This is a genomic window from Bacillus paramycoides, assembly GCF_038971285.1.
GTDB lineage: Bacteria > Bacillota > Bacilli > Bacillales > Bacillaceae_G > Bacillus_A.
This window is the reverse complement of sequence record NZ_CP152427.1, coordinates 3,854,786-4,702,500: the sequence shown is the minus strand read 5'-3', so window position 1 is coordinate 4,702,500 and position 847,715 is coordinate 3,854,786. Positions and strand designations below refer to the sequence as shown.

The window sequence follows — 847,715 nt, the reverse complement described above, 5'->3', positions numbered from 1 at the left end:
GTCTCAACCAGAGACTCGGTGAAATTATAGTACCTGTGAAGATGCAGGTTACCCGCGACAGGACGGAAAGACCCCGTGGAGCTTTACTGTAGCCTGATATTGAATTTTGGTACAGTTTGTACAGGATAGGCGGGAGCCTTTGAAACCGGAGCGCTAGCTTCGGTGGAGGCGCTGGTGGGATACCGCCCTGACTGTATTGAAATTCTAACCTACGGGTCTTATCGACCCGGGAGACAGTGTCAGGTGGGCAGTTTGACTGGGGCGGTCGCCTCCTAAAGTGTAACGGAGGCGCCCAAAGGTTCCCTCAGAATGGTTGGAAATCATTCGTAGAGTGCAAAGGCATAAGGGAGCTTGACTGCGAGACCTACAAGTCGAGCAGGGACGAAAGTCGGGCTTAGTGATCCGGTGGTTCCGCATGGAAGGGCCATCGCTCAACGGATAAAAGCTACCCCGGGGATAACAGGCTTATCTCCCCCAAGAGTCCACATCGACGGGGAGGTTTGGCACCTCGATGTCGGCTCATCGCATCCTGGGGCTGTAGTCGGTCCCAAGGGTTGGGCTGTTCGCCCATTAAAGCGGTACGCGAGCTGGGTTCAGAACGTCGTGAGACAGTTCGGTCCCTATCCGTCGTGGGCGTAGGAAATTTGAGAGGAGCTGTCCTTAGTACGAGAGGACCGGGATGGACGCACCGCTGGTGTACCAGTTGTTCTGCCAAGGGCATAGCTGGGTAGCTATGTGCGGAAGGGATAAGTGCTGAAAGCATCTAAGCATGAAGCCCCCCTCAAGATGAGATTTCCCATAGCGTAAGCTAGTAAGATCCCTGAAAGATGATCAGGTTGATAGGTTCGAGGTGGAAGCATGGTGACATGTGGAGCTGACGAATACTAATAGATCGAGGACTTAACCATATAATATGTAGCAAATGTTATCTAGTTTTGAAAGAATATAAAAAACTTGTTGACTTTCAAAGTTAAATGAGTTAAAATAATTCTTGTCTTAAATGAATACAGTCTGGTAATGATGGCAGAGAGGTCACACCCGTTCCCATACCGAACACGGAAGTTAAGCTCTCTAGCGCCGATGGTAGTTGGGACCTTGTCCCTGTGAGAGTAGGACGTTGCCAGGCAAATGGAGGATTAGCTCAGCTGGGAGAGCACCTGCCTTACAAGCAGGGGGTCGGCGGTTCGATCCCGTCATCCTCCACCATTTAGCCGACTTAGCTCAATTGGTAGAGCAACTGACTTGTAATCAGTAGGTTGGGGGTTCAAGTCCTCTAGTCGGCACCAGAAATCATGGCGGTTGTGGCGAAGTGGTTAACGCACCGGATTGTGGCTCCGGCATTCGTGGGTTCGATTCCCATCAGTCGCCCCATTTTTCTTAAATAAATTAATATGCGGGTGTGGCGGAATTGGCAGACGCACCAGACTTAGGATCTGGCGCCTTTGGCGTGGGGGTTCGACTCCCTTCACCCGCACTTTTAATTAAATAACTCATACATGTCTTGCGGAAGTAGTTCAGTGGTAGAATACAACCTTGCCAAGGTTGGGGTCGCGGGTTCGAATCCCGTCTTCCGCTCCAATTTTCAATATGACATGCCGGGGTGGCGGAACAGGCAGACGCACAGGACTTAAAATCCTGCGGTGGGTGACCACCGTGCGGGTTCGACCCCCGCCCTCGGCACCATATGCGCCCGTAGCTCAATTGGATAGAGCGTTTGACTACGGATCAAGAGGTTAGGGGTTCGACTCCTCTCGGGCGCGCTTTTATTAACGGGAAGTGGCTCAGCTTGGTAGAGCACCTGGTTTGGGACCAGGGGGTCGCAGGTTCAAATCCTGTCTTCCCGATATTCCCAAAAACATGGGGCCTTAGCTCAGCTGGGAGAGCGCCTGCCTTGCACGCAGGAGGTCAGCGGTTCGATCCCGCTAGGCTCCACTTATTTCAATATCACTTATGGCGGTGTAGCTCAGCTGGCTAGAGCGTACGGTTCATACCCGTGAGGTCGGGGGTTCGATCCCCTCCGCCGCTACCATAAAGGACCTTTAGCTCAGCTGGTTAGAGCAGACGGCTCATAACCGTCCGGTCGTAGGTTCGAGTCCTACAAGGTCCACCATTGAAGGTTTATATCTCGGAGGTATACCCAAGTTCGGCTGAAGGGATCGGTCTTGAAAACCGACAGGCGGCGAGAGTCGCGCGGGGGTTCGAATCCCTCTACCTCCTCCATTTTTTCTAAAGTAAATATTTTATCATCGCGGGGTGGAGCAGCACGGTAGCTCGTCGGGCTCATAACCCGAAGGTCGCAGGTTCAAATCCTGTCCCCGCAACCAAATGGTCCCGTGGTGTAGTGGTTAACATGCCTGCCTGTCACGCAGGAGATCGCCGGTTCGACCCCGGTCGGGACCGCCATTTTTACATAAAGGCTCGGTAGCTCAGTCGGTAGAGCAGAGGACTGAAAATCCTCGTGTCGGCGGTTCGATTCCGTCCCGAGCCACCATTTTGAAGTCGCAAGCCGACTTAGCTCAATTGGTAGAGCAACTGACTTGTAATCAGTAGGTTGGGGGTTCAAGTCCTCTAGTCGGCACCACTTTCAAAATGAGCCATTAGCTCAGTTGGTAGAGCATCTGACTTTTAATCAGAGGGTCGAAGGTTCGAGTCCTTCATGGCTCACCATTTACAATTTAATGCGGGTGTAGTTTAGTGGTAAAACAAGAGCCTTCCAAGCTCTGGTCGAGAGTTCGATTCTCTTCACCCGCTTTTCAATTATGGGCCTATAGCTCAGCTGGTTAGAGCGCACGCCTGATAAGCGTGAGGTCGATGGTTCGAGTCCATTTAGGCCCACCATAATTGTTCCGCAGTAGCTCAGTGGTAGAGCTATCGGCTGTTAACCGATCGGTCGTAGGTTCGAGTCCTACCTGCGGAGCCATATTTATAGAGAAGTACCCAAGTGGCTCAAGGGGCTCCCCTGCTAAGGGAGTAGATCGCGAACGCGGTGCGAGGGTTCGAATCCCTTCTTCTCTGCCAGTAATTGGCCCGTTGGTCAAGTGGTTAAGACACCGCCCTTTCACGGCGGTAACACGGGTTCGAATCCCGTACGGGTCATACTAAAAGAGATAGCATAATCTGCTATCTCTTTTTTGTTGTGTAAAAGTGGACTTTGAATAGTCTGCTTTTTTTTATAGATTTCTTGTATACTTTTTTCTATTTAGATCGTCTAACTAATAGAAAGGAGAGAGTAAGGAAAGAAAGCAAAACCAAGTGAGCAAGATGTAAAAGTTATTGAAATAGTGGTAACGGGAAGTGCCGAGGATTTACAAAAATTAAACAGTCAACATTATGTAAAAGCTGCTGTATTAGGTGCTACTGCGGAAAATAAATAAAGAAGCTGCCTCTAATAGGTGATCTATTGGAGGCAGCTTTTTTATCCGACATTAACGGGCAGTAAAATTCCCACTGATTATAGGTTCACTTTATGTTGTCATTATTGTCGGGTTTTGTCGGTAAGTCGATATTCCTTGTCGAATCGACGATATAATTTGAGTTACGGTCGATATATTCCCAAAATTGTTGATATATTTAAATAATCGTCGATATAATTTCACTTACCGACAAAAACATAAGAAAAACCCTTTCACAATCTGAAGAAAACGCCTCCATTGAGATTGATTTCATACTTGATTTAATAACTTTACACTCTATGTGAAAAAGTTCACAAATAGGTCATAATTTGTGAAGAAATTCACAATAATACGTGCTACAATATGAATGTAAAGAAGTTAAACAACATTAAATTAGTATTTTAATTAATTACTTAAACAATCATAAAAAAATATATGTGAACAATAGAGAGGGGAAATTACCATGAAAAAAGGTATCAATCGTGTAGTATTAGTAGGAACAGGAGCTGTAGGTTGTAGTTACGCTTACTCAATGATTAACCAAGGTGTAGCTGAAGAATTCGTATTAGTAGATGTTAATGAAGCAAAAGCAGAAGGGGAAGCAATGGACTTAAGCCATGCGGTACCATTCTCTCCATCACCAACAAAAGTTTGGAGCGGTAGCTATGCAGATTGTAAAGATGCAGATTTAGTTGTTATCACTGCTGGATTACCACAAAAGCCAGGTGAAACTCGTTTAGACTTAGTTGAGAAAAATACAAAGATCTTTAAACAAATCGTTCGCGGCATTATGGATAGCGGATTCGATGGAATCTTCTTAATCGCAACTAACCCAGTTGATATTTTAACTTACGTAACTTGGAAAGAATCTGGTCTACCAAAAGAGCGCGTAATTGGTTCTGGTACTACTTTAGACTCTGCTCGTTTCCGTTACATGTTAGGTGACTACTTAGATGTAGATCCACGTAATGTTCATGCTTATATTGTTGGTGAGCACGGTGATACTGAACTTCCAGTATGGAGCCACGCTACTATCGGTGTACAAAAACTAGAAACAATTTTAGCTAACAACGAACAGTACAAACAAGAAGACTTAGATAAAATCTTCGAAAATGTACGTGATGCAGCTTACCATATCATCGAACGTAAAGGTGCAACGTACTACGGAATCGGTATGTCACTACTTCGTGTAACTAAAGCAATCTTAAACAACGAGAACAGCGTATTAACTGTATCTGCATACCTTGAAGGTCAATACGGTGAGAAAGATGCTTACGTAGGTGTTCCAGCTGTTATTAACCGCGAAGGTGTACGTGAAATCGTAGAACTTGAGCTAAATGAAGAAGAAAAAGTGAAATTCGCTCATTCTGTAAAAGTATTAAAAGAAACAATGGCACCAGTACTATAATAATTGCTAAATAATCCAGAAGTGGGGACCTACTTCTTACTTCTGGATTTATATATAATTTAATATAAATTCCTTTTCCGGTTTCCCTTGTATATCCCCAATATACCCCTTTTGCTGGATCAGGGTCGTTTATAGAAAAGAGCACTCTACGTAAAGTAGAGTGCTCTTTATTATTATTTTTTAGGCGTTAATCCTAATTTCGTTAAAATATCTGCCAGTGTACCGCCTTTAGATTTTTCAACAGGTGTTTGTGATTTAGATGCATCCGGACCTTTTTTCAAGAAGTTCTTTTCAACGAAGCGAATATCTTTATCACCATTTACATCACCTGCAAGTTTTCGTCAGGTCTTGCATAATAATATTGACCAAGTAGCTTTCAGTATCTAATTTTGTTGTTAGACAGCTTGAAATGAGTTACTCGATGTTTCGGAATCACTGAAATAAGCGAATAAACCACCGAATGTAAGTGATAAGCTGAGCGTTGCCGTGCCAACTCCCATTTCTAATTTTTGTTTTACTGGCATAAGAACCCACCTTAATTTAATTTTTTATCGAATTTTCGTTTTGGATATAGATAGAGTAAACACAGTATTTTAGTATAAGTTATATTTACGAAAATTTAATATTCTTTATTGAGAACAAAAATGTCTACTTATGAATTTCGTATTTCAATAAAATTATGACAAAAAATATTGAGAAACATTTTTTATGACAGATTATTTTTCTATGATTTCAAGTGGAAAATAACGTGAAAAAGAGGATAAAGCTAATAAAATAGAGGTTGAGAAATAAATAGTAAGGTGAAGGACTAATAAAAAACGAAGCGCTTTCAATGAATATTCGTCAAAATTCGATATTTTATATGGAAATGTGAAAAAAAACCAACATTTTTAAGAAAAAAACGTATATTTTTTATAAATTAACAAGGATATTTCAGTTTTTCGCAGAATTGGTAAAGTATAAAAAATTCTGTCATCTTAGTGAGGTGAGCATATTGAGTGTAATAAATTGTGAAGAAGTGAAACGAGATGAGTTTCATACAGAAAAGTACTATGAAAGTTATAACATCTTTGGCGCACATGTTGTGACGGAAGATGAGATGCGAGGTGTACGATTTACAGTATGGGCTCCTCATGCGAAAGCAATGAGTGTTGTTGGAGATTTTAATGAATGGGATTATGAGCAACATAAGATGCTACAAGTGACAGAAGAAGGAATCTGGTCCTTGTTTATACCGCATATTGAAGAAAGGGAAATATATAAATATGCGATTGAAACGATGGCTGGTGACGTCATTTTTAAGGCAGATCCGTATGCTGTGTATGCAGAAGTAAGACCGAATACGGCATCTGTAGTTTTTGATATAAAGGGATACGAATGGAATGATAAAAACTGGAGTCGTAAGAAAAAGAAAAAATCAGTTTATAAAGAAGCGATGACAGTTTATGAATTACATTTCGGTTCTTGGAAAAAGAAAGAAGACGGAGCACTGTACTCTTACAGGGAAATGGCAGAAGAACTCATTCCTTATGTGGTGGAACATCAATTTACACATATTGAAATTATGCCGCTTGTTGAGCATCCATATGATCGTTCTTGGGGATACCAAGGGACGGGATATTATGCAGCAACGAGTAGATTCGGCACGCCACATGATTTGATGTATTTTGTCGATGAATGTCATAAATATGGAATCGGTGTCATTTTAGATTGGGTGCCGGGGCATTTTTGTAAAGATGCTCACGGTTTATATTTTTTTGATGGGACACCGACTTATGAATATAAAGATAAAGATGTGCAAGAAAATCCAGTATGGGGAACTGTCAATTTTGACTTAGGAAAGAGAGAAGTACGTAATTTCTTAATTTCAAATGCGTTATTTTGGATGAGATATTTCCATATTGATGGTTTCAGGGTGGATGCAGTTGCAAATATGCTGTACTGGAATAAAGAAGGACAGGAGCAAAGTAATGAGCACGCTGTTTCATTTTTACGAGAGTTAAATGAAGCGGTGTTCGCAGAAGATAAAGATTTTCTTATGACAGCAGAAGATTCAACAGCTTGGCCACTTGTAACAGCTCCAACGTATGAAGGTGGGCTTGGATTCAATTACAAATGGAATATGGGCTGGATGAATGATGTACTGAAGTATATGGAGTGTGCGCCTGAGTACAGGAAGTATATTCATGAAAAAATGACGTTTTCTTTAATATACGCTTACTCTGAAAACTTCATATTACCGCTTTCTCATGATGAAGTCGTTCATGGGAAAAAGTCGTTATTAAATAAAATGCCAGGAGAGTACTGGGATAAGTTTGCTCAACTTCGTTTATTATATGGATATTTCTTTACTCACCCAGGAAAGAAATTACTTTTCATGGGAGGAGAATTTGGGCAGTTCGATGAGTGGAAAGACCTTGAAGATTTAGATTGGAATTTACATGATTTTGAAATGCATCGTTATATGCATGATTACTTTAAAGAGCTCATAGCATTGTATAAGCGCTCCAAACCACTTTGGCAACTTGATCATTCACCGGAAGGATTTCAGTGGATAGATGCTAATAATCATGAGCAAAGTATTTTCTCATTTATTCGTCAAGGGGATAAACAAGAAGATGCGTTAGTTGTCGTATGTAATTTTACGAAAGCTACATATGAAAACTATAAAGTAGGTGTACCAGATTTTGAGTATTATAACGAGATTTTAAATAGTGATGCTGAGCAATATGGCGGATCAGGGCAAGTAAATAAGAAACGTCTGAAGGCGATTCAAGAACCGTTTCATAATCAAGCAGCACATGTAGAAATTACAATTCCACCATTTGGCGTATCCATATTACGACCAGTGAAGACGAGAAAGGGGAGCAAAAAACAAGATGGCTCAAAAACAAAAGTGCGTAGCAATGTTACTAGCAGGGGGAAAAGGTAGTCGATTAAGTGCATTAACAAAAAATTTAGCCAAGCCAGCTGTTCCATTTGGTGGTAAATATCGCATTATCGATTTTACGCTAAGTAACTGTGCGAATTCTGGTATTGAAACGGTTGGGATTTTAACGCAATATCAACCACTTGAACTTCATAATTATATCGGAATCGGCAATGCGTGGGATTTAGACCGAGTAAGCGGTGGAGTCACAGTGTTACCTCCTTATGCAGAGTCTTCAGGTGTGAAGTGGTACACAGGTACGGCAAGTGCCATTTATCAAAACTTAAACTATTTAAGTCAGTACGAACCAGAGTACGTTCTTATTTTATCAGGCGACCATATTTATAAAATGGATTACAGTAAAATGCTAGATTACCATATTGAGAAAGAATCGGACGTTTCGATTTCAGTTATTGAAGTACCGTGGGATGAAGCGAGCCGTTTCGGTATTATGAATACGAACGAAGAGATGGAGATTGTTGAATTTGAGGAGAAACCGCAATTTCCAAGAAGTAATCTTGCATCAATGGGAATTTACATTTTTAACTGGGCCATTTTGAAAGAGTATTTAGAAATGGATGCAAGAAATCCTGAATCTAGTAATGATTTCGGAAAAGATGTACTTCCGCTTTTATTAGATGAAGGGAAGAAGTTGATGGCGTATCCGTTTGAAGGATATTGGAAAGATGTTGGAACGGTGAAGAGCTTATGGGAAGCGAATATGGATTTACTGCGTGATGAAACATCACTGAATTTAAACGATCGTAATTGGCGTATTTATTCTGTAAATCCAAACGAACCGCCTCAATATATTGCAGAACAGGCAAAAGTAGAAGAATCACTTATTAACGAAGGATGCGTCATTGAAGGGGACGTGAAGCATTCCGTATTATTCCAAGGGGTGACGGTGGAAGAAGGTAGTATGGTTATTGATTCTGTCGTTATGCCAGGAGCAAAGATTGGAAAAAATGTTGTGATTGAAAGAGCAATTGTTGGATCGGAAATGGTTATTGAAGATGGAACAATTATTCGTCCGGAAAAAAATGTTGACGATGTAGTACTCATTGCTGAAGGGAAATAGAAAAGGGGGATGAAATGAATGGGAGAAAAAATGTTAGGAATTATTAATGCAACGGGAAGTTTTCCTTCCTTAAAGAAAGTAACAGGGCATCGTTCACTAGCGGCGTTACCGTTTGGGGGCCGTTATCGACTCATTGATTTCATGCTTTCAAATATGGTGAATTCTAATATTCATAGTGTAGCGGTTTTTACAAGTCATAAAAACCGTTCGTTAATGGACCATGTTGGTTCAGGAAAACAGTGGGATTTAGATAGAAAAAGAGACGGACTGTTTTTATTCCCGCCAAATTGCCAATGTGACCAAGATGAATTTGGATCTTTTGCGCATTTTAGAAGACATATTGATTATTTTCTAAGAGCTAGAGAAGAATACGTCGTTATTACGAATAGCCATCTCGTAACAGCATTAAATTTCCAGGCGGTGTTAGAGAGACATATACATACGGCAGCTGATATTACTGAAGTTTGCCATGAAGGGGTTTCGCTTCAAACATATGTGTTAAAGAAACAATTATTGTTAGATTTATTTGAGTCATATAAAGATGTGGAGCAATATAGCTTATTCGATGTAGTGAGAGAAAAGCGCGGAAAATCACTGCATATTGCTACGTATGAGCATACAGGATATGTAGCAATTATTGATTCGATTGAAAGTTACTATAAACATAGCTTAGAAATTTTGAAACCTGCTATTTGGAAGCAAGTATTTAAGAAAGAAGCACCGATCTTTACGAAAGTAAAAGATGAACCACCAACTCGTTACTTAAAGGGTGCAGCCGTGAAAAATACAATGATTGCAAACGGCAGTATTATTGAAGGCGAAGTAGAAAATAGTGTTATCTCCCGTTCTGTTAAAATTGGAAAAGGTTCAATTGTTCGTAATAGCATTATTATGCAAAAGAGCCAAATTGGAGATAACTGTATAATAGACGGTGTTATTATTGATAAAGACGTGAAAATTGGTGACGGTGTTGTACTAAAAGGAAACGCTGATGAGCCATACGTTGTAGAAAAAGGAAGCGTTCAAAACAGTACGATTAATAGTTATTCTTAAAAGAATCAGTGGGGGTCTTCCTCCACTGATTAAAGTTTTAATTCAAATGAAAACTCGAAGGGAGGAAGCTGCAAGGGAAGTAGTATAAGCTTTTCGTGCAGTGGGACAACAAGTGAATATTTTATTTGCAGTATCAGAATGTGTACCATTTGTTAAATCGGGAGGCTTAGCTGATGTAGCAGGTGCGCTCCCAAAAGAGCTAAAAAAATTAGGTGTGGACGTTCGCATTATACTCCCAAATTATAGTCTTATTCCGCAAAAATTAAGGGATGGATGTACGCTACATAAAGTAATTAACGTCCCGCTTGGGTGGAGAAATCAATATTGCGGAATTTTAAAAGGTGAGCAAGACGGGATTACGTATTATTTAATAGATAATGAATATTATTTTAAGAGAGATTCTCTATATGGTCATTATGATGATGGAGAGCGTTTTTCTTATTTTTCGAAAGCAGTTTTAGAGTGTATTCCTCATCTTGATTTCGAAGTGGATGTTCTTCATAGTCACGATTGGCATACAGCTATGGTTAATTTTTTACTGCGTGAAAAGTATCAAGATAATCCATTATATGAGCATATTAAAACGGTATATACAATTCATAACTTGCAGTTCCAAGGTGTATTTCCTCCTGAAGTGATGTACGACTTGTTAGAACTTGGTGATGAATATTTCCATAGTGAGCAGTTAGAGTTTTATGGAAATGTGAACTTTATGAAGGGCGGTATTATCGCTTCTGATCAAATTACAGCTGTTAGCCCGACATATAAAGAAGAAATTCAATATGAATTTTTCGGTGAGAAGTTAGATGGGTTGTTACGAAAATATAATGATAAGCTTAGCGGCATTGTAAATGGAATTGATACGAGCGTATATAATCCAGAAACGGATTCGTATATTACTGCTCAGTACGATGCAGATTCATTATATGAAAAGAGTGAAAATAAACGCGCCTTGCAGCGTTATTTTGGTTTGCCAGAAAAAGAAGATACACCAATTATTTCAATGGTAACGAGATTAACGAAGCAAAAAGGTCTTGATTTAGTACGTACTGTATTCCGTGAAATAATGGAGGAAGATGTACAATGTATTATTTTAGGATCAGGTGATTCGGAATATGAGCAATTCTTTGAGTGGATGGCATACGAGTATCCTGAGAAGGTAAAAGTGTACATCGGATTTAATGAAGAATTAGCTCACCAAGTATATGCGGGAAGTGATTTATTCTTAATGCCATCACTGTTTGAACCGTGTGGACTTGGACAACTTATCGCATTAGCGTACGGTACGATTCCAATTGTAAGAGAAACAGGCGGATTAAATGATACGGTACAATCTTATGATGAAGAAACTGGAGAAGGAAATGGTTTCAGTTTCACGAACTTTAATGCACATGACATGTTGCACACGGTTCGCCGTGCAATTGAATTTTATCATGATAAACCGGTATGGGAGCAGCTTGTAAAGCAAGCGATGACTGAAGATTATAGCTGGGAGAAGTCAGCTCTTGCTTATAAGAAATTGTATAAAAGTCTCATGGAATAACATGTAGGTGGTGAAGAAATGTTTACTCATGTTGAAAGTTTCAAATCAGCTTTTCTAGAAAAGTTAGAGACGATGTATGGTAAAAGTTTCAAAGACTCTACAACTCGTGATCAATACAATACGCTTGGGTACATGGTGCGTGAGTATATGAATAGTCAATGGATTGCAACGAATGAAAGCTATCGGTCTGGAGAGCGAAAGCAAATGTATTACTTATCCATTGAATTTTTACTTGGGCGTTTGCTTGGAAGTAACATATTAAATTTAGGCATCAGGGATGTATGTGAGCAAGGACTTTCTGAGCTGGGGATTTCGTTGCAAGAATTAGAAGAGGTGGAAGCAGATGCAGGTCTTGGAAATGGTGGTCTTGGACGATTAGCAGCCTGTTTCCTTGACTCACTAGCATCGTTAAACTTACCAGGTCATGGGTGTGGCATTCGTTACAAACACGGCTTATTTGATCAAAAGATTGTTGATGGTTATCAAGTTGAATTTCCAGAACAGTGGCTTCTTCATGAAAATGTATGGGAAGTAAGAAGGCATGATCAAGCTGTAGAAGTAAGTTATTTCGGCAATGTGGAACCGCTATACATTGATGGACGTTTAGAGTTTAGGCATACGAATGCAGAAGTGATTATGGCAGTACCATATGACGTTCCAGTAGTAGGTTACGAGACGAGTACTGTAAATACACTTAGACTTTGGAATGCTGAACCAGTTCCTTTCCCGCAAAATTGCAAAGATATTTTGAAATATAAGCGTGAAACAGAGGCGGTATCGGAGTTTTTATATCCAGATGATACGCATGATGAGGGGAAAATACTTCGTTTGAAACAACAGTATTTCCTCGTATCAGCAAGTTTGCAAAATATCGTTCGTATGCATAGAGAAAGATATGGTGATCTTCGTCAATTACATGAGAAAATTGCGATTCATATTAATGATACACATCCAGTTTTGGCGATTCCAGAACTGATGCGTATTTTATTAGATGAAGAAAAACTAGCATGGGAAGAGGCTTGGCACATAACGACGCAAACGATTTCTTATACAAATCATACGACGTTATCAGAAGCGCTTGAGAAGTGGCCAATTCACATTTTTAAACCGTTATTACCGAGAATTTATATGATTATCGAAGAGATTAATGAACGTTTCTGTCATGAACTTTGGGAACGTTATCCGTATGAATGGCATCGTATTGAAGAGATGGCGATTATTGCGCATAATCTTGTGAAAATGGCTCATTTAGCAATTGTCGGCAGCCATAGCGTAAACGGTGTAGCAAAAATTCATACGGAAATTTTAAAGCAACGTGAAATGCGATTGTTTTATGAGTTTTATCCAGATAAGTTTAATAATAAAACGAACGGAATCGCTCATAGACGCTGGTTAATGAAGGCGAATCCGCAGCTGACAAACCTTATTTCAGAGGCGATTGGAACAGAGTGGAAGAAAGAACCGATTAAGCTTCAAGAGCTACAATTAGTTCAATACGATGCGAGTTTCCAAGAGAAATTTGCAGAGGTAAAACAAGAGCGTAAAGAAATTTTAGCGGCGCGTATTCATAATAAAATGGGCATTACAATTGATCCTAATTCTATTTTTGATGTGCAAGTAAAAAGACTGCATGCTTACAAACGACAATTATTAAATGTTCTTCATATTTTATATTTGTATAACCGTTTGAAAGAGGATGCTAGTTTTACATTTTATCCGCGTACTTTTATTTTTGGAGCGAAAGCATCACCGGGCTATTATTATGCGAAAAAAATTATTAAATTAATTAATGAACTCGCAAGAAAAGTGAATAATGATCCGTACGTAAGCCAATATATGAAAGTTATCTTTCTAGAAAACTATCGAGTGTCTGTAGCGGAAGATATATTCCCAGCGGCCGATGTAAGTGAACAAATTTCAACTGCGAGTAAAGAAGCATCGGGAACAGGGAATATGAAATTTATGATGAATGGTGCGATTACACTCGGCACGTTAGACGGAGCTAATATTGAAATAAAAGACAGGGTCGGTGATGATAACTGTTTCATTTTCGGCTTAACGGCCGATGAGGTGCTTCATTACTATCAAAATGGTGGATATCGTGCAAGTGATTATTATCATCACAATGGGCACATTAAAAAAGTAGTAGATCAGTTAACGAATGGTTTCTTTGCACATTCGGGAGCTGAATTTGAAGCGATTTACGATTCTCTCGTGATTCAAAATGATGAATATTTCGTTCTGCGAGATTTTGGACCATATGCGGAAAGACAAGAGGCTGTTGGTAGAGCCTATGAAAACCGGACGAAGTGGTTAGAAATGTCGATTTTAAATATTGCACAATCTGGTCACTTTGCAAGCGATCGAACGATTTTACAGTATAGTAATGAGATTTGGGGTATTGGTAATGCAGTTACGCAGTATTAAGTGAAAGTCCCTTTTTGAAGGGGCTTTTCTTTATGAAGTTGAAGTGGGGTGAATGATGTATGGGAGATATGTGTGAGGAACTTGATTTAAAAACAGATAGATTACTATTAACGAAGATACAGTATTCACATGTAGATGATTTGTTTGAAGTGTATTCGAATCCAGAAGCAGCCATATATGTACCTAGGGACGTACATAAAACGAAAGAGGAAACGCATAGTTTACTAGAAAATATGCTTGCAACGATACAGGAAGGTAAAGCTATTATCTGGTCTATTGTGCTGAAGGATACTCAAAAAGTGATTGGGACGTGTGGAATATGGCTCATGCCGCATAATAGTGCATCGATCGGGGCTGTAATTAGCCCAGCGTATTGGGGGAAAGGACTTATTGTTGAAGCTTTCGAAGAACTCATTGAAATAGGCTTTCAGGAGCTGAATATAAACCGTATGGAAGGAAGATGTGATGCGCAGAATATAGCTTCTGAACGTGTGATGCAAAAGTTAAAAATGGTATATGAAGGTACATTGAGACAAAGTGTAAAAGTGAATAAAACGTATAGGGATGCTAAAGTGTATTCACTTTTAAAAGAAGAATATAATTACTTAAAAAACCGAGCTTAATCTCATTAAGCTCGGTTTCTCTTTTTTGCTTAAGAAAGAAATGGGATAGCGGTATATATGATACCCGTTCCACCATATTCTCCTGTGGCAAAGTATGAAAATGTAAAGAAACCTGTAAACGTAAAAATTACAATGAGAAAAAGTGCAAAGATAAATTTTAGCATGTAAGGTCCCCTCATCCAAAAATAACTTCATATATTATTATAGTATAAGGATATAAGGTTTCCAATCATTACCTGGTTAAAAATGAGAAGTCAGACATGTTTTGTATGTTGTCATGGCATGATTATTTGTAATAGATTTTGTATTTTTTGTAAATGTCATGTTGTGATGAACGTGTGCATATTCCCAGTCTTGTTCATTAAAATGGACATTGCGCGGAGGGAGAAGAGGGACGACATCAAATAGATTAACGAAGCGAAAGCTACTAGCTACTTGTAGTTTATAATAATTCCGAAAGGCGATATCTCCTACTTTTGGAGAGGCAAATGTGTAAAGACCGTACTGCGCAAATGCGGTGTTGATACGCGCATCGAGTATATGTAGTGTAGCGAGTGCACCGCCTAAGCTATGACCGGTTGCAAGAAGTTTTTTATGGGCTGGTAGTGATACGAGCATATCCATAATAGAATCTCGGCAAGACTCATAAATGGAAAGAAAGCCGTTATGGACATTTCCGCTATTTAAAGCATATGGGTATGGTTTTTGGTTAACGAGTGAATCAATAATCCAGTCTGTATCTGTTTGTGTACCGCGAAAAGCTACAATAATCGTATCCTCAGATTCTAGTATGAATCCGAACCATTCTGTCGTTTGAATGGTTTTTCCTTGAAAGCCTTGTACATATTGAAAACCATCCGGTATTTCAAAAATCCCATTTTGTTTATATTGTTCATATGTTAGCTCACAACAAGTAGCTAACAGTATGGCGGTATCTTTATCAAAGGATAAAGGAGTACGCATTAAGGGAGCCTCCTTAAGAAAAAGTATAATTTAATATATGCAGTGAGGAACTTGATTCATTCTTTTTGAAAAAAGGCTTGAACCTACAGTTACGTGAGGGAGTATGATTTTTGTAAACATATTGCTAGGAGGAGTGTAACATGAGCAAAAGAGAAGGCTATTCAATTGGTGAGTTTTCAAAGAGAACAGGCACATCAATACGGACGCTACAATATTACGATGAAATTGGACTACTTAAACCTGAAAAGAATGTTAGCTCTGGTCATCGTGTGTACAAAGGAAAAGATATATTAGAGCTACAGAAAATAGTGAGTCTTAAAGTATTAGGATATAGTTTAGAAGAAATATGCGTCATGCTGAAAATGCCAAGTTTGAATGTAAGTTTAAAAGAAACGTTGGAACAACAAAGAAAAGCCTTTGAAGAAAAAAGAAAACAAATTGAAGTTTCGATAAAGGCGCTTGAACGAACAATGGTATGTCTTGAGGAAGATGAAGAGTTGGGTAGTGACATATTAATGAGTTTAATTAACAGCATTCAAAAAGAAACTGAACAACGTTTATGGGTTGAAGAATATGTATCAAAAGAAACAGTTGATGGATTATATAATAAACCAGAAGAAGAGAGTCTGGCACTTGATAAAGAGTTTGTTCGTTTAGCAAAAGAAGTGAAAAGGTTATTTGGAAGACAAATTGATGATGTAGAAGTGCAAAAATTGGTTGATGAACATATGAAGGCAACTCTTAAGTATGTTGGTGAAGAGACAATGTATTCTCTAGGTAAATTAGAAAATGTAGAGGAACAATATAATAATATGATGCCATCTCCTTATACGGAAGAAGAAGAGGTGTGGCTTAATGAAGCGATGGAGTATTATATGATTCGAAATGGTTTATATAGTCCACCTAAATAAAAAGAGCCCTATAAGGGCCCTTTTTACTCTTTCCCATCTAATAAACGACCAAGTCCACCTAATACACTACCTTCACCGCTGCCTTGCGCTGCTGGGCTTGTCAGGCGTGCTGCTAAGCGGCTAAGTGTTAAGGACTGAATCCAAACTGTGCCAGGGCCTTCTAACGTTGCGAAGAATAAACCTTCGCCGCCAAATAGAGCTGTTTTTACCTTTCCAACGAACTCGACATCGTAGTTAACGTCTTTTGTCATGGCAACGAGACAACCTGTATCAATGCGAAGCTTTTCGCCAGGTTTTAATTCACGCTTATATACAGTTCCGCCTGCGTGCATGAAAGCAAGTCCATCACCTTCGAGTTTCTGCATGATGAAACCTTCACCGCCAAAGAAACCAGTTCCGATTTTTTTCGTAAACTCGATTCCGATAGAAACGCCTTTTGCTGCACAAAGAAACGCGTCTTTTTGACAAACTACTTTTCCTTGATATTCTGTTAAATCTACAGGAATAATTTTACCTGGATAAGGGGCAGCAAATGATACGTGGCGCTTGCCGTGACCTGTATTTGTAAATACAGTCATAAACATGCTTTCACCTGTAACGAGACGCTTACCAGCGCCCATTAATTTTCCGAATAAACCTCCAGATGGGCCAGAACCATCACCGAAGATTGTTTCCATTTCAATGTAATCTTCCATCATCATCATTGCGCCGGCTTCTGCGATTACGCTTTCTTCTGGATCTAACTCAATTTCAACAAACTGCATATCATCGCCGTATAACTTATACTCGATTTCATGTGCTCTCATTTTTTTCACCTCGTATGTAATAGATACTTATATTGTACAGAATTTAATAGGATTAGAATACTTTAGTTTTGTTAATTTTCAAATAAAGTGGGGCCATCCAAAACGGATTAGCAGCTCCCGCCAATCAAACTGTCCGCAAATGGCGGGATAAAATATGAATATGGAAATTCAACATTATATTAAAATTATAAAAAAATGGTGGAATGAAAGTGTTCTCATTTGACGTTTTGGATATAGCGTGATATAGTGAAATCACTATTGAGCTACATAATGTGGTACGGAAATAAAGCACGTTGAATTAAAGGCTGTAAGCTTGTTATACATTCATGTCCTTTATATCCACCTTTTCATGTGGATTCATAGTTTCATTTTTATTTAGGAGGTACATGACATGCAAACAGGTAAAGTTAAATGGTTCAACAGCGAAAAAGGTTTCGGTTTCATCGAAGTTGAAGGTGGAGACGATGTATTCGTTCACTTCTCAGCTATCCAAGGTGACGGATTCAAAACTTTAGAAGAAGGTCAAGAAGTTTCTTTCGAAATCGTTGAAGGTAACCGTGGACCACAAGCTGCTAACGTTACAAAAAACTAATTAGCTAGCGATAAAAAGCATTCCGATTTTCGGAATGCTTTTTTTTATCCCGCATTAACGGGCAGTAAGATCCCGATTGTTGAGGGCTAATAATCAGTGGGGGATGAACAAAACCCCGACTGATTAAAGTTTCACTTTATTCTTTGGAACTCGACTCATTTGAAGACAATTCGCCCTTAAACGTACGCTCTTCAAAGTCATCGAGCATTTGTTCATATTCTTCATGCTCTTCTGTAGCGAAAACTTGCGGATTTTTTCCATACATATCCGTACCAATAAAGTTTTCAAAATCCTCTACGTATCCTACATTTTCCTCACTATTTACGTACATGCCATTATAGTTTTTCGAATCTCGTCTTTCTAAATCAGACGGTGTTTCAGACGTTCCGTAATTGGCAACATCTTGCCACGCATCTTCTGCATCGTACTCAACAGAACGATCTTCATCATGTTTATGGAAAGAGGGAGACAATACTTCTTCTTCAACTGGTCGTGTATTCATATCTAACTTATTTGTCGTGTGCTCGATGCATGTTGTAGCAGTCGGCATTGCTTCTAATCTTTCAAATGGAATGTCTTCACCAGACACTTCGCAAATGCCGTACGTACCCGCTTCTATTTTTTGTAGGGCATGTTTCGTATCCTCTAGCTGTTTATGCCAAAGTTCAATAAGTCCGAAGTCTTTTTCGCGTTCATATAGCTCTGTTGCCATATCAGCTGGATGGTTATCGTAGCTAGATAATTCGCCAACGGAATCGCGTTCAGATGCACGATCTTCATTTTCATGTGTTTGTATCGTTTGTTCTAGTTCTTGCTTTTGCTTTTCTAAAACGGATTTAAATTGATTTATTTGTTGGGGAGTTAACATAGTCGTCCACCTTCCTACAATTCAGTTTCTTTACATAGTATGAGCGTTGCGAGTAGGAATTATGAGCTGAAATTGGTATATGAAAAAGGAGCCGTGTTAGCAGCTCCTTTTAAAGGAAATATCCAAGTAATAATCCGATTCCCATTAAGAGACCGAAGATTGTATTTGTTTTTGCTGTTGCAATCATTGCAGGTACCATTTCCATTGGCATGCTTTTGCCGATAAAGCCTTTCGTCGCTTTAAATGCTTTCGGTGCACTTAAAAATACGATAAGCATCCATGGTGATACGATGCCCACGATAATTAAAGCAATTGTCCAAATGTAGGAAACGATGAACATAGAAGCAAGTACACCAACGGCTCTTTCACGTCCAACGAGAATGGCTAATGTCTTACGACCGTTTTCTTTATCGCCATCTAAGTCACGGATATTGTTAGCAAGTAAGATGGCACCAATTAAAATGGAGCTTGGAATAGATAATAAAATGACTTCTGATGTTACAGTTCCAGTTTGAATAAAGAATGAAATCCCAATAATGATAACACCCATAAATAATCCGGCTGTTAGCTCTCCAAATGGTGTATAGGCAATGGGAAGTGGGCCACCCGTATAAAGGTAAGCAACGGCCATACAAACAAGACCGATTGCAGCAAGCCACCAGCTAGAATTCATACAAATATAAACACCTAATAGTATTGCGATGCCGAAAAATCCAAATGCTAAGTTAAGCACTGTTTTTGGCTGAATGCCATCGCGAACGATAGCGCCGCCGATACCAACTGAACCTTCGTGATCAAGTCCTCTTTTATAATCAAAGTATTCATTAAACATGTTTGTTGCTGCCTGAATGAGAAGACAAGCAAGAAGCATTATAAGGAAAAGAGGGAGATGTATTTGATTTATACCTCCGACCTGCATTGCATAGGCTGTTCCGATGAAAACAGGAACGAAAGCTGCGGTTAATGTATGGGGACGTAGTAAACTCCACCAAATGCGCCAGCCTGTTTGCTTGCTTGGCTTTGGCGCCGTAGGAGAGGAATTCGTTTCGACGTTCATTTCCATGTTGAATCCTCCTTTGGTCACATATTGTACACAACTAAGTGTAGAAAAAGCATCATTTAGTGTCAACGTTTATTTTCTAGGAAGAGAAGGTGAATTTCTCAGAAATGCTAAACGTTGACAGGCCTTTCGTTTGAGGTGTATCTTAAAATCAAGCGTAATTATGACTATTTTTCGCCCATAGGGGGGAGACAATTGTGATTCAAACGAAACAAAAAGGCTTGCAAGAAGTTCTGAGTGCAGCCATTAAGCATGCAACTGATGAAAAAATATTGGTTAGTTTTGTAAAAAAAATAGACTGGATGGATCCCCTTCTGTTTTATGCAGCAGGAAAAAGGATTGCATTCGAAAATAGATGTTATTTTGCAGACCCAGCTCAGCATGTAATATTTGCTGGAATTGGTTCTGTTTTCACTATAGCAACTGCTTCTCACAAACGCTTTCAAACTGCCCGTGACGAGTGGGATAAAGTAAAAGAGAAAGCATTTGTACAAAGAGAGAGATACGAGTTTGGAACAGGTCCGCTTTTATTTGGTGGATTTTCATTTGACCAAGAAAAAGAGAAAACGGACTTATGGAAAGAATTTGAGGATACGACATTTTCACTACCAGCATTTTTATTAACTGTAAAAAATGAAAAAGCATGGTTAACGATGAATACATTCGTTTCAGCAACCGATTGTGCAGAAACTCTTTATAACGAAATTGTTTCTTTAGAAGAGAAAATTTTCGGGGAGAGTAAATGTGCACTAGAAGGATCGAAATTAACAGTTACTTCTAAAGTAGAAGTGGATCCGAAAGGCTGGATGAAGGCCATTGAGAAAGTGCAAGATGAAATGAAGCAGGGGAACGTGCAGAAGGTTGTATTAGCGAGGGAGTTAAAAGTAGAGATGGATCATCATATTGATTCTGCTCTCGTTTTAGAAGCACTCCGCATTGGGCAACCGGATTGTTACGTATTTTCTTTTGATTATAAAGGAGCATGCTTCTTAGGAGCGACGCCAGAGAGGTTAATTCGCAAAGAAGATGAGAAGTTTACTTCGATGTGTCTTGCGGGTTCAACTGGTCATGGTCAATCTATAGAAGAAAGTAAGCGAAATAGTAATGCGCTTCTTCATGATGAAAAGAATTTAGCTGAACATGGTTATGTTGTGAACATGATCAGGTCTGTATTAAATGAGCACTGCGAATCTGTTAATATTCCGGAAAGTCCGGGCTTATTAACAACGAAAAACTTAATTCATTTATATACGCCTGTAGAGGCAAAAGGCGATGCGAGTCTTTTAACAATGGTAGAAGAATTACATCCAACACCAGCTCTTGGCGGGACACCTCGTTTGGAAGCGATGAAACTGATTCGTGATGTTGAATTGTTAGACAGAGGATTATATGGTGCACCGATTGGCTGGATAGATGATGAAGGAAATGGTGAGTTTGCGGTTGCACTTCGCTGCGGATTATTAAATGGCGAGAAAGCATCCTTATTTGCCGGTTGCGGGATTGTAATTGATTCAGTACCACAACTTGAATATGAAGAAACAAGTTTGAAGTTTAGACCGATGCTTGGTGCTTTGGAGGAATTAATGAAATGAACAATCATATAGAAGCATTATCATATTATTTAGGCGCGTTCGTGGATGAACTGACGCGTCTAAATGTATGTGATGTTGTCATTAGTCCAGGCTCACGGTCAACGCCGATTGCTCTACTAATGGAACAACATGAAGGAATGAACACATATTTACATGTAGATGAAAGATCTGCAGGATTTTTTGCGCTCGGTATTGCAAAGGCGAAAAAACGTCCGGTTGCATTATTATGTACGTCAGGAACAGCAGCAGCGAACTATTATCCAGCTGTATGTGAAGCTTTTCATTCACGAGTGCCGCTTATCGTCTTAACGGCAGATAGACCGCATGAATTAAGAGATGTTGGTGCACCACAAGCGATGAATCAAATTAATTTATATGGTACGTTTGTGAAGCAATTTACAGAGATGGCACTTCCAGAAGCGAGTGAAGCGATGTATCATTACGCTCGCATGACGACGCAGCGCATGATAGCAAGCGCGCTTTTAGCACCGCAAGGACCTGTTCATCTTAATTTTCCAGTTCGCGAACCGCTTATCCCGGATTTCTCATTAGAAAGTTTATGGGATAAAGGACGCGGAGAATATACAGGAGTAGTTCAGCAAGGGAACGTGACGATGCCGAGTGAATATGTAGATTCTCTTGTAGGGCGCCTTTCACATATGGAAAAGGGGCTTATTATTTGTGGAGATGATAGTCATTTAGAGATCGCAACGTTTGCAACGCAATTAGCTGAAAAAACAGGATATCCAATATTAGCGGATCCACTTTCTAACATTCGTAGCGGACACCACGATAAAACGATGGTAATTGACTGTTACGATACATTTTTACGAAATGAGCTGTTAAAAGAAACGTGGAAGCCAGAAGTTATGATTCGTTTTGGTGGTATGCCTGTTTCAAAAGCATTAACGCAGTTCATCAAAAAACAGACGAAAGCTGTTCATATCGTTGTTGACGAATCAGGACAATGGAGAGATCCAGCTCTCGTTGCGACAGAAGTTGTTCAGGCAAATGATATTGCATTTTGCAGTGCATTAATAGAAAAAATGCTAGTTATGAAAAAGAATGATTGGTTCGGAATGTGGCAACATATAAACGAAAAAACGAAGGAAACGCTTCGTGAAATGGAAACATATGAAACTGCATTTGAAGGAAAAGTCATTACAGATATTGTCCGCGTATTACCAGAAGGAGCAACGTTATTTGCGAGTAATAGTATGCCAATTCGTGATACAGATTCATTCTTCTTCACATCAGATAAAAATATTCAAGTGATGGCAAACCGCGGTGTGAATGGGATTGATGGCATCGTTTCAACAGCTTTAGGAGCGAGCATGATTTGCGATCCGCTCGTATTAGTAATCGGTGACTTATCATTCTATCACGATTTAAATGGACTATTAGCCGCAAAATTACATGAATTAAATATAACAATTGTCGTTGTAAATAATGATGGTGGCGGTATCTTCTCATTCTTACCACAGTATGAGAAAAAGGAACACTTCGAATCATTATTTGGTACTCCAATTGGGCTTGACTATGAGCATGTTGTTAAAATGTACGGTGGTTCATTTAGCCGTGTAAATGGTTGGGAGCAATTCCGAGAAGAGGTACAAAAAGGAACGACGACAAAAGGTTTACACGTTGTAGAAATTTGTACGAACCGCGATGAAAACTTAACATTGCACCGTAAATTATGGGCAAAAACGCAGGACGTAATTACTACATCCTTGCAAGGTGAATCAAAATGAACGTAACGCTGCAAGGTGTATCGTATGAATATGAAGTTGTCGGAAACGGGGAACCACTCCTACTTCTTCATGGTTTTACGGGAACTATGGAAACGTGGCGTTCCTTCATTCCTTCTTGGAGCGAGCAGTTTCAAGTCATTTTAGTAGACATTGTTGGGCACGGAAAAACGGAAAGTCCTGAAGATGTGACGCATTACGATATTCGAAATGTAGCATTGCAAATGAAAGAACTACTAGATTATCTTCATATTGAAAAAGCACATATACTTGGCTATTCAATGGGCGGTAGACTGGCGATTACGATGGCGTGTCTATATCCAGAATATGTACATTCTCTTTTAGTAGAAAATTGTACAGCTGGGCTTGAAAGTGAAGAGGATAGAAAAGAACGTCGTGAAAAAGATGAGCGACTTGCCGATAAAATTGAGCGAGAAGGCATCGGAAATTTTGTATCGATGTGGGAAAATATTCCGCTATTTGAAACGCAAAAAAGTTTAGAACAAAACGTACAAGAAGCGGTGCGAAAAGAACGACTTGCTAACAATACAAAAGGACTTGCAAATAGCTTGCGTGGCATGGGAACAGGGGCTCAGCCTTCATGGTGGGACGAGCTGCAAAACTTAAAAATGCCTGTTCTTTTAATGAACGGGGAGCATGATAAAAAGTTCTTTCGCATATTAAAAAACATCGAAAAATGCGTCTCTGACGCGAAATTTGTCAAAATTGATGGTGCTGGCCATGCAATTCATGTGGAACAACCGGAAAAGTTTGATACAATAGTAAAGGGATTTCTAAAAACTATGCAGTGATGCTTTTTCATCTAAGAAGGAAGCTACACTTATAGATGAGATCAGAAATATACAAGGAGGTAGTTGTAATGGCTATTGAATGGGTAAAAGAAGGCAATTACGAAGATATTATTTATTCAACATACAATGGTATCGCAAAGATTTCGATTAACCGCCCTGAAGTACATAACGCATTCCGTCCAAAAACGGTAATGGAGTTAATCGATGCATTTGCACAAGCTCGTGATGATGCAAATGTTGGCGTTATCATTTTAACAGGTGAAGGTGGACGTGCATTCTGTTCTGGCGGCGACCAAAAAGTTCGCGGCCATGGTGGATATGTAGGTGACGACCAAATCCCACGTTTAAATGTATTAGACTTACAACGTCTAATTCGCGCAATTCCTAAACCAGTTATCGCAATGGTAGCAGGTTATGCAATCGGTGGTGGACACGTACTTCATATCGTATGTGACTTAACAATCGCTGCAGACAACGCTGTATTCGGACAAACAGGTCCTAAAGTAGGAAGCTTTGACGGTGGATACGGAGCTGGTTACTTAGCTCGTATGGTAGGCCACAAGAAAGCTCGCGAAATTTGGTACCTATGCCGTCAATACAGTGCTGGGGAAGCGCTTGATATGGGCTTAGTAAACACAGTAGTACCATTAGAACAACTTGAAGCAGAAACAGTACAATGGGCACAAGAAATCTTAGCAAACAGCCCAATGGCACTTCGTTTCCTAAAAGCTGCGTTCAACGCAGACACAGACGGTCTAGCTGGTATTCAACAACTAGCTGGAGATGCAACGTTATTGTACTACACAACTGACGAAGCAAAAGAAGGTCGCGACGCGTTCAAAGAAAAACGCAGTCCGGACTTCGGTCAATTCCCTCGTTTCCCGTGATCAAATCAAAAGCGGAGCCGACTGCTTAGCCCCGTTGGCTAAGGTTCTTTCGCACAGAAAGTGTTTTTTACTTTCTCGTGCGGAAGGTTCTTAGACGGAAGGGGCTAGCCGCTGTAGCTGGATGTGACAAACCGGAAACAAAACAACTAAGAGACTTGATGTCATATCAAGTCTCTTTCTTTCATGAAAGGAGAATGTATGATGGAGACGATGCCAAATTGGTTAAAGCAACGTGCATTTTTAACACCAGATCGCACTGCAATTGAAATAGAGGAAGAGAAAGTTACTTTTATGCAGCTGCATGAAAAAGTAGTATCTGTTTGTGAACACCTTACGCATGTAGGAGTGAAGCGTGGGCAAAAGGTGGCTGTTCTGATGAAAAATGGTATGGAGATGATTACAGTTATTCACGCCCTATCTTACGTAGGTGCAGTAGCTGTACTTTTAAATACGCGTCTTTCAAGAGAAGAGCTACTTTGGCAAATGGATGATGCTGAAGTTGTTTGTTTAGTGACGGATCAAGATTTTGAGGCTAAAGATATTCCTGTATATTCATTCGCTGAAATAATGAATGGACCGAAGGCGGAAGCCTCTATACAAGAAGAATTTTCTTTAGAAGAAGCGATGACAATTATTTATACGTCGGGGACGACTGGGAAACCGAAAGGCGTTATTTTAACGTACGGCAATCACTGGGCAAGTGCGGTTGGCTCTTCGCTTAACTTAGGGCTTCGTGATGATGATTGTTGGTTAGCGTGTATACCGATGTTCCATGTTGGCGGGTTATCTCTTCTAATGAAAAATATTATGTACGGCATGCGCATTTTACTCGTTCCGAAATATGATGCTAATTTTATTCATAAAGCACTTCAAACGAGAGGCGTAACGATTATTTCTGTCGTTTCTAAAATGTTAACAGATTTATTAGAGAGACTTGGAGAAGAAACATACCCATCTTCTTTACGATGCATGCTACTTGGCGGAGGACCAGCGCCGAAACCGTTGCTTGAAACATGTGTAGAAAAAGGAATTCCTGTGTATCAAACATACGGTATGACAGAAACGTCGTCGCAAATTTGTACGTTATCCGCGGATTACATGTTAACGAAAGTAGGATCAGCCGGGAAACCACTATTTCAGTGCCAACTACGTATTGAAAAAGATGGTGTAGTAGTGTCGCCGTTTGCGGAAGGCGAGATCGTAGTAAAAGGACCAAACGTAACAGGCGGTTATTTTAACCGCGAAGATGCGACGCGCGAAACAATTCAAAACGGATGGCTTCATACTGGTGACCTCGGTTATTTAGACGAAGAAGGATTTTTATACGTATTAGATCGACGCAGTGATTTAATTATTTCTGGCGGAGAGAATATATATCCGGCTCAAATTGAAGAAGTGTTGCTTTCTCATCCGAGGGTTGCGGAAGCAGGTGTGGTCGGGATGACTGACGATAAATGGGGACAAGTACCCGCTGCTTTTGTTGTAAAAAATGGAGAAGTAACAGAAGAAGAAATTCTTCATTTTTGCGAGGAGAAATTAGCGAAATATAAAGTGCCGAAAAAAGCATGTTTCTTAGAGGAAATGCCACGAAACGCTTCGAAAAAATTGTTAAGACGAGAGCTAAGACAATTAGTGGAGGAGATGTAGGTGGAAATAAAAAAAGCGACGCTTCATATAACGGAAATGCCACTCGTAATCCCGTTTGCTGCAAGCTACGGGACGTATGAAAAGCGTGAAAGTATCGTCATTGAATTAGAAGATACGGACGGATACTTTGGATTTGGCGAAGTCATTGCGTTTTCTGAACCGTGGTACACGGAAGAAACAGTGAAGACAGCGCTACATGTACTTCAAGATTTTTTATTACCGGATTTATTAAAGGTGGAGATTTCTCATCCGAATGAAGTACCTGGTTTGTTCCAACATATAAAGAGAAACCGAATGGCAAAGGCCGGAATTGAAGGAGCTGTTTGGGATTTATATGCGAAGCGACAAAAGAAGTCATTAGCGACATTGCTTGGCGGAACTAGGACTGAAATTGAAGTTGGTGTTGTGATTGGTATCAATACAATACCGGTTATGTTAAAACAAATCGAGAAGTATGCAGAAGAAGGATACGAGCGTTTTAAAGTGAAAATAAAACCAGAGCATGACTACGAGTTATTGAAAGAGATTCGTAAAGAGTTTCCGCATATCCCGTTAATGGCTGATGCAAATTCAGCCTATACATTAGCGGATACAGAGAAATTGAAACGATTAGATGAATTTCAATTAATGATGATTGAACAACCACTAGCGGACTACGATTTTCTCGATCATGCACAGTTGCAAAAGGAAATTGAAACGCCCATTTGTTTAGATGAAAGCATCCATAGTTTAGAAGACGCTCGCGTTGCGATTACGCTTGGCAGTTGCCGCATCGTTAATATTAAACCAGGGCGAGTGGGCGGATTAACAGAATCGGTTCAAATCCATAATTATTGCATGGAGCATAATATTCCTGTTTGGTGCGGCGGTATGGTAGAGATGGGGATTTCACGAGCGCAAAATGTTGCGCTTGCTTCACTGCCGAACTTTACGATTCCAGGTGATATATCTGCCTCTAGTAGGCACTGGGAGAGGGATATTATTTGGCCGGAAGTGATGCTTGAGAGCGGGAAAGTGATGGTGCCGCAAAGTGTTGAAGCTGAGTATGAAGTAGACCGCGGAAGGTTGGCGGAGATTACGAAGCAGCGGATTGCTTTGGAGCGGTAAGTGGAGTCTTTAAAATAGCGAGAGGGTTTTGTCGTTAATTGTCGGTAAGTCGATATATTTCAATAATCGCCGATATAATTCGAGTTACGATCGATATAATTGAGAAATCGCCGATATATTTTAAGTTATGGTCGATATATTTGGAAAATCGCTGATATAATTTTATTTACAAAGGTTACTCTAACGGGTAACCTTTTCGTATTGTACAAATTGGATAGACTAGTTTACAATCGAGCGTATAAAAGGGGGAGTAAAATGAAGCGCATTTCAATTTTAATAGCGGATGATGAGGCAGAAATTGCTGATTTAATTGAGATACATTTAGAAAAAGAAGGGTACCACGTCGTGAAGGCAGCGGATGGAGAAGAAGCTATGCATATTATTGAAACACAGCCAATCGACTTAGTGGTTTTAGATATTATGATGCCAAAAATGGATGGGTATGAGGTGACGCGCCAAATTCGAGCGAAGCATCATATGCCAATCATTTTCTTGAGTGCGAAAACTTCGGACTTTGATAAGGTGACAGGTCTTGTATTAGGTGCAGATGATTATATGACGAAACCTTTTACGCCGATTGAATTAGTTGCGCGTGTAAATGCACAATTACGCCGATTTCTTACATTAAATCAGCCGAAAGTAGCGGAGAATAAATCTGCTTTAGAGGTAGGCGGAGTTATTATTGATCCTGAGCGAAGAACAGTGAACGTGTACGGAGAGCAAATTGAGTTAACACCGAAAGAGTTTGATATTTTATATTTATTAGCGAGTCATCCGAAGAAAGTGTATAATGTGGAAAATATTTTTCAGCAAGTATGGGCAGATGATTATTATGAAGGTGGAAATACAGTTATGGTACATATTCGTACGTTGCGGAAAAAGCTTGGGGAAGATAAAAGAAAAGATAAGCTAATAAAAACAGTGTGGGGAGTAGGGTATACTTTCAATGGATAACATGATGAAAAGCTTTCGATTTAAAATGATTGCCTTATTTGCGTTAAGTATGGTGCTCGCTGCAACTGTAACTTATATAATTTATAAAGGATTGCAGTTGTATTATAAAACGATGGTTCGCTATGAACAGCCTTTAGCACAATTTAGGTCAATCGTAAGGGAATTTGGAGACATTAACTTCTTTTTAATTTTCTTTATCCCGTTATCTATTATCTTTTTCTTCTTTTTGACAAAACCGTATTTAAAGTATTTTAGTGAGATTTCTAACGGGATTCACCATCTTGCGAACGGTAACTTTACGAATAGAGTTCAAGTTTCATCAAATGATGAGTTTGGAGAAATCGCGCGTGAAATAAATGTTGCGAGTGAAAAGTTAAAAGAGGCGGTGGAAAGAGGGGACTTTGCTGAAAGTAGTAAAGACCAGCTTGTTGTGAATTTAGCTCATGATTTAAGGACACCATTAACATCCGTGTTAGGGTATTTAGATTTAATTCTTAAAGATGAGAATTTAACAAAAGAACAAATTAAACACTTTTCCACGATTGCTTTTACGAAATCCGAGAGGCTTGAAAGCTTAATTGATGAATTATTTGAAATTACACGTATGAACTATGGCATGTTACAACTAAATAAAAAGCCGATTGATATAAGTGAGCTGCTTATACAGCTAGATGAGGAATTATATCCACTATTAGAGAAACATCATTTAGAAGCTAGATTGAATATTGATCCGCATTTACCGATTAACGGTGATGGAAAATTGTTAGCTAGAGTATTTGAAAACTTGTTAACAAATGCCGTTCGATACGGATATGATGGGCAATTTGTTGATTTGAATGGGTATATCGATAATGGAGAAGTTGTCATACAAGTTATGAATTACGGAGATAGCATTCCAGAAGAAGACCTACCGTATCTGTTTGATATGTTTTATACAGGTGATAAAGCGAGGTCAGAGAACCGTGGCGGGACAGGCCTTGGGCTATTTATTGCGAAAAATATTGTTGAACAGCATAACGGTACGATTTCTGCTGAAAGTAATGTAGTTAGAACAATATTTGAAGTGCGATTGCCAAAAGACGAGAATTTAACAATTTAATAAAAATTTAAACTTTACCCCACTTTTTATTTTAATAGTTTTTTCTATTCTATACGTAAGTTACGTTAAGGAGGAACTAGAAATGAAAAAGTGGGTATTTATTTCTCTTTTTATCGCATGCACAATCTGTGTAGGCTTATATATATCACCGTTATTTCAAAAAGAAATTGATGTGAAAATCGGCGAGGAAAATAGTGCAATAAAGAATGCAAATATGGAAAAGGTAGAGATTACAAAAGAAGAAATTTATAAAGGGGATCTATTATTAGTTAACAAAGATTACCCAGTAAAAAAAGATAGCATTAGGTCTGATATTATAAATGTAAATCATAATAGTGAGTTAGTGAGAGGTTACGTAATATTTGATAGAAATCTTCGTTTATCAAAGGATGTTGTAAAAAAGTTTTTGGACGTTGTCGATGCGGCTGGAAAAGATGGCGTACAACATTTCTTAATGAATAGCGGGTATAGAGATTTTAAAGAACAAAGTAAATTATATAAAGACATGGGATCTGATTATGCACTCCCAGCAGGATATAGTGAACATAATTTAGGGTTATCACTGGACGTTGGATCAACGCAAAAGAAAATGGAAAAAGCGCCTGAAGGAAAATGGATTGAAGAGAACGTATGGAAGCACGGATTTGTTTTACGTTATCCGAAAAATAAAAGTAATATTACAGGCATTCAATATGAGCCGTGGCACATTCGTTATGTCGGCTTACCTCATAGTGCGATTATGCAAAAAAAGAAAATGACATTAGAGGAATACTTAGACTTCTTGAAAGAGAAAAAAGAAATCACAACGGATGTGGAAGGTAAGAAATATACGGTTTCTTATTATAAAGTGTCCGGGAACAGGAAAGTGAATGTTCCGGTGAATAAGCAGTATGAAATTTCGGGGAATAATATGGATGGAGTTATTGTGACGGTTCAGGAATAGAAAAAGAGGTTGTTCCGCTTTGGAGCAACCTTTTCGTATATAAGAAAGGGATTGGCATTTTTTGTCGGTAAATCGATATTCCTTGTCGAATTGTTGATATATTTTGAGTTACGATAGATATAATTGAAAAATCGTTGATATATTGTAAGTTATGATAGATATATTCGAAAAATCGTTGATATAATTTCCTGAACTATTAGCATTTTGAGGAGTATCTTTTATTTTACTTTTAAACATTATAACGTTATATTTACTTCTCCCTTTTTTTGTGTTACGCTAAACGTGTGAAAGACATATAAAATGAAACTTTAATGTAAGCGTATTCTTATGGCTTCTTATAGAAAAGGGTGGAAGTACAATGACAGAACGATTCGTACTACGTAATGTGAAACGTGTGAACGGGGAAGAGATTGACATTGTAATTGAAAATAATAAAATCGCACAGGTGACGAAAGCTGGTGCTGGCGAGGGTGGAAAGGTTCTTGATTACTCGGGTACTTACGTATCGAGTGGTTGGATTGATTTGCACGTTCATGCTTTTCCAGAGTTTGATCCGTATGGCGATGAGGTGGATGAAATTGGCATTAAGCAAGGGGTAACGACAATTGTTGATGCGGGCAGCTGCGGAGCTGATCACATTGCAGATTTAGTAAAAAGTAGAGAGCAGGCAAAAACGAATTTATTTGCCTTTTTAAATATTTCTCGCATCGGTTTGAAACGAATTGATGAACTATCCAATATGGAATGGATTGATAAAGAGAAAGTGATAGAAGCAGTAGAAAAGTATAAAGATGTAATTGTTGGGTTAAAGGCGAGAATGAGTAAAAGTGTCGTTTGTGATAGTGGAATTGAGCCGCTTCATGTTGCACGCTCGTTATCTCGTGAAACATCATTGCCGATTATGGTACATATCGGTTCAGCACCTCCTCGCATTGAGGAAGTTGTACCTCTTTTAGAAAAAGATGATGTGATTACACATTACTTAAACGGGAAAGAAAATAATTTATTTAATGAAGAAGGCAAACCGCTACCTGTATTACTAGATGCAGTGAAGCGCGGTGTTCATTTAGATGTTGGTCATGGCAATGCTAGTTTTTCTTTTAAAGTAGCAGAAGCGGCGAAGCTTCACGATATTGCTTTTAATACAATTAGTACAGATATTTACCGAAAGAATCGTATACACGGTCCCGTGTATAGTATGGCTCACGTTCTTTCGAAATTCCTTTACTTAGGATATCCGCTAGAAGAGGTAATTGATGCGGTAACGAAACATGCGGCAGAGTGGCTGAAAAAACCAGAGCTTGGCCGTATTCAAGAAGGCGATATTGCAAACTTAACTTTATTTACGGTGAAAGATGAACCGATTACGTTAATTGATTCAGAAGGAGATCAGCGCGTTGCTGAAAGAAGAATTGATACGAAAGGGGTTGTAATCAATGGGTCATTCATTGAATGCTAAGTACGGATTAAAAAGAGTAATTAATGCGAGCGGTAGAATGAGTATTTTAGGTGTATCCGCTCCGACAGATACAGTTATGGATGTAATGAAGCATGGTGGACAAAATTATGTGGAAATTGCTGATTTAGTAGATAAAGCAGGAGACCATATTGCGAGAATTCTAGATTCAGAGGCAGCGGTCGTTGTGAACTCAGCATCGAGCGGAATTGCGCTTTCTATCGCTGGTATCGTTACAGAAGGAAATCGTCGTAAAAGTGAAAGACTTCATCAAGAGGTCATCGCGAAAAACGAAGTGATTATGTTAAAAGGTCATAACGTTCAATACGGTGCTCCAGTTGAAACGATGATTTATTTAGGCGGAGGTAAGCTCGTTGAAGTTGGCTATGCAAATGAAGGGAAAACAGAACATATTGAAGATGCGATTGGTGAAAATACAGCGGCGATTCTTTATGTGAAATCCCATCATGCCGTGCAAAAAAATATGATTTCTGTTGAAGAAGCATGGGAAGTAGCGCAGCGAAATAACGTACCACTGATCGTAGATGCGGCAGCTGAAGAAGAAATTCAAAAATATGTGAAGTATTCAGACCTTGCCATTTATAGCGGTTCAAAGGCGATTGAAGGACCTACTTCTGGTATTGTTGGCGGTAAACGAAAATATATTGAGTGGCTGAAAGTGCAATTACATTGCATCGGAAGAAGTATGAAAGTTGGGAAAGAAACAACATTTGGCTTACTTCAAGCGCTTGATGAGTACGGAGTAAAAGAAGATAAGAGTGAGCAAGAAAAAGAGTTGTTACAAGTACTTATGCCGCTAAAAGAATTAAACGGTGTAAATGTAATGATCGTGCAAGATGAAGCGGGAAGAGCAATCTTTAGAGCTCGTATTCATATTAACGAGAATGAATTAAATAAATCAGCAAAAGATGTTGTGACTGCATTACGCGAAGGGGAAATCGCAATTTACACACGTGATTACGGAGTAAGACAAGGATTCTTTGATATCGATCCACGTCCACTTCAAGGTGATGATATACATGTGATTGAAGAAAAATTGAGAGAAATTGTAGGGGGAAACTAAAATGACAAACATTCAAAAACGTTTTTATAAAGGCCGCGTAGCATTAAATGTATTAGCAAACAATATAGAAAATGCAAAAGATATTTTTGAAGCAGCAGAAGGTTATGTAGTAGTAGGTGTGTTATCAAAAGACTACCCAACAGTAGAAGAAGCAGTGACAGCGATGAAAGCATACGGAAAAGAAATTGATGACGCTGTATCAATTGGACTAGGCGCAGGAGATAATCGCCAAGCAGCAGTTGTAGCTGAAATTGCGAAGCATTATCCTGGTAGCCATATTAACCAAGTGTTCCCTTCAGTTGGAGCGACACGTGCAAATCTTGGTGGGAAAGATAGCTGGATTAATAGTTTAGTATCACCAACAGGAAAAGTAGGGTACGTAAATATTTCTACTGGTCCAATTAGTGCAGCTGGGGAAGAAAAAGCAATCGTTCCAATTAAAACAGCCATCGCACTTGTACGTGATATGGGCGGAAATTCATTGAAGTACTTCCCAATGAAAGGGCTAGCTCACGAAGAAGAATATCGTGCAGTCGCGAAAGCTTGTGCGGAAGAAGGATTCGCATTAGAGCCAACAGGCGGAATTGATAAAGAAAACTTTGAAACAATTTTACGTATTGCGCTTGAAGCAAATGTAGAGCAAGTTATTCCGCACGTGTACTCTTCTATTATTGATAAAGAAACTGGCAATACGAAAACAGAAGATGTTCGCGAATTATTAGCAGTCGTGAAGAAGTTAGTTGATCAATATGCGTAAGAAAATTGCAGCATTCGGTGAAGTAATGATGCGCCTGCAAGTACCAGGATATGAATTGTTATCTCAAGCAAATACGTTAAATTATTCGTTTTCTGGTACAGGTGTGAATGTTGCAGCGGCGCTTTCTCATCTAGGGCATGAAGGTTTTCTTATTTCAACTTTACCGGAAAACTCAGTTGGAGATGCTGCGATATCATATATTCAAAAATTAGGCATTCAGTCACCGTTTATTTCAAGAGCTGGCAAATATGTCGGCATGTACTTTTTAGAAAATGGATTTGGAGCACGTGCAAGCCGCGTTACATATTCGAATCGATTAGAAAGTAGCTTCAATACGGCATGTGAAGAAATGTATCAATTTGAAGAAATCGCAAAGGAAATTGATATCGTTCATTTTTGCGGGATTACACTTGCAATGAATGATACTGTGCGCCATCATATGAAATCTTTAGCGAAAGCTGTTAAAGAAAACGGAGGCACTGTCGTTTTTGATTGCAATTATCGTCCATCACTTTGGGGAGAAGACGGATATGAACAGGCGAAACCGCATTATGAAGAAATGCTGGCTCTTGCTGATATCGTTATGATGAACGAAAAAGATGCGATGTTTGTTTTAGGAATGAAAACAGAAGAAATGGAGCGAGAGGCACAACTTGTTAATCTTATTCCAAAGGTAGCTGAAACGTATAGTATCGCTACAATCGCTGGTACACATCGCTCTATTAATAGCGATAATACACACTCGCTTCGCGGATTTATATGTAAAGATGGTGCGTTCACTTTTGCAAAAACACTTACGTTTTCTGTATATGATAGAATAGGTGCTGGAGATGCTTATACGAGCGGGATTATTCATGGCGAGATAGAAGAGTTTGCACCAGAGAAAGCTGTTTCATTTGCGGCAGCAGCTGGAATGCTTGCACATACAATCGTCGGTGATACGCCAATGTCATCAGAGAAGGATATACTTCGGGCAATGACGGCATCAGTAGGTGATGTAGAAAGGTAGTGGGTGTAACGGTGAACGTAACGAGAAAAAAAGGACCATTATATTTACAAATAAAAAACATTATTCGTGATCGAATATTACATGGTGTATATGCAATTCATACAAATATTCCTTCCGAACCACAGTTAGAAGAAGAGTTCAAAGTGAGTAAAATTACAGTACGAAATGCGATTAAAGAACTCGCTCAAGAAGGATATTTGGAAAAGAAAAGCGGTAAAGGAACGAAAGTCATCCGTAACACTTCTGCGACAAAGTTGTCAAAGGGTAAGAAATTTACTGAAGTGTTAGTGGAAGAAGGCTATAAAGTACAGAAGAAATTGCTAAAAGCAGAAATTGTTCAGAATGAAGAAGGAACAGTGCCATTTCGATTATTTGGTAAAGAGAGTTTTCGTATTGAACGTTTATATACGTTAAATGATGCACCGTATATTCATTATACGCACTATTTCTCAGCGAAAATGGCAAGTACAGATTTATCGGATTTTGATTTACAATCGCTTTACGATTTAGTCGAGGACCGAGGTATACATTTAGAAAACTTCAGAGATGAATTTGCTGTTGGACTTGCGCCTAGTTTCGTTGCAGAAGCGTTAGGTGAAAAAGAGGGGACAGCGCTATTAAAACGTATGCGTTATTCTTACGATGAAGTTGGCGAAGTAATTGAATATAGCGAAGGCTACTACAATACAGAAATGCAGCATTATGTAGTGAATTATGACGTATAAAAAAGAGGGGATTTTCCCTCTTTTTTTATAAAGTAAGGGGAATGAGAGATGGATATATACTTATTAATCGTCACGTTACTTGCAATTGCAATTGTCATTTTAGGGGTATCATGGTGGAAATAGCATGCATTTATTAGTTTAACAGTTGCGAGTTTATTTTTAGCTATTATGTCTGGATTGAATTTAACGAAAATAGTGACTGCCTATGAATCTGGTGTTGGTAGTGTACTAGGGCATTTAGTTGGTATTTTAGCTCTCGGTACAATTTTAGGAAAAATGATGTCCGATTCAGGGGCCGGCATGCAAGTGGCAGATTTCTTTATTCGATTTTTTGGTGTGAAGAAACTACCGTGGGCTATGTTATTTGCAGGATTTGTTATAGGGATTCCGGTATTTTTTGAAGTGGGGATTGTCATTTTATTACCACTCGTTATTTCCATTCGAAAAACGACGAAGCAAAATATATTATTAATTGCGTTACCTGTTATTGCGGGATTATCTATCGTACATGGGCTCGTGCCACCACATCCAGGGGCGATGAAAGCAATCGGTATTTATAACGCGAACTTAGGAAAGGTACTTTTATATTCATTACTTATCGCGCTACCAACAGCCATTATCGCAGGGCCGATATTTGCAAAGTGGGTACATAAAAGGGTTATACCTGAAAATGAACCAGAGCTTATTCGAGTTACGACTGTATCAACTGATTTACCGAGTCGTAAAGTTTCATTCTTTATTATTTTATTACCAGTTGTATTGATGATTTTATCAGTCGTTGCAACATATATTTCATTACCGAAAAAGATGACTGAATTTTTTGTATTTGTAGGAAGTCCAGTAATCGCTTTACTAATTTCATGTTTTGCAGCATTTTATTTACTTGGCATGAGACAAGGTATTAATAAAAAGATGATTAAAAAATTAACGGATGAAAGCTTATTACCTGTCGGTTCCATAATTTTAATAATCGGTGCAGGCGGTGGATTTAAACAAATATTAATTGAAAGCGGCGTTGGAACGGCGATTGCGCAAATGGCAGAACATATATCGTTATCACCAATCGTACTTGCGTTCATGGTAGCCGGTTTAATTCGAATTGCAACAGGTTCAGCGACAGTAGCATTAACGACAGCAGCAGGAATTGTTTCACCAGTTATTCAGCACATGTCTGGTGTGAATTTAGAATTGCTCGTTATAGCAACCGGTGCAGGCTCATTAATGTTTTCTCACGTAAATGATGCAGGGTTCTGGCTTGTAAAAGAGTATTTAGGTTTGACGGTGAAGGAAACGTTTAAAACGTGGACGGTGCTGGAGACATTGTTATCATTTATTGCATTTGGTTTTGCCCTTGTATTGAATATGTTTCTTTAAAAGATACCTGAATAGGTATCTTTTTTTGATGAAGCCCAATTCCTAAAACAAGCCCGTTTTTAAGTAAGCCAAGCTTCCTATTCGCCCTGAAAACATACTATAAATGGAATCCCCTCATTTAGAGCAAGGTGAACTTGTTATGAATGATACTAAAGGAGGAATAGAGTAATGAGCGAAAAGTGTGAACACAGACATGATGATTGTAACCGCAGACATGGGTGCGGCGGCGGTTTTGCGCTTCTAATCGTATTGTTTATTTTATTAATCATCATCGGTGCTAGCTGCTTCGGCGGTGGCGGTTCTTGTGGTTATGGTGGTTACGGCGGTTATGCTGGCGGCTACGGCGGATATTGCTGCTAATTAAAAACTATTGAAAATGGCCTTGTGCGTATTGCACAAGGCCATTTTATTCATATTTTTATGTGTTGTGATAATTTATTAATGTACAGAGAACGGATTAAGAAGAAGAAAATAATCTCGATAATCCCAAAGAAAGTGAGTACAATTAATAACTCTTTTAATAAAGAAAAAGCGAACATGCTTTGTAAAAACTTAACTGCAAATAACGTGTGAACACCAGCAACGATGTAAGGAACGAAAAATAAAATTCCTAATTGAATCGTTGCAGAGCGAAACATTTCGGATTCTGTTAAACCAAGTTTTGTAATCGTAATGTATTTTTGTTTTTCAGTTGTTAAGTCGTTATACATACGGAAATATAAAACACTAGCCGCACCGATAAAGAAGATAAAGCCGAGAAATGCCCAAATAAAGAATCGAGCGACTGCATTTTCTTGACTGTGAATGAGTTCATCCGTAGCTGTATCAATATGAAATGGCTGGCTGAAATTTTTTTCATCCTTATGTGCTTCATACAAGGTTTCTGAATCGTGATCTAAGCTTTTTAATATGTTTTTTGTTGGGATAATTGCATTTTCCCAATTTTCTACGAAGTAATTATAAACTGTAATTGTTTCAATATGAGGAATCATATTTTCAATTACTTCATCTTGCATCACAATTAAGTGAGGTAATGTAAAGGGTGGTGCGATTCCTTTATTAATAAAACCTTTAATTTGAAATTCTTTTTTATTAGAGCCAAGTGCAATCGTGTCCTGCTTCGCAAATGGGTTAGACACGAGATTTAATAGCGCTGGTGAATAGCGAGAAATACTATAAACTTGTGTAGAATCAAGAGTGATTTCTGGCCGGTTTAATTGCTTTGCAATTGCGTTATAATCACTCATTTTCATAATGGCAATTGACTCTTTTGAAGCTGTATCTTTTAAAACGGTAAACTTATATTTGTTATATTGAAAATTAGCAGTTGTAAGTTCAGTTTCAATCGTAGTAATATGCTTTTGTTCAAATGAATTAACACCTTCTGATGTATAGGTAAACGGTATTGGATATCGTTCTAGTATGGATGCTTTCGTATGATTGTTTGCAGCAAATAACCCGATAATAATTGTAAATGCAAGTGCAGATAGCATAGAAACGATAAAGAGTACATTAATATTACTGCGGGTACGAGAAACTAAATCCGAAATCCATAACATATTTATTTGTTTTAAATAAAACTTTCTTCGTTTCTTTAAAATATAGATGAAAAGAAGAAATGTTTGTGAAAAGAATAAATATGTCCCGATTACTACGAGCGGTAAAATGGATAGCATAATTAAGAATACAGATCCATTTTGTGCATTTTTTTCAGTTACGTAGCCTTGCGGGTAACCGGCGATATAATAGCAAAGCCCTAAACAAATTACAGCAAATATCGAAATGAGAATAGATGGTTTTTTTTCTATGTCTCCTTTTTTTGTCCCCTTAATGAGCTGTGTTGTTTTCCGAGTACGAATGAACATCGGTGTAAATGTAGAAACGATGAAAAATAAAATAATAAAAGTTACTGTTGTTACGATAATAGCTTCGGTTGGCCAATATAAATAGAGGCCTTTTGCACTTGTTAATTTAGAAGTAACGAGTAAGAAAAAGTTAGAGAACACAAGACCGCCTTGAATACCTGCAAAGATAGCAAGCATTCCAATGATCATATTTTCAGTAAACAAAAGACGTTTTAATTGTTTTTGAGATATACCGAGAACAGTTAAAACGCCAAATTGTTGTTTCCGTACATTTAAAAATGTCCCAATAGAATATAAGAGAAAGAAGAACGAGAACAAAACGATAACAAACTGTGCCATGCCGGCTAAGTTCATCAGTGGATCTTGTTCCTGTAATTTATTCATAATTTGTAAGCGTGGATGATACGCGTATACAGTAAATGAAAAGAAAACCATGATAGAAAAAGCACTACTTACAAAATAAGCGAAATATGCTTTCGAATTACGCGAGACATTTTTAAATGCAAATTGCCAAAATGTCATCCACGTCTTCCTCCTAATAATGCTAAAACATCTAATATTTCTTGATAAAACTTCTCGCGATATAATCCGCGGTGTAATTCGTTGTAAAGCTCGCCATCTTTAATGAAAATGACGCGGTTACAATAACTTGCTGCGAATGGATCGTGCGTAACCATTAAAATTGTTGCATCTTCTTCTTTATTCAATTTCGTAAATAGTTCCATCACGTCAATTGCCGCTTTTGAATCTAAATTTCCCGTTGGTTCATCGGCAAGTAGAAGTGACGGATGATGAATAACAGCACGTGCTACTGCGGTACGTTGTGCTTGTCCCCCAGAAACTTCAAAAATACGTTTGTCTAAAATATGATCAATGCCAAGCTTTTTGGAAATGTTATTAAGCTTTTCGTCCATTTCTTTTAATGGAACATTATCTAATGTTAAAGGTAGTACGATATTTTCACCGATTGTTAGTGTATCTAGTAGGTTAAAGTTTTGGAAAACAAATCCTAACTCTTGGCGGCGGAAAATAGCTAACTTCTCTCTACGAAATGTGTGCGGTTTTTTTCCGTTAATCACGACATCACCAGAAGTAGGGGAATCAATTGTAGAGATAACGTTTAAAAATGTAGATTTACCACTACCAGATGGTCCCATGATAGCGACAAATTCACCTTTATCTACATGTAAATTTATATTTTTTAAAGCAGTATGAGGGACTTTTCCTTCATACACTTTTGAGACATTTTTTATGTGTAAAACTTCTTCCATAGTAATCACCTTTCTATCCGTTAAAACTTAATGTGATGTGATAATTTTTGCATATAGAAGGAACGAATTAAAAGGAAAAATAAAATTTCAACCGTTCCAAAAATCATAAGTACGACTGTAATCTCAGCGAAGAACGAGAGATGTAATACTTCTTGTAGCATCTTTGTCGCAAACATCGTATGAATCGATGCCATAATGTATGGAACAAAGAAAAGAATCGCAAGTTGAATTGTAGCAGATCGTTTCATCTCAGCTTCTGTTAAACCGATTTTTGTAATCGTTACATACTTTTCTTGCTCATTTGTTAAATCTGTATACATTCGGAAGTAAAGAACACTGCCAGCACCGATAAAGAAAATAACACCTAAGAAAGTACCAATTAAGAAGAATGAAGCGACATTTAGTTTTGTTTTGTATAGAGAATCACTTGCTTCACTCGCATGGAATGGTGGATGCTCAGCTTTGATCGTTTCATTATCATTAATAATTTTTGTTATAAATTCCGAACCGATGTTATGTGCTTTTTCCCAATTGTTAACTTTAAAGTTATATACACTCATCTGTTTTGAAACTGATGATAATGCCTCTACATTTTCATCAGATAATACGAGTAATTGTGAGATTAAGCTGTTTGGGAAAGGATTATAATTTTTATATTCTTTTACTTGTAGCTGTAGGCTATTTTGAGTAAGTGTAAGAATATCTTTCCTTTCGGTATCATAAATTGTGCCAATGAATTGATCATCTATGTCTTTCATAAGGACATACGATTCGTTATTCTTCACGTGGAGATTTTCCCAGTTTAATGCTTTAGAAAGTATATTATACTCACTTTGTTTAATTGCATAATAGAGATGCGGGGTTTCTTCCGCTGAAGATACTTCATATATATCCGTTTTAAATTGTTTATAAGAAAATTGCTCTTCGTTAAACTTTTGTTTTAACCAATTCAAATGTTCATCCGCTAACGTATTTTCAGTATGTGATAAATATGTAAAAGGAAAAGGATTTTTCCTTACTGCATCAAATTTTGTGAATTTCCCAAAACCGTATAAGAATGTAATCATAGTAAAAGCGAGTGTTGATAGCATCGCTACAATAAAGAGCATGTTAATGTTTGTCCGAATGCGCGCTGCTAAATCAGAAATCCAAAGCATATTAATTCGCTTCATATAAAATGTTCTTCTCGTTTTTAATATACGAATGAGTAAAAAACTAATTTGTGAAAAGAAAAAATATGTTCCAGCTGCAACAAGTGAAGGAATGACAAATATACTAGAGACGGCATATAGGATTCCAATCATATCACCTAGGGACATAAAATATAACGGATTTGCCGCTAATACATATCCAGTTATTAAACATGTCGCACCAAATAGAGAGATGAGCACGGATGCTTTTCTTTCTTTTTGTTTTGTTCCTTCTTTTAAAAGGCGTACAGCCTTTCTCGTCCGAATGAGCATTGGTGTAAAAGATGAGACGAGAATGAAAAGTCCAAGAAAGATAATCATAGTTAAAATAATGGCACCCGTTGGCCAATATAAATATAAACCAGGCACATGTGTAATTTTTGCGGTAACTAATAAAAAGAACTGCGAGAAGACAAGTCCAAGTTGAATGCCGAAAAATATAGATAGGACACCAATTAGCATGTTTTCTAGAAATACGAGTCTCTTAAATTGCTTGGGCGATATACCAAGTACTGTTAAAATCCCGAATTGTTTTTTTCGTACTTTTAAGAAAGTACCGATTGAATATAGTAAAAAGAAAAACGAAAAGAATACAATGACAACTTCTGAAATTGTCATTAATATGTTCAGAGCAACATTCACGTCTGTCATATGCAATTTAGGATGAAATAAATAAACTGCAAACGAGAAAAAAATTGCGATGGAAAACGCACTGCTTACAAAATAGGCGAAATAAGCTCTGGCGTTCCGGGTCACGTTTTTAAATGCAAACTGCCAAAATGTCATTCACCTAAACCTCCTAATATAATGAGCCTGAAAAAGAGGGAAGAGACCCCACCTTCTCATGTAATAATCTTTTTAATATGTTAACCATTCGTATATTGTGATAACTTTTGCATATAAAGTGAACGAATGAATAAGAAAAATACGATTTCAACGAATCCAAAAATAATAAGAACGGCTGCAACTTCTTTGAACAAAGATAAACCAATTACATCTTGTAGCATTTTCGTTGCAAACATTGTATGAATGGATGCCATAATGTACGGAACGAAAAATAAAATACTAAGCTGGATGGTTGCAGATTGTTTTATTTCTGTATATGTTACACCGATTTTAGAAATTGTTATATATTTCTCTTGTTCGTTCGTCAAATCAGTATACATTCTAAAGTAAAGAACGCTACCAGCTCCGATGAAGAAAATGACTCCTAAAAATGTTCCGATTAGGAAGTACGCGGCGCTACCAGATGTGATTCTGTATAATGAACCTGCTGATTCAAAGGAGCGAATAAGAGGTCCTTCATACTGGAGTTTATTGCGATCTTTTTGCACTTTTTCTATAAAATCATCAGCAATTTTATATGTCTGTTCCCAGTTTTGAATTTTGTAATTGTATGCCGATATATGCTTTATCGTGTTGGGTAAGTTATTTACGTGAATATCAGGCAAAACTATCGTTTGATATGAAAAGTCAGAAGGGATTGCATTAACATGTTCATAGCCTTTTACTTTTAATTTCGTATTTGTACTAGAGAGTGTAATGTAATCTCTTTTGTAGCTCTGCTCAAATTCGTTGAATATAGTGACATAAGATGTCCCTGTTAACACGTATGCTTCGTTATCATTCATAAATAGTTGTTTCATTCGTAAAGAAGCAGCAAGTTTGTTATAGTCACTTTGCTTCATTGCGTATACGTCATTATAAATAGCTACACCTTTATCTTCTTCTAGCGGTGTCTCATATATATCAGCTTTTATTTTCTCATAAGGGAAATGCTCTTTTTGTAATTGTTGTTCAAGCCAATTTAAATGATCTGTAACAAAAGGGTTCGCATCATAAGAAAAATAAGAAATAGGGAAAGGAGCAGTTCTATTAACATCTAGCTTAATAAATTTTCCGAATCCATATAAGAACGTAATCATTGTGAAAGCAATTGTAGAGAGCATTGCTACAATAAAAAGCATATTAATATTCGTTCGAATCCGGCTTGCTAAATCAGAAATCCAAAGCATATTAATCTGTTTCATATAAAACTTTCTTCTTTTCTTCAAAATATAAATAATTAAAAAACTAATTTGTGAAAAGAAAAAATATGTACCGATTGTAACAAGCGTTGGAATAATAAAAATACTCGAAACCATATATATAACACCTATTTGCGGGCTTACTGATACGAAATATTTAGGATTTCCAGCTAAAGCATAACCACCTAATAAACAAATTGCACCAAATAAAGAAATAAGTATGGATGGTTTTTTTTCCTTTTGTTTTCCGGCATTTGTTTTTAAAAGGCGTACCGCTTTTTTTGTACGGATAAGTATTGGTGTGAATGTAGAGACAGTGATAAAAAGACTAAGGAAAACGATGGTTGTTAAAATAAACGCGTTAATAGGCAAGTATAAATATATCCCTGGTACGTGCGTAATTTTCGCTGTGACTAATAAGAAAAATTGTGAAAAGACAAGTCCAAACTGCATACCGAAAAAGATAGATAAAATACCGATTAACATATTCTCCATAAAAACGAGACGATGTAATTGCTTTCTCGATATTCCTAAAACGGTCAAAACGCCGAACTGTTTTTTTCGCACTTTTAAAAAAGTACCGATGGAATATAGTAAAAAGAAGAAAGAGAAAAATACAATTACTACTTCTGAAAATATCATTAATCCTGAAACTTCAGAGGTCATGCTAAAGTTTTGTAATTTCGGATGAAATAAGTAAACAGCAAACGAAAAGAAAACAGCAATTGAAAAGGAACTGCTTACGAAATAAGCAAAATAAGCTCTGGAATTACGTGTTACATTTTTAAAGGCAAACTGCCAAAATGTCATAACATGTACCTCCCGCTAGAAGGCAAACATGTAGTTTTATTGCAAAAAATGTATGAGATTGTGTTCTCATACATTTTGCTAGCATATGTTTCGATCATGCTTCAGTCACCTTCTCTGTATGCTCTGCTTGATTATTTGCAGCATTGTGGAAGATGATTTTAATCGTCGTTCCTTTACCAACTTCAGAATCTAGTTTGACAGAGTGACCTAAATAATCACAAATTTTACTTACAATATAAAGTCCCATACCAGTAGACTCTCCGAATGCGCGACCGTTTTTTCCAGTGTAAAACGGTTCAAATACTCTTCGAATATCTTCTTGCGGAATACCGACACCTTCATCGCGAACTTCTAAAATAATATCTTTTCCGTTTCGATAAGCAGATAAGAAAACTTTCTTCCCGCGCTCACCAGAGTAACGAACCGCATTTGTCATTAACTGATAAATAATGAAATTTAGCCATTTCGCATCAGAAGCAACTTTTAAATCGGAATGAACTTCTAAAACAGGGAAGACCCCGTTTCGAATGAATAGTTCTTTTAATCCATTAATATTTTTAGTTACCGTATCTTTTAATGAAATCGTCTCAACATGGAAGTCTTCATGGAAGTTATTTAGCCTTGCCATATATAAAGCCATATCGAGTCCTTGATTTAATCGTTCTAATTCTTTTTTGAATTTCGGAATTAAATGTTCATCTTCCATTTCGAGCACCATAAGCTGCATAACAGATACAGGCGTCTTCATTTGATGCACCCAGTGATTAATGAATAATTGATGTTCTTGTTGTTTTACTTCATACGATTGAAGTTCTTTTTGGAATAGACGATATTGCGTTCGCACGAGTTCATTTACACCGTGAGGCATCGGAGCAGTTGCTCTTTCAATAAACGCATCTTCCATTTTCTCTGGTTGCTCACTTAATCTATGGTACATTCTACGATTGCGGACGTAACGATAAGCGAGGAAACAAATGAATAAATATAAACTTAAAACGACGAAGTAAAATTTATTATTTTGAAATCCATCTACTGCATCATACAGAACGAAGATGATACCGAAGTTTAATACGTATAGTAGAAAAAATGCAAAATGATCACGTAAAAATAGCTTCATGCTTATTCACTCCAAGTTGCGTTAAAACGATACCCAAGTCCACGTACGGTTTCAATAGCATTTTCAATACCAAGCTCATTGAACTTCTTACGAAGACGCGTAATGTTTACGTTTAATGTATTTTCTTCAACGAAGCTTTCGTCGTCCCAAAGAGCGGCTAGTAAATCTTCACGGCTCGCTGTACGAGGGAATTTAGATAATAACATTTCTGCTAAAATTGCCTCTTTCTTCGTCAAAAGAACTTGCTCAGCACCGAAATGAATTTCTGGACGTTCTGGGAATAGTTTTAGTCCTTCTACTTCAACGATACGTTCAGAAATGTTTGGTGCATAATCACCGTAAATACGGCGTAATTGACCTTTAATTTTCGCCATTACAACGTCGTAGTGGAACGGTTTTGTAATATAATCATCAGCACCGCTTTCAATCGCCATAATTTGTTCCATTTCACCAGCACGAGCTGAAATAAAGATAATAGGACAAGTAGATTCATGACGAATTTGACGGCACCAGTAGAATCCATCGAATTTCGGTAGGTTTACATCAAGTAAAACAAGGTGTGGTTTCACTGCGTTAAACGATTCCATAATATCATCGAAGTTCTCCGCAACAACAGCTTCATAGCCGTATTTTTGAATGTGAGATTGTAGTAATGATGAAATATTTGGATCGTCTTCAACGATTAAAATTTTATACATATGTATATTCCTCCTAAAAAACAATTGTAGCTATAGTGTATCATGTGTTTCGAGTCTTTTCATTATGTTGAATGATGAGCTAGTAAACAGTATGGGTTAAAAGTGAGAAAAGTAAAAAGGGCGTATGTATAATTGACAATGAATTGAAAACGTTTTAACATTTAGATAAATATCTAAATGTCTAATTAGTGAAAGGAAGAAAGACATTGAATCAAGCATTCAAAGCATTAGCAGATCCAACAAGGCGAAAAATTTTAGACTTATTAAAAGAAGGTGATCTAACTGCTGGTGAGATTGCTGAACATTTCAATATGACAAAGCCAAGTATTTCACACCACTTAAACGCACTTAAAAATGCTGAACTTATTCAAGATGAAAAAAGAGGGCAATTCGTTATGTACTCTTTAAATACAACTGTATTTCAAGATTTGTTGACTTGGGTGTTTACGTTTACGAATAAGGGGGAAGAGGGGAAATGAGGAAGCATATATTTCCGTTATTATTAATTGCTTTAACGATTATTGCATGGTGTGCCGCGTGGCCGTATTTACCAGGCCAAGTTCCGAGCCATTGGAACCTTGCTGGTGAGGTAGATGGACATATGTCAAAAATGGGAAGGATGATTTTTGATGTATCAATTATGGTTTTTATATATGCTTTATTGACTTTATTGCCTAAGATAGATCCGAAGCATGGGAATTATGAGAAATTTTCTAAAGGATATAATGTAATGAATTATAGCGTATTATTCCTATTATTTTTAGTAAGTATCATTGGAATTGGAGCTGGATTAGGTTATGACATTCCAATGAATAGTACACCGCATATTCTTGTTGGCCTTTTATTTATAGTCATCGGAAACTATTTACCGCAGTGCAAACCAAACTACTTTGTCGGTATAAAAACACCGTGGACGTTAAGTAACGAGGAAGTGTGGAGAAAGACACACCGTTTTAGTGGGAAGGTGTTTGTTGTATTAGGAGTTATTATGATTTTAAGTGTTTTTGCACCGGTAGCGTGGAAAGCTTTCCTAATCATTGGCATTATTATTGGTGCAGTAGGATTAACGATGGGATATTCATATGCTGCTTATAAGAAAGAAATAGGGGCCTAATAAAAAATTATGGGGGAGAGAGGATGAAAAGACACGTATTACCATGGAGTTTAACTATTGGGATTGCAATCGGATGGTATATTGTATGGCCATATTTACCGGAAAAAATTCCACGTCATTATAATGCGGCAGGAGTAGTAGATGGATATTTTTCTAAAGTAGAAGCAAGTTCAGTTTCGATAGGAAGCATGGTGTTGCTGTATTTGATATGGCTAGCTATAGGGTATATTGATGTAACGAAAGATAAGTATAAACAGCATGGTAAAGTTCTATCTGCAATCCATTATGCTATTCTTTTGATAGGATTCGGCTGTAACTTATTTGCACTATTAGCAGCGTCTAATTATATTGCATCGGGCTCCATTGCATTTAATTTTGGAATTGGAACGTTGTTTCTTGTACTCGGCAATTATATGCAACAAACGAAGCCAAATGGTTTAGTAGGAATACGGATGGACTGGACATTAGAAAATCCTGTAGTTTGGAGAAAAACACACAGATTTGCTTCGAGGGTATTTGTAATAGGTTCACTTTGTATATATGTTGGGGCGTTACTTCCAGATCCATTTAATATTTTTGTAGGGGTTGGAATAATATTAATATGCCTCTTCATATCAACGATAACATCATATGTTATTTATAAAAAAGAACTAAAAATGTAAAAAAAAGCTGCTTTTCCTTCTAAGGAAAAGTAGCTTTATTTCTTATTTTTTCAAAACTGGTATCCAAATTTCACTTTTAAAGTTTGGAGAAGATATATCTTTCTGTTCATTCCACAATATCTCCGGTCCTTCCGCTAATTCATAGTTCGAAGAAGGAAACCATTCGGAATAAATGCGTCCCCATACATTTTGTAATGTTTCAGGAAATGGACCGACAGCTTCAAATATAGCCCATATTGAAGCTGCGACTTCAAGTTGTGCGAATTGCTCTGGACAAGTTTTCGTTGAGGCTACTCCAATGTAGTGATCGAGTTCGCCTTTTTCCTCCATTCTTCCTTCAGAAAAGTTAGTAGAAGCACTAATGATTCCGTTCGGTTCCATGTTTAAAAGTGACTTTAACGTTTGAATGGAATCTGGATTTAAACTTTTCCACATAGAAGCAATTTCTTCATTTACACCGTTAAATACAATCGGTACTCGTTTTGTAATACCAATAATTCGAAAGGGTTCTTTTTCTTCAATTCGATAGTTCATTTCGTTTCCTCCTTGAATCGATAACTGGAAGGTCATTGGTGAATAAGCTTTTAAAGAACGGCTACTATTTCGGGCCTCTGAGGGTGTTATGCCGTGCAAGTTTTGAAAGGCACGTGCAAAAGAATCCGGTGAGTTGTACCCATATTTTATAGCGATATCAATGACTTTTGCATCGTTATCTTTTAGTTCAAAAGCAGCAAGAGTAAGTCGTCTACAGCGAATATATTCTGATAGTGATACGCCAGCGAGAAAAGAAAACATTCTTTTGAAATGGTATTCAGAGCAGTAAGCTATTTTTGCGACTTCTTTAAAATCAATTTCATCTGTTAAGTTGTTTTCAATATATTGCATGGCCGCATTCATGTTTTTAAGTGAATCCATACGATGACCTCCTTGTAAAATAGAATAGCAGGAACAAACGAAGTCCATCCGACATTTCATGCACAACTTTGTAGGGTACATTTTTAACCTTACAAAATTGTAATGTTCCTGTAAGGAGAATGAATGGATGGTATGATATCCCAATGCTATAGTAACAAAGTACTTTCGTTCAGTAGGTTAAATTTTTATATCTTTACTTATGCGTCTTACATAACTGTCATGTTTGTGTAAGAAATATCGATAGTGGCAAAAGTAGAGAGTGTATATAGTTAAAAATAGAGGATAGAAGAAATGAGGGATGTCGAGATGAAAACAGTGTTAGAAGCAAAAAATATTGAAAAAGTGTATGACACGGGTGGTAATAAATTTGCAGCGTTAAAAGGTATTAACTTACAAGTCAAAGAAGGTGAGTTCGTTGGAATTATGGGACCTTCCGGTTCGGGTAAAACGACTTTACTAAACGTTCTTTCTACAATTGATAATGCGACAAACGGTGAAATTTTAATTGATGGAAAAGATATTGTGAAGATGAACGATGATAAGCTAGCGTTATTCCGCCGCGATCATTTAGGGTTCATTTTCCAAGATTATAATTTATTAGATACGTTAACGGTGAAAGAGAACATTGCGTTACCTCTTGCGTTGTCAAAGGTGAAAGCGAGTGAGATTGATCGCCGCGTTCTTGAAATCTCAAAGAAATTTGGTATTGATCACATTTTAAGTCAGTTCCCATATCAAGTGTCAGGCGGACAGAAGCAGCGCTGCGCAGCATCGCGTGCGATTGTTACGAATCCTAGTATGATTTTCGGGGACGAGCCGACAGGAGCGCTTGATTCTAAATCAGCGACAGATTTACTTGAAAGTATGAAGTCGTTAAATGAATATGATAACTCTACAATTTTAATGGTAACACATGATGCGTTTGCGGCGAGTTACTGTAAACGAGTTATTTTCATTAAAGATGGTGAGTTATATAAAGAATTGCACCGCGGGGAATTAACGCGTAAACAGTTCTTCCAACAAGTCGTTGACGTAATGTCTTCCATTTCCGGAGGTATGGCTGATGACCTTATCTAGCATTGCCCTCCGCAACATACAGCGGAACTTTAAAGACTACTTTGTATATTTTGCATCTATGATCTTTAGCATCGTCATTTATTTTACATTTAAGGCGTTGCAGTATAATTCACAAATGGAAAAAGCTGCGGAAGCCTCTAAAAAAATTAGCGGAGCGTTCCAAGTTTCAAGTGTTATGCTAATTATTTTCGTAGCGGTGTTCATTATATATTCGAACGGTTTCTTTACACGAAAACGTAAAAAAGAAGTTGGGCTATATTCCTTATTAGGCATTCGTAAAAGACAGATCGGTAAAATGCTGTTTTATGAAAATATGTTAATGGGATTAATGTCTTTAATTATCGGGATTGCGATCGGTAGCGTTCTTTCAAAACTATTCCTTGAACTACTAATAAGTATGATGGGAATCAACTTACACGTTCATTTTGAAGTACCGATGGCCGCAGTTATTGATACAGCAATTATTTTCTTTGTCATTATTTTGTATACATCACTTCAAGGGTATCGTTTAATTTATCGCTTTAAGCTAATTGAACTTTTCCGAGCAGAACGTGAAGGAGAAACAATGCCAAAAGGATCGGTTATTATGGCATTAATTTCAGTTTTCTTAATCGGTTCAGGTTATTTCTTAGCGTTAATGTACATGAAAGCAGTTATGTATGCAGACTTTATGGTCGTTGCATTATACATTTTACTAGCGACAGTAGCAGGAACTTATTTATTGTTTATGTTCTTCACAGTATTTGTATTGAAGCGCGCAAGAAATAATAAGTCAGCGTTTTATAACGGTATGAATATGGTAACGACATCGCAACTACTATATCGTATTAAAGGAAACGCGAAATCATTAGCGACAATTGCTATTTTAAGTGCAGTGACATTAACAGCGGTTGGTACGTCAGTTACGATGTATTACAACACATTTACGCAATCAAAAGTTGCTGCTCCGTATAGTTATTCTTACGAGAAAAAAGATGAAGCACTAGATAAAAAAGTAAAAGAAATACTTGCTGGAGAGAAGAGCAATCATCCAGTGACATATGAATCAGAAGTTGAAATGATTCCTGTGAAGGGAACATTTAAAGGTGAAAGAGCAGATCAAGTGCTGAACACACATTATAATGTTACGAAGCAGTACCAGCTTATTTCTCAATCAAGCTTTAATACAATTGCGAAACGATTAGATGTAGAGCCTGTAAACTTAGGTGCGAATGAAGCCTTTGTATACGATAGCCTCTATATTGAAAAACTAGATTTTGGTCCTCTTTATACAGGAAATAAAGCTGTATTTCCTGTTGGGAATGAATCGAAAGAGCTAAACATTAGAGGGGTAAATAGTAGAAGTCTTACAAACTTAAATGAACTATTTGTAATTGTTCCGGATCAAACATATGAGCAGGCGAAACAAGTACATGAAACACGTACTGTAAAAAATATTGATGTAAAAGGTGAGCGAAATAGTAAAGAGTTAACAGCGAAATTAGCAAGCATTATGCCAGCAGGCGAATCGGAAGTTTTAAAACCATTTAACGATTTCTATACAGGATTCCAAATGGGAATTGAAACGACAGGTTTAATGATGTTCATTGGGCTATTCTTAGGATTAGTTTTCCTATTAGCGACAGGCTCAATCATTTACTTTAAGCAGCTTACAGAAGCAAGTGCTGACCGTGATCGTTACGTTGTTCTTCATAAAATTGGTGTAACGAAGCAAGAGATGAAGAGAGCTATCGCAAAACAAGTGAGCTTTATCTTTGCTATTCCGTTAATTATTGGTATTTTACACAGTTTATTTGCACTAAAAGGTTTGTCAAATATATTACCATTCGAAATTATGATCCCGCTTCTAATTAGTATTGGAGTATATGGCGTCATTTATATCGGATATTACTTCCTAACAGTTCGTTCTTATTATAAGATTGTGAGTGCGAAATAATAAGTGAGCAGCTATCGCTATAAGCGGTAGCTGTTTTTTTCATTCTTCATAAAATCTTAAGAAATCTCCTCAATTTTTGTTAAGAAACGATAGTTATACTTAGAAACAAGTTAAAAACTATTGAACGAATGGGGGAGAGGTTTACATGCAACTCATAACATTCTTACATGAATTTATAAAACATCCGAAACATACTGGTGCGATTGCGCCAAGTTCAAAAATATTAGCAAGAAAAATGGTAGATGTAATTGATTTTAATAGAGCGAAATGCATCGTAGAGCTAGGTCCTGGTACAGGTGTTTTCACGAAAGAAATTATGAAGAGAAAGAGGAAGGAAACAATATTTCTTCTTATTGAAATTAATGAAGTGTTTTGTAAAGAGTTACAGAGAAAGTTTAAAAATGAGCAGAACGTCATTGTTGTACACGGCTCAGCTGAAAATATAAAGAAGTATATGGAAGAGTTCAATATAGAATGCATTGGCTACGTCTTATCAGGATTACCGTTTACTTCTTTACCAGAAGAAGTTTCAAGGCGTATTTTAAACAATGTAATGGAAGCGATACATGAGAATGGTGAATTTATTACATTTCAATATTCACTTGTGAAAAAAGGATTTATACAACATTTCTTCCCTGAAATTACGCTCCAAAAAGTGTGGCTCAATTTCCCGCCAGCGTACATCTTTAGCTGTAAAAAAGAGTTAAGGAGAGCTTATGCCTAATGGAATTACATGAATTATTATCTTATATTGAACAGTATGGTTATTGGGCACTATTTTTCTGTTTATGGTTAGGTATTATCGGTATGCCAATTCCAGACGAAATGATCGTAATGAGCGGTGGTTTTGTCTCTTCACTAGGAATATTAAGTGTCATGTCAGCATTTTTACTAACATATTTAGGCGTTGTATCTGGCCTATCTTTAGGTTATATAGTAGGAAAAATATTTGGTACGAAAGTACTTGATAAGTTAATGAAAAGGAAAAAGGCAAAGTATCTTTTGAAGTCTCAACAAATGGTAGAGAAGTATGGCCATTATGCGTTAGTCACAAGCTACTTCATACCAGTTGTAAGACATATCGTACCATATTTAGTTGGAATGAATAACATGTCATTTAAGACGTATGCCTTGTATTCCTATACGACAGGATTTGTTTGGACACTCGTTTACTTTGTGCTCGGTTCTTTATTTGGACAACATATTGAAAGTATTGTAGCGATTGTAATAGAGTATGGCGTGTATTTTGGCGGGCTTGTTTTTGTTGTTGTGAGTGGTGCTTATTTGTATAAGCAAAGAAGAAGAACGGTGATGAGTAAGTAAATAGAATGAAGGCTTACGCTTATTGAGAGTAGTATAAAAGAGAGAGTTATTTTGTAGAATAACTCTCCCTTTTAATGTGATAGCTTCTCATTACTTACATTAGGTGTTGTTTGAAATACAGTTATATAAATTGTTAATATGATCGTATTAATCAAGTTGGCTAATACAGTCATAAAATCACTTGATGGGATGATAAGAACGAAGATTGAAAGTATGGCAGAAGCAAGAGGAATGAACTTTTGCAGCATAGTTAACTTTCCGTCTTTATGAAGCTTTGCAGATTGAAAGAAGCAAAGTAAGAAAATTAAGGATGTAAATAATAATCCTAAATAGCCCCAACCATCTTCAATATACCAAGGTAAAAAGCTCATTCTTGATGTGAAAATAAATAAATTGAATACTAACGTGCTAATGATTAGCGTATTTAAAATAGTGATATGTATCTGTTTCTTCATTTGAATTATACTCCGTAATTTATTTTATTCTGCTATTTGTGGGCAGCAAAAAACACTGATTAAAATTTCACTTTACTGAGATGTTTTTGCCATTTCCATAAATCGCTGTTCAATTTCATCTAGTTCGAATGAATGGCATATTCTACGGTCTTCTTTATCTAAAATTCGATAATGTTGGGATAAAATATTTTGTTGTATTTGATAACCGTTTAATTCTTTTATTTGTCGCCACCACACTTTTCCTCCTAAAGTCTTCGGGAAGTTCGTATTGTAATGTGTAAAAGCGATTGTTTTTATAATTTCATTCACATCATCCCCAAATGTCATCTGGACTATATCGCTCTGTTCAAAGAGTGTTACGACACAAACTGCACCTGACCATGTTAGTGTGCGTCTTCCTTTTTCAATTTCTACTAATGTTTTCTTTGATAAACCGATAATTTCTGACATTTTATCTTGTGATAGATTATTTTCAACACGGATGAGTTTTAATTTTGAATTAACGAGTTCAATAAATTCTTGTTTATCCATTATGCAGCTCCTTTTTCTTTATAGTGTAAAATTACACTAAAGATGTAATTTTGTCAATTGTAGCGTGAAGAGTTCTTTTGTTTGTTTTTTGAGCTTACTAATTAATATTTCACTTTTAGTTTAAGAAAATGTTAAGAAACAGTACGAGTTTTTATTAAGAAATGGGCCCTATACTTAGGAACATCTCATAGAAAACATAATAAAAGGCGGAATATAGATGAAAAGATTTATTTTTGGATCACTACTTGTTATCGTCGCAGGAGCGGCATATTTATTAAAGGGGAGCGCTGGGATTGATAAAATGAATCCATTTCTTGATATAGAGCACCATTATGCAATAATTGATAACGATGGTAAAGAATTAGATGGAAATAAAGGTTGTGAATATAAAGTGAAAGCTTATGATGAAAAAGGTAAGGAAAAAGAAGTGACAATTGGCGGAGTAGATGAATTACCAAAAGGTTCATACTGGCATGTGCTTACGAGAGGTAAGTTCTTATATGATAAAGTGAAAGTAACGATAGATAAAATTCCTGATGGAGCAAAGATGAAGTTAGGATTGTAAGTATAAAACCGATTCTCAATGTGGGGATCGGCTTTATTATTTTATGGTAAAATATAGAAGGGAGGAGTGAGAGTTATGCTACTCATCGTTAGCCTTATATTAATCGGGATTATGTGTAGTATGAGAATAGTATCCTTACATATGATAGAACGAGAAAAGATAGAAGAGCGATATGTATATTGTCCAAAATGTAATACGAAAATTAGGAGAGGCAATTCTGCTCCTTTTTGTTCGAAATGTAATGTAATATTTTAATTATAGGAAATCTGAAATCATTTTGTATGGTTTCGGTTTTTTTATGTTGAAAATAGAAGAAATAAAGAGCGGAAAAAAGTTTGAACAAGGGATTGAGTATACGAATATTATTGAAGGATATCCCATTATTATGAAGTATGTCGTAGAGATTGATAGAGAAGTTTTGAGGGTGTTATTACCTGATGAAAGAGAGATTCTTCCTACTATGCTAGAGTGTGATGAATGTTATAAGACCCAATTGGATGATATCGAGGGAAGTTGATAAAAAAGAGCTTGAAACAATTCAAGCTCTTTTTCATTATTATTTATGTCCTAAAATATGCTCAACCTCATGCGCACTTAATTTACTTGCCTTAGCAATTGTTTCAAGTGGTATACCAAGATCATGCATACTTTTAATCATTTAAATTTTTCCTTGTTGAACCCCTTCTTTTCGCCCTTTTTCCATGCCTCTTTTCATACCTTCTGTCTCTGCATGGGCGAATTTTGCAGCTTCATCCATTAAAACTTTCTCCCTTGCGTCATAGGCTTGTCGGAAAGAGGAATCTTGACTCATACGTTCCCACTTGTTTATTGCTTTTTGTAAAATAGGGTCTTGGTTCATAGCAATATCCTCCAATGTATTAAGCTGCTTCTTTCCTTCATTGTATCTAAAAAGAACTAGGGCATGCAAACAGGAAACTTTGCTACTTTTTTAGCAATATTATTAGAATGTCGCAAACAAATATGTCTATGTTATACTCTAGTGAAATTGAATTCTTCCAATCAGTAGCAGCTGCTATAGAGAAGAAAGATCCAAGTATTATTGTGAATAAGGATTCTAATACGCACTGGGAAAATTGGGGGGAGTATGATTGTGACTGAAAAGGATAGGAGAAAGAATAATAAATGAAAAGAAGAAGAAAATCCGGAGAAAAAGTACAAATGAATCGTTTTGCACTACCTCTATGCTACGGAAGTGAAGCACCATATTATTATTACGAGGTAGCGCCTCATGAAAGAGAGGAACGCTTCCATTTAACATCAGAACTTTGCGTAATGGACGATGAACATTACTTTATTAGAGGTTGTTTAGAGATTCCTATCATTGATTACCACGAAAATTTCATATGGACTGTGTGGGTATCACTTAGTAAAGAAAGTTATGATGAAGTATTAGAAAAGTGGGATGAGAGAGACCGAGAAAATAGTGACCCTTATTTTGGTTGGTTATCTGTAGAAATACCAGTTTATCCAGAAACATTAAATTTAAAAACAAATATACATATAAGAGAAGTTGGAATGGCACCGTATGTTGAATTAGAGCCAACCGAGCATCCTTTAGCGATCGAACAAAGAAATGGAATTACTTTAGAGAGAGTGAAAGAAATACAAGAAATGATTCAACAATATAACTAGATTAGAAGAGAAAAAACGAGTGCCAGCACTCGTTTTTTTTTATTACACAACCGCAGGATTATAAATCATCGTAAGGTGTCCTTGCAATAATTCAATTTGACAAGGTGTATGAAGCGAGCTTTCTCCATCTGTATCTACTTCTTTTTCTTCTTCTGTTTCAATATGAATGGATTTCGCTTTTACGTGGAAGATGTCATTTTCATTTGAGTCTTCAAATAGTTTCTTTCCGATATAATCTTTAAACGCTTGAATGCCTGTTGATTTGACTACGAAAATATCAAGTGTTCCGTCGTCGCATTTTACGTTTGGGATAAAGGACGGGATCCCGCCAAGATATTCACCGTTTCCAACCATAACAAGGACAGCTTCGTCTTCATATACTTGTCCGTCGTACGTAATTTTTACTGGGAATGTTTCAGCATTTTTGACAGTTCGAATTGTGCTTAAGTAGTAGCCGATTTTTCCAAGCTTTGCTTTTTCTTCTGCATCGATATTGTTTGATACTTCAGATACGAGACCAATGCCCCAGAAATTTAAGAAATGTTGTCCATTTGCTTTTGCAACGTCAACTGGTTTTACGTGTTCCTTAGTGATAAGTTTTGCTGCTTCTGCAATGTTTTGCGGAACGCCTAGTGTGCGAGAGAAGTCATTGCAAGTTCCGCCTGGAATGATTGCAAGTGTAGGTCTAGTTTCAAGAGGTGCTAAGCCGTTTGTGCATTCAAATACTGTTCCGTCACCACCAAAGACGATAATTAAATCTACTTTACTAGCAAACTCTTGGCAATATTTTGTTGCATCACCTTGTTTTTTCGTATGAAGGATATGTAAGTCAGGAAAAGCTGCGGCAAGAGGTGGTACGATTTTCGTTAAATTTGTATGTAAGTCGCCTTGTCCAGCTTTTGGATTTACGATGAGGAGTACTTTTTCAAATTTTGTTTTTGTCATTTTTCATCTCTCCCTATTTTTTTGTAATGGAAAGAAAGGAGCTGTTCCGATGTATTTCAGAACAGCTTCTTCCTATTAATAAGGCGCTAAGATTGTCAGTTATTGTCGGTAAGTCGATATATTTAAAAAATCGCCGATATAATTTGAGTTACGGTCGATATATTTGAGAAATCGCCGATATAATTTAAGATACGGTCGATATATTTTGAAAATCGCCGATATAAATTTTATGTACTATCGATTTTTTAAGTTATACGATTATTTCGTTACAACTGAAGCAATAAATGGTAAGTTACGATATTTTTCTGCGCAGTCGATGCCGTAGCCAACGATAAATTCGTCTGGAATTTGGAAGCCAACATATTCAGCTTTTAAGTCCACTTTGCGGCGCTCAGGTTTATCAAGTAACGTACAGAATTTGAGTGCCTTTGGTTTATGCATAAAGAAGTGATCTTTTAAGAAGTGAAGTGTTAAACCAGAATCGATAATGTCTTCTACGACAATCACATTTTTTCCAGTAATGTTTACATCGATATCTTTTAATAGTTTCACTTTTCCAGTTGTTTCTGTTTGATTTCCGTAGCTAGATGCAGAAATAAAGTCGATTGTTACATCGTTTTTAATGTGACGAATTAAATCAGCAGCAAATACGAAAGATCCTTTTAGTACAGCGATGACTACGATTTCTTCTCCTTCAAAATCACGTTCGATTTGAAGTGCTAGTTCTTTTACTTTTTCTTGTAATTGTTCTTCAGAAATTAAAGTGTCTTTTATTTCAATATTCATTGGAGTCCTCCTACAGTGTAAAACTTGTGAACATTTCGACTGTAAAGGATAGAAAGGAAAAAGTCAAAGGAGATAGTAATTTTTTACAAAATACCAACAAAATCATCTGATGATATGATATACTAATTATATTAAGAAAACGCTTCCATAGAGGGTGATTATAATGAAGAAGAAACAGTACACAACTGTAACATTTATAAAAGCATTACTATTAACAATTGTTCTTGGATTGTTGGCTTATATAATTGATGTACCAGCGATTCGGATTTCACTAATTGGAATGACTTTAGTATTAGGCGCAATTTCCCATGGTATGATGTCACAGCTGCAAGAAGCTGGACTTGATGATATGAAAGACCATATAGATAAGAAATAAGAGACCTTCACATATGCATAGTGAAGGTTTTTTTGTTTCTTACAAAAATGTAAGGTAGTTGTAAGGGAAATCGATAGTTGCATAGTAGTGTTTTGGATAAACTATGGGTGTAAGGTAAAAGGCAAGCATATTTTAGGTAAATTAAGTTTTAGGCACTCTATATGTGAAAAAGGAGTAGGAGGGCATGGAGAAACGTTGGACGACCTTTTCTTTTTTAGCAACTAGCAACACCGTAATGCTAGCTGGCGAGATGGATTTTTTGCACTTGTTTGATCGAGAAGACGATCATTCTTCTTCTAAATTTACAATGAAATGGAGTAAGTGGAGCGATAGTTGTAGGTTTGAAGAAGAGACCCCTAACGAAGAGCAAAAGGTTATTTTGACAAACCCTATTAAAGCGTGGGTTGTTCAACGTCGTAAGTGTAACGTCAAAAATCACTTAAAGAAAACTGAGCCGAGACAATTAGTTATCGCTCCGGCCCATTCTACTTCTACATCAAGCGAAAGTAACATGTAAATATTGAGACACACACCCGAAAAAACATCGTATATATTGCGATGTTTTTTTATTTGTCTACCATGAAATCTTTAAATGAAATATATTTCATCTGCATTTTATATTTATATCTCTTGTTTATTCTAGTGATACATCCGATGCGAAGTGATGTAAAACGTATAAAAGGAGAGAACTAAAATGAAAAAAAGACTATTACCAATCTGTGCAATGGCACTGTTAACCGTAGGATATTCTTCAGTAGCAAGTGCGGATACTGGAACAGTAACAAAGGAAGAAGAGACGCAACTGCAGCACGATAAAGCGAAAAAAGAGGCATTGATTAAAGAACAGCAAAAAAGTGAAGAAGAGAAAAAGAGAATATCACAAGAACAATTGAAAAATGATATGGCGAAAAAAGAAGCAGCGATAAAAGCTGAGCAAAAAAATGAAGTAGCTAAAAAAGAAGTAACAAAGCCAGCTGGACAAGGTGAGAAATTACCAAACACAGCATCCAATAATGTAGCAATGATGGCACTAAGTGCATGTCTTATAGGGTTGGGGACATTATTTGGTTTGAAACGTCGAAATAAAGTGAAGGCGTAAATAAAATATTGTCCTATAAAGAATGGAATAATTTCATATATTAAAAATGGTAGGTTATTCCTACCATTTTTGGCATGGAGGGATGAAACATGAAGTTACTCAATTATATCGGTATCATATTGATGGCCATAGGACTATGTATGGGATCATATTACGCTATGGAATGGTATAAAGGAAAAAGTTCTGCTCAACAATTAACGAAAGAAGAGCTAAAGAGTCTTGAAAATATACAACATAATCAACTTTCTTACGAAACACCTGTAACTTCCCAAGTACCTTCATCTCAAACAGAACATAAAGAAGGAGAAAAGGTTGCACTATTAAATATACCGAAAATAAAGAAGAAGTTTTCTATATACTGGGGAGCGGATGAGGCAACGCTGAAAAAAGGAGTGGGAATGTTCGTTAGTGATGTAACGACAACACCATCTGGAGGGGGACATACGGTACTGAGTGGGCACCGGGATACTGTATTTACAGATTTAGGAGAGTTAAAAGAAAAAAACACTCTTGTTTTAGAGTATGATAATAAAACTTACACATACGAAATTCAAAAGATATGGATTACCCATGCGGATGATCGTACTGTTATTATAAAAAAAGAAGAACCGATATTAACACTGACGACTTGCTATCCATTTGATTATATAGGGGATGCACCAGATAGATATATTATCGAGGCGAAGTTAACTGGTAGTTATTCAAAATGAAGTGATAGTTTTTGAAAGCAGGAGGGGATATAAGTTATGTCAAAAAATATTTTAATTGTAGAAGATGAAGATATATTACGTGAAATATTAAAAGATTATTTTTTGAGTGAGCAATATGTAGTGTTTGAAGCAAGAGACGGGAAGGAAGCTTTAGTTGTATTTGAGGAAGAAGAGGTTGATTTAGTTATTTTAGATATTATGTTGCCGGAACTTGACGGGTGGTCCGTTTGCAGAAGAATCCGTAAAACATCCGAGGTTCCTATTATTATGCTGACAGCACGTGTTGATGAAGATGATACGTTACTTGGATTTGAACTTGGAGCGGATGACTATGTGACGAAGCCGTATAGCCCACCCATTTTATTAGCTAGAGCGAAAAGATTGTTAGAGAGTAGAAAAGTAACAAAGCAACTTTTAGAGAATGAAGATGATACATTATCCATTCATGGTATTCACGTCCATTTCCCGTCGCGTACTGTTACGATAGATAGAACAGACATTAATTTAACACATACAGAATTTGAAATATTAGCGTATTTTATGAAAAATCAAGGGATTGTTTTAACGCGAGAGCAACTCATTTCAAGAATTTGGGGATACGAATTTGCTGGTGATGACCGAACCGTTAATAGCCATATTCGTAATTTGCGAAATAAATTAGGAGAGAAAGCAAAGTACATTACAACTGTAGTACGAACAGGTTATAAATTTGAGGGGAATGTATGAGAAAAGGAATTGTACTAAAATTATTTACCCTCACAACAGCATTGTGCATGTTAATTTTAGCGACGATATTTATTGGACAAACGATATTTTTTAAACAATATTATGCGAATCGAAAAGTAGAAGATATTAAAGTGAATTTAAATTCCTTTGAAAAGAATTATTTGAACTATGCAGGAAGTGCAGAAGGAATTCAGAAGCTGGAGCAAGACTTTTTTAGAGAGAATAATACATGGATTACGACATTAGATCAGAATGGAAATTTAAAACATGTGGATGATTTTTATGTAGAGGTTACTTTAGATCGTAGGGCAGAGAAGGAGTTTGGAAAAAAGGTAATCAAGATGCCTTTGTACTATCTCATGACCATAGATGAAATTGAAGGTGGGACACTGCCTAAGTTAGAAGGGCGGTCAGTCTATTTTTATGGGCTAAAACGAGACGATAGTTTCATCGCATGTTATGTACATATAGAAAAGGCAAATTTGAGTTGGCTGAATAAACCGTTAGGAAAAAAATTAGCTGCAAAGGAAATTCAGATGAGTGGTGGTAAGCCGACAGTTGCTGAAGAGCCTATCGCTGTGGAAAGAAAAGGAGTTTCTGGAGTTATGAGTGCTGAGGAACAGAAGAGGGCGGCTCATAACTCGGATTTCAATCTAGCAGGGAAAATTACGAAAGTACAATTTCCTGATGTAAAAGGACCGGTAAATCCAATTTATAAAAATAATTTATTTTTGGATAATATAAAGGAATTTCAAGCTGAATTATTATTAAAAGAAGGTAAGCAAATAAAAGATGCAACACAAATAATGGATTATGAAAAGAATGATATAAAATATAAATTATTAATCAAGCCAATAAAAGAAAAAGACGGATCGGTAACATATATATATGCGATGGCTTCTTTACAGCCTGTAGATGAAGCTGTACAAATGGTGGAAGATTACTACATCTACATCATTGCATTTGTAGTCGTTCTCATTTTTCTAGCTTCGTTCTATTACTCTAAACAAATTGCAAAGCCGTTATTAAAAATAAATGATACAACGAAGAAAATAGCGCATTTAGATTTCACAGAACAAATACCGATTACTTCAAAAGATGAAATTGGTGATTTATCGAAAAATATTAATGTATTATCTAATAAGCTCCATTCGCATATTGGACAGCTAGAACAAGACATTGAAAAAGAAAGAAAGTTAGAAAATACGAGGAAAGAATTCATTTCTGGTGTTTCGCATGAATTAAAAACGCCACTGAGTATTATGAAAAGCTGTATTTCTATTTTAAAAGACGGAGTAGCTGAGCATAAAAAAGAGTACTATTTTCAAGCAATGGAACGAGAAGTAGATAAAATGGATACGTTAATTTTGGATATGCTTGAGTTAGCTAAATTTGAGTCAGGTACATATAAAATGAAAAAGGGACCATTTTATATTGATGCTGTAATTGAAGATATATGTGAACATCTTTCTGTGGAAATAGAGAAAAAAGAACTGCATGTGCATAAAAATATATGTTCATTTGAAGTAGTTGCAAATCAAAGTCGGATTGAACAAGTCATCGTGAACTTCATTACGAATGCTATACGTTACACACCAAATAAAGAAGATATTATTATTTCTATAATAGATGAGAAGGATCGTATAAAAGTGTGTATTGAAAATAAAGGTACTCACATTGAAGAAGAGCAATTAGATAAAATTTGGGATCGTTTTTATCGCGTGGATGCAGCCCGTCAACGTTCGCAAGGTGGGACGGGGCTTGGGCTAGCTATTTCTAAAAATATTTTAGAATTACACGAAGCTGAATATGGAGTAAAGAATACAGAAGACGGTGTATTATTTTACTTTTACTTACCGAAAAAAGTGTAGATGATACATGCTACGCTTTTTTAATTTATTTTCATATTATCTTTACCTAATCTTTATTTTTAAGCGATATAATCTGGTTAGAAAATGAGGTTATGTAAGGAGTCGATGAACCGTGCATAGCAATTGGCTAAGTATAATGGTGTTTATTTTCTTTTGTGCATTTATTGTATTTTTAATTGATATTACGATATGAAAAAAAGCGCTCATGAAGCGCTCTTTTTCTTCGAGTTTAGTTGATAGGCACCAATGCTCTTGAATAAGCGTGGTGAAGTAAGAAATAAAAATATAAGTAAAACGGTACATAAAATAAAAGAACCGAGCATTGTACTGCCGTTTACAATTAATGAATATAGAACTGCTGATTGACCTTTCGGTGCATATTGTCCCCAAAAAATAATACCGGCGATAAAGTGACAGAAGTAGCGAGCAAAGCTACCGATAAATGTAGCAAGGATAATGTAACCAAGAACTTTCTTTCCTTCGTTATTTTCATTGGAAGCTAAAAGTGCTTTTTGAATTGGACGATAGAATAAACCAGCAAATCCAATGAATGCGAAAGCAACGAAGTATTCAATGAGTACTTGAATCGGTGTGACGATAATGGCATCGCCTACAACAATTTGTAATAATCCCCAAATTAAGCCTCCTAAGAAAGCCATTTTGAAGCCCCAGCGGTATGCAATAATAAAAATAGGAATCATAGCAAATGAAATGGAACCGCCTGTTGGAAGTTTAATTGATAATGGTAAAATGTCGATGACCAAGGCGAAGGCTGCAAGAATAGCAGATTCGATCATCGCTTGTAAATTGGTGTTACGCATGTTGTCTCCCCCTAAATCCAAGTTGTACAAAAAAGAATAGATATCATAGGAGGATACGAAATACGTAAATAAAAAGAGGTATGTATTTCGGACGTTTGCACAATCCCTGCGTTAGCATTAACTAACAGGTTCGAAGGGTCGGAACGAAGTGTTCCCTCTCAGCGGCATGGCTCCCCCAGTGATAACGAGATTCTTTATTTGCTATTGTTTATTGTAAGCGAAATGGATGAGAATGGCAAACGAATGTAGTATGACAATTATTGAAATAGAATTGTAGTGAAATGTTAATAAATATGAAGCAAAAGGGTATAGTACAAGAGAAATAGAGTGTGCTATAATTTTTCTGAAAATAATTATCATTCTCTTTGGAGGGGGAAGGTTATGAGCTTAGTAGATATTAAAATCGGTGAGAAAGTGTTAGTAAAAAGCGTTCAGTCGTTAGATCAATTATTAAAGAGAAGACTGGCTGCTTTTGGTCTTTCTGAAGGAAGCGAACTTCGTGTGAAGCAGAAAGCGATGTTCAAAGGTCCTTGTACATTGGAGTGTCGTGGACAGTTAATTAGTATTCGTCATTGTGACGCGAAAATGATAAAGGTGGAATTAGCGTGAATAAGGTAGCTTTGCTAGGGAATCCGAATACAGGAAAGACATCATTATTTAATGCACTTACTGGTTCTTATGAATATGTAGGAAACTGGAGCGGTGTAACAGTAGAAAAGAAGGTTGGTAAATTAAAAGATAAGCAAGGAACATTGATTGATTTACCAGGTGTTTATGATTTAAATCCCGTTTCGCGTGATGAAGGTGTTGTAACAAACTTTCTATTAACAGAAGAATTTCAGCATATGTTAAATATTGTAGATTCCTCGCAGTTTGAACGAAATATGCATTTAACGTTGCAATTACTTGAATTTGGTAAGCCAGTTTCAATTGGTTTAAATATGATTGATGTGGCGAAGCAAAGAGGAATTATAATTGATGTAAAACGATTATCAGAACTATTAGGTGTAACAGTCGTTCCTGTCGTTGCAAGAAGCGGAAAAGGTTGTGAAGAACTACTTGCGACTCTTAAAGAAAATGACAAAAACGAGAAAAAGCCATTCATAATTTCATATGGTGTACAAATGGATGAAGGAATCGGAGAGGTGATTTCTCTTTTAGAGAAAGCGAATTATAAGCATCCAAGATGGTTAGCTCTTCAATTTCTAAGCAATAACGAAGTAGTAGAAAAAGAAATGAAAGCATTACCAATTTATAGGGAACTTGCAGCCATTCGATCTCGCTTAGAAGGAAAACTTGATTGTACGTTGGAGGAGCACATTTACAAAACTCGTGAAGCGTATATTGAAAAGTTAAAAACAAATGTTATGCAGCATGAGAAAGAAGGGAAAATTCCTTTTTCGGAAAAAGTTGATAGATTAATTACACATAAAATTTTAGGACTTCCAATCTTTTTAGCAGTCATGTTTTTTATTTTTCAGGTTACGTTTACGTGGATTGGTACACCTTTATCTGATATGCTAGATGAGTTTTTTGGTGGACAGCTTACGGATTGGGTGACAGCTGGACTTACAAGTGTCGGAGCTTCTGATTTTATTCAAGCACTCGTTACAGAAGGTATTATTGCCGGTGTTGGTGCTGTATTAGTATTCGTTCCGCAAATCTTTGCACTATTCTTTTTCATTTCATTATTAGAAGACTCAGGATATATGGCGCGAATTGCAGTTGTTATGGATAGAATTATGGAGTTCTTCGGTTTAAACGGAAAAGCGTTCATTCCGATGATTATCGGTTTTGGATGTAATGTTCCAGGTATTATGGCAGCGAGAACGATTGAACAAGAAAAAGAACGTTTACTTACAGTTCTTGTAACACCGTTTATGTCTTGTTCGGCACGTTTACCTGTATATGCATTATTTGCAGGAGTATTCTTCCCTCAAAGTCAGGCAACTGTTGTGTTTTCTTTATATGTTGCAGGTATTATTCTTGCGTTATTAGTTACAAAAATTATGTCCCTTACCATTTTAAAAGCGGAAAAATCTATTTTCGTTATTGAGCTACCACCTTACCGCGTGCCACAAGCGAAAACGTTATGGTTAAGTACGTGGGAGAAAGGGAAAGGATTTGTTCGTAAAGCAGGTACATTTATCTTCGGTGGTTCGGTTGTCATTTGGTTATTAAACTATGCAGGTCCATCAGGATTTGGTGTCGATATGGGAGACAGTTACTTAGCGATGATTGGTGGATTTATCGCGCCACTATTTGCACCACTTGGATTTGGAACGTGGCAAGCTGCGGCATCCCTTTTAACAGGATTTTTAGCAAAAGAAGTTGTCGTTTCTACAATGGCAATTATTTATGCGGTGAAAGAAGATGTGCTAGGAAATGTAATGGGAGCACATTATACGGCGCTATCAGCATATGCATTTATGTTCTTTATTTTATTATATGTTCCGTGTTTAGCGACAGTAGCCGTTATTAAACGTGAAACAGGATCAGCAAAGTGGACGATTTTCTCTGTCGTGTATCCACTCGTTGTTGCTTATGTATTAACGCTTATTATATACCAAGTTGGATCCTTACTCGGATTCTAGAAGGAGATGTATTAGGATGATGGTCAATATTATAATTGGAGCTATCATTTTTGGTTATGCAGCATATACGTTAGTGAATTTTGTAAAGAGAAGTAAAAAAGGAAAATGCGCAGCATGTTCTTTAAATAAGTCATGTCAGTCGCAAACTTGTAGTCCAGATATGGAGCAAGTTGCTCATAAATAGTAAAAAAGCTTTGCGAATTTGAATTGAACCCAAAAAGTTAGACAAATATATTAAGTAGCTACTAAGGATTGAACTCTGTATTGCACAGGGGACAATCCTTTTAGTTTTGTTTTAATTCTTTTGTGATTGTAGTAATGAATATAAGTTTCTAGTTCTTGCTTAAATTGTTCCATACTTTCAAAATCTTTGAGATAAAGTAATTCAGACTTTAATAAGCCAAAGAAATTTGCCATGACTGCATTATCTAAGCAATTTCCCTTACGGGACATACTTTGGATAACGTTATGTTTTTTTAGCGACTGATGATATTGTCGCATTTGATAATGCCAACCTTGATCCGAGTGTAAAATAGGAGTTTCCTTATCATTCAAACGTTGAAACGCCTTATTTAACATTTTAGAGACAAGGTAATACGCAGGTCTATGTTCTATGTTGTAAGCTATAATTTCCCCGTTATATAAGTCTAAAATGGGTGATAGATATGGTTTTTTACCATGTAAGTGGAACTCTGTCACATCTGTTACCCATTTTTCATTTGGTTTTGAGGCGTGAAAATTACGTTTTAAAATATTAGGAGCGAATTTCCCGACAGTCCCTTTATATGAACGATATTTTTTTAATCGAACAAGACATTTCCTTCTGTTTCATAAGCTACTTTCCATTTTCGGAGTGTTTCGCAAGAAGGAATATAAAAAAAAGCAGCTGTTTCTCTCAGAGATGTCCCATTTTCATTCATATAATGAATTACATCTAGTTTATACTCGAGAGAGTAAGTTGTATAGCGTTTTTCAAACGACTTTTCCCCTGAAAATTCAAACCATTTAATCCATTGATAAAGTTCTCTAGGATGAAACCCTATAGAATTAGCAATGGTTTTTCCATCTTCAGTACCGTCTAGATATCGTTTTACTACTTGTATTTTATCTTTTGAAGAAAATTTATCCATAAAAAATGCACCTCCAATTGTTAATTATGTGTCTAACAATTGGGGTGCACTTCATTACAGGCAGTCTTTTTAATCTACTTCAATATCTCGTCCTTCTGTCATCACTTTATTTCTCCAAAGCAAAAGTAATCTCCTAAATTCTGAAGTTTCTAATTTACATTGATTATTTGGTGGGCTAATGTAATAATTAATCGCGCTTGTATATTTAGGTTCAATAAATACAGCAGCAGCATTGTATTCTAGTTCATAACTAGGGTACTTTCCCTCTACGACATGGTCTAAAACTTCTATGTATTCATCTGCTTCATCTTCATCTAGGTTTTCTATAAAGTCAGATACAATAGCAATTTCTTTTGGTAAACGAATTCTTAGTCCACCAAATGGGTCACGCCAAAATTCATGTGAATAATTCATTAATACAACCTCACTATCTTCTCGTATATTTTGGATAAGCAGTGGTAATTTCTCCATTTTCAATAATCATCTCAACCTTAAATCCAGAAGAAGTTTGCCCTACGTATTTATTTGGAGCGATTTGAACACGATTGGTATATGCTTCTTTAATAGAATCAACTACCTGGACTCTATTCCAATCCTTAGGGAAAAATGAAGATTTAGCTTGTTTTACAATACCATCAACCTTTACTTCTGCAACATATACTCCTGCAGGATTTGGTGGCCTAGTAACGCGAATTATCTCTCCCCCCATCATATTCTCGTGATGATAACCAACAGCTTTTAATCCCCACCATTTTTGTCTTACTTCACCATGAAAAACATGCTCCATAAGTGATGAGTCAAATTTATATGGCGTGTTCCCACTGGAAGCTCCTTCACCACTAGCAAACTGATGGGTCGATAGCTTTTCCTCAGCTGCTCTAAAATCAGGTGTATCAAATACAGAGCGTATATTATTTCCACCAGCTAAAGCAAACTCATTGCGATTACGATTGAATAAGGATGCAGCGTCTTGCAAGCTTTGATTAGCAGTTCGTGAAATCTCAGCTAATTTTGTGCCAGGGTTCAACATTGCAATTTTATCCACGCCTTTTGTTCCTACGAATAGTTGTCCAACAGCCAATATAGTATGACCAGCCGCGCTTCCATACCATTCTGCACCACTATACGAGTCACCATTGGTAACATCACGATTCCAAGAATCAGAAATTGTTTGTTTTATCGCATTGAACGTCTCGACTGGGTGAGAAATGGCTTCAATCGTGTTATTAAATGTGTCAATTGGATGGATAACTGCATCTGCAAGTCCTAATAATTCATCACCTATAGCGTCGCCCATCCCCTTTTTTAAGTGATAGGGGACACCTAATCCAGCTTTTTCAAAAGCAGATTCGATTTCATCATCTATATTGTCTTTTATTTTATTCACATCTTTATACGCTGCATCGATACCATGTTTAAATTTATCATATAAAGACTCATCGGAATTTTTTACTTTACTAAGATCCTCATAAGTTTCCTTGAGACCATGCCAAACCTTGTCACTTAAAGATCCATCATTTTTCTCACTATTTAACTTACCACACATTGCTCCTTCTTCAAGATTTCCATCATATGAAGCATCTGCGGTACGGAATTTTTCGGCAATTCGTTTCAAATCCTCTTCCACTTGTATAATCGAATTGATAGATGTAAAAGCTTTTGGTCTTGCATCATTGAACATTTGAATGAACTGTTGGTTAGAGGCACCAATCCATTGAAAACACAAATGATCTATTTCATTACATAGATTATTATGTATAGATTCTAATGCGATTCTGGTAGTATTTGCACGATTAGCAACTTCTTCTAGCATTTCAGGTGTTACTTTGATTTGAATCATTTCTTTCCTCCCTTTCCCCAATTAAAACTATGAGATAAAAAGAAAAAAATGTAAATACGGAAACTTTAGATTAGTATAATAATATTTATGTGAAATAAAATCTGCTTAATTGTAAATAAAGCTTATGTGTATGTAAAGTAACAATAAGAGCCACGATTGTGAGCGGTTTTTTATTTTGCATCAATAATATCAATAAACTTCAAAGTCATTTATCCTTTGAAGAAAATTTAGCCATAAAAAATGCACCTCCAATTGTTAATTATGTGTCTAACAATTGGGGGGGCACTTCAATTTCGCAAAGCTTTTTTGTTTTACTTTTTAATTTTTACAAGTTGAGAAGCTTCTACGCCGTTGTAGCCAGGGAATTCTTTACTTGGGTCTTTATCGAATTTTAATACCCCAACAGATTTTTCATCACCTTTTACATTGCTGTAAGTTGCGTCATCAACAATTGCATACATATCTGTATATGCACGGCCACTTCCGATAATTGTATTGCCTTCGTATTTTAATTTTGCCCCATCAAGTGTAGCATTTTCTACTTTTTCTTTAGCAAATAATACACCTTGCTCTGCTGTTACAGCTGGTAATTTATCAAGTGGTTTCGTGTCGTCTTTTTCATCAACCTTGCTAAGTAACTCTTTCTTCACCAGTTCTTCACCAGTTTTCTTATCCATAACAAGAACTTTTTTACCCTCTAATGTTGTCATTTTCATTTTATAGAAGTCTTTTTCTTTCACTTCTTTTTTGTTTTTATCTGTAATTTGTTGAACTTGTTCTTCTGATCCGTACAGTACAAAACCGTTTGCTTTCTCTCCTAATAAAGAACAACCTGATAATGCTCCAAGTGAAATTGCTGCCGCTAATCCGATTCCTACTAATTTTTTCATGATGATTTCTCCTTTTATATGTTTTATAGTCAATACATTTTTGTATTAGTTCGGAAATGATGAGAAGCTTGTTTGTTGCTTCTGGTATTAGTGTATAAGAAATATTGCAACGTAACTATCGAGTTAGCTTACAGTAACATTACACTTATGTAATTTAGTGAAAGTGCACAAAAGTAAGTTAATTTTAAAGAGAAATAATGAGAATATATTAGAAATGCAATATTGTATCTAGAATGTCATATTATATTGGATGTATTTTGGAAATAACATGTAAGGACATCTTCGTTTTGTTATAATAAACACATAGCTGTAAAAATGACTATTCTTTACTGTTAAGGGAGATTTTTATTTTTCCAAGTAGTGAATTTGAAATATGAGGTATATCATAGGAGGAATTTGGATGTCTGTATTTAAACGATTAAGAGATTTAACTATGTCGAATGTGTATTCATTAATTGAGAAAGCAGAAGATCCAGTTAAGATGACGGATCAATATTTACGCGATATGCAAGCAGATGTACAAGAAGCTGAGAAAAGTGTAGCAGCTCAAATTGCACTTGAGAAGAAATTCAAAATATTATTTGAAGAACAAGAAGCACTTGTGAAAAAACGTGAAGAGCAAGCTCATATGGCTGTTCAAGCAAGCAATCTTGACCTTGCGCGTCGTGCTCTTGAAGAAAAACAAAACGCAGAGCAAAAGATGAATGAGTATAAAGCAAGCTATGAGCAAAACAAAGCTGCTGCTGATAACCTTCGCCTGAAGCTAGAAGAAATGCGTAAGCAATTAACAGAGCTGAAAAATAAACGTGAAACACTTGTAGCACGTGTAAATGCGGCGAAAGCACAAAAGAATATTAATCAGGCGATGTCTGGATTTGATTCAAACTCAGCAAAAGCTGGTTTAAGCCGTATGGAAGAGAAAGCTCTTCAATTAGAAGCTGAAGCAGAAGCAAGCGGCGAAGTTTATAAAAAAGAAAAGTCATTAGATGATGAATTTGCAAGCTTAAATAAAAATTCTGCTGTTGATGATGAATTAGCTCGTATTATGAAGCAGTATGAGAAATAATATAGAATAGAGACAAATGAACCGACATGTCTAAATAAATTCATGTCGGTTTTCTATTACTTTTATTAGGAGGTTTTGCAATGACATGGACAAATGTAGTAGCCATGCTTGTATGGACTGGAGCAAGTGCAGTACTTTTATTTGCAATTATGTGGGTTGATTCAATTTTTACTAAATACAATGACTTAAAAGAAATAAAGAATGGGAATACAGCTGTAGCAACTCGTTTCGTCATGAAATTATTCGCGCAAGGGTACATTTTATCTCAATCGATTACGAAAGCAAATGACTTATGGCAAGCGCTACTTGCATCAGCAGTTTCTTTCGTTATTTTGTTAGTAGTAGAAATGTTTATTGAGTTTGTTTTAAAGAAAATAGCTGGTTTAGATTTAGAAGAAGGCACGAAAGAAGGCAGTATTGCGCATGCAATGTTGGCCGGATCATTACATATCGTTGGGGCACTTATTTTAGGTGCTTGTTTATAAAGAGAGAAGGAGGGGATAGATCATGAGTTTATTTAAACGGATTAAAAATATAATGAAGAGCCCAGAGCCGCCGAAACCAGAAAAAAGTTTATTAACGTTAGCTCCTGGGGATATGATTGAAGTTTCATTAGTTATGTACGAATTGACCGGGAAAACGAGTATGCATTCTCGTAAAGAAATTGTTTTGACACTGCAAGACGGGAAAGATATTCGTTATTTAAAAATTGAAGACCGTGAAAATACATATTATAAATTATATACACCAATTGATGGTCGCTTAGATTCGATTGATGAAATTCCGACGACAATTGAAATGGATGATACAGAATACCATATGGAAGAGCAATATAACGGGCGTGTTGTTGTGATGGGAAAAACACCATTCGCTGCTTCAGAGGAACAGTATGTATGGGAATTCCAATCAGATAACCGAAAATTATTGCGTATTGAATGGCAAAATGGTCGCACAATGATGTATGAGGGAGAAGCAATTATTCCTGCTGATGTACAAATTATAAGAGCAACGTAAGGGGGCGTAATCATGTCAAACCGATTGTTTACCATGATTAAATCGTTCGTGATCCCTATACTTGCTATCGTTACGTTACTTGTTGTTGCTGGATATGCCTTATCAGGTTGTCAAGGCGGACAGACAAAGTCGATTCAAGACCGTTATCCACTAGAATCTGTCGCAAAAGAAGGTAAACAAGAATCTTACGTGTATAGGGCCGCCAATCGGTCAGTTCCTGAAGTCGCAAAGGAACTCATTGATGAAAGAGAACCGAAGCAAGCATCTAAAGAAGACGAAAATCAAATGTTCCTCGTTTATTCTGATAAGATTTATAACTTGCAAAAGGATAAAGAGAAACCATCTGATACGTTAATTGAAATAAGTAATAAAGAATTTGTCCGTCAAAATTACCAACCATCCTTCTTGCAAGGATATATTATGGGAAGTATTTTAAACGATATATTCGGTTCACGAAAATCATCATACGGTGATTATCGCGGATATAATGACAGACAAAATCATAAACCGGTTATTCCAGAGAGACCGCCTACGAAAGAAGAAAAGAAAACCCCGCCTCCAATTACGAAGGAAGGGAAAGGATCTATCATTAAGCGAGGCGATAATGTAGATTCGAAACCTTCCGTAGGAGATACAGGAAGTATTACGAAAAAAGGAAGTAGTACGCCTCCGCCTTCTACTGGAAGCAAAGGGAAAATTACAAAAACACCAGGTGGCTCGAGCGGATCAGATGTGAAGCCGAAATCATCTATTAAAACGCCGCCAAGGAATACATCGCCTCCGAAAACAAGGGTCGGTGGTTCAGGGAAAATTACGAAGAGAAGATAGTTAAAGAGATCGAAAAGTGGAATTTGCTTTTCGGTCTTTTTATTATGGAAATTAATTCCTTGTAGCTGGTACAATTAATGTATAAGGAGGGATTAGTATGACTATGTATAAAAGATTTAGTGTAATTATGTTCCTCGTCTTATTCTTAAGTTTGTTTATCGGCACAACGATGAAATTTCACTTTGTAGTAGGTATTCTATGGATACTATGTACATGTACTCTCTTTCTATATGTTCCGCTTCGTTTTCAACAAGAAGTGCCCGCCTTTCAAAAATACGTAGCATGGATTAAGAGAGGAAGAAGATGGGGAGAGTAAAAATATATGAGCGATTATAGGAATATATCGACCGCACCTTTATAATAAGAAGAGGGTGTGCCAAATTGTTGGCACACCCTCTTGATTCATAATGATTAATGAATATCACGTTTCTTAAAGTTACCGCCTTTTACTTCTGCTACGTCATAAACTGTAATAAAGGCGTGTGGATCGATTTCATTAATAAGTTCTTTCATTTTACTTTCTTCTAAACGGTTAATTACACAAGAAATTTCTTTGAATTTCTCTCTTGAATAACCACCGTATACTTCGTTATATGTTGCACTTCGGCCTAAACGATCGCGAATGGTTTCTACCATTAATTCAGGCTCTTTCGTAATGATTTTAAATGCTTTCGAACCACTTAAACCAACTTCAACGATATGAATCACTTTCGAAGCAATAAAATAAGCAATTGCCGAAAGGATAGCTCCTTGAAGACCGAATACTGTTGATACGAAAATAAATACGAACATGTTTAAGAATAAGATAAGGTCACTTGTTCCAAAAGGTAACTTACGAGAAAGCAATACAGCTAGCATATCGATTCCATCTAATGCGCCGCCGTTACGTAATGCTAGTCCCATACCGAAACCGATGATAATGCCACCAACAACTGTAACAAGTAGTGTATCGCCTTCAATAATAGCTGGTATTCCGTGCATAACAACAGTACCTACTGCTAATGAAGCAATCCCGATAATGGAATAAATAGCAAAGCTTTTACCGATTTGTTTATATCCTAACCAAACGAAAGGAATGTTAATAACTGCGATTAGAGCTCCTAATGGCAATCCAAATAATCTTGAACTAACGATACTTAAACCAGTCACACCACCGTCTGATACGTTATTTGGAATTAATACTGCTTCTAATCCGTACGCTGTGATAAATGCCCCGATAATAATCATCAAAGCTTTAGAAGCGATTTTTAGCTTATTGGGCTTGTTTTTGATAATTTTCTCCATGTAATTTCCTCGTTTCAAACTAGTTTCTTATTTATTACGTCATTCACACCTAAATTCCATTTTAACATTTAAATTGAAAAATTTCTCCTTTAATGGATGTATGCAGGGGATATTATGACCATATTATCTTTAAAATATTTTTGAAATGAGTATAAGAAATCCCATCTTTTCAAAGGATGGGAGACTATTAAGAAATGATAAAACTAAGCACGGATAGGAATAAAGAGAATCCTAAAATAACTCCGCAAACTTTCATATGACGTTTGCGTCCCATCACAACAATTGCGACGTATTCACGAATCATTGCATTAGGCCAGTAATAAAATGCAGTTTTTGATCCGATTCCTTGGCTATTAAGACCTGCTTGTCTTGCATATATACCAGCGCGGAAAAGGTGGAAATTGTTCGTTGTAAAAATACTTCTATATTTACCTTCAGGCTTTAAAGAATCCATAATTTCTTTAGAGAAAGACATATTTTGATATGTGTTTACAGAGCGATTTTCTTGCACGGTATGTTCAAGTGGAATCCCTTTTTCAACAGCATATTTTTGCATCGCTTCTGCCTCTGGAAGGCCTTCATCTGGACCTTGTCCGCCAGAGAAAATAATTGTTGGTGGGGTATTTACAGCCGCTTGTTTCCAATAAAAATCGATCGCTTTATTAATACGACTTGCAAGTAACGGCGGTACTTTATCATTAATTAAGCCGCTACCAAGAACGATGATGAAATCTTGATTACGCCTTGGTCTGTTGAATTGATATAGAAAATAAGCGCTTAAGAAGTTAGATAAGTGTATAAAGAAATATAAGGTTATAAGAGAAATTCCAGCAAAAATAGGTTGCAAATGCGGTGAAAATAAGCTGCTTGGATTTACGATAAAGAGTAATATAGATAATAAAATTCCTAAGGCTGCAATTAAAGTTAAAGAGTTTGTAAAACGTCTTCCTTCACGTTGCATTAAAATCTTTGCATTAAGAAATAGCCCAAACATTAAAGCAACGATGCCAAAAGGTATCATTACAAGTAGTGCTAACATAGGTAGAATAACGATAAAATGTAAAGAGTCACTACCAGACTCGTATGAAGCTAAAGCACAAAATAATAAAAAAGAACAGAAAAAGGCATTAAATAAAAAGCCGTTTATTATTTTTCGTGGATCCTTTAAATAAGAGATAAGAAAAATAATAAACAATATAAGGGGAATAATTCCAAAATACATAAATATAGTACACCTCAATTTGTATAATAATTTGACATACCATTTATATTACATGATTTTATAATTGAAAATGAAAGAAAAAATGATTTAGAATTTTCTCAATAAAATATATAGATGTATATGTTACAATGTATGTAAAGCGATATATTAAAAGTAAAATGGTTGAAGAGGCACTCTATGGAGTGTCTTTTCTTTTCGGTATGTAATTATGCATATTATATTTATTTTCAAGTGAAGAGGATTAAAATATAAGTGGTAGACATACTTTATAAAGCAGAATTTAATACAAACATTTCCCTCTACTTTTTGTATCTAACAATCGTATAACAATAAATAATTCTGTTTTATAGTGTCTGTTTATAAAAGTGTCTTCTTTGAAGGCACCTTTTTTTGTTTAGTATAGAATGTTTTTACTGTTTGCATAGTGGAAACTATCTATACTAAACATTAGCAATCTTCCGTATAAACATTATCAATTTACTATATATTCCAGTGGTGTTAACCTACATATGAAAGGCTTTCTTTTTCAAAATATTACCCCTAATAAATTTTTGAAGAAGTCAACTGTCTCCAAAATTGCCATTCATGCTTAGCAAAAAAGAATCCTGCTGGATTCTTTTTTGTGTTCGACAGAATATGACAAATTATATTTATATAATATGTTATATTATTAAATGATTATTGTGGAAAGAGAAGGAGATTTAAGTATGGGATTTAAAAAACTAATGTTAACAGGTGCACTTGTTGCAACTACAGCATTTACTTCAATTGGAACAGCGGAGGCAAGCGCAAGTTTTAAAGATGTTCCAAACAATCATTGGTCTTATAAAGCGATCATGGATTTAGCAAATAAAAACGTTGTTTCTGGATACGGAAATGGGATTTTTGGATTTGGTGATGATGTAACGCGTGAGCAAGTTGCAGCTCTTATGTTCCGTCATTTAAAACCGACTGTAAAAGAACAGTATAACAATCCGTATAAAGATGTTACGGACCGTTCAACTATGTTTAAAAAAGAGATTCTTGCTTTAACAGAGATGGGTATATTCGTTGGTGATAACACAGGGAAATTTAGACCGAAAGATTCGTTAACTCGTGAAGAAATGGCACAAATTTTGACAAGGGGATTCCAATTGCAAATAAGAGGGGATCATAATTTCCCGGATGTAGATAGAAATGGATGGGCGAATCCTGCGATTACTGCAATTAAATCAAATTATATTACGGCTGGAACTGGTGATGGTACATTCGCACCTAAAATGCATGTAAGTCGTGAGCAATACGTTCAGTTCTTATATAATGCAACGTTACCATTTGAAGAAAGACCAGGAGCAAAACAACCACAACCGAAACCAGAAGTAAAACCTGATCCGAAACGCTTTGCTAACTGTAAAGAAGCAAATGATGCTGGATATTATGATATTACAAGAGACAGCCCGTATTATGGTAAGCATTTAGATCGTGATGGCGATGGAATTGCTTGTGAGAAAAACAAAAAAGGTAAATAAGAAAAAGCACTCAGGCTGAGTGCTTTTTCTTATGGAAACATGCTATTTTTGTAGGCGATTCTCATAAACTAAAAGTAATGAAATGAAAGTAGGTGACAAAATGCCGTCAATTGTGGAAGGTGTTATTATTGAAAACTGTAACGGGACGATTAATTTAGGAGACAAATATAACGTGCAGCCGATTGAAAAAACGAAAGCTTATAATGGATCGGGGTCATCGAATACAGCAATAAAAGTACAGACATTTAATGGCGTTAGTACAGCAGATGTAGGGGATAGCGATGTGAATGATCAGGGAATACAATTTACTTTATAAAGAAATATGTAAAATTGCATAAAATGATGAACTTGCCCTGTGCTACAATTTAGCTGTGAGCTGTTAATGATTCTTCTGTATTGTAGTTGTTAGATTAGAAATATAACATCCTATCGAAAATCATACGTAAAAAAAGACACTTCAACCGAAGTGTCTTTTTTCATTTTAGTGATACCCTTTAGCAGAGTCTTTATGAATTTTATTTTTAAAGATACTGTAGCTCCAAAGTTGATATCCAATAACAATTGGTACCATAACCATTGCAACGAAGAACATAATTTTTAAGTTTAATTGACTACCAGCTGCGTTGTATAACGTTGTACTATAAGCATCATTAATACGAGATGGTAACATTCTTGGGAACATGCCCGCAAAGCCAGTTGTCATAAACATTGCGATTGTTAAGCAAACGAATGTGAATGCAAGGCCGATTTTATGTTTGTACACCATAATAAGTGCGAGTACACTCATTAACATTGCAAGTACTGGAAGAATGAATAGTACCGGATATTCTGTAAAGTTTTGGAATAAATTAGTACGATTGGAAGTTGCTACATAGAAAATAGCTAAAATGATAGCAGCTACCATTGAAAATGGTCTTGCGATTTTATAAGCACGGTCGGATACTTCACCAGTCGTTTTAATCATAACCCAAAGGGCACCAGATACGACGAATATAGCAGTGAAGAACAACCCTCCTAAAATGCCGTAATGATTTAGTAAGCTAAGTAAATTTCCTTCATAGCCATTTTTTCCGATTTGTAGTCCGTAATAAAGGTTAGCGAACGTAACACCGAATAAGAAAGCGATTAGGAAACTACCAATTGCAAATGCCCATTTACAAGTTTTTTGCCAAATTGGTGAATCGTCTTTATGCATGAATTCAAGTCCAGCAGCACGAGCAAATAGTGCAAGTAATACTAAGAATAACGGTGTATATAAATAACTAAACATATTTGCATAGGTGACTGGGAAGGCAGCAAATGTTGCACCACCAGCTGTAATTAACCACACTTCGTTACCACCCCAGAACGGGCCAATTGCTTCTTGTAATTGATTTCGTTCTTGTCGATCTTTCGTAACGAAAGGAAAAATCATTCCGTTACCAAGTGCATACCCATCAAGAATGAAGTAAACTGTCCAAATCACGCCCCATAAACCGAACCAGATAATTGCGAGCATATCATGAGACATGTGCTGTACCTCCTTCAGTAGCAGGCTCTTCTAATGCAGCAGGTCCTTTTTTCGCGAACTTCAGCATTAAATATACGTCTGCAATTAAGAGTAGAGTATAAAACAATATTAAACTAATTAAAGAGAACCAAATCTGCGGAACAGATATAGGTGATACAGATTCTGCTGTACGCATTAGTTTATAAACTGTCCATGGTTGACGACCTACTTCGGCAACAATCCAACCAGCGTTAATTGCGATATATGGTAGTAAAACAGACCATATTGTAACTTTTAAATAACGTTTTGAGCTTTCTAGTTTTCCTTTTCGGTTTAAATAGAAGCCATACCAAGTTAATGCCATAAAGAACATACCAAGTGCAACCATTAAGCGGAAGCTATAGTACACGAGGTTAACGTTTGGACGATCTTCTTTCGGGATATCTTTTAAACCAACAATTTCGCCATCAAATGAATTTGTATAGAAGAAACTTCCTAGTTTCGGAATCGTAAGGAACTCAAAGTTCTTTTCGTTTTTCACATCAGGAATTTGAACAATCGAGAAGCCTTGTCCTTTTCCAGTTTCCCAAACAGCTTCCATCGCAGCTCCTTTAGCTGGTTGATATTTAGCTGCTGATACACCAGATTGATGTCCCATAAACGGTGTAATTGTTGCGGCGAATAAGCCTAGCATTAAACCAAACTTAAATGATTTTTTGAAGAATTCCACTTCATTTTTGCGTAATAAATGATAGGCACTAATTGCCATAACGAAGAAAGCGCCAACGATATAACAACCAACTACAGTATGGAAGAACATATTCCAAGCATATGGATTCGTAACGAGTGCCCAGAAATCATTTAATTCAGCGCGACCGTTACGTACGACGTAGCCAACCGGATTTTGCATAAAGCCGTTTGCTGTAATAATCCAAAGTGCGGAAATATTTGTTCCAAGTGCAACCATCCACATACAGAAAGCACGGAACTTTGGTGAAATTTTGTCTTTACCGAATAACCATATTCCCATGAAAGTAGATTCTAAGAAGAAGGCAACGAGTGCTTCGATTGCGAGAGGGGATCCGAAAATATCTCCCATATATTTGGAGTACTCAGACCAGTTTGTTCCAAATTGGAATTCCATCGTAATCCCGGTTATAATCCCCATGACGAAGTTAATTGTAAATAATTTACCCCAGAAGTTTGCCATTTTGCGATATGTTGGATTCAATGTGCGGGCGTATTGCGTTTCCATACATGCCACTAAAATAACAAGTCCGATTGTCAAAGGTACAAATAAAAAGTGATAAAAAATAGTAATTGCAAATTGAAAACGACTCAGTAACAGAACGTCGGACATAATAAATATTCACTCCTTTTTTGCATTATCTACAATTAGTTTATAGTGAAAATACGTTTTAAATGGAGAGGACTTGTTACAAAGCTGTGTGTATATTTTGAAAGAATTATGTCGATTATCTGAAAATATCCTATTTTTAATATAAAGCGATATCCTTTTTGAGTTTTTCATATTTTGGTACACTATTTATGCAGTGTAAACGAGAGAAAAGAGGGTTCCTTACTATGAAGTCATTAGAAGAGATTTTGCAGTACAATGAGAAATTTGTTGAAGAGAAAAAGTATGAAGAGTTTGTAACGGGGAAATTTCCAAACAAAAAGATGGTAATTATTTCTTGTATGGATACAAGACTTGTTGAACTATTGCCGAAAGCGATGAATATGCGTAACGGCGATGTGAAAATTATTAAAGTAGCAGGTGCTGTTATTTCACATCCGTTTGGAAGTATTATGCGTAGTATTTTAGTTGCTGTATATGAACTTGGCGCTGATGAAGTATGTGTAGTTGGTCACCATGATTGCGGTATGGCAAAAATTCAAGCAAGCAGTACAATTGAGAAAATGAAAGAGCGCGGTGTAACAGAAGAGAAATTAGATATGCTTCGTTATTCTGGAATCGATTTAGAACAATTCTTGCGCGGTTTCTCTAGTGTGGAAGAAAGTGTAGAACATAGCGTATCAGTACTTCGCAACCACCCATTACTTCCAGAAGAAGTACCTGTTCATGGTCTTGTTATCGATCCTGATACAGGAAAATTAGATTTAGTTGTGAATGGTTACGACAATTAAGAATTTACTTTGTCATCCTTTTTATCTGGGACAGGATCAAATCCTCCTGGGTGGAAAGGGTGACATTTTAATATACGCTTACAAGTAAGCCAAAACCCTTTCAGGGCACCATGTTTTTGAAACGCTTCTAATCCATAATGAGAGCAAGTTGGATAAAAGCGACAAGTTGGTGGTGTCATCGGAGATATGAACTTTTGATAAAAGCGTATAATCCCAATAAAAATCTGTTTCATAACGGTCTCCTTTTCAGCATATTCTTAAAGTATTATAGCACGACTGTACATAATACTTTACTAATGTGCTTTTCCGTTATATCATATTGGATATAACGGAATTAAATTAAAAGCGGGAGAGATGTTGTATGCCATCAGTAGAAAGCTTTGAATTAGATCATACGATTGTAAAGGCGCCTTATGTAAGACATTGCGGAGTTCACAATGTAGGTAGTGACGGTATTGTAAATAAATTTGATATTCGTTTTTGCCAACCGAATAAACAAGCAATGAAACCAGATGTTATTCATACGTTAGAACATTTATTAGCATTTAATTTACGTAAATATATTGATCGTTATCCGCATTTTGATATTATCGATATTTCACCAATGGGCTGCCAAACAGGATATTATCTTGTAGTAAGTGGAACACCGACAGTTCGAGAAATCATCGATTTATTAGAACTAACATTAAAAGATGCGGTTCAAATTACAGAAATTCCAGCTGCCAATGAAACGCAGTGTGGTCAAGCGAAGCTTCACGACTTAGAAGGGGCAAAACGCTTAATGAACTTCTGGTTAAGCCAAGATAAAGATGAACTTGAGAAAGTGTTTGGATAAAAAGGAAAACTGCCTGTTAAAGGGCAGTTTTTTTATTGTGCTAAGAGCGACCATACTCTTCTTTTTTATGAAAATATATTAGATACTCCAACATATAAAACAAAGGCAGAACAGAGAAAATAAACAAATGCTTTCGTTTTTTGCTGCGGCTTTATTTTCATCGATTCCAAAAAGGATACACATAATACTTAAAAGGATAAACACGTAAGGGAAAAGAATAGTGAAGTTTGCAAAGAAGCTAAATAGGGCGAGAGAAAGAGCGATAGTGGCGATTATAATTCGACTGTTTTTTTAACATGGAATCCCCCTTAGTAGAAAGAAATAGTTTGCCGTTTTAATATTTCCTCTAAACTTATGGTGAGGGCCATGACTCCTAAAAAGATGAACATATAAGGCATTATTTCTCTACTACCATTAAAAAATCCATAAATTGCTATAGATAAGGCAATAAGTGATAAAGTAATCCGTACCCCTTTTAGCATAAAAGACCTCCTCTATTTTATGTAGGTAATGATGAGAACAATCCAAATGAAAGCACCGGCAATAATACAAATAAGTCCAGTTGCTGACTCCTTTTTCTTTATTTGTTCAAATGCGATGAGAAACATGAAAGCTCCTAATAGAAATTGTGAAAGTGGTAGAAAATTATTTTGACCTGTATATAATCCAACTGCCGACATAACGATCACAGTGAGTGCGATTGTGATGCGGAGTATACGAAGCATACTATGAATCCTCCTTATTCTTTTTTGTATAAGGATTATCTTCTAGTTTATCGACGGAATGTTTATAAGCATAGCCTTTATTAATTGTCATGATGGAGAGTACGATGATAATACCGATAATTAATATTTTGAACATAAAACCCCTCCTTTTCTTTATTTTACATAATTTTGTAATTGATGAAAACAATAGAAAATAAAAGGATGAAAGAAGGGTGTTACATGGAGCAGAAAAAAACATATTATATATCAATAGGAAACGGTCAAATTTCACAAGTGAAGACGGCGGATACGTATAATTTTGAGATTTCCGCAAGTGATGAGGAAATTACGGAGTTAAGAGAGTACTTTGATCAAGCATATGTAGAGGATTTAGGTTCATTTGTACGTTCTCACGTTCCATTTGTTGAGTATCATCACGATTCAAATAATGACCGATATGATGAACAACTACAAAAAGCATATAAAATAATTTACGATTTAGGAAATCATGAGACGAAAGAATTAGTCGCGCAAATGGGAATAATCAATGGGTTATAATTGGATAATATTATGCAGAAAAGCGAGAATATGCTACAATTTGTGGTAGGAAAAACTTGTAACCATCAATAGGGGAGTAATGGCATGTACAAATTTAAAGATTATTACCACAACACTGTACAATTATCGTTTGAACGTTATCCATTTTCTCCTGAGCCAAAGCATGTTTGGGTTGTATGCCGGTACGGGGATCAATGGTTATTAACGCATCATTTACGTCGCGGTCTTGAATTTCCAGGTGGTAAAGTAGAACTAGGGGAAACACCGGAAGAAGCGGCAGTTCGAGAGGTTCATGAAGAAACCGGCGGCATAGTTTCTGATTTAACTTACTTAGGACAATATAAAGTATCTGGAAAAGACAAAATAATCATTAAAAACATTTATTTTGCAACAATTAGTGCGGTAGAAGAACATACGCATTACGAAGAAACGAAAGGGTCTGTTTTATTAACAGACATTCCTGACAACATTAAAACGGATAGAAAATTTAGCTTTATAATGCGCGACGATGTATTGGCGCGTACGATGAAACATATAGAAGAAATCGGCTGTTTTACGAAGTAAAGTGGCCGGTTTCTTTTTTTGTGTGTAAGAATAAATGTAAATATATGTTTACATTTTAGGAGGGGGAAGATGGATAAAAGAGCAGAAACGACTGTTACTATTTCGATGGTTAAATTAAATATCTATGCATTTCTTATAATATTTGTTTTGGCATTTGGAATTAGTTTTTTGCATGCATTTCTTTCAGGCGGGGTTCAATTGGAATTTACGTTACCAACTATGTTTCTTTTTATTATCACAATGCTTGTTCTCATTTGTATTCATGAAGCGATACATCTAATAGGATTTCGTTATATCGGAGGCGTGCCATGGAGTGAACTAAAATGGGGCGTCAATTGGAAATTAGGTGTTGCATATGCACATTCTAAACAGGCAATTACAGTAAAACAAATGAAGAAAGTGTTAATGCTACCGTTTTTACCAACTGGAATTTTTCCAATTGTATTGGGATTAGCTATGAATCTGGAGCCACTCTCATTTTTAGGAATTCTACTAACAGCAGGTTGCATTGGTGACATTGCCTTATATCGAAAAGTTTCAAATTTTCCAGATGATGCGCTAGTTCAAGATCATCCGAGTAAACCGCAGTTTACAGTATATGAATTATAAAGGAAGAGGAGGTGTTCGGGAAACGAAACCTCCTTTTACTATTGTCTTGTTTGTATGTCTACATCTAAAAACGAAAGCACCTCCAACAAATCGTTCACTATACGTGGATGCTCAAAGTCACCCCAAAATGAATCCCTCTTCCACACACCAAGAATCCCTACTCGTTCAGAACTAAGCACATCGTTTTCTGGATGATCTCCAACGTAAAGACATTCTGTGGTCCTAACATCTAGCTTTTTTAAAGCTCGTTCGAAAATCTCAGGATGTGGTTTTTTTATTCCTTCCGCTTCGGAAACGAGAATTGTATTTGTATACGTATGTATGTTTAGTGCGCGCAGGTTGTTCATCTGAAAGTCAGTAAAGCCGTTTGTTATAATGCCGATTTTAATATTTTGTTGTGTTAAACGCTGAAGTAATTCGTACATGTTTTGGAAAGGAATACAATGATGTTGAAAGTTAGTAATGTAGTCGTGCAACAGTTGCTCTGGCGTTAAAGTAGTAATGTTGTATTCGTAAAGGAGAGTAGCATATACTTTATCTTTCCACGTATAGCCATTATTATCGAGTTCGAGAAAGCGAGAACAATACTCTAATTTTCCTATGCTCATTAAGTGAGAGGCAAAGCGATTATATTGATTATGAATAAATTGTTCTAAAGATTGGCGCCGATCTAATAGTGTTCCATCTAAGTCGAATAAGACTGCTCGAATCATGAGAAACCTCCTTACAGTTTTTATAATTAATTATCGCATATTCGTTAAAAAATGATTATTATATTTTTGTAGAATGGAATAATGGAGGATTGTATGAAGAGACTGTATGGTAAGTTAGTAGGAGTTATCGTCGCAATGGGTTTAATGGCAGGGTGCGATAGTTCTATGAAGAGTATGAAAGAAAAAGAAATTTGTAAAACAGAAGAAGAATGCGTAGAAATAGGAGATAAGAAACTTCAAAAAGTATATGAAAAAATAGATGGATTATCTGAGCTTGAAGCAGTAGAAGATTATCATATAGAAAAGCATGAGAGTGCGGATATGAAAGAGGCAGAGCAGAAAAAAGAAGATGATGATGAAAATTATTTCTTTTTAGCTTCTTATTATATTGATGGTGATGAAATTGTAGATCCTTATTTTGAAAAAATAGAACGGAAACGTTTAAATAAAGTATTCGCTGAAGGTAAAGAAGCGAAAGAAGAGTTGCTACAACAACGTCAAGATAGAGGGTATCATAAAGATTTATGGGATATGTACTGCACTCTCATCCCAGCTACATATCGCGGGAATATAACAGAATTTGATTTAATAACGGATGGTTATGACGGTGTTGTTGCCCACGTTATGCCGAGTATGGAGAATCCGAAAGATTGGGTTCTTAGCTTAGATACGCTTGATTCTGCGGTAAATATCGATGAAGTGATGAAAACATTAATTCATGAGACGGCTCACGTGTTGACGCTCGGACATAAGCAAATACCAGTGGATGAAAAGTATGTAAAGGATTTTGAAGAAGATAAAGATATTTCAAAGTACAGAAATAATTGTGAAACTCTTTTCTTACAAGAGGGATGTGCGAAAGAAAAATCTTATATTAATCAATTTTATAACTCTTTCTGGAAACCAATTGAGCAGGAGTGGACAGAAAAGAAAGTAGAAGAAAGCGAAGAAACTCAAATTGAATTTTTTAGAGAAAAGCATGATGAGTTTGTATCACAATATGGAACGACAAATGTAGCGGAAGATATTGCAGATACGTTTACAGCATTTATCTTACAAGATTCAAAAAAGGTGAAAGAAGGATCGGAGTTAAAGTATAAAAAAATTGCGTTCTTCTATCAGTTCCCTGAGCTTGTCAAAATGAGAGCGGAAGTGTTATCGGGATTATATGATGTTTCGAAAACAATAGAACAACATAGTGGACAATAATGCGAGTTAAATATTTTAGCTAAGAAAACGTAAAGAATTTTAGTTCTGTATGTTTTTTTATGTTGATAAAATTGAAAATTCTGTATTTTTATAAAAACAAGAAGGAACTGAAGCTTTCAAAGAGAATTAGTATAAAAATGTCACAATTTAGACACAATTATAATGCGCATATTGTAGGGACTAAAAGTTTACTCTCGAGGAGGTAATGAAACGTATGAAAACGATTCTTGCGGTTGCTGGTCTCATTTGGGTAATGTCTCACGGTTTTCCGATTTTTGAAGGGGAGCAAATTCGTAGTGCATTAAATAAAAAGTATGATGATTATCATGTAATAGATCGAAAAGAAAATGTCGTTACAGTACGTGTGAAAGATTGTTTCCATACAGTTACAGTTGCGAATGGCAACGTTACAAATGAAACAAAGATGTGTGATAAAAGGTAAAGAAAGAAGCTGACTAGAGTCTATCACCCTAAGTCAGCTTCTTTTTCGTTTTCCAATTAGAAGTTTTTCAAATGCCTCAACAAACACATACATAAGTGTTGCGAGGACGCAGGTGAGTAGTACGCTTAGTAAGACGAGTGTGAAATTAAATACTTGGAATCCGTAGCTAATTAAGTAACCAAGACCTTGTTTGGAGACGAGAAGTTCGCCGAATATAACACCGACCCACGATAATCCAACGTTCACTTTTAACGTTGAAATAATTGCTGGGAAGGATGCAGGGAGAACGACTTGCTTATAACATTGCCATTTATTTGCGCCAAATGTGTCCATCACTTTTATATAGTTAGAATCGACTTCTTGAAATGCGCTGTAAATAACGAGAATGGTAATGATGATGGAAATGATTACTCCCATTGCAATTGACGAAGAAATATTTGGACCGAAGATTACAATGATAATCGGACCAAGTGCCACTTTGGGCATGGCGTTTAGGACGACGAGATATGGATCGAGTACGCGGGCGAGAAGTGGGATCCACCAAAGGAAAGTAGCGATAATAGCGCCGAGCACTGTTCCAAGAATGAAGCCTACTCCTGTTTCAAGTAATGTCGTCCATATGTGAACCCAAAGTGAACCGTCAATCCATTTACTAAGGAAGAGATCCCAAATGCTTGAAGGAGAACTAAAGAGTAAAGGATCAATCCACTCTTTTTTACTAGCTATCTCCCATAGTGCAAAGAAAAGAATGAGTAGTAAAAGCTGTAGTAAGCGTGCTAACCATGCACGTTTCCGTTCTTTCTTCCGAAACTGTTCATGTAGTTGCTTTATGTTATCCAAGGCGCTCCAACTCCTTCCATATATCTTGGAAGAGGGATGGGAAGTCATGGTGGTGACGTGATTCTAACGGTGATAAGGAGCGAATGCTTTCTGGGACGATAAATGTTTTTGCAATTTTTCCAGGGTTTGCTTGTAGTAAATAAATACGATCACTCATCGCAATTGCTTCTTCAATATCATGTGTCACGAGTAGTGACGTTTTCTTATATTTGCGTAGTAAGCTGAAAACGAGATCTTCTAGTTTCAATTTCGTTTGATAATCGAGCGCCGAGAATGGTTCATCTAGCAATAAAATTTTCGGATCGGTCGCTAAAGTTCGAACGAGAGCGGCACGTTGACGCATACCGCCGGACAGTTCACGAGGGTATTGATCCTCTACATCATGTAGGCCGACTTGCTTTAAAAGTTGTAAAGTATGTTCTTTCGTCTGTTCATTGTAAGTTTTTCGGGTGTGAAGTCCAAGCATAATATTTTCTTCAATTGTTTTCCAAGGGAACAAGTAATCTTGCTGCAACATATATCCCATGGATGAAGTTTTCGTTGTAATGGGCTCACCATCTAAAAAGACGATACCTTCAATTGGATCAAGCAGCCCAGCAATAATGGAGAGAAGTGTCGTTTTGCCGCAGCCACTTGGACCGAGTATAGAAATGAATTCGCCTTCTTCCACTTGTAAACTCATATCTTCGAGAATCAGTTTGGCATTCTCTTTTGCGAAAAAGCAGTGAGAAACGTTACGTATTTGTAAAAAGCTCATACACTTCGCCTCTATTTCTTAATAACGCTTTCGGCAATTTTTGTATTGACGAGCGCTTCATGTGGAACTTCTTTTTGTAATTCGCCAGCTTCTTTCATTATCGTTTGGAGCTGTTTCCATTCTTCAGCATCTAATAGCGGATTTGTTGCATAAGAGTGTTGTTTTTTATACCGTTCGATTACTTTTACTGTAATGTCTTTTGAAGTGTCTTTAAATAACGGAGAAACGGCATCAGCAATCTCTTCTGGACTATGAGTATCAACCCATTGCTGCGCTTTATAGAGAGCACGTGTGAATTTTTCAGCAGCAGCTTTATCTTTCTTTAAGAAACTTTCTTTTGCCATGAACGTTGTATACGGAACAGTACCAGATTCATTTCCGAACGAAGCAACAATATATCCTTTACCTTCTTTTTCGAATATGCTTGCAGTCGGTTCAAAGAGCTGAACAAATTCTCCTGTACCAGATGCAAAGGCATTTGCAATGTTAGCAAATTCGATGTTTTGGACTAAGTTCGTATCTTTGCGAGGATCAATGCCATTTTTCTTTAAAACGTATTCTCCAACCATTTGCGGCATGCCACCTTTACGCTGTCCTAAAAATGTGACACCTTTTACGTCATTCCAATTAAAAGAGTCTAATTTTTTGCGCGAAACTAAAAATGTTCCATCTGTTTGTGTAAGTTGTGCAAAGTTAATGATAGGGTCTTTTGCACCTTGTTGATGAACGTAAATGGACGTTTCAGAACCGACGAGGGCAATATCAATGCCGCCAGATAATAGTGCGGTCATCGTTTTATCTCCGCCGGCTGTTGTTTGGAGTTCAATATTTAACCCTTCATCTTTAAAAAATCCTTTTTCAATCCCGACATATAAAGGGGCATAGAAGAGAGAATGGGTAACTTCGCCGATGCGAATATTTTGAGTTTGTTCTTTCGTATCTTCTTTTTTATTACTACAAGCAGCAAATGTGAAAACAGCTAGTAACATAATACAAAAAACAGCTATTAATTTTTTCACTATATGACACCTCCTAGAAGTCACTCTACAAGCATGATATGTAGGTAAGTGCCCACATGTGAGTGTAGATAGCAGGAATTTTTTGGGTGATAAAGAAGTACAAATATAAGGGGTGATAAAATGGAATACGAATATGATGATAGTGTACATTTACATCTTGATTATTTTGGAACAGAATGTGATATGGAATCGATTGCTTATAAAAGGAAAAATGAAGACGTATGGGATGTGTATTTTAATTTTGGAGCATATGGTCTTCAGAAAGATGAGATCGAGACAGGTAGATTTATGGACGAATATGCTGGCCATTACGTTTTTTCTGTATATGCTCGTGATCTTAGCTGGGAATTTGGAAGTGCCCAGTTTGAAGAGTGGGTTTTGAAAAATCGGGTAGTAGAAAAAACGCTACAAAAATAGGAGGAATTTTGTGATTGGATTTTTCATCTTATTATTTATTTTTGTGGCCGGATTTCTTATCATGCAAATGCTTATTTACCGATTTGCAAAGAAAAACATCCATAAATATACAAAAATAAAATGGTTTCATATGTGGCTACATATGAATATGAAAAAAGGCCCGAGATTAGATTTTTTTGATTGTGTAATTATAGTACTCGTATGTATCGTATGGAAAATATGGCTGCTTCCTTTTATATAATACACATGCTAATGATTTTCTCTTTTATCATAAAATAACGAAAAGAACCTGTCTTGTGGCAGGTTCTTTTCGTTATAGTAATAGTTGTAAAAAACTTACATTTATAAGTAAAACAGTGAGTGGCGTTGTGAAAGATATTTTGACAAATACATAAACACATACGTACGGAATTAAAGTGCGATTACAAAATGGACAAATTGGCTGTGTGCAAAGTGTGGGGTAATAAGAAAGAGGTCGTCCACCGTTGGACGACCTCTTTCTTATTATGCTTGGTTAGTGCGGAAGAATGGAAGCTTCTGCACAATGTGAATTAATCCGTATGCAAGAATTAAGCACATAAGAGGATTAATGAAAAATCCATAGCGATTAATTGCTAAGAATAAGTTTGAGAAGATAATGTAAATAATAGAACTTGCTACTAGCATCATAACGCGTTTATGTTTAAATGAATTTAGCATGAAGCAGAAGCTGCTCAAGAATGTACCGATGATAAACATTCTATGACATAGTTGCATAAAGTTGTGAATACGGTATTGGTCTACAGCAGGAGCTGTTTTGAATAATTCAATTGTTTTACCGACAGTGAACCAAGAGAACCAATAAGTGAAGTCCGTCTTAAAGCCGTTCTTGATTAATTCTTTTGCGTATGCACCTTTGTCCTCTAAGCCTTTAGCTCTCATTTCATTTACTATATTTTCATATCCAATTTTATTAAATGGATCTGCACCGGCAATTAGTGGATCTGCACCTTGGGTTGAGAATAAAATAAATTGGTTGAGTGCTAAGTAGTTACGAACAACCCATGCGCCAATAATAAAGAAAGGTCCGATAAACCATAACAATCCGATTCGAATGGAGTCTTTAAATCCATATGTAAATAACACGACAAGAACAGGAATGAGCATCATTGGAGCTGGATTTGGACGGAACATAAGTAAAATTGAAACGACAATTCCAAACCATATATGGAATTTCACTTTATTGTATTTCCATGCGAGAACAAATACATATACACATAACGCTAATAAGAATATGGATGGAACTTCTGTTAGCAATGTACGGAAGTATGTGTAGTTACTTGGATAAATAGCATATAAAATACTTGCAACAATTCCGTAAATGTTTTTTTCGAACAATTCTTTTCCTATTAAGAATACTAATAGCACTGTGCATAGGTTCATGATCATGTTAATAACAGTTGCTACGTAATAGTAAGGAATTGATGTAATATCAGAAATAATCATAGCGCCAGCTAATAGTAATGGCTGACCTGGTGTGATATATGCATTTTTCCCTGGAACTTCACTAGGTTCCAAATACACATAACCAAATACACCATGTTTTAATAGTTGTTCAGCTGTTAACGAATAGTTAAAGGCATCATTTGCACCATATGTTACTTTGACTAACTCTCCATCTAATCCTGGCTGTTTTACTAAACAAAAAACGTGCAACAGGAAAGAAAGCGCCAAAATTGCATATACCGCTTTAGGCAAACTCTTAAACTTAGTAAGCAAAAATGAGCAACTCCTTTTTATTAATTCTTTCGTATTTTCATGTGAAATCTTTAATAGTATTAAGGATTTCCAAAACATAGCTATTATATCATAAAGTGGAATGCTGAAATTAAGTTTTTCAAGAATGAATAATTTGTATGACAAATTTAACTGTTGATTAAAGGAATATTAAGACAATACATTTATGATAGAAGCAATTATGCAGACGAAATATATAATATATGTTATTTTAATAGAAATAGTTCTTTCGATGCGAGGGAAATTAAGACGTAGAAACGAGGGAATGAATTGAAGTATGGTTCTACACTTTTTCATCTTTCAAAAAGAAATATATTAATTTCGAGCATTATAAGTAGTATGGTGACTTTATTAGTAATAACTATGCTGTTTATGATTTTAAAGGTTTTTAATTTAGACATAATGAAAGATCATTTAAATCAAAAGCTTGTTTTAATTGTTATGATGATTTTCATATGGGGCATAACATTTTATATTTCACATTTTAATAAAAAAGAGATGTCTATATTTAGGGCATCCCTACGAGTGCATTTTATATTATTTTTGCTAGCTCATACAGTAGCGTTATTTTATATTGTAATCCAAGTTAATATGAGTTTCATAGAGACAATGAATTGGATTTACTTTTATAACATGCAGTTTATATTAAGTTTTGTAGTAATTTATGCAATATACATTCTTGTTTATAATTTAATAGGCAAGGTTTTTCTAAGTATGATTTTAACGAGCTGTACGTTAGTCATTTTAGGTATTGTGAATTATTTAAAGCTTATTTTCAGAGGCGATCCGCTATATCCTTCTGATTTCACACAAATTATGCATATGCAATCTGTCATACCGATGGTGATGGACTATTTTAGCTGGAGTTATATTTTTGTCATTATCTTAAGTATTGTGGCTTGTATTGTAGCAGGGATATATATGAGAAGGTATATTCAAAATGTAAAGATTCATCTAGGAATAAGAGCCTTATTAGTAGTAGGATCTATTTTTGTTCTATATGCGTATGGTAATTTTGCGAATACATTTATGAATAAAGTATTTCAAAAATCAGGTGTAGATTTTGTTTTGTGGAATCAAAATGAGAACTATGCTTCAAATGGTTTTGTACTTGGGTTTATTAGCAATTTAGATACAACAGTTATGGAAAAACCAAAAAATTATTCTAAAGAAAATATGCTTCAAATAGCAAACAATATAAAACAACAATATAGTGGAAATATAGGGAACCAAAAGAAAAAAGAGAAACCGAATATTATTTTTGTAATGAGTGAATCGTTTTGGGATCCGACGAAAGTAACAAATCTTTCTTTTAGTGAAGATCCTGTACCAAATTTGCATCATTATATAGAAAATTTTCCTGGTGGACAAACTATTTCTCCTACATTTGGAGGTAATACGGCGAACGTCGAATTTGAAGCGTTAACGAGTTATTCAATGAGTTTGTTAAAGCCAGGTTCTATACCATATCAGCAGGTCGTTATAAATAAAAAAGAAATTCCATCAATTCCTACGGCGTTGAAAAAAGAAGGTTATTACACAAGTGCAATTCATTCATTTGGTCGCTCATTTTTCAAACGCGATGACGTATACAGAGTGTTAGGGTTTGATAAGTTTAATGCAGATGATACGATGGAAAATGTAGATATTGATGGAGATTATATTAGTGATTTAGCGATGAGTAAAGAGATAATTGCTGAGTTAGAGAAACAAAAACAACCTACATTTATTCATGCAGTAACGATGCAAAATCATTTTCCATTTACAGAAGGCCGATTTGGTGAAAACCTAATAGAAATTAGCGGTCTAGAAAATGAAGAATCAAAGGGAGAATTAGAAACGTATACAGAAGGGTTAAGACGTTCAGATGAGGCTCTTCAATATTTAATAGAGCAACTAGATAATTTAGATAGACCTACATTATTAGTATTCTTTGGAGATCATCTTCCATCATTAGGAACAAATAAATCTTTTTATAAAGGGAATGGGTATATAACGAATGAAAAAACACCGAGCGAACGTTTAGCGATGGCCCAAACGCCGCTATTAATGTACGCAAACTTTGATATGCCAAATGATAATTTAGGTGTAGTAAGTCCAATTTATTTTTCTAATCTTATTTTTGATTATGCAGGATTAAATAAATCCTTATTTTATCAATTTTTATCGGGATTTTACAAGGAAATACCGGTGCTTAGAGATGAATTAAAAGTTGATAAAAATGGAGAAGTAATCAATGATTTAACAAAGAAACAAAAAGAAATGTTAGAGCAATATAAAATGCTTCAGTATGATTTACTCGTTGGAAATCAATATAGCAAAGATATCCTCTTTAAATAAAAGAAATAAAAAGAACTTGTATAACGTGAACTGTACCCCGAATCATGGACACTTAAAAAAAGCCCCATGATTCGGGGTTTTTGTGTATTTTTATCAAAAAACCTCGTTATAATGGAACCAACGATAGAAATGAGGTACGGAGAATGAGTAAAATTATTTTTAATGAGATTCAAATGAAGCAGCTGGAAAAAAATAAAAATGTAGTAAAAGCGTCGGAACGTTCGATTAGCTATTGTCCAGATTTCAAAGTAAGAGCGGTAAAAGAAAATCAACAAGGAAAAGGTCCTAGCCAAATCTTTTTAGAGAATGGGTTTGACTTAGCTGTGATTGGTGAGGAGAAACCAAAACAATGCTTGAAACGTTGGCGAAGAACCTTTGAACAATTTGGTGAAGAAGGATTTTATACAGAACGCCGCGGGAAAGGAAGCACGGGACGTCCTTCGGAAAAACCTCTCTCTTCCGATGAAAAATTAAAGAAAGCGGAAGCGCGTATTGCGTTCTTAGAAGCGGAATTGACATTCCTAAAAAAGTTAGAAGAACTCGAAAGGCAGGCGTTACAGAAGAAGCGTTAACACCACGAGAAACATACACACTGATTGAACAAACCATACGTCGATTCCAATTCCCACGTATGGTGCGTTATCTTTGCACACTGGCTGGGGTAAGTCGGAGTGGATACTATGCGTGGCTTCATCAGACAGAGAAACATCTAGAAAAAGAACGCAATGATGAAACAGATTATGAATGGATCCAAGAAATTTTCAATCGAAAAAGGAAAACATGTGGTGGTCGTTCTATCAAAATGGTGTTGGAAAAGACAAAAGGAATTTGTATGAACCTCAAACGTATTTACCGTATTATGCGTAAATATAATCTTGTGACAAAGATTCGCCGAGCGAATCCTTATAAACACATCGCAAAGGCGACACAAGAACATAAAACATGTCCGAACCTTTTAAAACGCCAATTCAATCAAGAAGAGCCTGAAAAAAGTATGTTAACGGATATTACCTATTTATTTTATGGAAAAGGAAAGAAGGCTTATTTATCATGTGTAAAAGACAGCACAACACGAGAAATTTTAGCCTATCATGTCTCCTCTTCTTTACAAATGGATATCGTCTATCAAACATTAAATAACTTGAAAGAGAGATTAGGAGAAAGCATCCATTCTGAAGCGCTTCTACATTCAGACCAAGGTATTCATTACACACACCCTGAATTTCAGAAACGCGTAAGGGAAATGGGAATCAGACAATCTATGTCCCGTAGGGGCAATTGTTTAGACAATGCACCAATGGAATCCTTTTTTGGTCATATGAAAGATGAATTAGATTATAAAGATTGTCAAACCTTTGAATCCCTCGAACTCAACATAAGGGAATATATGAAGGAGTATAATTATAATCGTTATCAGTGGACATTAAAAAAGATGGCTCCGATTGAATATCGGAACCACCTTTTAAGTGCTTGATTTTTCAGGGCTTTTTTATTAAACTGTCCATTTTATAGGGTACAGTTCAACGATACAAGTTCTTTTTTATAGTATTTAACGGGGTAACCAGACAAGCTGGGTTTAGGGAGTATTACCTGTACATTTAGTATATATGAAAATGTAATCGTTTTATTAATTGATTTGTGAGAAATATGTGAATTTTATCTTTGTAAAAACTTGTAGTACGTCTTTTATGAATATAAAAACTTTATAAGTTCTTCGTTTAATTCATCCGCTTGATCGATTGGGGAGCCGTGACCACTATTTGTGAGAGGATATAACTGAGAATTTTTAATCCGCTTTTGCGTAAGTTCAGCGCTTTTGTATGGGATAAGTTGATCGTGAATACCGTGGAATATTTTTGTTGGCACGTTAATTTTACTTAAATCTTTCGTTACATCTTCATTTGCAGCTGCTTGCAATATTTTGATGAGAGCGTAGGAGGCAGACTGCATACCGAGATAAGAAAACCATTCTAACGTAGCTGATCCTAAGTTTCTATTAAAAAATGACAAAGATACATCATTTAAAAATTTAGGCATATTGGCATACATTTGATTAATGAGAGTATCTGCTTGTTCTTTAGGGACACCATAGGGAGATTCCTGATTTTTAACGAAAGAGGGGGAAACGGCATCGACTATTACAAGTTTAGAAATACGATGACCATTATAGCGAGACATGTACCGAATAGAAAGAGCACCACCTACTGAGAAACCAACTAATGTAGCATTTTCGACTTGAAGTGCTTCTAAAACGATTGCGATATCGTCTGCTAAACGATCGTATGTGTAACCAGTCCACGGTTTATCAGATTGCCCGTTCCCGCGTATATCCATAGCGATGCAGCGAAAACCATGCTGTGGCAACACATTGAGCTGATATTGGTACATTTGATGATTTAAAGGCCAGCCATGGACGAAGAAAACGGTTTTACTACCAGGTCCGGGATTAACGTCTTGCACAAAAATATGAACATCTTTCTCGACGGTAACAAACATAAATGATCCCCCTATCCTATTCATATACTCTATCCCAAAAGCGTTGTTATGCTTTTTTATTTTTTTGTACCCATAATATAAGTATTTTTGTTTATAGCTTTTATGCTTATATATAGTCTGAAGATAATGCACTTTATTGGGATGATTTTCCTCAAATATTCGATTTATCTTTGTTTGTCTGTGAAAATCACTTATTATAATAAATGGTATTCTTCGAGATATTATTTTGAAGGGGTGTTGAAGTGAAAGGAAGTTTTCTATCATATAAAGAAGAAGAAAGGAATGCAAAAATTTTTTTATGGGTGCTCTATGTCATTGTTGTTTCATACCAAATTTTCTACGCAACCGTACTAGAGAACGAATCGCTAACGGATAAGGGACATAGCATACTATGGCAAGTTATTTGCGGGACTGCAATACTCGGTGTGAATGTATATTTAATAAAAAAAGAGAAAGCGAACCTTGTTAAATATACATGTGTATTTGCATACATAGGAGTAGAAATCGTTAATATACTTTCGTATCTGCTTTATAATGAGGCGGCATTTGATGGAGTAAATATAATAGAAATTATTTTCATCTTCTTTGTACCTATATTTTTAAATAGAAAATATTTTGTGTTTGTACTTTCGACTATTGTAGGGAAATATGTTATTTATTTATTTGTATTAAAGGAAGTAAAAGGATTTATGTTCCTCATTATGTATACACTCGTATTAATAGCGGCATACATCATTTTAAATCGATTTATACAATACCTTTCAGCGGTAAAGGAAAGTATTAAGATCGCTAGTGAATCACAAAAATTAGCAGTAATCGGAAAAATGGCAGCGACAGTGGGACATGAAATTAAAAATCCACTTGCTTCATTAAAAGGGTTTACGCAATTACAACGAGAGAAGCATGGAGAGGACCCTATTTACCAACAGATGATTTTTGAAATAGAAAATATGAATAATATGATAGGTGAGTTAATGGAGGTTGCTACATGTAAACCTTCTGTTTATAAGAAACATAATATAGGTGAAATTGCATTACAAGCCGTAACAATTGTTCGCGAAAAAATGAATGAATCTAGCGTCCAGTTTATTTCTAATGTGGAAGAAAAGACGATAGAAGTTGAATGTGATGAGCGGAAAATAAGAGGAGTCTTTCTATATGTCATAAAAAATGCTCTGGAGGCAATGGAGCAAGGTGGCACATTAGAGTTACGGTTAGAAAATAAAGGACGAGATTATGTAATGCTAAGTGTAATTGATAATGGTTACGGTATTAAGAAAGAAAATTTAGCTCGTGTTAAAGAGGCCTTTTATACAACGAAACAAGATAAAATTGGCCTAGGCCTTACGGTAGCGAATCGACTTGTTACTGAGCAGCATCTTGGTGAATTACATATTTCAAGTGAAAGAGATATTGGAACTAGAATAGATATCATGCTCCCGAAGCAACGTGGAAATAATGAAATCCACGAGGGAGAAAAGCTAGGAGTTACCATATGAATAAAGACGATATATTTAAAAATGAAGAAATAAAGGCATTGAAAATATTTTTAAGTTTATTTTTTATTATATTTTTTGTATACGATCTTGCCTACGAATTTATTGTACCTTTAATAGGAGGAGAGCAAGAAGGAGTAGGAGAGTTTGAGGATGGTTTAGGTTTATGGCTTTATTTTCTAATGGTGATTTTGTTTTGTATTGGAGTATACTTCATGAAATGGAAGAATCCATTTGCAGTGAAATATATTATTCTAATTGGATATAACCTATTAGATTTTATTCATAATTTTATGATTTACTACGGTAGTGATGCTGAGTTTGATGGTGGGAATATAGTAGAAGGATTTTTTATTTTATTTGCCCCACTCTTTGTGAATAAAAGGTATTTTTGGTTAGTTCCGAGCATACTTGTTGGGAAATACGCTCTTATAGGAATCATTATTCACTCGTCACTCGTTTTAATCCCGATGGCATTATATAGTGTATTTACTATCATATGTTGGATTATGTTTTTAAGGTTTCAATCTTACGTTCGTACGCTTGAGATGATGGATAAAGAAATACAACAAACAGAAAAGCTAGCAACTGTTGGGAAAATGGCTACAGTTATTGGTTACAAAATTAGAAAACCTCTAGCTAATTTAGATAAATTTGTGAATAAGCAAGCGAATAAATATCCAGAGGATAAAATATATAGTGATATTATGAAACAAGAAGTAGAACGAATTCATATGATTGCTACAGAACTTAGTGGATTTGAGAAATCTAAATCACCAGAATCAGAAATTCATAATATAGAAGAAATTATCGCTTATGTTATTCGAGTTATGGGAAAGCCTGCTTTAAATCAAGGCGTGCACATACAAGGTATTTATAGTAAAGACATACCATCGATTCCATGCGATGAAAAACGATTAAAACAAGTATTTTTTAATTTAATTAAAAATGCGATTGAAGCAATGTCAGTTGGTGGAACGATTACGATTAAAGTGACTGTAGAAGATGCAATCATTATTCAAGTTAAGGATGAAGGTTGCGGTATTCCAAAAGACAAAATTCCGAAGTTAAATGAAGCTTTTTACACAACGAAAGAAACGGGAACAGGTTTAGGTTTAGTAGTTACAGAAAAAATTATTAAAGACCACAACGGTAAAATGAGTTTTGAAAGTGAAGTTGGGGTTGGAACGACGGTGAAGGTTATATTGCCGATATCATGAAAAATTATTTTTAAAAAGGAGATCACTTATTTGGGAGTGATCTCTCTTTTTTGTGGAATGAATTGTTTTAAGTGTGGGTTATAGATCAGTGATTAGAAAAATAGAATATACAGCACTCGCAGTAATTCCAGGGGTAATATGAAGAGAAATAGCATCCCCTCTTGAAACTGGGTTTCCAGTTGTAATGCTAGTCCAAGTTACAGTAGCGGGACCTACTGCCGGAGTAGGATTAAACACTTGAATTTGTCCTGATCCAGTATCTGTCGGTTTAATTGAAAATACCATAGTTCCTATAATTTTGTCAGTGGTAGTTAAGGTAATAGTAGATAGAATGTAGTTAGAAGTAGGGGTTGTGAGGTTTGTTGGAACATTCCTGCAAATATTAATCGTATAAACAGCAGCAGGTAAATTATTTACATTTATAGACGCAGCAAAGCCAACTATGCTACCGGTCCCAGCAGTGACATACGGAATAACATTGGAGTCAATTCCAGGAGATCCCGCTATACGTTGAAAACCAGCATTTGTTCCTTGAAAAACAATGCTTTTTGCTGATGCACTACCGGCAGAGCCAGTAGGTCCACTTTCTACTAAAACGATATAATCTGGAGATACATTTGGAAAACCTTTAGGTGCATCTTTTTTTACAACAAAGCCGCTGCCTGTATAAGTGACAACTTGTCCTTTTTTATAGGTGGGAGCGGCTGCTAGACTAAAGGTGGTAGTACTTTGAAAAACAGCTCCGGCAGAGCCAGTAGGTCCAGTGTTTCCAGTGTTACCAGTCGGTCCAGTGATGCCAGCAGGTCCAGTACTACCAGTGGGTCCGGTGTTTCCGGTAGAGCCACTGTTACGTCTGCCGTCGCAACTAAAACAATTACGTGGGTACATGTATGTTCTCCTTTCTTTATTTTGAAAAACTAGTTTTAAAAATAGAACTACTATATACATATTATGAATTCTATATTTTTGTGTGTTCGATTGTATTGTTTATAGATTTCAAAAATAGAGAGGGGAGTTGAATCGTTATAGAGCTAACGTTTCTTTTGTGGGCCGAAAGTAACATCAAAGTCAAAATTAGGCTGTAAATAAACCTTAAAGTGATTCTCCTTTTTTCACAGCAAGATAGGAAGCAAAAAGGAAACAAATAAAGCCTAGAATCCAACCAATAGAAGGAGAATAGGGAAATATATGGTGTAATACCATTCCGCTAGAAATAAAAAAGCTACCGAGTAGACCTAAGAAGATGGGGTATCGCAATAATTTGAGCATGAGTGATACAACCTCCTTTATTGCATATATTGTATATCATTCGTAATTTTCTGTATATATTTTTGAAGAAAAATGGTGGTACAATATATAAAGGATACGAGAAGAGAGGATGAACATTAACATATGTACGTTACTGTAACAGAAGCAGCATATAAGAAGATTATGGATACGATTCCGAATGAAGCGAAATATATAAAGTTATTTTACGATAATGAAGGTTGCGGTTGTGTAATGAGCGGAATTATCGATTTAGTAGCTGTAGCAGAAAAAGATGAGCGCGATGTGGATATCGAATCTAGTGCAATGAATTTTATTGCAGATCGCACGAAGCTTGTATTTATGGATGATAAGTTAACAGTTGATTGGCATGAAGGTGGAGGAACTTTTCAGCTGAAGAGTCCGAACCAATTTTATAATCCAAATATGAAGTTACATGTTCGAGTGTAGTAAAGGAAAGGTGGTTCCAAAATGTATTTTGGAACCACTTTTTTATTGTATAAGTCGCTATTATTGTCGTTTTTTGTTGATAAGTCGATATATTTAAAAAATCGCTGATATAATTCGAGTTGCGCCGATATATTTGGAAAATCGTTGATATAATTCGAGTTGCGCCGATATATTCGAAAAATCGCCGATATAATTTCGTGTATCAAATAAAAAGAATCTCTCCAGATCAATACGAAGATTTTTTCACATAATGAAATGTACATATGATTGAATTTTCTGTATAATTTTATTTGCGGAGGGGATACGCATGAAAAGATGGGGGATTGAATTATTAATTTTAGCAGTTGTTACTATTTGGGGGATTAATTTTACGATTGCCAAATATGGACTTTTAGAATTTACAGCAATTGAGTTTACAGCAATTCGAATGATATCGGCGGCACCGCTTATGTTACTCCTTACTTTTTTTATTGAAAAGTCGGTTTATATGGCGCGAAAGGATATACCTAGATTAATCATCGTTAGCGTTGTAGGTATTGTGCTATATCAAACGTTATTTATGGAAACTGTCAAATATACGTCCGCTACAAATGTCTCTTTACTCATTTCTATTTCACCTATTTTTACAACTGTATTTGCGATTTTCTTGAAACAAGAAAAGTTTTCTTCTCGAAAACTTATCGGTTCTATCATTGCTTTTGGTGGTGCAGCATTAGTTTTAGCAGCAGGACATTCACTTGCTAGTTCTTTTTACGGGAATGGGATTGGACTGATTACATCAATATGCTGGGGGCTTTATCCTATTTTAGCAAGTCCATTAATTAAAAAATATTCAGCACTACGTGTTACCGCGTGGTCAGCCTTAGTTGGTGCAATTCCGCTTTTATTGTTAAGTGGACCGTATGTATTTATAATGCCATTTCATATTACACACGGAATGACACTATTCGCCTTACTATATTCTATTTTCTTTGTAACAGTATTCGGTTTAGTTATGTGGTATGTTGGTGTTCAAAAAATTGGAGCGTCACATACGATGGTATACATGTATATAACGCCTCTTGTAGCTGTTTTATTTGCAGCTGTATGGGCAAATGAATATGTATCGTTTCAACAAATAATCGGTGGAATTATTATTTTCTTCGGTCTATGGTTTGTGAAATCGGAGAAAGTAAATGTACATTATGCTGCGGGAGAACCTATATCAAAATAGGAAAACAGATCACCTATGATCTGCTTTCCTATTTTTTTATTTTTGGTAAGAAGACGAGAAATAAGATAGCAGTAATAAGTGGAATTAAGTTTAAAAATGGGATGCGGAAGAGTGTGATAAGAATAATACCTGGAAGAAGAACACCGAGGACAGCGTAGAAAATACTATGATTTTTCGTGTACCAATACAATGAAAGTCCAATAAGTGCAGGGATAATGAGGTGAATGAGAGCCATTAAAAAATAAATCATTAGACGCCCCCTTTATTTGTGTGCTTATTACATCATATCCGTATGTTCATAGATTGATATCACTTTTTTCATAAATGGACGAAAAAAGTTTGGAAAAACGTCACAAATTATGAGAATATGATGTTTGAAATCTTGTATAATATTATTTTCTAAAAACATTTAAACAACATAAACATACTGTTTATGTTGTTTTTAATTTGGGTGAAATGGGTTTAAGGAATATGGATTTGAAAGAAAATTTTGTTGGATAGATCAGAACTAACGAAGAGAGGTACAGCATGATTAGTATGTCATTAAGGTCGTTTAAAATTCAATCGTATTATTTACTAGGTTTTCTTGTACTAGGATGGATGGTAACGCCGTTTTCAGCACATTTTCTAGGTGCAGGAATTGGGCTTATCGTAAGTATGTATTGTGTTTGGCTTTTAGGGAGACGAATTGAGAAGCTTGGAGATAGTATCGTAAAGAAAACTAAAGCACCGACGCTCGGTATGTTTAACCGTTTTGCCGCTGCTATTTTAGGTGCTATTATTATGTACGAAATTGAGCACCATATGGTTATGTGGGCATTTGCAGTAGGGATTATGGGCGGTTATTTCTTAATTGTTGTTAATTTAGGATACTATAGCATGAAAGATGAGAAAGAATTAACGAAGAATTAAAAAGATAAAAAGATAAAAGACTTCTTTTTAGATGGAATAGATGATCCAGCCACGGATAGAAGCGGTCGGGGCCTTTTTTAGCCCCATGTGGTGTGAAACCAGAGAGATGTAGCGAGTAGGGATATAATTTATATATTCGAATCCGTAATTTGGCTATGTGAAAATCGGTTTATTCTGGGATAAATGATGATATTATAACAGGAAGTGTAACTTTGCATAAAATGCAGGTTTCCGCTTCCATTAAGTTAACATGAAATTACGTATTAGTATGACTTTGACGTTCTTTAAAAAAGTTGGATATAACACAACAAATTATTCCGGTCATTAGAATAATATATTTTATCGTTTCACTTGTATGTTGAAATAAATTAACGTTAAGCATTACAAGTCCCCAAAATAGTTGGATCGCTCCGTAACTGAATAAAATTTTTCCTGTACGAGAAAAATTTTTCATAGGTCTCACCCTTTCCTGTATATGTAAATTGTATCATAAAAAAACTGAAAACGAATGATTATAAAATGAATTTTCTGTAATTTATCGAGATAAGTCATAGATGAAGAGAGAAGATATAGAAAGAAGCTTACGTATAAAACGTAAGCTTCTTTTTTATGTAAGTGTGTATAAACCGTTAAGCCGCATTGGGTTTTGTCGGTGAGTACGCGAAACTTTGCGGTTACACGACACTTATTCATATGAGTAAGGGGTATTCCAACAGAAAGTTTGTACTTAAGCGATTGGACCGCCTAAGTTAATAATATCTTCAGAAACGCTGTCGAACTTTTTGAAGTTCGCTTTGAACTCGTTCGCAAGCTCGATTGCTTTTGCTTTGTAAGCAGCTTTATCAGCCCAAGTTTGTTCAGGCATTAACACTTCGTCAGGTACACCTGGTACGTGAAGTGGAACTTCAAGACCGAAGATATCATGTTTAGCTGTTTCAGTTTTTGCAAGTTCACCGCTTAATGCTGCTTGAATCATTGCACGAGTGTAACCTAAGTTCATACGTTTACCAACGCCGTATTCGCCACCAGTCCAGCCAGTGTTTACTAAGAATACTTTCGCATCGTGCTTCTCGATTTTTTCACCAAGCATTTCAGCATAGCGAGATGCTTCAAGTGGTAAGAATGGTGAACCGAAGCAAGTTGAGAATGTTGCTTGCGGAGATGTAACGCCGCGCTCTGTTCCTGCTAGTTTACTAGTGTAACCACTTAAGAAATGGTACATAGCTTGTTCTTTTGATAACTTACTGATTGGAGGCAATACGCCAGATGCATCAGCAGTTAAGAAAATGATTGTATTTGGGTGTCCAGCAACACTTGGCAGTACGATATTGTCGATCGCATGCATAGGGTATGCAGCACGAGTATTTTCTGTTAAAGTAGTATCGTTGTAGTCTGCGATACGCGTTTGGTTATTAATGATAACGTTTTCTAAAACAGATCCAAATTTGATTGCATCGAAAATTTGTGGTTCTTTCTCGTGAGAAAGGTTTACACATTTTGCATAGCAACCGCCTTCAATATTGAATACACCGTTATCAGACCAACCATGCTCATCATCACCGATTAATTTACGGTTTGGATCAGCAGATAATGTTGTTTTACCTGTTCCAGATAAACCGAAGAATAGTGCTACGTCGCCTTCTTCACCTACGTTTGCAGAGCAATGCATAGAAAGAATATCTTGTTCAGGTAATAAGAAGTTCATAATAGAGAAGATTGATTTCTTCATTTCTCCAGCGTATTCTGTACCACCAATTAGTACGATACGTTTTTCGAATGAAACCATAATGAATGCTTCAGAGTTTGTACCGTCAACAGCTGGATCAGCCTTGAAGTTCGGCGCAGAAACAATTGTGAACTCTGATTCATGAGTTGTTAATTCTTCTTCAGTTGGACGAATGAATAATTGATGTACAAATAGATTGTGCCATGCATATTCATTAATAACTTGAATTGGTAGGCGATAATTGCGGTCAGCGCCTGCAAATCCTTTGAAGACGAATAACTCTTCTTTCTCTTTTAAGTATTCTAAAACTTTTGTATATAATTTATTAAAATGTTCTTCAGAAATCGGTTGATTCACTGCTCCCCAAGCAATTTTGTCAGCAACCGATGCTTCTTTCACAATAAATTTATCTTTAGGAGAACGTCCTGTATATTTTCCTGTTGAAGCAGAAACGGCACCAGTAGAAGTTAATTTCCCTTCATTTCGCATTAATACTTTTTCCACTAATTGCGGAACACTTAGTTGAATCTGTGCATTGCTTCCGTTCAATAATTCGTGTAAACCAATTTGGACATTCACAGTACTCATATTTATATACCATCCTTTTCATTTAATGAAATATTTCTCGTAATCCCCAACAAGAGTATAACACAATTATATAAATAATGTATACTATTTATTTCTTTTTGTTTGTGTGAATACATTATTTCCTTATTAATATTTCATTTTAGGCGTATTGAGAAAAACTTTCAGGAAAATGTGAATATTAATTGACAAATGAATAGCATTTCTTTAGTATAGGTTGGGACGGATACTCTCTTATCCCGAGCTGGCGGAGGGACAGGCCCGATGAAGCCCAGCAACCTCACTTGTAGTGGTAAATACAGGTGAATAGGTGCTAAAACCTGTGCGAGGCTACAGGTCTCGAACGATAAGAGCGAAGGGCAAAAAGCAGTATGCAAGTAGCAAATTAAACCTTTCCTCTATATAAAGTAGGAAAGGTTTTTCTGTATGCTTGTGTGGGAGAATAAATGTATGTCGCAATCTGTGGCAAATTAAGGATGAGTTCCGTACAATATATACAATTACTGTAGGGAGGTTTACCACATGACAAAAAAACGTCATCTGTTCACATCTGAGTCTGTAACTGAAGGACATCCAGATAAAATTTGTGACCAAATTTCTGATTCAATTTTAGATGCGATCTTATCAAAGGACGCAAATGCACGTGTAGCTTGTGAAACAACTGTAACAACTGGTTTAGTATTGGTAGCGGGGGAAATTACGACTTCTACTTACGTAGACATTCCAAAAATCGTTCGTGAAACAATTCAAGGTATTGGTTACACACGCGCAAAATACGGATTCGATGCAGAAACTTGTGCAGTTTTAACATCTATCGATGAGCAATCTGCTGACATCGCTATGGGTGTTGACCAAGCGCTAGAAGCACGCGAAGGTCAAATGACTGACGCTGAGATTGAGGCAATTGGTGCAGGAGACCAAGGTTTAATGTTTGGTTTCGCATGTAATGAAACACAAGAGTTAATGCCACTTCCAATCTCGCTTGCTCACAAATTAGCTCGCCGTTTAACTGAAGTACGTAAAAATGATACATTATCATACCTACGTCCAGATGGAAAAACGCAAGTTACAGTTGAGTATGATGAAAATGGTAAACCAGTACGTGTTGATACTATCGTAATTTCTACACAACATCACCCAGATGTTACATGGGAAGAAATCGATCGCGACTTAAAAGAGCACGTAATTAAAGCTGTAGTACCAGCAGAATTAATCGATGGAGAAACGAAATTCTTCATTAACCCAACTGGTCGCTTCGTAATTGGTGGACCACAAGGTGATGCTGGTTTAACAGGACGTAAAATCATCGTTGATACTTACGGTGGATACGCTCGCCACGGTGGCGGTGCATTCTCTGGTAAAGATGCAACGAAAGTTGACCGTTCTGCAGCATATGCAGCTCGTTATGTTGCGAAAAACATCGTAGCAGCTGGTCTTGCTGAGAAAGCAGAAGTACAACTTGCATACGCAATTGGTGTAGCGCAACCAGTATCAATTTCAGTTGATACATTCAGCACTGGTAAAGTATCTGAAGACGTACTAGTAGAACTAGTTCGTAACAACTTCGATCTTCGCCCAGCTGGTATTATTAAAATGCTAGACTTACGTCGCCCAATTTACAAACAAACAGCAGCTTACGGCCACTTCGGACGTACTGATGTAGATCTAACATGGGAACGTACAGACAAAGCTGCAGCTTTAAAAGAGCAAGCTGGTCTATAATATATGAAAAAAAGCTTTGCGCTCACGGCGCAAAGCTTTTTTTATTACGTTTTATTTACGACTTGGATGCACGAACCACAATAAACTTCTCCATCTAGCTCAATGTACTTTTTCATATTTGTCATACCACTTGCCGGAAATGGCATATGAATCCACGCTTTTTCATATGTTTGTATTTCTTTCCCGCATGATTTACAAAGGATTGGTTTCCTCTTGAACATATGTAATTATCCTTTCATTTGACGTACTTTGCCTGCGCAAAAGGCACTGCTTAGTAAAAATAGTGTTGCGAATATAATGCTTACGAATGTAGCGTATGGAATTGCACCTTTTAGAGAAAAGCCGACAGTAATGGAAGCGACGAATAAGAGGATGAATGTTGTTGTTAGTTTTTTATAAAGTTCCATAGTGAGTGAACCTCCAAATTATTTTGTAATTTAAAATGAAATCTACTATGTGGAAAATATAAGAGAATTTAAAGAATAGCTAATGATGTGTAGTCTAGGAGTATAAGAAAATATATTTTCCTTTTTGTGGTTGTATATACTTATATTGTATCATGGTGTATTAACGGCTTCATACATAATTGTGTAAAGGTAGGTATGATAAAATGAAGAAAAGACTTTAGGAAAGGGAAGATATAAAATGAGCGTAATCGAACATAAAAAACAAGCACCGAAAGAAGTGCGTTGCAAAATCGTAACAATCTCCGATACACGTACAGAAGAGACGGACAAGAGTGGACAACTATTACATGAATTATTAAAAGAAGCAGGGCATACAGTGACCTCTTATGAAATTGTAAAAGATGATAAAGAAAGTATTCAGCAAGCGGTGTTAGCTGGTTATCATCGGGAAGATGTTGATGTCGTGTTAACAAATGGCGGTACTGGTATTACGAAACGTGATGTGACGATTGAAGCGGTATCAGCGTTATTAGATAAAGAAATTGTCGGGTTTGGTGAGTTGTTCCGCATGATTAGTTATTTGGAGGATATCGGAAGCAGCGCGATGTTAAGTAGAGCAATTGGCGGTACAATTGGGCGCAAAGTTGTCTTTTCCATGCCAGGGTCTAGCGGAGCGGTTCGTCTTGCGATGAATAAATTAATTTTACCGGAATTAGGTCATATTACATTTGAGCTGCATCGCCAATGAGTAAGTATGCTGGAATTGTATTAGCGGGCGGTATGTCGAGTCGATTCGGTGAGCCGAAAGCGTTAGCGAGCTGGCAAGGTAGTACTTTTATAGAGCATATTTTGAAAGTGATGACAACTATGTTGCAAGAAGTTGTGGTCATTAGTCATTCTGATCTAAAAGAGCGAGTAGAGCAACTCGTACAAGTTCCTGTTATAGAAGATATTCCGCATTATAAAGGAAATGGCCCACTTGCTGGAATTGTATCAGGAATGGAATATATAGAAGCAGATTGGTATGCTATTATGCCTTGCGATGCGCCAAATGTTTCACAAGAATGGTTTACCATTTTGCTAGAGCAAACGAGCAATGAATATGATGCGGTTGTACCTATTATTAATGGAAGAAAACAACCGTTACTTGCAGCGTACCATAACCGTGTGAAAGAAAGAATTTATACTTTGCTTCAGGAAGAAAAAAGAAGTATGGGCCAGCTTTTATCACAATGTAATGTGAAATATATTGCTGGTGAAGATGTACAAGCGAATGCGGATTGGTTTATAAATGTGAATACGAAAGAAGAATATGTGCAGGCTCAAAAAGACCTTTCAAATGAATGAAAGGTTTTTTGGTATACAGAAATTGGGGAACAATTACTGTATAAAGGTATGTGAGTAAGTTGATTTTAAGGGGAATTTCTTAAAATCACTATACAGTTAAAATACTGTATAACCATATATTAATTTTTATGGGTTTTTATTACAAGTATGTTTAGTTATGTTTATTTTTGATATAATGAATATAGAAATAAAACAATGTTTAGCCTTATGTATCATTTATGAAACTAAAATTTATAACTGTGTAATAAACTCCCTTCGTCTAGTTGAAGGGAGTTCTTCTGTTTAAGCGAGTAATTCTGATGCGGTGTGCTGAAGGACTTCTTCATATTGGTCAAGTAAGCCACGAAAAATTTCATCCCAGCTTTTTGTTTTAGCATAAGAAGAAGCCGCTATGCCCATTTGTATAAGTTGCTCTTCATTTCGCAATAAAGAATGGATGGATGATAGAAATGAATCCGCATGTTTGGGCGGGCAAAGAATTCCTGTTTTTCCATCTGTAATAATATTTTTAACCCCACCACTATTTGCACCGATGACAGGTGTACCGCATGCAAGTGATTCGAGTACGACATTTCCGAACGTTTCAGTAGCAGATGGAAATATCATGATGTTAGAACAAGCATATGCTTCAGCTAAATCCTTACCTTGTAAATATCCAGTAAAAGTGACATTTGCTTTCGGAACAGCTTCACGTAAATTTGTTGCTAGAGGACCGTCTCCTGCGATGAGCCAATGAATGTCATTTCGAGTATGCGCTGTTTTCACGATAAGGTGTTGCAACGTATCAATATCTTTTTCAGGGGCAATCCGTCCAACATAGGAAAGGACATACTTGGCTGTAATATTATATTTTTTTCGGAATAGGTCTGTATTGTAAGATGGATGAAAGAGTGTGCAATCTACACCACGTCCCCATATGGAAAGGGCTTGAAAGCCTTTATTTTTTAGTTGGTGTAACGTTTCAAAGGAAGGAACGAAATTTTTTTGCATATGACTATGAAACCATTTTAAATAGTTCCAAAGCATATGAGAGAGAAATTCGATTTTGTAATAGCGTAAATAAGCATCGAAATCAGTATGATAAGAACCGACAACTGGGATGTTTAACTTTTTTGCATAATACAATCCACAAAGTCCCATGTTGAAAGGTGTAGCAATGTGAATAATGTCAGGCTTAAAGGAAAGAAGTTCTCGTTTGATGCGCGGAGTAGGAAAAGAAAAGCGACATTCTGGATATAATATTGTTAACGGGATACTTCTCATCTTGTTCACATTGGCCACGAAATTATCTTCAGCTGTATGTTGAGGGGCGAAAACAGAATAGGCGATCTTTTCTTTCTGAAAGTAACGTGTTAATCGTTCTAATGTTTTCGCAACCCCGTTCACTTGTGGTGTAAAAGTATCGGTAAAAATGGCGACTCTCATCATATCACTCCTTTATGTGAAAAGTGGGATGACTTGATAAAAAGAGATGATGCCAGAGCAAGTGCCGAGGCACATACCGACAAATACATCAGATGGATAGTGAAGCCCTAAATAAATGCGCGAAATACCGACGCATAATGCTAACGGTAATAAAAAAACAAATAAACTTGGATTATAGCAAATAAATGGAATAAGGACAGAGAAAACGGCTGTTGTATGACCAGACGGGAAAGAGTGGTCTTTTAATGGATGGACTGGATATTTCGCATCCTGAATTGTTAAATAAGGACGTTTTCGTGGATACCATCTTTTTAATATTTGCACAGGAATATGGCTAATTGCTAACGAAATAGCAGTTGCAATTGCAGCTTGATGCAAAGTCCCTTTTGCGAAAATTAAAAAGAAAAGTGTGAGTGCGATTGAGAAAGTAGCACCACCTATATGAGTAATATTGCTGAAAAAGATATTTAATGTTTTTTGATCAAAGTATCGGTTAATTCCCTTGAAAATGTAACATTCTATTTTATATAGTCCGCTGGCCTTCATGAAAATTCTCCTCCCTCGCTTACATATATATGGAGATATTAGCTTTTATTTTAATAAGATTTTATTGAGGGAGTAATAATGTTTTGTAAAGAAAAAGTTAGTTTTTATAAAAAAAGCTGCCACTTTAATGGCAGCTGGAAAAGTTACTTCTGTAATGATTTATAATACTGACCTTTTTCAACATATTGTGTGCGAATTCGCTCCATGTCTTTACGGTCTTCCTCTGTTAATTCACGAATGACTTTCGCTGGGCGACCGAAGGCTAACGTGTTTGGCGGGATTTTCTTTCCTTGTGAAACGAGGCTTCCAGCGCCGATAAAAGCTCCTTCGCCAATTTCAGCACCATCTAATATAATAGATCCCATTCCAATTAAAGCATCTTTTTTAATATGGCAGCTATGTAAAATAACTTGATGCCCAATTGTAACGTCGTCTTCTAAAATAAGAGGATATTGTGGGCTTTGGTGGAGTGTACATTGGTCTTGTACATTTACTCGATCTCCAATGATTGTTGGTGACACATCACCGCGTATGACTGTATTAAACCAAATACTTGATTCTTCGCCAACGGAAACATCGCCTGTAATCGTAACATAGTCAGCGATAAAAGCACTACTCGCAATTTTCGGATTTTTTTCTTTGTAAGGATATATCATGTAAAGCCTTCCTTTCCTAGAGACTAGTTTAAGTGTATCAAATTATGAAAAAGAGTGAAATGGAGGAGGTTCGTATGTGGAATTATGAAGCGGAGGAAGCAAAGGCTGTAATCGTTATTGTGCACGGCGCGATGGAATATCACGGACGTTACGAAGCTGTTGCGGAAATGTGGAATCATAACGGCTACCACGTTGTGATGGGAGACCTTCCGTCACATGGAACGACTTCAAGAAATAGAGGACATATTGATTCATTTGATGAATACATAGAGGAAGTTAAATTATGGGTGAAAGAGGCAAGAAAGTATAGGTTACCTATTTTTATATTCGGTCATAGTATGGGTGGTCTTATCGTTATTCGTATGATGCAAGAAACGAAGAGAGAAGATGTAGACGGCATTATTTTAAGTTCACCATGTTTAGGCGTATTGGCTGGACCTTCAGCACCACTTCAAGCTGCCTCAAAAATATTAAATATTATCGCTCCAAAATTGCAATTTGCAACGAATCTTACAGTGGAAATGTCAACTCGTAATCATGAAGTTAGGGACGCGATGGAGAATGATTCATTGTTCTTGCGCAAAGTATCAGTACGTTGGTATAGTGAATTGATTAAGTCTATTGAAATTGCTCATAAGAAAATAGATGATTTTCCAGACGTTCCACTCTTGCTAATGCAAGCTTGTGAGGATAAACTTGTAGATAAAACACGTGTCCGCACTTGGTTTGATAATGTTAAAATAAGTGATAAGGCTTTTAAAGAATGGCCGAATTGTTATCACGAGTTATTAAATGAGTATGAGCGTGATGAAATTTTGAATTATATTCAGTCATTTACTGAAATACGCATCAATAACATAATAGAAACAAACAAATAAGTAAATTATTTGTACATTGAATAGAGGAGATGAAGGAAGAAGTGAACGTACCGAGTAATCCCATAACGCTCATGGCGAAAGTATACCGTGATGTGTTTCCGGTTGTACACCATGAGCTAGCGATGTGGAAAGAGCGTGCCTACCATATTCCGAATGATGAGCTTCATAGTCAGGCAATCGCAAGTATTGAGCATAAAACGTTTCATTGCGAAGGCGGTGGCATTTTATCACTATTAGCAAATGAACACCGAGAGGAATGTATTCGTTTTATCGTAGCGTATCAAACGATCAGCGATTATTTAGATAATTTATGTGATCGTAGTACATCACTTGATCCGAATGATTTTGCTGCACTGCATGAATCTATGTTAATGGCATTATCGCCTGAAGTAGAAGGTGGCGGTAATTATTATCGTTATCGTGATGATCAAGATGATGGTGGTTATTTAGATGAACTTGTTGAAACATGCCAAGATGTTTTAAAGAAAACGAAGCACTATGACAAAATTGCTCCTATTCTTCATGAACTTGCTTGTTATTATTGTGATTTACAAATTCATAAACATGTAAAATTAGAAGAAAGAGAACCACGATTACAAACGTGGTTTGAAGCACATAAAGAAAACTTACCTGAGATGAGTTGGTTTGAATTTTCAGCATGTGCTGGTTCTACTCTTGGAATCTTCTGTCTTGTCGCATATGCCTTTCATGATGAATTACATGATGAAGATATTGCGAAAATTAGACAAGGATATTTTCCTTACGTACAAGGACTCCATATCTTACTTGATTATTTCATTGATCAAGAAGAAGACCGCATCGGCGGGGATTTGAATTTTTGTAGTTATTACGAAAACGAGCAAGTGATATTAGATCGTATGAAACATTTTGTAGAAGAAGCAGAGAAGAGCATTGGTGATTTGCCTCATGCGAAGTTTCATCGCCTTATAAGCCGAGGATTACTTGGTATTTATTTATCAGATCAAAAAGTATCAGCACAAAAGAATATGCACAAAATGGCACGGCGCATTGTAAAATATGGAGGCCTCACTTCACGATTCTTCTATTGGAACGGGAAGATGTACCGAAAGAAAACGGCGCAGTGATGAAAAAAACCACTCATGTAGAGTGGTTTTTTTTTTTGTTATAATATGGTAAAGGTGGTGGCGAGATGAAGCGATTGTTTCAAAAGCTATATAAAAATATTGAAGTAACGTTACTTGTGCTACTTTCCATTTCATTTGTAACTGGAATGTATATGATGATGAATAAAGCCGGTGGTCCTACAACGATGGATTATGTAGCCCAAGTTATTATTGCATTGATTATTATAGTAGATATCGTCTTTTTAATAAGTGGTAGAAAAAAAGAAAATAGTAAATAAAAAAGCATTTGTACACGAGAGTACAAATGCTTTCTTATTACGATCGTATTTTTGAAAATACATATATAAGAAGTTCAATCGCAAAAATAACTAAAACAGATAGTCCGAATAAAGGCATGACAGCGCCTAGTATAACCATCATGATAAAGAAAACGATTATGCTTTTCTTATCTCTTTGCTTTGGTGGTGCTGCTAATTTTCCTTTCGGCTTTCTAGCTAACCACATTTTTACTCCGTAATAAATAAGAAGTAATAAAGATAATGTCGTTAGTAAGCATAATATTTTATTTGGCCATCCGAATAAATGACCTTCGTGAAGCGGGATACCGTAAGTGAACCATTGTGCAAATAAGCCATAATCACGATAGTCCGTTTTTGAAATGAGTTTTCCGCTATATTGATCAAAGTAAGCTGTTATTTCTTCATTTGGTGCCACATCCATGCCCGTAATACCAGAACCGCTCGATTTCGAAACAGTGAATACACCTTTCGGATCAGCTGGTAGTGAGATAACGTATGGCTTCTTTAGTCCAATTTCTTTTTGTAATTCATCGACAGAAATTGCTTTTGGCTCATTTGAATTTGATTCAGGAGGAGCTTCTTTTCTAGTTGCCCATGGCAATTCTTTTACCTTTGATTCAGGCGGTGTCATATACAACTTTGGATATCCAATCGATTCATTCGACGATGCGATTTTATAAATTTGGTTACCCATAAATCCTGACCATGGCAATCCAGATGCGACTAACAAAACGAGTGGAATTGTAAATATAATACCGATAATAGAATGACGTTGTTTTGCTTTTTCTCGTTTATTGGATGCCGGTTTGTTTTTGAACTGGCGTATACTCATATACACCCCAGTTACAATTAAAAAGATTGTCCAGCAAGCCGCAAGCTCTACAATATAGTTAACAACAGTGCCACCAATTAAAAGAGAACTATGTAATTCCCTCATTATATTCGCAAATGTTTCACTTGCATTTTGATCTCCAACAATTTGATTATTGCTATCTAAATACACATATTTTTGTTGCCCTGTATATTCATTTGCAATCGTAATCCTCGTATTATAATCCCCATTAAACTCACTAATTTTCGCCACACTATAATGTGGATATTTTTTCTCGGTTAAGGAAATAGAATCAGCCATCGAAATAGACTCTGTTTGGGTGCTCTTCCCGAAATATAAATCTTTATAGATGAAATCTTCAACCTCTTCCCGAAATAAATACCCAATTCCGCTCAGTGACAACGTAATAAGAAGCGGTGTAATAAAAAGCCCAGCATAAAAATGCCAACGCCAAAAAATGTAATGAAGCGAACGATTTACTTTCATACTTTCAGTTCCCCTAACCTTCCCTATATGAATAACTACTTATTTAATATAGCGAGATTAAGTGTGATTACTTTGAAAGAATTGTGAAGAAAGTTAAAAGTTTTTAGGATTTTTATTAAACAAAAAACACATTTTAAAAGGAGTATTTTTTATGTTTACGAAGATCTCTTTGTATTTGATACATACATCCTAACAACCGCCTCAGCAAGACATTGAGCGGAATCAACAAAATCCTCGCCCGCCACCACATTCAAATCAGTACATGCGATAATTGCGGTATCTACTTCATCTTTCAACTGCACAACGAGCGCGCTCCATAATTTGTGAGCTTCTTCAACTTCTCCGCTTTTAATATACGTAATAATTTGATTAATCATCGTTTGCCATTTTTCATAATGAATGTATTCTATATTCCGTTTTGCAATCCCGTCTTGATAAATACCAGTTTGAATTGTCGCTTCTGTTGCGAGAAGAGCGACTCTGTTTATATTTTCAGGAATTGCTTGTAACGTCTCATCGACGATATTTAAAATCGGAATGGAAAGAGAATGCTGTAATTCCTCAAAATAAAGATGCGCCGTATTGCACGGTATAGCGATAAATTCTGCGCCAGTACTTTCAAGTTTTTGTGCTCCTTCAATAATCGCTTTTTTCATCGCTTCGTGATCAATAGGGCGATCCATATAAAACGGTGTTGGACATGAATAAATCATCATATGAGGAAAGTCCATATCATGTTTTGCCCCGTATATTGTTTGGCACCCTGCTACAACTGTATCGACGAATGGTCCAGTTGATTTTGGCCCCATTCCTGCTAGTATTCCGATCATTGTTTGGTCTCCTTTAATATGTAATTAAAAACGTTTTTTGCGAACGATAAAAAGAAATAAAGTAAGTAATAAAAATGAATATGCGATAGCCCAAGCTGTGAGCCATAGCGTGTGAGTCAGTATATTATATTTGTATTGAGCAAGCATTAGAAAGCTTTCGACAGGTGGTAAAAACCATAGTAACTCTTTTTTAAATCGGATGGAGGCGATCGTTATAAGTAATATGAATGTAAGGCTAAGCCAAGCGGTGCTTGCTTTTGGAATCATATTTCTAGTAAATAAAGTTGCGATTGAAATTCCAAGTATAGAGAAAGACATATGAGCGAGAAATCCGACTAAAAATAAAGAAACTGCCATTTTTTCATTAAACATTTGCAAAATAATTGGATAGATTACAGATATAAAAGATAACACAGTACAAATGAGAAGAGTGGTAATATATTTACCCACATATAGTGCGGAAATATTATTTGTGTGAGAAATAGTAATTTGTTCTTGTACAGGGTCTTCCGTATGAAAAATTGTGACTGTAATCCAGGCAGATAATAAATAAAGTGCGAGTGCCGTTTCTAAGTATGTCGGCACAATAGGAGTCGGTTTATATGTATATACAAAAAGTAAGCTCACAAAGTACATCGCAATAGGAGGGACGTACTTATACGATTTTGTATAGTCGAGAAAGTGATAACGAATAAGAGCAAACATAATGAACCTTCTTTCGATTTAAAAGTTAGGTTGTAGCAGTGTGATAGATGCTTTTTTATGTAATAAAAAATGAAGCATTTCGTTTGTATATTCTTTTTCGATTTGTAATTGAATAAGGTTTTGATTTGAATTGTGTGTAACGTGTATAAAACCTAATTGTTTCCGTAGTTCTATCGCTGAAAATGTTTCGTGAACGATTGCTTCAATATAGACTTGTTCTGCCGCCTTTTGCACAGAGATATCTTCCGTGAGTGTATGATTTGCTAACGTCACAATTCTATCGGCGAAGTTTTCAAGTAGTTGTTTTTCATGACATGTGAAGAGGATAGATATGCCTTGTTGTTTTAATGAGAGTAAAATATTTTCTAATTCTTGCTGAGAGTTAGGATCAAGTCCAGAAAGAGGTTCATCTAAAATTAATAGATGGACGTCTGTAAGCAATGCTTGCATAATACCTGTTTTTTGTTTCATACCTTTTGAAAAGTTTCGTACAACGGAATGCCTTGCATGATGTAAATGGAAAGACTCAAGAAGCATTGGAATTTTATCTTTTAAATATTTTGTTGATAAACCGTGAATGTGGCCGAGATGATATAGATAATCCTCTAATGTAAAACGAATCCCTTCAGGAAAATGTTCAGGTACATAGCCGATTTGTATATGTTCTTTTCTTTGAAGTGTCCCTGCTGTAGGTGAAATAAAACCTGCAATTATTTTGAGTAGAGTACTTTTTCCGGTCCCGTTCCCGCCAATAATAGCGAGTGCCTCTCCTTCTGGAATGGATAAATCGATGTTGTCTAGTATAAGTGATTTGCCGTACTTCTTTTGAATTCCCCTTAGTTCTACTAGCAAAGTGCTATCCTTCTTTCTTCAAATATTGTATACATCCATTATATAGGAGAATAAGAAAAAGACGTGCAATGAGTGCACGTCTTTTTTTGTCATCTTTTGTCGATAAGTCGATATAGTGTGTCGAATCGTCGATATATCAAAAAAATCGTTGATATATCTGGAGTTACGATAGATATAATTGAAAAATCGTCGATATATTTAGCGCTTCTCAATCGCCACAATAAATGGCGGGTTATTTTGCTGGTTAATGAAGCCATATCGCAATACGTGAGCTTGTTTTTGGTCTAGTTCTTCTGCAAATTTGAGAACAGCGTCGCGTTCTACTTGTCCTTCTGGGTGTCCGTGGTAAATGACAAGGACGATGATTCCTTCAGGTGCCATTACTTCTAGTAATTGTTCAATTGCCGAAATTGTTGAGTTCGGTTTTGTAACGATATGCTTGTCTCCGCCTGGAAGGTAACCTAAGTTGAAAATTGCGCCTGTTACTTTTCCTTTTGCATCTTCTGGTAATAAGGATAGAAGTGTATCGTGACTATCGTGAACTAAAACAGTACGTTCGAAAAGTTTTTTTTCTTTTAGACGAGTTGTTGAGCTTTCAATCGCCTCTTTTTGAATATCAAATCCAAATACTTTTCCGTTATCTCCAACGATTTCAGCTAGGAAGCAAGTGTCATGCCCGTTTCCTAAAGTTGCATCTACAGCATAATCGCCTTCTTTTACTGCTGTTTGCAAGAGAGTACGAGCAAACGGTAATACACGTTCTAATTTCATTGTTGTTTCTCCTCATTTGCATATTTTCCTTGCCAGCTTCCGCGGCGTACAAATTCTGCATCGATGGAATTTAATACTTCCCATTTATTTAAGCTCCACATTGGGCCGATCATTAAATCAGGCGGCCCGTCACCTGTGATGCGGTGCACAATTACGTCTTCTGGAATCATTTCAAGTTGGTCAACAACGAGACTTACGTAATCCTCAAGAGAAAGGAATTCTAGTTGTCCTTTTTCATATTGCTTCACCATTGGCGTTCCTTTTAATAAATGAAGTAAATGAATTTTAATTCCTTGTACGTCAAGCTTCGCTACTTCACGAGCTGTTTCCATCATCATGTCGTAATCTTCAAGGGGAAGACCGTTAATAATATGAGAGCAAACTCTAATGCCATGCTTACGTAGTTTATTTACGCCTTCCACGTAAGACTGGTAATCGTGAGCGCGATTAATAAGGTTTGCAGTTCGTTCGTGAACAGTTTGTAATCCGAGTTCAACCCAAAGGTATGTGCGTTTATTTAAGTCCGCTAAATATTCAACAACATGATCTGGCAAACAATCAGGACGAGTGGCGATAGAAAGACCGACAACGTCTTTTTCTGCTAGAAGCGGTTCGAATTTTTCTTTTAATACTTCAAGTGGTGCATGTGTATTTGTGTACGCTTGGAAATAAGCGATACATTTTCCGTCTTTCCACTTTGAGCGCATTTTTTCTTTCATTTCATGATATTGCGTTATAACATCATCGCGGCGATCACCAGCGAAGTCACCAGATCCGGCGGCACTGCAAAATGTACAACCGCCGTAAGCAACTGTACCGTCACGGTTCGGACAATCGAAGCCAGCATCTAATGAAACTTTAAAGATTTTTTCACCAAATTCATTTCGTAAATGGTAATTCCATGTATGATAACGTTTATTGTCGTTTGTATATGAAAAAGGGTTTTGAACCTTCATTACTTTCCCTCCTAAGCCGAGTCAAAATGAAACAAAATCCATTATAACATACTCATAAGGTTCATATGGAAGGGACACACTAAAGGGGAATTGAAGCAAGGAGGGACAATTATGGCAGAGCGTCAATCACTTGAATCGTATATTACACAAGCGGAACAAGCGGTGGAATATGCGAAAGAACAATTAGATCTTGGTATGAGACAAGAGCATTACAATACGATGGAGTATTCAGATGCACAGTTACAATTAGAACAAGCATATAACGATTTACAAACGATGCAACAACATGCGAATGATGAGCAACGTGAGCAATTAAATAGAGCACGTATGGCAATTCGCCAATTGCAACATCAAATGATTATTACACCGCACTAATAAGGAGTGAATGTAATGGCGAAACGTTCAGATCAAAATAACCCAGAGCAAAAAACGCAAAATGGACATAACGCAGAGTTTTCGAATGAGCTTGATCCAGTTGTTCAAGTGAAACAGCGTAACAGTAAAAAAGGACAACCCCAAAAATCGAAACAATCAGAGTAGACCAGGTCGCAATATGACCTGGTTTTATTTTGCTATATGACAATAATGTAAGATTTCTGTAAGGTTTGCAGATAGTTGTAAGCTTACTTTTCCAATAGAGTAAGGGAGGATTAAATTTTGGACAAGGAGTTGCTTTATGGGGAACAATATGACAAACAAACGAATTGATGAGCTAGATTACATTCGTGGCTTCGCATTACTGGGGATTATTTTAGTAAATATTCTAGCACTACTTAATATTAAAACACCAGATCCTAATACAGTAGATGCTAGTTATCAAAGGTTTCTATACTTATTTGTAGAAGGTCGTTTCTTCTCGATTTTTTCATTCTTATTTGGAGTAGGATTCTACATCTTCATTACAAGGGCAATTGCGAAAGGGAAGAATGGATACGTTCTATTTCTCCGCCGCGTAGTTGCGCTATTTATTTTTGGGTTAATTCATCAAATGTTTCAGCCTGGAGAAGCATTAGCGTTATACGCAATTTGTGGATTAATCGTTTTACCGTTTTATAAAGCGAAAAAAGAAGTGAATGTAGTAATTGGTCTTATTCTTACAATAGCTTTTAGTATTATGGCAGCTAAGGAATTATTACCATTAGGTTTAATTTTATTAGGTCTTGCTGCGGGGCAGTATAAAGTATTTGAAAATCTTTCAGCAAAAATCAAACAAGTCGCTATTTTTACAGACATTATGTTTGTTTTAAGTGTTGCAGCGTTATGGTATCAATATGGGCATGTTCCTGCTGAGCCATTCGTAAATATGATGCTCATGAATGAGGATGGAACAATGGACGCTGCAGGTCAGTTCTTGAAAATTGGTGTTACAGTTGGACCTATCATTTCAGCTTTCTATGTCGGAGCATTCATTTTACTACTTCGATTAAAACCAGTTCAAACATTGTTAGCGCCACTGAAATATTACGGTCGTATGGCTTTAACGAATTATATTGGACAAACTGCAATGATCTTAATTGCCGGTAGTGTATGTAACTTTGCAGGTAACTTAACGTACATGCAGACGTTATATGTATGTATCGCAATTTATGTTATTCAAATTGTGTTTAGTGTAATTTGGATGAAAATCTTTAAAATGGGTCCGCTAGAATGGATTTGGCGTGTTATTACGTATTGGACGGTAACCCCTTTAAAGAAATAAAGAGAGAAGTGGGCTGTTCCTTTTGTGGAATAGCCCATTTTTATTTTCATCTTTTTTCGGTAAGTCGATATTCTTTGGCGAATCGCCGATATATTTGGCGAATCGCCGATATATTTGGGTAATCGCTGATAAAAGTGTAAGAATCGCCGATATATTTGAAAAATCGCTAATAAAATTTTATTTACCAATGAACCTTACACGCCCACCTTTTTTATATTACAAAAGTGTAAGGTAATTGTAATGTTAACAAATAGCAGTTCATCCCCAAAAGGCGCAAAATAGGTAATGGAAAAACAAGCGTAGGAGGATATATATGACGAAACCAGTTGTAGACGTGAAAAACGTTCAAAAAGTGTACGGTAAAAAAGGTGAGAACCAATCACACGCGTTAAAAGGTGTTTCATTCTCAATTCAAGAGGGTGAGTTTGTTGGGATTATGGGACCATCTGGTTCTGGTAAAACGACATTATTAAATGTAATTTCAACGCTTGATAAAGCAACGGGCGGCGTTGTTGAAATTGCGGGTACGGATATTACGAAAATGAAACAAGGTGAGCTTTCTGATTTTCGTTCACAAAAATTAGGATTCATCTTCCAAGACTTTAACTTATTAGAGAACTTATCTATTTATGAAAACATCGCACTTCCACTTTCCTTGCAAGGTGTTTCATCACGTAACATTGGACCGAAAGTTGAGAAGGTAGCGGAGATGTTAGGAATTACAGAAATACTTCAAAAGTACCCATCTGAAGTATCTGGTGGACAGAAACAACGTTCAGCAGCAGCGCGTGCTTTAGTACATGAGCCAGCAATTATTTTAGGGGACGAGCCAACAGGAGCGCTTGATTCTAAAAATGCAGCGAGTTTACTTGATGCGATGACAAACTTAAATAAAGAGCAAGGCGTATCTATTATGATGGTTACACATGATCCGTATAGTGCAAGTTACTGTCAGCGTATTTTATTCATTCAAGATGGTGAGCTATATAAAGAAATTCATCGAGGCGGTACACGCGAAGAGTTTTATAAAGAAATTTTAGATGTGCTGGCAGACTTAGGCACACAAAAAGCATAAGAAAGGAGGTCTAGGGCATGTTATTTAAACTTTCCATGTCAGGACTAAAAAGTAAGCTGAAAGATTATATCGTCTTACTTGTTGGTCTTGTCATGTCCATTTCAATTTTTTATATGTTCCAAACATTAGCGTTAAACGAGGCCTTCCTTAAGGAAAATTCTACTATTGGTCAAATTGGATTTGTATTCCAAGCAGGTTCATTTTTACTAGCTATTATAACGTTCTTCTATATTTTGTATGCGAACTCTTTCTTACTATCTCTTCGTCAAAAAGAGTTTGGTATGTATATGATGTTAGGAGCAAAAAAGCATAAAGTTACATTACTTATGTTTATCGAAACAATCGTATTAGGTGCTGCGTCTCTTGCGATTGGTATTATAGTTGGTGTAGGCCTTGCAGAAGGTATCGGACAGTTATTAATGAAGCAATTAGAATTTGCTGGTAAAGGCTATAAAGCATTTTATTTACCATCAATGACTGTTACTTGCATCTTCTTCTTTGCACTATTTGTATTATCAGCAATTATGAACAGTATTAAATTATCACGTATTTCTGTACTGCAACTTGTACATGCAGATGCACAAACAGAACGTGTTGCGGTAAAAGGAAAAATGACAGGTGTAGTTGCATTCCTTGCGGTTATTTTATTAGGCATTGGCTATGCATCAATGATTTACATGGAAAAACTAAGAGAAATGGGAATCATTATTGCATTAATTACAACAACAGCTGGTACTTACATGCTGTTTGGATCACTTCTCCCTGTTATTATTAAAAAGTTAAAGAGTAATAAAAAACGTAGTGAAAAAGGGCTTAACGCTTTTACATTTGCACAATTAAATTTCCGTATTAATAGTTTAACAAAGGTACTTGCAACAGTAGCGATGTTAGTTGCTCTTGGAGCGGGTGCAATTTCAGGTGGTATGGCTTTTAAAAATAACGTTATAAAAATGGTTGATGGTTTAGTAATTTACGATTCAGTTGTTCATAATCCAACAGCTGAAGAAAAGAAAGTTTTAGACGGTATTACATTTAAAGAGAAAAATGAATATCGTTACAAAGTTGATAATAAATACGTTTACTATGTAAAAGAAGATTTAGAGAAAAATCGTCCTTTAGTAAGAGATATGGCAAATATGAAATCGATGAAGGATTTAGTGAACACGAAGAAAGTTTCTGCAGAACTGCCAGTAGGTGCAGTTTCTAGAGAAATGAATGAAAAAGATGCGAATGCTAAAGCACTTCCAGAAGAATGGGACGAGGCTTTCAGAACAATCCAGCCATTCTACGTACATGAAGATCATGCAATTAAAATTGTAGATCAAAAAATGTACGATACTGTAAATGGTAAAGAAGGAATTGTATTTACTGGAAAAACAGATGATTTTGAAGCACACATAAAAGAATGGAAAAAACTTGACGAGTTGCAACTAGATAAATATAAAAATATAGCAATTGAAAGACTAGATAGTAAATATCGAGCTTACGACATGTTCTACGGCGTTGCGAGTGGAACAGTGTTTATGGGATTCTTCCTTGGAATTGCTTTCTTAGCAATGATGGCAAGTTGTTTAATGTTCAAAATTCTTTCTGGTGCATCAAAAGATATTACGCGTTATCAAATGCTTCGTAAAATCGGTGTGCGCCGTGAGTTATTAACGAAATCGATTTATAAAGAGTTATTCTTAGTATTCTTATTCCCAGCAATTTTAGGTATTGCTCACGTATTAGTTGGTATGAATATTTTCGGATTTATTTTAGTTGATCCGTACTTCCGTATTTGGGTACCAATCGTAATTTTCGTAGTAATTTATGCGATTTATTACTTCATTACAGTTCAATTGTATAAAGGAATTGTTCTTCCGAAAGAAGATTAATACGTAAAAGGCCGAGTGAAAAAGCTCGGTTTTTTATATTTTCAGAAAAAAACACTTTAATGTTACTGAAATATATAATATAATGTAAATAAGTAACATGATATGTGAGTATCAGCAACCAAAAAATGAAAGGAGGAATCCAATCTATAGAAAGAAGCTGAACTTGTATCCCCTATTTTTCTACCCACACCGTATTTGTACAATCATAAATTTCCAAATGAAGAACTGTCAGACCTAAGTTGTATATTGTGAAAATAATGGATAATACATGGAAATCTCATAGCATGATAAGGTAAAATGAACAGGATAATGAGAAAATTACCGTTCATAAGATGAGGAGATACATGTATGGAAGTTGTAGAGGCATTAAAAGATATAAGTCAAATTGAGGCTATGAAAAAGTATTTAAAAGAGCACTCGCAGCGAGATTATCTTTTATTTGTTATTGGAATTAACACTGGATTAAAGATTACTGAACTACTTAGTATGAAATTTGAAGAGGTATTAAATGAAGATGGAACTGTGAAAGAGTTCTACTCTCTTCCTGTGAAAGACGAAAAATTTAAACAAGATATTTATTTAAATACAAAAGTAAAAGAAGCACTTTTAGAGTATGTACAATCTATTGATGCTCAAAGAGAAAACTACGTATTTCAATCGAATAAAACGAAAAATTCAATTACGCGTCAACAAGCGTATCGCGTTATTCATAACGCAGCTGAAGCAGTTGGGATTGTTGGAAAGATTGGAACGAACTCAATGAGAAAAACATTTGGATTTCACGCGTACAAAAGAGGAATAGCAATTGCGCTATTGCAAAAGCATTTTCATCACGCGACTCCATCTGAGACGCTTAAGTATTTAGGGATCTCAAAAGATGAGAAGTTTAAAACAGAGATTGATGTAGATTTGTAAAAGCCGTAACTAAAAATTTTAGGAGGCGGAACATATGAATATTAGAGAGAGTGAACTACCGGGCATTGGATGTAAATTTGAAGTTATAACAAAAGGTAATGAAAAAATGGTTATCGTTATTCATGATGATGGCCGAAGAGAAATGTATCATTTTGATGCGGATCACGATGAGAGTGTTGCGAGCATTTCTCTTCGTGATTCTGAAGCGAGACAAATCGCGGCTATATTAGGCGGAATGGTATATAGGCCGCAAGCGTTAGACACAATTGAGATGGCTTTTGAAGGATTATCAATTGAATGGTTTAAGGTAGAAAATCATGCGCCAGTAGTACAACAAACAATTGGTAGCTTACATGTCAGAAAAACATATAACGTAACGATTATTGCTATTTTGAAAAAGAATATGAAGAAATTCTTTAATCCAGGTCCAGACTCTATTATTGAAGCTGGCGATATGCTCGTATTATCGGGTGAAAGACATGAAGTGAAAAGAATTATTAATGAATTGCTTTCAGCAGGAGGTGATTCATAATCGATGGATACTTTAATCTTTGAAGTTGGAACTGCGTTAGTATTAGTAGCTTTTGCAGCTATCCTCGCTGCGAAGTTAAAGTTTTCGATTATTCCGTTTCTCATTATACTCGGTATGTTAGTGGGGCCTCATGCCCCAGATTTAGGACTTATCGATTTAAGGTTTATTGAAAGCGGAGAAGTTATTTCATTCCTCGGCCGTGTTGGCGTCATATTCCTCTTATTCTACTTAGGTTTAGAATTCTCAATAAAAAAATTAATTAAATCAGGAAAGTCAATTGCTTTTGGGGGGACTGTCCACATATCGCTTAATTTCATATTAGGTTTGCTTTATGGATATGTGATGGGCTTTCCCTTACTAGAAACGTTAATTATTGCTGGAATCATTACAATTTCATCAAGTGCAATTGTTGCGAAAGTAATTGTTGATTTAAGAAGATCTGGTAATAAAGAGACTGAATTAATATTAGGAATCATTATGTTTGATGATATTTTTTTGGCTGTATATTTATCAGTCGTTTCAGGGTTAGTGCTCGGTGGTGCCACATCATTTGTAGGTGCTCTTACATCGGTATTAATCGCAGTAGGATATATGCTACTATTTTTTGTAATCGCTAGAAAAGCTACGCCGCTCTTAAATAAAATATTAGATATTTCGTCAAATGAAATTTTTATTATCGTAATATTTGCTATTTTATTCTTTGTAGTAGGATTTTCAGAAACGATTCATGTTGCAGAAGCGATTGGAGCGTTATTGTTAGGGCTAGTCTTTTCTGAAACAGAGCATAGCGATCGGATTGAGCATCTCGTCGTCCCATTTCGTGATTTCTTTGGAGCTATATTCTTTTTCAGCTTCGGTTTAAGTATAGATCCGTTTTCACTTGGAGGAGCAGTGTGGTTGGCGTTAGGGGCAGTGCTCATTACACTCATCGGTAATTTTACAGCTGGAATGATTGCAGGACGTAAAGCCGGGTTATCGCATAAGGCTTCTACGAATATCGGTTTAACACTTGTATCACGCGGAGAGTTCTCCATTATTGTAGCAAATATCGGTATTGCGGGTGGCTTAATGGCAGCAATTAAACCGTTCTCTGCACTGTACGTTTTAATATTAGCATCGTTAGGTCCGTTATTAACGAAAGAGTCTGGGAGAATATACTCTTTACTAGATAAGATATTTAAATGGAGCGCTAAAGAACGTGCGAAGCGAAAAAAAGAAGTTGGATAGTATAAATAAGGGGAGGCTGCGTAAACTTCATGCAGTCTCCCTTTATTTATATACTGTTACTAATGTCGTTTTTTGTTGGTAAGTCCATATAATTTAATAATCGCTCATATATTTTTAAGTAGCAATCAATATAATTTCATTTACCGAAACTCCCGTTATCTGAATTTCATCAACTATTAATCAGTTGCCTTCCTATTTAAAAACGACTACAATTTTACTGTTATAGATGAACGAAAAAATAGAATAGGAGGGGAGACTATGCCAAGGAAAGTATGGCTATTAGTAGCTGGGATGATTATTAATGTCACGGGTGCTTCTTTTTTATGGCCTTTTAATACAATTTATTTGCATGATCACCTAGGAAAATCTTTATCTGTGGCCGGAATGGTATTAATGATCAACTCGCTTACTGGTGTAATCGGAAACTTGCTCGGCGGTGTTTTATTTGATAAATGGGGCGGTTATAAATCAACTTTAGTAGGGATTGTGATTACACTCGTATCAATTTTAGGTCTTGTGTTCTTCCACGGTTGGCCATTATATGTTGTGTGGCTAGCGTTAATCGGCTTTGGTTCTGGAATGGTCTTCCCATCGATGTACGCGATGGTCGGTACGGTTTGGCCAGAGGGCGGAAGACGAGCATTTAATGCGATGTATGTTGGACAAAACGTTGGTATTGCGATCGGAACAGCATGTGGTGGATTAGTTGCATCGTATCGTTTTGATTATATTTTCTTAGCGAACTTTATTTTATACTTTGTTTTCTTTTTGATTGCTTTTATTGGATTCCGTGGTATGGAAGACAAAAAAGAGCCGGGAGTGCAAAAAGAAGTCGAAACGAAAAAAGGTTGGTCGCTTACACCTGGATTCAAAGCACTTCTTATCGTGTGTGTAGCATATGCTTTATGCTGGGTTACATACGTACAGTGGCAAGGGGCGATTGCAACACATATGCAAGAATTAAACATTAGTCTTCGTCACTACAGTTTATTATGGACGATAAACGGAGCGATGATTGTTTGTGCGCAGCCACTAGTTAGTATGCTAATTCGCTGGATGAAGCGTTCTTTAAAACAACAAATTATGATCGGAATTATCATTTTTGCGGCGTCATTCATTGTGTTAAGTCAAGCGCAGCAATTTACGATGTTCCTCGTTGCGATGGTGACTTTAACAATTGGTGAGTTATTCGTTTGGCCAGCAGTTCCGACCATTGCAAATATACTTGCGCCAAAAGATAAACTTGGGTTTTATCAAGGCGTTGTAAATAGCGCGGCGACTGTAGGGAAAATGTTCGGACCGGTCGTTGGCGGAGCGATTGTTGATTTATACAATATGGAAGTATTGTTTATAGCAATCATGGTAATGCTTGTAGTAGCGATTATTGCAACGAGCATTTATGATAAACGAGTAAAAGTAGAAGAAACAGTTGAAGAAAAAATTGCAGTTTAGTTTGACGGAACATGTTCACATGTTTTAGAATATATTTAAATAAAACAACCTTTGGAACAAGGGAGATCGCTCGGCTGTCCTAAGACGAATTCATTAGTTATGAAGAGTAACGATTAACCGAGAAGCCCCGCTTTAAGTAAGCTCTTATGAGATACGAAGTTGAGGGTAGTTCACATTCACTCATATTTGTAATAACAGTGAGAAGGAGTAGTAGTAATAGAAGCTGGTTTAGAGAGTTGACGGTTGGTGCAAGTCAATCCACGTTTCGTTATGAACTCGCCTTTGAGTTGCAGTTGTGAAACTAATAGTAGCAATTGCCGTTAATCCACGTTACGGATCTAAGCGAATGTATATTTGTACATTAATTTAGGGTGGTACCGCGGGAATCTATAACCTCTCGTCCCTTTCTAGGGATGAGAGGTTTTTTGTATTTTGGGCGGTGAAAATAAATAGAATTTCAAGGAGGGTATCTCATGAGCTTTAATCATCAAGAAATTGAGAAGAAGTGGCAAGGGTACTGGGAAGAGAATAAAACATTCCGTACGCCAGATGAGACAGAAAAACCAAAATTTTATGCACTAGATATGTTCCCATATCCATCAGGTGCAGGTCTACACGTAGGACATCCAGAAGGTTATACAGCGACGGATATTTTATCTCGTATGAAGCGTATGCAAGGATATAATGTTCTTCATCCAATGGGATGGGATGCATTTGGTCTTCCAGCAGAGCAATATGCACTTGATACTGGAAACAGCCCAGCTGAATTTACAGAGCATAATATTAATACGTTCCGTAACCAAATTAAATCGTTAGGTTTCTCTTACGATTGGGACCGTGAAGTAAATACAACAGATCCAAACTACTACAAGTGGACACAATGGATCTTCCTAAAACTATTTGAAAAAGGCTTAGCTTACGTTGATGAAGTACCTGTAAACTGGTGCCCAGCGCTTGGTACAGTACTTGCAAACGAAGAAATCATTGATGGTAAGAGTGAGCGCGGTGGACATCCAGTTGAGCGTCGTCCGATGAGACAGTGGATGTTAAAAATTACAGCTTACGGAGATCGTCTATTAGAAGATCTAGATGAGCTTGATTGGCCAGAAAGCTTAAAAGATATGCAACGTAACTGGATTGGTCGTTCTGAAGGTGCAGAAGTACACTTCAATATCGACGGTATAGACGAGAAATTCACAGTTTTCACAACGCGCCCTGATACATTATTTGGTGCAACGTACTGTGTGCTTGCTCCGGAACATGCACTTGTTGCAGAAATTACAACAGCAGAACAAAAAGAAGCGGTAGAAGCTTACATTAACGCTGTAAAAATGAAGAGTGACCTAGAGCGTACAGAACTTGCAAAAGAAAAAACTGGTGTATTTACTGGTGCTTACGCAGTTAACCCAGTAAATGGTGAGAAATTACCAATCTGGATTGCTGATTACGTTCTTGCAACTTACGGAACAGGTGCTGTAATGGCAGTTCCAGCTCATGATGAGCGTGACTATGAATTCGCATCAGTATTCAATCTTCCAATGAAGGAAGTTGTAAAAGGCGGAGACATTACGAAAGAAGTGTACACAGGTGATGGTGCACACGTAAACTCAGCATTCCTTGATGGTTTAAATAAAGAAGAAGCAATCGCAAAAATGATTGAATGGCTTGAAGTAACAAGCGCAGGAAATCAAAAAGTAACGTACCGTCTACGTGACTGGTTATTCAGCCGTCAACGTTACTGGGGTGAGCCAATTCCAGTAATTCACTGGGAAGATGGCACAATGACAGCTGTGAAAGAAGAAGAATTACCATTAGTTCTTCCAAAAACAGATAACATCCGTCCTTCAGGTACAGGTGAATCACCACTTGCTAACATTGACGAGTGGGTAAATATTGTTGATCCTGAGACTGGTAAAAAAGGTCGTCGCGAAACGAACACAATGCCACAATGGGCTGGTAGCTGCTGGTATTACCTACGTTACATCGATCCAAACAATAGCGAAGCACTTGTAGATCCTGAAAAAGTAAAACAATGGCTTCCAGTTGATATTTATATCGGTGGAGCAGAGCACGCTGTACTTCACTTACTATATGCTCGTTTCTGGCATAAAGTATTATACGATATCGGTGTAGTTCCAACGAAAGAGCCATTCCAACAATTATTCAACCAAGGTATGATTCTAGGTGAAAACAACGAGAAAATGAGTAAATCAAAAGGTAACGTTGTAAACCCTGATGATATCGTAGCAAGCCATGGTGCAGATACACTTCGTCTATACGAAATGTTCATGGGACCATTAGATGCTTCAATCGCTTGGTCTGAAAATGGTCTTGATGGAGCTCGTCGTTTCCTAGACCGTGTATGGCGCCTATTCGTTCAAGATAACGGTGAACTAAGTGAGAAAATTACTGATGCACCAAATAAAGAGCTTGAAAAAGCTTACCACCAAACAGTGAAGAAAGTAACAGAAGACTATGCAGAGCTTCGCTTCAACACAGCGATTTCTCAAATGATGGTATTCATCAACGATGCATACAAAGCTGAAACACTTCCGAAAGAATATGTAGAAGGTTTCGTAAAAATGATTGCACCAGTTGCACCTCACATCGGGGAAGAGCTATGGAGCAAACTTGGATACAATGAAACAATCACATATGCAAGCTGGCCAACATTTGATGAGTCTAAACTTGTAGAAGATGAAGTTGAAATCGTTGTTCAAGTTATGGGCAAAGTTCGCGCAAAACTAACAATGAGTAAAGACGCATCAAAAGAAGAAATGGAACAACTTGCACTTGAAGCAATTCAAGACCAAATTGAAGGGAAAACAGTTCGTAAAGTAATTGTTGTTCCTGGAAAACTTGTTAACGTTGTTGCAAACTAATTTATTCTATAAAAAGCTCAGAGTATTTATACTCTGAGCTTTTTTGTGTAGAAAATAATTTCTGGATCCCCCTAGTTAAATTTTCAATTATTCCATTACGTACAAATAAAAGAGCGGAATTCCCATACAGACAAACACCTATTTTTCTATAGGAAATATGATAAAAAAGGTAGGCTAAATTGAGTAGAAGAGGTGAAAGGAATGAAAGGGATGGACAATAATGCACCACATGGCTTCTTCGGAGGTGGATCGGGTAGTTATGAACAAATGATGTTAATGGGAGGAGCTGGCCAACAAGGATACGGTGGGATTCCGAGCTGGATGGGTGGAGCAGGAGGCTTTCCAACATCGGTAGCTGGTATGCAAACTGGAATGCCGACATCAATGGGAGGCTTTTCGACATCAGGGGCTGGAATGCCTACAGTAACAGGAAGCTTTCCGACATCAGTAGCTGGCATACAGACAGGGATTCCAGTAGGAGCACCAACTACATTTCCTTCTTTCGTTGGAGGAGTGCAGACAGGATTTCCGGTACCAGGAGTAGGTGTTGTAGCTGGAGGGATAGGCGGGTATCCGCAAGTTGTTCACGGTCATCATGAACATCACCACCATCATGGACACCATCATCACCAAGGCCAGCACGGTCATCATGGACACCATCATCATCAAGGCCAACACGGCCATCATGGACACCATCATCATCAAGGTCACCACGGCCATCATGGACACCATCATCATCAAGGTCACCACGGCCATCATGGACACCATCATCATCAAGGTCACCACGGCCACCATGGACACCATCATCACCAAGGCCAGCACGGCCACCATGGTCATCAACAACAAGTACATCACCACGGTCAACACCACATTCATTCGCAAGCTATTCTTTATCAAATGCACCAAGGTCAACATGGCCACCACGGCCATCATGGTCAACACGACCATCAAGGCCACCAAGGTCACCAAGGTCACCACGGCCACCACGGTCATCACGGCCACCATGGTCAACAGCACCAACAGCACCAACAATACCAACAGTATCAACAACAACAATCTTCTCCTTGGCCAGGTGGAATTGGAGCAGGAGGAGCAGGGGCAGCGGCAGGAGCGGCTAGTATTGGTGGAGCAGCAGGACACGCTGGACACGTGGGTCATTAATGAATTGCAGAAAGAAAGACATAATAAAAAACTGCTAGGAAATCCTAGCAGTTTTTTTCAGCTTCTTTGCGCTGACGTTCGATTTCAGCACGAAGTTGTGGTTCTGGTGCTTGCCAGCCTTCTGGTTTTAGAATTTTGCCGTCGCCTTCACGGAATCGAGGTTTTCCATCAGGAAATAGTTTTGCCATGTTTGCGTTATTTACAATTTCGAATCCTTTATCAGGACGTACGCCCATTTCCGCAAACGTTCCGAATGCAAAGTAAATAAGGTCAATTAGTGCATCATATTGATCTTCAACAGTCGTTGCTTCTAGAAATTCTTCTAGCTCTTCTTGCATAAAACTTGCACGGATTTTTGCGCGTTCTTCTGTTAGTTTTGTTGGAGTATTTGTCACGGGGTGTCCGAACTCTTTATGCATTTTTGCAACAAGTTCGTACCCTTTATCTAAACCTTTTTCGTTTGTCATGTTGTTTCATCCTTTCTCGCTTTGTCCGAATCTCATTGTAACATAGGGTGATTATGAAATGAAAAGGGACTGTCCAAAAGTTTTAGCTTTTAGTTAAGATAGGGAAAAATTATATCGACTAAACGACAAAACATAAACCATTAATAAAAGAAAGCCATCCCGGAATACTTTTGGGACAGCCCTGCTCGCTATTCTTCTTTTTTTATTAAAATAGATAAAATAAGATCGATGCCAAACATACCAACGAGCAACATTGGTATAACGACAAGTAAATAACGTGTGAAGGAAACATTTTTTAAGTATGTATGAGCAAATAAAAAGACGCCGAGAAATAAAATACCATTTAAAATAGGCTTTACTAATTTTTTAGACATAAGCTCCCCCATAAATATCTTCTCTCTCTATTTGATAATAAAAAACTCCTCTCTCCGTTGTATCATGCTGGAGAGAGGAGTTCAATCATTTCTCATTCAATTACACCAGAATTTGTAATGTCTACGGTGTATTTTATAGTAACCGGAACATCTTTGTACATTTGTTTCCACTCTTCTAATTTGAATGGGCGATAATGTTGCTTATATTTAGCTCCTAGCCCGAGAGGATCGACATCTAAAGATTTAAACTGCTTAATTAATTTCTTACCTTGTGTCTCCAATTGTTTTTGAACGACCTTCTCAATCTTTTTTGTGTTCTTAGCATTCTCTAAGTTAATTTGTTTCGATACTTCTTGAATACGAGCATCGACTTTAACATGAATGGAAAAAGAAGGCTTTCCGTTTTTTATTTTTACATCGTATGTTGGAACAGAACGAATATTATTAATCATTACGTACCCAGGATTTGCTTTAAATTCACGTGAGTCCAATTTATGTTTCTCTAAAAGTCCTTTGAATACAAACATATCTTTTTCCGCGATTTTACCAACATATTTATCTTTTTTAAAAAGACCAATTCCCGTGATTTTTATTTTATCACCATGTTTCTTTAAAATTGGAATATAGTAGTCTTGCCCTACTTGATAATAACGGAATGCTCCTACATGCAGATTATCTGTTGGTAAAGGACCGGTCTCCATATTATGTTCTAGCATTTTTTTTATATAAATTGCAACGTTAGATGAAGTTGTGTACTTTCCTTTTAAAAGTTCAGTGCCATTACCTTCAAGTAAAGCAACATATAAGGCATTCCCAATGTTTACATCACGAATTAATGTATCGAAGGAAGCAACCATTCCTTTCTTAGCAATTCGGATGGTAAATAGAGCAACCCGCATTTGCCCGCTAGCAAATGGTTGAGAAGACTCTAAAGATGTGTCAGCTTTTACTTGTTTTACCGCATTTGCTGTTCCTTCAAAAACTTGAACTTTGTTCCCTTTTTGCTGAATAGGACAAACAAATGTTACCTTTATTTTATTATCTTTTGCTACATCAAAGACAGTTCCTTGGATAAGGTGTACGTCATCGATAATATTTTTTTGTAAACATCCAGTTAGACTGAAGAGTGCTATACAAGAGATAAGTATTAATTTATTTTTGATTTTTTCCATTTTCTTTTCACCCACACAATGATAAATAGGATTGGGATGTATACATAAATGAGCCAAAAGCTCCCTTTTGATGCATTACTAATAAAATTATTAATATCGTGTCTGTTTGTTAAAAGTTGTGAAACAATGAGGGTGATAATGATAAAAGCGATTAAAACACCTCTTTGTTTTACACGGAATATTTCGTGAGTTGCTCTCATTGACGCCCATAAAGGGAGGATAAAACTTGAAATAATAACGAGTGCATAGCCTGAAATTGCAATATATTCGAGTCTTTCTATAAATGGTAATTGAATGACTTGGGTCATAGAAAGTTGGGCCCATATCGTTTTTAACAATTGTTTTTCACTAAAAAACGAAAAGGCTAAAAGGGTGCTAAATAAATATAGAAGGTTTGAAAATAGTGCCCCATATTGAGCAAATTTATGAGATTGCTTAGGGTTTTTCACAAATGGATAAACCATGAGGTAAATCTCAAAACCAGTCATGCTGTAGATTGACAGTTGAGCGGATTTTAAAATATCTGAAAAAGAATGTGTGAATATAGGGAGTAAATTCTCCCAATGTGAGTATTTCAAAACGAATAAGCTTAGAAATAAATACCCTAGTGTACCACCAACAGAGATGACGCAAATGCCAGTAATGACACGAAATCCAGAAGAAATGATGTAATAGCTAACTAGGCACAAAAAAAGTGTTAACATAAAGGTGGAGCCAGTTGGGAACATCCATACTTGAATAATTTCAACGTATGTTCGAATAACCGAAATACTAACGATTAAAAAATAGGCTGCAAAGATGATATTAAAGACGTTCCCTATCCACTTTCCAAACGTTTGTCGTTGTAAATCAATTAAATTCCCGTTTGTTTCTTTTAATAAAAAATACATCATCCATATAAGAATCTGGATACAGAGTCCTGTGATTAGAACTCCCATCCAGCCGTCGTATCCAGCGGCTTTTGCGGTGATTCGAGCAAATCCGAGAACGCCAGCTCCGAACTGTGCACCGTGAATTAAGAAGAAAACAAAGACAGGAGATATTTGATATTTTTCTTGAACTTTACTCATCAATGCACCTCATTTCTTAATCATCAAAGTCCGACCTATGTTTTGTTGAAATTCCTTTTGCTGCTTTCTTTACATGTTGTGGCCTTGCTTGTACATCCCTTGTATCAATCATTGTTAAAGGAAAACGAATCCAAGAATCTTTAACAGATTGTTGTCTTGTCGGATAAAACAAAGCGTACGGCTTACGTAAGGAAGTAAGCCTGAATAGATGAGTAAATAAGAAGATAAACCCGAGAGAAATTCCGAACAATCCGCCTATTTCTGCAAACATAAGAAAGGGAAAGCGTAGTAATCGAACTGCATTACCCATTTTATAAATAGGTGTAATAAAGGAAGCGAGTGCTGATAAGGCAACGATAATTAATAAAATATTACTCGTTAAACCAGCTTGTACAGATGCTTGCCCGATTACGATACCGCCTACAATACCGAGCGTTTGACCGACTTTCATTGGTAACCTCGCGCCAGCTTCTCTTAATAAATCGATAACTAATTCCAAAAAAAGTGCTTCAATTAGAGGTGGGAATGGAACTTGCGCTCTAGATAAAATTAATGTTTCCAGCAAATCACTTGGAATGAGTTCATAATGATAATTTAAAACAGCAACATATAATGGAGCTGCACAAATTGAGAAAAGAACAGCGATAAGGCGTAAAACTCTTGAAAATGTTGCATATAGCCAAGAGACATTATAATCTTCTGGTGAAATAAAGAAATCGAAATATGATACAGGAGTTAATAGAACGTTCGGTGAACCATCGACAAAGATAGCAATTTTTCCATCAATTAGTGCTTTTGTAACTCTATCATTGCGTTCTGTATTGATATAGAGTGGGAAAATTGATTTTTCACCCGTTAATTCTTGTAAGTAAGCACTATCATTAATTTGATCATATTCAAGAGCGCGTAATGATTCCTCTAGAAACTCTACATTCTCTTTTTCAGCAAGATTATCTAAATACATCATGACAACCTTTGTTTTTGAAAATTCGCCGACAATTATTTCTTTTGTTTGTAAATCTAAAACAGGAAGACGTTTTCGAACTAAATTAATATTTGTATCAATATCCTCTACAAAACCTTCTTGAGGACCGATAACAGTCGATTCGTTTAAAGGAGGAGTTGGTGCACGATAATTATCAATTGCAATATTTGCGAGCATACATTTTTGATCTTGTTGATTCAATTGAATAATCGCATGCCCCTTTAAAACCATATCCTCAATTTTTTGTAAGTCGTTCGTAATTGTAATGCCGCTCATCGGGATATGTTCCTTCAGCTCTTCTAGTGATGCGTTAGGTCGTTCTAAAAGAGTGGGCATTAAATACTTTTGTAATTTTTCTCCATCAAGTGAAGGGCGATAGTAAGAAATCCAATAAGGCATCGTTTCATCGTCGGATGTATGATAATTCACAAAATCACTAGACTTTTTCAGCTTCTCTATTAAATTTTGTAAAGAATGAATACGGTCTTTTTCTGGTTTTGTAAAGTCATAAATACTATTACCTCCAGAGCTTTGTTGCTTACTTTGAGAAGGTTCATCTTGTTTCGTATTTTGTTGTTTATCCTGAGAAGAATCATTTTGTTTCGTATTTTGTTGTTTATCCTGAGAAGAATCATTTTGTTTCGTATTTTGTTGTTTATCCTGAGACGAGTCATCTTGTTTCGTATTTTGTTGTTTATCCTGAGACGAGTCATCTTGTTTCGTATTTTGTTGCTTATCTTGAGCCGAATCATCTTGTTTCGTATTTTGTTGCTTATCTTGAGCCGAATCATCTTGTTTAGCACTTTGCTGTTTATCCTGAGCTGAGTCGTTTCGCTTAGCGTGTTGTTGTTTATTTTGATCAGGATCATCTCGTTCAGAGTGTTGCTGTTTCTCTTGGAATGAGTTGCCTTGTTTAGAATGTTGCTGTCTATCTTGAGCCGAATCATCTTGCTTAGCGTGTTGTTGTTTACCCTGATTCGATTCATTTTGCTTAGCATGTTGTTGCTGATCTTGAGAAGACTCCTTGTGTTCCTCTTTTTTTTGTTCTCCATTGTTATCTTTATTATGTTTCATACTTCTAGTCTGTTTTTGGTTATCATCCTCTTGATTGTTAAGTTGTTGCTCCGAGTTACCTGAGTCGTTTTTTTCTGTTGTGTTTGATTTTTTTTTCTTACGTAGCCAATTCCAAATCATATGTATGCCCTCTTTAATTGTGTAATATAGTGCTATTTTGTGGCTAATTTTGTATATTATTCATTTATTTATGAAAAGAAGGAGGAGATTGGTTTGCATAGAAAAAATCCTTTAGTAAGCAGTTCATACTATGTCAGGAAGAGGGCGAGTCTGTGCAATTTGTGAAAAAAGAGAAGTTTGTTTTAAGAGAGTTTACATTTCAAAATGGTAGGGAAATTCCTGTTCAAATGGGGTATGAGACGTACGGTACTTTAAATAGAGAGAGGTCAAATGCGATTTTGGTTTGTCATTACTTTAGTGCAACTAGTCACGCGGCAGGAAAATATATAGCGCATGATGAGGAGTCTGGCTGGTGGGATGGCTTAATTGGACCGGAAAAAGCAATTGATACAAATAAATACTTCGTTATATGCACTGATAATCTTTGTAATGTGCAGGTGAAGAACCCTTATGTAATTACAACGGGACCGAAATCGATTAACCCGAAAACTGGAGATGAATATGCGATGGACTTTCCGGTTTTTACATTTCTTGATGTAGCTCGTATGCAATATGAGTTAATAAAAGATATGGGAATCGCAAGGCTACATGCTGTAATGGGACCGTCAGCTGGCGGGATGATTGCGCAACAATGGGCTATTCATTATCCTCATATGGTAGAGCGGATGATTGGGGTTATTACGAATCCGCAAAATCCAATTATTACGTCGGTAAATGTAGCGCAAAATGCAATTGAGGCTATTCAACTAGATCCAAGTTGGAAGGGCGGAAAATATGGGGAGGAGCAGCCAACGAAGGGACTTCATCTGGCGAATAGAATGATGTTTATGAACGCGTTTGATGAGCATTTTTATGAAACGACATTCCCTCGTAATAGTATAGAGAAAGAATCTTATAAAACATTTGCTGCATTAACATCATTTGAGAAAGAAATCAATAAAGTGACATATGGGAGTATAGATTTAGTAGATGCAAATTCATGGATGTACACTGCGAAAGCAGTTTTATTACATGATATTGCACATGGATTTTCATCTTTAGAAGAGGCCCTTTCTAAAATAGAAGCAAATGTACTTATGATTCCGTGTAAACAAGATTTGCTTCAGCCGTCACGTTATAATTATAAAATGGTAGACATATTGCAAAAACAAGGGAAGTATGCGGAAGTGTATGAGATAGAAAGTATAAATGGGCATATGGCGGGAGCATTTGATACTCATTTATTTGAAAAGAAAGTATATGAATTTTTAAATCGGAGAGTGTCCAGTTTTGTGTAGGAAATAAATGATGTGAAAAAGGTGCAATGTATGTAGTAGGCACCTTTTTTTACATGATTTGTAGACGGAAAATATATGTGGCAATTGCTATACCGAAGAATGCGATACTAAGTAATAGAAATAAGAATGACATTTCTTGCGGTGATTTTATCTTTTTATTATTTTTCATACTAAGTGCAATAATTGCGGCGATTAAGAAAATGATGCTCATAATGAAAAGAAAAAGTGTCATTTTCATTGACTCCTTTCATAAAACAAGTATATTGAGGATACAATGCACGAGTTATGTTTGTAAAGAATAAGTTTTGCGAGAAAATTGAGAAATAAATTTTGCATTCTTTGCGTTCTTTCTTTCGCATGCTAAAATTGATTAGAAATGATTATTTAAAAGAAGAAACTAAAGGCTTTATTGTATATAAGGAGGAACGACATATGACAGAAGTTAAAACAATTACTACAGAAGAAGTGCAAGAACGTTTAGAGAATGGAGAAACATTATTTCTAGTAGACGTAAGGGAAGATGAAGAAGTAGTGGCAGGGAAAATTCCAGAAGCTGTACATATTAAAATGGGCGATATCCCAAATAAAGTAGATTTCTTTGATAAAGAAAATGAATATATCTTTATTTGTCGCTCGGGAATGCGCAGTGAAAATGTATGTCATTATTTAAATGAGCAAGGATTTAAAACAGTGAACATGGTTGGCGGTATGCTTCAATATGAGGGAGAAACGAAATAAGTAGCTTAAAAAACTTGAAACGTGTTTGTTTCAAGTTTTTTTCTTTTGCATACAGTGTACAAAAGGGGGATAGGGAAATGGGGATTAACTTGCGTAAAGTAAAAATTATTAATAATACAGGAGCTGTTAATGTCGGTGATTGTTATGATATCTCACCTTTAGCTGTAGCGAAAGTATATGCAGGTGCTGGAGGATCGAGTGCAGCTATTTTTTTAAATGGGAAAAGACAGCCGGAAGCGGTAATTCGGACATCAGTGTTTCTTCCACCATTAGCAACGAGTACACGTACATTAGGTTCATAGAGGAAAGGTAGAGTGTAATTATGCCTGCTCATATAAAAGAGTTTGTTATTGTAAATAACACTGGAAATATATTTACTGGTGATAATTTGAGTGATACTTCATTTACTGCCACGAAATCGTATAGTGGTTCAATGGGGTGCACTTGGATTGACGTTGTTACAGTAATAGGAACGGAGACGAAGCTTTGTTTACAGCCAGGTGATTCGGTGACGACAACATATACACGAGGTACTCCTGCTAGTACTGTAACAGGAACAAATACGGGGCAAAGTGTAAATGCATCGAGTATAGCACAAGCTGTCCCTAATACAGATAATATGGATTCAATTGCTGGACTCCCCTAAAATCATAGGGGAGTTTTTATTTATCCTGCATTAACGGGCAGTAAGACCCTCACCTCAAAATTCAGCGGAAGCAAAGAAGTTAGGTGGGGGTCGGGCTGCCCGTAAAAGCCCGATTGGTGAGAGCTGATAATCAGTGGGAGATGAACAAAACCCCAATTGATTAAAGTTTCACTTTATAAGAAGAGTTTATGTAGCATAAAAATAGGAGTAATTGTTTGAAAAGTAGTATTGGAGGCCTTTTTGAAAAATACAATTCAAATAGAAGGTGAGTTTTTATTCCGCATTAACGGGCAGTAAGGCCCCACCTCAAAATTCAGCGAAAGTAAAGAAGTCGGGGGCGAGCTGCCCGTAAAAGCCCAATTGGTGAGAGTTGAGTAAAGTTTCACTTTATATGAAATATATTTTGTAGTTGTATTTTGGGGGAGGTGGTGGAAGTAGTGGAAGGAAATGATGAAAATCAAAAAATACAGAGGTTGATAAATTCTAATTTTAAGTTATCCCCAGATCTTGTCGGCCCTACTTTCCCTCCAGTACCGACTGGAATGACAGGGACAACGGGAAGTACGGGAGTCACGGGAGCCACAGGAGTCACCGGCCCAACCGGAAGTACAGGACCAACAGGAAATACGGGAGCCACAGGAGTAACAGATCCCACCGGAAATACAGGAGCCACAGGAGGTACGGGTCCCACCGGAAGTACGGGTCCCACGGGAGATACCGGTTCAACAGGAAATACAGGAGCCACTGGAAGTACAGGACCAACAGGAAATACGGGAGTCACTGGAAGTACGGGTCCAACGGGGAGTACCGGAGCCACAGGAGGTACGGGTTCAACCGGAAGTACAGGACCAACAGGAAATGCGGGAGCCATTGGAAGTACGGGAGTAACCGGAGCCACGGGAGATACGGGTTCAACCGGAAGTACGGGAGCAACCGGGAATACAGGCTCAACGGGAGATACGGGTCCAACCGGAAATACGGGATCGACAGGAAGCACAGGACCAACAGGAAATACAGGGGCAACGGGAGTAACCGGCCCGACAGGAAGCACAGGATCAACCGGAAATACGGGAGCGACGGGAGATACCGGTCCAACGGGAAGTACGGGAGCAACGGGAGTCACGGGTCCAACGGGAAGTACGGGATCGACAGGAAGCACAGGACCAACGGGAAGTACGGGAGCAACGGGAGTGACGGGTTCAACCGGAAGTACGGGTCCAACGGGAAGCACGGGAGTAACAGGAAATACAGGGGCAACGGGAGTAACCGGCCCGACAGGAAGCACAGGACCAACCGGAAATACAGGAGCAACGGGAGTAACCGGCCCAACGGGAAGTACCGGGTCCACGGGAGATACGGGAGTCACGGGTCCAACAGGAAGTACCGGAGCCACGGGAAGTACGGGAACAACAGGAGTTAGTACAACTGCAACGTATGCATTTGCGAATAATACATCAGGAACAGCTATTTCCGTTTTATTAGGTGGTACGAATGTACCATTACCGAACAATCAAAATATTGGTCCAGGAATTACTGTTAGCGGAGGAAATACTGTATTTACAGTTGCGAATGCGGGGAATTACTATATAGCTTATACAATAAATTTAACAGCCTCTTTACTTGTAAGTTCTCGTATAACTGTAAATGGTAGTCCGCTTGCAGGAACGATAAATTCACCAGCGGTAGCTACAGGTTCATTTAATGCGACAATAATTACTAATTTACCTGCTGGAGCCGCTATTAGTTTGCAGTTATTTGGATTAGTTGCAATAGCTACATTATCTACCACAACGCCAGGAGCTACTTTAACTATTATTAGATTAAGTTAATAGGAAGAAAACCTTGGGGCTTCTATGCTTCAAGGTTTTTTATCTCCTTATTTGTATGTAGTCTCATTGATTAGGAAAGTTTTACTTTATTCACTTGAGCAAAAACATCGCAGTTCGAAAATATATTATAATAGAATGAAAAGAGAGAAATTTGGCAGAAAGGGAGGGTGGCGATGCAGGAGATGGTTACAGATTTTTTTGGACGCCCGCTTCAAGATTTACGTATATCTGTGATTGATCGTTGCAATTTTAGATGTACATATTGTATGCCAGCGGAAGTGTTTGGGCCAGATTATGCTTTTTTGAAAGATGAGTTTTTACTGACGTTTGATGAAATTGAGCGATTGGCAAAAATATGTGTTAGCATTGGTGTACGAAAAATTAGACTTACTGGTGGAGAGCCACTACTTCGTAAAGATTTAACAAAACTTATTGCACGTCTCGTGAAAATTGACGGGCTGTTAGATATAGGGTTAACGACCAATGCGATTCATTTAACGAAGCAAGCAAAAGTATTAAAAGAAGCTGGATTACATAGAGTAAATGTTAGTTTAGATGCAATAGATGACGATTTATTTAAGGCTATTAATGGCCGAAATATTAATACGAAACCTGTTATAAAGGGAATTATGGCTGCAAAAGAGGCCGGACTTGATGTAAAGGTAAACATGGTTGTGAAAAAAGGGATGAACGATCATCAAGTACTTCCGATGGCTGCATATTTTAAAGAGCAAGGAATCACACTTAGGTTTATTGAGTTTATGGATGTTGGTAGTACAAATGGGTGGAACTTTGATCAAGTTGTTACGAAGCGAGAGTTAATTGAAATGATTCATAATGTGTATCCGCTTGAGCCAGCTGAAGCGAATTATTTCGGTGAAGTTGCAAAGCGATATCGTTACGTTGGAACAAATACCGAAGTCGGTTTTATTACTTCTGTTTCTGAGTCATTTTGTTCTTCTTGTACGAGAGCGAGAATTTCGGCAGATGGAAAGTTTTATACTTGCTTATTTGCGACAGAAGGACTCGATATAAGGGAACTTCTTAGAGGAGAGCTTTCGGATGATGAGTTATTACGTGTTATACAAGATGCATGGATGAATAGAAAAGATAGGTATTCGGATGAACGGACAGAAGAAAGTGCAAAAAATCGTCCGAAAATTGAAATGTCTTATATAGGAGGATAAGAAAGGGGGCTATCGTATGCAGGAGCGATATTCAAGGCAAATATTATTTGCTGGTGTTGGAGAAGAAGGGCAGAGAAAAATTAGAGAGAAGCATGTACTTATTATTGGTGCTGGTGCTCTTGGTGCGGCAAATGCAGAAGCGATTGTTAGAGCAGGTGTTGGAAAAATAACAATTGCGGATCGTGATTATGTAGAATGGAGCAATTTACAAAGGCAACAGCTATATACAGAAGAAGACGCAAAGCAGTATAAACCGAAGGCGGTAGCAGCGGCAGAGCATTTAAAAGCAATTAATTCTGAGGTGGAAATAAATCCGGTTGTGACTGATGTAACAGTGCAAGAAATGGAAGAGCTAGTGAAGGATGTAGATTTAATATTAGATGCAACAGATAATTTTGAAACGCGTCTTCTTATTAATGATATTTCGCAAAAGTATAATATTCCGTGGATATATGGTGGTTGCGTTGGAAGCTACGGAGTAACGTATACAATTTTACCAGGAAAAACACCATGTTTCCGCTGTTTAATGGAACATCCGGCGAGCGGGGCAACATGTGATACAGCTGGTATTATACAGCCGGCAGTACAATTAGTTGTGGCGCATCAAATAACAGAAGCGCTGAAAATATTAGTAGAAGACTATGGGGCACTTCGCGAAACGATGTTATCATTTGACCTTTGGAATAATCAACAGATGGCATTTAAAGTGAATAGGCAGAAAAAAGAAACGTGTTTATCTTGCGGAAGATTACGTACATATCCGAGTTTAACATTTGAGGCACAAACGAAAACAGAAGTATTATGTGGCCGAAATACAGTGCAAATCCGGCCAGGTATGCGGAATGAATTTCATTTAGAGGAAATTAAAAAGCGCTTACAAAGAAGTGTGGATGTAAAAGCTACTCCGTATTTATTATCCTTTCCAGTAGAGGAATTTCGTTTTGTTTTATTTACAGATGGCAGGGCGTTTATTCATGGGACGAATGATATTAATGTAGCAAGACGTTTATATGCAAGATATATAGGTTGAACCTAAAGAAGCCCTTTAGGTTCAACAGAGAGAAGATTAAGCTTTTCGCGTATAATCTCCACTTTTTCCACCTGTTTTTTCAAGTAAGTATGTTTCGCCAATAATCATACCTTTATCAACAGCTTTACACATATCGTACACGGTAAGAGCGGTAGCGGAAGCAGCTGTTAAAGCTTCCATTTCAACACCGGTGCTACCTTCTGTTTTAACTTTTACTTCAATAAGTAATCGATATTGTTCACCGGATTGTTTCCAATCGAAAGAAACGTCAACACCTTTTAATAATAAAGGATGGCACATTGGGATAATATCAGAAGTGCGTTTCGCAGCCATAATACCTGCGATTTGTGCAACTGCTAGTACGTCACCTTTCCCGATTTCATTGTGAGAGATTTTATCGTAAATTTCTTTTGTAACGACAATGCTAGAGCACGCAATTGCTGTTCGAACGGTTGCTTTTTTGTCGCTTATATCAACCATCTTCGCGCGTCCTTGGTCATTAAAGTGTGTGAATGAAGACATGGAATTCCTCCTTGAAGTAACTTCTATTTAATATATAAAGTTTAATCGAGATAAAAAAAAATGCAAATATGGGGTGAGAAACGATGGTAGAAAAACGAATTCCGATTCAAGTTGCTGAGGCAGTAGAGAGCGTAATAGAATATGCAAAAAATGGTGAAGTAGAAGAGGTTTCTATTACGGAAAGTTACGGGAGAATTCTTGGGGAGGATGTTATCTCTGATCATGACGTTCCTCATTTCGATCGTTCTCCTTACGATGGTTTCGCAATTCGAGCAGAAGATACGAAAGAAGCAAATCAAGAGAATGCGATTGAGTTTGAAGTAATAGGAGAAATCGGAGCAGGATCTGTTTTTACAGGAGAAGTAGGATCTTTTCAGGCGGTTCGTATTATGACAGGAGCAGCTATTCCAGATGATTGTAATGCAGTCGTAATGTTAGAGTTGACGGAAGGTTTTGAGAAGAACGGAAAAACATATATGAAGTTAAAGCGTCCTTTTCATAGTGGTGACAATGTGTCATTTAAAGGAGAAGATATAAAGCAAAATCAAGTTCTCGTTCAGAAAGGTGTTGCAATTAATCCAGGTGTTGCAGCTTTATTAGCGACGTTTGGATATAGTACTGTGAAGGTTGTAAAGCAGCCTGTTGTTGGTATTGTGACGACAGGAAGTGAACTGTTAGAAGTACATGAGTCGTTACAGCCGGGGAAAATTAGAAATAGTAACTCATATATGATTGCCGCTCAAATTATGAAAGCCGGAGGGAAAGTTCGTTATTATGGCCAACTTGCCGATGAGTTAGATGCATGCTTTGCAGCTGTTCAATCAGCGATAAATGAGGTTGATATTTTAATTACGACAGGCGGTGTGTCGGTAGGGGATTATGACTACTTGCCGGCTATTTATGAAAGATTACAAGCGAATGTACTCTTTAATAAAATAGCGATGAGACCAGGAAGTGTAACGACAGTAGCTGAAGTTGACGGAAAGTTACTTTTCGGTTTATCGGGGAATCCGTCAGCTTGTTACGTAGGATTTGAGCTATTTGTGCATCCGATTATAAAAACATATTTGTATGCAAAGGAGCCTCACGTATATAGAGCAGATGCTATTTTACAAAAAGACTTTCCAAAGCCAAATCCGTTTACTCGTTTTGTAAGAGCGAAGGTGAAAATTATGGACGGAGCATTACAAGCGATGCCGGTCGGTTTAGATAAATCGAGTGCGGTATCTTCACTTGCTGATGCGAATGCCTTTATTGTGCTGCCTGGAGGAACGAGAGGATTTGAGGCAGGGATGAAAGTATCTGTATTATTGCTAGAGCACGCCGAGGGATGTGATTGGCCATGGGCAAAGCCCCTTCAATCTTACAAATAGTAGGATATCAAAATAGCGGAAAAACAACACTTGTGGAGAAAATCGTGCATACGTTAGCTGAGCAGAAAATGAAAGTTGCTACCATTAAACATCACGGGCACGGAGGTTTTCCAGAAGTAGCACAAAAAGATAGTGAAAGGCATCGAAAGGCTGGTGCTGTTGTCAGTAGTGTAGAAGGCGCTGGATTACTTGCCCTTTCGTCATTAAGAGAGGAATGGTCCTTGCAAGAAATTATTCGCTTATATGAGTTTTTTGAAGTGGATACAATTTTAATAGAGGGCTATAAAAAAGAGAGCTATCCGAAAGTAGTGTTACTTCGTTCTCTGGAAGACGTGGAACTTTTACATAAAGTAGAAAATATAGTAGCGGTTATTGCGTGGCATGATGTCCCGGCAAACTTACGAGAAGAATATAAAGTATTTCATATAACAGAAGAAGAGTTGTATATAGATTGGTTTGTACAAACGGTAAGGAGTACGAAATGACAAATACGTATTATGAAGTAGTTGATACAGAAATCTCAATTGAAGAGGTAGCGAAGAATGTTATTCGCCGTGAATGCGGTGCTGTTACAACATTTATTGGAACGGTTAGAGAGTTTACGAAAGGGCGTCGTACATTATACTTAGAATACGCCGCTTACAAAACGATGGCAGAAAAGATGCTAGAGAAAATTGGTTCAGAAGTGAAAGAGAAGTGGCCAGGCACATACGTTGCGATTACACATCGCATTGGTACACTACAAATTTCTGATATTGCGGTTGTGGTTGCTGTTTCAACGCCGCACCGTAAAGCGGCTTATGAAGCGAATGAATATATTATGGAACGCATAAAACAAATTGTTCCGATTTGGAAAAAGGAGTTTTGGGAAGATGGAGACTCTTGGATTGGTGATCAACTAGAAAAAACGCCATATCCGGCGGGAGAGCCTGGGAAGGAGCTATAAGTATGATTCGAGTATTGTTATTTGCACACTTGCAAGAGGAAGCTGGAACAAGTGAGTTACAAATAGAGAAAGAAAATATTACGGTTGCAGAGTTAAAAGATGTTGTTGCTAAAGAATATAATGTACCAGTGGCAGCACCAATTATGGTTGCGATTAATGAAGAATATGCAAATGAAGATGACAGGGTCCAATCTGGTGATGTTGTTGCACTAATCCCACCGGTGAGCGGTGGTTAATATTGGATTCATTAAAACGACTTTCCTATATGGGGGAAGTCGTTTTTTTATGGCAGTTTTGCGAACACTAACGTATAGAACAAGGAGGGTACTATGAAAAAAATATGTGTAGTTATTATTATGCTAGGTTCGGTCTTTTTCTCTTCTCCAAGTGATTCTTTCGCGAAAGAATCGAGGGAACAGCTTTTAGAGAGTGCATTATCGAATAGGTACTATTCAGTTATTAGACAAGTAACAGAAGATCAATATGAATGTACTTCAGTTGTAAATATAAAGCGTCTCGGCAAGAACGGTGAGTTCGTTCCTAGATTTGAAATTACGTTACAATTTCTTACGTTCCAAGGTGCACATAATCCGCCGAATGATAAAGTTACACTTACTTTGGAAGATCATTTAGATCACGTAAAGATAAAGAAAGTGGAGAGAGAAAAGAATGTTTCTAATTCTAGTGCAGACAAAGTTTGTGAACGAGAAAGAGAAAAAATAAAAGCTCACTCTAATGATTCAGAGTGATAACTTATAACATTTAATAAAGAAAGGTAATGAGCGATGGACATAATTTTAGCGATTTTACCGGCTATATTTTGGGGAAGTATTGTGCTGTTTAACGTAAAACTAGGCGGAGGACCGTATAGTCAAACGCTCGGTACAACGTTTGGTGCACTTATTTTTTCGATTGTTGTTTATATTTTTATGAAGCCAGTATTAACTCCTACTGTTATTGGGGTTGGAATTGTGTCAGGTTTATTTTGGGCGCTTGGTCAGGCGAATCAATTAAAAAGTATTGATTTAATGGGCGTTTCGAGAACGATGCCCATTTCAACAGGACTTCAATTAGTTGCGACGACTTTATTCGGAGTCATCATATTTCATGAGTGGTCCACGACAATATCAGTCGTCCTTGGCGTTTTGGCGCTCGTTTGTATTATTATCGGTGTTATTTTAACATCGCTTCAAAGTGAAGAAGAAAAGAATGCAGAGCAAGCGGGAAATTTTAAAAAGGGCATTATCATTTTATTGATTTCAACAGTAGGTTATTTAGTTTACGTAGTAGTGATTCGACTATTTAACGTAGATGGTTGGTCAGCTTTATTGCCACAAGCGGTTGGTATGGTGTTAGGGGGCATTTTGCTTACGTTTAAACATCATCCATTTAATAAATATGCAATACGAAATATTATTCCAGGATTAATTTGGGCAGCTGGAAATATGTTTCTATTCATTTCGCAACCGCGTGTTGGAGTAGCAACAAGTTTTTCGCTATCACAAATGGGAATTATTATTTCAACGCTTGGCGGGATTCTTATATTAGGTGAAAGAAAAACGAAACGCCAATTAACAGGTATTGTTATCGGTATCGTTTTTATTATCGCAGCCGGAATTATGTTAGGTATTGCAAAAAGTTAAAGGAGGTATGGGAATGTATAGTGATTTAGTAGGAAAAGTAGTCGTTATTACAGGATCAGCAACTGGTCTTGGGAGAGCGATGGGGGTAAGGTTTGCTAAGGAGAAAGCGAAAGTAGTGATTAACTATCGCTCACGAGAGTCAGAAGCGCATGATGTATTAGAAGAAATTAAAAAAGTAGGCGGAGAAGCGATTGCTGTAAAAGGTGATGTGACGGTTGAGTCTGATGTTGTGAACCTTATTCAGTCTGCTGTGAAAGAATTTGGTACGCTCGACGTTATGATTAATAATGCAGGGATAGAAAATGCAGTACCATCGCATGAAATGCCGCTTGAAGACTGGAATAAAGTAATCAATACAAATTTAACAGGTGCTTTTTTAGGAAGTAGAGAAGCGATTAAATATTTTGTAGAGAACGATATTAAAGGGTCTGTCATTAATATGTCGAGTGTTCACGAGAAAATTCCGTGGCCACTATTTGTACACTATGCGGCGAGTAAAGGCGGTATTAAATTGATGACGGAAACGTTAGCGCTAGAATACGCACCAAAAGGCATTCGCGTAAATAATATTGGACCGGGTGCAATAAATACGCCAATTAATGCAGAGAAGTTTGCTGACCCTAAAAAACGTGCTGACGTAGAAAGTATGATACCGATGGGCTACATCGGTAAACCGGAAGAAATTGCAGCAGTCGCAACGTGGCTCGCTTCCGCAGAGGCAAGTTACGTAACTGGAATTACGCTATTTGCAGACGGTGGAATGACGTTATATCCATCGTTCCAAGCAGGGCGTGGGTAATAGAAAAGGACAAAGAGATAAATCTCTTTGTCCTTTTTTTGCAAAAAAAATAGCGCCAGCTATTTTAAATTTAGTGATTCATTGTATCTTGAAGAAATTCTGTTGCTTGATGTTCAGAAACATTTTGCACGAGTGCAACTTCGCTAATCATCATTTTTCGGGCATTATCTAGCATTTGTTTTTCGCTCGCATTTAAAGCTCTCTCTTTATTACGGCGAAGTAAATCCCGAACAACTTCTGCGCTATCTTGCAGATTGCCGTTTTTCATTTTTTCCATATTCATTGTATATCTTTGTTTCCAGGAAAGTGATGTATCTGATTCCCCGTTTTGAAATTCAAGAAGTATATCATCTAACGTACCTTTATCTACGATATAACGAATACCTGATTTTTGTAATTGATCCATAGGAAGCATTACTTGCATATCTTTACTAATGATGCGTATCACACAATATTGACGTATTGTTCCTAATATTTCTTTCTCTTCAATGGCTTCGATGACTCCTGCGCCGTTCATTGGATAAACGATTTTATCACCAATTTGAAACAAATCATCCACCTCCATATGTGGTAACCATCTTTAATGATATCATAAGTATATAAAAATGTCAAATTTTATATAATACCATAATGTTAATATTATAGTCAATAAGTAAAAGGTCTTTTTTATTTGTATTTTTTTGCTCTTACTTATGTATGACTTTTTTAGAAAAATAGTACAGGTGAGGAAGGAAGGCATATCCACTTATTTTTAAGCATAAAATGTAAAATCGCTAATACAATATACCTAAATCCGTTCTTTGCAAAGGAGGGAGAGAAGGTGGGGCGCACAATAAAAATTGATATTACAAATAAAGTTGTAGCTAAATTTAGGCCAGATTATTTGGAATTATATACGAGTAAATTTATGATAGGTAAGTTTTATGTCTATACTGAAGGTAAAGAATATGTGTTAGAAGACGGATATATATATGAAGACGGAAAATTTTATCGCATCATAGATACGCACCGTGGCAATAATCAAGCGGCGGAGGGCTGCGATCTAGGATGGTGTTAACATGATTCGTGTAAAAGTATTTGATGAAAGTCACGAAAAAGACTTAGAAGACGCTGTAAATGTTTTTTTGAAAAAGATTGATGATAGTAACTTTGTAGACATTAAGTACCAAGTCGGCGTTTCCATTAACGATGACGAAAACCAAATTTATTGTTTTTCAGCAATGATCGTTTATAAAGCATAAAAAAGAGCTGGGTCATCCAGCTCTTTTTTATGTTTTATATTGGGACAACGTGTGTCGGTAATACATTCATAATAGATTGGGTTGTGCCTAATTTCTTCGTCGTTAAAAGAGGCTCCCCTGTCTCATGATTTTGGGCATCTTTACACATACCGAGGTGATAACGCTCACCTAAAAATGGATCAATATAAAAACCGTTTTTGAATACTTTATCATTTGGATGTTTTTCATGGTGAATATCAGAGCAGTTAATGCAATAGAACATAGCTTTCATCCCCTTTTTATTTTTGTTTGAAAAAAAGTGAGTCGGTAGTCATTTCGCTCCTAAGGAAATGTTGAGGAGAAGAGAAATAACTACCTACTCAAATGGTGGGCATATTCCTTCTGATTTTTCATGTCACGCGTAGTGTCTCTGAGGGAAGGAGGAGAGACGAAATACGCATGATATACGTAAGGCGCTTCTTTCAAGATGAATGATGGAGTTTCATGTTGAGAGAAGTTTTTATTTTTTGTTGCCTTTGTGAGTATATTATGAAGAAATGCTGAGAGGGTGTTTGTCCTGTTGAAAAAATGTTGAGAATTTCTCAACAGTAAAAAAGAATTAGTGTTGACATGAAACTAAAAGGTGTTATATTATCTAAATGAAACCAAAAGGTGTTATATTTGATTGCCGAATAAAGGAGAATGAAAATGGAACAACAAAATACATTAACTGATATTAAACAAACGATCGTTTTTAACGCGTCTATTCAAAAAGTATGGAATGTAGTATCAACTGCAGAAGGGATTGCTTCATGGTTTATGCCAAATGATTTTGTATTAGAGGTAGGACATGAATTTCATGTGCAATCACCATTTGGGCCATCACCATGTAAAGTGCTAGAAATCGATGAGCCAACCCACCTATCTTTCTCATGGGATACAGATGGCTGGGTTGTTTCATTTAATTTGAAAGACCTAGGGGATAATAAAACAGAATTTACATTAATTCACGGCGGCTGGAAACATCCTGATGAAATTCTTCCGAAAGCGAATGCGAAGAGCTCTATTATTCGCGACAGAATGAGCGGTGGCTGGGTAGCGATTGTAAACGAAAAACTGAAAAAGGTTGTCGAAGGCTAAGTGTCCTCATCAGCAGCCAAATATGATGTATTTCAAGCAATTGCTGATCCAACCCGCCGAGAAGTAATACGGTTATTAAGTGATAAAGAGTTACCGATTTCCAAAATAACGGATCATTTTCCGATGAGTCGTACTGCGGTTGTAAAGCACCTTCATATTCTTTCGGAAGCGAATTTAGTAAGTGGAAGAAAAAGCGGAAGAGAGAAAATATATCGCTTGCATCCAGAGCCATTAGAGGAATTACAACAGTGGCTCTCGTATTATGAACGTTTTTGGGATAATAAATTGTCCATGCTGAAACATATTGTGGAGAATGAAGAGTAAAAAGAGGATGACCGAAATGGTCATCCTCTTTATTATTGCTCATTTGTTTGTGTAGCTGGTTTTAATAAAAGCCAAGCGATAATTAATGTACATACTGCTAATACGAAAGTGCTCATATAAATGATATGTACACTTGCTGCTAATGCGGATTGTGATTCAGTTGCTACACTTGCTGTAGCCCCGCCGTGTCCCCCAGATACAAGATCAAGGTTTTTAATGCCACGTGCGTGAATCATCGTATTGAAGATTGTTCCAAAGATTGCAGCACCTAACGTTTGACTAAATGTATTAATAAATGTGTTTAAACCAACGGCTGTTCCGCGTGTATGAGCTGGTACGGCTGCTTGAATTGTTACCATGTAAATCGGTGTCACAAGCCCCATTCCTAAGCCGAACAATCCGACTGCTACATAAATAAGGAACGATGGTGAATGTGTTGATAATGTAAATAATAAGAACGTAGCGACTGATAAAATGCTAGCTCCAAGTAAAATGATTTGTTTCGTTTTTAATTTGCCTACTAAGTTACCAGAGAAGATAGCACCAAATGTCCACATAACAGGGATTGGCATTAAAATAAGTCCAGCTTCCGTTGCATTTTTTCCTAATACACCTTGGCTCCAAATTGGAAGGTACATTGTAATACTAATAATCATTGCGCCAGCAATAAGCGTTAATATGTTTATCGTAGATAATGTACGGTTAGAGAAGAGTGCTAGCGGAATTAATGGTTCCGGAGATTTTTTCTCGATGAATAAGAAAATAATGAATGAAACGACGGCGAAGATTAATAGGCCGATAATTGTTATGTCTCCCCAGTTTTGCTTACTGCTACCGGTTAATAATGCGTATAGTAGAGCGATCGTACTTAATGAGAAGACTGTTGCACCAAGATAGTCGATATGGTGTTTAGCGGGCTTAATAGATTCTTTGTAGTAAATGGCAATCATTAAGCAAGCGATAATGCCGAATGGAACGTTTAAGAAGAAAATATAACGCCAAGATAGGGAATCAACTAAAAATCCACCTACTAACGGTCCGATAACACCAGATACACCCCAAACGGCACTCATCCAGCCCTGTGCTTTCGCGCGATCTTTCGCTTCGCTATATAAGTCTCCAATAATTGTCATTGTGATCGGCATAACAGCACCAGCACCGATCCCTTGAAGAGCGCGGAAGAAAATTAATTGTTCCATCGATGTAACGACTCCGCAAAGTGCAGAACCGACTAAAAAGATTGTAGCTCCGATAAGTAAAACTTTTTTACGGCCAAATAAATCAGCAAGCTTTCCGTATATTGGAGTCGAAACAGCTGTTGCAAGCATATAAATTGCATATACCCAACTAACAAGTTCGACGCCTGACAAATCACTCGTTATACGAGGGATTGCTGTACTAACAATCGTTCCTTCTACTGCAGAAAGAAACGTCATTAGCATTAAAGACATCATGACTTTTTTTCTCATATGTTTTCCCCTTACCCTTTTTCAAATATTCAACAATATAAAATATAAAGGTACTAAGGTATATAAAGCAACAAAAAAGCAATGGGAAGTTAAGGGGAGGGGATATTTGTCGTGGAATCGCCGATATAATTTTATGTACCTATAAAAAAAGAAACAGGAATCCCTGTTTCTCAGTTTAATATTGCATTTTCGCGTTTTCTCCAGCTGTTGTTCCGGCAATTCTACCAGTAACAAGAGCAGATGTAATATTATAGCCTCCAGTATAACCGTGAATATCAAGAACTTCCCCGCAGAAATATAAGCCGTTCGTGAATTTAGAAGACATTTCTTTCGGATTAATTTCTTTAACGGATACACCGCCGCCAGTCACGAATGCTTTTTCAATTGACTGCGTACCATTTACATTTACAGTAAATTCTTTAAAGTCTTTCACAAGTGCACGAATCTTTTCGTGAGAAACTTGTCCAGCTTGTTCGCTGCCATCAATTTCATTTTTTTCTAATAAGAATAGGAAGTAACGCTCAGGTACATAACCTTTTAAAACGTTTTTAATTCCTTTTTTCGGATCTTCTTTCATTTGTTTCAGCATGCGCTGGAATAGTTGTTCACTATTTTCGTCTGGCAATGCATCGATACTCATTTGAATGGTATTCGTTTTAAACTTTTTCAGTGCTTTCACGACGAATTGACTACAGCGAAGTGCAGCAGGACCAGATAGGCCGAAATGAGTGAAGAGCATGTCCATTTTGTGAGAAATGATAGCTTTTCCTTTCGGGTTTAATACGCTTAAGTTTACATCGCGTAAAGCTAAACCTTGTAAGGAGCGATCACGAATAAATGGTTCGTTTGAAAGGATTGGTACTTCTGTTGGGAATAATTCTGTAATTGTATGCCCGGCTTTTTTAGCCCAAGCATATCCGTCTCCAGTAGATCCAGTTTGAGGAACAGATTTTCCGCCAACAGCGATAACGACGTGATTTGTTTCTAACACTTCGCCAGTTTGTAGTACAACTGCTTTCGTTTGACCGTTCTCATATTCAATTGTTTCAACGGGTGTATTCGTACGGATTTTTACACCTAAGTCTTTTAATCGTGTTAAAAGTGCGTCTACTACTGATTGTGCTTTATTTGATACAGGGAACATGCGTCCATGATCTTCTTCTTTCAGTTTTACACCGAGATTTTCGAAGAATGTAATAATATCTTCATTATTGAAAATAGAAAAAGCGCTGTATAAGAAGCGGCCATTTCCTGGTATATGTTTAACGATCTCATCAAGTGGTAGACGGTTCGTTACGTTACAGCGACCGCCACCCGAAATCGCAAGTTTACGTCCTAATTTATTTCCTTTATCAAGAAGTAAGACATTTGCGCCTTCTTCTGCAGCACCGATTGCAGCCATTAGCCCAGAAGGACCACCGCCGATGACAATAACATCATAATGCATAATATATCGACCTCATTTTCTACATTTCCTGCCTAAAAGAATAGCATGTTTTCCCTTAAAAGAAAAATAGAGTGAAGTACTGCTTAAAGGGAGAATTGTGGTACAATACAAAAGTTAGAGTTCAGCACTATCCTTTTATTTGTGAACCATAAGACTAAAACCTTAAGAGTTAGGGGAAGTCTAATAGTCCTCAAATGCTCGAATAGTTCAATTCATTAAAGTTTCACTTTATGTAGATGTAGGAGGATTTTTGTATGTCCGATTCGAAATTTCTGCGCGGAACACTTATTGTTACGCTAGGGACATTTTTAGTAAAGTTCTTAGGCATGATTTACGTCTTTCCGTTTCATGCATTAGTAGGGACAGAAGGCGGAACGCTCTATACATATGGATACATTCCATATACGATCTTTTTAAGTATTGCAACGGCAGGGGTGCCGCTCGCTGTTTCCAAATTTGTTTCCAAATATAACGCACTTGGCGATTATAAAACGAGCCGGAGAATGTTCCGCTCGGGAATGGTTATGATGATAGTAACAGGAGTTCTTTCGTTCCTAGTTCTATACATGACGGCGCCACTGTTTGCAGAAGCAATGCTCGGTAAACAAAGTATACACAGTAATGTAGAAGAAGTTACGACGATTATTCGTCTTGTAAGTTTTGCACTTATTGTTGTACCGGCAGCGAGTTTAATTCGTGGTTATTTCCAAGGTCACCAATCAATGGGGCCGACTACTGTTTCACAAATTATTGAACAAATTATTCGTATTGTCTTTTTATTAGCGGGTAGTTTTATCGTTATTAAAGTACTTGGCGGTACAGTTGCAACAGCGGTAGGAGTAGCGACATTTGCAGCGTTCGTTTCAGCAGTTGGAGCGCTCGGCGTCTTAATTTGGTACTGGTTAAAACGTAAAAAACATTTGGATCAATATTTAATTGAACAAACTGCACCTGAATCAACAGTGAGCACTGTTCAATTATTTAAAGAATTATTTGCATATGCGATTCCTTACGTTGTAATTGGGTTAACAATTCCTTTATATCAACAAATTGATACATTGACATTTAACTCAATTATGCAAGCGATTGGTCAAGGAGATATTGCAGAGCGAGCTCTCGGTATTTTCACAATGTGGACGCATAAATTAATTATGATTCCTGTATCACTTGCGACAGCATTTAGTTTAACGCTTGTACCAGCGATTACAAAATCATTTACTGAAAAACAATACCGTTATTTAAAGTTACAAATTACACAAACATTCCAGGCAAATATGTTCTTAACATTGCCAGCAGTTGTCGGTATTTCATCACTTGCCTATCCAATTTATACTGCGTTTTACGATTCAGATCCACTAGGTGGACAAGTATTAATGTGGTATGCACCGGTTGCGTTGTTATTTGCTTTATTTACAGTAACAGCGGCAATTCTGCAAGGTATTAACCAACAAAAGCATGCGATTATCGCGCTTATAATGGGTGTTATTTTGAAATTTGTATGTAACGTAATCTTTATTCGTTACTTCGGTACAGTAGGGGCGATTTTAGCAACAGCTGTTGGTTTCTTAGCTTCTGTTTGGTACACAAACCAACAAATTAAAAAATACGCAAATTATTCATTCGGTGTTGTATATAAGAGAACATTCCAAATTGCAGTACTAACATTTATAATGGTCGTTACTGTAAAATTATCACAATGGATTTTATCCTTCATGATTTCGCCTGATAGCCGAATGGGCGCTCTTATTACAGTTGTGATTTGTGCAGGTATTGGTGGTCTTGTTTACGGATTGTTAGCAATTCGCACAGGAGTACTTGAAAGAGTATTTGGCGGAGAAGCGTTAGAGAAAATCCAGCGTAAACTTGGCAATAGATTCAAAATAAAGTTGAAATCAAAAGGGGCGTAATTACGTCCCCTTTTCTATGATAAACAAAGAAGGTGAAAAACGTGAGATTAGATAAATTATTAGCAAATATGGGATATGGAAGTAGAAAAGAAGTAAAGAAATTATTGAAAGACGGCGTTGTAAAAATTGATGGAACGCCAGTGAAAGATGCAAAGGTTCATGTAAATGTAGAAGAACAAGAAGTTATGATTCACGGTGAAGTTGTGGAGTATAAAGAGTTTGTTTATTTAATGATGCATAAGCCACAAGGCGTTATTTCAGCGACAGAAGATGATAATCATGAAACGGTAATAGATTTATTAGAGTTAGAAGATGCGATCTTTAATCCGTTCCCAGTTGGAAGACTTGATATTGATACGGAAGGTTTCTTATTAATAACAAATGACGGGAAGTTATCGCATCAATTGTTATCTCCGAAAAAGCATGTGCCGAAAAAATATTATGCACACGTTGCAGGAGTAGTAACAGAAGAGGATGTAAAAGAGTTTGCTAAAGGTGTTATTTTAGATGATGGCTATGAAACAAAGCCAGGTGCACTTACAATATTAAAAAGCGATGATATTTCTGAAATCGAGCTTGTCATTACAGAAGGAAAGTTCCATCAAGTGAAGCGTATGTTTGAAGCGGTAGGGAAAAAAGTAGTCTACCTAAAGAGAACAGAGATGGGACCGTTGGTATTAGATGAAGAGCTAGAACTTGGACAATACCGAGAGCTAACAGATGAAGAAGTAGAGATGTTAAAAACATATCAAGTAGATACTGAAAAATAGTGCTGTTTTTAGGCGCAGAAAAGACCCCTTTCTAATGAGTTAGAAAGGGGTATGTATTTATTTACATACAATTATTTTTCGTTATGAGGTCATTCTCACTTTCTTTCCTGTTGTTGTCCACTTACCGCGGCAAGGGCTATACACGAGTTCATTAAACTGCAACACATTTAGATCACGTTGTATCGTTCGCGGTGTGATCCCGAACTCATCTACAAGGTCTTTCGTCGTTACCGTTCCGTTTTCATTGATGTACATATAAATTGATTTAATGCGTGTTAGCATACGAGTAGTTGTAGGTTTCAAGAGAAAACCACTCCTCTACTAGTTTTTTTGACCCCATTCAGGAAAGAAGGTCGTTACTACCATTGTACTCTACATGATAAAATTCATGCTTTAATCTACTTAAATTTTACAGAAATTTAACAAATATTCATATAGAAAAATATTGGTAGTTGACATTGTATATATGGTCAGTCAACTAACACATAAAATTCTACGTAAAACGCCAAATTCCTGCAAATTTTTTTAGAAAAATAAAAGAAAAACTAATAAGAAATATCTGAAATATTACAATTGTTCGGTATTTAGTTTTCGTGTATGGCATAAGAGATTTCGGTTTGTTATGATGAAAGAAACAATATAGTGAAGGATGGATGCGTGATGTCAGCAATTAATTGGACAGAAGAAGTTGCGAAACGAAAAGATGATTTAATTCGTGATACACAACAATTTTTACAAATTAAAAGTGTATGGGAAGAAGAATCGGCGAAAGAGGGCGCACCATTCGGTGAAGGTGTAGAAAAAGCTTTATCTTTCATGTTACATAAAGGAGAAACTGAAGGTTTTGCTTCTAAAAATTTAGAAGGGTATGCAGGTCATCTTGAAATGGGGCAAGGAGAAGAATTAGTAGGTATTCTTTGTCATGTTGACGTTGTACCAGAAGGCGATGGCTGGACGACTCCTGCATATAGTGCGGATATTCGCGATGGAAAGATTTTTGCACGCGGTGCAATTGACGATAAAGGCCCAACGATGGCAGCTTATTATGCGATGAAAATTGTGAAAGAATTAGGTTTACCTCTTTCAAAACGCGTTCGTATGATTTTAGGGACAGATGAGGAAAGTAATTGGAAATGTGTAGATCATTACTTTAAAAACGAAGAAATGCCAACAATCGGTTTTGCGCCAGACGCGGACTTTCCAATTATTAATGCAGAAAAAGGTATTTCTGATATACAAGTTGTGCAAAATGGTAGTGAAGAGAAAAAAGGTACATATGAACTTGTTTCGTTTGAGTCAGGTCGCCGTTTAAATATGGTTCCTGATTTTGCAGAAGCGATTATTACTGGAGAAGATGTAAATGCACTTACAGTAGCATATGAAGAGTATTTACAAACTGCTAAAAAAATAGGTGAAGCAATTGTAGAAGGTAATATGGTGACGTTGCAAATTAAAGGGATTTCAGCTCACGGATCTACTCCGGAGAAGGGTGAGAATGCAGGTTTATTACTAGCAAACTTCTTAACGAAAGTCGCTCTTGATGGAAAGGGAGCTTCTTTTGCAACATTTGCAACAGAAACATTTATTGGTGATATTTATGGTGAAAAGGCTACTATTGCTTATAAAGATGAAGTTAGTGGTCCGTTAACAGTGAATGTTGGTCGTCTTTCTTATACGAAAGAAAATGGTGGCAATTTAGGATTAAACGTACGTTATCCAGTTACGACTAACTTCGAAGAGATGATTGCGAAGTTAAAAGAATACGTTAGTACTCATGGATTTGAAGTAGCGGATTATTCAAACTCTCGTCCGCATCACGTTGATAAAGACCACGTATTAATTCGTACGTTGCAGCGCGTATACGAAGAACAAACAGGAGAAAAAGCAGAGCTATTAGCGATTGGCGGCGGCACTTACGCTCGTTCATTAAAAGCTGGTGTAGCATTTGGTCCGCTATTCCCTGGAAAAGAAGAACTTGCGCATCAAAAGGACGAATATATTGAAATTGAAGACTTATTAAAAGCGACAGCAATTTACGCGCAAGCAATTCATGAATTAGCGAAGTAATGGAGATATAAATAATAAAAGACCGTCCCGATACATATTTTGGGACGGTTTTCTATTATGTGCCGTTTGTTGTTAAGCCGATATTCCTTGTCGAAATGCCGATATAATTTCATCTATTAACGCGACCTGAACTTGGTTAGACTTGTAGGGGAGTTTGATTCTTTTTAATGGAATGAGATAAGAAAGAAAAGCAACAATAGAAAGAAGGAGAAGATGTACATGAAGCCGCATTATTTTGTCGCAATCACTTTACCAAATCATATAAAAGAAGTGCTGTCTAACTATAAACAAGAAATGCAGGGAGAATTACCATTTCGTTCATGGGTACATAAAGAAGACTATCATATTACCCTTTCATTTTTAGGGAGTGCGACAGAGGAACAATTAGAGGGAATACAGAATGGATTACAAACACTTACAGAAACAAATGAACTATCGTTCAAGTTACAAGGATTTTCAACGTTTGGTATGGAAGATAGGCCACGTATTTTTTGGGCGAAGGTAAGCGAGAATCACGATTTGTTTCAAGTACAAAAGCAAATACAAGCTATTTGTGAAGGGAATGGATTTTCTTTAGACACGCGCCCGTATCATCCGCATATTACTGTTGCCCGTAAATGGGTAGGAGAAGAAAATTTCGATTTAGAACATATAAAGGAAGTGCCTGAAATATCATTTCAAGCGGATACGATTACTCTATACGAGTCTCACGTGAAGGAGACACCGAAATATAAAGCAATTGCTGAAATAAAATTACAAAAATAGAATGTATGAAAACGTTTTTTATACAGGTGAATATACTATAAAGAATAATGTGTTACTGTATAGAGTCTTGCTGATAAGAATAGCCTTATCATTTGCAGCTCGTTTCATTTAACTTTAAGAATGATGGTGATTTTTTTATGTTGAAAGTAAAACGTCCATTTGATGCCTATTTAGATGAAATGAATAAAATTACAATTTTGCTCCCACATGCGTATGGAACAAGTCGGACATTTCGCTTGCAAGAAGGAAGTAACGTGAAAGAGTTACCGATTGCTCATACAATTGCGCTTCCAGATGCAACGAAGTATGAGTGCTTTATAGAAGAGCCGCTGGATGTGGGGAAATATTATACAGTACGAGATGAACGGAATGAAGAAACGGATTTACAAATAGGTGCTGTCATAAGAACAGCGATTTTTGATGAAAAGTATTATTACGAAGGCACCGATTTAGGGGCAGTGCACCAAAAGGAAGAAACGACATTTAAAGTGTGGGCTCCAACTGCGAGACTTGCGAAAGTAAGAATTTATAAAAGTGATAAAGAATATACCGATTATGAAATGTATAGAGGAGAAAATGGAGTTTGGACTCATACATTACAGGGCGACTTAGCTGGGGAAAAGTATACATTTCTTGTTTGTATTAATTTAATATGGAACGAAGCGGTGGATCCTTACGCAAAGTCAGTGACTGTAAATGGGAAGTATGGCATTGTTATTGATTTAGAAAAGACGACTGTAACGAAACGAGAGCAATTACCACCATTACAAGCAATGACAGATGCCGTATTGTATGAACTGCATATTCGTGATGCTACTATTCATCCGAACAGTGGAGTGAGTAAAAAAGGAACGTATAAAGGGCTAATGGAAGAAGGAACAACAGGGCGAAATGGGACATTGACAGGTTTGTCTCATATAAAAGATTTAGGCGTTACACATGTTGAATTATTGCCTTTATATTGTTTCGGTGCTGTAGATGAGGCGAATCCTTCTTCTGCCTATAATTGGGGGTACAATCCATTATATTACAATGCGCCAACAGGATATTATGCTACAAATCCATCTGACCCGTATAACAGGATAGTAGAGTGTAAACAGTTAATTGAAACGTTTCATGAACACGGCATTAGAGTAATTATAGATGTTGTATATAATCATGTTTATGAAAGAGAGCTATCATCATTTGAAAAGCTTGTCCCAGGATATTATTTTCGTCATGGTGAAAATGGTATGCCTTCTAATGGGACGGGAGTCGGGAACGATATAGCATCTGAACGAAAAATGATGAGAAAATTCATTGTAGAGTCTATTTTATATTGGCTTACTGAATACAATGTTGATGGATTCCGATTCGACTTAATGGGAATTTTAGATGTTGATACAATGAACATAATAGAAAAAGAAGTGCGAAACATAAAACGAGATGCATTGCTATTAGGAGAAGGATGGGATCTACAAACCCCACTTCCTCTAGAGGAAAAAGCAACGCTAAATAATGCAAAGAAAATGCCGCATCTTGCGCAATTTAATGATCAATTTCGTGATGGAATAAAAGGGAGTACCTTTCATATAAATAAGCGCGGTTTTGCATTTGGTGGGCATGTAGACTGTAATCATTTGCAGTATATAGCAGCAGGAAGCCTTTTGAGTATGAAAGAAACAGGTTTATTTTTAGAGCCTGTGCAAAGCATTAACTATGTAGAATGTCATGACAATATGACGATGTGGGATAAACTAATGCGCAGTAATGAAGAGTCAGAAGAGATTTTGAAAAAACGGCACCTGCTAGCGAGTGCAATGGTGATTCTGTCACAAGGTATACCTTTCTTACATGCTGGGCAAGAGTTTTATCGTACGAAGCAAGGAAATGAAAATAGTTATAATGCAAATGATGAAATTAATCAATTAGATTGGGATCGAAAAGAGAAAGAGATAGAGACTGTTAACTATATAAAAGGTTTAATTGCAATTCGTAAAGAGCACGGAGCGTTCCGATTACAAAACGCAGACCTTATAAAAAAACACATGACTTTTTTGCAAACATCTCCAGAAGTACTTGCATATCACCTGCAATATGCAGAATCGTTCGGACCGTGGAAAGAGATTGTCGTTTTATTTAATAGCGGTTTAGAAGCTAAAACGGTGCAACTTCCAAAAGAAGAAACGTGGCATGTGTTAGTAAACGAAAAGCAAGCGAAAATAGAGCCAATTTCTTCATTTAGAGGAAAGGAACTTAGGCTCGCTCCAATTAGCACGTATATATTGACGATAATGTGACAAATCGCTACTTGACGATGAGAATGTAATAAATGTAGAATTGACAAAGGTGACGATTTTGATAAGTTGTCATTCTATGACTGGTTTTGTAAAATAAAATAGAGAGTTTTTGGCTTATGCCAAAATTTCTTTTCATTTACAGTAAAATATATATGAATCCACAACATGTGTAGAAATGTTGCGGTTTTTCTTTTCATAACTATAAAAGATAAGGATTTGTTAACGGGTAATGAATATGGAATGGTTGGAACAATTATTAGGAAAAGAGTGGAGTCTTGTACCGGCTGGTGGAGTAACGGGCGATGCATATATTGCGCAAAACGGACAACAGAAGTTATTTTTAAAGCGGAATACATCGCCCTTTTTAGCGGTATTGTCAGCAGAAGGAATTGTTCCAAAATTACTTTGGACAAGAAGGGTAACGAACGGTGATGTAATTTCTGCTCAAAAATGGCTTCCGGGACAGAAGCTAGAGCCAGAGGATATGAAACTAGAACGTGTTGCGAAACTTTTGAAGAAAATACACTCCTCTAAAGCGCTTGTACAGATGATTCAAAGACTTGGGAAGCAGCCGCTTCACGCACAAGAGTTATTACAACAACTGCAACTCGTTTTAAGAGGAGATATAAGGGATGATGAAACAATTCAGCAAGGCCTTCAATATTTAATGGATTCATTAAAAGATATTGAATACAATGAATTCGTTGTATGCCATTGTGATGTAAACCATAACAACTGGCTATTGTCGGATGAAGATGAGTTGTTTTTAATTGATTGGGATGGAGCTGTAATTGCTGACCCAGCTCTAGACCTTGGTATGTTATTATATTGGTACATTCCCCGCCACGAGTGGAGTGAGTGGCTCGGTTATTATGATATTGAAATGGATGAATCGCTGCTTAGGCGTATGAGATGGTATGTAATAGCACAAACGATTTTGTCTATTCAATGGCATACAACAAAAAAGCAGCAAGCAGAAGCTGAATATTGGCATCAATATTTACAGCAACTACTTGCTTCAGAGTAATACTTAAGAAAAATTGTCCATTCCAGCAATCCACTGAGTAAGCTGTTCTTGATTATTGGAAATGTGGTTGTCCAAATTAGAGGAAGATTTACCCGATTGACTATAAGAATATACATCGTTTAGCATTGCTTTAGCGTCACTACTTACATTATCGTTTGCGAGTAACGATTGAATGAGACGCTCTAATTGCTCGCATTCAGAAACTGTCCCGCAACAATCACTTTGGTGATTGACTAAAATATCTTTCAGCACTTCTAATTGATGTTGTTGATTAATTGGCATGAACGGATCATCCTTTCGATGGTTTTTCTCTTTCTAGAAATGTAAGAGAAAAAGCTGTTTCGTCATGGAATGTTTAATGCTGTATGTAGTTTTTATCAAAATGGTACATCTTATACTTGAAAGAAACGGACCGAGTGCTCGTACGTACTTGGTTTTTTGTTTGGTAGATTGATTAAAACAGAGAGAAGGAATTATTCCTTTAAAATAGCTATGTAAAGAGAGGGAGACATCTATGCGTTTAAGACATAAACCATATGCAATGGATCGAATTAATGAGTATTCACATATCGTAATCGGAAACCCAGAGGAGCGCGCTGGTAACTGGAAAGAAGTATTTGGAAATGAACAACCAATTCATATTGAAGTAGGTACAGGTCGTGGCCGCTTTATGTATGATATGGCAAAAGCGAATCCTCATATTAATTATATTGGAATTGAAAAATTCACAAGTGTTGTTGTAGATGCACTTGATAAATTAATTGAAGAAGAATTACCGAACTTAAAGTTAATTAATAAAGATGCTGAAGATTTAACAGTTTTCTTTGCAAAAGGTGAGATTGATCGCGTTTATTTAAACTTCTCAGATCCATGGCCAAAGAAACGTCATACGAAGCGTCGTTTAACGTATAAAACGTTTTTACGCAATTATGAAGAAGTGTTAGTAGAAGGCGGAGAAATTCATTTCAAAACAGATAACCAAGGTTTATTTGAATACTCTCTAATGAGTATGGCTGAGTATGGTATGTTATTAACTTACCTTAGCCTAGATCTTCATAATAGTGATTATGAAGGTAATATCATGACTGAGTACGAAGAGAAATTCTCTAGTAAAGGTCATCGTATTTACCGAGTAGAAGCAAAATATCGTACAGAGCCTATGCAGTAATGCATAGGTTTTTTGTAACCGAAATAATCAGAATTTTATGTTAGTATTAAAAGGAAAGGGGGAAGAAAAATGGAACAGTTACAAATTGGAGATATAAAAGTGACGTGGCTAAAAGGCGGAAACACACATTTAGACGGGGGAGCGATGTTTGGTGTCGTGCCGAAAGTACTTTGGTCACGTAAGTATAAACATAATGATACAAATCATATTTATTTACGAACAGATCCGTTACTTTTGCAAACGAAAAACGGAAATATGCTTATTGATTCCGGAATAGGAAACGGGAAATTGAATGAGAAGATGAAGCGGAATCAAGGTGTAACAGAAGAATCATCGGTTTATGAGTCATTAGAAAAACTAGGATTAAAGCCTGAAGATATTCACTATGTTTTAATGACGCACCTTCATTTTGATCATGCATCTGGTTTAACAAAATGGGAAGGTGATCACCTTATACCGGCGTTTCCGAACGCGAAAGTTTACGTAAGTGAAACAGAGTGGAATGAAATGAGGAACCCAAATATTAGATCACGTAATACATATTGGAAGGAAAATTGGGAGCCGATTGCAGATCAAGTTGTTACATTCCAGCAAGAAATAGAAATTACAGATGAAATAAAAATGGCGCATACAGGCGGTCATAGTGATGGACATGCAGTTATTGCTTTAGAAAGCCAAGGGGAAACGATGCTTCATTTAGCAGACCTATTACCGACGCACGCACATCAAAATGTATTATGGGTAATGGCCTATGATGATTATCCGATGACATCAATTGAAAATAAGCAAAAGTGGATGAAATACGGCGCTGAAAAAGATGCTTGGTTTACGTTTTATCATGACGCGTATTACCGTGCAGTAAAGTGGAATGAAGAAGGGCATATCGTAGAAAAAATAGAGCGGAAAACGAGTATAGAAGCATAAAAAGAGGAGGAGGTTCCAGCAGTTTGTTGGGGCAGTCTCCTTTTTGTTTTCGTTGTTTGTCGGTAAGGCGATATATTTCAATAATCGCTGATATAAACTGAGTTGCGCCGATATAATTTCAATTATTATCCACAGTTAAAAAATAAGAGGTTCACCTAATGGGAACCCTCCTTTTTATGCTGCTATAACCTCTAAAACAGTACCTGTTTTAGCATCAACTAAAAATTCAAATCGTTCTTGTATATCATCTAACATCGTTGTAAGACCGCCGCGATAAACTTCGTATGCGACATCATATTTTTCAAATGTCTCTGGAACCATATGTACCCAAGAGCCAGTAATTTCACCTTTATGACTTAATGCTTGTTTCACCATTTTCAATGCTTTTTCTGAAGAAATATGGGATTGTTCTTGGACTTTGTTTGCAACAAGATAACCAGCTGCAAATCCAATGCCAAGACCTGCTACTAAACCTTTCCAGCTCATATATTCACCTCAATTCTATAAAATAAAAATAGTGTACCGATAATAATTATAAAGCAAATACAGCTAAAAAAGAAGAAACTAGAAACATTTCGAAAATTTCGTTACAATAAAAGAGGTATTCTACTAAGGTTTGAAAGAAGGGGACTTCGTGAATAAAGAGACATTACAATTATTTCGTACGTTAACAGAATTACAAGGTGCATCAGGCTTTGAGCATGATGTACGCCGTTGTATGAAGCAAGAATTAAGCAAATATGCGGATGAAATTGTACAAGACGGTTTAGGTAGCGTATTTGGTCTGAAAAAAGGGGACGAAACTGGCCCACGTGTTCTTGTAGCAGGTCATATGGATGAAGTAGGTTTCATGGTTACGCAAATTACGAAAAATGGAATGCTTCGTTTTCAAACGTTAGGCGGCTGGTGGAGCCAAGTACTATTAGCGCAACGTGTACAAGTTATGACGAAGAATGGTCCTGTTGTTGGGGTTGTTGGTTCTATTCCTCCTCACTTATTAAGTGACGCGCAACGTGCAAAACCGATGGATATAAAAAATATGTTAATTGATATAGGTGCAGATAGCTATGAAGATGCGATTGAAATTGGTGTAAAACCAGGACAACAAATCGTGCCAATCTGCCCGTTTACGCCGATGGCAAACGAAAAGAAAATTATGGCGAAAGCTTGGGACAACCGTTACGGATGTGGCCTTGCAATTGAATTATTAAAAGAATTAAAAGACGAAACATTACCAAACACATTATACTCTGGTGCGACTGTACAAGAAGAGGTAGGTCTTCGTGGTGCACAAACTGCTGCAAATATGATTCAACCAGACATTTTCTACGCGCTTGATGCAAGTCCAGCAAATGATGCATCTGGTGACAAAACGCAGTTCGGTCAATTAGGAAAAGGTGCTCTTCTTCGTATTTACGACCGTACGATGGTAACACATAGAGGAATGCGTGAATTCATTTTAGATACAGCAGAAACACACAACATTCCGTACCAATACTTTATTTCACAAGGTGGTACAGATGCGGGCCGTGTACATACAAGTAACTCAGGTATCCCATCAGCAGTAATTGGTGTTTGCGCACGCTACATTCATACACATGCTTCTATTTTACATGTTGATGACTATGCGGCAGCGAAAGAACTCATTACGAAGCTTGTAAGAGCGACGGATAAAACGACGTTAGAAACAATTAAGAATAACGCGTAAGGAGGAAGGGCGAAAAACCCTTCTTTTTTTAGGTTGAATAGATGACTCATCCATATGTGGAAGCGGTTAGTGCCTAATTGATTCTCGCGTGAGGCATTAAAACTCGGGGTAGGAAGTGAGAGGAAGGCTGCATTTTGAGTTCGAATACAGCAATGATGAGGGAATCCGTCTTCTTTTTTAAGTAGAAGGGATGACTTAGTGGTGTGTGGTGACGGTGCTCCCATGTATAAAGAATAACTTGATTAAAGTAAGATGATGAATTTTTATAGAGGTGAATGAAATGAAAGTAGTAGTTGGATCGAAGAATAAAACGAAAGTTGGAGCTGTGGAGAAGGTTTGGAAAGATGCTACAATTACATCTCTTTCTGTTCCTTCAGGAGTAGCAAACCAGCCGTTTTCGGATGAAGAGACGATGCAAGGAGCGGTTAATAGAGCGAAGCGAGCGCTGCAAGAAGGAGAAGCTCAAATTGGTATTGGATTAGAAGGCGGTGTAATGAAAACAGAGCATGGTTTATTTATGTGTAACTGGGGCGCGTTAGCAACAAGTGACGGTAAAACATTCGTTGCAGGCGGGGCACGTATTAAGTTACCAGATGATTTTTTAGCCCCTCTTGAAGATGGCAAAGAGTTAAGTGAAGTGATGGAAGAGTTTGTGCAGAGAAAAGATATTCGCAGTCACGAAGGTGCGATCGGTATTTTTACGGATGATTACGTCGACCGTACGGAATTATTTGTACACGTTGTTAAGTTACTTGTTGGGCAATATAAGTATGGCGAAAAGCAAGCATAAACCTTGCACCGTGCGCGATGTATGGTAGTATAAAAGAAAGATTATAACATGAAAAACTGCACTCGTTAGAGGAGGAAATATAGATGAAATCATTAGAAAGCATGGAGCAATTCCAACAATTAAAAAATGAAGAGAATGTAGTCTTTATGTTCTCAGCGGAATGGTGCCCAGACTGCCGTTTTGTAGACCCATTTATGCCAGAAGTAGAAGAGAAATATAGTGATTTCTCATTTTACTATGTAGATCGTGATGAGTTTATTGATCTATGCGTGAAATTAGACGTATTTGGCATTCCGAGCTTTGTAGCGTACAATAAAGGTGAAGAAACAGGTCGCTATGTAAACAAAGATCGTAAAACACAAGAACAAATCGAAGAGTTCATTGAAGGTTTAAAATAAGGCAATTTGCCAATTGAATTGTAAAACAACCTCTACCTTCGCGGGGGAGGTTATTTTTTTGGAAGGGAGGAAAAAGAGATGAAGATGACAAGTAAAAAGATGAAAGACGAGTTAATGAAGAAATTATCTCGCCCGGAATGGGACTTTCAGTATGATAGCGAGAAAGAAGTTCTACGTATAGAACAGAAAGACTCGAAAAAGGGTATTAACGTATCGCTTCCAGGAGTTGTGGCAAAATGGGAAGTGAATAAAGAAAAGGCGATTGAAGAGGTTGCCTATTACGTACAAGAAGCGTTAATTGCGATGCATAAAGAAGAAAATAGCGCGGCGAAAATTTTACCTGTTATTCGCTCTACTTCTTTCCCGAAACAAGCAGAAGAAGGAAATCCGTTCATTATGACGGATCATACGGCGGAAACACGTATTTACTATGCACTAGATTCGAATAAAACATATCGTTTAATTGATGAGCGTTTATTACAAAAATTAGGGCTTACAGAGCAACAAGTGCGTGAAATGGCATTATTCAACGCTCGCTCATTAGGTTATGAATTTAAACAAGACACAGTAGCAGGTAATACATTCTACTTTTTAAACACAAATGATGGGTATGATGCGACGCGTATTTTAAACGAATCATTACTACAATCGATGCGTGAAAAAATTTCTGGTGACATGGTTGTTGCTGTTCCTCACCAAGATGTATTAATTATTGCTGATATCGTCAACGAAATCGGTTATGATATTATTGCACAAATGACAATGAAATTTTTTGCCGAAGGGCATGTTCCGATTACATCACTTTCATTCGTATATGAAGATGGGGACTTTGAACCAATCTTTATTTTAGCGAAAAATCGGAAGAAGACAGATGGAAAAGAGAAAGGATGAACGAAGTGAACGTTTTTTACAACCTTGAAGGAATTGGTGACACTCTAATTGTTGCCTTACAAGATATTACTTTAGAGAACCGTACTTTTGATCGCAAAGGAGATGTTGCACGCGTATACGATCGTGAAAGCAACGAAACAGCAGGATTCAACATCTTTAATGCATCTTCTTACTTAGAAGTAAAAGAAACAGGTAACTTAACATTAACAAAAGAACTTGTAGAAAAAATCAACGAAATTTTAGCGAAGAACGGCTTTGAAGAAAAAGTAGAAGCGGATCTTTCTCCAAAATTTGTTGTAGGCTATGTAGCTGAAAAAGAGAAGCATCCAAATGCTGATAAGTTAAACATCTGTAAAGTAGAAATCGGTACAGAAACATTACAAATCGTATGTGGCGCACCGAACGTTGATACAGGACAAAAAGTTGTCGTTGCAAAAATCGGCGCTGTAATGCCAAGCGGTATGTTAATTAAACCAGCTGAACTTCGCGGTGTTCCTTCTGCTGGAATGATTTGCTCAGCACGTGAATTAGAGCTTCCAGATGCTCCACAAGAAAAAGGTATTCTTGTATTAGAAGATAGCTTTGAAGTTGGACAAGAGTTTAAATTTTAATTGATATAAGAAAAGAGAGGTTGTCCTTTTGGATAACCTCTCTTTTTGTTTTTTTGTCAGTAAGTCGATATCCTGTGTCGAATCGTTGATATATTGCGAGTTGTGATAGATATATTCAGGGAATCATTCATAAGGATGTCACTTTTTTTCTTAAAATCTATATTGTATTTTATAAACAATCTAGTTAAAATTTAGAAAAATAGAAGGGGATAGACGTATGAAACAACAACTAAAAATCGCAGAACTTCTGAAACGAATTGAAACTTCAAAACAGCAAGACATCGAGTTAGGTTTTTATGAAATATATTTGTTTAGTGAAAATGAATTAGAAAAAGGACAAATTGGTTATCGATATGATAAACATAAAAATTCGTTAATAAGTGAAGAACATGGAAAATGGAAAGAAGAGTGGATTGTTATCGGATATGAAACAGATATGGGGGATCCGGTTTTCGTAAATGTGGCTGATGATGCGTATTTAGTTTATACGGCAGAGCGTGGTACAGAAACGTGGCGACCCGTTCATATTGGAAATATGGATGAGATTATAAAACAATTATAAAAAACTTTGAGACCGGTGCAAAGTGATGGGAGAAAAGCATGAAGTATATAAAAATAATGAGCATGATTGCATGCATTGGAATATATATGGGAGGTTGTTCGCAAGAAGAGCCGAGAAAAGAAGTAACATCTTCTATGAAGGAAAAAATCAAAGATAACAAGGAAGACGCACCGGTAGAAAAGCAGCAAGAAGAAAAAGAAAAGAAAGAAGAACCGCAAGCAGTTCAAACGAATGAGCAAGTAGAGCAGAAGCAGGAGGAAGTGCCGGCCGAAGAAAAGAAAGAGGAATCGACGCCAGTGCAGCCAACTGAGCAACCGCTGCAAAGTAATGAACAAAAAGTAGAGAATAATGAAAAGCAAGGAAAGTTTCTCGTTGTTATTGATCCGGGGCATCAACAAAAAGCGAATTTAAATTTAGAACCGATTGGGCCAGGAGCAGCGAAGCAAAAATATAAAGTGACAGATGGTACAACTGGTGTTGTAACGAAAAAAAGAGAGGCTGCCCTTGTATTAGAAATGGCTTTTGTATTAAAAGAAAAGTTAGAAGCAAAGGGAATGCAAGTATTAATGACGAGAACGTCACAAGATGTTGATATAAGTAATAAAGAACGTGCGACATTGGCGAATGATCATAAGGCAAATTTATTTTTACGTCTTCATGCAGATGGTTCTGAAAATCCAAATCAAAGTGGATTTGCTGTATTGACATCGGCAGAAGGAAGTCCGTATACGAAAGAGATTTATGCGGAAAGTCTTCAAATCTCTCAAACGATTGTAAATAAAATGAGAGAGAATCAGCAAGTGAAAGTAAATGGAATTAAATTTAGGGATGATCTTTCTGGATTTAATTGGTCCAAAGTACCTGGCGTACTATTAGAACTTGGATTTATGTCAAACCCTGAAGAAGATAAAAAATTATCTGACCCGCAGTATGTAAATTCTTTATTGCAAAGTGTAACGGATAGTGTAGATGAATATCGGAAGAGTAAAGCTTAAGCGCAGTCTTACATGTAAGGGTGCGTTTTTCCGTATGAAAACACTCGTAAATTAGAATATTATGGATAAATATGACATGCTTAATTTTACCTGCACTTTTTGCCGAATGCTGATACAATAAAGGATGTTACTATTTAGTAGAAAGAGTGGTAAGCATGTTAGATTGGATGAAAAAGCTGTTTAACAAAGAGGAAGAACAAACAGCGATGAATAAAGAAGTACCAAAGCAAGTTGAAAGTCAGCCGAAAATTCCTCGTGTAAACCACTACACTGAAGCAAGAGAAGCACAAATGGCAAGTAGGAATGCAGGTAAATGCCGTTTTCCATTAGTACCGGATAATGGGTTCGATGAAGAGGATGTTATAGAAACAGGGCATTTTGAAGAACAACCTGTTCAAGCTGTAACATATGAAAATCAGCCTACTCCAAGAGGAATCAAAGTGGAAAGAAGTAGACGACAGTATGTGGAGAAGGTAATTTCTACATATGAAGAGCCGGAAATGCAATATGAACCGGAGCGAGAGCCTGTCGTAAAGAAAGCATCTGCACCTACGCAAGAAAGTAACCGTAGACCATTTCGTCCAACAGAAATGATTTCGCCAATTTACGGATATAATCGTCCTTCAGTAGAGAAAAAGGTAGAAAAGCAGGAGGAAGAAAAGGAAAGAGAAGACCTTGAAATATCTGTAGAGGGCAAATCAGTCGTTGATGCATGGTTAGAGAAAAAAGGATATACATTATCTCATTTCTCAGAAGGACAAGCACAGACTTCTTCCAGTCATAAAGGAGTTGATCAGCAAGATCAACAAAGTAAAAAGGAAGAAAAGTCAGTTGTCGATCAATGGTTAGAGAAAAACGGTTATGAAATTGAACGCCAAGAGCCTATAGTAGAAGAAAAAGAAGTGGTTCAAGAAATGAGTGCACCGCAGGAAGTTCCAGCGGCTGAATTACTTCATGAAACAGGTGCTGAGCGTATGGAAGATGCGAAGCAAGAAAGTGATGTAGTGGCCCGAAACATTCTACAAGAGGAATTAGTAGATTCTAAAGTAGAGCACGAGGATACAATATTATCAGAAGAAATTAAACGTAATACAGAAATAGAACAACCTACTATTGAAGTAGAAGAGCAATCTCCAGAAGAATCAGTGATCGTCAAAGCAGAAGAAAAACTTGAAGAAACAATCATTGTGGAAATACCAGAAGAAGTGGAAGTAATTGCAGAAGCGGAAGAGTCAGAAGAAGTGGAAGTAATTGCAGAAGCAGAAGAGTCAGAAGAAGTGGAAGTAATTGCAGAAGCGGAAGAGTCAGAAGAAGTGGAAGTAATTGCAGAAGCAGAAGAGTCAGAAGAAGTGGAAGTAATTGCAGAAGCAGAAGAGTCAGAAGAAGTGGAAGTAATTGTAGAAGCAGAAGAGTCAGAAGAAGTGGAAGTAATTGCGGAAACGGAAGAGCAAGAAGAAGTGGAAGTAATTGCGGAAACAGAAGAGTTAGAAGAAGTGGAAGTAGTTGCAGAAGCAGAAGAGTCAGAAGAAGTGGAAGTAGTTGCGGAAACAGAAGAGTTAGAAGAAGTGGAAGTAGTTGCAGAAGCAGAAGAGTCAGAAGAAGTGGAAGTAGTTGCGGAAACAGAAGAGTTAGAAGAAGTGGAAGTAGTTGCAGAAGCAGAAGAAGTGGAAGTAGTTGCAGAAGCGGAAGAGTCAGAAGAAGTGGAAGTAGTTGCGGAAACAGAAGCGCCAGAAGAAGCAGAACCTGTAGCACTTGAGGAAACACAGCAAGAAATGGTGTTAAATGAAGCAATTGAACAAAAGAATGAATTCATACATGTTGCTGAGGCTGATGAACAAACGAAGAAAGATGTTCAAAACTTTGCGGATGTTTTAATTGCAGAAGCGCAACAAGTTGTAGAAGAAGCAGTGATCGTAGAAGAACAACCAGTTGTGGAAGAAGTACCGGTCGCAGAAGCGCAACAAGTTGTAGAAGAATCAGGGATTGTAGAAGAACAACCAGTTGTGGAAGAAGCACCGGTTGCAGAAGAACAACAAGTTGTAGAAGAAGCAGTGATTGCAGAAGAACAACAAGTTGTAGAGGAAACACCGGTCGCAGAAGAGCCATCAGTTGTACAAAAAGAAGAACCAAAACGTGAGAAAAAGCGTCACGTACCATTCAATGTTGTTATGTTGAAACAAGACAGAACGAGATTAATGGAAAGACATGCGGCTAGAGCAAATGCAATGCAATCTTCTATGAGTGAACGAGTAGAGAATAAGCCTGTACAACAAGTAGAAGAAACACCAGTGCAACAGGTGGTAGTAGAGCCACAAGTGGAAGAAAAACCAATGCAGCAAGTAGTGGAAGAACCACAAGTGGAAGAGAAGCCAATGCAGCAAGTAGTGGAAGAACCACAAGTAGAAGAGAAACCAATGCAGCAAGTAGCGGAAGAACCACAAGTGGAAGAAACAGCAATGCAGCAAGTGGTGGTAGAATCACGAGTGGAAGAAACACCAGTGCAACAAGTGGTAGTAGAATCACAAGTGGAAGAAAAACCAATGCAGCAAGTAGCGGAAGAACCACAAGTAGAAGAAAAACCAATGCAACAAGTAGTGGCAGAGCAAGTACAAAAGCCAATTTCAAGTACGGAAGTACAAGAGAAAGCATATATTGTAAATCAAAGAGAGAACGATATGCGAAATGTATTGCAAACACCACCGACATATGCAGTTCCGCCATTAACATTGCTGTCGATTCCGCAGCAAGCAGCGTTAGATAATACGGAATGGCTGGAAGAACAGAAAGAATTATTAAATACTACGTTTAATAATTTCCACGTTGGCGCACATGTTATTAATGTATCGCAAGGTCCGGCAGTCACTCGTTTTGAAGTACAGCCAGACCCAGGTGTGAAAGTAAATAAAATTACAAATTTAAGTGATGATATTAAGTTAAGCTTAGCTGCGAAAGATATTCGTATTGAAGCACCGATTCCAGGGAAGAGTGCCATTGGAATTGAAGTTCCAAATAAAGAAAGTAAGCCAGTATTTCTTCGTGAAATTTTAAGAAGTCCTGTGTTTACGAAGAGCGAATCGCCGCTTACAGTTGCGCTAGGACTTGATATTTCAGGTGATCCAATTGTAACGGATATTCGAAAAATGCCGCATGGACTGATTGCGGGTGCAACCGGTTCTGGTAAAAGTGTGTGTATTAACGCAATTTTAACGAGCATTTTATATAAAGCGAAACCACATGAAGTGAAGTTAATGTTAATTGATCCGAAGATGGTTGAGCTTGCACCATACAATTCTGTTCCTCATCTTGTCGCACCTGTTATTACGGATGTAAAAGCTGCGACAGCTGCATTAAAGTGGGCAGTTGAAGAAATGGAGCGCCGTTATGAATTGTTTGCGCATGCAGGTGCTCGTGATTTAACTCGCTACAACACGATTGTAAGTGAGCGAGAAATTCCGGGAGAAACATTACCTTATATCGTTATTGTCATTGACGAGTTAGCCGACTTAATGATGGTAGCACCTGGTGATGTTGAGGAAGCGATTTGTCGTATTGCGCAAAAAGCACGTGCTTGTGGTATTCATTTATTAGTAGCGACGCAGCGTCCATCTGTAGATGTTATTACAGGTTTAATTAAATCAAACATTCCAACGCGTATTGCGTTTACTGTATCATCTCAAGTTGATTCGCGTACGATTATCGATATTGGTGGCGCGGAGAAATTACTTGGTCGTGGTGATATGTTATTCTTAGGGAACGGTACATCTAAGCCTGTTCGTGTACAAGGTGTATATGTATCGGATGATGAGATTGAAAAGACAGTTGATCATGTGAAAAAGCAAATGAAGCCGAATTACTTATTTAAGCAAGAGGATTTATTAGCGAAAACAGAACAGGCTGAATCGGAAGACGAATTGTTCTTTGAAGCATGTCAATTTGTTGTAGAACAAGGGGGAGCGTCCACATCTTCTGTACAGCGAAAATTCCGCATCGGTTATAATCGCGCAGCACGTCTCATTGAAGAGATGCAATCGCAAGGAATTATTTCTGAAGCAAGAGGAACGAAGCCAAGAGATGTCCTTATTTCTGAGGATGAATTCGCTGCTATGCAGGAAACAAATGTATAGTAAACGGTTTTGCTGTATACTAAGAGAAAATGTTGGATAGTAAAGTAGGGAGTAAAGCGACATGAAAGAAATTGAATTAAAATTAAAAGGTGAAATAAATAGACTAACAAATAGAACATTTAAATTTGACGAACGCGTTGGAGAAGGTTGGTTCTCTGCCGTTTACTTTTTAAAGACTAGAGAAATCATTGAAGAATTTCGCCCGAAAAGTGTTGTAACGATGCAATTTTTCCAAAAGGAAAATGCAGTTCTTTGCGGAACAGATGAAGTGATTGCGTTGTTACAAACATTCGCTAAAAATCCTGAGGAACTTGAAATTAACTCTTTAAAAGATGGCGATAAAATTAGTCCGTTTGAAACAGTGTTAACAATTCATGGTCCTTATGAAAATTTCGGATTTTTAGAAGGTGTCATTGACGGGATTTTAGCTCGTCGTACATCAGTTGCGACAAACGTATATAACGTTGTCCAAGCTGCGCGTAGCGTAGATAAAGAAAAACCAGTTATTTTCATGGGAGACCGTGACGATCATTATACACAACAAGCTGGTGACGGCTATGCAGCATACATCGGCGGTATGAGCGCACAAGCGACACATGCGATGAATGAATGGTGGGGCAAAAGTGGTATGGGGACAATGCCTCATGCATTAATTCAAATGTTTAATGGTGATGTTGTGGAAGCGGCAAAAGCATATCATAAGAAATTCCCAGAAGATGAATTAGTTGTATTAATTGATTACAACAATGATGTCATTACAGATGCACTTCGCGTAGCGCGTGAATTTGGATCAACATTAAAAGGTGTACGTGTAGATACGTCGCGCACGATGATTGATCAATACTTCATTCGTCACCCAGAAGTACTTGGAACATTCGATCCACGTGGTGTAAACCCATCGCTTGTATTCGCACTTCGTAAAGCACTTGATGAAGAAGGATTCCAGCATGTAGACATCGTTGTAACTGGTGGATTTGATGAGAAGCGTATTCGTGAATTTGAAGCTCAAAACGTACCTGTTGATATATACGGAGTAGGAAGTAGCTTATTAAAAATGAATATTGGCTTTACTGGTGATAACGTAGAATTAAATGGAAAACCAGAAGCGAAAGCTGGTCGTAAATATCGTCCAAACCCACGTTTAGAGCGTGTTCAATTAGAAAAAAGAGAAGATATGTAAAAGAGAGAAAAACTGATAGGTGATTGACCCTATCAGTTTTTCTGTTATCATAGTATAGCGGCTTCTTTTTTGCTATAATGGATTTATTATGGACATAAAAAAGAAGTACGTACGAGTTTATCCTGATAAGTGAAGGGAAGAATAACTTCACTACATCAAAAATGTATGATGATTACCAAAATAAGAAAAGATTCATATACTGTCTTATAGATAGGCCGTTGTATTAGTTCGAAATGTTGGAGGTTCTTTAAGATGACAGTTTACCATTTTGTAGGAATTAAAGGAACAGGAATGAGTTCATTAGCGCAAATTCTTCATGACATGAAGCATACTGTTCAAGGGTCTGATTATGAAAAGCGTTTCTTTACACAAACAGCGTTGGAAAAGCGCAATATCTCGATCCTTCCTTTTGATAAAAATAATGTAAAAGAAGGACAAGTGATTATTGCAGGAAATGCATTTCCTGATACGCATGAAGAAATTGAAGCAGCAAAAGAATTAAACATCCCAGTACATCGTTACCATCACTTCTTAGGTGACCTTATGAACCAATACACAAGTGTTGCTGTAACTGGTGCGCATGGAAAAACATCAACAACTGGTTTGTTAGCCCATGTAATGCAAGGTGCACACCCTACATCTTACCTTATTGGAGATGGAACAGGGCATGGGGTAGAAAATAGTAAGTATTTTGTATTTGAAGCTTGTGAGTATCGTCGTCATTTCTTGTCTTACAATCCAGACTATGCGATTATGACAAACATTGATTTTGATCATCCAGATTATTTCACAGATATCAATGATGTATTCAGTGCATTCCAAGAGATGGCATTGCAAGTGAAAAAAGGCATTATTGCATGTGGAGATGATGAAGAACTTCAAAAAATTCAAGCGAAAGTACCTGTTATTTTCTATGGATTTGGAGAAGATAATGATTTCCAAGCACGTAACATTCAAAAGAGAACAGATGGTACTATTTTCGATGTATTCGTTCGTAATACGTACTATGACACGTTCAAAATTACAGGATACGGCAATCACAGCGTATTAAATGCATTAGCAGTAATTGCACTTTGCCATTATGAAAACGTTGATGTAGAAGCAGTTAAGCATCAGCTAACAACTTTTGAAGGCGTAAAACGTCGCTTTAATGAAAAGCCAATGGGAGAGCAAGTTATTATTGATGACTATGCACACCATCCGACAGAAATTAATGCAACGATTGAAGCAGCTCGTCAAAAACATCCAGAGCGTGAAGTTGTCGCTGTATTCCAGCCACATACATTCTCACGTACAGAAAAGTTCTTAGATGAGTTCGCTGAAAGCTTAAGCAAAGCTGACCAAGTATACTTATGTGATATTTTCGGATCAGCACGTGAAAACAAAGGTGAATTAACAATCGAAGATCTGCAAAAGCGTATTGACGGTGCAGAACTAATTACAGATACAACAACGGATGTATTAAAGAAACATAAAAACGGCGTTCTAATCTTCATGGGCGCAGGAGACATCCAAAAATTCGAAGCAGCTTACGTAAAAGAAGTTCAAGTCGCAGAGAAGTAATAGAAAAGACGCATAGCTTAGCTGTGCGTCTTTTTTTGTTGTGTTCGATATATTTTAAAAAGCGTTGATATGTTGGTATTGTTCATTTTTTTTGTATAGTTGTTTTAATAAGAATATATATAGTGTTGATTCACATACAAAATTCAAAATAAAGTGTGAATATTTAACAATTTCCATCTATAAGTGTTAGAATAATAAGAAAACTAAAGGGGAGCTAAAAAACATGTTCACACTTCGAGTAGACGATGAAATCGAATTACAGTTATTAGAGAAGCATCATAAAGAGGAACTATATCAATTAATAGACCAAAACCGTAATCATTTACGAAGATGGCTTCCTTGGGTAGATGGGACGAAATCTGCTGGTGCGTATGATGAGATTTGTCCGATGTGGTTAAAGAAGTTTGCAGAGGGAGACGGTTTTGAAAGTGGTATACGTTATAAAGGAAGGCTCGTTGGGATGGTAGGCATTCACCCGGTAAGTTGGGGGAAGAAAGCGGCAAGTCTTGGATATTATCTTGCAGAAGATGCTGGCGGGAAAGGCATTATGACGCGTAGTGTGAAGGCTGTACTTCACTATGCATTTGAGAATTTAAAATTAAATAAAATGGAAATTAGATGCGGTGTTGAAAATGCGAAAAGTCGCGCTATTCCAGAGCGTTTAGGTTTTAAGTTAGATGGTATTTTAAGAGATGATGAATGGCTATATGATCATTTTCACGATATCGCTGTATATAGTTTACTAGCTTCAGAATGGAAGGAGATTCGATGAACGAGAAGATACGCATTATTCCGTATGAAAGTACGTTTCAAGATGAAGTAATAGATCTTATCGTTCATATTCAGCAAAAAGAGTACAATGTCTCCATTACGAAAGAAGAGCAGCCAGACTTGCTTGAAATAGGAACATTTTATCAAAGGAATCATGGGAACTTTTGGGTAGCAACTTATAATGATAAAGTAGTTGGAACAGTAGCTTTATTAGATATTGGGAACGATCAAGTAGCGTTAAGAAAAATGTTCGTAAAAAAAGAATTTCGCGGAAAAGAGTGGGGCGCATCACATAAGTTGCTCCAAACAGCAATTTCGTGGGCTGAGAATAAAAAGCTGAAAGATATTTACTTAGGAACGACACTGAAATTTTTAGCAGCGCATCGCTTTTATGAAAAGAATGGTTTTCAAAGTGTGAGTATAGACGAGTTGCCGAAAAATTTTCCAGTGTTAGAGGTAGATAAGAAATTTTATAGGTACATTGTGTAAAAGGTCATTCAGAAATGGCCTTTTTTTATGAACTAAAATAGGAAAAAGTGGTATAATTTAGGTGAGGGGATGCGTGTATGAACTTTCCGATTCAAAGAAGTAAGTCAGTAGTCATTTTCGTTTGTCTCACGTTAGCTTTTATGTTTGTATATCCACTTGTCATGATTGTCACAAATAAAGAGCAGTGGATGTCAGCGTTAAATGGAATGGGTTTATGCTTCCTTGTAAATGTGCCACTCGTTTGGGAAGTATTTATTAAACAGCATAAAGTAGAAAATGGTGTATTAAAGTACGGCATTTTAAATGATGATATCGTATTGAAAGAGATAAGAATCATTCGTCAAGTTGGGAAATACCTTGAAATTACGACGGATGCATACAAAGTACATATGGTGGCGATGCCGCAACAAATGGAGCGGTTTTTATCGCTTGTAGAACAAGAGAATCCACATGTGAAAATAGAAATGGTAGGTAAAAAATGAAATATGTAAAACCTTTATTCTGTTTGGAAATTTTGTTTGTGTTTGTTGGCTGTACTAGAGTATATATGAAATGGGATTTGCCCTTATATGTACCAATATTAATAGGTACTATCGCAGTGGCGCTTTTATATTATTTTCATTTTCAGCAAACAAAAAGTGAGAAAAGTAGCTCTATATAGTACAGGAGGTTTAGAAATGAAAAAAATCTGTATGTTGTTTATATTTCTGCTAACAGCATCCTTTCTTGTAATAGGGTGTAGTGCGAAGAAGGATACGGCTGATATGAACTTTGATAAGGCACAAAAGGTTGAAATTGAATCACTTACTGATTCAAGTGAGAAAAAAGTAATTACTGATAAGAAAGAAATTGAGAAACTGTTTGAAGTCATGAAAATGGATAAGTGGGAAATGCAGTCGGCTCCTTTAGATACTCCGCAAGGGAAAACATTTAAAATGTACCAAGAGGATACAACAAAATTATCAGAGTCGAGTAAAGATAAAAAGGAATTACATGAAATAGGTACGATGAAAGTATATAAAGATGTTCCGTATGTTGAAGTTGAAATGAAAAATAAGAAGATGAGTTTTAAAGTGCCAGAAGATGTGGCGAAAGACTTATTAAAGTATTAAAAAACGCTCGGAGAACATTCCGAGCGTTTTTATTATTATTTTAAGTTCTCTGGATTTAGGGCTTCTAATTCAGGTACAACGAAGCGTCCGTCTTTACGGATTAGTACGTCGTCAAAGTAAATTTCGCCGCCGCCGTATTCAGGGCGCTGGATGCATACTAAATCCCAGTGAATGTTCGAGTTGTTGCCGTTCCATGCATCGTCGTAAGCTTGTCCAGGAGTGAAGTGGAAGCTGCCATCGATTTTTTCATCGAATAGGATGTCTCCCATTGGATGTAAGATGTATGGGTTTACACCGATTGCGAACTCACCAACGTAGCGTGCGCCTTCGTCTGTATCGAAGATTTTGTTAATGCGTTCTGTATCGTTTGCAGTTGCTTCAACGATTTGACCGTTCTCAAACTTAAGTTGTACATTTTCAAATGTATAACCGTTGTAAGGAGATGGTGTGTTGTAAGAAACTGTACCGTTAACAGAATCACGAACTGGTGCAGAATATACTTCACCGTCTGGAATGTTTAAATGACCTGAGCATTTAATAGCTGGAATGTCTTTAATAGAGAATGTTAAGTCAGTTCCAGGACCAGTTAGACGAACTTTATCTGTTTTATTCATTAATGTAACAAGGCTATCCATCGCCTTATCCATTTTACCGTAGTCTAAGTTACAAACTTCGAAGTAGAAGTCTTCGAAAGCTTCTGTGCTCATTTTAGCAAGCTGCGCCATAGAAGCATTTGGGTAGCGAAGAACAACCCATCGTGTTTTTGGAACGCGAATGTCTCTATGAACTTTCTTACCAACTGTTTGACCGTGAATTTGCATTCTTTCACTTGGTACATCAGCTTGTTCGTTAATGTTATCGCCAGAGCGAAGACCGATATAAGCGTCCATATCTTTCATTACGCTTGCTTCATATGCAGCGATTTGTTCAAAATGTTCTTCAGTAGCACCCATTAATAAAGAGCGATCTACTTGATGATCTTTTAGAGAAACAAATGGGAAACCACCAGCTGCATATGCTTCTTTTACAAGTGCAGTTACAAGTTCTTTTTGTAAGCCAAAGTTTTCAATTAATACTTTTTCACCTTTTTGTAAGCGGATAGAGTAATTAATTAAATTGTATGCTAACTTTTCAATGCGTGGATCTTTCATATGTAAAGCCTCCCTACTAATTATGTATCCTCTCCTATTGTAACCTACTTAGTGGAATTTGTTGAATCATTTATGTTAAAGTTAACGAATAAGTATGAAAATTCTAATGAAAAGATAGGGATTAGAACGAAACGGAAAATGATTGTATAATAGGGGAAAGTATGAAAAAGATAAAGGAAGTGATGAAATGCAAGTTCTTTTATATGTAAGTGCGGCTATTATCGCGGTTGCTTTCGCTGTATTAGTAGTATATGTATGCAGAACGTTGTTATCGGTTCAGAAGACGTTAGAAAACGTCGCAAGCACGTTAGAAGGTTTAGAAAAGCAAATGCAAGGGATTAGCGTAGAGACGGAGCAATTATTACATAAAACAAATGCGTTAGCTGATGATATTCAACAGAAGTCACAATCATTAAATAAAGTAGTATCGGGTGTAGATGGAATTGGAACGACAATCCATTCTTTAAATACGAAACTTCGTAATGTATCAGAGTCTGTTACGGACGAAATTGAAAATAATGCGGATAAAGTAGCGCAAGTTGTACAGTGGAGTAGCGCAGCAATTGAAGTATACAATCATTATCGTGCGTCAAGACAAGAGAAAAAGATTGAAAAAGAAGAGCGTAAATTAGAAAGGCTTGAGAAAAAAGCTGAAAAGAAAGAGAAGCGCTCTAGACTTCGTATGAGAGGTGAATCGTAATGAATATGACAAAACTTGAAACAATTGAAGAGCTTGAAGTATTAGTAGAAAAAAACGAACCTTATGTTCTTTTTAAACATAGTACGACATGCCCCATTAGTCATGGTGCCTATACAGAATTTCAAGCGTATTGCAGTGAAGAAAGAGCGGTACCAGCGTATTACTTATACGTACAAGACGCGAGAGATGTTTCGAATCGTGTTGCAGAACAGTACAGCATTAAACATGAATCTCCGCAAGTGTTATACATAAAAGATGGGATGGTAGTATGGAATACGTCTCATTGGAACATTAAAAAAGATGCTTTAGAAGAGAATATTAAGTAAAAAGAAGCAAGCGAAAGGTGCTTGCTTCTTTTTTTTGTTTTTGTTGAAATATATTTAATGGTACACTGTTATTAGTTCAAATTAAATAACTAGATTGTTGAAAGTAGGTTTTAGGTAATGAAGAAAATGGCATTATCCTTCGCGGTCGTAAGTTTATTATTAGGAGCTTGTAGTAATGATACGATTAGTAAGAAGGATGAAGTTATACAGAAGGATACGAAAGAAAAAAGCATGATCCCGAGAACTGCTGTTTCTAAAGATTATTATAGAACTGTAATTCCTTTAAAAGAACAAAAGGTTATAAATACAGCTAATGTAAAAACAAATTCTAAATTAGATTTAGCAGAGTATGAAAATGGTTTAATGAATATTGCAAAAGAGCAATTTGATACAGAAAATCATGTACTACAATTAAATCAGTATATTCCGGAGAAGTTAGTTGATGAGCTAGTTGCAAAAGTAGAAGCACCCGTTTTGACAAATATTATAGAGCAAGACTATTTCGGGAAGCAGAATTCAAATGAATTAAGCTTATCTGGCGTTGTGATTGGATTAGCAATGTCTTCAAGTGTATCGAATGAAGAAGCAATGTCTAAGGGTACTGAAGTTGCCAAGCAACTTATTGAAGCTATTAATAAAAACGACAAGTATAACAAATCTCCAATTACGTTTGCTATCTTTAAGCAAGAAAGTACAAGTTCTTTGAAAAATGGTACATATATTGCTAGTGCTACTGTTCAAAAGAATGATACGAACCTTGGAAATTGGAGTACAATCGATGAGCAAGCATATTCATATCCTTCTGATGAATTTACAAAAGCACACGGAGAAGATAATGAAAAAATAGATAAATTTGGTGAGGCGATGAAAGGTTTTTCTCCGGCAGATTTTATCCCAGTAAATGCTAAAGTGTCTTATAAGAAAAATCAAATGGATACATTAAATATGAATATTGTTATTAAATATAACGGTAAAACAGAATTAATGGCTCTTACCCAAATGGCTGCTCAAAGTATGTTAGAAAAGTTACCTAAAGACGCAAAAGTACAATTGCAGATAAAGTCTGAGAGTAAAATCGAGGCAATTATTATAAAAGAGAAAAACAGCGACAAACCGTTCGTTTCCTTCTTGTAAAAAAGACAGTGTTTAAACTGTCTTTTTTTATTGTAAGTGAAAATGTACGATGGGAAAGAGCGCGTCATATTTCCGTTGTATCAATTTTAAAAGAAGAAATATATTTATCCCTGTCGTTGTCGATATAACGCATTCTACTGGGAACCACACACCTCTAGATCCAGCACATCAACTGACTATCATTGTCGTTTGATGTCGGTAAGTCAATATATTAAAAAAATCGCTAATATATTTGGAGTGGTAATCGATATATTCGAAAAATCGACGATATAAATTTCATTTACTATCGTACTGCTTAAAATAGGGTTTCTACGTATGAGATATCTATATTTTTACAAAAAATGCCCCTTTTTTCATAAAAAATACGAAAATACGAGAAAAGAAGCGAATTTTTTCGAAACTTTTGCGGGAAAATATTGTATGAGCCTGCGTTTTTATCGTATCATTAGTAAAAGGAAGAACTCGGGACGATTGGTGGCATCTGCAAATAGAGTTGATGTCTTTTTTTCATTCAAGTAACCGATACATAAAAATAGATAACAAAAATAGAAGGAGTGTGCGATGAGATGAACGTAACAATATATGATGTAGCGCGCGAAGCAAACGTTTCAATGGCTACCGTATCTCGTGTTGTGAACGGTAACCCAAATGTAAAGCCTACAACAAGAAAGAAAGTATTAGAAGCAATTGATCGTTTAGGATACCGCCCAAACGCGGTAGCACGTGGACTAGCAAGTAAGAAGACAACTACAGTAGGTGTTATTATTCCTGATATCTCAAATACGTTTTATGCAGAACTTGCTCGTGGAATTGAAGATATCGCAACAATGTACAAATATAACATCATTTTAAGTAACTCTGATCAAAACAAAGAGAAAGAGTTCCATTTATTAAATACGATGCTTGGAAAGCAAGTGGACGGAATTGTTTTCATGGGTGAAGATATTACAGATATTCACATTGAAGAATTTAAAAAGTCTCCAGTACCAATCGTATTAGCAGCGTCATTCGATGAGCAAAATGAAACGCCATCAGTAAATATCGATTATACACAAGCAGCTTACGATGCAATGAAGCACTTTATTGAGCAAGGACATAAGCGTATCGGTTTCGTCTCTGGTCCTTTCATTGATAAAGCAGGAAGTGCGAAGAAGTTACAAGGTTATAAAAAAGCTCTAGAAGAAGCAGGTATTTCATATGATGAAAATCTTGTAATCGATGGAGATTACACATATGATTCAGGTATCGAAGCATTCGAAAAGCTTTGGGGCCTTGATGGCAAGCCAACAGCCATTTTCGTATCTTCTGACGAAATGGCACTAGGTGTAATCCATGCAGCACAAGACGCTGGATTAAACGTACCAACTGATGTAGAAGTACTTGGTTTCGATAATACACGCCTTGCATTAATGGTTCGTCCACAACTTTCAACAGTTGTACAACCAATGTATGATATTGGTGCAGTAGCAATGCGTCTATTAACAAAGTATATGAACAAAGAAAAAGTGGAAGATCACACTGTTATCTTACCTCACCGTATCCAATTTAGAGATTCAACGAAGTAAGTATAAAAAAGCTCACAGCAATTGCTGTGAGCTTTTATTCATATTCGGGATAGTATGCTTTTACTACGGAATCCACCGTTTCATTTTTTTTAACGTGTAAAAATCTTGCGTATAATTCTTTTCCAGTTTCAAATGGTGTATCGTCTAATTCAAACACATGCAATACTTTTCGAAACTTCCATGTTATTTGCTCATCGTACATATTAACGTACGTATGCTCAGACTGTATAGCGATTTGTTCACCTAGTGCATGAGCTTCTTCCAAACTGCTGGCTTTAACAAGAATAATACTTTCTTCCAAAAGTGTATTGTGATTTTCTTCATAATGCTCATCAATTTTTGTAGGATCAGGTTCACCAGAATGAACAGATTCAAACAATAATTTTACAGCGTACATATTATGCTGCATGTTTCACTCTATAAATAATACTTGCGATAAGCGAAGCAGGTATTGTAAATACGTTACTTTGATAATGATAGTGTATTTGGGATTCTTCATAAGACATGTTGTCATATAGTTCGTTTTGTGACACATTCATTTTTTTCTGCTTTTCTTTGAGCATCTTAATATAGTTATACTGTATTGGGACGAGAATGATGAAATAGGCTAATACGATTAGTGAAATCCAAATCATTATGAACACTCCCTTTATAAAAAAAATGTTTATATATGGTAATTGTATCAATTTATATGAAAAATATCCATTTATTTCTAGTGATCAATTTCCTTTCCAAAATGCCATTGTTCCTTGTTATATGTCACATAAGTGCAAATTTAACTATTATAGGGCAATGTCATGTATAATAGAAAGAAAAGGCTTGTGAGGGGGGAGAAAAGATGATCGTTCTTTGGATAATTACGCTTTGTATGACTGCTATTTTTGCATATATGACGTTAAAACAAAATGGTTTAAAGCGATTTGTTCCAGGAAGTATTCTTGCAGGAATTGCCCTTATCACGTATGTAATTTCTATTTTTATTGAAAGTGTATCAGTGGATATGAGCACAAGTTTAATGTTTATTGGTATTACATTATTTGCAGGTAGTGTCATGGTACTTATGGTTGCTGGTATTATTTTATTTATTCATATGAATTCGGAAACGTTATAGCATATAGAAAAGGCATGTCCCCTTGGGGACATGCCTTTTTATCCGTTCAATTATGCTCTATCTTTAGAAGAATTTTGTTGCTTTAATAAGTCGCGAATTTCGCCAAGAAGTTCTTCTTCTTTTGTTGGTTCCGGAAGTGCCTCTTCTTTTTCTTCTTCTCTCTTAGATGTTAGTTTGTTGAATACTTTAACGAACATAAAGATAGCCGCTGCAATAATTAAGAAATCAAAAATAGTTTGGATGAAGTTACCGTACATAATAGATGATTTACCGAATGTAATTTTTAAATCTGTAAAGTCAACGCCACCTAATACCATACCAAGTAATGGTGTGATGATATCTTTTACTAAAGAACTAACGATTTTACCGAATGCAGCACCGATTACAACCCCGACAGCTAAATCGATTACATTCCCTTTGAATGCGAATTTTTTAAACTCGTTCCACATGTGTTAATCCCATCCTTTCCACGATTCATTATGAAATTTATAATTCCTATCAACATATTCTATAGAAATTTGTGACAGAAATAAAGGGGGAATGGGAATGAAAGTAAATTCTGAAAAATGTATCCGTTTTAATTTTTGTTTACATTATCTAGTAGAGATTGCAACAGTTGCTGCGTTTTTAATCCTTCTAATCCATCTACAGCAGGTTTTGTATCTCCATGTACACATTCAATAAAATGATGAACAGCATCTTCAAAACCACGTTGTTTTAACGTTGTATCCCATGATGGTGAACCAATTTGAGAAACTGAATTATCCTGCTCAACTTCAAATGTGTTCATATTTTTTACGCGAATGATTTTGCCTGTCGTTACAAGTTCGATTTGTTCTAAATTTGTACCGGCATGGCGATGCATTGCTGTAGAAAGCAACAGTCTACTTGGCGTTGTATATGTATGATGTCCGTAAAGAAGTTCATTCTTTTCATTCATTTGCATCATATTATGAACGACATTAAGATCATCGTTAGCTAACCAACGGGCAGTATCTACAATATGTAAGTAATCATCTAACATAGTAAAGTCGTACGTATATGGCCCGACTTTATTTGTACGATGCTTTTCAATTCGAACCCAAGAAATATTGTGAGCTTGCTCTTTTGCCGCAACATACATAGGAACGAATCTGCGATTAAATCCGACCATTAACTTTCGGTTATGCTTTTCGCTCAACTCGACTAATTTCTCAGCTTGTTCTACTGTAGCTGCTAGTGGCTTATCAACATAAACGTCGATTCCCTTTTTCAGAAGTTCAGAAACGATTTCATAATGTGAAGCAGTTGAACTATGAACGAAGATTGCATCGCATTCCGAAGCTAACATTTCAATAGAATGAAAGTCTTGAATACGGTATTGCTGGCAAACTTGTTTTCTTTTTTCCGCGTTAGGTGTAAACGCCCCTACAAAATTCCAATCTGTTTCTTTTGTAAGTGTTGGAAGATAGGCCTTTTGCGCAATACTTCCAAGTCCAATCATCCCAATTTTAGGTTTGTTCATGTTTATTCCCACCCTATTAATAGTAAAGTAACGGGTTAAATGTAGCATAGGGTGGGGGAGGAAGGCAAAAAATAGCTTTTTACTTATTCCCTTCTAACAAAATCTTCTCTATCTCTTCAAAGTGATGAGCACGAGCATGCTCTAGCGGGGTAACACCATCGTTGTCTGGAATGTTTATATCTGCGCCGTGCTCAATAAGAAGGCGAATGACTTGTTGTTGTGTTTCGTTTCCGTTACTTAGTACGATGGCTTCCATTAAAGCTGTCCATCCGAGATTATTTATATGGTTAACATCAATAGATGTCCGGGTGAGGAGCTCGTTAATAACATCTATATAGCCATGTTCAGAGGCGGGGATAAGAGCTGTTCCGCCGTAACGATTTGTAAGTGATGGATCAGCGCCGGCATCAATCGTTAATTTTAAAATATCCAAGTAACCTTCAGCACCGGCGTATAGAAAGGGATTGTTTTTCATATCATCTTGGATATTTACGTTAGCACCAGCTTTGATAAGCGCTGTTGCGGTTTTTATATCATTTTTGTATGTAGCAATCAAAAGAGGAGTACGTCCTTTACTGTCCGTTATATTTATGTCAGCCCCTTTTTTGAGTAACGATATAACAGTATTCGTTTCTTGCTTCTCAGTAGCTGCTAGTAGCGCTGTCTCCATGTTTGTCATCTCCTTTTTAACTTCTTGTTTTTGTGAGCAACCTTGTAAAAAAATTACGCAACAGATCATACTTAATGTTTTTTTGAACATGGAATTTCAACCTCCTCATTTCAACTGTAAAAGAAGAACATTAAATTTTTATAAACTGCCGCTAAAATTACTATAAAATCGCTTGAGTATTTGAACATATATTTTTATGCTTAGGAATAACAAGGTTTGTTAAAGTGAAACTTTAATCAGTGGGGGGTTTGTTCATCCCCCACTGATTATTAGTTGAACCAATCGGGCTTTTATGGGCAGTTGATCCCCCGCTTAACTTCTTTGCTTTCTTTGAATTTTGAGGTGGGGATCTTACTGCCCGTTAATGCGGGGTAAAGTGAGGATGTAACATATGTCTATTAAAACAAGATTTTTATTCTCTTATATCGCTGTTATTCTCGTTTCTATCACGCTCATATTAGTCGCGGGATTTTTAATTGTTTTTTCCATAACAGGTGACTTGGAATCAGTGAAAAATTTCTATAAAAGTTCCTATATTCAAAAGCCGCTTACGCCAGAAGAAGAGAATACGTTTATGGAATTGAAATTAGCGGCTAAGAAAAACCAATCACAACTATTAGATGAATCGTTCGTTTCATCACTTGAAAAAGGAGGTGTGAAAATAGTTGTCAGAAAGGGAGAAACCATTTCTTATGCTACAAAAATATTTGAAAGTGTATCTTTAAAAGAAGTTCTTCCGAAATTTGAATCAGCAAATATTAATAGTCGTGGTACAACGGAACTAGGCGATACATTTTATCGATATGTAAAATTTGATTTTTATTTTCCTGGAGATGAAGAAGGGAGTATATTTGTACTAAAAAGGCAAAGTTCATTTGTGGATCTTACACAAAAGTTATTTCCAATTTTGTTCGGAGCGCTTTTACTGTTAGCTATTTTACTCATAGGGCTATTAAGTTATTTCGTCTCAAGAAGTGTAATAAAACCAATTTTTGTATTGAAAGATGCGACAGAGAGAATTAAAGAAGGGGATTTGAATTTTCAAATTCCAGTTACATCCCATGATGAGATTGGGCAATTAAATCAAGGGTTTGAGGAAATGAGGAAGAAGTTAAAAGAATCGATTGAAGTACAAACCCAGTATGAAGAAAATCGAAAAGAGCTCATTTCTAATATATCTCATGACTTAAAAACACCGATTACATCCATTATCGGATATGTAGAAGGCATAAAAGATGGAGTCGCAAATACGCCAGAAAAAATGGATAAGTATTTAACAACGATTCATACGAAGGCAAAACATATGGATACACTCATTGATGAGCTCTTTTTGTTTTCGAAGCTTGATTTGAATCGAGTTCCCTTTCAGTTTGAAACGATAGAATTAAACGTGTTTATGCAGGAATTATTAGAAGAGATGCAAATGGATTTAAGTGAGGAAGGGATAGAAGTTTACTTACAATTACATTCATCACCACTATATGTAACGGCCGACTGTGAAAAGATAAATAGAGTGATATCGAATTTAATTCATAATAGTGTGAAGTACATGGATAAAGAAGAGAAGAAAATTACTGTAACAGTATCTAGTGATAACAATACTGTTATTGTGAAAGTAATGGACAATGGATCAGGTATAGAGGCTGATACATTGCCGTATATATTTGAGCGGTTTTATCGTGCAGAGCAATCGCGGAATTCTAGTACAGGTGGAAGTGGACTTGGCTTAGCGATAGCGAAGCAAATTGTTGAAGAGCATGGCGGGGAAATTTGGGCGGAAAGTAGGCTTGGGGAAGGTACAAGTATTTTCTTCTCATTGAAAAAAGTACAGGAATGTGGTGAATAGGATGAAGAGAATTTTACTAGTAGAAGATGAAATAAGTATTGCAGAATTACAGCGAGATTATTTAGAAATTAGTGATTTTAAAGTGGATGTAGAGCATTCCGGAGAGAGGGGTTTACAAATGGCTCTGCAGGAAGATTATGATTTAATTATTTTAGACATTATGCTTCCGAAGAGGAACGGTTTCGAAATTTGTAAACAAATACGTGCTATAAAAGACATTCCGATTTTACTTGTTTCAGCAAAGAAGGAAGATATAGATAAAATTCGCGGACTCGGTTTAGGGGCAGATGATTATATAACGAAACCGTTTAGCCCGAGTGAATTAGTCGCAAGGGTAAAAGCGCATATTTCTCGTTATGAAAGATTATCAGGAAATGTGAGTAAGCAACGTGATACGCTATATATTCACGGGATTTCTATTGAACAACGGTCGAGAAAAGTTTTTATAAACAATGAAGAAATCGCATTTACAACGAAGGAATTTGATCTATTAACATTCTTTGTAACGCATCCAAACCAAGTATTAAATAAAGAACAGTTATTTGAACGTATTTGGGGACTAGACTCAGCTGGCGATTTAGCTACTGTCGTTGTTCACATTAGAAAACTACGTGAAAAAATTGAAAGAGATCCTGCTCACCCGCAATATATTGAAACAGTGTGGGGGGCTGGTTATCGTTTTAATGTGTAATATACCTGCCGAGTAATTGGCAGGTTTTTTATGTTATTTGCCAAAAGGAAATAATAGGGAATTTGTGTTAAAATATAAAGAGAGATAAAACATAGTAGAGCATGAGAGGGCGTGCTACATTTTGGGAGATACATTAAAAGATAATAAATCACACAAGGCTTTAAAAATCGGGACTAATATTATACTTATCTTATTAATTATTGGTGCAATACAAATGTTTTATGATGAAGATTATACAAATGATCATTTTGGTTGGTTATTTATGATGGTCTTTTTTGCAATTAAAATAGTTTCTAGTTTTCTAATAAGTTTAAAAGAAGGAGATAAAAAGGCAGTATTTATTGATTTAGGTTTAGTGGTTTTGTGTGTTCTTCTTTTAATTGTTACTAGTTGAAATACTTCTTTTGAAAAAAGCTCATAGTTTTATAGAGACTGTGAGCTTTCCTTAATAATAACGGTACTAATGTAACGATGCATAAAATGTTCGAGTAGTAGAAGTAAACTGAGCAGCTTCTTCCAAAAAGGGATAATGGTTACTCTCCTCAAATGTCACAAAGATAGAATTACGTATACCCTTATGCATTTCGATAGAATATTGAATCGGGCACTGTATATCATGTCTTCCGCATATAATAAGGGTCTTTGTTTGGATGGAAGGTAAATGATCTCTTAAATCAAATGATGGATATTCATTGGCGAAAACGTTCATCCGGCTAGCGGACATAGTTTTTTGGATTGGTTTAGAAAAATAAGAGTTGTAGTTTTCTGGTTTATGCAGTGATAATTTTGTTCTCTCAGTAGATAGTTCTTTTCGCTCTTCACTTGTAAGGTGAGGGCGTTTCAAGTTTTCAATGAGTTGTTGCATATAATGAAACTGAGGATGTTCTGGATGATAAATACAAAATGGTGTTTCGGTATAGTTACTTGCTGCGGCTCCAACGATGACTAATGATTGTAAGGAATTTGGATACGTAATCGCATATAAAAGTCCAAGCATACCGCCTGTTGAGTGGCCAGCGAAATGCCATGTTGGGAGTTGTAAAGCTTCTCGTGTAGCTTCTAAATCGTGAATCGTTCCAATCATACTTAATTCTTTTTCTGAATTGGCTTTTACAGAGTTACCAGAGTCTCGTAAATTAATGAGGAATACACGATGCGTAGCAGTGAAAACATCCGCAAAGTAATCACCAGTTTCATTAAATTGTGAATAGTGATGTGTAATACAAAGCGGTTCGCCATTTCCCTTTGTAAAAAGTTCAAATGTGCCACGTTTCGTGTTGATTATTTGTTGTGTCCACATAATATCACGACCTTTTCTCATAAAAGTTGGACCACTTAATTATGAAATAAAATATATCAGCGATTTTTGAAAGATATCGGCGGTTATTAAAATATATCAGCGAATCTCAAGATATATCGGCGATTCTTGAAATATATCAGCGATTATCAAAATATATCGACTTACCGACAAAAACCGACAATAATAGCAAGCTTTAAATAAAAGGAGGCTATTCAAAAACGAGCCTCCTTTTCGTTTAGTACAAAGATTTTTTCATATTATTCCGAATAATTTCAAGAGATTTCGCTACAGTTAATGCATTCTTTTCTTCAATTTCTGGTTTGCGGGGGATAGGTTTATACATGTTGTCTGGATCTTCCCATGTGAGGGGAAGTTCTGTTTCAGCTTGTCCTTTCCAAGCGTCAATCCATTCTGGAGGGAGATAACCTGAGATGTTTTGGATGTTGTTCATTTCGAGCCAAATGAGTGCCCAAGCTCTTGGGACGACGCGCCAGTGGTCATAGCCACCGCCGCCGACAGCGATCCAGCGACCTTCGCAATATTCGTTAGCGATTTCGCGAGCGAGCTTCGGTATTTCACGGTAAATATTCATCGTTGCGCAAAGGTGTGTAAGTGGGTCGTAATAATGTGCGTCAGCACCGTTTTGCGTTAAAATAATATCCGGTTTAAAGTATGCGGCAACTTCTTTTACGACAGTTCGATAGGAATCTAAGAAAGATTCGTCTTCTGTAAAAGCATCGAGTGGAACGTTAAAAGAATAACTATAGCCATTACCTTGTCCGCGTTCATTTACAGCGCCAGTTCCAGGGAATAAATAGCGCCCAGTTTCATGTAGCGAAATGGTGCATACGTTAGGATCGTCGTAAAAAGACCACTGTACACCATCACCGTGATGAGCATCTGTATCAATATATAAAACACGTAAACCGTATTTCTTCTGAATATATTTCATAGCGATGGAACTATCGTTATAAATGCAAAAACCAGATGCCTTGCCGCGGAAGCCGTGATGTAAGCCGCCTCCTAAGTTAAGCGCGTGTTTTACTTTCCCGGAAAGAACAGCATCGACAGCAGTTAATGTACCGCCAACGAGTAATGCACTTGCTTCGTGCATATTTGGAAACATCGGTGTATCTTCTGTTCCGAGTCCATATGTCATCGCAATTGATTTTTCTAACTTACCTTCTCCAGCACGTTTTACCGCATTTATGTACTCCTCTGTATGAACGTAGGCGATCTCTTCATCTGTAGCTATCCGTGGTGAGATGATTTGGGAAGGAGAGATAAAACCGCCCTTTTGTAATAAATCATACGTAAGTGTGACGCGCAGTTGGTTAAAAGGATGATCAGGGCTAAATGAATAGCCCCGAAAGTCATCCGAATAAATAAACGCGCTACTCATGCTTGCATCCCCATAATGTTCGGCCATAATACACGGTAGCCTTCTGCCTCAAGTGCATCAATCACTTTTAGCGGATTCATCGTTTGGATGCGGAAAACGAGTACTTTATCATTCTCATCTTTTGCTGGGTAGACGAGAACGCTCACGATATTGATTTGTAACTCACTAAAAATAGCAACGACTTTTCCGAGAATACCAGGTTCGTTTTTTACTTGAATTTCAATTTGTGAACTCGGTTGATGTGCTCCTGTTAATTTCACTAACGTATGCAGCACGGTAGATTCAGAAATAATTCCAACTAACTTTCCAGCCTTTGTAACAGGAAGACAGCCAATTTTATTTTCAAAAAATAAAGTAGCAATTTCCTCAACGAAATCGAGAGGATGGCAAGTCATAACAGGATGTTTCATAATAAGTTCAAGTGGTTGCTTCAGCATATCGAGTGAAACTTGTTCATCTAAAATAGACGGACTTGCATCTCTTACATCCCGATCAGAAATAATACCTACGACATGATTATTTTGATCGACAATTGGAATGTGCCGAATGCCTTTCGTACGTATCGTTCGGATTGCTGTTTCGATTGTATCGTTTGGATGTAATGTCACCACATCTTGATTCATAATTTCTTCTACAATCATTCCAGTTGCCCCCTTTATTAATACATAAAACGATTGTGAAAACGTAGACGATCAAATGCTTGAATAGAATCCGTATCAACGCGTTTACCGATGCGGACCATTAAACAGTTAGCAGGATGTGAACAAATTTCAGGATCATCTGTAGCCATCCATTGTAATCCACCTGCATTCATCATTTTTTCCATTACTTTTCGGTACTCCCAAACATTTAAGCCTGTTTGTTTTAAATCCCAGTGCCAATAATATTCAGTGGTTAATATAATGTAATCTTCCATATAATCGTCCATCATTGAAACTTCTAATAAGTTTTTTCCGACAGCGCAACCACGGAAGGCAGGGACAACTTCGATCGCCCCGAGTTCAATTAAGTTTTCCATCTTTCCTTCTGACCATCGTTCAAGTGGATCAGGATACAAGTATGTAACATATCCAACAATTGTTTGGTCATGTCTAGCAATAATGAGACGAGCTTCTGGCAATTTAGAAATTTCGACAATTGCTTTATATTGTTGCTCGGCAGGACGAAACGCAATTAAGTCTGGATGAAATTCATACATTTCTAAGTTATGTGTAGAGACAGGCCCTTCAATAATTAAAGTGCCTTTCGCTGTTTTTAAGTTTCTAGCATTATATATTTTTTTATGAATCAATGTATTGCTCACCACCTTGAGGGTTTGTGAATCTATTAATATCGTACTTTATAATATATGCGATGTGAATCGAAATTTGTCATTAAAAATTTGTCTAAAAATCAACAAATATACTGAAAATTTTAAATGATGTTATTATAATAGATAATAGAATACATAGGAGGGGGATGTAAAGTATGAAAGTAGAAACGCTTCCTGTCATTAAAGGAGAAAATAATTTGCCGAATTATGATGAGGCATACGCGAATTTTAACTGGGAAGAGGTTAATAAAAACTTTACTTGGAATGAAACAGGCCGAGTAAATATGGCGTATGAGGCAATTGATAAGCATGCGAAATCCGATCGAAAGAATAAAGTAGCTCTTTATTATCAAGATGGATCGCGAAAAGAGAAGTATACATTTAAGGAAATGAAGGATTTTTCTAATAAAGCAGGAAACGTCCTGAAAAATTATGGCGATGTAGAAAAAGGCGATCGCGTTTTTATTTTTATGCCGCGTTCCCCAGAGTTATATTTCGCACTTCTTGGTGCAGTGAAATTAGGGGCAATCGTTGGTCCGCTATTTGAAGCATTTATGGAAGGCGCAGTTCGCGATCGTTTAGAAGATAGCGAAGCAAAGGTGTTAATTACAACGCCTGAATTGTTAGAGCGCGTACCATTAAATGATTTACCAGCTTTGAAGACAGTCTTCCTTGTTGGAGATAATGTAGAAGATGGCGGTAAAACAATAGCGTTCAATCCTTTATTTGAACAAGCTTCAAAAGAATTACATATTGAATGGTTAGGCCGTGAAGACGGTTTGATTCTACATTATACGTCTGGTTCTACTGGTAAACCAAAAGGTGTTCTTCATGCGCAGAACGCAATGGTTCAACACTATCAAACGGCGAAATGGGTATTAGATTTAAAAGAAGATGACGTATATTGGTGCACAGCTGACCCAGGTTGGGTAACTGGTACAGCTTACGGTATTTTCGCACCGTGGTTAGTCGGAGCATCGAATGTTATTTTAGGTGGTCGCTTTAGTCCAGAAGCGTGGTATGAAGCGCTGCAAGATTACGGTGTAACAGTTTGGTACAGTGCACCAACGGCGTTCCGTATGTTAATGGGTGCTGGACAAGACGCAATTAAAAAATATGATTTATCACAAGTGCGCCACGTATTAAGCGTTGGTGAACCGTTAAATCCAGAAGTAATTCGCTGGGGTATGAACGCATTTGGACTTCGCATTCATGATACGTGGTGGATGACAGAAACAGGTGGACAAGTTATTTGTAACTACCCTTGTATGGAAATCCGTCCAGGTTCAATGGGGAAACCAATTCCAGGCGTGAAAGCAGCGATTGTTGATAATGAAGGAAATGAAGTGCCTCCTTACACAATGGGTAACTTAGCAATTGGTAAAGGTTGGCCAGCGATGATGCGTGGAATCTGGAATAACAAGCAAAAGTATGAATCTTACTTTATGCCAGGAGATTGGTACGTATCAGGTGACTCTGCTTATATGGATGAAGATGGATACTTCTGGTTCCAAGGACGCATTGATGATGTAATTATGACATCAGGCGAGCGAGTTGGTCCGTTTGAAGTAGAAAGTAAATTAATCGAGCATGCTGCTGTTGCGGAAGCTGGTGTAATTGGTATCCCGGATCCAGTGCGCGGAGAAATCATTAAAGCATTTATCGCGCTTCGAGCAGGATACGAACCATCTGAAGAATTAAAAGAAGAAATTCGTCAATTTGTAAAGAAAGGCCTAGCAGCTCATGCAGCGCCAAGACAAATTGAATTTAGAGATAAATTACCGAAAACGAGAAGTGGTAAAATTATGCGTCGCGTATTAAAAGCGTGGGAGTTAAACTTACCAACAGGTGACTTATCAACGATGGAAGATTAAGAGAGAAAGGTCTGAACAAGTAATATGTTCAGACCTTTCTTTTTTGTGATATCATGAACTTATATATATAAGTTAAAGGGGATAATAAAATGAAAACAGAAAAAGAAAAGATGATACATGGGGAAATGTACATACCGGCTGATCCAGTTTTAGTACAAGAGAGGGAGCAAGCTCGTATATTAACGAGAAAATTAAATGAAACGCCAGAAGTACAATTAAAAGAGCGTAGCGAAATTGTAAAAGAACTATTCGGAACGACTGGAGATAACATTCATCTTGAATCTTCTTTCAGATGTGATTACGGCTATAACATTCACGTGGGTGAAAATTTTTACGCGAACTTTGACTGTACCATTTTAGATGTATGTCCAGTAACAATCGGAGTGAACTGTATGTTAGCTCCAGGTGTTCACATTTATACAGCAACGCACCCGCTTGATCCGGTAGAGCGCATAAGCGGATCAGAATACGGAAAACCAGTAACAATTGGCGATAACGTATGGATTGGCGGAAGAGCGATTATTAATCCTGGTGTAACAATTGGAGACAATGCGGTGATTGCATCTGGCGCCGTTGTAACGAAAGATGTGCCGGATAATGTAGTAGTTGGCGGAAATCCTGCGAAGATTATTAAAAAAATAAAATAATATTTGAACGAAGTGCCTTCCTCGTCTGTATACACTTATGAAAGAATAGATGAGGGAGGCTTTTTTATGTCTAATAAATTACTTCTTACTTTTGCTTTACTTGGAATTATAGTCGTATTTTCTTGTGGTTTACTATTACCGATGCCAATCGGATTTAAAGTATCAATGATTACAGCTGGGGTTATGATGATTGTTATGTTTTCCATCATTATTCCGTTTGATAGAAAACATATAGTACGGAAAAAAGGATATAAAATTGATTTTACAAAAACAAAAGTGTATTTTCGCTGGAATGTATTTGATACGATTTCGGCTTGTCTGGCAGTGTATGCATGCATTTGTGTGCAAGCATTAAATATTTTAGTTTCAACGGGACAGACAATACAAAACCCATATGTTCAATTTTTTACGAATCAATCACAAGTATGGATTATTGTCGCAAGTGTATATTTAATTTCCCGCATTTCATTAACGCTAAAAGGAATAAAGGAAATCAAAAATCATGGAGCAGATTGGGATTGAGGAGGAGCTCATGCTTGCATATCAAAGTGGAGATAAGCAGGCTGGGGAAAAACTATATGTTTTAATCAAACCAGCGCTATACACATTTTTATATCGATTTAATCGAGATGAACAATTAAGCATCGACCTTGTGCAAGATACGTTTTTGACGTTAGAGCGTAAGAAACATATGTATGAACTTGAAAAAGGCAAAATAAAAACGTATTTATTTCAAATTGGTTATCGTCTTATGATTAATAAATTAAATAGAAGAAAAAAGTGGCGTACGCTTTTGCCATTTTTAGTGCCGATTCAGGAAAAAGAATTTTCTTACGAAGATCGGCTCACAGTAAGAGAAGCAATTTTGAAAGTTCCGGAAGAACAGCGAGCTGTCCTTATTCTTTCTTATTATCATGATATGCAGCAAAAAGAAATTGCAGAGATATTAAACATTCCGATTGGAACAGTGAAGTCGAGACTTCATAACGGGATAAAGAAATTAAAACAATTGCTGGAGGTGGATGAAATTGAGCGAAAATCCCTTTAAGAGTGAATATAAATTAAAACAGCATTTAGATAGTGACCATGTAGAAATACCAGACTTTCCAAAAACGGTAAGTCGCTTCGATCGATTAATCGGATTTCTTGGTTCTCCAGCGAAAGATCCTGTGGAGGCTACGATTGGGAATGATTTATCGGTTGTATTTCATGTGTCGTTATTAGTTGGAGTTCCAATTCTTTCTCTTATTACGATACTCTTTGCGACGTTGTAAAGGATTGAGAAGAAGAGAAACCCGACCTCTATTTGACACGCCTATATAAATGATGGTATAAAGAAAAGTATATGAATAATTGAGCGTGGAAAGGGAGAAGTAGTGATCATTTCCCTGTTTTAGAGAGCTGATGGTCGGTGAAAATCAGCACATAGATGATCGCGAATTACGCCCCTAGAGCATCTTTTTTCGATTGAATGGTATTCAAAAGGGAAAAGACGGTGCTAAGCCGTTATGTAAATAAGGTGGTAGGCTTTTTGGCCTGCAACTAGGGTGGTAACGCGATAATCAAAATCGTCCCTTATTTCAAGGGGCGATTTTTTTATGTTTTCAACCTTCACGCCAGTAATGAACTTAAAGGAGAGTATGTAGGATATGGGTATTTTACAAGATCTTGAATTTCGCGGTCTAATTAATCAGCAAACAGATGCTGAGGGACTTGAGCAATTATTAGAAAAAGAAAGCGTTAAATTATACTGTGGTTTCGACCCGACAGCTGACAGCTTACACATCGGTCATATGTTACCAGTATTAATGTTACGTCGTTTCCAATTAGCTGGTCACCAACCGATTGCACTTGTTGGCGGTGGTACTGGTATGATCGGTGACCCAAGTGGTAAAAAAGCGGAGCGTACATTAAATACGAAAGGTACAGTTGCTTACTACACAGAAAGCATTAAAAACCAACTTTCAAACTTCTTAGAGTTTGAAAACGTGGACAACCCAGCAACAATGGCTAACAACTATGACTGGCTTGGTAACTTAGATGTCATTTCATTCTTACGCGATATCGGTAAAAACTTCGGTTTAAACTATATGTTAGCAAAAGATACAGTAGCATCTCGTTTAGATACTGGTATTTCATTCACTGAGTTTAGTTATATGATTTTACAATCATACGACTTCTTAAACTTATACCAAAACCATAATTGCCGCTTGCAAATCGGTGGTAGTGACCAATGGGGTAACATTACAGCTGGTCTTGAATTAATCCGTAAATCAGAAGAAGATGCGAAAGCATTCGGTTTAACAATTCCACTAGTTACGAAATCTGATGGTACGAAGTTTGGTAAAACAGAAGGCGGTGCAATTTGGTTAGACCCAGAGAAAACAACTCCTTACGAGTTCTACCAATTTTGGATTAACACAGATGACCGCGACGTTGTTAAATACTTAAAATACTTCACATTCTTATCTCATGAAGAAATTCTTGAGCTTGAGAAGCAAGTAGCTGAAGCACCAGAAAAACGTGCAGCACAAAAAGCATTAGGTGCAGAAATGACAAAACTTGTTCACGGCGAAGAAGCATTAGAGCAAGCGATTAAAATTTCAGCTGCATTATTCAGCGGTTCTGTAGCAGAACTGACTGCAAGCGAAATCGAACAAGGATTCAAAGACGTACCATCTGTAGAACGTACTGCAGAAGATACAGTATTAATCGACTTACTTGTAGAAAGCAAAATCTCTCCATCAAAACGTCAAGCACGTGAAGATGTAACGAACGGTGCAATCTACGTAAACGGTGAGCGTACACAAGCATTAGACTACGTTGTAACAGAAAACGACCGCATCGAAGGTAAATTCACAATCATTCGTCGCGGTAAAAAGAAATATTTTTTAATTCGTTACTAATTAGAAACGAATATAAACAAATAGTACCCCGAATTGTAGGCTGAAAAGTTTATGATTCGGGGTTTTTATGTATGAATTTAGATTACCTTACGAGTTCTTGTAAATAGAATATGAAGAATTAATACGAGCATATAAAGTAAGCTAATGAGCATAACAATAAATGCTACTGGATAAAATTTTGCCGCATATATAAAGAAATCGATTTGATAAATATCTTGGTAATTTGAAACGGTGCCTTTAAAGTAATTCGTAAACTTAGCGCTATATTTCCATTCATCAGGATTATCTATTAAATTACTCCCCTGATACCAATTAATAAGTGCGGAAGTAATAAACAGCATACATGTACTACCCAATTGAACCATTTGGTTTATTGTCAAAATGAATCAACCTCCTATTTTATGGTTATTATAGCGTGCATTCATATTTCTGTAACCTTTTTGTTGTAATCTCCTTTTCGAGTTCATACGGAAATCACATGTAAGCGGTATGATAAATGTATAACAACTAGAAAGGAGTGGTAAAACAAAATGTCACTAGAAGCGCTCATTATTTTTTCTTTGCTAAACGCGGGTCAGCTTGCAGAGAATTCGAAGGTGGATGTACATAAAGAGCAGAAAGATGCTTATGTATATGTTCAGAAAGAGGAAAATAAATAATTTTATTTTATATATAACGAAAAAAGCCAATCCACAGGATTGGCTTTTTGTCATTAACGAGAGTAGAACTCTACGATTAATGCTTCGTTGATTTCAGCTGGTAACTCAGAACGCTCAGCGTGACGAGTGTAAGTAGCTTCTAATTTGTCAGCATCGAAAGTTAAGTATTCTGGTACGAAGTTGTTAACTTCGATCGCTTCTTTAACAACAACAAGGTTGTTAGATTTTTCGCGAACGCTGATAGTTTGACCAGGTTTTACACGGTAAGATGGGATATCTACGCGAGCGCCATCAACCATGATGTGACCGTGGTTTACTAATTGGCGAGCTGCACGACGAGTGCGAGCTAAGCCCATACGGTAAACTAAGTTGTCAAGACGAGCTTCAAGAAGGATCATGAAGTTTTCGCCGTGCTTACCAGGCATTTTACCTGCTTGGTCAAATGTGCGACGGAATTGACGCTCAGTCATGCCGTACATGTGACGAAGTTTTTGTTTCTCTTGTAATTGTAAACCGTATTCTGAAAGTTTCTTACGTTGGTTAGGACCGTGAGGACCTGGTGCGTAAGGGCGTTTTTCTAATTCTTTTCCTGTGCCGCTTAGAGAGATTCCAAGACGACGAGACAGTTTCCAAGCTGGACCTGTATAACGAGCCATAGTTGACTCCTCCTTTAAAATGTTTTTATTTACGTAAAATAAAAACAGACGTAATCGATATTTACGGGCATTTTGTTTTCATGTACCTTCGCTCCAGCAGCAGGGAGTTACGAGATACACCTCCGTAGAGGAACAAAATACAAACGATAAACTCACATTACAAGGCTGCCTTTTTATTTTACACAAACGCTATTATATCTTTTACCCAGAGTTTCGTCAAGCGAGTACGTTTTTGTTTTATGCATATAAATTTTGGAAATGAACAAGAAGGAATTTAAAACGATATAAAAGAAGAGATAGAAACACAAATAAAACGCTTACATAAAATGTAGTAAAAAATGTTCATTAATTTTTGGTTGATGAATATGCGGCAATAAAAACATAAAAGGGGATGTTTTTATGAAAAAGAAGCATATGGAGACAGCGTTAATTCATCACGGGTATACATCTGAGGAGCATAAAGGAAGTTTAACACCACCTTTATTTCAAACGTCTACATTTACATTTGAGACTGCGCAGCAAGGAGAGGCGAGTTTTGCGGGAGTGGATCCATCTTATATTTACTCAAGACTTGGAAATCCAACTGTAAAATTATTTGAAGAACGTATGGCGGTGTTAGAAGAAGGAGAAGAAGCACTTGCTTTTGGATCCGGTATGGCAGCTATTTCAGCAACGTTAATTGCCTTTCTAAAAGCTGGAGATCATATTATTTGTTCAAACGGATTATATGGGTGCACGTATGGATTTTTAGAAGTGTTAGAAGAGAAATTTATGATTACGCATTCGTTTTGTGATATGGAGACAGAGACTGATATTGAAAATAAAATCCGTCCAAATACGAAGCTTATTTTCGTTGAAACACCGATTAATCCAACGATGAAATTAATTGATTTAAAACAAGTAATTCGGGTTGCGAAGCGAAATGGTTTACTTGTCATTGTTGATAATACGTTTTGTTCACCTTATTTACAAAGACCACTTGAGCTTGGTTGTGACGCAGTTGTGCATAGCGCGACGAAATATATTGGTGGTCACGGCGATGTTGTGGCGGGTGTAACGATTTGTAAAACGAAAGCGTTAGCTGAAAAAATTCGCCCGATGCGAAAAGATATCGGCGGTATTATGGCGCCGTTTGATGCGTGGTTATTGTTACGCGGATTAAAGACGTTAGCGGTAAGGATGGACCGTCATTGTGATAATGCAGAAAAAATTGTATCGTTCCTGAAAAATCATGATGCGGTAGAAGGAGTTTGGTATCCAGAAGGGGAGTTAGCATCTCGCCAAATGAAACGGGGCGGCGGTGTGATTTCTTTTTCAATTAAAGGCGGGAAAGAAGAGACACAAGCGTTTATCAATGACCTTCACTTTATTACAATTGCCGTAAGTTTAGGGGATACAGAAACGTTAATTCAGCATCCAGCAACGATGACACACGCTGCGATTCCAGCTGAGTTAAGACAAGAAATGGGTATTTATGATAATTTAATACGTTTATCTGTCGGTTTAGAATCGTGGGAGGATATCGTTTCTGATTTAGAGCAAGCGTTAAAGAAAATATCTACTGTTAGTAATCAATAAAAAAAGAGCTAGCTATCGGTTTCGTACGTGATGTACGCAATTGATAACTAGCTCTTTTTCTTCTACATATGTTTTAGGAGTGTTTCCACAAACTTTTCTAAATAGCGCTGATCTACTTCGTCGAAACGATTTTTTTCAGGGCTATCGATATCAAGTACACCGATGACAGTTCCTTCTTTCACGATCGGTACGACAATTTCTGAATTTGAAGCGCTGTCGCAAGCGATATGTCCTGGGAATTGGTGAACGTCTGCTACAAGCTGCGTTGTTTTCGTTTCAGCTGCAACGCCGCAAACGCCTCGTCCAAATGGAATGCGTACGCAAGCAGGCATTCCTTGGAATGGTCCAAGAACAAGCTGATTCCCTTCTGTTACGTAAAAGCCAACCCAATTCACACGATCTAAAAATTGGTTTAATAATGCGGACGCATTTGATAAGTTTGCGACTACGTTTAATTCGCCAGTTAATAATGCATCCAGTTGTTTAATTACTGTCTCATATTGCTCTTCACGAGATCCTGCATAACTTTCTTTGGTAAACATGGAAACAGCTCCTTTTTTATCGAGATGTGTAAAATATTAGCAAAATACGATGTATTTCACATGACTTTGTCGATAGAAAATTAAAGGAATTTGTCTTAAAAGTCAAGAAATTTAAACTATAGCTGTTCAGTGAGAGGAAGTGAGCGCATGAAACAGACGAAACAAAAAGTAATTGATGCGGCAATATCGTTGTTTAATACGAAAGGTTATGATGGAACGTCGGTGCGAGACATTGCAAAGCGAGCGGATGTGAATGTAGCGAATATTTCATATTATTTTGCTGGAAAGCAAGGCCTATTAGAGCAGCTTATTACTAATTTTTTAGAAGGGTATATTCATGTGATTGAAACGTCCTTTGAACAGAGAGAATATTTGTCGGCTAAAGATGTGATGGTGCAAATGGTGCGCGGGATTTTACAATATCAATTTGATAATAGGGAACTGACACGTTTCTTTTATCGAGAGCTGTCGCTTGATACGACATTAATTCGCGAAGTGATGACTGTTTATTTTTCTAAAGAAAGATATTATATAGAGCAAATCATAAAGCAAGGACAAATGAAACGAGAGTTTAAGAAGATATCTTTTACGATGTTTATGACACAATTAAAAGGCATGATGAATATGCCGTTTTTATATCCGCAATATATATCAGAAGTGCTGCATTCTTTTCCGTCTGAGACATTTTTCTTAGAAATGTACACGAAAGAATTTGAACAATGGATGGAACAAACATTATGTATAACGAATATGTATCAGGAATGGCCAAGAGCTGTTCATATGTGAGAAATCCCCACCTAACGAACTGAGGTGGGGATTTTTGTGCTTTCTTTTCTTTGCCATACATTGTTGCATAATAGTGCGATAATTGTTAATGAGGCTCCGGTAATTTCAACTTTGTCGACTGTATAACCTCCAAAGATGGAGCCGATAAGTGCAAGTACAGGAACTAAATTCATAAATAATATGCCGTTAATAGATGAAATATAGCGATTTCCTGTGTTCCAGCAAAATACAGCGATAACACCTGCAATAATCGACATATACAAGAGTTCAAAACGAACGCTCATAATTGTACGAAAGGACGGCATAGTAACGATGTTTGTATAAGTGAAGAAGGTGACAATGACGATGAGTGAAATTGATCCGAATAAACAAGTTAACGTCGTATACCTAAGTGGTGACCAAGATTGAAAACGAACACCGCCGTTCGTGTAAATGACCCAGCAAGTCACGCCGCATAGCATAAGTATATTTGTTGAGAGGTGACTGGCAGCTCCAAATAATAAGTGAATATTTCCCTTTGAAATGACAAGCATAACACCGAGCAATGCAACGAACATACAAAGGAATGTATAGTTTTGTGGGCGTTTGTTTTTTGTTATCCACTGCAATAATACAGCGATGAGTGGCATAAGAGATTGAATCATCGCGGCATGGATGGCTCCAGCAGGTCCGGCAAGTTGTTGACCGTAAAAAATGAGAAAACCATATCCAGCGAAACCGACAGTTCCGTAAAAGAATAAAGAAAGTGTTCTTTTTTCTAAGCGGAGTGAAGCTTTTCCTTCAGTAATGAATAGCAAAATAAGAAAAATAATAGCTGCTGATCCGTATCGGATAGTTGTGAAGAAGAACGGATCGATAAATTGCAGGGCATTTGCCATGACAGGAAACATAAACCCCCAAGCAGTGACGGCAAGTAGGCATAGGAGGGATCCAAGTAGCATTTGTTTTTTATCCAAGAGTATCTTTCCCCTTTACATTTCGATATAGTAAGTTGATGAAATAAGTATAAAGAGTAATTGTTTATAGCAGGAAATATCGATTTTTTATGACAGTTATAACTTTTTGTTAGAGGTGTGTACGATGGATTTAGAGGCAGTACGATCGTTTATTGAAGTAAAGAATGCGCGAAGCTTATCGAAGGCGAGTAAGCTTTTACATATTTCTCAACCGGCGCTTAGTAAGCAAATTCAAAGATTAGAAGCGAATTTAGAGGTTACTTTACTGAAGCGTTCCGCGCAAGGAGTGGAGTTAACAGAGGCTGGAGAGTTATTTATAAAAAGAATGTTACCGATTTTGGAACACATATATGAAGTGAAAGACGAAATGAAAAATTTTCAAGAAAAGCGGAAAATTTCTATAGGCATATTGCCCAGTTTAGCAGCACATTATATATCAAAATGTAATGATGTATTAGGTGACGGGTTCGAAGTAGAATGGAAAATTGAGCATACGAAAGTATTAATGGGACTCTTTAAAGAACGAAAGATAGAAGCGATGTTCATCGATTCGGTAGTAGAAGGCGCTGCGTGTATAAAAGAAATACGAGAAGAAAAAATTGTTTGTGTCGTTTCAAATGATCATCTTTATAAAGGGAAAACAGTAATTCGAATGGAAGATTTGCAAAATGAAAAGTTAATCGTATATCCAGAAATCTGTGATGTAAGAAAAATGATTACGAATATGTTTCATGGGATAGGTGCGAAACCAATCATTGCATTTGAAACTTCTTATGCAGAACCGATGCTTGCGATGGTCGGTGCTGGACTTGGTATCACGTTACTTCCAGAAATGTCAGTAGAGCAAGCGGTAAGGCAAGGAAATGTGCATGCGATTTCTGTTGAGCCGCCACTTGTACGTAAAATTTATTTCGCATCTCATATGGAAGAAGGCCATTTAGTGCATTCATTTGATGATGAGAGGTAATCCAAACGGAATATTGAGAAAGATTACAATTGCATTGAAAGAAACATGAAATTTTAAAAAAAACTAGGTCAAAAACAAGCCATTACATGGTATGATTAGTACATTGTTAGTTGTTAAATATAGGGGAATTCCCTTTTTATACATAATGCCTTCCATTTCATAAACGGAACGGACAAAAATAGAGATATAACTAGGAGGCTTTTTTGCATGGATTCTATCCTGACGATCGTTATCATTGTAGTAAGCTCTATTCTAGTGCTGCTCATGATAGAGCTTGTGATAAGAAATCGTTCATATAAAGATATTGAAGCACTTGAGCAGTGGAAACAAGAGATAAAAGATAAGCCTGTGGCAGATGAACTAAAACGGGTAAAAGATTTAAATATGACGGGTCAAACAGAAGAACTGTTTGGTAAATGGCGTGAAGAATGGGATGAGATTGTATCAACAACCCTTCCGAAAGCTGACAAAGATTTAGCGCAAGCGCGAAAATTCGCCTCGCAATTCTCCTTCCGAAAAGCAAAGCATGCGATGAATGAATCCATAAGTGGTTTAGATGACGCTGATAATCGTATTACAGACATTTTAAATGAATTACAGCAATTGTTAGAAAGCCATGAAAAAAATAGCTCAGAAATTGAAGGGTTACGTGATACATATCGTAGTATGAAGAAGAGTGTTCTTGCTCATAGACATATGTATGGAGCAGCGGAGCAGAAAATTGAAGAGATGCTAGACGCTGAATCTGAGAAATTTAAAAGCTTTGAAGAAGCAACAAATAATGGTGACTATTTAAAAGCGAGAGAAATTGTTATTAGCTTAGAAGAAGGTTTAGCAGATTTAGAAATCATTATCCACCAAATTCCAGATTTATTGGTAGAGTGTCAAGCGACGTTACCAGTGCAGCTGGAAGATTTATTACACGGACATAATGATATGGTAAGACAAGGTTATGTATTAGAGTATTTAGAAATCCCTAAAGAAGTTCGTGATATGACGAAACAACTACAAACATGTTTAATGGATATACAGGAGCTTCACATAACGGAAGCGGCTGAAAAAGTAGAAAACTTAAAAACGCGTTTAGATGGCTTCTACGATCAACTAGAACAAGAAGTACATGCGAGACATTATGTGGAGCAAAAAACACTTTCTGTTTATGAAGACTTAGAAGAAATTCGCACTGAAACGATTGAAACAAAAGCAGAAACGCAACTTGTGAAACAAAGTTATCAGTTACAAGATAAGGACATTGAGTCTCAAAAAGTAATTGAAAAGCAAATGCACATTTTAATGAAACGTTTTGAAATGCTGCAACTACGCGTTGCTGAACAAGATATTGCCTTCTCTATCATTCGTGAGGAACTAGAAGAGGTTTATGAGCAATGTGAAACATTAAAAGTACTTCATGCAGAATATAAAGAAATGCTGCAAACGATGCGTAAAGAAGAATTTGAAGCGCGTGAGAAGTTACAAGAAATGAGAAATACTATTTTCGAAACGAAACGCTTTATGCAAAAGTCGAATTTGCCAGGTCTTCCAGAGAGTATTATGGAAGATTTAAAAAGAGGGCAAATGGCAATGCAAGCTGTATATGAGCAATTAGAAGTGAAGCCGTTAAATATGAATGCTGTAAATAGCAGTTTAGAAGAAGCGTACACAACTGTTAATGGTGTAGCTGAGATGACAGAAGAGTTAATTGGACAAGCGTATTTAGTAGAAAAATTAATTCAATACGGTAATCGTTACCGCAGTCATGATGAAAACCTTGCAGAGAGCTTAAATTATGCGGAGAAATTATTCCGTGAATATCAATACGATGCAGCTTTAGAACAAGCGGCTTCTGTACTAGAGCAACTTGAGCCTGGCGTTGTTCAAAAAATAGCTGAATATGTAGACAATGAACAAACCCTTTCATAAGGGTTTGTTTTTTTGTGTAATTTTGCAGGCGATGTTGCTATAATGAATAGCGGAATACAGTAAGGTTATTCGTTTAAAAATATAACGGAACCTTTTAGTAGTCTTAGCGTAATGACACGTATTTGTGATATGATTATATGATGTGACAGCGCTGAAAGGGGAAGAACGATGATCTATTTTGATAATAGTGCGACGACAAAGCCATATCCAGAAGCTCTTCAATCGTACGTAACGGTTGCAGGGAAATATTTTGGGAATCCTTCTTCTATTCATTCGCTTGGAGGAGAGGCAGAGCGTCTATTAACACAATCAAGAACAATTGCAGCGCAGCTTCTTCACGTTAAACCTTCTGAGATTATTTTCACATCAGGTGGAACAGAAGGGAATAACCTTGCGATTAAAGGGATAGCGATGAGGAATCGTTCGCGCGGTAAACATATCATTACAACAAATATTGAACACGCGTCTGTGTTTGAAGCATATAAACAATTAGAAGATCTCGGTTTTGATGTAACATATTTACCGGTTAATGAGCATGGTGTTGTATCGGTAGAGGATGTAAAACGAGCACTTCGTGAAGATACGATTCTTGTGTCAATTATTCACGTGAACAACGAGACTGGAGCAATTCAGCCTGTTGCTGAAATTGGAACGTTATTATCGAATTATCCGAAAATAAGATTCCATGTGGACCATGTACAAGGGATAGGAAAAGTACCGCTTAATTTATATGCTTCTCATATTGATCTTTGCTCAATATCTGGACATAAATTCCACAGTGTAAAAGGAACGGGTCTTCTTTATGTACGTGATGGTGTAAGGTTAGATCCAATTTTATCAGGTGGTCAACAAGAGCTGAAGTATCGCTCTGGTACAGAAAACTTACCTGGTATTGTAGCGATGGTGAAAGCACTTCGCATGACAATGGAACAAGTGAAAGAAAAGGTAGCTCATTTGCAAAGTTTACAAGCAGAGCTTGTTCGTTTCTTTAAAGAGATGGAAGATGTAACGATTAATACGTCGCTTGCATACGCAGCACCGCACATTTTAAATGTATCATTTGTAGGTTTAAAACCAGAAGTGGTCGTTCATGCTTTAGAAGAACACGGTGTATATGTATCAACGAAGTCTGCTTGTTCTTCAAAAGCAAATGAAGTGAGCAGAGTGTTAGTGTCAATGGGAGTACCGCATGCGTCTGCTGCAAGTGCTATTCGCATTAGTTTGGCACCAGAAAACACGATGGAAGAAGTAAAACAATTTGAAAGTATTGTGAAAGAAACAATGCCAAAATTATATGAAGTGATGAGGTAAAGGAATATGATGACATATGAATATATTTTAGTTCGTTATGGAGAGATGACGACTAAAGGTAAGAACCGTTCTAAATTTGTAAGCACATTAAAAGATAATGTGAAGTTCAAACTGAAAAAATTCCCAAATATTAAAATCGATGCAACACATGACCGTATGTACATCCAATTAAATGGTGAAGACCATGAAGCGGTATCTGAAAGACTGAAAGATGTATTTGGTATTCATAAGTTTAACTTAGCGATGAAAGTACCATCAGAATTAGAAGATATTAAAAAAGGTGCATTAGCAGCTTTCTTACAAGTAAAAGGTGATGTGAAAACATTTAAAATTACTGTACACCGTTCTTATAAGCACTTCCCGATGAGAACGATGGAATTATTGCCTGAGATTGGTGGACACATTCTAGAAAATACAGAAGATATTACAGTAGATGTTCATAATCCAGATGTAAATGTACGTGTAGAAATTCGCAGTGGTTACAGCTACATTATGTGCGACGAGCGTATGGGAGCTGGCGGTTTACCAGTTGGCGTTGGCGGAAAAGTAATGGTACTTCTTTCTGGTGGTATCGATAGCCCAGTAGCAGCGTACTTAACGATGAAACGCGGCGTATCAGTGGAAGCAGTTCACTTCCATAGCCCACCTTTCACAAGCGATCGCGCGAAACAAAAAGTAATCGATTTAGCACAAGAGCTAACGAAATACTGTAAACGTGTAACACTTCACCTTGTTCCATTTACAGAAGTGCAAAAAACGATTAATAAAGAAATTCCATCTAGCTATTCAATGACAGTTATGCGCCGTATGATGATGCGTATTACAGAGCGTATTGCGGAGGAGCGTAATGCACTTGCAATTACGACTGGTGAAAGTCTTGGACAAGTAGCAAGCCAAACGTTAGATAGTATGCATACAATTAACGAAGTAACAAATTATCCAGTTATTCGTCCGCTTATTACGATGGATAAATTAGAAATTATTAAAATTGCTGAAGAAATTGGCACATATGATATTTCAATTCGTCCGTACGAAGATTGCTGTACAGTATTCACACCAGCAAGCCCAGCGACGAAGCCGAAGCGTGAAAAAGCAAATCGTTTTGAAGCGAAATATGATTTCACACCATTAATCGATGAAGCTGTAGCGAACAAAGAAACAATGGTATTACAAACGGTAGAAGTAGTGGCGGAAGAAGAAAAATTCGAAGAACTTTTCTAAAACCATAAATTACCATATTTAAAACGTGTATGAAGTCATGTTATTTATCACACTCTATACTCACAAGGAGGTGATATAACATGTCACGTAGCACAAATAAATTAGCGGTTCCTGGTGCTGAATCAGCATTAGACCAAATGAAATACGAAATCGCTCAAGAGTTTGGTGTTCAACTTGGAGCAGATGCAACAGCTCGCGCTAACGGTTCTGTTGGTGGTGAAATCACTAAACGTCTAGTTTCACTAGCTGAGCAACAATTAGGCGGTTTCCAAAAATAATCCCATATAAGATGGCTTAGAAAGAGCGGGTTCTCCCGCTCTTTCTTTTTGTTGTTTGCATCGGTATACATTCATTTCGACATAGACATAAAAAATTTGTCAAAAGAAGAGGGTTCAAAATAGACAGAAAATTCTTTATTATATAAGGGAGGCATAAAGAAAAAGGAGGATGTTTATGAAAAGAGAGGAATTGTTGGCGCCACCGTCTTATAATTTAGTTTCTGAAATAGAGAAATATATAGGGGATAAAGATAAGCTTGCTTTAATTTGGCAAGATGATAAAGGGAATAGACGAGAAGTTACATACGCTGAGCTTATGCAAGGTGCGAATAAAATTGGAAACGCTTTTATAAAGAGTGGTCTGCAAAAAGGGGACAAGCTCCTCATTATGATGCCACGCTTAATTGAAGCGTATATGACATATATCGCTGCGATTAAAGCAGGATTTGTCGTAATTCCGAGTTCGGAAATGTTACGCAAAAAAGATATCGAATATCGCATTGGACATGGGGAAGTAAAAGCAATCGTAAGTTATGAACCGTACATTGGACAATTTGATGATATAGAAGCGATGGAGTCTCTTCAGAAATTCGTTCTGAGCGAGCAGTCAGTAGATGGATGGATTAATTTAAAAACAGCGTTAGAAACAGAAAGTGATATGCTGGAAATGGCGAAGACAGATAAAGAAGATATGGTCTTTTTATCTTACACGTCAGGGACGACAGGAAACCCAAAAGGTGTTGTTCATACGCATGCGTGGGCATACGCGCATTTACGTACGAGCGCTCCAAATTGGCTCGGAATTGAAGAGGAGGATGTTGTGTGGGCGACGGCTAGTCCAGGCTGGCAAAAGTGGATTTGGAGCCCGTTTTTAGCAACTCTCGGATCAGGAGCAACAGGATTTGTATACAACGGTAAATTTGAACCGAAAACATATTTAAATTTATTAGACGATAATAAGGTGAATGTGCTTTGTTGTACGCCGACTGAGTATAGATTAATGGCAAAAGTAGAGAATTTAAGCCAGTACAATTTAGAAGCGTTACATAGCGCTGTATCAGCAGGTGAGCCGTTAAATAGAGAAGTCATTGAAACGTTCCAAAAGCACTTTAATATTACAGTCAGAGACGGCTATGGGCAAACGGAAAATACATTGCTTGTTGGTGTAATGAAAGGGATGGATATTAGACCAGGATCAATGGGAAAACCAACGCCAGGCAACCACGTTGATATCGTAAATGAAGAAGGTATTCCAGTTAAAGTGGGCGAAGTTGGTGATATCGCAGTTCACATTGAAACGCCAGCCCTCTTTAAACAATATTATAAAGATGATGAGCGCACAGCGATGCAATTCCGCGGTGATTATTATATTACTGGCGATAAAGCGAAGAAAGATGAAGACGGTTATTTCTGGTTTGAAGGGCGCGGTGATGATATTATTATTAGCTCTGGTTATACAATCGGGCCGTTTGAAGTAGAAGACGCGCTTGTAAAACATCCTTACGTAAGAGAGTGCGCAGTTGTCGCAAGCCCTGATGAAATTCGCGGAAGTGTCGTGAAGGCATTTATCGTATTAAGAGAGAATATAGAAAAGAACGAAGAAACATTAATTCCAATACTCCAACAACACGTCAAAGAACTCACTGCACCATATAAATACCCTCGCAAAATTGAATTTGTAGATGAACTACCAAAAACGATTTCTGGAAAAATTCGCCGTATTGAACTTAGAAAACAAGAGATGGAGATTCCGTCAAAATAATTTAGAAAATAGTTGAATGAACTGTAAACTATATGATATTATAAAAACGAACATAAGTTCGATTTTATAAACTAAAAAAAGAGGTGTCCGTATGATTTTAGGTATTAATCCGTATTTAGTTTTAGATGGTAGTGGGCAAGAAGCTGTACAGTTTTATAAAGAGGCGTTAGATGCAAAAGTAGAAGTAATGCAAACCTTCGGTGATATGCCTGAAAATCCAGAATATCCAATTCCAGCTGAAGCGAAAGAGCGCGTTTTACATGCTACTTTAAAAGTTGGTAATACGGACCTTATGATCTCTGATACATTTCCAGGTCAAGGGCATGCAATCGGATCTCAAGTAACAATCGCAATTCAAATTAATAATGCAGAAAAAGCGAAAGAAGTATTCGATAAGTTACAAGAAGGTGGAGAGGTTATTATGCCACTTCAAGAAACATTCTGGAGCCCAGCATACGGACAAGTAAAAGATAAATTTAATATTGAATGGCAAGTTACAACGTCTACTACTGAACAAAAGTAATGTTTAGAAAAGCACCATGTTTTGAAATGGTGCTTTTTTTTATACAATAAAACAAAGGAGATGGGATATATGGGAGAAATTTGGTATGGCGGCACCATTTACACGATGCGAGAAGAGAATGAAAAAGTAGAAGCAATTTATGTTGAAAACGGTATGATTGTTGATGCTGGGAGTAAGGAAGAGCTAGAAAGTCGATATTCAGAAGTGAAGTTGTACGACTTAGAAGGGAAAACAATGATTCCAGGTCTCGTTGATAGTCATATGCATCTTATTGGGCATGGAGAGAGGTTACTCCGCCTAGATTTGTCAAACTGTACATCTTATAGCGAAGTGCTGACTCTCGTACGGAAGCGAGTAGAAGAAGTACCAAAAGGTTCTTGGATTATTGGAGAAGGCTGGAATGAAAATAATTTTACAGATACAAAGCAAGTTCATGTGCGTGATTTAGATGAAATCTCTAAAGAACATCCAATTTTATTAAAGCGAGTTTGTCGTCACGTTACATGGGGGAATTCATACATACTGCAAGAAGCGAACATAACAGAAATGACGCAAGACCCGAAAGGCGGGAAAATCGGCCGTGATTCATCAAATATGTTAACGGGGCTTTTATATGAACAAGGGCAAGAGTTAATTAAACATGTACAACCTGAAATTGATGAAGCTTATTTACAAAGGGCTTTGCAAACAGCGATTAAAGACTGTTGGCAATATGGACTCGTTGGTGGGCATACGGAAGATTTAAATTATTACGGTGGCTTTAGAAAAACGCACAATGCGTTTTCTCATGTCATAAAGGATATGCCATTTAAAGCACATTTACTCGTTCACCATGAAGTAGCACATGAACGAAAAGAATATGAAAATGAACACTATATTGAATTTGGTGCGATGAAAATTTTTTCTGACGGTTCTTTTGGCGGAAGAACAGCTTTATTAAGTGAACCGTATGAAGATGCGCAGGAAACAAATGGAGTTGCAATCTTTTCGCGCAAAGAGCTTGCGGAGTTAGTGAAAAAAGCAAGAGACTTACATATGCCAGTTGCGATTCATACAATCGGTGATTTATCTCTTGAATATGTCATTGATGCACTTGAATTATATCCACCAGCAGAAGGATTACGCGACCGCATTATTCATTGTCAGCTAGCTCGTGAAGAGTTGATTGAGAGAATGAAACACTTGCCGGCTATTATCGATATTCAACCCGTCTTTCTGTCATCGGACTTCCCGTCAGTCATTGAAAAACTAGGCGAGCATCGTCTCCGTTATGCATACGCGTGGAAAACGTTACTAGAAGCAGGGTTACACTGCAACGGTGGTTCTGACGCACCCATTGAACAAGTGAATCCGTTTTTAGGTATATATAGCGCTGTTACACGTAGAAGTTTTATTGACGGTGTATGCTATATGCCAGAGGAAAGATTAACGGTATATGAGGCTATGTCTCTATTTACAATAGGAAGTGCCTATGCAATTGGAAAAGAAGCGAAGCGAGGACAAATTACAAAAGGATATGAAGCAGACTTTACGATAATAGACCGCAATATTTTTGAAATAGAGGCGGAAGAAATAAGAGAAGTACAAGCTGCGATGACTGTAATTGATGGGAAGATTGTGTATAGAAAAGATGCGTGAAAATATATCAGCAATTATTAAAATATATCGACTTATCGACAAGAAATGACAAGAATAGTGACTGATAGCGAGAGAAATAAAAAACCGCCGAATTATGGAATATCATAATTCGGCGGTTTTTTTATGTTATAAAAACGTTCTCTGCACCTTTTCCCAGAAGGAATTGTTTTTCAATTTAACTGTTTTAATTTGTTTATTGCTTAAGCGTACAACAGCTTTTTCTACTTGTTTAATGCTAAGCGCTTCATTATCCAAACCGATAACAGGATAATCATTACCGTCTGGTCTTAGTTTTAAAGTTAGTGTACGTTCGTGATTTAAAATGAACGGTGAACCGAGCGTACGGTATGTGTTGTTATTTAATGATGCTAGTTCGCTTACTTGGAAGCACGGAATAAGTGGATCAACAACCGCACCATGTAATGATTTATTGTAGGCTGTACTTCCTGTTGGGGTAGAAACAACTAAACCGTCCCCTCTAAATGTTTCGAAATATAGATCATCAACGTGAACATCTACAACGAACGTTTTAATAATGCTAGAACGTAATGAGAATTCATTTAAACAATGGAAAGATGTACCGTGATCTACATCTACTTGAATTGTCGGATATTTGCGCACTTCAATTTCATTTTTTGTAATTTCTTGAAGGGCCGTATCAACGTGATCAATATGGAAATCGCAGTAGAAAGAAGTCTCATCTTTCGTAGAAATCCCTGCGTATAAGCAATCTTCTCTAAAACCAGTTTTACGAACGGCTTGTAAGAAAGTTGCATCATCTCCAACACTGACGATAGCGTTTGCATTTTTTGGATGATCTAATATGGTAAATCCATTCTCTTCTAAAATACGATAGATTGGTTTCATTTTTTCAACGAGTGTTGCTTTGTCATCACCATAAAAGAAAAATAAATTGCGACGATCTGCCATTATGTATCCCTCCACTGCAGTTAAATTTTCTGTTCTTCGTACTACATATCATCCAAATACGTTCCCCGACGATATGTTCAAATAATATATTTCGATATAAAATGTCAAAATACCTTTTTATTTTTAGAAAAATTTTTATATTCAATCTTATGGAATTCTGTTTAATGATGAATAAACTTGTCGATAATGGGTACGGAGTGAAAGGATGATACGTATGAAGTGGTTCGTAATTGGAATAATAATTCTTCTCCTTTTTATTTTGCTTATACTATTGTCGAAAATAAAGCTTAAAGTGACATTTTTATATTCAGAAATGGAAAAGCAATGTTTGTTTCAAGTGAAAATATGGATGATTCGCTATACATTTGATGTGTTGGAAAGAATTGAAAAGCAACAGAAGAAGACAGGGCAAAAGATTGAGAAAGCTAAAGAAGAGGGTGGATTAGATAATAAAATTATAGCCCAACTTGATAGTATGGGGGAGCTGATAAAAAAGCTGCAAGAAGTTCATACTATTGTTAAAGATTTTCTCAAACGAGTGAAAATCAATGGTTGGAGATGGCACACACAAATTGGAGCAGGCGACGCAGCTAGCACTGGAATTGTCACTGGATATGCATGGGGGACAAAAGGAATGGCTGCTGGAGTTGTAGGACAATATATGCATATTGTAGACGTACCAGAATTTGAAATTACTCCTGTTTTTCAAGGGAAAGGATTTGCATCAAGATGTGAGTTAACGGCATCTTTTCGCATATTTCGTGCTATAAAAACAGGAATCAAATTACTCGTATTTATGAGAAGACAAAGATCTGGTACGACTGAAAAATCTGTTCAAGCATAGGGGGGATATAGAATGGACCATCCAATTCAAGGTTTAATGACAACCGCAATGCAGCATTTAAAACAAATGACTGATGTAAATACAATTGTAGGCGATCCAATTAAAGCTGCTGATGGAAGTGTAATTCTTACCGTTTCAAAAGTTAGCTTCGGATTTGCCGCTGGTGGAAGTGAATTTGGTAAAATAGAACATTCAGGCCGTCATCCATTTGGCGGGGGAAGTGGTGGAGGAGTTTCTATTAATCCTGTTGCTTTTCTTGTAATAAATGGAGAAGGTGTAAAAGTGTTGCATTTAGATAAGCAAACACACGTCATCGATAAAATAATTGAATTAGCGCCACAAGCTGTTGATAAAGTGAAAGAAATGATGGATAAACGAAAAGAAGACGATCCTGAATTTCAAATTTAACAAATAAAGAAGCTGATCAATGGATTAGCTTCTTTAATTTTTTTGTAAATAAAGCGATTTTATTTGCATTATCGATAGGGACAAACTATCATTTACATTGTACATATTTTGTTTAAATAAGGGAGGATTTTCAAGTGGCAAACGTAACTTTTAAAGGTAATCCAATGACTTTAGTTGGAACAGAAGTTAAAGTTGGCGATCAAGCGCCGAATTTCCAAGTATTAGCAAACGACTTATCTCCAGTAAGTTTAGAGACATACAAAGGCGAAGTAAAATTAATTAGTGTTGTACCTTCAATCGACACAGGTGTGTGTGATGCACAAACACGTCGTTTTAACCAAGATGCAGCAGGTATTGAAAACGCGAAAGTATTAACAATTAGCGCTGACTTACCATTCGCTCAAAAACGCTGGTGTGCAGCAAACGGTTTAGAAAATGTTGTAACACTTTCTGACCACCGCGACCTTTCATTCGGTGAAGCTTACGGCTTAGTAATGAAAGAGCTTCGTTTACTTGCTCGTGCAGTATTCGTAGTAGATAGCAATGACAAAGTAGTTTACGCAGAATACGTAAGCGAAGGTACAAGCCATCCAAACTATGAAGCAGCATTAGAAGCAGCAAAAGCTGCAAAATAATGTGAAGGAAGATGACCTCTTTGTAAGGGGTCGTCTTCTCTCATATATTGCTATATGGAATCGATATACGAGAGAAGACGTTACATCATACATCACTAAAAAGGGAGCTCTTAAAAAGAGGTCGCTTTTTCTTTTGGGAAAAAATCAGATTATGGTATGATATAAGTTATGTGTAAAAGAGAGAAGGAGGAATGTACGTGAGTCAGACAGTAGAAACATTATTTTCTATTTTTGATTCTTCTGCGGTAGTTTTACGTAAAGAATTAGATGTAACATATTTAGAGGCGCTTGTAGAAACAGGTGATAACTTGTTTGAAGGAGCGATTTTACAAGAGGAATTATCTGAATCAGCAATTGAAAGGCTGAATCGTGAATATAGTACGTTTAATGAAGAAACATATAAAGGTGAAGAAATTCGTAAAGCATTTCAGTTAGCCATCTTAAAAGGAATGAAAGAAGGCGTACAAGCGAATCACGAAATGACGCCTGATGCAGTTGGTATGTTTATGAGTTACCTATTCCATAAATTTATGAAGGGTAAAAATGAAATTACTGTGTTAGATCCTGCAATTGGAACGGGTAATTTAATGACGACAGTGTTCAATAGCGCTCAAGAAAACGTTACAGTGAGTGGATTTGGTGTAGAAGTGGATGAAGTGTTAATTAAACTTGCTTTAGTAAATGCGAATTTACAAAAGCATGCAATCGAATTCTTCCATCAAGATGGACTAGCACCACTTTATATCGATCCGGTTGATGCAGTCGTTTCAGATTTACCGATTGGTTATTATCCAAATGAAATCGGTGCAAGTGAATATAAGTTAAAAGCAGATGAAGGAATGTCATATGCCCACCACTTATTTATTGAACAAAGTGTGAAACATACGAAAGAAGGCGGGTACTTATTCTTCTTAGTGCCGAACTTCATTTTTGAAAGTGATCAAGCACCAAAATTACATGCATTTATTAAAGAAACATGCTTTATTCAGGGGTTATTACAGCTACCTGTTTCCATGTTTAAAAACGAGAAAAATGCAAAAAGTATATTTGTTCTCCAAAAGAAAGGCCCTAGTGTAACGATGCCAAAACAGGCGTTATTAGTGGAATTACCTAAATTCTCTAACATGAAGGCGATGGAAGACATTATGGACCAATTAAATACTTGGTTTGCAACGCATAAATAAGGTTAGGTATATGTAACAGGGTTAGTGATTCATGTAGTACAGTTTTATATGATATGTCATATTTTTAAATATATACTAGATTAAACTGAATTTTTTTGAAATCTGTAATATATATTTTTTCTTGGTGTTACAATTTTTTCACTTGAAATATATGTCGTACGATGTTTAAATTAAAATCGTGAGTATAAAATTTGCTAAGAATGAAACGTTTTCATATTTAGTGAATTTGATCAGATAAAATCGAGCGGTTTGTGGAAACATCCACACAACTACCAAGAGAAAAAGGGGCGAAAGACTAGATGTCAAAAATCATCGCGATTAACGCAGGAAGCTCTTCCTTAAAATTCCAATTATTTGAAATGCCAAGTGAAACAGTATTAACAAAAGGTTTAGTAGAACGTATCGGTTTAGAAGATAGTATCTTCACTATTACTGTAGATGGCGAAAAACAAAAAGAAGTTACAAACATTCCAGATCACGCAGTAGCAGTTAATATGCTTCTTAACAAATTAACTGAAAACGGAATCGTTAAATCTCTAGATGAGATTGGCGGTATCGGTCACCGTGTTGTTCACGGCGGCGAAAAATTTGCTGACTCTGTTTTAATTACTGATGAAGTATTAGCTGATATCGAAGAATTAAGCGATTTAGCACCACTTCATAACCCAGCAAACGTTGTTGGTATTAAAGCATTCCAAGAAGTATTACCAAACGTACCAGCAGTAGCGGTATTCGATACAGCATTCCACCAAACAATGCCGGAATCTGCATTCCTATACAGCTTACCATATGAGTACTATGAAAAGTTCGGCATCCGTAAATACGGTTTCCACGGAACTTCTCATAAATATGTAACTGAGCGTGCGGCTGAGCTATTAGGTCGTCCACTTGAAAGCTTAAGCTTACTTTCTTGTCACTTAGGTAACGGTGCAAGTATCGCAGCAGTAGAAGGCGGTAAATCTATCGATACTTCTATGGGCTTCACTCCACTTGCTGGTGTAACAATGGGTACACGTTCTGGTAACATTGACCCTGCGTTAATTCCATACATCATGGAAAAAACAGGCCAAACAGTAGAAGAAGTAGTTAACGTATTAAACAAGAAGAGTGGTATGTTAGGTCTTACTGGTTACTCTAGTGACCTACGTGACATCATTGCGAAAGAAGAAGAAGGCGATCACCGTGCGAAAGTAGCACTTGATGTATTCGTAAGCCGTATCCACAAATACATCGGTTCTTACACTGCTCGTATGAAAGGTGTAGACGCAATCATCTTCACAGCTGGTGTAGGTGAAAACAGTGCAATTATTCGTGAGCGCGTATTAGAAGGCCTTGAGTACATGGGCGTATACTTCGACGTAAAACGTAATAACGTATTTGGTGAAGAAGCATTCATCAGCTTCCCACACTCTCCAGTAAAAATTATCGTAATTCCAACTGACGAAGAAGTTATGATCGCTCGTGACGTACTACGTCTTGGAAACATTGGTTAATATATGAAAAGAAAGACGAGATCCTATAGGATTTCGTCTTTTTTCTTTTGGATATAGTTTAAAATTCCATCTGGGTATAGTACTTTCTTCTCCTGAATGAATGCAGTAATGGGAATCCATTTTGCATACGATACTGTTTGCTCATCTTGTATATTCATTTTTTTCATTTCATATAGTGATGTGTCTAATAAGCGTAGAGAATATAGTTGGATGATTTCATGACCAATTTCTCCGTCAAGATGAAAGATATTTTCTAAACAACCTAAATAATTGATGATTTCCACTTCTGTATGAAGCTCTTCTTTATATTCACGAATAATTGTATGTGCTGATTTTTCACCAAGTTCAATTGAACCGCCGACAGGTCTGTAATATGTTTCATCTGCTGTACGATATTCTTGTACGAGAAGGCGACCGTGATGTATAGCAATGCCAAAAGCTTTTGCACGTGGATACATATACAACCACTCCTTATTTATTCTATATAAGGATGATTATAATGTGTTTTGTAATAAAAAGTGTCATGTATTTAAGAATGTGGTCTAATCGTAATCCCATCAAATAAGTTGCTCCAAAATGCTTCATTGTACTGAAATACATCCATAATAGGGCATTTTATAACACAAATATTTTGTAATCCCCAATCTTCTTGGATGATAGTTGGTACATCTTCAGGGATTAATAATAGGACGGAGAATGTATGTGTAACGATTTGAGATAAAATGTGTTCCAAGGAGCGTGCTTCTTCGTATGTTCCTCCAGTTCGAATAAACAATATGGATTGTGCTGTGTCAATTGTAGTTAGAAAACGATTAATTCGATGCTCATAGTTTAACTTAATTTCTATATAAGAAGGCCAAGAAGTTGGTGTGTTTACATCTGTTTTAAAGTCGTGGCAAGAGTCAATTTCATATAGGTTGTCACGGAGTCTTAATTTCGCACCATCATCCCAAAATGAGATGAAGGATAAGTTTTCGAACTGTAAAAAACGGTCAAATCGATTTTGTAATAATACATTCACTTTTTCTAATGAAGGGCTTAGCATAAAATCGATAACACCAAAAAATGGTGATAATTCGAATTGATATAATGCCCAAGCAGGCCAGCAGTTTTGTCCTAAGCTGAATACTGCGTTATATTCTTTTTTTATATTGGATAGATTCATCTGATTCATCTCATCCTTTTTGCTAATATTTTATGTCATGAAAAAATGGTGTGTGAATAAAGATAGACAAGCATATTTGCAAAGAATAAGCAGAAATATGTTACAATAGAAAAAAATCAAACGAGGTGGTTGTTACGATGCGATCGAAGCGAGAACAAGCCATTTTAGACAATATAAAAGAATGGGAATTGCAATTAGTTGAGCAAGAAGCGACTGATTTTCAAAAAGTGTTTGATAAATGGGTGCATAGTACAATTGCGAAATTACCTGAGAAAAAACGAAAAGATTTCTTTACGAAAGCAGATGGATGGCTCTTTCATTTGCATGCATTGATTCAAAGTTCACAATCGCAGTTAGAGGCGCGTAATCGTATTTTGGGAACGTCGAGATTATTTGATGAATCGATTGAGCAACTAGAGGATTTAAAAGCATTATCTATTGATCAATTAACATACATAGCAGAGCAGCAAACAGCACGACATCGCTTATATTCATTCGTACAAGGCGGAGCAACGGGTGCTGGAGGTTTATTATTACTAACAGCTGATTTTCCGGTTATGATTGCGTTAAATGTGAAGGCTGTCCAACTTATTGCAACATCATTTGGGCATGATGTGAACAAGCCTTATGAAATGATGCTCGCATTAAAGGTCTTTCATGCGTCCTTACTACCAGGAAGACTTCAGCAATACGCGTGGTACAATTTACTGCAAGAGCTAGAGCAAGAGGATTCGTTCTTCTACGAAGGAGACGAAGCGGTATTACAACCAGCTTCTACTGAAATTATTTTAAAACAAATTTTGAAAACATTTTCGATTTATGCTCTTCGTCGTAAATTATTCCAAGGTATTCCGGTAATTGGAATGGCAATCGGGTCTACAGTGAATTACCGTTTAACAAGAAACGTTACTGAATTTGCAAATAGATTTTATCAAGTGCGCCACATAGTCGAGAAGGAAAAAAGAGCGTAAAAAAAGCGAGAGGCCGAAGCCTTTCGCTTTTTTAATTTGTTGCATGCTTTTTGGACATTGGAATAGATACTGGTTGCTTTTCTTCTGCTTTTTCTGTTTTTGGATAATAAATTAAATCCAATGTTTTTGCCTGTACGGCAATCGAAAGAATAGTAAAAGCAATTTCTGTCCAATTTAAATAATATAATGAAAGCGCAAGAACAATCGCGTCAAAGACGAAGAAAATTTGCCCAATTGTAAAACGTGTTTTTTTACTTAATACAATTGTTAAAATATCGTCTCCACCGGTTGCACCGCCAAATCGCAATATAAAACCGAGTCCAATACCAGCTAACGCACCGCCAACTACTGCAGCAATAAATAAATTGTTTGATAAATCGACCGTAAATGGAGAATAATTTTCCATAAGAGAATAAAATACTCCGAATGAAATTGAACCTAAGAATGAATAGCCAACCATTTTTCTACCTAACAATGAAGCACATAGTAGAATAATTGGGATATCCATCATTACAGTTGAAATAGATGGTGAAATATCATAAAAATTTTGGATGAATAGTGCGATACCTACAAAGCCACCTTCTGTTAAGTGGTTTTGGAAGTGAATGTGATATAGCGCTGCTGCTAAAATAAATGAACCGATTAAAACCATAAAAACTTCTTTAATAATTTGTCGACTTTGGATGTTCCTCATCGTTATTCCTTCTTTCCGTAGTTAGTAGTCCTTTTGTGTTGTAAACTAACTACGAGCTCACATGTAGCTTCAGTTAGTTTACGAAAAAAACTAACTACGCTATATGTCGCTGAAGAAATAACGAATAATCCTCTCGTCCATCAATTCTCCCTACTTTCGTTTTAGTTTAAGTCTTAAAACGACTAAACAAAACGTGGAGTAGGATTCTTCATTTAGCAATCCTGCTCTTCTTTGTTTTGTTTAGCTAGTAACAATTAAGCCCTAAACAAAACGCTATGTGTAAGAAGAGTCTTTTTTTTGCCAAATTATCCTTCGGGCAATCATAATTTCCCCACTCTCGTATTTTTTTCGCTAGACTAAAGTATCTGAGCTGAAAAATACGCTACGTGTATGATTCGTCAATACGATGCCACATGCTCCTTCGAGCGATCATGATATCAAAATCCCTTCCTTCAAGATTTATATTATTATATCATACTTTCAAAAAATGTATGCGGATGGAAACCGACAATAAACGGAGGAAATCTACAAAAATTGTTATGTTTAAATATTTTTGTAGAAAAGCCTAAGTTATTTTGCAGAATTGGACAGTTTTTTAGTTTGTCCAATAAGTAAGAAAAGAAGAGTTTTTATTCAGTTGTATTCTTATCATCACTTTTATCTTTAAAGAACGCATCCCAGCTAATTACACTTAAAAAAGTTAAAGCGATAATAACGAAAGCATGCATAAGTTTGAACCTCCTTTTGTACATAGTATATGAATCGTTCACTTTGGAATGTGTCATTTTTTTACAAGTCTTAACTATTATGAGAGTATATTAATATAGATGGATGAAAGGGGAAGTGAGAATATGCTAAAAGACATGTTTAAAAGAAAAGAATTAACATGTGTTTCATGTCAGAAAAAGATTCAATATGAAGAAGAGCTCGTCGCTTTTGTAAAGTTGCCGAAAGAAAGAAGTATATTAGTTGGCCCGTTTGATGTGTGCTTGGCGAAAACAGCGCAAGAAATATATTGTAAATCGTGTTACGACAAAAAAGCATGACCCAAAGTAATTGAGGGGCATGCTTTTTTTATTGGTGTGCTTTTCCCTCAGATACATTTTGAGTGAGTCGATACCAAAGCCAAAGATCATTAATGATGGAAGCAAGATCGGCAATTTCTGAATTCAGTTTGCAAGAAATTTCGAAGTCTTCTTCGTTATTTAAATGATGCTGTTTTGCATTAATAGAGTGCTCGAGTTCTTTTATTCGATCTGGAATCTTTCCGCGAACTTGTTCCCATTTCAATAAAATAGCATGCTGCATTTTTTCGGGGATATCTTCCCAATCTTCTTGTAAATGCGGAATTTCAATTCCTAGATGATCATCGTATAAGAAATACTTTTCCATAAGTTCACCCCCGTTTTCCTGCTTATATTGTACAAAAAAACAGAAAGAAGTTCGACGAAATTGGTTGAAAAAATTTGAAAATGACTCTTGATACATTTTGTAAAAGGTGTTAAAGTGTGAATTATTATAAAAGAAAATGAATATTTATTCTTTAGGGGGATGCAAAATGGAGAAGAAGAAAGTTGTATTAGCATATTCTGGGGGTCTTGATACTTCCGTTGCAATTAAATGGTTACAAGAGAAGAATTATGATATTATCGCGCTTTGTTTAGACTTAGGGGAAGGTAAAGACTTAGCATTTGTAAAAGAAAAGGCACTTTCAGTAGGTGCAATTAAATCATATATGATTGATGTTCAAGAAGAATTTGCAAATGAATATGCATTAATGGCGATGCAAGCGCACACGTTATACGAAGGGAAATACCCTCTCGTTTCAGCGTTATCACGTCCGCTTATCGCGAAGAAATTAGTAGAGATTGCAGAACAAGAAGGAGCGACTGCAGTTGCACATGGATGTACAGGGAAAGGGAATGATCAAGTTCGTTTTGAAGTTTCTATTCAAGCGTTAAATCCTTACTTAGAAGTGATTGCGCCTGTACGTGAATGGAAATGGTCACGTGAAGAAGAAATTGCATATGCAAAAGAAAACAATGTACCAATTCCGGTTAATTTAGATAGCCCATTTTCAATCGATCAAAACTTATGGGGACGCAGCAATGAATGTGGCATTTTAGAAGATCCATGGGCAGCGCCGCCAGAAGATGCATATGAGATGACATTGGCATTAGAAGATACACCGAATAAACCCGAGTTTGTAGAAATCGGTTTTGAAGCAGGCGTACCGACTACTTTAAATGGTACTGCCTATCCACTTTCAGAACTTATTAAAACGTTAAATGCACTTGCTGGAAAACATGGCGTTGGACGTATCGATCACGTCGAAAATCGTCTTGTCGGTATTAAATCACGTGAAGTATACGAATGCCCAGCTGCAATGACATTAATTACGGCTCATAAGGAACTGGAAGATTTAACACTCGTAAAAGAAGTAGCGCATTTTAAACCGATGATTGAGCAGAAAATAACAGAACTTATTTATAACGGCTTATGGTTCTCGCCTTTAAAACAAGCGCTTAACGCTTTCTTACAAGAAACGCAAAAGAATATAACAGGTACAGTGCGTGTGAAATTATTTAAAGGCCATGCGATTGTAGAAGGACGTAAATCTGAGTACTCTTTATACGATGAAAAACTAGCAACATATACTGCCCAGGACGAGTTTAATCATGATGCAGCAGTTGGATTCATTTCATTATTCGGTTTACCAACGAAAGTATACAGCCAAGTAAATCAAAAGAAGGTGGAAGCGTGAGCAAACTTTGGGGCGGACGTTTTACAGAAGAAGCGGAAGCATGGGTTGAAGAGTTCGGAGCGTCTATCTCCTTTGATCAACAATTAGTAAATCAAGATATAAATGGGAGTATTGCCCACGTAACGATGCTAGCAAAGCAAGGCATCGTTACGAAAGAAGAAGCCGAGAAAATAAAGATAGGTCTTCAATATTTATTAGAAGAAGCGAAACAAGATAAATTGCATTTTTCAGTTGAAGCGGAAGACATTCATTTAAATATCGAAAAGATGTTAATTGAAAAAATCGGTGAAATAGGCGGGAAACTTCATACTGGCCGAAGCCGTAACGATCAAGTAGCGACTGATATGCATTTATATTTGAAAGAAAAAGTAGAACATATTATAAAAGCTACAAAACAATTGCAAACTGTTCTTGTTCATCAAGCAGAAAATAATATTGAAACAATTATGCCTGGTTATACGCATTTGCAGCGTGCGCAGCCAATTTCATTTGCACATCATATTCTCGCTTACTTTTGGATGTTAGAGCGTGATGTGAATCGTTATGAAGATTCGTTAAAGCGCATTAACATTTCACCATTAGGAGCAGGAGCGTTAGCTGGGACAACATTCCCGATTGATCGAGAATATAGTGCGGAACTACTTGGATTTAATGGAATCTATGAAAATAGTTTAGATGCAGTAAGCGATCGTGATTTCATACTGGAATTCCTAAGTAACTCATCTATGCTCATGATGCACTTATCACGCTTTTGCGAAGAACTTATTTTATGGAGTAGCCAAGAGTTTCAGTTTATTGAAATGAGCGATCAATACGCAACGGGAAGCAGCATTATGCCGCAAAAGAAAAATCCAGATATGGCGGAACTAATCCGCGGTAAAACAGGCAGAGTGTACGGTAATTTATTTAGTTTACTTACAGTCATGAAAGGATTACCGCTTGCATACAATAAAGACTTGCAAGAAGATAAAGAAGGAATGTTTGATACAGTAAAAACAGTAGAAGGTTGCCTTCATATTATGGCAGGCATGCTAGAAACGATGACTGTAAATAAAGAAAAGATGGGGCAAGCTGTGACGCAAGATTTCTCTAACGCAACAGAAATTGCTGACTACTTAGCAAGCAAAGGACTACCGTTCCGTCAAGCTCATGAAATTGTTGGGAAGCTAGTGCTACACTGCACACAAAAAGGAATTTATTTAGTAGATGTACCACTTGAAACGTATAAAGAAATGAGCTTGTTATTTGAAGAAGATTTGTATGAAGTTCTTTCACCATATGCCGCTGTAAAGCGCCGTAATAGTGCTGGAGGAACTGGGTTTGAACAGATTGAAAAAGCTTTGGAGAAGGCGAAGGGATTAGTTGGAGAGTTTGTTGGAAGTTGATTGATAGGAAAGAAGGTACGCTAACCTTAGTAGAGGAAAGCGTACCTTCTTTGTGATTTTTACAGCTTAAAATGAATCATACTTATGTCGATCTTCCGTAATTCGAATATATTCAATATCCATTAAATCTCGTAGTAATGCACCATTACTTAGTTCTACACCATGTTTCTCTTTGAAATGTGTACGAATTGTATCTAACATTTCAATTTCTTTTCCATTCACATCTAAAATAATACGTTCAGAATCATCCATATAGCATCCTCCTTTTTTAAACATATATATTTTGTCCGTCTATTTCTAAAAAATGTATGTTAATGTAATGTTAGGAAATAAGAAAGGAATGGAAAATGAGGCGTATTTATTTTATAGGAGTAATTTTGTATACGTTAGTTGTATTACATGTTGCATTCCCAAGCGTATTTTCATTTAAGGATGTAGAAACAGTACACGTTGGGATATTTATCTTTATTCTATTTATAGTAGATTGCTGTATTTCAATATGGCTTTCGAAAAGAAAACATGTACAAGATAAAAAAGAAATGGAACGAAAAAAGAGAAAACGTTCCTTTTGGATGATGACTTACTGTTTGTCTTTAGTGCTTACTGCTGTCTTTTTTAGTGAGCATATTCCGTTAGAAAGATTAAATATTGGATTTGGAGCGTTCGTATTTGCATATTATTTTTTCATGCACTTGCTTCCTTATATGAAAGAAAAGCGAGGAGAAGAGGAAGGTCCACTTGTAGAAGAAGCGAGAGAACAAGAGTATAAGAGAATAGAAGAAGATATACAAAAACTTGGAGAACAAAAATGGTATTTAAGATCTAAAATTATATATGTTCTTTGCTTTATTACGCCGCCAATCGGTTATTTGTATGTATTCTGTCTTCGTAAAAAAATGACAGAAGATGCAAAGCAATCTTATTTAACGGTAGCGACGATTATGATAGCATTATGGTCTTTAAAATTTCTTCCGCCTTATGTATTAGCAATTACTGTTGTTATTGTGGCTTGTCTTGTGTTTATAGTAAAATATGTAAAATAAAAAACACCAAGCCCATGTAGACTTGGTGTTTTATTTATAAATTAAAGATCACCTTGCTCCTCATCACCACGAACAACAAGGACATCGCATTTCGCATAGCGAATAATATGTTCAGAGACGCTACCAATTAGGAAACGTTCAACAGCATTTAAACCAGTTGCACCACACATAATTAAATCTACTTTATGATTTGGAGCGATTTCTTTTGAAATTTTAGATTTAGGATTACCAAATTCTAATACAGTCTCAATTTTTTCAAGGCCAGCTTCAAGCGCAGTTTTTTTGTAGTCTTCTAATAAGTCTTCTGCAAATAGATTTGCACGTTCAGCAATTGCACGGCTATAAGCTTCTACTGCTGAGTATGCTTTCACATCAACGATATGAGCAATTGTTAATGTTGCATTGTTGCGTTTTGCGACTTGAATTGCTTTTTTAAAGGCTTTTTCTGCTTCTTTAGAACCATCCACCGCGATTAAAATATTTGTATATGTATTATTCATAGAAAATTCCTCCCAATCATTTTTATTACCTTTTACAACTTTATTATAAAACAAATTTTGGTAATGTGCTTGCCAGAAACGTTACAGAATTTTGAAAACTCTGTTTCAATTCATTTTAGTTGTAATTGGTGAAAGAACTTGTTACATATGAACTATAGCAATTTAAAAGGAGGGCATGTTTGTGAGACACGCGCTCATTACAGCCGGTACGAAAGGTTTAGGAAAGCAAGTAACAGAAAAGTTATTGGCTAAAGGCTATTCAGTAACAGTAACATATCATAGCGATATAACGGCTATGGAAAAGATGAAAGAAACATATAAAAATATGGAAGAGCGTCTACAATTCGTGCAAGCGGATGTCACGAAAAAAGAAGATTTACATAAAATAGTAGAAGAAGCGATAGGCCGTTTTGGCAAAATTGACTTTTTAATTAATAATGCTGGTCCATATGTATTTGAACGAAAAAAGTTAGTCGATTATGAAGAAGACGAATGGAATGAAATGATTCAGGGTAATTTAACAGCGGTATTTCATTTGTTGAAACTTGTCGTTCCGATTATGAGAAAACAGAACTTTGGCCGTATTATTAATTATGGATTCCAAGGGGCAGATAGTGCACCGGGATGGATTTATCGTTCAGCTTTTGCAGCAGCGAAAGTAGGACTTGTTTCATTAACGAAAACAGTTGCTTATGAAGAAGCTGAATATGGTATTACTGCAAATATGGTATGTCCTGGTGATATTATTGGTGATATGAAAGAAGCGACAATTCAAGAAGCACGTCAGTTGAAAGAACGTAACACACCAATTGGTAGATCTGGAACAGGTGAAGATATCGCAAGAACGATTTCATTTTTATGTGAAGACGATTCCGATATGATTACTGGCACAATTATTGAAGTAACTGGTGCAGTAGATGTTATTCATAGACATCGATAGAGCAAAATAAAGTGAAGTTTCGAATAATTGGACAGTTTATCCTGTATGCAAAGAGGTGCGGATAATGCTGTCCTTTCATGTAAGATTAAATCTATCGGAAAACTTGTATTATTTTTGTCAAATATTGAGATATTATGTTAGAATATAAGAGCGTAGAAAGCGCTTTAAAAAATGATTCAGGGGTCATTTCATAACTCAAGGGGGAACTAATAATGCGTATCGGTATTCCAACAGAAATTAAAAATAATGAAAACCGCGTGGCAATGACGCCAGCGGGAGCGGTACATTTAGTACAAAATGGTCATGAAGTTTTTGTTCAAAAAGGAGCAGGTTTAGGGTCTGGCTTTACAGATGAAGAATACGTACAAGCTGGTGCAAAGCTTGTTGAAACTGCTGAAGAAGCATGGAATCAAGATATGGTTATGAAGGTAAAAGAGCCAGTTGCAAGTGAATACGGCTATTTCCGTGAAGGTTTAATTTTATTCACATACTTACACTTAGCTCCAGAACCAGAATTAACGAAAGCATTAATTGATAACAAAGTTGTATCAATTGCATACGAAACAGTACAATTAGACAATCGTTCACTACCATTACTTGCACCTATGAGTGAAGTAGCTGGTCGTATGTCTGCACAAATCGGTGCACAATTCCTTGAGAAAAACAAAGGTGGTAAAGGTATTTTACTTGCAGGCGTTCCAGGGGTAAAACGCGGCAAAGTAACAATTATCGGCGGTGGTCAAGCTGGTACAAACGCAGCGAAGATCGCAGTAGGTTTAGGTGCAGATGTAACAATCATCGACTTAAGTGCAGAGCGTCTTCGTCAACTAGATGATATTTTCGGTAACCAAGTAAAAACGTTAATGTCTAATCCATACAACATTGCAGAAGCTGTAAAAGAATCTGACCTTGTAATTGGTGCGGTATTAATTCCAGGTGCAAAAGCGCCAAAACTTGTAACAGAAGAAATGATTCAATCAATGGAACCAGGTTCTGTCGTTGTAGATATCGCGATTGACCAAGGTGGTATTTTCGAAACAACTGATCGTATTACAACTCATGACAACCCAACTTACGAAAAACATGGCGTTGTTCATTATGCAGTTGCTAATATGCCAGGTGCGGTTCCACGTACATCAACTCTTGCATTAACAAACGTAACAGTACCATATGCAGTACAAATTGCGAACAAAGGCTACAAAGATGCTTGCTTAGGTAACACTGCATTACTTAAAGGTATTAACACATTAGACGGATATGTAACATTCGAAGCAGTTGCAGAAGCGCACGGCTTACAATACGCTGATGCGAAAGAGCTTCTTGAAAAAGCTCCTGCTTTATCATAATAGAAATACATGTAAGCCCCTCCTTTTGTAAGGAGGGGCTTTTGCTTGGATTAATTGTCTAGTTTCTTTACAATTTTCAATCCGAACATCATTGTAAAGAAAAGAATGCCGAATAAGTAATACAAGGCATATTCAACTCGTATCATCGAATTTTTGTCAGTGATATATAAAATAAATAGTATCACAGAACCGATTAAATGGGAGAGACCGAAAATTTGCGCCATAAGTTTTAAACTCATCTTCTCGATTCTTTCATCCATCTCAGGTAATGGGTATTTTTCGGGATCTTTCTTTTTTTCTTAAAGAATATTTGTTTCACTACGAATAGTATCGAGTCTAAGAGTATAAATATGCCAGCGAATAGAAGGATAGAACTAATTTTTTCTTCATCATTACTATTGAAATAAAGAAAAGTTGAACCTAACAATAAAATGGTAAGATGTGAAATGAACTTTTGATTAAAAGTGTTTTTCATTCTTTTTCCTCCCCAGTTTTATCTAATTGAAATAAATCTTCTACTTTACAGTTGAAAAACTCACATAATTTTAATGCTAATTCTAAACTTGGGTTGTATTTATTCTTCTCGATAGCGATGAGGGATTGTCTAGTAATTTGAACAGAGGAAGCTAATTGTTCTTGGGTGATGTCTCTAACGACGCGGAATTGTTTCACCTTATTTTTAATCAAATATACAAAGTCTCCTTTTTGTAAATTTGTTACATTTATTTTTATCCATTTTTAGGTAATGAGTAAATAAAACTTTACGTGAAATATAGCTTGTTAAAATGTTATTTTTTGTGATAATTTGGAATTAAATGAAAAAGGAAGACGGAAGAGGAGATTCAATGGGGAGCAAAAAAAGGAAGAAAAAGCAAGCTAAAAGACAAAAGTATATAAAGAAAAAACAGGAACAGAACATACCTCTTTCAAAAAAAATAGTCATTATGATAGAGAAAACATTTCGGTATATTTGTATGGCTCTGTATGTGATTTTGTGTATGTATTCATTTGGGGTGTTTTACAGTTTTGAGATAACTCCCAATATTATTGAGAGCATTTTAGAATTTACACTTGTCGTAATAGAATTAGCCTTATTCGTTATACTCTTTGCTACAGTATGGCCTAGTCATGAAAGTAAGAAAGATACGCAAAGAAAAATGAGTAAAAAATCTTCATATGCTTCAAGCTCATCAAGTGGATTCGGTGACTACAGTAGCAACGATTGTAGCAGCTCAAGTGATGGTGGAGGAGATTGCAGGGGTGGTGGAGACTAAGTTAGTTTTTCAGAAGAACGACTAATGAAAGGGTGAGACGGAATATGGAGACTGTGAATTTATTAGAATTAACGAAGGGCATTCAAGATCAACATAAAAACTTCGTCGTTTCAAATGTGAATAGTCATTGCTTACGAATCGCTGTATTTACTGGTGAATATGATTGGCACTATCATTCTAATTCGGATGAATTATTCATTGTACTAGAGGGAGAATTACTTATTGATTTTGAAGATGGAGAAACAGCGGTTTTAAAGCCGAATGATTCTATTTTAATTCCAGCGTGTACGATTCATAGAACGAGAGCATTAAAGAGAACGGTAAATCTTTGTTTTGAAAATATAGAGGCTGATACGATTAAAGTGGAGCAATTATGAAAAAATTATCTGTAGCCGAGTATAGAAAAATCCTTCCGATTTTAGAAAGTCTTACAAGAACAACGACGTTTGCTTATGCGGTATGTGATCAAATGATAGATGGTGAAGTTTTCATAAACGAGAAGTTAACAGCAGGATTAATTATTACAGCTAACGGTATCTATTATTTATTTGGTGATACAGATGATCACAATTATAACGAAGATTTATTTGCATATTTAAAAATGGCTATTGAAAAAACAGAGAAGAGATTTACATTGTTCACTTCGAGTGAAGAGTGGGAAATGATGATAGAAGAACATTTTAGTAATGTACTTCGGAACATTCCGCGAATGAAATTTCAAAGCATAACCTGTGAAGAGAAAAAACAAGATTGTAACAAAAATACATATGAAGTGAAGCGTATTGATAGAAAAGATATAGCACAAAGCAATGAGTTTACAGAGGAATATTATAAAGAATATTGGGGATCAAAAGAAACGTTTTTGAACGGTGGTTTTGGATTTTGTATAGAACAAGATGGGATGATTGTAGCTGAATGTGTTTCGATATTTAATGGGAATGGATTTGCTGAAATTGATATTGTGACGCATGAAGCATATCAAGGAAAAGGATTAGCACAAGCTGTTGCAATACGATTTATTGAACATTGCATGCAAAATGATATTATACCGTGCTGGGATTGTTATGTAGACAATATTCCTTCGCAAAATTTAGCTAGTAAATTACGTTTTTATAATCCAATAGAATATAGATTGTTTGTGCGTAAGAAAACGGGGGAATAAAAATGAATGTGGAGTTAACGAGATTCAAAGTGAAACAAGGTAAAAGTCATCGTGTAGATGAATGGATGCAGCTTCTTAATGACAATATGAAAGAAGTGCTTTTGACATTAAACGACGAGAAAATGTATGTAGAGACAATTTTCCGGGAAATAAGAGATGGAGAAGAATACTTATATTGGTATTCTGTGCAAGGAGAAGGCGGGGCTCTTGTCGAAAATTCTCATCATGAAATTGATAAAAAGCACTTGGAATTTTGGTATGAGTGTATTGATGAAGAAGCACCATCTGTTGATATGAAAACAGAAGTTGTTATGATTCAAGATGTTGTGAAGGACGCGATGAAATAATAGAATAGTATTTTTGAGAGAAGCACATCAAGGTAGGTGTGCTTTTTATTTTGAAAAAAATTTGAAGAAAAGCTGTATTTAGATATCTTTAAGTGAAAATAACGGGGGATATTAAAAAAATTTTAGGGGAAACTATAACAAGGTGAAAAACTTTAAACCAAAAGATCTACCCATATACGGTGTAGTTGTAACAGGTAAAACAGAGGATTTACAAAGTTTACAAGGAGTACAATATATTAAGGCTGCTGTTAGAGGTGTAACAGTTGAGAAATATTAATTACAGTCTATTAATGTGAATAATCAGAAAATTTATGGTATACTATGCGAAAAGGAGGTTTATATGAGGCAAATACATGGAGCAATTTATATTTACATAACAATGTTTTTCGTGGCGATATCCTATGGATTAGGGCACGTGTATTCGCATCCTATACTAACTTTTTTAAGCGGAGCATGTATGGCGTTTGCGCTTCTTGTCCACCTTTTCTCAGTTTGGATCGTGAAATTTCAATTAAATATTAGTGAAATAGAAGAAGGCACTTTCTAAGTGGCCTTCTTTTTTTAATAATATTTTCGAAGTTCTTGTAGCAATTTTTCAATTTCATATTCAGTTTCTTTACATATAGAAAGTGTGCGTAGTCTGAAAAATAAGCTACGTAAGAATGATTTTATATTTCCATATAGAAACTCGTACGGTTTAATATGTAGTGTTTGTTTTTTGACGGGTAATTGAGCTACTAATTCATGAAGGGCTAATAGGAGTACCTCTTCCTTTAGACCATTTTGTAGCATTGCGACAATCGGATAAACGAGGCGTTCGTCTTCTTCATATTTGTAGTAAATAGAATGGACAAAAACGTCAGAAAATCATAAAGGAGCAAAACTTGAAATGAAATCATCTTGTGTAAGTTGTGCCCCTTTATCTAAAGATGAACCGATAGAGGTTGTGATGAAATGGGATGATAAGTATGAGGAGAAGATGGTGTTAAATTTGAAATAGCCTAGAGTAAGGAGTTAAAAATGAATAGGCATATGAAAAACTTTATGTTTTTAAGTGTATTTTTAATCATATTATCAGCGTGTAATACAAAACAGGTAGAGCAAGTAGTAGTAAAAAAAGTACCTGAAGAAGGATATGTCATAGTAAGAAATGATACGGTATTTTTCGTCAGTGATAAAACGTTTGAAACGGAAGTAGAGTTACAAAATTATATAGAACAACAAATGAATAAAGAGTATCCATCACATATAGTTCTAAGTTTTAAGGTTAAAGATGCATATAATAAACTAAAAACAGGGGATAAAATAAAAGTATGGTCTTCTCAAACACTTGAAAGCTATCCAGCAAAAATGATTGTAGAGAAGTTTGAAATAGTAGAGAAATAGAAAAAGGCAGCAATCACGCTGCCTTTTTTATTATTTCACAAATTGTAATTCTTTCGGGAATTTCGTTAAAATTTCTGATCCGTCTTTTGTGATATAAATATCATCTTCAATACGAACGCCACCTACGTTTGGTACGTAAATACCTGGCTCGATTGTGAAGACCATACCTTCTTTTAATGGAGACTCGTTACCAGCTTTTACATCTGGATATTCGTGTACGCTAATTCCAAGTCCGTGACCAAGGCGGTGCGGGAAGAAGTCGCCGTAACCTGCATCTGCGATAACAGAACGAGCAGCGTTGTCAATTGCGCCAAGTGTAACACCTGGTTTACATGCTTCAACTGCTTGTAGTTGTCCAGCAAGTACAGTGTTATAAATACGAGTTTGTTCTTCAGAAATGTCACCGAATGCTACTGTACGTGTAATGTCAGAGCAATAACCATCAATGATTACGCCTAAATCAAATAGTACGAAATCGCCGCGTTTCATTTTGTTTGCACCTGGAATACCGTGTGGAAGAGCAGAGTTTGCACCTGCTAATACCATCGTATCAAATGACATTTTATGTATACCTTTTGTTTTTAATTCGTGTTCGATAATTGCTAATACTTCTAGCTCGCTACGATCTTCTTTAATTGCATTTACACCAACTTCAACAGCATAGTCCGCCATTTTAGCTGCTTCGCGTAAAATAGAAAGTTCTTTTTCATCTTTAATTAAACGAAGTTCACGAACTTTTTCTTCAGCTGATTTGAAAGATGTATTTGGGAATAGTTTTGTTAATTCTTCGTAGCGCTCTACGTTTAAATGTTCTTTTTCAATCGCAACTGCGTTTGCATTGATGCCGCGGTCTTTAATTGCTTTTGCAATCATATCCCATGGTCTGTCAGTATCGGTAAACCCAATAATTTCATGTGCCCAGCCAGCGTTACGTGCTTGACCTTCTTCCATTTTAGGACAAATTAAAATAGGTTCTTTTTCTTGGAATACAAACATACCAAGAAGTCTTTCGTGTGGTTCACAGTGGAAGTTTGTCATGTAAAAGACGTTTGGTGTAGAAGTTAAGAACGCAGCTTCTACGTTTTTTTCTTTTAGCCATTGCATTAAATTTTCTAATCTAGCATTCATCGATTGGCACCCCCGAGATATTTAATTACAAATATAACTTTACATCGTAGGAAAGCGTTATGACAAGTAAATCGATGTTAGAAAAGACAGGGAATTGAAAAATCATGTAGAATAAAAAGTGAGAATGTGAATAGGGGAGGAATGTAGTAATGAAAGTATCTTATCATGGGCATTCAGTTGTAAAGATTGAAACGAATGGAAAAGTGATTTTAATTGATCCGTTTTTAACGGGAAATCCGAAAACAGATTTAAAGGCTGAAGATGTAAAAGTAGATGCGATTCTTTTATCGCATGGACATGGCGATCATGTTGGAGATACAGTAGAGCTTGCGAAGAAAAATAATGCAGTTGTTGTGGCACCATTTGAACTAGCGACATTTTTAAGTTGGCAGGGTGTAAATACACATCCGATGCATATTGGCGGTTCGCATGAATTTGACTTCGGAAAAGTGAAGTTTACACAAGCATTCCACGGTTCTAGTTATATTGATGAAGAAAATAAGACGATTACATATACAGGTATGCCAGCGGGTATTTTATTTACAGCAGAAGAGAAAACTGTGTACCATGCAGGAGATACTGCTCTATTCTCTGATATGAAATTAATTGGGGAATTAAATAACATTGATGTAGCATTTTTACCAATTGGTGATAACTTCACAATGGGACCAGAAGATGCTGTTTTAGCAGCAAAATGGATTCAGGCGAAAACTGTTGTGCCGATGCATTACAATACGTTCCCGGTAATTGAACAAGATCCATATCAATTTGTAGAAAAGCTACAAAATTGTACAGGGAAAGTATTAGAAGCTGGAGAAAGTATTACACTATAGAAAAGAAACCCTTCATTTGAAAAAGACAAGTGAAGGGTTTTTTACGTGTGTAGGACAGCTTTTAAAGGTTGTACTTGTTTTGATGATTCTTTTCTTTTTGGAAGTGGCTGTTCAGGTGTTTCATTCAATTCTATTGCAACTTTTTTCCCGTCTACGAAAGCTAAAAATACAGCACCTACAACTTCTAATAATTTTTTCATCATGTATTCGCTCCTTTGTTTCATTTCTTGTCTTCATTGTATATGGAAGCGGCTGGACAAACTATCGAACGAGATGACAATACCATTACATTGTTGTAATGGTAGAAGTGGGGTAATGTAAGGCGTATTTTGTTATAAAAAAAATAGTACAGATATACAAAGAGAGAGTGTAACAGTTTTGAAAATATAGTATACTGAAAATACAACACATGAAGAATTTAGGGAAAAGAAAGTATGGTGAAACCATTTGGCTACCAAGCATAACCAAATTTTAGAACATATTAATAGCCTGCCAGTAGGCCATAAAATTTCTGTAAGGCAAATTGCGAAAGATTTGAGTGTAAGTGAAGGGACAGCTTACCGTGCAATTAAAGATGCAGAAAATAAAGGATATGTTAGTACGATTGAACGTGTCGGAACAATTCGAATTGAACAAAAGAAGAAAGAGAATATTGAAAAGCTGACATACGCAGAAGTCGTTAACATTGTCGATGGTCAAGTACTTGGAGGCAGAGAAGGACTACATAAAACGTTAAATAAATTCGTAATCGGGGCAATGAAATTAGAAGCGATGATGCGCTATACAGAAGCTGGCAACTTACTTATTATCGGTAACCGTACGAACGCACATCAATTAGCGCTAGAAGCCGGAGCTGCGGTGTTAATTACGGGTGGATTTGATACGGAAGATCATGTGAAGAAATTAGCAGATGAATTAAAACTGCCGATTATTTCAAGTAGTTACGATACATTTACAGTTGCAACGTTAATTAACCGTGCGATTTACGATCAGCTTATTAAGAAAGAAATTGTACTCGTTGAAGATATTTTAACGCCAATTGAAGAGACACTATATTTAAAACCAAATGATACAGTGCAGCAATGGCATGCGTATAACGAAGAGACGATGCACGGAAGATATCCAATTGTTGATGAAAATAAAAAGGTATTAGGTATTGTAACTTCTAAGGATATGATTGGTGTAGCGAAAGAAACACCAATTGATAAAGTAATGACAAAGCATCCAATTACGGTAAATGGAAAAATGTCTGTCGCAGCTGCGGCTCGTATGATGGTGTGGGAAGGTATTGAGTTACTTCCTGTTGTTGATGAAGGAAATAAACTGCAAGGTATTATCAGCCGTCAAGATGTACTTCAGGCGTTGCAAATGATTCAGCGTCAACCACAAGTTGGGGAAACAATTGATGATATTGTTACGAATCAATTCATGACGCCGAAAGAAGCGAAAAATGAACATTTATATCAATTTTCAGTGACGCCACAAATGACGAATTCAATCGGAACGTTATCTTACGGTGTATTCGCAACAATTGTGACGGAAGCAACGAATCGCGTTATTCGTGCGCAAAAGAAGAGTGATTTAATTGTTGAGAACTTAACAATTTATTTCGTAAAACCAGTTCAAATTGACAATGTTGTATCGGTTCATCCGAAAGTATTAGAAATTGGACGTAAATTTGGTAAAGTTGATGTAGAAGTACATCATGAGGGTAATGTTGTTGGAAAAGCACTACTTATGGTGCAGTTGATCGATAAATAAAAAGATGGAGCAAGCCGCTTTGGTTTGTTCCATTTTTTTTAACGCTATAGTAGGGAGTTTTAAAATTTAGTTAGCAACTGAATCTATCACGTTCTGTTTCATATTTATAAGTAGGGGCACGCAATCATTTAAAGATGCTTGAACAATAATTGTGGAGGTGTCGAATGGGAGTAATAGTTCTCTTTTTAGGGGTAGTATTTGCAATAACTTTTCATGTGTTAACACATAGAAGAATGGGTGCAAATAAAAAGAAATTGTATGTAATAAGTTTGATTTTCGCTATTATTTGTTCCTTTATCCCTACAACTGGAGGAAATAATAGCGATTTTCTTTACTTCGGTATACCAGCAGAAAATTTCATTTATTATGGCGGATGGGAAATTTCGTTTCATCCATTAGGTTTTCTTTTTAACTTTATTTTGTTTTATTTGGTTTTGAATGTATTATTTAAGCTACGTAAGAGTTCGGATAGAGAAGTGAAAAAATAGAAGGGTATGTATTTCAGAACCAGCCATTCGACTTGGGACTGCTTCAAGAATCTTTTATATGGCTGGAAAGATACCATTAAGGCTGGATATTGAACCTATTAGAAAAGATCCTGGTGCTTTTATTCGGCGATATATTCAGTATGCTGAAAAAGAGTTATGTGGAGAAACAGTTATATAAATAAAAGACAGAATAGTAATTCATTTAGGTTGTATATTATGTTATGATTATATTGTAAGAAAATGGATTTCTGGAAGGTGGTATGCATTATGTCATCAACAGTACTCTTTTTTGGTAGTATCGCACTATTTTACTTTCTTGTGATGATACCGATTCAATATTTATACTTACAAGGTTTACATGAAAAAAAGAAAAAAACAGGATTATCTCAGCGAGAGCTATATGAAAAAATGTCTTTTGGGGAAGAACAATTACACCTTCATGTGCAAGGCAACCCATTCAATATCCCTTCTGCATTTGTTGCATATATGATTTTAAGAGTTAGAGGACGTAAAAAAGCATCACAATATTGATGCTTTTTTTATGTTGCTTCATAAGATTCAGCCTCTTCAACTGCTAATGGTAAGAAATGTTTATATTGGCGAAATCCATTAAATACACTTGCACTACCAAATAGAACAAATAAAACACCAACGATAATACGAGCGGTTGAAAGTTCTAAAAAGAATTGGTTTATCCCGAAGAATAAGACGAATGAACCGAGTGCCATTGCGGATTTTCCAGAGAGCCAACCTTTCTCCATTGGGCGGTTTGTACGAAAGTATTTTGTTTTGTAGAAGAGATACAACATAAATGAGACGATAATACAGAAGACTAATACTGGCATAATGCACACTCCCATCTTTTTATGAAAAATAATAGTGGGGAAAAGGAAATATCTAAACTTTCTAACTTTTATTATAAAGCAATTGTTCGCATGTATGAAATACTTTCCGTTATAATGAAAGATAAAGTGAAGAAGATGAGTAAAAAGGAGATTATACATATGCATGAGCAAATTTTAGGAGCCATTAAAGAGTTTGATACAATTATTATTCACCGTCATGTGCGTCCAGATCCAGATGCGTTAGGTTCACAGGGCGGTCTTGGTACAATTCTACAAGAATCGTTTCCAGAGAAAAATATTTATACGGTTGGGTATAATGAACCGTCACTAGCATATTTACGAGTAATGGATGATATTGAAGATAGTGTATATGAAAATGCACTTGTTATCGTATGTGATACTGCGAACCAAGAACGTGTTGACGATCAACGCTATGCAAAAGGGAAGATGTTAATTAAAATTGACCATCATCCGAATGAAGATCCATACGGAGATATTACGTGGGTAGATACGACAGCAAGTTCTACAAGTGAAATGATTTATGAGTTTTACACATATGGAAAAGATAAAGGGTTACAGATAACAAAAGAAGCAGCTCGTCTTATTTTAGCGGGGATTGTTGGGGATACAGGTCGTTTCTTATTCCCGAATACAACAGCGAAAACACTTCGTTACGTAAGTGAGCTTGTTGATATGGATGTGAAGTTTACAGATTTATACAACGAAATGTATAAGACGAAAGAAAAGATTGCCCGTTTAAACGGTTATATTTTACAAAACTTTACGATGGTAGAAGAAGGAGCAGCTTACATTAAATTAACGAAAGAAGTATTAGAAAAGTTTGATGTACTTCCTTCTGAGGCATCCGGCGTTGTTGGAGCACTTGGTAATATTGATGGATTAAAGGCGTGGGTTCTATTTTTAGAGGAAGACGATGTGATTCGTGTTCGTCTTCGCTCAAAAGGACCAGTAATAAATAAATTAGCAATGCAATATAATGGCGGGGGGCATCCGATGGCTTCAGGTGCAAAAGCATCTTCTTGGGAAGAAGCGGATCGTCTTTTTGCTGATTTACGTGAGCTGTGTAGATAAGAGATTATATAGTAGAACGAAAAGAAGGAGCGGCGCTAAAGCCCTCCTTCTTTATTTTTCTTTCTCTATCGTAATGCTAATTTCAAGCACTGTATCAAAAGATATCGTATCGACTTTGAAACGGTATAGCCGATCGTAATGTTTGTATGTTTTGTTTTCGATTACCTTTTTGAGTAGGTCTTTATTTTTTGCTATACTTTGAATGTTTTTCGTTAAAAGATGTTGGAGGTCATTATGGATAGACGTAGTCATATTTTCAAGTGTAAGGTTGTCTAAATCGTATTTTTCTCGATTTATAAGTTTTATTTTAATCTCTTGAATGGTTAAGAGCCGTTTATTTTCAGTATTCAATTTTTCTTGATCTTCGAGAAGGACGTGGAGCTTTGCTTCTTGTTTTTCTATAATTTCTCTTTGTTCTGCTATTTTACTAGCTTGTTCTTCTTGAAAAACACCGTATATGTACAAAAAGATAAACCAGCTCAACACGCCTCCAACAGCAGCACCAGCTAAAACTAAATACCATCTTTTTGCTGTATTGGCACTTGGTACTCTCATACATGTTCCTGCGTTAGCCATTTAATAATAGTAAGACCCGTTTGCATACCACCCGTTGCGAAAAAAATAAGGAGAATTTGTTTTACGATATCTTTCATATCTCCGCCAAAGAAACTTCTTTCAAAGCTATAAAAAGTATCAAATGTTCCGCCAATCGCTGCAACGAGTGCCCAAATCCTTAAATTTTGGGCGAATTGATTAATGTAAGTTAGAGTTGGTTTTCCGATAAGAAATGCACCAAATCCACCAATTAATGAACCACCAAGTATAACCCCAAAGGCAATAAAATAACTAATAATAAGCAGAGAGAAAAAAGTGTGTTCTCTTACATCCATCGTCATTCTCCTTTCTTCTTCATATATATGGACAAAGTATAAGAAGTATGTTTTGATTTCCGCTTTCCTCTTCACCTATAATAAAAGTAGTCAAATAGGTAAAGAGAGGGTACAACAGTGAAGTTTGTGCATTTACAATGTCAAACCGTTTTTAGTTTATTAAAAAGTGCTTGTAAAATTGATGAGCTTGTAGTCAGGGCGAAAGAGCTTGGTTTTTCATCACTTGCTATTACGGATGAAAATGTTATGTATGGCGTTATTCCGTTTTATAAAGCGTGTAAGAAACAGGGCATACATCCTATCATCGGCTTAACAGCTTCTATTTTTAGTGAAGAAGAAGAAAAATCTTATCCGCTTGTTTTACTTGCGGAAAATGAAATAGGGTATCAAAATTTATTAAAGATTTCTAGTAGCATTATGACGAAGTCAAAAGAAGGTATTCCGAAAAAGTGGCTTGCCCATTATGCGAAAGGATTAATTGCCATTTCACCAGGTAAAGATGGGGAAATTGAACAATTATTATTAGAAGACAAAGAGAGTCAAGCTGAAGAAGTAGCTCGTATGTATCAAAGCATGTTTGGCAATTTTTATATGAGTTTACAGCATCATGCGATTCAAGATGAACTGCTTCTGCAAGAAAAATTACCTGAATTTATGAGTAGGATAAATGTTCCCGTCGTTGCAACAAACGATGTACGCTACATTAATCAAAGTGACGCACTCGTTCATGAATGCTTATTATCTGTTGAAAGTGGAACGAAAATGACGGATCCAGATAGGCCGAGGCTGAAAACAGATCAATATTATTTAAAATCATCAGATGAAATGGAAGCATTATTTTCTCACGTAGAAGAAGCGATTTATAACACAGTAGCAATTGCAGAACGTTGCAAGGTAGAAATACCGTTTCATGTAAATCAATTACCGAAATTCCCTGTTCCAGCCAATGAGACGAATGATATGTATTTACGCCGCGTTTGTGAAGAAGGGTTGCAGAAACGTTATGGTACGCCGAAAGAAGTACATATAAAGCGTTTGAATCATGAATTAAACGTTATTTCTAGTATGGGGTTTAGTGATTATTTCCTAATCGTCTGGGATTTTATGAAATATGCGCATGAAAATCATATTTTAACAGGGCCAGGACGTGGGTCCGCGGCTGGCTCACTCGTTTCTTACGTATTAGAAATTACAGATATTGATCCAATTGAATACGATCTATTATTTGAAAGATTTTTGAACCCTGAACGTGTGACGCTTCCAGATATTGATATTGATTTTCCGGATATAAGACGCGATGAGATGATTCGATATGTGAAAGATAAATATGGTCAGCTTCGTGTTGCTCAAATTGTAACGTTCGGAACGCTTGCAGCGAAAGCGGCAATTAGAGATATTGCGCGTGTAATGGGGCTTCCGCCGCGAGATATTGACATATTCTCAAAACTTATCCCATCAAAGCTCGGTATAACGTTAAAAGATGCATATGAGGAATCGCAATCACTCCGTGAGTTTATACAAGGAAACCTTCTGCATGAGCGTGTGTTTGAAATTGCAAAGCGTGTAGAAGGCTTACCGCGTCATACGTCTATTCATGCAGCTGGCGTTATTATGAGCCAAGAGCCGTTAACCGGAAGTGTTGCAATTCAAGAAGGGCATAACGATGTGTATGTTACGCAATACCCAGCTGATGTATTAGAAGAGCTTGGGTTGCTCAAGATGGACTTTTTAGGATTACGTAATTTAACGTTACTTGAAAATATTATAAAGTTTATTGTGAAAAAGACGGGGACACAAATCGATATAAGAAATTTACCACTTCAAGATGAAAAGACGTTTCAATTGTTAGGTAGAGGGGATACAACAGGTGTATTCCAGCTTGAATCAGGTGGTATGCGAAATGTACTTCGCGGGTTAAAACCGAATGAATTTGAAGATATTGTCGCTGTTAACTCGTTATATAGACCAGGACCGATGGAACAAATTCCGACCTTTATTGAATCAAAGCACGGAAAAAGAAAAATTGAATATTTACATCCAGACTTAAAGCCCATTCTAGAAAGAACATACGGTGTGATTGTATACCAAGAACAAATTATGCAAATTGCTTCGAAGTTAGCGGGATTCTCGCTTGGAGAAGCAGATTTATTACGCCGTGCAGTGAGTAAAAAAAATCGTGATATTTTAGATCAGGAACGTAAGCATTTTGTACAAGGCTGTTTACAAAATGGTTATGACGAGACATCTGCTGAGAAAATTTACGATTTAATTGTAAGATTTGCGAATTACGGTTTTAACCGAAGTCACGCGGTAGCCTACAGTATGATTGGATATCAGCTTGCCTACTTAAAAGCGAATTATACGCTGGAATTTATGACGGCACTATTATCGAGTGCAATTGGAAATGAAGATAAGATTGTGCAGTATATACGAGAAACGAAGCGAAAAGGTTTTCATGTTTTGCCGCCATCTCTTCAGAAAAGTGGTTATAATTTCCAAATAGAAGGCGATGCGATACGTTACAGTCTACTTTCCATTCGAAACATCGGAATGGCTACAGTGACAGCATTACTCGAAGAACGAGAGAAAAAAATGTTTGAAGATTTATTTGAATTTTGCCTTCGCATGCCATCAAAATTTGTGACAGAGCGAAATTTAGAGGCATTCGTCTGGTCTGGATGTTTTGACGATTTTGGTGTTTCGAGAACGAATTTGTGGAAAAGCCTTAAAGGAGCGGTAGAATACGCAAATCTTGCACGTGATTTAGGAGATGCTGTCCCAAAATCAAAATACGTACAAGGAGAAGAGCTTTCTTTTATTGAACAGTTAAATAAAGAAAAGGAAGCACTAGGTTTTTATTTATCGAGCTATCCGACAGCACAGTATGTGAAGTTAGCGAAAGAATTAGAAATTCCATCTCTCGCCCAGGCGATGCGGCATAAGAAAAAGGTACAAAGAGCTATCGTGTATATAACAAGTGTAAGAGTGATTCGTACGAAAAAGTTGCAGAAGATGGCGTTTATTACATTTTGTGATCAAAATGATGAAATGGAAGCAGTTCTTTTCCCCGAGACGTATATACATTTCTCAGATAGGTTACAAGAAGGAGCAATTGTTTTAGTTGATGGCATGATTGAGCTTAGAAATCATAAGTTGCAATGGATAGTAAATGGGCTATATCCGTTAGAAGAAATGGATGTGTATGAAGAAAAGAAAGACGCATCAGTTTACGTGAAATTGCCGTCTCAGTATGAGAAAAAGCTGTTAAATCAGGTTACTAAAATATTGTTTGACTATTCGGGTTTTGCGAAAGTACTAATTTATTATGAAAAGGAACATAAAATGGTACAATTATCTCGGAGTTTATCGATCCATCCAAGTGAAGAATGTTTAGGAGCACTTCGTGAAATTGTCGGGGAAGAAAATGTAGTTGTGAAAATATAATGGACAATTTCCCTATACTTCGATTATTATAGTAGTAGTGTTCGTGGTCAGACCACTTGGAGAAATTGATATCAGCAAGAATAATTTGAGGAGAGTGGATAGTTTGTCAACACTTCGTGAAGAAGCACTTCACATGCATAAAGTGCATCAAGGAAAATTAGAAACTGTATCAAAAGTAAAAGTAGAAAATGCAAAAGATTTAAGTCTTGCATATTCTCCAGGGGTTGCAGAACCTTGTAAGGAAATTTATGACGATAAAAGTAAGGTATATGAATATACGATGAAGGGAAATATGGTAGCAGTTGTGACTGATGGAACGGCTGTACTTGGTCTTGGTAACATTGGACCTGAAGCATCTCTTCCAGTAATGGAAGGTAAAGCTGTATTATTCAAGAGCTTTGCTGGTGTAGATGCATTCCCAATTGCCTTAAATACAAACGATGTAGATAAAATTGTTGAAACTGTAAAATTAATGGAGCCAACTTTTGGCGGCGTTAACTTAGAGGATATCGCAGCACCAAACTGCTTCATTATTGAAGAACGTTTGAAAAAAGAAACAAATATTCCTATCTTCCATGATGATCAACACGGGACAGCTATCGTAACAGTAGCAGGTCTTGTGAACGCGTTAAAACTAGTTGGAAAGAAAATGTCTGACATTAAAGTTGTCGCAAATGGCGCAGGTGCAGCAGGTATTGCAATCATTAAACTTTTATATCGCTATGGTGTACGCGACATTATTATGTGTGACCGTAAAGGGGCAATCTATGAAGGTCGTCCTACAGGTATGAATCCGGTGAAGGATGAAGTTGCAAAATATACAAATAAGAATCGTATCGAAGGTTCTTTAGCTGATGTTATACAAGGTGCGGACGTATTCATTGGTGTATCTGCAGAAGGTGCATTAACAGAAGAGATGGTTCGTACAATGAATGACGATGCAATTATTTTTGCAATGGCGAATCCAGTTCCAGAAATTATGCCAGAATTGGCAAAAGCAGCGGGCGCAGCTGTTGTTGGAACAGGTCGTTCTGACTTCGCAAACCAAGTAAATAATGTACTAGCGTTCCCTGGTATTTTCCGCGGTGCACTTGACGTACATGCGACACAAATTAACGAAGAAATGAAGATGGCAGCTGTACAGGCTATTGCTGAGCTTGTAGCAGAAGATGAGTTAAATGCAGACTATATCATTCCAGCACCGTTTGACGCGCGTGTAGCGCCTCAAGTAGCAGCTTACGTTGCGAAAGCTGCAATGGAGACAGGAGTAGCTCGCCGTCAAGTAGATCCAAATGAAGTTGCTGAGAAAACAAAACAATTAGCGCTGATTGGTAAAGAATAAGCGAGGAATTTCCATTGACATCATCAAATACAAAAGTATATCTCGAAATTGTAAAGAAAATCCGTTCCATTATGGAAGAAGATGGATTGGTAGCGGGGGATCGTTTGCCGTCTGAGCGTGAGTTAAGTTCACGTTTAAATGTAGGGCGTTCCTCTGTAAGAGAGGCATTGCGTGCTTTAGAACTAGTAGGATTAATTGAAACGAGACGTGGTGAAGGGACGTTTATTCGAAACTTTTACGATAACGGTCTTGTACAATTAATTGCTCCGTTCTTGCTGCAAGATGAGAAAACAATTCGTGATTTATTACAAACGAAACGATTGCTTGAGAAAGATATGATTCGAATTGTATGTAATTTACCGAAAGAAACGTTTTCTAAAGTGCTAAGCAAATTACATCAAGTGCTTGAAGAAAATGAAAACTCAATTCCAATGCTTCATCAAACGTTCTTTAAAACACTTATTGAACAAGTCGATAATTATTTACTATATCGTATTTGGATGATCGTAAATGATTACGTAGCAACTCTTTCTTGTAAAGTTTCAGGAGATTCTATCGATATGTATAGAAAGCTTTACGCTACTTTGGAAGAAAAACAAGAAAATGATGCACTAAAAATTTACGATGAATTAGTAGAGAATATACAGTTTCACTCGTAATGTATAAAATTTGTCGAAATGACCATGACACGTTATGACAAACATTCTATCGCGTAGCGGTTAAAGTTAAACGTAAAGAGTGAGGTTATTAGACAGATTGAGAAGATAAGGCTAACATCAAACTTTGGTGTTAGCCCAATTTTCTTCTTACGCTAACCTTAGCTCTCAACGAAGGGGGTCAAATTGTGCTAAGAGATTTATTCGTGAAAAAGAAAAAGTACGCTGCAATACCTTCAGAACAAGTACGAAAAGACGTACCAGATGGCGTTATGACAAAATGTCCGAAATGTAAAAAAATCATGTATACGAAAGAGCTTCTAAAAAATTTAAAAGTATGTGTGAATTGTGGATATCATCATCCTATGAATGCATGGGAACGTCTTGATAGTATATTGGACGAGGGGTCATTCCGTGAGTATGACAAAGAAATGGTTTCATTAAATCCACTCGAGTTTCCAGGGTATGAAGAGAAACTAGAGAGCGATCGTAAGAAGACTGAATTGAACGAAGCGGTTGTAACTGGTGAAGGAACAATTGATGACATGCTTGTTGTTGTTGCAGTAATGGATTCTCGTTTTCGAATGGGGAGCATGGGCTCTGTTGTAGGAGAAAAAATTGCCCGTGCGGTTGAAAAGGCATACGACTTACAAGTTCCATTTATTATCTTTACTGCTTCGGGTGGTGCCCGTATGCAAGAAGGGATATTAAGTTTAATGCAAATGGCAAAAACAAGCGTAGCTTTGAAAAAGCATAGTAATGCAGGAGGATTATTTATTTCTGTTATGACTCATCCGACGACGGGCGGGGTTTCAGCGAGTTTCGCTTCACTTGGTGATTATAATCTTGCAGAACCAGGGGCACTGATCGGATTTGCTGGTAGACGTGTAATTGAACAAACTGTGCGTGAGAAACTACCGGAAGATTTCCAAACGGCAGAATTCTTACTAGAACATGGTCAATTAGATGCGGTGGTACATCGTGATGATATGAGAGAATCGCTTCGCAAGATTTTAGAAGTTCATCAAGGAGGGGGAATGGCTGTATGGCAGAGCTAGAATTTGAGAAACCAGTTGTTGAGCTAAGAAATAAGATTCGTGAACTGAAAGACTATACGAAAAACAGCCAGATGGACTTCAGTGAGGAGATTCGTATTTTGGAAGACAAGCTAGAAAATTTAGAGGAAGATATATACGGCAATATGAAAGTATGGGACCGTGTTCAAATTGCTCGTCATGCGGAACGACCGACAACGCTCGATTATATTGAGCACTTATTTACTGATTTTTTTGAATGTCATGGAGATCGTCTATTTGGCGATGATGCAGCGATTGTCGGCGGCATTGCGAAGTATAAAGGGATGCCTGTAACTGTAATTGGGCATCAACGCGGAAAAGATACAAAAGAAAATATTCGCCGTAATTTTGGAATGCCTCATCCAGAAGGATATCGAAAAGCATTACGTTTAATGAAGCAGGCGGAGAAGTTCAATCGTCCCATTATTTGTTTTATTGATACGAAAGGAGCTTATCCTGGTAAAGCTGCTGAAGAACGTGGTCAAAGTGAAGCTATCGCCCGCAATTTATTTGAAATGGCAGGCTTAACAGTACCTGTTATTTGTATCGTTATCGGCGAAGGTGGTAGTGGTGGCGCGCTAGGTCTTGGAGTAGGGGATTACATTCATATGCTAGAAAATTCCACTTATTCTGTTATTACACCAGAGGGTGCAGCGGCAATTCTTTGGAAAGATGCAGGAAAAGCGAAGGAAGCTGCAGAAGCGATGAGAATTACAGCAGCAGATTTGAAAGAATTAGGTGTAATTGACGAAATTATTCCAGAGACAAAAGGTGGAGCGCACCGCAATATTTTGAAACAGTCAGAAAATATAGATTTAATGCTTGGAAAAACTTTTGAACAATTAAACGGAATTTCGAAAGATGAATTAATCGAAAAACGTTATGAAAAATATATGAAAATTGGGCAAGTTTCGTTTTCAAACGCTTCCATTTGGATAAAATAAGAAAAGCGTGCGTTCCACTTCGCGAATGCACGTTTTTATTATGAAAAGACACATCTTCTCCATTGTATTTTTATATTTTTTCGTGTTATTTTATTATAAGGCAAATAATCTTTATGAGGTGAGTACAAATGAAACGTATTGGTGTATTAACAAGTGGTGGAGATTCACCTGGTATGAATGCTGCCATTCGTGCAGTTGTTCGTAAAGCGATTTTCCATGATATTGAAGTATATGGTATTTACCATGGATACGCTGGATTAATTTCTGGTCATATTGAAAAATTAGAACTTGGTTCTGTTGGCGATATTATCCACCGCGGTGGTACAAAATTATATACAGCAAGATGTCCTGAGTTTAAAGACCCAGAAGTACGACTAAAAGGTATCGAGCAATTAAAGAAACACGGTATCGAAGGACTTGTTGTTATTGGTGGAGATGGTTCTTACCAAGGCGCTAAAAAATTAACTGAACAAGGATTCCCATGTGTTGGTGTACCAGGTACAATCGACAATGATATCCCTGGAACAGACTTCACAATTGGTTTCGATACAGCTTTAAACACTGTTATTGATGCAATTGATAAAATTCGTGACACAGCTACATCTCATGAACGTACATATGTTATCGAAGTAATGGGACGTCACGCTGGTGATATCGCATTATGGGCTGGTTTAGCTGATGGTGCGGAAACAATCTTAATTCCAGAAGAAGAGTATGACATGGAAGATGTTATCGCTCGTCTGAAGCGTGGTAGTGAACGTGGTAAAAAACACAGTATTATCGTTGTAGCTGAAGGTGTTGGAAGTGCAATTGACATCGGTAAGCACATTGAAGAAGCAACAAACTTTGATACTCGCGTAACTGTATTAGGTCACGTACAACGTGGTGGATCACCAAGTGCACAAGACCGTGTATTAGCAAGCCGTCTTGGTGCAAGAGCAGTTGAATTGTTAATTGCTGGTCAAGGTGGACGTTGTGTAGGTATTCAAGATAACAAACTTGTTGATCATGATATTATCGAAGCGTTAGCTCAAAAGCATACAATCGATAAAGATATGTATCAATTATCTAAAGAATTATCCATCTAATCGGCGTAATGTCGGATATTTGGGAACGGTTTCATAATTTTCGGAGGTGCAATATGCGTAAAACTAAAATTGTATGTACTATAGGTCCTGCTAGTGAAAGTATTGAAAAATTAGAGCAATTAATCGAAGCAGGTATGAACGTTGCTCGTTTAAACTTCTCTCATGGTAGCCATGAAGAGCACGGTGCTCGTATTAAAAACATTCGTGAAGCTTCAAAGAAAACTGGTAAAACAGTTGGTATCTTACTTGATACAAAAGGTCCAGAAATCCGTACTCACGACTTCGTAGACGGACAAGCTGAGCTTGTAACAGGTGCAGAAGTAGTTCTTTCTACTGAGCAAGTATTAGGTACTGCAGAGAAGTTCTCTGTATCTTATGCTGGTCTTTATGATGATGTAGACCCAGGTTCTCGTATTCTAATCGATGACGGTCTTATCGAACTAGAAGTAATCGAAAAAGCTGACGGAAACATCCGTACAAAAGTTCTTAACAGCGGAACTGTAAAAAATAAAAAAGGTGTTAACGTACCAAACGTAAGCATTAAGCTTCCTGGTATCACTGAAAAAGACGTAAAAGATATCATCTTCGGTATCGAGCAAAAAGTTGATTTCATCGCAGCTTCATTCGTACGTAAAGCAGCTGACGTATTAGAAATCCGTGAATTATTAGAAGAGCATAACGCTCAATATATCCAAATCGTACCAAAAATCGAAAACCAAGAGGGTATCGACAACATCGATTCAATCTTAGAAGTTTCTGACGGTTTAATGGTAGCTCGTGGTGATATGGGTGTAGAAATTCCACCAGAAGAAGTACCATTAGTACAAAAACGTCTAATCAAAAAATGTAACGTGTTAGGTAAACCAGTTATTACTGCGACACAAATGTTAGATTCTATGCAACGTAACCCACGTCCAACTCGTGCGGAAGCAAGTGACGTAGCTAATGCAATCTTCGATGGTACAGATGCAATCATGCTTTCAGGTGAAACAGCTGCTGGACAATACCCAGTAGAAGCAGTAACAATGATGGCTAACATTGCTGTACGTGTTGAAAAATCATTACAATACGAAGATATGTTCAAAAAACGTATTAAAGAGTTCACTCCAACAATTACAGATGCAATTAGCCAATCTGTTGCACATACAGCACTTGCTCTTGATGTAGCTGCAATCGTAGCTCCAACAGAAAGTGGATATACTGCGAAAATGATCTCTAAATATCGTCCAAAATCTCCAATCGTAGCTGTAACATCTGACGAGCAAGTAGGACGTCGTCTTGCACTTGTTTGGGGTGTACAAGCATTTATGGCTGAGAAGCGTGCAGCTTCAACTGACGAAATGTTAGATACAGCAATTCAAACAGGTATGGATGCAGGTCTAATCGGACTTGGAGACACTGTAGTAATCACTGCTGGCGTTCCAGTTGCTGAAACTGGTACAACAAACTTAATGAAAATCCACGTTGTTGGTGAAGAAGTTGCTAAAGGACAAGGAATCGGTCGTAAAGCTGCAAAAGGTAAAGTAGTTGTAGCAAAAACAGCTGCTGAAGCTGTAGCGAACGTAAACGAAGGTGATATCCTTGTTACAACAAGCACTGATAAAGATATGATTCCTGCAATCGAAAAAGCTGCTGCTCTAGTTGTAGAAGAAGGCGGTTTAACAAGCCATGCTGCTGTTGTAGGTGTATCAATCGGTATTCCTGTTATCGTTGGTGTAAACGGCGTAACAGCAACTTTAAAAAATGGCCAAGAAGTAACAGTTGATGCAGCACGCGGAATTGTTTATAATGGACATGCGGAAGTGCTATAAGTAATACGGAGAGAAGGATCGGAGTCCTTCTCTTTTTTTTACACAAAAATGCGGTAAAACTAGCCTGAAACGTCTGAAATTGCTTTTAAAAGCTGTTTATTATGAAGTTTGATAAGAAAAAGTGCATTCGGCTTTTATATGGTGTATATGGACGTTGTGAGGGCATTTAAAGTGATGGTATGTGAGAGGGGTGTAGAACTATGAAGTGGTTACTATTCTTGTTTATATTAATACCAGCGATTGAGATTACAGTCTTAATTGGATCGAGTCATGTAATAGGTTTATGGTCTACGTTCGCTATGATTATATTTACGGGTGTTGTAGGTGTGTACTTGGCGAAAAGGCAAGGGTTTAAAGTGCTTGGAGAGATTCAATCTAAGCTGAATAGAGGAGAAATGCCAGGAGGAGCGGTTCTAGATGGTATTTTTATCTTTATAGGAGGCGTTCTTTTAGTACTTCCTGGATATGTAACGGATATAATAGGTTTGATCTTTGTTATCCCTATGACGAGGGGGTTATTGAAACCGCTTGTTATGAAGTGGATAGAATGGAAGTTTAGAAAGAATTCTACTATTATTGTGCAGAAATAGTGCTTAGATTATAGCGATCTAAGCACTATTTTTTTGTCTGTAAAAGGATGAGAGGGATGGTTAAAGGTCCGTTAATTAAAATTTAGTGATTGTGCAGATGAAATTCTTAAAGGTTAAAGTTTTATCCCGCTTTAATGGGCAGTAAGACCCCCACCTCAAAATTCAGCGAAAGCAAAGAAGTTAGGAGGGGGATCAACTGCCCATAAAAGTCCGATTGGTTCAACTAATAATCAGTGGGGATGAAGAAAACCCCCACTGATTAAAGTTTCACTTTATTTGCTGTATATTTTTCGATTGGATCTGTGATTTGAGGAGTTAGTAGTTTTTAATGAGTCTGTTTTAGAATAATTCCTTTGAACTGAAGTTTGATTTGTGTATAAAAAGAATGAATTGATGTGGAAATGTTAAAAGTGATTGGTGAAATACTTAGTTTAAGTCTAATTCTATGTGATTTTGTATATTTATTCATTTACATAAAAAGTAATAAATGTAAGTAATAATTATAAAAACAATAGAATAAATATGTAAAAACACCTCGAAATATACGATTTTTATGCAAAAAACAAGAGAATTATCCTGTTTTTAGGGCAATTCTCTTGTTGTATGTAATGAGTGTGAAAAATAAGTGCAAGGAATAATCAGTGGGAATTTCCCACTGATTACATGTAAGTGTTTGTTGTATATGAATTAGAAACTATTATTTTGAAGGTGAGCCTTTAATATATTTCCACAAATCATGGAATACACGAGCTTTGTGCAATGTATTAAGTAGTACTAAGGTGACTGGACCGATGATTAATCCTAAAAAGCCAAAGAGTTTAAAGCCGACAAATAGAGCAATCAGTGTTGCTAATGGATCGAGGCCGATATTAGAAGAAAGTACTTTAGGCTCCATAATTTGTCTTTGGACAATCACGACGATGTATAAAATGAGAAGACCAATGGCGAAAGCAGTGTCGCCAGTGAAAAATACGTATATAACCCAAGGAACGAAGACAGCTCCTGTTCCTAAATACGGGAGTAAATCTACAACACCTGTAATAATCGCGATAGTAATGGCGTATGGTACGCGTAATATTAAAAGTCCGATTAGTACAATAATAGTTGTCATAGATACGAGTGTAAGTTGCGCTTTAACAAAACCGAATAAAGCTTTTCTTAAATCGACAAAAATCGTTTTTCCATAGCCATGAACACGGTTGGGTAAAAATTTTCTTACTTTCTGAGCAAGACGATGCCAATCGTAACTAATGAAGAAAGTAGCTAATAAAACGAATACAAGCACAGTTAAAGTTGTTGGTAATGCACTAATGAAATTTGTTAATCCGCTTATAATAGCCGTTAAAAGTTCTTTCATTTGCGTCGTTGCTTCTGTTCCTAGGTTTTGAATGTTTTGTGTAATCGTATACCGCTGTGGTTCCCCAAGATGATTAAATTTAGAAATTAAATCATCATAGAGAGGCATAATATGATTAAGTGCAAATTGCTGAGCAAATGCAACGATATCTGGAAACTTTACTGTAACAAGTTGTAGTAAGTATGTTGTGGCAGATATTGCCTCTGTTACAAGGTATGTAACGAGTCCGACGATAGCTCCGAATACGAGAATTAAGCTAACGAGTACTGCGAGTGCGCGAGGAAATTGTAGTTTTTGATTAAGGAAATTGACGACAGGATTAATCAAATAAGCAAATGCGAAAGCGATAATGAAAGGGTAGATAAGTCCTGACATATATAGTAATGCATAGAACCCAGCTACCGTCGCTACAATCACAAATATGAGTCGCAATATCATATATAGTAAGTTTCGATTCAAAGATGTATACCTCCCATTCCAATTTGGATTATCCTAATTCGTTCAACTTATAACGAGTGTGCCCGACTGATTAAAGTTTCACTTTATGTTATAGTGGAATGATGGATTTTTCCTGCTTTTTCAGTACGTGAGTGACTGTGAAAGCTTGGTGTTGATGCTTCTACTATATGGTAAAAACTTCATTTTCTCTTCTTTTTATTTTACCTGTTTCTTTTTAGAAAAGAAAGGAGAGACGACCGTTTTTAAAAATGTATACATGCTTCCATTTTGATGGTGAAAGTCTCAGGTTATCATTTTAAAATACATAAAAAAATGAAGTGATTCATGTTGAATAGGCATCGATATAGCATGTATAACGATAGGTTTAAAGGTATTTTTGTTTGGAAATGAGTTCATTATTTTCAGAAAGGAAGTGCAAACATGATTAGTCAGTCAACGTTATTTTTATTCATACTACTTATTATAGGACTTATTGCGAAAAACCAATCGCTAACTGTAGCTATTGGTGTGTTATTTTTATTGAAATTTACGTTTCTAGGAGATAAAGTCTTTCCATATTTACAAACGAAAGGAATTAATCTCGGTGTTACGGTTATTACAATAGCAGTACTCGTCCCGATTGCGACGGGGGAGATAGGTTTTAAACAACTTGGAGAAGCAGCGAAATCATATTATGCATGGATTGCTTTAGCTTCAGGAGTAGCGGTTGCCTTGTTAGCAAAAGGTGGCGTGCAATTATTAACGACGGATCCTCATATTACAACTGCCCTCGTTTTCGGGACAATTATAGCGGTTGCTTTATTTAATGGAGTTGCTGTAGGTCCATTAATTGGGGCTGGAATTGCCTATGCAGTTATGAGTATTATACAGATGTTTAAATAAGGAATTTTATAGTAATATAAAAATTTTGAATTCTTTCTGTTCACAAAAGTCAGATAATTGTTTATAATAGGATTAGAAACTTTGAAAAGTTACATAACAGCAGAGACTTTACACCAGATAAAATAAAAACAACATAAAACAATTTTATAATGATATTGTTTTATGTTGTTTTTATCATAAAACTCTTCGGAATTAATTTTCCTCACTAACTTGTTGTTTTGAGCGTGAGGATTCGGGGAGACATTCACGCTCATGCTTTCCATGTAAACAATGGACAATAAGAGGGGAACATCGCAACAAATTTGCATGATCGTGCATTTTGCTTGCCTAAAGAGTGAACGGGCGTTCATAATTCAAAAGGGAAGCAAATAGATATAAGGAGCAAGGTTGGGAGAATTTTCAGGAAAAGGAGAGAATGTCATGACTGTTATTCGAGGTTTAGAAGGGGTAGTAGCAACAACATCATCTGTGAGCTCTATTATTGATGATACATTAACTTATGTTGGGTATAATATTGATGATTTAGCTGAGAATGCTACATTTGAAGAAGTAGTATACTTATTATGGCATCGCAAGCTTCCTAACGAACAAGAACTAGAGAAATTTAAAGGGACTGTATCGGAATACTATAAAGTGCCAGGTGAGATTTTAACATATTTGAAACAAGTAGATTTAAAAATCGCACATCCGATGTCTGTTTTACGAACTGCAATTTCCATGCTATCATTATACGATGAGAGCGCTGAAATTATGGATGAAAAGTCCAATTATTTGAAAGCGGTTAAATTACAGGCTCAAGTGGGAACTTTAGTTGCTGCTTATGCAAGAATTCGTAAAGGGTTAGATGTTGTTGAGCCTAGAAACGATTTATCATTAGCTGCAAATTTCTTGTATATGTTAAATGATCGCGAACCAAACGAAGTTGAAATTGAAGCTTTTGATAAGGCACTTGTACTTCACGCAGATCATGAGTTAAACGCTTCTACATTTACTGCACGCGTTTGTGTAGCTACACTTTCAGATGTATATTCTGGTATTACAGCGGCAATCGGTGCGTTAAAAGGTCCTCTTCACGGCGGGGCAAATGAAAATGTAATGAAGATGTTAACTGAAATCGGCGAAGAAGAAAATGTAGAATCATATATTCATAATGCTCTTCAAAATAAAGTGAAAATTATGGGCTTTGGCCACCGTGTATATGAGCAAGGTGATCCACGTGCAAAACATTTACGTGAAATGTCCAAGAGATTATGCGTGCTTTTAGGAGAAGACAAATGGTATAATATGTCTATCAAAATTGAAGACATTGTAACAAAAGAAAAAGGTCTTCCACCAAATGTTGATTTCTATTCAGCTTCTGTATACCATTGTTTAGGAATTGACCATGACTTATTTACACCTATCTTTGCAATTAGCCGTATGTCAGGCTGGTTAGCTCATATTCTAGAACAATATGAAAACAACCGTTTAATCCGTCCACGTGCTGACTATAATGGACCAACACATCAAGTGTACGTTCCAATTGCACAACGATAAGCGAAAAACACTATTTCGATAGTGAAAATACGCTTTCAAAAGTCTGATTTTTTCGGAAAGATGTAATGATTAGAATATTTTAATTTGACTAACGGTTTGAACTGAGGGGTTATTCCCTCAGTTTCATACATATGAAATTTCAAACATGGGGGTTATCACATTGACGACAGGTGAAAAAATTACTGTAACTAATGGTGTTATGAATGTACCAAACAATCCGATTATTCCATTTATCGAAGGAGATGGAATTGGTCCTGACATTTGGGCAGCTGCATCTCGCGTACTAGAAGCAGCAGTTGAAAAAGCTTATGATGGTGAGAAGAAAATTGTTTGGAAAGAAGTGCTTGCAGGGGAAAAAGCATTCAACCAAACAGGCGAGTGGTTACCAGAAGAAACTTTAAATTTAATCCGTGAGTATTTAATCGCGATTAAAGGTCCACTTACAACTCCAGTTGGCGGTGGTATTCGTTCTCTAAACGTAGCACTTCGTCAAGAATTAGACTTATATGTATGTCTACGTCCAGTTCGTTATTTTGAAGGTGTTCCTTCACCTGTAAAACGTCCGGAAGATACTGATATGGTTATTTTCCGTGAAAATACAGAAGACATTTATGCTGGAATTGAATATGCACAAGGGTCTCCAGAAGCAGAAAAAGTTCTTGCTTTCTTAAAAGAAGCAATGGGTGTTAATAAAATCCGCTTCCCAGAAACATCTGGTATTGGTATTAAACCAATCTCAGAAGAAGGGACAAAGCGTCTTGTTCGTGCTGCAATTCAATATGCAATTAACGAAAAACGCTCTTCTGTTACATTAGTTCATAAAGGAAACATTATGAAATTTACAGAAGGTGCTTTCAAAAACTGGGGTTACGAAGTAGCGGAACAAGAATTTAGCGACAAAGTATTTACTTGGGCTGAATATGATCGTATCGTTGAGAAAGATGGTAAAGATGCAGCGAATAAAGCGATGGCAGATGCTGAAGTGGCTGGAAAAATCATCGTAAAAGATTCTATTGCAGACATCTTCTTACAACAAATTTTAACTCGTCCACGTGAGTTCGATGTTGTTGCAACAATGAACTTAAACGGAGACTACATCTCTGATGCACTTGCTGCGCAAGTAGGTGGAATTGGTATTGCACCTGGTGCAAACATTAATTATGTAACTGGACATGCTATCTTTGAAGCTACACACGGTACAGCTCCAAAATATGCAGGTTTAGATAAAGTAAACCCATCTTCAGTTCTTCTTTCTGGTGTATTATTATTAGAACACTTAGGATGGAATGAAGCTGCGAAATTAGTAACTGCTTCTGTTGAGAAAACAATTGCTTCAAAAGTAGTAACTTATGATTTCGCACGCTTAATGGAAGGTGCAACGGAAGTGAAATGTTCTGAGTTCGCTAATGAACTTATTAAAAACATGGATGTAGCGATAATCAAAAACGCATAATTAAAGCGGGGGGTAAATTATGACAATCAAACGCAAGAAAGTTTCAGTCATCGGTGCAGGATTTACAGGAGCAACAACAGCATTCTTATTAGCACAAAAAGAACTTGCAGATGTTGTATTAGTGGACATTCCACAACTGGAAAATCCAACAAAAGGGAAAGCGTTAGATATGTTAGAAGCGAGCCCAGTACAAGGTTTTGATGCTAACATTATTGGAACATCTGATTACGCAGATACTGCTGATTCTGACGTTGTCGTGATTACAGCAGGTATTGCGCGTAAGCCTGGTATGAGCCGTGATGACTTAGTAGCAACAAACTCTAAAATTATGAAAAGTATTACGCGCGACATTGCAAAACATTCACCAAATGCAATTATTGTTGTATTAACAAATCCAGTTGATGCAATGACATATTCTGTATTTAAAGAAGCAGGATTCCCGAAAGAGCGTGTTATCGGTCAATCGGGCGTATTAGATACAGCTCGTTTCCGTACATTCATCGCACAAGAATTGAATCTTTCTGTGAAAGATATTACAGGATTTGTTCTTGGTGGACACGGTGACGATATGGTACCTCTTGTACGCTATTCTTATGCAGGTGGCATTCCGTTAGAAACGTTAATTCCGAAAGAGCGTTTAGAAGCAATCGTAGAACGTACCCGTAAAGGTGGCGGCGAGATTGTAGGCTTATTAGGAAACGGTAGTGCATATTACGCACCAGCTGCTTCTTTAGTTGAAATGACAGAAGCAATATTAAAAGATCAACGCCGTGTATTACCGGCTATTGCGTACCTTGAAGGTGAATATGGTTATAGTGACCTTTACTTAGGGGTACCAGTAATTTTAGGTGGTAACGGAATTGAAAAAATTATTGAATTAGAACTTCTTGCAGATGAAAAAGAAGCGCTAGATCGCTCTGTAGAATCTGTACGTAATGTTATGAAGGTTCTTGTTTAATAATTAAATATAAGTAGAAAAAGATTCGGGGCCCCGAATCTTTTTCTACTATATATGCAAATGTTTTTTTGAAATAATATGAAAACGCTATCATTTGATGTATCCTATAATGAAACTATAGATTTATACTATACATTGCCCTCATCATAGTAAATTTCGGATCAAGTATCGCTTTTAGTAGGATAATAAGGTGAAAAAATCGGAGGGGGTTGTAACATGTTAAAGAAAAAAGTTCAAATTGGTCGTAAAATGGATGAAATTACAGTAGGAGAGAAATTATCTATCACTGAAAAAATTGAGGATAAAGATTTGTTATTGTACTTAGGTTTAACGAATGATGCCAATCCATTATATATTCAGCATGATTACGCATCCCAAACTCCGTATGAAAAGCCGATTGTACCAAGCATTATGCTAACTGGAATGATTACAACGGCAGTTACGAAATATTTACCAGGTCCAGGTAGTCATATTACGAGAAAGGACCTTACGTTCGTGAAGCATGTTCACCATTATGAAACGTTACAAATCCACTTTGAAGTTGTGGCTGTTTCTGAGGAGGAGCATACAATTGATATGCTTGTATCTGCTCATGATGAAAAAGGAGAAACGGTTGTAAAAGGTTCATTAACAGTAACGCCGCCTTTTAAATCAGTTTCTATTATGGAAAAAGCATTAGATAATTTTTAAAAAATGAAAATATAAATAGCGCTAGCATACCTTACTATAAGGGGGCTAGCGCTATTTTTAGTTGAAGAATCCTTGTGTGAATCCCTCGGCGAAATCGGAGCAACCTGTTTTAATCGTATCCCAGCTTGGGGCGTTGAATGTAAGAATGCACGTTACTATTAAAGATAGAATAGGTAGAACTAGTCGCATAAAAGACCTCCATATAATAAATATTTATATATTTAAATTAATAATATAAATATTGGTAATGTAAGTCAATGAAAGGGGTGGTTTTTTAGGATGAGATGGAAAAAAGAAGACGTTATCTTTGAAACGATGAGAGAAGCTGAAGTGTGTGCGGACGGGGTCGCGAATGAAATGTATGGAAAACTATTTGATGAATATGAAACGCCGGACTATAAAATAGCGTATGCTCTTTCGTTTTTTCTAGCGCAAAATCGAGAATTCAATATTCATACGGAAGTAGAATGGAATGAAAAGATAGATGTGTATAAAGTATGGATAATAACACGTTAATCGAAGTGAATGAGTAATAACGATAGAACAATCTGAATCCATGAATAGACAATTATATTGAGAGGGACCTTGTTTTCTAGTATGATGAGAATAACGGGGAAAATACTAGGATGAAGAAGGTTTCAAGTCTATAACTTGGAGGAAAAGAATGAACAATCGTATTTTAGTAGTTGATGATGAGGAGTTTATCTTAACTTTAATTGAATTTAATTTACAACAAGCTGGGTTTGAGGTTATAACTGCGATGGATGGAGAAATGGCGCTTCAAAAAGCGACAACAGAACGCCCAGATTTAATTATATTAGATTTAATGCTTCCAAAAATGGATGGTATGGAAGTGTGTAAAGAATTACGATTGCAGCGCGTTATGACGCCGATTTTAATGTTAACAGCAAAAGATGATGAATTTGATAAGGTGCTAGGCCTTGAACTTGGGGCGGATGATTATATGACGAAGCCATTTAGCCCAAGGGAAGTTGTTGCACGTGTGAAGGCGATTTTACGCCGTACGAAATTACAGCAAGAAGAGCAAGTTACAGAATCATCAGATGAAGAGAGTATCACAATTGCTGAGCTTAAAATTTTACCAGAGTTTTATGAGGCTTATTTCCAAGAAAGAAAGCTTGAATTAACACCAAAAGAGTTTGAATTACTTGTTTATCTTGCAAAAAATAAGAGCCGCGTGTTGACGCGTGATCAATTATTAAGTGCTGTATGGAACTATGATTTTGCTGGTGATACACGAATTGTGGACGTTCATATTAGCCATTTGCGCGATAAAATTGAACAAAATACGAAAAAACCGGTGTACATTAAAACGATACGTGGTTTAGGATATAAATTAGAGGAGCCAAAAGGGGATGAATAAATTTCGTTCCAGGCTTCTTTTTACATTTGTTTCTCTTATTGTTTTTATTTTAGTCGGACTAGGTTTATTGCTGGAAACTGTGTTTGAAAACTACTATATAGATCATGCAAAAGAGAGAATGGTAAAAGAGACAGAATACGTTGCTGTACTAGCAGAAGAACAAGGTTTTGATGATGTTTTAAAAAATCCGTACGTATTTGGAAAGTTAGAAGAAAAAATCCAGGCGTCTATTGCATTTGTAGATGAAAAAAAGAAAGTTCAATATAGCGGAGGAGAACATTCTGCGTTTAGCCAAGGGATAATTAAAGAACTTTCTTCAGAAACAACGAAACAAAGAAATAAAGTCATTACGAAAGAAACCGATCAAAATAATGAATTTTACCATGCGGTGTTCGTGCAAGATGTAGCAGGGAAACAAGGATACATTTTGGTGAAAAGTACAATTGAGCCTTTGAAAGCTGTTCATCAAAAAACGTGGGGATTATTAATTATCGGATTTGTTATCGCGTGTCTCGTCGTTGTATTTTTAGGTATGAGAATTACAGGACAATATATTAGGCCGATTGAATCCGTTACGAAAGTTGCTATCGAATTAGCGAAGGGTAATTATAAAGCACGCGCTTATGAAAGTCATTCAGATGAAACGGGAATGTTAAGTAAGGCGATTAATATTTTAGCTCGTAATTTACAAGAGATGACACTTGAACAAGAAATGCAACAAGATCGTCTGCATACGTTAATTGAAAATATGGGAAGTGGAATGATTTTAATTGATAGTCGTGGTTATATAAACCTTGTAAACCGTTCATATAAGGAAACTTTCCACGTAACAGATGAAGAATATTTAGATCGTTTATATTATGAATCGTTTCATCATCCAGAAATTATAGAGCTTGTGGAAGAAATCTTTATGACAGAAGTGAAAGTGCGTAAACAAATGTTATTGCCGCTTGGAATTGAGCGAAAGCATTTTGAAGTATATGGAGCACCGATTATTGGGACGAATCATGAATGGAAAGGGATTGTACTTGTATTTCATGACATTACTGAGTTAAAGAAATTAGAACAAATGAGAAAAGACTTCTTAGCGAATGTTTCTCATGAACTAAAGACACCGATTACTTCTATTAAAGGTTTTTCGGAAACGCTCTTGGACGGTGCTATGGATAATAAAAAATTCTGTGAACATTTCTTACACATTATTTTAAAAGAAAGTGAACGCATGCAAGGGTTAATTGAAGATTTATTAGATCTATCAAAGATTGAACAACAAGGATTTAAATTGAGTATGGGGACCGTTGATATGAAGGGACTTCTTGAAGACATTCATATGGTGCTTGATAATAAAGCGGGAGAAAAAGAAATCTCTCTACAAATAAATACGCTAAAACGAGTCTCTGTCATTGGAGATCCAAGTCGTTTGAAGCAAATCTTTATTAATTTAATTAACAATGCAATCGTATATACGCCGGCTGGAGGCGTTGTTTCTGTAGAATTAGCAGAAGATAAATATAATGCTTATATAAAAGTTTCAGATACTGGAATTGGTATCAGTAAAGATGAAATTCCGCGTATTTTTGAACGCTTTTACCGAGTAGATAAGGCGAGAAGTCGAAATACTGGTGGGACAGGTCTTGGATTATCAATTGTAAAGCATTTAGTTGAGGCGCATCACGGTACGATTACAGTGGATAGTGAAGTTGGGGAAGGGACAACATTTACAGTTGTTTTACCAAAATCAGCAACTGAAAAATAGGATGAAGGATGTTTACAATATATTAACAATGGCTTAATTAAATATTAATAAAGCTCTGTTAATATAATACATGAAAACCCCTTCATCCAAGGAGTAATTTTGGGCGAGAATAGTTATGCTGTTCTCGTCACTTCCCTTTTATATTAGTAAACGTTTTTATATATGATAGAAAATAGCCGTTATTTTTCTTCTCTCTATTAGTCATGTTAATATAGAGAGAGGAAAGGAACGGTTTTTTTCTTTGAAAAAAATCATTTCAAATTTGTATGGGGAGGTTTCTGATTTGGAAAAAAAGGTCGTATTAGTAGATGGTAATAATATCGCCTATCGTGCTTTCTTTGCACTACCGCTTTTAAATAACGACAAAGGTATACATACGAACGCAATTTACGGTTTTACAATGATGTTGATGAGAATATTAGAGGAAGAAAAACCGACGCATATGTTAGTAGCATTTGATGCGGGGAAAACGACATTCCGTCATAAAACATATAGTGAGTATAAAGGAGGGCGTCAAAAGACTCCACCTGAATTATCAGAGCAATTTCCGTTTATTCGTGAGATGCTTGATGCATTCAACGTACCGCGCTATGAATTAGAAAATTATGAAGCGGACGACATTATGGGGACGCTAGCGAAAGAAGCGAGTGAACAAGGAGCAAATGTAAAGGTTATTTCAGGAGATAAAGATTTACTTCAACTTGTTTCTGATAACACGCTTGTATGTATTCCTAGAAAAGGGATTACGGAAGTAGATGAATATACGAAAGAAGCTTTATTTGAGAAATACAGCTTATCACCCAAGCAAATTATCGATATGAAAGGTTTAATGGGAGACCAATCGGATAATATTCCAGGTGTACCAGGAGTTGGTGAAAAAACTGCGATTAAATTGTTAACACAGTTTGGAACGGTTGAAGAAGTGTATGAAAATATAGATCAAGTAAGCGGGAAAAAATTAAAAGAAAAACTGGAAGCAAATAAAGAGCAAGCTCTTATGAGTAAAGATCTTGCAACGATTATTACAGATGCGCCGATTACAGTGCATGTGGATGATATGGAGTATAAAGGGTATGAAGCAAGTGATGTCATTCCGATGTTTGAGAATTTAGGATTTACATCTCTTTTAAATAAATTAGGTGTTACGCCAGAAGAAACGGCTCCAGCTGAATTAGATGATATTACATTTGATATTGTGGAAGAAATTACAGATGAAATGCTTCAGCAAGATAGTGCGCTTATTGTTGAAGTACAAGAAGATAACTATCATAAAGCAGATATTCAAGGTTTCGGTATTCAAAATGAAAATGGTTGCTACTTTATTCAGACAGACATTGCATTTAAGTCAGACGCTTTTAAAGAGTGGCTTGCAGATGGAGAAATGAGGAAGCATACATTTGATGCGAAGCGTGCGATTGTTGCATTGAAATGGAACGGTATAGATATGCAAGGGATTGATTTTGATCTATTAATCGCTGCTTATTTACTTGACCCAGCTGATACAGATAAAGATTTTCGTACTGTAGCAAAGATGAAAGAAACGCATGCCGTGAAATCCGATGAAGAAGTTTACGGAAAAGGTGCGAAACGTGCTGTTCCAGAGCTAGAAGTAGTAGCAGAGCATGTAGCCCGTAAAGTGCATGTATTATACGATGTAAAGCAAACTTTCGTTGAAGAATTAGAAAAGAATGAGCAATATGAACTGTTTACAGAGTTAGAATTACCGCTTGCACGCGTATTAGCTGATATGGAGGTAAAAGGTGTAAAAGTTGATACAGAACGCCTTCGTAATATGGGAGAAGAACTTGCAGGTAGATTAAAGGAAATGGAACAGGAAATTTATAAGCTTGCGGGAACAGAATTTAATATTAATTCACCGAAGCAGCTTGGTGTTATTCTGTTTGAGAACTTAAACTTACCAGTTATTAAAAAGACGAAAACAGGTTATTCTACGTCAGCAGATGTACTAGACAAGCTTATGGATCACCATGAAATTATTCCAAACATTTTACATTACCGTCAATTAGGGAAACTAAATTCAACTTATATTGAAGGGTTATTAAAAGTTGTGCATGAAGATTCATCTAAAATCCATACTCGTTTCAATCAAGTATTAACGCAAACGGGCCGATTAAGTTCAACGGATCCAAACTTGCAAAATATCCCGATTCGATTAGAAGAAGGAAGAAAGATTCGTCAGGCATTCGTTCCATCTGAAGAAGGATGGATTATGTACGCAGCGGATTATTCGCAAATTGAACTTCGTGTATTAGCTCATATTGCAAATGATAAAGGGCTAGTTGACGCGTTCCAACATGATATGGATATTCATACGAAAACAGCTATGGATGTATTTGGCGTTAAAAAAGATGAAGTAACTTCAAATATGAGACGACAAGCGAAGGCTGTTAACTTCGGAATTGTGTATGGTATTAGTGATTATGGTCTTTCACAGAACTTAGGAATTACAAGAAAAGCAGCAGCGGAATTTATTGAAAAGTATTTAGAAAGTTTCCCTGGTGTACAAGAATACATGGATGACATCGTAAAAGATGCGAAGCAAAAAGGATATGTGGCTACACTATTAAATCGCCGTCGTTACATTCCAGAAATTACGAGTCGTAATTTCAATTTACGTAGCTTTGCAGAGCGTACAGCTATGAATACACCAATTCAAGGTACTGCAGCAGATATTATTAAAAAAGCGATGATTATTATGGCAGATCGTTTAGAAGAAGAAGGATTACAAGCACGTCTTCTTCTGCAAGTACACGATGAATTAATATTTGAAGCGCCAAAAGAAGAAATTGAAAAATTAGAGAAGCTTGTACCAGAAGTAATGGAGCATGCAATTGAACTTGCAGTTCCGCTAAAAGTTGATTATTCTTACGGTCCAACTTGGTACGACGCAAAATAAGGAAGTGATGAAATGCCTGAATTACCAGAGGTTGAAAACGTCAGACGGACACTTGAAAATCTTGTAACAGGAAAAACGATTGAAGATATTATTGTTACGTATCCAAAAATAGTAAAACGACCGGATGATGTAGAAATCTTTAAAGAAATGCTTAGAGGCGAGAAGATTGAAAATATAAAGCGAAGAGGAAAGTTTTTGCTTTTATATGTAACGAATTATGTTATTGTTTCACATTTGCGTATGGAAGGTAAGTTTTTACTGCATCAAGAGGATGAGCCAATTGATAAGCATACGCACGTCCGTTTCTTATTTACAGATGGAACTGAATTACATTATAAAGATGTGAGAAAGTTTGGTACGATGCATCTCTTTAAAAAAGGTGAAGAGTTGAATCAAATGCCTCTTGCTGACTTAGGTCCGGAGCCGTTTGATGCTGAATTGACACCGCAGTATTTACAAGAAAGATTGCAAAAGACGAATCGTAAAATAAAAGTTGTATTATTAGACCAGCGTCTATTAGTGGGACTTGGAAATATATATGTAGATGAAGTTTTATTCCGTTCTCACATTCATCCGGAACGAGAAGCGTCGTCTTTAACAACAGAAGAAATTGAACGAATTTACGAGGCGACTGTTACAACGTTAGGCGAAGCAGTGAAGCGTGGCGGAAGTACAATTCGAACGTATATTAACTCGCAAGGGCAAATTGGTTCGTTCCAGGAACTTCTAAATGTATACGGAAAAAAAGGAGAACCGTGTGTGACTTGCGGTACGATATTAGAAAAAACAGTTGTTGGCGGAAGAGGAACGCATTACTGCTCGATTTGTCAGCCAAGAATATAGAAAAGAGATAACATCGGATAGGCATTTGTCATATACATACAGCAGAGCTATGTATAAGGGAGGAGCTTACCGATGTACCTTTATTTATCTCTTATTTTATTAGCTTTTACATTAAGCTTAGATAGCTGTAGTGTAGGGCTAACATATGGTTTAAGAAGTGTAAGAATTCCACTAAGATCAATTATAATTATCGGAATGTGTTCAGCGGCTGTTATGCTTGTTTCAATGGGAATTGGGCATATGATCGCAAAAATATTTTCACCTGTTATCGCAACGCGTATCGGTGGGCTTGTTCTTATTGGAATAGGAATTTGGGTATTATACCAATTTTTTCGAAGTGAGAAAAAAGAAGAACCGAAGCAAGAGGAGAAGGTTTGGAAATTAGAAATCGCTTCACTCGGGCTAGTGATCCAAATTTTACGGAAACCGACTGTCGCAGATTTCGATAAATCAGGCACCATTTCTGCAGGAGAAGCATTGCTTCTTGGTATCGCTCTTTCTGTAGATTCGTTCGGTGCTGGAATTGGTGCATCTTTATTAGGGTATGCACCTGCTATGATGGCAATATTAGTTGCGGTTATGAGTTCTTTGTTTTTATTTATCGGAATGAAACTTGGAACGGTTTTATCAAATATGAAATGGTTACAAAAATTTACATTCCTGCCTGGGGTATTACTCATTATTATTGGAATTTGGAAAATGTAAGTATGGGCGTGGAACATTAGTTTCGCGCCTTTTATATTGTGAGGAGGATTATGATGACAGTAGTAATTGGATTAACGGGAGGCATTGCAAGCGGGAAAAGTACGGTATCAGAAATGTTTCGTGAGTTAAGTATACCGGTTATTGATGCGGATATTATTGCAAGAGAAGTTGTAGAGCGAGGAAAACCAGCATATAACAAAATAGTAGAAGTGTTTGGAGCGGAAATATTACAAGAAGATGGAGAACTGGATCGGCCGAAATTAGGAAGCGTCGTTTTCTATAATGAAGAAAAACGATTGCAGTTAAATAAAATTGTTCATCCTGCAGTGCGTGAGGAAATGAATAGGCAAAAGGAAATGTACATAAAAGAAGGTGCGCAAGCGGTTGTGTTAGATATTCCTCTCTTATTTGAAAGTAAATTAACAAGTCTTGTTGACCGCGTTTTAGTTGTAGCAGTTAAACCACAGACGCAATTAGAACGTTTAATGAAGCGAAATAATTTTTCGGAAGAAGAAGCAACAGCTCGTATTCAATCTCAAATGCCATTAGAGGAAAAAGTGAAACATGCAGATGAAGTGATAAATAATGATGGCACAATTATGGGAACGAAAACACAATTGCAGGTAATTTTAAAGAATTGGAACATTATTTACTAAAAAATTGTGAAATTAATGAAAATGCTTAGTGACATATCCCCTTTTTGTGTTATACTATTATTGGGATTGGAGATAAATAGTATAACGCATTCAAGGGGGATAACATATTATGACTCGTGTGGCAATTAATGGATTTGGACGTATTGGGAGAATGGTATTTCGTCAGGCAATAAAAGAAAGCGCATTCGAAATTGTAGCAATCAATGCAAGCTATCCATCTGAAACGTTAGCACATTTAATTAAATATGATACAGTTCACGGCAAGTTTGACGGAACAGTAGAAGCATTTGAAGATCACTTATTAGTTGATGGAAAAATGATTCGCCTTTTAAACAACCGCGATCCAAAGGAATTGCCTTGGACAGATCTAGGTGTTGAAGTTGTAATTGAAGCAACTGGTAAATTTAATTCAAAAGAAAAAGCAATTCTTCATGTTGAAGCTGGAGCGAAAAAAGTTATTTTAACAGCGCCTGGTAAAAATGAAGATGTAACAATTGTAGTTGGTGTGAACGAAGACCAATTAGATATTGCAAAACATACTGTTATTTCAAATGCATCTTGTACAACAAACTGTTTAGCACCTGTTGTTAAGGTGTTAGATGAGCAGTTTGGAATTGAAAACGGTTTAATGACGACAGTTCACGCTTATACAAATGACCAAAAAAATATTGATAACCCACATAAAGATTTAAGAAGAGCACGTGCTTGCGGACAATCAATTATTCCGACAACGACAGGTGCTGCGAAAGCGCTAGCAAAAGTTCTTCCGCATTTAAATGGAAAACTTCATGGTATGGCACTTCGTGTACCAACACCAAACGTGTCTCTTGTTGACTTAGTAGTAGATGTAAAACGTGATGTGACAGTTGAAGCTATTAACGATGCATTCAAAACTGTTGCAAATGGTGCGCTTAAAGGCATTGTAGAATTCAGTGAAGAGCCTTTAGTATCTATTGACTTTAATACAAATACACACTCAGCTATCATTGATGGTTTATCTACAATGGTAATGGGTGATCGTAAAGTAAAAGTACTTGCTTGGTATGATAACGAGTGGGGCTACTCTCGTCGTGTTGTAGATCTTGTAACGCTAGTTGTGGAAGAATTAGCGAAACAAGAAAATGTACAACATATTTAAGTGAATAAGGGGAGGGCAAGTGAATATTTGCCCTCTTTTTTTATTTTTTTCGAAAAAGGTAAAAATTATAGGGGTATATTTTCGAAAGTGGACATACCACGAAACGTTGTGATTACTGTATTTGTGAATCATTTATTTTTTTTAGGGAAAAGTAAAGAGGAAAATATGACAGAAAATCGAAAAAACTGTTGTTGCAAAATGAAAATAAACAAAGTATACTAACACTCGTAAACTTAAGAGCTGAGGTACGTAGTCACTACTTAAAGGGTTAGGACCTCTCTGGACTAACTTTCCCCCGTGGTAGTGGAGCAAGCCAAATTGCAAATTAGTTTTCAATTCGAACAGTTAGAATAAATTTACAAGGGGGAACTGTAGAATGGATACTATGGATACGATGGGTCGTCACGTGATTGCTGAACTTTGGGATTGCGATTTCGACAAACTGAATGACATGCCGTATATTGAACAATTATTTGTGGATGCAGCACTAAAAGCTGGTGCTGAAGTACGTGAGGTTGCTTTCCATAAATTTGCACCACAAGGTGTAAGTGGAGTAGTAATTATCTCGGAATCACATTTAACAATTCATAGCTTTCCGGAGCACGGTTACGCAAGTATTGATGTTTATACTTGTGGGGATCGTATTGATCCAAATGTTGCTGCAGAATATATTGCAGAAGGTTTAAACGCAAAAACGCGTGAGAGCATCGAGCTTCCTCGAGGCACTGGTAGCTTCGAAATTAAGCAGAGAGAAACAAAAGCTCTTTAAAAAAGAACATAATTGATTTAAAATGTAAAGAGGTGTATAATGCACCTCTTTTTTAGTTTATAAAAAAGGAAAAATATAACGTACTCGTTAGGGAAATAAATGGAGCTCTTACGAATAAGTTAGCATTCCATCTACCATCTTATTTTCGAAAACGAGATGATGACATAACGTGCTTTAACTTAAAGTGGTAAGAGAGTTAGAATGAGTTATATAATAATGTATATATATTGTCAGATGAAGTAAGTAGAGAAAAAATAAAGAGTATAGTGTAAAGGAGTGAATATATTGCGTTGTCCATCCTGTTCTCATAATGGTACAAGAGTGTTAGATTCGCGTCCGGTAGACGAGGGGCGCTCTATTCGAAGAAGGAGAGAGTGTGAAAGCTGTTTAAGCCGCTTTACGACATTTGAAAGAGTAGAAGAGTCACCTCTTATCGTTGTAAAAAAAGAAGGCACACGAGAAGAGTTTAATAAAGAAAAGATTTTACGTGGCTTAATTAAAGCGTGCGAAAAAAGACCAGTATCTTTAAGACAATTAGAAGAAGTAACTCAAAGTGTGGAACGTGAACTTCGTAATTTAGGTATATCAGAAGTGAAAAGTGATATGATTGGTGAAATTGTTATGGAAGAACTGCGTGATATCGATGATGTTGCTTACGTGCGTTTTGCTTCTGTATATCGCCAATTTAAAGATTTAAATGTATTTATTGAAGAATTAAAAGATATACTGCAAAAAGAAAGAGAGTAGAATCTGTATTGTATTCTCTTTACATACTGTAAGGAATGAGATAAGAGAGCTAGAAGCGAAAGCTAATAGCTCTTTTTCGCTAAGAAATTATCTAATAAAGATAGAACGAATACAGTAGAGGATAGATTGGATGAGAGAAAGGAAAAGCAAGAATGGAAAAACAGTCATGGATGGAGCTATTGCCGATTGATCGTTATAAAGTAAGTGCGAAAGGGTTACTGCATAATTACGACCGAAAAGTATTGACGATGTTGTATCAACCGTTAATAGGTAGTAGAGCTTTTAGCTTGTACATGACGCTATGGGGAGAGTTAGAGCAAGATCGTGTGTTTGGAAAAGAGAATACGCATCATTCCCTTATGGTGACCATGCAAATGCAACTTCCCGAAATATATGAGGAACGAGTAAAGTTAGAGGCAATTGGGCTTTTGAAAGTATATATTAAGAAAGAAAAAGATATTCGAATGTTTATATATGAGCTGCAACCACCTTTATCTCCAAAGCAGTTTTTTGATGATATTGTTTTAAGTATCTTTTTATACAATCGATTGAGTCGCACAAAATATAATCAAGTAAAGCAATACTTCTTAGAAGAAGAATTTGATTTTGTATCTTATGAAAATGTTACGCGTTCTTTCAATGATGTATTTGGTTCGTTTAATCCTGGACAGCTTGAGCATGCGCAAGAGGATCTTCGTATTCCGAAAACGACAGCTATGCCAAGTCGCGAGAAGGGAGACGCTCCAAAAGTTTGGAATGATTTCTTTGATTTCTCCTTATTTGTAGATGGATTGTCTGCTCTTGTCCCTAAAAAGGCAATTACAGATCAAGTGCGAGAATGTGTCATTACACTTGCTTACGTGTATGATGTAGATGTGTTATCGATGCAAAATATCGTTCTTGGTGCGGTGACAGAGATGCAGACAATTGATATTGAAAGGCTTAGAAAAGGAGCGCGTGATTGGTATCAGTTTGAAAACGGGCAAGCGTTACCTGTATTGAGTGAAAGAGTACAGCCTCATGCTGCACGTATGATGAAAGAGAAAGAGCCTTCTACGCAAGAAGAGATGTTAATCAAACAGTTAGAGGAAATCTCACCAAAGCAGTTATTGAAAGAAATCTCTGGCGGTGCAGAGGCGACGAAGGCGGACTTGCAAATCGTTGAAGATGTAATGATTAATCAAAAGTTAATGCCAGGTGTTGTGAATGTACTTATTTATTACGTTATGCTACGCTCAGATATGAAACTTGCGAAAACGTACGTAGAAAAGATTGCTGGGCATTGGGCGCGTAAAAAGGTCGGTACAGTAGCTGAAGCAATGGCGTTAGCGAAAGAAGAAAACCGTCAATATCAAGAATGGGCTGAGACGAAGAAAAAAGGTCGTACGTCGAAGAAAACGGTGCGAAAAGAAATGGTACCAGATTGGCTGAAAGAAGAGCCGAAAGAACAAGCGAAAGAAACTGTGAAAAAAGATGTAAGTGCTGAAAAAGGTGCAAGTACGTTAGAGGATGAACGAAAACGACTAGAAGAAGTGTTGAAAAAATATAAGCGTGATTAATAGAAGAGAATGAACGCTCTTTGAGGTGAGGAAATGGAGCATATTCAAAATTCATTTGCAAAGTTAATGGAAAATGAAAATTTTAAAAATAGATATGAGGTATTAAAGGCGGAAGTAATGGCACATCCGCGTGTGAAAGAATTTATAGACGCACATCAAGGTGAAGTAACAACTTCTATGATTGAGCGTAGCCTTGTGAAGTTATACGAATATATTGGACAAAGTGTAGGTTGCGCGGATTGTCCGGATTTAGGCTCGTGTAAAAACATGTTGCAAGGATATGAGCCAAAGCTCGTTATCCAAGGGAAGGTGATCGATATTCAATACGATCGTTGCGTTAGAAAAGTAGCATATGACGAGAGAAAGAAATATGAAAAACTCGTTCAAAGTGTATATATGCCATCTGATATTTTACAGGCAACGATGGAAAACTTGGATCCATCAGATTTAGATGCACGTATTGATGCAATTGGTGCAGCTAATGAATTTTTAAGTACATATGAACCTGGTAAAAAAGTACAAGGTTTATATTTGTACGGTAAATTTGGTGTAGGGAAAACGTATTTGCTAGGGGCAATTGCGAATGAGCTTGCTCGAAAGAAAATAAGTTCGATGCTCGTATACTTCCCTGAATTTTTACGTGAAATTAAAAGTTCGATTCAAGATAATTCGATTGGGGAAAAGATTGATGCGGTGAAACGCGTACAAGTTTTAATGTTAGATGATATTGGAGCAGAAGCGATGTCAAGCTTTGTGCGTGATGATGTGCTTGGTGCAATTTTACAATTCCGTATGTTAGAAAACTTACCGACGTTCTTTACGTCTAACTTTGATTTCAAGGAGTTGGAACATCATTTAACGTATACACAGCGCGGTGAAGCGGAAGAAATGAAAGCAGCTCGTATTATGGAACGAATTAAATATTTAGCGAAACCAATTCCAATTGGCGGGAAAAACCGTCGCCATAAGTAAAGAGTAAGCTGAGAAGCTTGCTCTTTTTTTCGTATGAAGTACTTTTCAAGGTAGTCGAATTGTAAAATGAAAAGTTCTTATTGAAAATTCGTAGTAGCTTGTATCATTTTTTTCTCCCTCCCTTAATATATATAAAATTAGCAAGCCATATTGAGTGGATTTTCTAACGATAGGAAATGTAATTCTACTAAGAGTGAACTTCACGCGGAACGGACTCTTATAGGATTTGTAACGTATAGATACAGTCCTTTAGAGCAGGGATAAAAGGGGGGACAAAAGTGATTGAAATTTGCTTCGAAGAAAAAAATGATGCTATGCACGTATATAGACAACTACTGAAAAGAGCGGAACTGTTATATGAGGAAACGAGTGTGTATTTACAGGAACAAAAAGTGGTGATTCACATACCAGTAGGTGAATCGAATTATATTGAAAAGATTTTATTGCCAGTAATGGTATATTTTATTGTGAATGTGAAACAAAATGAGTGGATATATACAATCTTAAAAGAGAAGTTTTTTTATGAAGAAGAGGAAGAGTGTCATCAAATATTGCATATGGCACATGAGATTTTAAAGGGAAGAAGAAAAGGAATTACCCGTGAATTAACGCGTCACACATTTGAATCATATATTAAATCTTCTTTAAATAACTGGCTTTGTGATCCACTTTCATTCTCGTTTTCATCATATGTTCGTTTTCGTCTTCGTACATATAGGGAAATGGTAGCTAAGCTTGCCGAAGTGGCGATTGATGAATATAAGTTGGAACAAGAATATCAAATGTTTATTGAGTCGCTAAGGCAACAAGTGCGTAGCCGGAAATCACGTTTGTCCTGTGTGCATCTTATTTTTGATGAGAGTTTTATTTTCTACGATGATAAAGGTAGACGTTTAAAACAGGAGAAATTGGTTCAATATATAGATGAGGAATTATTGAAGCAAAAGGATGTATATATTGATACGAAAGTAATTGCACCACTTCTTTCTATTTCGCCGAAAAAAATTTATTTATATACGAAAGAACAAGACCATAATATGATTATTACTTTGCGAAATGTATTTCAAGAACGGGTACAATTACATGGATTACATGAGTTTGAGCGCAATGTGAAAAATTTAAAAAATAAAGGTAACGCCCTTGATTTTCTAAGTTTTTGAGCATATAATTACCTACATAAATGAAATATATTGAAATGTCATGATGAGGACATGAGTAGTTTTCTACGATTTTCAGAGAGGGAAGCCTTAGGGTGTGAGCTTCCTAGTACGGGATTATTACTTACCACCTCTAAACTTTAGCAGTGAACGATTTTTCTAGTAATTGCTAACGGACAACACCGTTATGTTGAACTTGAGCAATTAACAATAAGGTTAATTGGAACAAGGGTGGAACCACGAATTCAACACTCGTCCCTTTTTACGGGATGAGTGTTTTTTATTTTGAGAAAAAGAGGAGTGACCAGTGATGGCAGATGTAGTTAAAATTACTTTCCCTGATGGAGCTGTGAAGGAGTTTCCAAAAGGCGTAACAACTGAAGAAATCGCAGCTTCTATTAGCTCAGGCTTAAAGAAAAAAGCTGTGGCTGGAAAATTAAACGATGAGATGATCGATCTTGTTACACCAATCGAAGAAGATGGTGCAGTTTCTATCATTACATTAGATTCTGAAGATGGCTTATATATTTTACGCCACTCAACAGCCCACCTTTTAGCACAAGCGTTAAAACGTTTATATAAAGATGTTAAGGTTGAGCTTGGCATTGGTCCAGTAATTGAAAATGGCTTCTACTACGATATTGATATGGAAGAAGCAATTACAGTTGAAGACTTCAAGAAAATCGAAAAAGAAATGCAAAAAATTGTGAACGAGAACTTAGAAATCGTTCGTCATGAAGTACCACGTGCAGAAGCAATTCGTCGTTTTGAAGAAATCGGCGATGAGTTAAAATTAGATTTAATTAACGATCTTCCAGAAGATGCTGTTATTTCAATCTATGAGCAAGGCGAATTCTTCGACCTTTGCCGTGGTGTTCACCTTCCATCTACAGGGAAAATTAAAGTATTTAAATTATTAAGCGTTGCGGGTGCTTACTGGCGCGGCGATAGCAATAATAAAATGCTACAACGTATTTACGGTACTGCATTCGTTAAGAAAGCAGAATTAGATGAGTACTTACGTATGCTTGAAGAAGCGAAAGAGCGCGATCACCGTAAATTAGGTAAAGAATTAAAATTATTTACTAATAGCCAAAAAGTAGGACAAGGTTTACCACTTTGGTTACCAAAGGGTGCAACAATCCGCCGCATTATCGAGCGTTATATCGTTGATAAAGAAGCAAGCTTAGGCTATGATCACGTATACACTCCAGTACTAGGAAGCAGAGAGCTTTATGAAACTTCTGGACACTGGAACCACTACCGTGATGGTATGTTCCCATCAATGGAAATGGATAATGAAGAGTTAGTTCTTCGTCCAATGAACTGCCCTCACCACATGATGGTTTATAAAAACGATATTCACAGCTATCGTGAATTACCAATCCGTATTGCGGAACTTGGAACAATGCACCGTTATGAAATGTCAGGCGCGTTATCTGGCTTACAACGTGTACGCGGAATGACTTTAAACGATGCGCACATTTTCGTTCGCCCAGATCAAATTAAAGAAGAGTTAAAACGTGTTGTAAACTTAACTCTAGAAGTGTACAAAGATTTCGGTTTAGAGAACTATTCATTCCGTCTATCTTATCGTGACCCAGCAGATACTAAAAAGTATTATGCTGATGATGAGATGTGGGAAAAAGCACAAGGTATGTTAAAAGAAGCTATGGATGAAATGGGTCTTGATTACTATGAAGCTGAAGGTGAAGCGGCATTCTATGGTCCAAAACTTGACGTTCAAGTTCGTACTGCTCTTGGAAAAGACGAAACACTTTCAACTGTACAATTAGACTTCTTACTTCCAGAACGCTTTGAATTATCTTACGTTGGTGAAGATGGTAAACAACATCGTCCAGTTGTAATTCACCGTGGTGTTGTATCAACTATGGAACGTTTCGTAGCCTTCTTAATTGAAGAATACAAAGGTGCATTCCCAACTTGGTTAGCTCCAGTTCAAGTACAAGTAATTCCAGTTTCTCCGCAAGTACATTTAGACTATGCGAAGAAAGTACAAGACGAATTACGCCGTGCTGGTATTCGTGTTGAATTAGATACTCGTGAGGAGAAAATTGGTTACAAAATCCGTGAAGCACAAATGCAAAAAATTCCGTACATGCTTGTAGTAGGTGACAACGAAGTAACTGAAAACGGCGTAAACGTACGTAAATACGGTGAACAAAAATCAGAAACAATCGCATTAGATGCTTTTGTTGACATGATTAAAGTAGAAGGAAAACGATAAGAAAAAGCCGCGGTATACCGCGGCTTTTCTATGTAATATAAGTGAGAAAAATTAGAAAAAATAACCATGTAACACTTATCATAAAAAAGTATTGCAAGTATGTTAGTTGTTTGTTACAATATTTCTTGTTGTTAGTAAAACACATCGCGTCTTCTTGACAGACGTCATGTCCTATGATAAACTCATCAAGGATAATAGAATATTGTTTTGTGGAACAAGTAGAAGCACCCGCTTCTCACCTGATGGACGCATTCGCAGTTTACAGGTAAATGTATTTCTTACTTAAGATTTTACAAGTGTGGGTGTCGTATGCCCGCACTTTTTTTGTCGGGTTCTATGACTACAAACTATGTTCTGAGAAAACCTTGGAGGTGGCTTACTATTAGCAAGGATATGATGATTAACGAGCAAATTCGTGCACGTGAAGTACGTTTAGTTGGTGCAAATGGCGATCAACTTGGAATCAAGTCTCGTAATGACGCTTTAGACTTAGCTGCAAATCTTAATCTTGATTTAGTATTAGTTGCTCCAAATGCGAAACCGCCAGTATGCCGCATTATGGACTACGGTAAATTCCGCTTTGAGCAACAGAAGAAAGAAAAAGAACAGCGCAAAAATCAAAAAGTAATTAGCATGAAAGAAGTTCGTTTAAGTCCAACAATTGATGAACACGACTTTAACACAAAACTTCGTAATGCTATCAAGTTTTTAGAGAAAGGCGACAAGGTTAAAGCGTCAATTCGCTTTAAAGGACGTGCCATTACTCATAAAGAAATCGGTCAACGTGTCTTAGATCGCTTCTCAGAAGCTTGTGCTGAAGTTAGTACAATCGAATCTAAGCCTAAAATGGAAGGACGCAGTATGTTCTTAGTTTTAGCACCGAAAAACGATAAGTAATAGATAGAGGAGGAAATACCTATGCCTAAACAAAAAACTCATCGCGGCGCTGCAAAGCGTTTCAAAAAGACTGGATCAGGTAAACTGAAACGTTCTCACGCTTACACAAGCCATTTATTCGCTAACAAATCTACAAAAGCTAAACGTAAACTACGTAAAGCTGGTGTAGTAAGCGCTGGTGACTTCAAACGCATTCGTCAAATGCTTGACAACTTAAAATAAGTTCGGCTGATATATAGAACAATTAGGAGGTAATATTATGCCAAGAGTAAAAGGTGGTACAGTTACTCGTCAACGTCGTAAAAAAGTAATTAAATTAGCAAAAGGTTACTACGGTTCAAAAAATACATTATTCAAGGTTGCTAACCAACAGGTTATGAAATCTCTAATGTATGCATTCCGTGACCGCCGTCAAAAGAAACGTGACTTCCGTAAATTATGGATTACACGTATCAACGCAGCAGCTCGTATGAATGGTCTTTCTTACAGCCGCTTAATGCACGGTCTTAAAAATGCTGGCATCGAAGTTAACCGCAAGATGCTTGCTGACTTAGCTGTTCATGACGAAAAAGCTTTCGCTGAATTAGCAACAGTTGCAAAAAACAACATTAACTAATTAATTAGTTGAAACCTTAGAAGATTTTTCTTCTAAGGTTTTTTGTTTGTATACAAAGAGAGATATGTCGTTATCGATATGACAAAACCAATATAAAAGCTATAGTAATATAGAAGAATATATAAAAGAAGCCAGGAGAATCCTCCTGGCTTCTTTTAATTATCACCCTCTGGAAAGAAGAGTATCTTTCCTACCTGAAACGACACTGCTATAATGGAAAGATGATATGGAACTTTCATCAGATAAAATAACATTTTTATTAGTGGGCAATTCCTAGATAATTATTAACTATCACCAATCGGAGTGAACAATCTAATAGTGATGATTGAAACGTATTTATAAATTAAGGACAAGCTATTTTGTAAAGAGGTAGATAGCTGACTTATTAATAAGGAACGAAAAATAATAATGAACTTTGAGATGAAACAACATTGTTGCGTAAAATGCGATGTTGGAGGAGGACAATAGAATGGACTTACTACAACTATTTAAATTACAAAAAGAATTAGATGACCGTATTGCGAAGGAGCATGACTTACAACCGAAAAAGTTGCTAAAAGAAAAAATGTTAGCTCTGCTTGTAGAAATTGGAGAACTTGCAAATGAAACACGTTGTTTTAAATATTGGAGCAACAAACCAGCATCAGAACGTGAAGTCATACTAGAAGAATACGTAGATGGATTACATTTTATTTTATCAATCGGAATTGATTTAGGTATTGATAAAAACTTCCTATTCTATAAGTGTGCACAGACGAATAAAACACAAGTAGAAATTTTCTTAGACACATATGCGAAGGTAATTCGTTTTACAGATCAACCATCTATTACGAACTATATTGAATTATTTACAAGCTACCTTCGACTTGGACAAGCGCTTGAGTTTGAACAAGAAGAGATCGAAAAGGCATATTTAGATAAAAACGAAGTAAATCATCAGCGTCAAACACAAGGATACTAAGTTAATTTTTGAATATTTCAATTTCCTTTTGTATAATGAAGTGACTGAAGAAAAAGGAGGGTGTTGGCAATGACAAAATTAGACGAGACATTGACAATGCTAAAAGAATTAACAGATGCACGTGGTATTGCGGGTAACGAACGTGAACCACGCGAAGTAATGAAGAAATATATTGAGCCGTTTGCAGACGAGCTTTCTACTGATAATTTAGGAAGTTTAGTTGCGAAAAAAGTAGGGGAAGAAAACGGCCCGAAAATTATGGTTGCAGGTCATTTAGATGAAGTTGGCTTTATGATCACGCAAATTGATGACAAAGGTTTCCTTCGTTTCCAAACAGTTGGCGGCTGGTGGTCACAAGTTATGCTTGCACAGCGCGTGACAATTGTAACGCGTAAAGGAGATGTAACAGGTGTAATTGGTTCAAAACCACCGCACATCTTACCTCCAGAAGCGCGTAAAAAGCCAGTTGAAATTAAAGATATGTTCATTGATATTGGTGCTTCTAGCCAAGAAGAAGCAATGGAGTGGGGCGTACGACCAGGAGATCAAGTAGTACCTTACTTTGAATTCCAAGTGATGAAGAATGAAAAGATGTTACTTGCAAAAGCATGGGATAACCGAATTGGTTGTGCAATTGCAATTGACGTATTAAAACAATTAAAAGATGAAAAGCATCCAAACGTTGTATACGGCGTAGGGACTGTACAAGAAGAAGTTGGTCTTCGTGGTGCGAAAACATCTGCAAACTATATTAAACCAGATATCGCGTTCGCAGTAGATGTTGGTATCGCTGGTGACACACCTGGTGTAACGTCAAAAGAAGCGCAAAGTAAAATGGGTGATGGACCACAGATCATTTTATATGATGCCTCTGTTATTGGTCATACAGGTTTACGTGACTTTGTAGTTAATGTTGCTGACGAATTGGAAATTCCATACCAATATGATTCAGTAGCGGGCGGCGGAACGGATGCAGGTGCAATCCATATTGCTGTAAATGGTATTCCGTCTATGGCCATTACGATTGCAACGCGCTACATCCATTCTCATGCGGCAATGTTACATCGTGATGACTATGAAAATGCAGTGAAGTTAATTGTAGAAGTTATTAAACGTCTTGATAAAGAGGCTGTACATAACATTACATTTAATTAATAGAAAAAGCGAAGGAGTTTCTCCTTCGCTTTTTTATGTTTTAAAAAGGTCTCTCTAATCCTGCCGCAGTATGAGCTCCTAAAATAATTAAACGAGTTAATTGCATAGCCATAAAATGCGGTGTATATATCATCCCTCTTTTTAACCATGACATAATCATCCCGATATGAGCTCCTGTCACATAACTAATTAAAATATCACGAGGAACCATAAGATCTTTATCATCGGGCTGTGAAATAGATAAGCTTAATGTTAAATGTGTTTGTATCGTTTTCATCATTTTATAAGAGTAGTTTCCAGCAGCTTTATCGCCAAGCATAACGTTATAGAAGTTCGCATTTTCTGCTATATGCTCGAACAAAGCTAAAAATGTCGGATGTGGTGAATCAAAAGTAAGTTGAAATTCTTCTTTATTCCTATTTTTTGGTTTAATAACTTCGGCTAACTTCTCTAACATTTCTTCGATGCTTTTGTCTAATAAGTCATATTTATCATGGTAATGACTATAAAACGTAGCACGATTTACTGGAGCACGTTCTGCAATATGTTGAACAGTTACCTCGTCAAATCCTTTTTCGCCTACTAAAGCGACAAAAGCATCCTGTATGAGTTGTCTCGTCCGCTTTACACGTGGATCATTTGTATTTTTAATAGACATTTTTACTTCCCCTCGTTTAATTTTCTATACTTAAACAACATATTGGTATTATATTGTTGTTTAAGCGACATTTCATACGTAAATTGTCGGTTGTAGATTTAAAATAATTATTTATAATTATAAACGATAGTCCTTCAGAAATCAGCACCGCTCGCAGGTAGATAAATTTCGATTTACACCGCAGATGGTGTGATTTTTTTGTTTAAAAGTTAATATAATTAACAATTAAACAGTCTAAACAATAAGGACATAAATAGTTTAGAAAAAAATTATATGCGATATAAGGAGAGGAATGCAATGAATCAGTTTCGAAGAATGGTGATTATTAACATTATCACATTAATTGTACTAGTTGGTGGCGGTATTGGCGGTTATTACTATTACAATCAAGCGGAAAATTACTTAAAAACAGACAATGCAAAAATTGATGGAAAGGTAATTCCGATTGCATCACCAGTAGCAGGTAAATTAACTGACTGGAAAGCTGAAGTAGGTAAGAACTACAATGAAAACGATAAATTAGGTGCTGTTACTGTAGCGGCAGCAAATGGAGAACAAACAGTAGATGTAACAATTCCACAAAATGCAACAGTTGTACAATCAAACGCGACGACAAATGCTTTCGTTGGAGCAGGTAGCCCAATTGCTTATGCATTTGATATGAACAATTTATGGGTAACAGCAAACATTGAAGAAACAGATGTTGACGATGTACAAAAAGGTCAAGACGTAGATGTGTATGTAGATGCATACCCAGACACAACGTTATCAGGAAAAGTAGAGCAAGTTGGATTAACAACAGCGAACACATTCTCTATGTTACCATCAAGCAACGCAACAGCGAACTATACGAAAGTAACACAAGTAGTGCCAGTTAAAATTTCTTTAGATCATAGTAAATCAGTAAATATTGTTCCTGGAATGAATGTGTCAGTTCGTATTCATAAGTAAGGGGGAGATGAGATGTCCTCAATTGCAATTGTAGGATATGCACTATTTTGTATAATCGTCTTCTTCCTTGTAAATCGTCTTTTACGAAAGAAAAAAACGAACGTGGGAGAAGAACAAGTCCCAGCCGTAAATAAAATAGAAGTAAGTAAGGTAGAAACAGAAGAGAAAGAAATTGAACGAAAGCAAGAATCGGAAATTTCTAATGTAGTTGAGTTAGAAACAGGAAAGCAAGAAGAAGTAAAAGAAGAAAAAGAAGTGCCGAAAAAACAAATGTCTACGCCTGTAGAGAATGTGAACGTAAAAGCAGTTGTAGCTGTATTAATTCTCGGCATGTTCGTTTCTATTTTAAACCAAACAATCATTAACGTTGCATTGCCTCCGTTAATGAATGAATTTAACGTATCAACTTCAACAGCACAATGGTTAATTACAGGTTTCATGCTTGTAAATGGTATTTTAGTACCGATTAGTGCCTTTTTAGTTTCACGATTTACGTATCGTAAATTATTCGTAGCAGCAATGTTGTTCTTCACGGTAGGATCTATCATTTGTGCTACTTCCGGAAACTTTACGATGATGATGACGGGCCGCGTTATTCAAGCGGTTGGTGCGGGTATTTTAATGCCGGTTGGTATGAATATCTTCATGACATTATTCCCGCCTCATAAGCGCGGAGCAGCGATGGGATTACTAGGTGTAGCGATGATTTTAGCTCCAGCTATCGGACCGACTGTAACAGGTTGGGTGATTGAGAATTACAGCTGGAACTTAATGTTCTATGCGATGTTTATTATCGGTTTAATTATTACGTTCCTATCTTTAAAATTCTTTACACTAGCTCAGCCAGTGTCTAACACGAAATTAGATGTATTTGGTGTTGTTAGTTCAAGTATTGGACTAGGAAGCTTGTTGTATGGATTTAGTGAAGCTGGAAATAATAGTTGGACTAGCGCCGAAGTTGTTATTTCGCTTGTTATCGGTGTAATTGGTTTAGCGTTATTTATTTGGAGAGAGTTAACAACAGATAATAAAATGCTTGATTTACAAGTGTTTAAATACCCAGTATTTACTTTTACTTTAGTAATTAACGCAATCGTTACGATGGCATTATTCGGAGGTATGTTATTACTTCCAGTATATCTGCAAAACATTCGCGGTTTCACACCGATAGAATCAGGTTTATTATTACTTCCAGGATCATTAATTATGGGGATCATGGGACCTATTGCAGGTAAACTATTTGATAAGTATGGTATTCGTCCGTTAGCAATTGTTGGATTAGCCATTACAACATTTGCGACATATGAATTCACAACGTTATCGATGGATACACCGTATAGCGTTATTATGACGGATTATATTATACGTTCGATTGGTATGTCATTCATTATGATGCCAATTATGACAGCTGGTATGAACGCACTGCCGATGAAATTAATTTCTCACGGTACAGCAACGCAAAATACGTCAAGACAAGTAGCTGGTTCAATTGGAACGGCGATATTAATTACACTTATGACGCAACAAACGACTGCTCACGTAGCAGATTACGGCAATATGTTAACAACTTCAAATCCAATTTTAGTTGATAAAGTACACGGCATGGGGCAAAGCTTAGCAACCTTAGCTGGATCGGCCCAAGCAGGAGATGCGATGAGCACGCAACTATTATATGGACAAATTTCAAAGCTATCTGCAATTAACGGTATTAACGATGCCTTCTTAATTGCAACGATACTAGCAGGTATTGCTTGGGTGTTATCGTTCTTCTTACCATCAGGCAATAAACCAAATAAAAAAGCAGGGAATTAATTTCCCTGCTTTTTTTTGTTTTTTATGCAGTTAGATATAAAAGATGATAACCCGTTACGGAGCATAGCCCTGTTATAAACAAAATCGTCCCCATAGAACGAATACTTGATATTTTTCTTCCGCTTATAATAGCTAATAGTCCAGCTAAAGAGAAGAAGCTCCAATATAAAGTTCCCGAAATTGGAACCATCCCCTCTAAATCTATTCCAGAACCTATACAAATGATAGGAACAACGATAAGCGATATGCTAATGAAACCAGCTATACTAGTAAGTAATTTACGACATTTAATACCAGCAATAATTAAAAAAATGCCAACGATGAAGTCACATAACATCAAAGTAAGAGCTAAAATCATCCAAGTTAATATTCCGAACACTTCTGTATTACCTCCAATTTGTGAGTTTCAAAAAATGTTATATATAGAATGAATCACCTACAGACATGAGTACCCAGAAAATAACCCCTAATAATCCAGCGATAAAAATAATGAGTCCCATATTATGGATACTTTTAATTTTTGCTTGTACTCCACTTACCCCTGCTAATAATCCAGTTAAAGAAAACAGTATCCAATATAAAGGAGTTGAAATAGGGAGGAGTGTATTGCTCTCCACTCCCATGCCCCAAAAAACAAAAGGTAGTGTGACAAAGGAAAAGCTAAGTAGCCCCATTAAACCGACAAATAATTTACGGTGTTTCACGCTAGTAACAATTAAAAAAATACCACCGAAAAATCCGCATAAAACAAGAAGTGGCATATAAACAACCCAAAGTAAGCTCAACATATGTAATCTCCTTCTATGTAATCAGTTATATTTTACTGCATGAGGTTTATTTTGGATATTATTAATAAATATGTATAAATTGATAGAAATGAGAAGTGATCATACGAATTAATAAAAGAGGTATCGTGAGGATACCTCTTTCTAATTCAAGAACGCCAACATATTATTCATAATATGAAATAACATAGCTGGAATAATAGATTTTGTTTTTTTACATAAAATCGCCATTAAAAATCCCATAAAGAAAGTAATGACCATTACTCCAAGTGAGTATGTATGAGCGATACCGAAGAAGAGGCTTGTTAAGATCGCTGCAATCCAAAATGGAAATCGTTCTGAGAAGAAGCGAAGTATAAAACCACGGAAAATAAGCTCTTCAAAAATTGGTGTGAGTATGGCGAAGCCGAGAAGTAATAATATTTGATACTGCTTAAAAACATCTAAGTTTAGTGCGGAAGATTGCTGATTCGTTGCGTCTTGGAACACATAATTTAACAAGATGTAATTGAGTAAAATGTTTATAGCGAAGAAAAGAAGTAAGTATACGTATGTACGCCATTCTTTAAGTGCTTTAAAGTTAAAGGATTGTAGTAGTAATTTTTTTGCGGGTTCGAATTTAAAAATGAAGAATAACAACACGGCTAGTTGTAATACGATACTTGCAGTATTTACGATAGATTCATACAGGGCAATTTGTTTTTTATCTGTAAGACCGGCTGTATAAATTGTTAAGGGCATTGCGAGGAACACAGTAATAAGTCCGGTTCCGAAAAAAGCGAATAAAACGGAGCTAATAAATTGTCCCCATGACATAGAGTATTTCTGTTTATTAGAAAGTTGTGTAGCGGGTTGCATTTGTAAAATCACCTCTTTATATTTTTATATTTAAGTATAAAGTATTTTATTTTTGGATGTAAAACTTAAATATTACATATACAGGTGTGTTTTCCATAAAATAATAAAAGAGGTATCACCCTATAGTGATGCCTCTTTCTCATTGATAACTATGTTCGGCCTTGTTATTCAATTTTGATTGCTCTATTTGCAATTCGCGCTCTACCAATCGATCTAACTGCTGAATAGCTTTTAATGCTTTTTCATAAGAAATCGTTCTATAATGATGCGCTCCGCCCGGTTCTTCATCTGCTTCGTCTGCCCATTTAATAATGTTTTGCAGAGATGTTCTTTCAATTTCTTGTTGTACTAAGAAAGAATCTGTATGAAGAAGAATCGCAATAGAAATTTCTTTTGCTAGTTTCGGATGTTCTCCTAATCTAATAAGCAATTTATGAGCTCTTTCTGCTCCTTTAATTGCGTGTATATCATTCTTTTTGTATAAATCATAGTCCCATTCGCCGCCTGTGTACCACGTATGATGTCCGATGTCATGAAGGAAACCGGCTTTTGTCGCAGCATCGACTGAGGCGTGATGCTTTTTAGCTAAGTGAAACGCATGGTAAGCGACAGCGATCGCGTGGACCATCCCAGAACGATTTACGTATTTTTGTGTAATATGGTGTTTAAAAATTTGTTCAAGCGTAATACGATGCATAAAACATTCACTCCTTTTATCTTATGGTGTCTATAAAGAAAAATTGATCGGTTTAAATGTATTTTGAACATTGTACTCCATCATAGTTCGTTAGTAAAGTAGAAATGTTTAGGAGAAGAAAAAATTTTTCCGTAAAAAAATCACCTTGGCCTATGCAAAGGTGATTTTCAAATTGCTTATTTTTTTAATCCTTGCTCTAGTGTTTCTAACATTTCGTGCTTTTCATTTTCATCAGCGTTTTTCCAAATGACTTCAAATAAAACACCAAGACCTGGCAGCATTTTTTCTTCACCGCTTTGAATTGCATCGACAATTGTTTCTTGTAATTGATCTTGTGTATTACCAGATACATTTGCTAATACAGCACCGCGTAAATTAAAACTCATTCTTTTCACCTCTTCTTCAGAATTGAAACTGACGTTAGTTTTTGTTCTTTTTTATGTAAATATGTATGAAAAATAGGCTATAATGATAAGACAAGAAGAGAGGGAAATACATATTATGAAAAACATTGATTCAGTACAAAATCCGCGTGTGAAGCAGTGGAAAAAGCTGCAGACGAAAAAAGAGCGTGATAAAAAAGGTTTATTTTTTGTAGAAGGATTCCACTTAGTGGAGGAAGCTTTAAAGGCAGGAATTGTAACGGAACTTATCGTTTCAGATCAGACAGACCTTCCGAAAGATTGGACAGTTAATGATGTAGAAATGTATATCGTACCTGAAGCTATCGTAAAAGTACTTCGTGAAACAGAAACGACGCAAGGTGTATTTGCTGTTTGTGAAAAGCATGAGAAGGAAGTAGCTCTTGCTGATGGGAAGTTTCTTTTATTAGATGGCCTGCAAGATCCAGGTAACTTAGGGACAATTATTCGTACAGCTGATGCAGCTGGTATTCATGCCGTTGTGCTTGGAGAAGGATGCGTTGATGCATATAATAGTAAAGTGCTTCGCTCTACACAAGGTTCTATTTTCCACTTACCAGTTGTAAAAGGTAACTTAGAAGAATGGGTAGACAAGCTAAAAGAACATAACGTTCCTGTATATGGAACAGCTCTTGAAAATGGAGTTCCGTACGGGGAAGTAACACCAGCTGGTAGTTTTGCATTAATTGTAGGAAATGAAGGAAATGGCGTACGCCAAGAAATTCTTGCGAAAACGGATCAAAACTTGTATATTCCGATTTACGGCGGGGCAGAATCATTAAATGTTGCAGTTGCAGCAGGGATTTTAACGTATTATTTACAAAGCCCGGTTGCGAACAAATAAAAAACTTCTTATAATAAGTTGAAGTACATTATATTAAAAGTTAAATAACGAAAAACGTTGATAGAGAAGAGTAGCTTACAAAATCGCCATATAGGGAGAGAATGCCGTAGACTGAAAGCATTCTTATGGTAGACGGAAGTGAATTCACCTCTGGAGTTGACGCCAGGACCATGTACATGTAAAGGCGTTCCGGTCAGAATTGATCGTTATAACTAATGAGTGGGCAGACATGTTCTGTCAATTTAGGGTGGTACCGCGAATTTACCTCGTCCCTTTTTGGGAGCGAGGTTTTTTTATTTTTAAAATTAGGAGGGTTCCAAAATGGAAGCACGTTTAAAAGAGCTAAAGCAAAAAGCGTTAGAGCTTATTGAAGAAGCGAAAGAGCTAAAAGGCTTAAACGACGTACGCGTAGCGTATTTAGGAAAAAAAGGCCCAATTACAGAAGTATTACGCGGCATGGGAAAATTATCAGCAGAAGAGCGTCCACGTATGGGAGCATTAGTAAATGAAGTACGTGAAGCGATTCAAACTCGCTTAGACGACAAAATTAGTAATTTAGAAAAAGCAGTAATCGAAGCAAAATTAGCTAATGAAACAATTGATGTTACATTGCCAGGTCGTCCTGTTGAAACAGGTTGTCACCATCCGTTAACAGCTGTTGTTGAACAAATTGAAGATGTATTCATCGGTATGGGTTATGAAGTAGCTGAAGGAACAGAAGTAGAAAAAGACTACTACAACTTCGAAGCATTAAACTTACCGAAAAATCACCCAGCGCGTGATATGCAAGATACATTCTACATTACAGAAGAAACGTTACTACGTACACATACATCTTCTGTGCAAGCACGTACGATGGAAAATAACAAAGAAAAAGGCCCAATCAAAATTATTTGTCCTGGTAAAGTGTATCGCCGCGATGACGATGATGCGACGCATTCACACCAGTTCATGCAAATTGAAGGTCTTGTAATCGATAAAAACATTCGCATGAGTGACTTAAAAGGTACACTACAAGTATTCGTGAAAAAGATGTTCGGTGAAGATCGTGAAATCCGTCTTCGTCCAAGTTTCTTCCCATTCACAGAGCCATCTGTAGAGATGGATATTTCTTGTATGATGTGTCACGGAAAAGGTTGCGGCACTTGTAAAGGAACTGGCTGGATTGAAATTTTAGGCGCAGGTATGGTTCACCCGAACGTACTTAAAATGGCTGGTTATGATTCAAAAGAATATCAAGGTTTCGCATTCGGTATGGGCGCAGAGCGTATCGCAATGTTGAAATACGGCGTAGATGACATTCGTCATTTCTATACAAATGATGTACGTTTCTTACAACAATTCAAACGAGCGTAAGGGAAGGAGAGGATAAGTATGTTCGTATCATATCGTTGGTTACAAGAGTATGTAGATATTAAAGATGTAACAGCACAAGAACTAGCAGACAAAATCACGAAAAGTGGTATTGAAGTAGAAGGTGTTGAAGTATTAAATAAAGGTGTAAAAGGTGTTGTAGTTGGTCACGTATTAGAATGTGAAAAACACCCAGAAGCTGATAAGTTAAGCAAATGCTTAATCGATATCGGTGAAGAAGAGCCAGTTCAAATTATTTGTGGAGCTGCTAACATTGCAAAAGGTTTAAAAGTACCAGTTGCAAAAGTTGGAGCTGTACTTCCTGGTAACTTCAAAATTAAAAAAGCAAAACTACGTGGTGAAGCTTCTCACGGTATGGTTTGTGCGCTTCAAGAGCTTGGTATTGACGGGAAATTAGTTGCGAAAGAATACGCAGACGGTATCTTCATCTTCCCAAGTGACGCTGAAGTTGGTGCAGATGCACTTGAAATTTTAAACTTACATGATGAAGTACTTGAGCTTGGTTTAACACCAAACCGTGCAGATTGCTTAAACATGTTAGGTGTTGCATATGAAGTCGCTGCTATTTACGGTCGTGAAGTAAAACTTCCAGCTATCGACTTACAAGAAACAGCAGAAAAAACTGCTGATTACATTTCTGTAAGTGTAGAAGCGAAAGAAGAAAACCCATTATACATTGCAAAAATGGTGAAGAACGTAAAAGTTGGTCCATCTCCAATGTGGATGCAAACGCGCCTTATGACAGCTGGCATTCGTCCAATTAGCAACGTAGTTGATATTACAAACTACATTTTAATGGAATACGGTCAACCGTTACATGCATTCGATTACGATAAATTAGGTTCAAAAGAAATCGTTGTTCGTCTTGCAAAAGAAGGCGAAAAAATTGAAACGTTAGATGATCAAGAGCGTACGTTACAAAATCACCATCTTGTAATTACAAACGGCACAAAAGCTTTAGCTGTTGCTGGTGTAATGGGTGGAGCTGATTCTGAAGTTACAAACGAGACAGTAAACGTTTTAATTGAATCTGCATACTTTGCGGGTCAAACAGTGCGCCGTACATCAAAAGACTTAGGTCTTCGCAGTGAATCAAGTGCACGTTTCGAAAAAGGAATCGACCCAACGCGTACGTTTGAAGCAATTCAACATGCAGCTGCTTTAATGGCGAAATACGCTGGCGGAGAAGCGCTTGAAGGTGTAGTAGAAGCTGACAACTTACAAGTACAAGAGCGTACAGTATCTGTTACTGCTGAAAAAGTAAACCGTGTATTAGGTACAAATATTTCTGCAAGTGAAATGGGTACAATGTTCACAAACTTAAAATTCCCATTCACAGAAGTAGAAGGAACATTCCATGTGAATGTACCAGCACGTCGTCCTGATATTACAATTTCAGAAGACTTAGTAGAAGAAGTGGGCCGTCTATACGGTTATGACCATATTCCAGTTACATTACCTTCTGGAACAATGACTCGTGGTAAATTAACATCAGCACAGACGAAACGTCGTAAAGTACGTCGCTTCTTAGAAGGTGCTGGTTTATATGAAGCGATCACATATTCATTAACAAGCGCTGACAAAGCGAAACAATATATGGTTGAGCCAAACGAAAAAGCACCTGTAGGTCTTGCGCTTCCAATGAGTGAAGAACGCAGCCAACTTCGTTTAAGCCTAGTGCCACAATTGTTAGAAGCAGTTTCATACAACGTTGCACGTAAAAACGATAGCGTTGCTTTATACGAAGTAGGTTCTATCTTCTTACCGACAGAAGCAGGAGAACTTCCGAAAGAAGAACAACATCTTGCAGGTGTTATGACAGGTCTTGCTCTTCACCATGCATGGCAAGGTGAGAAAAAAGTAGTAGACTTCTTCGTTGTGAAAGGTGTACTAGAAGGATTATTCGACGTACTTGGCGTTTCAAACCAAATCACTTATGCACCAGCAAAACGTGAAGGTATGCACCCAGGTCGTACAGCTGACATCGTATTAGATGGCGAAGTAATTGGTTTCATCGGTCAATTGCACCCAGAAGCAGAAAAACAATTAGATGTGAAAAATACATTCGTATTCGAATTATCTCTTGTAAAAGTATTCGGTGCAGATGCAGAAGAAACTTACTACTCAGCGATCCCACGTTTCCCATCTATGACACGTGATATGGCTGTTGTCGTAACGAAAGAAACAAAAGCTGGCGAAATGAAGCAAGTTATTGCTGAAGCTGGTGGAGAACTTCTGAAAGACGTAACACTATTTGACTTATACGAAGGAGAAAAAATGGAAGAAGGCAAGAAATCACTTGCATTCTCTATGAACTACTTCGATGCAGAGCGTACGTTAACAGACGAAGAAGTAACAGAAGCACATAACCGTGTATTAACAGCGGTAGAAGAGAAATTTGGTGCGGAGTTACGTAAGTAATAAGAAATTGCCGGATTAATTCCGGCAATTTTTTTATGGAACGATTGTAAAAATCGTCGATATATTTTCCGACATCTTGCATCTTTCTCTCGAATGTAGTACATTAATTTTAGTTTAACAAAATGAAAGACGATGATAAGGAAAAGTAGTATATACTATAATCCAAAGCGAGTCAGGGACGGTGAGAGCCTGATGAGGCGGTATATGTGAAGAACACCTTGGAGTTGCTAACCGAAATTGAATCTTGTATTCAAGAGTAGACTTAGACGGGAATCCGGCCTGTTACAAACCGGGAAGTATGTATTACATACGAGTTAAAGTTGGTCTTTATGACAAATTGGGTGGTACCGCGAAGTTTAACCTTTCGTCCCTTTATGGATGAAAGGTTTTTTGTATTTAAATATATCAGCAAAGGAGAATTTCACTATGGAAAACACATTAGTAAAAAGTCTGTATAGAGATACAGATAAATACGCAGGTCAAACAGTACAAGTATCAGGGTGGATTCGTAACTTACGTGATTCAAAAGCATTTGGTTTCATCGAATTAAACGACGGTAGCTTCTTCAAAAGCGTTCAAATCGTTTTCGATACAGAATTAGATAACTTCAAAGAAATTGCAAAACTTCCACTTAGCTCTTCAGTTAAAGTAGAAGGTAAAGTAATTGCAACGCCTGGAGCGAAGCAACCATTTGAAATTAAAGCAGAAAAAATTGATATCGAGGGCTTATCAGATTCTGATTACCCACTTCAAAAGAAACGTCACACGTTTGAATACTTACGTACAATTGCTCACTTACGTCCAAGAACAAATGCATTCTCTGCAACGTTCCGCGTACGTTCTATTGCAGCATTTGCGATTCACCAATTCTTCCAAGAGCGTGGATTCGTACATGTTCACACACCAATCATTACTGGTAGTGATACAGAAGGTGCGGGCGAAATGTTCCGCGTAACAACGCAAGATTTAAACAACGTACCAAAAGGTGAAGGTGGACAAGTTGATGAATCAAAAGACTTCTTCGGCAAAGAAACAAACTTAACAGTAAGTGGACAGCTGAACGCTGAAGCGTATGCATTAGCATTCCGTGACGTATACACATTCGGACCTACATTCCGTGCAGAAAACTCAAACACAACTCGCCACGCTGCTGAGTTCTGGATGGTTGAGCCTGAGATTGCATTCGCTGAACTAGGTGACGTAATGAACCTTACAGAAGATATGCTGAAATATGCAATGAAATACGTATTAGAGCATGCACCAGAAGAAATGGAATTCTTCAACAGCTTCGTTGATAAAACAGTTTTAGAGCGCATGAACAACGTAATTAATTCTGACTTCGGTCGTATCACATATACAGAAGCAATTAAAGTGCTTCAAGAGTCAGGTGCTGACTTCAAATACCCAGTAGAATGGGGTATTGACTTACAAACAGAGCATGAAAGATACTTATCAGAAGAAATCTTCAAACGCCCTGTATTCGTAACTGACTATCCGAAAGACATTAAAGCATTCTACATGCGCTTAAATGACGACGGTAAAACAGTAGCTGCTACTGACCTTCTAGTTCCTGGCATCGGCGAATTAATCGGCGGAAGCCAACGTGAAGAAAGAATGGACGTTTTAGTAGACAGAATTAAAGAATTAGGTATGAACGAAGAGGATTATTGGTGGTACTTAGAACTTAGAAAATACGGCGGTACAAAACACGCTGGATTCGGTCTAGGTTTCGAGCGCTTTCTAATGTACATCACTGGCATGGCTAACATCCGTGACGTAATTCCATTCCCAAGAACTCCAGGTTCTTCTGAATTCTAAAATATGAAAAAAGCGAGAGGATTTCCTCTCGCTTTTTATTTTGTATATTGTATAGTTTATTCTCCCGTAGCAAAAAGTAACGCGAAGGGGTGAATTTAAATGAGTAAAAAAGTGAAAAAAGATCATTCAAGATCGGACCTAGGTTCTCCAGAAGTAGAAGGACAAGGAACGACGACACATGAAACAGGTTCTCATAAAGTACCTTCATCAAATAAGAAGCAGAAACGAAGTTAACATAAAAAAGGAGAGTTTTGGCGCCTCTCCTTTTTTATGTGTTACATCTTATTATCGTTAATTTCTTTTGTAATTTTATCCCGCATTAACGGGCAGTAAGATCCCCACCTCAAAATTCAGCGAAAGCGAAGAAGTTAGGTGGGGGATCAACTGCCCGTAAAAGCCCGATTGGTTCAACTAATAATCAGTGGGGGATGAACAAAACCCCCACTGATTAAAGTTTCACTTTATCTACATCTTTATCTAATCGATCTAAATAGAAAAACCACAGTAAGCTTATGAACACGTAATAGATAGCCATCACACCAAGATTATCAGATATATTTTCGAATGTGGATTTAGTAGTGAAAAAAGCTCCCCAAATGGTAGAAATAGTGAGGTAAGAAAGTGGGCCCACGAGGTGTACGAAAACATATAATAACTTTTACAGCGTTCATATGAAAAACCTCCTTTTTCTAATCATACATTCAAGTTCCTCACAGAAGTGTTGTAGTTTTGCTGGATTATGTATTAACAAGCGGGCATCGTGTTTCCCGATAAATCTTCGAATCCGAAAGTTTAATAAGAAAGAACGGCCATAACGCTCTATTAAATCGTTGAACTCTCGTTTCTCACTGAGTAGCTGAATATTTTCTCTAATTTCAAACTGTCTTTCGTGTGGATCGCCTAGTAAAATATTTAGAATCATTTGTAGAAGTAGCAATGGGAATCTCCTCCTATGTTAGAATAATCTGTATATTTTAATTGTAACAAAAGTATAAGGTTAATAGTAGAAGAGTGAAACAAAAAACAGGAGTTTGTAGGCTCCTGTTTTTGTCGATACTATTTTAGTAAGCGAAGCGCCTTCTCCGTATTAGCGAAATGCAGTTTCACAAACTCAGGTAATCGTTCTTTACCAAGCTTTTGAATTAATTTAGCGGCTGCAATATCAACTTGTTTACCAGCACCTTTCGGAAGTGGCATACCAGCTTTTTTGCTTAGTTCGTCAAACTGTTTTACGAATGAGTAACGAGCTAAAATAGAGGCAGCAGCTACTGCTAAATGGACGCTTTCGCCTTTCGTCGCGAAGTAAACATTTTCACGCTGTACCTGTTTTTGTTTAGCTAAATATTTGTAGTATGTATCAGGTTGTGTGAATTGATCGATTAAGACGCCTTCAGGTTTTGTAGGTGCGATTTTTGCTAATAAGTTTGTAATAGCTTTATTATGTAGTAGAGCTTTTAACTTACCTTGGTTGTTTCCTTTATCAAATAGTTCGTTATATTTTTCATTATGAAGAACGAGAGAGCTATAAGGAACAACATGTAGAAGTTGTTTCGCAATGGCAGTAATTTGATTGTCATTTAAGTTTTTAGAGTCTTTTACACCAAGCTCTTTTAGTAGTGGAATTTGCTTTGCATCGACATATACAGCAACGACTGTCATCGGTCCGAAGAAATCACCAGTACCCACTTCATCGGATCCTACGATCGACATTGTACTGATGGAAGCAGGTGGTGCATAACGGTGTGAATTGACAGATTTTTTTACAGCTGTTTTCGGTGTTTGAGAGACAGTTTGCCAACGAGCAGCTTCTGCTTCAGCACGTCCGCCTTGGAACATTACTTTTCCGGATTTATACGCTGTAATTGTGCAAGATGGCACCTTTGCCATAAAGATCCCGCCTTGCGGAGTTTTCGGGCTAAGAGATTGTTTATATTGTTGTTTCATGTCTTCAATTACTGTAGAATTTGTTTGAATTACGATAGAATTTGACATAATGGTCGCCCCTTTTTTTATATTGTTATTTTTATCATATCGGATTGTTCTTTCTGTTTCCATATTATGAAGGTTCATGGTATGATAAACTTTAGGATTCTGTACGTGATTGGAGGCCGGTGAGTTGTCACAACAAAAAGGAAAGAAAAGTCGAATTAATGTAGAAATCTATGGTCAGCAATATTCAGTTGTTGGCGATGAAAGTACAAGTCATATCCGCATGGTAGCAGCGATTGTGGATGATAAAATGCGCGAACTCAATGCCAAGAATCCTTCGCTTGACACGAGTAGACTAGCGGTATTGACGGCGGTAAACGTCATACACGATTACATAAAATTAAAAGAAGAACATGAGAAATTGAAAGAAAGTATGACAAAAAAAGGAATGGAATAACATGATTGATATTATTATCATTTTACTGCTTGTTATGGGATTTTTCCTCGGCTTACGCAGAGGGTTTATTCTGCAACTTGTAAAGTTAACAAGCTTTATTATCGCATACCTTGTTGCATACTGGTACTGTAAAGATTTAGCGCCAGCACTTGCGAAATTTATTCCGTATCCATTTGATAAAAACGTATCTGTTCCAGAATGGATTGATGCAAATAATATTGAGACAGTATTTTATCAAGCGCTTGCGTTTATCATATTGTTTATTATTACAAAAATTGCACTTTCACTACTTGGTAATTTGTTAAATATGTTTGCAGAAATACCGGTTTTAAAGCAAGTCAATGCGTTCGCGGGGGCAATCCTCGGATTTTTAGAAGTATATATTATTTTGTTTGTGTTAATTATTATTGGAAACATTCTTCCGATTGAACAACTACAAACACCATTACAAAAATCATCAATTAGCAAAATAATTGTAGACGATACACCGATTCTCTCTGAAAAGGTGAAGGAACTATGGCAGACAGGTAGCAGAGTATAACTTCTCTTTTTTCGGAAAGAGGAGTTTTTTTTCTATGAAAGAAAGGCGGGGCAATGATGAAAGTAAATAAAAAACAAGTTATTAAATTATTAGAGACAATCGGCCTTTTTATGGAACTAAAGGGCGCGAATCCATTTAAAATATCGGCATTTCGTAAAGCGGCAGCAGCACTAGAAAGTGATGATCGTAGTCTTTCTGAGATTGAAGATTTTACGAAGATTCCGGGCATTGGAAAAGGAACAGCAGCAGTTATTCAAGAATATATAGAGTCGGGAACATCTGAAGTATTACAAGAGCTTGAAAAAGAAGTGCCAAGTAGCTTATTACCGTTATTAAAATTACCAGGACTTGGTGGTAAAAAGGTAGCTAAGTTATATAAAGAACTTGGTGTTGTTGATATGGAATCGCTAAAAGCGGTTTGTGAGGAAAATAAAGTACAAGCTTTAGCAGGTTTCGGTAAGAAGACAGAAGAGAAAATATTAGAAGCAATCGATCAAGTAGGATCTCGTCCAGAGCGTTTACCAATCGCAATGGTATTGCCTATTGCCGGGGAAATAGAGGAGAAATTGTCGAATATTGCTGAAGTAATTCGTTTCTCTCGCGCTGGTAGTTTGCGCCGTGTTCGTGAAACAGTGAAAGATTTAGACTTTATTATTGCAACGACAGAACCAGCTGCAGTACGTGAACATTTACTACAGTTTGATAATATGATTGAAGTAATCGCAAGTGGAGATACGAAAGTTTCTGTCCGTCTTCAATATGAATATGATATTTCAATCGATTTCCGCTTAGTAAAACCAGAAGAGTTTATTACAACTCTTCATCATTTTACAGGATCAAAAGACCATAACGTAAAAATGCGTCAAATCGCAAAAGATAAAGGCGAGAAAATTAGTGAGTACGGTGTAGAAAACTTAGAAACAGGCGAAGTGAAAACATTTGAGACGGAAGAAGAATTCTTTGCTCATTTCGGTCTTCCATTTATCCCGCCAGAAGTGCGTGAAGATGGAAAAGAAATTGAATTAATTAAAGAATATCCAAACTTAATTCAGTTCTCTGATATACAAGGTGATTTACATATGCATACAACATGGAGTGACGGTGCTTTTTCAATTGAGGAAATGGTACAGGCGTGTCGTGCTCGTGGATATAAGTTTATGGCAATTACTGACCACTCACAATACTTGAAAGTGGCGAATGGTTTAACGAAAGAGCGCCTTCGTGAACAAGCGAAAGAAATTGAACGCATGAATGAAAAGTATCCAGACATTACAATTTTACGCGGAATTGAAATGGATATTTTACCAGACGCAACACTTGATTTTGATGATGAAGTATTAGCAGAATTAGATTACGTCATTGGAGCGATTCACTCTAGTTTCTCACAAGACCGTGAGACGATTATGAAACGTCTTCGCGCTGCGCTAGAGAATAAGCATGTCACAATGATTGCCCATCCGACAGGACGTCTTCTTGGACGCCGTGAAGGATACGATGTAGATACAGATTTATTAATCGAACTCGCAAAAGAAACAAATACAGTTTTAGAATTAAATGCGAATCCAAATCGTTTAGATTTAAGCGCGAAATTATTAAAACAAGCACAAGATGCTGGTGTGAAAGTAGCGATTAATACGGATGCTCATACACTTGAAATGTTAGAAGATATGGAAACAGGTGTAGCGGCAGCACGTAAAGGTTGGATTCAAAAAGATAACGTGATTAACACGTGGGATATTGAACGTTTATTAGACTATATTAAACGTAATAAGTAACACAAGGGGGACCTGCAACATGTTAGAAAGAACGTTGCGTGTATTAGAATACAATAAAGTAAAAGAACAATTACTTGAACATACAGCCTCTTCACTTGGTCGTGACAAAGTGAAGCATTTAGTGCCGAGCACTGATTTTGAAGAAATTGTAGAAATGCAAGATACAACGGATGAAGCGGCGAAAGTCATTCGTTTAAAAGGTAGTGCACCATTAGGTGGTATTACGGATATTCGCTCAAATGTGAAGCGTGCAAAGATTGGAAGTATGTTAAGCCCAAATGAACTCCTTGATATTGCGAATACGATGTATGGTAGTCGCAATATGAAACGTTTCATTGAAGATATGGTTGATAATGGTGTCGAGCTTCCAATTTTAGAAACGCATGTCGCTCAAATTGTATCTTTATATGATTTAGAAAAGAAAATTACAAATTGTATCGGTGATGGCGGTGAAGTAGTCGATAGCGCAAGTGATAAACTGCGTGGTATTCGTACTCAAATTCGTACTGCAGAAAGCCGTATTCGTGAAAAGTTAGAAAACATGACGCGTTCTTCAAACGCGCAAAAGATGCTGTCTGACTCGATTGTAACGATTCGTAATGAACGTTACGTAATCCCAGTAAAACAAGAATACCGCGGCGTATATGGCGGTATTGTTCACGATCAATCAGCTTCTGGGCAAACGTTATTTATTGAACCGCAAGTCATTGTAGAATTAAATAACGCGCTTCAAGAAGCACGTGTGAAAGAAAAACAAGAAATCGAACGCATCTTATTGATGTTAACAGAAGAAGTAGCAGTAGAAGCAGATATCGTTTTATCTAACGTAGAAGTAGTGGCGAATCTTGACTTCATCTTTGCGAAAGCTTTTTATGCGAAGCGTATTAAAGCAACGAAGCCAATCGTAAATAACGAGCGTTACATGGATTTAAGACAAGCGCGTCATCCGCTTATTGATCCAGAAATTATCGTGCCAAATAACATTATGTTAGGTAAAGACTTCACGACAATTGTTATTACAGGGCCGAATACAGGCGGTAAAACAGTTACGCTGAAAACAGTTGGTATTTGTGTATTAATGGCGCAATCTGGTCTTCACATTCCCGTAATGGATGAGTCAGAGATTTGTGTATTCAAAAATATCTTTGCTGATATTGGTGATGAGCAATCGATTGAACAAAGTTTAAGTACGTTCTCCTCACATATGGTGAACATTGTTGATATTTTAGAAAAAGCTGATTTCGAAAGCTTAGTTTTATTCGATGAATTAGGTGCTGGAACAGACCCACAAGAAGGGGCTGCACTAGCAATTTCAATTTTAGATGAAGTATGTAATCGTGGTGCTCGCGTTGTTGCTACGACGCATTATCCAGAATTAAAAGCATACGGATATAACCGTGAACAAGTTATTAATGCGAGCGTTGAGTTTGACGTGAACACGTTAAGCCCAACGTATAAATTATTAATCGGTGTACCAGGACGTAGTAATGCCTTTGAAATTTCAAAACGCCTTGGATTATCTGATCGCGTGATTGATCAAGCTCGTAACCACATTAGTACAGATACAAACAAAATTGAAAATATGATTGCGAAGTTAGAAGAAAGTCAAAAGAACGCAGAGCGTGACTGGAACGAAGCAGAAGCACTTCGTAAGCAATCTGAAAAATTACATCACGAATTACAACGTCAAATCATTGAATTTAACGAAGATCGTGATGAACGATTATTAAAAGCGCAAAAAGAAGGGGAAGAAAAAGTCGAAGCTGCAAAGAAAGAAGCAGAAGGCATTATTCAAGAACTTCGTCAATTGCGTAAAGCACAGCTTGCAAATGTGAAAGATCACGAGCTAATTGAAGCGAAGAGCCGTTTAGAAGGCGCAGCGCCAGAGCTTGTGAAGAAACAAAAAGTAAACGTGAAAAACACTGCGCCGAAACAACAATTACGCGCAGGTGATGAAGTAAAGGTATTAACATTCGGTCAAAAAGGTCAATTACTTGAAAAAGTAAGTGACACAGAGTGGAGCGTACAAATCGGTATTCTGAAGATGAAAGTAAAAGAGTCTAACATGGAATACATTAACACGCCGAAGCAAACAGAGAAAAAAGCAGTTGCAACAGTAAAAGGTAGAGATTATCACGTGTCGCTAGAACTTGACCTTCGTGGTGAACGATTTGAAAATGCAATGGCGCGCGTCGAGAAATATTTAGACGATGCCCAGCTTGCAAGCTATCCTCGCGTATCAATCATTCACGGTAAAGGAACAGGAGCACTTCGCCAAGGTGTTCAAGATTACTTGAAGAAGCACCGTGGTGTGAAAACATTCCGTTACGGTGACATGGGCGAGGGAGGCCTAGGCGTAACAGTTGTCGAATTAAAATAGAAAACAACGAAACAAAGGGGAAACCATTATATGTTTATGGACAAACTTGCAAAAGTATTGTTAGCTTGTTGCGGAATATTTTTGGTGATTGGGGTTATTTATTTAGTTGTTTTTGCGAAGTAAACGAGCGTCAATCGTGGCAAAATGATATTGCCATAGATTGACGCTTTTAATATATATGAAAAGGAATAAAACATGAAAATCAACCAATACATAAGTGAAGCAAAATCTTGCTCAAGACGCGAAACAGACCGCCTTATTAAAGCAGGACGCGTGGCTATTAACGGCGAAATCTGTATGCACGGTGCAATCGTGAACGATGGTGATGTTGTAACGATTGATGGACAGGTTCTTGCAAAAGAAGAGAAGGAAAAGGTGTATATCGCTTTTCATAAACCAGTTGGTATTACTTGTACAGCGGCCGATCATATTGAAGATAATATTATTGAGTATATTAATTATCCAGAGCGTATCTTTCCTGTTGGGCGATTAGATAAAGCGTCGGAAGGACTTATTTTATTAACGAATGATGGCGCCATTGCGAATCAAATTTTACACGGAGATCATGAGCACGAGAAAGAGTATGTTGTCACTGTCGATAAGCCATTTACAGATTGGTTTATTGAGGAGATGTCTAGCGGTGTAAAGATTAAAGATGGTATAACGAAGCCATGTAAGGTGAAGAGAGTGGATCATTCTACATTTCGCATCGTTTTAACGCAAGGAATGAACAGACAAATTCGTAGAATGAGCCGTGCTTTCGGGTTTACTGTAACAAAGCTAAAACGAGTTCGTATTATGAATATAGAGCTAGACGATCTTGAAGTAGGAAAATGGAGAAGCATTACATCTGAGGAATTAAACATATTAATTGGGCAGTTATAGGGAGGGAAAATTTTCTCTCTATATTTTTTTGTCAGAAAAAATAAAACTATTGATTTTTTTAAAAATAGCCCATATAATAAAAAACAACAAGTTTCGACAAGATATTTTATAAAAGTAATGATGAGGACATGAGTTGTTTTTTACGATTCTCAGAGAGGGAAGCCTAGGCTGTGAGCTTCCTAATACGGAAAGACAGACTTACCACCTCTAAACTTCAAGAGTGAACTGCATGATGCATTGTAATTCTTGGCGGATAAAACCGTTATCAATTTACACGAGCTATAAAATGAGCTTATTTTGTTATAAATTCATTTTATTAGAATAAGGGTGGAACCACGATTTCAACACTCGTCCCTTTGTTAGGGACGGGTGTTTTTTGCGTTCTTTTACGGGGAAGTATGCTTGAAAGAGGATATGTGACGGATTTTAATTCAGAATATTTTGTTAATTAATCATTTAGGAGGTTAGTAGAAATGAGATCATCTTTAAAGTTTTCTGAGATGTTTGCAATAAGTTTAATGTTATTTGCACTATTTTTCGGTGCAGGTAATATGATTTTTCCACCAGCGTTAGGGCAAGGTGCTGGAACAGATGTATGGATTGCATTGTTTGGTTTTATCGTAACGGGCGTTGGATTGCCTTTATTAGGAGTTATCGTTATCGCTCTAAAGGGAGATATTAATGAGCTAGCAGGGCGTGTACACCCTATATTCGCACTAGTTTTTATCACTGCAATTTATTTATGTTTAGGCGTATTCGTAAGTGTTCCACGTACAGGAACTGTTGCTTATGAAATGAGTGTTGCACCGTTTTTACCAAGTGAGATAGCTGGTCAATCGTATCCACTTGTTATCTTTACATTCATTTTCTTTGCCGTAACTTTCTATTTAGCTTTAAACCCATCGAAATTAGTGGGGCGCATTGGTAAAGTATTAACTCCAATTTTATTAGCTGTTATTGCAATTATCGTAGGTAAAGCATTTATTACACCAATTGGAGAATTTGGCGCACCGACAGAAGCGTATAGTGCTCCTCTTTTCAAAGGATTTATTGATGGATATTTAACTTTAGATGGACTTGCAGCGCTAGTATTCGGAAATGTTGTCATTCATGCTTTAAAAGAAAAAGGCATTACAAATAAAAATAGTATTGCAAAAGTAACAATCTTTGCAGGATTTATTGCAGCACTTGGTTTACTGCTAGTTTACTTAGCTCTGGCTTATCTTGGAGCTTCAAGTGTGTCTCTTGGAATGGGAGCAAACGGAGGAATTATTTTAACAAACGTTGTAAATCATTTATTCGGTAGTTACGGAACTTTATTATTAGGAATCGCAATTTCAGCAGCATGTTTAACAACTTCTGTAGGTATTGTTGCAGCTTGTGGTGATTATTTTTCTTCCTTATTACCAAAGCTTTCTTATCAAAAAGTCGTTTTCATTTTCTGTGTATTAGCATTTATGGTAGCAAATCTTGGCTTAACGCAGTTAAATGCACTAGCATTACCAATTTTAATTGCAATTTACCCAATTGGTATCGTGCTGATTGTATTATCGCTTGTTGAAAACTATATTCGTCTTCCTTTAGTAATGTATGTAGGTGGTATTGTAGGAGCATTCATGATCAGCTTCTTTGATGGATTGCACAATGCGAATCTTCAAATTGAGGCATTAGCATCTATTTTAAATAAAATTCCGTTATATAGTGTAGGGATTGGTTGGTTAGTTCCTGCTCTAGTAGGTATTGTAATTGGATATGTCATTTCTATTTTTCAAAAGCAAGAAGTTGCTGTAGAAAAATAGTGAAAAGAGGCTTTCTATGAAAGAAAGCCTCTTTTTTTGTAGGAAAAGCCGCATATAGAGAAATTTAGATATTTAAAATTTTATACGTAATATAGTTGACAAAAAAATTATGAGTAGGCTAAGATTGACTTAGTTGTGGAAATATTGGAAGGAAGTGAGGAGTGAAAGGTATAAAGTTTTCTATAACGATATCATTTTTGTAAATAGAGGTGATAGAGTAGGAGAATGGTAGTTTTATTTTTTTTTGAGTTTCATTGAGAATGATAATCAACAAATAGGACTTATGTTAAAATATGAATCGCTCTTTATAAGGAATAGAGAGGGATATTATTTTTAACATGTATTGAGAATGATAATCAATAATATCTATATTACATAAATAAATTACAATTAAATAATGATAGAGGATTATTATTTTTTTCTTATAAATTGAGAATAATTATCATTTTCAAAAAAGTGTGGATGAAGGATAACAAGGAGGAAGTAAGCCAAATGAGAAAGATTTCTGTATTACCCGCTTTTATTATAACGTTCGTATGTATGCTAGCTTTTCTTGTCATGCCATATGGGAAAGTTTCAGCACAACTAGCTGACGGTACTTATGATATTAACTATGTCATCCAAAAAGCGGAAAATGATTCAGCTTCAATGGCAAATGATTATTTTGAAAAACCAGCTAAGTTAGTTGTAAAAAATGGTGAGATGAGAGTACAAATCCCGATGAATCATAGTGCTTGGATTACAGAATTTAAAGCACCTGAGAACGGGAATTTTGTTGATGCAAAAGTTGTTAGTAAAGATGAAGCAGCAGATAAAAGAACTGTAGAGTTTAAAATAGATGATTTATCTAAACCAGCAGCTGCAAAAATTCATGTTGTTGTACCAAATGTAAACTATGACCATCACTACACAATTCGCTTTGCGTTTGATGCAAATGTAAAAGCGGTAGGTGGAGAAAATAAAGCAACTACTGCAACAAAGAATAATGATCAAACAAAAACAGATACAAAAATAAAAGAAGAAGTGAAGAAAGAAGAGAGTAAAGAAGCAAATAAAGAGGCGAACAAAGGAACAAATGAAAGTGGTAAAGCTGAAAAAACAGATAACCCAAAAACAGGCGATGAATCGCGCATCGGATTATTTGCAGTGTTAATCCTTATTTCAGGTGTCTTCTTAATTCGTAAAGTACGTCAAAACTAAATAAAGGAGCGTCATTCCATTGAATAGATATCTTAAAATTGTTGTTGCAATGTGCTTAATGATATTTACATTCGTATCAACATTACAACCACTTGCTGTTCAAGCAGCTACTAAACTAGCCGATGGTGAATATTCAATTGGTTTCAAAGTTCTTAAGGACACATCAGATGAAGAATCTATGATGAATCAATACTCTGTAAGTCCAGGAACTTTAAAAGTGAAGGATGGGAAGAAGAAGGTATCCTTTACGTTAGAACATAGTTCATGGATTACAAAATTTGAAACAGAAAGAAATGGCCAGTTTGTTGCGACAAATGTAATTAGTGAAGATAAAGAAAAAGATACAAGAGTAGTAGAATTTGAAGTGGACGATGTAGAGAAAGTATTAAATGCGAAAGTAAAAGTAGACATAGACTTTTTAAATTATCATCATGATTATGATGTGCGTATTGCATTTGATCAAAACAGTATTACACCGATTCATGTAGAAAAACCAAATGAAAAAGAGGATCCAGCAAATAAGCCAGATCCAAATGAAAAACCGGATCCAAGTCAGAAGCCCGACCAAAAGCCTGACCCAGATCAACAACCAAATTCTAACACAATTGCAGATGGAGAGTACAGTATTCCATTTAAAGTGTTAAAAAATCAAACAGATGAAGAATCTAAGATGAATACTTACATGGTAAATCCAGGAGTATTAAAAGTAGAAAATGGTAAGAGAAAAGCAATTGTAACACTAAAAAGTAGCTCATTAATTAAAAATTTCCAAACGGAAAAAGATGGTGCATTTGTTGATGCAAAAGTAGTGAGTGAAGATAAAGAAAAAGATACAAGAGTAGTAGAGTTTGAAGTACACAATTTATCAAAAAAACTAAATACAAAAGTATTTATCGAAATGACGTCAAGAAACTATAAGCAAACGCATGATGTGCAACTTTTATTTGAACAAGATAAGCTCGAACAAATTAAAAACGAAGAGAAACAACCGGAAGTAGAGAAACCAGAAGTAGAGAAACCAGAAGTAGAGAAACCGGAAGTAGAAAAACCAGAAGTAGAAAAACCAGATGGAAACAAGAATCCAGATGCTGACAGAATGAAAGACGGCGAATACAGCATCAGTTTCAAAGCTTTAAAAGATCAATCAGAAGAAATTTCAATGATGAACACGTACACGAAGAGTCCAGGCGTGTTAAAAGTGAAAGATGGTAAAAAATATGTATCATTCACATTAACAAATAGTGCATGGGTTACAAAGTTTGAATTTGAGAAAAATGGTTCGTTTGTTGATGCGAGTGTATTAAGTGAAGATAAAAAAGCTGATACACGAGTAGTGGAAGTAGAAGTAGATGACTTAACGAAAAAGCTAAATGCAAAAGTAAAAGTAGATATCGATGCAATGAATTATCACCATTTCTATGACATTCAATTTGCATTTGATAAAGGTAGCATTAAACCGTTAGACAACCAAGGCGGAAACGACAATCAAGGTGGAAACGACAACCAAGGCGGAAACGACAATCAAGGTGGAAACGACAATCAAGGCGGAAACGATAACCAAGGTGGAAACGACAATCAAGGCGGAAACGACAACCAAGGTGGAAACGATAATCAAGGCGGAAACGATAACCAAGGCGGAAACGACAACCAAGGCGGAAACAACAACCAAGGTAATAACACAACCATTGATCCAAAAGCACTAAAAGATGGTGAATACAGCATTGGTTTTAAAGTGTTAAAAGATCAAACCGAAGAAATTTCAATGATGAACACATATACAAAGAGTCCAGCTGTACTAAAAGTGAAAGATGGTAAGAAGTATGTGTCGTTTACATTAACGAATAGTGCATGGATTACAAAATTTGAATTTGAGAAGAATGGTTCTTTTGTTAACGCAAAAGTGTTAAGTGAGAATAAAGAACAAAATACAAAAGTAGTAGAGTTAGAAGTAGATGATTTATCGAAAAAATTAAATGCAAAAGTAAAAGTAGATATTGATGCAATGAATTATCACCATTTCTACGATATTCAATTTGTATTTGATCAAAATAGTATTAAAGCATTAGGTAACCAAGGTGGAAACGACAACCAAGGCGGAAACAACAACCAAGGTGGAAACAATAACCAAGGCGGAAACAATAACCAAGACGGAAATAATCAACCAAAAGTAATAGTTGATCCAAAAAATTTAGTAGATGGTCAATATGATATTCCATTTAAAGTGTTAAAAGATAAAACAAATGAGCTTTCAAAGATGCATGACTATACTGTACATCCAGCCAAATTAATCGTTAAAGATGGTAAAAAGTACATTGAGATGACGCTGAAAAATAGTGCGTGGATTACGAAATTTCAAACGGAAAAAGATGGTTTATTTGCTGATGCGAAAGTAGTGAGTGAAGATAAAAATGCAAATACGAGAGTAGTGCAATTTGAAGTAAGTGATTTATTTGCAAAATTAAATGCAAAAGTGAAAGTTGATATTAATGAAATGAACTACCATCATTTCTACGATGTCCAAATTCAATTTGATACAAATAATATTGGTGCATTAGGGACGATTAAAGAGGATCCAAAAAAAAATCCAAAAAATGATCCGAACAAACCAGTGATTACATCGAAAGTAGATAATGTAAAAACAGTAAGTACTCCTGATTTCAACCGAAATGCAGATGATAAGAAGAAAAAAGAAGAGCAAAAAAATGATTCGAAAAAAGAGAAAAACTCAAAAACTGCAGATACAGCACAACTTGGTTTATACATGGTGTTACTGCTAGGTTCACTTGCTTTACTAGTTCGTAAATATAGAGCAGGTAGATTGTAATTTTTGGAGTCTTGATGCATGTTCGCATGCATCAAGACTTGTTTCATATTGTTTGGAAAGGAGTGGTGATTGAGAGTGAAAAAAATTGCAAGTGTACTAATGGCTATCATTTTATTAGTGTGTATAGCTGGATGCTCATCACCTAAAAAAGAAACAGCGAAGCAGGTAAAGAGTGAAAGTAAAGAGCGAATTGTTGCCACGACAGTCGCTGTTACTGAAATTATGGATGCGTTAGAAGTAGATTTAGTTGGTGTTCCAACAAGTACGAAAGATCTACCAAAGAGATATAAAGGTTTACCTGAAGTCGGGAATCCGATGAGTCCTGATATGGAAAAGGTAAAGTCATTAAAGCCGTCAGAAGTATTATCCGTGACAACACTTGAATATGAATTAAAGCCAGTTTTTGATGGCGTAGGTATGAAAGCAAACTTTGTGGACTTAACTAGTTTGAAAAATATGCAAAACTCCATTAGTAATTTAGGTAAGCAATATGGGCGTGAAAAGCAGGCTAAAGCAGTTGTAACGAAGTTAGATAATAAGATTGCAGAGATTAAAAAAGCAGTAAAGGGAAAGAAAGAACCGACAGTGCTTATTTTATTAGGTGTACCGGGGAGTTATTTAGTAGCAACAGAGCATTCTTACATTGGCGATTTAGTGAAACAATTAGGCGGTAAAAACATTGTACAAGGTGAGCAAGTCGAATATTTAGCCTCTAATACAGAGTATTTAAAAAAAGCAGATCCAGACATTATTTTACGAGCAGCACATGGTATGCCTGATGAAGTTGTAAAAATGTTTGATAAAGAATTTAAAACAAATGATATTTGGAAACACTTCGCTGCAGTTAAAAATAACTGTGTTTACGATTTAGAAGAGCGTTTATTTGGGACGACAGGCAATTTAGCAGCAATTGAAGCGTTAGATGAATTGAAAAAAATGATGTATCCGTGATGCATTTTAATATAAAGGAAGAGTGGAATGAATAAAAAAACTTGGAGTTTCCTCATTGTTACTGCATTACTTATTGTTATGACATCATTGTCAGCAATGAAAGGGAGTTTAGAAATAGGGATAGTGGACCTCGTACAAGGGATATTTACAGGGGCTAATGAAGATGTTGAAGTAATTAAAGATTTGCGTTTCCCGCGTATTATTATTGCGCTGTTCACCGGGGCGGCTCTTGCTGTTTCAGGTGTGCTGTTTCAAGCTGTTATGAAAAATCCACTCGCTGATGCTGGAGTAATCGGTATATCTTCAGGAGCAAGTTTTATGACACTTGTTATTATTACGTTGTTCCCGCAATTCTTTTTCTGGACACCAGTATTCGCCTTTTTAGGTGGTGCGTTTGCATGTTATCTCGTTTATGCATTTTCGTGGAAGTCAGGGTTAAGTCCACTTCGCATTATTTTAGTGGGTATAGCTATTAATGCAATGTTCACTGGCTTAAATGAATCGTTCATTACAATTTGCGGATATTTCATTAAGAGTATTAAGCAAACGACGACTTCTAACATAACGATGAAGACGTGGGGCGATGTAGAAATAATGGTTACGTATGGAACAATTGGTCTTATCCTTGCTCTGTTTGTAGGAGCTTGGTGTAACTTATTATCGCTGCAAGATAAGACTGCGAAAAACTTAGGCTTGCACGTGACGAGAGTTCGTCTTATTATTTCTGCTATTGCAGTACTTTTAGCGGCAGTATCAACAGCGATTGCAGGTGTTATTGCTTTCGTAGGATTACTCGTTCCGCATATTTCAAGACAACTAGTCGGTTCAGACCATAAAGTATTAATTCCATTTTCTGCTCTTGCAGGAGCGTTATTAATTTTGACGGCAGATACGATTGGAAGGTTAATTGTGCCACCTAATGAAATTCCAGCGGCGACGATTATGGCAGTTATTGGTGGCCCGTTCTTAATATTCTTGCTTAGAAAGAGTGATAAAGTTCATGGAAATTAAAAATGTAACCTTTTCGTATGATAATGTAACGGATCGATTAAAGTCGGTTAGTAGTGAAATAGAAATTGGTAAAATTACAACAATTATTGGTCCAAATGGTTGCGGGAAGTCAACATTACTTGGCGTGATGTCAAGAAATCACGATCCTCGTAGCGGAGAGGTAATACTGGACGGAAAGGCGATTAGCCAATATAAACCGAAAGAGTTTGCTAGAAAGTTAGCTGTTGTCCATCAACAAAATGAAGCACCGGCAGATATGACGGTAGAGAAATTAACAAGTTTTGGTCGTATGCCTCATAAAAATATTTTTTCCTCGCAAACTGATGAAGATAGAGATGCAATCGAAAGGGCTTTAGCATGTACGAATTTGCTAAGTAAACGTGATAAAGAGATTCACGCTTTATCTGGTGGAGAAAGACAACGTGTTTGGATTGCTATGACATTAGCTCAAAATACACCAATGCTTTTTTTAGACGAGCCGACAACATATTTAGATATTTACTATCAGCTAGAAATATTAGAGCTAGTAAAAGAGTTAAATGAAGTGCATGGATTGACGATCGTTATGGTATTACACGATATTAATCAGGCCATTCGCTACAGTGATCATATCATCGTTATGAAAGATGGCGAGATTGTTACGAAAGGTAAGCCGAATGATGTTGTGACAGAAAGTATGATAAAGACGATATACGGTGTAGATGTCGTCGTAAAGCAAGATGAAGACACAGGGTTGTATATGGTCCCAATGGGTATTTAAATATGCGAACAATCCGTTTTGAGGTGATAATTTGAGTAGTAAAAAAGAACGGAAGAAGAATTCTTTTTTTCAACGAGTACTTACAGTTGTTTTTTTAGGTACCTTTTTCTATTCAGTATATGAATTAGGTGGTATTTTCATGGATTACTATGAAAATCGTAAAGTAATGGCCGAAGCACAAGATATTTATGAAAAAAGTCTGATGGAAGAGCAATCACAAGACGGAGAAGTGCGTAAACAGTTCAAAGCTTTGCAACAAATTAACAGAGAAATAGTTGGATGGATTACGATGGATGATACACAAATTAATTATCCAATCGTTCAAGCGAAAGACAATGATTACTATTTATTCCGTAATTATAAAGGTGAAGATATGAGAGCAGGAAGCATCTTTATGGACTATCGTAATGATGTGAAATCTCAAAATCGAAATACTATTTTATATGGTCATCGTATGAAAGATGGTTCTATGTTTGGAAGTTTAAAAAAAATGTTAGATGAAGAGTTCTTTCTGTCACATCGTAGATTATATTACGATACATTATTTGAAGGATATGATCTTGAAGTGTTCTCGGTGTATACAACAACAACTGATTTTTATTACATTGAAACGGATTTTAGCAATGATACGGAATACGCATCATTTTTGGAGAAGATTCAAGAAAAATCGCTGTACAAAACGGATACAAAATTGACCACAAGCGATCAAATCGTAACACTTTCGACGTGTGACTATGCGCTTGATCCGGAAGCAGGAAGGTTAGTTGTACATGCGAAACTAGTAAAAAGAAAGTAAAAAAAGTATAGAATATGAGAAGTGGTAACACTTCTCATATTCTATACTTTAAAAAAGAAATATGTTTACTGTGCTGCAGCCATTGGCATACGTACAACTTTCACATCATAGTAAGAGATTTTATTATCAAGAATATAATCTGGCATTCCGCCTTGATGTGAGTGAGCAGCTTTAAATGCTGGGCTCTTCGTCCAACCTTGGAAATCTTCTTTCGCATTCCAGCGTGTGCTAATTGTTACTTCATCATAATCAACTGTATTTTGTGTTAGAAGAACTTCTAATCCTAAAAAGCCTGGCATTGTTTCGACTTGGCCTACTTTATTAAAACGATCAATTAATTTATGTCCATTTCCCTTTGTAATTTTAGTTGTATTTGTAACAATAATCATGTTTATTCCTCCTATTAAATGTAGCCTTTATTTTCGAGAACTCATATACATTAAATGATAATGAAAATCATTATCATTGTCAATGCTAAATGTGAAATATAAAAGTTTTTTATATTATATTGGACAGTAAGATTTCCAGTTCAAAATGTAGTAAATATGTGGCAGTTAAGCGAGAGTATGAGCGAGTTGTACTAGCAAAGCAATAATATGGTATAGTGAAACGAGGTTATTTTTTAGCCTCGTTTTTTATATGCTTCCTACGAATTAGAAAGCATGCAAATGGAAAGGAAGTTATTATATGCGATCAGAAGTAACTGTAAAAATAAAACCGAAATTTATAAAAGAAATTAAAAGTGGATATCCGCTTATTTTAAAAGAGGCGATTCAAAATTTAAATGATGTTCAGGAAGAAGGAACAATCATTAAAGTAGTAGATGAGAAGAACCATTTTGTCGGAAAAGGTTATTATGGAAAACAAAATAAAGGATACGGCTGGATTTTAACGAGAAAAGAGAGTGAACAAATTAATCAATCTTTCTTTGAAAGTAAAATTAAATCTGCCTTACATAAACGAAAGCAATTTTACAAATCAAGTGATACGACAGCATTTCGTGCCCTAAACGGTGAAGGTGATGGTCTTGGAGGCTTAATCATCGATTATTATGATGGCTATTATGTAGTTAGTTGGTATAGTGAAGGGATTTATACTTTCAGAGATGAGATTATAGCAGCCCTCCAAAAAGTAGCAAACTTTAAAGGGATTTATGAGAAGAAGCGTTTTGATACGAAAGGGAAATACATTGAAGGTGATGATTTCGTAGCAGGAGAGCGCGGTGAGTTTCCGCTTATCGTAAAAGAGAATGGTGTGAACTTCGCTGTCTATTTAAATGATGGAGCGATGGTTGGTGTATTTTTAGATCAGCGTAACGTTCGAAAACAAATTCGTGATAAGTATGCAAAGGGAAGAACCGTGTTAAATATGTTCTCTTATACAGGTGCTTTTTCTGTATTTGCAGCGCTTGGCGGAGCGAGCAAAACGACGAGTGTGGATCTTGCAAATCGTAGTTTAAGTAAAACGATTGAGCAGTTTAGTGTAAATGAAGTTGATTATGAAGCGCAAGATATTATTGTAGAAGATGTGTTTCTGTACTTCAAATATGCAGCGAAGAAAAAGATGAAATTTGATATGGTCGTACTTGACCCTCCAAGCTTTGCACGATCAAAGAAGTATACATTTAGCGCAGCGAAAGATTACAAAAACTTATTAAAAGAAACAATTGCCATTACAGAAAATAATGGGATTATCGTTGCTTCTACAAATTGTAGCGCATTTGATATGAAAAAGTTTAAAGGCTTTATCGATACAGCATTTAAAGAAATGAATGGCAAATATAAAATATTAGAAGAACATTCATTACCAGAAGATTTCCGTACCATTGATCAATTTAAAGAAGGAGACTATTTAAAAGTAGTTTTCATCGAGAAAATTAAAGGTTAATAAAGAAAAAGGAGCTCGCGTTTACTTGAGCTCCTTTTTCTTATTGAACGATATTTTGTACTCTGCCGACTTGCCCGTCCTGCAATCGCACTTTAATGCCATGCGGATGAGAAGGGGAATTCGTTAAAATATCTTTTACAATTCCACGTGTTAATTTGCCTGTGCGTTGATCTTGTTTTAATACAATATCAACTTCAAGGCCGGGGGCGATATTAGAACGTTTTTGTCCGTTCATTTATACACCTGTACGTCTACGTTGGTTGTTTGTTTTCTTCGTTTGTTGGTTTTGTAATTTTTTTGTTTCTTGGCTTTGGTTTTTGGCATTTTGACCATTACCGTTACCTTGCTTTTTCTTTGCAAGTTGTTCACGCATTAAATCAGCTAAGCTTACTTTTTTGTTTTCTGACATGATAAGTCTCCTTTATATAAAGTTAATTATGAACTATCGTAGTAAATTTCATCATATCATTGTTAGGGAAGGAAGGGAAGTTGGTTTGAAAATTCATATAATTCTTCACAGTATTCATTCGTTACGATACAATTAAAATGCTAATGTTTGTAAAAAAGGGGATAGACATATGTCACATCATATTTTATTAGTCGAAGATGATATTTCAATTCAAGAAATGGTGGAAAAGTATTTAATAAAAGAAGGTTTTCAAGTAACAATTGCGTCTGATGGAGAAGAGGGCGTGAACACATATTTAAAAGGTTCATTTGATTTAATTATTCTCGATATTATGATGCCAAAGCTAGATGGCTTAGAGGTTGTGCGAATCATTCGAGAAAAAAGTGCTGTCCCGATTTTAATGATGTCGGCAAAAGATACAGATGTTGATAAAGCTGTTGGATTAGGACTTGGAGCAGATGATTACATTTGTAAGCCATTTTCTATGATTGAATTAGCTGCACGTGTAAAGGCAGGTATTCGGAGGTCTACGAAATATTCGGCTACAGAATCAACAGAAGAAAAGATGATTCAAATTGGTGATTTAACAATCGATCCAATTAATTTTACGGTTGAAAAAAACGGGAAACCTCTCAAACTTACTTTAAAAGAATTTGAGATCTTAAAACTGTTCGTAAAAAATCAAAATCGTGTATTTACAAAAGCACAAATATACACGTTAGTTTGGAACGAAGAGTATTACGGGGACGATAACGTTATTAATGTTCATATGAGAAGATTGCGTGAGAAAATCGAAAGCGATCCATCTAATCCAGAATATATTAAAACGTTATGGGGCATCGGCTATAAGTTGGAAGTGATGTAATATGGTCAATTTGTTAATAGGTATTATTTTTATATTGTTATGTGTCATTTACATACAGTATAAAATGAGGAAAAACAGTAGCAAAAATTTACGATACACATATGAAAAATTAGAAAGTATTGTAAATAAACAAACAGGCGAGAAGTTACTCGTTATGACAGATGATCTAGAATTGCAAAAATTATTAGTGGCAATTAATCAATTATTAGATGCAAAACAGAAAACGAATGCAGATCATGCAAAAGTAGAAATTTCGATGAGAAAAATGCTTTCAAATATTTCACATGATTTAAAGACGCCACTAACAGTTATTCTTGGATATACAGAAATGTTAAATAAGGATAAAACGATGAATAAAGATGAACAGCAAATATTACTTGAAAAGGTGCATGTAAAAACACTAGAAGTAATGGAACTGATTCATAAGTTTTTTGATTTAGCAAAACTAGAATCTGGTGACAAAGCAATCGAAATGACAAAAGTAAATATGAATGAAGTTTGTCGCGAGAAGATTTTATCTTTTTATGATTTAGTGACGACGAAAGGTTTTCAAGTTCATATTAATATACCAGAAAGAAATATATATGCACTTGGAAATGTAGAAGTATTAGGTAGAGTATTGAATAATTTAATATCAAATGCAATTACATATGGAGACGATGGAAAGACACTCGGTGTGACGTTAAGAGATGATGAAACGAGTGTGTATATAGATGTATGGGATACAGGGAAAGGAATTGATGAATCTCATATTGATAAAGTATTTGAGCGTATGTACACACTTGAAGATTCCAGAAATAGATTGTACCAAGGAAGCGGTCTAGGGCTAACGATTACGAAAAGGCTTGTGGAAGCGATGGATGGAAAAATACATCTTTCTAGTAAGCCATATGAAAAAACGATTTTTACAGTTGTATTAAAAAAGATGCCGTTTTAGCTTGTAGAGGATTAGATTCTACAAGCTTTTTTTCAGCGTAAGGAATTTGTAAGGAATGGGTAAGAAAAAAGAGATTTCCATTGTCTATTATAGAAATATAAAGTAGTGCGAAAGGAGAAAACGACATGACATATATATTAAAAACGAATCAGTTAACGAAAGTGTTTAAAGGGAAAGAAGTTATTTCTAGCGTTAACATGCATGTGAAAAAAGGGGAGATATACGGTTTCTTAGGACCGAATGGCGCAGGTAAAACAACGATTATGAAAATGATCACAAATTTAATAAAACCGACGAGCGGTGATATTGAAATTTTCGGTGAGAAGTTAACAGATACGTCTTATGAATTGTTAAAGCGGATGGGGACCATTATCGAATATCCAATCTTTTATGATAAATTAACGGCGAAGGAAAACTTAGAATTACATTGTGAATATATGGGCTATTACGATAAAAACGCAATCGATCATGCTTTACATTTAGTAAAACTGCACGGTATAGATGATAAAAAAGTAAAAGATTTTTCATTAGGGATGAAGCAACGACTTGGTATTGCAAGGGCGATCGTGACAAAGCCAGAATTACTCATTTTAGATGAGCCAATTAACGGTTTAGATCCAATTGGTATTAAAGAATTAAGAGACTTATTTAAAATGCTTTGCAAAGAATACGGTATTACGTTATTAGTCTCTAGTCATATTTTAGGCGAGATGGAACTAATGGCAGATACAATTGGTGTAATTCAAAATGGAAAACTAATAAAAGAAGTTTCGATGAAGAGTATTAACGGAAAACAAACAGAGTACATTGAAATTACTGTTCCTGATGTGAAGCGTGCAGCTTATATTTTAGAAGATAAACTCGGTATAAAAAATTACAAAATAATGAGTGGAAATATGATTCGCGTGTATGAATTGAAGGCAACGCAGCAAGCTATTTCAAAAGCACTTATTATGAACGATGTAGAAATTGAAAGTATTAATAAGAAACATAGTTCCTTAGAAGAATACTTCTTAAATGTAATGGATGGAGAGGGCATTCATGCTTAATGGATTGTTAGTGAATCTAGTAAGTGGATTGATCGTAATGTTCATAAGTGGAATTTTATATTATAGAAAACCTGAACGGAAATGGTTGTTAATTCTAATAGTGATAGGAATGATGAGCGTAGTTACTGCTGGAATTAGAATGTTAGTAGCATAGAGATAGTTATATAAAGGATGGAGGAGTGGTTTGTATGCTTAGATTAATGAAGCTTGAGTGGAAAAAGCATCGATTATCTAGTTACTTTAAAAGTGTAGCAATTTGTATTATAGCAATTTTCGCTGTAGTAAGCCTTATGGCATTGGGAATGAAAGCTGAGGGAGACGTGCTCTTCTCTGACTTCACACAGAACATGGCTTTAGCAAATATTTTTATTAGGATAACATTCATTATTTTTAGTTCGGTCATTTTATCACGTTTAGTAATTGATGAGTATAAGAACAAAACAATACAACTATCATTTATGTACCCACTGCAAAGGAAAATGTTAATGAGAGCGAAATTAACAATTGTTTTTTGTTTTTGTTTTGTGAGCACGATTATCGCTACTTTTATTATTAGTTTGCTCGTATATTTTGTGAGTCCAATGATGGGGCTGATTGAAATGCCAGCTACGATAGGTGAAATAATAGCTATCGTTCCAACTACTATTATAAGTGCATTTATGATATCTGGTATAAGTTTAATTCCTTTATTTTTTGGGATGAGAAAGAAATCAACACCGACAACGATTACTTCGGCAGTAATAATTGGTATGCTGATTAGTGGTAACGTTGGGGCTGAAAGCAATCAAGTAAGTATGTTTGATTTTATAGCTATCCCAATAGTGCTTTGTTTATTAGGGATTTTCATTAGTTATCTATCGTTTCGTAAAATCGACAAGATCGATGTGGCGTGAAGCAAGCCTAAAACAAAAACGAACTGGGGTATGAATGGTGAAAAAAATAATAGTAATTGCAATATTATTTTTGACAATTGCTAGTACGGTTTTTAGCTTTAAGGTATTTCAGGGGAAAGATTTTAAGAAAGAAAAGTCTTTTGAGATAAATCATATAAAAGAAATAGAAGTGAACAATGAAGACTGGGATATTGAATTTAAAGGTACAGACGCTAACAAGATAGTAATTTCGGCTCAAGGTAAACAAGTGGATAAAGAGATAGATCCTGTCGAAATAGAGCATGAAGGGAATAAAGTTATAGTTAAGCAAAAACAAAAGGCGACCAGATTCTTTAATGGTTTTACGTTTAGGAAGAAAAATAGTATATCTATAGCTGTTCCGAAGAAAGAAATAGATAAAATTGTATTAAATAATAAATCGGGTGATGTGAAAATAAGGGATATAGAAGTGAAAAATATTGTGACAAAAAGTGAGTCTGGAGATGAAATGGTTGTAGGACTATCGGCAGATAAGGGTGAGTTCACATCCGAAAGTGGAGATTTAATGTTAAAAGATAGTTCATTACAAGAAGTAAATATAACTTCTATTACTGGCGATAATTATGTGAAAAATATAAAAAACGAAAATATGAACATCACTTCAACATCCGGTGAAGTATTACTGAAAGATATGAAAGAAGGAAAATCGTTATTTGTAGAAACAAAATCAGGGGATATTGGCGTACGGTATAAAGGTGTCCCGGCATCATTGAAGCTTATGGCTAAAAGTAATTCGGCTGACGTAATAGTGGATTTAAAAGGACTTAAGAAAGATAAAAATACAGAAAAAATAAAAGTAGGAACTATTGGTGATGCAAAAAAATGAAGCGAAGATTTTAAGTGAAACAGGAGTCATTTATATTGATTAAGTCTTAGGAGGAAGGAGGAATATCATGCTACGTCTTATGAAGTTAGAATTGAAGAAGTTTAAGTTTGGATGGTATGTGAGGGGAGCAGTTATTGCAAATATCATTATACTGGCATTATTAATCTTTGTTAGTTTCATTGCACAAATAGAAGGAGATCCAGAAATAAGAGATCCGCAGATGATTTTGTTAACGGCTAGTACAGTAGTAAGAGCAACATTTATTATTTTTGGTAGTGTATTAATAGCAAGGTTAATAATTGGCGAATATAAAAATAAAACAATACTACTCATGTTTTCTTATCCTATTAACCGAAAGAAAATGATGGCTAGTAAGTTGGCTATTACAGCGATAGTAACATTTATAACAGTTATTGTATCTAACATTTTAGTAGTAGGAATTTTCTTTGGGATAGATAGTTATTTTTCAATTCTTCCTCATTCATTCACAGTAGATCAATTGGTGCAAGAAGGAATAAAACTGGTTCCTTTAGCCATTGCAACTGCGGGAATGAGTTTAATCCCATTATATTTCGGAATGCGTAAACGTTCAGTGCCAACTACAATTGTTTCATCTCTTATCGTTGTATCAATTGCAATGAATAGCAACCCAGCGTTTCCTACAGCAACTTTACTTCCCCTTCAACTAGCACTCGCAGCAATTGGAGTTGTGATTGCATATTATGGAATTAAAAATATAGAGAAGGAAGATATAACTGTATGATAAGAATACGTAAAAAAGAGTTGGCGTTACACCAACTCTTTTTTGTATATGTATGCTTCGTTACTACTCTGTAAATTTAGAGTGTTTACTTAAATAATCTTGCACTCCTGGAGAAATGTTAAAGTTATTTTGGCTTTTATATTCGATAGTAAACTCTCCGTCGGTACTTGTTTCAAAGGAGATTGCATAGCTATTCATTTTAGCATCGTAAGAAGTATTTTTGACTTCTGCATCTAGATTAAAATATTTTGTAATATATTCTTTTGATTCCGTAACTGCTGTTTGTTTCCCCCAAGGGGTACCATAACTTGTGAAATAAAGAGATACGCTAATAACTCCAATGATAGCAGTTAGCAAAATAGTTCCCATAACTATTTTTCTGTTTTTTGTATTCAATTTGGTTGCTCCTCTTCATAATATGTATTCATTTTAACGTATTTTTTCCATAAAACAACCATTTAGCAAAAATAGTTTCACATGAAACAAGTTACAGAAAAAGACAAGATGTGTAAACACCTTGTCTTTTTTTGTTGTTACATTTTAGGAGCTTCCATTCCGGACGCAGCCCATTCTTCTTTTGCAGGACCATATACGCCAGGGACGGTTAAGCCAGCTTGGCGCATTAAAACAGTCATTTGTCCGCGGTGGTGATTTTGATGATTAATGAGTGTCATTAAAAATATAGAATTCGGCATAGGACGACCAAAGAAGTTATTAATAGTAGCTAAGTCTTTATCAGTCCATTCGCCTTGAAGCGCATCAACAAAAGCTGCGTTGACTTTACGATATTGATCAGCAATTGTTGTTGCAGAAGTTGGTACAGGATAATCTTTCGTTTCTCCTTCAAACTTAAGCCCTGTGCCAGATAGTATAACTGGAATTGCCGTCACGATATGCCAAGCAACTCTGCCTAATGTCCAGTGCCCAGGTGCAATTTCTTGTGACAAAGATTCGTCGGTTAATACGTCGAGCATCTTTTGAGTAGATTCAGCCTCGTATGTCCATGATTGCAAGAAGCCTTCAATAGTTTGATACATAGTTATCCCCCCTAGTTATGTTCATAGATTACATTCGTGAAAAAAAGATAGTTTCCTTTTGGCCTATAAGAACGAATAAAAAAAGAAGACTTCTAACAAGAAGCCTCTTTTTTTATTAATTTTCTTCCCACTCTCCCTCATCAACTATAAGAAATAAGGTGCTCCAAGTACGAGAACATCAAGCTGTTTTATTAAGAAAAAGAATTTCGTTTGAGCAAGAAGGCGAAAGTACAAGCAAAAGGAGTGAGAATCACATGTAATAATTAGTAGAATGTACGGAGTAAAGTTGTTCTATGTTATTTATAGGTGTTTTTTTATGTGTTGCTTATACTTAAAAGATTGAATTTGAAGGAAGGGATCAGCATGTATTCATGGAGCAATAATATAAATGGATATAATGGGTGTAATAATCAAAATGGTGTACATGTTGATTCGTGCTGTTTTAGTTGCGATGGGACAGTGCCTAAGCTAGGCCCAACCGGTCCGACGGGAGCGACGGGTCCAACAGGAGCAGCAGGTCCAACAGGATCGACGGGTTCAACAGGGGCAACGGGAATAACAGGAGCAACAGGTCCAACAGGGGCAACAGGTCCAACGGGAGCGACGGGAATAACAGGTACAAGTATCACAGCGACGTATGCATTTGCAAATAATACGTCGGGAACAGCGATATCGGTACTTCTCGGTGGAACGAATGTCCCACTTCCAAATAATCAAAACATCGGTCCAGGAATTACTGTTTCTGGTGGAAATACAGTATTTACAGTTGCAAATGTTGGAAATTATTATATTTCATATTCGATTAATATAACAGCTTCATTATTGGTCAGTTCACGGATTACAATTAATGGAGCACCACTTGCTGGGACGATCAATTCTCCTGCATTAGCAACTACATCATTTAGCGCAACAATCATTACAACTCTCGCAGCAGGAGATGCTATTAGTTTGCAACTATTTGGTTTGTTAGCTGTTGCAACATTATCAACAACTACACCAGGAGCTGTGTTAACGATAATAAGATTAAGCTAAATAATAACTCTCTTATTTTTTTACAGATTAGGAGAGTTTGTACATATAATAAGAAGTTAATGGAGTGAAGCATAGTTATATAAAAGTCAGAATATTATGATTGTAACGTTATGGCGACTATAATATAATGAAACCAACCATCATGAATGAACATTCATTTATTTTTATGTATTTGAAGGGGGAATGAAGGTGGAAAAACCATGGTTGAAAAGTTATCCAGAGGAAATTCCAAGTACGATTTCTTATGATATTCAGCCGCTTCATAGATATGTAGAACAGATGGCTTCTCGCTATCCAGAAAAGAAAGCGCTTCACTTTTTAGGGAAGGATATTACATTTTCGGACTTCCATGATAAGGTGAAGAGGTTTGCAAATTATCTTCAAAAGCTCGGTGTGGAAAAGGGTGATCGAGTTGCTATTATGTTGCCGAATTGTCCGCAGGCTGTAATTGGTTATTACGGTACATTACTTGCGGGAGGTATCGTAGTACAAACAAATCCACTATATACAGAAAGAGAATTAGAATACCAGCTTCATGACTCGGGAGCAAAAGTAATTCTTTGCCTCGATTTAGTATTTCCAAGAGTAACGAATGTTCAATCTGCTACAAAAATTGAACATATTATCGTAACTCGTATTGCGGACTTTTTACCCTTCCCTAAAAATCTATTGTATCCATTTGTGCAGAAAAAACAGTCGAATTTAGTTGTGAAAGTATCAGAGAGTGAAACGATTCATCTTTGGAACTCAGTAGAAAAAGAAGTGAATACGGATGTTGAAGTGCCTTGTGACCCTGAAAATGATTTAGCTCTTTTACAGTACACAGGAGGAACAACTGGATTTCCGAAAGGCGTTATGTTAACGCATAAGAACCTCGTATCCAACACGTTGATGGGGGTTCATTGGCTATATAATTGCAAAGAAGGAGAAGAAGTCGTTCTTGGGGTTCTTCCATTTTTCCATGTTTATGGTATGACAGCTGTTATGAATTTAAGTATTATGCAAGGATATAAAATGGTTCTTATTCCAAAGTTTGATATGAAAATGGTTTTTGAAGCGATTAAGAAGCATAAAGTGACGTTGTTTCCAGGGGCACCAACTATTTATATCGCACTTTTAAATAGCCCGCTTTTAAAAGAATACGATATTTCTTCTATTCGTGCTTGTATTAGTGGCTCAGCACCACTGCCAGTAGAAGTACAGGAAAAGTTCGAAACAGTTACAGGTGGTAAACTAGTAGAGGGGTATGGTTTAACAGAATCATCTCCGGTTACACATAGTAATTTTTTATGGGAAAGGCGAGTGCCAGGTAGCATTGGAGTTCCATGGCCAGATACAGAAGCAATGATTATGTCGCTTGAAACTGGCGAGGCACTACCACCAGGAGAAATCGGTGAAATTGTAGTAAAAGGTCCTCAAATTATGAAGGGATATTGGAATAAGCCAGAAGAAACAGCCGCTGTATTACGAGATGGATGGCTTCATACAGGGGATGTTGGTTACATGGATGAAGATGGATTTTTCTATGTGAAAGATCGTAAGAAAGATATGATTGTTGCGAGTGGATTTAATGTGTATCCTCGTGAAGTAGAAGAAGTATTATACGAACATGAAAAAGTGCAAGAAGTAGTGACGATTGGAGTTCCTGATCCGTACCGAGGAGAGACAGTGAAAGCATTTGTTGTGTTAAAAGAAGGTGCGGAGTGTTCTGAGGAAGAATTAAATCAGTTTGCACGTAAATATTTAGCTGCCTATAAAGTGCCGAAAGTATATGAGTTTAGAGATGAACTGCCGAAAACGACAGTCGGAAAAATTTTGCGCCGTGTTCTAATTGATGAAGAGAAAAGAAAGAATGAGGATGAGCAAACGGGCTAAGGCCCTTTCTTTTTGAAAAAATAGGATTGACACTTTTCTAAATAGTCAGTATTATAAGAATATGAATGACTATTCATTCAGTCATCTTCTTGAAGGGGACAGTAAAGTGAAGAAAAATAGACCGAAATACAATCAAATTATTGATGCGGCAGTCATTGTGATTGCGGAAAATGGGTACCACCAAGCGCAAGTTTCTAAAATAGCAAAGCAAGCTGGGGTAGCTGATGGCACGATTTATTTATATTTTAAAAATAAAGAAGATATATTAATATCCTTATTCCAAGAGAAGATGGGAGAATTTGTCGAAACAATTCGTCAAAAAACAGCAGGAATTGAAAGCGCTGTATCGAAGTTATTCATGTTGGTAGAAACGCACTTCTTGCTGTTGTCGCAAAATGATCCTCTTGCTATCGTTACGCAATTAGAGCTAAGACAGTCCAATCAAGACTTACGCCTGAAAATAAATGAAGTATTAAAAGGCTACTTACAAGTTATGGATGAGATTTTAGAGACAGGTATAAAGCAAGGTGAATTTCGAGCAGATTTAAATGTTCGCGTGGCAAGACAAATGATCTTTGGAACAGTAGATGAAGTTGTGACCAATTGGGTAATGAGCGATCATAAGTATGATCTGGTCGCACTTTCAAAAACGGTACATGGGCTACTTATTGCAGCCTGTGGTTATCGTCAATAATGGGAGGGATCATGTTGAAATTCCTATCTGTAAGAGTTGAAGATCATATCGCGGTGGCGACGTTAAATCATGCGCCAGCTAACGCAATGTCTTCACAAGTTATGCATGACGTTACTGAATTAATTGATCAAGTGGAGAAGGATGATAACATTCGTGTTGTTGTTATTCACGGTGAAGGGCGTTTCTTCTCGGCGGGAGCAGATATTAAAGAATTTACATCTGTTACTGAAGCGAAGCAAGCGACTGAATTAGCGCAGCTTGGACAAGTTACGTTTGAGCGCGTTGAAAAATGTTCAAAACCAGTTATCGCGGCAATTCATGGAGCGGCACTTGGCGGCGGCCTTGAATTTGCTATGTCTTGCCACATGCGCTTTGCAACTGAAAGTGCAAAACTTGGTTTACCTGAATTAACACTTGGATTAATTCCTGGATTTGCAGGTACACAGCGATTACCACGTTATGTTGGGAAAGCGAAAGCTTGTGAAATGATGTTAACAAGTACACCGATTACTGGTGCAGAAGCATTAAAATGGGGACTTGTTAATGGAGTTTTTGCTGAAGAAACATTTTTAGATGATACGCTTAAAGTTGCAAAACAGATTGCTAGAAAAAGCCCAGCGACGACTCGTGCTGTACTAGAGTTATTGCAAACGACGAAATCGTCTCATTATTATGAAGGTGTACAACGCGAAGCTCAAATCTTTGGGGAAGTATTTACGAGTGAAGATGGAAGAGAAGGTGTAGCGGCGTTTTTAGAAAAGCGCAAGCCTTCATTTAGCGGCAGGTAGTTCAATTATTTTTTTAATATAAATTAACAGAAAATTAAAATTGATAGAATCTTTCTGAAAAACAAGGGGGTAAATGGAATGAACATCTACGTACTCATGAAACGAACATTTGATACAGAAGAAAAAATCGTAATTAAAAACGGTGCAATTTACGATGGCGAAGCGGAATTCATCATCAACCCTTACGATGAATATGCGATTGAAGAAGCAATTCAAGTAAGAGACGCACAAGGTGGAGAGGTTACTGTTGTAACAGTCGGTGGCGAAGATAGTGAGAAAGAACTTCGTACGGCATTAGCGATGGGTTGTGATAAAGCAGTATTAATTAATATTGAAGATGATGTAGAAAATGGTGACCAGTTCACGACAGCAAAAGTGCTTGCTGAATATTTAAAAGATAAAGATGCAGATTTAATTTTAGGCGGAAACGTTGCAATTGATGGTGCATCTGGACAAGTAGGTCCACGTGTAGCTGAAGCGTTAAATATTCCGTACGTAACGACAATTACAAAACTTGAAATTGACGGTACAAACGTGAAGATTGAACGTGATGTTGAAGGTGATACAGAAGTAATTGAAACTTCATTACCAGTGTTAGTAACAGCACAGCAAGGTTTAAATGAACCGCGTTATCCATCGCTTCCAGGTATTATGAAGGCAAAGAAAAAGCCATTAGAAGAATTAGAATTAGATGATTTAGATTTAGAAGAAGATGATGTGGAAGCAAAGACAAAAACAATTGAAATCTATTTGCCTCCTAAGAAAGATGCAGGAAAAGTGTTACAAGGCGAGCTGCAAGATCAAGTAAAAGAACTTGTATCGTTGCTCCATACAGAAGCGAAAGTAATCTAATAAAATACGAAATTATATATGCAGGAGGGAAAATCTATGGCTCGTAAAGTATTAGTAATGGGTGAAGTTCGTGATGGATCGCTACGTAACGTTTCGTTTGAAGCGGTAGCAGCAGCAAAAACAATTGCAGAAGGCGGTGAAGTAGTAGGTCTTCTAATTGGAGACAGCGTTGCCTCTTTTGCAAATGAATTGATTCATTACGGTGCAGATCGCGTTGTGACAGTTGAAAATGGTAAATTAAAATCATATACATCTGACGGTTATGCACAAGCATTTTTAGCTGTATATGCTGAAGAAAATCCAGAAGGTATTGTATTTGGACATACAGCACTTGGTAAAGATTTATCACCAAAATTAGCAGCGAAGCTTGAAGCTGGTCTAGTTTCTGACGTAACTGCTTTAGAAGTTGAAGGTGGAAATGTTATCTTCACTCGTCCAATTTACTCTGGTAAAGCGTTTGAGAAGAAGATTGTAACAGATGGCATCTTATTTGCGACAGTGCGTCCAAATAACATTGCGACGCTTGAAAAAGATGAGTCTCGCAGTGGTGATGTGTCTTCTATTACAGTAGATGTGAAAGACCTACGTACAATCATTCAAGATGTTGTCCGTAAGACAGCAGAAGGTGTTGACCTTTCTGAAGCGAAAGTTATTATCGCTGGTGGACGCGGTGTGAAGAGTGAAGAAGGATTCAAGCCATTAAAAGAGTTAGCTGACGTATTAGGCGGCGCTGTTGGAGCATCTCGTGGTGCTTGTGACGCTGAGTATTGCGATTACTCATTACAAATTGGTCAAACTGGTAAAGTTGTTACGCCAGACTTATACATTGCATGTGGTATTTCTGGTGCGATTCAGCATTTAGCTGGTATGTCGAACTCAAAAATAATCGTTGCGATTAATAAAGACCCAGAAGCAAGTATCTTCAAAGTAGCTGACTATGGTATTGTTGGTGATCTATTTGAAGTTGTACCTCTTTTAACAGAAGAGTTTAAAAAGTTAAAAGTACATTCATGATTTGAGTACCCTTGAGTTCCAAGTGAAGTACCCCTATATATAGAAAAAGGTGAGAGATCCCCTGTCTCTCATCTTTTTAGTATTTAATCCGTATTTTTATATAGTATAAAGGAACACTTTTTTGTTACAATACATAACGATACATATTATTCGCCACGTATATAAGTTAATGATATACTCTTGGTAGAATATACTTGAAGGAGGAAATAAAATGGCAATTGTAAACGCAAATGACCAAAGCTTCGCAGCTGAAACTAGCGAAGGTGTTGTATTATTAGATTTCTGGGCACCTTGGTGTGGACCTTGTAAAATGATCGCTCCTGTATTAGAGGAAATTGATGCAGAACTAGGCGAAAAAGTAAAAGTAGTAAAAGTAGACGTGGATGAAAACCAAGAAACTGCTCGTCAATTCGAAGTAATGAGCATTCCAGCTCTTTTCGTATTAAAAGACGGTAAAGTAGTTGATCAAACGTTAGGTTATAAACCGAAAGAAGCGTTAGTAGAATTAGTTTCTAAACACTTCTAAAATAAAGAGGCTGCCATTTGGTAGCTTTTTTATTTTCCTTTTTTACACCTTTCCGTTACAATAAAAGAACGTATGTTGGGTGTTTTGGCATAGTATGTTTTCATGTGAAAATAAAAATGCTAAGCATGTAGAAATGGAGGGTAACGAGTGCACGAACATTTAAAAGAAAAATTGGCTATTTTACCAGATCAACCTGGTTGTTATTTAATGAAAGATAAGCAAGGAACGGTTATATATGTCGGAAAGGCAAAAGTGCTTAAAAATCGTGTGCGCTCGTACTTTACTGGTTCGCATGATGGGAAAACACTTCGGCTAGTAGGGGAAATTGTAGATTTTGAATATATTGTAACTTCCTCAAATCTAGAGGCTTTGATTTTAGAGTTAAACTTAATAAAAAAACACGATCCAAAATATAATATTCAATTAAAAGATGATAAAACTTATCCTTTTATTAAAATTACAGCTGAGAAACAGCCGCGATTACTTATTACGCGAAATGTGAAAAAGGATAAGGGGAAGTATTTTGGCCCTTATCCGAATGCACAATCAGCTCATGAAACGAAAAAACTGTTAGATCGTATGTATCCGCTTCGTAAGTGCTCAAATATGCCCGATAAAGTTTGTTTATATTATCATATGGGGCAATGTTTAGCACCTTGTGTGAAAGAAGTGACGGAAGAACAAAACAAAGAAATTGTAGATGAAATTATTAAGTTTTTAAATGGTGGACATAAAGAAGTTCGTTCAGAATTAGAAACAAAGATGTATGAAGCTTCAGAGAAACTAGAATTTGAACGTGCAAAAGAGTTGCGTGATCAAATTGCACATATCGATGCGATTATGGAAAAACAAAAGATGATTATGAGTGATTTAGTGGATCGTGATGTATTTGGTTATGCAGTTGATAAAGGATGGATGTGTGTTCAAGTTTTCTTCGTTCGAAAAGGAAAGCTAATTGAACGTGATGTTTCTATGTTTCCAATCTACGATGAACCAGAAGAGGGATTTTTAACGTTTATCGGTCAATTTTATGAAAACAGTAGTCATTTTAAACCGAAGGAAATCGTTGTTCCAGGAAGTATCGATTCAGAATTAGTAGAGCGCTTTTTAGAAGTGGAAGCGACACAGCCGAAACGTGGTAAGAAAAAAGATCTTGTAGAATTGGCAAATAAAAATGCGAAGATTGCTCTTGAAGAGAAATTCTATTTAATTGAACGTGATGAAGAGCGAACGATTAAAGCGGTAGAGAATTTAGGGAAGCAGCTCGGAATTGAAACGCCTTATCGTATTGAAGCGTTTGATAACTCAAATATTCAAGGGACCAATCCTGTTTCCGCAATGATTGCTTTTATTGATGGAAAACCAGCTAAGAAAGAATATAGGAAATATAAAATTAAAACGGTTCAAGGAGCAGATGATTATGAGTCTATGAGAGAAGTTGTGAGGCGCCGTTATACAAGGGCACTGAAAGAGAGCTTACCTTTACCAGATTTAATCATTATTGATGGAGGAAAAGGCCATCTGGCGGCTACAAGTGATGTTCTAGAAAATGAGCTCGGTTTATACATTCCGATGGCAGGGCTTGTAAAAGATGACAAACATAAAACATCCCATTTAATTATTGGAGATCCACCTGAACCTGTGATGCTTGAGAGAAATAGCCAAGAATTTTATTTATTGCAGCGCATTCAAGATGAAGTGCATCGATTTGCGATTACATTCCATCGTCAATTACACGGGAAATCTGTCATTCAATCAGCGTTGGATGATATTCCTGGAATCGGGGATAAACGAAAAAAAGTATTGTTGAAACATTTTGGGTCGCTAAAAAAGATGAAAGAGGCTTCGGTAACGGAATTTGTCGAAGCTGGTATGCCGAAAAATGTCGCAGAGACGATTTATACTTATTTAGCAGATAAGAAGACGTTGTAGTTTACAACGTCTTCTATTTTTTGGTATAATTTCTGAAGATTTAAAATAAAGATATCTGAATGAAAATACAAAAAAGTCAACTAAACTTATATGTCTAGTTGACTGTAGGTAATGCTACACTTCAATGAGATCTTTTATATCCCATTTCACAAGAAATGTAATAGAGTCTGAACGTTTTTTCTTTTCTTCGTAGGACTCTGCAACGACGTTTCGTTGCTTTTGAATTTGTTCAGCGATGAATCCAGCTTCTAATTGATAAGAAGAATGTCTTTTTTGTTTTTGACGTTCAGCAATGAGAGTGCCTTTAAGTTGGAACTGCATTTCACGACGCTTATGTTCAATAATGCTTAAAGTGCCCCAGCCAGCTTTTTCAAAGAACTGAATGACTTCTTCAATTGTTTCTAGTGGATATTTTCTTGCAAGGTTTCTACCGGACCAGTATAAAATACCATCTAAATCGTTACCAATTAAATCAGGTAGTAATTCTTCACGTAGCAATTCATAAGCGAAGGCGTTCAATGAAACATCTTCTAAAGATGTTGTATCGATTGTATTTTTACTCACAATATTCCCCTCTTTCTATAGGGATTATTATATAACATTTCTCATTTATAAAAACAGATTTTTCTTTGGGAAAATCTGAATATATAAGAAGAAAAAAAGAATCGCCAAATTATATGCAAATTATGTATACGTTTTCTTGACGCTTCGACAAAAATAGGAGTAAAATGAACTTGGTATCAAATTATGCTGAAATATTTCGAATAATTTTTTCAGTTTTTCTTATGCCAATAGTGAAAAAACATTATTGCCATAAACTAATCTGAAAACAGCAGTCAATCATTCAAGGGGGGTAATGGGGACATGAAAGGCCGCGAGTATACGTTTCGTAAGTGGCACTCATTAATGGGGGTCATCCCGGTTGGTGTCTTTTTGACGCAACATTTAATTGTAAACAACTTTGCAACACGAGGAGCAGAGGCTTTTAACAAAGCTGCAGGCTTTATGGAGCTCCTTCCATTCCGGTATGCGCTAGAAATTTTCATTATCTTTTTACCAATACTGTACCATGCTATATATGGCTTATATATTGCATTTACAGCTAAGAACAATGCGGTTTCTTACGGTTATTTCCGTAACTGGATGTTCGTCTTCCAAAGAATTTCAGGTATCGTTACGCTGATCTTCATTTCTTGGCACGTCTGGGAAACTCGTATTCAAGCAATGTTAGGTAAAGAGGTAAACTATGATATGATGGCAGATATTTTAAATAATCCAGCTATGTTTGCATTCTACTTAGTTGGTGTTGTTTCAACAATTTTCCACTTTGCAAATGGACTATGGACATTCTGCATCAGCTGGGGAATTACAGTATCTCCACGTTCACAAAGAATCTCTACTTATGTAACATTAGCTATTTTCTTAGGTCTATCTTATGTAGGTGTGAGTGCATTATTAGCGTTCATCGATCCACAGCTAGCAAACCAGTAAGGAGTGGGAGAGCATGAAAGGGAAACTTATAGTAGTCGGCGGTGGCTTGGCTGGCTTAATGGCAACGATTAAAGCGGCGGAAGCAGGAGTAAATGTTGAACTGTTCTCTTTAGTACCAGTAAAACGTTCGCATTCTGTATGTGCCCAAGGTGGAATTAACGGTGCCGTAAATACAAAAGGTGAAGGGGATTCTCCATGGATCCACTTTGACGATACAATTTATGGTGGGGACTTCTTAGCGAACCAACCACCAGTTAAAGCAATGTGCGAAGCAGCACCTGGTATCATTCATTTAATGGACCGTATGGGTGTTATGTTCAACCGTACGGAAGAAGGACTTCTTGATTTCCGTCGTTTTGGTGGAACGCAACATCACCGTACAGCATTTGCTGGTGCAACAACTGGACAGCAATTACTATACGCATTAGATGAGCAAGTACGTCGTCACGAAGTAGCAGGACTTGTAACGAAATATGAAGGTTGGGATTTCTTACGAGCTGTTGTTGATGACGAAGGTGTGTGCCGAGGAATCGTTGCACAAGACTTACAAACAATGGAGATTAAAAGTTTCGGAGCTGATGCCGTGATTATGGCAACAGGGGGCCCTGGTATCATCTTCGGAAAATCAACTAACTCTATTATTAATACAGGTACAGCAGCTTCTGCTGTATATCAACAAGGTGCATATTATGCAAACGGTGAGTTCATTCAGATTCACCCAACGGCAATTCCTGGAGACGATAAATTACGTCTTATGAGTGAATCTGCACGTGGTGAAGGTGGACGTGTTTGGACATATAAAGATGGTAAACCATGGTACTTCTTAGAAGAAAAATATCCGGCTTACGGAAACCTTGTACCTCGTGATATCGCAACGCGTGAAATCTTTGATGTTTGCGTAGAGCAAAAACTAGGTATTAACGGTGAAAATATGGTTTACTTAGATCTTTCTCATAAAGATCCGAAAGAACTAGATATTAAACTTGGTGGAATTATTGAAATCTATGAGAAATTTACAGGTGATGATCCTCGTAAACTACCAATGAAAATCTTCCCAGCTGTTCACTATTCAATGGGCGGACTATGGGTTGATTATAAGCAGATGACAAATATTCCAGGTTTATTTGCAGCAGGTGAGTGTGATTATTCTATGCACGGTGGTAACCGTCTTGGTGCGAACTCACTATTATCAGCAATTTACGGTGGTATGGTAGCAGGACCAAATGCAATTGAATATATGAAAGGTCTTACTAAATCATCAGATGCTGTTTCATCTACTGTGTATGAACAAAATGAATTGATTGAAACAGAGAAATTTAACAATATTTTAACGCTCGATGGTAACGAAAATGCGTATGTTCTTCATAAAGAGCTTGGAGAATGGATGACAGATAACGTTACAGTAGTTCGTGAAAATAAAAAGTTATTAGAAACAGATGCAAAAATTGAAGAGTTAATGGCTCGTTATAAACGTATTAACATTAACGATACAGCGAGATGGAGTAACCAAGGTGCTTCATTTACACGCCAACTTGCAAATATGTTTGAGTTAGCACGTGTTATTACAATTGGCGCATATAACCGTAATGAGAGCCGTGGGGCACATTACAAACCTGAATTCCCAAATCGTGATGATGCAAACTTCTTAAAAACTACGATGGCAAAATTTGAAGGAGAAGGAAATGCACCAGCATTCCATTACGAAGACGTGGATATTTCATTAATTAAACCACGTAAACGTGATTATTCTTCAAAACATGATGTAGCTGCTAAGAGTGAAGAGAAGGGGGATAAACAACATGTCTGAGAAAACAATCCGCCTTATCATTACGAGACAAGACGGGCCAGACGCGCAAGCGTTTGACCAAGAGTTTGAAATTCCATATCGTCCGAATATGAATATTATATCGGCACTTATGGAAATTCGTCGTAATCCTGTCGATGCAAAAGGAAACCAAACAACTCCGATTGCATGGGATATGAACTGTTTAGAGGAAGTATGTGGTGCATGTTCGATGGTGATTAACGGAAAACCACGTCAATCATGTACAGCGCTTATCGATCAATTAGAACAACCAATTCGCTTAAAGCCGATGAAGACATTCCCGGTTGTTCGTGACTTACAAGTTGACCGTAGTCGCATGTTTAATGCTTTAAAACGTGTTAAAGCTTGGATTCCAATTGATGGTACGTATGACTTAGGACCAGGACCAAGAATGCCAGAGAAGAAACGTCAATGGGCTTATGAGCTTTCAAAATGTATGACATGTGGTGTTTGCTTAGAATCATGTCCAAACGTAAATAGCAAATCTGACTTTATTGGGCCAGCACCGTTATCACAAGCTCGTTTATTCAACTCACATCCAACGGGTGAAATGCATAAAGCAGATCGCTTACGTGCAATTATGGGTGATGGAGGGCTTGCAAACTGTGGTAACTCTCAAAACTGTGTGCAATCATGTCCAAAGGGTATTCCATTAACAACTTCAATTGCGGCATTAAACCGTGACACAACAATTCAATCGTTCAAAGATTTCTTTGGTAGCGACAATAACTATTAATAAATATTGCCTCTTCAACATGAAGAGGCAATATTTATAACTTTATTTTTCTGTTTATTCTGTATATTAAAAGAGCGAAAAGGAGAGGGAACAATGAAGAAGATTTCTTATATTGAAGACTTTGAGCAATGGGAAAGTGGTTTTTCATTTTACAACCCTGTAAAAGTACGTTTTGGCGAAGTAGATATGTTTGGGCATGTAAATAATGTCGTTGCCTTTACCTACTTTGAAGAAGCACGTATTGCATTGTTTAAAGAACTTGGATTTATGCAAGAATGGACGCATGAATCTTCAGAAACGATGATTGTTGTTGCGGATTTACAATGTAATTTTATTAAGCAAATTTATTTTGATGAACAGTTAAAGGTGTATGTAAAAGCGGGATCGGTTGGGAATTCTTCTTTAGATTTGCATTATATGGTGAAGAACGCAGCAGGAGAAGCTTGCTTAGTTGGTCGTGGAATGATGGTTCAAGCATCGAAAAAAACGGGTAGAGGCGAACCGTGGCCTGAAGAGTGGAAGAAAAAATTACTACAATGATAGAGTGAAAGAAAATAAGAGAGCAATTTGCTCTCTTATTTTTTGTCTTCCATCGCTTCTTCTAACGTTAAATGATGTTTATATATGTATGTAGCGTATGGATTTCCAATGTAGCGTAAATGCCACGGTTCATATGAATATTCTGTTGTTTCGGTTTTATCTTCTAAATAACGAATGACAAAGCCAAATTCATGAGCATGTTTTGCAACCCATTTTCCTTCGGCTGTCTCTCCAAAAATAGGCTCTAATTGGAATTTAGCAGATTTTGAACTAATATCCATTGCTAAACCAGTTTGATGTTCACTCGTACCAGGAATGGCACTTACTGAATCCGCCTCAGCTTTCCCTTGACGTCTAACGTATGTATTATGTAATGATTTTTGGCGTTTGTATGAACGATAACCAGATACAGCTGTAAGTTCAAGCCCTTCTTTCTTTGCCGCTTCAAACATATCTTCAAGTGCATTTGCAGCACCTTTGCGCAGTAATGTTTTTTCTTTATCTTTTGGACTAGTAAATGGTACGTTTGGTCTTGTTAAGTCTTCAGGTATGTATCCGTTTGGTAGTTTTCGATGTTTATTTACTAATACAAGATTAGACTCTGGATTTGTTACAACGGAAAAATCATTGTCCAGCTTCTTTGCATTATGATCAGCTTTTGGAAAAGCGGGAATCTCTTCTTTTTGGTGGTTACTATGCTGTTGACTTTCGACAGCTTTCGCATTATTTTGTAGTGGTGATTTAGAACTAAAGTAAGCGAAAGAAGTGATACCGATTACAATAGTAGTGGCAGAAATAATAATTATCTTTTTCATGATGCCTTGTAATCACAGTCCTTTCTTAATAAAATGTGTATCGTTTTTTATTATAAGTCTAGTTTACTGAAAAAGAAATATAAGAGTCGTAACGTAATAGAAATGCAAAGAAAATGTCAGAAAATGTGTGAAATTGTAGTATTTTTTGATATAATTCATTTCTTATCTTTCATGAAATGAATTTTTTATGTAATATATATATATAAGAAGATGTAGCGATTATTGAGGATAAAAAACTTCTTGTATAGACTAGGAGTGAATGGGAATGGATTTTGCAACAATTATTGGACTTATTTTAGGGTTTGTAGCGGTAGTAGTAGGGATGGTCGTCAAGGGCGCTGACGTAACAGCCTTATTGAATCCTGCCGCAGCATTAATTATTTTTATCGGCACATTTGCTGCAGTATGTATAGCCTTTCCGATGAATCAACTAAAAAGAGTTCCGAAATTATTTAAAGTTCTTTTTGGTTCTAATAAAAAAGATTTAAGTTATGAACAGTTGCTAGAATTGTTTGTTCATTGGACATCTGAAAGTAGAAAATACGGTATTCTGTCTTTAGAGCAACAATTAGACAAAATTCAAGATGAATTTCTTTTGCGTGGTATGAAATTTGTGATTGATGGCGTATCTGCAGAAGATTTAGAACAAATTTTAGAAGCTGAATTAGAAGCAATTGAAGAAAGGCATGCAAAAGGAGCTGCAATTTTTTCTCAAGCGGGTACGTATGCACCGACATTAGGGGTTTTAGGTGCTGTTATCGGTCTTGTAGCTGCACTTGGTAATTTAACTGATATTGAAAAGTTAGGACATGCTATTTCAGGTGCGTTTATTGCAACGATTTTTGGTATTTTCTCAGGTTATGTATTATGGCATCCATTTGCAAATAAGTTAAAACAAAAATCTGCAGCTGAAATCGAGAAAAAACGTTTAATCATTGATTGTTTATTAATGTTACAAGAAGGTACATATCCGTTTATTATGAAGAATCGCATTTTAGGTTCACTTTCTGCAACTGAGCGTAAAAAGTTAGAAAAAGGAGCAGAAAAAAATGCGGAGTAAGAAAAATAGAAGAGGCAAAAAGAAAAAACATGATGAGCATATCGACGAAACTTGGTTAATTCCATATTCTGATATGTTAACGTTGTTATTTGCATTGTTCATCGTTTTATTCGCAATGAGTAGTATAGATGCTGCGAAGTTTAAACAGATGGCAGTTGCTTTTCGAAGTGAATTAGCCGGTGGAACAGGCAACAAAGAATTTTTAAGTGATCAGAAGCCAAATGATGAAAAGGAATTATCAGCAAGTAGCCTTGAGGCAGAACAAACAAAAAAACAAGAAGAAGCTAGAGAAAAAGAAAAAAAAGAAATGGATGAATTGAAAGCATTACAAAAAAAGATTGATCAATATATTAATGAGAAACAATTATCCTCTTCTTTTCAAACTAAATTAACTGAAAAGGGATTAATGGTGACAATATTAGAGAATGTGCTGTTTGATTCGGGGAAAGCAGATGTGAAGTTAGAATCACTAGGGATTGCAAAAGAGATGTCTAGCTTACTTGTTTCAGCGTCACCTCGTGAAATTACAGTATCTGGTCATACGGATAATGTCCCTATTGCCAATGCGCAGTTTGCATCGAACTGGGAATTAAGTACGCAGCGCGCAGTTAATTTTATGCAAGTATTACTGGAAAATAAAGAATTACAACCAGGAAAATTTAGTGCAATTGGTTACGGGGAATACCGTTCAATTGCTCCAAATGATACGCAAGAAGGAAGGGCGAAAAATAGACGAGTAGAAGTGTTTATTTTACCTTTAACGAGAAATATGCAATAAAGAGGATGGCGCATGCCATCCTCTTTATTTTGCATCAAATGATTTTAAGTTGTCATGGCGGATTTTATCTTTTTCTGCATCTGACTTTTTGAAATCATAATCATATAAAGCACCTTCCCAATCGCCATACATTGGATTCGGGAAAATAATAAATTTCTCACCAAATTGTGCTTTAGAATCTGCGACTGCTTGATTTCGATCTTTTACAGACTTTCCGTCAAAACCAGTGAAATCAGATAAGTTATCACCGAAGAATAAGACGATATCATGTGTTTGAGAAACGAGTTCACGGCGTTTTTCTTTTCCTTTTTCTTTCGGATCTTGTAGTAATATATGTTCTTTCGTTGCTTGAGGAGCACCTACACGCTCAAGATTTTTAATTGTTGCATCTAGTTGGTTCGTTTTACGATTTGAGATGTAGTAAATATCTACACCTTTAGACTCGGTATATTTTAAGAAATCAATTGCGCCTGGAAGAGCCTCAGCTTCAGCCTTATTAATCCAGTCATCCCATTTATACGGATAGCCTTTTCCTGTCTTTACGCTCATTGCTTGATGAGGACTGTTATCTAAAACAGTTTCATCTAAATCAAGTACGATAGCAGGCTTTTTCTCTGTCCCTTTTGCCAGAGCTGCATCAAGCTTCAATTGACCGATATTGTACCCTTGGTAATAAAGTGCTTTTGTTTCACCGGCTGTTTGATACCATAAATCAGCCATTAATTGCTGGTCTGTTAATTTTACTTTCTCTTCTTTTGCCACTGTTTTTTCTGGTGTTCCTGAACATGCTACAAGCGATGTAGATAGAACTGCTACAGATAATAAAGTGGTAATGCCCCTCTTCATCTTCATATGTATCCTCCTTGATGTTAGAAAATCAGTTAATATTATATATCGAAAAATAATAATTTTTGTATGAACATTTGCATATTGTCTTTTGTATATATAGTAGTATGTCCTATATTAGAAAGATGAGAAAAAATGATGGAAATTATTTTGTCAATTATAATTGTCATTACGACAATTATAATTGACAAACGATGTGATATTATTTACAATTTTAACTAAATAGAACAAATGATGGATTAAGAGGATAAAGCGTAGTGCTATATTTTATCTTGCATAAACATAGTCTTTGAAAGAGAGTATGAATGATACTAAAGGGGAGGCTTTATACTTTGAGTTTACAAATTCAAAACTTAACGAAACTATTTGGGGAATCAAAAGCAGTTAACGGCTTGCAAATTTCGTTACCAAAAGGTGAAGTGCTAGGATTACTTGGCCGAAATGGTGCAGGAAAAACAACGACAATCAAAATGCTTCTCGGATTATTAACGCCTAATGAAGGTTCTATTACATGGGATGGAAAATCATTTGGGACTAGTGGGGTAACGATAGGATACTTACCAGAAGAAAGAGGTTTATATACAAAAAGTAGAGTAGTAGACCAGTTACGATATTTTGGTAGATTAGAAGGAATGACGAAAAAAGAAGTAGAACTTGCTATTGATCACTGGTTAGAGCGATTAGCGATACCGGAATATAAATTTAAAACGGCAGGAGAGCTTTCGAAAGGAAATCAGCAAAAAATCCAATTAATTGCTGCGCTTCTTCATAATCCTGAACTTCTCATTTTAGATGAACCATTTAGCGGACTGGATCCAGTGAATGCTGGGATGTTAGCTAGCATTATTGAAGAACAAGTACAGAGCGGAAAGACGATTATTTTATCAAGTCATCGTATGGAACAAGTAGAGGCTTTTTGCCAGCATGTATGTATTTTGAAAAAAGGCGAAGCAGTCGTAAAAGGTCAGTTAAGTGATATTAAAAAAGAATACGGTTTCCGTAATTTAACGATTGAAGATACAGAAGAGAATGAGAAGGGATTAGCGGCTATTCATGTGTCGTATGAAAAACAACAAGGCCTTCTTTATGTGCGAGTACAAGATGATGCAGAAGCTCTAAAGATTTTACAACAGTTGCAAGAAAAAGGCGTTACCTTACGACAATTTAAAATGTTAGAGCCGACGTTAAACGAAATCTTTGTAGAGAGGGCGAAATAACGATGCGTAAATTTTCTCACGTATTTTCATTTTATTTTAGAGAAGCGTTTTTATCTAAAAAATCATTAATTACGAGTGCGATTTTATTTTTAGTTGTGTTTGGGCTTTTTGCATTTAATCATTTCACTGCTGATAAAGATAAAGGAAAAGATAAAATTGCTATAGTAACGGAAAGTAATACTTATAAAGTGCAAGAAAGTGATGTAACAAAGTTACTTCCGTCTGCTAAAGTAACTGTAGAAAGTAAGGAGAAATTTAATGAGTTACGTAAGCAAGTGGAAGATGGGGATTTAGACGGTTTATTCCGTATTACAGAAAAGAATGGTATTCCAGAAGTGACGTATATGTATAGTGGTTTTCCGAGTCAATCAACTGCTACACTTATGGCAAGTTATTTAAAGGAACAGTATACAGCGGTAATGATTGAAAAAAATAATGTATCTGCCGAAATGGCAAAACAGTTACAGATGGAAATTCCATTAAAACAAGAAGCAGTGAAGGATCATGCATCTTCCTTTGGAATTGGTTATGTTTTCTCGTTTGCTTTATATATGTTTATTATTGTGTTTGGAACTGCAATTGGGACGACGATAGCATCTGAAAAGTCATCTCGTGTTATGGAGTTAATGCTTCCGAAAGTAAAACCATTAACAATGCTACATGCTAAAATTTTAGCGATTGTTTCTAGTGCTTTACTATTACTAGTTATTGCTTCCTTCGGTTTTCTTGTACCATATTTATTAGGTTGGGTAGATTTAGAAAATGCATCTTTAATAGGACTTACACTAGACTTTTCTAAATTGGATGCGGTAGTAATTAGTATGTTCGTTGTATACTTTGTTACGGGCTATTTACTATATGCCATGTTATATGCAGCAGTTGGGGCTGTTGTATCAAAAATTGAGGATGTACAGTCTCTTTCATTCCCAATTACAATGTTAGGGATAGCAGCATTTTTCATTAGTATTAAATCATTATTTGACCCGAATAGTACATTAGCTGTAGTTAGTTCATATATTCCATTCTTTACACCTATGGTTACATTTTCAAGACTTGTAGCTGGAGAAGCTGGCACTGTAGAGATTATTGTGACGTTAGTAATTTTATTGGTGACTATTGCTATCGTCAATATGCTTGCAAGCCGCATTTACGTAAACGGCGTAATGAATTACTCAGACAAAGTGAAATTTAAAGATTTAGCGAAATTTATAAAGCGTCAATAATGAGAAAAAGCATGATTTCCTATTGAAATCATGCTTTTTCTTTATGTATAAATTAAAAATAGTATATAATAATAAGAGTCGTCTTTTAATAGAATGAATACAAAGGAGGGTGTGCAGATGGGGATTAGTAGTCGTTTTACAGTAGGTGTTCATATGTTGACGTTACTTGCGATTGATCGAAACTCTCGCTGTACCTCTGAATGGATTGCTGGTAGTGTGAATACAAATCCGGTTGTGATTCGTCGCATTACAGGAATGTTGAAGAGAGCAGGACTTGTTGATGTACAAGCTGGTAAAGGTGGTACGACACTTGCTCGTGATTTAGAAGAAATTACATTACTTGATGTATATAAAGCAGTGGAAGTTGTAGAAGAAGGTCAGCTATTTTCCTTCCATGAAAATCCCAACATTGAATGTCCAGTAGGAGCTAATATTCAATCAGTATTAGAAATTATTTTAATGCAAGCGCAAGAAGCGATGGAAAACGTACTTGCAAATGTAACGGTAGATCAATTGGTTACAAACTTAAAGTCTAAAATGAAAGAGTAAAAAAGCGAGCAACCTCATAATGAGGGCTCGCCTTTTTTTATTCAGAAATATTGAAAATTCTATTTTTCAGTATTTAAAATAAATTTACCTACGATAGCTGCTACGATACCACCAAGAATTGGTGCAACGATGAACACCCATAGTTGAGAAAGTGCTTCTCCGCCAGCAAATAAAGCTGGTGCGATACTACGAGCTGGGTTAACAGAAGTTCCAGTTAACGGAATACCTAATAAGTGAACTAAAACTAATGTGAAACCAATTACTAATCCTGCTAGTGAAGAACTTCCTTTTTTACCTGTTACAGCAACGATAACTAATACAAATACGAAAGTTAAAATAAATTCAACTAGAAATGCTCCAGATAAACCAAGAGTTCCAAAACCATTTTGTCCTAAATTATCTAAAGGTGTTTTAGCAGATTGTAAAATTGTCACCAATGTTGCAGTTCCTAATAAACCACCTAAAATTTGAGCTAATACATAATAACAAAGTTCCATAGCATTCATTCTTTTGTTGATGAACATAGCTACTGATACTGCTGGGTTGATGTGACATCCAGAAATTGTTCCGATACTATATGCCATAGCCACAATAGATAGACCGAAAGCCATAGCGATTCCTAATGTTCCAATTCCTTCAATTCCGCCGCCAATGACAGCTACTCCAGTTCCGAATAATACAAGTACAAATGTACCAATAAATTCAGCGATTGCTTTTTTTAACATAATTTACCTCCTATTATTGCACATGAAACGTATTATAACATAGGTTTTAGTATAAACAGCTAATAAAATACTATTCTGATAAGGCGGAATAGGGGGACAATAAAAAAAGAGTATGGTTCTTTGTTCTAGAACCATACTCTTTTTTACGCTGTTTTTTTCTGTTTAACGATTGGAACAGAACGGTTTAAAATGCTATTTGCAACCATTCCTAACATAATAATAATCATTCCAAGTAGGGAAAGACCACCAGGGAATGAACCATTTAAGAAAACAATTTCGCCAAGCACGGTAAAGACCATCGTTCCAGCTTGTGTTGCTTCAACAGCTCCAAGCAGAGCGAGATTATCTTTTGCTAAGTCAGTAGCAAAGAAAAATGTCATTGTCGCTATAACACCAGAACATAATGCTAACAAAAATCCTTGCAACATTTGGTTTGATGTTGGAATACCAGTAGTAGAAAATCCGTATATGCCAAGTAAAATTGTTATAGGAAGACTTCCGATTGCCATTCCTAATACACGTTGGAACGTATCGAGACGTCCGCCAACAAGCTCCATCATTTTACGGTTACCGAATGGATATAAGAAAGCGGCTAACACGACAGGTAAAAATCCTGAAATGAACTGAGTTATTGTAATATGACCTGCTGCAGTTGCTTGCATACAAATTACACCAAGTAAAATAAATAATGCGACATATAAACTACGAAGTGGGATTTTTCCACGTACAAGTTTTGTGCCTGATTTCGTTTCTATTTTAATGAAGAATAATGGTGATAAAAGTAAACCTGCTAATATCGTAACTTGCCAAGTTCCAGCAACGAGCCAAGCTGGAGAAAAAACAGCTGCAAAACTTAATAAAGAATAGAAACCAATACCAGCAACGGAACCCCATCCGATCCACGCTAATGGATGTTTCTTTAATTCTTCCCATAAACCCCTTAAGTTTTTGCGAAATAAAACAATAAGGAATAAAATAGGGAGAGCAAATAAAAAACGGAAGGAAGCTGTCCAAGCCCAGCTCGTTCCAGATACATTCATCGCTCGATTAATAATAAAGGTTGCGGAAAAAAAGGCTGATGATAAAAGGCCTAATAAAATTGCGCGCATAAAGTATAGCACTCCTTTCGGAATTTGATGATTATGTATAGTATAATATACTTTAAAAAGATAAAAGTAAACTATTTTATACTTTAAGGTGGTTTTATAGATGAAAGAACATGAAGATATGCAAACGAAAGAAGTCATTCAGCAAGTAGGTCAGTTATTAAGACAAATTCGAAATGAACAAAAATTAAGTTTAGAAGAATTAGCTCAAAAAACAGGGGTTAGTAAATTAACATTAGGAAAGATTGAAAGAGGAGAAACGAATCCGACGTTAGCTGTCATTTGGAAAATAACGAAAGGATTATCGATTCCTTTATCGAGATTGATGGTTGTTGGAGAACCAGTAGCTGTTGCGCGCTGCGGAGAAGGATTTGCAGTAGATGCAGGACAAGCGTGGCACTTAGAAACGATGTTCCGCTATACGAAAGAAACGGGAATGGAAATGCACCGTGCTTGTTTAAGATCGAATAGTATATATGAACCAGAAGCTCATCATGAAGGTGCTATTGAGCTTGTAACGGTCATGAAAGGGAAAGTATCGATTCAAGTAGAAAGCGATGTATACGAATTAAATGAGTTTGACTCTATTCAATTTGAAGCGAATAAGAAACATAGTTATAAAAATGAAGAAGATGAAGTTGCAGTATTGCATTTAACGATGAAATATTCTTCATAAAAAAATCACCTATAGAATTCTATAGGTGATTTTTTTTATTTCGATTAAGTATATGCAGGATGCCACTAGTACGAACGTGGCATAAGTAATAAACAAATGAAATAAACTAAAAAACCAGTCCCAAAACATAAAACAGCAATGACCCAAAGTATGCGAATGAGGGTAGAGCTAATATCAAAGTATTCTCCTAAACCACCGCATATACCAAATAGCATTTTATCAGTTTCGGATTTATATAACCTTTTTGACATCTTCCAATCGACTCCTTTTTAGCAAACTCTACACTTCTATTCTATATGGAAATTTATGAGAAGACTATGAGGTTGTATGACATTTTTTTAGGAAACAGCCATATTAATTGTCTTAATTTTCAGTGGACATTAAAATTATATCATGAGGTGATTTTTAATAAAGGGTGGGGGAATAGAGATGACGGTATATTGGTTGACCAATGTAATGCTTGAATCAGGGTATACATATGAAGAGGGTAGAATTTCCCAAACAGAAACAGAGGTATGTAGTTTACTCATTGAAGATGGAAGAATTAAAAAAATGATAACAGGGGCTGTTCAAGAGGAAGGAGTATCAATTTTTGATGCCAATCGTTTATTACTGTTGCCTGCTTTCGAAGAGATGCATATTCACATTGATAAAACATATTATAGTGGTCCTTGGAAAGCTTGTATGCCAGCAGAAAGTATTTTTACACGTTTTAATGAAGAAGAGGAAATTTTACCGAAGCAATTAGCGACTGCTCAAGATAGGGCGGAAAATATGCTAGCGTTATTGCTTCAAAATGGTGCAACGAGTATAAGAACGCATTGTAATGTTGATCCAATTATTGGACTTGGTAATTTGGAGGCGACGTTAGCCGCGTTGGAAACATATAAAAATCAAGTTTCTGGTAGAATCGTTGCTTTTCCGCAACATGGATTATTACGCAGTAATTCTGTGCAACTCGTGAAAGATGCGATGCGGATGGGCGCGCATCTAGTCGGTGGTGTGGACCCAGCTACAGTGGATAATGATATTGAAAAATCATTACATACCATTATGGATATCGCAGTAGAATTTAATGCGGATGTTGATATTCATCTGCATGACGCGAATAATCTTGGAACTTTTACGATGAAGAGGTTGGCGAGTTTAACAGAGGAAGCGGGTTGGCAAGGTCGCGTAACAATTAGTCATGCGCTTGGACTTGGTGGTGTTACAGATAAAGAAGCTGAAGAAGTGGCGGAAAGACTAGCTGCTTTACATATTGATATTACTTCAACAGTACCAATTGGGAAACAAGTAATCCCAATTCCGTTATTAGATAAAAAAGGTGTGAAAGTTTCATTAGGAAATGATAGTATTACAGATCATTGGTCACCGTTTGGAACAGGTGACATGCTGCAAAAGGCAAATCGATTAGCCGAACGTTTTGGATGGAGTGACGAAAGGTCTTTAGGAAAAGCACTTCGCTTTATTACGGGAGGAAAAGAAACGTTAAACAGTGAAGGGAAGCGAGCTTGGCCGAATGTAGGAGATGAAGCGAGTTTTGTTTTGACGAATGCAACATGCGTCGCTGAAGCAGTAGCACGTCAAACAGAGAAGCATTTAGTTGTGCATAAAGGAAATATTGTTGTTGGAAGTTTAAGTGAGGTTAAATTAAATAATCTTGTGTAAAAGAATCGTTTACATGTTTTGAGGAGGGTTCTAATTGTGAGTGTAGAACCTTTCTTTTTTATGCTTACAACATATTTTTATAGGAAAGCTAGAAGGGATGAAAAGTTTGGACAATCAACATAATCAAAATCATATTATGGGAACTTTGCAATGGTCTATATTTTTATTGGCGAATTCAATCGCATTACCAATTGTCGTTGGCGGATTATTTCATCTTACGACGGAAGAAATATTTTATTTAATGCAGCGTACATTTTTTGTAGTTGGTATATCATCTTTTTTACAAGGGTGGATTGGGCATAGACTGCCAATTGCGGACGGACCAGCTGGATCTTGGGTTGGCGTATTTACCGTACTTGCTTACGCAACTGTCGGGCAAGATCAATTACAGAGTACATTGCAAATTTTAGAATTGGGAATGATAATTTCTGGTGTTATTTTAATAGGGTTAGGGGTAACTGGTTTTATCGGACGTATTTTATTTTTGTTTACGCCGCTTGTGACAGGGACGTTTTTACTTTTATTATGCTTACAATTAAGCGGTGTATTTTTAAAAGGAATGCTAGGAATTACTGCTACTGTTTCTCAAATCGATGGATTTACAGCGGTAATTGCGTTTAGCATATTTCTTTTCGTTATTATACTATCTAACTTCGGAAAAGGTTTTGTCAAAAGTTATGCAGTTTTAATAGGATTAATTAGTGGGTGGATTCTCTTTCTCATTGCAGGAAAAGTGACGATCCCAGCTCAAGTAACTCATTTTGTGCAACTTCCGCAAATATTTGCTTGGGGACTTCCAAAGTGGCATACAGGTATGGCTGTATCGAGTTTCGTTATGGTATGTATTTTAGTTTCAAATACAGTGGCGGCGATTATAGCAATTAATCAAGCTACTATTCAAAAAGGGACTATTGAGCAGAAACAGTTGAAGGATGGTACGTGGGTTGGAGGGATTTCACATATCATTTCTTCTATATTTTCAACTGTAGGTGTCGTGCCGTTACCAGCAACGGCAGGATTTATACGTTTAACGAAACAAAAGTATATACGCTCGTTCTTACTAGCGTGTATGTTATTAGTCGTAATGTCGCTGTTTCCAAGTATTATTCGTTACTTAGCATCTTTACCATCGGCCGTCGCATCTGCGGTTTTAATGGCTTCGTTTGTACAGCTAATTGGAATTGGATTTCATAATATAAAACAAGTGCCAATGAGCGAAAGAAATGTAACGATTTTAGGAGTTGCTGTATTATTTGGAAGCGGTGTTATGTTTTTACCGTCTGGAGCGCTCCAATCCTTACCGTCTGTTATACAATATATATTTGGAAATGGTTTGTTCGTAGGTACCGTTGTTAGCATTTTACTAGAACAAATATGGCGTACTGAAAAGTGAGTGGATACAAGGAGGGTCTGCACTGTATAAAAGTCTAAAATAACATGTGAAATAAAGCCCATTTTCATTCACCACCCGCACATTTCGTTCATACAATATCTTGACTAAATAAACACCCAACTTACACATACACAGCTCTGGCTTAAGCAAGGAGGGTTATACCAGTTGAAGGAAAAAGCGTATCAATCTAAACCTTTACTCACAAAGAGAGAGAGAGAAGTATTTGAATTACTGGTTCAAGATAAAACAACGAAGGAAATTGCAGGTGAACTTTTTATCAGTGAAAAGACAGTTCGCAACCACATCTCAAACGCAATGCAAAAGCTAGGGGTTAAAGGACGTTCACAAGCAGTTGTTGAGCTTCTTCGCATGGGAGAGCTCGAACTATAAAAAGAAAGCCGACTTATATAAAGAGTCGGCTATTTTTTTGCTTATATTTTGAATTTAAAAAGGTATCTTACACTTTGAAAGGGAAGATATGTTTCAGGAAGAAATATTAAAATAACTGTTTTAGAACATGATGAGGTATTCAGGATAGGTATTTTTGTCATTTGTAAATAAGAAGGTGCACATATGAAGTTGTACTTTAAGGATATGGAGATAGGTGAAATTAAAGGTGTTTTTGGAGACATGCCATGGATGTATGGAACAATTCGTCTATTCGAGAATAGTAAACCGTTCCAAAAATATTTTCGTGAGATGGTAGACGAAGATAGTGTATTTGATTTTGAAAGTATAGACTCTGAATTTTCATATGAAGAAAATTGGTCTATTTTTGATGAGGATGATCAGCGGTATTTAGGGATTAATATACCTGCTATTCATATGGAGGAAAACACGATCGCGTGGCGCTGGAGATAAAGTTATCAGGTTGTGAACATCTTTGTATGGAAGAATTCAAGCGAGAACAATAAGCAGACTTTTATAAAAAAGGTCAGCTAGTTGTTCTCGTTTTTTCCGCTTGCTATATGAATGATAAGAACACTCCATACATAAATAGGTAGTAAGGAGGGGATATGTTGAAAAGGATATTGTTAGTTTCAACAAGCGCTCATGATATGAATGGACACCCGACTGGTTTGTGGCTGGAAGAGCTCGCAGCTCCTTATCATGTATTTAAAAAGGCTAAGTTCGATGTTGATATTGTGTCGATACAGGGCGGTAAAGTACCTATTGATAGAGTTTCTATTCCGAACGGTATACCTCGTGAATGTAAGCATGTTGCTTCTTTGTTGCAAAATACGAAGCCGATCTCAACGGTTCATTTTTCAGATTATGATGCGGTTTTATTTGGTGGTGGACACGGGGCGATTGTAGATTTTCCAGGTGATTCATATGTTGCAAATTTAATTGTGAATATGTACAACAATCACCGGATTGTAGCGGCTGTGTGTCACGGAGTAAGTTCTTTAGTCGGTGTGAAAAATAAAGATGGCTCGTTTTTTGTTGCCGGTAAGCGCATAACAGGTTATACAAATGATGAGGAAAAAGCTGTACATTTAGAAAAGCGAGTGCCGTTTTTATTAGAAAGTAAATTGAAAGAAGAGGGGGCTTTGTTTTATGTGGCTCCAAATTTCACGCCGCACGTCGTAGTAGATGAGCGTTTAATTACAGGGCAAAATCCGCAGTCTAGTATGGAAATAGGGAAAGCTATAAGAAGAGCTATCAATAAACGATAGAAAAAGTGCTCGCTACTCATAAAGATAGCGGGCACTTTTTCTATCGTATAAATGACCACTTAAACTAAAAAGATGTATTGAGTATAGTGACTTCATTTATAATTAATCGTGAATTTGTTATACTATTTTGTATGGACAAAAGGGGAGGCTCTGTTAATGAGAAAAGTTGCGTGCGCAAACACCTATATTAATAAAATAAAGCCTGTTATTAGAAAAACGAGTTTTAGCCAATTGAAAATAGATGAAATTGCGAAATATATGGATATTAGTAAAGCTACTTTATATAAACGTTTTTCTTCAAAAGATGAGATTATTGAAGCTGTGGTAGAAGATTTTATGAACTACCTTCTTGAAGGAGATGCGGATAATCAGGATGAAAGTATGTCTTTTGCAGAACGTTTCCAAAAGACATTCATTCACTCTTTAAAATGTGTGACATATATTTCTGATGTCTTTTTACAAGATTTGAAAGAGGCATATCCGCGCTTATCTGATCAGTTAGTCGCTGCACAACAAAATCGTAATCATAATTTGCAAATGTTTTTTGAAGCAGGTATGGAACAAGGCTACTTTAATAAAATGAACGCACAATTATTTATGGTGCAAGATGATGTGATGTTAAGACGTATTATAGATCATTCTTTTTGTATTCAGTACGATATTACGTTAAAGAAAGCGATACTTGATTTTTATCAACTAAAGAAGTATCAACTTTTTAAACCAGAGTATATAGAAGCAATTGATGATTCGGAAATTGAAAAAGAAGTTATTGCTATTTTGCAAATGATTTCGTAAAAAAGCAGGTTTTCCTATAGTAATGGAAAACCTGCTTTTTTTATTACATGTTATTTTTTATGTGTTGTAATACTAATTCAGCTACTGAACCACCTGAAGCTGGGTTTTGACCAGTTATAACGCGATTATCTTCTACAGCAAAAGCTTCCCAAGGTTGCGCAGCTTTTTCGTAAAGCCCTCCATTTTTAATGAGTTCATCTTCTGTTAAAAATGGAACGAATTGATCTAATTCAGCTAGTTTCTCTTCTTCATTTGAGAATCCTGTTACTTTTTTGCCTCTAATTAAACGTTCTCCATTACTTAATGTGATATGAAATAAACCAGCAGCTCCGTGACAAACAGAGGAAACAATTCCGCCATTTTCATAAATGTTGCGGCTAATCATTTGGAGTTCTTTATTTTCTGGGAAGTCCCAAATTACACCGTGACCGCCTGCGTAATAAATAACAGTGTAGTCTTCTGGGTTCACTTCACTCGGTTTCATTGTAGAACCGAGACGATTCATAAATTCTTTCTTTTGATACCATTCCCAATCGATGCTCTCCGCCATTGCTAAACTATGCGGATCAATCGGTGTATAGCCACCTTGTGGACTAACATAATCTACTTCATAACCAGCCTCTTCAACTTTTTTGACGAAATGGACAGCTTCACCAAGCCAAAGGCCAGTAGCTCGATTTAAATTTGGATATTTTTCTACGCTCGTTAATACGACTAACATTTTTTTCTTCATCATAATCCTCCTGTAATGTTTCTTCTATATAAAAGTTTTCTATTTATTTGGTTTTATTAAGTTAGAAATTGCAAACTTGAATAACCATGTCAGTCCTCCTTATATCGGATTCGAAATTAGTGTATAACAATTTTTGAACAAAGTAAACTAAAAACACAAAATTAGTTTACTTTGTATATTTTCTCATTGACAAACTGTAATGCTGAAACTATGATAGTTCCATGAATATCGAACAACGTACATGTTTTGTTTCGAATTCAATTTGTCGCGCGATGAATATATACATTTGATGAAGTTGTTTAGTCGTAATAGAGGAGCTAAACAACTTTATTTTTCATTTACAGTTACTACAATTAGGAGAGGTGTTACACATGGGAAAAGATATAAGTAACCATTCAAAATGGTTTGTTTTCACATTATGTTTTATCGTTTTATTAGGACCGATGAATGCGGTTTTATTTAATGTAGCGTTAGAGGATATGGCTCATGATTTATCCATTAGCCAATCGAGAGTAAGTTGGGTTGTAGTAGGCTATTCCTTAGTTGTCGGTATTGGTTCGATGATCTATGGGAAGCTGGCTGATCGTTATAGCGTAAAAAAACTATTAATTATTTCAATTATCATATTTGCAGCAGGTTCTATTATTGGATTTATGAATCAATCTTATGCGATTACTATTCTTGCAAGGTTAGTGCAGGCGAGTGGGGGCGCGGCGTTTATTGCGCTTAGTATGATTGCAGTGGCAAAGTTAGTTGTTCCTGCTAAGAAGCCTGGTGCATTAGCGATGATTAGTTCTTCTATTGCATTGGCGATAGGTATTGGGCCTTTAGTTGGCGGGGCAATTACAAATACATTAGGGTGGCCGTATTTATTTTTATTTATGGTTATTTCAGTAGTTGGGATTTTTCTGCTTATGAAATTTATGCCAGAAGAAGCGCAACATACGGATGAAGCGTTTTATTTTGATTACACTGGAGCGGCGTTATTATTTGCATTCATTACGACTGTTTTATTAGGTGTAAATATTAATAGTTGGCTATTTGTGTTATCGGTTGCTTTCTTATTTTTATTTATGGTTCGTATGAAGAACACGGAGCATCCATTTATTGATATTGAGTTGTTTACAAATAAACCATTTCTTCGTTTAATAGCGGTCGGATTTATAATGAATGTGGCGTTATGTGCTAGTTTATTATTATTACCATTACTGTTAGGAAGAGAGCATGGATTGTCTCCATTTGTTATTGGAATTGCATTGTTTGTTGCATCACTCTTTGGTATTGTATCTAGTTTTATTACCGGGAAGATTGTCCCTTCGTTTGGAAATGTGAACATGATTTATGTAGCGTCTGTCATTATGATCGTTGGCTTTTTAATTTTAGGGCTTATTCCGAATGGGAACTTAATAGTTAGTTTAGTAGCGATTATTTTAACGTTTATAAGTTATTCAGCCATTCAAGTATCAGTAAATACATTTATACCGAAAACATTACACCCAGCTAAAGTTGGAGTCGGTCTTGGTTTATATAATTTAATTAACTTTTTCGGTATGGCATTTGGACCAGCTGTAGCGAGCAAAATTATGGAATCTACAAATAGTTATCGTTTGAATTTTATGTTAATCGTCATGTTAATTTCTGCTCATTTCTTCTTATTAATTGGAATGTCTTCTTTCCAAAAAAAGATGGAGCAATAAATACGCGCTTTATATAGAAGAAACCGACTTTCATATAGAAGGTCGGTTATTTTTCTATCTTGCAAATTATGAAAAAAAGGAGCAAAATAAAAAAGTCCTAGTCTATACAGGTACAAATGAAAATTTTCATACAGAAGCAGTTTAAGTGAGCGAACTTAAAGTGTGTAAAATATAATGATAAAATAAGATGATGAATGAGAAAACGGGTGATGAAGTTGAATAGAGCAATCGGTGTTATCGATTCAGGAGTTGGTGGTTTAACAGTAGCGAAGGAATTAATTCGTCAGTTGCCGAAAGAGCGCATTATATATTTAGGGGATACAGCACGTTGCCCTTATGGTCCGCGTTCTCGAGAAGAAGTGCGTCAATTTACGTGGGAAATGACGGAGCACTTACTAGATTTAAATATCAAAATGTTAGTTATTGCGTGTAATACAGCAACTGCGGTTGTATTAGAAGAGATGCAGAAACAATTACCAATTCCAGTGGTAGGAGTTATTCACCCAGGATCACGTACAGCTTTAAAAGTGACAAACACGTATCATGTTGGGATTATTGGAACAATTGGAACGGTGAAAAGTGGTGCATACGAAGAGGCGTTAAAGTCTATTAATAACCGTGTTATGGTAGAAAGCTTAGCGTGTCCGCCTTTCGTTGAGCTTGTAGAGAGTGGCAATTTTGAAAGTGAAATGGCATATGAAGTTGTAAGAGAAACGTTGCAACCGCTGAAAAATACTGATATTGATACACTTATTTTAGGTTGTACACATTATCCAATTTTAGGTCCTGTTATTAAAAAAGTAATGGGAGATAAAGTACAACTAATTAGTTCAGGTGATGAAACAGCGCGTGAAGTAAGTACAATTTTATATCATAGTAAAATGTTGAATGAGGGAGAGGAACAAAGTGATCATCTCTTCTTAACAACAGGAAAAATAGGTCTATTTAAAGAAATTGCATCAAAATGGTTCGGTCAACCGATTGAAAATGTGAAACATATTCATTTAGAAAAAGAATAATAGTAGTATTCATATAAGTGAACTCCTGAGAAATCAGGAGTTTTTTGTTTGTAAGAAGCACAGCTTGTTCTAAAACATGAAACAGCTCGTATACATAATAGTACAAACTTAGATTTTAGGGGGGAATGGCATGCCTAAATCCACTTTTAAATGGGTTGTTGGTGCTACTGTGAGTGCTGTTTTACTAACAGGGTGTGGCTTTATAAATCAAGAGAAAGCAACAGAAGAAATTGATCCGCCAAAACAAGTTACGTATACAGAGGGTGGCAAGAAAGAAGTATCTAAGAAAGATAAGCAAGGACAAATGGTGAATAGAGAACTATACCTTGTTGATAAAAATGGCTATGTTGTACCACAAACGTTAGCTATACCTACTCCGAAAGCAAATGAGGTTATTCAGCAAACGTTAGAGTACCTTGTGAAAGATGGGCCGGTAACAAATTTATTACCGAATGGGTTCCGTGCAGTCATTCCAGCGAATACATCGATGACCCTAGATTTGAAAAAAGATGGGACGGCAGTCATTGATTTCTCTAAAGAAATGAAAAACTATGCAAAAGAAGAAGAGCGTCAAATCGTTGAGTCAATAGCGTGGACGTTGACACAATTTAAAGAAGTAAAACAAGTGCAGTTCCAAATAAATGGTGAGAAACTGGCGAAGATGCCTGTTGGTGGTACACCACTTGGTGAAGGGGTGAGCCGTGCTAACGGTATTAACTTCGATGATGAACAAGTAGCAGATGTAACAAATACAAAACCAGTAACACTTTATTTTATGGCACAAAATAATAATAAACAGCAATACTATGTACCAGTAACACGCCGCGTTGTAGAAGGAAAAGAAAATGATTATGCAGCAATTGTAGATGAACTTGTAAAAGGGCCGATTCATCAATCTCTTCTGAACGATTTCAATCCAGGAGTTAAGCTGATTACGAATCCGAAATTACAGGATGGAAATCTTACATTAAACTTTAATGAAACTATATTTATAAACCCAGATAAAAATATGATTTCAAATTACGTATTGAAGTCATTAGTTTTATCTTTAACAGAAAAGAAAGGTGTGAAAAGTGTTTCTATTGAAGTAAATGGTAAAGCAAATCTTATAGATGAAAAGGGCGGAAAGTTAATAAAACCTGTAGATCGTCCAGAAAACGTGAATACAGGTAGTTTTTAATCGCCAATAATTTGATATACTTAAGTAAGAAAGGGGAATTGCTTTTTGGGTTCTCCTTCTTTTATTGTATACATATCATACATTTAAATTTGGCTATACTAACAAGTAGTTATGAGGAGGTTATTTTTATGCGAGTAGATGGTAGAGAGAAAACAGAATTACGCCATATACATATTCATACGAATTATTTAAAACATCCAGAGGGGTCAGTATTAATTGAGGTTGGGGATACAAAGGTAATTTGCTCAGCGACAATTGAAGAGCGTGTCCCGCCTTTTATGCGTGGAGAAGGAAAGGGCTGGGTAACAGCTGAATACGCGATGATTCCACGTGCGACAGAACAACGTACAATTAGGGAGTCAAGTAAAGGGAAAGTAACAGGACGTACAATGGAAATCCAACGTTTAATTGGACGAGCATTACGAGCGGTAGTTGACTTAGAAGCACTTGGTGAGAGAACGGTTTGGATTGATTGTGATGTTATTCAAGCGGATGGTGGAACGAGAACAGCTTCTATTACAGGTGCATATGTAGCAATGGTATTAGCGTTTGAGAAGTTATTACAAGCAGAAAAAGTATCTAAAATTCCAGTGAAAGATTATTTAGCAGCGACGTCAGTAGGAATTGTTGAAGAGCAAGGTGTTGTTTTAGATTTAAACTATGCAGAAGATTCTAAAGCAGACGTTGATATGAACGTAATTATGACTGGAAAAGGTCAGTTTGTTGAAGTACAAGGAACTGGAGAAGAAGCGACGTTTAGCAGAGCGCAGTTAAATGAATTACTTGATGCTGCAGAACAAGGTATTTTCCAACTGATTGACATGCAAAAAGAAGCGTTAGGCGACATCGTATCTCATATAGAGTAGAGGTGGAAAGTATGAAACAAGTTGTTGTAGCGACAAAAAATATGGGGAAAGTACGTGAATTTGCCGAGTTATTTGAGCGATTTGATTTAGAAGTAAAATCATTACACGATTTTCCTCATATTGAAGAAGTCGAAGAAACTGGTGAAACATTTGAAGAAAATGCGATTTTAAAAGCGGACAGTCTGAGCAAACAGCTGAATGCAATCGTAATTGCGGATGATTCAGGTCTTATTGTAGATGCTTTAAATGGAAAGCCAGGCGTGTATTCAGCTCGTTTTGCTGGAGAGCCAAAAGATGATCAAGCGAATATTGATAAAGTTTTACAAGAATTAAATGAAATACCATTTGATAAGCGTAAAGCTCGCTTCTACTGTGCATTAGCAGTGGCTTTCCCTGAAGGTGATAAAAAGCCTGTCATTGTAAACGGGACGTGCGAAGGATATATTTTAGAGCAGCGCCGCGGGGAAAACGGTTTTGGATATGACCCGATTTTTTATGTGGAAGAATATAAAAAAGCGATGGCGGAACTAAGTTCAGATGAGAAGAATGCCATTAGCCACCGTGGACGTGCTCTTCGTAAATTAGAAGAAAAAATCCCGGAATGGTTTTTAGGAGAATAAGGGAGAGAGATTGATGAAAGCTTTAATCGTAAGCGATAGTCATAGCTCTGTGAAGGAATTACAGCAGTTAAAAGAGAAATATGAAGGGAAAGTAGATATCATGATTCATTGTGGTGATTCGGAGCTAACGCCTGCTCATGAAGAGCTGCAAGGTTTCCATGTTGTAAAAGGGAATTGTGATTATGCTAACTTTCAAGATGAAATTGTAACTGATGTAGAAGGCATTCGTTTCGTAGTTGTGCACGGGCATCGTCATAACGTGAAAATGACATTGCAAACATTAGCGTACCGTGCAGAAGAGGTAGGAGCGCAAGTTGCATGCTTCGGACACTCTCACGTATTAGGTGCGGAATTAATCGACGGCGTTTTATTTATTAACCCAGGCAGTGTTTTATTACCGCGTCAGCGTGTAGAAAAGACATTTGCTTTATTAGAAATGGATGAAAATCAAATGGAAGTTCGTTTTGAAACATTAGACGGACAACTAGTTGAACAAGCAGTTTTTAAAAGAGGATAAGAAAATTTATCCTCTTTTAAAAAAGGTGTTGACTTTATGTATGGATATACATATAATAAATATTGTCGATAGGGCAACAGCGCTAACGAAGAAAAATAAAATAACATATGCGGGTGTAGTTTAGTGGTAAAACAAGAGCCTTCCAAGCTCTGGTCGAGAGTTCGATTCTCTTCACCCGCTCCATGTCCCAGTAGCTCAGCCGGATAGAGCATACGCCTTCTAAGCGTACGGTCGGGAGTTCGAATCTCTCCTGGGACGCTAACAAAACCTTGTTATCTTGTGAAAACAAGGTTTTTTGTTTGTCTACAAATTGATGTATGTGCAAGAGGTGTAAAAATATTATAACGGGATATATGATAATGAGTATATGTAACAGATTAAAGTGCATTAAAAAGAGCGCTTAAAAACGCTCCTTGCTAGTCAGTTATATTATTTGTTTGTTCAGGCTCATCAAATGGTTTATGCACGTATTGAAAACCGTATCCAGCTTCAACGAGAACCTCATCAACCTTTTCTAAAAATTCTTTGCCCCATTCAGTAAAAGATATTTCCCGAATATCTTAATAACAAAACCATACCCTTTTACTTCAGGATACCTTTCGTAAACCTCGTCACTTTCTATAAAGCTCAAATACAAATTGATTTTTTCTTGCAGTAACTCAATATGTTTTTCTTCATTAGTCCAGTCTAATTCATCAGTAATGACTAAATAGGCTATTTTTTCTTCTTGATTGTAGCCCATAAAATCAACTTTTTCTAATTCGTATAAAGACATAAGTACACCTCTTATCTATTGTTTTCTTCTATTCTAGTACGATTGAGCAGCAGTTATCGAAACTTATCCCCGACAGTGTGTTACAATTAATAGAAGCGGAAAACGAGAATCTCCAATTGACTGGACCTGTGATTGGTTAGACAGTTTAAGAAGGTTGTATAAAAAAGGGAGATGGCGCAAAGATGGCGAGATCAAATGAGAACGATTTAACGGAGAAATTGGCAGAAGGTCACCGAAAATATGGTGATGGCAACTTTACAGTACAGAACATCGGTGATGAAACTAACCCGGATTGGACTATCGTAAAAAATGTGAGGAAGGGATCGGCAGGCATTCGCGAAGAGGAAGATATATTAAGACTGCGATCAAAATATATAAAATAGTACGGAAATGGGCGGAGTGGGAGCTCGAATTTCTCCTGGGACGCTAAGAAACCCTTGTTATCTTTTGATAACAAGGGTTTCGTGTTTAGTTATTAATAAACTTCTCAAACACAAAACCATAATCTTTCACATTATATTGTTTTTTCGTATCAACGAGCCAGTTAAAAGCGATTTCGTTCATTTCTTTAAACTGTTCTGCTAAATTTACTTGTGCGTTTGAAATGCGGCTGAAAGCGTTAGAGGCCATATCTAAACTTTTATGTGCATACTGCAATGTAATATCGTTGTCGTATGAGATTTCTTCTATTTTAAGTAAAGCTTTATATAAATCTTTTAATTCTTCAATATGTTTTTTATGAACATCAATTGAATAATGCTCATCGCCCATTTGGAACTTAATTTCTACATCTAAATCAATCGTTCCCGCAGTTTCAAGCGCTACGTTTTTAATTTGATATTTACTATAGCTAAAGCGGCGTAGTGTACGTTTTTTACTTGTCGCACTTGTACCATCTAGATGGAGTAATCCTTTGTTTGTGAAGCAATACTCATCTGATTTCGATTTAATGAGAAAGTAAATTTTCTCCCCATCTTCATGCATCACGTAATCATCAGCATCGACCTTATCGTAATCTTTCGGTGTAATGACAGAACCTACATCACTTAATCCCAAAACATCAGCAGCCACTTTTTTGAACATATATAATCCCCCTTGTAAATTAAATTCTTAATTGTACAAAAATATATTAACATGATTTTAACAAAGAATTTTCTTTTAATGAAAAAATATTGGGAGGTAAGTTAAGAAAAGTAACGAATGTTATTTTAAAAATATGTAAAAAGGTGCTGAGAAAAAGTGTACCATCATACAAAAACAAAGGGGGATTTAGCTGTTTTAAAGGCGCAAGTTGATTTGTATGAAAAAGGATATATGATTTTAATACCACAAACAGAGCATTCTCCGTTTGATCTTGTAGTGTACAAAGATGGATTGTTTAAGAGAGTGCAAGTGAAATATAGAGAATTAAATGCGAAGGGAATTCTTGAAGTTAGATTTCGTTCTAGTTATTCTACGGCAAGCGGAGTCGCTACAAAAGAAGTGAATAAAGAAGAAATAGATGTCTATTGTGTATATTGTCCTCAAACGGATTCTTGTTATTATTTTAATCCCAAATTATTTAGTAAATCTATTAGTTTAAGATTGGATTTTCCGGAAAATAACCAAGAGAAAAAAGTTAATTTTGCAAGTGATTATAGAGAAATTCCATGAAGTCCCCTCAAGTGATATAAGTTGTTTTTTATACCTTTTTTGAAATCTTACAATTCTGTAAGGTAACTGTAAGGAAGTTCGATGGTAACAAATTGCTAATCCTCTATAATGAAGGTAACAACGATAAAACGAGGAGGAAGAAATGATGAAGGGATTAATCGTAACGGGTTTAACAGTTGCATTTGGATTTGTAGCGTATGAGAAATTAACGTATGTAGTTGATGTTGTAAAACATTTAATCGCTTAGTAAAAAACTGCCATGAGAGGGAAAGGGAATGAGTTAATGAATGGAATGGTTATTTGGAATTATAGGTACTTGTAGTGTAGTGTTATTGTTCTTTGTCCCAAGTGGTATACTTAGTTCGACAACGAGTTTGTTCTTCTTAAGTTTGTTTGCTTGTACGATGCTTATTATTATGTTTTTAATGAAGCGAAGTAAACCAATCTTCTATTTTAGCATGATTGTTATGGCAATTATTGTTCTCCAAATTATTACCCTTGTTATATACCCCACTATTATAAAAGCTTTCCATTAATGATAAATCCTCTGCTTTCATTGCTGAGGGTTTTTTATTAGCATATTTTTAATTTTGAGTAGGGATTTGCTTGTATTGAAATGAAAAAAATAAATATTTATATATTTCAAACAAAGGGTTTTGGGATGTTGTGTTCTCATTACTCATTTGATATATTTACTTTAAAGATAATTAAAATCTAGAAAAAGAGGCGGACGTATGGATAAAAAAGAAAATACGGTCGTATTGTTTCCGCAGCTATCAGAGCGATATATTGATGAAGGTTTTTTAGCGCTGAAAGAGCGGAAATTCGAAGATGCATTGCGCTGCTTTGAAATATTACGTCAGTATAATGCAGAAACGGAACAAACGGAACTCGCTTCTGTTATTTGTTTGTTGGAATTAAAACATATGGAAGAAGCGAAAGACAAATGTGAACAGTTACTTGAAACGGGAGCTGTATTATTTGGTGATATTCTTGAAACATATGTAACGATTTTAGTTCAAACAAATGATTATGAAGGTGTCATTGAAACCGTTGAAAAAGTGTTGCAAACGAAAGATGTAATGCCTGAGCAAAAGGAAAAATTAGCACAGCTCGCTTTATTTGCAGAAGGTATGTTAAATGAAGTAGATACGTCACTAGTCGATTCGAATTTTGAATTAGATGAGTTTACTAATGAAATGTTTGGAGAAAACTTTGGACAAAAGCTAAGAGCAATTCAGCAACTTTCATTAAAAGACTTGGATCTTGCATTACCTATTTTAAAGAAATTTTTAATAGATGAAAAACAGCACCCTTATTTGAAAACTTCTATTTTGTATAAAATGATAGAAAATCAAATAGAAGAAGAGATAGAGGTAGAAAAGTTTGGGAATACGATCAAGGTAATTCCAGCATTTACAGGTCATAATGAGGAGCAATCCAATAACATTATACATACATTATCAAGTCGATTAGAACAAAAGTATCCTGATATATTTGATGCGATGGTTACATATTGGAAAGAATTGCAAATTAGCGTTTTCCCATTCGCTCTATTAATGGATAAGGTGGAGATTTGGGCTGCTGTTTTAGAGAGGATTGGAAGAAAGCGTTTCGGATTGCCTATTGATGAAGAAGAGCTTATGACAGCGTATAATATTGAATTAGAAGAGTTTCATATTGCCTATCAATGGTTATTACGTGTTGAAAGAGAAGGATATTTGCCCGTATAATTATGAAAAAGAATCGTTCGGTTCTTGAAACGAGCATATTCTATGTTATAATGTAAGGGTTGCAAAAGGCAGAAATCTGTCTGTTTGTAAGAGAAGAGAAGTGTAATTCTCTTACTTAATATGTTTCATATTATTCTCGAACAAAATATACCGTAGTTGTCTTTTAGGCAATTAGTAGATTGGAACATTATATCTGAAAGCTTTTGCTAGAGGATTATTTGTACTTTTGTTATTTCAAAAAAGAGATAATGAAGATCTTAATCTATAGAGGTATGTGCATACATTATTATAGTTGGAGGGAAAGAATAAATGGCTGCAAAATGGGAAAAATTAGAAGGTAACGTAGGCGTTTTAACAATCGAAGTTGATGCTAAAGAAGTAAACAACTCTATCGACGCTGCGTTCAAAAAAGTAGTAAAAACAATCAACGTACCAGGTTTCCGTAAAGGGAAAATGCCTCGTCCGTTATTCGAACAACGCTTTGGTATCGAATCTTTATACCAAGATGCTTTAGATATCATCTTACCAAAAGCATACGGTGAAGCGATCGATGAAGCTGGTATCTTCCCAGTTGCTCATCCTGAAATCGACATCGAGAAATTCGAAAAAAATGCTAACCTTATCTTCACTGCAAAAGTAACAGTGAAACCTGAAGTTAAATTAGGTGAGTACAAAGGTTTAGCAGTAGAAAAAGTTGAAACAACTGTAACTGACGAAGATGTAGAGAACGAATTAAAATCTTTACAAGAGCGTCAAGCTGAACTAGTTGTTAAAGAAGAAGGAACTGTTGAAAACGGTGATACAGCTGTAATCGACTTCGAAGGTTTCGTTGATGGCGAAGCATTTGAAGGTGGAAAAGGCGAAAACTACTCTCTAGCAATCGGTTCTGGTACATTCATCCCAGGTTTCGAAGAGCAAGTAATTGGTCTTAAATCTGGTGAGTCTAAAGACGTTGAAGTATCATTCCCAGAAGAGTACCATGCTGCTGAATTAGCTGGCAAACCAGCAACATTCAAAGTAACAGTTCATGAAATCAAAACAAAAGAACTTCCTGAGTTAAACGACGAGTTCGCTAAAGAAGCTGACGAAGCGGTTGCAACTCTTGATGAATTAAAAGCAAAACTTCGTACAAACTTAGAAGAAGGCAAAAAGCACGAAGCTGAGCACAAAGTACGTGACGAAGTAGTAGAATTAGCTGCTGCTAACGCTGAAATCGACATTCCAGAAGCTATGATCGACACTGAGTTAGATCGTATGGTTCGTGAATTCGAGCAACGTTTAAGCCAACAAGGTATGAACCTTGAGCTTTACTACCAATTCACAGGTACTGATGCTGACAAGTTAAAAGAGCAAATGAAAGAAGACGCTCAAAAACGCGTACGAATCAACCTTGTTCTTGAAGCTATCATTGAAGCTGAAAACATCGAAGTTACTGAAGAAGAAGTAACTGCAGAAGTTGAAAAAATGGCTGAAATGTACGGTATGCCAGTAGACGCTATCAAGCAAGCTCTTGGAAGCGTAGACGCTTTAGCTGAAGATCTTAAAGTTCGTAAAGCTGTAGACTTCTTAGTAGAAAACGCTGCATAATAAAATAACAAGGCGCGATTTTAATCGTGCCTTGTTTTATAAATATAGAAATATATTTATAAAACTTTTCGATGAAGAAGGAAAACTTCCTTAATGAGTCGAATATACATATTTCAAAAGTTTTAAAAACTTTTTATTTGTACATAACTAGTCATATTATTTGTATTTCTCGCCACGTAGTGACATAATATGTATTTACATACGATACATTTATCGTGTACATACGAAGGCAAGAGGTTAGCACTTTGTAAGGGGTGTGAAAATATGTTTAAATTTAATGATGAAAAAGGGCAATTAAAATGTTCTTTTTGTGGTAAAACACAAACGCAAGTTCGAAAGTTAGTTGCAGGTCCAGGTGTTTACATTTGTGACGAGTGTATCGAACTTTGTACTGAAATTGTACAAGAGGAGCTTGCGAAAGACGAAGAAGTAGAATTCAAAGATGTACCGAAACCGGTAGAAATTCGTGAAATCTTAGATGAGTATGTCATCGGACAAGATAACGCGAAGAAAGCACTAGCGGTAGCGGTATATAACCATTACAAACGCATTAATTCTAACAGCAAAATTGATGATGTAGAATTAGCGAAGAGTAATATCGCACTTATCGGGCCAACAGGTAGTGGTAAAACATTACTGGCACAAACGTTAGCGCGTATTTTAAATGTTCCATTTGCAATCGCGGACGCAACATCTTTAACTGAAGCTGGATATGTTGGGGAAGATGTAGAAAACATCTTACTAAAATTAATCCAAGCAGCTGATTATGATGTAGAGAAAGCGGAAAAAGGAATCATTTATATTGATGAGATTGATAAAGTGGCACGTAAGTCCGAAAATCCATCAATTACACGTGATGTATCTGGTGAAGGTGTGCAGCAGGCACTTCTGAAAATTTTAGAAGGTACTGTAGCGAGCGTTCCACCTCAAGGTGGTCGTAAGCATCCGCACCAAGAGTTTATTCAAATTGATACAACGAATATCTTATTCATCTGTGGTGGAGCGTTTGATGGCATCGAGCCAATTATTAAACGTCGTCTTGGTGAAAAAGTAATTGGCTTTGGTTCTGAGAAGAAAAATGCTGATGTAAATGAGAAGCATGTTTTATCTCACGTATTACCAGAGGACCTTTTAAGATTTGGTTTAATTCCAGAGTTTATCGGTCGTCTTCCAGTTATTGCGAACCTAGAGCCACTTGATGAAGATGCTCTTGTTGATATTTTAACGAAACCGAAAAATGCACTTGTTAAGCAATTCCAAAAACTATTGGAGCTTGACGATGTTGAGTTAGAGTTTGAAGAAGGTGCACTAATTGAAATTGCGAAAAAAGCAATTGAACGTAAAACAGGTGCTCGTGGACTTCGTTCTATTATTGAAGGCTTAATGCTTGAGGTAATGTTCGAGCTACCATCTCGCAAAGATATCGAGAAGTGTATTCTTACAAAAGAAACAGTAGCTGATAATGCAGCGCCGAAATTGGTGTTACAAGACGGTACTGTACTTGATACAAAAACATCTGCATAATGCGAAGGAGAAACAGCAATTTTTATAATTGCTGTTTTTCTTTATGTTTAGCTATGTTCCTCCGCGGAAATACTAAGAGATAAAACATTGCGGGAGGAAATAAATGATGAGCTGGACAAATATATTTTTACTTGTTCAACTTGTTTTTGGTGTAATTGTCGGATTGTATTTTTGGCATTTACTTCGAAATCAGCGAACACAAAAAGTTTCAATTGATCGAGAATCAAAAAAAGAATTAGAACAGCTTCGTAAAATGCGTGAGATTTCTTTAACAGAGCCGCTTGCGGAAAAGGTGCGTCCTACATCCTTTTTAGATATTGTAGGGCAAGAGGACGGGATTAAGTCGTTAAAAGCGGCTCTTTGTGGTCCGAACCCGCAACATGTGATTATATATGGTCCGCCAGGTGTCGGAAAGACAGCGGCAGCACGTCTTGTATTAGAAGAAGCGAAACGAAATCCAAAATCTCCATTTCGCACAAATGCAACATTTATTGAACTGGATGCGACGACAGCAAGGTTTGATGAACGTGGTATTGCAGACCCTTTAATCGGTTCTGTACATGATCCAATTTATCAAGGTGCCGGTGCGATGGGGCAAGCGGGTATTCCACAACCGAAAAAAGGTGCGGTAACAGATGCACATGGCGGTATTTTGTTTATTGATGAGATAGGTGAACTACATCCGATTCAAATGAATAAAATGTTAAAAGTACTAGAAGATCGGAAAGTGTTTTTGGAAAGTGCATACTACAGTGAAGAGAATACGATGATTCCAACGTATATACATGACATTTTTCAAAAAGGTTTACCAGCCGATTTTCGCTTAGTTGGGGCGACGACACGTTCGCCAGAGGAGATTCCTCCTGCTATTCGGTCGCGTTGTTTAGAAGTGTTCTTTCGTGAGTTAGATACAGAAGAAATTCAAAAAGTAGCGAAGAATGCAGCTGACAAAGTGGAAATGCAAATCGGTGAAAATGGTATTGAAATGGTTGGGATGTATGCGAGAAATGGGCGAGAAGCAATTAATCTTGTACAAATCTCTGCAGGAATGGCAATAAATGAAGAACGCCCATTCATTAAAGATGAAGATATAGAGTGGGTTGTTCACTCTAGTCAACTTACACCGAAGTACGAAAAGCGCATTTATCCTATTCCGAGAATCGGTCTTGTAAATGGACTTGCTGTATACGGACCAAATACAGGTGCATTATTAGAAATTGAAGTAACAGCAATCAAGGCAAAAGATAAAGGATCGGTAAATGTTACCGGAATTGTTGAAGAGGAAAGTATTGGAAGTCAAACGAAATCAATTCGCCGTAAAAGTATGGCGAAAGGTTCTGTAGATAATGTATTAACAGTACTTCGTTCTCTAGATGTATTGCCAGAAGGGTACGATATACATATTAATTTTCCGGGTGGTATACCGATTGATGGGCCTTCGGCAGGTATTGCGATGGCAACAGGTGTGTATTCAGCAGTGCATCGTACGTATGTGAATAATGAAGTAGCGATGACAGGTGAGATTAGTATACACGGGGAAGTGAAACCTATTGGTGGTGTGTACGCGAAAATAAAAGCTGCGAAAAAGGCGGGAGCTAAGAAAGTTATCATTCCTGCTGAAAACATGCAACCGTTTTTGTATACAATAAAAGGAATTGAAATCATTCCTGTTCGTAAGTTAAAAGAAGTATTTGAGCTAACATTTATGCAAGAAAATATACATCGAGAGCTTGATATACATACTGCTGTGGACGAGACAGATGCACAATCAATGTGAGAATGTACGATAATAAAATTTGCCAGACTTCGTTTAAGTTTGTATGCTTAAGCGGAGTCTTTTTCCTTTTTATAAAGGAGAAAAAACGTGGGATTTACAATTGCGGAAAATCTCTGCAATTGCATCTAGATGTATTGTAATATAAAATAGTTGAACAGGAGTTTAATTTATTATGGAGGTGCTATGTCTAGTATGAATACGAATGAAAGAATCGTGCCCCTCCTACCATTAAGAGGCGTTCTCGTATATCCAACGATGGTTCTGCATCTTGATGTAGGACGTGATAAATCGATACAAGCACTAGAGCAGGCGGCAATGGATGAAAATATTATCTTTTTAGCAATGCAAAAAGAAATGAATATCGATGATCCGAAAGAAGATGACATATATAGTGTAGGTACAGTGGCGAAAGTGAAGCAAATGTTAAAATTGCCGAACGGTACGCTTCGTGTCCTTGTAGAAGGTTTACATAGAGCAGAAGTAGTAGAATTTATCGAAGAAGAAAATGTAGTACAAGTTTCTATTAAAACGGTAACGGAAGAAGTGGAAGCTGATTTAGAAGAGAAAGCTCTTATGCGTACATTATTAGAGCATTTCGAACAATATATTAAAGTTTCGAAAAAAGTTTCAAATGAAACATTTGCAACGGTAGCTGATGTAGAAGAGCCAGGAAGATTAGCTGACTTAATTGCTTCTCACTTACCAATTAAAACGAAGCAGAAACAAGAGATTTTAGAAATTATATCTGTGAAAGAACGATTACATACACTTATTTCAATTATTCAAGATGAACAAGAATTACTTAGTTTAGAAAAGAAAATTGGACAAAAAGTGAAACGTTCAATGGAGCGCACGCAAAAAGAATATTTCTTACGTGAGCAAATGAAGGCGATTCAAACTGAACTTGGCGATAAAGAAGGTAAGGGCGGGGAAGTTGAAGAGCTTCGTGAGAAAATTGAACAGTCGGGAATGCCTGAAGAAACAATGAAGGCTGCACTGAAAGAATTAGATCGTTATGAAAAGTTACCAGCAAGTTCTGCGGAGAGCGGTGTAATTCGCAATTATATTGATTGGTTATTAGCACTTCCGTGGACAGAAGCAACAGAAGATATGATTGATCTTGCTCATTCGGAAGAGATTTTAAACAAAGATCATTACGGTCTTGAGAAAGTGAAAGAGCGCGTACTTGAGTATTTAGCGGTACAGAAGTTAACGAATTCATTAAAAGGACCTATCCTTTGTTTAGTAGGCCCTCCTGGGGTCGGAAAAACTTCGTTAGCGCGTTCAATTGCAACATCATTAAATCGTAATTTTGTCCGTGTATCCCTTGGTGGTGTACGTGATGAATCTGAAATTCGTGGTCATCGCCGTACGTACGTTGGAGCAATGCCAGGACGCATTATTCAAGGTATGAAAAAGGCGAAATCAGTTAATCCGGTCTTCTTATTAGATGAGATTGATAAAATGTCTAACGATTTCCGTGGAGATCCATCAGCAGCATTACTTGAAGTGTTAGATCCAGAACAAAACCATAACTTCAGTGATCATTATATTGAAGAACCATATGATCTATCGAAAGTTATGTTTGTAGCAACTGCGAATACACTTTCAAGTATTCCAGGTCCATTGCTTGACCGTATGGAAATTATTTCGATTGCCGGTTATACTGAACTTGAAAAAGTACACATTGCTCGTGAACATTTATTGCCGAAACAATTAAAAGAGCATGGCTTACGAAAAGGTAATTTACAAGTCCGTGATGAAGCGCTTCTTGAAATTATTCGTTATTATACACGTGAGGCTGGTGTTCGTACACTAGAGCGCCAAATCGCAAAAGTTTGTCGTAAAGCAGCAAAAATTATCGTTACAGCAGAGCGCAAGCGTATTGTAGTAACAGAGAAAAATGTTGTTGATTTACTTGGCAAGCACATATTCCGTTATGGGCAAGCTGAGAAAACAGACCAAGTTGGTATGGCAACAGGGTTAGCGTATACAGCAGCGGGTGGCGATACACTTGCGATTGAAGTGTCTGTAGCACCAGGTAAAGGGAAATTAATTTTAACAGGGAAACTTGGGGATGTTATGAAAGAATCCGCACAAGCAGCGTTTAGCTATATTCGTTCTCGTGCAGAAGAGCTTAAGATTGATCCGAATTTCCATGAGAAAAATGATATTCATATTCATGTTCCAGAAGGAGCAGTTCCAAAAGATGGACCGTCAGCAGGTATTACGATGGCAACGGCACTTATTTCCGCACTAACAGGTATTCCTGTAAGTAAAGAAGTAGGGATGACAGGTGAAATTACACTTCGTGGTCGTGTATTACCGATTGGTGGTTTAAAAGAAAAAACATTAAGTGCTCACCGCGCAGGCTTAACAAAAATTATTTTGCCAGCAGAAAACGAGAAAGATTTAGATGATATTCCAGAAAGCGTAAAAGAAAACCTTACGTTTGTGCTTGCATCTCATTTAGATGAAGTATTGGAGCACGCATTAGTAGGAGTGAAACAATGAAAGTAACAAAAGCAGATATTGTAATTAGTGCTGTTAAACCAGAACAATATCCAGACAGTGATTTACCGGAAATTGCATTAGCAGGTCGTTCAAATGTCGGGAAGTCTTCCTTTATTAATAAAATTTTAAATCGTAAAAAGTTAGTTCGTATTTCTTCTAAACCAGGAAAAACGCAAACGTTAAACTTTTTCTTAATCAATGAAATGATGCATTTTGTTGACGTTCCAGGTTATGGATATGCGAAAGTATCTAAATCAGAACGCGCAGCATGGGGCAAGATGATTGAAACTTACTTTACAACGCGTGAACAATTGGACGCAGCTGTATTAGTAGTTGATTTACGTCACAAACCAACAAGCGATGACGTGATGATGTATGATTTCTTAAAGCATTATGAAATCCCAACAATTATTATTGCGACGAAAGCCGATAAAATTCCGAAAGGGAAATGGCAGAAGCATTTAAAAGTTGTAAAAGAAACGCTTGCTGTTGAAATTGGCGATGAAATTGTTCTATTCTCTTCTGAAACAGGACTTGGAAAAGAAGAAGCGTGGAAGGCTATTCATAAAATGACAAAAACAAAAAACGCGTGACGAATGTCGCGCGTTTTTTTATTTACTACATTTTTTATTTTACGTTTAATGTAACCTCAATATTTCCTCTCGTTGCTTTCGAATAAGGACATACACCGTGAGCTGCTTCTACAAGTTCTTGTGCTTCGGCATGAGAGACGCCGGCAACATGTACATCAAGTACAGCAGATAGGCCGAAACCACCATCTGTATCTTTTCCGATAGAAACGTGAGCAGTTACTTCTGTACTTTCTACTTTCACACGCTTCGTACGAATGACAAGTTGTAATGCACTATCAAAACAAGCGGCATAACCAGCAGCAAATAGTTGTTCTGGATTTGTTGCTTCTCCGCCTGCACCACCTAGTGCTTTCGGCATTTTTACATCAAGATTTAATATGCCATCATCTGAAACGACTTTTCCATTTCTTCCACCTGTAGCAGTTACTGAAGCAGTATATAATTTATCCATGTTTATTCCCCTTTTCTATCATTAATTGTTTTCATTGTTTCAATTAGTTTATTTAATTGAATTAATAAAGAACGATATTCTTGTTCTGTAATTCCTAAATTTGTAGCCATTGTTGTCGGTAATGAACAAGCCTTCTCTTTTAAATCTTTACCTTGTTCTGTTAATTCAATACAAACTTTGCGCTCGTCTTCTTTGGAACGAACACGTTTTACAAGTTGCAATGATTCCATTCGCTTTAACATAGGTGTTAACGTACCGGAATCTAAAAATAGACGTTCTCCAATTTCCTTTACTGTTAATCTGTCTTGCTCCCATAGTACGAGTAAAGTAATGTACTGAGGATATGTAATACCCATTTCTTCTAAATAGGGTCGATAAAAGCGGGTAACTTCTTTAGAACAGGCGTAAATAGAAAAACAAAGTTGGTTATCTAGATGTAAAGAATCCTCTGTCATACATAACTCCTTTCTAATTAAGTTGTGTACAATTTAATTTTGTAAAACTAATATAACGAAAAAGAAATACAATGTCAAATACATTGTATTGAGAAAGTTTGTGCTACAATTTGGAACAATCATACATATTTTCCTTCATGATGAAAGAAGATAGGAAAGATGATGTTATAATTCATATGGAATAGTTTCCATCACTTGATTATGAGGACTTTTTTTGGTAACGTACAAATAGAGTTATTATTTTATAATCATTATAAAGTAGAAAGTTTTTATTAGTTTTACTGAATCTCCTTTATTACATACGGAGAATAATTAAAAAAATAATCGGTTGTTCACACGATTGTCAGATTCATAAGAGGAAAGTTGTATTATGATAGTAGATAAAGTGATAAAACGGGTGAAGGGGGACATGCTGCGTGCATATTCTTGTTGTTAGTGTAAATTATCGAACAGCCCCTGTAGAATTTCGTGAGAAACTCACATTTCAGGCAGCAGAGTTAGAGCAAGCAATGACTACATTACAAAATCAAAAGAGCGTGTTAGAGAATGTCATTGTATCAACTTGTAATCGCACTGAGATTTACGCTGTTGTCGATCAATTACACACGGGACGGTATTATATTAAGAAGTTTTTAGCTGATTGGTTTCAGCTTGAAATAGAAGAAGTCGCACCGTATTTAACTATTTTTGAACAAGACGGTGCAATAGAGCATTTATTCCGCGTAACGTGCGGTTTAGATTCTATGGTAGTTGGAGAGACGCAAATTTTAGGTCAAATAAAAGATAGCTTTTTAGAAGCGCAGCAAGTAAAAGCGACAGGCACAATTTTTAATGAATTGTTTAAGCAAGTGGTCACGTTAGCGAAACGTGCTCACTCAGAAACGACAATTGGTGAAAGTGCGATGTCTGTTAGTTATGCTGCTGTTGAGCTTGGGAAGAAAATATTCGGCGAGTTAACAGATTGTCACGTGCTTATTCTTGGCGCTGGTAAAATGGGTGAACTTGCATTGCAAAACTTATATGGAAGTGGCGCTCGTAAAGTAACAGTTATGAATAGGACGCTTTCAAAAGCTGAAGTAATGGCTGAGAAATATATGGGACATGCAAAACCTTTAAGTGAATTACAATGTGCATTATTAGAAGCTGATATTTTAATTAGTTCAACTGGTGCATCGGATTATGTCATTACGAAAGAGATGATGACAAAGGTAGAGAAAATGCGCTCTGGTCGTCCATTATTTATGGTTGATATTGCAGTGCCGCGTGATATCGATCCAGCGATTGATGAGTTAGAAGGTTCTTTCTTATATGACATTGATGATTTGCAAGGAGTAGTGGAAGCGAACCGTGCAGAGCGTTTGAAAGAAGCAGAGAAAATTCAATTTATGATTGAAGAGGAAATTGTTTTATTTAAAACGTGGTTAAGTACACTTGGTGTCGTTCCGTTAATATCAGCTCTTCGTGATAAGGCGCTTGCTATTCAAAGTGAAACGATGGAAAGTCTAGAACGAAAAATACCGAATCTTAGTGATCGTGAGAGAAAAGTAATTAGTAAGCATACGAAAAGTATTATTAATCAATTATTAAAAGACCCAATTTTAGTAGCGAAAGAAATAGCTGCTGAAGAGGGAGCGGACGAAAAATTAGCGTTATTTGCAAAGATTTTCGATTTAGAAATGGAAGACGTAGAGAGTCGTGCGGAAGAAGTAGAACATAAAAGAGTGTGGACACCATCCGTTCCATCTTTATAATTTGGAAGGATGATCGGATGAGTTTTTTAAATAACAGTATTATTTATCATATTGCAATTATTTTATATGCTTGTAGCATTAGTTTATATTTTATAGATTATTTCCAAAGTAACCGAAAGGCGAACCGATTTGCTTTTTGGTTACTTTCAATTGTGTGGATTCTGCATTCTATCTTCATGTTACTTAGGGCTACAGATTCAGAGACAAATCCTATATTAACTTTATTATCAGGGATTTATTTTTATGTTTGGCTGTTGATTACGATGTCTTTAGTCATTAATCGATTTATGAGGATTGATTTTTTAGTCTTTTTTACAAATGTTGTTGCGTTTGGCGTAAGCGCTTTTTCTATTTTTACACCGCTCGGAAAGATGTCGCCGGTACTTGCAGAGCAATTAGTTTCGGAGCTTGTATACGTACATGTCGGTATGGCTATTATTTCTTATGCAGCCTTCACTGTATCGTTCATTTTTTCTATTATGTATTTATTGCAATATCGCCTATTAAAAAAGAAGAAATGGAATGCGAGATTAAGAAGGTTAGGAAATTTACCGAAGCTAGAATCAATGTCTTACGGATTAAATTTATTTTCTGTTCCATTTTTCTTACTAGCTATTTTATTAGGATGCATATGGGGATATACAAAATTGGACAATTTCCATTGGTATGATACGAAAGTAATCGGATCTTTTGTCGTTCTATTTGTATATTGTGCGGGTCTTTACTTACGAGCGGCAGATGTGTTGCAAGGGAAGAAAATCGTACAGTGGAACATCGGAGCATTTCTCGTAATGCTAATTAATATTTTTCTATTAAGCAGTTTATCCAACTTCCACTTTTGGTATTTATAATGAGGAGAGAAAATTATGCGCAAAATTATTGTAGGGTCACGAAAGAGTAAATTAGCATTAACGCAAACAAACTGGTTTATTGATCAGTTAAAAGCGCTAGGTTTACCATATGAATTTGAAGTGAAAGAAATCGTCACAAAAGGTGATGTTATTTTAGATGTTACTCTTTCGAAAGTAGGCGGAAAAGGCTTGTTTGTGAAAGAGATTGAACATGCGTTACTTACGAAAGAAATTGATATGGCTGTACATAGTATGAAAGATATGCCGGCCGTACTTCCAGAAGGATTAATGATTGGTTGTACACCGAAGCGTGTTGACCCTCGTGATGCTTTTATCTCAAAAAACGGAGCGTCGTTTAATGAGTTAGCAGAAGGCGCTATTTTAGGTACAAGTAGTTTAAGACGTAGTGCACAATTGTTAGCTGCGAGACCAGATTTACAAGTGAAGTGGATTCGCGGAAATATCGATACACGTTTACGTAAATTAAAAGAAGAAGATTACGATGCTATCATTTTAGCGACAGCTGGATTACAGAGAATGGGCTGGGATAATGAAGTTATTACAGAGCATTTAGATGAGACGTTATGTGTACCTGCTGTAGGGCAAGGTGCATTAGCGATTGAGTGTCGTGAAGATGATAAGGATTTACTACAGTTGTTAGCGCATATGAATGATGCAGTAACAGAAAAAACAGTGGCAGCAGAACGAGTATTCCTTCATAAACTTGAAGGTGGATGCCAAGTTCCAATCGCTGGATATGCAACTCTTACAGAAAACGATGCAATCGAATTAACAGCTCTTGTCGGGTCTATGGACGGTTCTGTTTTATTGAAAGAGACAGTAGTAGGAACGAATCCAGAGGAAGTAGGATTAGAGGCTGCGGACCGTTTAATGAAACAAGGCGCAAAAGAACTCATTCTTGCTGCAAATAAGGGGCAACAATAAATATGAACGCTCTCGCTGGCAAAACGGTATTGATTACACGTGCCCAGCATCAAGCAAAACAAATGAGTGTAGCGGTGAAAGAAAAGAGCGGAATTCCATTGGAAATTCCGCTTTTGCGTATGGAAGGTATGTCTCATAGGCAAATTCAACATATAGCAGGGCAGCTGCATTCGTATGACTGGGTTATTTTTACGAGTAAAAATGGCGTAGCTTTTTTTCTAGACAGTTTGAGAAAGGAGCTACCTGTAACGATGAAAATTGCTGCAGTAGGCGTGAAAACAAAGTTAGAGTTAGAAAAGCGAGGCTATGAAGTGGACTTTGTTCCAACTTCATTTGTGGCAGAAGTATTTGCAAAAGAGTTTGTAAAAAGGCTAATTGGAAACGAATGCATTTTATTTCCGAAAGGGAATTTAGCAAGAGATGTAATCCCAGTTGCACTTCGCGGAATGGGTGTTTCTCTAGATGAGCTCGTCGTATATGGTACGAAAGAAAATGTAGAGAAAAAGAGAGAGCTTATAGAAGCGTTAGAAGTAGGGAAAGTAGACATTATTACATTTACGAGCCCTTCAACTGTTACTAGTTTTGTTCGTTTACTTGAGGGTACAAACTGGAGAGAATGGACAAAAAAATGTACAATTGCTTGTATAGGGCCTATTACGGAAAAAGAGGCGAGCCTTTATTTTCCGCATATTATTATGCCGAAAGAGTACACTGTAGAAGCATTACTACAATGCATTAGTGAATCTATAAAGTGAAACTTTAATTAGTGGGGTCTTACTGCCCGTAAATAGCGGGATAAAATAAAAGAATGGGGATAGAAATCTATGAACTCTTTACAATTTAATCGTCATCGTCGCTTAAGACAAAGTGGTAATATGCGTGCGCTTGTGCGTGAAACGTTTTTACATACGGAAGATTTTATTTACCCTATTTTTGTATTAGAAGGAGAAAATGTTCGTAATGAAGTGCCTTCTATGCCAGGCGTATATCAAATGTCTTTAGATTTGTTGCAAGCTGAAATGCAAGAAGTTGTTGATTTAGGTATTCGTTCTGTTATTGTATTCGGTTTACCTGCTGAAAAAGATGAAGTTGGATCATCAGCATATTGTGATCATGGAATTGTGCAACGTGCAATTCAGCAAATTAAAGGTGAATTCCCTGACCTAGTAGTAGTTGCGGATACATGTTTATGTCAATTCACAAGCCATGGTCATTGCGGGGTAATTGAAGATGGTATTATTTTAAATGACGAGTCTCTTGCAGTTCTTGCAAAAACAGCTGTAAGTCAAGCGAAAGCAGGAGCGGACATTATTGCACCATCAAATATGATGGACGGATTCGTAACAGCAATTCGCCATGCATTAGATGAAAATGGTTTTGGACATGTACCAGTTATGTCGTACGCTGTGAAATATTCATCAGCATTTTACGGACCATTCCGTGACGCAGCGCACGGTGCACCGCAATTTGGTGATCGTAAAACATATCAAATGGACCCAGCGAACCGTATGGAAGCATTCCGTGAAGCAGAATCAGATGTAATGGAAGGGGCAGATTTCTTAATTGTAAAGCCAGCTCTTTCTTATTTGGATATCGTTCGTGATGTGAAAAATAACTTTAATTTACCAGTCGTTGCTTATAACGTAAGTGGTGAGTATTCGATGATTAAAGCGGCAGCACAAAATGGTTGGATTAATGAAAAAGAAGTTGTACTTGAAAAATTAATTAGTATGAAACGTGCAGGAGCAGATTTAATTATTACGTATCATGCGAAAGATGCAGCAAGATGGTTACAAGAAGGAGGCGCTAAATAATGAAAAAGTTTGATAAGTCGATTGCGGCATTTGAAGAGGCTCAAGATTTAATGCCTGGTGGCGTAAATAGCCCAGTTCGTGCCTTTAAGTCTGTTGGTATGAATCCGTTGTTTATGGAGCGCGGAAAAGGCTCTAAAGTATATGATATCGATGGAAATGAATACATCGATTACGTATTATCATGGGGTCCTTTAATTCATGGTCATGCAAATAATCGTGTTGTGGAAGCTCTAAAAGCTGTTGCTGAAAGAGGTACAAGCTTCGGTGCCCCAACGGAAATTGAAAATAAATTAGCGAAACTTGTTATTGAGCGCGTACCATCAATTGAGATTGTACGTATGGTTAACTCTGGAACAGAAGCGACAATGAGTGCGCTACGTTTAGCTCGTGGTTATACAGGCCGTAACAAAATTTTGAAATTTATCGGTTGTTACCACGGTCATGGTGACTCGTTATTAATTAAAGCGGGTTCTGGTGTAGCGACGTTAGGTTTACCAGATAGCCCTGGTGTACCAGAAGGTGTAGCGAAAAATACGATTACAGTAGCGTATAACGATTTAGAAAGTGTGAAATACGCTTTCGAACAATTCGGTGATGATATTGCTTGTGTCATTGTAGAACCAGTAGCAGGAAATATGGGTGTTGTTCCTCCGCAACCAGGATTTTTAGAAGGTCTTCGTGAAGTAACAGAGCAAAATGGTGCATTGCTTATTTTTGATGAAGTAATGACAGGATTCCGAGTTGCTTATAATTGCGGACAAGGTTATTACGGTGTAACACCTGATTTAACTTGTTTAGGTAAAGTAATCGGCGGTGGATTACCAGTAGGAGCATACGGTGGTAAAGCAGAAATTATGCGCCAAGTTGCACCGAGCGGACCGATTTACCAAGCGGGCACTTTATCAGGTAACCCACTTGCAATGGCAGCAGGTTATGAAACGTTAGTACAGTTAACGCCAGAATCATATGTAGAATTCGAGCGTAAAGCTGAAATGTTAGAAGCTGGCTTACGTAAAGCAGCTGAAAAACATGGCATTCCGCATCATATTAACCGTGCGGGTTCTATGATTGGTGTCTTCTTTACAGATGAACCAGTTATTAATTACGATGCAGCAAAATCTTCAAACTTAGAATTCTTTGCAGCTTACTATCGTGAAATGGTAGAGCAAGGTGTATTCTTGCCACCATCTCAATTCGAAGGTTTATTCTTATCGACAGCACATAGTGATGCAGATATTGAAGCCACGATTGCAGCGGCTGAAATTGCAATGTCAAAATTAAAAGCTTAATTAAATAAAGAAAATCGCTCTCCATAAGGGGAGCGATTTTTTTTATTCATAAAGTCAGCATTCCGTACATAAATCTGTAATGACATATAGTTTGGGAGGGGGAAAAGAAGTGGCAACAGATCATTCATTACGTTTTTCATTAAAAGAATCTGTTTGGTTCCAAAAAGGACAGGAAGTCGAAGAACTTTTGTCAATTTCGTTAGATCCAGACGTTGAGATAGAAGAGCTTGATCATGAGGTTATTGTGAGAGGGCAATTAGATTTAACGGGAGAGTATGTTGCACGGCAAGATGATTCAGCTTATTCATTAAGAGATTTATCGCCAGCTAAGTCCATTGATTATGTAGAAACAAGAGAAGATGGGGTTAATGAACTTGTTCATTCCTTTCCGCTTGAAATATCAATACCAAGAAACCGTGTGAAAGTAATTGAAGAACTATATGTATCTATCGAGGAATTTGATTATGAACTAAAGGAAAATGGTTGCTTACAATTATTAGCGGATATATCTATTACAGGTTTATGTGATGAAGAAAGAATTGAGGATGAAGAGGAAGAAACGGCGTATGCTGAGTTAGAGGATGATTCAGAGCAAGAGTATGAAACTAGACCGACGCCGCAAGTAGAAGAACCAACTTATAAGGAATCAGATGAGTGGGAAGATTACGCATTTGAACCATTCCAACTAGAAGAAAGAAAAGAGCAGGAAGTAGAGGAAGAGGAAATAGAAGAACATGAATTTGTAGAGCGTGAAGAAGAGAAAGAAACAACGCCGCAATTTGAATTGTTCGGACGAAAAGATTTCAAGAAAGAACAAGCGAAAAAACAAGAAGTACAAGAAGAAGAAACGTATTCACAGCGAGATGAAAATGCTCTTTATTTAACGAAATTATTTACGAAGGAACCGGAAGAAGAATTTACAAAGTTAAGAATGTACTTCGTGCAAGAAGGAGATACGATCGAATCTGTTGCAGAGCGTTATGAAACGTCTGTACAAAACTTATACCGTGTCAATCAAACAGAAGACATATATTTAACTACAGGACAAATTATTTATATTCCTGTTTCAAGAGCAAAAACGAAATAAGTGAGTGGTTTCACTCACTTGTTTTTCTGAAGGCTATGTTTTGAATAGAAAGGGTTATTCGTATGGATATGGAATTACGAAATCGCTATGAACCCATTGTAAGGCAATATAAATTGGATACGCAGCATATGGAAGAGCACGGAAGTGTAACGAAAATTTATACGAATCAAGGTCCATATGCGCTCAAGAAAATAGAAGGCAGGAAGTTAGAGCGGAATAACTTTCTGCACCATATTCAATTTTTGAAAGAGAAAGGTTTCTCAAATTATGTACCTATATACCATGCGACGGATGGAAATTATATTTTAAGTGATGGTACGTATAACTATTATTTAATGCCGTGGTTAGAACGTGCGGAAGGAAACGGCGAGGATAATGATCAATACCATAAAATGTTTCAGACTCTCGGAACGTTGCATCAAAAAACGGTAAAAGAAGAAACGTATACAGAAGAAGATTTAGAGAAACATTATACGAATATATCCGATCGCTGGGAAAACGATGGTGAGATGTTAGAAGAGTTTCTTGTAGAATCGGAAGCGAAATGGTATATGTCTCCGTTTGAATTGCAATATTGTACGTACTATCATCATGTAATGAGAGCGCGTGAGTTTGCAACGAAGCAATTAAAAGAGTGGAACGATGCGATGAAAGAAAAAGAAAAAACACGTATTACTTTTGTGCATGGCAACGTATCACTTAATCATTTTTTATTTGATTATGAACGGAATGGCTATTTCATTAGTTTAGAAAAATCGAAGTTTGCAACACCAGTGCAAGATATTGTAGGGTTCTATTCTCGGTCGTTAAACACATATCCAATTGCGCGAAGTGATCGGTTTGAATGGTATCAAATGTATCAAAAAAATTTCCCTTTTACGAAAGAAGAGCAACTACTCATGTTTGCGTACATGACGTATCCATCGCAATTTATTCGGCAAATTCAGTCTTATAAAAAAAGAAGAGAGAGCCGTAATGAGGAAAATGAACTTCTCGGAGTAAAGAGTTTGCAACAAGCGCATTGGCTCGTTAGCAATATAGAATATTTCCTTTCGCAATTACAAGCTGCCCAGCAGGGGAACGGGTAAAAAGATAAGTAGCATCCTCTACTTATCTTTTTTGTGCTTCAAAAAATTCGTAGTCTTAAATTTATCTTGACGAATAAGGTTTCGTTTTTTACACTATTGTATATAATAATTAACAATCATATAAATGCCTTGAAGGGGAAGAGTATAACAAGAAACGTCTTCAGAGAGGAGAATCATTAGCTGGGAGATTCTCTAGATAGTTATGTTAGAAGGTAGCCCTGGAGCATCTTTTCTGAACGGAATAGTTCTTATTAGGAAAAGACGGATTTGTCCGTTATCAAATTAAGAGTATAAGCAAATTCTGAATTTGTTTGTAAATAAAGGTGGTACCGCGATGTCCCTCGTCCTTTTTGGATGAGGGGCATTTTTTATTTTAAGGAGGGAAAATAATGTCAAATACGGAAAAGAATTTACCAACTAAATATGATCATATGTCCGTTGAAGAAGGCCTTTATCAGTGGTGGCTAGAAGGCAAATATTTTGAAGCAACAGGAGACGAGAAGAAGCAACCTTATACAATTGTAATTCCACCTCCGAACGTAACTGGTAAGTTACACTTAGGTCACGCTTGGGATACAACTCTTCAAGATATTTTAACTCGTACGAAGCGTATGCAAGGTTACGATGTATTATGGCTTCCAGGAATGGACCATGCGGGTATCGCAACACAAGCGAAAGTAGAAGGAAAACTTCGTGAAGAAGGTATTTCACGTTACGATCTTGGCCGTGAGAAATTCCTTGAAAAAGCTTGGGAGTGGAAAGAAGAATACGCTTCTCACATTCGTCAACAATGGGGGAAAGTTGGTTTAGGACTAGACTATTCTCGTGAACGTTTCACATTAGACGAAGGTTTATCTGATGCGGTTAATAAAGTATTCGTTCAATTATACGAAAAAGGCTTAATTTACCGCGGTGAATATATTATCAACTGGGATCCAGCAACACGCACAGCTCTTTCTGATATTGAAGTAATTCATAAAGAAGTTCAAGGTGCATTCTACCATATGAACTATCCATTAACAGATGGTTCTGGTCATATTCGTATTGCAACAACTCGTCCAGAAACGATGCTTGGTGATACAGCAGTAGCGGTTCATCCAGAAGACGATCGTTACAAGCATTTAATCGGAAAAACAGTTACACTTCCAATCGTAGGCCGTGAGATTCCGATTATTGCTGATGAGTATGTAGAAAAAGATTTCGGAACAGGCGTTGTAAAAATTACACCAGCTCATGACCCAAATGACTTTGAAGTAGGTAACCGTCATGACTTACCACGTATCTTAGTAATGAACGAAGATGGATCGATGAACGAAAAAGCTGGTAAGTATAACGGCATGGATCGTTTCGAATGCCGTAAAGCGTTAGTAAAAGATTTACAAGAAGCGGGCGTATTAGTAGAAATCGAGCCTCATATGCATTCAGTAGGTCATAGTGAGCGTAGTGGTGCAGTTGTTGAGCCTTACTTATCAACACAATGGTTCGTAAAAATGGCTCCACTTGCTGAGAAGGCAGTAGCACTTCAGCAAAAAGAAGAAGAGAAAGTAACGTTCGTACCAGAGCGTTTCGAAAACACATATTTACGTTGGATGGAAAACATTCACGACTGGTGTATCTCTCGTCAATTATGGTGGGGACACCGCATTCCAGCTTGGTATCATAAAGAAACTGGTGAAGTATACGTAGGTACAGAAGCACCAGCAGATATTGAAAACTGGAATCAAGATAACGACGTACTTGATACATGGTTCAGTTCAGCACTATGGCCATTCTCAACACTTGGTTGGCCAAATGAAGATGCAGCAGATTTCAAACGTTACTATTCAACAGATGCACTAGTAACGGGTTATGACATCATCTTCTTCTGGGTATCTCGTATGATTTTCCAAGGTTTAGAGTTTACAGGCGAGCGTCCATTTAAAGATGTATTAATTCACGGTTTAGTTCGTGATGAGCAAGGACGTAAAATGAGTAAATCTCTTGGTAACGGTATTGACCCAATGGAAGTTATCGAGAAGTACGGTGCAGATGCAATGCGTTTCTTCTTATCAACGGGAAGTGCCCCAGGTCAAGACTTACGTTTCAGCATGGAAAAAGTAGAATCTACTTGGAACTTCATTAATAAAATTTGGAATGCATCACGTTTCGTATTAATGAACATGGATGATATGAAGTATGAAGAAATCGATTTAACTGGTGAAAAATCAGTTGCAGATAAGTGGATTTTAACTCGTTTAAATGAAACAATCGAAAGCGTAACACGTAACATGGATAAATATGAGTTCGGTGAAGCTGGTCGTTCATTATACAACTTCATTTGGGACGATTTCTGTGACTGGTACATTGAAATGGCGAAACTTCCTCTATACGGTGAAGATGAAGCAGCTAAGAAAACAACTCGTTCTATTTTAGCTTACGTATTAGACCAAACAATGCGTCTATTACACCCATTCATGCCATTCGTAACAGAGAAGATTTGGCAACATTTACCGCACGAAGGCGAATCTATTACAGTAGCAGCGTGGCCAACAGTTCGCGAAGATTTACAAGATACAGAAGCTGCAGCAGAAATGCACCTTCTAGTTGATATCATTCGCTCTGTTCGTAACATCCGTGCAGAAGTTAATACGCCAATGAGCAAAAAAGTTCAAATGCAAATTAAAGCAAAAGACGAGGCTGTACTTGCTCAACTTACGAAAAACAGCTCTTACATTGAGCGTTTCTGTAACCCGAGCGAATTAACAATTCAAACGGACTTACAAGCGCCAGAAAAAGCAATGACTGCAATCGTAACAGGTGCAGAGTTATTCTTACCGTTAGCTGATCTTATCAATCTTGATGAAGAGAAAGCGCGTCTTGAGAAAGAACTTGAGAAGTTCGACAAAGAAGTAGAACGTGTACAGAAGAAACTTTCAAACCAAGGTTTCGTAGCAAAAGCTCCTGCAGCAGTTATTGAAGGAGAGCGTGCGAAAGAGCAAGATTACCTAGAAAAACGCGAAGCAGTTCGCCAACGTCTAGCAGATCTTGAGAAATAAAATGCTTTTTAGAGACTCACTATATTGGTGAGTCTCTTTTCTTTGCGTATAATAGGAGTATGAAGGTTGTCTTTTGAAAGGGGAAAGCATACGTGATACATACATACGAAGAAGCGATAGGGTGGATTCATAGCCGATTGAAGTTTGGTATTAAACCAGGATTAGAAAGAATGAGATGGATGCTAGAAGAACTCGGAAATCCAGAACGTCACATAAAATGTGTTCATCTTGCTGGTACAAATGGAAAAGGTTCAACGTTAACATATATGCGCTACATGTTAGAAGACGCAAAATATAAGGTAGGGACATTTACCTCCCCTTATATTGAGACATTTAACGAACGTATTAGTGTGAACGGCACACCAATTGCAGATGAAGAGATTACTGAACTTGTAAAGATGGTAAAGCCAGTCGTTGAAAAGCTAGATGAGACGGATTTAGGGGAAGCGACCGAGTTTGAAATTATTACTGTTATGGCAATTTGTTATTTCGGTAAAGTTAATTTCTGTGATGTTGTTTTATTTGAAACAGGGCTTGGAGGGCGCTTTGATTCTACGAATGTGATTCATCCTGTTCTCACGATTATTACAAATATCGGCCATGATCATATGCATATTTTAGGAAATACAATAGGAGAAATTGCATATGAAAAGGCGGGGATTATTAAGTCTGGTGTTCCGGTTATTACTGGTGTGCAAGATGAGGAAGCGTTGCAAGTCATTCAAAAAGTTGCAAAGGAAAATCGTGCAAACTTATATGAGATGGGTAACCATTTTATAGCGTTACATAAACAGTCTAGCGAAGATGGAGAACAGTTCGATTTCACTTGTCCTTTTGCCTCTTTTGAAGATGTACGCATCTCAATGAAAGGCAGCCATCAAGTAGGAAACGCAGCACTTGCACTTATGGCAGTCATGTATGTAAAAACATACTTATCATTTTTAATTGAGGAAGAAGAAATAAGAACGGGATTACAGGAAGCGTATTGGGTTGGGCGCTTTGAAAAACTGCAAAGTAATCCAGATATTATTATAGATGGTGCTCATAACCCAGAAGGTATTGAAAGCCTTGTAAAAACGGTAGAATCACATTACAAAGATAAAAATGTAATAGTTTTATTTACTGCTCTTGGTGATAAACAATTGCATAATATGGTAGGTCAATTAGAAACCATCGCCGATGAAATTGTTTTTACAACATTCGCCTTTGATCGCGCGATTTCAGCAGGCGAGCTTGCGTCGTATTCAAAGAAAGAATCAAAGTTAGTTTTTGAAAATTGGAAAGAAGCAATTGATAAGAAGATTGAAATGATTGGAGAAAATGATGTTTTTATCATAACAGGTTCTCTTTACTTCATTTCGGAAGTTCGAAAATATATTCGCGAGAAAAACTAGATAGTCTTTGCTATCTAGTTTTTTTGTTCTACAAATGAAGTCAAATGCATACATATAAGATAAATATATAGGGTTATTTGGCGAATTCTTCTGACAAATATCTCGTTTTTTTGTGCAATGAATATGATATGATGCGGACAACGATAAGAGGTGAGGTGTGAGTGTATGGACAAGCAATCACGAACAATCTCAGTGAAAGTGAATGGAACAGAAGCGAAGTATGAGGAGAAGAAGAAAGATGAATTTGAATGGATGGTAGTAGAAAGTGAAAGACCGAAAAACGTTGTTCCGTTTCAAAAAACGAAAGTAATGTCTACGGAAAAAAAACGAAAGAAGTGGAGCAATACGTTAATTGCAATCGTTGCAACTGCGATTATTATTGGTACGGTGTTTGGGATGGGAATGCTACAGTTACTGAAAGGACAAGGTGCGACAGGGGGAAGCGAAGTAACAGCTTCAAAGCAGGTGCAAAATGAAGAATCAAAGGTAGGTGGAACGGCAGAACAAACACCAGCACAAAAAGAGGAAAAACAAAAAGCGCAGACAGGAACGTCATTAAATCCAATGAAATTATTTTTTGTTCAAGGAGGAATTTATTCTTCTGAAGAAAAGGGACAGGCCGCTCTTGAAGAGTGGAAAGGTAATGGAGGCGTTGCAGCTTTAAAACCGAGCGGTGATAAGTATGCATTAGTTGTTGGTATTGCTAGCGATGAACAAGGCATAAACCAATTAATGACGCAGTATAAAAATGATAATGTTTCCGTATTGAAAAAGGATTGGGATATAACAGATAAAGCGTTACTAAAAGATAATAAAGAAGTTGGGTCGTTTTTAACAAAAGTACAGCCATTATATACTCATTTAGCAAAATATGCTTCTAGCGTACAAGGTAGTGGGAAAAGTAATGCGAAAGATATAGGTGCGATTGAAAAAGAGTGGAAAGCGATCGAAAAAGAAGGGAAAAGTATGAAGCAAGAAGAAGCAAAGAAATTGTATATGTATACGTCAGTAGCTGTGCAAACAGCGAAGGATGGAAAAGGTGATAAGGAATCTTTGGCGAAATTAAATCAAGTTATTATTGACGGTATGCTTTCATATGAAAAAATTGTTTCACAAAAGGCAAAATGATAGGATAATGAAATGACGAGGGAAGAAGTATAGGTACTTCTTTCTTTTCTTTTGAATTTAGAGCAAAGTGCTTTCTCTATGGCAGGAATATAATCGTATGCTAGTAAAGAAATATTCTTTTGTTTAGAGAAAATAATATTTCTTTCATTTGTGGACAAACTATTCCTTTGATACGATTGATGTAAATGATTCTGCTTCATGTGAGAAAGGAAGGAGAAAATATGAGAAAAATTATTTTAGCTTCAGGATCACCTCGCAGGAAGGAATTACTTGAGTTAGCGGGTGTACCATTTGAAATCATTGTAAGTGAAGTAGAAGAAACGATTGGTGCGTATTCCTCACCTTCTGATATTGTTATGTCCCTTGCTCTGCAAAAAGCATCTGCAGTAGCAGAAAATAACGGTGATTATATTGTGTTAGGTGCAGACACAATTGTTACATATGAATCGCGTATTCTTGGAAAGCCTTCTAATGAGGCGGAAGCGAAAGAAATGTTGCAATTATTATCAGGGAAAACACATGAAGTATATACGGGTGTTGCAATTATAGCAAAAGAGAAAACGGTCACTTTTTACGAGCGTACAGAAGTTACGTTTTGGGAATTAACAGAAGAAGAAATTGACGCATACGTTGCATCAAAAGAGCCTCTTGATAAAGCTGGAAGTTATGGCATTCAAGGTAAAGGGTCTATTTTTGTTCAATATATTCAAGGGGACTACTATAGTGTAGTCGGGTTACCAATTTCACGTCTTGTTCGGGAATTAAAACAATTTAATATTGATGTAACCCATGCGTAAAATTGCATGGGATTTTCTTTGAGAAAACAAATAAAAGGGGTGGAGAAATGAACGGTATTCGTGATGTTGTTAAAGAAGAACAGCCACGGGAGCGTTTATTGTTAGAAGGAGCTGGAAGTTTATCGAATCGGGAGCTTCTTGCAGTGTTACTCAGAACAGGTTCTAAGGAAGAAACAGTTTTAAAGTTATCAGATAAAATTCTACATCATTTTGACGGTTTACGTATGTTGAAAGATGCAACGTTAGAGGAGCTTGTCAGTATACATGGTGTTGGGGTTGCGAAGGCAACCCAGCTTATAGCTGCGTTTGAACTCGGTAGAAGAATGGTGCGTTTAGAATATCAAAATAGATATAGCATTCGAAGCCCAGAAGATTGCGCGAGATATATGATGGAAGAAATGCGCTTTCTGCAGCAGGAGCATTTTGTATGTTTATATTTGAACACAAAAAATCAAGTTATACATAGGCAAACAATTTTCATTGGAAGCTTAAACACATCAATTGTACATCCAAGGGAAGTTTTTAAAGAAGCGTTCCGCCGTGCAGCAGCCTCTATCATATGTCTTCATAACCATCCCTCAGGAGACCCAACGCCTAGCCGAGAAGATATTGAAGTAACAAAACGCTTAGTAGAATGCGGCCGGATTATCGGAATTGAAGTGCTTGACCATATTATAATAGGCGACCATAAATTCGTGAGTTTAAAGGAAAAAGGTCATATTTAAGACTATGCTTTTTACTTATTTTGTTTTATAATGTGATTTATGAGTTTTTTGTAGAAATTTATCTACAAAAAGGATAAAGATATAAAAAACGTACTGTTTTTATAATATAAAGTAAGAAAAAATGAGTCCGTGAAAACAAGAAAGGAAGATAAATAATATGTTTGGATTTGGTGGCTTTACTCGCGATCTTGGAATAGATTTAGGAACTGCGAACACGCTTGTATATGTAAAAGGAAAAGGTGTAGTTTTACGTGAACCTTCAGTAGTAGCGTTACAAACTGATACGAAACAAATCGTTGCTGTAGGTAGCGATGCAAAACAAATGATTGGTCGTACACCAGGAAACGTTGTGGCACTTCGCCCGATGAAAGACGGTGTAATTGCTGATTACGAAACGACAGCAACAATGATGAAATATTACATTCAACAAGCTCAAAAATCAAATGGATTCTTCTCACGTAAGCCTTACGTAATGGTATGTGTACCTTCTGGTATTACAGCTGTAGAAAGACGTGCAGTAATCGATGCGACTCGTCAAGCGGGCGCACGTGATGCTTATCCAATCGAAGAACCATTTGCAGCAGCAATTGGTGCAAACTTACCTGTTTGGGAACCAACTGGTAGCATGGTTGTTGATATCGGTGGCGGTACAACAGAAGTTGCGATCATTTCTTTAGGTGGTATTGTAACAAGTCAATCAGTTCGTGTTGCTGGTGATGATATGGACGATTCAATCATTCAGTACATTAAGAAAAGCTACAACTTAATGATTGGTGAAAGAACAGCTGAAGCATTAAAATTAGAAATCGGTTCTGCAGGCGAGCCAGAAGGTATCGAGCCTATGGAAATTCGCGGTCGTGATTTAGTAAGTGGTTTACCAAAAACAGTACTAATTCAACCAGAAGAAATTGCAGATGCATTAAAAGATACAGTAGATGCAATTGTAGAATCTGTTAAAAATACGTTAGAGAAAACTCCACCTGAATTAGCGGCAGACATTATGGACCGTGGTATCGTATTAACAGGTGGCGGAGCATTACTACGTAACTTAGATAAAGTGATTAGCGAAGAAACAAATATGCCAGTTCTTGTTGCAGAAGACCCATTAGATTGCGTAGCAATTGGAACGGGTAAAGCATTAGACAATATCGATCTTTTCAAAACTGCTGCTCGATAATATTGCAAAATAAAAATCAATGAAATTAAGAGGGTGTGAACGTGCCACAGTTTTTCTTAAACAAAAGATTAATTGTTTTGTTAGTTAGTATTATTCTTCTCGTGGCATTGATTGGAATCTCATTGAAAGAACGGAACAGTTTAACATGGCCAGAGCAGTTTGTTAAAGACACTGTCGGTGTTGTAGAACGTGTATTCCAAAAGCCAGCGAAATACGTAGCTGGATTCTTCGAAAATGTAGAGGATGTAAAGCGCACGTATGAAGAGAATAAAGAATTAAAAGCAAAATTAGATAATTATGCAGGTCTATCAGGGAAAGTAAAACAATTAGAAGATGATAACAAGAAGTTACAAGAGTTAACGGGTAAAAAAGAGTTGAATAGCCAATATACTGAAATTCCAGCTACTGTCGTTTCTCGTAACCCGGATAAATGGTACGATCTAGTTGGAATTGATAAAGGGGCACAGCAAGGAATTAAAAAAGATATGGCTGTAGTAACTTCACAAGGTTTAGTTGGACGAGTGAAAAGTGTATCTCAGTTTACATCATCAGTAGAGTTGCTAAGCTCTATGAGCCGAACAAATCGTGTTTCTGCTATCGTACAAGGAAATGAGAAAATCTTTGGATTGATTGAAGGTTACGACAAAGAAAAGCACTTGCTTCTTTTTACAAAGATTGGCTCTGATGCAGGTGTAAAACCCGATCAACTAGTAGTAACATCTGGACTCGGTGATATTTTCCCAAGAGGTCTTGTAATTGGAAAAATCGTTGATGTTCAGCCAGATCCATACGGTTTAACAAAAACAGCTTATGTAAAACCTGCCGCTGATTTGAATGACGTAGAGCATATTACGGTTGCGAAACGCGAAACGCCTTCAGCGCCATTAGAATAGGAGGGGGAGAAGAGATGATGAAGATTCTAAAAAGAGCAGCTCTTCCTCTTTTGCTCCTTTTTGTTTTTCTATTTGAAAATATGTTTGCTACTATTGTTCCAACAGAGGTTTTTTGGAAAAATAGTATAGCAGCACCTCATTTCTTTATCATTGTTTTATGTTTTGTTACTGTGTACTATAGTCCGGTCCAAGGGATTTATTACGGACTTTTATTTGGTTTCTTATTTGATACTGTATACACAGAACTTGTCGGTATATATATATTTGCGTATCCGATTTTAGCTTATTTAGTTTATAGTGTGATGAAGATATTACAATTGAATTTATTTATTGTTGCTTCTATCGTACTAGCTAGCATAGTAGCATTAGAGTATTATGTGTATGGATTTTTAACTTTGTTAGGACGTACTCATATGTCGGCGTATGTCTTTTTCACAGATCGTCTCCTGTCTACTTTATTGCTAAATGCAATTTTCTTATTGATAGTTTGTTTCCCACTGAGACGATATTTAGTGCGTCTTTCAAAAGCGATGGAAGAAAAAGAAAAAAGGATTTTCTAATTTTATGTCGAATTGAATCGGTGGGGTGAACTTTAGTGGAAGAAAAAAAGCAACAAAATGTAATAATAAAAGGGACAAAAGACGGAATAACACTTCATTTAGATGATTGTTGTTCATTCTCTGAGTTACTGAAAGAGCTGGATGAAAAGCTTTCTACACATTACTATGATGGTGATGGGCGCTCTTTAATTGAAGTGCATGTGAAAGTGGGAAATCGTTATTTAACAGAAGTCCAACAAGAAGAGATTCGTACGTTAATTCGTAATAAAAAGAATCTTGTTGTGGATTCAATTGAAAGTGATGTTATAACTAAAGCGGAAGCAATAGCTTGGAAAGAAGAAACAGAAATTGTCCCTATTTCCAAAATTGTTCGCTCTGGACAAGTTTTACATGTAAAAGGAAATTTATTGTTAATTGGAGATGTTAATCCAGGCGGAACGGTTATCGCTGGGGGGAATATTTTTGTCGTAGGATCATTAAGAGGAATTGCACATGCTGGGTATTATGGGGATTCGGATGCTGTAATTGCTGCATCTGTTATGAACCCGATGCAACTTCGAATTAGTGATGTGGCAATGCGGGCTCCGGAAGAGAAAGAAGACGGAGCGGAGGCGGCAGAATGTGCGTATATTAATGAGAACAATCACATTGTTGTCGATCGACTGCAACTTCTCACTCATCTTAGACCTAATTTAACAAAGTTAGAAAGGGGAATTGTATAGCTGTGGGAGAGGCAATAGTAATTACATCTGGAAAAGGCGGTGTAGGTAAAACTACAACGTCTGCGAACATTGGTACAGCCCTAGCGTTATCTGGAAAGAAAGTGTGCTTAATTGACACAGATATCGGTCTTCGCAACTTAGACGTAGTAATGGGGCTGGAAAATCGTATTGTATTTGATCTTGTTGATGTCGTTGAAGGGCGTTGTCGTTTACCTCAGGCTCTTATTAAAGATAAACGTTTTGATGATCTTTATTTATTACCTGCAGCACAAACGAGTGATAAATCAGCGGTAACACCTGAACAAATGGATGAATTAATACAAGTATTACGTCAAGATTATGATTACATATTAATTGATTGTCCTGCGGGGATTGAGCAGGGATTTAAAAACGCGGTAGCTGGTGCGGATAAAGCAATTGTTGTTACGACGCCAGAAGTATCCTCAATGCGCGATGCGGATCGTATTATCGGGCTTTTAGAAAAAGAGGATATTGAACCACCGAAACTTGTTATTAATCGTGTGCGTAGTCATATGCTTCATGAACAGGATATGTTAGATGTTGATGAAATCGTACGTACATTGTCAATCGAGCTTCTTGGTGTTGTTGAAGATGATGATGAGGTTATTCGTGCTACAAATACAGGTGAACCTGTAGCGTTGCAACCGACCGGAAAAGCAGCGTTAGCTTATCGTAATATTGCAAGACGTTTGTTGGGCGAGAATGTCCCATTACAAGCATTTGAACAAGAAAAGGTATCGGTATTTACCAAGGTGAAAAACTTCTTTGGAATCCGTTAAAAGCACTTCGCATATTTGCGGAGTGCTTTCTTTTTTCTTCATACGAATATCTTCCTTTCCTAGCTCATACATATGTACAAACTGTATACAACTGTTTCTATTTAAATTAGCTTATTGAAGGAAAGGAGACAGTATGAAGAATAGACGTGTAGAAGAAATTAAAAAACGGATTGCGAAAAGGAAGGCAGAGCAAGAAAGGATGGAGGAAGAGCAGTATTTCGCTGGAGGGAATTTTGATAATGAAACAGTATTTATTGAGGATGGAGAAAAGGGAATTCATCCTTTATTTCGAAAAGAAGTGTTTTTCTTCAAAGTTTTATTATCAGCAATATTAGTTCTTTCTGTCGCTATTTTATATAAGAATGCACCCTCTTCTTTTGACGGTGCTAAAGCTGTTACAGAAAAAGTGATGAAAGAAGAGTTTCAGTTTGCTACTGTAGCGAAATGGTACGAAAAGCAGTTTGGAAAACCTCTCGTATTTTATTCGCCAAATGAGAAAAAAGAAGGAACTATTCAGCAAAAAGATTATGCGATTCCTGCTTCCGGAAAGGTAATGCAAGGGTTTCAAAAAAATGGCCAAGGTGTATTTGTCCAAACCGCTACAAATGCAACTGTTGAGTCAGTAAATGAAGGGCTAGTTGTTTTTGCAGGAAAGAAGGAGGAACTTGGTAATACAGTTCAAATTCAACATGCAGACGGCACGGAGTCATGGTATGCAAACTTAAATGATATGTCAGTGAAATTATATGATTACGTTTCAAAGAAACAAAAAATTGGAACGGTAAATAATGATGCAAATAATAAAAATGGTAAGTTTTATTTTGCTATAAAAAAGAATGAAAAATTTATTGATCCGATTCAGGTGATTTCGTTTGATTAAATATAGAGATGTTTTAACGAAAATTTCAGTGCATCCATTGTTTTGGGTTATTATTGTCATTGGTATTTTTACGGCTCGTTTTAAAGAGTTGCTACTGTTGTTTTGTATCGTTCTTATCCATGAACTTGGGCATGCTTTTGCAGCGGCGTATTATAATTGGCGTATTAAAAAGATTGAACTTTTACCGTTTGGTGGTGTAGCTGAGCTCGAGGAGCATGGGAATAAATCATTGAAAGAAGAGCTCGTTGTCGTAATTGCAGGACCTATTCAACATATTTGGATGATGGCGGTAGGCTATATGTTGTTTGAAGCTGGTTGGCTTCATGCGGATTTATATTATTTCTTTATGTGGAATAATATAATTATTTTAGCGTTTAATTTACTGCCTATTTGGCCGCTTGATGGTGGGAAAGTATTGTTTAACGTATTATCATATCGTTTTCCTTATTTACAGGCACATGAAAAGATGATGAAATTATCATGTGTTTTTTTTAGTGTAATACTAGTGTGGCAGTTACTTTGGAATAGTAACAATATTATGATGTGGGTGCTACTCATATTTTTAGCTGTGTCGTTATATCAAGAGTGGAAACAAAGACGGTATGCCTTTATGCGTTTTTTATTAGAACGTTATTATGGGAACAAAAGAGGAATTGAAAAGATTGCACCTATTGAAGTGCAATCAGAAGATCATTTATATAAGATATTCACAAAATTTCGTAGAGGGTATAAGCACTCTATTATCGTCCGTGGGAAATATAAAGAACATTACACATTGGATGAAAATGAACTGCTCTATGCGTATTTTACTGAAAAACGAACAACTTCATCTGTCGAAGAATTAATCGGTTAGTGTTGACGATAGCACTAACCTTTTATTATTGTAAAAGCAAAGATGATTATAAAGTGAGGAAAGAATTTTGAAAACGTTATATATGAACTACGCTGGATCGGAAAAACGCGTTGCAATTGAAGAGAAGAAAAAAATTGTTGAGTTTTTATGGAAGCGAAATGAAGAACAAGAGATTGTTGGGCACATTTATGTTGGACGTATCGTAAGAACGATTGCTGGAATGAACGCAGCTTTTGTAAATATCGGTTTAGAAAAACATGCGTATCTTTCATACGATGATGTACCGTCTTCTTATCGTATACATGAAGGGCAAGCGGTACTCGTACAAGTTGTGAAAGAGGCAATTGATACGAAAGGACCGAAATTGACAGCGAATATAGAATTTACCGGGAAATATGTCGTTTATATGCCATATGATGAAATGCGTGCGGTTTCTCGGAAAATAAAAAATAATAAAAGAAGGCAACAACTACTCCAAATTGAAGTAGAAGGGACAGGAGGGTATATATTCCGCTCTGCTTCTGAAAAAGGGGAAATTGAAGAAATACAAGCTGAAATGCAAAAGTTACAACAGTTATATGAAGAATTAAAAAGAAAAGAGGGCCAAGTAAAGGCGCCGTTACTACTTCATCGACCGGCCACCTTTTTAGATCGTGTATTTCAAGAGAATCCAATTGAAACGATTGAAAAAGTAGTTGTAGATACAAGAAGTATAGTAAAAGAATTAGAAGAAAAAATTGGGGGAGAAAAAGTATCTTTTTATAATGAAAAATCTTCAATGTTTAGCCATTTTGGAATAGAGCGTGAGATCGAGAAAGCACTTCAAAAGATAGTGTGGCTCCCGAATGGTGCTTATTTAATTGTGGAACAAATGGAGACGATGACTGTAATTGATGTGAATACGGGCAAGTTTACTGGAAAACAGAATTTACAAGATACAGTCCTTCGTACAAATGAATTGGCAGCTGAAGAGATTGCACGTCAATTAAGACTGCGTGATATCGGTGGTATGATATTAATTGATTTCATTAATATGAAAAGAAGAGAAGATAAAGAAAAGATAAGAGAATGTCTCATCGCTGCTATGCAAAATGATCGCACATATACAAGAGTGCTTGGGTTTACAGAGTTAGGGATTTTAGAGATGACACGTAAACGTAAAAAACATTCTTTACGCGACGTACTACTAGAAGAGTGTGTACCGTGCAAAGCGACGGGTTATGTGATGTCATATGAAACAATTGCGTATGAGTTAGAGAGAGAGTTAATTACATATGGTAATATAGAAGATGAGGCTGTATTAATCGCTGCACCTAAAGAACTGCAAAAACAATTTTTGCAAAAAGAATTACAAAAAAATATTCCATTTGAAATTTATTTCAAAGATGATATGATCGAAAAGTACGCTATTATCCGTTTTGGAAGTAAAAAAGAAATTATAGAACGGAAAAAATAGTTAGTAGAAGTTTCATTGACAATAGTCAATGAATTATGGTAACATCTTTATGTTATAGTTTATAGCACCTAAACGGCTATATGCTACAACCGCACAAGACAGGTTCCCTAAAGGCATTTATGTCTACCTCGTTTTTGGCGAGTCTTAGTAATTAAGAGGAGGTGCAAGTATGTACGCAATTATCGAAACAGGTGGAAAACAAATTAAAGTTGAAGCTGGTCAAGCAATCTACATTGAAAAATTAGATGTTGAAGCTGGTGAAACTGTTACTTTTGACAAAGTTCTTTTCGTTGGTGGCGAAAACGTTAAAGTTGGTAGCCCAGTTGTAGAAGGTGCAACAGTTACTGCGAAAGTTGAAAAACAAGGTCGCGCTAAGAAAATTATCGTTTTCAAATACAAAGCGAAAAAGAACAATCGTAAGAAACAAGGTCATCGTCAACCTTACACTAAGCTAGTTGTTGAAGCTATCAACGCTTAATTCTGGTTAACATGATTAAAATTACGATAAGTCGCACGAAATTAGGAAGTATCCAATCATTTAAAATGACTGGACATGCCGATTATGCGCCACATGGACAAGACCTTGTCTGTGCTGGAACTACAGCGGTTGTGTTTGGTTCTATAAATGCAGTGGAAGAACTTTGTAATGTGCAGGCAACTATTGAACTCGGAAGTGATGGCGGATTCTTAACGTATGAATTGCCTAATGATTTAGACGTTCATACAATGGAAAAAGCACAGATACTTTTAGAAGGATTGGTTGTTTCGCTTAAGACGATCGAACTTGATTACGGAAAGTATATCCGTTTAATAGAAAAAGTGCAGGAGGTGTAACGTATGTTAAGATTAGATCTTCAGTTTTTCGCATCTAAGAAAGGTGTAGGTAGTACAAAGAACGGTCGTGACTCTCAGTCAAAACGTCTTGGTGCTAAACGCGCAGATGGTCAAACGGTTTCAGGTGGTTCAATTCTTTACCGTCAACGCGGTACAAAAATTTATCCAGGTGTTAACGTTGGTCGTGGTGGCGATGACACTTTATACGCGAAAGTTGACGGCGTAGTACGCTTCGAGCGTCTTGGCCGTGACCGCAAACAAGTGAGCGTATATCCTGTTGCTCAAGAAGCATAAGAACTCACGGAAAACTCTAACCTGAGTGCAGGTTAGAGTTTTTCTATATTAAGGGGTATCTAAATGAATGAAAAATGGACAATTATAGATGCATTGCGCCATTCAAGACATGATTGGCTCAATCGTATGCAGATGGTGAAAGGAAACCTTTCCCTTGGAAAAGTGGAAGAAATTCATAGTCTCATCGATCGTTTTGTCCAAGAAGCGAGACAAGAATCCAATCTGATGGGGCTATCAATGCCTTTATTTTCAGAGTGGATTTTAACATATAATTGGAAACAGCAGCCGTGCTTATTGGAGTACGAAGTATTAGGGAAATTACATAACTTATCTCACTTAGATGAGACTGTATGTACATGGACGAATCAATTTTTCTCAATGCTTCAGCATAGTTTAGACGTATATGTTGAAAATTATGTTTGTATCACAATTGAATGTGACGCGGAGAATGCTCGTTTCTTTTTTGATTTTCGTGGTAAGCTAACGAGTGTAGAAGAACTACAGAATTGGCTTGCGAACCAAAACAATAAATGGTATTCCATTTCTTATACAGTGCGAGACGAAGAAGTCTCAGTTATATTACAACCAATTGAAAAAAGTGTGGTGAAATAATGTTTGTAGATCAGGTCAAGATATATGTAAAAGGTGGCGACGGTGGTAACGGAATGGTTGCGTATCGTCGTGAGAAGTATGTTCCAAAAGGTGGCCCAGCAGGTGGCGACGGTGGTAAAGGTGCAGATGTTGTTTTCGTTGTTGAGGAAGGCTTACGTACATTAATGGACTTCCGCTACCAACGTCATTTCAAAGCTGATCGCGGTCAGCACGGGATGAGTAAGGGGCAACACGGACGTAAATCTGAAGATTTACTTGTAAAGGTTCCGCCAGGAACCGTAGTAAAAGATGAAAAAACTGGTCAAATTCTTGCCGATTTAGTAACGCATGGACAAACTGCTGTAATTGCAAAAGGTGGTCGCGGTGGCCGTGGTAACTCACGTTTCGCAACAGCTACGAATCCAGCGCCAGAAATCGCTGAGAACGGGGAACCAGGTCAAGAGCGTGATGTCATTCTAGAACTTAAAGTACTAGCAGACGTTGGACTTGTTGGATTCCCAAGTGTAGGTAAATCTACATTATTATCTGTCGTATCATCAGCACGTCCGAAAATTGCAGAGTATCACTTCACAACAATCGTTCCAAATCTTGGTGTTGTTGAAACTGGTGATAACCGCAGCTTCGTTATGGCTGACCTTCCTGGACTAATTGAAGGTGCACATGCTGGCGTCGGACTTGGACACCAATTCTTACGTCATATCGAGCGTACACGTGTAATCGTGCATGTTGTTGATATGTCTGGTTTAGAAGGCCGTGATCCATATGAAGATTACGTAACGATTAATAATGAATTAAAAGAATACAATCTTCGCTTAACAGAGCGTCCACAAGTTGTTGTTGCAAACAAAATGGATATGCCAGATGCAGAAGAAAACTTACAAGCGTTTAAAGAGAAAGTGGGGGACGAAGTAAAAATCTTCCCAATCTCAGCTGTAACGAAACAAGGGGTTCGTGACTTACTGTTTGAAGTAGCGAACTTAATAGAAACAACACCAGAATTCCCAATACATGAAGTTGCGGATGAGTCTGATACAAGTGTAATGTACAAACTTGAGACTGAAGGTGTTAAATTTGAAATTACACGTGAAAGTGATGGCACGTTTGTTATCTCTGGTTACGATATCGAGAAAACATTCAAGATGACAGACTTCTCACGTGATGAATCTGTACGTCGTTTCGCTCGTCAAATGCGCGGAATGGGTATTGATGAAGCTCTTCGTGCACGTGGTGCGAAAGACGGAGATATTGTAAAAATTCTTGAATATGAATTTGAATTTATCGACTAAGACTGCCGAAATATGGCAGTCTTTTTTTGTTATAAATGTCTGATTCGTATAGGAAAAAATACCCACTAATTAAATTTTCAATTTATAATAGAACAAGGAGTGGTTTTTGGAAGAATTTCTTATGGGGAGAAAATGAACATGTATAAAATATTAATTGTAGAAGACGATGAAAAAATCGCGGGAATATTAGAAGAGCATTTAGAAAGGTATGGCTATCAGTCATTTAGAGCAAGTGATTTACAACATATAAAAGATGAGTTCGTGAAAGTAAATCCACATCTCGTGTTACTTGATATTAATTTACCGTATTTTGATGGTTTTTATTGGTGTCGCCAAATCCGCACTGTATCCAATGCACCAATTATTTTTGTTTCTGCAAGAACAGGAGAAATGGATCAAGTAATGGCAATTGAAAATGGTGGAGATGATTACATTACGAAGCCATTCCATTTAGATATTGTAATGGCTAAGGTGAAAAGTGCACTTCGGCGTGGGTATGGTGAATATGCTTCTGCGGCAGAAAGTGATTGTTTAGGTGTAAATGGACTGTTGTTATTTCCGTCCCAACATGTTGTTGAGTGGCAAGGGCAACAAACAGAACTGACAAAAAATGAATTTTATTTATTAGAGTGTTTAATGAAACAAGCAAATCAATATGTAACGCGCGAAGAACTGTTAGAAGCCCTCTGGGATGAGGTAGCTTTTGTCGATGATAATACATTAACCGTAAATGTAAAACGTGTAAGGAAGAAACTAGAGGAGCTAGGCATTAAAAATGCAATTGTAACGAAACGTGGATATGGTTATGCGCTTCTTACAGAGTGGGGCGAAGGGCATGAAGGTTAAAAATTACCTCATGGACCGCTTTTCTTTACTTCTTTCTTATATTGTTAGCCTCTGTCTATTTGGGCTCGTTTTGCAGTTGCAAAATCTTTTGGACAAAAGATCAATTGACTGGAGTACGTGGTTATATGGACTCTTATTAGGGACAGTCGTATTTACTGTATACCTCATTTACGATTACCGAAAACGAAGTGTGTTTTTAAAGAGGATCGAAAAGTATGTTACTGGCGGAAATACATTACATGACTCTTTACTTATTGATACTTCTTATACGTCAGAGCAAGAGATGGTCGTTGAATCGTTTACGCTATTGAGACAGCAATATATGAATGAAGTTCATAAACAACATGCGAAAGAACAACAGCAAATGATATTTATGAACCAATGGATTCATCAAATGAAAACACCAGTATCGGTTGTAGAATTGCTATTACAGAAGTTTGGTAAGGAGCATCGTGAAGCAAGAGCAACAGTTGAAAGTATTCGTGAAGAAAATAACCGTATACTAAATGGTTTAGATTTAGCGTTACATATGGCAAGGTTAGAGCAGTTTGCGAAAGATTATAAAGTAGAAGTAGTAAATGTGATAGATATCATTCGAGGTATTATTAATGAAAATCGAAAATCCTTTATTCAATCGTCTGTATTTCCGAAAGTAATGTTTGAGGAAGATATTTGTATGGTTGCATCTGATAGAAAATGGCTCAGTATTGCTATAGGTCAAATCGTTGTAAATGCAATTAAGTATACGAAAATTTCAGAAGCAGAGAAAAAGGAAATTCAATTTCAAATTGAAGAGAAAGATCAAAAAGTGTTATTACATATTAAGGACAATGGAATCGGTATTCCAGAGCAAGATGTAAAGCGTATATTTGATCCATTCTTTACGGGGATAAATGGCCGTAAAACGAGAGAAGCAACCGGAATGGGCTTATATATTACGAAGGAAATTTGCGATAATTTACATCACGGTATTTATGTACAATCAGCTGAAGGGGAAGGGACAACATTCACGTTCCAATTTGCAAAAGATGAAGAATATCATACATTAATGAGAAAAATGACAAAACTGTAAGATAACAAAACGTTTTGTAAGGGAAATCGCTCGTTTCTTTTTCTTATTTTTCTTATAGTAAATGTAAGAAGAAAACACATAGGGGGATTAGAAATGAGTGTTCTTGAAGTAAAAGGATTAACGAAGGTGTATCAATCAAAAGGTTCAGTAGCGACGACTGCTTTAAACGATATAAATTTTAAAATAGAAGAAGGGGAATTTGTAGGGATTATGGGTCCTTCAGGAAGCGGGAAAACAACGCTTTTAAATTTATTAGCAACAATTGATAAGCAAACTTCAGGTCATGTGCTTGTAAATGGCGAAGAAATTAATCAAATGCGTGCTGCAAAACTAGCAGAGTTTCGCCGTACACATTTAGGATTCATCTTCCAAGATTTTAACTTACTTGATACGTTATCGATTAAAGAAAATATTATTTTGCCGCTTGTAATGGCGAAGAAATCTGTAAATGAGATTGATGCAAAAGTGCTTGAGATTGCAAAGTTTTTAAATATCGAAGAAATTTTAAATAAAAAAGTATATGAAGTATCAGGCGGGCAACAACAACGTGCAGCAGCTGCGAGAGCGATCATTCATGAACCGACTTTAATTTTAGCGGATGAGCCTACTGGAAACTTAGATTCGAAGTCAGCAAAATCATTAATGAGCGCGTTGCAAGACTTACATGAACAAAAGAAAGTGACAATTGCAATGGTAACGCATGATCCGGTAGCGGCTAGTTATTGTGAACGTATCCTTTTCATACGTGATGGAGAAATTTTCTCGGAAATACATAAAGGAAGAACGAAACAAGCCTTTTTCCAAGAAATTCTGGACGTACTTGCGATGCTAGGAGGAGAATATCATGAACTTTCGCCAGCTCGTGCTTAATAACGTAAAAGGAAATTGGCGTAACTATAAAGCGTTTCTTATAAGTAGTTGTTTATCGATTGTCGTATTTTTTATGTATGCTTCCTTCATTTATCATCCGGATGTCGTAAGCGGTAATATTAGTATGAGGCAGATGATTTCAAAAGGATTAGAATCGATGAATTATATTGTAGTCATCTTCTCAGCACTCTTTATTTTATATGCAAATTCAACATTTTTACGAGCAAGGAAAAAAGAGTTTGGTCTATTAACATTAATAGGCGGAACGAAATCGCAGCTCGGCCGAATGATTATATTAGAGCAACTGATGTTAGGTAGTATTGCCATTGTAGTAGGTATTGGGCTTGGCATGCTTTGTTCAAAATTATTCTTCCAAGCATTAAGCGTAATATTGAAAATAGATAAAACACTTCCACTCGTATGGAATAGTAAAGCGGTTTTGATTACAGCAGGTGTATACTTTATTCTATTTTTAATCCTATCATTGTTTAGCGTTTGGACAGTAGGACGCTTGCAAATTATCGATTTATTAAGAGAAGCAAGAAAACAAAAAGTAGAGCCTTTTGCATTTACATGGTTATGCGTAGTTGGTATAGGATGTATTATTGTTGCATATGTACTTAGCTTCCAAGTAACATTTATGAATTTTATCATTCTGTTTTTACCGATTGTAGGGCTGACGATAGGCGGAACTTATTTGCTGTTTACACAAGGTAGTACAGTCGTATTAAAGGCGTTACAAAAACGAAAAAAATCTTTTTATACATATCCAAATATGTTCGTACTTAGCAATCTTATTTATAAAATGAAAGATAATGCTCGTTTTCTATTTGTAATTTCTATCATTACGGCGGTTGTATCTTCAGCAGTCGGTACACTGTATGTATTCTTTGAAGATATGAGCTATAAGACAGTAACTAGTACCCCGCATGCTATTTCGTATGAGGAAAAAGGAATACATACGCATAATGTCATCAAAGAAGGAAAAACAAAAGAATTAATAAAAAAACACGGATTTGAAGAAGCGCGAGAAGTAACGTACGTAAAACTTCCTGGAACTCAAAAAATCACGATGTTTAACAGTGAACATGAGATGCCAATGGCGATTGTTTCAGAAAAAGAATATAACGCTGAAGTACGTAAACAAAAGAGAGAGCAAGTTAGAGAAGTTCATAATGCACCAGGTAGTGCAACGATGGTTATAATGGATATGGCGAACGATATGATGAAGATAGATCGTTCGAAACCGTATGAAATTAAAATTAACGGACAAACGCAATCTGTTCAATTAAATAAGCCAACTTCATTTTCTGTTTTTAATGATAGTGAATATCTCATTGTAAATGATCAAGATTTTGAGAAATACGCAAAGCTCGTACCGGATGAAGAAAAGACGAAATATTACGGTTATTATATAGAAGACTGGAAAAGTACAGAAGACCTTGTGTTAGATTTGAAAAAGGAAGTTGCACCAGATAAGCAAGAGGAATTGCATAACTCAGTGTTCGCTTATAAAAATATAAGAGAATCAGGAGCAATTACAATGTTTATTGGTTTCTTTGTAGCTGTACTGTTCTTCTTCTTCGCTTGTAGTATGACATACTTTAAATGGTTTAACGATAAAGAACAAGATCGTATTCAATTTAAATCGTTAAAGAGAATCGGTATGACAGATAAAGAAATTCGTAAAATTGCAATTCGACAAATGGGTGTTATCTTCTTTATCCCAATTTTAATTGGTGCCATTCATAGTGGATTTGCTCTTCATACGTTAGGGAAAATGCTTTATCTCGATTTATGGAAATCAGGTGCGATTGTAATTGGAGCATACATTGTAGCTTCTGCGATTTACTTTATAATCGCGCAAAGAGGATATTTGAAACACGTGAAAAGCTAGAGAAATCTCTAGCTTTTTGCCTATGTAGTAAGTTATAGGAGGACGATAGATGAACATTCGGCAACTAGCGCTGCAAAATATAAAAGGAAATTGGCGTAATTATAAAGTGTTTTTCTTAAGTAGTTGTTTTGCAATATTTGCGTCTTTTGCATACATGTCTGTCATTGTACATCCGTATATGCAGGAGACGATGTGGTATCAAAACGTACGCTGGGGACTTATTATATGTAATATTATAATCATTTCTTTTTTCGTCATATTTATTTTGTACTCTACTTCTATTTTCATAGAGGCACGTAAGAAAGAACTAGGATTATACATGTTAATGGGAGCAACGAAATCTAACGTAATAGGAGTAATTATGACCGAGCAAATATTAATCGGGGTATTTGCTAATATTTTCGGTATTGGGCTTGGTATGATCTTTTTAAAGCTCTTCTTCATGGTGTTTAGTATGTTACTGGGGCTTCCGAAAGAACTGCCTGTCATATTTGACGTGAGAGCAATCGGGGGAACGTTTATTGCTTATATGGTCGTATTTTTTGTCTTATCATTTATAAGTGCTTTACGTATATGGAATATAAAAATCATTCGGTTATTGAAAGAATTTCGAGCAGATAAAAAAGAGAAGAAAACATCAATGTGGCTTTGTATATTCGGATTTATTTGTTTAGGTATAGGATATGCGTTAGCGTTACAAGCGACCATACTAACGATAGCGTTCTATTTTTTCCCTGTGTCTATACTTGTCTCTTTCGGAACGTATTTTTCTTTTACATACGGCACTGCTCAAATATTAGAAATAATAAAACGAAATAAAAAGATTATGTATACATATCCGTATTTATTTATAGTGAATCAATTATCACATCGAATGAAGGAAAATGGTCGCTTTTTCTTTCTAATGTCAATGGCAACGACGTTTGTAGTTACAGCAACAGGTACAGTGTTCTTATATTTTTCTAGCATGCAAGATATGTGGCGAACTGGAGGGGTACACTCGTTTTCGTACATAGAAAAAGGTATTTCTACTCATGAAGTCTTTGAGGAAGGTGCGGTTGAAAAATTACTGCATCAATATGAGTATGATGATTTTCAATATATAAGTTTTGTTGGAGTGTATGCATCCTTTCAATCTAATAAGGGAGAAACAACAATAGTACCGCTTATAAAAGAAAGTGAATATAACCAAGAAGCGAGGAAACAAAAACAGAAAACGTATCGTCCTAAAAAAGGTACAGTGACACTCGTTTATTATAATAAATACAATAATTCGAATGTATATAATCAAAAAGAGATTCAATTGCAAGTAATGAATCAACCATATCAATTCGTATTTAACGGTCAGAAAGAAGGGGTTCAATTTAACCATCATCCTTCGTACATTAATGGTCTGTTCTTCGTTATGAATGATGAAGATTTTGATAGTATAGCAAATCAGGTTCCTGATTCTGAAAAAATGATATATAGAGGCTACACATTACCAAATATCGAAAAGACGAAGAGATTAAATGAAGATTTACGGAAACATATGAAACAAGATAATAATGCATTTCGAAGCAATATGGAGTTATATGTAAATATGAAAGAAGGCGGCGATATTACTCTATTTGTAGGCTCATTTATTAGTATATTATTCTTTCTTACTTCATGTAGTATCGTGTATTTTAAATGGTTCCATAATATTGCATCGGACCGAAAGCAGTATGGTGCACTCTCTAAACTTGGAATGACGAAGGAAGAAGTATGGAAAATTTCTCGTTGGCAATTATGTATGCTATTTTTTGCGCCAATTCTAGTTGGGAGTATGCATAGTGCAGTTGCGTTATATACGTTTCATAATACGCTCTTTATGGATGGTTCATTAAGAAAAGTAGGCTTGTTTATTCTATTTTATATCGCTGCATGCATCGTTTATTTCTTTTTTGCTCAAAGAGAATATAGGAAACATTTAGACTAGCGCATGCTAGTCTTTTTTAAATATTCGAAATTTACATAGAAGAATATAAAAAATTATGGTATAACAGTAAGAAAACGAAAAAGAGGGGAAAAGACGATGATTCGAGTAGGATATTTAGGACCAGAAGCAACATTTACAAATATGGCGGTGAGTCGTTTTTTTCCGGAAGCAGAGCATGTACCGTATCGAACGATTCCGGATTGTATGGATGCAGCTGCAAATGGAAATGTAGATTATGCAGTGGTACCACTAGAAAATGCCATAGAAGGCTCAGTGAATATAACAGTTGATTACCTAGTACATGAGCAGCCGCTTTCTATTGTAGGAGAAATTACAGTACCCATTCAGCAGCACCTACTTGTACATCCGCAGTATGCAGAAGTGTGGGAAGAAGTATATGCAGTGCATTCTCATCCACACGCTATTGCGCAATGTCATAAATTTTTAAATGAAGAGTTAAAAGGGGTAACTGTCCGAGATATGACATCAACAAGTGCAGCTGCGCAATATGTGAAAGAACACCATGAAGAAAAAATTGCTGCCATTGCAAATGAAGCAGCTGCAGAAAAATATGGATTAACAATCGTAAGACGTAGCATTCATACGCATAAAAATAATCATACACGCTTCCTCGTGCTCCATAAGAAAAAGAAAGCCATACTCCCAAATAACGGAGAAAACCGAGGGGAGAAAACGACGCTTATGATAACGTTACCCGCTGATTATGCAGGAGCGCTATATCAAGTGTTATCAGCTTTTGCATGGAGAAAATTAAACTTATCAAAAATCGAATCGCGTCCGATGAAAACAGGTCTTGGAAATTACTTTTTCTTGATCGATGTCGATAAAGCATATGATGATGTATTATTGCCAGGTGTAACCATGGAGCTTGAAGCACTCGGCTTTTCTGTGACTGTGCTTGGGAGTTATTCTTCTTATTGGTTGTAAGAGGGGAGCTGTTGTTAAACTTGTTTGAAATGAAAAGCTGTTTATCGGTTTGAGGCAGAGTAAGCTATCGATTCTATTGAAGTAGGTGATGTAATTAAGCTAGCAAAATAAAGAAGCCGTCCTAAAAGAGATTTTAGGACGGCTTTCTGTTAGGAATAGGTAACTCTTTTGTCGTGTTTTTAGTACGCATCATTACAACTATTATAATAATAGGATTCATCATTGTTTGAATTACTGCAGCAAATACAATTCGTTTGTTGTATGAATAGATTAAGGGTAGATGGAGCTACAGTATCTGAGAAAGTAATACTCTCAACATCTTCTACTAAAAATGTTTTAATATCTCCTGGTGTTAAGGTAAATGTAAGTGGAGAGCGATGGTTTAATCTTGCAATTGTTAATCGAATCGTTGTTGCAAATGCAGGACTGAAACTAAATTTAATAAGTGTCTTATTATGATTTTTAGTGAAGTTTTCAAATACAGTTCGAGGAATTCCAGTTGTTATATCAAGATCTTGAGGGGTATCTTCCGTACCGAAAATAGTATAGTTCTGTATAAAACAGTTATTTGAATCTGAATTTGAAGAATTACATGGACGATCATTTTTCTTATAATATTTTTTTCCATTTTTTAAGAAGTAATCTGCCATAACTAATCACTCCCTTCATATATAAGGGTTAAAGGTTGTCCATATATAATATGAAATATATTTTTATATGTTTGGACGTAAAGGAAGAGAAAATAAAAAGAGTCCATCTGGTATGATGGACTCAATACTGTTTTACCTGGTGGGATTCTTTATTTTAACTTCACAAGACGCTCTTCTAACTGACCACGCCAAACATCGGCTAGTTCTGGAACAGCAAGAATCTTTTCAATGCTATATTTATCTTTTCTATTATGAAAATAAATTTCGTTAGAGAACAAAACAGAAACATTGCTCGGTTGACGTTCTAGTAATGTAATTTTTGAATCTTTACGTACAGTACCTTCTTGAAGAACGCGGCATAGGTAGCCAGTAAATCCGGTTGCTACAATGCGCGGCAGTATGCCAGGAATACCGAGACGTTTTGAAATAGTGCTACAAGGTACTCTTGCTTGTGTGACCTGAATGATTGCTTCACCTAGTTGATATGTATCTCCAATGCAAACATCACGCTCTAACATATTTGTTACGGTAATGTTTTCGCCAAATGCGGAAGCTGGAAGCGTAGTTTGAAATTCTTCTTCCCATAGTGCGTAATGCTCGTGTGGGTACACACAAACTGCGCGATCAGGTCCACCGTGGTGTTTTAAATCTGCTACATCATCATCAAGGAAGCCATCTTTTGATAGGAAAGCTTCTTCGGTAAGTTCTTTACATATACCGGTAATCATTTCTTTATCTTCGCTATATTTCATTTGTTTCGGTTTGCCAATGCTAAAGTGAACGAGTTTAATTCCCATAGTTGATCCCCTTTACAATTGATTACAATAGTATATCACTAAAAAAGCACAGAGAATGATAAAAACTCTGTGCTTTACATTAATAAACGAGAAATCCTGCTTTATCTAGTGCCTCGCAAGCTGCATCTAACTTTTCTTTTGAATCTGCCTCAATTGTATGTAAGTGAATACCATCCGTTAGTTGCGAAAGATAGGAAGCATTTGTGTTTTCGATTTTTTGTAAATATTGCTCTACATCAAAGCGATTGCTTACCATGATGGATGCTGTTAAGTCACCGTATACAGGATGCTCAACCTTTACATCTTTAATCGTGATGCCGTGGTCAACAAGCATTGTAAGTTCTTGACGTACTTCTGCTGGCTTATGTTGGCATACAATTACGCGTTCGAAAGCTTGCTGTTTCTCTTGTGGTTTTAAATATAAATAGCCTTGAGCAGTTGCAATAATTGGTTCGTTTCGTGCTTTAAGTAAGGAAATATCTTGCACGATAACTTGCCTACTTACGTTTGTCTTCTTCGATAGTTCATTCCCAGATAACGGCTCATTTGCAGCGAGAAGCCACTGAAGGATAAGCTGTCGTCTTTCTTCACCTAAAATCTTTTTTTGGTCATTTTGTTTCATTATGATTTAACACCTCTATAAAATTGATTTCCAATTGTGTGTAGTGCATGAATAGTAGTATCAATTTGATCTTTCGTTGTTTGTTGCCCGAAAGAGAAGCGGACATATTGTTTTGCCTCTTCATACGTTTTTCCAATTGCAAGCATTGTTTTCGAAGGTTCTTGTTTACCGACTTGGCAAGCACTTCCGGTAGAAATGGCAATACCGCGGCGATTACATTCTAGCATTGTATATTGACCTTCTAGTCCTTTTATTGTAACCCCAATAATATGTGGTAAACAAGAAGTAGAATGACCTTCTACTTCAATTTCTAGAGGAAGTGCTTGTAATCGCTCTAAAAAGTAGGATCGTAACTCTTTAAAACGTAAGCTTTCTTCCTGTTGATTTTTTAATATATTCTCAGCAGCTGTTAAAAAAGATGCGATGCCAGGAACGTTTACTGTACCTGGACGAAATCCTTTTTCATGAGAAGTCCCCGGAAATATTTGTGTCCAGCGAACTTGCGGATTTATATAGCAAGCGCCAACCCCCTTCGGTCCATATATTTTATGTGCTGAAACAGAAAGACTATCAATCCCCATCTCAAAAACATTGATAGGAAGTTTACCAAATGTTTGCACACAATCTGAATGAAATAAAACGTTATATTTTTTTAAAAGTGCCCCAATCTCTGCGATGTTTTGAACGGTTCCAATTTCAGAGTTTCCGTGCTGTATACTTGCCAGAACAGTATTCTCTGTAATAGCTGTTTCTAAATCATCTAAATGAATTAGTCCATCTGTATCAACAGGAATTTCAGTAATTGTATACCCTTGTGATTGTAAGGATTGAAAATAACTTCGAATGGATGCATGTTCCATAGGTGTCGTAATAATATGCTTCTTATTTCGGGCATTTAGAAGAGATTGAATCGCAAGATAGTTAGATTCTGAGCCGCTGCTTGTGAAGAATACCCCTTGTTCTTTTCCACCAATCATGTCAGCGAATGTTTTTCTGCAAACTTGTAATAAAGAAGAGGCTGTTCCTCCAATGTCATGTAAACTTTGCTCATTTCCGAAGTATTGCGATGCTGCTTTCATATATGTTTGTAATGCTTCCACGCTCATAGGTGTAGTAGCTGCATAGTCAAGATATATCATCATGTAAGTTCCTCTCTCTAGTAAGAGTTACATTTCTTTTATTTTTTAAATGGTAGTGAAAATAAGAATTATAAAAAAACTCTTGTCATTATTTTAAAACTATGTAAATATAGGTGTCAAGACAGTTGAAAAGTGTAAAGTAGGAGGCAACAATTATGCCAAGTGCAGATGTCTTAATTATTGGAAGTGGCGTTGCGGCACTTCGTGTTGCGAAAGAGATTTGTCACGAAAAGAATGTGATTATTATCACAAAGGAAACGAACCGTAATAATAATACATATTTAGCGCAAGGTGGAATTGCCGCAGCGGTTGCTACATATGACAATCCAAATGATCATTTTGAAGATACGTTAGTAGCAGGGTGTCATTATAACAATGAAGATGTGGTCCGTTATTTAGTCGAGGAAGGACCGAAAGAAATGAATCATCTCATTGAAAATGGAATGAAATTTGATGGAGATGAAACGGGTCCTCATCTTGGAAAAGAAGGTGCACATCGAAAGCGTCGTATTTTACATGCAGGCGGCGATGCAACAGGGAAGAATTTATTAGAGCATTTCATTCAAGAAGTAGCTCCGCACGTTACGGTAGTGGAACAGGAAATGGTGCTCGATTTTATTATAGAAAATGATAAATGTGCTGGAGTTTTAACGCGAAATAGTGACGGCAAGCTGAAGCGTTACGTTGCAGATTATACAGTGTTAGCAACAGGTGGAATTGGAGGTTTATACGCCTTTACTTCAAACGATACGACAATTACGGGTGATGGACTTGCAATGGTATACCGTGCAGGCGGAGAGCTCGTAGATTTAGAGTTTGTACAATTTCATCCAACAATGTTATACGCGGGCGGGCGATGCTGTGGCCTCGTTTCTGAAGCTGTCCGTGGTGAAGGAGCTGTCCTTATAAATGGAAAAGGGCAGCGTTTTATGATGGATATACACCATGATCACGATCTCGCGCCGCGTGATGTAGTGGCAAGAGCGATTCATGAACAGCTTTTGGCGGGTGAAAAAGTGTATTTGAATATCGAGTCTATCCAAAATTTTGAAGAGCGTTTTCCAACTGTATCAGCATTGTGTAAAAAGAATGGTGTTGATATAACTCAAAAACGCATTCCGGTCGTACCTGGTGCTCATTTTCATATGGGCGGCGTGAAAACGAACTGTGATGGGGAGACGCCCATTCCAAATTTATATGCGGTCGGTGAAGTAGCCTGTAACGGTGTTCATGGAGCAAATAGATTAGCAAGTAATTCGTTATTAGAAGGTCTTGTGTTTGGAAAAAGAATAGGACAGCATCTTTTAACGAAAGCGGCAAAAGACAGATTGAACAACTTTGCTGAGAAGGAAAGGAAGTTTATCGTTTTGAATCATTTGCCGGCGAAAGAAGAAATACAAGAATGCATGATGAAATATGTTGGGATTGTGCGAACGGAGCAAAGTTTATCTTATGCAAAGAGATGGTTTAGTAAGTACGGTGTTCGAAATATGATATTGCAACATGATGCTCTTACAAATGAAGAGATAACGATTATTAATATGTTAACAGTCTGTGAGCTTATCGTCGTATCAGCTTTGCAAAGAGAAGAAAGCATTGGTGGCCATTATCGAAGTGATTATCCACATAGAAATAGCGTAAAAAAAGAAATCGTTCGAGTGAAAAGAAAACTACAACTTGTGTAATGAGAGGAAGAGGGGCTTTATGAATACGATAAAGGTTAAAGAAGCATTAAATCGATTTTTTCTAGAAGATATAGGAGAAAGAGATGTAACATCTCAGCTTATTTTTCCAGACAATTTACTTTCAAAAGGAACGTTTCTTGCGAAGGATACAGGGGTCTTTGCGGGACGTTTAGTCATTGAAGAAGGGTTTAAATTTATTGATGAGAGAATTGAAGTTGAGCTTCATAAAAAAGATGGAGATTTTGTAGAAAAAGGCGAAATAATTGCAACTGTCCAAGGACCAATTGCATCGTTATTAACGGCAGAGCGCGTTATATTAAACGTTATCCAGCGTATGAGCGGGATAGCTACAATGACATACGAGGCTGTTCGTGCCTTAGGTAGTAGCCATACACGTATTTGTGATACGCGAAAAACGATGCCAGGGCTACGTATGTTTGATAAGTATGCAGTCGTGTGCGGAGGCGGATTTAATCACCGTTTCGGTTTATATGATGGTGTCATGATTAAAGATAATCATATTGCTTTTGCTGGTTCTATTACGAAAGCTGTTACATCGGTGAAAGAAAAGTTAGGACATATGGTGAAAGTAGAAGTGGAAACAGAAACAGAAGAGCAAGTAAAAGAAGCTGTAGCTGCTGGTGCAGATATTATTATGTTTGATAACCGTACGCCAGAAGAGATTCGGGAGTTTTCCAAGATTGTACCAAGTGCTATCGTTACGGAAGCATCAGGAGGTATTACGATTGAAGATTTATCGAAATACGGAAAAACAGGGGTAGATTATATTTCACTTGGAGCGTTAACACATTCAGTGAAAGCATTTGATATTAGTTTTAACATAGAGGCGTAAGGAAAGTGGCTTAGAGGGGGAGAAAGGGATATGAGTATTTTAGAAAAAGTGCAACCGATTGAAACGATGTTACCAGAGCATTATTACACGATGACAACAGAAGATATGGAAAAGCGTGTTCGTGAGATTAAAGAAAAAATGGGGAAAACACTATTTATTCCAGGCCATCATTATCAAAAAGATGAAGTGGTACAATTTTCTGATGCAGCAGGAGATTCACTTCAGCTTGCGCAAGTTGCAGCGAGTAATAAAGAAGCAAAATATATTGTATTTTGCGGTGTACACTTTATGGCAGAAACAGCAGATATGTTAACGACAGATGATCAAATCGTTATTCTGCCAGATATGCGTGCAGGTTGTTCGATGGCAGATATGGCAGATATCGAACAAACAGAAAGAGCGTGGAAAGAGCTCACAAAATTATTTGGAGATACGATGATTCCGTTAACGTATGTTAACTCTACAGCTGCAATTAAAGCGTTTTGCGGTCGAAATGGCGGAGCGACAGTAACTTCCTCTAATGCAAAACAAATGGTATCTTGGGCGTTTACACAAAAAGAGCGCCTTGTCTTTTTACCGGACCAACATTTAGGAAGAAATACAGCGTACGATTTAGGTATCCCGTTAGATAAAATGGCAGTATGGGACCCGCATACAGATTCATTAGAGTACGATGGAGATATAGAAGAAATTCAAGTGATTTTATGGAAAGGACATTGTTCTGTTCATCAAAACTTTACAGTGAAAAACATTGAGAACGTACGGAAAAATCATCCGGACATGAACATTATTGTACATCCAGAATGTTGCTACGAAGTTGTAGCTGCTTCGGATTATGCAGGTTCAACGAAATATATTATTGATATGATTGAAGCGGCTCCATCTGGAAGTAAATGGGCGATTGGTACAGAAATGAATTTAGTGAACCGAATTATTCAACAACATCCAGATAAAGAAATTGTTTCACTTAATCCATTTATGTGTCCGTGTTTAACGATGAACCGAATTGATTTGCCGCACTTATTATGGGCACTTGAAATGATAGAAAGAGGAGAAGTAATTAACGTTATTAGCGTAGATAAACAAGTGACTGAAGAGGCAGTTCTTGCATTAAATCGTATGTTAGAGCGTGTGTAAAGCAGCGGATTCCCGTTGCTTTTTTTCGTACATATAATCATAACGAGAACAAAATGGGCATACATTGTTTTGAAGAAATCATTGCGATTATCTTATACTTATTCCGCTTCTAATGATATTGAAAATCGAAGAAGTGATACAAGTGAAAAGAAGTTAACGTTATTTAGAAAGGGTTACTTCATGAGATTTGTTACTTATAGATAAGTTATACAGGAGGGGGAAAATTTGAAAATTCATATCGTGCAAAAAGGGGATACCCTTTGGAAAATTGCGAAAAAGTACGGAGTGGATTTTGATACGTTGAAAAAAACAAATACACAACTTAGTAATCCAGATTTAATTATGCCAGGTATGAAAATTAAAGTGCCATCAAACAGCGTTCATGTAAAACAGCAGGCTGGAGCAGGCTCAGCACCTCCAAAACAATACGTAAAAGAAGTGCAACAAAAAGAATTTGCAGCAACGCCAACGCCGCTTGGAATAGAAGATGAGGAAGAGGTTACGTATCAATCAGCACCAATTACACAGCAGCCAGCTATGCAACAAACACAAAAAGAAGTGCAAATAAAACCGCAGAAAGAGATGCAAGTAAAGCCACAAAAAGAAGTACAGGTAAAACCACAGAAGGAAATGCAAGTGACACCGCAAAAGGAAATACAGGTAAAGCCACAAAAAGAAGTGCAAAAAGAAGTGCAAAAAGAAGTGCAAAAAGAAAAACCAATTCAAATAGAAAAACCAGTTGAGAAACCGTCTGTTATTCAAAAACCACCTGTTATAGAAAAACAAAAACCAGCGGAGAAAGAAAACACAAAATTCTCGGTAAATGTATTACCACAGCCGCCGCAACCACCAATAAAAGCGAAAAAAGAATATAAAATTTCAGATGTAATTAAAAAAGGAAGCGAGTTAATTGCTCCTCAAATTAATAAGATGAAACCTAATAACGTCATTTCTCCGCAAACGAAAAAAAATAACATCGTATCACCGCAAGTAAAGAAAGAAAATGTAGGGAATATCGTATCACCGCAAGTAAAGAAAGAAAATGTAGGGAATATCGTATCACCGCAAGTAAAGAAAGAAAATGTAGGGAATATCGTATCACCGCAAGTAAAGAAAGAAAATGTAGGGAATATCGTATCACCGCAAGTAAAGAAAGAAAATGTAGGGAATATCGTATCACCGCAAGTGAAAAAAGAAAATGTAGGAAACATCGTATCACCACAAGTGAAGAAAGAAAATGTAGGGAATATAGTGTCACCACAAGTAAAGAAAGAAAATGTAGGGAATATAGTGTCACCGCAAGTGAAGAAAGAAAATGTAGGAAATATAGTGTCACCAAATGTATCAAAAGAAAATGTAGTGATTCCGCAAGTAATACCGCCAAATATTCAAGTGCCGAACATGATGCCGATTATGGATAATAACCAACCACCGAATATCATGCCAATCATGGATAATAACCAACCACCGAACATGATGCCGATTATGGATAATAACCAACCACCGAATATCATGCCAATCATGGATAATAACCAACCACCGAATATCATGCCGATTATGGATAATAACCAACCACCGAATATCATGCCGATTATGGATAATAACCAACCACCGAATATCATGCCAATCATGGATAATAACCAACCACCGAATATCATGCCAATCATGGATAATAACCAACCACCGAATATCATGCCAATCATGGATAATAACCAACCACCGAATATCATGCCGATTATGGATAACAATCAAATACCAAACATGATGCCGATCATGGATAACAATCAAATGCCAAACATGATGCCGATCATGGATAACAATCAAATGCCAAACATGATGCCGATTATGGATAATAATCAACCACCGAATATGATGCCATATCAAATGCCATACCAACAACCTATGATGCCGCCGAATCCGTATTATCAACAACCAAATCCATATCAGATGCCGTATCAGCAAGGTGCGCCATTTGGACCGCAGTACACGTCTATGCCAAATCCAAATATGATGCCAATGGATAATAATATGCCACCGCTCGTGCAAGGAGAGGAAGATTGTGGGTGTGGGGGAGAGAGTAGGCTATACAGTCCACAACCTGGAGGGCCGCAATACGCGAATCCTTTATATTATCAACCAACTCAATCGGCATATGCACCACAGCCAGGAACGATGTATTACCAACCAGATCCACCAAATGTATTTGGGGAGCCAGTTTCAGAAGAAGAGGATGAAGAAGAAGTTTAAAAAAAGGTGGGATTATTCCACCTTTTTTGTATGTAGAGTCGTTCTGAAACAGGAAGATTTACATCGGATGTTAGAAAATTCCCAGTGAAATATTAACAGTGTAAAAACCTTCTCTGTTACTCATCATAAGAGGGAGCTTTTCAGAAGAGAAGCTCATTCTAACAGAGGGGGTTTTTGTATTGAATACGAAAGTAAAAGTGATTGCTGCTTCTTTGTTAGTTACCAGTGCATTAGCTGCATGTGGTACACCAAAAGATAACAATGCAATGGATGGACGTAACTACAATTACGAGCGTACATCTTATAATGATACACACCAATATCGTGATAATGTAACGCGTAACGATCGTTATACAGATTATGTAACATATAGAAATGGTCGTAACGGTACAGGATATAACAATTATTACCGCGATGTAAATTACAATGGTCAAATTGCTAATCCGCATCCAACACGTAATATTACAATGAACAATTCATACATTAACAATGATGGTAAAACAGCAGAAAAAATAACAAATCGAGTGAAACGTATGAATAACGTAGACCGTGTGTCTACAGTTGTATATGGAAATGATGTAGCGATTGCAGTAAAACCACGTAATCCAGTATCGAATGAAACAGCGCTTGCAAATGAAGTTCGTCAAGCCGTTGCAAATGAAGTTGGAAACAGAAACGTATATGTTTCTGTAAGAAATGACATGTTTACTCGTGTCGATGCAATGAGTACACGACTACGTAACGGTACAGTTACAAACGATTTCAATCGTGACATAACAAATATGTTCCGAGACATCCGTTACGGTTTAACTGGTACTATGCGATAGCAAAACAAAAGAGGAAGGGGGAGCCCTTCCTCTTTATTCATCGTCATCTTGTAAACGACGTTTTTTAATGAAATAACTAACGGAATAAGAAACTAGAAAGCAAATGAAGAGAATACCACCTGTTAAAATAGCCTCAAACAGGGGTCTTTCTGGACTGAAAATGATATAAATAATAGTCATAACGATTCCTACAATAAGAGAGCGTAAAACAATTTTGTAATAAGGAGTTAACTTTATCTCCTTTTCGTTTTCTTCTACATCAATTGAAACGCTTAACTGTAAATAACTAAGTACGATACTCGTAAGAATAAATAATAGCCATAATGGAGATTTCGTAATTTGATCTATTCCTTCAGTGAATCCAATATAGCCTAAAATTCCAATTATACCAAGTGACTGAAAAAGGAAGGCAATACGTACGTTTTTTAATGTTTGCAGAATGAGACGTTCATCCTTTATTTTTTTCACAATAGCCATCTCCTGTTTATTATGATTTCGCTGTTATATTGATTGTAACATATATATTGCATTTATCAATTTATAATTTACATATAATTCATTTGGATGAAAGAGGAAATAAAATATTTTTTATAAACATGTTGCACTTATACTTTATTAATGTTATATTAGCAAAGCGATGAGCTAATTTACGTAAGACGAGAGATATGCTTAAGTGCTAAACACGCGAATGTGGTCGCCTGGTCTCTCGCCGTAAACGCATCAAGACGCCTGCTTTGCAGGCGTCTTTCATTTTATATGAATGTAATGGGAAGAATGGAGGAATCCAATCTTCCTTTTTTTATTGGAGTAAAAGTCGGAAAATAAAGTTATTTACAAGTGTATATGAAAGAGTTACTATTTAATGGTAATATATTACATGTTTTTATATATAAAAGGTTGGGATGAATAGGATATGGAGAATTTTGAATGTAGAAATACAGAAGTTGTATTAGAGAAATTTCAGGTCGTAACACCTATATTTCAGGCGTTAGGAGATGAAAATCGTCAGCAAATTATTATGCTGTTATTAGAAAACAAACAGATGAATGTAACGCAAATAACAGATAAAATGGGGATTTCTAGACCAGCTGTTTCGCATCATTTGAAAATTTTAAGACAAGCAGAACTAATTGTAGCGGATCGACATGGAAAAGAAATTTTTTATTCTATAATAGCCGGAGAATTTTTAAAACAGGTGAAGGATTTACTTCAAGCAATAGAATCAAATTATTAATTTTTTTTAACTAACAAGTAAACGAGTTTAAACTTTTAAACTTATTTACTTGAAAGGGGTAATAAAAATGAAAAAAATAAATCGTATGTATATCATTATGTTACTTGTTCCTTTATTTTGGGGTGGGTCTTTTGCAACAGCAGAGCATGTTATTACTGAAATTCCACCGATTACTGCGGCAACAATTCGTTTTGGTTTAGCGGGTTGTATTCTAATAGGCATAGTGTTTATGAAATCTGAGTGGAATACAAGTTTGTTATTAAAGAATTGGAAAGGACTGTTATTCGTATCGTTAACAGGTATTTTTGGCTACAATGTTTTTTTCTTTATGGGTCTTAACTATACTTCCACTCTGAATGGCTCGCTTATTATTGCTACAATGCCCGTTTTTGTAACATTGGGAGCGATATTGTTTTTTAAAGAGTCTTGGAGTATAAAAGTCGGAATAAGTTTAACTTTGTCTCTTGTCGGTGTAATAGTTGTTATTACGGGTGGTTCAATGAATATACTTATGTCTTTGTCGTTTAATAAGGGAGATCTTTTATTTATAGCTGCTTTAACCTGTGGGGTGTTATATAGCTTAACAGGAAAAAAAGTTATGAGTGGTGTCTCCTCTTTGTTAACTACAATGAGTATGACGGTATTGGGTACTGTGTTTTTAGCAGGCCTTTCTCTATATGAAGATGGATGGGGAAAGGTTGTGACGCTCTCTTTACAGGGATGGATAGAAATGTTGTATATGGTCGTATGCGGGACGTTAGTTGGATATATCGTGTTTAATAAAGGGGTAGAAGAACTAGGTGCAAGCAAAGCGAGTATGTATTTAAATTTAACTCCTATTGTGGCTACTGGTATATCAGTTGTATTGTATGGAGCAGCTGTTACGTGGCGACAAATAGTTGGGATGATAATCGTATTAATTGGGGTTTATATAGCGACGGTACAATCAAATAAAGATATAAAAAAGTTTTCACGTAATCAATACGTTTCGAAATAGGTAGAAATCATTGCACTCTATAAGTCTTAATGAGAGTAATCTATGAATTAGGGATAAAACCCCCATTTCCGGAAAAACTACTAATGAAAGTTTGATCTTGCCTAAAAGAGGTGAACGGAAATGAGATGGATACTGATTGCGATGCAAGCTTTCGTTATGATGTTTTGTTTCTTTTATGAAACGAATGTGAAGGCGGAAGGGCCAGTACCAAAAATAACAGAAAAAGAGCCGGAAGTTACAATTTTATTAGAGCGTATGTATGTTGATGGAGAAGTAAGTGAGGAAATCTTTACAGAAAAAGTGGCGGATTTAGAAAAGTTTTTACAGCAGTATAAAGAATGGCAGCTCGTTGATCGTGATGATGTACAAATCGTACTACAAAAGAAAGTTGATGATATTTCTCCGTTATTAAAGACGAGTGGTTATTTTGGTGTGTCAGAGGAAGGGATATTACAAATTTTTAAAGGTGTACCGAAAAGTGATAATGCGATTCATTCCTTCTTCCAAATTGATATGAAAAAGCTTGAGAGTTATGAGCGCGCGAAATTGAAGCGTGGTATTCGAATTAAATCAAAAGAAGGTTTTGTGAAGACGATTGAAAAAATGAAACAATATGCAGTGCAAAATAAGAAAAAAAGCAGCTCATGGTGAGCTGCTTTTTTTACTTGTTTTTATCTAAAATTTGTTTTGCGATTTCATCGATTAGCATATCTTTTCCGATTGGATTGAAAGCTTTCGTATTGAAGATTTCGTTTGATACTTCATATACATGATTGTTTTTCACAGCTTTATTGTCTTTCCAGACGGCACTGTTTTTGTAGTCTTCGTAAACTTTATCAGCTTCGCCGCCAAAGTTTACTATAAACATTTGATCAGGTTGGAATGCAACAAGACCTTCTAGCGATACTTGCGCCATCGTTTGTTTTAAATCTGTGCCTTTTGTTGCTGGAAGTTTTAAGTCGTTAAAGATGATGTCACCGTATCCGAAGCTACCGTATACGCGGAAGTTTTGTGGTGTAACTGCGACGAACATAAAGTTCTCATCTTTTGTTTTTTCTTTAATTTTTTTAGATAGAGAGTCTGCTTTTTTATCATAATCTGCAATCCATTTGTCTGCTTTCTTTTCTTCGTCAAATAGTTTACCTACTTCTTTAAACTTACCGCGCCAGTCTTCTAAGTTTGTTTCTAAAACAACTGTCGGTGCAACCTTTTCTAATTGGTCATAAATCTTCAATTGACGATTATTTAAAATAATTAAGTCTGGTTTTAAAGCAGTAACAGCTTCTAAATCAACTTTAGGTGCCCAGTACCAACCCACTGCTTTTACGCCATCTAATTTCTCTGTTAAATGATTTTGGATTTTATCTTTATATGTATTTGCTGTACCAACAGGTTTGTGTCCAAGAAGTAATAATTCTTCTGTTGATCCAGATAAGTCAACAATTCTCTTTGGATTTACTGGAATTGTCGCTTCCCCTTTAGCGTGTTTTACAACTTTTGTTTTCGGTTGTTCTTTTGTTTTTGCTTCTTCTTTTTGAGAAGAACAGCCAACGATAGAAAGAACAACTAGCATAATAGTAAATAAAATAAATAGCTTCTGTTTCATCCTGATGTAACCCCTTTAATTAGTATTGATAATCATTATCGACCTCTGTATATTAAGGTGCTTTATGCTTTCTGTCAATGGAAAATAACAGAAGTTTCAAATAGAGAACATTTGTTGGGGTAGTCTCGCTTTTCTATCATTAAATATGTTAAAATGGAATACATGATTTAAGAGGGAGAGATCGTATTTTGTTTGAATATGTTACAGGTTACGTGGAGTATGTAGGGCCGGAATATGTCGTAATTGATCATAATGGAATTGGTTATCAAATTTTCACACCGAATCCGTATGTATTTCAAAGAAGTAAGCAAGAAATCCGTGTCTATACATATCATTATGTGAGAGAAGATATTATGGCACTTTACGGGTTTAAAACACGTGAAGAGCGTTTATTATTTACAAAGTTGTTAGGTGTGTCTGGCATTGGACCAAAAGGCGCTCTTGCGATATTAGCTTCTGGTCAAACAGGCCAGGTCGTTCAAGCAATTGAACATGAAGACGAGAAGTTTTTAGTGAAGTTCCCGGGAGTCGGAAAGAAAACAGCGCGCCAAATGATTTTAGATTTAAAAGGAAAACTAGCAGACGTTGTACCAGATGCATTTGTTGATTTATTCTCAGACGAAGAACGTTTTGATGAGAAGAAAGGTTCATCAGCTGAGCTTGATGAGGCGCTGGAAGCTCTGCGCGCACTTGGATACGCAGAACGAGAAGTTTCTCGCGTTGTACCAGAGCTATTAAAAGAATCATTAACGACGGATCAGTATATTAAAAAGGCACTTAGTCTTTTACTAAATGGTAAGAGGTGAGTATAATGGACGAACGTCTCCTTTCAGGGGAATCTGCATATGAAGATGCGGATTTAGAGTATTCATTACGGCCACAGACGCTCCGTCAGTATATTGGCCAAGATAAAGCGAAACATAATTTAGAAGTGTTTATTGAAGCAGCGAAAATGCGTGAAGAAACGTTAGATCACGTGCTTCTATATGGACCGCCAGGACTGGGTAAAACGACGCTTGCGAATATTATTGCCAATGAAATGGGCGTAAATGTTAGAACAACTTCAGGTCCAGCAATTGAAAGACCAGGAGATTTAGCGGCCGTATTAACATCGCTTCAGCCAGGGGATGTATTATTTATTGATGAGATTCATCGTTTGCATAGATCAATTGAAGAAGTACTATATCCTGCGATGGAAGATTTTTGCCTTGATATTGTAATTGGAAAAGGCCCGTCAGCACGGTCTGTACGTTTAGATTTACCTCCATTTACATTAGTTGGAGCAACAACACGTGCGGGAGCATTATCAGCGCCGCTACGTGATCGTTTCGGGGTACTTTCAAGATTAGAGTATTACACAGTAGATCAGCTTTCTGCGATTGTTGAACGTACAGCAGAAGTGTTTGAAGTTGAAATTGATTCGTTAGCTGCACTAGAAATTGCAAGACGTGCTCGTGGTACGCCTCGTATTGCGAATCGTTTATTACGACGTGTACGAGATTTTGCACAAGTTCGTGGTAACGGAACAGTTACAATGGAAATTACACAAATGGCGTTAGAACTACTGCAAGTAGATAAATTAGGTCTAGATCACATCGATCATAAATTATTGCTTGGTATTATTGAGAAATTCCGTGGGGGCCCAGTTGGGCTAGAAACGGTTTCCGCAACGATTGGAGAAGAATCTCATACGATTGAAGATGTGTATGAGCCGTATTTATTACAAATAGGCTTTTTACAACGAACGCCAAGAGGCCGAATTGTAACGCCACTTGCATATGAGCATTTCGGAATGGAGATGCCAAAAATATGACGGAGATGCCAAAATTGCTTATTACAGCAGGTATCTTACTCATCGTTGTTGGATTAGCTTGGAAGTTCATTGGAAGGCTTCCAGGCGATATTTTTGTGAAAAAAGGAAACGTTACCTTTTATTTTCCTATCATTACATGTATTGTGTTAAGTATTATATTATCTTTTATTATGTATATAATAAATCGATTCAAATAAGAAATAGGTGGATATAGTTATGGATATTAATCTGTTTGATTTTCATTTACCAGAAGAACTTATTGCACAAGTCCCATTAGAAGAACGTGAAACATCAAGATTAATGGTGTTAGACCGTGAAACAGGCGATATTGAGCATAAACATTTTACTGACATTCTTTCTTACTTACATGAGGGGGATTGCTTAGTTTTAAATGAAACGAAAGTAATGCCAGCTCGTTTGCACGGTGTGAAAGAAGATACAGGCGCGCACATTGAAGTGCTTCTACTAAAACAAGAAGAAGGCGATAAGTGGGAAACGCTTGTTAAGCCAGCGAAACGTGTAAAAGAAGGAACTGTTATCTCTTTTGGCGAAGGGAAATTAAAAGCAACTTGTACAGGAACTGCAGATCAAGGTGGACGTCAGCTTGAATTTTCATATGACGGCATCTTCTATGAAATTTTAGATGAACTTGGAGAAATGCCACTTCCTCCATATATTAAAGAGACGCTAGAAGATCGCGATCGCTATCAAACAGTATATGCGAAAGAAATCGGTTCAGCAGCAGCGCCGACAGCAGGACTTCACTTTACAGAAGAGTTACTAGAGAAGTTAAAACAAAAAGGCGTCGAGTTAGCTTTCATTACACTTCACGTAGGGCTTGGAACATTTAGACCAGTTTCTGCCGATACGATTGAAGAACACCATATGCACGCAGAATATTACCATATGTCTGAAGAGACAGCAGCATTGTTAAATCGTGTGAAAGAGAGTGGTGGACGTATTATTACGGTAGGTACGACTTCAACTCGTACGTTAGAAACAATTGCGACAGATCATGAAGGCAAGCTTTGTGCTGCTTCTGGCTGGACAGACATTTTTATGTACCCAGGTTACGAATTTAAAGCAATTGATGGTTTAATTACAAACTTCCATTTACCGAAATCAACATTAATTATGCTTGTAAGTGCATTTGCAAACAGAGATAATGTACTTCATGCTTATAATGAAGCAGTAAAAGAAAAATATCGTTTCTTTAGCTTTGGTGATGCAATGTTCGTTGCGTCTCACGCTAAAATGGGAAACAAATAAAAGGAGTAAATTATGACAGCAATTCGTTATGAATTTATTAAAACTTGTAAACAAACGGGTGCGCGTTTAGGACGTGTACATACGCCGCACGGTTCATTTGATACACCAACATTTATGCCAGTTGGTACACTTGCAACAGTTAAGACAATGTCACCAGAAGAATTAAAAGCAATGGATTCTGGCATTATTTTAAGTAATACGTATCATTTATGGCTACGCCCAGGTCACGAAATTATTCGTGAAGCAGGCGGTTTGCATAAATTTATGAACTGGGATCGTGCAATCTTAACGGACTCTGGTGGTTTCCAAGTATTCAGTTTAAGTGACTTCCGTCGTATTGAAGAGGAAGGCGTTCACTTCCGTAATCACTTAAATGGAGATAAATTATTCTTATCACCAGAAAAAGCGATGGAAATTCAAAATGCATTAGGATCAGATATTATGATGGCATTTGATGAATGTCCTCCATTCCCAGCAACTTTTGAATATATGAAGAAGTCTGTAGAGCGTACAAGCCGCTGGGCAGAGCGTTGTTTAAAAGCGCATGAACGTCCACAAGATCAAGGTTTATTCGGTATTGTACAGGGCGGAGAGTTCGAAGAGCTTCGTCGCCAAAGTGCAAAAGACCTTGTTTCAATGGACTTCCCTGGTTACGCTGTAGGTGGTTTATCTGTAGGTGAGCCGAAAGATATTATGAACCGTGTACTTGAATTTACAACGCCGCTTCTTCCAGATAATAAGCCACGTTATTTAATGGGAGTAGGTTCTCCTGACTCGTTAATCGATGGTGCAATTCGTGGTATTGATATGTTTGACTGCGTACTTCCAACTCGTATCGCTCGAAATGGTACATGTATGACAAGTGAAGGCCGTCTAGTTGTAAAAAATGCGAAATTCGCAAGAGACTTCGGTCCGCTTGATCCGAATTGTGATTGCTATACATGTAAAAATTACTCTCGTGCGTACATTCGTCACTTAATGAAATGTGATGAAACGTTCGGAATTCGTTTAACGTCTTATCACAACCTGCATTTTCTGTTAAACTTAATGGAGCAGGTGAGACAAGCTATTCGTGAAGACCGTCTTGGCGATTTCCGCGAAGAGTTCTTTGAACAGTATGGCTTTAATAAACCGAATGCTAAAAACTTCTAATACATAATTTAAAAGGAGGAACAAAAGATGAATCCAGGTATGATGAATATCGTTATGATCGTTGCGATGTTTGCGATTTTCTATTTCTTATTAATTCGCCCGCAACAAAAACGTCAAAAAGCAGTTGCTCAAATGCAAAGTGAGTTAGCAAAAGGTGATGCTATCGTAACAATCGGTGGTTTACACGGTACAATCGAATCAGTAGATGATACGAAAATCGTTATTAAATCTGGTGGTTCACACTTAACTTTCGATCGCAATGCGATTCGTGAAGTTGTGAAAAACTAATGAGGAAGGCCCTGCATGAAATGTGCAGGGCCTTTTTTAGTTGTTTTGTTTGGACATATTTACACCGAAAATACCACCGAGTGTACTCGCACCCATTAAGGCTAATTGGTAAAGTAACTGTGAGTTCGATAAAGTTTGAGAGAAGCCTAAATAGTTAACTAGAAAAACAAGTGTGGTGAATGTAAGTCCTGTAGTGAAGCCTACTAGCCAACCTTTTCCTTGTGCTTTTTTACCAGCAGCAAATCCGGATATGAGCATAGATAAAAGAGCTAGTATAAAAATAGTAACAGCTAATGTGCCTTCATTCATATCTGTAAACTTTAATAAAAGAGCCATAATCATGCTAGTAACTGTTGCGAGAATTAATAGGGTAACGATACCGAAGCCGATTGCAGTTGATAATTTTTTCGTTCCATCCATTTATACATTCCCCCTTTTTAATACAAGCATATTTTCCTTTTGCCTAAGTTAGACTAGTTTCTTTTTTAAAGGGGAGCCTATATGTGAAAAAGGAGATGTAGAAATGGAATGGATATCGGTAATTGGCCGGACCACGCTTTTGTATATTATCATTTTAATTATCTTTCGCCTTATGGGTAAACGTGAGATAGGAGAATTAAGTGTATTAGATTTAGTCGTATTTATTATGCTTGGTGAAATGGCTGTAGTAGCAATTGAAAATACCGACAAATCACTTTGGCATCAATTAGTTCCGATGACCTTTCTTATGTGTATACAAATCATTTTGTCAGTCATTTCATTAAAGTTTCAACGATTTCGACATTTGATAGAAGGAGAACCAGCGATTATTATTAATGCTGGAAAAATTGATGAAAAAAAGATGAGAAACCAGCGATATAATATAGATGATTTAATGATGCAATTAAGGGAGCAGGGAGTCGGAGATATTAGGGATGTAGAATATGCTATTTTAGAACCATCTGGGAAGTTATCTGTTTTTCAAAAACAAAAAGGTAAACAGGATGCATTACAGTTTACTCTTCCGCTTATTATTGATGGAGAAATTCAATCTAGTCATTTACAAATGATTGAGCATACAGATGAATGGCTTATTGGGAAATTAAAAAACTTAGGTTATAACGATACAACAAAAATTTTATATTGCAGCTTTCAAAATGGAGAATTTTTTGTTGATTCGAAAGAAAGCTAGAGGCTTACTATACGACATAGTAAGCCCGTTCACTTCAAAAATGAAAGCTTTCGAATAATAGGAAGACGGCTTAACTCTTCTTTTCGAATGAGTTTGAAAATGAAGAGGAGCACAATATAAACGAGTGTGGTTAAAGTAATTTCCCATAATGTTTGTATGCCAAGTGAATGAGAGAAAATCATATACTTATGAAGGTAAAAACCGAAGGAGCCTGCAATACCGATGGCAAGTCCGCCGAAAATGTAGTCTTTTGCGTAAATGGTAAATGTAATTTTCTTTAAAACGGTAGCGTAATGAAGAAATGTTACTGTTACTATATTTGCTGCAATTGCAAGGGCAACCCCCATCATTTGAAACTCTGGCCTTGAAGCTAGTACAAAAATAACGATTAATTTCACGACTGCGCCAATAAATGTATTCATCATGGCCGCGCGTGCTAAGTTTAAAGCTTGTAAAACAGAGGTAAGTGGACTTTGGAAATAATGAAATAAAAAGCAAGGTGCAAGGAGCTGGATGAATGCTGTTGCACTGTCCGATCCATACATAAGAGTTAAAACAGGAGAAGCAAATACGTATAATATAACAACTGACCAGCCGCCAGTAATTAATGAGATGCGCAGAGCTTGTTGCAAGCGGTGTTCTACTAATTTATGTTGTCTTTTGGCCATTGCTTCACTAATAGATGGAACGAGTGCTGTAGAAAGAGCGTATGTAATAAAGGCTGGCAGTGATAAGAGCGGGAAGGCATAACCGTTTAATATACCGTATTGCTGAGTTGCGACGGAAGCGGCAACGCCGGCAATCGCTAAGCTTTGCATAACGACGATAGGTTCAAAAAAATAGGAAACGGAACCGATTAAGCGACTTCCTGTAGTTGGAAGTGCAATATCCATAAGAGAATAAAATGTCCGCTTGCTTTCCTTTACAGTAGTGAAAAATCCAGAGCGTATAGATAAATGTTTTTCGCGCTGGAATAAAGTGAGTAAAAATAATAATGATGCAACTTCACCGAGAACGGCTGATAACATAGCGCCAGCTGCTGCATATTCTACGCCATAAGGTAAAAATAATTGAATGCATATAGCGATAATTGTAATGCGGACAACTTGCTCTATAACTTGGGCGTAAGCGCTAGGTTTCATATTTTGCTTCCCTTGGAAATAACCGCGTAAAACAGAAGAAACAGCAATAACAGGAACGACAGGTAAAATGGCCATTAATGGATAGTACGTTCGTTCGTCAGTTAATAATGTTTTTGCTAAAATAGGTGTGAGGAGCATAATTCCAATTGTTAAAATGATACTAATAACAGATGTAACAGCTAATGATACTGTTAATATTTTTTTTACTCTTTGTTTATCGTTTACAGCTTCCGCTTCTGCTACAAATTTTGCGATTGCGACAGGAAGACCAATTTGTGTTAATGTAATTGCTAGAATAAATGTAGGGACAGCCATCATATAAAGGCCAACGCCTTCTTCTCCTAAAATACGTGCCATTACAATACGATTAATAAATCCTAGTATTTTGGTAATAAAGCCGGCAATCATTAAAATAAATGCGCCTTTTAAAAAGCTTTGTCTCGTCATGGTCTTCTCCTACCTTCTCAAAATCAGTGGAATGATTTACAATAATTTATATGCACGTACGAGACAAGAATGACAAGCATTTAAGAGAGTGCTCTTGAAAGTAGTTATTGCTGTCCATTAGAGCGGGATTAAAAGCGACTTTTCGTGCTGAAATAAGAAGGAGATGTTATGTATGTTAGATAGAGAGGCTTTGGTAGAATCATACCGCGGACAGTTACAAGTCGTTTTAGAAAGTAAAGTAGAAGAGTTTCACATGTTCGGTTATGACCGAGTAACAGATGATGACATTTGGAAGTTTCTTAAAGTGAAAAAGTGGAAGAAGATAGACAGCGATGTTAGATTGTATGAATTAGTTAATGACGTATTAACAGTAAGTGCTAATGAATATATGACTTATTTAACGGTTGAAGCATATCAAGCGCCACTTTGGTCATTTGATGAATATGAAAATAAATAACCGACTGCAATTGGTTTGTTCTTCCTTTTGCAGTATAATGATAGGTATTGATAAAGAGGAAATAATTATGTCTAAGATTATATATAAAGGGGGTAGTGAAGAGAGAAAATAAATAATGAAAGTGTAGGTATTGTGAAAAACTTACCGACACAGCTAGTGAGGAACTAGCAAAATTATAGAAAGGAAGTCTACTAACTAGGCGTATGCACACGTGTGAAAGTGAATCGTAAGAGATTTATTTGAAGTGTTAGTAGCGGAAAGAGGGTACATATGGCAAAGCGTGGTACGAGAATTGCCGCCTTTTTCCTCATCGTTTTATTAATCGGTGGAGTAATTGGTGCGGCAGGAAAAGACATAGCAAAAGGAATTAGTCTAGGACTAGACCTTCGCGGTGGTTTTGAAATTCTGTATGAAGTAAAACCAGCCAAAAAAGGTGATAAAATTGACCGAGAGGCACTTGTAAGTACAGTAGGTGCTCTTGAAAATCGTGTCAATGTACTCGGTGTAAGTGAGCCGAACATTCAAATTGAAGGACAAGATCGAATTCGTGTACAGCTTGCTGGTGTACAAGATCAGCAAAAAGCACGTGAGATGTTGTCAACACAAGCGAAATTAACATTTCGTGATGTAGATGACAACCTTCTTATGGACGGAACGGATTTAAAAGGCGGCGGAGCAAAACAAACATTTGATGAGCAAGGCCGTGCGAGCGTAGGTCTTACACTAAAGAGCGCTGAAAAATTCCGTGAAGTAACTGAAAAAATTTCAAAAATGCCACCACCAACGAATTTAATGGTAATTTGGCTTGATTTTGAAGAAGGAAAAGATTCGTACAAAGCAGAATCTGCAAAACCAAATCCGAAGTTCTTATCAGCAGCAACAGTAAGCCAAGTGTTTAATCAAGCTGAAGTATCTATCGTAGGTGGAAACTTCACAGTTGAAAGTGCGAAGCAACTTTCATCTTTATTAAATGCAGGTGCACTTCCTGTTGATTTAAAAGAAATGTATTCAACATCTGTTGGAGCGAAATTTGGTCAACAAGCGTTAGAACAAACAATTTTCGCTAGTGCGATTGGTATCGCTCTTATTTTCTTATTTATGCTTGTATTCTACCGTTTACCAGGAATTGTAGCGGTTATTATGTTAGGTCTATACATTTTCGTTACATTACTTGTCTTTAACTGGATGCATGCAGTGCTTACGTTGCCAGGTATTGCGGCGTTAGTGCTCGGGGTAGGTATCGCAGTTGATGCGAATATTATTACGTACGAGAGACTGAAAGAAGAGCTGAAAATTGGTAAGTCAATGATGTCAGCATTCCGTGCTGGTAACCATCGTTCATTAGCAACGATTTTAGATGCGAACATTACAACACTTGCAGCAGCTGGTGTATTATTCGTTTATGGTAATAGCTCTGTAAAAGGGTTCGCAACAAGTTTAATCGTAAGTATTTTAGTCGGTTTCATTACGAACGTATTCGGTACTCGTTTCTTACTAAGTCTACTTGTAAAGAGCCGTTACTTCGATAAGAAACCAGGATACTTTGGTGTGAAACAAAAGGATATTATTCCATTAACAAAAGGTGTAGTACATCCACCGACAAGATTTGATCGTATTAACTTCGTAAATATCGGTCATAAATTCCTTGTTTTCTCGATTGTAGTTGTAATTGCAGGTGCAATTATTTTACCAATTTTCAAATTGAATCTTGGTATTGACTTTGCGAGTGGTACACGTATCGACTTGCAATCAAAACAAGCAGTTACTGTTTCTGATGTTCATAAAGATTTTAAAGAATTGAAAATTGATGTGAAGGAAGAAAATATTGTACCGACTGGAGAGGACAATAAAGGATTCGCAGTTCGTACATTAGGTGTTCTATCAAAAGATGAAATTGCGAAAACAAAAACATTCTTCCACGATAAATATGGTACAGATCCAAACGTAAGTACAGTTTCACCGACAATTGGGAAAGAAATTGCAAGAAATGCGTTTATCGCAGTATTAATAGCTTCTGCGGTTATCATTTTATACGTAAGTATTCGATTCAGATTTACGTACGCATTATCTGCAGTACTTGCATTATTACATGACGCATTCGTTATGGTTGTTATATTTAGTATTTTCCAATTAGAGGTAGACTTAACGTTTATCGCTGCAGTGTTAACAATCATCGGTTATTCTATTAATGACTCTATTGTTACATTTGATAGAAACCGTGAATTATACAAACAGAAAAAACGAGTTCGCGATATAAAAGACTTAGAAGAGATCGTAAATGCAAGTATTCGTCAAACGCTTGGTCGTTCCATTAACACCGTATTAACAGTGTTATTCCCGGTAATTGCGTTACTTATCTTCGGTAGTGAGTCACTACGTAACTTCTCATTTGCATTACTTGTCGGATTAGTTGTAGGTACGTATTCTTCTGTTTTCGTTGCTTCTCAAATTTGGTTAATGCTTGAAAACCGTCGTTTGAAAAAGGGCAAAAACAAGAAAAAGGTTGAGAAAGTAGAATCTGAACCGCAAGTATAAAAAAGATGATGTCTCTTTATGAGGCATCTCTTTTTTCGTTTGTGGATACAATAAGATAGCAACTTTTAAAATGTGAAATGGAAGAAAGTGGGGATGTTATCGCTGTTTTTGTTACAATAAAAAGATAGGTTAAGAAAAGAAGGGATTTTAATTATGGAAAAAGATGAACGTTTTAAACAGGCCGAGTTTGGTGCTATTGTCGGGATCGTTGGTAATATTATATTAGCGATTGTAAAGGCGGTAATTGGTTATATTGGGAACAGTAAAGCGCTATTAGCGGATGCGGTGCATTCTGCGTCAGATGTAATTGGTTCACTAGCTGTACTGTTTGGATTGCGAGCAGCAAAGCAGCCGCCCGATGAAGATCATCCGTATGGTCATGGTAAAGCGGAATCGATTTCAGCGATTATTGTTGCAGTATTATTATTTATTGTGGGAATCGAGATAGCGATTTCGTCTATAAAAGCTTTTTCTCAAGAACTAGAACCACCGAAAGGAATTACGATTTTTGCTGTTGTTCTTTCAATTATCGTGAAAGAGGGAATGTTTCAATATAAATTCCGATTAGGGAAGAGAGTAAATAGTGATGCAATTATTGCAAATGCATATGAGCACCGTTCGGATGTATTTTCTTCAATTGCAGCTTTAATCGGTATTTGTGCAGCGATTATGGGTGATAAGTTCGGGTTAGATTGGCTTGTATATGCCGATCCAATTGCAGGATTATTTGTTTCACTTCTTGTTGCAAAAATGGCGTGGAGTATTGGGGCAGAAGCAATTCATGCAACGCTTGATCATGTTCTTCATGAGGAAGATGTTATTCCGCTTAGAGAAGCCGTACTTCAAATAGATGGTGTGAAAAAAATTGGTTCTTTATATGCAAGGGAGCATGGTCATTACGTTATTGTTGATATTAAAGTTTCTGTAGATCCATACATTACTGTAGAAGAAGGGCACCGCATTGGAAAGCATGTAAAAGAAACGCTTATGAAGCAAGATAACGTACAAAATGTGTTTGTACATATAAATCCGTATTCTCCAAATTAAACATTAGTAACATTTTAGTATATAGATATTGCATCGTAGTTTGCATTATATTGTCACCCCTTAATCTGTCTTGTATAATGAACAGGTTAAGGGGTGATTTCGTGTTACAACCGAAGACGCGTTGGAAAGAAAAAGAATATAATGGCGAGCGAGTGAGTGAATTAGCAAGTAAATTACAATTATCACCACTTGTCGTTTCGTTATTCCTCGGCAGAGGATTAGATACAGAAGATAAGATTTTAGATTTTTTAAATACAGAAAATCAAGAATTTCATGATCCATTTTTATTAGAAGGAATGGATAGAACGGTAGAGCGTGTAAATAAGGCGGTTCAAAATGGAGAGCAAATATTAATATTTGGTGACTACGATGCGGACGGAGTAAGTAGTACGACTGTTTTATATCTTGCCTTGCAAGAATTAGGTGCAGACGTAGAATTTTATATCCCAAACCGTTTTACAGAAGGTTATGGACCAAACGAAGAAGCATTCCGTTGGGCGCATAGCGCAGGATTCTCACTAATTATTACTGTCGATACTGGTATCGCAGCGGTACACGAAGCGAAGGTAGCGAAGGAAATTGGGATAGATCTTATTATTACGGATCACCATGAGCCACCACCGGAATTGCCAGAAGCACTTGCGATTATTCATCCGAAATTAGATGGCGGTGTGTATCCGTTTCACTATTTAGCTGGTGTAGGTGTTGCGTTTAAAGTTGCACATGCACTATTAGGCCGTGTACCAGAACATTTATTAGAAATTGCAGTAATTGGTACAGTAGCCGATTTAGTATCACTTCACGGTGAAAATAGATTGCTAGTGAAGCGTGGTCTAAAACATATGCGCATGACGAAAAATATCGGACTAAAGGCGCTATTTAAAGTTGCTAACGTTTCGCAAAGTGAAATTACAGAAGAGAGTATTGGCTTCTCAATTGCACCTCGTATTAATGCTGTTGGACGTTTAGAAGATGCTACGCCAGCTGTACATCTTTTATTATCAGAGGATCCAGAAGAAGCGAAAGAGCTTGCTGAAGAAATTGATGAGTTGAACAAATTGCGAAAAGATATTGTAAAGCAAATTACAGAAGAAGCTATCGCTGAAGTGGAAAATAATTTCCCGCCTGAAGAAAATAAAGTGTTAGTGCTTGCAAAAGAAGGATGGAATCCGGGTGTCATTGGAATTGTCGCTTCTAAATTAGTTGAACGTTTTTATCGTCCGACGATTGTATTAAGCATTGATCCTGTGAAAGAAACAGCGAAAGGTTCAGCACGTAGTATTGCAGGATTTGATTTGTTTGCAAACTTGTCAGATTGTAGAGAGTTATTACCACACTTCGGGGGGCATCCGATGGCAGCGGGAATGACGCTACATATGAATGATGTAGATGAATTACGCCGCCGCTTAAATGAACAAGCAGATACAATTTTAACAGAAGAAGACTTTATTCCAATTACAGCTGTTGATGTCTTTTGTAAAGTGGAGGATGTAACACTTGCAGCAATTGAAGATATGCAAAAGTTAGCGCCATTTGGTGTTGGAAATCCAAAGCCACGTATTGCAGTGAAAGATGCAGATTTAGAAAGTATTCGTGCAATTGGATCAGACGGTTCACATTTAAAAATGGCTCTTCGTGATGGACAAGCGACACTGGATACAATTGGATTTGGTTTTGGCGCGTATGCGAAAGAAATTTCTCCAGTTGCAAAGGTATCTGTAATCGGGGAAGCGTCTATCAATGAATGGAATAATTTTAAGAAGCCGCAATTAATGGTGCAAGATATTGCTGTAGAGGCATGGCAATTATTTGATTGGCGCAGTATGCGTAACGTAGAAGCGAATGTAGCAGAACTTCCAAAAGAAAAGATAAAAATGGTGTATTTTTCTGAAGAGGTATTGAATAAATTTTCTTTAGAAGACTATAAAGAGTATATGATGCATGCATCAGAAGTTACGCAGTTAGATGATCAATACGTCGTGTTCCTTGATTTACCAAAAGGAACAGATGAATTACGAGAGCTATTTAAAGTTGGGTTCCCATCGCGAATTTATACACTATTTTATCAAGAGAATAATCATTTATTTAGTACTGTTCCAACGAGAGAACACTTTAAATGGTACTATTCTTTCTTGAGCCAAAAAGCACCATTTTCTTTAAGACAATATGGAGCGCAACTATGCCAACATAAAGGTTGGTCAAAAGATACAGTAAATTTCATGACACAGGTGTTTTTTGAGTTAGAATTTGTTACAATAAAAGATGGCGTCATTTTTATGGCAGACAAAAAACAAAAGCGTGATTTAATTGAATCGAACACATATCGTGAGAAAATGAACCACTTACAATTAGAAAAAGAATTGGTTTATAGCACATATCAGCAACTATATACATGGTTTGAAACGATTCGTAATCATAAAGAAGTAGAACAGTTAGGGTAAAGGATTTGTATTTACAAACCTTTTAGATCTGAGGAGGATTCAGAAATATGGATTTCAAGCAACATATCGCAATTGTACCGGATTATCCAAAAGAAGGTATTGTGTTTAAAGACATTACACCGTTAATGAACGACGGTAAAGCATACAAAGCAGCAACAGATGCAATCGTTGAGTATGCAAAAGAGAGAGACATCGATCTTGTAGTAGGACCAGAAGCTCGTGGTTTCATTATCGGTTGCCCAGTTTCTTATGCGTTAGAAGTAGGATTTGCGCCAGTTCGTAAATTAGGAAAATTACCACGTGAAGTAATTACAGTTGACTACGGTAAAGAATATGGTAAAGATGTTTTAACAATCCATAAAGATGCAATTAAGCCAGGTCAACGCGTATTAATTACAGATGACTTATTAGCTACAGGCGGAACAATTGAAGCGACAATTAAGTTAGTTGAAGAGCTAGGCGGAGTTGTAGCAGGAATTGCATTCTTAGTAGAACTTACTTACTTAGATGGTCGTAAAATGTTAGATGGTTACGATGTATTAGTATTAGAAAAATACTAATCACTATATAGTAAAACTACGGTGATAAAAAGTACCCGTGAATCTCTTGGAGAGGAGCGGGTACTTTTGTATAATTGAACAAAAAATTATGGTGAAATGTCAGTAAAATCTTTTCCTTTTCACAATTCACAATCATTGGGTTATAATGATAGAATATAATTTATTCTATTTAATTAAAGATAAAGTCAATTTTCAATAAAAGGTGATTCGATGGCAAATGAGCAGGTACTAACAGCTGAACAGGTACTCGAGAAAGCAAGTCAATATTTAGTAGATGAAGATATTGAGCTAGTAGCACGTGCCTATGAATATGCACGCGATGCGCATAGCGAACAATACAGAAAATCGGGTGAACCGTACATTATTCATCCAATTCAAGTTGCAGGTATTTTAGTTGATTTACACATGGATCCAGCTACAGTATCGGCAGGTTTCTTACATGATGTAGTAGAAGATACAGAGATTACATTAGAAGATATTGAACGGGAATTTAATAAAGAAATTGCTATGCTTGTTGATGGTGTGACAAAGCTCGGAAAGATTAAATATAAATCTCATGAGCAACAACAAGCAGAAAACCATCGCAAAATGTTTATTGCAATGGCTCAAGATATTCGAGTTATTTTAATTAAACTAGCTGACCGTCTTCATAACATGCGTACACTGAAACATTTGCCTCAAGAGAAGCAGCGTCGCATTGCGAATGAAACGTTAGAAATCTTTGCACCTTTAGCACATAGACTCGGAATTAGTACTATTAAATGGGAGCTAGAGGATACGTCACTTCGCTACTTAAATCCACAGCAATATTATCGTATTGTAAATTTAATGAAGCGTAAACGTGCAGAACGTGAAGAGTATTTAGACGAAGTAATGACTGGTATTCGTGAGAAATTAGACGAAGTTGCAATTCAACCTGAAATTTCTGGAAGACCAAAACATATTTACAGCATTTATCGTAAAATGGCACTGCAAAATAAACAGTTCAATGAAATTTACGATTTATTAGCTGTACGTGTCGTTGTAAATAGTATTAAAGATTGTTATGCAGTACTTGGAATTATTCATACGTGCTGGAAGCCGATGCCAGGTCGTTTTAAAGATTATATTGCAATGCCGAAAGCAAATCTATATCAATCTCTTCATACGACTGTAATTGGACCGAAAGGTGATCCACTTGAAGTGCAAATTCGTACGAAAGAAATGCATGAGATTGCAGAATTCGGGATCGCGGCACACTGGGCGTATAAAGAAGGAAAAACAGCAGAAACAACAGGCACATTAGAGAAGAAACTTACATGGTTCCGTCAAATATTAGAATGGCAAAATGAAGCTTCTAATGCAGAAGAGTTTATGGAGTCGTTAAAAATTGATTTATTCTCTGACATGGTATTCGTCTTTACACCGAAAGGCGATGTAATGGAATTGCCACTTGGATCTGTTCCAATTGACTTTGCATATCGCGTGCATTCAGAGATTGGGAATAAAACAATTGGTGCAAAAGTAAACGGGAAAATGGTGACGCTTGATTATAAATTAAAAACAGGTGACATCATTGAAATTTTAACATCGAAACATTCGTATGGACCAAGTCAAGATTGGGTGAAACTAGCTCAAACATCTCATGCAAAAAACAAAATACGTCAATTCTTTAAGAAGCAACGTAGAGATGAAAATATGGAAAAAGGCCGTGAACTTGTTGAGAAAGAAGTGCGTAGCCTAGAGTATGAGATGAAAGAAGTGTTAGCTCCTGACAATTTAAAACGTGTTGCTGAAAAATTCAACTTTGCAAATGAAGAAGATATGTTTGCAGCAGTTGGATATAATGGCATTACTGCATCACAAATTGTTACGCGACTAACGGACAAGTTCCGTAAGCAACGTGAAGAAGAAGAGATTGTTGAAGTTAAAGAAGTTCGTAAACCGATGAAAATTCGAAAATGGGATTCTGGCGTTAAAGTGAGCGGTGCGGATAATTTATTAATTCGCTTATCAAAATGCTGTAACCCAGTACCTGGTGATGATATCGTTGGATATATTACGAAAGGTCGAGGCGTATCAATTCACCGCCGTGATTGTGTAAATGTTCATACAGAGGAAGCTATAGAACGTTTATTAGAAGTAGAGTGGGAAGGCAGTCCTGAAAAAGAAATTGAGTATAACGTTGATATTGAAATTTCAGGTTACGATCGCCGTGGTTTATTAAACGAAGTATTACAAGCTGTTACAGAGACGAAAACGTACATTTCAGCAGTTTCTGGTAGAAGTGACCGTAATAAGATGGCGACAATTAATATGTCAATCTCTATTCGTAACTTACAGCACTTGAAAAAAGTAGTAGAACGCATTAAACGTGTTCCAGAAATTTATGCAGTACGACGCATGATGCATTAATAGGGAGTGTAGAAAAGATGAGAGTTGTTTTACAACGATCAAAAGAAGCGTCTGTCACAGTAGACGGTGAGATCGTAGGACAAATTCCGTTCGGTTTAACATTACTAGTTGGCATTACGCATGAAGATACAGAAAAAGATGCAACTTACATTGCAGAAAAAATTGCGAACTTACGTATTTTTGAAGATGAGAGCGGAAAGATGAATCATTCTGTACTTGATGTAGAAGGACAAGTTCTATCAATTTCGCAATTCACATTATACGGAGATTGCCGCAAGGGAAGACGTCCAAACTTTATGGATGCTGCCAAACCTGACTATGCAGAGCGTTTATACGATTTCTTTAATGAGGAAGTACGTAAGCAAGGATTGCATGTAGAAACAGGGAAGTTTGGAGCAATGATGGATGTTTCTTTAATCAATGATGGTCCGGTGACCTTAATTGTGGAAAGCAAATAGTCTTGCTTAAGAAGAGAGGATAATACAATCCTCTCTTTTTTATACATTGTTGTATGTTTTGTTCATTTATCCCGTTATTTGTGGGCAATAACCCCCATGGATTTCTTTGGAATTAATAGCTTTTTCGTTTATGTATAACTCTTTAATCAATATGGAACAATAAAAAGTAAAACATCCATATTGAATGTGAGGGATATACGTATGCGTATGAATGAAAAAGGGCATTCTGTTACAAATGGTGCAAATCAACTGTTTAACGTGAATTTTCATGATTTTATTTCAAAAGAGCAAAACAATACTTCGATGGAGCTTGCTTCTGAGTTTGGGATTTCTCTTCAAGATGTAAAGCGTCTAAAGAAGCAGATTGAACGCTCTTAGAGCACTTGACAATCCTACTGAACAAACGTATAGTAATTTTATATTTACATATGAATATAACCGTTGATAGAGAAGAGTAAATGAGACACACATGGAAAGAGAAGAAATGTCTTAGGCTGAAAACATTTCTACATGATGACTGATTGAATGACACTCTAGAGGTTTCAACTTGAACGGCATATACGCTTAGTAGGGATGAACGCACATTTAAGCGTTATTAAAAAAGTGGAAGCATACGTGCTTCAATTAGGGTGGCACCACGGGTATAATACTCTCGTCCCTACTGTTCAAACAGTAGAGGCGGGAGTTTTTTTATTTTTATTAAGATTAAAACAATTTGAGGAGGAACTGAATATGTCTATTCAAATCCCACGCGGAACGCAAGATATTCTTCCAGGCACTGTTGAGTTATGGCAGTATATCGAAGGGCAAGCACGCGAAATTTGCCGTCGTTACAATTATAAAGAAATTCGTACACCAATTTTTGAACACACTGAGCTATTTTTACGTGGTGTTGGTGATACGACAGATATCGTACAAAAAGAAATGTACTCATTCCAAGACCGTGGAGAGCGTAGTTTAACATTACGTCCAGAAGGTACTGCACCTGTTGTACGTTCTTACGTTGAAAACAAAATGTTCGGTGACGCAACACAACCAACGAAATTATACTATATCGGTCAAATGTTCCGTTACGAAAGACCACAAGCAGGTCGCTATCGTCAATTCGTACAATTTGGTATTGAAGCAATCGGTAGTAACGATCCTGCAATTGATGCAGAAGTAATTGCGCTTGCTGTAGAGTTTTACCGCGGCATGGGCTTAAAAAATATTAAAGTTGTATTAAACAGCTTAGGTGATGCGGCGAGCCGTCAAGCGCACCGTGATGCGTTAATCGCACACTTTGAGCCACGTATCGGTGAGTTCTGTTCTGACTGTCAATCTCGTTTAGAAAAGAACCCTCTTCGTATTTTAGATTGTAAGAAGGACCGTAACCATGAATTAATGGGAACAGCACCATCTATTACAGAATACTTAAACGAAGATTCAGCAGTATACTACGAAAAAGTTCAAGAGCTATTAACGATGATGGATGTTCCGTTTGAAAAAGATCCGAACTTAGTACGTGGTTTAGACTACTACCAACACACTGTATTTGAAATTATGAGTGAGGCAGAAGGTTTCGGTGCGATCACTACATTAAGCGGTGGTGGCCGTTATAACGGACTTGTACAAGAAATCGGTGGACCAGAAATGCCAGGTATCGGTTTTGCGATGAGTATTGAACGTTTAATTATGGCGCTAAAAGCTGAAAATATTGAATTACCAATTGAACATAGCATTGATTGTTACGTTGTAGCGCTTGGTGAAAAAGCGAAAGACCATGCTGCAAAAGTTGCGTTCGATCTTCGTAAAGCTGGATTATCAGTTGAAAAAGATTACTTAGACCGCAAAATGAAAGCACAATTTAAATCAGCAGATCGTCTAAAAGCGAAATTTGTAGCTGTATTAGGGGAAGATGAGCTAGATAAAGGCATCATTAACTTAAAAGATATGGCAACAGGCGAACAAGAAGAAGTAGCATTAGATGTATTTACTTCATACGTAGCAGAGAAATTAATATAGGGGGAACTTACAGTGGCTGAAAGAACACATGCATGTGGAAAAGTAACAGTAGAAGCAGTTGGACAAACAGTTCAATTAAAAGGTTGGGTACAAAAACGCCGTGATTTAGGTGGATTAATCTTTATCGACTTACGTGACCGTACAGGTATTGTACAAGTTGTATTTAACCCAGAAACATCAAAAGAAGCACTAGAAGTAGCAGAAACAATTCGTAGCGAATACGTATTACACGTAGAAGGTACAGTTGTTGAGCGTGGTGAAGGTGCGATTAATGACAATATGGCAACTGGTCGTATTGAAGTACAAGCAACGAAAGTGAACGTATTAAATGCAGCGAAAACAACGCCAATCATTATTGCTGATGATACAGATGCATCAGAAGATGTGCGTTTAAAATATCGTTATTTAGACTTACGTCGTCCTGTAATGTTCAATACATTCAAAATGCGTCATGACGTAACAAAAACAATTCGTAATTTCTTAGATACAGAAGAGTTCTTAGAAGTAGAAACACCAATTTTAACGAAGAGCACGCCAGAAGGAGCTCGTGACTATTTAGTACCAAGTCGTGTACATGACGGTGAATTCTATGCGTTACCACAGTCTCCACAGCTATTTAAACAGCTTCTTATGGTCGGTGGATTTGAGCGTTACTATCAAGTAGCACGCTGTTTCCGTGACGAAGATTTACGTGCAGACCGTCAACCTGAATTCACGCAAATCGATATCGAAGCTTCATTCTTAACACAAGATGAAATTTTAGATATGATGGAGCGCATGATGACGAAAGTTATGAAGGATGCAAAAGGTGTAGAAGTGAGTGCACCATTCCCTCGTATGAAATATGCTGATGCAATGGCTCGCTACGGTTCTGATAAGCCAGATACACGCTTTGAAATGGAACTAACAGACTTATCTGAGTTTGCAGCAGGTTGTGGCTTTAAAGTATTTACAAGTGCTGTAGAAAGCGGCGGACAAGTAAAAGCAATTAATGCAAAAGGCGCTGCGAGCAAATACTCTCGTAAAGATATCGATGCATTAACTGAATTCGTGAAAGTCTACGGTGCAAAAGGTTTAGCTTGGCTTAAAGTTGAAGAAGACGGCTTAAAAGGACCGATTGCGAAATTCTTCGGTGAAGAAGATGCAAATGTGTTAATGAGCACATTAGAAGCTACTGCTGGTGACTTATTACTATTCGTAGCAGATAAGAAGAGCGTTGTTGCAGATAGCTTAGGTGCACTTCGTTTACGTCTAGGTAAAGAGCTGGAGTTAATTGACGAAAGTAAATATAACTTCCTATGGGTAACGGACTGGCCACTTCTTGAGTACGATGAAGATGCAGATCGTTACTTCGCAGCTCACCACCCATTCACAATGCCATTCCGTGAAGACGTGGAGCTATTAGAAACAGCTCCGGAAAAAGCACGTGCACAAGCATATGACCTTGTATTAAACGGTTATGAGCTTGGTGGTGGATCACTTCGTATTTATGAGCGTGACGTACAAGAAAAAATGTTCAAAGCACTTGGATTCTCAAAAGAAGAAGCACAAGAGCAATTCGGATTCTTATTAGAAGCATTCGAATACGGTACGCCACCACACGGCGGTATCGCATTAGGTTTAGACCGTCTTGTTATGTTACTTGCAGGACGTACGAACCTTCGCGACACAATTGCATTCCCGAAAACAGCAAGCGCAAGCTGCTTATTAACAGAAGCTCCAAGCCCAGTTGCAGAAGCACAGCTTGAAGAGTTAAACTTAAAATTAAGCTTAAAAGAAGAGAAGTAAGAATAGGGTCTAGATGGTTATACTAATACCATCTAGACTTTTTTTGAGAGGTTGTTTAAAAAGTCCGGTTTAGATAACTGTCGCATCTCATCTTTACGTATGCTAGTCCGGTGCTCGAGTAGTACTCCTACACTGCGCTCCTCCTAGCATACGTGCCTCGATCTGCTCGGTTCTCTAAATCCTCCTTTTAAACGTATATTGAAAGGGTTGTTTAAAAAGTCCGGTTCAGAGGGCAGGCGCATCTCGTCGTTGCTTCGCCAGTCCGGTGCTCGAGTAGTAACCACTACACTGCGCTCCTCCTGGCTTGAGCGCCTCGATCTGCTTGGTTCTCTGAATCCTCCTTTTTAAACGTGTATTTAGGAAGAAATAAAAGTCGGTTTACATTATGTCTTCATTTTCGAAATATGTATTTTTAGGAATTCTATAACTTTTTCTATACAAATAGTCGGAAAAACGCTAGAATACATGGTAGACCATTTTTGTAATAGGAGTGTAGAGCTGAATGTTACATCAATTTTCACGTAATGAATTAGCCTTCGGTAAAGAAGGACTTGAAATATTAAAAAATAGTACAGTCGGTATCTTAGGAATTGGCGGCGTAGGTTCTTTTGCAGCTGAAGCGTTAGCGCGTTCTGGCGTTGGACGTCTTGTATTAGTTGATAAAGACGTTGTAGATATTACAAATGTAAACCGTCAAATTCACGCTTTAGTATCTACTGTAGGACGTTCAAAAGTAGAATTAATGAAAGAGCGTATCGCAGATATTAACCCAGAGTGTGAAGTAATTGGACTAGAAATGTTTTATACAGATGAAACATATGAAGAGTTCTTTAAATACGGTTTAGACTTCGTAGTGGATGCATCTGATACGATTACGTTCAAAATCCATTTAATTAAACAATGTTTACGTCGTAAAATTAAAATTATCTCAAGTATGGGTGCAGCAAATAAAATGGATCCAACTCGTTTCCGTATTGCGGACATCTCTAAAACACATACAGATCCAATTGCGAAAGTAATTCGTACGAAACTTCGTAAAGAGGGTATTAAAAAAGGTGTAAAAGTTGTCTTCTCTGACGAAAACCCAATCGTAATTCGTGAAGAAGTACGTAAAGAAATCGTACCAGACGAAAATGCAAAAATTCGTAAAGCGAAATTACCGCCTTCATCAAATGCATTCGTACCATCTGTGGCAGGCTTAATTATGGCAAGTCACGTTGTACGTGAACGCATTAAAAATGTAGAAGTGAAACGTGTAGGGCAAGAATAAAAGAAAAGCATATATCCATTTTGGATATATGCTTTTTTATATGTATTAAAGAAATAGGGATATTTGCATTACTACTAGTTCAAATGTAAGCAAAGCTAGTAAGTAATAATCATATCTATCAGATTTATAGGCGGACGTCTTTTTTAAACTGTTAATGGTGAAAAGAGCTAAAGTTAGGACGAGAAGGCCAAGAGTGATTTTGAAGATTATTAATGAAATAGTAACTAGCTCCCTTTAAAGGTATATATGTTTATAATAACATTTTAGTAAAAAATATCCGATTTATATTGAGAGTTTTCTTGTATGATAGGGAGGGATATTTCGTCAATTTTTGTCGGTAAATCGATATTCCTTGTCGAATCGTCGATATATTAAAAAAATCGTTGATATATTTTGAGTTACGATAGATATATTTGAAAAATCGTTGATATAATTTCATTTACCGGTACATACATACTATACTCTCCAGCAAAGAAACAAAAAGGGACGTCACTCAGTCAAATAAGTGACGTCCCTGTTTTTAATTCTCTGCAGAATATATAATATCTAAATTTCCATTTTGATCTGTCTTGAAAATGGGAGCAATCTGTTCTTCTTGTTCTTCAACTGAAACGAGTTTTCGAGCACGGTCCATAATTCTAACAAGCATTGCATAATCTTCTTCGATTGCTTGTTGTTTTTTTGAGAGTACCGCTAATTTTGCTTCCAGTTCATGATTCGTTTTTTTCAAAGTCGTGAGCTGAGCTTGTAATACTTCATTTTCAGTTTGTAACTTTGCGAGTGAAGGGTTGGTATGCTCTAAGTTTTGCAAAAACGAGATGACATTTTGCATTGTAAGATCCTGCTTGTTTGGCATAACATCTTCTGAAAACTCAGCATCGATTACGAGTTGTTTCGTTTTCGTGAAATGCTCTTTTTCTATTTTTGCTTCAGAACGCTTTAATTCTTTACGTTGTTTTTTTGCAAGTTGCACCGCATCTTCGTAATTCGGCCTTACTTCAGCATTCCATCTAAATCCGCAAGCGGCTGAAGTACGGTTTAATGTATCGCCGACCTCATCAAATGCTTTTATTTGTGTACTGCCGCTGCGAATATGTCGTAAAACAGTTTCTGCTAAAAGGAGATCGTCTTCTTTTGTCCATGCATCTTGACGTGTTTTCATAAGCGAAGCCTCCATAATGGTGACGTTTTCGCTTATGTTACCCTTTATTTTTCGTTTTATTCGAACTTCGTAATCTTTCATATACAGTAGAAAGTGCTTGCTCAAATTTCCCTGTCGTTTTCGGTTTATAATATTGTTTGTTTTTTATTTTATCAGGTAAGTATTGTTGCTGTACCCAACCATTTGGATGGTCGTGTGGGTATAAGTATCCAATGCCTCTTCCAAGTGATTCTGCGCCTTTGTAATGACTATCTTTTAAATGACCTGGGATGTCGCCTGTTTGACCGTTCCGTAAATCGTGTAATGCAGCATCAAGTGCTTTATAAGCTGAGTTTGATTTTGGTGATAGGCAAAGCTCGATAACGGCATTTGCAAGTGGTATGCGTGCCTCTGGGAATCCAACTCGTTCAGCTGATTCTATGGCTGCTAGTGTACGTGGTCCGGCTTGTGGGCTAGCAAGTCCGATATCTTCATATGCCATAATAAGAAGACGTCTACCAATGCTTTGCAAATCACCCGCTTCAATAAGGCGTGCTAAATAATGAAGTGCTGCATTTACATCACTTCCGCGCACCGATTTTTGAAATGCTGATAATACGTCATAATGAGCATCTCCACCTTTGTCATGAACGAAGCTCTTTTTTTGCAAGCATTCTTCTGCGATTTCTAGTGTAATTTCCGCAGCTTTGTCATCCGTTGTAAAGCTAGATAAAACAGCTAGCTCAAGTGCATTATAAGCGGAACGCATATCTCCGCCTGATGCATTTGCAAAGTGATTTAATGCTTCAGGCGTAACCGTTACATCATATTCTCCAAGACCTTTTTCTTTATCTTCAAGTGCTCGTTTTAAGCCAATTAAAAGATCATCTTCTGTTAATGCATGTAATTCGAAGATTTGACAACGACTTCGAATAGCAGAATTAATAGCATGGAACGGATTACTCGTCGTTGCCCCAATTAAGGTAAGAAGTCCGCTTTCTAAATGGGGTAATAGAAAATCCTGTTTTGCTTTATCTAGACGGTGTACTTCATCTAAAATTAAAACGAGGTGTCGATGCATCTTTGCTTCTTGTACGACAACTTCCATATCTTTTTTATTATGAGTAACAGCATTTAATAGGCGAAAAGGGGTTCCGGTACTGCCTGCAATTGCGCTCGCAATGGATGTTTTTCCAGTGCCTGGAGGGCCATATAAAATCATAGATTGAAAATGATTTGCTTGGACCATTCGCCATAAAATCTTTCCTTCACCAACTAAATGTTGTTGGCCGATAATTTCTTGAATATTTGTAGGGCGCATTCGATGTGCGAGTGGTTGTTTCATTTTTACCGTCTCCCTTAAAGTATAATCTCTTTCTATCGTATCATTTTTTTTAGTGGAATTTGAAATAGGATGCTGTTTTGTGGGAAAAATGAATATAAATATTTTCATTTTTCTATCAATTGTAATAATTTCCGAGTTTTTCAATGTGATTTTATGTTATCATTTTGATACACAAGTTGAAATTTCTTATAATACTATATTATGCTATAATTTCATAGGATTTTAAATTGTGTTCTTTTATAAATAAGATATAACCAATAGAAGTGAAAATTTGAAAAGAGGTGCAAAATAGATGAAGATTTCAACGAAAGGCCGTTACGGCTTAACAATTATGATCGATCTTGCAAAAAAGTTTGGTGAAGGTCCAATTTCCTTAAAATCAATTGCGCAGGCACATGATTTATCGGAACATTACTTAGAGCAATTAATTTCACCGCTTCGTAACGCTCGTCTAGTAAAGAGTACGCGCGGAGCATATGGTGGATATGTATTATCAGATCAGCCAGCTAACATTACAGCTGGGGATGTAATCCGTGTATTAGAGGGTCCAATTAGTGTTGTAGAAATGATAGAAGAAGAAGAACCAGCACAACGCCAATTATGGATGCGTGTTCGTGATGCGGTGCAAGAAGTGTTAGATAGTACAACGTTAGAAGATTTAGTGCGTTATGAGGAAGAAAATCACGGGGGCTATATGTTTTACATTTAATTCCTTGTGAAACGATTTGGAAAGAAGGAGATTTAATGGAACGCATTTACTTAGATCATGCTGCGACATCTCCGACTCACCCAGAAGTGGTCGAAAAGATGATTCCATATATGACAGAAACATTCGGAAACCCGTCTAGTATTCACTTTTATGGACGTCAAACGCGCCATGCAGTAGATGAGGCAAGACGCGCATGTGCACGTAGCATTCATGCGAATCCGAATGAAATTATATTTACGAGCGGTGGTACAGAAGCTGATAATTTAGCGCTTATCGGTGTAGCACGTGCGAACCGTCATAAAGGTAACCATATTATAACGACGCAAATTGAACATCATGCGATTTTGCATACGTGTGAATTGTTAGAGCGTGAAGGGTTTGAAGTGACATATTTACCTGTTGATGAAACAGGGCGCGTTCAAGTTTCTGACATACAAAAGGCATTAACGGAAGAGACAATTCTCGTATCCGTTATGTTTGGGAATAATGAAGTTGGGACGATGCAACCAATTGCGGAAATAGGTAAGTTGTTAAAAGAGCATCAAGCTTATTTTCATACAGATGCGGTACAAGCTTACGGTTTAGTAGAAATTGATGTGAAAGAGTTTGGTATTGATTTATTATCGATTTCAGCTCATAAAATTAACGGGCCAAAAGGTGTCGGATTCCTATACGCTGGTGCAGATGTGAAATTTGAACCGTTATTAATAGGCGGGGAGCAAGAAAGAAAACGCCGTGCTGGTACGGAAAATGTGCCTAGTATTGCTGGGCTTCAGCATGCAATTCTTATAGCTGAAAAAACTCGTGAGCAAAAAAATGCCCAATATGAAGAGTTTAAAGATATAATGGTATCTGTCTTCAAAAATGAAGATATTACTTTCGAGGTAAACGGAAACTTAGAATATCGCTTACCACATGTGCTTAATATTAGTTTTACAGGAATGAACATTGAACCGTTTCTTGTGAACTTAGACTTAGCTGGCATTGCAGTGTCAAGTGGTTCGGCTTGTACAGCTGGTTCGATTGATCCATCACATGTATTAGTAGCGATGTTCGGAAAAGACTCCGATCAAATACGTTCATCCGTACGCTTTAGTTTCGGACTTGGAAATACGAAAGAGCAAATTGAGAAAGCGGCGTACGAAACAGTGAAAATCGTGAAGCGATTAACACAAAATTAGCATGGGAGGTGACATGATGAACAAACTACCTCAAGGAACACGCGTTGTCATCGGGATGTCCGGTGGCGTCGATTCATCTGTAGCAGCTCTTTTATTAAAAGAGCAAGGTTATGATGTAATTGGAATTTTTATGAAAAACTGGGATGATACAGATGAGAATGGTGTCTGCACAGCAACAGAAGATTACAATGATGTAATTGAAGTGTGTAACCAAATTGGTATTCCGTATTATGCAGTAAACTTTGAAAAACAATACTGGGATAAAGTATTTACGTACTTCTTAGATGAATACCGAGCTGGTCGTACACCAAACCCAGATGTAATGTGTAATAAAGAAATTAAATTTAAAGCATTTTTAGAGCATGCCATTGCGCTTGGTGCTGATTATGTAGCAACAGGTCATTATGCACGCGTTGCTTATATGGACGGCGAATATAAAATGCTTCGCGGCGTTGATGATAATAAAGACCAAACGTATTTCTTAAATCAATTAAGCCAAGAGCAATTATCAAAAACAATGTTCCCGCTTGGTGAACTGAAGAAACCACAAATTCGTGAAATGGCGAAAGAAGCTGGTTTAGCGACAGCGGCGAAGAAAGATAGTACTGGTATTTGCTTCATTGGTGAGCGTAACTTTAAAGATTTCTTAAGTAACTATTTACCAGCACAACCAGGTGTGATGCAAACATTATCTGGCGAAGTGAAAGGAAAGCATGACGGTTTAATGTACTATACAATTGGACAACGTCATGGCCTTGGTATTGGTGGTAACGGTGATCCGTGGTTTGCTGTTGGGAAAAACTTAAAAGAAAACATTTTGTATGTTGATCAAGGATTCCATAACGAACTTCTATATGGTGATGAAGTTATTGCTACGAATATCGGCTGGGTAAGTAATAAAGCGAAAGAAAAAGAATTTAAGTGCACAGCGAAATTCCGTTATCGTCAAGAAGACAATAAAGTAACGGTTCAAATCGTTGATGAAAATACAGTTCGCATTCTTTGTGACGAGCCAATTCGTGCAATTACACCAGGACAAGCAGTTGTTTTCTATGATGGAGATGAGTGCTTAGGCGGTGCTACAATTGATGAAGTGTACCGTAGCGGTAAGAAATTGGATTATTTAGGGTAAAACGAGAAGCCTCTGCCGATTCGCGGTTAGAGGTTTCTTTTACATAAAGCGAATTTTCGTTCGCTTGGAAAATACATTCTTTGTTATAATTTGTTGTAGAGGTGAAGGACATGTCAAACAAACTTGAAACAGGTATTCAATATATGCAAGAAGGAAACTGGGAAGAAGCTGCTAAAAATTTCACAGAAGCAATCGAAGAAAATCCGAAAGATGCGCTTGGATACATTAATTTTGCAAACTTATTAGATGTACTAGGTGACAGTGAGAGAGCGATTTTATTTTATAAACGTGCATTAGAGCTAGATGATAAATCTGCGGCTGCTTATTATGGATTAGGTAATGTATATTACGGTCAAGAGCAATTTGCAGAAGCTAAAGCTGTATTTGAACAAGCGATGCAAGCTGGCTTACAATCAGCGGATGTAACATTTATGTTAGGTATTACGCATGTGCAACTTGGAAATGATCGTCTTGCACTGCCGTTTTTACAAAGAGCAACAGAATTAGATGAAAATGATGTAGAAGCTGTGTTTCAGTGTGGACTTTGCTTTGCGCGACTAGAACATATTCAAGAAGCGAAACCTTATTTTGAAAAGGTATTAGAAATGGATGAAGAGCATGCGGATGCGTATTATAATTTAGGCGTTGCGTACGTATTTGAAGAAAATAACGAGAAGGCTCTTGCTTTATTTAAGAAAGCAACTGAAATTCAGCCAGATCACTTTTTAGCTGGTAATGGAGTTCGTTTATTAGAGCAAGAAGCTGAATAAGATGAAAATATAGTTTTAATGGGTAGTTATCCCTCATCTAAAGAGGTGGGGGATGTACTGCTCATTAAATTGAAACGAAACCGGAAAGGAGAGGAAAGATGGGAAATCAACATGCAATGGATTTGTTTGAAGAAGAGAAAAAGTTTATAAAAGCTCAAGTTCTTCATACCATTTTCCACAACGAAGAAAACCTCTATTCCGTTGTCAGTATGAAAGTCATTGAAACGAATGAAACGTACGACGAAAAAAAAGTAATGATAAACGGTCATTTTCCCCGCATGCATGAAGATGAAGTGTTTACATTGACAGGCCATTTTAAAGACCATCCGAAGTATGGGAAACAATATTTAGTTGAAACGTTTAAGAAAGAATTGCCGCAAACAAAAGCTGGTATGGTGCAATATTTAGCGAGTGATTTATTTAAAGGGATAGGAAAGCGTACAGCTGAAAAAATTGTGGACCATCTTGGGGAACATGCTATTTCTAAAATTATGGATGATCCTGACGCGTTAAATGGTGTTGTTAACAAACAAAAAGCGCAGGAAATATATGAGACAATTGTTGAACATCAAGGGCTAGAGAAAGTAATGAGCTTTTTAAATGGTTACGGTTTTGGAACGAAGCTTTCTATTAAAATTTATCAGCAATATAAAGAGATGACATTAGAAGTAATTCGTAATAATCCATATCAGCTTATTGAAGAAGTGGATGGCATTGGATTTGGAAGAGCGGATGATATAGGACGTGCGTTAGGGATATCGGGTAATCATGATGATCGTGTACGTGCGGGATGTTTTTATACGTTAGAAAATGTATCATTGCAGCTTGGCCATGTTTATATGGGAAAAGATCAACTTGTAAGAGAAACGATGTCACTTTTAAATAATCAAGAAGGAAGAGTGACAGAGGAAGACATTACAAGTTGCATTGAAATGATGCAAAGTGAAGGGAAGGTCATCATAGAAGAAGAACGGATATATTTAGCATCGTTATTCTACTCTGAAAAAGGTGTTGTAAAGTCTATTCGTAGGCTTATGAATCAAGAGGAAACACCTTCATTTCCTGAAGCAGAAGTGTTAAAGACGTTAGGTGAAATTGAAGAACAACTGAATGTGCAGTATGCACCATTTCAGCAAGAAGCAATTCAAACGGCGCTTCATAAACCGATGATGTTATTAACAGGTGGACCAGGAACAGGGAAAACAACAGTTATTAAAGGAATTGTTGAAATGTATGCGTCACTTCACGGGCTATCGTTAAATCCGAATGAATACAGTGATGATAATCCATTTCCGATATTATTAACGGCTCCAACAGGAAGAGCAGCGAAGCGAATGAGTGAATCAACAGGGCTTCCAGCTTGTACAATTCACCGCTTACTTGGCTGGACGCCAGAAGGGTCTTTCCAACGTAATGAAACGGATCCGGTACAAGGGAAATTGCTCATTATTGATGAATTTTCAATGGTTGACATTTGGCTTGCAAATCAGCTGTTTAAGTCATTGCCGACTAGCATTCAAGTTATCGTTGTAGGCGATGAAGATCAATTACCATCTGTAGGACCTGGTCAAGTATTGAAAGATTTATTGAATGCAGGTGCAGTTCCAACGGTAAAGCTTACTGAAATTTATCGTCAAGCGGAAGGCTCATCAGTTATTCAACTTGCCCATGCGATAAAAAATGGAACGCTTCCACCAGATTTAGCGCAAAACCAAAAAGATCGTTCATTTATCGGTTGTACAGGAGCTCAAATTGTTGAGGTTGTTAAGAAGGTTTGTGAGAATGCTAAGACAAAAGGGTTTAGCGCAAGAGATGTACAAGTATTGGCTCCGATGTATCGTGGACCTGCCGGCATTAATGTACTAAACGAAGCGTTACAAGAAGTGTTTAATCCGAAAAGGGAAAAAAGTAAAGAAATTGCTTACGGTGATGTTGTATACCGACGAGGCGATAAAGTATTGCAGCTCGTTAATCAGCCGGAGAGCCAAGTGTTTAATGGTGATATCGGCGAAATTGTTTCGGTGTTTTATGCGAAAGAGAACGTTGAGCAACAAGATATGATTATTGTTTCATTTGATGGAATTGAAGTAACGTATACAAAGCCAGATTTAAATCAAATTACGCATGCCTATTGCTGTTCGATTCATAAATCGCAAGGTAGTGAGTTTCCGATTGTGATTATGCCGATAGTAAAAAGTTACAATCGTATGTTACGTCGTAATCTAATTTATACAGGTATTACAAGAAGTAAGAAGTTCCTTATTATTTGCGGCGAGGAAGCCGCTTTCCAGTCTGGTATAAATCGCCTTGATGATGCAATGCGTCAAACGACTTTAGCTAGTCGATTGCAAGAATCACAAGGAGAAGTGCAGATGGTAACAGTAAATGGCGAAGAAATGGACGTGGAAAACATTTCACCGTATGATTTCATGTAACAAGGTGAAATTATATAGTGAAACTTTCAAACGTATAACGTTGAAAGGCTCCAGCGATGTATAAATGAATGCAGTTTGGACATAATGGCGAATAGAATCCGGGAGACTGTAAGGAGATGAAAGCCATATGTTCATTTGTCCAAATTGCAAAGGGAAAGACATTGGAAAAATAGGTGTCAACCAATTTTATTGCTGGAATTGTTATATCGAATTATCGGTTTCAAAAGGGAAAATCCATACGCATCAAGTAGAAGAAGATGGTTCATTAAGCTCTCTTGATGATTTATTTGATGAGAATGAAAGAACAATCGGATAACGAAAAGGGGGATTTACTTTGAATCTACGCAATTCATTAATCGCATTAGGTGTTGGAGCGGCAGCATATCAATATGCTCGCAAACAAGATATGTTCTCAAAACGCAATATGAAAAAAGCACGTAAAATGATTAAATCTTATTTATAAGCATAAAAAAACTCCCTTCATCAAGGGAGTTTTTTATGCATTTGTATGCAAATATAAAAGTCCGATTTCAGAGAAGAGATAAGATAGGCCGTAACATCCAACGCCAAGCATGCCGTAATGAAATAATTGCTTCGCTCTTTCTTTTCGTGAGGAACGAATAAAGAAACCTTTCCAAATACCAAACCCGATACAAACCCATTCAAGAATCATAAAAAGTGCTGATAATACGAGCATAGATAAAACCATTATGAGCCCTCCTGATTATATTGTTTCACGCTGCATTCTCAGGGGTGGTTGTCCTTGTTATGTTATGTATATGTACGTCTTTACAAAACAGTATGGTCTACATGAAAAGATTTTAAAACTTTCGCACATAACCTACCCTATTTATTTTCAAAATAAGGGTGGAGGAGGTTTTTCGTGTGAAGAATCTTAAAATTATTTGGATATATCGTTTAGGATTATTATTACTTGTATTTCTTTGTTTGCTCGTCTTTCTAAAAATTAAGCCGCTATGGGCACCGATTATTTTTGTATTTAAAGTGGCCATTACACCGTTTCTTATTGCTTGTTTTATTGCGTATTTATTGCATCCTTTAATTGAAAAAATTCATAAGGAAGGGATGCCGCGTACACTCGCTATTTTGCTCATTTACATCCTTTTCTTTGGCGGAATTGGTTATGGCATTTATAAAGGAACGCCAGTTGTAATTAAGCAATTACAAGAAATCAATGAACAATTCCCGCAGTTTACAAAAATGTATGATTCTTGGATGGATGGCGTTACGGAACAAACAGCGAATTTCCCGTCCTTTATTCATGAAAAGGTGAAACAAATTTTTGTTGGAGTAGAAACAAAGATACAAGCACTTTTAAATAAAGTGATGAGCACAGCTCGTGGTGTACTCGATTCGTTACTCATTATTTTCTTAATTCCGTTCATTGTATTTTACATATTAAAAGATTACGGTGAGTTTTATCATATCTTTTGGAAATTAGTCCCAAGTAAGTGGCGTAATACGGGGCAAATGCTGGCGAAAGAAATTGATAAATCACTTGGGAGTTATATTCGAGGACAATTATTTGTTTGCTTAATATTAGGGGGCGTATCTGCACTTTCCTTTTGGTTTATCGGTATGAAATATCCATTGTTACTCGGGATTATTATTGGGGTGACAGATATAATACCGTATTTTGGTCCTATTTTAGGGGCAATTCCGACATTAATGATTGCGGCAACTATATCAACGAGTTTACTTATTAAAGCGGGGATTACAATTGCTATTTTACAATTCGTTGAAAGTAATATTTTATCCCCTTATATCGTTGGTAAGTCGCTTCGCATGCATCCTGTTATTATTATGCTTGCATTATTAGTTGGGGGAGAAGTGGCCGGAATTGTAGGATTATTAATATCAGTTCCTGTTTTAGCGGTCATTCGTACAGTAATCGTTCATGTAAGGCCTCTTTGGAAAAAAGAAGATGCGTAATAGGAAAGCCCTCTATTTATAAAAATAGAGGGCTTTCCTTATTTAGAGAGCTGCTCGTTTATTTGTTGAACGAGAGAGCTTACATCATTTGTTTGAATATGTTTTATTTTTTCCATTCATTATCATACATAAATATAATTTGATTGCTGAAAAGGCGATTTTGTTCTTTTAGGTCAGAAATTTTTTCGAAAGAGTACTCCTCAAATAATGGGTTCTTGCTTACATCTGGTCCGTAAAAGAAGAGCCGTTTGTTCGTTAAAATTAACAGTCCTGGTCTTGCAACGGAACGATAAATATATATCTAATGAACAGGCCACGTAAAATAATATCGTTTCGTCAGTCGTTAACATATTTTTAGCTCTGTTCAATAAGGTTGTCATTATAATCGCTCCTTTATTATTGATAATTTAATTGTAATAAAAATAAAATATTCAGAAAAGCTCATGGAGGTAGTACAATTTAGTAATACACGCATAATATATGAAAAGGCTGTTAAGAATGAATAGTAGAATAGCTATGATTAATAAGGAATTGATATAATATAAATGATTATCTACATTGACAAACTTAAGAGAAGTCTATTATATTTAGTCATATAATACATTAAATCAATGACGGAACAAGTACGTTACAGTCCATTTATAGAGAGAAGCTTCCATATGGCTGAAAGAAGCTTTAAATGAAGGGTAACAGAAAGCTAATCCTGAGAGCAGCTAATCACTGCCGTCTTGCCACGTTACGGCACCATGAGGTGATGAATTGATTTGTATAGTAATCAATTCATAATTAGGGTGGTATCGCGAGTTAACTCTCGTCCCTTTTATAGGGGCGGGAGTTTTTTATATTTAAGGAGGAAAATACAATGAAACAACTAACAGGCGCACAAATTCGTCAAATGTTTTTAGACTTTTTCCAAGAAAAAGGGCATGCAGTAGAACCTAGTGCATCACTAGTTCCACATGAGGATCCATCTCTTTTATGGATTAATAGTGGTGTAGCAACATTAAAAAAATATTTTGATGGACGTGTGATCCCGCAAAATCCACGTATTACAAATGCTCAAAAATCAATTCGTACAAACGATATTGAAAACGTAGGGAAAACAGCTCGTCACCATACATTCTTTGAAATGTTAGGAAACTTCTCAATCGGTGATTACTTTAAAGAAGAAGCAATTACTTGGGCTTGGGAGTTCTTAACGAGCGACAAGTGGATCGGATTCGATAAAGAATTACTATCAGTTACAATCCATCCAGAAGATGAAGAAGCATTCACAATTTGGAATGAGAAAATGGGCGTTCCAAAAGAGCGCATCATCCGTTTAGAAGAAAACTTCTGGGATATCGGTGAAGGACCAAGTGGACCGAATACAGAGATTTTCTATGACCGCGGAGAAGCTTACGGTAATGACTTTAGTGATCCAGAATTATATCCAGGCGGAGAAAACGAGCGTTACTTAGAAGTATGGAACCTTGTATTCTCTCAATTTAATCATAATCCAGATGGTTCATATACACCACTTCCTAAGAAAAACATCGATACAGGGATGGGTCTAGAGCGTATGACATCTATCGTTCAAGATGTGCCTACAAACTTTGACACAGACTTATTCATGCCAATGATTGGTGCAACAGAAACAATCTCAGGCGAGAAATATCGTAATGGTGACTTAGAAAAAGATATGGCGTTTAAAGTAATCGCTGACCATATCCGTACAGTAACATTCGCTGTTGGTGACGGTGCTCTTCCATCTAACGAAGGCCGTGGTTATGTATTACGTCGTTTATTACGCCGTGCTGTTCGTTACTCTAAGAAATTAAACATCAACCGTCCGTTCATGTTTGAATTAGTACCGGTTGTTGGAGAAGTAATGAAAGACTTCTATCCAGAAGTACTTGAAAAGAAAGATTTCATCGCAAAAGTTGTGAAAAATGAAGAAGAGCGTTTCCACGAAACACTTCATGATGGTGAAGCAATTTTAGCTGAAGTTATCGCAAAAGCAAAAGAAGAAAAAACAACTGTTATTTCTGGAGTAGATGCGTTCCGTCTATATGACACATACGGTTTCCCAATTGAATTAACAGAAGAATATGCAGAAGAAGCTGGTATGACAGTTGATCATGAAGGCTTTGAAAATGAAATGGAAAAACAACGTGAGCGCGCACGTGCTGCTCGTCAAGACGTTGATTCTATGCAAGTTCAAGGTGGTGTCCTTGGAGAAGTGAAAGTAGCGAGCGAATTCGTTGGTTACGGTACAGTAGCGACAGAAAGTAACGTTGTTGCACTTGTGAAAAACGGCGAATACACAGACAGCTTACAAGCTGGTGAAGAAGGACAATTAATGCTTGATGTAACACCATTCTATGCTGAGAGCGGTGGACAAATTGCAGACCGTGGTTACCTTCTTGCTGACGGTGTGAAAGTTCTTGTAAAAGACGTACAAAAAGCACCAAACGGCCAAAACTTGCACAAAGTTGTTGTTGAAGAAGGTACATTAACGAAAGATGCAGCTGTGAAAGCTATTATCGATACGAAAAACCGTGGTAGCGTTGTGAAAAACCATACAGCAACTCACTTACTACACCAAGCTTTGAAAGATGTACTTGGAACGCACGTTAACCAAGCAGGTTCTCTTGTAACTTCTGAACGTTTACGCTTTGACTTCTCTCACTTCGGTCAAGTACAAGCTGACGAATTAGAAAAAATTGAGCGTATCGTAAACGAGAAAATTTGGGAAAGTATTGATGTTGAGATTTCTCAAAAAGCAATCGAAGAAGCGAAAGAAATGGGTGCAATGGCATTATTCGGTGAAAAATACGGTGATGTTGTACGCGTTGTACAAGTTGGCGATTACAGCTTAGAGCTTTGCGGTGGTTGTCACGTTGATAACACAGCTTCTATCGGTATTTTCAAAATCGTTGCTGAGTCTGGTATCGGTGCAGGAACTCGTCGTATTGAGGCGGTAACTGGTAAGTCTGCATACGAATTAATGAACGATCAAGTAGGTTTATTAAAAGAAGCAGCAGGAAAAATGAAAACAAATCCGAAAGATATTTTAACAAGAGTAGATGGTTTATTTGCTGAAGTAAAACAACTTCAAAAAGAAAACGAATCTCTTGCAGCAAAATTAAGTAACATTGAAGCTGGAAACTTAACTGATTCAGTAATGACAGTTGATGGCGTGAATGTATTAGCGGCAAAAGTAAATGTTGCAGATATGAACAACTTACGTACGATGATGGATGACCTAAAAAATAAATTACAATCTGCAGTTGTCGTATTAGCGTCTGTAAATGATGATAAAGTAAACATCTTAGCTGGCGTAACAAAAGATTTAATTAGCCAAGGATACCATGCTGGTAAACTTGTGAAAGAAGTAGCTTCTCGTTGTGGCGGTGGCGGTGGTGGCCGTCCTGATATGGCACAAGCGGGCGGTAAAAACCCAGCGCAAGTTGAGGAAGCTTTAGCATTTGTACAAGAGTACGTTAAATCTGTTTCAAAATAAAGAGATAGTAGTGTACAATGGTAGGGAGAGGAGAAGTTCTTCTCCCTATACTTACTATATAAGTGAGGTGCTTGAAATGGACGGTTTTGATAAAACAATGAAGTTTAGCATTCAAGATGAAAAACAGAGTGTCCATGTAAATGATGTACTTTTAACTGTGTATGATGCACTTCAAGAAAAAGGCTATAATCCGATTAACCAAATCGTCGGTTACTTATTAAGTGGAGACCCAGCATACATACCTCGCCATAAAGATGCACGAAGCATCATTCGCAAGCTTGAACGTGATGAATTAATTGAAGAGCTTGTGAAGTCTTACTTGAAACATCATCGTGAGGAGTAATTTATGCGGATATTAGGTTTAGATGTAGGTACAAAAACAGTCGGAGTTGCAATTAGCGACGAAATGGGTTGGACAGCGCAAGGACTTGAAACAATCAAGATTAACGAAGAACGAGGTCAATTTGGTTTTGACCGCATTTCTGAGTTAGTAAAACAGTACGATGTGGACAAGATAGTAGTAGGTTTACCTAAAAATATGAATGGTACAATTGGCCCGCGTGGTGAAGCATGCCAACAATTTGCAGAAAACCTACGAGAGCTGTTACAATTAGACGTTGTAATGTGGGACGAGCGTTTGTCAACGATGGCAGCGGAACGTCTGCTCATTTCAGCCGATGTAAGCCGTAAGAAGCGAAAGCAAGTAATTGATAAGATGGCTGCAGTCGTAATCTTACAAGGATTTTTAGATAGTAAATAAGAGGTGACCAAAATGGAAGAAAATCAAATTACAATTGTAGACGAAAAAGGTAACGAACATTTATGTGAAATTATTTTCACTTTTGACGCTGAAAAATTTGGCAAAAAATCATACGTAGTCTTCTCTCCAATCGGTGAAGTAGACGAAGATGGAGACCAAATTTATGATGCAATGGCTTATGAGCAAAACGAAGAAGAGGGCGGAACTTTACTTCCAATCGAATCTGAAGAAGAGTGGGAAATGGTACAAGAAATGTTCAACACTCTAGCTGATGAGCAAGAAGCTGAATAATAAGTACTGAAAAGATGGACGATATATCGTCCATCTTTTTTTATCCCGCTTTAATGGGCAGTAAGACCCTCACCTCAAAATTCAGCGAAAGCAAAGAAGTTAGGTGGGGGGCGGGCTGCCCATTAAAGTCCGATTGGTGAGGGCTGATAATCAGTGGGGGATGAAGAAAACCCCCACTGATTAAAGTTTCACTTTATATGTAAAATGAAAGATTTTTTGTCGAAACTGCGTAATCCTTTGTAGTATAATGAGACGGATTGTAGAAAAATAAAGTATCTGTCAAAAATGATAGGTAAGTTTATTGTGATTTTTCATTGTGTTGTATAGAAAGATGTACATATGGCCTACAATTGAATAAGGAGGAAGAGTTTTGGTAGAGAATCAAGTGAAAAAGAAGCGTAGACGCATTTTTTTATTTTCGATTATTGCACTGCTTTTAGTTTGTGGTTCAGTCTATGCGTATATTTCATTCGCATTAGGACCAGTTGATAGCGGGAATAAAAAAGAGATTGAAGTAGAAATTCCAAAGGGATCATCTACTAGTAAAATTGGTGAGATTTTAGAAGAAAAAGGTGCTGTGAAAAACGGTACAGTTTTTAGTTTTTATACAAAGGCTAAATCTAAAAATTTACAAGCGGGTACATATTTATTAAATCCTTCAATGAGTGCGAAAGATGTTATTGAACAAATGTCATCGGGTAACGTACATCGTCCAGCTCTTTATAAAGTGACGATAAAAGAAGGTGCACAAGTAACTGAAATTGCAGAAACGGTTGCAAATGAATTAAAGTGGAATAAAGATGATGTCGTACGTCAATTAAACGATAAAGCGTTTATTCAAAAAATGCAGCAAAAGTATCCGAAGTTGTTAACGGATAAAATCTTTGATAGCAATATTAAATATCCATTAGAAGGTTATTTATATCCTGCGACGTACTCTTTCTATAAAAAAGATACGACGTTAGAAGAAATTGTAATTTCTATGCTTGAGAAGACGAATGCAATCATCGTTCAAAACGAGGCGAAAATGAAAGCGAAAAACTGGGATGTTCATCAGCTTTTAACATTATCTTCACTTATTGAAGAAGAGGCAACAGGCTTTACAGATCGTCAAAAAATCTCTAGTGTCTTTTATAATCGTTTAGCAAAGGGTATGCCTCTGCAAACGGATCCAACGGTATTATATGCACTTGGAAAGCATAAGCAGCGTGTATTATACGAGGATTTAAAGATAAACTCACCGTATAATACGTATGTTGTAAAAGGATTGCCAGTTGGTCCGATTGCAAACTCTGGTAAACATTCAGTGGAAGCGGCGTTAGAGCCTGCTCAAACAGTTTATTATTATTTCTTAGCTGCACCAACTGGTGAAGTGTACTATGCGAAAACATTGGAAGAGCATAATGCATTAAAGCAAAAATACATTACGAAAAAACAGTGAAATGGGGAGGGATAGCGAAAAAGGTCGCACATCCCTCTTTTTTGTGGTAAAATATATCGGGTTAAAAACTGGCAGAAGAATCGTTTTTAATATCAAAACGGGACGTACAAGCTAAGGGTAAAGCTGGCTTGTATTTTTATTGCATTCTATGTGTGAAAAGACGTCATAGAGGCACTTCTCCATGTAAATAAGGAGGACCATTATGGAGGATGCAGTTAACGAGTACCTATTATCATTTATTGATCCGAAAGATAAATTAATTCTTGAAATGGAAGACTATGCGAAAGAAAAACATGTGCCGATTATGGATCGACTTGGAATGGAATTTATGTTGCAATTTTTACGTTTAATTGGACCAAAAAGCATTTTAGAGCTTGGTACAGCAATTGGCTATTCTAGTATTCGTATGATGCAAGCTATTCCAAATTCTCGCATTGTGACAGTTGAGCGCAATCGCGAGCGATATGAAAAAGCACTTGAATATATAGAACGTTCACCAGTTAAAGAGCGTATTTCCGTTATTTACGGTGATGCGTTAGAAACAGGCGAGCAAGTAGAAGAACATGGAACATTTGATGTTATTTTTATTGATGCAGCAAAAGGACAATATCGTCGCTTTTTTGACTTATATGAACCGTTATTAAATCCTGGTGGCGTAATTATTTCAGATAATGTTATGTACCATGGCCTTGTAACGACTAAGGAGAAAATTGAAAACAGACGTACACGTGGTTTAATCCGTCGTATTAAGACGTACAATGAATGGCTTATGAACCATGAAGGATATGATACAACGATTTTTCCAATTGGTGATGGAGTAGCTGTTAGTAAAAAGAGAGGGTGACCAAGGTATGAAGAAACCTGAATTGTTAGTAACGCCAAAAGCAGTGGCGGATATCGAACCTCTTGCGAAAGCAGGAGCAGATGCGGTAATGATCGGTGAGCAAAAGTTTGGTTTACGTTTAGCAGGGGAATTTTCACGTGAAGATGTGAAACAAGCTGTGAAGATTGCACATGAAAATGGTGTAAAAGTATACGTAGCAATGAACGCGATGTTCCACAATGATAAAGTTGAAGACTTAACAGATTATGTTGCATTTTTAAACGAAGTACATGTAGATGCAATTGTTTTCGGAGATCCAGCGGTATTGATGGCGGTTCGCGAAGTTGCACCAAATATGCAACTGCACTGGAATACAGAAACAACTGCAACAAACTGGTTTACTTGTAACTACTGGGGACAAAGAGGAGCAAAACGTGCTGTATTAGCTCGTGAGCTTAGCTTAGATGAAATTGTTGAATTAAAAGAAAATGCTGAAGTGGAACTTGAAGTACAAATTCACGGTATGACTTGTATGTTCCAATCGAAGCGTTCATTAGTAGGAAACTACTTTGAGTATCAAGGACGTCATCTTGACATTGAAAAGAAAAAATATGAAGAGAATATGTTCTTATATGACCCAGAGCGTAACAATAAATATCCAATTTATGAAGATGAAAATGGTACTCACATTATGAGTCCAAACGATATTTGTTTCATTGATGAGTTAGAAGAGCTAATTGATGCTGAAATCGATAGCTTAAAAGTTGATGGTGTACTAAAAAGCTCTGAATACATTATTGAGGTAACGAAGAAATATCGTAAAGCAATTGATTTATGTGTAGAAGATCGTGATGCGTATTATGACGTGAAAGACGATTTATATAAAGAGATAGAAGAAATGCAACCGGTAAATCGTCCGTTAGATACAGGATTCTTCTTTAAAGAGACGGTTTACTAAACGAGGAGGGTGTAGGAAATGACTGTACAAGAAATTTCACGAGTGATCGATGGCAAACGCGTTATTGTGAAGAAACCTGAACTGTTAATCCCTGCGGGTAACTTAGAAAAATTAAAAGTAGCTATCCATTACGGGGCAGATGCTGTATATTTAGGTGGACAAGAATTTGGTCTTCGTTCGAATGCAGGTAACTTTACACTGGAAGAAATGGCAGAAGGTGTGGAATTTGCAAAGAAATATGGAGCAAAAATATATGTAACAACAAATATCTTTGCGCATAATGAAAATATGGACGGGCTAGAGGAATATTTAAAAGGGATTGAAAAAGCTGGCGTAACGGGAATTATCGTTGCTGATCCGCTTATTATTGAGACGTGTAAACGTGTAGCACCTTCTGTTGAGGTGCATTTAAGTACACAACAATCACTATCCAACTGGAAAGCAGCACAGTATTGGAAAGAAGAAGGTTTACATCGTCTTGTATTAGCTCGTGAAGCAAGCTATGAAGAGATGAAAGAGATTAAAGAAAAAGTGGATATTGAAATTGAAGCATTCGTCCATGGTGCAATGTGTATCGCATATTCAGGAAGATGTACATTAAGTAACCATATGACAGCGCGTGATTCTAACCGTGGTGGTTGTTGTCAATCTTGTCGCTGGGACTATGATTTAGTTCAAACAGTATCACAACATAAAGATGCAAAAGAGCTTCCTTTATTCCAAGAAGAAGATGCTCACTTTGCAATGAGTCCAAAAGACTTAAATTTAATTTTATCAATTCCGAAAATGATTGAAATTGGAATTGATAGTTTAAAGGTTGAAGGACGTATGAAATCAATCCATTACGTAGCGACTGTAGCGACAGTATATCGTAAAGTAATTGATGCATATTGTGCGGATCCTGATAACTTTGAGTTTAAACAAGAATGGTTAGATGAGCTGGATAAATGTGCAAATCGTGATACAGCTCCTGCATTCTTTGAAGGGGTTCCAGGACATCAAGAGCAAATGTTTGGAAATCATAGTAAGAAAACAACGTATGATTTCGCTGGTTTAGTGTTAGATTATAATGAAGAAACGGGCATCGTAACGATTGAGCAACGTAATCATTTCAAACCAGGACATGAAGTGGAGTTCTTTGGACCAGAAATAGAAAACTTTACGCAAACGGTGGAGAAAATTTGGGATGAGGATGGAAACGAATTAGATGCAGCGAGACATCCGTTGCAAATCGTGAAATTCAAAGTGGATCAACGAGTGTATGTGAATAATATGATGCGCAAAAGCATACTTCAATAAGAAAGAGTGGTAGTCGAATGGGGACGAATAAGCCTGTTGTAATTGGAATTGCTGGTGGTTCGGGATCAGGTAAAACGAGTGTAACGAAAGCGATTTTTGACCATTTTAAAGGTCATTCTATTTTAATCTTAGAGCAAGATTATTATTACAAAGATCAAAGCCATTTACCAATGGAAGAGCGTTTAAAAACAAATTATGATCATCCGCTTGCGTTTGATAATGATCTGTTAATTGAACATTTGCAGCAGTTGCTTGCATATGAGCAAATTGATAAGCCTGTATATGACTATACATTGCATACGCGTTCAGAAGAAATTATTCCAGTTGAGCCGAAAGATGTAATCATTTTAGAAGGAATTCTTATTTTAGAAGACCCACGTCTTTGTGAGTTAATGGACATTAAGCTATTCGTTGATACAGATGCAGATCTTCGTATTTTACGCCGCATGCAGCGTGATATTAAAGAACGCGGTCGTACGATGGATTCAGTTATTGATCAATACGTAAATGTTGTACGTCCAATGCACAATCAATTTATTGAGCCTTCTAAGAAATTTGCGGATATTATTATCCCAGAAGGTGGACAAAACCATGTTGCAATTGATATTATGGTTACAAAAATTGCAACAATTCTTGAACAAAAAGTAAATTTGTAATAGCATAGTAAAAGATATACGGTAGGAAGGGATTTTTTCCCTTCCTATCGAATACAATGAAACATGCAACCTCATCTATATATAGGTGAGGGCATATTTATATCAACTTTCCATACATATCTTCTTTATATAAAGAAGAATTGGGAATACGGGGTTGTATGTGACAACTCCGCTAGTACAGGCGTGCTAGAAACCTCCGCTCTACATATAAGCGGGGGAGTTTTCATATGGAACTCCTCTTTTTTTCGGGGGATTGGTATATAAAAGGAGTGGAAAATATGGCAACAGAAAAAACATACCCTATGACGCAAGAGGGTAAGCAAAAGCTAGAGAACGAACTTGAGGATTTAAAAACGGTAAAACGTAAAGAGGTTGTAGAGCGCATTAAGATTGCACGTAGCTTCGGAGATCTTTCTGAGAACTCTGAGTACGATGCAGCAAAAGATGAGCAAGCGTTCGTAGAAGGACGTATTACACAATTAGAAAACATGATTCGTAACGCAGTTATCATCACAGATAACGGTGAAGAATCTACAGTTGTTACATTAGGTAAAACAGTAACATTTAAAGAATTACCAGATGGAGATGAAGAAGCTTACACAATTGTAGGTAGCGCAGAAGCAGACCCATTTGAAGGAAGAATTTCTAACGATTCTCCAATCGCAAAAAGCTTATTAGGTAAGCAAATTGGTGAGAAGGTAGCAATCCAAACTCCAGGTGGAGAAATGCAAGTAGAGATTATCTCTGTAAAATAATTGAAAATCACTCGTGTAAAAGCGAGTGATTTTTTATTTGTATAAAAGATGAAACACTCCGTCCAAACTATAGTAGACGAGGTGTTTTTGTATGAAAATAAACCGGAGAATTATAATTGTTCTAATTTGTTTTATAAGTGTCATGTTTATCTTATTTTGTCGTTTAATTCAAATACAAATTATAGATACAGAGTCATTTGCGGATCGTAAGATTAATTTAATTGAAAAAAGTGTTACACAACGGACACAATCCATTACGGTAGATGATGGACGAGGTCATTTTATAGATCGAAACGGTAAGGAAATAGGCGAGAAAAAGTACCCCGTTTTAATTGTTTTTCCATTTCTACAAATAAAAAATGACATGTTAGAGAAAATTGCGCATATCATTGGTGTGTCGAGACAAGAGATTGAAAGTCAAATGAAAGATAAGAAAAGTGCATTTATCATGCAAAGGGGAGATGGACCATTTCGATTGGCACGCGAGCAGATGGAGAAGGTAAATCAATTAAATGTATTAGGTATTGTAGCAGCTGAAGTTCGTTTACGGCAAACTGGCAGGGTGAATCATTTAATTGGCAATGTGGGTGAGAATGAACGAGAATTTCAAAAACGATACGGAGAAGTAAGAAAAATTTCAAAGCAAACGCCAATTGGTATTTCAGGATTGCAACAATCATTTGATGAGTTTCTTTTGACCGATGGAGAGACGAAAGTATTGTATCAGGTGGATCGGCAAGGAGAACCGATTTTTGGAAAACAAGCGAAATATACGTCGCCTGGAAATCCGTTTTACCCAGTGAAGATTCAAACTACTTTACATAACGAGTTACAGCGAAAAGCAGAAGAAGTAGTTGAAGCAAGCGAAATAAAGAAAGGGGGATTAGTGTTACTTGATGTAAAGAAAAATGAAATTTTAGCGATGGTCAGTAAACCATCTGTACAGGTGAAAGATGAAAGGCTATATAAAACTACACTTGAAAATCAAATGTTAACACCACATTTCCCTGGTTCTGTTTTTAAAACAATAGTTGCAGCGGCAATAATTGATCAAAATGGAAATGTTTTTAATCGCAGATTTAATTGTAATAAAGATTTATATGGTGAAGACCACCCGCAAATTATGATGGGGACACTTAGTTTTAAAGAGAGCTTTGCTAGAAGCTGTAATAGGACATTTTCAGAGTTAGGTAACGAGTTAATACAAAAGGATAAGATGGTGTTAGAAACTTACGTAGCAGCTTTAGGAGCCGCTGATAAGGTTGGATGGAGAGGCTCTGTATTTCATACAACTCATTTTGAGCAAATGCCAGAGGAGAAGAGTGTTACGATTTGGGGGAATGAAGGGAATAAGAATAGTAAAAAAGCGGTAGCACAAACAGCAATTGGACAGAAAGATGTACGCATGTCACCTCTAGCGATTGCCAATATGATGGCGACAATTGCTAGGGATGGAGAAAAAATGGAAGTAAAAGCTGTTGAAAAAATAATGTATAAAAATGGAACAGACTTTTATACATTTGAAAACCATGCATTAGGTGGAAAGCAGCTTCCGTATGAAACAGTGAAAACATTACAACAGTTATTAAGGAGCGTTGTAACAACGGAGAAAGGAACAGGAGCCGCATTCAGGTCGTTACCACTAAGTGTCGCTGGAAAATCTGGGACAGCACAAACAGGAAAAGGGACGAAAGAGAATCGTTGGTTTGCAGGTTACTTTCCATATGAAAATCCAAGATACGCTTTAGTTGTCGTGGATATAGAAACGAATAGCAATGTAAATAAAGTTACACCTATTTTCAAAGCTATCGTAGAATCAATCTATCGATTAGAGAAGGAAAAGTAATCTTGCAATTCATAGTGAAATGTTTTCATTTCATGAAAATATTATTGTAAATGTTCAACCTTTCTAGATTTAATGTTACAATAGCAAGTATGAAAAACTGCATGGAGGTTTGAAGAATGGCAGGAGGATCTAGATTCCAACAGAAACAACAAAAACGTCGTCAAAACGGTGTTTTAAATATTGCAATCGCAATTGTATTAATATTAGTAGCTATTGTATCATATCAATTGTTTGTTCCTGAAAGAAAAGAAGAAGCGTCTCCTAGGGACAAAAAAGTATCTCAGCAAACAACGAAAGAGAATAAATCTGAGAAAGCTAAAGGAAAAGAAGAGACGAAGAAGAACGAGCAAGAGATGGCAGAAGCTAAGAAGAAAGAAGAAGAAGAGAAGCTAAAGGCTGAAGAAGAACAGAAAAAAGCTGAGGAAGAAGCGAAAGCTAACGAGAAAGTACCAGCTGAAAAAACACAGCCAAAGGCAACTGACGCTTATACGAAATCTTCTTGGAAGCCAGTAGGTACAGAGCAAGGTGCAACACCTGCGATGACGTTTAAAAAAGGTACAGCAGATTGGAATGAGATGAACCAAGCAATTTCAGCTGCAATTGACGTTCCAGTAGAGCAATTAGTTATTCATCGAATCGGAAATAACGGTAAAAATAAAGCTTACGGTAACGTACAAGATAAACAATCAGGTAAAAGATATTATGTAAATATTGATTGGGTAGAGAATGAGGGCTGGAAACCAGTACTTGTTCAAACTCTAAACTAAAAAAGAGAGGCTCCTTAGGAGCTTCTCTTTTTTGTTAACGCAATTTTTTTAATTTAAAATGAACAACCGCGCTATAATACGGTCTTTTGCTTTCAGGATCCATAACCATTTGATGTGAGATGTGATGAACTTCAAGCATAAGTGCTTTATTATTATCAATTTGTTCACTAATTTTTCGTTCTAAAGAAGCTAAGTCTCCCGCTTCAAAAAATTCTACTTTATCTTCTAACATTTCAAAGGTAAATGACATGAAGACGGCCCCTCTCCTATGTAATCAACTATAGTGTAACAAAGAAAAGAAGGAAATACCATGTACATTTCAATTGACATTTTTAGAAAGAGGGAATATCATACTGATAAAACCGATAAGAAAAAGGGGGATTTTTATGGGTACAGAATTTAATGGTTTATTTGATGAGTGGGCTCATACGTACGATTCATTTGTACAAGGCGAAGATATACAATATAAAGAAGTTTTCGCCCATTATGAGGACATTCTAGAGGATGTAGTTAACAAGTCATTTGGTAATGTATTAGAATTTGGTGTTGGTACTGGTAATTTAACAAATAAATTATTACTTGCTGGCCGCACAGTTTACGGTATAGAGCCGTCACGTGAAATGCGCATGATTGCAAAAGAGAAATTGCCGCAAGAGTTTTCCATTACAGAAGGTGATTTTCTTTCATTTGAAGTCCCAAATTCAATTGATACCATAGTAAGCACCTATGCATTTCATCATTTAACAGATGATGAAAAAAATGTAGCAATTGCGAAGTATAGTCAATTGCTAAACAAAGGTGGTAAAATAGTGTTTGCTGATACGATATTTGCAGATCAAGATGCATATGATAAAACTGTTGAAACAGCAAAACAAAGAGGTTTTCATCAGTTAGCAAATGATTTGCAAACGGAATACTATACACGTATTCCAGTCATGCAGTCTATTTTTGAAAACAATGGCTTCCATGTAACGTTTACGAGATTAAATCATTTCGTTTGGGTAATGGAGGCAACTAAGCAATAGAAAGAGGGATTAGATTGAGAATTGCTGTAATTGGAGCAATGGAAGAAGAAGTACGTATTTTACGTGACAAATTAGAACAAGCAGAAACAGAAACGGTTGCGGGTTGTGAATTTACGAAAGGACAATTAGCAGGACATGAAGTAATCCTGTTAAAGTCTGGTATTGGTAAAGTAAATGCAGCGATGTCAACGACAATTTTATTAGAAAGATATAAGCCTGAAAAAGTAATTAATACTGGTTCAGCTGGTGGATTCCATCATTCTCTAAATGTAGGAGATGTCGTTATTTCAACAGAAGTTCGTCATCATGACGTAGATGTAACAGCATTTAACTATGAGTATGGTCAAGTACCAGGAATGCCGCCGGGATTCAAGGCGGATGAAGCGTTAGTTACATTAGCTGAGAAATGTATGCAGGCAGAAGAAAATATTCAAGTTGTAAAAGGTATGATTGCAACAGGCGATTCATTTATGAGTGATCCGAACCGCGTTGCAGCAATTCGTGATAAATTTGAAGATCTTTATGCAGTAGAAATGGAAGCAGCAGCTGTTGCGCAAGTATGCCACCAATATGAGGTCCCATTTGTTATTATTCGTGCACTTTCTGATATTGCTGGTAAAGAATCAAATGTTTCATTTGATCAATTTTTAGATCAAGCAGCTCTTCATTCTACAAACTTTATCGTAAAAGTACTAGAAGAGTTAAAGTAATGTAACAAAAAGGCAACTGTCTCATATAAAGAAAATACATACAGTTGCCTTTTCTTTATTGGCAAATAAGGGGGAGAACACGATGAATATATATCGTGGAGTTCATGAGTTAATTGGTCATACACCAATTGTAGAAATTACTCGTTTTTCACTTCCGGAAGGGGTTCGTTTATTTGCAAAGCTTGAATTTTATAACCCAGGTGGAAGCGTTAAGGACCGGCTAGGAAGAGAATTAATCGAAGATGCGCTAGAAAAAGGGCTTGTAACCCAGGGTGGAACAATTATTGAACCGACTGCTGGAAATACTGGTATTGGACTGGCACTTGCAGCGTTACAACATGATTTACACGTTATTGTTTGTGTACCAGAGAAATTTAGTATTGAAAAACAAGAATTAATGAAAGCACTAGGCGCAACGGTCGTGCATACGCCGACTGAGCAAGGAATGACCGGTGCGATTGCAAAAGCGAAAGAGTTAGTAAATGAAATACCGAATTCATACTCTCCAAGTCAGTTTGCGAATGAAGCAAACCCGCGTGCATATTTCAAAACACTAGGTCCTGAACTTTGGTCGGCACTTAACGGAGAGATTAACATATTTGTTGCAGGAGCAGGAACTGGTGGTACATTCATGGGGACTGCATCTTATTTGAAAGAAAAAAATATAGATATAAAAACGGTTATTGTCGAACCAGAAGGCTCTATTTTAAATGGTGGTAAATCTGGCTCGCATGAAACAGAAGGGATTGGCCTTGAATTTATCCCGCCATTTTTGAAAACATCTTATTTTGATGGAATTCATACAATTTCTGATCGAAATGCATTTTTAAGAGTAAAGGAATTAGCGCAAAAAGAAGGACTGCTCGTTGGGAGCTCTTCCGGAGCAGCATTTCATGCAAGTTTACTTGAAGCAGAGAAAGCGGCGCCAGGTACAAATATTGTAACGATTTTTCCTGATAGTAGTGAGCGCTATTTAAGTAAAGACATATACAAAGGATGGGAATAAAAAATGAGAGCAAAGACAAAGTTAATTCATGGTATTCGCATAGGAGAACCTTCAACTGGATCTGTAAATGTACCGATTTATCAAACAAGTACGTACAAACAAGAAGCAGTTGGTAAGCATCAAGGATATGAATATTCACGTACAGGCAACCCAACACGTGCAGCTTTAGAAGAAATGATTGCTGTATTAGAAAACGGTCATGCTGGTTTTGCATTCGGTTCAGGAATGGCTGCTATTACAGCTACAATTATGCTGTTCTCAAAAGGTGACCACGTTATTTTAACAGATGATGTGTATGGTGGAACGTACCGCGTTATTACGAAAGTATTAAACCGCTTCGGTATTGAGCATACATTTGTAGATACAACAAAATTAGAGGAAGTTGAAGAAGCGATTCGTCCAAATACGAAAGCGATTTACGTGGAAACACCAACGAACCCATTACTGAAAATTACTGATATTAAGAAAATATCTACTCTTGCAAAAGCGAAAGATTTATTAACAATTATTGATAACACATTCATGACGCCATATTGGCAGTCACCGATTTCTTTAGGAGCAGACATTGTACTTCATAGTGCAACGAAATATTTAGGAGGTCATAGTGACGTAGTTGCAGGTCTAGTAGTTGTAAATAGCCAGCAATTAGCAGAAGACCTTCACTTTGTACAAAATTCAACAGGAGGCATTCTTGGTCCACAAGATAGCTTCTTACTACTTCGTGGTTTAAAAACATTAGGAATTCGAATGGAAGAGCATGAAACGAATTCACGCGCTATTGCGGAGTTTTTAAATAACCATCCAAAAGTAAATAAAGTATATTACCCAGGCCTTGAGTCACATCAAAACCATGAACTTGCAACAGAACAAGCAAATGGATTTGGTGCTATTATCTCATTTGATGTAGATAGCGAAGAAACGTTAAATAAAGTACTTGAGAAATTACAATACTTTACACTTGCTGAAAGTTTAGGAGCAGTAGAAAGTTTAATTTCTATTCCATCTCAAATGACACATGCATCAATCCCAGCTGATCGTCGCAAAGAATTAGGAATTACAGATACATTAATTCGAATTTCTGTTGGTATTGAAGACGGCGAAGATTTAATTGAAGATTTAGCAAAAGCGTTATCATAATAAAAATGCACTGCTCATATAGGCAGTGCATTTTTATTATGATATTTTGTGAAATATTTCACAAAATAGACATGCACAAATGAAATCATTTCATGTATATTAAGTTCATGAAATGTTACTCACGAACAAACTTGTGAAATGTTTCACAAATAATGAGGTTCATGTAGGAAAGCAACTCTATTTTTTTTGCGCTAATCGGGACTCATTATGACCTATAGGGTCTTATTTAGTCCAAGATAGCAGAATAGGAGGAATTTACATGGTAGTCAAAGAGAAAGTTGTAAATGAAATGCAGGAAGTAAAAGAGATGGTTGATACGTTAGTGAATAACGGTCGAAAGGCTTTACAAGCATTAGAAAGTTTTACACAAGAGCAAATTGACAACATTGTTCATGAAATGGCATTAGCAGGTGTTGATCAACATATGCCACTTGCGAAGTTGGCTGTTGAAGAAACAGGTCGTGGTGTATACGAAGATAAATGTATTAAAAATATTTTTGCTACTGAATATATTTGGCATAGTATAAAGAAAGATAAAACAGTAGGGATTATTCACGAAGATCCTCATGAAGAAATAATAGAAATTGCGGAACCGGTCGGTGTAGTAGCTGGGGTAACGCCAGTAACGAATCCAACATCGACAACGATGTTTAAAGCATTGATTGCGATAAAAACGAGAAATCCAATTATTTTCGCATTTCATCCTTCCGCACAAAAATGTTCCATTGCAGCGGCGAAAACAGTATATGATGCAGCAGTGAAGGCGGGGGCACCAAAATATTGTATTCAGTGGATTGAAAAACCTTCTGTTGAAGCAACGAAACAATTAATGAATCATGAAGATGTTGCGCTTGTTTTGGCCACTGGAGGAGCAGGTATGGTGAAATCAGCTTATTCTACTGGAAAACCAGCGCTAGGTGTAGGTCCTGGTAATGTACCATGTTATATAGAGAAATCAGCGCATATAAAACGAGCAGTTAATGATTTGATTTTATCCAAAACATTTGATAACGGCATGATTTGTGCATCAGAACAAGCAATCATTATAGATAAGGAAATTTATGATGCTGTGAAAGCAGAAATGATTGCAAATGATTGCTACTTTGTAACAGAGGAAGAGAGAAGAAAATTAGAAAAACTTGTTATTAATGAAAATACATGTGCGGTAAATAGTGATATTGTAGGGAAATCCGCACAGTATATTGCCGCATTAGTTGGAATTAATGTGCCTGAAAATACAAAAATGCTTGTAGCTGAAATACAAGGTATCGGAGCAGCATATCCACTATCTCGTGAGAAATTGAGTCCAGTATTAGCTTGTGTAAAAGCAAATTCATTAGAAGAAGGATTTACATATTGCGAAGAAATGTTAAACCTTGGTGGTTTAGGACATTCAGCAGTTATCCATTCTGTAAATAAAGAAGTGCAAAAGCAATTTGGATTACGTATGAAAGCTTGCCGCCTTATTGTAAATGCCCCTTCATCACAAGGTGGAATCGGTGACATATATAATGGATTTATTCCATCACTTACGCTTGGCTGCGGTTCCTACGGGAAAAACTCGGTTTCTCAAAATGTAACAGCGACGCATTTATTAAATATAAAAAGGTTGGCAAATAGAAAAAAGAATATGCAGTGGTTCAAATTACCACCAAAAATTTATTTTGAAAAACATGCGACAGCATATTTAGCAAATATGCCTAACATTTCACGTGCGTTTATTGTAACGGATCCAGGAATGGTTGAGCACGGATATGTAGATACGGTCGCGCATTATTTACGTAAACATGCAAATGATGTGAAAGTAGAAGTTTTCTTTGAGGTTGAGCCAGACCCATCAGATGAAACTGTGTTTAAAGGTGCGGAAATGATGAGAAGTTTTCAGCCAGATGTAATTATTGCACTGGGTGGTGGATCAGCTATGGATGCAGCGAAAGGGATGTGGCTTTTCTATGAGCATCCAGAAACAACATTCTATGGGATTAAACAGAAGTTTTTAGATATAAGAAAACGTACATGTAAATATCCGGAATTAGGGAGTAAGGCACAATTTGTTGCCATTCCAACAACATCAGGAACAGGATCAGAAGTGACACCATTCGCGGTTATTACAGATAAGAAAAATAATATAAAGTATCCACTCGCAGATTATGAATTAACACCAGATGTAGCAATTGTTGATCCGCAATTTGTAATGACAGTACCACCACATGTAACAGCTGATACTGGGATGGACGTATTAACGCATGCAATTGAGGCGTATGTGTCTGTTTTAGCAAATGACTATACAGATGGATTAGCATTAAAGGCCATTGATCTCGTATTTAAATATTTACCAAGAGCATTTAAAGATGGAAATGATGAAGAAGCACGAGAAAAAATGCATAATGCTTCTGCAATCGCAGGAATGGCATTTGCCAATGCTTTTCTAGGTATTAATCACAGTTTAGCACATAAAATTGGACCGGAATTCCATATTCCGCATGGGCGTGCGAATGCAATACTTATGCCACACGTAGTTCGCTATAATGCTATTAAGCCAAGAAAACACGCGTTGTTCCCAAAATATGAGCACTTTGTAGCTGATGAACGCTATGCACATATTGCGAGAATGCTCGGACTTCCAGCAAGTTCGGTGGCAGAAGGTGTGGAATCACTTGTCCAAGCAATTATTGAACTTGGAAAAAAATTAAATATAAACATGAGTATTGCAGGACAAGGGGTTGCTAAAGACCAATTTGAAGAGGTTGTTGGATTATTGGCAGAAAGAGCTTTTGAAGATCAATGTACAACAGCTAATCCAAAGCTCCCTCTCATTTCAGAGCTGAAAGAAATTTATATGAAAGCATATAAAGGTGAGTAATGGTTATGAAAGAGCCGCCATAAAGCGGCTCTTTTTCTTTTGGAAAACATCTCCCAGAATGGCTGTATTTACTTGTCTTTAAGTGTAATAGAATATGATACAGTTAAATGGAGGAGTGAGAATATAATGAAAAAATTACAAGAAAAAATAGAAGATTATACTCGTTTCGGACAAATTCTTCTCGCTGTAAGTACATTGTTAATGGTTGGCTTATTGATTCCGAATGAAGCAAAAGAAACAATACAACCTTTTGTTATGATGGGGAGCATCGTTATATTTTTAAGCTTATCCTTCTTTTTCTTTCAGCGTGTGAAAGTGATGCAAGACGAGTTAGAGGGAAGCGAATGTGAATAATATAGATAAATAGAGCGTTGCAAAAAGAAGAAATCTTTTTTGTAACGCTTTTTGTTTTTTCTAGAAAATGTATGCGGTTTATATTGACAATGATAATCCTTATCAATTAAAGTAGAATAGTGGTTAATGATTATCATTATCAGTTAGAGGTGAAAGAATGAAAAAATCTATTACGCTATTCACAGCGATTTTATCAATTTTTTTCTTATTAATAGGTTGCAGTGCAAAAGGAGACGAAAAAGCGTCTGCAACAAAAACAGAAAAAGGAAAAGAGGAAATTGAAGTTACCGATCTGTCAGGAAGAAAGGTAACATTCGATAAAGTGCCAGAGAGTTTTGCAACATTAAGTATGGGAGACATGAATATTATTCACGCTTTAGGCGGGAAAATAGTAGGTCGTCCGGATGCAAAAATAACTCTTCCAGAGGATGTAAAGAAAGTACAAGTAATTGGAAATGCGCATCAGCCAAATTTTGAGCAGATTGCTAGCTTAAAGCCGGATGTACTTATTGCTAACAATGGATTCCAAAAGAACATTCCAACGGTTGAAGGCCAAGGGACGAAAGTAATGATTTCTTCTGCGAATTCCGTACAAGATATTCAAAAGAATATTGAACTGTATGGAACGATAATGAAGGAACAAGATAAAGCGAAAGAACTTAACAAAAAAATTACGGATCAAATGAAGACATATGAGAAAAAGAGTGATGTGAAAGCATTGCTAGTGTATGGAGCACCGGGTACTTATTTAGCAGCATTACCAACATCTTTATCAGGTGATATTTTAGAAAAAACAGGTGGGAAAAATATTGCAGCTGATTTTCCAGAAATGAAGGAATATCCGCAATATGCGCAGCTAAGTGTAGAACGTATTATTGAGGCGAATCCAGATGTGATTTATTTAATTACACATGGAGATCCAAATAGCGTTAAAAAAGCATTTGAAGGCGAAATGATGAAAAATGAAGCGTGGAAAAACTTAAATGCAGTAAAGCAAAACCGCGTAGTTATTTTACCACCTGACTTATTCGGATCAAACCCTGGAACAAAAGTCACAGAAGCGATGGATTTTATGTATAAAAGTATACAAGATGTAAGGAAATGATAAGTATGGAAAGTAGTGAAGTTGTGAGGGAAAAGGAACATCCTTTTGCGAAAAAAAGATGGATAATAGCAGTTACTTTAGGAGTATTAACCATTCTAGGTCTTTTTTATGGTCTTTTCGCAGGAAGTTTGTCCTTTTCTTTACGAGATATTCTAATAGGTATACAAGATGAGGGGTCGACAGTTCATCGAATTGTATGGGACCTTCGTATACCGAGAGTGCTCGTTGGATTTATAGTAGGAACATGTTTAGCGGTATCTGGTGCATTGCTGCAAGGGGTTATGAGAAACCCTCTTGCCGATCCTGGTATTCTCGGCGTTTCATCTGGAGCAGGACTTGTAGCAATTGTAATTATGATTTTATTTCCTCAGCATATGGCTTTTTTACCGCTCGGGGCATTTTTAGGGGCTTTCATAACGGCGATGGTTATTTATGCTTTATCATGGCAAAAAGGGGCACCGCCTTCAAGAATTGTCTTAGTAGGTGTATCAATCAATGCGTTAATTGGTGCAGCGACGTCAGCGCTAATGTTATTACATAGTGACAAAGTACAATCTGTGTTACCGTGGTTAGCGGGCGGCATTGGTGGTGTAAGCTGGGCACATTTAAACATGATTGTTTATTATGCAATATTCGCTATTATATTAGCCTTCTTTGGTATTAAGCATATTCGAGTGTTAATGCTAGGAGATGAAATGTCGAAGTTATTAGGTCATAACGTGGAGAGAAGCCGCTTTTATTTAATAGTAGTAAGTACGTTATTAGCTGGCATTGCAGTTAGTGTTTCTGGTCTTATTGGATTTGTCGGTCTTGTCGTACCACATATATTACGTTTATTAGTTGGAAATGACTATAAATATTTACTGCCATTATCATGTCTTGGCGGAGGAATATTACTTGTTTTCGCGGATGCGATAGCTCGGAGTTGGTTCGATCCAATTGAATTGCCTGTTGGTATTTTATTATCCTTCTTAGGCGGTCCGTTCTTCTTATATTTAATTCATAGGGGAGGGAAACAGAGTGATTTCCGTTAACAAAGTGTTTTACGCACATTCTGAAAGATTTCAAATGCAAAATATGAATGTACAAATTAAAGCTGGAGAGGTTGTTAGTTTAATTGGACCGAATGGATCGGGGAAATCTACTTTGCTTCGTTTAATGGCAAGGCTACTTAAACAAAGCGAAGGAGATATCATTTTAGATGGAAAAAGTATTCATACGATGAAAAGTGCCGATGTAGCGAAGCAATTAGCGATGTTACCACAAATGCATGATCATCAATTAGATTTAACAGTGAAAGAATTAATTGAATTTGGAAGAGGTCCTCATAAATCATGGAGATATCACTTAAATAAAGAAGATGAAGAAATTGTTGATTGGGCATTGTCTGTTACAAATCTTGAAGGGTATGAATATCGCCTTTTACAATCTTTATCAGGAGGAGAAAGACAACGAGCCTGGATTGCAATGACGCTAGCACAACGTACAAATGTCTTATTATTGGATGAGCCAACAACCTTTTTAGATATCGTGCATCAGTTGGAAGTAATGGAACTTGTGAAACGGTTAAACGAGGAGTTTGGTATGACAATTGTAATGGTTTTACATGATATTAACCAAGCGGCTCAATATAGCGATCGTTTACTCGTGTTAAAGCGAGGGAAGCTTCAGTATGACGGTATACCAGAAGAAGTGTTATGTCATGAAATGTTTCAACGTGTGTTTGGCATCGAGGTAGATATTTTTCAAGGAAGCGACAAGCCATTTTTTACACCGAAACGAATTTCTAAAGGAGGAGCAAGATGCGAACAGAACAATGTATTATTACCACTCAGTTAATAAGGGAATTTGTTATGGCAGCTCACGGAGATTTAGAAAAAGTACAAGAACTGTTGGCTGAATCGCCAAGCTTACTTCATGCCTCTTACAATTGGGGAGGATCAGATTGGGAAAGTGCGTTAGGAGCAGCGGCACATGTAGGTCGTAAAGATATTGCGCTTTATTTATTAGAAAAGGGCGCTCGAATGGATATTTTCGCGGCTGCTATGCTTGGTGAATTAGAAGTTGTACAAGCTATTTTGGTAGCACAACCAGAAGCATTACGTGCATCTGGTCCACATGGTATTTCCCTTCTTCAGCATGCACGAATGGGTGGAGAAAAAGCACAGCGTGTATTTGAGTATTTAACAGTGCTCTCTTAATAACCGCAAAAGTTCTTATGTGCGGTAAACTTTTCACTTTCATATAATTGAAAAGTTTACCGCCCGTTAGAACGGGATAAGTATCTAGTATATTTGAAAATCCTACACCCCCCTCAATTGTAGTTTTCTTTATGCTAGTTATGATATGGATGCAGTAGACAATATTTGTCTACTGCTTTTTTTATTCTTCGTGAATTGAATATTCTGTATTTTAACGTTTGTTCATTTATAATGGATAGTAACATTTAGTATATATCCAAAACATGATCGTGTAGGTAAGTACAAATTCGTGGGAAGGAGTGCAGACATGTTTCATACAGATCGTTTACAAATTCGCAAATATACAATGGATGATTTACAGTTCTACGCTTCACTATGGGGAAATGAGAAGGTAATGCGCTATATTGGAAATGGGACGTTAAAAACATATATGCAATGTAAAAAAAGTTTGGAGGAATGGGTGATTCCTAGCTATAAAAACGGTCTCGGTTTATTTGTATTGATTGAAAAGGAAACGGGAATACGAATTGGTCATGCAGGATTAGTAAAGCAGCAAATAGATGGAAAAGAGGAAATTGAAATTGGTTATTGGCTATTGCCTCAGTATTGGGGAAAAGGGTATGCGAAAGAAGCAGCGGCAGCATTTCGAGACTATGGCTTCCAAGCGTTACGAATGAATAAGTTAATTTCTCTTATTAATCCGGACCACCCCGCCTCCATCTTTGTTGCTAGAAAAACTGGGCTTAGTTATGAGAAGACAACTTCATTTCATGGGATGGATGTTCTCGTTTATTCCATTAAGCGAGTTGGGTGAAAAAAGGTAAATTGCATCTTTTGAAGAATGGTATATAAAAATAAAGGGGGGATTACATGTACATTTATCATAATGGACTTATTATTCGCGAGGGAACGAATGGTGTACCTGCATATGCAATTAAAACCTTATTCGAAGATGCCGGTTGGAGCAATGATAATATCCCTTCTTGGCAAATTGAAAAATTTACGATAGCATTTGAAAATTCAACATGGGCATTTACGATATGGGATGAAGAAGAGATGGTTGCGATGGTTAGGGTCATTTCTGATGGAATCATGGTCGCGAACATAGTAAATTTAGTTGTGAAATATGAGTATAGAGGGAAGGGATTAGGCAAGAAACTTGTCGCTCTTTGTTTGCAAAAATTGCCACATGGCGACTGGTTTGCACATACATCCGCGAGTAATTTTGATTTTTATAGAAGTTGTGGTTTTGAGGTGAGAGAGTTATCGAGAAATGGAACATGTGCGTACTATGGGTATCAAATAGCAAAAAAAGATGGGCACCGATAAAGAGAAAAAGTAGCATGGAAAAAGCCCGATATTTTAATAATATAAACTGAACTAAGACTCATTTTATGATAAAATGAAAGAAAATTCTGTTTATTATTAGGGGGATAAAAATGAGTATAAAAGTTGGGGATGTATTTAAATACGAAAGAAGATTTACTGAAGAAGAGGTTTTTGAATTTGCAAATATTACAGGAGATAAAGGTAGACATCATATGGAATATGATGAAAATGGACGTTTAATGGTTCATGGTTTATTGACTGCTAGCATTGGAACGAAAGTAGGAGAAGAATTACATTACATAGCAAGAGAATTAGTAAGTGAGTTTATTAGACCAGTTTTTACAGGAGATACGATCACTTGTGAATTAACTTTAACAAATATTGAACAGATGGAAGGATACAAAAAGGTTTCAATCGAGTCAGTTTATCGCAATCAAGACGAAAAGACTGTACTAGTTGGGACAAGCTATGGAGTTATAAGGGGATAAAAAAGAAGCCTGATTTGCAGGCTTCTTTTTTATTTAATAAACACGTTTTCGATTTTCTGCATGACTAGAGATGAGTAATAACGCAGTTTCTTCCCCTATATTACGAACGATATGAGGAACACATGCATTCCAGGAGAAAGAATCACCTTCTTCTACAATTGCAATATCTTCCCCATGTTGAACTTCTAGTTTTCCGCGTAATACAAGGTGACATTCTTCCCCTTCATGCGCATTTGGTGTGTTTTCTTTCGGAAACCCAGCAGGAATTTCTACAAGATTGAGACGAAGGCCACCTTGCTCTGCAACATGCTCAATTCTTTGTTCATCTTTTCCGTATACACTGTATTTACGCTCTACTTTTTTAACAACTTTCAACCGATCTTTTTGTTCTAATAATAAATAGGGAAGGGGAACGTTTAAGAAATTGGAAATTGTTTCTAAAGTTGAGATAGATGGTGATGTTTTATTATTTTCAACCTGACTCATAAATCCTTTAGAAAGACCTGTTCCCTCACAAATTTGTGCGATTGTTATGCCTCTACGTTGACGAATTTCACGTATTGCAGAACCAATATTCATAAAATCAAGCTCCTTTTTTGTAAACAACTATTTGTATCATAGCAAAAAAAATATATTTTTTCCCAGTGAAAATGAATTGACGAATAAAAAAAATTAGTGTATGTTTTGTAATGTAAATAAAAGTTTTGTATAAGAAAACTATAAAGGAGAGAAAGAAATGAATCAACATATTGGTAACTTAATTATTCGTATCGTGTTAGGGGTAACGTTCTTTATGCACGGTTTAACAAAATTCCAATCGGGGATTGACAATATTGCAGGGTGGTTCACAAGCATTGGTTTACCAGGAGGACTTGCATACGGTGTAGCAATAGCAGAAGTAGTTGGTGGTCTATTATTAATTCTAGGTTTAGGTGTAAGATATATTGGATTATTATTTGCACTTGTTATGGTTGGAGCAATCATAAAAGTAAAGTGGTCAGCTGGTTTATTAGGAGATGGAAAAAATCCTGGCTTCGAATTAGAGCTTGCATTGTTAGCGATGGGTGCTTACTTATTTGTTGCGAAAGCAGACGGTTTTGTAGATAATTTCTTAAAAGAGAAAATGTCAAAGAAGAACTAAATGAAATGGGGGCTAACAAGATGAGTTTTCAACTTCATCCCGACACAACACTTGATGTTGTTCATTTATATGTATCAAATGTAAAGAAATCACTAGAGTTTTATACAGAAGTACTAAGTATGAAAGTATTAAAAGAAGATGAAATGGTCGTTACATTTGGGAATGAAAATAACGAACCACTCCTTATCATTGAAGAAAAGAAAGAAGCCTTACCAAAGCAAAGAGGGAGAACGGGGTTATATCATTACGCAATTTTATTACCGAGTAGACAAGATTTAGCGAATATTCTTCGTCATCTTGTAGAAATGGTATATCCACTGCACGGCGGAGCCGACCATTACTTTAGTGAAGCCCTTTATTTAGCTGATCCAGATGGAAACGGGATTGAAATTTATCATGATCGTCAAAAAGAAGTTTGGCGTGATGAGAATGGAGAACTACCATTTGTTAGTAATCCGTTAGCTGGCGAAGAATTATTACAGCAAGGAAGTGCGTGGAATGGATTTCCAGCTGGTACTGTGATGGGACATATTCATTTCCATGTAGCTGATTTAGAAGAAGCAAAACGTTTCTATGTGGATGGTCTTGGTTTTGAAGTGACAATCCCAGCTCGTAATGGCGCGTTGTTTGTATCGGCAGGTGGCTATCATCACCATATCGGTTTAAATACGTGGCAAGGTGAAGGAATACCACCGCAAATGCCAAATTCCGTTGGCTTGAAATATTTCACAATTGTATTAGCGGATGAAAAACAAAAAGAGCAAGTATGTGAAAGCTTAAAAAATATTGGCAAGATTGCTACGTACAAAGATGGAATATTACAAGTAGAGGATTCATTTGGACATTGTATTCATTTCAAAATAAAAGGAGAAGCCTAATAAAGGCTTCTCCTTTTTACTTTCTTATAATGGCTTTTTCATTTTGGACAAATAGTTTATCAAATTGCTTCGCAAGCTCAAAATCGAGTTTCGTTAAACCTTTTGCATTCCAAGAGGACAAAGTAATAATGACTGCTTTATACTGGATAAGGATAAATGGATGGTGATTATGTTCTTCTGATAGTTTGGCGACTTCAGACACAAATTCGACTCCTTTTAAGTAGTCGGAAAACATATATTTTCGTTCAATCCATTTTTCATCTTTTATCATCCATTTATCTACTGTCAATAATTCCTCTTGAACTTCTTCCTCAGTTAATCGTAGCATCATTTTTCACATCCTTTACAGGTAATAGTGCAAGACCATTGTTAATAAGACGTGTTACAGCTTCGTTAGTTGTAAAAGTAGAAAGTTGTTGTAATAAAGCTGCGGAAGTTTCATGCCCTTTGTTATGCTCTAAAAGCAATTCTAATATTTCAAGGCGAAGCAGCCATTCTTTCGCATAAAATTTATTTAATACCTCTTGAATTGCCACTAGCTGTTCGATATGAGCTTCGTGTAAAATACCTTCATTTCGAATATCACGAACTGTTTGATACATACGATCTAGTTCAGTTAATGTAAGAGGTGTTGGAGTTGCTTCTATTTCTTCATCAGCAGGGAAAAATGATGCCGCATCTGCAGCTCCTGGGAATACAGAAGTAATTGTTGAGCCAACAGCCATATCAAAAGCACCCCATGAAGCATCAAATAATAAACATTCTTTATAAGTAACGGTACAATCGATAAAGGAGATAAGAGCAATCTTTTTATCATTTTTTTGAATTGCTGTTACCGTTCCATTTACATGGATGCCACTTGCAAAAGTAAATGATGTTTTATTTCCAATTGTAATTCCTAATGATTGTAATTGTTCATCTGTACAATTTTCTAATGCAATATTTTCAGTAAGTAACCCAATCGGTGTTCCAAAACCATCACTGTGTACAGAGGTAGAATGATCCGCTAGTTGTTTATTATGAATGGCTAATGCAGTTGGCGAATTTGTACGCATGTAAATCACTTCACCTGCATCGTTTTTAATTGTCTCATTGAATGTACCAGTAATTTGTAGCCCACTACTTAGCTCAGCAGTTGCATAGTTTTCAGAACGAATTGCTTTTTCTAATCCTTCTTTACCACCTGTTTTAAAGGCCATTGTTTCAGAAAACTTTTCAAGTGCTTCTGTTAGTTCTTCAAAGGATTCACAAACAAATAGTTGAGGTTGCATTTTTGTTACATCATAAGTTGTTCCAGTACATGCTTCTATAGAAAATGGAACCTTTTCTACAGCGTCAGTTAAGCAATGTTTGCTTTCGCCTACAGAGGAAAGGAGACCAGCGCCATATATCTTTGGATCCTCTATACTTCCGATTAAGCCATATTCTACTGTCCACCAGAAAAGCCTTGAAATTTGTTCCGCTTCTGATAAGCCAGAAACTAAGTTTTGTTTTTCAATTACAGCATTTTCAGCAGCTGCAACTTCTTCAGGTGTAGAAGTTGGACTTTCTTTTACGATTGTTAATGTACGAACAGCTTCAAACGCATCATGTTCTTCTTTTGTAGAGAAAGCTTTTGCTCCAATTTGCCCAAAGCGTTTTACATACTTTGCATATGTAGGATCAAGTAAAATTGGTGCGTGGCCTGCAGCTTCGTGTACAATATCTGGAGCAGGTGTATACTCGATGTTTTCTACTTTGCGAATATCTGTTGCGATTGGTAATAATCCGTGTCCTTGAAAATCGAAGAAGGCTACGCCAGGAATAAGCCCGTCAATCGTTACAGCACCCCAGCCGCTTGGTGCTAAACACTCATTCATTTCTTCTACTTTTGGAATTGCATCTATATTAATACCAGATGATTGTAATCCGTTCACATAGGCTGGATGAGCAACGTCTTTTAAGAAACTATGATTTTGTCTCATAATGTAACGCCACACAGCGTGATTCACCGGTGTGTATTGATCATAATGCTGTGTGGATACGAATGGTTTTAAATGCGATGGAATTTTTGTTTTCTTTGTCATTTAGACATCCTCCTTTTTTTAATAAAATTAAGTATCGGTTTCGTATAGCTTGTATCACCCCCTTTCAAAATTGTAAGCGCTTATAAAATTTTATCATAAGATTCGGAATTATTTAACATTTGTTTCTGTAAGAAATAGAAAAATCCCCTATCGGAAAATCCGATAGGGGCGAAAGAATCGCGGTACCACCCTATTTGTAAGTGAAAATATACTTACATCTCAATTAATGATAACGGAAAAACTCCGTCTTTTCCTTCATGCCTATAAGCATTACGAAAAAGAAGCTCCAGAATTGTAATTCATACTTATATATGTGCTAATTTCCACCGACCATTAGCTCTCTGTAACAGGGATATAAGATACTACTGCGATTCTTTCAACGCGTATATTATGAAATTATGTAAAAGGATGGACGCAAAAAAGTCCCTATCGGAAAATCCGATAGGGACGATAAAAATCGCGGTACCACCCTATTTGTAAACAAGTAATTGTTTACCACTCACTTTAAGATAACGGAAAGATCCGTCTTTCTCTTCATGCATAAAAAGCATTACGGGAAAGAAGCTCCAGAATTGTAATTCACGCTTGTATATGTACTGATTTGCACCAACCATCAGTTCTCTGAGACAGGGATATAAGTCGCTACTGGTATTCCTTCAAAGCCGATATATAATTCGTTCAACTAAACTATGTTTTGTATTATAAAACTATATTAAAAAAATTGTCAACAATAATTTTTTATTTCACATCTAAATCAACATTTAAATTAGATGTATTTCCAGCTGCATCTGTTGCTACAATGTGAATTGTATTTTTACCTTCTTGTAATTGAGTACGATCTAAATAAATGTCATAGCTTTTCTCCCAAGGGTTCAGGAATGCTTGTTCCCATACATCATTTCCGTTGATTTCATACTGTAGTCTCACTGGAATTCCAGGTGCTACCCAACCAGATTCTGTCATCCAATCTAGTAGAATATCGTCAACTTTCCCTCTAATTACGAGATTTTCTTGATCCACTTCATGCGTCAATTTCGGTGCAGTTCGGTCAATAAATACAGCCGCTGTTTGTTTCGTTTCCCCGCCAGAATTAGAAGCAACAGCTTCAATTTGATATAAACCATCCGCTAGTGGTGATCCATCTACTTTGGTACCATTCCATTTGAACGGTTTATAACCTGCTGTTTCATTTTTACCTTGATAAATCATTCCTTGGTATGTCACGCGTTCTTTTGTAACTAAGTTAGCGTGTAACGTTACATCTTCGACTGGAGCAACTAAATAGTAATTGATAAGATTATCATCTAATAGGTTATCGCCATTTGGACTGAAAGTAGAATTAATAATTTCGAGTCCATCTATACGCTTGTAATCTTTAGGGTCGATACTAAATGTAAATGGAATTCGAATTTCTTCTTTTAATCCTTGCTCTTTTACGTATACATTTCCAGTATATACACCTTGTGGTAATGAGCTATCGACAGTAATAGTCAATGGTTTTTCAGTACTACTATTCGGCTGTGTGCTAATCGATGAAGGCACAGAAGTTTTTACTTTTGTTTTTGTATTTGCATCTAGTAATTCTACACGAGTTGAAAAGCTTTTCTTTTTATTAGAAAGATTTTGTAACGTAATATTTTGCGTCAGTTTTACTTTACCACTGTTTGGCTTAATAAGACCGAAGCTGATATTGTTCAGCTTTACTAATACATCTGTTTGAGCTGCTTTCGGAATGTTAATTAAACCAGACCCTTGTGTCATAATAGGATACGTATTTTCATTTACATCTTTAAAAGTTTTTGCTGTATTGGCAAGGGATGCTTTTAATTGCTCTGTCGTCCAATCAGGGTGCATTTGACGCAATAGAGCAACCGCTCCAGCTACTCGAGGTGCAGCCATACTTGTACCATTATGAGATTCATAGCCGCCTCTCGGTACTGTACTAGTAATTTGTACGCCAGGTGCAATTATATCTGGTTTTATAAGCCAACTTCCTTGTGATGGACCTCTAGAACTAAAGTTAGCAATCAGTTCAGTTGGATTTGGTTGGCCAATGTTTATATTTTTCTTACGTTTTGTAATTAAGTTTTTTAATTCTTCACCATTTGCATTTGATAACTGCATAACAGGAAGATCTAGATTTTCACGCATAAAATATTCTGGCATAATATTAATTTCTTTTTCTGTAGAAATTAATAGTACACCAACTGCACCAGCTTGTTTCGCTTGTTCTGCTTTTACTAACGTACTAGAAGTACCTTGTAAAACAAGTGCAAATTTCCCTTTCACATCTTGTTTTGCATAATCACTTGGATTACCATAGCCAACGTATACAAGAGGGGAATCATTTCCTATTGGGAAATCGTACTTTGATAACGGTAACCCTTGATATGTTTTGCTGGAACCAGCTACTTGGAACGTTGGAAACGGGATAGAAACAGTAGATGCTCCAACTGATCTAACGCTGCTTGCATTTCCAGGTGCATCAACAGACCAAGGGTGTGGGCCATCATTTCCATTTGAAACAACTGCAGTAACCCCAAGTTTTGCTGCACGTTCTAATGTTAATGTTACAGGCTGATCAGGTGTATTTAAGCTTTGTCCAAGAGATAAATTTAAAACGTCAGCACCGTCTTGGATTGCTCGTTCAATACCTTGAATAATATCTTCTGTTGTACCAGTTCCACCATTATTCATTACACGATAGGCTAGAATAGAAGCATTTGGAGCAACGCCTTTAATTTTTCCGTTACCAGCAATAATTCCAGCTACATGAGTACCATGTACGTTACCATCCATTGGATCGTTATCTTCATCAACTGTGTCATATCCACCGATATAATTTGCTTTTAAGTCAGGATGTGTATAGTCTACACCAGAGTCGATAATCGCTACTTTCATATCTTTTCCATCAAGCGGTTTGCCAGATGGGTCTTTTAAATTCCATGCTTCAGTTGCACCAATTGTCGGTCCGCCAATATTTGGTGCTTCTTCATTAGTAGTGCTTTTTGATGTTTCATGTAATTTATATGTTAAGTTCGGGTAGACTGCTTTTACTTCGGGTAAAGAAGCAAGAGCGGTAATTTGATCTCCAGGAACTGAAATAGAGAATCCGGAAAATAACGTATTATACACTTCTTTAATTTTTGTACCAGGTGCTTTTTCTTTTATTTTCTTAGTCGTATCTTCTTGTGCTTTTTTAAGCTCGGCATGATAAGACTGTGCATTATTATTTTGTAAATCTGGAGCATGCTGAATGTTACTTTGTGAAGCGAGTGGAGCATGTTGCAATTCTACAATGACTGAAATTTCTTTTGATGTTTTTGTTTCAACATTTTGCGCAATTTTATTTTCTCCCCATTGTTCAATATTTGCTTTTAACTGTGGGCTAAATTGCTTTTCCTTTTGCAGCGATTCAGCATGTGCGCTTAAAGCTCCAAAACTAGAAAAGACGAGCGCCATACTTAATAGTGTAGATGCAGTTTTTTTCATTGAAACTCCCCCTAATAAAGAGTGTCAATATTCCGAAAAGTTATCTTACATTTTTATCGTAAAATATAAAATCGAATGTTGGCTAAACTATATTTTCGACATAATTCATACTAATCCTCTTTGAATTAAAAATTTCTTGGGGAATTTTTTGGGATTATGTCGAATGACTAATATTCAGCGAGGAAGGCCCATTCTTATTGGGGATAAATCCACAACAATTCTGCAATTAATAAGGAGTGAAATTCGCATATAGTAAGCGGAATATGAGGAATGCTATAAGGAGAATGGAGGAACGTATGAAAAAAATTATCGTGAGTAGTAGTGTGGGTTTATTCATTTTTATATCTTCAATTTTTAGTGCTAGTGCGGAACATAATGGGGCGAAAGTTGCTTTTATTCGTCATCATGACCTTTGGATTAAAGTTGATGAAAAAGAAAAACAAATAACAAAAGGTGAGTACATAACAGGACCGAAGTGGTCTCATAATGGAAAATGGATTGCCTATGCTAAAGGAAAGAAGCAAAACACTTTGGAATTGTACCGACTGGAAGATGGAAAGAAAGTTAGACCATTTCAATCTGAAGTATCAAATTATCAATGGTCACCGACAGAGAATACTATTGCATTTATATTTATGAACACATTAAATACGTTTGATGTCCAAAAAAAGAATGCAGATTTTGAAAATGTATCGGCTGGTGTAGGTGATTATGCATGGTACCCCGATGGAAAGAACTTTCTTGTATCCTCAGAAGCGCACTTACTTCCAACAGGATGGACAGGGGCTCAGCTATATGAAGTGCAAAAAGATGCACATATGAATCCTCACAAAATGAAGCATTTGTATGCATTGCCAAATGAACATGATGATTTTCTAGCGCTAGTTGCAAGTGGCTTTAAGTGGTCACCAGATCAAAAGTGGATTTCATTTTTAGCAGTACCGACAGCTTCATGGTCAGCTGATAGTAATACGCTTTGCTTAGTTCGTGCAGATGGCAGTCGGTTTGAAAAAGTAGATCAAATGTTATTAAACGCACAATGGTTTCAATGGGCACCATCAAAAAATATATTGGCTTATATTGAAGGGAGCGGAAGAGTTGCGTTAGAGAATAAACATTTAAAAGTAAAAGAACTGCCAGCACTTCAGCAGAACACATTTACGCCACAAGGATATGTTGATTGGGATTTTGCATGGAAGAACGATAAAGTGATTATCGTTTCACGAGCAAAAGAGGCAGGGATAGAAACTCCGCCAGAAAAAAGGCCACTACCATCTTTATATGAAGTTGATAGTACAAGTAATGCGCAGCATCAAATCACAAAGCAAACTAATAAGCAAGGGGATTACCACCCGATCTTCATGAAGAAGAGTAAGCAATTAATATGGATACGTTCAGACCGTAAGAAAGCAGATGTATGGCTTGCTCATAAAGATGGAAAGCATGAAATGAAGTGGATTGAAAATATAGATGTACCAGAGTGGTATTACGAGAAATGGAATTGGGAAAATGTTATATCGGTGAAAGAAGAATAAAAAATGTGCCTAAAAGATCATTTTAGGCACATTTTTTAATGTTATTTATGTGTTTTATTTGGCTTCTTTTTCGCTGGGTTTCCGTTCCCCTGACGTTTTCTATTTTGTTCATCTTTTGCTTGTTTTTCATGCAGTGTATCTAAAAAATCATTCGAGTTACTCATTTTTCTATCGCTCCTTTCATCTTGTCCTAATTACTATAACCATTTAGGAGGATAATCATGAGATAAAAAGTTAAGCACTTAGTTTTCTTCGATAGTATACGTAAAATATGCCATACGTAATAAATAGCATAGATAAAATTTGTAACTCTACATTTTCTTTTAAAATAGTTGCGACAGAAGTTGGTAAGTAAGGTGATGTATTACTCGTTTCTATACCTAACCATTTGTTTAAGAGATTAATGGTACAAAACATAAAAATACCAGACCAGCTTGCAATAATTGATTTCTGCTTAATTTTTGTTTCACGTTCATCATCTGTAATCCAAGGATTAGCAGTTTTATCACTGCTAAAAAATCCGTTTATATATCCCCATATAATCATGCCAATTAAGATGGTTATCCATTTCATATGTATGCTTCTCCTTTCTCTTGTAAAAAGTATTTTACATATACAATTGTAATTTTTTTCAATTTGTTGTGTCAAATCTTTTTTACATATCGGTTTTGTATATAGCAGGAATAAAGGATTAAATAGGGAAGAAATATGTAAGAGGATTTCATAGTGAGAGGAGGATGGGTATGAAACTTATCTTTGTTCGGCACGGTGAAGGAAAACATACAAAAGATTTGCCATCAAGTCTACAAGTGCTTCATCCACCATTAACGGATGAAGGAAGGAATCAGGCTAAATTACTTCAATGCAATGTGCCATTGCAAGAAACGGATATATTAATTGCTAGCCCTACACTTAGAACTTTACAAACGACGACAATATGGAGTGAGAAGAGAGCTTGTCAAAAAATCGTCCATCCATCTGTATCCCCACGTATTTTTCCTTATCGGGAAGGAGCGAAAACATTACTATGTGACCACATAGTAGATCAGGGGATAATAACAAATTTATTTCCACATTTTTCGATAGAGAAAAGTACAAATAAGCAGTTATGGACGGGAGGTATAAATACTATTTCACAGAATCGTTTTCGGCAAATAGTAGATGAATTTCTTCGTTGGTGTTATGAGATAGGCGCTGAAAGAATTTGCATTGTATCTCACGATGGGACAATTACAGCATATAGGCAATATTTACAGAAAGCCGTTTTAACTAGAGCTGATTTTTTGCAAGAAACGGGTATATATGAAATGGATGTATCGCTTGAAAGTTTGATGGATGAGATCTAATGATAGGATGGAGGGTGTATGTTGAATGTTGCACTAGTAGTTGGCTTTAATTCTGATTTAGAGGCGCAATCAATCCGGGCATCACTTGAATATTTTGGGGCAAAAGTTATAACATACTGGATTGGTAGACCGAAAGAGTTCATCGATATTCTTTCTGGAAAGGGTTTATATAATGATATCGATTATGTTGTCCTTTGCTTTCATGGTGAGGAAGGAAAGTTTGTGATGGAAGAGTTAGGTGAAGATATATATGAACAAAATGAACCGAGGGGATACTTTGGTACAGCAGAAATTTATAAATATGCAAAATTGCATAATACACATATTGTAAATAGCGGGTGTACGTTAGGGGAGAGAAAACTGGCAGAATCTTTCTTACGTAGTGGGGCGGAATCTTATATTGGATCGATAGATTATGTAGATGGGAATGCGGCACTTATGTTTACAATACGCTTATTTTACGGGCTTATTAGCCATGAAAAAACGTTAGGAGAGGCTTTTGAAGAAGCGCGGTTAATTGATAAAGAGACACATACATTTCGATTATATAAGTAGTGTGAAACACGTTTATTCTATATTCGAATAAACGTGTTTCACATTTAACTCACATTTTTTTTACATTTTTTTCAATGAAAATGATTATCACCTATGGTATGATATGTTCAAGTTTTTACAGGTAATAAAAGTTACTATATAAACGTTAGTATTTAATGTTTCATACACATGTCACGAATTATTCATAATTAACATTTGAAAAATAAGTAACTAATGTTATTATATTATATGTAACTAACTTAATTACAACTTTAGGAGGAAGATATGGTTATTCAATTTTTAAGAGAAAACAAAGCTGTTTCTTTTGTGTTAGCGGTAATTCGAGTGTATCTTGGTTACACATGGTTAATGGCTGGAATCGGTAAACTACAAGGAAAAGGATTCGATGCAACTGGTTATTTACAAGGTGCAATTGAAAAATCTAAAGGAGCACAACCGGCTGTTCAATCTTGGTGGGCATCATTTTTACAAGATTTCGCAATTCCAAACGTTGATCTATTTAATACACTTGTAACGTGGGGAGAAATTTTAGTCGGAATTGGTTTAATTGTAGGCTGTTTAACAAAAACAGCGGTCTTTTTCGGTCTTGTAATGAACTTTTCCTATATGTTTAGTGGGTCAATTGGTGTGAATCCTGAAATGCTTATTCTATCGATGTTCGTTCTAGTTTCTGGTATGAATGCTGGTAAATTTGGAATAGATGGTTTCGTTATTCCGAAAGTATTAGGTTCAAAAACTCAAAAACGCCAAAAGCAAGCTGCTTAATATATGAAAGCGGGTATCTCAAAATGAGATACCCGCTTATGTTATTTTTCAACTTTTATTGGATTGTCCTTAAAGAATTCTTTTACATAACCTAAAAATTCTTGTGGTTCTTGACGAAATGGTGCATGATAACCTTTTTCGATAATATGGAAAGTACTATTTTTTAAGAATTGATGATACGTTTCTCCTTCTTTCCAAGAAACGCTACTATCATTTCTTCCCCATATAATTAAGGTTGGTTGTTGTATTTCATTTGCATTGATTTGAAGACGTCTCGGCCATAATTTCATTTTATTGTAATGCTCTTCATCGTTACGTTTAAATTTCACTTTGCTCTCATCATAATCTGCAATAGCAGAAACGGTATTTAAATCGGTCGACAATTGTGGTTTTGGTGACCCTTGTTTATTAACGAGTGTATGAGGACCACCTGTAGCATCAGTTAAAATAAGGTGGGTAACGGCTTCAGGATATAAATAGGTTAAATTAAGGGAGATTTCTCCGCCCATTGAGTGTCCTAGTATCGCAAACGAATCATAACCTAGTTTTTTCATTAATTTATAATACAAATTTGCATGGGTTGGGAAAGAATAATAAAAATCCATCGGTTTAGATGAGCGTCCGAATCCTAAAGCATCTACAGAAATAATTGTATGATCTTTTGCTAAGTCTGAGGAAATCTTTTGAAAACCATCTGATGATCCTCCAAATCCATGGATCATAAGTAAAGGTGGCTTTTCGTTACCAATCTGCTTAAAGTAAATGGTTTGACCATCTATTTCCACCATCTTTTCCTCGGTAGCTAGTTTCGCTGTAAGTGTATTTTTAACTTGTTTTACTTGTTCTACTGGCTTTTCTGCTGCACTACATCCTACTAATAGTGTAAGAGTAAGACAACCTACCATAAAATAGCTAAATCGCTTCAATGAGGTGTCCCCTTTCTAACATAACGCTGTATCTATCATAGCAAATAGCATATTACGATTTCCAGGAAGTTGGCTACCATTTTTTATCATAAGAGGTGAAAGGAGCGTTTCTTGGAATTTTTCTGTTTGAAGAAATTTACGAAATGAAAATTGTGAATGTGGGACATCAATCCTTACTGTGCCACTCCAACATTCACAGATTTTCTTGAATAATTGAATAGCATCCTTCCCTTGCTTTGCGATAAGTGGAGTGACGCATAATATATTTCCTTTTTGTATACATAAGGAAAAAGCTTCTATACAGTTATTTCTCTCAATTTTAAAAGAGTGGCTCGTTCTTGGTAATAGCGATGAATAAAGTAAGGAACGATTAGTACCAGTTGTAATTTGATCGAGAGAAATAAGTGAGACAAGATCTTGTTCTTTCACTTGTTGCGTATGAGTAATACGTGTTTTAGTAGTTTGTTTCTCAAAACGATGAATCGTTGTTACTGTTTTAAATCCGCATGATGTATAAAGAGGCTCGCCAGCTTCTGTTGCAATAAGTGCAATTGGTTGTTTTGGGTGAGTGTGTGCTAAGCAATGATTTAGCAAAGTTCGCCCGATGCCCTGGCCTTGAAAATCAGGATGGACGATTAACATGCCAATAGTAGAAAAACTATCTTTAAAAGGAAATACTCCTCCAGTTGCAATCAGTTTATTGTCATGCATATAACCGATAAGTGTACCAAGAGAAAAGTACATTTCGAATTGTTCTTTCATAAATGTTTTCTCTTGTAACCATCCAACAGCTTTACAAAGGTCGAGTAGATCAAAAATAAAAGATTCATCTAGCTGTATTGTTTTCATAAATGCTCACCACATTTCTATTAATTTTGATGAAAGTAGATTGAAAATGTTAAATAAGAGATTTACGTTAAATGAAATCCAACTTGTTTATATTTTAATTGTAAAGGGGAAGATGGTTGATATGAAAAGACAAAGTTATACAAATTATAACTGATATTTACATAAGTTAACAAAAAATTTACATATAACTAATTTTCTCTTAACAGTATTCTATTAAATTTGGTAGTGGGAAATGAATAACCTAATTAGGGGGACAAGACAGTGAAAAAGTTTGTGAAAAAAGCATGGCCATTTGCAGTTGTGGCGTCGTTAGCAGTTACTTCGGTAGCAACATGGAATTTTACACGTTCTAGTGAAGTGAGTGCAGATGAGAGCGGAAGCAATGCAAAGATTAAAAATGTCATTGTATTAATTGGGGATGGTATGGGCCCTTCATATATGACGGCTCACCGTTATATGAAAGATAATCCAAAAACTTTTGAGATGGAATCTACAGAGTTTGATAAACATCTTGTAGGAACACAAAAGACATATCCAGAAGATGAACATGAAAATATCACAGACTCTGCATCAGCAGCAACAGCTATGTCAGCAGGAATTAAAACATATAATGCGGCAATTGCAGTTGATAACGATAAAGCAGAAGTGAAAACTGTTCTTGAACAAGCGAAAGAAAAGGGGAAATCAACGGGACTCGTTGCTACTTCTGAAATTACACATGCCACACCAGCTGCTTTCGGTGCGCATGATATTAGTCGTAAAAATATGGACGCAATTGCAAATGATTATTTTGATGAGAAAGTAAAAGGGAAGCATAAAGTAGATGTTATGCTTGGCGGCGGCGTAAAAAACTTTGTTAGAAAAAATCGCAATCTTACAGAAGAGTTTAAGAAATCTGGTTATAGCTACGTAACAGATCGAAATCAATTGTTAAATGATAAAAATGATCAAATCCTTGGTTTATTTGCACCAGGTGGTTTAGATAAAATGATTGATCGTACTGATAAAACACCTTCATTAGAAGAAATGACAAATGCAGCAATTGAGCGTTTGAACAAAAATAAAAAAGGTTTCTTCTTAATGGTTGAAGGAAGCCAAATTGACTGGGCAGGACATGATAATGATATCGTTGGTGCAATGAGTGAAATGGAAGACTTTGAAAAAGCATTTAAAGCTGCGATTGAATTTGCGAAAAAAGATAAAAATACGTTAGTTATTGCAACGGCAGACCACGCTACTGGCGGGTTATCTTTAGGGGCAAATGGCGAGTATAACTTTAAAGTAGATCCAATTAAAGCTGCAAAACGCACACCAGACTTTATGGCAAATGAGATTGCAAAAGGTGAAAATGTAGAAGAAACATTGAAAAAATATATTGATTTACAATTAACACCAGAAGAAATTAAAGCGGTAAATGATATTGCTCCTTCAAAAGATGTAACAAAGATTGATAATGCGATTGAAGATATTTTCAATAAGCGTTCGGTTACAGGATGGACAACAGGTGGTCATACAGGAGAAGATGTAAACGTATATGCATTTGGCCCTGGTAAATACTTGTTCTCTGGCGTTCAAGAGAATACAAATATCGCTAAACGTGTCTTTGATATCGTTGGCGGTGGCGATCCGAATAAAGGAAGACGCTAATTATAAATGAAAGTGAGGCGAAATGCCTCACTTTTCTTTTTAGGAGATGGGAAGATGAGGGCTTTTTTCAGAGGGATAGGATCCCTTCTAATAGGTGTATTATTGCTAGTTGGATGTCAATCCAAAGAGAATAAGATAGAACAAAAAGCTACTACTACAAAAGCTGAAGAAAAGGTACAAATAACGAAAGAAGAAGAGAAAAAGATTCAAGATGTGATAGAGAAATTTGTACGGACGACAAATGAAAAGAATCTTGCTGAACATATGGAGTTATTTTCAAAGAAGATGCCTAGTGCTGAGGATTTAAAAACGCAAAAAGAAGCAGCTTTTCAAAAGGGAAATAAGAAAATTGAATTGGAACATATAGACATAAAAGCTAGTAAAGCAGGGTATGTTGTTGTTGAAACAAAGGAAAAGGAAATAGAGGGAGAAGTCACTCTTCAGAAGAAAGTACAGTATGCGCTTGGAAAAGAAGAGGATGGATGGAAAATTGAAGAGGTTCGCACGATAGGGAAGAAATAAATTGAAACTTTAATCAGGGAGTCTTCCTGTCTGTAAATAGTGAAATTAAAAAGGTTCTCATTGGCGAGAACCCTTTTTTATAGTGGTAACATAATTTGATTTGAGCATGCTTCGATATCATCAATATCTTGGCGAATGGTTGCCATTTTATTATCAAGATCTTCAGCTTTCATCGCTGCATCATGTAGTTCATCTTTTAAATACTCAGGTATTTTCCCTTCATATTTATAGTAAAGTTTATGTTCTAAACTTGCCCAAAAGTCCATTGCAAGCGTACGTAATTGAATTTCTGCAAAGACTTCTTTTGTACCAGAATTCAGTGATAAAGGATATTTAATAATCATGTGTAAACTTTTATAGCCATTTTGTTTTGGGTTAGCAATATAATCTTTTACTTCTATGATTTCCATATCTTCACGTTTTTGAATGACATTTTTTAAATGATAGATATCTTCTACGAAGCAACATGTAATACGAATGCCGATGATGTCTTGTAAATGCGTTTGTGCATTTTCAACTGTCGGTAATAAATTTTTACGCTCAAGCTTTTTAATAATACTTTCAGGCTGTTTTAATCTTGTTTTTATATGTTCAAACGGGTTGTAATCCTCTAAAAATTGAGCTTCCCGGTTCATAATTTCAAATTTAGTTTTTAACTCTTCTAAAGCAAATGTATATGGTAGTACAAAAGCTTTCCAGTAGTTAACTGTTGATTGATTATATTCCATTTATATACACACCTTTTCCTATTTACAAGTGAGGTTGTTATTATACTAAATACCAAAGCATATAAGCGCAAGCGGCAAATGATGAGATCATAAAACGATATTTAGTTTTCATAATTTCAGCTCCTTTCGAGTAAAATTCTATATAAATAAACGTGATTGTTAATAAGTTCACTATGTACAATTCCTATAGTAATAGATTCGTGTGAATTTCGTATGAACTAATTGTTTCAGCTTCTTGTCTTTTTTTGCAATTGACAAATAGAATGAAGTTATATAATATTTAAATCGTAATCATTACGTTTTAGTTTGCGATCTTTAAAAGAAAGGAGAATTATATATGCGTGTAAATATTACATTAGCTTGTACAGAGTGCGGTGATCGTAATTATATTTCTAAAAAAAATAAACGAAACAATCCAGAGCGCATCGAACTAAAAAAATATTGTCCACGATTAAAGCGAGTAACGCTACACCGTGAGACGAAGTAGAAGACTAGAGATATCTTGGTCTTATCCCTGTCAAGTAGACAATATTAAAAAGACTAAGCAGCCATCGAGATTCGATATTCTATCGGAGCTCGATGGTTGAGTCGTTTTTGGAAACGTTTATAGTTATAAAAATAAATATATTCTTCAATTGCTTGTATTAAATCCGCTTCTGTTTTAAAATGATTCAAATACAACATCTCCGATTTAAAATGGGAGAAAAATGACTCGATACAGGCATTATCATGGTAGTTTCCTTTGCGAGAGTGGCTGCCAATGATACCTAAATCTAAAAGTCGTTTGTTGTAGGCATGAGATGTGTACTGGAATCCCTGATCTGAATGGAGAATGGTTCCACGCACATCTCTTTTTTGTGCCAGCATTTCAATTGTATCTAATACAAGTTCATTATCATTACGCTTGGAAATTTTCCAAGAAACAACTTCGTTATTATAAATATCTTGTACAACAGAAAGATAGCGGAAGCCCTCTTGAAATCGTAGGTAGGTAATGTCTGTAACAAGCGCTTCATTTTGCTGGCGATCTTTGAATTCACGGTTTAAAACATTTGGAAAAGTATTAGAATAATTCCCTTTAAAGAAGCGACGCTTCTTCCGAATAATAGACTGAATGTTGAGCGCACTCATTAATCGATATACTTTTTTGTGATTTATAAAATAACCCTCTTCTTGTAAAGCGATTTTCATACGTGGATAACCATATTCTTTGTGCTTTACGTGAATAGATTGAATTACCTTTTTTAATCGTTTATCGGATTCTAGTCGCGTGTTGTTCACACTTTTTGTATGAACCCACTTATAGTAACTTGAGCGATGTACATTCGCAAAATTAGTAAGCCATATAACAGGATATTTTCTCTTTAGTAATTCAATGATATGATATCGTTCTTTATATTTTAGTACGCCTCCATTTACAGATTTGGATACTGCTTTTTTAAATATTCAACCTGAGCCTTATAGTAGTCACGCTCTTCTTCAACAGTTTTAAAATGAATCCGTTTGCCTTTTAAAGGGTTTGGTATACCTTTCATTTCACTATTTTTTCCACGAGTATCTGTAATTTCACCACATTCTTTATACTTTTTCACCCAATTTTTAAGTTGTGTAGAGCTTCTAATCTGATATTTCTCCGCTATCATATCGTAGCTTCCCTCACCGTTTAAATAACTTTGAACAGCTGATACCTTTATCTCATTTGAGTATGTATTAAATGTTGTACCTTTTTTAGCCATGAAAAATCCCCTCCAAGTAATAGTGTAACATCCATGTGTATACATGGTCTTTTTCACACTGTCTACCTAAAGGGGATAATATCATCTCTAGTCTTTTTTGTTTATATTTTTTTGGTTGTGTTTGTTATAATTACCTTAAATTGTAATAAAGAGAGCAGTATGATGAATCAAAAAGATAAAGAAAGAAAAGAGCAAGTGGCTCATATGATTGACATTTCAGATGATTATAGGCTTGTAGTAGACGATCAAGAAGGCGTAGATGACCCGTATCATCTATTATGGTGGGAGCATAAAGAGGATGAGGAGAGAACGATACAAATTACGTTGAATAGCCATACTGGTAATTTAATAGAGTTTAGGATAGATGATAAAAATTATTTTTCGAGTGATAAGGAAGCGATAGAGGAAAAGAAAGCAAGAGAGATTGCAAATGTATTTTTGAAAAAATATACAAATGAATGAATTTTTTAAGAAGCATTTACCGATGTTAAAATATAATAATTTTGTTTGCATTATGAATGATAAATCTACGAATGAATTAACTGGTTTTATAAAACTGACGGACGATAAAGAAGTAAAGCAAATACTGTCTAGAGAGGAATGTTTACAAAAAGCACTTCAATTTTTGGAACAAGTTATTCTAGATGTCACACAATATTTACGTCTTTGGGAAGAACGTGAAGAAGCGGAAGATAGAATTGAGAGATTCTCCTTTTCAATATATGTAAATAATATTCATGTAGAGGGAAAATATATTATGATCAATATTAATACAGAGAATGGTGCTGTGATGCATTATTCAGGAGAATCTAGCAATATTATAAAAGAATTATTCACATATGAAACAACACCAAAAGTAACAAAGGAAAAAGCGTTAGAAATATACAGAGGCGCCATGCGAGTTCATTTAGAATGGTTTTTAGAGAATGATGTAGAGGAAACGAACTACGAGTTACTGTATAAACAAACAACGGATGAAAATTATAAAGAATCCTTCGACCATAATCGAGAAATTCGTTATATTGATGCGCATACTGGGGAGAAAATTTGGAGCAAGTAAAATAAAAAGAGTTATTTTTTAAAGAAAATAACTCTTTTTATTTTTATAATTTGCCTGTTCGTTTTTCAAAAGTAAATGTGATAGGAAGATTGGAAGGAGAGCTATCACTTTTAAATGTTATTTTCCATTCTTTAGAATGGGCTTTAATTTCGAAATGAAGAAGATTCATTGCTCTACGTTTATCTATTTCTAAAAACATATTATGAATTTCTGGTTCTTGCTGTAAATTAAGAGCCTTTAGTGTGACTGTTAATGTGAAAAAATTTTGCCCTTCATATACTATTTTTGATATTTTTGTTTTTTGTGTATTTAACAGTATATAAAAACGGTCTGATGGAGTTAATTGTACAGAATCATCAGTAATTTCATTCTCGCTATTATGAAGTTCAACTAAGAAAGATGTACTATGGGAAGAATCTTTTTTGCTTGTAATCTGTAATTCAGTGGGAATCATCGGTATTTCATAAAAATCATTCTTTATTATGTTGTTGTAATCCTCAGAAAATTTACGGACTTCTTTTGGGAAAGAGTCTTCTTCTTTTGTACTTAAAAAAGTTTTATGTTGCTTTGGAATTTTTTCACTAAACTTTAATGTTTCTTTAAAGTAATAATTGGATCCAGTTAAAAATAAAAAACTACAAATTAATAAAAAAATTCGATAGTGATTTTGAAAGTGAAAGAACAATAGTATACATGTAATAAATCCAATTACATAGAAAATAAAGATAAGTAGTTCTAGTTTTGAGTGAAAGGAGAAACCATAGTTATGAAGAAATTTCATTCCAATTATAATTTGAGCTCCAAAAAACAAAGAAATTCCAAATTGAAAAAATAATAAATCAGGCCCTCTCTTAATAACAAAAGTAATGAACGAAATGAAAAGTAAAAATACCCCTAAATAAATTGTTACATTTAATAATCGATCTAATGTAAGCATGAATAGTGTCCCCTTTAAAAGCATATTCATATATAACTAATAGTTTATATAATTATAATATAACAATAAAATATTTTAAATATTGGAAGTGTTGAGTTTTATAAATAAACTGTACAGACACAAACAACCTCACGCCCACATACACTTAGTAAAGACCACTATTTTGGCGGAGGTGAAAGGTTTGAGTCTATTCGCCGCAATTGGATATATGGTTCGAGAAGTGTTTGTCTTTGTTTCTTATGTGAAGAATAATGCGTTTCCGCAGCCGTTATCATCAGACGATGAGAGAAAGTACTTAGAGTTAATGGAGCAAGGTGATGCTCAAGCGAGGAATTTGTTAATTGAACATAATTTACGGCTTGTAGCTCATATCGTTAAGAAATTTGAAAACACAGGGGAAGATGCAGAAGATTTAATTTCGATTGGTACAATCGGGCTTATTAAAGCGATCGAGAGCTATTCGGCAGGGAAAGGCACAAAACTTGCGACGTATGCAGCACGTTGTATTGAAAATGAAATTTTGATGCATTTACGTGTACTGAAGAAGACGAAAAAGGACGTTTCACTTCATGACCCGATCGGGCAAGATAAAGAGGGGAATGAGATATCGCTTATTGATATATTAAAATCAGAGTCTGAAGATGTAATTGATATGATCCAGCTTAGTATGGAGTTAGAAAAGATTAAAGAGTATATCGATATTTTAGACGAACGAGAGAAAGAAGTTATCGTGAAGCGTTTTGGACTGGGGCTTGATAAGGAGAAAACGCAACGAGAGATTGCAAAGGCACTCGGTATTTCCAGAAGCTACGTATCAAGAATTGAAAAGCGCGCTTTAATGAAAATGTTCCATGAATTTGTAAGAGCAGAGAAAGAGAAAAAAGCGAAAGAATAATGTATATTGCAAGCAGCCGTATTTTAAAATGGGCTGCTTTTCTTTTTGGAAATCAGGAAAGAAAAAGGGTTGTGTTCAGAAGAAATCCATGTTCACTGTTGAAAATGACGGATTCTATCTGTAATATTAGAGGGTGCTAAACAATTTAAGAATAATACCATACTTAGTTTTCCGCATGTATAATATAGCGGTTCTATAGGATATGTGGGAATAAGAACCAATTTTACATATGATATAGAAGGAAAAGAAGGGGAAACTAAAGTTATAGACTGATTAGGAGGTTTCGCAATTTGCGACGTACATTATATCGACTTATGATCGAACTTACAAATGGTCGTTTTACTTCTTATATATTACGTAAATTTGCACAATCTCGTTTGAGCTCTATCATTATTCCATCGTATGCGAAAGTTTTTCAAATTAATCAAGATGAGATGGAAAAGGGTTTGAAGGAATATAGAACATTGCATGAATTATTTACGCGTAAGCTAAAAGAAGGAAAGCGTAGTATTGATACAGATGCATCGAGTATCGTTAGTCCTGTTGATGGTGTTTTTGCTGACCACGGTCCTATTGAGGACACAAAAACATTTGATATTAAAGGAAAGCGTTATTCGATTGTGGATATGCTAGGTAATGAAGAGCGTGCACAGCGATATGCAGGTGGTACATACATGGTTATTTATTTAAGCCCAAGTCATTATCATCGTATTCATAGTCCGCTTTCTGGTTCTGTGTCTGAAAGATTTGTACTCGGTAGAAAATCATATCCGGTAAATGCAGCTGGTATGGAGTACGGGAAAGAACCGTTGTCAAAAAATTATCGCTCTGTTACAGAAGTGAATAGTGACGGTGAGCATATGGCGCTTGTAAAAGTAGGAGCTATGTTTGTTAATAGTATTGAGCTGCTGCATGAAAGAGACGTTGTTCAAAAAGGTGAAGAAATGGCATACTTTACATTCGGTTCAACAGTTGTGTTATTGTTTGAAAAAGATATGATAAGAGTAGTGCAGCAATTAAAGAGTGGACAAGAGCTTCGCCTTGGTGAAAAAATTGCTACTCGATTGGCTCATAAATAAAAAAGATTTTATAACTGTAAGCAAGAGTTATGGACAAAGATGCTTAATGATGAAATTCCCTAGATGGGAGTACTTGTTTATTCGAGAGCCATCGCAGGATGGCTCTTTTTACAAGTTAGCTAATTAAAGTTTCACTTTATATGTAATCAAGACGATTTGACAAGCTTGTCCTCTAATGAGCGTCTAATAATTTCTTGTTTTATAAGTAAAATGAAGTCGGGATTTAATTTTAGTTCTTTTGCTTTATAATAAGACTCAGTGAGTAACTCAGTAGATAACTGTTCCATATGTTTTGTTTTCAAGGTGAGTCACCTCCTAATAATATAAGGATTGATTCGTTGTTGCATTTAATGTACCAAAAAAATATGACAGTCACAAACGAGTGGTTATCCACATACCTAGGTGGATAAAATGTGTATAGATTGTTAGTAAATTCCAAATTGATTGAAAAATTAATGTGGAAAATGTGTACAATTTTATCCACAGGTCATATATCGAAATATGTTGTCGAAAAATTTTTATGAAAACTCCTCAAAGAGGTGAAAGAAATTGAAACTATTTTTACCAAATGAATACGTAAAAAATGTATATCATGTTCAACCAGAAGATTTGAAAAAGCGTGGTATTAAAGGCGTTATTACTGATTTAGATAACACTTTAATTGAATGGGATCGTCCAAATGCAACGCCACAACTTGAAGAATGGTTTTTGAAAATGAAAGAGCAAGGCATTCAAGTAACGGTCGTTTCAAATAATAATGAGCAACGAGTGAAAGACTTTGCTGATCCATTAGGTATTCCATTTATTCATAGTGCACGTAAGCCATTTGTTCGTGCGTTTAAGCGTGCGATACAAGAGATGCAGTTGCAGCCAGATGAAGTTGTAGTAATTGGGGATCAGTTACTAACGGATGTGCTAGGTGGAAATCGAGTAGGACTTCACACAATTTTAGTTGTACCGGTAGCACAAACGGACGGATTAGTAACGCGCTTTAATCGAAAAATTGAACGAAGAATTATGAGAAATATGAAGAAAAAAGGTTTAATTAACTGGGAGGAATAAAGTTTGACTGAAACAATTAAATGTATTGGTTGCGGTGTAGAAATTCAAACAGAAGATAAAAATGAAGTGGGATATGCTCCTGCCTCATCTTTAGAAAAAGAACAAGTTATTTGCCAACGCTGTTTTCGTTTAAAACATTATAACGAAATTCAAGATGTATCATTAACAGATGATGATTTCCTACGTATTCTAAACGGAATTGGAAAATCGGATGCGTTAGTAGTTAAGATTGTAGATATTTTTGACTTTAATGGTAGCTGGTTACCTGGCTTACATCGTTTCGTAGGAAATAATAAAGTATTACTTGTTGGAAATAAAGCGGATTTAATTCCTAAGTCAGTAAAACATGATAAAGTAAAGCATTGGATGCGCTATAGTGCAAAGCAGCTAGGATTAAAGCCAGAGGATGTCTTTTTAATCAGTGCAGCGAAGGGACAAGGAATTGCTGAGCTGGCAGATGCAATTGAGTATTACCGCGGTGGAAAAGATGTTTACGTTGTTGGATGTACAAATGTAGGGAAATCAACATTTATTAATCGTATGATTAAAGAATTTAGTGATGAGACTGAAAATGTAATTACAACATCTCATTTCCCAGGAACAACGCTTGATTTAATTGATATTCCATTAGATGAAGAATCTTCTTTATATGACACGCCAGGTATTATTAACCACCATCAAATGGCTCACTATGTTGGAAAACAAAGCTTAAAGCTTATTACACCAACAAAAGAAATTAAGCCGATGGTGTTCCAATTAAATGAAGAACAAACATTGTTCTTTAGTGGACTGGCACGTTTTGATTATGTAAGTGGCGGACGTCGTGCATTTACTTGTCACTTCTCAAATCGTTTAACAATCCATCGTACAAAGCTTGAGAAAGCAGATGAATTGTATAAAAATCATGTTGGAGATTTACTAAGCCCGCCAACACCAGAAGAATTAGAAAATATGCCGGAGCTAGTGAAATACGAGTTTAATATTCGTGAACCAAAAACGGATGTTGTATTCTCTGGATTAGGATGGGTTACTGTGAACGAACCGGGAGCAAAAATTGTTGCACACGTACCAAAAGGAGTAAGTGTTTCATTGCGTAAATCTTTAATTTAATATGGAGAGGGATTTATGAAACAATTATATGGCGTAATCGGAAATCCAATTGGACATTCATTATCACCCGTTATGCATAACGATGCATTTGAACACTTGAATATGGATGCCCATTATCATGCCTTTCTTGTTAAAGAGGAAGAGCTAGGGGAAGCAGTACGAGGTTTAAAAGCATTAGGTATTTCAGGATTTAATGTAACAACTCCGCACAAAGTTGCGATTATGGATTGTTTGGATGAGATTGACCCGCTAGCAAAACAAATTGGTGCAGTAAATACAGTGGTTCATAAGGATGGAAAGTTGATTGGCTACAATACAGACGGGATTGGTTTTGTCCGAGCACTGCAGTCTATTAGTAGTGAACCACTTCAAGAGAAACGTATTTTATTGCTTGGCGCAGGTGGTGCTAGTCGAGCGATTTATTTTTCTCTTGCGGATGTAGGTGTGAAAGAGATTGATGTAGCTAATCGTACAGTAGATAAGGCGAAAGAACTTATTGCTGCATGTACGGCTACTGTTCATTCTGTTGCTTTATCATTAGAAAAGGCAACAGAAGAACAAGGAAATTATGATATTATCATTCAGACGACAACAATAGGTATGCATCCACGCGTCGAACATACGCCATTACAAATTTCTTCGTTAAAAAAAGGAACGATTGTATCAGATATAATTTATAATCCATTTGAAACGAAAATTTTATGTGAGGCGAAAGAGCAAGGTGCAATCATTCAAAATGGTATTGATATGTTTGTTTATCAAGGGGCACTTGCATTTGAAATGTGGACGGGCCGCGCGCCAAATATCGAACGAATGAAACAATTAGTTATAAGAAAGCTTGGAGGCTAACATATATGTTAACAGGAAAACAAAAAAGATTTTTACGTGCACAAGCACATCATTTAACACCGATTTTTCAAGTAGGAAAAGGCGGAGTAAATGAAAATATGATTAAACAAATCGCAGATACTTTAGAAGCTCGTGAGTTATTTAAAGTAAGTGTGCTACAAAACTGTGAATTCGATCGCCGTGAAGTTGCAGAAGAACTTGCAAAAGGTGCACGTGCTGAAATCGTTCAAGTAATTGGAAGCACAATCGTTTTATACAAAGAGTCAAGAGAAAATAAACAAATTAAGCTTCCTCGATAAAAAGATTAGCATGCGCTATTTTTATCGTTGATGCGTAATGATGTAGAGAGCGAAACCAATTGAACTTTTATTAATAGCAACTCTCTTCATTCCTAACCGAAGAGAGTTGCTGTACGTAAAAGGAAGGGGCGTTTCTTTTGAGAAAAATTGGCATCATTGGTGGTACATTTGATCCGCCACATTATGGACATTTGCTAATTGCAAATGAAGTATATCACGCTTTGAATTTAGAAGAAGTATGGTTCTTACCGAACCAAATTCCGCCGCATAAACAAGGGCGAAATATTACAAGTGTAGAAAGTCGTTTACAAATGTTAGAGCTTGCGACTGAGGCAGAGGAACATTTTTCTATTTGTTTAGAAGAGCTAAGCAGGAAGGGCCCATCTTATACGTATGACACTATGCTACAATTGACGAAGAAGCATCCGGATGTGCAGTTTCACTTTATTATTGGTGGAGATATGGTTGAGTATTTACCGAAGTGGTATAACATTGAGGCGTTACTTGATCTTGTAACGTTTGTTGGGGTTGCAAGACCTGGTTATACATTGCATACACCTTATCCTATCACCACAGTGGAAATTCCGGAGTTTGCAGTTTCTTCATCTTTATTACGTGAGAGATATAAAGAGAAGAAAACATGCAAATATTTACTTCCTGAAAAAGTACAGGTATATATCGAGAGGAATGGGTTGTATGAATCGTGAGAAAGCACTTCATATTGTCAAACAACAAATGCATGAAAAGCGTTATATACACACAATTGGTGTAATGGAAACAGCAATTGAACTTGCTAAGTTATACGGTGTGGATGAAAAAAAGGCTGAAGTTGCAGCTATATTCCATGATTATGCGAAGTGTAGAGCGATTTCAGAGATGGAAGAGATCATTAAAAGTGAAGATTTGCCGAAAGATTTACTTTGTTACAACAAAGAGTTATGGCATGCACCTGTTGGGGCATACTTAGTAGAAAAAGAAGTAGGCATTACGGATCCTGAAATCCTGCAAGCTATTACATATCATACAAGTGGTCATGAGAAAATGACGATGTTAGATAAAGTAATTTATGTAGCGGATTACATTGAGCCTGGTCGAAAGTTTCCAGGAGTGGAGGAAGCTCGTAAACTCGCATATACGGATATAAATCAAGCTTTATTATTTGCGTTAAAGAGAACAATTCAATTTTTAATGGAAAAAGATCAAACGATTTATCCATTAACATTCCAAACATACAACGCAGTTATCAAGGAGGAAATGAGTAAATGAAAGATAAAGATTTATTAGTATTAGCGGCAAAAGCAGCTGATGATAAGAGAGCAGAAGATATGGTTGTCCTAAATATGCAAGGTATTTCACCAATTGCAGATTATTTCATTATTTGTCACGGTAACTCAGATAAGCAAGTACAAGCAATTGCACGTGAAATTAAAGCAAAAGCACACGAGTTCCAAATCGACGTACAACGTATGGAAGGTTTTGACGAAGCGCGCTGGGTATTAGTTGACCTTGGAGATGTAGTTGCTCATGTATTCCATAAAGATGAGCGTAATCACTATAATTTAGAACGTCTATGGGGCGATGTGCCGCGTGAAGATATTACAGAAGAGCTAGGCCAATGAATTACGAACAATTTGCATTGTTGTACGACGAACTAATGAATGATGTCCCTTATGATAAATGGGTAGAATTCACAGAGGAAAGCTTGCAGCAAGCGGATATGAAAGAGGCTAAGATTCTTGATGTAGCATGCGGTACTGGTAATGTAACACTTCCGCTTGTACAAAAAGGTTACGATGTAATTGGTGTCGATCTTTCAGAAGAAATGTTAGCAGTTGCTCAGCAAAAACTAGGCGGGGAAGGATATTTTATTCCTTTTTACCAACAAGACATGCGAGAGCTTGATGTTCCGGGTGAGTTTGACTGTGTAACGATCTTTTGTGATTCATTAAACTATGTATTGCAAGAAGATGGAGTGCAAGAAACATTTCGAAGAGTGTTTCATCATTTACGTCAAGATGGTTTGTTTTTATTTGATGTACATTCTTTATATAAAATACATCATGTATTTCAAAATGAAACATACACAGTGAATGGAGAAGAAATATCTCTTATTTGGAATTGCTTCCCTGGTGAAGAATCAAATAGTGTAGAACATGATTTAACATTCTTTGTTCAAGATCCGGAGGAAGATGTGTACCATCGTTTTGACGAATGTCACGTGCAACGTGCATATCCGGTTGAAGAGTTAACGAAATGGCTTGAAGAAGCTGGTTTTACAGTGCTTCGCGTAACTGGTGACTTTGAACGACTTGAAGTTACAGAACAAACAGAGCGTATTTTCTTCATGGCGAAGAAAAACGGATAAAACAAAAGCAACCGAGAAGGTTGCTTTTGTTTTGTAAAGAAGATGTAATTTTCGTTCTAGCATAATTAGAAGGTGTTATACGTGAATTGTGAAAATACTAGTTTAAGTGAAGTTGCAATGTAAAAAAATTAAGTATTTATAAAAAGGATTTGGAATGACGATGGCGTATTTATTATGTGTGTTTATTGAATTGCTGATCAACGCATTTTAAATCTTCATCAAATTTTTCGTGTGTCCGCTCGATTAATTTGTGAAACATATCCCCAACATGTTCTTCTAAAACACGAATACCTTCTCCTGTAACGCCGCCTTTAACACATACTTTTTCTTGTAAAGTAGGCAATGTGAAAATCCCTTTTTCGAGTAGTTTACCCATTCCGACGACCATTTCACTTACTAAAGTAGTGGCTTCTTCATGTGTAATATTTGTTTTATCTACAGCAGCGTTAATGAAACATTGTAATAAATAACTAAAGAATGCAGGGCCGCAGCTTGCTATATCAGATGAAACGCGCGTTATATCTTCTTCTATTACAAGGGGAGTAGAAATGTTTTTGAATAGACGAAATAGTTTTTGTTGCCACTCTTCAGAACATTTACTTCCGAATGTAAATAGTGATGCGCCAGATAGGGCGCGGTTTGTAATGCTCGGAATAATACGGGCAACATGGCAAGGTACAAGTGTCTCTAATTGTGATGGGGATATTGGACTTGTGATAGAAACTAAGCACTTTTCATCAGAAAAATGTTCAGCGTATTTTTGTAGGATCGGGTATATATCTATCGGCTTTACGCAAATAAAAATAAGATGTGATCGTTCAATTACCTCATCAATAGTTTTGGCTATATGAACAGAAGGGTATTTTTCCTTTATATGATATGCTTTGGCGGGCGTTCGATTAATGATTGTAAGGCACGAAGGTTTGACAGCACGGGTTTCTAAAAATGCATCGATTAGTATATTCCCCATGTTTCCTGTCCCTATAATTCCTATGTTCAATGTTTCATCCCTCCTTCGTAACAGCTTTCTCCTAAACAATATGAATGATGTTATAAAATTATGATTAGAGGTGAAAAATGATGTGGGATTTTCCAAAGAAATGGTTAGGATTAGTAGCTATTATGGGAACTGTACTTTTTCTTCTTTTCTGGAAACCGAACGAGCATACAGAGCGGTCAGTCATTGCAACGGATGAGCAAGTGAAAGAGATAGACAAAAAAAGTAAACCGAAAATATCGGATATAAAGCAGCAGAAAAAAATAATTGTAATTGATATGAAAGGGGCTGTTGTTAAAGAGGGAGTGTATGAAATGAAAGAAGGGGACCGGGTCAAGGATGCCATTGAAAAGGCAGGTGGTTTTTTGCCCGAGGCAGATAGGATGAAGGTGAATTTAGCAAAAATGGTACAAGACCAAATGATTCTTTACGTACCGAATAAAAACGAACAAGCGCAAGAAGTAGCTGCTGTTTCAAAGGGAGAGGGCAAAGTTCAAATAAATGCAGCTTCTAAAGAACAACTTGAAAAAATTACAGGTATCGGTTCTCGGAAAGCGGAAAGTATTTTGAAATATCGAGAGGAACATGGTCCGTTTCAGAAAATAGAAGATTTGTTAGAGATTGACGGGATTGGTGTGAAGTCTTTGGAAAAGATAAAAGATCAAATTATTATTCCGTAAAAGATTGACGAAGTTTTTCTTCATTCGCTACACTACAAGTAGACAAAAAAGTAGGTGAAGAATATGGAACGAATTTCATGGGATCAATATTTTATGACGCAAAGCCATTTGCTATCTTTACGTAGTACATGTACAAGGCTTGCAGTAGGGGCGACAATCGTTCGTGATAAACGAATTATTGCTGGTGGATATAATGGTTCAATTAAAGGTGGCGTACATTGTATAGATGATGGATGCTACGTTATTGATAATCATTGTGTTCGTACAATTCATGCAGAAATGAATGCTTTATTACAATGTGCAAAGTTTGGTGTGAAAACGGAGGAAGCGGAAATTTATGTTACGCATTTTCCTTGTTTACAATGCTGTAAGGCAATTATTCAAAGCGGTATTACAGCAGTTTATTATGCGCAGGATTATAAAAATCATCCATATGCCATAGAGTTATTTGAAAAAGCGAATGTAACAGTGAAACACGTTCCGCTAGAATATGATATTGCAGCATTAGAGGATCAAAAGCGTCATATGGAGTTAAAAGAACTATTCGCATCTTTAGAAAAAGAGAACTTATCAATGGAAGAATTACAGCATGTATTCACGAAAGCAAAAATGATGCTATAAGGAGTGAGTATGAGTTGCAAGGACAATGGGGATATGTTGCAATCTCATTTATAATAGGGATTGCAATTGCCTTCTCCTCTTCGGTTTTATTGCTGACTTGTTGTCTCGTTCTATATGTTTTCTTTTGTTTGTATCGTACTTCGCGTAAAGCCTTTCTTTATTGTATGGTAGCGTGTTTTAGCGGTGCTATGTACACTATGTATGTTCAAGGGCAAAACAAGCCTCTAGGAGAATCCTACGAATCTACAAGAGGAGTGATACACAATACACCTCTTATTAACGGGGATCGCCTATCATTTCAAGTTAAAGATCAGAATGAAAATATAGTGCAGTTAAGTTACAAAATTAAATCAGCCTCAGAAAAGAAACAACTACGAAAATTACATGCAGGAGTATCATGTGTATTCGAAGGTGAGAGGAAAGACCCACCAATAGCTCGGAATTTTCATGGATTTAATTATCGTGATTATTTGTATAAGCAAAATATTCATTTCATATTGGAAGCTACATATATTTCTGAATGCCATAAAACATCGTTGTCACTCGTGCAATGGATTCTTCTGTTGAGACAGCAAGCAATCTCGGGCGTTACAGAAATGTTTCCAGAACAATCAGGTGCTTTTATAAATGCGTTAGTATTTGGTGATAGACAACAAATGACTTTTGAAGTTGAAGAGCAATATCAACAATTTGGTCTTGTACATTTGTTGGCGATTTCAGGTTCACATATCGTATTGTTAATGGTGATCGTGTATTTTATTTTGCTGAGAAGTGGTGTGACGAGGGAGGTAGCAACAGTATGTCTTATCTTCTGTATTCCTCTATATATGATTTTAGCAGGAGCGTCACCGTCTGTTATAAGAGCTTCTATAACAGGAGTGTTAATGTTAATTGCTTTTATGTGCTCTATTCGTTTATCTAGCTTAGATGCTTTAAGTATAACAGCTATATGTATGCTTATATTTGATCCGTATCTTCTGTTTAATATTGGTTTTCAGTTTTCTTTCGTTGGTAGTTTTGCTTTACTGTTATCTGCCCCGCTTTTACTAGAGAGTAGTAATGGATTGATTCGAAATTCTGTTTATATTTCTTTTATTTCACAACTTGTTAGTACCCCAATTTTGTTATATCACTTCGGTTATTTTTCTCCATATAGTATTTTTCTTAATATCCTATACGTTCCGTTTTTATCCCTCATTGTATTGCCGTGTAGTATCGTTATTTTGATATGTATACCGATTATGCCGTTTTTTGCAAAAGGACTTGCGAATGTACTATCAATGGGTTTGAATCTTTCTAATAATGTTTTAAGTTATTGTGAAAGTTTACCATTTACCAGACTTAATTTCGGGCAAACACCTATACTTCTTGTTGCCCTATATTGCGTTAGTATGATTAGTATATTGATGGTTTGGGAAAGGCGAATGCCGAAAGGAATTATGTGTGTAGCTTCGGGGATATTTCTTTTTATTAGTACATGTCATTATATATATCCGTATTTTCGGGAAAGCGGAAGTGTTACATTTCTTGATGTTGGACAGGGAGATGCGATATTAATTCGTCTCCCATACGATAAAGAGATTTACCTCATTGATACTGGTGGAACAATTCGTGTAAACAAGGAAGAATGGCAACGGAAAAAGCATGAATTTTCTGTCGGAAATGATATTTTGATTCCTTATTTACAAAAGGAAGGTATTAAAAAAATCGATAAATTAATCGTGACGCATGGAGATGCGGATCATATAGGTGCTGCGCAAGAGTTATTATCAAATATAACCGTAAAAGAAGTCGTATTTGGCCGAAAGGAACAAGATGCGGAATTAGAAAAAGTAGTAAAGAAACAAGCGTTAGAAAAGGAAGTGAAAATAAGAGAAGTGAGAGAAGGAGAAAGTTGGAGTATAAATGGAGCGGAATTTTTCGTATTAGCGCCAACAGGAAAGGAGAGCAGTGAAAATAACGCTTCAATTGTAATGTGGGCGAAAATAGGAGGATTAACGTGGTTGTTTACAGGTGATTTAGAAGAAGAAGGAGAGAAGTTTTTAGTAGCTACGTATCCAGAGTTACGGGCAGATGTTTTAAAGGTTGCTCATCATGGGAGTAAAACGTCATCTATAATGCCTTTTCTAGGCGCTGTACAGCCTAATATAGCGATTATTTCTGTCGGTGAGCGTAATAGGTATGGGCACCCTCATAAGGAAGTTATAGAGCGTTTTGAGAAGAGAGGAATTGAAATATGGCGTACGGATAAGCAAGGTGCTATTTCCTATGTTTTTAAAGGGGAAAACGGAACCTTTCTTAGCAAAATCACATATGATGAAACACATAATCAATAAAAAAGAAGACTGCCAGTAAGCAGCAGTCTTTAAGAACCAATAAATTTAATAACAGTTGCAATGATGAAAAGTGTTGCGAAAAAACCAAATGAGACGATAAATCCTACCCCTGAATCAATAGCGTCATTGCGTTTACTTTGAACATTTTGTTCAAAATCATTCATTTAGAATCCCTCCCCAACATTCCACTTTAGTATAAAATATTGTCAGAAAAAAATCTACAATTTCCATGTGAAGAGAAATAGAGCGTTTTTACTACTTTTAGATCATGAAGTAACGTTAATTTTTTGTTTCCAACCATGTTAACAGTTGGCACTTATACTCGAATTTTTATTGTGAATAATAAAGGGAAGGTGATTACCGCACACCAATAAGAAACCCGGGGCTTATTGCGTGGCGTTTAATATAAATAAAGGGACGGGTTATACAGCCTGTTCCTTTGTACTTGTAAAACAATAGCTAGGGCATTAGTATAAATATATATTGCCAAGTTAGGGAGTAGGAAAAAGTATGAGTGATATACATAAAAAAATTAAAAAGAAGCAGTTTGCTCCGTTGTATTTACTGTATGGAACGGAAGCGTTTTTTATAAATGAAACGATAAAGCTTATTACAACAGAAGCGCTTGAAGAGGAAGATCGCGAGTTTAATGTCGTGACATATGATTTAGAAGAAGCGTATTTAGAAGATGTGGTTGAGGATGCACGTACACTTCCTTTTTTCGGAGAGCGTAAAGTACTATTAATAAAATCACCACTATTTTTAACTTCACAAAAAGAAAAGTTAGAACAAAATATAAAAATTTTAGAAGAATATATTGGGGAGCCTTCTCCGTTTTCTATTCTTGTTTTTGTTGCGCCTTACGAAAAGCTTGATGAACGAAAAAAAATTACAAAACTATTAAAGAAAACAGCGGATGTAATAGAAGCGAACGCAATGCAAGTGCAAGATGTTCAGAAGTGGATTGTTGCTCGTGCAGATGAAGTGCATGTACATATTGATCATGCAGCTGTTAGTTTGTTGTTAGAGCTTGTAGGAAGCAATGTAACGATGTTGGCGAAGGAAATGGACAAGTTAACGTTATATGTCGGTATGGGCGGAGAGATTACACCGAAACTCGTTGCAGAGCTTGTGCCAAAATCAGTTGAACAAAATGTGTTTGCTTTGACAGAAAAAGTGGTGAAAAAGGATATCGCGGGTGCGATGCAAATTTTGGATGGATTATTTACGCAGCAGGAGGAACCTATTAAATTACTTGCATTATTAGTAAGTCAATTCCGTTTGTTGCATCAAGTGAAAGAGTTACAGCAGCGTGGTTATGGGCAGAATCAAATTGCGTCTCATATTGGTGTGCATCCATATCGTGTAAAGTTAGCGATGAATCAAACGAAGTTTTTCTCTTTTGAAGAATTAAAAAAAGTAATTATAGAATTAGCGGAAGCTGATTATAGTATGAAAACGGGAAAAATGGATAAGAAACTTGTACTTGAGTTTTTCTTAATGCGGTTAAATCATATGTGATGAAACAAAAAAGTTCACGTGCTTAGCAAGTGAACTTTTTTGTATATAAAAAAACGATCCAAATGGATCGTTTTTTAAACGCCTTACGCGTTTACTTGTTTCGCTAAGCGAGATTTTTGACGAGCTGCAGCGTTTTGGTGGATAAGACCTTTACGAGCTGCTTTGTCAAGTTTTTTAGAAGCAGTTTTGAAAGCTTCTTTAGCATTTTCAAGATCGTTATTAGTAACTAAAGCTTCAACAGTTTTAACAGCAGAACGCATGTCAGACTTGATAGAAGCGTTATGTGCACGACGCTCTTCGCTAAGTTTAGCGCGTTTGATAGCAGATTTGATGTTTGCCATACTTTTCACCTCCCTGGTGCAATCGAATGACTCGATTCATAACATAGAACAAGTGATATTCTATCAAACGGTGAAGAGAATTGCAATAGTATATCCATGAAATTTCACGTAAAGGAAAGAATGACCTTATATAACTTTGGGAAATCTAACGATATTTACTATGAATTACGGAGGAGATACGATGAAAGAACCATTAGATTTAAGTAAGTATAGTGTTAGAACGGACCTTGCTGTAGAGGCACATCAAATGTTGCAAGAGCGTCAAGAAGAGCAACAAGGAATACAAGGAGTTATTGTAAAAGAGAGGGAAGAAGAAGGTATTACCATTACGAAAGTAACGATTGATGAAGTTGCCTCTGAATCGATGGGTAAAAAACCTGGAAATTATTTAACGCTTGAAGTACAAGGTATACGTCAACAAGATACAGAGCTACAACAAAAAGTAGAGCGTATTTTTGCAAAAGAATTTTCGTATTTCTTAGAAGAGGTTGGCGTTACGAAAGAAGCGAGTTGTTTAATTGTTGGTCTTGGAAATTGGAATGTAACGCCCGATGCGCTTGGACCAATAGTTGTAGAAAATGTATTAGTAACGAGACATTTGTTTCAATTGCAGCCTGAAAGTGTAGAAGAAGGATTTAGGCCTGTTAGTGCGATTCGGCCGGGGGTAATGGGAATTACAGGAATTGAAACGAGCGATGTCATTTATGGAATCATTGAGAAGACAAAGCCAGACTTTGTTATTGCAATTGATGCATTAGCTGCTCGTTCGATTGAAAGGGTAAATAGTACGATACAAATTTCTGATACAGGAATTCATCCGGGATCGGGTGTTGGGAATAAACGTAAGGAACTCAGTAAAGAAACATTAGGAATTCCTGTTATCGCAATTGGTGTTCCGACTGTGGTGGATGCCGTTTCGATTACAAGCGATACAATTGATTTTATTTTGAAACATTTTGGCCGGGAGATGAAAGAAGGTAACAAACCTTCCCGATCTTTGTTGCCGGCTGGTTTTTCATTTGGAGAAAAGAAAAAATTAACAGAAGAAGATATGCCGGATGAAAAGAGCCGAAATATGTTTTTAGGTGCTGTAGGTACACTGGAGGATGAAGAGAAGAGGAAATTAATTTATGAAGTGTTATCTCCTCTAGGCCATAATTTAATGGTGACTCCGAAAGAAGTGGATGCCTTTATAGAGGATATGGCAAATGTAATAGCAAGTGGTTTAAATGCAGCACTGCATCATCAAATTGACCAAGATAATACAGGAGCATACACACATTGATGGGAAGAGAGGATAATCCTTTAAGTCGCTTTTCGCTTTTATGTATATGTAGTGCGGCCATATGCTTACTTATGATGATAGCAGGGGTGGCACTTGCTAATTACGGTTTGAAAAGTATGAAAGGTTATCAGCAAATGTCGTATGAACAAATCGCACATATGACAGGAACAAAAGGTGAGGCTGCTGAATCAGAAATTTTGGAGGGTTCGTTTTCCGCTACTGAAAAACAAAAACAATTAGAAAGCTTAAGAAGTTTTAATGTTGTAGAAGGAATGGGTATGGCGATAGCAAGTGTCGCCTATGAAATAACAAAGTTTGGAACAGACATAGTTGTCGGGAAAGTAAGAGAAATTTTTAGTTAAGAGTCAAACGGGGGACGGTTGTTTTACAGATTTGTAAGACAGCCGTTTTTTAATTTGAAAAAGGTTTGTCTCTTATGGTTTGTTCGCATAAGATATAGATAGAATGATTTGTATTGTAAGCAGCACGAGTTTTCATTGAATCTTTGCTGCTCTATTGATATAATCAGTGCTAGTGTATATTGGCGAGACTATTAGGAGTTGAGAACATAGATGAACAAAGAAGAAAGAGCAAAAAGACAGTCCAAAATTCGTAACTTCTCTATCATTGCTCATATTGACCACGGAAAGTCAACGTTAGCAGACCGTATTTTAGAGAAAACAAACGCGTTAACACAACGTGAAATGAAAGCTCAGTTGCTTGACTCTATGGATTTAGAGCGTGAGCGTGGTATTACAATTAAATTAAACGCAGTACAGTTAAACTATAAAGCAAAAGACGGTGAAGAATATATTCTTCACTTAATTGATACACCAGGACACGTCGACTTTACGTACGAAGTATCTCGTAGTTTAGCGGCTTGTGAAGGTGCGATTCTTGTAGTAGATGCAGCGCAAGGTATTGAAGCGCAAACGTTAGCAAACGTATACTTAGCGCTTGATAACAATTTAGAGATTTTACCAGTTATTAATAAAATCGACTTACCAAGTGCAGACCCAGAGCGTGTACGCCAAGAGGTAGAAGATGTAATCGGTTTAGATGCATCAGAAGCTGTACTTGCTTCTGCAAAAGCTGGGATTGGTATCGAAGAGATTTTAGAACAAATCGTTGAAAAAGTACCAGCACCAACAGGAGATTCAGAAGAGCCGTTACAATGTATGATTTTTGACTCTTTATATGATCCATACCGCGGTGTAATTGCATATATTCGTGTTGTTAACGGAACAGTAAAAGTTGGCGATAAAGTACGTATGATGGCAACTGGAAAAGAGTTTGAAGTAACAGAAGTAGGTGTATTCACACCGAAAACTACGCAACGTGATGAGTTAACAGTAGGTGATGTAGGTTTCTTAGCAGCATCGATTAAAAATGTTGGTGACACACGCGTTGGTGATACGATTACACACGCGAAACGTCCAGCGGCAGAGCCGTTAGCAGGTTACCGTAAATTAAACCCAATGGTATTCTGTGGTTTATATCCGATTGATTCTGCACGTTACAATGATTTACGTGATGCGTTAGAAAAATTAGAGTTAAATGATTCTGCTCTTGAGTTTGAACCAGAAACATCTCAAGCGCTAGGATTTGGTTTCCGTTGTGGTTTCTTAGGACTTCTTCACATGGAAATCATTCAAGAGCGTATTGAACGTGAATTTAAAATTGACTTAATTACAACGGCGCCAAGCGTTATTTATAAAGTTTATTTAACAAATGGTGAAGATGTTATTGTTGATAACCCATCTAATATGCCAGATCCACAGTCTATCGATCGTGTAGAAGAGCCGTTTGTGAAGGCTTCAATTATGGTTCCAAATGACTATGTTGGAGCTGTAATGGAAATTTGCCAAGGTAAACGTGGAACGTTTATTGATATGCAATATTTAGATGAAACACGTGTTACATTAACATATGAAATCCCGTTATCAGAAATCGTATATGATTTCTTCGATCAATTGAAATCAAACACAAAAGGATATGCATCATTTGATTACGAGTTAATTGGCTACAAACCATCTAAGCTTGTGAAAATGGATATTCTTTTAAATAATGAACAAGTCGATGCCCTATCATTTATCGTACACCGTGATTCAGCGTATGACCGTGGTAAAGTGATTGTAGAAAAATTAAAAGATTTAATTCCAAGACAGCAGTTCGAAGTACCAATTCAAGCGACGATCGGAAACAAAGTTGTAGCCCGTTCTACAATTAAAGCGATGCGTAAAAACGTACTTGCGAAATGTTACGGTGGTGACATTTCTCGTAAGCGTAAACTTCTTGATAAGCAAAAAGAGGGTAAAAAGCGTATGAAGTCTGTTGGTTCTGTAGAAGTACCGCAAGAAGCATTCATGGCTGTACTGAAAATGGATGACAACTAATAATTGATTGTTATTTCATGTGAATTGATATAAAAAAGAAGTCGTTTTATACGGCTTCTTTTTTATATCATTACTTTTTAGACAACGTAGCTTCTCTCAATTACAATAGTGAGAGAGCTTTTTAATTCATATAGAGTTAGGAGTTTGTTAATGTCCGAAAATATTCGAAAAGATATTCAAGAAAAAATACAAAATGGCAATTTTAATTGTGAAAAGGAATTGACGCTTTCTATTATTAGTGGAAAGTGGAAAGTTGTAATATTGTGGCATCTTGGTGTGGAAGGGCCTCATCGTTTTAGTGAATTACAACGATTATTTCCAAGCATTTCTCATAAAGTTTTGTCAAACCAATTAAAAGAGTTAATGGAAGATGGGATTGTTGATCGAACGGTATACCCAGAGATTCCTCCGCGAGTGGAATATTATATGACCGAATTAGGCATGTCGCTTTTACCAATCGTTGAAATGATGTATGATTGGGGAAAAATGCGAATGGAACAAATTCGTAATACGTTAGAGAAGTAAAGGAAGCCTCCCGAGCGCGGAGGTTTTCTTTTTAGAAAGGTAGGAGTTATTTTTGGTGCAAGCTGCATATATTCATATTCCGTTTTGTCAGCATATTTGTCACTATTGTGATTTTAATAAAGTGTTTATTGAACGCCAGCCAGTCGATCAATATTTAGAGTATTTAGAGAAAGAAATTATAAATACAGTTCAAAAAGTACCGTTTGATAGTATGAAAACGATTTTTGTTGGTGGAGGAACTCCGACAGCATTAAACATGGAGCAAACAAAGAAATTATTAGATATTATAAATCGTCGTTTACGTCCGTTTGCCCCGAATTGTGAATTAACATTTGAAGCGAACCCGGGTGATTTGCCGAAAGAGAAGTTAAATGTGTTACTAGAAGGTGGAGTAAACCGAATTAGTTTTGGTGTGCAAACATTTCGAGATGAATTGCTTGAGAAAATTGGACGTAAGCATACGAGAGAAGATGCGTTTGTAGCAATTAGAGAAGCGCAGGAAGTAGGCTTTAAAAATATAAATGTAGATATTATTTATGCTCTGCCAGGGCAGACGATAGAAGATGTAAAAGAAACATTAGACATTGCTTTTACGCTTGGTGTACAACATTTCTCGGCATATTCATTAATTGTGGAACCGAAAACGGTATTTTATAACTTAATGAATAAAGGGAAATTAAGACTTCCAGGTGAAGACCATGAAGCGAAAATGTACGAAATGGTAATGGATGAAATGGAGAAACATGGCTATAGCCAGTATGAAATTAGTAATTTCTCAAAAGGTGATAATGAAAGTAGACATAATCTCACATACTGGAATAATGAAGAGTATTATGGATTTGGAGCTGGGGCGCATAGTTATGTAAATGGAGAACGTATTCAAAATGTGGGACCGCTCAAGCAATACTTCAATAAAATTGATGAAACCGGATTTCCGTATTTAGATGTTCACGTGGTGACGGAGAAAGAAAGAATGGAAGAAGAGTTGTTCTTAGGGCTTCGAAAAACAAAAGGTGTATCTAAAATAGCGTTTCAAAAGAAATTTAATATGGAGATGGATCAAGTTTTCGCGAAGCAGTTACAAAACAACCAAGAACAAGGATTGCTTGAAGAGAGCGATGGATATGTTCGTTTAACACGAAAAGGAAAATTATTAGGGAATGAAGTATTCCAATCATTTTTGATTGACTAATTAAATATTCCATTAACGTGAAAAAGTTTCATTATTTCGTGACGTTTCCGTTGACAATTGAATGTCAATTTTGGTAAGTTATTAATAGATTTAGCACTCGAAGACAAAGAGTGCTAACAGAGGTGATGATGAGATGCTTACGGAACGTCAGCTCTTAATTTTACAAACAATTATTGATGACTTTATTGGATCAGCGCAACCTGTTGGGTCAAGGACGCTGGCTAAGAAAGATGAAATTACATTTAGTTCAGCTACTATTCGAAATGAAATGGCTGATTTAGAGGAACTAGGATTTATTGAAAAAACACATAGTTCTTCTGGACGTGTTCCTTCTGAAAAAGGATACCGATTTTATGTAGATCATCTTTTAGCGCCGCAAAACTTACCGAACGATGAAATTGTACAAATTAAAGATTTATTTGCTGAAAGAATTTTTGAAGCGGAAAAGATTGCGCAGCAATCGGCTCAAATTTTATCAGAGCTTACGAATTATACGGCCATTGTTCTTGGACCGAAGTTAAGCACAAATAAACTTAAAAACGTACAAATTGTACCGCTTGATCGTCAAACTGCAGTCGCTATTATTGTAACGGATACAGGGCATGTACAAAGCAAAACGATTACCGTTCCGGAATCTGTTGATTTATCAGATTTAGAAAAAATGGTTAATATTTTAAATGAAAAGCTATCAGGCGTACCAATGTTGGAACTCCATAATAAAATCTTTAAAGAGATTGTTACGGTATTGCGCGGGTATGTTCATAACTACGATAGTGCAATAAAAATGTTAGATGGTACATTTCAAGTTCCTTTATCGGAAAAGATATACTTTGGGGGAAAAGCAAATATGCTTTCGCAACCAGAGTTCCATGACATTCACAAAGTAAGATCCTTGCTGACGATGATTGATAATGAAGCTGAGTTTTATGACATTTTGCGTCATAAACAAGTAGGTATTCAAGTGAAAATTGGTAGGGAAAACTCTGCGACAGCCATGGAAGATTGTAGTTTAATTTCTGCAACATATTCGATTGGAGAAGAACAGCTTGGAACAATTGCTATTTTAGGTCCGACAAGAATGCAATACTCTCGGGTAATTAGTTTGTTACAGTTATTTACAAGGCAAATTACAGATGGACTAAAAAAATAAAGAAGAATACATGCGCTCAAGTGATGAACAATACATCGCTGTGTGTAATATATAACTATGCTTAGGTAATCATGCTATGCATGATACCTAATACCTTTTAAGGAGGTGAAAATTGTGGAAGAGCGTAACGAACAAGTTGTAGAAGAAATGAAAGAAGAAGTAAAAGAAGCAAAAGTTGAAGAAGCCGTAACATCTGAAAACAGCGAAGAAACTGTTGAAGAAAAAAGTGAGGCTGCTCTTTTACAAGAAAAGGTAGATGAATTGCAAGCGAAACTGACGGAAACAGAAGGCCGTATGCTACGTCTACAAGCAGATTTTGAAAATTATAAGCGCCGTGTTCAAATGGATAAACAGGCTGCTGAAAAATATAGAGCACAAAGTCTTGTTTCAGATATTTTGCCAGCTCTTGATAATTTTGAAAGAGCGATGCAAGTGGAAGCAACTGATGAGCAAATGAAGTCCTTATTACAAGGGATGGAAATGGTATATCGTCAATTGTTAGAAGCGATGACAAAAGAAGGTGTAGAAGCGATTGAAGCTGTTGGTAAACAGTTTGATCCTCATGAACACCAAGCTGTTATGCAAGTAGAAGACAGCGAATTTGAATCAAACGCGGTTGTGGAAGAATTCCAAAAAGGTTATAAATTAAAAGACCGTGTAATTCGCCCATCGATGGTAAAAGTAAATCAATAATTTACATAAAAGTAGGAGGATTCGCCATGAGTAAAATTATCGGTATTGACTTAGGTACAACAAACTCTTGTGTAGCTGTTATGGAAGGTGGAGAACCAAAGGTTATCCCAAATCCAGAAGGAAACCGTACAACACCTTCTGTTGTAGCTTTCAAAAATGAAGAACGTCAAGTTGGGGAAGTAGCAAAGCGTCAAGCAATTACAAACCCAAATACAATCATGTCTGTTAAACGTCATATGGGTACAGACTACAAAGTAGAAATCGAAGGTAAAGAATATACACCTCAAGAAATTTCTGCAATCATTTTACAAAACTTAAAAGCTTCTGCTGAAGCATACTTAGGTGAAACAGTAACGAAAGCTGTTATTACAGTACCTGCATACTTCAACGATGCAGAACGTCAAGCAACAAAAGATGCTGGTCGTATCGCCGGTTTAGAAGTTGAGCGTATCATTAACGAACCAACAGCAGCAGCCCTTGCTTACGGTTTAGAAAAACAAGATGAAGAGCAAAAAATCTTAGTATATGACTTAGGTGGCGGTACATTTGACGTATCTATCCTTGAGTTAGCAGATGGAACGTTCGAAGTTATTTCAACTGCTGGTGACAACCGTCTTGGTGGAGATGACTTTGACCAAGTTATCATCGATCACTTAGTGGCTGAGTTCAAAAAAGAAAATAACATTGATTTAAGCCAAGATAAAATGGCACTTCAACGTTTGAAAGATGCAGCTGAAAAAGCGAAAAAAGATCTTTCAGGTGTAACACAAACACAAATTTCATTACCATTCATTAGTGCTGGAGCTGCTGGTCCATTACATTTAGAATTAACATTAACAAGAGCGAAATTCGAAGAGCTTTCAGCAAACCTTGTTGAAAGAACATTAGAGCCAACTCGTCGTGCTTTAAAAGATGCTGGTCTATCTGCAAGTGAATTAGATCGCGTTATCCTTGTTGGTGGTTCTACTCGTATCCCAGCTGTACAAGAAGCTATTAAACGTGAAACTGGTAAAGAACCATATAAAGGTGTAAACCCTGATGAAGTTGTAGCATTAGGTGCTGCAGTTCAAGGTGGCGTACTTACTGGTGATGTAGAAGGCGTACTATTATTAGACGTAACTCCACTTTCTTTAGGTATTGAAACTATGGGTGGCGTGTTCACGAAATTAATTGAGCGCAACACTACAATTCCAACAAGTAAGTCACAAGTATTCTCAACAGCTGCTGATAACCAACCAGCAGTAGATATTCATGTATTACAAGGTGAGCGTCCAATGTCAGCTGACAACAAAACGTTAGGACGTTTCCAATTAACAGATATCCCACCAGCACCACGTGGTATTCCACAAATCGAAGTAACATTCGATATTGATGCGAACGGTATCGTTAACGTACGTGCGAAAGATCTAGGAACAAGCAAAGAACAAGCTATTACAATCCAATCTTCTTCAGGTCTTTCTGATGAAGAAGTAGATCGTATGGTAAAAGAAGCAGAAGCAAACGCTGACGCTGATCAAAAACGTAAGGAAGAAGTTGAACTTCGTAACGAAGCTGACCAACTTGTATTCCAAACAGATAAAGTTGTAAAAGACTTAGAAGGTAAAGTGGATGCTGCTGAAGTTACGAAAGCAACAGAAGCGAAAGAAGCATTACAAGCTGCGATCGAAAAGAACGAGCTTGAGGAAATCCGTGCGAAAAAAGACGCTTTACAAGAAATCGTACAACAATTAACTGTTAAATTATACGAGCAAGCTCAAGCTGCTGCAGGGCAAGCAGAAGGTGCGCAAGGAGCACAAGATGCTGGCGCTAAGAAAGACAATGTAGTTGACGCTGAGTTTGAAGAAGTAAAAGAAGACAAGTAATTCAACTGTAAACATAATAAGTAAGATGACAAAAAGTCAAAGTCAAGCGTGCCTTGACTTTGGCTTTTTTCACGAATGAGAAGAAAAGTGTGAGGTTCTTAAGTTTTTTACTTTGCATACTGTAAGTGAGGAAACTTTGTTGCAAAGCACTTTCTTTCGGTGTTAAAATTACGTTTATGTGAAAGATTCGGGGGTTGTAAATTTATGAGTAAACGAGACTATTATGAGGTCCTTGGACTTAGCAAGGGTGCTTCAAAAGATGAAATAAAAAAAGCGTATCGTCGTTTGGCTAAAAAATACCATCCAGACGTAAGTAAAGAAGAAAATGCAATTGAAAAGTTTAAAGAAGTACAAGAAGCATACGAAGTGTTAAGCGACGATCAAAAGCGCGCGCAATATGATCAATTTGGTCATGCTGGTGCTAATCAAGGCTTCGGTGGCTTTGGCGGCGGAGGAGACTTCGGCGGTGGTTTCGGTTTTGAAGATATCTTTAGTTCATTCTTTGGCGGCGGTGGCGGCAGACGTCGTGATCCAAATGCTCCGCGCCAAGGTGCTGACTTACAATATCAAGTCACTTTAGATTTTGAAGAAGCTATTTTTGGTAAAGAATTAAATGTCGAGATTCCAGTAGAAGATCCATGTGATACTTGTAAAGGTAGCGGGGCAAAACCAGGAACTTCAAAAGAAACATGTAAACATTGCTCAGGATCAGGGCAAGTAAGTGTAGAACAAAATACACCATTTGGTCGTATCGTAAACCGTCAAGCTTGTGGTCATTGTTCAGGAACTGGTCAAATGATTAAAGAAAAATGTACGACATGCCACGGTTCTGGTAAAGTACGTAAACGTAAAAAAATCAACGTTAAAATTCCAGCAGGTATCGATAATGGTCAACAAATCCGTGTATCTGGAAAAGGTGAAGCGGGCGTAAATGGCGGACCGGCAGGAGATTTATATGTTGTTGTTCATGTAAGAGATCATGAATTCTTTGAACGTGAAGGAGATCACATTATTTGCGAAATGCCATTAACATTCGCGCAAATGGCACTTGGTGCTGAAGTGGAAGTTCCTACTGTTCATGGGAAAGTGAAGCTGAAAATTCCAGCAGGCACACAAACAGGAACAGAATTTCGCTTAAAAGGGAAAGGTGCTCCGAACGTACGTGGATACGGTCAAGGAGATCAATATGTAGTCGTTCGTGTTGTTGTACCGACGAAATTAACTTCACATCAAAAAGATTTATTGCGTGAATTTGCGGGACAAGAAGAGCAGGATGATAGTTTATTTGGAAAGCTTAAACGTGCTTTCAAAGGGGAATAATGGAAATAAAAAATGGAGTTGGTAAATTGTGAAATGGTCAGAAATTAGTATTCATACAACAGAAGAAGCAGTAGAAGCTGTCTCTCATATTTTACATGAAGCTGGTGCTAGTGGAGTTGCGATTGAGGATCCAGCAGAGTTGACGAAAGAGCGCGAGCAACAATACGGTGAAATTTATGCATTGAACCCAGATGAATATCCGGCGGAAGGTGTATTAATAAAAGCATATTTCCCGCAAACGGATTCTTTACATGAAACGATTGCAGGTGTAAAATCATCTATTGATGTGCTTCCATCTTACGACATCGAAATTGGTACTGGAAATATTACCGTTAACGAAGTCAATGAAGAAGATTGGGCTACTGCTTGGAAAAAATATTACCATCCAGTACAAATTTCTGATACATTCACAATTGTGCCGACGTGGGAAGAATATACACCGTCTTCTCCGGAAGAAAAAATTATTGAATTAGATCCAGGTATGGCGTTTGGAACAGGAACTCATCCAACAACAACGATGTGTATTCGTGCTTTAGAGAAAACAGTTCAGCCAGGTGACACTGTCATTGATGTAGGAACAGGTTCTGGTGTACTTAGTATTGCAGCAGCAAAATTAGGTGCGTCTTCTGTTCAAGCGTATGATTTAGATCCGGTTGCAGTTGAAAGTGCAGAAATGAATGTACGTTTAAATAAAACAGATGATATCGTGTCTGTTGGACAAAATAGTCTTTTAGAAGGCATTGAAGGTCCTGTTGATTTAATCGTAGCTAACTTATTAGCAGAAATTATTCTATTATTCCCTGAAGATGCAGCGAGAGTTGTGAAGTCAGGTGGATTATTTATTACATCGGGCATTATTGCTGCGAAGGAAAAAGTAATTTCTGAAGCGTTAGAAAAGGCCGGATTTACAATTGAAGAAGTGTTACGAATGGAAGATTGGGTAGCAATTATTGCACGAAATGCGTAATATAGATTTTAGTCTATAATGAAAAGGGGAGTCTCTCACTATAAGGTGAGGGACTTGCCGTTTGTTATATGAAAAATGATAACGTTTCGTTCTTTTCGTAAGTCAACACTTACGAAAGGAACGAAACTCTACTAAGGTGATTATATGCAACGTTATTTTGTAGAAGAGAAATATGTAAATGAGACAAGTATTCGCATTGTAGGTGATGACGTACATCATATCGCAAGAGTGATGCGTATGTCAGCTGGTGATCACATTTATTGCTGTGTAAACGGAAAAACAGCCATATGTTCAATTGATGAAATTACCAGTGAATTTATTAATACGGCTATTGTAGAATGGGTAGAGACGTCAAGTGAACTTCCTGTTTTCGTGACGATTGCAAGTGGACTGCCGAAAGGAGACAAGCTCGAGTTAATTTTCCAAAAAGGAACTGAGCTTGGGGCGGCTGCATTCTTACCATTTCAAGCATCTCGCTCTATCGTAAAATGGGATGCGAAAAAAGCTGATAAAAAAGTTGAGCGTTTAAGAAAAATTGTGAAAGAAGCTGCGGAACAATCACATAGAAGTGAAGTTCCAGAAGTACATGCTCCGGCATCATTTAAACAATTGCTTTCGATGAGTGGTGAGTATGATGTTTGTCTTGTTGCTTACGAAGAGGAAGCAAAACAAGGCGAGAAATCTAACTTTGCGAAAGCTTTAACGACGATGAAACCAGGTCAAAAGCTATTGATTGTATTTGGCCCAGAAGGCGGTTTAGCTGAAGAAGAGATTACAGCGCTTCGTGAACATAAATTTGTACCATGTAGTTTAGGACCAAGAATTTTAAGAACAGAAACGGCGCCGTTATACGCGTTAAGTGCTGCTTCGTATCATTTTGAATTGATGGGGTGATGATCAATGTCAACTGTTGCGTTCCATACGTTAGGTTGTAAAGTAAACCACTATGAAACAGAAGCCATTTGGCAATTGTTTAAACAAGGTGGATATGAAAGAACTGAATATGAAAAGAAAGCTGATGTATACGTTATTAATACGTGTACAGTAACGAATACGGGAGATAAAAAAAGTCGTCAAGTTATAAGACGTGCTGTTCGTCAAAACCCGGATGCGGTTATTTGTGTAACTGGATGTTATGCGCAAACATCTCCAGCAGAAATTATGGCGATTCCAGGTGTAGATATTGTAGTCGGTACACAAGATCGTGAAAAGATGTTAGGATACATCGAAGAATTCCGCAAAGAGCGTCAGCCAATTAATGCTGTCCGCAACATTATGAAAACACGTGTATACGAAGAACTAGATGTACCTTACTTCACGGATCGTACACGTGCATCTTTAAAAATACAAGAAGGTTGTAATAACTTCTGTACATTCTGTATTATTCCTTGGGCGCGTGGTTTAATGCGTTCTCGTGATGGGAAAGAAGTTATTAAACAAGCACAGCAATTAGTAGATGCAGGCTATAAAGAAATCGTATTAACAGGTATTCATACAGGTGGGTACGGTGAAGATATTAAAGATTATAACTTAGCTGGATTACTTCGTGATATGGAAGCGGAAGTAAGCGGATTAAAACGTCTTCGTATTTCTTCTATTGAAGCGAGTCAGATTTCAGATGAAGTAATTGAAGTGTTAGATAAGTCTGAAGTAGTTGTACGTCACTTACACATTCCGTTGCAATCTGGATCTAATACAGTATTAAAACGTATGCGTCGTAAGTATACGATGGAATTTTTCCAAGAGCGTTTAGATCGTTTGAAAGAAGCGTTACCAGGTCTTGCGATTACATCGGACGTAATCGTTGGTTTCCCAGGTGAAACGGAAGAAGAATTCATGGAAACATACAATTTCATTAAAGAGAATCGCTTCTCTGAGTTACATGTATTCCCTTACTCAAAACGTACAGGAACACCTGCAGCGCGCATGGAAGATCAAGTTCCTGAAGATGTAAAGAACGATCGTGTTCACCGTTTAATTGAACTATCTAATCAATTAGCGAAAGAGTATGCGTCACAGTTTGAAGGCGAAGTACTTGAAATCATTCCGGAAGAGCAATTCAAAGAGGGCGACCGCGAAGGGTTATATGTAGGTTATACAGATAACTACTTGAAAATTGTATTTGAAGGATCAGAAGAATTAATTGGTAAACTAGTGAAAGTAAAAATTACGAAAGCTGGTTATCCATATAATGAAGCGCAATTTGTTCGTGTTCTTGAAGATGATGTGAAAAAAGAATCAGCAAGCGCATAAAGTGAAACTTTAATCAGTAGGGTATCCCTCGCTGATTATCAGTCCTCACCAATCGGATGGCAGGGCAAATAGCGTGATAAAAAGCATGCAAATGGAAACGATTTGCATGCTTTCTTTTTAGTGGAGAAGTTAAGTACTGAAAATATACGAAATGAATAGTTGTTTCGTACATTCCTGCATGAAAAAAGGTGTCATCACAAAAATGTAGTTGTCTTTAGGTGAAAGGATAACAGCTATCTACATAGTTTTTTAAAAAGGAAGAGCATCTATTCTTCTTTTATTCTGCCAAATAGTTGACCTGAAGTGATAAAATGTATTATAATCGTAAAAGACATGCTGAAGAAGTGTTTCTTTTTGCATGCTGGAGTTAGTATGTAAGTGTGATGTTTCGGAGGGAGGGAAAGAGAATGTCAAAAACAGTCGTTCGTAAAAACGAGTCTTTGGAGGATGCACTTCGCCGTTTTAAAAGATCGGTTTCTAAAACTGGTACACTTGCTGAAGCAAGAAAGCGCGAGTTTTATGAAAAACCAAGTGTAAAACGTAAGAAGAAATCTGAAGCGGCAAGAAAGCGTAAATTCTAAGAGAGGGTGTAAGTTATGAGTCTTCTCGGTCGTTTAAACGATGATATGAAACAAGCGATGAAGAATAAACAAAAAGAAAAATTAACCGTCATTCGTATGGTTAAGGCTGCTTTACAAAATGAAGGTATTAAACTACAGCATACTCTTACTGAAGAAGAGGAACTAACAGTTTTAGCTCGTGAAGTAAAACAGCATAAGGACTCCCTCCTTGAATTTAAAAAAGCTGGTCGTGAAGACCTTGTTAATAAACTGCAAAGTGAAATTCAGATTTTAAGCGCATATTTGCCGGAGCAATTAACTGAAGAAGAGCTAGTTGATGTAATCAAACAAGTTATTTCTGAAGTTGGTGCGACTTCTAAAGCAGATATGGGTAAGGTGATGACTGCTGTTATGCCGAAAGTAAAAGGTAAAACAGACGGATCGCTTGTGAATAAGCTGGTTATCCAGCTATTAGCATAAAAAAACGTCTCATTTCGTATGAGACGTTTTTTTATGCTTTTTTTCAGTTTGGACGTGATATTACAAGCTCTTTTTTCATACATATGGGATGAGAGGGGGTCTTTTGGGATGAAAAAATTAGAACAAATGAAGAATTGGTTAACGAAGCAAATAGACCTGCCAGTGGATGTGCTAATGGATCTACCTCGGATCACGCTTGTTGGGCAAGTGCATATCTATATAGAAAATCATCGAGGTTTATTAGTGTTTTCAGATAAAGAAGTAAGATTATTGCTAAAGCATGGTCAGTTATTAATTAAGGGGCAGTCCTTTGTTATTAAAACAATCCTTCCAGAAGAACTTTTGCTTGAAGGGATAATTGAACAAGTGACGTTTTTAGAAGACGAAAAGAAAGAGAAGTAAGGGAAACTTCCGTATGTGAAGTTTTTCTTCTTTATTCTAATGATTTGACCCTACTATTTAGTTTAGCCCGCTATTTATGGAAAATAAAACTCTTTATTTCATTTTCGTACGAGCTATTTTGCTAATTAAAGTGAAAAGTAGAGTGTCTACTTTTGGAAAGGTAGTGAAGGTGGTAGATGAAAAATAAATGGTTTATAAAGTGGCTTGGATATGTAAAGGTACGAATTGAAGGTAGAGGAGCGGAACGATTTGTTAATGAATGTGTGCGTAGGAAATTATTAGTTTGGGACGTTAAGAAAATTGCTGAAGAAACGTTAGTTTTTTGTATGCTATTACGAGATGTGAAAAAAATAAAGCCAATTTATAGAAAAAATGAATGTAAACTATATTTTATTGGGCGTTACGGTTTCCCTTTTTGGAATAAGCGTCTAATTAAGAATAGTGGATTCTTAATTGGTTTTTTAATTTTCTTTTTTGGTATGATCGCATTATCGAATATGGTTTGGAAGATTGAAATTTCAGGAGCGAAACCTGAAACAGAATATATATTAATGAAAGAATTGGACAAAATGGGTATTAAAAAAGGAAAATTGCAATTTCAAATGCCTAGTGTAGAAGATGTACAACGTCATTTGACAGACAATATTAATGCGATTACTTGGGCAGGATTAGAAATAAGAGGAACGACGTACCATTTTAAAATTGTTGAAAAAAACGAGCCGAAAAAAGAAAAAGAACAAAAGCCACAAAATTTAGTGGCAAAAAAAGAAGCGATTGTTACAAAAACATTTGTTGAAGTAGGAAAACCAGTCGTTCTAAAAAATGATCATGTAGAAAAAGGGCAGCTTCTCGTATCAGGGATATACGGTAATGAGGAGAGTCCGACAATTGTTTCGGCGAAAGGTATTGTATATGGAGAAACTTGGTATACATCTACTGTGAATGTGCCGCTAAAGACACAATTCCAAGTATATACTGGCAATGCATATAATGAGCATTACCTTACGTTTGGGAGTGCAAAAATAAAAATATGGGGATTTCAACATGATAAGTATAAACGCTCTCGTACGGAAAGTGTAAAGCATGATGTGAAATTGTTTGGTTTTACACTACCGATTGCATACCAAAAAGATATAGTGCGGGAAGAGGAAGAGGCAAATCGAGAATATACAGAAAAACAGGCAATGAAAGTAGCAAAAGAAATGGCTGAAAAAGAACTAAAGAAAAAATTGGATGAACATGCTATGATTGTAAGTGATAAGATTTTGAGTAAAAAGGTTGAGGCGGATCAACTAAAAGTCACATTGCATTATACTGTGATTGAAAATATTGCAGAGCCACAACCAATATCCGAATCCGATATTCAAGGAGACTGAGTAATGGCAGAACAATTAGTAGAAATGAACCAACAATTGGAAAATACTAACGAAGCAATCGCTCTTTTTGGAGTCAATGATGCTCATTTGAAAGTAATTGAACGGGAACTGAATGTATCGATTGTAACTAGAGGTGAAACTGTTCATGCATCTGGAGCAGTTGAAACTGTGACACTTGTAGAAAAAATCTTACAGCAATTACTTGTTGTTATTCGAAAAGGTGTATCAATTACAGAAAGAGATGTTGCGTATGCAATTCAGCTCGCACAACAAGGGAAAATTGCTCAATTTGAAGAGTTATATGAAGAAGAAATCTTTAAAACGGCAAAAGGTAAATCCATTCGTGTAAAAACAATGGGGCAAAGAAGATATATTCATGCAATGAAGAAAAATGATATTGTATTTGGAATAGGACCTGCTGGGACTGGGAAAACATACTTAGCTGTAGTAATGGCTGTAAGAGCTTTAAAACAAGGGTATGTAAAGAAAATCATTTTAACGAGACCGGCTGTAGAAGCTGGAGAAAGTTTAGGGTTTTTACCAGGTGATTTGAAAGAGAAGGTAGATCCATACTTACGTCCGTTGTATGATGCTCTGCATGATATTCTTGGACAAGAATATACACAGCGTATGATGGAGCGAGGTGTAATTGAAATCGCGCCTCTTGCTTATATGAGAGGGCGTACACTCGATGATTCATTTGTTATTTTAGATGAAGCGCAAAATACAACGGGTGCACAAATAAAAATGTTTTTAACAAGATTGGGTTTTAGTTCTAAAATGGTTATTACGGGGGATCCTTCACAAGTAGATTTACCAAAAGGGGTAAAATCAGGGCTTACGCTAGCTTCTAACATTTTATCTGGTGTATCAGGTCTTTCATTCATTACATTAGAACAAACGGACGTTGTAAGGCATCCACTGGTACAACGTATTATTGAGGCATATGATAAAATGGAATGATCCTATTTGTCAGGATCATTTCTTTTTGTATTAAGGTTGGCGAACAGCATATTTTTTACTATCATAAAAGATAAGAGAAATAAACTATAGGTACTGGTTTATAAAATGTTACCTAAAAGAAATGAAAGCTATAAATAGTTTCACTTTATTTCTGGAGAGGAGAAGGTATTGAAATCATGTTAAGATCTCAAGAAATTTCTAAGTGGTTTCGTAATTTACAACATTCGAAAAAACTAAGTTGGATTTCTTACGTTTTATTAGGAGCAGTGCTGTTTTTTGCACTTATGAATAATGTGAAACCAGAGCAATTAGATGTTGATATGTATTCTATTGCGAAAAAAACAATTCATTCTCCTATTAAAATTGAAGATAAGGTTATAACGGAAAGAAAAAAACAAGAGGCCGCTCAAAAAGTCGGGGATCAATATACATATAGAAGTGAATATAAACAAAATAGAGTAGATATTGTAAATGATGTTTTTGCTAAGGTGAATGAAGTAATTCAGGAGATGAAAGCTGCTGGACCTGAAGAGCAAAAAAAGATGACCGATGCTAATAAATTAGAAAAATTGAAGAAGAAGTTGCCATCTAATTTAACGAAGGAATTATCGGATGAGAATTTATTATACTTTATTAATGCAGAACCGGATCAATTAGAATTAGCAAAGAATGCGGCTTTAACGTCTGTTAGCGTTATCATGGGTGGAAATATTAAAATGTCCGAAGAAATGGCAGCGAAAGAGCGATTTGTTAATGAAATGAAAAGCCTAAATGTGAATAGCGGATTGAAAGAAGCTGTGAATGCGCTAGGATCATATGCGATTACAGCAAATTATTTCTATGATCCGGCTGTAACGAAAGAGAAGAAGAAAGCAGAAGAAGATTTAGTTCCACCTGTTTATATTCTTCAAGGACAAGTTATTGTTAGAGAAGGTGAAACAATTTCAAGTGATATGTATAATCAGTTGAAATTAGTCGGTTTATTAGAGAAAGGTAATAGTTTTCAGCCTTATGTTGGATTAGCGGTGCTCATTGGTGTGTTACTATACTTTATGCATAAACAGTTTGAAGTATTTTTACAGCGGAAAAGAGAGGACAAACCGTACATTTTAGCGTATATTACAATTTTGTCTATCACGATTGTATTAATGAAAATTATTAGTTTGTTTCAAAAGCTTGAATATGCAGGAATTGCGTATGTCGTCCCTGTTGCGATGGGAACAATACTTGTAAAACTAATGATTGGTGATCGCTTTGTATTTTTAACAAGTATGATTTTTTCTGTGTGCGGAAGTATTATGTTTAATGAAGGAGTAACAAGTACACTGAATTATAGTGTAGGTATTTATGTGTTATTAAGTTCATTATCAGTGAGTATTTTCTTACGAGAAAAAAATCGCCGTACGATGATTTTGCAAGCTGGTATACTCGTATCTATCTTAAATGTAGTCGTCTTGGCGGCGTTATTATTATTACGTAATGGGAATTTTTCACCTCTTGAAATTGGTACGCAATTATTAATGGCTTCCCTTTCAGGAATTATCTCATCCGTTCTGGCTATGGGAATATTACCATATTTAGAAAGTGGACTTGGAATTGTATCAAGCATGAAACTTATGGAGCTATCAAGTCCGAATCATCCACTTTTGCGTAGAATTTTGTTAGAAGCGCCAGGAACATATCATCATAGTGTAATGGTAGCCAATCTCTCTGAGGCGGCTTGTGAAGCTGTTGGAGCAAATGGTGTATTAGCACGTGTAGGGGCATATTATCATGACGTAGGAAAAACAGTACAACCGCAATTCTTTATTGAAAACCAGATGGGAATTGAAAATCCGCATGATAAATTAGATCCTGTGACGAGTAAAGATATTATCATTGCTCATGTAACAGATGGAGTGAAAATGCTCGAAGAATATCATATACCGCAAGAAATTATTGATATTGCTGGACAACATCATGGTACAACGCTCCTTAAATATTTTTATTATAAAGCGATTAAAGAAGATAAAGAAAAATATACAGAAGAGATGTTCCGATATCCGGGATCAAAAGCAACTTCTAAAGAATCGGCAATCGTTGGTATTGCTGATAGTGTTGAAGCGGCGGTACGTTCTATGAATCACCCAACGCCAGACCAAATTAATAATTTAGTACAAAGTATTATTAAAGATCGTCTGCAAGATGGGCAATTTAGTGAATGTGATTTGACATTTAAGGAACTACAAATCGTTGGAAAAACGTTATGTGAAACGTTAAATGGTATTTTCCATTCGCGTATTACATATCCGGAACCACCGGAAGAAAAGGAGAAAGAATGAGTTTATTAATTGATTTCATTGATGAAACAGAAGAAGTGAAAGAGGAATATGTGAATTTAATTCGTGAGATATTAGGAAAAGCAGCTGAAATGGAAAAAATAGAGGATGGTGCGGAGGTATCAGTGACATTTGTAGATAATGAACGCATTCGCGAGATTAATCGTGATTACCGAGATAAAGATCAGCCTACTGATGTCATTTCCTTTGCTATGGAAGAAATGGGAGAAGGGGAAATGGAAATTGTGGGCGCAGAAATGCCGCGTATGTTAGGTGACCTTATTATTTCTATTCCGAGAGCGAAAGAACAAGCTGAAGAGTATGGACATTCTTTTGATCGTGAACTTGGCTTTTTAGCGTTACATGGATTTTTACATTTGCTTGGTTATGACCACATGACAGAAGAGGATGAAAAAGAAATGTTTGGAAGACAAAAAGAAATTTTAGAAGCATTTGGATTAGGACGATGAAAAAAGGAAAACTTATAGATAGTTTTGGATATGCTATAGCAGGTGTATTCTTTTGTCTTCGTCATGAACGAAATATGAAAATTCATTATGTAGCCGCAGTCATTGTTATATGCTGCGGCTTTTATTTCCATATTACGAAGGTAGAGTGGATGGTACTACTTATTATAATAGGAATTGTAATGAGTTTAGAGATGGTAAATACGGCTGTGGAAAAAACAGTAGATTTAGCGACTACCGATATACATCCGTTTGCGAAAATTGCAAAGGATGTCGCAGCGGGAGCGGTTTTATTGTTTGCGATAATAGCTGTTATAATTGGTGCTATTATCTTTTTACCGTATGTGGTATAGTTGCATTCCAAAGCTTTTATTAAGCTTTGGAAGTGCCGTAAAGGCCTTTTATGAGAGAGTGTATCTATTCACAGTTGTGAACAGGAAGGATGCGGGAATATGAATAGTAAACAATTAATTCAAGAAGCAATCGAAGCGCGTAAACAAGCGTACGTACCATATTCTAAATTTCAAGTAGGTGCAGCATTATTAACACAGGATGGAAAAGTATATCGTGGATGTAATGTTGAGAATGCATCATATGGTTTATGTAACTGTGCAGAAAGAACAGCTTTATTTAAGGCGGTTTCTGAAGGAGATAAAGAGTTTGTAGCTATCGCAATTGTGGCGGATACAAAGCGTCCAGTACCTCCTTGTGGAGCATGTCGACAAGTTATGGTAGAATTATGTAAACAGGATACAAAAGTATACCTATCAAATTTACATGGTGACGTTCAAGAGACAACAGTCGGAGAATTGTTACCAGGAGCATTTTTAGCGGAGGATTTACATGAATAGAAAAGGTTATAAATCAGGTTTTGTCTCTATTATTGGCAGACCGAATGTTGGGAAATCTACATTTTTAAATCGTATTATCGGCCAAAAGATTGCTATTATGAGTGATAAGCCACAAACAACTCGTAATAAAATTCAAGGCGTATATACAGAAAATGATTCACAAGTAATTTTCATTGATACACCAGGAATACATAAACCGAAACATAAACTAGGCGACTTTATGGTGAAGATGGCGCAAACGACATTAAAAGAAGTTGATATCGTTCTGTTTATGGTGAATGCGGTCGAAGGATTTGGTCGTGGTGAGGAATTCATCATTGAGAAGTTAAAAGAAACGAAACAACCAGTATTTTTAGTTATTAATAAAATTGACCAAGTTCACCCAGAACAATTATTAGAGTTAATCGATCAATATCGCAAATTACATGATTTTGCAGAGATTGTACCAATTTCTGCATTAGACGGTAATAACGTGGAAGCTCTAATTGGAACAATTAAAAAGTATTTACCAGAAGGACCACAATACTACCCAGATAATCAAGTAACGGATCATCCGGAGAGATTTATTATTGCAGAGCTTATTCGTGAGAAAGTACTACATTTAACACGTGAAGAAGTGCCGCATTCTGTGGCTGTTGTTATCGATGCAATTCAAAAACGCGAAGGCGGGGCAGTTTATATCAATGCAACGATTGTTGTGGAACGTCCGTCGCAAAAAGGGATTATTATCGGAAAACAAGGGAAGATGTTAAAAGAAGTCGGTAAGCGAGCGCGTTTTGATATTGAAGCATTACTTGGTTCTAAAGTATTTTTAGAAGTATGGGTAAAAGTGCAAAAAGATTGGCGTAATAAAATGTCTCAGCTTCGTGACCTTGGTTTCCGCGAAGACGAGTATTAAAATAGAGTAAAGCTGTAATCAGCGGATGTTTTGTTCATCCGCTGATTATTGGTTTTTATGAGTTTTGATAAATTAGGAAAAATTTTTCTCACATGAAAATGGACAAAATGGGTCAATTTAATAACAACAAAGGAAATTGGTTTATAGGCTACGCTTATTGAGAAAGGTGGATTCTTATGCTAGATTTTACCTGGAAGTTTTTCTCCAAAACAGGAAGCATTGAGACGTACTTGCTTTTGAAAGAAATGGAAAAAGACGTAAACGATGAGATGGATCAACATGACGAGGAGCTAGCGCATCTAGACTCTCCAATTTCTTGACCCGTTTTGTTCAAACCTTGGATGGTGACGAACATGTTTCAAAAAGTTGAGGGCATCGTTATCCGTACGACAGATTACGGAGAAACGAACAAGATTGTTACAATATTCTCAAGAGAATTGGGTAAGGTAAGTGCGATGGCAAGAGGAGCGAAAAAACCGAAAAGCCGGTTAGCATCTGTTTCGCAACTTATGACACATGGGCATTTTCTTATTCAAATGGGATCTGGACTTGGAACTTTGCAACAAGGCGAGATTATTTCAACTATGAAAGAAATTCGCGAGGATATATTTTTAACTGCTTATGCATCATTTATTGTTGAGTTAACTGATAAAGCAACGGAAGATAAAAAACATAATCCATATTTATTTGAAATGTTATATCAAACGTTGCATTATATGTGTGAGGGTGTTGATCCAGAAGTATTATCATTAATTTATCAAACGAAAATGCTTCCAGTATTAGGGATGCGCCCGTACTTTGATACATGTGCGATTTGTCATCAAGAAACAGATTTTGTCGCCTTCTCTGTCAGGGAAGGCGGTTTTCTGTGCTCGCGTCATGCTGAGCAAGACCAGTATCGTATACCAGTGGGGGAAGCCGTTCATAAATTATTACGTCTTTTCTACCACTTCGATTTACATAGACTTGGCAATGTATCAGTGAAGGATAGTACAAAAAAACAAATGCGTTTAGTATTGAATACATATTATGATGAATATTGCGGAATTTATTTGAAATCAAGACGTTTCTTAGAACAACTTGATAAGTTTCAAATATAATTTGGGACCGTATACGGTCCTTTTTACATCCTTTCTTTTTCGAATAGCATATTTAGTATATAATATTTAAGAGATAGTATAACTTTTTTCGTTGTGCATTAAAGGTGGTGATTATCATAGAGCTGAATAAACGACAAGAACATATCATTCAGATTGTAAAAGATCACGGTCCTATTACAGGGGAGTCAATTGCTGCGCAATTGGGATTAACACGTGCCACGCTAAGACCAGACTTAGCAATTTTAACGATGGCTGGTTATTTAGAAGCACGTCCACGCGTAGGTTATTTTTATACGGGTAAAACTGGAGGACAGCTATTATCTGAAGCTGTTAAGAAAATTAAAGTACAAGATTATCAATCTAGACCAGTTGTAATTGATAAAAATGTATCAGTATACGATGCGATTTGTACTATGTTTTTAGAGGATGTAGGTACATTATTCGTTGTAGATCAATCGACTCTATTAGTTGGCGTTGTATCTCGTAAAGATTTATTACGAGCTAGCTTAGGAAAGCAGGATTTAACCTCTCTTCCGGTTAATATTATCATGACAAGGATGCCAAACATTGCAATGTGTCGTAGAGAAGATTCTTTATATGATATTGCGATGGAATTAATAGAAAGACAGATTGATGCGATGCCAGTTGTAAAAGATACGAAACAAGGTTTAGAAGTGGTTGGGCGAATTACAAAAACAAATATTACACGTGCGTTTGTAAACTTAGTAAATAACGAATAAGTGTAATTTGTTTAAAGTGAGGTAATGTAATGGATAATAAAATCGTATATGTCGTATCTGACTCTGTAGGAGAAACGGCTGATTTGGTTGTTCGAGCAGCAATGGGTCAATTCCCATTTGCTCCTGATATTAGACGTGTACCATATGTAGAAGATACAGGGACGTTAAAAGAAGTGATTTCGATTGCTAAGAGCAATCAAGCGCTTATTTGTTTTACGTTAGTAAAACCTGACATGCGCCAGTATTTAGTGACAGAGGCTGCAAAAGAAGGTGTAGAGGCATATGATATTATCGGGCCTCTGATCGATCAAATTGAAGAAATTACAGGGCAAGTGCCGAGATATGAGCCAGGTGTTGTTCGTAGATTAGATGAAGAATACTTTAAAAAGATTGAAGCGATTGAGTTTGCGGTAAAATATGATGATGGTAGAGATGCACGTGGTATTTTGAAAGCAGATATCGTGCTGATTGGGATTTCGCGTACATCAAAAACGCCACTTTCTCAATATTTAGCTCATAACAAACGTTTGAAAGTTGCCAATGTACCACTCGTACCAGAAGTAGATCCGCCTGAAGAATTATATCAAGTGGCTAAAGAAAAATGCTTCGGTTTGAAAATTACACCAGAAAAGTTGAATCATATTCGAAAAGAGCGATTGAAATCACTTGGACTAAGTGACGGTGCAACATATGCCAATATTAATCGTATTAAAGAAGAAATTGATCACTTTGAGAATGTAGTTAGTAAAATAAATTGTCAAGTAATTGATGTATCGAACAAAGCGATTGAAGAAACAGCTAACATTATTGTGAATGCAGTGCAAAACCAAAAAATGTTTTAGCACATTTACCAAAGGTGAATGTGCTTTTTTCGCTCGTGAGAAAAGCAGTGCCTGCTGATTTCGTAATAGATGATAGCGGAGTGGTTATACTTATATTCTTCCCTCTTTTTATTATGTTACAGGCAGGGTTTCGTTATCCTAAAATAGAAGATGAAAAAATAAAGGGATATGTAGCGTAGTTGAAGAAAATATATTATAATAAAAAATTGTGATAAAAACCTATATTTTACGTTTAGACTTTAATTTTTCAGAATAAACTAGGGATAGGATTTACGAAAAGACATGTAATTACGTTAAATCGACAAAATCTATACAAGAAAACGCACATTATGGAAGGATTCGCAGAAGGGATGTAGAATACAGAAATATGCAAAACATCAATATGGTATTAGTTGATGCAAATGCACATACTGTGAATGCTGAAAATTGTGCAAGTTGGGACGAAATTTCATGTCGAAATTTTGTTTGTCACATCGTATGCTCATCGTTTAAGGAAGCGGCAAGGGAATTTGGATTTATGTAGATGCTGAAAAAGCGCAAGATGACATTTATAAATGTATCAACTTGTAAAAGGAACAGATCTCGTAATCACATAGGATAAGGCGCTTGCTAGTCTTCTTGTGAAAAAGTGCATATGTATTGTTTCAAAGAAGATGCATTTGTAACAGATGAGTAAATGGATACAATTTTATATAGTAGGTACGTATCTGCGAAGTTACGCAGAAAAGGTCTGCAAAATCGCTTGATAACGTGATCGACAATACTTTCTAATAAGTTTAGAAAAAATATTGTCGAATTATAAAGGAATTTTTTAATTTATATCGAATACAAAATACGACACGGAGATGGAGTTATGGGGAACAGAATTCCCGAAGAAGTTGTTGAACAGATTCGGACGTCATCCGATATTGTCGAAGTGATTGGTGAATACGTTCAACTTAGAAAACAGGGGCGTAACTATTTCGGCCTTTGTCCGTTTCATGGTGAGAATTCTCCTTCATTTTCTGTTTCATCTGATAAGCAAATTTTTCATTGCTTCGGATGTGGAGAAGGTGGAAATGTATTTTCCTTTCTAATGAAAATGGAAGGACTGGCTTTTACCGAGGCTGTTCAAAAGCTAGGTGAAAGAAATGGAATTGCGGTTGCAGAGTATACATCAGGGCAAGGACAACAAGAAGACATATCTGATGACACTGTCATCATGCAACAGGCTCATGAACTTTTGAAAAAGTATTATCACCATTTATTAGTAAATACAGAAGAAGGAAATGAAGCACTTTCGTATTTGTTAAAACGTGGTATTACAAAAGAGATGATTGAGAAGTTTGAAATTGGTTATGCATCACCTGCTTGGGATGCAGCGACGAAAATTTTACAAAAAAGAGGTTTATCGCTGTCTAGTATGGAACAAGCTGGTCTTCTCATAAGAAGCGAGAAAGATGGTAGTCATTATGATCGCTTCCGTGGAAGAGTTATGTTTCCGATCTATACGTTACAAGGTAAAGTGATAGCGTTTAGTGGAAGGGCATTAGGAGACGATACTCCGAAATATTTAAATAGCCCAGAAACACCGATTTTTCACAAAAGTAAATTGTTGTATAACTTCCACCAAGCAAGGCCGTTTATTAGAAAACGTGGACAAGTGGTTCTTTTTGAAGGATATGCTGACGTACTAGCTGCGGTGAAAAGTGGTGTGGAAGAAGCTGTTGCGACAATGGGGACAGCTTTAACTGAAGAACAAGCAAAACTTCTGCGACGTAACGTTGAAACTGTTGTTCTTTGCTATGATGGTGATAAAGCAGGGCGAGAAGCAACGATGAAAGCCGGGCAATTATTGTTGCAAGTTGGTTGCCAAGTGAAAGTTACATCCTTGCCAGATAAGCTTGATCCTGATGAATATGTGCAACAATATGGGACAACTGCTTTTGAAAATCTTGTGAAATCAAGTATAAGTTTTGTTGGTTTTAAAATAAATTATTTGCGTTTAGGGAAAAATTTGCAAGATGAGTCTGGCAAAGAAGAGTATGTGAAAAGTGTTTTAAAAGAGTTATCGTTGTTACAAGATGCGATGCAGGCAGAATCATATTTGAAGTCATTATCGCAAGAATTTTCGTATTCAATGGAAACACTTTTGAATCAATTGCACCAATATCGCAAAGAACAAAAGGTACAGCAAAAACAAGTAAAGCAGGTTTCTAAGCCGTCTCAAATTGTTCAAACAAAACCGAAGTTAACAGGTTTTGAAAGGGCAGAAAGAGAAATTATTTACCATATGTTGCAAAGTCCAGAAGTGGCCGTTCGTATGGAATCACACATAGAAGATTTTCATACAGAAGAACATAAAGGGATTTTATATGAACTATACGCATATTATGAAAAGGGAAATGAACCTTCAGTCGGAACATTTTTAAGTTGGCTCTCTGATGAAAAGTTGAAAAATATTATTACTGATATTTCGACGGATGAATTTATTAATCCAGAATACACAGAAGAAGTGTTACAAGGCCATTTGGAGACGCTTAGACGTCATCAAGAAAAACTTGAAAAGATGGAAATCATCTTCAAGATAAAACAAATGGAAAAAACAGATCCTGTAGAGGCTGCTAAATATTATGTAGCATATTTACAAAATCAAAAAGCGAGAAAATAGCTTTTTTGATAAATTTTTAGTATAATGAATGTTTGTATCTCGCGTAAGGAGGGGAACAGATGGCTGACAAACCAGCTCGTTCTAAACAAATTGAAACTGAAATGACCCTTGAGCAAGTGAAAGAACAACTCACTGAGCTCGGAAAAAAACGTGGCGTTCTTACATATGAAGAGATTGCAGAACGCATGAATGGATTTGAAATTGAATCCGATCAAATGGATGAATACTATGAATATTTAGGTGAACAAGGGATTGACTTAGTTGGCGACAATGACAACGATGAAGGCCCTAATAATCGCCAAATAGCAAAATCGGAAGAAGAATTCGACCTCAATGATTTAAGTGTACCACCAGGGGTTAAAATCAACGATCCTGTTCGTATGTATTTAAAAGAAATTGGTCGTGTAGATTTACTATCTGCAGAAGAAGAAATTCGACTTGCAACGCGTATTGAAGAAGGCGATGAAGAAGCGAAACGTCGTCTTGCAGAAGCAAACTTACGTCTTGTAGTAAGTATTGCAAAGCGCTACGTGGGCCGTGGTATGCTTTTCTTAGACTTAATCCAAGAAGGGAATATGGGTCTAATTAAAGCGGTTGAAAAGTTCGACTATCGTAAAGGTTTCAAATTTAGTACGTATGCAACTTGGTGGATTCGCCAAGCAATTACACGTGCGATTGCAGACCAAGCAAGAACAATTCGTATCCCAGTTCATATGGTTGAAACGATTAATAAGTTAATTCGTGTACAACGTCAATTATTACAAGATTTAGGACGCGAACCATCTCCTGAAGAGATTGGTGAAGAAATGGATCTTGCTCCAGAAAAAGTACGCGAAATTTTAAAAATTGCACAGGAGCCAGTTTCTCTTGAAACACCAATTGGTGAAGAAGATGACTCCCATTTAGGTGATTTCATTGAAGACCAAGAAGCAACATCGCCTGCGGACCATGCAGCGTATGAATTGCTAAAAGAACAGTTAGAAGATGTGTTAGATACACTAACAGATCGTGAAGAAAATGTTCTACGTCTTCGTTTTGGTTTAGATGATGGACGAACTCGTACGCTTGAAGAGGTTGGAAAAGTATTCGGCGTAACGAGAGAACGTATCCGTCAAATTGAAGCAAAAGCACTTCGTAAATTAAGACATCCAAGCCGTAGTAAGCGTCTTAAGGATTTCTTAGAATAGGCTACCTTTAAGTTTACTTCACCTTTGTGAAGTAAACTTTTTTATTTTGTTAATTTTTGTTAAACTTTAGCTATCAGCAACGATTACAATTTCTTGTAATTTATTTTACAGAATTGTCTTTTGATTTGCAAATGCTCATTTTTCGATTTTTCGATTAATTTTGTTTATTCTATACAAAAATATATGTAGAAAAGTGAAAAATATGATGAGAAACGTTAATAATTATCGAAATAATAAGCGATATAACAATAAAAAACAATAAACTGAATTTATGGAATATTTTTAACGATTAGTAGTTTACTCTTTTCTGATAGAGCGTTTTCAAGTACAATGGAAATGACTGAATCATCTAACTATTTAGGGGTATAGAGGGGGGAGAAGAGATATGAAACGTAATCCGCTGATTCCGTTCGCTCTTATTGCAGCATTAGGTATTATCGTTATGTTTGTATTTTCATTTCAGGGGCTAAATAAATCTAAAGAGTTAGCTGATGCAAAAAATGGCGGGAAGCCAGCACAAACAGCATCAAAGCCAGAGGATATTGTGAAGCAAAGCTGTACGAGCTGCCACGGTGATCAATTACAAGGGGCAGTAGGACCTAATTTACAAAAAATTGGTGGGAAACTTTCGAAAGAAGAAATTCAAGAAGTTATTTCGAAAGGAAAAGGAAATATGCCACCAAATATAGTTCCAGCTGATCAAGCCGCTAAAGTAGCTGATTGGTTATCGAAGAAAAAATAAAGTTCCGTATGACAAGCCTTTTGCTTAAGCGAAAGGCTTGTTTTTCTATATTTTCTAAAATACGATAAATGATAGAGAAGTGAATTGTTGTTATGGGCTTGCAACAACTACTATAAATTCATTATCATGGAGACAGACTGACAAGAGAAGGAGTAATGGAAATACATGAATGAAGTAAAGCTTTCAAAACGATTAGAAGAAGTTGTGCGTGAAATACCGGTAGGATCTACAGTTGCTGATATTGGATCAGATCATGCGTATTTACCGTGTTATACAATTATAAATAATATTGCTACAAAAGCAGTTGCAGGAGAGGTTGTAGAGGGGCCATTTCGCTCTGCACAAGCAACTGTAGCTGAAAGTGGCTTACAAGATAAAGTAGATGTGCGTAAAGGGAATGGATTAGCTGTTATCACGCCAGGAGAAGTAGATGTAATTACCGTTGCCGGAATGGGCGGAGCATTAATCCGTGACATTTTAGAAAGTGGTAAAGAAAAATTAGAAGGTGTAACGCGTTTAATTTTACAGCCGAATATTGCAGCGCATCACATTCGTGAATGGTTTATTGAGAATGGATGGGAGCTTATCCATGAAAAAATCGTAAAAGAAGATGGAAAAATTTACGAGATTTTAGTAGGAGAGCGAGGAAACATCGCGTCGCCTTATTCTGAAAATAAACAAGCTGAATTGTTTATGGGACCATTTTTAATAAAAGAAAAAAGTGAAGCTTTCGTTGAAAAATGGGAAGGAGAATTGAAAAACTTCCAAAATATTTTAAAGCAGTTAGAACGTGCGACTGATTCTGAAGAAACAAAAGCGAAGCGTGCGGAAGTAGAAGCGAAAATGAAAATGATAGGGGAGGTTTTATCATGAGTAAAATTCCAAATGGCCATGAAATTATTTCTTTATTTGAAAGTATGTATCCAAAGCATTTGGCGATGGAAGGAGATAAGATTGGCCTGCAGATTGGGGCGCTTAATAAACCCGTGCAGCACGTATTAATTGCGTTGGATGTAACGGAAGAAGTGGTAGAGGAAGCAATTCAATTAGGAGCGAATGTCATTATTGCACATCACCCTTTAATTTTTAATCCGTTAAAAGCGATTCATACAGGCAAGGCGTATGGAAAAATTATTGAAAAGTGTATTAAAAATGATATTGCAATCTATGCAGCGCATACAAATGTGGATGTTGCTAAGGGCGGGGTAAATGATTTACTTGCTGAGGCGCTAGGATTGCAAAATACAGAAGTTTTGGCACCAACATATGCAGAAGAAATGAAAAAGGTTGTTGTGTTTGTGCCAAAAACGCATGCAGAAGAAGTACGAAAAGCATTAGGAGACGCAGGTGCTGGTCATATAGGCAATTATAGCCACTGTACGTTTAGTAGCGAGGGTACAGGTACGTTTGTACCTCAAGAGGGGACAAATCCTTATATCGGGGAAACTGGACAGTTAGAGCGCGTAGAAGAAGTGCGAATCGAAACGATTATTCCAGCTTCACTACAACGAAAAGTGATTAAAGCAATGGTAACAGCACATCCATATGAAGAAGTAGCCTATGATGTGTATCCACTTGATAACAAAGGTGAAACGTTAGGGCTTGGAAAAATAGGGTATTTACAAGAAGAAATGACACTTGGACAGTTTGCGGAACATGTAAAGCAATCATTAGATGTAAAGGGTGCGCGAGTTGTTGGGAAATTAGATGATAAAGTGCGCAAAGTAGCTGTACTTGGTGGCGATGGTAACAAATACATCAATCAAGCTAAATTTAAAGGTGCGGATGTATATGTAACAGGTGACATGTATTATCATGTTGCCCATGATGCGATGATGCTCGGTTTAAATATAGTTGACCCAGGACATAACGTTGAAAAGGTAATGAAGCAAGGTGTACAAAAGCAATTACAAGAAAAAGCAGATGCAAAGAAACTGAATGTACATATTCATGCTTCGCAATTACATACAGATCCATTTACATTTGTATAAGAAAAATAAAAACCGTTGCTCATGAAGGCAACGGTTTTTATTATTGTTCTTTTTTCACTTTTACACGAGGTAATATTTTTTGTAACGGTACTTTTCGAACTCTTTCCCATGTAGCAGGATTCATTGGGTCATATTGCTCTAAGAAAGCGATAACCTCTTTTGTAATTGGAGTTGGAGTAGAAGCACCTGCTGTAACAGCTACGTTTTCTACACCTTGTAGCCATTCTAATTTGATTTCACTTACGTCTGCAACGCGGTATGCTTTCGTACCAGCGATTTCTTGTGATACTTGTGCTAAACGGTTTGAGTTGTTACTTTTCGGATCACCGACAACAATTGTTAAGTCTGCAACATCAGCTTGCTTAGCAACGGCTTCTTGGCGAACTTGAGTTGCTAAACAAATTTCCTTATGGAATTCTGCTGTTGGGAATTTTTTCTGAATGTCCTCCATTAAATGTTGAACATCCCATTGGCTCATCGTTGTTTGATTCGTAACTAAAATTTTATCCGTTGGAATTTCTAATGTTTTTAAATCATCAGCTCTTTCAATTAGATGAACGATATCAGGTGCAATACCAACTGCGCCTTCTGGTTCTGGATGATTTTTTTTGCCGATATAAATGACATGGTAACCTTCAGCTTTCTTTGCCTCAATAAGGTCATGTGTTTTTGTGACATCTGGGCAAGTGGCATCGATTGTTGTTAAACCTTTTTCTTTTGCACGTTGTTTAACTTCTGGAGAAACACCGTGTGCAGTGAATATAACAGTACCAGAATCGATTTTATCTAAAATGTCTAATCGACTTGGGCCGTCTAATGTGATGATACCATCTTCTTCGAATGCATCTGTTACATGTTTGTTGTGAACAATCATACCTAAAATATAAATAGGTCTTGGTAATGATGTATCTAATGCGGCGTTACGTGCAATAACCATCGCGTCCACAACACCGTAGCAATAACCACGAGGGGAAATTTTAACAATTTTCATATGAGTAATCCTCTCCTTCTAAACAAGGGATACTTTTGTGCATAGTCTTTTACATTATAAAGGAGGAGTGAATAGAAAACAAAGGATTGTTACACATATAGTTTTGGTTTTGTTGCTATTTTTTGAACGGGCCCCTCTTGCACCTCTTTTTCTATGACCGGCTCAATCATTATTTTTTTTCTTTTTCTTTTTCTTTTTTTCGGAGAAGGGGGTGGAGTTGCTACCTCAACCTTCTCTGTTACGTCTTCAGTTTGATCTTCGGTTTGATCTTCTTCCGTACTTTTTCCAGAGGTGAGGATTTTAACAATGCTTGGTAGGTTACGCATAATGGGACCGTATTGTTCGACGACAGGGCTTACAGATTGAACGACTTGGGATACTTTTTCGATATTGTTTATCATATTAGTTGGATTCGAAATTAAATTTGAAATAAAGCTACCGATGCCGCTGCTTGATGCGGGTGTAGTTTCTGCACCACCTCGCGTTTCATTTGATTCATACATTTGAGGGGGGAACATTCGCTCTGGATGCTGCTGCATATAAGGTTGATATTGTGGTGAGTATTGTGGTGAGTATTGCTGTGAGTATTGTTGTTGGTATTGTGGTTGATATTGCTGTCGATATTGGGGCGGCGGTTGCTGGTGCATCATTGGCGGTCCTTCCATTTGTCGATAAGGCGGAACCATTTGCATGTAAGGTTCGGTTGGATCGTGTTTTTTAAAGAGTTTAGCAAGGAATCCTTTCTTTTTTTGTGCCATCGGTGGTAGTTGTGGAATTGGATATGGTGTATAAGGTTGCTGCCCTTGATTCGGATACATTTGCCTTGTAGGGGATTTTGGAAACATGTGACAAATCCTCCTTTCTTCAATTAGGTATATACACATACACTATGCAATAAGAGGCAAGAAGGTTAGTTTTTGAAGTGAAAACCTAAACTAAAGATGGATTTTACTTGTAGATTTCGATATAATGTAGACTTGACTGATTTGTGCGCGCAGTAGAAATTTAGAAAGAAGGTGTAACTTATGACACAACAAACTTTTACACAGTATGATTTTAAACCATTTTTAATAGATGCAGTTCGTGAACTACGCTTTACAGAGCCGACAGGAATTCAACAGAAAATTTTCCCGGTCGTGAAAAAAGGTGTAAGTGTAATTGGACAATCCCAAACAGGTTCTGGGAAAACACATGCATACTTACTTCCTACATTGAACAGAATTAATGCAAGTCGTGAAGAAGTACAACTTGTTATTACAGCGCCTACTCGTGAGTTAGCACAACAAATTTACGAAGAAATCGTGAAATTAACAAAGTTCTGTGCGGAAGATCAAATGATCACAGCACGTTGTTTAATTGGTGGAACTGATAAACAACGATCAATTGAAAAGTTGAAAAAACAACCTCATATTGTAGTTGGAACACCAGGACGTATTAAAGATTTAGTGGAAGAGCAAGCACTATTTGTTCATAAAGCAAATACTATTATTGTCGATGAAGCAGACTTAATGCTTGATATGGGATTCATTCATGATGTAGACAAAATTGCAGCACGCATGCCTAAAAACTTGCAAATGTTAGTTTTCTCTGCAACAATTCCTCAAAAACTAAAGCCGTTTCTGAAGAAATATATGGAGAATCCAGAGCATATTCATATCAATCCAAAACAAGTTGCGGCTGGAAATATTGAGCATTATTTAGTGCCTTCTAAACACCGTAACAAAATCGATTTAGTGAACAAAATGTTGCTACAATTTAAACCGTATTTAGCAGTTGTTTTCACGAATACGAAGAAGATGGCGGATCAGGTTGCTGACGGATTAATGGAACGTGGCTTAAAAGTTGGACGAATTCATGGAGATTTATCACCGCGTGACCGTAAAAAAATGATGAAACAAATTCGTGACCTTGAATTCCAATATATTGTTGCAACTGATTTAGCAGCACGTGGTATTGATATTGAAGGGATTAGTCATGTTATTAACTACGAACTTCCATCAGATTTAGATTTCTTCGTTCACCGCGTTGGAAGAACAGCACGTGCAGGGCATTCAGGTATTGCAGTGACGATTTATGATCCAGCAAACGAAGAAGCGTTAGATAGTTTAGAAAAACAACGTCATATTGAGTTCAAGCATGTAGATTTACGCGGAGATGAGTGGGCGGATTTAGGTGAACGCCGTCGTCGTAAGAGTCGTAAAAAACCAAATGATGAAATGGATGTTATGGCAACAAAAGTTGTTAAAAAGCCGAAAAAGGTAAAACCAAACTATAAACGAAAACTTGCAACAGAACGTGACAAAGTGAAAAGAAAATATAGCAATAAAAAAAGATAAGGGATTTCCCTTATCTTTTTTTATCCCGCTATTTATGGAGATAATAATCAGTGGAGAATGGAAAAAAACAATTCACTACATATTTCTACAAATTATGCTATCATTATATCTATTGTATATTGAAGAGGTGATTGTATGTTAAAGATTGGATCTCATGTTTCCATGAGTGGTAAGAAAATGTTATTAGCAGCAAGTGAAGAGGCTGTTTCATACGGTGCAACAACGTTTATGATTTATACAGGTGCACCGCAAAATACAAGAAGAAAACCAATTGAAGAATTGAACATAGAAGCAGGAAGAAAACATATGGAACTAAACGGTATTGAGGAAATTATTGTACATGCGCCATATATTATTAATGTCGGAAATACGACGAAACCAGAAACATTCCAATTAGGTGTAGACTTCCTTCGCATGGAAATCGAAAGGACATCGGCATTAGGTGTAGCGAAACAAATCGTTCTTCACCCAGGTGCGCACGTTGGTGCAGGAGCGGATGCTGGTATTCAACAAATTATTAAAGGGCTGAATGAAGTATTAACGCCAGACCAGACGGTTAACATCGCGTTAGAAACGATGGCAGGTAAAGGGACAGAATGCGGCCGTAGCTTTGAAGAAATTGCAAAAATAATTGACGGTGTAACATATAATGAAAAACTATCCGTATGCTTTGACACGTGTCATACGCACGATGCAGGATACGATATCGTAAATGACTTTGACGGTGTATTAAATGAGTTTGATAAGACTGTTGGTATTGATCGCTTACAAGTACTTCATATTAATGATAGTAAAAATGTACGCGGCGCAGGAAAGGACCGTCATGAAAATATCGGTTTCGGTCATATCGGTTATAAAGCGTTGCATTATATTGTGCATCATCCGCAATTAATGCACGTACCAAAAATTCTGGAAACGCCATATGTAGGTGAAGATAAAAAGGACAAGAAGCCGCCATATAAATTAGAAATCGAAATGCTGAAAAATGGTACTTTTGATGAAGGACTTCTTGAGAAAATTAAAGCGCAATAAGCAATAAGGAGGGGGAATCCCCTCCTTATTTTAGTAGTTGCTGAAATAAAGTATTGACTTGTTGAGCAGTAGCGGGCGAGGTTACTTGGGCTATTTGTTTTAAGAGCGCTAGTCGTTCGTCATTATCGTAAATGTTAATATTCTTTCCTTTCATAAGTCCAACAATTTGATCAGCTTGTGCAGTCGTAATTGGAACGTCATATTCTTTACTATATTTCAATAATTCCTTTGTAGAAATATGATTTAACTTTTTATTTACAAGTTGTTTAATGAGGTTCATCGAGTTATCCTCCTTCACACGTTCTTCTATCGAAATATATGAGTACGTAGCTTGTACATATTCGTATAGAGCTTCTTTTTTCATGAGAAAAAGAAGCGTATGTTATAATATAAGGACAAAACTATAGAAAAAGAGTATAAGGGAGGACTTATGGAGCAGAAGCAACATCGAAAAGAAAGTGTTATCCATCTTATTTATCGTTTAGTTATGATTATTTTTGGGGCAGCATGCGCAGCGGTAGCAATTGAACTATTCTTAATGCCAAATAAAATTATTGATGGTGGAATTATTGGTATTTCTCTTATATTAGATTATCTTACTCCTAATATTTGGTGGTTAAGTTTTTCTACTTTAGTCGTTATCCTCAATATCCCATTTATGTATTCGGGTTATAAGCAAATCGGAAAAACATTCATGTTATCTTCGGCATTCGGTATTGTAGCTTTAGCGTTTATTGAATCAACGTTACATGCTGTTCCGCCATTTACAACAGAGCCGATTTTAGCGACAGTGTTTGGTGGTCTTATTTTAGGTCTTGGTGTAGGGCTCGTTATTCGTCACGGTGGATCAATGGACGGAACAGAAATTATGGGTATTTTATTAACGAAGAAATTACCTTTCTCCGTTGGCGAATTTGTAATGTTTGTGAACTTATTTATTTTTGCATGGGCAGCATTTGTATTTGGTGTGGAACAAGCTATGTATTCTGTCATGACGTACTATATTGCATTCAAAACCATTGATACAGTCATTCAAGGTTTAGATGAAACGAAAGCAGTTTTAATTGTATCAGATCAATATGAGGAAGTATCAAATGCGATTTTGCATCGTCTTGGTCGTGGAACTACAAAACTTGTAGCGAAAGGCGGTTACACGGATAAGGAAAAAGAAGTGATTTATGCAGTTGTCACGCGTCTGGAAGTGACAAAGTTAAAATCAATTGTGTATGAAATTGATGCGAATGCGTTTGTTACAATTATGAGTACACAAGAGACAAATGGTGGTAAGTTTAAATCGGCTATTCACTAAAAATATATCGAGTAATAGCTCTCGCCAATTGGAAATGGGATGGACTCATTTAATTAAACTTCCACTTTATAGAGATATTTTTTGAAAGCAGAGAATTTTTCTCTGCTTTTTGTTATAATAATAAGGTTTCTTGAAAAAGTAGATATATTTTAGGCAGATTGGTTTACAACTATAATAAGCTATACTATAATTCAAATAGATATAAATCGGAATCATTCTGAATTAAAATAGGTGAGATGCTATGAATAATATATTAGAAATAGAAGGACTGTCATTTCGATATGAAGATCGAAATGTGTTAGAAGATATTAATTTGCAAGTTCCGAAGGGAGCTTTTTTAGGTTTAGTTGGACCAAATGGTTCTGGGAAATCAACGTTGCTAAAATGTTTATTAGGCGTTTTAAAGCCAAAACAGGGAAGTATTCGTTTGTTTGGTGTTGATACTAAGAAGTTTAAAGAATGGAACAAAGTTGGTTATGTGTCGCAAAAGGCAAATAGCTTTAATTCTGGTTTTCCGGCAACTGTGTTTGAAGTTGTGTCAATGGGACTCGTTTCGAAAAAAGGGCTATTTCGCTTTTTCACGAAAAGCGATAAGGAAAAGGTAGAAAAAGCGATTGCTGATGTAGGAATGAGTGAGTTTCAAGGGCGCAATATCGGAGAACTTTCTGGTGGACAACAACAGCGTGTATTTATTGCTCGTGCGCTCGTTAGTGATCCTGAATTACTTATTTTGGACGAGCCTACTGTTGGAATCGATGTGAAGAATGTAGAAAGTTTTTATGAGATATTAGAGGATTTAAACAAGAGGTTAGGAATCACATTAATTCTCGTTACGCATGATATGGGAGCTGTTACCGAGAAAGTAACACATGTTGCATGCCTAAACCAACATTTACATTTCCATGGAAATGTAGAGAAGTTCCGAGAGTTAGAAGATGCGGAAATGTCCGTCTTATATGGACATCATGTTCATCGTTTAGAACACGAGCATGAGCATCACGGGAGGATATAATGATACAAGATTTTTTACAATATGACTTTTTACGTAACTCTTTATATGCAGGGATTTTAATAGGACTTGTTGCGCCACTTATCGGTGTATTTGTTGTCATTCGCCGTATGTCGCTTATTGCAGATGCATTAAGCCACGTAACATTATCGGGTATTGCTGCAAGTTTACTACTAGAAAAAACAATTTTCACAGGGGGATTTTTAAATCCGTTATATATGGGAATGATTTTTTCTATTGGTGGAGCGTTACTTATTGAAAAATTACGTACTGTATATAAACATTATCAAGAATTAGCAATTCCGATTATTCTTTCAGCAGGAATGGGGATTGGCGTTATTTTTATTTCACTTGCAAATGGATTTAACACAGATTTATTTAGTTACTTATTTGGTAGTGTAAGTGCTGTAACAAGTACGGATTTAATAATCATTGGTATTGTAGCAATTGCTGTTATTGTAACGATTACTTTATTATACAAAGAGTTATTTTTACTATCGTTTGATGAGGAGTACGCTGTATCAACTGGTTTGAGTGCAAAGTGGATTCACTTTATTTTCATTATATTGGTTGCGCTTGTCATTGCGGTATCAATGCGTGTAGTAGGGGTTCTTCTCGTATCATCATTAATGACGTTACCAGTTGCAGCAAGTATTCGTATTGCGAATGGATTTAAACAAACAATTTTCTTCTCCATTTTATTTGGTGAAATTGCAGTAATTGGTGGAATGTTTGCTTCGTATCAACTTGATTTAGCACCAGGTGGTACAATTGTTATGATAGCGGTTCTTATTTTAATTGGTGCGATTTTATGGAAAAAGAAAAAAACTGCATAAAGTAGGGATAGATATGAATCTAACAGAAGCTTTACGCCTAATGAAAGATAAAGGATACAAACATACTGGGAAAAGAGAAGAGATGCTCAGGTTATTTGCAGCTCACAATCGTTATTTAACGGCGAAAGACGTTTTAGAGCATATGAAGGATGATTATCCAGGTCTTAGCTTTGACACGATTTATCGTAACTTAACGGTGTTTGCTGAAATCGGTGTTTTAGAACAGACGGAATTAAACGGTGAAAAACATTTTCGTTTTACATGTTCTATTATGGAACATCATCATCATTTTATTTGTTTAGATTGCGGAGGGACGAAAGAGATTACTTCTTGCCCGATGGATTTTATGAATAAAGATTTTAACGGTTATGAAGTAACTGGTCATAAGTTTGAAATATACGGCCGTTGTCCAAAATGTGCAAAGTAAAAGCTCGTCAGTTATGTAACTGACGAGCTTTTTTACGTAGAAAAGAAGGTTGCTCACAAATATTGTGGCAACCTTCTTTTTATTGTTCTTGTGTTTCTTTTTCTTTTTCTCGTTCAGCAGCCATTTCAGCAGCAATTACGTCGATTTCTTTTTTCAGTTCTTCTACCATTATTTCTTCTGGTACTTTACGAACGACTTGCCCTTTACGGAATAATAGTCCTTCTCCACGTGCGCCGGCAATGCCGATATCAGCTTCACGAGCTTCACCAGGACCATTTACAGCGCAGCCAAGTACTGCAACTTTAATTGGTACTTGTAGTGTAGAGATATATTCTTCCACTTCATTAGCGATACTAATTAAATCAATTTCAATACGACCGCAAGTTGGACAAGAAATAAGTGTTGCTGCATTAGATGCAAGGCCGAATGACTTTAATAGTTCACGCGCAACTTTTACTTCTTCAACTGGATCAGCACTTAATGAAATACGTAGTGTATTTCCGATGCCTTTACTTAAGATTGCTCCAAGACCAGCGGCACTTTTTACAGTTCCAGCAAATAACGTTCCAGATTCTGTAATACCTAAATGTAATGGGTAATCAAAAGCACGTGCAGCTTTTTCGTATGCTTCAATTGCTAAGTTAACATCAGAGGCTTTCATAGATACGATAATATCATGGAAATCTAAGTCCTCTAAAATTTTAATGTGATGTAGGGCGCTCTCAACCATACCATCTGCAGTTGGGTATCCGTACTTTTCTAAAATGTGACGCTCTAATGAACCTGCGTTTACACCGATACGGATTGGAATACCGCGTTCTTTTGCTGCATTTACAACAGCTTCTACTTTATGGCGACGACCAATGTTACCTGGATTGATACGTACTTTATCAATGCCACCTTCAATTGCTTTTAAAGCAAGGCGATAATCAAAATGAATATCAGCAACAAGTGGAATGTTGATTTGTTTTTTAATATCAGCAATAGCATTTGCTGCGCGTTCGTCTGGAACAGCAACACGCACGACTTGACAGCCAGCTTCTTCTAAACGTTTAATTTCAGCAACTGTTGCCTCAACATCATGTGTTTTTGTTGTTGTCATACTTTGTATAATTAATTCATTATTACCGCCAATTGTTAAATTACCGACTTTAACTGGACGTGTTTTTGTACGATGAGTCATTTCATTCACGAATAGATCGCTCTCCTTATAAAAGAAGTTTCTTATTTAGTCCCTTATATCAATGAAAGTATACGTGATACAGGGCTATAGAAACCGAAGTGCTCGGTTTCACTTTTACTATTGTATCAGCGCCTTTATGTAATTGACAAGGATTAAGTGATTGCTTATTGATATAACGGGAATTTATAAGACTTTCCAAGTTGTATTTTTGTAGCAGCTGTATTTTTATTTAATTGTTTAAAATCATCAATTACTTTTTCGATAGAAGGAATTTTCTTCTTATTAATTGCTTCTGTAATGGAAAGAACCGTATCACCTGTTTTGACTTCGATTGTTTTATAAGTGACATCTGTTTCTTTTTCCGCTTTGTTCTCTTTCTTTTGTTTCGTATCTGTACTTTCTTTTTTTATCGTTTCGGCCGCATTTGTCTTTTTATATGAACTTAACATCGGTAAAGTGCCGATTTTTATATCGTAATAAAATATATAACCAAGAACAAGCACGAATAAGAATATACCTAATCTTTTCATATTCTTCACTCCTTTGCTAGGAATATATGCTTGTCCAAAAAAAAAATGCCTATTTAGGCATTTTTTTCGTTCGGTTTTGGAACTTCTTTAATTGTTAAATATAGGACAATTAAAACAACTGCGATATAAATGAATGTTGAACCAGGTACAACGATTTTGAATAAATCCATAATCATAAAGAAGATTGTTGGAATTGTGTAACTGTAAGCAGTTAACGTCCATACTTGCTTATAAGATAATTTACGTTGACCACTCATAGCAGAACCGATAAACGCAAGTAAAGTAATTCCTAAGAAAGTAATAAACAGTTGGAATAGGTATACTAACACGCCAATAACTGCTAATAAAATTGGATAAATACTATCGAATACAGAAATAAAATCTTGCAAATCTTTCTTCTCAAGAGATGTCCCTAATAAATCATTGTAGGAGTATGTTTGTGTTTGACCATTTCCTATAGAAACTACTTTATCTTTTAAAATAAATAAACCAGTTTTATTCTGATATTTTTCTATATCTGTTGTGTTTGGGTCAAATACGAAAAGGGCATCTCCCTCTTCTTTTTGAATAGGTTGCTCAATATCAGCTTTTAGTTCACCATTTTCGATTTTAAAATCAGGTAAATCTTTTTCAATTGCTTGATTTACCATAGTAACACTATCTTGGATAAAGCTACCGTAAAAGAATGTTCTTGGAATAGTAGTGATTAGACAAAGTAGCATAATATACAAAATGGTTTTTCCGATTTTTTGAAAACGGAATAACGCCATATCTTTAGGCGAATATACGCTTTTGGTTAATTGGGTAAATATGGACATAGATTCACTTCCTTTATGTATGTATAAAATCATTGTAACGTAGGAATCTAAGGAATCTCAAGATATATTATATTTACATATAGTGGAGATAACTAAATTTCTTTTTATTAATTTTCTTCTTTTAAACGAGAAAAATACAATTGACACTTTTCTTTTTTATATGGTAAATTTATCTTACATTTCTTAAAGAATATATCCGATAGGAATTCCTTTATTTGATGTATTGTTACATACATAATTGTGGACCCTTAGCTCAGCTGGTTAGAGCAGACGGCTCATAACCGTCCGGTCGTAGGTTCGAGTCCTACAGGGTCCATATCCATTTCACATGTTTATTATGTCAGCAGGAAGCTTCCTTGTAGAAGGGAGCTTTTTTTACGGAATATATGAGCATTTTAATTGAAAAGAAGTGGGAATTTTGCTACTTTAATGATAGCAAGACAATGTGATTTATTTGTTTGCACCCTATGGCAATTAGGGTAGAATGAAGTTGTATGTCACTTAAGTGGCAATACATAAACTGGGAGGAATATAACAATGGCAAAACACGAATTACCAAATTTACCTTATGCGTATGATGCTTTAGAGCCTCACTTTGACAAAGAAACAATGAACATCCATCATACAAAACATCATAACACGTACATTACAAACTTAAACGCTGCTTTAGAAGGTCATGCAGAATTAGCTGACAAAAGCGTAGAAGAATTAGTTGCAAACTTAAACGAAGTACCAGAAGCAATCCGTACAGCAGTACGTAACAATGGTGGCGGACATGCTAACCATACATTCTTCTGGACAATCTTATCTCCAAACGGTGGCGGACAACCAGTAGGCGAACTTGCAACTGCAATTGAAGCGAAATTCGGTAGCTTCGATGCATTCAAAGAAGAATTCGCAAAAGCTGGCGCAACTCGTTTCGGTTCTGGTTGGGCTTGGTTAGTAGTAAATAATGGTGAGTTAGAAGTAACAAGCACACCAAACCAAGATTCTCCTCTAACTGAAGGTAAAACTCCAGTTATCGGTTTAGATGTTTGGGAGCATGCTTACTACTTAAATTACCAAAACCGTCGTCCAGACTACATCGGTGCATTCTGGAACGTTGTAGATTGGAACGCTGCTGAAAAACGTTACCAAGAAGCAAAATAATTGTAATAACGATAGAAAAAGCTAGGAGAATGCTCCTAGCTTTTTTCTGTACTTTCCTTTTACATAATTGGGCTTGTCTTTGGAAGACTAGAACATGAAGTAAAGGAGAGTTGTGTATGAAGTGGAAACATGTAATTGGTGACGTTGAAGTGAATCGGGATTTAGTGTTATTACTCCTTATCGGAGGTTTATACACGCTCGCAATTTCTTTATCGAATACATTTGTTAACATTTATTTATGGAAACAAACACAAAATTATGTGAATCTTGGCTTGTATAATTTGGCCAGCGTTGTATTGCAGCCCCTCACATTTCTTGTAGGTGGGAAATTAGCGAAGCGTATTGATCGCTCAATCTTGTTACGAATAGGTGTAGGCACGCTCGCGATTTTTTTTATTGTTGTTTTAGTAGCGGGGAAAAGCGCTTCTCACTATATTTTATTGATGGGGGCTCTTTTAGGAGTCGGATATGGTTTTTACTGGCTCGCGTTTAACTTATTAACATTTGAGATTACAGAACCAGAAACAAGAGATTTCTTTAACGGATTTCTTGGGCTTCTTACATCCTTCTCTGGCATGATTGGACCGATAGCAGCTGGATACACAATTTCACGTATGGAAAAGTGGAGTGGTTATACGGTCATATTCTTTCTTTCGTTACTGTTATTTGCAATTGCTGTCATTTTAAGCTTTTTTGTATCTAAGAGAGAATGTGAAGGACGATATGAAATTGTACAAGTATTGAAAGAGCGGCAAATTGATAAAAATTGGGGAAGAATTACACGTGCTCACTTTTTCCAAGGATTGCGAGAGGGAACGTTTATTTTTGTTATTTCAGTGTACGTGTATTTAGCAACTGATAGCGAGCTTGCATTAGGGAAATATAGCTTAGTAAATTCGGCAGTATCATTTATGTGTTACTATTTAGTCACTCGTATGTTAAAGAAGGAATGGCGGAAAAAAGCAATTTTGCTTGGAGGCATTATTTTATATGCTGTCGTATTTTTAGTTATATTCAAAGTTACATACACAAAATTACTTATTTATGCAGCGTGTATCGCGATTGCATACCCCATTTTACTCGTTCCGTACGGATCCATGACATATGATGTAATTGGTAGAGCGAAAAATGCGAGAGAGTGGCGAGTTGAGTATGTAGTTGTTCGGGAATTGTGGTTAAATGCAGGAAGAATTTGCTCGATTTTAAGTTTTTTATGTGCTGTACTATTTTTCCCGCCTGAAAAAAGTTTGCCTTACTTATTATGTATTTTAGGTGCAGGACATTTTCTTATTTATTTTGCAGTTAAAAATGTCAAATATAATGAGGGAAATGCGAGTAAAACAAGTGTTGGAACGCAAGGGACCACGCAGAATCAAACAGAACCAGAAGGTTAACTTCTCGGTTGTTTTATGCTAGAATAGAAAAAGATGTAAGACAGCAGTGAGGACACCTGTATGAAGGTGTCCCTTTCACATTACATAGCTGTTGGTAGAGGGGGTTTGTATGGGCAAGAAGCAGAAACAACAAAAGAAAAAGACTCACGTTCCTTTTCGGTTAAACGTGCTGTTTTTCTGCGTGTTTTTAATGTTCTCCGCGGTTATTGTAAGGCTTGGTTATGTACAAATTGTTCGCGGTGAGGAATATAAGAATGAAGTGGAGAGGAAAGAAAACTCGACGATAAGTAATCCTGTACCACGTGGGAAAATATTTGACCGTTATGGGCGAGCTGTGGTAGATAATGCAGCTGTACGTACAATTACATTTACAAAAATGAAAGGATCAACTGCAGAGGCTCGCTTAGAAACAGCGAAAAAGCTAGCAGATTTGATTGAAGTACCGACAGATAAATTAACAGATCGCGATAAAAAAGATTATTGGCTTGCTATTCATAAAGAGGAAGCGAAAGAAAAAATTACGAATAAAGATCGTCAAGATTTTAAAGATAAAAAAATTGACGATAAAGAATTAGATGAGCGTCAACGAAATCGCGTGACAGAAGAAGAAGTGAATCAATTATCCGCAAAAGATTTAGAAGTACTAGCGATTAAAAGTAAAATGGACGGCGGATATGCAATGACACCACAAGTCATTAAGAAGGATGCTACAGAACAGGAATATGCGATTATTAGTGAAAATCTAGCAACATTACCGGGTGTAGATACGAATGTTGATTGGGATCGAAAATACGTTTATGATGATTTGTTCCGAAGTGTACTTGGCGGGGTGTCAACGTCTGATGAAGGTTTACCGAGAGAAAGACTAGATTACTATCTTGTTCGTGATTATAATCGAAATGACCGCGTAGGGAAAAGTTATCTTGAGCAGCAATATGAAGATAGTTTGCACGGTAATAAAGCGGAAGTGAGAAATATTACAGATAAAAACGGTAATATTTTAGAAACGATTAATGTATCAAAAGGGCAAAGTGGTAACGATCTAAATTTAACAATTGATATGGAATTACAAAAGCGTGTTGAAGAAATTATCACGAAAAATTTATTGAGATATAAAGGGGGACAACCTCTTTTAGATCGTGCATTCGTTGTAATGATGAATCCAAAAAATGGTGAAGTTTTATCTATGGCAGGGAAACAGTTAGTGGAAGAAAATGGCGAAACGAAAGTGCAAGATTTCGCATTAGGAACGATGACAAGCTCTTATCCGATGGGATCAACTGTAAAAGGTGCGACAGTACTTACAGGATATCAAACAGGTGCAATTCAACCCGGTTCAGTGCAACTTGATGAACCAATCAGATTAAAGGGAACGCCACAAAAATCTTCGTGGAAGACGATGGGATATATTAATGATTTAACAGCATTAAAAATGTCTTCTAACGTATATATGTTTAAAACAGCGATGAATCTCGCAGGTGTTCAATACGTAAGAGGTGGTACGTTAGATATACCACAAAAAGCATTTGATACGATGCGTTATTATTTCGGACAGTTTGGACTTGGCGTAAAAACAGGTATTGATTTACCAAATGAATCTGCGGGTCAAACAGGCAGAGGGAATCAGCCAGGTTTCCTATTAGATTTATCAATTGGACAGTATGACACGTATACACCACTTCAATTAGCACAGTATGTTTCAACAATTGCAAATGGTGGTTACCGTATGCAGCCGCAAGTTGTAAAGGAAATTCGTCAACCGTCAGTGAAACCAGAAGAAACTGGAAAAGTTGTTCATTCAATGGAACCGAAAGTACTAAACCGTATCGATATGCCTGAATCACAAATTAAACGTGTTCAGGAAGGATTTAGACAAGTATTTAATGAGTCTGGTGGTACAGCTGCGAAATACTTTACAGGCGCACAATATAAAGCTGCTGGTAAGACAGGTACAGCTCAAACTGTGTATGGCGGAGATAAAGAGATTGGTAGAAAAGCAAACGGTGAGCGTAAAGAAACATATAACTTAACATTAGTAGGTTATGCGCCACTTGAAGACCCTGAAGTAGCATTTTCTGTTGTTGTACCTTGGGTAGATGATAAATCAGGTATTAACGGCTATATTAGCCGTGACATTATGGACGCGTACTTTGATTTGAAAAAAATAGAAAATGGTGAAGCTACAAAAGAAGAAATAGATAATAAAAAGAAAAATAAAGAGCAAGATGATGAATAAAAAAGTTGTAAAAAAAGCACACTATCTGAAAAGATAGTGTGCTTTTTTTTATGGTTCATGCATACGTTTTAATAAAGTGGACAAGCATATCATATCGGGAAATTAAGGGGCCTTGTAAGTGATACGTATGCATTTCTCTATGGGAGATAACGATTTTATGGACCAATTATTAGTGAAGATGAATGGTGGTTACGGATTAGAATTTCACCTAATGTTGATTCTTGTGGAACTTTACAAAACTTTTACAAACAATTAAAACCGAATTAATAGTTTAGCAGTATTCTTATATCTGTAATCCTGTTATTTCCGGTTACTTCTAGGAGGAAGAACGCGTGAAATGGATACGTGCATTAATTAAAGTTTTCATACTGTCGACATGTTTCCTTTATGTTGGCACGTCTACTGCATTTGCTGTGAATGAAATGGGAGAAGTGAGAGTTGATGGATCCTCAACGGTTTTTCCTATTATAGAAGCGGTAGCGGAGGAATATACAAAGGTGCATCCAAGCGTGAAAATTTCCATCAGTGTTTCTGGAACAGGAGGAGGATTTAATCGTTTCAGTAAAGGAGAAGTGGATATAAATAATGCTTCGAGAGTAATGAAACAAGTGGAAGAAAATGAAATGAAGAAAAACTCCATTCAGTTTACACCGTTTGAAGTTGCTTACGATGGTCTTACGATCGTTGTGAATCGCCAAAATACTTGGGTAGACAATATGACGGTAGACGAGTTACGTCTATTATGGAGTGAAGATGGAAACGAAAAGCGATGGTCACAAATTCATTCTTCATGGCCACGTAAACAGGTGAAGTTTTATGCGCCAGGTGTAGACTCTGGCACGTATGATTATTTTCAAAACGTCATCTTACAAAATAATCGCATTGTAAAAAAAGTCTCTTTGTCTGAAGATGATCAAGTTATTATGCAAGGGGTAATGAATGATAAAAATGCCATTGCTTTTGTAGGATATGCTTATTATATGGCCAATCAAGATAAGGTGAGAGCAATAAAAGTGAATGATGTACTTCCAACGAAAGATACGATTCAATCAGGTAAATATAAGCCATTATCGAGGTCGCTATTTGCTTATGTAAATGATGCATCTATCCGAAATAAAATGACTGTAGCAAATTATGTTGAGTTTATGATTCAACATGTTGGTAATCTTGCTGAAGAAGTTGGGTATGTAAAATTACCAAAAGAAAAATACAATGAACAGCTGCGGATGTTAACAGAAATAAAAAGGTAATGTCAGGGTGGAAAGGGGTTTTCATCTTTGGCTCATAATGACAAAAGTCAAATTACATTTTCTGTACAACATTTGATTGAAAGAAATACAAAACAAAGAAAAAAAACGCAGCGAATCAATCGAATCGTTCCATTATTACTAAAAATAATCGCTAGCGTGTCTATTGTGACGACACTTGGAATTATTTTTACATTGGCAAATGAAACAATGATGTTTTTCCGAAAAATACCATTGCTCTCCTTTTTGACAGAGAAAGAATGGTTACCTTTTTTTGAAGATCCTAAATTCGGTATATTACCACTTATATGTGGAACGGTACTTGTAACAACAATTGCTATGTTCGTAGCAATTCCTATCGGTTTAGCGTGTGCCGTATTTTTAAGCGAATATGCTTCAAACGGTACAAGAAAAGTATTAAAACCGATGTTAGAACTATTAGCAGGTATCCCGACGATTGTATATGGTTTCTTTGCATTAACAGTTGTCACACCGCTTTTACAGCGGATTATACCAGATTTACAGTTTTTTAATGCGATTAGTCCAGGTATTGTTATTGGCTTTATGATGATACCTACAATTGCATCTTTGTCTGAAGATGCAATGAGAGCTGTAGCGAAAGGGACGAAAGAAGCTTCGTTAGCACTTGGAGCAACTCGGTTTGAAATGGTAAAACAAGTCGTGTTTCCTTCGGCTTTTACAGGGATTATGGCAGCGATTATACTAGCGGCTTCTAGGGCAATTGGTGAAACGATGATTGTTGTAATTGCAGCGGGATCCACGCCGAACGTATCGCTCGATCCGACACACTCTATTCAAACGCTAACAGCTTATATTGTGCAAGTGAGTTTAGGTGATGCTCCGCATGGAACAATTACGTATTACAGCATGTACGCTGTAGGCGCAACGTTATTCTTGTTTACTTTTATAATGAATATCATTTCGCTGTTTATTATGCGCCGCTTTAGGAGGGTGACATAATATGCGAATGTTGAATCATAAAAAAATACAAGAAAATATGGCATCGCGGTTTTTAAAAGATCGAGTTTACAAAATGTTATTTTATATAGCCATCTTGTTTTCAATAGTAATACTGCTTGTTTTGCTTTTTCAAATTTTTGAAAAAGGTATAAGTTATCTTTCATTAGATTTCTTTACAAGCTTTGCTTCGCGGAATCCGAAAGAAGCTGGAATTGCTGCAGCATTGTCAGGAACAATATTATTTATGAGTATTGTTATACCAGTCTCCTTTATATTTGGAGTTGGAACTGCTCTTTATTTAGAGCAATATGCGAAGGAATCTATATTTAAAAAGATGATAGAAATTAATAATCAAACGTTAGCAGGAGTACCTTCCGTCGTATTTGGATTACTCGGCTTAACTATTTTTGTATATGCTCTTCATTTAGGGGAGAGTATCATTGCGGCGGCACTGACGATGAGTTTACTCGTCTTACCTACAGTTGTTGTGGCAAGTCAAGAAGCGATACGATCTGTACCAAGTTCGTTATTAGAAGCTTCTTACGGGTTAGGTGCTACAAAGTGGCAAACGATGTATCAGATTGTATTGCCATATGCTTTCCCGGGAATTATAACGGGTTGCACGTTAGCGATATCAAGAGCGATTGGAGAAGCGGCACCGTTATTAGTTATTGGAGCACTTGCATTTGCAAATTATGTTCCATTTAGCATGTTTGATAGATTTACAGTTTTACCAATTCAAATTTTTAATTGGATGAGTAGACCGCAAGAAGAATTTCAGTATGTAGCAGCTGCTGGAATGATTGTTTTGTTAGGTTTGTTGCTCTTTATTAATATATTTGTCCTATGGTTACGAAATCGAAAATAAGTTGGAAATGGATGAAAGGGGAATTCAAATGGTAGCAACAGTAGTAAATGTACAGGTGAAAAACGAGGAGAAAATTGAGACTGCGCCAAAGAAAGTAGTATTTGATACGAAAAACTTAAATTTATGGTACGGAGAAGATCACGCTTTAAAAGATATTAACTTAAGCATTCATGAGAATGAAGTTACAGCAATTATCGGGCCAAGTGGTTGTGGTAAATCAACGTACTTAAAAACATTAAATCGTATGGTAGAGTTAGTACCAATCGTGAGAACTACAGGTGTAATTGAATATAGGGAGCGCAATATATTTGATAAATCATATCCAGTTGAAGAATTGCGAACACATGTAGGAATGGTGTTCCAAAAGCCAAATCCATTTCCAAAATCTATTTATGAAAATGTAGCATACGGTCCGAAAATTCATGGTATTAAGGACAAGAAAACGTTGGATGAAATTGTTGAAAAAAGTTTACGTGGAGCAGCAATTTGGGATGAGTTAAAAGATCGTTTGCACGATAATGCATACGGTTTATCCGGTGGGCAGCAACAGCGTCTATGTATCGCGCGTTGTTTAGCGATTGAACCAGACGTAATTTTAATGGATGAGCCAACATCGGCACTAGATCCAATTTCAACATTAAAAGTAGAAGAATTAATTCAAGAGTTAAAGAAAGACTTTAGTATTGTTATCGTAACGCATAATATGCAACAAGCAGCGCGTATTTCAGACAAAACAGCTTTCTTCTTAAGTGGAGAAGTTGTGGAATATACAGATACAAATAAATTATTTACGACACCTTCAGATAAGCGTACAGAAGATTATATTACAGGCCGATTCGGTTGATATCGCTAGCAAGGCTAAGAGCAAATACCCTCTTAACAGAGGGTATTTCTTGTTTTATCCCGCATTAACGGGCAGTAAGACCCCCACCTCAAAATTCAGCGAAAGCAAAGAAGTTAGGTGGGGTCGGGCTACCCGTAAAAGCCCGATTGGTGAGGGCTGATTAAAGTTTCACTTTATTGAGAAGGAATCCTTCTCCTATGTAAGGTTGATTACAGAGATAAGAGGCCTTAAATAGGAGATTTATATATAATGGCACACAATATTGAGGGGGAAGAAACAATGGTAAGAGAACAATTTCAATGTGATTTAAAAACGTTACAGCAAAAGGTAATTGATCTTGGCGAACTAGCGAGAGAAGCTTTATTGCTTGCTATGGAAGGTCTTCATAAAAGGGATGTAGAGAAAGCGTTAGAGGTAATAGATGGCGATTATCGTATGGATAATTTAGAAGAGGAAATAAATGATCTTGCGCTTATGCTTATTACGAAGCAGCAACCTGTAGCAAGTGATTTAAGAAGGATTTTCATTTCAATTAAGACAGCAACAGATTTAGAACGTATTGCAGATCATGCTGTTAATATTGCGAAATCAACAATTCGTCTTGGGGAAAAAGAAGCGTCTGTTAGTTTGCACAATCTTGATGAAATGTTTGCGATTGCAAATAAGATGTTACAGTTAGCGTTAGATGCATATGAGCAAGAAAATTTAACTTTTGCGAAACAAATTGCCGAGATGGATGATTCAGTTGATGAAATATATGGGAAAGCAATTCGTGAATTTATATCTTCAGTCCCAGAACAACCAGAAGCAATTACACAAATTACACAATTATCGTTTGTAGCGAGATATATTGAGCGTGTAGCAGACCATATTACAAATATTGCTGAAAATGTTTTTTATTTAGTAAAAGGAAAGCATTATTTATTAAATGAATAAAGAAAAAAAGCAGGTGAAACATCACCTGCTTTTTTTAGTCAAAACATGACAAAAAAAGCTCGTTGTTTCCTTTAGTTTATGATGATAAGATGTATCATAATATAATGGAAAAAATAGGACATATATGTTGTTCACTTATTAAGTAATATTTTACTAAGTTAATAGTAAGCGCTTACTTTATACTTTTAAAAGGTGCATGTATATAGGGAGTTTTACCATTTGTCAGCCATCAGCGGGAGATGAAAAAAATCCCTACTAAGTTAAAGTTTCATTTTATACTGCTAGTTACTGCGGGTTAGATAATATACATATCGTATATGAAGTTACTGAACATTATATAAGTGGAGGCTGAAGTATATGAAGGGGGTTATTTTAGCTGGAGGAAAAGGACGACGCCTTAGACCATTAACATGTAATACTCCAAAGCCGATGTTGCCATTATTAGAAAAGCCAGTTTTGGAATACAATATTGAATTATTACGTCAGCATGGTATTCGTGAGATTGCAATTACTGTTCAGTATATGAGTACGGCCATTAAACAATATTTTGGTGACGGTAGCAAATGGGACGTTAACTTGTATTACTTTGAAGACTCTCCTCCGCTTGGTACTGCAGGAAGTATTAAACAAGCGGAAAAATTTTTAGATGAAACGTTTGTTGTCATAAGTGGGGATGCTTTAACTGATTTTCAATTATCAGAAGGAATTACGTTTCATAAACAAAAGAAAAGAATGGTAACTATGTTTGTAAAGGAAGTAGAAAATCCACTCTCATTTGGTTTAGTTGTAATGAACAAAGAACAAGAGGTTACACGATATATTGAAAAACCGAGTTGGAATGAAGTGGTCTCTAATATTGTGAATACAGGTATATATATTATGGAGCCAGAAATTTTTTCATACATACCGCCCCGAGAATTTTTTGATTTCAGTCAAGATGTGTTTCCCTTATTAGCAAATAAGAATGCATTATTTGCGTATTTGTCAGAAGACTATTGGTTAGATATCGGTACATTTGATCAATATCGACAAGCACAATTTGATTTGTTAACGAAAAAATTGCAAGTACCTATTCCATATACGGAAGTATTACCGATGGTATGGATGGGAGAAGGGGTAACGATTGGAAAAGGAACGAAAATTCACGGCCCTTCTTTTATTGGTGAAGGAGCAAAAATTGGTGCTGGATCTGTAATTGAGCCGTATTCTATTATCGGGAAAAATAGTGTTGTTTCAAGTTATTCTCATCTTCAAAAGAGTATTATTTTTGCAAATACGCAGATTGGGAAATATTGCGAGTTATTAGAAACGACAATAGGAGAACATACAATGGTGGAAGACGACGTTACATTGTTTCAAAAAAGCATTGTAGCGGACCATTGTCATATAGGGAAAAGTACGGTAATTAAGCAAAAGGGAAAACTATGGCCATATAAGGCGATTGACAGTCATTCGGTAGTCGGATCGGCTGGTGTTCAAGAAAGTGAAAAGAGTGCAGGCTGGTTGCAAAAAAGCCGCATTGTAGGAAGAGGTAATGTGGAGATTACGCCTCAATTTATTGTAAAGGTTGCGATGGCGTACGGATCTCTTTTTGCCAAAGGGGAAAGTATATTAATTGGAAGTCAAGAACATATAGAAACGACCTCTTATAAAAATCTTTTTCTTCATGCAATTCATGGTATCGGAATTCATACGATGGAATGCAAAGAAATGAACGAATCACTTTTTCAGTACAGCATTCAAGATTTGCAATGTGTGGGCGGGGTTTTCATCCAAGTGGAAAAGGAAAAAGAGGTTGTTATAAAGTTGTATGGCAAGGATGGGGTACAATTAACGTATAAGCAGCAAAAAGCGATAGAACAAGTGTATATGTCTGAGTCGTTTTATTACGTATGTGAGAAGGAAATGGGGCGGAATAAGCTAGTACACGTTTCTTTACACGATTATATAGAGGCTGTATTAGAGCGCATTGATATTGAGGAAATACAAAAACAGAAGTTCCATCTTCTTATTAATAAGAGGAATGATATGTTACAACATTTGCTTATGCTCTTTTTGCAAAGGCTCGGATGCACAGTTACGTGGATTTATGCGGGCGAACAAAAGGATCATGTGAAAGCTTTGATGAAATCAAGTAAAGCAAATATGGCGCTTATGTTTTCAGAGCAAGGAAATTATTTCGAGTTATATGATAATCATAGTAATATTTACCAAGGGACAGATTTTGAAGAGATTGATATTCCAGATTTATTACTTGAATCGACAGGTAATATTTACCCAATGTCTTTGAAATTAGGAGAATGTTATCTTCTATTTTATACGCAGGATGAAAAAAAATCGTTTCAAGCGAGATGGAAGCGAGATATTTTATATCGAATTGGAAAATTATTCGAGTTAATAGCATTGCAGGGAAAAACCTTTCTCAGCATAGTAGAGCAATCGCCGCCGCTTTATTTACTTTGTGATGAAGTTGTATGTTCATGGAATGAAAAAGGGAAAGTAATGAGGAAATTATTGGCTGATATGGAAAGGAAGGAAGAAGGCATATTTGAAGGAGTACAGTTCAAATATACCGAAAAAGAGTGGTCTTATATCGTTTCTGACACAAAACAACCGAAATTTTTAGTGTATTCACATGCTAGAAACCCAGTAATAGCAAGGGAAAACATGAAAAATCTTATAGAAAAAATTAGACAATATCAAAAGGTGTAGAATTTTTATTTTAAAAGTGGTATTATAGTATAGTCTGATTTAAGTTATTAGTACTGGAGGGAAATAAGAATGCGTGTGAATATTACTCTAGCATGTACAGAATGCGGAGATCGTAACTATATCTCAAAGAAAAACAAACGTAACAACGCTGAGCGTATCGAGCTTAAAAAGTATTGCAAGCGTGACAAGAAGTCTACGTTACACCGTGAAACAAAGTAAGCAGTAGGAATATTTTCCTACTGTTTCTTTTTTTATTCGATTCCTCTGTTAAAAATGATACACTATCATCGTAGAGCAAAGTATCACTGTGAGGGGGAAAATGTGTGAGAGAAGAGAAACTACGTTTACGTAAACAAATAATAGAGCACATGAATTCTTTATCAGAAGAACGGTATACAACTTTATCAGAACAAATTGCATTTTCGTTGTATGCACAAAAAGAGTGGGCTGAAGCCAAAACAATTGGAATCACCCTTTCAATGGAAAATGAAGTAAATACATATCCTATTATCGAAAAAGCTTGGAAAGAAGGAAAGACAGTTGTTGTTCCGAAGTGTAATAAAGAAACACGAACAATGTCTTTTAGGCAAATAAGTAATTTTGATCAATTAGAAACAGTGTATATGAACTTACGTGAACCAATTCCAGCGCTTACGGAAGAAGTGAATGCAGATGAAATTGACCTTCAAATCGTGCCAGGCGTAGCTTATACAGAGCGAGGAGAACGGATTGGATATGGCGGTGGCTATTATGATCGTTATCTCGTACATTACAAAGGGAAAACGCTATCATTAGCCTATAGTTTTCAAATGGTAGAACATATTCCAGTAGAGCCGTTTGATAAAAATGTAGAAAAAATTATTACAGAAAAAGGAACAATGGTTAAAAATGGGCTTGTATAGACAAATAAAAATTGACGAGACTTTTTCTTCTTGATTATAATAAAATATGTGAACGTTTTCTTATTATAATTTTTTATAGTAAGTGAGCATAGAGGGTGATGAAATGGTATCTATTTATGATATTCAGCAGTTACTAAAGAAATTTGGTACGATTATTTATACGGGTGATCGAATTGCAGATTTACAATTAATGCAAGATGAATTGCGTGAATTAAATCAATCACAGCTAATCGATCCACAAGACTATCAAACAGCTTTATTTTTATTGAAGCAAGAAATTCAAAAAGAGCTAAATAAGAATTAGATAAAGGTAGGTAAGCAACATGGAAGAGAAATGGTTAGTTGGTGTTGACCTTGGTGGTACAACTATTAAATTAGCATTTATTAATGTGTACGGTGAAATTTTACATAAGTGGGAAATCCCTACGAATACAAATGAGCAGGGAAAACATATTACACTTGATGTAGCGAAAGCTATTGATAAAAAGTTAGAAGAGTTAGGCGAATTAAAAAGTAAGTTAATCGGTATTGGTATGGGAGCTCCTGGTCCTGTACACGTGGCGTCTGGAATGATTTATGAAGCGGTTAACTTAGGATGGAAAAACTATCCGTTAAAAGATTTATTAGAAGTAGAAACAGGATTACCTGTTGTTATTGATAATGATGCGAACTTAGCAGCGCTTGGTGAAATGTGGAAAGGTGCTGGTGAGGGAGCAAAAGATTTAATTTGTATGACGCTTGGCACTGGTGTTGGCGGCGGTGTAATTGCCAATGGAGAGATTGTACACGGCGTAAGCGGTGCTGCTGGTGAAATCGGACACATTACAGTCGTTACAGAGAATGCTTTCCCATGTAATTGCGGGAAGTCTGGTTGCCTAGAAACTGTAGCATCTGCAACAGGTATTGTGCGTGTTGCTATGCAAAAAATACAAGAAACTGATAAAGAAAGTATTCTACGTTCTATGTTAGCAGAAGAAGGACGTATCACATCAAAAGACGTATTTGAAGCACATGGACAAGGTGATGAACTAGCAGGCGAAGTAGTAGAAAAAGTAGCTTCTTATTTAGGTTTAGCTGTAGCGAACCTTTCTAGCACGTTGAACCCAGAGAAAATTGTTATTGGTGGAGGCGTTTCTAAAGCAGGAGATGCACTATTAGAACCAATTCAACGCTATTTCGAGCAATATGCTTTCTCACGTGCTGTAAAGAGCACGAAGTTAGCGATTGCAACACTTGGCAATGATGCAGGTGTTATCGGAGGAGCTTGGCTTGTAAAAAAGCACAAATACGAAGCGAAGATGATATAAGTTGTGAAGTATGAAAAGAGGAAGGGGAAACCCTTCCTCTTTTTGTGCGAAATCTTGATGAAGAATAGCATGTAAATGAATTAAGCTGCTGGTGGGTACCCGTTATATAGAACAGTCATGATTGTAAACCATCCGAAAACGAGTACAGTTGCAATTGCAAAGCCGCCCGCGAGAAAATTCTTTTCGCGAAGTGTTCTAAGCGTAGCAAATACAGCTAACAGAGTGACAAGCGTAAAAATAATAACAAGGCCCATACAATATCCTCCTCTGTCTACCCATTCCTTAATATGAGTTTTTGGAATATTTACTCTTTTATATTGTACATGTTTTAAAAATGATTGTCGAGATAGCATCCTTTCTTTTCCTAAGAGAAAAAAATGTTGTATCATTGAAAGTAAGTTTAATAATTGGAGGAGATTTTCATATGAAATGGATACAAATGCCGTTAGGCCCATTACAAACAAATGCTTATATTTTAACGAATGAGCAAAATGAGTGTATTATCTTTGATCCTGGTCACGAAGGAGAGAAGCTCGTTACATATTTACAAGAAGAAAAATTAAAGCCACTGGCTGTTTTATTAACACATGCTCACTTTGATCATATTGGTGCTGTTGATGCGGTAAGAGACGCTTTTCATATTCCTGTGTACGTACATAAAGAAGAAGCAGATTGGTTAGGCGATGCAACTGTAAATGGTTCTCAAATTTTTATGATGAATCGCAGCATTACAGCAAAACCAGCAGATCATATTATTGATGCAGAAGGTGCATTAGCAATTGGTTCATTTAACTTTGAAATTTTTGAGACACCAGGACATTCTCCAGGCAGTGTTTCTTATTACTGTAAAGAGGCGAATGCTGTATTTTCTGGAGATGTATTGTTCCAAATGAGTATTGGAAGAACAGATTTACCTGGTGGAAGTTTTGCAGAATTGATTGGAAGTATTGAAGAGAAATTATTTGTATTACCTGATGAAACAGCGGTGTTATGTGGACATGGTCCAGAAACAAGCATTGGTTTTGAAAAAGAAAATAATCCATTTTTACAGTAAGGAGCTAGTATGGAGATGGAGCTCATTTTAAAAGAATGGATGGAAAAAGAAAAGGATTATTCAATTTCATACAGTACATATATGAACCTCGCATTATATGCAGAGGAACATGGATATTATATGAAAGAACGTGAAAAAATCGGAAGGCAAGGGGATTTTTTTACAAGTAGCAATGTATCCTCTGTGTTTGCAAAAACTTTTGCTAAGTTTTTTATTCGTCTTGTTGAAAATGGTGAAGTTGCTCCACATATTTGTGAGATTGGTGGGGGAACAGGGAAGTTTGCCTATGATGTTTTACAAGAATGGAAGCAATTATCACCGAAAACCTTTATTGATTTAAACTATTCAATGATTGAAATGAGCCCTTTTCATAGAAAATTACAGCAGAAAAATCTTTGTTCATTTTCTAATGTGTCATATTATACATCGCATAATGAAATGGGAGAATCGTTCGAAGGAATTCTTTTTTCGAATGAGTTATTTGATGCATTTCCTGTTGAAGTAATTGAGAAGAGAAATGGAATATTGTATGAAGTACGTGTTACGTACACAGAGGAAGGGAAGCTTGCAGAAGTATGTAGGCCGTTACATAAAAAAATTGGTCGATACTTATTGAAATATAATATTCATCTTGCTGAAGGCCAACGTTTTGAAGTGCCGATTGCAATGGAAGAATATATAAAAGAAGTTGCGAAATGGTTTCAACGAGGTGTATGTATTACAGTTGATTATGGATATACAAAAGAAGAATGGATGCATCCTGCACATCAAGAAGGAAGTTTACGAGGCTATTACGAGCATAAGTTAATTCGTAATCCTTTAGCGTATCCAGGTGAAATGGACCTTACTACTCATATTCATTGGGACGAACTGAAAGAGATGTTTAGCCTGCAAGGTATGCATACAGTATGGCATAAGAAGCAATCTGAGTTTTTGTTAGCAACAGGAATATTAGAGCAACTTACGAATCATCAAGATCGGGATCCTTTTTCTGAAACTCAAAAACAAAATCGCGCAGTGCGTTCAATGGTTTTGGGCGGAGGATTAGGGAGTGCATTTGATGTTGCTATACATACGAAACATATGCAACAGCTACACTTAGATCGGTATTTGAAAATATAAAAAAACAAGACACAGCATATTTCTGTGTCTTGTTTTTTAATACGACTTTTTAATTATGTAGCATCATATATTTCCTCTCATGATATATATTTATATTAAAGATATGAGATAAAAAATATAAAATACGTCCTTTTTCTCTTTTTATGAATCCCTAACCTAATAATACGCGAACGAGTTGAATAATTGTCTCGTTTTCTACTTTGTAATAAATTTCCAATCCTTTTCTTTCACTTGAAACGATTTTAGCGCTTTTTAACTTTGCTAAATGCTGTGAAATTGTAGATTGTGGCATGTTTAAGCCAGTGTACATTGTAGAAACGTTGCTTGGACCACGTTCAATTAATCCTTTTACAATACATAAGCGAACAGGATGAGCAAGTACTTTCAATAATTCTGCATTGCTTTCATATAGTTCAATTTCTTTTTGAAAGGTTTCTAACATGTTCTTTTCCACCTCCGTGTGAGCTGTTATACCATATTATACATACCAAAAAATTAAAGAAAAGGAAACAGTTGTTGCAGAAAAAAAGTCCTAAAGTAAAGAAATTGTAAGAAAAGAGACCCTGATGTAAATAAAGTAGATGAATTAGCACGGTTTTGTAAAATGACATTTTTGGGTGAAAATTTCGATGCGTTTTAAAAATTGAAAGATATAGATATATTTGTAACACAATTTTATCACGATTTTCTTATTCTTTCAAATGAATATACAAAATTTTTAAAATAATATGACAAAGGAATTATAATGTTATATATAGAATATAAAACAGGTTAAAAGAAAAGAAGCTGAATGTAATCAGCTTCTTTATGGTGAAAATGAAATGTTCGAATATAGCTGATAAATCTTAGAATTACCAAGACATTAGTTATGTATTCTAGATTTCATCATTTATCAATTTTAAAAATCTGTTGTTCCATATATTCTCATAAAAGTTAATTGTCTCTTTTGCGGACATAAATGGATTATTTAGCGTAGAGGTTGCTTTCTGGACCATGAAGTTTTCGTATCCTAGTCCATGAGCGAATTTAATCGTAGCATCCATACAATACTCTGTTTGGGCACCACAAAATTCAATACGATGGACAGATAATTGATCTAAAACCTCTTTTAAGTTTGTCTTATAAAATGAATTGGCATGTGTTTTTCTTACAAAAAAATCTCGTTCTTGAACATCTAAATCACCATGAATAGCCCAAAGTTCTTTTTCAGGTACTAAATCATCATCACAATGTTGAACGAAAAGAATTGGTTTATTTGATTCTCTGTATGAAGAAATTCTTTTATTTACTTTTGTAAGTAAGTTTTGTAAGTCAAATAAATGTTCTTCGCTATAACATACTCCATTTTGTAAATCGATAACGATTAAGACATCTGCACAAGTATCCATTATTTTTGCCCCTTTTTATTTTTTAATATATCAATTAATTTATTGCTTGAAAATAGATGGTGCTCTTTTGTTTTTTTATGAACTATACGAAACAGCATAAAAAAAGATATGAAAGCTTCATTTCATATCTTCTTTTCTCTCTATGCATTTACAGGTTCTTCTATATAAGAAAGGGCATTTTCAAAATCGGATATTAAATCGCCAACATTTTCAAGGCCGACGGATAACCGAAGTAATGAATTCGAAATACCTCTTTCATCACGAGCTTCTTGCGATAGTGCTGCATGTGACATTTTAGCTGGGTAGGAAAGGATTGATTCGACAGCTCCTAAACTAACCGCAAAGACAGGTAATTTAACTTTTGATAAAAATTGGCGGAGTGCGTCTTCTGATTGTAAAGTGAAAGATAGGACAGCTCCGGCTGATGTAGCTTGAGATTGTTGAATATTAAATCCCAGATGTGTTTGTAAGCCAGGATAATAGACGTTTTGAACTTTATTGTGCTCTTGTAAATAGTGTGCAATTTTATTGGCGTTAGCAGCTGAGTGCTCAAGACGTACATGCAATGTTTTTAGACCGCGAAGGACGAGAGAACAATCTTGCGGACCTAAAATAGCGCCGAATGCATTTTGTAAAAATCCAAGTTTTTGAGCGAGTTCGGCATCTTTTACAACCGCTAATCCTGCAGTAACATCACTATGACCGGCAATGAATTTTGTGGCACTATGAAGAACGACATCGGCGCCAAGATCAAGTGGCTTCTGGAATAGTGGTGTCAAAAATGTATTATCAACAAAAGTAAGGGCGTCAATAGATTTTGCAAGTTTAGAAACAGCACGAATATCTGTAACTTTTAAAAGTGGATTAGAGGGTGTTTCTACATAAAAGAGTTTTGTATTTGGCTTAATGTTTTGTTTTATTTCTTCTAAATTGGTCATATCAACAAATGTATGTGATACACCGTAACGGGAGAGAACTTCAGTTATCATTCGATAAGTCCCTCCGTATACGTCTTCTGAAATGAGTACGTGATCACCTTGTGAAAGGAGGAGGAATGCAGTAGAAATCGCTGCAATTCCTGATGCGAATGCAAACCCTTTTGTTCCGCCTTCTAATAAAGCGATAATATCTTCAAGCGCTTCGCGAGTTGGATTACCAGAGCGGCTATAGTCATATTTCCCGAACGTATCTACATCAAATTGGTGGAATGTTGATGTATTATAAATGGGAACGTTAACAGCTCCTGTTTGTGAGTCATGTTTATATTGGTTGTGTAGTAAAAGTGTATCTATAGAATAACTCATATTCTTACACCTTCTTTTACAAGTTTAATGGCTTGCTGTAAGTCTTGAATTAAATCGTTACTATTTTCAATACCGACAGAAAATCGAAGAAGACGATTACATACACCGTTTGCTGTTCTAATTTCTTCAGGAATATCAGCGTGTGTTTGTGTTGCCGGATATGTCATTAAACTTTCAACACCACCGAGACTTTCAGCAAATGTAATTAAGGATAAAGATTGTAGGAATGGATTAATCCACGTTTCATCTTTTAGACGAAATGAGATCATGCCGCCTCTTCCAGGGTAAAATACATCTGTCACACCGTCTTCATCATTTAAATAAGCGACAACTGCTTTTGCATTTTCTTCATGTTGTCTCATGCGAAGCGCTAATGTTTTCATACCACGAATTAATAGCCATGAATCAAATGGGCTTAAGACCGCGCCTGATGCATTATGATAATGAGCGATTTCCTCACAAAGTTCCTTTCCTTTTGCAACGACAAGTCCGCTTAGTACATCGTTATGTCCTCCTAAATATTTCGTTGCGCTATGAATTACAATGTCCGCGCCTTCTGTTAATGGCTGCTGTATATAAGGTGTGTAGAACGTGTTGTCTACGATAAGAAGTAGTCCGTGTCTTTTCGCTACAGTTGCGACAGCAGCAATATCAGTAACTTGCATTAATGGATTAGTTGGAGTTTCTATGAAAATAGCCTTCGTTTCAGTTGTGATAGCTTGCTCAATTTGTTTAATAGACTGTGTATTTACGTATCTACATCGAACGTTCCACTTTTTTTCGTGCTCAGAAAATAATCGATAAGTGCCCCCGTATAAATCTTCAGATACAATAAGTTCGTCTCCAGAACGGAATAGGGACAGGACGAGGAGAACAGCTGCCATCCCTGAACTACAGGCATATCCTTGTTCACCGTGTTCTAAGTCTGCAATTGCCTGCTCTAACAGGCCGCGAGTTGGATTGCCAGTTCGTGAATAGTCAAAGCCAGTCGATTTACCAATTCCTTCGTGACGATAGGCAGTTGAAAAATAAACAGGTGGATTAACAGTTCCTGTTGTAGTTTCGCTTCGGTTTCCGATTTGTGCTAGTTTTGTTTCAATAGTTGACATGTGAAAATTCCTCCTTTTTAAATTAACAATTAAGTGAATGTAAAATAAAAAAAGCCTTCTAAGGAAGAAGGCTTTCGGTTTGAATAGAGTCTTCTTCTCATCTGTCAAATCTTTCACAATTTGCTGGAATTAGCACCTTATTAACAAATGTTAATGGTTGCTGAGGCGTCATAGGGCCAGTCCCTCTACCTCTCTAGATAAGAATGTTCGTATGAAATTTTATTATATTTTTAACTTTACAACAAAAGATAATTGAATTGCAACTTTATTTTAAATAATTTTTATTTTTCCGCAAGTGTCATTGACTTTTGCATTTGTGCGTGCTAAATTTATTGAAAAATTAACAAACATTGTTAAAAGGGGAACGCATTTCCTTTTAGCTACATAAATAAAATAATAAAGACAAACTCTTATTGAGAGCGGTGGAGGGAAAGGCCCTATGAAACCCGGCAACCTTCAAACGAAATGTTTGAAACGGTGCTAATACCTGCAAAACGAATGTTTTGCATAATAAGAGGAGGATCGATTATGTCCCCCTCTTCAAAATGAAGAGGGGGTTTTTATATTGATAGAAATGAGGGAGATTGGTGAAATTACTAGATTTATTATCAAAAGGAATTGTAATAGGTGATGGTGCGGTTGGAACGTTATTACATTCACATGGCTTGCAAAGTAGTTTTGAAGAATTGAATATATCTGATCCGGATTTAATTATATCGATTCATAAGCAATATGTAGCTGCTGGGGCAGATGTAATTCAAACAAATACGTACGGAGCAAATGAAGCGAAATTACGTATGTATGGTTTAGAAAATCAAGTTACTGAAATTAATAGAGCAGCAGTAAAACTGGCGAAAGCATCTGTTACAGACAGAAATGCCATTTTAGGAACAATTGGTGGTATGAAACATATCGGAGCTGTTACGACAACTGATATGGAAAGAGAATTTATGTTACTTGAGCAGGCAAGTGCTTTACTAGAAGAACAGGTTGATGGATTACTATTAGAGACTTTTTATGATGAGTTTGAATTACTTCATGCCGTTCAGGTGTTACGAAAACAAACGAATATTCCAATTGTAGCGCAATTAGCGTTACATGAGGCAGGTACGACTCAAAATGGAAATGATGTAAATGAAATATTAAAACAGCTTTTAGATTATGGTGCAAATGTTGTTGGATTGAACTGCCAACTAGGGCCACTTCATATGACGGAAGCTTTTAAAATGATATCGATCCCGCAAAATGGTTATTTGTCAGCATATCCAAATGCAGGTCTCCCGAATTATGTGGAGGGACGTTACGTATATGAGGGAAGTCCAGCTTATTTCGAAGCGATGACACCGAAATTTATTGAGCAAGGTATTCGGTTATTGGGTGGTTGTTGTGGCACTACGCCAGAACATATTGAAAGCATGAAACGTGCCACTTTACATGTTACGCCTGTAATAGAGAAAGATACGATTCAAAGACCGAAAGTAGTTCATACGCATGAGAAACGTTCGAAAGCTCATATTACTTTAGCAGAGAAAGCCAAAAAACAAACGACAGTAGTAGTGGAATTAGATCCACCAAAAACGTTAGATACACAGCGTTTTTTTGAAGGCGCAAGAGCATTGAAAAGAGCTGGAGCAGATGCTATTACTCTAGCAGATAATTCATTAGCATCGCCTCGCGTCTCGAATATGGCAATGGGTGCATTATTAACGAAACACGATATTCCGGTATTGACGCACTTAACGTGTAGAGACCATAACGTCATCGGACTACAATCTCATTTACTAGGATTATCAGCGTTAGGCATGGAAGAAGTGTTAGCTTTAACTGGTGATCCAGCACGCGTTGGTGATTTTCCAGGTGCCACTTCTGTATATGATTTGTCCTCTATTGAGCTCATTAAAATGATTAAAGAAATGAACGATGGGCGCTCCATTTTAGGGAAATCAATAGGTCCAGCAACAAGGTTTTCAGTAGGAGGTGCGTTTAATCCGCATGTAAGACATTTAAAAGCAGCGGTTAAGCGAATGGAACGGAAAATAGATGCTGGAGCAGAATATTTCTTAACGCAGCCAATTTATGATATCGCGTTAATTGAAGAAGTGTATGAAGCGACAAAGCATTTAGAACAACCTATTTTTATTGGGATTATGCCATTAATAAGTAAACGGAATGCAGATTTTCTTCATTTTGAGGTGCCAGGTATTACTTTACCTGAAGCAGTAAGAGAGAGAATGGATGGACATGAAACGAAAGAGGCAGCAATTGAGGAAGGGATTCGTATTTCTCAAGAGTTGATCGATGCGGCGATGAAATATTTTAACGGCATTTATCTTATTACACCATTTCTAAAATATGAAATTACAGAACACCTCGTTAAATATGTGAGAGAAAAGCAAGAAGTGAAAGAAGGTATTAATTGATGAAATGTATAGAAGAAAAATTACAAAATAACATCTTAATATTAGATGGTGCAATGGGAACAATGATTCAGCAAGAGGACTTAACTGCGGAAGATTTCGGAGGAGAAGAGTACGAAGGCTGTAATGAATATTTAGTAGAAACAAGGCCTGATGTCATTTTAAAGATTCATAAAGCTTATATTGAAGCTGGAGCAGATATTATTGAAACAAATACATTTGGGGCGACAAATATTGTATTAAGTGATTATGAGTTGTCTCATTTAGACGAGGAACTAAATGAGAAGGCAGCACGTTTAGCGAAGCAAGCGGTCAATGAAAGCGGGAAGGAAGTATACGTTGCGGGAGCAATGGGGCCGACAACGAAAGCGATTAGTGTTACTGGTGGTGTAACATTTGACGAATTAATTGAAGCTTATACGCGGCAGGCAAGAGGGTTATTGAAGGGAGAAGTGGATGTATTACTCGTTGAGACGAGTCAAGATATGCGTAACGTGAAGGCTGCTTATATTGGAATTCAAGCAGCTTTTGACGAATTAAATACAATTGTACCTATCATGATTTCGGGAACGATTGAACCGATGGGAACGACTCTAGCTGGGCAAACAATTGAGGCTTTTTACTTATCGGTAGAACATATGAAGCCATTATCTGTTGGATTAAACTGTGCGACTGGTCCGGAGTTTATGAGAGATCATATTCGTTCCCTATCAGATTTGTCGGAGTGTTACATTTCTTGTTATCCCAATGCAGGTCTTCCTGATGAAGATGGACATTATCATGAATCTCCATCTTCTCTCGCTGAAAAAGTGAAGCGATTTGCTGAAGAAGGATGGGTTAATATTATCGGTGGTTGTTGTGGCACAACGCCAGAACATATAAAAGCAATGAAAGCTGCATTAGCGTCTCTTAATCCGCGTGAACATCACGAAAGAGCTGGGCACGGTGTTAGTGGATTAGAGGCACTGCAATATGATGACTCTATGAGACCGTTATTTGTTGGTGAAAGAACAAACGTTATTGGATCACGTAAATTTAAACAATTAGTAGCAGAAGGAAAATTTGAAGAGGCTGCGGAAGTTGCAAGAGCGCAAGTGAAGAAAAATGCTCATGTTATTGATATTTGTATGGCAGACCCGGACCGGGATGAAATAGAAGATATGGAAAACTTCTTGGCAGAAGTTACGAAAGTATTAAAAGTCCCGATCATGATTGACTCAACAGATGAAAATGTGATGGAGCGAGCTCTTACTTATATTCAAGGGAAAGCTGTTATTAATTCAATTAATTTAGAAGATGGAGAAGAACGATTTAAAAAAGTGACACCGCTTCTTCAAAAATATGGTGCCGCTATTGTTGTAGGAACAATCGATGAAGACGGTATGGCGGTTAGTGCAGAACGAAAACTCGAAATTGCGAAAAGAAGTTATGAGTTATTGACGACGAAATATGGTATACGCCCGTCAGATATTATTTTTGACGCACTTGTATTTCCTGTAGGTACAGGTGATGAAGAATATATTGGCTCGGCGGCAGCGACGATAGAAGGTATTCGTCTTATTAAAGAAGCGTTACCAGAGTGTTTAACGATTTTAGGTGTAAGTAACATATCATTTGGTTTACCACCAGCTGGGCGTGAAGTATTAAATTCCGTCTTTTTATATCATGCAACGAAAGCAGGATTAGATTACGCGATTGTGAATACGGAAAAATTAGAGCGCTATGCGTCAATTCCTGATGAAGAAAAACGCCTTGCAGATGCATTACTTTTTGAAACGACGCAAGAGACGTTAGAAGAATTTACAAACTTCTATCGCGTGGCAAAAAAGAAAGATGTTGTTGTCCAAGAAACATTAACTCTTGATGAAAGGCTCGCAAATTACATTGTAGAAGGTACGAAACAAGGGTTACACGAAGATTTAAGCCTCGCACTTACAGAAGGAAGAAAACCTTTGGATATTATTAATGGTCCACTTATGACAGGAATGGATGAGGTAGGACGATTATTTAATAATAATGAGCTTATCGTTGCTGAAGTATTGCAAAGTGCTGAAAGTATGAAAGCTGCTGTAAGTTATTTAGAGCCACATATGGAATCTAGCGATAGTGCGAAAAAAGGGAAAGTATTATTAGCAACTGTTAAAGGTGACGTACATGATATTGGGAAAAATCTCGTTGAAATTATTTTAGCGAATAACGGATATGAGATTATTAATTTAGGAATCAATGTTCGCTCGGATCGAATTGTGCAAGAAGTACAAGAAAAGAAGCCTGATATTATTGGGCTTTCTGGTTTATTAGTAAAATCAGCGCAACAAATGGTAATGACTGCTGAAGATTTAAAAGCAGCGGATATTGACATTCCAATTGTTGTAGGCGGGGCAGCGTTAACGAGAAAGTTTACAGATAACCGTATTTCGCCATCCTATAAAGGGCTCGTATGTTATGCAAGTGATGCGATGACGGGGCTTGATATTATTAATAAGCTTCAAAAAGAAGAAGAGAGAGAGAAGATGAAACAAGATAAAAAAGAACGTCATCTTCATATCGTAACAAAAGAAGAGAAGAAAGTAGAAATTCCAGCAGTAATTGAACCATTACCGAAGGCCGCGGTTATAGTGCCTGATTCAACAAAACGAATCGTATTACGCGATATCCCAGTTGCACATCTCGCTCCATTTTTAAATAGACAAATGCTACTTGGACATCACCTTGGATTAAAAGGAAGTGTGAAGAAGCTTTTGCGAGAGGGAGATAAAAGAGCACATGAATTAAATGATTTAATAGACGAATTATTGCAGGAAGGACAATCTTGGTTAAAGCCGAAAGCAGTGTATCAATTTTTCCCAGCGCAAAGCGATGGACAAAATATTATAATATATGATCCAGAAGATCATACGCGTGTTATAGAACGTTTCACATTCCCAAGACAAGGAAAAGCACCATATCGTACTTTAGGTGATTATTTACGCCCAGTTGGAGATGAGATGGACTACGTTGCTTTCCTATCTGTTACGGTTGGGGAAGGTGTTCGGGACATTGCTGAAGAATGGAAAGCGAAGGGTGATTATTTACGCAGTCATGCTATTCAATCGTTAGCGCTTGAACTAGCAGAGGGACTTGCTGAAAAGACACATATGCTTATTCGGGATCGCTGGGGTATTCCAGATTCACCAGAACTGACGATGGAAGAACGTTTCCGTACAAAATATAGAGGAATACGCGTGTCCTTCGGTTATCCAGCATGTCCAGAACTCGCGGATCAAGAAAAGTTATTTCGCCTAATTCATCCAGAAGAAATAGGTATTTCATTAACGGAAGGATTTATGATGGAGCCAGAAGCATCTGTAACGGCTATGGTATTTTCTCACCCCGAGGCAAGATATTTTAGTGTATTATAGTCTAGAAGGGGGAGACGTATGAAAAAAATAGTCTTTACAGGTGGCGGTTCGGCAGGGCATGTAACACCTAATTTAGCCATCATTCCGCATTTACAAGAACAGAATTGGGATATTTCTTATATTGGTTCTCATCAAGGAATTGAGAAAACAATTATAGAAAAGGAAGGCATTCCGTACTATAGTATTGCAAGCGGAAAGCTACGTCGTTATTTTGATTTGAAAAATATAAAAGATCCTTTTCTTGTAATGAAGGGTGTTATGGATGCGTATGTAAGGATTCGAAAACTAAAACCGGATGTAATTTTTTCAAAAGGTGGTTTCGTATCTGTACCAGTCGTAATTGGAGGATGGTTAAATAGAGTACCAGTCTTACTACATGAATCTGATATGACGCCAGGACTAGCAAACAAAATTGCGCTCCGTTTTGCTTCGGAAATATTTGTTACATTTGAAGAAGCTGCGAAACATTTACCGAAAGAAAAAGTAATTTATACAGGATCGCCTGTACGTGAAGAAGTGCTAAAGGGAAATCGTGAAAAAGGTTTAGCGTTTTTAGGTTTTTCACGTAAAAAGCCAGTTATTACAATTATGGGAGGAAGCTTGGGCGCAAAGAAAATTAATGAAACGGTTCGAGAAGCGTTACCAGAACTTCTAAAAAAGTATCAAATTGTTCATCTTTGCGGAAAAGGTAATCTTGATGAAAGTTTACAAAATAAAGAAGGATATAGACAATTTGAATATGTACATGGGGAACTGCCAGATATATTAGCGATAACAGACTTTGTTATTTCACGTGCGGGCTCTAATGCCATTTTTGAGTTTTTAACATTGCAAAAGCCGATGCTTTTAATTCCGCTATCCAAATTTGCAAGCCGTGGAGATCAAATACTAAATGCAGAGTCCTTTGAAAGACAAGGATATGCTTCTGTATTGTATGAAGAAGATGTGACTGTCAATTCTCTTATAAAGCATGTTGAAGAGTTATCTCATAATAATGAGGCATATAAAACCGCATTAAAAAAATATAATGGAAAAGAAGCAATTCAAACAATCATTCACCATATTTCAGAGGCATGATGAAACAATCATGCCTCTTTTAGTAGGATGAAAGATTCCAAGAAACGGTGTTTTTATGTTACAATAGCAAATGGATTAGTAGGGAAATTCCAATTAATGAAGCGTGAAAATACGAATGGATTAGGAGTGACTGTGTTGGAGCTAAGTCTCTATGAAAATACTGCACTTATTATATGCTTTGTGTTGTACGTTGGTAGTGTTATTGTTTATATTTCAAGGAAGTTTTCGCAAGAAAGAGAGCTTGAAAAATCAGAAATAACAGCTGAACTAGAAATGTTAGCTGATGAAAGTTATAAAAAACAAAAAATAAAAGAAGACCATGAGGCATCCCATCATTTAAACGCAAATAAGTTTTAAAGATGGGGATTTTTTTTGAAGTTGTTCTTTATTATGTTTATAGCAAATAACGCTAAAATGGAGTTTCCCCCTTATATAATGAAGGAGTGTATATAAATGAATTTTTATATCGCCTCAGGATTCCAAAATAAACACCTTGTACGTTCTATAGCAAATGAACTGGAACATGCAGGATGGAACCATACATATGATTGGACTAAAAACGAAAGAGCAGTGAATCAATAACAATTAAAAGAAATTGGTCAGGCAGAAAAGAATGCTATTAAAGAAGCGGATGTATTTTTACTTTTATTAGATGGTGGAAACGGGAGCCATACAGAGTTTGGAATGGCGATTGCGCTAGAGAAAAAGATATATGTATATCATGAAAGGAATCCGCTCCAAACAACGTTCTATCATTTGCCAGAAATAAATATTTTTGAAGGAGATGCAACTGAATTTGCATCTTATGTTATGAATCATGTGAAATAATAGTAACTACCTAAAAGGTTATAAACGGGATCTTTTGGGTACAGTGATGATAAGAAACATATATAAAGGAGTACATAATATGAAATTAGAAAATGGATGGGAAACGAGCTTTTTAAAAGTCGTACAAAATAGTGAATTTAAGAAAGATGCACAGCTTAGTCAATTGCTTTGTGAGGATAGTGAAGAAGTTGAGGAGCTTGTTGATGATTATGGTTATGAAGAAATCATTAACCGCGAACATGATGATGAATTAGCTGATATTTTAGAAGAAGAACTTTTTAGTGAAATGGAACGATACGTATTCTTATCTTCACAGCCAGAAGAAAAACTTATTTCATTTGTAAATGGATTAGGTTTTCATGTGTTAGATTGGATCGTTCTTCTTGAAACAGAATTTGGCATTGATAGTGCAAACTTTACGTCAGACGCCGTGAAAACGTTAGAAAAGCGTTTTAGACAATTTCCATACATAGAGGACAAGACAATCTTTGATATGAAATTTGGAGAAGCAATGGATGTATTAGAGTCCATTACAGGATTACAACTGAAGGAAAAGATGAACGTATAATGTAAAAAAAGAACGTGAGGTAATCACGTTCTTTTTTTACATTATAATAATTTTGTCATCTAGTTTTGTTTGCCCGCTAAGAAGTGCGTTTAAATATTCTACTTTTCTTATACAAGCCTGTATATGTCTTTCAACCTCTTGCAACTCTGCTTGGTGATGTGTTTCAATCGGATGAATTTGTACGTTGAATTTTTCAAATTGACTACTATATGTTATTTCTGCATAGCCGCTCATAATATCCATTTCGTTATGAAATAAAAATTGTTTCGTTTTGTCACAGAATGATACATTCTGAAAGCCATATACTTTTAATGCTTCAATTACTTTTTTAATCATTTTTGTATTCATTTTTTTAACCCTCTTTACGAAGTTCTACTTATACATTATACCATAAAAAATTACAGAGAAAGCGCTTCCAAGTGTATTTTATTATAAACTTTACGTTTCAATCACAAAAATGAAACAAAGAAAAAATAATTGTAAAGAAGGGAGGACTCTTTTATTGTTTCGTCATATATATAGAGAAATAGTGCAATGAAAGGAAATTTTCCGAGGTGGAGATCGTATTTCCAATTTGAGCGCAGTAAAAGAGGTGAAAATCTTGAACTTTGATATTGTAGGACAAAAAGCATATATAAAAAATGGACCGCATCGGAACCGAATTGGAATTGTAAAGAAAAACGAGACAAAATTAGAATCGCAGTTTGCTATTGTAATTGGAGAACAAATCATTGATGTAGAGCTAAAAGATATTGTGTTAGTTGGGGTAGACGTAGGACAATTTCATAAATGGTGCGAACAAAATGGTTATTTGTGAAAAGGACGGGCTGTGAGATAATGAAATATATTTGAGAAAAGAGAATATGTAAGTGTATTCTCTTTTTCTATGTGTAAGGAGACGGAAATGAAGTATAAAGAACGAGATTTTACATTGGAGTTAAAAGAGAAGATTCAATGCATGGAGAAGGAAATAGAGAGAAGATCATTTAAACTTTTTAAAGATTATTCACATTTGTACATAGAAAAAAACATGGAATTATTTATAGAACTCATCAGAGATAAAGAAAATCCTTTTGAAACAGGATATTATTCATCGATTTCGATATCTGTATTAGATGAAGAAGGAAAGATGATTGAATTTTATACAGTTCCTATCTGGGAATGTTGTAGTTATTTTTTAGGAGTACCGCTTCAAATAAGGTTTTGGGGAAGTAAGTTAAGTGGTGAACTTATTGATGAATCTTATTGTGAGATAGAGGAGGAGTTAAAGGAGCGTTTGGAAGAGTTTTTACAGTTTGCAGATGAGGAATAATAGTTAGTCTTTAGTTTATAATTAATAGTTATTAAAAAAATGAAAAATGGTATATTTTCTTTATATCAATACATAATAATATATAGGTGGTGTTCTACATGGCTGAAGTAATTGGTAGAGCTTTATACATAGTGTTTGAAACAATATGCTATGCCTTATGTATAAAAGATAAAGAGGAAGATGAAAAGAACTAAAAAAGGACGCTAACAGTTTCTGTTAGCGTCCTTTTCATTATGAAGCAATTTCACCAGTTTTTGTATCATCTTGATTGTACGTATCTTGATCTAATTCACCAAGCCATTTACTAGAAATAAGACCTGCTGTCATAGAACCACTTACGTTAAGAGCTGTACGACCCATATCGATTAATGGTTCAACTGAAATAACAAGAGCGACAATACCGATTGGTAAGTTCATTGTAGATAGTACGATTAACGCTGCGAATGTTGCACCGCCACCAACGCCGGCAACACCGAATGAGCTAATCGCAACGACAGCGATTAAAGTTAAAATAAATTGTGGTTGTAATGGATCGATTCCTACAGTTGGAGCGACCATCATTGCAAGCATTGCTGGATAAATACCTGCGCAACCGTTTTGTCCGATAGATACTCCAAATGATGCTGCGAAGTTGGCAATCCCTTCGGAAATACCAAGCTTTTCTTTTTGTGCTTCAATATTTAATGGCATTGCACCAGCACTAGAGCGAGATGTAAATGCAAATGTTAATACAGGGAATACTTTTTTCAAATATTGAATTGGATTTAAACCAGATAGAGCAATTAATAATAAGTGGATAACGAACATTACGATAAGTGCTACGTAAGACGCTAAAACGAAGTTACCAAGTTTTAAAATAGCGTTTATATCGCTACCAGCAACTGTTTTTGCCATAAGAGCTAATACGCCGTATGGAGTAAGACGTAAAATTAATGTTACCATACGCATTACGATTGCATATACAGCATCAAGCATTTTCTTAAATAGTTCTGCTTGTTCTGGATATTTTCGCTTTACACCTATAAAGGCGATACCGATAAAGGCTGCAAATATTACAACAGAAATTGTTGATGTTGGACGAGCGCCTGTTAAATCAAGAAATGGATTCGTAGGTAACAGCTCTAATAATTTATCTGGAATTGTTGTTTTTTCAATAGAAGTAAATCTTTCTTCAACTAGCTTCAGACGAGCAGATTCTGCATCACCTTGTTGCAGACCTGTTGCAGATACATCAAATCCTGCACTTGCAGCGATACCGACAGCTGCAGCGATTCCTGTAGTAAGAATTAAAATTCCGATAATAAGACCACTAATTTTACCAAGGTTTTTCGTTAACTGTAATTTTGTAAATGCTGAAATAATAGATACTAAAATAAGTGGCATAACGATCATTTGAAGTAATTTCACATAACCGTTACCGATTAAGCCAAACCAAGTATTTGATTCAATAATTACTTTAGAAGTTGGTTCATAAATAAATTGTAATATAAGACCGAATATAATTCCGACTCCTAAAGCAGTAAATACACGTTTATTAAAAGATACATGCTTACGTTGCATATAATATAATACGCCAACTAAGATGAGCATGACTGCAACGTTAATTCCGACAAGCAGTGTATTCATGTTGATTCCCCCTAATTCCAATCTGTTATATAGAATATAAGGTAATAAAACCTATAAGTCAACTAGGAAATTGCGGATTTAAAAAAAAGATGGCATTTTGCCATCTTTTAATGTCCAGCCCCAGGGACAAGTAAAAACGTCGTGTAGTATGTAAATCCTATGAAGAAAACAGTTAAATATGCCCCAAATACGTATATATACATACGCTCTGTTAAATTTAAATAGCTTAAAAGTACGAAGAATCCTGTTTGTCCTAAAAATAGTAGTGCGGTCGAGTGCATATCCCCTACGTAAAACATAACCGAGAAAATTCCAGTCCAAAAGCCGAGAACGCGAAACATGCGCTCCATGCCATCTCCCTCCTTTTCTAAAAAAAGTAAACCTCACCTCATTATAGTTTATTTTTCTTACTATTGTAAATATTCGTTCATATAAAAAGAAGCCAATTATAATTGGCTTCTTTTTATATGAGAAATTAAATTGTTAGTTTATAATTACAAGATTTACATCCATCTAGTAAACTATCGTTTCGTGTTAATTCCGTGTTAGGGAATAGGATTTCAAAAATCCCTTTCATCATATCTCCGTGCATATTACAAATTTCAGTTGGATGATGAACGGCAACTTCTTTAAATGGACAATTGTGTACATCATAGAAAATTTTCGTTCCATCTGCACTTAATTCAAATGCAGGTGATAAGCCAGCTGTTGAGAAAGCTTCTTTTGCAATTTGAACTTTTTGTTCCACTGTTAAAGCATCTTCACTCACATTTAAACGCAGCATATGTTGTTGCATTAATTCGGCCCCGAATTGTTTTCCAGTTTCGTATAGCGCTTTTTCACCAGCAGCGCCAAGGCTAAGTAAAGAATTAAATGCGATTCTTGCTAATAATTGATAATCACGGAATGGAAATTGTAATTGGATAACATCTTCAGATAATACATACAATCTGCTTGGTCTCCCGCCTTTTCCAGTTTTCTTCGTTTCTGATTTCAGCATATGAACATCTTCTAATTTAGATAAATGTAAACGCGCTACGTTTGGATGAATGTCAAACTCATCTGCAATTTCTTGTACAGTTACGTAGCTATGTTTTTGAGAAATATATTTATAAATGTAATAACGAGTTGGATCAGATAATACACCTGTAATTTTTAAAGCTTGTTCCATGAGGATCTCCACCTTTATCACTTTATCCAAGATAATAACATTATAATACAGATAAACATAAGTATAGGTAATTTCAGACAATAATTCGGAAATTGTTCATAATTTCACAAACATATTTTTCCTTTTTGCGCTGGTGAAAATACAAAAGTAGTAATTTTTCTTATGAACTTTTTCATGCTATATACATAGTGGGGAGGGAAAAATGATGAATGGAATTGAAAGCTTTGCGAATACGATTTTGAAAGAAGCGTGCAGGGTACAAGCTTCGGATTTACATATTGTGCCCCGGAAGAAGGATGTAGCGGTTCAACTGCGTATAGGAAAAGATTTAATGACGAAACATTGTATTGAAAAGGAATTTGGAGAAAAGCTCGTTTCACATTTTAAATTTTTAGCATCCATGGATATAGGGGAGAGGCGGAAGCCACAAAATGGTTCCCTGTATTTACAAATGGATGGGCAAGAAGTGTATTTACGCCTTTCCACACTTCCAACTGTATATCAAGAGAGTCTCGTTATCCGTCTTCATTTACAGGTATCTATTCAGCCGTTATCTCATCTTTCGTTATTTCCAAGTACAGCGAAGAAACTACTTTCTTTTTTACATTATTCCCATGGGTTACTCGTATTTACTGGACCGACTGGTTCGGGAAAGACAACAACAATGTATGCGTTATTAGAGGTAATTAGAAAAAAGAAAACACGTCGCATCGTTACACTAGAAGATCCAGTTGAAAAAAGAAATGACGATGTATTACAAATTCAAATAAATGAAAAAGCAGGTATCACATATGAGGCGGGACTAAAGGCTATTTTACGTCATGATCCAGATGTTATTTTAGTCGGTGAAATTCGTGATGAAGAAACAGCAAAAATTGCTATAAGAGCAAGTTTGACTGGCCACTTAGTAATGACAACACTGCATACAAATGATGCGAAAGGGGCAATACTTAGATTTATGGATTTTGGCATAACGAGGCAAGAGATTGAACAATCTTTATTGGCTATAGCTGCACAGCGACTTGTCGAATTGAAGTGTCCGTTTTGCAAAAGAAAGTGCTCAACTTTATGTAAATCAATGAGGAAAGTAAGACAAGCGAGTATTTATGAGTTGTTATATGGATATGAGTTAAAACAAGCGGTTAAAGAAGCAAATGGGGAATGTGTCACTTATAAGCACGAAACATTACAATCTTCGATACGAAAAGGGTACGCTTTAGGTTTCTTAGAAGAGGATGTGTATGTTTAAGAAAATATGGAGTTTAAGTGATCAAGTAATATTACTGAAACGATTAGGAGAACTATTAGAAAAAGGATACTCCCTTTTGCAGGCTTTAGAATTTTTACGGTTTCAATTACCTGTAGAAAAGAAAGTGCAATTGCAGCACATGATCGATGGATTAAAAGATGGAAAAAGTCTACACGATTCTTTTTATCAATTAAAGTTTCATCAGGAGATGTTAAGCTATTTATTTTATGCTGAGCAACATGGTGATATTTCTTTTGCATTGCAACAAGGGAGCGCACTTCTTTATAAAAAGGATAAGTATAGAAAAGATATGATAAAAATAATGCAGTATCCTATGTTTTTGGCGTTCTTTTTAATAATCATGATTTTAATTTTTAATCGCATTTTATTACCGCAGGTTGACATGGTATATAGTTCGTTTGGTTCTACAGTACCGTTATTTACAGAACAAATATTAAGTGTAATTAAGCTACTACCCTATCTTATTTTTAGCACTATTTGTCTAGTCATAATTGGCTGTAGTATATATTTTTTTTACTTTCGGAAACTCCCTCATATGAAGCAGGTAAACATTATACTTCGTATCCCCCTCGTAAAAACATTTCTTATTTTAAAGCATTCACATTATTTTGCTAATCAATTGAGCAGTTTATTACACGGCGGACTATCCGTACTTGAGGCTCTAACAATAATGATGGAGCAAAAATATCATCCGTTCTTTCAGTATGAAGCGGGCCGAATTGAACGCCAATTAATTGCAGGAGAGCCGTTGCAATCTATTATTGCTAAAAGCGGATATTATGAGGAAGAACTTTCTTATATTATTACGCATGGACAAGCAAACGGTAATTTGGCGATTGAATTAGGTGACTATAGTGATCTTATTATGGAAAAGATTGAGCAAAAAGTTAGACGAATGTTAGTAATCATTCAACCAATTTTATTTGTGTGTATTGGAGGAATAGTCGTTCTTATGTATTTAGCAATGATTATGCCAATGTTTCAAATGATGAATTCTATATAGGAGGTATTTACATGCAGAATGAGGAAGGGTTTACCCTTTTGGAAATGTTATTAGTTATGGTCGTCATCACTGTATTATTACTATTAATTATTCCGAATGTAGTTACACAGCGTTCATCCGTCGAAGGAAAAGGATGTAAAGCCTATGTGAAATCTATAGAAGCACAAATACAAGTATACCAATTGCAACATAATAAAATTCCCTCTCTAAAAGAGCTAATTGATGGGAAATATATTACGAAGGATGAGTGTCCGAATGGTGAATCTATTCACATTTCAAATGATGGCACAGTAACAAGTGGGAAACTGTGAAACAAAAAGGTTTTACTCTTTTAGAAATGCTACTCGTTCTATTTGCAATTTCTGTACTAAGTATGGTCACGTATTTTAACGTACGTTCATTATATGAAAAACAAAAAATTGAACAATTTTTAAGACAGTTTTCAAATGATATTTTGTATATGCAACAATTAGCGATAAACCGTCAAAAACACTATACATTACGATGGTATAAAGATAGACATACGTACTATATAGGAGAGCTAAGTACGAATCTGACTATTATTAAAAGAGAATATGATAGCGATATACAAATTGATTTAAATACTTTTCCGAATCCGATGACATATAATCCGAGTGGAAATATTAATAGAGGCGGTACGATTTTACTTTCGTATCGAAGTTATAAATATGAAATTGTATTTCAGCTTGGAAGAGGGAGATTTACGTATCGTGAAATGTCAAAAGGGGTCAGTGATGGTTGAGATGCTTGTGGCATTAAGTATAGTAATGATGGCAGTATCTATAATACTCCCGCAATCAGTATTGATTATGCAAGAACGAAAGAACATACAAATTCGTTATAAGGCATTTGTATTATTAAAAAAGGAAGCAGTTTTATATATGTATGAGAATGAGGCAAAACAACAGAAAGAAACGGTCGTGAACGGAAATGTATATTACACATATTGGGGAGGAAATGAAGTTTGTGCTATGTGGAAAGATGTGAAAGGAAGAATGACGAAACAATGCTTTTATGCAGGAGAAAAAATAAATTAGAAGTTGGATTTACATTACTTGAAATGATCGTATGTTTTTTTCTGTTATCACTGTTCTTTTTACTCTTGCCACGTTTAAACTTTATTGCAATAGAAAACAAACAATCGAAAGGGTTAAATAATTGGGAATGGGATGTGTTTATAGGGCAAGTACAATTAGAATTTCGTGAAGTATCATTTGTAGAGAAAATAGTCCCTGAAAATAAGGGGAATCTTTTGCGCTTCCGCCTTCGAACTGGAGATGAAGTGACGTATGAAAAATTGAATAATCGTCTAATAAGAAAAGTGAATACGCGCGGAAGAGAAGTTATATTACAAAATGTTGAAATGGTTTCATACGAAGTAACACCTCATTTGCTCTTTATAAATGTGGAAGATATGAGCGGGAAAATATATGAAGGTGTAGCTATTAGGTATAGTGAAATGGAAATAAATACATGAGAAAACAAGAAGGGTTTACGCTGCCAGGAACAATTATTTTTCTTGTATTATTAACTTCGTTCTTTGTATACGAAACGAATATGTTGCTTATAGATAAAAAATTTTATATTGAAATAGAGCAAAAGTTTGTATTAGAGGAACTACTAAATCGATCTATTACAAATATAAAACAGGATTTACAGCAAAAAGAACAGGAAGGTATTTTTTTCTTTCCATATGAAAAGGGAGAAGCAAGTGGCAATTATGTCTTTGAAAATGATGTCATTTTTGTTTCGTTACAGTGCAAAATCAAACAAGAAGTTTTCTATAAAGTAAGCTTTCGGTATAGAAAAAAGGATGAGAAAATATTCGATTGGATAGAAGGATAGTATGTAACATATACGGATGAAAAACCATAATTTTCCCTTTGAAAATAGGCTGTTTTTTCAAAGGAAATGGATAAATAAAACAATCAAAAGTTTAAATTTTCTTAAAAAAGAGAAAGGTAGAAAGAATATGATATATTCATGCTATCCAATCATTATTTTTAGGGAGAATAGGGAAATGACAAACAACAATCAAATAGGTGAAAACAAGGAACAAACTATTTTTGATCATAAAGGAAATGCAATTATGACGGAAGATAGGGAAATACACATTATTTCAAAATTCGAAGAACCTCTTATTGTCGTGTTAGGAAATGTATTAAGCGATGAAGAATGTGACGAATTAATTGAATTGTCTAAAAATAAGTTAGCACGTTCTAAAGTTGGTTCATCACGTGATGTAAATGATATTCGAACGAGTAGTGGTGCATTTTTGGACGATAATGAACTTACTGCGAAGATTGAAAAACGAATTTCATCTATCATGAATGTTCCTGTGTCGCATGGAGAAGGATTACACATTTTAAATTATGAAGTGGATCAACAATATAAAGCGCACTATGATTATTTTGCAGAACATAGTAGATCAGCTGCTAATAATCGTATTAGTACGCTTGTCATGTATTTAAATGATGTAGAAGAAGGCGGAGAAACGTTCTTTCCGAAATTAAATCTTTCTGTGCACCCTAGAAAGGGAATGGCAGTATACTTTGAGTATTTTTATCAAGACCAATCATTAAATGAGCTTACGTTACATGGAGGGGCACCTGTAACGAAAGGTGAGAAATGGATTGCAACGCAGTGGGTGAGAAGAGGCGCTTATAAGTAAAAGCGTGTATGAAACGTTTTGTTCTTCATTGTATAAGAAGAACAAAACGTTTTTTTATTAAATAATGGAATCATTCGTTATAATAACAAATAATAACGAATGATTGAGAGGAACGAATATGAAATCTATATACATAACCGGTTATATGGGAGCAGGGAAAACAACAATTGGAAAAGCATTAAGTAAAGAACTTCATATGGAGGTTGTTGATACAGACCAAAAAATTGAAGAGAAGCAGGAGAAGGCAATTCGTGATATTTTTGCCGAAGAAGGCGAAATAGCTTTTCGCGAATATGAAAGTGAAATGTTACGTTCACTACCGAGTTGTAATGTAATTATTACAACTGGCGGTGGAATCATTGAACGAGAGGAAAACCGAAAGTGGATGAAGGAAAATGGAACCATCGTGTATTTATATTGTGATCCACATGTAATTGCAGAAAGACTTCGTGAAGATACGACACGTCCACTATTTCAGAAGAAAGATATAGAGGCATTTGTGGCAAAATTTGAATCACGCCGAGCTTATTATGAAGAGGCACATATTCATATTGATACGACGAATAAGTCTGTAAAGGAAATTATGAATGAATTAAAAGAAAAGATTAATGAATAAAAAAGTGGACATACTAATCAAGTAGAGGTGATGATAATATGTCTACTAATGATTATGTTCGCTTTGTGACGCAGCAGTTTGTGTCGTATATGGATGCTCCAAAAGAAGATCGTAAACAAAAGAAAGAACAACGTCGTGCTGAAAAAGAGCCATTTATGAATAAATGGTTTGGTGTTATGCCGCTAAGTGCTGCTTTGTTTTATCGAAATGTAAAAAATAAAAGAAAAAAATCAAGTTAACGATTTCATAATATGTGTAGCAAAGTGAAAATCCCCTAGTAGCATCATACTACTAGGGGATTTTTTATTTACTGCACAGATTCCTTTTCTTCTGTAACGGCATGTATTTTATTGTTCACCCATACGAATCCTATTCCGATACAAATGGAAATGCCCCATCCAACAGCGGTCATAATCGCTCTCATTTCACCATAGCCATCTACACCGAAAACAGAGATGAAATAAATCTTTAAGAAGCTTTTTAATATGAATTGTAGACCGAAAAATAGCGTTAAATATTGTAGTGCTGGATAAATACGACTATCACGATACAGTTCACGACTTTTATCACGGTCATGGCCTTGCAGTGCGGCAATATCTGCTGCGAAATATAACATAAGTGGTTTCTTTATAAAAATTGTACATATGACGATAATACCGAGTACGATGTGATAATACGCATCGTTCCACAGCATTCGTTCAGCTGATCCAGATAATAGATCTACTGTTGTATTAGAAATGAGTGTAATTAAAATAAAGAACCCTGTCACGTTAAATTGTTTTTCTTTTTTAAAGGTATACAGTGTATAAATAATTCCCGGAACAGAGGAAAGTAACATCGCGTAATAAGGGTCAATATAAGGTTTTGCAAATTTCCAAATGAGGAATGGGATTACGAGATAAAAGACAAGATCTAATATAGCTTTTTTATTTTGATTCATACAAATCCTCCTTAAGTCATACATATATTTTATAATATAATTTCTGAAAATTGTATAAGGTTTAATAGGAAAAGGAAAAATATATCACTTTTTGAGGGATTAGTAGATTGAAAAAAATTGCCCCTAGCGTAGTAAGTTTTTTTAGTATATAATAAAGGAAACGCTTTCATTTTTATTTTGTTCACAAAATGGACGGAAAATCACATATTTACTATCGATATGTTGCTTTATAATGAAACTAATTAAATATACATGCATACAATATTGTGAAATAAATAACATAAATAATTTATATAAATGTAAACGTTATCAAAAGAGAGAGGTGGAGACAATGAGTAAATTTTTCTTCAATCATAATCCAGCAACAGTAGAGGATGGAAGGCTTGTTAAATATGCTGAAATTATTTATGGAGAAGGTGGCCGTTCTGTATTAGAAAATTTAATGGTGAAGGCATCTATCAGATTGCGTGATCGTTATCCGAATAAATCTGACGAGCAGATCTCGAACCTAGTAAATAAAGGCATCCATGATATGTTTCAAAAATACGTGAGCGAGTAAGAGTAGCCAATGGCTGCTCTTATTTTTTTGTATAAGGATTGTATCTCTAGCTGAAAATAAGGGTGTACTTTGAAAGACATAAGAAGGAGTGGAAAAGATGAGTAATGGAATTGGCCGTTCAAAAGAAAACCTTCCTACTGATGCAAATCATGTGAGTGCAAAAGATCGCGCGTATCAAAAACGCATGGCAAAGCAAAAACAACAAGAGCGTAATGGTGGCGATAAAGGATAACTCAAAAAAGCTCCTTCTAAAACAGAAGGGGCTTTTTAAGATAGAAAATGATTCGCGGTAACATAAAAGAGTCCGCCATTAATAATTTGTACTGTAATGCGTGGTTCATATTGTTCTTGCAAAGCTTGTTTTTCAATTTCATAACTTTCGGGAAGTTCATCGCTTTCTTCATAAAAGCGATTTAAAAGATCTAAATCGTGATTCCAGCGCACTCTTGCTTCTTTCGCCCACGTATGGTCATCTTCTGCAATAATATTCTTTAAAGCGTCCTCTATACGTTGTAAACCGCTTTGCGGTTTAATGATAGGTGAGAGCGTAAAACAAAAGTCAGGTATTTTCGGCGTAAGTTTAATTTTAGCTAATGTTTCATGAAAGTTTGCAATCATTGTGCCAGAAATGAGGTGAATCCCAATGGAGTGAAGGATGTCCTTTTTTCGATCACATTGATAGGAAACTTTAATATTTACACCGAGCCACGGATGGAGTGGTGTATGTGTTGCTCCGCTATGCCGTACTTCCTCATATAAACGTATGTAAGAGCCTAATTCTTTTGTCGTTTGAAAAATTTGATGAAGGCGTGGGGAACCGTAGTGAATAAGCTCGCCATCGTTTTCTTCATTTTCTGGATTTGTAATAAGAGTAAGGCGCATCGGATTCGGTACGCCTCCTGTTTTCTCAAGATAGTGCCAATAAAAAGGGCGATTCATTAATAATTTATCCATTTCAATTGTTAACTGTACATCTAGTAAATGAGGAGAACGTTCTAAAATTTCACAGTTATTTGCCTCAAAAAAATTGTATAAGTAATTATGAATTTCATGTTGCTGCATAGCCTTGCACCTCAGCTTCATTTCGTTTCGCAAAGTCGATAATAGATGTTAAGTTTTCCATCTTAATTCGGATTTCTCCTTCGCTTTTTGATTGCGCAAATATTTCTTGAATGTGCGCGTCGATGTTTTTCATATTAATTCTCGTTAAAATTTCATCAAGTTCCCCGATAACACGCTCAAATAAATTGATTTTTTCATATAACAGTTTCAAAATATGTTCTTCCACAGTGTGTTTTGTAGCTAAGTTATAAATATGAACATCATTCTTTTGACCAAGACGGTGAATACGTCCGATTCTTTGTTCAAGACGCATTGGATTCCATGGCAAATCATAATTAATCATATGGCTACAAAACTGTAAGTTAATCCCTTCACCACCAGCTTCAGTTGCAATTAATACTTGTGCATGGTTTTGGAAAAGCTCTTTCATCCAATCTTTCTTCCCTCGTTTAAATCCGCCGCGGAATGGAACGGAAGAAATACCGTGTTGTTGTAAAAACCATTGTAAGTACATTTGTGACGCTCGATATTCTGTGAAGATGACGACTTTATCGCCAATTTCTTTAATAAGCTCAAGAGCTTTATTCGCTTTTGAGTTGAAAGGAATATGATTAATTTTGTCCATTAGCACATCAATATGCGGGTCTTTTATGTAATTCTCATTTTCCTTCTGTCGTTTTTCTACATGTTTTTTTAATGAATAATACACAGCCTCGCGACTACTACACGCTTCCCGTTTTAAAGTTAATGATGAGAAAGCAGATGTGAAGGCGTCTTGTCCTCGCCAATTTTCGATATCATTATATAGAGCTTGTTCTTGTTCATTAAACTCAACAAAAATTGTACGTACATGTCTCTTTGGCCAATCAATTCCGGTATTATGCCGTCGATTTCGGACCATCACTTTATTAATAAGAGCTTTTAAATCTTCATCAGATTCGGCAGAACGATTTTTTGAAGCGTAATATTCTTCAAAGTTGGATTGATTGCCTAAATGTCCCGGCTTTAATAAAGAAACAAGGTTGAAAATTTCATCAATCTTATTTTGAACAGGAGTAGCGGTTAATAATAAACAAAATTTCTTTTTTAATCGCTGTGCAAATTCATAGTTTTTTGTTTTATTATTTTTAAGTTTATGGGCTTCATCAATAATAATAAGGTCATATTCTAAATTCAAAACGATATCGCGATGCGGTGAACGTTTTGCAGTATCAATTGATGATACAATCACATCAGCTTGTTCCCATGAGTAGCTTTTCTTCTGGGCTACAGCAGGAATAAAGAACTTTGTATTTAGTTCGTATGCCCATTGTGATACGAGGGAGGCAGGGACGAGTATCAGTACTTTTTTCACAAGGCCACGGACCATATATTCTTTTAAAATAAGCCCAGCTTCAATCGTTTTCCCAAGTCCTACTTCATCTGCTAGTATCGCTTTACCATTCATTTGTTCAATAACATTTTGAGCGACTTCTAATTGATGAGGAAGTGGTGTGAAATGGGATAAATGTTTCGGTGCTTGTAATCCATCGAAAGTAGGAACAAGTAACGATTTTTCTGTTTCATAAGCTAAATGATATAAATCCCAGTTTGTCCAAGGGCCATCTTCGTCAATTCTATTTAAAAAATTGTTTTGCCACGTTCGATCTATGGAAATATCGACATTCATTACGACTCTCCCACCTTTTATAAACTAAAGTAATTATTAAAAAATCTGTATTTATAAGCCTTGTAATAAGGCTCTATTACACTTGTTGAAAGGTAAAGAATAAACAAAGATAAAGAGCTAAATCTAAAAAACTGTATGTAATAAGATTAAGCATAAAAAATTCTAAATTATTTTTTATGCTAGAATATTGATGAAATATAGCGAATAATGTTAGGATAATGGTGTGAAATGTGTGGAATCTTTCGTATTTTATCCAAGAAAGTGATTTTTTATTTACGCTTTCATAAAAAAATATAAGGAGATTCCGTATATCCTATCTTTTCAGAGTGAAAATGTTTAGATAAGGGAAACAACTTTTATTGATTTGTCAGAGCATAAGGGGGAGAGAGCATGATTACATTACAACGTACACCGTTATTTGATGTATACGCGAAGTATGGTGGGAAAACAATCGACTTCGGTGGTTGGGAGTTACCAGTTCAATTTTCAAGCATTAAAGAAGAACATGAAGCTGTACGTACAGCGGCAGGTTTGTTCGATGTGTCTCATATGGGAGAAGTTGAGGTAAAAGGTGTAGATAGTTTAGCATTTTTACAACGTGTTGTTACAAATGACGTATCTACCTTAAAGGTGGGGGGCGCACAATATACAGCTATGTGCTACGAAAATGGTGGTACAGTAGATGATTTATTAATCTACAAACGTGGTGAAGAAGACTATTTATTAGTAATCAACGCATCAAATATCGAGAAAGATTACGAATGGTTAGCTAGCCATGTAATTGGCGATGCAAAAGTAGTCAATGTTTCTAGTGAAGTTGCACAGCTTGCAATTCAAGGACCAAAAGCAGAAGGCATTTTACAAAAAGTTATGTCAGAAGATTTGAAAGAAATTAAGTTCTTTAAATTTAAAAACAATATTCTTGTAGATGGAATTCCAGCACTTGTATCTCGTACAGGTTACACAGGTGAAGATGGATTTGAAATTTACTGTAAGAGTGAAGATGCTGCAAAACTTTGGGAGAAACTTCTTGAAGTTGGAGCAGAAGAAGGCTTAAAAGCATGTGGTTTAGGTGCTCGTGATACACTTCGTTTCGAAGCAACATTACCACTTTACGGTCAAGAATTATCAAAAGATATTACACCGATTGAAGCTGGAATTGGCTTTGCGGTAAAACCAAATAAAGAAGCAGACTTCTTTGGAAAAGCGACTTTAAAAGAGCAAAAAGAAAACGGTGCGCCTCGTAAGTTAGTCGGCATCGAAGTAATTGAACGTGGAATTCCTCGTACGCATTACCCTGTATTTATTGGAGAAGAAAAAATCGGGGAAGTAACGAGTGGTACACAATCTCCAACGTTAAAGAAAAGCATTGGTTTAGCACTAATTGATGTAAAATACGCAGCAGTTGATACAGAAGTAGAAATTGAAATTCGTAATAAACGCGTCAAAGCAGTAGTTGTTCCAACACCATTTTATAAACGTTCAAAGTAACGGGGAGAGGGGTAGATTTCATGTTGCATCGTTATCTTCCAATGACAGAAGAAGACAAAAAAGAAATGTTACAAACGATCGGCGTTCAAACGATTGATGAGTTATTCTCTGATATTCCAGAGAGTGTTCGTTTTAAAGGGGATTTAAAAATTAAAGAAGCAAAATCAGAGCCAGAGCTTTTAAAAGAGTTATCTCAAATGGCTAGTAAAAATGCTAACTTAAAAGAGTACGCTTCTTTCTTAGGAGCAGGCGTATACGATCATTACGCTCCAGTAATTGTAGATCATGTTATCTCTCGCTCAGAATTTTATACAGCTTACACGCCATACCAACCGGAAATTTCACAAGGGGAATTACAAGCAATTTTTGAATTCCAAACAATGATTTGTGAATTAACAGGAATGGATGTAGCAAACTCTTCTATGTACGACGGAGGTACAGCTTTAGCTGAAGCGGCAATGCTAGCAGCTGGCCATACTCGTAAAAAGAAAATTCTTGTATCTAGCGCAGTTCATCCAGAATCAAGAGCTGTACTTGAAACATATGCAAAAGGTCAACATCTTGAAGTTGTTGAAATTAATCATAAAGATGGTGTAACAGATTTAGACGTATTACAAAGTGAAGTAGATGATACAGTTGCTTGTGTAATCGTTCAATATCCAAACTTCTTCGGACAAGTTGAAAAATTAGCTGATATTGAAAAAATCGTTCATCAACAAAAATCATTATTTATCGTTTCTTCAAATCCATTATCATTAGGCGCATTAACACCACCAGGAAAATTTGGTGCTGATATTGTAATCGGTGATGCACAACCATTTGGTATCCCAACGCAGTTTGGTGGACCACACTGTGGTTACTTTGCAACAACGAAAGCATTTATGCGTAAAATTCCAGGACGTCTTGTCGGACAAACTGTAGATTCAGATGGTAAACGTGGATTCGTATTAACGTTACAAGCGCGTGAACAGCATATTCGCCGTGATAAAGCGACGTCTAACATTTGTTCAAACCAAGCATTAAATGCATTAGCAGCATCAGTTGCAATGACGGCACTTGGTAAACAAGGTGTGAAAGAAATGGCACGTCAAAACATTTCTAAAGCACAATATGCAAAACGTCAATTTGAAGCGAAAGGCTTCACTGTAACATTTGCTGGACCATTCTTCAATGAGTTCGTTGTAGATTGCAAGCGTCCAGTGAAAGAAGTAAACGATGCATTATTACAAAAGAATATTATCGGCGGTTACGACCTAGGCCGTGATTATAAAGAGCATGAAAACCATATGCTTGTAGCAGTAACTGAGCTTCGTACAAAAGAGGAAATTGACACACTTGTAAACGAAATGGGGGCTATCCAATGAAGAACCAAGACCAAGCACTTATCTTTGAAGTGAGTAAAGAAGGACGCATAGGATATAGCCTACCAAAATTAGATGTAGAAGAAGTGAAACTAGAAGATGTATTTGAGAGCGATTATATTCGAGTAGAAGATGCAGAGCTACCAGAAGTATCTGAACTTGATATTATGCGCCATTATACAGCACTTTCAAACCGTAACCACGGTGTAGATTCTGGATTCTATCCACTTGGATCTTGTACGATGAAATATAATCCGAAAATTAATGAAAGTGTAGCTCGTTTCGCAGGATTTGCAAATATTCATCCGTTGCAAGATGAAAAGACAGTACAAGGTGCAATGGAATTAATGTACGACTTACAAGAGCATTTAATTGAAATTACAGGTATGGATACTGTTACATTACAACCAGCTGCTGGTGCACACGGAGAATGGACAGGCTTAATGTTAATTCGTGCATACCATGAAGCAAATGGTGACTTTAACCGTACGAAAGTAATCGTTCCTGACTCTGCTCACGGAACGAATCCAGCATCTGCAACTGTAGCTGGTTTTGAAACAATTACAGTAAAATCAAATGAACATGGTCTTGTTGACCTAGAAGATTTAAAACGTGTTGTAAACGAAGAAACAGCAGCACTTATGTTAACAAACCCTAATACATTAGGTCTATTCGAAGAAAATATTTTAGAAATGGCAGAAATCGTCCATAACGCAGGCGGTAAATTATACTATGATGGTGCAAACTTAAATGCGGTATTAAGCCAAGCGCGCCCAGGAGATATGGGATTTGACGTTGTGCATTTAAACCTTCATAAAACATTTACAGGTCCTCACGGCGGCGGTGGCCCAGGTTCTGGTCCAGTAGGTGTGAAAGCTGATTTAATTCCGTACTTACCAAAACCAATTTTAGAGAAAACGGAAGATGGCTATCGCTTTAACTATGACCGTCCAGAAGCAATTGGGCGCGTAAAACCATTCTACGGTAACTTCGGAATTAACGTTCGTGCATACACATACATTCGTTCTATGGGTCCAGATGGATTACGTGCAGTAACGGAGTATGCGGTATTAAATGCGAACTATATGATGAGAAGATTAGCACCATTCTATGATCTTCCGTTCGATAGACATTGTAAGCATGAGTTTGTATTATCAGGTCGTCGTCAAAAGAAACTTGGTGTACGTACATTAGATATTGCAAAACGCCTGCTTGATTTCGGTTACCATCCACCAACAATTTACTTCCCATTAAATGTGGAAGAATGTATTATGATTGAGCCGACAGAAACAGAATCAAAAGAAACATTAGACGGTTTCATTGATAAGATGATTCAGATCGCTAAAGAAGTAGAAGAAAATCCAGAAGTTGTACAAGAAGCACCTCATACAACAGTCATTAAACGTTTAGACGAAACAATGGCTGCACGTAAACCAGTTTTACGTTATGAAAAGCCAGCTCCTGTACAAGTTTGATTAGAATAACAAAGGAAGAACTCGCTATATGCGAGTTCTTTTTTTGTATGGAGAATTTGTTCCGCAATTTGTGGTCTGATAATCAGTAGAGATGAAAAAAACACCCACTGATTAAAGTTTCACTTTATGCAGAAGTGGTGAAGAAAATGTTAAAAATTTATATTTTTTGTTTCATAATGGTGTAAAGAAGCAGTTTTATAGGTGATTTTGTTGAAAAAGTCAGTTTGATAAAAGTATTTATTTTTGTTAGAATTTTATTGAAATTAAGAAGATGTAATGAGATAGGAATGACTCATTTTTATGTATATGTGAAAAAACGAGCAAGTTGGGGGTGAAAATGTGGGATATCGGTGTTATAGAATGATATACCATTTAGAAAACGGAAAAACGATTAAAGATGTAAAAGAATTTTGTTATCGAGACCAAGGAAAAGTGCTAGAAAGAGTAGCGCATCGTGTAATGGATAATAGAGAAGTGACGGCAATTGATAAGCAAGGAACGATCATTTCAATAGCATGTGAGGACATTGTAAAGGTGGAACTGGATTACATAACAGAAAGTTAACCTTGAGTCATATCGAATTATTCGATAAAATATACTGTTGAATGGTGAAGTGAGAAGAGAGGAGTTTATCATGGGTAGTACAAGACACTTTTATATGTTTATCTTAGCGTTTGTTCTAGTTGTGGCATTAACGATTTATTTAATTGTTGATAGCACTTGGTACAACACAGTTCATCCGGCGTTCCTTCTGTTTATGTATGTAGGAATTGCGGTAGTGAGTTTCGGAATGAGAGATGAGATGTTAGATCGCTTTGAAAAGTGATACATATACGAAAGACCAACAGGAAAATGTTGGTCTTTTTTTCTTGCCAAAAATAGGACAGTGTGTATATACTGTATATATAAGGTATATACAGTATATACACACTGGAGGAAAACATGAATATTATTATTTCGAATTCTTCCCAAGACCCTATTTATGTACAAATAAGAAAACAATTAAGCCAGCTTATTTTAAATGGTGGTTTAAAGGGTGGAGACCAATTACCGTCTATTCGTAGCTTAGCGAAAGAATTACAAATTAGTGTAATTACTACGAAGCGTGCGTACGAGGAGCTTGAAAAAGAAGGATATATAGAAACTGTTGCTGGGAAGGGGACTTATGTTTCACGTAAAAATAATGAACTACTAAAAGAACAGCGAATTCGTCTATTGGAAAGTAAAGCGGAAGAGATTGTAAATGAAAGTAAAGCGTTGCAGCTTTCACTTGAAGATTTACAGCAGATGATTGCGTGTTTATATGAGGGGGAATAAGGGATGTTAGAGCTAAAAAATGTTTGTAAAAGTTATCAAGATTTTGCAGTGAAAAATATAAGTTTTACACTGCCACGCGGATATATTATGGGGTTTGTCGGACCCAATGGAGCAGGGAAAAGTACGACGATCAAAATGATTATGAATTTAATTAGAAAAGATAGCGGCGATATAAAAATTTTTGGCAAGGACAATAAGAAAGCCGAAAAGGAAATAAAACAAAATATTGGTTTTGTATATGATGAAAATCATTATTACGAAGATTTAACGTGTGAACAAATGAAACGTATTATTGCACCGTTATATAAAAAGTGGGACGAAGAGCAGTATCAATCGTATATGCATAGATTACAAGTTCCAAAGTATAAAAAAATTAAAGAATTATCAAAAGGAATGAAAATGAAATTTGCGATTGCCATCGCGCTCTCGCACCACGCAAAGTTTATCATTATGGACGAACCGACAGCAGGATTAGATCCAGTTGTTCGAAGTGAATTACTTGATATGTTGCAAGAGATTGTAATGGAAGATGAAGTATCTGTATTATTCTCAACTCATATTACAACAGACTTAGAGCGTATCGCAGATTACATTACGTTCATCAACGATGGAGAAATTATATTTACTGGTGAGAAAGATGAACTAATGGAGAACTACGTAATCGTAAAGGGAAGTAATGATTTATTAGACCGAGAAGGAAAAGAGCTATTTGTTGGATTAAGAAAAAATAAATTTGGTTTTGAAGGTTTAGCGAAGGATAAACAAGCAATTGTCGATTGGTTTGGAAATGAAGTTGTACTAGAAAAGCCTACATTGGACGATATCATCGTTTACACCGCGAAAGGGAGAAGTGCCTATGCGTCAGCTCGTATATAAAGATTTGTTCTTTTTTCGGGTAACTTGGTTAGTGAATCTAATTATGCCTCTTGTATTAATTATGTTAGATCCAAGTAGTGAATTGTTATTTTCGATGAGTTGTCTATTTATAACACTTTCCTCGGTTATGACGTTAATCTTTATGGATGAAAGGAATAAAAGTGACATTGTTATAAATAGTTTACCGGTAAGCCGAAAGGATATCGTCATTGCTAGATATATTTCCTGTGCAATATTTATTGTAGGTAGCATGCTCTCTACTATGTTGATTGTTTTTCTTATAAGAGGCATTGCTTTTATTGGTGATATCGGTACATACCATCCTAATCTACATATTGAGATTTCATGGTATGAAGTAATAAATGGAGCTGTTTACACCATATTTTTTGTTGTAATATTCTTTCCTAGTTATTATGTTACAAGGTCAAAGATAGCACGAAGTATAGTGTCAGGAGCATCAATGGTAGTTGGTGGAATTGCTTGGATATTCATAGGAGATGGATTGGATGAAACAACACCTTCGTTCATTGAGTGGATTATGAATCCAATGCATATTGGTTTATTTATAGTTGGAGGAATCATATTAGCTAGTGTCTATATCATTTCTATGTTTTTTACAATTAAAATTTATGAAGCGCGTGATTTATAGAGAGGAGAATTCAGATGCAACAGTTGATTTTGAAGGAGTTTTTCTTACAGAAGAAGATATTTCCTTTCTATTTTTTAATACCTATGTTATCTATTTTTAGGGATTCCGTTCAACCAATGGGGATTACAATAGGATTATTTATAACATGTAGTACAATTATTTATATTTCTTTTTATCATGAGGAGAAAAGTAAAACAGAAAAAGTATTAGTGAGTTTGCCTATAACGAGAAAAGAGATAGTCATAGCTAAATATATTTCAAGCTCATTATTTATTATAGCTGGTTTGAGTATAACTTTTATAGTCATAATATTAGGAAATATTTTATTGGACAGAGATATAGTTATTCCTGGATATGCGATATTTTCAGCAATAGTAGCAACTTTGATTTATTGTGTAGTAACGATACCTACTAATTACATTGGAGGATATAAAGCTACTTCTGTCTTGAATGTTATTATGGTTTTGCCTTTAACCGGTATGATTGGCCTTATGTGCAATGTTTTTGGTGATAAAACAATTATGTTAAAAGTACTTCACTCTCAAGTGGCTACACAAGCAATGGGTGTTCTTGGTATCGGAGTATTAGTGAGTATATTCGTATCAATGTTTCTCTCAATGAAAATGTTTCAGGAGGCAGAGTTATAGAAGGGACATTTTCATATTAGGAGGTGTAATACGTGATCAAGCAACTCGTCTTAAAAGATATGATGTTGCAAAGAAAATTAGGGTTTGTTTATCTTATATGTTTGGTTTTCCTTGCTATTGTTGATTTTCGTAGTGATAGCTTCCTTATGACGATTAGCGTATCTATACCTTTTCTTGGCACGGTACTGTCAATGAGTTATAAGGGGAAAAATAAAAGTGAAATGATAGTAAATAGTTTACCGTTTGACCGTAAAGATATTGTCATAGGGACGTACATATTTGTAAGTATTTTAGTTGCTCTAGGTGGATGTTTCTCACTAGTGGTTGGTTTAATACAGCTACAAAATGAGCATATGACTGGAGTTATGCTGTGGGGAGAAATTCTTGGAGGTATAACAGGTGGGTTTGTTTGTAGCATAATTATACTCCCAATTGAATTTTCAGTAGGATATAGCAGTGCAAAACAAATTGCTCCCTTCATCGGAATTGCATTTGGTTATTTAAGTGGACTGATTGTAAGTAAAGTATGGTTAGATGTAGAAAATGTTTGGAGCATGAGTCTAGTCGTAAATAGTTGCTTTATAGCAGGATTGCTTCTTTTATATGTTATGTCTATGTTACTCTCAATTAACTTGTATAATGAGCGTGATTTATGAGGGGAGGATAATAGTTTTGAAACAACTAATTTTAAAAGATTTCATCATTCAATGGAAATTTTTAATTTGGTACATACTGTATCCTGTTTTCTTTTATATGGCCTTAACAGATACGGAAAATTTGTTCATAATTATGTCAGTAATTTTTACAATTGGGGCAACAGTAAAGACGTTTGAAGCAGATAGTAAAAATGAGAGTGAAGTTATAGTAAGTAGTTTACCAATATGGAGAAAACAAATTGTGTATGCGAAATATATAGTAGCAATTATTATTATTTTTATAAGCGTAACGGTCGGTTGTTTCACGATGGGAATGAAGAGTAGGGTTAACCTATTTGAATTTATTGAAACGACAATGGTTGCTAGTATTAGCTTGATTTTAATGTATTTAAGTTTTGTTTTACCAATATCGTTTTGGCTAGCGTATAAAAAAACTATTTTTATTGCGATTTTTATACTAATAGCACCTATGGCTGTTTCTTCTATTTTCTTTGGAATCAACCTAGAACAAATTCAACTATATAACAGCGTGTTATTCATTAGTTCGATATGCATGTTCATAATATCTATCTTCGTTTCAGTGAAATTGTATGAGAAAAGAGAATTTTAAAAGGTGCCTTATATAAGGCACCTTCTTCAATAACGACAATAGGAAAGTAAAAGTTTATAAACAGAGAGACTATTCGGTATAACATCTTTTGGAGTATGTAATATAAAGCTGAAAACGATAACGAGAATGAGAAAGAGGAAAAATAAAAATAGGATCTGCTTATGTACGGAATTTTGCATATTATCCACTCCTTTTTTAGGTAGTATGTCCAACAGAAAGGAATGTATGAAAAATGTTAGGGGGAGAATGATGAACAAAAGAAAATGGTTATATAGAATAGGAATATTTCTATTTTCAATCGGTCTCATATTAGCAAATTTTTACTCAGATATACCATCACCAATTCCTAATTTGCATAAAGGAATTGGTATAAGTATTGCCATAGTTGGTCTACTTTGTCTTATTACATCAAACTTCTACAGAAAGTCTGAATGAATATAAAAAAAGGACAGTTACTCTTTTTCAGGAGTACTGTCCTTTTTAAATAATTTATTCCATAGTTTGGCGATACTCCATATAATGACGATTGCAATGGAGGCAATGATGGACCAAACGATTGATATAATTTCAAGTGTCATGTTAGGAAGGAATGTGAGAATGGATACTACCCTATGAAATAACCATTCTATTATATGAAAACTGATTTGCAGTAGAATGACGATCCCGAGTGTAATCCATGCTAACAGTTGCTTCCCTTTTTCTTTCCACATGACATTCACCTCACGTTAGCTTAATAGTTTTAAGCCAACAGCGCCGCATAGAATGCAGCTTAAGAAGGCAAGACGACGCCAATCCGCTGATTCACGGAAAATAAGAATACCTAGAAGTGCACTTCCGGCAGTTCCGATTCCAGTCCAAATCGCATAAGCAGTTCCCATCGGTAGTGTATCCATCGCAAGTGATAAGAAGAAGAAGCTTACGCCGAAGTTAGCGATCAAAATAACTTTTGGTGCCCAGCCTTTCTTTTCAGTGGCTACTTTCATAAAGAGTACACCAATAATTTCACAAATACCAGCTAGAATTAAAAATACCCAAGCCATTTTATGCGGCCTCCTTCGCTTCTTTTTCTTCTGTTACTCGTTTTAAACCAATTACGCCGAAGAAGATTAAGCCAATTAATAAAACTTTTACAATAGAGAAAGGTTCTCCAAAGATGAAAATCTCTGTCAGAACGATCCCACCAGCTCCAATTCCTGTAAAGACGGCGTATACAGTGCCAACAGGTAAATCTTTATAAGCTCTAAATAATAAAACGAAACTAATTGTAATTAATAATGCAACGCCAGCCCATTCAAGTGGTGCCTCCGCGTGTTTTAGTCCAATAACCCAAAAGATTTCAATAATACCAGCTAAGATTACATAAATCCATGCCATATGTCATTTCTCCTTCCTACCAGTCGTTAGGTAAAGGGCTTAAAAACGACGCATTGCAAAGGAGCAATCCGTCAGTTTGAAAGGCCTCGCCAAAATACTTGCCAAGAGGCGCTTAAACGAGTCTCAAAGCGATTTAAACCTGCGAATAGTAGTTCAACCATAAGTCCGTCCAGTAAGCATAGGAAAGCTTCTAGAGCGTCTTTCACTTCAATGTTATGCAGTTCACTTTGCTCGTTTGCCTGTTTAAATATAGGGAATAAAAGTTTTCCGACGTTTTCGATGTGTGCATTCGCTTTTTCGATAATTTGTTCGCGAAATGCATCAGGCGGAAAATAAGAAGTTCGTAACCAAAACATTGATTCTTCACTTTCACCAAATCGTTTTGCATAGCCCTTTAGTAACTGTAAGAGCAATTCTTCAGTAGACGAATTTGAAAATTTTTCGATATCGTCTGTGAAGCTCTGTAAATCTTTTTGAAGAGCGGATTCTAAGCATATAAAATATAGCTCTTCTTTTCCTTTAAAGTGTGCGTAAATCGATGGCTTTTTAATCCCAACTTCTTGAGCAATATTTGCTAATGAAGTTCCTTCGTAGCCGTAGCGTGCGAAATGAGAAAGTGCTACAGCTTTAATGCGGTTTGCTGTCATTTTCATCCCCTACCTACCGTTCGTTAGGTTCATTATATGAGATGGAAAATATAAAGTCAATAGGTAAAGAACTGAAAAAGAGCGTTATAGGTAACGCTCTTTTTAGATAGTCTCTCGCTCAATTAAATGGAATGAAAGCTCTTTTGCGCTACCGACAATTTGCTCGCTCTGGATCTGCTTATGGAATAAAGAAAAAGCATGTGAGCCCATTGCGAGACCGGGATGTTCAATTGTGGAAATTTCTAACGCCTTTGAAATTTCATGGTTATCAAATCCAAGGATAGCAAGGTCTTCGGGTACTCGAATGCCATGTTTTCGAGCCTCTGTTAATAAACCAGCTGCAACTTGATCGTTCGCTGTAAAAATAGCGGTTGGACGATTTTTCATGTTTAAAATACGGTGGAGTATTCTTGCACCGTCCTGCATTGTATAGCATTGATGAAAAATCCATTCGGGATGTAACGTTTTGCATTCATTACGAAGTGTATCAGCAAATGCTTTTTCACGTTCCATAGAATTTACACTTGTTTTTCTTGCTAAACAAATCCCGATTTTTTCATGGCCTTTACTGAGTAAATAGGCGGTGCCGAGACGGAAGCCTTCATAATGATCTACGTAGACAGATGAAATGAGGGGGTGGTTCATTTTTTCGCATGAAATAATAGGAGCAAATTTTGCGAAAGGTTCAATTTGTTCCCATGAACTCGTTCGAGAGCAAATAATCATCCCGTCGAATTGCTTCATTTTCATCATTTCAAGAACACGAATTTCTTCAATGCTATCGTAATTTGTTTGACATAAATTAATATGATATCCAGCTGCTAACGCTTCGTTTCCGATTCCTTCAATAATGGTACTGAAGTATGGAAGATTAATGAAAGGGAGCATCACACCGATCGTATATGTTTTTCCCTTTATTAAATGAATAGCATTTATATTTTTTGCATAGTTCAATTCTTCAACAGCATCGAGAACACGCTTACGTTTTTCTTCTTTTACGTAAGGGTGATTATTAAGGACGCGGGAAACAGTTGATATGGATACACCAGCGGTTTTTGCAATTTGTTTTATATTGGCCATATGTATCACCTCTTCCCCTTATTATAAAGGGAAAATAATAAGAATGAAAAAATCTTGACCTGAAAAGCTTTTCACAAACTATGGTATGAATAAGGCTTCTTTTTATTCGCGTAACCTTTTCACTTGGGCGTAAGAATGATAGGGGTCTTTTTGTTTGCAAAATAGTTTTGTCAAAATGTGTGAGAATAACGTGGAAAGTTTTCAAAGGTGGAGTTTGGTAGCGAAGCGAATATGAAGAGCATATAAACGCTTCGTTCGTTAAGAGGGCGGTATGAAAGGGCGGAAACAAATTGAAAAAAAGGATCATTTGTTTCGTGTTTTCTAGTTTCGTACTAAGTTCATGTTCGTTTCAGCAAACGATACAAGAAGAAAAACAATTTGTAGGAACAACAGGAGGAACTATAGATCGTGTTACGGATCCAATTCCGCTGAAGGAGCTTCCAAAATATTTTTCAGTGAAATTTAAAGTGCCAGCGTTTTTACCGTATGACATTACGAGTGATGTGAAGGGGGAAGTCAGAACGATTGGAAAAAAGAAGGCTGTTGTCATGATTAAATATAAACAGCAGGAGCCAGGTAGAAATGAATATATTGAGTTAAATGTTGCAAACTTTCCTTATAGTTTTCCAAATCTCGTGGAAGAGAAGCGATTTCAAGAACAAATGAAATTGAATAATGGAGCACTCGCTTATTTTAAAAATAAGGATGAAGCCGAGCGAGGAGATGAATTTGCTACGCTTATATGGAAAGAGAAAGGACTTGAATATCAGCTCTTGTATCGTAATGCACAAGAAAATGATCAAGATGTGATTAAGAAAAATTTATTATACATTGCAAATAATATGAAATGAAAAAACTAGCTGAATCATTCAGCTAGTTTTTATATGTTATTATTTCTTTTTAATTTTTCCAGTCCACGTTTTGAATCCACCTTGTAATTGGTAGAAATCTTTGTAGCCTTGTTTCTTTAAGTATTGAGCCGCACGACCAGTACGGAATCCGCTTTGGCAGTATAAGTAAACTGGTTGATCTTTACGAAGTTCTTTATGACGAAGGCGAATTTGTGATAACGGAATGTTACGTGCGCCTAAAATATGTCCTGCAGTATATTCGTCTGCTTCGCGAATATCGATAAGCTGTGCTTTACGGTAGCCAGCGCGAAACTCTTCTTCTGAAAGTGTTGTAATTAATTTCTTCTGATAGAAATACATCCATACAGTGTAACCGATGAACGCTACGATTACGGCTAATAAAATAATCCAAGTTGTTGACACGATTCTATCGCTCCCTTTTTTCTTATCCTACTTTCAATATTATAATGCCCATATGTATTTATGCAACAGATTCATTTGTATATAAGAAGAAATTTCGTATTCTTTCACAAATTTTGTCGAATTTGGTAGACTAGAGAATGTGAAAAATAATTGGTTATATGAGGTGCAGGATGGGAAAAGAAAAATGGTGTTATATTAACTCTGGTCAATGTTCACCGGCATTTAATATGGCGTTAGATGAATGTTTATTAAACTGGCAAAGTGAAAAGAAAATGCCACCAACTATTCGCTTTTATGAATGGGAAGTACCAACATTAACAGTCGGGTATTTCCAGCGTGTTGAAAAAGATATTAATATGGATGTAGTTAACGAAAAGAAATATGGATTCGTTCGTCGTCAAACAGGCGGCAGGGGTGTACTACATGATAAAGAATTAACGTACAGTGTTATTGTGTCTGAAGATCATCCAAATATGCCAAAAACAGTTACAGAAGCGTATCGTGTTATTTCGCAAGGTTTATTAGACGGTTTTAAAGCATTAGGGTTAGAAGCGTATTATGCAGTTCCAAAAACAGAAGCAGACCGTGAAAATTTGAAAAATCCACGCTCAGGCGTATGTTTTGATGCACCATCTTGGTATGAAATTGTAGTAGAAGGAAGAAAAATCGCAGGTAGTGCTCAAACACGTCAAAAAGGTGTTATTTTACAGCACGGATCGATTCCATTAGAAATAGATTTAGATGAATTATACGATCTGTTTTTATTCCCAAATGAACGTGTAAAAGAACGTATGAAGAGTATGTTCTCTTCTAAAGCGGTAGCAATTAATGAATTAACAGACCGTACGTTTACAATCGAGCAGTTAATTAAAGCGTTTGAGGTTGGGTTTGAAAAAGGATTAGATGTAGAGCTTGTTCCGTATAAATTAACAGAAGAACAATTACATGAAGTGCAAACATTAGCAAAAGAGAAGTATGAAAGTAAAGAATGGAATTATAAAAAATAAGAGGTGGCAATTGCCACCTCTTATTTTTTATAGTAAATTAAGTACTTTTTCTACTTTGATTCCTTTATCTTGTAAAGAACGAAGGCGATTTACAACGTCCATAATTTCTTTGTCGAATGTAACGCTAATACCTTGGCTTTGTAGCTCTTCTTTTAATCCTTCAATAGAATCATCTATGTCGATGCCAAGCTCGTAATCTTGACAAACTTCAATTGTCTTTTTCACGAGTTTCACATAATTTTCTTGTAGTTTTGAATTTGTTTCAGTCAAAGCAGGCTGCTTCGGTTTTGCAGGCGCGACCGGTGCTGTCTCTTGCTTTGTAACTGGAGTTGGTACTTCTTTTTTCACAGGTGCTGGAGTAGATAATTCCACAGCAGCTTCTACACTTACTGGTTTCGGTGTCGGTACCGGAGTAGGTTTAGGTGCTACAGGTGTTTCTACTCGCGTAACAGGTTTTGGAGCAGCTGTAACTACTTTTGGAGCTTCTACAACTACTTCTTTTTTCGGAGTAGCTTCTACAACTGTTTCTTCTTGCTCAGTAGCCTCTTTATTTTCTTTACTCCACATAACGCGTTCTATTTCTAGAGAAACATTATTTTTGTTCATCGCTGTTAATGTAACTTTACCAACTTCAGCGTTTCCAGTGAAATCAACAATTTTATAAATAACACTCTTGTTCCAATCCACGTTTCCGCTCAAAAATAATTCTTCGTTACATTTCGGCGTTAAGCCCTCGATTTTAATTTCTGCGTTTACACCGTTTTCACTATATACCATAATTAGCGAAGCATTTACATCTTCGTCTGCTAACATTAGTTCACGTACCATTTTGCCGGTGCGTACTTGCGTTTTCTTCTTAACTGACATCTAATTTCTCCTCTCAAAAATTCAGTAATAATAAAAAATCGTATAACGAAAAATAATTGCTCACGAAGATTTATGATACCGATAATAAAAGCATCACGTCAACAATTAACTTTAATTATTTTGCATTTTTCTTATTTTCTTTATGAAATTTTTCAATTTGTAAAATTAGACAGAAGAAAAACAGCCTTTTGAAGGGCTGTTAAAACGTGGAAAACTTTAATGCGTTTTAATTTTTCCACGTGCCCCATACTAACGAGAGGAGGGAAGTATATGAAACCGTTTATGCCAAAACTTGTTTACTTTGAACCGAAAGCACTTGAATATCCACTTGGAAAAGAGCTGTATGAGAAGTTTACGAAGATGGGATTAGAAATTCGTGAAACGACATCCCATAATCAAATTAGAAATTTGCCAGGTGAAAATGATTTGCAAAAATATCGCAATGCAAAGGCAACGCTTGTCGTTGGGGTGAGGAAGACATTAAAATTTGATACGTCAAAGCCGTCAGCTGAATATGCGATTCCGCTCGCAACAGGATGTATGGGACATTGTCATTATTGTTATTTGCAAACGACACTTGGGAGTAAGCCTTACGTTCGCGTATACGTTAATCTTGATGAAATATTTGAGAAGGCACAGCAATATATGGATGAAAGAGCACCTGAAATAACAAGATTTGAAGCGGCTTGTACATCAGATATCGTTGGGATTGACCATTTAACACATGCATTAAAGCGGGCGATAGAGTTTATTGGAGAAAGTGAATATGGGCGTTTACGTTTCGTTACGAAATATTCGCACGTTGATCACTTGTTAGACGCAAAACATAACGGGAAAACTCGTTTCAGGTTTAGTATTAATTCACGGTATGTGATTAAAAATTTTGAGCCGGGGACGTCACCGTTTGAAGAACGAATTGAAGCGGCTCGTAAAGTAGCAGGCGCGGGTTATCCGCTTGGTTTTATAGTTGCGCCACTTTATATGCATGAAGGATGGGAAGAAGGATATCGTGAACTATTTGAGCGACTGTATAATACACTAAAAGATTTGTCCATACCGAATTTAACATTTGAATTAATTCAACATCGCTTTACAAAACCTGCAAAAAAGGTCATACAAGAGCGTTATCCGAGTACAAAGCTTGAAATGGATGAAGAGAAGCGTAAATATAAATGGGGACGGTACGGCATTGGGAAATACGTATATAAAAAAGATGACGCAGCAGTATTAGAAGAAACAATAAGAGGTTATATACATGAGTTTTTCCCTGATGCAGAAATACAATACTTTACTTAAGAGGAGTCTGTATACAAATACAGATTCTTTTTTGTTTTATATATTTAGGCTTGTTTTCAACTTGTCACGTTATTCTTTCTGGTGTATCATTTTATTGATTGCTTCGTACGGAATGAGCAAAATGAAATTGGATGGAGGAAACCGATGCCTACCCCTAGTATGGAAGATTATATTGAACAAATTTATTTGTTGATTGATGAAAAGGGTTATGCCCGCGTATCTGATATTGCTGAAGCGCTTAGTGTACATCCATCCTCTGTAACAAAAATGGTGCAAAAATTAGACAAAGATGAATATCTAATTTATGAAAAATATAGAGGGCTTGTATTAACATCAAAAGGTAAAAAAATCGGAGAACGTCTCGTATATCGTCATGACTTGCTAGAGCAATTTATGCGTATTATCGGTGTGGATGAAAGTAAGATTTACAATGATGTAGAAGGAATTGAACATCATTTAAGTTGGGAAGCAATTGATCGCATTGGTGATTTAGTGCAATACTTTGAACAAGATGAGGTTCGAGTGGAAACCCTTCGTGGTGTTCAAAAGGCAAATGAAGAGAAAAGTAATTAAGGGGAACGTATGTCGTTTCCTTTTTTATTTCAATCGAAAAGGATGGGAGAATTATGAAAGCAATTATTTTTGATTTTGATGGATTAATTGTGGACACAGAAACAATATGGTTTCACTCTTTCAGAGACGCCGTTCGTGAGTACGGTGGAGATTTACCTTTAGAGGAATTTGCAAAGTGTATTGGAACGACAGATGATGTACTGTATGCATATTTAAATGAGCAATTAAAAGAGAAGTTTAACAAGCATGCATTAAAAGAAAAAGTGAAAATTTTACATAAAGAAAAAATGAAAACACCAGAAGCTCGTGACGGGGTAAAAGAATACCTAGAAGAAGCGAAAGAAATGGGATTAAAAATTGCGTTAGCTTCTAGTTCATCTAGAGAATGGGTGGTTTCTTTTTTGGAAGAGCTACAAATTCGAGATTATTTTGAAGTTATCAAAACGAGAGAAGATGTTGAAAAGGTAAAACCAGATCCAGCACTTTATCAAATTGCGATAGAAGATTTAGGGATTGATCCGTCTGAGGCTGTTGTATTTGAAGACTCGTTAAACGGATTGAAAGCAGCGATTGCAGCAGGGTTAAAGTGCGTCGTTGTGCCTAATGATGTGACACGGAAATTACCGTTTGAAAATCATCATCTTAGAATTGAAAGTATGAAAGATAAAAGTTTGAAAGAAGTACTGCAAAATATAAAGAAAGACCGTATTTCCTAAAAGGAAGCACGGTCTTTCTTTTTGTTTTTTTTACCTTCAATGACAGTTAAATGAGATTGTTTTCTTTTTCGCTTCAAAGTGGAAGGAGTGCCTTTTTTCCCTTTGTCATTAGAAGCGTTTGATTTAAAGAAAGAATTGCTTAGGGGTGCTACATTTTGTTTCCCATGTTTGCGGCTCGATTGTTTTGCAGCACGCTTATATGAGCTTTGCGAATTTGCTGAACCGCTAGAGTTTGTAAACATTTTGTAGAGTAGATAAAAGATACCAACGACAGCCAACATGATACCAATATTTCTTAACACTCCCATTGGGTTTGTAATGACAGATGAAACAAGGCCGAATATTGCTAATCCGATAATAAGCACAAATATAGCGAAAGTAAACGAACGACCGTTCATAAGGAACACCTCCTAAAAACATATATTAAAATTAGTATATTAACGATGAGGAAAGGAGTTGAACACCATTTTTAAATAATTATTGTTTGTTTTCTAAACGTAATAATTCTTCAAACGATGCAATAGCTACTTCCACTTGATCATCTGTTGGTTCTTTCGTTGTTAATAGTTGTAGCCATAATCCGGGATATCCAAGTATGCGTAATACTGGAATATCGCGTAAGCGATTCGTAAATTGTAACACTTCAAAAGAAATGCCGAGAACGACAGGAATTAATAAAATTCGGTTTACGACTCTGGCCCACAGTGGATCTGTAGGGACAAGGAAATAAACAAACATTCCGATAATGACTGTAAATATAATAAAGCTACTGCCACAGCGATAATGAAGGCGAGTTTGTTTTTGCACATTTTCTACAGTCAGTGAAAGATTATTCTCATAGGCATTAATTACTTTATGCTCCGCACCGTGGTACTGAAAGACCCGCTTAATAAGTGGAGTTAAAGAAATAAAGTATATATAGCTCAATAATAGCATGAGCTTAATGACACTTTCGACAATGATTTGCCCTGTATGAGATGGGAAAATCGGTCTCGTTAATTCAGCTAGTAGTGCAGGGACTGCTGTGAAAATGACTTTACCGAATATGAAAGATAAAACGCCAACTGCTGCAACTCCTAATACCATCGTTAACTTCGATTGTTCTTCTTTTTTATTTGCAATTTGTTCGTCTTCTTCTGGGTGGACATCAAATCGTTCTGAAGCAAAGTTCAAATGTTTTGCTCCGTTTGCGCTTGCATCCACAATAGCGGCAATCCCTCGTAAAAATGGAATTTTTTTTAGGATAGATAATGCTTTATTACGAACGCGTGGTAATCGATAAAATTCAATCGATTTATCTTTACGACGAACCGCTGTAACAGTATATTCTCTACCGCCAAACATAACTCCTTCTATGACTGCTTGCCCGCCATATATTTGTTTTGACTCTTCTGCCATGTTAACACCAACCTGTATTTGTTTCTCTCTTATGTAGAAAAAGAGGCAATTGTCATACTGGGTTCTGTCGTTTTGAAATAAGACAATCACCGAGTTTCCTTTATTTTATCGATAAATACAAGTATATGACAAGGAAAAATGTTACGAGAGTCGGACATTTCTTATTCTTTTTATAGACAAATTTCGCAGTATTTAAACATGGTTCAAAATAGTTTCGGGCATACTATTGAGCGGAGGTGGCGATGTGAGTCAAGAACAATTAGGAACAAGGAATTTTGTACAAATTGGTTTATTTGGTGGACTCTTTTGGGGAGGGATATGGTATTTCCTTCATATATTTTCATTTACGGAAGCGGGACCGAACTATTTATTATTACCATTTGCCTTTGGAAGCTGGAAAGAAGGTGTATGGGGCAATGTGTCAGGAATTGTTTGTATGGCACTACTTTCGATTTTAATTGCCTTTTTGTATAAAGCGTTTTTGGCAAAGTTTGAAGGAATTCTTCCAGGGATGATTTATGGTCTTTTTTGGTGGGCGTTATTATTTTTCGGAATGGGGTTAATAGCGCCTGCAATTAAAAGCGCACTCCATTTACCGAGAGAAACTCTTGTGACGACGATATGCATTTTTATATTGTATGGTGTGTTTATAGCATACTCTGTTTCTTACGCAGTAAATACCAATAAGGCCGAGCGAGAAGGGGAAGAGAAGACAAACTATTCAAATAAGTAACTCCTATGTTAAAATGTTGTATAGACATTTAATATTAAGGAGTTTTAAGCATATGAAAAAGGTACTCCTCGTAAACGGTCCTAACCTAAATCGCCTCGGTGTCAGGGAGGTAAATGTATATGGAAAGGGCACGCTAGCGACACTTGAAGCAGATATGAAGCAAGAAGCAGAAACAATGGGAGTGGAGTTAGAATGTTTCCAATCGAATCATGAAGGTGCGATTATCGATCGTATTCATGAGGCGGAAGATATATATGAAGGGATCATTTTAAATCCTGGAGCATTTACGCATTATAGCTATGCGATTCGAGATGCAATTGCGAGCATTTCGATTCCTGTTATTGAAGTACATATTTCTAACATTCACCAGCGTGAGTCGTTCCGTCACGAATCTGTGACGGCAGCTGTTTGTGCTGGACAAATTGTTGGATTTGGTTTTTATGGCTATAAGTTAGCGTTATTTGCATTAATGGAGAAATTGAGGGAGGCATAAAGTAATGGAGAAAATCGAAAGATTAAGAAGTGCATTTGATGAGGCTGGTATTGACGGTATTTTGTTAACAAATGAACATAGTCGTAGATATATGGCTAACTTTACAGGAACAGCCGGTGTTGTACTGATTTCGAAAAATCGTGCTCAATTTATTACAGATTTCCGTTACGTAGAGCAGGCTACTAAACAAGCTGTTGGATATGAGATTGTACAGCATGCAGGATTAATCATTGATGAAGTTGCAAAGCAAGTGAAGGAACTAGGAATTCAAAAGCTTGGCTTTGAACAAGATACCCTTACATATAGTTCTTATTCAGCGCATAAAGAAGCAATCGATGCTGAATTTATCCCAACTTCTGGGCTTGTAGAAAAGTTACGCTTGATAAAGACTGATTCAGAGATTAAGATATTAAAGGAAGCTGCACAGATTGCAGATGCTGCCTTTGAACATATTCTATCATTCATTCGCCCGGGAGTATCTGAAATTGAAGTGTCAAATGAACTTGAATTTTTCATGAGAAAACAAGGAGCAACATCTTCTTCGTTTGATATTATCGTTGCTTCAGGTCTTCGTTCGGCATTACCGCACGGCGTGGCATCTGAAAAAGTGATAGAAACAGGAGATTTCGTTACATTAGACTTCGGCGCTTATTACAAAGGATATTGCTCTGATATTACTCGTACGATTGCAGTTGGTGAACCATCTGATAAATTGAAAGAAATTTATAATATCGTTTTAGAAGCACAATTACGTGGTGTGAACGGTATTAAAGCTGGTTTAACAGGCCGTGAAGCGGATGCGCTAACGCGCGATTACATAACGGAAAAAGGATATGGTGAATACTTCGGACACTCTACTGGTCATGGAATCGGTCTTGAAATCCATGAAGCACCAGGTTTAGCGTTCCGTTCTGATACAGTACTTGAACCAGGTATGGCTGTAACAGTAGAACCAGGTATTTATATTCCAGGTATTGGCGGCGTACGTATTGAAGATGATATTATTGTAACAAGTGAAGGTAATGAAGTAATTACGAAATCACCAAAAGAACTTATTATTTTGTAATACACAGGAGGATTTTTTTACATGATTTCAGTAAACGATTTTCGTACAGGTTTAACAATTTCAGTGGATAATAGCCTTTGGCAAGTACTTGATTTCCAACACGTAAAGCCAGGTAAAGGTGCTGCATTTGTTCGTTCTAAACTACGTAACCTTCGCACAGGTTCTGTTCAAGAGAAAACATTCCGTGCAGGTGAGAAAGTAGAGAAAGCACACATCGAAAACCGTCGTATGCAATACTTATACGCAAGCGGTGAGGCTCACGTATTTATGGATAACGGAACTTATGAGCAAATCGAACTTGGTGAAAACCAAATCGAGCGCGAGCTTAAATTCCTAAAAGAAAACATGGAAGTATCTATTATGACTTACCAAGGCGAAGTACTTGGTGTTGAACTTCCAAACACAGTTGAATTACAAGTTACAGAAACAGAGCCAGGTATTAAAGGTGATACTGCTTCTAACGTAACAAAACCAGCTACATTAGAAACTGGTCTTGTTGTACAAGTACCAATCTTCATTAACGAAGGCGAAATGCTTATCATCAACACTGGTGAAGGTAAATACGTTTCTCGTGCATAGTAGAAAAGCACTCGTGATTATCACGAGTGCTTTTTTTATAGAAAATAGGGCAGATAATAAATAGTGGTTATTATAAAACTGAAAGCTGTAAGACTAGCAGTACCTGTTGTGTAAGGACCCCATGTTATTTGAAAAGGTTTTACCGTACCTGTTTTATATATAGTGTGATCAATGTTGGCGTTTCGGTTTATATTTAAAGCAATGAGCCAAATTGCACCGAATATCGCTAAACTACCAAGGAAAAAGGCCTCCATAAATGACCAACCGACCAATAATGAAAAAAGATAAATAAGAGCTAATTCTACTACGACAGTTAAACTAATTTTTAATATCTTCATATTTTTCCTCCTCCTTTTGTAGGTCTAGCCAATTTAGAAAGTTCTCACGTGATACGACATGTAATACACAAGAAGATTTTACTTCATTCTCTAAGGCAGAATGTTCATCAGGGAACGTATCTTCCACATGTAATGAAATATAAGGGAGTTTTTCTTGTGCTTTTAACGAGCGGATATTATTCGTTTTAGCGCCAGCGAATACGTAGGAAAGTTGTAAATCTAAAAAAGCTATTTTAAAGATTTCTTTTTTAGCAGCCTCATTATATCCTTTTCCCCAGTATGGATAGCCAAGCCAACTGCCGATGTGAGATTGTTTCTTTTCGTAATTAATATGTTTAAGCGTGGTGAGGCCGATTATTTCCTTATCTTCATTTACAACCACTCTGGATAAAGACTTTTTTTGGCGTTCTTCTTCTATGGCGAAAAGAAGAAACGCTTTCGTGTCTTCAATTCTTTCTACTTGTATTCCTAATGCGTTTTTTACGTGTGGATCACTTGGTAGTTCGAAAATCGCATTTGCATACCGGAAATCGAGTGGTAATAAAGTAACTTGTTGCATCGTTTCCCCTCCTTTCTAATAAATATACCATAAAATACCAATAAAATTAAGAATATTCAAATTGTTTACGGTGGTAGAGAAAAATTATGTTTTTAATTCTGAAATAGACAACCTCTGCATATGGTTGTACAAATATATTCTTTTTTAGCACACGCACTAGTAACCGTTATGGGAGAAGGTGGGAGAATGAAACAGTGGCTAGCGGCAATGGAAACATCTGTGCTTGTGATGGGGCTGCTTCGGTTGTTTTCAGGTAGCGCGGAAATATTCGCCGCTTTGCTTATGCTCTATGTGAATGATGCGAAGAAGGCATTGTTTATAAATGGTATGTTGGCGTTTGTTGGACCGACCGTATTAATTTTAACAATGACAATAGGCATAGCGAGTGTGGCAAGTGAGATTTCTTTCTTGAAACTCTTTTTTCTAGTGCTTGGAATTGGCTGCATTTTTATCGCGTTGTTGAAATAAGTAAGTCGAGTATAGTGGGGCGAAGCTGATGAAAGAAGTATTAGAAGTTTTACCGAAAACGATGAAGCAGTTAGTGGAAAGTTGTAAGCAGTACGATGCTCTAGAGGAAATCCGTGTTCGAATTGGAAGACCGCTAGAGTGTATTGCTCATGGTGAAGTATTTTTTTATGACTATGTCGTTACAGCAGATGATGCTATTTACTTATTGAATAAGTTAAGTCAATTCTCAATTTATACGATGGAAGAAGAATTAAAGCGTGGGTATGTAACACTTCGAGGTGGGCATAGAATCGGCTTAGCAGGGAAAGTCATTACAGAAAAAAGCGCAGTGAAAATGATTCGAGATGTCTCTTCCTTTAATATTCGTATTGCTCGTCAAAAAATAGGAATTGCTGAACCACTTTTACCATATTTGTATGAATCACGCTGGTTAAACACGATGGTAATTGGCCCGCCGCAAACGGGGAAAACAACACTTTTAAGAGATGTAGCACGTTGTATGAGTCAAGGTGTAAGTGCATCAACAATCCCTTCTTGTAAAGTGGGTATTGTTGATGAACGGTCAGAAATTGCTGGCTGTGTGAAAGGTATCCCGCAATATGACTTTGGCGCACGAGTAGATGTGTTAGATGCATGTCCAAAAGCTGAAGGAATGATGATGATGATCCGTTCTATGAGTCCAGATATTTTGATTGTAGATGAAATCGGACGTAAAGAAGATAGTGAAGCAATTATGGAAGCGGTGCATGCAGGGGTGCAGCTTTTTATAAGTGCACATGGATTTTCTTATGATGATGTTGTGAAACGCCCATCACTAAAGGCGGTGCTGGAGCTCGGTATATTTGATAGGTTTGTGGAACTATCAAAAGCAAGAGGGCCAGGAACAGTTATGCAAGTGAAAGATAAATATGGAAAACCGGTATTACCTCATAGAAAGGCTGAGGGCGTATGGTGAAAATATTTGGTGCAGTGTTAATCGTTGCGGTCAGCACCTTTTTCGGGTTTTCGTACGCTAAAAGATACAGTGAGAGGCCAAGACAACTTAGATTATTAAAAGCGGCACTTCAATCGTTAGAGGCAGAAATTATGTATGGGCATACACCATTGTCTGAAGCCGCTGAGCGATTAGTGAAACAAATGCCGAAGCCGTTAAATTGGATATTTCAAAGTTTCGCTAGAAGGCTAGAAAGCGGGGACCAAACAGTAAGAGAAGCTTGGATAGATAGTTTGAAAGAAAATTGGAAGCTAACAGCATTTCAACAAACTGAGTATGAAATTTTGCAACAATTTGGTGAAACGCTCGGACAACATGATCGTGAATCACAGCAAAAACATATTCGCTTATGTATTACACATTTAGAGAGAGAAGAAGAAGAAGCGAAAGCTTTACAACTACAATATGAAAAAATGATTAAGAGCTTAGGGGTACTAGCGGGGCTACTTATCGTAATCTTACTACTATAGGAGGGAGAAAGGCGATGTCCATTGATGTTGGATTAATATTTCAAATCGCCGGAATCGGCATAGTTTTAGCTTTCATCCATACCGTACTAAAAGAATTAAAGCGTGAGGATATTGCGAATTGGGTTATCCTCGTCGGTTTTGTCGTTATTTTATTTCACGTCGCATTTTTAATTAATACGTTATTCGACAAGATTAAAAGTGTCTTTCTCTTCCAGTAAAAGGGGGCGGTTCGAATCGAAATTATACAAATTGTCGGATTAGGCCTCGTTGCTACGTTTTTAGCAGCTGTATTGAATCAGCATAAATCTAGTATTACGTCATTATTTATTGTGTTCGTAGGTAGCGTGATGTTTCTTATTTTAATTGATCAAATTCACGCTATTTTACAAATGATTGAGAGAGTAGCGAGTGAAGCGAAAGTTAGTAACGTATATGTAGAAACGTTGCTAAAAATTATTGGAATTGCTTATATTGCTGAGTTTGGAGCGCAAATTACAAAGGATGCCGGACAAGGTGCAATTGCTTCGAAAATTGAATTAGCTGGAAAGATTTTAATTCTCGTTATGGCGATTCCTATTTTGACGGTTGTAATTGAAACTATTCTCGGATTTTTACCGACGGGATAAGGGGGAGTGAATGTTGAGGGGCTTTGGAGCTAAGCTGCTATTTGCTTGCTTCCTTTTCTTTTCTTTACCGGTTGTTGTACAAGCTTCTCCTGTAGAAACAAACGTCGTTGATCAACAATTGGATAAGCTCGGAATTGAAGATGTGAAGCAATTTTGGGACGGGCTTGTTACAAAATATGGAGGTTACTTACCAGAGAGTCAAAAAGGTAGCTTTATGGAGTTTGTAAAGGGAGAAAAAGAAATTTCTATAAAAGAGTGGATGCTAGGTTTATTAAAGTATTTATTTCACGAACTTGTTGCAAATGGGAAGCTACTTGGAACGCTCATTATGCTTACAATTTTTAGTGCATTGTTGCAATCACTGCAATCTGCATTTTCAAAGAGTAGCGTAAGCAAAATTGCCGATGCAGTTGTATATATGGTACTGATTATTTTCGCTTTAAATAGCTTTTATGTCGTCATGACATATGCAAGAGAAACGATACAAACAATGGTAGATTTCATATTAGCGTTATTGCCTATCTTGCTTGCACTCATAGCGACAGGCGGTGGTGTTGTATCTGTATCGTTTTTCCATCCGATTATCATCTTCTTAATGAATACGAGTGGGCTTTTAATGAATTATATCGTTCTACCACTTTTATTACTTGCAACAATATTAAGCATTGTAAGTACGATGAGCGATCGATATAAAGTTACGAAATTGTCCAAGCTTTTGCAAAATGTTAGCGTCGGGATTATTGGTATCTTTTTAACGATTTTTTTAGGCGTATTATCTGTACAAGGAACAGCGACAGCTGTTGCTGATGGAATCGCTGTAAAAACAGCTAAATTTGTAACAGGGAACTTTATTCCCGTAGTAGGAAGGATGTTTACCGAGGCAGCGGATACTGTCATTAGTGCGTCGGGATTATTAAAAAACACAGTCGGAATTATCGGGCTCGTCATTCTATGTTTAATTGTCGCTTTTCCAGCGATTCAAATTTTTTGTATAGCATTTATTTATAAGTTCGCAGCAGCAGTATTGCAACCAGTTGGCGGCGGAGCAATTATTCAATGTTTAGATATCATTGGACGGAGCATCATTTATGTATTTGCTTGCTTAGCTATCGTATCGTTTATGTTTTTTTTAAGTATCACAATTATTATTGCTGCGGGGAACATTACACTTATGATGCGGTAGGAGGTGAAGAGTATGCAATTTGTTACAGAGTGGATTCGAAATATTATCGTTTTTTTACTCTTAGCGACAATGCTTCATCTTATTCTTCCAAATTCTAATTTGCAAAAGTACGTTAAATTCGTTGTAAGTCTATTATTAGTTGTTTTAATTTTAACGCCTCTATTTAAACTATTACAAACAGATGTAAATGAAGTAATCGCAAATTTTAATGAAGAAAAGTACGTAGCAGAAGAATCTGTAAAAAATTCAATAGATTCGAAGAAAAAAGAAATACAAGCTCTAACACGTGCATATAGTTTAGAAGAGATGGCTACCAAAATGAAAAAAGAAGTAGGAAAAGAGTTTGAGAAACAGTATGGTATGTCAGTCTCTGAAATACAAATAGTCGCAGCGGAAAGCACAGTGGAAGTAAAGTCAGCGAAAGATATTCAATCTGTTGTTGTGACGTTGAAAGAAAAAGAACGTAGTAAAAATGATGCAATCGAAACAGTAAAACCAGTTGAAATTAACACGAAAGAACCACCGAAAAAAGTAGAGGAAACGAATGTAGAAATGAAAGACTTCTTTTCAAGCAGGTGGCAACTAGAGAATAAACAAATCCAAGTTCAAATGGAAGGGAGGACAGGTAGAGTAAATGGACAATAAAGATAAAAATTCGAAGTTCTCATTTTTTCGAAACTTATTGAATGGAGATGAAAAAGAAAGTAATGAGAAGGGAAAAAAGGTAACACCTAAGTTCTTACTTGTCCTACTCATACTTGGAATGTTGCTTATGTTTTCTAGTAGTTTTTTTTCAAGTAAAAAAGAAGAAGTGCCTGTATTTAAAGAACAAAAAACTCAAAATCAAGAAAAAGACGTACCAACTTTTGGACAAAAAAATAATGATAATATGTCAAATGTAGAAAAATATGAAAAAGCGTATGAACAAGAATTAAAGGCAGCCTTAGAAGAAATAGCAGGAGTAAAAGATGTAACGATTAATGTGAATTTAGATTCATCAGAGGAAAAAATATTAGAAAAAAATACAGTGAAACGTTCACAAACAACAGGTGAAACAGATAAAACAGGCGGCAAGAGGGAAGTAGAAGACGAGTCTCTTGATGAAAAGACAGTCATTATACGTGAAGGGGATAAAGAAACTCCCGTTGTTTTACGAACAGAGAAACCGAAAGTACGAGGTGTTCTTGTCGTAGCAAAGGGAGTGGATAATATACAAGTTAAAGCGATGGTAAAAGAAGCTGTAATACGGCTGCTAGATGTACCAGCCCATCGCGTTTCAGTATCACCGAAAAATTGATAGGGAGGAAATAAAGTGTTAAAAAAACAAACGGTTTGGTTATTAACGATGTTAAGTTTAGTTGTTGTACTATCTGTTTATTACGTAACAACTCCTGACAAGATGAATACAGCATCACCGACAACAGGTGAAAAGATTGGACAAGAAAAACAAGGTACTGATAAAGCTGTAACAAATGAAGCACCTAAAGAAACGCCAAAAAAAGAAAATACAAGTAAGGAAACAACAAATAAAGAAACAACAAATAAAGAAACAACAAACAAAGAAACAGACAAAAAAGAGAGTGCAAACAAAGAAACAAGCAAAAAAGAAGCGAATGTAACAGTTCAATCAAGTGATGAAAATTTCACAGCGTTACGTATGCAAATGGAAGATCAGCGAAGTGAACAAAAAGCAAGATTACAAGAAGTGATGAATTCAGCAAAATCTTCAGCGACAGAAAAGAGTAAAGCGAAAGATAATTTTGATGCAATTACGACAATGGAAACGAAGCAAGAACTACTTGAGACAGTAATCAAATCTCAAGGTGGATATAAAGATGCCCTTGTAAGAGCTGATGGAACTGATATTAAAGTAACTGTAAAAGCAGCAAAACATTCGCAAAAAGAAGCGAATAAAATTATCCAACTTGTAAGAAGTGAAGGCGGATCAAAAGATGTAGGTGTAAAATTTGATCCACCAACAAAATAAAAACTAATAATCCGCGGGGAAACCTCCGCGGATTATTAGTTTTTACGCATCAAATTGTTTGAAAATAGTTAGATAAAGTGAAACTTTAATCAGCCCTCACTAATTGGACTTTAATGGGCAGCCCGCCCCAACCTAACTTCTTTGCTTTGGGGGTCATACTGCCCGGCAAATAGAGGGATAAAAATAATAATAGACAAAGCTATCATTTTCGATAGCTTGTTTCTGTTTCGTCTTTGTAGTTGTTTTTACTATGTTCAACTCGGAACGGTGAAATACGTTGTGAGTAAAAGATTAGCGGTTCATGGTAACGATGATTACTTTTTCCTGATTTGACGTGGATGAAAAGAACGAATGCCCAGACTATCACGGCAGGTAAAAAGAGAATGAGCCATATCATATGTCTACACCTCGATACGATATATTTTCTACACTTTGAACATACTATTCTTATATGAAGGAATGATGAATGAAGTGTAAACAAAAAAATAATATTTGGTAAAAATATGTTATTGACTATAGATGAGGTAAAGAGTAGAGCGGTAATAATATAGTTATTGTGTAGTATTTTGAAAAAGTAAGGAATGTTTTTTAGGAAGTGGTCTTGCCAATTTTGTGTGAAACTTGGTATTATTACTAGGTAATAAATTTTTATTGGAATAATATTTTTACAGGAGTTTCGATTTATTATAAAGAAATATAAATTGGAATGTCTAAAAAATTTATCGTAAGATGGAAATAGTAACTATTTCTATTAGTAAATGAAATGCATGATCTAATAGAGTACATCGTATTTTTACAGTCAATCTAGTTTTAGTGACGAGAATCTGTAAAAACGGGACAAACAAGAGTATGGGAGTGGATTTTACATGTTTAAAATTCAAGAAGTTCGTGAATTAATTAAATTAATTGATAGCTCTAATATTGATGAATTCGAATACAAAAAAGATGGTACGACAATCAAAATGAAAAAGCGTGGTAATGAAGTTGTTGCGGTGCAAGCACCTGTAGCAAAACAAGTGGCACAACCAGTAGCACCTGTTGAAGTTGAAACAACAGTAGCGGCAGCACAAGTGGAAGTACCAAAACAAGAAGAGAAACAAGCTGTTCAAAATGAAAACCTACATAAAATTACATCACCGATGGTAGGTACATTCTATTCTTCTTCTTCGCCTGACACACCTGCATATGTAAGTGTTGGCGATAGAGTATCGAAAGATTCTATCGTATGTATTGTTGAGGCTATGAAGTTATTTAACGAAATTGATGCTGATGTAGAGGGCGAAATTGTTGAGATTCTTGTTAATAACGGACAGCTTGTTGAGTATGGACAACCGCTATTTCTTGTAAAAGCGTAATAAGGGAGTCTTTGTGATGATAAAAAAAGTATTAATAGCCAATCGTGGGGAAATTGCTGTACGAATTATTCGTGCTTGTAAAGAAATGGATATTGAAACAGTCGCAATTTATTCAGAAGCAGATAAAGAGTCACTTCACGTACAAATTGCAGATGAGGCGTATTGTGTAGGGCCAACGATTTCGAAAGAAAGCTATTTAAATTTGACGAATATTATTAGCGTTGCGAAGTTAACAGGTTGCGATGCTATTCATCCGGGATACGGATTCTTAGCAGAGAATGCAGATTTCGCAGAGTTATGTCGTGAATGTAACTTGATTTTTATCGGTCCAAGTCCAGAAGCTATTTCAAAGATGGGCACAAAAGACGTTGCTCGTGATACAATGAAAGAAGCAGGGGTTCCGATTGTACCAGGTTCACAAGGGATTATTAAAAATACCGAAGAAGCGATCGAACTTGCTAATCAAATTGGATATCCAGTTATTATTAAAGCGACTGCAGGTGGCGGCGGAAAAGGTATTCGTGTTGCGCGCCATGAGGAAGAGCTTGTAAAGGGAATTCAAATTACACAGCAAGAAGCTAGTACCGCTTTTGGGAACCCTGGTGTATACTTAGAGAAGTACGTTGAAGATTTCCGCCATGTTGAGATTCAAATAATGGCAGATACACACGGAAATGCCATTCATTTAGGAGAGCGTGATTGTACAATTCAGCGCCGTTTGCAAAAACTCCTGGAAGAAAGCCCATCACCTGCACTTGATGAAAATGTTCGCAAGCAAATGGGTGAGGCAGCAGTAAAAGCGGCGGTAGCGGTTGATTATACAGGTGCTGGTACGGTTGAGTTTATTTATGAATATAAAACGAAAAGCTTTTATTTCATGGAGATGAATACGAGAATTCAAGTTGAACATCCAGTTACTGAAATGGTAACAGGGGTGGACTTAATTAAAGAACAAATTCTTGTTGCTTCTGGAGAAAAGTTATCGTTACAGCAAGAAGAAGTACAATTTAATGGTTGGGCAATTGAATGCCGAATTAATGCGGAAAACCCTGCCAAAAAATTTATGCCATCTCCAGGTAAAGTAGAAATGTACTTGCCACCAGGCGGATTTGGTATTCGCGTCGATTCAGCTGTATATCCGGGATATTCAATCCCACCTTTCTATGATTCGATGGTTGCTAAATTAATTGTTCACGGAAAAACACGTGAAGAGGCAATTGCAAAAATGAAGCGTGCACTCAGTGAGTTTGTCGTTGAAGGCGTACATACAACAATCCCGTTCCATTTGCAATTGTTAGATCATCCTGATTTTGTAAAAGGTGAGTTTAATACGAAATTTTTGGAAGAGCATGAACTTGTGACGCAGTGATACATTAAAGGAGGTTTTTTTCATGGCTGAACATATGTTAGATATGGGTCAAGATACAACTCTTGGTAAAGTAGAAATTGCACCAGAAGTAATTGAAGTAATCGCAGGTATTGCAGCTGCTGAGGTAGAAGGCGTAGCGGCAATGCGTGGTAATTTTGCTACAGATGTTGTTGAGAAGTTAGGTAAGAAAAATCATGGTAAAGGTGTAAAGGTTGAATTAGCAAACGAAGATATTATCGTTGACCTTTATGTTGTGATGTATTTTGGCGTAGCAATTCCAGTTGTTGCACAAAAGATTCAAGACAACATTCGCCAAGCACTCTTTACAATGACAGGGCTTGAGCCAAAAGAAGTGAATGTTCACATCGTTGGCGTAACATTCGAAACACAAAAAACAGAAATCGAACCAGTGTAAGAATGAAAAAGGTGCCTAGTAACATAGGCATCTTTTTTATCGTTTCATTTCTTCACAAATTAAAACCCTCTAATTATTATACTATTTCAAAAAATGAGAAATTAAAAAGAAAATGTTTCGTTTTACCAAAAAACGTACATTGTGATAAGATATGGAACCTGAAGTTAATCTTTTTATTATTTTTCAGCCTTGTAACCCGTGTGTGAAACGATAAATTGTGTTATTATCATTGTATTATAAGGTTGGAAAATCAATGAAAACTGTAAGAGTAAGTGAATTGACGGCTTATAAATTATAATAATATAACAAAGTATAAGGAAAGACTTGAAGCATAAAGGAGAGTTACAATGAAACGTAGGACGGCTAGAGAAAGAGCTATGCAAGCATTATATCAAATGGATATTACAGGTGAATTAGAACCGAAAGTAGCGGTGGAAAACACGCTAGATGAAGGTGAAGAAACAAATGAGTTTCTAGAATCACTTGTAGTAGGTTTTGTAGAAAATAAAGAAGTAATTGACGAAGCAATTCGTCAAAACTTAAAAAAATGGAAGCTTGAGCGTATTAGTATTGTTGATCGCAGTATTTTACGTTTAGCTGTGTATGAAATGAAATACATGGAAGAAATTCCACACAACGTAACAATTAATGAAGCAATTGAAATTGCTAAAACATTTGGGGATGAGGAATCTCGTCGTTTTATTAACGGCGTTTTATCTAATATAAAAGATACACTGTAATTTCTTTAAGGGGGAATCTTAAAATGGTAGCAGTAATCATCAAAGGAAATGAAGTTGCGGAGAAAAAACGAGCACAATTAACAGAAGAAGTTGTGAAGTTGAAAGAGCAAGGGATTGTACCAGGATTAGCAGTTATTTTAGTTGGAGAAGATCCAGCATCTCGTTCTTATGTAAAAGGGAAAGAAAAGGGCTGTGAACAAGTAGGAATCTATTCAGAGTTAATTGAACTTCCTGAAACAATTACGGAGGAGCGTTTGCTTGCTGAAATCGATCGCTTAAATGGCGATGACCGTATAAATGGCATATTAGTGCAATTGCCTTTACCAAAACATATTGAAGAAAAAGCTATCATTGAAAGAATTTCACCAGAAAAAGATGTAGATGGATTTCACCCAATCAGCGTGGGACGTATGATGACGGGACAAGATACATTCCTTCCATGTACACCGCACGGTATTGTAGAATTAGTAAAAGAAACAAATCTTGATATCTCGGGAAAACATGTTGTAGTAATTGGAAGAAGTAACATTGTCGGCAAGCCAGTGGGACAATTGTTCTTAAATGAAAATGCAACTGTCACATATTGTCATTCTAAGACGCAAAATATGAAAGAGTTAACGAAGTTAGCTGATATTTTAATCGTCGCTGTTGGACGACCTAAGATGATAACAGCTGATTATATGAAAGAAGGAGCGGTTGTAATCGACGTTGGTGTAAACCGTTTAGAAACAGGCAAACTTTGTGGTGATGTTGACTTTGACAACGTGTTAGATGTTGCGGGTTACATTACACCTGTGCCAAAGGGTGTTGGTCCAATGACAATCACAATGCTTCTTCATAATACTGTTGAATCGGCTAAACGTGCAGGTGTCGTTTGTAAATAATTTGAGTCGGCTATGAGGAGAGAGAAATGGAGAAACAATATTTAACCGTTACAGCGTTAACACGCTATATAAAAACAAAAATAGAATATGATCCGCATTTACAGTCTGTTTGGTTAAAAGGTGAAATTTCCAACTTTAAAAATCATAGCCGTGGCCACATGTATTTTACATTGAAAGATGAAAATGCAAGAATCGCAGCGGTTATGTTTGCGGGTCATAATCGTAATATTAAATTCAGACCTGAAAATGGGATGAAGGTGCTTGTGAAAGGGAAAATCTCTGTTTACGAGGCGAGTGGTTCTTATCAAATTTATATTCAAGACATGCAGCCTGACGGAATCGGAAACCTGCATTTAGCTTACGAACAATTAAAGGTTCGTCTAGAGGAAGAAGGATTGTTTTCTCGAGTTTATAAAAAAATAATCCCTCCTTATGCAAAAACAATAGGTGTGATTACGTCACCAACAGGGGCAGCGATTCGTGATATTATAACAACGATTAAACGTCGTTATCCAATTGGAAATGTTATTGTGTTTCCAGTACTTGTACAGGGGGAGTCAGCAGCTCCCTCGATTGTACAAGCGATTCGTACAGCCAATGAAATGGAAGAGATAGATGTTCTAATCGTTGGGCGTGGTGGAGGCTCGATTGAGGAATTATGGGCGTTTAATGAAGAAATGGTTGCAAGGGCCATTTTCAAGAGTGAAATCCCTATTATTTCAGCAGTAGGCCATGAAACGGACTTTACAATTGCGGATTTTGTTGCCGATTTAAGAGCACCAACACCAACTGCAGCGGCTGAGCTGGCAGCGCCTAATATTATTGAGTTACAAGAAAAGGTATTACAAAGAACTCTAAGATTGCAAAGGGCAATGAGAGAGTTAGTACATAAAAAAGAAGAAAAACTACAAGTATTGCAAAAATCTTATGCGTTCCGTTATCCAAGACAAGTATATGAGCAAAAAGAAGAGCAGTTGGATAGAGCGTTAGAACAGCTTGTTTTAGCGAAAGAGCGTTATATTGATAAAAAGGTAAATCAGTTAAAACAACTTTCATTTTATTTAGAGAAGCACCACCCATCTCAAAAAATTATGCAAACGAAGGTAGCAGTTGAAACGTTGCAAAAGCAATTGCAACGTGAAATGCAAACGTTACTTCAAACGAAAGAATTTGTCTTTGTAAGAGCTGCTCAAAAACTGGAAGCGTTAAGCCCGCTTAAAGTAATGATGAGAGGGTACGGGCTTGTATATGATGAAGAGAAGCAAGTGTTAAAAAGTGTGAAAGATGTCAGCCTTGGAGATGCTGTTTCAGTTCAATTACAAGATGGAATACTAGATTGTAGCGTATCAGGAATAGAGGAGCGTGAATTGAATAATGGAAAATAAATTAAGCTTTGAAGAGGCAATTTCGCAACTTGAGCATCTCGTGTCTAAGCTAGAGCAAGGTGACGTACCTTTAGAAGAAGCAATCTCTTATTTTAAAGAGGGTATGGAATTATCTAAGCTTTGTGACGAGAAGTTGAAGAACGTACAAGAACAAATGGCAGTTATTCTTGGGGAAGATGGAGAGCTTGAACCGTTTACTGCTTTAGGAGATGAAGCATAGTGACAATTGCTTTTGATACTTTTTTGAAAGAAAGTAAAACTTTCGTAGAAGAGAAGCTTGTAAGCTATGCAAATGAATTACAATGTCCAAATGTACTTCGTGAAGCGATGGCATATTCTTTGGAAGCGGGTGGAAAGCGTCTCCGCCCGTTACTTTTGTTTGCAACATTACAAGCGTTTGGGAAAGAAAGAAATGTTGGAGTAGGTGCAGCTTGTGCTCTTGAAATGATACATACATACTCGTTAGTTCATGATGATTTACCTTGTATGGATGATGATGATTTAAGAAGAGGAAAGCCCACAAATCATAAAGTATTTGGTGAAGCGATGGCGGTTTTAGCGGGTGATGGTTTGTTGACATATGCTTTTCAAGTTATTATGGCATATGAGCAAAAGGAAATCTCTGCTGAGAAAAAAGTAAGACTTGTACTTGAGCTTGCAAAAGCAGCAGGACCAGAAGGAATGGTTGGCGGACAAGTGGCAGATATGGAAGCGGAAGGGAAACAGCTTACGATTGATGAGTTGGAGTATATTCATAAGCATAAGACTGGAAAACTACTTGAATTCGCTGTACTTGCCGGATCGATACTTTCTGATGCCACAGAAGAACAGGAAGAAAAGTTGCTTGCGTTTGCAAAATATATCGGCCTAGCTTTCCAAATTCGAGATGATATTTTAGATGTGGAAGGAACCGAAGAAGAGATTGGAAAACCGATTGGTAGTGATGTTTCCAATGAAAAGAGCACCTATACGACGTTATTTACTGTAGATAGAGCAAAGGATATTTTAGAAGCGACGATTGCAAAAGCAAAAGATGCTATCGGTTCCTTGCAATTACAAGACGAATATTTACTATCTATTTGCGATTTGATTGCAAAACGTAATAACTAATATAACAGCGTTTTCATTTGTTGAGTCATTCATCATTTTATGATATAAATGTAGGAAAAGGTTTTTCTTTTCTTGTTATTGGCAAAAATATATGTAGATTACATTGCCGTTATCACTTCGTGTTAGCGGCTATTTTTTTCATCGCCTAACGAAATATGGTTTATAATAGGATTAGGGCGCAATAGACTGGTTAATAGCAGGACAAGCTGAAAAATAAAAAAAGAGAATTTCTTGTTTTGTGTAAATGTTTTTTATTATATTTGACATGTTGACAGATTATGAAATGAAAGTGAGTGATCCATGTGGATCTAACGCAAATTCAAAACCCTAGTTTTTTGAAAGATATGTCTATCAGTGAACTAGAGGGATTGAGTGAGGATATTCGTAAGTTTTTAATTGAAGAGCTCTCTCAAACAGGTGGACATATTGCACCAAATTTAGGTGTAGTAGAACTCACAATTGCTCTGCATAAATTATTTGATAGCCCAAAAGATAAATTTTTATGGGACGTAGGACATCAATCCTATGTACATAAAATTTTAACTGGACGTGCAAAAGAGTTCGGTACATTAAGGCAATATCAAGGTCTATGTGGTTTCCCAAAACGTTGTGAGAGTGATCACGATGTATGGGAGACTGGCCATAGCTCGACATCATTATCTGCTGCGATGGGAATGGCTCTAGCACGTGATTTAAAGAAAACGAAAGAATATGTTATACCAATCATTGGTGATGGTGCTTTAACAGGCGGAATGGCTTTAGAGGCATTAAACCATATTGGACATGAAAAAACAGACATGATTGTTATTTTGAATGATAATGAAATGTCGATTGCACCAAACGTTGGTGCACTTCATAATGTACTTGGACGACTACGTACCGCAGGAAAATATCATTGGGTAAAAGATGAATTAGAGTATATATTGAAGAAAATCCCAGCAGTTGGTGGGAAAGTTGCTGCGACAGCAGAGAAAATAAAAGATAGTCTTAAATATTTACTAGTATCCGGTGTCTTTTTCGAGGAGTTAGGCTTTACGTATTTAGGTCCAGTCGATGGACATGATTATGAAAAGTTATTCGAAACGTTGCAATATGCAAAGAAAACAAAAGGCCCAGTGCTTGTTCATGTTATTACGAAAAAAGGAAAAGGTTACAAACCAGCTGAGAGTGATGTTATTGGCACTTGGCATGGAACAGGACCTTATAAAATTGAATCAGGTGACTTCGTTAAACCGAAAGAAGTTGCACCAGCATGGAGTGCGGTTGTTAGTGAAACGGTACTGAAATTAGCGAGAACGGATGAGCGTATCGTTGCAATTACACCTGCAATGCCTGTCGGATCGAAACTTGAGAAATTCCAAAAAGAATTCCCAGATCGTATGATTGATGTAGGTATTGCAGAACAGCATGCTACAACAATGGCAGCAGGTATGGCAACGCAAGGTATGAAGCCATTCTTAGCGATTTATTCAACATTTTTACAAAGAGCATATGACCAAGTTGTTCATGATATATGCCGCCAAAATTTAAATGTTTTCATCGGAATTGATCGCTCTGGTTTAGTAGGAGCAGATGGTGAGACGCATCAAGGTGTATTTGATATCTCATTCTTACGCCACTTGCCGAATATGGTACTTATGATGCCGAAAGACGAAAATGAAGGGCAACATTTAGTATATACGGCGATGCAATATGAAGATGGACCGATCGCATTACGTTATGCGCGTGGTAATGGACTTGGTGTTAATATGGATGAAGAATTAAAGACGATTCCAATCGGTTCATGGGAAACGTTAAAAGAAGGTACACAAGCTGCTATTTTAACATTTGGTACGACAATACCAATGGCAATGGAAGCGGCTGAGCGTCTTGAAAAGGCTGGAGTTTCAGTGAAAGTAGTGAACGCTCGCTTTATTAAACCAATGGATGAAGCATATTTACATGATCTCTTAGGAAAAAATATACCGATTTTAACGATTGAAGAAGCTTGTTTAATCGGTGGCTTTGGAACGGGAGTAGTTGAATTTGCGTCTGAGAACGGGTACCATAGTGCTTTAATTGAACGAATGGGTATTCCAGACCGTTTCATAGAGCACGGTAGTGTAACAAAATTATTAGAAGAAATTGGTTTAACGACAGATGCTGTTGTAGACCGTATTCATACAATGATTCCATCAAAACAAAAAAGGGCGTAACAAATGAGTGCAAAAAAAGAAAGAGTAGATGTACTATTAGTAGAGCGAGGACTTATAGAAACACGTGAGAAAGCAAAACGCGCCATTATGGCCGGACTTGTATATGCGAATGAGATGAGGCTGGATAAGCCAGGAGAGAAAATCCCACAAGATACAGAAATTACGGTGAAGGGACAAGTTATGCCGTATGTAAGCCGTGGTGGTTATAAACTTGAAAAGGCGTTAGAGACATTTCATCTTGATTTACAAGATAAAGTTATGATAGATATTGGTTCATCAACTGGTGGCTTTACCGATTGTGCGCTTCAAAATGGAGCGAAATTATCTTACGCATTAGATGTAGGGTATAATCAACTTGCGTGGAAATTACGTCAAGATGAGCGTGTTGTCGTAATGGAACGAACAAACTTCCGTTACGTAACGCCAGCTGACTTAGAACGTGGTTTACCGCAATTTGCTAGTATCGATGTTTCATTTATATCATTAAAGCTTATATTGCCAGTTTTAAAAACAATGCTTATGCCGAATGGAGATGTAGCAGCGTTAATTAAACCGCAGTTTGAAGCTGGAAGAGAGCAAGTTGGTAAAAAAGGTATCGTTCGTGATCGAAAAGTACATGAGGCTGTTGTAGAAATGATTGTCGACTTTGCTATAAAAGAAGGGTACGACGTAGCAGGTTTAACATTCTCACCGATTACAGGCGGGGATGGTAACATTGAATTTTTAATTCATCTGAAATGGCATGGTGAACGTGAGAATGGCGAAAATCATTCTCCGGTTTCTGTTGAGCAAGTAGTTACAGAGGCGCATGATGTTCTAAAACAAAAAGGGAAAGGGGAATAACATATGTTGTTCCTCTTTTTGTTGTAATTGTATAATGATTGTAAAAACAATTGTGTACAAGTAACGAATTATAAGTTAACATAAATAAGTGAAGTATACCAATGTTTAAACTATGGTAAGAGATAGTGTGAGGTGCAAATGTATGAATAAAGGTCAGCGCCATATTAAAATCAGGGAAATTATTGCGAACAAAGAAATTGAAACACAAGATGAATTAGTTGATATTTTACGTAATGAGGGATTTAATGTAACGCAAGCAACAGTATCGCGCGATATTAAAGAACTGCACTTAGTGAAAGTACCATTACATGATGGTCGCTATAAATATAGCTTGCCAGCAGATCAACGATTTAACCCGTTACAAAAATTAAAACGTAATCTAGTGGATTCATTTGTAAAATTAGACACGGCAGGACATATGCTTGTGCTAAAAACATTGCCTGGTAACGCTCATTCACTTGGGGCACTTATTGATCATTTAGAGTGGGATGAGATCATCGGAACCATTTGTGGTGATGATACTTGCTTAATTATTTGCCGTACACCTGAAGATACAGGTGTTGTCTCTGATCGTTTCTTAAATATGCTGTAACAAAAAAATCTTGTTTGCTTTCCTCTGTAAAGTGGAAAGTGAACAGGATATTTTTATTGGTTAAAAACCTGAATTCTTAATTGTAATATAATATTTTCTTTGAATAAAATTAGAAAATAGGTGGATTGACCCGTAAAACAAATGTTTGGTACAATGGAGCGGTTAGAAGAGTAATTTATACATACAAACATATAGTATGACTATTTGAATAAAGAACTGAGAAAAGCCCTGAATAGGGGATTAGTTTATAACGAGGTGAATGGGGCATTGTTATCGGAATTATCGATTAGAAACTTTGCTATTATTGAGGCATTAAATATTTCTTTTCAAAAAGGATTAACGGTTTTAAGTGGTGAAACAGGAGCCGGAAAATCGATTATTATTGATGCGATTAGTTTACTTGTAGGTGGTCGTGGTTCAGCCGAATTCGTTCGATACGGGACGGAAAAAGCTGAGATAGAGGGGCTATTTTATGTAGAAGATGATAAGCATCCATGTATTGAAAAGGCAGAAGAGTTGGACATAGAAATAGAAGACGGCATGATTATTTTGAAGCGTGATATCGCTGCAAACGGAAAAAGTGTATGTCGTGTAAATGGGAAATTAGTTACTCTTAGTGTATTAAAAGAAATTGGAAAAACACTTGTTGATATTCATGGACAGCACGAAACGCAAGATTTAATGAATGAAGAGCGTCATTTATTTATGCTCGATCATTTTGATGGAGAGCGTATTGTTAAACAATTGGATATATATCAAAATGTATACGCTGATTATGAGAAGTTAAAAAAACAGTTAAAATCGTTAAGTGAAAATGAACAACAAATGGCGCATCGCTTAGATTTAATTCAATTCCAGCATGAAGAAATCCGTAAGGCGGATTTAAAGATGGATGAAGAAAATGAATTGACTGAAGAACGCTTGAAAATTTCTAATTTCGAAAAAATTTATAAAGCATTAGGCGATGCATATCGCTCGTTAAGCGCGGACGGACAAGGATTAGATAATGTAAGAAGCGCAATGGGACAAATGGAGAGTATTACACATTTAGATGAAGTGTATCAAGAAAATCATGACTCAATTGCAAATAGCTATTACTTATTAGAAGAAGTTGCGTATCAACTGAGAGAAAAGCTCGATATGATGGAATATGATCCGAATCGTTTAGACGAAATTGAAACGCGTTTAAATGAAATTCGTATGCTAAAGAGAAAATATGGAAATACTGTAGAAGAGATTTTAGCGTATGCTGATAAAATTGAACAAGAAATTTTTACGATTGAAAATAAAGACGTTCATATTGAAACGACGAAGAAGCAGTTAAAGGAATTAGAAAGTGTGATTCTGAAAGAAGCAACGTTGTTAAGTAATATGCGTCATGAGCTTGCAGAGCATCTTACAAATGCCATTCATCAGGAATTAAAAGAATTATATATGGAAAAAACAAAATTTGAAGTGAGAATTATGAAGAGAGAAGGAAATGCTGAAGAGCCTCTTGTGGAGGGAGCGCCAGTAAGACTTACGGCGGATGGCTATGACCATGTGGAATTTTATATTTCAACAAATCCAGGTGAGCCGTTAAAGCCACTTTCAAAGGTCGCTTCTGGCGGAGAGTTATCTCGTATTATTTTAGCTTTAAAAAGTATTTTTTCTAAGCATCAAGGTGTTGCATCTGTAATTTTTGATGAGGTGGATACTGGTGTAAGTGGTCGAGTTGCACAGGCTATTGCAGAAAAAATTTATCGAGTATCAGTAAACTCACAAGTACTTTGTATTACGCACTTACCTCAAGTAGCTTCAATGGCGGATTCGCATTTATTTATTCGAAAACAAGTAGCGAATGATCGAACAATTACGTCAGTTACGGTTTTAACTATGGAGGATAAAGTAACAGAAATAGCTCGAATGATTTCTGGTGTGGAAATTACAGATTTAACGACAGAACATGCGAAAGAATTACTCACGCAAGCGCATCATTTTAAACAGACAGCAGAGGCTATCCAGTAATGGATAGCTTTTTTTCTCAAAAAATGATTTCTTAATTCTTCCGGTTATAAATAAAGCACTGCAAGGAGAGATTAAAAAGTGAAGCCAAGAGGCTGAATGTGGGGTAGGAGCGAGGAGAGTGAACAAATTGAAATTAGAAAGATTTCGCAAAATAATAGGTATTTTTCTCCTTGTTTCTTTAGTTTTTATAGGGTGTTTTAAACCGCTTCGGACGTTTATTTCATCCCCGAAGCAACTTGTTGTTTTTGAAGGGCAACAATCAGAAATAGCTTCATTACCAGTGTTTCAAGCTTCATCTACAGATCGTCATGTGTTTACAGTAAGTTCAAATGAACAAAAACAAGGACTTATGGTAAATTCTCATCAAAATGGTGAAGCAGATATGGTGTTTCAACTTGCTGGTTTTCCAGTGAAAAAAGTAAATGTGAAAGTATTGAAAGATTTCAAGGTTATTCCAGGTGGACAATCAATTGGTGTGAAGTTAAACACAAAAGGGGTACTTGTTGTAGGTCATCATTTAATTCAAACCGAAAAAGGGAAAGTATCTCCTGGTGAAACAGCTGGTGTGCAAATTGGAGATATGATTACTGAAATTAACGGTAAAACAATTAAAAGAATGAGTGATGTAGCGCCATTTATTCATAGGAGTGGTGAGACAGGCGAACCGCTTAATCTTGTTTTATTAAGAGATGGGAAACAAATTCGTACTAAATTAAAACCACAAAAAGACAGTGGAGAATCGTCATATCGCATTGGTTTATATATTCGTGATTCGGCAGCTGGAATCGGAACAATGACATTTGTTCATCCAGATTCTATGAAATATGGAGCACTTGGTCATGTTATTTCTGATAACGATACAAAAAAGCCGATTCAAGTCGAAGATGGACAAATTATGCGTTCGACAGTTACATCAATTGAAAGAGGTAGTCATGGGAATCCAGGAGAGAAAATAGCAAGGTTCTCACCGGATCGTGAAGTGATTGGCAATATTACAATAAACAGTCCGTTTGGTATTTTTGGCAAATTGAATACAAATATGACAAATGGCGTAATGGATAAAGCAATGCCTATTGCACTATCTCATCAAGTAAAAGAAGGACCGGCAAAAATATTAACAGTTATTGATCAAGATAAAGTGGAAGCGTTTGATATTGAAGTTGTTAGTACAGTACCGCAAAAGTTTCCGGCGACGAAAGGCATGGTAATAAAAGTAACAGACAAACGTTTGTTAGCGAAAACGGGTGGTATCGTACAAGGGATGAGCGGAAGTCCAATTGTACAAAATGGAAAAGTAATTGGTGCTGTTACACATGTATTTGTAAATGATCCAACATCAGGATACGGTGTTCATATTGAATGGATGTTACACGAGGCTGGAATTAACATTTATGATCAAGAAAGAAAAGCGAGCTAATTAATAATTAGCTCGCTTTTCTATTGAAAAATTCGTTGAAATTTTGTAAAAGCTCCGCAAGAGGTGTTTTTTGTTGTAAAATAAAAGGAAAGGGTTGAACGTTTCGTTGTATTTCTATGATGGAATGTGTTGCGAAAGAGAATAAATGAACGATAAACATATTTTTTTGTGATTTTATCGGAAAGTAACAAACTTTAAAAGGGAATTTTCACACAATTGTCGAACAATTCATGTAGCCTAGAAGGATACACATGTCGGAGAATCGATTCGGTAAGGGAGGAAAAGCTGTGGAGAAAATTAAAGTATGTCTTGTGGATGATAATAAAGAATTAGTATCAATGCTAGAGAGTTATGTAGCTGCTCAAGATGATATGGAAGTAATCGGTACTGCTTATAATGGTCAAGAGTGTTTAAATTTATTAAAAGATAAACAGCCGGATGTACTCGTATTAGATATTATTATGCCACATTTAGATGGTTTAGCTGTACTAGAGAAAATGCGACATATCGAAAGGTTAAGACAGCCTAGCGTAATCATGTTGACAGCATTTGGACAAGAAGATGTGACGAAAAAAGCAGTTGACTTAGGTGCTTCATATTTCATATTAAAACCATTTGATATGGAGAATTTAACGAGTCATATTCGTCAAGTGAGCGGTAAAGCGAACGCTACTATTAAACGTCCACTGCCATCTTTCCGATCAGCAACAACAGTAGATGGAAAACCGAAAAACTTAGACGCGAGCATTACGAGTATCATTCATGAAATTGGTGTGCCTGCTCATATTAAAGGGTACATGTACTTAAGGGAAGCAATTTCTATGGTGTACAATGACATCGAATTACTTGGATCTATTACGAAAGTATTGTATCCAGATATCGCGAAGAAATATAATACAACAGCAAGCCGCGTTGAACGCGCAATCCGTCACGCAATTGAAGTAGCATGGAGTCGTGGGAATATCGATTCTATTTCGTCCTTATTCGGTTATACAGTATCCATGTCAAAAGCAAAACCTACGAATTCCGAGTTCATCGCAATGGTTGCGGATAAGCTGAGACTTGAACATAAGGCTTCGTAAACGCTGTAATATCAAGGTGTTAGGCGTGTTTCATAATAAAATTTAATAACCAACGAATTACGTATGTAGGCAATAAAGTACATAGGTAATTGGCGGTTAATTTAAAAACCTCTTAATTATTGGGATTTTAATTCCGAGAATTAGGAGGTTTTTTGTTGATAGAAAGCACACAATTATCATATAGAGATTTAGGTGATTTATCCCGCATTAACGGGCGGTAAGACTCCTACCTTGAAAATCGGCGGGAGATCAACTGCCCGTAACAGGTTTTATCAGATGTTTAATGAAACAAAACCTCAAATGTTTAATGTGTTTCGGCAATTTGAAAAGATTGCAGAAGAACTAATGCATGCTGCTGAAAAGTTTCGTAATGCTGATGAACTTTATGATGGTAATTTAGTTGAAGGTAATTTATCAGATAAAAACTTTGGAAGCTTTACAAGAAGCCCGTGATACATTTATGTTTTCTGAAACTGGTGGAAGAAGTAGATTTAAAGGTGTACAAGAAGTAATAAAAGATTATGCGGATAAAGTTCTTGATAGAGTTGAAGTGAAAAATGAGTATCCTGATTCGTATACAGTATCTAAAATATTACGTGAAGGACATAAGGATGCAGGGATTGAGCCACCCCCATATTCTAATGCAGCACATCACATCGGACCCTGGAATGATAAAAGGGCGGCAATTGTACAAGAATTATTAGAAGAGTTTGGGGTACATCCTGATTCTGCTGCTAATGGGGTATTTTTACCATATAAATTGAACGATTATGTAACTACTGAAGCATTACATATCGGTAGTCATTCAGCAGAATATGCAGATGAAGTGGCTAGAGTGTTAAAAGAAGTTAAAGTATACGGTGGTACTTAAACTGATACTATTGCAGCCCTACATGACATAAGAATACGTTTGTTAGAGGGGAGTTTAAAATTAAATAAATTGAAATAATTTGTAAATATATTGAATCTTGAAGGAGAATAAAAATGAAAATTTGGGAATTGAGAAGTTCATTTGATGATTACCAGTCTTTCCAGCTATTGAAATATAAAGAGGATAAAAAATATTTTGAAGGGAAGTTCAACTCCACAGCAATTTTACTAGATTCATGGGGAGAAATATTTATTGAATGTATAGAAGGAGATAAACCTAGCGACTGTCCGCATTTTTTGGGGGGAACTGGTTCAATAATGATTAGTGAACAAGCAAAAAATTTATTAGAACCTTTAATAGGTGCTGATGTTGAGTTTCTTCCACTTGTTCATAATAAAACAAATGAAGTATATTATGTAGTCCATGTTTTAAATGTACTAGATGCAATTGACAGTAATAAAGCAATCTTTAAAAAGTTAATCACAGGTCTAGTAATAGGATGTGAAAAATTCGCATTTATTCCTAACATTGTTCACAATGAAATGATTTTTAAAGTCTATATAAATCAAAGAATCCATCCGACTTCCGTTTTTGTATCAGATGAATTGAGAAATATAATTTTAGAAAGTGATTTAAAAGGTTTTGAATTTATAGAGGTATGGGATTCAGAAACGGACATGTAAAAAAAGTCCTAAAATAACTGATAGGAGTTAGTAAGATGGATGCAAAGGTTTCAGAAATTCTAAGAATGTTAAACAATTATGAGGGAAATGAAAAAGAAATTTTTGAACAGATTCAAGCTGAAGCAATGGTGAAATTTATATGTGGAAAAATCTGATTTTAGAAATTGAAAAAATAGAGAAAAGTTTTAATGATAAACTGAATATACCCGCAACAGATAGTGACGTTCAGAAATTAAGAGAACGCATGAAAGAGAGTTTTAATGTTGACTTACCGAGTGAATATGAGGAGTTTCTTAAAACTGTAAATGGATTAGATTTTAATGGGCTAGTACTTTATGGAGTTGACTCTTATTTGTTAGATACAGAAAAAGATGAACAAATTTGCGGCTTTATAGACACGAATGAGATTTGTTATGAAAATGAATTTCAAAAAGAGTATCTTTTCCTTGGAGATTCAAATATAGCATGGTTCTGTAAAAACTTATTAGACGGTACTTATCTAGAACTTGATAAACCATCTGGTACAGTGATGAATACATATAATGATTGCAACACAATGCTTGAGGAAGCATTGAAAACAGCCCTTCTTTAATAGGGGGGGATTAAATTTAAGCGAGGAAGTCATCCATGATATAATAGAGAAAATAATAAAAAGTCCTGCAAAACAGGACTGTATTATTCTTCGTCTTTATTTTGTTTTTCTAATTCAACTAGTTTTTGAATTAAAATGTGCTGCGGCATATGCATAAGTTGTTCAAGTGGAACACCTAATGCTTTTGATAGGCGGACAGCAGTATCTGGAGAAATTTGTAATGGTCTCATAGAAGTACCTCCTTTTTCGTATAGTATAGCATAAGATTGGGGGAGTGAGGATGACTCTTATATTTGCACATCGTGGTGCAGCGGGAACATACCCAGAAAATACGATGATTTCATTTGAAGCAGCGGAATCTTTTAGAGCGGATGGGATTGAACTTGATGTTCAATTAACGAAAGACGGAAAGGTTGTCGTCATTCATGATGAAACAGTGAACCGGACAACAAATGGAAAAGGTGCGGTTCGAAATTATGTATATGAGGATTTATGTAAATTAGATGCGAGCTATAAATTTGGTAATAAAGTAGGGTTTTGTAAAATACCTCTTTTAGAAGAAGTGTTAGAATGGATTGAACAAACAGAGTTGTTGATTAATATTGAACTTAAAAATAATAAAATTCCATACAGAGGCTTAGAGGAAGAAGTTATAACGCTTGTACGTAAATTTAATTTAGAAGATCGTGTTATATTTTCCTCATTTAATCACTACAGTATGAAAAGGTGTCATATGATGGCTCCTGATATCCAAACAGCGATTTTATATCGCGAAGGTTTGCATAGTCCATGGGCATATGCGAAAAAAATGGGCGCTACAGCAGTACACCCCAATTATCGTTATCTTCAAGATGCTATTGCTGAACTAACGATGGAAAGTGATGTAGAGGTTCGCCCCTATACAATTAATGAAGAAACACTTATGCGGAAATATTTTGATATGAAAATTTCCGCAATTATTACTGATTATCCTGAAACGGCAAGAACGTTATTGCCAATAAAAAAATGAGGCCGCGTGTAACGGTCTCATTTTTTTATTGATAAATAGTGAGGATTTCCTATCTTCTAAAGCGAGCTTGTACTTTATTTCGTTTACGGTCTCGGTGTAAGACGAAGCCACCAAAAATATAAAAACCGAGTCCGAAGCAAAGAGCGCCAATTAAAAATTGTAACCACAGTATAGAGAGTGGAGGAAATAGAATCCCAAATACTGTATCTCTCATTAACTTAATGCCAAGCACAGCTAATGAAATAGGGATGAGTGCTAATAATAGAGCAAGGTAACGCTGCATATAAACGCTCCTTTTCAGATTATTTTGTTTATTTTAATGATGTTATATGAAAAGGGGGTTTGTCAAGAGGGGGCTGAACGAGTAAGATAAGGGTGTGAAAAATTTTGCAGAGATACTTCGAGAGGAAGTGGAATATATGAAACAAAAAGTTTTAATTGTTGGTGCAGGTGAAGGTGGTAGTACACTGCTGCGTCTGTTACAGAGTTCGAATATATTTCAAATTATAGGGATTATTGATATAAATCCGATAGCAAAAGGGTTACAAATGGCAAAGGAATACGGGATTGCAATTGGAGAGAGTGTCACTCCGTTTCTTTCTATGCACATTGATGTAATGTTTGATATGACAGGTGACGATGATTTACATAAAGATTTATTAAAGAAAAAGCATAAAGATACTCTTCTTATACCAGGTGATATTGCAAAGATTGTTACGAGATTAGCACATGAGAAGGAAGATTTAATTGGAAAGTTAGAAGAGCAAACACAGCAAGGTGATTTAATTTTAAACTCTACGCATGACGGTATGATAGTGATTGATCAAGAAGGACAAGTTCGCCTATTTAATAAAAGTGCAGAGCGTATTATTGAGTATAAAAAAGAAGATGCGGTAGGCAAATATATTTTAGAAGTTATTCCGACTAGTAAGTTGCTTCGTATTATACGTACGAAACAAATAGAAGTAAATTATGAACTGACGCTTGAGAATGGAAAGAAAATTATTACAACCCGTATTCCAATATTAAAAGAAGGAGGAGAAGTGCAAGGGGCATTTGCGATTTTTAAAGATATAACAGAGGTTGTAGATCTTGCGGAAGAAGTTACAGATTTAAAGGAGATTCAAACGTTACTTGAGGCGATTATTAACTCGTCTGAGGAAGCCATTTCGGTCGTGGATGAAAAAGGTCGAGGGTTAGTAATTAACCCTGCATATACGAAATTAACAGGTTTAACAGAAGAGGACATTATTGGGAAGCCAGCTACAACTGATATTGTAGAAGGTGAAAGTATGCATATGAAAGTACTTCGAACGCGTAGGGCGGTACGAGGAATACATATGAAGATTGGACAAAAAAAGCGAGACGTAATTGTAAACGTAGCACCGGTCATTGTGGATGGAATATTAAAAGGAAGCGTTGGTGTAATTCGTGACGTATCAGAAATTCAAAAGTTAACAAATGAATTGAATCGAGCAAGGCAAATTATTCGAACGTTAGAAGCGAAATATTCATTTGATGACATTGTCGGAAATTCAGATGAAACAACGGCTGCTATTGAGCAGGCGAAACTGGGGGCGAATACACCAGCAACAGTATTGCTACGCGGGGAGTCAGGGACAGGTAAAGAATTGTTTGCACATGCTATCCATAATGGAAGTAATCGAAAATATAATAAGTTCGTTCGTGTAAACTGTGCAGCTATTTCAGAGACGTTGTTAGAAAGTGAATTATTTGGTTATGAGGAAGGGGCGTTTTCTGGCGCGAAAAGAGGGGGAAAACGTGGATTCTTTGAGGAAGCGAATAACGGTAGTATCTTTTTAGATGAAATAGGGGAACTATCTGCAAATACACAAGCAAAACTCCTTCGCGTTTTGCAAGAAAAAGAGATTGTAAAAGTTGGTGGAACGAAAGCGATCCCTATTAATGTGCGGGTAATTGCAGCAACACACGTGAATTTAGAAAAGGCCATTCTAGAAGGAGAGTTTAGGGAGGATTTATATTATCGATTAAATAAAATTCCAATCCAAATTCCATCTCTTCGTCAGCGGAAAGGTGATATACCAGCGATTGCAGAAAGATTAATTCAAAAAATTAATCAGGATTATGGCCGGAATATAGAGGGGCTCACCGATTCGGCTATTTCGTATTTACAATCATATGAATGGCCAGGGAATGTGAGGGAACTTGAAAATATTTTGGGGAGAGCTATTATCTTTATGAATTATAACGAGACTTATATTGATGTAAACCATTTACCTCCATTACATAACGAAGAGCAAGTGGAGTCAAAGCAAGCTCATTTATTACCTGAGTTAGAAGAAAAGCCACTTGAACATTTAGTAACGGAGTTTGAAGGGAATATCATTCATGAATATTTAGAGAGATTTGGTGGAAATAAAACACAGACGGCAAGAGCGTTAGGAATTTCGGTTCGAAATTTATATTACAAGCTAGAAAAGTATGAGTGTGCAAAAAATAGCATGCAATAAATTGCGTACCGTGCAATTTATTGCATGGTATACAAAAAGTGACAAAATAAGACAGAATCTTTTGTTATTTTCCAAAGTATTGATTTTACTGCATTTTGAATGCGTTTTCATTATTGGTAAGACCACTTTAAAAAGTTGGCACGGTATTTGCTTTATAAAAAGACGAGGGACGACGGAAAGGGTTGATTACAAAATATGAAGTTAGAACACTTAATTGATCAAGCGGCAGGCCAGCCTAAAAAAACTGTGGCTGTAGCAGTAGCTGAAGATCATGAAGTAATTGAAGCTGTAGCAAAAGCAATTACATTACAGCTAGCTCAATTTCGTCTATATGGAAACCAAGAAAAAATAATGGGGATGTTACAAGAACATAGTTTACAAACTTCAGAACATATTGAAGTGATTGCAGCACAGTCAAGTGCTGAGGCTGCAGAACTTTCTGTGAAAGCTGTAAAAAATGGCGAAGCAGATGTGCTCATGAAGGGAAACATCCCAACAGCAAATATTTTGAAAGCTGTATTAAATAAAGAGTGGGGACTTCGTAAAGGTAGCGTACTTTCACACGTTGCAGCATTTGAAGTTCCAAATTACGATCGTCTCATTTTTGTTACAGATGCAGCGATGAACATTGCACCTGATGTAACACAGAAAGCTGCTATTATACAGAATACTGTAGAAGTTGCCCGGGCAATAGGAATTGATTTGCCAAAGGTAGCACCAATTGCAGCAGTAGAGGTTGTGAATCCTGCGATGCAAGCGACAATTGATGCAGCGATGTTAACTCAAATGAATCGCCGCGGACAAATTAAAAATTGTGTCGTTGATGGACCACTTGCTTTAGATAATGCAGTATCACAAATTGCAGCAGAACATAAAGGCATAGTAAGTGATGTAGCAGGTAAGGCAGACATTTTACTCGTCCCAACGATTGAAGCTGGAAATGTGCTATATAAATCACTCGTATACTTTGCGGATGCAAAAGTAGGAGCAATGATTGCTGGCGCAAAAGCACCGATTGTTTTAACATCTCGTGCTGATTCAGCAGAAACAAAAGTATATTCATTAGCATTGGCAGTTGCGACTGCTTCAAAATAAACCAAATAGGGTAAAACAATTAGGGGGAAACGACAATGACATTAGAAATCTTCGAATACTTAGAAAAATATGATTATGAGCAAGTAGTATTTTGTCAAGATAAAGAATCTGGTTTAAAAGCAATCATTGCAATTCATGATACAACACTTGGACCAGCTCTTGGTGGAACAAGAATGTGGACATATGATTCTGAAGAAGCGGCGATTGAAGATGCATTGCGTCTTGCAAAAGGGATGACATACAAAAACGCAGCAGCTGGTTTAAACTTAGGTGGTGCGAAAACAGTAATTATCGGTGATCCACGTAAAGATAAGAGCGAAGCGATGTTCCGTGCATTAGGACGTTACATTCAAGGACTAAACGGACGTTACATTACAGCTGAAGATGTTGGTACAACAGTAGATGATATGGATATTATCCACGAAGAAACTGACTTTGTAACAGGTATTTCACCATCATTCGGTTCTTCTGGTAACCCATCTCCAGTAACTGCATACGGTGTGTATCGTGGTATGAAAGCTGCTGCGAAAGAGGCTTTCGGTACTGATAATTTAGAAGGAAAAGTAATTGCTGTTCAAGGTGTTGGTAACGTAGCATATCACCTATGCAAACATTTACACGCTGAAGGAGCAAAACTAATCGTTACAGATATTAATAAAGAAGCTGTACAACGTGCAGTAGAAGAATTCGGTGCAACAGCAGTTGAGCCAAATGAAATTTACGGTGTTGAATGTGATATTTACGCACCATGTGCATTAGGCGCAACAGTTAATGACGAAACTATCCCACAACTTAAAGCAAAAGTAATCGCTGGTTCTGCAAATAACCAATTAAAAGAAGATCGTCACGGCGACATCATTCATGAAATGGGTATCGTATACGCACCAGATTATGTAATTAATGCAGGTGGCGTAATTAACGTAGCAGACGAGTTATATGGATACAATAGAGAACGTGCATTAAAACGCGTTGAGTCAATTTATGACACAATTGCAAAAGTAATCGAAATTTCAAAACGCGATGGCATTGCAACTTATGTAGCAGCTGATCGTCTAGCTGAAGAGCGCATTGCAAGCTTGAAAAACTCTCGTAGCACATACTTACGCAACGGTCACGACATTATTAGCCGTCGCTAATCATTCATATATTACTTTTACAAAAGGTGTGGTTACCTCTTATGAGGTTTCCGCCTCCTTTTGAATTTATTAGTGGAGGTAGCAACAGTGTCTTTAAATCGAATTCTTGTTATTAATCCGGGTAGTACATCCACAAAAATCGGTGTTTTTGATAATGAAAGACCCGTTTTAGAAGAAACTATTCGTCATGACGAAGAACAGATTGGAAAATATAAGCGAATTATTGACCAATATGAGTTTCGTAAAGAAACGATCTTAGAAGTTCTACATTCTCACGGTATTAACATTTCAAAGTTAAACGCAGTTTGTGGACGCGGGGGATTACTTCGTCCAATCGAGGGCGGAACATACACAGTAAACGATGCGATGTTAGAAGATTTAAAAAATGGGTTTAGCGGTCATCACGCTTCAAACCTTGGGGGCATTTTAGCATATGAAATTGCTTCTGGATTAAATATTCCAGCATTCATTGTAGACCCTGTCGTTGTAGATGAAATGGAGCCAATTGCTCGTATAAGTGGTATCGCTGGTATGGAACGGAAAAGTATTTTCCATGCATTAAATCAAAAAGCAGTTGCTCGTAAAGTAGCTGAAGAATTAAACCACAAATATGAGGATTTAAATTTATTAGTTACACATATGGGCGGCGGTATTACAGTTGGTGCTCATAAAAAAGGAAAAGTTATCGATGTGAATAATGGTTTAAATGGAGAAGGACCATTTAGCCCAGAACGTGCGGGTACAGTACCAGTAGGACAATTAGTTGAAATGTGCTTCTCCGGTGAGTATTACCGAGACGAAATGGTCAAAAAACTTGTTGGACAAGGTGGACTTGTAAGTCTTATCGGTACAAATGATGCGATTAAAGTAGAACAAATGGTTGAAAAAGGTGATCCTGAAGCAACCCTAATTTATAAGGCAATGGCGTATCAAGTTGCAAAAGAGATTGGCGGAGCTAGCGCTGTACTTCACGGGAAAATCGATGCAATCGTATTAACTGGTGGACTTGCTTACAGTAAAATTCTTGTTGATGAAATAAAAGAACGAGTAGACTGGATTGCAGATGTTATCGTACATCCAGGAGAAGATGAATTACAAGCATTAGCAGAAGGAGCACTTCGTGTACTGCGTGAAGAAGAAGCTCCAAAAGAATATATTGTACGTGAAAAAGAAACGGTAGCTAGGGGTTGAGATAATGGCAAAAGAATATGATTTAGTCATCGTTGGCGGCGGTACTGGTGGATATGTTGCTGCAATTCGTGCATCACAACTAGGTTTAAAAACTGCACTTGTTGAAAAAGAAAATCTTGGTGGTACTTGTTTACACAAAGGATGTATTCCTAGTAAAGCCCTTTTACGTAGTGCGGAAGTATACGCAACTGCTAAAAAAAGCGAAGAGTTCGGGGTTATTGCAAGTAATGTAGAACTAAACTTTGCGAAAGTACAAGAGCGTAAAGAGAAGATTGTAACGCAACTGCATAAAGGTGTTCAACACTTAATGAAACAAGGTAAAATTGATGTGTTTGAAGGTATTGGCCGTATTCTTGGCCCATCTATTTTCTCTCCGATGCCAGGGACAATTTCAGTTGAACTTGCAAGTGGAGAAGAGAATGAAATGTTAATTCCGAAAAATGTACTTATTGCAACAGGTTCTCGTCCAAATTCATTACCAGGTTTAGAATTAGACGGAGAGTATGTAATGTCTTCGGATCATGCTCTAAAAATGGAAACGCTTCCTAGTTCGATTATTATCGTTGGTGGCGGTGTAATCGGTATTGAGTGGGCATCTATGCTTGCTGACTTTGGTGTAGAAGTTACAGTCTTAGAGTATGCGAAAACAATACTACCACTAGAAGATCAAGACGTTTCAAAAGAGATGCAACGTCTATTCAAGAAAAAAGGTATTAAAGTGGTAACTGGTGCAAAAGTATTACCAGAAACATTGGTAAAAGATAATGGAGTAACAATCCAAGCTGAACATAACGGTGAAAATAAAGAATTTAAAGCAGAAAAAATGTTTGTATCTGTAGGACGACAAGCCAATACGCAAAATATTGGTTTAGAGAATACGGATATCGTTGTGGAAAAAGGATACATTCAAACAAATGAGTTTTATCAAACGAAAGAATCTCATATTTACGCAATCGGTGATGTAATCGGCGGTTTACAGCTTGCTCACGTTGCTTCTCATGAAGGAATTGTTGCAGTAGAGCATATTGCTGGTAAAGAAGTTACACCAATTGATTATTCTATGGTATCAAAATGCGTATATAGCAGTCCGGAAGTTGCTTCTGTCGGTTTAACAGAACAAGAAGCGAAAGAAAAAGGCTATAAGTTAAAAGTAGGTAAGTTCTCATTCCGTGCAATTGGAAAAGCACTTGTATACGGCGAATCAGATGGTTTCGTAAAACTTGTAGTTGATGAAGAAACAAATGACATTCTTGGTGTTCATATGATTGGACCACATGTAACAGATATGATTTCTGAAGCTGGTCTTGCAAGAGTACTTGATGCAACACCTTGGGAAGTAGCACATACAATTCATCCGCATCCATCATTATCTGAGGCGATTGGTGAAGCAGCGTTAGCTGTAGATGGAAAAGCGTTACACGCATAAAAATGTGGATTTAGGAGGTTATGAAAAATGGCAGAAGTAAAAGAAAAGCGCCATGAAGAGCTTGGCTTAAGTGATGAGCAAGTATTAGAAATGTTCCGTACGATGTTACTTGCACGTAAAATCGATGAACGTATGTGGTTATTAAACCGCGCTGGTAAAATTCCATTCGTAATTTCTTGTCAAGGACAAGAGGCAGCACAAGTTGGAGCAGCATTCGCTCTTGATAGAGAGAAAGATTATGCATTACCATACTACCGTGATATGGGTGTTGTACTAGCGTTTGGTATGACAGCGAAAGAGCTTATGCTATCTGGTTTCGCGAAAGCTGGAGATCCAAACTCTGGTGGTCGTCAAATGCCTGGTCACTTTGGTCAAAAGAAAAATCGTATTGTGACAGGTTCATCTCCAGTAACAACGCAAGTACCACATGCAGTTGGTATTGCATTAGCAGGAAAAATGGAAAAGAAAGATTTAGTAACGTTTGTTACATTCGGAGAAGGCTCTTCTAACCAAGGGGATTTCCATGAAGGGGCAAACTTTGCTGGCGTACACAAGTTACCTGTTATTTTCATGTGTGAAAATAATAAATACGCAATCTCTATTCCAGTTGAAAAACAATTAGCATGTAAAAATGTATCAGACCGTGCAATTGGATACGGTATGCCTGGATATACAGTAGATGGAAATGATCCGCTTGCAGTATATAAAGCTGTAAAAGAAGCGGCAGACCGTGGCCGCCGTGGTGAAGGTCCAACATTAATTGAAACAGTATCATATCGTTTAACAGCACATTCAAGTGACGATGATGATCGTGTTTATCGTGATAAAGAAGAAGTAGAAGAAGCGAAGAAAAATGATTCGATTATAACATTTGCTGCTTATTTAAAAGAGGTTGGCGTGTTAACTGAGGAATCTGAAAAACAAATGTTAGACGAAATTATGCATATCGTAAACGAAGCAACAGAATATGCAGAAAATGCTCCGTATGCAGCACCTGAAGATGCATTGAAGCACGTATACGCAGAATAGGGGGGAACGTTTCATGGCTGTAATGTCTTATATTGATGCTATTACATTAGCAATGCGCGAGGAAATGGAACGCGATGAGAAAGTATTCGTTTTAGGTGAAGATGTTGGTAAAAAAGGTGGCGTATTTAAAGCGACACACGGATTATATGATCAATTTGGTGAAGATCGTGCGCTAGATACACCACTTGCAGAATCTGCAATCGCTGGAGTAGCAATTGGTGCGGCAATGTATGGAATGCGTCCAATCGCTGAAATGCAGTTTGCTGATTTCATCATGCCAGCAGTAAACCAAATTGTTTCTGAGGCAGCAAAAATTCGTTACCGTTCTAATAATGATTGGACTTGTCCAATCACAGTTCGTGCGCCATTTGGCGGCGGTGTTCACGGTGCATTGTATCATTCACAATCTGTAGAAGCGATGTTTGCAAACCAACCTGGTTTAAAAATTGTTATTCCTTCTACACCATATGATGCAAAAGGCTTACTAAAAGCTGCAATTCGTGATGAAGATCCAGTATTATTCTTTGAGCATAAACGTGCATATCGCTTAATTAAAGGTGAAGTGCCAGAAGATGATTACGTATTACCAATCGGAAAAGCAGATGTAAAACGTGAAGGTGATGATATTACTGTTATCACATACGGATTATGTGTTCACTTTGCTCTTCAAGCAGCTGAAAAGTTAGCACAAGATGGAATCTCTGCACACATTCTTGATTTACGTACTGTATATCCATTAGATAAAGAAGCAATCATTGAAGCAGCTTCTAAAACAGGTAAAGTTCTTCTTGTAACAGAAGACAATAAAGAAGGAAGTATTATGAGTGAAGTGGCAGCAATTATTGCTGAAAACTGTCTGTTTGATTTAGATGCGCCAATCGCACGTCTTGCAGGTCCAGACGTACCAGCAATGCCATATGCACCAACAATGGAAAAATTCTTTATGGTAAATCCAGATAAAGTTGAAAAAGCAATGCGTGAGCTTGCGGAATTTTAATCGGGGGGACTATACATGGCTGTAGAAAATATTACAATGCCTCAGCTCGGGGAGAGCGTTACAGAGGGTACAATTAGTAAATGGCTCGTGAATGTTGGCGATCACGTAAACAAGTATGATCCGCTTGCAGAAGTAATGACTGATAAAGTAAATGCTGAAGTACCATCTTCTTTCACTGGTATTGTGAAAGAGTTAATCGCTGGTGAAGGTGATACGTTAGCTGTAGGTGAAGTAGTTTGTGTGATTCAAGTAGAAGGCGCAGATGAAGTAGCAGCAACAGCTGTTGAGGAAAAAACAAAAGAAGAACCAAAGGCAGAAGTAACTACTCCTGAAAAAGCACCGAAAGCAAAACAACCAACTGATGGAAAACCACGTTTTTCACCAGCTGTGTTAAAACTTGCGGGTGAGCATAACGTGGATTTAGATTTAGTAGAAGGTACGGGAGCAAATGGCCGTATCACTCGTAAAGATATTTTAAAGCTAGTGGAATCTGGAAATATTCCGCAAGCAGGTGCGAAAAAAGAGGAAGCGGTAGCGGCAGTAGTAGAAGCGCGTCCAGAAGCACCAAAAGCCGCGCCGGTAGCACAAAAGGTAGAAGCTGCGAAACCAGTTTCTGTACCAACAATGCCTGGCGATATCGAAATTCCAGTAACAGGTGTGCGTAAAGCAATCGCAGCGAACATGTTGCGTAGTAAACACGAAGCACCACATGCTTGGATGATGATTGAAGTAGATGTGACAAACCTTGTGTCATACCGTAATTCAATTAAAGGTGATTTCAAAAAGCGTGAAGGCTTTAACTTAACGTTCTTTGCTTTCTTCGTAAAAGCAGTAGCACAAGCGTTAAAAGAATATCCTCAAATTAATTCAATGTGGGCTGGCGATAAAATCGTTCAGAAGAAAGATATTAACCTTTCTATCGCTGTTGCAACAGAGGACGAACTATTTGTACCAGTAATTAAACATGCAGACGAGAAGACAATTAAAGGTATCGCTCGTGAAATTACAGAGCTTGCAGGAAAAGTACGTACGAAATCGTTAAAAGCGGACGAAATGCAAGGCGGAACATTTACAATTAATAATACAGGATCATTCGGTTCTGTTCAATCTATGGGTATTATTAATTACCCACAAGCGGCCATTTTACAAGTTGAATCAATTGTAAAACGCCCAGTAATTATGGATAATGGCATGTTTGGTGCTCGTGACATGGTTAACTTATGTTTATCACTTGATCACCGTGTACTAGATGGCTTAGTTTGTGGTAAGTTCTTAGGACGTGTAAAAGAAATTTTAGAAAATACGTCAGAAAATAATACGTCTGTATATTAATAAAAAGCTCGCTTATGCGAGCTTTTTATCATCCTATTTCTTCATCTACATCCTACTATATGTATAATACCTTTCCCAGTAATCTTACAATGAACGATTATGTATTAGGAATTTATGAAAATACATTGCTGATATATGGTATATGGATATAAAATAAGAAAAGAATAATTTTTTGGCAAATCTTACTGATGAAACTGTAGTATAATATATTGTATTGTATGAAAAAGAGAGTTATTCTATATAAGTGTTTTATAGATAATGTGTAATCAGTCGTCAAAACATGAAGAATGTTGACTCCTGGTTTTTTATTTTGCTGTAACAATGTTTCAGGAGGATGTCATGAAAAGAAGTACCGAGTTTCTAAAAAGTTTAGATGTAAAATTAATATTAATTTTGTTAGCATTATGTGTTACGAGTATAGCTGCTATATATAGCAGTCAGCAAACTGGCCAATATGGAGAGGCGAACTTTGCGATGAAACAAGGTTTGAACTACATAATTGGGGTTGTATTGTTATTGCTTGTTGCAAGCATTGACTTAGATCAACTACAAAAATTGTCTTGGCCGCTTTATATCGTTGGATTTGCTTCACTTATTCTTTTGAAAATACTACCGGTTTCCACTTTCACACCTGAAAAATTAGGTGCAAAAAGATGGTTTGTATTTCCGTTACTTGGACAAATTCAACCATCTGAGTTTTTCAAAATTTCATTGCTTCTCGTGGTAGCAAGTATAGCAGTGAAACATAATGCACAGTATATGGCAAGGACATTCCAAACGGACTTAAAATTAGTAGGTAAAATTGTACTAGTATCCCTCCCGCCTATTGCTGTTGTATATAGCCAACCGGATACAGGGATGGTGTTCTTATATGCTGCTGCAATTGCATGTATTTTATTTATGTCAGGTATTCAGAAGAAATTGATAGCGTTATGTACAGTTATTCCAGTTACCATATTATCTGCATTAATATTTATTTACGTAAGGTATGAGGATTTCTTCTTTAATAAGTTAGTTACGCTACTAAAACCGCACCAACAATCACGTATTTTAGGTTGGTTAGATCCATTTGAACATACAGACCAAGGTTATCAAACACAGCAATCGATTTTAGCTGTAGGTAGTGGCGGTATGGAAGGGAAAGGGTTTGGCGAAGGGAACGTCTATATCCCTGAGAAGCATACTGACTTTATTTTCGCTACAATTGCCGAAGAAGGTGGATTTATTGTAGCAGCGTTAGTTGTATTCTTGTTCCTATTACTACTATATAGAACAATTATTATCGGTTATTCTGCTGATAATTTATTCGGTACATTATTATGTGCTGGATCGATTGGGATATTAACGGTTCAAATATTCCAAAACATCGGTATGATCGTTGGATTAATGCCTGTAAAAGGGATTGCATTACCGTTCTTATCATATGGGGGAAGTTCCTTGTTCTCAAATATGATTATGATGGGTCTTATATTATCCGTACGAAAAACGTATAAAAAGTATATGTTTTCCGTTAAGTAAGAAAAGCTGATTCGTTAAAAAACGAATCAGCTTTTTTACATATATGCTCTTACCCGTTGCAAACTAAAACAAAGTAGCAGTTTGAGACGGGTAAGGAGTACAAAGTGATGCATATGCATATTTTTGAAGGGGCACGGCATCTTTCTAATAGTGAATGGGTTATTCGGGATATTATAGCATACATATTTTTAATATTAGTTGCGAAAGCGATGGGACAAAGGTCTATCGCACAACTTCGTTTTTTAGATGTTGTATTAGTGTTATTGCTCGGCGGGAATATTTCTAACGCATTATCTGATGAAAAAGTAGGATTACTCGGCTCAATGATTACAACGTTCATACTCGTTGTACTTCACATTATAAGCTCAGTCTTAATGTTGAAATGGGATAGATGGAGGCGCTTTTTAGAGCCACAGCACCTATTATTCTTATACACAATGGTTCCATTGATTTTAGCAATTTGAAAAAAGTGAGAATTACGGTGGAATATTTATTTTCGGAACTTCGTATGCGAAATGTGAGCGACATTCAAAAGATTAAATTAGCATTATGGGAAGCGAATGGTGTTGTTTCTATTTTTCAGTATCCTGAATATGAGGCAGTTTCGCGGCTTGATCTGAAAGTGGCGGGAAAAAAATCTCCAGTTTCTTTTGTATTAGTAAAGGATGGGAGCATTCAGAAAGATGTTCTTGCTTTATTAGGGAAAACAGAAGAATGGGCGAGAGAATTTCTAGAGAAAAACGCAGAAGTTGAATCCATTCTGTTAGCTACAGTAGATGAAGCACATAAAATAAATATATTGTTAAAAAAATGAAAAATATACGCATTTTGTCGTTTCATACATATGATACAATAGTGTGGACAACGAAAAAGGAGGGATACGATGGGATATGTAGAAGAATTACGAAAAATAGTTGGTCATCGCCCTTTAATTTTAGTTGGTGCTGTTGTACTCGTTATAAATGAAAATGGATATGTATTATTACAACAAAGAACAGAGCCTTATGGAAAATGGGGGCTGCCTGGCGGATTAATGGAGCTTAGTGAATCACCAGAAGAAACAGCTTGCCGTGAAGTATACGAAGAAACAGGGATAAAAGTGAAGAACCTACAATTAATCAACGTATTTTCTGGAGCGAATTATTTTACAAAATTAGCAAACGGCGATGAATTTCAATCTGTAACGACTGCTTATTATACGGATGAATACGATGGAGATTTTGTTATGAATAAAGAAGAAGCGGTTCAGCTTACATTCTTCCCACTAACAGAACTACCTGACTATATTGTGGGATCGCATAAAAAAATGATTGTTGAATATATGAAAATTATGGAAAAAAAGATATAATAATAGTGAAAGAAATACAAAAACACAGTTCTGGTTGGTAGTCCAGACGCATGATTTCATGTCAGTAACCTTCCCCTCCGGGATGTCCCGTATTTCTAATTTTTTTAAGGAGGGGCTGTCAATGGAGTTGACAGTATATCACGATGGCCAATTTTTTGTTGGGATCATTACATGTAAAGAAAAAGGGAAATTGTATGGAGCAAGGTATATTTTTGGAACCGAGCCGTCAGACGAAGAAATACTTATATTTGTAAATGGTCCAATGTTAGCGTATTTTCAGCACTTTGCAAAATGTGGCGTGGAAGTGAAAGAAAAAAAGCGTCCAAAAAATATAAAGCGTATCATACGACAAGTAGCAAAAGAAGTAAATGTAAACCGTTTTACTAAGGCACAAGAGGCAATTAGCTTATCCTATGAACTGCATAAACAAGAAAAGAAAGTGCAATCTAAGGAGAAGCGTGAGGCTGAAAAACAAAGAAGACGTTTAATCAAAGTACAAAAAGCAAAGCAAAAACATCGTGGTCATTAAGAAAAGGTGTTAGAGCCCTGCTCTAACACCTTTTCTATGCTGAAATACAAGTAAACTTACTTGTATTTCATAAACATTAACTGGTAAGATACAAATAGGTAGTTTTAGAGGAGGGAAAAGATTGATTAATTTTAACTTTTTTATGAATGATGTTGTCCGCCAAGCACGTGAAGAGATTGTCTCTGCTGGATATACAGAATTAACGACGCCAGAAGCAGTAGAAGAAGCGTTTAAAAGAAATGGAACAACACTTGTAATGGTAAACTCTGTATGTGGCTGTGCAGGCGGTATTGCTCGTCCTGCTGCTGCGCATTCCGTACATTATGATAAACGACCTAACCATCTTGTAACGGTGTTTGCAGGTCAAGATAAAGAAGCGACAGCAAGAGCTCGTGAATATTTCGAAGGGTATCCACCTTCTTCTCCATCATTTGCTTTATTAAAAGATGGAAAAATTGTAACGATGGTAGAGCGTCATGAAATTGAAGGTCATGAACCGATGCAAGTTATTGCAAAACTACAATCTTATTTCGAAGAGAATTGTGAAGAACTATAATTATAAGCGAAAAGGCGGTACGTTCACTTAATTGTGGACATAGCGCCTTTTTTTATTTAGCATCAAGTTTTATAGAGCATGAATATCCTTTGTGTTTTATGCATCTTTTTATACATAGTGAATAGTGTTGTTATTGTTAATTTATTTATTTTTATTTTATATATTGCATAAAAATAAAAGTGCTGATACAATACAAACATCGAATAAATATTCTATTAAACTTTTAAATATACATTATTAGGGGGAAGAAAGATGAAGAAGTTATTATCAATATCGTTTGCACTTATTTTAATTGTAAGTATGTTCAGTGCTTGTAGTAATGGGGAAGAAAAGACTACTGGGAAAAATAAGAAAGTACTGGTTATGGGGACTTCAGCAGATTATAAGCCATATGAATACGTAGAAGCTTCAAAAAGTGATGAAATTATCGGCTTTGATGTTGATGTTGCTAAATATATCGGAAAAGAACTTGGTTATGAAGTGAAAGTGAAAGATATGGATTTTGGTGGTTTATTAGCATCTCTTAGCTCAGGAAAAGTTGATTTCGTAATGGCAGGTATGACGCCGACTGCAGAGCGTAAAAATAATGTTGATTTCACAGATATTTATTTCGTTGCGAAAAATATGGTTGTTTCTAAAAAGGATTCTAACATTAAATCTGTAGAGGATTTAAAAGGGAAAAAAGTAGGGGTACAAACAGGATCTATTCAAGAAGAGAAAGCGGCAGAATTTAAAAAACAAGTAGATTTCAAAGTTGAGGGACGTGACCGTATACCAGAAATTGTACAAGAAATTAAAGCAGGTCGTTTTGATGCCGCAATTATAGAAGACACAGTTGCTAAAAATTATGTAGAGAAAATGAAAGATTTACAAGGAATTGAAATTCAAGAAGCGCCAGAAGAAGTTGGAGCAGCAATTGCCCTTCCGAAAAACAGTGACAAAACAGCTGAATTTAATAAAGTAATTAAAAAAATGCAAGAAAATGGAGAAATGGATAAATTAGTGAAGAAATGGTTTGGCAGCGAAAAATAAGCTGCCTTTCACTTTTCTGTGAGGGGAATGAAAAGAATGAATTTAGATTTTTCGGCGATTACGCCTTCGATACCATATATATTAAAAGGCTTAGAAGTTACTTTGAAAATTGTAGCAGTATCAGCGCTAGTAGGGTTTATTTTAGGAATGCTATTAGCACTCTGCAAAATTGCTAGAATACGAGCATTAAATATAGCGGCAGATCTTTATACATCAATTTTCCGTGGTACACCACTTGTATTGCAATTAATGATTATTTATTTCGGTGTCCCGCAAATAATTGGTTATGAAATACCGGCATTCGTAGCGGCTGTATTAGCATTTAGTTTGAATTCAGGTGCATATATGTCAGAAGTAATCCGTGCGGGCATTCAAGCGGTTGATAAAGGACAAACAGAAGCAGCGATGGCTTTAGGCGTTCCTTATGGGAAAATGATGCGAAATATCATTTTCCCTCAAGCATTAAAAAACATATTACCAGCGCTTGTGAACGAGTTTGCAACACTTACGAAAGAATCAGCTGTAGTAACAGTAATAGGAGCGACAGATTTAATGCGCCGTGCTTACATCGTAGGTGGCGAGACGTTTAAATATCTTGAACCATTACTTTTTGTTGGACTGATTTATTATATGTTAGTCATTATTCTTACATTAGTCGGGAAGGCAATTGAAGGGAGAATGAAGAAAAGTGATTAAAATTGAAAACCTTCATAAATCATTTGGAAAAAACGAAGTATTAAAAGGAATTACAACAACGATTGAAAAAGGGGAAGTAGTAGCAATTATTGGACCGTCTGGATCAGGGAAATCAACATTTTTACGTTGTATGAATGTGTTAGAAGCACCGACGAATGGTCACATTTGGATTGGAACGGAAGAAGTAACGAATCCGAAAACGAATATTATGCACGTTCGTGAAAATGTCGGAATGGTATTTCAACATTTTCACCTATTTCCTCATATGACTGTATTAGAAAATATTACGTATGCTCCTATTCATGTAAAAGGAGTAACGAAACAAGAAGCTGAAAAGAAAGCCGAGAAACTTTTAGAGAAGGTCGGTTTATTAGATAAAAAAGATACGTATCCGAATCGTCTTTCGGGCGGACAGAAGCAACGTGTAGCAATTGCGAGAGCGTTAGCGATGGAACCGGAAGTGATGTTATTCGATGAACCTACATCAGCACTAGATCCAGAGATGGTGAAAGAAGTATTAGAAGTTATGAAATCATTAGTTACGACAGGAATGACAATGGCGATTGTTACACATGAAATGGGATTCGCGAAAGAAGTAGCTGATCGTGTTCTCTTTTTAGATGGTGGAAAGCTTGTAGAAGATAGTGCACCAGCAGAATTTTTTGCAGCACCGAAAAGTGAACGTGCGCAACAATTTTTACAAAAAATATTGTAATATGTAACGGTTACGTGAATAATAAGTAGAAAAGGATGACATTGTGTCATCCTTTTTTTATACTAGCTGTAAATACGTTTATACATATAGGAGCAATGCTATGTTCAAAATTGGATACCGTACAGTAAAAACAGCAATAGGGACAGGTGCAGCAGTTTTTATTGCTCAGTTATTAGGATTAGAATTTTATAGCTCAGCGGGTATTTTAGTTATATTATGTGTACAAAATACGAAACGTAAATCACTTCAAGTATCGTTACATCGTTTTTTAGCTTGTGTATTATCAATGGTATTCGCGTTTTGTATTTTTGAAACAATTGGATATACACCGCTAGCAATTAGCGTATTATTACTTACATTTATTCCGACTGCAGTAATGCTTAAAATTCAAGAAGGTATTGTCACGAGTTCAGTTATTGTGATGCATCTATATTCATTGAAACAAATTACATGGCTTATTGTTGGAAATGAAATTGCGATATTAACGATAGGGATTAGCGTGGCTTTATTAGTGAATATGTATATGCCAAGTAGTGAAAATAAGTTGAAAGAGTATCAGGACAAAATAGAAAGTAATTTTAAAACGATTTTGTTTGAAATGGTCGTTTATTTACGAAACAGGGAAAGTAGTTGGAGCGGAGCAGAACTTATTGAAACTGAAAATATGCTAAATGAAGCAAGGGATTTATCGTTTAAGAAGCTTGAGAATGCATTCATGCGAGAAGATGGCTATTACTATCGTTACTTTAATATGCGCATGCAACAGTTCGAAATTTTAGAGCGGATGATACCATTAGCAGCTTCTTTATCATGGACATACGAACAAGCTGACATGATTGCGGATGTGGTTGAAAACATTGGAAATGCCATTAGTCCTGAGAGTACTGGGGTTATCTCTTTAAGACAGCTTCAAGAAATGAGAGAATTATTTAGGGACATGCCATTGCCAGTTACACGCGAAGAATTTGAGATACGTGCGAAACTTGTTCAACTTGTATATGAAATGGAGCAATATTTACTCATTAAAAGTCGTTTTAAGGGAAAGGATAATATAAAAGAACTTATATAGAAGGTAGGAATTATTTATGCCGTATCTTCTCTCTTTCATATTATGTCTTTCTTTATCGCCTATTTGGCCTCTTGGTGATAATCCACGTGCCGGGGATCCTTTTATTATTGTAAATAAAGCGACGAATAAATTAGCTTATATTGACGATGGGAAGATTCAAAAGGTTTTTCCAGTTGCGACAGGGAAAACAAATGAATTAACTCCAGAGGGAACTTTTGATATTGTCATGAAAGCAAAGGATCCATATTATATTGCGAAGAATATTCCAGGGGGATCCCCGAAAAATCCACTTGGATCTAGGTGGATGGGATTTAATGCAAGAGGAACTGATGGGAGTAAGTATGGAATACATGGAACAAACCAACCGAGTTCAATTGGAAAGTATATTTCACAAGGATGTATAAGAATGAAGAAAAATGATGTGGAATATTTATTTGATCGCATTCCGATTGGAACGAAAGTATGGATTGTAAAATCGAAAAAATCATTTCAGCAATTGGCAAAAGAAAAAGGAGCCATTGCATATGAAAAAGCCAACGGAAAGGTTGGTTTTTTCTATTGTAATAAGTTGTCTTGACATGTGTACATAACCATGAGTTAATGAGAGTATAGAAAGATAAAAATTAAATAAAGGGGTTGCTCATATGTACTTGAATCCAAAAATTTCGTATATGCAATTTTTTATGGGATTTCTATTTGTTATTACATTCATGTTGGCAACTTTTAATATATGTTCTTATCTTGTAGCAATTGTATGTATGGCATTACTCAATCTTACTTTTGTTATTGGAGCATTTCAGCAGAAACAATATACAAGTTTTGTAATAGCACTTGTAATGTCATTTTCCTTTATTATTGTAGCGATTGTGCTTTATATAAAATAAACCATCTCGATATCGAGATGGTTTATTTTGTTATATGTAAAAAGTAAAAAAAGGACGAACACATCGTCCTTTTTACCAAAACATACTCGCGCCAGCAAGTAATGTTGTTACAAGCATAGAAATTAGCATTACATAAATCATAACTTTTTGAGCTTTTTTATGCATCGTTATACCTCCTTGCAAATCAGTACAATATCATTGTAACGAGAAATGATATTGTGGACAAGGGGAGAGAAATGACAAAATTCGAGAAGTGTGTGTAAAGTATAACAGGAAATTTGTACGCATGTAGAGAATATATAAAATGATGGAGTATAAGTTTTTTGTTATGCAAGCTGAAGAATGGAGATACGATGATGAAAATATATGAAACAAATCGTTTACATTTAAGGGAAATTGATGAGTCGTATGCTGAAAAAGTTCTTCAATATTACGACAGAAATCGTGAATTTTTAAAAGCTTGGGAAGAGTATAGACCGGATGATTTTTTTACGTTAGATTATCAAAAGAAAAAGTTGCAAAAGGATAGAAAAGAGATCGCAGAAGGTAAAATCATCAGGCTTTGGATTTTTAAAAAGGGTGATGATACGAAAATAATTGGATGTATTTCATTTAATTTAATTGTTCGCGGAATTTATCAATCTTGTGTACTTGGCTATAAATTAGATAAGGCAGAGTTAAACAAAGGTTATACGACAGAAGCGCTTAGAAAAGCGATTCAAGTTGCTTTTGAGGAATTTCAATTACATCGTATAGAAGCACCGATTATGCCACGAAATTTAGCATCTATACAAGTCGTGACGAAGATAGGTTTTCAATATGAGGGTGTGTCTAGGAAGATGTTAATGGTTAACGGAGTGTGGGAAGATCATATGCGCTGGGTATTGTTAAATGAGTAATAGAAAGCAGATGGTTATCAAGACATATAAACCGTCTGTTTTTTGTCTTGTATTTCGAAACTTTTGCGAAATTCTGTTATAATTAATAGTGTTACATACATAATGGTAGTGCAGGAGGCGCAGTCTTATGATTAATCAAGAACGTTTAGTAAATGAATTTATGGAATTAGTACAAGTAGATTCTGAAACGAAATTTGAAGCAGAAATTTGCAAAGTATTAACAAAGAAATTCACAGATTTAGGTGTAGAAGTATTTGAAGATGACACAATGGCTGTTACTGGGCATGGTGCAGGTAACTTAATTTGTACATTACCAGCAACAAAAGATGGTGTTGATACAATTTACTTTACTTCTCATATGGATACAGTAGTTCCTGGTAATGGAATTAAGCCTTCTATTAAAGATGGATATATCGTATCAGATGGTACTACAATTTTAGGTGCGGATGATAAAGCAGGATTAGCATCCATGTTCGAAGCAATCCGTGTTTTAAAAGAGAAAAACATCCCTCATGGTACAATTGAATTTATTATTACAGTTGGAGAAGAATCTGGTCTTGTTGGTGCAAAAGCATTAGATCGTGAGCGCATTACAGCGAAATACGGTTATGCATTAGATAGCGATGGAAAAGTTGGTGAAATCGTTGTTGCAGCTCCTACACAAGCGAAAGTGAATGCGATTATTCGCGGGAAAACAGCTCATGCTGGTGTAGCACCAGAAAAAGGTGTATCTGCAATTACGATCGCAGCGAAAGCAATTGCGAAGATGCCACTTGGACGTATTGATTCTGAAACAACTGCAAATATTGGACGTTTTGAAGGTGGTACACAAACGAATATCGTTTGCGATCACGTGCAAATCTTTGCAGAAGCGCGTTCTTTAATCAATGAAAAAATGGAAGCACAAGTTGTAAAAATGAAAGAAGCATTTGAAACAACTGCAAAAGAAATGGGCGGTCACGCAGACGTTGAAGTAAACGTTATGTATCCAGGATTTAAATTTGCTGATGGCGATCACGTTGTAGAAGTTGCAAAACGTGCAGCTGAAAAAATTGGTCGTACACCTTCTCTTCACCAAAGTGGTGGCGGAAGTGATGCAAACGTAATTGCAGGACATGGTATTCCAACAGTTAACTTAGCGGTTGGTTATGAAGAAATTCATACAACAAACGAAAAGATTCCTGTTGAAGAATTAGCGAAAACAGCAGAATTAGTTGTTGCAATTATTGAAGAAGTAGCGAAGTAATGTAATAGAAAAAGCGTGTAAATCACATTGGATTTACACGCTTTTTATTTTGATTCGATTGCTTTTACAAGGCGGATAAGCCAATACAAGAAAATCCATGGAAGTATATGAGTTGTTGCAATGCCCAGTAGATTTGGAAGAATCCCTGCTACGTTAATATCAAAAATAGAGAGTAATAAATAATTAATTAAGATGATTAATATAATAACGAGAAATGTATAATTGAGGTTACTGTTTGATTTCAGAATAAATCACCCTTTTTTACAAAAATATCCATATCTATATTAAGTATAGCAAAAATAAGGATAAAAAGAATAAGTAATTATTATATTGTGCATGAATTTGGTATAATGAAGGAACAAATGTTCTTTGGAGGGGGTGAGTACTATGCGAGAAATGTATCCGAAAAAGGGTCGTGTTATTTTACATGTAGATATGAATTGTTTTTTCGCATCTGTTGAAATTGCTCATGACCCATCATTACAAGGAAAGCCGTTAGCGGTTGCTGGAAATGAAAAAGAAAGAAAAGGAATTATTATAACATGTAGTTATGAGGCGAGAGAATATGGAATACGTACAACGATGCCTCTTTGGGAAGCAAAAAGGTTATGCCCGCAATTAGTTGTAAGGCGCCCTAATTTTACATTATATCGTGAAGCTTCATTTCAAATGTTTCAAATCCTTTCTCGTTTTACGGAAAAAATACAACCAGTCTCTATAGATGAGGGATATTTAGATATTACAGATTGCTACGCACTCGGTTCGCCTCTTGAAATAGCAAAGATGATTCAACAAGCATTATTAACAGAGTTACAGCTACCCTGTAGCATTGGAATTGCTCCAAACCTTTTCCTAGCAAAAACAGCTTCTGATATGAAAAAGCCTCTCGGTATTACTGTGCTTCGAAAACGAGATATTCCAGAAATGATTTGGCCACTTCCGGTTGGAGCGATGCATGGAATTGGAGAAAAAACAGCTGAAAAATTAAATGATATTCATATACAAACAATTGAGCAGTTAGCAAAAGGAAACGAGCATATCATTCGCGCTAAAATTGGAAAGCATGGTGTTGATTTAAAGCGGCGGGCAAAAGGTATGGATGATAGGGAAGTTGATCCGAGTCAAATGGGACAACATAAAAGCGTTGGTAACTCGATGACTTTTTCAAAGGATATGGATGAAGAGAAAGAATTACTTGATATGTTAGAACGGCTATCAAAATCAGTGAGTAAAAGATTACAAAAGCGAACTCTTGTCAGCTATAATATTCAAATTATGATTAAATATCATGATAGGCGGACGGTAACGCGGAGTAAGCAATTGAAAAATGCCATTTGGGAAGAACGAGATATTTTTCAGGCAGCATCTCGTTTATGGAAGCAACATTGGGATGGTGATTCCGTTCGTTTACTAGGTGTTACAGCTACTGAAATAGAGTGGAAGACAGAATCGGTGAAACAATTAGATTTATTTTCATTTGAAGAAGATGCGAAAGAAGAGCCGCTACTAGCTGTCATCGATCAAATTAATGATAAATATGGAATGCCGATTTTACAGCGAGGTAGTCAACTATTACGTAAGCAAGAAAAGTCTTTTCAACAAAAATTAGAAAATAAATTTATGTAGAAGGTGTCATGAAGCTGTAAATATCATGACACCTTTTATTTTTAAAATTAATTATGAAATTTTTACTATAAAGTTTTTATAGAAAACAAATTGTTTCTTTTTTACTACAAGCAAAAGAGTTATTGAATAAATCAAGTGAAAAGATAATTTTAGATGAGTTTGATTAAAGTATGTATAAAAATTTTTGGACGGGATATGGAGATTTACTAAATAAGTATAAATAAAAAAGCACTGTAACCAGTGCTTTTTATGATAGATTAAGAGATTGTATGATTTTCAAAAATAACAATTTCTGAACTATTTGTTGTTGAAACGCGTTGTGCGTAATAGGTTAAAGCTGAAGAAATATATGTTGGTAACGAATCATTTGTGTGTGTTGTTGTATATTCATGGATTAATTCTTTCAAAGTCGTCCATTCTAATTGTGCTGGGTGATCAGACACGAAAGAACTTACCCAGCGATCAAATGAAGATGAAAAATCAGTTTGTAAACGAAATGCTTCTTTCATAATAAAACGCTCCCTTAAAATGTAGTATAATCATTTTAACATAAAACACGAACGATTTCTAAGTTTTTTAATTATAACGTTCGTGATATATAGTTGTCTAGATGATTGGTTATGTAAATTCGATTTGCCATTTGAAATAACATTCCGTAAGATGAAAGGTAGATTATATAAAGAGCTGGAGGAAAGAAAGTGGAATTTGTATTTTTAGGAACTGGTGCAGGTGTTCCTTCGAAAGGAAGGAATGTTTCAGCAATTGCTTTGCAATTGTTAGAAGAACGAGGACAGACTTGGTTATTTGATTGTGGCGAGGCGACGCAACATCAAATATTACATACATCAGTACGTCCACGCCGCATTGAAAAAATATTTATTACGCATTTACATGGTGATCATATTTTTGGATTGCCCGGTTTATTAGGAAGCCGTTCGTTTCAAGGAGGGAATACACCTTTAACCGTGTATGGACCAAAAGGAATTAAACAATTTATTGAAGTGGCATTATCAGTAAGTACGACACATGTAAAATACCCACTTGAAATTGTTGAGATAACAGAAGAAGGTACTGTGTTTGAGGATAATGAATTTCATGTGGAAACGAAAAGATTGTCACATGGTATTGAATGCTTTGGATATCGTATTATAGAGAAAGATATACAAGGCGCCCTTTTAGTCGATAAATTGCTGGAGATGGGTGTGAAACCAGGTCCACTCTTTAAACGTTTAAAAGATGGAGAAGTAGTTGAATTAGAAAATGGTACGATACTAAATGGAAAAGATTTTATCGGTCCACCTCAAAAGGGAAGAATTATTACCATTTTAGGTGATACAAGATATTGTGAAGCGAGTAGAGAGCTGGCGCAAGACGCTGATGTACTTATTCATGAAGCAACTTTCGCAGCAGAAGATGAACAACAAGCGTATGATTATTTTCACTCCACATCTAAACAAGCTGCGAGTATTGCGCTTCAGGCAAATGCAAAACGATTAATATTGACTCATATTAGTTCTCGTTACCAAGGTGATACGTATAAGGAATTATTGAAAGAGGCAAGGGAACTATTTTCTAATACAGAAATAGCTACGGATTTAAAATCATTTCCAGTAGAAAGATAATAATGGTATAAAAAAAATGGTGACGAGAGGTCGCCATTTTTTTATTTCTAAAAAAAATTAAAATAAAACTGTTATCATTTTATGCTTATATTAGATGAAACAGAAAGTTTTAATGATGTGAAGATATAGGATAAAAATACATAGTATCGATTATTTAGAAAAACTGTTATATAAGTCAGACGACATACGAGTGATACAAATAGCAAAAATGGATTTTTATTCAGAACTTTTAAAATTCATTAAAAGTAAGCGTTTTATTAAAAACAAGTTATAATGAGGGCAGATTATAATTTATCCCGCTATTTGCGGACAGTGAGACTCTACCTCAAAATTCGCGAATGCGAGGAATTTAGGCGAGAGATAACTGCCCGTAAAAGCACGATTGTTGTGGGTTAATAATCATTGGGAATGGACAAAACTCCCACTGATTATGCTATCCTTGTAAGTGGTTCTGTGTTAAACTTTGGATTGCTACCAGACTTTATTGTGGATTAGCTTATATTATTTTTAAATGAAGGTAATGCTAAGTTTCTTATTTATTATTACAACTAGTATTATTTCAGGATAGATTGTTTCAGTGTTATTCAAAAACGATCCAATTCGTATAGCGGAACAAATTCGTAGTACAACTGGAAAAGCAACCGATTTGGTAGCTTAATAGAATAGTAAAAAATTTTTTCATAGAGGTTTAGGGGGAGTTATGATGAAGTATCGCTCAGTATTTGATATTATTGGTCCAGTTATGATTGGTCCATCAAGTTCACATACAGCAGGCGCAGCAAGAATGGGGCAAGTTGCTCGCCAGCTGTTTCGTCATGAACCAGAAAGAGTAAGCATTTCATTATATGGATCATTTGCAAAGACGTATCGTGGGCATGGTACAGATGTAGCGCTAATAGGTGGGATATTAGGGTTTGAAACAGATGATTTACGTATTCCAGAGGCGCTAGACATAGCAAAAGAGCGCGAAATTGAAGTGGAATTCATTGAAGAAGATGCAAATGCACCTCACCCAAATACAGCGAGAATTCGTTTGTATAAAGGTGAAGAAGAAATTGAAGTTGTTGCTTGCTCAATTGGTGGCGGTAAAATTGAAGTTGTAGAATTAAACGGATTCGATCTTCAATTATCAGGCACGAGTCCAGCACTACTTATTGTAAATAACGATCGCTTCGGTGCTATTGCAGCAGTAGCTTCAATCCTTGCGAAACACGAGATTAACATTAGTACAATGAGTGTTTCTCGTAAAGAAAAAGGAAGAAGAGCGCTTATGGTCATCGAAACAGATGAAATATTAGCAGATGAAGTGATTGAAGAAATAAAAGCGCAACAAAATATTTGTCAAGTAACTATTATGGAATAATTGCAGGGGGGACACACCATGTTTCGGAACGCAGCGGAACTAGTGGCGCAAGCTAAAGAACAAAATGTAAAAATCGCAGAAATTATGATTCAATGTGAAATGGAAACAAGAAGTATTTCACGTGAAGAAGTAATTGCTGGTATGGAAAAGAACTTAGTCGTGATGGAGCAAGCAGTAGAACGTGGTATTCGCGGTGTGAAATCACCAACTGGTTTAACTGGTGGAGATGCTGTAAAAGTCCAGGCGTATATGAAGAGTGGAAAAGGCTTATCTGGAGATACGATTTTGGACGCAGTGAGTAAAGCTGTTGCAACAAATGAAGTAAACGCAGCGATGGGAATTATTTGTGCAACACCAACAGCAGGGTCTGCTGGAACAGTGCCAGGTGTACTATTTGCACTAAGAGAAAAATTGCAGCCTACACGTGAAGAAATGATTGAATTCTTATTTACAGCGGGAGCTTTCGGTATGGTTGTTGCCAATAACGCTTGTATTTCTGGTGCAGCGGGAGGATGCCAAGCTGAAGTTGGTTCAGCAAGTGGAATGGCAGCTGCAGCTGCAGTTGAAATGGCTGGTGGAACACAAGAGCAAGCAGCTACAGCGATGGCAATTTCATTAAAGAACATGCTTGGTTTAGTATGCGATCCTGTTGCAGGACTTGTAGAAGTACCTTGCGTAAAACGTAATGCAGCAGGAGCTGCAAATGCGATGATTTCAGCTGATTTAGCATTAGCTGGTGTAACGAGTACCATTCCATGTGATGAAGTAATTGAGGCGATGTTTAGAATCGGACAAACGATGCCAGTAGCACTTCGTGAAACAGCTGAAGGGGGACTTGCAGCAACACCGACTGGTCGCCGTCTGCAAGAAGAGATTTTTGGGAAGACAAATAACTAAACAATATATTTTTATAAAAAATGGAGCTCAAGTAAGATTGAGCTCCATTTTTTATTTTTCTTTTGTTAGTTGTTCTAACGTTTTCCCAAGATTATGTGATCGTTGTGTAGCCTGTGTAATACAAGAAATAAGCGCTTGTTGAAATTGGTGTTCTTGTAATACTTCAATGCCCGCTTCGGTCGTTCCACCAGGAGAGGTAATTTCCTTTCGCAAAATAGATGGGTGTTTTTCACTTGCTTTTAGCATTTCAGCAGCACCAATCATCGTTTGAAGAATAAGTGACTTTGCAACATCTTCTTTTAAACCGATTTTTTTTGCAGCTTCTTCCATCGCTTCTACTACGTAATAAATATAAGCAGGCCCACTTCCGGATAATGCAGTGACAGCATGCATATCTTCTTCCTCTACAACAGAGACGAGACCGATCGTTTCAAATAAAGCTATCGCAGTTTGAATATGTTCCGCTGTTGCATGTTTTGAAGGTGAGATAGCAGTAGCTGATTTTAAAATAGCTGCAGATGTATTTGGCATTGCACGAATAATCGGAACGTCCTTTTGAAGTAGATTTCTAATTGAATGAGTAGAAACACCTGCTAATAACGAAATAATAAGCAGGTTATTATGTATGTCTTCTTTAAAAGGGGTAAGGGCTTCTGCAACATCTTTTGGCTTCATTGCTAGAAAAAGAATATTTGTATTAGTAAGTAGTTCTTTTTTATTATGTGTACCTTTGACACCGTATTTGTTATGTAGTTCCTGTAATCTTGTCTCGTTAGAACGATTGCTTACAGTAATTTGTTCGCCTTTCACAACATTTGCATGTAACAAGCCACCAATAATCGCTTCAGCAATAGAGCCCGCACCGAGAAAGGAAATGTTTTGAATAGACATGATGTTCCTCCTTTAATTTTGGTTAGAAATTCTTATAAATGTACATACATTCGTTTTTTTCTAGGAAACACCTCTTTTTATCTGAAAATAATGACAAATATATGAGGAAGTTGTAAACTGAAGAAGTATTCATTTTTGAACCGGAAAGAGACAGGGGGGCTAAGCATGAAGGCGATTCACCGAATGGAGATTCCTGTGCCATTTGCAGTTGAAACTGTGAATGTGTTTTTAGTTGAGGGGGAGACATTAACATTAATTGATACAGGGACTAATACAGAAGAGGCAAGAAATGCGTTAGAAAGTCAATTAGGTACATTAGGATATATGATAGAAGATATTGAAACAGTAGTCATTACGCACCATCATGCGGATCATTGTGGGCTTTTAAATATATTTTCTGAGAAGACGAACATTATTGGACACCCTTGGAATGAGCCTTGGATCACGCAAAATCCAGAATTTTTAAAGCGATACCATGAGTTTTTTAGAGAGACGGCTTTACAATTTGGTGTTCCAGCAGCATTTTTGAAAGACGAGGCGTTATTGACGACAAGGACACTGAAATATTCTTGTAATAGATCGTTAACGCATACTGTGAGAGAGGGAGATCGTATTGATTCAATGCCTGGTTTTACAGTGATTGAAACACCAGGTCATGCTTCCACTCATATTTCATTATATAGAGAATCTGATGGAATATTAATTGGTGGGGATGCTCTCATTAGTCATATTTCTTCGAATCCAATATTAGAACCACCATATGAAGGACAAACAGAAAGGGCACGCCCATTATTGCAATATAATCAAACGTTAAAGCGTTTAAGTGAAATGAATATTTCGCGCATTTTATCAGGACATGGAGAAGATGTTCTAAATGTGAAACAACTTATTGAAACGAGATTACAAAAGCAAGAAACACGTGCGTTTAAAGTGCTTGAGTTATTAAAGGAAAAACCAATGACAGCATTTGAAGTATGTGTAAAACTATTTCCAGTATTATATAAGGAGCAATTGCCACTTACTATTTCAGAAACGGTTGGACAATTAGACTTTTTAGCATATAATCAACAAGTGATGATTGATGAATCTTCGCAACAATTGATTTATTATGCAAAGTAGGTGACAGCAATGACGGGACGTTTACACAATGAGGTAATCGTCATTACAGGTGCTTCTAGTGGAATTGGAGAGCAAGTTGCAATGCAAGTTGCAGAACAAGGGGCAACTCCAGTATTAATGGCTAGAACAGAAGAGAAATTAAAAGCATTAGCAGAAAAAATTAAAGAAACTTATAATACGCCTTGCTACTATTATGTATTAGATGTAAGTGAAGAGACGGAAGTACAATCTGTTTTTTCAAAGGTATTACAAGAAGTGGGACGTATTGATATATTAGTAAACAATGCGGGATTTGGTATTTTTAAAACGTTTGAAGATGCGTCAATGGATGAAGTGAAAGATATGTTCCAAGTAAATGTATTTGGATTAGTAGCCTGTACGAAAGCAGTACTACCTTACATGGTGAAAAGAAACGAAGGGCACATTATTAATATTGCTTCGCTTGCTGGGAAAATTGCAACTCCGAAATCGAGTGCGTATGCAGCGACGAAACATGCAGTATTAGGATTTACGAATAGTTTACGCATGGAGTTATCTAGTACAAATATTTTCGTAACAGCAATTAATCCAGGTCCAATCGATACGAACTTTTTTGAAATAGCTGATCAATCCGGTACATATGTGAAAAATATGGGACGATACATGTTAAAACCAACATATGTAGCAGGGCAAATCGTAAAATCGATGCAAACGAAAAAGCGTGAAGTAAACTTACCGAAGTGGATGGGCATTGGTCCGAAGCTGTATGCTCTATTCCCAGGTTTATTTGAGCGTATTGCAGGCAAATCATTAAGTAAAAAATAGGAGATTTCCATTTGGAAATCTCCTATTTTTTATTTTCCAGTTACATAATCGTAAACGATATCCTCAACTGCCTCGTATACATCAATTTCAGTATTTGAATGAATTATCGTTTGAATATGTTTAATAAGCATTTCCTGATCCTCATTTGACATAGGATTACATTGATATTGCTGAAAACTTTTTATAATCATTTTGTCAATTAATTTCTCATTCATGTTTTTCCCCGCCTGTATGTATACATGTATTGTTTTATTGTACTTGAAGTGAAATGAAAAAACTACTATACAATATTTATGTATAAACATTCTGTTGTATATATTGTTTTTCTAGTAAAATTAAGTTTTTTAACTTTGTAAAATTTATAAATATTTAATTGACTCTATAAATATACAATATTATAATCATACTTAATTTAAAGAATTGATATGAGGAGGAGCATATGAAAGTCGCGATTATTGGAGCAACTGGGTATGGAGGTATTGAGTTAATTCGGTTATTAGAGCAACATCCATATTTTTCGATAGCATCTCTTCATTCTTTTTCGCAAGTTGGTGAGTGTATAACAAATGTATATCCGCATTTTCAAAATGTTCTTGTTCATACGTTACAAGAAATTGATGCGGAGGAAATAGTGAAAGAAGCAGAAATTGTATTTTTGGCAACCCCAGCAGGAGTATCAGCAGAGCTAACTCCAAAATTATTAGCAGTAGGTTTAAAAGTAATTGACCTATCTGGAGACTTTCGTATGAAAGACCCTTTTATATATGAACGGTGGTACAAAAGGACAGCTGCAAAAGAAGCAGTTCTTAGTAAAGCTGTATATGGGTTAAGTGAATGGAAAAGGTCCGAGATTCAAAATGCAGATTTAATTGCAAACCCAGGATGCTTTGCTACAGCTGCATTATTAGCGGTATTGCCATTAGTCCGTAACGGCATAATTGAAGAGGATTCCATAATTATTGATGCGAAATCAGGAGTATCTGGAGCAGGCAAAACGCCAACGACAATGACTCACTTTCCTGAGTTATACGATAACCTGCGTATTTATAAAGTAAATGAGCATCAACACGTTCCTGAGATCGAGCAAATGCTCGCGGAGTGGAATAGGGAAACGAAGCCAATCACGTTTAGTACACATTTAATACCGATATCACGGGGGATTATGGTTACACTTTATGCGAAAGTAAAACGAGAAATGGAAATAGAACAACTTCAAAAATTATATGAAGAAACGTATGAGCAATCTCCTTTCATTCGAATTCGTACGCAAGGAGAGTTTCCAAGTCCGAAAGAAGTGAGGGGCTCAAATTATTGTGATATGGGGATAGCCTGCGATGAAAGAACCGGAAGAGTGACAGTCGTTTCTGTTATAGACAATATGATGAAAGGTGCGGCTGGGCAAGCGATTCAAAATGCAAATATAGTAGCGGGACTAGAAGAAACAACAGGTTTACAACATATGCCGCTTTATTTATAAGGGGGACATGATGATTAAAGTAGAGTCTATTACAAAATTAGATAATGGTTCAATTGTAACGCCAAAAGGTTTTTCGGCAGTCGGTACTGCAAATGGTTTGAAAAAAGACAAAAAGGATTTAGGTGTAATCATTTGTGAAGTGCCAGCATCATGTGCCGCCGTTTATACAACGAATCAAATACAAGCAGCTCCCTTGCAAGTAACGAAAGAAAGTATAGCGGCTGAAGGGAAATTACAAGCTATTATCGTCAATAGTGGAAATGCAAATGCTTGTACAGGAACGAAAGGGTTACAAGATGCTTACGAGATGCGTGCATTAGGAGCGGAACATTTTGGGGTGAAAGAAAATTACGTTGCAGTTGCTTCAACAGGTGTAATTGGTGTCCCTTTACCGATGGATATCATCCGAAAGGGAATTGCAACTCTTATCCCGATGAAGGAAGAAAGTGAAGCTCATTCTTTTTCTGAAGCAATCTTAACGACGGATCTTATAACGAAAGAAACTTGCTATGAGATGATGATTGATGGGAAGAAAGTGACGATTGCTGGTGTTGCGAAAGGTTCAGGGATGATTCATCCAAATATGGCGACGATGCTAAGTTTTATTACGACAGACGCCCATATAGAGCATGACGTATTACAAACAGCATTATCACAAATCACGAATCATACATTCAATCAAATTACGGTAGATGGAGATACTTCTACGAATGATATGGTCATCGTTATGGCAAGTGGATTATCAGAAACGAAACCAATCAATATGGAACATGTAGATTGGGAAACTTTCGTATTTGCTTTACAGAAGGTATGTGAAGATTTAGCGAAAAAAATCGCACAAGATGGTGAGGGCGCTACGAAGTTAATAGAAGTAAATGTGTTAGGAGCTCGAACGAATGAAGAGGCAAAGAAAATTGCAAAGCAAATAGTCGGTTCGAGCCTTGTGAAAACAGCAATACATGGTGAAGATCCAAACTGGGGGCGAATTATTAGCAGTATTGGACAAAGTGAAGTCGCGATTAACCCAAATACAATTGATATTACTCTTCAATCTATTGCGGTGCTGAAAAATAGTGAACCTCAAATGTTTTCTGAAGAGGAAATGAAAATGAAATTAAAAGAACATGAAATTATGATTGATGTGTATTTACATTTAGGAGAAGAGACAGGATTAGCTTGGGGCTGTGACTTAAGCTATGAATATGTGAAAATAAACGCTTGTTATCGTACATAAGGAGGGGGAAGATGAGCGATTATATTGTAGTGAAATGCGGCGGTAGTATGTTGAATCAATTAAATGATGTGTTTTTTGATTGCATAAAGAAATTGCAACAGAAGTATAAAGTAGTAATTGTCCATGGCGGTGGCCCAGAAATTGATGCCCAATTAAAAGATTGTAACATCAAAGTAGAAAAAAGAGATGGATTACGAGTAACACCAAAAGAAGTTATGGATATTGTTCAAATGGTGCTATGCGGAAGTACGAATAAAAATTTTGTAATGAAGTTGCAAAGGCATAATTTACTTGCGGTAGGTTGCTCAGGGTGTGATGGCAAGTTACTTCAAGTTCAACCTGTCAGTGAGGAGATAGGGTATGTGGGAGAAGTAAGTTATGTCGAAACGGACTTACTAAAAGGATTAATAAATATGAATTATATTCCTGTTATTGCTCCGGTCGGCATAAATGATAATGAGATTTATAACATAAATGCAGATACCGCCGCAGCTGGAATTGCGGCCGCATTATCTGCAAAAGAACTCATTTTTATTACAGATGTAGATGGGGTATTACATGAAGGGAAGTTAGTAAAGAAAGCCGACGAATTTGAGATTGTTAATTTTATAGAAAACGGTGTTATTACCGGTGGGATGATTCCGAAAGTACAGGCAGCACTAGTATCGTTAAAAATGGGAGTGCAAAAGGTTAGTATCGTAAATGGGACGAAGGATTTTACTGAGATTACAGGTGAGTGTATCGGAACGACGGTAACGAGGGGCGTGAGTATTGCATGACAAGTCATCTTTTTCAAACGTATGGGAGAAGAAAGATTGAGTTTGTAAAGGGAAAGGGAACGAAAGTCATTGATAATAACAGTAAGCAATATTTAGATTTCACATCAGGAATCGGTGTATGTAATTTAGGACATTGTCATCTTACTGTTATGAAAGCTGTACAAGAGCAACTGCATGAAATATGGCATATATCTAACCTGTTTACAAACAGCTTACAAGAAGAAGTCGCGTCATTATTAACAGAAAATATTGCATTAGATTATGTGTTCTTCTGTAATAGCGGGGCAGAGGCCAATGAAGCAGCTTTGAAGTTAGCCCGTAAGCATACTGAAAAGTCTCTCGTCGTAACATGCAAGCAGTCTTTTCACGGTAGAACATTCGGAACGATGAGTGCGACGGGGCAAAATAAAGTGAAAGAAGGATTTGGTCCATTACTTCCATCTTTTTTACATATTCCTTTTAATGATATTAAGGCATTGAAAGAGGTAATGAATGAAGAAGTTGCGGCAGTAATGGTAGAAGTTGTTCAAGGTGAGGGAGGAGTAGTACCTGCTAATCTAGCCTTTTTGAAAGAGATTGAAACATTATGTAAGAAGTCCGGTTCCCTATTTATTATAGATGAAGTACAAACTGGAATTGGAAGAACTGGGACATTATTTGCTTACGAACAAATGGGAATACATCCTCATATCATTACTACCGCTAAGGCGCTTGGAAATGGTATTCCAGTTGGAGCAATGATTGGCCGGAAAGAACTTGGAACATCGTTTCCTGCAGGATCACACGGTTCAACGTTTGGTGGAAATTATATTGCAATGGCTGCAGCGAAAGAAGTATTGCAAATAACTAAGAAACCATTGTTTTTAAAAGAAGTAAAGGAAAAGGGCGAGTACGTATTACAGAAGTTGCAAGAGGAATTACGACATGTCGAATGTATTCAAAATATACGTGGTAAGGGGCTTATGATTGGAATTGAGTGTACGCATGAGGTTTCAAGTTTTATAGAACAACTAGAGAAAGAAGGGCTTCTCGTATTACAAGCAGGACCTACTGTTATAAGACTATTACCACCACTTATTGTGACGAATGAAGAGTTAGAACAGGCAGTATATATGATAAAAAAAGTAGTTTGTACAAAAAACGTATCAATTATATAAGGGGGAAGTTTCATGTCAACTGTACAAGTACCGAAATTAAATACGAAAGACCTTTTAACTTTAGAAGAATTGACACAAGAAGAAATCATTTCATTAATTGAATTCGCTATATATTTAAAAAAGAATAAGCAGGAGCCTTTATTACAGGGCAAAATATTAGGGCTTATCTTTGATAAACATTCAACTCGTACTCGCGTATCTTTTGAAGCAGGAATGGTACAACTCGGAGGACATGGTATGTTTTTAAGTGGGAAAGAGATGCAAATTGGAAGAGGAGAGAGCGTTTCAGATACTGCAAAAGTATTATCTCATTATATTGACGGGATCATGATACGTACATTCTCACATGCGGATGTAGAAGAGCTAGCGAAAGAATCGAGCATACCTGTAATTAACGGTTTAACGGACGATCATCATCCTTGTCAAGCATTGGCAGACTTAATGACAATATATGAAGAAAAAAATACATTTAAAGGAATAAAATTGGCTTACGTAGGTGACGGAAATAATGTATGTCATTCATTGTTGTTAGCGAGTGCGAAAGTCGGAATGCATATGACTGTTGCAACGCCTGTAGGGTATGAACCGAATGAGGAAATTGTAAAAAAAGCATTAGCGATTGCTGAAGAAACAGGAGCGAAAATGGAAATTTTGCATAACCCTGAACTAGCGGTGAATGAAGCAGATTTCATTTATACTGACGTTTGGATGAGTATGGGGCAAGAGGGAGAAGAAGAGAAATATACTTTATTTCAACCTTACCAAATCAATAAAGAACTTGTTACGCATGCGAAGCAAACATATCGTTTCTTACACTGTTTACCTGCCCATCGCGAAGAGGAAGTGACAGGAGAAATTATAGACGGACCACAGTCTATCGTTTTTGAGCAAGCTGGTAATCGATTGCATGCGCAAAAAGCATTATTAGTAAGTTTATTTAAAAATGTAGAAGAGCTTTCCTAAATAATGTACACCTCCAGTTGCGAGATACGAATAACAATTGGGGGTGTATTTTTTTATAGTGAAATGTCATATGTATATTTAGTTAACCATTTCGATATCATCTATAATAAAAGAGAAAATGAAATTTGTTTTTCGGAGTGTGTAAGGGCATACTAGGTATAAAAATATAGTTAAAGAGATGATGAGAGTGAAAACAACTAAGAAAACATATTCGTTTTTTCAGCGGATGTGGAGAATATTAAAGTTTCAGTATTATAAGTTGCTTCGATCGCCAGAAGGAGCAAAGAAAGTATCGTTAGGTTTTGCGATTGGTTTTGGTTTAGAGATGTTGGTTATATATACGGCATCACTCGTTTATTTAATATTTTATCCAATCGTCAGGTTAGCAAAGGGATCTTTTCCTGCTGCGGTTATTGGCAATATTATTGGAAAAATATCGTTTCTCCCAGTAGTTTTATTTCCGCTTGCGTATGCGCTAGGGAAAATGATTTATCCATTTCATGTACAAAAAATACATCATGAACCCTTTACGATATCGGACTTGTTTTCAAGTCACATTTTTACGATATTAAAGAGCTTATTACAGAGTGAAGTGTATGTATTAATTGGAATGACGATTTTAGGGGTTGTGTTTGGTGTAGTTTCATATTTCGTTGTGCATTATTTATATGAAAAGAACCGTAAGTTACGTTTGAAGAATAGAAAGAAAAGAGTGAGAGAACCACTCGTGCAAATATAAAGAGTGTCACACTCATTTTCTCCTTTGAATATGTTTAAGAAAAAGGAGGAGAGAATGAATGTATTATTATTACGTACCTCAAGTATATCCATATGTAAATTATTATCCGGTTTATGATACGAGTAGACAATATGAATTATATCGACAACAACAAGTACAGCAACTACCGCAAATACCATCTCAACAACCTACGCAAGATCAAAAACCATATTTAACGACATGGCCATATTCAAATGTATATTATGGTAATTATTACGAATCATAAAGCTGCTTCTATTTAGAAGCAGCTTTATGCGTTTGTTTTCAAAATTAAATTTTGAATGGTTTGAAGAGAGTGAATGAGCTTTTCACGTTCTTCCTCAGATAATGTTTGAAAATTTTCTTTTAGTTTGTCTAAAATGAATTGCTGATACTGATTTACTAACAATTTCCCTTCAGCTGTTAGGGAAATTAAAATGACCCGTCGATCTTTTTCGCTATAATGACGCTCTATTAGTTCTTCTTGAATCAGTTTGTTTAATAGAGGTGTCATGTTAGGCCGTGAAATCGCTAGCCGCTTGCCGATTTCGGAAACTGCTAATGTGCCATTTTCATGCAGAAGCAGTAATACTTGTGTATGTGATGGCGGCATATGTCTTTGAGAAGAAAATTCTCCAGGAAGCATAAATTTGCGATAAAAAAGAGGCACTAGCGAAAGAAGATGATCAACAATACGTTCCCACTCGCGTGATTCCATATAAAGGCCCCCTTCCACTCTCATTGTAACAAAAAAGACATGTTATAAAAATAGAATTGTTTCATGGAAATTTTAATATTTGTAGGCCAACACTTTTTTTGTAAATGAATCGGCAATAATCGTATAGCCTTTGTCATTAGGGTGTACTTGGTCAAAGAGTAATTCTTTCTTGTCATTCGATATTAATTTGCGAATTGGTAAAACGATAGACGGTTGATTTGCTTTTGCAATGGAATAAACAGATTCATTCCAGCCATCTAAAAACATATCTGCATAACTTGCGATGGAATCATCAAGTTGTAGCGGATTATAGAGTTCAGAAAGAATGAGTAAAGCATCCGGATTTTGATCTCGAACTGTCTTTACAATATTTTTTACATCCGCTTCAAAATGAGCCTTTTCTTTATTTAACATTTTAATACCATCTATAACACCAACATCTCGATTTAAACGAAATAAATTATTTCCTCCAATATTAATTGTAATGATATTTGCTGATCTAATTTTTTGCTTTACATCTTCTGATTGAATTTTTTTAGCGAGACGATCTGTTGTAAGGCCGTTTATCCCAAGATTTTCTACTGTAATGGGTTTATGAATTTGTGCTTCTATTTGTTTAGAGGCTAATTCAGCAAATCCGCCTTGCGTCGATCCATATCCTTTGGCGAGCGAATCACCTAGTACGAGATGATAGAAAGAATCGTTTGTTTGCTTATCAATCCAATTTGGAGTAGATGTTTTTTCTGTTTTTTCTTCAGGTTCATTTTGTTTTGTCTCATCGTTCTTTTCGAAATAAGAATAAGAAATGATTAGAAGGAGGAGACAAACAATTGTTAAGATGACTTTTTTCATAAATTCATCCTCCTTGTAATTGGTAATTGTATCATATTCAGCAATATTAACAATGTAAGGGCATATTATATGTTTATGAAAAGTTTACAACAACTTTACAGAAAATTTGTAGAAGTATGTCAAAAAATATTGACGATATGAAAGTACATTATATATGATAATGTCAGATAAGGTGAAATTTTAATTAGTAGGGCTATATTTCCCGATGAGTAAAATCTCACCAATCGAGCGTTTAAGAGGACTACTCATTAGCGCAGGATGAAATGAAAATCTTATCTCCAATAGAAGAAAAAAGGTATGTGATTAGAGATGGATTCATTTCATTATTTTGGGTAATTGTATAAGGGGGATTTTTTGTGAAAAAGTCAAAAAAAATGCTAGCTGGAGCAACTCTTGCTATTGGTGTTATAGCGCCGCAAGTATTGCCAGCAACAGCTCATGCGGATGAGCAAACTGGGGAGAGTACGGTTAACTTACGAATTCTAGAAACATCAGATATTCACGTTAACTTAATGAATTACGATTATTATCAAACAAAAACAGATAATAAAGTAGGTCTTGTACAAACTGCAACACTTGTTAATAAAGCACGTGAAGAAGCGAAGAACTCTGTCCTATTTGATGATGGGGATGCATTACAAGGGACACCACTTGGAGATTATGTAGCGAATAAAATAAATGATCCGAAGAAGCCTGTGGATCCTAGTTATACACATCCATTATATCGTTTAATGAATTTAATGAAGTATGACGTCATCTCTCTTGGGAATCATGAATTTAACTACGGTTTGGACTATTTAAACAAAGTAATTAGTAAAACAGAGTTCCCGGTTATTAACTCGAACGTCTATAAAGATGATAAAGATAATAATGAAGAGAACGACCAAAACTACTTTAAACCATATCATGTTTTTGAAAAAGAAGTAGAAGATGAATCAGGACAAAAACAAAAAGTGAAAATTGGCGTAATGGGATTTGTTCCACCTCAAGTTATGAACTGGGATAAAGCAAATTTAGAAGGAAAAGTGAAAGCGAAAGATATAGTTGAAACAGCGAAGAAAATGGTGCCAAAAATGAAAGCAGAAGGTGCAGATGTTATCGTTGCACTAGCGCATTCTGGTGTTGATAAGAGTGGATACAACGTGGGCATGGAAAACGCGTCGTATTATTTAACAGAAGTTCCTGATGTAGATGCAGTATTAATGGGACATTCACATACTGAAGTGAAGGATGTATTTAATGGTGTTCCAGTTGTAATGCCTGGTGTGTTTGGAAGTAACTTAGGTATAATTGATATGCAATTGAAAAAGGTAAACGGAAAATGGGAAGTACAAAAAGAGCAATCGAAGCCGCAACTTCGTCCGATTGCTGATAGTAAAGGGAACCCATTCGTACAATCTGATGAAAAATTAGTTAATGAAATTAAAGATGAGCATCAAGCGACAATTGATTATGTGAATACAGCTGTAGGAAAAACGACAGCTCCAATTAATAGTTATTTCTCATTAGTACAAGATGACCCTTCAGTACAACTTGTGACAAATGCACAAAAATGGTATGTAGAAAAGTTATTTGCTGAAAATGGACAGTATAGCAAATATAAAGGAATTCCTGTTTTATCTGCGGGTGCACCATTTAAAGCAGGTGGCCGAAACGGTGCCACATATTATACGGACATTCCAGCTGGAACGTTAGCGATTAAAAACGTTGCAGATTTATATGTATATCCAAATACGTTATATGCTGTAAAAGTAAATGGGGCACAAGTGAAAGAATGGCTTGAAATGTCTGCAGGTCAGTTTAATCAAATTGATCCAAAGAAAACAGAAGAACAGCCATTAGTAAATATAGGATATCCTACATATAACTTCGATATTTTAGATGGTTTAAAATATGAAATTGATGTAACACAACCAGCGAAATACGATAAAGATGGAAAAGTTGTAAATGCAAATACGAATCGTATCGTAAATATGACGTATGAAGGGAAGCCAGTAGCTGACAATCAAGAGTTCATCGTCGCTACAAATAACTATCGTGGAAGTAGCCAAACGTTCCCAGGTGTAAGCAAAGGGGAAGTTGTATATCAATCACAAGATGAAACACGTCAAATCATTGTGAAGTATATGCAAGAAACACCAGTTATTGATCCAGCAGCAGATAAAAATTGGACGTTTAAACCGATTGTTGCCGATAAATTACATACAACATTCGATTCTTCACCAAATGCACAAAAGTATATAAAGAAAGATGGAAAAATATCATATGTTGGACCATCTGAAAATGAATTTGCTAAATATGCAATTGATATAACAAAGAACAACGATGATGATAAGGGAACTGGTGGAGAGAACCCAACAACACCACCAACAGGTGAAGGAAATAATGGAGGAAATCCGACGACACCACCAACAGGTGAAGGGAATAATGGAGGAAATCCAACGACACCACCAACAGGTGAAGGGAATAATGGAGAAAATCCAACGACACCATCAACAGGTGAAGGTAGTAATGGAGAAAATCCAACGACACCACCAACAGATGAAGGTAATAATGCAGGATCTGGACAAACTACAACGGGTAATCAAAAAGCAAAAGAAACAACAACTGTAAGCGAAAAGAAAGAAGAACGTGATTTACCGAAAACAGGTACAAGTGTTGTTTCTACAATTGGAGCAGGTTTGGCGTTTGTTGGAGCAGGATTACTTCTGTTATTTAGAAGAAAGAAAGCAAATAGATAGTCGAGAAATATAAAAAGGATTACCGATTCAGGTAATCCTTTTTATTATGTTATGAAATTGTTACTGCTTTTTCTTTCTTCCATGAAAGGCCAAATCCAGTAAAACCGACGATAATCGTTACGACTGGGCAGGCTAAACAGAAGATTGCGTATGGAAGATAATCAAATGTTGGAACGCTAAGGACGTTTGTTAAGAATACGCCACTTACACCCCATGGTACGAGCGGATTAATAACTGTACCTGCATCTTCTAATACTCGTGATAAATTACGACGTTCTAAACCGATTTCATCGTATTTATTAGCAAATGCTTGTCCTGTTAAAACGATGGATAAGTACTGCTCACCAAGTAAGAAGTTTACACCAATTGCAGTTGAAGCAGTAGAAATAATTAAGCGTGTGCTATTTTTTACGAAGCTAGAGATGATATTCATTAGCTGCGTGATAATACCCATTCCTTGTAATAATCCTCCCATACAAAGAGCTAGAAAAATAAGGGCAATCGACATCATCATGCTTTGTAGACCACCGCGAGATAGTAAGCTATCAATGTCTTTAATACCAGTTTTAGAAACGTAGCCGTCTTGCATAATTTTCATTAAATCAGCTAAAGAAGTGCTAGGTGTAAAGATAAAGAGAATAATAATTCCTACCACAATTCCTGCAAGCAATGTTGGAACGGCTGGAACTTTTTTAAATGCGAATAAAAACAGTAATAAAATTGGAATAAGTGTAACGATAGAAATCGTTGTGTTTTTCTCTAATGTGCTAATAAAGTTTGTGAAGTCAACGTCTCCACTAGTGCCACTTCCTAAAATGAAAAATGCAATAAAAGCAATAATGAAGGCTGGAACTGTTGTCCAAAGCATGTTACGAATATGCTCAAATAAATCTACACCCGTAACAGCAGGAGCTAAGTTTGTTGTATCAGATAAAGGAGACATTTTATCTCCAAAGAATGCACCAGAAATAATTGCACCAGCGATTAGAGCTGGATCGTATCCGAGAGCACTACCCATACCCATAAAGGCAAGTCCTACAGTTGCGGCAGTTGTAAAGGCACTACCGATACTCGTTCCCACAATTGCACAAACAACAAAAACAGTCGGAACGAAAATCTTTGGAGATACAAGCTGGAAGCCGTACACCATTAAAGTTGGAATTGTTCCAGCAGCGATCCAAACACTAATTAATACGCCTACAAGTAAGAAAATAAAAATAGATGGAATACCAGCTGAAATACTACTGATCATCCCTTTTTCCATAGTAGACCAAGAGATTTTTTTCATAAATCCAAATGCTAATAAAAGAACGATACCAAATAAAATTGGGATGTGTGGTGAAACTTCTAATTGAATAACACTAAAGCCAATACAGAAAAAGATAAATACTGTTAAAAGAACAGATTCAATTTTTGAAACCATTGTTTTCCCCTCCTAAGTAATCTAAAATAGCTCTTTTTTATATAAAATTCGCCAATATTGTTTATTTCCTTCTAAATTTTAGAATTTTGCGACAAATTACCGGTAATTGTTATTTCTTTAATATGATACGGAAATGATTGGATAAAAAAACGTCCCTGCATATAATTATGCAGGGACGAAGAAATCGCGGTACCACCCTAGCTTGTGAAATGAATGTGTCACAAAATAAAGGGTCGTATGATATGCGCCAATAAAATAAAAACGCCCCTGCAATATATGCAGGGACGAAAAATTCGCGGTACCACCCTAAATTGTGAAACAGTGTCGTTTCACCACTCTTTAGATATAACGGTCTATAACCGTCTTTCACTACTCCTTACGTTTCGCAAAAGAAGCTCCAGGGGGTAATTCATAATTCGCTCTGTACTGGTTCGCACCGACCACCAGCTCTCTGAAATCAGAAATCGAAATACTACTAAATCCTATCAATGCCGATTCATATGATGTTAGTTAAATTTTTATCATATATTCGTCTTACATGTCAATAAAAATATTCAATAATTTTTTAAGGAAATAAAGGAGAACGATTTTAATCCTGTGAAAACGTGCGTTATAATGAATTTGAAAGGGGAGGAAAGAGTGAAGAAAAAAATAATTCTTTTAACCACTTTACTAGTCATTGGCGGAAGTGCTGGAATTTACACAGCTTTTGCAGCTGAATCAGAGCAGGCGAAGAAAAAACAAATACAGCAGTCAGAAGTGAAGAAAGCGAAAGAAGCTGAAGAGAAGAAGTCGATGGAAAAAGCAGCTGAGAAACTAGGGGTTTCTACGGAAGGGGAAACAAAAGAAGAGGTTGTGAAAGAAGTAAATACCGTAAGATTTGAGAAGCGCCATGATCTATTGATTGAACATGCAAAACAACTTGGAATTGAAACAGAAGGAAAAAAAGATGAAGAGATTATTTTAGAAATCGGAAAGATACAACATGGAAAGTAGAACAACTTATCTTATGATAAATTGTTCTTTTTTAAGAACTACTCGATTTAAAAATAATTGACAGTCATTTAGATTTAATGTTAACTATATTTATAAACTAGTTAACATTAGGGGTGACAATTGTGACTTTTAGTAAGAGTACGACTGACAAACCATCATATACATATGAAGAGTTATCGGAGAAAAATAAAGCCTATGTATGGCATCCGTTTACACAAATGAAGGATTATTTAGAAGAAGATCCTGTCATTATTGAACGGGGAGAGGGAAGAAAGCTATACGATGTAAATGGAAATGAATATTGGGACGGTGTTTCGTCTATTTGGTTAAATGTTCATGGACATCAAGTACCGGAACTAGATGAGGCAATTCGTAAACAATTAAATAAAATTGCCCATTCTACTATGCTAGGACTTGCTAACGTTCCATCTATTTTATTGGCGGAAAAAATAATTGAAGTTGTACCAGAAGGTTTGAAGAAAGTGTTTTATTCAGACTCTGGTTCTAGCGCCGTTGAAATTGCAATTAAGATGGCTTTTCAATATTGGCAGCATAAAGGGAAACCGAAGAAACAAAGATTTGTTACATTAAAAGAAGCGTACCATGGTGACACAATTGGAGCTGTTTCAGTAGGAGCGATAGACTTGTTTCACCAAGTGTATAGTTCACTTTTATTTGAAGCAATTAAAATGCCTTATCCATATACATATCGTTCTCCTTATGGAAATAATAAGGAGGAAATTGTAAAAAAACATTTAGAAGAAATGGAAGAGCTGCTGAAAGATAAACATGAAGAAATTGCGGCGATTATTGTAGAACCTTTAATGCAAGGTGCTGGCGGTATGATTACAATGCCAAAAGGATACTTAAAAGGGCTACGTAATTTATGTACAAAATATAATGTTCTATTTATTACAGATGAGGTAGCGACTGGATTTGGGCGTACCGGAAAAATGTTTGCATGTGAACATGAAAATGTAACGCCGGACATTTTAACAGCCGGAAAAGGTTTAACGGGCGGATATTTACCAGTTGCAATTACTGTAACGACAGATGAAATTTATAATGCCTTTTTAGGAGGCTATGAAGAACAAAAAACGTTTTTCCACGGACATAGTTATACAGGGAATCCGTTAGGGTGTGCGGTAGCAATTGCGAATCTAGAACTATATGAGAAAACAAATTTAATAGAAGAAGTAGCACGTAAAACAGAATATGTGGCGACGCAATTAGAAGAACTTTTTGCATATAAACATGTAGGGGATATTCGTCAATGCGGATTAATGGTTGGAATTGAACTTGTGAAGAATAAGGAAACGAAAGAAGCGTTTGAATGGACAGAGAGAGTTGGTGTTCAAGTATGTAAACGCTCAAGAGAGCTAGGTATGATCTTGCGACCGCTCGGTAATACGATTGTATTTATGCCTCCTCTTACTTCTACAATTGAGGAGATTGATGATATGTTACGCATTTTGTATAAAGCAATCTCGGATGTTACGGAGGGAGAATAATGAGCGGTTTTTTTATAACAGCAACGGATACTGAAGTGGGGAAAACTGTAGTCGCCGGTGCATTAGCAGGTGTATTTAGAGAATTGGGATATAACATCGGGGTATATAAACCGTTGCAAAGTGGACATGTTGCATCAAATCCAGAGGGAGATGCAGCAAGGCTAAAAGCATTATCAGGTGTACCTTCAAAAGAAGATGAAATTTGCCCTTATTCTATTGAAGAGCCGCTTGCCCCGAGACTTGCCATGAAAAGAGCTGGAAGAGTAGTACATGTAAAGGACATTATTCATCACTATAATGAACAATTGAAAGAGTTTAATAGTTTACTTGTAGAAGGAGCAGGTGGATTAGCTGTCCCGTATACAGAGGACGCTTTAGTAATTGATTTCGCAAAAGAATTAAAGCTTCCACTTATTGTAGTAGCACGCCCTACATTAGGAACAGTAAATCATACAGTTTTAACGATTGCTTATGCAAAGGCACATGATTTAACAGTAGCAGGGGTAATTTTATCTGGCTGCAAAGAATGCGAAATGGAAAGAGTACAAGAAAATAAAGAAATGATTGAAGAGCTAAGTGGGGTACCGGTTTTAGGTTTATTACCATTCTTTGAAGGTGAGTTTACAAAAGAAGAAGTCTTGGAATCTGCTAAAGAATATATAATGATTTCAAAATTAGAGGAGCTTATCCGAAATGAATCAAACGTGGCGCACACATCTTCAATCTAAATTGCAACAATTAAATGAGCAAGGGCAGTATCGCAATTTGCATGTAACAGAAAAAGCAGAAGAGACATGGCTTATTCGAGATGAGAAAAGGATGCTAAATTTAGCGTCAAATAATTATTTAGGATTAGCTGGTGATGAAAGGTTAAAAGAAGCTGCTATTGCATGCACAAGAAAATATGGAGCTGGGGCGACGGCATCAAGACTTGTTGTAGGAAATTATTCACTGTATGAAGAGGTTGAGAGAAGTATATGTGATTGGAAAGGCACTGAAAAAGCCTTAGTTGTAAATAGTGGATATACCGCAAATGTTGGAGTGATCTCTTCATTAGCGAGTCGTCACGATATTGTGTTTAGTGACAAATTAAATCATGCAAGTATCGTTGATGGAATTATATTAAGCGGGGCAGAGCATAAAAGGTATCGTCATAACGATTTAAATCATCTGGAGACGTTGTTAAAAACAGCATCTCCTGAAAAGCGGAAATTAATCGTAACAGATACTGTTTTTAGTATGGATGGTGATACTGCGTATTTGAGGGAGTTAGTGGGGCTGAAAGAGAAATACGGGGCAATCATTATAGTTGATGAAGCACATGCGAGTGGAATATATGGAATCGGCGGAGCTGGATTATCTCATATAGAAGAAGATCTTGCTCAAAAAATAGATATACATATGGGGACGTTTAGTAAGGCTTTAGGGTGTTATGGTGCGTATTTGACAGGCGATGCAATTTATATAGAGTATTTACACAATATGATGAGAAGCTTTATTTTTACTACTGCATTACCGCCAGGAACATTAGGAGCGGTACAAAAAGCAATTGAAATCGTAAAAGAAGATAATGAAAGAAGAGAGAGACTTATGGAGAATGGAGCATATTTCAGAAACCATTTACGAGAAGCTGGTTTTGATATAGGAAATAGCTCAACTCATATTGTACCAATTGTAGTCGGTTCAAATGAAACAGCTTTACGGTTTAGTAAAAGGTTGCAACAGGTAGGGATTGCTGCAATTGCAATTCGTCCACCAACGGTTCCAGTTAATAGTTCACGGGTCCGTTTTGCAGTTACGTCCCAACATACAATAGCTGATTTGAACTGGACTATTCAGCATATTATACGCATTGGTAAAGAAGAGGGGTTTTTAGTATGAAAGAGCTAAAGATTATTTTTATTCCTGGGTGGGGAATGGAAGAAAATATTTGGACTTTAGTTCTGCCGTATTTTAAAGGATATTCTGTTCAATGTATCAATTGGCGTAATGTGAAAGAACAAAGTGAATTTGCAGGGCGAATAATAGATGTAGCAAAGGATGAAAATGTAATTTTAGTTGGATGGTCACTAGGGGCGTTAGCGGCAGTTCAAGCTTATAAAAAGGTTAAGGCAAAAGGTATCGTATTAATTGGTGGTACTGCCAAATTTACAAATACGAGCGACTATACGAGTGGATGGAATGCTTTGCATGTAGAACGGCTGAAAAAGAATTTGGCGGGAAAGAAAGAAGATACGCTCAAGCGGTTTTATGAAAATATGTTTACGAAAGATGAGCTGAAAGAGAATAAAAGGTTTGAAGATATGATAAAACACTTTAAAGGTGATTCTATTCAGTCTTTACAATTAGGTTTAGATTATTTAATAGAAACAGATATGAGAGAAGAAATGAAAGAAATGAAAGTACCTATACTGCTTATTCATGGAGAGCAGGATGTAATATGTCCATTGTCTGCAGCGCGTAGTATGGCTGAGAATGAGACTGCTATGCTCAAGGTAGTAAATAAGGCTGGACATGCATTATGCGTAACGAATTTAGAATATTGTGTAAATGAGATAATTCAATTTGTAGAGGGGATACGACATGATCAACAAAACGTTACTACAAAAACGGTTTAACGTGGCAGCTGTATCCTACGATCAATATGCAAATGTACAAAAAAAGATGGCACATTCATTACTTTCTACATTAAATCAGCGTTATAGTGCAAATGCATCGATACGTATTTTAGAACTTGGATGCGGGACAGGATATGTTACAGAGCAATTATCAAACTTATTTCCGAAAGCACATATTACAGCTATTGATTTTGCTGAAAGTATGATTGCAGTTGCGAAAACTAGAAAAAATGTAAACAATGTAACATTTTACTGTGAGGATATCGAAAGATTACGACTAGAAGAAACGTATGATGTCATTATTTCAAATGCCACATTTCAATGGCTAAATGATTTAAAACAAGTGATAAGAAATTTATTTCATCATTTGTCTATAGATGGAATATTACTCTTTTCAACGTTTGGACAGGAAACATTTCAAGAATTGCATGCTTCGTTCCAGCGGGCGAAAGAAGAAAAAAATATACAAAATGAAACATCGATTGGGCAACGTTTTTATTCGAAAAACCAGTTGCGCCATATATGTGAGATAGAAACAGGGGATGTACATGTTTCTGAAACATGTTACATAGAGAGATTTACAGAAGTTAGGGAGTTTCTACATTCTATTCGAAAAGTAGGAGCGACCAATAGTAATGAAGAATCCTATTGTCAAAGTCCCTCACTCTTTCGTGCGATGCTTCGCATATACGAAAGAGACTTCACGGAAAATGAAGGGATAATGGCAACGTATCACGCTTTATTTATGTATATAACAAAAGAGGGGAAGAGATGAAATGAAACAAGTACAAACAAAAAGGGATTGGAAAAAACTTGCATACGACGTAGTAGAAGAGAAAATGATTACGAAAGAAGATGCAATAGCGATATTAGAGGCCGACGATACAGAGATTTTAGAAATTATGAATGCAGCTTACATTATTCGCCATCATCACTTTGGTAAGAAAGTAAAATTAAATATGATTATTAATACGAAGTCTGGATTATGCCCTGAAGATTGCGGATATTGTTCACAGTCTATTATTTCAGAAGCACCGATTGATAAATATGCATGGCTAACGCAGGAAAAGATTGTAGAAGGAGCACATGAAGCAATTCGCCGTAAAGCGGGTACATATTGTATTGTGGCATCTGGTCGTCGTCCGACGGATAAAGAGGTGAATCACGTAATTGGAGCAGTTAAAGAGATTCGTGAAACGACAGATTTGAAGATTTGTTGTTGTTTAGGTTTCTTAAACGAAGATCAAGCAGGACGTTTAGCAGAAGCGGGTGTACACCGTTATAACCACAACTTAAATACACATGCGAATAATTACGAAAGCATTTGCTCCACTCATACGTATGATGATCGTGTTGATACAGTCCAAAAAGCGAAACAAGCGGGTATTTCACCATGCTCAGGAGCGATTTTTGGAATGGGAGAGACAATAGAAGAGCGTGCTGAAATTGCATTCGAATTACAACGTATAGATGCAGATTCAATTCCATGTAATTTCCTTGTTGCTGTAAAAGGTACGCCGCTTGAAGGTCAAAAGGAGTTAACACCAGTAGAATGTTTAAAAGTGCTGGCGATGATGCGCTTTGTAAACCCAACGAAAGAAATTCGTATTTCAGGAGGGCGTGAAATTAATTTGCGTTCTGTACAGCCAATCGGTTTATTTGCAGCAAACTCTATTTTTGTTGGAGACTACTTAACGACAGCTGGACAAGAACCGACTGCAGACTGGGGTATGATCGAAGATTTAGGGTTTGAGATTGAGGAATGTGCATTATAAGATAGAAAAAAGCAAACTTGTAAAAGAGTTTGCTTTTTTGTAAATAAAATGTAATAAATAATTGTGAACGCTTGATATTATTGGCTTTTGAGCGAAAAAAAGAATTTTGGTGGACGAATTTTCCAAGCCCCAATTGTACATAGTAAATATGTAATTTATATTGGGTTGGAGGATTTTATATGCACAAATATATATTAGCGATTATGACTTGTCTAATTTTACTAAAAGCGATAAGTGCTGATCCAGTTAAGGCCGCCGAAAATCCTGAACAAAAAGAGATGCAACAACGAATTGAACAACATTTTCGAACGAAAGCTGAACATTTTGGATTGAAAACAGAAGGGAAAGATTTAAAGGAAGTACGAAAAGAAATTACTATTATAGAAGAAGCGAAGAAAAGAGAGAATGTATGGAGAACAGCACAAACGCTTCGTATACAAACAGAAGGAAAAACAATGGATGAATTAATAAAAGATGTGCGGAAAAAAGTAAAAAAATAAAAAAGAGGCCGCAGCCTCTTTTTTATTTTTTTATGCCCATTGTTTTAATAAATGAGCCATTTCAATTGCAGCAACGGCGGATTCATAGCCTTTATTACCAGCTTTCGTGCCTGCGCGTTCAATCGCTTGCTCGATTGTTTCGGTCGTTAATACACCGAAAATAACGGGAATGTCTGTTTGTAGTGATAAAGATGCAACACCTTTTGCCACTTCATTACAAACGTAATCGTAATGTGTTGTAGCACCGCGAATGACAGTGCCTAACGTAATAACAGCATCATACTTCCCGCTATTAGCCATCTTTTTAGCGATTAAAGGAATTTCAAATGCACCAGGAACCCAAGCAACATCGATATCAGCTTCTTCTACACCGTGACGCTTTAATCCATCTAAAGCTCCGCCAAGTAACTTACTTGTAATAAATTCATTAAAACGTCCAACAACAACCCCAACTTTTAATCCTGTACCAACTAAATGACCTTCGAATACCATAATAAATCTCTCCTTTAATTATAAGTTTAGTAAATGTCCTAATTTGTTTACTTTCGTTTGTAAATACGCTTTATTCTCTTCTTTTGTTGGCATTTGTAACGGTACACGCTCGATTACTTCTAAATCGTAACCTTGTAAGCCAGCAATTTTTCGAGGATTATTCGTTAATAATCGTAAATGTTGTAAACCTAAATCTTTTAAAATTTGAGCGCCAATACCGTAATCACGCAAATCAGCTGGGAATCCAAGCTTTTCATTTGCTTCTACAGTATCGAAGCCTTCTTCTTGTAACTTATAAGCGCGAAGCTTATTCAGAAGCCCAATACCTCGTCCTTCTTGTCTCATATAAAGAAGAACACCTTTTCCTTCACGCTCAATTTGAGCAAGCGCAGCATGGAGTTGTGGTCCGCAATCACAGCGGCACGAGCCAAATACATCTCCTGTTAAGCACTCTGAATGAACGCGTACAAGTACAGGCTCTCCTGTTGAAATATCACCTTTTACGAGTGCAATATGCTCTTTCGAATCTAATGAATTAGAATAGCCAATCGCATGGAAAGTACCGAAATCTGTAGGTAATGTAATTTCCACTTCTCGCGTCACTAATGTTTCATGGTGGCGGCGATAAGCAATTAAATCTTCTATTGTAATCATTTTTATATCAAATTGTTTTGCGCACTGTAGTAAATCAGGTACGCGTGCCATCGTACCGTCCTCATTAATAATTTCGCAAATGACACCAGCTGGTTCTGCTCCGCAAAGCTGTGCTAAATCGACAGCGGCTTCTGTATGACCAGCACGGCGCAGGACACCGCCTTCTTTCGCAATTAATGGAAAGATATGTCCCGGACGATTGAAATCAGCACCTTTTGATGCAGGATTTAACATTTCTTGTATCGTAGTTGCACGTTCGTGAGCGCTAATTCCTGTTGTTGTAGAAACGTGATCAATACTCACTGTAAATGCAGTATGATGCGAATCTGTATTATGAGCTACCATTGGTTCTAATTGTAGACGTTCTGCGTACCCTTCTGTAATTGGTACACAAACGAGACCACGCCCATGTGTAATCATAAAGTTAATCGTTTCTGGCGTAATATATTCCGCTAAAGCGATAAAATCGCCTTCATTTTCACGATTTTCATCATCACATACAATCACGACTTTTCCTTGTTTTAAATCTTCTAGAGCTTCTTCAATACGATGAAACATCATGCTTCCCCCTTATAGAAATCCGTTTTCTTGTAAAAAGCTTTCGGTCATTGAATTTGTTCGTTTTACAGGTTTAGAAATAAAGCGTTCGATATATTTACCAATTATGTCGCACTCAATGTTTACGATGTCACCGGCGTTCTTTTCTCCAATAACAGATTCACTTACTGTGTGCGGGATGAGTGAGATTGTAATGGAAGATTCATCTATATCAAATATTGTTAAACTCGTTCCATCAATAGCAACGGAACCTTTATGCAAACAATAGCGCAGCAATTCATCAGAAATAGCTATTTTGTAATAGACGGCATTATAGTGATGTTTTTTGCTTAAAATCGTCCCGATGCCATCAATATGCCCTGAAACGAAATGTCCACCGAATCGTCCATTTGCCGCCATTGCACGTTCTAAATTTACTTTGCATTGCGGTTTAAGCATGCGAAGTGATGTTGATTGCATCGTTTCAGGCATTGCGTCTACTGTGAATGAAGTTGTTGTGAAACTCGTTACAGTTAAGCAAATACCGTTCACCGCGATACTATCACCTAAGTGAACATCTGATAAAATTTTATTTGCATGGATCGTTAACTTCATCGCTTCTCCGCTTTGTTGCATGTTTGCAATCGTTCCTAATTCTTCTACAATTCCTGTAAACATTCCGTCACCTCACTTCGGGCATGCGCAACAATTTTTATATTATCGCCAATTTGTTTCATCTCTTGAATTTTCAAGGAAAGTGCATCTTGTAATGTTGAAAAACCATTTCCACCAAATAAAGTAGGGGCATCATTTCCGCCAATTAATTTTGGACTTATATAAGTTATAATTTCATTGAAATTATTTGTTTGTAAGAAACTTGCATGAACTGTTTGACCACCTTCAACGAAAAGAGATAGGATTTGTTTTTCGCCGAGTAGGTCTAAAATATCTTGTATTTCAATTTGCTTCGTTTTCATTTGGAATATCACTATATTTTCAGATTCATAAGAAGCTATTTTCTCTTTAGTTACATCCTTACCAACAAAAATCCATGTCGGTGCTAAGCCATCTGTTATGACATGAGAAGATGGTGGCGTTCGTAAATGCGTATCTAAAATAACGCGTATAGGATGTTTACCCCCGTTAAGAATTCGTGTTGTTAAATGCGGATTATCAGCTATAACTGTATTCACTCCTACGAGAATTGCATCATGTGTATGGCGATATTGGTGAACATCAGCTCGTGCTTCTTCACCTGTAATCCACTTACTTTCACCAGTGACAGTCGCTGTTTTTCCGTCTAAGCTCATTGCTGTTTTTATTGTTACAAATGGACGTTTCGTTTTCATGTAGTGAAAAAAGTAGCGATTTAATAAAACTGCTTCCGCTTCAAGAACACCAGTAGTTACTTCGATTCCAGCTTCCTCTAATTTTCTTTTTCCATTACCAGAAACGAGCGGATTACAATCAAGAGTAGCAATTACAACCCGTTTGACTCCTTTTTTGATGAGCAATTCACAGCAAGGTGGTGTTTTTCCAAAATGGCTACACGGTTCAAGTGTTACATAAACGGTAGCTCCTTTTGCTTTTTCACCAGCCATATGAAGAGCATAAACTTCTGCGTGTTCTTCACCAGCACGCAAATGAGCTCCCATACCGATGATGTTTCCATCTTTTACAACAACAGCACCAACCATAGGATTTGGACTTGTTTGTCCGGATGTTCCTTCTGCTAACTGTAGGGCAATCCTCATATATTCTTGATCTGTCATTCTCTTCACCTCTCCTGAAAAAGTCAAAAAACCCCAAGGATTTTATATCCTTGGGGTTTGGGAGACGTGATTTCTAGAAATATAGTTCGAATACGAAAGTATAGGAAAGAAACCTAACGATGATTGATATTTTGGCATAAGGAAAAAACCTAGCAAAATATCGAATTTTTCAAACGCTAGTCGTATCTTTTTATTCCAGTATAGAAACATAAGTATACAAAATAAAACATATATAAAGATTCAAAATGAAACTTTAAAAATATGCATACTGAAATAAAAGTGTATTCGCTATATAAAATTACTAGAAAACATATCCTTCTCCCATCCAGACTATACTGTCGGCCCTAGAGTTTCACTAGATCCACCGTTTTCGAGTTGAAAACGGGTCACGGACTTAGAAGTTTGCACTTCATCACCGCCGGTTGGGAATTTCACCCGACCCCGAAGGATGTTGTTTGCTCAAATTATAGCACAAAAAAGAAAAAAGGCTAGTAAAAAATATTCGAATGTGAAGAATTGTGTGAAAATATATGTATGCTGGCATGAAGACAAAAGTATGAGAAATGTTGTAAGGAGAAGGGATGTAATGGAGTTGATCAAAAGAAAAAACATGCACAAAAAATGTGCATGTCACATGTGAAATTATTCTGCCTCTGGTGCTCTAACAACAGACTCGAATTTTCCTTTATGCGAAGCATCGCAATAAGGCATATTTTTTGATAAACCACAACGGCATAAAGAAAATGCCGATTTTGCTGGAAATACATTCCCTTGTGAATCAACTAATTCCACGTCCCCTGTAACGCGAAAAGAGCCATTATCATTTACTTTAATCTGTACTTTTGCCAACGCTATCCCTCCTTCCCAAACGCTTAATTTCATCATATAATTAAGAGAAGTACTTGACAATATGAAAAGAGCACTTTCTTTGGGAGAGAAGAGAGTGTTATAATGTTTTTTATAACTGACTAGAGTAAGGTGACGAAAGATGGATAAACAATTACGTACATTACGAAATATTGCAAATGAGCGCACGTGGGCATCATTTTTGAATGATAATCATCCATATAGTTTGTTACACTGGTCCATTGCAGGTGTAGGACAAGAGTCAAAGGATGTTTGGTTACTTCAAGATGAGGTAACATTTCAAACGACAGAATTTCCAACACTCGATGAAGCAGTGCAATGGATTTCTGAAAATATGGAACAAGTTACAGACGTTTTAGCGCAATAAAAAAACAGGCTTATGCAAGCCTGTTTTTTGTTTCTTTTACATAGGAGTTTAAAAATTGATCAACGGCTGCTTCATACTCTTCTTTATTTTCATTATAAGAGCAAGCGTGTGCGCCGTGTTCTGCAATATAAAGTTGTTTATTGTTTTCCTTCGCTTCATATAGTGCTTTCGTCATATCAGCTAAAATATAATCATCATCTTTACTATGAATAAAGAGGACGGGATTGTTAATGTTTTTTATACAATCGATTGGTGAAACTTCACGAATCGTATAACCGTCACGCACTTTTAAAAAAGCATTTGCTAAAGGTAATAAAGGCCATTTAGGTAAATGGAATTCAACTTTTAAACGGTGCTGTAATTGCCCGTAGAAATCAGAAAAAGGACAATCTGCAATATAGAAATCAGCGCCATCTTCTACAAGTCCTGCATACTGAAGAAGTGTCGCAGCTCCCATCGATTCACCATGAATACCGAGTGTTATATTTGTTCCAAAACGATTTTTTAGCCAGTCAACTACAGATTTTAAATCATGTTTCTCATAGTATCCATAGCTTGTTGTTTTTCCACCAGTTTTACCATGACGACGATGATCGTAAATAACGACATTATATCCTCTGTTTAAAAATAAGTTTGCATATTTTACAGAGTTCATTTTATTTACAGTTACGCCGTGACAGAAAACCATAAATTTGTTGGAATGACCAGCAGGAATGTAATATCCGTGAAGATCATATCCGAATTGCGAAGGAATATGAATTTCTTCTTTATGAAGGGCATCAAAATCTTCTATACGAAAATGTTTTTTCGTTTCTCTTTCGAGTACTTCTTCCTCTGTTTTTTTCTTTAAGTACATCACTTTATTTGTAAAGAAAATCCCAAGGGCAGTTATCGCACCTAGTATAGTAAACAATGCTGCAAAAAAACGTTTCATACTTTACCTCATCCTCCAAATACCGTTACATGTGATACACTTATATTGTATCACAATGATAGAAAAGGGGAGAAATAGGAGATGGTGCATATACAAAAAATTACGCCAGCGATGAAAGAAACAATCCGAATGTTCATGTGTGAGAACTGGGGTAGCTCATTAATGGTTTCACGTGGAAAGAGGCATCAATTAGAAGAGTTGTCAGGATTTGTTGCGCTCTCGAATGACAGAATAATCGGAATTATAACGTATGAAGTGATTGGAAATATGTGCGAAATTGTATCGTTAGATAGCTTTGAAGAAAGAAAAGGAATAGGGACGAAACTTGTAGATTGTGTATTACAAATTGCAGAAGCAGAGCGGTGCGGTCGGGTTTGGCTCATTACAACAAATGATAATATGAATGCGTTACGTTTTTACCAAAAACGTAATTTTTTGATGACGAATTTATATGTGAATGCGGTTGATGAGGCACGAAAAATAAAGAAAGAGATTCCGCTTATTGGGTATGATAATATCCCGATTTTACATGAAATTCAATTAGAATATAGTTTAGTGTAGTGATGTAACAATTTTCAGAAATATAAGTTATTAACCTTGACGAATATTGTAATTTAGGTTACCGTAAAATTGTAATCTATTACCATATTAAGGGGTGACGATGTGGCAACTATACGTGATGTTGCAAAATTGGCAGGTGTTTCAGTCGCAACCGTTTCACGAGTTATGAATGAAAAAGGATACGTTCATGAGGACACAGTAAAACAAGTAAAAGAAGCAATTGAGGAATTACGTTATAGGCCAAATAGTGCAGCAAAGCCATTATTTAAAGAGAATTCAACGATAATTGCATTACTTGTAGATAATCTATATGACCCATCAAACATCACTTTGCTACATTGTATGGAGGAAATAGCGTATAAAGAAGGATATCAAACTATTGTTTGTAATATAGAGAATAAAGATAGATACATACATATGTTGAAGGAAAATAACGTTGCAGGTGTTATTTTGACAAGATCCGTTTTTAAAAGTATAGGAGAAATCCCATTTCCGTTTGTTGTGATTGATGAAAAAAAATCCCATGCAAATTATTATGAAAGTGGCCAAATAGCGGTCTCTTTATTAAAAGAAAAAGGCTGTCACTTTCTTGCTTATTTCGGTGAGGGCGAAGATAGTGAAGAAATGGAAGAGTACATATCAGGATTTTTAGACGCTGTTTGGGAGGAAGGAATCTCTTATCGAGAAGTATGTGTACAAGGGTATACGAATAAACAGTTTATTACATTATTGCAAACTTATCCGTATATAGATGGAATTGTAACTTCAAGTGATAAGATTACTTTTGAGTTAATTCGAGCAGCAAAAAACTTAAATATCCGTATACCGGATAAATTGAGAATTATTGGACTGAACGGGAGTATAGACAGTGAATGGACATGCCCGTCATTTATGCAAATGGAAAGTTGTATCGAAGAAAATGGGAAAATAGCGATGCAACAATTAAAAGGAAAAATAAAAAAGTAAAAGGTGCGTATAAAACGCACCTTTTATAATGTAATGGCGGCAATAAAGCCGAATATAAGTAACGGTATATTATAATGCAGAAAAGTTGGTACACATGTATCCCATATATGATGATGTTGACCATCAGCATTTAAACCGGATGTTGGTCCAAGTGTACTATCTGATGCTGGAGATCCTGCATCGCCTAGCGCTCCGGCTGTACCGATGATTGCAATGGTGGCCATTGGACTAAATCCAAGCTGCATGCAAAGAGGTACAAAAATTGTTGTTAAAATAGGGATGGTTGAAAAAGATGAACCAATTCCCATCGTAACAAGAAGTCCAATCACAAGCATAAGAAAGGCTGCGAGTGGTTTATTATTTCCAATTATATGTGCACTTGTTTGCACAAGAGATTCAACATGTCCTGTTTTTCGAAGAACAGCGCCAAACCCAGCGGCTGCGATCATAACAAAACCGATAAAGGACATCATGCGCATTCCGCTTGTTAATATTGCATCTGCTTCTTTAAGAGGTAGACTACCACTTACTGATAAGACGATAATCCCCGCTAAAGCACCGAAAATCATGGATTCTGTTGCTAATTGAACAGTTAATGTGGCAATGATAGATAACAACCCGAAAGTAATGCTACGCTTTGTATAGGGAACGATTTCATTTGCGGTAGTATGAATTTGTTCTGTTTCATACGTACGAGGCTTTCGGTATGTAATGAAAACCGCTACACATAATCCGATAATCATACCGATTGCTGGAATAGTCATTGCTTTTGGAATAAGCGCGACATCAAATGTAAGACCGCTTTGCGCAGCATTTGTTTGCAATACATCATGATAAATTTTTCCGAACCCTGCTGGAATCCACATATAAGGAGTAATCAATCCGAATGTAATAATACATGTAACAAGTCTGCGATCCACTTTCAGCTCATTTAATACTTTTAAAAGTGCTGGAATTAGGATGGGGATGAAAGCGATATGGACAGGAATCACATTTTGTGAGAAACAAGCCATTGTTAAAATGATGAATAGAATAAGTATTTTAGAATAAACTTGTTTTTTCGTGTCTTGTTCATTGCCAATCCATTTTAATGCAGTTTGAATCATGGCATCTGGAAGTCCTGTTTTGGAAAGTGAAATAGCGAAACCGCCGAGCATTGCATAACTTAAAGCGATTGGAGCGCTGTTTCCAAGACCAGTTGTAAAAGTGTTAATCGTTTCTGAAATACCGAGTCCGCCGATAATTCCGCCTGTTAAAGCTCCAACAATGATGGCGACAATGACCTGGACACGTAACAAACTAAGCAATAGCATAACTGCTACTGCGACGAGTACAGCATTCATAAGAAATGTAATCTCCCCAAAATTTTATTGTGTTAAGGCAAGTAAATATGAAGCACCTTGCTATATTTATACATAGTTGCGACATATTATTATAAATTGTTTTCTATGAAATGTAAAAGAGCCTTTTATTACTAATGCTGAAAAGCTAGCTCTTGTTTAATGGATTGTAAAGACTGAGCGAATAATTCTGGTTCTTCTAAATCGGGAGAATGTGCTGAATTTGGGAACCAAATCATCTTTTTTATGGGCGCTTCTATCACATCACAATACTCCTGAACGAGTGCGTAAGGAGTTTGATAATCATAGCGACCAGAACAAAAATAAATCGGAATAGATAAACTTGAAATAGAAGAAAAGAAATCGATTGTTAGCATTTCTTCCCATAAAATGCCGGATTTTAAATTGCCTGCGAGAAACTTGAACCAATCTAATAGCGTATATTCAGGAGAAAAGAAACCTTTTCGTATGAAAGAAAAGGAAGATCCGTTTTGGATTGCTCCTCCGAATGTACCAAGCCATTTTCTTTGAATAATAAGGCGTCTCGTATCTAAAAATGGTGGTTTTCCTAATTTTAAAAGAGACGCTAATGCTTTTTTATGATCATGTTTTTTGGCAGAACGAATTAAATGCTGATATAGCAATTCTTCGTTTTGTTTCATATGTACAATCTGACCAATACCGATGTAAGCCTCGATATACTGTGGATATTGATGTGCTATGTTAAGCCCAATAATGCTTCCCCAAGAATGACCAGCGAGAAATAGTTTCTGTTTATTGAACTTTTTAAGTACATGTTGAATTACTTCTTTTGCATCGGACACGAATTGTTCGATTGTAAAATTTGCTCCAAAATCTTTCATTGAAAAGGATTTACCTGCCCCGCGCTGATCCCAATTAATTACGATGAAGTGTTTCTCTAATTCTTTTTGAAAATGACGAATAAATCCAATTTGTGCCATGCCCGGTCCGCCGTGACAGCATAATAAAATAGGTTGCTCTACGTTTTGCCCGCGCATAAGGAGAGTTTGTTTTCGATTATGAATCATAACGCTTTCCATCGTAGCGATACTATTAGGAATGATTTGTTTATTTTCATTATAAAACTGAGGGGTATAGCTACGGAAAAGCATATTGAAAACCTCCTTTTCTGAAATCGTATGAATCGCACAGGCTATTCGTTTTGCATATACTGTTAGAAAATCATTGTAACATACCATACTAGTGTCATTTCAACACGGGAGGAGGGAAATTGTGACGATTGGAGAAATTATAGATTGTTTAAATAGACGTGAACCCATCGCTATCATAGCAAACCGTCTTGAAATAAGCCCGTATACATTATCGAAGAAATTAAGATTAATTGGATACGAGTATGATGGAGAACAGAAGAAACGTATTTTTGTAGGAGATGGAGAAGAACCTCGTCACTTACAACTCCAAGAAGCGACAGCCCTTCAATATGAGAAAACGGATTATCAATTATTAATTTATGAACAATTACAAAGTATTTATGCGTTATTAAGAAAGAGAGAAGAAGTAATCACGCCAATTATGAGTATAAGTACAGAAAAAAAGAAACGTACTTTTTCTATTAATAAAGAAATATTAGCAAAATTAGACGTTATATCAGAATTGAAAGGAATTCAAAAATCTAAACTTGTAGAAGAGGCGTTACAACAATTTTTACAACAATACGATTTTAACAACACATCCCATTTGGATAAATAAAGAAAAGGATACTATGTTCATTGTAAGAACGAGTATCCTTTTTAGGTTTTACTAATATTGTGAATCAAGTATAAGTGCGTATCCTTTATATTAAAAATTTGGATCGCATATTAAGGAAATACTTAATTTAGCTTTTGAATTCTTCCATCAATAACTGGCTGAATGGGCTCTTTTAATTGTTTTACGTAATCGACTAGCGCTTCAAAGTCGTTTGGACCAGTTTCTGCATTTTTACCATTTTTAAATGATACAAATCCGTCACCGCCAGAAGCTAAGAAAGCATTTGCAACTACGCTATACGTTTTAGATGGAGATAATTCTTCTCCGTTTGTCAAACGTATATTTGTAACTTTTTCACCATTTGGTTTATTGGCATCCCACGTATATTGAATACCTGAAATTTGAAGCATGCGCGTCGTACCTTTTTGCCATTGCTGATTTAAAATGTCGCGAATATCTTGGCCTGTTAAATCTACTTTAATTAATTGGTTTCCAAAAGGTTGAATGCCGTATAATTCGCCCCATGTAATATCGCCAGCATCTAAGTCATTACGAATACCACCAGGATTCATAAGTGCAATTTGCACTTGCATCGTTTGACGTTGTGCATCCGCAATTACATTCCCAAGAGTAGATTCACCAGCATCATTTTGTTTACGGTCAATAGCTGCTGTAGATTTTCCTACTACTTCATTTACAAGTGGTGCGATTTTTTCTTTATATTGATTTATTTTTTGTTTTACTTGTTTATCAGGTTCTACACCTTCATGATATGTTGTAATCACTTCAGCTTTTTTCTTTACAATATCTTTTGTTTTACGATCAATTGTTACATCTACGTCTGAAAATGCTGTTCCGTAAGAGTTCGCTTGGACGATTAGTTTATTATTTACAGTACCATTTACATACGTGTGACTATGCCCACCGAAAATAACGTCAACTTCTGGATCTGTTTCGTTTGCAATTCGAGTAAGGTCTCCATTTGTCACGCCAGACTCATCAGTTGTTCCGCCAACATGGGCAAGGACGACGATGGATTTAACACCGAGACGCTTTAATTGTTGCGCTGATTTATTAATTGCTTCTACTTCGTCAGTGATCTGTACATTTTTAAGCATAGTAGGCATCACGACATTTGGTGTATCAGTTGTAACTACGCCAATGAATCCTACAGGAACACCATCTACCATTTTTACAGTAAATGGTGGTAAAAATAAGCGACCAGTTGATTTGTTATAGAAGTTTGCAGCGACATAAGGGAAATTTGCGCCTTTGAAATTACCTGTTTTCTCATGATATCCACCGTAAATGAGACGTTTCATTTCATCGATACCTTCATCAAATTCGTGGTTTCCGATTGTACCAACATCAAATTTTAAGTCATTTAAAAATTCAATCGTTGGTTCGTCTTGTAACAATGCTGAAACTGGTGGACTAGCTCCGACAATATCGCCAGCATGTACGAGAAGTGTATTCGGGTTTTGCTTTTTACGTTCTTTTAAATAAGTAGCTAAGTAATCAGCGCCACCAGCTTCTTTGTTATTAATTTTTTTAACAGTATCTAGTTGTCCATGGAAATCATTAATACCAAGCATTTGTACGTCTATGTAGCGGTTTTGTTCAGCTGGAGTCTGGGATGGGGGAGCGGCAAATACGGTTGAAAAGGTAATGGTGCTTAAAACGGCAACAGCAGGAATGATTTTTTTCCACATAATCTAATTCTCCTTTTTTTATAATCTGACATCATACGACATAATTTTAATAGATTCATAGGATTATATCTATATAAAAATTTAGTTTTTTCGAAAAATTAACATATTTACAAAAGGTGAATAATAGAGTAAAGAACCTTTTTTATTGGCGCGTTCATTGTGTATCTACTATAATGGAGAAAAAAGTAAAAGGTGAGTAGTATGAAGAAAAAGAAACAAAGACAAATGCAAAGACAAGCGCAAGTGAATCAACCAAAGAAAGAGTCGCTTACATTAGGTGATCAATTAAATGATTCACTCATGCAGCAATTAAAGAATAAGAAGAAAGAGTTGCAAGTGAGAGAAGAGGAAAAAGTGGCAGCTGAACAGGAAAGAAAGCGCCAAGAACAAAAAGAACGTGAAAAGAATAAATCATTTGAAGAACTGTTAAGTGAAAGTAGCCTTACTTGGAAAGACTTTAAATAATACAAAAAATGATCAGTGAATACCGCTGATCATTTTTTTGACGAGCTTGTAAGAAAAGGGGAGATTACATGAGGGAAATTGTAGTCGTTCCGCATGACAATCATTGGAACGAAAAGTTTCAAATGGAGGCTGAAAGATTAAAAGCGGCGATGCCAGAAAAGGTGAAGGTCCATCATATTGGAAGTACGTCGGTGCCAGGATTGGCAGCGAAACCAATTATAGATATGATTATGGAAGTAGAGAGTATCGATAGAGTAGATAGGTGGAATGAACGTTTTGAAGAGCTTGGCTATATCGTAAAAGGGGAGAATGGTATTTCAAGACGTCGTTATTTTATTCATGGAACGGAGGAAAAACGCTCGTATCACTTACACGTGTTTGAAAAAGGAAATCCTGAAATAGTAAGGCATTTAGCATTTCGTGATTACATGATGGCTCATTGTGAAGAAGCTGAGGCATATGCAACTTTAAAGAGAGAATTAGCTGAAAAATATACATATGATGGCACCTTATATTCGGAAGGGAAAACTGAGTTTGTACGTAATGTTGATGAAAAAGCGAAGAAATGGAGAGAAAATAACGTGAATGAATGAGTTCACGCTATTATTGAAGGTGTATAAATTTATTATGTAAACTGTACATATGTTTTGACTTTTTGGTTGAATCTTGTTCAAATAAAGTGGTGGCTTATAAAAAAACGTAATAATGAAAGGGAGACGACTGTGCACATTCCAACAACTACACTTCATAATGGCGTAAAAATGCCGATGATTGGTCTAGGCGTTTATAAAGCGAAAGAAGGCGACGAAGTAAAACAAGCAGTAAAAACAGCGTTAGAAGTTGGATACCGTTCGATTGATACAGCGACTGTATATGAAAATGAAAGCGGTGTCGGAGAAGCGGTTCGTGAATCAGGGATTCCGAGAGAAGACATATTTATTACAACAAAAGTTTGGAACGACGATCAAGGGTACGAGGAAACACTTGAGGCGTTTGAAAAAAGCTTAAAGAAATTACAGATGGACTATGTAGATTTATATTTAATACATTGGCCAATAAGAGGAAAGTATGTTGATACGTACCGAGCGTTAGAAAAACTGTATGAAGAAGGTAAAGTGCGAGCGATTGGTGTTTCTAATTTTCATAAACATCATTTAGAGCTGTTATTGCCAAATTGTAAGGTGAAGCCGATGGTAAACCAAGTGGAACTTCATCCGATGTTAGCTCAATTTGAATTGCGTGATTTCTGCCAAGGTGAGCAAATTCAAATGGAAGCATGGAGCCCATTAATGAGAGGCGGGGAAGTATTCGAGCACCCGATTATTCAGGCCATTGCGACCAAATATAATAAAACACCTGCGCAAGTTATATTAAGATGGGATATTCAAAGCGGGGTAGTGACGATTCCTAAATCTGTTACACCATCTCGCATTAAGGAGAATTTTACTATCTTTGATTTTTCACTAACAGAAGAAGAGATGACTCAAATTAATACGTTAAATCGTAATTTACATGTAGGAACGAATCCTGATAAATATGATACGCTATAAAAAGACGCTACCATACTGGTAGCGTCTTTTTAACGATGTAAAGCGTAGGTATCACATTTAGCAATTTGTTGAAGTTGTATATATTCTGCTGTTGTTAACTCTATTTGTTTACTAAACTGTACATTTTCTTGTAATTGTTGAATAGAGCTTGCACCAGGTATAACAGCTGCAACACTTTCGTTATGTAAGCAATATTGAATAGCCGTTCCAGTTAAGGAGTTTTCTCCAATTATTTCTTTTACATTTGCAAGCGTCGCATATAATTCATCGTAAGAATAAGAAAGGTAATCTTTTTCTTTTACTCTTTCTATCTTTCTTGCATTATTGTCAGTTAAAATTCCTTTTGCAAGTGGCCCACGAGCAATGACGCTAATTTGATGTTCATTTAGAAGTGGGAACCATTCTTCAGGGCGACGGTTTAAAAGGCTATATTCCATTAGTACACTAACGATATTTGAACGTTTTGCATACTCACGGATGACATTTGGACGTATTGAAGAAATACCATATTGGCGAATGATACCTTCTTTTTTTAATTCTTCAAAGGCTTCAATTGTTTCATCTATAGGATCTTCAATCGTCCCGCCATGAAGTTGATATAAATCAATATAATCAGTTTGAAGTCTACGTAAACTTTCTTTCACTTCAGCCTTTATGTAATTTTTAGAAGGATCCCAAGACCAGCCGTTTTTTTCTTCTGTCCATCGATTTCCAACCTTCGTTGTAAGAATAATTTGGTCTCGTTTTCCTTTTAAGGCTTTTCCAACAAATTCTTCGTTTAATCCATAATCATATAAATTCGCTGTATCAAAAAAATTGATTCCTAAATCGATTGCTTCATCGATAATACGCATAGCTTCTGTTTCAGATGTACCGAGAGACATACAGCCAAGTCCCATTTCTGTCACAAATAAATCTGAGTTTCCTAATTGACGTTTTTTCATAAGTCAACCTCCTTATCCTTATTCTTATTGTACGCAAGGGAAAAGAGGTTGACAAACGTTTACTTTTTAGTTGCTGTAATCCACTCTTGTACAGTTGTATACTCTTTGCCATATTGTTTTAGCTTATGGCGAATTTGCCACGCTTTTCCGACTAAAGTGACGCGATTTGGTAAAATATAAACTTTCATTTCTATCACGCTCCTTTCAATGTGGTAAAATGTATGAGGAAAGAATAGGAAATAGAACAGGGAGATGAAGTAGTATGAGTAATCTTGCAGAGAGAACAGTAAAAACTGAACCGATTTTTGATGGTAGAGTTATAAAAGTTCGTGTTGATGATGTAGTATTACCAAATGGAGCAATGAGTAAACGTGAAATTGTAAATCACCCTGGTGCAGTTGCTATTATTGCTATTACTGATGAGGGGAAAATTGTGCTTGTTGAGCAGTATCGTAAAGCGCTTGAAAAGGCGATTATAGAAATTCCGGCGGGCAAGTTAGAACCTGGTGAAAAACCTGAGGTGACAGCAGTTCGTGAATTAGAAGAGGAAACAGGTTATGTATGTGAAAATATGGAGCTTATTACTTCTTTCTATACATCTCCAGGATTTGCAGATGAAATTTTATACGTATATAAAGCGACAGGTTTGACGAAGAAAGAAAATAAAGCTGAGTTAGATGAAGATGAGTTTGTGGAATTGATGGAAGTATCGTTAGAAGAGGCGATTACTCTTATGAAAGATCTTCGTATTCATGATGCGAAGACGATGTTTGCAGTACAATATTTACAACTACAAAAATAAACACTCGCCAAAGGCGAGTGTTTTTTAATTGATTTTTGCGTATACGCGTGCATCACGTAAGCTACCATCTGGTGCTATGAAATCATTTTCCATTGTACCTTCTAGAATAAATTCTAAACGTTCCGCTAGGTTGCATGCATTTGTATTTGTTGCATCAATACGAATTTCAACTCTTCTAGCACTTAGCTTATCAAAGGCAAATTGAATGGCACCTTTAATAGCTTCAGTCATATAGCCTTGTTTTGTATAAGCACTATGCAGCCAGAAGTGAAGTGAAAACTTTGGAATATCCCAGTTTTCAGGCTTGAGCGTTATAGCTCCGATGAATGTACCTGATACTTTATCGTATAAGTGAAAATCAAGTGTTTCACGAAGTAAAAACTGTCCGTGAGCGTTACGAACGATTTCTTCAGCACTTTCTTCTGTTTCAGCTTTAATTGGCATCCACGGTACTAAGTCTTCTAGAGAAGCTTGGATTGCTTCGTACACTTCTGCACCATCACCTGGAAATGGCTTACGAACTTGTAAGCGTTCAGTTTGAAATAATGTTGGAAAATCTAATAATAATGGTTTCAAGAGAAATCCCTCCTATTCTCTACTTTTTAGTTTAGCAAAGTAGAGCGGAATTTCAATGTTAATTCGTCATACTTTTTTCTTTCTTTCATACATTTTTAGTAAGAGTGTGAACGGAGGGAAGAAAAATGTGGCGAAAAACTTGGCAAGACCGTGTAATGTCTCACATACAGGAAAACTCTTCATTATATATATTTAACGCTGTTTTATTATTGATGGGAGTAATATTTGGAGCGATTCTCGTAAATAGTTTACAATTAAATCAAAAACAAGATTTATCATTTTATTTACAACGTTTTTTTGGACAAGTTTCTAAAGGAGAATTTGCTATTGCAAGCGAAATGTTTCGAGAAAGTTACTTTTCACAATTAAAATACATTGGATTTATTTGGATTTTAGGGATTTCAATTATTGGATTGCCACTTATTTTTATTTTATTGTTTGTAAAAGGAGTAGTTGTCGGATTTACAGTAGGTTTTTTAGTAAGTCAGCATGGATGGAATGGATTATTATTAGCATTCGTTTCTGTATTGCCGCAAAATCTCATTATCATTCCAGTATTTCTTGTTATGACAACAATTGCTGCAAGCTTTTCCTTACGAATGATTAGGCATCAATTTATACGGAAAATAACCGAGCCGCTATTACCATTATTAATTCGTTATACATGCTTCTTTCTTATCATTGGAGCGGTGCTAGCTCTTGCTTCTAGTGTAGAAGCTTATGCATCACCAGTTTTAATGAAAGAAGTCGTTGAGGCTATTAATAAACAATAAATACTTTATGAGAATAATTATCAATTTGTTTTTATTGTTTTTCTTTTGACAGAAGCCCTTCTTCTGATATAATGGTGTAAGAGTGGCGAGGAGGGAGTAGTACCGAATGGAAGAAAGAATTGAACGAATTAAGAAGCAATTACATGCAGCGAGCTACAAATTAACACCGCAACGTGAAGCAACAGTTCGTGTGCTGCTAGAAAATGAAGAAGATCATTTAAGCGCAGAAGATGTTTACCTCCTTGTAAAAGAAAAGTCGCCAGAGATCGGATTAGCAACCGTCTATCGAACTTTAGAACTATTATCTGAGTTAAAAGTTGTCGATAAGATTAACTTCGGAGACGGTGTTTCACGCTATGACTTACGCCAAGAAGGTGCGCAGCGTTTCCACCATCATTTGATTTGTACACAATGTGGTGCTGTACAAGAAATACAAGAAGATTTACTTGGTGAAGTGGAAAGGAAAGTAGAACATGACTGGAGCTTTAAGGTGAAGGATCATCGTTTAACATTCCATGGGATTTGTAAAAATTGTCAAGAAAATGAAACGGATGAAAAATAACCTTTTCCTATTTAACTAGGAAGAGGTTTTTTATTTGAATAAGGTATAAATTGGTGAAAGCTTGGCATATGTTGTAATAACTTATATTTTGGAGGAATTTACAATGCGCCGAGCTTTAAAATTAACTTTTGATGGGATAAAAGTATTTTTATTATTTACAAGTTGTACGATTTTGTTTTATTTCGCTATACTATGGATAAATGAAGAATATGAAAGCTATCATCGTTATGAAAAGCCAAAAGAAGAGACTGTAGAAAAAGTATCAGGGAATGAAGAGCCGGCAAAGGATGCTTTCGTAAATAGAATGATGTTTTTCTATGAAAATGGGGAGTAGTGTAGATTGGAAGATCAATTAAAAGATTTTATTCATTATATGGTTGTCGAAAAAGGGCTAGCGAAAAACACAGTAGTATCTTATGAACGTGATTTAAAAAGTTATGTAAAGTATTTGCAAAATGTAGAACAAGCGAAAAGCTTTCATGAAGTGACACGCTTGCACATTGTTAACTTTCTGCAGCACTTAAAAGAAAACGGAAAATCTTCGAAAACATTAGCACGTCATATTGCATCGATCCGTTCGTTCCACCAATTCTTACTTCGTGAACGAGCGGTAGAGCACGATCCATCCGTACATATTGAGACGCCACAAGGAGAACGGAAATTACCGAAAGTATTATCAGTCGATGAAGTAGAGGCGTTACTTCAGACACCAAAAATGACGAGTGCTTTTGGGGTTCGTGATAAAGCGATGCTAGAGTTACTGTATGCAACAGGGCTTCGTGTTTCGGAATTAATTGCCTTAAATTTAGAAGATGTACATTTAACGATGGGGTTCGTTCGTTGCATAGGGAAAGGGAATAAAGAAAGAATTATTCCACTAGGAAGTTTAGCGACGGAAGCGATTCAAAAGTATATTGAAAAGGGAAGAAGAGAATTGATGGGTAAAAAAGTAGTAGATGCACTCTTTTTAAACCATCATGGGAATCGATTATCAAGACAAGGTTTTTGGAAAATTTTAAAACGATTAGCGAAAGAAGCAAATATTGAAAAAGAGCTTACACCTCATACATTGCGCCATTCTTTTGCTACGCATTTATTAGAAAATGGAGCAGACTTGCGCGCTGTGCAAGAAATGCTTGGACATGCAGATATTTCAACGACACAAATTTATACGCATGTTTCAAAAACTAGATTAAAAGATGTATATAAACAGTTTCATCCGAGAGCATAGTTACTATGCTCTTTTTTTCATAGATTCAAAAGGCTATAGTATTTCACAGAAACTTCACAAACATTTCGTACATTGTTTTCAGCAGAAGACTAGAATATTACAATGTTTTTCCTCTATACTAAATAAGGTATGAAGGAGGAAATGATGATGAAAAAACTTATTATGACTTTATTTATCGCGATGCTAGCATTGGCTGGCTGTAATACAAACAAAGAAGAACCGAAAAAAGAACAGAAACTAGAAGCTGTAAAAGTAGCAGTTCAAACAAATCCGAAGGAAATTAAACCTGGTGAAAAAACAGAAGTACAAGCACTTGTTACACAAGGAAAAGAAAAGGTAACAGATGCTGATGATGTAAAGTTTGAAATTTGGAAAGCTGGCGACGAAAAGCACGAAATGTTAGATGGTAAGCATAAAGGAAAAGGTGTTTATGCGGTAGAGAAAACGTTTGAGACGGATGGAGTATACCACATTATCGCTCACACAAATGCACGTGAAATGCATGTTATGCCAGAAGTAAAAGTGGCTGTAGGGAATGCGAAAGTAGAAGATGCGAAAAAAGAAAATAGTGATCACGGTGCAGGACATGGCGATCATAAAAGCGATACAATGATCCACCTTATGGCTGGTGACATAAAAGCAAATGCTGAATCAACAATGAAAGTTCACTTAAAACAAAAAGAAGAAGCATTAACTGGTGCTGAAGTCCAACTTGAAATTTGGAAAGATGGTGTTGAAAAACACGAATTTATTCCAGCGAAAGAAGGAAATAAAGGAGAGTATGAAACGAAACATACTTTCAAAGAAAACGGTTCTTACAAAGTGAAAGTTCATGTTAAAAAAGGCGAACTACATGAACATAAAGAAGAAACAGTAGAAGTAAAATAAAAAGTAGCTCATTAGAGCTGCTTTTTATTTTTATCTCGTTCTTTGCGGAGAGATTAAAATTTCACTTTATATGAAGAAATAAATCATAAAATCATTAGCACTTCTTTGCATAATGGATTACAATAGAAGTGTGAAGAAAATGAGAAATTCTACGAAAATGTATTAAAAAGAAAGCGTAAACATGTTATGATATCAGTATCAGATGTCTGACATCTGACTTAGAAAAACTAGAAATGTTTTTGAGTCGTTTTAAAGTAAACGAAATAGGTTAGAGAATCATTTAAAGAAGTACTGTTTGACAATGAGAACGAAAGATAATTCTTATGGAGAACAGTTTCACTTTATAGCGTTTTGAACATACTACAAGAAGTAGAACTGAACTTATAGGAGGTCGCAGTTATGAATAAATATAAACGTATATTCCTAGTCGTAATGGACTCTGTTGGAATCGGTGAAGCACCAGATGCTGAACAATTTGGTGATTTAGGATCTGACACAATTGGTCACATTGCTGAACATATGAATGGGTTACAAATGCCTAACATGGTGAAATTAGGTCTTGGTAACATTCGTGAAATGAAAGGCATCTCTAAAGTAGAAAAACCACTTGGATATTATACAAAAATGCAAGAGAAATCTACTGGTAAAGACACAATGACAGGTCACTGGGAAATCATGGGTCTTTACATTGATACACCATTCCAAGTGTTCCCAGAAGGATTCCCAAAAGAATTACTTGATGAATTAGAAGAAAAAACAGGCCGTAAAATCATCGGTAATAAACCAGCTTCTGGAACTGAGATTCTTGATGAACTTGGTCAAGAACAAATGGAAACAGGTTCTTTAATCGTTTACACTTCTGCTGATAGCGTTCTGCAAATCGCAGCACACGAAGAAGTAGTGCCGCTTGATGAGTTATATAAAATTTGTAAAATTGCACGTGAATTAACGTTAGACGAGAAGTACATGGTAGGTCGCGTTATCGCTCGTCCATTCGTTGGTAAGCCTGGAAACTTTACTCGTACACCGAACCGTCATGACTATGCATTAAAACCATTCGGCCGTACAGTAATGAATGAATTAAAAGATAGTGATTATGATGTGATTGCTATCGGTAAAATCTCTGACATCTATGATGGTGAAGGAGTAACTGAATCACTTCGTACGAAGTCTAATATGGATGGAATGGATAAGCTTGTAGATACATTAAATATGGACTTTACAGGTCTTAGCTTCTTAAACTTAGTTGACTTTGATGCATTATTCGGTCACCGCCGTGATCCACAAGGATACGGAGAAGCATTGCAAGAATATGATGCACGTCTTCCAGAAGTATTCGAAAAACTAAAAGAAGATGATCTATTATTAATTACAGCAGACCACGGGAATGACCCAGTTCACCACGGAACTGACCATACACGTGAATATGTACCGTTATTAGCATATAGCCCAAGCATGAAAGAAGGTGGACAAGAGTTACCACTTCGTCAAACATTTGCTGATATTGGTGCAACTGTAGCAGAAAACTTCGGTGTGAAAATGCCAGAATACGGAACAAGCTTCTTAAACGAACTAAAGAAATAGGGGGATAAACCAATGAATCGTGAACTTATTACAAAATCAGCTTCATACTTAAAAGAGAAATTTCAAGAGACACCACAAGTAGGACTAATCCTTGGATCTGGGCTAGGTGTATTAGCAGACGAAATCGAGAACGCAGTAACAGTACCTTACAGTGAAATTCCTGAATTCCCAGTATCAACTGTAGAAGGTCATGCAGGCCAACTAGTATTCGGTACACTTCAAGGTGTAACAGTAGTAGCAATGCAAGGACGTTTCCACTTCTATGAAGGATACGATATGCAAAAAGTAACATTCCCAGTTCGTGTTATGAAAGAACTAGGTGTAGAAACGGTTGTTGTAACAAATGCAGCTGGTGGTGTAAATACATCATTCGAACCAGGCGATCTTATGTTAATTTCAGATCACATTAACTTCATGGGTACAAATCCATTAATCGGACCAAATGATTCTGAAATGGGTGTACGTTTCCCTGATATGTCTACATCATATACAGTAGAGCTTCGCGAAATGGCGAAACAAGTTGCAGCAGACTTAAATATTAAAGTACAAGAAGGTGTATACGTTGGAATGACAGGTCCTGTATATGAAACACCTGCTGAAATTCGTATGCTTCGTACACTTGGCGGAGATGCAGTTGGTATGTCAACGGTACCTGAAGTAATTGTAGCGCGTCATGCTGGTATGAAAGTACTTGGTATTTCTTGTATTTCAAATATGGCAGCTGGTATTTTAGATCAGCCACTTCACCATGATGAAGTAATTGAAACGACAGAACGTGTTAAAGCTAACTTCTTAGCATTAGTAAAAGCAATCGTAAAACAAATGAAGGGGTGACCTCACAATGAGAATGGTGGACCTAATTGCAAAAAAACGTGACGGACATGCATTAACGACAGAAGAAATTAACTTTATTGTTGAAGGATATACGAATGGTGAAATTCCTGATTATCAAGTAAGTTCACTTGCAATGGCAATTTTCTTCCAAGATATGAACGATCAAGAACGTGCTGATTTAACGATGGCAATGGTAAATAGCGGTGATACAATTGACTTATCAGCTATTGAAGGAGTAAAAGTAGATAAGCACTCAACAGGTGGCGTTGGTGATACAACAACACTTGTATTAGGTCCATTAGTAGCCGCTTTAGGTGTACCGGTTGCAAAAATGTCTGGACGTGGTCTAGGACATACTGGTGGTACAATCGATAAATTAGAAGCAGTTCCAGGATTCCATGTTGAAATCGAAAATGATGAATTTATGCGCCTTGTGAATGAAAACAAAATCGCAGTTATTGGTCAAAGTGGAAACTTAACACCTGCGGATAAAAAATTGTATGCACTTCGTGATGTAACAGCAACAGTAAACTCAATTCCGCTTATTGCAAGCTCAATTATGAGTAAAAAAATTGCTGCTGGTGCAGATGCAATTGTTCTTGATGTAAAAACTGGAGCAGGTGCATTTATGAAAACAGATGAAGATGCAAAACGTTTAGCAGAAGCGATGGTGCGCATTGGTAATAACGTTGGTCGTAATACGATGGCTGTTATTTCTGATATGAGTCAACCACTTGGTGAGGCTATTGGTAACGCACTTGAAGTACAAGAAGCAATTGATACATTACAAGGTAAAGGACCAAAAGATTTAGAAGAGTTATGTTTAACGCTTGGAAGTCAAATGGTATACCTTGCTGGACAAGCTTCATCTTTAGAAGATGCACGTGAGAAATTAATTGAAGTAATGAACAACGGTAAAGCGCTAGAATCATTTAAGACATTCTTATCAGCGCAAGGCGGCGATGCATCTGTTGTTGATGATCCTTCTAAATTACCACAAGCACAGTTTAAAATTGAAGTAGAAGCGAAGGAAGACGGCTATGTATCAGAAATCGTTGCAGATGAAATCGGAACGGCAGCAATGCTTTTAGGAGCAGGACGTGCGACGAAGGAATCTGAAATTGATTTAGCAGTTGGCTTAATGCTTCGCAAAAAAGTAGGGGACAGCGTGAAAAAAGGTGAATCCCTTGTTACCATTTACGCAAACCGTGAGAATGTGGAAGATGTAAAAGCAAAAATTTATGAGAACATGAAGATCTCTAAAGAGCATGTAGATGCACCAATATTAGTGCACGGCATCGTTACTGAATAATAAAGAAAGGCCAGGGAGTATTTCTCCTTGGCTTTTTTTGCTATTTTTTGTTTATAATAATAATGGGTGAAATTATGATTAGAATTTGTGCAATAACAAAAGCAGATGAAGTATTATATGATGTTTCGTTAGAGGAAACAAAGAAAGACCATATTGTATGGTATTGGCTAGATCTATATAAGCCAACGAAAGAAGAGTATACATACATTTTGCAAGATCATTTTAAGTTCCATCCCCTTGCAATTGAAGACTGTATAGAATATGTACAGAGGCCAAAAGTTGATTTTTATGATGGATATAACTTTTTAGTTCTTCATGCATTTGGTGAGGATGGATTAGAGCCACACGAGATCGATTTATTTATAAGTGATCGTTATATTGTTTCTTTCCACTTTTCTCATAACAATGCAATCGAAAGAGTATGGAAAACACTTGGAGAAAAGAAGCGCATTAAAAATAGTCCTTTGCATGTAGCACATACTATTATCGACCAAATTGTAGATGACTATTTTGCACCTGTATATTACATTGAGGATCATTTAAATGCAATTGATGATAATTTAACGGGTGAGACAGCAGGAAGTGTACTAGAAGAAGTATTTGATATACGTGCAGATTTATCGAAGCTAAGGCGTACAATTATTCCGATGCGTGATTTATTGTATCGTATTTTAAATTCGACTCGTTTTTACGGTATAAGTGATCATGAAATTTACTTTAAAGATATACATGATCATTTGCTTAAACTGACAGAAATGATTGAAGCAAGCCGGGAGTTAACGGCAGATATTCGAGATAGCTATTTTTCATTAAACTCGCATCATATGAATAACATTATGAAAACATTAACTGTATTCTCGACTATTTTCATGCCATTAACATTTATTGCGGGCGTATACGGAATGAACTTTACGCATATGCCCGAGCTTGGTGGACAATATAGTTATTTTATTTGTCTACTTATCATGGCGCTAATTGGCGGTGGCATGATGGCTTGGTTTTATAAAAAAGGATGGTTTAAGTAAAAAAACCGAGGAAAATTCCTCGGTTTTTTTACTTAACCAATAGCATGTAATACGAACATGGCTAAGAATAAGCATGTAATGATATACATAGACGGTGCGACTTCTTTACGCTTTCCAAGAGCAACTTTTAAGATAGGATAAGCGATAAATCCGAACGCAATGCCATCAGCGATACTATATGTGAGCGGGATCATGACGATAATTAAGAACGCTGGAAATCCTTCTGAAAAATCGTTCAGAGGAATTTGTTGAATGCTTGTAATCATCAGGCCGCCAATAATAATTAAGATTGGTGCAATGGCACTATCAGGAATTAGTTTGACAAACGGAAGTGCAAACAGTGACGCGAAGAATAACAAACCTGTAACGATAGACGTCAGACCTGTCTTTCCGCCTGCAGTAATACCTGCGGCACTCTCTACTGTTGATACGGTAGGGCTTGTGCCAAATAGACCACATGTCATTGCTGAAATTGCATTGGCTTGGTAAGCACGTGGGAATTTACGGTCATCTTCTAATAAACCGTGCAGAAGTCCCATGTTCTCAAAAATAAGCACCATGCTTAAGGAGAATGTTGCAATCCAAAATGGTAAGGAAGACAGTTTGCCAAATGACATAGCTCCAAACACATCGCCGTAATTAGCGAATGAGAATGAACTATTGCCGATTTGACTTGTATCAACAAGACCAAATAGCCATGCAATACCAGTTCCTATTGCAATCGTCCATAAAAAGTTTCCACGTACGTTACGAATAAATAATACAAGTGCAACGATAAGAGTAAGTAGTGTCGCAAGAACGACAGGGTTACTTAATTTACCCATTGCAACAGCCGTATTTGGATTCGAAACGACTAAACCACCTTTTTGCAATCCGATAAATGCTAAAAATAATCCGATGCCGACAGTAATAGCTTCCTTTAATGACTTTGGAATCGATACTGAAAGCACGCGAGCGATTGGTGTAAACGCAGCAATTGCAAAAATAATACCAGAGATGAAGACAGCTGCTAATGCTTCCTGCCAAGATAATCCGAGCGTATGCACAGCAGTGTACGTGAAGAATGCATTTACACCCATACCAGGGACAAGAATAGCAGGTGCATTTGCCCAAAATGCCATGAGCAGACATCCGACAAATGAACTGAAAACAGTTGCTAAAATTCCAGCTTCAAGAGGAATGCCAGCATCGGATAAAATGGATGCATTTACAATCATAATATATACGATCGTGAAAAATGACGTAACTCCAGCTAAAACTTCTTGTTTTGGTGATGTTTCGTGTAAACCTAATTTAAATGTTCTTTCAAGTATTCCTTTCATGTTAAACCTTCTTTTTCATATCCCTCTCCCACCCGTGATATCTCTTTCGTAAGAGCTCACCGTCCTTTATTATATCAGAACATCATGTTTTTACAACAAGGAAAATGATAACGTTTACTTATAAATAAGATTATTTATAAATACGTAAAAATTGCTCGTATTGTTGAAATGATTTCTAATTCTCCCGATTGAATGGGAGGAGCTGCTTGTGCATGTAAAGTAGCAAAGGACGCAACTTCTCTTGGTAATTGAGCAGATTCTTCAACGAATGAGAGTGGAACAGGATTAATGTTTAAATTGTATGTACTCGCAATAGCACGAGCTTTTTCTACCGCTTGTTGCAGAGCTTGAATGAGAGCTTGCTCGTAATATTTATTTGGATGAGATATTCGAAAACGTAAACCTTTTGCTACGTTTGCTCCATTTGAAACGGCTATATCATATACTTCCCCTGCTTTTTGTACATTTAAAACGGTAATTTCATACAAATGTTCCACACGGTATCCTTGTAGTAATGCTTTATCATTTACGTATTCGTACTGAGGCGTAATCGTATATGAAATGGTTTCTATATTTTTTTCGGCAATCCCTAGCTGTTTCAGTGCATCTAATAATTGTTTAGAATGCACCGCATTCTCCTCTTGTGCCTGTTTTACATTTTTATGATCTGTACGAATACCTATTGTTAATATAACAACATTTGGTTTTGCTTTTACAACACCTTCACCTTGCACCGTAATGGTAGCTTCTTTACCAGTATTAGCTGGGCGTACGTTGTGTAAATAAGGATTCATTCCACCCTGCATTTTCCATCACCATCCTTTTTATATGTATATGTGTGAACAAAAAAGAAATTTATATGAAAAAGTTACATAAATGGGAATGTTAGAGAAAGAAAGCATATACAACGAGGGTATTTATAGATTATAATATGTGTAAATATGATAAAAAAGGGACGAGGCTAGTGAACGAAAAAAGAGAAACACTGATTTTAGAGTTATCCGGATCATTTCGAAAGATGATACGTTTATTACAAAATGATATTAATACACGTTTTGCAGAACACATGCCATACAATGAATTTTCTGTATTACGCGCGTTATTTTTAAAAAGTCCACAGATGGCTTCGCAAATTGCGAGTGAAGTAAACGTAACCTCCAGTCATATTACAGCTGTTACTGATCGTCTCGTAAGAAAAGGCTTTGTAGAAAGAAAGCGTTCGAATTCAGACCGTCGTATCGTGTACTTAGAAATTACAGAACACGGAAGAGAAGTAACTGAAAAACTTGAAGCTGTGCGTAAAGAATATTATAAAGATAGATTTAAAGGTTGGAGCGACCAAGAAATCGAAATGGTGTTAGAGCTATTTGGCCGCGTATTATAATAAATGAGGATAGGAAGCGAAAGCTTTCCTATCCTTTTTCTTTTGAATAAAAACACTTTGAAACTCCAATACTTTAATTAAAAAGAATCGGAGTGGAAAATTATGAAACGTGTTTCTATGCTTTTCATTATGATGGGAAGTTTTTTCTACTTTAATCAATTCGCGGATGCTGCAACGCCTCTTCAAGTCGTTCAAAAAGAATTACAACATATTTCAAATAAGCAACCTGTTTTATATTCAAAATTATGGATTCGTTCAATGCAGACTGCTATTTTATTTCATCATAGTGATAACATTCGGCACGAAGATACGATCAGTAATGTAACGAAGTCTTCTCTTGTAAAAGTAAAACAGCTTCCACTTCAGAAAGCATCACAATACATCCCAAGATTATCACAATATATTTCTAAGTTTGAAGCTAAGAATGTACAAGTGTATTATGTGGCAGCTCGTTATGAAGTGAAAAAAGAAAATCCATATCAGTTAAATGGAATGAATTATTTTATGCAAGTGTTTATTCAACAAGGGGGAGAATGGAGAATTGCTGAAAGCATAGTTGCTCCGACAGATCAAATTGTCGCAAATGGTGACGGGTTTGGAATGAAGCAAGAAAAAGAGTATGGGAAAAGAAGAGAGAATGTGAAATAACCTCCTCATGAAGAGGAGGTTATTTTATTTAAAATTCCAAGAGACTTTCCATTTTAATATTTTAGGTAAGAGGAAATACGTAATTGAACTAGTCACTAAAAATCCGATGTAAAAGCTGGACAATGATTGTGCGCGGCTTAGCATTAAACCTCCAAAGATCCCACCAAAGAAAATCGCACAAGCTAAAACTACTTTTTGTAGTTTCGGATATAATAAGTAGTTACCATTTCGCTCATTGACTGAACGGGTATATAAATATATACCGAGTGGTAATAAAATAATGATATGTGCAATAGGTGCAATCAATGATTGTGCCGGCGGAATCTTTGTAAAGTTTGGTTCGTTATGACGTACTCCATTTTGATCCGTATAAGCGCTTTGTGGATCATAATTAAAGTTAATAGTAAAATCTTCTGCTGGACTAGAAATACGTATGTTTTCCATAACATCATGTATACGGCCATTGTTCTCATGAAAGTCGGCATTCGAGTGAACAGCAATGACTCCTGAGATAAGTGATGGAAGTAAAGCTGGTAAGATTAATATAACTGCAGTGAGAAATCCTTGCGATATAATATTCCCTGCAATGGTTCCTATACATAAGGCAAGTGTATAAATTGCGATTAATACAATTAACATGTATATAAAGTAACTATGAAAGGGAGAAAATACTTGATATTTATTATGAAAAGTTACCTTTTTCATAATAGCAAATAGCCCCCAGTTTAAAATGACAACAGCGGCAATATTACAGATTCCAAACAACCACTTTGTTATATAGAGGTGTGAACGTTTAAAGGGCATAGACCATAACAAGTCGCTAGCGTTATTTTGTCTTTCCCATCCAATTAACGTACAAGCTAGAACGATTAGTACGCTACCTAACAGCATGACAGGATCTAGAAGTGTTAAATCAAAGTGATAATGATATACATAGTTCCATTTTTTATTATCATTTAGAAATTGTTGCTCTTGAATAGAAGTCATATAGTAGTAATATGACAAAGTATAGAAGCTGACGAGCCAAAATAACCATACAACATATTTACTTTGTTGATATGTTCTTAGCCATAGTGCTTTTTGAAACATAGGATCTCTCCTTTAAAAAACTTTATAATTTGTTAGGCGTGATAATACAATATAAGTAATGATTCCAGTTAGAAACAAACCGATATAGTAGATAGGTAAGAAGTTAAAATGGTTTATTTTATAGCCGCCTAGTAATGCAAAGTAAATGGTTGTCCCCCATATCCATATTCGTAAATGCTTTTGGAAAATAAATATCTTCTGACCGTTTTCATTTGGCGATCGTGTATATAAATATGTCCCAAGTAGTAAATAAAATATCGTATAGAAAATAGGGACTAACATTGACTTGGTTGAATAATACATATGAGATGCTGGATTTCTTAAAGCAGTTGAATCGTTGTCCTGCTTTCGGTATTCTAGATCGTAGTTATAATTAATAGAAAATCTATAAATTGGTGCAACTATATTTGTTTTTTGATTAATTTCATAAAGTTGTCGATATAAGTTTTCATTTTTAATATTTGCAGCGTATAAATGGTTTGTTGTAAAAGTGTATAGTAATGTAATAAATGTAACCCCTGCTAGTAACCACGGAATACAAAAAACAACCTGCGAAACAACACTTCCAGTAAAAGTACCGATGCATAGTGCAGCTGTATATACTGCAACATAAGAAACAATCGCATAAAGAAAGTATCGATGAAACGGACTAAATGATTGATAATCAAAATGAATAGTTGTTCTATAAATAACATACATAAGGATCCAATTTATAAGTAACGAGCTTACAATACAAAAGGAACCGAAAGCCCATTTAGATAAGAAAACATTTTTTCTTTTAAACGGCATTGTCATAAGTAGTGTATTAGATTGGTTGCTACGCTCCCATCCTATCAATAAGCAGGCTAAAGCAATGATAAGAACAGTTAACCAAAAACTATTACCGTCTCCTGAAGAAAAGGTATAAAAATAATAATACTGTTTCCCTTTTTCTTGTAATTCATAATACGCATCAAGTTGTTGCTGAGCACTTTTATAGTAACCAAAAGATAACAAGTAAAGCGAACTAAAGAAGAATAGCAACACAGCATATTTCCCGCGCTTCCAATTCCACATCCACAACGCCTTATGAAACATACCCATCCTCCTCCAGTGTCGTAACGAAGACATCTTCAAGTGACATTGTTAATTCTTCAATAAGTATAGGTTGTTCTTTATAAAACTTCTCGAGTGTTGTAGCCACATTTCCCTCAATTAAGATTGTATATACTTTTCCTGTTTGATTTAATATTTTAATATTGCTCAAGTTTTCTAGTTTTTGAGGTAATGAACGTTCGTAAGCAACTTGTATTTTAGCAAATCGTGATTTTGCATCGTCTAGTGATGTAATAGACGAGATAGTATGGTCTTTTAATATAATAATTGTATCTGCAATTTGTTCCACTTCATCTAAATGGTGAGTTGAGATGAAAATGGTAATCTCTTTTTCTGCAACTTCTCCAACGAGAAACTGTAAAATCTGCCTTTTCACGATAGGATCAAGTCCATTTGTCGGTTCATCTAAAATGATATATTCTGCCTTTGTAGAAACGGCTAAAATGATGGCAAGCAGTGCTTTCATTCCTTTTGAATAACTACGAATTCGTTTGTTTGGTAAGTTAAAACGTTCTAACAGTTCATGGAAGTATGCTTCATCAAATGCGGTATAAACTTCTTTATAAAACTTTACAATTTCTTTTACCGTATAGCCGTTCAGTATGTTAGTAGAATCCGGAACATATACGATTTTTTGCTTTATTTCAGGACACTGGTGAATGTTTGTATCTTCATATGTAACTGTCCCTGCATCAGGGTCTAAAATGCCGACCATCGTTCGTAATAAAGTTGTTTTCCCCGCACCGTTTCTTCCGAGTAATCCGATGATACTTCCTCTATGTAATGTGAAAGAAACATCGTCTAAAATTGTTTGATTATCAATTGTCTTCTTCAAGCTTGTCACTTTCAGCATCCGCATTTCCTCCAATCTCTTTGTAATATGAATTTATCCAATCATGAATTTTATCTTTCGTAACACCAAGATAAGAGGCTTCTAATAGTAATTGATGAAATTGCTTTTCAACCATAGCGATTTTCCTTTCGTCTAATGTTGGGGTAATCGATTGGGATACAAATGTTCCTTTTCCTCGTAATGTTTCAATAATCCCTTGTCGCTCTAACTCTTGATACGCTTTACTCACTGTATTTGGATTTATAACGAGTAAAGAAGCGAGTTCGCGTACAGAAGGTAGTTTGTCACTTGGAGCTAACATGTTTTTCAATACGAGTTCTTTTATATTTTGAACAATTTGTTCCCATATCGGAGTGTTGCTTCTTGGATCAAGTTGAATATGCAAGAGCAATGTCTCCTTTCTGACTTGTATTAAGTGTACTACTGTGTGTAATACACTTAATACAATATAGTTGATGAATGTATTTGTCAACTGAAAATATTAGAAAAATATGGTATTAAAAGATAATAAATTGGAAAAAATAGGTTTGATATAGAATGGAGGGTTAGTCATGAAGCGAGTTTTTGGAATACTTGTTTGTTTCATGTTATTGCTTTCTGGTACTTCAGTTAGTTTCGCACAATCTGAAAAGACGAAGCAGGAGAAAACAGAAGAAACAACGCCGAAGTTAGCGGAACAAGCGTCATCAGCAATTGTAATTGAACAAGATACAGGTAAAGTTTTGTTTGATAAAAATCCAAATGAGAAGTTACCACCTGCTAGTATGACGAAGATTATGACAATGCTATTAATTATGGAGCAAGTTGAAAAAGGAAAACTAAAACTGACCGATAAAGTGAGAGCAAGTGAGCATGCAGCTTCAATGGGTGGATCACAAATCTTTTTAGAGCCTGGGGAAGAGATGACTGTAAATGAAATGCTAAAAGGTATTGCAATTGCATCTGGAAATGATGCGTCTGTTGCAGTAGCGGAGCATATCGCTGGTTCAGAAGAAAGTTTTGTAAATATGATGAACAAAAAAGCCATAGATTTAGGACTGAAAAACACTCATTTTCAAAATCCAACAGGTCTTCCGGCTAAAGACCATTATTCCACAGCAAATGATATGGCTATAATGGCGAAAGAATTAATGAAGTACCCACTTATCCGCAAATACACAGGTAAATACGAAGACTATTTACGTGAAGATACGGATAAGAAGTTTTGGCTTGTGAATACGAATAAATTAGTACGTTTTTATCCTGGAGTAGATGGTGTGAAAACGGGCTTTACGACAGAAGCAAAATATTGTTTAACAGCATCGGCTGAAAAGAATGGGATGCGTGTTATTTCAGTTGTTATGGGAGCACCTACATCGAAAGAACGGAACAATCAAGTAACGAAGCTTCTTGACTACGCATTTGGTCAATATATGACAAAGAAGTTGTATACACGGGGTGAAAAAATTAAGACTGTCCAAGTAGGAAAAGGGAAAAAAGAAAAAGTAGATTTAGTTGCGTCTGACAATGTGTCTCTTCTTATGAAGAAGGGCGAAAATATGGACAAAGTGAAGCAAGAAGTAATTGCTGAAAAGAAAGTGAAAGCGCCGATTAAAAAGGGCGATGCACTTGGTACACTTGTTATTAAAAAAGATAAAGACGTTTTATTAAAACAAACCATTGTAGCGAAAGAAGATGTTGCTGCAGCGAGCTGGTGGGAGTTATTTAAAAGAAGTTTTGGGATGTTTTCAACATCAAAATAGCGGCAAACATTTTGCCGCTTTTCTATTCGTATGTAAGTAAATAATTGCTGAATAGTTTCACTTTATGGCGAAATAGTTCTTCTTTTGTCAGTAGGAAGGATTCTTGTGTTGTATCACGAAAATCTTTATGTATGTAAATGAGTAAAGTTTGAGCATAAGGAGGAAATCGTGTGAGTCTTTCCATGCAATTAGAAGTAAAACGTGACGTCCTATGTGTGAGACTAGCGGGTGAATTAGATCATCATACTGCTGAAGAGTTGCGAACGAAAGTAACAGATATGATTGAGACACGTGGTGTTCATCATATTGTTTTGAGCCTAGAGAACTTATCCTTTATGGATAGTTCTGGTTTAGGTGTTATATTAGGCCGATATAAGCATGTAAAGGGATTAGGTGGAGAAATGGTTGTTTGTGCAATTTCACCGCCTGTTAAACGTTTATTTGAAATGTCGGGCTTATTTAAAATTGTTCGTTTAGAAGAAAGTGAAGCGCATGCGCTCGCGACGTTGGGGGTGGCATAAATGAGAAATGAAATGAACCTTCAATTTTCAGCATTAAGTCAAAATGAATCGTTCGCTCGCGTTACAGTAGCTGCTTTCATTGCGCAATTAGACCCAACGATGGAAGAACTTACGGAGATTAAAACAGTTGTGTCAGAAGCAGTTACAAATGCAATTATTCATGGGTACGAAGGAAATGCAGAAGGTGTTGTTTATATTTCTGTAATTTTGGAAGAAGCAATGGTGAAACTCACGATTCGAGATGAAGGGATTGGCATCTTTGATTTAGATGAAGCAAGGCAACCCCTTTTTACAACTAAACCTGAATTAGAGCGTTCCGGAATGGGATTTACTATCATGGAAAATTTTATGGATGAAGTAGAAGTTATTTCAAACGAATCTTTCGGGACAACAATCCATTTGACAAAATACTTATCAAATAGTAACGCTCTATGCAATTAAGGAGAATAGCCTATGGACATAGAGGTCAAAAATGAGAAGAAGAAACCTCAGTTAAAGGACCACGAGCTAAAAGCGTTAATTCAACAAAGTCAAGATGGAGATCAACAAGCGAGAGATACAATCGTTCAAAGTAATATGCGTCTCGTATGGTCGGTTGTGCAGCGTTTTCTTAATCGAGGATACGAACCGGACGATTTATTTCAAATTGGATGTATTGGGCTCTTAAAATCGGTAGATAAATTTGATTTATCTTTCGACGTGAAATTTTCAACATATGCAGTTCCAATGATTATTGGGGAAATACAGCGATTTTTACGTGACGATGGATCAGTGAAAGTAAGTAGATCTTTAAAAGAAACAGGAAATAAAATTCGAAAGATGAGAGACGAGCTTTCGAAAGAATTTGGAAGGGCTCCAACGATTAATGAAGTGGCCGAAGCGTTAGAACTAACGCCAGAGGAAGTGGTTCTGGCGCAAGAAGCGAGTCGAGCTCCTTCATCCATACATGAAACGGTGTATGAAAACGACGGGGACCCGATTACTATTTTAGATCAAATTGCAGATCAATCTGAAACGAAATGGTTTGATAAAATTGCTTTAAAAGAAGCAATTAGAGAACTAGATGAGCGAGAACGTTTAATTGTGTATTTACGCTACTATAAAGATCAAACCCAATCAGAAGTAGCAGAACGCATAGGCATTTCGCAAGTACAAGTTTCAAGACTTGAAAAGAAAATATTAAAACAGATGAAAGATCGAATAGATGAATAGCTATTCGATCTTTTTTTATGCCTTTAATAGGAGGAGATTGTAAACTTTCGCAAAAATTAACAGAATTTATTGATAATTTAGTAAATTTAAAATATAATCCAATTATGAACTTGTCACAAAGGGGGAAGGAAATATGGAAACGAGGCAACAATGGGGAACGAGGGCTGGATTTATTTTTGCAGCGGTCGGCTCTGCCGTTGGATTAGGAAACATATGGCGTTTTCCTTATACAGCGTATGAAAATGGGGGAGGCGCATTCTTTTTACCGTACTTATTCGCATTATTAACGACTGGTATTTCATTATTGGCATTTGAATTTGCTCTTGGGCATCGTCATCGTGGTTCCGCGCCACTTACGTTCTTCCGTATTAGTCCGCGTGCTGAATTCATCGGATGGTGGCAAATGTGTGTAACGTTTATCGTTTCAACATATTACGCAGTAATTATTGCTTGGTCTATTTCGTATACGTATTTTTCAATTACTGGAGCGTGGGGGAAAGACACGCAAACATTTTTATTTAAAGAGTATTTGCATGTTGCTGATAAGCCAGGGCAGTTTGGAGGGCTCGTACCGGAAGTATTAATTCCGTTAGCTCTCGTTTGGATTATTGTACTCGGTGTAGCATTTAAAGGAGTTAAAAAAGGAATCGAAGTGGTTAACCGCATTTTCATTCCTTTACTAGTTGTTATGTTCCTTATTATCGTAGTTCGTGCAGTGACGATGGAAGGTGCAATGCAAGGATTAGATGCATTCTTTAAACCAGATTGGAGTCGTATTTTTGATGGGAAAGTATGGCTTGCTGCTTATGGTCAAATTTTCTTTAGTTTATCTTTAGCATTTGGAATTATGATTACATATTCTAGTTATTTACCGAAAAACTCAGATACAACAAATAACGCCTTTATTACTGGCTTTGCAAACTCAGGATTTGAATTATTAGCAGGGATTGGAGTCTTTGCAGCTCTTGGATTTATGGCAAACAATATGGGAGTACCGGTTGATAAAGTAGCAAGTGCTGGTGTAGGGCTCGCGTTCGTAGTATTCCCGCAAATTATTAATGAATTACCGATGTCGCCGTTATTTGGCGTATTATTTTTCTTATCATTAACGGTTGCTGGAATTACATCTCTCATTTCACTTGCGGAAGTATGTTTTGCTGCCGTATCTGAAAAGTTCAGCTTAAGCCGCCAAAAAACAATTGGAATTATGGGGACGCTTCTCGTGCTAGTTTCTCTTGTTTTTGCAACACGTGGCGGGCTTATGTTCCTAGATGTTGTTGATTATTTCGCTAATAACTTCGGGTTAATTACAATTGCATTAGTGGAAGTAGTTACAATAGGGCTCATTTTACGCCGTTTACCAGTTTATCAAAATCACGCAAACTTCGTATCTGATATTAAGTTAGGCACGTTTTGGAGAGTAAGTTTACTCGTTATTACTCCGCTTATGTTAGGATACATGTTAATTGACGGTACAATCCAAAATATTAAAAAGAACTACGGAGATTATCCAACGGAATTTGTTGTAACGTACGGTTGGTCAATTGCAGCAGCGTTTCTTATCGTTGCGCTAATTATTAGTTTAAAGAAATGGAATGCACAAATACATTCAGATTCTGCTAAGCTTGAAAAAGAATGGAAAGATCGGGGTGTTTCATAATGAGTGGATCAGCGATTATGATGATGATTATTGGTATTGTAGTCATTTGGGGAGGACTCGCATTAAGTATTGCAAATTTATTTAAGAAAAAGGCATAAACTAAAAAACATCTGTACCGAAATGGTACAGATGTTTTTTTATGAAAAAATTGTATTAGAAAAAAATTCAATAACCATACTACAACTACGAGGAAGAGTGAAGAGGTGAATGAAAATTGGAACAAACAATTTATATTAAAATGCGTAATCGATTAAAAGTTTCTCCTACGTATGAAGTAAAGCTGAGTGATGTTGCTCAACTTGCAGGAGATGCTCTTGTAGTTCAGTCGTTACAGGATGAGATAGTATACAAAATAACAGCGCATGATAAGACGCACGTTGTAATTGATGTTATGAAAATAATTGAAATTATTCAAAGGAAAGCAGCCGATATACAAATTAATATACTCGGTTCTGGACAAACTCTTGTTGAAATTATATATGAAAAAAAGAAAGTACATCCGATTTTCTTCGGACTTGTATGGTTGTTACTTTTCATTGGAGCGGCTCTTGCGATCATTTATTTTCATGAAGATGTAAGTATGCAACAAGTACACCAACGTTTATATTACATGATTACGGGAGAATTTAAGGCGCAACCACTTTTATTTCAAATTCCGTATTCATTAGGTCTTGGGTTAGGTATGGTCTTATTTTTTAATCATGTATTTCAAAAGCGAATTAATGAAGAGCCGAGTCCGTTAGAAGTGGAGATGTTCCAATACCAGCAATCACTTGACCAATATGTAATTGTTCATGAAAACAAGGACAATATGAAACAACTTGCCGATGATTGAGTCTGGATTTGTTATTCTAATTGGTTTAGCGGGAGGAATTGCAGTAGGTAGCGGATATGTCGCATTTTTAGCTGTACTTGGTATAATCCCCCGGCTAGCTCAATTAACGAGAAGTGGAAAGCACATTCAATATTTTGAGTGGGCGGTTATTGCAGGTACGTTAACAGGGGCTTGGTGTAGTTTGAAAAACATTACATTTCAAACATCGCAATATTGGCTTGTTATATTAGGTATATTTTGTGGCACATTTATTGGAATGCTTGCAGCAGCATTAACAGAAGTATTAAATGTTCTACCTATTTTAGCGAAACGAGTAGGGGTAGAGGGGAAGATTGTTGTTTTACTCGTTGCTCTTGTACTTGGGAAAGTAATAGGCTCGTTGTTTCACTGGATTTATTTCGTAAAGTAGGAGGCAATATATAAATGACAGGGCGAAAACTAAAGGATGATTACGTAAATAAAGTGAAGGAGTACCATCCGAAACCAAATCATTTCATGAATTGCGTTAAAGCATTTCTTGTAGGTGGACTCATTTGTACAATCGGGGAAGTATTGATGAAATTTTATATACATTATTTTCATTTCAGTGAACAAGAGGCAGGAAACCCCACGGTTGCAACTCTTGTATTATTATCGGCGATTTTAACAGGTTGTGGTGTATATGATAAAATCGGTCAATTCGCTGGGGCTGGATCGGCCGTACCTGTTACGGGATTTGCGAATTCTATGGCGAGTGCTGCGCTAGAACATAAGAGTGAAGGCATTGTGCTAGGGATTGCTACAAACATGTTTAAGCTAGCGGGAAGTGTTATCGTTTTTGGGGTCGTTGGGGCATATATTATTGGGTTAATAAGATATACGTTTAAAATTTTTATGTCTTAAAGGAGGGGCTAATATGAGGTTGACAGGAAAACAAACGTGGGTATTTCAAAATGATATTTATGTGAATGCAACTGGTACTGCTGTCGGTCCAAAAGAAGCTGAAGGCCCTCTTGGAAAGGATTTTGATATTTCATATGATGATTTACATTGCGGAGAGGAAAACTGGGAACTTGCTGAACGAAGATTAATGTCAGATTCGATTCAACAAGTCGTGCAAAAAGGAAATGTAAAAACATCACAAATTGATTTCTTTTTAGCGGGTGATTTATTAAATCAAACAGTGACGGCAAATTATGTTGCGCGTAAGTGGGGGATTCCCTTTTTAGGCATGTTTAGCGCTTGTGCGACCTCGATGGAGACTTTGGCGGTCGGATCAGCCTTTATTGACGGTGGATTTGCAAATCGTGTTTTAGCGACGGTAAGTAGTCATAATGCAACGGCTGAAAGACAGTTTCGTTATCCAACCGAGTATGGAGGACAAAAACCAGGAACAGCAAATTCCACTGTTACAGGTGCGGGATCCATATTAATTAGTAAAGAAAAAAGTGCCATTAAAATTACGGCAGCTACGATTGGAAAAGTACAAGATTTAGGAATTGCGAATCCTTTAGATATGGGGGCAGCGATGGCACCTGCTGCTGCTCATACAATTCAGCAACACTTTGAAGATTTGAAGAGAAGTGCCAATGATTATGATTTGATTGTTACCGGTGATTTATCAGCTATTGGGACACCAATCGCGAAACAACTGTTGCTGGAAGAAGGGTATGATATTGGGCACATATATAATGATTGCGGATTAATGATTTATGATTCCGGTCAAGAAGAAGTATTTGCCGGTGGTAGTGGGTGTGCTTGTTCGGCTGTTGTCACATATGGTCATTTATTAAGAGAGATGCAAAAAGGGAACTTACAACGAATTTTTGTTGTTGCTACTGGCGCGTTATTAAGTCCGATGATGATGCAGCAGAAAGAAACAATTCCAACCATTGCGCATGGTGTCGTATTTGAGAGAGTGAAGGGAGAGTGAATTGTGGATTTTATATATGCATTTCTTGTAGGAGGCGCTATTTGTGTCATTGGACAAATATTATTAGATTTCGCAAAGTTAACACCAGCTCATTTGATGGCTACCTTTGTAGTCATAGGAGCAGTGTTAGATGGATTCGGATTGTACGATAAGCTTATAAAGTTTGCTGGTGCTGGTGCGACAGTTCCTATTACAAGTTTTGGACATTCACTATTACACGGAGCAATGCATGCGGCGGAAAAACACGGATATATAGGGATTGGTATAGGTATGTTTAGTTTAACGTCTGCAGGCATTTCTGCAGCGATATTATTTTCATTTTTTGTAGCACTTATATGTAAACCGAAAGGATAAATCAAATGAGACGAAGGGTTATTTTGGTCACAGATGGAGATGAATATGCAAAGCGAACAATTGAGCTTTTAACGAAGGAATTTGGGGGAAGGTGTATTTCGGCGTCACAAAGTAATCCAACCAAATTGACAGGGAAGAAAGTTGTTGAGCTTATTATGCAAACGCCATATGACCCTGTATTTGTCATGTTTGATGACAGCGGATTTATTGGAGAAGGATCTGGTGAAAAAGCTTTAAAATATGTAGCCACGCATAAACAAATTGATGTACTTGGGATTTTGGCAGTAGCGTCTAATACACATCATTGGGAATGGGCACGCGTAGATGTAAATGTAGATCGGAATGGGAACTTAACGGAATATGGTGTTGATAAATTTGGACTTCCAGATGGTGAAATTGGCAGAATTAGCGGAGATACAATTTATTGTTTAGATGATTTAAATGTGCCTGTCATCGTTGGAATTGGTGATATTGGTAAGATGTGTGGAAACGATGAATGGGAGAGAGGATCACCAATTACTAAAAAAGCAATTCAGTTAATCTTGGAAAGGAGTGGGTTTTATGACGAAGCCTAAAAAAGTAGATATTCCTATTTCAACTTTCATAAGTGACAATGAAAATTATTTAAAACAAACGGTTGGATTAGGCGTTACATTTGATGTTGGTATTCGTAAATTTCAAATTTTGAATAAAGAAATTGCCGTGTTATTCGTAAATGGACTTTGTGATACAAATTATATCATTCCTATTTTAGAAGAAGCTGTAGATACAAATGAAATTCGGGATGTTGAAGAAGATACAGTAAAGCTTTTAGAGAATCGTTTAATTCATCAGCAAGTAAGTAAAGTGAAAACGATGGATGAAGTAATGGTTCAAGCACTATCAGGGCTTATTATTATATTTGTGGAGGGCGAAACAGAAGCATTTGCGATAGATGTTCGTAGTTATCCAGGGCGAACACCGACAGAGCCAGATACTGAAAAAGTAGTACGCGGTGCGAGGGATGGATTTGTTGAAAATATCGTTGTAAATACGGCATTAATTCGTAGAAGAATTCGAGATCCACGTCTTCGAAATGAAATTATTCGAGTAGGAGATAGATCACAAACAGATATTTGTATTACATATGTACAAGATGTTGCAAATCCTGATTTAGTAAAGATTATAAAACAAGAATTAAATAACATCGATGTCGATGGAATTACGATGGCGGATAAAACAGTGGAAGAATTTGTTGTGAAACAAAGCTATAACCCATTTCCGCTTATTCGATATACAGAAAGACCAGATGTAGCAGCAAATCATTTATTAGAAGGGCATGTGTTAGTACTAGTTGATACATCACCGAGTGCTATGATTACGCCAACAACATATTTCCATCATTTACAGCATGCAGAAGAGTTTAGACAAAATCCAGCTGTTGGGACATTTTTACGCTGGGTACGCTTTTTAGGTGTTTTATTCTCCTTGTTTTTACTACCATTTTGGTTAGTGTTTGTATTTGACCCAACTCTTTTACCAGAAAACCTTGCTTTTATTGGACCGACTAAGATGACACATTTACCAATTTTATTACAGGTGATAATGGCAGAGGTCGGACTTGAGTTTTTAAGGATGGCAGCCATTCATACTCCAACGCCGTTATCGTCTGCAGCAGGGTTAATTTCCGCCATATTAATTGGTCAAATAGCAATCGATGTAGGTTTGTTTGTACCAGAAGTTATTTTGTATGTTGCGGTTTCTATGATCGGTGCATATGCAACACCGAGTTATGAATTGGGACTCGGAAATAAGGTTGGAAAATTGTTTGTTATTATTTTGACGGGTCTCTTCCATGAGATGGGATTTGTAATTGGTATGACGATATTGATTTTATTTTTAACATCTATAAAAAGTTTACAAACACCTTATTTATGGCCGTTTTTACCATTTGATTGGGGCGCATTAACAAAAATTCTACTCCGTCCGACGATGTCTAGTTTAAAAGTACGACCAAGTATCGTAAGACCTCAAAATGTAAAAAGACAAAAATAAACGGGAGTATACACCCGTTTATTTTTTTTAGCAAAAATTTATTGTTTTTTAACAAAAATCAAACATTTTTCATGTACACTTAGAGTAGATATTGTGTATGGAAGGGGAAGAGGACATGATTAAATTATTTGTAAGTGATTTAGATGACACGCTCGTTTACAATGTGAATCATATGCAAAAAGAAGATGAACGTGCACTTTGTTGGTTAGCTGAAAAAGGGACAAATATTTGTTTTGCCTCTGGCCGTTTTACTCATCGAATTGATGAAGTCGTAAATAGGTTTGCATTCCCATACTACACAACGAGTTTAAATGGAGCGACGATGTTACTGCCGGATGGAAAAATATTTCATGAATCAAGTTTTGAAGATGGCATTGCCCAGGAAATATATCGATATATCCATAAAAAGGGACTAGCAGATATTGTTTGTGCAAATGAGCAACGGTATACAAAAAGAAAGAATGAACATCATCATAATTTTGAAACGTATATGGGCGTGCATATTGCAGAGATTGAAGCGTTAGAAGAGGAATTTGGTAAGACTGTACATCCTGCGAAATTGTTTGTTTTTGGGGAAGAAGAGACGATTGCAGCATTAGATCAAGAATTACGAGATACATTTCAAAGTGAAGCGGAAGTTTTTATGTCTGGTAAACGTTATGTTGACATTATGCCAAGGGGAGTAAGTAAAGGGAGTGCTTTAAGACGACTAATGGAGCATTTGCAAATTGAAGCAAATGAAGTGGCATGCATTGGAGATTCTTTTAATGATATTTCTATGTTTGAAGTAACTCCGCATTCATTTACTTTGCACCATGCTCATCCATATGTGAAGGAGAAGGCAAATCATATTGTTCGTTCGGTTGAAGAAGCAATTATGAAATTACCGTTACTTGTATAAAAAAAGAAGCTCGTCAGTGACGAGCTTCTTTTTACTTAAATAACGATTTAACAAAATCAATGATACTTGAGAAGAAATCTTTCACTTTATCTAGGAAACTTTGCCCTTCTTCAGATCCTAAAAAGGCAGAAACGTGTTCTTTTGCTTTATTTAACTGACTGCCGACTTGATTCCAATCGATATTAAGATTTTTCATTTTATCGAATAGCGCAACTAAGTTATCTAACTGTTCATCCGTTAATGTAATACCAAGTTGGTCCGCAATTTTTTTAATTAATGAACGTAAATCTTCTGTCGTTTTTGGTTGCTCTTTGGCAATTTCTTCTTTAATTTTTGCAACAAGTTGAACTGCTTTTTCTTCACCAATTTTATCGCCGAGTTGGGCTGTTTGCACCATTTCTTCATTGGCTACTTTTTTTACTTCTTCAGGAATTGCTTTGTTCGATGTTGTTTCATAAGCTTTCATTAAACCGGTTAAAGCAGCAGTTCCTGAAACTTTAAATGGTGCAGTGATTTGAATTTCTGCATCTTTCACACCTGCTGTAATAAGTGCGTTTGTATACATCGCATCTGTTATCGAATTAATATTTTTTGAACGTACAATAAGGCCAGATCCTGGCTTTGTGTATGTAATCATAGAAGAGGAAATTGCTCTTGTACCAATTTGTGCTTTTGGAACAATCCCTTCTAGAAATTTATGTTCTTCCGCATTAGACACAGTAATGATTGTAGCATCTTTTGGTGCTTTCATTTCTTTTAACAGATCTTGTTTTTGTTGCTCAGACAAGTTTTCTCCTAGTGTAACAATTGATTCTCCCTCGATGATGTCTGCAAACGAAGCTGTTGGCATAATAAATACAGCTACAGCTAATAGCAGAGCTAGTAATTTCGTTTTCACGAAAAATCGCTCCCTTTCTCTTTCTAAAATTTTCGGGCAACACAGTTATTATAGTATATATTTCTTATTTGTCACCTAGCTTTTTCCACATTTCAAAAAAGAAGTATGTAGATTGTCGGATTCTTTTTGTTTCTAGTCATGAATGTGGTAATATAGTGCTGAGATAGTTGAAAGGAGACATATACATATGAAAACTTTAGGATACATATTAATGGAAAATGGTGAAAAAATCGATTTAGAATTTTTCCCAGAAGAGGCACCAAAAACAGTAGAAAACTTTAAAAAACTAGCAGATCAAGGATTTTATGATGGTGTGACATTCCACCGCGTTATTCCTGGCTTCGTAAGCCAAGGTGGAGATCCAACAGGAACAGGTGCAGGTGGCCCAGGTTACTCTATCCCATGTGAAACTGATGGAAATCCTCATAGACACCTTGTAGGATCACTTTCTATGGCTCATGCTGGCCGTAACACAGGTGGTAGCCAATTCTTTATTGTTCATGAGCCACAACCGCATTTAGATGGTGTACATACTGTATTCGGTAAAGCAACAAGCGGTATTGAAACAGTATTAAATATGCGTCAAGGTGATGTAATGAAAGAAGTTAAAGTTTGGGAAGAATAAGTTAATGAGAAAAGAGAGCTATTGCTCTCTTTTTTGTTTTTTTTGATAGGAATCGGTATTTTGTTTACAGTGCATGATACAAGTAGTACTGTTATTGTAGTGAAAATATGTCGCTTATGAGAACAAAATTTTAACAAATTACATAGAATACATTAGATAACACGTTTCAATAAATCTTTTTTATTACATTTATTTTGCTAGAATTCATTTGCTCTAAGGTGATGAATCGTGAAGTGATAAGGAGCGATGGATGTGTCTTTTCACTTTTATATAACAGCGTTTCTTCTTTTATCTACTTAGAAAAATAGTACTGAAACATATATTTGACTTTCTTCTTTTCGCTTTGTATGATTATCAAGTTGCTTTAAGCCCTTCTCACTCTGTTGAAAATATTGTAAAATGAATGTGATATGAAAAGAGTGGTTGAGGGGATTAATAGTTTGTAACTTTTGTAAGAAGGGATAAGGGTTATGTTAATTCGTTTTAAAAAAAGTTATGAAAAGATTGCAATGGGGCTTCTTTCATTTATGCCAACAGAAAAAGATGTGAAAACATTACAATTGACTATGAAAGATTATGAAGCAAAAGATGATTGGCAATTGTATTTGTGGAAACAAAACGAAGATTTTGTTGGGATAATGGGGATTGTAAAAAAAGAAAATCAAGTTTTGGAAATTCAACATTTGAGTGTGAACCCGTCTCACCGTCATATGGGTATTGGGACGAAGATGGTTCAAGAGTTAAAGAGTAAATTTCTTGAGTTTACAATTTGCGGAAATGAGCAAACAGCAAGTTTTTGCAAAAAGTGTAAAGGGCTTGAACAAAATATACATTCGTGAAAGCAGAGATAAGTAGTTTATTATCTCTGCTTTCTTTTTTGTAATTGTTCGTTTCGTTCAGCGATGACTTCTGTTCGATCACGTAATGTGTGCTTATGTATTATAAATTCATTAGAAGTAGCATTCACGTCTTTCCAAGGGAGATTTTGTTTCTGACATAATTCCATGCAGTGCTTTTCTAATGCAGTATCTGATAATGGTAAAAATAATGGTGTAAACCCTTCTTCTTTCTGTATAGATTGTAATCTATCCTTGAGTAAAGATAGAAGTTGTGTCTGATTGATTCCTAAATGTAGTAAAGGTTCATTGTTTTTTTCTAAAATCGTTATGGCGCTTTTCATCATCTTCTCTGCGCCATTCCAGTTAGAGCGTCTTTGGTGGTATAAAGAAACTGCAATTTGAATGAGACCGACTAAGTAATTGTCACGATTTCCTCTTGGTTTCGTTTTCCAATATTCTTCTAGTATTTCGTGACATTCAAAATAATCATAATCTCCGTGAAAATGAATTAAAAATTGTATGTATTCGGTAGGATACATGCTCTTCACCCCTGTTTAACGGTTATAAATACAAGTGTATCATAGAAATATGAACAATAAACGACTAGGGAGTTTTCCCTAGCCGTTATTGTTCATATTAGCAGAAGCAAGCTGCCCCTACAATAATTAGTAAAATAAACAATACAACAAGTAATGCGAACCCACCGCTAAAACCGCAATCAACGTGACCCATAGTTTTTTGACCTCCTACATTGTTCTTACTACACTGTTATCATATGAAGTGGTGGGCATGATGACATAGGCATCGGTCTATTTTTAATTAAATTTCTTAAAAAGGTTGGATAGAACATGAGTATGCTCTATACTTATGTTGTTATAGAAAAAATGTGGTGGGATGCTTTGTGCAGTATAATTTTAAAGTAGAGGCTTTTGAAGGGCCTTTAGATTTATTGTTACATTTAATACATCGTTATGAGATTGACATATATAATATTCCTGTAGCGGAAATTACAGAGCAATATTTATCTTATGTTCATACGATGAAAGAACTACAATTAGATGTTGCAAGTGAGTATTTAGTAATGGCTGCAACGTTATTACAAATTAAAAGTAAAATGTTGTTGCCGAAACATGAAGAAGATGTACTTGATAACGGTGATGACTTTATAGATGATCCTCGTCAAGAATTGATGGAGAGGTTAATTGAATATAAGAAATATAAGCAAGTTGCTACTGAGCTAAAAGAAAGAGAACAAGAAAGAGCACAGCTATATACACGTCCGCCAATTGATTTTACATCGTTGCAACAAGAAGAGGAGACGAACTTGCCTCTTGATGTTACGTTATATGATATGCTAGCGGCATTTCAAAAATTAATGCGCCGAAAAAAAGCAAAGAAACCTGTAACAACACGTATTACTCGTCAAGAAATACCAATTGAACAGCGCATGACTGATATTTTAAATCAGTTAGAAATACAAGGTGGTCGTCAAAGTTTTTATGATTTGTTTGTTGATGATGAACGGGAAATAATGGTTGTAACATTTTTAGCGGTTCTTGAGCTTATGAAAAATCAACAAATCATAATTGAACAAGAACATAATTTTGATGAGATTTTCGTATCAAGCTATACTAAATCAGCATAGAGTTAGTATGGAAAATGAGATAGAAATATGATATCTCATGCTAGGTTTGAATGTATCGTTTGGAACAAGAGAAAAAATATTGAACCGAACGCATTGATTGTGATTCGGTTTTTTGATGTGTATTTTTATGGAGAAAATAGGAGGAAGGAGCTCGTAAAATGGATAGAACAGAACAGAAATCAATCATTGAAGGGCTTTTATTTGTTTCTGGTGATGAAGGGATTTATCCAGAACAAATAGCGAAAGTCCTTGAAATTGAAGGAAACGAAGTAATCGATATTTTAGAAGAAATGCAAAAAGAATGTGAAGGTGCACACCGCGGTTTGCAAATTGTACAGTATGCAAAAGTATATCGTTTTGCTACAAAGAAAGAACATGCGTCTTACTATCAAAAACTAATAGAGATCCCAACAGCTGCTTCACTCTCTCAGGCTGCTCTAGAAACGTTAGCGATTGTTGCATATCGCCAACCGATTACAAGAACTGAAATGGAAGAGATTAGAGGAGTAAAAACTGATAAGGCGTTACAAACGTTAGTATCACACTTACTTATAAAAGAAATGGGAAGAGCAGAAGGGCCAGGGCGTCCTATTTTATATGGAACAACGAAAGAATTTTTGGACACGTTTGGATTAAAAACATTAGATGATTTGCCTCCGCTTTCTGAAGAAAATGAAGAAATGAATGAAGCGGATTTATTCTTCGGTTCTTTACAAGAGATATCAAAATAAAAGCTTAGCATTTTGCTAAGCTTTTTTTGTATATCAATCATATACCGTGCCATACTAATTGAAAAAAGGAGACGAGTTATGAGAGGTATGCGAAGTGTTTTATTATTAGTTTCTATTTTGTTATGCTTTTCTTTAAATAGTGCATCAGCCAAAAGGTATATGATGTCTATTCATACTGCGTCTCCTTTACATATGCAGCGGCAACATTTTGGTAAAATGAAAGTGAGTTTCTTAAAAGTAGGACAAGGTGATGCAACACTTATTACATTGCCAAATGGACAAACGATGTTAATAGATGGGGGACCTTATGAAGCTGGTGAGGTTATCATCCAAAAATTAATTGAAAAAGGGATTAATCATTTAGATGTTATCGTCAGTACTCATCCTGATATGGATCATATAGGAGGGCTCATTCCGATTGTAGAGCAAATGCCGGTATCACTTATATTAGATAGTGGAAAAACATATAGTTCTCTTACTTATCATACGTATCGAAATAATATAAAGAAAAGGGGAATCCCTTTCATTTCAGTAAAAGAGGGTCAACACATACCGCTAGATCCGCATGTTTCCATACAAGTATTAAACAACGGGAAGTCCAAAGATGAAAATAATGAATCTTCAATTGTATTAAAGATTCGGTATGGTAAGGCAGATTTTTTACTAATGGGTGATGCTGATGTGCGGACGGAAACTGAAATATTAAAGCAATTTGATGTACATGCAGATGTGTTAAAGGTAGGACATCATGGCTCCTATACTTCAACAAGTGAAAGGTTTATAAAGAAGGTAGAACCGCAGTTCGCAATTCTTTCTTACGGTAGCAGAAATCCGTATGGACATCCACACCAAAGTGTTGTGAGACGGTTAAAACGACATGGTATAATGATGTATGGAACGAATAAACGTACAGTAGAAATGGAAACAGACGGTGAACATATTACAATAGGCTCTAGTGGATTAATGCCATTACTTAAGTAATTCATACGATAGATGATATTGTTCCTTTTTGGAAAAAATGAATAACATATATTATAATTGCGAGAGACGTATTAAGCTTCCTTTTTGTTAAACAAAGAGGAAATTTCGTTTGAATGTATAGACAACTACTCGTGCATATATTAAGATGGAATTAGGCGAATAAGGTAATAATAACAAGTAGGTATTTCATGGGAAAGGATCGATGAAAATGAAAACGCAAGTTGTCATCAATGCCAAAATTTATACAGGTCAAGAAGTAGTGGAAAACGGATTTATTCGTTACGCAGAAACAATTAAAGAAATTGGTTTGATGGCTCAATATGTATCACAAGAAAATGAAGCAGTTTTAGATGCGGCAGGGAAGATTGTGATTCCAGGTATGATTGATGTTCATATTCATGGTGGATACGATATTGATGCGATGGATGCAAATAGCGATGGGTTAGTAACTCTAGGTAAAGAAATGTTAAAAGAAGGAGTTACAACTTACTTCCCAACAACAATGACACAAGCTCCAGAAGCAATCGAAGCAGCACTACATGCTGCGAAGGAAGCGAAAGAAAAAGGAGCGCATTTCGAATACATTCACTTAGAAGGACCGTATGTTTCAAAAAAACGTGCAGGTGCACAACCACTTGAACATATTGTTCCTGCGAATATTGAACAATTTAAACAATGGCAGGAAGCAAGCGGGAATTTAATTAAATTAGTAACATATGCACCTGAAGAAGAAGGTGCGTTAGAGTTTGAGCAGTATCTTGCTGAAACGGGTGTTGTTGGCACAATGGGGCATACAGATGCGATTGATGCGCAACTAAAAAATAGAAACATTACACATGCAACGCATTTATACAACCAAATGCGTGGATTACATCACCGTGAACCAGGAGTTGTTGGTCATGTGTTATTAAATCCAGATGTAATGGTTGAAGTAATTACAGATGGTATTCACATTCACCCTGATATGGTGAAATTAGCATATAAATTAAAAGGACCGAAAAAAGTAAGTGTTATTACTGACGCAATGCGTGCAAAAGGTCTTGAAGATGGATTATATGAGCTTGGCGGACAGCCTGTACATGTAAAAGATGGTAGTGCTCGATTAGAAGATGGAACGTTAGCTGGTAGTATTCTAAAAATGGATCAAGCTTTCCGAAATGTAATTGAATTTACAGGTTGTTCAATCGAAGATGCAGTACTAATGACATCAGTTAACCAAGCAGAAGAGTTTGGATTAAATAATAAAGGTGCGTTAGCGGTAGGAAAAGATGCAGACTTTGTTGTGATGAATGAAGATTTATATGTATATGATACAGTTCGTTTAGGAATTCATATGAAGGAAGGGAAGTAATGAAATGAATATTCTTGTTGTAAAAACTCCAGAAGAACTAGCAGAAGCAGGTTATAAATTAATTGAAGAAGTTGTAAAAACAAAAGAAAATCCAACATTAGGAATGGCTACAGGAAGCTCTCCATTAGGTATTTATGCAGAAATGCGAAAAAATAAACTTGATACAAGCCGTGTAACCACTGTAAACTTAGATGAGTACGTAAATTTACCACATGAAGATAAAAACAGCTATCATTATTTCATGCAAGAACAGTTGTTTGATCATCTTCCATTTAAACAAACTTATGTACCAAACGGGATGGCAAGTGATTTAGAGGAAGAGTGCAAACGTTATGAGGGCATTCTAGCTGCTAACCCAGTTGACCTACAGATTCTTGGAATCGGTGAAAACGGTCACATCGGATTTAACGAGCCAGGAACACCGTTTAATTCTCCAACAAACATTGTTGAATTAACAGAATCTACACGCCAAGCAAACCTTCGCTTCTTCGAAAAAGAAGAAGATGTGCCAACTCATGCAATTACAATGGGAATTGGAAGTATTATGAAAGCGAAACAAATTCTACTTGTTGCTATGGGTGCTAAAAAGGCAGAAGCTGTTAAAGAATTATTGCAAGGTGAATATAGTGAAGCGTGTCCTGCTACAGTTTTACAACGTCATCCGAATGTAACCGTAATCGCTGATCAAGAAGCTCTATCTTTATGCAGTGAGGCGATTGCTGATGAACATCGACAAGTATTCACCATTTCCGATCTATTATCAGATTCAAGAGTGGGTGAAACAGCTAATTGAGGACGGCGAATGGAAGCCGGGAGATAAAATCCCATCTGAGAATGAACTTTGTGATAAGTTCGAAGTGAGTCGTATGACAATCAGACAGGCGATTAATAATTTAGTGGAACAAGGTTATTTATATCGGAAACGTGGAATCGGCACGTTTGTCCAACTTCCGAAAGTGGAACAAAAATTGCAAGGAATGACGGGATTCACAGAAGATATGATTTCTCGTGGGATGAACCCGAGTAGTCAATTACTAAGTTTCCGCCTCGTTCCAGCTACTGCGAAAATAGCAGACCGGCTGAGAATACAGGAGGGAGAGTCGGTTTATGAAGTGAGGCGTATTCGCTTAGCTGATGATGAACCGATTGCTTTTGAGACGACATATTTGTCGCCAGCTCTTGTAAAAGATATTAACGAAGAAATATTGCAACAATCTTTATATGAACATTTAGAGAAAAAACTGGGCTTTAAACTTGTTAGCGCTACTCAATCAATTGAAGCTTCAATTGCAACCGATAATGAAGCGGAACATCTGCATATTCCTAAAAAGGCGCCAGTGCTTGTAATGCGTCAATGGTCATATTCAGAAGGTGAAGTACCGTTAGAGTATGTGAAATGTATTTACCGTGGGGATCGTTATAAGTTTATTACAAACATCGCACGTAACAAATAATATATTTCAGTTTGTGAAGTACAGTAAATGTCAAATTGTTTAACATGTAAAGAAAAAATACGACTCATCCTTATAAGGAGTGAGTCGTATTTTTATTATGAGCAATTACGTGGTTAACAGCATCTTTAACTGTATTTACTACATAGTGAGCGTGTTCTTTTACTGCATCATCAGCTTGAGACATAGCAAAACTGTGAGGAGTTAAAGAAAACATTGGAATATCATTATAAGAATCCCCTATGCAAGCAATTTCTTCTGGTTGTAATTGAAACTCTTTTAATAAAACAGAAATAGCAGAACCTTTACTAATATTAGGTGGCATTACATCTAAACATTGTTCGGCTGAAATGAAGGTACTCACTTTTCCATGGAATTTTTCATCAATTTTTTTTTGAAGGAGTTGTAAACTTTCCTTTGTTCCACCGACAGAGATTTTATTTGGGAAAATAGTATCATCAATTTTTTCTAACAGATGCGGTTCTTCAACGGAAGTCATCGTTACTTGTTGTTCAAGTTCATGAATAAACGGTGTTTTTTCTTCAATGTAATAATTATGCTCATCACTTACATAACGAAAATAAGGATCTTCATTTGTCATTGCTAATAAATCAGGTAGAATACTCGAATCGAATGTTGCTGATAATAGTTGCTTGTTTTCGTGCGTGTATACGAAAACACCATTTACGCTAATACGATGGAAATTTGTATTTACAGCTTTCATTAAGTCTGCAATTTCATTATCAAGTCGGCCAGAAGCGAAACAAAGAATAACATTTTGCTCAGCGAGACTACGAAGTGCTACAATATCCTGTTCGTCAATTAACCCTCCGTGTTGCATCATTGTACCATCGATATCACTTACAAACATTTTAATCATGTTGTTAACCCCTTTCTATGTACAGTTGCTCTTACATTATACGCATCATATATAAACATGTCTAAAAAATGAATTTTTATGAAATGGTAGATGTTTTACATTGACGACAAAGAAGAATATTCTGTAACATAAAAGCAGGCTATTTAAGTACGAGGGTGGTGTTATATGAGTAATTATCTAGAAATTAAAAAAGTTTTAAATAATAATGTCATCATTGCTAGCCATCCTGAACACGAGGAAGTAGTAGTGATTGGTAAAGGAATTGGCTTTGGAAAAAAAGCGAAAGATGTATTGGAGCAAGAACAAATTGAAAAAATGTTTGTTTTAAAAAATGAACGCGATCGTGAACAATACAAACTGTTAGTGCCGCATGTGAGTGAAAAATTAATTGAATTAATGAATGATATTATGTTCTATATTCAAGAAAAAGCAAAATCACCATTAAATGAACATATTCATATCGCTTTAACAGATCATATTTCTTTTGCGATTAAGCGATTAAAACAAGGACTTACCATTGATAATCCTTTTCTAGTTGAAACGAAAATGCTCTATCCAGAAGAATATGAAATTGCTGAAGGTGTTGTAGACCTTTTAAATTCTCGTTTGCAAATTACATTGCCAGAAGGAGAAATTGGTTTTATTGCACTCCATATTTATAGTTCACTTACAAATTCAGATTTATCTTCAGTTAATCAAAACTCCCGTCTCATTGCACAGCTTGTATCTTTAATTGAGACAAACTTACAAATTACATTAGACCAAGAAAGTATCCACTATTTACGCCTTATCCGTCATTTACAATATGCGATTGAACGGGTGAAAAAAGGGGAGAAAGTAGAGGAATCACAAAGTTTTGCTGATTTATTGAAGGCAGAATATCCTGTCTGTTATAATTTAGCTTGGAAGCTAGTTAAGGTCATGCAAAAAGAATTACAACTTCCTGTTTATGAAGCAGAGAGCATATATTTAACGATGCATCTGCAGCGCTTAGTAAAGGCAGAGCATGTGTAAAAAGACATATAGTTTTGTCTAAAATGAAAACGTTAAAAAAAATCATTGAATCGCTTACAATAGTTATGTATAATAACTATTGCAAAGTTATACAAATTTCGACAAACACATTAAGGTAAATAAAGAAAACGTTTGCCTTAATTATAGTGAACTTATACGTAAACCTATTTTTGACACGTGTTACTGATTCGATCAGGCATGAGTGGAGAAAAGTAAGGAATGTAAGCTAGAGAAAGGGATATACTACCCTTTGTATAGCTATCGTTCTATCTTTTTTTCCTCATGCCTTTTTGGCGTTTGTCGGAAGGTATCAATATAGATAAGAGAGGAAGGGTTTCCATGTTTAAGAAGATCTTTGGTGTTCTTCAAAAAGTCGGAAAAGCGCTTATGCTTCCAGTAGCGATTTTACCGGCAGCAGGTATTTTACTTGGATTTGGTAATGCATTTCAGAATCCACAGTTAACAAATGTTATTCCTGCTTTAAAAGCCGATTGGTTCGTAATGGTAGCAAAAATTATGGAACAATCTGGTGATATTATTTTCGCTAACCTTGCATTATTATTCGCAGTTGGGGTAGCAATTGGTTTAGCTGGTGGAGATGGAGTAGCTGGTTTAGCAGCATTCGTCGGCTACTTAATTATGAACAAAACGATGAGTGTGTTCTTAGAAGTAGACAAGCTAGTGAAAGTAACAAGTTCTGGAGCAGATCCAGTGAAAATTGGATTTACTGATCCAGCATATGCAAACGTATTAGGAATTCCAACACTACAAACGGGAGTATTTGGTGGTATTATCGTCGGTATAGTGGCGGCATATTGCTATAATAAATACTTCAATATTGAATTACCATCATACTTAGGTTTCTTCGCAGGTAAGCGTTTCGTACCGATCGCAACTGCAACATTCTCTTTAGTAGTAGGTATTATCATGTGCTTCATTTGGCCATACATTCAAGGTGGCTTAAATACGTTCTCACATCAAATGATTGATGCGAATAGAACGTTAGCAGCATTTATATTCGGTTTAATTGAACGTTCATTAATTCCATTTGGATTACATCACATTTTCTATTCACCATTCTGGTTCGAATTCGGTCAGTATACAAATGCAGCTGGCGAATTAATCCGTGGTGACCAAAAAATCTTTATGGCACAGTTAAAAGACGGTGTAGAATTAACAGCAGGTACATTTACAACTGGTAAGTATCCGTTCATGATGTTCGGTCTTCCAGCAGCAGCATTAGCAATGTACCATGAAGCACGTCCAGAAAATAAAAAATTAGCAGCTGGTATTTTAGGTTCCGCTGCATTAACATCATTCTTAACAGGTATTACAGAACCACTTGAATTTTCATTCTTATTCGTAGCACCAGTATTATTCGGAATTCACGCAGTATTCGCTGGTCTATCATTTATGACAATGCAAATTTTAGGTGTTAAAATTGGTATGACATTCTCTGGTGGTTTAATCGACTTCCTATTATTCGGTGTACTACCAGGTCGTACAGCATGGTGGTGGGTAATTGTTGTTGGTCTTGTACTAGCAGTTATTTACTACTTCGGATTCCGCTTTGCAATTCGTAAATGGGATTTAAAAACACCTGGTCGTGAAGTAGCAAATGCGAATGACGGCGCAGGAAAAACAGAAGCTGGTGAACTTCCTCGTGAAGTATTAGTAGCACTTGGTGGTAAAGAAAACATTGCCTCTTTAGACGCTTGTATTACTCGTTTACGTGTTCAAGTTAACGAACAAAAGAATGTAAACAAAGATCGCTTAAAAGAGCTTGGAGCAGCTGGTGTACTTGAAGTCGGAAATAACATTCAAGCTATTTTCGGACCGAAATCTGACACATTAAAATCACAAATTCATGATATTATGTCAGGTCGTACACCTCATATTGAAAAAGAAGAGCCTGTAAAAGTAGAAGAAGCTCCTCAAAAAGTTGATGAAAATGAAACAATTGTTTCACCAATTGAAGGGAAAATCTTACCGATTACAGAAGTACCTGATCAAGTATTCTCAGGAAAAATGATGGGAGACGGATTTGCAATCGAGCCGACAGAAGGAACAGTAGTTTCTCCAGTTAACGGTGAGATCGTTAACGTATTCCCTACAAAGCATGCGATTGGTATTCAATCTGAAGGCGGAAAAGAAATTTTAATCCACTTCGGTATTGATACAGTAAAATTAAATGGTGAAGGTTTTGAAGCGCTTGTAGCACAAGGAGACAAAGTGAAACAAGGACAACCATTATTAAAAGTAGATCTTGCATTTGTAAAAGAAAATGCACCATCTATCATTACACCAATTGTCTTTACGAATTTACAACAAGGGCAACAAGTTGAATTGAAAAAAGATGGAAATGTTAAGAAGGGCGAAAACGCCATTATTGACATTCAGTAGGAATTTGACGCAAAATGTTTATAATTATAATAGGCGATGTGGTTGACCGAACATCGCCTATTATATACAATAGATGATGTAGTACTCACGTCTATACAACTAAAAAATACTGTAATTTAAAGGAGATAAATTATCATGGAAAAAATCTTTAAAGTAACTAGCGACTCAGGAATTCATGCTCGTCCAGCAACTCTACTTGTAAACACTGCAAGCAAATTTGGTTCTGACATTAACTTAGAGTATAACGGAAAGAACGTTAACTTAAAATCAATCATGGGCGTTATGTCTTTAGGCATTCAACAAAACGCAGAAATTAAAATCACTGCAAATGGTGATGATGCAGCTCAAGCACTAGCAGCTATCGAAGAAACTATGAAAAACGAAGGATTAGGAGAATAATGACTCTTAACATTCAAGGGATCGCTGCATCAAGTGGGATTGCTATTGCAAAGGCTTTCAGACTTGAGAATCCTGAATTTAACATCGAAAAGAAATCAATTACAAACGAAGCTGCAGAAATTGCACGCTTAGACGCTGCGCTTGAGAAAGCAAAAACTGAATTAGAAGCTATTAAGGACCACGCTTTTGCTGAGCTAGGTGCTGACAAAGCTGCGATCTTTGAAGCACATTTGTTAGTGTTAAATGATCCAGAATTAGTAAACCCAGTAAAAGATAAAGTAAATAGCGAAAAAGTAAATGCTGAATTTGCAATGGATGAAGTTGCATCAATGTTTATTTCTATGTTTGAAAACATGGATAACGAATATATGAAAGAACGCGCTGCGGACATTCGTGACGTAACAAAACGTGTTCTTGCACATTTACTAGGTATTAACTTCTCAAATCCAGGTACAATTTCTGAAGAAGTAATCATCATTGCTGAAGATTTAACACCATCTGATACAGCTCAGTTAAACCGTAAGTATGCAAAAGGTTTTACAACTGATATCGGTGGACGTACATCTCACTCTGCGATTATGGCTCGCTCTATGGAAATTCCAGCTGTTGTTGGTACGAAAGTTGTTATGGAGAAAATCCAAAACGGCGATATCGTAATCATCGATGGTTTAGATGGAGAAGTAATTGTAAATCCATCAGAAGAAACTCTTCGCTCGTTTGAAGAAAAGAAAGCGAAATTTGAAGAGCAAAAAGCTGAATGGGCAAAATTAAAAGACCAAGCTACTGTAACAAGTGATGGACATCACGTTGAGCTTGTTGCAAATATCGGAACACCAAATGATGTACAAGGTATTATTGATAATGGCGGAGAAGGCGTTGGTTTATACCGTACAGAATTCTTATACATGGGCCGTGACAATCTTCCAACAGAAGAAGAGCAGTTCGAAGCGTATAAAGCAGTTCTTGAAGGTGTAAAAGAAGGTCAACCTGTTGTTGTTCGTACACTTGACATCGGTGGAGATAAAGAGCTTCCATACTTACATTTACCAAAAGAAATGAACCCATTCTTAGGATACCGTGCAATTCGCTTATGTCTTGATGAGCAAGATGTGTTCCGTACACAACTTCGTGCATTACTTCGTGCTAGCGTATACGGTAACTTAAAAATTATGTTCCCAATGATCGCAACTCTTGATGAGTTCCGTCAAGCAAAAGCAATCTTATTAGAAGAGAAAGCGAAGCTTGTAGAAGCGGGTACAACTGTTTCTGACTCTATTGAAGTTGGTATGATGGTTGAAATCCCAGCTTCAGCAGTATTAGCAGATCAATTCGCAAAAGAAGTTGATTTCTTCTCTATCGGAACAAACGACTTAATTCAATACACAATGGCTGCAGACCGTATGAACGAACAAGTATCTTACTTATACCAACCATATAACCCATCAATTTTACGTCTTGTAAAAATGGTTATCGATGCTGCTCATAAAGAAGGCAAATGGGCTGGTATGTGTGGTGAGATGGCGGGCGATTCACTTGCTATCCCATTATTATTAGGATTAGGTTTAGATGAGTTCAGTATGAGTGCAACATCTATTCTTCCTGCAAGAACACAACTAAGCAAGTTGTCAAAAGCAGAAATGGAAACATTAGCAGAAAAAGCATTAATGATGTCAACTGCTGAAGAAGTTGTTGAACTAGTTAAAAGCATATAAGTAATAAAAAAACCTGAGTCGATTTGAAATCGGTCTCAGGTTTTTTCTATGAGAAAAGTAAATCTTATTTTCTTACTATAGAGGATAAGGAACAGAATTAGATAGCGATAGCAACGATATCAGTTGGGCATACACGTAAAATACCATTAAAAGTATTACGTTGGCGGTTCTTATCATCTTTGTCGTTGTCTTTATTATCTTTATCATTATTGTTACGAGCTAAAGCAGAGAAAAGAGCAACGCCGTTAGCGAAACCTTCAAAAATTACATTGTGGAAAGATCCAATACCTTTAATGCTTAAAAGAGAAAGTTCTGTTCCAACTGAAATGCTAGCAAGTACGTTACATACAGCTGGTTGTTGTGGTTTTACCTCTCTCTCTTTCTCGCGATGGTCACGATGGTCGCACTCTCTTTCACGATGATGACAGTCTCTAAAGTTATCACAGCATCCAAATGATCCAAACATAATCCTCATCACCCCCTTCACACTTATAATCTATGTAAGTTCGGTAGTGAGTGACTGGACAGAGAGTGGAATTTTTTCTAGGGGATTTTCTCATTTTAAAAGACTAGCTGGGTGTTTACTACGGGATGATGTTTAAAATAGGATAGATATCACAAAAAAATGTAAAGACCACCGAAATGAATGAAATAGGTAGCCTTTACACTTTTTTGCTTTTATATAAAACGATGATATATACAGGAAGAGCTAGGAGTAGTGGTACGATGGATCGTGCAGTATGTTTTTCTGATTCTAGTTGGAACGCTTCTTCTTTAGGAAATTGTAATACTGAAATATTAGCAGCATCCCCAATAAAATATAGAAGCAGTACAGTTACTATGTAACATAAAAGTGCAATAAAGCTTCCGTATGAACTCAATGAAAATCCCTCTCTTGTTATCTATTTGTTATCATTGTATCATAATTGTAACAAAAACACACGGTTATATTTCGATGATTTAACAAAATTCGACACAAAACGCCATTTGTGTATATGGAAATAGCATAAAATTTACTGTTTTTTTATGTGTAGATGTCGAATCATACATTGTAATATTACGGATGTGTGACAGAATAAAAAAGAAACGAAGGTAATAAAATTACCTTCGTTTCTTTTTTATTCGTATGAAAGGGCAGTAAAACCCTCACATTGATTCCAGTTTCACTTTATTATTTTGCCCATTCACTCACTTGCTCTACGCTCATTCGTGGTGCAGGATGGCCTTTTAAAGTTGATTCACCAATTGTAATAAGCATAATTGGTACGTAGCGAGATGAAACGTTGAATTCTTCTGTAAGTGCTTGTGGATTGAAGCCACCAATAGCGCAAGTATCCCAGCCAGTTGCTTTAGCTGCAAGCATAAGTTGCATTGCTGCTAAAGATGCATTTGAAAAGGCTGCATCTCTTGGGAATTGCTTACGAGCATATGCAGACTCAATATTTTTAGCTAAGCGCTCTTTTGCTTCTTCTTTCATAAATCCTTGTTCTACAATTGGACCATAAACTGGTTCAACATTTTTATAAGCTTCTAAATCACCTAAAATAGCGACTACAGCAGAAGCATCAAGAATTTGTTGTTGGTTATAAGCAATTGGATGTAATCGTTTCTGTACATCTTCACCTTGGAATACAAGGAATTTCCAGTGCTGCAAGTTCCAAGCAGAAGGTGCTTGAGCAGCTCCCTTTAAAATCTCGTGTAACTCTGTAGATGAAATTTCTTTCTCTGGGTTGAATGCACGTGTAGATGTGCGTTCATATAGGACGTTAAAAAAGTTATCGTTTGTCATTATATATCCTCCAAATTACATATCAAATAATGAAAAAATATATGTAAAATATTCTACTTACATTTTGTAAGTTGTTGAATTTAAGAATATAATATCTTTATTTTAATTGTCAAGTTTTAAAGCGGAAGCTAGGGCATTCATACAAACGATACAATTCCTATAATCATACACTAAAAAAGGAATTTATAGAGTGAAAAAGCGAAGATAACATTCTCAATTAGCTTGTTAACATGTATTCCTCACTCATTAAAGTTTTTAGAGAACAGCCTTTTATAAAATGTTTGTGAGGAATTCAGTAGAACAAGATATATGAAGTGAGTGAAGACTAGTGATGAACATACTACATTTTTTATTAGAGAATACGGTTTTCCAAAATGTATTACAAGATCTTCAGTTAAATGTCCTTTATATAGAAAATGGATGCACACATCAACAAACGATAGAAAATATCCATCCAAAATGTATGTTTATAGCAAATAGTTTTGAAGAAGGAGAAGTATTGTTTCAGAGGACTCAACCACATATTGTAATTATGTATGTAACAGATTTTTCTCAAATAAAATATATAAAGAATATGTATAATCGACAGAGTACATTTATTGTCATTTGGGATCAACAAATAACAAGCGAGTTTGCAGAGTTGCTTACGTTAGGAATACGTAATATTGTGATAGCACCTGTGACTCCACAAATGGTATTAGAGGAAGTGAATAAAAGTTTATATCAGCTTTCTTTAGTGCGACAAGTAAGTTTGCAACAAGAACTTCTTCAAACGATGTTTGATTTTCGCAATGATCTATTATTCATAGTAGAAGACGATGAGATTGTTGATTGTAATACAAATTTTTTAGAGTTTTTCGGATATGAAAATTTGTTTGCCTATCGTGAGCAACATTTAGTATTTGCTGAACATTTTATTAGAGAAAATGGATACTATTCAACAACCCATGATATAACATGGTTAGATGATACACTATCATATGATAGAAGAATTAAGATGTCCAACTATGAAGGAGAAGTTTCAACTTTTTTATTGCGTGCGACACCATTGCCAGAAGATTTATCAAGATTTATTGTGAAGTGTACAGAGATTACAGAATTAGATGAAATCTATCAAGAACAAGAAAGACTTGCTATGATAGATTCATTAACAGAGATTTATAATCGTTTGAAGTTCCAACAAATACTAGAGTCAGAATGGGATAATGCGATGCGTAATAATGAAAACATAGCACTTATTTTATTTGATATAGATAATTTTAAAGCAGTAAATGACACGTATGGCCATGATTTTGGTGACTTAGCGTTAATTCAGCTTGCAGAGCTTATGAAATCTAAAGTGGAGGAGCAACATGTATTTGCTAGGTGGGGCGGAGAAGAATTTATTATTTTAGTAACGAATACAGTAGAAAAAGAAGCATTTCAGGTTGCGGAATCATTACGCTTTTTCATTGAAACAAAGCAATTCTCAGGAATTTCGAAATTAACAGCGAGTTTTGGAGTTGCATTATATGAAAAAGGGATTACAAGAGAAGAATTAATGCAACGAGCGGATATTGCATTATATGAAGCGAAAAAAAATGGAAAAAATCAAGTATGTGTGTATAGAAAAGAAAAAATGTAATTTTTCGCAACAAATTGTTGCGATTTTTTTTTATTGTTTGATAATAGAATAGGGGGACAATTTTTAGCGAAGGAATTATGGAGGATTAATATGATAAAAAAAGTAATGGGCATGGCTTCACTGTCTGCTATAGTTGGCGGCGGAGTATACTATTTTCTTGTTAACCCCAATATAAAGGAAAACACTGTATTAACAACTAAAGTGAATCCTACTATTGAATCGGAAGTACAAGGGAATATAGAAGAAAAAGAAGAGCAACAAATTGATTATGCTAGCATATCTCAAAAATTAGATCAATATTTAGTCGGAAAGCAATTCAATGGAACAGTTTTGGTAACAGATAAAGAGCATATTATATTGAATAAAGGATATGGGTATGCTGATGTTCAAAATAAAATAGAAAATACGCCTCACACAAAATATCGTATCGGTTCTATTACGAAAACAGTTGTTGCCACATCTATTTTACAGCTGCAAGAACAAGGGAAATTGAATATTCAAGATAATGTAAATAAATATATTCCTTCATTTCCGGAGAATAAAAATATTACGCTATATCATTTATTAACGCATACCTCTGGTTTACCTGAACACGCAAAAGGCAATGTTAATGCTGCTTCCCGTTTACAGTTAATTAATTGGATTGGACGTCAAAATTTAGAATTTCCTGCAGGAACAGGTTGGAGATATACAGATTATAATTATATGGTGCTTGCTTATATAATAGAACATATATCGAAAAAACCTTTAGGAGATTACATAAAAGAAAACATATTTGTAAAAGTAGATATGCATGAATCTGGTATGGGAAATATGGTACCTGGAGATAAAAATTTTACAAAGGGTTATGTGAAAAAAAATCAAGAGCTTGTACCAGCGCAGAAGTTAGGCATGGATTGGCTATATGGTTGTGGTGAGATGTATACGACAGTTGGAGATATGAAGAAATTAGACGAAGCAATTATAAATGGAAAACTTCTTTCTGAACAAAGTATACAAGCAATGTTTTCACCTTCAGCAGAACGGAAATATGCATTTAGTTTTTATATATATCCAGATTATTTTCATAATCATGGTGTATTATCTGGTTGGAACACTTTCAATAATTTTAATAAAGAAAAAGGAACTTTTGTTATGTTATTTTCAAATGTGAAAAATAGTATGAATGATGATTTTAATAAAGAGTTCCGAAAGATGGTAAATGATTTATTAGAACAAAGGGGATGAGAAAATGGAACATAAAACTTTATCAATAGGTTTCATTGGTATTGGCGTAATGGGAAAAAGTATGGTTTATCACTTAATGCAAGATGGTCATAAAGTATATGTATATAATAGAACGAAAGCAAAAACAGATTCTTTAGTGCAAGATGGTGCACATTGGTGTGATACACCGAAAGAGTTAGTAAAGCAAGTTGATGTTGTAATGACGATGGTTGGGTATCCACATGATGTAGAAGAAGTATACTTTGGGATAGATGGAATTTTGGAGAATGCAAATGAAGGCACGATAGCAATTGATTTCACGACATCTACACCAACATTGGCAAAACGTATTAATGAAACTGGTAAAAGTAAGAATGTATATACGTTAGATGCACCTGTATCTGGAGGAGACGTTGGTGCGAAAGAAGCAAGACTCGCAATTATGGTCGGTGGAGAGAAAGAAATATATGAAAAATGTTTACCGTTATTTGAAAAACTAGGAACAAATATTCAGTTGCAAGGGCCAGCTGGAAGTGGACAACATACAAAAATGTGCAATCAAATTGCGATTGCTTCTAATATGATTGGAGTATGTGAAGCTGTTGCTTATGCGAAAAAGGCTGGATTAGATCCTGATAAAGTATTAGAGAGTATTTCAACGGGAGCAGCAGGTAGCTGGTCGTTAAGTAATTTAGCTCCTCGAATGTTAAAGGGAGATTTTGAACCAGGTTTTTATGTAAAGCATTTTATGAAAGATATGAAGATTGCTTTAGATGAGGCTGAAAAATTGCAATTACCAGTACCAGGTTTAAGTTTGGCGAAGGAATTGTATGAAGAGCTAATAAAAGATGGGGAAGAAAATAGCGGAACACAAGTGTTATACAAAAAATACATAAGGGGGTAAATGAAATGGATCTTCAAAAATTTGATGAGATGATTGATGCTGTGCAACGAGCAACTTGTATACAAATTAACGAAAAACAAAAAGAAGCGTTTAAACAAAAATATGATTTTGAACCGGAATTCGAATATGGAAAAGATGAAAAAGGGCATTACGTTATTCGAACTTCAAAAAAGATGCTGGAAGAAATGGAATTTTATTTGGCATTGAAATATGATCGAGATGGAGTGGACCTTTATATGCAAGCAGAGATCGACGGTATAAGCCACGTATCTGTTAGCTATAGTGAAGATGCCCTGCATTTACAAGAATTATTTCAATTTCTAGAAGAAAATAAATAAAAGTCCTCATGTGAGGACTTTTATTTATTTTTAATTTTATAATTATAAGCTAGAGGCCCGGCGGCATCGTTCAATTGGGAATGGAATCACTTGCGCAGTGTGATTAGGACCAAATTGTTTTGTACGAGCATGGCGTATTATATAAAATGCACAGAGAATTGAAACAGGAATAGCACCGAATAAACCAAAAAATAAAGCGCTTACACAAGATGCGACAAAACCTAAAACACCAACCTCTAACTCTTCCATAATAGCTCCTAAAATAACAGGAAGTGCTCCACATGTAACCCCTAGTATAAGTGCGATAAGTAAACTCATGATTCTCCCCCTCTGTTTGCCATATTCTTTTCCTTCTTATTTAATTGTAGTATATCATATACAAAACAGAATTTTCAGAAAAAATTCAAAAAAAGTTCAATAAATGTTCAAAAAGTGTTAAAAATTCACTTGAAAAATAGAAGGAGAGATTGTTTTGGAATAGAAGGACTCATATGTTTGAGAAAATAAAAAATCAGGCTTATTTCATTTTTTGAAATAAGCCTGTTCCATAGGAGGATGTATATATGTAGAGTGAATAAAAGGTTGGAAAAGGGGGTCCAAGACCTTTTATTCAACTGACTACCTTAATAGATTGGAACCCAGCCTTCAGTTGTAACAAAAATACGAATAGCTACAACTTGACGATCATCTTGCAAGGTAAAATAATGTCTGGCATTTTCAGGAACAGATATGAGATCGCCTGGTTCAAGTTCAACGTCAAAGAACTTTCCATCTTTTCCTTCAATGGCAAAGATGCCATGACCACTAACAATAAAGCGAACTTCATCATCAGTATGATGGTGTTCTTTTTGGAAATTAATTAATAATTCGTCAAGGTTAGGTGTGCTATTTGAAAGTGAAATTACATCATGTGCTTTATAACCTCGGCGCGCTGAAACATCAGCGATTTCTTTTGAGAACACAGCTAATATTTCAGCTTTGTTTTCATCTGTTAAAGAATAATTTTCATTTAAATGAGTAGGAAGCTTAGAGATGTTCCATTTCTCATATAAAACGCCTTCCTCTTGTAGAAATTTAGATACTTCCACTTCATTTTCAATGCGAGTATTTACTTCATGAATACGAATTTGCGCCATTAGAAACGCCTCCTTGAATTGATAATAGTTTTATATGAAATTGGAATAAAAACTCATAAGCTTCTAATCTTTTCTTTGCATCAAAGCTATCTCGTCCCCATACGGTAATACCATGGTTACGGATTAATACTGCTCCCGAATCGCCTTGTATATGCTTTCGGAAGTTTTCTCCAAGCGTTGGGATATGGGCATGGTTTTCGATAATAGGAATATTAATTGTTGCACCTTCTTCCCAAATATCAAGAGCTTTAATAATTTCTTGATTTTGAAGGGTGACTGCATCACTATATAAATTTGTGATGACATTGTTATCAGTTGTATGAACATGAAGTACGCATCCGGCATTCGTATTGTTATAAATATGTGTATGCAATATTGTTTCTGCTGAAGGACGTAATTCAGTCTCTAATACGGGAACTCCTAGATGATCTACTAATAGAAAATCATCTGGAGTCGTTTTTGTTTTATCTTTACCACTTGCTGTAATGAGAAAAGTGAGTGGTTCATGACTAACCTTTATAGAAATATTACCACTCGTTGCAGGAAACCAATGTCGTGTTGTTAATTCTTTTTTTATCTCACTTAAGTCATACCATTGACGAAAAAGTTGTTTCATAATTTCACCTCCAACAAATGTTTTAATGCAACTTGAACATCGTAAAATGTTTCAAAAGGTGTATAGGCGATATGATTTTCTTCACACTTTGTAATAAGGAAGTCACGGGCAAACACTTTATCTGCTTGTTTCGCAGCTTGTAAATCAGTAATGGAATCTCCAATTACAATATGGAAGTCATTCGTATCACTTAATTTACGGATTAAAGATGATTTACATAATCCGCAATGATTTTGACAATGATGATCACAAGGATGAGGCCAATTAACGGTAATGTATTCACTTGAAAAATCTGTTTCATTACAGTAAATCTGCTCTTTTGGAATAAGTCCTTGCAAGAGTGGATAGACGAAGAAATCCATCCCACCTGATATAACATAAAAAGAAATGTTATTTTCATTTACAAATTGTATAAATTCATGAAAACCACTACGGATTTCAACAGTCTCTATTAAAAATTGAATCATATCATCGTGTAGATTAGTAGGTATGAATTGAAATAATTGAGAAACACCTTCTTGAATAGATAGCTCTTGTGATAAAATTCTATTCTTTATTTCTTCAGCTTCTGGTGGTGCAAATTTTTCCATAATGGACATAATGTTATCATTATTTGTAATCGTGCCATCAAAATCACAAAATACTTGAATACTCATAATTTCACCTCATGAGAGGGATTTCCCCATATTTGTAGTGCACTATGCAAATTTATGTCATCTACTTCATGAAGAGGTATATGTTGCAAAGTAGCATCAATCGCAGTACGGAAGGCTTTACCGCCACCCTGCGCTCCATTCGGATGTCCGTGTATCCCGCCGCCAGCATTAATAACAACATCTTTACCGAAATCTCGTACAATAAAGGGAACGAAACCAGGGTGAATACCAGCAGATGGAACAGAGAAGCTCTTCTTGAAAAATGCATCGTCTTCAGTTAAATATTTTGAGATAGCAAGAGTTTCTTCTTTTTCTAGCGCAACACTCCCGTATGGAGAGGGGAATAATGAAAAGTCAGCGCCAGCATAACGTAATAGCTTTCCGAGTAATAATGGAGATGAAATTCCATATAACCTGGATGCTGAGTAAGCACCACTTACAGCAGGATGTGCCATAATAGGAACTGGGATTTCATCATCTTCTGCAAGTGATTGTAGTACATCTAGTCCGTAAGCAAATACGTTAAATAATAGAATATCAGCCCCAGCTTGCACTGCACGTTTCGCATTTTCTTTTAAATCAAAAGTTCGTCCGGTTAAATTTACGGCATATAAGGTTTTATGTCCGTACGTTTCATATACGGATTGTAAAACTTCTTTTCCAGATACAATGCGTTTTGTAAGTGGTGTTAATGTATTCTCAAATAATATTTCATCATCTTTTACGATATCTACACCACCAATTGCTTGATCGCGTAATTGCGTTTTTAAATACCCAATATTTCGTCCAATCATCCCTTTAAAAATACTCATTAAAAGAGGGCGCTCATACACTTGTAAAAGGTTTCGAATACCATCTATGCCGAACTTTGGACCAGGAAAATGTTTTTTTAATTCGTCTGAAAAAGTTAAGTCAATTAATTTTACTTCGCCATCCAGTGATAGCTTTCCAAATGTAGTTGTTAAAATAGCTGGTAAATCTGGACTGAAGTTTAATAAAGGATATTCGATTTTAATAATCCCGCGTTTTACTTTTTTACGTAAATACGAATTGGTATGTTCTTGTTCAGCTAATTCCTCAACATGAATGACGTTGCCTTTATGTTGTTTTAATTGTTCTTGCAATAAATTTGGCAAATGTGTCCAAGATCCAATTGTTAAACCGAGTGCAATTTGCTCAGCTTTTTTTTCTAAGTTATGTGAATCGTCATGGATTAAATACGTCGCTATAATTCCGCTCATTGTTATAACCTCCTAGTTAAATAAAAAAACCTCTCAGCTAAGGAGAGGTTTTTTTACAACCAGCTCCTTATCTGTCAGCGTAATGCTGCGAGAATTAGCACCGTGTCTACAATTGTAGATCGGTTGCCGGGTTTCGTCGGGCTCGTCCCTCCACCTGCTCTTGATAAGAAGTATTTAGAAATGTTTAAATTTTTAAGATAACTGAATTTTGTCAGATAATTTTCATGTTGTCAATGATTTTTTGAAAAAATTCAATTTATCGATTCGATTAATGGCTTCTCGTAATCTATCTTCTGTATGCAAGAGACCAACGCGGACATACCCTTCGCCGTGCTCACCAAATCCAACACCAGGAGCAACTGCAACGTGCGCTTTTTCTAGTAAAATATTAGAAAATTGCTCAGATGTATAACCTTCTGGTACAGGAAGCCATGCAAAGAATGATCCTGTTGGAATATCTACATTCCAACCAATTGAGTGACACGCTGAAATAAGAGCATTTCTGCGAGATTCGTAACTATTTACAAGGTCTACGACGCAAGATTGTGAACTTAAAAGTGCCTCACGGGCAGCATCTTGCACTGCACCAAAAATACTAACATACATATGATCTTGTAATAAGTTAATTGTTTCAATGACACTTTCATTCCCTACTGCAAAAGCAATACGCCATCCAGCCATATTGAAAGTTTTCGATAAAGTGTAAATTTCAATTCCTGTATCTTTGGCACCGTCTGCTTGTAAGAAACTAACGGGCTTTTGACCATCAAACCCAATAGCACCGTAAGCAAAATCGTGAACAACTAATATATTATGTTTATTCGCGAAATGAATGGTTTCATCAAAGAAATCTTTTGATGCAGTAGCACCGGTAGGATTATTTGGGTAGTTTAAAAACATTAACTTTGCTTGTTTCGCAATAGATTCATCAATTTTTGTATAATCTGGTAAAAAATTATTTTCTGCAATAAGCGGCATTGTTTCAAATTGTGCTTTTGCTAAAGCAACACCTGATAAATAGTCTGGATATCCTGGATCTGGAACGAGAATCGTATCACCAGGGTTTGTAAAGCAAACTGGTAATTCTACTAATCCAGCCTTTCCGCCAAATAAAATAGCAACTTCTGTTTTGGGATTTACTACTACATCATATTCACGTTGATAGAATGTTGCCACGGCTTCTTTTAAACTTTCATGTCCGCGAAATGGCGGATATTTATGATGAATGGTCTTTTCTGCAGCATCTTGTAAAGCTTTTACGATATGCTGCGGTGTTGGTTGATCTGGATTACCTTGACCTAGATTAATAACATCATGACCAGCTGCTACGACTTTGTTAACTTTTGCAACAAGTGAAGCGAAAAATTGTGTCGGCAATGATGTTACTATCTCAGAAGGTTGAAATAATTTCATACTTTCCACCTCTTTTGAAAGTTGTTACAATTCTAGTGACAAATGATATAATCTTTCCAGTATTTTGTAAAGAAAAAATTATGAATGGGGCTGACAAAATGAAAGTCGCATGTATTCAAATGGACATTGTCTTTGGAGATGTAGAAAAAAATATTGAGAATGCTAAAAATAAAATAAGCGAAGCGATGAAGGAAAAACCAGATGTTATTGTGTTACCAGAACTATGGACAACAGGATATGATTTAACAAGACTCTCTGAAATTGCAGATAGGGATGGATTGGAAACGAAAGAAAAGTTGAAAGAATGGTCGAAACAATATGGTGTACATATTGTCGGTGGTTCCATAGCGAAGCAAACAAAACAAGGTGTTACAAATACAATGTATGTTGTAAACAAGGAAGGAGAACTAGTCAATGAATATAGTAAAGTACATTTATTTCAGCTTATGGATGAACATAAATATTTAATAGCCGGAAATAGTACGGGTGAATTTAAGTTAGATGATGTAGAGTGCGCCGGCACAATTTGTTATGACATTCGTTTTCCGGAATGGATGCGCGTTCATACTGCTAAAGGTGCAAAAGTTTTATTTGTTGTAGCAGAATGGCCATTAGTTCGTTTAGCACATTGGCGTTTACTATTGCAAGCAAGAGCAGTTGAAAATCAATGTTATGTTGTCGCATGTAATAGGGCAGGAAAGGACCCGAATAATGAGTTTGCCGGTCACTCTTTAATTATTGATCCTTGGGGCGAGGTTGTTGTAGAAGCGAATGAAGAAGAATCAATTTTATTTGGAGAGCTTCATTTTGAGAAAATTAAAGAGGTTCGCAAAGGAATTCCAGTTTTTGCAGATCGTCGTCCAGAATTATATAAATAAAATGTTGACAAGTGATTTTTATTCTTGGTATAGTCTTCAACATAAAGTTAAAAATTCAAAAAATTATACAACTCTTATCAAGAGCAGGTGGAGGGATTTGGCCCGATGAAGCCCAGCAACCGACCGTAATACCATTGTGAAATGGGGCGTTTATTTACGCCAAAAGGCACGGTGCTAATTCCAGCAGAAAGTAAAACTTTCTGGCAGATAAGAGGGGAGAAGATAAACTTCAAACCTCTTTCTTAGTGGAAAGAGGTTTTTCTACGTCAGAAAAACCTCTGAATTTAAAAAAGGGGGAGAAGACGATGGGATATTATTCATTAACTGAAACGACAGCTATACAATATGCGAAAGAACATGGTTATTTTGAAAAGAAAGCAAATGTAGTTTGTCATGAAATTGGAGATGGAAATTTAAATTACGTGTTCAAATTAGATGATGGAGAGAAGTCTATTATAATAAAACAAGCACTGCCATATGCAAAAGTAGTTGGTGAGAGCTGGCCATTGTCTATAAAAAGAGCGACGATTGAAAGTAAGGCACTGCAAATTTTTGCGAGGTATGTGTCGGAATACGTGCCGGTCGTGTACAGTCATGATGAAGAGTTAGCCGTAACAGTCATAGAAGACTTATCAAGACTTACAATTACAAGAAGAGGATTAATAGAAGGAGAAGAGTACCTACTATTATCTCAGCATATTGGTCGTTTTTTGGCACATGCTTTATTTTATACTTCAGATTTCGGGTTAGAGTCAGAAGAGAAAAGGGTATTAGAAGGTGTATTTGTAAACCCGGACCTTTGCAAAATTACAGAAGATTTAGTGTTTACAGATCCGTTTGGCCATTACGATACGAATGATTATGAGCCGGAGTTACAACTAGCGGTTGATGAATTGTGGAGTGATAAAACTTTAAAATTAAAAGTAGCGCAATATAAATATAAGTTTTTAACGAGAAAAGAAGCACTTATTCATGGTGATTTACATACTGGTAGTATTTTTTCATCAACTTCTGAAACGAAAGTGATTGATCCGGAATTTGCAACATATGGCCCATTTGGATTTGATCTTGGTCAATTTATTGCAAATCTATTATTAAATGCTCTATCTAGAGAGGAAGAACAGAGAAGGGTGCTATTTTTCCATATTGAGAAAACATGGAGTTATTTCGTAGATACTTTTACGAAGTTATGGATTGGAGAAGGTGTAGAAGCATATACGAAAGAGAAACAATGGTTGCCGATTATTTTGCAAAATATTTTTACGGATGTAGTCGGATTTGCTGGGTGTGAGCTTATCCGAAGAACAATTGGCTTAGCGCATGTAGCTGATTTAGATGGAATAGCGAATAAAGAAAAGAGAATTCAAGCCAAGAAACAAGCGTTATCCTTAGGTAAAGAACTAATAAAATATGAATCTAAGAACGCTGATATTCAACTGTTCCGAACATTATTTCAACAGACAGTTTCTGGAGGGGTAAAAGCATGAGTACAGTTGTTACTATTCCGAGGTCTGTCAGTTGGAAAGGTGATGCCATTACAGTATTAAATCAAACAAAGTTGCCGCATAGCACAGAATACAAAACATTAACGACGATTGAAGAGGTATGGAAAAGTATTGTCATGCTAGAAGTAAGAGGAGCACCTGCAATTGGAATTGTAGCTGCATTTGGCTTGGCGCTTGCATCAAAAAAATATAACACTGTAAATATTGAAGAATTTCAAAAGAAGTTTAATAGAGATTATAATTATTTAGGGACGTCACGCCCGACAGCAGTCAATTTATTTTGGGCAATCGATCGTATGAGAGAATCTATTCAAGAAATTACTACAATAAAAGAAGCACAAAAAATATTAGAAGAAGAAGCGCTTCTCATTCAGCAAGAAGATGAAGCGGTATGCCGGAGTATTGGAGAACATGCATTATCATGCTTTAAAGACGGTGATAACATTTTAACAATTTGTAACGCTGGCAGTATTGCAACTGCTAGATATGGTACTGCACTAGCACCGTTTTATATTGGGAAAGAAAAAGGTGTACGGTTACATGCGTATGCGTGTGAAACGAGACCGGTTTTACAAGGTGGGCGTTTAACGACCTGGGAATTAAAACAAGCAGGTATTGATGTAACACTTATTACAGATAATACGGCAGCTCATGCTATTCAAACGAAAAAAATCAATGCAATTATTGTAGGAGCGGACCGAATTGTCGCAAATGGAGATACAGCAAATAAAATCGGAACAATGAATTTAGCTATATTAGCAAAGTATTTCGATATCCCGTTTTACGTTGCAGCTCCGCTATCGACATTTGATATTACGAAACAAATAGGCACTGAAATTGTTATTGAAGAAAGAGACGAAACAGAAGTTACGAAAATTTTTGGGAAACAAGTAACGCCAGTTGGAACTACTGTTTATAATCCAGCATTTGATGTAACGCCAAACGAATTAATTACAGGCATTATTACTGAGCGAGGTATTATACGCGGGGATTATAAACGAGAAATTGCATTATTATTTGAAAAACAAGCTAATACATAATAGCTTGTTTTTTATGCCTAAATGTTTTCTTTTCTCTTATTTATATAATGGAAGGAGGAGGAAAAGATGGAAGAGTGGATCAGGATGGTAGGTAATGTAGGGTTTCCGATTGTTGTAACACTATATTTACTCCACCGTATTGAAAGTAAATTAGATGGGGTAATTGTTGCAATCGAGAAACTCCCTAAACAATTACTAAAGTAGGAAGGTCCCTGGGATAAAAAATAAAGTTTGCTCACAAAGAGCAAACTTTATTTTTTATTGAGCAGTATAACCACCGTCGATAACGACAGCTTGACCAGTTATACCTTTCGCTTTTTCGCTCGCTAAAAATATAGCATAATCCGCGATTTCTTGTACTTGTAATAAGCGTTTTTGTGGTACAAGTGGATAAATGACATCCTCTAAAACATTTTCAAGAGGTACATTTCGTGTTGTAGCTAAATCTTGTAGTTGATTACGTACGAGAGGGGTATCGACATAACCAGGACAAAGAGCGTTAACGGTAATTCCATGAGTAGCACCTTCTAAAGCGGCAACTTTTGTTAATCCAATTACGCCATGTTTCGCGCTATTGTAGGCGGATTTCCCTGCAAATCCAACGAGGCCATTAATGGATGCGACATTAATAATACGACCATACTTTTGCTTTTTCATGATTGGGAAGGCATGTTTAATTGCGATAAAAGGAGCAATTTGCATAATTTTAATAAGTAGTTCAAACTTTTCGGTTGGAAAATCTTCAATTGATGAAACGTGTTGCATGCCTGCGTTGTTAATTAATATATGTAATGAACCGAAATGATTAACTGTTTGAGAAATTGCAGCTTTAATTTCTTCTTCAGATGTAACATCACATTTTAAACCGATAGCTTGGTAGCCTTCTTTTTGCAATTGTTCAGCAGCTTCTTTTGCGCGTTCTTCAAGACGGTCGGTAATAACGACTTTTGCACCTTCTTTTGCAAAAGCAGTTCCCATTTCATAACCAATACCACTTGCAGCGCCTGTTAAAAAAACAACTCGATTTGTAACCATGATGAAAAACATCCCTTCATAATAAAGTTCTCATAGTGCTCTATTTAGAGAGTAGATAATAAAAATCCTGCAAAGATTTGGAAAAATATTGTTAGCTATCTTGTTTTGCAAAATAGTCTTTGCTATACTATTTTGTAAAGCAAGATACTTACGCTTATCTATCTTGTAAAACAAGATAGTAGGAGGATTTGAATTATGTCGACAAGTCAAATGCTGAAAGGGATTTTAGAAGGATGCTTACTTGCTATTATTTCTGAAGGTGAAATATACGGTTATGAAATGAGTGAAAAGCTAGCGAAGTATGGCTTTACAATGGCGAGTGAAGGAAGTATTTATCCGTTATTAATACGAATGCAAAAGGAAGGGCTAATAACAAGTGTAATGAAGGAATCTCCATCTGGCCCAAAGCGAAAATATTATACATTAACAGAAAAAGGCGAGGAAGCACTTGATGAATTTATGGATCGCTGGGAAGCGATGCAAAGTAGTGTAGAGCGTCTACTTGAAGGGAAGGGGAGTAAAAAATAATGCTATCAAGTGAAGCACGAAAGTTTTTATTAGATATGAGATTATTTTTAACGGCAAAGGGTGTGAAAGAAAGCGATATTGAAAATTTTATAGAAGATGCAGAACTTCATTTAATCGAGGGTGAGAGTGACGGGAAAAGTGTAGAAGATGTTTTCGGAAGCTCACCGAAAGAATATGCAAATGAACTTGTAAAAGTAATGGAAAGAGATAGGCAGGAAACGTGGAAGCAAATTGGTTTTACAGTAATGAATATCGTATCATTTTGGATTATTGCTTCTATTCTAATAGTGAATAACGGATTGTTACAGATGTCACTTATTCAGTGTGTTGGGTATAGTTTTTCGTTGATTTTAGTTGTGATAGGTCCTAATTTTCTACTTCGCAAAATGACTTTTATAACAAGTTTTTCAAAAACGTGGTTTTCTATGTGGTTTTTAGTTATGATAGCGCCAATGTTTTTAATGGGAGTTATTACGGTACTAGATGTGATATATCCTACAAAAATGTTTATATTCACTCAAATGCAAAGTTATTTATTAGCTGGTGGTATTTTTATCATTACAGTAGCGGTAAATATGTATTTTGATGGATGGTTTAAAAACTTATATTTAATTATTCCACTTTCGATTATGTTACTGTTTAAAACATTTACATTAGAAGATCTCGTGCCAATGTTATTTCAAGTTATATGTTTATACGGAAGTTTGTTTATTTTAATCTTCCTTGAAATTATGATGAAGACGAATAGAAGAGAAGCGGTTAAATGAGGGAGGGATTACCATGCAAATTTCTAAAGAAGGTGAAAAGTTATTAATCGATACGAAAGTATATTTAATAACAAAAGGAATGAAAGAAGAAGATGTGGATGCTTTTCTAGAAGATGCAGAACTTCATTTAATAGAAGGCGAGAAAGAGGGAAAGACGGTAAGTGATATATTCGGTGATTCACCAAAAGAATATGCGGAAGAATTAGCGAAAGAGATGGAAAAGGATAAAGGCGGGAGTATAAAAAGTATTTTAGGAATGATTATTGGTATTGGCGGGTATTGGTTACTTACAAATATTTTATTTGAAAGCCCAAATCATGAATTTATATTAACGAATGTACAATTAATTGGATACCCAATTGTTTTAATGATTACGATTGTAGGAATTATATTTGCTTTTAAGATGTCATCATTTAAGAGCAAAATAAAAGAATTTAGCATTCTTTATGTAGCAGCTTTGCTACCAATTTTATTACTAGTATTATTAATGTTTATGAATAAGTGGTATGGGACACCTGTATTACAATTAACGACTATACAAAGTTATATACTAGCTGGAGTTATCTTGTTAGTACTGTTAATTGGGGAAGCGTACATACTTGGATGGATTGGAATATTGGCTGTTATCGTACCACTATTCATTATGTTTGTATTTAAGGGATTGGGAGAGAAGAGTCCATACTGGGGCATGTTAGAATCTTTACTTCTGTACGGAAGTTTATATGTATTAATGCGATGGTCTTTGAAAAATGAGGAGAAAAAGACTGTAAGTTAGTTTTATATTACTAGTGAACGAACTAAATTTTTTATTAAGAGGGGAACAAACATGCAAAGTATATTTCTAGGTATATTATCTACTATATTTTTAGGTTTAACGATTTTGGGGCTATATACTACCTTTTCGAAAAAGGTACACGATGATTATTTCGATACTTTATTAGATGACACATCGGGTTATGTTTTGTTCTCCGGTTTAATAGGAAAAGGGCTGCTTTGGATATGCAAAAAATTATTTCCAAAGAAATATTATATAGGGATTTTCAGAGGTATTATGTTTATGTTTAGTTGCTTATTTTTATTCCTAGCAGCCGGGCTTGGGTTTATGGATTGGAATAAGTTGTTTTAAACAGTAACAAAATTGTTACTGTTTTTTTCTTTGTAATAAAGAACTTTGTAAAGAGAGTGCTTTTTGTTCGTTCGTTAATAGGGATTGAATGTGGACATTTTCAGGACGAGGTACGATAGGGTACATAAGATTTGATGGAGAAGGATGGTGCTCTGAGCCAGTTGGGGAATGAGGATCTGCGTGAGTCAGTTTTCCGTGAACACGTCTTGTAAATAAAATATGACCGATTTCGTGAGCGAGCGTATATATATTTTTCATAGGAGCAGCTGAATTTGTTAAAACGATATAACCAGTAAGTTGCTGTTGTTTTGCTAAAGAGTAAGCACAGGCAATTACTGCTGTTTCTTTGAAATAATCACTGCCAATGTAACAAATATAAAGGTCGCATTCAGGAGCTTCATTTACACATGTTTGGAAAAAAGATGCTAATTTTTCCTGACTTTGAATAGAATTTTTATAACTAATTTCGCGGTCAAAAAAACGAAAAAGTTCATTTAAAATAATTACTTCTTTAATTTGAAATGTAATCGGGTGCCAAATTGATTCTGCAACTGCTAAATCTTTTGCGATACGATCATTAGAAATATCGGCGCCTGGAGTAATGCAAATACATATATTGACGTATGGATCCATAAGGAACACCTCAACTGAAAAAATTCTTCCTATAATATATGTTGGGAAAAGACCCTATGTATGGATAAACGCCTCGTTTATTACAAGACAAAAAAATTTCATAGTTCTATAACGTAGTGTGATCATCTTTTTGATATAGTAAAGAAAAGGGGGGAGAATATATGTATACATTAAAAATCGTTTCAGACAGAGAAGCTCTTTATCAATTTGCAAGTTATGTAAGAGTTGTACAAGGGGTGGAAGATGTATATGTAGAGGTGGGAGAACCTTTATATGAACATCCATTAATGAAATTTTATGTACATATTAAGCTGGAGGAAACATATGAGCAACAGAAAGCGTTACAAGAAATAGCAAGATTAGTAGAAATAGGGCGCTTTACATACGTCCATTATCGTAATGATGAAATTGAAGAAGCTTTCGAAGCTGTAAAATATGAAAGTTTTAAGAAATAGAAGTGGAAAAAAAGGAAGTGAAAGCTTCCTTTTTTTTCTTGGAAATTACATCAACAAAAGGAGAAAAATTTTGTTATGATAAGGGAGGGTGAGGAAAGGAGAGTTTACATATTGGGGTATATTGAGGAGTTACGCAAAGTCGTTGGGACAAGGCCACTTATTCTCGTTGGGTCAGCAATAATTATATTAAATGATAATCAAGAAGTATTGCTTCAATATCGTTCAGATACATATGATTGGGGTGTACCTGGCGGCGCGATGGAACTAGGAGAAACGACAGAAGAAACTGCTCGTAGAGAATTATTCGAAGAGACGGGGCTACAAGCAAAAATTATGCAATTTCTTGGTGTCCTTTCAGGAAAAGAAGTATATTTCCGTTATCCTAATGGGGATGAAATTTTTAATGTCATTCATCTGTATCAGGGGCATCATGTAAGTGGAGAATTAAGGCTTGATCATGAGGGATTGAAGCTTCAATATTTTCCGGTAGACAAGTTACCAAAATTAAATGAAACGACAGAGAAAATTTTACAAAAATTTTTATATGCATTGACAGAATAGAAGGTTAATTCCTTCTATTTTTATTATATTAAATATTTTGATTTTTTAGTATGTTTATAGTATGATAGTTGTAGATATACATCTTATGGAATTTCACCTAAAAACTGACTAGGGTACATAAGAGAGGGGCAAGTGCAAAATGCATAATGTTGTTATTACAGCTGCAGTTCGTTCGCCAATTGGAACTTTTGGGGGAGCGCTAAAAAATGTAACGCCAGTAGAATTAGCTGTTCCTGTACTTCAGGAAGCTGTAAAACGAGGCGGGGTAGAACCACACGAAGTTGATGAAGTGATTTTAGGTCATTGTATTCAAAGAACTGATGAAGCAAATACGGCAAGAACAGCTGCATTAGCGGCAGGATTTCCTGACACAGTTACAGGGTATACAATCCAACGCCAATGTTCTTCAGGTATGCAAGCAATTATGTCAGCTGCAATGCAAATACAATTAGGTGTAAGTGATGTTGTTATTGCAGGTGGAGTAGAAGCAATGAGTTCAAGCCCTTATGCATTGAAACAACACCGCTGGGGACAACGTCTACAGCACGGAGAAATTCGTGATACGGTGTGGGAAGTGTTAGAAGATCCGATTCATCATATTATGATGGGGGAAACAGCGGAAAATTTAGTTGAACAATATGAAATTACAAGAGAGGAACAAGATGAAGTTGCTCTTCGCAGTCATACATTGGCACTGAAGGCAATCGAGTCTGGAAACTTTGACGATCAAATTGTTCCTATTACAATAAAAGAACGTAGAAAAGAAGTAGTATTTTCAAAGGATGAACATCCACGTGCTGATATTACAGCAGAAAAATTAGCAGGATTAAAACCAGCTTTCCGTAAAGACGGCTCAGTAACTGCAGGTAATGCATCTGGCCTGAATGACGGAAGCGCGGTTCTAGTATTAATGAGCGAAGAAAAAGCGAAAGAAAAAGGCTTACAACCGTTAGCTAGAATTGTTGGATATTCAGTAGCTGGAGTAGATCCGAAAATTATGGGTATTGGACCAGCGCCAGCAATTCGTAAAGGATTAGAAAAAGTAGATTGGTCATTAGAAGATGCAGATTTACTGGAAATTAATGAAGCTTTCGCTGCGCAATACTTAGCTGTAGAGAAAGAACTGGGTTTAGATCGTGAAAAAGTGAATGTAAACGGTAGTGGTGTAGGACTTGGACATCCAATCGGTTGTACAGGAGCTCGTATTACTGTAAGTTTAATTCATGAATTGAAGAGACGCGGGTTAGAAAAAGGAATTGCTTCTCTATGCGTCGGCGGCGGTATTGGGGTAGCATTATTTATAGAAGCACTATAAAAAGAAGCAGCAATCGCTGCTTCTTTTTTTTTTAAGAATTGAATAAATGATGAAATAATCGATCACGATTTTCAAAGAAAAGTTTCGTCGTTTGGTAATGCTCGGTGTTTTCTAAGGCGGATTCGTGAATCCCTTCTTGTGTTAAAGAGTATATAGTGGATTCAGGGTAAGCCATTAAAATAGGAGAATGCGTCGCAATAACAAATTGTGAACCTTGTTCCGCTAGTTCGTGCATTCGAATAAGCATGGAAAGTTGCCTCATTGGTGATAGAGCGGCCTCAGGCTCATCTAAAATGTATAAACCTTGTCCTGAAAAACGATTCATAAATAATGAAAAGAATGATTCACCATGGGATTGTTCGTGAAGTGAAACACCGCCATAAGATTTTATAGCATCTATTTCATCAATATAAGAAGCAACGTTATAAAATGATTCAGCACGAAGAAAGAAACCGTCGTTTGGTGTATTGAAACTTTTGGAAATTCGAAGGTATTCATGTAAAGATGAATGTGAATCGTTTGTACTAAAGCGGAAGTTTTTCGTTCCACCTTCTGCATTAAATCCTAAAGCAAGTGCAATTGCTTCGAGTAATGTTGATTTACCCGTTCCATTTTCTCCAATAATGAATGTTACATTTGGGTGGAAAGCTAGTGATTGTAATGTTCTGATAGCGGGTAGACAGTAAGGATATGCGGAAAAACTAGGGATACTTTCTTTTTTTAATGTGATATTTTTTAAAAAGGGTACGTCAATCAATATATAAACCTCAATTCATAACGGATTTTGATTCTAAAAAAGCAGCAAATACAATTGTTAATGACACATGAATTCCTTCTTATTTTCTGAATATTTTATGTGGATTATATCATTTAAACTATCATATTCCAATGTGAAAATAAATATTGCATGTAGATTATTCATGTCGTTATGATAGTATGTAATCTATTGTAATTATAAAAAGGAGTCAAAACATGCCATTTACATTTGCACATCCAGCAGCAGTCCTTCCTTTTGTGAAAAAGCAGTCCAAATATATTTCAGTAACGGCTCTTATATTAGGGAGTATGGCGCCTGATTTTGAATATTTTTTACACTTTAGACCGTATGGTGTTATTGGGCATACATGGCTTGGGTTCTTGTATTTAAATTTACCACTTGTATTTCTGCTCGCATATATGTATCATTACATTTTAAAAAAGCCGTTTATAACACATTTACCTAAACCGTTTGCTGGCTACTATACATATGCAGTAGATAAGAGGTGGGGGCTTCATACATGGAAGGATTCTTTTGTATTTTGCTACTCTGCTTTATTTGGTATGCTCACGCATGTCGTTTGGGATGCGTTTACTCATAATACGGGCTACTTCGTTATGAAAATACCATTTTTACAAAGAGAATTACATAGTATTCCAGTGTATAAATATATGCAACACGGGAGTACATGTATTGGTTTATTATTACTATTGTACGTACTATGGAAGTATAAAGATGAAACAGGGAAAGATATTATGATAGCTTCAGAAAAAAGGAAGTATTGGATTTCGGCAATCATTGTGGCAGCTCTTATATTTGTCGTTCACGCGTTCGCAGATCCCTATTTTCATATTTTCCAAATAGGGGGTATAATAGTATCTGGACTGACAAGTTCGTTTTGTAGACTGCTCATTGTTTCTGTAGTTTACAAAGCAAAGGACTAATTAATATTAATGAATGATAGTGTTAGGAGAAATTATATGATGAAAGCATGGAAAAGTATTTTTGTTTTATGTAGTTTTCTTCTTATGTTAAGTGGTTGCTTCCATCAAGAAGAAAAGAAAGTTGAACCGAAGAAGAAAGAATCTATTCCTGAAACAAAAGAATACGGCGGGCGTGAGCTGAAAAAAGTAGGACAAAAAGTGAAAGAAACAGGTTGGGGTACTTTTAAGTTAGAGCAGATTCATACGGTGAATCAAACATTTGAAGTAGCACCAATGAAAATTCACGTACAAGGTGTGAAAGTAATCTCTTTATCACAGATGAGTAAAGATGCAAAAGATACATTAAAAGTATATACGGCATTAACTCCTGAAGAAGTAAAGCGTAGATTAGGAGATAAAGTAAGTCAAGAAGATGCAGAGTTATATGCATCGCTAAGTGGAACAGAGATTAGTGATACGATTCGTTACGTTGAAATTACATATAAGGTGGAGAATAGCGGGAATAAAAATATCCAATTTTTCTCTATGAATGATGTTGCGATTAATGATAAGCAACATTTTAAAGTAGCAACTCAAAACTTTTTATATGATGAAGATACGCTCGTTGGTACAAAGAATGTATCTAGAGAAGACTATAAGCCAGGTGAAACAAGAGATGGTATTATCGGGTTAATACTTGATGATGGAAAAGAAAAGGTAAAGGATATTAAGTTTACAACAGATAATGTAGTCGCAGCAGATGCAGAAATGCAAGATGTTGTAACAGAGCCACAAACTTTTAACATCTCACTTTCTGAGTAATTTGTTTTTAAATATATGTAAGAAAAAACAGTCAGCACTGAAAATATTATGCTGACTGTTTTTTCTGTTCTTTTATGTATGAGTCTACACTTTGAAAAGGCACCTTAATTTTAAACGCATCTTTTTGTTCATTAAATTGCTTTTCATTATAGGGACCAAAGCGTTTATTATGCTTTACGTCAATAATCCAATAATGCTCACTTTTTTTATTTGCAATTGCTGCGTCAGGATTATTCGGATCTGACTTTTCCTCAGTTTGTTTTGCAATAATGTATTTATCATCCCAGGCTATGTCTGTAATTTTTGCAGGAATGTATTGTGTGGCATATACAGCATCTTGCGTGGGGAAAAGTTCAAATGCATTTCCAGAAGTACGTATGAGTTCGTATTCATCGTTAATCGTATATGTTATATGATTTGTATTTCCAGCACAACCGGCTAATAGGAATGCGACGAATAGGATTATCCATTTTTTCAATATGGGAACCTCCTTTACAATGCTGTTGTAACACATTGTACAAGAAAAGTAAGAGAAACGCTAGTTTACAATGGTTTTTAGAAGTGGTACGATGAGACGGGTAAAGAAGGATATGAAGGAGTCGACATAAAAATGAAGGTAAAGATGCATCGTCCAGCGCTTGTAATGAATCGCATAGGTGCTTCCCTAATTGACATGTTTTTAATTTCGGTTATGTATGGTGCAGTAGTAGCTGTTATGACTGGAAATTATAGTGCTATTTTTAATCGCTTTAATATTAGTTTTGGCGATTATAGATATGATCTTGCAGTAGTTTTTATATTAATGGCAATATATTTTATTTTGGTACCCTTTATTTGGAACGGTGTAACACTTGGTAAAAAGGTAACAAGAATAAAATTAATTTCATTGAAGAGTGAAAAGTTAACAATACAAACATTAACGATACGGTTTTTTGTATTGTTATTACCAAACATAGTACTACTTGGAATTCCGATATTATGTAACGTATATATGATGTTATTCCGCAAAGATAATTGTGGTTTTCAGGATTTAATTACAAAAACGAAAGTGATAAGTCTTGTATAATGGAAAAAGACCTTTTTATATAAAAGGTCTTTTTTGTTATACAAATACATTTTAAAGGATAGATAATAATATCATTTTTAGTTTTAATAGATTGAAAATTAAGAAAGTGTTATAATAATTAAAATAATATCTTTATATAATAAGGGGGAAATTGAAATGACTGGAGGTAGCGTAATCTTTTGGGGAATTTTAATTTTCATCGGTTTAGCTTTCGATCAGCGTAATAGTAAGAAAAAAGAAGGGGTAAAAAAGTAACCGCTTACAAATGGATAAGCAACTTTTCTTGCTTGCAGACTAATCTCATAAAGCAGTATACTGAATAACGGTAAGACTTATAGAAGGGGTAATGAAAATGAAGCTTGCAGGAAAAGTTGCTATCGTAACTGGCGGTGGCATCGGTATTGGACGTAATACAGCTCTTTTGTTGGCTAAACAAGGCGCAAAAGTAATTGTGACGGACATTGATCAAGAAAGTGGACAAGCAACAGTGGAGGAAATTACGAATCTAGGCGGAGAAGCACTTTTTGTATCCTATGACATGGAAAAGCAAGGAGATTGGCAACGCGTAATCAGCATTACTTTGAATGCATTCAGTCGCATCGATATGCTTTTTCAAAATGCTGGTTTATATAAAATAGATTCTATTTTTTCACGCCAACAAGAGAACGATTCCAATGTACTTTGTATTAATGACGTATGGATAGAGATAAAACAATTAACGTCATCTTTTATGAAACAGCAAGAAGAAGTGGTGCTGAGTGACTTACCGATTCTTGGTATTATTGGCACGAAAGGACAATCATTTCATACAGTAGAAGCCCTCGTATAATAATGAAAACCGCCCTCAATATATGTGGACGGTTTTTTTGTATGTTATATTGTTGAAAATTATTTTTTAACGAATACGTTGTTCGGTTTGGCTATCAAAGAAATGTGCTTTATTCATATCAAATGCTAGTTTAATTTGGTCACCAGGTGAAAATGTATGTCTTGCATCAACACGTGCTGCAAAATCTTGATCTCCCAGTTTCATATATAAAATAGATTCAGCACCTAACAATTCAGCAACTTCGATTTTTGTTGTAAAGGCAGTAGATTGTGAAGCTTCTAAAAATAATAGTTCATCATGAATGTCTTCAGGACGAATACCTAAAACAATGTCTTTATTTACATAGCCTTGTTCACGTAACATCTTCATTTTGCCTTCAGTTACTTTAATTTTTATTGCATTGTCTATAACGAAATCGGTTTCAGTTAATTTACCACGGAAGAAATTCATCGCTGGAGAGCCGATAAATCCACCAACAAAAATGTTTTCAGGTGTTTCATATACTTCTTTTGGAGTTCCAATTTGTTGAATCTTTCCGTCCTTCATAACAACAAGACGAGAAGCCATTGTCATTGCTTCAGTTTGATCATGTGTTACATAGATTGTTGTCGTTCCAAGGCGATGGTGTAACTTAGAAATTTCTGAGCGCATCGCAACACGTAATTTAGCGTCTAAGTTAGATAAAGGCTCATCCATTAAGAATACTTTCGCGTCTCGAACGATTGCTCTCCCTAAAGCAACACGTTGACGTTGCCCACCGGATAAAGCTTTCGGTTTTCTATCTAAATATTGTTCCAGTCCTAAAATTTTTGCTGCATCTTTCACACGACGATCGATTTCATCTTTTGGTATTTTTCTAAGTTTTAATCCAAATGCCATATTATCATACACACTCATATGTGGATATAGAGCATAGTTTTGGAAGACCATTGCGATATCGCGATCTTTTGGAGGGACATCATTCATTAGCTTACCATCAATTGAAAACTCTCCTTTTGAAATATCTTCAAGTCCAGCAACCATTCGTAATGTTGTAGATTTTCCGCATCCAGAAGGACCGACAAATACGATGAACTCTTTATCTTGAATGTGTAAATTGAAGTCTGTTACAGCTGTTACGTTATTATCATATATTTTATAAATGTTTTCTAATTTCAGTTCTGCCATGGTATTTCCCCCTAGAAATAATTATGCAAACGTTTTCTTTGAGTTCATTATAAACTAATAGATTCAAAAAATAAACAAAAAAATAAAGCGTTTTCATACGTGAGAGGAATATTAGTAATTTTCGTATGTTTTCCTAGAAAAATAAGAATAAAAGTTGTAAGCGCTATTTTAAATTAAGAGAGAATCTGTTATCATTCATTAATGAAAACGCTTGCGCCTTAAAAAGAGAAAATCGAATTATGAATGAAATGGGGTAGCATAATGGAAAAACAGTGGTGGAAAGAAAGTGTAGTATATCAAATTTATCCTCGTAGCTTTATGGATAGTAACGGTGATGGTATTGGGGATCTTCGCGGTATTATTTCAAAGTTAGATTACTTAAAAGAATTAGGGATTGATGTAATTTGGTTATCACCAGTCTATGAATCTCCAAATGACGATAATGGTTATGATATAAGTGATTATTGTAAAATTATGAATGAGTTCGGAACAATGGAAGATTGGGATGAGCTATTACATGAAATGCATGAACGTAATATGAAACTTATGATGGACTTAGTTGTGAATCATACTTCTGATGAACATAATTGGTTTATTGAATCACGTAAATCAAAAGATAATAAATATAGAGATTATTATCTATGGCGTCCTGGAAAAGAAGGAAAAGAGCCGAATAACTGGGGAGCAGCTTTTAGTGGATCAGCATGGCAGTATGATGAAATGACAGATGAATATTATTTACATCTGTTTTCTAAAAAACAGCCAGATTTAAATTGGGATAATGAAAAGGTAAGACAAGATGTTTATGAAATGATGAAGTTTTGGTTAGAAAAAGGAATTGATGGCTTCCGTATGGATGTGATTAATTTTATCTCTAAAGAAGAGGGATTACCGACGGTTGAAACAGAAGAAGAGGGATATGTTTCAGGTCATAAGTATTTTATGAACGGCCCAAACATTCATAAATATTTACATGAAATGAATGAAGAAGTATTGTCTTATTATGATATTATGACGGTTGGTGAAATGCCTGGTGTAACAACGGAAGAAGCAAAATTGTATACTGGGGAAGAACGTAAAGAACTGCAGATGGTATTCCAATTTGAACATATGGATTTAGATTCAGGAGAAGGCGGAAAATGGGATGTAAAACCATGTTCACTCCTTACTTTAAAAGATAATTTAACGAAATGGCAAAAAGCATTAGAGCATACGGGATGGAATAGTCTGTATTGGAATAACCATGATCAACCTCGCGTTGTATCTCGTTTTGGTAATGATGAAATGTATCGCATTGAATCTGCAAAAATGTTAGCGACGGTGCTTCATATGATGAAAGGAACACCGTATATTTATCAAGGAGAAGAAATCGGAATGACGAACGTTCGATTTGAATCGATTGATGAATATCGAGATATTGAAACATTAAATATGTATAAGGAAAAAGTTATAGAGCGCGGTGAAGATATAGAGAAAGTGATGCAATCTATTTATATAAAAGGACGAGATAATGCTAGAACACCGATGCAGTGGGACGATCAGAATCATGCTGGATTCACAACAGGTGAGCCTTGGATTACGGTAAACCCTAATTACAAAGAAATTAATGTGAAACAAGCAATCCAAAATAAAGATTCAATTTTCTATTACTATAAAAAATTAATTGAGTTACGTAAAAATAATGAGATTATTGTGTATGGATCATATGATTTAATATTGGAGAATAATCCATCTATTTTTGCATACGTAAGAACATATGGAGAAGAAAAACTTGTTGTTATTGCAAACTTTACTGCGGAAGAATGTGTGTTTGAATTACCTGAGGACATTAGTTATAGTGAGGCAGAGTTATTCATACACAATTACGACGTAGTGAGTGGATCGATAGAAAACATGACATTACGTCCGTATGAAGCGATGGTATTCAAATTGAAATAAGAAAAAGCCTTATACCACTTCGGTATAAGGCTTTTTTGGTTACCATTTTAATATGGAGAATCCGTATGGAGGAAGTGTAACTTGTAATACACTTGCTTCCGCTGAAAATTCTTCGTTTGTATAAATGTTAATGATTTTCTTTCCAGTAACATGGAGAGGGAGTGAAGCTGTAATGTCACTGTTAGTCGGATTTAAAACGAAAAAGATCGTTTCATCTTCATACGTTTTCGTATAAGAAATATAATTATGTTCATCATTTGCTTCAATGAATTGGAAAGTACCATGTCCTCCAAATGCTTTATATTGCTTTCGTAATGAAATTAATGTTTGTACATGTGTAAATAATGTATGATCTTGTTCTTTCGTATCCCAAACCATACATTTGCGACAATCTGGATCCATACCGCCGTCCATACCAATTTCGTCTCCGTAATAAATGCAAGGAGAGCCGATGAAAGAAAGGTGGAATACATAAAGTAACTTTAACTTATTTTTATCTCCGTTACATGTTGTCAATATTCTTGGTGTATCATGGCTATCTAATAAATGAAACGCTGCTTCATTTACATTCATAGAGTAGGAATGTAGAGATTCTGTGATTTGTTTCTTAAATTCATTTGCTTTAATGGAATCGTTAGCAAAGTAAGACAGTAGAGCATTTGTAACGGGATAGCTCATTACAGCATCAAATTGATCTCCTTGTAGCCATGGAAGTGCATCATGCCAAATTTCACCTAAAATATATACTTCAGAATTTAATGCTTTTATCTCACTTCGGAATTCTCTCCAAAAGCTATGGTCGACTTCATTTGCTACATCAAGGCGCCAACCGTCTATGTTGAATTCTCTTACCCAATAACGCCCTACTTCAAGTAAGTATTCTTTTACATCTGGGTGTGCTGTATTTAATTTAGGCATATACGGTGTAAACGCGAAAGTATCATAATTTGGAAGTGGATCAGTTTTAATTGGGAACTCATGAATATGGAACCACTCTTTATATGCTGATTGCTCACCCTTTTCTAGTACGTCTTGAAATTTATCGAAAAAGTATCCGCTATGATTAAATACGGCATCGAGCATTACTTTTATACCGTGTGTATGACATGCCTGAACGAGTTCTTTGAAAGTCTCTTTTGTGCCAAATTGAGGATCGATTTCCATGTAGTCAATTGTGTCATACTTATGGTTTGAATGTGCTTTGAAAATAGGTGTGAAATATATTCCCGAAATTCCAAGCTTAACAAGATAATCAAGGTTTTGAATAATACCAGCAAAATCTCCCCCGAAGAAATTAGTTGGAGTAGGCTCAGCGCTGCCCCAAGGAAGGGTGTTTTCTGGATTTAGTGCACAATCTCCATTAGCGAACCGTTCTGGGAAAATTTGATACCAGACAGTATCTTTAATCCAGGAAGGCGCTTTGAATACATCATGTGCATGAATAAATGGGAAACAGAAAAAGTTACCAACGTCATCATTTGGAACGCTAGAAAAAAATCCTCGCTCTGTATAAATAAGCGTTTCTGTCTCCGTGTTTAATTCGAATCCATAACGTAAGCGCTTAAATTTTGGTTCAATGGAAATGGACCAGAAATCAAACAATGCAGTAGAACCAGTTTTTTTCATCGGTGTACTTGATGTAATCCATTTCCCGTCTTTCCAATCATAAGGATCACCATAAATAAGAGTGGCGCTTTGAACATCGTCTCTTTTCGTACGTATTCGGATGTGAATTGTTTTTTCATCGTAAGCGTATGCGTAATTATCTTTTGGCCTATGATAAATGGCTTCTTTAAGCATATAGAAAATCCCCCCTTTAATATCTCCATGCATATTGTTCCCTTAAGTATAATAACAAAGCATATGTTGCAAACGATTGCTTTTTGCATAGATTTAATATTGCTTATAAGAGTAGTATTCATTTCATATAAAGTCAATGTATAAAGAGTGTAGTAATAATATTTTAAAATTAATATTTGCAAAATGAATAAAAGAATGTATAATGATAGACAAATAGCGCAAACGTTTTCATAGATTGAGATATTGTTTGCGCTTCTATTAAACCATTAAATGCAAACGTTTTCAATTAGTAAGGTACATATACAATTCAGGGAGGTTTTTGGGATGAAGAAAGCATTATCATTATTAACGGTTTCAGCATTATCAATTGGTATGTTATCTGCATGTGGACCGAAAGATTCAGGGAAAAAAGAGGAAAGTAAAGCGAAAAAAGACTATGATCTTCTTGTTTGGGAAGATGAGAAAAAGGGTGTTGGTCTAGAGCAAGCTGTGAAAAGTTTTGAAAAGAAATATAATGTGAAAGTAAAAGTTGAAGAGGTTCAGATGACGAAACAAATAGAAAAACTTCGTCTCGATGGTCCAGCTGGCACAGGGCCAGATGTTGTAACATTACCACATGATCATATTGGTAATGCGGTAACAGAAGGACTACTTTCAGAAGTGAAAGTAGATGATACAGTAAAAAGTAAATTTACAGATTTATCAATAGAAGCACAAACATATAACGGAAAAATATACGGTTTACCAAAAGCGATTGAAACACCAATCTTTATTTATAATAAAAAATTGATGCAAAAAGCACCTGAAACGATGGATGAACTGTTTAACTTCTCAAAAGACTTTACGAAAGATGGAAAATACGGATTTTTAGCACTAGGAGATAATTTCTACTTCGCTAATGCATTTATGGCAGGTATGGGCGGTTATGTATTTGGTGAAAAAGATGGAAAGCCAAATGCAAATGATATTGGATTAAATAATAGCGGTGCAGTACAAGGTGCTGAATACATTCAAAAATGGTACAAAGAAAAGTTATTCCCGAAAGGTATTATCGGTGAATCTGGTGGTTCAGCTGCAGATGGATTATTTAATGAAGGAAAAGCAGCATCTATTATGAATGGTCCATGGGCATTCCAAGCGATGGAAAAGGCTGGAATAGATTATGGTGTTGCTCCAATGCCGAAATTACCAAATGGTCAACCAATGAAAACGTTTGTTGGAGTTAAAGGATGGCATGTAACAAGTTTCTCTAAACAAAATGATTTAGCTACAAAATTCACTGAGTGGGTAACGAATGAAGAAAACGCAAAAATTCGATTTGAGAAAACAAAAGAAATTCCTCCAGTAAAATCAGTAATGGAAGATCCAATTATTAAAGATAACGAAGCTGCAAAAGCAGTTGCAACGCAATCTGAAAATGGAATTCCAATGCCAAACATTCCAGAAATGCAAGAAGTTTGGAAACCAGCTGGAGATGCGCTTCAATTAGTTGTATCAGATAAAGAAGCACCAAAATCCGCACTTGATAGTGCAGTGAAACAAATTAAAGGTAATATTGAGGCAAATCATAGTAAGAAAAAATAAGGTGAAATTCGTGCCTCTCATATGAGGGGCACGAATTCTCTCCCTTCCATGTGGGAAGAAAAAAGGGGGAAGGAACATGCAAACATCTATGGAACCTGCAAAGGGGTTAAACCATTCAAAGCATAGGAAAATGGCAACCATGTTATCAATCATTCCAGGCGTGGGCCAAATGTATAATAAGCAATTTGTAAAAGGTCTTATTTTTCTTGTATTAACAGGTTCATTTATTGTAGCCTTTGCTGATTTATTAAATATGGGATTATGGGGAATTGTAACGCTTGGTACAGAAGTTCCACGTGATCATTCTGTCTTTCTATTAGTAGAAGGAATCTTGGCACTCATTGTCATCGTATTTGGGCTCGGAATATATGCATTTAATTTATATGATGCATACCAAAACGGGAAGAAACGTGATATAGGAACACCATTAAACTCTGTAAAAGAGCAATACCGTAATTTACTAGATCAAGGTTTTCCATATTTAATGGTTTCACCAGGTTTTCTATTACTTATCTTTGTAGTTGTATTTCCAATCATCTTCGTAATTTTAATTGGATTTACGAACTATGATTTATATCATTCTCCTCCAGCTAAATTAGTAGATTGGGTAGGATTTAAAAACTTTATTGATATCTTTACATTACCGATGTGGAGAGAGACATTTTTAAGTGTATTTTCTTGGACTGTCATTTGGACATTTGTTGCAACGACATTACAAGTTGCGCTTGGTATTTTTTTAGCGATTATCGTAAATCAGCCTGGTATTAAAGGGAAGGCAATTATTCGAACAATCTTTATTTTACCGTGGGCTGTTCCAGCATTCGTATCTATTCTTGTATTTGCTGGTATGTTTAATGAAACATTTGGAGCAATTAATAACCAAGTATTAGCTTTATTCGGGATTGAAAAGATTGCTTGGATGACAGACCCGTTTTGGTCAAAGATTGCTTTAATTATGATTCAAACGTGGCTTGGTTTCCCGTTCGTCTTTGCAATGACAACAGGTATACTGCAATCGATTCCAGGAGAATTATATGAAGCGGCTACAGTAGATGGAGCAACTGCTTGGCAACAGTTCCGCAAAATTACATTGCCACTTGTGTTATACGCAACAGCGCCAATATTAATTACGCAATATACGTTTAACTTTAATAATTTTAGTATTATTTATCTATTTAATAACGGGGGACCTGCTGTGTCTGGACAAAATGCAGGTGGAACGGATATTTTAATTTCATGGATCTATAAGTTAACGATGACTTCGGCTCAGTACGGCAAAGCAGCAGCTCTTACAATGATTTTATCGTTAATCGTTATTACAGTTGCGTTATGGCAATTTAAGAGAACAAAATCATTCCAAGAAGAGGATATGATGTAAATGAATATTAAACGACAAAAGATGCTACGTCTTTCATTAAGTTATTTAGTTATCTTCATAATGTGTGCAATTATTTTCTATCCATTACTATGGATAATTGGCTCATCGTTTAATCCAGGGGATAGTTTATCTGGGTCAAGTATTATTCCGAAAAATGCCACATTAGATCATTATCGCAAGCTACTTGATCTCGATTCAAGTAATTACTTACTTTGGTATAAAAATACTTTGAAAGTTAGCGTAATGACGATGATTTTCTCTGTACTAGCCATTAGTTTTACTGCTTATGCATTTTCGAGATATCGTTTTGTTGGAAGAAAGAATGGTTTATTAACATTTTTAATTCTGCAAATGATCCCAAACTTTGCAGCGTTAATCGCACTATATATATTAGCTCAGTTAACAGGATTACTTGATACACATCTTGCATTAATTTTAATTTATGTAGGCGGAGCCATTCCGATGAATACATGGCTAATGAAAGGGTATTTTGATACGATTCCGAAAGAATTGGATGAGTCAGCTCGTATGGATGGAGCAGGACATTTCCGTATTTTTTGGCAAATCATTATGCCACTTGCAAAGCCGATCGTAGCAGTTGTAGCGTTATTCACTTTCATCGGTCCATTTACAGATTTCATTTTAGCAAGTATTATTTTGCGCACACCGGAAAATTATACGTTAGCAGTTGGGTTATATGAAATGGTAGCGAAGAAATTTGGTAATGAATTTACAACGTTTGCAGCGGGTTCGGTATTGATTGCAATCCCAATTTCAATTTTATTCCTATCACTACAAAAATACTTTATCTCTGGTTTAACTGCTGGAGGTACGAAAGGATGAAAAATGGGACATTACGTCCCATTTTTCTTTTCATCTCCCTATAAAAAATTTTATAGGGAGATGAAAAGGGATTTGACATCACCTATGAAAAGAAGTGAAATAAATAGTATATTATAGTATAGGAAAAAAGAGCTATATCCCTTACAATACATGGAGAGGGAGAATATGATAGGTTTTGCAAGATAGAATCAATAAAAGTTTATGACTTCTCCTATTACTTGCAACGGGTGCAAGATTAAAAATATATATAAAATGGCAGAGAAGTGAAAGGAGGGGGATTTTTATGACAGTTACAATTAAAGATGTGGCGAAGAAGGCGAATGTAGCACCATCTACCGTTTCTCGTGTAATTGCTGATAATCCAAGTATAAGTGAAAAAACAAAGCGTCGTGTGCGGAAAGTAATGAGTGAACTAGGGTATCATCCCAATTTAAACGCAAGAAACCTAGCTAATCAAACAACAAAAACACTTGGTCTTGTTATGCCAAGTTCTGCAAGTAAAGCTTTTCAAAATCCGTTTTTCCCAGAAGTTATAAGAGGGATTAGTTCATTTGCACATGTGGAAGGGTATGCGCTTTATATGTCGACAGGTGAAACGGAAGATGAAATTTTTAATGGTGTTGTAAAGATGGTGCAGGGACGCCAAATTGGTGGCATTATTCTTTTATACTCAAGAGAGAACGACCGGATTATTCAATACTTGCATGAACAAAATTTCCCGTTTGTTTTAATTGGGAAACCATATGATCGAAAAGATGAAATTACATATGTAGATAATGACAATTATACAGCTGCAAGAGAAGTAGCAGAATATTTGATTTCATTAGGCCATAAACAAATCGCGTTCATCGGCGGTGGATCAGATTTACTTGTAACGCGGGATCGTTTGGCTGGTATGAGTGATGCTTTAAAATTAGCAGACATTGTATTACCAAAAGAGTATATTTTACATTTTGATTTTTCAAGAGAAAGTGGTCAACAAGCCGTGGAGGAATTAATGGGGCTGAAGCAACCACCAACAGCAATTATGGCAACGGATGACCTGATTGGACTTGGTGTGCTAAGTGCACTTTCTAAAAAAGGATTTGTTGTACCGAAGGATGTTTCAATTGTAAGCTTTAATAATGCTTTATTATCAGAAATTTCGAGTCCGCCACTTTCAACAGTTGATGTGAATATATATCAGCTAGGATATGAAGCTGCAAAAGCTTTAGTTGATAAAGTAGAGAATGCAGAGTCTACTGCAAAGTGTATCATTATTCCGCATAAATTACTGAAGCGTCAAACTTGTGATCATTATGCATAAAAAAGCTAAGAGTTTAACTCTTAGCTTTTTGTTGTAGAAAGGCTTCTAAACGGTCACAGCCTTCTTTTAAAGTTTCGATACTATACGCATAGGATAAGCGGAGGTAGCCTTCACCATATTCAGAGAATGCTGTTCCAGGAACGACGGCAAGTCCAGCTTCTTTGACAAGATCAAGTGCAAAGTCAAAGGATGAAGTTGTTAAATGGCCAACATATGGGAATAAGTAAAATGCACCTGTTGGCTTTTCGACTGTTAAGCCCATTTGAATGAGTCTATTATATACGTAATCGCGGCGTTTTTTGTATTGATGACGCATCATTTTTGGTGCATCTTTAGCAGCTGTTAATGCTTCAATTGCAGCGTACTGAGCGATTGAAGTAGCGCATGTTACGTTGTATTGATGGACTTTTAATATATGTCCTGCTAAATAGCTTGTTGCGAATAATAGACCGATACGCCAGCCAGTCATAGAATGAGATTTTGATAAACCGTTAATGACGATAGTCTTTTCACGCATTTCTGGGAAATGAGCGATAGATGTATGTTTTTGTTCATATACAAGTTCGCTATAAATTTCATCAGAAAGGACGAAAATGTTTTTATCTTTTAAAACATCTACAATATCTTGTAGTTCTTCTTTTGATAAAGTTACACCAGTTGGATTAGAAGGGTACGGCAGTACAACGCATCTTGTTTTTTCTGTAATGGCATTTTCTAGTACTTCAGCTGTTAAACGGAAGCCAGTTTCACGTACATCGATAAAAATTGGTGTTGCGCCGCATAATCGAATAATTGGCTCGTATCCTGGATAAATAGGGGCAGGTAAAATGACTTCTGTTCCTGGCTCTAAAATCGTTCGAAATGCAACATCAATTGCTTCACTGGCACCGATTGTAACGATGGTTTCTTTTTCAGGTGAATAATGTAAATCGTAGTTATCTTTTACAAAGTTACAAGCTGCCTTGCGTAATTCTAGTAAACCAGCGTTATGTGTATAGCTTGTATAATTTTCTGTAATAGCCCGTTTTGCCGCTTCTTTTACGAGAGAAGGTGTAGGAAAATCAGGTTGTCCAATTGTTAAAGAGATAAGATTATCATAGTTTTGAATCATGTTAGAGAATTGACGGATTCCAGAAATTTGGATGTCCTTCACTCTAGGGTTAATGAATTGTTCCATTGTATCTCCCTTTCTTCCGTTTGAAAATTAAGTTCATTTTAACATATTTTCTATGATTTCGCTTGCGTATAAGTTATGTAGAAAGGGAGAGATAATAGAAAAAAAGCCGCTGTCAGCGACTTTTAATATCCGTACTCCCAATCTATTTCATCTTCATTCCAAAGTACAGAGGATACTTTGCCAAGGTGAACAACTGATTCATTCACAGCACATGTGCAATTTTCATCTCCTGTTTTATGCTGCAACTCTTCATATACTGATTTTTCAACATTCTCTAGAACGACCAAATTTTCTTCTTTTAAAACAAGCGTAGTACCCGCCATATTTATCTTCCTCCTACTAAAATAATGATCACTATTTGTAAACATAGATAGTATGGATTATATGCTGTATTTTGCTATAGTTGTCCGTCTCATGAAGTATTTTTTATTTTCTTTGTAATCCGTATTCATTGTATACTGCCAGGTAGAAATTTGGTACAGGGTTTACATTCATTTCGAAAATCTGTAACAATTATTATGCGTTGTTAACAAAGAATTAACAAATATGTTAAGAAAAATCAAAATCTTACAACAAATGTGTCTGTAAAATGATATAATCATATCAAAATACATATAGGGGATGAGAGGCTATGGAGCTTATCCGTGATTTAATGATCCAAATTGCCATCATAATTTTGCCACTATTTTTATATGAAGCGATTCGTTTAAATCGTTATCAAGAAATGCCTCCGAAGCCGAACCGCTACTTTATTATGTTTTTATCTAGCATTACACTCGTTCTCTCCATGACATACTCTATTTGTTTTGGTGATGTTTGTGGGTATAACTTTCACCCAATCCCGATTGTTAGTGGTTTTCTATATGGTGGGATTGTTGGTTTACTCCCGGCCGTTATTTTTGTTGCATATGAATGGACGCTAAAAGGAATAAACCTTCTTCCAGTCATAGAAGTAATATTTCTATTGATAGTTCCATTATTTTTATCAAAGAAATGGTCGTTATTTTCAAGGGATAAGAAGCTAATTTTGGCATTTATGATTTCATCATTGTACGTACTTGTTTCTTTAGTGATCGGCATGATTAACGTTCTGTTAGAAACGGGGTTCACACCGTATGTTTCCCACGTATATAGCGGATATATATTTGCTTCGCTTATTATGGTCATGACAATGGTATTTCAGGTGTACTTAACAGAATATTTAAATGAAAATGCAATACTGCGTACGGAGATGCAAAAGTCAGAAAAGCTTAATATTGTAAGTGAGTTAGCAGCAAGTGTTGCACATGAGGTTCGAAACCCGCTCACCGTTGTTCGTGGTTTTATTCAATTGCTAGAAAGTACAGAAGATGTGAAGAATAAGGATTATATGCGTCTCGTATTAGCTGAATTGGACCGGGCAGAACAAATTATTTCAGATTATTTGAATTTAGCAAGGCCACAAATTGAGAAGAAAGAACATATTTGCCTATCAGCTCAATTAATAGAAATGACAACTCTTATGTCATCATTTGCAGCGATGCAAGGTGTATATTTGCAAGTTGAGATTTCAGAAAGTCTTTATACGATCGGTGATAAGACAAAATTGAAGCAAGCTATTATGAATGTTGTTAAAAATGGTATTGAAGCAATACAAGGAAATAAAGGATATTTAAAAGTAACGGCTATGCAAAAAGATGAAACGATTGTAATAAGAGTTAAAGATAGTGGCGTTGGAATGACGAAAGAACAATTAGCAAGGCTAGGACAACCGTATTATTCTTTAAAAGAAAAAGGGACAGGATTAGGGCTTATGGTAACATTTAGTATTTTACAAGCGCATAATGGTACACTGGAATATAAAAGCGAAAGTGGAAAAGGGACTGAAGCGATTATTATATTGCCAGCTGTAAGAAATAAGGAATAAAAGTTACCGATGAAAGGTAACTTTTTATTTTATATAGGAAAAATATATTATTCATTTGTTTTTTCTTGTTTTGTTCGGCTAAATAAACTTCTAAATGATTGGAAAAAGCTTTGTTCTTTTGAAGCTGCGACTAATCTTTTTGTTTCTTGAATTTCGCGAATTACTTGCATAAGTTGTGCATCACGATTGCTGTCTTTATTATAAATTTGATTTACGAGTTTATTCATTTTTTCTTCTTGCTTAGATTCTCGTTTATACATATGATTCATTAATAAGTCCATCTTTTCTTTTTGAAGGGCATCTGTTTGAGCGGCATGATCTACTAACTCTTGTAGCATTTTTTCTTGAGAGCCTTCTTTTACATAAACTTGTTGCATCAATTCATCTAGCTTTTCATCTTTTAAACGATTTTGGGTAATAAGGGTAGAGTTTTGATGAATAATTGCTTCATTTAATTGAGCGAGCATTTCAAGTTTTAACATGAACTCCTCAAAGTTACGCCCATCTTCTTTTTCTTTCGGTTGTATTTCTTGCTTCTCTTGTATAACTGGTACAGGTGGGGCCTCTTTTTCTTTTAAAATAATTGGTATCGTTTCTGAAATATCTTCTTGCAATGTAGCAGCTCTTTCATGTATAGATTTCAATAGTTTTAAATCATCTAGTTTATAAATACGAGCATCAGCTGTTTTGGAAATCATATAACCGTGTTCCTCTAACAGTTGACTATATTTGCGAACTATATGTTTTGGGATGCCTGTTTTATTCGTGACATCTTTCGTTTTATAGGTAGCTTCCATAATATTTCCTCCCCAAAAAGTATCGTATATATCATTTCAATCTTTTATGAGGACTTCCTTTGAAAAAGAATGTCGGAAGGTTATTAGTTTTCTACAGCATTAGTGAAAAGATGAAGAAAAATGAGAGTTTTTGGCGGAATGGCGAAGAAGAGCTAAAATAATGTCTGAAAACATATACAGGAGAAGTTTGTTATAATAACTGAGGAAAAGAAACTGGTAGAATCATGGAGGTATACATGAAGCAATTAAAAGGTATTATCATTTCAATTATTGCAATTCTTTCTATTGTAGTAGCGGTGTATGAAGTACTTGTTCCAGAGGAAACAAGTATCAAAAAAACAAATGCGTATGATCAAGTTCTAGAATTTCCGAAAGAGCGATATCCAGAGACAGGAAAACATATTACGGATGCGATAAAAGAAGGGCATTCAGAAGTTTGTACAATCGACCGTGGTGGCGCTGCGGATAGAAGAAAATTATCGTTAGCTCCATATCCATCAAAAAAAGGATATGATCGTGATGAATGGCCAATGGCGATGTGTAAAGAAGGCGGAAAAGGAGCACATATTGAATATATAAGTCCAGCAGATAACCGCGGAGCAGGCTCTTGGGTAGGAAATAAGTTAGATAAATACCCAGATGGTACGCGTGTGAAGTTTGATGTGAAGTAGTAGTTGCATATTTCATAATGAAGGAGAAGGGAACTATGGAGTTAACAATTTCGTATTCGCAATTAATGTTGATGAACTATGACGGGGATCAGCCTTACGTTGACTGGACGAATGAAGATTTTGAAAGAGGTTATGCGAAGGCGGATGGAACTGTTATTTTTGAAGCACTTTCTGATTATACTTGTGAAGTAAAAGTGACCTGCGGGAAACATATTGAGAAAGAAGAAGTGATTAGAACCGTTACAGTTCCGTTTACAGTTGAAAATGAATGTATCGTTGTAACAAGTATTCTTTCAAATAAATTTCAAATCCCTATTCCAAATGGTGAGTATACGGTTGTATTACAAGCAACGCCTCTTGAAGAACCAACGGATGATGAATTATATAAAATACAATATGAATTCTTTTTTGAAAGTAAAGAATAAAAAATGGGTTATCCTCAACAAGGATAACCCATTTTTGTTATGCGTTTGTTTTTAGAAGGGAACGAGCATCTTTCGCTGCTTGCACCATGTGTTCTAAAGCCGGAATAACTTCTTCTGTTCTTCTCGTTTTTAACCCACAATCAGGATTAATCCAGAAATATTTAGGATCGCATACTTGTAGAGATTGTTCTACGATCTTATACATTTCATCTTTACTCGGTACACGTGGGCTATGAATATCATATACACCTAGACCGATGCCTTTTTCATATGTTGTATGTTTTAATGTATCAATAAATTCACCGTGACTTCTTGATGTTTCGATAGAAATCACATCTGCATCTAATGCGCGAATCGCATCAACAATATCTTCGAAGTTACTGTAACACATATGAGTATGAATTTGTGTTTCATTTGCTACAGAAGAAGTTGCTAAAAGGAAGGATTGTACTGCCCATGTAATATAAGCGTCCCAATCTTTTTCTTTTAACGGCATTCCTTCACGAAGTGCTGGCTCATCGACTTGGATCACTCGAATCCCCGAAGATTCAAGTAGTTCAATTTCGTGACGAAGAGCTAATGCAATTTGATACGAAACTTCTTTTCTTGGAATATCATTTCGAACGAAGGACCAATTTAAAATCGTAACAGGTCCAGTTAACATTCCTTTTACTACTTTTTCTGTTAAGCTTTGTGCATAAACAGTTTCCTTAATAGTCATTCCGTTAATAAAGGCTACATCACCATAAATAACAGGCGGTTTTACGCAGCGTGAACCGTATGATTGTACCCAACCGTTTTTAGTGAATGAGAAACCAGCAAGGCGCTCACCGAAATATTCGACCATGTCAGTTCTTTCAAATTCACCATGTACAAGGACATCAAGACCAATTTCTTCTTGGTAACGAATCCATTTTTCTGTCTCTTTTTCAATAAATTGTTCATATTGTTCATTTGAAATAACACCGTTACGCCATTCTTTTCGCGTTTGACGAACTTCAGTTGTTTGCGGGAAGCTACCGATAGTTGTTGTTGGTAACAATGGTAACTCCAGGGCAACTTGTTGCAATTCGTATCGTTTTTCAAATGGAAGAGGACGTGAGAAATCTTCTTCTTTTAGTGCTGTTCGTGCTGCTTTAACATCTTCTCGGTTACGTGCAGCAGATGACCGAATTGTATGATGTACATTTCGGTATGTTTCTAGCTCCTTACTAATGCTTTCTGTACCTTGAGTCAGAGCGGAACGAATAAGAACTAACTCTTCTAATTTTTGATTTGCAAATGCTAACGCGTCAAATAGCTCAGTCGATAAGTGAGTTTCTTCTGTTTTATCGATTGGTGTATGCAATAAGCTACAAGAAGGCTGAACGATGAAATCTTTCGTTTGGACTTGTTTTTGTAACGTTGTAAATAACGTAAGAACTTCATCAAGGTCAGCTCTCCAAATGTTACGGCCATCTATACAACCGACAGCTAAAGTTTTATCAGCTGGGAATCCATATTTTGAAATAGCATGTAGGTTACCTTCTTTACCATGAACGAAATCTAATCCAATACCAGATACAGGGAATGTAATGATTTCTTCATAGTTTTCTTCTACACTATCAAAATATGTTTGTAAATGAAGAGTCGCATTTGGAACTTCTTTACGAATAGCTTCATAAATTTCTTTTGCTTGTTGAATTTCTTCTTTCGTTAAAGAAGCGAAAATCGGTTCATCAACTTGAATGACTTGTGCACCAGCTGCATGTAGTTCTGAAAGCAGTTGTACGTATGGTGCAACTAATTGCTTTAAAATAGTCGCGAATTGTTCTTGTGTATAACCTTTAGCTAATTTCAAGAAAGTATATGGTCCTAAAATAACAGGCTTTCCATCTACTCCTAATTCTTGTTTTGCCTCTTCATATAAGCGAAGTGGACGATTATCTTTTAAAGAGATTTGTAATCCCTCTTCATATTCAGGAACGATATAGTGATAGTTTGTGTTAAACCATTTTGTCATTTCGGAAGCTACGTGATCTTTAGAGCCACGGGCCATTGCGAAATATACATCAAGGTAAGATGTAAACTCAGAAAAACGTGATGGGATAAATCCTAGCATATAAGCAGTATCCAAAACGTGATCATAATATGTAAAGTCGCCAATTGGAATGAGTTCAATCCCTTTTTCTTGCTGTACTTTGACGTGTTGAAGGCGAATCTCTTTCATCTTTGTTAAAAATTGTTCTTCATCAATTTTATTAGACCAAAAAGCTTCCAATGTTTTTTTCCACTCTCGTTGTAGTCCAATGCGTGGATAACCTAAATTACTTGTTTGAATTGCCATTTTAAATTCCTCCCTAATTGAAAGTAAGCATTTCCGTTTACTAGGAAATACCTATAACAAAAAGCACAAAGGCATAGAAAATAAGCCTTCCTTTTTGTTTTAACACCTCATCATCATCCGTGAATCTATCAGTGTTGTTAAAACAGGCAGGTCTCCTGACTTATGCTTCATATAATTTCTTTTACCTTCCCGTTTTCACAGTGGCATAGAAAAGAAATCTCAGCATTTACAGTGGCGGGACCGTGTTGGAGTTTCACCAATCTTCCCTTTTAAACACGAAAAGAAATTTTCGTGTACCTATTTTCCTTTTGAAAGGAAGTTAACAAGCGATATGATATTGAAACAAATTCTAACACAATTTTTGGAATTTTGTCTACTGTTTTAAAATAAGAAAATTCCAAAGTTTTTCGTTTTTATTATTCCGATTATTCTGGTTTTTATAGAACGAAGAAAAGTAAGGGTAATTGAAAGGAAGTGCGATTAAACCTACAAAGAAATATATACTTGTACAAAGATAAGATGCTAGTTATGCAATTTAATAATAAATTCAATTTATATCGAAAATAAAACAAGCATAGCCCCGTCCTAAATTAGAACGGGGCTATGCTTGTTTTAAAATTTAACATGAAATAACTTGATTGTTTTTTACAACCTCTTCTTTATAATTTTAACCTTCATCTATATCAATTTCTGAAAGGCGTCCTGCAACTGCATCTGTAAGGAGGGTGTTTAACCATTGTAATTCAACTGTAATATGTTCAATAACGCTTTGTAAAATATATAGTTGTGCACGTGGAATTTGTCCTTTGCTACAATCATAAATAGTTTGCATTTTATGTAAATATTGAATGGTATCATTTTTCTTTTTTTCTAAAATGGGAACTAACTCTTGTTCATCACCAAACTGAGCGAAAGAGAGTGCTGAATAAATGGGTTTGTATATTTGATTTTTTGCCTCGAATTGTTTTAATAGTAACGTGTGAAATAACCGTTTACCTTCTTCTGTTATATGAAAGATTGTTTTATCTGGTCTATTCGTATCTCGAACAATTGCGGTAATACTAATTGCACCTTGCTTTTCTAATTGCTCGAAGGCGTAGTAAAGGGAACCTTTTGCATATTTAATATAACAATCCATTTGTCTTTCTTTCATAATGTGTTGCACTTCATATGGATGTTTATCCCCTTCGAGTAGCAAGCCGAGAATGACTAATTTCATGCTCATTCTATCTCAACTCCTGTATATAGAAACTTTATCCCAATTGGTGAGGGATCATAATCAGTGAGAATGGTCCCTTACTGATCAAAGTTTTACTTTATATATTATAAACGGCATATCCTTTTTTACAAAGGGATATGCCGTTTCTTTTTTCTATACTAACTTACTTGCTTTTGTTTTTGTTTCGTTTTTGGACCTGTAAATAGGCGTTCATTTCCCATAAGTAAAATACAAATAATACTTAGTACAGCCGGGATCAGTGCCCAGAAGAATGTGCTGGCAATAGATGTAGCGAGAGCTTCTTTAATACCAGTTAATATTTCAGCTGGTATTTTATCGGTAGCACCTGGTGATAATAAGAAACTTGTGTCTCCACCCTTTGGAGCTAGTTTTGCTAGTTCAGGAGGGAAGAGAGTATTTAGTTTATCTGTAAAAATATGATTTTGAATGGTACCGAAAATCGTTACACCAAGAGTCATACCGAGCGAACGGAAGAATGAATTTGTTGATGTAGCAGAACCACGGTCTCTCATTTCTAATTTGTGAATCGAAGACATACTTAAAACTGAGAACGAGAAACCAACACCAAGTCCAGCGAGAACCATAAATAGTGTTACGAGTAGGCGAGGTGTGTCCATTGTTAAAGTGCTTAGTAAATAAATACCAAGAACGAAGAAAACTCCAGATGCCATCATAATGTTACGATAACTTGTTCGAGAAGCTAACTGTCCACCTGTTTGGCTTCCAATTACAGAGCCAACCATCATAGGTGTTAAAATTAATCCAGCATTTGAGGCCGAACCACCGAGAACACCTTGAACGAAGATTGGGATATAAACTGTACAGATGATAAAAGCGGCACCATAGAAAAAGGCAACACCTTGGCTAGCTGCGAATAAAGGTTTTTTAAATAGATGGAAAGAAATGATAGGCTCGGTTGCTTTTCGTTCTACGAAGAAGAAAATAATAAGCATAATAACAACTGTTGTAAATAAGCCGATAATTACAGTGGAATTCCATGCGTATTCTTTACCACCAAGTTCTAAGGCGAACATTAAGCAAACGATACTAATAACAAGTGTAATAGCGCCAGCCCAATCAATTTTTTGTTTTCTAAATTCTAGAGACTCACTGTAGTATTTCGTAATGAAGAAGAAGGAGATAAGTCCTAATGGAATATTAATATAGAAGACCCAGTGCCAACTTATATAGTCTGTAATATATGCGCCTAATAAAGGGCCGAATACACTAGATGTCCCGAAAACAGCACCGAATAGCCCTGTCATTTTCCCGCGTTTTTCTGGTGGGAATATATCGTACATAATTGTGAATGCGATAGGCATAAGAGCGCCGCCACCAATTCCTTGAATTGCTCTATAAATACTTAGTTGCTCAATGCTAGATGCTGTTCCGCAAAGTGCAGAACCGAACAAGAAAAGAATAAGGCCACCAATATAAAAGCGTTTTCGTCCGTACATATCAGAAAGTTTTCCGAAGATAGGCATGCCGGCCATTGTTGCTACCATATATGCAGACGTGACCCAAACGAACTTGTCAAATCCCCCTAAGTCTCCAACGATAGTTGCCATTGCTGTTGCAACAATTGTATTATCCATTGCCGCCATTAAAATACCAAGTAGTAAACCAGCAACAACAAATTTTGTCTTGTTGGAGTCTTTTTTTGATAATTGAGATTCCAAATATAACCCTCCTTTAAAAATAAGTAAACTATATTAAGTTTTGAGTGCAGCGCATAAAAATGTAAAGTATAGTTCTTTCAAATCAATTTACACAAGTGCACAAGCCATAAAGAATATTATAGTCAAATTTGACTAAAAGGCAAACTTTTTCTTCCGTCAAAATATTCTGTTGTATGGGCAGCGAAAGAGTGAGTAATACTTAATATTGGTATAAAGTCAATGAAGGAAATTGTAAAAAAATATTTCAGTAAGAATACCTTCAGTTAACAGAGGAAAAATGGTTTTTTCTTTATATTGTCGAATAGGATAAAAGGAAGAGTAATAACTATATATCGTTTGTAACAAGTTGTGTAGAGAGGCAGAATAAAGCCGTATGAATGATGCATCTGAAATGGGGTGAATATTATTATGAAAATATGGAAACGAATTTCGGATCAAGGAAGACGTTCAATACCACTACAACCGGTCTTGTGGATTGATGGATCAAAAAAGGAAAACGAATGTCCGAATGTAGCAGTTACATTACAAATCCGTAGTATGTATAAAGAAAAATTTTCATATGAACTGACTTATGATGTAAACGACATACTTATTATACGAATTGAAGTTGAAAATAAAGGACTGGAAATGATTTCACGAGTTGTAGTAAGTCATATGATTCGAGATTATTTTGCATATATCCCAAATTCACTAAAGGCTGATAAGGGGATGAGTGAATTTTTGTTTCAGCTTGTAAGGTGGCGAATCGATAATTTATTACCAAATGAGAAGGTAGAATTAATTTGTAAAATAAAAGCAAATAAAGATAAAGCACTCAAAAGCGCATTATTTCAGGCTACATATACATTTCAATATAATGGAGTATCATATGGTCCGCTGCAAACAAATGAAGTTGTTGTGCGACAATGAAAAAAAGGAACCTGTATGAAAGGTTCCTTTTTTAGTGAAGGTTGTGCTTTTTGAGTACTTTTTTTTGCTCAATTCCTTTTTTTCCTACATAATTATTTTTATAACCAAAATATAGAATGAACAGAAAGGAAACAACATTTACAATAGCGTCAATTTGATCGTTTGTAATAAAGTTTACACCGAAAGAGTTAAATAGTAATTTCAACGATAACAGAAAACCAGCTAGTAAACGTATAATATCTGATAGATTTTCTTTTTGTAGCATATAGGTCACCACCTTTCTAAAACGATATATAGTATATATATGAAATAGAATAGAAATGGTAGACAAGCTTAAGCGGAAATGTACACTCAATATGTACATTTTTTATTTTGTAGAAAAACATAATTGTTATAGAAACATATATTGGTATAGAAGGGAGGAGAAGTATGAAACATAAAGGAAAAATAAGTGGATTATTACTTGGGAATACAGTGGCAGTTACAGAATGGATTGCGCTTCAGGATGTAATTACAAAATTGGATTCGCGATCATTTTATACCGTCTTTATTATTTATATATTGCAAATGGTACTCAGCTATTATTTTGGACATTGGTATGATAAAAGAGCGAATGAGAATACAGATACGGAAGTAGGGGGAATGGCGAGTAATGATTTTGTAGTTGATTTCTTTGAGAAAGTAGCTGCTCTATCAGAACGGGATTCTCATAATATTACAGTGTACATTCTTTCTGTGAAAGAATGGAAAGAACTAAAAGATACAGTGCAAGAAAAAAGATTGGAGGTGTTAGTACAAAAATTGGAGAGTACGATTGTAAAGACAATTCGTAAAGGGGATGTCGTTACTAAGTGGGATGAAAATAAGTATGTAATTGTGGCAATTGATAACGGACATGAAAAGTCGACAATAACAAACCGATTAATGAAAAATATTGAAAGTGAAATAGAAAATGGCTTGTTAAGTATGAATCTATTATTTGGAGCTGCTAGTTATCCGCTAGAAGGAAAAACTTTTGAAGAATTGTTAAAAAAAGCACAAAATCAGTTGTATCAGCATAGGAATTTGTAAGAGAAAGATTAAAACTTTGATTTAAAGAAATATGATATGAAGAAGTTTTTAATGTAACATTTTTTTGACTTTTATTACAAAAATAACTTTTATTGTAATAAAAGTCTTTAAAAATATATGGAATAAGCATATAATTATGTTGGATGTGTCAATGCATTTTGCACAATGTGTTTCATTTTTAAAGTGTAGAGGAAAGCATGCTCTACACTTTTCCTTTTTAGGGGATGACAAGAATAATTGTAAGTTGTTGCAAGATGACATTTACACTGTGTAAAATGAACAAAGAGATTATTTGATAGAAAGCGGAAAGGGAATGATAGAATGATAGACGTGACAGAACAACAACCATCTTTTATGAGGTGAATTATTACTGTTGTTCTCCAAATTATTATGGCTGTGATGAATTCCGTTGTACTTTTATGTAATACATAGTATAAATAGGTTTTAAAAAGTGCCAAGTAAAAAGTAGAGATGAAACTGCTATTTAGTTCGAAAATGTAATTTTGAGTAATACAATTTGTACAAGCATTATAAACAATATGAATGATTTTCGTAAAAAAAGGTGCGAGTATGGAGTTAATAAAAGGATAAATAATTTCATAGCTTTTTACACGATGATCGTATATAAGTAGGAGGAAAAGATGTTGAAGTATAGTAAATTAGCAATTGTAACTGCATTATCAATGATTTTACTAGCGGGTTGTTTCGGGCCGAAACCAGAAGAGGAATTATATGTTGCGTTTGAAAATGCTGCAAAGCAAGAAAAAACAATGTTTGAAGATGCGAAGAAACTTGAAACTTTAGAAAAAGAGGGACAGGAATTATATAACCAGATTGTTCAAGAAGGAAAAGATAATAATCAAACTGTTAAGGAAAAACTGAACCAAGCAGTGAAAAATACAGATGAAAGAGAAAAAGTGCTTAAAAAAGAAAAAGAATCTTTAAATAAGGCACAAGAAGAAGTGAAGTCAGCAGATAAATATGTGAAGAAAATTGAAGATAAGAAATTGAAAGATCAAGCGGATAAAGTGAAGAGCACATATGAGAAACGACATGATTCATTTAACAAAATGTATGATAGCTATAATAAATCGCTAAAACAAGAAAAAGAATTATATACAATGTTACAAGATAAAGGTACAAAATTAAAAGATATTAGTGAAAAAGTAAAAGTAGTAAATCAGTCTTATAAAGATATTGAATCAGAAAAAGATAAGTTTAATGAATTTACAAAAACTTATAATACAGAAAAAATAGCTTTTTATAAACAAGCAAATATTAAGATTAAAGAAGAGAAAAAATAAAACAGTTTGGCCCATTATGGGCCAAACTGTTTTATTTTTTTGTATAAGTACGACTATACCATGGGACAGGTTCACTTAATTTTTTTTCTTGTTTCAGTGCTTCAGGACCAATATAATCTTGAAGCGTCTTTTTTGCTACTGTTAAAGATAAGGTTGTTTTCGGATTTCGATAGGAGGATTCAAGATGACCAAGGTGTGGTAGGATTCGAAAATCTTCTTTGGTAGGAGGAATATGGAAAAAATAATCACCTAAACGTATAAGAACATCAGATTGTTGTTGGCTAAAACGTGGATTTCTAGAAAAATGTAATCCTTCTTTAATAGCTTTTTTCTCGGCAATTAAGCGTTCTAAAGCCGTCTTTTTTAACCAGTATAAATACTTCGGATTAGTTGCAGCTTTAGCATGACGATTCACAACGAAAATAGATTGAGCTAGTCGATTAATAGAATGTTGGTTTTGTGATTGAGATTGTGGTTGTGAAGGTTTCATATTGAATCTCCTTTCAATTTTTCATTATTATACCATAAATAAAAGTGATTTTTATTATATGCAAAAAGTGATTGTATATATTTTCAATATTAAAGCAATATTGTTACAAAAAACAACTATTTTGTATAATAGTAATAGAATGTGTTTTAGAAATTTGATAATGAAAGAGTGAGAAGTTTGAAAGAAATATTAAAACAGCAATATGCCATTATAGATATTGGGTCTAATACAATGCGTTTAGTTATTTATGAAAAGCAAAACGGAGGTTTTTATAAGGAAATTGAAAACACCAAAGTGGTTGCTCGGTTAAGGAACTACTTAGTCGATGGCATGTTGAATGAAGAAGGAATAGAGGTATTGTTACAAACATTTTTTCAATTTCAAGAAAGTACACGATTCCACAAGTTGCATCATGTACTTTGTGTTGCAACAGCAACAATTAGGCAGGCTGAGAATCAAGAAGAAATTAAAAAACTTGTTGAAGGACAAACAGACTTTACTCTTAGAGTATTATCAGAATATGAAGAAGCACGTTACGGCTATTTAGCAGTTATGAATTCAACTTCGTTTTCTGAAGGAATTACAGTAGATATTGGTGGAGGGAGTACGGAAGTCACATACTTTCAAAATAGAGAGATTCTAGAGTATCATAGCTTTCCTTTTGGAGCACTTTCTTTAAAGCAACAATTTATTAAAGAGAATATACCTACTGAAGAAGAGTTGGAAAAGATTCAAACGTACTTAGAATATCAATTTCGAACATTGCCATGGTTAATTAACAAAAAATTGCCTCTTATTGCAATTGGTGGTAGTGCGAGGAACTTAGTGAAAATCCATCAAAATTTAATTTGTTATCCTATAGCAGGGGTACATCTATATAAGATGAAAGAAGAAGATATTAAAAATGTGAAAGAAGAATTGGAAGCATTGTCTTTCACAGAGCTTCAAAAATTGGAAGGATTGGCAAAAGATCGAGCAGATACAATTATTCCAGCAGTCGAAGTATTTCATAGGCTTGTTAACGTTATAGAGGCACCGGCATTTGTATTAAGTAGAAAAGGATTACGAGAAGGTGTTTTCTATGAAGAGTTGACAAAAGATTTGGGGATTTCATATTATCCGAACGTAGTCGAAGAAAGTTTGTATTTATTATCACATGAATATGAAATGGATATGGAATTTGTAATGCAGCTTATTAAACATGGAAGACTCATTTGTCAACAGCTTGAAGAAACAGGTCTTATTTCTATGTCAGAAAAAGACTGGGAAGTATTCCAGCAAGCAGCGAAAGTATTTAATATAGGAAAATATATAGACGATGAAGCGAGCCGCTTACATACGTTTTATTTATTAGCGAATAAAACAATTGATGGTATGATGCATAAAGATCGAGTTAGATTAGCGCTTATTGCATCTTATAAATCAAAAATGTTATTCAAACAACATTTATCCCCGTTTGAAGGATGGTTTGATAAAAATGAACAAAAAAAAATTCGCCTATTAGGGGCTGTTTTACAATTTTCAGCAGCTCTAAATATAAGAAAAAGATCGCTTGTTGAATCGATATGTGTAACAGAAAGTAAAGAAGGATTAACATTTAAAATTGTATGTGAGCAAGCGGCATTAGCGGAAAAAGTGCAAGCTGAAAAGCAAAAAAAGCAGCTGGAAAGAGTATTGAAAACAACTATTAACTTATTCTTCGAATCAAAACACTAAGTTGTACGGATGTCTTTACGAAAAATTTACACTTTATAATATTGTAATTTGCTAAAATGAAAGTAACTAAATTATAGTAAAAAAGTTTCAAGGGGAAGTGTGAAGAGAATGGAATTATCTAAGGGGAACATAGTAAATTTAAATGATACAGCTTATTATAATAATCGAGAGTTAAGTTGGTTAGCATTTAATGAACGTGTACTACAAGAAGCACAGGATGAAACGAATCCGCTCTTGGAAAGATTAAAGTTTATTAGCATTTTCAGCTCAAATTTGGATGAATTCTTTATGGTACGTGTAGCAGGATTGAAGGATCAAGTGAGTGCTGGGTTTAACCAACCAGAAAATAAGGCTGGCTTAACACCTAAAAAGCAATTAAATAAAATTGCGATAAAGGCCCACGAATTAATGACTGTACAATATGATACGTTTAAAAATTATATATTGCCAGCGCTGGGGATAGAGGGAATTGAGGGTTTAACATTCCATGATTTGACGAAAGAACAGAGAGAATTTATAGAAGAGTATTTTGATGAACAAATTTTCCCGGTCTTAACACCTGTAGCTATCGATGCATATCGTCCATTTCCAATGTTATTAAATAAAAGTTTGAATTTAGCTACACTTTTATATGATGAGAAACAAGTTGAGGAAGAAAACCGCACGAAATTAGGAATTGTACAAGTTCCTTCATTACTTGAACGTTTCATATTTTTGCCGAGCGAAGGGCAAAAGCATAAATTTATTTTATTAGAAGATGTAATTAGTGGTTTTACTCATAAATTATTCACTGGATATAAAGTATCATCTGTTACTCGTTTCCGTATTACACGCAATGCGGATTTAACGATTCATGAAGAAGGTGCGAGAGATTTATTAAAAGTAATTGAAAAAGAATTAAAAAAGCGTAAGTGGGGAGCTGCTGTACGTTTAGAAGTTGGCAAAGAGCATATTGATGAAAGAGTTTTAGCATTATTATATGAGGTGTTGGAAGTAAAAGATGAAGATGTATATATAATGGATGGACCGCTAGATTTAACATGTCTCTTCTCTTTATATAAAAAACTGGCTCCATTATATGAACATTTAGTATATCCGGCTCTTATTCCGCAACGACCTCAAGACTTAGGGGATGCGGAAGATGTATTTGAAAAAGCAATTGAGCATGATATTTTATTACATCATCCGTTTGAGTCGTTTCAGCCAGTAGTTGATTTTGTGCGTGATGCAGCAGACGATCCGAATGTACTTGCAATCAAACAAACCTTATATCGAGTAAGTGGGGATTCGCCGATTATTCAGGCGCTCAAGATAGCGGCTGAAAAAGGAAAGCAAGTGACGGTATTAGTTGAGTTAAAGGCAAGATTTGATGAAGAAAATAATGTACATTGGGCTAAAGAATTAGAAAAGGCAGGCTGTCACGTTATTTACGGTGTAAGTCATTTGAAAACACATAGTAAAATTACGCTAGTTGTAAGGAGAAAAAACGGAAAAATTGAAAGGTTCGTACATCTTGGAACTGGAAATTATAATGACGCGACAGCAAAGTTATATACTGATTTCGGTTATATTACATCACGAAAAGACTTTGGGGTGGATGCAACAAATTTCTTTAATTATTTAAGTGGTTATACAACAAAACCACATTTTCACCATTTATCGGTTGCGCCATTTGATATAAGAGAGCAATTTATCGATTTAATAGATGAAGAAATTCGTTATCATAGACAATATGGAAATGGATATATTATCGCCAAGATGAATTCATTAACAGATAAACCGTTAATAAAAAAAATGTATGAAGCTTCACAAGCTGGAGTAAAGGTAGAGCTCATCGTTCGAGGAACATGTTGTTTAAGGCCTGGTATTCCAAATGTAAGTGAAAATATTCGTGTCGTTAGTGTTGTTGGGAGATATTTAGAACATAGCCGCATTTATTATTTCCACCATAATGGAGAAGAGAAAATATACTTATCTTCAGCTGACTGGATGACACGAAATATGGAGAAGCGAGTAGAAATATCTTTCCCGATATTAGATATTGAAATGAAGGCGAGAATTAAGGCGATTTTACAGCTTACTTTAGCTGATAATGTGAAAACGCGTGAACAAAATAAAGACGGTGACTATTATTATGTTATCAATAATGGGGCAGAAGAGATTGATAGCCAAGTGAAGTTATTTAAGATGGCGTATCAAAACACGGATGCTGAATAATGAGAACAAAGTAAAAAACCTCTTTTTTAAGAGGTTTTTTACTTTGTTCTCTACTTATTATAAAGGATGCGTAGAGAGAATACTTTTTATTATAAGGATGTTAATGGATCATGAATCGGTTAAGAAAGGAAATAACATTAGTAGAATTGTTGCGGTACATTAATAATAGAATGGTTGTTGACAAGGTCCACCATAACAAGGATAAGGTGCTGGCGGTGGGAAAGGTGGTGGATATGGTGGATAATACGGTCTAGGACCGAAAGCTAATGCTCCGCCAATTAGTCCGCCAGCAATACCAGCTAGAAATGGGACGCCAAAAAACGGAAAAAAGCGTGAGTCGCCTACTGGACCAATAGGTGCTGAACGGACTGGGATTGGTTGATAATATGGATACATGACAAACCTCCTTTATTGGACTCACTTTTATCATATGGTAAATGAAACATGGATGAGCGCGTACAAGAAAGGTTATGTAAGAAAATAGGCGAATTATTACGAATGTTGGAGTGTGAAAATCGTAATTTCAGGTTTTGACATAAATCGGAATGGGACGCGTGTTCTGCCAAGGCCTCGATTGACATATAGGGCTAAATCTTGAATTGTATAGAACCCTTCTACATAGTTTTTAGCAAGTGATGGGGTAATAATTGCTCCTAAAAAGGGAATTTGTACTTGTCCACCATGGCTATGACCAGAAAGCTGTAAGTTAACTGGATATTGAGCAATTTGGGGTGCGATATCTGGCTCGTGAACAAGAACAATGTTATAAGTATTTTGCTTCGCGTGATGTAGTGTCTCCTCTATTTTTGGTTTGCCTAGTAGTATATCATCAAGACCGAAAATTGAAATTTCACTATTATCTATTAGACGAATTTTCTTTTCGCTATTTAGTAACAGTTCAAATCCAGATTCGCGCATAATGTGTTCGTAGTACTCTGTTCCATATCCGCCGTGATCATGGTTACCATAAATAGAAAATTTACCGAAGGGTGCTTGTATATTTTTTAAAATAGATGCAACGAAAGGAGTGTCAGTATATGTTTGATAATTATCAATGAGATCACCGGTAAAAAGGACGATATCGGGTTTTACAGCATTAATTTTAGAAACGATTTGAGATAAATGGTGAAGAGAGAAATAGTATCCGAGATGTAAATCGCTAAATTGAAGAATCTTCATACCATGAAAGCTTTTTGGTATGAGTTTTGATTGTAGTGTATGTTCTGTAATAGAAAGTAAATGAGGCTCAATATATTTAGCATAATAGTATCCGATACTAGTGGTTATAAATGAATATAAACAAGTGCGTATACCAGTTTTTAAAAAATTTCTTCTTGTAATTTCCTTCATAAAAATATGAGTACACCTATTTAACTTATGTTGCATTTATAGGTTACTCAAATCTCCTTTCAGTTTATTTGAAATATATTTTAAATAATACAAAAGTAGTATATATTACGAAAAAAACGAGTGAATAGAAACCTCTTTACGTTAAAATATCAGAAAAGTTTAAAAATATAAAGATTTCTATTAAATAAAATGATAAAATGAATGTGTATTCATTTTTTTGGAGGGGATGTATGTGAAAGAAAAGGTAGTTATTATAACAGGTGGATCGAGCGGAATGGGAAAAGGAATGGCGACTCGTTTTGCAAAAGAAGGGGCACGAGTTGTTATTACAGGACGTACAAAGGAAAAGCTTGAGGAAACAAAGTTGGAAATTGAACAATTTCCAGGGCAAATATTACCTGTGCAAATGGATGTAAGAAATCCGGACGATATTCAGAAAATGATTGAACAGATTGATGAGAAGTTTGGTCGAATTGATGTTTTAATAAACAATGCAGCTGGAAACTTTATTTGTCCAGCTGAAGATTTATCCGTGAATGGCTGGAATTCAGTCATTAATATTGTATTAAACGGTACATTTTATTGCAGCCATGCTGTCGGGAAATACTGGATTGAAAAAGGTATAAAAGGAAATATCATTAACATGGTAGCAACATATGCATGGGATGCAGGTCCGGGAGTTATTCATTCGGCTGCAGCGAAGGCTGGAGTATTAGCAATGACGAAGACACTCGCTGTTGAGTGGGGCCGTAAATATGGAATACGAGTTAACGCTATCGCGCCAGGACCAATTGAACGTACGGGCGGTGCTGATAAATTATGGATTTCAGAAGAAATGGCTAAGCGTACGATACAAAGTGTTCCGCTTGGAAGACTGGGCACGCCAGAAGAAATTGCAGGTTTAGCTTATTATTTATGTTCAGATGAAGCTGCGTATATAAATGGAACTTGCATGACAATGGATGGAGGACAACATTTACATCAATATCCATTTTAAAAGGGATAAGAAAATGAATGTTTGATTCATTTTTCGACGGTTAAATGTGACGGAATTGTGACATATGAAAGAAAAGTGTTTACAAGAGGTCATATATACGGTATATTTAAGACCTCTTTTTTCTTCATAGTAGAATTGCTAATTCCCCTTAGCATTTTACCCCTCTAATCCCTTCAGGAAAACTGAAGGGATTTTTTATTATTTTTCCGTAAATATCATGTTATAATTTTTGAAAAGTAAAGGGAGGGAAGCACGTTGATAGATGCATTAGATGTAATGAGTAACTTGGATAAAGTCCTTCCTTATTATCAAGCTATTTTTAGTGCTGATGAGCATACTGTAATTGGATATGAAGTCGTAGGACGTATTCAAACAGAAGAGGGCATACAAAGTTTAGCTTCTTTCTTTCACGATGATTCTATTCCAAGTGAGTTTCAACTAGAAGCGGATAACATTATAGTAGAAAAAGCTTTAAATCGTTATTTAGAAAGTGATCAAAAACTATTATTATTTATACATCGGAATGCTAACGTATTAATGAACGATGATGATGAAAGTTTACTTCAACTTTTATTGATGTATGAAGAGCAAGGTTTAAATTTGAAACACATTGTTTTAGAGATTACAGAACATGAATGTAAAGAAGATATAGAGCAATTTAATCATTTGCTTATGTATTATCGTACATATGGTATTCAAATTTCGATTAATAAAGTCGGAACGGGTACAAGTAATTTAGAACGTATTAGCGTGTTAGCACCAGATATTTTAAAAGTAGATTTAACAAACTTAAGGCAAACTGCACTTTTACAATCTTATCAAGATATTTTATATTCTTTATCATTACTTGCTAGAAGAATTGGTGCAACATTGTTATATGAAGAAATAGATGCTTTTTACCAGCTACAATATGCTTGGAAAAACGGTGGTAGATACTATCAAGGGAATTATTTGAAAGAATGCTTACCTGATTTTATTGAAACGAACGTTTTGAAAGAACGACTTGGTAATGAGTGTCATCAATTCATTCAACATGAGAAGAAGAAGTTACAAAAAATTTATAATTTAACAGAAATGTTACGTGATCGAATTGGTGATGTTTTAGCCAAGCAGAAAAAGAATGAAGATATAAATGATTGGTTATTACAATTTAGCCAAAGTGTATCACAATGTAGTTTTCGCATATTTATTTGTAACGAAGATGGTTTTCAACAATCAGGAAACGTTATGAAAAAAGATGGGGAATGGATTGTAATGCCTGAATATTATATGAAGAACTGGAGTTGGCGCCCGTATTTTCTAGAGAATATTATGAAAATGCGTTTTGAGAATAAGGCAAGACTTTCAGATTTATATGCTGATATTGAAACCGGTGAGATGGTACGAACATTTTCTTTCCCGATTGATGATGAAAACTTTTTATTTATAGATTTATCGTATGAATATTTATATGAAGAAGATGTTTTATTTTAATGCACGAAGAGATTCGTGCATTTTTTGTTTGTTTTTATCATAAATTGGTAATAGTGAAAATGGTGCCAAAAATGCTGTCTATCGTTGTAAAGATTTTACGAACGAAATCAGCCCTTTCTTTGCATAATCATTGTTACAATGAATACTACAAAGACAAGTTTTCTTAAAAGGAAGGTGAAAAAATGAGGAAATATGGTATATGGTTAGTTCTATTTGTATGCGTTGCCTTTCTAGTTGGTTATAGTGTTACAACTGTTTTAGGAAAAGAGGAAGTGAAAGTCGATCGGAAAGAAGTGTATACAACGATACAAAAGGGCTATGAAACTCAATTTTCAATTCGTGGGAAGCATTTGCCAATGAATAAGATGATAGAAACGTTATCACCGTATTTTACAGAGAATTTCCTTCAAGTATTTACAGATGAAAATAGTAGAAGTGATAAACAAAGTGGTGAATATTTACTTCCAGCAAAAGAAGCGCCGTTTTCTTTTAATTCAGAAACGAAAATGTCATATGATGAAGAGCATAAAATTTTATATGTATATGAGCGGGCGAAAAGTGGACAATATCAAATTGTAACTTTGCAAAGAGATCAAGGGAAATGGAAATTGGCCGGATATCATGAAAGCCAAGAACTTTTAACTGAAATAAAAAGGTTACAACAATTATAAAGTGAAACTTTAATTAGTAGGGGACATATTCCGCTGATTATTAGCCCGCTACAATTGAATGTTTACATCCAAAAAAATAGCAGGATAAGAATAGGAATAGGTCTTTACCTATTCCTATTCTATATTGAGAAGTTGTTGTAATTTTTCAATTTGAAAACCAGCAACAACTTCTCCGTCAATTACAACCGTTGGAGTTGAATAAGAATCATAGTTATATAAAAGACGATTGCGTGCAGAGGCGTCTTTTTTTACGTCAAATTCTTCATATACAACGTTATTATGCTTTAAAAATTCTTTCACAATGACACATGGCGGACAATCAGGTTGTGTGTAAACCTCAATTTTTTTCATTGTAATGCCTCCTTTTTACTGTTTTTTATTATATTCTTCCAGTATAAAAATCGCAATAAAGAAGGGAAAAGATGTTCTTTCTGTTTTTTCCTTCGTATTTCGACAAATTTTTAGTTGAGTTTCTGGCCAATAACCTTTATCCTAGAGTGTGGAACATTTTTTCTGCTATGACGGATAGAATGAGTATAGCTGTAAAACCTATTGGTAGGAAGATCAGAGAAAGGAGAGATTTCATGTCTCTACTCCAAGGAATTTTAACTCGACTTGTTAGTCTACAAGAACAAGCTCAAAGCGGTGAAGTAGCACAACGCTATTTTGAAGTGAACGGTGAGCGCAAATGTAGCGTGAAATTTTTCGATAAAAGTGAAATGTATGAGTTAGAAGTGTATCAACAAGGTGAAAAACCTCAAGTGTATCAATTCGATAATATCGACATGGTTGCAATTGAGATTTACGATATCATTTCTTGATACATATAAAAAAGGTGTTGCCAAATGGCAACACCTTTTTTAGTTCTATTACTTTTGCGCATATATGTATAGGGATTTTTCATTTTTCCTACAATGGTAATAAAGTGAAATTGTAATCAGTGGAGATTCTTCTTTCTATACTGATTAATAGCTATCACCAATTGGGTGTTTACACATAGTAGATTGGGGGATAAACATAATGAGGAGGTGTGTTGTATGGAGCGTTTACCGGTTGTCATTTGTCCTAATTGTCACAATGCTGCTGAGATTATTCATGTATTAACGGCTCAATCGAACCAAAATGTAATTTATACGTGCCAAGTTTGCCAGTATGTAATTCGGAATATTGAAACGAATAAAGGGTAGGAAGTTATAATTTTTGTTTTTGTCCCATACAATGAGAATACGAAAAGTCTGTCTAATTGAAAGGACGTGACTATGTGGCCGGTGAACATAAATTTTATAATGTTTCAGAGAGACATTTAAATTTTGATATGGTCTTTACCCGTATTTGTAATTTCATTGAAAAGAATCCACGAAATTTATATCGCTTATCCATTGGGACAGACTCACAAGCACATCAAAAGGATACGAGGTTTATTACGGCAATTCATATTCATCGCGTTGGAAAAGGAGCCTGGGGATGTTTACACCATCAATCAGTAAAAGATAAGCCAGCAACTTTACGTGAGAAGATATATTTAGAAACGCAGTTTAGTCAAGAAATTGCATGCTTATTTACTCCAAATCACATACAAACAATATGGGATTTATTGCATCCATACGCTCAAGATGGAGCTGGATTTATAATGGAAATTCACTTAGATATCGGAAATGATGGTTTAACAAAAGAATTTATTCTAGATATGACAGCGAAAATTCAAGCGATGGGATTAACTGCAAAAATTAAGCCAGATGCTTATGCTGCGTTTAGTTATGCGAATCGATATACGAAATAAAAACAAATTTTATATATCTCTCACTAAAAACTGAATATTACATCTATTAAATAGGCTGAAAATTTTATATAATAAGGATAACGATGCGAGTATAAGGAGAGGGGTATATGAAAAGGGAATTTGTTTTAACGGAAGAAGAGGAAAGTTTGTTACTGGATATTTTATTTCAGCAAAATTATGCGAGTGAAATTTTAGCTGTGGAACTTACAGATATTGAGAATGGTTTAAAAAAGACAGATGTGATGCAATATAAAAAAATCACAAGGTTATTTTACAGATTAAAAAATAAAGGGTATTAAGCGCTACCGGAATGGTAGTCTTTTTTTTGCGTTATATGCTAAAATAGCTGTGTGATTTTGTTTTTTACTGAAATAATGTAAGGACAAAATAATAATGTGAAAACGCTGTCATAAAATATGAATAGAGCCGGTGATTATAAGCAGGAAAAAGGGAAAATGGGGGATGTAATATGATTAGTATTCCAAAAGACGAGTTTCAACAAATTTTTGTGAAAGATTTAATGATTTCATCAGAAAAAGTAGCGCACGTCCAAATAGGGAATGGCTTAGAGCATGCTTTACTCGTACTTGTGAAATCTGGATATTCGGCGATACCTGTTTTGGACCCGATGTACAAATTACACGGGTTAATTAGTACTGCTATGATTTTAGACGGTATGCTAGGGTTAGAACGTATTGAGTTTGAAAGACTTGACGAAATGAAAGTAGAACAGGTGATGAAGGAAGATATTCCGGTTCTTAAGTTAGAAGATTCATTTGCAAAAGCATTAGAAATGACAATTGATCATCCTTTTATTTGCGCTGTCAATGAAGAAGGGTATTTTGAGGGGATTTTAACACGTCGAGCGATTTTAAAATTGTTGAATAAAAAAGTAAGGCAACATAATCGATAATGTGAAAAAAGTGGCTTCATAGAAACGGGGAAGTCACTTTTTTTCGTGCATATCAGTTGTGTATGTATTATATTTAAAAAGATAAAAAAATATATGAGTATGTAGTTAAATTAAGGATGAAAAGCTTATTGAGATAAGGTGTATGGAAGCTGAGGAAAGAGGGAGAAAGTTGCAAATTGATGATTTTCAAATGATGGTTGTGTTAGCACAGGAATCAAATATGAGAAAAGCGGCGGAACGTTTATTTGTTTCACAACCTGCGCTTAGTCAACGATTACAATCTATGGAGAAACAATGGGGAATGAAGTTTTTTATTCGCTCACAAAAAGGATTGACAATTACACCTGAAGGGGAAAAAGTTGCAAATTACGCAAAAGAAATGCTACAAAGGGAAGAAAATATTAAAAGTGAGTTAGCTGTTTTTAGAACAGAAACTCACGGAACGTTAAAAATAGCTGTTGCATCAGTTATTGGTCAATATTGGCTTCCTCCTGTTTTGAAGAAGTTTGTGAATAAATATCCTTCTGTGAAAATATCACTGTTTACTGGCTGGAGTAGCGAAGTGCAAAAGCAATTTTATGAAGGCGACGTTCATGTTGCTATATTAAGAGGAACACAAGAATATAAAGGGCAGAAGCAACAATTATTTGAAGATGAACTTTATTTAGTGGATAAAGAAATAAAAGATATTTCAATGTTAAAAGAAACAAATAGACCTTTTATTCAATTTAAAAGTGATTCGACTTACTATGGACAAATACAAAATTGGTGGTACGGTTTATTTTCTAATCCACCTAAGAGAACAATTGTCGTTGATCAAATTGAGACGTGTAAACAACTCGTTTTAAATGGTATAGGTTATGCTCTATTACCTTCTACTGTTTTAAAAGAAGTACAGGAAAACATGTATAAAACACCTGTGCAATTAACGAGAGAAACATGGTTATTGACGAGTGAATCAGCTAGACAATTGAAGCAAGTACAAGCATTTTTAGAAATTATAGAAGAAATTCAAATGGAAAAATAGGATTATTATCTTGCTACTCGCTCTATCGTTTGGTAGAGTAACATTATAAATGGATTTAGGAGGCAACAAGAATGAAAATGATGGACGCTAACGAAATTATTTCGTTTATTCAAAAAAGTGAAAAGAAAACTCCTGTAAAGGTATACATAAAAGGGGATTTAAAAGAAGTAACATTCCCTGAAACGGTACAAGCATTTGTAAATAAAAAGTCTGGTGTATTATTTGGAGAATGGTCTGAAATTAAGACAATTCTTGATGAAAATAGCAAGCACATCGTTGATTACGTTGTTGAAAATGACCGTCGTAATTCTGCGATTCCAATGCTTGATTTAAAAGGTATTAAAGCTCGTATTGAGCCAGGCGCGATTATTCGTGACCACGTTGAAATCGGTGACAACGCTGTTATTATGATGAATGCAACAATTAATATCGGTGCTGTAATTGGTGAAGGTTCTATGATCGACATGAACGCAGTACTTGGTGGACGTGCAACTGTTGGTAAGAACTGTCACGTAGGTGCTGGTGCAGTACTTGCAGGTGTTATTGAGCCACCTTCAGCAAAACCAGTTATCGTTGAAGATGATGTTGTAATTGGTGCTAACGTAGTTGTGTTAGAGGGAGTTACAGTAGGTAAAGGTGCAGTTGTAGCAGCAGGAGCTGTTGTAACAGAAGATGTACCTCCATATACAGTTGTTGCAGGTACTCCAGCGCGTGTAATTAAAGAGATTGATGAGAAGACAAAAGCAAAAACTGAAATTAAACAAGAGCTTCGTCAATTAAACCCAGAGAAATAAAAACAAAAAAGCGTAAGAGCATAAACAGGCTCTTACGCTTTTTATAGATAGAGGTGCAAAAATGGCAGTAAGCAAATTCATTCAAATTCGTAGAGACTTACACAAAATACCGGAAATTGGATTTAAAGAGTGGAAAACACAGCAGTATATTCTAGATTACATTGGAACGCTTTCGAATGAACATGTGGAAGTGAAAGTATGGGAAACGGGTGTCATTGTTAAAGTAAATGGAAAAAATCCAGAAAAAATTATAGGTTATCGCGCAGATATAGATGGTTTACCAATTACAGAAGAAACTGGATATGAATTTGCTTCTATTCATGAAGGAATGATGCATGCATGTGGACACGATGTACATACGACAATCGGTTTAGGCCTTCTAACAGCAGCTGTAACAAAAAGGATAGATGATGATCTTGTGTTTCTATTCCAACCAGCTGAAGAAGGTCCAGGAGGGGCTCTTCCTATGTTAGAGAGCGAAGAGTTAAAAGAATGGAAGCCAAATATAATTCTCGGTCTTCATATTGCACCTGAATACCCTGTAGGAACAATCGCCACTAAAGAGGGGCTATTATTTGCAAATACATCAGAGTTATATGTTGATTTAAAAGGGAAAGGTGGACATGCAGCCTACCCTCATACTGCAAATGATATGATTATTGCAGCAAGTCATCTTGTTACACAACTCCAATCCGTTATTAGTCGTAATGTGAATCCACTTGATAGTGCAGTAATTACAATCGGCAAAATAACAGGTGGTACAGTTCAAAATATCATAGCAGAAAAGTCTCGGTTAGAAGGAACAATCCGAACGTTATCAGTAGAATCAATGAGTCGTGTGAAAAGTAGGATTGAGGCAATTGTTGCGGGGATAGAAGCTTCCTTCCAATGTGAAGCGGCTATTGACTACGGAGCGATGTATCATCAAGTATATAACCATGAAGCATTAACGAGAGAGTTTATGCAGTTCGTAAGTGAACAAACTGATATGAATGTCATTACATGTACAGAGGCGATGACAGGTGAAGATTTTGGTTATATGCTTCAAGAGATTCCTGGATTTATGTTTTGGCTGGGAGTAAATTCAGAATACGGTTTACACCATGCAAAATTAAAACCAGATGAAGAGGCTATTGAGAAAGCTATTGTATTTTTAGATCAATATGTGAAGTGGAAGGGAACTAGAGAGTGAACTGGCCCGCCGACTGTGAAACCATTTAAAGTGGGGGCCCGTTAGTTCAAGGACGAAAACATCTTTCACATTTATTTTGGAGGCAAATCGACATACAAATGGATAAAATAATGAGCAGTGGTTTTGAGCCGCTGCTCATTATTCATTGAGCAGATGATTAGTTAACTAGCTTATATATGTTTACATTTCGTGTAGAAAGTGTGTAAAATCAAGGTGAAACATAGAAAAAAGGGTGGGGAATTACGTGCAAATTAGCAGTGCAATGTTGTGTTTCGTCTTATATACGTATGTGATTATTGCGGCGATTTATTTTGGGATAAGTTTTTATGCCTACCGTTTAGTCGATAATCATGAATATGATGAAACATATAAATGGGTGAAGAGATATTTATCACCTGTATTAGAAATTATGAATGGGTTTGTGCTCTTTTTATTTATTGGATTAATTGCTTTCTCAACGAGTTTAGTAGGAAATAAAACAACATTATTTGTACTAGGTATCATTATTTTTATGTTGTTAGGCATACGGATTGGTAACACTGTGTTTTGGAATGAAAGAAAAGTAGATGGTTGGACTGGAATGTTAATTCCGTGTATGTTAGCAGCTATCGTGACAAACATAGAGCATGAGTATTATGAATTACATTTTTGGCTCATTATCGTTTTAACAATTCTTTCGGTCTTGTACATAAGTACAGTAGTACTAACATACATTGCGCATGAAAAAGGTGATGTTAAAGGAACTCGCTTCTTTAGAGGGCGGGCATTATTTTGGAGTGTGCCAACGATGGCGGTTATAGGAATAATTGCGATATTAGTAAATGGGTATCAATTTACGAATTGGCAACTGTTTTTAGAAAGTTGGTGGATTTTCATCCTTTCGTTTATCGCTTTTTTAGGTGCAACGCATTATTTATTCCATCAACATCATTACATATTGGCATTACTATTTGCATTTACACAACTATTATTTGCTTTCTTCGGACAAGAAACGTTATTATTCGTTTTTGAAACATTTAGTTCATTTGGAAACATATTTGTATTTGGTATGTTAATATTCAGTATCGCATTTTATTTACAACAGTATTTTTATATACAAAAACAAAAATAAGAATGATATACAGGTTTTTGTAGCAAATCTAAAGTATGTTACAATAAAAATACATAGTATTCGATGTTATTGGAGGAATTCCTGTGGGTGAAAAAGAGAAAGAATTTGCTGTCATTGGACTTGGGCGTTTTGGTGGAAGTATTTGCCGAGAACTTGCTCAATTAGGTATGGAAGTAATGGCAATTGACTCAGATGAGGATAAAATTAATGAATTTGCAAATATAGCTTCACATGCTGTAATTGCAGATTCAACAGATGAGATGGTATTGAAAAGTCTTGGTATTCGTAATTTTGATCATGTAGTCGTCGCGATTGGAGACAACTTAAATTCAAGTATTTTAACAACGTTAATTCTGAAAGAGTTAGGTGTAAAAAATATTACTGTAAAAGCTCAAAATGATTACCACGAAAAAGTATTAAGTAAAATAGGAGCAGATCACATTGTGCACCCAGAGCGTGATATGGGAAAAAGGATTGCTAATAATATAGCATCAAGTAATGTATTAGACTATCTTGAGCTTTCGGATGAGCATAGTATTGTAGAGATTATTGCAAATAAAAAAATTGATGGACATTCTTTAATTGAATTAGATATTCGTGCGAAATTTGGATTGAATATTGTAGCGATTAAACGTGGTAAAGAAGTGATTGTATCTCCTCGAGCTACGGAAAATATTCAAGCGGGAGATATATTAATTGTAATTGGTCATGACGATGAAGTAGATCGTTTTAAACACTTTTTGAGATAAGAGAAAAGGACAATACCATGAAGGTATTGTCCTTTTTCTTATATCTCCATAATGATTGGTAAAATCATTGGACGACGTTTCGTTTTCTCATATAGGAATGGTGCCAATGTGTCTGTAATCTCATTTTTAATTTCAGACCATTGTGTTGTTTTACGTTCCATTACTTTTTCTAAATGAGTTGTAATTAATGTTTGAGCATCATTAATTAAATCACTACTTTCGCGCATATAAACGAAACCACGTGAGATAATATCAGGTCCTGCTGCAACTTTAAATTCTTTCATATCAATGCTTACAACTACAATAACAAGTCCTTCTTCAGAAAGGATGCGACGATCGCGTAATACAATATTACCGATATCTCCAATACCATTTCCATCAATATAGACAGATCCAGATGGTATTTTACCAGCTACGCTTGCTTCATCTGAACGTAAGGCAAGAACATCGCCATTATCCATGATGAAACAGTTTTCTTCTGGAATACCACAATCATTAGCTAACTTCATATGCATACGTTGCATACGATATTCACCATGAATTGGCATGAAATACTTTGGTTTAATTAGACGAAGCATTAGTTTTTGTTCTTCTTGTCCGCCGTGTCCACTCGTATGAATGTTTGACAGTTTTCCGTGGATTACATCAGCACCAGCACGATACAACATGTTAATTGTACGACTTACGCTAATTGTATTACCAGGGATTGGTGAAGAAGAGAAAACAACTGTGTCGCCAGGGATGATTTGAATTTGACGATGCGTACCATTGGCAATACGTGAAAGTGCTGCCATTGGCTCCCCTTGACTACCTGTACATAAAATAACAACTTTATTAGCCGGTAGGCGATTTAGTTGAGATGCATCTATGAATGTATCCTTCGGACAGCGAATATAACCGAGGTTTTGTCCGATTTCAATCGCTGCTTCCATACTGCGGCCAAATACAGCCACTTTACGATTGTTTTCAACAGCTGCTTCAACAACTTGTTGTAAACGATGAATATTTGATGCAAAGGTTGCGAAGATAATACGACCTTCTACTTTGCGGAAAATATCTTGAATACTATCACCAACGCGGCGCTCAGACATTGTAAAGTTTGGAACTTCACTGTTTGTACTGTCAGATAAGAGGCAAAGTACACCGTCTTTTCCGATTTCGGCCATTTTTGTTAAGTCCGCAGGTTCACCAACTGGTGTGAAGTCAAATTTGAAATCTCCAGTATGAACCACTTGTCCTTGAGGTGTTTTCACAACAACTCCGTATGAATCTGGAATACTGTGAGTTGTACGGAAGAATGAAACTGATGTCTTTTTGAATTTAATAACATCATCTTCTTGAATTTCATAAAGTTTTGCTTTACGAAGTAATCCGTGCTCTTCTAGTTTGTTTTTGATTAGCGCAATTGCTAATTTACCGCCATAAATAGGAATGTTCACTTGACGTAATAAGTAAGGAATTCCACCGATATGATCTTCGTGACCATGTGTAATGAATAATCCTTTAATTTTATCTTCGTTTCGCACAAAATAAGTGTAATCTGGTATTACATAATCGATTCCGAGGAGTTCGTCTTCTGGGAATTTAATTCCAGCGTCAATTATAATAATTTCATCTTGAAATTGAACAGCATATGTATTTTTACCGATTTCACCAAGACCACCTAAAGCAAAAACGGCTGCTTGATCATTCTTTAGAAATTTCATATGACTATACGATTTCCGCTAATGTTAAATCAGCGTTTTCTTTTTCATATTCAAGATGATTGCCAGTAACAGACTGAACGAACTCGATATTATATGCGAACTTATTTAATTTCTTACGAACATCCTTTTCAGACGTAGCCTCTAAATATAAAACTTTTGTATTTTCACGTACTGGAACCTCAGTCATTTTTTCTTGATAAAATACTTTAAAAATCATTTGGAAAACCTCTCCTTGTCTATGTTTTGCATTATCTGTTACTTATTATAAAGCAAACAGTCACGATTTTCATGTTTTTTCGAATGAGAATGAAGAAAAAGCCCGAAATGGGCACAATTTAAGCGATCGTCTTTTTACCGACTAGATCTTTTAAATAACGCTTGAGCTTTTTCTTCAGCTTCTTCAGCATGATTACTCCTTCCTTTCCTTATTTTAAACATGCATATTACTAGTGAAAACGCCGTCTCTGCTATAAGAAAGAGGACAAAAGTGAATGTTGAATCTTGTCCTTTCTCATACAGGGAAAGTTATTCTATAGTAACGATTAGTAGCCGTTAGTTATAGGTATAGTATGAGAAAGAATAGAAAAGAAAATTCATACGAACAAGTATCCACACTTTTTACTAATATATATATGCAGGTTTCATAAATAAGGTCAGAAAGTGAACGCTTTCTTCACAGATGTTTAATATGTTATACTTTTTTTTAGAATTTGAAAAGCGATAATCAAAATAGGAATATAGAGTAACAGAAAGGATTTTGACAAATGAATGATAAAATTGTCTTTTTTGATATTGATGGAACATTATTAGATCATGATAAGAAGATTTCGCAATCTACAAGAGATGCAGTAAGACAGTTACAAGAACAAGGTGTGCATGTAGCAATTGCAACAGGACGTGCGCCATTTATGTTTGAAGATATTCGTAAGGAACTTAATATTCACAATTATGTTAGTTTTAATGGACAGTACGTTGTATTTGAAGACGAGGTAGTGTTTAATAACCCGTTACAACCAGCTGCCTTACATAAGTTTACTCAGTTTGCAAATCAAGAAGGATACCCACTTGTATATCTTGATCATCAAGAAATGAGAGCATCAGTTGAATATCATGATTATGTGAAAGAAGGTTTTGGAAGCTTGAATTTTGAGCATCCGACATATGAACCTAATTTTTATGAGAAGCGTAATATTTATCAAACACTTCTTTTCTGTGAAGTGAATGAAGAGGAAAAGTTTATAAATCAATACCCAGATTTTCATTTTATTCGCTGGCATGCGTATTCCATGGATATTATTCCAAATGGTGGTTCTAAGGCAAAGGGGATTGAGAAATTCATTGAAAAATTAGGGTTTAACCGTGAACAAGTGTATGCATTTGGAGATGGTTTAAATGATTTAGAAATGATCGAAGCAGTTGGGACAGGTATTGTGATGGGGAATGGTCATGAAGACTTGAAAAAACTTGCAAATCATGTGACAAAGGATGTTAGTGAAGACGGCATATATCATGGCTTAAAATGGGCTGGATTACTATAAGTGAATATGGAACCCATTTCATATAAAAAAGGCGGAAGATTAACTCCCGCCTTTTTTATTATCGCTCTAGAGGTTTTGAATCGTCAGGAGCAGCAAATGGATTCTCTTTATTAATGTGGTCATAGAACATAACACCATTTAAATGGTCAATTTCATGCTGAAATACAATTGCGGGTAAACCTTTTAAACGCAATTTTACTTCTTCGCCGTTAATAGATGTTGCTTTCACTGTAATTCTTGTGTAACGAGGGACATAACCAGGTACTTCGCGGTCTACTGATAGGCAGCCTTCACCACTTTGTAAATATGTACGCTCAACAGAATGACTAATGATTTTTGGATTGAATAATGCATGACTATATAGCGTACCGTCTGTATCTGTTACATGAACCGCAATCATTTTCTTTGAAATACCGATTTGCGGAGCCGCTAATCCGATTCCAGGGCGTAAACTATATTTTTCAGCCATTTCAGGATCTTGGCTATTTATTACAAATTCAATCATTTCTTTAAGTGTATTTGTATCTTCTTCGCTTGCTGGTATTACTACCTCTTCTGCAACATTTCGCAAAATAGGATCTCCTTCGCGAATTACATCTTTCATTGTAAGCATATGTAATCTCTCCTTTCCCTTTTAGTCTACCAAAGGAGCCGAAAAAAGTCATCGACAAGTAGGGGGAAGCGCTTTGGAAAGAGTACTATTGTATGTAATAAAAAGAAACAGACGGCAAAGCCGTCTGTTTCTCTCCATAGTTGTTTCATTTTACATTAGCGAATGCAAGCAGCACCAACGATAATTAAAAGAATAAACAACACAACGATTAAGGCGAAGCCGCGTCCAGACCCGCCACAAGAACCGCCATAACCGTAGGAAGGATATGAACAAGTTGGATAGCAATATGAGTATCCGTACATGAGATGACCTCCTTTATCATTTCCCGCTAATACTGCGGTTACTATAATGTATGGAGGGAAGGGTAGAAATGTATGGGTAATTACCTATAAAAGGAAGAGGAGTTTGTATATTTTTGCTAAGAAGGGAGAAAAACTAAAGAGAATTAAATCGTTTACATATTATTCTAAGAGAAAAAACAAGTTAAAAAGGGAATAATATAACAGCGGGTTAATGCTTACTAATACAGATGTGAAAAATAAAAACACGTTTGTGTAGAAGAAACCTGCAGATTATTTATAAAAAAACGTATTCAAAGTAATTGACATCGTAATTAGAATAGTTGTAAACTAAAAAACGTGATCAAGATTGTATTAATATGTTTCTGAAAAAACATTAGTACAGATTGTTAGGTACACAAAATTATTCTCAACCGACAAATAAATTTGTTGGTTTACATTGTTGCGTTTTCAGTCTAGCTAATAGATAGTGAAAGCGTTTCAGAATATGGTTCAAGAGAGGAAGAGGTGAACGGAATGGGTACTAAAACAAAAAAGACCCTATTTAATGTTGATGAGCAAATGAAAGCTATCGCAGCTCAATTTGAAACATTACAAATTTTAAATGAAAAAGGCGAAGTTGTGAATGAAGCAGCTATGCCTGAATTATCTGATGATCAATTAAAAGAATTAATGCGTCGTATGGTGTATACTCGCGTATTAGATCAACGTTCTATTTCTTTAAACCGTCAAGGACGTTTAGGTTTCTACGCACCAACAGCTGGACAAGAGGCTTCTCAATTAGCAAGTCATTTCGCACTTGAAGCAGAAGATTTCATCTTACCAGGATATCGTGATGTGCCACAATTAGTATGGCACGGTTTACCATTATACCAAGCATTCTTATTCTCTCGTGGACATTTCATGGGTAACCAAATGCCTGAGAACGTAAATGCACTTGCTCCACAAATCATCATCGGTGCGCAAATCATCCAAACTGCTGGTGTTGCGTTAGGTATGAAACTACGTGGTAAAAAATCTGTTGCAATTACTTACACTGGTGACGGTGGTGCTTCACAAGGTGACTTCTACGAAGGTATGAACTTTGCGGGTGCATTCAAAGCTCCAGCAATCTTCGTTGTTCAAAACAACCGTTATGCAATCTCTACTCCAGTAGAAAAGCAATCTGCAGCTAAAACTGTAGCTCAAAAAGCAGTAGCAGCAGGTATTTACGGAATTCAAGTAGACGGTATGGATCCATTAGCTGTATACGCAGCAACTGCTTTCGCTCGTGAGCGCGCAGTAAATGGCGAAGGCCCTACTTTAATCGAGACTTTAACATTCCGTTACGGTCCACATACAATGGCTGGTGATGACCCAACTCGTTACCGTACAAAAGATATCGAGAACGAATGGGAACAAAAAGATCCAATCGTACGCTTCCGTGCATTCTTAGAAAACAAAGGCCTATGGTCTCAAGAAGTTGAAGAGAAAGTAATCGAAGAAGCAAAAGAAGATATCAAACAAGCAATTGCTAAGGCTGACCAAGCTCCAAAACAAAAAGTTACTGATTTAATGGAAATCATGTACGAAAAAATGCCTTACAACTTAGCTGAACAATATGAAATTTACAAAGAAAAGGAGTCGAAGTAAGCCATGGCTCAAATGACAATGATTCAAGCAATCACTGATGCTTTACGCGTTGAAATGAAAAATGACCCTAACGTACTTGTGTTTGGTGAAGACGTTGGTGTAAACGGCGGTGTATTCCGTGCTACTGAAGGTTTACAAGCTGAATTTGGTGAAGACCGTGTAATGGATACTCCACTTGCAGAGTCTGGTATTGGTGGACTTGCAGTTGGACTTGCACTTGAAGGCTTCCGTCCAGTTCCAGAAATCCAATTCTTCGGTTTCGTATATGAAGTAATGGATTCAATTTCTGGTCAATTAGCTCGTATGCGTTACCGTTCTGGTGGACGTTGGACTGCTCCTGTAACAGTTCGTTCTCCATTCGGTGGCGGTGTTCATACTCCTGAACTACATGCTGATAGCTTAGAAGGATTAGTGGCTCAACAACCTGGTCTAAAAGTTGTTATTCCATCTACTCCATACGATGCAAAAGGTCTTTTAATCTCTGCGATTCGTGACAACGATCCAGTTATCTACTTAGAGCATATGAAATTGTACCGTTCATTCCGTCAAGATGTACCAGAAGGCGAATACACAATTGATTTAGGTAAAGCTGATATCAAACGTGAAGGTACAGATGTATCTGTTATCGCTTACGGTGCTATGGTTCACGCTGCATTAAAAGCTGCTGAAGAACTTGAAAAAGAAGGTATCTCTTTAGAGGTTGTTGACTTACGTACAGTTCAACCATTAGATATCGAAACAATCATCGCTTCTGTTGAAAAAACAGGCCGCGTGGTAGTAGTTCAAGAAGCACAAAAACAAGCTGGTATTGCAGCTAACGTTGTAGCGGAAATTAATGACCGTGCAATCTTAAACTTAGAAGCTCCAGTTGTACGTGTTGCAGCTGCTGATACAGTATTCCCATTCTCTCAAGCTGAGAGCGTATGGTTACCAAACCACAAAGATATTGTTGAAGCTGTTAACAAAGTAATGAACTTCTAATTTTTAGTTATTCATGTGCAAAAGAAATCAGCACATGCTGATTTCTTTTGCCATATTCCATAATAAAGAAATGAATCAGGGGGCTGAATTCCGTGGCATTTGAATTTAAACTACCAGATATCGGTGAAGGTATCCACGAAGGTGAAATCGTAAAATGGTTTATTAAACCAGGCGACGAAGTAAACGAAGATGACGTACTTCTTGAAGTACAAAATGATAAAGCAGTAGTAGAAATCCCTTCTCCTGTTAAAGGTAAAGTACTTGAAGTACTTGTAGAAGAAGGTACGGTTGCAGTAGTTGGAGATACATTAATTAAATTTGATGCTCCAGGATACGAAAACCTTAAATTTAAAGGTGACGATCATGACGAAGCTCCTAAAGCTGAAGAAGTGAAAGAAGAAGCTCCTAAAGCTGAAGCTACTCAAGCAGCAACTGCAGAAGTAGTAAATGAGCGCGTAATCGCTATGCCATCTGTTCGTAAATATGCTCGTGAAAACGGCGTAGACATTCATAAAGTAGCTGGTTCTGGTAAGAACGGTCGTATCGTAAAAGCTGACATCGATGCATTTGCAAATGGTGGACAAGCAGTAGCAGCAACTGAGGCTCCAGCAGCAGTAGAAGCTACTCCAGCAGCAGCGAAAGAAGAAGCACCAAAAGCACAACCAATCCCAGCTGGTGAATATCCAGAAACTCGTGAGAAAATGAGTGGTATCCGTAAAGCGATTGCAAAAGCAATGGTTAACTCTAAACACACAGCTCCTCACGTAACATTAATGGATGAAGTTGATGTAACTGAGCTTGTTGCTCACCGTAAGAAGTTCAAAGCTGTTGCAGCTGACAAAGGTATTAAATTAACTTACCTTCCATACGTTGTTAAAGCTTTAACATCTGCATTACGTGAATTCCCAATGTTGAATACTGCTTTAGACGATGCTTCTCAAGAAATCGTTCATAAACATTACTTCAACATCGGTATCGCAGCTGATACAGACAAAGGTCTATTAGTACCAGTTGTTAAAGATACAGATCGTAAATCAATCTTCACTATTTCTAACGAGATCAATGATCTTGCTGGTAAAGCACGTGAAGGTCGCTTAGCTCCGGCTGAAATGAAAGGTGCTTCTTGCACAATTACAAACATTGGTTCTGCAGGTGGACAATGGTTCACTCCAGTTATCAACCACCCAGAAGTAGCAATCCTTGGTATCGGCCGTATCGCTGAAAAACCAGTTGTGAAAAACGGTGAAATCGTTGCAGCTCCAGTATTAGCATTATCTCTAAGCTTTGACCATCGTTTAATTGACGGCGCAACTGCTCAAAAAGCATTAAACCAAATTAAACGTCTATTGAATGACCCACAATTATTAGTAATGGAGGCGTAATAACAATGGTAGTAGGAGATTTCCCAATTGAATTAGATACAGTCGTTGTTGGTGCAGGTCCTGGTGGATACGTTGCGGCAATTCGTGCAGCACAATTAGGTCAAAAGGTAGCAATTATTGAAAAAGCTAACCTTGGTGGCGTATGCTTAAACGTTGGATGTATTCCTTCAAAAGCGTTAATCAATGCAGGTCATCGTTATGAGAATGCAATGCATTCTGATGACATGGGTATCACTGCAGAGAACGTAAAAGTTGACTTTACAAAAGTTCAAGAATGGAAAAACGGCGTAGTTAAGAAATTAACTGGCGGTGTTGAAGGCCTTCTTAAAGGTAACAAAGTTGAAATCATTCGTGGTGAAGCTTACTTCGTAGATGCTAACACATTACGCGTAATGACTGAAGATGCAGCTCAAACTTACACGTTTAAAAATGCTGTTCTTGCAACTGGTTCTACACCAATCGAAATTCCTGGATTCAAATACTCTAAACGTGTTATCAACTCTACAGGTGCTTTAAGCTTACCTGAAATTCCTAAAAAACTTGTTGTAATCGGCGGCGGTTACATCGGTATGGAATTAGGTACTGCATATGCTAACTTCGGTACAGAAGTTACTGTAGTAGAAGCTGGCGACGAAATCTTAGCTGGTTTCGAAAAAGCTATGAGCTCTGTTGTTAAACGTGCTCTACAGAAAAAAGGTAACGTAAATATCCATACAAAAGCTATGGCTAAAGGCGTTGAAGAAACAGAAACTGGCGTAAAAGTTAGCTTTGAAGTTAAAGGTGAAATCCAAACTGTAGAAGCAGATTACGTATTAGTAACTGTAGGTCGTCGTCCAAACACTCAAGAAATCGGTCTTGAGCAAGTTGGAGTTAAAATGACTGACCGCGGCATCATCGAAATCGATGAGCAATGTCGTACAAACGTACCAAATATCTATGCAATCGGTGATATCGTTCCTGGACCACCATTAGCTCACAAAGCTTCTTACGAAGGTAAAGTAGCTGTTGAAGCAATTAGTGGCCATGCATCAGCAATCGATTACATCGGAATTCCTGCAGTATGCTTCACAGATCCAGAATTAGCATCTGTTGGTTACACTAAGAAACAAGCTGAAGAAGCTGGAATGACTGTAACTGTATCTAAGTTCCCATTCGCTGCTAACGGTCGTGCGTTATCATTAAACAGCACTGACGGTTTCCTACAACTTGTAACACGTAAAGAAGATGGTCTTCTTGTAGGTGCTCAAGTTGCAGGTGCAGGCGCTTCAGATATTATTTCTGAGATTGGTTTAGCTATCGAAGCTGGAATGACAGCAGAAGATATCGCTCAAACAATCCACGCTCACCCAACATTAGGTGAAATCACAATGGAAGCAGCTGAAGTTGCTCTTGGAATGCCAATTCACATTGTAAAATAATTTAAGTAATGAAAATAGCCCATCTCTTTAAATAAGAGATGGGCTATTTTTTATTTTAATAAAAATGGCTTGCAAGGTCTTTATATGTACTTGTCGAATGAATATATAATACTTTATTTGGATTGTTAGAACATATATTAATCCAAAAGCCATATATATGCTTTCGTATAATATGTAATTGATTCAAACTTAATCCCATATAGTAATAAAATAGAGCATGTCAAAGGAGAAGGTTCCATGAAAATATTACATGTTATATTTTATCATATTTTATTATGGAGTGGTTTTTCCGTTGTATTATCATTGTCAAATGGTGATAAGTTGCATTATAAAGTAATTCTATTTTTTGTATTTCTTTATTTAGCATATGTGATCGCATATTTTGTATTGCAAATTAGAAAGCAGGCATTATTCCTTACGTGTTCAAATTGCATACTTTTCTTAATCATATTTTCTATTTTTTAGATTAACGTTTATAGAAATACATTGTTCTTCCATTAAATAATTGTAACTCTCCTTCTAACTTCTTCGCTAGAAAACGGCAAAATTCATTTGCTTTTCCTTTATCACCAAATGTTGCATTAGGTGGTAACGAGATCTGAATGAAAGATTGTTCTTTTTCTATACCGACGCCAACATAAATGGAGCCATATCGATCGTGAGTAGATTGTAGTTTTAATGTTGTTGCTGATGTATCTAAAATTTCATAAGGAAAAGCGGTATTTGTATAAGCGTAATTAATTTGAACACCAGTTTTGGAAGTAACTGTTTGATAATTATGAAAAAGTTGTTTTATATCATCTATTGAAACAGATTGTTGATTGGATTTAGGTACAAGCGTAATAAAGGCATGTTGCATATAAGTTCCCCCTAACTTAGTAGAATACTTTCATTCTACATCCTACTGAATTTTTTGACAATTAAAAGGAGTATTCCTTTTTTTGTTTAATATACTAATGAAAGGTGATGGAGAAAGGTGGAAACCGATGTTTGAAAAATTGTATGATGAGCATGAAAGTGTGAAGGTACGATTTTTGGGATTTATGACACATGATACTCGTTATGATTTTGGTGTTATTTATACAAATATGTTTTTTGGGAAGCCACTCATTGTTTGTATGCAAACAGGAAGATCTACTTTACTTGGACGAGATGATGTAGAGAATGTTCAATATTTGCAGGAAATTTTTAAATTAGGATCAGAAGACGAAGCAGCGGAGTTAGCTCAGTTTTTCTCATTTCTAGTTCCCTCTACATCTTTGCATGCTGAATATGAAGAATAAATAATGTAAAACAGTCGTACGTATAAATATGGCTGTTTTTTTATTTGAATATCGTATACTAATTTAAATTAAAAATAATTAATGTGTTATACTAAAAACCTATTGACGTAAAAAGTATAGCATATTAAAATAAAGACAGAAAGTTAAGCGGTTACAAAAAAGTTTTTGGGATTATAAACTTAGGGGGAAATGAAAAATGGGAACAATCGTATGTCAAGATTGTGAAGGTACAATTGCACACTTCGAAGATGAGAAAGTAACGGTACTTTACGGGAAATGTGGATCTTGCGGATGTGATCACACAGAGCATACAAAAGCCCAATAATTGATAGGAAATGGACAGCTAAAAGTTTTTAGGACCATAAACTTAGGGGGAAATGAAAAATGGGAACAATCGTATGCCAAGTATGTGAAGGAACAATCGGTCATTTTGAAGATGAAAAGACGACAGTGCTTTACGGGAAATGTGGTGCAAATTGTGACTGTGCGAATAAAGATAAGGCGAAAGCTTAATTATAAATAAGTAGATTATTATTAAAACTCAGGGGGAAATGAAAAATGGGAACAATCGTATGCCAAGTATGTGAAGGAACAATCGGACATTTTGAAGATGAAAAATCAACAGTACTATACGGAAAATGTGGATCTCATTGCGACTGTAACCATAAAGAATATACAAAAGCTTAAATAAGAAAAAGCGCCTACATATGTAGGCGCTTTTTTAATAAATTGTAGTTGTATGGCCAACTGTTGCAACGATTGCATCATCTCTAATCGGAATAAATCCTATGGATGTCTGTGGGGCTTTAGAAGAAGCGTAGTGGCTCATGAGACGGCTATCAATACGGGTAATAGTATCGGTCAAGAAAGCCGAAATGAAAGCGTAAGGAACTCGTCGTTCATTTAACGCGTATATAATTTCTTCTTTTGTTTTTACACCTACGCCATGTCCGTAAAAAAAGAAATTCCCTAAATAGATTGTATTTTCTCCTTGCCACTCGATTGTAGCTGGATTCACTTGTGGATTTTTAAAATAAACAAGATCACCTGGGACAAGATCGCCACCCGTTTTTGTTATGAGTTTTAAATCTTGATCGTAGTCCCACGTATAAAGTAAAAGGTTTGCAAAGAGACGGTTGAAAGTTTCTTCTTTATACAACGATAGTAAAGCTTTGTAAAAAATAATAATCATCGCAGTGGCACATTCAGTTCCATATAGTTTTCCGTTTTTGAAAATATCTTGTATGGCAATGGAAGGGGGTATGTTTGGAAGAAGTTCAAATCCTCCAAGTGACGTTCTTTTCCAATACTGAGGGTTACAAAAGGATTGTTGAAATGTTCGAAACTGAAATCCACTTTGAAAAAGTTCTAATGCGGATGTAATAATATTTACACGCAAGTTTAGATCGAAGCTGAGTTCATCTGATGTTCGGAAGGAATAGATTTCTTGATTTCCTGCCATTATAGATAAAATTTGCTGTTTCTCAGCTGCAAATGGCTCATATTCATTTGTGATATAAGGATGCACAATAGAACGGCCTATTACAATCATAATAGTATCCCCACCTATACGTTACATTACATCATATCGTATGAGAAAAGGGAAAAAGGGTGAAAGAAAAGCCTATCAACTGATAGGCTTGTACTCTTTAATCACACGTAATGTTTGCAATGTCATATCTTCAGGACCTTGTACAGGTAAACCCGCTTCTAAGTTTTTACGAATATACTCTAAGTTATCTTGTGTAATAATTTCCCCCGGAGTAAAGATTGGAATCCCTGGTGGATAAACCATAACGAAATCAGCTATAATACGACCGGCTGCCTTTTCAAATGGGATGACTTCTGTTTCCGAATAAAAAGCATCTCGAGGAGAAAGTGCTAGCACTGGTATTTCTGGAATTTCTACTTGTATTTGAACACCTTTATCAGCTGTATTTCTAAATGTTGCTGATAAATCTTGTAATGCTGTAATAAGTGTATTCGTCTCACTTTCTGTATCTCCGAAAGTGACAAGACATAGTATGTTGTATAAATCTGAGAGTTCTACTTCAATGTTATATTGCTCTCTAAGCCATACTTCAGCCTGATGACCTGTAATACCTAAATCTTTTACAGATACAATTATCTTTGTAGGATCATAGTTAAAAGTAGCATCCGTGCCTAGCATTTCTTTCCCAGGACAGTAAAGATGCTCAATATCATTTATAGCATCACGAACTTGTTCTGCTAATTGAATTGTTTGTTCTATGAGTGCAGTTCCTTCTGTAGCAAGACGTTTTCTAGCAACATCAAGAGATGCTAATAAGATGTAAGAAGTTGATGTAGTCGTAAGCATGCTGATAATAGATTGAACATGTTTTACGTTCACCAGGCCTTCTTTCACATTAAGAATAGAACTTTGCGTTAAAGATCCTCCTAATTTGTGAACGCTTGTTGCGGCCATATCTGCTCCAGCTTGCATCGCTGACATCGGCAATTCATCGTGAAAATGAATATGAACACCATGAGCTTCATCAACGAGTACAGGGATATCATAAGAATGTGCTAATTGTACAATCTGTTCTAAGTCCGCAGCAAATCCAAAGTATGTTGGGTTAATAACAAGTAAGCCTTTCGCATCTGAGTGCTCTTCAAGAGCCTTTTTGACAGATTGAATTGTAATTCCATGTGAAATACCGAGTTTTGGATCGATCTCAGGATGCATAAAAATCGGTTTTGCACCTGAGAAGATAATCGCTGACATTACTGATTTATGCACGTTTCGTGGTACTAGGATTTTGTCACCAGGACCGCAAACGCTCATCACCATTGTCATAATTGCACCACTTGTGCCTTGAATGGAAAAAAAGGTATGGTCTGCACCGAATGCAGCGGCTGCTAAATCTTGTGCTTCTTTAATCATACCTTTTGGATGATGTAAATCATCGAGCGGCGCAATATTAATTAAATCAATTGCTAATGCATTATGCCCAATAAATTCGCGAAATGTAGGATCCATGCCCTGTCCTTTTTTATGACCAGGAATATGGAATTGGATTGGATTTCGCTTACTGTGCTCAACTAAAGCGGTAAACAATGGTGTTTCGTATTGGGACAATCTATACACTCCTTCTTCTTCGTAATATTTAGTAATATTTGGTATTATTTGTTTTATATAGTCCTGTACTAAAAAAGCTAAGTCCTTTTTTAGTACGAGGCTTGTTTTTCTGCCAATCACAAAAGCGTTTTTGAGATGGTAGGTTCACTTTATTTTCTATAAAACAAAAGCATTATATCACCAATAATTATAGATGTATAGAAAAAAATATTATTACAGTGCGTATGTTAAATAGTTATTCCCAATTAACTTATAAGAGGAAGATAATTCCGTCATAAGGAATAAATAGTGTATAATGCAAAGTGGCTATAGTGAAGATGAAAAAGCCTCTTTAAGATAGCATATTAAAATAAGAAGAAATGGTAAATGAGGTGCAAAATGGAATATCAATATCCGTTAGATTATGATTGGTCAAATGAGGAAATGGTTGCAATTGTGAAGTTTTATGAAGCGATTGAGAAAGCATATGAAAAAGGCATTATAAGAGAAGAATTAATGGGATTATATCGTCGTTTTAAAGAGATTGTTCCATCGAAAGCAGAAGAAAAGAAAATTGATAAAGAATTTCAAGAAGTAAGTGGGTATTCTATATACCGTGCGATTCAAAGGGCTAAAGAAACCGAAGAACAAAAGCTTGTGAAAATGTAAAAAAATTTTGAAAAATAAAAACTGAAGTGATATAATGTGATAACAACTAAAAACGGACAATTTAAATTGTCCGTTTTCTACTATCGATTACAAAGTGCATATAAAGGAAGGAGTGATTGCATCGTAGATTCAATCTTAGCAAGGAATTGTTCGTTGGTCATTGCTGAAAACTCCTCTGGTGATATATGAATACCAACTAATAATTCTGCTTTTTTCACAGTAGCTAGACGTTCAATCATCTTTTGTAAGTCTTCTGTTTCAAGTGTTTTATGTAATTTTACACTTGGTTTAGTATGGTCAATGGACCAAACGAAGTCATTTGGAATATTTGTTTTTAAATCATTTAAATGTTCTAAGAAGGCGTGAGCCGTCTCCACTTTTTGTGGACACTCATAGATTAAACCAAAGTATACGAAGGCATGAGTACCCCATAATCCAATTTGGAAATGTGGTAGCATTTTATATCCGCGTTTATTTGTTGAAAAAGCAACCCAAGTATCGTTTGGTGGATTGACTTTACGACGTGCATGTTTTGCTACATGGTAAAAAAAGTTCTCATCAGTTTGTTTGGATAAATACGTAGCAAACTGTTCCCCTAAAGCTTCTAGCTTAGGATGAATGTTCGTTTTAATTGCACTCATTCGTTCTTCGAGACCATCAACTGTAAAGACCTCAAAATCAGTTGATTTGAATGTTTGTAGTGTCATGATTGTTCCTCCAACTCCTATTTTGCTTTTATTTTAGCATAGCTTGTACTATTCATAAAAAAAACAGCACAAAAAAAATTAAATAAAAAAATATAATTTTGTTGCATAGATGATTTATCCAACATAGTATAGTATAAAACAAAAAATCAGAAAATTGAGTCAATTATAGTCCGAGGGCAGACGAATATTGGGAGGAGGCAAATAATATGAGACAGGTGATTAATGCGTTAAAGAGAACAGATGCTGAAAAGAGAATTCCGGTGCTACGTTTGGAGCTAGATTATGAATTAGCGACTTTATATGATGCGATGATGGAAAATGATAAACAGAAAAAAGAAGAGTGTGTACAAAAGTTAGAAGTGTTAAGACTTGAAATGATTCGTTTAGAAGCGTAATAATAGTATATGTATAAAAAATTAGTTGGTGCGAACCTTATAAAGGGTTCGTTTTTTCTGTGAACAGTATAGATCGGAGTGTTTAAACATGCAAGAAGTATGGAAAGACATCGATGCACACGCCAAACAGTGGATTCGGGATGCGGGGGAGCGTTTAATGGCATCAATGAAAAAGGCACTTATTATAGAAACAAAATCAAATGCAGCTGACTTAGTAACAAATATGGACCGAGAAATAGAACAGTTTTTAATTGGGAAAATTAAAGAAACATTTCCACATCATAATATTTTAGGGGAAGAGGGTTATGGAGATGAGGTAACTTCTTCTGACGGGATTGTTTGGTTAATTGATCCAATTGACGGCACGATGAACTTTGTCCATCAAAAAAGAAATTTTGCTATTTCAATTGGAATTTATGAGAACGGTATCGGAAAGATTGGACTTATTTATGATCCAGTTCATGATGAATTATATCATGCATTAAAAGGTGCTGGAGCTTTTTGTAATGAAGTGCCAATACCTTTATTACAAAAAGGGACTGTAGAGCAAGGTATTGTAGCTTTAAATGCGATATGGCTTACCGACAATCCATTGCTTAATATGGAAAGTATGATGGCACTTGTTAAGAAAGCAAGGGGCACGAGATCATATGGCTGTGCAGCGTTAGAGATGGTATACGTTGCAACAGGGAGAATAGATGCATATGTAACGCCGAGATTATCACCATGGGATTTTGGCGGGGGACAGATAATTGTAGAGGAAGTTGGAGGCAAGGTGACAACCTTCTCTGGAGCCACGCTTTCTATTGTAGAGAAGAGTAGCGTGTTAGTTGCAAAACCAGGGGTGTATGAAGAAGTGTTATCGTTTATATCGGAGTAACAAAAAAAGTAAGAGGCTGTATATAAGCTTCTTACTTTTTAGCGTTATTGTGATTTGCGCATTTTTCTTTTTGTTACAAAACCGTATCCAACTGTAACAAATGTGCCGATAATGCAAATAATAATACCGATGGGACTATTTTCAGCAATCATAATGCCGATACCAATTAAGAAAATAACACCGATAATTGCGGTTAATAAAAAGCGATATTGAATGTGTTCCATTTCTTCACCCTCCAATCTCATTTTACTTTCACAAAAGTAAGAATACAACTATATTTTCATTCTTGATTTTATTTTAATTGCTATTGTATCCCCTTCGCTCTTATAATAGAGAAGGATTAAAAAGACATTAGGAGTTGGACATGTTGAAAAAACGACAAGATTTACGTAATATAGCAATTATTGCCCACGTTGACCATGGTAAAACAACACTTGTTGACCAGTTATTACGTCAAGCGGGGACTTTCCGTGCGAACGAACACGTTGAAGAACGTGCAATGGATTCAAATGATCTAGAAAGAGAACGCGGTATTACAATTTTAGCGAAAAATACAGCGATTCACTATGAAGATAAAAGAATTAACATTTTAGATACACCTGGTCACGCTGACTTCGGTGGAGAAGTAGAACGTATCATGAAAATGGTTGATGGTGTTTTACTTGTTGTTGATGCATATGAAGGTTGTATGCCACAAACACGATTTGTTTTAAAGAAAGCTCTTGAGCAAAACTTGACTCCAATCGTAGTTGTAAACAAAATTGACCGTGACTTCGCTCGTCCGGATGAAGTAGTTGATGAAGTAATCGATTTATTCATCGAACTTGGTGCAAACGAAGATCAATTAGAGTTCCCAGTTGTATTTGCATCAGCAATGAACGGAACAGCAAGCTTAGATTCAAACCCAGCAAATCAAGAAGAGAATATGAAATCATTATTTGATACAATTATCGAACATATTCCAGCGCCAATCGATAACAGCGAAGAGCCACTTCAATTCCAAGTAGCACTTCTTGATTACAATGACTATGTTGGACGTATTGGGGTTGGCCGTGTATTCCGCGGTACAATGAAAGTAGGACAACAAGTTGCTTTAATGAAAGTTGACGGAAGTGTAAAACAATTCCGTGTAACAAAATTATTTGGTTACATTGGGTTAAAACGTCAAGAAATTGAAGAAGCAAAAGCTGGTGACTTAGTAGCCGTTTCAGGTATGGAAGACATCAACGTTGGTGAAACAGTATGTCCAGTTGAGCATGAAGATGCGTTACCATTATTACGTATTGATGAGCCGACACTACAAATGACGTTCCTTGTAAATAACAGTCCATTTGCAGGTCGTGAAGGTAAATACATTACATCTCGTAAAATTGAAGAGCGTCTTCGTTCACAATTAGAAACAGATGTAAGTTTACGTGTAGATAATACAGAGTCTCCTGATGCATGGATCGTATCTGGACGTGGGGAACTACATTTATCTATCTTAATTGAAAACATGCGTCGTGAAGGTTATGAACTACAAGTATCTAAGCCAGAAGTAATTATTAAAGAAGTTGATGGCGTAAGATGTGAGCCTGTAGAGCGTGTACAAATCGATGTACCTGAAGAATATACTGGTTCAATCATGGAATCTATGGGTGCACGTAAAGGTGAAATGTTAGATATGGTGAATAACGGAAACGGTCAAGTTCGCCTTACTTTCATGGTTCCAGCACGTGGTTTAATTGGTTACACAACAGAATTCTTAACATTAACTCGTGGTTACGGTATTTTAAACCATACATTCGATTGCTACCAACCAGTACACGCTGGACAAGTTGGTGGACGTCGCCAAGGTGTTCTAGTTTCACTTGAAACAGGAAAAGCATCACAATACGGTATTATGCAAGTTGAAGACCGTGGTGTAATCTTCGTTGAACCAGGTACAGAAGTATATGCTGGTATGATTGTTGGAGAACATACTCGTGAGAATGACTTAACAGTTAACGTTGTAAAAATGAAACAACAAACTAACATTCGTTCTGCAACGAAAGATCAAACTTCAACAATGAAAAAACCACGCTTAATGACTTTAGAAGAGTCATTAGAGTACTTAAACGATGACGAGTTCTGTGAAGTAACTCCAGAATCAATTCGTCTACGTAAAAAGATTCTTGATAAGAGCGAGCGCGAAAGAGCTGCTAAGAAAAAGAAATCTGTAGAAGCGTAAAATAGTAGAACAGCTACCTTTAATTAAGGTAGCTGTTTTTTTATGTTTATTTTTTAGAATATTTACTCTTTTTTGTGGACAGTATTTTTTTCACAGGTTACTCTTGTATTAAGTACATGAAGAAAAATTGTTTGATTTATGAGGAAGGGGGATAAATGGTGTTAGAAAGAATGTCGTTTTTTGCGAAATTATGTAAAGTTGATGAAAATCCAGAACTAGGGATGTGGTTACTGTATGGCATCATTATAATATTAAGTGCAATTGTGTATAATTTAGGTTTTGCAAGAAAGCTATCCATAATAAAAAATATAGTGATATATATATCGTTAGTGATTGGATGTACAGTTTTAACTTTCTTTGCAGTTTTTTTACCTGTTGGAGAGGGACTTGTTGTAGCGGCAATTGTGCTTGGGATTTATAGATTGCGATTACATCAAGCAAGACAACAAAAAGCAGGGTGAGGGAGGCGAAGTTTTATGCGTTCAGTGCAAGATGCATTATATAATTGGTTAACAATTAAAACAGTTGCCGAAGCACGTCCAGATGATAATGCAGCAAAAGAAACATATTTACTATTTCAAAATATGATATATGAAGAGCACAAATTAAAGAATGTGGAAGTTGAAAAGAACGAAGAAATGTATTTGATTTCATATGAAATGAATGGGGAACGAAAATCTGCACGGTTTCCATTAGAAGCTATTGATTGTTTCTTGGATCAAATGAATCGTGAACCTGAAAAATATAAATAAGTCCTTATCTATATGATTAAGGACTTATTTACATTTTACCAATCGTCTTCGACTTTTTTATCACGATATAGTCGGAAGTTACCACTTGCATGACGTTCCAGCGTACGTTCTGCAATTCGTTCTGAACATTCCATGCACATATATGTATGAATAGGGCGATTACGCAGTTTTTTTGCCATAGGATTTTCATCATCTAACATATCTTTTTTATCACAAATCATACATTTGACTCTCATTTCGTCACCTCAATACGAATTCTATCAGTATAAGTATATCATGGAAGTGTAATGTTTTTGAATAATAGCGGGAAAAAATAATATTTTCGCAATTCGAAAAATAAGTTATGATAAGGATATATTAAGTATATTTGGAGGTGGAAATATGGCGAATGTAGTAGAGCCTACATTAACAAATGATTTAGTACAAACGTTACGTAAAGAGTGTATTGTCATGGTAGCAACAACAGATTTTGAAAAACAAGTTCCCAACGTAAGTGCTATTTCTTGGGTGTATGCGGTGAGTAAAACTAGTATTCGATTTGCAGTAGATCAACGTTCTCGTATTGTGGAAAATATACGGCATAGTACTGGGGTGGTATTGACTATAATGGCGAATGAATCCGTATTTTCCATAAGTGGTGCAGGCGAAATTTTGACTGATAGAATGGAAGGCATTCCTCTAAAATTAACTGTAATAGAAGTAAATGTACAAGAAGTACGTGATGTGATGTTTTATGGTGCAAAACTTGCAACTGAGCCAACATATGAAAAAACATATGATCTTCGGGCAGCAAAAAAGCTCGATAATCAAGTATTGGTAGGAATGAAAGAATTATAAATGCGATCAATAAGAAAGTTAGTTATTAACTTTTGTAATCAGTTATTGTGATTTTATGTTAATAATTATAATTAAAAGTAATATATTGAATAGAAATGAATAAAAAATAAATAAAAGGTTTAATGGCGATATATTTCGATTCTACCTCGTTTATACGGTACATATAATTATAACAATGGTTCGTCCATATTTTATGGATGAAACCCTTGTTCTACAAATTTAAAAGTGGAGTCAGGGGGTAACAGGTTGGATAAAATTTATGTGTTAGATACGAATGTACTTTTGCAGGATCCTTTATCTATTTTTTCATTTGAAACCAATGAAGTAGTGATTCCAGCAGTTGTATTAGAAGAGGTTGATTCGAAAAAACGTTACATGGATGAAGTAGGAAGAAACGCTCGTTATGTATCTAAGTTAATAGACAAATTTCGAGAAATAGGAAAGCTGCATGAAAGTATTCCGCTAGAAAACGGCGGTACATTTCGTATTGAATTAAACCATCGTTCATTTGTCCAACTACAAGATATTTTTATAGAAAAGACAAATGATAATCGAATTTTAGCTGTAGCAAAAAATCTATCTTTAGAAGAACAAGAAAAAGAGGATGGGAAATCTGTTATTTTAGTAAGTAAAGACGTGCTCGTGAGGGTAAAGGCAGATGCAATTGGTTTGAAGGCGGAAGATTATTTAAGCGATCGCGTAATTGAAGTAGAAAATATATATTCAGGATTTTTAGAAGGGTATATATCAAAAGAGCAATTGGATTATTTTTATGAAAAAGGTGAATTGCCTTTATCCGAAATTGCAAATCATCCTTTTTATCCAAATCAGTTTGTAGTAATGAAAGATGCATTAGGGGGATCTAGTTCAGCACTTGGCATTGTGGATCACTTAGGTAAGAAGGTAAAGAAACTTATTTTTCACAATGAACAAGTATGGGGGATACGACCACGAAATGTGCAGCAAATTATGGGATTAGAATTGTTGCTTCGTGAAGATATTCCACTAGTAACATTAACGGGGAAAGCTGGTACAGGAAAAACATTACTAGCTTTAGCTTCGGGACTCATGCAAACGGAAGATTTAGGACTATATAAAAAATTACTCGTTGCAAGACCAATTGTTCCCGTCGGAAAAGATATCGGTTATTTACCAGGAGAAAAAGAAGAAAAGTTAAGACCGTGGATGCAACCGATTTTTGATAACTTAGAGTATTTATTTAATACGAAAAAGCCAGGAGAGCTAGATGCGATTTTAGCTGGAATGGGTTCGATTGAAGTAGAAGCTCTTACGTATATACGCGGAAGAAGTATTCCAGATCAGTTCATTATAATTGACGAAGCACAAAATTTAACGAAGCATGAAGTGAAAACGATACTAACAAGGGTAGGAGAGAAAAGTAAAATCGTATTAATGGGAGATCCTCAGCAAATTGATCATCCGTATTTGGATGAGTATAATAACGGTTTAACATATGTGGTAGAGAAATTTAAAGAGCAACGTATTAGTGGTCATGTGAAATTTGTTAAAGGAGAGCGATCTAATTTAGCTCAACTGGCAGCAGATTTATTATAAAAAGGAGTGAGCCTTGGCTCACTCCTTTTTTCTTTCAAATATACACATTAAATAATGGTAAATTTACGAATGTTACGGATTGGATTTTGTCTATTAGATCCATCATTGTAATATAGATGAACAGGTCCATCTTCTTTTAATGGTTTCCCTTCTTTCGAAAAACCAAGAATAGCATTTTTGACGGTTTCTAATGGAAGCGTAAATGTATGATCCACTGTTTCGACCTCGACTTGCGTAGCGTCATCTGAAATTTCAGCGTTAGCAAGAAAAGGATGAAATGGCATACCGAACGTTCCAGTAACTAGCTGTTCTTTTTTATATTTCTTTACACTTTGTTGTATCGGCGGGAAAGCAGCACCATCACGGATTTCGCGATCCCAATGCTCTGAAGTGTTTTTTAAATAAGCTTCTAGTTCTGATATGTTTTCTCTCGTTTCATCAAAGTAAGTTGTCAAATCTACTTTTCGATCATCAAAGATCCAAACCGTTGGATCGATAGTGATTGGAAACCGAACTTTTCCATTAATAAATAAAATTTCGCTCATTGTTGTTCCCCCATTTGTGTTATACTCCCACTTTTCAGTATAATAGTATTAGACACTATTGTCACAAAAAATGTTTCTATTGCAATTTATTAAAACTATCGCTAATATTAATAGATAGGAGAGAGTAGGACGGAAACGGAGGGAATCAATTTGGCGTCTGAGACAGTATCAAATCATCAGGAAAAGGCACTAGCCCTTCTACAAGCGGATGCGGAGAAGATTTTAAGACTTATTAAGGTGCAAATGGACCATCTTACAATGCCGCAATGTCCATTATATGAAGAAGTGTTAGACACACAAATGTTTGGACTATCCCGCGAGGTCGACTTTGCAGTTCGCCTTGGTCTTATTGCAGAAGAACAAGGGAAAGCAATGTTAGGAGAGCTTGAACGTGAGTTATCTGCACTTCATGAAGCATTTACAAACAAACAACAATAACGGGTTCAAATAAGGGGGCTCAAACTGAAAAAGTTTGGGCTTTTTATTTGTATAATAAAGCAGGAAGAATCAATGTACATATGGAATACAACAATAATTAAATTGAAACAGAGAGAGGAAATGAAATGAAAAGAGTATGGAAATCAATGGATTATTCATTATTACTTCCTCTTGTTATCTTATGTGTGTTGGGAGTTATAATGGTATATAGTTCTAGTTCCATTGTCGCGATTTCGTCGAAATATAACTGGCCAGCAGATTACTTTTTTAAAAAACAATTAGTTGCTCTTGCTATTGGAACGGTAATACTTGTGATTGTCGTTATAATCCCTTACAAATTGTGGAGGAAAAAAATAGTTCTTACAGCGATGGGGTTAGGGAGTATTGGATTACTAACAGCAGCTCTCCTTTTCGGTAAGGTAATCAATGGTGCAAGAGGATGGATACTAGGTATACAACCAGCTGAATTTGTAAAAATAGCAATTATTATTACGCTAGCAAGTTTTTTTGCTAAGAAACAAGAGAGGCAAACCCCTTTTTTCCAAGGGATAATACCTCCCCTATTTGTTGTCGGTGGATCGATGGTATTAATTTTATTACAAAATGACTTAGGGACTGACATATTAATAGGTGGAACAGTGTTAATTATGTTCTTCTGTTCAGGAGTTAATGTTAACTTGTGGATAAAAAGATTTTTATTAACATCTGTCGTGTGGATTCCGGCGTTGTATTTTATTGGGGACTATAAATTAAGTAAATACCAAAAAGCGCGATTTTCAGTTTTTCTTGATCCATTTAGTGATCCTCAAAATGATGGATTCCAATTAGTTAATTCGTTTATTGGAATTGCCTCAGGTGGGTTAAATGGTAGAGGACTAGGAAATAGTATACAAAAGTATGGCTACTTACCAGAGCCGCAAACGGATTTTATTATGGCGATTATATCTGAAGAACTAGGTTTTATAGGTGTAGCTATCATTTTAATCTGTTTACTACTTATTATCATTCGCTCGTTTAGAGTGGCGCAAAAATGTAAAGACCCATTTGGAAGTTTACTTGCAATCGGAATTGCAAGTTTAATTGGAATACAAACATTTGTTAATGTTGGTGGTATGTCTGGATTAATACCGCTTACAGGGGTACCTTTACCGTTTATTAGTTATGGTGGTAGTTCTCTATTAGCAAATCTAATTGCGATGGGTATATTATTAAATGTTGCTAGTCATGTAAAACGACAAGAAAAACAGCAAAATGAGGAAATGAAAGAAAGAGAACAAGATGGACCACGTCTTGTTGTTGTGAAATAAAAACACATTGTGCTTTAGAGCGCGATGTGTTTTTATTTTTTAGAAACATTAAATATGATGTATTAATTGGTATTTATAATAAAAAATATATCACATTAAATCTAATGTGATATACAATTAAGTTGTTAGAAAAGGAAGAGGTATGCTATACTATTTTTGTGAAACAAATTAATCAGAAAACTTATCATTTGTTAAAAAATAAGGTATGATGGATAAAAATAAAGTGAAGCTTTCTAAATATAATATAATGTAGAAAGTGAAGAACTTCACGCTCTTTATGGTGTGTATATATTTTATCTCTAGAGTGGTAGGAAAGTAGAGGGGGAAGATCATGACAAAGCTGCAACGTATTCAAAAAGTATTGGTAGCTAACCGTGGAGAGATTGCAATTCGTGTGTTTCGAGCTTGTTCGGAACTTGGATTAAAAACAGTTGCAATCTATTCTAAAGAGGATAGTGGTTCTTATCATCGTTATAAAGCCGATGAATCCTATTTAGTTGGGGAAGGGAAAAAGCCAATTGATGCTTATCTAGATATTGAGGGCATTATTGAGATTGCGAAAAGTAATCATGTAGATGCAATCCACCCTGGATATGGTTTCTTGTCAGAAAATATTCAATTCGCAAAACGTTGTGAAGAAGAAGGGATTATCTTTATCGGTCCAAAAAGTAAGCATTTAGATATGTTTGGAGATAAAGTGAAAGCAAGAACACAAGCGCAGCTAGCACAAATTCCAGTTATTCCTGGTAGTGATGGGCCAGTAGATTCGTTAGAAGAAGTCAAAGAATTTGCTGAAAAGTATGATTACCCGATTATTATTAAAGCTTCCCTTGGCGGTGGCGGTCGTGGTATGCGTATTGTACGAAATAGTGAAGAATTAAGAGAATCGTATAATCGTGCGAAGTCAGAAGCAAAAGCAGCCTTTGGGAATGATGAAGTATACGTAGAGAAATTCGTTGAAAAACCTAAACATATAGAAGTTCAAATTTTAGCAGATGAAGAGGGCAATGTTGTTCATTTATACGAGCGAGACTGTTCTGTACAACGTCGTCACCAAAAAGTAGTAGAAATTGCACCTAGTGTGTCGCTTTCAGATGATTTGCGTCAACGTATTTGTGATGCTGCTGTGAAGTTAACGAAAAATGTAAACTATTTAAACGCAGGAACAGTTGAATTCCTGGTTAAAGATGATAATTTCTATTTCATTGAAGTGAATCCACGTGTTCAAGTAGAACATACGATTACAGAAATGATTACAGGAGTAGACATCGTTCAATCACAAATTTTAATAGCTGATGGACATGCATTACATAGCAAAATAGTAGGTGTTCCGAAGCAAGAGGAAGTTGTTGTACATGGATTTGCAATACAATCTCGTGTAACGACTGAGGATCCACTAAATAATTTTATGCCGGATACAGGAAAAATTATGGCATACCGATCAGGTGGGGGCTTTGGAGTTCGTCTTGATACAGGTAATAGTTTCCAAGGCGCTGTTATTACACCGTACTATGATTCTTTACTTGTAAAAGTTACAACATGGGCGCTTACTTTTGAACAAGCTGCTGCAAAAATGGAACGTAACTTAAAAGAATTCCGTATTCGTGGTATTAAAACAAATATTCCATTCCTAGAGAATGTAGTAAAACATAAAAACTTCTTATCAGGGGAATATGATACTTCATTTATTGATGCATCACCTGAACTATTCTTGTTCCCGAAACGTAAAGACCGTGGAACGAAAATGTTAAATTACATTGGGACAGTAACAGTAAATGGCTTCCCAGGAGTAGGAAAAAAAGAGAAACCAATTTTCCCTGATGCTCGTATACCGAATGTACTACATTCAGAGCCAATCCAAAATGGTACGAAACAAATTTTGGATGAGCATGGAGCAGATGGATTAGTAAAATGGGTACAAGATCAAAAACGTGTACTTTTAACGGATACAACATTCCGTGATGCGCATCAGTCATTACTTGCGACGCGTATTCGTACAAAAGATTTACATCAAATTGCAGAGCCGACAGCGAGAATGTTACCGAACTTATTCTCAGCAGAAATGTGGGGCGGTGCAACGTTTGATGTTGCATATCGTTTCTTAAAAGAAGATCCATGGGAACGATTGCTAGATCTTCGTGAAAAAATGCCAAACGTTTTATTCCAAATGTTACTTCGTTCTTCAAACGCAGTTGGTTACAAAAACTATCCGGATAATTTAATTCAAAAGTTTGTGGAATGTTCTGCTCAAGCTGGAATTGATGTGTTCCGTATTTTTGATAGCTTAAACTGGGTAGAAGGTATGAGAGTTGCAATTGCTGCTGTACGAGATACTGGTAAAATTGCAGAAGCAACTATGTGCTACACAGGAGATATTCATGATCCATTACGTAGTAAATATGATTTAAATTACTATAAAAACTTAGCAAAAGAGTTAGAAGCATCAGGAGCTCACATTTTAGGTATTAAAGATATGGCGGGCTTACTAAAACCAAATGCAGCATATGATTTAGTTTCAGCATTAAAAGAGACGGTATCGATTCCGATTCACCTGCACACACACGATACGAGTGGGAATGGTATATTAACGTATACGAAAGCGATTGAAGCAGGTGTTGATATTGTCGATGTAGCAGTAAGTTCTATGGCTGGTCAAACGTCACAACCAAGTGCGAACACGCTATACTATGCGTTAGGTGGAAACGAAAGACAGCCAGATGTTAATATAGATTCACTAGAAAAACTATCTTATTACTGGGAAGATGTACGTAAATACTATGCACCGTTTGAAAGTGGTATGAATGCTCCTCATACAGAGGTATATATGCACGAAATGCCAGGCGGACAATATAGTAATTTACAACAACAAGCGAAAGCGGTTGGTTTAGGAGATCGCTTCGATGAAGTAAAAGTAATGTACCGCCGCGTGAATGACATGTTTGGTGATATTGTTAAAGTAACACCATCATCAAAAGTTGTCGGTGATATGGCATTATTTATGGTTCAAAATCACTTAACAGAACAAGATGTTTTAGAGCGTGGGCATTCTATGGACTTCCCAGGATCTGTTGTTGAAATGTTCTCAGGAGATTTAGGACAACCATATGGTGGTTTCCCGAAAAAGTTACAAGAAATTATTTTAAAAGGGAAAGAACCGTTAACAGTAAGACCAGGTGAATTATTAGAGCCAGTGGATTTCGACGCATTAAAAGAAGAGCTATTCCATAAACTTGGACGTGAAGTGACGATTTTTGATGTAGTTGCATATGCATTATATCCAAAAGTGTTTATGGATTACGAAAAAGTTGCTGAGATTTATGGAAATGTATCTGTGCTTGATACACCGACATTCTTCTATGGTATGAGACTTGGTGAAGAAATCGATGTGGAAATTGAACAAGGTAAAACGTTGATGGTTAAACTAGTATCAATTGGAGAGCCTCAGCCAGATGGAAATCGTGTTCTTTACTTGGAGTTTAACGGTCAACCACGTGAGATTGTTGTGAAAGACGAAAGTGTGAAAGCGACAGTTGCACAACGCGTGAAAGGAAACCGTGAAAATCCAAAACACATTAGCGCAACAATGCCAGGAACGGTTATTAAAGTAGTTGTAAAAGAAGGCGATGAAGTGAAAAAAGGCGATTCTATGGCAATTACAGAAGCGATGAAGATGGAAACGACAGTTCAAGCGCCGTTCAATGGTAAAGTGAAAAAAGTATATGTTAACGATGGAGATGCAATTCAGACGGGTGACTTACTCATTGAATTAGATCACTAAAATAAAAAAAGAGCTGTGTCATTACAGCTCTTTTTTTATATTACAAAAAATACCTTGCTGATTCGGCAAGGTATTTTCATTTAACTTTATTTTGTTTGTTTAGAAGTTGATGCAGCTTCTTTTGCATTCACTTTACTTCTTGTACCTAACATAACTAAATAGCATAGTACAGCAAACAAACAAGAAATGAATAATGAATGTAATAATGCCATTGATAAACTAGCATTTGTAAATACGACTAAAATTCCTACTATAGCTTGAAGTGTAACAAGGATAAATGAAATGATCCATCCCCAGTAGACGACAGGCTGCTGTTTGTAATGGCGAATAGCAAGAATCATTGCGTATAGTATCCAAGCGAAAATTAACATCGCTGCAACCCTATGTCCCATTTGAACCCATTCATGTAGTTGAGTTGGCATAGGTCTGTTTTTGCTACATAAAGGGAAGTCTGGACAGGCTAAGCTAGCTCGTTCGTGACGTACTAAAGCTCCTGTGTAGACGACAATATAACTGTAAATTGTTACACCATAAATATGAAATTTCATTTTTTTGTCCATAATAAGTGAACGTGCATCAAATTTTTGATCGATTTCAAAGATAAGACACGTTAATAAAATGACAGAAGCAAATGAAATTAAGGAGATACCGAAATGGATAGCAAGTACAGCTGGCATTTGCCCCCAAACAACCGCTGCGGCTCCCATTAATGCTTGTGCAACTAAAAATACGAAGGATAAAATTGCTAACGTTTTTGTTTCGCGCACATGTTTATAATATTTCCAGGACAAAATACAAAGGAGAGTAACAAGAATTCCTGCTGATCCTGATGTAAGGCGATGACTTAGTTCAATAATAGTTTCCATTGATAAATTAGATGGAACAAATTCACCGTTACAAAGTGGCCATGATTTACCGCACCCTTGGCCAGAACCTGTTTTTGTAACTAAGGCGCCTCCTAATAAAACTATTAATAAATCAAGACTCGTAATGACTGCTAACCATTTAATAAAGCGTTGCAATCTCTTTCACCATCTTTCTTCTATGAAGTTATTGCGAAATATTTTCATTCCATTATGTATAGAATAAAACGCGCTAGTTCCTATGATATATAAAAAATAATAAAATAGCAAAGAAATGGCGGGGGAAGACAGGGGAGAGAAAATGGGTGTGGAAATAGGATATATAAGGAAATTTTTAGGTGGAAAATAGGCTATTTTGAAAAGAAATGGGGAGAATACGTGTTAAATATGACAAAAAGGTTTATTATAGAAGGTAACATCATGTTATGATATGGATAAGTAACAATTACGTTTTTTATATTCGACACAAAAAGTTCATGTTTTCTTCACAAAATGTTCGGGAAATATGATTTAATATATTGGAGTATGGGCGTAGATTAGTAGTAGAATGGATTAACAATGTTTCTACTGTAATAATATTGCTATATAGAGGCGAAATATTTCATTCGAAATAGGCGCAAAAAGAAAGATGAAAGTTTTAAGAGGGGGTTAAAGTGATGAACCATGCAACAAGTGAGCTGCATGATGAGTCTGCTGTTACAAGTGTACCGGAAACAACTCGGTTACAAGATTTAAAAGCACTCGTTAAAATGGGGATTGTAAACTCAAATACACTTACTGTATTTACAGGATTTTGGTTGGCATTACACTTTAATGGATTAAGTGTGATGGACAATCTGGATAAGTTATTTTTTACAATCGTTGGTTCTGGATTAGTTATGGCAGGGGTATGTTGTTTAAACAACTACATTGATCGAGACATCGATCCATTAATGGAAAGAACAAAGACCCGTCCAACGGTTACTGGAAAGTATAAACCAGGATTTGCACTTACATTTGGATTAGTTATATTACTTCTTGGATTTGTATTTTTATTATTAACAACACCAATGGCAGTGTTAATGGGGTTTATTGGTGCTTTCACATATGTTGTTCTATATAGTTTATGGACAAAGAGAAAGTATACACTAAATACTGTAGTAGGTAGTATCTCTGGTGCAGTTCCACCTTTAATTGGATGGGCAGCAATCGATCCATCTTTAGGTCATCCAATTGCTTGGATGCTATTTTTGATTATGTTTATTTGGCAAATCCCACATTTCCTTGCATTAGCAATGAAACGTGTTGATGAATATCGAAATGCAGGAATTCCAATGCTTCCTGTAGTTCATGGATTTGAAATTACGAAACGCCAAATTATGATTTGGACAGTATGTTTATTACCACTACCATTTTATATGAGTGGACTAGGGATAACATTTATGGTAATTGCAACACTGCTTAACATCGGATGGATCGTTTTAGGATTTTATGGCTTCCGTAAGAAAGATGACATCAAATGGTCTGTGCAAATGTTTGTTTATTCCCTAAATTATTTAACAATCTTATTTGTATCAATGATTGTAGTTACATTCTTCTAAGACAACGACATAATTGGATTTCTTTACGTTGAGATTTACTTTACTTAACTATAAAGTACAATCTAATTCACAAGGAAAGTGGGGGTTGTTTGTATGAAGAAACAGTGGCGACTGCTTTCGTTCGTTTCACTGCTGGCTTTACTGTTAGGGGGATGCGGTAAAGCCTTTCAATCTACTTTAATTCCGCAAGGAGAAGTAGCAAAAATGCAATATGATCTGCTCTTACTAGCAAGTGCAATCATGGTAGGAGTAGTATTAGTAGTTACTATTATTTTCTTATATGTAATTGTGCGTTTCCGACAAAAGAAAGGTCAGGAAGATTATATTCCAGAGCAAGTTGAAGGGAATCACAAACTAGAAATTATATGGACAGTTATTCCGATTATTCTTTTGTTAATCTTAGCTGTTCCGACGGTTACATATACATTCAAACTTGCTGATGTAAGTGCGATGGAGAAAAAGAATATTGATAAAGATACTATCGTTGTTGATGTAACAGCGAATCTTTATTGGTGGGAATTTTCTTATAAATCAGAAAAGATAGTAACTTCTCAAGATTTAGTCATCCCCACAGGTAAGAAAGTGTATTTGAATTTGAAGGGTGCCGATATTAAACATTCGTTTTGGGTTCCATCTTTAGCTGGGAAAATGGATACAAATACAGATAATGTGAACAAAATGTGGTTAAAGGCAGATAAATCGGGCACTTATAATGGTTTTTGTACAGAATTTTGCGGCCCATCACATTCTTTAATGCAATTTAAAGTGAAAGCTTTAGATGAAAGCGAGTACAAACAGTGGCTTGCTGATATGAAGAAGATTGATGGGAAGAAAGAAGTAGCTTCAACGAAGGCGCAAGAAGGCCAAGAAATATTTAATAAAAGCTGTATTGGTTGTCACGCAGTTGGATCTAATGATAGTAGACCACCTTCCGCTCGTATCGCACCAAACTTAGCAAACTTTGCGGATCGCGATACAGTTGCCGGCATTGCCGAAAACAATGAAGAAAACTTAAAAAAATGGTTGAAAGATCCTGAAAATATGAAACCAGGAAATAAAATGACTGGTAAATATGGCAACTTAACGGATGATCAAATTGATGCATTAAATGCATACTTACAAACGTTAAAAGTTGAAAAGTAAAGAGGGATTATTCGCGAAGGGGAGGTTGAAAACGTGAGTTCTGTAGCAAAAAAACAGGGGATGGGTGCTGTCATATGGGATTATTTAACGACAGTAGACCATAAAAAGATTGCCATTCTCTATTTAATTGCAGGTGGATTGTTTTTTGTCATAGGCGGAATAGAAGCTCTATTTATTCGCCTTCAATTAGCGATTCCTAACAATGCTTTTCTTGTTGGGGATGCTTATAATCAGGTATTAACGATGCACGGTACAACAATGATTTTCCTCGCAGCTATGCCACTCGTGTTTGCATTTATGAACGCCGCTGTACCACTTCAAATTGGTGCACGTGATGTAGCGTTCCCGTTTTTGAATTCACTTGGATTTTGGTTATTTTTCTTTGGTGGAGTATTTTTAAATTTAAGTTGGTTTTTAGGTGGAGCACCTGATGCAGGATGGACATCTTATGCATCGTTAGCGTTAGCTTCTAAAGGTCATGGTGTTGATTTTTATGTATTAGGCTTGCAGATCTCCGGTATTGGTACGTTAATTGGAGGTATTAATTTCCTTGTAACCATTATTAATATGCGTGCGCCAGGGATGACGTATATGCGTATGCCGATGTTTACATGGACGACATTTGTAACATCGTCGCTAATATTATTCGCTTTTCCGCCATTAACTGTAGGATTAGGACTTTTAATGTTAGATCGTTTATTTGGAACAAGTTTCTTTAATCCGGCATTGGGTGGGAATACGATTATATGGGAGCATTTATTCTGGATTTTCGGTCATCCAGAAGTATACATTCTTATACTCCCAGCTTTCGGAATATTCTCAGAAATCTTCGCGACATTTTCGAAAAAACGATTATTTGGTTATTCATCAATGGTGTTCGCGACAGTATTAATTGGATTCTTAGGATTTATGGTATGGGCGCATCATATGTTTACTGTTGGGCTTGGTCCAGTTGCAAATGCTATTTTCTCAGTTGCAACAATGGCGATTGCAGTACCGACTGGTATTAAAATATTCAACTGGCTCTTTACAATGTGGGGAGGAAGTATTCGTTTTACGACACCGATGATGTGGGCGGTGGCTTTCATTCCATCATTCGTAATGGGAGGAGTTACAGGTGTTATGCTAGCATCTGCACCAGCGGATTATCAATTTCATGATAACTATTTCGTAGTAGCTCACTTTCATTATGTAATCGTCGGCGGTGTTGTATTTGGTTTACTTGCAGGAGCTCATTATTATTGGCCACTGATGTTTAATAAAGTATTGAATGAAACGTTAGGAAAGATAACATTTTGGCTATTCTTTATCGGTTTCCATTTAACGTTCTTCATACAGCATTTCCTTGGGTTAATTGGTATGCCACGTCGTTACTACACATATCTTGAAGGTCAAGGGTTGGAAATGGGGAATATGATTAGTTCTATTGGAGCGGTATTTATGGCTCTTGGAACAATCGTTCTTCTATTCAATGTAATTAAAACGACGGTTTCAAAAGAAAAGGCTGGTCGTGATCCATGGGATGCACGTACGCTAGAATGGACAATGCCAGCACCAACACCAGAATATAACTTTAAACAATTACCATTTGTTCGCGGGTTAGATCCATTTTGGATTGAAAAACGTGAAGGGAATAAAGAGATGACAGCAGCGGAACCAGTTGGTGATATTCATATGCCAAATCCATCATTTTCACCATTCATCATTTCTTTAGGATTGTTTATAGCGGCATTCGGTGCAATGTATATGCAGGGTGGAAAAGATAAGTTTTGGTTATTAGTAGCAATTATCGGTTTAATCATTACATTTGGCGCAATGTTCCTACGTTCAGTAATTGATGATCATGGATATCATATTCATAAGGAAGATTTAGAAGATAAGGGGGGCAAGGCATAATGCATGTAGATGAAAAGTTAACAAATGAAACATTTCCAGCAGAGCCTGAAAAAGCAACCCTTGAGGGGAAAAATAAATTTGTCGGTTTTTGGTTATTTCTTGGAGGCGAAACAGTATTGTTCGCTTCCTTATTTGGCACATATTTAGCATTAAAGAATTCTACAAATGGTGGACCAACATCTCAAGAGATGTTCCAAATGCCACTTGTCTTCATTATGACGATGCTTTTATTAACGAGTAGTTTAACGAGCGTATATGCGATGTACCATATGAAAAACTTTAACTTAAAAAAAATGCAACTTTGGCTACTAGTAACAGTGCTGTTAGGTTTAGGGTTTTTAGGATTTGAGATATATGAGTTTTATCATTATACGCATGAATTTAAGCATACTATGAGAAGTAGCGCATTTGGTTCCGCGTTTTATGCTCTTGTTGGTACACATGGACTCCACGTATTGTTTGGATTATGTTGGATTTTAACATTAATCTTTAGGAATGCGAAGAGAGGTCTAAATTTATACAATGCACCGAAGTTTTATGTTGCATCGATTTATTGGCACTTTATTGACGTAGTTTGGGTGTTTATTTTCACTGTAGTATATTTGATGGGAATGGTGGGATAAACAATGGCGATAAAGCAAACGAATAATCCTAAAGTTGATCTTGTTTATCGGAAAAGAAAAAGTGCGGAGGAGATGAAGCATCAAGTTATTACATTTGCATTAATGATTTTTTTAACATTAGTTGCATTTGCAGCGGTAGCATATCCGAAAACTTTTAGTCCGACTTTCTCAGTACCATTTATTTTACTATTAGCGGTGGTACAAGTAATTTTTCAATTGTATTATTTTATGCATATGAGTCATAAAGGACATGAAGCGGCAAGTTTCTTTCTTTATTCTGGTCTGTTGATCGGGTTAATTACAATTTTAGCTTTTATGACAATTGTGTGGATTTGAAAAGTGAAGAATAAGGGAGCTTGTGTCGGCACAGCTCCCTCTTCATGTTATGTGAAAGGATAACTTTAAGAAGGTAGGTGTGACAATGAGTAACTTGTGGATATTTGGTTTTCAAGCTCTATGGAGTCCAATCTTTTTACTATTTATGCTTTCAATCCTTATCGGGTACTTTTTAATTATTGGGCCATATAGAGTGCGATTTGAACATGCAACAAAGGTAAGTAAGAAGCAGGTTTTTTATTTTACGACCGGGATTGTTCTTTTGTATTTTGTAAAGGGAGGGCCTATTGATTTAATTGGTCATATTATATTTAGTGCACATATGTTTGAAATGGCAGTCATGTATATTGCCGTTCCACCGTTATTATTGCTTGGTATACCAGTTTGGTTATATCGTTATATTACTTCTTTTAAGTTCGTTCAAATTATATTGAAGATATTTGCTAAGCCACTTATTGCATTGTTTGTATTTAATGGCCTGTTTTCTTTTTATCATTTACCAGTTGTTTTTGATACAGTAAAACAAAGTCAAATTGCTCATCCTATTTGTCTCGCTATATTGTTCTTTACGGCAATCATGATGTGGTGGCCGATGCTAAATCCATTACCAGAATATCAAACGTTAAGTGATATAAAGAAACTTGGTTATATGTTTGCTAACGGTATATTATTAACACCAGCTTGTGCGTTAATCATTTTTGCGACGGCACCATTATTTGCAACGTATACGGATCCGGCTGCTTGGATGAAGGCGATGGAACTATGTGTACCAGCGGGAACTTTATCTGATTTAAATATAACCGGACCGGAATTTTTACACTGGATGCCCGTCGTACAAGATCAACAAACAGGTGGAATCATTATGAAAATTGTCCAGGAAATAGTGTACGGTACGATTATTGGCTATGTATTTTTTAGGTGGGCACGTAGAGAACGTGAAAAAGATAAAGAGCAGTTGCAGCAATTACCGCCATATTTACAGACTAAGTAAAAAAGTGTATGGGTTTCCATACACTTTTTTAGTTTTAGTAAACTTAAGTAAATTGAATTTTCTAATTATTTGTGTTAAGTTAGTGTAGGCATGTACTAAAAGTGGATATAAGATTTACTACTAGCTTTAATACGTAATAATTCCACGTATAGTACAAGTTTTTTAGAGAGTTACAAATTTATATTGTTATCTTTAATAAACAAGGACTATTTTAAGGGGGAATTTAAATGGGTAGTAGTGGAAGTATGGTAAAGCCAATTAGTGGTTTTTTAACAGCATTAATACAATATCCAGTACCGGTAGTAGAGTCACGTGCAGACATTAATAAACAAATTAAACAGATCATAAAAACAATTCATTCAACTAAAGCAGGGTATCCTGGATTGGAATTGATAGTATTTCCAGAATATAGTACGCAAGGGCTTAATACAAAAAAATGGACTACAGAAGAGTTTTTATGTACAGTCCCTGGGCCAGAAACAGACTTGTTTGCTGAGGCATGCAAAGAGTCTGAAGTATATGGTGTTTTTTCTATAATGGAAAGAAACCCTGATGGTGGAGAACCGTATAATACAGCAATAATTATTGATCCACAAGGTGAAATGATTTTGAAGTATCGTAAGCTAAATCCTTGGGTGCCAGTCGAACCTTGGAAAGCTGGAGATTTAGGCTTACCAGTTTGTGATGGACCTGGAGGAAGTAAATTAGCTGTTTGTATTTGTCATGATGGTATGTTTCCTGAAGTAGCTCGTGAAGCAGCTTATAAAGGTGCAAATGTCTTGATTCGTATTTCTGGATATAGCACACAAGTTAGTGAACAATGGATGTTAACTAATCGTTCGAATGCATGGCAAAATTTAATGTATACATTGTCGGTGAACTTAGCGGGTTATGATGGTGTATTTTATTACTTTGGTGAAGGACAAGTATGTAATTTTGATGGGACTACTTTAGTGCAGGGACACCGAAATCCTTGGGAGATTGTTACTGCCGAAGTATATCCAGAGTTAGCAGATCAAGCTAGATTAGGATGGGGTCTCGAAAACAATATATATAATTTAGGTTCAAGGGGATATGTAGCGACTCCTGGTGGGGTGAAAGAAAACCCGTATACGTTTGTAAAAGATTTAGCTGAAGGTAAATATAAGGTTCCATGGGAAGATGAGATTAAAGTAAAGGATGGAACTATTTATGGGTATCCAGTCAAAAAGACGATTCATTCTTAAGTAAGATAAATAGAACAAGCGCATCAATATGATGCGCTTGTTCTATTTACTCAATGATTTGAAATTCTTTTAACTCTTTTTCGACATTTTGTAGGAGTTGTTCGCTTTTTTGAAGTACATTCGTTGGGAAATTTTCACCCTCACCATATTCAACGCCGTGAGGATAATAATGTTTACCTAATAAGGGAGGAAGTAGTTTTATTTCAGCATGTCTACTACCAATGTCACCTTCAACAGCTAAACCTTGTACGCGTAAATAATAGACATCGTTTAATATTTCGAATTTATAATCGTATGTAACTCTTTCATAGTCCCACTGTCCAGCAA

914 protein-coding genes, 25 tRNA genes, 2 rRNA genes, 21 pseudogenes, 8 riboswitches and 14 other annotated features (2 of these 984 running past the window's edge) are annotated in these 847,715 nt (G+C 36.3%); of the genes and pseudogenes, 707 read left to right on the top strand and 255 right to left on the bottom strand.

Annotated features, from left to right (window positions below; all coding sequences use genetic code 11):
* The 26 genes and pseudogenes from AAG068_RS24545 to AAG068_RS24420 all read left to right on the top strand — a co-directional run.
* A 23S ribosomal RNA gene (locus tag AAG068_RS24545) occupies positions 1-908 on the top strand; it begins 2,014 nt to the left of the window's first position.
* A gap of 102 nt (positions 909-1,010) precedes the next feature.
* Positions 1,011-1,126 (top strand): 5S ribosomal RNA (gene rrf, locus AAG068_RS24540).
* 4 nt (positions 1,127-1,130) lie between these two features.
* Positions 1,131-1,206 (top strand) — tRNA-Val (locus tag AAG068_RS24535).
* A 4-nt stretch (positions 1,207-1,210) separates the two neighbouring features.
* A tRNA-Thr gene (locus AAG068_RS24530) sits at positions 1,211-1,286 on the top strand.
* A gap of 9 nt (positions 1,287-1,295) precedes the next feature.
* Positions 1,296-1,371: transfer RNA gene (locus AAG068_RS24525), tRNA-His, on the top strand.
* Between the two features lie 22 nt (positions 1,372-1,393).
* Positions 1,394-1,474, top strand: a tRNA-Leu gene (locus tag AAG068_RS24520).
* A gap of 29 nt (positions 1,475-1,503) precedes the next feature.
* Positions 1,504-1,578, top strand: a tRNA-Gly gene (locus AAG068_RS24515).
* Between the two features lie 16 nt (positions 1,579-1,594).
* Positions 1,595-1,683: transfer RNA gene (locus AAG068_RS24510), tRNA-Leu, on the top strand.
* 3 nt (positions 1,684-1,686) lie between these two features.
* Positions 1,687-1,760, top strand: a tRNA-Arg gene (locus tag AAG068_RS24505).
* 10 nt (positions 1,761-1,770) lie between these two features.
* Positions 1,771-1,844 (top strand) — tRNA-Pro (locus tag AAG068_RS24500).
* Between the two features lie 15 nt (positions 1,845-1,859).
* Positions 1,860-1,932: transfer RNA gene (locus AAG068_RS24495), tRNA-Ala, on the top strand.
* Positions 1,933-1,952: 20 nt separating this feature from the next.
* Positions 1,953-2,029, top strand: a tRNA-Met gene (locus tag AAG068_RS24490).
* Between the two features lie 4 nt (positions 2,030-2,033).
* Positions 2,034-2,110, top strand: a tRNA-Ile gene (locus AAG068_RS24485).
* A gap of 17 nt (positions 2,111-2,127) precedes the next feature.
* Positions 2,128-2,220, top strand: a tRNA-Ser gene (locus tag AAG068_RS24480).
* 27 nt (positions 2,221-2,247) lie between these two features.
* Positions 2,248-2,324: transfer RNA gene (locus AAG068_RS24475), tRNA-Met, on the top strand.
* A 3-nt stretch (positions 2,325-2,327) separates the two neighbouring features.
* A tRNA-Asp gene (locus AAG068_RS24470) sits at positions 2,328-2,403 on the top strand.
* Positions 2,404-2,415: 12 nt separating this feature from the next.
* A tRNA-Phe gene (locus tag AAG068_RS24465) sits at positions 2,416-2,491 on the top strand.
* Positions 2,492-2,505: 14 nt separating this feature from the next.
* Positions 2,506-2,581, top strand: a tRNA-Thr gene (locus AAG068_RS24460).
* 10 nt (positions 2,582-2,591) lie between these two features.
* A tRNA-Lys gene (locus tag AAG068_RS24455) sits at positions 2,592-2,667 on the top strand.
* Positions 2,668-2,680: 13 nt separating this feature from the next.
* A tRNA-Gly gene (locus AAG068_RS24450) sits at positions 2,681-2,751 on the top strand.
* Positions 2,752-2,761: 10 nt separating this feature from the next.
* Positions 2,762-2,838: transfer RNA gene (locus AAG068_RS24445), tRNA-Ile, on the top strand.
* A gap of 7 nt (positions 2,839-2,845) precedes the next feature.
* Positions 2,846-2,920 (top strand) — tRNA-Asn (locus AAG068_RS24440).
* 7 nt (positions 2,921-2,927) lie between these two features.
* Positions 2,928-3,018, top strand: a tRNA-Ser gene (locus tag AAG068_RS24435).
* A gap of 6 nt (positions 3,019-3,024) precedes the next feature.
* Positions 3,025-3,096 (top strand) — tRNA-Glu (locus AAG068_RS24430).
* Positions 3,097-3,233: 137 nt separating this feature from the next.
* Positions 3,234-3,374 (top strand): annotated as a pseudogene (locus tag AAG068_RS24425) (anti sigma factor C-terminal domain-containing protein); the annotation flags it as partial.
* Positions 3,375-3,855: 481 nt separating this feature from the next.
* Positions 3,856-4,800, top strand: a complete 945-nt coding sequence (locus tag AAG068_RS24420) for an L-lactate dehydrogenase (protein ID WP_000715340.1) — start codon at positions 3,856-3,858, stop codon at positions 4,798-4,800.
* A gap of 173 nt (positions 4,801-4,973) precedes the next feature.
* On the opposite strand, the pseudogene AAG068_RS24415 reads toward AAG068_RS24420, so the two are convergent.
* A pseudogene (locus AAG068_RS24415) lies at positions 4,974-5,176 on the bottom strand (dockerin type I domain-containing protein); the annotation flags it as partial.
* A gap of 25 nt (positions 5,177-5,201) precedes the next feature.
* Positions 5,202-5,324, bottom strand: a pseudogene (locus tag AAG068_RS24410) (TasA family protein); the annotation flags it as partial.
* A gap of 470 nt (positions 5,325-5,794) precedes the next feature.
* Here AAG068_RS24410 and glgB point away from each other — a divergent pair.
* From glgB to AAG068_RS24380, 6 genes are all read left to right on the top strand, one after another.
* On the top strand, positions 5,795-7,732 hold the full coding sequence (gene glgB / locus AAG068_RS24405) for a 1,4-alpha-glucan branching protein GlgB (RefSeq protein ID WP_342716138.1): 1,938 nt from the start codon (positions 5,795-5,797) through the stop codon (positions 7,730-7,732).
* The gene (gene glgC, locus AAG068_RS24400; RefSeq protein WP_087958378.1) at positions 7,680-8,810 is read left to right on the top strand and encodes a glucose-1-phosphate adenylyltransferase; all 1,131 of its coding nucleotides are present in this window, start codon (positions 7,680-7,682) and stop codon (positions 8,808-8,810) included. The genes glgB and glgC overlap by 53 nt, the downstream gene beginning before the upstream one ends.
* Before the next feature lie 18 nt (positions 8,811-8,828).
* Entirely contained in the window at positions 8,829-9,863 is a 1,035-nt protein-coding gene (gene glgD / locus AAG068_RS24395; protein ID WP_166688757.1) for a glucose-1-phosphate adenylyltransferase subunit GlgD, read from the top strand.
* Positions 9,864-9,975: 112 nt separating this feature from the next.
* Positions 9,976-11,406, top strand: coding sequence for a glycogen synthase GlgA (gene glgA, locus AAG068_RS24390; protein ID WP_098925835.1), 1,431 nt, complete (start codon positions 9,976-9,978; stop codon positions 11,404-11,406).
* A gap of 18 nt (positions 11,407-11,424) precedes the next feature.
* Positions 11,425-13,833, top strand: coding sequence for a glycogen phosphorylase (glgP, locus tag AAG068_RS24385; protein ID WP_342716137.1), 2,409 nt, complete (start codon positions 11,425-11,427; stop codon positions 13,831-13,833).
* Between the two features lie 59 nt (positions 13,834-13,892).
* Positions 13,893-14,456: a GNAT family N-acetyltransferase gene (locus tag AAG068_RS24380; protein ID WP_087958381.1), complete on the top strand. Its 564-nt coding sequence runs from the start codon at positions 13,893-13,895 to the stop codon at positions 14,454-14,456.
* A gap of 29 nt (positions 14,457-14,485) precedes the next feature.
* On the opposite strand, the gene AAG068_RS24375 is transcribed toward AAG068_RS24380, so the two are convergent.
* Both AAG068_RS24375 and AAG068_RS24370 read right to left on the bottom strand, forming a co-directional pair.
* Positions 14,486-14,620 (bottom strand): hypothetical protein, encoded by a 135-nt coding sequence (locus tag AAG068_RS24375; RefSeq protein ID WP_000911073.1) that lies wholly within the window; start codon positions 14,618-14,620, stop codon positions 14,486-14,488.
* A gap of 76 nt (positions 14,621-14,696) precedes the next feature.
* The gene (locus tag AAG068_RS24370; RefSeq protein WP_098667668.1) at positions 14,697-15,419 is read right to left on the bottom strand and encodes a lipase family protein; all 723 of its coding nucleotides are present in this window, start codon (positions 15,417-15,419) and stop codon (positions 14,697-14,699) included.
* Positions 15,420-15,559: 140 nt separating this feature from the next.
* On the opposite strand from AAG068_RS24370, the gene AAG068_RS24365 reads away from it, so the two are divergent.
* On the top strand, positions 15,560-16,330 hold the full coding sequence (locus AAG068_RS24365; RefSeq protein WP_342716135.1) for a MerR family transcriptional regulator: 771 nt from the start codon (positions 15,560-15,562) through the stop codon (positions 16,328-16,330).
* Positions 16,331-16,353: 23 nt separating this feature from the next.
* Here the strand turns inward: AAG068_RS24365 and AAG068_RS24360 are convergent, their stop codons facing one another.
* Positions 16,354-17,136: a TIGR00266 family protein gene (locus AAG068_RS24360; RefSeq protein ID WP_001201258.1), complete on the bottom strand. Its 783-nt coding sequence runs from the start codon at positions 17,134-17,136 to the stop codon at positions 16,354-16,356.
* Between the two features lie 391 nt (positions 17,137-17,527).
* On the opposite strand from AAG068_RS24360, the gene cspD reads away from it, so the two are divergent.
* On the top strand, positions 17,528-17,728 hold the full coding sequence (cspD, locus tag AAG068_RS24355) for a cold-shock protein CspD (protein ID WP_001193054.1): 201 nt from the start codon (positions 17,528-17,530) through the stop codon (positions 17,726-17,728).
* 136 nt (positions 17,729-17,864) lie between these two features.
* On the opposite strand, the gene AAG068_RS24350 is transcribed toward cspD, so the two are convergent.
* Together AAG068_RS24350 and AAG068_RS24345 are read right to left on the bottom strand one after the other, a co-directional pair.
* On the bottom strand, positions 17,865-18,596 hold the full coding sequence (locus tag AAG068_RS24350; protein WP_342716134.1) for a yteA family sporulation protein: 732 nt from the start codon (positions 18,594-18,596) through the stop codon (positions 17,865-17,867).
* Between the two features lie 109 nt (positions 18,597-18,705).
* Positions 18,706-19,659 (bottom strand): 1,4-dihydroxy-2-naphthoate polyprenyltransferase, encoded by a 954-nt coding sequence (locus tag AAG068_RS24345; protein WP_342716132.1) that lies wholly within the window; start codon positions 19,657-19,659, stop codon positions 18,706-18,708.
* A 194-nt stretch (positions 19,660-19,853) separates the two neighbouring features.
* On the opposite strand from AAG068_RS24345, the gene AAG068_RS24340 reads away from it, so the two are divergent.
* From AAG068_RS24340 to AAG068_RS24265, 16 genes and pseudogenes are all read left to right on the top strand, one after another.
* The gene (locus AAG068_RS24340; RefSeq protein ID WP_342716130.1) at positions 19,854-21,248 is read left to right on the top strand and encodes an isochorismate synthase; all 1,395 of its coding nucleotides are present in this window, start codon (positions 19,854-19,856) and stop codon (positions 21,246-21,248) included.
* On the top strand, positions 21,245-22,999 hold the full coding sequence (menD, locus tag AAG068_RS24335) for a 2-succinyl-5-enolpyruvyl-6-hydroxy-3-cyclohexene-1-carboxylic-acid synthase (protein ID WP_342716129.1): 1,755 nt from the start codon (positions 21,245-21,247) through the stop codon (positions 22,997-22,999). Before AAG068_RS24340 ends, menD begins: the two co-directional genes overlap by 4 nt.
* On the top strand, positions 22,996-23,808 hold the full coding sequence (menH, locus tag AAG068_RS24330) for a 2-succinyl-6-hydroxy-2,4-cyclohexadiene-1-carboxylate synthase (protein ID WP_342716128.1): 813 nt from the start codon (positions 22,996-22,998) through the stop codon (positions 23,806-23,808). Before menD ends, menH begins: the two co-directional genes overlap by 4 nt.
* Positions 23,809-23,876: 68 nt before the next feature.
* Complete coding sequence (menB, locus tag AAG068_RS24325; RefSeq protein ID WP_000963884.1) at positions 23,877-24,695, top strand: 1,4-dihydroxy-2-naphthoyl-CoA synthase; 819 nt, start codon at positions 23,877-23,879, stop codon at positions 24,693-24,695.
* A gap of 201 nt (positions 24,696-24,896) precedes the next feature.
* Complete coding sequence (locus AAG068_RS24320; protein ID WP_342716127.1) at positions 24,897-26,342, top strand: o-succinylbenzoate--CoA ligase; 1,446 nt, start codon at positions 24,897-24,899, stop codon at positions 26,340-26,342.
* Positions 26,343-27,449, top strand: a complete 1,107-nt coding sequence (gene menC / locus AAG068_RS24315; protein ID WP_342716126.1) for an o-succinylbenzoate synthase — start codon at positions 26,343-26,345, stop codon at positions 27,447-27,449.
* Positions 27,450-27,704: 255 nt separating this feature from the next.
* Complete coding sequence (locus AAG068_RS24310) at positions 27,705-28,403, top strand: response regulator transcription factor (protein ID WP_342716125.1); 699 nt, start codon at positions 27,705-27,707, stop codon at positions 28,401-28,403.
* The gene (locus AAG068_RS24305; RefSeq protein WP_342716124.1) at positions 28,396-29,502 is read left to right on the top strand and encodes a HAMP domain-containing sensor histidine kinase; all 1,107 of its coding nucleotides are present in this window, start codon (positions 28,396-28,398) and stop codon (positions 29,500-29,502) included. Before AAG068_RS24310 ends, AAG068_RS24305 begins: the two co-directional genes overlap by 8 nt.
* Before the next feature lie 82 nt (positions 29,503-29,584).
* The gene (locus AAG068_RS24300; RefSeq protein ID WP_342716123.1) at positions 29,585-30,445 is read left to right on the top strand and encodes a M15 family metallopeptidase; all 861 of its coding nucleotides are present in this window, start codon (positions 29,585-29,587) and stop codon (positions 30,443-30,445) included.
* Positions 30,446-30,803: 358 nt separating this feature from the next.
* Positions 30,804-31,904 carry an amidohydrolase/deacetylase family metallohydrolase gene (locus tag AAG068_RS24295; protein WP_342716122.1) on the top strand — a complete coding sequence of 367 codons (1,101 nt, stop codon included), beginning with the start codon at positions 30,804-30,806 and terminating at the stop codon, positions 31,902-31,904.
* Positions 31,882-32,985 (top strand): DgaE family pyridoxal phosphate-dependent ammonia lyase, encoded by a 1,104-nt coding sequence (locus AAG068_RS24290; RefSeq protein WP_342716121.1) that lies wholly within the window; start codon positions 31,882-31,884, stop codon positions 32,983-32,985. Before AAG068_RS24295 ends, AAG068_RS24290 begins: the two co-directional genes overlap by 23 nt.
* A 1-nt stretch (position 32,986) precedes the next feature.
* A complete protein-coding gene (gene dagF / locus AAG068_RS24285; protein ID WP_000181910.1) occupies positions 32,987-33,742 on the top strand; it encodes a 2-dehydro-3-deoxy-phosphogluconate aldolase in 756 nt (251 codons plus the stop codon).
* Complete coding sequence (locus tag AAG068_RS24280) at positions 33,735-34,751, top strand: sugar kinase (protein ID WP_342716120.1); 1,017 nt, start codon at positions 33,735-33,737, stop codon at positions 34,749-34,751. The genes dagF and AAG068_RS24280 overlap by 8 nt, the downstream gene beginning before the upstream one ends.
* Positions 34,751-35,476 carry a GntR family transcriptional regulator gene (locus AAG068_RS24275; protein WP_000539282.1) on the top strand — a complete coding sequence of 242 codons (726 nt, stop codon included), beginning with the start codon at positions 34,751-34,753 and terminating at the stop codon, positions 35,474-35,476. Before AAG068_RS24280 ends, AAG068_RS24275 begins: the two co-directional genes overlap by 1 nt.
* A gap of 48 nt (positions 35,477-35,524) precedes the next feature.
* A pseudogene (gene gntP / locus AAG068_RS24270) lies at positions 35,525-36,850 on the top strand (gluconate permease GntP).
* Positions 36,851-37,018: 168 nt separating this feature from the next.
* Positions 37,019-37,210 carry a YjcZ family sporulation protein gene (locus tag AAG068_RS24265; RefSeq protein WP_001290399.1) on the top strand — a complete coding sequence of 64 codons (192 nt, stop codon included), beginning with the start codon at positions 37,019-37,021 and terminating at the stop codon, positions 37,208-37,210.
* A 50-nt stretch (positions 37,211-37,260) separates the two neighbouring features.
* Here the strand turns inward: AAG068_RS24265 and AAG068_RS24260 are convergent, their stop codons facing one another.
* The 6 genes from AAG068_RS24260 to AAG068_RS24235 form a co-directional block, all read right to left on the bottom strand.
* Positions 37,261-39,237 (bottom strand): ABC transporter permease, encoded by a 1,977-nt coding sequence (locus tag AAG068_RS24260; protein WP_342716118.1) that lies wholly within the window; start codon positions 39,235-39,237, stop codon positions 37,261-37,263.
* A complete protein-coding gene (locus tag AAG068_RS24255) occupies positions 39,234-39,986 on the bottom strand; it encodes an ABC transporter ATP-binding protein (RefSeq protein ID WP_071757563.1) in 753 nt (250 codons plus the stop codon). Before AAG068_RS24255 ends, AAG068_RS24260 begins: the two co-directional genes overlap by 4 nt.
* 20 nt (positions 39,987-40,006) lie before the next feature.
* The gene (locus AAG068_RS24250; RefSeq protein WP_342716117.1) at positions 40,007-41,962 is read right to left on the bottom strand and encodes an ABC transporter permease; all 1,956 of its coding nucleotides are present in this window, start codon (positions 41,960-41,962) and stop codon (positions 40,007-40,009) included.
* A gap of 80 nt (positions 41,963-42,042) precedes the next feature.
* Positions 42,043-44,013 (bottom strand): ABC transporter permease, encoded by a 1,971-nt coding sequence (locus AAG068_RS24245; RefSeq protein WP_342716116.1) that lies wholly within the window; start codon positions 44,011-44,013, stop codon positions 42,043-42,045.
* Positions 44,014-44,107: 94 nt separating this feature from the next.
* Positions 44,108-45,130, bottom strand: coding sequence for a sensor histidine kinase (locus tag AAG068_RS24240; RefSeq protein WP_342716115.1), 1,023 nt, complete (start codon positions 45,128-45,130; stop codon positions 44,108-44,110).
* 2 nt (positions 45,131-45,132) lie between these two features.
* Positions 45,133-45,828, bottom strand: coding sequence for a response regulator transcription factor (locus AAG068_RS24235; RefSeq protein ID WP_000276736.1), 696 nt, complete (start codon positions 45,826-45,828; stop codon positions 45,133-45,135).
* A gap of 206 nt (positions 45,829-46,034) precedes the next feature.
* Between AAG068_RS24235 and AAG068_RS24230 the strand changes: the two genes are divergently transcribed.
* The 3 genes from AAG068_RS24230 to AAG068_RS24220 are packed head-to-tail and all read left to right on the top strand — an operon-like array spanning position 46,035 to position 47,604.
* Positions 46,035-46,307 (top strand): autorepressor SdpR family transcription factor, encoded by a 273-nt coding sequence (locus AAG068_RS24230; protein ID WP_098304233.1) that lies wholly within the window; start codon positions 46,035-46,037, stop codon positions 46,305-46,307.
* Positions 46,304-46,942: an SdpI family protein gene (locus tag AAG068_RS24225; RefSeq protein ID WP_342716113.1), complete on the top strand. Its 639-nt coding sequence runs from the start codon at positions 46,304-46,306 to the stop codon at positions 46,940-46,942. The genes AAG068_RS24230 and AAG068_RS24225 overlap by 4 nt, the downstream gene beginning before the upstream one ends.
* 23 nt (positions 46,943-46,965) lie before the next feature.
* A complete protein-coding gene (locus tag AAG068_RS24220) occupies positions 46,966-47,604 on the top strand; it encodes an SdpI family protein (RefSeq protein WP_342716112.1) in 639 nt (212 codons plus the stop codon).
* A gap of 42 nt (positions 47,605-47,646) precedes the next feature.
* Here AAG068_RS24220 and AAG068_RS24215 read toward each other — a convergent pair whose 3' ends face one another.
* Positions 47,647-48,519 carry an AraC family transcriptional regulator gene (locus AAG068_RS24215; RefSeq protein ID WP_342716111.1) on the bottom strand — a complete coding sequence of 291 codons (873 nt, stop codon included), beginning with the start codon at positions 48,517-48,519 and terminating at the stop codon, positions 47,647-47,649.
* 306 nt (positions 48,520-48,825) lie between these two features.
* Here AAG068_RS24215 and AAG068_RS24210 point away from each other — a divergent pair, with 306 nt between their 5' ends.
* The 4 genes from AAG068_RS24210 (at position 48,826) to AAG068_RS24195 (ending at position 52,855) form a co-directional block, all read left to right on the top strand.
* The gene (locus tag AAG068_RS24210) at positions 48,826-49,596 is read left to right on the top strand and encodes an ABC transporter ATP-binding protein (protein WP_000859654.1); all 771 of its coding nucleotides are present in this window, start codon (positions 48,826-48,828) and stop codon (positions 49,594-49,596) included.
* Positions 49,583-51,532, top strand: a complete 1,950-nt coding sequence (locus tag AAG068_RS24205) for an ABC transporter permease (RefSeq protein WP_342716110.1) — start codon at positions 49,583-49,585, stop codon at positions 51,530-51,532. The genes AAG068_RS24210 and AAG068_RS24205 overlap by 14 nt, the downstream gene beginning before the upstream one ends.
* Before the next feature lie 145 nt (positions 51,533-51,677).
* Positions 51,678-52,256 carry a class I SAM-dependent methyltransferase gene (locus tag AAG068_RS24200; RefSeq protein ID WP_342716108.1) on the top strand — a complete coding sequence of 193 codons (579 nt, stop codon included), beginning with the start codon at positions 51,678-51,680 and terminating at the stop codon, positions 52,254-52,256.
* A complete protein-coding gene (locus tag AAG068_RS24195; RefSeq protein ID WP_342716107.1) occupies positions 52,256-52,855 on the top strand; it encodes a DedA family protein in 600 nt (199 codons plus the stop codon). The genes AAG068_RS24200 and AAG068_RS24195 overlap by 1 nt, the downstream gene beginning before the upstream one ends.
* A gap of 71 nt (positions 52,856-52,926) precedes the next feature.
* Here AAG068_RS24195 and AAG068_RS24190 read toward each other — a convergent pair whose 3' ends face one another.
* On the bottom strand, positions 52,927-53,310 hold the full coding sequence (locus AAG068_RS24190; RefSeq protein ID WP_342716106.1) for a hypothetical protein: 384 nt from the start codon (positions 53,308-53,310) through the stop codon (positions 52,927-52,929).
* A gap of 72 nt (positions 53,311-53,382) precedes the next feature.
* Positions 53,383-53,841, bottom strand: coding sequence for a helix-turn-helix transcriptional regulator (locus AAG068_RS24185; protein ID WP_342716105.1), 459 nt, complete (start codon positions 53,839-53,841; stop codon positions 53,383-53,385).
* A 217-nt stretch (positions 53,842-54,058) separates the two neighbouring features.
* Here AAG068_RS24185 and AAG068_RS24180 point away from each other — a divergent pair, with 217 nt between their 5' ends.
* The 3 genes from AAG068_RS24180 (at position 54,059) to AAG068_RS24170 (ending at position 54,923) form a co-directional block, all read left to right on the top strand.
* Entirely contained in the window at positions 54,059-54,406 is a 348-nt protein-coding gene (locus AAG068_RS24180; protein WP_342716104.1) for a YxeA family protein, read from the top strand.
* Between the two features lie 75 nt (positions 54,407-54,481).
* The gene (locus tag AAG068_RS24175; protein ID WP_342716103.1) at positions 54,482-54,661 is read left to right on the top strand and encodes a hypothetical protein; all 180 of its coding nucleotides are present in this window, start codon (positions 54,482-54,484) and stop codon (positions 54,659-54,661) included.
* A gap of 43 nt (positions 54,662-54,704) precedes the next feature.
* On the top strand, positions 54,705-54,923 hold the full coding sequence (locus AAG068_RS24170) for a hypothetical protein (protein WP_342716102.1): 219 nt from the start codon (positions 54,705-54,707) through the stop codon (positions 54,921-54,923).
* Positions 54,924-54,962: 39 nt separating this feature from the next.
* Here the strand turns inward: AAG068_RS24170 and AAG068_RS24165 are convergent.
* Positions 54,963-55,325, bottom strand: a pseudogene (locus AAG068_RS24165) (Rpn family recombination-promoting nuclease/putative transposase); the annotation flags it as partial.
* A gap of 62 nt (positions 55,326-55,387) precedes the next feature.
* On the opposite strand from AAG068_RS24165, the gene AAG068_RS24160 reads away from it, so the two are divergent.
* Together AAG068_RS24160 and AAG068_RS24155 are read left to right on the top strand one after the other, a co-directional pair.
* Positions 55,388-55,525 (top strand): DUF7003 family protein, encoded by a 138-nt coding sequence (locus tag AAG068_RS24160; protein ID WP_428846007.1) that lies wholly within the window; start codon positions 55,388-55,390, stop codon positions 55,523-55,525.
* Positions 55,526-55,549: 24 nt separating this feature from the next.
* Positions 55,550-56,059 (top strand): DUF2199 domain-containing protein, encoded by a 510-nt coding sequence (locus tag AAG068_RS24155; protein WP_342716101.1) that lies wholly within the window; start codon positions 55,550-55,552, stop codon positions 56,057-56,059.
* Between the two features lie 42 nt (positions 56,060-56,101).
* Here the strand turns inward: AAG068_RS24155 and AAG068_RS24150 are convergent, their stop codons facing one another.
* Positions 56,102-57,004, bottom strand: coding sequence for a diacylglycerol/lipid kinase family protein (locus tag AAG068_RS24150; protein ID WP_342716100.1), 903 nt, complete (start codon positions 57,002-57,004; stop codon positions 56,102-56,104).
* Between the two features lie 258 nt (positions 57,005-57,262).
* Positions 57,263-57,790: a hypoxanthine phosphoribosyltransferase gene (gene hpt / locus AAG068_RS24145; protein WP_001019305.1), complete on the bottom strand. Its 528-nt coding sequence runs from the start codon at positions 57,788-57,790 to the stop codon at positions 57,263-57,265.
* A gap of 160 nt (positions 57,791-57,950) precedes the next feature.
* On the opposite strand from hpt, the gene AAG068_RS24140 reads away from it, so the two are divergent.
* The 6 genes from AAG068_RS24140 to AAG068_RS24115 all read left to right on the top strand — a co-directional run bounded on the left by AAG068_RS24140 (position 57,951) and on the right by AAG068_RS24115 (position 62,572).
* On the top strand, positions 57,951-58,166 hold the full coding sequence (locus tag AAG068_RS24140; RefSeq protein ID WP_002156638.1) for a hypothetical protein: 216 nt from the start codon (positions 57,951-57,953) through the stop codon (positions 58,164-58,166).
* Between the two features lie 184 nt (positions 58,167-58,350).
* A complete protein-coding gene (locus AAG068_RS24135) occupies positions 58,351-58,683 on the top strand; it encodes a hypothetical protein (RefSeq protein ID WP_342716099.1) in 333 nt (110 codons plus the stop codon).
* A 177-nt stretch (positions 58,684-58,860) separates the two neighbouring features.
* Positions 58,861-59,265: an LPXTG cell wall anchor domain-containing protein gene (locus tag AAG068_RS24130; RefSeq protein WP_342716098.1), complete on the top strand. Its 405-nt coding sequence runs from the start codon at positions 58,861-58,863 to the stop codon at positions 59,263-59,265.
* A gap of 89 nt (positions 59,266-59,354) precedes the next feature.
* Positions 59,355-59,975, top strand: a complete 621-nt coding sequence (locus AAG068_RS24125) for a class D sortase (protein WP_342716097.1) — start codon at positions 59,355-59,357, stop codon at positions 59,973-59,975.
* Between the two features lie 36 nt (positions 59,976-60,011).
* Entirely contained in the window at positions 60,012-60,701 is a 690-nt protein-coding gene (locus AAG068_RS24120; RefSeq protein ID WP_000041855.1) for a response regulator transcription factor, read from the top strand.
* Entirely contained in the window at positions 60,698-62,572 is a 1,875-nt protein-coding gene (locus AAG068_RS24115; protein ID WP_342716096.1) for a sensor histidine kinase, read from the top strand. The genes AAG068_RS24120 and AAG068_RS24115 overlap by 4 nt, the downstream gene beginning before the upstream one ends.
* 203 nt (positions 62,573-62,775) lie before the next feature.
* On the opposite strand, the gene thiT is transcribed toward AAG068_RS24115, so the two are convergent.
* A complete protein-coding gene (thiT, locus tag AAG068_RS24110) occupies positions 62,776-63,393 on the bottom strand; it encodes an energy-coupled thiamine transporter ThiT (RefSeq protein WP_342716095.1) in 618 nt (205 codons plus the stop codon).
* A gap of 85 nt (positions 63,394-63,478) precedes the next feature.
* Positions 63,479-63,580, bottom strand: a riboswitch (TPP riboswitch).
* A gap of 194 nt (positions 63,581-63,774) precedes the next feature.
* On the opposite strand from thiT, the gene AAG068_RS24105 reads away from it, so the two are divergent.
* Genes AAG068_RS24105 through AAG068_RS24095 form a run of 3 tightly spaced genes read left to right on the top strand, consistent with a single transcriptional unit; the run spans position 63,775 to position 66,171 of the window.
* Positions 63,775-64,002, top strand: coding sequence for a FeoA family protein (locus AAG068_RS24105; protein WP_342716094.1), 228 nt, complete (start codon positions 63,775-63,777; stop codon positions 64,000-64,002).
* Positions 63,999-65,987: a ferrous iron transport protein B gene (gene feoB / locus AAG068_RS24100; RefSeq protein WP_342716093.1), complete on the top strand. Its 1,989-nt coding sequence runs from the start codon at positions 63,999-64,001 to the stop codon at positions 65,985-65,987. The genes AAG068_RS24105 and feoB overlap by 4 nt, the downstream gene beginning before the upstream one ends.
* Before the next feature lie 16 nt (positions 65,988-66,003).
* Positions 66,004-66,171 (top strand): FeoB-associated Cys-rich membrane protein, encoded by a 168-nt coding sequence (locus tag AAG068_RS24095; protein WP_000989599.1) that lies wholly within the window; start codon positions 66,004-66,006, stop codon positions 66,169-66,171.
* Positions 66,172-66,221: 50 nt separating this feature from the next.
* Here AAG068_RS24095 and AAG068_RS24090 read toward each other — a convergent pair.
* The 5 genes and pseudogenes from AAG068_RS24090 to AAG068_RS24075 form a co-directional block, all read right to left on the bottom strand.
* Positions 66,222-66,806 (bottom strand): annotated as a pseudogene (locus tag AAG068_RS24090) (IS3 family transposase); the annotation flags it as partial.
* Positions 66,788-67,117 carry a transposase gene (locus AAG068_RS29995; protein ID WP_428845976.1) on the bottom strand — a complete coding sequence of 110 codons (330 nt, stop codon included), beginning with the start codon at positions 67,115-67,117 and terminating at the stop codon, positions 66,788-66,790. The pseudogene AAG068_RS24090 and the gene AAG068_RS29995, both read right to left, overlap by 19 nt.
* 69 nt (positions 67,118-67,186) lie before the next feature.
* Complete coding sequence (locus tag AAG068_RS24085) at positions 67,187-67,531, bottom strand: hypothetical protein (protein WP_001109640.1); 345 nt, start codon at positions 67,529-67,531, stop codon at positions 67,187-67,189.
* Between the two features lie 13 nt (positions 67,532-67,544).
* Entirely contained in the window at positions 67,545-68,957 is a 1,413-nt protein-coding gene (locus AAG068_RS24080; protein ID WP_342716092.1) for a WXG100 family type VII secretion target, read from the bottom strand.
* Positions 68,958-69,268: 311 nt separating this feature from the next.
* On the bottom strand, positions 69,269-69,847 hold the full coding sequence (locus AAG068_RS24075; protein WP_098047241.1) for a lipoprotein BA_5634 family protein: 579 nt from the start codon (positions 69,845-69,847) through the stop codon (positions 69,269-69,271).
* A 400-nt stretch (positions 69,848-70,247) separates the two neighbouring features.
* On the opposite strand from AAG068_RS24075, the gene AAG068_RS24070 reads away from it, so the two are divergent.
* The 5 genes from AAG068_RS24070 (at position 70,248) to AAG068_RS24050 (ending at position 73,071) form a co-directional block, all read left to right on the top strand.
* On the top strand, positions 70,248-70,913 hold the full coding sequence (locus tag AAG068_RS24070) for a PspA/IM30 family protein (RefSeq protein WP_000110287.1): 666 nt from the start codon (positions 70,248-70,250) through the stop codon (positions 70,911-70,913).
* 80 nt (positions 70,914-70,993) lie between these two features.
* The gene (locus AAG068_RS24065; RefSeq protein WP_342716091.1) at positions 70,994-71,398 is read left to right on the top strand and encodes a DUF350 domain-containing protein; all 405 of its coding nucleotides are present in this window, start codon (positions 70,994-70,996) and stop codon (positions 71,396-71,398) included.
* A gap of 22 nt (positions 71,399-71,420) precedes the next feature.
* The gene (locus AAG068_RS24060) at positions 71,421-71,927 is read left to right on the top strand and encodes a DUF4178 domain-containing protein (RefSeq protein ID WP_342716090.1); all 507 of its coding nucleotides are present in this window, start codon (positions 71,421-71,423) and stop codon (positions 71,925-71,927) included.
* A 12-nt stretch (positions 71,928-71,939) separates the two neighbouring features.
* Positions 71,940-72,755 (top strand): DUF4247 domain-containing protein, encoded by an 816-nt coding sequence (locus AAG068_RS24055; protein WP_342716089.1) that lies wholly within the window; start codon positions 71,940-71,942, stop codon positions 72,753-72,755.
* Between the two features lie 97 nt (positions 72,756-72,852).
* Positions 72,853-73,071, top strand: a complete 219-nt coding sequence (locus AAG068_RS24050; RefSeq protein WP_342716088.1) for a hypothetical protein — start codon at positions 72,853-72,855, stop codon at positions 73,069-73,071.
* A 95-nt stretch (positions 73,072-73,166) separates the two neighbouring features.
* Here the strand turns inward: AAG068_RS24050 and AAG068_RS24045 are convergent, their stop codons facing one another.
* Both AAG068_RS24045 and AAG068_RS24040 read right to left on the bottom strand, forming a co-directional pair.
* Entirely contained in the window at positions 73,167-74,039 is an 873-nt protein-coding gene (locus AAG068_RS24045; protein WP_000411244.1) for a YitT family protein, read from the bottom strand.
* Between the two features lie 187 nt (positions 74,040-74,226).
* Positions 74,227-75,261 carry a YdcF family protein gene (locus AAG068_RS24040; RefSeq protein WP_342716087.1) on the bottom strand — a complete coding sequence of 345 codons (1,035 nt, stop codon included), beginning with the start codon at positions 75,259-75,261 and terminating at the stop codon, positions 74,227-74,229.
* 707 nt (positions 75,262-75,968) lie between these two features.
* Here AAG068_RS24040 and AAG068_RS24035 point away from each other — a divergent pair.
* Entirely contained in the window at positions 75,969-76,769 is an 801-nt protein-coding gene (locus AAG068_RS24035) for an S-layer homology domain-containing protein (RefSeq protein WP_342716086.1), read from the top strand.
* 82 nt (positions 76,770-76,851) lie between these two features.
* On the top strand, positions 76,852-77,085 hold the full coding sequence (locus tag AAG068_RS24030; protein ID WP_342716085.1) for a spore germination protein: 234 nt from the start codon (positions 76,852-76,854) through the stop codon (positions 77,083-77,085).
* A gap of 165 nt (positions 77,086-77,250) precedes the next feature.
* On the opposite strand, the gene cydB is transcribed toward AAG068_RS24030, so the two are convergent.
* Both cydB and cydA read right to left on the bottom strand, forming a co-directional pair.
* Positions 77,251-78,279, bottom strand: coding sequence for a cytochrome d ubiquinol oxidase subunit II (gene cydB / locus AAG068_RS24025; protein ID WP_342716084.1), 1,029 nt, complete (start codon positions 78,277-78,279; stop codon positions 77,251-77,253).
* Positions 78,269-79,618 carry a cytochrome ubiquinol oxidase subunit I gene (gene cydA, locus AAG068_RS24020; RefSeq protein WP_342716083.1) on the bottom strand — a complete coding sequence of 450 codons (1,350 nt, stop codon included), beginning with the start codon at positions 79,616-79,618 and terminating at the stop codon, positions 78,269-78,271. The genes cydB and cydA overlap by 11 nt, the downstream gene beginning before the upstream one ends.
* Positions 79,619-79,842: 224 nt before the next feature.
* Between cydA and AAG068_RS24015 the strand changes: the two genes are divergently transcribed.
* Positions 79,843-80,406 (top strand): beta-class carbonic anhydrase, encoded by a 564-nt coding sequence (locus AAG068_RS24015; RefSeq protein ID WP_342716082.1) that lies wholly within the window; start codon positions 79,843-79,845, stop codon positions 80,404-80,406.
* On the opposite strand, the gene yidD is transcribed toward AAG068_RS24015, so the two are convergent.
* Complete coding sequence (yidD, locus tag AAG068_RS24010) at positions 80,403-80,639, bottom strand: membrane protein insertion efficiency factor YidD (RefSeq protein WP_000809334.1); 237 nt, start codon at positions 80,637-80,639, stop codon at positions 80,403-80,405. The two genes, AAG068_RS24015 and yidD, sit on opposite strands and share 4 nt — an antisense overlap.
* 128 nt (positions 80,640-80,767) lie before the next feature.
* Here yidD and luxS point away from each other — a divergent pair, with 128 nt between their 5' ends.
* Positions 80,768-81,241, top strand: coding sequence for an S-ribosylhomocysteine lyase LuxS (gene luxS, locus AAG068_RS24005; RefSeq protein ID WP_001141369.1), 474 nt, complete (start codon positions 80,768-80,770; stop codon positions 81,239-81,241).
* Positions 81,242-81,306: 65 nt separating this feature from the next.
* Here luxS and AAG068_RS24000 read toward each other — a convergent pair.
* The 4 genes and pseudogenes from AAG068_RS24000 to ytzI all read right to left on the bottom strand — a co-directional run bounded on the left by AAG068_RS24000 (position 81,307) and on the right by ytzI (position 82,102).
* Positions 81,307-81,520: pseudogene (locus tag AAG068_RS24000) on the bottom strand (YczI family protein).
* A gap of 29 nt (positions 81,521-81,549) precedes the next feature.
* On the bottom strand, positions 81,550-81,723 hold the full coding sequence (locus tag AAG068_RS23995) for a DUF3953 domain-containing protein (protein ID WP_342716078.1): 174 nt from the start codon (positions 81,721-81,723) through the stop codon (positions 81,550-81,552).
* 12 nt (positions 81,724-81,735) lie between these two features.
* Complete coding sequence (locus AAG068_RS23990; RefSeq protein WP_342716077.1) at positions 81,736-81,966, bottom strand: DUF3953 domain-containing protein; 231 nt, start codon at positions 81,964-81,966, stop codon at positions 81,736-81,738.
* A gap of 1 nt (position 81,967) precedes the next feature.
* Positions 81,968-82,102, bottom strand: a complete 135-nt coding sequence (gene ytzI / locus AAG068_RS23985; protein ID WP_342716076.1) for a YtzI protein — start codon at positions 82,100-82,102, stop codon at positions 81,968-81,970.
* Between the two features lie 83 nt (positions 82,103-82,185).
* Between ytzI and AAG068_RS23980 the strand changes: the two genes are divergently transcribed.
* From AAG068_RS23980 to AAG068_RS23970, 3 genes are all read left to right on the top strand, one after another.
* Positions 82,186-82,503, top strand: a complete 318-nt coding sequence (locus tag AAG068_RS23980; protein ID WP_342716075.1) for a hydrolase — start codon at positions 82,186-82,188, stop codon at positions 82,501-82,503.
* Positions 82,504-82,587: 84 nt separating this feature from the next.
* Positions 82,588-83,067, top strand: a complete 480-nt coding sequence (gene mutTA, locus AAG068_RS23975; protein ID WP_000276386.1) for an antimutator 8-oxo-(dGTP/GTP)ase — start codon at positions 82,588-82,590, stop codon at positions 83,065-83,067.
* Positions 83,068-83,136: 69 nt separating this feature from the next.
* Entirely contained in the window at positions 83,137-83,676 is a 540-nt protein-coding gene (locus AAG068_RS23970; protein WP_342716074.1) for a DUF3267 domain-containing protein, read from the top strand.
* Between the two features lie 38 nt (positions 83,677-83,714).
* Here the strand turns inward: AAG068_RS23970 and AAG068_RS23965 are convergent, their stop codons facing one another.
* Positions 83,715-84,389 carry an HAD family hydrolase gene (locus tag AAG068_RS23965; protein ID WP_342716073.1) on the bottom strand — a complete coding sequence of 225 codons (675 nt, stop codon included), beginning with the start codon at positions 84,387-84,389 and terminating at the stop codon, positions 83,715-83,717.
* 93 nt (positions 84,390-84,482) lie between these two features.
* Between AAG068_RS23965 and AAG068_RS23960 the strand changes: the two genes are divergently transcribed.
* Both AAG068_RS23960 and AAG068_RS23955 read left to right on the top strand, forming a co-directional pair.
* Positions 84,483-85,598: a recombinase family protein gene (locus AAG068_RS23960; protein ID WP_342716072.1), complete on the top strand. Its 1,116-nt coding sequence runs from the start codon at positions 84,483-84,485 to the stop codon at positions 85,596-85,598.
* Between the two features lie 214 nt (positions 85,599-85,812).
* Positions 85,813-86,040 (top strand): hypothetical protein, encoded by a 228-nt coding sequence (locus tag AAG068_RS23955; protein WP_000849119.1) that lies wholly within the window; start codon positions 85,813-85,815, stop codon positions 86,038-86,040.
* Between the two features lie 33 nt (positions 86,041-86,073).
* Here AAG068_RS23955 and AAG068_RS23950 read toward each other — a convergent pair whose 3' ends face one another.
* Genes AAG068_RS23950 through AAG068_RS23940 form a run of 3 tightly spaced genes read right to left on the bottom strand, consistent with a single transcriptional unit; the run spans position 86,074 to position 88,656 of the window.
* Positions 86,074-86,880, bottom strand: a complete 807-nt coding sequence (locus AAG068_RS23950; protein WP_342716071.1) for an ABC transporter permease — start codon at positions 86,878-86,880, stop codon at positions 86,074-86,076.
* Positions 86,873-87,637, bottom strand: a complete 765-nt coding sequence (locus AAG068_RS23945; protein ID WP_342716070.1) for an ABC transporter ATP-binding protein — start codon at positions 87,635-87,637, stop codon at positions 86,873-86,875. The genes AAG068_RS23950 and AAG068_RS23945 overlap by 8 nt, the downstream gene beginning before the upstream one ends.
* An 11-nt stretch (positions 87,638-87,648) precedes the next feature.
* Positions 87,649-88,656 (bottom strand): ABC transporter substrate-binding protein, encoded by a 1,008-nt coding sequence (locus AAG068_RS23940; RefSeq protein ID WP_342716069.1) that lies wholly within the window; start codon positions 88,654-88,656, stop codon positions 87,649-87,651.
* Positions 88,657-88,776: 120 nt separating this feature from the next.
* Here AAG068_RS23940 and AAG068_RS23935 point away from each other — a divergent pair, with 120 nt between their 5' ends.
* From AAG068_RS23935 to AAG068_RS23925, 3 genes and pseudogenes are all read left to right on the top strand, one after another.
* Positions 88,777-89,073, top strand: a complete 297-nt coding sequence (locus AAG068_RS23935; RefSeq protein WP_342716068.1) for a DUF3986 family protein — start codon at positions 88,777-88,779, stop codon at positions 89,071-89,073.
* Positions 89,074-89,083: 10 nt separating this feature from the next.
* Entirely contained in the window at positions 89,084-89,314 is a 231-nt protein-coding gene (locus tag AAG068_RS23930; RefSeq protein WP_342716067.1) for a hypothetical protein, read from the top strand.
* A 106-nt stretch (positions 89,315-89,420) separates the two neighbouring features.
* Positions 89,421-89,537: pseudogene (locus AAG068_RS23925) on the top strand (DUF2196 domain-containing protein); the annotation flags it as partial.
* A gap of 40 nt (positions 89,538-89,577) precedes the next feature.
* Here AAG068_RS23925 and AAG068_RS23920 read toward each other — a convergent pair.
* Complete coding sequence (locus tag AAG068_RS23920) at positions 89,578-90,831, bottom strand: glycosyltransferase family 39 protein (RefSeq protein ID WP_342716066.1); 1,254 nt, start codon at positions 90,829-90,831, stop codon at positions 89,578-89,580.
* 288 nt (positions 90,832-91,119) lie between these two features.
* Between AAG068_RS23920 and AAG068_RS23915 the strand changes: the two genes are divergently transcribed.
* Positions 91,120-93,189: an LTA synthase family protein gene (locus AAG068_RS23915; RefSeq protein ID WP_342716065.1), complete on the top strand. Its 2,070-nt coding sequence runs from the start codon at positions 91,120-91,122 to the stop codon at positions 93,187-93,189.
* Between the two features lie 143 nt (positions 93,190-93,332).
* Positions 93,333-94,663, top strand: a protein-coding gene (locus AAG068_RS23910; RefSeq protein ID WP_088060789.1) for an IS3 family transposase whose coding sequence is annotated in 2 segments (ribosomal slippage) — positions 93,333-93,720 and positions 93,720-94,663 — 1,332 coding nt in all. Because the reading frame shifts where the segments join, the coding sequence is not laid out codon by codon here.
* A 212-nt stretch (positions 94,664-94,875) separates the two neighbouring features.
* Here AAG068_RS23910 and AAG068_RS23905 read toward each other — a convergent pair.
* Positions 94,876-95,685 carry an alpha/beta fold hydrolase gene (locus AAG068_RS23905; protein WP_342716064.1) on the bottom strand — a complete coding sequence of 270 codons (810 nt, stop codon included), beginning with the start codon at positions 95,683-95,685 and terminating at the stop codon, positions 94,876-94,878.
* Positions 95,686-95,927: 242 nt separating this feature from the next.
* Here AAG068_RS23905 and AAG068_RS23900 point away from each other — a divergent pair, with 242 nt between their 5' ends.
* Positions 95,928-97,184, top strand: a complete 1,257-nt coding sequence (locus AAG068_RS23900; protein WP_342716063.1) for an ATP-binding protein — start codon at positions 95,928-95,930, stop codon at positions 97,182-97,184.
* Positions 97,181-98,401, top strand: a complete 1,221-nt coding sequence (locus tag AAG068_RS23895) for an ATP-binding protein (RefSeq protein ID WP_342716062.1) — start codon at positions 97,181-97,183, stop codon at positions 98,399-98,401. The genes AAG068_RS23900 and AAG068_RS23895 overlap by 4 nt, the downstream gene beginning before the upstream one ends.
* A gap of 78 nt (positions 98,402-98,479) precedes the next feature.
* Here AAG068_RS23895 and AAG068_RS23890 read toward each other — a convergent pair whose 3' ends face one another.
* Positions 98,480-99,289 carry a collagen-like protein gene (locus AAG068_RS23890; protein ID WP_342716061.1) on the bottom strand — a complete coding sequence of 270 codons (810 nt, stop codon included), beginning with the start codon at positions 99,287-99,289 and terminating at the stop codon, positions 98,480-98,482.
* A gap of 504 nt (positions 99,290-99,793) precedes the next feature.
* On the opposite strand from AAG068_RS23890, the gene AAG068_RS23885 reads away from it, so the two are divergent.
* Both AAG068_RS23885 and AAG068_RS23880 read left to right on the top strand, forming a co-directional pair.
* Positions 99,794-100,117, top strand: coding sequence for an iron-sulfur cluster biosynthesis family protein (locus AAG068_RS23885; RefSeq protein ID WP_342716060.1), 324 nt, complete (start codon positions 99,794-99,796; stop codon positions 100,115-100,117).
* A gap of 307 nt (positions 100,118-100,424) precedes the next feature.
* Positions 100,425-101,330, top strand: a complete 906-nt coding sequence (locus AAG068_RS23880) for a DMT family transporter (protein WP_342716059.1) — start codon at positions 100,425-100,427, stop codon at positions 101,328-101,330.
* A 28-nt stretch (positions 101,331-101,358) separates the two neighbouring features.
* Here the strand turns inward: AAG068_RS23880 and AAG068_RS23875 are convergent, their stop codons facing one another.
* Entirely contained in the window at positions 101,359-101,580 is a 222-nt protein-coding gene (locus tag AAG068_RS23875; RefSeq protein ID WP_000639043.1) for a hypothetical protein, read from the bottom strand.
* A 278-nt stretch (positions 101,581-101,858) separates the two neighbouring features.
* Here AAG068_RS23875 and AAG068_RS23870 point away from each other — a divergent pair, with 278 nt between their 5' ends.
* Positions 101,859-102,242 (top strand): ATP synthase subunit I, encoded by a 384-nt coding sequence (locus AAG068_RS23870; RefSeq protein WP_342716058.1) that lies wholly within the window; start codon positions 101,859-101,861, stop codon positions 102,240-102,242.
* Positions 102,243-102,498: 256 nt separating this feature from the next.
* Here the strand turns inward: AAG068_RS23870 and AAG068_RS23865 are convergent, their stop codons facing one another.
* Positions 102,499-102,696, bottom strand: a complete 198-nt coding sequence (locus AAG068_RS23865; protein WP_342716057.1) for a hypothetical protein — start codon at positions 102,694-102,696, stop codon at positions 102,499-102,501.
* 273 nt (positions 102,697-102,969) lie between these two features.
* On the bottom strand, positions 102,970-104,556 hold the full coding sequence (gene pckA / locus AAG068_RS23860; RefSeq protein ID WP_342716056.1) for a phosphoenolpyruvate carboxykinase (ATP): 1,587 nt from the start codon (positions 104,554-104,556) through the stop codon (positions 102,970-102,972).
* 228 nt (positions 104,557-104,784) lie between these two features.
* Positions 104,785-104,906: riboswitch (SAM riboswitch) on the top strand.
* A 169-nt stretch (positions 104,907-105,075) separates the two neighbouring features.
* On the opposite strand from pckA, the gene metK reads away from it, so the two are divergent.
* Positions 105,076-106,275 carry a methionine adenosyltransferase gene (metK, locus tag AAG068_RS23855; protein WP_342716055.1) on the top strand — a complete coding sequence of 400 codons (1,200 nt, stop codon included), beginning with the start codon at positions 105,076-105,078 and terminating at the stop codon, positions 106,273-106,275.
* Between the two features lie 44 nt (positions 106,276-106,319).
* Here metK and AAG068_RS23850 read toward each other — a convergent pair whose 3' ends face one another.
* Complete coding sequence (locus AAG068_RS23850; RefSeq protein ID WP_342716054.1) at positions 106,320-106,496, bottom strand: hypothetical protein; 177 nt, start codon at positions 106,494-106,496, stop codon at positions 106,320-106,322.
* A 6-nt stretch (positions 106,497-106,502) separates the two neighbouring features.
* The gene (locus AAG068_RS23845; RefSeq protein ID WP_342716053.1) at positions 106,503-106,682 is read right to left on the bottom strand and encodes a hypothetical protein; all 180 of its coding nucleotides are present in this window, start codon (positions 106,680-106,682) and stop codon (positions 106,503-106,505) included.
* A 238-nt stretch (positions 106,683-106,920) separates the two neighbouring features.
* On the opposite strand from AAG068_RS23845, the gene AAG068_RS23840 reads away from it, so the two are divergent.
* The gene (locus AAG068_RS23840; protein WP_060632630.1) at positions 106,921-107,430 is read left to right on the top strand and encodes a MogA/MoaB family molybdenum cofactor biosynthesis protein; all 510 of its coding nucleotides are present in this window, start codon (positions 106,921-106,923) and stop codon (positions 107,428-107,430) included.
* Positions 107,427-108,029, top strand: a complete 603-nt coding sequence (locus AAG068_RS23835; RefSeq protein ID WP_342716052.1) for a molybdenum cofactor guanylyltransferase — start codon at positions 107,427-107,429, stop codon at positions 108,027-108,029. The genes AAG068_RS23840 and AAG068_RS23835 overlap by 4 nt, the downstream gene beginning before the upstream one ends.
* Before the next feature lie 282 nt (positions 108,030-108,311).
* Here AAG068_RS23835 and AAG068_RS23830 read toward each other — a convergent pair whose 3' ends face one another.
* From AAG068_RS23830 to AAG068_RS23820, 3 genes are all read right to left on the bottom strand, one after another.
* Positions 108,312-109,454, bottom strand: coding sequence for a glycosyltransferase family 4 protein (locus AAG068_RS23830; RefSeq protein WP_342716051.1), 1,143 nt, complete (start codon positions 109,452-109,454; stop codon positions 108,312-108,314).
* Positions 109,455-109,466: 12 nt separating this feature from the next.
* Positions 109,467-110,000, bottom strand: a complete 534-nt coding sequence (locus AAG068_RS23825; protein WP_342716050.1) for a phosphatase PAP2 family protein — start codon at positions 109,998-110,000, stop codon at positions 109,467-109,469.
* Between the two features lie 143 nt (positions 110,001-110,143).
* A complete protein-coding gene (locus AAG068_RS23820; RefSeq protein ID WP_000640206.1) occupies positions 110,144-110,656 on the bottom strand; it encodes a gamma carbonic anhydrase in 513 nt (170 codons plus the stop codon).
* A 74-nt stretch (positions 110,657-110,730) separates the two neighbouring features.
* Between AAG068_RS23820 and AAG068_RS23815 the strand changes: the two genes are divergently transcribed.
* From AAG068_RS23815 to AAG068_RS23805, 3 genes are all read left to right on the top strand, one after another.
* Positions 110,731-111,534, top strand: a complete 804-nt coding sequence (locus tag AAG068_RS23815; protein ID WP_000267430.1) for an alpha/beta hydrolase — start codon at positions 110,731-110,733, stop codon at positions 111,532-111,534.
* Positions 111,535-111,575: 41 nt separating this feature from the next.
* On the top strand, positions 111,576-112,640 hold the full coding sequence (locus tag AAG068_RS23810) for a tetraprenyl-beta-curcumene synthase family protein (RefSeq protein WP_306184755.1): 1,065 nt from the start codon (positions 111,576-111,578) through the stop codon (positions 112,638-112,640).
* 65 nt (positions 112,641-112,705) lie between these two features.
* Complete coding sequence (locus AAG068_RS23805; protein ID WP_342716049.1) at positions 112,706-112,918, top strand: hypothetical protein; 213 nt, start codon at positions 112,706-112,708, stop codon at positions 112,916-112,918.
* 37 nt (positions 112,919-112,955) lie between these two features.
* On the opposite strand, the gene AAG068_RS23800 is transcribed toward AAG068_RS23805, so the two are convergent.
* The 6 genes from AAG068_RS23800 to AAG068_RS23775 form a co-directional block, all read right to left on the bottom strand.
* Positions 112,956-114,257: a PepSY-associated TM helix domain-containing protein gene (locus tag AAG068_RS23800; protein WP_342716048.1), complete on the bottom strand. Its 1,302-nt coding sequence runs from the start codon at positions 114,255-114,257 to the stop codon at positions 112,956-112,958.
* A 155-nt stretch (positions 114,258-114,412) separates the two neighbouring features.
* Entirely contained in the window at positions 114,413-115,087 is a 675-nt protein-coding gene (locus tag AAG068_RS23795; protein ID WP_342716047.1) for an aspartate/glutamate racemase family protein, read from the bottom strand.
* A 24-nt stretch (positions 115,088-115,111) separates the two neighbouring features.
* Complete coding sequence (locus AAG068_RS23790; RefSeq protein ID WP_342716046.1) at positions 115,112-115,792, bottom strand: ABC transporter permease; 681 nt, start codon at positions 115,790-115,792, stop codon at positions 115,112-115,114.
* 18 nt (positions 115,793-115,810) lie between these two features.
* Positions 115,811-116,644 carry an ABC transporter ATP-binding protein gene (locus AAG068_RS23785; protein ID WP_342716045.1) on the bottom strand — a complete coding sequence of 278 codons (834 nt, stop codon included), beginning with the start codon at positions 116,642-116,644 and terminating at the stop codon, positions 115,811-115,813.
* 198 nt (positions 116,645-116,842) lie between these two features.
* On the bottom strand, positions 116,843-117,415 hold the full coding sequence (locus AAG068_RS23780; protein WP_342716044.1) for a class I SAM-dependent methyltransferase: 573 nt from the start codon (positions 117,413-117,415) through the stop codon (positions 116,843-116,845).
* Positions 117,412-118,371 carry a TIGR01212 family radical SAM protein gene (locus tag AAG068_RS23775; RefSeq protein WP_342716043.1) on the bottom strand — a complete coding sequence of 320 codons (960 nt, stop codon included), beginning with the start codon at positions 118,369-118,371 and terminating at the stop codon, positions 117,412-117,414. Before AAG068_RS23775 ends, AAG068_RS23780 begins: the two co-directional genes overlap by 4 nt.
* A gap of 111 nt (positions 118,372-118,482) precedes the next feature.
* On the opposite strand from AAG068_RS23775, the gene AAG068_RS23770 reads away from it, so the two are divergent.
* From AAG068_RS23770 to AAG068_RS23720, 11 genes are all read left to right on the top strand, one after another.
* On the top strand, positions 118,483-118,746 hold the full coding sequence (locus tag AAG068_RS23770; protein ID WP_000840865.1) for a YtzC family protein: 264 nt from the start codon (positions 118,483-118,485) through the stop codon (positions 118,744-118,746).
* Between the two features lie 15 nt (positions 118,747-118,761).
* The gene (locus tag AAG068_RS23765) at positions 118,762-118,911 is read left to right on the top strand and encodes a hypothetical protein (protein WP_001129344.1); all 150 of its coding nucleotides are present in this window, start codon (positions 118,762-118,764) and stop codon (positions 118,909-118,911) included.
* 136 nt (positions 118,912-119,047) lie between these two features.
* A complete protein-coding gene (locus AAG068_RS23760) occupies positions 119,048-120,070 on the top strand; it encodes a DUF418 domain-containing protein (RefSeq protein ID WP_342716042.1) in 1,023 nt (340 codons plus the stop codon).
* Positions 120,071-120,383: 313 nt separating this feature from the next.
* Positions 120,384-121,145, top strand: a complete 762-nt coding sequence (locus tag AAG068_RS23755; RefSeq protein ID WP_048551224.1) for an ABC transporter ATP-binding protein — start codon at positions 120,384-120,386, stop codon at positions 121,143-121,145.
* Positions 121,146-121,162: 17 nt separating this feature from the next.
* The gene (locus AAG068_RS23750; RefSeq protein WP_342716041.1) at positions 121,163-123,022 is read left to right on the top strand and encodes an ABC transporter permease; all 1,860 of its coding nucleotides are present in this window, start codon (positions 121,163-121,165) and stop codon (positions 123,020-123,022) included.
* Positions 123,023-123,370: 348 nt separating this feature from the next.
* Positions 123,371-123,937: a tyrosine-type recombinase/integrase gene (locus AAG068_RS23745; protein WP_098669390.1), complete on the top strand. Its 567-nt coding sequence runs from the start codon at positions 123,371-123,373 to the stop codon at positions 123,935-123,937.
* A 34-nt stretch (positions 123,938-123,971) separates the two neighbouring features.
* Positions 123,972-124,469, top strand: a complete 498-nt coding sequence (locus AAG068_RS23740) for a cation:proton antiporter regulatory subunit (RefSeq protein WP_342716040.1) — start codon at positions 123,972-123,974, stop codon at positions 124,467-124,469.
* Positions 124,470-124,472: 3 nt separating this feature from the next.
* Positions 124,473-125,696, top strand: a complete 1,224-nt coding sequence (locus tag AAG068_RS23735; RefSeq protein WP_342716039.1) for a cation:proton antiporter — start codon at positions 124,473-124,475, stop codon at positions 125,694-125,696.
* Between the two features lie 258 nt (positions 125,697-125,954).
* Positions 125,955-127,148, top strand: coding sequence for an MDR family MFS transporter (locus AAG068_RS23730; RefSeq protein WP_048529473.1), 1,194 nt, complete (start codon positions 125,955-125,957; stop codon positions 127,146-127,148).
* Between the two features lie 188 nt (positions 127,149-127,336).
* Positions 127,337-127,556 (top strand) — a binding site (T-box leader).
* 65 nt (positions 127,557-127,621) lie between these two features.
* Positions 127,622-130,030: a leucine--tRNA ligase gene (leuS, locus tag AAG068_RS23725; RefSeq protein WP_342716038.1), complete on the top strand. Its 2,409-nt coding sequence runs from the start codon at positions 127,622-127,624 to the stop codon at positions 130,028-130,030.
* A 201-nt stretch (positions 130,031-130,231) separates the two neighbouring features.
* Positions 130,232-131,191, top strand: a complete 960-nt coding sequence (locus AAG068_RS23720) for a hypothetical protein (RefSeq protein ID WP_342716037.1) — start codon at positions 130,232-130,234, stop codon at positions 131,189-131,191.
* Positions 131,192-131,235: 44 nt separating this feature from the next.
* Here AAG068_RS23720 and AAG068_RS23715 read toward each other — a convergent pair whose 3' ends face one another.
* The 5 genes from AAG068_RS23715 to AAG068_RS23695 all read right to left on the bottom strand — a co-directional run bounded on the left by AAG068_RS23715 (position 131,236) and on the right by AAG068_RS23695 (position 136,453).
* Positions 131,236-131,658 (bottom strand): HAD family hydrolase, encoded by a 423-nt coding sequence (locus tag AAG068_RS23715; protein ID WP_342716036.1) that lies wholly within the window; start codon positions 131,656-131,658, stop codon positions 131,236-131,238.
* Between the two features lie 188 nt (positions 131,659-131,846).
* Positions 131,847-132,032 carry a hypothetical protein gene (locus AAG068_RS23710; protein ID WP_000038783.1) on the bottom strand — a complete coding sequence of 62 codons (186 nt, stop codon included), beginning with the start codon at positions 132,030-132,032 and terminating at the stop codon, positions 131,847-131,849.
* Positions 132,033-132,124: 92 nt separating this feature from the next.
* Positions 132,125-133,204, bottom strand: a complete 1,080-nt coding sequence (locus AAG068_RS23705; protein ID WP_342716034.1) for a Ger(x)C family spore germination protein — start codon at positions 133,202-133,204, stop codon at positions 132,125-132,127.
* Positions 133,180-134,274 (bottom strand): spore germination protein, encoded by a 1,095-nt coding sequence (locus AAG068_RS23700; protein WP_342716033.1) that lies wholly within the window; start codon positions 134,272-134,274, stop codon positions 133,180-133,182. Before AAG068_RS23700 ends, AAG068_RS23705 begins: the two co-directional genes overlap by 25 nt.
* Positions 134,275-134,290: 16 nt before the next feature.
* Positions 134,291-136,453, bottom strand: coding sequence for a spore germination protein (locus tag AAG068_RS23695; RefSeq protein ID WP_342716032.1), 2,163 nt, complete (start codon positions 136,451-136,453; stop codon positions 134,291-134,293).
* 152 nt (positions 136,454-136,605) lie between these two features.
* Between AAG068_RS23695 and AAG068_RS23690 the strand changes: the two genes are divergently transcribed.
* Positions 136,606-137,730 (top strand): alpha/beta fold hydrolase, encoded by a 1,125-nt coding sequence (locus AAG068_RS23690; RefSeq protein WP_428845975.1) that lies wholly within the window; start codon positions 136,606-136,608, stop codon positions 137,728-137,730.
* A gap of 49 nt (positions 137,731-137,779) precedes the next feature.
* On the opposite strand, the gene AAG068_RS23685 is transcribed toward AAG068_RS23690, so the two are convergent.
* Positions 137,780-137,962, bottom strand: a complete 183-nt coding sequence (locus AAG068_RS23685; RefSeq protein WP_342716031.1) for a hypothetical protein — start codon at positions 137,960-137,962, stop codon at positions 137,780-137,782.
* Between the two features lie 200 nt (positions 137,963-138,162).
* Between AAG068_RS23685 and AAG068_RS23680 the strand changes: the two genes are divergently transcribed.
* The 6 genes and pseudogenes from AAG068_RS23680 (at position 138,163) to AAG068_RS23655 (ending at position 143,160) form a co-directional block, all read left to right on the top strand.
* Positions 138,163-138,468 carry a rhodanese-like domain-containing protein gene (locus AAG068_RS23680; RefSeq protein ID WP_342716030.1) on the top strand — a complete coding sequence of 102 codons (306 nt, stop codon included), beginning with the start codon at positions 138,163-138,165 and terminating at the stop codon, positions 138,466-138,468.
* 77 nt (positions 138,469-138,545) lie between these two features.
* A complete protein-coding gene (locus AAG068_RS23675; protein ID WP_000512463.1) occupies positions 138,546-138,770 on the top strand; it encodes a spore germination protein in 225 nt (74 codons plus the stop codon).
* A gap of 20 nt (positions 138,771-138,790) precedes the next feature.
* Complete coding sequence (locus tag AAG068_RS23670; protein ID WP_342716029.1) at positions 138,791-139,114, top strand: hypothetical protein; 324 nt, start codon at positions 138,791-138,793, stop codon at positions 139,112-139,114.
* Positions 139,115-139,938: 824 nt separating this feature from the next.
* A pseudogene (locus AAG068_RS23665) lies at positions 139,939-140,943 on the top strand (BclA C-terminal domain-containing protein); the annotation flags it as partial.
* 173 nt (positions 140,944-141,116) lie between these two features.
* Complete coding sequence (gene moaA, locus AAG068_RS23660; RefSeq protein WP_342716028.1) at positions 141,117-142,130, top strand: GTP 3',8-cyclase MoaA; 1,014 nt, start codon at positions 141,117-141,119, stop codon at positions 142,128-142,130.
* 16 nt (positions 142,131-142,146) lie between these two features.
* Complete coding sequence (locus AAG068_RS23655) at positions 142,147-143,160, top strand: molybdopterin-synthase adenylyltransferase MoeB (protein ID WP_342716027.1); 1,014 nt, start codon at positions 142,147-142,149, stop codon at positions 143,158-143,160.
* Positions 143,161-143,196: 36 nt separating this feature from the next.
* Here AAG068_RS23655 and moaC read toward each other — a convergent pair whose 3' ends face one another.
* Positions 143,197-143,682 carry a cyclic pyranopterin monophosphate synthase MoaC gene (gene moaC, locus AAG068_RS23650; RefSeq protein WP_061656289.1) on the bottom strand — a complete coding sequence of 162 codons (486 nt, stop codon included), beginning with the start codon at positions 143,680-143,682 and terminating at the stop codon, positions 143,197-143,199.
* Positions 143,683-143,765: 83 nt separating this feature from the next.
* Between moaC and moeA the strand changes: the two genes are divergently transcribed.
* The 7 genes from moeA to AAG068_RS23615 all read left to right on the top strand — a co-directional run bounded on the left by moeA (position 143,766) and on the right by AAG068_RS23615 (position 148,443).
* Positions 143,766-145,055 carry a molybdopterin molybdotransferase MoeA gene (gene moeA, locus AAG068_RS23645; protein ID WP_342716026.1) on the top strand — a complete coding sequence of 430 codons (1,290 nt, stop codon included), beginning with the start codon at positions 143,766-143,768 and terminating at the stop codon, positions 145,053-145,055.
* Entirely contained in the window at positions 145,025-145,540 is a 516-nt protein-coding gene (mobB, locus tag AAG068_RS23640; protein WP_342716025.1) for a molybdopterin-guanine dinucleotide biosynthesis protein B, read from the top strand. The genes moeA and mobB overlap by 31 nt, the downstream gene beginning before the upstream one ends.
* Positions 145,537-146,001: a molybdopterin synthase catalytic subunit MoaE gene (gene moaE / locus AAG068_RS23635; RefSeq protein ID WP_342716024.1), complete on the top strand. Its 465-nt coding sequence runs from the start codon at positions 145,537-145,539 to the stop codon at positions 145,999-146,001. The genes mobB and moaE overlap by 4 nt, the downstream gene beginning before the upstream one ends.
* 2 nt (positions 146,002-146,003) lie before the next feature.
* On the top strand, positions 146,004-146,237 hold the full coding sequence (gene moaD / locus AAG068_RS23630) for a molybdopterin converting factor subunit 1 (RefSeq protein ID WP_098669407.1): 234 nt from the start codon (positions 146,004-146,006) through the stop codon (positions 146,235-146,237).
* Positions 146,238-146,330: 93 nt separating this feature from the next.
* Positions 146,331-146,750: a DUF3888 domain-containing protein gene (locus AAG068_RS23625; protein ID WP_342716023.1), complete on the top strand. Its 420-nt coding sequence runs from the start codon at positions 146,331-146,333 to the stop codon at positions 146,748-146,750.
* Positions 146,751-146,786: 36 nt separating this feature from the next.
* Positions 146,787-147,644: a glucose uptake protein GlcU gene (glcU, locus tag AAG068_RS23620; protein ID WP_342716022.1), complete on the top strand. Its 858-nt coding sequence runs from the start codon at positions 146,787-146,789 to the stop codon at positions 147,642-147,644.
* Between the two features lie 13 nt (positions 147,645-147,657).
* Entirely contained in the window at positions 147,658-148,443 is a 786-nt protein-coding gene (locus AAG068_RS23615) for a glucose 1-dehydrogenase (protein WP_342716021.1), read from the top strand.
* Positions 148,444-148,513: 70 nt separating this feature from the next.
* Here the strand turns inward: AAG068_RS23615 and AAG068_RS23610 are convergent, their stop codons facing one another.
* Positions 148,514-149,008, bottom strand: coding sequence for a CarD family transcriptional regulator (locus AAG068_RS23610; RefSeq protein WP_098669411.1), 495 nt, complete (start codon positions 149,006-149,008; stop codon positions 148,514-148,516).
* A 255-nt stretch (positions 149,009-149,263) separates the two neighbouring features.
* On the opposite strand from AAG068_RS23610, the gene AAG068_RS23605 reads away from it, so the two are divergent.
* Both AAG068_RS23605 and AAG068_RS23600 read left to right on the top strand, forming a co-directional pair.
* Complete coding sequence (locus AAG068_RS23605; RefSeq protein ID WP_000533799.1) at positions 149,264-149,500, top strand: DUF2553 family protein; 237 nt, start codon at positions 149,264-149,266, stop codon at positions 149,498-149,500.
* A gap of 1 nt (position 149,501) precedes the next feature.
* The gene (locus AAG068_RS23600) at positions 149,502-149,684 is read left to right on the top strand and encodes a sporulation protein Cse60 (RefSeq protein ID WP_000621751.1); all 183 of its coding nucleotides are present in this window, start codon (positions 149,502-149,504) and stop codon (positions 149,682-149,684) included.
* A gap of 34 nt (positions 149,685-149,718) precedes the next feature.
* Here the strand turns inward: AAG068_RS23600 and AAG068_RS23595 are convergent, their stop codons facing one another.
* On the bottom strand, positions 149,719-149,946 hold the full coding sequence (locus tag AAG068_RS23595; protein ID WP_342716018.1) for a DUF3973 domain-containing protein: 228 nt from the start codon (positions 149,944-149,946) through the stop codon (positions 149,719-149,721).
* Between the two features lie 425 nt (positions 149,947-150,371).
* Between AAG068_RS23595 and AAG068_RS23590 the strand changes: the two genes are divergently transcribed.
* Entirely contained in the window at positions 150,372-150,803 is a 432-nt protein-coding gene (locus tag AAG068_RS23590) for an SRPBCC family protein (RefSeq protein WP_342716017.1), read from the top strand.
* Positions 150,804-151,127 (top strand): ArsR/SmtB family transcription factor, encoded by a 324-nt coding sequence (locus AAG068_RS23585; RefSeq protein WP_000098837.1) that lies wholly within the window; start codon positions 150,804-150,806, stop codon positions 151,125-151,127.
* A 32-nt stretch (positions 151,128-151,159) separates the two neighbouring features.
* Here AAG068_RS23585 and AAG068_RS23580 read toward each other — a convergent pair whose 3' ends face one another.
* Together AAG068_RS23580 and AAG068_RS23575 are read right to left on the bottom strand one after the other, a co-directional pair.
* Complete coding sequence (locus tag AAG068_RS23580) at positions 151,160-152,596, bottom strand: MDR family MFS transporter (protein WP_342716016.1); 1,437 nt, start codon at positions 152,594-152,596, stop codon at positions 151,160-151,162.
* A gap of 175 nt (positions 152,597-152,771) precedes the next feature.
* Entirely contained in the window at positions 152,772-154,043 is a 1,272-nt protein-coding gene (locus tag AAG068_RS23575; protein ID WP_071756950.1) for an NAD(P)/FAD-dependent oxidoreductase, read from the bottom strand.
* A gap of 254 nt (positions 154,044-154,297) precedes the next feature.
* Here AAG068_RS23575 and AAG068_RS23570 point away from each other — a divergent pair, with 254 nt between their 5' ends.
* Entirely contained in the window at positions 154,298-155,950 is a 1,653-nt protein-coding gene (locus AAG068_RS23570) for a putative polysaccharide biosynthesis protein (RefSeq protein ID WP_306184678.1), read from the top strand.
* Between the two features lie 41 nt (positions 155,951-155,991).
* Positions 155,992-156,720: a pseudouridine synthase gene (locus tag AAG068_RS23565; RefSeq protein ID WP_098669416.1), complete on the top strand. Its 729-nt coding sequence runs from the start codon at positions 155,992-155,994 to the stop codon at positions 156,718-156,720.
* Between the two features lie 81 nt (positions 156,721-156,801).
* Here the strand turns inward: AAG068_RS23565 and AAG068_RS23560 are convergent, their stop codons facing one another.
* Complete coding sequence (locus tag AAG068_RS23560; RefSeq protein WP_000805512.1) at positions 156,802-157,023, bottom strand: DeoR family transcriptional regulator; 222 nt, start codon at positions 157,021-157,023, stop codon at positions 156,802-156,804.
* 357 nt (positions 157,024-157,380) lie between these two features.
* Here AAG068_RS23560 and pepV point away from each other — a divergent pair, with 357 nt between their 5' ends.
* The 4 genes from pepV to AAG068_RS23540 all read left to right on the top strand — a co-directional run bounded on the left by pepV (position 157,381) and on the right by AAG068_RS23540 (position 162,858).
* Positions 157,381-158,787 carry a dipeptidase PepV gene (pepV, locus tag AAG068_RS23555; protein WP_342716012.1) on the top strand — a complete coding sequence of 469 codons (1,407 nt, stop codon included), beginning with the start codon at positions 157,381-157,383 and terminating at the stop codon, positions 158,785-158,787.
* A 219-nt stretch (positions 158,788-159,006) separates the two neighbouring features.
* Entirely contained in the window at positions 159,007-159,552 is a 546-nt protein-coding gene (thpR, locus tag AAG068_RS23550) for an RNA 2',3'-cyclic phosphodiesterase (protein WP_342716011.1), read from the top strand.
* A gap of 137 nt (positions 159,553-159,689) precedes the next feature.
* Complete coding sequence (pulA, locus tag AAG068_RS23545; protein WP_342716010.1) at positions 159,690-161,831, top strand: type I pullulanase; 2,142 nt, start codon at positions 159,690-159,692, stop codon at positions 161,829-161,831.
* A 229-nt stretch (positions 161,832-162,060) separates the two neighbouring features.
* On the top strand, positions 162,061-162,858 hold the full coding sequence (locus AAG068_RS23540; protein ID WP_342716009.1) for a phosphotransferase family protein: 798 nt from the start codon (positions 162,061-162,063) through the stop codon (positions 162,856-162,858).
* 3 nt (positions 162,859-162,861) lie between these two features.
* On the opposite strand, the gene AAG068_RS23535 is transcribed toward AAG068_RS23540, so the two are convergent.
* Positions 162,862-163,140, bottom strand: coding sequence for a YtzH-like family protein (locus tag AAG068_RS23535; protein ID WP_016118745.1), 279 nt, complete (start codon positions 163,138-163,140; stop codon positions 162,862-162,864).
* Positions 163,141-163,372: 232 nt separating this feature from the next.
* On the opposite strand from AAG068_RS23535, the gene trmB reads away from it, so the two are divergent.
* On the top strand, positions 163,373-164,026 hold the full coding sequence (gene trmB / locus AAG068_RS23530) for a tRNA (guanosine(46)-N7)-methyltransferase TrmB (RefSeq protein ID WP_001239381.1): 654 nt from the start codon (positions 163,373-163,375) through the stop codon (positions 164,024-164,026).
* 69 nt (positions 164,027-164,095) lie between these two features.
* Positions 164,096-164,950, top strand: a complete 855-nt coding sequence (locus AAG068_RS23525) for a YtnP family quorum-quenching lactonase (RefSeq protein ID WP_342716008.1) — start codon at positions 164,096-164,098, stop codon at positions 164,948-164,950.
* 174 nt (positions 164,951-165,124) lie between these two features.
* Here AAG068_RS23525 and AAG068_RS23520 read toward each other — a convergent pair whose 3' ends face one another.
* Positions 165,125-165,436 carry a PepSY domain-containing protein gene (locus AAG068_RS23520; RefSeq protein WP_342716007.1) on the bottom strand — a complete coding sequence of 104 codons (312 nt, stop codon included), beginning with the start codon at positions 165,434-165,436 and terminating at the stop codon, positions 165,125-165,127.
* A 148-nt stretch (positions 165,437-165,584) separates the two neighbouring features.
* Here AAG068_RS23520 and AAG068_RS23515 point away from each other — a divergent pair, with 148 nt between their 5' ends.
* The 15 genes from AAG068_RS23515 (at position 165,585) to AAG068_RS23445 (ending at position 180,144) form a co-directional block, all read left to right on the top strand.
* Complete coding sequence (locus AAG068_RS23515; protein WP_342716006.1) at positions 165,585-166,658, top strand: M42 family metallopeptidase; 1,074 nt, start codon at positions 165,585-165,587, stop codon at positions 166,656-166,658.
* A 280-nt stretch (positions 166,659-166,938) separates the two neighbouring features.
* Positions 166,939-167,448, top strand: a complete 510-nt coding sequence (locus AAG068_RS23510) for a DUF84 family protein (protein WP_342716005.1) — start codon at positions 166,939-166,941, stop codon at positions 167,446-167,448.
* An 83-nt stretch (positions 167,449-167,531) separates the two neighbouring features.
* Positions 167,532-167,846, top strand: coding sequence for a thioredoxin family protein (locus AAG068_RS23505; RefSeq protein WP_000838193.1), 315 nt, complete (start codon positions 167,532-167,534; stop codon positions 167,844-167,846).
* A 78-nt stretch (positions 167,847-167,924) separates the two neighbouring features.
* Positions 167,925-168,737, top strand: coding sequence for a DUF1444 domain-containing protein (locus tag AAG068_RS23500; protein WP_000784603.1), 813 nt, complete (start codon positions 167,925-167,927; stop codon positions 168,735-168,737).
* Positions 168,734-169,348, top strand: a complete 615-nt coding sequence (ytpR, locus tag AAG068_RS23495) for a YtpR family tRNA-binding protein (protein WP_342716001.1) — start codon at positions 168,734-168,736, stop codon at positions 169,346-169,348. Before AAG068_RS23500 ends, ytpR begins: the two co-directional genes overlap by 4 nt.
* 217 nt (positions 169,349-169,565) lie before the next feature.
* A complete protein-coding gene (locus AAG068_RS23490; protein ID WP_342716000.1) occupies positions 169,566-169,910 on the top strand; it encodes a thiamine transporter in 345 nt (114 codons plus the stop codon).
* Positions 169,911-169,948: 38 nt separating this feature from the next.
* Positions 169,949-170,905, top strand: coding sequence for an N-acetylmuramoyl-L-alanine amidase (locus tag AAG068_RS23485; RefSeq protein WP_342715999.1), 957 nt, complete (start codon positions 169,949-169,951; stop codon positions 170,903-170,905).
* A 155-nt stretch (positions 170,906-171,060) separates the two neighbouring features.
* Entirely contained in the window at positions 171,061-175,029 is a 3,969-nt protein-coding gene (locus AAG068_RS23480) for a DNA translocase FtsK (RefSeq protein ID WP_342715998.1), read from the top strand.
* A gap of 61 nt (positions 175,030-175,090) precedes the next feature.
* A complete protein-coding gene (locus AAG068_RS23475) occupies positions 175,091-176,209 on the top strand; it encodes a nicotinate phosphoribosyltransferase (protein ID WP_071726009.1) in 1,119 nt (372 codons plus the stop codon).
* Positions 176,210-176,461: 252 nt separating this feature from the next.
* Positions 176,462-177,772: a UDP-N-acetylmuramate--L-alanine ligase gene (murC, locus tag AAG068_RS23470; RefSeq protein WP_342715997.1), complete on the top strand. Its 1,311-nt coding sequence runs from the start codon at positions 176,462-176,464 to the stop codon at positions 177,770-177,772.
* A 223-nt stretch (positions 177,773-177,995) separates the two neighbouring features.
* Entirely contained in the window at positions 177,996-178,544 is a 549-nt protein-coding gene (locus AAG068_RS23465) for a GNAT family N-acetyltransferase (RefSeq protein ID WP_342715996.1), read from the top strand.
* On the top strand, positions 178,541-179,032 hold the full coding sequence (locus AAG068_RS23460; protein ID WP_342715995.1) for a GNAT family N-acetyltransferase: 492 nt from the start codon (positions 178,541-178,543) through the stop codon (positions 179,030-179,032). Before AAG068_RS23465 ends, AAG068_RS23460 begins: the two co-directional genes overlap by 4 nt.
* A 77-nt stretch (positions 179,033-179,109) precedes the next feature.
* The gene (locus tag AAG068_RS23455) at positions 179,110-179,514 is read left to right on the top strand and encodes a PH domain-containing protein (protein ID WP_342715994.1); all 405 of its coding nucleotides are present in this window, start codon (positions 179,110-179,112) and stop codon (positions 179,512-179,514) included.
* Complete coding sequence (locus tag AAG068_RS23450; RefSeq protein ID WP_342715993.1) at positions 179,511-179,693, top strand: hypothetical protein; 183 nt, start codon at positions 179,511-179,513, stop codon at positions 179,691-179,693. The genes AAG068_RS23455 and AAG068_RS23450 overlap by 4 nt, the downstream gene beginning before the upstream one ends.
* 16 nt (positions 179,694-179,709) lie before the next feature.
* Positions 179,710-180,144, top strand: a complete 435-nt coding sequence (locus AAG068_RS23445; RefSeq protein ID WP_342715992.1) for a hypothetical protein — start codon at positions 179,710-179,712, stop codon at positions 180,142-180,144.
* Positions 180,145-180,179: 35 nt separating this feature from the next.
* Here AAG068_RS23445 and AAG068_RS23440 read toward each other — a convergent pair whose 3' ends face one another.
* Complete coding sequence (locus AAG068_RS23440) at positions 180,180-181,295, bottom strand: aminopeptidase (RefSeq protein WP_000654739.1); 1,116 nt, start codon at positions 181,293-181,295, stop codon at positions 180,180-180,182.
* A gap of 187 nt (positions 181,296-181,482) precedes the next feature.
* Here AAG068_RS23440 and AAG068_RS23435 point away from each other — a divergent pair, with 187 nt between their 5' ends.
* The 4 genes from AAG068_RS23435 (at position 181,483) to ccpA (ending at position 185,020) form a co-directional block, all read left to right on the top strand.
* A complete protein-coding gene (locus tag AAG068_RS23435; protein ID WP_080448715.1) occupies positions 181,483-181,995 on the top strand; it encodes a DUF948 domain-containing protein in 513 nt (170 codons plus the stop codon).
* A complete protein-coding gene (ytxJ, locus tag AAG068_RS23430; protein WP_001057466.1) occupies positions 181,995-182,321 on the top strand; it encodes a bacillithiol system redox-active protein YtxJ in 327 nt (108 codons plus the stop codon). The genes AAG068_RS23435 and ytxJ overlap by 1 nt, the downstream gene beginning before the upstream one ends.
* A gap of 117 nt (positions 182,322-182,438) precedes the next feature.
* Positions 182,439-183,455, top strand: coding sequence for a CamS family sex pheromone protein (locus AAG068_RS23425; protein ID WP_342715990.1), 1,017 nt, complete (start codon positions 182,439-182,441; stop codon positions 183,453-183,455).
* A gap of 566 nt (positions 183,456-184,021) precedes the next feature.
* Positions 184,022-185,020 (top strand): catabolite control protein A, encoded by a 999-nt coding sequence (gene ccpA, locus AAG068_RS23420; protein ID WP_048531809.1) that lies wholly within the window; start codon positions 184,022-184,024, stop codon positions 185,018-185,020.
* A gap of 34 nt (positions 185,021-185,054) precedes the next feature.
* Here ccpA and AAG068_RS23415 read toward each other — a convergent pair whose 3' ends face one another.
* Positions 185,055-185,417: a DUF4288 domain-containing protein gene (locus AAG068_RS23415; RefSeq protein WP_342715989.1), complete on the bottom strand. Its 363-nt coding sequence runs from the start codon at positions 185,415-185,417 to the stop codon at positions 185,055-185,057.
* A 1-nt stretch (position 185,418) separates the two neighbouring features.
* Positions 185,419-185,655, bottom strand: coding sequence for a DUF3949 domain-containing protein (locus AAG068_RS23410; protein WP_098520833.1), 237 nt, complete (start codon positions 185,653-185,655; stop codon positions 185,419-185,421).
* 203 nt (positions 185,656-185,858) lie between these two features.
* On the opposite strand from AAG068_RS23410, the gene AAG068_RS23405 reads away from it, so the two are divergent.
* Positions 185,859-186,131, top strand: a complete 273-nt coding sequence (locus AAG068_RS23405) for a DUF3917 domain-containing protein (protein ID WP_306184620.1) — start codon at positions 185,859-185,861, stop codon at positions 186,129-186,131.
* Positions 186,132-186,181: 50 nt separating this feature from the next.
* Here AAG068_RS23405 and mscL read toward each other — a convergent pair whose 3' ends face one another.
* The 3 genes from mscL to AAG068_RS23390 all read right to left on the bottom strand — a co-directional run bounded on the left by mscL (position 186,182) and on the right by AAG068_RS23390 (position 188,395).
* Positions 186,182-186,580 carry a large-conductance mechanosensitive channel protein MscL gene (gene mscL, locus AAG068_RS23400; RefSeq protein ID WP_000266999.1) on the bottom strand — a complete coding sequence of 133 codons (399 nt, stop codon included), beginning with the start codon at positions 186,578-186,580 and terminating at the stop codon, positions 186,182-186,184.
* A gap of 128 nt (positions 186,581-186,708) precedes the next feature.
* Positions 186,709-187,635, bottom strand: coding sequence for a Gfo/Idh/MocA family protein (locus tag AAG068_RS23395; protein WP_342715988.1), 927 nt, complete (start codon positions 187,633-187,635; stop codon positions 186,709-186,711).
* Positions 187,636-187,714: 79 nt separating this feature from the next.
* On the bottom strand, positions 187,715-188,395 hold the full coding sequence (locus AAG068_RS23390) for an ankyrin repeat domain-containing protein (protein ID WP_342715987.1): 681 nt from the start codon (positions 188,393-188,395) through the stop codon (positions 187,715-187,717).
* A 301-nt stretch (positions 188,396-188,696) separates the two neighbouring features.
* Here AAG068_RS23390 and AAG068_RS23385 point away from each other — a divergent pair, with 301 nt between their 5' ends.
* From AAG068_RS23385 to AAG068_RS23375, 3 genes are all read left to right on the top strand, one after another.
* A complete protein-coding gene (locus AAG068_RS23385) occupies positions 188,697-190,151 on the top strand; it encodes a sensor histidine kinase (RefSeq protein ID WP_342715986.1) in 1,455 nt (484 codons plus the stop codon).
* A gap of 1 nt (position 190,152) precedes the next feature.
* Positions 190,153-190,842 carry a response regulator transcription factor gene (locus AAG068_RS23380; protein ID WP_342715985.1) on the top strand — a complete coding sequence of 230 codons (690 nt, stop codon included), beginning with the start codon at positions 190,153-190,155 and terminating at the stop codon, positions 190,840-190,842.
* Positions 190,843-190,963: 121 nt separating this feature from the next.
* The gene (locus AAG068_RS23375) at positions 190,964-191,236 is read left to right on the top strand and encodes a hypothetical protein (RefSeq protein ID WP_061401652.1); all 273 of its coding nucleotides are present in this window, start codon (positions 190,964-190,966) and stop codon (positions 191,234-191,236) included.
* Positions 191,237-191,302: 66 nt separating this feature from the next.
* On the opposite strand, the gene AAG068_RS23370 is transcribed toward AAG068_RS23375, so the two are convergent.
* From AAG068_RS23370 to acuA, 4 genes are all read right to left on the bottom strand, one after another.
* Positions 191,303-192,163 (bottom strand): alpha/beta fold hydrolase, encoded by an 861-nt coding sequence (locus AAG068_RS23370; protein WP_342715984.1) that lies wholly within the window; start codon positions 192,161-192,163, stop codon positions 191,303-191,305.
* Positions 192,164-192,377: 214 nt separating this feature from the next.
* Positions 192,378-193,544 carry an acetoin utilization protein AcuC gene (gene acuC, locus AAG068_RS23365; protein ID WP_342715983.1) on the bottom strand — a complete coding sequence of 389 codons (1,167 nt, stop codon included), beginning with the start codon at positions 193,542-193,544 and terminating at the stop codon, positions 192,378-192,380.
* Positions 193,541-194,185 (bottom strand): acetoin utilization AcuB family protein, encoded by a 645-nt coding sequence (locus AAG068_RS23360; RefSeq protein ID WP_000634568.1) that lies wholly within the window; start codon positions 194,183-194,185, stop codon positions 193,541-193,543. The genes acuC and AAG068_RS23360 overlap by 4 nt, the downstream gene beginning before the upstream one ends.
* A 17-nt stretch (positions 194,186-194,202) precedes the next feature.
* Positions 194,203-194,835, bottom strand: coding sequence for an acetoin utilization protein acetyltransferase AcuA (gene acuA / locus AAG068_RS23355; RefSeq protein WP_000581384.1), 633 nt, complete (start codon positions 194,833-194,835; stop codon positions 194,203-194,205).
* A gap of 176 nt (positions 194,836-195,011) precedes the next feature.
* Between acuA and acsA the strand changes: the two genes are divergently transcribed.
* From acsA to tyrS, 6 genes are all read left to right on the top strand, one after another.
* Positions 195,012-196,730 (top strand): acetate--CoA ligase, encoded by a 1,719-nt coding sequence (acsA, locus tag AAG068_RS23350; RefSeq protein WP_342715982.1) that lies wholly within the window; start codon positions 195,012-195,014, stop codon positions 196,728-196,730.
* Positions 196,731-196,819: 89 nt separating this feature from the next.
* Positions 196,820-197,377 (top strand): maltose acetyltransferase domain-containing protein, encoded by a 558-nt coding sequence (locus AAG068_RS23345; RefSeq protein WP_078182799.1) that lies wholly within the window; start codon positions 196,820-196,822, stop codon positions 197,375-197,377.
* Positions 197,378-197,443: 66 nt separating this feature from the next.
* The gene (locus tag AAG068_RS23340; protein ID WP_342715981.1) at positions 197,444-197,899 is read left to right on the top strand and encodes a hypothetical protein; all 456 of its coding nucleotides are present in this window, start codon (positions 197,444-197,446) and stop codon (positions 197,897-197,899) included.
* On the top strand, positions 197,880-198,425 hold the full coding sequence (locus AAG068_RS23335; protein ID WP_342715980.1) for an RNA polymerase sigma factor: 546 nt from the start codon (positions 197,880-197,882) through the stop codon (positions 198,423-198,425). The genes AAG068_RS23340 and AAG068_RS23335 overlap by 20 nt, the downstream gene beginning before the upstream one ends.
* On the top strand, positions 198,406-198,651 hold the full coding sequence (locus AAG068_RS23330; RefSeq protein ID WP_001293781.1) for a hypothetical protein: 246 nt from the start codon (positions 198,406-198,408) through the stop codon (positions 198,649-198,651). The genes AAG068_RS23335 and AAG068_RS23330 overlap by 20 nt, the downstream gene beginning before the upstream one ends.
* Positions 198,652-198,728: 77 nt before the next feature.
* Positions 198,729-198,956: a binding site (T-box leader), on the top strand.
* Between the two features lie 70 nt (positions 198,957-199,026).
* Positions 199,027-200,283 carry a tyrosine--tRNA ligase gene (gene tyrS / locus AAG068_RS23325; RefSeq protein ID WP_342715979.1) on the top strand — a complete coding sequence of 419 codons (1,257 nt, stop codon included), beginning with the start codon at positions 199,027-199,029 and terminating at the stop codon, positions 200,281-200,283.
* A 77-nt stretch (positions 200,284-200,360) separates the two neighbouring features.
* Here the strand turns inward: tyrS and AAG068_RS23320 are convergent, their stop codons facing one another.
* The gene (locus tag AAG068_RS23320) at positions 200,361-200,663 is read right to left on the bottom strand and encodes a YjdJ family protein (protein WP_342715978.1); all 303 of its coding nucleotides are present in this window, start codon (positions 200,661-200,663) and stop codon (positions 200,361-200,363) included.
* A gap of 150 nt (positions 200,664-200,813) precedes the next feature.
* On the opposite strand from AAG068_RS23320, the gene AAG068_RS23315 reads away from it, so the two are divergent.
* On the top strand, positions 200,814-200,942 hold the full coding sequence (locus AAG068_RS23315) for a hypothetical protein (RefSeq protein WP_000050944.1): 129 nt from the start codon (positions 200,814-200,816) through the stop codon (positions 200,940-200,942).
* 53 nt (positions 200,943-200,995) lie between these two features.
* Here the strand turns inward: AAG068_RS23315 and rpsD are convergent, their stop codons facing one another.
* Positions 200,996-201,598: a 30S ribosomal protein S4 gene (gene rpsD / locus AAG068_RS23310; RefSeq protein ID WP_000135312.1), complete on the bottom strand. Its 603-nt coding sequence runs from the start codon at positions 201,596-201,598 to the stop codon at positions 200,996-200,998.
* Positions 201,599-201,997: 399 nt separating this feature from the next.
* Here rpsD and megL point away from each other — a divergent pair, with 399 nt between their 5' ends.
* Positions 201,998-203,176, top strand: a complete 1,179-nt coding sequence (gene megL, locus AAG068_RS23305; RefSeq protein WP_342715976.1) for a methionine gamma-lyase — start codon at positions 201,998-202,000, stop codon at positions 203,174-203,176.
* A 62-nt stretch (positions 203,177-203,238) separates the two neighbouring features.
* Here the strand turns inward: megL and AAG068_RS23300 are convergent, their stop codons facing one another.
* Entirely contained in the window at positions 203,239-203,718 is a 480-nt protein-coding gene (locus AAG068_RS23300) for a GAF domain-containing protein (RefSeq protein ID WP_342715975.1), read from the bottom strand.
* A gap of 147 nt (positions 203,719-203,865) precedes the next feature.
* Between AAG068_RS23300 and refZ the strand changes: the two genes are divergently transcribed.
* Complete coding sequence (gene refZ / locus AAG068_RS23295; RefSeq protein WP_342715974.1) at positions 203,866-204,504, top strand: forespore capture DNA-binding protein RefZ; 639 nt, start codon at positions 203,866-203,868, stop codon at positions 204,502-204,504.
* Positions 204,505-204,515: 11 nt separating this feature from the next.
* Here the strand turns inward: refZ and AAG068_RS23290 are convergent, their stop codons facing one another.
* A complete protein-coding gene (locus AAG068_RS23290) occupies positions 204,516-205,460 on the bottom strand; it encodes a DMT family transporter (protein ID WP_342715973.1) in 945 nt (314 codons plus the stop codon).
* Between the two features lie 124 nt (positions 205,461-205,584).
* On the opposite strand from AAG068_RS23290, the gene AAG068_RS23285 reads away from it, so the two are divergent.
* The 8 genes from AAG068_RS23285 to AAG068_RS23250 all read left to right on the top strand — a co-directional run bounded on the left by AAG068_RS23285 (position 205,585) and on the right by AAG068_RS23250 (position 215,080).
* The gene (locus AAG068_RS23285) at positions 205,585-206,427 is read left to right on the top strand and encodes a LysR family transcriptional regulator (protein ID WP_342715972.1); all 843 of its coding nucleotides are present in this window, start codon (positions 205,585-205,587) and stop codon (positions 206,425-206,427) included.
* A gap of 207 nt (positions 206,428-206,634) precedes the next feature.
* Positions 206,635-208,347 carry a septation ring formation regulator EzrA gene (ezrA, locus tag AAG068_RS23280; RefSeq protein ID WP_342715971.1) on the top strand — a complete coding sequence of 571 codons (1,713 nt, stop codon included), beginning with the start codon at positions 206,635-206,637 and terminating at the stop codon, positions 208,345-208,347.
* A gap of 168 nt (positions 208,348-208,515) precedes the next feature.
* Positions 208,516-209,658: a cysteine desulfurase family protein gene (locus AAG068_RS23275; RefSeq protein WP_342715970.1), complete on the top strand. Its 1,143-nt coding sequence runs from the start codon at positions 208,516-208,518 to the stop codon at positions 209,656-209,658.
* Between the two features lie 6 nt (positions 209,659-209,664).
* Positions 209,665-210,879, top strand: coding sequence for a tRNA uracil 4-sulfurtransferase ThiI (thiI, locus tag AAG068_RS23270; RefSeq protein WP_342715969.1), 1,215 nt, complete (start codon positions 209,665-209,667; stop codon positions 210,877-210,879).
* Between the two features lie 80 nt (positions 210,880-210,959).
* A complete protein-coding gene (locus AAG068_RS23265; protein WP_000091639.1) occupies positions 210,960-211,157 on the top strand; it encodes an alpha/beta-type small acid-soluble spore protein in 198 nt (65 codons plus the stop codon).
* A 175-nt stretch (positions 211,158-211,332) separates the two neighbouring features.
* Positions 211,333-212,919, top strand: a complete 1,587-nt coding sequence (gene mbcS, locus AAG068_RS23260; RefSeq protein WP_342715967.1) for an acyl-CoA synthetase MbcS — start codon at positions 211,333-211,335, stop codon at positions 212,917-212,919.
* Between the two features lie 91 nt (positions 212,920-213,010).
* A complete protein-coding gene (locus tag AAG068_RS23255) occupies positions 213,011-213,442 on the top strand; it encodes a VOC family protein (RefSeq protein WP_098670797.1) in 432 nt (143 codons plus the stop codon).
* A gap of 69 nt (positions 213,443-213,511) precedes the next feature.
* Positions 213,512-215,080 (top strand): amidohydrolase, encoded by a 1,569-nt coding sequence (locus tag AAG068_RS23250; RefSeq protein ID WP_342715966.1) that lies wholly within the window; start codon positions 213,512-213,514, stop codon positions 215,078-215,080.
* A 126-nt stretch (positions 215,081-215,206) separates the two neighbouring features.
* On the opposite strand, the gene AAG068_RS23245 is transcribed toward AAG068_RS23250, so the two are convergent.
* A complete protein-coding gene (locus AAG068_RS23245) occupies positions 215,207-216,010 on the bottom strand; it encodes an NAD kinase (RefSeq protein ID WP_342715965.1) in 804 nt (267 codons plus the stop codon).
* A gap of 205 nt (positions 216,011-216,215) precedes the next feature.
* Between AAG068_RS23245 and AAG068_RS23240 the strand changes: the two genes are divergently transcribed.
* The 5 genes from AAG068_RS23240 (at position 216,216) to ackA (ending at position 220,574) form a co-directional block, all read left to right on the top strand.
* A complete protein-coding gene (locus tag AAG068_RS23240; protein WP_342715964.1) occupies positions 216,216-216,854 on the top strand; it encodes a DUF2953 domain-containing protein in 639 nt (212 codons plus the stop codon).
* Positions 216,855-216,866: 12 nt separating this feature from the next.
* Positions 216,867-217,262, top strand: coding sequence for a GerW family sporulation protein (ytfJ, locus tag AAG068_RS23235; protein ID WP_000350002.1), 396 nt, complete (start codon positions 216,867-216,869; stop codon positions 217,260-217,262).
* Positions 217,263-217,396: 134 nt separating this feature from the next.
* On the top strand, positions 217,397-217,897 hold the full coding sequence (tpx, locus tag AAG068_RS23230; protein WP_076540703.1) for a thiol peroxidase: 501 nt from the start codon (positions 217,397-217,399) through the stop codon (positions 217,895-217,897).
* A gap of 197 nt (positions 217,898-218,094) precedes the next feature.
* A complete protein-coding gene (locus AAG068_RS23225; protein WP_342715963.1) occupies positions 218,095-219,081 on the top strand; it encodes a class I SAM-dependent methyltransferase in 987 nt (328 codons plus the stop codon).
* 299 nt (positions 219,082-219,380) lie between these two features.
* Positions 219,381-220,574 (top strand): acetate kinase, encoded by a 1,194-nt coding sequence (ackA, locus tag AAG068_RS23220; protein ID WP_342715962.1) that lies wholly within the window; start codon positions 219,381-219,383, stop codon positions 220,572-220,574.
* Between the two features lie 23 nt (positions 220,575-220,597).
* Here ackA and AAG068_RS23215 read toward each other — a convergent pair whose 3' ends face one another.
* Together AAG068_RS23215 and AAG068_RS23210 are read right to left on the bottom strand one after the other, a co-directional pair.
* Positions 220,598-221,032: an NUDIX hydrolase gene (locus AAG068_RS23215; protein ID WP_342715961.1), complete on the bottom strand. Its 435-nt coding sequence runs from the start codon at positions 221,030-221,032 to the stop codon at positions 220,598-220,600.
* A 71-nt stretch (positions 221,033-221,103) separates the two neighbouring features.
* On the bottom strand, positions 221,104-221,739 hold the full coding sequence (locus AAG068_RS23210) for a DUF1796 family putative cysteine peptidase (RefSeq protein ID WP_342715960.1): 636 nt from the start codon (positions 221,737-221,739) through the stop codon (positions 221,104-221,106).
* A 137-nt stretch (positions 221,740-221,876) separates the two neighbouring features.
* On the opposite strand from AAG068_RS23210, the gene AAG068_RS23205 reads away from it, so the two are divergent.
* Entirely contained in the window at positions 221,877-222,710 is an 834-nt protein-coding gene (locus AAG068_RS23205) for an EcsC family protein (protein ID WP_342715959.1), read from the top strand.
* 31 nt (positions 222,711-222,741) lie between these two features.
* Here the strand turns inward: AAG068_RS23205 and AAG068_RS23200 are convergent, their stop codons facing one another.
* Positions 222,742-223,404 carry a YitT family protein gene (locus AAG068_RS23200; RefSeq protein ID WP_001244531.1) on the bottom strand — a complete coding sequence of 221 codons (663 nt, stop codon included), beginning with the start codon at positions 223,402-223,404 and terminating at the stop codon, positions 222,742-222,744.
* An 851-nt stretch (positions 223,405-224,255) separates the two neighbouring features.
* Here AAG068_RS23200 and AAG068_RS23195 point away from each other — a divergent pair.
* Positions 224,256-224,450: a hypothetical protein gene (locus AAG068_RS23195; protein WP_000910292.1), complete on the top strand. Its 195-nt coding sequence runs from the start codon at positions 224,256-224,258 to the stop codon at positions 224,448-224,450.
* Positions 224,451-224,478: 28 nt separating this feature from the next.
* Here the strand turns inward: AAG068_RS23195 and AAG068_RS23190 are convergent, their stop codons facing one another.
* A complete protein-coding gene (locus AAG068_RS23190; protein ID WP_063245305.1) occupies positions 224,479-224,796 on the bottom strand; it encodes a hypothetical protein in 318 nt (105 codons plus the stop codon).
* A 166-nt stretch (positions 224,797-224,962) separates the two neighbouring features.
* Between AAG068_RS23190 and AAG068_RS23185 the strand changes: the two genes are divergently transcribed.
* Positions 224,963-226,168: an argininosuccinate synthase gene (locus AAG068_RS23185; RefSeq protein WP_342715958.1), complete on the top strand. Its 1,206-nt coding sequence runs from the start codon at positions 224,963-224,965 to the stop codon at positions 226,166-226,168.
* The gene (gene argH, locus AAG068_RS23180) at positions 226,165-227,553 is read left to right on the top strand and encodes an argininosuccinate lyase (RefSeq protein ID WP_342715957.1); all 1,389 of its coding nucleotides are present in this window, start codon (positions 226,165-226,167) and stop codon (positions 227,551-227,553) included. Before AAG068_RS23185 ends, argH begins: the two co-directional genes overlap by 4 nt.
* 66 nt (positions 227,554-227,619) lie before the next feature.
* Here argH and AAG068_RS23175 read toward each other — a convergent pair whose 3' ends face one another.
* On the bottom strand, positions 227,620-227,805 hold the full coding sequence (locus AAG068_RS23175) for a ProA domain protein (RefSeq protein ID WP_139365286.1): 186 nt from the start codon (positions 227,803-227,805) through the stop codon (positions 227,620-227,622).
* Between the two features lie 95 nt (positions 227,806-227,900).
* Between AAG068_RS23175 and AAG068_RS23170 the strand changes: the two genes are divergently transcribed.
* On the top strand, positions 227,901-228,596 hold the full coding sequence (locus tag AAG068_RS23170; protein WP_342715956.1) for a hypothetical protein: 696 nt from the start codon (positions 227,901-227,903) through the stop codon (positions 228,594-228,596).
* Positions 228,597-228,637: 41 nt separating this feature from the next.
* Here the strand turns inward: AAG068_RS23170 and AAG068_RS23165 are convergent, their stop codons facing one another.
* Positions 228,638-229,096 (bottom strand): universal stress protein, encoded by a 459-nt coding sequence (locus tag AAG068_RS23165; RefSeq protein WP_001066672.1) that lies wholly within the window; start codon positions 229,094-229,096, stop codon positions 228,638-228,640.
* Positions 229,097-229,277: 181 nt separating this feature from the next.
* Here AAG068_RS23165 and AAG068_RS23160 point away from each other — a divergent pair, with 181 nt between their 5' ends.
* Positions 229,278-230,036, top strand: coding sequence for an SDR family oxidoreductase (locus AAG068_RS23160; RefSeq protein ID WP_342715955.1), 759 nt, complete (start codon positions 229,278-229,280; stop codon positions 230,034-230,036).
* A gap of 212 nt (positions 230,037-230,248) precedes the next feature.
* On the top strand, positions 230,249-231,382 hold the full coding sequence (gene ald, locus AAG068_RS23155; protein WP_001219405.1) for an alanine dehydrogenase: 1,134 nt from the start codon (positions 230,249-230,251) through the stop codon (positions 231,380-231,382).
* 50 nt (positions 231,383-231,432) lie between these two features.
* Here the strand turns inward: ald and AAG068_RS23150 are convergent.
* Positions 231,433-231,857, bottom strand: a pseudogene (locus AAG068_RS23150) (hypothetical protein).
* A complete protein-coding gene (locus AAG068_RS23145; RefSeq protein ID WP_000594567.1) occupies positions 231,854-232,069 on the bottom strand; it encodes a helix-turn-helix transcriptional regulator in 216 nt (71 codons plus the stop codon). The pseudogene AAG068_RS23150 and the gene AAG068_RS23145 overlap by 4 nt, the downstream one beginning before the upstream one ends.
* Before the next feature lie 158 nt (positions 232,070-232,227).
* On the opposite strand from AAG068_RS23145, the gene AAG068_RS23140 reads away from it, so the two are divergent.
* From AAG068_RS23140 to AAG068_RS23115, 6 genes and pseudogenes are all read left to right on the top strand, one after another.
* Positions 232,228-232,656: a hypothetical protein gene (locus AAG068_RS23140; RefSeq protein WP_342715954.1), complete on the top strand. Its 429-nt coding sequence runs from the start codon at positions 232,228-232,230 to the stop codon at positions 232,654-232,656.
* Positions 232,657-232,700: 44 nt separating this feature from the next.
* On the top strand, positions 232,701-233,033 hold the full coding sequence (locus AAG068_RS23135; protein WP_264462116.1) for a cupin domain-containing protein: 333 nt from the start codon (positions 232,701-232,703) through the stop codon (positions 233,031-233,033).
* Positions 233,030-233,818 (top strand): GNAT family N-acetyltransferase, encoded by a 789-nt coding sequence (locus AAG068_RS23130; RefSeq protein WP_342715953.1) that lies wholly within the window; start codon positions 233,030-233,032, stop codon positions 233,816-233,818. Before AAG068_RS23135 ends, AAG068_RS23130 begins: the two co-directional genes overlap by 4 nt.
* A gap of 2 nt (positions 233,819-233,820) precedes the next feature.
* The gene (locus AAG068_RS23125) at positions 233,821-234,165 is read left to right on the top strand and encodes a DUF6176 family protein (protein ID WP_078417770.1); all 345 of its coding nucleotides are present in this window, start codon (positions 233,821-233,823) and stop codon (positions 234,163-234,165) included.
* Positions 234,166-234,250: 85 nt separating this feature from the next.
* A pseudogene (locus tag AAG068_RS23120) lies at positions 234,251-234,442 on the top strand (anti sigma factor C-terminal domain-containing protein); the annotation flags it as partial.
* Between the two features lie 63 nt (positions 234,443-234,505).
* On the top strand, positions 234,506-234,712 hold the full coding sequence (locus AAG068_RS23115; protein WP_001248905.1) for a hypothetical protein: 207 nt from the start codon (positions 234,506-234,508) through the stop codon (positions 234,710-234,712).
* Between the two features lie 14 nt (positions 234,713-234,726).
* Here AAG068_RS23115 and AAG068_RS23110 read toward each other — a convergent pair.
* Positions 234,727-235,023: pseudogene (locus tag AAG068_RS23110) on the bottom strand (DUF2785 domain-containing protein); the annotation flags it as partial.
* A gap of 162 nt (positions 235,024-235,185) precedes the next feature.
* Between AAG068_RS23110 and AAG068_RS23105 the strand changes: the two are divergent.
* Positions 235,186-235,551, top strand: coding sequence for a DUF3221 domain-containing protein (locus AAG068_RS23105; RefSeq protein ID WP_342715952.1), 366 nt, complete (start codon positions 235,186-235,188; stop codon positions 235,549-235,551).
* Positions 235,552-235,581: 30 nt separating this feature from the next.
* On the opposite strand, the gene pepQ (AAG068_RS23100) is transcribed toward AAG068_RS23105, so the two are convergent.
* Positions 235,582-236,679, bottom strand: a complete 1,098-nt coding sequence (pepQ, locus tag AAG068_RS23100) for a Xaa-Pro dipeptidase (protein WP_342715951.1) — start codon at positions 236,677-236,679, stop codon at positions 235,582-235,584.
* A 149-nt stretch (positions 236,680-236,828) separates the two neighbouring features.
* Between pepQ (AAG068_RS23100) and AAG068_RS23095 the strand changes: the two genes are divergently transcribed.
* Positions 236,829-237,512: a metal-dependent hydrolase gene (locus AAG068_RS23095; RefSeq protein ID WP_097832120.1), complete on the top strand. Its 684-nt coding sequence runs from the start codon at positions 236,829-236,831 to the stop codon at positions 237,510-237,512.
* A gap of 41 nt (positions 237,513-237,553) precedes the next feature.
* Here the strand turns inward: AAG068_RS23095 and AAG068_RS23090 are convergent, their stop codons facing one another.
* Entirely contained in the window at positions 237,554-237,715 is a 162-nt protein-coding gene (locus AAG068_RS23090; protein WP_342715950.1) for a hypothetical protein, read from the bottom strand.
* 244 nt (positions 237,716-237,959) lie between these two features.
* On the opposite strand from AAG068_RS23090, the gene AAG068_RS23085 reads away from it, so the two are divergent.
* From AAG068_RS23085 to AAG068_RS23070, 4 genes and pseudogenes are all read left to right on the top strand, one after another.
* A complete protein-coding gene (locus AAG068_RS23085; RefSeq protein WP_098545481.1) occupies positions 237,960-239,273 on the top strand; it encodes a CBS domain-containing protein in 1,314 nt (437 codons plus the stop codon).
* 164 nt (positions 239,274-239,437) lie between these two features.
* On the top strand, positions 239,438-239,761 hold the full coding sequence (locus AAG068_RS23080) for a hypothetical protein (RefSeq protein ID WP_342715949.1): 324 nt from the start codon (positions 239,438-239,440) through the stop codon (positions 239,759-239,761).
* Between the two features lie 10 nt (positions 239,762-239,771).
* A pseudogene (locus AAG068_RS23075) lies at positions 239,772-239,939 on the top strand (phosphotransferase enzyme family protein); the annotation flags it as partial.
* A gap of 89 nt (positions 239,940-240,028) precedes the next feature.
* Positions 240,029-240,292: a DUF3949 domain-containing protein gene (locus tag AAG068_RS23070; protein ID WP_342715948.1), complete on the top strand. Its 264-nt coding sequence runs from the start codon at positions 240,029-240,031 to the stop codon at positions 240,290-240,292.
* Between the two features lie 8 nt (positions 240,293-240,300).
* Here the strand turns inward: AAG068_RS23070 and AAG068_RS23065 are convergent, their stop codons facing one another.
* Positions 240,301-240,606: a YtpI family protein gene (locus AAG068_RS23065; RefSeq protein WP_098668042.1), complete on the bottom strand. Its 306-nt coding sequence runs from the start codon at positions 240,604-240,606 to the stop codon at positions 240,301-240,303.
* 159 nt (positions 240,607-240,765) lie between these two features.
* Between AAG068_RS23065 and AAG068_RS23060 the strand changes: the two genes are divergently transcribed.
* Positions 240,766-241,698, top strand: coding sequence for a DHH family phosphoesterase (locus AAG068_RS23060; RefSeq protein WP_342715947.1), 933 nt, complete (start codon positions 240,766-240,768; stop codon positions 241,696-241,698).
* Between the two features lie 51 nt (positions 241,699-241,749).
* Here AAG068_RS23060 and ytrI read toward each other — a convergent pair whose 3' ends face one another.
* Both ytrI and AAG068_RS23050 read right to left on the bottom strand, forming a co-directional pair.
* Positions 241,750-242,253, bottom strand: a complete 504-nt coding sequence (ytrI, locus tag AAG068_RS23055) for a sporulation membrane protein YtrI (protein WP_001265736.1) — start codon at positions 242,251-242,253, stop codon at positions 241,750-241,752.
* Positions 242,250-242,663 carry a YtrH family sporulation protein gene (locus AAG068_RS23050; RefSeq protein ID WP_116746256.1) on the bottom strand — a complete coding sequence of 138 codons (414 nt, stop codon included), beginning with the start codon at positions 242,661-242,663 and terminating at the stop codon, positions 242,250-242,252. Before AAG068_RS23050 ends, ytrI begins: the two co-directional genes overlap by 4 nt.
* Before the next feature lie 42 nt (positions 242,664-242,705).
* On the opposite strand from AAG068_RS23050, the gene dnaE reads away from it, so the two are divergent.
* From dnaE to AAG068_RS23010, 8 genes are all read left to right on the top strand, one after another.
* A complete protein-coding gene (dnaE, locus tag AAG068_RS23045) occupies positions 242,706-246,032 on the top strand; it encodes a DNA polymerase III subunit alpha (protein WP_342715946.1) in 3,327 nt (1,108 codons plus the stop codon).
* Between the two features lie 133 nt (positions 246,033-246,165).
* On the top strand, positions 246,166-247,374 hold the full coding sequence (locus AAG068_RS23040) for an NAD(P)-dependent malic enzyme (protein ID WP_342719804.1): 1,209 nt from the start codon (positions 246,166-246,168) through the stop codon (positions 247,372-247,374).
* Positions 247,375-247,388: 14 nt separating this feature from the next.
* Positions 247,389-248,033, top strand: coding sequence for a FadR/GntR family transcriptional regulator (locus AAG068_RS23035; RefSeq protein ID WP_098668045.1), 645 nt, complete (start codon positions 247,389-247,391; stop codon positions 248,031-248,033).
* A 185-nt stretch (positions 248,034-248,218) separates the two neighbouring features.
* A complete protein-coding gene (gene accD, locus AAG068_RS23030; protein WP_098668046.1) occupies positions 248,219-249,088 on the top strand; it encodes an acetyl-CoA carboxylase, carboxyltransferase subunit beta in 870 nt (289 codons plus the stop codon).
* Positions 249,076-250,050 carry an acetyl-CoA carboxylase carboxyl transferase subunit alpha gene (accA, locus tag AAG068_RS23025; RefSeq protein WP_000818797.1) on the top strand — a complete coding sequence of 325 codons (975 nt, stop codon included), beginning with the start codon at positions 249,076-249,078 and terminating at the stop codon, positions 250,048-250,050. Before accD ends, accA begins: the two co-directional genes overlap by 13 nt.
* A gap of 128 nt (positions 250,051-250,178) precedes the next feature.
* Positions 250,179-251,138 carry a 6-phosphofructokinase gene (gene pfkA / locus AAG068_RS23020; protein WP_087957151.1) on the top strand — a complete coding sequence of 320 codons (960 nt, stop codon included), beginning with the start codon at positions 250,179-250,181 and terminating at the stop codon, positions 251,136-251,138.
* A gap of 53 nt (positions 251,139-251,191) precedes the next feature.
* Positions 251,192-252,949, top strand: coding sequence for a pyruvate kinase (gene pyk / locus AAG068_RS23015; RefSeq protein ID WP_001232664.1), 1,758 nt, complete (start codon positions 251,192-251,194; stop codon positions 252,947-252,949).
* A 200-nt stretch (positions 252,950-253,149) separates the two neighbouring features.
* Entirely contained in the window at positions 253,150-253,539 is a 390-nt protein-coding gene (locus tag AAG068_RS23010) for an FxsA family protein (protein ID WP_342715944.1), read from the top strand.
* Positions 253,540-254,236: 697 nt separating this feature from the next.
* Here the strand turns inward: AAG068_RS23010 and ytvI are convergent.
* A complete protein-coding gene (gene ytvI / locus AAG068_RS23005; protein ID WP_098668049.1) occupies positions 254,237-255,355 on the bottom strand; it encodes a sporulation integral membrane protein YtvI in 1,119 nt (372 codons plus the stop codon).
* A gap of 420 nt (positions 255,356-255,775) precedes the next feature.
* Here ytvI and AAG068_RS23000 point away from each other — a divergent pair, with 420 nt between their 5' ends.
* The 24 genes from AAG068_RS23000 to AAG068_RS22885 all read left to right on the top strand — a co-directional run bounded on the left by AAG068_RS23000 (position 255,776) and on the right by AAG068_RS22885 (position 281,354).
* Complete coding sequence (locus tag AAG068_RS23000; RefSeq protein WP_000625507.1) at positions 255,776-256,237, top strand: DUF441 domain-containing protein; 462 nt, start codon at positions 255,776-255,778, stop codon at positions 256,235-256,237.
* A 387-nt stretch (positions 256,238-256,624) separates the two neighbouring features.
* A complete protein-coding gene (gene citZ, locus AAG068_RS22995; protein ID WP_116746257.1) occupies positions 256,625-257,773 on the top strand; it encodes a citrate synthase in 1,149 nt (382 codons plus the stop codon).
* A gap of 160 nt (positions 257,774-257,933) precedes the next feature.
* Positions 257,934-259,226, top strand: a complete 1,293-nt coding sequence (icd, locus tag AAG068_RS22990; protein ID WP_061457751.1) for an NADP-dependent isocitrate dehydrogenase — start codon at positions 257,934-257,936, stop codon at positions 259,224-259,226.
* Between the two features lie 19 nt (positions 259,227-259,245).
* The gene (mdh, locus tag AAG068_RS22985) at positions 259,246-260,184 is read left to right on the top strand and encodes a malate dehydrogenase (RefSeq protein ID WP_000153232.1); all 939 of its coding nucleotides are present in this window, start codon (positions 259,246-259,248) and stop codon (positions 260,182-260,184) included.
* A 216-nt stretch (positions 260,185-260,400) separates the two neighbouring features.
* Positions 260,401-260,874 carry a MaoC family dehydratase gene (locus AAG068_RS22980; protein ID WP_000914180.1) on the top strand — a complete coding sequence of 158 codons (474 nt, stop codon included), beginning with the start codon at positions 260,401-260,403 and terminating at the stop codon, positions 260,872-260,874.
* Between the two features lie 279 nt (positions 260,875-261,153).
* Entirely contained in the window at positions 261,154-261,390 is a 237-nt protein-coding gene (locus AAG068_RS22975) for a hypothetical protein (protein WP_342715940.1), read from the top strand.
* Positions 261,391-261,538: 148 nt separating this feature from the next.
* Positions 261,539-262,258, top strand: a complete 720-nt coding sequence (phoP, locus tag AAG068_RS22970; protein ID WP_342715939.1) for a two-component system response regulator PhoP — start codon at positions 261,539-261,541, stop codon at positions 262,256-262,258.
* Positions 262,251-264,014, top strand: a complete 1,764-nt coding sequence (phoR, locus tag AAG068_RS22965; protein WP_342715938.1) for a sensory box histidine kinase PhoR — start codon at positions 262,251-262,253, stop codon at positions 264,012-264,014. The genes phoP and phoR overlap by 8 nt, the downstream gene beginning before the upstream one ends.
* Positions 264,015-264,297: 283 nt before the next feature.
* Positions 264,298-266,931, top strand: a complete 2,634-nt coding sequence (gene polA, locus AAG068_RS22960; RefSeq protein ID WP_342715937.1) for a DNA polymerase I — start codon at positions 264,298-264,300, stop codon at positions 266,929-266,931.
* 12 nt (positions 266,932-266,943) lie between these two features.
* Positions 266,944-267,774: a DNA-formamidopyrimidine glycosylase gene (mutM, locus tag AAG068_RS22955; protein WP_342715936.1), complete on the top strand. Its 831-nt coding sequence runs from the start codon at positions 266,944-266,946 to the stop codon at positions 267,772-267,774.
* 72 nt (positions 267,775-267,846) lie between these two features.
* Positions 267,847-268,479: a sporulation membrane protein YtaF gene (ytaF, locus tag AAG068_RS22950; RefSeq protein WP_000281740.1), complete on the top strand. Its 633-nt coding sequence runs from the start codon at positions 267,847-267,849 to the stop codon at positions 268,477-268,479.
* 53 nt (positions 268,480-268,532) lie between these two features.
* On the top strand, positions 268,533-269,135 hold the full coding sequence (gene coaE, locus AAG068_RS22945; RefSeq protein WP_342715935.1) for a dephospho-CoA kinase: 603 nt from the start codon (positions 268,533-268,535) through the stop codon (positions 269,133-269,135).
* Positions 269,136-269,244: 109 nt separating this feature from the next.
* Positions 269,245-270,273, top strand: a complete 1,029-nt coding sequence (locus AAG068_RS22940; RefSeq protein WP_342715934.1) for a glyceraldehyde-3-phosphate dehydrogenase — start codon at positions 269,245-269,247, stop codon at positions 270,271-270,273.
* A 385-nt stretch (positions 270,274-270,658) separates the two neighbouring features.
* The gene (gene speD / locus AAG068_RS22935) at positions 270,659-271,042 is read left to right on the top strand and encodes an adenosylmethionine decarboxylase (protein ID WP_098413228.1); all 384 of its coding nucleotides are present in this window, start codon (positions 270,659-270,661) and stop codon (positions 271,040-271,042) included.
* A gap of 285 nt (positions 271,043-271,327) precedes the next feature.
* Complete coding sequence (gene nrdR / locus AAG068_RS22930; protein WP_001203687.1) at positions 271,328-271,789, top strand: transcriptional regulator NrdR; 462 nt, start codon at positions 271,328-271,330, stop codon at positions 271,787-271,789.
* A 152-nt stretch (positions 271,790-271,941) separates the two neighbouring features.
* Entirely contained in the window at positions 271,942-273,348 is a 1,407-nt protein-coding gene (locus tag AAG068_RS22925; RefSeq protein ID WP_342715933.1) for a replication initiation and membrane attachment family protein, read from the top strand.
* Positions 273,349-273,381: 33 nt separating this feature from the next.
* A complete protein-coding gene (gene dnaI / locus AAG068_RS22920; RefSeq protein WP_342715932.1) occupies positions 273,382-274,320 on the top strand; it encodes a primosomal protein DnaI in 939 nt (312 codons plus the stop codon).
* A gap of 278 nt (positions 274,321-274,598) precedes the next feature.
* Complete coding sequence (ytxC, locus tag AAG068_RS22915; RefSeq protein ID WP_306184461.1) at positions 274,599-275,480, top strand: putative sporulation protein YtxC; 882 nt, start codon at positions 274,599-274,601, stop codon at positions 275,478-275,480.
* 31 nt (positions 275,481-275,511) lie between these two features.
* Positions 275,512-275,740, top strand: a binding site (T-box leader).
* A 47-nt stretch (positions 275,741-275,787) separates the two neighbouring features.
* Positions 275,788-277,725, top strand: a complete 1,938-nt coding sequence (gene thrS / locus AAG068_RS22910) for a threonine--tRNA ligase (RefSeq protein ID WP_342715931.1) — start codon at positions 275,788-275,790, stop codon at positions 277,723-277,725.
* Between the two features lie 210 nt (positions 277,726-277,935).
* Positions 277,936-278,056, top strand: a sequence feature (ribosomal protein L20 leader region).
* A gap of 62 nt (positions 278,057-278,118) precedes the next feature.
* Positions 278,119-278,622 carry a translation initiation factor IF-3 gene (gene infC, locus AAG068_RS22905; RefSeq protein WP_000973214.1) on the top strand — a complete coding sequence of 168 codons (504 nt, stop codon included), beginning with the start codon at positions 278,119-278,121 and terminating at the stop codon, positions 278,620-278,622.
* 21 nt (positions 278,623-278,643) lie between these two features.
* A complete protein-coding gene (rpmI, locus tag AAG068_RS22900; protein WP_001125945.1) occupies positions 278,644-278,844 on the top strand; it encodes a 50S ribosomal protein L35 in 201 nt (66 codons plus the stop codon).
* 37 nt (positions 278,845-278,881) lie between these two features.
* Positions 278,882-279,238 carry a 50S ribosomal protein L20 gene (gene rplT, locus AAG068_RS22895; protein ID WP_001138362.1) on the top strand — a complete coding sequence of 119 codons (357 nt, stop codon included), beginning with the start codon at positions 278,882-278,884 and terminating at the stop codon, positions 279,236-279,238.
* A 469-nt stretch (positions 279,239-279,707) separates the two neighbouring features.
* Positions 279,708-280,199 carry a dUTP diphosphatase gene (locus tag AAG068_RS22890; protein WP_000365050.1) on the top strand — a complete coding sequence of 164 codons (492 nt, stop codon included), beginning with the start codon at positions 279,708-279,710 and terminating at the stop codon, positions 280,197-280,199.
* A 69-nt stretch (positions 280,200-280,268) separates the two neighbouring features.
* Entirely contained in the window at positions 280,269-281,354 is a 1,086-nt protein-coding gene (locus AAG068_RS22885; protein ID WP_342715930.1) for a M42 family metallopeptidase, read from the top strand.
* A gap of 40 nt (positions 281,355-281,394) precedes the next feature.
* Here AAG068_RS22885 and AAG068_RS22880 read toward each other — a convergent pair whose 3' ends face one another.
* Positions 281,395-282,012, bottom strand: coding sequence for a TetR/AcrR family transcriptional regulator (locus AAG068_RS22880; protein WP_342715929.1), 618 nt, complete (start codon positions 282,010-282,012; stop codon positions 281,395-281,397).
* A gap of 297 nt (positions 282,013-282,309) precedes the next feature.
* Here AAG068_RS22880 and AAG068_RS22875 point away from each other — a divergent pair, with 297 nt between their 5' ends.
* Complete coding sequence (locus tag AAG068_RS22875; protein WP_048531600.1) at positions 282,310-282,963, top strand: HlyD family secretion protein; 654 nt, start codon at positions 282,310-282,312, stop codon at positions 282,961-282,963.
* A gap of 12 nt (positions 282,964-282,975) precedes the next feature.
* On the top strand, positions 282,976-284,775 hold the full coding sequence (locus AAG068_RS22870; protein WP_342715928.1) for a DHA2 family efflux MFS transporter permease subunit: 1,800 nt from the start codon (positions 282,976-282,978) through the stop codon (positions 284,773-284,775).
* 22 nt (positions 284,776-284,797) lie between these two features.
* On the opposite strand, the gene AAG068_RS22865 is transcribed toward AAG068_RS22870, so the two are convergent.
* The 5 genes from AAG068_RS22865 to sspI form a co-directional block, all read right to left on the bottom strand.
* Positions 284,798-285,154: an ammonia permease gene (locus AAG068_RS22865; protein WP_342715927.1), complete on the bottom strand. Its 357-nt coding sequence runs from the start codon at positions 285,152-285,154 to the stop codon at positions 284,798-284,800.
* 37 nt (positions 285,155-285,191) lie between these two features.
* Positions 285,192-285,563 carry a DNA-binding protein gene (locus tag AAG068_RS22860; protein WP_342715926.1) on the bottom strand — a complete coding sequence of 124 codons (372 nt, stop codon included), beginning with the start codon at positions 285,561-285,563 and terminating at the stop codon, positions 285,192-285,194.
* A 141-nt stretch (positions 285,564-285,704) separates the two neighbouring features.
* Positions 285,705-286,418, bottom strand: a complete 714-nt coding sequence (locus AAG068_RS22855) for a CPBP family intramembrane glutamic endopeptidase (RefSeq protein ID WP_342715925.1) — start codon at positions 286,416-286,418, stop codon at positions 285,705-285,707.
* Positions 286,419-286,557: 139 nt separating this feature from the next.
* Positions 286,558-287,115: an HD domain-containing protein gene (locus tag AAG068_RS22850; protein ID WP_098668068.1), complete on the bottom strand. Its 558-nt coding sequence runs from the start codon at positions 287,113-287,115 to the stop codon at positions 286,558-286,560.
* Positions 287,116-287,291: 176 nt separating this feature from the next.
* Positions 287,292-287,501 (bottom strand): small acid-soluble spore protein SspI, encoded by a 210-nt coding sequence (sspI, locus tag AAG068_RS22845; protein ID WP_000009513.1) that lies wholly within the window; start codon positions 287,499-287,501, stop codon positions 287,292-287,294.
* An 82-nt stretch (positions 287,502-287,583) separates the two neighbouring features.
* On the opposite strand from sspI, the gene AAG068_RS22840 reads away from it, so the two are divergent.
* The 5 genes from AAG068_RS22840 to AAG068_RS22820 all read left to right on the top strand — a co-directional run bounded on the left by AAG068_RS22840 (position 287,584) and on the right by AAG068_RS22820 (position 294,228).
* Positions 287,584-288,381, top strand: coding sequence for a TrmH family RNA methyltransferase (locus AAG068_RS22840; RefSeq protein ID WP_275894603.1), 798 nt, complete (start codon positions 287,584-287,586; stop codon positions 288,379-288,381).
* Positions 288,382-288,429: 48 nt separating this feature from the next.
* Positions 288,430-288,658 (top strand) — a binding site (T-box leader).
* Positions 288,659-288,702: 44 nt separating this feature from the next.
* Positions 288,703-289,737 (top strand): phenylalanine--tRNA ligase subunit alpha, encoded by a 1,035-nt coding sequence (pheS, locus tag AAG068_RS22835; protein WP_342715924.1) that lies wholly within the window; start codon positions 288,703-288,705, stop codon positions 289,735-289,737.
* An 18-nt stretch (positions 289,738-289,755) separates the two neighbouring features.
* Positions 289,756-292,176 (top strand): phenylalanine--tRNA ligase subunit beta, encoded by a 2,421-nt coding sequence (pheT, locus tag AAG068_RS22830; RefSeq protein WP_342715923.1) that lies wholly within the window; start codon positions 289,756-289,758, stop codon positions 292,174-292,176.
* A gap of 123 nt (positions 292,177-292,299) precedes the next feature.
* Positions 292,300-292,551, top strand: a binding site (T-box leader).
* 51 nt (positions 292,552-292,602) lie between these two features.
* Positions 292,603-293,994 carry an asparagine--tRNA ligase gene (asnS, locus tag AAG068_RS22825; RefSeq protein ID WP_342715922.1) on the top strand — a complete coding sequence of 464 codons (1,392 nt, stop codon included), beginning with the start codon at positions 292,603-292,605 and terminating at the stop codon, positions 293,992-293,994.
* Positions 293,995-294,093: 99 nt separating this feature from the next.
* Positions 294,094-294,228: a YuzL family protein gene (locus AAG068_RS22820; protein WP_098668073.1), complete on the top strand. Its 135-nt coding sequence runs from the start codon at positions 294,094-294,096 to the stop codon at positions 294,226-294,228.
* Between the two features lie 214 nt (positions 294,229-294,442).
* On the opposite strand, the gene AAG068_RS22815 is transcribed toward AAG068_RS22820, so the two are convergent.
* From AAG068_RS22815 to rnhC, 3 genes are all read right to left on the bottom strand, one after another.
* On the bottom strand, positions 294,443-294,625 hold the full coding sequence (locus tag AAG068_RS22815; RefSeq protein WP_342715921.1) for a hypothetical protein: 183 nt from the start codon (positions 294,623-294,625) through the stop codon (positions 294,443-294,445).
* Between the two features lie 36 nt (positions 294,626-294,661).
* Entirely contained in the window at positions 294,662-294,931 is a 270-nt protein-coding gene (locus AAG068_RS22810) for a hypothetical protein (protein ID WP_342715920.1), read from the bottom strand.
* Positions 294,932-295,050: 119 nt separating this feature from the next.
* Positions 295,051-295,986, bottom strand: a complete 936-nt coding sequence (gene rnhC, locus AAG068_RS22805) for a ribonuclease HIII (RefSeq protein ID WP_342715919.1) — start codon at positions 295,984-295,986, stop codon at positions 295,051-295,053.
* Positions 295,987-296,110: 124 nt separating this feature from the next.
* On the opposite strand from rnhC, the gene zapA reads away from it, so the two are divergent.
* From zapA to srtB, 12 genes are all read left to right on the top strand, one after another.
* Positions 296,111-296,380, top strand: a complete 270-nt coding sequence (zapA, locus tag AAG068_RS22800; RefSeq protein ID WP_000082701.1) for a cell division protein ZapA — start codon at positions 296,111-296,113, stop codon at positions 296,378-296,380.
* Position 296,381: 1 nt separating this feature from the next.
* On the top strand, positions 296,382-296,921 hold the full coding sequence (locus tag AAG068_RS22795) for a CvpA family protein (RefSeq protein ID WP_000565407.1): 540 nt from the start codon (positions 296,382-296,384) through the stop codon (positions 296,919-296,921).
* Positions 296,922-296,977: 56 nt separating this feature from the next.
* Entirely contained in the window at positions 296,978-298,696 is a 1,719-nt protein-coding gene (gene polX, locus AAG068_RS22790) for a DNA polymerase/3'-5' exonuclease PolX (protein ID WP_016086031.1), read from the top strand.
* A 19-nt stretch (positions 298,697-298,715) separates the two neighbouring features.
* Complete coding sequence (locus tag AAG068_RS22785) at positions 298,716-301,076, top strand: endonuclease MutS2 (RefSeq protein ID WP_342715915.1); 2,361 nt, start codon at positions 298,716-298,718, stop codon at positions 301,074-301,076.
* A gap of 195 nt (positions 301,077-301,271) precedes the next feature.
* Positions 301,272-301,961: a 23S rRNA pseudouridine(2604) synthase RluF gene (locus tag AAG068_RS22780; RefSeq protein WP_342715914.1), complete on the top strand. Its 690-nt coding sequence runs from the start codon at positions 301,272-301,274 to the stop codon at positions 301,959-301,961.
* A 108-nt stretch (positions 301,962-302,069) separates the two neighbouring features.
* Positions 302,070-302,320 (top strand) — a binding site (T-box leader).
* A gap of 114 nt (positions 302,321-302,434) precedes the next feature.
* Positions 302,435-303,760 carry a branched-chain amino acid transport system II carrier protein BrnQ6 gene (brnQ6, locus tag AAG068_RS22775; protein WP_342715913.1) on the top strand — a complete coding sequence of 442 codons (1,326 nt, stop codon included), beginning with the start codon at positions 302,435-302,437 and terminating at the stop codon, positions 303,758-303,760.
* Between the two features lie 492 nt (positions 303,761-304,252).
* On the top strand, positions 304,253-304,960 hold the full coding sequence (isdC, locus tag AAG068_RS22770; protein WP_342715912.1) for a heme uptake protein IsdC: 708 nt from the start codon (positions 304,253-304,255) through the stop codon (positions 304,958-304,960).
* Between the two features lie 19 nt (positions 304,961-304,979).
* Positions 304,980-307,784 (top strand): NEAT domain-containing protein, encoded by a 2,805-nt coding sequence (locus AAG068_RS22765; protein ID WP_342715911.1) that lies wholly within the window; start codon positions 304,980-304,982, stop codon positions 307,782-307,784.
* A gap of 69 nt (positions 307,785-307,853) precedes the next feature.
* A complete protein-coding gene (isdE, locus tag AAG068_RS22760) occupies positions 307,854-308,735 on the top strand; it encodes a heme ABC transporter substrate-binding protein IsdE (protein WP_342715910.1) in 882 nt (293 codons plus the stop codon).
* Between the two features lie 27 nt (positions 308,736-308,762).
* Positions 308,763-309,746 carry a FecCD family ABC transporter permease gene (locus AAG068_RS22755; RefSeq protein WP_327801026.1) on the top strand — a complete coding sequence of 328 codons (984 nt, stop codon included), beginning with the start codon at positions 308,763-308,765 and terminating at the stop codon, positions 309,744-309,746.
* Complete coding sequence (locus AAG068_RS22750) at positions 309,736-310,506, top strand: ABC transporter ATP-binding protein (protein WP_342715909.1); 771 nt, start codon at positions 309,736-309,738, stop codon at positions 310,504-310,506. Before AAG068_RS22755 ends, AAG068_RS22750 begins: the two co-directional genes overlap by 11 nt.
* A gap of 31 nt (positions 310,507-310,537) precedes the next feature.
* Positions 310,538-311,302 carry a class B sortase gene (gene srtB / locus AAG068_RS22745; protein ID WP_342715908.1) on the top strand — a complete coding sequence of 255 codons (765 nt, stop codon included), beginning with the start codon at positions 310,538-310,540 and terminating at the stop codon, positions 311,300-311,302.
* 65 nt (positions 311,303-311,367) lie between these two features.
* Here the strand turns inward: srtB and isdG are convergent, their stop codons facing one another.
* Positions 311,368-311,691 carry a heme oxygenase gene (gene isdG, locus AAG068_RS22740; RefSeq protein ID WP_306184406.1) on the bottom strand — a complete coding sequence of 108 codons (324 nt, stop codon included), beginning with the start codon at positions 311,689-311,691 and terminating at the stop codon, positions 311,368-311,370.
* 298 nt (positions 311,692-311,989) lie between these two features.
* On the opposite strand from isdG, the gene AAG068_RS22735 reads away from it, so the two are divergent.
* Positions 311,990-313,189 (top strand): class I SAM-dependent rRNA methyltransferase, encoded by a 1,200-nt coding sequence (locus AAG068_RS22735; RefSeq protein WP_342715906.1) that lies wholly within the window; start codon positions 311,990-311,992, stop codon positions 313,187-313,189.
* Positions 313,190-313,229: 40 nt separating this feature from the next.
* Here the strand turns inward: AAG068_RS22735 and AAG068_RS22730 are convergent, their stop codons facing one another.
* Both AAG068_RS22730 and AAG068_RS22725 read right to left on the bottom strand, forming a co-directional pair.
* Positions 313,230-313,424, bottom strand: a complete 195-nt coding sequence (locus AAG068_RS22730; RefSeq protein WP_001014310.1) for a YwbE family protein — start codon at positions 313,422-313,424, stop codon at positions 313,230-313,232.
* Positions 313,425-313,598: a hypothetical protein gene (locus AAG068_RS22725; protein WP_001293578.1), complete on the bottom strand. Its 174-nt coding sequence runs from the start codon at positions 313,596-313,598 to the stop codon at positions 313,425-313,427. It abuts the gene before it with no gap.
* A gap of 169 nt (positions 313,599-313,767) precedes the next feature.
* On the opposite strand from AAG068_RS22725, the gene AAG068_RS22720 reads away from it, so the two are divergent.
* From AAG068_RS22720 to AAG068_RS22690, 7 genes and pseudogenes are all read left to right on the top strand, one after another.
* Complete coding sequence (locus AAG068_RS22720) at positions 313,768-314,463, top strand: response regulator transcription factor (protein WP_016118692.1); 696 nt, start codon at positions 313,768-313,770, stop codon at positions 314,461-314,463.
* A gap of 1 nt (position 314,464) precedes the next feature.
* A complete protein-coding gene (locus AAG068_RS22715) occupies positions 314,465-315,400 on the top strand; it encodes a HAMP domain-containing histidine kinase (protein ID WP_342715902.1) in 936 nt (311 codons plus the stop codon).
* Positions 315,401-315,525: 125 nt separating this feature from the next.
* A complete protein-coding gene (locus tag AAG068_RS22710; RefSeq protein ID WP_137013420.1) occupies positions 315,526-316,449 on the top strand; it encodes an ABC transporter ATP-binding protein in 924 nt (307 codons plus the stop codon).
* Positions 316,442-316,603: a hypothetical protein gene (locus AAG068_RS22705; RefSeq protein ID WP_342715901.1), complete on the top strand. Its 162-nt coding sequence runs from the start codon at positions 316,442-316,444 to the stop codon at positions 316,601-316,603. Before AAG068_RS22710 ends, AAG068_RS22705 begins: the two co-directional genes overlap by 8 nt.
* A gap of 34 nt (positions 316,604-316,637) precedes the next feature.
* Complete coding sequence (locus tag AAG068_RS22700) at positions 316,638-317,342, top strand: ABC transporter permease (RefSeq protein ID WP_342715900.1); 705 nt, start codon at positions 316,638-316,640, stop codon at positions 317,340-317,342.
* 34 nt (positions 317,343-317,376) lie between these two features.
* Positions 317,377-318,250 (top strand): annotated as a pseudogene (locus AAG068_RS22695) (DUF4097 family beta strand repeat-containing protein).
* Positions 318,251-318,274: 24 nt separating this feature from the next.
* Positions 318,275-318,970, top strand: coding sequence for an ABC transporter permease (locus tag AAG068_RS22690; RefSeq protein ID WP_342715899.1), 696 nt, complete (start codon positions 318,275-318,277; stop codon positions 318,968-318,970).
* 63 nt (positions 318,971-319,033) lie between these two features.
* On the opposite strand, the gene AAG068_RS22685 is transcribed toward AAG068_RS22690, so the two are convergent.
* Entirely contained in the window at positions 319,034-319,366 is a 333-nt protein-coding gene (locus tag AAG068_RS22685; RefSeq protein WP_342715898.1) for a spore coat protein C, read from the bottom strand.
* A gap of 137 nt (positions 319,367-319,503) precedes the next feature.
* The gene (locus tag AAG068_RS22680) at positions 319,504-320,007 is read right to left on the bottom strand and encodes a DinB family protein (RefSeq protein WP_342715897.1); all 504 of its coding nucleotides are present in this window, start codon (positions 320,005-320,007) and stop codon (positions 319,504-319,506) included.
* A 363-nt stretch (positions 320,008-320,370) separates the two neighbouring features.
* On the opposite strand from AAG068_RS22680, the gene AAG068_RS22675 reads away from it, so the two are divergent.
* The 8 genes from AAG068_RS22675 to uvrC all read left to right on the top strand — a co-directional run bounded on the left by AAG068_RS22675 (position 320,371) and on the right by uvrC (position 328,720).
* Positions 320,371-321,039, top strand: coding sequence for a BclA C-terminal domain-containing protein (locus AAG068_RS22675; RefSeq protein ID WP_342715896.1), 669 nt, complete (start codon positions 320,371-320,373; stop codon positions 321,037-321,039).
* 189 nt (positions 321,040-321,228) lie between these two features.
* A complete protein-coding gene (locus AAG068_RS22670; RefSeq protein WP_342715895.1) occupies positions 321,229-322,914 on the top strand; it encodes a long-chain-fatty-acid--CoA ligase in 1,686 nt (561 codons plus the stop codon).
* A 106-nt stretch (positions 322,915-323,020) separates the two neighbouring features.
* The gene (locus AAG068_RS22665; protein ID WP_098669447.1) at positions 323,021-323,608 is read left to right on the top strand and encodes a TetR/AcrR family transcriptional regulator; all 588 of its coding nucleotides are present in this window, start codon (positions 323,021-323,023) and stop codon (positions 323,606-323,608) included.
* An 11-nt stretch (positions 323,609-323,619) separates the two neighbouring features.
* Positions 323,620-324,396: an enoyl-CoA hydratase gene (locus AAG068_RS22660; protein WP_342715894.1), complete on the top strand. Its 777-nt coding sequence runs from the start codon at positions 323,620-323,622 to the stop codon at positions 324,394-324,396.
* Between the two features lie 78 nt (positions 324,397-324,474).
* Positions 324,475-325,248, top strand: a complete 774-nt coding sequence (gene etfB / locus AAG068_RS22655) for an electron transfer flavoprotein subunit beta (RefSeq protein ID WP_001029030.1) — start codon at positions 324,475-324,477, stop codon at positions 325,246-325,248.
* Between the two features lie 36 nt (positions 325,249-325,284).
* Positions 325,285-326,262 carry an electron transfer flavoprotein subunit alpha gene (gene etfA, locus AAG068_RS22650; protein WP_342715893.1) on the top strand — a complete coding sequence of 326 codons (978 nt, stop codon included), beginning with the start codon at positions 325,285-325,287 and terminating at the stop codon, positions 326,260-326,262.
* A 211-nt stretch (positions 326,263-326,473) separates the two neighbouring features.
* Positions 326,474-326,788: a thioredoxin gene (gene trxA / locus AAG068_RS22645; RefSeq protein WP_001018944.1), complete on the top strand. Its 315-nt coding sequence runs from the start codon at positions 326,474-326,476 to the stop codon at positions 326,786-326,788.
* 147 nt (positions 326,789-326,935) lie between these two features.
* Positions 326,936-328,720, top strand: a complete 1,785-nt coding sequence (uvrC, locus tag AAG068_RS22640) for an excinuclease ABC subunit C (protein WP_342715892.1) — start codon at positions 326,936-326,938, stop codon at positions 328,718-328,720.
* A 114-nt stretch (positions 328,721-328,834) separates the two neighbouring features.
* Here the strand turns inward: uvrC and AAG068_RS22635 are convergent, their stop codons facing one another.
* Positions 328,835-329,284: a YslB family protein gene (locus tag AAG068_RS22635; RefSeq protein ID WP_000042224.1), complete on the bottom strand. Its 450-nt coding sequence runs from the start codon at positions 329,282-329,284 to the stop codon at positions 328,835-328,837.
* A 300-nt stretch (positions 329,285-329,584) separates the two neighbouring features.
* Between AAG068_RS22635 and sdhC the strand changes: the two genes are divergently transcribed.
* From sdhC to AAG068_RS22615, 4 genes are all read left to right on the top strand, one after another.
* A complete protein-coding gene (gene sdhC, locus AAG068_RS22630; protein WP_000678354.1) occupies positions 329,585-330,211 on the top strand; it encodes a succinate dehydrogenase cytochrome B558 in 627 nt (208 codons plus the stop codon).
* A 13-nt stretch (positions 330,212-330,224) separates the two neighbouring features.
* Positions 330,225-332,018, top strand: a complete 1,794-nt coding sequence (sdhA, locus tag AAG068_RS22625) for a succinate dehydrogenase flavoprotein subunit (protein ID WP_098669450.1) — start codon at positions 330,225-330,227, stop codon at positions 332,016-332,018.
* On the top strand, positions 332,011-332,772 hold the full coding sequence (gene sdhB / locus AAG068_RS22620; protein WP_342715891.1) for a succinate dehydrogenase iron-sulfur subunit: 762 nt from the start codon (positions 332,011-332,013) through the stop codon (positions 332,770-332,772). The genes sdhA and sdhB overlap by 8 nt, the downstream gene beginning before the upstream one ends.
* A 93-nt stretch (positions 332,773-332,865) precedes the next feature.
* Positions 332,866-333,312: an acyl-CoA thioesterase gene (locus AAG068_RS22615; RefSeq protein WP_098669451.1), complete on the top strand. Its 447-nt coding sequence runs from the start codon at positions 332,866-332,868 to the stop codon at positions 333,310-333,312.
* 35 nt (positions 333,313-333,347) lie between these two features.
* Here AAG068_RS22615 and AAG068_RS22610 read toward each other — a convergent pair whose 3' ends face one another.
* Positions 333,348-334,127, bottom strand: coding sequence for a M15 family metallopeptidase (locus tag AAG068_RS22610; RefSeq protein WP_342715890.1), 780 nt, complete (start codon positions 334,125-334,127; stop codon positions 333,348-333,350).
* A 265-nt stretch (positions 334,128-334,392) separates the two neighbouring features.
* Between AAG068_RS22610 and motA the strand changes: the two genes are divergently transcribed.
* Entirely contained in the window at positions 334,393-335,187 is a 795-nt protein-coding gene (gene motA, locus AAG068_RS22605; protein ID WP_000344858.1) for a flagellar motor stator protein MotA, read from the top strand.
* Positions 335,177-335,965: a flagellar motor protein MotB gene (gene motB / locus AAG068_RS22600; protein ID WP_342715889.1), complete on the top strand. Its 789-nt coding sequence runs from the start codon at positions 335,177-335,179 to the stop codon at positions 335,963-335,965. The genes motA and motB overlap by 11 nt, the downstream gene beginning before the upstream one ends.
* 24 nt (positions 335,966-335,989) lie before the next feature.
* Here motB and AAG068_RS22595 read toward each other — a convergent pair whose 3' ends face one another.
* Positions 335,990-336,817 carry a 5'-nucleotidase, lipoprotein e(P4) family gene (locus AAG068_RS22595; protein WP_342715888.1) on the bottom strand — a complete coding sequence of 276 codons (828 nt, stop codon included), beginning with the start codon at positions 336,815-336,817 and terminating at the stop codon, positions 335,990-335,992.
* Between the two features lie 326 nt (positions 336,818-337,143).
* Between AAG068_RS22595 and AAG068_RS22590 the strand changes: the two genes are divergently transcribed.
* From AAG068_RS22590 to AAG068_RS22580, 3 genes are all read left to right on the top strand, one after another.
* Positions 337,144-338,028, top strand: a complete 885-nt coding sequence (locus AAG068_RS22590; RefSeq protein WP_342715887.1) for an ABC transporter ATP-binding protein — start codon at positions 337,144-337,146, stop codon at positions 338,026-338,028.
* A 2-nt stretch (positions 338,029-338,030) separates the two neighbouring features.
* Positions 338,031-339,251: an ABC transporter permease gene (locus AAG068_RS22585; RefSeq protein WP_342715886.1), complete on the top strand. Its 1,221-nt coding sequence runs from the start codon at positions 338,031-338,033 to the stop codon at positions 339,249-339,251.
* Between the two features lie 117 nt (positions 339,252-339,368).
* Complete coding sequence (locus tag AAG068_RS22580) at positions 339,369-339,800, top strand: Rrf2 family transcriptional regulator (protein ID WP_000512998.1); 432 nt, start codon at positions 339,369-339,371, stop codon at positions 339,798-339,800.
* Between the two features lie 59 nt (positions 339,801-339,859).
* On the opposite strand, the gene AAG068_RS22575 is transcribed toward AAG068_RS22580, so the two are convergent.
* Positions 339,860-340,525 (bottom strand): MIP/aquaporin family protein, encoded by a 666-nt coding sequence (locus AAG068_RS22575; RefSeq protein WP_000913203.1) that lies wholly within the window; start codon positions 340,523-340,525, stop codon positions 339,860-339,862.
* 143 nt (positions 340,526-340,668) lie between these two features.
* The gene (locus AAG068_RS22570) at positions 340,669-341,634 is read right to left on the bottom strand and encodes a DMT family transporter (protein ID WP_342715885.1); all 966 of its coding nucleotides are present in this window, start codon (positions 341,632-341,634) and stop codon (positions 340,669-340,671) included.
* A gap of 100 nt (positions 341,635-341,734) precedes the next feature.
* On the opposite strand from AAG068_RS22570, the gene AAG068_RS22565 reads away from it, so the two are divergent.
* On the top strand, positions 341,735-342,307 hold the full coding sequence (locus tag AAG068_RS22565) for a helix-turn-helix domain-containing protein (RefSeq protein WP_087957097.1): 573 nt from the start codon (positions 341,735-341,737) through the stop codon (positions 342,305-342,307).
* Between the two features lie 65 nt (positions 342,308-342,372).
* On the opposite strand, the gene AAG068_RS22560 is transcribed toward AAG068_RS22565, so the two are convergent.
* The gene (locus tag AAG068_RS22560) at positions 342,373-342,558 is read right to left on the bottom strand and encodes a PspC domain-containing protein (RefSeq protein ID WP_000044433.1); all 186 of its coding nucleotides are present in this window, start codon (positions 342,556-342,558) and stop codon (positions 342,373-342,375) included.
* 178 nt (positions 342,559-342,736) lie between these two features.
* Between AAG068_RS22560 and AAG068_RS22555 the strand changes: the two genes are divergently transcribed.
* From AAG068_RS22555 to AAG068_RS22530, 6 genes are all read left to right on the top strand, one after another.
* On the top strand, positions 342,737-343,978 hold the full coding sequence (locus AAG068_RS22555; RefSeq protein WP_342715884.1) for an amidohydrolase family protein: 1,242 nt from the start codon (positions 342,737-342,739) through the stop codon (positions 343,976-343,978).
* A gap of 97 nt (positions 343,979-344,075) precedes the next feature.
* The gene (locus AAG068_RS22550) at positions 344,076-345,371 is read left to right on the top strand and encodes a purine/pyrimidine permease (protein ID WP_342715883.1); all 1,296 of its coding nucleotides are present in this window, start codon (positions 344,076-344,078) and stop codon (positions 345,369-345,371) included.
* A gap of 165 nt (positions 345,372-345,536) precedes the next feature.
* Positions 345,537-345,761, top strand: coding sequence for a spore germination transcription factor GerE (gerE, locus tag AAG068_RS22545; protein ID WP_000659484.1), 225 nt, complete (start codon positions 345,537-345,539; stop codon positions 345,759-345,761).
* Between the two features lie 183 nt (positions 345,762-345,944).
* Complete coding sequence (locus tag AAG068_RS22540; protein WP_342715882.1) at positions 345,945-346,232, top strand: hypothetical protein; 288 nt, start codon at positions 345,945-345,947, stop codon at positions 346,230-346,232.
* A 155-nt stretch (positions 346,233-346,387) separates the two neighbouring features.
* Entirely contained in the window at positions 346,388-347,050 is a 663-nt protein-coding gene (locus tag AAG068_RS22535; protein WP_342715881.1) for a type 1 glutamine amidotransferase domain-containing protein, read from the top strand.
* A gap of 156 nt (positions 347,051-347,206) precedes the next feature.
* Positions 347,207-347,845, top strand: coding sequence for a TetR/AcrR family transcriptional regulator (locus AAG068_RS22530; RefSeq protein WP_342715880.1), 639 nt, complete (start codon positions 347,207-347,209; stop codon positions 347,843-347,845).
* A gap of 43 nt (positions 347,846-347,888) precedes the next feature.
* On the opposite strand, the gene AAG068_RS22525 is transcribed toward AAG068_RS22530, so the two are convergent.
* On the bottom strand, positions 347,889-348,578 hold the full coding sequence (locus AAG068_RS22525) for a type 1 glutamine amidotransferase domain-containing protein (RefSeq protein WP_342715879.1): 690 nt from the start codon (positions 348,576-348,578) through the stop codon (positions 347,889-347,891).
* 371 nt (positions 348,579-348,949) lie between these two features.
* On the opposite strand from AAG068_RS22525, the gene AAG068_RS22520 reads away from it, so the two are divergent.
* The 8 genes from AAG068_RS22520 to AAG068_RS22485 all read left to right on the top strand — a co-directional run bounded on the left by AAG068_RS22520 (position 348,950) and on the right by AAG068_RS22485 (position 354,735).
* The gene (locus AAG068_RS22520; RefSeq protein ID WP_342715878.1) at positions 348,950-350,275 is read left to right on the top strand and encodes an MFS transporter; all 1,326 of its coding nucleotides are present in this window, start codon (positions 348,950-348,952) and stop codon (positions 350,273-350,275) included.
* A 209-nt stretch (positions 350,276-350,484) separates the two neighbouring features.
* The gene (racE, locus tag AAG068_RS22515; RefSeq protein WP_000774000.1) at positions 350,485-351,294 is read left to right on the top strand and encodes a glutamate racemase; all 810 of its coding nucleotides are present in this window, start codon (positions 350,485-350,487) and stop codon (positions 351,292-351,294) included.
* Between the two features lie 130 nt (positions 351,295-351,424).
* On the top strand, positions 351,425-352,474 hold the full coding sequence (gerM, locus tag AAG068_RS22510; RefSeq protein WP_342715877.1) for a spore germination protein GerM: 1,050 nt from the start codon (positions 351,425-351,427) through the stop codon (positions 352,472-352,474).
* A gap of 128 nt (positions 352,475-352,602) precedes the next feature.
* Positions 352,603-353,340, top strand: coding sequence for a ribonuclease PH (rph, locus tag AAG068_RS22505; RefSeq protein WP_001261765.1), 738 nt, complete (start codon positions 352,603-352,605; stop codon positions 353,338-353,340).
* A gap of 11 nt (positions 353,341-353,351) precedes the next feature.
* Positions 353,352-353,960, top strand: coding sequence for an XTP/dITP diphosphatase (locus tag AAG068_RS22500; RefSeq protein WP_000815929.1), 609 nt, complete (start codon positions 353,352-353,354; stop codon positions 353,958-353,960).
* Between the two features lie 13 nt (positions 353,961-353,973).
* Complete coding sequence (locus AAG068_RS22495) at positions 353,974-354,477, top strand: metallophosphoesterase (RefSeq protein WP_342715876.1); 504 nt, start codon at positions 353,974-353,976, stop codon at positions 354,475-354,477.
* 109 nt (positions 354,478-354,586) lie between these two features.
* Positions 354,587-354,660: transfer RNA gene (locus AAG068_RS22490), tRNA-Gly, on the top strand.
* Position 354,661: 1 nt separating this feature from the next.
* Positions 354,662-354,735, top strand: a tRNA-Arg gene (locus tag AAG068_RS22485).
* Between the two features lie 256 nt (positions 354,736-354,991).
* Here AAG068_RS22485 and AAG068_RS22480 read toward each other — a convergent pair.
* Positions 354,992-355,252 (bottom strand): DUF6572 domain-containing protein, encoded by a 261-nt coding sequence (locus tag AAG068_RS22480; RefSeq protein ID WP_342715875.1) that lies wholly within the window; start codon positions 355,250-355,252, stop codon positions 354,992-354,994.
* A gap of 182 nt (positions 355,253-355,434) precedes the next feature.
* On the opposite strand from AAG068_RS22480, the gene AAG068_RS22475 reads away from it, so the two are divergent.
* The gene (locus tag AAG068_RS22475; protein ID WP_000124456.1) at positions 355,435-355,635 is read left to right on the top strand and encodes a hypothetical protein; all 201 of its coding nucleotides are present in this window, start codon (positions 355,435-355,437) and stop codon (positions 355,633-355,635) included.
* An 85-nt stretch (positions 355,636-355,720) separates the two neighbouring features.
* Here AAG068_RS22475 and AAG068_RS22470 read toward each other — a convergent pair whose 3' ends face one another.
* Positions 355,721-356,335 carry a PH domain-containing protein gene (locus AAG068_RS22470; RefSeq protein WP_000475206.1) on the bottom strand — a complete coding sequence of 205 codons (615 nt, stop codon included), beginning with the start codon at positions 356,333-356,335 and terminating at the stop codon, positions 355,721-355,723.
* Between the two features lie 156 nt (positions 356,336-356,491).
* Here AAG068_RS22470 and AAG068_RS22465 point away from each other — a divergent pair, with 156 nt between their 5' ends.
* From AAG068_RS22465 to ysxC, 8 genes are all read left to right on the top strand, one after another.
* Positions 356,492-356,905 (top strand): group I intron-associated PD-(D/E)XK endonuclease, encoded by a 414-nt coding sequence (locus AAG068_RS22465; protein WP_342715874.1) that lies wholly within the window; start codon positions 356,492-356,494, stop codon positions 356,903-356,905.
* A gap of 287 nt (positions 356,906-357,192) precedes the next feature.
* Positions 357,193-357,441, top strand: coding sequence for a hypothetical protein (locus tag AAG068_RS22460; RefSeq protein WP_001983650.1), 249 nt, complete (start codon positions 357,193-357,195; stop codon positions 357,439-357,441).
* Between the two features lie 198 nt (positions 357,442-357,639).
* The gene (locus AAG068_RS22455) at positions 357,640-358,638 is read left to right on the top strand and encodes a hypothetical protein (RefSeq protein ID WP_342715872.1); all 999 of its coding nucleotides are present in this window, start codon (positions 357,640-357,642) and stop codon (positions 358,636-358,638) included.
* 309 nt (positions 358,639-358,947) lie between these two features.
* Positions 358,948-360,225 (top strand): trigger factor, encoded by a 1,278-nt coding sequence (gene tig, locus AAG068_RS22450; RefSeq protein WP_000729253.1) that lies wholly within the window; start codon positions 358,948-358,950, stop codon positions 360,223-360,225.
* 264 nt (positions 360,226-360,489) lie between these two features.
* Positions 360,490-361,749, top strand: coding sequence for an ATP-dependent protease ATP-binding subunit ClpX (gene clpX, locus AAG068_RS22445; protein ID WP_000472282.1), 1,260 nt, complete (start codon positions 360,490-360,492; stop codon positions 361,747-361,749).
* Positions 361,750-361,855: 106 nt separating this feature from the next.
* Entirely contained in the window at positions 361,856-363,526 is a 1,671-nt protein-coding gene (gene lonB, locus AAG068_RS22440) for an ATP-dependent protease LonB (protein WP_342715871.1), read from the top strand.
* 183 nt (positions 363,527-363,709) lie between these two features.
* Positions 363,710-366,040 carry an endopeptidase La gene (gene lon, locus AAG068_RS22435; RefSeq protein WP_342715870.1) on the top strand — a complete coding sequence of 777 codons (2,331 nt, stop codon included), beginning with the start codon at positions 363,710-363,712 and terminating at the stop codon, positions 366,038-366,040.
* On the top strand, positions 366,037-366,633 hold the full coding sequence (gene ysxC / locus AAG068_RS22430) for a ribosome biogenesis GTP-binding protein YsxC (protein ID WP_048531469.1): 597 nt from the start codon (positions 366,037-366,039) through the stop codon (positions 366,631-366,633). The genes lon and ysxC overlap by 4 nt, the downstream gene beginning before the upstream one ends.
* 34 nt (positions 366,634-366,667) lie before the next feature.
* On the opposite strand, the gene AAG068_RS22425 is transcribed toward ysxC, so the two are convergent.
* Positions 366,668-367,084, bottom strand: a complete 417-nt coding sequence (locus AAG068_RS22425; protein ID WP_061677128.1) for an organic hydroperoxide resistance protein — start codon at positions 367,082-367,084, stop codon at positions 366,668-366,670.
* Between the two features lie 2 nt (positions 367,085-367,086).
* Complete coding sequence (locus AAG068_RS22420; protein ID WP_342715869.1) at positions 367,087-367,539, bottom strand: MarR family winged helix-turn-helix transcriptional regulator; 453 nt, start codon at positions 367,537-367,539, stop codon at positions 367,087-367,089.
* A gap of 416 nt (positions 367,540-367,955) precedes the next feature.
* Between AAG068_RS22420 and hemA the strand changes: the two genes are divergently transcribed.
* The 32 genes from hemA to pheA all read left to right on the top strand — a co-directional run bounded on the left by hemA (position 367,956) and on the right by pheA (position 401,403).
* Positions 367,956-369,290, top strand: coding sequence for a glutamyl-tRNA reductase (hemA, locus tag AAG068_RS22415; RefSeq protein WP_342715868.1), 1,335 nt, complete (start codon positions 367,956-367,958; stop codon positions 369,288-369,290).
* Between the two features lie 17 nt (positions 369,291-369,307).
* Complete coding sequence (locus tag AAG068_RS22410; RefSeq protein WP_342715867.1) at positions 369,308-370,141, top strand: cytochrome C assembly family protein; 834 nt, start codon at positions 369,308-369,310, stop codon at positions 370,139-370,141.
* Positions 370,142-370,156: 15 nt separating this feature from the next.
* Entirely contained in the window at positions 370,157-371,086 is a 930-nt protein-coding gene (hemC, locus tag AAG068_RS22405; protein WP_342715866.1) for a hydroxymethylbilane synthase, read from the top strand.
* Positions 371,087-371,088: 2 nt separating this feature from the next.
* Positions 371,089-371,841: a uroporphyrinogen-III synthase gene (gene hemD, locus AAG068_RS22400; protein WP_342715865.1), complete on the top strand. Its 753-nt coding sequence runs from the start codon at positions 371,089-371,091 to the stop codon at positions 371,839-371,841.
* 69 nt (positions 371,842-371,910) lie between these two features.
* Positions 371,911-372,900, top strand: coding sequence for a porphobilinogen synthase (gene hemB / locus AAG068_RS22395; RefSeq protein ID WP_001087078.1), 990 nt, complete (start codon positions 371,911-371,913; stop codon positions 372,898-372,900).
* On the top strand, positions 372,900-374,189 hold the full coding sequence (hemL, locus tag AAG068_RS22390) for a glutamate-1-semialdehyde 2,1-aminomutase (protein WP_342715864.1): 1,290 nt from the start codon (positions 372,900-372,902) through the stop codon (positions 374,187-374,189). The genes hemB and hemL overlap by 1 nt, the downstream gene beginning before the upstream one ends.
* 109 nt (positions 374,190-374,298) lie before the next feature.
* A complete protein-coding gene (spoVID, locus tag AAG068_RS22385; protein ID WP_342715863.1) occupies positions 374,299-375,276 on the top strand; it encodes a stage VI sporulation protein D in 978 nt (325 codons plus the stop codon).
* 62 nt (positions 375,277-375,338) lie between these two features.
* On the top strand, positions 375,339-376,364 hold the full coding sequence (gene ysxE / locus AAG068_RS22380; protein WP_342715862.1) for a spore coat protein YsxE: 1,026 nt from the start codon (positions 375,339-375,341) through the stop codon (positions 376,362-376,364).
* Positions 376,365-376,484: 120 nt separating this feature from the next.
* Positions 376,485-376,716: a binding site (T-box leader), on the top strand.
* A 37-nt stretch (positions 376,717-376,753) separates the two neighbouring features.
* Positions 376,754-379,399: a valine--tRNA ligase gene (locus AAG068_RS22375; protein ID WP_342715861.1), complete on the top strand. Its 2,646-nt coding sequence runs from the start codon at positions 376,754-376,756 to the stop codon at positions 379,397-379,399.
* Between the two features lie 92 nt (positions 379,400-379,491).
* Positions 379,492-380,793 (top strand): bifunctional folylpolyglutamate synthase/dihydrofolate synthase, encoded by a 1,302-nt coding sequence (locus tag AAG068_RS22370; protein ID WP_342715860.1) that lies wholly within the window; start codon positions 379,492-379,494, stop codon positions 380,791-380,793.
* Between the two features lie 165 nt (positions 380,794-380,958).
* On the top strand, positions 380,959-381,921 hold the full coding sequence (locus tag AAG068_RS22365) for a stage II sporulation protein B (protein WP_342715859.1): 963 nt from the start codon (positions 380,959-380,961) through the stop codon (positions 381,919-381,921).
* A gap of 221 nt (positions 381,922-382,142) precedes the next feature.
* Positions 382,143-382,718 carry a Maf family protein gene (locus tag AAG068_RS22360; protein ID WP_342715858.1) on the top strand — a complete coding sequence of 192 codons (576 nt, stop codon included), beginning with the start codon at positions 382,143-382,145 and terminating at the stop codon, positions 382,716-382,718.
* A gap of 47 nt (positions 382,719-382,765) precedes the next feature.
* The gene (radC, locus tag AAG068_RS22355) at positions 382,766-383,443 is read left to right on the top strand and encodes a DNA repair protein RadC (RefSeq protein WP_087957065.1); all 678 of its coding nucleotides are present in this window, start codon (positions 382,766-382,768) and stop codon (positions 383,441-383,443) included.
* 157 nt (positions 383,444-383,600) lie between these two features.
* Positions 383,601-384,620, top strand: coding sequence for a cell shape-determining protein MreB (gene mreB, locus AAG068_RS22350; RefSeq protein WP_000466737.1), 1,020 nt, complete (start codon positions 383,601-383,603; stop codon positions 384,618-384,620).
* Between the two features lie 41 nt (positions 384,621-384,661).
* Positions 384,662-385,513: a rod shape-determining protein MreC gene (gene mreC, locus AAG068_RS22345; protein WP_342715857.1), complete on the top strand. Its 852-nt coding sequence runs from the start codon at positions 384,662-384,664 to the stop codon at positions 385,511-385,513.
* 14 nt (positions 385,514-385,527) lie between these two features.
* Positions 385,528-386,073: a rod shape-determining protein MreD gene (gene mreD, locus AAG068_RS22340; protein ID WP_048531434.1), complete on the top strand. Its 546-nt coding sequence runs from the start codon at positions 385,528-385,530 to the stop codon at positions 386,071-386,073.
* Positions 386,074-386,108: 35 nt separating this feature from the next.
* Positions 386,109-386,795: a septum site-determining protein MinC gene (gene minC, locus AAG068_RS22335; RefSeq protein ID WP_098669489.1), complete on the top strand. Its 687-nt coding sequence runs from the start codon at positions 386,109-386,111 to the stop codon at positions 386,793-386,795.
* 2 nt (positions 386,796-386,797) lie between these two features.
* Positions 386,798-387,595 (top strand): septum site-determining protein MinD, encoded by a 798-nt coding sequence (gene minD, locus AAG068_RS22330; RefSeq protein ID WP_342715856.1) that lies wholly within the window; start codon positions 386,798-386,800, stop codon positions 387,593-387,595.
* 133 nt (positions 387,596-387,728) lie between these two features.
* The gene (gene spoIVFA / locus AAG068_RS22325) at positions 387,729-388,475 is read left to right on the top strand and encodes a stage IV sporulation protein SpoIVFA (RefSeq protein WP_342715855.1); all 747 of its coding nucleotides are present in this window, start codon (positions 387,729-387,731) and stop codon (positions 388,473-388,475) included.
* Positions 388,468-389,328, top strand: a complete 861-nt coding sequence (spoIVFB, locus tag AAG068_RS22320) for a stage IV sporulation intramembrane metalloprotease SpoIVFB (RefSeq protein ID WP_342715854.1) — start codon at positions 388,468-388,470, stop codon at positions 389,326-389,328. The genes spoIVFA and spoIVFB overlap by 8 nt, the downstream gene beginning before the upstream one ends.
* Positions 389,329-389,395: 67 nt before the next feature.
* Entirely contained in the window at positions 389,396-390,784 is a 1,389-nt protein-coding gene (locus tag AAG068_RS22315) for an Rne/Rng family ribonuclease (protein WP_342715853.1), read from the top strand.
* 77 nt (positions 390,785-390,861) lie between these two features.
* Positions 390,862-390,939, top strand: a sequence feature (ribosomal protein L21 leader region).
* A gap of 14 nt (positions 390,940-390,953) precedes the next feature.
* Entirely contained in the window at positions 390,954-391,262 is a 309-nt protein-coding gene (rplU, locus tag AAG068_RS22310; protein WP_000270907.1) for a 50S ribosomal protein L21, read from the top strand.
* An 11-nt stretch (positions 391,263-391,273) separates the two neighbouring features.
* Positions 391,274-391,618, top strand: coding sequence for a ribosomal-processing cysteine protease Prp (locus AAG068_RS22305; protein ID WP_098669493.1), 345 nt, complete (start codon positions 391,274-391,276; stop codon positions 391,616-391,618).
* A 3-nt stretch (positions 391,619-391,621) separates the two neighbouring features.
* Complete coding sequence (gene rpmA, locus AAG068_RS22300) at positions 391,622-391,912, top strand: 50S ribosomal protein L27 (RefSeq protein ID WP_000944957.1); 291 nt, start codon at positions 391,622-391,624, stop codon at positions 391,910-391,912.
* A gap of 63 nt (positions 391,913-391,975) precedes the next feature.
* Positions 391,976-392,524, top strand: a complete 549-nt coding sequence (locus AAG068_RS22295) for a sporulation initiation phosphotransferase B (protein ID WP_063224842.1) — start codon at positions 391,976-391,978, stop codon at positions 392,522-392,524.
* Positions 392,524-393,810, top strand: a complete 1,287-nt coding sequence (gene obgE, locus AAG068_RS22290; protein ID WP_342715848.1) for a GTPase ObgE — start codon at positions 392,524-392,526, stop codon at positions 393,808-393,810. Before AAG068_RS22295 ends, obgE begins: the two co-directional genes overlap by 1 nt.
* Positions 393,811-393,948: 138 nt before the next feature.
* Positions 393,949-394,656, top strand: a complete 708-nt coding sequence (locus tag AAG068_RS22285) for a response regulator transcription factor (protein WP_342715847.1) — start codon at positions 393,949-393,951, stop codon at positions 394,654-394,656.
* Positions 394,646-395,728, top strand: a complete 1,083-nt coding sequence (locus AAG068_RS22280) for a HAMP domain-containing histidine kinase (RefSeq protein ID WP_342715846.1) — start codon at positions 394,646-394,648, stop codon at positions 395,726-395,728. The genes AAG068_RS22285 and AAG068_RS22280 overlap by 11 nt, the downstream gene beginning before the upstream one ends.
* Before the next feature lie 93 nt (positions 395,729-395,821).
* Positions 395,822-396,598 (top strand): ABC transporter ATP-binding protein, encoded by a 777-nt coding sequence (locus AAG068_RS22275; protein ID WP_000114530.1) that lies wholly within the window; start codon positions 395,822-395,824, stop codon positions 396,596-396,598.
* Entirely contained in the window at positions 396,573-398,495 is a 1,923-nt protein-coding gene (locus AAG068_RS22270) for an ABC transporter permease (protein ID WP_342715844.1), read from the top strand. The genes AAG068_RS22275 and AAG068_RS22270 overlap by 26 nt, the downstream gene beginning before the upstream one ends.
* Before the next feature lie 49 nt (positions 398,496-398,544).
* Positions 398,545-400,455, top strand: a complete 1,911-nt coding sequence (locus AAG068_RS22265; RefSeq protein WP_342715843.1) for an ABC transporter permease — start codon at positions 398,545-398,547, stop codon at positions 400,453-400,455.
* A gap of 96 nt (positions 400,456-400,551) precedes the next feature.
* On the top strand, positions 400,552-401,403 hold the full coding sequence (gene pheA / locus AAG068_RS22260; RefSeq protein ID WP_342715842.1) for a prephenate dehydratase: 852 nt from the start codon (positions 400,552-400,554) through the stop codon (positions 401,401-401,403).
* 179 nt (positions 401,404-401,582) lie between these two features.
* Here the strand turns inward: pheA and AAG068_RS22255 are convergent, their stop codons facing one another.
* The 4 genes from AAG068_RS22255 to AAG068_RS22240 form a co-directional block, all read right to left on the bottom strand.
* A complete protein-coding gene (locus AAG068_RS22255; protein ID WP_342715841.1) occupies positions 401,583-402,053 on the bottom strand; it encodes a hypothetical protein in 471 nt (156 codons plus the stop codon).
* A gap of 149 nt (positions 402,054-402,202) precedes the next feature.
* On the bottom strand, positions 402,203-402,850 hold the full coding sequence (locus AAG068_RS22250; protein WP_342715840.1) for an MOSC domain-containing protein: 648 nt from the start codon (positions 402,848-402,850) through the stop codon (positions 402,203-402,205).
* A 79-nt stretch (positions 402,851-402,929) separates the two neighbouring features.
* On the bottom strand, positions 402,930-403,472 hold the full coding sequence (locus AAG068_RS22245) for a transcription repressor NadR (protein WP_078417860.1): 543 nt from the start codon (positions 403,470-403,472) through the stop codon (positions 402,930-402,932).
* Entirely contained in the window at positions 403,472-404,614 is a 1,143-nt protein-coding gene (locus AAG068_RS22240; protein WP_342715839.1) for an IscS subfamily cysteine desulfurase, read from the bottom strand. Before AAG068_RS22240 ends, AAG068_RS22245 begins: the two co-directional genes overlap by 1 nt.
* A 152-nt stretch (positions 404,615-404,766) precedes the next feature.
* On the opposite strand from AAG068_RS22240, the gene nadB reads away from it, so the two are divergent.
* The 5 genes and pseudogenes from nadB (at position 404,767) to AAG068_RS22215 (ending at position 411,360) form a co-directional block, all read left to right on the top strand.
* A complete protein-coding gene (gene nadB / locus AAG068_RS22235) occupies positions 404,767-406,296 on the top strand; it encodes an L-aspartate oxidase (protein WP_342715838.1) in 1,530 nt (509 codons plus the stop codon).
* Positions 406,297-406,315: 19 nt separating this feature from the next.
* Positions 406,316-407,149, top strand: coding sequence for a carboxylating nicotinate-nucleotide diphosphorylase (nadC, locus tag AAG068_RS22230; RefSeq protein ID WP_342715837.1), 834 nt, complete (start codon positions 406,316-406,318; stop codon positions 407,147-407,149).
* Positions 407,150-407,179: 30 nt separating this feature from the next.
* Entirely contained in the window at positions 407,180-408,286 is a 1,107-nt protein-coding gene (gene nadA / locus AAG068_RS22225; protein ID WP_342715836.1) for a quinolinate synthase NadA, read from the top strand.
* Positions 408,287-408,511: 225 nt separating this feature from the next.
* A pseudogene (gene safA, locus AAG068_RS29990) lies at positions 408,512-408,668 on the top strand (SafA/ExsA family spore coat assembly protein); the annotation flags it as partial.
* 2,044 nt (positions 408,669-410,712) lie between these two features.
* Positions 410,713-411,360 (top strand): YhcN/YlaJ family sporulation lipoprotein, encoded by a 648-nt coding sequence (locus AAG068_RS22215; RefSeq protein WP_048531401.1) that lies wholly within the window; start codon positions 410,713-410,715, stop codon positions 411,358-411,360.
* A gap of 33 nt (positions 411,361-411,393) precedes the next feature.
* On the opposite strand, the gene AAG068_RS22210 is transcribed toward AAG068_RS22215, so the two are convergent.
* Positions 411,394-411,828, bottom strand: a complete 435-nt coding sequence (locus AAG068_RS22210) for a branched-chain amino acid ABC transporter substrate-binding protein (protein ID WP_342715834.1) — start codon at positions 411,826-411,828, stop codon at positions 411,394-411,396.
* Positions 411,829-412,273: 445 nt separating this feature from the next.
* On the opposite strand from AAG068_RS22210, the gene AAG068_RS22205 reads away from it, so the two are divergent.
* From AAG068_RS22205 to AAG068_RS22195, 3 genes are all read left to right on the top strand, one after another.
* Entirely contained in the window at positions 412,274-412,594 is a 321-nt protein-coding gene (locus tag AAG068_RS22205; protein ID WP_000426920.1) for an ArsR/SmtB family transcription factor, read from the top strand.
* 67 nt (positions 412,595-412,661) lie between these two features.
* Positions 412,662-413,591, top strand: coding sequence for a DMT family transporter (locus AAG068_RS22200; protein ID WP_342715833.1), 930 nt, complete (start codon positions 412,662-412,664; stop codon positions 413,589-413,591).
* 120 nt (positions 413,592-413,711) lie between these two features.
* On the top strand, positions 413,712-414,242 hold the full coding sequence (locus tag AAG068_RS22195; RefSeq protein WP_342715832.1) for a BofC C-terminal domain-containing protein: 531 nt from the start codon (positions 413,712-413,714) through the stop codon (positions 414,240-414,242).
* A 10-nt stretch (positions 414,243-414,252) separates the two neighbouring features.
* Here the strand turns inward: AAG068_RS22195 and AAG068_RS22190 are convergent, their stop codons facing one another.
* On the bottom strand, positions 414,253-415,197 hold the full coding sequence (locus AAG068_RS22190; RefSeq protein WP_342715831.1) for an iron-hydroxamate ABC transporter substrate-binding protein: 945 nt from the start codon (positions 415,195-415,197) through the stop codon (positions 414,253-414,255).
* Between the two features lie 188 nt (positions 415,198-415,385).
* Between AAG068_RS22190 and ruvA the strand changes: the two genes are divergently transcribed.
* From ruvA to yajC, 6 genes are read left to right on the top strand one after another with little or no spacing between them, the layout of a single operon-like run.
* Entirely contained in the window at positions 415,386-416,003 is a 618-nt protein-coding gene (gene ruvA / locus AAG068_RS22185; RefSeq protein WP_000464508.1) for a Holliday junction DNA helicase RuvA, read from the top strand.
* 5 nt (positions 416,004-416,008) lie between these two features.
* Positions 416,009-417,010, top strand: a complete 1,002-nt coding sequence (gene ruvB / locus AAG068_RS22180) for a Holliday junction branch migration DNA helicase RuvB (RefSeq protein ID WP_048557571.1) — start codon at positions 416,009-416,011, stop codon at positions 417,008-417,010.
* Positions 417,007-417,207 carry a DUF2905 domain-containing protein gene (locus AAG068_RS22175; protein WP_342715830.1) on the top strand — a complete coding sequence of 67 codons (201 nt, stop codon included), beginning with the start codon at positions 417,007-417,009 and terminating at the stop codon, positions 417,205-417,207. Before ruvB ends, AAG068_RS22175 begins: the two co-directional genes overlap by 4 nt.
* Before the next feature lie 19 nt (positions 417,208-417,226).
* Entirely contained in the window at positions 417,227-418,279 is a 1,053-nt protein-coding gene (gene queA, locus AAG068_RS22170) for a tRNA preQ1(34) S-adenosylmethionine ribosyltransferase-isomerase QueA (RefSeq protein WP_342715829.1), read from the top strand.
* Positions 418,280-418,291: 12 nt separating this feature from the next.
* On the top strand, positions 418,292-419,431 hold the full coding sequence (gene tgt / locus AAG068_RS22165) for a tRNA guanosine(34) transglycosylase Tgt (RefSeq protein ID WP_000125362.1): 1,140 nt from the start codon (positions 418,292-418,294) through the stop codon (positions 419,429-419,431).
* Positions 419,432-419,458: 27 nt separating this feature from the next.
* Positions 419,459-419,719 carry a preprotein translocase subunit YajC gene (gene yajC / locus AAG068_RS22160; RefSeq protein WP_048531388.1) on the top strand — a complete coding sequence of 87 codons (261 nt, stop codon included), beginning with the start codon at positions 419,459-419,461 and terminating at the stop codon, positions 419,717-419,719.
* 36 nt (positions 419,720-419,755) lie between these two features.
* Here the strand turns inward: yajC and AAG068_RS22155 are convergent, their stop codons facing one another.
* Positions 419,756-420,139, bottom strand: coding sequence for a TIGR04086 family membrane protein (locus AAG068_RS22155; RefSeq protein WP_342715827.1), 384 nt, complete (start codon positions 420,137-420,139; stop codon positions 419,756-419,758).
* Positions 420,140-420,242: 103 nt separating this feature from the next.
* On the opposite strand from AAG068_RS22155, the gene AAG068_RS22150 reads away from it, so the two are divergent.
* Positions 420,243-420,890 carry a DUF421 domain-containing protein gene (locus AAG068_RS22150; RefSeq protein ID WP_342715826.1) on the top strand — a complete coding sequence of 216 codons (648 nt, stop codon included), beginning with the start codon at positions 420,243-420,245 and terminating at the stop codon, positions 420,888-420,890.
* 29 nt (positions 420,891-420,919) lie between these two features.
* Here AAG068_RS22150 and spoVB read toward each other — a convergent pair whose 3' ends face one another.
* Positions 420,920-422,479 (bottom strand): stage V sporulation protein B, encoded by a 1,560-nt coding sequence (gene spoVB, locus AAG068_RS22145; RefSeq protein WP_342715825.1) that lies wholly within the window; start codon positions 422,477-422,479, stop codon positions 420,920-420,922.
* Positions 422,480-422,651: 172 nt separating this feature from the next.
* Between spoVB and AAG068_RS22140 the strand changes: the two genes are divergently transcribed.
* The 11 genes from AAG068_RS22140 (at position 422,652) to AAG068_RS22090 (ending at position 437,433) form a co-directional block, all read left to right on the top strand.
* On the top strand, positions 422,652-422,936 hold the full coding sequence (locus AAG068_RS22140; RefSeq protein ID WP_029440002.1) for a post-transcriptional regulator: 285 nt from the start codon (positions 422,652-422,654) through the stop codon (positions 422,934-422,936).
* Positions 422,937-423,206: 270 nt separating this feature from the next.
* Positions 423,207-425,471, top strand: coding sequence for a protein translocase subunit SecDF (gene secDF, locus AAG068_RS22135; protein ID WP_342715824.1), 2,265 nt, complete (start codon positions 423,207-423,209; stop codon positions 425,469-425,471).
* A 153-nt stretch (positions 425,472-425,624) separates the two neighbouring features.
* Complete coding sequence (locus AAG068_RS22130) at positions 425,625-426,518, top strand: cation diffusion facilitator family transporter (protein WP_342715823.1); 894 nt, start codon at positions 425,625-425,627, stop codon at positions 426,516-426,518.
* A 101-nt stretch (positions 426,519-426,619) separates the two neighbouring features.
* Positions 426,620-428,959 (top strand): single-stranded-DNA-specific exonuclease RecJ, encoded by a 2,340-nt coding sequence (gene recJ, locus AAG068_RS22125; protein WP_342715822.1) that lies wholly within the window; start codon positions 426,620-426,622, stop codon positions 428,957-428,959.
* A gap of 47 nt (positions 428,960-429,006) precedes the next feature.
* Positions 429,007-429,519: an adenine phosphoribosyltransferase gene (locus tag AAG068_RS22120; RefSeq protein ID WP_000346214.1), complete on the top strand. Its 513-nt coding sequence runs from the start codon at positions 429,007-429,009 to the stop codon at positions 429,517-429,519.
* 210 nt (positions 429,520-429,729) lie between these two features.
* Positions 429,730-431,913 (top strand): GTP diphosphokinase, encoded by a 2,184-nt coding sequence (relA, locus tag AAG068_RS22115; RefSeq protein ID WP_342715821.1) that lies wholly within the window; start codon positions 429,730-429,732, stop codon positions 431,911-431,913.
* A 17-nt stretch (positions 431,914-431,930) separates the two neighbouring features.
* A complete protein-coding gene (locus AAG068_RS22110; protein ID WP_001266956.1) occupies positions 431,931-432,371 on the top strand; it encodes a D-tyrosyl-tRNA(Tyr) deacylase in 441 nt (146 codons plus the stop codon).
* A 201-nt stretch (positions 432,372-432,572) separates the two neighbouring features.
* The gene (locus tag AAG068_RS22105; protein ID WP_001242605.1) at positions 432,573-432,749 is read left to right on the top strand and encodes a hypothetical protein; all 177 of its coding nucleotides are present in this window, start codon (positions 432,573-432,575) and stop codon (positions 432,747-432,749) included.
* A gap of 54 nt (positions 432,750-432,803) precedes the next feature.
* Positions 432,804-433,034: a binding site (T-box leader), on the top strand.
* Positions 433,035-433,103: 69 nt separating this feature from the next.
* Positions 433,104-434,375, top strand: a complete 1,272-nt coding sequence (gene hisS, locus AAG068_RS22100) for a histidine--tRNA ligase (RefSeq protein ID WP_342715819.1) — start codon at positions 433,104-433,106, stop codon at positions 434,373-434,375.
* A 12-nt stretch (positions 434,376-434,387) separates the two neighbouring features.
* Complete coding sequence (gene aspS, locus AAG068_RS22095; RefSeq protein WP_342715818.1) at positions 434,388-436,163, top strand: aspartate--tRNA ligase; 1,776 nt, start codon at positions 434,388-434,390, stop codon at positions 436,161-436,163.
* 502 nt (positions 436,164-436,665) lie between these two features.
* Entirely contained in the window at positions 436,666-437,433 is a 768-nt protein-coding gene (locus tag AAG068_RS22090; RefSeq protein ID WP_000903179.1) for a tRNA threonylcarbamoyladenosine dehydratase, read from the top strand.
* Between the two features lie 520 nt (positions 437,434-437,953).
* Here the strand turns inward: AAG068_RS22090 and AAG068_RS22085 are convergent.
* Together AAG068_RS22085 and AAG068_RS22080 are read right to left on the bottom strand one after the other, a co-directional pair.
* Positions 437,954-438,595, bottom strand: coding sequence for an RsfA family transcriptional regulator (locus AAG068_RS22085; protein ID WP_342715817.1), 642 nt, complete (start codon positions 438,593-438,595; stop codon positions 437,954-437,956).
* Between the two features lie 37 nt (positions 438,596-438,632).
* Positions 438,633-439,919, bottom strand: coding sequence for a replication-associated recombination protein A (locus AAG068_RS22080; RefSeq protein WP_342715816.1), 1,287 nt, complete (start codon positions 439,917-439,919; stop codon positions 438,633-438,635).
* 292 nt (positions 439,920-440,211) lie between these two features.
* On the opposite strand from AAG068_RS22080, the gene cymR reads away from it, so the two are divergent.
* From cymR to AAG068_RS22045, 7 genes are all read left to right on the top strand, one after another.
* Entirely contained in the window at positions 440,212-440,628 is a 417-nt protein-coding gene (gene cymR, locus AAG068_RS22075) for a cysteine metabolism transcriptional regulator CymR (RefSeq protein WP_000704116.1), read from the top strand.
* A gap of 35 nt (positions 440,629-440,663) precedes the next feature.
* Positions 440,664-441,809, top strand: a complete 1,146-nt coding sequence (locus AAG068_RS22070; protein WP_342715814.1) for a cysteine desulfurase family protein — start codon at positions 440,664-440,666, stop codon at positions 441,807-441,809.
* A 16-nt stretch (positions 441,810-441,825) separates the two neighbouring features.
* Complete coding sequence (gene mnmA, locus AAG068_RS22065) at positions 441,826-442,941, top strand: tRNA 2-thiouridine(34) synthase MnmA (protein WP_342715813.1); 1,116 nt, start codon at positions 441,826-441,828, stop codon at positions 442,939-442,941.
* Between the two features lie 110 nt (positions 442,942-443,051).
* Positions 443,052-443,711: a tetratricopeptide repeat protein gene (locus AAG068_RS22060; protein WP_000066395.1), complete on the top strand. Its 660-nt coding sequence runs from the start codon at positions 443,052-443,054 to the stop codon at positions 443,709-443,711.
* A 98-nt stretch (positions 443,712-443,809) separates the two neighbouring features.
* Positions 443,810-446,146 carry an SF1B family DNA helicase RecD2 gene (recD2, locus tag AAG068_RS22055; RefSeq protein ID WP_342715812.1) on the top strand — a complete coding sequence of 779 codons (2,337 nt, stop codon included), beginning with the start codon at positions 443,810-443,812 and terminating at the stop codon, positions 446,144-446,146.
* Positions 446,147-446,273: 127 nt separating this feature from the next.
* A complete protein-coding gene (locus tag AAG068_RS22050) occupies positions 446,274-446,462 on the top strand; it encodes a hypothetical protein (protein WP_000469281.1) in 189 nt (62 codons plus the stop codon).
* Positions 446,463-446,480: 18 nt separating this feature from the next.
* Positions 446,481-446,609: a YrzQ family protein gene (locus AAG068_RS22045; RefSeq protein WP_098670102.1), complete on the top strand. Its 129-nt coding sequence runs from the start codon at positions 446,481-446,483 to the stop codon at positions 446,607-446,609.
* 33 nt (positions 446,610-446,642) lie between these two features.
* Here AAG068_RS22045 and AAG068_RS22040 read toward each other — a convergent pair whose 3' ends face one another.
* The gene (locus tag AAG068_RS22040) at positions 446,643-446,855 is read right to left on the bottom strand and encodes a hypothetical protein (RefSeq protein ID WP_342715811.1); all 213 of its coding nucleotides are present in this window, start codon (positions 446,853-446,855) and stop codon (positions 446,643-446,645) included.
* A 176-nt stretch (positions 446,856-447,031) separates the two neighbouring features.
* Here AAG068_RS22040 and AAG068_RS22035 point away from each other — a divergent pair, with 176 nt between their 5' ends.
* Positions 447,032-448,099 carry an AI-2E family transporter gene (locus tag AAG068_RS22035; protein ID WP_342715810.1) on the top strand — a complete coding sequence of 356 codons (1,068 nt, stop codon included), beginning with the start codon at positions 447,032-447,034 and terminating at the stop codon, positions 448,097-448,099.
* A gap of 38 nt (positions 448,100-448,137) precedes the next feature.
* On the opposite strand, the pseudogene AAG068_RS22030 reads toward AAG068_RS22035, so the two are convergent.
* A pseudogene (locus tag AAG068_RS22030) lies at positions 448,138-448,479 on the bottom strand (PH domain-containing protein).
* A 222-nt stretch (positions 448,480-448,701) separates the two neighbouring features.
* Positions 448,702-448,921 (top strand) — a binding site (T-box leader).
* Positions 448,922-448,961: 40 nt separating this feature from the next.
* Between AAG068_RS22030 and alaS the strand changes: the two are divergent.
* The 12 genes from alaS to AAG068_RS21970 all read left to right on the top strand — a co-directional run bounded on the left by alaS (position 448,962) and on the right by AAG068_RS21970 (position 461,200).
* Positions 448,962-451,604, top strand: coding sequence for an alanine--tRNA ligase (gene alaS, locus AAG068_RS22025; protein ID WP_342715809.1), 2,643 nt, complete (start codon positions 448,962-448,964; stop codon positions 451,602-451,604).
* 76 nt (positions 451,605-451,680) lie between these two features.
* On the top strand, positions 451,681-451,947 hold the full coding sequence (locus AAG068_RS22020; protein WP_000348590.1) for an IreB family regulatory phosphoprotein: 267 nt from the start codon (positions 451,681-451,683) through the stop codon (positions 451,945-451,947).
* A 3-nt stretch (positions 451,948-451,950) separates the two neighbouring features.
* Positions 451,951-452,364 carry a Holliday junction resolvase RuvX gene (gene ruvX / locus AAG068_RS22015; RefSeq protein ID WP_001221197.1) on the top strand — a complete coding sequence of 138 codons (414 nt, stop codon included), beginning with the start codon at positions 451,951-451,953 and terminating at the stop codon, positions 452,362-452,364.
* Between the two features lie 12 nt (positions 452,365-452,376).
* Positions 452,377-452,655, top strand: a complete 279-nt coding sequence (locus AAG068_RS22010; RefSeq protein ID WP_000392247.1) for a DUF1292 domain-containing protein — start codon at positions 452,377-452,379, stop codon at positions 452,653-452,655.
* Between the two features lie 370 nt (positions 452,656-453,025).
* Entirely contained in the window at positions 453,026-454,096 is a 1,071-nt protein-coding gene (gene mltG / locus AAG068_RS22005; protein ID WP_342715808.1) for an endolytic transglycosylase MltG, read from the top strand.
* Between the two features lie 202 nt (positions 454,097-454,298).
* Complete coding sequence (locus tag AAG068_RS22000) at positions 454,299-454,940, top strand: O-methyltransferase (RefSeq protein WP_342715807.1); 642 nt, start codon at positions 454,299-454,301, stop codon at positions 454,938-454,940.
* A 7-nt stretch (positions 454,941-454,947) separates the two neighbouring features.
* The gene (locus tag AAG068_RS21995; protein WP_342715806.1) at positions 454,948-455,877 is read left to right on the top strand and encodes a peptidase U32 family protein; all 930 of its coding nucleotides are present in this window, start codon (positions 454,948-454,950) and stop codon (positions 455,875-455,877) included.
* An 18-nt stretch (positions 455,878-455,895) separates the two neighbouring features.
* The gene (locus AAG068_RS21990) at positions 455,896-457,176 is read left to right on the top strand and encodes a peptidase U32 family protein (protein WP_000217970.1); all 1,281 of its coding nucleotides are present in this window, start codon (positions 455,896-455,898) and stop codon (positions 457,174-457,176) included.
* 17 nt (positions 457,177-457,193) lie between these two features.
* On the top strand, positions 457,194-457,832 hold the full coding sequence (gene udk, locus AAG068_RS21985) for a uridine kinase (RefSeq protein WP_000537078.1): 639 nt from the start codon (positions 457,194-457,196) through the stop codon (positions 457,830-457,832).
* Between the two features lie 278 nt (positions 457,833-458,110).
* Positions 458,111-458,587, top strand: a complete 477-nt coding sequence (gene greA / locus AAG068_RS21980) for a transcription elongation factor GreA (protein ID WP_000179963.1) — start codon at positions 458,111-458,113, stop codon at positions 458,585-458,587.
* Positions 458,588-458,678: 91 nt separating this feature from the next.
* Complete coding sequence (locus AAG068_RS21975) at positions 458,679-460,433, top strand: peptidoglycan D,D-transpeptidase FtsI family protein (RefSeq protein WP_342715804.1); 1,755 nt, start codon at positions 458,679-458,681, stop codon at positions 460,431-460,433.
* Positions 460,434-460,549: 116 nt separating this feature from the next.
* On the top strand, positions 460,550-461,200 hold the full coding sequence (locus AAG068_RS21970; protein ID WP_342715803.1) for a YrrS family protein: 651 nt from the start codon (positions 460,550-460,552) through the stop codon (positions 461,198-461,200).
* A gap of 34 nt (positions 461,201-461,234) precedes the next feature.
* On the opposite strand, the gene AAG068_RS21965 is transcribed toward AAG068_RS21970, so the two are convergent.
* Positions 461,235-461,450, bottom strand: a complete 216-nt coding sequence (locus AAG068_RS21965) for a YrzA family protein (RefSeq protein WP_000010984.1) — start codon at positions 461,448-461,450, stop codon at positions 461,235-461,237.
* A gap of 136 nt (positions 461,451-461,586) precedes the next feature.
* Between AAG068_RS21965 and AAG068_RS21960 the strand changes: the two genes are divergently transcribed.
* From AAG068_RS21960 to AAG068_RS21900, 13 genes are all read left to right on the top strand, one after another.
* The gene (locus tag AAG068_RS21960) at positions 461,587-462,225 is read left to right on the top strand and encodes a class I SAM-dependent DNA methyltransferase (protein WP_098670110.1); all 639 of its coding nucleotides are present in this window, start codon (positions 461,587-461,589) and stop codon (positions 462,223-462,225) included.
* 14 nt (positions 462,226-462,239) lie between these two features.
* Positions 462,240-462,935: a 5'-methylthioadenosine/S-adenosylhomocysteine nucleosidase gene (gene mtnN / locus AAG068_RS21955; RefSeq protein ID WP_048531328.1), complete on the top strand. Its 696-nt coding sequence runs from the start codon at positions 462,240-462,242 to the stop codon at positions 462,933-462,935.
* Positions 462,936-463,017: 82 nt separating this feature from the next.
* Complete coding sequence (locus tag AAG068_RS21950) at positions 463,018-463,941, top strand: O-acetylserine dependent cystathionine beta-synthase (protein WP_342715800.1); 924 nt, start codon at positions 463,018-463,020, stop codon at positions 463,939-463,941.
* A 3-nt stretch (positions 463,942-463,944) separates the two neighbouring features.
* Positions 463,945-465,078 carry a bifunctional cystathionine gamma-lyase/homocysteine desulfhydrase gene (locus AAG068_RS21945; protein ID WP_342715799.1) on the top strand — a complete coding sequence of 378 codons (1,134 nt, stop codon included), beginning with the start codon at positions 463,945-463,947 and terminating at the stop codon, positions 465,076-465,078.
* Between the two features lie 259 nt (positions 465,079-465,337).
* On the top strand, positions 465,338-467,941 hold the full coding sequence (gene adhE, locus AAG068_RS21940; RefSeq protein WP_342715798.1) for a bifunctional acetaldehyde-CoA/alcohol dehydrogenase: 2,604 nt from the start codon (positions 465,338-465,340) through the stop codon (positions 467,939-467,941).
* Positions 467,942-468,067: 126 nt separating this feature from the next.
* Entirely contained in the window at positions 468,068-468,295 is a 228-nt protein-coding gene (locus AAG068_RS21935; protein ID WP_342715797.1) for a YrhC family protein, read from the top strand.
* 157 nt (positions 468,296-468,452) lie between these two features.
* Positions 468,453-469,400: an ABC transporter substrate-binding protein gene (locus AAG068_RS21930; RefSeq protein ID WP_342715796.1), complete on the top strand. Its 948-nt coding sequence runs from the start codon at positions 468,453-468,455 to the stop codon at positions 469,398-469,400.
* A 5-nt stretch (positions 469,401-469,405) separates the two neighbouring features.
* Entirely contained in the window at positions 469,406-470,434 is a 1,029-nt protein-coding gene (locus tag AAG068_RS21925) for a FecCD family ABC transporter permease (RefSeq protein ID WP_342715795.1), read from the top strand.
* Positions 470,421-471,239 (top strand): ABC transporter ATP-binding protein, encoded by an 819-nt coding sequence (locus AAG068_RS21920; protein WP_342715794.1) that lies wholly within the window; start codon positions 470,421-470,423, stop codon positions 471,237-471,239. The genes AAG068_RS21925 and AAG068_RS21920 overlap by 14 nt, the downstream gene beginning before the upstream one ends.
* The gene (locus AAG068_RS21915) at positions 471,203-471,601 is read left to right on the top strand and encodes an ankyrin repeat domain-containing protein (protein ID WP_342715793.1); all 399 of its coding nucleotides are present in this window, start codon (positions 471,203-471,205) and stop codon (positions 471,599-471,601) included. Before AAG068_RS21920 ends, AAG068_RS21915 begins: the two co-directional genes overlap by 37 nt.
* Before the next feature lie 307 nt (positions 471,602-471,908).
* Positions 471,909-472,415, top strand: coding sequence for a GNAT family N-acetyltransferase (locus tag AAG068_RS21910; protein WP_000469127.1), 507 nt, complete (start codon positions 471,909-471,911; stop codon positions 472,413-472,415).
* A 56-nt stretch (positions 472,416-472,471) separates the two neighbouring features.
* The gene (locus AAG068_RS21905; protein ID WP_048531313.1) at positions 472,472-472,930 is read left to right on the top strand and encodes a GNAT family N-acetyltransferase; all 459 of its coding nucleotides are present in this window, start codon (positions 472,472-472,474) and stop codon (positions 472,928-472,930) included.
* 110 nt (positions 472,931-473,040) lie between these two features.
* On the top strand, positions 473,041-473,418 hold the full coding sequence (locus AAG068_RS21900; RefSeq protein ID WP_151633631.1) for a MaoC/PaaZ C-terminal domain-containing protein: 378 nt from the start codon (positions 473,041-473,043) through the stop codon (positions 473,416-473,418).
* 33 nt (positions 473,419-473,451) lie between these two features.
* Here the strand turns inward: AAG068_RS21900 and AAG068_RS21895 are convergent, their stop codons facing one another.
* A complete protein-coding gene (locus tag AAG068_RS21895; protein ID WP_001020700.1) occupies positions 473,452-473,997 on the bottom strand; it encodes a helix-turn-helix domain-containing protein in 546 nt (181 codons plus the stop codon).
* Positions 473,998-474,154: 157 nt separating this feature from the next.
* Here AAG068_RS21895 and AAG068_RS21890 point away from each other — a divergent pair, with 157 nt between their 5' ends.
* Positions 474,155-474,559 carry a DoxX family protein gene (locus AAG068_RS21890; protein WP_342715792.1) on the top strand — a complete coding sequence of 135 codons (405 nt, stop codon included), beginning with the start codon at positions 474,155-474,157 and terminating at the stop codon, positions 474,557-474,559.
* 20 nt (positions 474,560-474,579) lie between these two features.
* On the top strand, positions 474,580-475,437 hold the full coding sequence (locus AAG068_RS21885; RefSeq protein ID WP_342715791.1) for a VOC family protein: 858 nt from the start codon (positions 474,580-474,582) through the stop codon (positions 475,435-475,437).
* Between the two features lie 16 nt (positions 475,438-475,453).
* On the opposite strand, the gene AAG068_RS21880 is transcribed toward AAG068_RS21885, so the two are convergent.
* The 3 genes from AAG068_RS21880 to AAG068_RS21870 form a co-directional block, all read right to left on the bottom strand.
* Entirely contained in the window at positions 475,454-475,768 is a 315-nt protein-coding gene (locus AAG068_RS21880) for a 4a-hydroxytetrahydrobiopterin dehydratase (RefSeq protein ID WP_098667246.1), read from the bottom strand.
* Entirely contained in the window at positions 475,749-477,503 is a 1,755-nt protein-coding gene (locus tag AAG068_RS21875; RefSeq protein WP_342715789.1) for an aromatic amino acid hydroxylase, read from the bottom strand. The genes AAG068_RS21880 and AAG068_RS21875 overlap by 20 nt, the downstream gene beginning before the upstream one ends.
* Before the next feature lie 161 nt (positions 477,504-477,664).
* Positions 477,665-477,892, bottom strand: a binding site (T-box leader).
* 51 nt (positions 477,893-477,943) lie between these two features.
* Positions 477,944-478,172, bottom strand: a binding site (T-box leader).
* 69 nt (positions 478,173-478,241) lie between these two features.
* Positions 478,242-480,995 (bottom strand): S8 family serine peptidase, encoded by a 2,754-nt coding sequence (locus AAG068_RS21870; RefSeq protein ID WP_342715788.1) that lies wholly within the window; start codon positions 480,993-480,995, stop codon positions 478,242-478,244.
* Between the two features lie 296 nt (positions 480,996-481,291).
* Between AAG068_RS21870 and AAG068_RS21865 the strand changes: the two genes are divergently transcribed.
* Positions 481,292-482,530, top strand: a complete 1,239-nt coding sequence (locus AAG068_RS21865) for a TolB family protein (RefSeq protein ID WP_342715787.1) — start codon at positions 481,292-481,294, stop codon at positions 482,528-482,530.
* 41 nt (positions 482,531-482,571) lie between these two features.
* Here AAG068_RS21865 and AAG068_RS21860 read toward each other — a convergent pair whose 3' ends face one another.
* Both AAG068_RS21860 and AAG068_RS21855 read right to left on the bottom strand, forming a co-directional pair.
* Positions 482,572-482,694, bottom strand: coding sequence for a DUF4023 domain-containing protein (locus AAG068_RS21860; protein ID WP_000071861.1), 123 nt, complete (start codon positions 482,692-482,694; stop codon positions 482,572-482,574).
* Positions 482,695-482,764: 70 nt separating this feature from the next.
* Positions 482,765-483,103, bottom strand: coding sequence for a phosphoglycerate mutase (locus AAG068_RS21855; protein WP_342715785.1), 339 nt, complete (start codon positions 483,101-483,103; stop codon positions 482,765-482,767).
* A gap of 122 nt (positions 483,104-483,225) precedes the next feature.
* Between AAG068_RS21855 and AAG068_RS21850 the strand changes: the two genes are divergently transcribed.
* From AAG068_RS21850 to AAG068_RS21840, 3 genes are all read left to right on the top strand, one after another.
* Positions 483,226-483,876, top strand: a complete 651-nt coding sequence (locus AAG068_RS21850) for a histidine phosphatase family protein (protein WP_342719802.1) — start codon at positions 483,226-483,228, stop codon at positions 483,874-483,876.
* Between the two features lie 18 nt (positions 483,877-483,894).
* A complete protein-coding gene (locus AAG068_RS21845) occupies positions 483,895-484,431 on the top strand; it encodes a delta-aminolevulinic acid dehydratase (RefSeq protein WP_342715784.1) in 537 nt (178 codons plus the stop codon).
* 264 nt (positions 484,432-484,695) lie between these two features.
* Complete coding sequence (locus AAG068_RS21840) at positions 484,696-485,196, top strand: DoxX family protein (RefSeq protein WP_342715783.1); 501 nt, start codon at positions 484,696-484,698, stop codon at positions 485,194-485,196.
* A 41-nt stretch (positions 485,197-485,237) separates the two neighbouring features.
* Here the strand turns inward: AAG068_RS21840 and AAG068_RS21835 are convergent, their stop codons facing one another.
* Positions 485,238-486,122, bottom strand: a complete 885-nt coding sequence (locus AAG068_RS21835; protein ID WP_342715782.1) for an alpha/beta fold hydrolase — start codon at positions 486,120-486,122, stop codon at positions 485,238-485,240.
* Between the two features lie 15 nt (positions 486,123-486,137).
* Positions 486,138-486,971 carry a GNAT family N-acetyltransferase gene (locus AAG068_RS21830; protein ID WP_342715781.1) on the bottom strand — a complete coding sequence of 278 codons (834 nt, stop codon included), beginning with the start codon at positions 486,969-486,971 and terminating at the stop codon, positions 486,138-486,140.
* A gap of 261 nt (positions 486,972-487,232) precedes the next feature.
* Between AAG068_RS21830 and AAG068_RS21825 the strand changes: the two genes are divergently transcribed.
* Together AAG068_RS21825 and AAG068_RS21820 are read left to right on the top strand one after the other, a co-directional pair.
* Entirely contained in the window at positions 487,233-488,618 is a 1,386-nt protein-coding gene (locus AAG068_RS21825) for an alkaline phosphatase (RefSeq protein WP_342715780.1), read from the top strand.
* 54 nt (positions 488,619-488,672) lie between these two features.
* Positions 488,673-489,140, top strand: a complete 468-nt coding sequence (locus AAG068_RS21820) for a hypothetical protein (RefSeq protein ID WP_342715779.1) — start codon at positions 488,673-488,675, stop codon at positions 489,138-489,140.
* A 77-nt stretch (positions 489,141-489,217) separates the two neighbouring features.
* Here the strand turns inward: AAG068_RS21820 and AAG068_RS21815 are convergent, their stop codons facing one another.
* Positions 489,218-489,868: a GTP pyrophosphokinase gene (locus AAG068_RS21815; RefSeq protein ID WP_000456225.1), complete on the bottom strand. Its 651-nt coding sequence runs from the start codon at positions 489,866-489,868 to the stop codon at positions 489,218-489,220.
* 337 nt (positions 489,869-490,205) lie between these two features.
* Between AAG068_RS21815 and rpmG (AAG068_RS21810) the strand changes: the two genes are divergently transcribed.
* Complete coding sequence (gene rpmG, locus AAG068_RS21810; protein WP_001265617.1) at positions 490,206-490,355, top strand: 50S ribosomal protein L33; 150 nt, start codon at positions 490,206-490,208, stop codon at positions 490,353-490,355.
* A 53-nt stretch (positions 490,356-490,408) separates the two neighbouring features.
* Here rpmG (AAG068_RS21810) and AAG068_RS21805 read toward each other — a convergent pair whose 3' ends face one another.
* Together AAG068_RS21805 and AAG068_RS29985 are read right to left on the bottom strand one after the other, a co-directional pair.
* Positions 490,409-491,245 (bottom strand): IS3 family transposase, encoded by an 837-nt coding sequence (locus tag AAG068_RS21805; protein WP_428846006.1) that lies wholly within the window; start codon positions 491,243-491,245, stop codon positions 490,409-490,411.
* A gap of 38 nt (positions 491,246-491,283) precedes the next feature.
* A complete protein-coding gene (locus AAG068_RS29985) occupies positions 491,284-491,604 on the bottom strand; it encodes a transposase (RefSeq protein ID WP_428845974.1) in 321 nt (106 codons plus the stop codon).
* A 162-nt stretch (positions 491,605-491,766) separates the two neighbouring features.
* Here AAG068_RS29985 and AAG068_RS21800 point away from each other — a divergent pair.
* Positions 491,767-492,664 (top strand): annotated as a pseudogene (locus AAG068_RS21800) (YcdB/YcdC domain-containing protein).
* A 43-nt stretch (positions 492,665-492,707) separates the two neighbouring features.
* Here AAG068_RS21800 and AAG068_RS21795 read toward each other — a convergent pair.
* The gene (locus AAG068_RS21795; protein WP_342715777.1) at positions 492,708-493,601 is read right to left on the bottom strand and encodes a hypothetical protein; all 894 of its coding nucleotides are present in this window, start codon (positions 493,599-493,601) and stop codon (positions 492,708-492,710) included.
* 181 nt (positions 493,602-493,782) lie between these two features.
* Here AAG068_RS21795 and sigK point away from each other — a divergent pair, with 181 nt between their 5' ends.
* Together sigK and AAG068_RS21785 are read left to right on the top strand one after the other, a co-directional pair.
* Positions 493,783-494,496, top strand: coding sequence for an RNA polymerase sporulation sigma factor SigK (sigK, locus tag AAG068_RS21790; RefSeq protein ID WP_000051382.1), 714 nt, complete (start codon positions 493,783-493,785; stop codon positions 494,494-494,496).
* 290 nt (positions 494,497-494,786) lie between these two features.
* Entirely contained in the window at positions 494,787-495,575 is a 789-nt protein-coding gene (locus AAG068_RS21785; protein WP_342715775.1) for a phosphatidylserine decarboxylase, read from the top strand.
* A gap of 146 nt (positions 495,576-495,721) precedes the next feature.
* Here AAG068_RS21785 and AAG068_RS21780 read toward each other — a convergent pair whose 3' ends face one another.
* Positions 495,722-495,877, bottom strand: a complete 156-nt coding sequence (locus AAG068_RS21780) for a sporulation histidine kinase inhibitor Sda (protein ID WP_000850094.1) — start codon at positions 495,875-495,877, stop codon at positions 495,722-495,724.
* Positions 495,878-496,124: 247 nt separating this feature from the next.
* Here AAG068_RS21780 and AAG068_RS21775 point away from each other — a divergent pair, with 247 nt between their 5' ends.
* The 8 genes from AAG068_RS21775 to AAG068_RS21740 all read left to right on the top strand — a co-directional run bounded on the left by AAG068_RS21775 (position 496,125) and on the right by AAG068_RS21740 (position 501,260).
* Positions 496,125-496,637: a YqeG family HAD IIIA-type phosphatase gene (locus tag AAG068_RS21775; protein WP_000765309.1), complete on the top strand. Its 513-nt coding sequence runs from the start codon at positions 496,125-496,127 to the stop codon at positions 496,635-496,637.
* A 3-nt stretch (positions 496,638-496,640) separates the two neighbouring features.
* On the top strand, positions 496,641-497,747 hold the full coding sequence (gene yqeH / locus AAG068_RS21770) for a ribosome biogenesis GTPase YqeH (RefSeq protein ID WP_342715774.1): 1,107 nt from the start codon (positions 496,641-496,643) through the stop codon (positions 497,745-497,747).
* Positions 497,748-497,762: 15 nt separating this feature from the next.
* A complete protein-coding gene (gene aroE, locus AAG068_RS21765; RefSeq protein WP_074614816.1) occupies positions 497,763-498,596 on the top strand; it encodes a shikimate dehydrogenase in 834 nt (277 codons plus the stop codon).
* 5 nt (positions 498,597-498,601) lie between these two features.
* Positions 498,602-498,895 (top strand): ribosome assembly RNA-binding protein YhbY, encoded by a 294-nt coding sequence (gene yhbY, locus AAG068_RS21760; RefSeq protein WP_000955224.1) that lies wholly within the window; start codon positions 498,602-498,604, stop codon positions 498,893-498,895.
* Positions 498,896-499,032: 137 nt separating this feature from the next.
* Complete coding sequence (gene nadD / locus AAG068_RS21755) at positions 499,033-499,602, top strand: nicotinate-nucleotide adenylyltransferase (RefSeq protein ID WP_166701768.1); 570 nt, start codon at positions 499,033-499,035, stop codon at positions 499,600-499,602.
* Positions 499,592-500,161: a bis(5'-nucleosyl)-tetraphosphatase (symmetrical) YqeK gene (gene yqeK, locus AAG068_RS21750; protein ID WP_071726619.1), complete on the top strand. Its 570-nt coding sequence runs from the start codon at positions 499,592-499,594 to the stop codon at positions 500,159-500,161. Before nadD ends, yqeK begins: the two co-directional genes overlap by 11 nt.
* Positions 500,158-500,514, top strand: coding sequence for a ribosome silencing factor (rsfS, locus tag AAG068_RS21745; RefSeq protein ID WP_000653200.1), 357 nt, complete (start codon positions 500,158-500,160; stop codon positions 500,512-500,514). Before yqeK ends, rsfS begins: the two co-directional genes overlap by 4 nt.
* Positions 500,511-501,260, top strand: coding sequence for a class I SAM-dependent DNA methyltransferase (locus tag AAG068_RS21740; RefSeq protein ID WP_062923560.1), 750 nt, complete (start codon positions 500,511-500,513; stop codon positions 501,258-501,260). The genes rsfS and AAG068_RS21740 overlap by 4 nt, the downstream gene beginning before the upstream one ends.
* A 172-nt stretch (positions 501,261-501,432) precedes the next feature.
* Here AAG068_RS21740 and comER read toward each other — a convergent pair whose 3' ends face one another.
* Positions 501,433-502,260, bottom strand: coding sequence for a late competence protein ComER (comER, locus tag AAG068_RS21735; protein WP_098344846.1), 828 nt, complete (start codon positions 502,258-502,260; stop codon positions 501,433-501,435).
* A gap of 77 nt (positions 502,261-502,337) precedes the next feature.
* Here comER and AAG068_RS21730 point away from each other — a divergent pair, with 77 nt between their 5' ends.
* The 3 genes from AAG068_RS21730 (at position 502,338) to AAG068_RS21720 (ending at position 505,894) form a co-directional block, all read left to right on the top strand.
* Positions 502,338-502,937: a helix-hairpin-helix domain-containing protein gene (locus AAG068_RS21730; protein WP_342715773.1), complete on the top strand. Its 600-nt coding sequence runs from the start codon at positions 502,338-502,340 to the stop codon at positions 502,935-502,937.
* A 63-nt stretch (positions 502,938-503,000) separates the two neighbouring features.
* Positions 503,001-503,558, top strand: coding sequence for a ComE operon protein 2 (locus AAG068_RS21725; RefSeq protein WP_048531258.1), 558 nt, complete (start codon positions 503,001-503,003; stop codon positions 503,556-503,558).
* A gap of 14 nt (positions 503,559-503,572) precedes the next feature.
* A complete protein-coding gene (locus tag AAG068_RS21720) occupies positions 503,573-505,894 on the top strand; it encodes a DNA internalization-related competence protein ComEC/Rec2 (protein ID WP_342715772.1) in 2,322 nt (773 codons plus the stop codon).
* Between the two features lie 29 nt (positions 505,895-505,923).
* Here the strand turns inward: AAG068_RS21720 and AAG068_RS21715 are convergent, their stop codons facing one another.
* Positions 505,924-506,058 (bottom strand): YqzM family protein, encoded by a 135-nt coding sequence (locus AAG068_RS21715; protein ID WP_000997609.1) that lies wholly within the window; start codon positions 506,056-506,058, stop codon positions 505,924-505,926.
* A gap of 346 nt (positions 506,059-506,404) precedes the next feature.
* Here AAG068_RS21715 and holA point away from each other — a divergent pair, with 346 nt between their 5' ends.
* Complete coding sequence (gene holA, locus AAG068_RS21710; RefSeq protein WP_342715771.1) at positions 506,405-507,415, top strand: DNA polymerase III subunit delta; 1,011 nt, start codon at positions 506,405-506,407, stop codon at positions 507,413-507,415.
* A gap of 83 nt (positions 507,416-507,498) precedes the next feature.
* On the opposite strand, the gene rpsT is transcribed toward holA, so the two are convergent.
* Complete coding sequence (gene rpsT, locus AAG068_RS21705) at positions 507,499-507,756, bottom strand: 30S ribosomal protein S20 (RefSeq protein ID WP_001274011.1); 258 nt, start codon at positions 507,754-507,756, stop codon at positions 507,499-507,501.
* 181 nt (positions 507,757-507,937) lie between these two features.
* Between rpsT and gpr the strand changes: the two genes are divergently transcribed.
* From gpr to AAG068_RS21540, 33 genes are all read left to right on the top strand, one after another.
* Positions 507,938-509,041: a GPR endopeptidase gene (gene gpr, locus AAG068_RS21700; RefSeq protein WP_342715770.1), complete on the top strand. Its 1,104-nt coding sequence runs from the start codon at positions 507,938-507,940 to the stop codon at positions 509,039-509,041.
* Positions 509,041-509,403: a YqxA family protein gene (locus AAG068_RS21695; RefSeq protein WP_342719801.1), complete on the top strand. Its 363-nt coding sequence runs from the start codon at positions 509,041-509,043 to the stop codon at positions 509,401-509,403. Before gpr ends, AAG068_RS21695 begins: the two co-directional genes overlap by 1 nt.
* 210 nt (positions 509,404-509,613) lie before the next feature.
* Positions 509,614-511,437: an elongation factor 4 gene (lepA, locus tag AAG068_RS21690; RefSeq protein ID WP_001030955.1), complete on the top strand. Its 1,824-nt coding sequence runs from the start codon at positions 509,614-509,616 to the stop codon at positions 511,435-511,437.
* Positions 511,438-511,587: 150 nt separating this feature from the next.
* Positions 511,588-511,962, top strand: a complete 375-nt coding sequence (locus AAG068_RS21685) for a winged helix-turn-helix transcriptional regulator (RefSeq protein ID WP_001293546.1) — start codon at positions 511,588-511,590, stop codon at positions 511,960-511,962.
* Positions 511,963-512,014: 52 nt separating this feature from the next.
* Positions 512,015-513,154: a radical SAM family heme chaperone HemW gene (hemW, locus tag AAG068_RS21680; RefSeq protein ID WP_342715769.1), complete on the top strand. Its 1,140-nt coding sequence runs from the start codon at positions 512,015-512,017 to the stop codon at positions 513,152-513,154.
* 133 nt (positions 513,155-513,287) lie between these two features.
* Entirely contained in the window at positions 513,288-514,304 is a 1,017-nt protein-coding gene (gene hrcA / locus AAG068_RS21675; RefSeq protein ID WP_342715768.1) for a heat-inducible transcriptional repressor HrcA, read from the top strand.
* Between the two features lie 114 nt (positions 514,305-514,418).
* Complete coding sequence (grpE, locus tag AAG068_RS21670; RefSeq protein WP_098667265.1) at positions 514,419-514,997, top strand: nucleotide exchange factor GrpE; 579 nt, start codon at positions 514,419-514,421, stop codon at positions 514,995-514,997.
* Between the two features lie 26 nt (positions 514,998-515,023).
* A complete protein-coding gene (dnaK, locus tag AAG068_RS21665; RefSeq protein WP_342715767.1) occupies positions 515,024-516,859 on the top strand; it encodes a chaperone protein DnaK in 1,836 nt (611 codons plus the stop codon).
* A 204-nt stretch (positions 516,860-517,063) separates the two neighbouring features.
* Positions 517,064-518,179 (top strand): chaperone protein DnaJ, encoded by a 1,116-nt coding sequence (gene dnaJ / locus AAG068_RS21660; RefSeq protein ID WP_071757255.1) that lies wholly within the window; start codon positions 517,064-517,066, stop codon positions 518,177-518,179.
* Between the two features lie 28 nt (positions 518,180-518,207).
* A complete protein-coding gene (gene prmA, locus AAG068_RS21655; protein ID WP_342715766.1) occupies positions 518,208-519,146 on the top strand; it encodes a 50S ribosomal protein L11 methyltransferase in 939 nt (312 codons plus the stop codon).
* A 144-nt stretch (positions 519,147-519,290) separates the two neighbouring features.
* Positions 519,291-520,040 (top strand): 16S rRNA (uracil(1498)-N(3))-methyltransferase, encoded by a 750-nt coding sequence (locus AAG068_RS21650; RefSeq protein WP_098667267.1) that lies wholly within the window; start codon positions 519,291-519,293, stop codon positions 520,038-520,040.
* 6 nt (positions 520,041-520,046) lie between these two features.
* A complete protein-coding gene (gene mtaB / locus AAG068_RS21645; protein WP_098760895.1) occupies positions 520,047-521,399 on the top strand; it encodes a tRNA (N(6)-L-threonylcarbamoyladenosine(37)-C(2))-methylthiotransferase MtaB in 1,353 nt (450 codons plus the stop codon).
* A gap of 407 nt (positions 521,400-521,806) precedes the next feature.
* Positions 521,807-521,980, top strand: a complete 174-nt coding sequence (gene rpsU, locus AAG068_RS21640; RefSeq protein ID WP_000048061.1) for a 30S ribosomal protein S21 — start codon at positions 521,807-521,809, stop codon at positions 521,978-521,980.
* A gap of 15 nt (positions 521,981-521,995) precedes the next feature.
* Positions 521,996-522,439, top strand: a complete 444-nt coding sequence (locus AAG068_RS21635) for a GatB/YqeY domain-containing protein (RefSeq protein WP_000054573.1) — start codon at positions 521,996-521,998, stop codon at positions 522,437-522,439.
* 108 nt (positions 522,440-522,547) lie between these two features.
* A complete protein-coding gene (gene yqfC, locus AAG068_RS21630) occupies positions 522,548-522,841 on the top strand; it encodes a sporulation protein YqfC (RefSeq protein ID WP_000732265.1) in 294 nt (97 codons plus the stop codon).
* Positions 522,842-523,017: 176 nt separating this feature from the next.
* The gene (gene yqfD / locus AAG068_RS21625; protein ID WP_342715765.1) at positions 523,018-524,217 is read left to right on the top strand and encodes a sporulation protein YqfD; all 1,200 of its coding nucleotides are present in this window, start codon (positions 523,018-523,020) and stop codon (positions 524,215-524,217) included.
* Positions 524,218-524,220: 3 nt separating this feature from the next.
* A complete protein-coding gene (locus AAG068_RS21620) occupies positions 524,221-525,180 on the top strand; it encodes a PhoH family protein (protein WP_002194561.1) in 960 nt (319 codons plus the stop codon).
* Positions 525,181-525,356: 176 nt separating this feature from the next.
* Complete coding sequence (locus AAG068_RS21615; RefSeq protein WP_342715764.1) at positions 525,357-527,501, top strand: HD family phosphohydrolase; 2,145 nt, start codon at positions 525,357-525,359, stop codon at positions 527,499-527,501.
* Positions 527,498-527,968 carry an rRNA maturation RNase YbeY gene (gene ybeY, locus AAG068_RS21610; RefSeq protein WP_342715763.1) on the top strand — a complete coding sequence of 157 codons (471 nt, stop codon included), beginning with the start codon at positions 527,498-527,500 and terminating at the stop codon, positions 527,966-527,968. The genes AAG068_RS21615 and ybeY overlap by 4 nt, the downstream gene beginning before the upstream one ends.
* Positions 527,965-528,318 carry a diacylglycerol kinase family protein gene (locus AAG068_RS21605; RefSeq protein ID WP_342715762.1) on the top strand — a complete coding sequence of 118 codons (354 nt, stop codon included), beginning with the start codon at positions 527,965-527,967 and terminating at the stop codon, positions 528,316-528,318. Before ybeY ends, AAG068_RS21605 begins: the two co-directional genes overlap by 4 nt.
* A 99-nt stretch (positions 528,319-528,417) precedes the next feature.
* Positions 528,418-528,816 (top strand): cytidine deaminase, encoded by a 399-nt coding sequence (locus AAG068_RS21600; protein WP_001086294.1) that lies wholly within the window; start codon positions 528,418-528,420, stop codon positions 528,814-528,816.
* Entirely contained in the window at positions 528,809-529,714 is a 906-nt protein-coding gene (era, locus tag AAG068_RS21595; RefSeq protein ID WP_001080241.1) for a GTPase Era, read from the top strand. Before AAG068_RS21600 ends, era begins: the two co-directional genes overlap by 8 nt.
* 176 nt (positions 529,715-529,890) lie before the next feature.
* The gene (locus tag AAG068_RS21590) at positions 529,891-530,034 is read left to right on the top strand and encodes a YqzL family protein (RefSeq protein ID WP_000883923.1); all 144 of its coding nucleotides are present in this window, start codon (positions 529,891-529,893) and stop codon (positions 530,032-530,034) included.
* Between the two features lie 33 nt (positions 530,035-530,067).
* The gene (gene recO, locus AAG068_RS21585) at positions 530,068-530,814 is read left to right on the top strand and encodes a DNA repair protein RecO (RefSeq protein ID WP_000487010.1); all 747 of its coding nucleotides are present in this window, start codon (positions 530,068-530,070) and stop codon (positions 530,812-530,814) included.
* Between the two features lie 107 nt (positions 530,815-530,921).
* Positions 530,922-531,554 (top strand): helix-turn-helix transcriptional regulator, encoded by a 633-nt coding sequence (locus AAG068_RS21580; RefSeq protein WP_000583759.1) that lies wholly within the window; start codon positions 530,922-530,924, stop codon positions 531,552-531,554.
* A gap of 29 nt (positions 531,555-531,583) precedes the next feature.
* Positions 531,584-532,396, top strand: coding sequence for a pyruvate, water dikinase regulatory protein (locus AAG068_RS21575; protein ID WP_000368943.1), 813 nt, complete (start codon positions 531,584-531,586; stop codon positions 532,394-532,396).
* Between the two features lie 35 nt (positions 532,397-532,431).
* Positions 532,432-532,575, top strand: coding sequence for a hypothetical protein (locus AAG068_RS21570; RefSeq protein WP_342719829.1), 144 nt, complete (start codon positions 532,432-532,434; stop codon positions 532,573-532,575).
* Positions 532,576-532,763: 188 nt separating this feature from the next.
* Positions 532,764-532,919 (top strand): hypothetical protein, encoded by a 156-nt coding sequence (locus tag AAG068_RS21565; RefSeq protein ID WP_342715761.1) that lies wholly within the window; start codon positions 532,764-532,766, stop codon positions 532,917-532,919.
* A gap of 330 nt (positions 532,920-533,249) precedes the next feature.
* Positions 533,250-535,046: a DNA primase gene (gene dnaG / locus AAG068_RS21560; RefSeq protein ID WP_000528216.1), complete on the top strand. Its 1,797-nt coding sequence runs from the start codon at positions 533,250-533,252 to the stop codon at positions 535,044-535,046.
* Between the two features lie 59 nt (positions 535,047-535,105).
* Entirely contained in the window at positions 535,106-536,233 is a 1,128-nt protein-coding gene (rpoD, locus tag AAG068_RS21555) for an RNA polymerase sigma factor RpoD (RefSeq protein ID WP_000764060.1), read from the top strand.
* 385 nt (positions 536,234-536,618) lie between these two features.
* Complete coding sequence (gene cccA, locus AAG068_RS21550; protein ID WP_000828147.1) at positions 536,619-536,975, top strand: cytochrome c550; 357 nt, start codon at positions 536,619-536,621, stop codon at positions 536,973-536,975.
* Positions 536,976-537,140: 165 nt separating this feature from the next.
* On the top strand, positions 537,141-537,848 hold the full coding sequence (locus AAG068_RS21545; RefSeq protein ID WP_098667275.1) for a tRNA (adenine(22)-N(1))-methyltransferase: 708 nt from the start codon (positions 537,141-537,143) through the stop codon (positions 537,846-537,848).
* A complete protein-coding gene (locus AAG068_RS21540; protein WP_342715760.1) occupies positions 537,845-538,966 on the top strand; it encodes a Nif3-like dinuclear metal center hexameric protein in 1,122 nt (373 codons plus the stop codon). The genes AAG068_RS21545 and AAG068_RS21540 overlap by 4 nt, the downstream gene beginning before the upstream one ends.
* 40 nt (positions 538,967-539,006) lie before the next feature.
* Here AAG068_RS21540 and AAG068_RS21535 read toward each other — a convergent pair whose 3' ends face one another.
* Both AAG068_RS21535 and vrrA read right to left on the bottom strand, forming a co-directional pair.
* Positions 539,007-539,957 carry a 4-hydroxy-3-methylbut-2-enyl diphosphate reductase gene (locus AAG068_RS21535; RefSeq protein WP_000706669.1) on the bottom strand — a complete coding sequence of 317 codons (951 nt, stop codon included), beginning with the start codon at positions 539,955-539,957 and terminating at the stop codon, positions 539,007-539,009.
* Between the two features lie 89 nt (positions 539,958-540,046).
* Positions 540,047-540,802 (bottom strand): VrrA/YqfQ family protein, encoded by a 756-nt coding sequence (gene vrrA, locus AAG068_RS21530; RefSeq protein WP_342715759.1) that lies wholly within the window; start codon positions 540,800-540,802, stop codon positions 540,047-540,049.
* A gap of 180 nt (positions 540,803-540,982) precedes the next feature.
* On the opposite strand from vrrA, the gene AAG068_RS21525 reads away from it, so the two are divergent.
* Complete coding sequence (locus tag AAG068_RS21525; protein ID WP_098667278.1) at positions 540,983-542,293, top strand: DEAD/DEAH box helicase; 1,311 nt, start codon at positions 540,983-540,985, stop codon at positions 542,291-542,293.
* 135 nt (positions 542,294-542,428) lie between these two features.
* Positions 542,429-543,325: a deoxyribonuclease IV gene (locus AAG068_RS21520; RefSeq protein ID WP_098667279.1), complete on the top strand. Its 897-nt coding sequence runs from the start codon at positions 542,429-542,431 to the stop codon at positions 543,323-543,325.
* A 25-nt stretch (positions 543,326-543,350) separates the two neighbouring features.
* Here AAG068_RS21520 and AAG068_RS21515 read toward each other — a convergent pair whose 3' ends face one another.
* A complete protein-coding gene (locus tag AAG068_RS21515) occupies positions 543,351-543,605 on the bottom strand; it encodes a DUF2624 domain-containing protein (protein WP_001048963.1) in 255 nt (84 codons plus the stop codon).
* 150 nt (positions 543,606-543,755) lie between these two features.
* On the opposite strand from AAG068_RS21515, the gene AAG068_RS21510 reads away from it, so the two are divergent.
* The 4 genes from AAG068_RS21510 (at position 543,756) to AAG068_RS21495 (ending at position 546,906) form a co-directional block, all read left to right on the top strand.
* Complete coding sequence (locus AAG068_RS21510; protein WP_000435958.1) at positions 543,756-544,634, top strand: YitT family protein; 879 nt, start codon at positions 543,756-543,758, stop codon at positions 544,632-544,634.
* Between the two features lie 241 nt (positions 544,635-544,875).
* Positions 544,876-545,646, top strand: a complete 771-nt coding sequence (locus AAG068_RS21505; protein ID WP_342715758.1) for a metal ABC transporter ATP-binding protein — start codon at positions 544,876-544,878, stop codon at positions 545,644-545,646.
* Complete coding sequence (locus AAG068_RS21500; protein ID WP_098667280.1) at positions 545,646-546,479, top strand: metal ABC transporter permease; 834 nt, start codon at positions 545,646-545,648, stop codon at positions 546,477-546,479. Before AAG068_RS21505 ends, AAG068_RS21500 begins: the two co-directional genes overlap by 1 nt.
* Before the next feature lie 13 nt (positions 546,480-546,492).
* Positions 546,493-546,906, top strand: coding sequence for a Fur family transcriptional regulator (locus tag AAG068_RS21495; RefSeq protein WP_001054512.1), 414 nt, complete (start codon positions 546,493-546,495; stop codon positions 546,904-546,906).
* A 79-nt stretch (positions 546,907-546,985) separates the two neighbouring features.
* Here AAG068_RS21495 and ispG read toward each other — a convergent pair whose 3' ends face one another.
* From ispG to AAG068_RS21480, 3 genes are all read right to left on the bottom strand, one after another.
* Positions 546,986-548,089: a flavodoxin-dependent (E)-4-hydroxy-3-methylbut-2-enyl-diphosphate synthase gene (ispG, locus tag AAG068_RS21490; protein WP_011040674.1), complete on the bottom strand. Its 1,104-nt coding sequence runs from the start codon at positions 548,087-548,089 to the stop codon at positions 546,986-546,988.
* Between the two features lie 164 nt (positions 548,090-548,253).
* Entirely contained in the window at positions 548,254-548,619 is a 366-nt protein-coding gene (locus AAG068_RS21485; RefSeq protein WP_342715755.1) for a hypothetical protein, read from the bottom strand.
* A 53-nt stretch (positions 548,620-548,672) separates the two neighbouring features.
* A complete protein-coding gene (locus AAG068_RS21480) occupies positions 548,673-549,437 on the bottom strand; it encodes a DUF1189 domain-containing protein (RefSeq protein ID WP_342715754.1) in 765 nt (254 codons plus the stop codon).
* Positions 549,438-549,679: 242 nt separating this feature from the next.
* On the opposite strand from AAG068_RS21480, the gene AAG068_RS21475 reads away from it, so the two are divergent.
* The 15 genes from AAG068_RS21475 to glcK all read left to right on the top strand — a co-directional run bounded on the left by AAG068_RS21475 (position 549,680) and on the right by glcK (position 564,013).
* Positions 549,680-549,753: transfer RNA gene (locus AAG068_RS21475), tRNA-Ile, on the top strand.
* 221 nt (positions 549,754-549,974) lie between these two features.
* Positions 549,975-550,586, top strand: coding sequence for a superoxide dismutase [Mn] (gene sodA / locus AAG068_RS21470; RefSeq protein WP_001052031.1), 612 nt, complete (start codon positions 549,975-549,977; stop codon positions 550,584-550,586).
* A 116-nt stretch (positions 550,587-550,702) separates the two neighbouring features.
* Positions 550,703-551,980: an MFS transporter gene (locus AAG068_RS21465; RefSeq protein ID WP_342715753.1), complete on the top strand. Its 1,278-nt coding sequence runs from the start codon at positions 550,703-550,705 to the stop codon at positions 551,978-551,980.
* Positions 551,981-552,089: 109 nt separating this feature from the next.
* A complete protein-coding gene (locus tag AAG068_RS21460) occupies positions 552,090-554,216 on the top strand; it encodes a peptidoglycan D,D-transpeptidase FtsI family protein (protein ID WP_342715752.1) in 2,127 nt (708 codons plus the stop codon).
* 118 nt (positions 554,217-554,334) lie between these two features.
* Positions 554,335-554,472, top strand: coding sequence for a hypothetical protein (locus AAG068_RS21455; RefSeq protein WP_342715751.1), 138 nt, complete (start codon positions 554,335-554,337; stop codon positions 554,470-554,472).
* 76 nt (positions 554,473-554,548) lie between these two features.
* The gene (gene phoX / locus AAG068_RS21450; RefSeq protein ID WP_342715750.1) at positions 554,549-555,466 is read left to right on the top strand and encodes a phosphate ABC transporter substrate-binding protein PhoX; all 918 of its coding nucleotides are present in this window, start codon (positions 554,549-554,551) and stop codon (positions 555,464-555,466) included.
* Positions 555,467-555,493: 27 nt separating this feature from the next.
* Complete coding sequence (pstC, locus tag AAG068_RS21445; protein WP_342715749.1) at positions 555,494-556,444, top strand: phosphate ABC transporter permease subunit PstC; 951 nt, start codon at positions 555,494-555,496, stop codon at positions 556,442-556,444.
* Position 556,445: 1 nt separating this feature from the next.
* Positions 556,446-557,312, top strand: a complete 867-nt coding sequence (gene pstA / locus AAG068_RS21440) for a phosphate ABC transporter permease PstA (RefSeq protein ID WP_098298818.1) — start codon at positions 556,446-556,448, stop codon at positions 557,310-557,312.
* 28 nt (positions 557,313-557,340) lie between these two features.
* Entirely contained in the window at positions 557,341-558,156 is an 816-nt protein-coding gene (gene pstB / locus AAG068_RS21435; RefSeq protein WP_098667288.1) for a phosphate ABC transporter ATP-binding protein, read from the top strand.
* A 279-nt stretch (positions 558,157-558,435) separates the two neighbouring features.
* Positions 558,436-559,092 (top strand): phosphate signaling complex protein PhoU, encoded by a 657-nt coding sequence (gene phoU, locus AAG068_RS21430; RefSeq protein WP_048531877.1) that lies wholly within the window; start codon positions 558,436-558,438, stop codon positions 559,090-559,092.
* Between the two features lie 357 nt (positions 559,093-559,449).
* Positions 559,450-561,804 (top strand): sugar phosphate nucleotidyltransferase, encoded by a 2,355-nt coding sequence (locus AAG068_RS21425; protein WP_342715748.1) that lies wholly within the window; start codon positions 559,450-559,452, stop codon positions 561,802-561,804.
* A gap of 69 nt (positions 561,805-561,873) precedes the next feature.
* Positions 561,874-562,023, top strand: a complete 150-nt coding sequence (rpmG, locus tag AAG068_RS21420; RefSeq protein WP_001265616.1) for a 50S ribosomal protein L33 — start codon at positions 561,874-561,876, stop codon at positions 562,021-562,023.
* Positions 562,024-562,127: 104 nt separating this feature from the next.
* Positions 562,128-562,706, top strand: coding sequence for a 5-formyltetrahydrofolate cyclo-ligase (locus AAG068_RS21415; protein ID WP_342715747.1), 579 nt, complete (start codon positions 562,128-562,130; stop codon positions 562,704-562,706).
* A 103-nt stretch (positions 562,707-562,809) separates the two neighbouring features.
* On the top strand, positions 562,810-563,010 hold the full coding sequence (locus AAG068_RS21410; RefSeq protein ID WP_000253699.1) for a YqgQ family protein: 201 nt from the start codon (positions 562,810-562,812) through the stop codon (positions 563,008-563,010).
* A 19-nt stretch (positions 563,011-563,029) separates the two neighbouring features.
* Positions 563,030-564,013 carry a glucokinase gene (gene glcK, locus AAG068_RS21405; RefSeq protein ID WP_000391706.1) on the top strand — a complete coding sequence of 328 codons (984 nt, stop codon included), beginning with the start codon at positions 563,030-563,032 and terminating at the stop codon, positions 564,011-564,013.
* 80 nt (positions 564,014-564,093) lie between these two features.
* Here the strand turns inward: glcK and AAG068_RS21400 are convergent, their stop codons facing one another.
* A complete protein-coding gene (locus AAG068_RS21400) occupies positions 564,094-564,267 on the bottom strand; it encodes a DUF2759 domain-containing protein (protein WP_000524853.1) in 174 nt (57 codons plus the stop codon).
* Positions 564,268-564,437: 170 nt separating this feature from the next.
* Between AAG068_RS21400 and AAG068_RS21395 the strand changes: the two genes are divergently transcribed.
* A complete protein-coding gene (locus tag AAG068_RS21395) occupies positions 564,438-565,067 on the top strand; it encodes an MBL fold metallo-hydrolase (protein WP_342715746.1) in 630 nt (209 codons plus the stop codon).
* 9 nt (positions 565,068-565,076) lie between these two features.
* A complete protein-coding gene (locus AAG068_RS21390) occupies positions 565,077-566,189 on the top strand; it encodes a class I SAM-dependent methyltransferase (RefSeq protein ID WP_342715745.1) in 1,113 nt (370 codons plus the stop codon).
* 151 nt (positions 566,190-566,340) lie between these two features.
* Here AAG068_RS21390 and AAG068_RS21385 read toward each other — a convergent pair whose 3' ends face one another.
* The 4 genes from AAG068_RS21385 to metI form a co-directional block, all read right to left on the bottom strand.
* A complete protein-coding gene (locus AAG068_RS21385; protein WP_000894375.1) occupies positions 566,341-566,631 on the bottom strand; it encodes an ArsR/SmtB family transcription factor in 291 nt (96 codons plus the stop codon).
* A gap of 433 nt (positions 566,632-567,064) precedes the next feature.
* On the bottom strand, positions 567,065-567,577 hold the full coding sequence (locus tag AAG068_RS21380; RefSeq protein ID WP_342715744.1) for a cysteine hydrolase family protein: 513 nt from the start codon (positions 567,575-567,577) through the stop codon (positions 567,065-567,067).
* Positions 567,578-567,717: 140 nt separating this feature from the next.
* Positions 567,718-568,881, bottom strand: coding sequence for a cystathionine beta-lyase (gene metC, locus AAG068_RS21375; protein WP_342715743.1), 1,164 nt, complete (start codon positions 568,879-568,881; stop codon positions 567,718-567,720).
* Positions 568,878-569,990, bottom strand: a complete 1,113-nt coding sequence (gene metI / locus AAG068_RS21370; RefSeq protein WP_342715742.1) for a cystathionine gamma-synthase/O-acetylhomoserine thiolyase — start codon at positions 569,988-569,990, stop codon at positions 568,878-568,880. The genes metC and metI overlap by 4 nt, the downstream gene beginning before the upstream one ends.
* Before the next feature lie 94 nt (positions 569,991-570,084).
* Positions 570,085-570,194, bottom strand: a riboswitch (SAM riboswitch).
* A 203-nt stretch (positions 570,195-570,397) separates the two neighbouring features.
* Positions 570,398-570,507, top strand: a riboswitch (SAM riboswitch).
* 70 nt (positions 570,508-570,577) lie between these two features.
* Here metI and AAG068_RS21365 point away from each other — a divergent pair.
* From AAG068_RS21365 to AAG068_RS21340, 6 genes and pseudogenes are all read left to right on the top strand, one after another.
* Entirely contained in the window at positions 570,578-572,410 is a 1,833-nt protein-coding gene (locus AAG068_RS21365) for a bifunctional homocysteine S-methyltransferase/methylenetetrahydrofolate reductase (RefSeq protein ID WP_342715741.1), read from the top strand.
* A complete protein-coding gene (gene metH, locus AAG068_RS21360; protein WP_342715740.1) occupies positions 572,410-575,808 on the top strand; it encodes a methionine synthase in 3,399 nt (1,132 codons plus the stop codon). The genes AAG068_RS21365 and metH overlap by 1 nt, the downstream gene beginning before the upstream one ends.
* 18 nt (positions 575,809-575,826) lie before the next feature.
* Positions 575,827-576,885 (top strand): undecaprenyldiphospho-muramoylpentapeptide beta-N-acetylglucosaminyltransferase, encoded by a 1,059-nt coding sequence (murG, locus tag AAG068_RS21355; RefSeq protein ID WP_342715739.1) that lies wholly within the window; start codon positions 575,827-575,829, stop codon positions 576,883-576,885.
* Positions 576,886-576,981: 96 nt separating this feature from the next.
* Positions 576,982-577,242, top strand: coding sequence for a DUF3966 domain-containing protein (locus AAG068_RS21350; protein WP_000817964.1), 261 nt, complete (start codon positions 576,982-576,984; stop codon positions 577,240-577,242).
* A gap of 96 nt (positions 577,243-577,338) precedes the next feature.
* Positions 577,339-577,713: pseudogene (locus AAG068_RS21345) on the top strand (nucleoside 2-deoxyribosyltransferase).
* 79 nt (positions 577,714-577,792) lie between these two features.
* Positions 577,793-578,281, top strand: a complete 489-nt coding sequence (locus AAG068_RS21340; protein ID WP_342715738.1) for a hypothetical protein — start codon at positions 577,793-577,795, stop codon at positions 578,279-578,281.
* A gap of 36 nt (positions 578,282-578,317) precedes the next feature.
* Here the strand turns inward: AAG068_RS21340 and AAG068_RS21335 are convergent, their stop codons facing one another.
* Positions 578,318-578,629, bottom strand: coding sequence for a hypothetical protein (locus AAG068_RS21335; protein ID WP_001093241.1), 312 nt, complete (start codon positions 578,627-578,629; stop codon positions 578,318-578,320).
* Positions 578,630-578,882: 253 nt separating this feature from the next.
* Between AAG068_RS21335 and AAG068_RS21330 the strand changes: the two genes are divergently transcribed.
* Positions 578,883-579,098: a DUF3912 family protein gene (locus AAG068_RS21330; RefSeq protein ID WP_071757284.1), complete on the top strand. Its 216-nt coding sequence runs from the start codon at positions 578,883-578,885 to the stop codon at positions 579,096-579,098.
* Positions 579,099-579,185: 87 nt separating this feature from the next.
* On the top strand, positions 579,186-579,593 hold the full coding sequence (locus AAG068_RS21325; protein ID WP_342715737.1) for a hypothetical protein: 408 nt from the start codon (positions 579,186-579,188) through the stop codon (positions 579,591-579,593).
* Between the two features lie 231 nt (positions 579,594-579,824).
* Here the strand turns inward: AAG068_RS21325 and AAG068_RS21320 are convergent, their stop codons facing one another.
* From AAG068_RS21320 to AAG068_RS21310, 3 genes are all read right to left on the bottom strand, one after another.
* Positions 579,825-581,219, bottom strand: a complete 1,395-nt coding sequence (locus AAG068_RS21320; protein WP_001094339.1) for an L-cystine transporter — start codon at positions 581,217-581,219, stop codon at positions 579,825-579,827.
* Positions 581,220-581,326: 107 nt separating this feature from the next.
* A complete protein-coding gene (locus AAG068_RS21315) occupies positions 581,327-581,569 on the bottom strand; it encodes a DUF2626 domain-containing protein (RefSeq protein WP_000440714.1) in 243 nt (80 codons plus the stop codon).
* A gap of 125 nt (positions 581,570-581,694) precedes the next feature.
* Positions 581,695-582,390, bottom strand: a complete 696-nt coding sequence (locus AAG068_RS21310; protein ID WP_097843949.1) for a helix-turn-helix transcriptional regulator — start codon at positions 582,388-582,390, stop codon at positions 581,695-581,697.
* Positions 582,391-582,595: 205 nt separating this feature from the next.
* Between AAG068_RS21310 and comGA the strand changes: the two genes are divergently transcribed.
* The 10 genes from comGA (at position 582,596) to AAG068_RS21260 (ending at position 588,210) form a co-directional block, all read left to right on the top strand.
* Positions 582,596-583,639 carry a competence protein ComGA gene (gene comGA / locus AAG068_RS21305; RefSeq protein ID WP_342715736.1) on the top strand — a complete coding sequence of 348 codons (1,044 nt, stop codon included), beginning with the start codon at positions 582,596-582,598 and terminating at the stop codon, positions 583,637-583,639.
* A complete protein-coding gene (gene comGB / locus AAG068_RS21300; RefSeq protein WP_342715735.1) occupies positions 583,632-584,663 on the top strand; it encodes a competence type IV pilus assembly protein ComGB in 1,032 nt (343 codons plus the stop codon). The genes comGA and comGB overlap by 8 nt, the downstream gene beginning before the upstream one ends.
* An 11-nt stretch (positions 584,664-584,674) precedes the next feature.
* Positions 584,675-584,974: a competence type IV pilus major pilin ComGC gene (gene comGC / locus AAG068_RS21295; RefSeq protein WP_342715734.1), complete on the top strand. Its 300-nt coding sequence runs from the start codon at positions 584,675-584,677 to the stop codon at positions 584,972-584,974.
* Positions 584,971-585,426 carry a comG operon protein ComGD gene (gene comGD, locus AAG068_RS21290; protein WP_342715733.1) on the top strand — a complete coding sequence of 152 codons (456 nt, stop codon included), beginning with the start codon at positions 584,971-584,973 and terminating at the stop codon, positions 585,424-585,426. Before comGC ends, comGD begins: the two co-directional genes overlap by 4 nt.
* Positions 585,419-585,721, top strand: a complete 303-nt coding sequence (comGE, locus tag AAG068_RS21285; protein ID WP_342715732.1) for a competence type IV pilus minor pilin ComGE — start codon at positions 585,419-585,421, stop codon at positions 585,719-585,721. The genes comGD and comGE overlap by 8 nt, the downstream gene beginning before the upstream one ends.
* Positions 585,691-586,161 (top strand): competence type IV pilus minor pilin ComGF, encoded by a 471-nt coding sequence (gene comGF, locus AAG068_RS21280; protein ID WP_342715731.1) that lies wholly within the window; start codon positions 585,691-585,693, stop codon positions 586,159-586,161. The genes comGE and comGF overlap by 31 nt, the downstream gene beginning before the upstream one ends.
* Positions 586,158-586,529: a competence type IV pilus minor pilin ComGG gene (gene comGG, locus AAG068_RS21275; RefSeq protein WP_342715730.1), complete on the top strand. Its 372-nt coding sequence runs from the start codon at positions 586,158-586,160 to the stop codon at positions 586,527-586,529. The genes comGF and comGG overlap by 4 nt, the downstream gene beginning before the upstream one ends.
* A gap of 175 nt (positions 586,530-586,704) precedes the next feature.
* Positions 586,705-587,355 carry a 2OG-Fe(II) oxygenase gene (locus tag AAG068_RS21270; protein WP_342715729.1) on the top strand — a complete coding sequence of 217 codons (651 nt, stop codon included), beginning with the start codon at positions 586,705-586,707 and terminating at the stop codon, positions 587,353-587,355.
* A gap of 118 nt (positions 587,356-587,473) precedes the next feature.
* Positions 587,474-587,971, top strand: a complete 498-nt coding sequence (locus AAG068_RS21265; protein ID WP_342715728.1) for a shikimate kinase — start codon at positions 587,474-587,476, stop codon at positions 587,969-587,971.
* A gap of 38 nt (positions 587,972-588,009) precedes the next feature.
* Positions 588,010-588,210, top strand: a complete 201-nt coding sequence (locus AAG068_RS21260) for a YqzE family protein (RefSeq protein WP_000106081.1) — start codon at positions 588,010-588,012, stop codon at positions 588,208-588,210.
* Between the two features lie 68 nt (positions 588,211-588,278).
* On the opposite strand, the gene AAG068_RS21255 is transcribed toward AAG068_RS21260, so the two are convergent.
* Positions 588,279-588,911: a VC0807 family protein gene (locus AAG068_RS21255; RefSeq protein ID WP_001073110.1), complete on the bottom strand. Its 633-nt coding sequence runs from the start codon at positions 588,909-588,911 to the stop codon at positions 588,279-588,281.
* A gap of 141 nt (positions 588,912-589,052) precedes the next feature.
* Positions 589,053-589,169, bottom strand: coding sequence for a GTP pyrophosphokinase (locus AAG068_RS21250; RefSeq protein WP_071721462.1), 117 nt, complete (start codon positions 589,167-589,169; stop codon positions 589,053-589,055).
* A gap of 73 nt (positions 589,170-589,242) precedes the next feature.
* Here AAG068_RS21250 and AAG068_RS21245 point away from each other — a divergent pair, with 73 nt between their 5' ends.
* Entirely contained in the window at positions 589,243-589,470 is a 228-nt protein-coding gene (locus AAG068_RS21245) for a hypothetical protein (RefSeq protein WP_000032702.1), read from the top strand.
* 97 nt (positions 589,471-589,567) lie between these two features.
* On the top strand, positions 589,568-589,702 hold the full coding sequence (locus AAG068_RS21240; RefSeq protein WP_342715727.1) for a hypothetical protein: 135 nt from the start codon (positions 589,568-589,570) through the stop codon (positions 589,700-589,702).
* Positions 589,703-589,737: 35 nt separating this feature from the next.
* Here AAG068_RS21240 and AAG068_RS21235 read toward each other — a convergent pair whose 3' ends face one another.
* Positions 589,738-590,532, bottom strand: coding sequence for a YqhG family protein (locus AAG068_RS21235; protein ID WP_342715726.1), 795 nt, complete (start codon positions 590,530-590,532; stop codon positions 589,738-589,740).
* Positions 590,519-592,201 carry a DEAD/DEAH box helicase gene (locus AAG068_RS21230; RefSeq protein ID WP_342715725.1) on the bottom strand — a complete coding sequence of 561 codons (1,683 nt, stop codon included), beginning with the start codon at positions 592,199-592,201 and terminating at the stop codon, positions 590,519-590,521. Before AAG068_RS21230 ends, AAG068_RS21235 begins: the two co-directional genes overlap by 14 nt.
* A 390-nt stretch (positions 592,202-592,591) precedes the next feature.
* On the opposite strand from AAG068_RS21230, the gene gcvT reads away from it, so the two are divergent.
* From gcvT to AAG068_RS21170, 12 genes are all read left to right on the top strand, one after another.
* On the top strand, positions 592,592-593,692 hold the full coding sequence (gene gcvT, locus AAG068_RS21225) for a glycine cleavage system aminomethyltransferase GcvT (protein ID WP_342715724.1): 1,101 nt from the start codon (positions 592,592-592,594) through the stop codon (positions 593,690-593,692).
* A gap of 20 nt (positions 593,693-593,712) precedes the next feature.
* The gene (gcvPA, locus tag AAG068_RS21220) at positions 593,713-595,056 is read left to right on the top strand and encodes an aminomethyl-transferring glycine dehydrogenase subunit 1 (RefSeq protein WP_000903231.1); all 1,344 of its coding nucleotides are present in this window, start codon (positions 593,713-593,715) and stop codon (positions 595,054-595,056) included.
* Entirely contained in the window at positions 595,053-596,528 is a 1,476-nt protein-coding gene (gcvPB, locus tag AAG068_RS21215) for an aminomethyl-transferring glycine dehydrogenase subunit 2 (protein WP_000795696.1), read from the top strand. The genes gcvPA and gcvPB overlap by 4 nt, the downstream gene beginning before the upstream one ends.
* A 360-nt stretch (positions 596,529-596,888) precedes the next feature.
* Positions 596,889-597,092 (top strand): DUF3929 family protein, encoded by a 204-nt coding sequence (locus tag AAG068_RS21210; RefSeq protein ID WP_000639160.1) that lies wholly within the window; start codon positions 596,889-596,891, stop codon positions 597,090-597,092.
* A 70-nt stretch (positions 597,093-597,162) separates the two neighbouring features.
* Positions 597,163-597,354, top strand: coding sequence for a hypothetical protein (locus AAG068_RS21205; RefSeq protein WP_000535935.1), 192 nt, complete (start codon positions 597,163-597,165; stop codon positions 597,352-597,354).
* A gap of 116 nt (positions 597,355-597,470) precedes the next feature.
* Positions 597,471-597,845, top strand: coding sequence for a GntR family transcriptional regulator (locus AAG068_RS21200; RefSeq protein ID WP_048531120.1), 375 nt, complete (start codon positions 597,471-597,473; stop codon positions 597,843-597,845).
* 3 nt (positions 597,846-597,848) lie between these two features.
* On the top strand, positions 597,849-598,721 hold the full coding sequence (locus AAG068_RS21195) for an ABC transporter ATP-binding protein (protein ID WP_342715723.1): 873 nt from the start codon (positions 597,849-597,851) through the stop codon (positions 598,719-598,721).
* Complete coding sequence (locus tag AAG068_RS21190) at positions 598,702-599,370, top strand: ABC-2 transporter permease (protein ID WP_342715722.1); 669 nt, start codon at positions 598,702-598,704, stop codon at positions 599,368-599,370. Before AAG068_RS21195 ends, AAG068_RS21190 begins: the two co-directional genes overlap by 20 nt.
* A 14-nt stretch (positions 599,371-599,384) precedes the next feature.
* A complete protein-coding gene (locus AAG068_RS21185) occupies positions 599,385-600,017 on the top strand; it encodes an ABC-2 transporter permease (RefSeq protein ID WP_342715721.1) in 633 nt (210 codons plus the stop codon).
* A 32-nt stretch (positions 600,018-600,049) separates the two neighbouring features.
* On the top strand, positions 600,050-600,673 hold the full coding sequence (locus tag AAG068_RS21180) for an ABC-2 transporter permease (protein ID WP_342715720.1): 624 nt from the start codon (positions 600,050-600,052) through the stop codon (positions 600,671-600,673).
* The gene (locus AAG068_RS21175) at positions 600,657-601,283 is read left to right on the top strand and encodes an ABC-2 transporter permease (protein WP_342715719.1); all 627 of its coding nucleotides are present in this window, start codon (positions 600,657-600,659) and stop codon (positions 601,281-601,283) included. The genes AAG068_RS21180 and AAG068_RS21175 overlap by 17 nt, the downstream gene beginning before the upstream one ends.
* Before the next feature lie 246 nt (positions 601,284-601,529).
* Complete coding sequence (locus AAG068_RS21170) at positions 601,530-601,718, top strand: hypothetical protein (RefSeq protein WP_342719800.1); 189 nt, start codon at positions 601,530-601,532, stop codon at positions 601,716-601,718.
* Between the two features lie 17 nt (positions 601,719-601,735).
* Here AAG068_RS21170 and AAG068_RS21165 read toward each other — a convergent pair whose 3' ends face one another.
* The 5 genes from AAG068_RS21165 to AAG068_RS21145 all read right to left on the bottom strand — a co-directional run bounded on the left by AAG068_RS21165 (position 601,736) and on the right by AAG068_RS21145 (position 604,384).
* The gene (locus AAG068_RS21165; RefSeq protein WP_342715718.1) at positions 601,736-601,993 is read right to left on the bottom strand and encodes a DUF3975 family protein; all 258 of its coding nucleotides are present in this window, start codon (positions 601,991-601,993) and stop codon (positions 601,736-601,738) included.
* A 15-nt stretch (positions 601,994-602,008) separates the two neighbouring features.
* On the bottom strand, positions 602,009-602,323 hold the full coding sequence (locus AAG068_RS21160; RefSeq protein WP_000312621.1) for a DMT family transporter: 315 nt from the start codon (positions 602,321-602,323) through the stop codon (positions 602,009-602,011).
* Position 602,324: 1 nt separating this feature from the next.
* The gene (locus AAG068_RS21155) at positions 602,325-602,657 is read right to left on the bottom strand and encodes a DMT family transporter (RefSeq protein WP_000312348.1); all 333 of its coding nucleotides are present in this window, start codon (positions 602,655-602,657) and stop codon (positions 602,325-602,327) included.
* Between the two features lie 71 nt (positions 602,658-602,728).
* Positions 602,729-603,310: a TetR/AcrR family transcriptional regulator gene (locus AAG068_RS21150; protein WP_142337310.1), complete on the bottom strand. Its 582-nt coding sequence runs from the start codon at positions 603,308-603,310 to the stop codon at positions 602,729-602,731.
* A 96-nt stretch (positions 603,311-603,406) separates the two neighbouring features.
* Positions 603,407-604,384: a LacI family DNA-binding transcriptional regulator gene (locus AAG068_RS21145; protein WP_342715716.1), complete on the bottom strand. Its 978-nt coding sequence runs from the start codon at positions 604,382-604,384 to the stop codon at positions 603,407-603,409.
* A gap of 314 nt (positions 604,385-604,698) precedes the next feature.
* On the opposite strand from AAG068_RS21145, the gene AAG068_RS21140 reads away from it, so the two are divergent.
* A complete protein-coding gene (locus tag AAG068_RS21140; RefSeq protein ID WP_342719799.1) occupies positions 604,699-605,235 on the top strand; it encodes a DNA polymerase III subunit delta in 537 nt (178 codons plus the stop codon).
* Positions 605,236-605,274: 39 nt separating this feature from the next.
* Here the strand turns inward: AAG068_RS21140 and AAG068_RS21135 are convergent, their stop codons facing one another.
* Positions 605,275-605,658: a rhodanese-like domain-containing protein gene (locus AAG068_RS21135; protein ID WP_000108655.1), complete on the bottom strand. Its 384-nt coding sequence runs from the start codon at positions 605,656-605,658 to the stop codon at positions 605,275-605,277.
* A gap of 170 nt (positions 605,659-605,828) precedes the next feature.
* Here AAG068_RS21135 and AAG068_RS21130 point away from each other — a divergent pair, with 170 nt between their 5' ends.
* Positions 605,829-606,665, top strand: a complete 837-nt coding sequence (locus AAG068_RS21130; protein ID WP_061185687.1) for a lipoate--protein ligase family protein — start codon at positions 605,829-605,831, stop codon at positions 606,663-606,665.
* A 27-nt stretch (positions 606,666-606,692) separates the two neighbouring features.
* Here the strand turns inward: AAG068_RS21130 and AAG068_RS21125 are convergent, their stop codons facing one another.
* Complete coding sequence (locus AAG068_RS21125; protein ID WP_342715715.1) at positions 606,693-607,532, bottom strand: hypothetical protein; 840 nt, start codon at positions 607,530-607,532, stop codon at positions 606,693-606,695.
* A 270-nt stretch (positions 607,533-607,802) separates the two neighbouring features.
* Here AAG068_RS21125 and splB point away from each other — a divergent pair, with 270 nt between their 5' ends.
* The 3 genes from splB (at position 607,803) to AAG068_RS21110 (ending at position 610,117) form a co-directional block, all read left to right on the top strand.
* The gene (gene splB / locus AAG068_RS21120; RefSeq protein WP_342715714.1) at positions 607,803-608,828 is read left to right on the top strand and encodes a spore photoproduct lyase; all 1,026 of its coding nucleotides are present in this window, start codon (positions 607,803-607,805) and stop codon (positions 608,826-608,828) included.
* Positions 608,829-608,972: 144 nt separating this feature from the next.
* Positions 608,973-609,401 (top strand): transcriptional regulator MntR, encoded by a 429-nt coding sequence (gene mntR / locus AAG068_RS21115; protein WP_001143073.1) that lies wholly within the window; start codon positions 608,973-608,975, stop codon positions 609,399-609,401.
* Between the two features lie 53 nt (positions 609,402-609,454).
* A complete protein-coding gene (locus AAG068_RS21110; protein ID WP_342715713.1) occupies positions 609,455-610,117 on the top strand; it encodes an HAD family hydrolase in 663 nt (220 codons plus the stop codon).
* Here AAG068_RS21110 and AAG068_RS21105 read toward each other — a convergent pair.
* Complete coding sequence (locus AAG068_RS21105; protein ID WP_001014455.1) at positions 610,114-610,515, bottom strand: SA1362 family protein; 402 nt, start codon at positions 610,513-610,515, stop codon at positions 610,114-610,116. The two genes, AAG068_RS21110 and AAG068_RS21105, sit on opposite strands and share 4 nt — an antisense overlap.
* A gap of 79 nt (positions 610,516-610,594) precedes the next feature.
* A complete protein-coding gene (locus AAG068_RS21100) occupies positions 610,595-611,515 on the bottom strand; it encodes a DUF1385 domain-containing protein (protein WP_000807112.1) in 921 nt (306 codons plus the stop codon).
* A gap of 244 nt (positions 611,516-611,759) precedes the next feature.
* On the opposite strand from AAG068_RS21100, the gene AAG068_RS21095 reads away from it, so the two are divergent.
* The 4 genes from AAG068_RS21095 to efp are packed head-to-tail and all read left to right on the top strand — an operon-like array spanning position 611,760 to position 614,386.
* Positions 611,760-612,248: a YqhR family membrane protein gene (locus AAG068_RS21095; RefSeq protein WP_342715712.1), complete on the top strand. Its 489-nt coding sequence runs from the start codon at positions 611,760-611,762 to the stop codon at positions 612,246-612,248.
* A gap of 52 nt (positions 612,249-612,300) precedes the next feature.
* Positions 612,301-612,741, top strand: coding sequence for a type II 3-dehydroquinate dehydratase (aroQ, locus tag AAG068_RS21090; RefSeq protein WP_000757087.1), 441 nt, complete (start codon positions 612,301-612,303; stop codon positions 612,739-612,741).
* A gap of 4 nt (positions 612,742-612,745) precedes the next feature.
* Positions 612,746-613,807, top strand: coding sequence for a Xaa-Pro dipeptidase (pepQ, locus tag AAG068_RS21085; RefSeq protein ID WP_000411051.1), 1,062 nt, complete (start codon positions 612,746-612,748; stop codon positions 613,805-613,807).
* A gap of 21 nt (positions 613,808-613,828) precedes the next feature.
* A complete protein-coding gene (gene efp / locus AAG068_RS21080) occupies positions 613,829-614,386 on the top strand; it encodes an elongation factor P (RefSeq protein ID WP_029439892.1) in 558 nt (185 codons plus the stop codon).
* 35 nt (positions 614,387-614,421) lie between these two features.
* On the opposite strand, the gene AAG068_RS21075 is transcribed toward efp, so the two are convergent.
* Together AAG068_RS21075 and AAG068_RS21070 are read right to left on the bottom strand one after the other, a co-directional pair.
* Entirely contained in the window at positions 614,422-614,724 is a 303-nt protein-coding gene (locus tag AAG068_RS21075) for a hypothetical protein (protein WP_342715711.1), read from the bottom strand.
* Positions 614,705-615,283, bottom strand: a complete 579-nt coding sequence (locus AAG068_RS21070; RefSeq protein ID WP_342715710.1) for a GNAT family N-acetyltransferase — start codon at positions 615,281-615,283, stop codon at positions 614,705-614,707. Before AAG068_RS21070 ends, AAG068_RS21075 begins: the two co-directional genes overlap by 20 nt.
* A 186-nt stretch (positions 615,284-615,469) precedes the next feature.
* Here AAG068_RS21070 and AAG068_RS21065 point away from each other — a divergent pair, with 186 nt between their 5' ends.
* Genes AAG068_RS21065 through AAG068_RS21025 form a run of 9 tightly spaced genes read left to right on the top strand, consistent with a single transcriptional unit; the run spans position 615,470 to position 621,011 of the window.
* Entirely contained in the window at positions 615,470-615,751 is a 282-nt protein-coding gene (locus tag AAG068_RS21065; RefSeq protein WP_098258182.1) for a YqhV family protein, read from the top strand.
* Between the two features lie 28 nt (positions 615,752-615,779).
* The gene (gene spoIIIAA / locus AAG068_RS21060) at positions 615,780-616,706 is read left to right on the top strand and encodes a stage III sporulation protein AA (RefSeq protein ID WP_342715709.1); all 927 of its coding nucleotides are present in this window, start codon (positions 615,780-615,782) and stop codon (positions 616,704-616,706) included.
* Positions 616,700-617,215, top strand: coding sequence for a stage III sporulation protein SpoIIIAB (spoIIIAB, locus tag AAG068_RS21055; protein ID WP_000238694.1), 516 nt, complete (start codon positions 616,700-616,702; stop codon positions 617,213-617,215). Before spoIIIAA ends, spoIIIAB begins: the two co-directional genes overlap by 7 nt.
* A 14-nt stretch (positions 617,216-617,229) precedes the next feature.
* Entirely contained in the window at positions 617,230-617,433 is a 204-nt protein-coding gene (gene spoIIIAC / locus AAG068_RS21050; RefSeq protein WP_000020914.1) for a stage III sporulation protein AC, read from the top strand.
* 24 nt (positions 617,434-617,457) lie between these two features.
* Complete coding sequence (spoIIIAD, locus tag AAG068_RS21045; protein WP_079245909.1) at positions 617,458-617,841, top strand: stage III sporulation protein AD; 384 nt, start codon at positions 617,458-617,460, stop codon at positions 617,839-617,841.
* Positions 617,842-617,851: 10 nt separating this feature from the next.
* Positions 617,852-619,024 carry a stage III sporulation protein AE gene (gene spoIIIAE / locus AAG068_RS21040; RefSeq protein ID WP_342715707.1) on the top strand — a complete coding sequence of 391 codons (1,173 nt, stop codon included), beginning with the start codon at positions 617,852-617,854 and terminating at the stop codon, positions 619,022-619,024.
* 12 nt (positions 619,025-619,036) lie between these two features.
* Entirely contained in the window at positions 619,037-619,669 is a 633-nt protein-coding gene (gene spoIIIAF / locus AAG068_RS21035; protein WP_342715706.1) for a stage III sporulation protein AF, read from the top strand.
* Entirely contained in the window at positions 619,659-620,321 is a 663-nt protein-coding gene (spoIIIAG, locus tag AAG068_RS21030; RefSeq protein ID WP_000368876.1) for a stage III sporulation protein AG, read from the top strand. The genes spoIIIAF and spoIIIAG overlap by 11 nt, the downstream gene beginning before the upstream one ends.
* Positions 620,322-620,336: 15 nt before the next feature.
* Entirely contained in the window at positions 620,337-621,011 is a 675-nt protein-coding gene (locus tag AAG068_RS21025; RefSeq protein ID WP_342715705.1) for a SpoIIIAH-like family protein, read from the top strand.
* 202 nt (positions 621,012-621,213) lie between these two features.
* On the opposite strand, the gene AAG068_RS21020 is transcribed toward AAG068_RS21025, so the two are convergent.
* A complete protein-coding gene (locus tag AAG068_RS21020; protein WP_342715704.1) occupies positions 621,214-621,408 on the bottom strand; it encodes a DNA recombination protein RecO in 195 nt (64 codons plus the stop codon).
* A gap of 469 nt (positions 621,409-621,877) precedes the next feature.
* On the opposite strand from AAG068_RS21020, the gene accB reads away from it, so the two are divergent.
* The 18 genes from accB (at position 621,878) to AAG068_RS20930 (ending at position 638,551) form a co-directional block, all read left to right on the top strand.
* Entirely contained in the window at positions 621,878-622,366 is a 489-nt protein-coding gene (accB, locus tag AAG068_RS21015; RefSeq protein WP_306183856.1) for an acetyl-CoA carboxylase biotin carboxyl carrier protein, read from the top strand.
* A gap of 16 nt (positions 622,367-622,382) precedes the next feature.
* Positions 622,383-623,735 (top strand): acetyl-CoA carboxylase biotin carboxylase subunit, encoded by a 1,353-nt coding sequence (gene accC, locus AAG068_RS21010; RefSeq protein WP_000592876.1) that lies wholly within the window; start codon positions 622,383-622,385, stop codon positions 623,733-623,735.
* Between the two features lie 22 nt (positions 623,736-623,757).
* Positions 623,758-624,150 (top strand): Asp23/Gls24 family envelope stress response protein, encoded by a 393-nt coding sequence (locus tag AAG068_RS21005; protein WP_000807630.1) that lies wholly within the window; start codon positions 623,758-623,760, stop codon positions 624,148-624,150.
* 347 nt (positions 624,151-624,497) lie between these two features.
* Positions 624,498-624,890 (top strand): N utilization substance protein NusB, encoded by a 393-nt coding sequence (nusB, locus tag AAG068_RS21000; protein ID WP_098667341.1) that lies wholly within the window; start codon positions 624,498-624,500, stop codon positions 624,888-624,890.
* 23 nt (positions 624,891-624,913) lie between these two features.
* Complete coding sequence (gene folD, locus AAG068_RS20995) at positions 624,914-625,774, top strand: bifunctional methylenetetrahydrofolate dehydrogenase/methenyltetrahydrofolate cyclohydrolase FolD (protein ID WP_042875514.1); 861 nt, start codon at positions 624,914-624,916, stop codon at positions 625,772-625,774.
* Positions 625,775-625,800: 26 nt separating this feature from the next.
* The gene (gene xseA / locus AAG068_RS20990) at positions 625,801-627,159 is read left to right on the top strand and encodes an exodeoxyribonuclease VII large subunit (RefSeq protein ID WP_342715703.1); all 1,359 of its coding nucleotides are present in this window, start codon (positions 625,801-625,803) and stop codon (positions 627,157-627,159) included.
* Complete coding sequence (gene xseB / locus AAG068_RS20985; protein ID WP_000428423.1) at positions 627,149-627,379, top strand: exodeoxyribonuclease VII small subunit; 231 nt, start codon at positions 627,149-627,151, stop codon at positions 627,377-627,379. The genes xseA and xseB overlap by 11 nt, the downstream gene beginning before the upstream one ends.
* Entirely contained in the window at positions 627,379-628,269 is an 891-nt protein-coding gene (gene ispA / locus AAG068_RS20980; RefSeq protein WP_342715702.1) for a (2E,6E)-farnesyl diphosphate synthase, read from the top strand. Before xseB ends, ispA begins: the two co-directional genes overlap by 1 nt.
* Positions 628,270-628,571: 302 nt before the next feature.
* A complete protein-coding gene (dxs, locus tag AAG068_RS20975; RefSeq protein WP_342715701.1) occupies positions 628,572-630,464 on the top strand; it encodes a 1-deoxy-D-xylulose-5-phosphate synthase in 1,893 nt (630 codons plus the stop codon).
* Between the two features lie 3 nt (positions 630,465-630,467).
* Positions 630,468-631,307 carry a TlyA family RNA methyltransferase gene (locus tag AAG068_RS20970; RefSeq protein ID WP_342715700.1) on the top strand — a complete coding sequence of 280 codons (840 nt, stop codon included), beginning with the start codon at positions 630,468-630,470 and terminating at the stop codon, positions 631,305-631,307.
* Positions 631,308-631,449: 142 nt separating this feature from the next.
* Complete coding sequence (gene argR / locus AAG068_RS20965) at positions 631,450-631,899, top strand: arginine repressor ArgR (protein ID WP_001032581.1); 450 nt, start codon at positions 631,450-631,452, stop codon at positions 631,897-631,899.
* A gap of 267 nt (positions 631,900-632,166) precedes the next feature.
* Positions 632,167-633,906 carry a DNA repair protein RecN gene (gene recN, locus AAG068_RS20960; protein ID WP_342715699.1) on the top strand — a complete coding sequence of 580 codons (1,740 nt, stop codon included), beginning with the start codon at positions 632,167-632,169 and terminating at the stop codon, positions 633,904-633,906.
* 118 nt (positions 633,907-634,024) lie between these two features.
* Entirely contained in the window at positions 634,025-635,323 is a 1,299-nt protein-coding gene (gene spoIVB, locus AAG068_RS20955) for a SpoIVB peptidase (RefSeq protein ID WP_342715698.1), read from the top strand.
* Positions 635,324-635,610: 287 nt separating this feature from the next.
* Entirely contained in the window at positions 635,611-636,405 is a 795-nt protein-coding gene (gene spo0A, locus AAG068_RS20950) for a sporulation transcription factor Spo0A (protein WP_003161566.1), read from the top strand.
* 276 nt (positions 636,406-636,681) lie between these two features.
* Positions 636,682-636,858 (top strand): hypothetical protein, encoded by a 177-nt coding sequence (locus tag AAG068_RS20945; protein WP_342715697.1) that lies wholly within the window; start codon positions 636,682-636,684, stop codon positions 636,856-636,858.
* A complete protein-coding gene (locus tag AAG068_RS20940; RefSeq protein WP_342715696.1) occupies positions 636,833-637,276 on the top strand; it encodes an AHH domain-containing protein in 444 nt (147 codons plus the stop codon). Before AAG068_RS20945 ends, AAG068_RS20940 begins: the two co-directional genes overlap by 26 nt.
* A gap of 113 nt (positions 637,277-637,389) precedes the next feature.
* Positions 637,390-637,959, top strand: a complete 570-nt coding sequence (locus AAG068_RS20935; RefSeq protein ID WP_342715695.1) for an imm11 family protein — start codon at positions 637,390-637,392, stop codon at positions 637,957-637,959.
* Positions 637,960-638,098: 139 nt separating this feature from the next.
* Complete coding sequence (locus AAG068_RS20930) at positions 638,099-638,551, top strand: YrhA family protein (protein WP_342715694.1); 453 nt, start codon at positions 638,099-638,101, stop codon at positions 638,549-638,551.
* An 83-nt stretch (positions 638,552-638,634) separates the two neighbouring features.
* Here the strand turns inward: AAG068_RS20930 and AAG068_RS20925 are convergent, their stop codons facing one another.
* Positions 638,635-638,781 (bottom strand): YycC family protein, encoded by a 147-nt coding sequence (locus AAG068_RS20925; RefSeq protein ID WP_001247671.1) that lies wholly within the window; start codon positions 638,779-638,781, stop codon positions 638,635-638,637.
* A gap of 50 nt (positions 638,782-638,831) precedes the next feature.
* Here AAG068_RS20925 and AAG068_RS20920 point away from each other — a divergent pair, with 50 nt between their 5' ends.
* Entirely contained in the window at positions 638,832-639,560 is a 729-nt protein-coding gene (locus tag AAG068_RS20920) for a glycerophosphodiester phosphodiesterase (protein WP_342715692.1), read from the top strand.
* Between the two features lie 49 nt (positions 639,561-639,609).
* On the opposite strand, the gene AAG068_RS20915 is transcribed toward AAG068_RS20920, so the two are convergent.
* The gene (locus AAG068_RS20915; RefSeq protein ID WP_098667350.1) at positions 639,610-639,843 is read right to left on the bottom strand and encodes a DUF2627 domain-containing protein; all 234 of its coding nucleotides are present in this window, start codon (positions 639,841-639,843) and stop codon (positions 639,610-639,612) included.
* Positions 639,844-639,979: 136 nt separating this feature from the next.
* Here AAG068_RS20915 and AAG068_RS20910 point away from each other — a divergent pair, with 136 nt between their 5' ends.
* The 19 genes and pseudogenes from AAG068_RS20910 to AAG068_RS20820 all read left to right on the top strand — a co-directional run bounded on the left by AAG068_RS20910 (position 639,980) and on the right by AAG068_RS20820 (position 658,605).
* The gene (locus tag AAG068_RS20910) at positions 639,980-642,052 is read left to right on the top strand and encodes a sigma-54-dependent Fis family transcriptional regulator (RefSeq protein ID WP_342715691.1); all 2,073 of its coding nucleotides are present in this window, start codon (positions 639,980-639,982) and stop codon (positions 642,050-642,052) included.
* A gap of 195 nt (positions 642,053-642,247) precedes the next feature.
* Positions 642,248-643,147: a phosphate butyryltransferase gene (gene yqiS, locus AAG068_RS20905; RefSeq protein ID WP_342715690.1), complete on the top strand. Its 900-nt coding sequence runs from the start codon at positions 642,248-642,250 to the stop codon at positions 643,145-643,147.
* Positions 643,148-643,182: 35 nt separating this feature from the next.
* Positions 643,183-644,283, top strand: coding sequence for a leucine dehydrogenase (locus tag AAG068_RS20900; protein WP_000171362.1), 1,101 nt, complete (start codon positions 643,183-643,185; stop codon positions 644,281-644,283).
* Between the two features lie 87 nt (positions 644,284-644,370).
* The gene (gene buk, locus AAG068_RS20895; RefSeq protein ID WP_098667353.1) at positions 644,371-645,474 is read left to right on the top strand and encodes a butyrate kinase; all 1,104 of its coding nucleotides are present in this window, start codon (positions 644,371-644,373) and stop codon (positions 645,472-645,474) included.
* A gap of 4 nt (positions 645,475-645,478) precedes the next feature.
* Positions 645,479-646,900: a dihydrolipoyl dehydrogenase gene (gene lpdA, locus AAG068_RS20890; protein WP_342715689.1), complete on the top strand. Its 1,422-nt coding sequence runs from the start codon at positions 645,479-645,481 to the stop codon at positions 646,898-646,900.
* Positions 646,901-646,927: 27 nt separating this feature from the next.
* On the top strand, positions 646,928-647,929 hold the full coding sequence (gene bfmBAA / locus AAG068_RS20885; protein ID WP_000852554.1) for a 3-methyl-2-oxobutanoate dehydrogenase subunit alpha: 1,002 nt from the start codon (positions 646,928-646,930) through the stop codon (positions 647,927-647,929).
* A gap of 13 nt (positions 647,930-647,942) precedes the next feature.
* Positions 647,943-648,926: a 3-methyl-2-oxobutanoate dehydrogenase subunit beta gene (gene bfmBAB, locus AAG068_RS20880; RefSeq protein ID WP_000290076.1), complete on the top strand. Its 984-nt coding sequence runs from the start codon at positions 647,943-647,945 to the stop codon at positions 648,924-648,926.
* 15 nt (positions 648,927-648,941) lie between these two features.
* A complete protein-coding gene (locus AAG068_RS20875; RefSeq protein ID WP_342715688.1) occupies positions 648,942-650,258 on the top strand; it encodes a dihydrolipoamide acetyltransferase family protein in 1,317 nt (438 codons plus the stop codon).
* Positions 650,259-650,597: 339 nt separating this feature from the next.
* Positions 650,598-651,776, top strand: coding sequence for an FtsW/RodA/SpoVE family cell cycle protein (locus AAG068_RS20870; RefSeq protein ID WP_098667355.1), 1,179 nt, complete (start codon positions 650,598-650,600; stop codon positions 651,774-651,776).
* A gap of 107 nt (positions 651,777-651,883) precedes the next feature.
* Positions 651,884-652,590, top strand: a pseudogene (locus AAG068_RS20865) (DUF421 domain-containing protein).
* Between the two features lie 69 nt (positions 652,591-652,659).
* The gene (locus AAG068_RS20860; RefSeq protein ID WP_342715687.1) at positions 652,660-653,124 is read left to right on the top strand and encodes an NUDIX hydrolase; all 465 of its coding nucleotides are present in this window, start codon (positions 652,660-652,662) and stop codon (positions 653,122-653,124) included.
* Between the two features lie 121 nt (positions 653,125-653,245).
* A complete protein-coding gene (locus tag AAG068_RS20855) occupies positions 653,246-653,653 on the top strand; it encodes a YjdF family protein (protein WP_342715686.1) in 408 nt (135 codons plus the stop codon).
* 142 nt (positions 653,654-653,795) lie between these two features.
* Positions 653,796-654,209 (top strand): BrxA/BrxB family bacilliredoxin, encoded by a 414-nt coding sequence (locus AAG068_RS20850; protein WP_001979317.1) that lies wholly within the window; start codon positions 653,796-653,798, stop codon positions 654,207-654,209.
* Between the two features lie 252 nt (positions 654,210-654,461).
* Positions 654,462-655,241: a transporter substrate-binding domain-containing protein gene (locus tag AAG068_RS20845; protein WP_342715685.1), complete on the top strand. Its 780-nt coding sequence runs from the start codon at positions 654,462-654,464 to the stop codon at positions 655,239-655,241.
* Between the two features lie 36 nt (positions 655,242-655,277).
* The gene (locus tag AAG068_RS20840) at positions 655,278-655,937 is read left to right on the top strand and encodes an amino acid ABC transporter permease (protein ID WP_306183812.1); all 660 of its coding nucleotides are present in this window, start codon (positions 655,278-655,280) and stop codon (positions 655,935-655,937) included.
* Positions 655,930-656,652 carry an amino acid ABC transporter ATP-binding protein gene (locus tag AAG068_RS20835; RefSeq protein WP_042512209.1) on the top strand — a complete coding sequence of 241 codons (723 nt, stop codon included), beginning with the start codon at positions 655,930-655,932 and terminating at the stop codon, positions 656,650-656,652. The genes AAG068_RS20840 and AAG068_RS20835 overlap by 8 nt, the downstream gene beginning before the upstream one ends.
* 100 nt (positions 656,653-656,752) lie before the next feature.
* Complete coding sequence (locus tag AAG068_RS20830; RefSeq protein WP_048531019.1) at positions 656,753-657,721, top strand: aromatic acid exporter family protein; 969 nt, start codon at positions 656,753-656,755, stop codon at positions 657,719-657,721.
* Positions 657,722-657,737: 16 nt separating this feature from the next.
* Entirely contained in the window at positions 657,738-658,298 is a 561-nt protein-coding gene (locus tag AAG068_RS20825; RefSeq protein ID WP_071757309.1) for a L,D-transpeptidase, read from the top strand.
* A 67-nt stretch (positions 658,299-658,365) separates the two neighbouring features.
* Positions 658,366-658,605, top strand: a complete 240-nt coding sequence (locus AAG068_RS20820) for a DUF3894 domain-containing protein (RefSeq protein WP_342715684.1) — start codon at positions 658,366-658,368, stop codon at positions 658,603-658,605.
* Positions 658,606-658,677: 72 nt separating this feature from the next.
* On the opposite strand, the gene prli42 is transcribed toward AAG068_RS20820, so the two are convergent.
* A complete protein-coding gene (gene prli42 / locus AAG068_RS20815) occupies positions 658,678-658,770 on the bottom strand; it encodes a stressosome-associated protein Prli42 (RefSeq protein ID WP_000549038.1) in 93 nt (30 codons plus the stop codon).
* A 188-nt stretch (positions 658,771-658,958) separates the two neighbouring features.
* On the opposite strand from prli42, the gene AAG068_RS20810 reads away from it, so the two are divergent.
* Together AAG068_RS20810 and AAG068_RS20805 are read left to right on the top strand one after the other, a co-directional pair.
* On the top strand, positions 658,959-659,504 hold the full coding sequence (locus AAG068_RS20810) for a GNAT family N-acetyltransferase (protein WP_142337313.1): 546 nt from the start codon (positions 658,959-658,961) through the stop codon (positions 659,502-659,504).
* 127 nt (positions 659,505-659,631) lie between these two features.
* Entirely contained in the window at positions 659,632-660,750 is a 1,119-nt protein-coding gene (locus AAG068_RS20805; protein WP_342715683.1) for a tripeptidase T, read from the top strand.
* Between the two features lie 44 nt (positions 660,751-660,794).
* On the opposite strand, the gene AAG068_RS20800 is transcribed toward AAG068_RS20805, so the two are convergent.
* Positions 660,795-660,995, bottom strand: coding sequence for a hypothetical protein (locus tag AAG068_RS20800; RefSeq protein ID WP_342719797.1), 201 nt, complete (start codon positions 660,993-660,995; stop codon positions 660,795-660,797).
* Positions 660,996-661,137: 142 nt separating this feature from the next.
* Between AAG068_RS20800 and AAG068_RS20795 the strand changes: the two genes are divergently transcribed.
* The gene (locus tag AAG068_RS20795; RefSeq protein WP_342715682.1) at positions 661,138-662,376 is read left to right on the top strand and encodes a DNA polymerase IV; all 1,239 of its coding nucleotides are present in this window, start codon (positions 661,138-661,140) and stop codon (positions 662,374-662,376) included.
* A gap of 257 nt (positions 662,377-662,633) precedes the next feature.
* Here AAG068_RS20795 and AAG068_RS20790 read toward each other — a convergent pair whose 3' ends face one another.
* Positions 662,634-662,885 carry a DUF3932 family protein gene (locus AAG068_RS20790; protein WP_097950618.1) on the bottom strand — a complete coding sequence of 84 codons (252 nt, stop codon included), beginning with the start codon at positions 662,883-662,885 and terminating at the stop codon, positions 662,634-662,636.
* Positions 662,886-663,074: 189 nt separating this feature from the next.
* Here AAG068_RS20790 and rnz point away from each other — a divergent pair, with 189 nt between their 5' ends.
* The 4 genes and pseudogenes from rnz to sdaAA all read left to right on the top strand — a co-directional run bounded on the left by rnz (position 663,075) and on the right by sdaAA (position 666,258).
* Positions 663,075-663,998: a ribonuclease Z gene (rnz, locus tag AAG068_RS20785; RefSeq protein ID WP_342715681.1), complete on the top strand. Its 924-nt coding sequence runs from the start codon at positions 663,075-663,077 to the stop codon at positions 663,996-663,998.
* A 429-nt stretch (positions 663,999-664,427) separates the two neighbouring features.
* Positions 664,428-664,622 (top strand): annotated as a pseudogene (locus AAG068_RS20780) (hypothetical protein); the annotation flags it as partial.
* Between the two features lie 79 nt (positions 664,623-664,701).
* Positions 664,702-665,361: an L-serine ammonia-lyase, iron-sulfur-dependent subunit beta gene (sdaAB, locus tag AAG068_RS20775; RefSeq protein ID WP_306183787.1), complete on the top strand. Its 660-nt coding sequence runs from the start codon at positions 664,702-664,704 to the stop codon at positions 665,359-665,361.
* Positions 665,362-665,379: 18 nt separating this feature from the next.
* Complete coding sequence (gene sdaAA, locus AAG068_RS20770) at positions 665,380-666,258, top strand: L-serine ammonia-lyase, iron-sulfur-dependent, subunit alpha (protein WP_000489463.1); 879 nt, start codon at positions 665,380-665,382, stop codon at positions 666,256-666,258.
* Positions 666,259-666,309: 51 nt separating this feature from the next.
* Here sdaAA and proI read toward each other — a convergent pair whose 3' ends face one another.
* Entirely contained in the window at positions 666,310-667,149 is an 840-nt protein-coding gene (gene proI, locus AAG068_RS20765; RefSeq protein WP_342715680.1) for a pyrroline-5-carboxylate reductase ProI, read from the bottom strand.
* Between the two features lie 165 nt (positions 667,150-667,314).
* Between proI and AAG068_RS20760 the strand changes: the two genes are divergently transcribed.
* Both AAG068_RS20760 and AAG068_RS20755 read left to right on the top strand, forming a co-directional pair.
* Positions 667,315-668,268, top strand: coding sequence for an MBL fold metallo-hydrolase (locus AAG068_RS20760; RefSeq protein ID WP_342715679.1), 954 nt, complete (start codon positions 667,315-667,317; stop codon positions 668,266-668,268).
* A gap of 9 nt (positions 668,269-668,277) precedes the next feature.
* Positions 668,278-669,072: an SDR family NAD(P)-dependent oxidoreductase gene (locus AAG068_RS20755; protein ID WP_342719796.1), complete on the top strand. Its 795-nt coding sequence runs from the start codon at positions 668,278-668,280 to the stop codon at positions 669,070-669,072.
* A 29-nt stretch (positions 669,073-669,101) separates the two neighbouring features.
* On the opposite strand, the gene AAG068_RS20750 is transcribed toward AAG068_RS20755, so the two are convergent.
* Positions 669,102-669,287: a YqzH family protein gene (locus tag AAG068_RS20750; RefSeq protein WP_342715678.1), complete on the bottom strand. Its 186-nt coding sequence runs from the start codon at positions 669,285-669,287 to the stop codon at positions 669,102-669,104.
* Between the two features lie 224 nt (positions 669,288-669,511).
* Here AAG068_RS20750 and argC point away from each other — a divergent pair, with 224 nt between their 5' ends.
* The 7 genes from argC (at position 669,512) to AAG068_RS20715 (ending at position 675,686) form a co-directional block, all read left to right on the top strand.
* Positions 669,512-670,549, top strand: a complete 1,038-nt coding sequence (gene argC / locus AAG068_RS20745) for an N-acetyl-gamma-glutamyl-phosphate reductase (protein ID WP_342715677.1) — start codon at positions 669,512-669,514, stop codon at positions 670,547-670,549.
* Positions 670,550-670,559: 10 nt separating this feature from the next.
* Positions 670,560-671,783: a bifunctional glutamate N-acetyltransferase/amino-acid acetyltransferase ArgJ gene (gene argJ, locus AAG068_RS20740; protein WP_342715676.1), complete on the top strand. Its 1,224-nt coding sequence runs from the start codon at positions 670,560-670,562 to the stop codon at positions 671,781-671,783.
* Between the two features lie 11 nt (positions 671,784-671,794).
* Positions 671,795-672,562, top strand: a complete 768-nt coding sequence (gene argB / locus AAG068_RS20735; RefSeq protein ID WP_342715675.1) for an acetylglutamate kinase — start codon at positions 671,795-671,797, stop codon at positions 672,560-672,562.
* Positions 672,559-673,719 carry an acetylornithine transaminase gene (locus tag AAG068_RS20730; RefSeq protein WP_342715674.1) on the top strand — a complete coding sequence of 387 codons (1,161 nt, stop codon included), beginning with the start codon at positions 672,559-672,561 and terminating at the stop codon, positions 673,717-673,719. Before argB ends, AAG068_RS20730 begins: the two co-directional genes overlap by 4 nt.
* Positions 673,720-673,731: 12 nt before the next feature.
* Complete coding sequence (argF, locus tag AAG068_RS20725; RefSeq protein ID WP_342715673.1) at positions 673,732-674,682, top strand: ornithine carbamoyltransferase; 951 nt, start codon at positions 673,732-673,734, stop codon at positions 674,680-674,682.
* Positions 674,683-674,860: 178 nt separating this feature from the next.
* Positions 674,861-675,421, top strand: coding sequence for a DUF2062 domain-containing protein (locus AAG068_RS20720; RefSeq protein ID WP_342715672.1), 561 nt, complete (start codon positions 674,861-674,863; stop codon positions 675,419-675,421).
* A gap of 58 nt (positions 675,422-675,479) precedes the next feature.
* Positions 675,480-675,686, top strand: coding sequence for a hypothetical protein (locus AAG068_RS20715; RefSeq protein ID WP_001976434.1), 207 nt, complete (start codon positions 675,480-675,482; stop codon positions 675,684-675,686).
* A gap of 24 nt (positions 675,687-675,710) precedes the next feature.
* On the opposite strand, the gene AAG068_RS20710 is transcribed toward AAG068_RS20715, so the two are convergent.
* Together AAG068_RS20710 and AAG068_RS20705 are read right to left on the bottom strand one after the other, a co-directional pair.
* Positions 675,711-676,157, bottom strand: a complete 447-nt coding sequence (locus AAG068_RS20710; protein WP_000445817.1) for a MarR family winged helix-turn-helix transcriptional regulator — start codon at positions 676,155-676,157, stop codon at positions 675,711-675,713.
* Between the two features lie 72 nt (positions 676,158-676,229).
* Positions 676,230-677,009, bottom strand: coding sequence for a GDSL-type esterase/lipase family protein (locus AAG068_RS20705; protein WP_342715671.1), 780 nt, complete (start codon positions 677,007-677,009; stop codon positions 676,230-676,232).
* A gap of 356 nt (positions 677,010-677,365) precedes the next feature.
* Here AAG068_RS20705 and cpdB point away from each other — a divergent pair, with 356 nt between their 5' ends.
* Entirely contained in the window at positions 677,366-679,750 is a 2,385-nt protein-coding gene (gene cpdB / locus AAG068_RS20700; RefSeq protein ID WP_342715670.1) for a bifunctional 2',3'-cyclic-nucleotide 2'-phosphodiesterase/3'-nucleotidase, read from the top strand.
* Between the two features lie 49 nt (positions 679,751-679,799).
* Here the strand turns inward: cpdB and nhaC are convergent, their stop codons facing one another.
* On the bottom strand, positions 679,800-681,173 hold the full coding sequence (nhaC, locus tag AAG068_RS20695) for a Na+/H+ antiporter NhaC (RefSeq protein ID WP_342715669.1): 1,374 nt from the start codon (positions 681,171-681,173) through the stop codon (positions 679,800-679,802).
* Positions 681,174-681,450: 277 nt separating this feature from the next.
* Positions 681,451-681,671: a binding site (T-box leader), on the bottom strand.
* Positions 681,672-681,812: 141 nt separating this feature from the next.
* On the opposite strand from nhaC, the gene AAG068_RS20690 reads away from it, so the two are divergent.
* From AAG068_RS20690 to AAG068_RS20655, 8 genes are all read left to right on the top strand, one after another.
* Complete coding sequence (locus AAG068_RS20690; RefSeq protein ID WP_342715668.1) at positions 681,813-682,169, top strand: hypothetical protein; 357 nt, start codon at positions 681,813-681,815, stop codon at positions 682,167-682,169.
* Positions 682,170-682,291: 122 nt separating this feature from the next.
* Entirely contained in the window at positions 682,292-683,680 is a 1,389-nt protein-coding gene (gene bioA, locus AAG068_RS20685; protein WP_342715667.1) for an adenosylmethionine--8-amino-7-oxononanoate transaminase, read from the top strand.
* On the top strand, positions 683,680-684,408 hold the full coding sequence (gene bioD / locus AAG068_RS20680) for an ATP-dependent dethiobiotin synthetase BioD (protein WP_342715666.1): 729 nt from the start codon (positions 683,680-683,682) through the stop codon (positions 684,406-684,408). The genes bioA and bioD overlap by 1 nt, the downstream gene beginning before the upstream one ends.
* Positions 684,374-685,561, top strand: coding sequence for an 8-amino-7-oxononanoate synthase (bioF, locus tag AAG068_RS20675; RefSeq protein WP_342715665.1), 1,188 nt, complete (start codon positions 684,374-684,376; stop codon positions 685,559-685,561). Before bioD ends, bioF begins: the two co-directional genes overlap by 35 nt.
* The gene (locus AAG068_RS20670) at positions 685,558-686,298 is read left to right on the top strand and encodes an alpha/beta fold hydrolase (protein ID WP_342715664.1); all 741 of its coding nucleotides are present in this window, start codon (positions 685,558-685,560) and stop codon (positions 686,296-686,298) included. Before bioF ends, AAG068_RS20670 begins: the two co-directional genes overlap by 4 nt.
* Complete coding sequence (bioC, locus tag AAG068_RS20665; RefSeq protein ID WP_342715663.1) at positions 686,264-687,073, top strand: malonyl-ACP O-methyltransferase BioC; 810 nt, start codon at positions 686,264-686,266, stop codon at positions 687,071-687,073. Before AAG068_RS20670 ends, bioC begins: the two co-directional genes overlap by 35 nt.
* 1 nt (position 687,074) lies before the next feature.
* Complete coding sequence (gene bioB, locus AAG068_RS20660) at positions 687,075-688,073, top strand: biotin synthase (RefSeq protein WP_000815849.1); 999 nt, start codon at positions 687,075-687,077, stop codon at positions 688,071-688,073.
* 179 nt (positions 688,074-688,252) lie between these two features.
* A complete protein-coding gene (locus tag AAG068_RS20655; protein WP_000549778.1) occupies positions 688,253-688,573 on the top strand; it encodes a hypothetical protein in 321 nt (106 codons plus the stop codon).
* 30 nt (positions 688,574-688,603) lie between these two features.
* Here the strand turns inward: AAG068_RS20655 and ribH are convergent, their stop codons facing one another.
* The 5 genes from ribH to AAG068_RS20630 form a co-directional block, all read right to left on the bottom strand.
* Entirely contained in the window at positions 688,604-689,065 is a 462-nt protein-coding gene (gene ribH / locus AAG068_RS20650) for a 6,7-dimethyl-8-ribityllumazine synthase (RefSeq protein ID WP_342715662.1), read from the bottom strand.
* 18 nt (positions 689,066-689,083) lie between these two features.
* On the bottom strand, positions 689,084-690,277 hold the full coding sequence (gene ribBA, locus AAG068_RS20645) for a bifunctional 3,4-dihydroxy-2-butanone 4-phosphate synthase/GTP cyclohydrolase II (protein ID WP_342715661.1): 1,194 nt from the start codon (positions 690,275-690,277) through the stop codon (positions 689,084-689,086).
* Between the two features lie 12 nt (positions 690,278-690,289).
* On the bottom strand, positions 690,290-690,934 hold the full coding sequence (gene ribE / locus AAG068_RS20640) for a riboflavin synthase (protein WP_342715660.1): 645 nt from the start codon (positions 690,932-690,934) through the stop codon (positions 690,290-690,292).
* The gene (gene ribD, locus AAG068_RS20635; protein WP_342715659.1) at positions 690,916-692,028 is read right to left on the bottom strand and encodes a bifunctional diaminohydroxyphosphoribosylaminopyrimidine deaminase/5-amino-6-(5-phosphoribosylamino)uracil reductase RibD; all 1,113 of its coding nucleotides are present in this window, start codon (positions 692,026-692,028) and stop codon (positions 690,916-690,918) included. The genes ribE and ribD overlap by 19 nt, the downstream gene beginning before the upstream one ends.
* A gap of 309 nt (positions 692,029-692,337) precedes the next feature.
* Positions 692,338-692,481, bottom strand: a riboswitch (FMN riboswitch).
* 189 nt (positions 692,482-692,670) lie between these two features.
* Entirely contained in the window at positions 692,671-692,877 is a 207-nt protein-coding gene (locus AAG068_RS20630; RefSeq protein ID WP_163050891.1) for a CDGSH iron-sulfur domain-containing protein, read from the bottom strand.
* A gap of 139 nt (positions 692,878-693,016) precedes the next feature.
* Here AAG068_RS20630 and AAG068_RS20625 point away from each other — a divergent pair, with 139 nt between their 5' ends.
* Positions 693,017-693,262 (top strand): YqkC family protein, encoded by a 246-nt coding sequence (locus AAG068_RS20625; RefSeq protein ID WP_342715658.1) that lies wholly within the window; start codon positions 693,017-693,019, stop codon positions 693,260-693,262.
* A 10-nt stretch (positions 693,263-693,272) separates the two neighbouring features.
* Here AAG068_RS20625 and AAG068_RS20620 read toward each other — a convergent pair whose 3' ends face one another.
* Positions 693,273-694,196, bottom strand: a complete 924-nt coding sequence (locus AAG068_RS20620; RefSeq protein ID WP_342715657.1) for an alpha/beta hydrolase — start codon at positions 694,194-694,196, stop codon at positions 693,273-693,275.
* A gap of 81 nt (positions 694,197-694,277) precedes the next feature.
* On the opposite strand from AAG068_RS20620, the gene AAG068_RS20615 reads away from it, so the two are divergent.
* Together AAG068_RS20615 and AAG068_RS20610 are read left to right on the top strand one after the other, a co-directional pair.
* Positions 694,278-694,757, top strand: coding sequence for a GNAT family N-acetyltransferase (locus tag AAG068_RS20615; protein ID WP_342715656.1), 480 nt, complete (start codon positions 694,278-694,280; stop codon positions 694,755-694,757).
* A 102-nt stretch (positions 694,758-694,859) separates the two neighbouring features.
* Positions 694,860-695,723, top strand: coding sequence for a LacI family DNA-binding transcriptional regulator (locus AAG068_RS20610; protein ID WP_342715655.1), 864 nt, complete (start codon positions 694,860-694,862; stop codon positions 695,721-695,723).
* A 23-nt stretch (positions 695,724-695,746) separates the two neighbouring features.
* On the opposite strand, the gene AAG068_RS20605 is transcribed toward AAG068_RS20610, so the two are convergent.
* Together AAG068_RS20605 and AAG068_RS20600 are read right to left on the bottom strand one after the other, a co-directional pair.
* On the bottom strand, positions 695,747-697,066 hold the full coding sequence (locus AAG068_RS20605) for a Na+/H+ antiporter family protein (protein WP_000994827.1): 1,320 nt from the start codon (positions 697,064-697,066) through the stop codon (positions 695,747-695,749).
* Between the two features lie 131 nt (positions 697,067-697,197).
* Positions 697,198-698,196, bottom strand: a complete 999-nt coding sequence (locus tag AAG068_RS20600; RefSeq protein ID WP_342715654.1) for an alpha/beta hydrolase — start codon at positions 698,194-698,196, stop codon at positions 697,198-697,200.
* A 121-nt stretch (positions 698,197-698,317) separates the two neighbouring features.
* On the opposite strand from AAG068_RS20600, the gene AAG068_RS20595 reads away from it, so the two are divergent.
* On the top strand, positions 698,318-698,794 hold the full coding sequence (locus AAG068_RS20595) for a ribbon-helix-helix domain-containing protein (protein ID WP_342715653.1): 477 nt from the start codon (positions 698,318-698,320) through the stop codon (positions 698,792-698,794).
* Between the two features lie 122 nt (positions 698,795-698,916).
* Here the strand turns inward: AAG068_RS20595 and AAG068_RS20590 are convergent, their stop codons facing one another.
* Positions 698,917-700,506 (bottom strand): bifunctional metallophosphatase/5'-nucleotidase, encoded by a 1,590-nt coding sequence (locus AAG068_RS20590; RefSeq protein WP_342715652.1) that lies wholly within the window; start codon positions 700,504-700,506, stop codon positions 698,917-698,919.
* Positions 700,507-700,707: 201 nt separating this feature from the next.
* On the opposite strand from AAG068_RS20590, the gene AAG068_RS20585 reads away from it, so the two are divergent.
* From AAG068_RS20585 to AAG068_RS20575, 3 genes are all read left to right on the top strand, one after another.
* The gene (locus tag AAG068_RS20585) at positions 700,708-700,971 is read left to right on the top strand and encodes a YqkE family protein (RefSeq protein WP_342715650.1); all 264 of its coding nucleotides are present in this window, start codon (positions 700,708-700,710) and stop codon (positions 700,969-700,971) included.
* A gap of 68 nt (positions 700,972-701,039) precedes the next feature.
* Positions 701,040-701,564: a GrpB family protein gene (locus tag AAG068_RS20580; protein ID WP_342715649.1), complete on the top strand. Its 525-nt coding sequence runs from the start codon at positions 701,040-701,042 to the stop codon at positions 701,562-701,564.
* Positions 701,565-701,693: 129 nt separating this feature from the next.
* Positions 701,694-702,521: an aldo/keto reductase gene (locus tag AAG068_RS20575; RefSeq protein ID WP_342719795.1), complete on the top strand. Its 828-nt coding sequence runs from the start codon at positions 701,694-701,696 to the stop codon at positions 702,519-702,521.
* 29 nt (positions 702,522-702,550) lie between these two features.
* Here AAG068_RS20575 and lolS read toward each other — a convergent pair whose 3' ends face one another.
* Positions 702,551-703,465, bottom strand: a complete 915-nt coding sequence (gene lolS / locus AAG068_RS20570) for an aldo/keto reductase (protein WP_342715648.1) — start codon at positions 703,463-703,465, stop codon at positions 702,551-702,553.
* A gap of 59 nt (positions 703,466-703,524) precedes the next feature.
* Positions 703,525-703,653, bottom strand: a complete 129-nt coding sequence (gene mciZ / locus AAG068_RS20565) for a Z-ring formation inhibitor MciZ (protein ID WP_000870299.1) — start codon at positions 703,651-703,653, stop codon at positions 703,525-703,527.
* A 74-nt stretch (positions 703,654-703,727) separates the two neighbouring features.
* Between mciZ and AAG068_RS20560 the strand changes: the two genes are divergently transcribed.
* Positions 703,728-704,267 carry an NUDIX hydrolase gene (locus tag AAG068_RS20560; RefSeq protein ID WP_000067041.1) on the top strand — a complete coding sequence of 180 codons (540 nt, stop codon included), beginning with the start codon at positions 703,728-703,730 and terminating at the stop codon, positions 704,265-704,267.
* A 24-nt stretch (positions 704,268-704,291) separates the two neighbouring features.
* Here AAG068_RS20560 and AAG068_RS20555 read toward each other — a convergent pair whose 3' ends face one another.
* Positions 704,292-704,843 (bottom strand): GNAT family N-acetyltransferase, encoded by a 552-nt coding sequence (locus AAG068_RS20555; RefSeq protein WP_306183709.1) that lies wholly within the window; start codon positions 704,841-704,843, stop codon positions 704,292-704,294.
* Between the two features lie 155 nt (positions 704,844-704,998).
* On the opposite strand from AAG068_RS20555, the gene spoIIM reads away from it, so the two are divergent.
* From spoIIM to corA, 9 genes are all read left to right on the top strand, one after another.
* Positions 704,999-705,616 (top strand): stage II sporulation protein M, encoded by a 618-nt coding sequence (gene spoIIM, locus AAG068_RS20550; protein WP_229200852.1) that lies wholly within the window; start codon positions 704,999-705,001, stop codon positions 705,614-705,616.
* Between the two features lie 106 nt (positions 705,617-705,722).
* Complete coding sequence (locus AAG068_RS20545; protein WP_000392655.1) at positions 705,723-706,178, top strand: Fur family transcriptional regulator; 456 nt, start codon at positions 705,723-705,725, stop codon at positions 706,176-706,178.
* Between the two features lie 103 nt (positions 706,179-706,281).
* Positions 706,282-706,512: a YqzK family protein gene (locus tag AAG068_RS20540; protein WP_001250432.1), complete on the top strand. Its 231-nt coding sequence runs from the start codon at positions 706,282-706,284 to the stop codon at positions 706,510-706,512.
* Between the two features lie 6 nt (positions 706,513-706,518).
* Positions 706,519-707,409: a site-specific tyrosine recombinase XerD gene (gene xerD, locus AAG068_RS20535; protein ID WP_000390084.1), complete on the top strand. Its 891-nt coding sequence runs from the start codon at positions 706,519-706,521 to the stop codon at positions 707,407-707,409.
* A gap of 144 nt (positions 707,410-707,553) precedes the next feature.
* Positions 707,554-708,297, top strand: coding sequence for a FixH family protein (locus tag AAG068_RS20530; protein WP_002107764.1), 744 nt, complete (start codon positions 707,554-707,556; stop codon positions 708,295-708,297).
* Positions 708,298-708,696: 399 nt separating this feature from the next.
* Positions 708,697-709,881, top strand: a complete 1,185-nt coding sequence (gene deoB / locus AAG068_RS20525) for a phosphopentomutase (protein ID WP_342715647.1) — start codon at positions 708,697-708,699, stop codon at positions 709,879-709,881.
* Between the two features lie 12 nt (positions 709,882-709,893).
* Entirely contained in the window at positions 709,894-710,715 is an 822-nt protein-coding gene (locus tag AAG068_RS20520; protein WP_001078446.1) for a purine-nucleoside phosphorylase, read from the top strand.
* Positions 710,716-710,722: 7 nt separating this feature from the next.
* The gene (locus AAG068_RS20515) at positions 710,723-712,027 is read left to right on the top strand and encodes a pyrimidine-nucleoside phosphorylase (RefSeq protein WP_342715646.1); all 1,305 of its coding nucleotides are present in this window, start codon (positions 710,723-710,725) and stop codon (positions 712,025-712,027) included.
* Between the two features lie 62 nt (positions 712,028-712,089).
* Positions 712,090-713,052 carry a magnesium/cobalt transporter CorA gene (gene corA / locus AAG068_RS20510; protein ID WP_048531869.1) on the top strand — a complete coding sequence of 321 codons (963 nt, stop codon included), beginning with the start codon at positions 712,090-712,092 and terminating at the stop codon, positions 713,050-713,052.
* A 32-nt stretch (positions 713,053-713,084) separates the two neighbouring features.
* Here the strand turns inward: corA and AAG068_RS20505 are convergent, their stop codons facing one another.
* Together AAG068_RS20505 and AAG068_RS20500 are read right to left on the bottom strand one after the other, a co-directional pair.
* Positions 713,085-714,374 (bottom strand): NCS2 family permease, encoded by a 1,290-nt coding sequence (locus tag AAG068_RS20505; protein WP_342715645.1) that lies wholly within the window; start codon positions 714,372-714,374, stop codon positions 713,085-713,087.
* A 134-nt stretch (positions 714,375-714,508) separates the two neighbouring features.
* Positions 714,509-715,180: an SIMPL domain-containing protein gene (locus AAG068_RS20500; protein ID WP_342715644.1), complete on the bottom strand. Its 672-nt coding sequence runs from the start codon at positions 715,178-715,180 to the stop codon at positions 714,509-714,511.
* 158 nt (positions 715,181-715,338) lie between these two features.
* Here AAG068_RS20500 and AAG068_RS20495 point away from each other — a divergent pair, with 158 nt between their 5' ends.
* Both AAG068_RS20495 and AAG068_RS20490 read left to right on the top strand, forming a co-directional pair.
* Entirely contained in the window at positions 715,339-715,758 is a 420-nt protein-coding gene (locus AAG068_RS20495) for a MarR family winged helix-turn-helix transcriptional regulator (protein WP_342715643.1), read from the top strand.
* A 102-nt stretch (positions 715,759-715,860) separates the two neighbouring features.
* Entirely contained in the window at positions 715,861-716,406 is a 546-nt protein-coding gene (locus AAG068_RS20490) for a hypothetical protein (RefSeq protein ID WP_342715642.1), read from the top strand.
* A 24-nt stretch (positions 716,407-716,430) separates the two neighbouring features.
* Here the strand turns inward: AAG068_RS20490 and AAG068_RS20485 are convergent, their stop codons facing one another.
* From AAG068_RS20485 to AAG068_RS20470, 4 genes are read right to left on the bottom strand one after another with little or no spacing between them, the layout of a single operon-like run.
* Positions 716,431-717,495, bottom strand: coding sequence for an ABC transporter permease subunit (locus AAG068_RS20485; RefSeq protein ID WP_342715641.1), 1,065 nt, complete (start codon positions 717,493-717,495; stop codon positions 716,431-716,433).
* Positions 717,496-717,507: 12 nt separating this feature from the next.
* Positions 717,508-718,572 (bottom strand): ABC transporter permease subunit, encoded by a 1,065-nt coding sequence (locus tag AAG068_RS20480; RefSeq protein WP_342715640.1) that lies wholly within the window; start codon positions 718,570-718,572, stop codon positions 717,508-717,510.
* Positions 718,562-719,443, bottom strand: a complete 882-nt coding sequence (locus tag AAG068_RS20475) for an ABC transporter ATP-binding protein (RefSeq protein ID WP_342715639.1) — start codon at positions 719,441-719,443, stop codon at positions 718,562-718,564. Before AAG068_RS20475 ends, AAG068_RS20480 begins: the two co-directional genes overlap by 11 nt.
* Entirely contained in the window at positions 719,409-719,828 is a 420-nt protein-coding gene (locus AAG068_RS20470) for a GntR family transcriptional regulator (protein WP_342715638.1), read from the bottom strand. Before AAG068_RS20470 ends, AAG068_RS20475 begins: the two co-directional genes overlap by 35 nt.
* 166 nt (positions 719,829-719,994) lie before the next feature.
* On the opposite strand from AAG068_RS20470, the gene dacF reads away from it, so the two are divergent.
* The 14 genes from dacF (at position 719,995) to AAG068_RS20400 (ending at position 730,614) form a co-directional block, all read left to right on the top strand.
* Positions 719,995-721,185 (top strand): serine-type D-Ala-D-Ala carboxypeptidase DacF, encoded by a 1,191-nt coding sequence (gene dacF, locus AAG068_RS20465; RefSeq protein ID WP_342715637.1) that lies wholly within the window; start codon positions 719,995-719,997, stop codon positions 721,183-721,185.
* A gap of 170 nt (positions 721,186-721,355) precedes the next feature.
* Positions 721,356-721,706: an anti-sigma F factor antagonist gene (gene spoIIAA, locus AAG068_RS20460; RefSeq protein ID WP_048530890.1), complete on the top strand. Its 351-nt coding sequence runs from the start codon at positions 721,356-721,358 to the stop codon at positions 721,704-721,706.
* The gene (spoIIAB, locus tag AAG068_RS20455; RefSeq protein ID WP_001243399.1) at positions 721,707-722,147 is read left to right on the top strand and encodes an anti-sigma F factor; all 441 of its coding nucleotides are present in this window, start codon (positions 721,707-721,709) and stop codon (positions 722,145-722,147) included.
* A gap of 12 nt (positions 722,148-722,159) precedes the next feature.
* Entirely contained in the window at positions 722,160-722,918 is a 759-nt protein-coding gene (sigF, locus tag AAG068_RS20450) for an RNA polymerase sporulation sigma factor SigF (RefSeq protein WP_000350734.1), read from the top strand.
* A gap of 133 nt (positions 722,919-723,051) precedes the next feature.
* Positions 723,052-724,578, top strand: a complete 1,527-nt coding sequence (locus AAG068_RS20445) for a sodium-dependent transporter (RefSeq protein WP_342715636.1) — start codon at positions 723,052-723,054, stop codon at positions 724,576-724,578.
* Complete coding sequence (locus tag AAG068_RS20440; RefSeq protein WP_000016824.1) at positions 724,578-724,676, top strand: methionine/alanine import family NSS transporter small subunit; 99 nt, start codon at positions 724,578-724,580, stop codon at positions 724,674-724,676. The genes AAG068_RS20445 and AAG068_RS20440 overlap by 1 nt, the downstream gene beginning before the upstream one ends.
* 116 nt (positions 724,677-724,792) lie before the next feature.
* Positions 724,793-725,413, top strand: coding sequence for a stage V sporulation protein SpoVAA (spoVAA, locus tag AAG068_RS20435; RefSeq protein ID WP_342715635.1), 621 nt, complete (start codon positions 724,793-724,795; stop codon positions 725,411-725,413).
* Positions 725,406-725,822, top strand: coding sequence for a stage V sporulation protein SpoVAB (spoVAB, locus tag AAG068_RS20430; protein WP_000572939.1), 417 nt, complete (start codon positions 725,406-725,408; stop codon positions 725,820-725,822). Before spoVAA ends, spoVAB begins: the two co-directional genes overlap by 8 nt.
* 14 nt (positions 725,823-725,836) lie before the next feature.
* The gene (gene spoVAC, locus AAG068_RS20425; protein ID WP_342715634.1) at positions 725,837-726,295 is read left to right on the top strand and encodes a stage V sporulation protein AC; all 459 of its coding nucleotides are present in this window, start codon (positions 725,837-725,839) and stop codon (positions 726,293-726,295) included.
* Positions 726,296-726,308: 13 nt separating this feature from the next.
* Positions 726,309-727,325, top strand: a complete 1,017-nt coding sequence (gene spoVAD / locus AAG068_RS20420) for a stage V sporulation protein AD (RefSeq protein ID WP_342715633.1) — start codon at positions 726,309-726,311, stop codon at positions 727,323-727,325.
* Between the two features lie 3 nt (positions 727,326-727,328).
* A complete protein-coding gene (spoVAE, locus tag AAG068_RS20415) occupies positions 727,329-727,679 on the top strand; it encodes a stage V sporulation protein AE (protein WP_342715632.1) in 351 nt (116 codons plus the stop codon).
* Between the two features lie 5 nt (positions 727,680-727,684).
* The gene (locus tag AAG068_RS20410) at positions 727,685-728,254 is read left to right on the top strand and encodes a stage V sporulation protein AE (RefSeq protein WP_048530877.1); all 570 of its coding nucleotides are present in this window, start codon (positions 727,685-727,687) and stop codon (positions 728,252-728,254) included.
* A complete protein-coding gene (gene spoVAF / locus AAG068_RS20405) occupies positions 728,241-729,713 on the top strand; it encodes a spore germination protein SpoVAF (RefSeq protein WP_342715631.1) in 1,473 nt (490 codons plus the stop codon). Before AAG068_RS20410 ends, spoVAF begins: the two co-directional genes overlap by 14 nt.
* A gap of 97 nt (positions 729,714-729,810) precedes the next feature.
* The gene (locus AAG068_RS20400) at positions 729,811-730,614 is read left to right on the top strand and encodes a Cof-type HAD-IIB family hydrolase (RefSeq protein WP_342715630.1); all 804 of its coding nucleotides are present in this window, start codon (positions 729,811-729,813) and stop codon (positions 730,612-730,614) included.
* Positions 730,615-730,645: 31 nt separating this feature from the next.
* On the opposite strand, the gene AAG068_RS20395 is transcribed toward AAG068_RS20400, so the two are convergent.
* A complete protein-coding gene (locus tag AAG068_RS20395) occupies positions 730,646-731,512 on the bottom strand; it encodes a DUF1002 domain-containing protein (protein ID WP_342715629.1) in 867 nt (288 codons plus the stop codon).
* A 187-nt stretch (positions 731,513-731,699) separates the two neighbouring features.
* Here AAG068_RS20395 and AAG068_RS20390 point away from each other — a divergent pair, with 187 nt between their 5' ends.
* The 3 genes and pseudogenes from AAG068_RS20390 to ribT all read left to right on the top strand — a co-directional run bounded on the left by AAG068_RS20390 (position 731,700) and on the right by ribT (position 732,976).
* Positions 731,700-732,137: a peptidylprolyl isomerase gene (locus AAG068_RS20390; RefSeq protein WP_342715628.1), complete on the top strand. Its 438-nt coding sequence runs from the start codon at positions 731,700-731,702 to the stop codon at positions 732,135-732,137.
* Between the two features lie 221 nt (positions 732,138-732,358).
* Positions 732,359-732,540: pseudogene (locus AAG068_RS20385) on the top strand (hypothetical protein).
* A 67-nt stretch (positions 732,541-732,607) separates the two neighbouring features.
* Complete coding sequence (gene ribT, locus AAG068_RS20380) at positions 732,608-732,976, top strand: GNAT family N-acetyltransferase RibT (protein ID WP_000908397.1); 369 nt, start codon at positions 732,608-732,610, stop codon at positions 732,974-732,976.
* A gap of 20 nt (positions 732,977-732,996) precedes the next feature.
* On the opposite strand, the gene AAG068_RS20375 is transcribed toward ribT, so the two are convergent.
* Both AAG068_RS20375 and AAG068_RS20370 read right to left on the bottom strand, forming a co-directional pair.
* Positions 732,997-733,515 carry a DUF309 domain-containing protein gene (locus AAG068_RS20375; protein WP_342715627.1) on the bottom strand — a complete coding sequence of 173 codons (519 nt, stop codon included), beginning with the start codon at positions 733,513-733,515 and terminating at the stop codon, positions 732,997-732,999.
* 97 nt (positions 733,516-733,612) lie between these two features.
* Positions 733,613-733,708 carry a YjcZ family sporulation protein gene (locus tag AAG068_RS20370; RefSeq protein ID WP_000510194.1) on the bottom strand — a complete coding sequence of 32 codons (96 nt, stop codon included), beginning with the start codon at positions 733,706-733,708 and terminating at the stop codon, positions 733,613-733,615.
* Positions 733,709-733,877: 169 nt separating this feature from the next.
* Between AAG068_RS20370 and scpA the strand changes: the two genes are divergently transcribed.
* The 6 genes from scpA to phnF all read left to right on the top strand — a co-directional run bounded on the left by scpA (position 733,878) and on the right by phnF (position 739,138).
* On the top strand, positions 733,878-734,621 hold the full coding sequence (gene scpA / locus AAG068_RS20365; RefSeq protein ID WP_342715625.1) for a segregation/condensation protein A: 744 nt from the start codon (positions 733,878-733,880) through the stop codon (positions 734,619-734,621).
* A gap of 158 nt (positions 734,622-734,779) precedes the next feature.
* Positions 734,780-735,352 (top strand): segregation/condensation protein ScpB, encoded by a 573-nt coding sequence (scpB, locus tag AAG068_RS20360; RefSeq protein ID WP_306183664.1) that lies wholly within the window; start codon positions 734,780-734,782, stop codon positions 735,350-735,352.
* A 78-nt stretch (positions 735,353-735,430) separates the two neighbouring features.
* Positions 735,431-736,333, top strand: a complete 903-nt coding sequence (locus tag AAG068_RS20355; RefSeq protein WP_342715624.1) for a ComEC/Rec2 family competence protein — start codon at positions 735,431-735,433, stop codon at positions 736,331-736,333.
* 208 nt (positions 736,334-736,541) lie between these two features.
* Entirely contained in the window at positions 736,542-737,684 is a 1,143-nt protein-coding gene (gene nagA, locus AAG068_RS20350; protein WP_342719794.1) for an N-acetylglucosamine-6-phosphate deacetylase, read from the top strand.
* A 4-nt stretch (positions 737,685-737,688) separates the two neighbouring features.
* Complete coding sequence (gene nagB, locus AAG068_RS20345; RefSeq protein WP_048530857.1) at positions 737,689-738,477, top strand: glucosamine-6-phosphate deaminase; 789 nt, start codon at positions 737,689-737,691, stop codon at positions 738,475-738,477.
* Positions 738,407-739,138, top strand: a complete 732-nt coding sequence (gene phnF / locus AAG068_RS20340) for a phosphonate metabolism transcriptional regulator PhnF (protein ID WP_002194085.1) — start codon at positions 738,407-738,409, stop codon at positions 739,136-739,138. The genes nagB and phnF overlap by 71 nt, the downstream gene beginning before the upstream one ends.
* Positions 739,139-739,208: 70 nt before the next feature.
* Here phnF and AAG068_RS20335 read toward each other — a convergent pair whose 3' ends face one another.
* Entirely contained in the window at positions 739,209-740,015 is an 807-nt protein-coding gene (locus AAG068_RS20335; protein ID WP_098667428.1) for an HAD family hydrolase, read from the bottom strand.
* A gap of 165 nt (positions 740,016-740,180) precedes the next feature.
* Here AAG068_RS20335 and glcT point away from each other — a divergent pair, with 165 nt between their 5' ends.
* The 4 genes from glcT (at position 740,181) to ptsP (ending at position 745,543) form a co-directional block, all read left to right on the top strand.
* Positions 740,181-741,029, top strand: coding sequence for a glucose PTS transporter transcription antiterminator GlcT (glcT, locus tag AAG068_RS20330; protein ID WP_098667429.1), 849 nt, complete (start codon positions 740,181-740,183; stop codon positions 741,027-741,029).
* Positions 741,030-741,368: 339 nt separating this feature from the next.
* Positions 741,369-743,432 carry a PTS glucose transporter subunit IIABC gene (ptsG, locus tag AAG068_RS20325; RefSeq protein WP_098667430.1) on the top strand — a complete coding sequence of 688 codons (2,064 nt, stop codon included), beginning with the start codon at positions 741,369-741,371 and terminating at the stop codon, positions 743,430-743,432.
* Between the two features lie 135 nt (positions 743,433-743,567).
* On the top strand, positions 743,568-743,831 hold the full coding sequence (gene ptsH, locus AAG068_RS20320) for a phosphocarrier protein HPr (RefSeq protein ID WP_000411080.1): 264 nt from the start codon (positions 743,568-743,570) through the stop codon (positions 743,829-743,831).
* A complete protein-coding gene (gene ptsP, locus AAG068_RS20315) occupies positions 743,831-745,543 on the top strand; it encodes a phosphoenolpyruvate--protein phosphotransferase (RefSeq protein WP_000174207.1) in 1,713 nt (570 codons plus the stop codon). The genes ptsH and ptsP overlap by 1 nt, the downstream gene beginning before the upstream one ends.
* A 97-nt stretch (positions 745,544-745,640) precedes the next feature.
* Here the strand turns inward: ptsP and AAG068_RS20310 are convergent, their stop codons facing one another.
* The 3 genes from AAG068_RS20310 to AAG068_RS20300 form a co-directional block, all read right to left on the bottom strand.
* Positions 745,641-746,009 (bottom strand): DUF3915 domain-containing protein, encoded by a 369-nt coding sequence (locus AAG068_RS20310; protein WP_342715622.1) that lies wholly within the window; start codon positions 746,007-746,009, stop codon positions 745,641-745,643.
* A gap of 196 nt (positions 746,010-746,205) precedes the next feature.
* On the bottom strand, positions 746,206-746,424 hold the full coding sequence (locus tag AAG068_RS20305; protein WP_000100487.1) for a hypothetical protein: 219 nt from the start codon (positions 746,422-746,424) through the stop codon (positions 746,206-746,208).
* Positions 746,425-746,714: 290 nt separating this feature from the next.
* Positions 746,715-747,332 carry a nitroreductase family protein gene (locus AAG068_RS20300; RefSeq protein ID WP_342715621.1) on the bottom strand — a complete coding sequence of 206 codons (618 nt, stop codon included), beginning with the start codon at positions 747,330-747,332 and terminating at the stop codon, positions 746,715-746,717.
* A 331-nt stretch (positions 747,333-747,663) separates the two neighbouring features.
* Here AAG068_RS20300 and AAG068_RS20295 point away from each other — a divergent pair, with 331 nt between their 5' ends.
* From AAG068_RS20295 to AAG068_RS20280, 4 genes are all read left to right on the top strand, one after another.
* A complete protein-coding gene (locus AAG068_RS20295) occupies positions 747,664-748,956 on the top strand; it encodes a GGDEF domain-containing protein (RefSeq protein WP_342715620.1) in 1,293 nt (430 codons plus the stop codon).
* Positions 748,957-749,046: 90 nt separating this feature from the next.
* The gene (locus AAG068_RS20290; protein ID WP_342715619.1) at positions 749,047-750,183 is read left to right on the top strand and encodes a serine hydrolase domain-containing protein; all 1,137 of its coding nucleotides are present in this window, start codon (positions 749,047-749,049) and stop codon (positions 750,181-750,183) included.
* A 4-nt stretch (positions 750,184-750,187) separates the two neighbouring features.
* The gene (locus AAG068_RS20285; protein ID WP_342715618.1) at positions 750,188-751,066 is read left to right on the top strand and encodes an NAD(P)-dependent oxidoreductase; all 879 of its coding nucleotides are present in this window, start codon (positions 750,188-750,190) and stop codon (positions 751,064-751,066) included.
* Positions 751,067-751,071: 5 nt separating this feature from the next.
* Positions 751,072-751,404, top strand: coding sequence for a DUF3909 family protein (locus tag AAG068_RS20280; RefSeq protein WP_098667436.1), 333 nt, complete (start codon positions 751,072-751,074; stop codon positions 751,402-751,404).
* 42 nt (positions 751,405-751,446) lie between these two features.
* On the opposite strand, the gene AAG068_RS20275 is transcribed toward AAG068_RS20280, so the two are convergent.
* The 6 genes from AAG068_RS20275 to AAG068_RS20250 form a co-directional block, all read right to left on the bottom strand.
* The gene (locus AAG068_RS20275; RefSeq protein WP_048530837.1) at positions 751,447-751,722 is read right to left on the bottom strand and encodes a hypothetical protein; all 276 of its coding nucleotides are present in this window, start codon (positions 751,720-751,722) and stop codon (positions 751,447-751,449) included.
* 305 nt (positions 751,723-752,027) lie between these two features.
* On the bottom strand, positions 752,028-752,540 hold the full coding sequence (locus AAG068_RS20270) for a 1,2-dihydroxy-3-keto-5-methylthiopentene dioxygenase (RefSeq protein WP_000057317.1): 513 nt from the start codon (positions 752,538-752,540) through the stop codon (positions 752,028-752,030).
* Complete coding sequence (locus tag AAG068_RS20265; protein ID WP_342715617.1) at positions 752,518-753,156, bottom strand: methylthioribulose 1-phosphate dehydratase; 639 nt, start codon at positions 753,154-753,156, stop codon at positions 752,518-752,520. The genes AAG068_RS20270 and AAG068_RS20265 overlap by 23 nt, the downstream gene beginning before the upstream one ends.
* Positions 753,153-753,812 (bottom strand): 2-hydroxy-3-keto-5-methylthiopentenyl-1-phosphate phosphatase, encoded by a 660-nt coding sequence (locus AAG068_RS20260; RefSeq protein ID WP_342715616.1) that lies wholly within the window; start codon positions 753,810-753,812, stop codon positions 753,153-753,155. The genes AAG068_RS20265 and AAG068_RS20260 overlap by 4 nt, the downstream gene beginning before the upstream one ends.
* Positions 753,809-755,053 carry a 2,3-diketo-5-methylthiopentyl-1-phosphate enolase gene (gene mtnW, locus AAG068_RS20255; RefSeq protein WP_342715615.1) on the bottom strand — a complete coding sequence of 415 codons (1,245 nt, stop codon included), beginning with the start codon at positions 755,051-755,053 and terminating at the stop codon, positions 753,809-753,811. The genes AAG068_RS20260 and mtnW overlap by 4 nt, the downstream gene beginning before the upstream one ends.
* 64 nt (positions 755,054-755,117) lie before the next feature.
* Positions 755,118-755,223: riboswitch (SAM riboswitch) on the bottom strand.
* A 52-nt stretch (positions 755,224-755,275) separates the two neighbouring features.
* Entirely contained in the window at positions 755,276-756,466 is a 1,191-nt protein-coding gene (locus AAG068_RS20250; protein ID WP_342715614.1) for a pyridoxal phosphate-dependent aminotransferase, read from the bottom strand.
* Positions 756,467-756,480: 14 nt separating this feature from the next.
* Here AAG068_RS20250 and AAG068_RS20245 point away from each other — a divergent pair, with 14 nt between their 5' ends.
* The 4 genes from AAG068_RS20245 to AAG068_RS20230 all read left to right on the top strand — a co-directional run bounded on the left by AAG068_RS20245 (position 756,481) and on the right by AAG068_RS20230 (position 760,093).
* Positions 756,481-757,344 carry a carbon-nitrogen family hydrolase gene (locus tag AAG068_RS20245; RefSeq protein ID WP_342715613.1) on the top strand — a complete coding sequence of 288 codons (864 nt, stop codon included), beginning with the start codon at positions 756,481-756,483 and terminating at the stop codon, positions 757,342-757,344.
* Positions 757,345-757,415: 71 nt separating this feature from the next.
* A riboswitch (SAM riboswitch) is annotated at positions 757,416-757,558 on the top strand.
* Between the two features lie 91 nt (positions 757,559-757,649).
* Complete coding sequence (gene mtnK, locus AAG068_RS20240; protein ID WP_342715612.1) at positions 757,650-758,831, top strand: S-methyl-5-thioribose kinase; 1,182 nt, start codon at positions 757,650-757,652, stop codon at positions 758,829-758,831.
* Positions 758,828-759,889 carry an S-methyl-5-thioribose-1-phosphate isomerase gene (gene mtnA / locus AAG068_RS20235; RefSeq protein ID WP_342715611.1) on the top strand — a complete coding sequence of 354 codons (1,062 nt, stop codon included), beginning with the start codon at positions 758,828-758,830 and terminating at the stop codon, positions 759,887-759,889. Before mtnK ends, mtnA begins: the two co-directional genes overlap by 4 nt.
* A gap of 66 nt (positions 759,890-759,955) precedes the next feature.
* Positions 759,956-760,093 carry a YvrJ family protein gene (locus AAG068_RS20230; RefSeq protein WP_000393345.1) on the top strand — a complete coding sequence of 46 codons (138 nt, stop codon included), beginning with the start codon at positions 759,956-759,958 and terminating at the stop codon, positions 760,091-760,093.
* A gap of 54 nt (positions 760,094-760,147) precedes the next feature.
* Here AAG068_RS20230 and AAG068_RS20225 read toward each other — a convergent pair whose 3' ends face one another.
* Positions 760,148-760,924: a 3-hydroxybutyrate dehydrogenase gene (locus AAG068_RS20225; protein WP_342715610.1), complete on the bottom strand. Its 777-nt coding sequence runs from the start codon at positions 760,922-760,924 to the stop codon at positions 760,148-760,150.
* A gap of 195 nt (positions 760,925-761,119) precedes the next feature.
* Here AAG068_RS20225 and AAG068_RS20220 point away from each other — a divergent pair, with 195 nt between their 5' ends.
* Genes AAG068_RS20220 through AAG068_RS20205 form a run of 4 tightly spaced genes read left to right on the top strand, consistent with a single transcriptional unit; the run spans position 761,120 to position 763,345 of the window.
* The gene (locus AAG068_RS20220) at positions 761,120-761,452 is read left to right on the top strand and encodes a PadR family transcriptional regulator (protein WP_076539953.1); all 333 of its coding nucleotides are present in this window, start codon (positions 761,120-761,122) and stop codon (positions 761,450-761,452) included.
* The gene (locus tag AAG068_RS20215) at positions 761,452-762,219 is read left to right on the top strand and encodes a DUF1129 domain-containing protein (RefSeq protein WP_342715609.1); all 768 of its coding nucleotides are present in this window, start codon (positions 761,452-761,454) and stop codon (positions 762,217-762,219) included. The genes AAG068_RS20220 and AAG068_RS20215 overlap by 1 nt, the downstream gene beginning before the upstream one ends.
* A 13-nt stretch (positions 762,220-762,232) precedes the next feature.
* Positions 762,233-762,994 (top strand): DUF1129 domain-containing protein, encoded by a 762-nt coding sequence (locus AAG068_RS20210; protein ID WP_342715608.1) that lies wholly within the window; start codon positions 762,233-762,235, stop codon positions 762,992-762,994.
* Positions 762,995-763,045: 51 nt separating this feature from the next.
* A complete protein-coding gene (locus AAG068_RS20205; RefSeq protein ID WP_342715607.1) occupies positions 763,046-763,345 on the top strand; it encodes a DNA-binding protein in 300 nt (99 codons plus the stop codon).
* 15 nt (positions 763,346-763,360) lie between these two features.
* On the opposite strand, the gene AAG068_RS20200 is transcribed toward AAG068_RS20205, so the two are convergent.
* Positions 763,361-763,978: an ImmA/IrrE family metallo-endopeptidase gene (locus AAG068_RS20200; protein WP_342715606.1), complete on the bottom strand. Its 618-nt coding sequence runs from the start codon at positions 763,976-763,978 to the stop codon at positions 763,361-763,363.
* 161 nt (positions 763,979-764,139) lie between these two features.
* Here AAG068_RS20200 and AAG068_RS20195 point away from each other — a divergent pair, with 161 nt between their 5' ends.
* The 3 genes from AAG068_RS20195 (at position 764,140) to AAG068_RS20185 (ending at position 766,309) form a co-directional block, all read left to right on the top strand.
* Positions 764,140-764,433: a DUF3928 family protein gene (locus AAG068_RS20195; RefSeq protein WP_098667449.1), complete on the top strand. Its 294-nt coding sequence runs from the start codon at positions 764,140-764,142 to the stop codon at positions 764,431-764,433.
* Positions 764,434-764,544: 111 nt separating this feature from the next.
* Entirely contained in the window at positions 764,545-764,994 is a 450-nt protein-coding gene (locus AAG068_RS20190; RefSeq protein WP_142286701.1) for an NUDIX hydrolase, read from the top strand.
* 139 nt (positions 764,995-765,133) lie between these two features.
* Positions 765,134-766,309: an acetyl-CoA C-acetyltransferase gene (locus tag AAG068_RS20185; protein ID WP_342715605.1), complete on the top strand. Its 1,176-nt coding sequence runs from the start codon at positions 765,134-765,136 to the stop codon at positions 766,307-766,309.
* A 31-nt stretch (positions 766,310-766,340) separates the two neighbouring features.
* On the opposite strand, the gene AAG068_RS20180 is transcribed toward AAG068_RS20185, so the two are convergent.
* Positions 766,341-767,066, bottom strand: coding sequence for an AAA family ATPase (locus AAG068_RS20180; RefSeq protein WP_342715604.1), 726 nt, complete (start codon positions 767,064-767,066; stop codon positions 766,341-766,343).
* 215 nt (positions 767,067-767,281) lie between these two features.
* Here AAG068_RS20180 and AAG068_RS20175 point away from each other — a divergent pair, with 215 nt between their 5' ends.
* Both AAG068_RS20175 and AAG068_RS20170 read left to right on the top strand, forming a co-directional pair.
* Positions 767,282-768,010: a DUF4184 family protein gene (locus tag AAG068_RS20175; RefSeq protein WP_342715603.1), complete on the top strand. Its 729-nt coding sequence runs from the start codon at positions 767,282-767,284 to the stop codon at positions 768,008-768,010.
* 36 nt (positions 768,011-768,046) lie between these two features.
* Positions 768,047-768,811 (top strand): hypothetical protein, encoded by a 765-nt coding sequence (locus tag AAG068_RS20170; RefSeq protein WP_342715602.1) that lies wholly within the window; start codon positions 768,047-768,049, stop codon positions 768,809-768,811.
* A gap of 46 nt (positions 768,812-768,857) precedes the next feature.
* Here AAG068_RS20170 and AAG068_RS20165 read toward each other — a convergent pair whose 3' ends face one another.
* Positions 768,858-769,289 carry a DUF3997 domain-containing protein gene (locus AAG068_RS20165; RefSeq protein WP_000758784.1) on the bottom strand — a complete coding sequence of 144 codons (432 nt, stop codon included), beginning with the start codon at positions 769,287-769,289 and terminating at the stop codon, positions 768,858-768,860.
* Between the two features lie 132 nt (positions 769,290-769,421).
* Here AAG068_RS20165 and AAG068_RS20160 point away from each other — a divergent pair, with 132 nt between their 5' ends.
* From AAG068_RS20160 to AAG068_RS20150, 3 genes are all read left to right on the top strand, one after another.
* The gene (locus tag AAG068_RS20160) at positions 769,422-769,877 is read left to right on the top strand and encodes an RDD family protein (RefSeq protein WP_342715601.1); all 456 of its coding nucleotides are present in this window, start codon (positions 769,422-769,424) and stop codon (positions 769,875-769,877) included.
* 156 nt (positions 769,878-770,033) lie between these two features.
* Positions 770,034-770,132: a flagellar motor protein gene (locus tag AAG068_RS20155; RefSeq protein ID WP_073516315.1), complete on the top strand. Its 99-nt coding sequence runs from the start codon at positions 770,034-770,036 to the stop codon at positions 770,130-770,132.
* 64 nt (positions 770,133-770,196) lie between these two features.
* Positions 770,197-770,706, top strand: a complete 510-nt coding sequence (locus tag AAG068_RS20150; RefSeq protein ID WP_342719793.1) for an SDR family NAD(P)-dependent oxidoreductase — start codon at positions 770,197-770,199, stop codon at positions 770,704-770,706.
* A gap of 66 nt (positions 770,707-770,772) precedes the next feature.
* On the opposite strand, the gene AAG068_RS20145 is transcribed toward AAG068_RS20150, so the two are convergent.
* Positions 770,773-771,873, bottom strand: coding sequence for an ABC transporter ATP-binding protein (locus tag AAG068_RS20145; protein ID WP_342715599.1), 1,101 nt, complete (start codon positions 771,871-771,873; stop codon positions 770,773-770,775).
* Between the two features lie 261 nt (positions 771,874-772,134).
* Between AAG068_RS20145 and malL the strand changes: the two genes are divergently transcribed.
* Positions 772,135-773,811: an oligo-1,6-glucosidase gene (gene malL, locus AAG068_RS20140; protein ID WP_342715598.1), complete on the top strand. Its 1,677-nt coding sequence runs from the start codon at positions 772,135-772,137 to the stop codon at positions 773,809-773,811.
* 39 nt (positions 773,812-773,850) lie between these two features.
* On the opposite strand, the gene AAG068_RS20135 is transcribed toward malL, so the two are convergent.
* On the bottom strand, positions 773,851-775,611 hold the full coding sequence (locus AAG068_RS20135; protein ID WP_342715597.1) for an alpha-glycosidase: 1,761 nt from the start codon (positions 775,609-775,611) through the stop codon (positions 773,851-773,853).
* Positions 775,612-775,935: 324 nt separating this feature from the next.
* Between AAG068_RS20135 and AAG068_RS20130 the strand changes: the two genes are divergently transcribed.
* The 4 genes from AAG068_RS20130 to malR all read left to right on the top strand — a co-directional run bounded on the left by AAG068_RS20130 (position 775,936) and on the right by malR (position 780,722).
* Complete coding sequence (locus tag AAG068_RS20130) at positions 775,936-777,195, top strand: extracellular solute-binding protein (RefSeq protein ID WP_062821086.1); 1,260 nt, start codon at positions 775,936-775,938, stop codon at positions 777,193-777,195.
* 76 nt (positions 777,196-777,271) lie between these two features.
* Positions 777,272-778,573, top strand: coding sequence for a maltosaccharide ABC transporter permease MalC (gene malC, locus AAG068_RS20125; RefSeq protein WP_342715596.1), 1,302 nt, complete (start codon positions 777,272-777,274; stop codon positions 778,571-778,573).
* Positions 778,574-779,416 carry a maltosaccharide ABC transporter permease MalD gene (gene malD, locus AAG068_RS20120; protein WP_002122091.1) on the top strand — a complete coding sequence of 281 codons (843 nt, stop codon included), beginning with the start codon at positions 778,574-778,576 and terminating at the stop codon, positions 779,414-779,416.
* Between the two features lie 283 nt (positions 779,417-779,699).
* Positions 779,700-780,722: a maltose operon transcriptional repressor MalR gene (gene malR / locus AAG068_RS20115; RefSeq protein WP_342715595.1), complete on the top strand. Its 1,023-nt coding sequence runs from the start codon at positions 779,700-779,702 to the stop codon at positions 780,720-780,722.
* A 13-nt stretch (positions 780,723-780,735) separates the two neighbouring features.
* Here malR and AAG068_RS20110 read toward each other — a convergent pair whose 3' ends face one another.
* Both AAG068_RS20110 and AAG068_RS20105 read right to left on the bottom strand, forming a co-directional pair.
* A complete protein-coding gene (locus AAG068_RS20110; protein WP_342715594.1) occupies positions 780,736-781,899 on the bottom strand; it encodes an aminotransferase A in 1,164 nt (387 codons plus the stop codon).
* A gap of 122 nt (positions 781,900-782,021) precedes the next feature.
* A complete protein-coding gene (locus AAG068_RS20105) occupies positions 782,022-782,222 on the bottom strand; it encodes a hypothetical protein (RefSeq protein WP_000929281.1) in 201 nt (66 codons plus the stop codon).
* Between the two features lie 308 nt (positions 782,223-782,530).
* On the opposite strand from AAG068_RS20105, the gene kinB reads away from it, so the two are divergent.
* Entirely contained in the window at positions 782,531-783,805 is a 1,275-nt protein-coding gene (gene kinB, locus AAG068_RS20100) for a sporulation sensor histidine kinase KinB (protein WP_342715593.1), read from the top strand.
* A gap of 47 nt (positions 783,806-783,852) precedes the next feature.
* On the opposite strand, the gene AAG068_RS20095 is transcribed toward kinB, so the two are convergent.
* The gene (locus tag AAG068_RS20095; RefSeq protein WP_342715592.1) at positions 783,853-784,602 is read right to left on the bottom strand and encodes a DUF3967 domain-containing protein; all 750 of its coding nucleotides are present in this window, start codon (positions 784,600-784,602) and stop codon (positions 783,853-783,855) included.
* Positions 784,603-784,838: 236 nt separating this feature from the next.
* Here AAG068_RS20095 and nucA point away from each other — a divergent pair, with 236 nt between their 5' ends.
* Both nucA and comJ read left to right on the top strand, forming a co-directional pair.
* Positions 784,839-785,273: a DNA-entry nuclease gene (gene nucA, locus AAG068_RS20090; protein ID WP_000811502.1), complete on the top strand. Its 435-nt coding sequence runs from the start codon at positions 784,839-784,841 to the stop codon at positions 785,271-785,273.
* A 35-nt stretch (positions 785,274-785,308) separates the two neighbouring features.
* Positions 785,309-785,698, top strand: a complete 390-nt coding sequence (comJ, locus tag AAG068_RS20085; protein ID WP_074606329.1) for a competence protein ComJ — start codon at positions 785,309-785,311, stop codon at positions 785,696-785,698.
* A gap of 37 nt (positions 785,699-785,735) precedes the next feature.
* On the opposite strand, the gene metE is transcribed toward comJ, so the two are convergent.
* The 3 genes from metE to AAG068_RS20070 form a co-directional block, all read right to left on the bottom strand.
* A complete protein-coding gene (metE, locus tag AAG068_RS20080) occupies positions 785,736-788,024 on the bottom strand; it encodes a 5-methyltetrahydropteroyltriglutamate--homocysteine S-methyltransferase (RefSeq protein ID WP_342715591.1) in 2,289 nt (762 codons plus the stop codon).
* Positions 788,025-788,152: 128 nt separating this feature from the next.
* Positions 788,153-788,340: riboswitch (cobalamin riboswitch) on the bottom strand.
* A 351-nt stretch (positions 788,341-788,691) separates the two neighbouring features.
* Positions 788,692-789,249 carry a PadR family transcriptional regulator gene (locus AAG068_RS20075; RefSeq protein ID WP_342715590.1) on the bottom strand — a complete coding sequence of 186 codons (558 nt, stop codon included), beginning with the start codon at positions 789,247-789,249 and terminating at the stop codon, positions 788,692-788,694.
* Between the two features lie 152 nt (positions 789,250-789,401).
* Positions 789,402-790,943 carry an MDR family MFS transporter gene (locus AAG068_RS20070; protein ID WP_000445746.1) on the bottom strand — a complete coding sequence of 514 codons (1,542 nt, stop codon included), beginning with the start codon at positions 790,941-790,943 and terminating at the stop codon, positions 789,402-789,404.
* Positions 790,944-791,351: 408 nt separating this feature from the next.
* Between AAG068_RS20070 and AAG068_RS20065 the strand changes: the two genes are divergently transcribed.
* Positions 791,352-791,852 (top strand): hypothetical protein, encoded by a 501-nt coding sequence (locus AAG068_RS20065; RefSeq protein ID WP_098667473.1) that lies wholly within the window; start codon positions 791,352-791,354, stop codon positions 791,850-791,852.
* A 31-nt stretch (positions 791,853-791,883) separates the two neighbouring features.
* On the opposite strand, the gene AAG068_RS20060 is transcribed toward AAG068_RS20065, so the two are convergent.
* Positions 791,884-792,117, bottom strand: coding sequence for an SPP1 phage holin family protein (locus AAG068_RS20060; protein WP_000939453.1), 234 nt, complete (start codon positions 792,115-792,117; stop codon positions 791,884-791,886).
* A gap of 164 nt (positions 792,118-792,281) precedes the next feature.
* On the opposite strand from AAG068_RS20060, the gene AAG068_RS20055 reads away from it, so the two are divergent.
* Complete coding sequence (locus AAG068_RS20055; protein WP_342715589.1) at positions 792,282-792,923, top strand: diguanylate cyclase domain-containing protein; 642 nt, start codon at positions 792,282-792,284, stop codon at positions 792,921-792,923.
* A 641-nt stretch (positions 792,924-793,564) separates the two neighbouring features.
* Complete coding sequence (locus AAG068_RS20050; RefSeq protein ID WP_342715588.1) at positions 793,565-794,227, top strand: YkyA family protein; 663 nt, start codon at positions 793,565-793,567, stop codon at positions 794,225-794,227.
* A gap of 31 nt (positions 794,228-794,258) precedes the next feature.
* Here AAG068_RS20050 and AAG068_RS20045 read toward each other — a convergent pair whose 3' ends face one another.
* Positions 794,259-794,717 (bottom strand): YkyB family protein, encoded by a 459-nt coding sequence (locus tag AAG068_RS20045; RefSeq protein ID WP_342715587.1) that lies wholly within the window; start codon positions 794,715-794,717, stop codon positions 794,259-794,261.
* Between the two features lie 168 nt (positions 794,718-794,885).
* Between AAG068_RS20045 and ppx the strand changes: the two genes are divergently transcribed.
* Together ppx and AAG068_RS20035 are read left to right on the top strand one after the other, a co-directional pair.
* On the top strand, positions 794,886-796,433 hold the full coding sequence (ppx, locus tag AAG068_RS20040; RefSeq protein ID WP_342715586.1) for an exopolyphosphatase: 1,548 nt from the start codon (positions 794,886-794,888) through the stop codon (positions 796,431-796,433).
* Positions 796,434-796,541: 108 nt separating this feature from the next.
* The gene (locus AAG068_RS20035; RefSeq protein ID WP_342715585.1) at positions 796,542-798,650 is read left to right on the top strand and encodes a polyphosphate kinase; all 2,109 of its coding nucleotides are present in this window, start codon (positions 796,542-796,544) and stop codon (positions 798,648-798,650) included.
* 159 nt (positions 798,651-798,809) lie between these two features.
* Here AAG068_RS20035 and AAG068_RS20030 read toward each other — a convergent pair whose 3' ends face one another.
* Positions 798,810-799,046, bottom strand: coding sequence for a hypothetical protein (locus AAG068_RS20030; protein WP_342715584.1), 237 nt, complete (start codon positions 799,044-799,046; stop codon positions 798,810-798,812).
* Between the two features lie 96 nt (positions 799,047-799,142).
* Complete coding sequence (locus tag AAG068_RS20025; RefSeq protein ID WP_342715583.1) at positions 799,143-800,000, bottom strand: metallophosphoesterase; 858 nt, start codon at positions 799,998-800,000, stop codon at positions 799,143-799,145.
* A gap of 232 nt (positions 800,001-800,232) precedes the next feature.
* Between AAG068_RS20025 and fadH the strand changes: the two genes are divergently transcribed.
* From fadH to AAG068_RS20010, 3 genes are all read left to right on the top strand, one after another.
* A complete protein-coding gene (gene fadH, locus AAG068_RS20020; RefSeq protein WP_048530742.1) occupies positions 800,233-800,997 on the top strand; it encodes a 2,4-dienoyl-CoA reductase in 765 nt (254 codons plus the stop codon).
* Between the two features lie 255 nt (positions 800,998-801,252).
* The gene (locus tag AAG068_RS20015; protein WP_000564300.1) at positions 801,253-802,470 is read left to right on the top strand and encodes an EAL domain-containing protein; all 1,218 of its coding nucleotides are present in this window, start codon (positions 801,253-801,255) and stop codon (positions 802,468-802,470) included.
* 182 nt (positions 802,471-802,652) lie between these two features.
* Entirely contained in the window at positions 802,653-803,141 is a 489-nt protein-coding gene (locus AAG068_RS20010; RefSeq protein WP_342715582.1) for a DUF3993 domain-containing protein, read from the top strand.
* A gap of 114 nt (positions 803,142-803,255) precedes the next feature.
* On the opposite strand, the gene AAG068_RS20005 is transcribed toward AAG068_RS20010, so the two are convergent.
* On the bottom strand, positions 803,256-803,492 hold the full coding sequence (locus tag AAG068_RS20005) for a glutaredoxin family protein (protein WP_342715581.1): 237 nt from the start codon (positions 803,490-803,492) through the stop codon (positions 803,256-803,258).
* Positions 803,493-803,725: 233 nt separating this feature from the next.
* On the opposite strand from AAG068_RS20005, the gene AAG068_RS20000 reads away from it, so the two are divergent.
* The 10 genes from AAG068_RS20000 to AAG068_RS19955 all read left to right on the top strand — a co-directional run bounded on the left by AAG068_RS20000 (position 803,726) and on the right by AAG068_RS19955 (position 810,707).
* A complete protein-coding gene (locus tag AAG068_RS20000) occupies positions 803,726-803,962 on the top strand; it encodes a YkuJ family protein (RefSeq protein WP_098667535.1) in 237 nt (78 codons plus the stop codon).
* A 216-nt stretch (positions 803,963-804,178) separates the two neighbouring features.
* The gene (locus tag AAG068_RS19995) at positions 804,179-804,328 is read left to right on the top strand and encodes a hypothetical protein (RefSeq protein ID WP_048530729.1); all 150 of its coding nucleotides are present in this window, start codon (positions 804,179-804,181) and stop codon (positions 804,326-804,328) included.
* Between the two features lie 74 nt (positions 804,329-804,402).
* Positions 804,403-804,921, top strand: a complete 519-nt coding sequence (locus AAG068_RS19990) for a ribonuclease H-like YkuK family protein (protein WP_342715580.1) — start codon at positions 804,403-804,405, stop codon at positions 804,919-804,921.
* Positions 804,922-805,028: 107 nt separating this feature from the next.
* On the top strand, positions 805,029-805,220 hold the full coding sequence (gene abbA / locus AAG068_RS19985) for an antirepressor AbbA (protein WP_000817794.1): 192 nt from the start codon (positions 805,029-805,031) through the stop codon (positions 805,218-805,220).
* Between the two features lie 170 nt (positions 805,221-805,390).
* Positions 805,391-805,834 (top strand): cyclic-di-AMP-binding protein CbpB, encoded by a 444-nt coding sequence (gene cbpB, locus AAG068_RS19980; protein ID WP_048530727.1) that lies wholly within the window; start codon positions 805,391-805,393, stop codon positions 805,832-805,834.
* A gap of 142 nt (positions 805,835-805,976) precedes the next feature.
* Positions 805,977-806,861, top strand: a complete 885-nt coding sequence (locus tag AAG068_RS19975; RefSeq protein WP_306183549.1) for a LysR family transcriptional regulator — start codon at positions 805,977-805,979, stop codon at positions 806,859-806,861.
* A 71-nt stretch (positions 806,862-806,932) separates the two neighbouring features.
* Entirely contained in the window at positions 806,933-807,655 is a 723-nt protein-coding gene (gene dapD / locus AAG068_RS19970; protein ID WP_016086511.1) for a 2,3,4,5-tetrahydropyridine-2,6-dicarboxylate N-acetyltransferase, read from the top strand.
* A gap of 61 nt (positions 807,656-807,716) precedes the next feature.
* Complete coding sequence (locus AAG068_RS19965) at positions 807,717-808,847, top strand: N-acetyldiaminopimelate deacetylase (protein WP_342715578.1); 1,131 nt, start codon at positions 807,717-807,719, stop codon at positions 808,845-808,847.
* A gap of 244 nt (positions 808,848-809,091) precedes the next feature.
* Entirely contained in the window at positions 809,092-809,958 is an 867-nt protein-coding gene (locus AAG068_RS19960; RefSeq protein ID WP_342715577.1) for a cytochrome C oxidase assembly protein, read from the top strand.
* Between the two features lie 83 nt (positions 809,959-810,041).
* Entirely contained in the window at positions 810,042-810,707 is a 666-nt protein-coding gene (locus AAG068_RS19955) for a potassium channel family protein (RefSeq protein WP_000504032.1), read from the top strand.
* A 38-nt stretch (positions 810,708-810,745) separates the two neighbouring features.
* Here AAG068_RS19955 and rnjA read toward each other — a convergent pair whose 3' ends face one another.
* Together rnjA and AAG068_RS19945 are read right to left on the bottom strand one after the other, a co-directional pair.
* Positions 810,746-812,413, bottom strand: coding sequence for a ribonuclease J1 (gene rnjA / locus AAG068_RS19950; RefSeq protein ID WP_000670368.1), 1,668 nt, complete (start codon positions 812,411-812,413; stop codon positions 810,746-810,748).
* Positions 812,414-812,417: 4 nt separating this feature from the next.
* Positions 812,418-812,630 (bottom strand): DNA-dependent RNA polymerase subunit epsilon, encoded by a 213-nt coding sequence (locus tag AAG068_RS19945; protein WP_342715576.1) that lies wholly within the window; start codon positions 812,628-812,630, stop codon positions 812,418-812,420.
* 547 nt (positions 812,631-813,177) lie between these two features.
* Here AAG068_RS19945 and AAG068_RS19940 point away from each other — a divergent pair.
* Positions 813,178-813,951 carry a Cof-type HAD-IIB family hydrolase gene (locus AAG068_RS19940; protein ID WP_342715575.1) on the top strand — a complete coding sequence of 258 codons (774 nt, stop codon included), beginning with the start codon at positions 813,178-813,180 and terminating at the stop codon, positions 813,949-813,951.
* A 58-nt stretch (positions 813,952-814,009) separates the two neighbouring features.
* On the opposite strand, the gene def is transcribed toward AAG068_RS19940, so the two are convergent.
* Both def and AAG068_RS19930 read right to left on the bottom strand, forming a co-directional pair.
* Positions 814,010-814,564 carry a peptide deformylase gene (gene def, locus AAG068_RS19935; RefSeq protein WP_000957055.1) on the bottom strand — a complete coding sequence of 185 codons (555 nt, stop codon included), beginning with the start codon at positions 814,562-814,564 and terminating at the stop codon, positions 814,010-814,012.
* 155 nt (positions 814,565-814,719) lie between these two features.
* Entirely contained in the window at positions 814,720-814,866 is a 147-nt protein-coding gene (locus AAG068_RS19930; protein ID WP_000274562.1) for a YjcZ family sporulation protein, read from the bottom strand.
* A gap of 513 nt (positions 814,867-815,379) precedes the next feature.
* Between AAG068_RS19930 and pdhA the strand changes: the two genes are divergently transcribed.
* The 5 genes from pdhA (at position 815,380) to AAG068_RS19905 (ending at position 820,741) form a co-directional block, all read left to right on the top strand.
* Entirely contained in the window at positions 815,380-816,495 is a 1,116-nt protein-coding gene (gene pdhA, locus AAG068_RS19925) for a pyruvate dehydrogenase E1 component subunit alpha (RefSeq protein ID WP_000536893.1), read from the top strand.
* 3 nt (positions 816,496-816,498) lie between these two features.
* On the top strand, positions 816,499-817,476 hold the full coding sequence (gene pdhB, locus AAG068_RS19920) for a pyruvate dehydrogenase complex E1 component subunit beta (protein ID WP_000068166.1): 978 nt from the start codon (positions 816,499-816,501) through the stop codon (positions 817,474-817,476).
* Between the two features lie 92 nt (positions 817,477-817,568).
* On the top strand, positions 817,569-818,858 hold the full coding sequence (pdhC, locus tag AAG068_RS19915) for a pyruvate dehydrogenase complex dihydrolipoyllysine-residue acetyltransferase (RefSeq protein WP_342715574.1): 1,290 nt from the start codon (positions 817,569-817,571) through the stop codon (positions 818,856-818,858).
* Positions 818,859-818,863: 5 nt separating this feature from the next.
* Entirely contained in the window at positions 818,864-820,276 is a 1,413-nt protein-coding gene (lpdA, locus tag AAG068_RS19910) for a dihydrolipoyl dehydrogenase (RefSeq protein ID WP_000260104.1), read from the top strand.
* Positions 820,277-820,513: 237 nt separating this feature from the next.
* Positions 820,514-820,741, top strand: a complete 228-nt coding sequence (locus tag AAG068_RS19905; protein WP_342715573.1) for a hypothetical protein — start codon at positions 820,514-820,516, stop codon at positions 820,739-820,741.
* Between the two features lies 1 nt (position 820,742).
* On the opposite strand, the gene AAG068_RS19900 is transcribed toward AAG068_RS19905, so the two are convergent.
* Positions 820,743-821,135 (bottom strand): DUF1885 family protein, encoded by a 393-nt coding sequence (locus tag AAG068_RS19900; protein WP_342715572.1) that lies wholly within the window; start codon positions 821,133-821,135, stop codon positions 820,743-820,745.
* 127 nt (positions 821,136-821,262) lie between these two features.
* Between AAG068_RS19900 and AAG068_RS19895 the strand changes: the two genes are divergently transcribed.
* From AAG068_RS19895 to AAG068_RS19880, 4 genes are all read left to right on the top strand, one after another.
* Positions 821,263-821,559: a DUF3055 domain-containing protein gene (locus AAG068_RS19895; protein ID WP_342719792.1), complete on the top strand. Its 297-nt coding sequence runs from the start codon at positions 821,263-821,265 to the stop codon at positions 821,557-821,559.
* 196 nt (positions 821,560-821,755) lie between these two features.
* Complete coding sequence (locus tag AAG068_RS19890) at positions 821,756-821,884, top strand: GapA-binding peptide SR1P (protein WP_000536778.1); 129 nt, start codon at positions 821,756-821,758, stop codon at positions 821,882-821,884.
* A 59-nt stretch (positions 821,885-821,943) separates the two neighbouring features.
* Positions 821,944-822,072, top strand: coding sequence for a GapA-binding peptide SR1P (locus AAG068_RS19885; RefSeq protein ID WP_342715570.1), 129 nt, complete (start codon positions 821,944-821,946; stop codon positions 822,070-822,072).
* Positions 822,073-822,117: 45 nt separating this feature from the next.
* Positions 822,118-822,246 carry a GapA-binding peptide SR1P gene (locus AAG068_RS19880; protein ID WP_342715569.1) on the top strand — a complete coding sequence of 43 codons (129 nt, stop codon included), beginning with the start codon at positions 822,118-822,120 and terminating at the stop codon, positions 822,244-822,246.
* A 34-nt stretch (positions 822,247-822,280) separates the two neighbouring features.
* On the opposite strand, the gene AAG068_RS19875 is transcribed toward AAG068_RS19880, so the two are convergent.
* Together AAG068_RS19875 and speA are read right to left on the bottom strand one after the other, a co-directional pair.
* Positions 822,281-823,111, bottom strand: a complete 831-nt coding sequence (locus tag AAG068_RS19875) for a protein-glutamine gamma-glutamyltransferase (protein WP_342715568.1) — start codon at positions 823,109-823,111, stop codon at positions 822,281-822,283.
* 75 nt (positions 823,112-823,186) lie between these two features.
* Positions 823,187-824,659 (bottom strand): arginine decarboxylase, encoded by a 1,473-nt coding sequence (speA, locus tag AAG068_RS19870; RefSeq protein WP_342715567.1) that lies wholly within the window; start codon positions 824,657-824,659, stop codon positions 823,187-823,189.
* A 378-nt stretch (positions 824,660-825,037) separates the two neighbouring features.
* Here speA and AAG068_RS19865 point away from each other — a divergent pair, with 378 nt between their 5' ends.
* A complete protein-coding gene (locus AAG068_RS19865; RefSeq protein ID WP_000456541.1) occupies positions 825,038-825,307 on the top strand; it encodes a UPF0223 family protein in 270 nt (89 codons plus the stop codon).
* Between the two features lie 80 nt (positions 825,308-825,387).
* Here AAG068_RS19865 and AAG068_RS19860 read toward each other — a convergent pair whose 3' ends face one another.
* A complete protein-coding gene (locus AAG068_RS19860; RefSeq protein ID WP_342715566.1) occupies positions 825,388-826,014 on the bottom strand; it encodes a YktB family protein in 627 nt (208 codons plus the stop codon).
* Positions 826,015-826,220: 206 nt separating this feature from the next.
* On the opposite strand from AAG068_RS19860, the gene AAG068_RS19855 reads away from it, so the two are divergent.
* Together AAG068_RS19855 and AAG068_RS19850 are read left to right on the top strand one after the other, a co-directional pair.
* Positions 826,221-826,409 (top strand): hypothetical protein, encoded by a 189-nt coding sequence (locus AAG068_RS19855; protein WP_001250168.1) that lies wholly within the window; start codon positions 826,221-826,223, stop codon positions 826,407-826,409.
* Between the two features lie 88 nt (positions 826,410-826,497).
* A complete protein-coding gene (locus AAG068_RS19850) occupies positions 826,498-827,289 on the top strand; it encodes an inositol monophosphatase family protein (RefSeq protein WP_342715565.1) in 792 nt (263 codons plus the stop codon).
* Between the two features lie 44 nt (positions 827,290-827,333).
* Here AAG068_RS19850 and AAG068_RS19845 read toward each other — a convergent pair whose 3' ends face one another.
* The gene (locus tag AAG068_RS19845) at positions 827,334-827,513 is read right to left on the bottom strand and encodes a DUF5325 family protein (protein ID WP_000400127.1); all 180 of its coding nucleotides are present in this window, start codon (positions 827,511-827,513) and stop codon (positions 827,334-827,336) included.
* 140 nt (positions 827,514-827,653) lie between these two features.
* Between AAG068_RS19845 and typA the strand changes: the two genes are divergently transcribed.
* The 3 genes from typA to AAG068_RS19830 all read left to right on the top strand — a co-directional run bounded on the left by typA (position 827,654) and on the right by AAG068_RS19830 (position 830,250).
* Positions 827,654-829,498: a translational GTPase TypA gene (typA, locus tag AAG068_RS19840; RefSeq protein ID WP_000914761.1), complete on the top strand. Its 1,845-nt coding sequence runs from the start codon at positions 827,654-827,656 to the stop codon at positions 829,496-829,498.
* A 158-nt stretch (positions 829,499-829,656) separates the two neighbouring features.
* A complete protein-coding gene (locus AAG068_RS19835; protein ID WP_342715564.1) occupies positions 829,657-829,959 on the top strand; it encodes a YlaH-like family protein in 303 nt (100 codons plus the stop codon).
* Positions 829,960-829,974: 15 nt separating this feature from the next.
* The gene (locus tag AAG068_RS19830; RefSeq protein WP_098667494.1) at positions 829,975-830,250 is read left to right on the top strand and encodes a hypothetical protein; all 276 of its coding nucleotides are present in this window, start codon (positions 829,975-829,977) and stop codon (positions 830,248-830,250) included.
* A 35-nt stretch (positions 830,251-830,285) separates the two neighbouring features.
* Here AAG068_RS19830 and AAG068_RS19825 read toward each other — a convergent pair whose 3' ends face one another.
* A complete protein-coding gene (locus AAG068_RS19825; protein WP_033701671.1) occupies positions 830,286-830,486 on the bottom strand; it encodes a YlaI family protein in 201 nt (66 codons plus the stop codon).
* A 145-nt stretch (positions 830,487-830,631) separates the two neighbouring features.
* Here AAG068_RS19825 and AAG068_RS19820 point away from each other — a divergent pair, with 145 nt between their 5' ends.
* Positions 830,632-831,087 carry a pyridoxamine 5'-phosphate oxidase family protein gene (locus AAG068_RS19820; protein ID WP_342715563.1) on the top strand — a complete coding sequence of 152 codons (456 nt, stop codon included), beginning with the start codon at positions 830,632-830,634 and terminating at the stop codon, positions 831,085-831,087.
* Positions 831,088-831,333: 246 nt separating this feature from the next.
* Positions 831,334-832,662, top strand: a complete 1,329-nt coding sequence (locus tag AAG068_RS19815; RefSeq protein WP_088054015.1) for a PhoH family protein — start codon at positions 831,334-831,336, stop codon at positions 832,660-832,662.
* A gap of 47 nt (positions 832,663-832,709) precedes the next feature.
* Here AAG068_RS19815 and AAG068_RS19810 read toward each other — a convergent pair whose 3' ends face one another.
* A complete protein-coding gene (locus tag AAG068_RS19810; RefSeq protein ID WP_342715562.1) occupies positions 832,710-833,207 on the bottom strand; it encodes a peptidyl-prolyl cis-trans isomerase in 498 nt (165 codons plus the stop codon).
* Positions 833,208-833,357: 150 nt separating this feature from the next.
* Here AAG068_RS19810 and AAG068_RS19805 point away from each other — a divergent pair, with 150 nt between their 5' ends.
* The 3 genes from AAG068_RS19805 (at position 833,358) to pyc (ending at position 838,730) form a co-directional block, all read left to right on the top strand.
* Positions 833,358-833,645: a YlaN family protein gene (locus tag AAG068_RS19805; protein ID WP_000135695.1), complete on the top strand. Its 288-nt coding sequence runs from the start codon at positions 833,358-833,360 to the stop codon at positions 833,643-833,645.
* A 125-nt stretch (positions 833,646-833,770) separates the two neighbouring features.
* Positions 833,771-834,952 carry a putative lipid II flippase FtsW gene (ftsW, locus tag AAG068_RS19800; RefSeq protein WP_342715561.1) on the top strand — a complete coding sequence of 394 codons (1,182 nt, stop codon included), beginning with the start codon at positions 833,771-833,773 and terminating at the stop codon, positions 834,950-834,952.
* A 331-nt stretch (positions 834,953-835,283) separates the two neighbouring features.
* Positions 835,284-838,730, top strand: coding sequence for a pyruvate carboxylase (pyc, locus tag AAG068_RS19795; protein WP_342715560.1), 3,447 nt, complete (start codon positions 835,284-835,286; stop codon positions 838,728-838,730).
* 86 nt (positions 838,731-838,816) lie between these two features.
* Here pyc and ctaA read toward each other — a convergent pair whose 3' ends face one another.
* Positions 838,817-839,752: a heme A synthase gene (ctaA, locus tag AAG068_RS19790; RefSeq protein WP_001188737.1), complete on the bottom strand. Its 936-nt coding sequence runs from the start codon at positions 839,750-839,752 to the stop codon at positions 838,817-838,819.
* A 497-nt stretch (positions 839,753-840,249) separates the two neighbouring features.
* Between ctaA and ctaB the strand changes: the two genes are divergently transcribed.
* From ctaB to AAG068_RS19755, 7 genes are all read left to right on the top strand, one after another.
* Complete coding sequence (ctaB, locus tag AAG068_RS19785) at positions 840,250-841,173, top strand: protoheme IX farnesyltransferase (RefSeq protein WP_001015058.1); 924 nt, start codon at positions 840,250-840,252, stop codon at positions 841,171-841,173.
* Between the two features lie 93 nt (positions 841,174-841,266).
* The gene (coxB, locus tag AAG068_RS19780; protein WP_048530648.1) at positions 841,267-842,316 is read left to right on the top strand and encodes a cytochrome c oxidase subunit II; all 1,050 of its coding nucleotides are present in this window, start codon (positions 841,267-841,269) and stop codon (positions 842,314-842,316) included.
* A gap of 60 nt (positions 842,317-842,376) precedes the next feature.
* Complete coding sequence (gene ctaD, locus AAG068_RS19775) at positions 842,377-844,212, top strand: cytochrome c oxidase subunit I (RefSeq protein ID WP_170879233.1); 1,836 nt, start codon at positions 842,377-842,379, stop codon at positions 844,210-844,212.
* The gene (ctaE, locus tag AAG068_RS19770) at positions 844,212-844,835 is read left to right on the top strand and encodes a cytochrome c oxidase subunit III (protein WP_342715559.1); all 624 of its coding nucleotides are present in this window, start codon (positions 844,212-844,214) and stop codon (positions 844,833-844,835) included. The genes ctaD and ctaE overlap by 1 nt, the downstream gene beginning before the upstream one ends.
* A 3-nt stretch (positions 844,836-844,838) precedes the next feature.
* Positions 844,839-845,171 (top strand): cytochrome c oxidase subunit IVB, encoded by a 333-nt coding sequence (ctaF, locus tag AAG068_RS19765; protein ID WP_000985699.1) that lies wholly within the window; start codon positions 844,839-844,841, stop codon positions 845,169-845,171.
* Between the two features lie 85 nt (positions 845,172-845,256).
* On the top strand, positions 845,257-846,162 hold the full coding sequence (gene ctaG, locus AAG068_RS19760) for a cytochrome c oxidase assembly factor CtaG (protein ID WP_342715558.1): 906 nt from the start codon (positions 845,257-845,259) through the stop codon (positions 846,160-846,162).
* 227 nt (positions 846,163-846,389) lie between these two features.
* On the top strand, positions 846,390-847,388 hold the full coding sequence (locus tag AAG068_RS19755; protein WP_342715557.1) for a formamidase: 999 nt from the start codon (positions 846,390-846,392) through the stop codon (positions 847,386-847,388).
* Between the two features lie 46 nt (positions 847,389-847,434).
* On the opposite strand, the gene AAG068_RS19750 is transcribed toward AAG068_RS19755, so the two are convergent.
* Positions 847,435-847,715: the 3' portion of a YugN family protein gene (locus AAG068_RS19750; RefSeq protein ID WP_342715556.1), read on the bottom strand. Its footprint extends 85 nt past the window's final position; the window shows 281 of its 366 coding nt (coding positions 86-366); its start codon lies beyond the right edge, outside the window; its stop codon occupies positions 847,435-847,437.

Excerpts from the sequence above, each read along its gene's own strand:
- AAG068_RS19820 (WP_342715563.1), top strand. The coding sequence starts at position 830,632 with ATGGCGAATGTAGTAGAGCCTACATTAACAAATGATTTAGTACAAACG.
- AAG068_RS23060 (WP_342715947.1), top strand. The coding sequence starts at position 240,766 with ATGCATGAGCAAATTTTAGGAGCCATTAAAGAGTTTGATACAATTATT.
- AAG068_RS21395 (WP_342715746.1), top strand. The coding sequence starts at position 564,438 with ATGAAATGGATACAAATGCCGTTAGGCCCATTACAAACAAATGCTTAT.
- rph (WP_001261765.1), top strand. The coding sequence starts at position 352,603 with ATGCGAGTAGATGGTAGAGAGAAAACAGAATTACGCCATATACATATT.
- AAG068_RS24260 (WP_342716118.1), bottom strand. The coding sequence starts at position 39,237 with ATGACATTTTGGCAATTTGCATTTAAAAATGTCTCGCGTAATTCGAAA.
- AAG068_RS23385 (WP_342715986.1), top strand. The coding sequence starts at position 188,697 with ATGTCTATTAAAACAAGATTTTTATTCTCTTATATCGCTGTTATTCTC.
- AAG068_RS19845 (WP_000400127.1), bottom strand. The coding sequence starts at position 827,513 with ATGGAACACATTCAATATCGCTTTTTATTAACCGCAATTATCGGTGTT.
- AAG068_RS23465 (WP_342715996.1), top strand. The coding sequence starts at position 177,996 with ATGTTCACACTTCGAGTAGACGATGAAATCGAATTACAGTTATTAGAG.
- spoVB (WP_342715825.1), bottom strand. The coding sequence starts at position 422,479 with ATGACGAGACAAAGCTTTTTAAAAGGCGCATTTATTTTAATGATTGCC.
- bioB (WP_000815849.1), top strand. The coding sequence starts at position 687,075 with ATGAAACAAGTACAAACAAAAAGGGATTGGAAAAAACTTGCATACGAC.
- AAG068_RS20795 (WP_342715682.1), top strand. The coding sequence starts at position 661,138 with ATGCGAGAAATGTATCCGAAAAAGGGTCGTGTTATTTTACATGTAGAT.
- AAG068_RS22495 (WP_342715876.1), top strand. The coding sequence starts at position 353,974 with ATGAAAGCTTTAATCGTAAGCGATAGTCATAGCTCTGTGAAGGAATTA.
- AAG068_RS20670 (WP_342715664.1), top strand. The coding sequence starts at position 685,558 with ATGAAAGAGCTAAAGATTATTTTTATTCCTGGGTGGGGAATGGAAGAA.
- ribBA (WP_342715661.1), bottom strand. The coding sequence starts at position 690,277 with ATGTTTCATCGTATTGAAGAAGCTCTAGAAGATTTAAAACAAGGAAAA.
- AAG068_RS22530 (WP_342715880.1), top strand. The coding sequence starts at position 347,207 with ATGAGAAAAGTTGCGTGCGCAAACACCTATATTAATAAAATAAAGCCT.
- AAG068_RS21870 (WP_342715788.1), bottom strand. The coding sequence starts at position 480,995 with ATGAAAAAAACTGCATCTACACTATTAAGTATGGCGCTCGTCTTTTCT.
- AAG068_RS24305 (WP_342716124.1), top strand. The coding sequence starts at position 28,396 with ATGGATAACATGATGAAAAGCTTTCGATTTAAAATGATTGCCTTATTT.
- AAG068_RS23490 (WP_342716000.1), top strand. The coding sequence starts at position 169,566 with ATGAAACAACAACTAAAAATCGCAGAACTTCTGAAACGAATTGAAACT.
- AAG068_RS24070 (WP_000110287.1), top strand. The coding sequence starts at position 70,248 with ATGTCTGTATTTAAACGATTAAGAGATTTAACTATGTCGAATGTGTAT.
- AAG068_RS21170 (WP_342719800.1), top strand. The coding sequence starts at position 601,530 with ATGATGAACAAAAGAAAATGGTTATATAGAATAGGAATATTTCTATTT.
- moeA (WP_342716026.1), top strand. The coding sequence starts at position 143,766 with ATGGTAGAAAAACGAATTCCGATTCAAGTTGCTGAGGCAGTAGAGAGC.
- thiT (WP_342716095.1), bottom strand. The coding sequence starts at position 63,393 with ATGCGTAACACCAATTTACAAGCGATGATCGAATCTGCTATTCTTGCA.
- AAG068_RS23415 (WP_342715989.1), bottom strand. The coding sequence starts at position 185,417 with ATGTACGCTGTAAAATTATTGTTTGAATCTGTTCATTCTGGTGAACCT.
- AAG068_RS21990 (WP_000217970.1), top strand. The coding sequence starts at position 455,896 with ATGACTGTACAAGAAATTTCACGAGTGATCGATGGCAAACGCGTTATT.
- AAG068_RS21545 (WP_098667275.1), top strand. The coding sequence starts at position 537,141 with ATGAATGAAGTAAAGCTTTCAAAACGATTAGAAGAAGTTGTGCGTGAA.
- AAG068_RS24190 (WP_342716106.1), bottom strand. The coding sequence starts at position 53,310 with ATGAAGAAACAGATACATATCACTATTTTAAATACGCTAATCATTAGC.
- AAG068_RS20585 (WP_342715650.1), top strand. The coding sequence starts at position 700,708 with ATGAAGAAAAAGAAACAAAGACAAATGCAAAGACAAGCGCAAGTGAAT.
- lolS (WP_342715648.1), bottom strand. The coding sequence starts at position 703,465 with ATGAAAAAACGTCAATTAGGAAACTCAGATTTATTTGTGACAGAAATG.
- AAG068_RS19885 (WP_342715570.1), top strand. The coding sequence starts at position 821,944 with ATGGGAACAATCGTATGCCAAGTATGTGAAGGAACAATCGGTCATTTT.
- AAG068_RS20930 (WP_342715694.1), top strand. The coding sequence starts at position 638,099 with ATGTGGAAAAATCTGATTTTAGAAATTGAAAAAATAGAGAAAAGTTTT.
- AAG068_RS22420 (WP_342715869.1), bottom strand. The coding sequence starts at position 367,539 with ATGACAGAGGATTCTTTACATCTAGATAACCAACTTTGTTTTTCTATT.
- AAG068_RS19940 (WP_342715575.1), top strand. The coding sequence starts at position 813,178 with ATGAATGATAAAATTGTCTTTTTTGATATTGATGGAACATTATTAGAT.
- AAG068_RS24045 (WP_000411244.1), bottom strand. The coding sequence starts at position 74,039 with ATGGAGAAAATTATCAAAAACAAGCCCAATAAGCTAAAAATCGCTTCT.
- ytpR (WP_342716001.1), top strand. The coding sequence starts at position 168,734 with ATGAACGAAGTGAACGTTTTTTACAACCTTGAAGGAATTGGTGACACT.
- isdC (WP_342715912.1), top strand. The coding sequence starts at position 304,253 with ATGAGAAAGATTTCTGTATTACCCGCTTTTATTATAACGTTCGTATGT.
- dnaJ (WP_071757255.1), top strand. The coding sequence starts at position 517,064 with ATGAGTAAACGAGACTATTATGAGGTCCTTGGACTTAGCAAGGGTGCT.
- AAG068_RS22375 (WP_342715861.1), top strand. The coding sequence starts at position 376,754 with ATGTCAAATACGGAAAAGAATTTACCAACTAAATATGATCATATGTCC.
- AAG068_RS21260 (WP_000106081.1), top strand. The coding sequence starts at position 588,010 with ATGTCTACTAATGATTATGTTCGCTTTGTGACGCAGCAGTTTGTGTCG.
- AAG068_RS23970 (WP_342716074.1), top strand. The coding sequence starts at position 83,137 with ATGGATAAAAGAGCAGAAACGACTGTTACTATTTCGATGGTTAAATTA.
- spoVAD (WP_342715633.1), top strand. The coding sequence starts at position 726,309 with ATGAGGTTGACAGGAAAACAAACGTGGGTATTTCAAAATGATATTTAT.
- holA (WP_342715771.1), top strand. The coding sequence starts at position 506,405 with ATGAGTGATATACATAAAAAAATTAAAAAGAAGCAGTTTGCTCCGTTG.
- AAG068_RS22140 (WP_029440002.1), top strand. The coding sequence starts at position 422,652 with ATGTTAGATAGAGAGGCTTTGGTAGAATCATACCGCGGACAGTTACAA.
- AAG068_RS22480 (WP_342715875.1), bottom strand. The coding sequence starts at position 355,252 with ATGTCTTTATACGAATTAGAAAAAGTTGATTTTATGGGCTACAATCAA.
- AAG068_RS24280 (WP_342716120.1), top strand. The coding sequence starts at position 33,735 with ATGCGTAAGAAAATTGCAGCATTCGGTGAAGTAATGATGCGCCTGCAA.
- AAG068_RS20400 (WP_342715630.1), top strand. The coding sequence starts at position 729,811 with ATGGAAGGGGAAGAGGACATGATTAAATTATTTGTAAGTGATTTAGAT.
- AAG068_RS21495 (WP_001054512.1), top strand. The coding sequence starts at position 546,493 with ATGAATCTAACAGAAGCTTTACGCCTAATGAAAGATAAAGGATACAAA.
- AAG068_RS24065 (WP_342716091.1), top strand. The coding sequence starts at position 70,994 with ATGACATGGACAAATGTAGTAGCCATGCTTGTATGGACTGGAGCAAGT.
- AAG068_RS20110 (WP_342715594.1), bottom strand. The coding sequence starts at position 781,899 with ATGGAACAATTCATTAACCCTAGAGTGAAGGACATCCAAATTTCTGGA.
- pstA (WP_098298818.1), top strand. The coding sequence starts at position 556,446 with ATGCGAATGTTGAATCATAAAAAAATACAAGAAAATATGGCATCGCGG.
- AAG068_RS20580 (WP_342715649.1), top strand. The coding sequence starts at position 701,040 with ATGAGGGAAATTGTAGTCGTTCCGCATGACAATCATTGGAACGAAAAG.
- AAG068_RS22295 (WP_063224842.1), top strand. The coding sequence starts at position 391,976 with ATGAATGAAAAATGGACAATTATAGATGCATTGCGCCATTCAAGACAT.
- AAG068_RS21315 (WP_000440714.1), bottom strand. The coding sequence starts at position 581,569 with ATGGAGCGCATGTTTCGCGTTCTCGGCTTTTGGACTGGAATTTTCTCG.
- AAG068_RS22285 (WP_342715847.1), top strand. The coding sequence starts at position 393,949 with ATGTATAAAATATTAATTGTAGAAGACGATGAAAAAATCGCGGGAATA.
- pepQ (WP_000411051.1), top strand. The coding sequence starts at position 612,746 with ATGGAGAAAATCGAAAGATTAAGAAGTGCATTTGATGAGGCTGGTATT.
- AAG068_RS20505 (WP_342715645.1), bottom strand. The coding sequence starts at position 714,374 with ATGAAAGGAATACTTGAAAGAACATTTAAATTAGGTTTACACGAAACA.
- AAG068_RS20295 (WP_342715620.1), top strand. The coding sequence starts at position 747,664 with ATGAACATACTACATTTTTTATTAGAGAATACGGTTTTCCAAAATGTA.
- rplT (WP_001138362.1), top strand. The coding sequence starts at position 278,882 with ATGCCAAGAGTAAAAGGTGGTACAGTTACTCGTCAACGTCGTAAAAAA.
- AAG068_RS21410 (WP_000253699.1), top strand. The coding sequence starts at position 562,810 with ATGGTATCTATTTATGATATTCAGCAGTTACTAAAGAAATTTGGTACG.
- AAG068_RS19900 (WP_342715572.1), bottom strand. The coding sequence starts at position 821,135 with ATGCAACATGCCTTTATTACGCTTGTACCTAAATCCAATCAACAATCT.
- AAG068_RS21150 (WP_142337310.1), bottom strand. The coding sequence starts at position 603,310 with ATGAAAATGACAGCAAACCGCATTAAAGCTGTAGCACTTTCTCATTTC.
- AAG068_RS22570 (WP_342715885.1), bottom strand. The coding sequence starts at position 341,634 with ATGCGCGCAATTTTATTAGGCCTTTTATCATCAGCCTTTTTTTCCGCA.
- AAG068_RS24240 (WP_342716115.1), bottom strand. The coding sequence starts at position 45,130 with ATGAAGCTATTTTTACGTGATCATTTTGCATTTTTTCTACTATACGTA.
- AAG068_RS20155 (WP_073516315.1), top strand. The coding sequence starts at position 770,034 with ATGACTGGAGGTAGCGTAATCTTTTGGGGAATTTTAATTTTCATCGGT.
- AAG068_RS21820 (WP_342715779.1), top strand. The coding sequence starts at position 488,673 with ATGAGGGCTTTTTTCAGAGGGATAGGATCCCTTCTAATAGGTGTATTA.
- AAG068_RS23525 (WP_342716008.1), top strand. The coding sequence starts at position 164,096 with ATGGAACAGTTACAAATTGGAGATATAAAAGTGACGTGGCTAAAAGGC.
- sodA (WP_001052031.1), top strand. The coding sequence starts at position 549,975 with ATGGCAAAACACGAATTACCAAATTTACCTTATGCGTATGATGCTTTA.
- AAG068_RS20230 (WP_000393345.1), top strand. The coding sequence starts at position 759,956 with ATGGAAGAGTGGATCAGGATGGTAGGTAATGTAGGGTTTCCGATTGTT.
- AAG068_RS23720 (WP_342716037.1), top strand. The coding sequence starts at position 130,232 with ATGAAAGGGATGGACAATAATGCACCACATGGCTTCTTCGGAGGTGGA.
- AAG068_RS21685 (WP_001293546.1), top strand. The coding sequence starts at position 511,588 with ATGTCCGAAAATATTCGAAAAGATATTCAAGAAAAAATACAAAATGGC.
- AAG068_RS23455 (WP_342715994.1), top strand. The coding sequence starts at position 179,110 with ATGAACTTTCCGATTCAAAGAAGTAAGTCAGTAGTCATTTTCGTTTGT.
- cbpB (WP_048530727.1), top strand. The coding sequence starts at position 805,391 with ATGATTAGTATTCCAAAAGACGAGTTTCAACAAATTTTTGTGAAAGAT.
- AAG068_RS23590 (WP_342716017.1), top strand. The coding sequence starts at position 150,372 with ATGGAACAACAAAATACATTAACTGATATTAAACAAACGATCGTTTTT.
- AAG068_RS19995 (WP_048530729.1), top strand. The coding sequence starts at position 804,179 with ATGGAGCGTTTACCGGTTGTCATTTGTCCTAATTGTCACAATGCTGCT.
- argC (WP_342715677.1), top strand. The coding sequence starts at position 669,512 with ATGAAAGTCGCGATTATTGGAGCAACTGGGTATGGAGGTATTGAGTTA.
- hemL (WP_342715864.1), top strand. The coding sequence starts at position 372,900 with ATGAAAAAGTTTGATAAGTCGATTGCGGCATTTGAAGAGGCTCAAGAT.
- AAG068_RS23730 (WP_048529473.1), top strand. The coding sequence starts at position 125,955 with ATGCCAAGGAAAGTATGGCTATTAGTAGCTGGGATGATTATTAATGTC.
- alaS (WP_342715809.1), top strand. The coding sequence starts at position 448,962 with ATGAAACAACTAACAGGCGCACAAATTCGTCAAATGTTTTTAGACTTT.
- AAG068_RS20145 (WP_342715599.1), bottom strand. The coding sequence starts at position 771,873 with ATGGCAGAACTGAAATTAGAAAACATTTATAAAATATATGATAATAAC.
- tyrS (WP_342715979.1), top strand. The coding sequence starts at position 199,027 with ATGGGTATTTTACAAGATCTTGAATTTCGCGGTCTAATTAATCAGCAA.
- AAG068_RS21830 (WP_342715781.1), bottom strand. The coding sequence starts at position 486,971 with ATGAAAACAATACAGCTAGATGAATCTTTTATTTTTGATCTACTCGAC.
- AAG068_RS22525 (WP_342715879.1), bottom strand. The coding sequence starts at position 348,578 with ATGAAGAAAAAAATGTTAGTCGTATTAACGAGCGTAGAAAAATATCCA.
- AAG068_RS21385 (WP_000894375.1), bottom strand. The coding sequence starts at position 566,631 with ATGTTAGAAACCTTTCAAAAAGAAATTGAACTATATGAAAGCAATGCA.
- AAG068_RS24380 (WP_087958381.1), top strand. The coding sequence starts at position 13,893 with ATGGGAGATATGTGTGAGGAACTTGATTTAAAAACAGATAGATTACTA.
- AAG068_RS22535 (WP_342715881.1), top strand. The coding sequence starts at position 346,388 with ATGTTGAAAAGGATATTGTTAGTTTCAACAAGCGCTCATGATATGAAT.
- spoIIIAA (WP_342715709.1), top strand. The coding sequence starts at position 615,780 with ATGAAAGAAGTATTAGAAGTTTTACCGAAAACGATGAAGCAGTTAGTG.
- AAG068_RS20915 (WP_098667350.1), bottom strand. The coding sequence starts at position 639,843 with ATGCAGCGTTACCTTGCTCTATTATTAGCACTCATCCCTATTTCATTA.
- AAG068_RS23210 (WP_342715960.1), bottom strand. The coding sequence starts at position 221,739 with ATGAATCTATCCAATATAAAAAAAGAATATAACGCAGTATTCAGCTTA.
- phoP (WP_342715939.1), top strand. The coding sequence starts at position 261,539 with ATGAACAATCGTATTTTAGTAGTTGATGATGAGGAGTTTATCTTAACT.
- AAG068_RS24115 (WP_342716096.1), top strand. The coding sequence starts at position 60,698 with ATGAGAAAAGGAATTGTACTAAAATTATTTACCCTCACAACAGCATTG.
- aroE (WP_074614816.1), top strand. The coding sequence starts at position 497,763 with ATGAAACAATTATATGGCGTAATCGGAAATCCAATTGGACATTCATTA.
- AAG068_RS23770 (WP_000840865.1), top strand. The coding sequence starts at position 118,483 with ATGGCAGAGCGTCAATCACTTGAATCGTATATTACACAAGCGGAACAA.
- AAG068_RS20335 (WP_098667428.1), bottom strand. The coding sequence starts at position 740,015 with ATGATTAAAATGTTTGTAAGTGATATCGATGGTACAATGATGCAACAC.
- AAG068_RS21195 (WP_342715723.1), top strand. The coding sequence starts at position 597,849 with ATGTTAGAGCTAAAAAATGTTTGTAAAAGTTATCAAGATTTTGCAGTG.
- AAG068_RS23765 (WP_001129344.1), top strand. The coding sequence starts at position 118,762 with ATGGCGAAACGTTCAGATCAAAATAACCCAGAGCAAAAAACGCAAAAT.
- AAG068_RS21005 (WP_000807630.1), top strand. The coding sequence starts at position 623,758 with ATGGCTGAACATATGTTAGATATGGGTCAAGATACAACTCTTGGTAAA.
- thiI (WP_342715969.1), top strand. The coding sequence starts at position 209,665 with ATGATGACATATGAATATATTTTAGTTCGTTATGGAGAGATGACGACT.
- leuS (WP_342716038.1), top strand. The coding sequence starts at position 127,622 with ATGAGCTTTAATCATCAAGAAATTGAGAAGAAGTGGCAAGGGTACTGG.
- AAG068_RS23435 (WP_080448715.1), top strand. The coding sequence starts at position 181,483 with ATGCAAGTTCTTTTATATGTAAGTGCGGCTATTATCGCGGTTGCTTTC.
- AAG068_RS21390 (WP_342715745.1), top strand. The coding sequence starts at position 565,077 with ATGGAGATGGAGCTCATTTTAAAAGAATGGATGGAAAAAGAAAAGGAT.
- clpX (WP_000472282.1), top strand. The coding sequence starts at position 360,490 with ATGTTTAAATTTAATGATGAAAAAGGGCAATTAAAATGTTCTTTTTGT.
- AAG068_RS20035 (WP_342715585.1), top strand. The coding sequence starts at position 796,542 with ATGGAATTATCTAAGGGGAACATAGTAAATTTAAATGATACAGCTTAT.
- AAG068_RS23680 (WP_342716030.1), top strand. The coding sequence starts at position 138,163 with ATGACAGAAGTTAAAACAATTACTACAGAAGAAGTGCAAGAACGTTTA.
- AAG068_RS21230 (WP_342715725.1), bottom strand. The coding sequence starts at position 592,201 with ATGAATGTCGATATTTCCATAGATCGAACGTGGCAAAACAATTTTTTA.
- AAG068_RS19875 (WP_342715568.1), bottom strand. The coding sequence starts at position 823,111 with ATGATTGTAATAGGCCGTTCTATTGTGCATCCTTATATCACAAATGAA.
- AAG068_RS23265 (WP_000091639.1), top strand. The coding sequence starts at position 210,960 with ATGTCACGTAGCACAAATAAATTAGCGGTTCCTGGTGCTGAATCAGCA.
- AAG068_RS19825 (WP_033701671.1), bottom strand. The coding sequence starts at position 830,486 with ATGAGAGTCAAATGTATGATTTGTGATAAAAAAGATATGTTAGATGAT.
- AAG068_RS22680 (WP_342715897.1), bottom strand. The coding sequence starts at position 320,007 with ATGTATCAAACTATTGAAGGCTTCTTGCAATCATGGACATACGAGGCT.
- metE (WP_342715591.1), bottom strand. The coding sequence starts at position 788,024 with ATGGCAATTCAAACAAGTAATTTAGGTTATCCACGCATTGGACTACAA.
- AAG068_RS20135 (WP_342715597.1), bottom strand. The coding sequence starts at position 775,611 with ATGCTTAAAGAAGCCATTTATCATAGGCCAAAAGATAATTACGCATAC.
- AAG068_RS23135 (WP_264462116.1), top strand. The coding sequence starts at position 232,701 with ATGGAGACTGTGAATTTATTAGAATTAACGAAGGGCATTCAAGATCAA.
- AAG068_RS24350 (WP_342716134.1), bottom strand. The coding sequence starts at position 18,596 with ATGTTAACTCCCCAACAAATAAATCAATTTAAATCCGTTTTAGAAAAG.
- AAG068_RS22880 (WP_342715929.1), bottom strand. The coding sequence starts at position 282,012 with ATGTCTATTAAAAATACAAATGATCCACGTGTAAAGCGGACGAGACAA.
- spoIIIAF (WP_342715706.1), top strand. The coding sequence starts at position 619,037 with ATGCAATTTGTTACAGAGTGGATTCGAAATATTATCGTTTTTTTACTC.
- AAG068_RS22270 (WP_342715844.1), top strand. The coding sequence starts at position 396,573 with ATGAACTTTCGCCAGCTCGTGCTTAATAACGTAAAAGGAAATTGGCGT.
- AAG068_RS20790 (WP_097950618.1), bottom strand. The coding sequence starts at position 662,885 with ATGAAAGAAGCATTTCGTTTACAAACTGATTTTTCATCTTCATTTGAT.
- AAG068_RS23205 (WP_342715959.1), top strand. The coding sequence starts at position 221,877 with ATGCGATCGAAGCGAGAACAAGCCATTTTAGACAATATAAAAGAATGG.
- AAG068_RS23175 (WP_139365286.1), bottom strand. The coding sequence starts at position 227,805 with ATGGATGATTCTGAACGTATTATTTTAGATGTGAATGGAAAAGAAATT.
- mciZ (WP_000870299.1), bottom strand. The coding sequence starts at position 703,653 with ATGAAAGTTTATATTTTACCAAATCGCGTCACTTTAGTCGGAAAAGCG.
- AAG068_RS23825 (WP_342716050.1), bottom strand. The coding sequence starts at position 110,000 with ATGAAGGCCAGCGGACTATATAAAATAGAATGTTACATTTTCAAGGGA.
- motB (WP_342715889.1), top strand. The coding sequence starts at position 335,177 with ATGCGGAGTAAGAAAAATAGAAGAGGCAAAAAGAAAAAACATGATGAG.
- AAG068_RS21995 (WP_342715806.1), top strand. The coding sequence starts at position 454,948 with ATGAAGAAACCTGAATTGTTAGTAACGCCAAAAGCAGTGGCGGATATC.
- nadB (WP_342715838.1), top strand. The coding sequence starts at position 404,767 with ATGCCAAGTGCAGATGTCTTAATTATTGGAAGTGGCGTTGCGGCACTT.
- AAG068_RS23370 (WP_342715984.1), bottom strand. The coding sequence starts at position 192,163 with ATGAGAAAAGGTCGTGATATTATGTGGACACAACAAATAATCAACACG.
- sdhC (WP_000678354.1), top strand. The coding sequence starts at position 329,585 with ATGAAAGGCCGCGAGTATACGTTTCGTAAGTGGCACTCATTAATGGGG.
- AAG068_RS20590 (WP_342715652.1), bottom strand. The coding sequence starts at position 700,506 with ATGTGGAAAAAAATCATTCCTGCTGTTGCCGTTTTAAGCACCATTACC.
- rpmI (WP_001125945.1), top strand. The coding sequence starts at position 278,644 with ATGCCTAAACAAAAAACTCATCGCGGCGCTGCAAAGCGTTTCAAAAAG.
- AAG068_RS22195 (WP_342715832.1), top strand. The coding sequence starts at position 413,712 with ATGAGATGGATACTGATTGCGATGCAAGCTTTCGTTATGATGTTTTGT.
- glgP (WP_342716137.1), top strand. The coding sequence starts at position 11,425 with ATGTTTACTCATGTTGAAAGTTTCAAATCAGCTTTTCTAGAAAAGTTA.
- yajC (WP_048531388.1), top strand. The coding sequence starts at position 419,459 with ATGAATCCAGGTATGATGAATATCGTTATGATCGTTGCGATGTTTGCG.
- AAG068_RS20220 (WP_076539953.1), top strand. The coding sequence starts at position 761,120 with ATGTCGACAAGTCAAATGCTGAAAGGGATTTTAGAAGGATGCTTACTT.
- AAG068_RS21840 (WP_342715783.1), top strand. The coding sequence starts at position 484,696 with ATGGTTATTCAATTTTTAAGAGAAAACAAAGCTGTTTCTTTTGTGTTA.
- AAG068_RS20805 (WP_342715683.1), top strand. The coding sequence starts at position 659,632 with ATGATTAATCAAGAACGTTTAGTAAATGAATTTATGGAATTAGTACAA.
- AAG068_RS23960 (WP_342716072.1), top strand. The coding sequence starts at position 84,483 with ATGAAGAGACTGTATGGTAAGTTAGTAGGAGTTATCGTCGCAATGGGT.
- AAG068_RS23695 (WP_342716032.1), bottom strand. The coding sequence starts at position 136,453 with ATGATTTGGAATTGGCTACGTAAGAAAAAAAAATCAAACACAACAGAA.
- AAG068_RS20840 (WP_306183812.1), top strand. The coding sequence starts at position 655,278 with ATGAATTTAGATTTTTCGGCGATTACGCCTTCGATACCATATATATTA.
- AAG068_RS24245 (WP_342716116.1), bottom strand. The coding sequence starts at position 44,013 with ATGACATTTTGGCAGTTTGCCTTTAAAAATGTAACACGTAATTCCAGA.
- AAG068_RS22090 (WP_000903179.1), top strand. The coding sequence starts at position 436,666 with ATGTTACATCAATTTTCACGTAATGAATTAGCCTTCGGTAAAGAAGGA.
- AAG068_RS23775 (WP_342716043.1), bottom strand. The coding sequence starts at position 118,371 with ATGAAGGTTCAAAACCCTTTTTCATATACAAACGACAATAAACGTTAT.
- AAG068_RS24225 (WP_342716113.1), top strand. The coding sequence starts at position 46,304 with ATGAGGAAGCATATATTTCCGTTATTATTAATTGCTTTAACGATTATT.
- AAG068_RS20490 (WP_342715642.1), top strand. The coding sequence starts at position 715,861 with ATGAAACGTGTTTCTATGCTTTTCATTATGATGGGAAGTTTTTTCTAC.
- coxB (WP_048530648.1), top strand. The coding sequence starts at position 841,267 with ATGAAGAAACAGTGGCGACTGCTTTCGTTCGTTTCACTGCTGGCTTTA.
- megL (WP_342715976.1), top strand. The coding sequence starts at position 201,998 with ATGAAAAAGAAGCATATGGAGACAGCGTTAATTCATCACGGGTATACA.
- AAG068_RS24095 (WP_000989599.1), top strand. The coding sequence starts at position 66,004 with ATGATGGTCAATATTATAATTGGAGCTATCATTTTTGGTTATGCAGCA.
- AAG068_RS24060 (WP_342716090.1), top strand. The coding sequence starts at position 71,421 with ATGAGTTTATTTAAACGGATTAAAAATATAATGAAGAGCCCAGAGCCG.
- AAG068_RS23885 (WP_342716060.1), top strand. The coding sequence starts at position 99,794 with ATGTACGTTACTGTAACAGAAGCAGCATATAAGAAGATTATGGATACG.
- AAG068_RS23715 (WP_342716036.1), bottom strand. The coding sequence starts at position 131,658 with ATGACAAACGAAAAAGGTTTAGATAAAGGGTACGAACTTGTTGCAAAA.
- AAG068_RS21465 (WP_342715753.1), top strand. The coding sequence starts at position 550,703 with ATGAAGTGGAAACATGTAATTGGTGACGTTGAAGTGAATCGGGATTTA.
- AAG068_RS20005 (WP_342715581.1), bottom strand. The coding sequence starts at position 803,492 with ATGAAAAAAATTGAGGTTTACACACAACCTGATTGTCCGCCATGTGTC.
- AAG068_RS24180 (WP_342716104.1), top strand. The coding sequence starts at position 54,059 with ATGAAAAGATTTATTTTTGGATCACTACTTGTTATCGTCGCAGGAGCG.
- nagB (WP_048530857.1), top strand. The coding sequence starts at position 737,689 with ATGAATATTCTTGTTGTAAAAACTCCAGAAGAACTAGCAGAAGCAGGT.
- AAG068_RS19890 (WP_000536778.1), top strand. The coding sequence starts at position 821,756 with ATGGGAACAATCGTATGTCAAGATTGTGAAGGTACAATTGCACACTTC.
- AAG068_RS22050 (WP_000469281.1), top strand. The coding sequence starts at position 446,274 with ATGTTCATTTGTCCAAATTGCAAAGGGAAAGACATTGGAAAAATAGGT.
- metC (WP_342715743.1), bottom strand. The coding sequence starts at position 568,881 with ATGAGTTATTCTATAGATACACTTTTACTACACAACCAATATAAACAT.
- yqfC (WP_000732265.1), top strand. The coding sequence starts at position 522,548 with ATGAAAAAATTAGAACAAATGAAGAATTGGTTAACGAAGCAAATAGAC.
- acuC (WP_342715983.1), bottom strand. The coding sequence starts at position 193,544 with ATGAGTAGCGCGTTTATTTATTCGGATGACTTTCGGGGCTATTCATTT.
- xseA (WP_342715703.1), top strand. The coding sequence starts at position 625,801 with ATGGAGAAACAATATTTAACCGTTACAGCGTTAACACGCTATATAAAA.
- AAG068_RS23980 (WP_342716075.1), top strand. The coding sequence starts at position 82,186 with ATGGAGCAGAAAAAAACATATTATATATCAATAGGAAACGGTCAAATT.
- argB (WP_342715675.1), top strand. The coding sequence starts at position 671,795 with ATGAGCGATTATATTGTAGTGAAATGCGGCGGTAGTATGTTGAATCAA.
- AAG068_RS24035 (WP_342716086.1), top strand. The coding sequence starts at position 75,969 with ATGGGATTTAAAAAACTAATGTTAACAGGTGCACTTGTTGCAACTACA.
- AAG068_RS22710 (WP_137013420.1), top strand. The coding sequence starts at position 315,526 with ATGACATATATATTAAAAACGAATCAGTTAACGAAAGTGTTTAAAGGG.
- AAG068_RS21740 (WP_062923560.1), top strand. The coding sequence starts at position 500,511 with ATGAATTACGAACAATTTGCATTGTTGTACGACGAACTAATGAATGAT.
- AAG068_RS23125 (WP_078417770.1), top strand. The coding sequence starts at position 233,821 with ATGAATGTGGAGTTAACGAGATTCAAAGTGAAACAAGGTAAAAGTCAT.
- AAG068_RS19905 (WP_342715573.1), top strand. The coding sequence starts at position 820,514 with ATGAAAATATTACATGTTATATTTTATCATATTTTATTATGGAGTGGT.
- rpmA (WP_000944957.1), top strand. The coding sequence starts at position 391,622 with ATGTTAAGATTAGATCTTCAGTTTTTCGCATCTAAGAAAGGTGTAGGT.
- sdaAA (WP_000489463.1), top strand. The coding sequence starts at position 665,380 with ATGTTTCGGAACGCAGCGGAACTAGTGGCGCAAGCTAAAGAACAAAAT.
- AAG068_RS20620 (WP_342715657.1), bottom strand. The coding sequence starts at position 694,196 with ATGAAACGTTTTTTTGCAGCATTGTTTACTATACTAGGTGCGATAACT.
- spoIIIAB (WP_000238694.1), top strand. The coding sequence starts at position 616,700 with ATGGTGAAAATATTTGGTGCAGTGTTAATCGTTGCGGTCAGCACCTTT.
- AAG068_RS20560 (WP_000067041.1), top strand. The coding sequence starts at position 703,728 with ATGAGTAATCTTGCAGAGAGAACAGTAAAAACTGAACCGATTTTTGAT.
- nagA (WP_342719794.1), top strand. The coding sequence starts at position 736,542 with ATGAAAACGCAAGTTGTCATCAATGCCAAAATTTATACAGGTCAAGAA.
- AAG068_RS20920 (WP_342715692.1), top strand. The coding sequence starts at position 638,832 with ATGACTCTTATATTTGCACATCGTGGTGCAGCGGGAACATACCCAGAA.
- AAG068_RS24215 (WP_342716111.1), bottom strand. The coding sequence starts at position 48,519 with ATGGATTCACTTAAAAACATGAATGCGGCCATGCAATATATTGAAAAC.
- AAG068_RS21695 (WP_342719801.1), top strand. The coding sequence starts at position 509,041 with ATGGGAAGAGAGGATAATCCTTTAAGTCGCTTTTCGCTTTTATGTATA.
- AAG068_RS21350 (WP_000817964.1), top strand. The coding sequence starts at position 576,982 with ATGAAGCGTGAAAATACGAATGGATTAGGAGTGACTGTGTTGGAGCTA.
- AAG068_RS20075 (WP_342715590.1), bottom strand. The coding sequence starts at position 789,249 with ATGAGCATGAAATTAGTCATTCTCGGCTTGCTACTCGAAGGGGATAAA.
- AAG068_RS22750 (WP_342715909.1), top strand. The coding sequence starts at position 309,736 with ATGGAAATTAAAAATGTAACCTTTTCGTATGATAATGTAACGGATCGA.
- AAG068_RS21855 (WP_342715785.1), bottom strand. The coding sequence starts at position 483,103 with ATGAAATGGATAACCATCTTAATTGGCATGATTATATGGGGATATATA.
- AAG068_RS20540 (WP_001250432.1), top strand. The coding sequence starts at position 706,282 with ATGCGCCGAGCTTTAAAATTAACTTTTGATGGGATAAAAGTATTTTTA.
- AAG068_RS22675 (WP_342715896.1), top strand. The coding sequence starts at position 320,371 with ATGTATTCATGGAGCAATAATATAAATGGATATAATGGGTGTAATAAT.
- splB (WP_342715714.1), top strand. The coding sequence starts at position 607,803 with ATGAAACCGTTTATGCCAAAACTTGTTTACTTTGAACCGAAAGCACTT.
- AAG068_RS21075 (WP_342715711.1), bottom strand. The coding sequence starts at position 614,724 with ATGAAGATATTAAAAATTAGTTTAACTGTCGTAGTAGAATTAGCTCTT.
- AAG068_RS24210 (WP_000859654.1), top strand. The coding sequence starts at position 48,826 with ATGAAAACAGTGTTAGAAGCAAAAAATATTGAAAAAGTGTATGACACG.
- AAG068_RS23850 (WP_342716054.1), bottom strand. The coding sequence starts at position 106,496 with ATGTTCAAGAGGAAACCAATCCTTTGTAAATCATGCGGGAAAGAAATA.
- lpdA (WP_000260104.1), top strand. The coding sequence starts at position 818,864 with ATGGTAGTAGGAGATTTCCCAATTGAATTAGATACAGTCGTTGTTGGT.
- rnjA (WP_000670368.1), bottom strand. The coding sequence starts at position 812,413 with ATGAAATTTCTAAAGAATGATCAAGCAGCCGTTTTTGCTTTAGGTGGT.
- lpdA (WP_342715689.1), top strand. The coding sequence starts at position 645,479 with ATGGCAAAAGAATATGATTTAGTCATCGTTGGCGGCGGTACTGGTGGA.
- ruvB (WP_048557571.1), top strand. The coding sequence starts at position 416,009 with ATGGACGAACGTCTCCTTTCAGGGGAATCTGCATATGAAGATGCGGAT.
- dnaG (WP_000528216.1), top strand. The coding sequence starts at position 533,250 with ATGGGGAACAGAATTCCCGAAGAAGTTGTTGAACAGATTCGGACGTCA.
- AAG068_RS23600 (WP_000621751.1), top strand. The coding sequence starts at position 149,502 with ATGATTCGTGTAAAAGTATTTGATGAAAGTCACGAAAAAGACTTAGAA.
- AAG068_RS21210 (WP_000639160.1), top strand. The coding sequence starts at position 596,889 with ATGATATACCATTTAGAAAACGGAAAAACGATTAAAGATGTAAAAGAA.
- AAG068_RS22250 (WP_342715840.1), bottom strand. The coding sequence starts at position 402,850 with ATGGGAATTAAACTCGTTCACTTTAGCATTGGCAAACCGAAACAAATG.
- AAG068_RS21460 (WP_342715752.1), top strand. The coding sequence starts at position 552,090 with ATGGGCAAGAAGCAGAAACAACAAAAGAAAAAGACTCACGTTCCTTTT.
- AAG068_RS21100 (WP_000807112.1), bottom strand. The coding sequence starts at position 611,515 with ATGGCAGAAGAGTCAAAACAAATATATGGCGGGCAAGCAGTCATAGAA.
- AAG068_RS21250 (WP_071721462.1), bottom strand. The coding sequence starts at position 589,169 with ATGCATGTATATTTAATTAGTTTCATTATAAAGCAACATATCGATAGT.
- AAG068_RS23000 (WP_000625507.1), top strand. The coding sequence starts at position 255,776 with ATGATTAGTCAGTCAACGTTATTTTTATTCATACTACTTATTATAGGA.
- AAG068_RS23070 (WP_342715948.1), top strand. The coding sequence starts at position 240,029 with ATGTCATCAACAGTACTCTTTTTTGGTAGTATCGCACTATTTTACTTT.
- AAG068_RS23165 (WP_001066672.1), bottom strand. The coding sequence starts at position 229,096 with ATGAATAATACATATACAAATATTTTAATCGCGGTGGATGGTTCTAAA.
- AAG068_RS23880 (WP_342716059.1), top strand. The coding sequence starts at position 100,425 with ATGAAAAGATGGGGGATTGAATTATTAATTTTAGCAGTTGTTACTATT.
- AAG068_RS20615 (WP_342715656.1), top strand. The coding sequence starts at position 694,278 with ATGGTGCATATACAAAAAATTACGCCAGCGATGAAAGAAACAATCCGA.
- AAG068_RS20375 (WP_342715627.1), bottom strand. The coding sequence starts at position 733,515 with ATGTATCCTACCGAATACATACAATTTTTAATTCATTTTCACGGAGAT.
- AAG068_RS21145 (WP_342715716.1), bottom strand. The coding sequence starts at position 604,384 with ATGGCCAATATAAAACAAATTGCAAAAACCGCTGGTGTATCCATATCA.
- dnaK (WP_342715767.1), top strand. The coding sequence starts at position 515,024 with ATGAGTAAAATTATCGGTATTGACTTAGGTACAACAAACTCTTGTGTA.
- AAG068_RS21165 (WP_342715718.1), bottom strand. The coding sequence starts at position 601,993 with ATGTGGAAAGAAAAAGGGAAGCAACTGTTAGCATGGATTACACTCGGG.
- AAG068_RS21650 (WP_098667267.1), top strand. The coding sequence starts at position 519,291 with ATGCAACGTTATTTTGTAGAAGAGAAATATGTAAATGAGACAAGTATT.
- AAG068_RS20755 (WP_342719796.1), top strand. The coding sequence starts at position 668,278 with ATGACGGGACGTTTACACAATGAGGTAATCGTCATTACAGGTGCTTCT.
- AAG068_RS22205 (WP_000426920.1), top strand. The coding sequence starts at position 412,274 with ATGGAGAATTTTGAATGTAGAAATACAGAAGTTGTATTAGAGAAATTT.
- cccA (WP_000828147.1), top strand. The coding sequence starts at position 536,619 with ATGAAACGTAATCCGCTGATTCCGTTCGCTCTTATTGCAGCATTAGGT.
- AAG068_RS19880 (WP_342715569.1), top strand. The coding sequence starts at position 822,118 with ATGGGAACAATCGTATGCCAAGTATGTGAAGGAACAATCGGACATTTT.
- AAG068_RS23745 (WP_098669390.1), top strand. The coding sequence starts at position 123,371 with ATGGAAGTTGTAGAGGCATTAAAAGATATAAGTCAAATTGAGGCTATG.
- AAG068_RS21485 (WP_342715755.1), bottom strand. The coding sequence starts at position 548,619 with ATGAAAAGATTAGGTATATTCTTATTCGTGCTTGTTCTTGGTTATATA.
- AAG068_RS20045 (WP_342715587.1), bottom strand. The coding sequence starts at position 794,717 with ATGAAACCTTCACAACCACAATCTCAATCACAAAACCAACATTCTATT.
- ald (WP_001219405.1), top strand. The coding sequence starts at position 230,249 with ATGCGTATCGGTATTCCAACAGAAATTAAAAATAATGAAAACCGCGTG.
- menB (WP_000963884.1), top strand. The coding sequence starts at position 23,877 with ATGGCTATTGAATGGGTAAAAGAAGGCAATTACGAAGATATTATTTAT.
- AAG068_RS20945 (WP_342715697.1), top strand. The coding sequence starts at position 636,682 with ATGTTTAATGAAACAAAACCTCAAATGTTTAATGTGTTTCGGCAATTT.
- AAG068_RS22360 (WP_342715858.1), top strand. The coding sequence starts at position 382,143 with ATGAGAAAAATTATTTTAGCTTCAGGATCACCTCGCAGGAAGGAATTA.
- AAG068_RS21950 (WP_342715800.1), top strand. The coding sequence starts at position 463,018 with ATGAATATATATCGTGGAGTTCATGAGTTAATTGGTCATACACCAATT.
- glcT (WP_098667429.1), top strand. The coding sequence starts at position 740,181 with ATGAGTAATTATCTAGAAATTAAAAAAGTTTTAAATAATAATGTCATC.
- ruvX (WP_001221197.1), top strand. The coding sequence starts at position 451,951 with ATGCGGATATTAGGTTTAGATGTAGGTACAAAAACAGTCGGAGTTGCA.
- AAG068_RS23405 (WP_306184620.1), top strand. The coding sequence starts at position 185,859 with ATGATCGTTCTTTGGATAATTACGCTTTGTATGACTGCTATTTTTGCA.
- AAG068_RS20445 (WP_342715636.1), top strand. The coding sequence starts at position 723,052 with ATGGAAACGAGGCAACAATGGGGAACGAGGGCTGGATTTATTTTTGCA.
- sdhB (WP_342715891.1), top strand. The coding sequence starts at position 332,011 with ATGTCTGAGAAAACAATCCGCCTTATCATTACGAGACAAGACGGGCCA.
- AAG068_RS22000 (WP_342715807.1), top strand. The coding sequence starts at position 454,299 with ATGGAGGATGCAGTTAACGAGTACCTATTATCATTTATTGATCCGAAA.
- argF (WP_342715673.1), top strand. The coding sequence starts at position 673,732 with ATGTCAACTGTACAAGTACCGAAATTAAATACGAAAGACCTTTTAACT.
- AAG068_RS20845 (WP_342715685.1), top strand. The coding sequence starts at position 654,462 with ATGAAGAAGTTATTATCAATATCGTTTGCACTTATTTTAATTGTAAGT.
- ptsG (WP_098667430.1), top strand. The coding sequence starts at position 741,369 with ATGTTTAAGAAGATCTTTGGTGTTCTTCAAAAAGTCGGAAAAGCGCTT.
- AAG068_RS21960 (WP_098670110.1), top strand. The coding sequence starts at position 461,587 with ATGGGTACAGAATTTAATGGTTTATTTGATGAGTGGGCTCATACGTAC.
- AAG068_RS20250 (WP_342715614.1), bottom strand. The coding sequence starts at position 756,466 with ATGAAATTATTTCAACCTTCTGAGATAGTAACATCATTGCCGACACAA.
- AAG068_RS24150 (WP_342716100.1), bottom strand. The coding sequence starts at position 57,004 with ATGACAAAAACAAAATTTGAAAAAGTACTCCTCATCGTAAATCCAAAA.
- accA (WP_000818797.1), top strand. The coding sequence starts at position 249,076 with ATGGCAGAGCTAGAATTTGAGAAACCAGTTGTTGAGCTAAGAAATAAG.
- AAG068_RS23040 (WP_342719804.1), top strand. The coding sequence starts at position 246,166 with ATGCATAAAGTGCATCAAGGAAAATTAGAAACTGTATCAAAAGTAAAA.
- AAG068_RS20625 (WP_342715658.1), top strand. The coding sequence starts at position 693,017 with ATGGATAAACAATTACGTACATTACGAAATATTGCAAATGAGCGCACG.
- AAG068_RS22540 (WP_342715882.1), top strand. The coding sequence starts at position 345,945 with ATGAAGTTGTACTTTAAGGATATGGAGATAGGTGAAATTAAAGGTGTT.
- AAG068_RS24160 (WP_428846007.1), top strand. The coding sequence starts at position 55,388 with ATGTCTATGTTATACTCTAGTGAAATTGAATTCTTCCAATCAGTAGCA.
- AAG068_RS23520 (WP_342716007.1), bottom strand. The coding sequence starts at position 165,436 with ATGAGCTGGAAAGGTTTAGTAGCAGGTCTTGGCATTGGATTTGCAGCT.
- metH (WP_342715740.1), top strand. The coding sequence starts at position 572,410 with ATGAAATGTATAGAAGAAAAATTACAAAATAACATCTTAATATTAGAT.
- AAG068_RS20290 (WP_342715619.1), top strand. The coding sequence starts at position 749,047 with ATGATAAAAAAAGTAATGGGCATGGCTTCACTGTCTGCTATAGTTGGC.
- AAG068_RS20970 (WP_342715700.1), top strand. The coding sequence starts at position 630,468 with ATGAGTGCAAAAAAAGAAAGAGTAGATGTACTATTAGTAGAGCGAGGA.
- AAG068_RS24080 (WP_342716092.1), bottom strand. The coding sequence starts at position 68,957 with ATGATTCAAATCAAAGTAACACCTGAAATGCTAGAAGAAGTTGCTAAT.
- AAG068_RS19945 (WP_342715576.1), bottom strand. The coding sequence starts at position 812,630 with ATGATTTTTAAAGTATTTTATCAAGAAAAAATGACTGAGGTTCCAGTA.
- AAG068_RS22565 (WP_087957097.1), top strand. The coding sequence starts at position 341,735 with ATGAAAGAACATGAAGATATGCAAACGAAAGAAGTCATTCAGCAAGTA.
- AAG068_RS22890 (WP_000365050.1), top strand. The coding sequence starts at position 279,708 with ATGGACTTACTACAACTATTTAAATTACAAAAAGAATTAGATGACCGT.
- AAG068_RS23670 (WP_342716029.1), top strand. The coding sequence starts at position 138,791 with ATGCCTGCTCATATAAAAGAGTTTGTTATTGTAAATAACACTGGAAAT.
- dacF (WP_342715637.1), top strand. The coding sequence starts at position 719,995 with ATGAAGCGAGTTTTTGGAATACTTGTTTGTTTCATGTTATTGCTTTCT.
- AAG068_RS22940 (WP_342715934.1), top strand. The coding sequence starts at position 269,245 with ATGACTCGTGTGGCAATTAATGGATTTGGACGTATTGGGAGAATGGTA.
- AAG068_RS21325 (WP_342715737.1), top strand. The coding sequence starts at position 579,186 with ATGAAGTATAAAGAACGAGATTTTACATTGGAGTTAAAAGAGAAGATT.
- comGF (WP_342715731.1), top strand. The coding sequence starts at position 585,691 with ATGCTTTTATGCAGGAGAAAAAATAAATTAGAAGTTGGATTTACATTA.
- AAG068_RS20900 (WP_000171362.1), top strand. The coding sequence starts at position 643,183 with ATGACATTAGAAATCTTCGAATACTTAGAAAAATATGATTATGAGCAA.
- sdhA (WP_098669450.1), top strand. The coding sequence starts at position 330,225 with ATGAAAGGGAAACTTATAGTAGTCGGCGGTGGCTTGGCTGGCTTAATG.
- AAG068_RS21970 (WP_342715803.1), top strand. The coding sequence starts at position 460,550 with ATGGCAGGAGGATCTAGATTCCAACAGAAACAACAAAAACGTCGTCAA.
- AAG068_RS24135 (WP_342716099.1), top strand. The coding sequence starts at position 58,351 with ATGGAGAAACGTTGGACGACCTTTTCTTTTTTAGCAACTAGCAACACC.
- murG (WP_342715739.1), top strand. The coding sequence starts at position 575,827 with ATGAAAAAAATAGTCTTTACAGGTGGCGGTTCGGCAGGGCATGTAACA.
- AAG068_RS23130 (WP_342715953.1), top strand. The coding sequence starts at position 233,030 with ATGAAAAAATTATCTGTAGCCGAGTATAGAAAAATCCTTCCGATTTTA.
- AAG068_RS23360 (WP_000634568.1), bottom strand. The coding sequence starts at position 194,185 with ATGATTGTAGAAGAAATTATGAATCAAGATGTGGTGACATTACATCCA.
- folD (WP_042875514.1), top strand. The coding sequence starts at position 624,914 with ATGGTAGCAGTAATCATCAAAGGAAATGAAGTTGCGGAGAAAAAACGA.
- comGA (WP_342715736.1), top strand. The coding sequence starts at position 582,596 with ATGAATGGAATTGAAAGCTTTGCGAATACGATTTTGAAAGAAGCGTGC.
- ackA (WP_342715962.1), top strand. The coding sequence starts at position 219,381 with ATGTCAAAAATCATCGCGATTAACGCAGGAAGCTCTTCCTTAAAATTC.
- luxS (WP_001141369.1), top strand. The coding sequence starts at position 80,768 with ATGCCATCAGTAGAAAGCTTTGAATTAGATCATACGATTGTAAAGGCG.
- pulA (WP_342716010.1), top strand. The coding sequence starts at position 159,690 with ATGTTGAAAGTAAAACGTCCATTTGATGCCTATTTAGATGAAATGAAT.
- AAG068_RS21105 (WP_001014455.1), bottom strand. The coding sequence starts at position 610,515 with ATGAACGGTCGTTCGTTTACTTTCGCTATATTTGTGCTTATTATCGGA.
- AAG068_RS22840 (WP_275894603.1), top strand. The coding sequence starts at position 287,584 with ATGATAAGACAAGAAGAGAGGGAAATACATATTATGAAAAACATTGAT.
- AAG068_RS23890 (WP_342716061.1), bottom strand. The coding sequence starts at position 99,289 with ATGTACCCACGTAATTGTTTTAGTTGCGACGGCAGACGTAACAGTGGC.
- phoU (WP_048531877.1), top strand. The coding sequence starts at position 558,436 with ATGGTAAGAGAACAATTTCAATGTGATTTAAAAACGTTACAGCAAAAG.
- AAG068_RS22885 (WP_342715930.1), top strand. The coding sequence starts at position 280,269 with ATGACAAAATTAGACGAGACATTGACAATGCTAAAAGAATTAACAGAT.
- AAG068_RS23395 (WP_342715988.1), bottom strand. The coding sequence starts at position 187,635 with ATGAACAAACCTAAAATTGGGATGATTGGACTTGGAAGTATTGCGCAA.
- AAG068_RS20715 (WP_001976434.1), top strand. The coding sequence starts at position 675,480 with ATGTATTATTATTACGTACCTCAAGTATATCCATATGTAAATTATTAT.
- AAG068_RS22255 (WP_342715841.1), bottom strand. The coding sequence starts at position 402,053 with ATGGCAGATTACTTCTTAAAAAATGGAAAAAAATATTATAAGAAAAAT.
- dnaI (WP_342715932.1), top strand. The coding sequence starts at position 273,382 with ATGGAGCATATTCAAAATTCATTTGCAAAGTTAATGGAAAATGAAAAT.
- AAG068_RS24040 (WP_342716087.1), bottom strand. The coding sequence starts at position 75,261 with ATGTATTTTGGAATTATTCCCCTTATATTGTTTATTATTTTTCTTATC.
- AAG068_RS20530 (WP_002107764.1), top strand. The coding sequence starts at position 707,554 with ATGATGAAAAAACTTATTATGACTTTATTTATCGCGATGCTAGCATTG.
- bfmBAA (WP_000852554.1), top strand. The coding sequence starts at position 646,928 with ATGGCAGAAGTAAAAGAAAAGCGCCATGAAGAGCTTGGCTTAAGTGAT.
- AAG068_RS22925 (WP_342715933.1), top strand. The coding sequence starts at position 271,942 with ATGGAAAAACAGTCATGGATGGAGCTATTGCCGATTGATCGTTATAAA.
- pheA (WP_342715842.1), top strand. The coding sequence starts at position 400,552 with ATGATTCGAGTAGGATATTTAGGACCAGAAGCAACATTTACAAATATG.
- AAG068_RS23705 (WP_342716034.1), bottom strand. The coding sequence starts at position 133,204 with ATGGAAAAAATCAAAAATAAATTAATACTTATCTCTTGTATAGCACTC.
- coaE (WP_342715935.1), top strand. The coding sequence starts at position 268,533 with ATGACAGTAGTAATTGGATTAACGGGAGGCATTGCAAGCGGGAAAAGT.
- AAG068_RS24155 (WP_342716101.1), top strand. The coding sequence starts at position 55,550 with ATGAAAAGAAGAAGAAAATCCGGAGAAAAAGTACAAATGAATCGTTTT.
- AAG068_RS21925 (WP_342715795.1), top strand. The coding sequence starts at position 469,406 with ATGGAAAGTAGTGAAGTTGTGAGGGAAAAGGAACATCCTTTTGCGAAA.
- mtnW (WP_342715615.1), bottom strand. The coding sequence starts at position 755,053 with ATGAGCGGAATTATAGCGACGTATTTAATCCATGACGATTCACATAAC.
- AAG068_RS24235 (WP_000276736.1), bottom strand. The coding sequence starts at position 45,828 with ATGTATAAAATTTTAATCGTTGAAGACGATCCAAATATTTCATCATTA.
- AAG068_RS24170 (WP_342716102.1), top strand. The coding sequence starts at position 54,705 with ATGTTGAAAATAGAAGAAATAAAGAGCGGAAAAAAGTTTGAACAAGGG.
- pepV (WP_342716012.1), top strand. The coding sequence starts at position 157,381 with ATGTCAGCAATTAATTGGACAGAAGAAGTTGCGAAACGAAAAGATGAT.
- ribE (WP_342715660.1), bottom strand. The coding sequence starts at position 690,934 with ATGTTTACAGGAATTGTAGAAGAATTAGGAACGATTGCAAACATGCAA.
- infC (WP_000973214.1), top strand. The coding sequence starts at position 278,119 with ATGATGATTAACGAGCAAATTCGTGCACGTGAAGTACGTTTAGTTGGT.
- yqiS (WP_342715690.1), top strand. The coding sequence starts at position 642,248 with ATGAAGTTAGAACACTTAATTGATCAAGCGGCAGGCCAGCCTAAAAAA.
- ctaE (WP_342715559.1), top strand. The coding sequence starts at position 844,212 with ATGCATGTAGATGAAAAGTTAACAAATGAAACATTTCCAGCAGAGCCT.
- AAG068_RS20500 (WP_342715644.1), bottom strand. The coding sequence starts at position 715,180 with ATGCAGGGTGGAATGAATCCTTATTTACACAACGTACGCCCAGCTAAT.
- AAG068_RS21895 (WP_001020700.1), bottom strand. The coding sequence starts at position 473,997 with ATGAATATTGGTTCTGCAATACGTGAAATTCGTCAACGTAGAGGCATA.
- AAG068_RS23255 (WP_098670797.1), top strand. The coding sequence starts at position 213,011 with ATGATTTTAGGTATTAATCCGTATTTAGTTTTAGATGGTAGTGGGCAA.
- AAG068_RS22425 (WP_061677128.1), bottom strand. The coding sequence starts at position 367,084 with ATGGATAAATTATATACTGCTTCAGTAACTGCTACAGGTGGAAGAAAT.
- AAG068_RS24320 (WP_342716127.1), top strand. The coding sequence starts at position 24,897 with ATGGAGACGATGCCAAATTGGTTAAAGCAACGTGCATTTTTAACACCA.
- AAG068_RS21815 (WP_000456225.1), bottom strand. The coding sequence starts at position 489,868 with ATGGAATATAATCAATCAACAGTTAACTACTGGAAAGCTTTTGTACTA.
- AAG068_RS23065 (WP_098668042.1), bottom strand. The coding sequence starts at position 240,606 with ATGCCAGTATTAGTCTTCTGTATTATCGTCTCATTTATGTTGTATCTC.
- moaD (WP_098669407.1), top strand. The coding sequence starts at position 146,004 with ATGATTCGAGTATTGTTATTTGCACACTTGCAAGAGGAAGCTGGAACA.
- bioC (WP_342715663.1), top strand. The coding sequence starts at position 686,264 with ATGATCAACAAAACGTTACTACAAAAACGGTTTAACGTGGCAGCTGTA.
- AAG068_RS23315 (WP_000050944.1), top strand. The coding sequence starts at position 200,814 with ATGTCACTAGAAGCGCTCATTATTTTTTCTTTGCTAAACGCGGGTCAG.
- AAG068_RS21235 (WP_342715726.1), bottom strand. The coding sequence starts at position 590,532 with ATGCAGCAACATGAAATTCATAATTACTTATACAATTTTTTTGAGGCA.
- typA (WP_000914761.1), top strand. The coding sequence starts at position 827,654 with ATGTTGAAAAAACGACAAGATTTACGTAATATAGCAATTATTGCCCAC.
- AAG068_RS23760 (WP_342716042.1), top strand. The coding sequence starts at position 119,048 with ATGGGGAACAATATGACAAACAAACGAATTGATGAGCTAGATTACATT.
- AAG068_RS23755 (WP_048551224.1), top strand. The coding sequence starts at position 120,384 with ATGACGAAACCAGTTGTAGACGTGAAAAACGTTCAAAAAGTGTACGGT.
- AAG068_RS23790 (WP_342716046.1), bottom strand. The coding sequence starts at position 115,792 with ATGTTTGCTCTTATTCGTTATCACTTTCTCGACTATACAAAATCGTAT.
- AAG068_RS22730 (WP_001014310.1), bottom strand. The coding sequence starts at position 313,424 with ATGAACGGACAAAAACGTTCTAATATCGCCCCCGGCCTTGAAGTTGAT.
- AAG068_RS22860 (WP_342715926.1), bottom strand. The coding sequence starts at position 285,563 with ATGTTGAGCTTACTTTGGGTTGTTTATATGCCACTTCTTGTTTTATGC.
- AAG068_RS21190 (WP_342715722.1), top strand. The coding sequence starts at position 598,702 with ATGCGTCAGCTCGTATATAAAGATTTGTTCTTTTTTCGGGTAACTTGG.
- AAG068_RS23625 (WP_342716023.1), top strand. The coding sequence starts at position 146,331 with ATGAAAAAAATATGTGTAGTTATTATTATGCTAGGTTCGGTCTTTTTC.
- rpoD (WP_000764060.1), top strand. The coding sequence starts at position 535,106 with ATGGCTGACAAACCAGCTCGTTCTAAACAAATTGAAACTGAAATGACC.
- AAG068_RS22615 (WP_098669451.1), top strand. The coding sequence starts at position 332,866 with ATGAAGAAGATTTCTTATATTGAAGACTTTGAGCAATGGGAAAGTGGT.
- greA (WP_000179963.1), top strand. The coding sequence starts at position 458,111 with ATGGCAACAGAAAAAACATACCCTATGACGCAAGAGGGTAAGCAAAAG.
- AAG068_RS24375 (WP_000911073.1), bottom strand. The coding sequence starts at position 14,620 with ATGCTAAAATTTATCTTTGCACTTTTTCTCATTGTAATTTTTACGTTT.
- AAG068_RS20210 (WP_342715608.1), top strand. The coding sequence starts at position 762,233 with ATGCAAATTTCTAAAGAAGGTGAAAAGTTATTAATCGATACGAAAGTA.
- AAG068_RS21910 (WP_000469127.1), top strand. The coding sequence starts at position 471,909 with ATGTTTCATACAGATCGTTTACAAATTCGCAAATATACAATGGATGAT.
- AAG068_RS21130 (WP_061185687.1), top strand. The coding sequence starts at position 605,829 with ATGGGAAAAGAAAAATGGTGTTATATTAACTCTGGTCAATGTTCACCG.
- corA (WP_048531869.1), top strand. The coding sequence starts at position 712,090 with ATGGGTGAAATTATGATTAGAATTTGTGCAATAACAAAAGCAGATGAA.
- AAG068_RS20830 (WP_048531019.1), top strand. The coding sequence starts at position 656,753 with ATGTTCAAAATTGGATACCGTACAGTAAAAACAGCAATAGGGACAGGT.
- AAG068_RS24120 (WP_000041855.1), top strand. The coding sequence starts at position 60,012 with ATGTCAAAAAATATTTTAATTGTAGAAGATGAAGATATATTACGTGAA.
- AAG068_RS23875 (WP_000639043.1), bottom strand. The coding sequence starts at position 101,580 with ATGATTTATTTTTTAATGGCTCTCATTCACCTCATTATCCCTGCACTT.
- comJ (WP_074606329.1), top strand. The coding sequence starts at position 785,309 with ATGGAGTTAACAATTTCGTATTCGCAATTAATGTTGATGAACTATGAC.
- mntR (WP_001143073.1), top strand. The coding sequence starts at position 608,973 with ATGCCTACCCCTAGTATGGAAGATTATATTGAACAAATTTATTTGTTG.
- AAG068_RS22460 (WP_001983650.1), top strand. The coding sequence starts at position 357,193 with ATGGAATGGTTATTTGGAATTATAGGTACTTGTAGTGTAGTGTTATTG.
- etfA (WP_342715893.1), top strand. The coding sequence starts at position 325,285 with ATGGCTCGTAAAGTATTAGTAATGGGTGAAGTTCGTGATGGATCGCTA.
- AAG068_RS21890 (WP_342715792.1), top strand. The coding sequence starts at position 474,155 with ATGAATCAACATATTGGTAACTTAATTATTCGTATCGTGTTAGGGGTA.
- AAG068_RS19810 (WP_342715562.1), bottom strand. The coding sequence starts at position 833,207 with ATGAGCGAAATTTTATTTATTAATGGAAAAGTTCGGTTTCCAATCACT.
- AAG068_RS20270 (WP_000057317.1), bottom strand. The coding sequence starts at position 752,540 with ATGGCGCAAATTCGTATTCATGAAGTAAATACTCGCATTGAAAATGAA.
- sspI (WP_000009513.1), bottom strand. The coding sequence starts at position 287,501 with ATGAGTTTTAATTTACGCGGTGCTGTATTAGCAAATGTATCTGGTAAT.
- malC (WP_342715596.1), top strand. The coding sequence starts at position 777,272 with ATGCAAACATCTATGGAACCTGCAAAGGGGTTAAACCATTCAAAGCAT.
- cydB (WP_342716084.1), bottom strand. The coding sequence starts at position 78,279 with ATGTCTCATGATATGCTCGCAATTATCTGGTTCGGTTTATGGGGCGTG.
- murC (WP_342715997.1), top strand. The coding sequence starts at position 176,462 with ATGACAGTTTACCATTTTGTAGGAATTAAAGGAACAGGAATGAGTTCA.
- gcvT (WP_342715724.1), top strand. The coding sequence starts at position 592,592 with ATGATTACATTACAACGTACACCGTTATTTGATGTATACGCGAAGTAT.
- proI (WP_342715680.1), bottom strand. The coding sequence starts at position 667,149 with ATGTCTATTCAAAACATTTCCTTTCTCGGTGCGGGCTCTATTGCTGAA.
- comGB (WP_342715735.1), top strand. The coding sequence starts at position 583,632 with ATGTTTAAGAAAATATGGAGTTTAAGTGATCAAGTAATATTACTGAAA.
- AAG068_RS24015 (WP_342716082.1), top strand. The coding sequence starts at position 79,843 with ATGAAGTCATTAGAAGAGATTTTGCAGTACAATGAGAAATTTGTTGAA.
- AAG068_RS21020 (WP_342715704.1), bottom strand. The coding sequence starts at position 621,408 with ATGATATGGCTCATTCTCTTTTTACCTGCCGTGATAGTCTGGGCATTC.
- AAG068_RS22085 (WP_342715817.1), bottom strand. The coding sequence starts at position 438,595 with ATGAAAACACGTCAAGATGCATGGACAAAAGAAGACGATCTCCTTTTA.
- AAG068_RS23480 (WP_342715998.1), top strand. The coding sequence starts at position 171,061 with ATGTTAGATTGGATGAAAAAGCTGTTTAACAAAGAGGAAGAACAAACA.
- AAG068_RS19830 (WP_098667494.1), top strand. The coding sequence starts at position 829,975 with ATGCGTTCAGTGCAAGATGCATTATATAATTGGTTAACAATTAAAACA.
- AAG068_RS22500 (WP_000815929.1), top strand. The coding sequence starts at position 353,352 with ATGAAACAAGTTGTTGTAGCGACAAAAAATATGGGGAAAGTACGTGAA.
- AAG068_RS21125 (WP_342715715.1), bottom strand. The coding sequence starts at position 607,532 with ATGTCAGTTAAGAAGAAAACGCAAGTACGCACCGGCAAAATGGTACGT.
- mobB (WP_342716025.1), top strand. The coding sequence starts at position 145,025 with ATGGGCAAAGCCCCTTCAATCTTACAAATAGTAGGATATCAAAATAGC.
- pfkA (WP_087957151.1), top strand. The coding sequence starts at position 250,179 with ATGAAACGTATTGGTGTATTAACAAGTGGTGGAGATTCACCTGGTATG.
- pyk (WP_001232664.1), top strand. The coding sequence starts at position 251,192 with ATGCGTAAAACTAAAATTGTATGTACTATAGGTCCTGCTAGTGAAAGT.
- AAG068_RS24250 (WP_342716117.1), bottom strand. The coding sequence starts at position 41,962 with ATGACATTTTGGCAGTTTGCATTTAAAAACGTGACCCGGAACGCCAGA.
- AAG068_RS24130 (WP_342716098.1), top strand. The coding sequence starts at position 58,861 with ATGAAAAAAAGACTATTACCAATCTGTGCAATGGCACTGTTAACCGTA.
- AAG068_RS22560 (WP_000044433.1), bottom strand. The coding sequence starts at position 342,558 with ATGTCAAAAAGGTTATATAAATCCGAAACTGATAAAATGCTATTTGGT.
- abbA (WP_000817794.1), top strand. The coding sequence starts at position 805,029 with ATGAAAAGGGAATTTGTTTTAACGGAAGAAGAGGAAAGTTTGTTACTG.
- AAG068_RS20170 (WP_342715602.1), top strand. The coding sequence starts at position 768,047 with ATGATGAAAGCATGGAAAAGTATTTTTGTTTTATGTAGTTTTCTTCTT.
- AAG068_RS21915 (WP_342715793.1), top strand. The coding sequence starts at position 471,203 with ATGCGAACAGAACAATGTATTATTACCACTCAGTTAATAAGGGAATTT.
- AAG068_RS19755 (WP_342715557.1), top strand. The coding sequence starts at position 846,390 with ATGGGTAGTAGTGGAAGTATGGTAAAGCCAATTAGTGGTTTTTTAACA.
- AAG068_RS23580 (WP_342716016.1), bottom strand. The coding sequence starts at position 152,596 with ATGAGAAAAAAAGTCATGATGTCTTTAATGCTAATGACGTTTCTTTCT.
- pyc (WP_342715560.1), top strand. The coding sequence starts at position 835,284 with ATGACAAAGCTGCAACGTATTCAAAAAGTATTGGTAGCTAACCGTGGA.
- AAG068_RS21525 (WP_098667278.1), top strand. The coding sequence starts at position 540,983 with ATGACACAACAAACTTTTACACAGTATGATTTTAAACCATTTTTAATA.
- AAG068_RS29985 (WP_428845974.1), bottom strand. The coding sequence starts at position 491,604 with ATGGCTAAAAAAGGTACAACATTTAATACATACTCAAATGAGATAAAG.
- AAG068_RS22265 (WP_342715843.1), top strand. The coding sequence starts at position 398,545 with ATGAACATTCGGCAACTAGCGCTGCAAAATATAAAAGGAAATTGGCGT.
- AAG068_RS24030 (WP_342716085.1), top strand. The coding sequence starts at position 76,852 with ATGAAAGTAGGTGACAAAATGCCGTCAATTGTGGAAGGTGTTATTATT.
- AAG068_RS21335 (WP_001093241.1), bottom strand. The coding sequence starts at position 578,629 with ATGAATACAAAAATGATTAAAAAAGTAATTGAAGCATTAAAAGTATAT.
- AAG068_RS24085 (WP_001109640.1), bottom strand. The coding sequence starts at position 67,531 with ATGAATTATTCACATGAATTTTGGCGTGACCCATTTGGTGGACTAAGA.
- accC (WP_000592876.1), top strand. The coding sequence starts at position 622,383 with ATGATAAAAAAAGTATTAATAGCCAATCGTGGGGAAATTGCTGTACGA.
- AAG068_RS20050 (WP_342715588.1), top strand. The coding sequence starts at position 793,565 with ATGTTGAAGTATAGTAAATTAGCAATTGTAACTGCATTATCAATGATT.
- AAG068_RS20475 (WP_342715639.1), bottom strand. The coding sequence starts at position 719,443 with ATGCTGAAAGTGACAAGCTTGAAGAAGACAATTGATAATCAAACAATT.
- AAG068_RS22705 (WP_342715901.1), top strand. The coding sequence starts at position 316,442 with ATGCTTAATGGATTGTTAGTGAATCTAGTAAGTGGATTGATCGTAATG.
- gerM (WP_342715877.1), top strand. The coding sequence starts at position 351,425 with ATGCCTAAATCCACTTTTAAATGGGTTGTTGGTGCTACTGTGAGTGCT.
- AAG068_RS23115 (WP_001248905.1), top strand. The coding sequence starts at position 234,506 with ATGAGGCAAATACATGGAGCAATTTATATTTACATAACAATGTTTTTC.
- AAG068_RS21155 (WP_000312348.1), bottom strand. The coding sequence starts at position 602,657 with ATGGCATGGATTTATGTAATCTTAGCTGGTATTATTGAAATCTTTTGG.
- AAG068_RS20300 (WP_342715621.1), bottom strand. The coding sequence starts at position 747,332 with ATGACAAACGATAACTTTTTTAACGTCCTATATGAACGCACATCTACA.
- recO (WP_000487010.1), top strand. The coding sequence starts at position 530,068 with ATGTTTCAAAAAGTTGAGGGCATCGTTATCCGTACGACAGATTACGGA.
- AAG068_RS22585 (WP_342715886.1), top strand. The coding sequence starts at position 338,031 with ATGCGTAAATTTTCTCACGTATTTTCATTTTATTTTAGAGAAGCGTTT.
- AAG068_RS21255 (WP_001073110.1), bottom strand. The coding sequence starts at position 588,911 with ATGAATCAAAATAAAAAAGCTATATTAGATCTTGTCTTTTATCTCGTA.
- ribD (WP_342715659.1), bottom strand. The coding sequence starts at position 692,028 with ATGACAGATCAAGAATATATGAGGATTGCCCTACAGTTAGCAGAAGGA.
- AAG068_RS24220 (WP_342716112.1), top strand. The coding sequence starts at position 46,966 with ATGAAAAGACACGTATTACCATGGAGTTTAACTATTGGGATTGCAATC.
- AAG068_RS19895 (WP_342719792.1), top strand. The coding sequence starts at position 821,263 with ATGTTTGAAAAATTGTATGATGAGCATGAAAGTGTGAAGGTACGATTT.
- yidD (WP_000809334.1), bottom strand. The coding sequence starts at position 80,639 with ATGAAACAGATTTTTATTGGGATTATACGCTTTTATCAAAAGTTCATA.
- AAG068_RS22020 (WP_000348590.1), top strand. The coding sequence starts at position 451,681 with ATGGACGGTTTTGATAAAACAATGAAGTTTAGCATTCAAGATGAAAAA.
- AAG068_RS22735 (WP_342715906.1), top strand. The coding sequence starts at position 311,990 with ATGCGATCAGAAGTAACTGTAAAAATAAAACCGAAATTTATAAAAGAA.
- argJ (WP_342715676.1), top strand. The coding sequence starts at position 670,560 with ATGATTAAAGTAGAGTCTATTACAAAATTAGATAATGGTTCAATTGTA.
- AAG068_RS21635 (WP_000054573.1), top strand. The coding sequence starts at position 521,996 with ATGAGTCTTCTCGGTCGTTTAAACGATGATATGAAACAAGCGATGAAG.
- lepA (WP_001030955.1), top strand. The coding sequence starts at position 509,614 with ATGAACAAAGAAGAAAGAGCAAAAAGACAGTCCAAAATTCGTAACTTC.
- AAG068_RS29995 (WP_428845976.1), bottom strand. The coding sequence starts at position 67,117 with ATGGATAAATTTTCTTCAAAAGATAAAATACAAGTAGTAAAACGATAT.
- AAG068_RS20655 (WP_000549778.1), top strand. The coding sequence starts at position 688,253 with ATGCACAAATATATATTAGCGATTATGACTTGTCTAATTTTACTAAAA.
- relA (WP_342715821.1), top strand. The coding sequence starts at position 429,730 with ATGGCAAATGAGCAGGTACTAACAGCTGAACAGGTACTCGAGAAAGCA.
- AAG068_RS23820 (WP_000640206.1), bottom strand. The coding sequence starts at position 110,656 with ATGATATATCCTTACAAAGAAAAAAATCCGAAAATTGCGAGTAGTGCT.
- thrS (WP_342715931.1), top strand. The coding sequence starts at position 275,788 with ATGGCAGATGTAGTTAAAATTACTTTCCCTGATGGAGCTGTGAAGGAG.
- AAG068_RS22785 (WP_342715915.1), top strand. The coding sequence starts at position 298,716 with ATGTTAGAAAGAACGTTGCGTGTATTAGAATACAATAAAGTAAAAGAA.
- AAG068_RS22280 (WP_342715846.1), top strand. The coding sequence starts at position 394,646 with ATGAAGGTTAAAAATTACCTCATGGACCGCTTTTCTTTACTTCTTTCT.
- hrcA (WP_342715768.1), top strand. The coding sequence starts at position 513,288 with ATGCTTACGGAACGTCAGCTCTTAATTTTACAAACAATTATTGATGAC.
- AAG068_RS22010 (WP_000392247.1), top strand. The coding sequence starts at position 452,377 with ATGGAAGAAAATCAAATTACAATTGTAGACGAAAAAGGTAACGAACAT.
- AAG068_RS20760 (WP_342715679.1), top strand. The coding sequence starts at position 667,315 with ATGAAGGCGATTCACCGAATGGAGATTCCTGTGCCATTTGCAGTTGAA.
- AAG068_RS23215 (WP_342715961.1), bottom strand. The coding sequence starts at position 221,032 with ATGTATCCACGTGCAAAAGCTTTTGGCATTGCTATACATCACGGTCGC.
- AAG068_RS20545 (WP_000392655.1), top strand. The coding sequence starts at position 705,723 with ATGGAAGAAAGAATTGAACGAATTAAGAAGCAATTACATGCAGCGAGC.
- mnmA (WP_342715813.1), top strand. The coding sequence starts at position 441,826 with ATGAACAAACTACCTCAAGGAACACGCGTTGTCATCGGGATGTCCGGT.
- AAG068_RS23685 (WP_342716031.1), bottom strand. The coding sequence starts at position 137,962 with ATGACACTTTTTCTTTTCATTATGAGCATCATTTTCTTAATCGCCGCA.
- AAG068_RS23195 (WP_000910292.1), top strand. The coding sequence starts at position 224,256 with ATGCTAAAAGACATGTTTAAAAGAAAAGAATTAACATGTGTTTCATGT.
- AAG068_RS22855 (WP_342715925.1), bottom strand. The coding sequence starts at position 286,418 with ATGCAACCCGCTACACAACTTTCTAATAAACAGAAATACTCTATGTCA.
- AAG068_RS20095 (WP_342715592.1), bottom strand. The coding sequence starts at position 784,602 with ATGGAAGCTACCTATAAAACGAAAGATGTCACGAATAAAACAGGCATC.
- AAG068_RS21505 (WP_342715758.1), top strand. The coding sequence starts at position 544,876 with ATGAATAATATATTAGAAATAGAAGGACTGTCATTTCGATATGAAGAT.
- AAG068_RS22690 (WP_342715899.1), top strand. The coding sequence starts at position 318,275 with ATGCTACGTCTTATGAAGTTAGAATTGAAGAAGTTTAAGTTTGGATGG.
- racE (WP_000774000.1), top strand. The coding sequence starts at position 350,485 with ATGAAGTTGAATAGAGCAATCGGTGTTATCGATTCAGGAGTTGGTGGT.
- AAG068_RS20720 (WP_342715672.1), top strand. The coding sequence starts at position 674,861 with ATGATGAGAGTGAAAACAACTAAGAAAACATATTCGTTTTTTCAGCGG.
- bioD (WP_342715666.1), top strand. The coding sequence starts at position 683,680 with ATGAGCGGTTTTTTTATAACAGCAACGGATACTGAAGTGGGGAAAACT.
- AAG068_RS22870 (WP_342715928.1), top strand. The coding sequence starts at position 282,976 with ATGTCCTCAATTGCAATTGTAGGATATGCACTATTTTGTATAATCGTC.
- AAG068_RS20000 (WP_098667535.1), top strand. The coding sequence starts at position 803,726 with ATGTCTCTACTCCAAGGAATTTTAACTCGACTTGTTAGTCTACAAGAA.
- AAG068_RS21590 (WP_000883923.1), top strand. The coding sequence starts at position 529,891 with ATGCTAGATTTTACCTGGAAGTTTTTCTCCAAAACAGGAAGCATTGAG.
- spoIIAB (WP_001243399.1), top strand. The coding sequence starts at position 721,707 with ATGAGAAATGAAATGAACCTTCAATTTTCAGCATTAAGTCAAAATGAA.
- AAG068_RS20205 (WP_342715607.1), top strand. The coding sequence starts at position 763,046 with ATGCAAAGTATATTTCTAGGTATATTATCTACTATATTTTTAGGTTTA.
- AAG068_RS19865 (WP_000456541.1), top strand. The coding sequence starts at position 825,038 with ATGGAATATCAATATCCGTTAGATTATGATTGGTCAAATGAGGAAATG.
- AAG068_RS19965 (WP_342715578.1), top strand. The coding sequence starts at position 807,717 with ATGGCAGTAAGCAAATTCATTCAAATTCGTAGAGACTTACACAAAATA.
- spoIIM (WP_229200852.1), top strand. The coding sequence starts at position 704,999 with ATGTCTCACATACAGGAAAACTCTTCATTATATATATTTAACGCTGTT.
- AAG068_RS20705 (WP_342715671.1), bottom strand. The coding sequence starts at position 677,009 with ATGAAAAAAGTCATCTTAACAATTGTTTGTCTCCTCCTTCTAATCATT.
- mutTA (WP_000276386.1), top strand. The coding sequence starts at position 82,588 with ATGTACAAATTTAAAGATTATTACCACAACACTGTACAATTATCGTTT.
- AAG068_RS22130 (WP_342715823.1), top strand. The coding sequence starts at position 425,625 with ATGGAAAAAGATGAACGTTTTAAACAGGCCGAGTTTGGTGCTATTGTC.
- AAG068_RS23245 (WP_342715965.1), bottom strand. The coding sequence starts at position 216,010 with ATGGCAGATCGTCGCAATTTATTTTTCTTTTATGGTGATGACAAAGCA.
- radC (WP_087957065.1), top strand. The coding sequence starts at position 382,766 with ATGAACGGTATTCGTGATGTTGTTAAAGAAGAACAGCCACGGGAGCGT.
- AAG068_RS21600 (WP_001086294.1), top strand. The coding sequence starts at position 528,418 with ATGAATAGTAAACAATTAATTCAAGAAGCAATCGAAGCGCGTAAACAA.
- AAG068_RS23840 (WP_060632630.1), top strand. The coding sequence starts at position 106,921 with ATGAGCGTAATCGAACATAAAAAACAAGCACCGAAAGAAGTGCGTTGC.
- AAG068_RS23710 (WP_000038783.1), bottom strand. The coding sequence starts at position 132,032 with ATGTCTAAAAAATTAGTAAAGCCTATTTTAAATGGTATTTTATTTCTC.
- AAG068_RS23935 (WP_342716068.1), top strand. The coding sequence starts at position 88,777 with ATGGAATACGAATATGATGATAGTGTACATTTACATCTTGATTATTTT.
- AAG068_RS21900 (WP_151633631.1), top strand. The coding sequence starts at position 473,041 with ATGAGTATAAAAGTTGGGGATGTATTTAAATACGAAAGAAGATTTACT.
- motA (WP_000344858.1), top strand. The coding sequence starts at position 334,393 with ATGGATTTTGCAACAATTATTGGACTTATTTTAGGGTTTGTAGCGGTA.
- AAG068_RS23140 (WP_342715954.1), top strand. The coding sequence starts at position 232,228 with ATGGGGAGCAAAAAAAGGAAGAAAAAGCAAGCTAAAAGACAAAAGTAT.
- spoVAC (WP_342715634.1), top strand. The coding sequence starts at position 725,837 with ATGACAGGGCGAAAACTAAAGGATGATTACGTAAATAAAGTGAAGGAG.
- AAG068_RS22070 (WP_342715814.1), top strand. The coding sequence starts at position 440,664 with ATGGAACGCATTTACTTAGATCATGCTGCGACATCTCCGACTCACCCA.
- hemB (WP_001087078.1), top strand. The coding sequence starts at position 371,911 with ATGAACTCTTTACAATTTAATCGTCATCGTCGCTTAAGACAAAGTGGT.
- AAG068_RS20160 (WP_342715601.1), top strand. The coding sequence starts at position 769,422 with ATGAAGGTAAAGATGCATCGTCCAGCGCTTGTAATGAATCGCATAGGT.
- AAG068_RS21425 (WP_342715748.1), top strand. The coding sequence starts at position 559,450 with ATGAAGGGGGTTATTTTAGCTGGAGGAAAAGGACGACGCCTTAGACCA.
- AAG068_RS21245 (WP_000032702.1), top strand. The coding sequence starts at position 589,243 with ATGAGTAAATTTTTCTTCAATCATAATCCAGCAACAGTAGAGGATGGA.
- AAG068_RS23955 (WP_000849119.1), top strand. The coding sequence starts at position 85,813 with ATGAAAACGATTCTTGCGGTTGCTGGTCTCATTTGGGTAATGTCTCAC.
- AAG068_RS23510 (WP_342716005.1), top strand. The coding sequence starts at position 166,939 with ATGAAAGTAGTAGTTGGATCGAAGAATAAAACGAAAGTTGGAGCTGTG.
- deoB (WP_342715647.1), top strand. The coding sequence starts at position 708,697 with ATGAATAAATATAAACGTATATTCCTAGTCGTAATGGACTCTGTTGGA.
- AAG068_RS21975 (WP_342715804.1), top strand. The coding sequence starts at position 458,679 with ATGAAAATAAACCGGAGAATTATAATTGTTCTAATTTGTTTTATAAGT.
- AAG068_RS23610 (WP_098669411.1), bottom strand. The coding sequence starts at position 149,008 with ATGGAGGTGGATGATTTGTTTCAAATTGGTGATAAAATCGTTTATCCA.
- AAG068_RS21880 (WP_098667246.1), bottom strand. The coding sequence starts at position 475,768 with ATGATGCTACGATTAACTGAGGAAGAAGTTCAAGAGGAATTATTGACA.
- AAG068_RS21515 (WP_001048963.1), bottom strand. The coding sequence starts at position 543,605 with ATGAACCTCATTAAACAACTTGTAAATAAAAAGTTAAATCATATTTCT.
- AAG068_RS23485 (WP_342715999.1), top strand. The coding sequence starts at position 169,949 with ATGAAGTATATAAAAATAATGAGCATGATTGCATGCATTGGAATATAT.
- etfB (WP_001029030.1), top strand. The coding sequence starts at position 324,475 with ATGAACATCTACGTACTCATGAAACGAACATTTGATACAGAAGAAAAA.
- gpr (WP_342715770.1), top strand. The coding sequence starts at position 507,938 with ATGAAAGAACCATTAGATTTAAGTAAGTATAGTGTTAGAACGGACCTT.
- AAG068_RS20440 (WP_000016824.1), top strand. The coding sequence starts at position 724,578 with ATGAGTGGATCAGCGATTATGATGATGATTATTGGTATTGTAGTCATT.
- bioF (WP_342715665.1), top strand. The coding sequence starts at position 684,374 with ATGAATCAAACGTGGCGCACACATCTTCAATCTAAATTGCAACAATTA.
- AAG068_RS22795 (WP_000565407.1), top strand. The coding sequence starts at position 296,382 with ATGATTGATATTATTATCATTTTACTGCTTGTTATGGGATTTTTCCTC.
- AAG068_RS24345 (WP_342716132.1), bottom strand. The coding sequence starts at position 19,659 with ATGGAAATGAACGTCGAAACGAATTCCTCTCCTACGGCGCCAAAGCCA.
- AAG068_RS20925 (WP_001247671.1), bottom strand. The coding sequence starts at position 638,781 with ATGAGACCATTACAAATTTCTCCAGATACTGCTGTCCGCCTATCAAAA.
- thpR (WP_342716011.1), top strand. The coding sequence starts at position 159,007 with ATGAAGCCGCATTATTTTGTCGCAATCACTTTACCAAATCATATAAAA.
- brnQ6 (WP_342715913.1), top strand. The coding sequence starts at position 302,435 with ATGAGATCATCTTTAAAGTTTTCTGAGATGTTTGCAATAAGTTTAATG.
- AAG068_RS22470 (WP_000475206.1), bottom strand. The coding sequence starts at position 356,335 with ATGTTCAAAAAAGTGGCTGCTGATGTTTTGGGATTAAGTGATGTAGGT.
- AAG068_RS20855 (WP_342715686.1), top strand. The coding sequence starts at position 653,246 with ATGGAGTTGACAGTATATCACGATGGCCAATTTTTTGTTGGGATCATT.
- AAG068_RS22105 (WP_001242605.1), top strand. The coding sequence starts at position 432,573 with ATGCGTATGAATGAAAAAGGGCATTCTGTTACAAATGGTGCAAATCAA.
- AAG068_RS23575 (WP_071756950.1), bottom strand. The coding sequence starts at position 154,043 with ATGCATTATGATGTTATTGTCATCGGCGGTGGTCCTTCTGGGCTAATG.
- AAG068_RS22980 (WP_000914180.1), top strand. The coding sequence starts at position 260,401 with ATGTTAAAGAAAAAAGTTCAAATTGGTCGTAAAATGGATGAAATTACA.
- isdG (WP_306184406.1), bottom strand. The coding sequence starts at position 311,691 with ATGATTATTGTTACAAATACAACTAAAATTACAAAGGGAAATGGACAT.
- AAG068_RS23475 (WP_071726009.1), top strand. The coding sequence starts at position 175,091 with ATGAAAGAAATTGAATTAAAATTAAAAGGTGAAATAAATAGACTAACA.
- moaA (WP_342716028.1), top strand. The coding sequence starts at position 141,117 with ATGCAGGAGATGGTTACAGATTTTTTTGGACGCCCGCTTCAAGATTTA.
- AAG068_RS23795 (WP_342716047.1), bottom strand. The coding sequence starts at position 115,087 with ATGATCGGAATACTAGCAGGAATGGGGCCAAAATCAACTGGACCATTC.
- AAG068_RS22755 (WP_327801026.1), top strand. The coding sequence starts at position 308,763 with ATGAATAAAAAAACTTGGAGTTTCCTCATTGTTACTGCATTACTTATT.
- AAG068_RS21340 (WP_342715738.1), top strand. The coding sequence starts at position 577,793 with ATGAAATTAGAAAATGGATGGGAAACGAGCTTTTTAAAAGTCGTACAA.
- hemC (WP_342715866.1), top strand. The coding sequence starts at position 370,157 with ATGCGCAAAATTATTGTAGGGTCACGAAAGAGTAAATTAGCATTAACG.
- moaE (WP_342716024.1), top strand. The coding sequence starts at position 145,537 with ATGACAAATACGTATTATGAAGTAGTTGATACAGAAATCTCAATTGAA.
- efp (WP_029439892.1), top strand. The coding sequence starts at position 613,829 with ATGATTTCAGTAAACGATTTTCGTACAGGTTTAACAATTTCAGTGGAT.
- mtaB (WP_098760895.1), top strand. The coding sequence starts at position 520,047 with ATGTCAACTGTTGCGTTCCATACGTTAGGTTGTAAAGTAAACCACTAT.
- prli42 (WP_000549038.1), bottom strand. The coding sequence starts at position 658,770 with ATGCATAAAAAAGCTCAAAAAGTTATGATTTATGTAATGCTAATTTCT.
- refZ (WP_342715974.1), top strand. The coding sequence starts at position 203,866 with ATGAAACAGACGAAACAAAAAGTAATTGATGCGGCAATATCGTTGTTT.
- pepQ (WP_342715951.1), bottom strand. The coding sequence starts at position 236,679 with ATGAATGCTAGATTAGAAAATTTAATGCAATGGCTAAAAGAAAAAAAC.
- metK (WP_342716055.1), top strand. The coding sequence starts at position 105,076 with ATGACAAAAAAACGTCATCTGTTCACATCTGAGTCTGTAACTGAAGGA.
- yhbY (WP_000955224.1), top strand. The coding sequence starts at position 498,602 with ATGTTAACAGGAAAACAAAAAAGATTTTTACGTGCACAAGCACATCAT.
- AAG068_RS20860 (WP_342715687.1), top strand. The coding sequence starts at position 652,660 with ATGGGATATGTAGAAGAATTACGAAAAATAGTTGGTCATCGCCCTTTA.
- AAG068_RS24370 (WP_098667668.1), bottom strand. The coding sequence starts at position 15,419 with ATGCGTACTCCTTTATCCTTTGATAAAGATACCGCCATACTGTTAGCT.
- AAG068_RS20265 (WP_342715617.1), bottom strand. The coding sequence starts at position 753,156 with ATGAAACAACTTTTTCGTCAATGGTATGACTTAAGTGAGATAAAAAAA.
- malR (WP_342715595.1), top strand. The coding sequence starts at position 779,700 with ATGACAGTTACAATTAAAGATGTGGCGAAGAAGGCGAATGTAGCACCA.
- AAG068_RS21200 (WP_048531120.1), top strand. The coding sequence starts at position 597,471 with ATGAATATTATTATTTCGAATTCTTCCCAAGACCCTATTTATGTACAA.
- asnS (WP_342715922.1), top strand. The coding sequence starts at position 292,603 with ATGGAAAACACATTAGTAAAAAGTCTGTATAGAGATACAGATAAATAC.
- AAG068_RS23185 (WP_342715958.1), top strand. The coding sequence starts at position 224,963 with ATGGAGAAGAAGAAAGTTGTATTAGCATATTCTGGGGGTCTTGATACT.
- AAG068_RS22040 (WP_342715811.1), bottom strand. The coding sequence starts at position 446,855 with ATGGTTTTATCTATGCTCGTATTATCAGCACTTTTTATGATTCTTGAA.
- aroQ (WP_000757087.1), top strand. The coding sequence starts at position 612,301 with ATGAAAAAGGTACTCCTCGTAAACGGTCCTAACCTAAATCGCCTCGGT.
- dapD (WP_016086511.1), top strand. The coding sequence starts at position 806,933 with ATGAAAATGATGGACGCTAACGAAATTATTTCGTTTATTCAAAAAAGT.
- argR (WP_001032581.1), top strand. The coding sequence starts at position 631,450 with ATGAATAAAGGTCAGCGCCATATTAAAATCAGGGAAATTATTGCGAAC.
- AAG068_RS23170 (WP_342715956.1), top strand. The coding sequence starts at position 227,901 with ATGAGGCGTATTTATTTTATAGGAGTAATTTTGTATACGTTAGTTGTA.
- AAG068_RS23895 (WP_342716062.1), top strand. The coding sequence starts at position 97,181 with ATGAATAAAGACGATATATTTAAAAATGAAGAAATAAAGGCATTGAAA.
- AAG068_RS23735 (WP_342716039.1), top strand. The coding sequence starts at position 124,473 with ATGGATACTTTAATCTTTGAAGTTGGAACTGCGTTAGTATTAGTAGCT.
- AAG068_RS23845 (WP_342716053.1), bottom strand. The coding sequence starts at position 106,682 with ATGGAACTTTATAAAAAACTAACAACAACATTCATCCTCTTATTCGTC.
- AAG068_RS23095 (WP_097832120.1), top strand. The coding sequence starts at position 236,829 with ATGAAAGTATCTTATCATGGGCATTCAGTTGTAAAGATTGAAACGAAT.
- AAG068_RS23740 (WP_342716040.1), top strand. The coding sequence starts at position 123,972 with ATGAATATTAGAGAGAGTGAACTACCGGGCATTGGATGTAAATTTGAA.
- AAG068_RS20010 (WP_342715582.1), top strand. The coding sequence starts at position 802,653 with ATGAGGAAATATGGTATATGGTTAGTTCTATTTGTATGCGTTGCCTTT.
- AAG068_RS19850 (WP_342715565.1), top strand. The coding sequence starts at position 826,498 with ATGCAAGAAGTATGGAAAGACATCGATGCACACGCCAAACAGTGGATT.
- AAG068_RS20410 (WP_048530877.1), top strand. The coding sequence starts at position 727,685 with ATGAGACGAAGGGTTATTTTGGTCACAGATGGAGATGAATATGCAAAG.
- AAG068_RS20370 (WP_000510194.1), bottom strand. The coding sequence starts at position 733,708 with ATGGGTCACGTTGATTGCGGTTTTAGCGGTGGGTTCGCATTACTTGTT.
- AAG068_RS21730 (WP_342715773.1), top strand. The coding sequence starts at position 502,338 with ATGATGTGGGATTTTCCAAAGAAATGGTTAGGATTAGTAGCTATTATG.
- gcvPA (WP_000903231.1), top strand. The coding sequence starts at position 593,713 with ATGTTGCATCGTTATCTTCCAATGACAGAAGAAGACAAAAAAGAAATG.
- AAG068_RS23340 (WP_342715981.1), top strand. The coding sequence starts at position 197,444 with ATGTCTAATAAATTACTTCTTACTTTTGCTTTACTTGGAATTATAGTC.
- cydA (WP_342716083.1), bottom strand. The coding sequence starts at position 79,618 with ATGTCCGACGTTCTGTTACTGAGTCGTTTTCAATTTGCAATTACTATT.
- AAG068_RS20200 (WP_342715606.1), bottom strand. The coding sequence starts at position 763,978 with ATGGATCCATACGTCAATATATGTATTTGCATTACTCCAGGCGCCGAT.
- xseB (WP_000428423.1), top strand. The coding sequence starts at position 627,149 with ATGGAAAATAAATTAAGCTTTGAAGAGGCAATTTCGCAACTTGAGCAT.
- AAG068_RS20875 (WP_342715688.1), top strand. The coding sequence starts at position 648,942 with ATGGCTGTAGAAAATATTACAATGCCTCAGCTCGGGGAGAGCGTTACA.
- AAG068_RS20105 (WP_000929281.1), bottom strand. The coding sequence starts at position 782,222 with ATGGCGGGTACTACGCTTGTTTTAAAAGAAGAAAATTTGGTCGTTCTA.
- AAG068_RS23965 (WP_342716073.1), bottom strand. The coding sequence starts at position 84,389 with ATGATTCGAGCAGTCTTATTCGACTTAGATGGAACACTATTAGATCGG.
- AAG068_RS24055 (WP_342716089.1), top strand. The coding sequence starts at position 71,940 with ATGTCAAACCGATTGTTTACCATGATTAAATCGTTCGTGATCCCTATA.
- AAG068_RS21575 (WP_000368943.1), top strand. The coding sequence starts at position 531,584 with ATGGATAATAAAATCGTATATGTCGTATCTGACTCTGTAGGAGAAACG.
- pheS (WP_342715924.1), top strand. The coding sequence starts at position 288,703 with ATGGAAGCACGTTTAAAAGAGCTAAAGCAAAAAGCGTTAGAGCTTATT.
- AAG068_RS20600 (WP_342715654.1), bottom strand. The coding sequence starts at position 698,196 with ATGCTTTTCCGTAGCTATACCCCTCAGTTTTATAATGAAAATAAACAA.
- AAG068_RS24365 (WP_342716135.1), top strand. The coding sequence starts at position 15,560 with ATGAGCAAAAGAGAAGGCTATTCAATTGGTGAGTTTTCAAAGAGAACA.
- AAG068_RS20605 (WP_000994827.1), bottom strand. The coding sequence starts at position 697,066 with ATGAATGCTGTACTCGTCGCAGTAGCAGTTATGCTATTGCTTAGTTTG.
- AAG068_RS22060 (WP_000066395.1), top strand. The coding sequence starts at position 443,052 with ATGTCAAACAAACTTGAAACAGGTATTCAATATATGCAAGAAGGAAAC.
- mbcS (WP_342715967.1), top strand. The coding sequence starts at position 211,333 with ATGAAAAGAGAGGAATTGTTGGCGCCACCGTCTTATAATTTAGTTTCT.
- ptsP (WP_000174207.1), top strand. The coding sequence starts at position 743,831 with ATGACTCTTAACATTCAAGGGATCGCTGCATCAAGTGGGATTGCTATT.
- menH (WP_342716128.1), top strand. The coding sequence starts at position 22,996 with ATGAACGTAACGCTGCAAGGTGTATCGTATGAATATGAAGTTGTCGGA.
- AAG068_RS21540 (WP_342715760.1), top strand. The coding sequence starts at position 537,845 with ATGAGTAAAATTCCAAATGGCCATGAAATTATTTCTTTATTTGAAAGT.
- AAG068_RS23190 (WP_063245305.1), bottom strand. The coding sequence starts at position 224,796 with ATGGAAAAGTATTTCTTATACGATGATCATCTAGGAATTGAAATTCCG.
- AAG068_RS23380 (WP_342715985.1), top strand. The coding sequence starts at position 190,153 with ATGAAGAGAATTTTACTAGTAGAAGATGAAATAAGTATTGCAGAATTA.
- AAG068_RS20030 (WP_342715584.1), bottom strand. The coding sequence starts at position 799,046 with ATGTATCCATATTATCAACCAATCCCAGTCCGTTCAGCACCTATTGGT.
- hemD (WP_342715865.1), top strand. The coding sequence starts at position 371,089 with ATGAACGCTCTCGCTGGCAAAACGGTATTGATTACACGTGCCCAGCAT.
- AAG068_RS20910 (WP_342715691.1), top strand. The coding sequence starts at position 639,980 with ATGAAACAAAAAGTTTTAATTGTTGGTGCAGGTGAAGGTGGTAGTACA.
- glgC (WP_087958378.1), top strand. The coding sequence starts at position 7,680 with ATGGCTCAAAAACAAAAGTGCGTAGCAATGTTACTAGCAGGGGGAAAA.
- AAG068_RS23570 (WP_306184678.1), top strand. The coding sequence starts at position 154,298 with ATGTCCGATTCGAAATTTCTGCGCGGAACACTTATTGTTACGCTAGGG.
- pheT (WP_342715923.1), top strand. The coding sequence starts at position 289,756 with ATGTTCGTATCATATCGTTGGTTACAAGAGTATGTAGATATTAAAGAT.
- rpsT (WP_001274011.1), bottom strand. The coding sequence starts at position 507,756 with ATGGCAAACATCAAATCTGCTATCAAACGCGCTAAACTTAGCGAAGAG.
- nhaC (WP_342715669.1), bottom strand. The coding sequence starts at position 681,173 with ATGGTTTCAAAAATTGAATCTGTTCTTTTAACAGTATTTATCTTTTTC.
- AAG068_RS22240 (WP_342715839.1), bottom strand. The coding sequence starts at position 404,614 with ATGATGATATATCTTGACTATGCAGCTACTACACCTATGAGCGTGGAA.
- AAG068_RS22110 (WP_001266956.1), top strand. The coding sequence starts at position 431,931 with ATGAGAGTTGTTTTACAACGATCAAAAGAAGCGTCTGTCACAGTAGAC.
- AAG068_RS21065 (WP_098258182.1), top strand. The coding sequence starts at position 615,470 with ATGAAACAGTGGCTAGCGGCAATGGAAACATCTGTGCTTGTGATGGGG.
- AAG068_RS23500 (WP_000784603.1), top strand. The coding sequence starts at position 167,925 with ATGAAGATGACAAGTAAAAAGATGAAAGACGAGTTAATGAAGAAATTA.
- adhE (WP_342715798.1), top strand. The coding sequence starts at position 465,338 with ATGGTAGTCAAAGAGAAAGTTGTAAATGAAATGCAGGAAGTAAAAGAG.
- glgD (WP_166688757.1), top strand. The coding sequence starts at position 8,829 with ATGGGAGAAAAAATGTTAGGAATTATTAATGCAACGGGAAGTTTTCCT.
- AAG068_RS20935 (WP_342715695.1), top strand. The coding sequence starts at position 637,390 with ATGAAAATTTGGGAATTGAGAAGTTCATTTGATGATTACCAGTCTTTC.
- AAG068_RS22305 (WP_098669493.1), top strand. The coding sequence starts at position 391,274 with ATGATTAAAATTACGATAAGTCGCACGAAATTAGGAAGTATCCAATCA.
- comGG (WP_342715730.1), top strand. The coding sequence starts at position 586,158 with ATGAGAAAACAAGAAGGGTTTACGCTGCCAGGAACAATTATTTTTCTT.
- AAG068_RS22555 (WP_342715884.1), top strand. The coding sequence starts at position 342,737 with ATGACGGTATATTGGTTGACCAATGTAATGCTTGAATCAGGGTATACA.
- AAG068_RS24295 (WP_342716122.1), top strand. The coding sequence starts at position 30,804 with ATGACAGAACGATTCGTACTACGTAATGTGAAACGTGTGAACGGGGAA.
- nadC (WP_342715837.1), top strand. The coding sequence starts at position 406,316 with ATGAATACGATAAAGGTTAAAGAAGCATTAAATCGATTTTTTCTAGAA.
- AAG068_RS21795 (WP_342715777.1), bottom strand. The coding sequence starts at position 493,601 with ATGCTTACATTAGATCGATTATTAAATGTAACAATTTATTTAGGGGTA.
- AAG068_RS24205 (WP_342716110.1), top strand. The coding sequence starts at position 49,583 with ATGACCTTATCTAGCATTGCCCTCCGCAACATACAGCGGAACTTTAAA.
- AAG068_RS24310 (WP_342716125.1), top strand. The coding sequence starts at position 27,705 with ATGAAGCGCATTTCAATTTTAATAGCGGATGATGAGGCAGAAATTGCT.
- udk (WP_000537078.1), top strand. The coding sequence starts at position 457,194 with ATGGGGACGAATAAGCCTGTTGTAATTGGAATTGCTGGTGGTTCGGGA.
- AAG068_RS24290 (WP_342716121.1), top strand. The coding sequence starts at position 31,882 with ATGGGTCATTCATTGAATGCTAAGTACGGATTAAAAAGAGTAATTAAT.
- AAG068_RS22875 (WP_048531600.1), top strand. The coding sequence starts at position 282,310 with ATGAATCAGTTTCGAAGAATGGTGATTATTAACATTATCACATTAATT.
- AAG068_RS21565 (WP_342715761.1), top strand. The coding sequence starts at position 532,764 with ATGCAAAACATCAATATGGTATTAGTTGATGCAAATGCACATACTGTG.
- hisS (WP_342715819.1), top strand. The coding sequence starts at position 433,104 with ATGTCTATTCAAATCCCACGCGGAACGCAAGATATTCTTCCAGGCACT.
- rpmG (WP_001265617.1), top strand. The coding sequence starts at position 490,206 with ATGCGTGTAAATATTACATTAGCTTGTACAGAGTGCGGTGATCGTAAT.
- ytrI (WP_001265736.1), bottom strand. The coding sequence starts at position 242,253 with ATGAGAGTACCAAGTGCCAATACAGCAAAAAGATGGTATTTAGTTTTA.
- AAG068_RS24300 (WP_342716123.1), top strand. The coding sequence starts at position 29,585 with ATGAAAAAGTGGGTATTTATTTCTCTTTTTATCGCATGCACAATCTGT.
- pdhA (WP_000536893.1), top strand. The coding sequence starts at position 815,380 with ATGGGTACTAAAACAAAAAAGACCCTATTTAATGTTGATGAGCAAATG.
- AAG068_RS23460 (WP_342715995.1), top strand. The coding sequence starts at position 178,541 with ATGAACGAGAAGATACGCATTATTCCGTATGAAAGTACGTTTCAAGAT.
- AAG068_RS20215 (WP_342715609.1), top strand. The coding sequence starts at position 761,452 with ATGCTATCAAGTGAAGCACGAAAGTTTTTATTAGATATGAGATTATTT.
- trxA (WP_001018944.1), top strand. The coding sequence starts at position 326,474 with ATGGCAATTGTAAACGCAAATGACCAAAGCTTCGCAGCTGAAACTAGC.
- AAG068_RS22520 (WP_342715878.1), top strand. The coding sequence starts at position 348,950 with ATGGGAAAAGATATAAGTAACCATTCAAAATGGTTTGTTTTCACATTA.
- AAG068_RS22475 (WP_000124456.1), top strand. The coding sequence starts at position 355,435 with ATGGCGAGATCAAATGAGAACGATTTAACGGAGAAATTGGCAGAAGGT.
- pckA (WP_342716056.1), bottom strand. The coding sequence starts at position 104,556 with ATGAGTACTGTGAATGTCCAAATTGGTTTACACGAATTATTGAACGGA.
- AAG068_RS22200 (WP_342715833.1), top strand. The coding sequence starts at position 412,662 with ATGAAAAAAATAAATCGTATGTATATCATTATGTTACTTGTTCCTTTA.
- AAG068_RS23805 (WP_342716049.1), top strand. The coding sequence starts at position 112,706 with ATGAAGCGATTGTTTCAAAAGCTATATAAAAATATTGAAGTAACGTTA.
- rplU (WP_000270907.1), top strand. The coding sequence starts at position 390,954 with ATGTACGCAATTATCGAAACAGGTGGAAAACAAATTAAAGTTGAAGCT.
- rpmG (WP_001265616.1), top strand. The coding sequence starts at position 561,874 with ATGCGTGTGAATATTACTCTAGCATGTACAGAATGCGGAGATCGTAAC.
- cymR (WP_000704116.1), top strand. The coding sequence starts at position 440,212 with ATGAAGATTTCAACGAAAGGCCGTTACGGCTTAACAATTATGATCGAT.
- AAG068_RS21620 (WP_002194561.1), top strand. The coding sequence starts at position 524,221 with ATGGCAGAACAATTAGTAGAAATGAACCAACAATTGGAAAATACTAAC.
- AAG068_RS23830 (WP_342716051.1), bottom strand. The coding sequence starts at position 109,454 with ATGAGAGTCGCCATTTTTACCGATACTTTTACACCACAAGTGAACGGG.
- AAG068_RS22580 (WP_000512998.1), top strand. The coding sequence starts at position 339,369 with ATGGGGATTAGTAGTCGTTTTACAGTAGGTGTTCATATGTTGACGTTA.
- AAG068_RS20750 (WP_342715678.1), bottom strand. The coding sequence starts at position 669,287 with ATGAATGAGAAATTAATTGACAAAATGATTATAAAAAGTTTTCAGCAA.
- AAG068_RS23345 (WP_078182799.1), top strand. The coding sequence starts at position 196,820 with ATGAAAACAGAAAAAGAAAAGATGATACATGGGGAAATGTACATACCG.
- AAG068_RS20485 (WP_342715641.1), bottom strand. The coding sequence starts at position 717,495 with ATGTTTCAAAAAGCACTATGGCTAAGAACATATCAACAAAGTAAATAT.
- AAG068_RS24200 (WP_342716108.1), top strand. The coding sequence starts at position 51,678 with ATGCAACTCATAACATTCTTACATGAATTTATAAAACATCCGAAACAT.
- AAG068_RS21905 (WP_048531313.1), top strand. The coding sequence starts at position 472,472 with ATGTACATTTATCATAATGGACTTATTATTCGCGAGGGAACGAATGGT.
- AAG068_RS20870 (WP_098667355.1), top strand. The coding sequence starts at position 650,598 with ATGAAAAGAAGTACCGAGTTTCTAAAAAGTTTAGATGTAAAATTAATA.
- AAG068_RS21935 (WP_342715797.1), top strand. The coding sequence starts at position 468,068 with ATGAAAAAATTACAAGAAAAAATAGAAGATTATACTCGTTTCGGACAA.
- AAG068_RS20130 (WP_062821086.1), top strand. The coding sequence starts at position 775,936 with ATGAAGAAAGCATTATCATTATTAACGGTTTCAGCATTATCAATTGGT.
- mreB (WP_000466737.1), top strand. The coding sequence starts at position 383,601 with ATGTTTGGATTTGGTGGCTTTACTCGCGATCTTGGAATAGATTTAGGA.
- malL (WP_342715598.1), top strand. The coding sequence starts at position 772,135 with ATGGAAAAACAGTGGTGGAAAGAAAGTGTAGTATATCAAATTTATCCT.
- rpsD (WP_000135312.1), bottom strand. The coding sequence starts at position 201,598 with ATGGCTCGTTATACAGGTCCAGCTTGGAAACTGTCTCGTCGTCTTGGA.
- AAG068_RS20710 (WP_000445817.1), bottom strand. The coding sequence starts at position 676,157 with ATGGAATCACGCGAGTGGGAACGTATTGTTGATCATCTTCTTTCGCTA.
- ytaF (WP_000281740.1), top strand. The coding sequence starts at position 267,847 with ATGTACCTTTATTTATCTCTTATTTTATTAGCTTTTACATTAAGCTTA.
- rsfS (WP_000653200.1), top strand. The coding sequence starts at position 500,158 with ATGAAAGATAAAGATTTATTAGTATTAGCGGCAAAAGCAGCTGATGAT.
- mdh (WP_000153232.1), top strand. The coding sequence starts at position 259,246 with ATGACAATCAAACGCAAGAAAGTTTCAGTCATCGGTGCAGGATTTACA.
- ctaD (WP_170879233.1), top strand. The coding sequence starts at position 842,377 with ATGGGTGCTGTCATATGGGATTATTTAACGACAGTAGACCATAAAAAG.
- AAG068_RS23105 (WP_342715952.1), top strand. The coding sequence starts at position 235,186 with ATGAATAGGCATATGAAAAACTTTATGTTTTTAAGTGTATTTTTAATC.
- AAG068_RS19975 (WP_306183549.1), top strand. The coding sequence starts at position 805,977 with ATGGAAGCTGAGGAAAGAGGGAGAAAGTTGCAAATTGATGATTTTCAA.
- mtnA (WP_342715611.1), top strand. The coding sequence starts at position 758,828 with ATGAGTACAGTTGTTACTATTCCGAGGTCTGTCAGTTGGAAAGGTGAT.
- mtnK (WP_342715612.1), top strand. The coding sequence starts at position 757,650 with ATGGGATATTATTCATTAACTGAAACGACAGCTATACAATATGCGAAA.
- yqeK (WP_071726619.1), top strand. The coding sequence starts at position 499,592 with ATGAATCGTGAGAAAGCACTTCATATTGTCAAACAACAAATGCATGAA.
- ysxE (WP_342715862.1), top strand. The coding sequence starts at position 375,339 with ATGGATATGGAATTACGAAATCGCTATGAACCCATTGTAAGGCAATAT.
- vrrA (WP_342715759.1), bottom strand. The coding sequence starts at position 540,802 with ATGTTTCCAAAATCCCCTACAAGGCAAATGTATCCGAATCAAGGGCAG.
- spoVAB (WP_000572939.1), top strand. The coding sequence starts at position 725,406 with ATGATTGAGTCTGGATTTGTTATTCTAATTGGTTTAGCGGGAGGAATT.
- AAG068_RS21480 (WP_342715754.1), bottom strand. The coding sequence starts at position 549,437 with ATGTCCATATTTACCCAATTAACCAAAAGCGTATATTCGCCTAAAGAT.
- obgE (WP_342715848.1), top strand. The coding sequence starts at position 392,524 with ATGTTTGTAGATCAGGTCAAGATATATGTAAAAGGTGGCGACGGTGGT.
- AAG068_RS23275 (WP_342715970.1), top strand. The coding sequence starts at position 208,516 with ATGATCTATTTTGATAATAGTGCGACGACAAAGCCATATCCAGAAGCT.
- AAG068_RS22850 (WP_098668068.1), bottom strand. The coding sequence starts at position 287,115 with ATGCATCGTATTACGCTTGAACAAATTTTTAAACACCATATTACACAA.
- AAG068_RS22820 (WP_098668073.1), top strand. The coding sequence starts at position 294,094 with ATGAGTAAAAAAGTGAAAAAAGATCATTCAAGATCGGACCTAGGTTCT.
- ctaF (WP_000985699.1), top strand. The coding sequence starts at position 844,839 with ATGGCGATAAAGCAAACGAATAATCCTAAAGTTGATCTTGTTTATCGG.
- AAG068_RS22155 (WP_342715827.1), bottom strand. The coding sequence starts at position 420,139 with ATGGATGGAACGAAAAAATTATCAACTGCAATCGGCTTCGGTATCGTT.
- ccpA (WP_048531809.1), top strand. The coding sequence starts at position 184,022 with ATGAACGTAACAATATATGATGTAGCGCGCGAAGCAAACGTTTCAATG.
- AAG068_RS23300 (WP_342715975.1), bottom strand. The coding sequence starts at position 203,718 with ATGTTTACCAAAGAAAGTTATGCAGGATCTCGTGAAGAGCAATATGAG.
- glcK (WP_000391706.1), top strand. The coding sequence starts at position 563,030 with ATGGAAGAGAAATGGTTAGTTGGTGTTGACCTTGGTGGTACAACTATT.
- AAG068_RS21400 (WP_000524853.1), bottom strand. The coding sequence starts at position 564,267 with ATGGGCCTTGTTATTATTTTTACGCTTGTCACTCTGTTAGCTGTATTT.
- pdhB (WP_000068166.1), top strand. The coding sequence starts at position 816,499 with ATGGCTCAAATGACAATGATTCAAGCAATCACTGATGCTTTACGCGTT.
- AAG068_RS23945 (WP_342716070.1), bottom strand. The coding sequence starts at position 87,637 with ATGAGCTTTTTACAAATACGTAACGTTTCTCACTGCTTTTTCGCAAAA.
- AAG068_RS22715 (WP_342715902.1), top strand. The coding sequence starts at position 314,465 with ATGGTCAATTTGTTAATAGGTATTATTTTTATATTGTTATGTGTCATT.
- mscL (WP_000266999.1), bottom strand. The coding sequence starts at position 186,580 with ATGTGGAACGAGTTTAAAAAATTCGCATTCAAAGGGAATGTAATCGAT.
- AAG068_RS21865 (WP_342715787.1), top strand. The coding sequence starts at position 481,292 with ATGAAAAAAATTATCGTGAGTAGTAGTGTGGGTTTATTCATTTTTATA.
- AAG068_RS21175 (WP_342715719.1), top strand. The coding sequence starts at position 600,657 with ATGAGCGTGATTTATGAGGGGAGGATAATAGTTTTGAAACAACTAATT.
- ftsW (WP_342715561.1), top strand. The coding sequence starts at position 833,771 with ATGAAAAGAGTATGGAAATCAATGGATTATTCATTATTACTTCCTCTT.
- AAG068_RS21160 (WP_000312621.1), bottom strand. The coding sequence starts at position 602,323 with ATGGCTTGGGTATTTTTAATTCTAGCTGGTATTTGTGAAATTATTGGT.
- AAG068_RS23700 (WP_342716033.1), bottom strand. The coding sequence starts at position 134,274 with ATGAGTAAAGTTCAAGAAAAATATCAAATATCTCCTGTCTTTGTTTTC.
- ytzI (WP_342716076.1), bottom strand. The coding sequence starts at position 82,102 with ATGTTCAAAATATTAATTATCGGTATTATCATCGTACTCTCCATCATG.
- AAG068_RS23870 (WP_342716058.1), top strand. The coding sequence starts at position 101,859 with ATGATTAGTATGTCATTAAGGTCGTTTAAAATTCAATCGTATTATTTA.
- AAG068_RS23905 (WP_342716064.1), bottom strand. The coding sequence starts at position 95,685 with ATGTTTGTTACCGTCGAGAAAGATGTTCATATTTTTGTGCAAGACGTT.
- AAG068_RS23010 (WP_342715944.1), top strand. The coding sequence starts at position 253,150 with ATGAAGTGGTTACTATTCTTGTTTATATTAATACCAGCGATTGAGATT.
- AAG068_RS20185 (WP_342715605.1), top strand. The coding sequence starts at position 765,134 with ATGCATAATGTTGTTATTACAGCTGCAGTTCGTTCGCCAATTGGAACT.
- AAG068_RS23200 (WP_001244531.1), bottom strand. The coding sequence starts at position 223,404 with ATGAGGAACATCCAAAGTCGACAAATTATTAAAGAAGTTTTTATGGTT.
- polX (WP_016086031.1), top strand. The coding sequence starts at position 296,978 with ATGAAAGTAAATAAAAAACAAGTTATTAAATTATTAGAGACAATCGGC.
- ribH (WP_342715662.1), bottom strand. The coding sequence starts at position 689,065 with ATGGTATTCGAAGGTCATTTAGTTGGTACAGGATTAAAAGTTGGGGTT.
- spoVAF (WP_342715631.1), top strand. The coding sequence starts at position 728,241 with ATGACGAAGCCTAAAAAAGTAGATATTCCTATTTCAACTTTCATAAGT.
- AAG068_RS19930 (WP_000274562.1), bottom strand. The coding sequence starts at position 814,866 with ATGTACGGATACTCATATTGCTATCCAACTTGTTCATATCCTTCCTAC.
- ctaB (WP_001015058.1), top strand. The coding sequence starts at position 840,250 with ATGAACCATGCAACAAGTGAGCTGCATGATGAGTCTGCTGTTACAAGT.
- speD (WP_098413228.1), top strand. The coding sequence starts at position 270,659 with ATGGATACGATGGGTCGTCACGTGATTGCTGAACTTTGGGATTGCGAT.
- lonB (WP_342715871.1), top strand. The coding sequence starts at position 361,856 with ATGAGCTGGACAAATATATTTTTACTTGTTCAACTTGTTTTTGGTGTA.
- AAG068_RS24175 (WP_342716103.1), top strand. The coding sequence starts at position 54,482 with ATGCTACTCATCGTTAGCCTTATATTAATCGGGATTATGTGTAGTATG.
- phoR (WP_342715938.1), top strand. The coding sequence starts at position 262,251 with ATGAATAAATTTCGTTCCAGGCTTCTTTTTACATTTGTTTCTCTTATT.
- AAG068_RS20820 (WP_342715684.1), top strand. The coding sequence starts at position 658,366 with ATGTACTTGAATCCAAAAATTTCGTATATGCAATTTTTTATGGGATTT.
- AAG068_RS23240 (WP_342715964.1), top strand. The coding sequence starts at position 216,216 with ATGATACGTATGAAGTGGTTCGTAATTGGAATAATAATTCTTCTCCTT.
- AAG068_RS20060 (WP_000939453.1), bottom strand. The coding sequence starts at position 792,117 with ATGCTACAAAAAGAAAATCTATCAGATATTATACGTTTACTAGCTGGT.
- AAG068_RS21380 (WP_342715744.1), bottom strand. The coding sequence starts at position 567,577 with ATGGATACTTGTGCAGATGTCTTAATCGTTATCGATTTACAAAATGGA.
- mreD (WP_048531434.1), top strand. The coding sequence starts at position 385,528 with ATGATGAAGATTCTAAAAAGAGCAGCTCTTCCTCTTTTGCTCCTTTTT.
- AAG068_RS24050 (WP_342716088.1), top strand. The coding sequence starts at position 72,853 with ATGACTATGTATAAAAGATTTAGTGTAATTATGTTCCTCGTCTTATTC.
- AAG068_RS23250 (WP_342715966.1), top strand. The coding sequence starts at position 213,512 with ATGGGAGAAATTTGGTATGGCGGCACCATTTACACGATGCGAGAAGAG.
- AAG068_RS22780 (WP_342715914.1), top strand. The coding sequence starts at position 301,272 with ATGAAAATCAACCAATACATAAGTGAAGCAAAATCTTGCTCAAGACGC.
- AAG068_RS21270 (WP_342715729.1), top strand. The coding sequence starts at position 586,705 with ATGACAAACAACAATCAAATAGGTGAAAACAAGGAACAAACTATTTTT.
- AAG068_RS23090 (WP_342715950.1), bottom strand. The coding sequence starts at position 237,715 with ATGATGAAAAAATTATTAGAAGTTGTAGGTGCTGTATTTTTAGCTTTC.
- accB (WP_306183856.1), top strand. The coding sequence starts at position 621,878 with ATGTTTAAAATTCAAGAAGTTCGTGAATTAATTAAATTAATTGATAGC.
- AAG068_RS21845 (WP_342715784.1), top strand. The coding sequence starts at position 483,895 with ATGTTGAATGTTGCACTAGTAGTTGGCTTTAATTCTGATTTAGAGGCG.
- AAG068_RS21715 (WP_000997609.1), bottom strand. The coding sequence starts at position 506,058 with ATGAATGATTTTGAACAAAATGTTCAAAGTAAACGCAATGACGCTATT.
- AAG068_RS21520 (WP_098667279.1), top strand. The coding sequence starts at position 542,429 with ATGTTAAAGATTGGATCTCATGTTTCCATGAGTGGTAAGAAAATGTTA.
- AAG068_RS23440 (WP_000654739.1), bottom strand. The coding sequence starts at position 181,295 with ATGAAAGATCCACGCATTGAAAAGTTAGCATACAATTTAATTAATTAC.
- AAG068_RS21615 (WP_342715764.1), top strand. The coding sequence starts at position 525,357 with ATGTTAAGATCTCAAGAAATTTCTAAGTGGTTTCGTAATTTACAACAT.
- queA (WP_342715829.1), top strand. The coding sequence starts at position 417,227 with ATGGATATTAATCTGTTTGATTTTCATTTACCAGAAGAACTTATTGCA.
- ezrA (WP_342715971.1), top strand. The coding sequence starts at position 206,635 with ATGGATTCTATCCTGACGATCGTTATCATTGTAGTAAGCTCTATTCTA.
- AAG068_RS24360 (WP_001201258.1), bottom strand. The coding sequence starts at position 17,136 with ATGAGAGCACATGAAATCGAGTATAAGTTATACGGCGATGATATGCAG.
- AAG068_RS23335 (WP_342715980.1), top strand. The coding sequence starts at position 197,880 with ATGGAGCAGATTGGGATTGAGGAGGAGCTCATGCTTGCATATCAAAGT.
- AAG068_RS23285 (WP_342715972.1), top strand. The coding sequence starts at position 205,585 with ATGGATTTAGAGGCAGTACGATCGTTTATTGAAGTAAAGAATGCGCGA.
- AAG068_RS20225 (WP_342715610.1), bottom strand. The coding sequence starts at position 760,924 with ATGGTTACAAATCGAGTTGTTTTTTTAACAGGCGCTGCAAGTGGTATT.
- spoIIIAC (WP_000020914.1), top strand. The coding sequence starts at position 617,230 with ATGTCCATTGATGTTGGATTAATATTTCAAATCGCCGGAATCGGCATA.
- AAG068_RS22275 (WP_000114530.1), top strand. The coding sequence starts at position 395,822 with ATGAGTGTTCTTGAAGTAAAAGGATTAACGAAGGTGTATCAATCAAAA.
- scpB (WP_306183664.1), top strand. The coding sequence starts at position 734,780 with ATGGATAGAACAGAACAGAAATCAATCATTGAAGGGCTTTTATTTGTT.
- AAG068_RS20390 (WP_342715628.1), top strand. The coding sequence starts at position 731,700 with ATGAAAACTTTAGGATACATATTAATGGAAAATGGTGAAAAAATCGAT.
- AAG068_RS21240 (WP_342715727.1), top strand. The coding sequence starts at position 589,568 with ATGAGTAATGGAATTGGCCGTTCAAAAGAAAACCTTCCTACTGATGCA.
- AAG068_RS23595 (WP_342716018.1), bottom strand. The coding sequence starts at position 149,946 with ATGTTCTATTGCATTAACTGCTCTGATATTCACCATGAAAAACATCCA.
- AAG068_RS20825 (WP_071757309.1), top strand. The coding sequence starts at position 657,738 with ATGCCGTATCTTCTCTCTTTCATATTATGTCTTTCTTTATCGCCTATT.
- era (WP_001080241.1), top strand. The coding sequence starts at position 528,809 with ATGAATAGAAAAGGTTATAAATCAGGTTTTGTCTCTATTATTGGCAGA.
- AAG068_RS22975 (WP_342715940.1), top strand. The coding sequence starts at position 261,154 with ATGAGATGGAAAAAAGAAGACGTTATCTTTGAAACGATGAGAGAAGCT.
- AAG068_RS20515 (WP_342715646.1), top strand. The coding sequence starts at position 710,723 with ATGAGAATGGTGGACCTAATTGCAAAAAAACGTGACGGACATGCATTA.
- metI (WP_342715742.1), bottom strand. The coding sequence starts at position 569,990 with ATGTCAACTATTGAAACAAAACTAGCACAAATCGGAAACCGAAGCGAA.
- AAG068_RS20810 (WP_142337313.1), top strand. The coding sequence starts at position 658,959 with ATGATGAAAATATATGAAACAAATCGTTTACATTTAAGGGAAATTGAT.
- AAG068_RS20520 (WP_001078446.1), top strand. The coding sequence starts at position 709,894 with ATGAATCGTGAACTTATTACAAAATCAGCTTCATACTTAAAAGAGAAA.
- AAG068_RS22175 (WP_342715830.1), top strand. The coding sequence starts at position 417,007 with ATGACGGAGATGCCAAAATTGCTTATTACAGCAGGTATCTTACTCATC.
- AAG068_RS23410 (WP_098520833.1), bottom strand. The coding sequence starts at position 185,655 with ATGATTTGGATTTCACTAATCGTATTAGCCTATTTCATCATTCTCGTC.
- rpsU (WP_000048061.1), top strand. The coding sequence starts at position 521,807 with ATGTCAAAAACAGTCGTTCGTAAAAACGAGTCTTTGGAGGATGCACTT.
- nadA (WP_342715836.1), top strand. The coding sequence starts at position 407,180 with ATGAGTATTTTAGAAAAAGTGCAACCGATTGAAACGATGTTACCAGAG.
- cspD (WP_001193054.1), top strand. The coding sequence starts at position 17,528 with ATGCAAACAGGTAAAGTTAAATGGTTCAACAGCGAAAAAGGTTTCGGT.
- AAG068_RS20730 (WP_342715674.1), top strand. The coding sequence starts at position 672,559 with ATGACAAGTCATCTTTTTCAAACGTATGGGAGAAGAAAGATTGAGTTT.
- AAG068_RS23675 (WP_000512463.1), top strand. The coding sequence starts at position 138,546 with ATGGGGATTAACTTGCGTAAAGTAAAAATTATTAATAATACAGGAGCT.
- spoIIIAE (WP_342715707.1), top strand. The coding sequence starts at position 617,852 with ATGTTGAGGGGCTTTGGAGCTAAGCTGCTATTTGCTTGCTTCCTTTTC.
- AAG068_RS21885 (WP_342715791.1), top strand. The coding sequence starts at position 474,580 with ATGAGTTTTCAACTTCATCCCGACACAACACTTGATGTTGTTCATTTA.
- AAG068_RS20195 (WP_098667449.1), top strand. The coding sequence starts at position 764,140 with ATGTATACATTAAAAATCGTTTCAGACAGAGAAGCTCTTTATCAATTT.
- AAG068_RS22455 (WP_342715872.1), top strand. The coding sequence starts at position 357,640 with ATGGATAAAAAAGAAAATACGGTCGTATTGTTTCCGCAGCTATCAGAG.
- comGC (WP_342715734.1), top strand. The coding sequence starts at position 584,675 with ATGCAGAATGAGGAAGGGTTTACCCTTTTGGAAATGTTATTAGTTATG.
- kinB (WP_342715593.1), top strand. The coding sequence starts at position 782,531 with ATGGAGCTTATCCGTGATTTAATGATCCAAATTGCCATCATAATTTTG.
- spoIIIAG (WP_000368876.1), top strand. The coding sequence starts at position 619,659 with ATGGACAATAAAGATAAAAATTCGAAGTTCTCATTTTTTCGAAACTTA.
- AAG068_RS23615 (WP_342716021.1), top strand. The coding sequence starts at position 147,658 with ATGTATAGTGATTTAGTAGGAAAAGTAGTCGTTATTACAGGATCAGCA.
- AAG068_RS21320 (WP_001094339.1), bottom strand. The coding sequence starts at position 581,219 with ATGAATACACTGCTTGTCGGAATTAACGTTGCAGTCATGCTCATCTTA.
- hpt (WP_001019305.1), bottom strand. The coding sequence starts at position 57,790 with ATGAATATTGAAATAAAAGACACTTTAATTTCTGAAGAACAATTACAA.
- comGE (WP_342715732.1), top strand. The coding sequence starts at position 585,419 with ATGGTTGAGATGCTTGTGGCATTAAGTATAGTAATGATGGCAGTATCT.
- AAG068_RS21605 (WP_342715762.1), top strand. The coding sequence starts at position 527,965 with ATGAAAAAAGGAAAACTTATAGATAGTTTTGGATATGCTATAGCAGGT.
- nucA (WP_000811502.1), top strand. The coding sequence starts at position 784,839 with ATGAAGCAATTAAAAGGTATTATCATTTCAATTATTGCAATTCTTTCT.
- sigF (WP_000350734.1), top strand. The coding sequence starts at position 722,160 with ATGGACATAGAGGTCAAAAATGAGAAGAAGAAACCTCAGTTAAAGGAC.
- AAG068_RS23835 (WP_342716052.1), top strand. The coding sequence starts at position 107,427 with ATGAGTAAGTATGCTGGAATTGTATTAGCGGGCGGTATGTCGAGTCGA.
- yqfD (WP_342715765.1), top strand. The coding sequence starts at position 523,018 with ATGAAAAATAAATGGTTTATAAAGTGGCTTGGATATGTAAAGGTACGA.
- AAG068_RS24075 (WP_098047241.1), bottom strand. The coding sequence starts at position 69,847 with ATGAAAAAATTAGTAGGAATCGGATTAGCGGCAGCAATTTCACTTGGA.
- AAG068_RS21535 (WP_000706669.1), bottom strand. The coding sequence starts at position 539,957 with ATGAAAATTGTTAAAATTTCCCCTCGTGGTTATTGCTACGGTGTTGTG.
- AAG068_RS23995 (WP_342716078.1), bottom strand. The coding sequence starts at position 81,723 with ATGCTAAAAGGGGTACGGATTACTTTATCACTTATTGCCTTATCTATA.
- AAG068_RS22575 (WP_000913203.1), bottom strand. The coding sequence starts at position 340,525 with ATGTTAAAAAAAGCAATCGCTGAATTTATTGGTACATTTGTACTTGTA.
- AAG068_RS20480 (WP_342715640.1), bottom strand. The coding sequence starts at position 718,572 with ATGTTTCATAAGGCGTTGTGGATGTGGAATTGGAAGCGCGGGAAATAT.
- bfmBAB (WP_000290076.1), top strand. The coding sequence starts at position 647,943 with ATGGCTGTAATGTCTTATATTGATGCTATTACATTAGCAATGCGCGAG.
- AAG068_RS20285 (WP_342715618.1), top strand. The coding sequence starts at position 750,188 with ATGGAACATAAAACTTTATCAATAGGTTTCATTGGTATTGGCGTAATG.
- ysxC (WP_048531469.1), top strand. The coding sequence starts at position 366,037 with ATGAAAGTAACAAAAGCAGATATTGTAATTAGTGCTGTTAAACCAGAA.
- ispG (WP_011040674.1), bottom strand. The coding sequence starts at position 548,089 with ATGACTCATCGTACAAAAACACGTCCAGTTAAAGTCGGTAATTTAACA.
- AAG068_RS20175 (WP_342715603.1), top strand. The coding sequence starts at position 767,282 with ATGCCATTTACATTTGCACATCCAGCAGCAGTCCTTCCTTTTGTGAAA.
- AAG068_RS22190 (WP_342715831.1), bottom strand. The coding sequence starts at position 415,197 with ATGAAACAGAAGCTATTTATTTTATTTACTATTATGCTAGTTGTTCTT.
- ctaG (WP_342715558.1), top strand. The coding sequence starts at position 845,257 with ATGAGTAACTTGTGGATATTTGGTTTTCAAGCTCTATGGAGTCCAATC.
- AAG068_RS22700 (WP_342715900.1), top strand. The coding sequence starts at position 316,638 with ATGCTTAGATTAATGAAGCTTGAGTGGAAAAAGCATCGATTATCTAGT.
- ribT (WP_000908397.1), top strand. The coding sequence starts at position 732,608 with ATGTTAATTCGTTTTAAAAAAAGTTATGAAAAGATTGCAATGGGGCTT.
- acsA (WP_342715982.1), top strand. The coding sequence starts at position 195,012 with ATGAAAGTAGAAACGCTTCCTGTCATTAAAGGAGAAAATAATTTGCCG.
- tig (WP_000729253.1), top strand. The coding sequence starts at position 358,948 with ATGGCTGCAAAATGGGAAAAATTAGAAGGTAACGTAGGCGTTTTAACA.
- AAG068_RS21510 (WP_000435958.1), top strand. The coding sequence starts at position 543,756 with ATGGAGCAGAAGCAACATCGAAAAGAAAGTGTTATCCATCTTATTTAT.
- AAG068_RS21205 (WP_000535935.1), top strand. The coding sequence starts at position 597,163 with ATGGGTAGTACAAGACACTTTTATATGTTTATCTTAGCGTTTGTTCTA.
- AAG068_RS23990 (WP_342716077.1), bottom strand. The coding sequence starts at position 81,966 with ATGCTTCGTATACTCCGCATCACAATCGCACTCACTGTGATCGTTATG.
- AAG068_RS21500 (WP_098667280.1), top strand. The coding sequence starts at position 545,646 with ATGATACAAGATTTTTTACAATATGACTTTTTACGTAACTCTTTATAT.
- AAG068_RS24420 (WP_000715340.1), top strand. The coding sequence starts at position 3,856 with ATGAAAAAAGGTATCAATCGTGTAGTATTAGTAGGAACAGGAGCTGTA.
- AAG068_RS19860 (WP_342715566.1), bottom strand. The coding sequence starts at position 826,014 with ATGACACTACAAACATTCAAATCAACTGATTTTGAGGTCTTTACAGTT.
- AAG068_RS22410 (WP_342715867.1), top strand. The coding sequence starts at position 369,308 with ATGAGTTTTTTAAATAACAGTATTATTTATCATATTGCAATTATTTTA.
- AAG068_RS23800 (WP_342716048.1), bottom strand. The coding sequence starts at position 114,257 with ATGAAAGTAAATCGTTCGCTTCATTACATTTTTTGGCGTTGGCATTTT.
- AAG068_RS20065 (WP_098667473.1), top strand. The coding sequence starts at position 791,352 with ATGAAAATATGGAAACGAATTTCGGATCAAGGAAGACGTTCAATACCA.
- AAG068_RS24195 (WP_342716107.1), top strand. The coding sequence starts at position 52,256 with ATGGAATTACATGAATTATTATCTTATATTGAACAGTATGGTTATTGG.
- AAG068_RS21725 (WP_048531258.1), top strand. The coding sequence starts at position 503,001 with ATGGAACGAATTTCATGGGATCAATATTTTATGACGCAAAGCCATTTG.
- AAG068_RS21070 (WP_342715710.1), bottom strand. The coding sequence starts at position 615,283 with ATGCAACAAGTTACTTTATTACCACTCGATTTCCGGTATGCAAATGCG.
- AAG068_RS22720 (WP_016118692.1), top strand. The coding sequence starts at position 313,768 with ATGTCACATCATATTTTATTAGTCGAAGATGATATTTCAATTCAAGAA.
- AAG068_RS22120 (WP_000346214.1), top strand. The coding sequence starts at position 429,007 with ATGGATTTCAAGCAACATATCGCAATTGTACCGGATTATCCAAAAGAA.
- lon (WP_342715870.1), top strand. The coding sequence starts at position 363,710 with ATGTCTAGTATGAATACGAATGAAAGAATCGTGCCCCTCCTACCATTA.
- secDF (WP_342715824.1), top strand. The coding sequence starts at position 423,207 with ATGGCAAAGCGTGGTACGAGAATTGCCGCCTTTTTCCTCATCGTTTTA.
- def (WP_000957055.1), bottom strand. The coding sequence starts at position 814,564 with ATGCTTACAATGAAAGATGTAATTCGCGAAGGAGATCCTATTTTGCGA.
- AAG068_RS20310 (WP_342715622.1), bottom strand. The coding sequence starts at position 746,009 with ATGTTTGGATCATTTGGATGCTGTGATAACTTTAGAGACTGTCATCAT.
- AAG068_RS20055 (WP_342715589.1), top strand. The coding sequence starts at position 792,282 with ATGAAACATAAAGGAAAAATAAGTGGATTATTACTTGGGAATACAGTG.
- menD (WP_342716129.1), top strand. The coding sequence starts at position 21,245 with ATGAACAATCATATAGAAGCATTATCATATTATTTAGGCGCGTTCGTG.
- AAG068_RS20355 (WP_342715624.1), top strand. The coding sequence starts at position 735,431 with ATGAGAGGTATGCGAAGTGTTTTATTATTAGTTTCTATTTTGTTATGC.
- AAG068_RS20260 (WP_342715616.1), bottom strand. The coding sequence starts at position 753,812 with ATGAGTATTCAAGTATTTTGTGATTTTGATGGCACGATTACAAATAAT.
- tgt (WP_000125362.1), top strand. The coding sequence starts at position 418,292 with ATGACAGCAATTCGTTATGAATTTATTAAAACTTGTAAACAAACGGGT.
- AAG068_RS21875 (WP_342715789.1), bottom strand. The coding sequence starts at position 477,503 with ATGACAAAGAAAACAAAAATTCCATCGCATTTAAAACCATTCGTATCC.
- malD (WP_002122091.1), top strand. The coding sequence starts at position 778,574 with ATGAATATTAAACGACAAAAGATGCTACGTCTTTCATTAAGTTATTTA.
- AAG068_RS22080 (WP_342715816.1), bottom strand. The coding sequence starts at position 439,919 with ATGAAACAACCACTCGCACATCGAATGCGCCCTACAAATATTCAAGAA.
- AAG068_RS23080 (WP_342715949.1), top strand. The coding sequence starts at position 239,438 with ATGGGAGTAATAGTTCTCTTTTTAGGGGTAGTATTTGCAATAACTTTT.
- AAG068_RS23505 (WP_000838193.1), top strand. The coding sequence starts at position 167,532 with ATGAAATCATTAGAAAGCATGGAGCAATTCCAACAATTAAAAAATGAA.
- AAG068_RS19855 (WP_001250168.1), top strand. The coding sequence starts at position 826,221 with ATGAGACAGGTGATTAATGCGTTAAAGAGAACAGATGCTGAAAAGAGA.
- AAG068_RS20280 (WP_098667436.1), top strand. The coding sequence starts at position 751,072 with ATGGATCTTCAAAAATTTGATGAGATGATTGATGCTGTGCAACGAGCA.
- dagF (WP_000181910.1), top strand. The coding sequence starts at position 32,987 with ATGACAAACATTCAAAAACGTTTTTATAAAGGCCGCGTAGCATTAAAT.
- AAG068_RS23815 (WP_000267430.1), top strand. The coding sequence starts at position 110,731 with ATGTGGAATTATGAAGCGGAGGAAGCAAAGGCTGTAATCGTTATTGTG.
- AAG068_RS23655 (WP_342716027.1), top strand. The coding sequence starts at position 142,147 with ATGCAGGAGCGATATTCAAGGCAAATATTATTTGCTGGTGTTGGAGAA.
- rnhC (WP_342715919.1), bottom strand. The coding sequence starts at position 295,986 with ATGTCAAATTCTATCGTAATTCAAACAAATTCTACAGTAATTGAAGAC.
- AAG068_RS22725 (WP_001293578.1), bottom strand. The coding sequence starts at position 313,598 with ATGTCAGAAAACAAAAAAGTAAGCTTAGCTGATTTAATGCGTGAACAA.
- AAG068_RS24185 (WP_342716105.1), bottom strand. The coding sequence starts at position 53,841 with ATGGATAAACAAGAATTTATTGAACTCGTTAATTCAAAATTAAAACTC.
- ptsH (WP_000411080.1), top strand. The coding sequence starts at position 743,568 with ATGGAAAAAATCTTTAAAGTAACTAGCGACTCAGGAATTCATGCTCGT.
- AAG068_RS22365 (WP_342715859.1), top strand. The coding sequence starts at position 380,959 with ATGGACAAGCAATCACGAACAATCTCAGTGAAAGTGAATGGAACAGAA.
- AAG068_RS21265 (WP_342715728.1), top strand. The coding sequence starts at position 587,474 with ATGAAATCTATATACATAACCGGTTATATGGGAGCAGGGAAAACAACA.
- AAG068_RS21310 (WP_097843949.1), bottom strand. The coding sequence starts at position 582,390 with ATGGAACAAGCTTTAAAAATTACAGGTGTATTATCTGATCCAACTCGT.
- AAG068_RS22550 (WP_342715883.1), top strand. The coding sequence starts at position 344,076 with ATGAAAAGTTTGGACAATCAACATAATCAAAATCATATTATGGGAACT.
- AAG068_RS23865 (WP_342716057.1), bottom strand. The coding sequence starts at position 102,696 with ATGAAAAATTTTTCTCGTACAGGAAAAATTTTATTCAGTTACGGAGCG.
- mutM (WP_342715936.1), top strand. The coding sequence starts at position 266,944 with ATGCCTGAATTACCAGAGGTTGAAAACGTCAGACGGACACTTGAAAAT.
- AAG068_RS24105 (WP_342716094.1), top strand. The coding sequence starts at position 63,775 with ATGAGCTTAGTAGATATTAAAATCGGTGAGAAAGTGTTAGTAAAAAGC.
- spoIVFA (WP_342715855.1), top strand. The coding sequence starts at position 387,729 with ATGAAGAATAGACGTGTAGAAGAAATTAAAAAACGGATTGCGAAAAGG.
- phnF (WP_002194085.1), top strand. The coding sequence starts at position 738,407 with ATGAACATCGACAAGTATTCACCATTTCCGATCTATTATCAGATTCAA.
- AAG068_RS22610 (WP_342715890.1), bottom strand. The coding sequence starts at position 334,127 with ATGAAAAAGATAATTATTATTTCTGCCACTACTATTGTAATCGGTATC.
- AAG068_RS23450 (WP_342715993.1), top strand. The coding sequence starts at position 179,511 with ATGAAATATGTAAAACCTTTATTCTGTTTGGAAATTTTGTTTGTGTTT.
- AAG068_RS22245 (WP_078417860.1), bottom strand. The coding sequence starts at position 403,472 with ATGAAACAAAATGACCAAAAAAAGATTTTAGGTGAAGAAAGACGACAG.
- ytxJ (WP_001057466.1), top strand. The coding sequence starts at position 181,995 with ATGAATATGACAAAACTTGAAACAATTGAAGAGCTTGAAGTATTAGTA.
- AAG068_RS21185 (WP_342715721.1), top strand. The coding sequence starts at position 599,385 with ATGCAACAGTTGATTTTGAAGGAGTTTTTCTTACAGAAGAAGATATTT.
- sdaAB (WP_306183787.1), top strand. The coding sequence starts at position 664,702 with ATGAAGTATCGCTCAGTATTTGATATTATTGGTCCAGTTATGATTGGT.
- AAG068_RS21930 (WP_342715796.1), top strand. The coding sequence starts at position 468,453 with ATGAAAAAATCTATTACGCTATTCACAGCGATTTTATCAATTTTTTTC.
- AAG068_RS23425 (WP_342715990.1), top strand. The coding sequence starts at position 182,439 with ATGAAGAAAATGGCATTATCCTTCGCGGTCGTAAGTTTATTATTAGGA.
- AAG068_RS22595 (WP_342715888.1), bottom strand. The coding sequence starts at position 336,817 with ATGAAGATGAAGAGGGGCATTACCACTTTATTATCTGTAGCAGTTCTA.
- AAG068_RS21110 (WP_342715713.1), top strand. The coding sequence starts at position 609,455 with ATGAAAGCAATTATTTTTGATTTTGATGGATTAATTGTGGACACAGAA.
- AAG068_RS20025 (WP_342715583.1), bottom strand. The coding sequence starts at position 800,000 with ATGAAGGAAATTACAAGAAGAAATTTTTTAAAAACTGGTATACGCACT.
- pstB (WP_098667288.1), top strand. The coding sequence starts at position 557,341 with ATGGTAGCAACAGTAGTAAATGTACAGGTGAAAAACGAGGAGAAAATT.
- AAG068_RS22660 (WP_342715894.1), top strand. The coding sequence starts at position 323,620 with ATGTTGAAATTCCTATCTGTAAGAGTTGAAGATCATATCGCGGTGGCG.
- recD2 (WP_342715812.1), top strand. The coding sequence starts at position 443,810 with ATGGGAAATCAACATGCAATGGATTTGTTTGAAGAAGAGAAAAAGTTT.
- AAG068_RS23535 (WP_016118745.1), bottom strand. The coding sequence starts at position 163,140 with ATGCCAATTAATCAACAACATCAATTAGAAGTGCTGAAAGATATTTTA.
- AAG068_RS21945 (WP_342715799.1), top strand. The coding sequence starts at position 463,945 with ATGAGAGCAAAGACAAAGTTAATTCATGGTATTCGCATAGGAGAACCT.
- AAG068_RS24125 (WP_342716097.1), top strand. The coding sequence starts at position 59,355 with ATGAAGTTACTCAATTATATCGGTATCATATTGATGGCCATAGGACTA.
- gcvPB (WP_000795696.1), top strand. The coding sequence starts at position 595,053 with ATGAAGAACCAAGACCAAGCACTTATCTTTGAAGTGAGTAAAGAAGGA.
- AAG068_RS23780 (WP_342716044.1), bottom strand. The coding sequence starts at position 117,415 with ATGAAATTAGAACGTGTATTACCGTTTGCTCGTACTCTCTTGCAAACA.
- glcU (WP_342716022.1), top strand. The coding sequence starts at position 146,787 with ATGGACATAATTTTAGCGATTTTACCGGCTATATTTTGGGGAAGTATT.
- AAG068_RS24265 (WP_001290399.1), top strand. The coding sequence starts at position 37,019 with ATGAGCGAAAAGTGTGAACACAGACATGATGATTGTAACCGCAGACAT.
- nusB (WP_098667341.1), top strand. The coding sequence starts at position 624,498 with ATGAAACGTAGGACGGCTAGAGAAAGAGCTATGCAAGCATTATATCAA.
- AAG068_RS22150 (WP_342715826.1), top strand. The coding sequence starts at position 420,243 with ATGGAATGGATATCGGTAATTGGCCGGACCACGCTTTTGTATATTATC.
- AAG068_RS23390 (WP_342715987.1), bottom strand. The coding sequence starts at position 188,395 with ATGTTCAAAAAAACATTAAGTATGATCTGTTGCGTAATTTTTTTACAA.
- AAG068_RS21965 (WP_000010984.1), bottom strand. The coding sequence starts at position 461,450 with ATGTCATTTACCTTTGAAATGTTAGAAGATAAAGTAGAATTTTTTGAA.
- AAG068_RS20275 (WP_048530837.1), bottom strand. The coding sequence starts at position 751,722 with ATGAGTTTACTTATCGCACTTATACTAGGGGTTACATGTGGAGCACTT.
- ybeY (WP_342715763.1), top strand. The coding sequence starts at position 527,498 with ATGAGTTTATTAATTGATTTCATTGATGAAACAGAAGAAGTGAAAGAG.
- AAG068_RS23540 (WP_342716009.1), top strand. The coding sequence starts at position 162,061 with ATGAATATGGAATGGTTGGAACAATTATTAGGAAAAGAGTGGAGTCTT.
- AAG068_RS21860 (WP_000071861.1), bottom strand. The coding sequence starts at position 482,694 with ATGAGTAACTCGAATGATTTTTTAGATACACTGCATGAAAAACAAGCA.
- moaC (WP_061656289.1), bottom strand. The coding sequence starts at position 143,682 with ATGTCTTCATTCACACACTTTAATGACCAAGGACGCGCGAAGATGGTT.
- ytfJ (WP_000350002.1), top strand. The coding sequence starts at position 216,867 with ATGGACCATCCAATTCAAGGTTTAATGACAACCGCAATGCAGCATTTA.
- trmB (WP_001239381.1), top strand. The coding sequence starts at position 163,373 with ATGCGTTTAAGACATAAACCATATGCAATGGATCGAATTAATGAGTAT.
- AAG068_RS23750 (WP_342716041.1), top strand. The coding sequence starts at position 121,163 with ATGTTATTTAAACTTTCCATGTCAGGACTAAAAAGTAAGCTGAAAGAT.
- AAG068_RS23445 (WP_342715992.1), top strand. The coding sequence starts at position 179,710 with ATGAAAAAAATCTGTATGTTGTTTATATTTCTGCTAACAGCATCCTTT.
- AAG068_RS24255 (WP_071757563.1), bottom strand. The coding sequence starts at position 39,986 with ATGGAAGAAGTTTTACACATAAAAAATGTCTCAAAAGTGTATGAAGGA.
- AAG068_RS20850 (WP_001979317.1), top strand. The coding sequence starts at position 653,796 with ATGAATGATGTTGTCCGCCAAGCACGTGAAGAGATTGTCTCTGCTGGA.